Here is a 705,150-nt window from a genome sequence, read left to right as displayed (position 1 = left end):
AAACTTGGCCTTGTAAAAACACCTTGACATAGATTGTCGATTATGTTTAAGTTCGACACTTGCCTTTAAAAGTACTGATTACCATAACGTTTAAGGAGTAGATAAAGATGAAAAGAACCTTCCAGCCCAGCAACACCTCCAGGAAAAGAACCCACGGTTTCTTGGTACGTATGGCCACCAAGAACGGCCGTCTCGTCATCAAGAGGAGAAGGGCCAAAGGGCGCAAGCGTCTTTCCGTAAGCATCGCCACCAAATAGTTTTCCTGTTTGACCAGCTCTAATTTTCCCAAGGCCGAACGCCTTCTAAGGCGTCCCGAGTTCCTGCAGTTCAACGAAGGCGCATCGAAGCTGCATACGCAGTACTTCCTTGTGTTGTTGAAACCAAATGAAGGCACGGGCACTAGGGTTGGGTTTACCGTGAGCAAGAAGGTAGGGAACGCCGTAGTCCGAAACAGTATCAAAAGAAGGCTACGGGAGTTTTACAGGCAGAACAAGTCTCTTTTTATTTCGGCTGACATCAACATCGTTGCCAAGAAAGGGGCCGACGTGCTTGACTTTCACCAGATTTCAACAGAGCTCGCAGCCGCCTTCGGGCGGCTGCGAAAAAAGTATGCTTAAAGAGATATTCATAGGCCTTGTAGTTTTCTACCAGAGGTTCATCTCTCCACTCAAGGCCCCTTCCTGCCGTTTTTACCCTACCTGTTCGCATTACTCCTTACAAGCATTGGAAAAGTACGGTCCCGTAAAGGGGTTGTGGTTGACGGCCGCTCGTGTACTGAAGTGCCACCCGTTTCATCCGGGGGGGTACGATCCGGTTAAATAGTCTCTTCAGGAGAATTTCATGGAAAAACGTCTCATCATAGCGGTACTCCTCTCCATCGGGGTCCTCTACGCTTACTCTTTCATTTTCCCGACGCCCAAACCGCTAACTGCGCCAGGCGCCAAACAGGCAGCCATGAGCTCCGCCTCCGCTCCTGCTTTACCGGCGGCAGTTGCACCGACCGCAGGCACCGCGCCCCTCGCTGCGCCCGCACCCCAGGCGGGGCAGGCGCCAGCTGTTGCCAAGGATGTTACCGTCGACACCGATCTCTACACCGCCGTGTTCTCCACCCAGGGGGGCGGTCTCAAAAAGTTCGTCCTCAAGAAGTACAAGGAGACTGTCGGCCCCCAGGGAAAGGACATCGTTCTGGTCAACGAGACCGCAGCCAACCGCTATGCGCTTCTCAGCGACTCCCGGGAATTCGGCCTCTCCCCTGACGCCCTTTACAGCGCAAGCACCGGTGAGGTCAAGGTCACGAACGGCGGCAAGGGATCCCTCGAATTCACCACCACCACTTCGCAGGGGATCACCTTCAGGAAGGTCTATACCTTCTCCGGCGACGCCTACCGTATCGGCCTTACCGAGGAAGTACAAAACGCAGGGAATGTGGCGCTGACCGGGGCCGTGCACCTGCTGCAGACTTCTCGCGTCGTTGAAGCGAAGAAGGAGGGGAGGTACGAAGTTCATGCACCCTCGACCCTCAGCGAAGGGAAGGTGAAGGTCGACAAGCTGGACAACCTGCTCAAGAACCCGGTTCAGTACGGGAAGGACATCGCCTGGTCCGCGTTTGCCGATAAGTACTTCATGGACGGCATCATCGCGGACAAGGGGAGCATCAGCCAGGTTCGCATCACGCGCCCGGCCAATGACGCCATTCAGCGCGACATCGTTTCGCCCACTGTCACCGTGGCACCTGGTCAGCGTTCCGCTGTCAATTACGCCGTCTACTATGGCCCGAAGGATCTCGACATCCTGAAGCTGCAGGGTAACCGTCTGGATGAAGTAATAGACTACGGCTGGTTCGGTCCCATTGCGAAGCCGCTGGTTCATTCGCTCAAATTCCTTTACAAGTACACCGGCAACTACGGCATCGCCATTATCATCATCACCTTCATCCTGAAACTTGTCTTCTTCCCGCTCACCCACAAGAGCTACAAGTCGATGAAGGACATGCAGAAGCTGCAGCCCAAGATGACTGAGCTGAAGGAGAAGTTCAAGAACGACCGCGACGCCATGAACCGCGCCGTGATGGAACTGTACAAGACCCACAAGGTCAACCCGCTCGGCGGCTGCCTGCCGATGGTAGTGCAGATCCCGGTGTTCTTCGGACTCTACCGCGCGCTGATGTACTCCATCGAGCTGCGCCACGCTCCTTTCTATCTCTGGATCACTGACCTCTCCGCCAAGGATCCGTACTACGTGACCCCGATCATCATGGGCGTCACCATGTTCATCCAGCAGAAGATGACCCCGACCAACATGGATCCGGTGCAGGCCAAGATGATGCTCATGCTTCCCATCGTCTTCACCTTCATGTTCCTGAACTTCCCGTCCGGCCTCGTCATCTACTGGCTGGTGAACAACGTGCTGACCATCGCTCAGCAGATGTATATCAACAAAGCCGTAGCAGACTAACCGGCATCAGGTACAGCAAATGTATGTCCGCGACACAATTGCAGCGATCAGCACTCCGGTAGGGGAAGGCGGCATCGGGATCGTCAGGATAAGCGGCCCCGCAGCTCTGCAGATCGCCCGGAGCATCTTCAACGCCAAATCGAACGGTGGCCTAAAAAGCCACCGTTTTTCTTATGGTGAAGTGGTACAGCCCGGAACCGGCGACCTGGTGGACGAGGCCATGGCTGTATATATGAAGGCGCCCAACTCCTACACCCGCGAGGACGTGGTCGAGATACAGTGCCACGGCGGCACCCTCGTTGTCTCCCGCATCCTTGCGCTGGTGATCTCCCAAGGGTCGCGCCCGGCTGAGCCAGGCGAGTTCACCAAGCGCGCCTTCCTCAACGGGCGCATCGACCTGGTGCAGGCAGAAGCCGTGATGGACGTCATATCCAGCCGTACCGATGCGTCATTGGCACTGGCCCAGCATCAGCGGGAAGGGCTCTTGTCGCAGCGCATCTCAACGGTGAAAGAGGGGATAGTTTACGCGCTGGCCTATGTCGAGGCGTTGATCGACTTCCCCGAGGATGACGTGAATGTCGCAGTAGAGACCGACGTCTTGGGTAAAGTGGCCCCCGCTTTGGCTGAACTCGACGCCCTGATAGCCGGCTTCGACGAGGGGAGGGTGCTTCGCGACGGCGTATCCGTCGTCATCGCCGGCAAGCCGAACGTAGGAAAGTCGAGCCTGCTCAACACGCTCTTGAAGGAAAAACGCGCCATAGTCACCTCCGTTCCCGGCACCACCAGGGACCTCATCGAGGAGGTCGTAAACATAAACGGCCTACCGGTGAAGCTCCTGGACACTGCCGGGATCCGCGAGTCGGAAGACCAAGTAGAGCAGGAAGGCGTGCGCCTTTCTCTGGACCGTATTCCCAAGGCGGACCTTGTTCTTTTTGTCATCGACGGGTCGTCCGCTTTCGGGGATGAAGACGCCGCCATCCTGGAGGCAATCGGATCGAAGAGCTGCATCGTGGTGCGCAACAAGTCCGACCTGCCGCTGGCGGTAGACCTTCCATCTGGCTGCTCCGCTCCGGTGGTCGCTATCTCCACCCACACTGGAGACGGTGTCCCTCAACTGCGTGACGCCATCACTAACGCCTTCATGCACGGGCACGCCATAGACGGCCGGGAGTTTGTAGCCCTCTCCAAGGCGCGGCATCGCGATGCGCTCTTGAAGGCGAGGGAGTCGCTGCAATCGTTCGTAGCGAACCTGGAGTCGGGGGTGAATATGGAGCTTCTGCCCGTCGATCTGCGCGATGCGCTGGACGCGGTAGGGGAGGTTACCGGCGAGACTACGGCGGACGACGTACTGGACCGGATTTTCTCCAGCTTCTGTATTGGGAAGTAGATATATTAGTGTGTAACATCACGGGATGGTTCAGTATTTCTAGTTTGTTTCACGTGGAACATAGCTTTTGAACCTATGCTAATAGTTTGCTGGCTCCAGAGCACGATATGAAGGATACGGTACAGTGAAGTCTGCAACGTGGGAAGCTGTGGCTACTTCCCCCATCCCCTAACCCCCTCCCGCCAGGGGAGGGGGAACCCTTTTAGTATAGGTTGCGTTCTGTGAGGGAGTTGTCCTGTACGTGCTGTCTCCCACTACGCTCTACTTGGTGTTTTTTTGACCACCTGCTTGTAGCACGCCCCCTCCCTTGACGGGAGGGGGTAGGGGGGTGGGTGACGCTGCCAGGATATTCATAGTCGTTGTTTTCACGCTGTGAGCGCACGCTGGTTGCGCCGTTAGGCCTAATGTTCCACGTGGAACAATACAGGTTCAATCCCTCTGCGACCTCAGCGTCCTCTGCGGTAAATAAGTCTCAGGCATCAATGGAGTAAGGTTTTGATAGTTTACGATAAGACATATGACGTGATCGTGGTCGGTGCCGGTCATGCCGGGTGCGAGGCCGCTCTGGCCGCTGCCCGCATGGGGCGTTCCACCCTTATGCTCACCATCAACCTGGACGCCATCGCGCTTATGTCCTGCAACCCGGCCATCGGCGGCCTGGCGAAGGGGCACCTGGTTAAGGAGATCGATGCACTGGGCGGGGAGATGGGACGGAACATCGACGCTACCGGAATTCAGTTCCGCGTGCTCAACACCAAGAAGGGCCCAGCGGTGCGCGCCTCCCGCGCACAGGCCGACAAGCAGTTGTACCGCCTGCGCATGAAGCATGTCATGGAGCAGCAGGATAACCTGGATCTGAAGCAGGTTGAGGTCACGGACTTGTACCTGGAAGACGGGTCCGTTGCAGGGGTGGACACCAAGGGCGGGGTGAGGTACCTAAGCAGGACCGTTGTTCTCACCACCGGTACCTTCATGCGCGGGCTTATCCATATCGGTCTTGTCCATTACCCGGGCGGCAGGGCAGGGGACCTTCCCTCCATCGGCCTTTCGGACGGACTGAAGGACGTAGGCTTCGAGGTGGGAAGGTTGAAGACCGGCACTCCCGCACGCCTGGACGGCAGGACCATCGACTTCGAAAGGCTTGAAGCGCAGCACGGCGACGAGAACCCGATCCCGTTTTCTTTCTCCACCGAGAGGATCGAGCAGCAGCAGGTTCCCTGCCACATCGCTTACACGAATCCAAAGTCGCACGACATCATCCGCTCCGGACTGGACCGCTCGCCGCTTTACGCCGGTATTATCGAGGGTATCGGCCCCCGGTACTGCCCCTCCATCGAAGACAAGGTGGTGCGCTTCCCCGAGAAGGACCGGCACCAGACTTTCATCGAACCGGAAGGGCGCGAGACGGTAGAGGTGTATCCGAGCGGGATGTCGACCTCGCTTCCCATCGACATTCAGTGGGCCTTCTACCGCAGCATCGAAGGACTGGAGCGGGTGGAGATCATGCGCCCGGCCTACGCGATCGAGTACGACTACGTCAACCCGATCCAGCTGCACGCCTCTCTGGAGACGAAGCTGGTCCGCAACCTGTACAACGCGGGGCAGATCAACGGCACCTCGGGGTACGAGGAAGCGGCTGCCCAGGGTCTTATGGCAGGGATCAACGCGGCGCTCAGGGTGCAGGGGAAGGAACCGCTCGTACTGGGGAGGAGCGAGGCGTACATAGGGGTCATGATAGACGACCTGGTGACGCTTGGCACCAAGGAGCCGTATCGCATGTTCACCTCGCGCGCCGAGTACCGGCTGCTGCTGCGCGAGGACAACGCGGATCTCCGTCTGCGGGAGAAGGGGCACGACATCGGGCTGGTTCCCGAGAGCCTGTACCACTCCTTCCTGGCCAAGAAGGAACTGATCGATTCGGAGCTGGATCGGCTTTCCAGGGAGAGATTGACGCCGTCGGCAGCAGGCGAGGAGCTTCTGCAGGAGTGGGATCTGGTCGGGATTCAGAATGCCATCAGCTACGAGCAGCTGCTGCGCCGCCCCGATTTCACCTGCAGCGACCTCTCCAGGATTTACCCGGAGATCATGGAGCTGCCGGAAACGGTGCGCGAACAGCTGGAGATCCAGATCAAGTACAAGGGATACATTGAGCGCCAGCTGGAGCAGGTAGCGCGCGCGGCGAGACTGGAGAGCACCACCATTCCGGCCGACATGGACTACAGCACCGTTCCGAGCCTCTCTGCCGAGGTGCGCGAGAAGCTGGTCCGGTTCCGGCCGGACACGCTGGGACAGGCGTCACGCATCCCTGGGGTTACGCCGGCGGGTATTACCATCCTATCCATCGCGCTCAAAGCGAGGTACGGCAGATGATACAGAGCGCTAAAGATCTCCTGAAGAAGGGCGCTGCCGAGCTGGGCGTGCAGCTCGACTCGGCGCAGTTGGAGAGCCTGAACCTCTTTGCCGAGGAGCTCAAGAAGTGGAACCGGAAGATAAACCTTACTGCGATCACCGGCGACGAGGATATCGCCCTGAAGCATCTGGTCGATTCGTTGAGTCTCCTTAAGGCGGTGCGCTGTCCGGGACGCCTGCTCGACATCGGCTCGGGCGGGGGCTTTCCCTGTATCCCGGTGAAGATCGTGCAGCCGGACCTGGAGATGGTTTCTGTGGATGCCGTGGTTAAGAAGATCAGTTTTCAGAAGCAGGCGGTGCGGCTTCTGAATCTTACGGGGTTCACCGCGCTGCATGTGCGGGCGGAGACGCTGGCGCAGGAGTATGGCGCCAGCTTCGACTGGGTCGTCTCCAGGGCGTTCTCCGACATTCCCTCCTTCGTAGCCATGGCGCTGCCGGTTCTGAAACCGGAGGGACGCATCGTCGCCATGAAAGGCCGCAGCGCTGCCGAAGAGGTGGAGGGAGCGAAGGACAAACTCGACGCTCTCGGCGCCGGCGTGCTCGAAATCATAGATTTTGCCCTTCCCGGCACCGGCGACGCCAGATCGCTGGTTATAATAGGGCGAAATTAGATTAATAATTGTTAATGTTGCCTTTAATGAGCAAAAAGCACCCATAAATGGACGAGGAAGTAAAAGGTGAGCCGTGGGTTGGGGAGATGTGAGATCGATGGTTTTTGGCCCCTTTTTGAAAGCCTAATTTTTGTGCAATTTGACCGAGTGAGGCCCTCAGAGCGGGTTCAAACTCTTCCGGTTTAATTTTCCGGAGAATGGAGGCCGTGTCCTCTTTTATTTAGAATCTATTAACGACGTGAAGTGACTGTCGGGGAGCAACTGCTTGAGGGTCTAGTGGAAGGTATCGAAACCAAGAATTCTTCTCTGCTGGCGATAGTGGATAGATAATTGGAAATTGCACACTTAGCAAGGCTGTTTTTGGACATAGTAAAAAACTGTTTCAGTCGTCGCCTTATCCCCTCTCTTAATGGAAACCTCTGAGTGAACCCCGGAATTCTTAACCCTTTCCGGGAGCAATAATTTTGACAACTGCATCTTTTGTATGTTAGAAATAAAGACTTTTTTTGTTTACGCCGTAGATTTTGAAAGAGATCTAAGGGGGACGAGAACATGCATCATTTCCAATATAAAGGTGAAGAGCTGTTCGCAGAAGACGTGGCGATAAAGGATATTGTCGCCGCCGTCGGTAGCCCCGTCTATATCTATTCAAAGGCGACGCTGGAAAGACACTACAAGGCCATGGACGATGCCTTCGCCCAGGCACCTCATACCATCTGCTACTCCGTCAAGGCCAACTCCAACCTCGCCGTGCTGAAGACCTTCATCAACCTGGGGGGCGGGGTCGACATCGTCTCCGGCGGAGAACTTTACCGTGCGCTCGCCGCGGGGGTGGACCCGAAGAAAGTGGTTTACTCCGGGGTGGGCAAAAGGGACGACGAGATCGCCTACGCGCTGGAGAGCGGAATACTGATGTTCAACATTGAGTCCGAGCAGGAACTGGACCGCATCAGCGATATCGCCGGCCGTATCGGCAAGAAGGCGGGGATCGCCATCCGCGTGAACCCGGACGTCGACCCTCAAACCCATCCGTACATCACCACGGGCCTGAAGAAGGCCAAGTTCGGCATAAACATTGAGCGCGCCCTGGAGCAGTACCAGCGCGCCAAGGGACTCGCCAACATAGAGATACTTGGCATCGACTGCCACATCGGCAGCCAGCTCACCAAGGTCTCTCCCTTTGTCGACGCCATCAAGAAGCTGAAAAGGCTCCTGGACGGCGTGAGGGGGATGGGGATCGACATCAAATATCTCGATCTCGGTGGCGGCCTCGGAATCCAGTACGATGACGAAGCACCACCGCTGCCTGCGGATTACGGCTCCTCCATCCAGGAAGAGACCAAGGATCTCGGGCTGCACCTAATTTTCGAGCCAGGGAGGAACCTTGTAGGCAATGCCGGCATTTTGGTCGGCAAATGCCTCTACACTAAAAAAGGCGAGGAAAAAAACTTCGTCATCGTGGATGCCGGCATGAACGACCTGGCCCGGCCGTCTCTCTACGGCTCCTTCCACGGCGTCAGGCCGGTCTTCAGGAACCAGGACGGCGTGATAGAAGGCGATATCGTCGGTCCCATCTGCGAATCGGGCGATTTCCTGGTGAAAGAGCGCGAGATACCGAACTTCCGTCAGGGCGACCTGATTGCATTCATGTCGGCCGGCGCCTACGGCTTCACCATGAGCAGCAATTACAACAGCCGCCCCCGCGCCGCCGAAGTCATGGTCGACGGGGGCAAGTTCGAAGTGGTGCGCGACCGGGAGAAGCTGGAGGACCTGGTCCGGGGCGAGCGCGTTCCGTCCTTTCTTTAAGAGGCTCCGCTCGCTTGACGCTTCGAGCCCCCGATGGAGCCGCGGCAAAACTGTCGCGGCGCCGCGGAGCTCTAACCATTTCAATAACCGTTAGCAGTCATACAAGGAGGTAGCACATGTTCCAAGGAAGCATCGTAGCCATCGTCACCCCATTCAAAAACGGAGCGGTGGACGAAGAGAAACTGCGCGAGCTTGTGGAATTCCAGATAGAGAACGGTACCGACGCAATCGTTCCCTGCGGCACGACCGGCGAGTCTTCCACCCTCAGCTATGTCGAGCACGACCGTGTCATCCAAGTCGTGGTTGAGCAGGTCAACAAAAGGGTTCCGGTCATCGCCGGCACCGGGTCCAATTCGACCCACGAGGCGATCGAGATCACCCAGCACGCCAAGGAGCTGGGCGCGGACGGCGCGCTCCTAGTGACCCCGTACTACAACAAGCCCTCCCAGGAAGGGCTGTTCCGTCACTACAAAGCGGTTGCCGATGCCGTAGCGCTCCCCCAAATCCTTTACAACGTACCGGGCCGCACCGGTGTCAACCTCTTGCCGGAAACGGTGGCGAGGCTGTCCGTGCACCAGAATATCGTGGCGATCAAGGAGGCAACCGGCTCGCTCCAGCAGGCTTCCGAGGTGCTCGCCCTTTGTGGGGACAAGATCGACGTTCTTTCCGGTGACGACTTCATCACCCTCCCCATCATGGCCGCAGGCGGTAAAGGCGTCATCTCCGTTACCGCCAACATCATGCCGAAGGAAGTCTCTTCGCTGGTCGATGCGTTCAACGCCGGCAACATGGAAGAGGCGCGCAGGCTGCACCTGTACCTGCTGAAGATCTCCAACGCGATGTTCATCGAGAGCAACCCGGTGCCGGTCAAGGCCGCCGTTTCCCTCATGGGCAAATGCAGCTCCGAGGTCCGCCTGCCGCTGGCCCCGCTGATGGAGGCGAACCTGGCCAAGTTGACCGCCATCATGAAGGAATACAAGCTCATCTAGCATCCCAGGGGGACTGGCTCTGCAAGGTGCCTGTCCCCCTGGAACCCCTGGAATTCTGTCCCCCTAGAGCTTAGTGAAGTAGCTGAAAATCCCTAAGTCCCCCTTTGTAAAAGGGGGATTTGATCGGGAAATAGATTTTTTTTACGGAGACAACCTAATGGTAAAAATAGCTGTTTGCGGAGCTGCCGGACGCATGGGCGGGCGGATCATCGCAGCCGTCAAGGAAGCAGAAGGGGTCGAGATCTGCGGCGCTCTGGAGCGCCCGGGGCACCCGATGGTGGGGCAGGACGCCGGCTACAACGCGGGTCTGGGCGCCATCGGCGTCGCCATCAGCGACGACTTGAACGCCGTGGTGCAGGCGTGCGACGTCCTGATCGACTTCACCGCTCCGAAGGTCTCACTGAAGAACCTCGAAGTCTGCGCGCTCTACGGCAAATCCATCGTGATAGGCTCCACCGGCTTCACCCCCGAGGAGCGGGCCCTGGCCGCTGAACTTGCCCGCGAGATCCCGGTGATCATCGCACCGAACATGTCGGTGGGCGTCAACGTCTGCTTCAAGGTGCTGGCTGACGTCGCCAAGATTCTCGGCGAAGACTTCGACGTCGAGATCGTCGAGTCGCACCACCGCCTGAAGAAGGATTCCCCCTCCGGGACCGCGGTAAGGATGGGAGAGGTGGTAGCCAGCGCGCTGGGACGCGACTACAACAAGGTCGCCAACTACCACCGCGAGGGGATCTGCGGCGAGCGCACCCATGACGAGATCGGGATGCAGACCGTGCGCGGCGGCGACATCGTCGGCGAGCACACCGTCTACTTCATCGGGATGGGTGAGCGTATCGAGATTACCCACCGCGCCCACACCCGGGACATGTTCTCCAGGGGTTCGGTGCGTGCCGCCAAATGGGTGGTCACTGCCAAGCCGGGCGTCTACGACATGCAGGACGTGCTGGGACTGAGATAGATAAGAAAACTTTTTGGAGGAAGATGTGGCAAAAATTAACGATAACTACCTGAAACTTAAAGCAGGATACCTTTTCCCCGAGATCGGCCGCCGCGTGCGAGCCTTCGCCGCTGCAAACCCGGAGGCGAAGGTGATCCGCCTTGGGATCGGCGACGTGACCCAGCCGCTTACCCCGACAATCCTCAAGGCGTTCCACGATGCCGTGGACGATCTCGCCAGCGAGAACTCCTTCATGGGTTACGGTCCGGAGCAGGGGTATGACTTCCTGATCGACGCCATCATCGAGAAGTCCTACAAGCCTTTGGGCGTCGACCTGAAGACCACGGAGATGTTCATCTCCGACGGCTCCAAGTGCGACTGCGCCAACATCCTGGACATCTTCGCGCTCGACAACACCGTCGCCATCGGCGACCCGGTCTACCCGGTTTACAACGACACCAACGTCATGATCGGCCGCACCGGCGATGCCGATGACAAGGGGTACTACAAGGGGCTGGTCTACATGCCCTGCACCGAAGAAAACGGCTTCTTCCCGGCGTATCCGAAGGAGAAGGTGGACATGATCTACCTCTGCTTCCCGAACAACCCCACCGGCGCCGTGGCGACCAAGGCGCAGTTGAAGGGGTGGGTCGATTACGCGCTGGCCAACGACTCCATCATCCTGTTCGATGCGGCTTACGAGGCGTTCATCACCGACCCCTCGATTCCGCATTCCATCTACGAAGTCGAAGGGGCTAAGAAGTGCGCCATCGAGTTCCGCTCCTTCTCCAAGACTGCCGGCTTCACCGGCGTTCGTTGTGGCCTGGTAGTAGTTCCCGACGAGCTCGAAGGGACGACTTCCAACGGCGAGAAGTACAGCTTCAACAAGCTCTGGCTGCGCCGTCAGACCACCAAGTTCAACGGGGCTTCCTACCCTGTGCAGAAAGCGGCCGCCGCAGTTTACACCGAGCAGGGTTGGAAAGAGACCCAGGCCAACATCGATTACTACATGGAGAACGCGCGCATCATCCGCGAAGGTCTCTCAGCGGCCGGGGTTACCGTGTACGGCGGCGTCAACGCTCCTTACATCTGGCTCAAGACCCCAGCCGGGCTCACCTCCTGGGACTTCTTCGACAAGCTTTTGAATGACTGCCACGTAGTCGGCACCCCAGGCAGCGGCTTTGGTCCCAGCGGCGAAGGGTACTTCCGCCTCTCGGCCTTCGGCAACCGCGACAACGTCGTCGAGGCTGTCGAGAGGATCAAGAAGAACCTTAAGAAGTAGGAAGGTCACGGCAGAGAAATGAAAAAGGGCGGCCCCCGCTAGGATGGGGGTCGCCCTTTTGTTTGTAAGTAGCATCAAAAGCACTCACCACAGAGGGTCACAGAGGAATCACAGAGGAAAAGCCAAGGCTTTAAGATAAACCTTTTGGTTGTACCCGGTTCTGGTTTTCCTCTGTGTACCTCCGTGTCCTCTGTGGTGCATGCCTTTTCTTCGGTTTACGCAGCCGCCTTGACCATACGCACCAACTCGCGGCAGAAGGCGGGCAGATCGTCGGGTTTTCTTGAGGTGATCAGGTTTCCGTCCACTATCACCTCGACATCCTGGTACTGCGCCTGGGCGTCCCGCAGTTCAGGGGCCACCGACTCATAGCAGGTCGCCTTGCGCCCCTTGAGCAGTCCGGCGGAGATCAGGATCTGCGGGCCGTGGCAGATGGCGGCCACTGGTTTGGACGCCGACATGAAGGCGCGGGCGATTTCATGGACCGCCGGGCTGTTGCGGATGGCCGCGGGCGCTTTGCCGCCAGGGAGTACCAGGACCGCGTAATCGGCCGGCGTCACCTCGTTGAACAGCTTGTTCACCGGCACCTCGTAACCGTGCTTACCGTGTATGGAACCCGCCTTTTCCGATGCCACGTCGACCGCATACCCGGCCTCGCGCAGTCTGTAAAGAGGAACCAGCAATTCGGTATCTTCGAAATTATCCGCACTTAAAATCAGGGCTTTCATGACTCCTCCTCTGCTCCGTTTAGTTAAGCTACCGCTGGCGGCAGGTCTGTGGTGAGCGACGGAGATCAGTTTACCATGCCTTTTCTTAGTGTAACTCAATGTTTGGCGGGGAGAGGAGAGAATTTTGGCGGGATTGGAATGCGTGCCGGGACTACTTGAGGACGGTGTAACCGGTCTTGGGATCCCAACGGTACCCTTTGCCGGTCCAGATCGCTTCGATGGTCTTCCAGTTTAGCCCGAGCCCCTTCATCTCGTCGCAGACGTAGTAGGCCGGCATGATCTCGTCGTCGTCGATGCGTCCGTCGCCGTTGGCGTCTGCCCAGTGGTACGGGCCGATGCGAACCTCGCTGCCGCCGCCGACCTCTTCGGTCCGGTTGACGCCCCCTCCGTGCAGCACGATCTCCCCCTTTACCTTGACGTCCTTGCCCTGCGCGAAGGGGGCAGGGGTTCGCACCGAGTACGAGATGGCAACGGGGCTTCCTCCGCCGGGAACCAGCCATTTGAGGCTCGACCCGGCAGGTTCGGCCGCGGAACTGGGGGGAACCGAACTCACCAGCCGCATCCCGTCGGGAAGTTTCTCCTTGAGGATGAAACCGAACGGGGCGTCGGGCAGGCGTGTGACCTTGACCTGCACCGGGATGACCTCTCCCGGCGCTGCGTAGCGCGGCAGCCAGCGCACTGCTTTTGGGGCGGAGGAGGGGGTGCGGGCGAGAATGACGACGACGAGGAGCAGCAGGAGCGCGGCTAGGCCAAAGAGGATAAAGAGCTTCGTCCGGCGCGGGGAGGGGGGAGGGAACTCAGTGCCAGGTTCGTCCTCGGGGACAGGTGCTTCGTCGCGCAGGATATCCCCGAGCGGGACCTCAAGGGCGTCGGCAAGCTTCTGGGCGTTTTCCCGCTTGATGGAGGGATAGCGGTTATTTTCCCAACGCGAGATGGTGTCGGTGGTTACTCCCACAACGTTGGCGACGTAGAGTTGGGTCAGCCTCTTCGCCTCGCGGACCGTCCTTATCCGGACCCCGTCTATGGCGACGCTTGCGGCGGATAACTTGTCGGCTCTGTCGTTTGCATCCATCATGCTGCCGGCTCCCCTGGCGTCATTTCAGCACCGTTTCCAGCCAGATTAGGGCTGTCCGGAACCCGACATCGGGTCATATTGCTATAGATGTCGATACCCGGAGCCCTCATTGGATGCTATTTTTACCACAGTTCGGCAGCAAAAAACTCAAAAAAGAAAAGGGGTAACGAAATGAAAAAAGCAATCGCCGCAGTAGCTATGGTCATCTTCAGCGCGGGGGCAGTTCTGGCAGCGGACGTCATCACCCTCCCCGCCAAGAACGGGGACGTCACCTTCAACCACAAGAAACACCAGGACACCCTGAAGGACTGCAAGGCCTGCCATGAGAAGGGACCGGGCAAGATCGAGGGTTTCGGCAAGGATTTCGCCCACAAGACCTGTAAAGGATGCCACTCGGACAAGGGCGCAGGCCCGACCAAGTGCGGTGAGTGCCACAAGAAGTAATGGCGCTGCGCTGAACGCGAAAAATACCCCTCTCCTTACGGCGAGGGGTATTTTTTTTGGCCCCTGAAGAGAGGGGGTAGAACAGGCGTCCTGCAGCAGGTCAGACCTGCGGCGGGGTGGCGAAGACCTCGTCTATGGCGTCGAAATCGAGCCTTTCCTCGGCTAGTGACTTGATGAGACGCAGCTTTTCCGTATCCCTTGCGGTGATCTTCGAGACGTCGTCGGTGATGATGCGGTAAAGGTCGGCCGTGCTCAGCTTATCGGTGCGGAAATAGGGGATGTTGCTGCGGTCGATGATGCGTTGGGTGATGACGCTGACGTCGGAGATCCCGGGTATGACCAGACCCACGATCCGGGAACGGTATTCCGGCATCTGGTAGAGGTTGGCCAAGGTGACCAGGAGTTCGTCTCGGCTGCTGGTGACGAGCAACAGCGAGGAGTCGCGCAGCATTTCCGTGACGCGCTGCGTGGAGGCGGCGCCGATCTGCACGTGATGGATGATGCGCCGCACCTCGCGGCGGTTGCCATGCAGCGGCAGGTCCAAAAGGCGCGCCACACGGCTAAGCGTCGGGTTGGCGAGCACGGGTTTATAGTCGAACCCGCCCAACACCGAGAAGGGCTTTCCGGCGAAGGCGCGGGTGAGGTAGTCGAGGGTCTGCGCCCGCTTCTCGGCAAAGAGCTTGTTCACCAGCACCCCGCGCACCTCGGCTCCTTCCAGCTTGAAGAGCGCGGTGTTCATGGCGATGGTATCGATGACGTTGCCGACCCCGCCGCCGCTCACCATCAGGACCGGCGCGTTCAGCATCTTCGCGATGCGGGCGTTGGAGAGGTTCAACACGGACCCGACCCCGGGATGTCCCGACCCTTCTATCACGATGAAGTCGCAGTGCTTCTCCAGTTCCGCGTAGCTGGCGAGGATCCGGTCGGGAAGCTCGTCCAGGGGGATCTTGCCGTCAATGGCCTGGCGCGAGGTGTCAGGGTGCACCACGACCGGAGACATGTAGGGGAGGTCCTTGTCGAGCCCGAACACCTGCGCGATGAGGGCGGCGTCCTTGTCGACGGACACCCCGCGCAAAAGCGCAGGCTTTGGCCCCAAAGGCTTCATGAACCCGACCCGCCCGTACTTCTTCTGGGCCAGGTGCAAAAGCGAGACGCTGATGGTGGTTTTACCTATGTTCTGACCCGATGCCGCGATGAAGATCTTCCTGGCCATAATATCCCCCGGAATGGCTCATTAACGGCAGAGCCGTCCTCATAATCGTACCGATGCAGTCTCGTGTCAACACGAAAAAACTCATGAAGGGGCGAGGGGGAAACAGTAGGCTAGGAGGGATCAGAATTGGGATCGCGTTGCAGGTGCCACGGGCACTTGTTAAGCATCTGGGTCAGTGCGTAGAAGTAGACCTCGGCCCGCCCCTTCATGCTCTCGCAGTAATGCGGGTGCGGGTGCCGGGGGTTCCCCGTCATGTCGTAGTGGGTGGCGTAGCATCCGCCGGCGCAGTCGTAGCGCAGCCAGCAGGAATGGCATGGGAGCTGGCCGTCGACCTCGAAGCCGGAAAGGGTGTCGTGCAGGGAGAGACCGCAGTCGACGCCAGCTTTGCCCATGGCGAAGTCGTCACGGTCCACGAAGGCGATGCAGGGGAAGATTTCTCCGCGGCTGTTGATGGCGAGGGTGTTGGTTCCGGCGCCGCACGGCTTGGTGAAGCGGCTGCCGCGCCTGATCCTAGTGATGTTGTCGAGGACGTTGGAGGCTAAGGGGATGTCGCGGGTTTCCTGGTAATGGCTGATGTAATCGACGTAGTAGTCGATGAACTCCCGGAGTTCGGTCAACTGCCGCTCCACCGGCACGTTCAGCTTTTCGAAGATGGGGTTTTTGTGGTATCCGGGCTCATGGCAGTATTCCAGCTGGATCCGGCTCACCCCCAGCGTACTGAGCTGGCGGAAGGTCTCCAGGTAGCTGTCGGAGAACGCGGTCAGGGTGGCCCGGATGCCCAAGAGCTTCGGGTTGGGGAAGGCCTTCATGTTGTTGACGATGAGCTGCCAGGTGCTCTCGCCGTACTTTCCTGGCCTCTGTATGTCGTGGATCCGCTGGTTTCCGTCAAGGCTGACGCCGATCTGGGTGAAGTAGCGTGCCAGGAACTGCGCCACCGGCCCCTCCAGCAGGGTGCCGTTGGTGTCCAGCGTGAGGTAGAAGTTCTTGCCCAGCTGCGCCTCGTGCTGCAGCAATTCCAGGGTTATCTTGGTCAGGATAGGAAAGTCGAGCAGCGGTTCGCCGCCGTAGAAATTGACGAAAATCTTGTCTGCGTTGGATTCCTGAACCAGGTCCAGGATGAGCGTTATGGCGCGCTTCGCCGACTTCTCTCCCATCAAGTGCCCGGGTTTTCCGAAGGTTCCCCCGCAGTTCCAGCAGTAGCAGCACGCCATGTTGCAGTTCTGGGCCAGGTAGATGGAGAAGGTCTGGAAGCGGTTTTCCCCCGGTTTGGTCTGCGGGTCCCGGGACACGGGGAGCGGAACCCCGAGCTCCTGGTGCAGCAAGTCGCAAAGCTCGGCATAAAGCGGCGCTTCACCGGCGGAAAGATGGCGTGGGGGAAGGCCTGGGGGGGGGGAGTGCGCCAAGCCCGGGTTGCGGCGGCCGGAGTTCAGAGAGCATCCGGGAGGCTATCTCGCTCAGTTGGTAGAGCCGCGCGGAGCGCGAGAAGAACAGGAAGTTGTCGCCGCCTTGCTCGAAGGCGTGATAGTCACTCATAATGGTTCTCTGCCCCCTGGGCGGGTCACAGCGTTTCGCTGTACACCAGCAGCCCCGTCGGCACCATGCGCACCGAGTACTTCTTGTCCAGATCGAGGATGAACCAGACCCTGCCTGCGTGCTGCACCTTGAGGCGGGCTGCCTGGGAGAGGGGCGCAGCGTTTGCCTCGAATTCCTGCAACATGGATTCAGGGATCACCCCCTCATCCAGTTTTGCCGCATGTTCCATGGTCACTGAAAAGGCATACCTGTCGTTGGTGGGAAGCGTCATGCAGACGTTGTTGTAGGCCCTGAAATTATCCATCTGCTGTGGGGTGATGCAGCTAGCCACCATCTGTTCCGGCGACCAGAACCGTGCGCGTTGCGCCTCGGGCGCATCGGCTCCACCTTCCGACACGAGCTTTACATGCGTGGACGCGGAACCGGCTTCCCCCCCATGGTTGTTGTCTTCGCCCATTGCTCTCTCCTGTGGTTTTCGTCTGGTAAGCACCGTGGCAGCTATGTGCAGAAAGGACCGGCCAGCGGTGTCTAATCGGGTGAGATTTTCTTCAAGGCTCAGGGTCGGGGTACACCGCTATGCGTGCCGCGACTCTTCTTGCCGAGAACCGGCGCTTAGCGTCGCTTATGGACCAAAGGCTGCCGGGGTTCCTGACGCTCACGCTGGCGCCTTCACCGAGAGCCTTCCCAAGCCGCTCCAAGCGCTGCCTGAGTACCTCGGGGATCGACTGATGGTCCAGTTCCTGGGCGTGTTCCACGCCGATGCAGCATAACGATATTTCCAAAGGGGTGGCCGCGTTGCACGCGGTAGCTGAGCGATAGCCGCTGTGCTGGGATTCGGTCGTGCAGGTCTGGGTGGCGTGGATGGAGTCGATGCAAACCAGCTCGACACTGCCGGCATGGGAACTGCCCCCTTCGGAGATGAGTCTGATGTGTGAGGTGATGCTCGCTTCTTGATGATGGAGATCGTGGAACGGGTCCCTCATGATACGTTCTCCCTACCACAGAATGTCGATCATTAGAGCCTGATGGCTGCCGCGGCGCTGCCGACGGCCCTTCCCAGGAATAATCCTGCTGCCACGAGCACGGTTCATTATCTATAAAAATTAACAGATGTCAATGTTGGCTTTCATTTAATTTGTTTATTTTAATTTTAATTGGGGGGGCAGAGGCTGGGGAAACAACGAAGGCGAAGGCCGTGACAGCCTCCGCCTTTATAGGTGAGTGGGGAGGGGTTACTTCTTGTGGCACTCGGTGCACTTGGTGGGGCCTTTCCCTTTGTCGGTATGACACCCCTTGCAGGTCTTGTGGGCCCACTCCTTGCCCAGGTTGGCGATCTTCCCTCCCTTGTCGGTTTCATGGCAGTCGGTGCACTTCAGTTCCTTCATGTCCTGGTGCTTCTTGTGGGGGAAGGTGACGTTGCCGTTTTTCGCCGGCAGTACCACGTCGGCGTCGTCGGCAGCGGCAGCGAAACCGGCGCAGAAAAGGGAGAGCACGACAGCTGCGAGGATTTTTTTCATTGGTGAGATCTCCTTTAGACAAGTAATGAGAATGCACAGGGAAAGAGAATACTCGCTTCCTCATGGATTGCAATCGTCCCCATTCTTAACTTGACAAGCGCAGGTTATTCATTGGAAAGTGTCGCTAAATCAAAGGGGTATGTCCGTCCTCCCGTCAAGAGTTCTCCCATGAAGCCTGCACCCAATCTCATCAACATCCCGGTAGGATATTTCGCCCTTCCCGTCCCGCGCACCGGGAGCATCGAGCCCCGTTCCGGCTACGACCGCTCCACCGCGGAGGGGCGCGAAATTCACCTTAAGATCCAGAAAAAGCGCGCGCTGGCGGACGCTAGCTACCAGGCCGAAGTGCCGGTCAGCCGCATCTTCGAAAGGGGAGGGCACCAGTTCCAGGTGAACGGTCGCCTGGACGGGATCTTCCGCCACGCCCCACCCTTAATTGAGGAGATCAAGAGCTGCTTCAACCTGTGGGAGCTCCGGCGCCGGCTGGCTCACGCGGGCACGAACGAGCCGTATTCGCTGCAGCTTCTCACCTACGGCTACTTCCATTGGCTGGAGCACGGCGTGATACCGCGCCTCTCCTTCCACCTCGTTTCCTCCCGTAACGGCGCCTCGGAGGACCTTCCGGTGCAACTGGACTTGGAGGCGTACCGGGGCTGGCTGGAGCTGCGCCTGGACGAACTGGCGCGGGAGGCGGACGAGGCCTCGAAGCGCGCCCGTAGAAGAAAGAAGGCGGCAAAGGAGTTTCCTTTTCCCTTCGCCACCCCCCGCCCCGGACAGCTTGAGCTGATGGGGGAGATAGAGTCCGGCATGGCCGATGGGCGCGCCATGCTGATATCGGCGCCGACCGGGCTGGGAAAGACCGCGGGGGTCCTGCACCCGGTTCTGAAGGAGGCGCTCGGGCGCGGCCAGACGGTCTGCTACGTGACGCCGAAAAACAGCCAGCACGAGGTGGCGGAGGACGCCATGGAGCGCTTTCGCGAGTCGGGGGTGCGGCTGCGCTCCCTCACCGTCACCGCGAAGAGCAGGATCTGTTTCATGAACGAACCTGTCTGCACGCCGGAGTACTGCGAATATGCGCGCGATTACTACGGCAAGCTAGCCCGGCTGGGCGTAGTCGAGCTGATGGCCAGGAAAAGGAAGCTGAAGGCGCGGACCTTCAGGGAGTTCGGGGAGAAGTACCAGCTTTGCCCCTTCGAGCTGCAGATCGAAGCGGTGCCGCTGGCCGACGTCGTCATCTGCGACTACAACTACGTCTTCGCCCCCAGGTCCGCTCTGGGGCGGGCCGCGGCACTCGCCGTGGAGCAGAGCGGGAAGCCGAACCTGGTGATAGACGAGGCGCATAACCTCCCCTCCCGCGCCATGGATTACTACTCCCCCAGGCTTTCCAGCGTGCTTTTGGTGGGGATGCGGGGCGAGCTGGCGGAGCTTCCCAACCCGTTCCGGCGCGACGCGCTGGAACTTCTGGAGGAATGCCTGGCGGCGGTGGCGTCCTGCAGCGGTAGCGGAAAAGGGATGCGCCCGGTGAAGATAGAGCCCCCCCTGGCCCCATTCCTTGAGCTGGACGGAAGGCTGCGCGCCTTGCTGTCGCGCTACCTGGAGGCTGAGGTGGAGATCAGGCAGAAGGACCCGGTCTTGAGGCTGTGCCATTACTGGGGGGAGTTTGCCGAGATCCTGGAGTTCGCCACCGCCTCGAAGCGGCAGGAGTTTTTCACCTCCTATGAGCCGCATTCCGGAGGGGGGAGCATCAAGATCACCTGCTGCGACGCCTCCGCCCTCATTGCGGACCGGTACGGGGAGTACCAGCAGGTGGTGGCTTTCTCCGCAACCCTGAAGCCGTTCGAGTACTACGCGAAGCTTTCCGGGCTCGATCCCGAAAAGGTGCGCTGCGCCGAATTCCAGAGCCCCTTTCCCAGCAGCCAGCGCAAGCTGATGATCATCCCGCAGATCTCGACCAGGTACTCCCGGCGCGAACGCAATTACGGCAGGATCGCCGACGCGCTGGCCCGGGTGGTGGCGCTGAAAGGCGGCAACTACCTGGCATTTTTCCCGAGTTTCGTTTTCCTTGAGCGGGTGGCGGAGCTCTTTCGGGCGCCGGAAGGGTTCGAGGTGCTGCTCCAGGAGAGGAAGATGAGCGGGGCGAGGGTGGCCGAGATCCTTGAGCGGCTGCGCGCGGGGAACGCCCCGACGCTTGTCTTCGCCGTCCAGGGAGGTTCCCTTTCGGAGGGGGTGGATTACGCGGGGGACATGGTGATCGGCGCCTTCGTGGTCGGTCCCCCCCTTCCCAACTTCGACCTGGAGCGGGAGGAGATGAGGGGGTACTACCAGCGCCATTACGGCAACGGGTACCAGTACGCCTACACCATTCCGGCCATGGCCAAGGCGATCCAGGCGGCGGGGCGGGTGATCCGCTCGGAAACGGACCGCGGTCTGATCGTCCTGATGGACGACCGTTTCTTGCAAGAGGAGTACAGTTCCGCCATGCCTGGGGATTGGTTCGAGTCAGGGGCAAAGGAGCTGGTCTCGGATGCCATATTGAGCGATATCAGGGAGTTTTGGGGACGGTGATGACGAACTCGGCTCCCTCGCCGCTGTTACTGGCGCAGAGCCTGCCGTTCATGCTCTTCTCGATGATGGTCTTGCACATGAAAAGCCCGATGCCGGTTCCCTGCTCGGGCCCTTTGGTGGTGAAGTAGGGTTCGAAGATCTTCTCCTTGATCTCCTCGGGGATGCCGCCGGCGTTGTCAGCGATCCTGACCACCGTTTCCCCGCCTTCCTCGTAGAGCCTGACGGTGATGAGCGGCGAAGCGGCGCGGCTGGCGATGAGCGCGTCGCGAGCGTTGATCAGGATGTTGAGCAGGACCTGGACGAACTCTCCGAGATATCCCTTGATTGAAGGTTCGCCGGTTTTAAGGACCTGGATCTCTATACTGTGTATCCTTAAGCTCCCATTCAACAGGGCCAGCGCCTTATCCAAAGGCTCGCTCACCGTGAACTCAAGTTTTTCCCGGTCCGGGCGGTAGAAATACCTGAAATCGTCTATGGTTTGGGACATCTGCTGGATGATCTCCATGCTCCTTCTGACGTTCTCACATATGAACTCTTCGCTGAGCCCGGTTTGCCTGTGGGTCAACTGGACGTCCTGGACCAGCAAGGCCAGCATGTTCAGGGGCTGGCGCCACTGGTGGGCGATGTTGCTCAGCATCTCCCCCATCACCGCCTGCCGCCCCTGCAGGATCAGCATCTTGTCCTTCTGGCGCAGTTCGTCGACCGCCTGCTTCACGCGCCGCTCCAGCGCCTCGCTCAACTGGCGGTACTTCTGCTCGCTCTCGCGCAGCGCGGCCTCGGCAATCTTACGCTTGGTGATCTCCTCGGACATCCCCTCGTAAAAGAGCACCTTCCCCTCGCTGTCCCGCACTGCGCGCAGGCTCAGGGATACCCAGATCACACTGCCGTCCTTGCGGTAGATCTGCGTCTCGAAACTTTCGGCCCTGCCGTGGACCGCCAGCACCCTCTGCATCTCCGCATAGGAGGCGGGGTCCACGTAGACCTCGGTACCGATGTCGGTGATGGAGGCGACCAGCTCCGCGGGAGAGGCATAGCCAAGCATGTGCGCGAGGGCGGGGTTCGCGTCGAGGTACCTCCCCTCGGGGGTCCTGCGGAAGATCCCCTCCGCCGCGTTCTCGAAAAGGCTGCGGTACTTCGCCTCGGCGACCCGTTCCTGCTCGCGGGCCTCCATCATTCGTTCGAAAAATATGTGGGTATCCAGAATGGATGATACGAGACCGACCAGGTTTCCCATGCTGAGGAGCGCCTGGTCGCTTTCCTGCACCCGCCGGTGAAAGGGTGCATTGGTCGCGGTGTTGCCGACCACCAGCAGGGCGTGGGGGACCTCGTCGTGGCCTAGGGGGTATACCAGGAACTCGTCCATCAGTAGGCGCCGTCGGCATCCGTTTCCGGGTTCCGTCGAGGTTGCGGTGCAGGTGACATGCTCCCTGCCTGCTAGAAGGGGGGAGAGGCAGGGGGCGCCGTACTTCATGGTAATGGCGGCGGCCTGTTCTTTTTCGCTTGGATCGTAGTAGCCGTCAAGGGCCAAGACGCGGTAGGTAACCGTTTCTTCGCGGCGGAGCAGGATAGCCCGTTCGTACTCCAGCTGCTGGACCACGTACTGCACGGTCTCGCGGAACAGGCCCTGGATGTAGAAGCTCCCGCTCAGCCTCCTGCTCAGGTCGTAAAGCCCTTTGTACTCGTTCAACTGGAGGTCGAGCACCTGCTGGTACTCGTAGAGCTTCCCTTCGGCCCTGATCAGCCGTTTGACCTGTTGGGCCAGCTCCTCGTTTTCCCTGCGCAGGGCAGTCAACTGCTGCTCCAGGGCCTGTTTGTCGGTGGGACTCCCGTTTTTCATGTTACCCCGTGGCACTCTAGTACACGGCCAACAGCACGGACGTGAAATTGTGGATGCAGTTGTAGCCGGAGACCGGTCCGATCTCGGCGTATGAGTAGAATCCGATCCAGGGTAGTTCCGCCCCCAGGTCGTCCTGCAGGGACTTGAGCAGCTCGATCTTCTCCTGCTCGCGGTAGACCACGCGCCCGCGCCCCATGCATTCGAACTGCATCACCAGCTTGGGCCGGTTCTCTCCCAACTGCTCCCTGATATGCTGCGAGATGGCCTGCAGCCCTTCCCGCATCAGCTCCTTGTCCCGCCTCATGATCCAAAGAGCGCTTCCCTGGGTCACATCCGACTGGATGCTTACCCACCCCTCCTGGTCGTTTTTGTCCATCATGTAGCGGATGATGTACTCGCCGTATTCCTTCCTCAGGTGCTCCGGGGTCTTGAAGCCGAGGCAGAGGTTGAGGGTGACCTTGTTCCAGTCGCTGCCGGAGCCGTCTTCGATGTACTCCTTCAAGGCCTCCAGTGCAGGGATGCCGTCGATCTCGTAGATGATGTTGCCGTGGCAGCGGGTGATGGTGCGCCGGGTTCCCACCGGCACGCAGCCGTGGTTGACCCCCCAGGCGAGCCTGGCATTGCCGGACATGACGACGCAGCAGATCCCTTCGGAAATTACCTGGTCGTCATGGTACTGGTAGGTCTTCCGGGTAGAGAGGTTGTTGGCGGCAAGCCCTCCGAACAGGGGGAGCGGCCTCCCGTGCCCGAGGGTCCTTTCGAAGGCGTCCCGGAAGGGATCGAAGTCGAAGAGAAGGCCGTCGGCAAAGAGAAAGCAGGCGACGGCGTCGGCATGGAGCAGCGGGCGGACCTGCTCGGCCAGCAACTCGCCGGCCCGGGCGTATCCGGCATCGAGCCCCTGCACGTAGGCGTTGGCGAAGCTGACCTCATCCGAGGCTATGGCCAGCACGCAGACCCCGAAGTTGGTCTCGGCGGCGGCGCCCGCCGTGATCACCCCCTCCCCTGAGCAGCCGCTCAAGGGGGCGCCGGCGGTGGTGTCGCGCACCGAGCGAATCAGCAACTCCTGGTCGTATCCCACCGTGGCGAAGACGAAGACGAAATCCGGTTTGGCCATCCCGCCCCGCTCCATCGCCTGGAGAGCCGCTTCCTTGCCCGCGTCAGCCGGGTTTTTGTGAAGGCTGAAGCCAACGCCTGCAGAAGTTCCCATATAGCACCTCTTTTCTGGGGATTACCCGGCTATCTGGGGCCGGGCCAGGGAACATTATAACAATATGAATTCATTTTAATATAGCATGTGCTTTTTATGATCTCCTTTCCGGTAAGGCCGGAGCGACCGTAGAGGGTGCAGACAGTTGATGCTGGGGGAAAAGCTTTGACGCGAAGTTGCCGCAGGTGCTATAAGTGGCGCAACTTTCCCCGATATTCTTGTGCTGCTTCCCGCTTGGCAACAGATGTCACCTGCTGCGTCTCTGGAGCCGCTTGCCATGTCCATCAAAGCCCTTTTGCTGCTGGCCGCTCTCACCCTCATTGTCTCGTCGGCGCACGCCGGGCCGGCACCCGGCCGCGACCTGAGGGTCATCGTGGTGGGGGGCAACAGCAACTACCCTCCCTACCAGTTCCTGGATCATAACGGCGAACCTCGCGGCTTCATCGTGGACCTGACCCGGGCCATCGCCAGGGTAATGGGGATGCAGATCGAGATCCGGCTTGACGATTTCGGCAAGATTCTCAAGGAGCTCGACAGCGGCGAGGTCGACATTCTGGAAGGGCTCTCGTACTCGGATGCCAGGGCCCGGGAATACGATTTCTCCACTCCCCACTCCATCATAGTTCAGGCCATCTTTGCCCGAAAAGGGACGCCGGCGGTGAAAAGCCTGGAAGAGCTCAAGGGGAAAAAGGTGCTGGTGCATAGCGGCGGCGGCATGCACAGCTACTTGCTGGAAAAGCATTATGATGCGGACCTGGTGCTGACCGGCAGCCCGCGGGACACGCTGCAGCAGTTGGCGGCGGGACGCTGCGACTACGCGGTAGTGGCCCTGCTCCCCGCCATGTATATCATCCGCGAAGAGAAGCTTTCGAACCTGGTGCCGGTGGCGACCAACGTGGCGCCGCAGCGGTACTACTGCTACGCGGTGAAAAAGGGCAATGCGGAGTTGGTGGCCCAGATGAACGAAGGGCTCTCGATTCTCAAGAAAACAGGCGAGTTCAACGAGATCTACGACAGGTGGATCGGGGTCCTGGAGCCGCAGCGGACCTCCTGGCTCGACGTGGCCAAGTACGCGGCGCTGGTCGTGGTCCCCCTTTCCCTGGTCCTCATGGGAACGGTGCTCTGGTCCTACTCGCTGCGTCGGCAGGTGGCGCAGCGCACCGAGTCGCTCTCCAGCGCCTTGGCCGAACTGCAGAGAAACCAGCAGCAGCTGGTGCAGGCGGACAAGATGGCTGCGCTGGGCATACTGGTCTCCGGGGTGGCTCACGAGATCAACAACCCGACCGGAATCATCCTGATGAACATGCCCACTCTGAAGAAGATTTTCCGCGATGCCGAGCTGATCTTCGACCGTTACCAGGAGGAAGAGGGGGAGCTGACCCTGGGGGGGATCAGGTACCAGAGGGTGCGGCAAGAAGTGCCGCTGATGCTGGACGAGATGCAGGATGGCGCCGAGCGGATCAAGAAGACCGTCGAGGATCTGAAGAACTTCGCCCGCAAGGACGACGAAGCCCGAAAGGAGCTGCTGGATTTCAACCAGGTGGTGCAGACGGCGGTACGCCTGGTGGACGTCGCCACCCGCAAGTTCACCAACGATTTCAGTGTCCTTTATGCCGAAGCGTTGCCTGCCGTGTTAGGCAACGAACAGAGGCTGGAGCAGGTGGTGGTGAACCTGGTCATGAACGCGGGGCAGGCCCTTCCCGACCCCAGCCGCGCCATCGCCCTTCAGACCAGGTACGACGCGGGGAGCGGCAGGGTGATGCTCACGGTCCGCGACCAGGGGAGCGGGATCTCGCCGGAGCACCTGAAGCACCTCACCGACCCTTTCTTCACCACCAAGCGCGAGAGCGGGGGGACCGGGCTGGGGCTCTCCATCTCCGCCAACATAATCAAGGACCACGGCGGCGAAATCGCCTTCGATTCGAGGCTCGGCGAGGGGACTACGGTCACCCTTTCCCTGCCGGCTGCCGTGGCAGGGAGCAAAAATGGACAGTGAGTTCTACCCCTCCTTCCGGGTGCTGCTGGTGGATGACGAACCGGCCTGGCTGCGCTCGCTCTCGCTGGCATTGGAGAGCAGCTCCGGAATCACCAACGTGGAGTCCTGCAGCGACAGCCGGAAGGTGCTGGAGATCATAGCGCAGGGGGAGATTGGCCTGGTTCTCCTCGACCTGACCATGCCGCATCTCTCCGGGGAGGAGCTGCTGGTCCAGATCGCTGAGCGCTTTCCAGCGGTGGCGGTGATTGTGGTCAGCGGCCTGAACCAGGTGGGGAAGGTGGTGAACTGCATGAAGCTCGGCGCCTACGATTACTACGTGAAGACGGACGACGAGGAGCGGATCGTCTGCGGCGTCCAGCGTGCCATCAAGCACCTGGAACTGCAACGCGACAACAAGGAGATGACCCGGCGCTTCGTCTCCTGCGAGCTGCAGCATCCGGAGGCCTTTCGCGCCATCTGCACGGCCGACCGCGCCATGCAGGCCATCTTCGCCTACATCGAGGCGGTGGCCGTGAGTCCGCTCCCGCTCTTGATCACCGGCGAGAGCGGCTGCGGCAAGGAGCTCCTGGCCCAGGCCACCCACCGGTTGAGCGGCTGCCGGGGGGATCTGGTGGCGGTTAACGTGGCGGGACTCGACGACACCGTATTTGCGGACACCCTCTTCGGGCATGTGCGCGGCGCCTTCACCGGCGCGGAAGGGGTCCGCCGCGGCATGATAGAGGCGGCCGTGAACGGAACCCTCTTCCTCGACGAGATAGGGGATCTGAGCATCGCCTCGCAGGTGAAACTCTTGCGGCTGCTCCAGGAGGGGGAGTATTTCCCTCTGGGGAGCGACCAGCCCCGGCGCCTCAAGGCGCGCATCGTGGTGGCGACCCACCAGAACCTGGAGTCCAAGGTCGCCCAAGGGGGCTTCCGGCGCGACCTGTTCTACCGGCTGCGCACCCACCACGTCGAGGTACCGCCGCTGCGCAGCCGAAAGGGGGACATCCCGTACCTGCTCGACCTGTTCTTGGAGCAAGCAGCGCAGATGCTGGACAAGAAGAAGCCGACTCCGCCCCCGGGGCTGGTGCAGCTCCTTTCCACCTACAGCTTCCCGGGAAACGTCAGGGAATTCAAGGCGATGGTGTTTGACGCGGTCAGCACGCACAAGGAGCGCATGCTCTCCATGGACTCCTTTGTAAAGGCGATCAGCGCCGCCGGCGGAGGAGTTGCGGAGCGGGTGCCAGACCAGAACCCGTTTGCGGGCTTCGAGCCTCTCCCGACCTTCGCCAACGCCGCGAACTACCTCCTCGATGAGGCCATGAACCGCTCCGGCGGCAATCAGACACTGGCGGCACGACTGCTGGGCATCTCCCAACCCTCCCTCTGGAAGCGCCTGAAACTCGCCCGCGGCTGAACCCCTATTGCCGGAGTCTATAGCTATAGACTCCGGCAATACCCATCGTAAGTTCCCGTAAATACAACCTTTCCCCGCCCCCGCCGCAAAACCCCAATAGTCTGGGACTATAGCGGTTGTCTGCAGCATCCTCCCTTGTTTTGTCAAATTCTCATGCAATTACGAGTTGTTATCTCATTTGCCCTGCTTTGGTATCGATCCTGCTCTAATTAAGATCAAAAGCAATCACAGGGCCTGCGCCCTAAAATCCGAAGGAGAGGATCATGAGACAGCATACGGTAGTGGCAATGGCAGGTTTTCTGGCGGTGATGGCGGTTGGGCACGACGTCCAGGCGAAAAGCCTTGAGGACATCCTGAAGGAGAAAGGTGTCATTACCGAGGCGGAGTACAAGGAAGCGTCGAAAGCGAAGCCTTTAGACTACAAGCTGGGCAAGGGTTTCGTTTTCACTTCGCCGGACCAGAAGTTCCAGGTGCAACTGGGCGGACAGATCCAGGCGCAATACGAACTCGATAACTACGAAGCGGCCAGCAAGCAGGACGTGAGCCAGTTCAACCTGCGGCGTGTCAAGACCCTCCTGAGCGGCTACGCCTTTACCAAGGACCTCACCTACAAGGCGACTTACAACTGGGCCAACGTGGTAAAGGACAACACCAAGGCCATGGAAGAAGTGAACCTGAAGTACCGCGTCGCCGACGAACTGCAGGTCATGCTGGGGCAGGAGAAGATCCAGTATTCCAGGCAGTGGATCACCTCCAACACGGCGCAGCAGTTCGTCGACGGCTCCTTCGTGAGGAATGCCTTCATGCAGGGGTACGATACCGGCATCAACCTGCACGGCGATCTCTGGCAGGGGGTGGTGAAGTACGATGCGGGGCTGTTCGGGGGCGCCGGCCAGAACACCAAGAACAAGACCAACGACAACGCCTACAACTTCAGGCTGGCCTTCAATCCCCTGGGCGACATGAAGTACGGCGAGGGCGACCTGGAGCACTCCGCGAAACCCCTGGTTTCCCTGGGAAGCAGCTACTACCTGAGCACATTGAAAAAGACGGTCTCCGGAACCGGTTCCACGGCGACCTCCGCCATCGACAACAACAATTCCAACTTCGTGACCGACAGCAACGGCTGGCTCGGCACGGCGGTGAAAGGGAAGTATTTCGGGACTGCCGCCGCCGAGAACATCTCGGTGGATTCCTGGGAAGCGGACTTCGCCTGCAAGTGGCTGGGCGCCTCCATGCAGGGTGAGTACTTCTGGGGCAAAGCCCAGGGCGAGGCCTCGGGCAAGGATCTTATCGCGAAGGGGGCCTACGTGCAGGCCGGCTACTTCGTGATTCCGAAGCGCCTGGAGCTTGCGCTCCGTTACGCCTGGATGGATCCGAACCGCCAGCTTGCCAACGACGCCGTTTCCGAGATCCAAGGAGGGGTCAACTACTTCCTGTACGGCAACAACCTGAAGATCCAGGGCGACGTGGGCAACCGCCACACCTACAAGAACAAGTCCGACGACCTGGTGGCGCGCGCCCAGGTGCAGCTCCTCTTCTAGGGCGTGCTCCCGATGACGAGAACCGAGAAATTACAGGAGAGAAAAATGAAACTCAAAAATATGGCAAACGCACTGCTTCTCTCGGCAGCCCTCACGATCGCGGCCTCGGTAGCCTGGGGCGCGGAGGGGTCGAAGGGCGCCTTTCTGGCCGGCATGCATAAGAATAACCAAATAGCCTGCGCCGATTGCCACGGGAAATCTCTTGCGGTCGACGACAACGAAACCGCCCTGAACAAGAACTGCAAGGGTTGCCATGGCGGCTTCAAGGATCTGGCGGCCAAGACCAAGGAGCACATCAACCCGCACGCCTCGCACCTGGGGGATACCAACTGCACCGTCTGCCATAAGGGGCATGTAGCCTCCAAGGCATACTGCAACTACTGCCACAGCTTCGCCATGAAGATCCCCGCCATGGGGAGCGAGAAGGAGTCGAGCGACAAGAAATGGGTGCAGGAAACAACCCGGGAGAAAAAGGACCTGAAATCGGTGCGGACCGAATCGGCCGACGTGGTCGTGATCGGTGCCGGCGGCTCGGGTTACGTCGCTTCCATAAGCGCCCATGACGCAGGGGCCAAGGTTATCCTTTTGGAGAAGATGCCCATAACCGGCGGCAACAGCATGCTGGCCGCCGGCGGGATCAACGCCGCGAGGACCCGGTACCAGGAGAGGCTCGGGATGCACGACGACCCGGCCGAGATGGTGAAGGAGACCATGAAGGGGGGCAAGGACAAGAACGATCCCGAACTGGTGAAGGTGCTTGCCTATAACTCTGCCGACGCAGTGGATTTCCTGGTTTCTCTGGGCGCGGACATGACCGACCTGGTGCGCTCGGGGGGCGTCGCAGTGGACCGCACCCACCGTCCGGTGGGCGGGGCGGCAGTGGGGCCGCACCTGATCAAGGTGTACCGTGAGAATGCAGCCAAGCGCAACCTCGATGTCCGGGTCAACTCCGAGGTGGTGCAGATACTCTCCGACGACAAGGGGCGCGTCACCGGCGTCCAGGTCAGGGGCAAGCACAGCGGGGTTTACACCATCAAGGCCAAGGCGGTGATCGACACGGCAGGCGGCTTTGCCGCGAACAACGAGCTGGTCGGCTTCTACAAGCCTCAGTTCAAGGAGACAGCTTCCTCGAATCAGCCGGGAGCTACCGGCGAGGGGGTCGCCCTGGCGGAAAAGATCGGCGCCAAGGTGATCGACATGGAGCAGATCCAGATACACCCGACCATGGGAGGCGAGACCAAGGTCCTCATCTCCGAGACGGTGCGCGGAAGCGGAGCCATCTTGGTGAACCATGCCGGCAAGCGCTTCGTGAACGAGCTGACCACCCGCGACAAGGCCTCCGCCGCCATCTTGGCGCAGCCTGAGAAATCGGCGTTCCTGGTGCTGGGCGAGGATATCCGTAAGAGCAACGTCCAGATAGACGGCTACATCGTCCTCGGCCTGGTGCAGGAGGCGGAGAGCGTTGCTGCGCTGGCGGCCAAGATGGGGGTCCCCGTCGACGCCCTGACCGCTACGGTGGACGCCTACAACAAGGCCTTCGCCGCCAAGAAGGACCCTGAGTTCCAGCGCCAGGATATCCCCAGGCCGGTCAACGGACCCAAGTACTACGCAATCTGGGTCAAGCCGGGGCGCCACCACACCATGGGCGGCGTGAAGATCAACACCGAGGCCCAGGTGATCGGCAAGGACGGTAAACCGATGACCGGCTTCTACGCGGCGGGTGAAGTCACCGGCGGCGTGCACGGCTGGAACCGCCTGGGCGGCAACGCCATCACGGACACCGTGGTCTTTGGCAGGATCGCCGGCAACAACGCGGCACGCTTCGTCAAGGAAGCGAAGTAAGGCTGGCCAGTAAAAACGGGCGCCTTGCGTTACGCGATACGCAGGGCGCCCAACCCTTGGGGCGCCAGGGCGCTGCCGCCACCTCAGGCGCGGCAGGCTGCCGTCAAGAGGCTATGAGGAACCCGGCATGAAGAACGGAAATCTGTTCAAGTCGCTGTTTCTGATAAATTTTTCCACCAGCCTAGGTTTCGGCATAGCGGACGCCTTCTTCTCCACCTACCTCTTCAGCCTGGGCGGGCGCGGGATCCTGCTGGGGCTGCCGCTGCTTCTTTTCTCCCTCTCCAAAATACTCTTCGGACCGGTGATGGGCGCCTGCGTGGACCGCTTCGGCCCGAGGGCAGCCGTTACGCTGAGCCTTACCCTCTACCTGCTGGTTTCACTTGGCTACCTTTTCAGCTCAGACCTGGCGCTCATCACGCTGCTGCGCCTGGTTCAGGGGGTTGCCTGCGCCATGTTCCGACCGGTGATGCTCTCGCTGGTCGGGGCCGCGAGCGGCACCAGAGGGGAGGGGCGAGCTGCGGGGACCTTCGACATCTCCTTTTACCTGGCCATCGGGGTGGGGCCGCTTCTGGGCGGGGTACTGCACGACCGGTGGGGCTTCTACGGCATATTCTCCTGTCTGGCCCTATTGTGTCTGCTGGCGCTGACGGTGGCGCTGCGGGGCATCCCTCGCCTTTGCGGCACGGCAATCCCCGCCGGAAAGCAAACCGTCCGCGCGGCGCTGCCGGCCGCCCTTGAGGCGGCGCGCCACCGCCCCATGAGAGGGCTCTTGGTCTTCATCTTCGGCCGGGGATGCGGCATATCGCTTCTGGCGGGGTTCCTTCCCATCCTGCTGAACGCGCGGCTTGGTCTCAACGGCACCCAGACCGGTTTGGTGCTCGCCTCCAGTACCCTGGTGATAACCTCTCTTTTGCGTCCGGTCGGCCGGCTCTCGGACCGCCTTCCCCGCAAGTCCCTGGTGCTCCTGGGAGGGGTCTCCGTGTCGCTGCTCTACTTCCTGATTCCTGTGGCGCAGGGGTTCCACCAGGTGCTTATGCTGGGGGGAGGGATCGGGCTTTGCAGTGTGCTCTCCCAGCCTGCCAGCACCGCGCTCCTTTTGGAACAGGGGGAGCGTCACGGGACGGGTCTGGCTGTCGGGATCTTCAACACGTCGCTAAACCTTGGATTCGTGGCTGGACCGCTTCTGGGGGGATGGCTGCAGGACCGTTTCGGGCTCACCGCCGTCTTTTATGCCGCAGGCTGGATTGGCCTGGCGGCGGTGGGGCTCTTCGCCGCCAGTAACGCGGCGCGGGAGAAAAAGAGCTGCATCGGATCTCCTTGCTGAAATTACTGCGGGAGCGGCTTTCCGCGCGACCGCGCCAGTTACTCGCAGTCGGCAAGCCGCTCCCGCTTGATCACCTGGCTATCCTCACTCCTTGATCTTCTTGTCGATGCCGGCGCGGCCGTCGTCGCACTCTTCCTCGGGCTGGCCGGGACGGCTGTAGCGGGGGTCGCTGGTGGCACTGACGCAGACCGGTGCCGGCTCCTCGGCGGCGCCTGCCGCGGCGGGAACGTGGTCGTGGCTCCTCCCGCCATCTTCCGGGACGTCGCCTGTCGTCGGCTGCCAGTCAGCCATTTCCTTCAGCACCCGGAAGCGCTCTAGCGCCTCCTGCTCCATCTGCTGGCGCAATTCGCTCGCGACCTCGGGGTTCTGTTTCTCCAGTGCCTGGTAGCGCACCTCCCCGGAGAGGAATTCGGCGAGGGAGCCGTCGGGCTCTTTCGATTCCAGTACGAACGGGTTCTTCCCTTCCAGCTTCAGAAGCGGGTTGTAGCGGTACAGCGGCCAGTAGCCGCACTTCACCGCCAGCTTGCTCTCCTCGATCGATTTCCCCATCCCCTTCCTGAGCCCCTGGTTGATGCAGGTGGAGTAGGCGATCACCAGCGAAGGCCCGGGGTAGGCTTCCGCCTCGGCGAGCGCCTTCAGGGTCTGGTTCTTGTCGGCGCCTATGGCGATGGAGGCGACGTAGACGTAACCGTAGGTCATCGCCATGCGCCCGAGATCCTTCTTGGAGGTCCGCTTCCCTGCAGCGGCGAAACGCGCTATGGCGCCCAACTGGGTGGCCTTGGAGCACTGCCCGCCGGTGTTTGAGTAGAGCTCGGTATCCATCACCAGAAGGTTCACGTCCTCGCCGGTGGAGATGACGTGGTCCAGGCCGCCGAAGCCGATGTCGTAGGCCCAGCCGTCGCCGCCGTAGATCCAGATCGATTTCTTGGTGAAGAGGTCGGCCGACGATAGGATCTGCTGCAGCAACTCGTTGTTCCCCGCTTGCGGAAGGAGCACCTTCAACCGGTCGCCGTGGCGCCGGGAGAGCTCGGGGTCCATCATCCCTTGCAGCCAGCCGGATAACTCCTCATGCAGCTCCCCCTCCGGGAGGCTTTGGACTGCGTGGCGCACCTGGTCGGCCAGGAGCGAGCGCCGCTGCGAGATTGCCATGTGGTAGCCGAAGCCGAACTCGGCCGCGTCCTCGAAGAGTGAGTTGTTCCACGCGGGGCCGTGCCCTTGCGCGTTGGCGCAGTAGGGGGAGACCGGAGCCGAGGCGCCCCAGATGGAGCTGCAGCCGGTGGCATTGGCGACCATCATCCGCTCACCGAAAAGCTGGGTGACGATGCGGGCGTAGGGGGTCTCGCCGCAGCCGGAGCAGGCGCCGGAGAATTCCAAAAGCGGCTGCTGGAACTGGCTCCCGATCACCGAGTTCCGCTTCATCAGCTCCCCCTTGGGGGCGAGCGTCTCGGCGAACTTGCGGTTCACCTCCTGCACCTCGGACTGGGTGTCGATCGGCTTCATCACCAAGGCGGAGACCTTGGCCGGGCAGATGTCGGCGCAGTTGCCGCATCCCATGCAGTCCAGTGTGTAGACCTGGATCCGGAAACCGTGGCCCTTGATCTCCTTGGCGTTGGCGGGGATGGTCTCGAAGCTCTCCGGGGCGCCGGAGAGTTCCTGATCGGTGGCGAGGAAAGGGCGGATGGTGGCGTGCGGGCAGATGTAGGAGCATTGGTTGCACTGGATGCAGTTCTCCTTGATCCATTCCGGGACGTTGATGGCGACGCCGCGCTTTTCGAAGCGCGCGGTGGAGAAGGGGAAGACGCCGTCGGGGGAGAAGGCGGAGACCGGGAGGTCGTCCCCCTTCTGGCGCAGGATGGGGAACACCATCTCGCGCATGTAGTCGGGCATCTGCTGCGCGAGGCGGAAGTCCAGCCCGCGCTCATCGTCGGCGTCGCGCCACGACTCCGGGTACTCGATCTGCACCAGGCTTTGCACCGCGAGGTCGACCGCGCCCAGGTTCATCTCGACCACCTGATCCCCCTTCCTGCCGTACTCCTTGCGGATGGAATCCTTGAGGAGTTCCACGGCCCGCTCGAAGGGGAGCACCCCGGAGAGCTTGAAGAAGGCGGTCTGCATGATCATGTTGATGCGGCCGCCGAGCCCGGCGGCGGAGGCGATCCGGATCGCGTCCACGTTGTAGAGGCGCACCTTTTTCCGGGCCAGGTCGCGCCGCATGCCGGCCGGCAGGTGCTGCTCCATTTCCTCCACCGTGTTCCAGGGGGAGTTCAAAAGGAAAATCCCCCCCTCCTTGATCCCTTCCAGAAGGTCGTAGATCTGCACGTAGGGGGCCTTTTGGCAGGAGATGAAGTCGGCCGCGTCCACGAGGTAGGTGGACTGGATCGGGCTTTCGCCGAAGCGCAGGTGGGAAACGGTGATCCCTCCGGACTTCTTGGAGTCGTAGGAGAAATAGGCCTGGACGTAGAGTTCAGTGTTGTCGCCGATGATCTTGATGGCGGCCTTGTTGGCCCCGACGGTCCCGTCCGCACCCATCCCCCAGAAGCGGCACTGGATGGTCCCCTCCGGCGTGGTTGAGAGGGTCCCCTCAACCGGGAGCGAGCTGTTGCTCACGTCGTCGGTGATCCCCACCGTGAAGTGGCGCTTGCCCGGGGAGCCGTTCATGTTGTCGAAGATGCTCTTCACGTGCACCGGGCGGAACTCCTTGGAGCCCAGGCCGTAGCGCCCTGCGTAGAGCTCTGGGACCGTGCCGCCTCGCTCCATGAAGGCGGTGCAGACGTCCTGGTAGAGCGGCTCGCCCAAAGAGCCGGGCTCTTTGGTGCGGTCGAGCACCGTGATCTTGCAGGCGGACGCCGGTATCGCCGAGAGGAGCGCCTCCGCGTCGAAGGGGCGGTAGAGCCTTACCTTGACGAGCCCCACCTTCTCGCCGGCGCCGTTTAGGTAGCGCACCACCTCTTCGGCCGTTTCGCAGGAGGACCCCATGGTGACGATGACCCGGTTCGCCTCGGCGTGCCCGATGTAGTCGAAGAGGCGGTAGTGCCGGCCGGTCAGCCGCCCCACCTTGTCCATGGTCTGGGTCACCACGGCGGCGAGCGCCTGGTAGAACGGGTTCGCGCGCTCCCTCCCCTGGAAGTAGATGTCCGGATTCTGGGCTGTGCCCCGCAGTTCCGGGTGCTCCGGGTTCATCGCCTTGGCGCGGAAGGCCGCCAGCTTTTCGCGGTTCAAAAGGCGCGCCATCTCCTCGTACTCGATCACCTCGATCTTTTGCACCTCGTGGGAGGTCCGGAAGCCGTCGAAGAAGTGCAGGAAGGGTATGCTCCCCTCCAGCGCGGCCAGATGCGCGACCAGGGCCAAGTCCATCACCTCCTGCACCGAGGAGGAACAGAGCAGGGCGAAGCCGGTGGGGCGGGCCGCCATCACGTCCTGGTGATCGCCGAAGATGGAGAGCGCGTGGGTTGCGACGGCGCGTGCCGAGACGTGGAACACGCCGGGGAGCTGCTCGCCGGCGATCTTGTACATGTTGGGGAGCATGAGCAAAAGCCCCTGCGATGCGGTGAAGGTGGTGGTGAGGGCGCCCGCCACCAGCGAGCCATGCACCGACCCTGCCGCTCCCGCCTCAGACTGCAGCTCCTTGATGTTCAGCACCTGCCCGAAGACGTTCCTGCGCCCCTCTGCCGCCCATTCATCCGCGACCTCCCCCATGGTGGAGGAGGGGGTGATCGGGTAGATGGCAGCCGTCTCGCTGAGCGCGTAGGCGACATGCGCCGCCGCGGTGTTGCCGTCCATGGTTTTCCTGTTTCCGCTCATTGCTCGTTCCCCCTTGTCAGAGATGGGTGCACCCGCCTTCGCCCCATCATGGGTAAGCCGGGCCCCGGTTAATAATGAAGTTTAATAGGGTATCACTAATTTATTTTAATGGAAGGGTGCGGCGGCGGACTGGGAGCGCTGCGAAAGGGGAAGGGAGCGTCTGGTACGGGTCGTTCAGGTCGGGTTCAGGCTGCGGTGGAGAACTGGGGGGGAGGGTTGAGGGAGAAGTGCCGGAAGATCCCCTGGATGAAATCGAGGAGTGCCGGGTCGGGGCTGCAATCGCGCCTGAGCACCAGCCGCCGTGGGCGGGAGGTGTCGAACCCCTGGACCTGGTGCGCGATGAGCTCGCCGCTTTCCAGGGCGGAGGCGACGACGCTGCGCGAGATGAATGTGATCCCGTTGCCGGCCATGACGGCCCTGATGATGAAGGGGATATCGTCGAAAAACACCGTATTGCTGAATTCCGCCGCGTCTCTTCCCAGGGTTTGCATGCTCTTTTCCAGGAAGCGCCGCGCGCAGCAGCCGCTTTTCTTGCAGTAAAGGCGCTGCGAAAGCAGGGTGTCAACCTCCACCAGCGGCGCATCGATGCCGTAGCCCGGGGCGCTGACGAAGACCATCTCGTCGTCGGGGAGGGGGTAGGAGTCGAACTCCTGCAGGTTCAGGTCTTCGCAGTACTCGATGAGCACCAGGTCGAAGAGTTTTTCCCTGAGCCCCTTGAGCGCCGCCTCCGGCATCTCGAAGACGAACTCGAGTTCGGTGTCCTGTGCCTTTGTGGCCATGAAACTGGTAAAGATGTCGGGGAGATAGGAGACGCCGAAGGGGGTCGTGCAGCAGAAGGAGATCTTCTTTTTCTGTCTCAAAGCCTGGAGTTCTTGCACGAAGTCCTGTTCCAACCTCAAGAACTGGCGCGCTTTCTCAATCAGCAGCTCCCCGGCCGTGGTCGGAGTCAGTACTGGGCCGGAACGATCAAGAAGCAGGTGGCCGTAGTGATCTTCGAGTATCTTTATGCGCCGGGAAACCGCGGACTGCGTCACGAATAGCCTCTCTGCAGCTTTGGAAAAACTGCCGCATTCGGCCGACTCAATAAGAGTCTTAAGGTTTACCAGATCCATCAGGTGCTCTCCCTCCTGAGAGAGTATGCCAAAGCGTCATGGCCTTATGAGTTTGTTTCGTTTGGGTATATTGCAACTAATCCTATAGCATTGCAACACGATTTGTGCGGGTTTCTTTCGGGAGGTCCGCCTTTGCCAAAAGCCCCATTGCAACAGTAAAAAGTGAGCAAAACATAATGTATGCGATATGCGCATAGGGCTATGACAATCTTTCACTTTAGGAAATTGCCATATTCCCGAATGAGATACACAGTCATATCTCAGGAGTGTTATGAAATGCTGTACTTGCAATTCCACTGCAGTTATAGCCACATGCAACATCTCTCTCGGTGTTTCCCCTGTGACAGTCTTTCCACACCCATTATACAAACATTGGACATCAATAATGAGTTGTAGGCAGGCGCGCTTGACAGTGCGCGAAATGCTTTTAACTTGTAATAAATAATTTGTTTGAACAAATGCTGTGAAAGGAGGGAAAGGTTCAGGAGTTAATTACATGAATGGTCACCTAATCCAAAGGAGGTTGTATGTCGGAAAAGATGATGAGAAAGAGCAAGGGAATGCTGGCGGCCCTGTTGGGAATCGCCATGGCAGCCCTTACCATCTGGGGCTGCGGTACTGACAGTTACACCACTCCGTCGCAATCGATTGTCACCACGAAAACTGCGACTGCTTTAATCACAACCGGCGATCTCAAAGGCTGGATGGATGCCGGCTTGGTCAACAAGCAAGGCGGCTACGACCGGGTCGTTATTCTCGACGTTTCCAACAACGAGAGTGACGGGACCAACAAGTACAACACCGTCGGGCATATACCCGGGGCTCAGCTGATCTCGGCCGGGTCTGCGGCTTTCATGGACAACACCCGCGCAGAGGGACCGATGACCGTCGTGGGGAGCATGGTCTGCACCGGCTCGGCCATCGACAGCATCGTCCAGAACGCCGGCATCGACGGCAATACCACCATCGTCCTGACCAACAATGCGGCAGGCTTCGTCAACGTGACCCGTGCCTATACGACCTTCCGTTATTGGGGCTTCCCGAAAGAGCGGCTTAAAGTCCTGCAGGGAGGCAACGCCGCGTGGGCGGCAAGCAACGCCTTGACCACCGCCGTGCCGACCGTCGCCCGGTCGACCTACGGCGTAGCCCAGAACGGGGCCACCAGGGTGAACACCGACATGAGGGTTTCCCTCTCTGAAATGATCACCTACGTAAAAGCCATCGTTGCCGGCAACACCGATAAGGTGACGCTGGTGGATACGGTGCGCGGCGCGACCAACGTTTCCTCCACCACCGACCTCTTCGAGACCACCAAATACACCCCCTTCGACGGCGCCATCAAAGGTTCGTACTCCTACGTAGCGACCGCGATGACCTCACCGGCAGGCAGCCTCACTTTCAAGGACGCCGCGACGATAAAATCCGACCTGGCCGCAGCGTTCGGTACCGACGGCACTACCGCATTAAGCGCGGCAACCCGCGACGCCACCAAAACCTTCATCGTCTTCTGCCGGGCCGGCAACTACGCCTCGGTCGGCTACTTCGCCCTGGACGGCATTGCCTACTACAACAACTCCAATGTCGACGTGAAGTGGTACGACGGCTCTCTGGGCCAGTGGAACCTCTTGGCTCCCAGCAACCGCACTGCGGTGGATACTACCGGCGCCACGGTGAACGCGGGCGGCAAGCTTAAAGTAGGTTCAATCTGGGATACCACGGCGCTTATGGACAACCTGATCTTCAACGTACAGCGCACCATCAGCGCCACCAATCTCACCCAGCGCCCGATAGTCGACTACGGGGCGCGTATGTACCCCGTCGAGCCGAGCTTCGCGGACGGCAACCAAATCGAGAGCGCGGACAGGGCCTATCGCAGCAGCGTGAGCGGTACGACCGGCGGCTCCACCTCCGGCGGCGGTGGCGGCTGCTAGTCCGGGTGCCCGGCCCCTGCCGGGGGCGGACCTACAACAAAAAAGGAGTGAATCTATGACCAAGACGTCCAAGATAGCGACCATTCCCTTACTGGGTTTAGGGATTGCACTAATGGCCGGAACCGCTTTCGCCGGCCCCAAAATGACCTTCGGCCCCAACGACGAAGGCGCCTTGCAGCTCGACTACAAGGGGCAGTTCCAGATGACGCTGCGCGACACCGGCTCCGGTGAGAACAACAGCGACAGCACCATGAACTTCAACTTCCGCAGAAACCGCCTGGCGCTCATGGGTAAATACGGCGACAACATGTCCCTCTACGTCCAGACCGAGTACATCTCCGACGCCAACATCACCCCGTTCGATGTCGCCGACACCAACCAGGGCTCGGAGTTCCAGCTCTTAGACGCGGTGATGCGCTTCAAGGTCAACGACGCCTTCCGCATCAACGTCGGTAAATTCAAGTACAACCTCTCCCGCGAGAACCTGGAGGCGTGCGAGATGCCGCTCACCCTGGACCGCTCGCTCTTCATCCGCGCCCCCTACACCACCACCCGCGACACCGGGGTGGCGGTCTGGGGCAACCTCTTCGACGACATGTTCCAGTACCGCGTCGATGCCATGGAAGGGCGCAAGGCCGTTTCCGGCGAGACCGCGCCGGCCTCTAACTTCCGCTACTCCGCTCGCGCCCACGTCACTCTCCTCGACCCCGAGAACGACTACGGCTACAAGGGGACCTATCTGGGCAAGAAAAAGGTGGCCACCATCGGCGCCGCCTACCAGTTCGAGCCGGAGGTAGCCTACGGCGACACGCTGACGCGGACCGACAAGAAGGATTACAAGGCGTGGACGGTCGATGGCTTCGTCGAGTACCCGCTCGAAGGGATAGGCACCGTCACCGCATCGGCGGCCTACGAAAAGATCGACCTGGAAGACGCGTACCTGGGCGGACCCGGGGCGGACCCCCTGACCTCAGGCATCAACGGCCAGAAGAACGGCTATTACGTGAAGGGTGGTTACATGCTCCCGAACCTGCCGTTGCAGCTCTTCGTCAGGTACGAGAGGTGGCGCTTTGCCGAGTTGAACGGGGTATTCGACCAGAGGATCGACTGGTACGGCGGCGGGTTCAACTACTACCTGCGCGGCCAGAACCTGAAGCTTACCTTCGAGGCAAACTCGACCGGCTTCAACAAGGCCGGGGGGACTGAAACCACCGAAGACTTCATGACCTACATCACGCAGCTGCAGCTTATCTTCTAGCAACAGCACCGGCGGTGCCAGCCCTCTTTCCCTGTAGCCGGGGAGGGGGGGCTGGCACGACCTACAACGAAGAGGAGGAAAACCATGAAAAAGATCATCGCATTGCTTGCGGCGGCCATCCTGACGGCCGCGCTCGCAGTTTCGGCCTTCGCGGCAGGCCCGGTCTCCGGGAAGGTGACCAAGGTGGAGGGTGAAAAGGTGACCGTGACGGTCGAGGGGGCGGTTCCCGCCTGGGCCAAGAAAGGCGCCAACGTGACCGCTGCAGGGGGATCCCCCAAGGTAGTCTCGGTCCAGGGGAACGAGGTGACCTTGAAGTTCAGCAAGTCCAAGGCGGCAAAGATCGCCGTCGACTCCAAGATGACCCTTACCGAGTGCGAGGGGGACGAAATGCAGGGGTGCTAGGACACGACTACCCTTTGGCTTCATCACTGAACGAGGTATGAACATGATAAAAGCAACAGCAAGAGGCGTCCTGGCGGCAACGCTGGTACTGGGCGCCCTGGTCGGATCCGCCTACGCGGAGAAAGCGGGTATCGGCTGGAAGGAGAGCATCGTCGCCAAGTCCGGCAAGGCCAAGACCCTGGCCGAGCTCGCCAAGATGTACGATTCCAGCTCCTGTGTCGAGTGCCATGAGGAGCAGCACAAGCAGTCCCAGGATTCCATCCATTCCCGGTCCATCTTCGGCACCGGCCGCACGGCGATGACCATCATGACCACCATCGAGAACGGACTCATGGAAGAGCCGTACTCGGGGGTGAAGAGCAGAAAGGACGTCAAGGTCGAGCACCTGATGGGATGCGCCAAGTGCCACCTGCCGCAACTGGCCGATGCCGAGGATTCTGTGGCACAGGAATTGGTGAACACCCTGTACGGCTGGAGCGACGCCCGTAAGAAAAAGGACAAGGAAGCGGCGAAGAAGTTCGAGGAGAAGCTGAAAAGCGTCAGCATCAACTGCCTGATCTGCCATAACCGCAACGCCATCACCCACAAGTGGCAGGACGGCTACCCGAAGGCGGGTGTGGTCTACGGTTCCAAGGCGGGTGATCACCCCTCCGACAAGTTCCCGAAGCTGGCTCAGAGCCCGATCATGGACCAGGCCATCCAGTGCGGCCAGTGCCACGGCCTGGGACCCAACCTGGAGCTTGACGAGCCGACCCAGTGCTGCACCTCCTACGGGAGCTACCTCTGGGTCTACAAGGCGGAGGTGGGGCAGGAGAACTGCCAGGACTGCCACATGAAGAACAGCAAGCTCGGTCACAACATCCAGGCGTACCGTAACGCCGCGATGACCGACAAGGCTGTCGAGTTCCACGCGGAGGCTTTCGGCTACTACTGGCGCGACGGCGCCAAGGTGAAGCCCAAGGCGGTGGTCAAGGTCGAGATGGTGAACAAGGCCGGCCACTCCATACCGGATGGCTGACCGACCCCCAACCGACTGGTTCTGTCGGTAATAGCGAAGACGAAAGACGGCAAGGAAGTGTTCAACCAGGAGAAGATCTACATGCCGGTACCGCAGCAGCTCGCGCGCGGCGACCGGATGGGGCGCGGCCCCTACGAGAAGAGCGGCCTTATCGAGGATACCGGGCTTCCCCCCGGCAAGCTTGTGAAGGAGCGCTTCGACATCATGTTCCCCCTGACCGAGGTCGAGGAGAACGGCAAGACGGTGGAGAAACCGTCCGCCTTTGATCTGGACGTGGAGGTGAAGCTCACCTACCTCCCCTTCGGGACCCCCAACAGCGACCCGTTCGTCTGGAAGGAGTTCACCAAGACGGTAACCATCAGCAAAAGCGGCAAGTAGCCTCATCGTATCACCGGTAGCGAAACTTGATGCAATGGGCCGGCGTCCCGCAACGCCGGCCGTTTTTTTTCAGTTCCTCATGAAACACTTTGGAGAATGCCGCTAATTTTACTATAATGCGCCGACGAGGGGCGGCCCCTGCCACCTCCAGGCACCTACTGCTTCGAGAGCGGTTCCGGCACAAGCTCGAGCACGGGGCACACCACGATGATGAAGACCCACAAAACGGCCATGGGCGGGATGACAACAGCAGATACCCACAAGAAAGCGTCGTTGTTCCTTTTGCTGCTCGCCCTCCTCGCGCTGCCTGGATGCACCCGCGCCGGCAAGGTCAGCCAGTGCGTACTCTGTCATCCGAAGATCGAAAAGGTGTCGAAGAGCCATGCCGACTGCGTCTCCTGCCACGGCGGCGACCCTTCGATAAAAAACAAGCATGCCTCCCACCTGGCCATGTACGGCCCCCGGAACCCGGCGGCGCCGGAGCACTGGGAAAAGACCTGCGGCTCCTGCCACCTGTACCAGCTGGACCGGGTGCGCTCAAACCTCATGTACACGACCACGGGGATGATCAAAAACATCCAACTCACCTGGGAGGGGCCGGGGGGGCTCTACAGCAGCAGGGGAGGGAACGACTATGATGCGGCGGGAAAAGCGCGCCGGCTGAAGCCGGTGGCCGAACTCGATCATATCTCCGGCGAGTTGTACCGGAAGTTCTGCTCGCAGTGCCACGTGGCGACGGAGAGCGGAGAGGTCTACGGTGCAAGCCACGCCGCCGGCTGCGCCGCCTGCCATTTCCCTTACAACGACCGCGCCACCTACCAGGGGGGGGACGCTTCGGCGCGGGGGAAGGGGCTGTACGCTGCGAGCCACGCCATGGAGAAGCTCCCGGGGACCGAGGTCTGCGCGCGCTGCCACAACAGGAGCGGACGGATCGCCCTGAGCTACCAGGGGCTCTACGACGGCAACAACTCTATGGTTCCCACCAGAAACGGCCAGCCCGGACCGGTAATGACTTCGGGGGGGCGCAACCTCACCCATATCGCCTCCGACATCCATTTCGCCGCCGGGATGGAGTGCATCGACTGCCACACCTCCCGGGACACCATGGGGGACGGCTACGGCTACGAGAACATGTACCTGCAGACCGAGGTCTCCTGCGAGGACTGTCACGGCGGGGCGAGGCCCCCGCGCTACCAGCGGATAGCGGGCGAGAGCGACGAGGCGATCCGGGAATCGCGGGGCTACGCCATGCAGATGCGCCAGGGGATGAAGATGATCCTCACCGCCAAGGGGCGCAAGTACTCCAACGTCTTCTACCGCGACGGCGCCGTCTGGGTGCTGGGAAAAAGAAGCGGCAAGCTCTTCAAAAGCCGCGTCATCACCGGGACCCCCGAGCACAGCGTGGCCGGCCACGGCAGGATGGAATGCTACTCCTGCCACTCCCGCACCGTCGTCCAGTGCTACGGTTGCCACACCACCTACGACAGGAGCAAGCCGGGGATGGATTACATAGCCAAAATGGCGACCCCCGGACGCTTCAGCGAGAAGGAAGATTACCGGATGCTCTACCCCTTCCCGCTGGCCCTGAACCAGCGCGGCAAGATCTCCACGGTCACCCCCGGGTGCCAGACCTTCGTCACCGTGATAGAGCCCGACCTCTCCGTCTCCAAGGACGAGTACGTTGCCAGGTTCAAGGGTAAAAAGCAGTTGCGCTTCGCCCCCTTTTACTCGCACAACACCGGCAAGAAGGCGATCGGCTGTGGCGAATGCCACGGGAACCCCGCCTTCCTGGGATTCGGGCAGCACGTAGTCTCGGGGGGGGAGATAGAGGGGACCCTGATCTGCGAGCAGTCCGCCGACAAGCCCCTGGACGGCTTTCTCACCTTGCAGGGGGGGAAGGTGCGCGCCTATTCCGCCATCACCCGGGAGAACTCGCGGCCGCTGAACGGGGCGGAGGTGCGGCGGGCCCTGTCGGTGAACCTCTGCCTGGTCTGCCACGAAAAGGCCAAAGACCCGATCTATCGAAAGGAGCTGAATTATCGTGCGCTCAATGATGCTCTGCATCGTCGCCTGCTTTCTGCTCCTTAGCGCTGCCGCCGGGGAGGCCAGGGAGAACTGCACCGACTGCCACAAGATAGCTGTGAGCGGCGTCCACGCCGGCGTCCCCTGCCTATCCTGCCACCTCTCCGAGAGCGACACCCTCAGGGATCCGGCCTCCGCCTCGGGGCGCGCCGCCGGGTGCGTCGGCTGCCACAAGGGGTACCAGGCCCTCTTCGGCCGCCCCATGGCGACCCGGGTGCGGGAGACGGGGTTCGTGGCGAGGAGCTTCGGCAGAATGGACGGGGAGTTCTTCGGGAAGAACTGCAATTCCTGCCATCTTCAGGGGTGCACCGACTGTCACGGCGGCAAGGGGCACGAGATCGCGAAGCCGAGGGATCGGGACTGCTTCACCTGCCACAAGGGGTACTTCGTCGGGACCGACTACTACGGCATGGCCCCGCGCGAGGACAGCCTGCGCTACCAGCGCGGCGACACGGCCTACGGCGAGCCCTTCCTGAAGATGACGCCGGACCTCCACGCCGAGGCGGGGCTTACCTGTGCCGACTGCCACTCCATGGCGAGCCTCGTCGCTGGGAGGAGCTCCTCCAAGGGGTGCCGGGACTGCCACAAGCCCAAGCTAAGTGTTGTCGAACACCGGATCGCGGCGCACCTGGAGAAGATGGAATGCTGGGCCTGCCATTCCGCCTGGGCCGCGCAGGAGTACGGCACCTTTTACCTCCGCTTCGCCGAGAGCCCCTCCAAGGATCTGTACCGGGTGCGGAGGGAGCTAGGCGCCGAAGAGTACGTGAAGAGCGCGTATCTGAGAAAACAGGACGCGCCCCCCCTGGGATTGAACGGCCGCGGCAAGGTGAGCCCGATCAGGCCGCAGTTCATCGGCTACTTCACCGACATCAGGCAGGACCGGGCCGTATGGGAGGAGAACAGGCTTCTGGCGGCCGAGTGGAAGGCGTTCTTCCCGCACACCGTGCGCCGCGGCACCGTGATGTGCGAGGGGTGCCACGACAACCCGCGCCGCTTCCTCTTCGAGCCTGCGGCGGACAGGATCTACCAGCTCCAGGCCGACGGCATGACGCTTCCCTCCTTCTGGGATCAAAGCGGGCAGAAGGTGGTGAATGGGTCGTTCCTGCCTGCGGCGCGGTACCGTGAGTTGAGCAAGAAGACAACGGCCTATCGGAGGGCTTACCTGGAAAGATGGCAGAAACTTATCGATCACGTAGAAGCTTCCTCGCCGCGCTGATCTCCCTTTTGGCGGGGGGATGGCTTATCGGGAACTTCCTGACCCCGAAGCTGCGGCGGAAAAAGACCCTCCTCACGGTGGCGAAGGCGGAGCTGCCGCAAGACGGCGCGCTGGTGTACCGGGAGGCGCGGGTGGCGCTGTTGCGCCGTGGGGAGAAGGTTTATGCGCTCGACCTTGTCTGCACCCACCTCGGGTGCACGGTGAACGTCACCCCGGCCGGGCTCGTCTGTCCCTGCCACGGCTCCAGCTTCGACCGCGAGGGGAAGGTGCTGGAAGGGCCGGCGGACCGGCCGCTGAAGCGGTATGCGGTCGAGGCGGATGGGGAGCAATACCGGGTGCTCATGTAGGGATGGCGACGGGAATTGCCGGGGCAAGGGCTCTTCTCGCGAAGGGGTACACAGAACCGTTCTTGCTCCCCCCTCCCCCTGTATAGATCGGAGTCGGGTTACAGGTGTTCGGGGACATGGGTTACAGTTTCAGTGCAAATTGCTTCAACTTTTGATGGCAAAAGACTCCGTCCATGCCCCCTCTCCCTCTGGGAGAGGGTTGGGGTGAGGGCGCCGTTCCAGCTTGCGGCTTCGATGAACCATAGGAGAGGCAGTTGATCAAAGATTTCGCCAGACATCTTTTTCCGAGAGCGGTGCTGCAGAGGGATCTGACTTTTTCCTACACCTTCTGCCTTGGGGGGCTCGCCTTCACCTCGTTCCTGGTGCTGGTAGCGACCGGCATGCTGCTTCTTTTCTATTACCAGCCGACGCCGGCAGCCGCCTATCCCTCGATCCTGCTGCTCGAATCCTCGGTCACCGGGGGGAAGTATCTCCGGAGCCTGCACCGGCTCGCGAGCCACTTCCTCCTGGTCCTTATCGTGCTGCATACGCTCCGGGTCATCCTGACCGGCGCCTACGCAAAGCCCCGGGAGCTGAACTGGCTCACCGGCTGCGCGCTCTTGATGCTCGCCGTCTTCGAGGGGTACACCGGGTATCTCCTCCCGATGGACCAGCTGGCGCTTTGGGCCACCCAGACCGGGATGGAGCTGGTCAACACCCTTCCTTTCGGGGGGGCGATGCGCACGGTCCTGGTGCCGGACGGGGTGGGAGAGCCGATGTCGCTGCTTCGTTTTTACGTGCTGCACATCCTGGTCGTCCCGGGGATGGTTCTGCTCCTGAGCTCCCTGCATTTCTACCGGATCAGGAAGAACAAGGGGGTGCTCCCTTACCTATGAAACGAGGCTACGTAAAGAGTTCCCCGCACTTCTTCCGGCCGGTGAAGATCTCCATGCTTCTCCTCGTCGCGGCGCTTGCCGGGCTTGCCTGGCTGATACCCGCCCCCCTGCAGGAGCAGGCCGACATCGCCCGCGTCCCCAACCCGGTGAAATCCGCCTGGTTCCTGCTCTGGATCCAGGAGCTGGTCAGCTATTCCAAGTACCTCATCTACCTGGTGCTGGCGCTCACTCCACTATTTCTCTTCCTGCCCTGGCTTCACACCGGCACTCCCGCGGCCAAGGCCTCCTGGTTTCCCAGGGAGCAGAGGCTTGTGGCCATCGTCGCGCTGGCGCTGGGCGCGGCCGTACTGGCGCTCACCGTGGTAGCCATGTTCTTGCGAGGTCCCAATTGGCAACTGGTCGCGCCTTTCTGACAGCCCTGGCGGTCTTGGCCGTGCTTCTTTGCTGCGGGAGCGGGCACGCGGCCGACTCCTGCCTGAGGTGCCACCCGCCGCACTACCGCGGATTGGGTAGTTGTGTCGGGTGCCACCGGGGAGACCCCCGCTCGGACCGTCTCCGCGTCGCGCATCACGGCCTGGTCGCAGCCCGCTTTTCCTGGTCGGGGGTGCCGGGCTCGGCACCGGTAGAGCGCGGCAACAGGCTCCTGGAAACCTTCGCCTGCCGCCGCTGCCACAATGCCGCCGGCAGAGGGAACCGCCTGGCGAGCAACCTGGACCTCCCCCCGGCCGGGACCACGCCGGAGAATCTCTTCGCCTCGATAGATGCGCCAGCACTGCAGATGCCGGATTTCAAGCTGGAACAGGGGGCGATCACGGACCTGGTGAACGCCCTTTTGGCCGGCACCAAGGGTTCGGCGAAAAAAGGGAAGGAGACGCCCCGGGTGGTGCATTTCGAAACGGCGGGAAAGGGGGAGAACGTCTTCGAGAAGAAGTGCGGTCCCTGCCACAAGATACTGACCGCGGCGCTGGGCGGGGTGGGGCGCGGTAGCGTCGGCCCGAACCTTTCCGGGCTTTTCTCCGAATTCTATCCCCTCACGGTGGCGGGGAAGGAGCGCTGGAGCGCGCCGGCGCTGGAAAAATGGCTCAAGAACCCCCGCCAGTCGCGCCCCGGGACCCAGATGCGCCCGGTCCCGTTGAAACAGCAGGAGCTTGAGCGCCTGCTGCAGATATTGGACGCGCCCCCCAGGCCGGGCGCCTCGAAAGCTGCGTTGTAAAAGCCTTTCTTTTTCGTTAAGCCCCTGTCCTTCTTCCCTTTCAAGGTTGCTCTGTTAGAATCCTCTACTGTTGTTTTCGCTGTAAAACCTGCTCCCTGCAGATCGACACCCGACCAAAGCCCCAAAAAATACAACGCCGACAGGAGACCCGGCCATGCCCAGAGCGATCATCGTTTTCTCGCACCTGCGCTGGAGCTTCGTGTACCAGCGCCCACAGCACTTGTTGACCCGGATGGCGGGCAGGCGCCGGGTGATCTTCTTCGAAGAGCCGGTTTACGACGCCAGGCGGGAGCCGTTTCTGGAATGCAGCACGCCGGAGCCGGGGGTGCTGGTCTGCAGGCCCCATACCCCGTCGCAAAAATCCGGGTTTAACGATGAGCAGCTCATTTGGCTGGCGCCGCTACTGGAAGAACTGGTGGCGCAGGAGGAACTGAGCCGATATATCGTCTGGTTCTACACCCCGATGGCGCTTCCCCTGGCGAGGGTGCTCCGCCCCTCCCTGGTGGTGTACGACTGCATGGACGAGTTGACCGGTTTCCTGGAAGCGCCGAAAGAACTGGTGCAGCGGGAAAAGGCGCTGCTGGCAGTGGCGGACCTCGTCTTTACCGGCGGTCCCAGCCTGTACCAGGCCAAGAAGAGCCATCACCCCGAGGTGCACTGCTTCCCGAGCAGCGTCGACGCCTCCCATTTCGCGCTCGCCTGCGATCCGGAGTGCGAGCACGCGACCCAGAAGGTCCTCCCCAAGCCGAGGCTCGGCTACTTTGGCGTGCTGGACGAAAGGCTCGACCTGCAGCTTCTCGACGCCATGGCGCTATCCCATCGCGACTGGCAGATCGTCATGGTAGGCCCGGTGCTGAAGATCTCACCTGAGCTTCTCCCCAAGGGGGCGAACATCCACTACTTCGGGCAGCAGGAATACGCAGCTCTCCCCGGTTACCTGGCCGGGTGGGACGTCTGCCTCATCCCCTTCGCGCTGAACGACGCCACGCGCTTCATCAGCCCCACCAAGACCCTGGAATACATGGCCGCGGAGAAGCCGGTGGTCAGCACCCCCATCACTGACGTGGCGGTCCCTTACGGCGACATCGTCTTCATCGGGGACGGCATCGGCAATTTCATAGCCGCCTGCAATGAGGCCCTGAACCTCCCGCCGGACCGGTACCGGGAAATGGTAGGCGCCATGCGCCAGGTGCTCGCGGGGACTTCGTGGGACGCCACGGTGCAGGCGATGAGCCAGCTGATCGACCGGGCGGTCCGGCGCAAGAGGGCGCGGACGGTGCACAGCGAATCGCTCGCCACGTAGAACGCCTGAGAAAATCATGGAAACAAAAATTGTTTATGCCTGTCTGGGATTTTATCCGTGAACTCCGCGGCAACAGGTTTTAGAGATGTCACTGAAAAGGCCCCGTTAAGGGGCCTTTTTTTGTGGAAGCGGAGGGGTGCAGCATCACTCGTTTTCGGGTGGGACCGTGTCGAAGAAGTATCGGCTCAATGCGTTTTCCAGCTCCGGCAGTACCACGCCGCGCTCGCTTCCCAGGACCGAGAAGGGGGGGCGTGGCGCGAGGTAGCCGAGGGAGGCCGCGGGGCGCGGGATGACGCGGGAGGAATCCAATCCCGCCATTTTGGCGCAGCAGCGGGCGAGCTCGGCCCAGCTCACGGCGCCGGCGTTGCTTAAGTGCCAGATGCCGCTCTCGCCGTCCAGGAGCAGGTCGAGCCCGGCATGGACCAGGTCCGGGATGTAAGTGGGGGAGACCACCAGGTCGGAGGCGGCTTCGACAGTTTCCCCGGCCGCGAGCCGGCGCAAAGTGACGGTGACGAAGTTGTACCGGTCCCAGGGGCCGAAGAATGCGCTGGTGCGCAACACCAGTGCCCCTGGATATAGCTTAAGCACCTGGCGTTCCGCCTCGGCCTTGCTCTGCCCGTAGATGTTGATTGGCGATACCGGATCCCGCTCCTGGTAAGCGGTCCGCTTGCTGCCGTTGAAGACCATGTCGGAGGAGAAGGTCATCAGCGGCACGCCGCGCCGGGCGCATTCGGCGGCGAGCACCGCGGGCCCCACGGTGTTTTCCCTGAAGCAGGTGCTGGCGTCCCCCTCGGCGTCGTCGATCCGGACGAAGCCCGCGCCGTTGACCACCGCCCAGGGTTCGTAGCGGTCGAAGGCCGTCGCGACCGAGGCCGCAGAGGCGATATCGATTTCGCCGCGGGAGAGGAGGTGGCAGGGGATGCCGCGATGCCGGCAGAGCCGGGAGAAGGACTGCCCCAAGGTCCCGGTCTTACCGACGATGAGGATTCGCCCGCGCTCCTCTGCACACTCATCCCCCGTGGAGGGGAGGTCGGGGTTCAGGCCGGGAAGAAACCGGTCCGGCCTGCGCCACCAGCCTGGGCTTCTCACCGTTGGATGGCTCAACTCCCCCTCGCGCACGATCTGGCGCAGCCCCCCGGCAAGGAGCGTGGGGCGCGGGGAAGGCCCCCTGATGTCGAAAACTCCCGGCTCGTAAGAGCCGGTGATGCTGGTGAAGAGGCCGCACCAGTCGAAGGAGCCCAAAAGCGACCAGGCGGTCACCGCTCTTACCGGAACCCCTTCGCGGCAAAGCTTCACGCCCGCTTGCCACGCCTCGTGGAACCAGCGTAACTGCTCCTCGCGGGTGGAACCCAGGTGCACCTCGGTGAGGGCCACTTCCTTTGCGTAGCGCTGCCAGGCGCTGCGGAGCACCTCTTCGTGCCCCAGTATCCCTTCCGGGCAGGCTCGCACCGCCTCGACGTCCGCGTAGCGGTGCTGGTGGTTCCCGCCGTGGGTCCACTCGGGGTAGCGGTCCAGCCGGTGGTCGAGGAAGCGGTCGCTGGTCAAGTAGTAGTTGAGCCCGACCACGTCCGGCGCCATGCCGCTCTGCAGGAAGTAGTCGAACTCCGCATCGTCGGTCCCGTTTTGCTCCAGCCACAGGCGTAGCGGATGGCAGCGATCCACCTTCCCCGCCAAAAGGTCGAGGCTCAGCCAGCGCCGGTGGTTCTCGTAGTCGGCCTGGTAGCGGAGTAGATCCGTGGAGAAGGTCTTCCCCATGTCCTCGGCCATCACCAGCTTTGCCTCTGGCGTCACTTCGCGGATGCCCCGCATCGCCTCCACTATGCCGCGGCACTGCGACAGCAAGGTGCGGACGAAGGTGCGGTCGTCGGTGCCGTGGGGGTACCAGTGGCCGTAGAGGCCGCTGAAGCGGGCGGTGGTGAGGGGTTCGTTGACGGGGGTGAAGTACCTGATCCAGGGGTAGCGCCGTGCGACCAGGCGGGCGTAGCGGGCCAATAGGGCGGGGAAATCTGGATCGACGAGGCTGGTGTAGGCGGGGCCGCTGCCGTGGTGCAGCAATCCGGCGACGGGCTCAAGGCCGAGCTCCAGCAACCGGTTCAACCTCTCATCGGTCCAGCGCCAGTCCGGGGCATCGAGGCGTTGCGGCGCTACCATCTCCCAGAGCACGGGGTAGCGCAGCGTCCGGATGCCGAGCCCGGCGAAGAGTTCGAGATCCTTCGGGCGGCTCAGGTGGCCGTTCAGGGCGAGCTGGCTGTGGAAGTGCTTCCCCACGCGGTTCAGGGTGCATTCCATCCCCCCCCACAGCTCGGGGACTCTCTCTTTATGCCTGTCATTGCTCATGGCCTTTTCCCGCCGGCCGCGGCTACTGCGGCACCAATAGCTTCCCCTGTTGCCCCTGCTCGCGGTAGAGCGCCAACACGTTCGACGCTACCTCCGCCGCTTTCCCCTCGCGCACCAGCGCCACGCAGGCACCTCCGAAGCCGGCCCCGGTGAGCCGCGCTCCGTACACGTCGACCTGCTCCTGCAGCAGCCTGGCCAGAAGGTCCAGTTCGGGTATGGAGACCTGGAAGTCGTCCCTGAGGCTCATGTGCGAGGCGTTCATCAATTCCCCGAAGCGGCAGCCGTGCACGCCTTTGACCGCTTCCAGCACCCGCTCGTTCTCGGTCAGCACGTGCCGGGCGCGCTGAGCCAGGTTGCGCGGCAGCTTGATGAGCTGGCCCAGGTCCGACAGCTCCCGCAGCGAAGCAATACCCAGAAGCTCCACAGCCTCCTCGCACTCCTGCCGGCGCAGGTTGTACATGCTCTCGCCGAGCTTTCGCGGGATCCCGCAGTCGATGACCAGGAGCTCGGAGCGCGGGGGAAGCGGGAGGAGCTTGCGTTCCAGCGACCGGGTGTCGATGAAGAGCATGTGGGTGGAGTCGGCGAGGCTTGCCGCCATCTGGTCCATGATGCCGCAGTTGACCCCGGCGTAGCGGATCTCGGCCTGCTGGGCCATGAGCGCAATCTCGACGTCGTCAAGGTCGAGGCGGAACAGCTCCCGCATCCCGCGCAGGAAGGCGACTTCGAGCGCGGCGCTGGAGGAGAGTCCGCTCCCCATCGGTACCTGGGAGGTGACCCGCACCGACACCGGGTCCACGTGGTGCCCGGAGAGGCGCAAAAGGGCGAGGCAGCCGTGCAGATAGGCGGCGAAGCCGCTCGGGACCGCACCTCCGGTCTCCGACCACGCCCTTTCCTGCAGCTCCTCGGCATAGTAGTGGTTCCGGCCGTCGCGGCTTCTGGCCAACTCCACCGTGGTCTCCAGCGGCACCGCGATGGGGAGGACGAAGCCGTCGTTGTAGTCGGTATGCTCCCCTAGGAGGTTCACCCGTCCGGGGGCGCGGGCGGTCACTTCGCAGGGGGACTCGAAGGTCTTTTCAAAGTCGGTAGCAGCGGACATGATGGCTCCTATCGCCGAAGGACGAGCGGCCGCTCCAGGCCGGCCGCTAGCACCGTCGGCCAGGCCGGGTCGAGCGTCAGGTTCTCGACTCCGGTCTCTGTCACCAAAAAGGTATCCTCTATCTTCGCGCCGGGGAGGCTCGGGTTCCAGGCGACGGCCATCCCGGCGCTCAGGTGCTCCCGCGCCTCGGGGTTCGCTATCACTTCGCGGGAAAGGTAGCCGGTGATCCCCCCCTGGTGGTGCTCCTTGATGGCGTGCTCGTAACCCGCCGCGGCGTAGGCCGAGGCAAGCTCGCGGTAGACCTCGTGCAAAAGGACCCCCGGGCGGGAGAGGAGCAGCGCGTGGGCCTCGATCTCGCGCACCTGCGCGTGCTTTTGCTCCTCCTCGTCGGTTAGAGGCTCGAAGGCGATGAACCTGGTGAGGTTGGCGTAGAGGCCGTACCCCCGAGCGCAGAAGACCAGCATCGCGGAGGCGCCCAGCGGGTCCTTCCCCGATATCGGATGGCGGTACAGGCGGCGGCGCCTGTCTCCGGCCGCCATGACCAGGCAGGGGGCGAGCCCGCGCGAGAGGAGGGCGGAGGCGCCGGCCGCGGCCAGCCGGTACTCGCTCCAGTCGGGGTTCGCCTGCTGCAGGGTCTCGGTCATCGCCTGCGAGGCGAGAAGCCCCACCTCGCGGTAGCGGTGCAGTTCGGGGAGAGAGAGGGTGCGTTTCGCCGCCAGAAGCGGCAGCGGGAGCTCCCGCTCGGCCTCCGCCGGGCGGTCCGAATAGACCGGCGTCCCTTCGGCCAGCTCCCTCATCACCACCTCCAACTGGGAAGGGTAGGCCCAGGGGAGTATGCGCACCTCGCAGCCGGGGGGGAGCTCTTCGTCGATCAGGCGCTGCGCCTCGATCTCGTTGGTCACCACGAAGGCGCCGCGTTCGGTCACTACGAATTCGGCGATCCCGGTCTCGGCCGCCAAGAGCACCTCGTTGGAGCCCCCCGCCGTGATCCAGGAGAACCAGTCGATCCCCTTGAGCCTCAGCACCCTTCCCTCGCCGAGCAGCTCCCGGACCAGGCGGATCTTTACGGCCATCTCCTCCGCGCGCGCGGTGCCGTTCATAGCGTCACCTCCACTTCCTGAAGTTCCTTCGCCTTCTGCTCGGGGAGTGCGTCGTTGGCGAACATCCCGGCGGCAAGCTCCGTCCCGGCCAGGTACTTGAGCCGGTCGCTGGATCGGTAGGGGGGGTAAAACTCGGCGTGCAGGTGGCACTCGGGGTGCGGCTCCCCGTCTGTCGGGGCGCCGTACCAGGCCATCAGGTAGGGGAAGGGGCGCTGCCAGAGACCGTCGTATTTAAGGAGGGTGGTCTTGAGCGCTCGCGCCAGGTCGGCGCGGACCTCGGGGGTGAGCTGGGGAAAGCCGGGGACGGCGCGCCGGGGGGCGACCCAGACCTCGTAGGGGTAGCGGGCCCAGGGGGGTAGGAAGGAGATGGCGTGCTCCCCGAGGTAGAGGATCCGCTCGCCTGAGACGGTCTCTGCGGCGATCAGCCCCTCCAGAAGCGGCGCTCCCTGCACCTGGAAGTAGGACAGCTCCTGAACCTGCATCCGCTGCGGCACCGGGGGGACGAAGGGATAGGCGTAGATCTGGCCGTGCGGGTGGTGCAGAGTCACCCCGACCTCGATCCCCTTGTTCTCGAAGGGAAGCACGTAGTTGATGTCCGGGTCTTCCCCAAGCCGCTCCACCCGGTCCCCCCATACCTCCATGAGTAGCTCGATGTGGTCCAGCGGGAGCCCCGAAAGCGACCGAGCCGGGTCCTTGCCGAAGACCACCACCTCGCACTTGCCTCGCCCGGGGGCGGTGGGGACGTAGCTTTGGGGCGGGTGGTGGGCGACGGGGGAGAGCGAGGGGAAGCGGTTGTCGAAGACCGCCACCTGGTAGTTCCCCTGGGGGAGCTCGGTAGGGTTGTCCGGGTCGGTCGTCGGGGCGAGCGGGTTGTACTCGGGAGGGGGCATGAAGGTCCGCCCCTGGCGGTAGCTCGCATAGGCGACCCATTCCCCGCGCAGAGGGTGCCAGCGCAGGTGGGGGTTCGCGGCAAGCGGCTCCCGGTTCGGGCTCGGGGCCTCCCCCAGCACCTCGATGGGACCACGGCCGTAAAGGGTGAGGCTCCGTCCGTCAGTCTTCAACATCTCTCGCCTGTAGAGCATGCTTCCTCCGATATGCGCGCGAAATCGGCGCATGGGGTGGACGGGTGAAATTTTGCAGGGGATGGGGATCGATTCTCAGGTGCTTTCCCAGAAGAGCGCGCCCTGTTCGACCTTCCCACGAACCGCATCGGCGATCCGCTCCAGCGGGATCTTCGGGGTCCGGTCCGCGAAGAGGAGGCCGTTGGCCTCCTGGAAGGTGTCGGCGAATTGCGTATAGCAAAAGCCGCTGAACATGGCGACGCCGCGGGCGGCTTCGATGAGGGAGACGGCGAGGCGCTCGAACTCCTCGATCTTGTCGTGGCGGAAATACCCCCACGCCTTCTGGTGCAGGGCGTCCAAGGGCTTCACGTAGGCGACGCCGCCGAACTCGGTGAGGATGATGGGCTGCCCCCGGTGCGGATATCCGTCGAGGGTGAGGATGCGCCCGCCGGGGCGGCGCCGGTCGAAGAGCTCCTCCGGCTTCACCTGCGGGCCGTAGCGCTCCGCGAGCCTCTCAGGGTTGTTGTCGTAGTCGTGGATGCCGATGATGTCGGTGGCGGAGCTTTCCCAGCCGTCGTTGCCGATCACCGGCCGCTCGGGGTCGAGCGTCTTGGTGAGGTGGTAGAAGGCGTGCACCGCGTCCCGGTGCGCCTTGGTAGCGGTCAGGTCCGGGACCCCCCAGGACTCGTTGAAGGGGACCCAGACGATGATGCAGGGGTGGCTGTAATCACGTTCGATCGCCTCGATCCATTCCCGCATCAGCCTTTTTATGGCGCGGGTGGTGAAGCGGAAGGCGCTCGGCATCTCCGACCAGACCACGAGCCCCAGCCGGTCCGCCCAGTACAGGTAGCGCGGGTCCTCCAGCTTTTGGTGCTTTCTTACCCCGTTGAACCCCATCGCCTTGGCGAGCTCGACGTCGCGCTTGAGCGCCTCGTCCGAGGGGGGGGGTCATCAGCGTCTCCGGCCAGTACCCCTGGTCCAGCACCAGCCTGAGCGGGTAGAGCCGCCCGTTCAGGAGGAACCGGTCCCGGTGCACCTTGGCGGAACGGAGCGCGGTGTAGGAGGTGATCTCGTCGATCACCTCGCCCCCCTGCATCAGCTTGATGTCGGCGTGGATCAGCCTCGGGTGCTCCGGCGACCAGAGAAGGTCGTTTCTGAAGTCGTCGATCCCGGGGTCGGAGAGGGCGATGCGCCGGTGCACCTCGCCGTGGATCACCCGGTAGCGGTCCTCGACCAGGAGCTGGTCGCTGAAGGAAAGCCGCACGTTCACTTCCATCTGGTCCGCGATGGGACCCACGATGAAGGCCTCGATCCCCACCTCCCAGCGCTCCAGGTGCGGCGACCAGCGCAGCTTCTTCAAGTAGGTCTCGGGGACCGATTCCAGCCAGACGGTCTGCCAGATGCCGGTGGTGCGGTAGTACCAGATCGCGTGCGGCTCCAGCTTCCAGTCCTGCTTTCCGCGCGGCTTCTCCAGATCCTCCGGGTCGTCCTCGGCCCGCACGGTCACGACCTGGCGCCCGGAAGGATCGAGGGCATGGGTGATGTCGGCGCTGAACGGGGTGAAGCCGCCGCGGTGCCGCGCCACCAGCATGTCGTTGACCCAGACGTGCGCCAGGTAATCGACGGCGCCGAAATGGAGCAGCACCTTTTTCCCTTCGGTCGCGTTGTAGTAAAACTCGCGCTGATACCAGCAGGCATGGTGAAAGGAGGTGTCACCGATGCCGCTTGCCTGGCTTTCGGGCGCGAAGGGTACCTCAATGGTGAGGGGCCACTCTTTCACGTCCACAGGCAAGTTGTAAGAGAGATCGTCGTCGAAGGTGAAGTGCCACTGGCCGTCGAGCGTATGCCAGTTGGGGCGCTGCAATTGCGGGCGGGGATAGTCCATAAGCTTACCAAGCCTCTCAATAATGTTAGAAATTTTTCACCAAAAGAGAGTAGCAGGGAGGAAGCTATTTACAACAACTGACTCATCAAGCGGCTAGTGCTTCCCTTCGATACGGTGGAACAGATCCAGTGCGTTTTTGAAAGCCTGATCCATGTTGAAGTACTTGTAGTTGGCCAGCCTCCCCACGAAGTACACGTCGGAAAGTTTCTCCGCCTCCTCCCGGTAGCGCTGGGAAATGGCCTCGTTTTCGGAGTTGGGAACGGGGTAGTAGGGATCCCCTTCGTCGGTAGTGTACTCGCGCGAAATGGTGGTCTTTGGGTGCTTCTGGCGGGTGAAATGCTTGTACTCGACGATTCTCGTGAAGTCGCCGTCCTTGGGGTCGGGGTAGTTGACCACCGAGTTTTGCTGGAAGAATTCCTGGTCGAGCGTGATCCATTCGAACCTGATGGAGCGCCACTGCAGCTTTCTTTCCCGCGAGTGGCGGTAGTCGAAGTAGCGGTCGATGGGGCCTGCGTAGAAAACCTTGGAGCATTCCCGTACCTCGGGGCTCTCTTTGACGTCGAAGTAATCGGTACTGAGCCGCACGGTGATGTTCGGGTGCCTGAGCATCTCCTCGAAAAGCCGGGTGTAGCCGTTAAGGGGCAGGGCCTGGTAAGGGTCATTGAAGTAGCGGTCGTCGAAATTGGTCCGCACCGGGATCCTCAGCAGCACCGAGGCGTCCAGTTCGTGGGGGTACTTGTCCCACTGCTTCTTGGTGTAGTGCTTGAACATCTTTTCGTAAAGGACGAGCCCCACCCGTGCCAGCGCGGCCTCCTCGCCGTTGCGGGGTTCCTCGTGGGGGGGCTTCACCTGCACCTCGCTCAGGAAGCGCTGCATCTCGGTCTCGGTGCGGATGCGCAGGTTGAAGATGGTATTGACGGTGGAGATGTTGACGGGGATGGGGACCAGCTTGCCGTCCACTTTGGCCAGAACGTGGTGCTCGTAAGGGTACCAGCGCGAGAAGCGGTTCACATACTGCCAGACATCCTCGAATTCGGTGTGGAAAAGGTGTGCGCCGTACTTGGAAACCAGGATGCCGTGCTCGTTGTGGAAGTCGTAGCAGTTGCCGCCGATATGGTTGCGTTTCTCCAGGACCAGGACCTTCTTTCCCAGGGAAGCGTAGCGTTCGGCGAGGGTGGCGCCGGAAATGCCGGCTCCGACGACAACGATGTCGAACCTGCTCATGAGCTGACTCCGCTGCTGAAGGGCCGTTCCCGGCCGCTTGAGGTGAGATGAAAACATTAGCAGATGATAATTTATTAGTCTGCGGAGTCAACCGGCATTGCCGCCGAAGTCGCCGTCCGGGAGAGCCTCCCGCGGCATCGTTTATCTTCCCTAGGCTAACCCGCGCCCCTTTTCCTGGCGAAAGCTGCCAAAAGCGCCGCCGCGGCCAGCGTGCCAGCGAGAAGCCCCGCCGAGGCAAGCGGTTTGTTCAGCAGCGCCGGGTCGATGAGCAGCACCAGTCCCAGCCCCAGCATCATCAATCCCGAGACCAGCTTCAGCACGCGCCCCTGCCATTGCGTCAGCTTTCTCTCGCCGAGCTTCACCGTGAAGAGCGCGACGATAACCGCCAGGGGAAGCGCGTAGATCGTGCAGTAGAAGGCAAGATAGGCGTAGTAGCTGTATGTCGGGAGTTCCCTCAGGGTGAGCATGCGGGTGAAGACCATGGGAAAGCCGGCGGTGCAGAGGAGCTCGTAGCTGTTGGCGGCGAGAGCCAGCACGGTGGTCCCGGCCAGCAGGGAAGGAAGCGAATCCGCCCTGAGGAGCCTCCTCATGCGGGCGAAGAGCTTCGGTTTCTGCTGTTCCGGGATGCTGAGCGAGACCCCCTGCCCGAAATAGAAGAACTCCTTGACGTTCACCGCGCCGACGAAGAGCGCCACGATCCCCGCGGCGAAGGTGATGGCGGGAAGCCCGCCGGTGATGAGGAAGAGGTTGAGCCAGGCCGCCATGAAGACGAAGTAGACGAGCCCGGAGAAAAAGACGAAGAGCCCGCCGATGAGAAGCATGCGGCGCCGCGAATGGGCGTGGATCAACAGGCTTAACAGGAAGAAGAGCACGAAGAAAGCGCAGGGGTTGAGGCTGTCCAAAAGCGCGACCGCGACGGTGAAAACGGGAAGCGACAGGCTCTGCGCGTCGACCGGGCCCAGAAGCGGGAGCCTGACGGGAGGGGCGGGTTTCGGGGCGGCCTGTTTCTGCGGCGCGACGGGCTGCAACGCCAGGCGTACGGCCTGTTCCACCTCCGCCGCGGTTTCAGCAGAAAAGCCGCTGAACATCTCCTGGCCGATGATGAAGACCGGCACCCCGGTCGCCTCCTTGTGGCGGGCGCGGGCCATCGCCACAAGGAGCGGAATGTTCTCGCGCTTTTCCAGCACCTCATAGGACTCGATGCGCAGGGTGGGGTATTTCCTTTTCAGCTCTTCCAGGAAGGGCTTCGCCTTGGTGCAGTGTGGGCAGCCGACGCCCCAGAAGAAGTAGAGGGTGGCGGAGAGTTCTGAAGCAGCCGCGCGTGCGCCAGGGGGAAGGAGCAGGAGGAGCGCCAGGCAGGCGGCAAGCCAAAAGCGGGCAAGGCACCTTAGGCGGTGGGGGAGGGGAGGTAACGGCGCGGCCGCGCTGCGGGAATCCCGGCCGCGCCTGCTGGGGATAATGGTGGATGTGAAATTGGTAGCTTGCATCCGTTAAAGATACTAAAAATGCAGCGGATGCCTACCTGCCGTCGCTTATACCAGCCGCTTCGCCTTGAGCTCGGTCTTGAGCCAGGCATAAACCACGGGGGCCGCCACCAGGCCGGCCATGCCGAAGATCGCTTCCATGAAGAGCATGGCGCACAAAAGCTCCCAGACGCTGGCCTTGACTTGGCCCCCCACGATCCTCGCGTTGGTGAAGTACTCCAGCTTGTGGATCACGATCAGGAACGCCAGCGAGGCGATACCGACCATCGGGGAGACGCCGAGGCTGATCAGCACGATGGTGAAGTTGGAGATGAGGTTCCCCACCACCGGCAGCAGGCCGGCCACGAAGGTGAGGAGGACCAGGAGGGTGACCATGGGGAGGTAGACCCCGAAGATGGGGAGCACCACGGCGAGGTAGATCGCGGTGAGAACGGTATTGAGCGCGGAAATCTTCACCTGGGCGAAGACCACCTTGTCGAAGGAATCGGCCAGGTTGATCAGCCTCGCGTGCAGGTCGGAGGCCAGGGGGGGGAACCCGTTTTCCTTGTTGAAGCGGTGCAGCACCGCGAGGCTTCCCACCACCATGCCGAGGATGAGGTGGGCGAAGGTCTTGACTCCGGAGATGCCGACGGAGGAGATGTTCTTCCCGTGCTCTCGCAGCATGTTGGTTATCTGTTCGCGCAGTTCGTCGACGGTGTCGGGAAGCGCCGCGGTGAGATCCTCCGGGAGGGTCCGCTTCAGGTTTTCCAGGGTCTCGGCCGCCATGTTGAGCAGGTTCGCCATCCCGTGGTGGCCGCGCAAAAACGACCAGAGCCCGAGGCAGATGCTGGAGACCAGGGCGATGACGAACAGGATGATCCCTGCCAGGGCGACCTTCTGGGTCAGGCTCCCCCAGCGCAGCGGAAGCATGGGAGCAAGCTTCGCGGTCAGCACGTACACGGCAAGCCCGGCGAACGCGGCGGGAAGGAGATGAAATTGCAGCACCACGGGGACTGACAACGCGGCCAGCAGGTAACTGATCTGCAGGGTGTTCATGGATCCACTCTCCAGGGAAGCATTTGACACGACAACCATTTTTACTATCACTCAGGTCTCTCGGTCCAGATAAATCTGTATAGTTCCATAGTCGAGAGTAAATTTTCCCGCGTTTCTGGCGATCGCACTATGATCGTCACGATTATCCTACAGGCATGGTGAGAAACCCAATGTCGCCGGACACGGTTCCACACCGTGTAAGGTATTTCGACGTCATGTAAGGATTGACTACACAAACTTTACAAAATAACTTTGGTAAATGCACGTGATCACTTAGTATCTTGATTGGATTAAACTTTGCAAATTTGACGAACCAACACCACAAGGAGGTAGAAAAATGAAAAATCTAATCAGGTGCTTGTTTCTTCTTTCGCTTTTGGCTTCTCCAAACCCTGCACAGGCCACAATGATTAACGTTTTGCAAGCAGGCGGAACGGTCGAGTGGTCCACCGCTTCCTCAGGAGGTCTAGTAGCTAGTGAAATTTTCGCCGGACAATATAATCCTGACCCCTTGATCTCGCCAATGGGAGCGGCTCAATTCAACACGCTTGTGCCGGCAAGGGGGGGCTTTGCAACAGCTGTCCAGGACTGGATTGCCATGTTGGAGGGATCCTTTACCCCTCACAGATACGGTTCGGAAATAGACTATTACAACGAACTAAACGCCATGTACTTTCAAAATGCCTTTTGGGGACTGCTCCTATGGTTCGGAGAGGAGAACGGGATAAGTGGTGGGTATCATGCGCCGATCCCGGATTTTTCCGGCTACGATGTCCATGGTCTCTATATCTACAACGGAGTAGATTTCGGTGTCGGCACGATGACGTATGATTTCCATGTGTTTGCCGATGTTACACCAGTACCAGAACCGTCCACGGTATTTTTATTGGTAATGGGTTTAGCTGGCACGTTTGGGTTGAATGTCCTGAGGGAGAAAAATTGATTAACATCCCAGCAGCAACAACAAAAAAGGCACCTGCGAAAGATCCCGCAGGTGCCTTTTTATCTTCTCGAAACGGGCGGCTACGCCAGTTCGCGCGCAGCCCTGAGCGCTGCTTCGTAATCGGGCTCCTGGGTCACTTCCGGTACATGCTGTATGTAGCGGATGACGTTTTGCTTGTCGATCACGAAGATGGAGCGGGAAAGGAGCTTCAATTCGTCGATGAGGACGCCGTAGGCCAGGGCGAAGGAGCGGTCGCGATAGTCGGAAAGGGTCACCACCTTGTCGATGCCGGCCGCTCCGCACCATCTCTTCTGCGCAAAGGGGAGATCCGCGCTTATGGTCAGCACCACCACGTCGCCCGGGAGCTTGGCGGCCTCCTGGTTGAAGCGGCGCGTCTCGGTGTCGCAGACCGGCGTGTCGAGCGACGGAACGGCGCTGACGATCTTCACCATCCCCTGGTAGTTGGCCAGCGAAACGGCCCCCATGGAGTTGTCGACTACCGAGAAATCGGGGGCGGCATCCCCCACCTTCACTTGAGACCCAACCAGCGTCACCGGGTTTCCTTTAAAAGTAACTTGAGCCATCTGTTCCTCCCATTAAAAATAAAATTCCGGGAAAGCGTAAGCGATTTCCGCTGAATTGCAAGGAACAGAAGGCGTGCTGCCGCTTCAGTGGCGCGTGCCGGCGTAGGCTCCCAGCTTGGTATCGACCTTGGAAATGTGGTTCACCAGCCAGTTTCTCAAAAAGGAAAGGATTTCGAGGGAGAAGGGGACGTCGCCGGTCACCACGTCTTTCTGCATCTCGGTCACTCTCTTAACGAAGCGCTCGTGTTCTTCCAGGTGCTGCAGCGTCTCAGGATAGCCCGTCGCGGTCATCAACTTTTCTTCGTGGGCGAAGTGATAGGTGGCGTAGTCGATCAGCTCTTCCAGTAGAGATTCCATGGCGATGGTGGAGTTACTGTCACAGAATTCGTCGTAGGCCTTGTTCAGTAAGCCTACCAGGTGGCGGTGATGTTCATCGATTACGTTGTTTCCGACAGACAAGCTTACATCCCAAGCAACAATAGGCATAGCTGACCCTCCGCGTGTAATTTGTACTCACAGCTTATCGGGGGGTAAGATTGCAACCTTGAATAAAGAGTGTGGAAACAAAAAAAGCCGCGTCCCTTTTGGGCGCGGCTTCCTTTTTTGCTCTGTGAACGCGTAAGACTACTTCGCGCCTTCTGCCGGAGCCGGAGCAGCGGCCGGAGCTTTTTCTTCTTTTTTCACAGCAGCTTTCTTAGCGTGCTTCTTAGCATGTTTCTTCTTGGCTGCTTTCTTAACCGGAGCTTTTTCTTCTTTCTTCACTTCAGCAGCCGGAGCGGCAGCCGGAGCAGCGTCAGCAGCGTAGACAACACCAGCGAAAGCAACGGCAACGAGAGCAGCAACGACGGAGGACATAACTTTTTTCATTTTGAATCTCCTTGGGAGTGGGTTGAATTATGATCTCTCTTTAGCATACGGCGTGCCAACCTGCAAAATATTACTAAGTGACCGGAATGATTAGGATTGCAATCCAATAGCGGCGGACAGAGCCTTCTTGCTTCGCCGCAAATGATCTTGTCTGCTGCCTCATTTGAGGTGAAGCAAGTAAACCGCCTCTGGGCCGGCGCCTCCATAGCGCCAGATCGCCTGCTTACCGTGCCTTACCGTCCCGTTGACAGCTCTACAGAAACAAAGGGTGCAAAAAAAAAGACAGTTGCTCATTAATCCCAAGCAAAACTGTCATAGGAGTATACAACTCTTCTATTTGACTGACTTAAAATGCAATAAAAAACGAACAGATACAATTTGGAATACAAGTTGCTCTTAGGTTTGCAAGTTGTCAGTGCTATGGGAGAGGAGGGAATTTATATGAAAAAGGGACGGTTACTCGGTGCCGTTGGCACAGTCGCACTCATCGCCTCGTTATTGACAACAGCGTGGGCAGGAGTTCCCAACCAGGTGCAGTTGCCAGGTTCTGCTATACCGCAGTTTGTCGATCCCCTGCCTGACTTGGATCTTGTTCCTGCCGGCGCGGGCCAGATCGAACTGCGCATGAAGGAGTTCAAGAGCATGATCCTGCCGGCCAACACCGTGCCCGGATACACCGGGACCTGGGTCTGGGGCTACTTACAGCCCGGACAGGTGGCGAACCAGTTGCCGGACGGATCCGTTCCCGGGCGCCAGTCCTACATCGGCCCGGTCATTGCCGCCACCCGCGGCGTCGCAACTGAAATGAAGTTCGTCAACGAGCTTCCCACGGTCAACGCCACCAAGGTGCTGGCCTACAAGTACAGCACGGACCAGACCATGCACTGGGCCGATCCGCTCAACATGGGGATGAGCATGTGCTCGCACATGTCGATGCCGCCGGCTTTCGGGAGCGCTTGCTCCTTCAACTACGGCGAGTTCGCCGCCGGTCAGTTCGGCGAGGTGCAGATCCCGGCAGCCGTGCACCTGCACGGCGGTGAAGTGCCGCCGCAGTTGGATGGCGGTCCCGACTCCTGGTTCACCAACAACGGCTCTACGGGCGTCCTCAAAGGCGCTTCCTACTACAGCAGGGACGGCGCTGCTGCCACCAACTACGCGATCTACCGCTACCCCAATACCCAGGAAACCGCTCCCATCTGGTTCCACGACCACACACTCGGTGCTACCCGCCTCAACGTCTATGCGGGACTGGCCGGCGCCTACCTGGTGGCTGACCCTGCCAAGGATCCGGCGAACCTCCCTGAACTCGTGCCGCTGGTGCTCCAGGACCGCATGTTCGACACCTCCGGCCAGCTCTTCTTCAGCGCAGGCGGCGCAGGAGGGCTTCTCTGGGCGCTCAACCCCGAGCACCCTTACTGGAACCCGGAATTCCTGGGCGACGTCATGGTGGTGAACGGCAAGTCCTGGCCCTACAAGAACGTCCAGGCCAAACGCTACACCTTCCTGTTTCTCAACGGGTCCAACGCGAGAACCTACGAGATGTTCCTGACCGATCCGGTGTCCAAGAACCCTGGTCCGGCGCTGTGGGTAATCGGCACCGACGGCGGCTATCTTGACAAGCCAGTTCCGGCGACCAAAGGGAAATTGGTCATCATGCCGGGCGAGCGCTACCAGGTCATCGTCGACTTCGCGGGTTTCCAGGCCGGGCGGATCGGCCCCAACGGCTTAGCCTATTCCGGAAAATGGCTGCTCAAGAACACCGCGAAGGCCCCTTATCCTTCTGGGGAATCTCCCGACGGCAACACCGAGGGGAGGATCATGCAGTTCCTGATCGGCGCTGCGCCGGCAACAGATGCTTCCTTCAACCCGGCGCTTGCCGGCGCGACGCTGCGCCAGCCGATGGTGCGACTGGTCAACCCGGCTACGGGCACGGTCGCCGTCCCGGTCCAAAAGACGCGCCAGTTGACCCTGAACGAGGTCATGGGGATGCCGCAAATGACGACGGATCCCATAACCGGGTTGCCGGTCTCCTACCCCGGCGGACCGTTGGAGATCCTCGTCAACAACACCAAGTGGAACGGCAAACGGATCAACGGCGTTAACGCGGCAACCGGGCACTACACCTTCGAGCCCATCCCGGGGCTGACGCTCGACGCCAAGGGGACCAACTACATCTCCGAGCGCCCCAACGAAGGCGAGACCGAGGTCTGGGAGATCGTCAACCTGACAGCCGACGCTCACCCGATTCACCTGCACCTGGTCCAGTTCCAGCTGATCAACAGGCAGAACTTCGACGTCAACGGGTACAGCGCAGCATATAGCAAGGCTTTCCCTGGCGGCGGCTTCGACCCGATGACCATGAAGCCGTACCCTGCGGGGGCCTATATCCCCGGGTTCGGGCCGCCGCTAAGCTACGACGGCAACCCTGCCAACGTACGGGCCGTGGGCGGGAACCCCGATGTCGCGGCCCTCGTGAAAGGAAAGCCGCTCTACCTGCAGGGGCCGGCGGCGCCAGCCCTGCCGCATGAAGCCGGTTGGAAGGACACCGTCATGGCGCTGCCGGGACAGGTCACCCGGATTGCAGTACGCTGGGCTCCGACCGATTTGGCCGCAACCACCCCGGCTGCCTCCGCCTTCTTCCCCTTCGATCCCAACGGCGGCGACGGCTACGTCTGGCATTGCCACATCATCGACCACGAGGACAACGAGATGATGCGGCCGGACGAGGTGACCCCCAACCCCAACGGGGTCAGGAGCTTTGTGAAAGGGGTCGACTTCTAACCTCCGGGGGACTGGCTCCGCCAGGTGCCTGTCCCCCTTCGCGGTTTGCGAAGCCGGAGCTTCGACCGCTTTGCGTTCCCAAGGTGGACCTTGGGAAGGAGATCAACCCTCACCCGCCTACGCGGACCGAAGCGCTGCGGCGAGCAGGCCCGGCCTGCGGCCACCCTCTCTCCATCCTCCCTCTCCCTCTGGGAGAGGGCCGGGGTGAGGGAAGCCGGAAGCTAATCGAAACTTACAAAAGGAAAAGGGCTTGGCGCAGGCGCCAGGCCCTTTTCGCGTCTATGCAGGTCCTGTTCTCGAAGCGTCATGATCAAGGTCTCCCGGCGCCCTTGCGCCTCCATCTCTCGGCAGGTTAGTTGAACTTAATCCTTGACACGATCGCCGGCTCGTTGTATTTACCGATCGGTAAGTTTTTGACCAGAGGGATGAGGAGTAAGCATGACGGTTGTAACCACAGAGATCGAGCCCGAACCGGGGGCCAGGGAGAGGCTCCTTTTCTCCGCGCTGACGCTGTTCAACGAGAAGGGATACGCTGCCGCCTCGGTGCGCGAGATTGTGGAAAAGGCCGGGGTGACCAAGCCGGTTCTCTACTACTACTTCGGGAGCAAGGAAGGGATCTACCTGGAGTTGATGGAGACCTCGTACCAGATACTGGACTCCATGGCCGCCAGGGCGTTTTCCTTGGCCGGGTTCGCACAAGAGAAGATCATCCAGTTCTGCGGCGATCTCTTCGACATATCCATCGAGAGCCTCCCCATGGTTCGACTGATCAACTCCATCTACTTCGGGCCTCCCCAGGGGACGCCCAAGTTCGACCTGGATGTCTTTCCTGCCAGATTGACGGAGGTGCTGCAGCAGTTGGTGAGTTCCGGCATGAGAGAGTCCGAGCTGAAAGAAGGGAGCGTCGAGGACGTGGCCGGTGCGGTCATGGCCATCGTCACCTCGACCATAAACGAGCAGATCTGCTGCAGGGAGAACAAACCGGACCGCGACACGATGGTGAGGATGCTCCGGTTGCTGATGACCGGCATCGCCCCGACTCAATAACCAGGTTCCACTTGAGGAGTTTGAAATGAAGACAAGCAATTTGGTGTTGGCGGCCCTGGGAGCCACCCTGCTGCTGGGTGGCGGGACCGGCTGCTCCGGCAAAAGCGAGGCGAAAGTCCCCGCGGGAGCACCCCTCATCGCGGTGGAAGTGCTGCCGGTAAAAGGGAGCGACCTTATTGACGGCATCGACGTGACCGGGACGCTGGCGGCCAAGAACGAGGCCGAGGTGAAGACCGAGATACCGGGCCTTGTCAAGGAACTTTACGTGACCGAGTGGGTCCGGGTTCGCAAGGGGCAGCCTCTGGCGCGCATAGGGCTTGCCGAGACCGAGGCGCTGGTGAAGCGCGCCGAGGCGAACGTGCAGAACGCCAGGGCGTCCCTCATCCAGGTCAAGGTGGCGGCCGACAGGAGCGAACGCGAGAAGGAGCGCCAGATTAAGCTGAAGCAGGCGGGGCTCGCCACGCAGCAGTCGGTCGACGACGCCGTTTCCGATTCCGAGGCGGCCAAGGCCAGGATCGAGGCGGCCCGGGCGCAGATCCGCGCCGGCGAGGAGGAACTCTCCCAATTGCGGGTCAGGCTCTCCAAGGGGATGGTCCGCTCCCCCATCGACGGGGTAGTCGCCTTCAAGGACGTGAACGTCGGCTCGCTGACGAGCGACGCGGCCGCCGCAAAGCCCATCTTCAAGATCGTCGACAACAGGCTGATGAACCTGACCGTCACCGTCCCCTCCTCGCAGATGGCTGCGGTGAAGCTCGGCCAGCCGCTGCAGTTCGTAACCGACGGTGTCCCCGGTAAAACCTTCACCGGCAAAGTCATGTTCATAAATCCTTCCGTTGAAGAGGCCGATCGCTCGCTCAAGGTGATAGCCGAGGTCCCCAACGTTCCGGAAGTGCTCAAGGGGGGGCTCTTCGTCAAAGGGAAGATAGTCACCGGCTCCCGCAAGGACGTACTGCAGGTGCCGCGCGCGACGCTGGCGGCCCTGGATCTCGACCGGCGCTCGGGCTACCTCTTCGTCGTGGAAAACGGTGTCGCCCGCAGGCGCGAGGTGGCTACCGGCGCGGTCTCGGGGGAGCTGGTCGAGATACTCTCCGGCGTCAAGGGCGGCGAACAGGTCATCGGCCGCGGCGGATTCAACGTAAAGGACGGCGACCGCGTCCAGGTGGCGAACCTCCCTTCTTCCAGGCCCTGATTCACCTTCGAGGAACGAGCTAAATGATCCTTTCCGACCTGTCCATAAAACGCCCCGTGTTCGCGGCGGTGCTGATGCTCGCCCTGGTTACCCTGGGGCTTTTCTCCTACCGCAGGCTTTCCGTCGAGATGTTCCCGAGCGTGGAGATCCCAGTTATCTCCGTCGTCACCAAGTTCCCCGGCGCCTCCCCCGAGAGCATCGAGCGCGAGGTCTCCAAGAAGATCGAGGAGGCGGTGAACCAGATCGCCGGGGTCAAGCACGTGATGTCCTACTCCCGGGAGGGGGTCTCCACGGTGGTGGTGGAGTTCAGGCTCGAAGAGAAGATCAACGAGGCCTCCCAGGAGGCGCGGGCGAAGATCGCCGGCATCCGGGGCAATCTCCCCACCGGCATCGAGGATCCCATCATCCAGAAGCTCGACTTCAACGCGCTTCCGGTGGTCTCCTTGGCGGTTAAGGGGAGGGGGCTCGACACCAAGGAGCTGACCACCCTGGTCGACAAGCAGATCAAGCGTCGCCTGGAGAACGTTTCCGGGGTCGGCAAGGTCGACGTGGTCGGCTCCGCCAAGCGCGAGGTGACGGTCACCATCGACCCGGTCCGCCTGGAGGCGCTAGGGCTCGGGGTCGACGCGGTGGTGGCGGGGCTGAAAAGCGAGAACGTCAACACTCCGCTGGGTCGCCTGACCCACGGGGGGAACGAGTACCCGATCCGCATCTCCGGAAAGCCGGGGCAGGTGGAAGGGTTCCGCAACATGGTGATCGCGCAGCGGGGCGGCCGGGGCATCACCTTGTCCGAGGTGGCCGAGGTCACCGACGGCGCCAAGGAGCAGCGCTCGCTCGCCCTCATCAACGGGGAGCCGGCGGTGGCGCTCGACGTCTTGAAGCAGTCCGGCGCCAACATGGTCGAGGTGGTCGACGGGGTCAAAAAGAGCGTGGAGAAGCTCAGGAAGGAGCTTCCCCCCGGGGTCGAAGTGACCGTCGTGCGCGACGCCTCCATCCCCACCCGCGAGTCGCTGGCCGACGTGAAGGAGACCATGCTGATTGGCGGGCTCTTGACCGTCATCATCGTCTTTTGCTTCATCAACTCCTGGCGCTCGACGGTGATCACCGGGCTTACCCTCCCCATCTCGGTCGTCTCCTCGTTCATCGTCATGAATGCCATGGGGATGACCCTGAACATCATGACGATGATGGCGCTCTCGCTGGCCATTGGCCTTTTGATCGACGACGCCATCGTGGTGCGGGAGAACATCGTGCGCCACCTGGAGCACGGCGAGGACCACCTGACCGCCGCCCGGATCGGCACCTCCGAGATCGGCCTCGCGGTATTCGCCACCTCCATGTCCATCGTGGCGGTCTTCGTCCCGGTAGCCTTCATGCGCGGCATCGTCGGGCGCTTCTTCTTCCAGTTCGGGATGACCGTCGCCTTCGCGGTGCTGGTTTCCCTCTTCGTCTCCTTTACCCTCGACCCCATGCTCTCCTCGCGCTGGCACGACCCTGCCATCGAGCTCAAGGGAAGGCGCAAGGGGATAGCCAGGCTCCTGGACCGGTTCAACGACCGCTTCGACGCCTGGGCCGACTCCTACCGCAAGGCCATCTCCTGGGCTCTCAACCATCGCAAAACCGTGCTGGCAGCGGCCTTTCTCTCCTTTGCGGCCGGCATCGCCATCTTCGGGACCCTGGAATCGTCCTTCATGACCAACGACGACAAGGGTGAGTTTCAGGTGGTGTTCAAGACCGCCCCCGACGCGAGCATAGCCGAGAGCACCGACCGGTTGAAGGCAGTACTCGCCGTGATCAAGGGGGTCCCCGAGGTGGAGCACACCTACGCCTCCATCGGGGCGGGGGACAGCGGCACCGTCCAGTCCGGGGCGCTCTACGTGAAGCTCAAGGAGAAGGCGCACCGAAAAAGGAGCCAGGAAGAGGTGCAGCAGGCATTCCGCGAGAAGCTGAAGGCGATTCCCGGGATCACCACATCCATCGAGCGGGTGGGGGACGTGGGCGGAGCCCAGAAGCCGCTCCAGGTGAACCTCAAGGGGGAGGATATCCCGACCCTCAAGCGCTACGCCGCCCAGCTTAAGCAGGAGATCTACAAGATCCCCGGGGTCGTCGACCTGGAGGTGACCCTGGATCACGACATCCCCGAGTACCGGATGACCGTGGACCGCGCCCGCGCCCAGGACGCCGGGGTCAACACCAACGACATCGCCTCCACCGTTTCGCGCCTGGTGGGGGGGGAGGCCGTCACCACCTACGAGGATGAGGACGGCGACGCGGTCGACCTGAGGGTGCGCCTCCCCGAAGCGCTGCGCCGCGACCCCGGCCAGGTGCGCGACCTGAAGCTCGCCGTGGCCAAGGGGGACGAGACCGCCCTGGTGCCGCTGGCGAACCTGGTGAGCTACGAGGTCAGCAACACCCCCTCCGAGATCAACCGCCGCGACCTTTCCCGCCTGGTGACCATCAGCGCGAACCTGGACGGGCTCCCCATCGGCACTGCGGTGGAGAAGGTCAAGGAGGCCGCGGCGCGGGTCCCCATGCAGCCCGGGTACAGCGTCGGCTTCTCCGGCGAGGCCGAGGACATGGCGGAGTCCTTCGGTTACATGGCCGAATCGCTCATCATCGCCATCATCTTCGTCTACCTGATCCTCGCGGCCCAGTTCGAGTCGTTCCTGGAGCCTTTGGCCATCATGCTTTCGCTGCCGCTCTCAGTCGTAGGGATGGCGGGGATGCTGAAGCTCACCGGGGACACGGTCAACATCATGTCGCTCATAGGCCTCATCATGCTGATGGGGTTAGTCACCAAGAACGCCATACTCCTCGTCGATTACGCGAAGGTGCTGCAGGGGAGGGGGATGGACCGATTCCAGGCGGTGGTGGAGGCGGGGAGGACGAGGCTTAGGCCGATCGTCATGACCACCCTTGCCATGATCTTCGGGATGCTGCCGCTCTTCTTCGCGCTGGGAAGCGGCGCCGAGATGAGGGCGCCCATGGCGCGCGCCGTCGTCGGGGGGCTGTTGACCTCGACCCTTCTGACCCTTTTGGTGGTGCCGGTCATGTACACGGTGCTGGACGACCTGGAGGAGTGGCTCAGGCGGAAATGGAAGGGGAAGAAGGCGCGCGGCGCGGGACAGGCGGCGGTGCTTCTCCTCGGCCTCTCGCTTACCCTGGCGCTTACCCCGGGGCTGTGCCTTGCGGGGGAGGCGCGGACCCTCACCCTGGACGACGCCCTTTCCATCGCCATGGAGCAGAACCGGGACATCCAGAAGGCGCGCGCCTACGCGCAGCTGGTACAGGGGAAATACCTGGAGGAGCGCGCCGCCGCTCTCCCCTCGCTTGCGCTGAACGCCTCCGCCGACTACGTGAGAGACAACAGCCAGAGCGCCTTCACCGGGGGGATCTCGTCCTCCCGGCAGCGCCTGGCCGATCTCCGGCTTACCCAGACCCTCTTCAGCTGGGGTAAGATCGGGGCCGCCATCCGCGGAGCCAAGGAAGGGATGAAGACCGCCGAGGACCAGCTCCGCCTCTTCCAGCAGGCGGCCCGCCGGGACGTCACCGTCTCCTTTTACGACGTGCTTTTGGCCAAAGAGCTGAGGGCGCTCGCCCTTTCCAACCTGCAGCAGAAGGAGCGTCACCTGGCAGAGGCGGTAAAGAGGCTGGCGGCAGGCGTCGCCACCGACTACGATGTCCTCGCAGCCAGAGTCGGGGTCGACAACGCACGTCCCGAGCTGATCCGCAGGGAGAACGCCATCAAGACCGCCAAGGAGCGCCTGAGGCTGGTGCTGGCGCTGGAGCCGGGGGAGCTGGAAGTGACAGGCGTGCTGCAGGCTGTTCCGGTCCCGATCCCGGCCTTCGAAGAATCCCTGACCCTTGCCCGGCGGATGCGTCCGGAGTTGTCCGATCTCAAGCACCGGGTGGGGATTTCGCGGGAACTGGTCGAGATAGCCGCGGCCGAGAACAAGCCCCAGCTCGACCTGCGGGGGGGCTTCGGGTACCACCAGCTGGAAGCGGCGGGAAGAGACTGGCAGGGTACTGCCTACGACGTCGGCCTGTTCCTTACCTTTCCCTTCTTCGACGGCTTTAAGACCAAGGGGAAAGTCGAGCAGGCCAAGAGCGACCTGAGGACCCGCGAACTGGAGCAGGCCCAGCAGCTCGACGCCGTCTCCCTCGAAGTGCGGGACGCCGGCTTCAACGTCACCGAAGCAGCCGAGATACTGAAAGCATTGTCGGGGACGGTCACCCAGGCCGAGCGACTTTTGGGCATGGCCGAGCAGGGGTATCAGCTTGGGGTGAAAACCAGGCTGGAGGTCGAGGATGCCGAGGCCAACCTGGTGCAGGCAAGGAGCAACCTGGCCCAGGCCCGCCGCGACTACCAAGTCTCCCTGGTCAACCTGACCTGGGCCACAGGTGTATTGGGCGAGGTGCCTCTCTCAGCGCTTTGATCGCACTCAATTGCACAAATTCAGCATGCGAAAAGGGCCTGGGCTAGCGGCGTCCATACCCGCGGTCATCATACCCGCGGCCGCCATATCCCCGGTCGTGCCATCCGCCACGGTCATGGTGATAGTACCCACCGTCGTCATCGTAATACGGATACCACGGCGCGACGATGCAGCCCGACAGCAGTATCGGTACAACAGCAAAAGCCAGCAGCAGTTTCATTCTCTTTCTCATGACCATTCTCCTTTGGCCTGAAAATTCCGGTACCTGCGTCCCGTTTAGTTTCAGGTTAGGAGAAAAATGAGGAGCAAATGAGGAGGAAAAGTGAAATTCCGCGTCACCAGTGCTTGGGCAGGATGACCCTGAACTCGACCCCGAGGCCGGGGTTGTTGGTGACTTGGATCTTGCCGCCGTGGTTGGTGATGATGCGGTTGGCGATGGGGAGCCCCAAGCCGGTGCCGCTTCCTTTGGTGGTGAAGAAGGGGGTGAAGATGCTGTTCAAGGACTCCAGCGGGATGCCGCCGCCGGTGTCGGATATCTTCACCTGGACGGCTTCCTTGTCGTCCATCTCGGCCGCCGAGACCTGGATGTTCAGCGCCCCCCCTGTCCCCATGGCATCGAGGGCGTTCAGGATGATGTTGATGAACACCTGCTTCAACTGCTGTCCGTCCCCCAAAAGCAAGAGCTTATGCCGCGGGAATTTGGCGTTCACGCTGATCTGCTTCTCCTCCAGTGGAGGGGTGACCACGGCGAGCGACTCCTTCACGACCTCGGAGAGGTCGCACCGGGTGTAACAGATGGTGGTTTTCTTCGAAAAGAGCAGGATCTCGGAGAGGATTCCCTCCAACCGGAGCACTTCGCGCACGATCAGGTCGGCATGGGCCCACTCGCTGGTGTCCTGGGGGAGTTTCCTGGCGAGCCTGCCGGCGAAGCCGCCGATGGAGACCAGCGGCCCCTTCAACTCGTGTGCGATGCCGGCGGCCATTTCGCCGATGGCGGCAAGCCGCTCCTTCTGGAGCAGGTTCTCCTGCGCCTCGCTCAACTGATGGTTCGCGTCCTCGATCTTGTTGTAGAGCATCGAGTTCTCGATGGCCATTCCCGCCTGGTTGGTGAAGAGCTGCAGGAAACGCAGGTGCTCCTGGTTGATCGGCTTGTGGGTGAGGGCGTTGTCCACCAGTACCGCCCCTACGGCCTGCCCATGCGCGATGAGCGGAGAGGCGGCCAGGGCGCTGCGCCGGGAATGGAGGGGGCCGCCGATGCCGCCTTCTTCGGGGATGTAGATCAGCCTCTTTTCCAGCACGGCCTGGGAAGCGATGTTGAGCGTTCCGTCCAGCTCAAGCCGTCTCCCCTGTACCTGCCGGCAGAATTCGGAGTTGCGCTGGGCGGCCATCTCTTCATCGGAGATGTCCCACCGGCTGGAGAGGAGGTCGTCGCTCCCTCCGTTTTGGCTGGAGAGGGAAGGGGAGGTCTCCGTCGTTACCCCCAGCATGCCGAGCAACATCCCGGAACGCTCGTTGGTGAGAAAGAGCATGGCCCGGTCGAAGAAGGGGGTGGGACCCGAGGTGAGCGCGGTCAGGGTGAGGTGGATCAGTTTGTTCAGCTGGATGGTGGAGAGCATGGTGTTGCTCATCCGGTAGAGAAGGGACAGCTCTTTCAGCTTCTTCTCGTTCTCGCTGTCGTAGGTCTTGATCTGCTCCTTGCAGATCGCCTCGGCCATGGCGCCGGACAAAAGTCGCGCGACCGTTTCGGCAAGCTCGATCTGCTTGGGCGCGGTCAGTTCGGGCCCCCCGAAGAGGGTCATGGTCCCCAGCGCCGCGCCGTTGCTTCCCAGCGGGGTGCAGAGGGCGTACCGGTAGCTGGAGTCGTCTCCGAGTTCCTCGGCGCAGGTGGTCTCGGTGGCGCAGACATGGACCGCCAGGGCAGCTTCTTTTTCCAGCAGGTCGGGGAGCTTGTCGCCCATTCCCCTGCGGCAGCTCCGGATCACCCTCTCCTTGCCGGAATTCCTCTGCTTCAAGCGGACGATGGCGCAACTGGAGAGGCCGGAACTGGTGCAAAGCTGCATCAACCGGTGCAGCAGCACCCCGCGCGGCTGCGGCGAGCTCAAGAGCTTGGCCAGCGCCGAAAGTAGCGACAGGTTGCGCTGCGCCTCCTCAGCCTCTTCGGCTGCGGCCATGCGGGCTACGGTCAGGGAGAAGACGGGCGCCAGGGTACCGGCCGCGTCGACGGCTTCCCGGGCGACTTCCGCGGCGCCGCTCTCCAGCGCCAGCACGGCGAAGAGCCGGTCCCCGTCCAAAAGGGGGAGCGCAGCGATGGAGCCGTTGCCGGAACAGGGCTCGTCGGGATGAAGCAGGTCGGCACTGGCGGATTGGGGTGAAAGGGTGGCGGCGGTGCGCCCGGCGAGACCCACGCCGTAAGGGATGTGGCAGTTGTGGCCGGAGGGGGTGGCCAGCGTGCTGAAGCGACGCTGCAACACCACCCCTTTGGGATCGGGGAGATAGATGGTGGCCGAGGCGAGGGAATGCCAACGGGCCGCCAGGCGAAGCAGGCTGTTGAGGCGGACCTGATGGGACCGACCTGGGGCCTGGGCAATAGTTAATGCTTGCTCCAGGAGGTTTTGTCCCTTCCGGCCAGCCATGGGAACTCCGAAGGAAATGACAGCTCTAGGGGGTTGGGTTGGTTACCGAAAGCGTTCTTTCTTTTCTTGTTCCATCTTGCAGTCGATGCAGAGCGTGGTGACGGGGCGTGCCTTGAGACGCGCCTCGCTGATGTCCTCTTCGCAGACCTCGCAGATGCCGAAGGTTCCAGCCTCTATCCGCGCCAGCGCCTCCTGGATCTTCACGATCAGCTTCCGCTCCCGGTCCCGGATCCTCAACTCGAAAGTGCGGTCCGATTCCTGGGTGGCCCTGTCGGTAGGGTCGGGGAAATTGGTCGTGTCGGAGGTCATCTCGGAGACGGTACGGCCTGCCTCCTCGAGGAGCGATCTCTTCTCTTCCTGCAGGATACCTCTGAAGTACTCGAGCTTTTCCGTATTCATGACACCTATCCTTTTCTAATCAATTCGGCATTAAAGAGGATTTTTCTCCATTAGTAAAGTGAAATTTGCCTGGAGAATGACAAAAAATCGCGGGTAAAACAGCTTTGGACGCTGCGACGGCCTCCTTTTACCTTCTCATTGGCAAGTTTTAAATTGCCTCAAGCGCCTCGGGGAGCGAAGTGACCGCCACCACCTCCAACCCAGGGATCCCCTTTCTCGGCGCGTTTCCCTTGGGCACGATGGCGCGGGTGAAGCCATGTTTCACCCCTTCCTTGAGCCGCATTTCCCCGTTGGAGACCGGGCGGATCTCGCCCGAGAGCCCCACCTCGCCGAACACCAGCAGGTCCTGGGGGAGCACCGTGTTGCGGAAGCTGGAAACGATGGCCAGGGCCACCGCGAGGTCGGCGCTGGTTTCCAATACCCTTATTCCCCCCACGACGTTCACGAAGACGTCCTGGTCCGAGAGCACCAGCCCCCCGTGCTTGGTGATGACGGCGAGGATCATGGCGATGCGGTTTTGATCGAGCCCTATTCCCAGCCTGCGCGGCGAGCCGTACTGCGCCCCCACTACCAGGGACTGGATCTCGACCAGAAGCGGCCTGGTCCCTTCCCAAAGGACGCTGATCAGGCTGCCGGGCGCGGCCTTCTCGCTGCGGGAGAGGAAGATCGCCGAAGGATTTTTCACCTCGCGCAGCCCCGCCTCGGTCATGGCGAAGACGCCCAATTCGTTGACCGGGCCGAAGCGGTTCTTGGTGGTGCGCATCAAGCGGTAGCGCGAGTCCTCGGTGGAGGAGAGCATCACCTGGGTGTCGACCATGTGGGAGAGGGTCATGGGGCCGGCCAGGGACTGGTCCTTGGTGACGTGCCCGACCATGATCAGCACCACTCCGGAGGTCTTGGCGTAGCAGGTGAGCGCCGCCGCGCACTCGCGCACCTGGGAAACCCCTCCCGGCGCCGCTTCCAGCGCTGCCGACTGCATCACCTGGATCGAGTCGATTACCACCACTTCGGGGCGCTCGCTTTTCGCCGCCTCCAGTACCCCTTCCACCGAACTCTCGGCCAGCATCTTCACCCGGTCCAGGGGGAGTTGCAGCCTTCTGGCGCGCCCGGCGATCTGCTGCAGCGATTCCTCGCCCGAGACGTAGAGCACCTCCTTCGAGGCGGCCGCGTAGCACATGGTCTGCAGCAAGATGGTGCTTTTCCCGGCGCCCGGGTCCCCCCCGATCAGGATGACGGAGCCGGGGACGAAGCCCCCGCCGAGCACCCGGTCGAACTCTTCGCTGCCGCTGGAAAAGCGGGACTGTTCGGTGCATTCGACCTGGGAAAGGAGGGTGACCGACGAGGTGGCTCCGGCGAAACCATCGCGCCGCGCGGCTCTCTCGGATCCGAGCCTGACCTCTTTGATGGTGCTCCAGGCGTCGCAGGCCGTGCAGTGCCCTTGCCACTTCGGATAGTCCGCGCCGCAATCGGAGCAAACGAACCCCGTCTTTACTTTTACCTTGGCCATATCACCCCGTCCCCGCGTCTCTGGCGGGGCAAAACTACGATATCCTAAGCTTTTTGCCGAGAGGTGTCAACAGCGGCGCGATTCTACGGCTGCGCCCCCTATTAGTTTGACAAGCTTTCGTTCTGTGAGATAAAATCGCCTGCGTCTTTAATGTGTAAGGTTCCACCGAGGGGAGGCTTTTTGCCGGTTGTGAAGAAAAAAATGCTGAAGCTGGTCCCGCCGGCGGAGAATCGGGGGTTCCTGGTACAGGCCCTGGTCGAATTGCACAAGGCGGTGAAGGGGGCTGGGTTCTATCCCAAAGGGCACCCTTACCGCACCGAGACCCTGCAGCGCGCTTACGACTGCCTGAAGAAGCTCTTGTCGGACCGCGAACTGGTTCTCGGCGTGAACCGGCACGGGTTCCTCCTGACGGGGGAGCCTGTCGAGGGGAACAACATGGTGCAGCAGCTGGCACATGAATGTTTCATCCGCAGGATCGCCAACATCAGCTTCATGCAGGACCTTATCCCCGGCGACCTGGGTATCTTCGTACAGCTGCTCAATTGCGACCCGCAAAAAGGAGCCGCCGCGGGCGGCCTCGCCAAGGAACTCGAAGACAGAGGGGTGCGCACCGTCTGGGTCAACGAGAAGGACTTGGCCTCCATCTGGGCCAAGCGTCCCGGGTACCACGAGGGGGTGCAGGAGGGTTGGGACAGCATCCCTTCCCTCGGGATGCCCGCTACGCCGGTGAATCAGCAGCGCGGCATCGGAGAGCTGCTGGTGCTGATGGCGGGGGAACCAAGCGATGCGCGCTACCAGGAGCTGGGGCGGGAGCTGATGGCGGGGTATCAGGTCGATCCGCAGCAGGTTCCGGTTCTCACCATCCTGGAGGAGCTGCTGCGTCAGCACCAGGAGCCTGAGCGGAGCCTTCCCCAGAGGGAGTACGCGCTCTTCACGCTGGATCACCTGGCCGACGGTGCTGCGGACCAGTTGCTAAACGCGCTGGAAGGCCGCGAATGCGAGGAGCGGGAGTCGATTCACCGCGTGCTTGCCGCCCTCGGGGGCAAAGGGGCGTACTGGGTGATCCAGAGGATCTGCCTCGCCGAGGGGCTCTTCGAAAGGAAGTCGCTGGCAGCGGCGCTCGTGGCCCTGGGGCAGGCTGCCATAGCGCCTTTGATCGCGATGCTCAAGGACGAGCGCTGGTACGTGGTGAGGAACATGGTGGCGATCATTGGAGAGTTGCGCAGCGCCGACTGCGTCCTCGCGCTGAAGCGGCCTCTGTACCACCACGACGTCCGGGTACGCAAGGAAGCGATCCGGGCGCTGATGAAGATAGGGGGGGAGGCGTCGGTACTCTTGCTGTTGCCGCTTCTGGACGAAGAGGACGAAGGGGTGGTACGCCACGCCATACTTTCCCTGGGCCTGATGCGCAGCCGCGAGGCGGTGCCGGCACTGTTGAAGCTTTTGGATCGCCGCGACATCTTCCTGAAAGAACTCGGGGTGAAGAAGGAAGTGGTGACCGCCTTAGGGCGCATCGGCGACCGCAGGGTCACCCCGCAACTGCTCAAGATGCTCGGCACCCGCGGCTGGCCCGTGCTTGGACGGTGGCTCGAACTGAAAGTTGCAGTGGCTTCGACGCTGGGCATGCTGGGGGACGAGACGGCCATTGCCGCGCTCACCTCGCTCGCCCGCGGTTCCGGCGCGCTCGCTGAGGCGTGCCGCGAGGCGTTGGACGCCATTGAAAGGATTTCCGGAGGAACCCATGATTGACGGCCTGCAGCATGCACAACGCCTGGCGACGCTCCTGTCGGGCGCGATCAAAGGGGCCGGGCTCTATCCGCCTGGGCACCCCGCCTCGTTGCAGCCCTTCCGGGAAATGGAAGCGCTGATGCTGATGCTGCAGCGCAACGGCGGAGACCTGCGCCTGGCTGTTGTGGATGGGGTTCTCTCGGTCGGCGAGCATCTCTTCTTCGCGCCCCCCGCACCGCTGCAGGAGCTGATCAACCGTCTCGAGGAGAAGAAGATAGCTGGCCTGATCCTCAAGCCGGGGGTGCTGACGCCGGACCTGACCGTGCTGACGCGCTTGATGGCGGAGGGAAGCGACGAGGCCGGCGACCTGACGCGCGGGCTGAAGGAGGCCGGGGTAAAGCTGATCGAGGTGATGGAGGAGAATTCCCTGTCCCATACCTACAACGAAGCGGTCAGCGCGGTGCGCGACATCTTCGAGGAGATCGGCAAGGGGCGCATACCCAATTCCCGGCGCATGCTTACCGTGGTGAGCAGCCTCGCCTCGGCGGCCATCAAGGAACCGGCGGCGCTCTTGGGTCTCGCCCTGATCAAGGATTACGACAACTACACCTTCCAGCATAGCGTCAACGTCGGCGTACTCTCCATGGCGCTCTCAGCGTCCATGGGACATGGGGAGATCGAGGTGGAGGAGTGCGGCCTGGCCGGCTTTCTCCACGACATCGGGAAGACCCGGGTGGACAAGGACATCCTCAACAAGCCGGGGAAGCTGAGCAGCGACGAGTTTTTGGAGATGAGGAAGCACCCGGAATTCGGGGCCGCCATCGTCCGGGAGATGGAAGGGGTTCCGGAAGGGGTGGCCGAGGCGGTCCTGGGACATCATATCCGTTACGACCGGGCAGGATACCCGGAGTGGGCCAGGGAAAAGGAGTTCGGGACCACCAGCAAGATCGTCGCCGTCGCCGACTTCTACGACGCCACCACCACGCTGAGAAGCTACCAGCGCCCCATGCTCCCCGACCAGGCGATGAAGGAGATCAGGAAAGCGGTGGGGGGAAGCCTGGACGGCGCCATCGTGGAGCGGTTCATGGAGTTGACCGGAAAGTATCCCACCGGCAGCCTGGTCCGGCTCGACAGCAACGAGATCGCCGTGGTGTTCTCCCCCAGCAGCCAGCCCTGCGGCGCGGCGGTGGTGAAGGTGGTCATGGACCCGCACGGAAGCCTGCTCGAAAACCCAGAGCTGAGAAGCCTCATCACGAGCGGCGACAACATCGTGGACCTGGTAGATCCTCTGGTGAAGGGGATCGACGTGGCGCAGTACTTTTAGGGAGAGTCAGGGGAGCAGGGAGAGGGCGGTTGCCGCTGCAGCGCGGGTTTTTTCGTGGGGGGAGTGGATCAGCCTCATGAGCGGCTCGGCCAGCGACGCGTCGCCGATTCGCCCTAAGGCAAGTGCGGCTTCGGCGTCGAGCATGCCGTCGTTTGCTTTCAGGAAAGGGAGCAGCCGGGGGACCAGGGCGGGGTCGCGGTAGTGGCCGAGCGCTTCGATGGCGAAGGCCCGCACCTCCGGCGCCGGATCGTCGAGTTTCTCCAAAAGGACAGGCACCGCCTCCGGGAGTTCCACCTCGCCCAGCACCCGTATCGCAGCGGACTTGATGTCTACCTCGCTTCTTCCCGCGCAGTAAAAGAGGACCGGCAGTACCTTCGCACCGCCGATGCGCCCCATCGCGTAAATAGCGGCCACTTTGGTGGCGCGATCCCCGCGTTTCAGCCGATCGAAGATCTCTTCCAGGCTCTCGGCCGCCTCCAGCTTTTCCAGCGCACGCGCCGCCGCCAGGCGCACCTCTACCTCCGGATCCCTGAGGAGCGGCATGATGGCTTTGCGTCTTTTTATGCGTGATGCTTTGTCCATAGGGCTGAATAACTAGCAGAAACAGCAGCGATCCACAACACAAAAACGATGGCTTTTAATCCGGCGCGACCGCCGCGCCGTTGCCAAAAGGAGAAACACGATGGGAAACAAGATCAAATGCGTGGCGCTTTCCGCGCTGGTGCTGCCGGGGCTCGGGCAGCTGTACCGGGGGAGCCGGGTGAAGGGGGGCGTGATGATTCTGCTCGACAACATCTTCATCCTGGGAGGGCTCTTCATAGCCATGCGCAGCGCCGGAAAACTGATGCTGGCCGCGCGAGGAGGGGGAGTCGACGCCGAGCATGTGCTCGCCTCGATCCAGACCGATTCGCCCTATGCCAAATGGCTTCTGATCGGCTTTCTCCTTTTATGGGTGTATGGCGTGGTGGACGCGATTTTCGATAAGGAGAATCATATTAATTGACAAACGCTATTTTATTATGAGATAAACATTGCGTTTCTCGGCCCCATCGCGGGAAGCAAGGGAGGCGCACTGAGATGCTGCATGCTGAAATCCTTGGCACCGGCGGGCACGTCCCCGCCCGTGTCGTCCCCAATAGCTTCTTTGAATACCTGGTTGATGATGCAGATGCCTGGATCCACTCGAGGACCGGCATCCGCGAGCGCCGTTTTGCCGTAGAGGAGGAATCGACCTCGGACCTCGCCACCGGCGCCGCCCTGCGCGCCCTGGAGAACGCCGATCTCGACCCTCTCGAGATCGACTGCATCATCGTCGCCACTTCCACCCCCGACATGATCCTCCCCGCCACCGCCTGCATGGTGCAAAAGAACATCGGAGCGGAGCGGGCCTTCGCCTTCGACATGAACGCAGTCTGCAGCAGCTTCATCTACGGGATGGAGGTCGCCGACAACCTCATCCTGTCGGGAAAATACCGCAAGGTCATGCTGATCGGCGCCGATACCTACTCGAAAATACTGGATTTCGACGACAAGGGGTCGGCTCCCCTTTTCGGCGACGGGGCCGGCGCCGTCATCCTCGGTGCCGGGACGTCTGGCAAGGGGATCCAGCACACCATGATGCAAAGCGACGGCAGGGGGTGGGAGCTGATCCAGGTCCCGTCCTCCGGTTCGCGTAAGCCGATCAGCGCCGAGAGCATCGCGCTCAAGGAGAACACCTTCAAGATGGCTGGCAAAAGCGTCTTCACCTTCGCCACCGATGTCATCCCGCGCATCATAAAGGACCTGGCCGAGCGGGCAGGGATCAGGCCCGAGGAAATCGACCACATCATCCCGCACCAGGCCAACGTGAGGATCATCGACTTCATCTCCAAGAAGACCGGGATTCCCAAGGACAAGTTCCTGCTCAACCTGGACCGTTACGGCAACACCGCCGCGGCGTCGCTTGGTTTGGCGCTCGACGAGAACCGCAGAAACGGCGTTATCAAGCCTGGGGAGACGGTGCTGATGATGGGATTCGGCGGCGGGCTCTCCTGGGGCGGGGTGCTGCTAAAGGCTTAGAGGCAGATAAAGATTGAGATAAAGATAAAGATTGAGATAAAGATAAAGATTGAGACTAAGATTAAGATTGAGATTGAGTCTAAGATAAGGACTTAGGTTGAGAAGTTAAGAGAAGAGGGACGGGCCATAAGGCTGCGTCCTTCTTTTTTTGCCTGAAGGGTCTGCTTAATCTCAATCTCTATCTTAATCTGCTTCTCTACTGTTTCTCTCTTTCCTTTGGCTTGTCTCCCCTCGCCCTTTGGGAGAGGGGCGGGGGTGAGGGAGGTTCGCTGCTCAAACCCTCTTCTTCCCACCGATCCCCTCCGGTACCTGAAAGGGTGTGAGCCCCTGTTTCTCCATCAACGCACAAAGCTTCTCCGCCGGCACCTTAATCCTCCACCCCGCGTGGAAGCGGTCGGTCGCCAAGAGCACCCCGCCCGGTAAAAGACGTTGGGAAAGGCCGGCGAAGGCGGTGTCCAACCCCGCGTCATCGTGCAGCATCGGCCCGCCCAGAAGACCGTTGCACAAAACCAGGTGGTAAGGCTCCCTCTCCGGGACCGAGCCGACCCGATCCAGGTAAAACTCAAACCGCGGAGCATCGGCGGCGCCTAAAACCGGCGCCATCCGCGCCCGGTATTCCCTTTCGCGCTCAGGATCGTGCGGGAAGTAGAGATGAGCCGCCGCGAAGAGCTCGATCTCTTCCAGCGTTGACCCGTGCACCTCGCAACTTCTTCCCGAATATCCCGCTTCCAACAGCAGTTCCGCCACCTGATAGGTCCCCTCGCCGCTGCCGCAGGCGCTGTCCAGTATCCTGATACCCCCCTCGAAGCTTCGCGCCCGCTCCTTTAGCCACGCCGAAAGCCACTGCGACTGCAGGGGATAACGGTCGAAGCCGCCGCCATAGTGATGGGGGAGCATCAGCGAGAAGAGGAAACGCTGCCGGGCCTGGTCATCCTCAGCCAATCCGGAGAGGATCACGGCGGGGTTAGCCAGCGGCAGGGGGGGCTGCAGCCGCTGCAGGAAATCGATCCAGCAGGCGGAGCTGTGCAGGTAACATCCGGCGAGAAGAGGGGAGAAGCGGCAAGAGCGCTCCAGCAGGCGGTCGAAAGCGGGGCGGATCTCAGCCATGGGCAAGAGCGCCTCGGTCAGGTTCCGCATCTCGTTGTCCGTCACGAGCCCGGGAGCCCAAAGCGGCAGGGGGTAGCTCGCGGCATACCGTGCGAAGGAGCGGGCGAGGCGGTCGATGCTTCTGGCGAGCGGCACGTCGAGAAGAGACCCGGGAACCAGGAGCTGCTGAAGCAGTCGCTGCAGCTCGACTCCGTCCGTGGTAGGTGCAAAGGAAAGCTGCATCGCCTAGATGATGACGCTGTGCAGGTCGCGGCGCTGGTAGCGCCAATAGAAAGCGCCGGCCCGGAAGAACCAGTCCACCAGGAACACCCCCCAGACGGCGTAGAGCGAGAGGTGCAGCGGGACTGCGGCGACGTAGGAGAGAAGCACCCTGATCCCCCACATGGCGACGAGTGTTACCAGGAAGACGTAATGCGTGTCGCCGGTACCGCGCAGGCTCCCGGCATAGACGAAGGAGATGGCGAGCGGCACCTGGGCGAAGGCGACCAGCTTCAGGAAGACGCTTCCTTTTTCGATGACGTCGGGATCGCTGGTGAAGAGGGCGATCAGGTGGTGCGGAATGAAGAAAAAGAGGAGCGCCATGCAGGCCATGACGATGATGGCGAGCCGCAGCGCTTCGGTGTGGCTCATGTGGGCGCGCCTGAGTTTCTTGGCGCCCAGCGACTGTCCCATCAAGGTGGCGGCGGCGATCCCCATGCCGGCCCCGGGCATGAAGGAAAGAGATTCGATGGAGAGCCCGATCTGGTGCGCCGCGTAGGCGGCGGTGCCGAAGCCGATGATGAACTTGGAGTAGAAAAGCTGTCCCGACTGCTGGGCGATCCGCTCCAGCGCGACCGGGTAGCCGATCTTCCATACTTTATTCAGGAGCACCATGTCGGGAGGGCCAATCTTCAGATACCCCTTCCTGAGCGACTGGATCAGGAGGTAGATGAATCCTGCAGCCTCCGAGATGTTGATCGCGTAAGCGGCACCAATCACACCGTAGCGGGGGAAGCCGAACTTGCCGTAGATGAGCGGGTAGGCGATGACCACGTGCAGGATATTGACCAGGAGGATGGCCTCCATCGGCGTCCTGGTGTTGCCGGTCCCCTGGCTGATGGCGGAGAGGATGTTGAGTCCGGCGGTAAAGGCGAAGTAGAGAAAGACCAGTCGGATATAAGGCGAGGCGTAGGCCAGGACGTCGCTGCTCGCCCCCATGAAGGTTGCCACCTCGCTGCCGAAACCAATCCCCAAAAGGGTCGCCGCCACGGCGAGAAGGGCGCAAAGCAAAAGCGAGGCGAAGCCCGCCCGGCGTGCCTCAAGTTGGCGCCCCGCGCCCCAAAGATGCGCTATAACCACGTTGGCGCCGGTGGAAAGCCCCCAGAACACCGTCATGGTCACGAAGATCAGCAACTGGCCGAGGCCGGTGGCGGCGATGGCAGCCGCTCCCAACCCGCCGACCATGAAGATGTCGACGATGGAAACCAGGCGCTGGAACAGGGACGACAGGAGCACCGGCATCGAAAGCGCCGCGACGTTGCGGCGGATCGAGACCGGTTTCCTTCTTCTTTTGATAAAGAGACGCTTCAAGATTTGGGGACTCTCGCTTAGAAAAAAGTGAAGGCCGGGTCCATGGAGGCCCCGGCCCAAGCTGCTATTACACCGCCGGTTGCGGATCAGGCCATGCCGCCCCGGTTACAACTCGTCCAGCACGCCCTTCATGCCGAGCACGAAGTTTTTTGCTCTTCCCGAAGGGGCGATCATGCCGTAGGCCATGGCCTCGTTCAGTTCCTCTTCAGTAGCGCCAGCTTCCTTCGCGACCGCGAAGTGTTTCTTGAGTCAATCCGGACAGCCGACCGCGACGGCGCAGCCAACCCGTATCAGCTCGCGGTACTTGACCTCCAGAACCTCTTCATACTCGAAATCGAGAATCTTCTTGCGGATCTTCATGGTCAACCTCCTTGGCGGGAACAGACGGTTGGAAATGTCCTACATAACTAGCACAAACCGGGGGCGGTGGAAACTAATTATGAACCCAACGCTCCAGCTGGGGGACTGGCTCCGCAGGTGCCTGTCCCCCTTAGCCACTTCTCCACGCTCCCTAACCCTCCCCCCTTTACAAAGGTTCATCCGAGAATTCCGGGGAGAAGAGTTCCCCCCTCCCTTGACGGGAGGGGGACGGGGGGTGGGTGAAGCTGCAAAGTACGGAAATGATCGCACCTTTCCCCACCCCCTAACCCCCTCCCGCAAGGGGAGGGGGGACCAATAGCGGTTTTCCCCGGCATTTCCTATGACCCTTTACAAAGAGGGGCAGTGTCGATTTGTCTATCCCCTGAATTTTGCTTGAAACACGCACCGCATCTGATAGCTTCTCTCTGGTACTTTCGCGCATTTAAGTGAAACCGCTCCGAGTGGGGAACCCGAATGAACGGTAGCGATATTTCAAGCCATGTTACTGATCCCGCCCGGCTTGCCGCATTGCGGGCCGTAGCCCTGTTGGATACTCCGACCGAAGAGGCATTCGATCGCCTGAGCAGACTCGCCTCGCGCTTTGCATCTGCACCCGTCGCCCTCGTCACGCTGGTAGACAGCGACCGGCAGTTCTTTAAAAGCTGCGTCGGCCTTCCCGAACCGTGGCTCTCCAGCCGCCAGACCCCCCTGTCGCATTCGTTCTGCCAATACAATCGCGTCGCCAAGCAGCCCCTCATCATCGAGGACGCCCGCGTTCATCCGCTGTTCAAGGAAAACCTCGCCATCAGGGACCTCATGGTCATTGCCTACCTGGGGATTCCGCTGGTCACTTCCGACGGCTACGTCCTCGGTTCCTTCTGCGTCATAGACCATAAGCCGAGGCACTGGAGCGGGGAGGATGTCGAGGTGGTGGAGAACCTCGCGGCCGCGGTGATGACCGAAATCCAGTTGCGCACGGAGATAGCGGTACGGGCTCGCGGCGAGGAGACACTGCGCCGGCAGCACGAGGAACTGGGGCGGGCATACCGGGAACTGGAGCGGGAGGCGGCAGAGCGGGCGAGGACTGCGGAGCAGCTGCGGCAAAGGGACCAGATGCTGATCCAGCAAAGCCGCCTGGCGGCGATGGGGGAGATGATCAATAACATCGCCCACCAGTGGCGGCAACCGCTCAACCTGTTGGGGTTACTGGCACAGGAACTGCCGATAACCTACGCGACAGAAGAGTTTTCGGAGCAATACCTTGAGTCGCGGGTGCAGAAGATGATGGAGTCGATCGGACACATGTCGGCGACCATCGACAATTTCCGCAACTTCTTCTGCCCAGAGATGGAAAAGGTGGAATTCGGCATATCCGACGTGGTGGAGAAGACCATATCGCTGATGGGTTTGACCCTGAAACAGGTGCAGATAAATATCGAGGTAGCGGGGAATGTCAATCCGGTCATCACCGGATATCCCAACCAGTATGCGCAGGTTCAGCTCAACATCCTCAACAACGCGAGGGATGCCTTTGCCGAGCGCAACGTGAGCAGCCCCAAAATCGAGATACGTATAGCGGCCGAGGAGGGGCGTTCGGTGTTAACCGTCAGCGACAACGCCGGCGGCATTCCCGCGGACGCCATCGACAAGGTATTCGACCCCTATTTCACCACCAAGGGGCCGGACAAGGGGACCGGGATCGGTCTCTACATGTCCAAGACGATCATCGAGAAGAACATGGGCGGATCGCTCACCGCCAACAACACCGAAGAGGGCGCCAGCTTCCGCATAGAGGTGTGAACGGTGCGGGACCGTGTGCGTAAGCTGCTACGGCATTATCTCGACGACAGTCCCGATTGGTACTAATTCTGCGATCTCCTGTATTTCCTCGTCCGTTACCGCTATGCACCCCTTGGTCCAGTCAATCAAGGTGTGGTGCTCCCCAAACCACGAGAAGCCATTCCGCATGCCGTGAATCATGATGTTGCCGCCGGGAGCAACGCCCAGTTGCTTCGCTCGCTTTTTGTCCTGCTCGTTGGGGTAGGAGATATGAAGGGAGAGGTGATACTGGCTGTCGTTGTTTCTCGAATCGATGCGGTAGATCCCCTCAGGAGTCTTGTTGTCGCCCTGCCTCTCCTTGGGGCCATTCGGGTTTTCCCCGAGCGAGATCTTATAGCTTTTGATCACCTCACCCTTCGACAACAAGGTCAAGCGACGTTCCTTCTTTTCTATCAGTACCTTGTCCGCCGGTCCCGTCGGCACTGGAGGCGGAGAGATCTCTTCTTCCTGTGCCGCAATCTCTTGTTGCAGAACCGCAATTTCACCCACCTTCTTCTCGATCTCCAGCTGCAGGGCTCTTGCCTCCTGGCGCTGGTTCTGGACCTCTCGCTGAAGCACCTCGATTTCGTTTCTCTGTGAGTCGATTAGCTTGTCCTTGATGGTCACGTTGACGAGGTAAAAAACCATCATCTCGCTGTCCTGCCTGTAGCTGCTGCGGGGATACTCCTTTATCAAGGTTCGATAGCAATCCAGCGCTTTGCCATAGTCCTTCTGCGGGTTGTCCGGATGAGAGTGGATGATGCCCATCTCGAATAAAGCCCTGTCCCCGGTCGTGGGATACTTCTTCGAGGCCAGTTCGTACCCCTTCAGCGCAGCCTGGTAATCTCGCAGGACGGAATGGCGATTTGCTTCTTCGAATGCCGATCCGGCCCCGAAGGTTCCGTCAAGATGGCTGCACCCCCCCGCGGTAAAAAGTATCGTAGCGAGCACAACAAAAAGGCAAAGCTGCTCCCAATTTCTGCTTACTCTTCTCACTTCCCTCATCCCTTCGCCCAAGAAATCCCCTACGTTCCCCTTTGCAAAGGGGGGAGATGTATCTCGTTCCCAAGGTCCACCTTGGGAACGCAATGCAGGACGAAGCTCCAGCTTCCCACGGATGGCAAGCTGGAGCTTGCGTTGAAGCAAATCTACTTCCTCATCGACTTGTAGAAAGCGGCATCAGCCCTCTCTCCCTTTTCATTTGCCACTTTTTCCCGCTCTGCGGCGGCCTGCTCCTTCTCTGCGGCAAGCTTTTCCTTCTCAGCTGCGAGCCTTTCTCTTTCCTCTGCAGCTTTGGCCGCGTTTTCTGCGCGGAGTGCTGCGGCATCGGCCTGTGTCTTAGCCGCATCCGCCGTGGCCTTGGCAGCCTGTGCTTCCTGCAACGCCTGATCGGCCTTAGCGCCGAGCGCCCTTTCCTGGGTCTCCACTCTCGCGAGGTCCCCGGATGTCGCACATCCTGCCATGGTAACAGCCGAAACCAACAACATCGTGATCAACAGCGCACCTTTTTTCATAACTGATTACCTCCTTTATTGCGGGTTTATTCACGCATTGGCGTGAAGTTCACAACATCCCCCCTGCACATGGCGCAGACAGGAACACCTATATCTTCTTGACCGGGTCTATCACTATGCCGTCGAGTTCCAGGTCGAGCTTCAGCCGCCTGACCGCCTCTTTGGCCAAGCCGGCGTTATCGAAAGGACCGGCGATGACATGGTAGCTATTGCTGCTTTGCGGCAGCACCCGTGCCGGGATGGGCGGCCCCTGGTGGTTGATAATGGCTGCCAGCCTCCGAGCCTCGATCTCCCCGCCCACATTGGCAGCCAAAACATACCAGGCATCCCGTTTGAGCTCGGGTACCTCAGGCGCGCCGAACATTTGTAGCGGGCGCTCGACGTTAACGGTCTTCAGGCTATCTTTTGCCTTATCCTGACCAAAGGCCAAGATGGGGACAGGGACACCTCTGGCCTCGGTTTGCACTTTACGGATTTTTTCCCAGTCAAGTGAGCGTCCGTACCTCTTTTCCCACTTCCTCAGTCTTGCCGTCACCTTCTCCAACTCCAGGGCACCAGAGCTTTCCAGGGGCGCATGAGCCTCAAGATAAAGGACCCCATCCCGTTGCCCCACTAGATACGGCTGGTTGACGATGAGTACCGGGGTATTGACCGGCGTCTCCTCGTAAAGCGTCGTCACATTCTCGGGGTAGAGCCGCAGGCACCCGTTTGTTGCCTTAAGACCTATGCTGGCCGGCTTGTTGGTGCCATGAATCAGATACCCCGCTTTGCTCAGGTAAAGCGCGCGCTCACCCAAAGGGTTCTCAGGTCCCGGCGGAACCTTCGCGGGGAGAAGATCTCCTTTTTTCCTATGATCCTCGGCAATTGAAGCGGGTACGTGCCAAGTGGGCAGGGCAGTCTTGCGTTCAATGCGCATTTTGCCTGTAGGCGTCGGGCGCTCCGCGGTGCCGACACCGACAGGGTAGGTCGACACCACTTGCGCTTTACCATCTTCCTTGAAACGGAAAAGCCGCATGGTGGCCAAGTTGATCACGATGCCTTTCCGGGGAGCATCCGGGAGGATGAAACTCAAAGGGAGGATGACCTCCTTTCCCGGTTCAGGGACCCATACATCGACACCTGGGTTGGCAGCGCTGATTGCGTTGATCCCAAGGCTAAAGTGTCTGGCGATGTCGGGCAGGGTGTCCCCCTTTTCAAGCCTCACCACTGCCAAGGTGCCGATCACGTCATCACCTCCGGCTACCGGGAAGACGTTCCGCTCGATCTCCTTTTGCGTGGGAACCGGCGGTAGCAACGATTGCTCGGGAGCCCTCTGCATGGCGACACATCCGTTGAGAAACAGGACGAGAGCGCAGAGAAACAGAAGACGAAGAGCTTTTTCGATGATTGGCGGATCTAAAATTCGATGCATGCTGGAACTGCCCTTTCCTCACAGGCGGTTAAGGGGTTCGGGAACCCTTACCGGGTTTGCTCTTTGGCGGCGGCCCACCTCGTATCCCCCCCTCCCTTGATGGGAGGGGGACGGGGGGTGGGTGAAGCTGCAACATATGGAACTGAAGGGGGGGGACCGAGAGCGACGCTCCCGGAATTTCTCCTGATTCCCCGTTGAACGTTCCGGGATTCGGGGCACAAAAAAAGCCGGGAGCCGATATCGTGTGATATTTCGGCAACCCGGCTGTCTCAGAGAGACCCAATAGGCTTTCCGCCCCATCCTCGCGGATGGTTGAGTATTATCGTGTACCACCACCGTTTTTACATCATGCCCGCGCCCTTCAAGGCGCCTCCTGCGACTTGCCCCCCACTTGATCAATGGACACAAAAAAAGCCGGGACCGAATATCTGTGATATTTCGGCAACCCGGCTGTCTCGGTGAGACCCTATAGGCTTTCCGCCCCATCCTCGCGGATGGTTGAGTATTATCGTCTATCTAGGTTTAAGTTGCGGGGATAATACCTGTCGATGAGGAATTGTCAACAAAATTTTCTAAATTTTCTTCCCCGCCCGGCGAATTTTCCCATGCGCCTGTACCCGCAACCTGGCGCAGCTGCAGCAGTTTTCACAGCCGGTTGCCGGACCGCCGGGTGGAGATCATGTTCTTGCGGACCGGTAACGCTGGCCATTTACACGAAGGATTCAACAGGCCCAGGGAAATGCTTATCCGGAGCGAAAACGTCGTATTTTTTTTCAAATGTGTCATTTTTGAATTCAAATACGTCATATTCGGACTCAAAAATGACATATTCGGATTCAAAAACGTCATATTCGAGTTCAAAAACGACACATTTTTTTCAAATGCGTCACTTTTGGATTCAAAAATGACATATTCACCAAATAATACGTCATTTCCGGAGTTGGGAAGATGCAGGGGGGGACGGGGACGCTGGAGACTGTTATAATTTCAGCATCATCCGGAAATATGGCAGCAAAGGAGTAAGGTATGAAACGAGCATTCGTAGGGATAGGAATCACCGTGGCGGCATTCGTACTTGGAATATGCACAAGGACGGATGCCGCTGATGAATCTCAACCCAAAGCCCGGGGGGTGGCGCCCGGCCAGGACGTGCAATGGTCTTTCGACAAGGAAAAGGCGGGGAGTGTCCCGGCTGGGGCATATCCCTTCAGCGGCACCTGGTCGGTGAAAGAGGAAGGCGATGCACCGAGTTCGCCGCATGCCCTTTGCCAAACCGCATCGGCAACGTTTCCAGCCATCGCATTGAGCGACAAGATCTTCGCCGACCTTACCGTCTCGACCCGGTTCAAGCCCGTCTCCGGCAGCGGGGACCGTGCTGCCGGGATCATTTTCCGCATCCAGGACGAAGACAATTTCTACATCCTCCGCGCCAATGCGTTGGAGGACAACGTGAACATCTACAAGTACGTGGCCGGATCGCGCCATACTCTCAATGAAGGGTCGGCCAAGGTGGTATCGGGGAAATGGCAGGAATTACGCGTGGAAGCAAAAGGGAACGACATCCGGGGTTACCTGAACGGCAAGCTGGTAGTGGAGACTCGTGACGATACCTTCAAAGCCGGCAAGATCGGGCTCTGGACCAAGGCGGATTCGGTGACCTGCTTCGACGACGTGAAGGCGACTGCACAGTAGATGGGACACAAGGAGGGTTCGATGCAGCGGATTAGACGTGCCCGGGCCTTCGAGGCCTGATATGGAGAGTTTACGGGTCCTGCGGTCATTGCCGCCGGATGGGAGACTGCTTTTCGTCACCCGGATGGCGCGCATGTTTGCCTACGGGTTTTTGGCGGTTGTTTTGGTTCTCTACCTTGACCACATCGGGATCTCGGCAAAGAGAATCGGCCTCCTGCTGACCCTTACTCTGGTTGGCGATACCGTCATCTCGCTCTGGCTGACCACGATCGCCGATCGCTTCGGCAGAAAGCGCATGCTCGTCGTGGGTGCAGGCTTGATGCTGTTTGCCGGCCTCCTCTTCGCGGTGACGACGAATTTCCTGTTGCTGCTGCTAGCCGCGACAATCGGCGTCATAAGCCCGAGCGGGAACGAGGTGGGGCCCTTCCTCCCCATCGAGCAGGCATCGCTCACCCAATTGGTCTCGAAGGAGGTTCGGACCGAGGTCTTCGCCTGGTACAATCTCGCCGGCTCCATCGCTTCCGCGGTCGGGGCCGTTTTCGGCGGAGGTCTGGCGCAAGGACTCATCAATGCCGGATGGGCCGCTGTGGACAGCTACCGCGTGCTTCTCGTCGTTTATGCCGCAGTAGGGACGGTGCTCTGGGTCTTGTTCAGAAGGATGACCCCGGCCGCGGAAGCGCCAAGGAATAGCAGAACCCCCGGGACAACAGCCCCTTCATTCTTTGCGGCGCGATTCGGTCTGCACCGCTCTTATCGCCTGGTTCTCAAAATGTCGGCGCTCTTTGCCCTCGACGCCTTTGGCGGCGGCTTCATCCCTCAAAGCATCATGGCCTATTGGTTCTACCTCCGCTTCGGCGTAAGCCCGGGGCTGCTCGGAGCCATCTTCTTCGTGGCCAACATTCTTGCGGCCGTCTCCGCCCTGGCTGCGGCGCGAGTTGCCGCCAGGATCGGGTTGATCCGGACCATGGTGTTCACGCACCTTCCCTCGAACGTCCTGCTGATATTGGTGCCGCTGATGCCGAACCTCCCTTTGGCCATCGCCGTGTTGCTGCTTAGGTTCAGCATTTCGCAGATGGATGTGCCGACCCGGCAGTCGTACACGATGGCCGTGGTGAGCCCTGACGAACTTTCGGCTGCCGCCGGGATCACGGGCGTTGCCCGGACCACTGGGGCCGCGTTGTCGCCTATGTTCACCGGGATGTTTCTGGCCAATGCCGCCCTCTGGAACATCCCTTTTTTTCTCGCTGGCGGTCTCAAGATAATTTACGATTTATCTTTGTACCGGAGTTTCAAGGCGGTCAGGCCACCGGAAGAGTAGGACCACTTTGCCAGCGGAGTGTTGCGCGCAAGCGGAGCAACTTTGATCGTGCTTTATCCGGCCTCGATATTTTTTTTTGACATCGCCGAAAGCCCGGTTACTATTTCGGCACGTTAAAAAAAATTCATCTGGAGGTTGCAGATGCCCACGACCAAATTGAGCCTTCCTGAATTGTTGTCTAAATCCGCAGCGATGAATGCGACCTTTAACACGGAGATGTTCAACCGCTTGTTATCGCTCATCCCCACGCCTGCGTTTTATAGCGAGTTGCATGAACGCTACGCGACCAACTTTGCTGGTTACTTGAGAGGAGACCCCGAAAAGATCAAGGCCTGCGAGGAGGATCGCCAGTTGATTGACCAAAACCTCTCCCTTCTTCTTGGTTTGGCAAAGGTGGTCACGGCGAAAGATCCCTCGTTGCAGGAGGCGTTCGGTCTCAATCCCTCAGCCGAAAGAGCAACCGTTTCCGCCACCCTGGAGCGTGCTAAGGATTTCAGGGTTAGTTTCGACCCGAAGGGTCATCCCGCAGCGTCAGTCACCAAGATAATGGGTGCAAGGGGATATGAAATTTGGGCCTGCGACGGTGATCCCAGCTTGGAAGAAAACTGGAGGCTGGTGGTATGGTCGACCAAATGCCTGAAAATACCGATCATCGGAGTGGACCGCACGAAACTCAACTGGCTCAGGATCAGGGGGAAGCGCGGAGAGACGGCCGGCCCCTGGTCCAACCCCATCCCTCTTAACCCCTAACAAAAAAGCCCCCCTGGCGACAACCAGGGGGGCTTTTCACTTCTACGCTCTAATCCTCTCCGTTTCGTTCACTGCCTTGAGGCCAAATCCCTTTACATGGACTTTATCTGGTTGAAGGAATCCATTGCCTTCGAATGGACCTCCATAACCGCTTCCAGTGGGAGGCCGAGAGAACCGAGCAGATCGGGATCTATCTCCTTCCCGGACGGGGACCGCACTGCCTGATCCGCTATCTGGAGAAGCGCGATCATCTTGTTGACGATGTCGCCGAAGTTGCGGTTGTGATGGTAGCGGATCAGATTCTGGATCGACTCGGGGTAATTCCACTTTCTGGCTATCATCGCCCCGATTTCAGCATGCCGGGAATGCATGAGCTCATCGAAAAGCGACTCGTCTATCTCGAAATCCTTCGCCACACTCAGTATCACGGTCTTGCCGAGATCAAGTAGCAACCCGCCAAGAAACGCCTCTTCCGGATCCTCTCTCAGCTGCCTCGCCAGACCGCTGGCGAGAAAAGCCGTCTTCAACGCGCCATCGAGGATCGCCTGGAACTTCTCCTGGGGAATATCGCGGTTCTGCATCGAGAGCACCTGAATACCGGTCACGATATTCAGCACCTCACGCATCCCAAGCCGGACAATGGCGTAGTGAATCGAGTCCACCTGCCCCGACGCTGAGTAAAAAGCCGAGTTGGCAACTTTGAGGATGCGGGAGATCAGGACCTGATCCGTCATGATCAGTTTGACCATCTCCTGTACCGTGGTCCTCTCATCTTCCATCAGCGAAATCAACTGCATGAGCATGCCAGGGAGAACCGGAAGCTGGAAATCCTCATTGTAAAGCCGCTTGTTGATGGCCTCGATCGCCTCATCCCGCTGCTGCGAGTCCCTGTTCTGTTCGTTGTAGATCCTGACTGCGTTGAAGATGACCCTCCCTGTTTCCAGGGAAATCGGCCCACCGGCAAGAATTTCGGGAAGCGGCGTAGTGATGGTGACTGAACCGGCGTTGTTGGAGAGCAGGTCAAGGAGGAGTTTCTCGACCAGGTCGGACATGATATCGGCGAGGACATTGGAAGATACGAGGGAAGTCTCAACCAGGTATCTGGTGAGGGAAATGCCTTTGCTCTTGCTTTCGGTTAGCGCTTGGAATACCTGCACTTCGGAGAGCACGCCTGAGGCGGCGAGGAACTGGCCGAACTGCAGCCCCTTTTTCTGGGACCCGGCGAGTACCAGCTTTCCGTTCTCAAGGTAAAACGTTATGCCGCTGTCGCTCTCGCGAGTAATGGCAACCACGCAAGTGAGACGGTTCATGTCGATCCACTGCAAAATGTCCGGAATCGGCATGAAGCTCAGTTCAACTTGGAACAAGATTCCCATAATACCCACCTTCATACAGTTCGGGGGACATTAGCATTCCGCGGACCTGACACTAATTTAGAATCCGTAGACATAATACTAAATCCGGCATTTTTTCCAACTAAAACCTACTTAGCTTTTAAATGACAAAAGCCGCTACCACCTTTTCAAGGTGACCAAGGCAGGAGATTCGGGTATATGGTTAGAAACAGAAGGTGCTGAGGTACCACAATGAGTATCACACGCCGAGCAGAATGACTCGACGCTGGATGGAAATAGTGAGGAGACCGTGATGACCAAACAGGAACACTCCATCGTGCGCTGCAACTTCGAGCGACATGCGGATGCGATTCTGGAAATTTTCAACGATGCGATCCTGCACTCGACCGCGCTCTATGATTACAAGCCCCGGACGCTGCAGGCCATGGTCGATTGGTTCGCCGCCAAGCGGGCCGGCGGGTTTCCCGTGATCGGCATCGAGGACAGCAATGGGGTGCTACTGGGCTTTGGGAGCTATGGCACGTTTCGAGGCTGGCCTGCCTACAAGTACACCGTGGAGCACTCTGTATATGTGCACAAGGATCATCGCGGTCATGGGCTCGGGCAGGCTGTGATGCGGGAATTGCTAGCGGTGGCAAGGGAGAACGATGTGCATGCGGTGGTAGGTGCAATCGATGCCGCGAACACCGGCAGTATCGCGCTGCATGAGCGACTTGGCTTCAAGCACGTAGGTACGCTACCGCAGGTGGGGTTCAAATTCGGCCGGTGGCTCGACTTGGCATTCTACCAGTTGTTGTTGGATACACCTGCCCATCCCGTCGATGGCTGATCCGTGATGTTATTTGTTTCCTTTCGCGGCCACCCTCTTGCTGAATTTTTCGTAGTCGATCACGAAGCGTTCATGGCGACCCCGGCCAATCACCTCCACCTCGTCGCGGGCCTCGATCTCCCAGACGGTGCGCTTGCCGTCGACCTCCACAAGCGTTACAGTGGCCGTCACCTCCATACCCGCCGGAGTGGCGGCCTCATGGGTGACGTTGATCATGGTCCCCACAGTCCGTTCACCCTCATCCAGGTATGGAGCTAGAGCGTCCATGCAGGCCCATTCCATGAATCCCACCATGTAGCCTGTGGCGAATACCTCCGGCATCACTTGGAAGTACGACGACTCCGGGTACAGAAATGGCACCGTCCGCTCCTTGGGCACCAGGTAGCTGAACGTATGTTTCAAACCGACTTGCAACTCCTTCATGTCTCTTCCTCCTTTTGCCCTTATACCCTTTTCACTGGACGACCCTTCAATCGACCCGCCCCGCTCTGATAAAGAGCGGCCCCAGGCTTCGGCGAGCGCCGGCGCCAGTGCTTGGACCCCGCTTCCCACCTTCGCCCTGATACGTTCGCCCTCTTATGCCGCGACAACCATCTCGCGCAGTTTCGAGATATCCCGCAACGGCGGCGCCCCAAACAGGCGGTTATATTCTCGACTGAACTGTGACGGACTCTCGTAGCCGACCTGAAACGCTGCGGCAGCGGCATCCATCCGTTCTGTCAGCATCAATCTTCTCGCTTCCTGCAGGCGGAGTTGCTTCTGGAACTGCAGCGGGCTCAACGCTGTCAGTGACCGAAAGTGATGGTGGAACGTCGAAACGCTCATGTTTGTCAGAGCAGCGAGTTCCTCCATGCTGATAGCCTGTGAGTAATTGCTCTTCAACCAACCGATTGCCTTGGCAATGTGCTGGCTTTGACTCCCAGCCGTTGCGATCTGACGAAGCCGCTCGCCTTGATCTCCCACCAACAGCCGATAGATGATCTCGCGCTGGATGACCGGAGCGAGGATCGGAATGTCCTTTTCATCGTCAAGCAGATCAATTAACCGTGCAAAAGCATTGACAATCTGTTGTGTCACCTCGCCGGTCGCCATCCCACGGCTCGACTGCTGGCGTGGTTGAGGGAGGTTGCTGTCGACCATCAGTTGCGAAATTTCCTTCAGGTCGAACTTTAAACGGAGACCAAGGTACGGCTTTTCCGGGCTTGCTTCGAGAATCTGCACGATCGTCGGCAGATGCACTGACGTAATCAGATAGTGGTGTGAATCATATACAAATGAGTCATCACCGAGAATTACGCGCTTTGCACCCTGCACGGCCATGCAGATGCTCGGTTCGTACATGCCGCTGGTTGGTCCGCTTGGTTCCTCCCGACGAAAGAGAGACAACCCGGGAACTGCGGTTATATGCATTTCTCCCCGTTCGGTATATCGGGCAATGCGACTGCAAAGAGCAGCAACTGCCATGTCCAAGGCATTAGCCTCAATATCTTGATCGGTAGTCGAAATTTCCATAACTTCCTCCAAATTCGATACTATCCAACCTACCGCACCGTTACAATAATAATTTGGTGCAATGCAGGATCGGGCAATAAACCGAGAGGATCGGTCTATCGCCTAGTGCTTGACGGGATGTAGGATACGATCGTCAAAAAAAGATGCAGGGGGATAACGGATGCAAAAACACGTATTGGGAAAGACGAAACCGCCGCCAATCTGATCACCGTACAAGGGGGCAGACACCCTGATAAACTGGAAGAGTTGACCGGTCGTTGAACAAAATAAATATCCTCAAAGGAGTGGGGGAATATGCAGAAAGTGACTTTAAATAATGGTGTGGAGATGCCTATTCTCGGTTTTGGCGTCTTCCAGGTCAGTGATCCGAAGGAATGTGAGCGTAGCGTCAGTGATGCCCTGCAGGCGGGGTACCGATTGATTGATACTGCGGCATCCTACATGAATGAAATAGCTGTCGGCAACGCAATAAGGAATAGTGGCATTGACCGGCATGAAATCTTTGTGACCACCAAGCTGTGGGTCCAGGATGCGGGTTACGATGGCACCCGGAAGGCGTTTGATAAATCGCTGGCTAAGCTGCAATTGGATTATCTGGATTTGTATCTGATCCATCAGCCGTACGGAGATGTCTTCGGTTCCTGGCGGGCCATGGAAAGTCTGCATCGGGAAGGCAAAGTCCGAGCAATCGGCGTCAGCAATTTCCATCCGGACCGGATTATGGATCTGATGATTCACAGCGAAGTGGCGCCGGCGGTCAATCAGATAGAAACACACCCTTTCTGCCAACAGATCGAGACTCAGCGGTTCCTTCAAGAAAACGGCGTTCAGATTGAATCTTGGGGACCTTTTGCCGAGGGCAAGAATGATCTATTCAGCAATGAACTGCTCACTGCCATTGGCCGCAAATATGACAAATCTGTTGCTCAGGTGGTGTTGCGCTGGCTGACCCAAAGAGGCGTCGTGGTCATACCGAAATCAGTGAACAAAGAGCGGATTGTTCAGAACTTCAACATTTTTGACTTCGAACTCGCAGCCGAGGATATGGGGAGCATTGCAACGCTGGATAAGAAAGAAAGCAGCTTCTTCGATCATCGCGATCCGGATATGGTGAAGTGGATTGGGACCCGTAAGTTGGACCTCTAAGAATGTCGAATGGTTGGAAAAGGTCAACTACGATCAATACAACGGAAAACCTGGTGGCAAGCATGAATAGACTTATTATTGAGTTCCTGGCAATCACGTTCGCCATGATGTGCATCATGGCAGCCATAGCGGAGGCACAACCCATGGACAAAAACCAAACTTTAAACTCAAAGCAGCAAGGCATTATCCCCATAGCCGCCTTTACCGCCAACGGAGACATTGAAAAGCTCGAAACTGCTCTGAACAAAGGGCTGGATGCCGGGCTGACCGTGAACGAAATCAAGGAAATCCTGGTGCAACTATATGCCTATACGGGGTTTCCGCGCAGCCTGAACGGACTTGGCGCTTTTATGAACGTTGTGGAACAACGGGAGAAGAAGGGCATCAAGGATCAACTCGGAAAGGAACCCGGCAAAATGCCTGCTGGTAAAAGCAGCATCGAGCTTGGCACAGAAATACAGACGCAATTGGTAGGCAAGCCGGTCACTGGGCCGATCTATGCTTTCGCTCCCGCCATCGACGCGTTTTTGAAAGGCCACTTGTTCGGCGACATCTTCGGACGCGACAACCTGGACTTCCAGAGCAGGGAGATTGCCACCATTTCCGCTCTGGCCGCTATGAAGGGGGTCAATCCCCAACTGCAGGCCCATTTCAGCGTCGGTTTTAATACCGGTTTGTCCGAGTTGCAGATGCGCGGTCTGATAACCGTTCTTGCCGCCAGTGTCGGCAGGAGTGAAGCCGATAATGCGAGTGAAGTATTGGACAAATCGCTCAAACTTGTCGGTGTGGTCCCGATTGTCTCGGGTAGGAAATCAAAGTAAAGCATTCGGGAGGCGAGGGGGACGGGACGTTGGTCAGTTGGTTGAGTTCCTCATTCCGAATCCTAAATAACTAGACGAACTGACCAGCGTCCCTCTTACGCCGAGTGATCACATGACCGCTCATCTTCTGTCAGCAACCAGGCCAACGTTGTCCAACTTCGGCATTACGGAACCAACGCATAAGTTCCTTATGCTTATCGTCCTCGGCAGAAGGCGACCAAGGGGCGAAATCTTCTTCTTTGAATGGAGAATAAGGGCCGTGTTTGACTTCAAAGATGACACCACCGGTATCAAGAGAAAGTACCGCATGCCAGCCTGCGACTGGAGTTTCAGCAATCGAAACGTCTTCACCCAGCACTGCACGTCCGATGACCACACCGTCGTCATCGAAAGTCAAGACCACGAAACGGCCACGTAGTGGGGTCAGAAGCTCCCATGTGTGCCGATGGTGATGGGGGCGAATATAGGTATCAGGTTCCATTGCAATCACCAAGCGCTGGATGGGGTCGGACAATTCGGAATGAAGATTGTGATTCATCCGCTTGCGTGGGGATTGTTGTGCTTGGGTGCTAAGGGAGGAGAGATCGTCGAAACCGAGTTTTTTCATAAAAGGGGCTCCGGTAAGAGTTAGATGGGGCAAACGTAGACCGAATCCTTTAACTTTGCAATGGATTTTTAGTATTTGCCTGCAGACCTTCAGCAGAAGGATTTTACATGAAGAAAAATCTCTTATCTATAGACAAGGGTTTCCGATATTGATATAGAGGCATAGCTTTGCCGTATACGTTGCATTGTTTAACAACAGCGGGATGAAAGACTTTGTATCTACATCATGCACTGTGAGAACTGCTGGCCCATGAGAACACCCTCAACGCGAAAGCGTTGTTAACCGAAGCTTTAAAGGAGAAAGTATGGGAAAAAGCAAGTCAATCGTTCTGGCTGTTGTAGCACTGTCTTCTCTGATGTTCGGCGGTTGTGCGCTCACCACTGCGACAGTCGACATCAATTACACCCCGCAGACTGGCGTCGCTGCTGTAGAGAACGCCAAGTCTGTAATCTGCAACGTGCAGGTGAGTGACAGTCGCAACGAGAAGGTCAAGGTGAGCAGCAAGAAGAACGGGTTCGGCATGGAAATGGCGCAAATCGTGCCCGCGGAGAATGTAGCGGTCACCTTCCAGAAAGCCATCGAGTGCGAGCTGAAAGCCCGCGGTTTCGGACTTGGCCGAGAGAACTCACTTGTCACTATCGATGCCGATCTGGTCAAGTACTACAACGACTTCAAGGTAGGATTCTTTGCGGGGGACGCCGTTGCCGAGCTGAACATGGGGGTCACCATAAAGAACAAGAAGGGGGACTTACTGTACTCCCATCAGTTCGTTGCGGAGGGAATCGAGCGCAACATCCAGTTGATGACCGGCGAGAATGCGGAGCTTGCGCTGGAGAAGGCGCTTAACGAAGGGATGCAGAAGATGTTTGCCGACAAGACCTTCATTGCGGCCCTGCTGAAGGCAAATAACTAGATCACTAGATGAAGCTTCTTAATTTGAACAACAAGGCCGGCAGACGACGTCTCCGGCCTTGTTGTTTTTGAGAGGTAGGGGCAGAAGTCAGAGATTTAAGTGGCAATAGGGTCAAATTCAAGCTCAGACCCCCCTTTGCTCTTAATAGGTAGCGGCTTTTGCATAGCCTGGATAACAATCTGTGAAGAAGAGACTGAATTCTTCTTCTGCGTCTCATGTGTTGCAAAATTATAGGTATTATGTCCCCGGAATTCCGAAGTAGAGGTAAAAAGCGAAACACGGCAGCGGTTATAATTCAAGACCCAGCACGCCATCTCTCTCGGTGGTCCCGTAACTTGCGAACCAGCACAGGCACGAGGAACATCGCGGCCAAGACGATCAGCATTGTGGTGTTCGGGTCTTTGAAGTAGGAGTTGAGGCGCAAGGTGGTGAGGGCGATCACCGCGAAATAGAGCATATCTCCTGCGATTGCGAAGGCCCAGCCGGCGAGGAATCCGTGGCCCGAGGCAAGCGCAGTGGCGCGTCCGGTCATCGGATCTACGCCGAAGGCTATCATGACGAGTGCAAGGGGGCCGGTGCTGGTGCCGCTGACATGCGCCACGCTGCGCGCCGTGGCAGCCTTTAATGCCGCGCTAAAACGCGCCAGGAAAGGGATATTCCCTATCACTGCGGCGAAAAGCCGTAGAACCGGTTCAAACATGAGGGCAAGGACCACATCCGAAACCAGGTAGAGCCCTGCGGTGACGGGCCAAGCCAGGCCTTGGGTGCGGGCCAGCAGAACGCCGGCGGGTATTCCGCCGCCCACAGGAAGCAGGAAAAGCTTAAACACGGGAAGCAAGTGGGATGCGGACTGGATTGATGAAAAGGCCATGAAGCGTCTCGATGGTAAGCACAATGCAGGGCAATGCCAGGTTGGTTCTTGAAGGACTGCGGCATGTTAGCAAAAGTGGGGAGCAAAGGGAAGTTGTCAGAGCTTCAACCCCTGAGGGGAGAGGGGACCTACGTCCCCTCGCGCTCTGAAGACGGAGAAAGTAAACGAACTAAAGAACGTCCACTTTCGCCCTTCGCCCTTAAGTCAGGAACTCAATCAACTCAACAACGTCCCCCTCGGCCCCCGTCCGGATTGATGAGGGAGGGCAGGGTAACACCTCCTCTCTGCTCTACCCCTAGCCTGCTAGCTTTTACTACTTCTTTGCCTTTCCGCCAAAATAATATCCTGTTACACTACCAATCAGTGTTGCAGCAAATGCTAAAACTTCAGAAAAATGCTCCCTTGTAGACAGAATCATTACCAAAAACAAAGCAACATATACGATCATCATAGCCAATACTGGGACGATGCGATTATGTAGCCGTACACTCTTCGGTTCCGTGATGCCAACACCGTGACACACAGAGCACACAATGCCAAACGTGCTGTCAATAATCTTGACTTTCTGCTCCTTTATACAGACGAGACAACTGGTTTCATTTTGACCATTCTTACAAGTGCCTGTACCTGCACAATGTGCGCATTTAACGAATCCATTCGCATCATTCATATTTTCTCCTAATTCGCTACCCAAGTCGTGGGGGATGAGCAGCGTCCCCCTCGAGCCACTCAGTCCCCAACACCTGGTATGCTCCCCCCGGTAAGCCTCCTCTGTCCCTCTTCGAAGCATTGGCTACATGTGGCTTATTGTGCGTTAATCATTCCGTATACTCGTCCTTGAGGCTAACGATTGTCGCAATTGCTGCAACCAAAGAGGCGATAGAACCGACGGTTGATTGAACTGCAGTACCGATATCATCCAATTTATAAAACCAAGTGAAGATCAAACCTAGCAATGCTAGTACTCCGAGTATGGTCGTCATCACAACGGAGGCAATGACCTTGCCTCTCGGTGCCACATTTAGAGTGATCAGCGCATATAACCACCCGAATACCGCTGAAGAAATGACCGGTAGGATGTAGCGAAAATACCATCCATCCTCACGGAAACCCCCCTGCATTTTCATCCCGATCCACTGAAGCAGTGTGAGGAGAAAAGCTCCTACCAATGCACCAAGGACTGCCGCCAGCGGCAGTATCGGCCACCGCCACCATTGCGATGAGCGACTAAGCTCAGAGCCGTTTTCCATACATAACCTCCCGTAGGTATTTCTTGCCATTCTACCTGACAGCAGGAAGTAGGCCGGCTCGGCCGGTCCAACTTCTCGTAGTACTCTACCTGATAAACAACCGCATCTAGACCTTGGAATTCCGGGGACACATTACTATTAAATCCCAACCCGCCTCAAAACGACAAAAGCCGCGACCTTGGCGGTAGCGGCTTTTATTCTTTCCTTAATATGTCTAGAACGGGATCTCGTCGTCCGGGTTGAATACCGGCTCTTCGTAACCGCCGCCCTGGTTGTAATCCTGCTGCGGCCTGGACTGACGCTGCCCACCACCGCCGCCTTCGCCTTTGGCGGAAAGCATCTGCATCTTCTCGCCTACGATCTCGGTGGTGTACCTGTCTTTGCCTTCCTTGTCGGTCCACTTGCGGGTCTGCAGACGCCCTTCGATATATACGGTCTTCCCCTTGGAAAGATACTCGCCGGCGATCTCGGCAAGACGCGCCCAGAGGGTGATGTTGTGCCATTCGGTCTTCTCTTCCCAGTTGCCGTCCTTGCCCTTGAACTTCTCGGTGGTGGCGACGGAGAAGGATGCTACGGCGGTCCCGCCGGCGGTGTAGCGCACCTCGGGGTCTTTCCCCAGGTTCCCGATGAGCATCACCTTGTTCAGACTTGCCATATGCTTTCTCCTTTTCGCTTGAATATTGAGCGCCGATGCTACATCAAAACCCGCCTCTAGCAAAGCAATATTTTGCGGCCAAAACGGAAGCGGAACACAGGACACGAAGGTCCACTGAGGCAAAACCAAAAACAAAACCCTTAGCAAGGAGAAAATCTGAGGACTTCTGAGGAAACGGACAAAAATACTAAACCAAACCTTTAGCCACGGAGAGAATCTGAGAAAACGAAAATGGCTTTGGGGTTAAACCTGTTGTCCTTCCTCTGTGCCCCTCTGCGGTCCTCTGTGGTGAGTGCCTGTGCCTTTCCCTGAAAAACCTCAGTGGCCTCCGTGAACCTCTGCGACCTCTGTGTTCCGCCTTTTCGTATTCGACTGCGCCGCAGCAGGCACAAGCTGGAGCTGGCGCGGGTTCGTGTATGGGTCTACCGATAATTGGTTTGACTCCTATGATAAAAAAAAGTAACTTAGCCGGTCATGCTGAGAGCTTGTATCTACTTACTTTTCTTCGTTCCGTACACCCTGTTATGCAGCCTCGCCGCTGTGATCGGGGGGCTTTTCGACGGTTCCGGCCGGGCCGGACACGCCTGCGCCAGGATCTGGAGCTTAGGCTCCCTGTCTGCGGCCCGCATCCGGCTTGAAGTGAACGGCCTTAACCACGTTCCACCTGAGGGGCCCGTAATCTATATGGGCAACCACCAGGGGAACTTCGACATCTTCGCACTGACGCTCGCGGTACCGCGACTGTTCTCCTGGGTCGCCAAGGAGGAACTGTTCAAGGTGCCGGTATTCGGCGCGGCCATGCGGCGGGCGGGATACATCCCCCTGGACAGAAGCGGCGGCAGGAAGGCGCTCAAAAGCATGAAGCAGGCGGCGGAGCGGATCGCCTCGGGAGCGAGCGTGGTGATCTTCCCGGAAGGGACCCGCACTCAGGACGGATTGCTCCTCCCATTCAAGCGCGGGGCGTTCATGCTCGCCGGCATGGCGGGGGTCCCCATCGTTCCTTTCACCATTAATGGCAGCCGGGCGATCAACCCGCGCAACCAGCTGGAACTGCGGCCGGGGACTATTTCAGTGACTTTCGGCGCGCCGATCGAGGTGAAGCGGGGTGCCGAGGGTGAACTTATGGAGCAGGTTCGTGAAGCTATCGCGGCAAAGTTGGAGGTTGACTAAATGGTGATGGCTTATTTGGCGCTCGCCGCGGCGGGCATAGCCCTTGTCTGCTGGGGATTTCCCGCGTCCCATCGCTTGCGGAAGCCTTTCGATATCCTGGCGGCACTGGCGGTTCTCGCGGGGGTGGCGTCCTTTCTGCTCGGCACGCTGCTTACGGTGGCGCCCCACTTCTTTCAGGGATGATTCCCTGCACCGGATGAACAGGAAGTAACACATGGAAAAGGTAAAAACCGTAGCGGTTAACATCGCCGCCATCGCGCTCATATCGCTGGTTCTCATCTGGGGGAACACGCTGTACCGGCAGCACGCCCAGTTCAAAAAGGGGGAGCAGGCAGCGGCTAAAGGGAACTTCACCGCGGCCGTGGCCGGCTACGAAGCGGCCATCCACATGTACACCCCGTGGAGTTCGGTGGTCGAAAAGAGCGCCCAGAAGCTGTGGGCCATCGGCGACGCCGCCGAGCGCAGCAACGACATCCCCCGCGCGCTCATCGCTTACCGCGCGCTGCGAAGCTCGTTTCTTGCGACGGCCGGCATCTACTCACCGGGCGAGGATTGGATCAAGCGTTGCGACACACGCATCGCGCAGTTGGTGCAGCTGCAGCCGGCGCAGCGGTAGAGATCTAAAGAAGGGCAAGCATTCCCGCGTGGGATACAAAGAAAAAGGATAATTTTTGGAAGAAACCAGCACAGAGAGTACCGGGCTTAAGTTCGTAGCACTGGGAGGACTAGGAGAAATCGGCCTTAACATGGCGGCCTTCGAGTACGGCGACGACATCGTCATCGTCGACTGCGGGCTCATGTTCCCCGAGCCTTACATGCTGGGAATTGACGTGGTGATCCCCGACATTGGCTACCTGATCGAGAGGGCGGACCGCATCCGCGCCATCCTGCTCACCCACGGCCACGAGGACCACATCGGCGCGCTTCCCTACGTGCTTAGGGATATCAATCCCCCCATCTACGGGACGGCGCTGACACTGGGCTTCGTGAAGGAAAAGCTCAAGGAATTCGAGCTGGATCAAAAGGTCGACCTGAGGGTGGTCAAGCCGCGGGACACGGTGCAGCTCGGCTCTTTCGAGGTCGAGTTCATCCGGGTCGCACATTCCATCGTCGACGGCTGCGCCCTGGCCCTAAGCTGCCCGGAAGGGGTGGTGATACACACCGGCGACTTCAAGCTGGACCAGACACCGGTCGACGGCGAACTGACCGATCTCGCGACCTTCTCCCGCTACGGCGAGAAGGGGGTGCTCGCGCTCTTCGCGGACTCGACCAACATCGAGCGCGAGGGGTACACGCTTTCCGAACGGCTGGTGGGGGATGCTTTCGAGGAGATCTTCCCGGCCTGCGCCGGCAGGGTCATCGTCGCCGCCTTCTCCAGCAACATCCACCGTGTGCAGCAGGTGGTGCGCGCGGCGGAGAAAAGCGGCAGGAAGGTGCTTTTGAACGGCCGCTCCATGATCGGCAACGTGCAGATCGCGCGCGAACTGGGCTACCTGAAGATCCCGGACGACATACTGATCGACCTGAAGGAGCTCCCCAGGCTCCCGAAGGAACAGGTCTGCATGATCACCACCGGGAGCCAGGGGGAACCCAGAAGTTCGCTGATCCGGATTGCCATGGACGACCACAAGCAGATCAAGCTGGAGCGCGGGGATACGGTCATCCTCTCCTCCCGCTTTATCCCGGGCAACGAAAAGACCATTTCGGACCTGATGAACCACCTGTACCGGCGCGGCGCCGAGGTGATTCACGAGAAGGTTTCCGAGGTCCACGTCTCCGGCCACGCGAGCCAGGAGGAGTTGAAGCTCCTGCACAACCTGGTGAAGCCGCGCTTCTTCGTCCCGGTGCACGGCGAGTACCGGCACCTGGTTAAGCACTCCCAACTGGCCCAGAAGGTCGGCACCCCCGAGGAGCGCTGCATCCTCGCGGTCAACGGCGACGTCATCCTCTTTGCCGGGGACGAGGCGTGCATCGTGGACCAGGTCAGCACCGGCCGCGTCTTCGTGGACGGCAAAGGGGTAGGGGACGTCGGCAACGTAGTGCTTAAGGATAGGAAGCATCTCTCCGAAGATGGAATGGTGGTGGTCATCATCGGCATCAACCAGACCACCGGCGAGATCATCTACGGCCCCGACATCGTTTCACGCGGCTTCGTCTTCGAGGACGATAGCCAGGAGTATCTGGAAGAGGCGAAGAAGGTCGTGCTCGACACGCTGGCCTTGGTCACCCCCGAGGTGATGACAGACTGGAACGAGGTGAAGCTGGAAGTGCGCCGCGTGCTGCGCCGGCTCTTCAACAAGACCCTGGAAAGGCGACCGGTGATACTGCCGCTCGTGTTGGAGATGTGAGAACCCGTTCAACGTTCTACGTTCAATGTTCAACGTTGAATTCTGTCTCTGGCGTGATCCTTCGTACGGTGCTGTCCCAAGCCAGGAGAAATGAGCTACCTACAGACGTCCAGCATCGAACGTTGAACGTTGAACGTTGAACGTCGAATTTGAAGTCGCAAGCCAGGAGAAATGAGCCACCTACAAACGTTCAGCATCGAACGTTGAACGTTGAACCGCAACTAACGGATTTTTAGACTATGGCGACAGACGAGAAGATAGAAAAGAAAGAGAAAGTGACGAAGGAGATGAAGGGGATGGCGTTCGCCGTCGCCGGGATCTTCCTTAGCGTCGCTCTCGCCTCGTTCAACGGGGAGGACCTCTCTTTCAACAGCGTGTCCACCTCGATGCAGACCCATAACCTCGGGGGGCGCTTCGGGGCGCAGTTGGCGGACGTATTCCTGCAGCTCTTCGGGCTCGCCTCTTATATTTTCCCCTGCACGCTCATCTACCTGACCTACCGCGCCTTCGGGCCGGACCCGATCCGGTGGCGCCGCTATAAGGGAGTCGGCTTCGTCCTGCTGGTGGTTTCGGTGTCGGGGCTCTTCGCCTTCAACCTGCAGTTCACGGAGTTCCTGGGGCAGAGGGTTCCCAGCGGCGGCTTCGTCGGCTACCAGAGCGCCGATCTGCTGAAGCGCGGCTTCGGGAAGTTCGGCGCGCTCCTCATCCTGCTCCCTATGCTGGCGGCCTCCGCCATGCTTTTGTCCCGTTTCTCCTTCGTCCTCTTCGCCAACTGGTGGGTGACGGCGCTGAAGGAGCGGTGGGCGAAGCACAAGCAGCGCCAGGCGCTGAATAAGGAACTCGCGGCGGAGAAGAAGGAGAAGGGGGAGAAGGCGAAGCCTCATGCGGCGCCGGTGATAAAGCCGGCAGTGGTGGCGCCGCCGGTTCCCGCGCCGAACGTGAAGAAGGAGAAGAAGCAGGACGAGAAGAAGACCGCGCCGGTCCAGGAGGCGTTCGAGTTCATCAAGGTGGAGGGGAACTTCCGCACCCCGCCCTTGTCCCTGCTCGATCCGGTTCCCGAGGCGGGCAAGCGCCAGGACCGCGAGACCCTGACCATGAACGCCAAGCTCATGGAGAAGAAGCTGAAGGACTTCGGCGTCGAGGGTGAGGTGGTGGAGATATGCCCCGGCCCGGTCATCACCATGTACGAGTTCTCCCCGGGCCCCGGTATCAAGGTAAGCCGCATCGCCGGGCTCCAGGACGACCTCACCATGGCGCTCCAGGCCCATTCCATCCGCATCGTGGCGCCGATTCCGGGCAAGGGTGTCGTCGGTATCGAGCTTCCCAACCGCGAACGGGAGATGGTTTCCTTGAAGGAGATCTTCAACTCGGAGGAGTTCCACAAGGGGAAGATGAAGCTCCCGCTGGCGCTTGGAAAGGACATCGCGGGGAACCCGCTGGTCACCGATCTGGCCAAGATGCCGCACCTTCTGGTCGCGGGCGCCACCGGTTCGGGCAAGTCGGTCGCCATCAACACCATGATCCTCTCGCTCCTTTACACCTCGACCCCGACCGACGTCAGGATCATCATGGTCGACCCGAAGATGCTGGAACTCTCCGTGTACGAGGGTATCCCGCACCTATTGCTGCCGGTGGTCACCAACCCGAAGAAGGCGGCGCTCGCGCTCAAGTGGGCGGTGGAGGAGATGGGGCGCCGCTACCGGCTCATGGCCGACAAGGGTGTCAGGAACATCGACTCCTACAACCGGGAGCTGGAGCGGGAAGAGAAGGAAGTCGCCGAGAACAAGGCGCGCGAGACCGTGGTGGTCGAGGAGATCGAGGAGGCAGACCATCTCGAGGATCCGGAGGACATGGAGGCGCGCGAGGCGGCGATCCAGGCCTTCCTGGCCAAGGAAGACCAGCTGGAGCACGGCCATCTCCCCTACATCGTGGTGATCGTCGACGAGCTCGCCGACCTGATGATGGTCGCCGGTCGCGAGATCGAGGAATCCATCGCCCGGCTGGCCCAGATGGCGCGCGCCGCGGGGATCCATCTGATCCTCGCCACCCAGCGCCCGTCGGTCGACGTCATCACCGGTCTCATCAAGGCGAACTTCCCGGCCAGGATCTCCTTCCAGGTCTCCTCGAAGATCGACTCGCGCACCATCCTCGACGGCAACGGCGCCGAGTCGCTCTTGGGTGCGGGTGACATGCTGTTCCTCCCGCCGGGGACCTCGAAGATGCTCCGCTCCCACGGCGCCTTCGTCTCCGACGCAGAGGTGCAGCGCGTGGTCGAGTTCCTGAAGAAGCAGGGGAAGCCGGTTTACGAGAAGTCGATCCTGGAGATGAAGGCCTCCGACGAGAAGGGAGGGGGCGACGACGAGGAAGAGCTCGACGAGCGCTACGACGACGCGCTGGCGCTGGTGGCCGAGGCGAAGCAGGCGTCCATCTCCATGATCCAGCGCCGCCTGCGCATCGGCTACAACCGCGCCGCCCGCATCATCGAGAAGATGGAGCAGGAAGGGGTCATCGGCCCCTCCGACGGCACCAGCAAGCCGCGCGAAGTATTCATCAATAAGATCTGAGGGATCGATCCATCGGGAACATTTTTAGAAGGAGAAACAATGAACCTTTGCCGCAAGCCCAATTTGGCCCATTTCGCCGTGACCATCATCGGCAAGGACCGCACCGGCATCGTCGCGGACACCGCCGAGGTCCTCTACAGGCTCGGCTGCAACGTGGAAGACTCCAGCTGCACCATGCTGGGGGGCGAGTTCGCCATGATTCTGATCGTCTCCCACGAGAAGCCCTTCTCCAAGAAGCAGTTGGAAGCGGAGTTCGCGACTAAGAACGCCAACACCGGGCTCTCCGCCTTCATCCGGAACTTGAAGGACGACGAGGTCTGCTATCGCGGACCGGAGGGGGAGCTCTGCCTGATCTCGGTGTACGGCAGCGACAAATCCGGCATCGTCTACCGCGTTACCCGGGAGCTCGCCGACCGTGGCGTGAGCATCGCCGACCTCAACACCAAGCTGATCGGGACCCCCGCGGATCCCGTCTACGTGCTGGTGCTGGAAGCGGCACTTCCCACCGGTATGGCGGTAGAAGACGTCACCAACCTGCTGGAAAAACTGAAAAAGGAGTTGAGTGTGGAGATTTCGGTGCGGCTTATTACACCGGTCTCGCTCTGACGATATGGCAGTTCGAAATATAGTCACCTACCCGAACCAGATATTGAAGACCCCTTGCCAGGTAGTGGAACAAATCGACGACTGGGTGCGCCAGCTGGTGGACGACCTTGTGGACACCATGCATGCCGGGCCGGGTTCCGTCGGCGTCGCCTCCCCCCAGATCGGCGTATCGCTGCGCGTTTGCGTCATCGACGTCTCCAAGAACCGTCACGGCAAGGACAACAACCACGGGCTGCTGCTGATGATCAACCCGGAGATCCTGGCTCGAAGCGGCGCCGCAGTGATGCGCGAGGGGTGCATGAGCGTCCCCGATTACACCGGCGACGTCGAGCGCTCTACCGAGCTTACGCTTCGCTTCACCGAGCCAGACGGCACCGTCCGGGAGTTCGAGGCTTCCGGCTTCGAGGCGGTAGCCATACAGCACGAGTTGGACCATCTGGACGGCCTGCTGTTCCTGGACCGCATCGCCTCGCTGAAGACCGGCCTTTTCCGTAGGAAGAGCTACAAATAGCAAACCTCTCACAAGGAGAAAATCTGAGGAAATCTGAGCATAGGCACAACCGGAGAGAAGCTAAAAGAGAAGGGTTGAACCTTTAAAGGCTTTGCTTCTCGCAGTTCTCAGGTTTTCTTCGTGGCCAAAGGTTTAGGGTTTAAGGCTTTCTCCTTTTGTCTTTTTCTCAGATGTCCTCAGAAGTTCTCCTTGTTAATGGTTTTGACTTTTTGTTTTGAGGGTTTGTGATGAAATGGCTTCTGATTAGCTCCGCGGTCCTCTACCTCGTTTCTTTCAAGCGCCCCGTGTTCCTGGCGGCGCTCGCCGCCGGTCTCGTGTACTTGGGCTCGCGCGGCCTCGCGCTCGGGAGGCTGCCGCTGATCGGGCCGCAGGATACCCTCGCCTTTTTCTCCAGCTCCATCGGGCTCATGGCGCTTCCCTTCGTCTACGCCCGCGCGGCCGCAAACGAACGCTTCTTCACCTGGGGCGCCGGCGTCTTCGCCGGTCTCTTCGCGCTCCTGGCGACACCTTTCCCCACGCTGAACATGCCGCTTCCCCCCGTCCTGGATACCTACTGGTTCGAACTGCACGTGGCGCTTGCCTTCTTCGCCTACGCCCTCTTCGGTATCGCGGCGCTCTTCGGCGGGGTGTTCCTGATGCAGGGGAAAAGGCAGGTACTGGATCTGCAGTACCGGGCGGCGCTGGTGGGGTACACCTTCTTCTCGCTTTCCATGATATCCGGGGGGATCTGGGGATATTACGCCTGGGGGACCTACTGGCTTTGGACCGCGAAGGAATTCTGGACTTCGATCCTCTGGGTCTACTACTCGCTCTACCTGCACCTGCGCCTCAAGGGGCAGTCCTGGGACCGCGGCTTCGCCTGGATGGGGATCGTGGGTTTCTTCGTGACCCTTTTCACCTACCTTGGCGTCAGCTTGCTGATGCGTAGTTCGCATAGCTTTTAAAGGCGTCTGACCAGTCCGACTGGTCAGATAAAGGGGAATGCCTTTGCTGAAAAAACTCTACGCCACCTTCTGCTCCCTCAACCTCGGCCTGTGGCTCATGACCGGGGTCATGGCCACCTTGGCGCTTGGCTCTTTCACCCGCGCCAGCGAGTCGGGCATCAATGAGATGCCGCTTCTCTTCTGGCTGCAACGGGCGCCGCTCTCGCTCTCCTGGTGGCTCTGGCTCTGCATCGCTTTGCTGGCCGTCTTATTCCTGAACGCTCTTATTTGCAGCATCGACGCCCTCAGGAAGAAGGGGCGCAGCATCGCCCCCCACCTGATGCACGCGGGATTCCTGCTCGTCGTGATCGCCCACCTCTTCTCCTCTTACGGAGGGTATAAGCAGCAGATGCAGCTGACGGAGGGGGGGACGATCGGCTTTCCGGACGGCGATCAGGTGCTGCTGGAGAGGATCTCCGGTGAGGTAGGCCAGATGGGGATGCTCAGCTCCTACCGCGCGCAGCTGCGGGTAAAAGGAAAGGTAGCGGAGGTGCAGCCGAACCACCCGGTCTTCCACCAGGGGTACGGCATCTACCTCAAAGAGGTGGCGCTCAGCCCGGTGCCGATGGCTCTCGTCGAGATCCACCGCGAGCCGGGTGCCTGGGCCGCGCTTCTCGGGGCGCTGTTCTTCATGGCGGGGAACGTGATGCTGCTAGCGCAGCGCAAGGGGAGATGATGAAATGAGAAGGGGCGCCGCGAGGCGCCCCTTTTTGCTACTTCACTACCTTCACGCTCTGGATCACTACCGGCGTTGCGGGGACGTCCGGCATGCCGTTCTTGAACCCGGTCGGGGTGGCGGCGATCTTGTCGACCACGTCCATCCCTTCCAGCACCTTGCCGAACACGGCGTAGCCGAAGGTTCTCTGGCCGCCGGCCGGGTTGTGGTTCAGGAAGCCGTTGTTGACGACGTTGATGAAGAACTGCGAGGTAGCCGAATCGACCATGCCGGTACGCGCCATGGCCAGGGTCCCGCGGTCGTTCTTCAGGCCGTTATTGGCCTCGTTCTTGATGGGTGCACGGGTCGCCTTGGGGGCGATGTCCTTGGTGAGCCCGCCGCCCTGGATCATGAAGCCGGGAATGACCCTGTGGAAGGTGGTCCCCTCGTAGAACCCGCTCTTCGCGTACTCCAGGAAGTTCTTCACGCTCAAGGGAGCTTCCTTCTCGAACAGTTCCACCTTCACGTTCCCCTGGCTGGTCTCAATGACCACGACCGGGTTCTTTGTTTCGGCAGCGAATGCGCTGCCGGCGAAGCAAAGTAACAGGACCGCCACCAGCATGATTCTTTTCAGCATGTAGTTCCTCCCTTTCAGATAAATTTGTATTGGCCATTTATAAGCCAATCGAAACAGGCGGTCAACCAATTCGCATTGCATTAGGGCAAGTAAAGGTTGACAGAGCAGCCATCGCTGTGGAAAATGCCGAACATTAGCTTATATGGAGGATTCTACCTTTGCAGATCCAATTCGGCACCGACGGTTGGCGCGGCGTGATCGCGGACACCTTTACCTTCGAGAACCTATCCCTCGTGGCACAGGCCACCATGGATTACCTGCATGAGCAGGGAGTGGCGCAAAAGGGGCTGGTGATCGGATACGACAGGCGCTTTTTGTCGCGGGAGTTCGCCGAAAGGGTAGCGGGGATCGCAGCGGCAAACGGGATCGCGACCCGCCTCTCCGAAAGCTACGCCCCGACTCCGGCCGTCTCCTGGGCGGTCCATGAAGGGGGGGCGGGCGCGGGGATCATGATCACCGCCAGCCACAACCCCCCCTGTTACAACGGTTTCAAGGTAAAGGAAGGCTTCGGCGGCTCGGCGAGGCCCAGCACCACGAAGGTTCTGGAGCAGATGGTGGCTCGCAACATGGCGGAGAAGCGCCCGGTGCAGGCGGTAACGCTGGCGGAGGGGCTGGAGTCGGGCAAGATCGCATATTTCGATGCCTGCGCCCCCTATCTGGCGCAGCTGGCGCGGTACGTCGACTTGGAGCTGATCCGTTCCAGCGGCATCAAGGCGGTGGTCGACCCGATGTTTGGCGCGGGGTGCGGCCTTTTGCCGCGCCTGCTGCCCGGTGTCGTCGAGATTCACGGCAGCGAGAACCCTGCCTTTGGCGGCCATCCTCCCGAGCCTATCGCCGAGCACCTGGGGGAGCTGTCGCAGGTGGTTGCCGACGGTTTCTTCCAGGTGGGACTCGCTCTCGATGGCGACGCCGATCGTATCGGCGCCGTTGACGAGCGGGGGAAATACTTTTCCTCGCACCGGATCTTCACCGTGCTGCTCCGTCACCTCTACGAGAGGAAGGGGTTGCGGGGAGGGGTGGTGAAGACGGTCTCGACCACGCAGATGATCGACCGGCTGGCCGAAAAGTACGGCCTGCAGATCTTCGAGACCCCGATCGGGTTCAAGCACATCTGCGAGGTCATGCTGGAGCACGACATTCTGATGGGTGGCGAAGAGTCGGGGGGGCTCGGGGTGAAAGGGCACATCCCGGAGCGTGACGGCATCTTGATGGCGCTCTTGCTTCTGGAGGCGATGGCCATGAGCGGCAAGGGGCTGCGGGCTCTCCTTGAGGAGACCATGGAGGAGATAGGTCACTTCCATTACCGCCGCATCGACGTCCCCATCTCGGCGGCGGCGAAGCAGCAGCTCTTGGAGCGCCTGCGCGGCGACGCCGTCGACGTCATCGCCGGGCACCGTGTGGCGGCGACCAATTTCAGCGACGGTTTCAAGTACATCCTGGAGGACGGGGCGTGGCTTTTGATCCGCCTTTCGGGAACAGAGCCGGTGCTGAGGCTGTACAGCGAGGCGAGGGAACCGGACCTGGTGGCCAGGCTCTTGGAGGCGGCAAAGCGGGTCGCAGGCGTGTAAGAAGCGGTTATTGCTGAGGTCAATTACCTTGAAATGGCTGATAGCTTCTGTTATAGAATAGCATTCGCGGAAAAATTCAGTACCCCCCAAGGAGTCACCCATGGCGAATCCTCAGTTGATTATGTACGACGAGGAATTCAAGCAGATAAACGCTGTGATCGAAAAGCTTCTCCGGGAAGCAAACGCCAAGGTGATTTTCCTGGTGGACAAAAACGGCCAGCTCATCACCGGCTGCGGAGAAACAGAGCGCTTCGACACCACCTCGCTTGCTTCGCTCACCGCCGGGAACATCGCGGCCACGGGAGGCCTGGCCAAGCTGATCGGCGAAAAGGAATTCTCCATCCTGTTCCATGAGGGGGAGAAGGACAACCTCCACATCTCCATCGTTGCCGGCAGGGTCATTCTCGTGGTGCTGTTCGACGCCCGCTCCTCGTTGGGGCTGGTGCGGCTCAGGGTGAAGAAGTCTTCCGAGGAACTCTCGGCGATATTCGGCAGGCTGATGCAGAAGAGCGAGGAGAAGGAGAAGAGCGGCGACAGCGAATTCCCCTTCGCCGAGATCACCGACGACGATATCGACAACCTGTTCAGCTAAAGCATGGGTCGAACCCCATAGTAACCAGTGTGATGCATCAACTATAAGAGGTAACGTCGGATGTCATTCATCAACTACGCTTCCCGTGAAATCAACTGCAAAATCGTCTATTACGGCCCTGGGCTGTGCGGGAAGACGACCAACCTGCAGTTCGTTTACCAGAAGACCGCCCCGGACGCGAAGGGGAAGATGATCAGCCTCGCCACCGAGACCGAACGTACCCTTTTCTTCGATTTCCTCCCCCTGGCGCTGGGCGAGATCCGCGGCTTCAAGACCCGCTTCCATCTGTACACGGTCCCCGGCCAGGTCTTCTATGACGCCTCCAGGAAACTGATCCTCAAGGGGGTAGACGGCGTCGTGTTCGTGGCCGACTCCCAGGAAGAGCGGATGGACGCCAACGTCGAGAGCGTGGAAAACCTGCGCATCAACCTGATCGAGCAGGGGTACGATCTGGACAAGATCCCCTACGTGGTCCAGTACAACAAGCGCGACCTCCCGAACATTCTGAGCGTCGAGGAACTGCGCCGCGAGCTGAACCCCACCAACGTTCCGGAATTCGAGGCCTGCGCCACCACCGGCGAGGGGGTCTTCGAAACCCTGAAGGCCGTAGCCAAGCTGATCCTTTTCGATCTGAAGAAAGGGAAGTAGGATCCAAGAAGGGAAGTGGGAAGAAGGCTTAAGAGATCGAACGAAGAAGGGGGCGCCGAAAAAACCGGCGCCCCCTTCTTATTTGCGGTCCATGGCTCCCTCCCCAGGAGGGGGAGGGTTGGGGAGGGGGCTGCCATGCAGACGTTCCACCAACGCCTTCGCCGCACTTTCGGTCATCCCCGGCGCGCCCTTCAGCTCTTCCAGCGTCGCCTCTTTCACCCGTTTTAGACTCCCGAAATGCTTCAACAGCGCCTTCTTCCTCTTCTCGCCGATACCCGCGACTCCGTCCAGCTCGGAACCGGTCAGGACCTTGCTGCGCACGTCCTTGTGGTAGGTGACGGCGAAGCGGTGCGCCTCGTCTCTGATGCGCACCAGGAGCAGTAGCGGGGCGGAACTCTGCCTGAGGGCAATCGCATTCTTCCGGCCGGGGCGGAACACGCGCTCGTCGCTGCGCTCGATCTCTTCGCTCTCCATGTCGCGGGCCACGCGGCTTTTGGCGAGCCCCGCAGCCTCGACCCCGGTGACCTCAAGCTCGTCGAGCACCGCGTTCAAGACGCCCAGCTGCCCGAGACCCCCGTCGACCACGATCAGGTCCGGCTTCTCTTCGCTGCTTTCGGCCTTGAACCTGCGCGAGAGCACCTCGCGCATCATGGCGAAGTCGTCCGACTGCAGCACCCCTTTGATCCGGTAGCGCCGGTACAGGGACTTGTCGGCCCTGCCGTCGATGAAGACCACCCGGCTCCCGACCGCCATCTCCCCTTGGATGTTGGAGATGTCGTAGCACTCGATCCTTCTCGGGGGGTGCGGCAGGTTCAGTTTCTCGGCCAGTTCGGTCAGAAGCGTCGCGGAGGAACTCTCCCGCGCCAAGCGTTCCTGGGCAGCGGTCTCGGCGTTCTTCCCGGCAAGTTTCACCATCTCGAGTTTCGGGCCGCGCTGCGGCACTGCGATGGTCACCTTCTTCCCTGCTTTTTCGGAAAGAAGCTCCTCCAGCGCGGCGGGCTCGGCTATGGGAACCGGTATCAGCACCTGGGGGGGGATAGGCGCGTCCAGGTCGTAGTACTCGTTCAGGAAGGAGGCGAGTCCCTCCTCGGTCTCCAGTTCCCAGTCGAAGAGGAAGCTGCGCCCGCCGGTCAGGGTCCCGCCGCGGATGTGCAAAAGGGCGATCTGCATCCGGTCCGCCTCGCGGTGCAAGCCGAAAACGTCGCTGTCGTCGCTTTGTGCCACCATCTTCTGCCGCTCGACCGTCACCTCGATGGCGCGCAGCAGGTCCCGGTAGCGGGCCGCGTCCTCGTAGCGCATCTGCTCGGCGGCCAGGTTCATCTTGGACCGGTAGAGCCGCGCCACCTCGGTGTTCTTCCCCTCCAGGAAGAGTGCGGCCCCATGGGCCAGCGCCGCATACTCCGCGGCGGAGATGAGGCCGCAGCAAGGTGCGGAGCACTGCTTGATCTGGTGGTACAGGCAGGGGCGCTTTCTGGCCATGCAGGTGGCAAGGGGGTAGTGGCGCAGCGGGAACATCTTGTAGAGCTGTTTCAGCACCTCTTTGGCGGCGGTGGCAGAGGCGTAGGGGCCGAAGTAGCGAGCGCCATCGGAGGGGATCTTCCGGACGATGGAGAGGCGCGGGAACTGTTCCTTCATGTCCATGCGCAGCGAGAAGTAGGTCTTGTCGTCGCGCAGGTTGATGTTGTACTTGGGGCGGTGCTGCTTGATCAGCGTGTTTTCGAGGATGAGCGCTTCCTTCTCCGTGTCGGTGACCAGGTAGTCGACCGAATGGACCAGTTGCACCATGAAGCGGATGTGTATCCGGGAGTCGCGGGTGTCTCCCGCGTAGGAGCGGACCCTTTTCTTGAGGTTGCGCGCTTTGCCGACGTAGATGACGGTGTCGTCGGCGCTCTTCATGAGGTAGACGCCGGGGGAGGGGGGGAAGTTCTCGATCATCGCCTGAGTAATCATGAGGCGTAGTATAGACTGAAGCTGGTTAGAAGGGAAGGTGGGTTGTTTTAAGGAAGGGAGGCAATACTCCTCCCCCCGGAGGGGGAGGGAGATTTGGGTTACCGCTTGCCGGATCTGCTCCCGGGTTTCGCGGAGCTGGGTCTTGAAGAGGCTGGCCTCGAACCTGCGGGTTTTGAACTCGCGGGACGGGAGGAAGCCGGTTTGGCGGCAGCGCTTCTTGCAGCCGCGGGCTTGGCGCCTGCCGGTCTAGCCGCCGTTTCCTTTGCCGCGGGCCTTGCCGCTGCGGGTTTTGCCGCTGCAGCCTTGGGAGCTGCTGGCTTTCCTGCTGCAGCCTTGGGAGCCGCCGGCTTGCCTGCTGCAGCCTTTTCCGCTGCGCTCTTGCCCCAGCGTTTCGGGAGCGCCTTGGCACCGCCGCCGCCGGGCTTCATCTTCTGGGGGGTCGCGTAGGAGACCTTGATCGACTTGTCGAGTAGCCAGGCTCCGTCCAGCGAATCGATGGCGTCCTTGGCCTCGGCCTCGGTCGACATCCTGACGTAGCCGCACCCTTTGAACTCTCCGGTGACAGCATCCGTGATCAGGTGAACGGAGGTCACCGTCCCTGAGACGGAGAACATCTTGTGAATATCGTATTCCGTAGCGTCGTAGGACAGGCTTCCGACGTACAATTCTTTTCCTGCTTTGGCCATTTAATGAGTTCTCCTTGCCGATGATCGGCACACTCTAGCATAATCGGCAGCCGCGCTGCAAACTTTCCCGCGCGGCCGCGCCCTTATCCCCTGCGCTCCCTGAGAATGGCGGTGAACATCGGCTCCCGGTCCGTCCTGGAAACGGAGAGCACCATTTCCACCTCCGTCCGTTTCCCGCCGACGCCGTTGACTATCTGGCGGGAGGCTTCGTCCCGGAACTCCGCCTGCGTGGAAAGCCTGTCCTTGAGCGCGGCCCCCTCCTCCAGAAAGCCGAAGATCGATTCCCCCAGCAGTTCCTGCCGCGAGCGCCCGAAGAGGGACTCGGCTTTCTGGTTGGCGATGACGATCTTGCCATCCTTGAGGAAGGTGATCACCGCCGAGGCGGCCACCTCGATGAAGCGGCGGTAGCGCTCGTCCGCCTCCTTCGACTGGACGGTGCGGCTGGAGAGCTCGTCCATCATCTCGTTGAAGGAACCGATCAGCATGCCGATTTCGTCCCTGGTTTTCTGCGGCAGCTTATCTTTGAAGTTGCCGGTGCGGGTCACCGAGATCATGCGTTCGGAGAGGAGCTTGATGGGGTTTAGGATCTGGCGGCTCATGATGAATCCCATCACCAGGATGACGATCACGTAGACCATGCCACGGAAGAGGAGGTCGAGTTTGAGGTTTGCACCCAGTTGGGCGTAGAGGTCCTTGACCGGGATGCTGACCGAGACCGCCCCGATCACCTCGCCCACCTTGTAGTTGTAGGAATAGTGGCCGGGGGGGAAGCGCTTCTTCACGAAATCGGGTGCGGTTTCGTAGCTGCCGTGGCATTCGAGGCAGGAGGCGGTGGCGCGCATCGGCTGCAGGTAACGGAAGAGGCTGATCTCGCCGCTTTGCACGATGTCGTAGATCTCGGCCTTGGGGTTGTTGATGAAGTACTGCAGTTGCTTTGTCTCGTAGGTGTCCGGTTTGTTGCCGGGGTTGCGGTAGCGCAGCGAGACCTGGCGCACGTAGAACTTGCTGTTTTGGGTGACCCTTTTCGCGACCTGTGTGGCCACCACCTGGGGCACCAGGTTGTAGTTTTGTTCAGGCTCCCCCCTGACCACGGAGGACATGTACTCGCGGGTCTCTATTACGGTGGTGGCGAAGCTGCGGGCGTTGTCGACGGCGAACCTGATGATGAATTCTTTCTGCCGGTTGTAGATGAAGAGGCCGCTTGCCAGCAAGAGGGCGATTAAAAGTAGCGACATCAGTCCGAAGAATTTGACGCGGATGGGAAGATCTGCGGGGCGGGTCATGCATCCTCCTAATCTCATTGAACTAAAGGGGAAAGTATAGCGGAGGGGAGGGGATGCGCAACCGGCCTTCGCCAGGGCTACGGCCGGCAGGCCCCCAAGGCTACGGCCGGCAAGCCCCCAAGGTACGGCCGGCAAGCCCCACCAAGGCTACGGCCGGCAAGCCCCTAAGGCTACGGCCGGCAAGCCCCACCAAGGCTACGGCCGGCAGGCCCCTAAGGCTATGGCCGGCAAGCCCGCTAAGGCTACGATGGGTTCACTCGGGGGCGCCTAAAAAGGTTAGATATTTCCGGCGGTGATTAGTCTCCCCCTCCCGCAAGGGGAGGGGGAACAAGAGCGATTCCCACAATTGCCCAATGAAACAAAAAAAGGCCCCTCACCAGGGCCAGGAGGGCAACGAAGGGTGAGGGGCAAGGACCGGTCTGAGGTTGACCGGTCTAAATTCTGAATCTCGCTGGAGCTTTAGCTAAATAGCCGGCTTGCCGGCCGAAGCTATAGCTATATAGCCGGCTTGCCGGCCGAAGCCTGTGGCGAAGGCCGGTGGCACTCGAAGCAGATCTGCTCGCTCTCGCGGCGCTTCAACTGGGCGGCCTTATCTTTTGGAATACCTTTCCCCATCAGCTTCTCGCCCATCTTGTGACAATCGAAACAGTTTCTTCCCTGCAGCGCCTTGTGCATGCGGACCATTGCTGGGTTCTTGCTGTGACAGACCTTGCACTCGTAGCCGTAAGCTGTGGACGCAACCAGCAGCATTGCCAATGCCGGAATCAGTTTCTTCATCTGCTCTCCTTTGCTAAGTTCTCATAGTGACCCGGACGGGTGTCTTAGGCTGAAAACAACTTTCGCCGAGATAGGATATATCCGCTTCCAGATAGCCGCCTTGACCAAAGTCAAGGAACCGTTACCGCCGCTATGAAGAAAAACGCTTTCCATAGAGTCGGCAGTATGGTAGTTTTCCCTGCTTTGAATGTTCTTTAATACCCGAATCAACTCTATATCGAGAAGAAAACATGGCTAAGATCATCTGTGTGGCGAATCAAAAGGGTGGCGTGGGAAAGACCACGACGGCGGTCAACCTTTCAGCCTCGCTGGCTGTCGCCGAACGCCGGGTGCTCCTGGTGGACATGGACCCGCAGGGGAACGCGGGGAGCGGCGTCGGCGCGGACAAGGAACTGCTTGAAGAGAGCATCTACGACGCGCTCATCGATGACGCGCCGGCGGCAAGGATCATCCAGCGCACCGAACTTCCCTACCTGCACCTGTTCCCGGCGACCTCCGACCTTGCGGGCGCCGAACTGGAGCTGGTCAGCGTCACCGACCGCGAGAGGAAGCTCAAGCGGATCTTGAGCTCCGTTTCCGACTCCTACGACTACATATTCATCGACTGCCCCCCCTCTTTGAACCTCCTCACCATCAACGCGATGACCGCAGCCAATTCCGTGCTGATACCGCTGCAGTGCGAGTTCTACGCGATGGAAGGGCTTTCGCAGATTTTGAAGACCATCAACCTGATCCAGCAGGGGCTGAACAGCTCCCTCATCATAGAAGGGATCCTGCTCACCATGTTCGACGCGCGAAACAACCTGTCGCGCCAGGTGGGCGAAGAGATCCGCACCCATTTCGCCAAGGAGACCCTGCAGACGGTGATCCCCAGGAACGTCCGCCTCTCCGAGGCCCCCTCGCACGGCAAGCCGATCTGCCTGTACGACATAACCTCCAGGGGGGCCACGAGCTACATGGACCTGGCCAAGGAAATCATCGGACGGGAGGTGTCGCATGGTTAAGAAGATGGGGCTCGGCAAGGGGATGGGGGCGCTGCTCCCGGTCGTGGAGGACCACGGCAAGAAGTACTTCTCCTGCCCGATCGAGGAGATCAGGCCCAACAAGGAACAGCCGAGAAAGACCTTCGTCAATGAGAAGCTGGAGGAACTCGCCGCTTCCATCCGCGAGAAGGGGATCATCCAGCCCCTGGTGGTGCTCAAGAAGGCCGGGCACTACGAGCTGATCGCCGGCGAGCGCCGCTGGCGCGCCGCGCAAAAGGCGGGGCTGCGCGAGGTTCCGGTGGTGATCCAGGACGTTTCCGAGGAAACGGCCCTGGAAATGGCGCTCATCGAGAACATCCAGCGCGAGGACCTGAACGCGGTCGAGGAGGCCGAGGCATACCATGCGCTTTTGGAGCGCTTCTCCCTCTCGCAGGAGGAGCTGGCCAAGAGGGTCGGCAAGGAGCGCTCGACCATTGCCAATGCCCTGAGGCTTTTGAGGCTTCCCGCCGAGATCAAGCGCGACGTGGCTGAAGACCGCATCTCCATGGGGCACGCCCGCGCGCTCCTCACCCTGGAAGACCCGGAGGAGCAGAAGGCGGCCCGCGACGAGATCGTGAAGAACCACCTCTCGGTGCGCGAGACCGAGGCGCTGGTCAAGCGCAAGAAGGCGGGCCCGGCGAAAAAGCCCCAGAAGCCTGTCGAGAGCCCGGACCAGAAGGACCTCATGGACCGGATGCAGCGCTTCTTCGGAGCCAAGGTCGCCCTGAAGAGTTCCGGGCGCGGCGGCAAGCTGGAGATAAGCTACGCGGACCAGAAGGAACTCGCCAGGATCGTGGAACTCCTGAACCTGTAGCGCTGCTCAAAGGGGCACCTACCCCCACCCCCTAACCCCCTCCCGCTAGGGGAGGGGGGACCTTTACTGAGAGAGACGGAAAATACGGCTGCAGCAATTGTCATACATTTCCAAAAACTGTTTTGAACTTGCTCATAGCAACCGGTTGATCCCACTCGCAAGAGTGCCCTCTGTCTCCAGCTACAGCGCCCACTGTCACAGCAAAGTCGCCCCGCTCAGCCTCCTCTGCAGCTGACAAAAGTGTATACAATTCTTCGTCCGAAGGGATATATCGCTTGACACAAAAAGGATTTATGTGGTAGCTATCACCTGTTTTGCGCGGACCCAGCTACAGCCTAAGACGTATACGTCTTTAAAAATGTTCGAATAGAGGTGGTTTGGTGATCAATTTAGACATCGCATTTGTATTCCAGCTGGTGAACTTTCTGGTTCTCGTGCTGCTCCTGAACGCTTTCCTCTACAAGCCGATCAGGAAACAGCTTGCCGAGCGCGCAGCCCAGATCAACGGCGCAAAGCAAAAGAGCGCCGAGGTCGACCGGGAAGTGCAGGAGAAAATGGCCAGCTACGAGGCACGCATGCGCGAGATCCGCGCCGGTGCCGCCGACGAGCGTGGCACACTGAAGAAGGAGGCCCAGCAGCAGGAGGCCGCCATCCTGGACAAGGCGCGTTCCGAAGCCGGCGCGAGCCTCGCCTCCATCAAGGCGAAGGTTGCCCAGGAGACCGAGGACGCACGCCGTCTTCTCACCGCCAGCGCCGAGACCCTGTCCGCCGATATCTGCGAAAAAGTTCTGGGGAGGAGTCTCTAGCATGCATAAGAAAAGTTTCGTTACCACCCTCTCCGTCTGCGTCATGATCCTCGGCCTCGCGGCCCTGGGCTTCGCTCAGGAAGCTGCCGAAGGCGGGGCGCACCATGCCAACTCCGGCGCGCAGATGAAAGACTTCATGTGGCGCACGATCGACTTCGCCCTCCTGGTCGCCATCGCGGTCTGGGCTCTGAAGAAGGCCGACGTGAAGGGCTCGCTCGCCGCTCGCCGTTCCGGCATCGAGAAGACCCTGCAGGAAGCGGTCGCCGCCAAAGAGGCAGCCGAGAAGAAGTTCGCCGAGTACTCCCAGCGCCTGGACCAGGCCAACAAGGAGATCGAGGTGATCTCGGCCAACATGAAGCGCGAAGGGGAGCTCGAGAAAGAGCGCATCATCGCCGAGGCGAACGACGCGGCCGCCAGGATCAAGGCCCAGGCCGAGGCCTCCGCCGCACAGGAAGTTCTGAAGGCCAAAGCAGAGCTTCGCGCCGAGGCTGCCAAGCTCGCGGTCGAACTGGCCGAGCAGAAGATCGTTAAGAACATTGCAAAAGGCGACCAGGACAAGCTGGTGGGCGAATATATCTCCAAGGTGGTGACTCTACATTGAGTACGAACGCTATAGCCAAACGTTACGCCAAGGCACTCGTGCAGCTTGGCTCGGAAGCCGGGAGCGTGGACAGCTTCAACGCTGAGCTGACCCGTTTCAGCGCTCTCCTCACGGACAGCCGCGATCTCTCGGCGGTTTTCGCTAACCCCGCCTACGGCATCGAGTCGAAGCGCGAGGTTATGAAGGAGCTGGTAGCCAAACTCCAGCTCTCCCCGATGATCTCCAACCTCCTGATGCTCCTTCTGGAGCGCGGCCGCATCTCGGTGCTGCCGCAGATCTCCGAGAGCTACGGCGCATTCGCCGACGAGCTTTCCGGAGTCATCCGGCCGACGCTTTCCTCGGGTCTTCCCCTGGAAGCGAGCCAGATCGAAGAGATCAGGAGCGCCCTTGCCAAGTCGACCGGCAAGAAGGTGGAGCTTAAAGTTGAAGTTGACCCCTCGCTGATCGGCGGGGTTGTTACCAAGATCGGCGGCAAGGTTTTCGACGGCAGCGTAAGAACACAGCTAGCAAGAATTCAGGATATATTACAGAAGGGGTGAGACGGTTCTATGGAAATCAAAGCGGAAGAAATCAGCGAGATTATCAGGAAGCAGATCAAGGAATACGGCACTGAAGTAGCTGTTGCCGAAACGGGGACCATTATCTCCATCGGTGACGGTATCGCACGTATCCACGGTCTTGACAAGGCGATGGCAGGCGAGCTCCTCGAGTTCCCCGGCGGCATCACCGGCATGGTTCTGAACCTCGAGGAAGACAACGTCGGCGCGGCGATCCTCGGCGAGTTCTCCGAGATCAAGGAAGGCGACTCGGTCAAACTGACCGGCAAGATCGTCGAGGTTCCGGTAGGCCCGGCCCTGATCGGCCGCGTGGTCGACGCGATCGGTAACCCGATCGATGGCCTCGGCCCGATCAACACCGACACCTTCGGCAAGGTGGAAGTGAAGGCCCCCGGTATCGTCAAGCGTAAGTCGGTGCATCAGCCGATGCAGACCGGCCTCAAGGCGATCGACTCCATGGTTCCGATCGGGCGCGGACAGCGCGAGCTGATCATCGGCGACCGTCAGACCGGCAAGACCGCCGTAGCGATCGACACCATCATCAACCAGAAGGGCGGCGACGTGGTCTGCATCTACGTCGCAATCGGCCAGAAGCGCTCCACGGTCGCCCAGGTTGTTTCCAAGCTGAAAGAGCACGGCGCCATGGATTACACCATCGTCGTCGCCGCAACCGCCTCCGAGCCGGCGCCGCTGCAGTTCATCGCACCGTACACCGGCGTCACCATGGGCGAGTTCTTCCGCGATTCCGGCAAGCACGCACTCATCATCTACGATGACCTCTCCAAGCAGGCCGTCGCTTATCGCCAGCTTTCGCTGCTCCTTCGCCGTCCGCCGGGGCGCGAGGCTTACCCGGGCGACGTTTTCTACCTGCACAGCCGTCTCCTCGAGCGTGCCTGCAAGGTTTCCGACGACTGCGGCGCAGGCTCCCTGACCGCACTGCCGGTCATCGAGACCCAGGCGGGCGACGTTTCCGCGTACATCCCGACCAACGTGATCTCGATCACCGACGGCCAGATCTACCTGGAGAGCGACCTGTTCTACTCCGGCGTACGTCCCGCCATCAACGTCGGCCTCTCCGTTTCCCGCGTCGGCGGCTCGGCGCAGGTTAAGGCGATGAAGCAGGTTGCAGGTACCCTGCGTTTGGCCCTCGCCCAGTACCGCGAGATGGCGGCTTTCGCCCAGTTCGGTTCCGACCTGGACAAGGCTACCCAGATGCAGCTCGCCCGCGGCGCACGCCTGGTCGAGATCCTGAAGCAGCCGCAGTACCGTCCGATCCCGAACGAGAAGCAGGTCCTGATCATCTTCGCGGCCAACAACGGCTTCGTCGACGACTACCCGATCGGCTCCCTCGGCCGCTACGAGACCGAACTCTACGCATTCTTCGACTCCAGGAAGGCGACTCTGCTGGGCGAACTGCGCGACAAGAAAGCGATCGACGACGCCATGAAGGGCGAGATCATCGCTTCCCTCGAAGAGTTCAAGAAGGAATTTACTGCCTAAACCAAGGACGGACTTAGCGAATGGCAAACCTTAAGAGCATCAAGAAACGGATCGTATCCGTAAAAAATACCAGGCAGATCACCAAGGCCATGAAGATGGTCTCTGCCGCTAAGCTGCGTCGCGCCCAGGAAAACGTTGTGGCTGCGCGACCCTACGCGGGGAAGCTCGCGGAGGTGCTGGAGCGGCTGGCCAAGACCCAGGAGTCGGACGCAAGCCCGCTCATGGTGAAGCGCGACACGCGTCGCGCGCTCTTGGTGGTGGTCACCTCGGACAGGGGCCTTTGCGGCGGCTTCAACGCCAACCTGTCCAAGGCCGCCGAGCGCTTCATCAACGAGCGCAAGGGGGATTTCTCGGAGTTGTCCCTGATGACCATCGGCCGCAAGGGGTACGAGTTCCTGCGTAACCGCCACACGGTCAGGAAACATCACGGCAACATCTTCTCCACCCTCTCCTACCACACTGCGGCGCTCATCGCTGCGGAACTGGTGGAAGGGTACCTGGCTGAAGAGTACGACGAGGTCTACGTCATATACAACGCCTTCAAAAGCGTCATGACCCAGGACATCACCCTGGAGCAGCTCCTCCCGGTGACGGCGAAAACCGCCGACACCGACGAGGTAGGGACCGAGTACATCTACGAGCCGTCCAAGGCTGCGCTTCTCGACGAACTGCTCCCCAAGCACATCGAGGTGCAGGTGTTCAAGTCGCTCCTCGAATCCGTCGCTTCCGAGCACGGTGCCAGGATGACCGCCATGGACAGCGCCTCCAAGAACGCCACGGAGATGATCGGCAAGCTGACCCTGATCTACAACAGGGCGCGCCAGGCCGCCATCACCACGGAGCTGATGGAAATCATCTCCGGCTCTGAATCGATAAAGGGTTAACACTTATAAACATATGTGGCCCTGCGGGCCGCAGGAGGAAGAGGTTACATGAGTCAGAACTTCGGAAAAATATCGCAGGTCATCGGCGCAGTTATCGACGTCGAATTCGAGCCGGGCAAGCTTCCCCCGATCTATCAAGCTCTCAGGGTCACCAACCCTGCGATCGACGATCAGGAGTTCAACCTTGTTCTGGAAGTCGCACAGCACCTGGGCGAGAACGCGGTCAGGACCATCGCAATGGACTCCACCGACGGTCTGGTTCGTGGCCAGCAGGTCAAAGACATGGGCAAGCAGATCTCGGTACCGGTCGGCAAGAAGACACTGGGCCGCATCCTGAACGTCATCGGCGAGCCGGTTGACGAGATGGGCCCGATCGGCAACGAGAAAGAGTACGGCATCCACCGCGAAGCCCCGCTCTTCGTGAACCAGTCGACCAAGGTCGAGGCGTTCACCACCGGGATCAAGGTCGTCGACCTCCTCGCACCGTACGCAAGGGGGGGCAAGATCGGCCTCTTCGGCGGCGCAGGCGTTGGCAAGACCGTTCTCATCATGGAGCTGATCAACAACATCGCTAAGCAGCACGGCGGCTTCTCCGTCTTCGCCGGCGTCGGCGAGCGTACCCGCGAAGGGAACGACCTCTGGATGGAGATGAAGGAATCCGGCGTTCTCGACAAGGCGGCACTCGTGTACGGCCAGATGAACGAGCCCCCGGGGGCACGTGCCCGCGTCGCTCTCTCCGCGCTCTCCATCGCAGAGTACTTCCGCGACGAGGAAGGCCAGGACGTGCTCCTCTTCGTCGACAACATCTTCCGCTTCACCCAGGCGGGTTCCGAGGTTTCCGCACTCCTCGGCCGTATCCCCTCCGCCGTCGGTTACCAGCCGACCCTGGCAACCGAGATGGGCGAGCTGCAGGAGCGCATCACCTCGACCAACAAGGGTTCCATCACCTCGGTCCAGGCGATCTACGTTCCGGCCGACGACTTGACCGACCCGGCTCCGGCTACCGCCTTCGCCCACTTGGACGCGACCACCGTTCTCTCCCGTCAGATCGCCGAGCTCGGCATCTACCCGGCAGTGGACCCGCTCGACTCCACCTCCAGGATCCTCGATCCGCAGGTAATCGGCGACGAGCACTACGCCATCGCGCGTCAGGTTCAGTACGTGCTGCAGAAGTACAAGGATCTCCAGGACATCATCGCGATTCTCGGCATGGACGAGCTCTCCGAGGAGGACAAACTGGTTGTTGCCCGCGCCAGGAAGATCCAGAAGTTCCTCTCCCAGCCGTTCCACGTCGCGGAAGCCTTCACCGGCTCCCCGGGCAAATACGTCGAACTGAAGGACACCATCAAAGGCTTCTCCGAGATCATCGCCGGCAAGCACGACGACCTCCCCGAGCAGGCCTTCTACATGGTCGGCACCATCGAGGAAGCTATCGAGAAGGCCCAGAAGCTCGCGGTGTAATTAATCTGGTCACGGCAAAAGGTTTGAGGTAAAGGGGGCTGGCTCCGCGAGGCGCCTGTCCCCCCTTTCCATCCCGCCTTCGCCTCAAGAGGTTTATATGGCTGAAAAACTGAAGGTTGAACTGGTAACCCCGTACAAGAAGGTCCTCTCCGAAGAGGTCGACGAGATCACCGCTACCGGTGCCCTCGGAGAATTCGGCGTTCTGCCGGGCCACGCTCCCTTCCTCACCTCGCTGAAGATCGGCGAGCTGGCCTACAGGAAGGACGGCGTGTCGCACCACATGGCGCTGAACTGGGGCTACTTCGAGGTCGAGAACGACACCGTGACGGTGCTGGTCGAGACCGCCGAGAAGGCGGACGAGATCGACCTGGAGCGCGCCAAGGCGGCCCTGGGCCGCGCCGAGACCGAACTCAAGGGCCTGACCCCGGAGGACAAGAACTTCCGGATCTACGAAGCCGCGCTCGAGCGTGCGCTGATCAGGGTCCAGGTCGCCGGCAAGGCGGCCAGACGCTAAGCGTTTCCGATTACCATGCATTAAAAAGAGCGGCCTGCCGCTCTTTTTTTTTATCCGGAGAGCGTGTAAGCTATTTACTCTTTCTCCCCGGAAGCCGCGCCTCCACCGGCTTTCCCTGCACCAAGGCGGGTGTCCGCACCTTTTTCGTCGAGGGCTCTATGAACCACGGCCACGAGCTGCTGCACCAACCGATCCCGGGGCTGATCAGGAAACTGGCCATTCCCACCAGCGTCGGCTATTTCTTCAACACCATGTTCAACGTGGTCGACACCTTCTACGGCGGGAGGGTCTCCACCGAGGCGCTCGCCGCACTTTCCTTATCTTTCCCCATCTTCTTCCTCATCATCGCCATCGGCGCCGGGATCTCCACCGGAGCCACCGCGCTCATAGGTCACGAACTCGGCGCGGGCAACGCCGAAGAGGCGAGGCACCTGGCGGGGCAGACCATCTCCTTTGGCATCGTGCACGGCTTCCTGGTCGCAGCGGTCGGCTTCTCGGCCGCTCCGCTCCTCTTCCAGCTCCTGGGCGCCAAAGGCCCAGTGCTTCAGTTCGCGCTGCAGTACATGGACACCATCTTCACCGGGAGCATTTTCTTCCTGATCAACTACGTCTTGAACTCCATCTTGAACGCGACCGGCGACAGCCGCAGCTTCCGCAACTTCCTCGTCGTCGGCTTCTTCCTAAACATGATTTTCGACCCCTGGTTTCTCTATGGAGGACTCGGGGTGCCGGCGCTGGGGCTTTCCGGCATAGCCTGGGCGACCGTGCTGGTTCAGGGGATGGGCAACATTTATCTCGCCATGAGAGTCAGGCAGTCGGGTATGCTGGAGGGGTTCCGCTGGAGGGAGCTGGTCCCCCGCCGGCACCCCTATTCGCAACTGGCCCGGCAGGGGTTTCCTTCCAGCCTCAACATGATGACCGTAGCTAGCGGCATCTTCCTGATCACCTGGTTCGTCGGGCGCTTCGGGAGCGAGGCGGTGGCGGCCTACGGCATTGGGGCGCGGATCGAGCAGATCGCTCTCCTTCCGGTGATGGGAATGAACGTGGCGACGCTCGCCCTGGTGGCCCAGAACAGCGGAGCGCGGCAACTGGAGCGGGTGGTGCAGACCATCAAGACGGCGCTGCGGGTCGGGGTGGCGTTCATGGGGGCGGGAACGGTTGTCGTCTATCTGGCGGCCCGTCCGCTGATGGGGCTTTTCAGCAACGACCCCAAGGTGGTGGAGATAGGGGTCGGCTATCTCAGGATCGAGGCTTTCGTCTTCGTTGCTTACGTCATCCTCTACACCTGCGTCGCCGTACTGCAGGGGTTGAAGAGGCCTGGCTTTGCCCTGATGGTCGGGTTGATGAGGCAGATCGTTTTCCCCCTTCCGGTGTTCTACCTCCTGGCGGTGTTCTTGGGGTTCGGGCTCGCCGGGATCTGGTGGGGAATACTGCTGGTGACCTGGGGGGCTGCCTGCGTAACGGTTTTGTACGTGCTGCGGCTGGCGGCCGGCATGAGCCCGGCCGAACCACGCCTGGATAGGGCTGCCGACTGATCTGCGCCCGGCAAGGCCGTGTCCCCGCAACCATCTCTGACCCGCGGAACGCGCTGTTAGTACCTTCGCATCAGCTGTCTTGGGGGTGCATTCATGGATCGCCTGTGTGCCAAGATGAAGGAAAGGGTTGCGCTGGAGTTGCAGGAGGCGGTGGATCCGCTGGCGCGAGAGGCGCTTCTAATAGCGGCGCTTTACGAGGTGAGCCGGACTGCGCTTGCGGAGCTCGGCATGCCGAGGAAATCGCAGGAGTACCAGCGGGCGCGCGATGCGGTCCTGGACCTGGTGAGCTCCATCGCCATTCCGCTGGTTCGGGGAGGAGGGGAGGGGGGCATCGCCGTCTTGTCCGAGCTGGCCGAAGGGTGCGCCGACCCCCTCTTGAAGAAGAAACTTTCGGTGTACGCCCAGGAACTGGTTGCCAAGTCGAGGACGGTGGCCAGGGAGAAGGCAGGTGGGGCCAGGCGGATTGCAGCTTGGTGCGCAGCCGTCTGTACGGTCGGCAGCATTGCCTGCTACCTCTTAGAGTATGGGAGCCCCACCCGAGCTGGAGCGGGTAAACCGAGCCCCGCCGCTGCGCTCAGAAGCCCGGCCCCTGCCGAGGCACCGGGCAAGCCGCCAACCCCGCCGCCGCAGCGAAGCGCAGACGCGCCTCCCCCGACCGAGCAGAGCGAACCGCTGGTCCAGAAGGAGGCAGCGGCTCCCGCGCCGGCGCCCCCTGCCCGCGGGGAGCAGGTAACCCCCATCCGCGTGGTGAGCGGCCAATTGCTGGTTCCGGTAACCCTGAAACAGGGCGGGGTATCGGTAGTGGTCGAACTGGTTGTTGATACCGGCGCCACCAGGAGCGTTGTGCACGAGGAGGTTTTAAGGAGGCTCCCGCTCGATCTGCGATCCGCCCGAACCTCTGTGGCCGAGGTTGCAGATGGCAGGCTGGTCAGGTCCTGGATCGGCAAGGTGGATCTTCTGACGGTCGGTCCCTTTGCCCATCCCTCGATGGAGCTGGAGGTGATACCGTTCAGCGGCGGCGGGGAGCACGACGGTCTGCTCGGCATGGACTTCCTGGGTAAGCACCCGCACCAGATCGACATGGAGCGCCAGCTGATCCGCTGGTTTTGATACGCAAAGGAGGGAGATGTGAAACACGAAGAGATCCGTGCCAAGCTGGACGCGCCCCTAGCGGCGCGCCTGCGGTTGCTGCCGCTACGGATCTGGCGCACGCTGCAACTGGCCTTTCTGGCGCTGCTTCCTTCGCAGGGTGGGGCGTCGGAGCCGGGAGCTGCGGGGGAGGCGCGGGAGTGCGAACCGCTGCAGATCAGGGGGGGGATGGGGCGTTTTCTTGACGAGGGGGGGGAGTTGCGGCTCTTCTTTCCGGAGTGCCTGGCGCCGGCTGCGCCTTTCATCCTATTCCGCTTGAAGCGCGAGGGTTTCTCGCGCTGCAGCGTGGAGGCTGCGGAGCGCGGCCTCTTGGTGCGAGGGCGGCGCTAGGCGCCGCCTCAGCCGATCATCTTTCCTATCTCGATCCCGATCTGGTCCAACGGCAGCACCAGGTCGGCGACGCTCCCCTCGATGCAGGCCCGCGGCATGCCGTAGATGGTGGAGGTCGCCTCGTTCTGCACCAGGGTAAGGCCTCCCTTCTCCTTCAGGTGCTTCATCCCCTTGAACCCGTCGTTCCCCATTCCGGTCAGTATCACCCCCAGCATCGAGCCGTTGCTGGCGTCGCAGAGCGAGGTCAGCATCTGGTCCACGCTGGGAATATAGACGTACTGCGGGAAATCGGCGCTGGGAGCGATGCGTACCACGATGTTGCTCCCTTGGCGCACCAAGGTGGTGTGCTGCCCCCCCGGCGCGATCAACACCTCGCCCCCCTTCACCACGTCGCCGTTGGCCGCCTCCCTGATGGAAAGGGAGCACTTGGCGTTCAGCCTGTCCGCATAGGGGCCGGTGAAGGCCTTGGGCATGTGAATGGCGACCACGATGCCGTGCGGGAAGTTGACCGGTACGCGCGAGAGCACCTCCTGGAGCGCGACCGGGCCGCCGGTGGAGGCGCCGATGCCGACACAGCCGATGCGGCGGTTCGCAAAGTGAGAAGGACGGACCTGGGGCGGCTGCACCAATCTCGGGGCAGCTGCGCCTATCCCGGCTTTTTTCGGGGGGGCGGAAAGGGCAGCCTCCTGAACCTTGGCGAGTAGCGCCGCCTGGAAGACAGCCTGGGCATCCTTGCAGTCGCTCACGTTTTTGGGGACGTAGTCGATGGCGCCTGCCTCCAGCGCCTCGAAGGTGGCGCGCGCCCCCTCGCTGGTGAGCGTTGAGACCATAAGCACCCGGGTCGGCTGCTTGGCCATGATCTGCTTCAGGGCAGCGATGCCGTCCATTCGGGGCATCTCCACGTCCATGGTGATCAGGTCGGGCTTCAGCGCCAGCGCCTTGTCCACCCCTTCCAAACCGTCCGCTGCGATTCCGACCACTTCTATCCCCGGCGCCTTGGCGAGAATGCCGCGGATCGCCATGCGCATGAAGGAGGAGTCGTCGACGATGAGTACCCTCAATTTGTTCCGGCCGTCGGGAATCATGATAGCTCCTAAGCTCCTATCCCCTGGAAGATCGATTTCACCATGTCCTGAATCTCGGGAACCCGGTCGTCCAGTTCGTAGCAGAAGCGCTCGACATCGAGGTCTGCCAGGTGTGGGGCGTAACCCTTGAGTATGGCCCAGGCTTTTTCATCTGCGAGGTTGAAGGAAACCCGCGAGGTCCCGCCGTAGTCGAGCTGACGTACCGAGCAGAAGAGGTCTGCCAGGTTCACTATGGCGCAAAGGGTGGGATCGATGACCGCCTCCTCGGGGGCATGGTGCAATGCGATCACCTCGCGGTAATCCGCGGGGAAGTTCCATTTCTTGGCGATGCAGAGGCCGACCTCGTTGTGGGAAGTCCCCAGAAACTCGGCCTCCTTCTCCACCAGGCGGAACGACTGCCCCTGCACCGAATCGAGCAGGGCGCGGAAGGCGTCCTGGCGGTAGTAGGAGAGGAACACCTCGCCTATGTCGTGCACGATACCGACGAGATAGGCCTTCTCCGTGTCGGGATAGCGCACCCGCTGCGCGATGATCTTCGACACCACCCCGACGCCGAAGGAGTGCTCCCAGAAGCTCTTGATGTCGAAGACGCCGTCTCGCCCCTCGAAGACGTCGACGAAGGAGCAGGTGAAGGCAAGCTCGCGGATGTGACGGAAACCCAGGTAGATCAGGGCCCTTTTGACGGACTTTATCTCGTGCGCCGGCTTGTAAAGCGGCGAGTTGACCATCTTGATGACGCGGGCCGCGAGGACCTGGTCGGCCAGGATCATGTCGGCCACCTCGTCCAGTTCAACGCCGGGGCGGTCCAGGAGTTCGATGACCCGGGTGGCTACCTGCGGAATGGTGGGGAGGTCGACGAAGCTCTCCACCATCTCTTCAGCAGTCTGCATCATGGCTGCTCTTTCCATACTCATCCTCACTTGTTGTAGGTGAACCCGCCGGGGAAGTGTACGGTCCTGAATTTGTCGTTCACCCCGTGCAGCGACTCGGACTGCCCCACGAAGAAATAGCCGTAAGGCTGCAGGTTGTTGTAGAAATGCTGGACCACCTTGCTCTTGGACGAGGTGTCGAAGTAAATCAGCACGTTGGCGCAGAATATGAAATCGAAGCTCTTCATGAAGAGCATCTTGTTGTCGTCGTAAAGGTTCAGCTGGCTGAAGGTGGCGAGCTTTTTCACCTCGGGGGAGAGCAGGAACTTTCCGGGCGCCTCCTCCTTGAAGTACTTCTTCAGGTAATAGTCGGGGGTGTTGCGCACCGAGTAGCTGTTGTAGACCCCTTCCTTGGCCTGGGCCAGCACCGTCTCGTTGATGTCGGTGCCGACGATCTCGATGATCCAGTCCTTGAGCAGCGTGGCCCTTTTCTCGAGGAAGATCATGGCCATGGTGTAGGCCTCTTCCCCCGAGGAGGAGCCGGCGCTCCAGATGCGGAGCTTCTTGAAGCCGATCTTTCCCTTGGCCGCGACGATCTCCGGGAGGAACTTGTTCTCCAGCGCGGTCAGCTGCGGCATGTTCCTGAAGAAGCAGGTCTCGTTGGTGGTGATCTCGTCCAAAAGCTTGGTGAGCTCGGTCCTGCCGGTAGCGGCGCCGCGCACGTACTGGTAGTAATCGCCGTGGCTCTTGCAGCCGGTAGCTTCCATCCTCCGGGCCAGCCGGCTCTCAAGGAAGTACTTCTTGCTGCTGTGGAAGTAGATGCCGCAGACGTTATATATATAGTCCCGAAGCTGCTCGAAGTCCTTTTCGTTGATCTTCGGGGCCGCTTTCGCGTCGAATGGTTTCATGTCTAATGCCATTATCTTCCCCTCAGGCTGCCCCGCCCCCGATCAGACCGATCGGATCCACGATCAGTGCCACCCGCCCGTCGCCCATGATGGTTGAACCGCCGATGCCAGGAAGATTGGCCAGGAACTTGCCCAGCGACTTGATGGCGACCTCCTGCTGCCCCAGGAGCCTGGTGACGATGAGGCCGATGCGCTTCTCGGCTACGCCGACTATGACCACGTAGCAGGTGTCGCGATCGGTGTAGACCTCCTGGCAGCTGAAGGTCTGTTGCAGCCGCAGGAGCGGGAGCACCGAGTCCCTCAATTTGAGCACTTCCTGTCCGCCGATCATGTGGAACTCGCTCTTGCTCACCCGCATGGTCTCGATGACCGACGCAAGCGGTATGGAGTAGACCTCCTTCTCCACCTCCACCAGCAGGGACTGGATGATGGCCAGGGTGAGCGGGAGCTTCAGTATGAACTCGGTGCCGTGCCCGACGTCGTTTTTGATCTCGATGATGCCGTTTAACTTCCTGATGTTGGTGCGCACCACGTCCATGCCGACGCCGCGGCCGGAGAGGTCGGTGGTCTGCTCCTTGGTCGAGAAGCCCGGGAGGAAGAGGAGGTCGAGGATCTCGCGGTTCCCCATGGAAGCGAGCTGTTCCTCGGTGACGAGCCCCTTCTCCAGCGCCTTCTTCGAGATCCGCTCGGGGTCTATGCCCCGGCCGTCGTCCTTGATGCTGATGACGATCTGGTTCCCCTCGTGGGCGGCGGAGAGGACCACGGTGCCGGTGCGGTCCTTGCCGGCGGAAAGGCGCTGGTCCGGAGTTTCCAGGCCGTGGTCCAGGGCGTTGCGGATCAGGTGGATCAAGGGGTCCCCGATCTCGTCGACGACGGAGCGGTCGAGTTCGGTCTCCTCGCCGATGATGACCAAGTCCACTTCCTTGCCGAGGTCGCGCGCCAGATTCCTGACGATGCGCGGGAACTTCTTGAAGACCTTCTCCACCGGCAGCATCCGCATCTTGAGAACCTGCATCTGCAGCTCGGAGGTGACGAAGTTGAGCCTCTTGGAGAGTTTCCCGAAATCATCGCCGAAGCCGGTGGGGTCGAGACCCGTCTGGTAGTCGCTGTGCAGCTGGATCATCCGGTTGCGCTCGAGCACCAGCTCGCCGACCTGGTTCATCAGGTCGTCCAGGCGCTTCACGTCGACGCGCACGGTGGAGTTGTCGGCCAGCTCCTCCCCTTTGGGGGCAGGCTTTTGCGGCTCCTTGACCGGCTGAGGCTTGGGCTGCGCCACCGGCGCCGCGGCTGCCGTTGTGGGCGCACCGGTATCGGCGGGTGCGCTCTCCTTCTCACCGGCTGCTTTCGCTTCTGCATCCGCGGCTGACTCGGGGGGAGGAGGCGTCGCGACCTTCTCCTCCTTGGGAGCCGAGGTAGGGGCGAGCACCGTAGCTTCGGTCGCGTTCTCGGAGAGAAACGGAATCAGCTTGGAGATGGTCCCCTCGAGGTCCCTCTCGACGATATCCCCTCCCTTGATGTCGGCCACCAGTGTCTTCACCAGGTCGACCGCCTCCAGGATCACGTCCATGATCTCTGGGTTGAGGAAGAGCTCCCCCTTTCTCAGGCGGTTCAGCACATCCTCGGTCTTGTGAGTCACTTTGACCAGCATGTCGAACCCGAGGAAGCTGGAGGCCCCTTTGACCGTGTGGATGGAGCGGAAGATCCGATTCATCAGTTCGGCGTCGTCCGGGCTCTTCTCCAAGGTGATCAGGTCGTCGTCAAGTTTTTCGAGGAGTTCCGTGGTTTCCGCAAGGAAACCTTCGAGTAGCTCCTGATCTTCGCAGTCTATAGCCATGATGCGCTCCGGGAAGGGGGAAGGCTTTCCCCTGTTGGTACCTTAACCTACGTTGCTGAACAGCCTGCGCTCGTCGGCGGAGAACATCCGCTCCAAGTCGAGCAGAACGAGTAGCCGGTCGGCCTGGTTGATGACCCCGGCCATGCATTCCTGCTCGATGCCGCTGGAAACCGCCGGGGGCGGGGGCTGGATCTCCTTTTCGGAGATACGGATCACCTCGGAGACCTCGTCGACGATGAATCCCATCAGCTCGCCGACTACCTCCATGACCATGATCCGGGTTCTTTTGTCGTATTCCGAGTCCACCAGATCGAACTTCTTGCGCAGGTTGATGATAGGGATCACCTTGCCGCGCAGGTTGATCACCCCTTCCACGTAGTGCGGGGTGTTGGGGACGCGGGTGATGTTAAGCATGCGTATGATCTCCCGCACCATCAGGACGTTGATGCCGTACTCCTCTTTTTCGAGGTTGAAGCTCACCAACTGGATCAGCTCACCCCCATATTCCTCGCTTTTAACCTTCGTGAGTGCGGTCTCCATGGACCCTCCCTGTGCGGTGAAATCATAGGCGGCGGAAGCCAGGCTCCCGCCGCATTAGTTTCCTATTCGGTATGCTGAACCAAAGGTTGAATATTTTTTTCTCTCTTGCGCTGCTGGCGCCTCCCCCGCACAAACAGGGGCTTCGGGGCGGTGAGCGACTGAGGAAGGCGCCCTTGCGGGGTCAAGTGCAAATAATTGACACCGGAGGCCGTCGCCGGCAAGTCATTTAATTGACATTGGGGAAATATCCCGCTATAGTTCCGATCAACACCGTTTTTGTATCGGCTTGATTCTGAGCAACTTTAACCGAAATCGGGGAAACGATGGAAACGCCGAAAATACTGATCGCAGACGACGACAAGAAGACCCGCGACTTCGTAGCCGCCTTCCTGAGCTACAAGGGGTACCAGGTCTACCAAGCCTTCGATGGGCAGGACGCCCTGCAAAAGATCGAACTCCACGAAGTCCAGATGGTGATAACCGACATCATGATGCCTCGGGTCAACGGACTGGAGTTCATCAAGCAACTAAAGTCGATACGCCCGGACATAGTCACCATAGCCTACAGCGCCTTTGCCAACTTCGAGATGACCGCCAATCTCCTGAAGGCAGGGGCTTTTTTCTATCTGGAAAAGCCGTTCAACCTGGAGGAGCTGGAGACCCACGTGAAGAGGGGTCTCGAGCACCAGGCTCTGCAGAGCAAGAGTTTTCGGTCCAAACCGTGCATAAAGAACAGGGCCCTCTTGAACAACATCATCGGGGAGAGCGAAAAGATGCTCTCGCTCTTCGAGATGATAGAGAAGGTCGCCACTTCCGATTCCACCGTCCTGATCCAGGGGGAGTCCGGTACAGGGAAGGAGCTGGTGGCCCGGGCCATACACGACCTATCCAACCGTTCGGACAAGAACTTCGTGGCGCTCAACTGTGCGGCCATTCCCGATGAGCTTTTGGAGAGCGAGCTTTTCGGCCACGTGAAGGGCTCCTTCACCGGCGCCGTCGCCTCGCGCATCGGCCGCTTCGAGATGGCGGACAAGGGGACGCTGTTCCTGGACGAGATCGGCGACATGAAGGCGAACCTGCAGGTGAAGCTTTTGCGCGTGCTGCAAAGCCGCGAGCTTGAGCCGGTAGGATCGACCCGTTCCAAGAAGGTCGACGTCAGGATCATCGCTGCCACCAACCAGAATCTGGACCACATGGTGGCGTCTAAGGAGTTCAGGGAGGACCTGTACTACCGCCTCTCCGTGATTCCGATCATGCTCCCCCCTTTGCGGGAGCGGGGTTCCGACGTGCCGCTGCTTCTGAACAGCTTCCTGGAGAAGTTCAACCGGAGCAAGCAGCGCAAGGTTCAAGGTTTTGACAAGCAGGTAATGGAGATACTCAGCAACTACGACTGGCCCGGTAACGTGCGGGAGCTGGAGAACCTGGTCGAGCGGCTGGTGATCATCAAAACGACCGGCGTCATCAGCATCCACGACCTTCCGGAGAAGTACCGCGGCAGCCGGACCACGACGGTGCTGCATGGCGAGCCGATGACGCTACCCGACGACGGTTTCTGCCTCAACAGCGCCGTCGAGGAATTCGAGAACCGTCTGATCCTCCAGGCGTTGGAGAAAAGCGGCGGCAACAAGAAGGAAGCGGCCGAGCTCCTCAACCTGAAGCGGACCACGCTGATAGAGAAGTTGAAGAAAAAGAAACTCGTCTACGGGGAGGGATCGGCCACCCCGTAACAGGGAGCAGGTTCATGTCGATAAATCCGGTAGCCACAGCGCCCGGCGTTGCCGCGGCCAGGAAGGTAGGGGCCGCGTCTGAAACCAACACTACTCGTTTCGAGGAGTACCTGGCGCAGAAGGGGAGCGAAGGCGAGGTCCCGCCCGAGGCGGCGGCCGAGCTTTTGCGCCTGAAGATGCTCAGCTCGGCGCTCGCCATCGGCGCGGATCCCGACCAGGCCGCCGCCCCGAGGCAGCTCGATGTGCAGGGGGTGTTGAGCCGCTTCATGGAGCAGATTCCCAAGGGACAGACCGGCACCCAGATTCAAGCGCCCGGGTCGGCAGACGGGCATGGTCCCGAGGCGGCGTTCCAGGCGCAGCAGGCTCATTTCGAGGCGGGCAAACTCCCGGAAGCAGGAAGCAGTGCCGGCGACGGCAGCTTGGACGCCATCATCGACAAGGCATCACAGCGCTACGGAATCGACAGCGGCCTCATCCGGGCCGTGATCAAGGCTGAGAGCAATTTCAACCCGAACGCGGTCTCCTCCGCTGGTGCCCAAGGGCTGATGCAGTTGATGCCGGCCACTGCCAGGGGGCTCGGCGTGAGCGACTCTTTTGACCCGGAACAAAACGTCATGGCAGGGACCAGGTTCCTGAAGGACATGTTGCGGCGCTATAAAGGGAATCTGGACGAGGCCTTGGCGGCGTACAACTGGGGCCCGGGGAACGTCGACCGCCACGGCGTCGACATGCTTCCCAGGGAAACCAGGCAGTACCTGGCGAAGGTGAAAGGTTACTTTACCCAGTACGTCGCCTAGAGGCAGATTAAGACTGAGATTAAGATTAACACTGAGTCCGACCCTAAAAAAAGCCTCCGCACCGTTTGGTGCGAAGGCTTTTTGTTTTTTGGGGAACCTCTCCGTGTCCACCACGTCCATGCTGTCCATTCCGTCCATCAGGTCCACAGGCCGGTGACCCTCGGCAGGCGCAGGTGCCCTTTACTCCCTCACGTAAATGTTCTGATCAGAGCTGTGCACCATGGTCATGACCCGCATGTACTCGTCCTCGATCATGTCGTGGTGTCCCTGGGTCTCGCGGATCACCGTCTCGAAGACCCGGCGCACCAAGGGGTCGACGATGTCTTTGACCAGGATGGTGTAGAAGTCGACGCAGGATTTCTCCTCCTTGAGCGCAATCTCCAGCGCCTTCTGCTCTCCGGTTCCCTCGGCGATGGATTGCTCCAGCGCCTGGTGCGTGGCGGATTGCTTGTCCGGGGGCGAGGCCATAAAGCTGTCCAGGTCGCCTAGGTCCCCCCCCTTGTAATGGTCGAAGAATGCCTTCAGATGTCCTGCCTCTTCGCCGGCCAGCAGGGTGAACACCTTTTTGGACCCCTCGTCCTTTGAAATGGAAGCCGCCTTCCGGTAGAAATCCATGCTCCCCTTTTCTGTTTTGATAGCGAGCTTCAGCGCCTCCTGCAGTGTGTACTCCTTGAACATGGCTGCACCTCCGTAGGCTTCAGTGGGACTGCTTGGCAATGAGTATAGCGGAGAGCATGTCAAGGTCAATGAGAGGAATTTGGACGTTAATGCTTGTTAATTCAAAGGTTTAGCTGGGAGGTGTTTCCTTGGAGCCGGAAGAGGCGGGTTGCGTTCCCGGTGGTGGCGCGACCCAGCTCCTCGAGGGATAAACCCTTGATGCGCGCCACTCTGGTAGCCGTTTCCAGGAGATAGGAGGGACGGTTGACACTTCCTCTGTGGGGCTCCGGAGCCAGGTCGGGGGCGTCAGTCTCCAAAAGCAGGCGCTCCAGCGGAATCCCTGCGGCAACCTCCAACGGCCGTCGAGCGTTGGCGTAGGTGACGCTCCCGGCGAGGGATATGTGCAGGCCGAGGCGCAGGCAACTGCGGGCGCTATCGAGGCTACCGGAGAAGGCGTGCATGACGCCGCCGCAAATGCCCTCTTCCCTGATGATTGCCAAAAGGTCCTCGAACGCCTTGCGGCAATGAAGCAGTACCGGCAGCCGGGCTTCAGCGGCAAGGCGCAACTGCACCCTGAAGGCCTGCTGCTGGACCTGCCGCGAGGGGGAGGGGAGGAGGTAGTCGAGGCCTATTTCGCCGATGGCGCTGGCGCCGGTGGCAAGCTGGAATAAATCCGACACTGCCTGAGGGGTGAGTAGTTCTGCGTGCATGGGGTGCACGCCGTAGGCGGGGTAGATTTGGGGATATGCTGCGGATAATGTCCTGATCCGGTGCCATCCCTGAGGCGCGACACCTGGGACGAGGAAAGCGGTGACCCCTGCCGCCTCTGCCTCCGGGAGGAGCCTCTCCAGGTGGGGGAGGAGCCGCGGGTCGTCCAGGTGGCAGTGGCTGTCGAAAAGCACGGCTTACCCGCCTATGGCCGGATGTTCCTTCAGTTCCTTGATGATCTCGACCTGGCGCTGAAAGATGTACTGCGAGATGCTAACTTCGGCGGGACGTGAAGGCTCGATCTCGAAGACGAGTCGGCAACCATCGTCGTTGTAGATCACCTTCAACAGAGAGGCGGGAACCTTGATGGTTCCGCCGGGGAGAGCGATGGTCAGTTCACCCTTCTCGCTCACGGGGAACATGGGGTCGTGCGGTACTTTAATTGACATCCCCGTCAAAGACATGTCATGGAGGGTTCCGTCAACTTTCTCTTCTTGCCCGGCGAAGGTAACCTTGACCGCACCTCCCATCTCGACCCGTACCGACATCCTGCGGTCGGCCCGGACCACGCCGTAGCTGAATTTGGAGAGCACCACCCGGGACTTCTCCACGTTGACGTAGGTAACTGCAGCCACAACGTCCTTGGGAAAATGGCTGCTTTTGAGTACGGTCAGCTTGTCTTGGGAGATCACGACGGCCTGCACCTGGTGCACCTGCAGTTCCGCGTAATCCTTTTCTACGTTCAGTACCTCGGCGCCGTAGCTGACCGGGACCTCGCGGTAGAAGTTGAGCAGCCTCAAGTCGTTTTTAAGCGTTCCTTTCTCTATGGCCGCAAGGGTGGCGATGATATCGGCGCAGTCCTGCGCCGCCCCAGCAATTTTCAACCTCTGGTATATGTCGTTCATCTTTCCGCCTAGAAAATAATTATTGCCCTTTGGGTAACGGCTGTGCAATTATGATACCCTATCAGTCCGGCGAAGATACCCTCTTCGCCTTTCTTTTGTCCAGAACATTTTAAACGGGAGTCCCAGTAGATGCGGTACAACGAGCAAGAGATACAAAGGCGTCGCACCTTCGCTATCATCAGCCACCCTGACGCCGGTAAAACCACCATAACGGAGAAATTGCTCCTTTTTGGCGGGGCGATTCAGCAGGCGGGCGAGGTGCGGGCAAGGAAATCGGCGCGCCATGCCACCAGTGACTGGATGGAGATGGAGAAGCAGCGCGGCATTTCTGTAACCTCCTCAGTAATGAAATTCACCTACCGCGATTTCGAGATCAACCTGCTGGATACCCCGGGCCACAACGACTTTTCCGAAGACACTTACCGGACCCTTACCGCCGTAGACTCTGTGCTCATGGTGATAGATTCCGTGAAGGGGGTGGAAAGCCAGACCAAAAAACTCCTCGAAGTCTGCCGGCTGCGCCACACCCCCATCATGACCTTCATCAACAAGCTGGACCGCGAGGGGCGCGAGCCGCTGGACCTTCTGGACGACATCGAAAGCACGCTCAACATCCAGTGCGCGCCGATGACCTGGCCCATAGGGATGGGGAAACGCTTCCGCGGCACCTACCATTTATATACTAAGGAAATTACCTTCTACGATCCAGAGGCCGATCGCGGCGTGGGGCAGGTGGTCACTGTAAAGGGACTTGACGACCCGCTGCTCGACGAACTCTTGGGAAGCCAGGTCGAGGAGCTGCGTAACGACGTGGAACTGCTCGAGGGCGCTGCGCACCCCTTCGACGCCGAGGCCTACCTGGCCGGCAAGCAGACCCCGGTTTTCTTCGGCTCTGCCATCAACACCTTCGGGGTGCAGCAGCTGCTCGACTCCTTCGTGGATAACGCCCCCTCGCCGTTGCCGCGCGAAGCCACCTCTCGCACCGTCTCCCCCTACGAGGAGCCGTTCACTGGGTTCACCTTCAAGATCCAGGCGAACATGGACCCGGCGCACCGCGACCGCATCGCCTTCTTCAGGATCTGCTCCGGCAAGTTCGTGCGTGGCATGAAGGTGAAGCATTTAAGGCTCGGGCGCGAGGTGCAGATCTCCAACGCGACCATCTTCATGGCGCAGGACCGCACCAACGTCGACGAGGCCTACGCCGGCGACATCATAGGTATCCACAACCACGGCACCATAAAGATAGGCGACACCTTCACCCAGGGGGAGGAGCTTAAGTACACCGGCATCCCGAATTTCGCCCCCGAGCACTTCAGGAAGGTGCGCATCCTCAACCCGCTCAAGTCGAAGTCGCTGGAAAAAGGGCTGGTGCAACTGGCGGAGGAGGGAACAACCCAGGTGTTCCGGCCTCTCATGGGTGCGGACTGGATTGTCGGCGCGGTAGGGATGCTGCAGTTCGATGTCGTCATGCACCGGCTGGAGCACGAGTACGGCGTCAAGGCCGTCTATGAGCCGGTATCCTACGTCACCGCGCGCTGGGTCACCGGCGAGAGGAAGAAGCTCGACGATTTCCAGAAAAAAGAGGCGCTGAGCCTCTACCAGGACGGCGAAGGGAACCTCGCTTACCTGGCGGGAAGCCAGTGGCGTCTCGACAACACCATGGAGAACTGGAAGGATCTCACCTTCCACGCCACCCGCGAGCATAGCTAAACCAAAACCGTTTGCCGCGGAGAAGATCTGAGAGAACCTCTGAGGACCTCTCGGGTAATACCTAGGCACCCAGTTTCTCACGGAGTTCCTCCGCAATAAGGTGACTATGGAAACAGGATCAGAAACAGCGGCGCCGACTGCGGCCGAGTCGTCGGCCGGTGGCGTTCGTGCCGGTGCGCTGCTGGTTTTAGCTGCAGGTGTACTCTGGGGGACCTCAGGTACCTCGCAGGCGTTGGCGCCCGCAGGGGTGAGCCCGTGGAGCCTGGGGGCGCTGCGCCTTCTTGTCGGCGGCGCCGCCTTGATGCTGCTGGCTTTCATGCGTGGGGGACTCGGTACCGGCCGCTGGCCTTTTCGCGCCACCTTCCTTGCCGGCGCCTTCGTCGCCTCTTACCAGTTGAGCTTCTTCACTGCGGTGAGCAGGACCGGTGTCGCGGTCGGCACCCTGGTGGCGATCGGAAGTTCCCCTGTCCTCGCCGGAGTGCTGGGACTGGTCTTCAGGAAAGAGAGGCCGGGCAGGGCCTGGGGGGTGGCGACCCTTTTAGCCATCGCGGGTTGCGGCCTGCTGGTGGGGGGAGGTGGGGCGATCGCCGTCGACGTAGTGGGGATAATGCTCGCATTGGGGGCGGGCCTGTCCTATGCCTGCTACACCATGTCGATCAAGGTGCTGCTTCCGGGGCGGAGCTCCGAGGCAGTCATGGCGGTGGTCTTTTCCCTAGGGGCGCTTTTGCTGTCACCGCTGCTCTTCGTATCCAACCTTAAATGGCTGGCACAGCCAAGCGGCATGGCGGTGGTGGTTTATCTCGGCGTCGTGGTCACTGCGCTCTCCTACTGGCTCTTCGCCAGGGGGCTGCGCAGCGTGCCGGTGGCGTCAGCTGTGACCCTTTCGCTGGCGGAGCCGCTGGTAGCGGCGCTTCTGGGCATCCTGTTCCTCGGTGAACGGCTCACCCCGCTGGCGCTTTGCGGCATCCCCCTTCTTTTCGCCGGCCTCGCGGTCCTTGCGGCCTCCATGTCGGGCAAAGGGCGCTGAAGCAGAAATTGTATCTATCCTCAAAGAAGAAGGGGATTCGAGATAACAACAGAAAAGGCTTTCCGGCGAGTTACCGGAAAGCCTTTTTCTATTTATTCCTTATTCCTTGAATCGCACTTTCGGGCTGCTATTCCTCGATCTCCAGGAAATCCAGAAGCCTCTGCCAGGAGGCGTTGATTATCTGCCCCTCAGCCACCCCTGCGTCCGCTATCAGTTCAAGCGCATCGCCGAAGATGCCGACGCCCTGAGCGATATGGGCGTCGCTACCCACCATAATGGGAGCCCCGAGCTGCGCGCAAAGCCTGGCAATTTCACTGCAGTTCCCGACGCTCCCCTTGCGGCTCACCGACATCAGTGACGAATTGTTGATCTCCAGGGCCGTGCTGGTGGCCAGCGCGCCCATTACTATCTCTTCGTAGCGCAGAGGGAAAACGGGGTTCCCCGGATGGGAGATGCATTTTACCCGGGGGTTTTCCATCACCGCCAGGAGCGTGCGGGTGTTGCGGTCTATGTCCTGTCCGCAGATGCCGCAGTCCTCGTGGAATCCCGCCATGACGAAATCGAGCTCTTCCAGGAGAGGCTGCTCGAGATCGAGCGTCCCCTGTTGGTCCATGATATTAGCCTCGACCCCACGGAAGATGCGAACCCCGCCTATCCGTTGCGGCACGAAGCGCATGGCGTTGAAGTGATAGCGGTGCGGGCCTCCAGGAAGACTCGGGCCGTGGTCGGTAATGGCCAGCCCCTGCAGCCCTGCCTGAGCAGCGGCCTGGGCAAGTTCGTTTATGGTGGAGTAGGCGTGGCCTGAGGCGAGCGTGTGCGTGTGCATGTCAGCAAGAATTTTCATGGGTTGGAATATTCCACACAGGTCGGAAAAAGTCAAGGCGCAGGGGCGAGCAGAGGTCAGGCAGGTTTTTGTCCGAGGCAGCTTCAGCGAAGGTGGAGGCAACAAAAAAGGGCGCGCCTTGCGGCGCGCCCCTTTTTATCTCTTCGAAGAAGAAATTACTTCGCTACGGATTTCGCCAGTTCGAGGGCGATGTCCTTGTAGGGGTTAGCGAAGAGGATGATGAGGCAGACAACCAGGGCGTAGATAGCGAGGGACTCGATCATCGCCAGACCGATCATCATGGTGGTGAGGATCTTGCCGGATGCACCGGGGTTACGGGAGGTGCCTTCAACTGCGCTCTTAACTGCGAGACCCTGACCGATGCCGGTGCCGAGGGTGCCGAGAGCCATGCCGATGCCTGCTGCGAGTACACACATAGTAAAGAATTCCATTTGTTTCTCCTTTGCTGCGTATTTTTCCTAAACAGTATAGGAATTAAAAATCAGATTGAGATTAAGACTAAGATTGAGGAAACCGGACAAAGATCGAGGGTGTTCTTAATCTCAATCTTTATCTTTATCTGCCTCTTAGTGCGCGTGCTCCAGCGAGCCCTGGATGTAGATCATCGCCAGCAGCATGAACACGAAGGCCTGGATGAAGGAGACCAGGACGCCCATTAGCATCATCGGCAGGGGCACTATGAACGGAGCCAGGCCGAAGAAGATGATCAGGACCAGCTCGTGGCCGTTCATGTTACCGAAGAGACGCAGCGTCAGGGAGATCACGCGGCTCAGGTGACCGATCACCTCGATGAAGAACATCATCGGCGCGAGCCAGGCGATGGGGCCCAGGAAATGCTTGATGTAGCCGGCGCCGTGGTGCTTGACACCGACGATGTGGGTGGTGACGAACACGACGACCGCGCAGGCAGCAGTGGTGTTGATGTTGGCGGTCGGCGGGAAGAAGCCGGGGACCAGGCCGATCAGGTTCGACACCAGGATGAAGAGCGCCAGGGTTGCGACCAGCGGGAAGAACGGCTTGCCGTGCTCGCCCATGGTTTCCACCAGCATGTTCTCAATGCCCCCGACGATGACTTCCATGAAGTTCTGGAGACCGGACGGAACGGCCTGCAGCCGCTTGGTGGCTGCGATGGAGAGGACCACCAAGCCGATCATGATCAGCCAGGTATAAACGACGGCGTCGGCTCCAGCCTCGGAGAAACCGAGGGGATGAAGCAACTCGCGGAAAAAATTGAGGAATAGATACGGATGAACCATTGCTGCTAGCCTCCTTTACGGGTGGACAAATATATTGAAAATACCGTTATGTTCAGGACCAGGACTGACAGTCCGATCAGCAGGCCGAAGATGTCGACCCCGAGCCGAACGATCAGCAGATACAGCACGACCGCCATCACGGCCAGTCTCAGCAGATAGCGCAGCACAGCGAAGCGCGAGGCATTCCTGGGTTGCAGCTGAAGCGCCGCTTCCACCCCTCTTCTCATCCAGAGGAAGTTGGCCGTGGCGAGCACCCCCCCGATGAAGAGGGAACCGCCGAACTTGCCGGAGATTAAAAGCGCGCAGCCAGCACCTGCAACGGCGCTCACCACAAGGCTTCCCCCGACCAGCCAGGCGAAGAGGTTACTTTCGTTTAGTCTCGTCCCGGTCATCGCGCAGTTCTTTTCCCGCTAGTATGAAAATGTTGCGGAAACCTGCCGCAATACCGAAGAAAAGGAAAATGTAGAAAAACCAGGGCTTGGTCCCGAACCACTCGTCCAGCTTCAGTCCGGCGAACACGCCGATGATGATGGCTACCGCGAAGGAAATTCCCATCGTGGAGACCATCCCGAGCGTTTTCAGCAGGTCCTTCTTGTCCTCATCCATGTTGTCGCTCTCTTTCCCGTATACAAACTACGGGTAGGAAAACCAAGGCTAAATAGCACGGTAGCGGTGGCAATGTCAATAAATTCCTGTTTGTCCCATCAACAAAAATAATGATTTATCGCGCTGTCACGCCTCTTCTGCCGAGCGGCTCCGGGCGCTGCCGCTCATTGTACCAGCTTCGCAGGTAGCCGCCCTGACGCCTTGGACACACCGGCTTCCCTATCGTAGCTTCGCTGCGAAAGGGCGGTAGCCTGCGCCTGAGCCCGTTTGGGTGACGCTTATGCGGTTGCGGCTGGGGGGCTCGCTGAGTAGAATATGAAAATTATTTAATTTCTGTCGCGTCCGCTGCGCAGCTGTTTCCATTCCCGTAGTTTAAAACTTTTCTTCACCGAGGAGGTGTCACATGTCGGCACGGCTTGGCGAGATGTTGCTGAAGGTTGGAACCCTGACCGAGGACCAACTGGAGCAGGTGCTTAACGCGCAGTCCATCTATGGCGGCAGGCTCGGGACTAATCTCGTGGAGATGGGGTTCGTCGAAGAGGAAGAATTGGCGCACGTATTGAGCGAGCAGCTTGGCGTACCCTGCGCCCACCCCTCCGAACTCGGCTCCATTCCGGAATCCCTATTGAAGATGTTCCCGCTGGAGCTGGTGCAGCGCTACCGCGTACTCCCCCTCGCATTGGACGGCAAGCGGCTCACCGTGGCCATGACGAACCCATCGGATTTCAAGGCGCTCGAAGACATCGCTTTTGTTACCGGGATGGTCATCATCCCAAGGGTCTGCTCCGAACTACGGCTAAGCATCGCACTGGAGCGTATCTTCGGGGTGAAGCGCCCCATGCGCTACATCCCTGTGGAGGGAGGTGCTAGGAGCTGCTTCGCCGCCACCCTCGCTCAGAGGGGGAGCGCGGACCCCGCCTGGGATGGCGGCGCTTCTCGCCATTCTTCTGAGCGGGTCAGCCTGGAGGATATGTCCGAACGGCTGGCAAAAGCCCTCGGAGAGTCCGAGGTCGTTCAGGCGATACTGTCCTATTTGGCAGGTGAATTTGACCGGGGTGCCTTCCTGAGGCTGAAAGGGGGGTGCGCGCACGGGGTCCAGGCAGTTGATGCCGGCGCACCCGTGAAAGGCTTCCCGTTTTTTGCCGCTGCGGTGGCGGAAATGAGGCAGGTGAAACGGGTGGTGGAGGAAAGGCGACTCTTTTTAGGGGAGCTAGGGCAGGACCAGGGCGATGGGCTGTTGCTAGGTGCGATGGGGGGTACGGCGCCCGGGGCGGCGCTGCTGGTGCCTGTGGCGCTTGGCGGGCATGTGGTGGGGGTTATCTGCGCCAGCGATCAGAGGGGGAGGCTCGGCGGTGGGGTCTTCGAGCTGCAGCGGGTGGCGGTGATGGCAGAGTTGAGCTTCGAGATGCTGTCACTCAGGAAAAGGATCATGATTGGGTGATGAAAGAGCGAAAGAGGCAAAAAACAAGGGCGCCGCAGCCAAGCTGGGCGCCCTTGTTAATTAATAAACAATCTGAGGCAGCACTGTGCGCATTAGCAGGGAGAGGGGAGACTATGCTGCCGCATCCCCTGAGTCAGTGTTAATGCCAATTCCCGCTACAGCGCCTTGAAGCACTTGGCGGCGGCTGCGATGGTCTGCTCCAGGTCCTCGGTGCTGTGGGAGATGCCGACGAAAGCCGTCTCAAATTGCGAAGGCGCGAGGTAAATACCTTCATTCAGCATCGCCTTGAAGTAGGCGGCGAAGGCCTTGGTGTCGCACTTGGCGGCGCTGTCCCAGTCGTAGACCGGATCTTTGGAGAAAAAGGCGCAGAACATGGAGCCTACCCGGGTGGAGTAGATCGGGAAGCCGGCGTCCTTGGCGGCCTTAGCGATCCCCTCCGCCACGAAGGCGCTTTTTTCTTCCAGCTTCTGGTAGAAACCGGGCTGCTTGAGGAGCTTCAAGGTCTCGATGCCGGCGGTCATGGCCAGGGGGTTGCCAGAAAGGGTCCCGGCCTGATACACTCCCCCTGCCGGTGAAAGAAGCGACATGATTTCTTTTTTTCCGCCGAACGCCCCCACCGGCAGACCACCGCCGATGATCTTGCCCAGCGTGGTCATGTCGGGGGTCACGCCGTAGAGTTCCTGAACGCCGCCGTAGGCAACCCTGAAGCCGGACATCACCTCGTCGAAGATCAGCACGATTCCTTCCTCGCTGCATATGCTCCTAAGCCCCTCCAGGAATCCTTCCTTGGGGGGGACGGTCCCCATGTTGCCAGCCACAGGCTCCACGATGATGCAGGCGATGCTTCCCTTGTTGGCCGCTACCAGCGCCCGGACCGAGTCCAGGTCGTTGTAGGTCGCGGTCAGCGTGTGCTTGGCGAGGTCGGCGGGGACGCCGGGGGAGTCGGGCACGCCGAAGGTGGCGGCGCCGGATCCGGCTTTGACCAAAAGCGAGTCGGAGTGGCCGTGGTAGCAGCCGGAGAACTTAAGGATGTTGTCGCGGCCGGTGTAGCCGCGGGCGAGCCGGATGGCGCTCATGGTCGCCTCGGTACCGGAGCTCACCATGCGCACCATCTCGATGGAGGGAACCGCGTCGATCACCATCTCGGCCAGGGTGATCTCGAGCTCGGTCGGCGCGCCGAAGCTGGCGCCGTTGTCGACGGCGGCCTTGATGGCGGAAACCACCTGCGGGTGACAGTGCCCAAGGATCATCGGTCCCCAGGACCCGACGTAGTCGATGAAGGCGTTGCCGTCTTCATCGTAGATGCGGGGGCCTGCGGCCTTTTTGATGAAGAGCGGATCGGAGCCAACGGACCTGAAGGCGCGCACCGGGCTGTTGACGCCGCCGGGGATGGACTGAAGCGCCTGCTGAAAGAGTTTGGTCGAGCGGCTGTTTTGCATGGGCTGATTCTCCTAACTCGCTGTTAATTGACAAATAATGGGCTGTTTGGTAGCACGCGCCCGGCTTATCTGTCAAGAAATTAAAAAGTTTTGGGGGGGAGGCTTTCGATTAGTGTCGAAAGGGGGGCTTCCTAATGAGTCATGTGCGCGGGAAAGTATACGGTTTCTGCGGAATGAGGCAAAGATTTCAAGATAATTTGTGCTTGACAAAGTGGGTGAAATGAAATAATTTTCTGACCCGATGTTGTATACAGTATACCTTTTTGACGCCGCTTCCTTTCGCAAGTAACGAAAAGTTTGGGGTTTGACGCTCAAGGAGTGTGCAGTATACGGCTTTTCCGCGTGCATGCAACAAAATAACAAACCTTAGGAGTACGGGAGGATAGGGATGCTTGGTGCTTATCTGCCAATCTTGGTGCTGGTTGTCATAGCGGTGTTGTTCGGCCTGGGCTCGGTGATTTTCTCCAGCCTCATCGGCCAGAAGAAACCGTCCACCGTGAAGCTTGCACCTTACGAGTGCGGTTGCGAGCCTGTCGGCAGCGCAAGGGAGCGTTTCTCGATCAAGTTCTACCTGATCGCGATGCTCTTCATCCTGTTCGACATCGAGGCGGTCTTCCTGTACCCCTGGGCAGTCCTCTTCAAGAGGCTCGGCATGTTCGGCCTCATCGAGATGGGAGTCTTCATAGTCATCCTCTTTGTAGGGTACGTATACGTTTGGAAAAAAGGAGCACTGGAATGGGAGTAGATCAGCCGCTTGGCGAAAACATCATCACGACTTCCCTCGACAGCCTGGTCAACTGGGCCAGGAAGTCCTCCATCTGGCCGATGACCTTTGGTCTTGCCTGCTGCGCGATCGAGATGATGGCGACCGGTGCGGCCAAGCATGACCTGGACCGTTTCGGTATCATCTTCCGCGCCTCACCCCGCCAGGCAGACTGCATCATCATCGCCGGCACGGTGACCAAGAAGATGCTTCCGGTCATCAAGACCGTGTATGAGCAGATGCCCGAACCGAAGTGGGTGGTCGCCATGGGCGCCTGCGCCTGCTCCGGCGGCGTCTTCGACACCTACTCCGTCGTGCAGGGTATCGACGAGGCGCTTCCGGTCGATGTCTACATCCCGGGCTGCCCGCCGCGTCCGGAGGCACTCCTTTACGGCCTTCTGAAGCTCCAGGATAAGATCGCCAACGAGCGCAACTCTTTCGGCTCTTCCATCGGCTTGGGCGAAAGACTCGAACCGGCTGCTTAATCTACAACGACCAAAGGGAAAGGTAAGGCTGACATGGCAGAAAATAATCGCGCTGTAGTGAAACTGAAAGAGCGTTTCGCAAATGCCCTCCTCGACTGCACGGAATATCGAGGCGAGGTGACGGTCACCGTGAAGAAAGAGAACATCCTCGAGGTGCTCAAGTGCCTTAGGGACGACCTCCGCTACAACTTCCTGACCGACGTCACCGCCGTCGACTACCTGGGCCAGGACCCGCGTTTCATGGTGGTCTACCACCTCATGTCGATCCCGAACAAGGACCGCATCAGGGTGAAGGCGCCGCTGACCGAGGCTGACTGCTCCATAGACTCCGCCACCGCGCTCTGGAACTCCGCGGACTGGGTCGAGCGCGAGGCCTACGACATGTTCGGCATCGACTTCAAGAACCACCCGAATCTGGTGCGCATTCTGATGACCGACGACTGGGTGGGGCATCCCCTCAGGAAGGACTACCCGCTGCAGGGACCGGACCGCGAACCGTACAAGGGTCGGCTGTCTTAGTCACAAACCAGGACGATTTCCATCTCCAAAAAATAGAGGCGATCAATGGCTAGCGAAATAATGACACTGAACATGGGGCCCCAGCACCCCAGTACCCACGGCGTTCTCAGGCTCGTAGTAGAGCTGGACGGCGAGGTGATACAGAAGATTACTCCCCACATCGGCTACCTGCACCGGGGCATCGAGAAGCTCTCCGAGCACCGCACCTACCACCAGGCGCTGCCGCTTACGGACCGCATGGACTACCTGGCCCCTATGCACAACAACCTGGGGTACGTGTTGGCCGTGGAGAAGCTCCTCGGCATCGAGGTTCCCGAGCGGGCTGAGACCATCCGCGTCATCATGGCGGAGCTTACCCGTCTGAAGAGCCACCTGGTCTGGATCGCCTGCCACGCCCTCGACATCGGCGCCATGACCGTCTTCATCTACGCCTTCCGCGAGCGCGAGAAGATCATGGAGCTGTACGAGATGGTCTCCGGCGCCAGGATGACCTCGAACTACTTCCGCGTAGGCGGGCTCTCCCGCGACCTCCCGGCCGGCTTCGAGAGCGCGGTCCAGGAGATCCTGGACACCTTCCCGGGTCACTTCGACACCTACGAAGGGCTCCTTACCAAGAACACCATCTGGCTGCAGAGGACCATCGGCAACGGTGTCATCTCCGCAGACGACGCCATCGACTTCGGCATCTCCGGCCCGGCCCTCAGGGGCTCCGGCGTCGATTTCGACCTCAGGCGCGACCTCCCCTACTCCGGCTACGAGAAGTACGACTTCAAGGTGCCGGTCGGCGAGAACTGCGACACCTTCGACCGCTATAAGGTCCGCCTGGTGGAGATGCGTGAGGCAGTGAAGATCATTGACCAGGCCATGAAGCGCCTGAAGCCCGGTCCGATCCTGGCCGATGCGCCGCAGGTCTGCTACCCGCCGAAAGAGAGCGTCTACAACTCCATCGAGGGACTGATCCACCACTTCAAGATCGCTTCAGAAGGCTTCCCCGTTCCTGAAGGGGAGGTTTACCAGGGGGTCGAAAACCCGAAAGGGGAACTCGGCTACTACATGGTTTCCGACGGCGGCTCCAAGCCGTACCGCATGAGGGTGCGTCCCCCCTCATTCGTAAACCTGGGCGCCATCGAGAAGATGGCCAAAGGTTCGATGATCGCTGACCTTGTGGCTGTGATCGGAACGCTCGACATCGTTCTTGGCGAAATAGACCGGTAATTCAAACGATAACTAAAGGAGATGGGGTAAATGTCTAACGCTCCAGCCGAAGAAATTCCGGCCGAAGAAATCGATCTGGCCGAGGCCAATCATATCATCGACAAGTACCTGACCCTGCCGGGTAACCTCATGCCGGTTCTGCAGGGGATCCAGGATTCCTACGGGTACATCCCCAGACCGACCATCGACCTGGTGGCGGAGAGGCTGAACGTCTACCCGAGCCAGATCTATGGCGTGCTGACCTTCTACGCGCAGTTCCACCTGAAGCCGCGCGGCAGGTACATCATCAGGGTCTGCGTAGGTACCGCCTGCCACGTACAGGGGGCCGAGCGTATCACCGAGACCTTCTTCGGCAGGCTCGGCATTGGTCACGCTGAAACCTCCGCGGACCTCCGCTACACCTTCGAGAAGGTCGCTTGCCTGGGCGCCTGCGGCATGGCCCCTCTGGCCATGGTCAACGACGACACCTACGGCAAGATGACGGTCCAGAAGGTGGACGAGATTATTGAAACCTACAACCAGCGGCCAATGACCAAGTAGTCGGGACGTCAATTTCTCAGCAGGGGACTTTTTGTCATGAGCGATAACGCAGCAGTAAAAATATTAATCTGTCAGGGCACCGGCGGCATTTCGGCCGGCGCCAAGCAGGTCGAGGCCGAGTTCACCAGGCTGATCGCTGAAAAGGGTATCGTGGCCCAGGTAGGGAAGCGTTGCGATGTCGTTAAGACTGGGTGCCGCGGCCTCTGCGCCAACGACGTCCTCGTCGACATCATCACTCCGGAATTGGGCAGGGTCACTTACGACTTCGTCGTGCCCGCGGACGTCGAGGCCATCCTTGATCAGCACATCGTCGCCAACGAAGTCATCGAGAAGAAGAAGGCGAAGGAGTACTACAACACCTTCGTCGACCAGCAGATGCGCGTGGTCATGACCGGCTGCGGCCAGATCGACCCCGAGCGCCTGGACGCCTACATCGAAGAAGACGGCTTCAAGGCCATCGAGAAGTGCGTCAAGGAAATGAAGCCGGCCGAAGTCATCGACGAGGTCAAGAAGTCCGGTCTTCGTGGCCGCGGGGGCGGCGGTTTCCCCACCGGCATGAAGTGGTCCTTCTGCGCTGCATCCCCGGGGAACCACAAGTACCTCATCTGCAACGCCGACGAGGGTGACCCGGGTGCGTTCATGGACCGCTCCATTCTCGAAGGCGACCCGTACTGCGTCATCGAAGGTATGATGATCGCCGCCTACGCCATCGGCTGCGACGCAGGCTACGTCTACGTCCGCGCCGAGTATCCGCTCGCCATCGACCGTCTCCAGAAGGCGCTCGACACCTGCTACGAGAAGGGGTACCTGGGCAAGAACATCCAGGGGTGGGGCTTCGACTTCGACATGAGGATCAAGAAGGGCGCCGGCGCCTTCGTCTGCGGCGAGGAAACGGCACTCATGGCCTCCATCGAGGGCGAGCGCGGCATGCCGCGTCCCCGTCCGCCGTTCCCGGCGGTCAAGGGCCTCTGGGGCTTCCCGACCAACATCAACAACGTCGAGACCTTCGCCAACGTCCGCCACATCATCAACAAGGGCTTCGAGTGGTACGCATCGCTTGGCACCGACACCACCAAGGGGACCAAGATCTTCGCGGTCACCGGCAAGGTGAAGCACACCGGCCTCGTCGAGGTTCCGGCCGGCATGTCGGTCAGGGACGTTATCTACAAGGTCTGCGGCGGCATCGCCAACAACCGCAAGTTCAAGGCGGTTCAGGCCGGCGGCCCCTCCGGCGGCTGCATCCCGGCCGAGGTGCTCGACACCCCGGTCGACTACGACTCTCTGATCAAGGCGGGTGCCATGATGGGCTCCGGCGGTCTGGTCGTCATGGACGAGACCACCTGCATGGTCGACGTGGCTCGCTTCTTCCTGACCTTCACCAAGATGGAGTCCTGCGGCAAGTGCGTTCCCTGCCGTATCGGCCTGAAGGCCATGCTCGACATCCTGGAGAAGATCACCGAGGGGCGCGGCGAGATGGCCGACATCGACACCCTCTTGGAGATGGGGGCGACCATCAAGAAGGCGTCGCTCTGCGGTCTGGGGCAGACGGCTCCGAACCCGATCCTCTCCACGGTCAAGTACTTCAGGAACGAGTACGAGGCCCACATCATCGACAAGCGCTGCCCCTCCAACTCCTGCAAAGAGCTCCTGCTCTGGCAGGTGATTCCCGAGAAGTGCGTGAAGTGCGGGGCCTGCCTCAGGGCCTGCCCGTCCAACGCCATCAAGTGGGAGAAGGGACAGGTGGCCGAGTTGGTCAAGGAAAACTGCACCAAGTGCAAGTCCTGCTACGACGCCTGCCGCTTCATGGCCATTGAATAGAACGGTTCAACGTTCCGGGTTCAACGTTCGAGGTTGGACCCGGAACGAGCCGAATCTAACGTTGAACATTGAACGTTGAACCGATTTCACGGAGACAGAGGTCGAGATGGTAAATCTTACGATAAACGGAAAACAGGTTGCGGTAGAAAAAGACGCCACCATTTACGACGCCGCCAAGGCGTGTGGCATCAAGATACCGATCCTTTGCCATGACAAGAAGCTGCACCCGTTCGGCGGTTGCCGCATGTGCCTGGTCGAGGTCGAGCAGATGAAGGGGCGTCTCATCCCCGCCTGCACCACCCCGGTCACCGAAGGGATGATCGTCCAGACCACGACCGACGAGATCGTGAAGGCCAGGAAGCTCGTTCTCGAGCTCCTGCTCTTGAAACACCCGATCGACTGCCCGGTCTGCGACGCCGCAGGCGACTGCGACCTGCAGAATCTCACCTTCGAGTACAAGGTGAACACCAACCGGTTCGTGGACGAGAAGTTCAACCACGAGATCGACTACGATAACCCGCTCATCGAGCGCGACATGAACCGCTGCATCCACTGCGGCAAGTGCGCGAGGATCTGCGACGAGATCGTTTCCTACGGCGCCTATACCTTCATCAACCGCGGCATCGAGGCGAAGATGGGTACCGAGTTCGACGGACCGCTCAACTGCGAGTTCTGCGGCTCCTGCGTCTCGGTCTGCCCGGTGGGCGCGCTCAACTCCCGCCCCTTCAAGTTCAAGGCGCGCTGGTGGGCGCTCAACAAGACCAAGTCGGTCTGTTCCTACTGCGGCACCGGTTGCCAGCTCACCCTGGGGACCAAGGACGGCAAGGTTTTGACCACCGTCTACGACGAGAACCAGGGCTTCCACAACGGCCAGCTCTGCACCCGCGGCCGCTTCGGCTACCAGTTCGTCAACTCCGAGAAGCGCCTCACCACCCCGCTGGTGAAGAAAAACGGCAAGCTCCAGGAAGCAAGCTGGGAAGAGGCGCTCGAAGTGATCACCTCCCGCCTTTCCGCCGGCAAGAGCGACCCCGCGTCGGTAGCGGCTCTGGCCACCCCGAGGCTCACCAACGAGGAGCTCTTCCTCTTTAAGAAGCTCTTCCGCGGCACCATCGGCACCGACAACATCGACCACTCCGCAGGCTATGCCCACGCGGCCCTCACCAAGGGCGCCAAGGCGAGCTTCGGCGTCGCCGCATCTCCCTCCGAGATCGCCGACATCCAGAAGTCGAACCTCCTCCTGGTGGTGAAAAGCGACGCCTACGAGACCCACCCGGTGGTGGGCTTCGAGATCAACCTCGGCGTCAAGCGCAAAGGGATCGACCTGCGCATCGTCTCCGACAAGAAAGGGAAGCTCACCCGCCTCCCGGGCGCCAAGACCACGGTCCACACCCCCGGCAGCGAGGTAGCGCTCTTCAACGCCCTCTGCAAGTCGGTCATCGACCAGGGCCTCGCCGCCGAAGGTGTTGCGGGTCTGGCCGAACTGAAGGCAGCCGTAGCCGACGCGACCGCTGAGAAGGCGGGCGTTACCGCAGACGAGATCGCAACCCTCGCCAAGGATTACGCAGCCGCCGAGAAAGCGCTGATCATCCTCCCGATCGGCCTCGGCTACCCGGGACACGACGCGGCTCTCGCCAACGCAGCGGCGAACCTCGCCATCCTCACCGGGAAGATCGGCAAGGAAGGCGCCGGCCTTTTGATCATGGGCGAGAAGAACAACAGCCAGGGCGCTGCCGACCTCGGCATCTACCCGAAATCGACCGGCCTTTCGGCCTCCGCCATTATCGAGGGTTGCGGCAACGGCAACATCAAGACCCTCTTCGTCGCCGGCGAGAACCCGGTGGTCTCCTACCCGAACCGCCAGAAGATCGAGAAGGCGCTGGAGAACGTCGAGTTCATGGTAGTCGCCGACCTCTTCCTGACCGAGACCGCGCAGCTGGCGGACGTGGTGCTTCCGGCCTGCTCCTTTGCCGAGAAGAGCGGTACCTTCACCTCGCTGGGCCGCAGGGTCCAGATGGTGCGGAAAGCGGTACCGGCGGTAGGGCTCGCCAAGACCGACTTCGAAATCCTCAACACGCTCTCCGCCGCTATCGGCGGGGCTCGCTACAACAACCAGGCAGAAATCTTCACCGAGATCGCCTCCACCGTCCCCGCTTACCAGGGTCTCACCCAGGGCAAGCTCGGCGACGAAGGGGTGGTACTTCCGGTGGCGGTTTCCGCCAAGCTGGTTCCGGCGGCAGCCAAGGCGGTCGCACCGGTCGCCGGCAAGCTGGCCTTGGTCACCGGCAGCGCGCTGTACCACTCCGGTACCCTCTCCCGCTTCGGCGAGGGCCCGATGTACGTCTGCCCGAACGCCTACGCCGAGCTTTCCGCGGCGGACGCCGCCAGCCTGAAGATCGCCGAAGGGGACATGGTCACCGTGACCTCCGGCACCGGCAGCGTCCAGGTAGCGGCAAAAGTAGGCAAGCGCGTGCCGCAGGGTACGGTGTTCGCCCCGTACCACTTCGGCGAGGGTAGCGTCAACACCATCACCGACGGCGCCGCAGTCACCTACGTCACCGTTACCAAGAAGTAACCACAGCCAACAACTTAGTTCCCCCCTCTCGCGAGGGGGTTTCCACCCCCCTTGAGCAATGGGGAGCGGAAAACTGAGACCCTTTAGATACATCGGCTAACAGCTCAAAATTCATAACAGAGGGGAAGACTATCAGATGGATACGCTAATCTTAGGACTGCCGGTCGCGTACTACATAGCCATGGTTGCCAAAGTGCTCGTAGCCTTTGTCTTCGTGCTCCTGACCGTGGCCTACGCCACCTACGCGGAGCGCAAGATAATCGGGCATATGCAGGTACGCCTGGGTCCCATGAGGACCGGCTGGCACGGCCTGCTGCAGCCGATCGCGGACGGCGTCAAGCTGTTCTTCAAGGAGGAGATCGTCCCGACTCAGGCAAGCAAGTTCGCCTTCCTGATCGCTCCCTTGGTCGCCTTGATCCCGGCGTTCATATCCTTCGCCGTCATCCCCTTTGGCGCCCCGGTGACCATCGCCGGTTACACGGTGCCGCTGCAGATCGCCGCCTTCTACGACCAGGCGGGCCAGCAGGTCTTCGACATCAACGTCGGCGTCCTCTACATCCTGGCCATGGCCAGCCTCGGGGTCTACGGCGTGGTGCTCGCGGGTTGGGCTTCCAACTCCAAGTACTCGCTCCTGGGTGGGCTTCGTTCCGCGGCCCAGATGATCTCCTACGAGCTCGCTGCCGGCCTCGCGATCATCGCCGTCTTCATGCTCTCCGAGTCGCTGTCGCTGCACAAGATCGTTGCCGACCAGGCCAACGGCGCCTGGTACGTCTTCAAGCAGCCGCTCGCCTTCGTGATCTTCTTCATCTGTTCGCTGGCTGAGATCAACAGGACCCCGTTCGACCTTCCCGAGGCGGAGACTGAGCTCGTGTCCGGCTTCATCACCGAGTACTCCTCCATGAAATACGCCATGTTCTTCATGGCTGAGTACGCCAACATGATCACCGTCTGCGCGGTCACCACCACCCTGTTCCTGGGCGGCTGGCACGGCCCTGCGTTTCTCCCCGGCTGGTTCTGGTTCGTGGCCAAGGTGTACTTCCTGATCTTCTGCTGCATGTGGATCAGGGCCACCTACCCGCGTTACCGCTACGACCAGCTCATGCGTCTGGGTTGGAAGGTGTTCCTGCCGCTGACCCTGTTGAACGTGGTCGCCACCGGCGTCTGGGTCATGGTCTTCAACAAGTAGTCTCTTCTAGAAACAAACTACAAGGCGAGGTGCTGCAAATGATAATGCCGCTCATTAAAGGTCTTCAGATTACTTTATCACATATGTTCAAAAAGCCGGTCACCCTGCAGTACCCGACCGAGCGGCCGCAGATCGCCAACACCTTCCGCGGGCTGCATGCGCTGAACGTATCCCACGACAAGGCGAAGTGCGTCGCCTGCTATCTCTGCCCCACGGTCTGCCCGGCCAAGTGCATCACGGTCGAAGCCGGCGAGGACCAAAATCACGACAAATATGCAGCCAAATACGAGATCGATATGCTGCGCTGCATCTTCTGCGGCTACTGTGTGGAGGCGTGCCCCGTTGACGCCATCCGTATGACGGAACAGTTCGAGCTCGCCAACTACTCGCGTGCCGACTTCACCTTTACCAAAGAGAGACTCTTAGAAAAGAAATAAAGGAGCAGCAATGGAATCCATCTTCTTTCTCGTCGTGGCTACGGTGGCCGTTATTTCCAGCATCCTGGTGGTCACCTGCAAAAACCCGATCAACAGCGCACTTTCGCTGGTGATGACCTTCTTCTGCCTGGCGACCTTCTACGTCATGCTGGATGCCCCCTTCATGGCGGCCACCCAGGTGATCGTGTACGCCGGGGCCATCATGGTTCTGATCATCTTCGTCATCATGCTCCTTAACGTGAAGGCGGAGAGCGGCAAGCGCGGCAGCCACGCGGTGTTCGCGGGAAGCGTCTTGGGACTGTTCGCGCTGTTCCAGACCGTCTGGTTCCTCTCGAAGGGTTCCATGACCGGCGCGACCGGCACTATGGACAAGGCGCAGATCATCAGCGTCGGGCACGTCGAGCTGATCGGTAAGGCGCTCTTCACCGACTTCCTACTCCCGTTCGAGATCACCTCGGTGCTGCTCCTGGCCGCGATCGTCGGCGCAGTGATCCTGGCCAAAAAGAAAATTTAACGCTACAGAAGGGGTACTGACATGCTAGCGATCGAAAACTACCTGATACTCTCGGCCATTCTCTTCTCCATCGGGACCATCGGCGTCCTGACGAGGAGAAACGCCATCGTCATCTTCATGTGCATCGAGATGATGCTGAACGCGGTGAACCTCACCTTCATCGCCTTCTCCAGGCACCTGGGGAACATCGACGGCCAGGTCTTCGTCTTCTTCGTCATGACCGTCGCCGCCGCCGAGGCAGCCGTAGGCCTCGCCCTCATGATCGCCTTCTTCAAGAACCGCGAGTCGATCGACGTCGAAGACGTCAACCTGATGAAGCTCTAGGGCGAAAGCTGCCTGAGCGTTGTAGGAGCGGCGTTTCCGCCGCGATTGGTTGCCTACGTGATTTGATCGCGGCTTCTTGAGCCGCTCCGCTGAAGAAATTCAAGAACTACAGATATAAAGGAGTCAGGGATGTTTGATTTAGTATGGTTGATCCCACTGTGCCCTCTCATCGGCTCGGTCATCAACGGCCTACTCGGCAAGAAGATCAAAAACGAAACGGTCATCGGTGGGATCGCAGCCGGGGCAGTCTTCTGCTCCTTCCTGGTCGCCTGCGGAATCCTCTTCCAGCTCCTGAGTCTGCCGGGTGAGGAGAGGGTGTTCCAGAAGACCATCTTCACCTGGATCCAGTCAGGGACCTTCAAAGCCGACATCGGCTTCCTGATCGATCCGCTCTCCGCAACCATGCTGATGATCGTAACGGGGGTCGGCTTCCTGATCCACCTCTACTCCATCGGCTACATGCACGGCGAAGAAGGGTTCTACCGCTACTTCTGCTACCTGAACCTCTTTACCTTCTCCATGCTCTGCCTGGTGTCGGGCAACAACCTGCTCCTCATGTTCATCGGCTGGGAGGGCGTGGGTCTCTGCTCTTACCTCTTGATCGGCTACTACTTCCATAAGAAGTCGGCCGGCGACGCCGGTAAGAAGGCGTTCGTGATGAACAGGATCGGCGACTTCGGCTTCCTGCTCGGCGTCTTCACCCTCTTCTGGTACCTGGGTGTCAACCACAACGTCTGGACCATCAACTTCGTAGAGCTCGCCAAGAACGCCGACCTCCTGGTCCCGGGTGCCGTAGTGACCACCGTCTGCCTCTGCTTCTTCCTTGGTGCAACCGGTAAGTCCGCGCAGATCCCGCTCTACACCTGGCTCCCGGACGCGATGGAAGGCCCGACCCCGGTTTCCGCCCTCATCCACGCGGCCACCATGGTCACCGCCGGCGTCTACATGATCGCCCGCATGAACTTCATCTACATCAAGAGCCCGACCGCGCTGCTCGTCATCGCCTGCGTCGGCGCCGCCACCGCCCTCTTCGCGGCGACCATCGGCACCGCGCAAAACGACATCAAGCGCGTCCTGGCTTACTCGACCGTTTCCCAGCTGGGCTACATGTTCCTGGCCATGGGGGTCGGCGCCTTCACCGCCGGCGTGTTCCACCTGATGACCCACGCCTTCTTCAAGGCCTGCCTGTTCCTCGGTTCCGGCTCCGTCATCCACGCCATGCACCACGCGCTGCACCACGAGCATTCCGACGCCGACCCGCAGGACATGAGAAACATGGGCGGGCTTAAGTCCAAGATGCCGATCACCTTCCTGACCTTCCTGGTGGCGACCATCGCCATCGCAGGTATCCCGGGCTTCGCCGGCTTCTTCTCCAAGGACGAGATCCTCTGGCAGGCATTTGCCAACCCGCACCACGGCAGCGCCAACCTGGTATTGTGGGGCTGCGGCGCAGTCGCCGCAGGTCTCACCGCATTCTACATGTTCCGCCTGGTGTTCATGACCTTCTTCGGCCAGACCCGTCTTTCCGAGAAGGCCTTCCACCACCTGCACGAGTCCCCCTGGGTCATCACCGTGCCGCTCGTCTGCCTTGCCCTCCTCTCGCTGGTCGGCGGCTGGATCGGCGTGCCCAAGATCCTCGGCGACGTGCTGGGAGGTCTCCCGAACTACTTCGAAGGGTACCTGGAGCCGGTGTTCGCCTACTCCAACGCCTACGTGCTGCATAACGTACACGGCGCACATCCGAGCCATGCCGTCGAGTGGGGCCTGATGGGCACCTCCGTGGTCATCGCCTGCGCCGGCATCGGCCTGGCCGCCGGCCTCTACCTGATCGCTCCGAGCGTCCCCGAGAAGTTCGTGGCGACCTTCCCGGTGCTGCATCGTGCCGTGTACAACAAGTGGTACATCGACGAAATCTACGACTTCGTTTTCGTCAACCCCTGCAAGGCCCTGGGCAACTTCCTCTGGAAAGGGTTCGACGTGGTAGTGATCGACGGCATCGTGAACGGGGTAGCGGCGGTGGTCCGCGGCTTCAGCGGCATCCTGCGCTACGTGCAGACCGGCTTCGTTCACAACTACGCCTTCTCCATGGTGATCGGCGTGGTGGTCATCGTAGGCGTGTATCTCTTCCGCTAAGATTCAAATTTAAGATAATTTTGACCTGTAAGTAAAAGGAGCAGAGTAAATGAACCAGCTACCGTTACTGAGCATATTAACCTTCACACCGCTGATCGGGGCGATTCTCCTCCTCTTTGTGAACAAGAACAGCCACGGCGTGCTCCGTACCGTTGCCATGGCGGTGACGGTGGTGACGTTCGTCCTCTCGCTGCCTCTGATCACGGGGTACAACGCGCCTGGGACCGACATCGGCGGCTTCCAGTTCATCGAGAACGTGCCCTGGATCGCAGCCGGCCCCTTCCAGATGAGCTACCATCTGGGCATCGACGGCATCAGCCTCTGGCTCGTCATCCTCACCACCTTCATCATGCCGATCTCCATCCTTTCCACCTACACGGCGGTTGAAGAGAAGGTGAAGGAGTACATGATCTGCCTCCTGCTGCTCGAAGTAGGCATGATCGGAACCTTTATCTCGCTCGACCTCTTCCTCTTCTACATCTACTGGGAAGTGATGCTGATCCCGATGTACTTCATGATCGGTATCTGGGGCGGCAAGAACAGGATTTACGCTGCAGTCAAGTTCTTCATCTACACCGCGGTCGGTTCGCTCCTCATGCTGGTCGCATTGATCTCCCTTTACTTCAAGGCGGGCGGCGGCGACTTCAGCATCATCCGCTTCTGGGAATTGAACCTCGACCCGACCACCCAGATGTGGATGTTCCTGGCCTTCGCACTGGCCTTCGCCATCAAGGTCCCGATGTTCCCGCTGCACACCTGGTTGCCTGACGCACATACCGAGGCGCCGACCGCAGGCTCCGTCATCCTGGCCGCCGTCATGCTGAAATGCGGTACCTACGGTTACGTCCGCTTCGCCATGCCGCTCTTCCCGGAAGCAAGCGCGCAGTTCACCCCGCTCATCGCAACCCTGTCCGTCATCGGCATCATCTACGCATCGCTGGTCGCGATGGTGCAGCAGGACGTCAAGAAGCTGGTCGCCTACTCTTCCGTAGCGCACCTGGGCTTCGTCATGCTCGGCCTCTACGCCCTCAACACCCAGGGTGTCACCGGCGGCATGCTGCAGATGCTCAACCACGGCGTTTCCACCGGCGCATTGTTCCTTATCGTCGGATTCATCTACGAGCGCCGTCATACTCGTCAGATCTCCGACTTCGGCGGCCTCGCCAAGCAGATGCCGGTTTTCGCCACCATGTTCATGATCGTCACCTTCTCCTCCATCGGCCTTCCGGGGACCAACGGCTTCGTCGGCGAATTCCTGGTGCTCCTGGGCTCCTTCGAGAGCAGCCTCCGCTGGTATGCGATCATCGCCACCTCCGGCGTCATCCTTTCCGCCGTCTACATGCTCTGGATGTTCCAGAGGGTCATGTTCGGCGAACTGAAGAACCCGAAAAACCAGACTCTGAAGGACCTGAACGCAAGGGAAGTAGCAATCATGCTTCCGCTTCTCTTCCTCATCTTCTTCCTGGGCGTCTACCCGCGCCCCATCATTGACTCCATGGCTCCGTCGATCGATAAACTGATCGCGCACACCAAGGTGCAGAAGCAGGTGGCACAAGTAGCAGCACCGGCCGCGCCGCAGCTTCCGGCAGGGCACGTAGCAGTTCCGGGCCTTCCCGAAGAGCATCCGGCTCTCCCCGCAACCCAAGAAGTAAAATAGACCGCTTAGAACTAGCTGACGGAGGATTATAGATGGAAACAATTGCTATGCCGGCCATAAACCTGGCAGTGGTCATGCCTGAGATCCTACTCTCATGCATCGCCATGGTACTGCTGCTCGTCAACGTCTTCGTGCCGGGCAACAACAAGGCCTACCTTGGTTACTTGAGCATCATCGGCCTCGCAGTTACCGCGGCAAGCGTGGTCAACGGGTGGGGGCCGTCGGTATCAGCGTTCAACGGCGCCGTGGTGCAGGACAACTTCGCCACCTTCTTCAAGATCATCTTCCTGGTCTCCGCCGGTCTTGCCGTCCTGATTTCGGACAAGTACATGGCCCAGGAAGAGTGCAACCAGGGCGAACTCTACCCCCTGATCCTTTTCGCCACTGTCGGTATGATGCTGATGGCTGCCGGGACCGACATGATGGTGATCTTCCTCGGTCTTGAGCTTCTCTCCATCTGCCTGTACGTACTGGCCGGCTTCAACCGCGCCAGCGTGAAGTCGAACGAAGCGGGCCTCAAGTACTTCCTTCTTGGTGCCTTCTCCACCGGCTTCCTGCTCTACGGCATGGCGCTCACCTACGGCGCCACAGGGAGCACCAAGATCCAGGCCATCTCCGCCTTTGTCATGGGCAACCCGAGTGTGGCGAGCAACCCGCTCTTCGTGGTCGGTATGCTGCTCATCGCCACCGGCTTCAGCTTCAAGATCGCAGCTGCACCGTTCCATATGTGGACCCCGGACGTCTACCAGGGCGCTCCGACCCCGGTCACCGCGTTCATGTCCGCAGGTCCCAAGGCAGCCGGCTTTGCCGCCTTCCTCAGGGTGATGATCTTCGCTTTCCCGATGCTCAAAGCTGAGTGGGGCCAGCTCCTCTGGATCCTGGCAGTCCTCACCATGACCGTCGGTAACATCATCGCGCTGTCCCAGGACAACGTGAAGAGAATGCTGGCTTACTCCTCCATCGCCCACGCAGGTTACGCACTGGTCGGTTTCACCGCCACCAACGCGGAAGGTGCTGCAGGCATCCTCTTCTACATGCTCTCCTACGCGTTCATGAACATCGGCGCCTTCGCCGTCGTGGTCCTGATCGGCAAGAAAGGCGAGTCTAACGGCAACGTGCAGGATCTGGCAGGTTTCGGACACAAGAAGCCGCTTCTGGCAGCCATCCTCTCCATCTTCCTGCTCTCCCTGGCCGGCATGCCGCCGACCGCAGGCTTCATCGGGAAGTTCTACCTCTTCTCCGCCGCCATCAAGTCCGGCTACCTCTGGCTGGCCATCATCGGCGTGCTGAACTCCGCAGCCTCCCTGTACTACTACCTCCGCGTGATGGTGTTCATGTACATGAAGGATCCGACCGAAGAGTTCGACTGGGCAGGCGCTACCCCGGCCATCGCCCTCTGCCTCCTCCTTTCGGTAGGCGCGACCCTGGCACTCGGCGTGGTTCCGGGCACCGTCCTCGCACTGGCGCAGAAGGCAGTATTGTTCTAAGACTGGTAGACAACAAGCAAGATCAAAGAGGGCACCCGGCAACGGGTGCCCTCTCTGCGTTTCCACTCCCTGCCGGTCTGACCCTGATTATTCAAAGCCAATTTGAAATTGCACAATGCCGAAAGCGTTTGTGCAATTTCCATTTCGGTTTTGACTATTCATGAGTCAATTTTGCTATTCCCGAATCGATTTAACTATTCCGGCGACAAAATAAGCTAATCCGAAATCGATTTAACTATTCCTGCGACAAAATAGGCTATTTCCAAATCGAAATAGGCTATTCCCAAACTGAAATAAGCTAATCCCAAACAGAAATAAGCTATTTCAACTGGTAAATAAGCTATATGCAGATGGAAATAGGCTATTTCCATCTGGGATTTGCTTAATTGCGTCAGGAATTAACAAATTTGCATTCTGATCTGGTAACATTGCATATAGCACGCCCTCAGTGCGGAGACGCGCCGCGACGTGGGGCGCAGGCTAGTGTAGTTTAAATCGATTTTAAGCTGAATTAAGGGGGGGAAATGACTGCTGCTGAAATGGGAAACAAAGCGATCAAGGTACTTGTGGGAGTATTCATTGCCGTTATCGTTCTTGCCGTGGCGTATGTTTATGCGGCGCTTCACTGGAACTTCTCGAAGGGTGACAGGGTCGGGTACGTTCAGAAATTTTCCGAGAAGGGGTGGGTGTGCAAGACATGGGAAGGTGAACTGCAGATGCTGCCGGTCCCTGGTGCGATTCCGGAAAGGTTCCTGTTCTCTGTGCGAGATAAGGCTGTGGTCTCAAAAGTCAACTCGTCGCTTGGTAAAAAAGTAGCGCTTACCTACGAGCAACATAAGGGCATTCCCACCACCTGCTTCGGAGAGTCCGAGTACTTTATCGTGGATGTGAAGACGCTTGAGTAGACAGCGTGGTCTTTTGCCTTGCTATACAGCATGTCGATGGGAGTTAGGACCGCTAGAACGTGCGCTGAGGTAAAACGATGACCTATGCCGATCTGCAGGAAGCGTTGAGGATATTAGGGCTGGGTGAACGAGCTACCCTTGCGGAAATCAAGGCCCGGCATCGGGATTTGGTAAAACGCCATCATCCGGACCTCGAGAACTCAGGTGACCCCGATGTTATCCGAAAGGTGAACGCCGCCAACAAGGTGCTACAGGACTACATCACGGAGTACCAGTTTTCCTTCACAGAAGAGGAGTTCTACGAACAGAACCCGGAAGAACGCCTCCGGCAGCAGTTCATGGACGCCGCCATGTGGGGGAAGGGATAACCGGCATGGCGAACGCAGACATCATACGCCTGGCCTTTTTCCTGGGTATTTTAGCTGTCGTGGCCGCCTGGGAAATCCTGGCGCCTCGTCGCGTGCTTACAGACAGCAAAAGAAGGCGCTGGTTTACCAACCTGTCAATAGTCGTCGTCGATACCGTCTTCGCCAGAATTCTCCTACCGCTCCTCCCGGTCGGCATGGCAGTAATGAGCCACCGACCGGGATGGTTGCCGTATTGGCCCAAGGTCATCCTCTCCATCATCGCGCTTGACTTCGTCATCTACCTCCAGCACGTGCTTTTCCACTTCGTCCCGGTATTCTGGCGTCTTCACAGGATGCATCACACCGACCTCGACATTGATGTGACCACCGGAAACCGTTTTCATCCCTTCGAAATCGTCATTTCTCTCGGCATCAAAATGGCCGCCGTAGCTCTGATCGGGGCACCGGTCCTGGCGGTTGTCGTCTTTGAGACTCTACTGAATGCAACCTCCCAGTTTAACCATGGGAACATCCGCATTCCGGTCGCAGTCGACAGGTATTTGCGCCTCTTCGTGGTGACCCCCGACATGCACCGTGTACATCATTCAGTGATCCCCAGGGAAACGAACAGCAACTTTGGCTTCAACCTCCCCTGGTGGGACCGTCTTTGTGGAACCTACCGGCCCCAACCCGAGAAAGGACACGAAGGGATGACCATTGGATTGAACGACTTCCGCAACCCGGCGAGGTTGACCCTGTTTCACCTTCTTGTCCAGCCGTTCACGGGCAAGTCTTAGCAGATGCGGTGAAGTCTTTCAGGCACCGCACATCTCTTGCACCACGTCTACTCCCTCAAAGAGTTTCTCCAACGGTTTCGAGAATTCCTCAAATGCTTGCCCTGGGGTGAAAACCTCCCTCCACTGCAACAATGTTCCAAGGCTGTGGCTTATGTCCCTAAGACGTATGGAAGCCGCAGACCTGTCATATTCCAGGAAATACCACGCAGCAGTGGGGGTTGATGTGAAAACTACGGACGAGGTGCTGACAAGACTGCTTACCATGTTGCTGCCCATGTTGTAAAAGAACCCCTTTCCAGATTCAGTGAAATAAAATGCCGTGTCTGTCTCAGGATTAAGTCCGAACAAGGCCTCGGGAGGAAAGAGCCAGATACATAATGCGTCAGCGAAACCGCCTATCGGCTTCAAGTCGAAATGGTGAGTGGTCAATAAGCCATTGTGAAGCACGTAGACAACCTGGCTGTGGCGGTCGACCGCAAGGATGCGCGCCTGAAGCTTCATCCGGCTGGACAAAGCCAGGCTCCGGCTGCACAGCATCAGTTCGTCCTCCGTGGCGATGGCGAAAGAATCGGGACCTGCGAGGCGCTTGATGTCTAGCATCTTGCTCGGGAAGGACCATCGATGCATGTTATTCCTGCTGTTGTTGATGGAGAACCTCGCTATCCTACGGCTCAAGTGTTCTTCGGGATCGGAAAGAGATGCATAATATTCGCACTCCTTGCTTTCGGACATAAACAGGATTTCGTAATAAAGGTCTTCTTCGCCGAAAGCGTCGGGTGGGACGCTGAATATGGAGGTGAATCTACTATCAACACCGTCCAAAACTGCTCTGCAGTACCTTTCTCTTTCGAGATCAAGAAATAGAAATTGATTCGTTTCGGTGATGCAGTCTATAAAATCGAGCCCTGGTAGCAACTGCGACTTCAGCCGCCACGCTGTCATCTCCTTCAGGTCTATAACGATGATGGTTTCTGGATCCTCTTTGAGGCAGGTGTGACGTTCAGTGATCCAGTGAAGGGTCAAGGGGCTATTTCCCCGCCTGAAATCAACGTCAAGGGTGTCGGACAGGCATAGATCCATCGCCTCAGCCTCTATTTTCATCATGGCTTCGACCTCGGCGTCGATTGTCTCAGTCACGGCAGGATCTCCTATCTCACCTGACAGTAAGGATGTCTTGGGACCATTGCCCATCAGACGCGCCTCGCGGTATTGTTCCGCCAAGACATCTTGGCTCTTGCGAGGACGCAACGCATCTAACCGTGCGTCCATGGCGGCTATGAATGCGGAACGGCTGTCACGGGGGAGACGCGGAAGCAACTTTCGCATACCGGCGCAGAGTTCGGCGACTTCGGAAAAACTCTTGCCTTCGGCGCTCGCCTCCTTAACTAACCTTCGGGCATCTTCGCTTGCGGCAAGCTGTCCCGCCGCTAGAGCTTCATCGTATTCCCGCTTAAATTCGGAATCGCCTCGGAAATAAGGGTGTACCTGCTGCAGAATCGGAAGCGCTTCCCGCCGACGACCTGCGCGAAGCAGGAAACTGGCGTCGACGTAATGAAGCCACGCCTGCTTCACGGCCTCACGCGAACTCCGCTCCAGCCGGCTGTTGCGGTAAAGGACCTTGAAAAATGGAGACAGGGAAGCAGCTTCCCTATACTCCTCAGCGGCGTCCTCCCGGCATGACATCCAGATGATCTCATCGAAGCAATCGGGCCAACGCTCCTGCTTCAGGGCAAGTTGCAGAGCCGCAAAGTGCTCTGCGACCTCTTCTTTGCGTTCGCAATCCTTCTCGGTCTGCAGTTGTTCCTCGATTCTTGCCCCGCTATGGCTGTCCATCTCCTGCAGCTTAGACAGGAGCCGAACTCTTGCTTTACGGTCGGTCGCCTGCTCGACTTTCAGCCACAGCCGCGTAACCTCCTCCTGCCGGGTGATAGATTCGGTGAGGGCTAGTATCCTGCGCGCTTTGGGGAGGTTCCTGCTCGATTTCAGCGCTTCCTGTGCGAGCGTTCGAGCCAGGTCCATCTCGCCCCGGGCGAACGCGGCCGCAGCCTCGTCCTGCAATGGTTCCGCCTCGGTACTCAGCGCCTTCTCGATCTCTATTTTGAGACCGTCCAATCCATCAATAAAACCTGGCTTCTCCTCGGCCATGCGCACCAACTTAAGCGCGAAAGAGTGATTCCCGTCCCTGCAGGCGAGGCTCGCGTAGGCGTAGAGGGCATCCTTGCCGAGGTCGGCGGGGTGAATGGAGTCGAATACGGCACCGGCCTCTGCCAAGGAGCCGTTGCCGTGGTAGGCAAGCGCCAGAAGTTCCCGTATCGATTTGTCCTGCAGCACGCGCGCAGGCTGTGCTTGAATGGTGTCGATGGCGGTCTGGTAGGCTCCCATCTCTTCGAAGAGCACTCTGATCCCTTTGGAGAAAGCGTTGAGGTCGGAGTCGGTAATCAGCAGCATTCCGGCCAACTCCTGCTCGGCTCAGGCATAGTCGTATCCATCCAGCATCTGCTGGGCCTTCTTCAGTGCATCCTTCGGGGAAGCCGCAGCGTGATTCGGGTCGATTTTTTTACGGGATGTCTTCGGTTTGTCCCCCTTGGCTACCGCGGCAAAGCCCCCCGGATCTGGGACAGAGTCAAGCGCCTGCGGCGAAAGCGCTTTCAGGTTCGCGTGGCAGGCGTCGATGCTGGGGAGGAACAGATGCTTGATGAGGACCACGTCGGGGCTACAAGGGTGGGGGATAAGCTGGAACGCCTCACCGTAATGTTGCAGCAGCAAGTTCTGCAATCGGTTTTTAAGGTCATAGCCCAGCTGCCTGTCGTCCTCTGGCAGGCAGAGCCGGGTCGGGTTGACTTTCTTGATGGCGGAGATGATCTGTTCCGACGACGGCGTCGTCGCACAGCGGAGCAGAGTCTCGGCAGCATTGACTTCCTGATCCCAGTCCATGTTAGTCTCCACTTCGGGTCGGAACAGCTCTCATGACGCCGTAACTGCATCGGATTTCAAACGGAGGTGGGAATCTTCAGCCGAACATGCAAGGGCAAAACGGCACCCTGAAGCCGCGGGTCACAAGGCGTACCAGACTATGGCGCAGAAGTGGCAGGCCGTGCCTGCCATTACGAACAGGTGCCAGATGAAATGGCCGAAGCGCAGCCGGGAATCGTAGGCGAAGAAAACGACGCCTAAGGTGTATGCCGCGCCGCCGGCCGCTATCCACAGGAGGCCGGCCAGCGGCACACGCGTGAACAACGGTTTCGCTGCGACGATGATGAGCCAGCCCATGGCCAGATAGAGGATAGTGGACGCTATCGGGCGCGGCATCTTTTGACAGAACTTCCAGACGACCCCGACGGTGGCGAAAGTCCAAACCAGAAACAGAAGAGTCCATCCCCAAGGGCCACGCAGCGCACCAAGCGAAAAGGGTGTGTAGGTCCCGGCTATCAGCAGATAGATCGCCGAGTGTTCTATGGTCTTGAACAACTCCTTCAGTTTCCCCGGAGGCATGGCGTGGTAGACGGAGGAGGCAAGGTAGAGCAGAACCATTGTTGCTGCATATATGGCGGTACCGACGGCGTACCCGGTCTCTCCATAGCTGAAAGCCTTGGACAGAAGCGGCGGGGTCGCGGCAATGGCCGCGATCAATCCGACGGCATGGCTGATGCTGTTGGCAATTTCTTCCTCTGCTGACTGCTGACGCTTGATTATCTCCATCGAAATTACTTCCTCACCATCTGCAGCCCGCTGCCGGCGTAGAGAGTTGCTGCATTGCGGCCAAGTTGTGCGAGAATCAATTGTCACGTCAGTTGGACTAGAGTTGCCGTTGTCCGCGCTGACCGAGGAGGCTCAGATGAAGAAAGGCGGCAGGGTGCGAGCGTTATCAAAACTATTGTTCGGAGTGGTGCTGCTGCTCCACGCAGGATGCGCAGGCGTACAGGAAAAGTCCCCGGCGTTTCTAGACACGGCCGAGAGGAAGTGCCTAAAAGAGGGCGAGCTGTGCAGCACCTTGAACGACGAGTGCTGCCCAGGGTATAGGTGCTATATCGGACTTGAACCCAGATGTATCAGAAACCCTGGCAACTGAACGGGGTGGATGTTATCCGGCAAACGGATCAGCGGAATGGGCAGCTAAACAAGAAGGGGGGCGACCTGGACAGGACGGAAATCTTCTGGCACAGGTTGCCCCCCCTCGTTTATGCATACTGCCCTTAAGCCGTTGGCTTTGGCGGTTGGGGTGAAGCGGGGGCGGCGATATCCCTGCCTCCGGCGGCAGCCCAGGTCTCCAGCATGTCGGTGGTGACGGATTTGGGCCGCTCGATGGGGTAGCCAAGGCCACGATCCCAGGTGATGTTCGCCATGCACCCCAGTGCGCGCCCCACTCCAAAGAGCACCGTGTAAAAATCCCATTCCTTCAGCCCGTAATACCACTGGATCACGCCCGATTGCGCATCGACGTTGGGCCACGGGTTTTTGGTCTTGCCATGTTCGGTAAGAACGCCCGGTGCGGTCTCGAAAATCATCGAAACCAGCTTGAAGAGCTTGTCGTCCTTGAGCCCCGTGGTCTTCAGGCAGAACTCGCGCTGAGCCATGTAGCGCGGGTCGGTTTTCCTGAGCACGGCATGCCCGTAACCGGGGACCACCTGCCCGGCATTGAGGGTATCCCAAAGAGCAGCGGTGACGTTTTCCGTGGTAGGCTCGGCGCCGTTCAGCTTCTTCTGGAATTCCAGGATCCACCCCAGTACCTCCTGGTTCGCCAGGCCGTGAAGGGGGCCTGCCAAACCGGCGAGACCTGCGGCATATGCGTAATAGGGATCGGACAGGGCAGAGTGGACGAGGTGGGTGGCATGGGCCGAGACGTTGCCCGACTCGTGGTCGGAGTGGAGGATGAAGTACATGCGTGCCACGTCCTTGTACTGCTCGCTCTGCCCGATCATCTGGGCGAAGTTGGCGCCCAGGTCCAGTTTCGGGTCGATGGAGATCTGCTTGTCGCCCCGGTACTTGAGATTGTAGATGAAGGCTGCCAGTACCGGGATGCGCGCCACGATGTCGCTCGCATCCTCGTAAACGTGTTCCCAGGCGGTCATTTTGTTAAACTTGCCGCTGCTGTAGAAGGCTGCGAACTTGGAATCCCTCTGCATGGCAAGGATGCCGGAGGAGAGCATCACCATCGGGTGGCTGTCCAGCGGGAGCGCGCGCAAGGCCTGGAACACGTATTCCGGAACCTGCTGCCGTGTCTTGAACTCGGCCTCCACGTCCGCAACCTGCTCGGGAGTCGGAACCTCGCCGGTGAGCAGGAAATACCAGAAAGATTCCACTGTGGGATACTCGGAACCGGCGGCCTTGGGAAGGGCCTCGAAAGTCTCGGGGATGGTCTTGCCTCTGAAACGGATCCCTTCCTGCGGATCGAGATAGGAGATGTCAGTAACAAGGGACCTGATATCGCGGGCGCCGCCGATGCACTGCGCTATATCTACCTTGTCGATTATGACTGAGCCGAACTCTTTAGTCAGCCGGGCGATGCGGGGACGGTGTGCCTCGATCTTCTCCTTTAGCCTGTCTTTCAGCTGTGTCATGTCCTGTTCTCCTTTCTTCGTTTAAGGTTAGGGCGAAGGTCCGCCCGTGACAGATTTAACACGCTTTTGGCACCCCTCATGTCAGCCCGCGCCAGCCAGCTCAGCCACCACACATACGATATAATAAAATTTTCCAATGTAAATAGTTTAAGGCATATTTTGCTGCAACTTTAAGAGTACGCGGTGAAAGCAATGGACTCCGCTCTGAGAATATCCGCAAAATCAGATACAGGAGGATGGCAAGAGGTATGGCATCTATGAGCCTTTTGCGTTGGAGAAGGCGAGGCTGGTGCAAGGTAGGGGCTTTTTGCCCTTGCGGTCAACGAGGCGAGAATGTAAGAATACCGGGAGTTGCCGGCAGTCGGATGCGGTGAAGCCGCCTCAAACGGCTTGCCTGGCAAGGGTACTTTCAACTAGAGAGGTTTTGAGTGGATAATGTCTATATTATTTCACCTAGCTACCTGATCAAGAAGAAGCGGGAGTTCACCGCGGGGATCAAGCAGCTATCGAAGCTTGGTTTCAACGTCCTGAACCCACACTTCCCGACCGTGCTCCCCTCGCCTCAAGAGAAGGCTGAGCAGATCCATCGCGCCTGCGCCGATTCCGGCGCCGATATGATCCTCGCCCTGCGCGGCGGCTACAGCGCCATGAAATCGCTCCCCTTTATCGACTTCGACCACCTGAAGAATCACCAGAAAATTATTGCAGGCTTCAGCGACCTGACCGCGCTCTTGAATCCCATTCACGAACGGACGGGAATGGTGACGCTACATGCGCCTATGGTGGCCAGCCTGAAGGAGCCGACCGCATTCACCGTCGGCTCCTTCATGAACGCGGTGAGGGGGTACCCGGAGAAGAACCTGTTCCAGGGGGCACCGGTGAAGGTGTACCGTCACGGCACTGCCGCCGGCATTCTCAAGGGGGGCAACCTGGTCACGCTTACCGCGCTGATAAATACGGACTGGGAGATGGAGACGGAGAACTCGATTCTCTTTCTGGAGGAGATCGACGAAAAGCTGCACAAGGTGGACCGCGCGCTGACGCAGTGGATTCTTTCCGGCAAGCTGAAAGGGGTCAAGGGAATCATCCTAGGGGATTTCGGCGGCCTCAAGAGCAGGGAGGTCTACCAGGTCCTGGCCTCGCAGATGGAACTGAACTTCCCGGTGGTCCATTGCCCCCATATCGGTCATGTCCCCGACAAGATCACCCTGCCGGTGGGAGCCGAGGTTGAGCTCAACACCCAGAAGAAGCAACTGGTGATAAGGAAGCTGGCCCTTCCGGGGGTGCGGTCATGAATGCGGTGTGGTTGGTCCTCTTCTCCGTAGGTATCGTCTTCGCCATCTTCACCGGCAACCTGGAAGCGTTCACCAAGTCGATCTTCGAAGGCGCCAAGTCAGCGGTCGAGGTGTCGCTCTTTCTGCTAGGCATCGTGTCGGTCTGGATGGGGATCACCAGGATCCTGGAGGATTCAGGACTCATCTACCGCATCGCGCACCTGTTCCGGCCGGTCATCTCCCGCCTTTTCCGGAATATTCCCGGCGACCATCCCTCGATCAGCGCCATCACCTTGAACGTGCTGGCGAACCTCTTCGGCCTTGGCAACGCGGCGACGCCGCTGGGGATCAAGGCGATGCAGGAGCTCGATACCCTGAACGAGGAGAAGGGGACCATCACCTTCGAGATGATGACCTTCATCGTCCTCAACACCGCCAGTATCCAATTGATTCCCTTCTCGGTCATCGGGATACTGGCCAGCTACAATGCCGTCAACCCTGCGGGGGTAGTGCTCCCGGTGCTGATCGCCACGGTGATATCCGCGCTGACGGCGCTGGTGATACTGTTCTCGTTCAGGAAGGTGCTCAAATGATCGAAGGCGTCAATTACCTCTCGCTGCTCATCATCCCGCTGTTCATACTGTTCACCATCTGCTACGGCACCTTCAAAAAGGTCCGCGTCTACGACTCGTTTGTCGCGGGGGCGAAGGAAGGACCGGGGATTATCTTGAACATCTTCCCGTACCTTCTGACCATCTTCATCGTCATCAAGGGCTTTCAGGCCTCGGGCGCCTTCGACGCGGTGAGAAACGGCTTTTATCAGCTCTTCTCCTTCGCCGGGATCCCCATCGAAGTCGTTTCCATGGCCATCATCAAACCCTTGTCGGGGAGCGCCTCTACGGCCCTCTTTACCGACATCGTGAAGACCACCGGTCCCAATTCCGTGGCCACCAAGATGACGGCGGTCATCATGGGAAGTGCAGAAACGACCTTTTACGTGCTGGCTGTCTACTTGGGCGCCGTGGGAATCAAGAAGACCAAGTACCTGATCCCCGTCTGCCTGACCGCCGACTTCATCGGCATCGTCGTGGCTGTTGCCGTGGTTAAGTGGCTGCTCTGATCTCCAAATCCGCTCCAATGAAAAAGGCCGCCTCTGGTTAGGGACGGCCTTTTTTAGTTCTGTCGCAGAATCCATGGTCCCGGCCTTAAAATGGTGCACAGCCGGGGGCGGTTCTCTCTCTCGCGCCGGTCAGGGGGCTACTTTCCCCTGTTTTTCTTCCGCGGGCCTCACAACTCCCCGATTGCGGTTCAGGAACATGCGGACGGCGAGATATACGACGGGCAAGATGCCTATTATGAAGAGCGCGTCGCCGGGCAACCGCAGCCATTCGAAGATCCGAACCATGGGGAGCATGAAGAAAGCAGGCTCGCGCCCTTCCCAGTACGAGGTGGCGAGGATCTGGTTGATCTGCAGCATCCCGACGGGAAAGAGGTTTATAAACAGCATCAGGGCAAGCCCCAGGTTCGTGCACCAGAAGGCGATGCCCATGGCGGTGTTGCTCGCCTTGTCCAGGGGGAGGAAGTAGCGGGCTACGAACATGAAGAACCCGAGAGAAAGCATCCCGTAGACCCCCATCATCGCGCCGTGTCCGTGATTGGCGGTCCACTGGGTGCCGATCTCGTAGTAGCTGACGATGGGGAGGTTGATAAGGAAACCGAAGACCCCCGCCCCGAGGAAGTTCCAGAATCCGACGGCTATCAGGAACATTACGGCCCACTTGTGCGGGAACATCTCCGCCGTTGTGCTCAGCATGGAACCTCCCGCGGGTGCTCCGAGCCGCATGAACTTCCAGGCCTCGTAGGTGAGGAGCAGCAGGGGGATTACTTCCATGGCGGAGAAGAAGGCGCCCAGCGCCATGTGTATCTCGGGAGTTCCGCTGAAATAGAGATGGTGCATGGTCCCGATGACACCCCCTAGCGAGTAGAGGATGATATCGAGGTAGACGATGGTCGTTGCCACCCGCACCCTGACCACGCCGAGCAGCATGAAGACATAGGCGACCATGATGGTGGTGAAGAGTTCCAGGAAATCCTCGACCCAGAGGTGGACCACCCAGAACCTCCAGAACTCGATCTGATTGAAGGGGGTCCCCTTACCGTAGAACATGCCGGCGGCATAGAAAAGAGGTATGGAGATGGCGCTGTAGATGAAAAGCCACGGCATGTTGCCCGGGTGCTCACCCTTCAACCGGTCCAGCATGCCGCGGACGAGGATCAGCAACCAGATCAGCATCCCGGCGGTCAAAAGGATCTGCCAGAGGCGCCCGAGGTCGAGGTATTCCCATCCCTGGGAACCCATCCAGAACCAGGGGCTGTTGGTGCCGAGAAGCCCCTGCAGGCTGACCGCTTCACCTGACATCGACCCGAATACGACCACTACCAGCGCCCCCAAAAGGATCAGGGCGAGCTTGTCCTGATGCCGCGGCTCTTTGCCGGCGATCATGGGAGTGAGGAAGATCCCCATGGCGAGGAAGCTGGAGGCGACGAAAAAGAGCGCCAACTGGACATGCCACATCCTGGAAAGGTTGTAGGGGAGCCATTCGGCAAGCGAGAGCCCGTAAAAACCGGCCCGCTCGACGTGATAGTGGGCGTTGACTCCGCCAAGGAGCCCCAGTAGCAAAAAGAGCAGGGCAACCACCAGGAAATACCAGGTGACGGTACGCTGCGACGGAGTCAGCGAGACTTCTTCGGGGACGGGGTGCGTAGCGGCAAGTTCCGTGTCCGTGGCATGCCATCCCAGCCACTCGAAGCGGCCGAACACGAAGAGGATGAGGCCGGTCCCGCAGAGAAGGGCGACCAGGCTGATCACGCTCCACATCAAGACGCCAGGGGTCGGCTGGTTTCCGGCAAGGCTGTCGGGGGGCCAGTTGTTGGTATAGGAGTGGTTAGTGCCGGGGCGTGTCGCGGAGCAGACCCAGGCTGCCCAGGAAAAATAGGAGGTGAGCTTGCGGACCTCCTCCGGGTCTTTCAGGTAGGGTCGCCGCAGCCCTTGCTGGGTCGAAGACGGGCCGAACCAGTCGCGGTAGTAGGAGATCATCTCGCCGTAAGCCGCTGCCTGGGATGGCGTGTAGGTGATCACGTTCTGCCCGGGATCGTAGGAGTTCTGTTTTGCCTCGGAGCGCACCCTCTCGCTCGCCTCTGCCGGGGTGAGTCTCTGCTCGGTGTAGGAGAGCCTGGCTTTTTCCCCGCTTATGCGCAGGTACTGCGCGGTGAAATCGGGCCCGAGGTAGGCCCCGTGCCCGAAGATGGTGCCGTACTGCATCAGGCCGTACCTCTGGAACAGGTTCTGTCCTTCTTTGATGTCGTTTCCGGTGAAAAGTACCCTCCCGTCGGCGGTCCTGACCTCACGGGGTATGGGCGGTCCGTCCGTGTTGTTCCGGAAGGCGAGGTAGCCCAGGACGGCAAACCCGAAGATGAAAGTGAGGACAGCGGCGATGAGCCATCCTTTTCCCAGCACCATGTTCTGCTCGCGTTCATGCATACCGACCTCCTGATCTGTAAACCGTATTGTGTGCTTTCTCTAATGCGCTACCGGGATATTCTAGGTTGCCTTCCCGGTGATGCAAGCGATTGCAAGGGGTTATTCATTGTGCCGCTGTGGGGAGTTCACTAGGCGAAAAAAGGGAGGTAGGGAGGGCAGAATGACCGGGTAAATGAGAAAAATTCGTGGTAGTGAAAAAAAGTCTTTACTTTTCGCGGAGTACGCCGATATATGTCTAGTGAGATAAACAGATTGCAGAACAGAAGGAAGCGAGGACGGTAAAACGGATTGCGTCGGCGCCCGCATTGGACGAAACAGTAGAAGCAGTCAGGGGGTCAGTCTCATTGTAAAATAAGTAGGTTCAAAGCGCTTAGGAGAACAGCTATGCATGTCTTAGCAAGCAGAATCGGCTCGGTCGTCATGGAAACACTCGGAACGATAAACGCTAATTTCAGTATGCCTACTTGGTACGATTCCTTCCTGGAAATCTACAGCAACGACAGCGCCCTCCTTGGATATCACACTATTGCCGTTGCTCTGTTGATGCTGGTCTCCTGCGCTCACCTCCTGCAAAAACCAAAAGCGCCCACCTATTTTGAACTTTTCCCCAGATCCGGAGGGGACGTCTGCAAGCTCTGCAGCTTGCTTAATACGGCCATGTCGCATTACGATAAACACGGCAGACGCAACTAAGACTCGAAGCAAATCGCCGTCGTAGTACCAAAAACAGGAGGGGGAGCCTTGACCGCGACGCAGTCAAAGCTCCCCCTCTTTTTGTTTCCGGCCGTCGGCAGCGCGTCCTGCTGCGGTTACTGCGGCTACTTTTCCTTTGCCAGGGTGAGGGTGATCTCGCCTACCTTCAGCTGGGTTTTGATGCGGACGGGGATGTGCTGGTTGTCGTCGGTGAACCAGAAGGTGGGGTTGCCGACCTTGGCGGGGATGCCGTCTCGCGTCAGCTGCGACGTTACCATGATGGTTTTGAATTTGCCCAAAGAAGTGGTGATCTCCTCGCGATGCCCCACTTTCGCCTCAGCTTTCCATAGATGCTTGGTGTCGTAGATCTCGAAGGAGATCGACTGTCCCGGCGCCAACTGCAGCGAGCGCAGAAAATAGATGCTGGAGAGGTTGTCGTAAGTCCTTGCGGTTATCGCGTCCCGCTTGACAGTGTTGGTGAGCAGGTCCTTGCTCTCGGCCTGGTGGGTGGTGAAGTTGAAGGTCGCTTCCCTATGGGCGCGGAACTTCCCCTCGCTTATTTTCTCCTTGAAAGACTTCGGTTTCACCGAGCGGGAGACGGTTGATTCGGTCTTGTCATCGATGCGAAAGAAGACCGAAACGAAGGAATTCGATGCGATGGTATTGAGGATGCGGAAGTCGTCGCCTTGGGCTGCCACCTCGAGTACGGCCGTTCCGGCATTCAAACCGGACCAGCTGACGTCGTAGACCAGCCTCTCGGGACCGATCGCGGCGGCCGGGGAGCACCATATCGCGACAAGCAGTATGGATTGTATTAAAAGGGCGAGAAATTTCATCCTGCGAAGTGTACCACCGTAACCGGAAGATGACAGTAGAAATTGCAGTAGGTGGATGATTTGACACGACATTGCAGAAGTCCCGGGAGAATCGGACGCTGCGGGGCTCCAGTCGAGGTTGACGGCTAGGGTTCGATCATGAGGGTAGTTGTGCCGTGCGCCACCAGTTTGCCATGCTGGTTCGAAACGGTCACCGTGACGCTCGCCATCCTGCGTCCCAGGTGCACCAGTTCCGCGCGAGCGGTCAGCAGGTCGCCGACGGCGGCGGGCCTGACATAGGTGACGTTGAGGTTGGTGGTGGTGCATGGCTTGCCGGAGGGGAGCAGCGGTTCCGGGAAGAAGGAAACGGTGTCGATAAGGGCCGCGATGAGCCCGCCGTGCGCTCCGCCAAAGTAATTCTTGTGGATATCGGAGACCGTCACCTCCATCAAGGCGAAAGTCGGCCCGATCTCCTTCAGGTGAATGTTCAGCGTCTTCAGCATGGATATGGCGCTGCCGGATTCCACGGTCGCCGGATCGATCTTGCTAGCCATTGGGCACCCTCCCTCTAAGTCGGTGGTGATTTAACTCTTTTACCTCACGCCCGTCAAACATTTTGCTGATGCTGCGCACAAAAAAAAACGGCAGGGTGGCCTGAGGCCCCCTGCCGTCCTTATTCGCGATGCCTGGAAACTAGATGTCCCAGCTGTCGATCTTCATGGTCCCTTTCTGGGCCAGGTTCACCTGCATCTTGAAGACGCGGTCCAGAAGCTGCGGCTCGTGCCCTGCTTTGCGTGCCAGGCAGTCCTTTGCCGCGCGCTCGAAGTAGTCCTGCAAAAGCGGCTTGTAATCGGGGTGCGCGCACTTCTCGATGATGAGCTTGGCGCGGCTTTTCGGGTCGAGGCCGCGCAGGTCGGCAAGACCCTGCTCGGTGACCAGCACGTCAAGGTCGTGCTCGGTATGGTCGACGTGCGGCACGTGCGGAACGACGCAGGTGATGCCGGTCGGATCGGTCTTGGTCGGGCGCGCCGACGGGGTGTGCATGATGGAGAGGTACGCGTTCCTGAGGAAGTCGCCGGAGCCGCCGATGCCGTTGATCATCCGGGTACCGCCTACCAGCGTGGAGTTCGCGTGGGCGTAGATGTCGAACTCCACCGGGGTGTTCATCGCGATGCAGCCGAGGCGGCGGATCGGCTCGGGGTGGTTGGCGATGGAGAGCGGACGCATCATCACCTTGTCGCTGTACTTGTCCCAGTTGTCGTAGAAGCGCTTGAAGCCGTCGACCGAGAATGAAAGCGAGACCGTAGAGGCGAAGTCGAGCTTGCCGGAGTCGAAGAAGTCGAGCATGGTGTCCTGCAGCACCTCGGTCCAGACCTTGAGGCCGGTGAACGGGCCGTTGGCCAGCCCGCCGATGACCGCGTTGGCGATGGAGCCCACGCCGGACTGCAGCGGCAGCAGGTTTTTCGGCAGCCTTCCCACCTTCACCTCGTGGGAGAAGAAGTCGATGATGTTGTTGGCGATGGCTTCGGAGGTGTCGTCCTGCTCGCTGAAGGCGCGGCCGTTGTCGGGACGGTTGGACTCGACGATGGCGACGATCTTGTCGTTATCGACGCGGACGTACGGGGAACCGGCACGGTCGTCGACGCGGCAGATCAGGTAGGGGAGGCGGTTGGGCGGAGCGATCGGCTCGACGATGTCGTGCAACCCTTCGAAGCTCGGGATCGAGGTGTTGATCTCGATGATGATCTTGTCAGCGATCTGCACGATCTCGGGGACTGCGCCGCAGGAGGCGGTGAGGACCAGCTCGCCGTTCTCGGTTATCGCCGAGCACTCGATGATGGCGATGTCGAGGCGGCCGTCGTTGTGCTTGGTGTAGAAGCCGTAGCCAAGGTCCTGGGCGAACATGGAGAGGTGCTTGTCACCCATCCGGATGCGCCCTTCGTTGATGCCGGCTTGGATGTTCTTACCGGTCTGATAGGGCCAGCGGCGGTCGATCATGTCGAGCGACGCCCAGCGGTCCTCGGTCTCGACCCCGACCGATGCGCCGATGTACAGGTTGAACTTCAGCTTTCCCTGCAACTGGTTCTTTTCCACATGGTCCGCCAGGGCGATGGGGACCATCTTCGGGTAACCGGCGGGGGTAAACCCGGACCACCCTACGTTCATCCCGTTCTTGAACATCGGGATCACTTCATCGACGGTCTTGATCCTGCCGCGAAGGCTGGATTTCCTGATTCTGCTGTGCAATTCGGACATCTTCCGGAACCCTCCTGACGAGCTATTGTGGCATAGCTTCCATGGTAATAGGAATCGAACGTTCGTTCGAATACAACATAACAGCACGCTGTTTTGATTGCAATAAAATTGGTATTTCCCCTGCGATTTTGCTACTGTCTACGCGCCAATACCCAGTCTGCCGGAGTCATCATGGAAAAAACGGAATGTCACAAGAAGCTTATGGAGGTGGGAACGCAGCTGTTCTCGGAGAGGGGGCTAAAGGGGGTAAGCATCCGGGAGCTCTCGCTCGCGGCGGGGACCAGCATCTCAATGATCTCCTACCATTTCGGCAGCAAGGAAGGGCTCTATCAGGCGGTGTTGCAGCAGCAGTTCGCCTGTTTCAAGGAAATCCATGAGATCAGGCAGCGCGTGACGGACCCGGTGGAGATGGTAAAGAGCTATCTGCTCTGGACCTTCGGGCGCCACAGAAACAACCCGTACCTGCTCCGCTTTTACACGAGCGAGTTGACCAACCCGACGGCGTTTTTCGAGCCCTTGGTGATGCCGGTAATCGACGAGGTCATCGTGACCATGGCGGGGGCGATCGAGGAGGGGATCCGGCAGAAGAAGTTCCGGGAGGATGTCGATCCCACCAACGCGGCACTGGCGCTGGCGGGGATGGTGAATTACTTCTTCCTGAGCAGCCTGGCGACCAGGAACCTGATCAGCCATTCCCCCGAAAAGGACGAAATGCTGGTGCAGCAGTACCTGGACATCTTCACGCGGGGAATCGGCGCCTCAAGCGGATGACCCGACCGATGGCGAGGCGCTGCCTGCGGTCGGGTCGCCTCCCTCAGGAGCTGATCGTCATTTGCTGACTTTCGGGCACTCGACGGTGCAACGCTCGCAGCCCCCGGGGCAAGGTTCTATATGGACCAGGACGTGGCTGTACGGGAGATTTCTCTCGATGTCCTCGGAGATCTCGTGGCTTAGCGCGTGGCCGCTTTCGACGGTCATCTGTTTTGGGACGACCAGGTGCATGTCGATGTGCCGGATGTGGCCCGACTTGCGAGTGCGCAGCTTGTGGTACTCGATGATGTGCTCGCGGTGGTTCTGGAGCACGTCGTGGATGATTGCTTCCTCGTCCTCCGGCAGTTTCACGTCCAGGATGTGGAAGAAGGCGCTCTTCGTGAGGTCCCAGGCGGCCTTGATTATCATCAGGGCGACCAGGATGGCGACGATCGGGTCGAGCAGAGCGATCCCGGTCAGCTTGATGAGGATCAATCCCGCGAGGACACCGGCCGAGGTGTAGACGTCGGTGCGCAGGTGCATCGCGTCGGCTTCAAGCGCAACCGAGTCGGTGGCGGCGGCCACGTTCAAAAGGTGCCTGGAGACCAGGTAGTTGGCTATGGCGGAGACCGCCATTACCGCGGCGCCAAGCCCCAGGTTCTCGATAGCGACGACGCCCGTCTTCAGCTTGTGGACCGCTTCGTAGATGATGTAGAAGGCGGCGCCGAAGATGAGCAGGGCCTCGATGGTGCCGGCTACGTTCTCGATTTTGCCGTGGCCGTAATGATGATCTTCGTCGGCCGGCTTGCCCGACTCCCTCACCGAATACCAGGCGATTACGGCGGCGATGAGGTCTATCCCCGAATGTATCGCCTCGGAAAGCACCGAGACGGAGCCGGAAACGAGGCCGACCACCAGCTTCGCCACCACCAGCAACGAGTTGGAGAGCACCGAGAAGCGCGCCGCTCTCCGTTTCATAGCGTCATGTTCTTTAGAAACCATCTTTACCCTTCCTGCCGCCGGGGTCGCGTGGACCCGGCGGATTCGGCACGAAAAAAGGCCCCGGGACTACCGTGGCCTTTGCCTGGTTTTCAATACATCTGCCGTAAATGTAAATAAATGTCAACGCTTGTCGAGGATCTCCCTCGCCTTATCGATCTGGTTGGGGAAGAGGTCTTCCGGCACGTTTTCCTTGCCCGCTTCCTTTCGGACCGTGTAGCGCGCACATCCCTCGAAGTTGCCGTTGCAATACATCATTTTGAACACGTTGCTGGTAGAAGGCATGTTTGCCATCCGGTCGTTGAAGAAGATGCAACCGGAAAGAAGTTCGCAATCGGACATTTACTTTCACTCCTGTGTTGAATTGACCGCCGTCAGTGCAAATCTCGCAACGCGTACGATGGAGACTTTTTCACGTAAGCGATGCGGGAATATAAACGGAGGTCGCCTTTTGCGCAATAGGTTTTTTTAATGGAGGGCCTGCGCAAAGGCCGATGTCTCGACTGGAAACCTGCAGCAACTCGAGCGCGAGTGTTCATTCGGAGGGAGAGCGGCGGTTACCGGGTCTGCAGTTAACCGACAAGTCCCCCGACGCCGGATTTTCATTGACCGGCGGCTCAACAAGTTGTAGATTGCAACTATATGAAGAATTCTAGGTCACAATACCGGCTGGACAAATCACTGGGGCACCTTGCCTCCCGCCTGTCGCGGGTGGTGTTGCGGCGCTTCAACCTGGTGCTGGCGCAGCACGATCTGCCCATCACCGCGGAGCAGTATTCACTCCTGGTGCAGTTGTGGGAACATAACGGGCTCCCGCAGGGAGCTATTGCCGAGAAGACGGCCAAGGACAAGACCACGATGGCACGCCTGGCAGCGGGGCTGGAAGCGCGGGGGCTGATCGTGCGTTTGCCGAGCCCGGGGGACGGCAGGGAGCGGCTGCTCTACCTGACCGAGCAGGGTAAGCTTCTGATGGATCAGGCCACCGACCTGGCTCGCGGGATCCTTGAAGAGGCCCAGCAGGGCATCAGCGAGAGCGACCTCGACCTATGCCGCGACGTCCTGCGTCGTGCCTGCGCTAACCTGAACAAGTAATCTTTTTTTTCTGACATTAGTTGCCTACTGCAACTAAGGGAGCTTGACAATATGAAGCGTAGCGCTTCCCTTCACCCCTGCGACATGACAAAACGCCAACTGGCCGGGTTCGTACTGATCCTGGCTGCGCTTACCGCTTTCAGCGCCATGTCCATCGACATGTATCTCCCCGCCTTCCCGCAGATGGCGAAGGATCTCGGGGAACCACTCAGCACGGTGCAGCTCTCGGTATCTGCTTTCCTTTTCGGGTCCGCCGCGGGGCAGCTCTTTTACGGGCCGCTCGCCGACCGCTATGGCAGACGGGTTCCGCTCCTGGCTGGGCTCGCCCTCTATGTCGTCTCCTGTCTCGGATGCGCCGCTGTGCACAGTGGGGCGGAGCTGTTGTTCTGGCGGGTGCTGATGGCGCTGGGAGGGGGAGCCGGGATGGTCATCTCCCGGGCGGTGGTGCGCGACCTCTATGACACCGCCGAGGCGGCCAGGATGTTCTCCCTGCTCATGCTGATCATGGGGGTTGCCCCGATCCTGGCGCCGATAGCAGGCGGCCAGCTGCTCTTGCTTACGGGATGGAGGGGGATTTTCTGGTTCCTGGCTTTCTTCGGCGTCGTCTCGCTGGCGGGTGCCGCCGTGGGGCTGCCTGAGTCCTTGCCGGCGGAGAGGCGCCAGCGCCGCAGCCTTGCAGGCATGGTGAAGGTATACGGTCACCTGCTGAAAAACCGGCATTACCTCCGGTACGCGGTCGCCATCGGGTGCGTCGCCGGCATGAACTTCTCCTACATCTCCGGCGCCCCCTTCATCTTCATCGAGCTGCACGGCATCTCCCCGCAGCAGTTCGGGATCCTGTTCGGGGTGAACGCCTGCGGCCTCATCGGGGCCTCGCAAGTCAACCGCAGGCTCTTGCGCCGCTTCTCTCCGCAGCAGATAGCGTCCGCGGCATTCCTGGTCAGCGCGGCCGCAGCGCTTTTGCTCACCGGGGCAGGCGCCACCGGGGTCGGCGGGTTCCCTGCCCAAGCCGTCCTCATCTTCATCTGCCTATGCATGACCGGGCTCTTGTACCCGAACCTGACCGCGCTGGCCATGGCGCCTTTCGACAAGGCGGCGGGAAGCGCCTCGGCGCTTTTGGGGACCATCCAGTACACGCTGGGCGCCTCCGCCGGGGCGCTGGTGGGGGTTTTCCACGACGGGAGCGCCCTCCCTATGACCGCAGTCATGGCGGTGTGCGGCGCCCTCGGTTTGACGGCGGTGCTGGGTGCGGGGAGCGCCCCGGATGTCGTATGTACCAGCGCCGCGTGAGAGCGCGCCGCGCGGCAAGGTCGCCGGTTATGAATTAATGACCGGCGCCCCTTGAAAATTGCTGGATTTAATTTTGGTATTCAGGCACAGTTAGAAAAAATAAATGCTTCTGCACGTGTTATCCCGACACCCGATACTGAGTCAGGGGTACGAGGGAGGATGCCATGAGTACTAAATCTGTTTTGAGCCTTTACACTCCGGCAGAACTGCGCAAGCTGCACCAGGAAAATCCTGCACTGTTCGATCAGCTCGCCCAAGAGGCCATCAAGAATGCCTGCACCGCGAGAACGCCCGAGCAGAGCCTGAAGCTGCAGCAGTTGCAATGGACCATCGATATGCAGCTCCGCAAGGCGAAGACGCCGGTGGCGAGGATGCACGCCATGGAGAACATCTTCTACGGCAAGATCTACGGCGAGGATGGGCAGCTGTCCAAGCTGGTCTCCACTTGCAAGAAGCTGGTGCAGGCGGTGACGGGGGAAAAGGCGGAACCGGGAAGCGGCAAGGAACCTAAACTGAAGGACGTGGGCTGAAACGAAAACCGCAGCTGAAAAGACGCAAAAGAAAAGGGCACCCGGATAGGGTGCCCTTTCCTTTTTTTTAAGCGCGGATCATTGATAACCGGGCCGGTGCGCGACCCTAGTGGGCGTTGGGGCTCTGGCTCTTGGCGACCAGGAAGTAGACGATGCCCAGGATGAGCAGGGTCCCTGCCAAAAAGGCCTGCGTTTCCAGCGCGTCGTGGCGCAGCGTCGAGATCAGGATTTCGCGTATCAGCGCCACTATGATCACGCCGATGAAGATGAGGATGTTGAACTTCCCCCCCTTGAGCGTCTTGATCTCGTTGTCCATCAGCTCGATCATCATCCATAGGATGAGCAAAGAACCGAGTGCCGACAGGATCCCCTTCTCCATGCTCCCGCTGAAGACGTGCACCAAGTCCCAGAAGAACAACCCCACTACCGACAGGGAAACGATGATCAGCGCCACGACCAGGACGAGGTTGAGGCCATAGGTGAAACGCTCGGCGGCGTGGATGAGCTTTGACTCCAGCCGGTGCGAAACGAACACCTTGCGTAGCTCCTCCTCCTGGTAGGAGGTGCTCATGATGTCGAGGTTTATGTCGAGGATCTTTTCCACCGCGATGCGGTACTTGCGCCGCGCCTCGATCTCCGGGAAGTTGGCCTGGAGCAGTTCGATGAGGAATCTGCGCACCACGTTCATGGCGGCGTTCACGTAGTGCGCGCTCACCTTGATGCGGACATGCGCCTGTCCGATGCTCTGCAGCGTGATCATGTAGCCGTTGTCATAACGGCCGCAGAACAGCGAGAGGAACCACTGCGCGTGGGTCTTGCGCAGTTTCTGCAGTTCTTTGGGGTCGCGCAGGAAAGCTGCCGTCTCCGGTATCTTGAGAAGGTAGCCATAGAATTCTTCAACCATAGCCTCGCAGTTCTTCTCGGCAAGGGGAAGCAACTCTTCTAAAAGTTTCTCATCTGTATCGGTGAAGTAATAGTGGCTTTTTATTTCCTGCATTGTCAGCATTTGACGCTCCTGTTGCCTTGACTCCCTTATTTAATCCAATACATGCAGGCGTAAATACTAGCATGGCTCATGGCTTTTACCACCTTCGTATACGGGTGACGAATGGACAAGGCATCTGAAGCCGCTGTCCCTTTGGCCTTGGCGCGTTTGTTCTGGTGCCGGTAAGGCTGGTTTCCTCCTGGAGGGCAAATCAAAGCCTGTAAAGATTCCCGACATTCGGCCTCGCCGTCGGCCGCGGCCCCCAACTTTTTGATTCTCCACCGTTCTTGCCGCAGCAGCTCCGTCATCACCCGTCGGAATCACAGAATCACGACGATGGCCAACCGGCGGGGAAGCTGGCAAGTATTCAATAATTAAATATTATTAATTCAGGCATAATAGTTGCTCATACCCTCCGGTTCTAAATTCCAACGCACCAGGAGGGTTTTTGAAATGAAAGGGTTCGTCGTTGCCGTCCTTCTTCTTACCGCGGCCTCCGCGTCAGCAACACCCCTCACCGTCAATCAGGAAATGGATCTCGAAGAACTTGCCTCTGCTCCTGAGATATCCCAAGGGCTCGACACGAAGACAGAGTTCACCGAGCCGGGGGGAACTCCAGACTCTTACGCCCCCTCGGTTCACATTGGCGCCAGTAAACTCCAGCCGGCGGGGATCCAGGCGCCGGAACCGGCCACCATCGCGCTTCTCTCCCTTGGATTCGTCGGGCTCTTCATCGCGAGGACGATCAACCGGCGCCGTTCCAAGAAGCGGTAGCTCCAGCGACAAAGGGGGTACGGCGAGACCCTGCCCCCGCAGCTCCCTCACCTCCTTCTCCCTTCCTGCAGCAACGCATTGCCCCCTTCCTCTCAAGGCATTCATCGGTATAAGTAGCAGCCCCGGCAGATTCATTTCCGGTTCCCGCTCCCTTTGGCTGGGCCGGGTTTTTCTGCCTCCCCCCGGGCAGCCGGCCTAACTCGATGCTTTGTTTAATGTGACCAAAAAAAGGTGAACTCAAACGGAAAATATGCTAATTTCAGCGGCCTTTTGCCGCAGGCGTAAGCATGGAATCCAAAGGAGAGAGCACCTGAATGAAAAGATCCAGCCGCAATTCCCTGTCCCGCAGCATTAAAACCCTTACCCTTGCAGTCGCCCTGCTGCTGCCGTTTGCCGCGCCCCAGAAGGCGTGCGCCGGCGCCGCACTGTGGCAGGAGACGAACCTCCAGTACCTGTGGGGCAACAACTTCAGGATCGCCCCGACCAAAGAAAAGGACCACAACCAGGCGACCATCACCATCGAGCACGCCGATGCCTGGAAGTACGGCGACAACTTCCTCTTCCTGGACATCACCAACCCCACCGAGAAAGACATCGCAATGTACGGCGAGATCTCCCCGAGGCTCAGCATCGGCAAGATCACCGGGCTGGACCTTTCCGCTCCGTTTATTAAGGACGTGCTCCTCGCCGGCACCCTCGAGGTCGGAACCTACCCCTCCGGAGGGGGATTCCACAACTACCTCTACGGCCTAGGTCTCAGCCTCAACCTCCCCAAGTTCAATTTCGCGGACCTGAACCTTTACGTACGCAACAGCATGGATAAACAAGGTGTGACCTACCAGGTGACCCCGGTGTGGCAGGTGCCGTTCAATATCGGCAAGGCCAGCTTCGTCTGCGAAGGGTTCGTCGATATCGCGGGGGGTGAAGGGAACTCCGCCTTCAACATCGACGCCCAACCGCGTCTTTTGCTCGACGCCGGCAAGCTCTGGGGCTCCCCCGGCAACCTTTATGTCGGGACCGAGTTCATCTACTGGCGCAACAAGTACGGCTTCAGCGGCATCAACGAGTACGCGCCGCAGGTCATGGTGAAATGGGTGCTGTAGCAAGCTGATCCCATTCGTCGTACCGAGCATACTGTTAAAGATGAAGGCCCACAGGCAAAACGCCTATGGGCCTTTTTTAATTGTGAGTCTACAACCCATGCTTCACTGTATCACCGGCACGCCGGTTCTTTGAGCGCGGGATAATTCGAAGTATGAATTGCGAATTATCCCGTATGCGGCTGGCACTGTTTGAGTACTTTAAACCCCATATTACTTACTTGAGTTAAAAAATAAAATTTAAGTAAGACAAATCTCTCCCGATAAGTCATCTATCTCAATTCGGAACGCTGTTTCTGTTTTACCTCCGGCAATCATTCCCTCAGACATCTCTTGCCACTGACTTTGAGATACACAAAGCCAATCGCAGCATCACCGTATTCCCGAATCATAGACAGGGGGAAAGGTTGGAAACTACCTCGTCAGTCGCCGATATCCAGATGGTCACCTTCCTCCTCGGGAGCGAAGAGTATGGCGTCGACGTCATGGACGTCCGCGAGATCGTGGACATCACGGACGTCACCAAGGTGGCCAACGCCCCAAGCCACGTCGAAGGGGTGATCGATCTCAGGGGGAGTATCGTCCCCATAGTTTCCTTGAAGAAAAGGTTCGGCCTCCCCGAGGCCGCAGCCGGGGACTACAACTGCATCGCGGTCATGGATTTCGCGGGGGCACTCACCGGTTTCGTGATCGACGAGGTGACCGACGTGATCCGGGTCGCACGGCGCGACATCCTCCCCCCGCTGGAGCTTGGGTCCGAGCCCTGGATGGAAGGGATTCTGTCGCTGGGACCAAGGCTCATCGTGGTCATGAATCTGAAGCATCTCGCTTAAGGAGCGCCCTATGGAGACAAGCAGCAAAGAGAGGCTCGCCCTGCAGGATGCCATGGTGTTTTTGGGCGCCATTGCCTCGGGAACGGAGCAGGCGATCGGCGAATCGGCAAACAGCATCTCGTATCTCGCCGGGGTGAACCTGGGGAGGAAGCTCTCGCAGGGGGTCCCGAGGACCGGGGAGATAGACGAGGCATTGGCCGCGACCAGGCGGGTCCTGGAGCAAAACGACTACCTCTGGCTCTTCGAGCCTTTCAAGACCCACGACCAAAAAGAGCTGGTGCGGCAGGGGGAGGAGGGGCTGGAGGTGATGCTGGTCTTCAGGGACTGCATGATCCGCCAGTCGCTGTTTCGCTTCGGGCACGTGCAGAAGGGGTCGCTTTGCAACATGATGTACGGCTTTTTCGCCGGGGCGCTGCAGAACATAATGGGGCGCGAGTCGTCCCTGGAGATCGTGCACGCGGGGGAAAACGCCTGTTACAAGAAACTGGTGGTGCGCAATCCATAGTTTGCGCGGGAGGGGTTCATGGGTGAAGTTACCGTCAATACGGAATGGCTGAGCGACTGTTCCGGGTGCCACGTCGCCATCGTCGACCTGCACGAGAAGATCCTGAACGTGCTGGAGGCGGTGCGGATCCAGCGCTGCCCGGTCCTGACCGACATCAAGGAGTATCCGCACGCAACGGTGGGTCTCGTCTCGGGCGCCATCCGCAACGAGCATGACCGCCATGCAGCAGAGCAGATGCGGAAATCCTGCGACATCGTCATCGCCTGGGGCTCCTGCGCCGTCTTCGGGGGACCTGCCGGGGCGGGAAACGTCCATACCCCCGACGAGATAGCGGCGGCGGTCTACCTGGAGAACAAGACCACCATCCCGGCGCCTCCCCCCAAGCGCGAGGTCTCGCCGCTGGAATCTGTGGTGTCGCCTTTGGACACGGTCATCGACGTCGACTTCTACCTCCCCGGCTGCCCGCCGCACCCCGTCTTCATCTTCGAGGCGCTCACGGCGCTTGTGGCGGGAAGGGAGCCGGAGGTAAACCGCCGTTCGGTCTGCGCCAAGTGCAAGCGGAACATGGAGAAGACCGAAGTAACCGAGATCAGGTCGAGCTTCGACGGGATCCCGGACCCCGAGCGCTGCTTCCTGAGCCAGGGGTACACCTGCATGGGCTCGGTCACCATCGACCGCTGCCTCGCCCCTTGTCCGACCAACGGCGTCCCCTGCACAGGGTGCGCCGGGGCCACCATGCAGATCCTCACCGAGCCCAACCGCGACATCAGGACCGAGATCGCCGACCGGATGTCGCGGCTCACCAAGATCGACCGGGACGAGATAGTCCGCTCCCTGGAGCGCTCCTCCAAGTCCCATTACTCCTACACCATGGCCACCTCGATGATCGGCTGCAAGCCCACCTTCCAGATCAAGCGCTGGATCGAGGACGAGCAGGCGGATTACGAGGCCGGGGGATGCCGATGAAGCGAACTTTGAAGATTGACCCGGTGACCCGGATCGAGGGGCACGCCAAGGTGTTCATCAACCTGGACGAGGCCGGGGCGCTGGAAAGCGCGGGGCTCGTGGTGAACGAGCTGCGCGGCTTCGAGAAGATCCTGATCGGCATGGAGGCGGACCGGATGCCGCACGTGACGGCGCGCATCTGCGGGGTCTGCCCCACCGCGCATCACTTGGCCGCCTGCAACGCCCTGGACCACGCGGCAGGGGTCACGCCCCCCCCCGCCGCGCTCCTTTTGCGGGAGCTGATGTATCTCGGGCACATCATCCATTCGCACTCGCTTTCCATCTTCGTGCTGCAGGGGCCGGACCTGGTGCTGGGGCTCGACGCGGACCCGGCGATCCGGAACATCGTCGGCATCGTGCAGGCGAACCCGGAGCTTGCCAAGCTCGCCCTTGGCTTAAGGAGCATCGGCCAGAAGATCAACGAGATGGTGGGGGGGAGGGGGACCCACCCGGTGACCTCCGTTGCCGGCGGCATCGCCTTCGTGCTCGACAAGGAGAAGCTAAAGGCGCTCAAGGAGTGGGTGGACGAGGCGCGCGGGGTGCTGCCGCAGGTGGTTCCGGCCGTAAAGGGACTCCTGATGCGGGCCCTGGAAAAGCACCCGGAGATGGGGGAAAAGTGGATCGTCTCCAGCTTCGGCATGGGAACGGTGCAGGATGAAGCGGTCTCCCTGATCTCGGGAAAGCTTCGCGTCATCGACGAGACCGGCGCCACCCGCCTGGAGTTCGGCATCGAGGAGTATGACCGTTACCTGCGCGAGTCGGTGGTGGATTGGTCCTACATGAAGAAGGTGCAGGTGGAGCTGGACGGCGAGCTGCACGACTACCGGGTGGGGCCCATGGCCCGCATGAACGCGGCGCGCCGTTTCGGGACCGAAATGGCCGACGCCGAGTACGCCGAGTTCGCCCGCCTGGGGGGGGCGCCCTGCCACGCCACCGTCTTCCAGACCTACGCCAAGCTGATCGAAATCGTCTGGGCCATCGAGCGCGCGGGAGAGATCCTGCGCGACAAGGCGATCCGCGGGGAGACCCGGGTCCCGGTCCGCTTCCAGGGGGGAAGGGGGGTGGGGCACGTCGAGGCGCCGCGCGGCACGCTGATCCACGACTACCAGATCGACGAGCGCGGGATCGTGCGGGCGGCGAACCTGATCGTCGCGACCCAGCAGAACTACTCGCTCATCAACCGTTCCATCGAGCAGTCCGCCCAGTCCCACGTGATCGACCGCCCCGACGACCGGGCGCTCATGAATGCCGTCGAGTTCAGCATCCGCTGCTACGACCCCTGCCTTTCCTGCGCCACCCATGCTTTAGGGCGGATGCCGCTGGAGGTAGCGGTCAGGCGGGGCGCGGAGACGGTCAAGACCCTTTGGAGGTAAGAGATGCCAGTCGAGATCATGGTGCACGAGCAGTCCTGCCGGGGGTGCGAGCTCTGCATCGATATCTGCCCCACCAAGGTTTTCCAGCTGGATGAGGAAAAAAGGATCTGCAGCGTGGATCACGCCGAGGACTGCATCGCCTGCCTTTCCTGCGCCTACATCTGCCCCTCCGGCGCCATCACCCACCGCGACTTCCACCTGGTCAAGAACTTCTACCGGGACGAGGAGTTCTGCAAGAAGATGGGGAAATTCCTATGAACACGAGCGACCAGAACTACAGCGTCGACTTGAGCGCCGAGGACTACCTCAAGGCCCGCAACGAAGTGGCGTTCCTCCTGGATGCCTTCGCCAGCACCATAGACAACATCATGGGGGGGAACACGGCGCCGGTGGGGAGGATCGCCGGAAGGGACACCGCCAACAAGCTGCCGCTGGAAATACCTGAGCCGACCCTGGAAAAGGTGATCGAGGCGCTCGCCCGGCAGATGCAGGCGGGATTCGAGATTTCCCTTCAGGAGGAGCGCCTGCACTTTGGCAGGTGCATCCTGAGGGAGATGTGCGGACTGAGGAAACAGCAGCCGGGGGAGTCGCTCTGCCGCCTGTTCCATCACTATTTTGACGGCGTCGCCAACGGGCTCCTCTGCCGCCCGGTCAAGTCGGTAGCCGAAAGCGTGGGTGAGTCATGCATCTTCCGGACGACCGCGCAATAGTGGTCTGCATAGGGAACGAGCTCGTGGCCGACGACGCCGCGGGGTACGAGGTATACCGAAGGCTTCCCCCCCTGCCGGCCCGGCTGGAGTACTTGGGCGTCGGCGGTTTCGATCTCCTTCCCCTGTTGCATGGGGAGAGGCACCTGATCGTGGTCGACGCGGTGCAACTGGGGGAAGCGCCGGGGACGGTGCACGTGATACCGTGGCAGCGGCTTCCCGAGGCGGGGCCGGAGATATCGGTGCACGGGGTGGGTCTGAGGGAGACCATCGAGATCGGCAAGATCCTGTTTCCGGAGCAGATGCCGGAGCAGGTGACCCTGGTGGGGATAGAGGGGCGCTGCTTCGACCGGACCCGGGAGTTCATGACCGGCGCCGTGGCGGGCGCCATCGACCCTGCTTTGGAGGCGGTGCGAAGACTGGTACAGGGAGGCGTTCATGAGTAAGGCGGTCAACCAGGCGGTGAAGGAGTTGTCCGAGGCGATGATGGCGGGGAAGCTCGACGTGCGCGCGGACCTCAAGGGGCTCAAGGGGGAAGACGCGGAAACGGTCCGGCTCATCAACGGCATGATCGACGCTTTGGTCGCCCCCATGAGGCTCGCCGGCGGCGCGTTGCGGGAGATCGCCCACGGCAACCTCCCCCCGTTCGTCATCGACGAGTACCAGGGGGAGTTCCACCAGATCAAGCAGGACATCAACACGCTTCTGGCCATCCTCTACGGCATCCACGCCGAGGCGGTGCACCTGACCAACAGCATCAGCGAGGGAAAGCTTAAGACCCGGGGCAACGACTGGGATTACCAGGGGGTCTGGAGGGAGCTGATCGCAGGCTTCAACGGGACTCTGGACGCGGTGATCGCCCCTATCCATGAGGCGGGAGAGGTGCTGGAGCGCCTGGCGCGCTACGATCTGAAAAGCAGGATGAGCGGGAAGTACCGCGGAGAGCACGCCGCAATCCGCAAGGCGATGAACTCGACGGCGGTTGCGCTGAACGACGCCATAGCCCAGGTCAGCGAGGCGGTAGGGCTCGTCTCCGACGTGGGGCGACGCATTACCAGCGTCAGCTCCTCTTTCGCCCAGGGGGCCAGCGAGCAGAGCAAGGAGCTGGGGGAGACCTCGGTGAGCCTTACGCAACTCTCCCAGAGCGCCACCCAGAGTGCGCAGAGGTCGAAGGAGGCGAACGCCGACGCGAAGAAGGCATCCGATGCCATACGCCTGGCCAAGGAGGCGATGGGGCGGATGCTCGCTTCCATGGACGAGATCAGCGCTGCAGCCGAAAGCACCGTCTCCATAGCCGGGGAAATAGACGGCATTGCCCAGGAGACCGGGGTCCTCTCCGGCAGCACCATCGAGAAGGCGGCCCGCATGAGGATATCTGCGGGGGGCTTCGGTGTCGTAGCCCAGGAGATCCGCAAGCTTTCCCGGCAGTGTTCCCAGACGGCGGGTTCCATGAAGGAGTTCGAGAAGAAGCTGAGTGCGGAGCATCAGGAGGAATTCGGCGCCCTCATTGCGAGCCTGTTGCAGATCGCCAGGTTCTCGAACCTGTTGGGGGTGAACGCCGCGGTCGAAGCGGCCCACGTCGAGGGGGCCGGCAACGAGTTCAAGGCGATGACCGACGAGATCCACACCCTGGCGATCAGGTCGGCCGACGCGGCTAAAAGTACCGGCACGCTCACCAAGTCTTCCCAGGACCTGGCGCGGCAAGGGGTGGTGCTGTCGCGCGAGATCAACCTGGAGCTGGAAGGCGCGGTGGAGGCGGCGCAGGCGATAGCGCGCTTTGCCGACGAGATACTGGCCAGCATAGAGGGGCAGACAGCGGGGATCGAGGAGATCAACGCGAGGGCGGCCCATATCACCGGCGTCACCGAGAAGAACGCCTCAGGCGCGGCCGACTCGCTCGTGGCGGCGAAGGAGCTGGAGGCCCAGGTCGCCAAGCTCTCTACCATGGTGAACCGGTTCAGCTTCTGACAGGGGACTGGCTCCGCAAGGTGCCTGTCCCCCTTGACCCAGGTCGGACAGGTCGGTTCCGCCTTGCCCTGAACCCTGTAACTTGCTAGAGTGCCCGCCATGCCCGAAAGCGTGCGCCGCCATTACGAGCTTTACCCCTACCCGGACTACCCACTTTTGGCCTCGGTGCGCCGCTGCGACACCTACGCCAACAACCTGGACGCCCTCTGGGCCAGGTTCAACGGGGAACTTCCCCCCGACCGCCTACGCCGCATCCTCATCGCCGGCTGCGGCAGCTTCGCCCCCTATCCCTTCGCCCTCGCCAACCCCGACAGCGCCATCACCGCCTTGGACCTCTCCCAAAAAAGCCTGCGCCGGGCCCGGCTGCACTGCCTGCTGCACGGCATCACGCACCCCGAGTTCGTGGCGGGGGACCTGCTCGACCCTCTGGCCGCGCCGGGGCCCTTCGGGTTCATCGACTGCTACGGCGTGCTGCACCACCTGGAAGATCCGCTGGCGGGGCTAACTGCCCTGGAAAAGAGGCTGGGAGAGGGGGGGATACTGCGGGTGATGGTCTACAGCACCTACACCCGCTTCGAGGAGGACTCGATCCGGCGGGCGCTGCGCCTATTAAAGGTGCGCTCCCCCGAGCAGGTGCGGCAGATGGTGGCCCGTGCGAGGAAAGGGTCGCGCCTGCGGGAGTTCTTCGAGCAGTCGCAGGAGGTGTCGTCGCGCTCGGGGCTCGCCGACGCGCTGCTCCACCCGTTGGCCACCAGCTTCAAGATCGACCGGTTCCTGGGACTGGTGGGAGAGAGCGGCCTGAAGCCGCTTATATTCGCCCATCGCGGCGCCCTGTCCGATCCGGGCGCGGAGGCGGCCAGGATTAGGGAGCTGGAGGCACGGCGCGAGTCGCCGGGAAACTTCGTGCTGTATTTGGGGAAGGATGCCAAGGGGGGATGCGGGGAGGGAGGATCTTTCAGGCTCAATCCGTGCCTTGCGGGGGAGCTGTCACGGCCGCACCTGACACCCTTGCTGATACCGGGGCGCCTGGGGGAGGCGAACCCGCCGATTCCCCGCGGCGAGCGCAGCTTTTTGCGACGCTTCAAAAAGCCCGTCGCCGCAACCGCACTCTTAAGCGAGGATCTGACTAGGGCGAAACAGTACGCAGACAAGCTCTTTCTTTTGCGCTGCCGCAGCTGACCCCCCGGCTTTACCGCAGCAGTGCCGCATGGTTTTCAACTACCCCTGCCCAGCCGGCGGCTAATTTTGACGCCGCGACCAGTCGAAAGCAAACCGTTGTCAATTGTCAATCGTCAATTGTCAATTGATTCACTACCTGTCCAGCATCTCCCGCACCTTCTTCAAAAGCTCCAGGGGGCGGACCGGCTTCATGAGGAGTTCAGTCCCTTCCTCCAACAGGTCGCGGCTCTTGATGATGTCCATGGTGTAGCCGCTGGTGTAAAGCACCTTGGCCGCGGGTTCGATGGCGCGGATGGCGTGGCAGGCTTCCTTGCCGCTCATCCCCGGCATGATCATGTCCATCAGCACCAGCGCTATCTCCCCCCTTGCCCCGGCTGCGTACTGCTCGACTGCAACCTGCCCGTTCTCGGCCAGGAGGACACGGTACCCGGCGCCGGAAAGGATGTTCTGCAAGAGCAGGCGCAGATCCGGCTCGTCCTCCACCACGAGTATGGTCTCCACCCCGCCCGGAGGTGTGTCGGGGGCTTGGGGTTCCAGAGCCCTGTCGGCGCTTTTTTCGCTGAAGGGGAGGTAGATGCGGAAAGTGGTCCCTAGCTGCGGCTCGCTGTAGACGTTCACGAAGCCGTTGTGCTGCTGGATGATGCCGTAGACGATGGACATGCCGAGGCCTGTTCCCTTCCCCACTATCTTGGTGGTGAAGAAGGGCTCGAAGATCCTCCTGCGGGTCTGTTCGTCCATGCCGACGCCGGTGTCGGAGATGGAGATGACGGCGTAAGGGCCTGGGGCGCCGATGCCGTTGGCCTGGACGAAGGCTTCGTCGATCTGCAGCGACGAGGTCTCGATGGTGAGCAGCCCCCCTTTGGGCATGGCGTCGCGGGCGTTGGTGGCGAGGTTGATCAGCACCTGCTCAATTTGCCCCCGGTCGACGTCGACCTGCAGTTCGCGCGGAGCGAGCCGCGCCTTCAGCTGGACGTCCTCGCCGATGATGCGGGAGAGGAACTTTTCCACGTGCAGGATGATGTCGTTCAGGTTCATGGTGGCGGGCTTGATCACCTGCTTTCGGCTGAAGGCGAGGAGGTCGGAGGTGAGTTTCGCCGCCTTGTCCGCCGCGTTCATGATCTGCTCCACCTGCTCCTTTTGCCGCGCCGGCAGCGCCCCTTCGTTGAGCAGGATGCTCCCGTAGCCGAGTATCACCATCAGGATGTTGTTGAAGTCGTGCGCCACCCCGCCGGCCAGCTGACCGATCGCCTCCATCTTCTGCGATTGCAGCAGCTTTTCTTCCAGTTGCTTCCTTTCCGTGATGTCCTCGGCGATCCCCAGCAGGAAACGCTCCTTCCCCTGGTTGTCGAAAAGAGGGATCTTCTTCACCCGCAGGATGCGGTCGCCGTTTGCGGTGGTGATGGTCTCCTCCGGGACTTCCACCAGCTCGCCCTTGGCGAGGGTCTCCCGATCCATCTTGGTGAAGAACTCGGCCTGCTCCTTTGGAAAGAGGTCGTAGTTGGTGCGGCCGAGCACCTCCGCCCGGCTCAAGCCGAACACCTCCTGGCACGCCTTGTTGATGGTGACGAAGCGCAGCCCCTGCACCTCCTTGGCGAAAACCACCGCAGGGATGTGGTCCACGATGTTCTTCAGGAATTCCTCGCTCTCCCTAAGCGCCTCCTCCATCGCCTTCCTTTGGGTGATGTCGCGGGCGACCGCCAGCACGTAGGAATTCTCGCGGAACTGCATCCGGTTCAGGGTGATCTCGGCGGGAAAACGCCCGCCGTCCTTGCGGTGGAGTTCGGTGACGGCGAGCATACGGACGCTTCCCGTCTCCTCGGGGGAGCGGACGAGCGCTTCCGCGGCGGGGCTTTGCTGCAGGTTGGAGAGATCGAATAGGGATTGCTGCAGGAGCTCGTCGCGGCTCCAGCCGGTCTGGCGGCTGGCCGCGTCGTTCAGGTCGACGATGCGCCCGGTGGAGACCTCGATCAGGAAGATGGATTCGTTGCTGTGATCCAGCAAGGCCTTGAAGCGTTCCAGTTCCTCAAGGCGCTCCTGCAGCTCGGGGTAGTAGCTCTTGCGCATCGAGGATTCCCCAAGACCTGCGAGCTTTTGCTGCAGCGCAGCCAGGGCGTCCTGGGGGTCGGGTTGGGGCGGGTCAGAGGCTTTCTTCATACACGACCTCGATGTCCCTCTTGGAGGGGCGGCGCGGGTTCGTCGCCATGCAGGGGTCTTTGAGGGCATGCTCGCTGAACAGGGAGAGGTCGCTCACCCCCACCCCTACCTCGGCCAGGGTCCGGGCCACCCCCGCTTGGGCCTTCAGCTCCCTGACATGCCGCAAGAGTGCCTTTTTACTCTCCTGATCCCCCAGGCCCCGCAGGTCGAGCCCCATGACCTGGGCTATGCGCTCGAACCGCTCCGGCGACGCGGCGAAGTTGAACTCTATGACGTGGTCCAGCAGGATGGCGTTGCACTCCCCGTGCGCCAGGTCGAGCGCGCCCCCTAGACTATGCGCCATGGCGTGGGTGGCACCGAGGATGGCGTTGGAGAAGGCGAGCCCGGCCTGCAGGCTCCCCATCATGACGTCGCCGCGCAGGTTCAGGTCCTCGGGATTGCGTATGCTGGGGACGAGGCTGGCCGAGAGCAGGCGCAGCGCCTCCAGGGCGTGCAGGTCGGTCATGTTGGAGCGGGCCGTGGAAACGAAGGCCTCGATGGCGTGGGTCATGGCGTCTAGCCCGGTGCAGGCGGTCAGGTAGGGATCCATGGTGGTGAGGGTGACGGGGTCGATGAGGGCGATGTCGGGGACGACCGACTTGCTGATGATGGCGATCTTGACCCTCTCCATGGGGTTGCTGATGATGGCGAACTGGGAGACGTCGGCGGAGGTTCCCCCGGTGGTGGGGATGCAGATCAAGGGGGGCATGGGGGAGGTCACCATGTCCACCCCTTCGAAATCGAGGATGTGCCTCTTGTTGGTGCTGACTATGCCGATCCCCTTGGCGCAGTCGATGGGGCTCCCCCCGCCGACCGCGACCAGCAGGTCGCAGCGCTCCGCCTGGTAGAGCGCCACCCCGGCCATGACCTCTTCGACCTTGGGGTTCGGGGTGATGGCGGTGAAGAGGACATAGGAAAGACCGGCGGCCTCCAGGCTGTCGGTCACGTCCTTGGTCCACCCCGCCTCGACCACCCCGGGGTCCGACACCACCAGTATCTTGCGCCCGCCGAGGTTCTTGGCGTATCTGCCGGCCAGTTGCCGCGCTCCGGCGCCGCAAATAAACTCGGGGGCCAGAAATTTCCTCAGTTCGAGACCTTCCGCCATGCTCCCGTCTCCCCTGCTCCGTTGTTCATCGTTTGTCGACAAAAGCGCCACTGTCTGCTTCCAACTCGCCGACCACTATAACAATATTTCACAGGCATTACCAATAAGACGGCCGCATGGTTGGTTGTAGCTAATTTATCTCGATCACATGCTGCCACGGCGACTTGATCTTTCCCTTTGACCTTGCTCCAACCTGACAGTCCCGGTGATTTTAAGACAGTCGGGAGATTCTTGCAATCCGATGTCGACATCTCCTATGTAGCGATGCTGCCATGCACCGATACCGTTTGTTGTCACTGAATACTCACTCAAATAGAAGTGACAAAGGAGAGGCCATATGTCCACCATCAGGTCCAAGATCGTACTCAATCTCGTCGTTCTTTTCCTCACCGTTTTCGGGATCGTCGCCTTCGAGTACGGCAACATAGAAAAGCTCGGCCGGATTCAGGATGAGGGGGCGAAACGCTCCAAAGACGCGGTTCTGGCCAAGGAGGCCTCCATGGGAGGGCTCGCGCTGTACCGGATAATTGCCGACGCGGAGATAAACCGGAACCTCGACGAGACCGCGAAGAGCTGGAATGAGACAAAGACGGAGGTCTTGAAAAACATCGCAGCCGTAGAGACATCCGTCGATACGGCGGAGGAGAAGAAGATAACGGCTGATGTCAAGGCCGCTGTCAACGATGTGGTGAACCTGTTCGAGGGGCAGATGCTTCCTCTCCTGAAGACGACCGACGGCGTCACGCCGGAGCTGCGCGCGCTCGACGCTCAAATCGATGAAAAGGTCGCGAAGGTCGAGGTGGGAGTCGACAAAATTGTCGCTTCCATGCAAAAGGAGATGGAAGCGGCGGACGAGGAGTTCGACGCTGACCGCAGGATGGCGATTGTGGAGGCGGTGGTGGCCGGAGTCGCAGGTCTGCTGCTGCTGATGGTAGTGGGGCTCTTGTTGCTGAGGAGCATCATGCGCTCCATCGATGCCATGAGAGTGGTCATGACCGCGGTGCACGAGGGGGATCTGACCAGGCGGGTGGAGATCGACAGCAAGGACGAACTCGGCATCATGAGCCGGGAGTTCAACGGGATCATCGGGAGACTGCACGAGATGATCAATCATATTTCCGATACCTCCAACCAGGTGGTGGCCGCTTCCGCACAGCTGAGCGCGACTGCGGAACGTATCGCCAACGGCGCGGAGGAGGTCGCGGCGCAATCCTCGACCGTCGCCACGGCGGGTGAGGAGATGTCGACGACTTCAGGGGACATAGCTCTCACCTGCCAGAAAGCCTCCGAGGGAGCGAAGCTTGCCGCCGAATCGGCCAGCGGCGGCGCAAGCCTGGTGGAAAGAACCGTTTCGGTCATGGGCGAGATCGCCGCCAAGGTCCAGGAATCGGCCCGGACGGTGGAAACCCTTGGCGAACGCAGCGATCAGATCGGCGCCATCATCGTGACCATCGAGGACATCGCGGACCAGACCAATCTCCTGGCGCTGAACGCCGCCATCGAAGCAGCCCGCGCCGGCGAACAGGGGCGGGGCTTCGCGGTGGTGGCGGACGAGGTCCGCGCCCTCGCCGAGCGCACCACCCGGGCCACCAGGGAGATCGACGAGATGATCAAGGCGATCCAGAGGGAGACCAAGGGGGCCGTGGCAGCCATGGAGCAGGGGGTCGGGCAGGTGGAGGCGGGAACCAGGGAGGCGGCGAAGTCCGGAGACGCCCTGCGCGAAATCCTGGAGCAGGTGCACGACGTCGCCATGCAGGTGAACCAGGTCGCTACCGCCGCGGAGGAGCAGACCGCCACCACCAGCGAGATTTCCAGCAGCATGCAGCAGATATCCCAGGTAGTGCGGGACACCGCGTCGGGAGCCCACGAATCCGCGACCGCGGCGCATCAACTAAACGGGACTGCCGAACAGCTGCAAAGGCTGGTGCAGCAGTTCAGGCTCTGACGGACAAGACGACGAGTCCGTAACTTCGGAACACTAACCGTGACGTAAATACGGCGCTTCCCCCCGGAGGAAGCGCCGTATTCATTTCTTAGCAACCAACTCAATACCTTCGTGCGCCGCCCCCGCTGGTCCCTTCGTCTACGACCATTATCCTGGCGGGTCAGCCGTTACCTCCTGCATAGGGATCGGGAGGGGCTCCGCCGGGGGGCTGTGAGGCCGGTGCGGACGGCGCGTCGGCGGGAGGGGGCAGAGGGGTGCGGTCCTTCACCGCGAAGACCTCGATGGCGGACTTTGCTTCCAGCGGGCAGACGTTCTCGCAGATGCCGCAGCCGTTGCAGAGCTCGCTCACCACGTACGGCTGCTTCACCTGCAGCTTCTCCCCCTGGAAACCGGTCAGCTCCACCAGTTCGGAGCGGATCGCCTTTTGCGGGATCGGGCAGTGCTCCTCGCAGACGATGCAGTCCACCCTTTTGGCGAAGGGGAGGCAGTGGTTCTTGTCGAAGACCGCCTTGCCGATCACCTCGCGCTTTTTCGCCTCGACGGCAAGATCGGGGATGGCGCCGGTGGGGCAGACCTGGCCGCAGAGGGTGCAGTTGTACTCGCAGTATCCCAGGCGCGGCACCAGGACCGGGGTGTAGAGCGCCTCCGGCCCCGCCTGCAGGAAGGCAGGGTAAAGGGCGCTTCTCAGGCAGACCTTCATGCACTCCCCGCAGCGCACGCATTTCTCCAGGAATTCCCCCTCCTCCCGCACCCCGGGAGGTCGCAGCATCCTCGCCTTGGCTTCCGGCTCCCGGAAGCGGAAGGTCCTGGCAAGGACGAAGCCTCCTAGAAGCCCCCCCAGCAGGACCCGCCGCTCCATTACCGGCCCCGCCTCAGGCCGCATCCCCCTAAAATCGAATCGGACCCGTTGCGACGGGCAGTTGAGCGCGCATTGAAGACAGAGGATGCACTCGTCCATCTGCAGCAGCTCGCGGTCAAAGGAGGTCGGGCAATGCTCGCGGCAGGCGCGGCAGTCGGGGCAGAGCTTCGAGGGGACCCGCCGCAGTGGGCCGAAGCGGGAGACGAGGCCCAGCAGGGTCCCCAAAGGGCAGAGCCGGCGGCACCAGCAGCGCTTTTCGTAGCGCTCCAGGAAGAGGACCAGGAAGAAGAGGAACGCGGATAGGAAGGCCAGTGGGTAGAGCGTCTCCCGGAAAGGGAGGAGGTAGTCGCGCAGCAGGTGGTAGCCGGGGTCGAGGAAGTCCCGGCGCTCCTCGATCAAACCGTAGAGGGATTTCCAGCCGCCGCGCGCCGTCTCTCCCAAAAGCGGGTGGAAGAAGAAGGTGAGGGCGCGCAACAGGATGGCGATAGGATCGAAGAGCCCGGCCAGGTTGAGCCCGAACAGGGAAGCGAAGAGTAACGGGAGCAGAAGCCAGTATTTGGCGCTCCCCTGAAGCGCCCTGACCGGGCCGAGCTTCCCTATCCTGCCGGTCGCAAGGTCGAGGAGGGTTCCCAGCGGACAGATCCAGCCGCAGAAAAAACGCCCGAGGATCAAGGAGAGGGCCAGCACCAGGAGCCCGGGGAAGAGCAGCGGAAGGTAACCCTTCACCGCCAGCATGCTGCTAACGGCGGTGAGCGGATCGGCCCGGAAGAACCCGTTCACCGCGGCGACGATCCGGTCGCTGCCGCGGTACTCGGTCATCAGGAAAAGGATCAGGAAGAGGAGGAGGAAGAAAAGCTGCGAGATGCGGGGGGGGCGCGGAAACTTCATGCCTTGACCACCCTGATCCGGTCCAGGTTCATCTCCCCCAGCCCGCGCTGGTAGGCCGTCCTGGTGACGGCGATGTCGGAGGGCTTCAAACCGAAGAGCGTGGTGGCATAGGCGTCGGCCGCGACCATGTCGGTGGAGGCGATCACCTGGTTCAGGACCTTGACGTCTGCCAGGTTCCCCCCTTGGGGGCCGTGGGCGGTGAGTATCCTGGTGGCGTCTATCACGGTGAGCTGGGGCTTGAAGTAGCTGTTCACGTCTGCCAGCGCCTGGTCGAGGTTCTTGTGGATCGAGCCGCGGTTGCCCCCCATGATCCCCATCACGTTCTTCATCCCCAGGGTGAGGCGGCTCAGTCCGTGGTGCTTTGCCACCGGGACGTTGATGTAGACGTCGGCGGAGAGCGCCTCGCCATAGAGTTCGCAATCCTTGAGCGCCTTGCCGTTCAACGCCACCTTCTTGAAGCGCTCCTCTTCCAGGTGCTTTACCTCGACGTTTTCCATTCCCTTCAGTGCCGCCTCGATGCCGCTGCTGGCGTAGCAGCGACGGGCGTCGTTGCAGGTACGGTCGAAGACCTTTACCTTCTTGGCCCCCGCCTTCAGGCACTCCTCGACGAGGGCTTTCACTACGGCCGGATTGGTGGTGGCGGCGAATTCCGGCGTCCGGTCCCAGCCGATGTTCGGTTTGACCACGACGGTCTGCCCCGCCTTGACGAAGCGCTGCATCCCCCCCAGCGCGGCGATCGCCTTGCGCGCGGCGGCTGCGTGGTCGCTTCCTTGGGAAACGGCTACCACCGGACCTTGGGCGGCGAAAAGTTCCCGCAGCGAACCGGGCAGCAAGATCGAGCAAAGACCGAGCAGCTTGATGAAACTTCTTCTTTCCATAGAGCCTCCGGAGCAGGTTGGCGTGATTTTTTCCAGCTCTCATTATAGGAACAAATCGCGCCATGACAATCCGGGCGGAAAAAATGCTTGGCCTCATGTGGAGCCGGCGTACCAGCGGATTGGCGGCGGATGCGGCGGCTAAAGCGACAGCCGGCCTGCTCAGGAAAAGGGAGCTTTTACAGGTTTATTCGTTGAATTCTTCCGCTGCATGGTTAGAATTGGCTAATTGTTTCACGGCCAAACCACCAATTAACAGGAGAAGCTCAATGAAAACAATGGATATGCTGAACGCCCACCCGAAAAGGACCAGCCTGGATCTCACTGTCGTCACCGAATGCGTCAATGCCTTGGTCGAATGCGCCGATGTCTGCACCTCCTGCGCGGATGCCTGCCTCGGGGAGGAGCAGGTGCAGACGTTGGCCAGATGCATCAGGTTGAACCTCGACTGCGCGGACATCTGCCAGACGACGGCGCGGGTTTTGTCGCGCCAGACCGAGCCGGCGCCGCTACTTTTGCGGGCCCAACTGGACAGCTGCGCCATCGCCTGCCGGGCCTGTGCCCAGGAATGCGAGGTGCACTCCGAAATGCACCAGCACTGCAGGATCTGCCGCGCATCCTGCCTCAACTGTGAAAAGATCTGCCAGGAGACGCTTTCCCGCCTCTCCGAAGGGAGCAGGACCAGCCTGTTATAAAGAATTGGGGGGCGGCGCAGGCCGCCCCCTTCGCGGTTCAACTTTCGCCGGTGAACAGGAGGTGAATCCTATGACCAAGCTGGCGTGCAACGTGGTAGCCTACCGCCCCGACCCGGCTATGCTCGCCGCCAACTTCAGCCCATGGCAGGCCGAGGTGCTGCTTTGCGAGGCGGCGACCCTTTTGGACCGGTGCCTGGCCGATCTCAAAGTGTACGCATCCCTGGACCGCGCCTGGCAGGGGTACAGCAACGACCTCGACATCCTGGAGAAGGAGATCGAGCTGGACCGGAAGCGGGAGACAGTGGAGGAACCGGCGCAGGAGGCGGCGCAGGAGCCGCAGGCCGCCGAGGCGCCTGTCGAGCCTCAGCCCGGGGAGGAGGCTAGCCGCGGCAAAGAGCAGCGCGAGGAGCAGCAGGAGGCAGAGCAACGGCCGGAGGAGGGAGAGGGCGAGGAACTGCGAGAGCCCCCTGCCGCTGAGATCACCACCTTTTTGGAACTGCGGGCCGAGTCGGTGCGCAGGAAAAGGGATCTGGCGGGGCCGGGCCGCCCCTATGCGCTGGACGAACAGCGGGATCTGGTGTTGAAGCGGGTCTGCCGGGATTACGAGGAGGCGGTGAACCGGATCAGCGTGGCGGAGGACGGTATCCGGTTGATCTACGGCTATGACGGCGACCCTTCCCCCCTCACCGCGTGGGCGGAGACCCTTAGCGCCTCGATCACCAGCTTCTCCATCTGGACCCGCAACACGCTCGAATGGCTGGGTAAATACCAGCGCAGGGAACAGGCCTTCACCAGGGCCTTTTCGGTACGCGCCCTTATGAACCGCAACGCCTGGGGGCAGCTCCGGCACGCCAGGGACAGCTTCTCGGTGAAGCTGCAGGTCCCTTCCGAACTGTTCCAGGGTTTCGATAACTGCCGGTTGCGGGGAGTGAGCGCGTCGCTGATAGGGGAGGCTGGGACGGTACCCTGGTCCCTGATCCTGAGGCTCCCCGAGGCGGCGCTTTTTGTCCGCGAGGGGCAGAAGGTGGAGGTGGACCAGTCGCGGCTCCCCGCCTGCCTGTTAGGGCGGGTGGAAAACCGGCGCTCGGTGCGCCGTTCCGAGTTCTGCGGCATGGTCTCCCATGCTAACGCAAGTCCGGTCGGCAGGAACACGGCCGAGGGGCAATGGTCCCTGGAGCTATTCAGGCCAACCGGTTCGGCGACCGAGCTTTTCGCCCAGGTCGACGACCTGATCGTAGAGATTAAGATAGCAGCGGTGCCCCAGCCGCAGAGGGGCGACCGTTAACGAACTGGCGCCGCAGGTGTTGCGGTGCGGATGAAAGGTGCAGCACAAACAATAAAGGGGGGGAGACATGGAAAAGATGCGATTGATCAGCCCGGCCTTCCAGGACAACGAGAAGATCCCGCCTAGGTTCACCTGCGACGGGGAAAACATCAGCCCAGAACTGCTCATCGAGCACGTCCCGCGCGGGACGAAGTCGCTGGCACTGGTTATGGAGGATCCGGATGCCCCCAACGGGTTGTGGGTGCACTGGATAGTCTGGAACATCCGGCCCAACATCGGGAAGCTCGTCGAGCATTCCGAGCCGCGCGAGTCGGTGATAGGTAAAAACAGCTGGGGGCACAACCAGTATGGCGGCCCCTGTCCGCCTTCCGGCACCCATCGCTACATCTTCAGGCTATACGCCCTCGACGTGGTGCTCGATCTCGCCGGTACGGCCAGCAAAGGGCAGCTTGAGGTGGCGATGCACCAGCACATCAAGGCGGAGGCATCGCTGACCGGTCTTTGCTCCGAAAGCGACGGTGCTTCCTGAACTGCTGGCAACGCGAACTAAAAAAGGGGGGCAGGCTGCCTTTTCATTGGAAAAGTAGCCAGTCCCCCTTTCGTGTTTGCGCCGCCCTTCGTCTGGTCAGCCGGGCTTGATGCAGTCGGCCAGGGCCCGGTCGGTGCTCAGGATGTGCGCCACCAGCCATTCCTGCAGGAAGGTCAGCACTTCGATGGCGACGAAGGATTCCCCGGCGCTGGCCCTTTGGTCGAATTCGGCGATGGAGGCGATGAACTGCCGGTGCGCCTCCAGGTGCGCCGTCGCTGCGGGATAGCCGAGCTCGCTCATGATCCTTTCTTCGGTCCCGAAGTGGTACTGCGTGTAATCCTGCAACTCCCGTACGACCTCTTTAAGCTGACGCGTGTGATTGTGCAGCATCAGCGCCTGGTAGCACTGGTTCAATATCTCGATCAGCTTGCGATGATGCTCGTCGATCTCTTTAACCCCGAGTTCAAGTGTCCCGTCCCATTCAACTAACATGTCGTCGCTCCTTCCTTGGCCTGGTTTCCTTACCGACCCTATCGGCGCAGCCGCGGCGAGACTGTAGCGAAATTAAAGAGGGACAGGCTACTTTCAAAAGCAGCCTGTCCCCTTTGCGCCGGGTCACTTGAAGGCGATGACCTCGAGATTGCCGTAGTCGCCACGCTGTGCCTTCAAGACGCTCCGCTCGAACTCGATCTCTCTTCTTTCCCTGGCGGTGAGCAAGCGCCACCTCGGCACGGTCGGGCGCTTGGTTATCGTCTGCCGGAGCAGAAAGCCGGCGGCGCAGAGAGAGGCGAGCGCGAACCTGCGTTTGAGGAGCAAGGCGACTGCCCCGCCCAGAAGCAGCGTGGCCGGAGGGTCGGAAACGACCCCCAGCGCCGTCTCCAGGCCAAGCTTCAGGTTCATCCGCCGCAACTGCGGGGTGAGGTTCGACTGCTGGTCTACCGCGTAGTTGAGCGGTTCGTCGCTGTTTCGGGAAAGCCTCATCGTATCCCTCCTTTGGTTCGTGTCGCGACATGCTTTGTTGCACAAGCCGAAGGTTATCTTAGCAGTGTCGGCCCCTTCCTCAACGACTCGACGCTATTTTTAATGCCGCGTAAAAAGGCGCCGGACCCGGGGCTCACTTACCTCGGGAGAAAACGAATATGTCGGGAAATCAGCTGCTTTGCTTACCTGCTTCGCTGGACATTTCCCGATCAGCTTGTACCTTAATAGCACCAGCCTGCATAGCTCATGAGGAACCTTCCCCGGGAAGTTCTCTTCCCGCCGGGTTCTTTGCCTGAGTTTGCAGCCGTTTTGCTGAGGCGTCCGGTGTGTGGGGGGGGAATGTCATGATCGCTACCTTGTTGGAGGGGAACAAGCGTTTTGTCGAGGAGACCTTCGAGAAGGAAAAGGAGTTCTTCACCGTACTCGCCAAGGACCAGAAACCGACCGTGTTGTGGATCGGTTGCTCCGATTCCCGGGTGCCGGTGAACACCATCACCCAGACCAGGGCGGGAGAGGTGTTCGTGCATCGCAACGTCGGCAACATCGTGGCCAACAACGACTGGAACCTGAGCGCAGTGCTGGAATTTTCCATCAACCATCTGAAGATTCCGGACATCGTCATCTGCGGCCATTACGGCTGCGGCGGGATCAACGCTCTCATGGAGGAGGACGGCGACGACAAGTACATCCCCATCTGGCTGAACAACGCCTATAAGGCAAAGGAACGCGTGGACGAGAAGATCAACGCGCTGCACATCGACATGCCGCACGAACAGCGGATGAACCTGATCGTCGAGGAGAACGTAAGGCTGCAACTGGAGCATCTGCAGGAATATCCTTTCGTGCGGAAGGCAATGACGGACAAGAAGCTGAAAATCCACGGCTGGGTGTACGACATGAGTTCGGGGGAGATCAAGGTGGTGAAGAATTCGATCGCGGGGCAGTGACCGGTTGGGCGGTAGCCGGAGCGTCGGGTTTGAGCCAGGCGCCCAAGGAGGGCCATCGCGGTTGCCGGGTCTGGGGGGTACCAACAACGAAGGAGGGCGCAATGAGCAAGCCGAAACTGGTGACGAAGGATGGACGGAAGTTGTACGTCAGGCCGGACACGCTGGATTTCAGGGACAGGATGTTCGTGCCGACGCTGTTGGAGGTCCCGATGCGGATGGAGCTGGAAAGCTACCTCGAATACGAGGTTCCCATCCTGGACCAGGGAACCGAAGGGGCCTGCACTGGCTTCGGCCTGGCCACGAACGTCAACTACCTTTTGCGCAAACGCAGGGTTATCCCGGACACGGTCAGCGTCAGCCCCTGGATGTTGTACCAGCTGGCCAAGCGCTACGACGAGTGGCCTGGGGAGAACTACGAGGGGTCGAGCGCGAGGGGCGCCATGAAGGGGTGGCACAAGCACGGGGTCTGTGCCACCGGCCTGTGCGAGAAGGGGGGACGCCTGAGCGAGGAGGCGCTGAAGGACGCTCCCAAGCGCTCGCTGGGTGCCTATTTCCGGGTGAACCACAAGGACCTGGTGGCGATGCACAGCGCCCTGGCTGAGGTGGGGATCCTCTTCGCCACCTCGAGCGTTCACAGCGGCTGGGAAAACGTCGGCTCCGACGGGGTGATCAAGAGATCGGACACCGTCATAGGTGGGCACGCGTTCGCCATCGTGGGCTACGACGAGGACGGCTTCTGGATGCAGAACTCCTGGGGAAAGGACTGGGGCAAGGGGGGCTTCGCCCGCATCGGCTATGACGACTGGCTTGCCAACGGCGACGACGCCTGGGTGGCGCGGCTGGGGGTGCCGATGAACCTCCATGCGCCGGAGTCGACGGCCATCGGGAGCTCCGCGGCGATCAGCCATTCCGGCGCCTACTCCAGCACGGAACTGCGTCGCCATATCGTCAGCATCGGCAACAACGGGGTGCTGCGGCCGGGGGGAAGCTACGGCACCACCAGGCACGACGTGGAGGACATCTTCGCCAGGGACTTCCCTGCGCTCACGGCGGGGTGGAACAAGAAAAGGCTGCTCCTTTACGCGCACGGGGGCCTTGTGGACGAGGCGTCGGCGGTGCAGCGGGTGGCCGAATACTGCACCCAGCTCCTGAAGGCGGAGATATATCCACTGGCCTTCATCTGGCACAGCGACATGTTCACCACCATCTGCAACATCCTCACCGATGCCATGCACAAGCGGAGGTCGGAAGGGTTCCTGGACGACAGCAAGGACTTCATGCTGGACCGCCTGGACGACGCACTGGAACCGGTGGCGCGGCTGGCAGGAAAGCCGCTTTGGAGCGAGATGAAGCAAAACGCGCTCGCTGCCGGGACCGCCGAGGAGGGAGGCGCACGCTTGGCTCTCGAGCAGATCAAGCGGCTCCCCGCCGATGTGGAGATCCACCTGGTCGGGCACAGCGCCGGATCGGTCTTCCACGCCCCGGTGGTCGAGGGGCTGGCGAAGATGGGGCGCCCGATCAAGAGCTGCACCCTCTGGGCGCCGGCATGCACCACGGCGCTCTTCAAGCAGAGCTACCTCCCTTCCATCGACTGCGGCCACATCGGGTGCTTCACCCTTTTCACCTTGAACGACAAGGCGGAGCAGTGCGACAACTGCGCGCGCATCTACAACAAGTCGCTCTTGTACCTGGTGTCGAACGCCTTCGAGGCTGAGCCGCACATCCCGCTCTTCAAGGACGGCGTGCCGCTATTGGGGCTGGAGCGCTGCATCGAGAGCGACTCAAGGCTTAGCGATCTCTTCTCCGCAAAGAAAGCGGACTGGGTGAGAGCCCCGAACGACCTGAAGGACTCCCCCTGCGACTATTCAACGGCCCGCCATCATGGGGATTTCGATGACGACCAGGCGACGGTCAAGGCGACCCTTGCGCGCATGCTGGGGGGGAAAGCGGAACTCAAAGGGGAGTTCCGCTTCGAGGTCACCAAGTCGTCCTCGCGCCAGAGGCGGGCGAACATTTCGCGGTGATTGCTCCCCTATACGCAGTGGCTTTCTCTGCTACTCTTTCACGGTCTGGTTACAGCGTGCCCAAAGGAGGATGACATGGCAGAGGCAAAACGGATCTCGATTGAGGAAGCGCGCAGGAAGGTGCAGGGAGGGGAGGCCCTCTTCGTCTGTGCCTACGACAGCGAGGAGATGTGCGGGGGGATCAGGTTGGAGAAGGCGATGACCATGGGGGAGCTGAACTCACGGCTCTCCGAGATACCGAAGGAGAAGGAGCTGATCTTCTATTGCCAGTGACCGCAGGAACATACGTCTGCCGGTCGGGCAGCTGAGTTCGAGGAGAAGGGATACCGCAACGTATCGGCCCTCAAGGGTGGTCTGAACGCCTGGAAGGAAGCAGGGTACCGGTGATTGATCCTCGGCATGTAGCAGAAAAGGCCCGTCAACTGAAGTTGGCGGGCCTTTTTTTATTGTTCCCCTTGGTGCAGGGGTGCGGCGGCTTTGGCGCCGTCGAGGTTCTGCATGATCCCCCGGCTGTTCCAAAGGACCACCTGCTTGCTCCTGAACGGCTGCCGGAAGAAGGCCTCTTCAGGCTGCACCGCCTGGCCCGGAGGGGTGTAGCTGACCAGCGCCACCTTGTCGTGGGTCTGTGCGTAGCGCCGGATCTGGTCGCTTCCCTCCAGTTCCACCAGCGGCAGCTGCAGCCGCCCCATGAAATGGTACTGGCCGTGGTATTTCCCCTGGTGCAGCACTTGGTAGCCTTCCTGCTGCTTCTTTAGTACCGCCGCGGATACCGCGTGGAGGTCGTAGCGCCCGGAGAAGGTTTGGCAGCCGACCGCCACCAGGGCGCAGAAGGGGAGCGCTGAGACCGCCACCAGCCTGAGTGCCGCCGAAACGTCGCGTGGTCTTGGGAAGGAGAGCGCCGCGCCGAGGAGCATGAGGCCGGCAGCGGCGATTCTCAGCTCGCCGGGATCGAAATATTGCAGCGCGCCCCTCTGCTTCAGGAAGGTGAGCGCGACGATGGCTGCGCCGAGGATCAGGTAGAAGATGGCAATCGGGAGCTGGAACCTCCGTGCGGAATCCTGAGAGCAGGCGATCGCCTTCGCCGCCAACAGGCTGCAGGCGGGGATCAGGGGGATGAGGTAGTGCACCTGCTTCCCGCTCAAAAAGGAGAAAACGACGAAACCGGAAACGATCCAGGTGAACACCACTCTGGTTCCGGCATCCAGGGTCAGGCGGCGGCAGCCGCGCCAGAGGGGGGCGAAGAAGATCCAGGGAGCCAGCAGTGCCGGGACCCACTGCAAATACCACCAAAGCGGCCTTTTATGGGCGAAGGAGTTGGCCATGCGGTTCACCGTCTGCCCCCACAGGATCGCCTTGCGGTAAACCTCCCCCCCCGTGAGCGCCGCCGGGATGAGCCAGGCGAGGACAACCGCGATACCTATCAGCAGGGAGAGGAGCAAAAAGCCGTACCACTTGGGAGTGACCTCGCCTTTGGGCTGCCACCAGAAGGCGAAGAGCGCCACCGGGAGGATGTAGACCAGCACCACCGGCCCCTTGGTAAGGAACCCCCCTCCTATGGCCGCGCCCGCCAGGGCGAAATCGGCGAATCTCCTTTCCCTGCCGGCGCGGATGAAGGCGGAGACGGCTACGAGGACCCAGAAGGAGAGGATCACGTCGAACATGATCACCGAGGACCAGAGGAGGTAAGAGAAGGTGGAGCCTAGGATCACGGCGGCGTTCAGCGCGAGCTTGCGGTCCTCCCAGAGCTGCAAGGCGATCCGGTACACCAGGCAGACGTTGAAAAGGCTGAAGATGAGCGGGATGAAGCGGAGCGTCCCCTCATTGACCCCGAAGAGCAGCCAGTCCAGATTGATCAGCCAGAAGAGCAGGGGGGGCTTGTGCGAATAGGGGAGCGCGTTCTGGATCGGGACGATGAAGGAGTCGTGCACCCTCATCTCCCAGGCCACGGAGAGGTAGCGGGTCTCGTCCACGGGGAAGAAGGGGAGTGCCAGCGAGAAAAGGAGGCAGGTCCCGGCCAGGATCAGGAAGGGGAGCCAGAGCCCCTTAGCTTGTGGCGCATGAGACATCTTTCTTTTCCTTGTGGATGAAGAAGAGGTTTCGGAGGTAGACCGTGGTGCCGAAGGCCTGTCCCAGGATGAAGACCGGGTCCTTGCGGTAGAGCGAGTACACCAGCAGGATCAGGGAGCCGAAGATGCTGAAGTACCAGAATGATTCGGGGATGACGCTCCTGCGGTTCCTTTCGGTGGCGATCCACTGCACCACGAAGCGCATGGTGAAGAAGAACTGGCCGGAAAGCCCTATCCCAACCCAAATTTTTTCGGACATTACCATCAGTCGCACCTCGTGATCTTCACGTTCTTGGCCCTCATGCGCAGCCAGCAGACGCCTAAGATGTCGACGATGCCGACCCAGAGCCGGTTCAGCGTCCCATACTTCGAGACGCCGTGGGTCCTGGCGCGGTGCTCCACCTCGACCGAGACCACCTCGCCCCCCTGCATCTTGATCAGGGCCGGGAGGAAGCGGTGCATGTGGTCGAAGAAGGGGAGGTTCAAAAACGCCGAGCGGTAGAACACCTTGAGACCGCAGCCGGTGTCGGGGGTCTCGTCCCTCAAGAAAAAGCGGCGATAGGCGTTGGCGATCTTGGAGCAGATGATGCGCCAGGCCGCGTCGTCGCGCTTTTTGCGGAACCCCGCGACCATCCTGAGGTTTTTGTCGCCGCTTTTCATGAGCGCCTGCACCATCTTCGGGATGTCGGCCGGGTCGTTTTGCCCGTCGCCGTCCATGGTGGCGATGAGCTCTCCGCTGGCATGCCTGATCCCGGTAGCGACGGCGGCGCTCTGGCCGTAGGAGCGGTCGTGCTGGACGATCTTCAGCGAGGGGACCGTCCTTTTCAGCGCGAGAAGCGTTTGGTGGGTTTCGTCGGTACTGGCGTCGTCGACCACGATGATCTCGCATTCGAGCCGGGTGGCAAGAATTTCCTGCACCAACGTTCCTATGTTGCCTTCCTCGTTATGCGCAGGTATGACGATGGAGATCGTGCTCATTAAGTCCTCGGTCCTTGGTCGTTTACCATTGTCTTGCGGGGAAATCGGCAACTCGGCAAAATAACACAACCGCCACGGACAATACTAGAATTTTCTCACCTTCGTGCGGTAACTGCGAAAAAACGCCCAGGTCCGCGGGAAGATAGGGACTTTTGCGGTATACACCATTTGGTTTACCGCTGAATGGTGCTAGTCTTTCCTGTATGGTCACTTCACTTCTATCCACCGACGATTTGTCGCAGGCGCAGGCGCTGGTAGCCGAAAGCGGCCTGCGCTTCGAGCTTCCCTACGACGATCTGGTCGGGGTGTTCGAGGCCGGGCGGCTGGTGGCGGTCGGCGCCAGGCAGGGGCGGGTACTCAAGATGCTCGTCGTGGCGCCCGCGCACCAGGGGGGGACCCTGCTCGACGAGGTGGTGACGGAGCTGGTGGGACGCGGCTATCAGGAAGGGATCGATTCCTTCTTCATCTTCACCTCGCCGGCACTGGCACCAAGCTTCGAGTCGCTCAACTTCAACCTTTTGGTCGCCTCGGGAAAGACCGCGCTTTTGGAGTACGGCGACGGGCTGAGACGCTACTTGGCCCGGTACAGCCGGCAGGTGTTCCCCGGCAGCAACGGCGCCGTGGTGGCCAACTGCAACCCCTTCACCGTGGGGCACCGCTACCTGGTGGAAGAGGCCGCTTCGAGCGTCGACCATCTCTACCTCTTCGTGGTGCGCGAGGAGCGCTCATTGTTCCCCTTCCCGGCGCGCCTTAGGATGGTGCAGGAAGGGACCGCCGATCTCGAAAACGTCACCGTCCTCGATACCTCCTGGTACGCCGTCTCCAGCGTCACCTTCCCCACCTACTTCCTGAAAGACGACGACCCGGCCTGCGCCATCCAGATGGAGCTCGACCTGCTCCTCTTCGCCACCCGCATAGCACCCTATTTCCATATCGCCACCCGCTTCATCGGCTCCGAGCCGTTCAGCCGCACCACGGCGGAATATAACCGCGCCATGCACAGGATCCTCCCCCCCATGGGGATCGGGGTGCGGGAGCTGGAAAGAAAGAGCGCGGTCGGCGCGGCAGTGAGCGCCTCAAGGGTGCGGGAGATGCTGATGCGCGGCGAACTGGAGGGGATCGCCGAGCTGGTGCCGGTGAGCACGCTCGACTTTCTCCTCTCCAGCGAGGGGATCAAGATCTGGGACAAAGGGGGGGACAAATGAAGATCAAGAAGAAGGTGCAGGCGGGAACGCTGCAATCTAGCGACCTGATGGTGTTCCTGGAGCCGGCCGAGACCCTGACCGTGACCATCGAGTCGACGGTGCTGAAGCAGTTCGGGGGTCTCATCCGCGCCAAGGTCGACGAGGTGCTGGCCAAGCATGGGGTGGAGGCGGGGGAGGTGCGCATCACCGACCGGGGCGCACTCGACTACGCCATCGAGGCCCGCCTGGAAACGGCGTTGATGAGGGCGGAGGGTTAACATGGAAGGTCTCTGGTACAAGGAGTGCTCCAACGGCAGGCGTTTCATCATCAAGATTACGCCGGGCGAAAGCCTCACCACGAGGCTTTTGCAGTTCGCGCACTTAACCGACGTGCGCTACGCCATGATCGTCTCGGCCCTGGGGAGCGTGAAGAACGTGAGGCTGCGCGGCATCAAGACCGGCGCCAGGCTTCCCATCACCGAACCCCGCATCACCATCCACGACATCGAGGGGCCGTGCGAGCTCTTGGGGCTGCAGGGGAACATCGTCCCCGGCGAGAGCGACCTTCTCGACTACCACTTCCATATCATGATGTCCAAGTCCTCCGGGGAGGTGGTCGGGGGGCATCTCTACGACGCCGAGGTCTTCGCCACCTGCGAAATCGTCCTCACCGAACTGGACGTCTCGGGGGTCGAACGCCACGTCTCCAAGGTGGGAGGAATCCCTACCATCTACATCGACGAGGAGGCACCTTGATGCCGGATTACAAGCTCAGGCGCTCGCTTTTGTACGTCCCGGGCAACATGCCCTCCATGCTGCAAAACATCCCCATCTTCAACTGCGATTCCGTGATCATCGACCTGGAGGACGCGGTTCCGCTCTCCGAGAAGGACGCGGCGCGCCACCTGGTGAAGCGCTTCCTCATGCAGTACACCGACCGCAACAAGGAGCTCCTGGTCCGGATCAACCCGCTCGATACCCGCTGGGGGTACGAGGACCTGAAGGTGGTGCTCCCGGCCATGCCGGATGGCATCCGCCTCCCCAAGGCCGACACCCCGGAGATCGTGGAGCGGCTGGACACGCTTTTGACCGAGTTCGAGGAGGAGCTCGAGGTCGAGATCGGCCGCTTCGGCATCCTTCCCTCCCTGGAGAGCGCGCTCGGCGTCATCAACGCGGTGGGGATCGCCCGGAGCTCGCAGCGCATCTTCGCCCTCGCCTTCGGCGCCGAGGACTACACCGCCAGCATGGAGATCGAGAGAAGCCGCGGCGGCGAGGAGCTCTTCAACGCCAGGACCCGGGTCCTTTGGGCCGCCAAGGCGAACGGGATCCAGGCGCTCGACACCATCTTCGCCGACGTGGGGGACATGGAGGGGCTTAGGGCCGAGACCGAGCTGGCCAAGAGGCTCGGCTACACCGGCAAGTGCCTGGTGAACCCGCGCCAGATCGAGGTGGTGCACGAGGTCTTCGCCCCCAAAAAGCACGAGGTGGAGTACGCCCTGCAGGTGATCGAGGCGATCCAGCGGGCGCGGCAGCTTGGTACCGGCGTCATTTCCCTCGGGGGGAAGATGGTGGACGCCCCGGTGGTGAAGCGGGCGGCGCGCGTGCTGAGGACCGCCTACGCCCACGGCATGGTCGACACCCTGATAGACGAGGAGGCGATACATGGCGCTCAATAGCCTGGGCCGCGAGATCCCGGAAAGCTACGCGGGGAGAAAGCTCGTCCCCTACGGCGACCCCTACTCGATCACCCCGAGTGGGAGCGTCGCCGCCCGCCGCCTAAGGCGCGTCAACCCCGGCGCCTCGAAGCTCCTGTCGAGCTTGAGGGAAGCGATCGAGGCGAGCGGCCTGAAAGACGGCATGACCATCGCCACCCACCACAGCCTCCGAAACGGCGATTTCCTTTTGAACCGGCTGGTGGCCGAGATCGCCGACATGGGGATCCGGGGGATCTGGATCGCCTCCTCCTCGGTGCACCCGGTGCACGCTGAGATCATCCCCCACATCAAAAGCGGCGTAGTCGCCGGCTTCCACTGCGGCGTGAACGGGCTGATCGGCGAGATGGCGAGCCGCGGCGAACTCTCCTGCCCCATCGTGGTCAGGACCCACGGCGGCAGGGCCCGCGCCATCATGGAAGGGTCGGTGCAGGTGGACGTGGCCTTCATCGCCGCACCCTGCTGCGACGAGTACGGCAACATGAACGGCTACAGCGGCCCCTCCGCCTGCGGCAGCCTGGGATACGCCCAGACCGACGCCCTGCACGCCGCCTGCGTCGTCGCGGTCACCGACAACCTGGTCCCCTTCCCGGTGGTGCCGGTCAGCATCCCCCAGACCCTCGTGGACTACGTGGTGACCGTGGACCGGCTGGGGGATCCGGCAAAGATCGTCTCTACCACCACCAGGATCACCACGGATCCCGTTGGGCTCCAGATCGCCAGCTTCGCCTCCCAGGTGATCGAGGCCTCCGGGCTCCTGAAGGACGGCTTCTCCTTCCAGACCGGCAGCGGCGGCATCTCCCTAGCCGTCTCGGACAAGGTGAGAAACGCCATGCGCCGCGGCAACATCAAGGGGAGCTTCGGCTGCGGCGGCATCACCGGCTACTTCGTGGAGATGCTGGAGGAGGGGCTTTTCGGCGCGCTGATGGACGTGCAGTGCTTCGACCAGGAGGCGGTGAAGTCGATAGCGAAAAACCGCGCCCACCAGGAGATCGGCGCCGACATGTACGCGAACCCGTTCAACGCGGGGGCCGTGGTGAACCGGCTCGACTGCGTGATCCTCGGGGCGACCGAGGTGGACACCTCCTTCAACGTCAACGTGAACACCGAGTCTAACGGCTATCTGCTGCACAACACCGGCGGCCACTCGGACACTGCGGCCGGCGCGAAACTTTCCATCATCGTGGCCCCCTCCATCCGCGGGCGCCTCCCCATCGTGCGCGACCGGGTCACCACCGTCACCACCCCCGGCGAAACCATAGGCGTAGTGGTGACCGAGCGGGGGATCGCGGTGAACGACCGGCACCCCGAGCTCAAGGAGGAGCTGATCAGGAGGAAGCTGCCGGTCAAAGAAATCGGCGAGCTGCAGCGCGAGATCTGCCGGGTGACCGGCACCCCGCAGCCGCTTCAGTTCGAGGACCAGGTGGTGGCGGTGATCGAGTACCGGGACGGGAGCATCATAGATGCCGTTAGACGCGTTAAGGAATAGCCTTTTGGAGGCGAGGGACTGCCGGCAGGCCCTTCTGGACGGGATGTTCCCCACCCAGTTCCCGGCCACGGTGATGCTCTCCTTGAACCTGCCGGGGACGGAGAAGACCGGGGAGCGGGCGGAGCGCCTGTTCCAATGGGGCGAGAAGGCGCTTCTGGGCGCGCTGAAGACGACGGACGCCGTGCGCGGATGCGACGACCTCGGGCCCTTCGCCATCTACCGCACCCGCCTCCCTTCGAAACAGGTGAAGCGGCTCGGGATCTCCCTGGAGTCGATGCATCCGGCGGGAAGGCTCCTAGACCTCGACATCTACGACCATGCCGGCCGCCCCGTTTCCCGGGTCGGGCTGGATATCGCGCCCCGCGCCTGCCTCATCTGCCCCGAACCCGCCCTCGCCTGCATCCATGCCAGGCGCCACCAAAGCGAGGAGCTGATGCTGCGCGCCCGGAGGATCATCGATGCGCTCTGAGCTTCCCACGCTCTCCCTGAACCTGGTGCGCGGCGCCTTCATGGAGCTCTACCTTACCCCCAAGCCGGGACTGGTCGACCTGAACGATTCCGGCTCCCACCGCGACCTCACGCTGCACCGGATGGAAACCTCCCTGAAGATCGTTTCCGCTTACCTCGCCGAAGTTGCCGACAGCCTCGCGCGGGGGGAGGAGCTGGCCGCCCAGGTGCGGCTCGGGGTGGCGGCGGAGGCAGCGATGCTTCAGAGGGCGGGGACCAACTGCCACAAGGGGTACATCTTCCTCTCCGGGCTCCTCCTTTGCGCCGGCTCGCAGGTGGCGCGCCGCGACGAGGGGGAGCTCAGCGCCGCCGTGGGGCGCCTGGCCAAGCGCTTCTTCGACCGTCCGCACCCCCAGCCGACCAACGGAAGCCGCATCCGCAACAGCTCCGAGGCACAGGGGGTGATGGGGGAGGCGCTGGCGGGGTTCCCCTCGCTCTTCGGCGCCGCACTTCCCGCCTTCAGGCACGAGATCGCCAGGGGCGGAAACCGCGGCACGGCGGTCTACGCGATGCTTGGGCGCCTGATGGCCACCGTCGAGGACAGCACGTCCCTGCACCGCTGCGGCAGGGAAGGGCTCGCGACGGTCAGGGAGGACGGGCGGAAGCTGGAACTCCTGGTGCTGCAGCGGGGCGACTTCCTCGGTTTTCTTGCCGAAAGGAACGAGGCCTACATCAGCCGCAACTTGACCATGGGAGGGGTCGCCGACCTCCTTGCCCTCTCCTTCGCCTGGCTCGCCCACACCGGCGAGCTTGATCTCGCCGCTTCCTGAAGTCCTCTAACACAGATCCCCGTTTGACAAAGGCAATTTTGGCGCCTTTTTAATATCGCCTCTGCTTTCACAGCTGCCCATTAATTAACCCGGCTCGACCGGACTCTCCTGTTTATGATTCTCAGGGAGGCGGCATGGATCTCAGGGAAATGAGCGACGCGCAGGTCTGCAGGCACCCTTGGGAGACGGCCCGTGCCGCGGCCGTTGCCAAACTGCTGGAGCCGTACCTGCGCCACGGGTTGTCGGTTCTGGATCTGGGTTGTGGCGACGGCTATCTCAGCCGTACCGTTTTTCAGGATGTTGCAGGGAGCCGGGTGACGGCGGTCGACCCGAACCTGAGCCCGGAGCAACTCGCGATGCTGCGGGAAAAGGGGGACGGCATCGCCTACCAGACCGAGCTTCCCCCCGAGAAAAGCCGCTTCGACCTCACCTTGCTTTTGGACGTTCTCGAACACGTGCCGGAGGACCGGGCCTTCCTGGCCCAGGTCGTGGCGCGGCACGCGGGAGAAGGGGGACGCGTGCTGGTGACCGTCCCCGCCTTCCCGGCCCTTTACAGCGGCCACGATTTTTCGCTGGGGCATTACCGGCGCTACCGCTTGCAGGAGCTTACGCGGCACTTGACTTGCGCCGGGCTCGCCGTCCTCGCCTCGGGGCACCTCTTCGGTTCGCTCCTTCTCCCCAAGTACCTTCTTTTCAAGGTGGCAGACCGCGCCCGCGGCTCGGAGGGGGTCGGCTCTTGGAGCGGGGGGCGGATGCTCACCGCGCTCCTTAAAAACTGGCTTTGGCTGGAAAATTCCCTGATGATCCTCTTGGCGCGCCGAGGGGTGAGGCTGCCCGGACTCACCGCCTGGGCGCTGTGCGAAAAACAACCTGGCGGGCCTTGAGCCGCGCCGCCCCCTACCCGCCGCAATTCCCCGCACCCCTTGCTTGCCCCGCAGTTTCCCATATCATGTTGGCCAAATTGAACGCTGTTTTAATTGACAGCGAGGCGTGTAATGACGTATACAAGTTGGACTTTTTACCCGGCGTTCCGCGTCTTAGCGGCAGCTGCAGGGGAGATCACTTCGGCCCGGTACGCTTTTTCGCGTCCCGTCGCCACCACACACAGGATGGAAACAGCACATGTTGAATCTGAAACCGGAGGTCGTTGCCCAGCTTGAGCGAGTGCTCAGCTCTGTCGAAATGCTGCTCCCCAGGGCCGTGAAAGCGGTGGACTGGACCAAGTGCCACGCCGCGAATTGGCGTCGCCATTCCTTCTCGGGATACCTCGAGGCGGTAAAGGTGACTGACAACACCAGGCTGGAAGAACTCTTAGGCTGCGAGAAGCAGAAAGAGGTGATGATCAACAACACCCGCCAGTTCCTTAAGGGGCTCCCGGCCAACAACGCGCTTTTGTGGGGTTCGCGCGGGACCGGCAAGTCCTCCATGGTGAAGGCGCTCCTGAACGAGTACGGGCGCGAGGGGCTGCGCGTGATCCAGGTGGAGAAGGAAGACCTGATCTATCTCTCCGAGATCTTCAGCGCGGTCGAGAACGAGCCTTACCGCTTCATCCTTTTGTGCGACGACCTCACCTTCGAGGTGGGGGAGCTTTCCTACAAGATGCTGAAAAGCGCGCTGGACGGCTCCGTTTATTCGGCGCCGGAAAACGTGCTGATCTACGTAACCTCCAACCGCCGCCACCTGCTCCCCCAGTACGAGACCGACCTTTTGGGGGGCAAGTACGTGAACGGCGAATTGCAGCAGAGCGAGGCGATGGAGGAGAAGGTCTCCCTTTCCGACCGCTTCGGTCTCTGGGTTCCCTTCCACGTCTTCACCCAGGACCGTTACATCGACGCGGTGCGCCAGTGCGTCGAGCGGGAGGCGGCGACCCGCAACCTCACCATCCCCTGGACCAAGGAGCTGGAACTCGATGCCATCCAGTGGTCGCACGACAAGACCAAACGCTGCGGCCGCACCGCTTTCCAGTTCTCCAAGAACTGGGTCGGGCGCTATCTGCTGACTCAGGCGGGAGCGTAACAAGGATAAAATTCGGAGCCACTGGCTCAGCAGCTTTACTATGAAAGAACACGACCGGCGTCCATCGTTATCGATGGGCGCCGGTTTTTTTTGATACAGGGAAGTTTCTGCATAGGTTTAACGAGAGATCAGGTCCTTCTGCGTAAAGACAAAGAGGGCCGACCTGTTACACTTGGTATTTTTCTGTGTGACCGGGACAGACGCTTCTTTGACGGCTCTGGGTGTCTCTCACTCAGATGGGGCTGCTATCCGGAAGCGGATGCGGAGCAAGGGTTAGTAGCTGTCGCTGTGGGAAGCTCTCCGGGAGATGACGGCTGAACAGAAATTGCCTTGACATACCCCAGTGGAGTATTTATATTCAGCTTCACATATATATTAATTCAAGGACGAAACGGTTCCAAGGAGGGATGCCGGGTGAGCCGAAAGATAATGCCGCTGATCGTAATGTACTTCGCACTCCTCGCGGCGCCGGCCTTGGGGGAGACGGTCACCCTGCGCGAGGCGGTGCACCGGGCCCTCGAGAGCAACAACCTGCTGAAGGCGGCGTCGTTCCAGCGGGGCGCGGCGGAGCAGGAGGTCGCGGTCAGCAAGAGCCGCTACCTTCCCCGCGTTCAGGCCGAAAGCGGCGTGGTTCTTTCCAATACCCCATCGAGCGTCTTCATGATGAAGCTGGACGAGGGGCGCATCAACCCTTCCGGCGACTTTGCCGCCGACACCCTCAACAACCCGTCGCCGCGCGCGGATTTCCGCACCTCGGTCTCGCTTGAGCAGCCGCTTTTCGATCTCGGGATCGGGAACGGCGTGCGCATGGCGGACAAGAACGCCCAGGCGGCAGATCTCTCCCTCCAGGGGAGGCGCGAGGAGGTTGCCTTCCGCGTCTACCTGGCCTATCTCGGGGTGCGGCGCGCCCAGGCCTACTGCAGCATCGCAGACCAGGCGCTGGCCAACGCGAAGGAGCATGATCGCCTGGCCGGGTTGCGGGAAAAGGACGGCCTGGGGCTTAAATCCGACCGGCTGCGCACCGCGACCGCGCTATCCGAGGCGGAGCAGCGGCTGGTATCGGCGCAAAACGACCTGTTGCTGTCACGCATGAGGCTGAACCTGGCGGCCGGCGGCGAGCAGGGGGGAGCGTTGGATATAGGCGAACTCCCCGAGATAAAGGAACCGGCACTGCCCCAGCAGGACCTGGTGGCGCTGGCCCAGCAAAGCCGCCCGGACCTGAAAGCGGACGAGACCTCGGTGCAACTGGGGGAACTCGCGGTACGACAGGCAAGGGACGCCTACTTCCCCACCGTTTATGCCCGGGGGGCTTACCAGATAAACGACCGCGACCTCCCGCTGGGGATGGACAAGGATTCATGGAACCTGGGGGTGAATCTGCGTTGGGAGCTCTTCGACGGCGCCAGGCGCTCCCATGAGAAGACGAAAGCCGAGCTTAGCCGCAAGGCTGCGGCGGCGGTGCTGGAAAACGACCGCAGAGAAGTGGCGCTCCAGGTGACCGAGAGCGTGCTCAGGCGCCAGGAGGCTCTGCTCAGGTTGGAGAGCGCACGGCGGGCGGTGCAGGACGCCGAGGAAGGTGTGCGCCTGGTGGCGCTCCGCTTTGGCAACGGGCTCTCCCCGCTGGTAGAGCTGATGGATGCCGAAGCGGCGTTGAACCGGTCCCGGGCCAGCCTGGTCGAGGTGGAGAACAACCTCCTCGCCTCAACCGGCGAGGTCTATTTCCGTGCGGGGGTATTTCTGAAGGAGGTCATCCAATGAGAAGCTACCGGGCCGCAGTTCTCGCCCTCATGATAGCGTCGGCTCTCGGCTGCGGGAAGAAGGAAGAGCATGCCGTCCAGCAGAGTACGCCGCCGGTGGTGCGCGGGGTGACGGTCGCCGCCGTGGCGGCCGAGGAGCTCCCCGAGGTGCAGGAGGCGGTCGGCACGGTCCGGGCCCGCTCCAGCGCGGCCATCTCCGCCAGGCTTTCGGGCAGCGTGACCGCTGTCTATGTCCGTGAAGGGGACCGGGTCGGCAAGGGGAAGCTACTGGTTGCCATCGAGGCGGTTGAAAGCGGCGCGGCGGCGGCGGGAGCGTCCTCCGGCGTCGACGAGGCGTCCCGCGCCCTCTCCGAGGCCCAGGCGCGGAAGAAACTCGCCGACGTCACCTTCGAGCGCTACAGCAGGCTCTTCGAGCAGCAGGCGTTGACTCGGCAGGAACTGGACACGCGGAGAACGGAACAGGAGGTGGCGGCGCAAGGGGTCGCCCGTGCCGAGGCAAGGCTCGCGCAGGCGCGCCAGAGCGCAAGAGCGGCAGGCGCCGTTGCCGGATATGGCCGGGTGACCGCTCCTATCTCCGGCGTGGTGGTATCGAAACAGGCGGAGGCCGGGCAAACCGTCTTTCCGGGAACCCCGCTTCTGACCGTGGAGGGGGAGAGCGGGTTCCGCCTCGAAGTTGCCGCGCCGGAAGGGCTGCTCGGCAAGGTGAAGCAGGGAGACCGGGTGCCGGTGTCGGTCGAGGGGGTCCAAGCGGTGGGGACCGTCTCCGAGGTGGTGCCCGTAGTCGACCCAGCCAGCCGCACCTTCACCGTAAAGCTTGACCTTTCGACCGGTGCGCTTCGCTCCGGCAGTTACGGCAAGGCGTTTTTCAAGACAGGTTCCCGGCAGGGAGTAGCCGTTCCCGCCCAAGCCGTGGTGGAGCGGGGCTCGCTCACCTCCGTGTGGGCCGTATCCCCGGAAGGGATAGCGAGGCTCAGGTTGATCCGGCTGGGGAGGAACCTGAACGGCCGGGTCGAGGTGATCTCCGGGCTTGCCGCCGGCGAAAAGGTGGTCACCCAGGGCACGGAGCGCCTGGTGGACGGCGCCAAGGTGCAGTGACCCATCAGAGCGGCAGTAGATAGCTGGTTGTTGCCGGGTTCACGCCTCTGGTCCCCCTCCCTTGACGGGAGGGGGTTAGGGGGTGGGTGCAGCTGCCACGAAGTATCGCCCAACCAGAATTGGCGCCCTCCCCCACCCCCCGGCCCCCTCCCGCAAGGGGAGGGGGAGTAATGTACGGCCGGTTCACTGCCGCGTCTTGTTAACCACTGGAGAAACAGATGAATAACTTGGGCTTCGCGGGGAAGATCGCCCGCGCCTTCATAGACTCCAAGCTGACGCCGCTCATCGTGGCCGCCTCGCTGCTGCTGGGCCTCTACTCGATCGTCGCCACGCCTCGAGAGGAGGAACCGCAGATCGTGGTTCCCATGGTGGACATCTACTTCCCCATGCCGGGCTCCTCGCCCAAGGAGGTGGAGGAACGCCTGATCAACACCTTCGAGAAGAAGATCTGGGAGATCAAGGGGGTCGAGTACCTCTACTCGGTGAGCAAGCCGGGCATGGGGATGATCACGGTCCGCTTCCTCGTGGGCGAGGACATGGAGAACTCGCTCGTCAAGCTCTACAACAAGGTGATGAGCAACCGCAACTTCCTCCCCCCCGGCGCCGCCGAACCGCTGGTGGTCTCCAAATCCATCGACGACGTCCCCATCCTCTCACTTACCCTCTGGTCGGACCGCTACGACCACCATGCCTTGAGAAGGGTGGCGAGGGAACTCTGCGACGACCTGCAGAAGGTGGACAACGTCGCCAACTCGGAAATCCGCGGGGGAGTCTCGCGCGAATTGAAGGTGAGACTGGACGCCGCCCGGCTCTCGTCCTATGCCCTCACGCCGGTCGCCGTCATGGGCGCCCTGGAGCGGGGAAACGTGGCCCAGCGCGCAGGCGCCGTCTCCTCCGGAAACCGCGACTACAAGCTCGACGCGGGGAGCTTCATCTCGACCCCGGAGGACGCCCGCAGGCTGGTGGTGAGCGTGAAGGACGGCCGCCCGGTCTACCTCTCGGACGTGGCAACGGTGACCGACGACGTCCAGGAGCCGAAGGATTACGTCTTCTTCGGCCTGGGCCCGGCGGCTGCACACAAGGGGCTCAAGGGGGGAGCGGCGGATTACCCGGCGGTCACCATATCGATCGCCAAGAGGAAGGGGGCCAACGCCACCTGGGTAGCCGAGGACCTGCTGAAACGGGTCGAGTTCCAGAAGGGTAAGCTCATCCCCTCCGAGATGCAGGTCACGGTGACCAGGAACTACGGCGAAACCGCCAAGGACAAGAACAACGAACTCCTCTTCCACATGTTCCTCGCGGCCATCTCGGTCACCATCCTCATCGCCGTCTTCATGGGTTGGCGTGCGGGCGCCGTAGCGGCCATCGCCATTCCGGTTACCCTCGCCCTCACCATGTTCATTTTCAACCGGATCGGGTACACGCTGAACCGGATCACCCTCTTCGCCCTCATCTTCTCCATCGGGATTCTGGTGGACGACGCCATCGTGGTGGTGGAGAACATCCACCGCTACTTCACCACGACCAGGCTGAAACCTCTGGAGGCCGCGGTGCGGGCGGTGGACGAGATCGGCAACCCGACCATGCTGGCCACCCTGGCCGTCATCGCCTCCATCCTCCCCATGGGGTTCGTGGGTGGGCTCATGGGGCCGTACATGCGCCCCATCCCGGTGGGGGCCTCCATGGCGATGGTCTTCTCGCTTTTGATCGCGCTCATCGTCACCCCCTATTTCGCCTACCGCTTCATGAAGGGTGAGTCCCACTACGGCAGCGAGGCGCCGCCCGACGAAAGCTGGATGACCCGCTTCTACCGGCGCCTCATGGGGAGGCTTCTGCACGACAAGAAGGTCCGCTACGGTTTCCTGACCACGGTGGTGCTCCTGCTGCTCCTCTCCCTTTCGCTGATCTACTTCAAGGCGGTGACGGTCAAGATGCTCCCCTTCGACAACAAGAGCGAGCTGCAGCTGATCGTGGACGCGCCGGAGGGGACCACGCTGGAGGAGAACGCCCGCATGGTGGCGGAGCTGGGGGAGGCGCTCAGGAAGGTCCCCGAGGTGACCGACTTCCAGAGCTACGTCGGGACCAACTCCCCCTTCAACTTCAACGGCCTCGTGCGCCACTACTACCTGCGCAAAGGGCCGAGCGTCGCCGAGATCCAGGTGAACCTGGTAGGAAAGGACGAGCGAAAGGGGCAGTCGCACGACATCGCCAGAAGGATCCGCCCGGCGCTGAAGGCGATCACGGACCGCTACCACGCGCGCATCAAGGTGGCCGAAATCCCCCCCGGGCCGCCGGTCATCTCCACCCTGGTGGCGGAGGTGTACGGCCCCAACCAGCAGAGCCGGGTGGAGATCGCCAAAAAGATCAAGGGGATCTTCGCCTCCACCCCGGGTGTGGTCGACGTGGACTGGTACCAGGAGGACGACCAGCCGAACCTGCGCTTCGAGGTGGACCGCGAGAAGGCCGCTCTCTCCGGGGTCGACGCGGCCCAGGTGGTGCAGACCCTGAAGATGGCGGTAGGGGGGACGGACGTGGGGATCATGCACGTCCCGCAGGAAAAGGAACCGGTGCACATAAACCTGAGGCTCCCGCTTGCTTCCAGAAGCGACATAGCCTCGCTCTCCTCCATCTATCTCGCAGGGAGCAAGGGTAACGTCCCGCTTTCGGAGCTGGTGCGCGTGGTGAAGGGGGTGGAGGAAAAATCGCTCTACAGAAAGAACCTGAAGAGCGTGGTCTACGTCACCGGGGACGTCGCCGGTGTGATCGAGGCGCCGGTCTATGCCATCCTCAAGATGCAGAAGGATATCGACAACATACCGCTTCCCGGCGGCTACCATATCGAGCAGCGCGCAGCAACGCAGCCCTGGAGCGAGGAGCGCCCCGGGATCAAGTGGGACGGCGAATGGCACATAACCTACGAGGTCTTCCGCGATCTGGGAGCGGCGTTTGCGGCGGTCATGGTCCTCATCTACGTCCTCGTCGTGGCCTGGTTCCGGGACTTCACTACGCCGCTCGTGATCATGGCCCCCATCCCGCTCACCCTGATCGGGATACTGCCGGGGCACGCCCTGATGGGAGCCTTCTTCACCGCCACCAGCATGATCGGCTTCATCGCGCTCGCCGGGATCATCGTCAGGAACTCCATCATCCTGATCGATTTCGCGGAGCTGCGCCGACGGGAGGGGATGGCGCTCGACGAGGCCATAATAGACGCGGGCGCGATACGCTTCCGCCCCATGCTGCTGACGGCGGCGGCGGTTGTGGTGGGGAGCTTCGTGATACTTTTCGACCCGATCTTCCAGGGGCTGGCCCTGGCCATGATGTGCGGCGAGATCGCCTCCACCACCCTTTCCCGGATCACCATCCCCATCCTGTACTTCATGGTGGAGTCCTGGAAGGAGAAGCACAAAAAGGGTGGCGAGGCGGAAAAACAGGTTGAGGCTCAGGTTTAGCTTGAGAAATGGTAGATAGAAATATTAAGATATAGCGCTGACGCAGCCAAGGCGGGGCGAGCATCTTGTACCCGACCTTGACCTGCCTTAAAGGAGGCTTCTTGTTACAGAACACAGCGGGAAAAATCGATCAGACGGTGGCCGGCAAGGTCGCCACGGATGCCGAGGGGCTCTACCGCTCGGGTAAGATGCATTGCGCCGAGGCGGTGCTTGCGGCCGTGAAGAACCAGTTCCTGCCGGAGGCGGGAGACGAGCTGTTGCGGTTGGCCGCCGGTTTCGGCGCCGGCTCCCGCTCCGGCTGCATCTGCGGCGCGGTGGCTGGGGGGACCATGGGGCTTGGGCTTGTCCTCGACGGCGACCGGCGCACGACCGCGGAAGTGACCCACGAGCTGCACCGCTGGTTCAAGGCACAGTACGGGGCCACCTGCTGCAAGGTGCTCTCCGCCAAAGGAAAAAGCGGCTGCCCCGGCATCACCGCGAGCGTGGCGGCAGCGGTGGCGCAACTCTTGGAGCGAAGAACCTGCGCCTAGGCAGGGGATAGGAGGAACACCATGTACATCGACAGGCTTTTAAGGCTCATTGCCGGGAGCTTCACCCTCATCTCGCTGGCTCTGGCCCATTACCATGACCCCCGGTGGCTCTGGTTCACCGCCTTCATCGGGCTGAACCTCTTGCAGTCCGGATTCACCGACTGGTGCCCGATGATGACCATCCTGAAAAAGCTCGGGGTGTCGAAGCTCCCGCCGCAGGCTTCCCCCAAGTGAGTTGCCGGATCAGGATACTCTGCGACAACAGCGCCGGGCCGCTCTCCGGGACCCTCGGGGAGCACGGTTTTGCCGCCTTGGTGCAGCAGGGGGAAGAGTCGCTCCTCTTCGACACCGGCGCCGGGGAGACCCTGTTGCACAACGCCCAGCGCATGAACGTCGACCTGCGGAGCGTCGAGCAGGTGGTCCTCTCCCACGGGCATTACGACCACGCGGGGGGGCTCTGGCCGCTCCTGCAGGCGGCCGGCCCCAAGAAGGTGCTGGCGCATCCCGACGTCTTCGCCAGGCGCTACGTGTTCCGCGAGGGGGCGGCCCACTCGGTCGGCATACCCTACTCCGAGGATTTCCTCGCCGGCCTGGGGGCCGCCTTTTCCTACGGGGATGCCTTCAGGGAGATCCTGCCGGGGGTGTTCCTCACCGGGGAGGTGCCCAGGCTGTCTAGCTTCGAGGAGGGGGACGCCGGCCTTTTCTGCGACCTCGCCGGCTGCCGGCGCGATACGGTCCCGGACGACCAGTCCCTGGTCATCGTGACGGAGAAGGGGCTTTTGCTCCTTCTGGGGTGCTGCCATGCCGGGGTGGTCAACACCATCGAGCTCGCCCGGGAGAAGACCGGGGTGGGGGAGGTGTACGGGGTGGTGGGAGGATGCCATCTCGCCTTCTCCTCGCAGCCCCAGGTCGATGCCACCATCAAGGCCCTTAAGAAGTACAAGGTTAAGAAAGTCTCCCCCGGCCACTGCACCGGTTTCCACGCGGCGGCGCGTCTGGCCCGCGAATTCCCTGGCGGATTCAAGCCTCTGCAGGTAGGATACCTGCTCGAAGTCGAATAAATTAACAACGAAGGGGTTCATCGATTATGAGAGTCTTTGCCGTACTTTTTTCCCTGGTGCTTTTTGCCGTTGCCCCCTCCTTTGCCACCGGTGCGGTCAACGTCAGCTCCGCCCAGGCCCGTGCGCTCCTGGCGAAGAACGCCAAGATGGTGGTCCTGGACGTCCGCACCCCAGAGGAGTACCGGCAGGCGCACCTGAAAGGATCGCTCCTGATACCGCTGGGCGACCTCGGCAAAAGGGTGCAGGAGATCCCGCGGGACCGGCCGGTGCTGGTATACTGCGCCGTCGGCGCCCGCTCGCAGACCGCAGCCAGCTTCCTTGCCTCGAAGGGGTACCGCGACGTGTACAACATGGCCGACGGCCTGGTGGGATGGTACAAAAACGGGCTCCCGCTGCAGACCGGCTCTTCCCGCTGACAAGCCGCCGGGGCAACCCGGCGGTCCTCTTTTTTCTTCCCCGCTACTTCTTCCCCTCCCCTGGAACCTCTCCACAATCTGGTAGAATTTTGCAGGCCTTTTTGGCTCAAGATATGCACACCTATTTCCGATAAGCCAAGGACGGCTTTAAGGTCCAGGCGGAGGTGCCATGCAGGTGGAACCTGAAAAAAACGCAGCCATGCTCCTGGAGCGGCTCGACTGCGGCGTCGTGCATCTGGACGACACCGGAAAGGTGCTCCTCGTCAATAGCAAGGCAGAAGAACTACTCCACGTCCAGCGCGGCCGGGTGCTGGGGCGCAGGGTCGACATGCTCCCCTTGCGTACCCCGCTTTACCGTGTGTTGAGCGAGGACTCGCAGGACGCTCCGGTGGAGATGAGCTTAGAAGGGACCGTGATCCAGGTCCGCTCCTTTGGCCTGCCGGCCGGATGCGGCGGGGGGGAGCTGTACCAACTGCGCGACGTAACCGCTGAAAGAAAAGAGAGGCGGCAGCGCGAGGAGTTCGTGGCGATGATGACCCACGACCTCAAGTCGCCGCTCACCGTGATCATGGGGTACATCCAGGCCCTTGTGGGGGAAAAGGCGAAGATCGACGCCTCGCTGCACCTGTTCCTCGGGGAGATGGACAAGAGTTCGGCGAAGATGCTCTCCATGATCGACGACGTGCTGGACGCCTACCGGCTGGAGGCGGGTCTTTTACAGATCGACCGCTGCCGTTGCGACATCCGCCCCTTGCTGGAGGGTTGCAGCCGCGACGGCGAGCGCGAGGCGGCGGTGCACGGCTCCTCATTCCAAAGCGAGCTCTGCGACGAGATCCCCCCGCTGGAATTAGACTCGAAGCAGATCAGCCGGGTCTTCGCCAACCTGATCGGCAACGCGGTGAAATTCACCCCCAGGCGCGGCACCATCACCTTCAGCAGCGAGGTTCGGGACGGATTTCTCCGGGTACAGGTCGCCGATACCGGTATCGGGATTCCGCCCGAGGAGTTGCCGCGGATCTTCAACAAGTATTTCCGGGCTCAGGGCGCGCACGGTTTCAAGGGGACTGGCCTCGGCCTCACCATCAGTAAGGCGATCGTGGAAGCCCACGGCGGCAGCATCGGCGTGGAGAGCACGGCCGGCAAGGGGAGCCGCTTCTCGGTCCTTTTGCCGCTGCGGGAGGAAGGAAGTCATTTAAGCGTTAAAGTTCAGGGCCAAGAAACCGATTAGCCTAGCATCGAGCCTAAAACAGCAGCAAAAAGACGCTGTTGCGACCGATACCACCTATCAGCCAAGGAGGAGCAAAACATGGGCAACGTATTAATAGTGGACGATTCCTCGACCATGAGAAAGATCATCTCCCGCAGCCTGCGCCAGGCCGGTCTTGCCGTGGACGACATCTACGAGGCGGGCGACGGCATCGAGGGACTTGCCGCCATGGAAGGAAAGAGCATCGACCTCATCCTCTCCGACATCAACATGCCGAACATGGACGGCCTCGAGTTCATCAAGAGCGTCAGGGCCAAAGGGGTCAAGACCCCCATCGTGATGATCACCACCGAGGGGGGCGAGGACATACTCAAGGAAGCCATCAGCAACGGCGCGAGCGACTCGATCAAGAAGCCCTTCACGCCCGATCAGCTCAACGAGAAGCTGGGAGGCTTGTTATGATGTCGCTGAACCAGGAAATCGCGCACGCGACACATCTGGAGGAGGCGGACCTGGCCGGCTACGTGATCAACGCCACCAAGGAGGTCTTCGAAACGATGGTGATGATGGCCTTGGAGGACAGCTACCCCCTCAAGGAGCCGGTCACCGCGTTCCACTGCTCGGTCACCGGGATGGTCGGCTTGGCCGGCACCTACACCGGCATCCTCTCCATCCACTGTCCGCAGGAGTTCGCCCTGCGCATCACCTCGAACATGCTCGGCATGGACGTGGAGGAGGTGGGGGAGGACGTGAACGACGCCCTGGGCGAGATCGCCAACATGCTGGGGGGCTACGTGAAGCAGATACTCTCCAAGGGGGGGCTGGACATCAACCTCTCCATCCCGACCGTCATCTCGGGCGAGGATTATACGGTCAACTCGATGGCCGACAGCGACTGCGTCATCATCCCGTTCACCAACGAGGGTGACCGCTTCCTGGTCGGGCTGAAGCTGAGAAAGGAACTCTAGGCGGTAGGCGATGGCTGCATACGAAAAGCTACAATCCATGTTGGACGCCGCCATGAAGCAGGCCGGCGAGGAGAGCAGCATGCTCCTCGGCCAGAGCATGACGGTGGCAGCTTCCGACGTCTTGAACACGGACCGCAAGAGCTACCTGGGGGACGAGGACAACCCCATCTACGTGGTCGGGGTCGAGTCGCGCGAGGCCTATCCCGGGCGCTTCTACCTCCTCTTCTCGCTGGGCGACACCATCGTGATGAGCTCCATCCTGCTCGGCATCCCCGGGCCCAGGATCCAGGAGAAGCGCAGGCTCAGCATCCAGGAGCCGGACGACGTGGACGCCTTCGGGGAAATCGCCAACCAGATCATCGGCTCTTTCAATTCCGTGTTCCAGCCGAACCTTCCAGAGAAGGTGCACCTGAAGCTCCTCCCGCCGCAGAAGTACGTTCCCGGAACGGACGAACTGAGCGACGAAGCCCCCTTCCCCGACGGCGAGTACATGATGTACCGCGCCCCCCTGGAGATCGAGGGGCACGAGATGAGCATGCTGGACATCATGGTCCCGCACCCGCTGGCGAATCTCTTCGACCCGCAGCCCGAACAGCCGGCCGAGGAGGTGGCGGAGGAGACGGCCGAAGCCGCGCCGGAGGATGAGGCCGTAGCCGACTCCATCCTGGTGCTGGGTGACGACGAGTCGCGCCACGAACTGGTGCTGGGGCTCGCCGGGACCGGCCTCAACCTCATCGACGCGCCGCTTGGCGCAGACCTTCCGGGGCTCTTCTCCCAGGGGGAGGTCAAGATCGCCTTCATCACCTTAAAGCACACTACGGACCGCGACCTGGCCATCTGCAAGAGGGTGGTCCCGATGGTGGACCGCAAAGGGGGCGCCGTGGTGCTCTGCGCGCCGGAGTGGACCCGCAGTTCGGTCCTGAAGGCGCTCAAGGCGGGGGTGAAAGGTGTCCTCATGCCCCCCTTCGATCCGCAGGAGCTGAACTCCAAGGTGGGAGAGATCCTGCACATCCCGTAGCCGAGTCAAAAAAACATCCCGGCCGGCAGTTTTTTTGACTGCCGGACCGCGCAGGACCCCCTCTTTCCCCGACCGGATCCGCATCGCAGTTAAAACCCCTTTTATTTCGAAGACTTAAGATCATGCTCGCGGGAGTGCATTAACGGCATGCCTTTTGCCTTGCTCCCCGCTATGATCTACACGTTGCGCACACCCCGCCCAGGGCTCACCCTGCTGCTCCTGCTCGTTGTCGCCTGCGCGCTCCCCGGCCGCGCGGAGGGAGAGCAGGAGAACCGTCTGCGCCGTATCGCCGTCCGTCCCCACCAGGAATTCACCAGGATCAACCTCTATTTCCAGTCCCCTCCCGATTACACGCTCAGGCTCTCTCCGGGACGGGTCCGCCTCGAGGTGAGGGGGGCCGACGCCCCGAGCTTCAGGAAGCTGCGCGGCTACGCGGATGCCAGGCTCTCCGGCATCTTCACCGAGCTGCGAGCCGGGGTCCTGAGCGTCTCCATTCCGGTGCGCGAGTCGGAGCCGGGGGTACAGGCGGTTTCCTACGGCAACCCTTCGGTCCTCTCGCTCGACATCGGGCCGGGGGTGAAGCGGGCAGGAAGGGTCGACATTGCGCCGGGGCGCGAGCCGATCCTCGCCGGGACCGAGCAGTTCGTGCGCGCCTTCGAATCGGATCCGGGAGGGGTTCCCTTCGCCCCCACCGACGCGAAGCTTTTGAAGGAGCTCTTCACCCCCGAGGAGCTGGCGCTCTTCCAGCAGGGGGAGAGCCTCCTTTACGAGGAGCAGGCCGAGGCTGCTGCAGGGGTCTTCACCACCTTCCTGGGGAAGCCCCGGGGGGCGCGGGCGCTCGCCTTTTACCGGCTCGGGGAGGCGCAGTTAGGGCTTGGGCGCGTCAAGGAGGCGCTGGACGCCTTCAAGCGGGGGGAGGCGGCCTGGCCGCAGTACCTGGAGCAGGCAGACGACATCCAGCAATCCTACGCCGACGCCCTGGCCCGAAGCGGCGACTTCGCCGCCGGGCGCCGCAAGCTCCTGCAGCTCATGGACCGCTACGTCGGCACCCCCTACCAGGCCGAGCTGATGAGCCGCCTGGCGGACCTGTCGCAGCGCCAGGGTAGGAAGCTTGCGGCGGCGGCCCTGTACCGAAGCGTCGTGGTGCACGCGCCCGGTAGCGCCGCGGCGGCAAGGGCGCGGCTGAAGCTTGCCGACCGTGAACTCTTCACCCTTTCCCGTGACCGTTACCGGGAACTTCTGGCCAAGTACCAGGGGATCTACCAGGCGCCGGGCGACTTCGCCACGAGGGACGAGGCGCTCTTCAAGACGGCGCTTCTGCTGGCCCTTTACGCCCCCCCCCGGGAGGCGCTGGAGGCCGCCATCAGCTACGACCGGCGCTACCCGCGCGGCATCTTCAGCACTATCGTCAAGCAGATGCGCGAGGAGCTGCTGCTCCCCTCCTACCGTGAGCTCGCCGCGTCAGGAAAGGACGAGGCCCTGGTGCAGCTCGCGCGGGAGAACCGTGAGCATCTCGCCCGGTGCTTCAGCGACCCCGCCTTCCCCGAGAGGCTCTCCCAGGCCTTCGACCGTACCGGGAAGCTGACCCAGGAGATGGAGCTTTTCGGTTACCTGGACGAGAAGAACTGGGCCGCGGCGGGCGCCGCGTTCATGCTCTCCCGCGTGGTGGACGATGCCGCCACCTTAGGGAACCAAGCGCAGGCTGAGGCGGTGGGGCGCAGGTTCCTGCAGCGCTTCCCGGCCGACGTGCGCGCCGCGAGGGTCAGGGAGCAGCTGGGGCGGATCGCCTTCGAGAAGGGGGACCTGCCGGCGGCGGGTGCTGAGCTTCGCTTCCTCGCCACCAAGGGAGGGAAGGCGCAGTTTCCCGACAGCGACTATTATCTCGGCAAGGCGCAGCTGGCCGCCGGCGACCACAGGGGCGCGGTGAGGAGCCTCGCCCGGTTCACCCAGAACGTGAGGGAGGACTCGGCGCTTCTTCCCGACGGCTACTTCACCCTGGCCGGGGCGCTTGCCGCCTGCAAGGATTACGACGGGGCGCTGGCGGCCTGCGAGGTCGGGGGTAGGGTCGTAGCCGGAGAGGGCGCCGCGCAGTTCAAGTACAAGGCCGGCGAACTCTTCCTGCAGCGGGGGGAGGTGGCCAAGGCTCAAGCGAGCTGGGAGAAGGCGGCAGCTTCCGGGGGGACCTGGGGGAAACTTGCCGGCGAGGCGCTTGCTGACCTCAAGTGGCGCATGAAGATCTCCAAGGAGCTCCCCTGACTGTCAAAAAGATGACTTTACGCCCCGCGGCGCGCTTAACCGCTCGATAACACACGGCTGTGACAATGGTACGGCTTTTGCTGTCAGACCCTTGCCACAAGGAGGTAGCCATGCCGGTACAAGGAATTTTCGGAAATACGGTGGAACTTTTGGGCAAGACCCTGGATCTCAGGGCCAAGAGGCAGTCGGTGATCGCCTCCAACCTCGCCAACGTCGAGACCCCCGGTTACACCCCGAGCGACCTCTCCTTCGAGGGGAGGCTGAAGGACGCGCTGAAGCAGGGGGCGACCCCGACAGCAACGCCGCACCCGAGGCACATCCCGCTCAAAGGGGCGTCGGTCTCCCTCGACCGGGTGCAGGGTGACCTGGTCCAGGTCACCGGGAGCAACATGGGCCCGGACGGCAACGGCGTGGAGCTGGAAAGCGAGATGGGACGCATGGCCGAGAACCAGATCATGTACAACGCCACCGTTCAGCTCCTCGCCAAGAAGTTCGAGGGGCTGAAACAGGCTATCAGGGGTACCTTATAATGGACTTTTTCACCTCGATGGACATCTCCGCCACGGCGCTCGCCGCCGAGCGCACCAGGATGAACCTCATCTCCAGCAACCTGGCCAACGTCAATTCGACCCGGACCGCGGAGGGTGGGCCGTACCGCCGCAAGGACGCCGTCTTCACCGCCACGCCGCTCAAGGAAGGGGCCTCCTTCGGGGCCGCTCTCTCCCAGGCCACCAGCGCCAGGAGCGTGCAGGTGACCCAGATCAAAGAGGACCCGCGTCCCCCGAGGCTGCAGTACGAGCCGGGGCACCCCGACGCCGACCCGAACGGCTACGTCGCCTACCCCAACATCAACGTGGTGGAGGAGATGGCGGACATGATCACGGCCAGCCGCAGCTACGAAGCCAACATCACCGCGACCCAGGCGTCCAAGAGCATGGCCTTGAAGACGCTCGAGTTGATGCGCTAGAACATCAGGAGGCATTAGATGGAAATTTCCGCACTTACCAAGGTCAGCGGCCTCTCCGAGGCCTTTCCCGCCGCCGGGGCAACCGGCGCTGCGGGCGTGCAGCAAAACCCCACCGTCAGCTTCGGCAACTTCCTCGACGACATGGTCGGAAAGGTGGGCGAGCTGCAAAAAACAGCGGACCAGTCGATCCAGGGGCTTGCCACCGGCGAGTCCAAGGGGCTGCACGAGGTGATGCTGGCGGTGGAGAAGGCGAGCATCTCCTTCCAGATGCTCACCCAAGTAAGGAACAAGGCGGTAGAGGCCTACCAGGAGATCATGAGGATGCCTGTCTAGAGGCAGATTGAGATTGAGATTAAGATTAAGATTGAGGAAAACCTTGGTTGGGCTGGTGCCTGAAAGGTTTTCTCTTAATCTCAATCTCAATCTTGATCTGTAGTTTTTGGAGACACCATGCCGGAAGGCCTTAAAAAACTGCTGGAACCTTTTCTCGCCCTTTCGACCGCCAAGCGGCTCGTGGTAGGCGGGGTGGCGCTCGCCTCCCTGCTCGGCTTCGCCGCGCTGATCGCCGTGGCCAACAAGACCGATTACCGGCCGCTGTTCGCCAACCTGACCCAGGAGGACGCCGGCGAGATCGTCAAAAAATTGAAGGAGCAAAAGGTCCCGTACCAGATCTCCCCGGACGGCAAGGCGATCCTGGTCCCCTCGGACAACGTCTACGACCTGCGGCTCTCTCTGGCCAGCGACGGGCTCCCCCAGGGAGGGGGCGTCGGCTTCGAGATCTTCGACCGGAAGAACTTCGGCATGACCGAGTTCGTGCAGAAGCTCAACTACCAGCGGGCGCTGCAGGGTGAGCTTGGGCGCACCATCGCCCAGATCGCCGGCGTGGAGTCGGCCCGGGTGCACCTGGCCCTGCCGGAGAAGGCGCTGTTCAAGGATCAGGAAAAGCCCGCCACCGCCTCCGTGGTGCTCAAGATGAAGTCGAACCGGCAGCTTAGGGAGGGGGAGGTGCAGGGGATCGTGCACCTGGTCGCCTCCTCCATCGAGGGGATGGACCCGGAGCAGGTGACCGTCCTGGATACCCGGGGCAAGGTCCTCTCCTCCCATTCCCCCAACGACCCGACCAGCAAGGTGGCCGGCGCCCGCCAGGACACCCAGCGCGCCTTCGAGAAGACCGAGGAGGAGAAGCTGCAGTCGCTTCTGGACCGCGTGGTAGGCTCGGGGAAATCCGTTGCGCGCGTCTCGGCGAGCTTCGACTTCAAGCAGGTCGAGAAGTACGAGGAGCGCTACGACCCGGAAAGCGCCGCGGTGAGAAGCGAGCAAAGAAGCGAGGAGAAGGGGGGGGGCAGCAGCACCGCCAGCGGCGTCCCCGGCGTCCAGTCCAACATGGGGCGCGCCCAGGGTGCCGCGGGGAGCACCACCGGCGGCGGTTCCAAGACCGACGAGACGCTGAACTACGAAGTGAGCCGCTCCACCGCGAGGATCATCGAGCCGGTGGGGTCGCTCTCCAAGGTGTCGGTGGCGATCCTCGTGGACGGCAAGTACGAGCTCTCGCCGGGGGCCAAGCCGGGCGCCACCCCGAAGTACCAGCCGAGGAGCCCCGACGAGATGCAGAAGATCGAGTCGCTGGTGAAAAGCGCGGTCGGCTTCAACGCCGAACGCGGCGACCAGGTCACCGTGGCCAACATCCCCTTCCAAGAGACCGGGGACCAGGGTGGGGAGCAGCCGTCCTGGTACGACGCCCCCATCGTGCAGACGCTGATCAAAAACGGGCTGATCGGGCTCGCTTTCCTGGCGCTGCTCTTTTACGTGATCCGTCCGCTCATGAAGATGCTCAAGATCGAGAAAGCGGCCCACCACTTCCTCCCCATCCAGGACGACGTGGAGCAGCAGCAGATGCTCGAGATGCAGAAGGTCGAGCACGAGAAGATGAGAGTCACCCAGCTCGAGCTGGTCGAGAAGGTGAAGCAGGACCCCTACCAGGCAGCCCAGATCCTTCAGAACTGGCTAACGCGCAAGGACTAGATGAAAGCCATTAGCAGAGGTGCCGCATGACCGGAGCGGAGAAGTCCGCCATACTCCTTTTGTACCTGGGCCCCGAGGCGACCGCGAAGGTGTTCTCCCACATGGACGACGGAGACATCAAGAGGATCAGCCAGAGCATGTCCAAGCTCGGGCACGTGCCGCGCGAGGAGATCGCGCAGGTGGTGGCCGAATTTACCGATATCACCAACCCGGAAACCGGGTTCTTCTCGCAGGGGGAGGAGTTCGTCAAGAAGATCCTCGAGAAGGCGCTGGGACCCTTGCGCGCCGAGACGCTTCTGCAGGAGATCCGCACCTCCGGCATCGGCGACATGGCGGACATCCTCTCCACCATGGATGCGCGCACCATCGCCAACTTCTTTTCCCAGGAGCATCCCCAGACCATCGCCGTGGTTCTCGCCAAGTTGAAGCCCAAGCAGACCAGCGAGATCATCTCCCTCCTGCCGCAGGAACTGCAGGCCGAGGTGGTGATCAGGATCGCCGAGGTGGACCAGGTCTCACCGGAGATCCTGGCCGAGATCGACGAGGTGATCCGAGTCGAGCTCACCGCTTTGGGCGGGGTGCAGCGGTTCAAGGTCGGCGGCGTCGAGAAGGTGGTCGACATGTTCGCGCACCTGGACAGAAGCCGCGAGAAGAAGATCCTGGACAAGCTCGACACCATGAACCCGCCGCTGGCGGAGGTGATCAGGAAGCACCTGTTCACCTTCGAGGACATCTTCAAGCTGGACGACCGCGCCATCCAGTCCATCATGAGGGAGATCTCCAACGACACACTGACGCTCGCCATGAAGACCTCGGTGGACGAGGTGAAGGACAAGATCTTCCGCAACATCTCCAGCCGCGCAGCCGAGATGATCAAAGAGGACCTGGAGGTCATGGGGCCGGTGCGCCTCTCCGACGTTGAGAAGGCGCAGAGCGAGATCATCAAGATCGTCCGGAAGATGGAGGAGGAAGGGAAGGTGGTCATCGCGGGACGCGGGGCGGAAGATGTCCTCGTCTAAGATCATCAGAAGGGGTTGCGAATCGTCCCCGTTTCTCTTGGGACCGCTGGGTGCTGCCCCCCCGGCGCCGGCGCCGGAGAAGGAGGAGTTCCGGGCGGTCCGGCTGGGAGCCCCGGAGCCCGAGCCCGAGCCCGAGCTGGAAGAGGAGCCGGAGCCCCCTCCCCCCTGCATCCCGGAGGAGGAGGCGCTCAGGCGCATCCAGCAGGCGCACGCCGAAGGTTTCAAGAAGGGAAGGCAGCAGGCCGAGGAGGATCTGGCCAAGGTCGGCGAGGCGCTGGCCCAAGGGCTTCTGTCTATCGGAACGCTCAGGGGGCAGTTAATGCGCGAGGCCGAGGAAGACCTCCTGAAGCTATCGGTGCTGATCGCCCGCAAGGTGATGATGCGCGAGCTGACGCTCGACCCGGGGATGGTGATAGGGCTGGTGCAGGGGGCCCTGGAACTCGCCTCGGAAGAGGGAGAGATCCTGGTGCGGCTGAACCCCGAGGAGTACCAGGTGGTGGCCTACTCGTCGCAGTTCGAAATGCTTTCCCGGGAAAGAAAGCGCATCACCCTGAGGGAAGATCCCACCCTCCCCCCCGCCGGCTGCATCGTGGAGACGGTGCGCGGCAACATCGAGGCCGGAATCGAGGCGCAACTGGAGGAGATCTTCCGCAGGCTCAGCGAGGAGCGCAACGCCCAGCGCGAGGTGGAACCTGGTGATTAATCTCTCGCGCTACATGCCGGTGGTCGAGGGGGCGAAGCCGGTGCGCTTCCACGGCAAGGTGACCCAGGTTGTGGGGCTCGTCATCGAGGGGTACTGCCCCGAGACCGCCGTCGGGAGCGTCTGCGAGGTCCATTCCGAGGGGCATGCCCCGATCCCCGCCGAGGTGGTCGGCTTCCGTGAGAACAAGACGCTCCTGATGCCTTTGGGCGAACTGCGCGGCGTGGGGCTCGGTTCGGTGATCTCGGTCCGGCGCGAGAAGGCGGCGCTGGGTGTGGGACCGGCCCTTTTGGGGCGGGTGATCGACGGGCTGGGGCAGCCGATCGACGACAAGGGCCCCATAGAGGTCGCCGACGAATACCCCATCTACGCGCTCCCGGTGAACCCGATGAAAAGGCGTCCCATAAGGAAGCCGCTGAACCTGGGCATTCGCGCCATCAACGGGCTTTTGACCTGCGGCGAGGGGCAGAGGGTCGGGATCATGGCGGGCTCAGGCGTCGGCAAGTCGACCCTTTTGGGTATGATCGCCCGCTACACCGAGGCCGACGTCAACGTGATCGCCCTGATCGGCGAGCGCGGCAGGGAGCTCAGGGAATTCATCGAGAAGGACCTGCAAAAGGAGGGATTGAGGAAATCGGTCGTGGTGGTGGCAACCAGCGACCAGCCTCCCCTGGTCCGGATGCGCGGGGCATACATAGCGACCACCATAGCCGAGTACTTCCAGGCCCAGGGGAAGAAGGTGCTCCTGATGATGGACTCCGCGACCCGGTTCGCCATGGCGATGCGCGAGGTGGGGCTTGCCATCGGCGAACCTCCCACCACCAAGGGGTACACCCCTTCGGTTTTCGCGGCGCTGCCGAGGCTTTTGGAGCGGACCGGCAACTTCCAGGGGGGGAGCATCACCGGCCTGTACACCGTGCTCGTCGAGGGGGACGACTTCAACGAGCCGATCTCCGACGCCATGAGGAGCATCCTGGACGGGCATATCATCCTGACCCGCGAGCTTGCGGCGCGCAACATCTACCCCCCGATCGACCTGATGAACAGCGCCAGCCGCGTCATGTCCGACGTAGCCACCAAGGAGCACAAGGCGCTCGCGGGGAGGTTCAAGGAGCTCCTGGCCACCTACCGGCAGGCCGAGGACATGATCAACATCGGCGCCTACAAGAGCGGGAGCAACCCGAAGATAGACTATGCCGTTGCCAAGATGGAGCAGATGATCGGCTATCTGAAGCAGGACGTGGGCGACGAGGTGAACTTCGAGGAATCGATAGCCGCCCTGGAGCGGATTTTCGAATGAATCGAGGCCGGCTCGGCTCGAACCCTGCAGGACCAAGGGTGGATTTAGCAAGAAGGTTGGCAAGAAGGTGGGCTTGGCGTAAGGGGAGGGTTGGCCATGGCAGGACCGGAATTCAGGCTGGAACAGGTGCTCAAGTTCCGCAAGGAAGTCGAGAAGATGCACCAGCTGGAACTTGCGACGGCAAAGCAGCAGCACGAGACGGCGCGTGAAAGGCTCAGGAGCGAAAAGGCGCTCATGGAGCGGCTCGCGCAGGAATGCGCCCAGCGGCAGGCGGGGGGGATCGAGGCGAAGGACCTCCAGCTCTACGGCGACTTCACCAGGCGCAAGGCGCACGAGATCCAGCAGCTGAGGGATTCGCTGACCACGCTGGAGAAGGCGGTGCACGAGAAGCGGGAGGCGCTTTTGGTCGCCTCCAAGGAGAAGAAGGCGCTCGAGGTGTTCAAGGAGAAGAAGATGCGCGACCTGAGGATGGAGCAGCTCTACAAGGAGCGGGCTTTCCTGGACGAGATAGCGGTGCAGAGGGGGCAGAAGTGACGAAGGTGCTGCTCACGCTGGCGCTGGTTTTCCTGGCTCTGAACCTTTTCGGAGTGTTCCATATGGGCCCCGGGGCCGATGCGGCCGAGGTGAGAACGGTGCCGGCGAAGCCCCCCGCCAACGACGCCGCCGCCCTGGAGGCGAATCGGCAGCAGCTGGCCCAGAAGGAGGCGCAACTGCAGGCGAAGGAAGCGGCGCTGAAACAGCTTTCGGCGCAGCTGGACGCCCGGGTCAAGGAGCTGAACCTGGCCAAGAAGGGGATCGAGGGGTCGCTGGTCGCCAAGAAGAAGCAGGACGACGAACGCTACAAGAAGATGATCAAGATCTACAAGGGGCTGAAGCCCCAGGACGCAGCGGACCTCCTGAACAAGCTGGACGACAAGATCGTGATCGAGATGCTGAACCTCATGGACCAGAAGACGGCGGTCAAGCTGATCCCGCTCCTCACCCAGCCCAGGGTGCTGGAGTGGACCCGCCTGAACCTGATTTAAAGCCGTTAGCCACGGAAGAGAAGTCCGGTAACCACCCGGGAAAACCTTGTATGGGTGATTCGGAATCGGGTTCTTCGCTGGCCGAAGGTTTGCAAGTAATGGTTTTGGCGCGGCGATGGAAAGCGCAGCGCTTATGTCGGAAAAAGAGGAGGTGAAAGAACCATGATGATAGCAAACGCAACATTGGCAACAGAAGCAGCACCGGCCGCCGCGACGGCACCGGGATCGGGAACCGCCGCGACGGCGGGGGAAGGGGGTGGCCTCTTTCAGCAACTGCTGCAGGGGAAGCAACCGGCCGGTTTCTGGGAAAAGGGAGCTGCGGCCACGGCAGTTCCTGCCGCGCAACCGGAAAGCGGCGCTACTAAAAAGGAGGTTGCGGAGCAGATGTCCGCGGCAAACCTCGTCCTGCCCGAAACGGCGCAGGAAGGATCCGTTGCGAACCCGACAGGGCAAAGGTCCGCGACCGGCGGAGCCAGGCTGCAGCTGGTGATGACCTGGCAGGCGCTGAAGAGCGACCTGGCGGCGAAACCGGAACAGGGGACGGCCCCTGCCGGTGCGGAAACGGCTGCGGCAGAAGTGGCGACGGCAGAAGTGGCGACGGCAGAAGTGGCTACGGCAGGGAAGATACTGCCGGAGATGGAAACCGTCACTACGGACGGCGAAAGGGATGAAGAGGCGCCGGTGCAGGCGGCTTCGCCCAAACCGGCCGGGCAGGAAATGGCGGCAGCAGCGGCGACACAACCCGCCCCCAAGGCGGCAGCAGTGGAACAGGGCGCAGTACCGCGCGGGCTGGAGGTAGCCGCGGGGAAGGTGGAGGCCGCCCGGGAGCGCAGGGGTACCGAGGCTCAAGTAGCAGCGGGCGCCAACGCGCTCACTCAGCTGGATGAATTGCAGCAAAAGGCTCTAGAGCGGCAGGCGGTGGAGCGGCCTGAGGCGCAGATAGCCGCTGCACAGGCGGAAAAGGCGGTGCTCCCGGAAGCGGGTCAGCCGCAGCAGCCGGCCTCAACGAAACTCGGCCAGAAGGCGGAGCAGGCGGAACTCCCGCAGCAGAAAGGGGAGGCAGTAGCATCGGGCGCCACAGAAGCGGCGCGGATGGAGGAGAGCAACCCGGCGCAGCCGGGGGCGAAGGGTGCGGCCGCAGGGTTCGTGGCGACGCCGGTCAACGGAAGCGTCCGGGAATCCTTGACGCAGACCGCGCCCGAAGCGGCGCAGCAGGCGATCCACGCCGACGAAGCGGCGGATGCAAATAAGGAGCAGCAGAAAGCGGCGGGCAATCCCGGGACTGCCGAGGTGACGGCGCAGGCCGCCCCCAAGGCGAAGGCCCAGGGCGAGGTAATCCATCCGCAGCAGCAGGGGGCAACCCCCGAGGCGCCCCGCCCGGAGGCGGCCCAGGCGACCGAAAGGACGGCGCAGAGAAGGGATTTGCAGCACGGTGACGAGAAGCACGTCCCGGTTCAGGGAGCCGACAACGCCGGCCAACCGGAGGCGGCCAGCGCGGCCGCAAAGGATCTCACCGGCACCAAGGGAGCCCCGGTCGTATCCGCAGCAATAACCCCGGAGCAACTGCGCGGAGCCGAGGGGTCCCAGTTCAAGCAGCAGGGACACCAGCAGCAAGGGCAGGAGAGCCAAAACGCACAGCTTCAAGGCGCCGCGGTAGGGGCGCAGGGGAGCATGGCGGAAACGGCGGCACCCGAATCACACCAGACCGCCACCCGCAGCGCGCTGCATGAGCACATCCTTTCCCAGGTGAAGGATGGGGTGGTGACCCATGACGGCAAAGGAAACGGCCAGATGAGCATCAGGCTCAACCCCGGGGAACTGGGCGAGCTGAAGATCCAGGTGAGCATGGAGCACAACCGGCTCAAGGTCGAGGTCCAGGCGGACAACCGCATGGTCAAGGACCTCTTGATGAGCAACCTGGACTCCCTGAAGGAGGCCCTTTCCGGCAAGGATCTCGCCATGGACGGGTTCAACGTCTCCACCGGCAGCGGCGGCTTCCAGCAACCGCTTTACGAGGAGAGGGCGAACCAGCGGCAGCAATCCGCCTCCAGGTTCGCCCGGGGGGGAGGTTACGACGCCCCGCAGGAGACCCGAGTCAATTATCTGACGGCTGAGGTCAACAACCTGCTGGACGTGAGATTCTGATCACAGGAGGCAAGAAAATGGTTACAGACGTAACATCTACCGCGACCACGGCAGCGGCGCAGGCGGAGATGAAAAAGTCGACCGGCATGAACAAGGACGACTTTCTCAAGCTCTTCGTGACCCAGCTGCAGAACCAGGACCCGCTCAACCCGCAGGACGGCACCCAGTTCATTTCGCAACTGGCCCAACTGACCCAGGTCGAGCAGGCCTACAACACCAACAGCAACCTGCAGAACATGCTGAACCAGGGGAGCAACTCGGCCACGTTAGCCGCCGTCACCCTGATCGGCAAACAGGTGGAGGCGCAGGGAAACCAGCTGGAACTGAAATCGGGGAGCCCGTCCACAATCCAGTACAAGCTGGACAGTGCGGCGGACCAGGTCACCGTGTCGGTCACGGACCAAAGCGGCAAGGTGGTGAGGACCCTTTCCGGCGGCAGCAAGGGCGCCGGGGCTGGGAGCGTCACCTGGGACGGTACCGACGACAAGGGGACGCAACTTGCGGCCGGCACCTACAGCTTCAGCGTATCCGCGAAGACCGCCTCCGGCAGCAACGTCACCGCCGCGGGCCTGGTTATGGGCAAGGTGGACGGCGTGGACATGTCCGGCGCAAGCCCGATGCTCTCGATCGGGGCACTCAAGCTTAAGCTGACCGAGGTGACTTCCGTTACCGGGGGAGCCTAGCCATGATCGACAACAGCATCCTGTTTCCGCAACCGATCCAGGCGCCGGTCAAGCCCAGGCCAAACGTCAACCAGCCGGCCGGTAAAAGCGTCGGGAGCAGCACCCCCTTCGCCCAGGTACTGGACCAGAAACTGACCGGGCAGCCGGTCCGACTCTCCCAGCACGCGCAGGAAAGGCTCAAGTCCCGCGGCATCACCCTCTCCGACAGCGACATGGAGCAGCTCAAGGGGGCAGTGGACAGCGTGGCGCAAAAGGGGGGGAAGGAATCCCTGATCATGATGGGGGACGCGGCGCTGGTGGTCAGCGTCAAAAACCGGACAGTGGTCACGGCCATGGATCGGCAGAGCATGAAAGGGAACGTTTTCACCAACATCGATTCGGCGGTTTTTTTCTAGAGACCGCGATCCAAACTGCAACGGGCTGGCCCTCCAGAAGGAAAGCCCAAGGGACGCCGACCGATTGACGCGTCCCTAAACCAAAGAAAAGCCTGAGGAGGCAAAAAAATGAGCGTAACTTCCGCACTGTATACCGGCGTCAGCGGCCTGCTTCAAAACGGCGAGGCCATGAACGTGATCGGCAACAACATATCCAACGTCAACACCGTCGGCTACAAGGGTGCGCGCACCCTCTTCTCGGACATGCTTTCCCAGAACGTCGGCAACAACTCCCAGATCGGCAAGGGCGTGCAGATGCAGGCCGTGCAGAACGTCTTCTCCCAGGGCTCCACCCAGACCTCCGAGAACGTCACCGACCTCGCCATCCAGGGGAACAGCTTCTTTGCCTTGAAGCCCTCGACCGCGGCCGCCCCCGTGGCTGCGCAGAGCTCCGCCTTTCTCTCCCGCGCCGGCGCCTTCCACACCGACAGCAACCTTTACCTGGTGAACCCGGACGGCTACCAGGTGCTCGACACCGCCGGCAACCCGATCAAGTTCCTCAACTCCGGCGCCGCCCCCGCCACAGACTTCGGCAAGGTCCTGAGCATCGACAACACCGGCCTGATCACCTACCTCGCAACGGACGGGATCACCCAGAACTACTACAGCACCTCCGGGGTGGCCGGTGTCGCCACGACACCCGCCGCTGCGGCCGCCGCGCAGAAGGTTGCCGTGGTAACCGCGCCCGATCCGACCGCGCTGAAGAAGGTCGGCGGCTCGCTGTACCAGGCGACCACCACCTCCGGCGTCTCGGCCGCCGGCTTCTCGCTGGCAGCCAACAAGGCCAACGGGGTGAGCGAGCAGATCCTCTCCAACACCTTGGAGCAGAGCACGGTCGACCTGGCGAACGAGTTCGTCAAGATGATCACCACCCAGAGGGCCTACTCGGCCAACTCCAAGACCATCACCACCTCCGACCAGATGACGCAGGAAGTGCTGAGCCTGATCCGCTAGCGCCGGCTCACCAGGTACCGAAAGGGGCGCGGCGCAAGCCGCGCCCCCCACCTGGAGCCGCGTCGCCGGCGTTGTCGGAGCTCTGAAAACGCTCCTCGTCTTCCCGCACCCCCTGTATCTTTACCCTGGGCGAACCGCCGGCATCCCGCCGTTTCCGGCCGCTCTGCGCCTTGTCGCGTCTGCTGCGCGCCCAAATCCCGCCTGCCGCGGCCCGGGCCTTGGTTGCGCAGTTCCCGGTCAGGTTATTGGCAACTCTTTTGTTCGGTCAAAATGTTGACTCTTTGGGGCTTCCCCCGCTTTCCCGCTGTTAATTCCACGCTGCTAATCCCCATTGCAACCTTCCGTAAAATAAGGGGAGTTTTCGCATGCGCCCCCTGGCGAAAACCATAGTCCCCGGGATTTATCCCCTTCCCTCCGCGATCTGGCACCGCCGTTGCAAAGGTGTTCATTCCGAATACACCAGCTTGAGCTGCTTTAAAAGGAGAACCGGGTATGGCTGAACAGGCGAAGGCGCAGGACGCCCCACCGAAGGACAACAAGAAGCTCTTCATCATCATCGGCGCCGTGGTGGCGGTACTCGCCATCGGAGGGGGAGCGGCTCTGTTCCTCGGCGGCAAGAAGGGCGAGAAGGCTCCGGAAGGCGCCAAGGTCGAGGCCAAGGCGGAAGGGGGAGGGCACGGCGCGCCCGCCAAGGAAGGAGAGGGCGCAGCAGCCGGCGCGACCATCTATCCGCTGGAACCGTTCATCGTCAACATCTACGACGGTGCGGAACTGCGCTACCTGAAGGTAAAGGTCGAGTTCGAGATGGCCAACCCGCAGGTGAAGCCCGAACTGGAGGCGAAAATGGCCCCGCTTCGGGATGCCATCCTCATTCTGCTCACCACCAAGACCATGCAGGAGATCCAGGACCTGCAGGGGAAAAACCAGCTGCGGGAACAGATCCTGGCGGCGGTCTCGAAGGTGGTGCCTCCCAGCAAGATAACCAAGGTTTACTTCACGGATTTCGTGGTGCAGTAAAAGGTATCCGCGATGGAAAAACTTCTCACCAAGGAAGAAATAGATGCCCTGGTCGCGGCGGTTTTCGACGGGACCCTGGTTCCGGAAAACGAGCTGGCCAAGGAAGGGCCGCAGGCCGAGCAGTTCGACCTGCTGGACATCGAGGCGCACCGCGCCATCCCGAACCTTGACATCGTCTACGACGGATTCATCCGGTACAACAGGGTCACCATGTCCAACCGGCTGGGGCGGATGGTGGACATCAAGAAGGAGGAGGCGGTCCCCTACAAGTTCGGGGACTTCCTGAGCGTGCTCCCGAACCCCGTCTGCATGGCGATCTACAAGATGGACCCCCTGAAGGGGGCCGCCCTGATCGCCTTCGACGCCACCTTGGTCTTCACCATCGTGGACAGCATCCTCGGGGGGAGCGGAGTGCAGCCCCAAGGGATGAACCGGCTCTTCACCTCGATCGAGCTGAGGCTCGTGGAGAAGATCGTCAAGGACGCGCTGGCGGACCTGGAGAAGGCGTGGGCGCCGCTTTGCCCGGCCAGCATGAACCTGCTCCGCCTGGAGATGAACCCGCGCCTGGTCAACATCGTCCCCCCCGAGTACCAGGTGGTGACCATGTCGATGAAGATCCAGATCGAGGAGACGGTGGGGAGCATGATCCTCGCCATCCCCTTCCTTACCATCGAGCCGATCCGCGACAAGCTGAAGCGCGGCGTCCAGATGGACATGATGGCTGTGGACCCGTTCTGGTCCTACCGGCTTTCCGAGGAGCTCATGGGCGCGCCCATGGATCTCTCGGTCGAGATGGGAGGGGCGACCATCTCGCTTTCGGACCTGCTGCACTTAACGCCGGGAGACACCATCATGCTGGAGGCAAGCGGCAAGGACGAGCTGACGGTGAAGGTGGGCGGCACCAAGAAGTTCATGGGGATCGCCGGGGTAAGCGGCGGCAACAAGGCAGTACAGATAACCCGGGCCCTGAATGCAGGAGGTGAAGATTGAGCGAAAAACTCGCTTTGGAAGACGAGAAGGAAGTACCCCAGCCGAAGAATCTGGATTTCATCATGGATATACCGCTGCAGCTGACCGTGGAGCTTGGCAGAAGCAAGCTCCTGGTGCGCGACGTGCTGCAGTTGAACCAGGGGTCGGTGGTGGAGCTCACCAAGCTCGCGGGCGAGCCGCTGGACGTCTTCGTGAATTCGAAGCTGGTGGCCCGGGGCGAGGCGGTGGTGGTGAACGACAAGTTCGGCATCCGGCTCCTCGATATCGTGAGCCCCAACGAGAGGGTGGACAAGGTGCTATGAGAAAGCTCCTGCTGTCGATTACAACGGCGGTTACCCTGTCGCCGGCCGCTGCGCTGGCGCAGCAGGGGGAGGCGGGCCCGGAGCTCATGGGGAGCCTCGCGCAGATGGCGGGATCCCTCATCCTCGTGATCGGGATCATCCTGCTGCTCTACTACCTGGCGGGGCGCCTGATGAAGGTGCCGCAAGGGGGAGGGGCGCGTTACATCCGGGTGGTCGAGACCAGGCACCTGGCCCCGAAGAAGTCGCTGATGCTGGTCGAGGTGGGTGGCGAGTACCTCCTTTTGAGCAACAGCGGCGAGGGGGTCAGCCTGATCAAGCAGGTGGAGATGCTGGAGGAGATCGAGGTGGTGGAAGAGCGAGGCTACGGCACGCTGATCCCGTTCCCGCTGAGAAACAAGCTGAAAAACATTCCCGGCGCGGGAGCGCGCGGGAAGATGCCTCTGGGGCAGTTAAAAAAAAGTGGTGACTTTGCGTGAGAAAGAAATTTATGGCGGGAGCGCTGCTCCTCGTGCTGGCAATCCTGGTACTGGCCGGTACCGCACTGGCTGAACCCCTCTCCTTACCCACGGTGAGCGTCGGGGTCGGCAAGGTCACGAAGCCTGCCGACGTCTCCGTGGTGCTGCAAATCTTCTTCCTGATGACGGTCATCTCGCTGGCCCCGAGCCTTTTGATGATGACCACCTCCTTCACCAGGATCGTCGTGGTGCTCTCGTTCCTCCGTTCGGCGCTGGGGACCCAGCAGGCCCCCTCCAACCAGATCGTGGTCGGCCTTTCCCTGTTCCTTACCTTCTTCATCATGGCGCCGGTCTGGCAGCAGGTGAACGCCAACGCGCTGCAGCCTTACCGGGCCTCGCAGATAACCCAGGAGGAGGCGGTGAAAAGGGGGGTGGCCCCCTTGAGGAAGTTCATGCTTTCCCAGGTGCGCGAGAAGGACCTGGCGCTCTTCATCAACCTCTCCAAGCTTCCCAGGCCCAAAAACGCCGACGACATCCCGACCCTGACCCTGATCCCGGCCTACATGGTGAGCGAGCTGAAGACCGCCTTCCAGATCGGCTTCCTGATCTTCATCCCCTTCCTGGTGCTCGACATGGTGGTCGCGTCGGTGCTGATGTCCATGGGTATGATGATGCTGCCGCCGGTGATGATCTCCCTCCCCTTCAAGATCCTTCTCTTCGTCCTGGTGGACGGCTGGGGGCTCGTCATCGGTTCGCTGGTGAAGAGCTTCGGGTGACCCTACCCGGTGCGCGCCTCCTGCCGGCTCTATCCAGGCGGCCGTCGACTTTGTCTTGGTCTTTGTCTTTTTCTCAATCTTAATCTCAATCTTTATCTGCTTTACTGGAGCTAAGTATGACCCCGGAAATGGTAGTCCAACTCGGCAGAAGAAGCTTCGAGGCGGTGATCCTCCTTTCGGCCCCGCTGCTCATCTGCGCCCTGGTGGTGGGCCTTCTCATCAGCATCTTCCAGGCGGTAACCTCGATCAACGAGGCGACCCTCGCCTTCGCCCCGAAGATCGTCGCCGTCATGGTGGCGATGGTGGTCTTCTTCCCCTGGATGATGATGTACATGAGCGACTTCACCCGCGAAATCTACGGCATGATCGCCAACATGAGGCATTAGCGCGTGTTCCAGAACCTGCCCCTGACATCGCTCGCCGACCTGATCCCGCTGGCCCTGGTCCTGGCGCGGGTGGCGGGGCTTTTCTCGGCGATCCCCATGTTCGGGGCGAGGCTCGTCCCCGCCCGGGTCAAAATGGGGCTCATCTTCGCCATGACCCTCCTCATTTTCCCCGTCATCAAGCCCCATGTCGTACCCAACGTCTCGGACTCGCTGGGGCTCATGCTCCTCGTGCTGCAGGAAACCCTGATCGGGCTCACCCTGGGGGCCGTTTCGCAGTTCATCTTCGCCGCGGTCGAGTTCTGCGGGCAGCTGGTCGGGACCCAGATGGGGATCAGCATGGCCGCCCAGTTCGACCCCGCCACCCAGAACAACGTCCCCACCATGGCGATCTTCCAGGGGGCGCTCGCCACCCTGCTCTTCCTCGCCTTCAACGTGCACGAGTACTTCATCCGAGGCATCGTGGACAGCTATCGGGTGGTCCCGCTCGGGGCCTGGCACGTGAGCGGCGGGCTCCTGAAGTTCCTGGTCGAGACCAGCACCGGTATCTTCATCATCGCTATCAAGCTCGCCGCCCCGGTGTCGGTGGCGCTCCTGGCCACCAGCGTCGCCCTCGGCATCGTCGCCCGCAGCTTCCCCGCCATGAACGTCTTCATGGTGAGCATGCCCCTCAACATCGGGATCGGCTTCGTCATCCTCGGCATCTCCCTTCCCGTCTTCGTGCGGGTGCTGCAGGGGAGTTTCGGGCAGGTGGTGGATCAGATGAGGACCCTCTTCAGGCTTCTGGCCTAGGAAAAGCCCATGGCAGACGAAGATAAACATTCAAAAACAGAGAAACCTACCAGTAAGAAGATCGAGGAGGCGAGGAACAAGAGCGGGGTCCCGCGCAGCCGCGAGATGACCTCCGCCGTGAGCCTGATCACCGCCATGGTTACCCTCTACGCCAGCTCCGGCCTCTTCCTGAGGACCATGAAGACCAGCATGCAGGAGATCTTCGGCGGCCTGGCGCGCCCCGAGCTCACCTATGCCGCGGTGCACACCCTGATGATCAAGGAGTTCGGCTACTTGGCCATCATGCTGGCCCCCTTCATCCTGGTGGGGATCGTAGTAGGGATAGCGGTGGAGGTGACCCAGGGGGGGGTGACGGTAAGCTCGGAGAAGATGAAGTGGGACCTGGGACGGCTGAACCCGATACAGGGGGTGGGGAGGCTTTTCAACAAGGACTCGGTTTTCGAAGTGGCGAAGTCGTTCCTGAAGATGGCGATCGTCGGCTACATGGCCTACAAGATCCTCACCGAGGAGATGGACGGGATCGTCTACCTCGTCGACCAGGACCTGATGGGGATCATGCAGTTCATCGGTCACATATCCTTCAAGCTCGTGCTGCACACCTGCGGCGTGCTGATCGTACTGGCGGTGCTGGATCTTGCCTTCGTGAAGTGGCGCTTCATGGATAACCTGAAGATGACCAAGCAGGAGGTCAAGGACGAGCACAAGAACATGGAGGGGGACCCGGCCATCAAGGGGAAGATGAAGCAGAAGCAGTTTCAGATGGCCCGCCGCCGCATGAGGCAGATCATCCCCACCGCCGACGTGGTGGTCACCAACCCGACCCACTACGCGGTGGCGCTCAAGTACGACCGGCTCAAGATGGCGGCGCCGGTGGTGCTCTTCAAGGGGGTGGACCAGATGGCGCTGCAGATCAAGATCACGGCGCGGGAGAACAACGTCACCCTGGTGGAGAACCGCTTCCTGGCCCGCGAACTCTACGCCCAGGTGGAGGAGGGGGACCAGATACCCGAGGCGCTCTTCGCCGCCGTCGCCGAGATCCTCGCCTACGTCTACAGCCTCAAAAAAAGGTGAGGCTCGCGCCCCACCTTTTTCGTTTCGCCTCTCCTTGACCCTTCCCGCCTAACCCCAGAGTATCAGCCCCGGATCGTACACGGTCCCAAGCTCCGGGTGCCTGGGCATTACCCGCAGCATGAAGCCGTGCCGCCCGCAGAAGCGGCACTCCAGTTCGCCGCCGAAGTGCCCCGCCTTTTCCGGGTCTGCCACCGGCGTAAGCGGCACGATCTCCCCCCCGATGATGGCGCCGCGGGAATCGAGCACCCCGAAATAGACCTCCACCGCGATCTCGGAAAGCGGGATCCGCCCCGGCGTGATCTGCACCGAGATGGGTAGCATCTCCCCCACCATCACCTCCTTCTGGATCTCGGCGTGGACCGCCACGATGGAAAGCTCCCCCCACATGCCGTGCAGCCGCTCCTTCCAGCGCGCCAGCTCCACCGCAAGCCGCAGGTCGTCGCGGTTCAGCCGCTCCCAGTGTTCGAAGGCGGGAAGGTAGCAGCGCCTTGCGTACTCCTGCACCATCCGGTCCGTGCTGAACACCGGGCAGAGCGTCTGCATGGAGCTCTTCATGAAGGTGGTCCAGCCGCGCGGGATGCCGTCGTTCCCCCGGTTGTAGAAAAGGGGCACGATCTCCTTCTCCAGAAGGTCGTAGATGGCGCGGCTCTCCACCTGGTTCTGGTAGGCCAGGTCGTCGTACACCTCGCCGCGCCCTATGGCCCAGCCGTTGTTCCCGCGGTACCCCTCGCACCACCAGCCGTCCAGGATGCTCAGGTTGAGGCCGCCGTTGAAGGCGACCTTCATCCCGCTGGTGCCGCTGGCCTCCAGGGGCCTGAGCGGCGTGTTGAGCCAGATGTCCACCCCCTGCACCAGGCGCCGGGCCACCGAGATGTCGTAATCCTCCAAAAAGACGATGCGGCGCCGGAACTCGGGCTGCTGCGACAGCTGCACGATCTGGCGGATCAGCTCCTTTCCCTGGTGGTCGGCGGGGTGTGCCTTCCCGGCGAATACGATCTGCACCGGCCGCTCGGGGTGGTTCAGTATCCTGAAGAGCCGCTCCTTGTCGTGCAACAGGAGCGTCCCGCGCTTGTAGGTGGCGAAGCGGCGCGCGAAGCCGATGGTGAGTATCTCCGGGTCCAGGACGTCGCCTGCCGCGTCGATCTCCTTGGCGGAGGCGTCGAGCTTCTCCAGCTGCGCCCTCAAGCTGCGGCGGGCGTAGTCGACCAGCTGCTCGGTGCCGCGCCGGTGCGTGCGCCAAAGCTCCGCGTCCGGGATGCGCGAGACCCTGCGCCAGAGCTGATCGGCGCTTTGTTCCAACCACCTGGTGCCGAGGAACCGGATCAACAGGCCGGTCATCTCCTCCGAGAGCCAGCTCTTCTGGTGCACCCCGTTGGTGACGTAGGTAAGCGGCAGCTGTTCCTCGGGGAGGTCCGGCCAGACGTCCGCCCACATCCTGCGCGACACCTCCCCGTGCAGTTCGCTTACCCCGTTTGAGTGGAGCGAGAGCTTCATGGCGAGCACCGCCATGCAGAAGCTTTCGTTGCTCCTGCCGTGGTTCTGCATCCCCAGGGCCATGAACTGCTCGCGGGAAAGCCCCAGGTTTCTGTAGTAATGCCCCATGTACTGGTCGAGTAGATCGGGGGGGAAATGGTCGATCCCGGCCTCAACCGGCGTGTGGGTGGTGAAGACGTTGCCGCCTCTCACCGCCTCCATCGCCTCCCGGAAGGTGAGCTGGCGCTGCTCCATCAGGGAGCGGATCCGCTCCAGCGCCAGGAAGGCGGCGTGCCCCTCGTTCATGTGGCAGACGTTGGGCTCGGCCCCCAAAAGCCTCAGCGCCCGGATGCCGCCGATGCCGAGCAGGATTTCCTGCCTGATCCGCAACTCCTGGTCGCCGCCGTAGAGCCTGGTGGTAATTTCACGGTCGGCGGGGGCATTCTCCTCGAGGTTCGTGTCAAGAAGGTAGAGGTTGACGCGGCCTACCTGCACCCGCCAGACCTGCACCCGCACGTTTCTCCCCGGGTACTCCAGGGAGAACGCCACGGGCTTTCCATCCCTGTCCTTCTCCTGGTGCAGCGGGAGGTTGTAGAAGTCGTTTTCGGGGTAGATTTCCTGCTGCCACCCTTCCAGGTTCAGGTACTGGCGGAAGTACCCCTGGCGGTACAAAAGCCCGACACCGACCAGAGGGAGCCCTAAATCGCTGGCGGATTTGAGGTGGTCGCCCGCGAGGATGCCGAGCCCCCCGGAGTAGATGGGGAGCGACTCGTGCAGGCCGAATTCCATGGAGAAGTAGGCGATGCGGGCGCCGGAGTTGCCGTGCCGCTCATACCAGGTGTGGGAGGAGAGGTATTCGGTAAGGCGTTCCTCTACCTGCGAGAGGTGGGACATGAACCCCTCGTCCGCCATGAGGCTCTCGAAGGTCGCCTGCTGCAGGCTTCCCAGCACCTCGAGGGGGTTGTGGCGCGTCAGGCGCCAGAGTTCGGGGTCCAGTCGTTTGAAAAGGCCGATGGCTTCGGGTTCCCAGCTCCACCAGAGGTTGTAGGCGATGCGCTGCAGCCCGGCAAGCTCCTTGGGAAGCGAGGGGACGACGGTAAATCTGTGCAGCGTTGAGCTCAGGTTCATACCGCGCTCCTGGCTACTTGAGGCTACTCCGGTTTGCCGATGCCGAATTTTTCCAACCGGTATTGCAGCGTCTTGTAGCTCATACCGAGTAGTGGTGCCGCTTTGGCGATGACCCAGTCGGTTCTCTGCATCGCCTTGACGATCAGGTCCCGTTCCAGGTTGTCGATGGATATCCCCTCGGCCGGGAAGTCGAAGGGGAGGCTTCCCGCAGGGGAGGCCTCGTGGTGCACCTCGGCCGGCAGGTCCTCGGGCTGGATGTATTCGCTTTCGGCCATGAGCACGCCGCGCTCGATGACCGATTCCAGTTGCCGCACGTTGCCGGGCCAGTTGTAGTCGAGCAGGATCTTCAGCGCCGGTTTGGCGATCCCTTTCAGGGGAATGCCGCAGGAGGCGCTGTACTTCCTCAGGAAGAAGTCGGCCAGCGTCACGATGTCGTTGCCGCGCTCCCTCAGGGGAGGGAGGGGTATCCTGATCACGTTGAGCCTGTAGAAGAGGTCCTCGCGGAAGTTGCCGCGCCGGGTCTCCTGCTCCAGGTCCTTGTTGGTGGCGGAGATGATCCTGACGTCGACGGGGATGTTCACCTTCCCCCCGACCCTGCGGATCTCCTTCTCCTGTATGGCGCGCAAGAGCTTCGCCTGCATGGCGATGTTCATCTCGCCGATCTCGTCGAGGAAGACGGTTCCCGCCTCGGCTGCCTCGAAAAGGCCGATCTCCCGTGTCCCCGCGCCGGTGAAGGCCCCCTTCTCGTGCCCGAAGAGCTCGCTTTCCATCAGCGAGTCGGGAATCGCCGCGCAGTTGATGGCGAAAAAGGCCTTGTCCCTGCGCGGGCTCCCGTCGTGGATGGCGCGCGCCACCAGTTCCTTCCCCGTCCCCGACTCACCGTAGATGAGGACCGTCGTGGAGGTTGGGGCTATCTTGTTGATGATCCGGACCACCTCGTGCATCTTCGGGTGCTCTCCGATCATGTTGGGAAGCCTTTTCGTCTCGGCGAGCTTCTTGTGCAGCGCCTTGTTTTCCTGCAAAAGCCCAATCCGCTCGAAGGCACGCTGCACGGTGAGGATCAAGTCCTCGCGCTCCAGGGGCTTTTCCAGGTAGTCGAAAGCCCCTTTCTTCATTGCCTCCACGGCCGAGTCGATGGTGCCGTGGGCGGTCATCATCACCACGCACTGGGAGGGGTTGTCGGCCAGCACCCGCTCCATGAGTTCCATCCCTGAAATTCCCTGCATCTTGAGGTCGGTGAGGAGGAGGTCGAATTCTTCCTGCTGCAGTTGCTGCAGCGCCTCTTCACCGCCCGAGGCGGTTTGGATGTTGTACCCCATCTTGGTGAGTATGGCAGTGAGTATGTCCCGCTGCCCCTTCTCGTCGTCTACTATCAGGATGCTGCCGATCATTGCTACTCCTTGCTCTTTTTGCTCCCGTGCCCTGGGAGCCGGGCGGTGCTTTATGCCGTTGCCGCCGGGAGGGTGACCGAGAAGGTGGTCCCTTCCCCTTTCGTGCTTCGAACCGCGATGCTGCCGCCGTGCTCCCTCACGATCCGTTCGGTGATGGCGAGCCCGAGGCCGATCCCGGCCTCCTTGGTGGTGAAGTAGGGCTGAAACACCTTCTCCAGGTCCTGCGGTTCGATCCCCGTCCCCTCGTCGCTGAAGGTGAGGCAGAACTGGCCGGTTTCGGGGGCAAGGCTCGCGCCGATGGTGAACTTTCCCCCCTCCGGCATCGCCTGGGTGCTGTTACTGATGAAGTTGCACAGGCAGTTGCGCATCAGCTCCGGGTCCGCCAGCATCGGCGGCAGATCCTCGGGTATTTCCCGCACCACTTCGATTCCCCTTTCGTCGAGCCGGTCTTTCATGAGTTGCATCGCCTTGTCCACGAGTTCAGGGTAACATACCCGCTGCAGCCGCAGCTTCAAGGGACGGCCGTAATTCATGAAATTGAGCACCATGTAGTTCGCCTTGCGCACCTCTTCCTTGATGTTGTTGGCGATCGACTCCAGATCCTGGGCCTTTTCGGGGCAGGAGGGGAGGAATTCGCTCTTCAGGTGGTCGATGGCGAGGCTTATGTAATTGAGCGGGTTCCTGATCTCGTGCGCGATCCCCGCGGCCAGCTGCCCCACCTTGGAGAGGTGCTCCGCCTCGTAGAGCCGCTTTTCGAGCAGTTCCTTTTCTTTCAGCTTTTCCACCATCTCGTTCAGGTTCTCGGCAAGCTCGCCGATCTCGTCGCCGCTCCCCCCCTGGAAGGTGACGCTCAGGTCCCCCCCGGAGACGTGCTTCACCCCCGTAGCCAGCCGGTGTATCGGCGAGGTGTAGCGGCGCGCGAGGAAGATGATCAGTATCATCCCCATCAGGAACACCATGGTGGTCGCAGCCAGGCGCTTGACGAAGTTGGCGTGCTGGATGTCGCGTATGTTGTCGAGAAGGAGGTTCACCTGCACGTAACCCAGCTGCTCGTCGCCCACGATGACAGGCACCACCAGGTCGTACGGCTTGAGCGACCCCCCGCCGCCGCCGCGGCGCGAGGCCCGCAGCCCCTTCTCCAGCTTTTTGATTTCGCGTTTTTTACCGACTTGGGCGGGATCCGAGGAGTTGATGATCTCCCCCTCGTTGTTGATGATGTTGATCTCGTTGACCCCTTTGCCCTTCGCCTGCTGGAGGTACTCGGTCAGGCGCGATGATTCGACCTCGGAGGTCAGGTCTTCCACGCTGAGCTGAATGGCTTTCGACACCATGGTGGAACTCTCCTGGATCTCCCCCACCAGGTCGTTCTGGCTGACCTGATTCAGGACGAAGAGCATAGCCGTCGCCACGATAAGCATGGTGAGCATAATCATCACCAGCTTGGTATTGAGTTTCATGAGGTCCTTTCCGTATGAGTTTTCACTAAGCTCGGAAGTATACTGCGCTCACTTGAGCTGGGCAAGAGGAATGTCCAGCGCCGGCAGGCTTAGATGAAAAACTGGGTTAATTCTCTTCCATTAGGGTTTGGTTGCTGTTAAGATGCCGTTCGGCAAGGCTTTGTCAGGGCCGGCAGCGGCGAGGGGAGGTGCGCTCATGAGTTACACGGTCGACAGGATTCCGGGCACCATCAAGATCGACCCGGACGCGGGTGGGCAGGAACGTCAGCGCAAGCGGGAACGGCCGGCGCGCAAACCGGACCGGATGGACAGCGTCAGCATCTCAGAAGAAGCAAAGCGGCGCAGTTCCCTGGAAGAGGGGGCGGAGAGCGGGGACGGGCCCGACTCCTGAAGCTAGCTGACGAACAGGGCCTTGTCTTCCTGGAACGCCTTGTCGAAGGTCTCCAGCAGCTGCTGCACGGTCTCCGGTGCGATGTTCAGCAGCTGCGCCGGTTTCGAGCACGCCAGATCTATATCCTCCTCGGGTTCCCTGATCCCGATACCGAGCTTCAGGCAGAAAAGGTCGGCCAAAGCTGTGATGGCGGTAAGGTTGACCACGGCCGGATCCTCGAACTCGTCGAACTCCAGCGTGTGGTGGTATAGGATGGCGCTGGTGAGGATCTCCGGGAAGTTCCATTTCTTTATCACGTACGCTCCCACCTCGTCATGGCTGAAGGGATAGATGGTCCGTTCCGCCTGTCCGAAGGAGATCCCCTCGTTATAGCAGTGCTGCATCACTTCCTGGAACTTGTTGCGGTCCAGCGTATTCATGATGATCTTGCCGATATCGTGGAAGAGCCCGGCCAGGAACGCCTCCTCCTCGTTGGCGATGCGGGTGCGGTTGGCGATGATTCTGGCGGCGAGGCCTGCCGCGAAGGAGTGCTCCCAGAGCATCTTTTCGGTGAGCCCGTAAGGCTTGTAGACCTGCTTTACGGAGGCTGCGACCACGAGGCTTCTGAGCGTGCTGAACCCGAGGATGACGATGGCGCTGGAAAGGGTCTGAATCTGTCGGCGGCAGCCGTAGAAGGAGGAGTTGGAGATCTTGAGCACCCGCGCGGCCACGGCGGGGTCGGTCGAGACGATCTTCGCCAGCTCGTCCGCCGTCGCGTTTTCGCTCTCGATCAGTTGCATTACCTTTATGGCTACGATGGGAATGGTCGGCAGATCCGCCGCGTTCATGATCGCTGTTTCGAGTTCTTTGTTCATGCCTGAGTTGTCCTCGCTTGGCCGGTTGCAGGTCAGGTTTCAAAATATACCAAAACGTTAGCGTAAGGCAAGCGGGGATTTAATGATTGAAAGGGGGGGCGCGGGGGGCTATACTGCGCTGAAAAATAAGGATAGGTCTTCTCATTGATAGTAAAGCAAACTGAGTTTATTAAAAGCGCCACTAAACCCGCCCACTATCCGGAGGGCAATCTCCCAGAGATCGCCTTCGCCGGGCGCTCCAACGTCGGGAAGTCGTCCCTGGTCAACGTGCTGGTGAACCGGAAGAACCTCGTCCGCACCAGTTCCACCCCCGGCCGCACGCAGCTGATCAATTTCTTCCAGGTGAACGACGATTTCATGCTGGTGGACCTACCCGGTTACGGCTACGCCAAGGTTCCGCTGGCGGTCAAGAAAGAGTGGCGCCCCATGATGGAGACCTACCTCTCCAAGCGCCGCAACCTGCGCGGGGTGGTGCTGATCCTCGACATCCGCAGGACCCCGACGGAAGAGGACCTGCAGATGCTCGCCTGGCTGCGCGCCTTCTCGGTCCCCCCGATCGTCGTGATCACCAAGTGCGACAAGGTGTCCAAGAACGAGCGCGCCCGGCAAAGCGCAGTCATCATGGAAAAGATGCAGCTCAAGAAGGAGGAGCTGAACTACTTCTCTGCCCTTTCCAAGGAAGGAAAGGACGCCGTATGGGCCCGCATCGACGCGCTGCTCTCCCCCGCGGCGGCGGAAACTACGGAAATTTCGGGCGATCCGGCGCCGTCCGCCCCGGTTAATGATTGACTTTCCCCGCCGGCTCTGATAGTAAACAGACCGCAATCGAATAGAGAACCATCCGGGTGCCCCGAGAGGGGTTAAAAGGGAAGAGGGTGCAAATCCCTCGCTGTCCCGCAACTGTGAACGGTTATGAAAGCCGCAACTACGCCACTGACAAGATCGGGAAGGCGCGGCGAGTAAGATGACCCGTGAGTCAGGAAACCTGCCAGGATGAAAGCTTGTCGCAACCTCCGTGGCAGAGGGGCTAAGCCGGAATCGCATCCAAAAGGACGATTTTTGACCCGCCTTCCGTCATCGGAAGGGGGGTTTTTTTATGTCCAACGTGATTCTGGTGACCGGCGGGAGCCGCAGCGGCAAGAGCAGGTTCGCCGAAGGGCTCGCCCTTTCGTACCCGGCCTTGCGAGGCTACCTGGCGACCGCCGAGGCGGGGGACGCGGAGATGGCCGACCGCATCGCGCGGCACCAGGGGCGTCGCGGCGAGGAGTGGGAGACCCTGGAGGAGCCGCTGCAGGTGGAGGAGACAATCCGCGCCAACGACGGCCGCTACGGCATCATCCTCCTTGACTGCGTGACACTCTGGCTCTCGAACCTCCTGTTCAGTTGCGACGGCGGGGCCGCAGAGGCACTGTCGCGGGTGGAGCGTTTCACCGAGAGCTTCAAGAGCTTGCAGACCCCGCTGGTCATCGTCACCAACGAGGTGGGGATGGGGATAGTGCCGGAGCATCCGCTCTCGCGGACCTTTCGCGATCTCTCCGGCGAGGCGAACGAACTGATCGCGGCGCGGGCGGACGAGGTGCATGTCTGCTTCGCCGGCCTGCCGCTGAAGTTGAAGGGCTAGAGCTCAGAAAACCATTAACAAGGAGAACATCTGAGAAAATCTGAGCATAAGCAACAGCATGAGAGAATCAAAGTCTCACGGTTTGTTTCTCTCCGCTCCGTTGGTTTCTCAGATGTCCTCAGAATTTCTCCTTGCCAATGGTCTTAGAACAAAACTATTCACTGCAAATGGAGGGAATCATGGAACTTCTGGAATCGGCGCTGGCAAAAATCCAGCCGGTAGACGAGGCGCTTTTGACCGAGGCGCAGGCAAAGCTGGACAACAAGACCAAGCCGCCGGGGTCCCTCGGGCTCCTGGAGGAGATGGCGCGCCGCTTCGCCGCCATCACCGGCGACCTTTCCCCCAAGATGGGGAAGAAGGTCATCTTCACCTTTGCCGGCGACCACGGCATCGTGGAGGAGGGGGTCTCCCTCTTTCCTAAGGAAGTGACCCCGCAGATGGTGCTCAACTTCCTGCGCGGCGGCGCGGGGGTCAACGTGCTCGCCCGCCACGCAGGCGCCGAGGTGCGGGTGGTCGACGTCGGGGTCGATTACGATTTCGAGCCGACCGAGGGACTCATCATCAGGAAGATCGCCAAGGGTACCCGCAACTTCGCTAAGGAAAGCGCCATGACGCGCGAGGAGGCGGTGGCCGCCATCGAGGTGGGGATTGCGCTGGCGGACCGGGCCAAGGCCGAGGGTATCTCCATGGTCGGTACCGGCGAGATGGGGATTGGCAACACCAGCCCCTCCTCCGCCATCATCGCGGCCTTCGCCGGCTGCAGCGTGCGCGAGGTGACACATCGCGGTACCGGCATCGGCGATCAGGCGCTGGAGCATAAGATCAAAGTGATCCAGGCCGGTCTCGACCTGAATCGTCCCAACCCGGAAGACCCCCTGGACGTGCTCTCCAAGGTGGGGGGGCTGGAGATCGCTGGCATCGCCGGGCTGGTCCTGGGTGCCGCCGCTAACCGGATCCCGGTCGTCGTGGACGGCTTTATCTCCACCGCGGGGGCGCTTATCGCCTGCGAGATGCACCCGAACGTCAGGGAGTACATCTTCGCCGCCCACAACTCGGTCGAGATCGGCCACCAGATGATGCTGCAGCGGATCGGCGCCAAGCCGATACTCGACCTGCAACTGCGCCTCGGCGAGGGGACCGGCGCCGCTTTGGCCATGGGTCTCATCGAGGCAGGCGTCAAGGTCCTCAACGAAATGGCGACCTTCGAAGAGGCCGGAGTGGCCTCCTCCTAGGAAGGATTGCGATGAGACTCTTCCTGATCGCATTCCAGTTCCTCACCATCCTTCCCCTCCCGTTCGCGGTGCGCTGCGAGGAGGAGGATCTGGGGCGCTCCATGGCCTTTTTCCCCTTGGTGGGGCTGGCCTTGGGTGCGCTCCTGGCGGGGGCGGATTACCTCCTTGCCCCGCTCCTCCCCAGAAGCGTCGGGGACCTGGTCCTGATCGCGCTGATGAGCGTGACGACGGGGGCGCTGCATCTGGACGGGCTCTCCGACGTAGCCGACGGGCTCGCCGCCCGCGGCTCCCGGGAGCGCTTCCTGGAGATCATGAAGGACTCCCGGGTCGGGGCCGTCGGTGCGGTCGCGCTCGTGCTGGGGCTGGGGCTCAAGTACCAAGCCCTTCTGGCGGTGCCGCTTCAGTACAAGCGGGAGGCGCTCCTTCTCTTCCCGATGGCGGCGCGCTGCGCCCAGGTGCAGATGACGGTGGGGGCCAAGCGGGCGAGAAAGGACGGCCTTGGCTCCGCTTTCGTGGGAGGGGCCGGGCTCACCCAGCTCGTCGTCGCCTGCCTTTTGACCGTTGCCGCGGGGTATCTTCTCCTGGGGTTGACCGGCGTAATCTGCCTGCTCTTTCTCTTTCTCCTCACCTGGTGCGTGAAGCTCTGGTCGCACCAAAGGCTCGGCGGGGTGACCGGAGACGTGATCGGCTGCGCCAGCGAATTGAACGAGATTTTTTTCCTGCTGGTCCTTCTGGCCCTTTTGCGCCAGGGGTTAGCGGGAGCATAGGAGTCGCAGATGATGGAGAGAACCCGCCTGCACCTGATCCGCCACGGCGAGGTGGAACGCTCGCATTGCTACAACGGCCAGTACGACGTGCGCCTGACCGCGCGGGGAGAGGAGCAGTACCAGCTCTTGAAGCCGCGTCTCGACCCGGACCGGATCAGCGCACTTTATACCAGCGACCTGGTCAGGACCGTCCGCGGCGGCGAGATCCTCGGACCCTATCTCGGCGTGGAACCGGTGAAGGTGCCGCAGTTCAGGGAACTCAACTGCGGGGAGTGGCAGGGACTTTCGGTGACCGACATCCAGCGGGACCGCCCCGACGAGTGGGCGGCGCGGCTTGCGGACCTGGAGCACTTCCGCGCGCCGGGAGGGGAGAGCCTGGGGGATCTGGCCGGCCGGGTGCTTCCAGCCCTGAAGGAAATCGTGGCGAGACACCGGGGGGAGGAGGTCTTGGTGGTGGCCCATGGGGGAGTCAACCGGGTCATCCTCATGGATGCCATCGGCGCGCCCCTTTCATCCTTTTTCAGCATCGACCAGCACTACTGCTGCGTGAACCTGATCGACTACTACGCCGACGGCAATACCGTGGTGCAGTTGGTGAACGGTTAAAGGGAGCGGCGTGCGATTGAAGCGGATCGTCATAGCGGCTCCTTCCAGCGGCTGCGGCAAGACCACCGTGACCTTGGGCGTCATGGCGGCCCTGAAAAGGCGCGGCCTGAAGGTGGCCCCCTTCAAGGTGGGTCCGGACTTCATCGACCCCGGCTATCACCGGCTGGCGACCGGGGTCCCTTCCGTGAACCTGGACGGCTGGATCTGCGATCCCCGCTTCCTGAGGGAGAGCTTCCTCTACCATGCGGCCGCTGCGGATATCGCGGTCGTCGAGGGGGCGATGGGGCTCTTCGACGGTATCGACGGGCTCTCCGAAGCGGGGAGCAGCGCGCAGGTCGCCAAGGAGTTGGCCGCCCCGGTGGTTCTCGTGGTGGATGCCCGCAGCCAGGCGAGAAGCGCCGCCGCGCTAGTGCACGGCTTCGCGAGCTTCGATCCGGCGCTGCGGGTGGCAGGGGTCATCTTCAACAACGTCGCCAGCGCGAACCATGAGCGCATCCTGCGGGAGGCGCTGGATGCTGCGGTGCCGGGCGTGCAGGTGATCGGCTGCCTTCGCAGGGACCCCGCCCTCGCCATTCCGTCGCGCCACTTGGGACTGGTGACGGCGGAGGACAACCCGCTGTCTGACTCCTTCCTGGACCACCTGGTCGAGGTCGTGGAAGAACACCTTCACCTCGACGCGCTCCTCGACCTGGAGCATGGCGAGCTGCCGGAAGATCCCGCGCCAGCCGCCGCCAACGCTGCAGCCAGCCTGGAACGGGTGAGGATCGCGGTGGCGCGGGACGCCGCCTTCTGCTTCGTCTACGAAGACAACCTGCGCCTCCTGGAGCAAAGCGGGGCCGAGCTCTGCTACTTCTCCCCCCTTGCCGACAGCTCGCTGCCGGAGGCTATCTGTGGCATCTACCTCCCCGGCGGCTACCCCGAGCTCTTCGCCGCGGAGCTTGCCGCCAACGAGCCGATGAAGGAGCAGATCCGCGCGGCGGTCGAGGGGGGGACGCCCGTCTATGCCGAGTGCGGCGGTTTCATCTACCTGACCCAAGGCATGGCCGGGGAAGGGGAAAACCACTGTTTTGCAGGCATCTTCCCGGTGCAGACCCGGATGCTGCCGCGCCGCAAGGCGCTGGGGTACCGCGAGGTGGAGCTGCTGGAGGATTGCACGATTGGCCGCAAAGGGAGCGTCGCCCGCGGCCACGAGTTCCACTATTCCGATATGCAGGAGATGCCCCTCCACGTGGAGCGCCTGTACCGGGTCACCAGGAAAGGGGTAGAGCTCGCGCCCGAAGGTTACCGCTACAAGAACTGCCTCGCCTCGTACATACATCTACACTTCGGCAGCTCGCCAGACTTGGCTCCTCACTTCGTGGAACAGGGAAGGGCATACCGGAAAAGGAGCCTCACATGATGACACAGATAGAATCGGCGCGTGCCGGCATTACCACCCAGCAGATGGCGCAGGTGGCTTTCGACGAAAATCTGACGCCGGAGTACGTTCGGGAGAAGGTGGCGCTGGGACAGATCGTGATCCCCTGGAACCATGTCAGGAAGCCGAAGGTGGCCGGGATCGGCGCGGGTCTCAGGACCAAGGTGAACGCCTCCATCGGGACCTCCTCCGACATCATCGATTACGCGGCGGAGGTGAAGAAGGGGCTCGCGGCGCAGGAATCCGGAGCAGACACCCTGATGGAACTTTCCGTCGGAGGGGACCTGGACCGGGTGCGGCGCGAGGTGATTGCGGCAGTGGATCTCCCCGTCGGCAACGTCCCCCTCTACCAGGCTTTCTGCGAGGCCTCCAGGAAGTACGGCGACCCCAACAAGCTGGACGAGGAGATGCTCTTCGACATCATCGAAAGGCAGTGTGCCGACGGCATGGCCTTCATGGCGGTGCACTGCGGCATCAACCTCTACACGATCGAACGCCTGAGGAAGCAGGGGTACCGCTACGGCGGCCTGGTTTCCAAGGGTGGGGTGAGCATGGCGGCCTGGATGATCGCCAACAACCGAGAAAATCCGCTCTACGAGAAGTTCGACCGCGTGGTGGAGATCCTGAAGCGCTACGACACCGTGCTGTCGCTGGGGAACGGCCTCAGAGCCGGCGCCATCCACGATTCGAGCGACCGGGCGCAGATCCAGGAGCTTTTGATCAACTGCGAGCTGGCGGAACTCGGGCGCGACATGGGGTGCCAGATGCTGGTGGAGGGGCCGGGACACGTGCCTCTGGACGAGATCGAGGGGAACATCAAGCTGCAGAAGCGGATGAGCGGCGGCGCCCCCTACTACATGCTGGGGCCCATCGCCACCGACGTCGCCCCCGGCTTCGACCACATCACCGCGGCCATCGGTGCAGCGCAGTCTTCCCGCTATGGCGCCGACTTGATCTGCTACATCACCCCGGCCGAGCACCTGGCGCTTCCCAACGAAGAGGACGTCCGTATGGGGGTGAAGGCCGCCAAGATCGCCGCCTACATCGGCGATATGAACAAGTACCCCGAGAAGGGTAGGGAGCGCGACAAGGAGATGAGCAAGGCCAGAAGGGACCTGGACTGGCAGCGCCAGTTCGAGCTCGCCCTGTTCCCCGAGGATGCCGCCGCCATCAGGAAGAGCCGCGTCCCCGAAGACGAGCAGACCTGCACCATGTGCGGCGACTTCTGCGCCTCCCGCGGCGCCGGCAAGATCTTCGCCGGCGATCTCCGGGGTGACAAGATTTGATGAACGAGCACGTCGCCGCATACCCGCTAACTATGGGAAAGGAATGGTGGGAGCCACCCCCTCATCTCCCCCCTTTGAAAAGGTTCATCGAAAAATTACGGGGGACCGGGATTAGGTTCACCCGCGAAGGTTTGTGGCGCCTGTCTCCCCTCGCCCTTCGGGCCTTCGCCCACCGTAGGCTTCCGGTCCGAAGGTGGGAGAGGGGCGGGGGTGAGGGCTGTGCCCCAGCCAAGATCTTGCCTTCGTGGCGTCTCCCTCACCCTGTCCCTCCCCCAGAGGGGGAGGGAACCCGATTATTCGCAGAACCTTTGAAAAAGGGGGGGCGGTGCGGATTCGCGCTGATGACGCTATTTGCGCTTTCGCTGCCGCTTCTCTCCGCCACCCCGGCCTTCGCCATGCACATCTCGGAAGGGATACTTCCTTTCCCCTGGGCCGTCTTCTGGTATCTGGTGCTGGCGCCCTTCATCGCCCTCGGGGTGAGGCGCCTGAACGCCGTGTCGCGCGAAGACCTCTCCATCAAGCCGCTGGTAGGGCTTTTGGCGGCGGTTGTCTTCATCATCTCCTGCATGCCGATCCCGGTCCCGACTGCCGGGACCTGCTCGCATCCCTGCGGCACCGGCGTTGCGGCCATCCTGGTGGGGCCGCTGGTCAGCGTGCTGATCGCGGCGGTCTCGCTGCTGATCCAGGCACTCTTCCTCGCCCACGGCGGACTGTCCACCCTGGGCGCCAACACCTTCTCCATGGGGGTGGTGGGGTCGCTGGCGGGGTGGCTCGCCTTCAGGGGAATCCGGCGCCTGGGCGGGAGCCTCGCCGTCTCCGGGTTCGTCGCCGGCATCCTGGCCGACTGGGCGACCTACGCCGCGACCGCGCTCATCCTGTCGCTCGGTATCCGGGGGGAGGCGCCGCTTACGCCGCTCTTCGTCAAGGTGGTGCTTGCCTTTCTCCCGACCCAGCTGCCGCTGGGGATCCTGGAGGGTGTTATCACCGCAGGGATGGTGACGCTTTTGTACCGTAAACGCCCCGATCTCCTGGTGAAGATGCGGGTAATAACCGAGAAGGAGCTCCCAGCCCATGCCTGAGCGCAGAAGGAAGTGGAAGGTACTGTCAATGCACCTGGTGCTGCTCCCGACGCTGTTGTTCACGTTCTACTTCTTCACCCTGGCGCCCAAGTCCTGGGAGGGGGTGGACGAGGCGGTGGTGGAGAAGATCGCCAAGGAACATGGACGACAGGCGTCTGCGCCGCTGATCAATCCCGGCTCCGGAGACCTCCTCCTCTTCGGGTTCCTTGTGGCGGGAGCGGTCGGCGGGTTCGTCGCCGGCTACTACTGGCGCCAGTTGACGAGGAAGGATAAGTAAGATGGCGATGCACCACCTGAAGGCGCATACCTGCGACGCCGCGCACCCGGTCACCCGCATCGATCCGAGGGTGAAGCTCATCTGCGCCCTGGCCCTGCTGGTCATGGTGATCAGCTGCCGGGGCGTCGCGTTCCCCCTGCTGGTCTCGGTCCTAAGCCTCGCCCTCTGCCGCTCCCTCGGCAGTCCCTGGCGCCTTCTCGCCCTGCGCTTTTCCGAGCCGCTCTTCATCGCGGCCACTGTCGTCCTGCTGAAGATGTTCTTTTCCGGCAGCGACCCTCTTTTCTCGTTCGGCGTCGCCGGGTACGAGCTCTCCGCCTACCGCGAGGGGCTGAGGGAGGGGGGGCTCATCGCGAGCCGCATCTTGGGCGGCGTCTCGCTCCTGGCCGTGGTCGGGTTCTCGACCCCCTTCACCGAACTTATGGCCGCGCTCTCCTGGCTCAAGGTGCCCCAGGTCCTGGTCGACGTGGCCCTCTTTGCCTGGCGCTACCTCTTCCTGCTCCTGGAGGAGGCACAGGTGGTCTACAACGCGCAGAAGAACCGCCTCGGCTACGTCGGCTACCGCCGCTCCCTCTCCTCGTTCGGGACCCTCGCCGGCGTGCTGGTGATCAAGGCCTTTGACAACAGCCAGAGCATCACCACCGCCATGGTGCAGCGCGGCTACGATGGCGATATGCCGATGACGCTGCACCGGCCGCTGCGGCTGGCCGAGGTCGCCTCCGCCTTCCTCTTTCTCGCGGCGATGATCGCGCTCAGAAGCAGCGTTTAAAGGATCAAGCGTGGATACAAGAATCTCCGTCGACCTCCAGAGCTACAAGTACCCCGATGGCACCGTTGCCCTCTCCGACATCCGTCTCGCCGTGAAAAGGGGAGAGTTTACCGGCATCCTAGGCTCCAACGGCTCCGGCAAGACCACCCTTTTGAAGGTGATGGACGGTCTGATCAAGGGGTACCAGGGGGAGGTGCTCTTGGACGGCGACAACGTGCTGCGCCTGCATCCCAGGGACATCTACCGTAAAGTCGGGCTTGTGTTCCAGAACCCCGACGACCAGCTTTTCGCCAGCAACGTCTTCGAGGACACCGCCTTCGGTCCCCGCAACATGGGATGTGCCGAGGCCGAGGTGCGCAGGCGAGTGGAGCAGGCGCTTTCAAGTGTGGACATGGCGGAGTTCGGCGCCAAGGGGATTCACAACCTGAGCTACGGCCAGAAGAAGAGGGTCTGCATCGCGGGCCTTCTCGCCATGGGGCACGAGATACTGCTCATGGACGAGCCGACCGCCGGGCTCGACCCGATGGGGGAGTACCGCATGATGGAACTCCTGACCCGGCTCAACAAGGAGCAGGGGGTGACCATCGTCATGGCGACCCACAGTGTCGACCTAGTCCCCATCTTCCTGCACCAGCTCCACATCCTGAGCCGCGGAAAGCTGGTGCGCGGCGGTACCCCTGAAGAAGTCTTTACCGCGCCCGATGAGCTGGCCAACGTCAAGCTGCGCCTGCCGCACATAGCCGAGCTGATCTACAAGCTGAAGCACGACGAGGGGCTTCCCTTCGCGCGCATCCCGCTCACCATCGGCGAGGCCCGTAGGGAAATCGTGGAGGCCATGGGGAAATAGCCGCGAGGCAAATATCGGCAACAAGAAAAGGGGCGACCGCAAGGTGTACCTTTACTATTTCTGTCCCTGTGGTCGTTGCGTTCGTCTACGTAACACCGGACCCCGTTCCAGTTTGGAACATTCCTGCTCCTTCAGGAGAGCCCTTCCCCCACCGCTTTCAAGGAGATTAAGCGGTTACGTTGCCTAGGCGTCGGCGGCACGGATGCTGCTGGCTGGTGAGGGGAAACTACAATGACGAGCATGCGCAGCCGGTGGCTGGTTGCCGGGCTCAAGAGGAGTGACGAATGGGGACTTTGTTCATGGTGCTGGGCGCGTTCTATGCGCTGGCGCTGGCGGTTCAGGCGCTGTGCTACATGGGGAGCGTCAAGAAGCAGGCGGATCTGAAGGAGCTGAAAACTCTGGGTGAGGTGGCTACTCAGGAGTGCTGCCAAGCCTAACGGCTGGATAGGAAAACAAAGAAGCGGGGCAGCCTCTAGAGGCCGCCCCGTTTTCCTGTTGATGCCTTCAACTCAGTACTTCTTTTCCACCACTTTCGCCCGTACCCTGCCTATCATCCCCGCCAGTGTCCCCATCTCGTCCAGCGTTTCCCCTTCGACGAACTTGACGTGGCTCAGATTGGCGGGCATCTCGCCGAAAGTGGGATCGACGGGTACCCACGCTCCGCTGAGGTAGCTTTCCGCCCAGCTATGGTAGAGAAAGCCATCCCCCTCGTAGATGATGCCGGACACGAACCGGGTCGAGATGCCGGCGGCGCGGGCCAGGGAAGCATAGAGCCTCGCGTGGCTCTGGCAGTTGCCGATGCGGGTTTTGAGCGTTTCCAGGGGGGATTGGCTGTCGGTAACGGCGCCCTTTATCTCGCGGGCCACCCAGTCGGACAGTAGCTTTGCCACCCGTGCCGGATCCTGCTCGCTCCCCCTGATCTCCGCGGTTTTCGCCTTGATCTCGGGGTGATCGCTCGGTATCCGCTCCGCCGGTTCCCGATCGGCGGCGGTCGGGGGCGCTTCGGCGGCAGGGGCGGGGTTGGGCAAGGTCACGAGCACCGTGCCATCGGGCTGCCGCACTACCTGCTGCCTTATCCCCTGCAGAAGCGGCAGCTGCGGCGGTATGCCCGTCATCTCCAGTACCAGCTTCTGCAGTTGGGCGGGACGCTCGATGGGGGGGGTGACCCGGATCATGCTGAAATCCAGCACCAGATCCTTCTTGGAGAGGGCGCCGCGTGCAAGTTCCTCACGGGCGGTCGCTTCGTCCTCTGCCTCGGTGACCACCAGGTCGTCGCGGACCGACTCCTTGAGTACGTTCCCCTGCAGGTCGACCCAGATATCGTTGTCGACCATGGGGTAGACGTCGTTCTTCAGATGGACCACCGGCCGCCCCGGCGGAAGCGTCTCCTCCCCGACCACCTCAACCTTGAGCTGCTTCACCTTCAGCGCTTCCACGTCCAAGACAGGGAGCTTGTAGCTTTTTCCTTTCGGCGCCCCTTGCATGAGCGGGTAAAGGTTCAGCGCGTGGGGGGGGTAGAGCACCCCCTTCACCTTGAGGGTACGCTCCTTCTTTCCGCTGCCCGACCGGGAAACGATTGCCACTCCCTTAGGCGTGACCTCGCCGGTGATGGTGACTGGGCTGCCGTCGATGCGGTTTTCCGCCGAAAACGATTGCAGCGCGAGGTCCCGGGCGACCAGGTAGGACTCCTTCGAAGTGGCTTCCCTGGAGAACCCCATCACCCGCATCTTCACGCTCCCCTCGGAATCGATGCGGTACCCCGCGTCGGTCCGGGTGATGGTGAGCCGGCTGAAGCCGACTCGCTCGTCGCCGAGCTTGATGCTGAACCAGCGCTCCCCGAGCGGTAGCTCGGTCAGCTTGGGAAGGGGCGCAGCGAAAAGCTGGAGCGGCAGCAGCACCAGCAGCGAGGCGAAAATCAGCCGCAGTAGGTTTAATGGGATGGTCATGGCTAGGTTCCTTGAAGGTCGGCTCTCCGGCGATCTCCGTCCTCGCCGCGTTCGAGGTCTTAATTTATATCACAGCCGATGCGGGCTGCGCAACGGAGGAAGCCCCTCTCGTAGCGGTGAACGCGGCGAGGACGCCAATCTCATTAGATACGGGCGGGAAAGAATGCTATGATTAATTGAATTTAACTTGTTGCAGTAAAATTTGGCGCTGGGTATAATGTGAATAGATAACAGAGTTGCGGAGGATCAAAGGATCCTCCTTCCCCTAGCCGACTTGCCCTCCTAGTCGCTAGGGTTTTTTTTGTCCAATTTCCCCTCCGTTTGTGCCAGTTGTTGCACACTTTTTCCGATTCCTATACAATCCCCGGTGTACTCATTAAACAAGCTCCGCGCAAAAAGAGGCCGAATGTACCCCATTGTCACCATCACCGACCATTGCCGCAAATGCTACTCCTGCGTCCGAAGCTGCCCGGTAAAGGCGATCAAGGTGGAGAAGAGCTACACCGAGATCATCGCCGAGCGCTGCATCGGCTGCGGCAACTGCATGAGCCACTGCCCCCAGCACGCTAAGGTGATCGCCGATAACGTTGCGGTAACCAACGAGCACCTTTCTTCGGGAGAGCCGGTTGTCGCGGTGCTCGGCTGCTCGTTCCCTTCCTTTTTCCACCACTGCTCGCCGGGCCAACTGTCGGCCGGGCTGAGGCGGCTTGGATTTGTCGAGGTGCACGAGGGGGCCAGCGGGGTGGAACTCATCGCCGGCGAATACCGCGACGCCATCGACAATGCGAAGCTGCCGCTCATCTCCTCCCACTGCCCGGCCGTCGTCGATCTGGTCGAGCGGCATTACCCGCAGTTGATCGAGAACCTGGTGGGGGTGGTGACGCACATGGTGGCCATGGGGCGCTTCCTGAAACAGGTCTGGGAGGGGAAGGCCAAGGTCATCTACATCAGCTCGTGCATCGCCGGCAAGTTCGAGGTGCAGGCGGAGCAGACCAAGGGGGCAGTGGACGTCCTCCTCACCTACCGCGAGCTGGAGTCCATCTTCAAGGAGCGGGGGATCGATCTCGCCACGCTGGAGGAGGAGCCTTTAGACGGCAAGGAGCCGCACATGGGAAGGATCTTCCCCCTGTCGCAAGGTTCCTTCCAGGCCTTCGGCATAGAGGCGGACCCGCTCGACACCGAGGTGGTCACCGCCGAAGGTGAAGTCAACGTCATGGGGATCATCAAGGACCTCGCGGCGGGGAGGATCAGCCCGAAGCTCGTCGATCTCCGTTTCTGCTACGACGGTTGCATCGGAGGCCCGGGGCGGAACCAGGCGCTGACCGAATTCTCCCGGCGCAACCTGGTCATCTCCCACCACCGGAAGAGGATCCCCTATCGCACCTCGCAGGCCTATCTGGACGCAGCTCCGGTGTCGCTTTCGCGCACCTTCGCCGACAAGTACGCCAAGCTCCCCACCCCCAAGGCGGGGGACGTGAAGAAGATCTTGCACGCCACCAACAAGTTCACCCAGAAGGACGAGCTGAACTGCCGCGCCTGCGGCTACCGGACCTGCCGCGAGTACGCCGTCGCCGTATTCCAGGGACTTGCCGACCTGGAGATGTGCCTGCCGCACAACCTGCAACAGCTGGAGGAGGAACGCGGGAGGCTGATCGAGAAGTACGAGCTGGCGAAAAGGGAGCTCGACCGCTACGGCGACGAGTTCATCGTGGGGAGCGACCGCAACACGCTGGAGGTGCTGGACCAGATCAAGCAGGTGGGACCGACGCCGACCACCGTCCTCGTTCGCGGCGAATCCGGGACCGGCAAGGAGCTTGCGGCGCGCGCCATTCACCGCTACTCCAAGAGAAACGACAAGCCGCTGGTCACGGTCAACTGCACCACCATCACCGACTCGCTCCTGGAGAGTGAACTCTTCGGCCACAAGAAGGGTTCGTTCACCGGTGCCATCATGGAAAAAAAGGGTCTCTTCGAGGCGGCGCACGGTGGCACCATCTTCCTCGACGAGATCGGGGACATCACGCCTAAGCTGCAGGCGGAGTTGTTGCGGGTGCTGGACTTGGGCGAGGTGAGGCCGGTCGGGGGGACTGCCGCGAAAAGGGTCGATGTCCGTCTTATAGCGGCAACTAATAAATCGCTGGAGGACGGGGTCCGCGAAGGTTGGTTCCGCGAGGACCTCTATTACCGTCTCAACGTCTTCTCCATCACCATGCCCCCCTTGCGGGAAAGGGTGGAGTCGATCCCGCAGCTGGCGCACTATTTCCTGGAAAAGGCGCGCAAGAAACTCAACAAGCACATCGACGGCATCGAGGAACGGGCGGTCAGCGCCATGGTGAAATACCCCTGGCCCGGCAACATCCGGGAGATGCAGAACGTGATTGAGCGCGCCGCCGTGCTCACCCACGACGAGATCATCAAGCTGGGGAACCTCCCGCTTGCCTTCGCCGAAAGCTACGCCGAGGAGGCCGAGGACGTCTTCGACCTGCGCTCCTTCAAAAAGGAGCGGGAACCCCATGTGCTGCGGGTCGAGAAGAAGCTGATCCAGCGATATCTTGCCGATGCGGGTGGGAATGTGTCAAAAGCGGCACAACTGGCCAACATCCCGAGGCGCACTTTTTACCGCCTTTTGGCGAAACACGGGCTCAAAGGTCGCACCATAAGGGCGAGGGAGGAAGCCGAGGATTAGCTCGCTCATGTAAACATGGTCAAAATGATACAAATGAGCACATTTACCACGTTTGTGCCAAAAGTGGCGCACTTTGTATACACTGCTTTATAACCTATTTGAGGAGGGCTTTTTTCCGGTATACGTGAAAACAGCCACTTATCCTCGATGGTTGATTAATTTCAAGATTGGCACGCATATAGCAATAGATAAGGCATGTGTCACCAATTTTGAACAACCATACAAAAGGAGAGCAGCAGATGGGCAGAATGAGAGAGAACCCCAGGTACAACGTAATTTCCATGAGGATCAGCGACGCAGAGCGTGAGACGCTCGAAGCAATAATGGACTCCACCAAGAAGAGCGTTTCCGACATCATGAGGGAAGCGATGGAACTCGTGAAAGCCAGGAGCACCGAACTTAGCCAGAAGGCGGCCTAAGGCCGCCTTGCAACACCAACCCAATAAAAAACGGCCGCGTTAAGCGGCCTTTTTTTATACCTGCATTCGAAAGGAAAGCCGTTTACTTCACCTTCCAGGTAGTACCCTGCGCGCTGTCCAAAAGGACGATGTTCTTTTCCAGGAGCAGGTCTCTGATCTCGTCCCCCCGCTTGAAGTTCTTCGCCTTCCTCGCCTCGGCGCGCTCGGCTATCAGCGCCTCTATCTCCTCTGCCGACATCTCAATGTCGGAGGTCTTGCGATCCTTCATGCGCTGCAGGAACGCGGCGGGAACGGAGTCGCAGATCCCGAGCACGGCGGCCATCTTGGCCACCTCGGCCTTGGCCTGTTCTAGGAGCCCGGTCGATGCGGTGGGAAGCTCCCTGTTGATTACGCGCACCAGGTCGAAGAGATGCCCCAGAGCCAGCGCGGTGTTGAAGTCGTCGTCCATGGCGTCGCCGAAGCGCCCTGCAAACCCGGCGACCTTCTCGACGAACTCGGCGTTATCCGCGCCCGCGGGGGTGTTCGCCCCGCTTGCCAGCCGCTCGTATATGCCGGCCAGCGCCTTGTAGATCCGCTCTAGCCCGAGCTCGGCTTCTTTCAGGTTCTGGTCCGAGAAGTCGATCGGCGAGCGGTAGTGGGCCGAAAGGAGGAAGAAGCGGAGCACCTCCGCGTCGTAGCTCTCCAGGATCTCCTTGATGGTGAAGAAGTTCCCTAGGGACTTGGACATCTTCTCCGAGTTGATGTTGACGAAGCCATTGTGCAGCCAGTACTTGACGAAGGGTTTCCCGGACGCCGCCTCCGACTGCGCGATTTCGTTCTCGTGGTGCGGGAAGATCAGGTCCTTACCGCCGCCGTGGATGTCGAGGGTCTCGCCCAGGAACTTGGTGCTCATTGCGGAGCACTCGATGTGCCACCCCGGCCTTCCCTGGCCCCAGGGGGATTCCCAGTACGGCTCGCCAGGCTTCGCCCCTTTCCAGAGGGCGAAGTCCATGGGGTGTTCCTTCCTTTCGTCCACGTCTATGCGGGCGCCCGCCTGCATGTCTTCGAGGTTCCGCTTGGAAAGCTTCAGGTATCCCTCGAAGCGGTCCACGCGGTAGAAGACGTCGGAGCCGGACTGGTAGGCGAACCCCTTGTCGATCAGCGTCTGCACCAGTGCGATGATCTCGGGGATGTGTTCCGTCGCCTTGGGCTGGAAGGTGGGGAGCTGCAGCATGAGCCGCGCCATGTCGTTGTCGAATTCCTTGATGAAGCGCTCGGAGATCTCGTTATAGGGGACGCCGTCGCGGTTGGCGCGGTTGATGATCTTGTCGTCGATGTCCGTGTAGTTCCTGACGTAGGTGACCTCTAGCCCCTTGGAGCGGAGGTGGCGGTAGATCATGTCGAACACCACGTTGGCGCGGGCGTGACCGATATGGCAGTGGTCGTAGACCGTTACGCCGCAGACGTACATGCCGACCTTGCCGGGGTTGATCGGTACGAATTCTTCCTTGCTGCCGGTAAGGGTGTTGTAGACGCGTAGGGGCATATCAGTTCCTCTTTTCCAAAGTGTTGAAGGTCATGCGACCGATGTTATCTGTTGCAGCCGAATTTTTGCCTGCGGCCTCTCCCTCACCCGGCCTGCGGCCACCCTCTCCCAGAGGGCGAGGGTAATCGAGCCTGTTCCCTGTCCATTCTCCCTCTCCCTCTGGGCCTTCGCCCACCGTAGGCTACGGTCCGGAGGTGGGAGAGGGCCGGGGTGAGGGCGCTTCTCCTACTTCTTCTGCTCGCTCCACGAGTCGCGCAGCGTGGCCGTGCGGTTGAACACCAGCGCCTCCGGTTTGGAATCCTTGGAGTCCAGACAGAAGTAGCCGAGCCTCTCGAACTGGTAGCGGTTCTCCAGGGTGGCGCCGGCGAGCGAAGGCTCCAGCTTGCAGCCGGAGAGGACCTCGATCGATTTCGGGTTGATCGAGCTGCGGTAGTCCGGCTCGTTCTTCCCTCCAGGGTTCGGTGTGCTGAACAGGCGGTCGTACAGGCGCACTTCGGCGTCGACAGCGTGGTCGGCGCTCACCCAGTGGATGGTCCCCTTGATCTTCCTGCCGTCCGGGGCGCTCCCGCCGCGGGAACCGGTGTCGTAGCTGCAGCGGACCTCGACGATCTCCCCGTTTTCATCCTTAACCACCGATTCGCAGCGGATGATGTAGGCGTAGCGAAGCCGCACTTCGCGGCCGGGGGCCAGGCGGAAGAAACCCTTGGCGGGCTCCTCCTGGAAGTCGTCCCTTTCGATGTAGACGGTCTTGGAGAAGGGAACCTTGCGCGTTCCCATTTCCGGATCGTTGGGGTGGTTAGCTGCCTCGAATTCCTCGCTTTCCCCTTCCGGGTACCCCTCTATGACGAGCTTCAGCGGGCGCAGCACGGACATGGCGCGCGGGGCGCGGACGTTCAGGTCCTCGCGCACCGACTCTTCCAGGATGCTCATGTCGATGAAGCTGTCGCTCTTGCCCACGCCGATGGTCTCGCAGAAGTTGACGATGGACTGCGGAGTGAAGCCGCGTCTTCTCAGGCCGACCAGGGTCGGCATGCGCGGGTCGTCCCAGCCGTCGACCAGCTTCTCCTGCACCAGTTCCAGAAGCTTTCTCTTGCTCATCACGGTGTAGCTCAGATTCAGCCGGGCGAACTCGATCTGCTGTGGGTGGCATTTGACCGGAAGCTGGTCCAGCACCCAGTCGTAGAGCGGGCGGTGGTCCTCGAACTCAAGGGTGCAGACGGAGTGGGTGATCCCCTCGATGGCGTCGGAGATGCAGTGCGCGTAGTCGTACATCGGGTAGATGCACCAGGCGTCGCCGGTTCGGTGGTGCTCTACCTTGCGGATGCGGTAGATGACCGGGTCGCGCAGGTTGATGTTGGGCGACGCCATGTCGATCTTCAGCCTGAGGACGTTGGATCCCTCTTCGAACTCGCCGGCGCGCATGCGGCGGAAGAGGTCGAGGTTCTCCTCGACGCCGCGGCTGCGGTACGGGCTTTCCTTGCCCGGCTCGTTCAGCGTGCCGCGCAGGGCCCGCATCTCGTCTGCCGAGAGGGAATCGACGTAGGCCAGCCCTTTCTCGATCAAGAGCACCGCATAGTTGTAGAACTGCTCGAAGTAGTTCGAGGCGTAGTACATGTGCTGGCCCCAGTCGAAGCCGAGCCACTTCACGTTCTCCTTGATGGAGTCCTCGTACTCGATGTCTTCTTTGGTGGGGTTGGTGTCGTCGAAGCGCAGGTGGCAGCGCCCGCCGAAGTCAAGCGCGAGACCGAAGTTGAGGCAGATCGACTTCGCGTGCCCTATGTGCAGGTAACCGTTGGGCTCCGGCGGGAACCGGGTGACGATGCCGGTGTGCTTGCCGTTTTTAAGGTCGTCGGTGACGATGTTCCTGATGAAGTTGGCGGCCTTTTCGGGGGCCGAGGCTTCTGCTGTCTTGGTGTCGGTCATATCGGTTCCTTTGCGCCAAAATCGCGGCGCGAAGTGTATTGGTTTTTCATGATGCGCGCCCATGTCGCAGAGCGCTGCCTTGTCTCCACGCTCTCCTTCTCCCGCTAGCGCTCCTTGCGCTCCAACAAGGCGACTCCGTAGGCGGCGATCCCCTCGCCGCGGCCGGCGAAACCGAGCTCCTCGGTCGTGGTCGCCTTCACGTTGACCCGGTCGTCGTCGGTGGCGAGCGCCCGGGCGATGTTCTGCCGCATCTGTTGGATGAAAGGGGCCAGCTTCGGACGCTGGGCCACGACGGTGGCGTCGACGTTGCCGATGCGGTACCCCTTCGCGTCGGCAAGCCCCATGACGTGCTGCAGGAGCTTGATGCTGTCGGCCCCCTTGTAGGCGGGATCGGTGTCCGGGAAGTGGCGGCCGATGTCCCCCTCGCCGATGGCTCCCAGGATGGCGTCGGAGATGGCGTGCAAAAGTACGTCCGCGTCGGAGTGCCCGAGGAGCCCCTTGGCGTAAGGGACGTCGACCCCTCCGAGGATCAGCTTGCGCCCTTCCACCAGCCTGTGAACGTCGTAACCGTGCCCGATACGCATATGACTCATCCCTTTCCTTTCAAAAACGCCTCGGCAAGGACCAGGTCCTCGGGCGTCGTGATCTTGATGTTGCGGTAGTCGCCCGTGACGATGCGCACCTCTCCCCCCTGATGCTCGACGAGGGACGCATCGTCGGTCCCCAGATACCCTTCCGCCTTTGCACGCGCGTGGGCATCGCGGATCAGGCCATAGCGGAAAGCCTGCGGCGTTTGCGCCAACCAGAGCTCTTCGCGAGGCGGGGTTTCGGAGATGACGCCGCCTTTCACCACCTTCACCGTGTCCTTCACCGGGACCGCGACCACGGATGCGCCATGTTCCCTGGCGGCGTCAGCGGCGGCTTCCAGCATCTCTTGCGAAACGAAAGGGCGCACCCCGTCGTGGATCAGCACCAGGTCGTCGTCAGCAGCGTCAGCCATGGCGTCCAGCCCGTTGCAGACCGAGTGCTGCCGCTCGGCCCCGCCGGGGACGATGGCGCGCACCTTGGAAAAACCGTAATGGTCGACCACCTCGCTGCGGCAAAACGGGATCTCCTGCTCCGGCGAAACGAGGTAGATCCCGTCTATGAAGGGGGCCGCCTCGAAGGCTGCGACGGTGCGGGCGAGAATCGGCATGCCGTCCAGCAGCAGGTACTGCTTGTTGGAGCCGGCACCCATCCTTTTGCCCATTCCGGCGGCAGGTATCAGCGCGTAAATCCTGCTCAAGAGTTACCTCGAAGGTTCGGTCGGCGGTTCATGAAACCGCCGAATTATACAGATTGGGCACGAAAAAACCATATAAATCTGCCTGAATACGATCTACAACCAGGCAGCCGAAGTTGGTCTCGTTCCCAAGGTCTTCCTTGGGAACGCAAGGCCCACTGAAGCTCCAGCTTCACCCCTCAAGGGGGACAGGCACCTGACGGAGCCAGTCCCCTTGATGCGAAGCTGGAGCTTTTGCCGCATTGGGTTCCCAAGCTGGAGCTTAGGAACCAGAAAAAACAGAAGAGTTCCCTTTAAATCAGCGTCTAGCCTGCCAGGGCGGAGATGGCCGCGGCCAGATCCGAAAGGTCGCTGTCCAGCAGGGTGCGGGGGTCGAGCAGGAAGGCGTTCTTGTTGATCCTGCCGATGACCGGGATCTCCGATTTCCTGAGCCGCGACTCGATGTCGTTGGGGGAGAGCCCCTCGACGGCGACCTCAATCAGCATGCTGGGCAGGTTCAAAAGCGGCAGTGTCCCGCCTCCTGCCTGGGAGAACCCTTCGCTCAGCTTGAAGCTGATCCCCTGCGGCGTGCGGCGGCGCAAAAATGCGCTGATCTTTTTCGCCCGCGCCGTCAACTCGGGGAGGGTGGCGGTCAGCATCCTCAGCGTCGGCACTTCCTTGAGCGCGACCATCTCGTCCCGGTACAGGGCGAGCGTCGCCTCCAGGCTCGCGAGGGTGAGCTTGTCCATCCTGAGCGCGCGCAGCAACTGGTGCTTCTTCATCGCCTCGATAAACGGTTTTTTCCCGACGATGATCCCTGCCTGCGGGCCTCCCAGGAGCTTGTCGCCGCTGAAGGTGATGACGTCGACCCCCGCGCGCACGAACTCCTGCACCGTCGGCTCCGGGACCGGCAAGCGTCCCGAGAGGTCGATCAGGTTGCCGCTTCCCATGTCGGCCAATACCGGGACCCCGGCCGCGGCCCCAAGCGCTACCAACTCCTGGGCGGTCACCTCTGCGGTGAAGCCAAGGACGGCGAAATTGCTGCAGTGCACCTTGAGAAACACTGCGGTCTGCTCGTTTGCCGCGCTGCTGTAGTCCCTGGGATGGGTGCGGTTCGTTGTCCCCACCTCCCTCAGCGTCACGCCCGAAAGCCGCATCACCTCGGGAATGCGGAAAGAGCCGCCGATTTCCACCAGCTCCCCGCGCGAAACCACCGCCTCGCGGCCGGCGGCCATCGAACTCAGCGAGAGAAGCACTGCCGCGGCGTTGTTGTTGACCACAATGGCGGCCTCGGCCCCGGTCAGTTCGCAAAGGAGAGCCTCCACGTGGCTGTAGCGGCTGCCGCGCACCCCGGCTTCGAGGTCGAACTCAAGGTTCGAATAGGAGAAGGCTATGGTGTTAAGGGCGTTGCGGGCGGCTTCGGGGAGGATGGAGCGTCCCAAGTTTGTGTGTATCACGATGCCGGAGCCGTTGATCACCCTCTGGAGGCTCGGCCTGGAGAGCTGGGCTAGTTCGTGGGCCACTGCGGCGCAGACTGCGGGTTCAAGGAAAGCCGAATCGTCGAGACCGCCGGCACGGGCGCCGCTGCGCAGCTTATCCAGCACGCTGCGGACGGCTCGCAGCACCAACTCCCTTGGGTAGGTGGCCAGAAGCTTGCGCACCGCCTCCCACTCGAGGACCCGATCAACCTTCGGGATCATTTTAAGCTGCTGCACGGGCACCTCCTCCTGCATCGAATGGCAAAGGCCTAATTTAGCTTAAAGTCGCGCCGGAGGCAAAGGAAAACAGGCAGAAGCGGAGAGGCGAATTGACGATTGACAATTGACGATTGACAACGAAAAGCAGGAGGAAGGCAAAAGGTCATAAAATTGACAATTGACAATGGACAATTGACAACGAAAGGGTAAGGCGAATTGGCAACTGACAATGGATGACTGGTAACTAAAGACAGTAGAAGCACCGCAGGCAAGAGAAGTAACAGCGGAGAGAAGTAGGATAGGAGAGCCGTAGGCTGTGGACGATGGGATCTGACAGTGAAAGATGATAGCCGAACTAGAGACAGTGGGTGATGGGGAGGAGGGGGGGAAGAAGCGATGGACAATTGTCAATCGTCAATTGTCCATTGTCAATTGCCTTTTAAAGGTCGAGCCCCTTGCTGTTCCAGAGCTCGGTGGCGCTTTCCTCTTCGATCAGGACCTTGCCGCCGTACTCGGCGTTTTTTTGAACCAGCATCTCGGCCAGGACCGCGTCCCTGGTGCGGAAGGCCTCGATGATCTTTTCGTGCTCCTCTACGGAGAGCTGCATCCTGCCTGGCTTGCTGAGCGACGCCATGCGCAGGCGCTGGAACTTCTTGAGGAGCTGGGCGATCATGTCGTGCAGTTTTTCGTTGCCGGCTCCCCTGATGAAAAGATCATGGAAGCTGTTGTGCACCTTGAAGAAGTGGCGCACGTCCCCTTCCTCGGCGATTTCCCTCAGCTTTTCGTTGATCGCTTCCAGCTTGTTGATTTCGCGGGTGCTGAGCATGGCGCACGCCTTGCGAGCGGCATACCCTTCGAGGATGCTCTTGATGGCGTAGAACTCTTCGACGTCTTTCGGGGAGAAGCAGGCGACGAGCGCCCCCTTGCGCGGTACTACCGAGAGGTACCCTTCCGATTCCAGCTGCCGGAACGCTTCGCGAATTGGGGTGCGGCTGATGCCGAAGCGGGAGGCAAGTTCCGGCTCTGCAACCTTCTCTCCGGGCTTAAGAGCACCCGACATGATCGCGTCCCGGATAGTCTCAAGTATCCGTTCCCTAAGGGTTAGGTGCTTCTCCACGCTCTTCTTCATACGGTCCCCCTCAATGATCGGCCGTATTGTATACAGTATCCAAAGATTGTCAAGAACTTCCCTTTAAATTTATAGACTTTAAGGTGAAAACACTTGAAATATGGAGACGGCAACGGTATCTTGCGACCCTGAGGGAGTATCAAGTATGGATCCGGTCCGGCACCTGAAAATCTCGATAGGAGTATTGTTGCTCCTGCTGTCGTTCGGCACCTTCGGCTACATCGCTATCGAGGGGTGGAACGCACTCGACGCCTTGTACATGACGGTGATCACCCTGGGCACCGTAGGCTTCAGGGAGGTTCACAACCTCAGTTCGGCCGGCAAGATCTTCACCATGCTGCTGATATTTTTCGGTGTCGGCGTCATAGGTTACATCGTGGGCAGCCTTGCCCAGATCATGTTCGAGGGGCAGTTTCAGCGGATCATGGGGAGGAAGAAGGTGGAAAAGGCGATTGCTGCGCTGGAAGGGCACTACATCATCTGCGGGTTCGGGCGGATTGGGTCGTTGATCTGCAAGGAGTTCTCGGCGAAGCCGCTCCCGTTCGTGGTGGTGGAAAAGGACCCGGCCATGGTGGACATCATGGAGCAGGACGGGCCGGGCTACCTGGTGTTGCGCGGCGACGCGACCATCGACGACGTGCTCCTGAAGGCGGGGATCAAGAAAGCGCGAGGGCTGATTTCGGTGGTCACCTCGGACACCGAGAACGTCTACATAACCCTCACCGCCCGCGGGCTCAACCCGGACCTCTTCATCCTGGCGCGGGCCGGCGAGGAGGGGTCGGAAATAAAGCTGAAGCGGGCCGGCGCCAACAAGGTCGTCTCTCCCTATCTCATCGGCGGCTCCCGCATGGCCCAGGCGATACTGCGCCCGACGGTGGTCGACTTCATCGAGATCGCCACCGGCCACGAGCACATGGAACTGCAGATGGAGGAAATCCTGATTCCCCCAGGCTGTGGTTTCATCGGCGAGACCCTGGCCAGTTCCGGGTTCAGGAAGGAGACCGGGGTCATCATCGTCGGCGTCAAGAAGCAAAACGGCAAGATGGTGTTCAATCCGGAGTCCCACACGAAGCTGGAGGCGCACGACACGCTGATCGTTTTGGGGGAACCCGCGGCGATTCAGAAACTGGAGCAGTTGGTCGGCTGCGATACCTGCGCCGAAGAACTGATCAAAAAGCACAGGAAAAATGATGCCTAAACGCGTTTTCGTCCACGTCCCCTACCTGCAGATCGAGCAACATCTCCCCTTCATACTGGAGCGCCGGCTCAACCCGGAGATCTTCTTTTCCGCCGACGCCCTGGACGCTCTGGCACCGTCGCAACTTGCCGCCACGGCGGATGCGCTAAAAGGCGCGGGGCTCAGTTGCACCATCCACGCGCCGTTCATGGACCTGAACCCGGGCTCCTTCGAGAAGATGCTGAGGGCCGCCACGGTGCGCCGCTTCCAGCAGGTGCTCGACGCGGCGCAGACCCTGCGCCCGGAGGTGATGGTGTTCCACCCGGGATTCGACCGGTGGCGCTACGGCGAGGCGGCCGCGCAGTGGCTCGAGCTGAGCGTAGCGGTCTGGCGGGAGGTGCTGGTGCGGGCCGAGGAGATCGGCACTGTCATCGCGGTGGAGAACATCTTCGAGGAGGAGCCCTCAACCCTGAAGGCGCTGTTCGAGGCGGTGGAGCACCAGCGCTTCGGGCACTGCTTCGACGTCGGGCACTGGAACCTGTTCAAAAAGGTGGGGATGGCCGAGTGGTTCGAGGCGCTGGGGGGGAGGATTGCCGAGGTGCATATTCACGACAACGGCGGCACCCGCGACGAGCATGCCCCTCCGGGCGAAGGGGGGATCGACTTCAAGCAGTTCTTCGACCTGATGGAGCGCTACGCCCCCGACGCGGCCTACACCATAGAGGCGCACAGCATGAAGGATCTGGAGAGGTCCCTGGAGGCGCTCAAGCCTTACCTGGGGTAGGGGCGTCCCTTGCGGCGCTTGAGCATCAAGGCGAGGTAGCCTACGACGGCGACGTTGACGATGAAGACAGCTATGCGGGGCCAGACGGGCTTGCGCCAGATCTCGACGATCTCGACGGGAAGGTAGATACCCCCCGATAAAAAGCCGAGCCATTCCGCCCAGGGGCACTCTTTCCACAGCCCATAAGCCTCTGCCAGGCGGACCGCCGAGTAGGCAAGCGCCGACAGGGCGAGGAGCCAAAGTTGCGGTTCGGTGATGCGGTTCGCAGTGTCGATGAAGATGGAGGGGTAGTGCCTTGCCGGGTTCATGTGCAGGACCTCAACCAGTTGCACGGCCATGTCGTGAAGGTCTTTGTGGATCAGCGTGAGCACCCCGCATCCGGCCGCCAGCACGATGATCCCCTTCATCCCCTCCATGATGGAGACCATCCGCAGCCCTTTGTAGCTTGTCCCTTTCATCGCGCCCCTCCGCCTCGTTGCCGTCAGGCCTGCCGCAGCACCTTGAGTGACACTCCTTCCACCAGATCCTTCACCTTTTCCCGATACTCCAGCATGTGCGCCGACTCCAAATGCCGGTGCAGCGCCTCCATGCTTTGCCACTTTTCCATCACCGTCACGACCTGAGGGTCGAGCGTTTGCACCCCGATTCCGGAGTCGGCGTCGATGGCGGGAAAATATTCGACGCACCCTTCCTCATTCCTGACCTTGGGGACGTTCCCGTGGAAGATCTCCAGGAACTCTTCACGCTTCCCCTCTTTCACCGTTATCGAAGCTACTACGCTGATCATATCCAATCCTCCTGATTTTAATCGACTATCTGATACGGCCCAACCGGCTCGGGGCGCTCTCTTTTGCCCTTTCTGTCAGCCCCGGAAGATGAAGAACACCGCCCCCGCCATGCAGCAACCGGCCCAGAGGTAGTCGAGCTTGAGCGGTTGCCCCATGTAGAAGACGGCAAAGGGGACGAAGACAGAAAGGGTGATAATTTCCTGCATTATTTTTAATTGTCCCAGGCTAAAGGTACCGTATCCGGCGCGGTTCGCCGGGACCTGCAGCATGTACTCGAAAAGGGCTATCCCCCAACTGGCCAGAATCGCCACATAGACCGGCGCGCTGCGCAGGTCCTTCAGGTGGGCGTACCAGGCGAAGGTCATGAACACGTTGGACAAGACAAGCAGGACAATGGTTCTCATGGCGGTCCTTCTTCGTAGCGGTTTCTTCTGAAGCAGAACCTGGGAACCAGGTGGGCTGCCGGGGGATTATTCCGTGCTGTAAATACCCTGTTCGGGTTCCGGCGAGCCGGCAGCTGCGAAGCATAGCACGACAGCGGGCGCCGGTGCAAAACTTTGACGTTGGGGTCTGCCGGATCCACCTCGGAACACGCCAGGTTTATTTGTTCCAAATAATTAACAAAAACACTATTTAACTTCTGCCTAGAAGTAATAATTGTTTACAGCACGCAAATGCAGTAGGATGCTGGGGTTTACGCCGGATTAACTGCAATTTTTTTCTGTTATTGAATAAAATTTGCCGAGGCTACACAAGCTCACCGGGAAACCTAGATACTGCCTCCATTTCCCTGAGACACAAAAAGTTTGCGCTGCACTTTATCTCAAAGAACAGGCGTTATTTTCTGAGAAGGGAACGAATCTATGATCATGAAGAAACAGGAAGCGTATTTGAAGGAGTGGCAGGGGCACGAGGAGCTTGCAGAGCAGATGCTCCCCATCATCGGTCGCCTGTACCGTGACCACAACATCGTGACCACCGTGTACGGCAAGTCGTTGGTCAACATCCCGACCATCGACATCCTCAAGGCGCACCGGTTCGCCCGCCTGATCCTCGACGGCGAGCTGACCGTGCAGGAGACATTTCCCATTCTCGAAGCCATCGGCAAGATGGACCTCGCTCCGGCCCGCATCGACCTGGGAAGGCTGGCGGTCCGCTACCAGTCGCAGCAGGGAGGCTCGGTCGCCGACTTCCTGAGCCGCGAACTTGCCTCCGTCAATACCGGCCGCACGCCGCTTTTGGACGAGCCGCAGGACATCGTGCTGTACGGCTTCGGCCGCATCGGTCGCCTCGTGGCCCGCATCCTGGTCGAGAAGTCCGGCTCCGGCGAGAAGCTCAGGCTGCGCGCGGCCGTGGTCCGCAAGGGCGGCCCGGACGACCTGGTGAAAAGGGCGAGCCTTCTGCGTCGCGACTCGGTGCACGGACCCTTCAACGGGATCATCACCATCGACGAGGAAGAAAACGCGATCATCGCCAACGGCAACATGATCCGCATCATCTACGCCGACGCGCCGGAGAACGTAGACTACGCACAGTACGGCATCCATAACGCGATCGTGATCGACAACACCGGCAAGTGGCGCGACCGCGAAGGACTGGGGCGTCACCTGAAGGCGTCGGGCGTCTCCCAGGTCGTGCTCACTGCACCGGGCAAAGGGGACATCCCGAACGTCGTCTTCGGCGTCAACAATGAACTGATCACCTCCACCGAGAGCATCTTCTCCGCGGCAAGCTGCACCACCAACGCCATCGTGCCGGTTTTGAAGGCCGTGAGCGACAACTTCGGGATCGTGAGCGGCCATGTGGAAACCTGCCACTCCTACACCAACGACCAGAACCTGATAGACAACTACCACAAGGCGGACCGCCGCGGGCGGAGCGCCCCGTTGAACATGGTCATCACCGAGACCGGCGCCGCTAAGGCCGTCGCCAAGGTGCTTCCGGAGCTGACCGGGAAGCTGACCGGCAACGCTATCCGCGTGCCGACCCCGAACGTCTCGCTGGCGATCCTGAACCTGCAGCTCAAGTCGGAAACCGACGTCGCGACGTTGAACGGCTACCTGCGCGCCATGTCGCTCGACTCGCCGCTGCAGAACCAGATCGACTACACCAATTCCCCGGACGTCGTTTCCAGCGACATGGTCGGTTCGCGCCACGCTGGCGTGGTCGACTCTCTGGCCACCATCGTCCAGGGCAACCGCTGCGTCCTCTACGTCTGGTACGACAACGAGTTCGGCTACAGCTGCCAGGTCGTGCGCATGGTACAGAAGATGGCAGGCCTGGAACTTCCGGTGCTGCCGGCATAAGCAGGAACCTTTGAATAGCAAAAACCAAGGGGGCATCCGGGAGATCGGGTGCCCCCTTTTTTACTCCCCCTTGACCCCCTCCCTTTTTGCCACTCCCGTTTTCCCTTGTAATAACGGCCATTCAGGGTACAGTTCTCGCTGCAAAGGAACCGAACCATGAGTGAACCCGAGAAGAAAGAGAAGGACCTCAAAAAAAACGCCAGCATCGCCTTTCTCGTTGCTGCATCGGCATTGGGCCTGGTGCTGCTTTGCCTCGTCGCCTTCCGGATTTACCTCGCCACTTCGTACCCCGCTTCCCAGCTCTCCCGCCTGGTCACCGACCGGCTGCAGCAGGAATTCACCGTCAAGGAGATCGACCTTTCCGGCAGAACCCTCGTCCTGAAGGGGGTGCGCCTGAAGAACCCTGCGGGGTTTGCTTCCGGTGAACTCTTCTCGGCGGACAGGGTGGTCATTGCCCCGCGGTGGATCCAACTCTTGTGGGGACGGCAGCGCTTCGAGCTGATAGACGTCGAGGGGGGGAAGCTCGCCCTGGAAAAAGATGCCCACGGCACCTGGAACTTCGCCGGGATCCAGCGCCGGCTAGCGGCCCGGAGGCCCCCGGGGAAAGCCGCCCCGGAAACGGTGATCGGGAAGCTCTTGGTGAAAAACAGCAGCATCACCATCCAGGGGGAGGGGGTGCACGGAATCAACCTGCAGGTCTTCAATCTGGCTAGCGGCGGATCGCGCAGCGCACAGGTGGAACTCGCCTTCGAGGACGGCGCCCGTAACCGCTATCTGCTTACGGGGACGGCCCGCCCGGGTGCGGACGCCGCTGTCGACCTCTCCCTGAAGGCGCCTTCCATCTCCTTAAAAAATCTGGCGTCCCTCTTCAAGCTCAAGGATCCCGAGCCATTCCAGGATGCCCAAGGGGCGCTGCAGGCGAGCGCGGTCCTGGCGAAGGGCGAGCTGAAAAGCACCGGAAGCTTCTCCTTCCGCAGGGTACTGATCCCCGCCGCCCGCGGCGACTATCCCATCGCCGGCCTTTTGCAGTTCAACGGCGTCTACAGCCTCTCCGAGGACACCGCCCATTTGGATGAAGCCACGCTTACCATAGACAAGATGGCGCGGCTGCAGGCGGGGGGAACCGTCACCGGCGTGAAGAAGGAACGGGTGTTCGACCTCCTTGTTTCCATGGACGCCGTGGACCTGGCGCTGATAAACGTGCTACTGCCGGAGGAATCGCGCCACGACCTGAACTTCGGCGGCAGGCTCCGCTGCGAATCGTTGCGCCTGGAAGGAAACGGCAGGGCGGGTATCGAGAGCGTGGTGGGGAACCTGCAACTGCGGGACGGCTTGCTGGCCCGAGAAAAGGACCTGATCGCGGCGGGGGTGGCGGGAGATCTCGCCCTCTCCCGACGTGGTGCGACCGTTTCCGCGCGCGGCAAATTCTCCCTCCCTCGTCCGGAGCCGAAGGCGCTGGTCCAGGCGCTGGAGCTCCCGGTGGAGTTCACCCTCTCCGCGGGGCTGAAGCCACTTCGCGCCAGGAGCGAGGCGCTATCTGCGCGGGTCATGGGGGTAGCCGTGTCGGGGAGCGTTGCTTACGACGTGGGGAGCTCCGAGCCGCTACGGGCCGACCTCGCCTTTGCAACCAGGGAGCCGGAGCGGCTCAACCCGTGGCTCTCCCGCTACGGCATGGAGGCGCTCTCCGGAACCGGCACTGGCAGCGTGCAACTGGCGGGCAAAGGGGCGAAGGAGCTCAGCGCCTCGGCCCGGCTCATGGTCGCCAACCTCCAGGGGAAACAGGGGAAGGACAATATCGGCGTGAAGGCTGGGACGGCGACGGCCACGGTGAAGAAGCGGGGAGAGAAGCTGCAGGTCCACGGGGATGCCCGTCTCGCCGCAATCTCCTTTCAGGGAAAGAACGGCGACGCGCGTTTCGCCTACCGGGTGGCGGACCGCTACCTCTACCTGAACGGGGTGCAGGCCTCCTGGGGGGAAACCCGCTTCTCCGCCACGAGCCTGAGCGGAGAACTTCCGGGCGCGACAGTGACCGGGCAGCTTACCCGTCGTCCGCTGCGCTTCGATCTGGAGGGGGGGGCGCTCGGACAGGGCAACTTGCAGCTCTCCGGCATCGCAGGAAGGGTAAGGGGGAGCCTCGTCGGCGAAGGGAAGGATAAATGGCTGGATGGAAGCGCCGATCTCGCCTCCCGCGCACTCTCCTGGCGCAATGCGGCGATGGCCGCCCCCGTCCTGCATGCCGTTTTTGCGAGACAGGGTGGAAGGGCCGAACTGAACGGGCAACTGCTGGGGGGGAAGGTGGCGGGAAAGGCGGCCTTTCGCCCCTTTGCCCCGGGAGCGCCGTCCAGCTTCAACGTCAGCATAACCGGCGCCGCCGCGAAGGAGATTTCGCGCCTCGCCGCCGGCGAAGCCGGCACCCGCCCCAGCGCGGGTACCGTGGACTTGAAACTGGAAGGGACCAATGCCGGGAAAAGCGGTCTCTCCTGTCGCTTCGACGCCAGGGGGCGGGACCTGACCCTCGCGAACGCCACGGGCAAGACCCTCGTCTCGGGTGCAGCCGCCTCGGTCAAGGGGCGCCTCTCCGGAGGAACCCTGACCATCGACGAGGGCACCGTCATGCCGGGCCGGGGCGTTACCCTCACCGCGCGAGGGGAGATAGCGGACGCGCTGTCGGACAAGCGGCGCGGGACCTTGCTGCTCGCCCTGCCGGATACCTCGTTGAACGACCTGGTGGAGTCGCTCATCAATCTCGCCCCACCGCTGATCCAGGAAGCAACGGTGAAGGGGAGCGTGGCGGCGGAGGGAAGGATAGAACTGCGTGAGGGACGCAAGATTCTCAACGGCGGCGTGACGGTGAGAGGGGGGAGGGTGGAGGCGCCAGCCCAGAAATTCCTGGTGGCGGACCTGAACGGAAGGATTCCCCTATCTCTGGACTTCGGGGGGAAGGGGAGTGCCGCCCCCCGCGCCGCTGGGGAGTTCAGCAGGGAGAACTATCCCCGCGTCCTGGCGCAACTGCGCGCAACCCCGCCGGGGGGAGACCTGCTCACCGTGGAGAAGATTGGCTTCGGATCCGTACAGACCGGAAAGCTCAGCGTGCAACTTCGTGCGCAAAACGGCCTCACTGAGATCACCTCCCTGCGCACTACCCTTTACGACGGGACTGTGTTGGGGAAAGGCCATCTTCTATTTGCAGGCGAGGCGACCTACCGCGGCGATCTCCTGGTTAACGGTCTCAGCATGAAGGCCCTGTGCAGGAGCCTCCCCAACCTGGAGGGGTACATCTCCGGACGCGTGGACGGCGTTATCAGCGTGCACGGCATCGGGGGAGACCAAAAGCGCCTGACCGGTTTCGTCGATCTCTGGGCCCGCGAAGGGGGGGGCGAAAAGATGGTGGTGAGCAAGCAGTTTCTGCAGCGCCTGGCCAAGCAGAAGCTCTCAGGCTTCTTCCTGAGCCGCGACCGCGCCTACGACAAGGCGGAGATCAAGGCGACGCTGGAGCAGGGGGAGCTTACCTTCAACGCGCTGCAGATCCTGAACACCAACGCCCTCGGAATCAAGGACCTGAACGTCAACATCGCCCCGACGCAGAACCGGATCGCCCTGGACCACCTGCTGGAGTCGATAAAGGAGGCGGCGGTGCGCGGCGTGCCGGCCACCGGCGGAGAGGCCCCGGCGAAGAAGCCGCAGCAGGAACCGGCGCCCGAGTTCAAGTGGGAGGAGTGAGTAGTGAACGTAACCGGAAGTAAATAAAAGAAATGGAGGTATCTCATGAAAGGCAGACTGCTTACATCGCTTTTGGCCCTGGCCTGTTTCCTTTTCAGCGCCTGCGCCGTGATCACCGTCAACGTCTATTTCCCTGAGAAGGCGGCCAAGGAGGCGTACAAGTCGCTGGACGACATGCTGTTGAAACCTGGCGAGAAGCCGGCCGGAGTGAACGCCCCGCCTGCGCCTGTGTCCCCGCCGCCGCTGGAACAGCAAAGGCCCCAGAGCCGGCTCTTTGACCGGGTCCCCTCCCTGTCGCTGGTAGCGCAGGCCTGGGCGGCCGATACCGATGCCGAGGCCGAGGCACTGGCCGTGGAGCTCTCCAGCATGCCGAAGGTGTTGAAGGCCTATGACGAGATGAGCAGCAGGCTCCCGAGGCTTACCACGCTTTTCAACAGCGGCGTGATAGGAATCTCGAAACAGGGGCTGGTGGTAGCCCCCCCGACGGCGAAGGGAAAACTGGCGCCGCAGGACGAGAGCCTCTTGGCAGCGGAGAACCAGAGCCGGAAGACCGTGGTGGTGAGCATGGCCAAGGCGATATTGAAGCTGCAGAAACAAAAGGAGACCAAGGAAGCGCTGAACCTTGTGCTGGCACGTGCCGCGGTCACCTTCGCCGAGACCAAGAGGGAGGCCGCCCAGCCCGGGTGGTGGACGCAGCTGCCGAACGACCGTTGGGTGCAGAAATAGCTGTGCAAGATTTGAACAATGTGTTGAATGGTTGAAAATGCCTGTTTATGCGCCACTTTTTCTGGGAATCTGCACAGGTTTGTTAGTCAGCTGTTCAATCAATGGTTTTACTTGGCTTTGGGGAGTCAGGAAGGAGCTGCAGCTTTATCTAATTATACCGGTGTGTTACGTGAAAATGACATTTCTGTCGAAGTTGGCACCGCTCTTGTAATAGTAAAGACAGCAGCACAAAACAAAACCTACTTTGCGCCGATGATGGAGCCCTCCTTTCGTCTCGGCGCTTTTTTTTGTCCGCATTTTTTCCCGCCAGGGTATTCACTCGATCATGTCTTTCACGTCTGAGATGAAGGTGGGGTAGGTCCAGAGGATCTGGCGCAATTCGCTGTTGCTGATCCCGAACTTGAGAGCCAGGGCGAAAATGTTGATCGTCTCGCCGGCGTTTTGCCCCAAAAGATGCGCCCCCAGGATCTTTCCCGTCTCTTCCTCGATGAGCACCTTGTAAAAGCCTCCCTGCTGACCGATGCGGCGCGACGAGGGCCAGGAATCGGTGGAGCCCCGGTTGATCCGGAACTTCTTTCCCGACTGCCTCGCCTGTGCCTCGGTGAGGCCTACGAAGGATAGGGGAGGCTGCGCCTGCGCCATGCTGGGGACTCCCTGGTAGTCGGGGCGCCGCCGGTTGCCGGTCAGGATGTTGTCGGCGGCGACTTCCGCCTCCATGTCCGCGACGGTTGACAGCAGATATGGCGAGTCGCAGGCATCGCCTATGGCCCAGACGCGCGGGTTGCTGACGCTCTGCAGGAACTCGTTCACCGTCACCCCGCGTGCGCTCCTCGCCACAGCGCCCGCCTCCGGGTCGACCGGGTCGAGATCGGGTATGCGTCCCGACGTGTTGACGATGAGGTCGCTGGGAAAGGCCTCGGTGCATCCCCCCTTGCCGTAGGTCATGAAAGCGCCCTGGACCTTCTCGGCCATGGCTGCGGTTATTCCAGTCACTATGTTGATGCCTCTGGCCCGGGCCGCCTTCGCCGCCAGTTGCGCCATTTCCAGGTCGAAATTCTTCAATACCCGCTCGCCGCGCTGCAGGATGGTAACGTCGGCCCCAGCTGCGCGCGCCACGTGCCCGAAGCTGAGCGCGAGGCAGCCGCCGCCGATGAACAGGACGCGGCGCGGCAGGTTCTTCATCTCCATGAAATCGCTGGTTTCCACCACCAGGCCGGCACCGGGGAAGTCGAGGGGGGCGGGGCGGGCGCCGGTGGCGATGACGATGGTTTCGGCGCGGACGGTGGTCTCGCTGCCGATGGCGACCGTTTCGGGGGAGAGGAAGTGGGCGGTGCCGAAGTACATCTTGATTCCCGCCTGCTGGAAAGCCCGCTCGGTCCGCTCCGGCACGCCGTTGCTGAAAGCGGATTTGGAGCGGATCAGCGCGGGCCAGTCCATGGCAGCGGGAACGGTGATCCCCTGCCCCGACATCTGCCGGGTCAGATGCACCACCTGCGCCGCCTGCATCAGGTACTTCTCAGGTTCGCAGCCGTTGCGGCCGCAGGTGCCGCCGTAGGGCTTGTCGTCCACCACCGCGACCTGCCGCCCTCCCTTGCGGCAGGCAAGCGCGAGGGTGAAACCCGCCGTCCCCGTCCCGATCACCAGCACATCCGCCGTTTCCTGCATGAGCGCCTCCTTTGTCGGATCCGGGACTTTTCAGGCCAGCAGAAGCCGCCCCAAGGAGGCGCGGGCCGCCGATCCCGAGATGTCCGGCATGATCTCCAACTCCAGCACCGCCACCCCGGCCAACTCCACCGTGAATTCCTCCTGCTCGACGGTGGTGCCGGGAGGGGAGAAGGTGAACTGCTGCCGCACGATCTCGCGGAAGCTTTTCCCGTCCGCGGACCAGCGGAGCACGAATTCCTGGGTCCTTGGCAGCTGCTCTTCATCGATCAGGAGGTAGATCCGGGAGAGACGCTGCGGCTGATCGAAGAGAATCCGGATCATCTGCGGCCCCGGTCCCGCCGCGCGCCACCCTGGAGCCCCGACCGGCTGGAGCGCTGCGTCTATCGGCTGCGCCGGGTCCTCGGAGCTGATTTCCACGCTGGCAATGTTCCCTAAATCGAGCCACTTGGTGCCGCTCCTGGGTTCCTCGCGGGATTCGCGGGAGATGATGGTCTTGCGCATGTGAACCTCCTTTCAGGCTGTTTTGAGGAAATAAAAGACGAACCAGCAGACGATGAGTGCCGCTTCCGCAGCGGCGTCGGCCAGGTAGATGGGGGAGATGACGCGTCTTGACCAGCCAAAGGTCGGTCTTCGGTCCGGTCACGGCCATGAAGGTCTTGATGCTGAAAAGCGGCCAGAGCCCGGGGAGCAGGAAGTAAACCCCTTGAATTATGGCGAGGATATCGGCAGTCACAGCCGGCCGTGTTCCGCAAAGCTGTAGAACTCGTTTTCGCCGATGATGATGTGGTCCAGCACCCTGATCCCCAAGAGCTGTCCCGCCTCGCACAGGCGGCGGGTTACTTCCATGTCTTCGGGGCTTGGTGCCGGGTCTCCGGTGGGATGGTTGTGCAAAAGGATCATCGCGGCGGCTGAGTGGCGTACCGCGACGTTGAAGACTTCCCGGGGGTGGACGATGCTCTGGTTCAGCGACCCTTCAGAGATCTGGGCGCGGGAGATGATGCGGTTCTTGCCGTCCAGAAGCAGCGCCATGAACTGCTCCTTGTGCCTGTCCCTGAATTCCGGGTTCAGGTGCTCGAAGACTTGGGACGCGGAGGTGAAGCGGGTGAGTGACTCGATGGGGCGGCGGTCTCTTTCCTTGATGCGCCGGGCAAGGTCGAGCGCCGCCAAGATACAGGTGGCCTTGGCGGGGCCGATCCCTTTCACCTTCTGGAGCTCGCTGCAGGAGGCGTCGGCCAAAAGGCTCAGCGAGCCGAACTGGAGCATCAGCTCGCGCCCCAAATCGAGGGCGCTGCGTCTGCTGGCTGCGTCGCCGCTTTTCAGGATCAAGGCGAGGAGTTCCGCCTCGGAGAGGAACGACACTCCATGCTGCATGAGCTTCTCCCGAGGCCGCTCTTTCTCGGGCCAGCACTTGATTCCGCCGCTCATATGACCTCCCCCGCCGGGTACCCGGCGGAAAAAAACAAAGGTCAATCATAACCGAAGAGGGGGAGTTTGCCAGGCGCAGCAAAAACTAGAAGATAGGGAAGAAGATCAGGGCGAGGGCGCCGCCGCCGGCGATAATGCGGTACCAGACGAAGGGGTAGAGGGAGTCGCGCTGCACCAGCTTCAGCAGGAAAGCGACGCTCAAAAAGCCGAACACGGCGGAGGTGGAGATGCCGATCAGAAGCGGGAGCTCTTCGCCGGCGGGGATTCCCGTCTGCACCAGGTGCCCCACCTTCAAAAGGGCGGCGCCGGCTACGATGGGAAGGGAGATGAGGAAGGAGAAGCGGGCCGCCGACTCGCGGTGAAAGCCGAGAAGCAGGGCCGCCGTGATGGTGATCCCGGAGCGGGAGACCCCCGGCAGCAGTGCCAGGCATTGGGCCAGCCCGATCACCACGGCGCACTTCAGGGTGAGCCGGTCCACCCTCCAGCGCTTGGCGCCGGCGGTGTCGGCGAAAGCGAGCACAAGGCCGAAAAAGACGAGGAGCGCCGCTATGGTCGCCGGGCTTTTGCGGAACATCTCGTCTATCGGCCCCTCCAGCATCTTTCCCGCTATCGCCGCGGGTATGGTGGCCGCAATGATGTAAAAAGGAAGCCGCCGCGCCGGGGTGTTGAGCCCGCTGCGGCAGGCAGCTACGAAGTTGCCGGTCAGCTCGAGAATGTCGCGCCAGAAGTAGAGGGCCAAGGCGAGGAAGGTTCCGATATGGAGCGCAACGTCGAAGGTGAGTCCCGACTCGGGCCAGTTCAGGAATTTCGGGATCAAGATGAGATGGGCAGAGCTGCTGATGGGGAGGACTTCGGTCAGTCCCTGCAGCGTTCCCAGTATTGCGGCATGTAGAGGGTTCATGCGTCTAACTCCCTGTTGGTAAACGATTCGGCACGATAAGCGAAACCGGCACAGAAATCAAGAGGTAAACGGAACCGGACTAATTAGAGTAGGTGCATTACATATTTCATGGTTTAATATTTGTTACAAATATGTTACACGTGCAGAGTTTTGAACACAATCGGCCGCAGGCCGCTACTCGGAGGGACGAAATGTTTGGGTTGATACCGAAGGAAGAGAAGTTTTTCGCCATGTTCAGGGACATGTCTCACAACATCATTGAGGGTGCGCAACTCTTGAAGGACATGCTGGACAACTTCGACGACCCGGTGGCGAGCCAGCGCAAGATCAAAGAGATCGAGCACAAGGGCGACACCATCACCCACGACATCATCAAAAAGCTGAACAAGAGCTTCATCACCCCCTTCGACCGGGAAGACATCTACGCCCTCTCCTCGGCGCTGGACGACATCCTCGACCTGATCGATGCTTCGGCGCAGCGCTTCGTCATGTACAACGTAGAGAAGCCGACCCCCGAATCGAAGGAACTTGCCTTCCTCATCCTCAAGTCCTGCCAGACCATCGACAAGACGGTGGCACTCCTGGGCGGGAAGCTCGAGCCGATCAGCGCCTACTGCATCGAGGTAAACGCCTTGGAGAACGAAGCGGACCGCGTCTGCCGCGAGGCGATCAGCCGCCTCTTCGCCCAGGAGAAGGACCCGATCCAGCTCATCAAATGGAAAGAGATTTACGAGACCCTGGAAACCGCGACGGACAAATGCGAGGACGCAGCCAACATCCTGGAAAGCGTGGTGGTAAAAAATGCCTGAGGTCACATTAGTCTTGCTGGTTGCGGTAATAGCCGCGGCGCTTCTGTTCGACTACATAAACGGCTTCCACGATACGGCCAACGCCATCGCCACCTGCGTTTCCACCCGCGCCCTCACGGTCAGGACCGCCATCTTCATGGCTGCCGGCCTCAACTTCGTCGGGGCCATGATCTCGACCAAGGTGGCCGCGACCATAGGGAAGGGGATCGTGGACGCCAACAATATCACCCAGGTGGTGGTGCTGGCCGGGATCCTGGGGGCGATCATCTGGAACCTGATCACCTGGTACTACGGCCTTCCCTCCTCCTCCTCGCACGCCATCATCGGCGGGCTGGCGGGTTCGGTCGTGGCGCATGCCGGCACCTCCGCGCTGCACTGGGCCGGGTTGAAGAAGATCATCACCGTGCTGATTCTCTCCCCGGTGGTCGGCGCCTTCTTCGGCTTTCTCTTCATGGTCATCATGATGTGGACCTTCAGGAACAAGGCCCCCTACACGCTCAACAAGGTGTTCCGCAAGCTGCAGATCCTCTCCGCAGCCGTCATGGCCTTCTCCCACGGCACTGCCGACGCGCAGAAGTCCATGGGGGTCATCACCATGGCGCTGGTCAGCTACGGCAGCCTCGCTACCTTCGAGGTTCCCAACTGGGTGAAGCTTTCCTGTGCGGTTGCCATGGGTCTTGGCACGGCGGCGGGCGGTTGGAGGATCATCAAGACGGTGGGGCACGATTTCGTCAAGCTGCAGCCGGTGCACGGCTTCTGCGTCGAGACCGCTTCGGCGGCGGTTATCCTGGGCGCTTCCGCCATGGGGCTTCCCACCTCGACCACGCACGTGATCACCTCGTCCATCCTGGGGGTGGGGCTGACCAAGAGGATCTCCGCCGTCAACTGGGGTGTCGCCTCCCGCATCGTCACGGCCTGGGTCATCACCATACCAGCCTCGGCAAGCGTCGGCTTTGTGAGCTACATGGTATTCTCGCCGTTTCTTGGGAAGTAAAAAGGGAAACAGATAACGAAGTGACTTCGGGAGCGGTTGAGAAACCGCTCCCGATTTTTTTTACGCGGGATTAATCCAGTTCCTCTCCGACCTCCGCCATCTCCTCGGCGATTTCGGCCTGGGCCGCGTCCTTTGAGCGGAAGCGGAGCACCAGGTAATAGCAGAGGAAGTAAGCGATGACGGCGCATATGAAGCCGATCAGAGAAGAGCCAAGGATGAGGGATTTGGCGTAACGCTCCAGGTTGTGCCATTCCAATCCCTTGATCTTGAACTCGGTGATGCGAGCGCCGGTCAGGAACGCGCCGAGCTTGTAGCTCACGCCTAGTATCGGGACGATGGTGATCGGGGTGTTGACCCAGGCGCCGGTGACGCAGGTGAGCTTGTTGAGCCTGAAGATAAAGGCGGCCGCGATGGCCAGGGGAGTGTGCAGACCGAAGAAGGGGGTAAAGCTGATGAATACGCCGACTGCAAAGCCGGCTGCAATGTGCCCCGGATGGCTGTCCAGCGAGAGTATGCTGTAGATCCTTTTTTTCCAGAGCTCTTTGTTAAACAACAGTTCACCTCAAAATTTCGGCACAGTCTAAGGTCCCTCCCTCTCTTTGTCAATTCATTTGAGCTATGACAGCAAGGTCAACTGAATTGCCATGGTCAAGGAATCATGTTAGTATCCCTTGCTTTTACTAAACCAACTAGATGGTGTTCTGATGCGCAAGGAACTGCTTAAAAAGGTAAAACGGGTCGTGGTGAAGATCGGATCCGGCGTCCTGACCGGCGAAAACGGCGGGGTCGATCCGCGCTTCCTGGACGGGCTCGCGGCGCAGGTCGCGGAGTTGAGCGGACAGGGGACCGAGGTGGTGATCGTCTCCTCCGGGGCCGTGGCGGCAGGGCGCCAGGCGCTGGGGCTCCCGGACCGCCCGAGGACCCTTCCGCAGAAGCAGGCCGCAGCCGCGGTGGGGCAGTCCCGGTTGATGCGGGCGTACGAGGAGGCCTTCTCCTCCTATGACCTCAAGGTGGCCCAGATACTTCTGACGCGCGACGACCTGGCCAACAGGCGCCGCTTCCAGAACGCCCGCGGGACCCTGGACACCCTTTTGGCCTGCGGCATCATCCCGGTCATCAACGAAAACGATACGGTCGTGGTCGACGAGCTCAAGTTCGGCGACAACGACAACCTTTCGGCGCTGGTGACCAACCTGGTCGAGGCGCAGCTCCTTTTGATCATGACCGACATCGACGGCCTCTACACCGCCGACCCGCGCACCGACCCGAACGCCACCCTGATCCACCAGGTGGGAGCGGTGACCCGGGAGCTTGAGCGCGGCGCCGGCGGCAGCGGCACCAGCGTCGGCACCGGCGGCATGGCCACGAAGCTCGCCGCGGCCAAGAAGGTGGTCAAGTCCGGTGTGGCGGCCATCATCTTCGCCGGGCGTGGGGAGCGCACGCTTTCGCGCGTGATGAAGGGGGAGCTCCTTGGCACCCTGTTCCTGCCGGCCGGCGAGTCGCTGAACCGGCGCAAGCACTGGATCGCCTTCACCATCAAGCCCGCGGGCTCCATCGTCGTCGACGCGGGGGCGCGCGACGTCCTCTCCCGGCACGGCAGGAGCTTGCTTCCTTCCGGTATCGCCCAGGTCGAGGGGCGCTTTGACCGCGGCGCCTGCGTCCGGGTGCTCGATCCAGAGGGTGTGGAGTTCGCGCGCGGCATCACCGATTATTCGAGCCAAGAGGTGGAAAAGATCCGCGGGCACCAAAGCAGCGAGATCGAGGGGATCCTCGGTTTCCGCTACGGCGATGACGTCATCCACCGGGACAATTTGGTCCTTTTGTAATTGATCCCTCCCCCTCCCTTGACGGGCCTGCGCGCCGTAGCGCTTCGGCCCGCGAAGGCGTGAGGGGGCCGGGGGGTGGGTGAAGCCGGCAGCGTCTAAAATGATGGCACCTACCCCCACCCCTTAACCCCCTCCCGCCAGGGGAGGGGGTTAAGGGGTGGGCTCCTGCAGGAGAATAAGGAGGAACTACATAATGTCAGTTGCCGAACAGATCCGCACCATCGCCGCCGAGGCCAGGCAGGCTTCCTTCGCCATGGCGAAGCTTGCCTCTGCCGCCAAGGACCAACTGCTCCTGGATATGGCGCTCGCGCTCATCAACGATGCGCCGCACATCATAGAGGAAAACAAGAAGGACCTGGAGGCGGGGCAGGAACGGGGGCTATCGGCAGCGATGCTGGACCGCCTGATGCTGAACGAGGCGCGGGTCAAGGGAATGGCGGACGCCATCCGCGAGGTGGCGCAGCTCCCCGACCCGGTCGGCGAGGTGACGGGGATGTGGAAGCGCCCCAACGACCTGATGGTCGGAAAGATGCGCATCCCGCTCGGCGTCATCGGCATTATCTACGAGTCGCGCCCGAACGTCACCTCGGACGCCGCCGCCCTTTGCCTCAAAAGCGGCAACGCCGTGGTCCTGCGCGGCGGCTCCGAGGCGATCCACTCCAACCTCGCTATCGCCACCATACTGAAGGCGCAGCTCGCCAAGCACGGCATCCCGGCCGCCGCCCTCTCGCTGATCCCGTTCGTGGAGCGCGAAGGGGTGACCGAGATGCTCAAGCAGGAGGAGTTCATCGACGTCATCATCCCCCGCGGTGGCGAGAGCCTGATCCGCTTCGTGGTGGAAAACTCCAAAATCCCGGTGATCAAGCACTACAAGGGTGTCTGCCACATCTTCGTCGACGCCACGGCCGACTTCGAGATGGCGCGCGAGATCATCGTCAACGCCAAGACCCAGCGCCCCGGCGTCTGCAACGCACTGGAAACGCTTCTGATCCATAAGGACATAGCGGAGACCTTCGTCCCCTTCATCTACGAGGCCCTTTCCTCCCTCAAGGTGGAGCTTCGCGGTGACAAGACCTTCCGGCAGTTCGCCCCCAAGGCGGCGAAGGCGACCGAGGAGGACTGGTACGCCGAGTACCTGGAGCTGATCCTGGCGGCGGCGGTCGTCGACGGCCTAGACGCGGCCATCGACCACATCAACCGCTACAGCTCGCTGCACACCGAGTCCATCATCACCGGCGACTACGCGAACTCCCAGCGCTTCATCCGCGAGGTGAACTCCGGCGTGGTCATGGTCAACGCCTCCACCCGCTTCTCGGACGGAAACCAGCTGGGCCTAGGCGCGGAGATCGGCATCTCCACCACTAAGCTGCACTCGTTCGGGCCGATGGGGCTCACCGACCTGACCACCACCAAGTTCATCGTCTACGGCTCCGGGCAAGTGCGCCCCTGACCAAAGGAAACGCCAGATGAGACTGGGGATTCTGGGGGGGACCTTCAACCCCATCCATAACGCCCACCTGCGCATCGCGGAGGAGGCGCGCGACCTCTACCAGTTGGACCGGGTCGTCTTCATCCCGGCTGCTACCCCGCCGCACAAGCCGCTGGTGGGGGAGCTCTCCTTCGCGAGCCGCCTGGAGATGGTGCGCCTGGCGGTGGCCGACAACCCGGGCTTCATGGTCTCCGACATGGAGGGGGTGCGCGGCGGGCGCTCCTACTCCATCGACACGCTGCGCGAGCTGAAGGCGCGGTACCCGGACGACGACCTCTTCTTCATCGTCGGGGCCGACTCATTCAACGACATCTCCACCTGGAGGGAATACGAAGCGATATTCGAGCTTTGCAACGTGATCAGCGTGCAGCGCCCGGGTTCCACCATCACCAGCCTCGCCGAGGCCCTACCTGTTGCCATAGCTGGCGAGTTCTGCTATGATCCGGCCGCTAAACGGCTGAATCACTGCTCTGGCCACGCAGTTTACGCGCTGGACGGGGTCCTTTTGGACATCTCCTCCAGCCACATCCGCCTGTCGGTCCAAGGCGGCCGCTCGATCAGGTATCTGCTTCCGGATGCCGTCGAGCACTACATAAAGGAACAGAGGTTATACGTTGATGCAAGATAAGGAAATTTTGACGGCCGAAGAGCGTGCCATCAAGTGTGCGGCATTCGCTCTCGACAAGAAGGCGCTCGACGTCAAGGTGCTCGAAATCAAGAAGATCTCCAGCATCGCCGATTATCTGGTGCTCGCCACCGGGCGCTCGGACCGTCAGGTGATGGCGATGGCCGACTCGGTCAAGCAGAGTATGAAGCCCTTCGACCGGCCGATAGACATGGAAGGTTACGAGCAGGGACGCTGGGTGGTCATCGACTACGGCGACGTCATCGTGCATCTCTTCCTGGAAGAGGTCCGCAAGATCTACAACCTGGACGAACTCTGGCAAAGGGCTCCCCAGATCGAGATCCCCGAGGAGTACCTTTGGGAGAATAAAGGGGCATGAGGCTGAAGCTCCTTTGGGTCGGCAAGACCCAGGAGAGCTGGGTCAGGACCGGTATCGAGGAGTACGCCGGAAGGATCAGGCGCTACCTACCGCTCGAGATCCTGGAGGCCCGGGAGGAAAAGGGGGCGCAGGCCGCCGCGATGCGGGAGCGGGAATGCGAGCGCCTGGCGAAGCTGATCCCCAAAGGGGGAAGGCTGGTGCTCCTGGACGAGCGGGGGGAGGCGATGACCTCCCCGGAGCTGGCCTCCTTCCTTTCCAAAAACCGCGACCAGGGAACGCAGGATCTGGTCTTCGCCATCGGAGGGGCCTATGGCTTCACCGACCAGTTCCGCAGCCAGGCCTTCAAGTCGATATCGCTTTCCCGCATGACCCTCACCCACCAGATGGTAAGGGTCTTCCTGCTGGAACAGATCTACCGCGGCTTCACCATCATTAACTGCGAGCCGTATCATCATGAGTAGCTAAAGGGTTGTTATGTAAAAAAGGGTGAAGGTCAACTTCACCTTTTTTAATTGGTCTCACAAAATCTAATGAGGGAGAAAAGCCATGCCTAAGAAGCCTCTGCTCTTGATGATCCTCGATGGCTGGGGGATCAATTCCGACACCGAGTCCAACGCCATCGCGCAGGCAAAGACCCCGAACATGACCCGGCTTACCGCCGAATACCCCAGCGGCACCATCGACGGCTCCGGCATGTCGGTCGGCCTTCCTGCGGGCCAGATGGGGAACTCCGAGGTGGGGCACACCAACATCGGCGCGGGGCGCGTGGTGTACCAGGACCTGACCCGGATCAGCAAGTCCATCGACGACGGTGACTTTTTCCATAACCCGGTCCTTCTGGACTGCATGAAGAAGGCGGTGCAGGGAAGCGGCAGGCTGCACCTGGCGGGGCTTCTTTCAGACGGCGGCGTGCACTCCCACGACACCCACCTCTACGCGCTGATCGACATGGCGAAGCGAAACGGCGTGCGCGAGGTCTTCGTCCACTGCCTTTTGGACGGCCGCGACACCCCTCCTCAGAGCGGCATCGATTACCTTAAGCGGCTTGAGGCGGAGATGGCGCGCTTTTCCTTCGGCAAGATCGCCACGGTGATCGGGCGCTACTACGCCATGGACCGCGACAACCGCTGGGATCGGGTGGAGCAGGCCTATCGCGCCATCGTGTCGGGGGTGGGGAAACCGTACCCGTCCGCCGCCGCGGCCATAGAGCAAAGCTACCAAGGCGGGGTCAACGACGAGTTTGTGCTTCCCAGCGTCATCATGCAAGGGGGCGCACCGGTGGGGAGGCTCGGCGACGGGGACGGCTTCATCTTCTTCAACTTCCGCTCCGACCGCGCCCGCGAGATCACCCGCGCCTTCACCGACCCCGGCTTCGACGGGTTCAAAAGGGAGGAATGGCCTAAGCTCGCCTCCTACGTCTGCATGACCAGCTACGACGAGACCTTTGGTCTTCCGGTCGCCTTCGGAAACGAGGAACTGGTCAATATCTTCCCCGAGGTGATCAGCAACGCCGGGCTCACCCAGTTGAGGATCGCCGAGACCGAGAAGTACGCGCACGTCACCTTCTTCTTCAACGGCGGCAGGGAGAACCCCTTTCCCGGCGAGGACCGCGCCCTGATCCCTTCGCCGAAGGAAGTCGCCACCTACGACCAGAAGCCCGAGATGAGCGCCTACCTCGTGACCGAGGAACTCCTGAAGCGGCTCGACGAGGACAAGTACGACGTGGTCATTCTCAACTTCGCCAACGCCGACATGGTAGGGCATACCGGTATCCTCCCCGCGGCGGTGAAGGCGGTCGAGGCGGTCGACGAATGCGTCGGGAAGTTGGTGGCGAAGGTGCGGGAAAAGGGTGGCATCGCCCTTATCACCGCCGACCACGGCAACGCCGAGATGATGAAGGACGAACAGGGCGGGCCGCACACGGCGCACACCTGCGAGATGGCTCCGGTGGTTCTGGTGGACGATTCCCGCAAGGGGGCAAAGCTCAGGAAAGGGGTGTTGGCGGACCTGGCTCCGACCATGCTGGAATTGCTCGGTCTCCAGCAGCCCTCGGAGATGGGCGGCAAGAGCCTGCTGGTAGATTAAAGACAAAAACGGAGAAAACGCATGAAGATCCTGGCAATCAACGGTAGCCCCAGGGGCATGAACGGCACTACGGGGCGTCTTTTGGAAGAGGTAATGGCGGGAGCCGTCCAGGCGGGCGCGGACATAGAGATCGTGACGCTGGCCCAGACGCCGGTCAAACCCTGTGTCGCCTGCGACGTCTGCCACAAGGTCGGCACCTGTCCGGTGAAGGACGAGTTCGAGGAGATCAAGCAGAAGCTAGTCGCCGCCGACGCCTTCATTCTGGCCACCCCGAATTATCTCCTCAGCATCACCGCGCAGTTGAAGGCGTTTCTGGATCGCTGCAACGGGCTCATCCACCTGACCGCTCTGGAAGGAAAGTACGCGGCGCTGGTGGAGACCTCCGGCGGGGGCGGTGACGAGGACGTGCTGGAGTACATGCAGAAGATCGTCAACGCCATGGGGGCGCAGAGTGTAGGGAGCATCGGTTCCCCCGGCGCGGGGCACCGAGTGTTTCCGGATCAGGACGCCCTGTTCCAGAAGGCACGTACCCTGGGGAAGGAGCTTTGCGACAGCGTTCGCGAGAAGCGACACTTCCCCGAGCAGGACGAGTGGCGTCTCGGCTTCAAGGCGCGCATGGAGCAGCTGATCGGCTACGTAGGCGAGGTCTGGCCCTACGAGCAGCAGATTGTGGCGAAGCGGTAGCGGACTTTCACCAATCAAATCAAGCCCTTCCCAGCTCTCCCCCTCCCTGGACGGGAGGGGGCAGGGGGGTGGGTGAACTTGCCAGTATCGTGAAGGTCGGCACCTGCCCCCACCCCCTAACCCCACCCGCGAGGGGAGGGGGGACTTGTGACGCTGGGTGTTGGCGTATTTAAGAAAGACGAGATAAACGGAGGTAGAGAATGAGCAACACCGAAGAATTGAACGATTGGAGCTACGGCCATAAATGCAACAAGGCGGTGGAAAACCTGAAGAAGAACGGTTTCGAAGCCCTTTACTGCCATGATAGCCAGGAAGTGTTCCACTACATCCTTAACGAGGCGCAAGCTGCGCAGAGCGTCGGGTTCGGCGGATCGCTGTCGGTAGCCGACCTGAAGTTGGCGGACAAGCTGAAGGGAATGGGGAAGGAAATCCTGAACCACGGCGCCCCCGACCTTGCACCGGAGGAAAGGCTGGCGATCACCAAGAAGCAGCTGACCTGCGACCTCTTTCTCACCGGTAGCAACGCCGTGACCCTCTCCGGGATACTGGTGAACGTCGACGGCAACGGCAACAGGGCCGCCGCCATGTTCTACGGGCCGCAGAAGGTGATCGTGGTCGTAGGGCGGAACAAGCTGGTGGACGGCGGCGTGGAAGAAGCGATGCAAAGGATCAAGACCTTTGCCGCCCCGCCCAACGCCAAGCGCCTGAACCTTTCCACCCCCTGTGCCAGCACCGGTTTCTGCTCCGACTGCAACTCGCCGCAGCGGATCTGCCGGGTGACCACCATCATCGAGAAGAAGCCGCGCAACACCGACATCCGGGTGCTCGTGGTGAACGAGGACATGGGGCTGTAAAACCTAAACCATTAGCAAGGAGAAAATCTGAGGACATCTGAGAGAAGCCAGGGAGAGAATCAAAACCTGCAGGTTTCACAGAAGTTCTCAGATTTTCTCAGTGGCCAACGGTTTTGTTTCTCCTGTCTTTTCTCAGCCTTAAGGGAGGAAGCATGTTCTTTCGCCCGCTGCTGGATCTCTTTTTTCCTCCACTTTGCCACGTCTGCCGGGCGTTCATCCCCGAGGCCGGCGAACTCTTCATCTGCGCCGACTGCCTCGACAAAGTCACTTTCCTGACAACCCCGCTCTGCACCATATGCGGCGCTCCCTTCGCCACCGATAAGGGCTCAAACCACACCTGCGGCGCCTGCCTGCTCCATCCCCCTTTCCACACCTGCCGCTCCGCGCTCATTCTTGAAGGGGCGGTACAGCAGCTGATCCACCGGTTCAAGTACGGCGGTCGCGTGCAGCTGGCGCTTCCTTTAGGGCTTCTCGCCGCATCGGCTTTGACGGATTTCTGCGCCGAGGCGGCGCCGGACCTGATCGTCCCCGTGCCGCTGCACAAAAAGAGGTTGAGGCAGCGGGGTTACAACCAGTCCCAGCTGATAGCGCAGGTGTTGGCGAAGAAACTGAAGCTGCCGGTAGAGGTGGGGAACCTGCGGCGACTGCGCTGGACCGAGCCGCAGACGACCCTTGACGCGACGAAGAGGGTGGTGAACGTGAAAGGGGCTTTTGTGGTGCGGGAGGCACGGCGTCTGGAAGGAAAGCGGGTCTTGCTGGTGGATGACGTCCTCACCACCGGGAGCACCATGCGGGCCTGCGTCGACGCACTCTTGCGGGCGGAAGTCTCGGCGGTAGCCGCCGTAACCGTCGCCCGCGGGGTACAACCATGAACCAAGAAGCAAAACCAAAAGGCTTTCACCACAGAGGATCACAGAGGAAAACCAAAGGCAGGAAAATCACAAAGCTTTTTTGGGGTAAACCAAAGGCTTTAGTTTTTTGCCTTCCTCTGTGATTCCTCTGTGTACCTCTGTGGTGAGTGCCTTTGCTTTTCCACGAAAAACCTCTGTGACCTCCGTGGACCTTCGAGACCTCTGTGTTCCGCCTTTCTAAGGTTTTCCGAAGAACCCTTTCAGCTTCTCGCAGAGCATCGCCTCTTCCCCCCGCACCACCTCGACACCGTGCAGTGCAGTCAGGAAGATCTTCCCGTAGTTCTTGGTCAAGACCCGCGAGTCGAGTATCAGCACGGCACCCCGGTCCTCTTTGCTCCTGATCAGCCTCCCGAACCCCTGCTTGAACTTGATCACCGCCTGGGGGACCGTGTAGCTCATGAAGGGATCTCCCCCCAGCGCCGCGATGTGCTCGCTCCTCGCCTCCAGGATCGGCTCGGTCGGAACCCGGAAGGGAAGCCGGGTGATGACCACCAGCTCCAGCCCACGCCCCTGCACGTCCACCCCTTCCCAGAAGGAATCGGTGCCGAAAAGGACCGGGTTGACCGCGCTGCGGTAGTTGGACAGAAGCATGTGGCGGTTGGTCTCTCCCTGGCGCATCGGGGTGAGCCCCGCGGCCTTGAGTGGCTTCGCCAGGCGGTTGAAGACCCGGATCAACAGATCGTACGAGGTGAAAAGAACGAAGGCGCGCCCCTGCGAGATCTTGAGCGCCTTCAAAAGGAGCTCGCAAAGCCTTCCCTCGAAAAGGGGCGAGGTCGGCTCGGGCATGTCCGAGGGGGCGCCGACCAGCGCCTGCCGGGCGTAGTCGAAGGGTGAGGGGAGAAGCAGCGTGCTGACGCGCTCCTTGGGAAGGAGCTCGATCCCCGTCCTGCGCTTCAAGAAGTCGAACTTTTCCCCCACCGCGAGCGTGGCCGAGGTGAGCACCACGGTCTTGAAGCGGTCCAGGATCGCTTTCTTGATCGATTCGGCCACTTCCAGCGGCGAGCAGCAGAGCTTTACCAGGGGGCCTTTCCTCAGCTCGAACCAGCGGCAGTGCTCCTCTTCGCGCGCGGTAAAGAAGCGGAGCGCGTCGACCGCGCATTCCACCCGCCCCTTCACCCCCCGAAGGTCGGTGAGCGGCCCGGCGAGCTTCTCCAGCACCTTGTCGGAGAGCTTCTCGCATTGCTTCAGGAAGGTCTGCATGGCGAGCGCGTACTCGGAGAGCGCCTGGCACATGATCTCGACCTGTTCGGTCACCTCCTGCCAAAGCGGCGTCCCGTACAAGGCGGGGGTTACCCGCAGCTTTTGTTCGCCCGCCTCCTTCTTGAGTTTTTGGAACAGGGACTCGCCGATTACATCCATCCCCCGGGTCACCGCGTCGAGTACGGACACCCTCCTCGGGATCAGCCGGTCCTCGAGGACCTCGGCGATCTCCAGGTAGATGTCGTCCTGGTCATCCGGGACGGCGGACGAAAGGAGGGAAGAGAGCTGCGGCAGGATGCCGCGGTGCGCCTTTTTGGGGTGTTGCAGTTTCCCCAGGAGCTTGACGAGCCCCAGGCGCGAGACCTGGCTGGAGAGGAAGTTGGTGGCAACATCCTCAAGGTGGTGCCCCTCGTCGAAGATGAGCCGATGGAACGGGGGGAGGATGGCGGTTGCGTCGTAGCCTGTTTCCTGACGCACGGAAAGGTCGGCCAAAAGCAGGGCGTGGTTCACCACCAGGAGGTCGGCGCCGGCAGCCTCACGCCTGGCCTTGTAGAAGAAGCAGCGGGCGTAATCGGGGCACCTCACCCGGCCGCACTGATCCGACTCGCAGCAAAGCTCCTCCCAGACCTCATCCTTCGGTATGAAGGCCAGGTCCGAGCGGCAGCCGTCGTCGGTCTTCTTGCTCCAGGAGACGATGGCGTCGAGCTCGCGCGCGGTCTCGTCCTTGAAAAGCGAGGCGTCGGCGGCGTTCACGTGGAGTTTTCTGAGGCAGAGGTAGTTGCCGCGTCCTTTCACCAGGACGGCGCGGAACTTGATCTGGGCGTGCTGCTGCAGGAAGGGGATGTCCTTCTGGATCAGCTGCTCCTGGAGGTTGATGGTGTTGGTGGATACCACCACCCGTTCCTTGTTGCGCACCGACCAAAGCGCCGCCGGAAGGAGATAGGCGAGCGACTTTCCCGTCCCGGTCCCCGCCTCGACCACGGCGACCTTCTCGTCGTTGAACGCCTCGGAGAGGTTTAGCGCCATCCGGGTCTGCTCGGGGCGGTGCTCGTAGCCGGGGAGCGCCTGCGACAGCACCCCGTCCGGCGCGTAGAACCGCTCGATCTCCGGGTAGGAGAGCGATTCCACCACCTTGCGGGAGAAGGGGGCGACGACCTGATTGCAGCGGTCGGCCTGGTTGTTGACGATGTAAAAGCCCACCCCCTGGTTTCCCAAGAGCGACGCGATCTCGATGTCGGGCTGGGAGGGGGTGAGGTTGCCTGATGGGTGGTTGTGGATCACCACGTCGCCGAAGGAGCAGGCGATCATGATGGCGGGTACCGCGTCGCGGTTGCCGCGCGCCAGGGGCTCGACCTCAACGACGATGCGCGCCTCGTCGGTCCGCCCAAGGAAGAAGACTTCGTTGCCGTTTGCCTCGTCGATTGCGCTGCGGAGCTGCTGGATGGCCTGATCGGAGAAAGACTTTTGCATGACCGGTCGAAGATACAGGCTTTGCCCTGGGGAGGCAACCGAAAAGGGGGGAGGGAAGCTCTCCCTTTCCCAATCCCCTGCAGATATGTTAGAAGAGACACCGAGGAGATTTCATGTCGCGCTACAACGCATTTTCCGATGAGCTGAAAAGGGTATTCGGCTGCAAGGTGCAGAGGCTGTCGGTCGACGCCGGGTTCACCTGCCCCAACCGCGACGGGAAGGTCGGGACGCAGGGGTGCATCTTCTGCGGCGGCAAGGGGTCTGGTTCCTACGGCATCCTGCAGGAGGCCGGCGTCGCCCAGCAGCTCGAACACGCCAAGGAGGTGATGGTCCGCAAGTACAAGGCGGCCCGCTTCATCGCCTACTTCCAGTCCTACTCGAACACCTACGCACCGGTCGAGCGGCTGAAGGCGCTTTACGACGAGGCTTTGAGCGTCCCGGACGTGGTCGGTCTCATCGTCGGCACCCGCCCCGACTGCCTCCCCGAAGCTACCCTCGACCTCCTCGCCTCTTACGCCCGGCGCACCTACTTCTGGTTGGAGCTGGGGCTGCAGTCCCACCTGGACCGCACCCTCGCCGCCATAGGGCGCGGGCACGACCGCGCCTCCTTCGAGAGCGCGCTCAAGGGGTGCCGGGAGCGCGGCATCCGGGTCTGCGCCCACGTCATCCTGGGGCTGCCGGGGGAGAGCCGGGAGGAGATGCTCTCCTGCGCCGAGTACCTGAACCGGCAAGGGGTGGACGGCGTCAAGGTCCACCTGCTGCACGTCATGCGCGGCACCCGCCTGGCCGAGCAGTACGAGGGTGGGGAGGTCACGATTTTGGATCGGGACAGCTACGTGGGGCTCGTCTGCGATTTTCTGGAGCGGCTCGATCCGCGCATCGTGGTGCAGCGGCTGACCGGCGACGGGAACCGGCGCGACCTGATTGCCCCCCTCTGGTCCCTGGCCAAGTTCGAGGTGCTTAACTGCATCGACAACGAGCTGAAGAGAAGGGGGACCCGGCAGGGGGGCAGATTAAGCGAAAACCTCCCGCCTTTGTTCTCCCCCTCCCTTGACGGGAGGGGGCAGGGGGGTGGGTGAATTGGCCATAACATCGGACGTGGCACCTACCCCCACCCCTTGACCCCCTCCCGCAGGGGGAGGGGGGACTGCTTCCTTTTATTATTTTGGTTCCCCTGCCCCTAGTCCCCTGCCCCTGCCTTCAGCCCCTAGCCCTTTCCGGTTAAATATGCTTAACTCTTCCCTGTGTTTGCGGTCGACTTTACCTTTGCCACCAGGGGAGCCATGGAAATTTCGGGCGAAATCAGATCCTTCGAGGAGTTCCGCAGGCTGATCAAAAAGACCAACCCCGGCTCCTGGAACTTCTTCAGGGGGGAAAGCCGGGACTTCTATTCCCTCATCCCGAAGATAGGGCGCCTCACCAAGGAGCCCCCGGCCCGCGGCGGCAAGACCGACCGGCGCATGCCCGCGGACATCTATGGGGAGTACGAGGCGCTGCAGGAATTCAAGAAATCGGGACGGCACATGGTGGAGGTGCAGCCGGCGACGGAATGGGAATGGCTGGCCTTAGCCCAGCACCACGGCCTCCCCACCAGGCTCCTCGACTGGTCGGTGAACCCCCTCATCGCCCTGTACTTCGCCGTCGCCGACCCCTACGCCGACCTCGACCTAAAGAAGGACCAGCTCTCCCACCCGGAATATTGCGGCGGCGCCGCCTTCTACATTGCCCACACCATGTACGGCCTCTCCGAGATAGACGAGAAGACGAGCCCTTTCGAGGCCGGAACCTGCTTCTTCTCGGCCCCGGTCATCGCCTCCCGCATCAAGGCCCAAAGCGGTGTCTTCTCCGTGTTGAAGGATCCCTGGAAATCGCTGGAGCTGCAGCTCTCGGAAAAGGAGCACATCCGCAAGTACCGGATCCCCTTCCAAAACCGCACCTTCCTCGCCCAGGAGCTGAAGCTCTTGGGGATGAACCACGCGTTCGTCTTCGCCGACCTGGACGGGCTGGCCCGCTACATCCAGGAAAAGGTCTCGGACAAGACCGACCCGCAGCACTCTCTGGCCGCCCGCCACGTCTAACCTCGCGCCCCCTCGCAAAAAACTCCGGTCAAAAAGTTGACTGCCGCCCGTAGCCAAAAATGACGGCGGTACATGGCGGACCGCATCAAGGAAAAAGGCGGCCTCGGGCCTTCAAGTGCCGTATTTACTAGGGATTTTCCAATTCCGCACTCTTATCACCGCATTTCCCGCCTATGGCATACCGGTTGCACAGTGTCCCTTGCCCGGAGGTACCCCTCCATTAAACAGGCAAAGGATGCAACGAATGGCAAACGGCGCGACCGACGCCCTGGCGCTACCAGGACCCAAGAAAAATTCGGATATCTACATGGCGGTGGCCCTGATCGGGATACTGTCCCTGATGATCATCCCGGTACCGGCATTCATGCTGGACGTCTTCCTCGCGGCCAACATCACCATCGCTCTCGTCATCCTGCTGGTCTGCCTCTACACGATCCAACCGCTCGACTTCTCTGTGTTTCCGTCCATCCTGCTGGTCACCACGCTCTTCCGGTTGGCCCTGAACATCGCCTCCACCCGGCTCATCCTTTTGCACGGCAGCGAAGGGGTCGAGGCGGCGGGCGGCGTCATCAAGGCCTTCGGGCAGTTCGTGGTCGGCGGCAACTACGTGGTCGGCGCCGTCATCTTCCTGATCCTCGTCATCATCAACTTCGTGGTCATCACCAAGGGCGCCGGGCGCGTCGCCGAGGTCGCCGCCAGGTTCACCCTGGACGCCATGCCCGGCAAGCAGATGGCCATCGACGCCGACCTCTCCAACGGCCTTCTGACCGACAAGGAGGCGAAGGAGCGGCGCAAGAAGATCGCGCGCGAGGCGGACTTCTACGGCTCCATGGACGGTGCCAGCAAGTTCGTGCGCGGGGACGCCGTCGCCGGCATCATGATCGTCCTCGTCAACATCATCGGCGGCTTCATCATCGGCGTCTGGCAAAAGGGGATGGCGCTGGACCAGGCGCTCACCAACTACACGCTCCTCACCATCGGCGAGGGGCTCGTGGCCCAGGTCCCGGCGCTGATCATCTCCACCGCGGCCGGCGTCATCGTTACCCGCTCGGCCGACGAGAACAACTTCGGCCACGAGATCGCAGGACAGCTCCTCAACTACCCGAAGGCGTTCCAGGTGGCCTCCGGTGTTCTTTTCGTCTTCGCCCTGATCCCGGGGCTGCCGCATTTCGCCTTCTTCCTCCTCTCCGGCGTCGCCTACCTGGTGAGCAAGATGGCGGTGGAGAAGAAGGCGGAGATCGAGGATGTCGTAGAGACCCAGGCGGGGGCGGAGGATCTGGACCAGATCAGCTCCATCAGGCCTTTGGACATGCTGGAACTGGAGGTAGGCTACGGCCTGGTCCCCATGGTGGACGCAAGCCAGCAGGGGGAGCTTTTGGACCGGATCCGCTCCATCAGGAAGCAGGTGGCGGACCGCATGGGGTTCATCGTTCCCCCCATCCATATCCACGACAACCTGCAGCTGAAGCCGTACGAGTACAACCTCCTGATCAACGGCGCCAAGGTGGGAGGGGGGGAGCTCGCCGGCCAGTACCTCGCCATGGACTCCGGCGGCGCTACCGGCCAGCTCGAGGGGATCAAGACCACCGAGCCGGTATTCGGGCTTCCCGCCGTGTGGATCAAGGGGAAAGAGCGGGAGAGGGCGCAGGTCTCCGGCTACACGGTCGTGGACAACACCACCATCCTCGCCACCCACATCAGCGAGACCATCAAGAAGCACGCCCACGAACTGGTGGGGCGCCAGGAGCTGCAGCAGCTTCTGGACAGCATCGCCGCCACGCTCCCGAAGGTGGTGGAGGAACTGGTGCCGTCGCTCCTCTCCCTGGGAACGGTGCTGCGCGTGGTCAAGAACCTTTTGAAGGAAAACGTCTCCATCAGGGACCTGCGCTCCATCCTGGAGACGCTGGCCGACTTCGGCGGCGTGACCAAGGACCCGGACATGCTCACCGAGTTCGTGCGCCAGAGCCTGGGACGCTACATAGTGGAGCAGTACAAGCGGGAGGACGACACGCTCTGCGTCCTCACCATGGACCGCGAGGTGGAGGAGACCATAGCCGACGCGGTGCAGCTTTCGGAGCAGGGGAGCTACCTGGCCATCGAGCCGGGGGTGGCGCAGCGCATCCTGGCCGCCATCCGGAGAAACGCCGAGCAGTTCGACGCCACCGGCGTCCTGCCGGTCCTGATGGCGTCCCCCAGCATACGGCGCCACGTGAAGAAGCTTACCGAACGTTACATGCCCAACCTGGCGGTCATCTCGCACAACGAGATCCCGCCGAATATAAAAATCCAATCTTTAGGCGTGGTGGTGCTCAATGCTAGTTAAAACCTTTCAGGCAGGCGAGATGTCGGAGGCTTTACGGATGGTGAAGGCCGAGATGGGGCTGGACGCCATGATCCTCTCTTCGAAGAAAGAGCGGAAAAAGGGGTTCCTTGGCTTTTTCTCCAAGCCGTACTACGAGGTGACCGCGGCGCTGGAGCCGAGACAGCCCCAGCCGCGTCACAACCCCTACCGCGAGGAGGCTCCCCCGGCGCCGCCCGAGCGCGAACTCTCCACCCGCGAGGAGTTCCAGAACTCCATGCTGGGACCGCTGGCTCGGGAGGTGCGCGAGCTGAAGCAGCGTCTCGAAGCGCTTTCGAAAAAAGAGGCCGCGGCGCCGCGAGAGCCGTTGCAGCCGATGCAGCCGGCAACCGAGCAGGGCGCCGAAGCCCCGGCCCCCAGGACCTTCGCCAAGGAGGAGCTCGAGGAGATCAAGAAGCTCCTGTACAGCGCCGTCTCGGGTAAGGAAAAAGAGCCCAGGCTGGTCAGCTTCCCCTTAGCCGGTGGCGGCGCCGCTTCTGAAACCACCCAAACGAAGAGCATGGCGGCCCAACTGCAGCAGCAGCTCGAGGTGCTGAGCGTCCCGTCCCTGCCGCCGGTAAAAGAGACCACACTGGTAGAGGAGGTCCGGGAGGCGAAGCAGAGCGTGCGTGCCAGCCAGGGTGAGCTCCTGCTCGACGCGCTTGCCGCCGAGCTGCAGGGGGAGGATGTAGGCCCCGAGGCGATCGAACTCCTCATGGAGGCGATCAGGCCCGCCGCCCGCGGCGGTGCCGGCATCGGCGAACTGAGAAATCTCATGGCCGAGGCTTTGGCCGGGATGATCAAGTGCTCCGGATCTCTGCGCATCAAGAAGACCGGCCCGCGCATCGTCGCGGTAGTGGGCCCGACGGGGGTGGGGAAGACCACGACCATCGCCAAGATCGCCGCCCTCTACGCCTTGAACCGCCGGGTCTCGGTCGCCATGGTGACCATGGACAACTTCAGGGTGGGTGCGGTGGAGCAGCTCAAGACCTACGCGAAGATCATGGACCTGCCGCTGGAGGTGGCCGGCAACTCGCAGGAGCTCGGCAAGGCGCTTGCCAGGCACTCGGACAAGGACCTGATCATGATCGACACCGCCGGCAGGAGCCCCAAGGATACCGAGCGGCTGGACGAGCTGAAAGGTTACCTGGAGGCGCATAACGGCATCGACGTCTACCTCTGCCTCTCCGCCACCACCAGGACCCGCGAGATCGACGAGATCATAGCGACCTTCGGGACGCTGCCGATTACGAAGCTTCTCTTCACCAAGCTGGACGAGAGCAGGAGCCTTGGCTGCATCGTCGACACCTATTTGAAGCACAAGGTTCCCCTTTCCTATTTCAGCACCGGCCAGAAGGTGCCCGAGGACATCGAGGTGGCAAGCTCTCGCAAACTCGCCTCGCTGGTGGTGCAGGAGTCAACAAGATGACAGTTTCATGTCTGGCAACAGATCAGGCCGAATCTTTGAGGCGGCTGGCCGGCCGCGGCAGAAGTGAGGTTCCCACCCCCGACCTCTTGCAGGTGCGCGAAGGGCTGCGGGTGATCTCGGTCACCAGCGGCAAGGGTGGGGTCGGCAACAGCTCCGTGGTGGTCAATCTCGCCGCCTCGCTCGCCGCTTCCGGACAAAGGGTGCTGATCGTCGATTCCAACCCGGGGGTAGGCGACATCTGCCTGCGGCTGGGCAGGCAGACCCCCTACCGGATGAGCCAGGTCCTGGCCGGCGAGATCGCGCTGGAGGAGACCGTGGTCGACGTCGGCGGCGGCGTGAGCGTGCTGCCGGCGGGGATGGAGATGCAGCAGTACTCATCGCTCTCCCCGAGGGAGCGGGTGGCGCTGGTGCAGGGGATGCTCCGCCTGGAGGACCGCTTCGACTACTTCCTGATCGACACCGGCGCGGGAATCGCGGCGAACCTGACCAGCTTCGCCTCCATCGCCCGGGAGATCATGCTGGTGGTGACCCCGGAGCCGACCTCGATCACCGACGCCTACGCCCTGATCAAGGCGCTTTCCGGCCGCGACAGCTCCTTCAAGTTCCGGCTCCTGGTCAACATGTGCCGCGACAACCAGGAGGGGGCGACACTCTTTTCCAAACTTTCGGCGATTACGGGACGCTTTTTGCAAGTCTCGTTTGAGCACGCAGGCTGCATCCTGCACGACGAACTCCTGGTGGAATCGGTGAAGAGGAGGGGGGCGCTCTGCCGCCTCTATCCCGACTCCAAGGCCTCGGCGGGTTTCAAACATCTGGCCCGGAAAATAAATGCGGAGCGGACGGCGGACATGGTGCCCATGCCGGTCGCCCCGATGGCATCTAGCAAGCTGTGGAGGAACCATGAACTGTCTTCTTAAGGCGTACGAGAACGAGGCGCAACGCGGGGTACCGATGAGCAGGGACGAACTTGTGGTTACCCACCTCCCCTTGGTGAAGTTCATCGTGGACCGGATCGCCTCCTCGCTTCCCCCGCACCTGGACCGCGACGATTTAAGGAGCGCCGCGGTGATCGGGCTCATATCCGCGGCCGAGCGCTTCGACCCCGCCCGCGGGGTGCAGTTCAAGACCTTCGCCGAGCAGCGCATCCGCGGCACCATCATGGACGAGCTGAGGGCGCAGGACTGGCTCACCAGGAGCCTCAGGGACAAGTTCAAGAAACTGGAGCGCGAGTTCTCGCAGCTGGAGCAGCGCCTGGGGAGAAACCCCTCCAGCGACGAGGTGGCGCTCGCCATGGGGCTGGAGCTGAAGGACTACTTCCGGCTCCTGGAGGAGATCCACCTCCTCTCCTTCGTCTCGCTGGACGACGCCTGGCACGACGAGGACGGCGCTCCCTTCGGGCTTCTGGACGTCCTGGAGGACAAGGGGACCGAGAGCCCGCAGAGCCAGCTGATCGCGCGCCAGACCGTGGAGCGCCTGGCCGAGGCGATCGACGCCCTGCCGGAGAAGGAGCGCATCGTGGTCACGCTCTACTACTACGAGGAGCTGAACTTAAAGGAGATCGGCGCGGTCCTGGACCTCACCGAGTCAAGAATTTCGCAGCTGCACAGCCAGGCGATCATCAGGCTGCGCGGCAAGATGAAGCGCCTGGGCTAGGGGGGGAGCATGAACAGCGGCATATATGCGGCCCTTTCCGGGAACCTGTCGGCGCAGCGGCGCCTGGACGTGATCTCCAACAACCTGGCCAACTCCAACACCTCCGGCTTCAAGGCGGACCAGATCCAGTTCGAAAGCGTGCTGGCCAATGTCAAAAATCCGACACAGCAGGCGCCAGTTTTCAGTAACGACCGCTACTCCACCGACTACTCCCCGGGTGCCATGCAAAGGACTGAGAACGCCCTGGACGTGGCGCTCGACGGGGACGGCTTCTTCGTGGTCAACACCCCCCAGGGCCCGGCCTACACCAGGCAGGGGAACTTCTTCCGCAGCCAGGCCGGGCGCCTCGTGAACGCCGACGGCTTCGAGGTGCAGGGAAGCGGCGGCTCCATCGCCATCGGCGGCGGCAAAGTCGAGATCGCGGGGAACGGCGAGGTAGTGGTGAACGGCGCGACCGTGGGCACCCTCTCCAAGGTGGACTTCCCCAAGCCCTACCAGCTGACCAAGATCGGCGGCGGCCTCTTCGTGCCGGCCAACCCGCAGGCGGCGCCGGCCCCGACTCAAGCCTCGGTGAAGCAAGGGTACCTGGAAAGCTCCAACGTCAAGGTGGTGGTGGAGATGGCGCGCATGATCGAGGCGAGCCGCTACTTCGAGACCTGCGCCAAGGCGGTGAAAAGCTACGACGACATGACCGCCAAAGCGGTGAACGAACTGGGCAAGGTGTAGGGCCTAAGAGCGGCCAGATGTCGATTTAAAGCGACGTGGAACGAAAAACGCCGACCGGGACCGGTTCGAGCGTTAAGGAGAAAAAAATGATCAGGGCCCTTTGGACCGCAGCATCCGGGATGCAGGCACAGCAGCTCAACATAGACGTGGTAGCCAACAACCTCGCCAACGCCGCCACCACCGGCTTCAAGAAGAGCCGCGCCGACTTCCAGGATCTCATGTACCAGACCGAGAAGACCACCGGCGCTCCCGCCACCAACGCGACCACCATCCCGACCGGGATCCAGGTGGGGCTCGGGGTGAGGCCGGGTGCGGTGACCAAGGTCTTCACCACGGGCAACATCATCGCCACCGGCAACGAGCTCGACCTCGCCATCCAGGGGGACGGCTTCCTGCAGGTGCAGCAGTCCGACGGCTCGACCGCCTATACCCGAGCCGGTGCGTTCAAGCGCGACGGGCAGGGGAGGGTGGTCACCTCGGACGGCCAGCCGGTTATCCCGGAGGTACTGATCCCCAGTAACGCCACCCGCGTCACCGTCGGGACCGACGGTACCGTATCGGTGCAGCAGGCGGGGCAGACGGCGGCGACCACGGTAGGGACGCTGCAGCTCGCCTCCTTCTCCAACCCCGCAGGCCTTAACGCCATCGGCAAGAACCTCTTCCTCCCGACCGACTCCTCCGGGGCCGCCACCACCGGGACCGCCGGGCAGAACGGCCTGGGGACCATCGAGCAGGGGTTCCTCGAGAACAGCAACGTGAGCATCATGGAAGAGATGGTCAGCATGATCGTCGGGCAAAGGGCCTACGAGATCAACTCCAAGGCGATCCAGGCCTCCGACGAGATGCTGCAGCAGGCAGCGGGCCTGAAGAGGTAATAGCTGATGCGTCTTTTGAAAGCGATGCGGCTTTTGGCCGCGGCCGCCTCCCTTTGCCTTTGCGCTCCCGCTTTTGCGGCGACAGCTCCGGCTCCCCAGGCCGCGCAAAACGTGGTCACCGAAGCGACGGTGCGCGCGGCCATCAGCGACTACCTGATGCAGAAAGCGGCCCCCCTGGCCGCCCAGGTCACGGTGAAGAAGATCGGGTTCAACGGCGATCTCAAGCTTCCCGCCGGGCGGGTGAGCTTCGAGGTAGTGGCTCCAGAGCGCTGGGAAGGGTACGGCAACGCGTCGGTCGCCCTGGTGGTGCGGGTGGACGACCAGGTGAAGCGCAACCAGACGGTGCAGGTCGAGGTCGAGGCGCTGGCCGATATGGTGGTTGCGGCGAGGACCCTGGAGCGGGGCGAGGTGCTCTTAGCTTCGGACCTCTCGGTCGCCAAAAGGGACCTAAGCCTTGCGCGCGGCGGATACCTGAAGGAACCGGACGAGGCGGCAGGGCTCAGGGTGAAAGCGACCATGCGGGCCAATACCCCGGTCCGAAAAGACAATCTGGAAAAAGTGCCGGTGGTGAAGAGCGGGCAGATGGTCACCATCCTGGCGGAGAACGACGTGGTCAAGGTAACGGCGAGCGGCCGGGCCAAGGGGGCGGGAGCCCCGGGCGACGTCATCACGGTGCAGAACCTCTCCTCGCAAAAGGAGATCGCGGCGCGGGTGGTAGACGCGGCGACGGTAAAGGTGGACTTTTAGATGTGGAAGAAAAATAAAGCGCAAATAAAGGCGGCGGCCCTGGGGCTGCCGCTATTGCTGCTTGCGGCGTGCGCGCACCAGAGCGCGGAGGTGCAGACCCCGACCTTCGACCAGCAGATACCGGCGCCCCAGGTAAGCTACGCCTCGGGCTCCTTGTGGCAGGCCTCCTCGACGGGGCTCGCCGAGGACATGAAGGCGCGCCGGCGCGGCGACATCATCACCGTGGTCATCTCCGAGAACGCGAGCGCCAGCAAGAAGGCCTCCACCGGGACCAGCCGGGGCTCCTCGATCAGCGCGGGTATCCCGAAGCTCCTGGGGCTGGAAACGACCGCGATCAAGAACTGGGCCGACCTCTCGGACCTCTTGAACGCAAGCTTCAGCTCCAAGTTCGACGGCAGCGGTTCCACCTCGCGGCAGGAGACGCTGCAGGCGACCATCTCGGCCAAGGTGGTCGACGTGATCCCCAACGGCAACCTCCTCATCGAGGGGAGGCGCAACGTCAAGGTGAACAACGAGGACCAGATCATCATTTTGACCGGTACGGTGCGCGGGCGCGACGTCAGCGCCGACAACACCATCAGCTCGGCTCTCATCGCCGATGCGAAGATCGCCTACTCCGGCAAGGGGATCATCAGCGACAGGCAAAAGCCGGGGTGGCTTCTCAACGCGCTGGACAAGATATGGCCGTTCTAGAGTTGGATTGTTTGAGGGGTGAGGTCGCGGGCGTTGTCAAGAAATCGACACAGGCGCCGAAGAGTGTTCAGGTGGAACCAGTGAAAGTCAATCTCGGATGGAAAATGTTACTGCTGCTGGTCCTTTTGCTGCTGCCGCAGGTAGTCTTCGGCGCGCGCATCAAGGACATCGCGGCGTTCGACGGCGTCAGGGAAAACCAGCTGATCGGCTACGGCCTCGTGGTCGGCCTGAACGGTTCCGGCGACTCGGACCAGACCAAGTTCCCGGTGCAGTCGCTGGTCGGCGCACTGGAGCGGATGGGGATCACCGTGAACCGCAACGACATCACCGTGAAAAATATCGCGGCGGTCATGGTCACGGCCCAGCTCCCCCCCTTCGCCAAGCAGGGCAACCGGCTCGACGTCCTGGTCTCCTCCATGGGTGACGCCAAGAGCCTCGCCGGCGGGACCTTGATGATGGCCCCACTGAAGGGTGCGGACAACCAGGTCTACGCCGTGGCGCAGGGTGCGGTCCTGACCAACTCCTTCTCCTACGGCGGGCAGGCGGCGAGCGCCATGAAGAACCACCCGACCGCGGGGACGGTACCGGGGGGGGCGCTCATCGAGCGCGAGATCCCGAACGTTTTGGCCAACCGCAGCCAACTGAAGCTCAACCTGCACCAGTCCGACTTCACCACCGCCTCACGGGTGGCTGCCGCCATCAACGAGCGCTTCCAGGGGCAGGTGGCGACACTCACCGACCCGGGGAGCGTGCAGATCGCGGTACCGTCCGAGTACCAGAACCGGGTGGTCGAATTCATCGCCAACCTGGAGCGGCTCGAAGTGAACCCCGACGTCCTGGCGCGGGTGGTGATGAACGAGCGGACCGGCACCATCGTCATGGGTGAGAACGTCCGCATCTCGACCGTGGCGGTATCGCACGGCAACCTCACCGTCGTGGTCAAGGAGACCCCCAAGGTCTCCCAGCCCAGGGCGCTGGCCCAGGGGACCACCACGGTGGTGCCGAGGACGGACCTGAGGGTGGCCGAGGAGAAGGTGAACCTCTCCATGGTCAGGGAGGGGGCCAACCTGGGAGAGGTGGTGCGCGCCCTGAACACCCTGGGGGTAACGCCTAGGGACCTGCTCGGCATCATGCAGGCGATCAAGGCCGCAGGCGCCCTGAACGCCGAGCTGAGCGTGATGTAGCCAGGTGGAAAGGAGCTGACATGGAGATCACGGCTGTTCCGCAGCATGCCCTCCCGGTCGAGGACCCCAGGGGGAGGCGCCCCGAAAAAACGGGAAACGGCGGGGGAGAGACCCCGGCCCAGGTCAAGAAGGTGGCCCGCGAGTTCGAGGCGATGTTCGTCTCGATGATGCTCAAGTCGATGCGGGAGACGGTCGGCAAGGACACCATGACCGGCGGCGGGCGCGGCGAGGAGACCTTCCGCTCGCTTTTGGACCAGGAGTACGCGAACGCCGCGGTCGCAGGCGGTGGCATCGGCCTGGCGCAGACCCTGGAGAGGGAGCTCTCCCGCAGCACGCAGGGATCGAAACCGGTTCCCGTGAAGGGGGTGCCCGATGCGGATTGAAGGAAGCGCATACGTCGTCGACATCTCCCGGTCCCAGGCGCTCAAGAAGAACGAAGCCGCCGCGCCCCAACAGGTGCAGGGGGCGCGCCCGGCGGCACGGGTGCTCAGCTTCGACCGCGTGGAACTCTCTCCTCAGGTGCGGGAGATGCAAAAGCTCAAGGGCGAGATGGAGTCGCTTCCCGAGGTCAGGCTGGACCGGGTGGCGCTCGCGAAGCAGCAGGTGCAAAACGGCGGCTACCGCGTGGAGCCGACGCTTTTAGCGCAAAAGATGATGGACGCGTACAAGACGCGTTAAGGGGGATAGAAGATGGAGCCAAGGATAGCCGAACTGATTGCCGCCCTTTGCGATAAGGGTGTGCTCATGGACCAGTTGCAGGGGTTGTTGCGTGAGGAGCAGGAGTGCATGATCTCGCTGGACATGGCGAGGATGGAGGAAAACCAGCAGGATATCGCCGCGGGGATGCAGCGCATGGCGAGGCTCTCCACTCGGTGCCAGGAGATGATCGCCACCATCGGCACGGAGCTCGGTATCCCCGGCAACAAGACCCTCACCCCGATCATCGAGAAGCTGGCGGAACCCGAAAAACTCGCGCTGAAGGACGCGCAGCAGTCGATTGTCTCCAACGCCCAGGCCTTCAACGGGGCCCTGGCGCTGCACCAAAGGCTGATCGAGGACTCGCTGAACCTGGTGGGACGCTCGGTCAACTTCTTCAACCGCCTCTTCAATCCCGGGAACACCTACGGCATGGCGGGGGCCCTGGTGAACGGCCGCGGTTCCAGCGGCTTCGTGAGCAAGGAGATCTAGCATGGGCATCGGGACACTCTTCGACATAGCCTCCTCCGGCGTCACCGCGCAGCGCCTCGCCATCGAGGTGACCGGCGAGAACATCGCCAACGTGAACACCGATGGGTACTCGCGGCAGCAGGTGATCATGGAGAACAAGCCGGTCACCACCGCCAACGGCTTCCCCCTGGGGACCGGCGTGCAGATAGGCGCCGTGCAGCGGACCTACGACAACATGCTGCAACTGCAGCAGGTGAACGGCAACAGCAGCTATCAGGAAAACCTCGCCAAGCAGACGGCGCTGGAGCAGATCCAGCCCTCCTTCAACGAGCTGACCTCGGACGGTCTCGGCAAGGCGCTGACGAACTTCTTCGGCGCCTGGCAGGACCTGACCACCAACGCCTCCGGCTCCGCAGAGCGGCAGGCGCTCATCACCAGGTCGCAGATCCTCGTGGACTCCTTCCACCAGATGGATTTCACCCTGAGCAATGTGGCGAGCACCGCGGACAGCAACCTGGTAGGGATCACCGCCGAGGCGACCGACAACGCGAGGAACCTCGCCCTGGTCAACACGCAGATCCTAGCCACCGGCTCGGTGGGAGGCAACGCCAACGAACTGTTGGACCAGCGGGATCTCCTCTTAAGAAAGCTCTCCCAGCAGGTCTCGATCACCTCCACCATCAACGCCGACGGCACCGCCTCGGTGACGCTTCCCGGGGGGGGGCAGATCGTCAATAGCACCAGGTACGCGACCCTCTACACCAACGCTACCGGCGCCCCGGCCGCCAACGACATCATGCTTTCGGCTCTGGGAAACCCTCCCCCCGCCAACGTCCCTGCCACCGACACCCTGGTCGCCACCGTCGGCGGCGGGGCCACCGTGGGCGGGAAGCTGGGAGGGACCATGCAGGTTCGGGACGGCATCGTCCCGGGCTACCTGGCCCGGTTGAACGAGATGGCGAACCAGCTGGTGACCCGGACCAACACGCTGCATTCGGCAGGTTACGCGCTGGACGGCACCACCGGGAACAACTTCTTCAATCCGGCCGGCTTGACCGCCGGGAGCATCGCGCTCGACGGGGCGCTCACCGGGACCAAGGTGGCCGCGGCCTTACCGGTTGTTCCCACCGACCCGATACCGACCAGCAGCGGCAACAACCTGAACGCGCTTCAATTCGTCGCACTCGGGAACCAAAGCGTTCCCTTCACCACCGGCAACGCGAGCTTCGTCAACAACTACAACTCGCTGGTGTCGCAGGTGGGGGTGGACACCGAGGGGACGCAGAACGTCGCCAGCCAGGGGGCGAGCTTCCTGAAGCAGCTGAGCGCGCTCAGGTCCTCCAACTCCGAGGTGTCGTTGGACGAGGAGCTCACCAATCTGACCAAGTACCAGCGGGCCTTCCAGGGCTCCGCCAAGGTCATCAGCGCCGCCACGGATATGCTGGACACCGTCCTCGGCATGGTGCGATAGGAGACAGCGATGAGAGTAACCCCGGGTATGACCGCAGAAAACGCCCTCTACAACCTGCAGAAAGGGCGCTCCAGCATCGACACACTCCAGGAACAGGTCGCCTCCGGCCTCAACATCAACAAGCCGAGCGACGACCCGCTCTCCTCGCGCCAGCTCCTCGACCTGCAGGAGCAGATAAACGCCGGGGAGCAGTACAGCTCCAACATCACCAAGGCGGGCCTCCTGCTGAACGTCACCAGCACGGCGCTCACCAGCATGTCAGGGTTGCTGCAGCAGGTGAAGAAGATCGCCGGCGACATGGTGAGCGGCACGCAGGATCCCACCAGCGTAAGCGGCGCGGTGACGAACCTCACCCAGCTCAAGAGCCAGCTGATCGACATGGGGAACACCCGGGTCGGCGACCAGTACGTCTTCGCCGGCTTCAAGAACAGTCCCCCCTTCGACAACTTGGGGAACTTCAGCGGCACCGACGACCTCGTGAACGTAGAGATCGCGCCGGGGAGCAACGTGGCGACCAACGTCTCCGGGGGGAAACTGCTTCTGGGGGGGACGCCGCCTGCGGCGGTAGGTAGCGGCGCCACCGCGGGAACGAGCCCGGTGAACATCCTGGGGACCATAGACGCCCTGATCCTCGCCATCAACGGCAACAACAAGGCGGGGATCGCCGACGGCGTGAAGAACGCAGCTGCCGCCGCGCAGCAGGTCTCCACCGCGATCAGCGACGTGGCGGGGCGCCAGGTGCGGCTGGACAACATGAAGACCATGATCGGCAACAACCAGAACACGCTGAAAAACATCTACGGCGATATCCAGAACGTCGACTATGCGAAGATCGGGGTGCTCCTCTCCCAGAAGACCACCGCCTTCAACGCGGCGCTCTCGGCGACGGCAAAGCTTTCCCAGCTCTCGCTTTTGGACTACATGAAATAGCCGGCGCGCTTCTTACGTGCAAAAGGCCGAGCGACCTGGCCAAAGGCTCGCCCGGCCTTTTTTTAAATGGACCGCGGGCCCCGGAATGAAGAGGGATTCACGGCTCGGGCAGATAGAGCTAAAGCTTTTACGGCAGCGTCCGAAACGAAAAACATGGGCTGCAAGACAGCAACCTAGCATGGGGGGACGCATGATCAAGGTGACTACGCGCGACGGCAGCGAGATGTACCTGAACCCGGACCTGATCGAGATCATCATGGAGACTCCGGACACCCACATCACGCTCTCCAACGGGAACCGGTACCTGGTCCTGGAGCCGGCGAAGGTGGTGATCGGGCGCATCGCCAATTTCAAGGCGCACATTCTCCGCCGGGCCGCGTCGAGCGTCGCCAAGGGGTACCTTCGCCGCAGGGACGCGGAACGGTATCATCCGAGTTGCAGCCTGTAGCCTTCTGACACCACACACCTTCCCTGCGGGGGCGCGAAAGCGCTTTCACAAAACGGCCGCTCCGGTTTCGCGGGGGCGCCGGAGACCGGGGGAGCGCAAGCCGGGAAAACATCCATGGATTTATCGACCATAATCGGAATATTGCTGGGGATCGGGGCCGTCTTCGGCGGAGCCGCCCTGGAAGGGCTGCACATGTCGGCCCTGATGCAGCCCACCGCCGCCATCATCGTCCTTGGGGGCACCGCCGCGGCCACCATCGTCAGCTATCCGTTACCGACGCTGCTCACCGCGCTGAAGGACCTGAAGAAGGTCTTCATGCCCCCGAACGAGGATCCGGAGGGGGTGATCAAGAACATCATCAACTACGCGGCCAAGGCGCGCAGAAACGGCCTCATCTCGCTGGAGCAAGAGGCCCAGACGGTGAAGGACTCCTTCACCAAGAAAGGGATCTCGCTCGTGGTCGACGGCATCGACCCGCAGAAGCTGCGCGAGACCATGGAGATAGAGCTCGGCTCCTTCGAGGCGCACGCCAAGGGGAGCGCCGAGGTCTTCGAGTCCGCAGGCGGCTTCGCCCCCACCATCGGCATCATCGGCGCGGTACTCGGCTTGATCCACGTCATGAGCAACCTTTCCGACCCCTCCAAGCTGGGGGGAGGGATCGCGGTCGCCTTCGTCGCCACCATCTACGGCCTGATGACCGCCAACATCTTCTGCATCCCCTTCGGCACCAAGCTGAAGCACCGCCTGAAGGAGGAGCTTCTGCAGAAGGAGATGGTGATCGAGGGGCTGATAGCCATCCAAAACGGCGAGAACCCCCACTTCATCGAGCAGAAGCTGCGGGCCTACCTGCACGATGGCGGCGAGAAGAAGGGGAAGTAAATGGCCAGGAAACAGAAAGGGCACGAAAAGGAGCCGAATCACGAGCGCTGGCTGGTTTCTTATGCCGACTTCATCACCCTTTTGTTCGCCGTCTTCGTCACGCTCTACGCCATGAGCCAGACGGACAAGAAGAAGGCGGAAGAGGTGCTGCAGTCGATGCGGGAATCGTTCGGCTACAGCAGCACCTCGGCCGGGGCGAAGCCGACCGTGATCGACACCGGTTCCATGAGCGTAATTCCTTCGATGCACCGTTTGACCCAGGCCCCGCAGCGCGGGAAGAGCAGGGGAGGGGAGAAGGATTTCCGGGCCACCAAGGCCGCCATCGAGGCATATCTTCTGAAGGTGGGGGCGCAGGCGAAGGTAAGCGTTTCCGTCACCCCGCGCGGGTTGGTGGTGAGCCTCAAGGAAGCGGGTTTCTTCGATTCCGGCAGCGCCACGCTCAAGCAGGACTCCTACGCCCTGTTGAAGGACGTGGTCAGTTCGCTCTCCAGCTATTCCAACGGGATTCGGGTCGAGGGGCATACCGACAACATGCCGATCAGTTCCGCCTCCTTCCCTTCCAACTGGGAGCTCTCCACCGCGCGCGCCACCAACGTGCTGCAGTACCTGACCAAGCAGACCGACTTCGATCCCTACAGGATATCCGCGGCCGGTTACGGCGAATACCGACCGGTAGCCGACAACAGCGATGCCGAAGGGCGCGGCAAGAACCGCCGGGTAGACATCGTGCTTCTCTCCGAGCAGAGCGAGCGCAGCGAGCCGTAAAGGGCGCCGCCGCGACAGCCAGCCTGTTGAACCCCTCCGACCTGTCTGACCTGTCCGACCTGTCTGACCTGTCTGACCTGTCTGACCTGTCTGACCTGTCTGACCAGTCTGACCTGTCTGACCTGTCTGACCTGTCTGACCTGTCTGACCTGTCCGACCAGTCCGACCAGTCCGACCAGTCCGACCAGTCCGACCAGTCCGACCAGTCCGATGACACTCTCCGTCAAAAACATGACCCGGTCGCTGTCTCCACCACCCGAAAACCGCGATTTCAGCAGCTTAGGCCCGCCTGCCGCCTGTGGTACGGTAGTTGCTGACATGGTGTGGGTTTTTTCCATCATCAATGCGAGGTTCAGCCAATGAAAGTATCGATGCCTGCCGGGGCGATGCACGGGTGGGGGATCGCCGGCAGCTACCTGGAGCGCGAGATCTCCAAACTCCCCGTCATCGAGGGGGTGACGCTGCACTGCATGACCAACACCCTGGCGCCGCTGCGCCCGGAGAACTGGGACTCAATCAACATCGGCTACTGCTTCTTCGAGGACAGCATCGAGATCCTCAACTTCACCCGGAACGCCGCGCGCAAATGGGACTTCATCGTCGCAGGCTCCAAGTGGTGCGAGTACCAGCTGAGGATCGGCGGGGTGAAAAACACCTGCACCATCCTTCAGGGTATCGACCCCACCAACTTCCACCCGGTCCCCTACCCGGCGAACGACCGCTTCGTGGTTTTCTCGGGGGGGAAATTCGAACTCCGCAAGGGGCAGGACCTGGTGATCGCCGCCATGAAGGTGATGATGCAGCGGCACCGCGACGTCTTCCTCTCCTGCAGTTGGACCAACCAGTGGCCCTTTTCGCTCGCCACCATGAAGTCATCCCCCTACATAACCTACCAGCATGACGAGGAGGACTTCCTCGACCTGCCGGGTAGATGCGTACTCGACAACGGGCTGGACCCGGCCCGGGTGGCGGTGCATCCCCTGGTGAACAACACACTCATGCGGGAAATCTTCGCCGGGAGCCACGTCGGCCTCTTCCCCAACCGCTGCGAAGGGGGTAACAACATGGTGATGTGCGAATACATGGCCTGCGGCAGGAGCGTCATCGCCTCGGATACCAGCGGCCACGCCGACGTGATCAACTCCGACATCGCCTACCCCCTAACCCGCTACCGCCCCATGGTGGTGGCGACCCAGGGGGTGCAGACCGGGGTCTGGGAGGAGCCGCAGGTGGAAGAGATCATAGAGCTCCTGGAACTCGCCTACCTAAACCGCGGCGAGCTTCCCGACAAGGGTGCGCTGGCGGCCCGGGAGATGGAGAAGCTCAGTTGGAGCGCCGCGGCCCGTCAGTTCCACTACATCGCTACCAGACTCGCCAACCAGGCGGAGCTCGCCAGGATGCAGCTGGATGCCTGCTGATTCCCGCGCGGATAGCCCGACCGAGACGTTCGCCGCGGCCCTCGATCTGCAAAAAAGCGGTCGCAGGGACGAGGCCGAGCGGCTCTACCGCGCCCTGGCCGCATCGGGGGGGAAGTTCGCCGCCGACGCCTGCATAAACCTCGGTGCGCTCCTGGATGAGAGCGGGCGCGCCGAGGAGGCGCTGGAAAAGTACCGCGAGGCGCTTGCCCTGCGGGAGGGGGACCCGCTCGCCCTCAACAACGCCGGTTCCACGCTGTTCAAGCTGGGGCGTTTTCATGAGGCGGCGGAGCAGTTCCGCCATGCCCTGGAGCGGGCCCCGGATTCCCTGGAGGCGCAGGTGGCGCTCGGCGCGGCGCTGCAAAGGGAAGGGGATCTCCCTGCGGCGCTCGCCGTTTTCCGCGATCTGGTGGCGCGGCGTCCGGATTCCGCCGAAGCGCACTGGAACCTGGCGCTGGCGCTGCTCTTAGCCGGGGATTTCCGCGAGGGGTGGGCCGAGTACCAGTGGCGCTGGCGCAGGGACTCCTTCACCTCCCCGAGGCGCGAGCTTGCGGCGCCCGCCTGGGACGGCACGCCTCTTGAGGGGCGCCGCATCCTGGTGCACGGCGAGCAGGGTTTGGGCGACACCATCCAGTTCGCCCGCTACCTCCCCATGGTTGCCGCCGCGGGGGGCGTGGTGGTGGCGGAATGCCAGTCCTCCTCCCTGGTGCCGCTTTTAGCCGGCATCCCCGGCGTCTCCGAGACCTGCGTCATGGGGGAAGCGCATCCCCACTTCGACCTCGAGGCGGCGCTCTTGTCGCTCCCCCACCTGTTCGGCACCACGCTGGAAAGTGTCCCAAGCGGGGTCCCCTACCTGGCGCCCCCGGAGGAACGGATGGCGCCCTGGCGGGAGAAGGTGGCGGCGGACCTGGGGTTCAAGGTGGGGCTGGTCTGGGCCGGGAAGCCGGTTCCCGACCCGTTTCGCTCCTGTCCGCTCGCGGCGCTGGCGCCCTTGTTCGACATCCCGGGCGTGAGCTTCTATTCGCTCCAGGTAGGGGAGGAGGCCACGCAGGCCAAGGAGTTTCCCTCCCTCATCGATTTCACCCCCTCCATCGCGGACTTCGGCGATACCTCCGCTCTCATCGCGCAGCTCGACCTGGTCGTCTCCATCGACACCTCCGTGGCCCACTTGGCCGGTGCGCTGGCGAAGCCGGTCTGGCTGCTGCTCCCCAAGGCGGGCGACTACCGCTGGCTCACCGAGCGCGAAGATTCCCCCTGGTACCCGACCATGCGCCTTTTCCGGCAGAAGCTGCAGGGTGAGTGGGGGGAGGTGATCGAGCGCGTGAAGGGGGAACTGGAAGAGGCTGCCTGGGGCTTTTTGGAAAAAGCCGCCCTGGCGCAGCCGTTCAACGGCCGCAGACACTGCCTCTGCGGGCTCTTCCTCTCCTATAAAAAAAGAGAGCGCGAGGCGACGGTAAGGTACAGCAAGGCGGCGCAGTTGATGCCCGGAAGCTGGGAGCCGCACTACGCGCTCGCCTGCTCGCTGCAGCAGCTGACGCGACTTGCCGAGGCGAAGGAGAGTCTTCTGGCAGCACTCGCCCTGGAGCCGCGGCTTTCCCTCTTGCACGAGGCGCTCGGCATCCTGTGCCAGATGCAGGACGATCCCGAAGGGGCGGCGCGCGCCTACCGGGAGGCGCTGGCGCTCGACCCGGACGCGGTGAAGGCACGCTATAACCTGGCCACGCTCTGCAAGGAGAAAGGGCTTGCAGCCCAGGCGCTGGAAGGTTTCCGCGAGGTGGTGCGGCGCGCGCCGGAGCATGCCGACGCGCATTGGAACCTGGCCGTGATGCTCCTCATGACCGGGGAGTTCGCCGAAGGTTGGCGGGAGTTTCCCTGGCGCTTCAAAAAGAGCCTCTTTCCCCCGGCTCGCCGCTGGGAGGAACAGCCGCGCTGGGACGGCTCCCCGCTTCTCGGTGCGACCATCCTGCTCTACGGAGAGCAGGGGGCCGGCGACACGCTGCAGTTCGTGCGCTACGCCCCGCTGGTGGCGGAGCGCGGCGGAAGGGTGCTTGTCGAGGTGCAGTCGCGGGGGCTCATCGACGTGGTGGCGACCGTAGATGGCGTCAGCGGCGTCTTTGCCTGCGGCGAGCCCATCCCCGCGTTTGAGTGGCAGGCCTCGCTGATGGATCTTCCCGGCATCTTCGGCACCGAGGCCGCCACCATCCCGGCCGCCGTCCCCTATCTCGGAGTCGACCCCGGGCGCAGCGACTCGTTGCGGGATCTCTTCGCAGGCGAAGGGTTGAAGGTCGCGCTGGCATGGCGCGGCAACCCGGCCCACGGCAACGACGCCAACCGCTCGATACCGCTTGCCAAACTCGCCCCGCTGGCGGAAGTCCCCGGCGTGAGCTTCTATTCCCTGCAAGTGGGGGAGGCCGCGCGGGAGGAGCTTCCCGGCCCCTTTCCGATCGTCGACCTGGCACCGAAGATCAAGGATTTCGCCGACACGGCCGCCCTTGCCGGAGAGCTCGACCTGGTCATCTGCGTTGACACCTCGGTGGCGCATCTGTGCGGCGCGCTCGGAGTGCCGGTATGGCTCCTGGTCCCCCTGGTGCCGGACTGGCGCTGGGGCCTTGCCCGCGACGACTCCCCCTGGTACCCGACCCTGCGACTTTTCCGGCAAAAGCAGCAGGGAGATTGGGAGGAGGTGGTGGCGCGGGTCAAGGAGGCGCTGGCCCGAAAGGCGTCCCCCGCTTCCGTTTCCCCGCAGGCGTTCCCAGCAGAATCCCGGGCGCAGGCCGAGATCTGGAACAATCGGGGGTGCGCCGAGGACGGCGAGGGCTGCCATCTGGAAGCGGTGGAGAGCTACCGCAAGGCAATCGCCCTCTCCCCCGATTTCATGCCCGCCCACTACAACCTCGGCAACAGCCTCTTCGCCTTGGGAAGAAGCGGCGAGGCGGCGGAGAGCTACCGCTGGGCCCTCGCTCTCGATCCCGCCCTGCCGCAGGGGTGGCACAACTTAGCGCTTGCCCTCAAGGCGCAGGGGGCCGTCGACGAGGCGTTGCATGCGCTGAGAAGGGCGGTGCGGGTAGCACCCGATTACCTGGAGGCGCGGCATACCCTGGGCCAGCTGCACCATGAGCGGGGCGAGCTGGATGAGGCGATGGCCTCTTTCCGCGAAAACCTCTCCCGCGATCCCGGCTACCTCCCCTCCTGGAATGCAATGGGGATCTCGCTGCAGGTGCTGGGGCTCCTGGAGGAGGCGGTCGATTGCTACCAAAAGGCGCTCGCCCTGAAGCCGGACTACCTGCACGCCCTGAACAACCTGGGTACGGCGAGCAGGTCGCTCGGGCTTTTGGCGCAGGCGAAGAGCTGCTATGAGAAGGTGCTGGAGCTCGACCCGGAGTACGCCGACGCCCGCTGGAACCTGGCCCTGGTGCAGCTGCAACTGGGAGAGTACCGGGAGGGGTGGCAGGGGTACGAGTGGCGCTTCTCCAAGGTGGATCCCATCCCGAAGCTGGAATTCGCCCGGCCGCTGTGGGACGGCGGGAGCCTCGAAGGGCGCACCATACTTCTCACCAGCGAGCAGGGTTTCGGCGACACCTTCCAGTTCGTGCGTTACGCGAAGCTCCTGGCGCAGGGGGGCGCGACTGTGCTGGTGCAGGCGCAGAGCGAGGCGATCGCGCCGGTGATCGCCACCGTACCCGGTGTGGCCCGCGTGCTGGTCCGGGGGGAGCCTCTCCCCGAGTTCGACTGCCACGCCCCCCTGATGAGCCTGCCGCATCTTTGCGGGACGCTTCTTGCGAGCATTCCCGCCGAGATACCCTACCTTTTCGCCGATCCGGCGCTGGTTAAGAAGTGGAGCCCGCTCCTCACCGGTGAGAGGCTCCGGGTGGGGTTGGTCTGGGCGGGGAGGAAGAGCTACAAGGACGACCTGAAGCGCTCGCTGTCGCTGCCGCTTTTCGCGCCGCTCTCGAACGTGTCCGGGGCCGATTTCTTCGCCCTCCAGGTGGGTGACGGGGCGGAGCAGGCGGCCTCGCCGCCGCCGGGGGTTACGCTCACCGACCTCGGGCGCAACATCAGGAACTTCGCCGATACCGCCGCGGTGCTTACCCAGCTCGATCTCGTCATCACGGCGGACACCGCGGTGGCCCATCTGGCGGGAGGGCTCGGGGTGCCGGCCTGGGTCCTGCTCCCGGTGGGATGCGACTGGCGCTGGCTCACCGAAAGGGAAGATTCCCCCTGGTACCCGGGCGCGCGGCTTTTCCGGCAGACGCGCCGCTGCGACTGGAACGAGGTGCTGCAACGCGTCGCCGACTGTCTGGCTACGGTGGTCTCAAAGGGGCGGCAACGGAACAGGGAGAGCTGATGGACCGATACGCGCAACTGAACCAGGCGCTGAGCGAGAACCGGGCGGAGCTGGCACAAGATATTTGCCACGACCTTTTGCGCGCGGAGCCGGAGAACGTGGAGCTCTTGACGCTGGTGGGCCTTCTCGCCTACCGGCGGGGTGATCTGGAGGAGGCGCTGCAGGCCTTTTCCCGAGCCGCGTTCCTGCAACCGGAAAGCGCCGAGCTGCGCAACAACGTAGGGGTGGCCTACCAGGATCTCGACTGCCACGACAGCGCGGTGCTCCACTTCCGGGAGGCCCTCTCGCTCAGGGGAGAGTACCCCGAAGCCCGCTGCAACCTGGCGACCGCCCTTTTGCACCTGGGGGAGGCCGAGGAGGCGATCCGCAACTACTGCGACGCCATCGCCGCCGCCCCCGGTTATGCTGACGCCTATCACCTCCTCGGCAACGCGCTCCGCCGCCAGGGGGAGTGGGAAGGGGCGGTGCAGTGTTACCAAAAGGCGCTCGAGCTCGATCCCGCCAACCTGAAGACGCTGGTCAACCTGGGAGGCTCCCTCTTCACCCTGAACCGGTTCGACGAGGCGATCGCGGCCCAGCGCCGGGCGCTTTCGATCGACCCGGACCACGTCGACGCGCACTGGAACCTGGCCTTGGTGCTCCTGACCACCGGCAATTACCAAGAGGGGTTTGCCGAGTACCAGTGGCGCCTAAAGGACCCCGCCGCCGGTTTCCCGGAGAGCTGCGCCGGGAAGAAGCCGTGGGACGGCTCCGCGCTTTGCGGGCGCACGCTTCTTTTGCGCTGCGAGCAGGGGTTCGGCGACACCATCCAGTTCTTCCGCTACGCCCAGTGGCTTTCGCGCCGGGGGGAGCGGGTGGCGCTTGAGTGCCGCCGTGAGCTCCTGCCGCTTTTAGCAATCCAGGAGCCGGCGCTAACCTGCTTCGCCGCCGGCGACCCTCCCCCTTCTTTTGACTGCTTCGCCTACCTGATGAGCCTGCCGCACCTCTTGGGGACCTGCGTCGAGACCATACCGCCGCAAGAACCGCCGCTTCGTGCCGACCCCGAGCGGGCCGCTTGCTGGCGCGACTGGATCCCAGGGGGAAGCACGAAGGTGGGGGTGGTCTGGGCCGGGAGCGCCGGCTACCGAAACGACCGCTACCGTTCGCTGCCGGCGCGGGCGCTGGCATCCCTCGCCGGCATCCCCGGGGTCAGGCTCTACAACCTGCAGCTTCCCGCAGCCGCGGACGACCTAGCCGCCATCGGGGAGATCTGCGACCTGACCGGCCGCATCGGGGATTTCTCCGACACCGCCGCGCTCATCGAAGAGCTGGACCTGGTGGTCTCGGTGGATACCGCCGTGGCGCACCTGGCCGCGGCCATGGGAAAGCCGGTGTGGCTGCTGCTCCCCTTCTCCTGCGAATGGCGCTGGCTTTCCGGGCGCAGCGATTCCCCCTGGTATCCCTCGGTTGCCATCTACCGTCAGCCGTCCTTAGGGGACTGGGAGGGGGTTATCGCGGCGGTGGCTGCCGACCTCGCGGCCTGGCCCGCGCGCGCTCAAGCCGAAGCGCCCCGCTCCCCCGCACCGGCCCCGCTCAAGGCGGCGCCCAGGGGGGAAGACCCGAACCTGGAGTTCCGCCGGGCCAACGCCCTGCGCGCCGAAGGCGACCTTGCCGGCGCAGTCGCGCTCTACCGGTGCCTGCTGGCGCGGCTCCCCGCATGCGCCGAAATCCACAACAACCTGGGGCTCGCGCTGCAGGACCAGGGGCTCGACCCTGAAGCGGAACGGAGCTTCAGGCGGGCCCTGGAACTGAAACCGGATCTCGCCGACGCCCAAAACAACCTGGGGACCCTCCTGGTCGCGCGGGGCGAGCACGACGAGGCGCTCCCCTTTTTCGAGAGGGCGCTGGAGTTGCGCGGCGACTACCTCCCCGCCTACGTGAACCTGGGTTCCTGCCTGCAGGTGCTGGAAGAGCCGGAGCGCGCCGTCGAGCTCTACCGCCGCGCCATCGCGCTCGAACCCGGCTTTTTCAAGGCGCGCATCAACCTCGGCACCGCCTACCAGGACCTGATGCAGCCCGAAAAGGCGATCGAGACGTACCGGGAGCTCCTGGAGCTTGCCCCGGAGCACCCGGAGGCCCACTGGAACCTCGCATTGAGCCTTTTGTCGGTAGGCGATTTCAAGTGGGGGTGGGAGGAGTACGAGTGGCGCCTGGCTACCGGGGAATCCACCCTCTCCCCGCTTCCCTACTGGCGGGGGGAGGAGCTCTCCGGCCGGAGCATCCTGGTCGAGTGCGAGCAGGGGCTGGGAGACACGCTGCAGTTCGTCCGCTACCTTACCCTGCTCGCCAAGCGCGGCGGGAAGGTGCTGCTCAAGTGCCAGAACGCCGGGCTCAAACCGCTGCTGGAGCGGGTCCCCGGGGTGGCGACTGTCGTGGTTCCCGGCGAGGAGCCGCCCCGCTGCTCTTTCCGGGTAAAGCTCTTGAGCCTGCCGTACCTTTTCGGCACGACCTTGGAGGCCATGCCTGAATGGCACCCTTACCTCCTTGCCGACCCGCGCCGCGGGGCCCTTTGGGAGCTGTTGCTCGATCAGGGAAGCGACCTCAAGGTGGGGCTCGTCTGGCGGGGAGGGCCGCTTCCTAGAAACCGCGCCTGCCCCTTCGGCGAATTCGCCCCTTTGGGCGACCTGCAGGGGGTCGGCTGGTTTTCGCTGCAGTTGGGCGAGGCGCCCGACCCGGGCGTCCTGGAGGCGGCAGACCTGGCGCCGCAGATAAAGGATTTCGGGGATTCTGCGGCAATCCTCTCCGGGCTGGACCTGCTGCTGACGGTGGACACGGCGGCAGCGCACCTGGCGGGAGGGATGGGGGTGCCGGTGTGGCTTTTACTCCCCTTCTCCTGCGACTGGCGCTGGATGTCCGGGCGGGAGGACTCCCCCTGGTACCCGACGCTGCGCATCTTCAGGCAGGGGCGCCCGGGCGACTGGCCGGGGGTGATGGGGCGGGTCCGCGAGGCGCTGGAGGAGATGCTGAGGCGTCGATAATTTGACAAAAATAATCGTATGTGGTCGATTTTCCGCTAAAGTTCTGGGGCCGCGGTGTCGATATTCCTTACAAAAGCGCAGAACGCGCTCGGCGGCGAAGCTCATTTGCCAGTCGTCGTAGAGGAATGTAGAAGACACCGTCGCAGTTAACCAACCGGCAAGAATGCCGGAAACAACCCAGAAAAGGAGAATTACCATGGCAACCAACGAAATTTCGCTCACCGCAGGCATGAGGACCAACCTTCTCAACCTCCAAAGCACCAGCACCCTTCTGAACAGGACCCAGCAGAGGCTGTCGTCCGGCAAGCAGGTCAACAGCGCGCTCGACAACCCGACCAACTACTTCGCAGCGCAGAACGCTAACCAGCGCGCCAGCGACCTCGCAGACCGCAAGGACGGCATGTCCGAAGGCGTTCAGACGGTTTCGGCGGCCAACGCAGGTATCACCGCGATCACCGGCCTGATCAACGCAGCGAAAGGTATCGCACAGTCGGCACTTTCCACCAGCGACACCCTCACCAGGTCCAAGCTGGCGACCCAGTACGACACCATTCGCAGCCAGATCGACAACATCTCTTCCGATTCCGGTTACCGCGGCCTGAACCTCCTGAGCGCCACCAACACCCTGACCGTCAACTTCAACGAGAACGCCAGCTCCAGCCTCAACGTCGTCGGCTTCCTGGCCACCTCGTCCGGTCTGAGCATGGGCGCGAACAGCGGCGCCTGGGCAACCGCCTCGGACATCACCACCGACACCGCGAAGATGGATACCGCCATCTCGACCCTGAGGTCCAACACCCAGACCCTGGCTGCAAACCTGAACATCATCACCACGCGTCAGAACTTCACCGACTCGATGATCAACACGCTGCAGACCGGTGCGGATAACCTGACCCTGGCCGACATGAACCAGGAAGGCGCCAACATGCTGATGCTGCAGACTCGTCAGAGCTTGGGCACCACCTCGCTCTCCATGTCTTCCCAGGCAGCACAGACCGTCCTCAGGCTGTTCTAACGTGAGCTTCGCGGAGCGGGGTGACCCGCTCCGCACCTCCTTACAGGGGGTGACAAATGTTAGTAGATCGATTGCAACCCGAAGACGTTTCTCTCCAGACGGCTTCTCCTCCCGACTCTCCCTCGAGTACCGCCCAGAACCCCTCCAAAAACTACAAACCCGGCGCAGACCCCGTGATCGCAGACCAGGTGCAGGTTCCCAACGGCAAAGACGCCAAGCTGGGGGAAATAACCTTGCAAAAGGAGCTGCGAAACCACACGGCGGCCGCCATTCGAGCTACCGACCAGGCTGCTGAGGTTCTGGGCCAAAAAATTGACGCAGCGAAGAAGCCGCTCCTGACGATCGTGAAGAACTTCCCCCCGTTCTCCCAGGAAGACAAGGAAAGGATGGAACTTTTGAGGAGCTACACCGGGCTCCGCAAGGAGATCGACCAGCTCACCATCCCTGCACCTCCCTCCGTCGTCGAGGCCCGCAAAGAGCTCCCTCTCCCCGAACCGCTCGGCCTGAATCCGGACGACAGTCAAATTGCTGACCACGTAGCCAAACTTGACGCGGCTGCGGAGGCGATTTCGGGCCTAAGAAGCGGCCTCGCCGCCGAAACCGGCGCAATTTTGCGCGACGGGCGCTTCTCCGACATCTTTTCGGGGCCCAAAGGCAGCTCTGGCGACGTTTCCGGCGCCGGTTTGACCGAATCGGCCGCGGCGCAAAAAAGTGCCGAGATTGGCCAGCAATTTGCAGAATCGGTTAGTCAGGGGGTGACAGCACAGTACCCTCAATTCCTGAAAGGGTTGAGCTAACCGACATGTCCCTGAAAATCACCTTGAAGAACAACGAGCGGCTCGTTATCGGCGGCGCCGTCGTCAGAAATGGCGGCAAGGGATGCGTTCTCTTCATCGAGAACACGGTTCCCATCCTGCGCGAGAAGGACATCCTGGGCGAGAAAGACGCCACCACGGCGTGCAAGCGGGTCTACTTCACGATCCAGCTCATGTACATCGACGAGCCGAACGTGCCCCAGTACGTGAAGGCCTATTCCGAGCTCGCTACCGAGATCCTGAACGCCGCCCCGAGCACCAGGACCTTAATCGAGCAATTGAACGAACGGATCGAGGGCGGGAACTACTACCAGGCTCTCAAAATTGCGAAGAATCTCATCGAGTACGAAGAGGAGCTACTGAAAAATGCAAACTAACAACGCGATCAAGGAGTACGTAGGTATCCAGAAGGAAAGCATGTCGGGGAGGGAGCTGGAGGCATCGGTCCTGACCAAGGCTGGGCTCATGCTGAAAGCCGTCCAGGATAACTGGGATGCCCCCGACCGCGAAGCGAAGATGCTCGAGGCTATCAAGTACAACCAGAAAGTCTGGAGCTTCTTCCAGGCCGAACTTTCCGAGCCCGGACATCCCATGCCCAAGAAGCTGCGCGAGGACCTCCTCAACCTGAGCCTCTTCGTCGACAAGAGGTTCTTCGAGGTGATGGCCTTCCCGTCCGCGGAGAAGCTCGGCATCGTCGTCGACATCAACTTCAACATCGCCGCCGGCCTCAGGACCAACCCGGATCCCGAGCTCTGACCGTAAGCCATGGGCAGGGGATGCCTCCATCCCCTGCGTCCGCTTCACCCGGTCCCCCCGCAGGCGTCCGAGCTCCGCACAGCCCGCTACAGACGAAAGCGCCGAAACAAGGCCTTGAACCTGACTCGCTAACGTACCCCGCGCTCCTTGAGGATCCCCTCCAGCGCCGCTTCCAACTCCCGCGTCACCCCCGCCGCGTCCAGAAGCGGCGATGCCGAGAGCCTTTCCCGCGCCCCCATCCTCAACTCCAAAAGCCTTTCCCGATCCGCCGCCATCCGCCGGGCGATCTCCAGGTATTCCTCCTCGTTCTCGGCCACCAGCTCGTCGAGCCCGCAGTTGGCGAGGATGCTCGCCCCGGTCCGCGCCGCGTGCCTCGTACCCGCCAGAGTCACCACCGGGACGCCCATCCAGAGCGCCTCGCAGGTGGTAGTGGTGCCGTTGTAGGGGAAGGTGTCGAGGGCGATGTCGACCCGCCCGTACTGCGCCAGGTGCGCCGAGCTCTCCGGCTCTCCCGGGTTCAGCTCGATTCTTTCACCCCCTATCCCTCCCGTGGAGAACTGTGAGGCGATCCTCTCCCGCACCCCGCTGTCCTCGAACGGCCTCCCCTTCAAGAGCAGGCGCGATCCTGGGACGGCATGGAGCACCCGGCACCAGAGGGCGATCACCTCGGGGGTGACCTTGGCCAGGTTGTTGAACGAGCCGAAGGTGACGGCGCCTGTGGCAAGACACGGGGGAGGCGCCACTTCGGGGGCGTCTGCCGGCGGGAGGAAGCAGCTGAAGCTGCGCGGGAGCCTGAGCAGTGCTTCGGTGTGGTAGCGCTCGCTTTTCCCGGGAGGGTCGGCGTGGCGGTCGGTGATCCGGTAGTCCATCTGCTTGAGCCCCGTGGTGTCTGGGTAGCCGATCCAGGTGATCTGCAGGGGAGCGGGCTTGCGGGCGAAAAGCGGGAGCCGGTTCCCCGAGGTGTGGCCGGCTAGGTCGATCAGGACGTCGAGGGCGTCGGCGGCGATCATCAGTGCCGCGATCTGGTCCGGTATGTTGTACAGGTCGCGCCAGTGCTCGCACAACCCCTTTATCCTCTCGGTGACCCGGTCCGGGCGGGGAAGGTTCGCGTAGCAGAAGATCTCGAAGCGTTCCCGGTCGTGTTTCTTCAAGACCGGCTCGATGAAGGAGGCGACGGCGTGGCTGCGGAAGTCGGGGGAGAGGTAGCCGATCCTGATGCGCCTGCCTCGGCGCGGGACGGAAGGGGAGGAGGGGAGGCGGAGGGGGGCGCTTCTCGCGGCGCGCAGGTGCTCGGCGAAGATCTGCCGGTCGGAGAACTGCGGAGAGTAGTGCAGCGTGAACAGTAGGTTCTGCCGTGCATCCAGGTGCTGCGGGTCCAGGCGGAGCACCTCCCGGTAGGCGCCGGTCGCCTCCAGGCTTCTCCCCTGGTAATGGAGCACGTTGGCGTAGTTGTAACGAAGCCGCACCGATTCGGGCTCCAGCGCGATCCCCTGGGACAGAAGCGCCTCAGCCTCGGCAAGCCTCATCCCTTCCTTGAGGAGCAGGGCGAGGTTCACCCGCGCCTCCTGGAACCGGGAATCGATGCGGAGCGCCTCACCGTAGCATGCCGCGCCCTGGTCCCGCTCCCCCATCTGCTGCAGGGCCACCCCGAGGGCGTTCAGCGCCTTGACGTTCTCCGGCTCGGCCCTAAGCGCCTGCCTCAGTAGCTTCGCCGCCTGGTCCGGGAACCCCTGCTCCCCCACCAGCACGGCGAGGAGGTACCAGCCCCGCGCGCAGCCTGGATCTTCCTGCACCAGCTGCTGCAGTTGGGTGCGGGCTTCCTCCTGCATCCCCTTCTTGAGCAGCAGCTCCACGTACTTGAGCCGCGCCTGGTTCTCTGCGCTTTCCTGGTAACCCACGCTCAGCTCCTGTAGAGGGTCATCTGCCGGACCCGGTCCAGCCGGGCGCCAAAAAGGACGCAGCTCCCCGGCTCCCACTGCTTCATCTGGGCCACCGCCAGGGAGACGTTGGAAAAGCCGTTGCCGAGGAAAAGGTGGCAGCGCGAGGCAATCAGCGCGTCGACTAGCACTTCCTCGCCCAGCGCCCTGCGGTCCGCCTGCTCCTGGTAATGCACCCCGAGGCTGGAGCCGGTGCGGGTCGAGACGGTGTGGGAGAGTCGGTCCCCGTAGCGCTCCCTGTAGGAGGAGAGGAGCTTCTCGTCGTCGGTGAGAAGGAAAAGGCGCCCCTCCCGCTCCTCGCTAAGGAAGCGCTCGATCCGTGGGTGATAGAGGGCGTTCAGCCGGTGAAGGCCGGGATCTTCTCCCCCCTTGTCCCCGCCGCGGACGTGGAGCGCCAGCACGGGGCGGCCTGAGAACTCCCGGTTGAAGAAGGCCTCGGCGCGCTGCTCCAGCTCAGGCTTAGGCCTTAGGTAGCGCCGGTAAAGCTGCAGGCAGAGCGCGTCCTGGTCGAGCCCGTAAAGCGGGTGCTCCGGCGGGATCCAGGGGATGAGATCATTCACGCCGTAATGGAAATCCCCTACCACCACCTCCTCGCCGCGCTCCAGGGCGTAGAGGGAGGAAAAGCGGGACCAGGGCCCCTCCTCCTTGTTGAGCTCGTCCAAAAGGAGGTTCTCCCGGTTCCACTTGGGGGGATAGAAGCTCCGCGCGCGGGCGGCGAGCTCGCCGATGCCGGTGCCGTTGAAGGGGAGGAAGAAGCTCAGAAAGGCGTTTTTCCCGGGATCGTCGGAGAAAAGTGAATTTCCCCCCCAGTGCACCACCGGGACCCGCCCGGTGATCTCCGCCAAGAGGCACTGCCCCAAGAGCATGTTCACGTCGCTCCAGAAACCGTATCCCCAGGCCTTGATGAGAAGAAAGCGCTCCCCTCTCTCCGGAGGTGGGGAGAGCCGCTCCGCCTCCTGCGCCTTCACCAGCTTGATGCGGGTGGCGCGGGAGCGGTCACCTGCAGCCTGGGCGTGTTCGAATTCGCGTACCGCGACTTCAGGCTTCCCAATGGCGAGCGCCACCTCGGCCAAGGTGCGGCTCACCCGGGGGCTCAGGCAGCCGCGGTCGCCCAGGTAGCGGCAGATGAGCTCTGCCGGCGTCACAAAGCCGGCGGCAACCAGAAGTTCGGCCGTCTCGGCCAGGGTCTCGCTGCCCAAATGCTCCGGCTCCTCCTCCCGGAAGGCCAGCGGGTCGTCTAGTGCCAGCGCGCGCGCCTGGTCCGCCGCCAGCTGCAGGCGGAGCGCCTCCTGAATACCCCCGAGGGTGCTCCTCTCCCCGCCGCGCAAAGGTATCAGGAACTGCGAGAGCGCCCGGTCGAGCCTGCCGTGCTGCAGGTACTGCGCCCCCTGCACCGCGGGGTCCGGCGCCTGGGCCGGATGGCTGCGGCACCACCTCCCCCAGATGTCGCGCCAGGCCTTTTCCAGATGGCGGGTGAAGGAGGCGCCGTCGGTGAGGGGGGAGGCGGCCATGGTCTGCCGCAGCGTGGTCCGCAGGCCGGAGAGCCTCTCCCGGTCCCCGGCCAAAGCCTGGGCGAGTACCACGAACTTGCGCGCCTCGTGCGCCACCAGCCCCTCAAGCCCCAGCGCCTGCAAAATGCTGGCACCCACACGCGAGCGGTGGGCGGAGCCCGCCAGCGTCACCACCGGGACCCCCATCCAGAGCGCCTCGCAGGTGGTAGTCGTGCCGTTGTAGGGGTAGCTGTCCAGGGCGATGTCGACCCGGTCGTAGAGCGACAGGTGGTCCCGATAGGAGGGGGTGTTACCCAGAAGCTCCAGCCGTTCGCGTTCGATGCCGTGCCCGGCGAAGGTCTCCTCCAGGCGCAGCCTCGTCTCGGCGCAGGCGAGCGAATACCCCTTCAAGAGGAGTTGGGAGCCCGGGACCGCGCGCAGCACCCCGGACCAAAGGAGCACCGTCTCCGGGGTGATCTTCGCCGGGTTGTTGAAGGAGCCGAAGGTGACCCTGCCGCTGGTGATGCAGGGCGCCGGCCCCGGGGGGGGCGCATCATCGGGGGGGAGAAAGCAGGAGAAGGTTCCGGGAAGCCGCAAGAGCTCCTCGCTGTGGTAGCGCTCGGTCTCGCCCGGGGGGTCGCAGACGGCGTCGGTGATGCGGTAATCGATGGCATCGAGCCCGGTGCTGAAGGGGTAGCCGAGCCAGGTGACCTGTACCGGCGCGGGCCTGCGGGCGAAGACGGGAAGGCGGTTTCCCGCGCTGTGCCCGGAGAGGTCCACCAGGATGTCGATCCCGTCCGCGCGCACCAGCTCCTCGACCTTTTGGTCCGTCATCCCGGCTATGTTCCGGAAACAGTCGGCCATGGAGGCCAGCTTCTCGCTTCTTTGGTCCGGGACCGGGACGTTCGAGTAGCAATAGACCTGGAACAGGGCCCGGTCGTGGCGGGCCAAGACCGGCTCGATGAAGCGGGCCACGGCGTGCTCCCGGAAGTCGGCGGAGAGATAGCCGAGCTTCAGCGGGCGCTCCGGGTCCGGGTCGTTCAGGTGCCTGGGTGCTGCGAAGCGGCAGCGGGCCCCGAAGGCTGCGTGCTCGGCGAAGAGCTCCTCCTCGGGGGTGTGTGCGGGGTAAAGAAGCGCGAAGAGAAGCGAGCTTTCCGCTTCGGGGTAGTCGGGGCGAAGCCTCAGCGCCTCACGGTAGTGGGCGATCGCCTCCTGATGCCTCCCCTGGGACTTGAGGGCGTTGGCGAGGTTCAGGTGCGCCTCGGGGAATTCCGGCTTCAGCCGGAGCGCCTCAAGGGCGGCCGCTATGGCGTGCGCGCTCTCCCCGAAACGCTCGAAGAGGATGGAGAGGTTGTTGTGGGGCTCGGCGTAGAGCGGGTCGAGGCGGATCGCCTCCTCGAAGGCGTCCTTCGCCTCCTCGCCCCGGGAAAGCGCCGAGAGGGCGAGCCCCAGGTTGTTCGAGAGCCCGGGGTCGCCGGGGTCGAGCCGGACGGCTGCGGCCAATTCCGAGGCTGCCTCCCCCATGCGGCCGAGACGGGCCAGGGCGAAACCCAGGCTGCCGCGGGCCCGGCTCCACTCAGGCGACAGCTCGACGGCGCGCGCTAAGTGGGGCAGCGCCTCGGCGGGGCCGGACAGGCGGTCCAGGGTGCACCCCAGGTTGAAGCACGCCTCGGCGTAGCCGGGATCGAGCTGCAGGGCGCGCCGGTAGCACTCCGACGCGCCGGAGAGGTCCCCCGCGCCGAAAAGCGCGTTCCCCGCCAGGAAAAGCTCGCGTGCGCTCTCGGGCGCCGTCACGGGGAGGCCCCGCCGGAGATGCCGCGGGCAAGCTCCATGAGCGGGAGGGCGAGATCGGCATGCTCCCCCTTCTGGAGCCCGGCCGCGTACTCTTTCAGGAAATCGGCGCAGTCGAAGCGCATGGCGGCGAGCCTTTGCAAAAGTTTTTCCGCCTGGGCCTTCTCCCCCTGCAGCAGGAGGCAGACGCAGGAAAGCGACAGGGCCGGGGGGTAATCCGGCCATTTCTCCAGCATCTCGCGGCAGCTCTCACGCGCCTTTTCCGTGTTCCCCAAAAAGAGCTCGCACTTGGCCAGGTTGAAGGCGGCCTCCTTCATCCCGGGTGCCAACTGGGCCCCCTTGAGCGCGCTTTCCCGCGCCTTCGGGTACTCCCCGGCGTTTAGCTGCAGGTACCCCAGGTTGAGGTAGGCCTCCGCGTTCTCCGGATGCACCTGCAAAAGCCGGTGCCAGAGCCTTTGCGCCTCCTCGCCCCGGTCCAGCTCGGTCGCCTGGCGCGCCAGCTCGGTGAGCGCCTCCACCGACCCCCCGTCCTCTTCCAGCTTCTTCAGCCCCAGGAGGTAGTACGCCTCCTGCTTCTTAGCGCAGCGCTCGGCGTCGAGCTTTCCGTAGTGGTGCACCGGGACGTCGCAGGCGTGGATGGGGAGGCCGCGATGGAGCACCGACGGCTCCACCAGCTCGTGCACCGCCCCCTCGAAGCGAAGCGCCGGGTCGTTCGGGAAGAACCTCACCTTGTCGCTCGGGGTCCAGCCGCGCCCCTCCTCCTCGGCGGGGTATTCCCCCGCGTTGGCGCTCCAGTTGCGGCGGGTCACCTCGTGGGTGTAATTCCTCGTGGTGAAGGAGAAGGCGGTGGGAAGGGCCGTCCTTTGCGCCAGCTCCTTGAGCGGTGCCACGTCTTCGGCCGCTATCACCTCGTCCGCGTCGAGCACCAGGATCCACTCCCCCAGCGCCTGGGCAAGGGAGAAGTTGCGGGCGTCGGCGAAGCTGCCGTTCCAGGGGAAGCTGAAGAGCCTGGCCCCGAAGATTCGGGCGATGTCGCAGCTGCGGTCGCTGGAGCCGGTGTCGACCACTATCAGCTCGTCGGCCAACCCCCGCACCGAGTCGAGGACGGCGGGGAGGTGCCTCGCCTCGTCCTTGACGATCATGCAAAGCGAAACGCTCCCCTTGCCGCTGGCGCAGGGAAGGGGAGGCCCGGCCAGTTTCCTTATCTGCAGCGCGGCGTCGATGCTCCCGTCGTCGAGCCCGAAGCGGGCGGCGCCGCGCTCGATCTCCGTCATCGCCTCGCCGTAGCGTCCGTTGCGGATCAGGAGCTCGATCAGGCCGTAAGAGAGCCCCTTGTGGTCCCGGTGGATCTCTAAGGCTTCCCGCAACAACTCCTCCTCGCGGGGAAGCTGGCCGCAGGCGGTGGCGAATTCGTGGTAGCGGCCGAGCGCGGAGAGTTCCAAGGGTGACAGCACAAAGGCGAGTTCGGCGAGCCTCACCCCCTGTTCGCGCTCGCCTCGCTCCCAGGCTGTTTGGGCCAGGGCGCCGTAGGGGAGGGCGAACCCGGGGTCGGCGGTGATGGCGCGCCGCAAGAGTTCCTCCCCCTTCTCGGCTTCCCCCTGGGAGAGCGCCAGCACCCCATTGAGATGGAGCGTTCCCGGGGCCTCCGGGTCGATCCCCTCGGCCTGCTTGGCGGCTTCGACAGCCTGCGCCGGTTCCCCCGATTCCTTGAAGGCGCGCCCCCGCATCAGGGCCGCGTCCAGCTCGCAGCCGGCCGGGACCTGCTCCAAGACCTCCAGGGCCTCGCGCCAGTTCCCCGCCTCGCAAAGGATCCCGGCGAGCGCCAGGTAGGGGGCGGGGGAGGCGGGGGAGAAGCGGATACCCTCCTGCAGCATCAGTTCCACCGCGTCGTTCAGTTTCCCGCGGCGGGCGAGTTTCGCCCCCCTCAACATCGCGTTGTGGGTCACCACCCGCGCCGCCGTCCCCTGCTCCAGCGCTGCTAAGTCCCACTTGGCGTCGAAGGCCTTGCGGTTCTTCCACATGGCGGCCGCGTAGTCCACCCGGTTGCCGGCGAAGGAGCGGCTGCCGTAGTGGTGGATGAAGACGTCGCCGGCGATGAGGCAGCGGTACCCGGCAAGTGCAGCCCTCAGGCAGAAGTCGTCGTCCTCGAAGTTGCCGGAGCCGAAGCGCTCGTCCAATTCCCCTACCGTCTCCAGCAGCTCGCGGGTGAAGAGCATGCAGAAGCCGACCACGCGGTCGACCTCGATGCGGCGCCCGTAGTGCTCGCTTCTGAAGCGCTCCGCGAAGGCCTGCAGCTCTTCCATGCCGCGGTAGGGGACCTGGGCGAGCTTCTGCGGCCCCGCGATCTCGTTGGTCATGGGGCCGACGATTCCCGCCTTGGGGTCGCGCTGAAGCGCCTCGATCATGCCGGAAAGCCAGCCGCGGGTCACCACGGTGTCGTTGTTGAGAAGCAGGACATGCCCCCCCCGGGCTGCGCGCATGCCGATGTTGCACCCCGCGGCGAAGCCGAGGTTCTTGCCGTTCTCGATGAGGCGGTAGTTCTCTTTTCCCGCGCAGAACTCGCGCAGGAAGGGGATGGTCCCGTCGCTGGAGCCGTTGTCCACCAGGATCACCTCGTGCGGCTCGGGGGTGTACCTCTGTATGCTCTCCAGGCACTCGCGGGTGCAGGAGAGCTCGTTCCAGGTGAGGATGACGATGGAGGTGAGCCGGGAGGCCTTGGGGGCCAGGCGGAACAGGTACTGGTAGGCGGCGCTCTCCTCCGCGAGGGTCGATTCCAGCACACCTCCCTCGGCTAGCGCCTTTAAGAGCGCCTTCGGCATTCCCTCGTCGCCGGAAAGGGCTATCGGCTCCACGCTCTCCACGGCGTACCCCGTCGCTTCGAAGAGCGCGACGGCACTTTTCCGAGTGAAGAACCTGAGGTGGGTCCGGTCCAGGATCCCAGCGTCGGCGTACTCCCACGACCCCTCCAAAAGCCCCTGCACCACGCTCCAGTGCCTGACGTTGGGGAGGGAGACGATGATTTCGCCGGACGAGGTGAGCTTCCCGGACAGCTCGTGCAACACACGTTCCGGGTCGACCAGATGCTCCAGGACGTCGCCGGCGACGATGCTGTCGAAATGCCCCTGCGGCAAAGAGGAGAGCGCATCTTCGATGGTCGCCTCCAACACCCGGTCCAGTGCCCGGCTAGCTGCCGCCGCCGCCACGCCGTTGGGCTCCACCCCCCAGACCTCGGCTCCCTGTCGCTTCTTCAGGGCCTGTCCCAGTTCTCCCGCGGCGCACCCCACGTCCAGCACCCGGCGCGCGCGGCGGCTCACCAGACGCCGCACCTCGGGGCGCTTGCAGGCGTAGTAACTGCCGGGCTTTTCTTGGAGCAACTGGCGTTCCACGAAGGAGATGTTTTCCACGGCGAGAGCGTTCCCCGGGCTGATTTCCAGGGCGCGCCGGTAGTGCTCCAGGGCCGCTTGGTGGCGATCCATCAGGATGAGGGTCATCCCGGCGCAAAGGTGCGCTTCCAGGTCGTCGGGGTTCGCACTCAGCACGGCGGTCTGGTGCTGCAGCGCCTGGTACAACTCGCTTTTCATGAAGGAGATGAGGCTGTCGCGGTATGTCTTGGAAAAGGGATCAACGATGGAGGCCTTCTCGAAGTGCTTCTTGGCGTAGCCGATCTCTCCCATACGGTAGTAGATCCGGGCCAGCTCCAGGTGGGGGGCTGCGGCGCGCGGGTGGTTTGCGTTGAAGCGCTCCAGTTCGGGGAGCACCGTGGCGTCCCCAGCTTTCAGGCGCGTTGTCAGGGCGTGGAAGGCGTCCCACTCCCCGGCCGTCGGTTCCACAGGGGGAGGGGTGACTGGCGCGAAACGCGCACGGTACTCCTTCTGCACCTCCAGGTATTCGAGAGTGGGGAGATCCCCCCTCCTCGATACGGTCTCCTCCGAAAGCCAGTAAAGCCCCAGGAACTCGGGGACGTGGATGAAGTCGTACTGAAGTGCGGCGCGCAGCCAGAATTCGTAGTCTGCGGCGCTTTTGAAGCGCTCGTCGAAGTAGCCGATCTTTTCGTGCAGCGAGCGCCTCCAAAGCGGGAAGGGCCCGACGCAGCAGAGCTCCAGGAGGTTCAGCCGGTCGAACTCGGGCCAGTCCCGGAAGCCGAAGGAGGCGTGCCGGTCAAAGGTGGCGTTCTCCTGCTTCGTGATGCGCATGTCCGGGTAGGAGAGCACGCGCTCCGGGTGCTCCCTGAGCGTGCGCGCCAGGACCTCGTAGGCGTCGTTTCTGAGGCGGTCGTCCGTGTTGGCGTTGGTGACGAACTCGCCGGTCGCCATGCGGATGCCGCGGTTCCAGGCCTGGTACACCGTCTCGCGCTCCTTGGTTCGGAGGTAGCGGATGTTGTCATAGCGCTTCTGGAACTCCTCCACGATGGCGCGCTCGTTTTCGGGCGAGCCCGAATCGATGACGACTATCTCCAGCTCGCCCGCTATGGTCTGCGCCTCCAGGTCCTCAAGCTTGCCGCGCAGGAAGCGTTCCGCCTTATAGGTGGAGACGATGGCGGAGACCAGGTACTTTTTCCCGGAGCCCTTCACAGGATGACCTTGTCCCCGTCCAGGAGGATGGGGAGCGGTGCGGGGGGAGAGAAGGGGCGCGGCTCGCGCACGAAGAGCGCCTTTTCCCGCGCCAGCACCCGGTTCGCCTCGGCCGTGTAACCAGCCTTGTCCTTGGATTTCTGCAACGGGTGGTCGCGGAAACCGGCGATGAGCGCGTCTACCGAGAAGAGCCTGGCGCTTCTGAAGAAGCGGGCCCAAAGCTCCAGATCGGCCGCAAGCGGCAGCTCCCGGTCGATGCAGGCCCCGCTTCTTTCCCAGAGCCCGCGGCGCCAGAAAACCCCCTCCTGCTGGATGAACTCCTCGTCCGCCAGGTACTTGGCGCGCGAGTTGAGCGGAAGGTAGCTGTGCACGTGCTTTTGCCTCCCCGCCTCGTCAAAGCTGTTGGGCCTGCCCATGAGCCACTCCACCTCGGCGGAGGTCATGAAGATGCGGGAGACGGCGTCGAAGGCGCCGGGGTGGAACATGTCGTCGGCATTGAGCCAGGTCATGATCTCGCCGCTTGCCCGGTTCAGTCCCTCTTCGATGGCGCTGTACTGCCCGGCGTCGGGGCAGCTGCGCCAGAAGGCTAAGTGCTTGTCGTAGCGCTTGAGTATCTCGACGGTGTTGTCGCTGCTCCCGCCGTCCAGGACCAGGAGCTCCAGGTTCGGGTAGTTCTGGGACAGGATCGAATCCAGGCAGGTCTCGAGGTAGCGGCCGTAGTTGTAGGACGGGATCACCACGGAGATGCGCGGCGGCAACACGGCTTGCTGCGGCGCCACCTCTTGCTGCCGCGCCACCTCTTGCTGCGGCGCCGCACTGCCGAGGTTTTGGAGCTTCTCCCAGCGCTCGAGGTAGTGCTGCACGTGCTCCCCGGTCACCGGGTAGACCAGATCGGCGGTGCTGCCGTGGCGCAAAAGCTCGAGCGCGGTGCCGTAGTTGCGGTTGTTGGCGGCGAAGAGCGAAAGCCAGAAGTAGATGATTCCGTAGTTGCAGTTGAAGCTGTAGGAGACGATCTCGAAGTGGCGGATGAACTCCTGCACCCGCTCTTTATTCATGGTGGCGATCCGGTAGTCGGCCGCCTCGATGGCGTCTCTTTGGGCGGGGTCGCAGAAATCCCCCCGCATGGAAGTGATGAAATCCTCGAAGGTGGGACCGTCGGGCTCCTCGCCGCCCCCATGTTCGGCGATGAAGCAGCAGATCTTTTGCACCGTGTCGAGCGTTCTCAGGTCGACGTCGTAGACGATCTCCATCCCGACGCTGTTCACGGCGAAGGTGTAGGTCTCGACGAGGTTCAGGGAGTCGAGCAGCCCCGAGTCGACCAGCTCCGTCTCCGCGTCGACCTCGAGTTCCAGCCCCTTGCCGCGCAAAAGCTCCCCCACGAATCCGATCAGGCGCTCCTCTAGCCCATCCAGGTTCGCCCCGCGCCGGTGGGGGACGTCGAGCGCGTTCAGTAGCAGCGATGCGAACGATTCCGGCTCGTCGGCAGGCTCGAAAACGGGGCCTTCCCCCTGGAACCGAAGCGGCGTCCCGGTCAAGGCGGAGATCTCCTCCAGGTAGATCCGGGCCGCCTCCACGTTCAGGTGGATGCCGTCTTTTTGCAGCAGGTGCGGCAGGGGCTGGCCGTCGGCGCCGAGGATCCGCTGGTGCGGGTCGATGACCGGGATCCCCTCCTCCTGGCACCACTTTTTGATCTGGTTGTAGAAGTTACTCGCGATGCCGAGGATCTCATCGGCAGTGACGTTGGGTAAGGTGATCTCTTGCGCGGGGAAGGGGAAGATGAGCCAGCCGAAGTTCCCCGAGGCGGCGAACTCGCGGAAGAGCTTCCTGTAGAACTCGTTCAGGTTGGCGAAGGCCTCGTCCAGCCGCTGCATCGCGGCGGCGGCGCAGAGTTCGTGGATGTCGTGGGTCCCGATGCTCAGGAACTTCCACTCCTTGTTGCCGGAGAAGATGGCGCGCACCTTGTGCGCCGCCGGGTGGTCGGTGCGGAAGTCCGAGGCGGTAAGGGCGCCCACCCAGAGCACCGAGACCTTCTCGGCGTCGGTCGCGGCGACGACCCCCTGCTGTTTGAAGGTGTTCACGTTGGAGTTGCCGATGATGATCATAGAAGTTGGAAACCTTTGCCCTGGTAGAGTTCCTTGTTGCGGGAGCGGGAGATCTTGCCGCTCGAGGTCTTGACCAGCGTCATATGCTCCACCACCTCGACCCTCTTCGGCACCGTCCCCACCTCCTCCATGACCGCTTTCTGCACGGCGATCTTGATGGCGGTCGGGTTCGCAGTGCTCTCGCGTTCCACGATGACGTAGAGCTCCTCGCTCCCGATCTCGTCGTCCCAGATCCCGAAGCAGACGGTGCGCCCGGAGTATGCGCCCGGGGCCTCCGAGGCGACGTACTCGACGTCCTGCGGATAGATGTTCTTGCCGTGCACGATGATGATGTCCTTCTTGCGCCCGGTGATGTAGACCTCGCCGTCTTCCCCGATGAAGCCCAGGTCACCGGTCAGGCAGAAGCCGTCCCTGAGCGGCCGCGTCCCGTCCAGGAAGCGGTGGTAGAGAAACGGCGAGCGCAGCCCCATCTCGCCGTCGCCGTTCTCCATCGCATCGAAGATGCGCACCTCGACGCCGGGGATCGGCTTGCCGCAGGAGAGGACGTTGCGGGTGGGATGCACCTTGGTCGAATTCCCCTCCCAGGGGAGCGTCTGCGTCGCGGCGAAGGTGTTCTCGGCAAGGGCGTAGCAGACGGTGAGCGCGTCGCGCCTCACGCTTGGGAAGCGTTGGGCGAACATCTGGTGGCTCTTGGCCCGCGCCGGCTCCGAGCAGTTGATCCAGAGCCTGACGCTGGAGAGATCCCGCACCTTCCCCTTATTGGCCAGCACCTGGTAGGTGAAGTTCGGGAGGTAGCAGATGGTGGGCCTTCTCTCCTCGATCAACTGGAGCAGGAGGTCCGGCTGCATGATCCAGTCGAAGGGGTCGAGCTGATAGAAGGGGATCCCGGTCATGAGCGGCATCAGGTAGCAGGCGATGAGCCCCATGTCGTGGTAGAGGGGAAGCCAGGTGGCGATGGCGTCCCCCTTCCCGACCCTCAGGCTGGAGGCGTAGCTTTGCATGTGCTCGACCACCGCCTCGTGGGTGAGGATCACACCCTTTTGCAGCCCCGTGGAACCGGAGGAGAACTGGATCAGCGCGTTCTCGGGGTTTGCCGCCGCTGCGGGGAGGGCGCGCCCTTCGGCCGGTTCGCAGGCGGGGGTAAATACCAGCTCCGAGCCGAGGTACTTCTGCAGGTGATTTTCCTCCGCCTCGGTGAAGACCGCCCCGAACCGGGTGATCTCCCTGATGTGGTCGATCTTCTTCCGATATTCGGTTTCGTTGACTTTTGCCGACGGGAAACTGACCTGCGCCGGAAGATGCCCCGCCTTCATGGCTCCGATGTAGGCGGTCAGCAGGTGGATGTCGAGCTTCTTGGCGAAGAGGATGACGCTCTGGTGCTCTAGATCTAAGAAGAGAGTGGCATACCGGCAGACGTGGTCCCAGAATTCGAGGCGTGAGTAATCTGCCCAGGCCCCTTTGACGCGCAAGGAACAGCAGAGCGCGTCGGGGTCTTGCCGCACGAAATACTCCATATATTGGTGAACCGTGGTTCCGTGTGAGGCTGCTGCGTCCATACCGTCTCCTTTAGGCGTGAGGCAAGTTCCTTTGTCAGCTGAGGAAGCCCTCGAGTCTTCGTATAAGGGGTTGCGCGTTCGCCTCGTTCCCTGGGTTGCAAAGGAGGTCCTGGCGAGCCCAGATGAGCGCCTCATGGACTCTGCCGAGGCTCGTCAGGCAGATCGCCTTGTGGTAGTAAAGCCCTTCCACCCGCTCCAAGCGGTTCAAGTTCCGGGCCATGGCCTGGTCGAGCAGGTCCAGGGCTGTCTTGTAATCCTCGGCCTTCATAAGCGCTTGGGCCGCCTGAATGAGCCGGAACGGTTCCCGGGGGTCGCAAGCGGGCGCACTGGGCGTGTCACTGAGGAAGAGGGACTCGTAGTTGACCCGCGGGTAATGGTCGAGACATCCGCCTGCCGTCGCGTTGAAGACGTTGAAGCCCCAGATCCGGGCATAGTTGTTGAGCTGCTGGTACTGGTAGTCCATCATTGCCATGGCTCCCCGCCACTGGTTCCAGGTCAGATAGTCGACGCATTTTTTCGACTCGGGATAGAAGTGCTCCACCCGCTGGTTCTCGTACTCTGCCTCTGTGACCCGCATGAAGTCGTGGTCGCACCCGACGAAGTAGATCGGGTTGCACCCGAGGTGGAATGCGAGCATCAGGCTGACGATCACCACGTTCTGGCCGAAGGGGAGGATGCCGGTGGAAAAATCGAGGGGCGCCTCGATGCTCCGGGTTTCGTCGTAGTGGTAGAAGTGCAGGTCAATAAGCGGCCCCGGGTTGGTCTGGCACAGAAACGGGAAGGCGCCGGAGGGGAAAAAGAGCTTCGGGCTTACGCACTTGTCCTGCGCGAACTGCAGGGCGGGGTAGAAGGTCTCTTCCGGCCTCATCCAGAAGCCTGGATCGGCGATGACCCAGTAGGCGGGATCGATGAGCTTCGCGTCGGGGTGCCGGAAAAAGGACGACACCACGATGGTCACCTCGTCCTTCAGAAGGGTGAGGTCCTGGGATTTAATAGAAGGCCCGTTCCCAACGATGAAGCACCTTTTGCCGGCGTGCAGGTTTTTCAGGGGCGCGTTCTTCAGGAGGATGTCATCAAGCTGCATAGTGGCTCTTTCCCTTTGCGTTTGTAACGACGTCTCGGATGAATTGCAAAAAACGGTCGATCTCGAACTCGACTTTTAAAGACAGCAAAGGGGGTGTTTCGGTCGCTGCCGTCATCGCCTGCTCCGGAGTGCCCAGCCGGGGGACCATGCCGTGCCGGGAAAGGACCAGCGGGTCCTCGACCGCGAGGCCTGGTTGCAGTGAAAGTACCGGCTTGCCGAGCAGGTACGCCTCGATGAGCATGATGGAGGTCATGCCGTAGACCCGGTCGGCAAGCGCGATGCATTCCAGGGAGCTGAGCTCGTTGGCGATCATGAGAGGCTGCAGGTTCCTGCTGCGCAGCATCGGATCGAACAGGGACGCTTCATCCTTGGGGTGCAGTTTGATCACCGGCTTAATCCCGGTGCCGGAGTCGGCGACTAGGTCGAGAAAGAGCCCGAGTGAATCGTACTGGTCGTACCCTCGGCTGCGTCCGTAGTGCTCACGGATCGCCTCGGAAACGAAGAGTGCTACCTGCTGCGTCGCCGGTATCCCAAGCCGTCGCCTGATCTCCTCTCTCTGCAAGTTGCGGGCCTGCCGCCGCAGCTGGGAAAGCGAGGGGTGCCCGAAGCGGACCAGCATCCCCGGCTGGAACCCCTCCCGGATCATCTCGACGGCGCCCACTTCGTCGATACAGTTAATGAAATCAGGCAGGTAGGCGAGCCTCTCACCCTCTCCGGGGCCGCTGAAGCGCACAGCGTAGTTTTGCCACTGGTCGACCAGCGCCAGGCTCGGGACTCCCCGGGCGCGGGCGTTGCGCCAGAGGTTTTTTTCCGACATGTCCCGCTCGGGGAGGCTCGTTGCCGAGGTGATGAGGAAGTCTGGGCGGTGGGAGTCCAGCACGGCGTTGTCGTTCTTTTGCACCGGGGGGATCTCAATGAAATCGACGCCGCGGGCGGCGAAGCGCTGCGCGCCCAGCCCGTAGCTCAGGACCACCACCCGGTAGGCAGGCTCGGCGTGCAGGAGCCGGATCACCGGGATCAGTATCTCGGCGCCCCCGGGCTCGCAACTGAAGAGAAGGATGCTCTTCCGGGGCACTATCGTCGCTCCGCGCCGGGCACGCCGTCCGCCTTGCCCAGTACGGCGACGAGGTAGTTGCCGCGTCGTCCGAGGTCCGGGTAGAGCGACTGCTGCAGCCCGTCCTCCTGGGCCATTTTCCTTTCGTAGTTTGGGAGATGGCAGTTGCGCTTGTGGATGAAGCGGTCGGGATGATCGTAGAACTCGGTGAGGTCCGAGAGGTAGATGTCGAGCCACTCGGTGCGCAAGGAGAGGACCTTGAAACCGCAGCGGGCTGCGAGGGCCGAAAGGGATGACTCGTTGAACAGGTTCAAAGTGGTGTAGCCGTAGAGGTGGTTCACCTTGCCGCGGTACAGTTCGACGGCGTAGGAGTCGGCGTTCGGGGTGTTGATGTAGAGAAGCCCGTCCTGCTTCAGGATCCGGTGGATGTCGCGCAGCAACCCGACCGGGTCGGGTAGACCGTAGAGGATCTGGTGCAACGTGACGATGTCGTAGACCGGTTTCAGGGCGAGCTCCGCCAGGAACCCCTTGTGCACCGTGAAATGCTGCTCCGCGATGGCTGCTGTCAAAGGATTGACTTCGAGCCCCTCCGCCTGGTAGAAGTGCTTCGCCTTGTGCAGGAAATCCCCTACCGAGCACCCCAGGTCGAGGAGCCTGCCGGAGGTCTTGAACCGGTAGATGTCCTTGAGCTTGTTGTCCGCAGCAGGGTCCGGCCTTTCCGGAATGCCCCCCTTGTACCTGCTGATCAGGGAGAAATACTCCATCAAGAGCTCGTCCTCGCCCTGAAATCCCTGGTCCACCAGCTCCGCATCGGGGGCCGGGTTCATGTAGACAAGGGCGCAGTTGCCGCAGCGAACGTAGTCGAGATGGCTGTTGTCGGCGAAAAAGGAGCTTTCGCCGGCGCCGCAGACCGGGCACTTTCTCGGCGCGAGGCTCCCCTTGGGGATGGCGGCTGCCAGCGCGGCGACCTTGATGAGCCACTGCCGTATCTCCTCGTTGTAGCTCTTGACGTGGTTGAGGCTCACCGGCAGGCCGCCTTCCCGAAGGCACTCACGATGTCGTCCATGTCCGACCTGGTGAGCGGCGGGTAGTTGTAGGCGGTCACGATAAGTTCCTTCTCGTGCATCCTCTCCGTCACCGGGCAGAGCCCCTTGCCGTAGTCGGGACGCTCCCCCTCAGGGAGCAGGTTGTAGGGGAAGCCGTTCTTGAACCGCTCACGCTCGGCGAAGATCGGCTCCAGGTAGAGCGGCTTGATGTAGCCCGCCGCGAACCGGTACAGGGGTATCCCTAGTTCGTTGATCCTTTGCACGAACTCGGCGCGGGAGATCCCGGCGGCTTCCTCGTGGAAGCGGATCGGGTAGAGGTAGTAGACGTGCTCGGATCCCTCGCGGACCTTGGGGGGGGTGAGGTAGTCGAGTTTGGAAAGCCGCTCGGTCAGGTAGTCGGCGAGTTCGATGCGCTGCCTGAGCAGCAGGGGGAGCTTTTTCAACTGCTCGATGGCAATGGCAGCCTCAACCTCGGGGAGCCGGTAGTTCCCCCCCAGCATGTTCGTCAGGTTCCGGTATCCCATCTCGTTCACCACCGCCTCGGCGTGGTTTCTGATCAGTTGCAGCCTAAGTGCCAGATCGTCGTCGTTGGTGACGGCGATGCCGCCCTCGCCGCAGTGGATGATCTTGTGCTGGTTCAGGCTGTAGACCCCGATGTCCCCGAAGGTGCCGGCAAAGCCGCCGTTGTAGCCGCAGCCGGGGGCGTGGGACGAGTCGCAGATCACCTTCAGGTCGTGCTTGCGTGCGATCTCGTTCAACGCGGTCATCTCGGCCGACTGCCCGAACAGGTCCACCGTGAGGATGGCGCGGGTTCGAGGGGTGATCTTGGCTGCCACGCTCGCAGGATCCATGCAGAAGAACTCCTCCTCGATGTCGGCGAATACCGGCACCGCGTCGTAGAAGAGGGGGGCGGTGGCCGAGATGCACATGCTGTACGGCATGACCACGACCTCGTCGCCGGGGAGGACGCCGGAGGCGCCCATGGCCGCGACAAGCGCTGAGGTGGCCGTATTGAAGGAGACCGCGTGTTTGACCGCGTGGTGCTCGGCCCAGCGCCGCTCCAGCTCCTGCACCTTGCTCCCTCCCAGGAACTTCTCTCCTGGGCGGGCGATGTAGTCGGAGAGCATCCCTTTGGCGACGACGGAGTAGGCGGCACGGGCCTCCTCCTCTCCGATTGGGTTGTAGGGGGGAAACGGCGCGGTTCTTACTTTTTCCATGGGTGTTCTCCGATATCCAGGGCGTGGCCCAGGTCGTATGATAGGCGGACCGCCTCCACGATCACCTTGCTGCGGCAGGAGTCCTCCGGGGTGTTGACGGTGTGCGGGCGGACGCCGGTGGTCACTTGGTGCAGGTAATCCACGCAGCCGCACATGGAGCGCGGGTACCCCGTCCCGGTGCGCACCGGCGCGCGGTCGTTGAGGGTGTTTACTCCGCCGTAGGCATAGGATCCGAGGCTCCTGGTCTCTATGCTGCGGGAGTTGTCATTGATGGTGACCCGCCGGTCGGTGAGCAGCAGGTCGATCTCGAAGATGTGGTAGTGGTAATCCGCTGCGGGCGAGTCGGCGGTCCTGACGGTGACGCCGAAATCCTCGTACATCAATGCGAAATCGTAGCTGTACTCCCGTACCGCAGGGTTGAAGACGCGCCGGAAGCCGAGCACCCGTTCGGGCTCACCCAAAAGAAAGATCAGCGTGTCGATCATGGTGCTGCCGATGTGCTCCAACCCCTTGATGTAGAAACAGTTGGCTGCGAGCAGGCGGCGGGGCGCGCGCGCAAGGTCCTCCCTGATCGCCTGGTGGCTCGGGTCGAACCTCCTCTGGAAGTTGACCACCACGTTCACCCCTTGTTCCTGAGCCATTCTCCCCACCTCTTCCATCTGCGCCAGCTCCAGGGCCAGCGGTTTTTCCACGAAGAGTGTTTTGCAGGATCCGTTCCGGATCAGGTCGGTGACCACTTCGAAGTGATAGTCGTTGGGGGTGCAGACGCTGACCACATCATGGAAGCTTTTCACCACACCCTGGACCTCCGAGATTGCCCTTTCCACGTTCCATTGCTGCCGGAAGGTCTCGGCACGGGACGCGTCGAGGTCGCAAACGGTCGCCAGCCGGAACCTCCCGTCGGCCCGGTAGGCACCGGCGTGGGTGTAAACGCCCGGGTCGCCGGGGAGCTTGGCGAGGTCGTAGCCGCCGGCTATCTGCCCAGCACCGATGATGGCGACGGACAGGGGGCTAGGCATGGGTTTTCATAAAGGGGGCGGAGCGCTGGACCAGCCCCTTGGTCTTCAGGAAGAGCTCCGGGAATTCCTGGGAGAGCCTGATCAGTTCGCGGGTGGTGAAGCTCCAGGTTCCGAGGATCTGGTAGATTTCCCTGGCGAGCTGCAGGTCCTCGGGGTAGTCGATGGTGAAGCGCAGGTAGGGGTGGGCGAACTCCGGCGGCGCGGTGAGGTGCCGGATGTCGTACTGCTCCGGATGCTCCCAGATGAAGCGGACCACGTCTTCGCGGTCCTCGGTAGTCAGGTCTTCGCGGGTGTTCAGTTGCACCAGCTTCTCGACCTTCACCACGTGACCGTAGATACCGAGTGGCCAGGTGAGTTCGAGGTCGTTGCAGACGTAGTCGTGGGCCCCGTTGCGTGCGATCTCCACCATGTGGTCGATGAGCTGGAAGTCGAGGTAGGCGGAATCTGCCCCCATCTGCACCAGGTAGTCCGCGCCAGCCCGGCACACCGCCCCGGTTACCCGGTCCAGCACGTCCATTTCGGACCCCCGGTGGCAGGGTACCCCGTTCGCGGCGCACCACGCCGCGATTGCGTCGTCGGCCGCCTCCACCGTGGTGGCTACCCAGACGTCGTTGACGTTTTTGGCCAGCCGGAACCTCTTCACCACGCACTCGAGCAGGGACTTCTCCCCGGTGATTGCCGTGAGCGTCTTGCCGGGGAGCCGGCTCGATCCCATGCGCGCTTCGATAACACCTATAAAAACCATTTTGCTCCTCCGGTTGTGTGCCGTGGCTCGGGCTACTTCTTCTCCATCACGTAGACCGAGTAGTGCGAAAACATGTTAGGGAACAGCTTCGCCAGGTAGTAGAAGAGGCTGGTGAGTGATTTCATGCTGCCAGCCTGGTCCTGGAGGTCCTTCAGTATGGTCTGGCTGTGGATCTTGGCCGACTCGCTCTCGCTTTTGCCGTATTTCCTGTTGAACTTGGACATGTTGAGATGCCGTACGCTTTCCAGTACCCCGTAGAGCGGTGCGGTATGGATGGTCTCGGATATCTTCAGATCCACCTTCTTGGCCAGCTTCGCGATGTCACGTGTGGAGAAGTAGACTGCCATGAAGTCGTTGGGAACGTTCTGCCCTAGCAGCTTTCCCAGCGCCCGGGAAAACTGCATCGAGGCCTTAAGGAAAAGGCTCTCCTTCCAGACTACCAGGACGAAGACGCCGTCGTCGGCGAGGATGCGCTTGATCTCGGTCAAAAGGTTGACACGGTCCTTCTCCTCGCGATACAGGATCAGGACGCTGGCGAGGATGATCATGTCGAAGCTCTTGTCCTCGAAATCCGTGTTGAAGGCATCCTGCACGTGGAAGGTCACGTTGGGGTATTCCTTCTGCGCGTTCTCGATGGCCTTGTCCGCGTAGTCCAGCCCGTGGTAATCCACGAACTTGAAGACGTTGCTCAAGGGGAGGTTCACGCCGTTGCCGCATCCTATGTCGAGGATGTTCGAAGGGTGCCTTCTCAGCACCACGTTGTAGACGTTTTGGAAGATGTTCATGAACCGATACTTGACCAGGAAGTCGTAATTGGTGAAGGCGCCGCCGAACTCGATTGTATTGGAGAGCTTACGATAGAATTTCTTGTAGTCCTTGATCTCGTCCCCTTCGGACAGCCTCTTGAAGTCGTTGTAAGCTACGTACATTGGATGATCTCCTTGTCTGTTTTTCTCAGTCTTCCAGCCACTTCACCAGCTCGAACACTTCCGCGTAGGCGGCCCCTATCCTTTGTCCGGCGTTTTCGGCTTCGTTGGTGAAAAAGCCGATCCACTTCTCCCGGGTCCGGTCCATTTCCGACTTGTGGGCCCTGATCGACTCCTCCTTCTGCTCCAGGTAGCCGCTGATGTCAACGTAGAAGTTCCCCCTGAAGTCGAGGTTAGAGTGGTACCAGTTGCTTCGGTACATGAGCATCCTCGGGACGTGCCTGCATGAGTGCAGCGAGGCCCTCGCCACGGCCTGGTGGTCGTGGTGGATGTCGCCCACCCAGTGGGTGTAGACCTTGTCGATGGCCTTGTCCTTGACGATCTTCACGATCTGCACGTTCAGTGCCTCGACGAACTCGACCTCCAGGGTGTTGAAGTTGCCGCAGATCAATTCAGCGCCCAGAATCTGCATGGCCCTTTTCCCTTCCGCCAGAGCTGTCTCGTTGCTTCTCACCACCTCGTTGTCCTGGTTGGTGAACCCGGACATGGTCGCGACGTAGGCGTAGACCGTGTCGCCGTCGGCCACGTGCTTGGCAATGGTGCCTCCACACCCCAGTTCCAGGTCGTCGAAGTGTGCCCCGATTGCAAGAATGTTCATCCGATGCTCCTTATGATGTGTCGTGCCCCGTCGATGCCGCAGTTGAACAAAAGGTCGATGCTGCTCAGGTAGGGGATGAACTCCCCGTGCAGCTGCGGGTAAACCGGGTGATTGAACTGCTGCCAGACCACCTCGATACCTGCCGCAGCGAACGGCGCGGGGTCGAAGTACCCCTTGGCTCCCAGGCCCGAGAGGTAGCGCCTGGAGCCGGTCTTCTGGAGGATGTCCACCAAAAGCTCGTTGTTTTTCCCCACCGCGCCCAGGGCGCTTGCCATCACGCGTTCGATACGGATGCCGAGACGCTCCGCGAGGAAGTCGATCGACTTCAGGTTGAATGCCGCGAGCCGCTCGCAGGGGGAAGCGTAGAGCTCCTCGATCAGCGGCATTATCTCTTTGAAGAAGGGAGCGTTGCGGTAGTTATTCCGGATGAGATTCTGGTTGTCCTTGCGCCACGGGGAGTCGGCCAGAAGCACCTCGTTGATGGGGGTGCCGAGCTTGGGCTTTCTCACGCCGACGGTGAGCCAGCGCTCTCCCTGCGGGGTCTTGATGATGTCCCGGTTCATCCAGCTCCTGCTGGTGCCGGTGACGAACTGCGCGTTGTCGAGGACCACCCAGAGGTCCGCTTGAAGAAACCGGTGGAAGAACCCGAGGTAGGGGAGGAAATCGGGCTGGTGGATGACGACGGTCCTAGCCATGGCGGGTGATCTCCCGGTACATCTCTTCTGCCCCCTGGCCGTCGATCTGCGCCATGCCGGCCCGGCTCATCGCCGCGAGATCGAGCTCCCTTGCGAATACCTTTTCGTCGATCCCGCCGTGGTGGCCGGCGAAGAGCGACGACCCGAGCCTCTCCAGGTAGCGCGCTATGGGGATCTCGTGCTCCTCGTTTGCCACGACGATGCAGGGAAGACCGCAGGCGTTGGCCTCGAACGGTGTGACCCCACCGCCGGTCACGGCCAGATCGTGCCGGTGGAATTCCTCGACGAGCGAGGGGACCGCATCTTTCAGGGTGAAGCGGTCGTCGATGAGCCGCTCCAGTTCCTCCCTGTGCCGGAATGAGGGGCCTGCAATCACGGTTGCCCCTTTTCCGAGTCGCTTCAGGATGGCGACGGCCTTCAGGGTCGCGCCGTAGGTGTCGCTCCCGCCGAGGCTCACCACGATGGAGCCGATGCGTTCGCGCATCCTCTTGTACCGGGCGATCTCGGGGTTGAGGATCAGGTACCTGTGTCCAGTCAATACCCTCTTGCCGCCAAGCGCGGCGGGTTCGCAGATGAGCAGCGGCGCGAAGTGCAGATCGGCGAGGTGCGCACCGGTCCCGCGGTCGTCCACCGTGACGAGCATCACGCCGTGCCGCTTGACCCGTTCGGCATGCTTGAGATCGGTGTCCAGCCGGTCGTTCAGCCAGACCTCGATGCCGAGCTCGCCGATAAGTTGCGACTCCCAATCCGACGAGCTGTCCGCAAGGGGGACGCTGCGCCAGGGGATGCCGTGGTCGTCGAGCACGCTGGCCGCCTTGGGGTCGTCGTTGACGAGGACCACGAACGGCTCATTCCTGTCGCGTAGGAGCGCTGCGAAATGCACCGCCTTGAACAGGTGCCCGAGCCCCCTTGCGTGCGACGCCTCGATGCAGATCGCGATCACCTCTCCTCCTGCGTCGTCTCGTAGCGCTCGGAGAGGAGAATTGCCTCCTCGGTGGTCACTGGTTCGCTGCATGCGTGCTCGACGATGTAGCAGGCCTTCCGGTAGTCGGCCTCGGTATCCACGGTGAGCCGGACCTCCGGGCGGTGTTTGCAGGGGACGGCCTCGAGTTCCAGCGTCTCGAATCGGTCAGGGTTTTCCAGGAGGTATTCGTCCACGTGTTCGCGATGGTGGGGGGCCATCCCCTCGCGCCAACTCGCCTGAAGCGCTTCGAAGGTGAAAATCTCGGCGCCGACCCCGATCGGGAGCACCCGGAAAGAGTGGGTGAAGTCGGCGTTCTCCTTCAGGTGCAGCGCGATGAGCCGGTCCAGCTCTTCCATGTCTGGGAAGGGGTTGTCGCCGGTGAGGCGCACCACATGCGTGAAGCCATGTTCCGCGGCACAGCGGTAGTAGCGGTCAAGGACGTCACTTTCGCTACCCCGGAAGCAGGCGACACCCGCCTCCCGGCAGAAGCGCTCCACTGCGTCGTCCCGCCGCTCGGTGGAGGTCGCGAAGACGGGGAGGGCGGGGGTCTGCAGCCGGCGCAGACGCTCGATGATGTGCCCCAAAAGCACCCTGTTCCCGATCGGCTTCAGCACCTTCTCCGGGAGCCTCGTCGATCCCATCCGGGCCTGGATGATGATTCCCACCTGCGCGCCGTTCATCGCAGCTTGCTCCAGGGGATCACTTCGTCCTGCTCCACGGGCTCGTTCAAGACGCTTCCCGGGAGCTCCTCCCTGAAGCGGGGGGGGATGCCGAAGCCGGGGCGCTTCACGGCGATGTCCTCCGCCGTCAGCCGGTGTCCGGCAGGGAGCGCCCGCGCCGCGACGATGCTCTTTCTGTTGTTAATCCGCGTTGTCTTCTCTGAGGCGGCCGGCATCTTGACGCCGCTTCCCATCATGGCCTCCAGGGTCCTCACCTGTTCCACGATGGTCCTCATCTCGGCCGGGTCGGCGGAGAGGATGTGGTCCGGCCCCTCGGCGTTCTTGTCCGTGGTGAAGTGCTTCTCGAGGACCGCGGCGCCGAGCGCTGCGGCGCCAAGACAGGCCACGGTCCCGATGGTGTGGTCCGAGTAGCCGACCGGGAGGTTGAATTCGCGCGCCAGAGCCTGCATGGCAAGGAGGTTCACGTGCTCCGGATGGGTGGGGTAGCTCGTCACCGCGTGCAGGAGGATGAGCTCGAGGTTGCCGGCGCCGAGGATCACGTCCACCGACTCGCGCACCTCCTGCATGGTGCACATGCCGGTGGCGAGGAGGACCGGCTTCCCCTTCGCGGCGACGTACCTGAGGAACGGGATGTTGACCGCGTCGTCGGAGCCGATCTTGTAGGCGCTTACCCCGAGCCGGTCCAGCAGGTCGACGTCGGCTTCGTGCGAGGGGGTGGAGAACCAGTCGAGCCCTTTCGCCCGGATGTAGTCGAAGACCTGCCGGTGCAGCTCCTCGTCGATCTCGTACTTTTGGAAGAGTTCGAACTGGGAGGCGATGCCGGTGTTCTCCATGTCGAAGATGGCGCTTTTGCTGGAGACGGTCTCGGCGCGGTAGGTCTGCAGCTTGACCGCGTCCACCCCGCAGGAGGCGGCGGCATCGACCAGCGCCTTTGCCTCCTCGAAGGTGGTGAAGTTGCCGCCGATCTCGGCGATGATGTAGATCGGCTGTCTCGGTGCGAAGGAAAGTTTCATGCGAGCTCCGATTTCAGGAATTGCTCCAGGGTGCGCCTGGGAAGCCAGCCGAGCGCCCTGGTGATGGCCGAAATGTCGGCGACGGTGTCGGGGACCTCGTTCACCCGGATCTCGCCCGTCGCTTGCCAGCAGAGCGGGCGCGGGGAGTAGCGGACCGCCATGTCCAAAAGCTCCCCCACCGAGATCGACCGTCCCGAGCCGACGTTGAAGAGCGAGAAGCGGGGCTCCAGGTCGAGGGCCAGGAGCAGCGCCTCGGCGAGGTCGTCCACGTGGAGGTAGTCGCGCCTGGGTGCCGCGTCCTTCACCGTGATCGTCCCGCCGCTTTTGGCCTGCTTCAGGATGGTCGGGATCAGGAAATCCTCCCCCTGGCCGGGGCCGAAGATGTTGAAGGGGCGCAGCACGGTGACCGGGACCTCGAAGTGATCGGCGTAGAAGCGGCAGAGCTCTTCCGCGAGCCATTTCGAGTGGTTGTAGGGGGTGTTCGGGGCTACCGGGTGCGATTCTGCGATGGGGAGGGTGTGCGGCACGCCGTAGACGTAGGCGCTGACGTACACGAGCCTTGCGCCGCTTATGCGGCAGAAATCGAGCAGCTGCTGGGTCCCGAGCGTGTTGGCGCGGTAGAAGGCCCCCGGGTCTTCCCAGCTGTGAGGGACGAAGGTGCGCCCCCCAAGGTGGATGACGTGGGTGATCCCCCGCCCCTGGAAGGGGGCGAGGGCGCCGTTTTGTTCGAGGTCGCAGCCGGTGGAGCGGGCGCAGCTGTGGGTCGCGATGCCGCGGCTCTCCAGGAGAGAGACGGCGTGCCGGCCGATGAAGCCGGTGGCGCCGGTGACGAGGACCTGCTTCTGGGCGTTGTGCACGGTCATGAGCCGATGGTCTGGGAGCGGTTTACGTAGTTGTTGACGGCGACGCTGACGCCGTTCACGGTGGCGGCTTCCGTGCTCTCGGTCTGCCTCGGGAGGTAGCAGCCGCGGCAGAGCTCGACCTCTTTGAACCCGTCGGGCTGCCGGTGCAGGTCCCGGTATCGCTGCAGCTTTTCCCCGTGCCAGATGTCGCGGATGGTTTGGCTGCCGGCGTCGCCGATGCAGACGCTGGTCTCCTCGTCGTTGGAGCACATCATCGCCCTGCCGTCGGCTCCGACCACCAGGCGCTGGTAGTGCTGGCAGCAGATGAACCCCTCCTCGTAGGCGATCTCGCTGTCCTTGCCCAGGTAGTCGATGAGCGGGTTGAACGCGATGAGGTCCACGTAGGGCGCGAAGGTGTCGTAGAACGCCTGCGGGTCGTCCTTGATGGAGGGCCAGATCGCCTGCACCTTGATCACCGGCCGGTGGCGTCCGGCGCGCTCCTTGATCTTTTTCATCGCCTTGATCTTCTCCAGCGTCTCCTGGAACTTGAGCGGCTTCCTGATCGACTCGTACATCTCGTTAAGGCCGTCCACGGATATGGTGATCCAGTCGGCGCCGGCCTCCATGGCGCTGGTGAAGAACTCCGGCGTCAGCGTGCTGCAGTTGGTCAGGAACGAGACCTCCCTGATGCCGTGGAGCTTCGCATAGGCGATGCAGTCGATGAAGCGGGGGTGGATGGTGGGCTCGCCCCTGAGGCTCAGCCGGAGCGCGGGGACGCGGCCGCCGATCTCGTCGATCACCTTGGTGAAGAGCCCGAAATCCATGAGCCGTGCCGGGATCTTCTCTTTGAACTCGTCGGTTATGGTGTAGCACATGGGGCATTTCAGGTTGCAGGCGGTGGAGAGTTCCAGGTCCACGAGGAGCGGGTACTCCGAGACTTCCTGGCGCTGCGGGAGCTCGCGCCAGTCGCGCCGGTAAGCCGCGTATTCCTCTTCCCACCCCTCGCCGCGGTACTTTTCGAAGAGCGTCTCGCGCTCCGGGGTCTCGAGTTCGTAGTTCCCCTTGTTGATCGGGACGTTGCTCATTGCACTGTTCCTTCGTAGGGGAGGAACTTCCCCTTCAGCGAGTCGAACTCCTCGATCGCCTGCATGTAATCGTCGGGGCGGCCGATGTCGAGCCAGAATCCCTTGTGGATCTTCACCGAGGCCGGGTGCCCCTCAGCCAGGAGGTCGAGCATCAGGTGGTCGAACCCGTAGGGGGTGTCCGCGGGGATGTGCCGCATCGTGTCGCGGTTCACCATGTAGACCCCCATGCTGACGTCCAAAAGGTACTCGGGCTTCTCCTCGAAGCCGCAGAGCTTTTTCTGCCGGTTGATCTTCAGCACGCCGTATTCGGACTTGAGCACCCTTTGGTATGCGGCGATGGTGAAGTTGTTTTTTACCCTCACGTGGTAATCGTGGAATTCCCTGAAGTTCAGGTCGGTGAGGATGTCGCCGTTCATCACCAGGAAGTTTTCCGGCAGATCGTCGATGAGCCTGAGAGGCCCCATGGTGCTCAGCGGCTTGGTTTCCAGCGAATAGTCGATGGTGATGCCCCAGCGTTCGCCGTTGCCGAAGAAGGCCTGGATGATCTTCGCCTGGTGGTTCACCGCCATGGTGATGTGCGTGAAGCCGCAGTGTACCAGTTGGCGCACGATCACCTCGAGGATGGGATACTCGCCTATCGGCATGAGGGGTTTGGGAAGCACCACGGTGTAGGGGCGCAGCCTCGTCCCCCTGCCGCCTGCCAGAATGACTGCCCGCATCTATCCGCTCCTTATACGTTGTACTGCATCTTGTACCGGCTCAGGTTGGCCGGGTCCTTGAACCACTGGATCGTTTCTTCGAGGCCGCGGCGCAGCCCTTCTTTTCCCGCGTACGCGGGGCTCCACCCCAAAAGCCGCTCGGCCTTGGCGTTGTCTGCCCAAAGCCTTTCCACCTCGCTCTTCTCCGGCCTGATCCGCACGTCGTCCGAGACGACCTTGAGCTTCGCCCCCATCAGCTGTGCGATCATGTCGACCGTCTCGCCGATGGAGATCTCGAAGTTGCTGCCGATATTCACCACCTCGCCGGTTCCCGCATTCGAGTTGAGCGCGGCGATGAAGCCCCCCACCGTGTCCGAGACGAAGTTGAAGTCGCGGGTGGGGTGCAGCGAGCCCAGCCTGATCTCCTCCCTCCCCGCGGCGATCTGGGTGATGATGGTCGGGATCACCGCCCGCGCCGACTGCCGGGGGCCGTAGGTGTTGAAGGGGCGCACTACGGTGACCGGCGTGCCGAAGGAGCTGTAAAAGGAGAGTGCGATCTGGTCGGCGCCGATCTTCGAAGCGGAGTAGGGGGACTGCCCATGGAGCGGGTGTTCTTCGGTGATGGGAACGAAGCGCGCCGTGCCGTAGACCTCGCTGGTCGAGGTGTGGATCACCTTCTCCACCCCCTCTTCCCGGGCGGCCTGCACGATGTTGAGCGTCCCCCTGATGTTGGTGTCGACGTAAGTGTCTGGGGAGTGGTAGGAGTAGGGAATCCCGATCAGCGCAGCCAGGTGCAATACCGAGCCGCACCCCTTCATGGCGGTCCGGACGCCGTGCGGGTCGCGGATGTCGCCGGCGAAGACGTCGAGGTTCTTCCGGATCTCCTCCGGCGCCTGGTCGAGCCAGCCCCAGGAGTTGAAGGAGTTGTAAAAGACGAAGGGCCGGACCTCGTAACCCTGCCGTACCAGCGTCTCGGTAAGGTGGGAGCCGATGAAGCCATCGGCGCCGGTGACCAAAATCTTCCCATTGGTGCTTTTCATAGGTATCCGTCTGTCGAGAATTTGACCCGTCGCCCCTCTAAATTCCGCTGGAGCGTGGCCTGGTGCGTTGCTGCAGGTTTTGCAACGAGCGTGCCGCCCCGCGGGCGGGTCTCATAAGTGCCTGGAAAGGGGCACGTTAATGAACCGTTGGCAGATGCCGTCAAAATATTGAAGGGTGAGGGGAGGGTTGCCGGTGCTGGGGCTCTGGGTGGTACGGCTGCCGGGAAGGTGAGGTCAGCGGCCGCTGCACATCTGCAGGTAGCGGCCGGCGAGGCCGGTCCCCTCCCTGCCGTCGACGGTAGAGAGCAGCAGGTGGCAGAGATCGGCGGACCTGAACAGGTCGTGCAAAAGTACCGCGTATTTCTTAAGCTGCACCGTGGAGAGGTTTTCCAGCCGCATCCAGTCCTTCACGTAGATGGCGTCGCTCCAAAGGTACTGGTTCAGGCCGTCGTTTATGTTGTCGTTGACCACCAGGGGCTTGAAGCAGCGCTTGCCGAACCCGAGGAAGGTGTGGAACTGGTACCCCTTGCCGCGCAGGTACTGGTCGACGTCGCCGAACATCGGCTGTCCCTGGTACAGCTCGACAAACTCCACTTCGACCTGTATCACCAGCGCCGATTCCAGCACCTTGGAAGCCCCTTTGAACACGTTCAACTCGCTCCCCTGCACGTCCATCTTGATGAAGTCGACGCTGCCGATCCCTTCGATGTCGTCCAGCCTTCTGGTCTCGACCTCGTGGGTACGCACCGGTACCGTCAGCTCGGCCAGGTTCTGGAACTTTTCCAAAAGCCGGGTGTTTGGCCGGTACAGCGAGCCGGTCATGACCTCGTTGGTCTCGTAATAGGTCGCGGGTTTGCCGTCGCCGATGAAAAAGGGGAAGAAGATGTGCGGAGGCCCCATCTTTTCGTTGAGCTTTCTGCACTCCTCCTGGCCCGGCTCGAAGCCGATGACTCGCGTCTTCCCGTGGTGGACGAGCTGCTGGTAAGCGGAGGCTCCCCCAAGCGACATCGCCCCCACATCGAGGATGTCGATTAAAGGCAAATCCTGCAGCATCTGGTGCAACGCGAAACTCATGCTTCCTCCTCGTGCTACTGGTATCGGGTGGGAACGCCTTTGCTGCCCGTGTAAGGGTAAGGGCCGCCTCCTCGCCGGGGGCCGGTTACCCCGGCAGTTTCCTGGCCACCATGTTCAGACTGATCAACTCCCCCTTGAACTCCATGCTGCTGGTGTCCCGGAACATTTCGAGCCTCTCCACCCTGCGCGGCATCAGGAACCCGGCCTCGTTGAGGAAATAGGTGAGGAAGTCCTCGTTCAACCCGGTGGCGTGGAAATCGTGCTGGTTCATGTGCCCGCCGAACATGATGCGCATGACGGCAAAGCGGTCGTCGACGTTCAGCCTCTCCTTGTCGAGCAGCAGTCGCGCCAGGACATCGAGGTCCGGAACGCTCAGGTAAAGCGTTCCAAACGGCTTCAGTACCCTGTGCCACTCCTTGAGCGTCGAGAGCAGCTCGCGCTGGTAGTCGAGATGCTCCAGGATGTGCGAGGCGTATATCTCCTGGAAGGTCGCGGCCGTGAAGCGCGAGAGGTCGTTGGCGTTGCCGACATGGTCTACGTGGGGGCCTGCAGCGATGTTCAGGATCTCCCACCCTACTGCAGGCGTTTCGCCGCCGATATGCAACCTGCGCGGCGGTTCGGGCTCTTGCGGCGCCACTGCCGCGGCGCGGGCCGCTGTCTCGTCACAGGCCCTCTCCGGTGCCGGGGAGGGCGCGGCATGCTGCTCCGCGGAAGGGGGAGCAGGGGATTCGTTGGTAACGCCGTAGGCTGCGTAGCCCTTGGGCCGCAGCACGTTGTAGGAAAGCCACCTCACCGGCTCCAGGCCCGGGCTTGCAGGCTCCTCGCTACGGAAGAAAACGAAGGGATCCAGGGCGGCCTGCTGGAAGGGGACGAACCTGCTGCAGGGAGCCTCGTGCCGGAACAGAAACGGGAGCAGGGGATGGCTTTCGAACCCGTTCTCGCCGGCCTTGAGGTCGAAGCAGTGCAGGGCGTGGCCATCGGGCGTAAGTACCCGGTCAATGTCCCGGCAGATGTCCCGCCAGCGTCCTTCGCTCCGGGCCCCGGTTTCCAGCGCGAAGCTGCCGATCACCAGTTGGAAATAAGCATCAGGCAACTCGGCGCTGAAGGACCCCAGTTGCGCCGCAACGTCCTTGCATGGTACCGCGGGGTTGGGCGCGGCCCCGGGGGCGGCGGGGACGCTCCAGCATTCGTAATACCTGCGTGTTGCGGAGACGATGGGCGAGGCGTGGTCGGCAATTACCAGTACCCGCGAGCCTTTGGGGAAGTTGTGTCTCAGGAAGCTGTAGGCCAGCAGTTCCTGGTACGTCTTCAGGTTGCAGGAGCGGGGATCGATGACCCGGCCGTAGAGCTCCGTGTCGCAGCCGGCGAAATACGGGAAATGGATGCTGCGGGAGTAGCTGAAGAATCCGAAGTTTTCCTCGGTGATGCGGCTGCCGGCGCACGATACCACGTCTCTTACCAGCAGGGGGGGCGGGGGAGGCTGCAACTCAGTCTGGTTGGCGCTGAAAAAGGCCCGCTCCCGTGCCACGATCCGCTCCGCCTCCTGGGCGTACTGCTGGCTCGCGACCTCCGACCTCTGCCCCTCGCCGGGATGGCTGCGGAACCCTCCGAGCGGAGCGTGCAGCGTGTGCAGTTGCGCGTGACGGAAAAAACGCGCCCAAAGCTCCATGTCTGCGGCAAAGGGAAAGTCGGAAGCGAGCCTCGCGCCCGCCTCCAGCCACAGAGAACGCCTCCAAAAGGTCGATTCTTGCTGGATGAAGGGGGAATGAACCTTTCCTTGCAGGTACTTCTCACGGCACCAACTAGGGGGCTGCGAGTCAAAGCCGGAGGCGTTCCCCTCCTTGTCCCAGAGGGTGGGGCTGCCGGTGAGCCATTTCAGCTCCGGGAGGGAATCGAAGGCGTCGGAGACGAGCCAGAAGGCCCCGGGGTGGTACTTGTCGTCGGAGTTGAGCCACGCCATGACCTCCCCCGTGGAGATCAGAAACCCGGTGTTTACCGCATGGTACTGCCCGTAGTCTTTTCTGCTCTGCCAGTAGTTCAGGTGCCTCGCGTATTTTTGGATGATCTCGGCGGAGCCGTCCGTGCTCCCGCCGTCCATGACGATGTATTCCAGGTTGGGGTAGTTCTGGGAGAGCACCGAGTCGATGCACTCTTCGAGGTATTGCTTCTGGTTGAACGAGGGGGTGACGATTGAGATCCTGGGATGCTCTCTTTTGGTGAGTACTTCGAAGTGGGCGGGCTTCTCCCGAAGCGGATAGTCGATCAGCGGCGGTGGGGTGCTCCGGTGCGTGGCAGGGGGGAGCTCCAACGCGATCTCCCGGTCGATGATCTGGCAGCACTGCTCGATGTATTCGTCGCGATTTTTGTTGCAGCGCTGCTCCATGCTGTAGCACCGGAAGCCCCCGGTCAATGCGTTGACCGTGTGCAGCGCAGCGTGCCGGCTCATGCGCAGCCAGAGCTCGAAGTCCGCGGCGAGGCTCCACGAGGTGTCGAGTCTGCCTCCCACCTTCTCCCACAGGCGTCTTCGCCAGAAGGTCCCCTCTTGCATGATGAACAGGGAGTACTTCAAGATCAGCTCCTTGCTCAGCAGTAGATCGTGGCACCATGTCTGGCTCAGGTAGTCGTAGGAGGCGAGATCCCCGTTCACATCGAAGCCGATCCGCTTCGAGGTCAGGAACTCAACTTCCGGTAACCTGCAGAAGACCTCGTTCACCACGGACAACCCGTCTTTGTGCAGCATGTCGTCGGAGTTAAGCCACCCCATGATCGGATTTCTAGCTTGTCTGAACCCCTCGTTGATGGCGTTGTACTGCCCGCTGTCCGGGCAGCTTTGCCAGTAGGCCAGGTGCCTTTCGTATTTTTTAATTATGTCGACGGAGCCGTCGGTGCTCCCTCCGTCCATGATTATGTATTCGAGGTCGGGGTAGTTCTGGCTCAGAATGGAGTCGATGCACTGCTCTAGGAACGGCGCCTGGTTGAACGAAGGGGTGACGATGGTAATGCCGAGCATGGTGCTCCTTTTCCGGTCCGGTGTGCAGTGGCGGACTCTCTGGGAAGTGCTGGCTCAGCACTGTTCTGCAGGTTGCGTGCCAGCTGGAAGGCTGAGGGGAAGGGGGCGAGCGGGGAGGAGCCGGCGGCAACGGTGTGACGCGCGCGGCAGCCCCAAGCCCAAGGTGCCGGTGCGGGACCTGCGCTCGAAGCGGTAGGGATATGCTGCCAGCCAGTTTGATTGAGCCAGCGGGCGAACGGTCAGAAAGGCCCTTCCGCCGCGGCGTCGAACTCGTCGGCTGCAGGGTCCATGACCTTCCCCCTGGCGTCGGTGCCGGAGAACTTGAAAACCATGTGCGCGGAGTCGATGGTCGCGTCGCCGGTGTCGTTCTGGCTCAGCATGAAGTTGACCGTCGCGGTCCGCTTCTCGGGGTCGTAGGTCACGCTGAGCGGGTTTTGCGGGATGTACGCCTCTGTGGGGAGTATCGGCAGCAGGTTGTTGTAGTACCCGGCCGCCCCGCCCGTCGCCTTGGTGATGGTCCAGTTGCTGGTGTCCTGCACGGAAGCGGCGTCCATGGCGGAGTCGAAGTAGAAGGTCATGCTGAGCACCTTCGAGGAGTTCGCCGCCGATAGGTCGACTACGTCCAGCAGGCTCAGCAGGTATGGGTTGTCGCCCGGCTGGGGGTTGGTGCTCGGGGTCTGCTTGGCCGGCAGGAAGGTGTCGTCCTCGCCGCCGGCCGCGATCATCTGCGGCTGGGCGATGGTCAGCTTGAGCAGGGCCCCTTGAGTCGAGTTCAGCGTGGTGAGGGTGTTGACCTCTTTCTGTGCGTTGGTGGTGTCGCCCAAGGCGGCATAGGCGACGCCCAGTTCGAAATGCGCCGCCTCCATCTTGGGGCGCAGTTTCACGGCCTGCGTAAGCTGCTTCACCGCGTCGGCGTATTTCCCTTCCTTGTTGTAGACCGCGCCTAGGGAATAGTAAGGGTTAGGGTCGGTGGGGGCCATCCTGGAGACCTTCTTGAACTGGGTCTCCGCCTCGCCGTAGCGTTCGGTCTGCACGTAGAGCTGCCCGAGCGTATAGGGGGCGAGGGTGTCGGTGGGGTTCAGCTTGGCGGCGTCCTTGAACTCCCTCTCGGCCAGGTTGTACTTCTTCTGCTGCAGGTAGATGTTGCCGAGGTTCGTGTGTATGGAGTCCTGGGTCGGGTCGAGCGCCAGCGAGTTCTTGTAGGTCTTGATCGCCTCGTCGGTCTTCCCCTGTGCCTGATACGCGCTGGCCAGGAACTTGTAGGCCTGGGTGTTGGTGGGGTCCATGGAGATGGCGCGCTTCAGCTCGCCCGTGGCGCGGGCGTAATCCTTCTTCTGGTAGTACCCAAGGCCCGAGCTCAAGGCTCCGTTGGCCAGCTGCGCCCGCTGTGAGTCCTGCGAGGCGAGGGTGCTGAACATGTCGTCCATGTAGTCCCATGCCGTTCTCTGCGTTGCCATAACTACCTCCGCGAAAGGCTCTTGAGCCGAGTCACTTATCGGCATCCCAGGGGGAAAACTTTAGTGAAAAAGCACCCCGGGGAGCCGGCCGTGACGATGCCGTCAGCCGTTCGCCACCTCCTTCAGACTGTTGAGGCAGTCGCGGGCATCGCGGTTCCACGGCTCCAGGTTGATCACTTTGCCGTAGAAGCTCTGCGCCTCTGTCGGGCGGTCCAGCATGGTGCAGATCTTTCCGAGCCCCATCAGCGTCTCGATGTTCTTGGGCTCCCTGCGGAGCTGTTCCAGGTAGATGGCGATGGCCCCGTCGACGTCGTACCCTTCGACGAAGTAGAAATCGGCCAGGTTCTTTTGGAAGGTGCCGTTTTCGGGCGCAAGTTCCGCCGCCTTCTCGTAGTGGGCGCGGGCCTGCTCCTTGTCACCCTGCTGGTAGGCCAGGACGGCCAGGTCGTTGTGCGCGGGGGCGAAGTCGGGGTAAGAGGAGAGGATCTGCTTCAGTTCCTGGAACGCCCCGTCCAGGTCCCCCTGGGAGACGAGTTCCTGGGACCTCTGGTACCGATCCTCGGCGCAAAGATCGTCCTCTTCTGGCGCCGCGGCGGACTGCGGCTCTTCCGTCCTCTGGCGCAGCGCGGTCAGTTGCTGCCGTGCGGCCTGGTTCCAGGGCTCGATCTCAAGCGCTCTCTGATAGAAGGAATCCGCCTCGGCGGGCTGCCCCACGCTCTCGCAGATGATCCCCAAGTTCAGCAGGGTCTCGACGTCGCGCGGCGACTGCTCCAGGAGCTTCAGGTAGATCGCTATCGCCTCGTCGGCCTCTCCCGCCTCGACGAAAAGGATGTCGGCCAGGTTCTTCAGGTAGACGCTCTCTTTGGGATCGAGCCAGACCGCCTCGCGGTAATGCTTGAGCGCCTGCTCTTTCTCTCCGAGTTGATAGCTGACGGCTGCCAGGTCGTTGTGGGCCATGGCGTGCTTGGGGAAGCGCGCGAGGTGCTCACGGAGCGCCGCTGCGGCCCGCTGCGGGTCTTCTCCGGTGACGACGGAACGAAGTTCCTGGTACGCCTGGTCCGCCCCTTTCAGTTCCGAGTTCGCCGTTTTCTGCTGCCCGGCGGTTTGGGTCGAGGCAGCCGCCGCGCTCTGGCTGTAAACCGGCGCTGCCGGCGCGCTCGGCTGTTCGAAGCTGACCGGAGGGGCGGGGATGACTGGTTCCGGCTCGGGAGCGCGATAGGCGCTCGGCGCGGGTTGGGGGCGCGCCTGCGGATGGGCCGCCTGGACCGGCGCCTGGTTCGCGGTGATCAGCTTGAGGCCGGTGAACTCCTCCAGGTGCAGGATGCGGAAGCGCTCCACTACCTTGAGCATGAACTCGCGCATCCCGTGGTTCGGGTACCCCTGCGGCAGGAAGCCTACGCTGTCGTGCAGTTCTCTGCGCCATACCGGGTGCGGGGCCACCTCGGAGAGCTGGGCCAGTTGCTGGGAGGTGTAGTCGGGCCAGATCACCTTGCCGTAGCTTGTGTGGCTGGCGAAGCTCTCGTGGGGGATGGCGGTGAAGCAGGTGTCGCCGTAGGCGAGCATGGCGGCGGGGTTTCCCTCCAGGGCCGCCGTCAAGAGCTCATAAGCGTCTCGCTTCAAGCGGTCGGTTGCCTCCAGAAGTGTCGCGTACTTGCCCGAGGCGATCCTGAGCGCCATTTCGACCCCCTTGCCGCCTGCGGCCGCCGGAAGCTTCAGGGAGATCAGGTTTGGGTGGATCTTCTGCAGGTCGGCCACCACGGCCCATTCGCACTGCTCCGACCCCTGGTCGACCACGATCACCTCCATGCGGTTGGAGATGCTCTGCTGCATCAGTTCGCACAGGCATTCCCTCAGGTGCGATTCCCTGTTGCTGGTGATCAGGATGGCGGAAAGAAGCGGCCCGTCTTGCAGGACCGCGACCGCGCCGCTGGGGCGGGTTACTAGCTGGCTCATGAATATCTCCATTATGGTGGAATCGACCCCCGGTAGCTTGCGCGCCAGTTGGGGAGACGCGCGTGCAATCCTTAGTCGGAAAGCAACTGCTATGCCAGTGGTGGAGCTGTCGGAGAGGGGAGGGCCGCGGCCGGCTGGCGGCCGGGGGCGGCTGCCGGCGGTTGCGCGCGGCAGAAGGGCTCGCGGGGTGGTGGCTTCCACTGTGGAGGCTGGTCGAAATTGCTCCACCGGCGCTATGGTCAATAATTTGAATATGCATTTGCTTGCCGGTGTCAATTAGTCGACGGTCGGCCCCGTGAGGCGCAACTTCAGGACGAAGATGGATGTCTCATCCCCCGATCACGATGAGGCAGACCCCGGCCAGCATGATCAAGGTGGCGAGGATCCCCCCTTGTTCCTGGAAGAGGTAGCGGCCGTAGATGACGCCGAACAAAAGGCTCAGCCTCTTGACGGCGATCATGTAGGCGACGTTGGTGAGGTTGATGGCGAAGACGTGGGTGAGCGCCTGCAGCGCGTAGAAGAGCGCAGGGAGAAGCGAAGCGCGGACGGTGCCGTTACGGACGATTTCCCGCAGTTCTCCCCTTCCCTTGTAGAGGGCGAACGGGGTGATGAAAAGCGCCAGGAGCGGCAGATAGATCGCGGCGAAGACCAGCGGGGAGGAAAGGTCGATGGCGCGCTTGCCGAGGGTGGAGGTGAAGCTGTAGATGGTGGCGACTCCCAGCATGCATAGCGCCCCCTTTTCCTTCGCCAGCGCCTTGAGCGGAGCCAGGACCCCGTCCTGTCCGCGCCTGGCCTTGAGCAGGTACCCCCCGAGCGCTATGAGCAGGACGCCGGCGCTCCCGGCCGGGGAGATGCGCTCCCCGAGGAGCAGGAAGGGGACCACCAGCAACAAAAGCGGCGTAAGCGACAAAAGCGGAAGGGTGAGCGAGAGCGGTGAGAGCTTCAAGGCCTTGGTGTACAGGAAGATGGCCACCGCCTCCAGGGGGAGCCCGGTGAGTATGCAGAGCCAGAATTCCCGCGTCAGATGCGGGATCTCCAGAAAGGGGAGCGGGATGAGGAACAGCGGCAAGGTGGGGAGGATCCGGGCCAGGGTGACCAGGTACTCGTTATGGACGTGCACCGCCTTCTTGGTCAGCGCGTCGCTGCTTGCCAGAAAGAACGCGGATAGGAGTGTGAGCGTGAACCAAAGCGGCATGGTGGGAATGATAACGGAAAAAGGTTCCCTTGCAGCCGCCCGCCTGATCTTTTCATTGGAAAAAAGGGTAGCGGAGGTTGACTGGGGCGCGAAAAGCGGCCTAATTAGCGTAGCGGTCACAGCTATTTAACCTGTCAAGGAGGGTGCCATGGCCAAAAGCGTATTGATCCCCGCCATCGAACAGAGGTTGCGCGGCCTGATCGAGGTGAGCCGCCGGAACCTAAGGGAGCACGGCTTTGTCGAGAGGGAGAGGCCGACGGTGACCTTGACCCGGGAATTCGGCTGCGAGGGGTATCCGGTGGCGGAGAAGCTGCAGCGCCTGCTGGAGCATAGAAGCGGGGCGCCCTGGGTGGTGATGGACCGGGCGCTACTGGATGCGGTGGCCAAGGACCATAACCTTTCCGAGGAGGTGCTGCAGAAGCTGGGGAGCAAGAACCGCTTCCTGGACGACATGCTCTCCACCTTCTCGCCGCGCTGGAAAAGCGACAAGGATTATTACCGGCTTTTGTCCCGGCAGATCATGGCTCTTGCCCAGGAGGGAAACGTGATACTGGTGGGAAGGGGGGCCGCCATTCTCACCCAGGGGGTGGGCAACTGCTACCACTTCCGGATCGTCGCCCCGATGAGCTACAAGGTGAAGTCGGTGGCGGACCGGATGAATATCTCGGCCGAAAAGGCGCAGGACCTGGTTCGGGAACGGCAGGGTCAGCGCGACGCCTTCCTGAAGGACTTCCTTGGTCGCGACATTGCGGAGCCGACCCTGTACCATCTGGTCTTCAACAACGCGAGGCTTCCGGCAGGGCGCATGGCGGAGCTTATGGCCGAGGTGGTCCTCCCGGCGCAGGGAGGTCAGGCGACCCCGTAGTTTGCCCCCGGCCCTGCTTCCCGAAGCGGCGTGAGGGTCGCCAGCACCACTTCCGGCCTGATGTTGACGCGTAGCGGAAGCCAGCTTTCTCCGAGCCCCCCATTGACGATGAGGGAGGTAGTCCCCGAGCTGTAAAGGCCGTAGTCCCATTCGGGAAAGAGCCCCATGTCCGGGACGTAGGCGGCGCCGATAAGCGGGAGGCGGATCTGCCCTCCGTGGGTATGCCCGGCGAGCATAAGGTCGACTCCCTGGAGCGCCGCCTCAGGGAAGGGGTGCGGCGCGTGGGAGAGCAAAACCCGAGGCGACCGCGCGTCGGCTTCAGCAAGTGCCTGGTCCAGCCGGGCCCTGCGGGTCACCGGGTCGTCCACCCCCGCCACCCAGAGCCGCGCCTTCCCGAACTTGAGCGGCACCGCTTTGTTACTCAGCAACTGGACCCCCGCCCGGGCAAGCTTCTCGTTGTGTTCCTCTATGCGGGAGAGGGTATATTCGTGATTGCCGGGGACCGAATAGACCGGCGCGTTGGAAAAGCGGCGTATCCCCGCCAAGAGATCGAGCGCAGGTTTGAGGAGCGGGTTCCCCCCGACCACGAGGTCCCCAGTCAGCGCCACCAGGTCGAAGCGCAGGCGGCGCAGCAGTTCGAGAAGCTCTTCGTTCCCCTCCCCGAACTCCTTGTCGTGCAGGTCGGTCAGGTGCAGGATGGTGAACCCGGCAAGGGCCTCGGGGAGATTTCTCACCGGCACCCGGTACCTGCGCACCGCCACCGACGACCTTTCCAGGTAGAGGTAGGGGAAAAGGGAAAATCCCCCCAGGAGAAACAGGCGCCTGCTGATTGCTGCCATAGCTACACGTCCTCCTCAGTAAAAAACCGAGCCAGAGTATATCAGTTTGCCGTTGCAGCGCCAGAAATCGGGAGCAGCCGCGAACCGGACGGAGGGCGAAGGGGTGAGTCGCCCAAGAGTGGACGAGCTTTGACTTCCCGAGGCGCGGACGCTATGATGTCGCCTTTGACGGGGGGGAGAGATGACCGAATTCGCGGTGAGCGAGGAGAAAAACCGCTGGCTTAAGGCGAAGATGGAAGAGCTGGGGGTGAGCGAGCAGCAGATCGAGGAGCGTTTCGTCCACGCCTCGGGGCGGGGCGGGCAGCACGTCAACAAGAGTTCCTCCTGCGTCTATCTCAAACATCTCCCCACCGGGGTGGAGGTGAAATGCATGGAGTCGCGAAGCCAGTCCCTGAACCGGTTCCTCGCCCGGCGTCTCCTGCTGGAGAAGATAGCTGGGGCGGGAGGGGGGCTGACCAAGAAGGAGCTGGCGGCGGAAAAGCTGAAAAGACAGAAAGCCCGGAGAAAAAGGCGCTCCGGCGCGAAGTATGGCACGGCTTCTGCTACAGAAACTCTGCCGGAGCCTGTAGAGGGAGAATAAGGCGTTTTCCGGGAGGCGTGAGACAATATTTTGACCCGCCACCCCTTCGGCGCAACTGTCAGCAGCTCTACTTTGTGCCGGAATTGCGGTTGTTCAGACTCTCTTAGCAGCGGCAAAATGCCGGAAAAAATAAAGTTGACAAGGTTATGCGCTGAAGGGTATAAATTCACATTATCCTCAATCAGACCTTTGCAGATACCTTAATACCTCAAATATTTCTCATACCAATCGGTACCGATCACCTCAAAAGACTAAGCCAAGGTAATAATCAGATCCTTTACAGATAGCTCTTCGCCAACACCCCCGCATGCAATGCGTCATGTCATGCTCCCTTGGTGATACATTCCCGCATTCCCTATTAAGGCTTTTGCCGATAGCTCTATATTTGCGTCAACTCAGGAGAACAGATGAACCTACAGGAACTTAAAGAAAAGAAGATCAACGATCTCACTGCGATTGCCAAGGGGCTCAACATCGAGGGGGCTTCCAGTCTCAGGAAGCAGGACCTGATCTTCGCCATTCTCAATGCCCAGACTGAGAAGAACGGGATGATCTTCGGCGAGGGCGTTCTGGAGACGCTCCCTGACGGTTTTGGCTTCCTGAGGGCGCCGGACTACAACTACCTGCCGGGGCCGGACGACATCTACGTCTCGCCGTCGCAGATCCGCCGCTTTAACCTGCACACCGGCGACACGGTGGCGGGCCAGATCAGGCCTCCCAAGGAAGGGGAGCGCTACTTCGCCCTGTTGAAGGTCGAGACGGTGAACCACGAGTCCCCTGAGGTTGCGCGCGACAAGATCCTGTTCGACAACCTGACTCCTCTCTATCCGCAGGAAAAGCTGAAGCTCGAGACCACCCATGACAATATGTCGACCCGGGTCATGGAGCTGATCGCGCCGATCGGCAAGGGGCAGAGGGGGCTCATCGTGGCGCCGCCCAGGACCGGCAAGACCATGCTGATCCAGAACATCGCCAACTCCATCGCCATGAACCACCCCGAGGTGTTCCTGATCGTCCTTCTGATCGACGAAAGGCCCGAGGAGGTGACCGACATGCAGCGCTCGGTGAAGGGCGAGGTGATCTCCTCCACCTTCGACGAGCCGGCCTCGCGCCACATCCAGGTGGCCGAGATGGTCATCGAGAAGGCCAAGCGGCTGGTCGAGCACAAGCGCGACGTCGTCATCCTGCTCGACTCCATCACCCGCCTGGCCCGCGCCTACAACACCGTGATCCCGCCTTCCGGCAAGATCCTCTCCGGCGGCGTCGACTCCAACGCCCTGCATAAGCCCAAGCGCTTCTTCGGCGCGGCCAGGAACATCGAGGAAGGGGGCTCCTTAACCATCATCGCCACCGCGCTCGTCGACACCGGCTCCAAGATGGACGAGGTCATCTTCGAAGAATTCAAGGGCACCGGCAACATGGAGCTCCACCTGGACCGCAAGCTGGTCGAGAAGAGGACCTTCCCCGCCATCGACATCAACAAATCCGGCACCAGGAAGGAAGAACTCCTGATCGACAAGGCGTCCCTGAACCGGATCTGGATCCTCAGGAAGGTGCTGCATCCCATGAACGTGGTCGACTCCATGGAGTTCCTGATCTCCAAATTGCAGGGGACCAAGAGCAATCAGGACTTCCTCGATTCGATGAGCAAGTAAAAAAGTGTTGAAAGTTTCTGGGGAAGGTGCTATTTATGGCTACTTTCCAGCTTGACAATTAAGAGAGATAACGGGGTGCGCCCCGCGAGGAGGAAGATATGAAAGAAGGGATCCACCCCAAATACAACGAAATCACCGTGAAGTGCCTGTGCGGCAACAGCTTCGAGAGCCGTTCCACCAAAGCTGAGATCTCCACCGAGGTCTGCTCGCAGTGCCATCCGTTTTACACCGGCAAGCAGAAGTTGATGGACACCGCCGGCCGCGTCGAGCGTTTCCGCAAGCGGTACAACATTGCGGCGGCGCCCACCGAAGAAAGCTAGAGGCTTTCGCGTTTGCGAATCCGTGCGAGGGGATTTTGTCGAAATGGCGAAATCCCCTTATTTCGTTTTCTCATACCCGCAAGCTTTTGAAGGATCTTCATGAAGGTTGCCCTTCTGCAACACACCCCCGAGCCCGAACGGAGCATCGCGCTGGCCGCGAGGCTTTGTTATTCGCAGGTCGACATCGAGGCGCTCAAGGAGAAGCTTTCCGGCGCCGACGTGAAAAAATTCCTGGACAAGATCATGTCGCTCGGGCACCAGTCGGTGCTGGAGCACGCATCGTTCACCTTCGGGGTGGACGGGATCTCGCGCGTCACCAGCCACCAGCTGGTGCGGCACCGGGTCGCTTCCTTTTCCCAGCAGTCCCAGCGCTACGTCTCCCACAAGGAACGCTTCGCTGTGGTCACCCCCCCGACTATTTCCGAAAATCCCGAGCATGCCCGCCTCTTCGAGGCGCAGGTGGCGGCTTTGCACGCGGCCTACGGGGCCCTGGTCGAGGCGGGTGTCCCGGCCGAGGACGCACGCTACCTGCTGCCCAACGCCACCGAGACCAAGATCATCATCACCATGAACGCCCGTGAGCTCTTGCACTTCTTTGCCGTGCGCTGCTGCGAGCGCGCCCAGTGGGAGATCAGGGCCATGGCGGTGGAGATGCTCAGGCAGGTTCGGCCGATAGCCCCCACCGTCTTCGCCAAGGCCGGACCCGGCTGCCTTGCTGGCCCCTGCCCGGAAGGTGCCATGTGCTGCGGCAAGATGGCACAGGTGAGGGAATTCTTCGGGGAGATGTGAGACATCCCCCTCCCACCGAGTCACCCTTTCACAAACACGAGGTTTACAGTGTCAAAGATAAACATAGGCGGACAGGCGGTACTTGAAGGTGTGATGATGCGGGCTCCCCGCTCGCTGGCCATCGCGGTGAGAAGGCCCGACGGCGACATCTCGGTCAAGAGCGAGACGGTCATTCCCCTTTCCGAGCGGTATCCCATCACCAAGCTCCCGATAGTCCGGGGCGCGGTGGCACTCTTCTCCTCGCTGATCATCGGCATCAAGGCGCTCAACTTCTCCGCCAACGAGGCCATGGCCGAAGGGGAAGAGAAGGAGGAGGTCAACAACTGGGCCATCGCCGGGACCATGGCCGCAGCCTTCGGGTTCGGCATCCTCTTGTTCTTCATCATGCCGCTTTACCTCACCAAGCTGCTGATTCCCATCATCGGCGACTCCAATATCGTCTTCAACCTTGTGGACGGTCTGATCCGGGTGGTCGTGTTCCTTCTCTACATCCTCGGTATCTCCCGGATGGGGGACATCAAGCGGGTCTTCCAGTACCACGGCGCCGAGCACAAGTGCATCTTCACCTTCGAGGCGGGGGAGGAGTTGACGGTCGACAACGTCCGCAAGTACAGCTGCCTGCACCCGCGCTGCGGCACGAGCTTTCTGTTGATCGTGATGCTGGTGAGCATCCTGGTTTTCTCCATGATACCGAAGCTTTGGCCCTTCTACCTAAAGGCGGGCTCCAGGGTCGTGCTGCTCCCGGTCATCGCCGGCCTCTCCTACGAGGTCCTCAAATGGACCGCGAAGCACGACAACCACCCGCTGGTCAAGTTGATCATATCCCCGGGACTGGCCTTGCAGCGGCTCACCACCGGCGAGCCGGACGACAGCCAGATCGAGGTGGCGATCAAGTCGATGGAGGTGGCCCTGGAGCTGAACGGCGGCCACAAGGACGACCGGCTGGTGGTGTAGATCCCTTCCGCCGCGAGCAGGAGTGACGAAATTTCGGCCCTATGGGCCTGTTGAGGTTTTTATAAAATGTCCATGTTTGAAAAGATAGCCGAGCTGGAAAGACGTTTCGAAGAGCTGGAATCGCTCCTGTCGGACCCCGAGGTGCTGGGGAACCAGACCGAGTTCAGAAAGCTCTCCAAGGAGCATTCCGGGCTTGCCGAGCTGGTTGCCGCCTACCGCGAATACAAGAAGATACTTTCCGACATCGACGACAACAAGGAACTCCTGAAGGAGCCGGACCAGGAGATGCGCGAGATGGCCCAGGCCGAGCTTTTGTCCCTGGAGGCGCGGCGCGAGGTGCTTGAAGGCGAGATCAAGTTGCTGCTCCTGCCCAAGGACCCCAACGACGACAAGAACGTCGTGCTCGAGATCCGCGCCGGAACCGGCGGGGACGAGTCCGCCCTCTTCGCCGGGGACCTGTTCCGCATGTACTCCCGCTTCGCCGAGACCAACCGTTGGCGCGTCGAGATCATCTCCGCCTCCGAGTCGGAGAAGGGTGGCTTCAAGGAGGTGATCGCGCTGGTCGAGGGGACCGGGGTCTTCGCCAAGCTGAAGTACGAGTCGGGGACCCACCGCGTGCAGCGCGTCCCCGAGACCGAGGCGCAGGGGCGGATTCACACCAGTGCCTGCACCGTCGCGGTCATGCCCGAGGCTGAGGACGTCGACATCGACATCAACCCTGCCGATCTGAAGATCGACGTCTACCGTTCCTCCGGCGCCGGCGGGCAGCACGTCAACACCACCGACTCAGCGGTCAGGATCACCCATCTTCCCACCGGTACCGTGGTGGCCTGCCAGGAAGAGCGCAGCCAGATCAAGAACCGCGCGAAAGCCATGAAAGTATTGAAGTCCAGGATCCTGGACAACATCGTCATGGAGCAGAACGCGAAGCTCGCCGCCGATCGCAAGAGCCAGGTGGGAAGCGGGGACCGCAGCGAGCGCATCAGGACCTACAACTTCCCGCAAGGAAGGATGACCGACCACAGGATCGGCCTGACCCTGTACCGTCTGGACGCCATCATGGCCGGCGACATCGCCGAGATCGCCGACTCCCTGCGCCAGCACTACCAGATGGAAGCGCTGCAGGCACAGAGCGAGGGGATGTAATAGGCTCATATCAGCTCCAGGCCGTCCACCAAGTCCATCAGGTCCACCTGGTCCATTAGGTCCACCAGGCCCAAGAGGTTCACAAAGCTGCCATGACCGCCAACGCCGAAAAATGGGACGTCCTCAAGGTTCTTAACTGGACCAAGGGGTACCTCGCCGAAAAGGGTGTAGAGAACCCCCGACTAGAAGCGGAGTGGATGCTCTGCGAGGCGCTTTCGCTGGACCGGGTGGGGCTCTATCTCAACTTCGACAAGCCGCTTTCCGACGCCGAGCTCGCCCTCTACCGCGGCATGGTGGCCCGGCGCGGCAGACGCGAGCCGCTGCAGTACATCTTGGGGAGCCAGGAGTTCATGGGGCTCGAATTCCGGGTCACCCCCGCCGTTCTGATCCCGCGCCACGACACCGAGGTGCTGGTGACCGAGGCGGTGAAGAGGGGAGAGGCGTGCCGCAGCATCCTCGACATCGGCACCGGGAGCGGCTGCGTCGCCGTTGCCGTCGCCAAGGCGCTCCCGGAAGCTGAAGTCTTTACCGTCGACGTTTCCGCAGATGCTATCGAGGTGGCCCGGGGGAATGCGGAGCGAAACGGGGTCACCGTGCAGTTTTTCCAGGGTTCGCTGTTCGAGCCGTTTGCCGGGAAGCGCTTCGATATGTTAGTATCCAACCCGCCCTACATCACTTCGGCGGATCTCGCCACGCTCCAGCAGGAGGTGCGCGACTTCGAACCTGCTGGCGCCCTCGACGGGGGAGGCGACGGGCTCGATTTCTACCGGCGCATCACAGCCGACGCCCCGGCGTACCTCAATCCGGGCGGCTGGCTCTTGTTCGAAGTAGGGGCCGGGCAGGCGGGGGAGGTGCTGGAGCTCTTGAACTCCGGCGGCTTCAGCAACGAAAGGTTCAGCCAGACCGATCCCGCAGGTATTGAGCGGGTGGTAGGCGGCAGGCTCGCGTAACAGTTCCATAGATGCAGCGATCTCGCCCGGAGACGGGGAGACCAACAGAGAAAAGCAAAAGAGGTAACAGTGGAAAAACTGGTAATTAAAGGTGGCAACAAGCTCTCCGGAGAAGTGACCGTAAGCGGTTCCAAGAACGCTGCCCTCCCCATATTTATCTCCACCATCCTGGCTCCGGGATGCCACACCATCAGCAACGTTCCCTTCCTGAGGGACATCAACACCACCATCAAAGTGCTGGAGAAGCTGGGGGCGACGGTCGACGGCAGGGGGAACGTGGTAAAGATCGACACCACCAACCTGAACAGCTTCGAGGCGACCTACGACCTCGTGCGCACCATGCGCGCTTCGGTCCTCGTGCTCGGTCCGCTCCTGGCGCGCTTCGGCCAGGCCCGAGTCTCGCTTCCGGGTGGATGCGCCATCGGCGCCCGCCCCATCAACCTGCACCTCAAAGGGCTCGCCGCGCTGGGCGCGGAGATCACCCTGGAGCACGGCTACGTCGAGGCGAAGGCGAAGAAACTCAAAGGGGCGCGCATCAACTTCGACATCTCCACCGTCGGCGGCACCGAGCAGCTCCTGATGGCGGCGGCCACGGCGCAGGGTGAGACCATCCTGGAAAACGCGGCGCGCGAGCCGGAGATCGTCGATCTCGCCGAAATCCTGATCAAGATGGGGGCCGACATCGACGGCGCCGGCACCGACACCATCCGCATCAAAGGGGTCGAGGGGCTCGTTGCCGCCGAGCACGCCGTGATGCCGGACCGCATCGAGGCCGGGACCTTCATGATCGCCTCAGCCATCACCGGCGGCGACATCAAGATCAAGAACATGCGCCTGGACCACCTGGACGCCCTCTCCTTCAAACTGCAGGACGCCGGCGTCGAGATCACCAACAAGGACAACATGGTCCGCGTCAAGGGTCCCAAGAAGATTCGCAACGTGAACATCAAGACCAGGCCCTACCCCGGTTTCCCGACCGACATGCAGGCCCAGTTCATGGCGCTCATGTGCATCGCCGAGGGGGCCAGCGTCATCTCGGAGAACATCTTCGAGAACCGCTTCATGCACGTCTCCGAGCTGCTTCGCTTCGGCGCCGACATCATCTGCGAGGGGAACAGCGCCACGGTGAAGGGGGTCAAGAAGCTCTCCGGGGCTCCGGTCATGGCCACCGACCTGCGCGCCTCCGCATCGCTGATCCTGGCCGCCCTCGCCGCCGACAACACCAGCGAGATCTCCAGGATCTACCATCTGGACCGTGGCTATGAGAGCATCGAGAAGAAGCTCGCAGGCCTCGGCGCCGACATAGCCCGCGTCCCGGACAACGAAGGCCCCTAGCTTCTACGGTATCCCGGTGGGGCGCTCCATGCGTCTCCACCGGGTTCATTAAAACCCATGGTCCACCAGTTCCGGCTTGCCATGCTCCCACGGAGTTATTAAATGCCCGATTTCATCACCATCGCCATCCCCAAAGGCCGCATCCTCCAGGATTCCGTTGCCCTATTCAAGAAGATCGGTATCGACTGCGAGGAGCTCCTCTCCGACACCCGCAAACTCGTTTTCGAAAACCAAGAGCAGAAGATGCGCTACATGATCGTGCGCGCGACCGACGTCCCGACCTACGTCGAGTACGGCTGCGCCGATCTCGGCATCGTCGGCAAGGACACGCTGATGGAGGCGGAGAAGGATCTATACGAGCCGCTCGACCTGAAGTTCGGCTACTGCCGCCTCATGGTCGCCGAACCGGTGGAGCTTTCCAGCAAGGACGACCCGTCCGCCTGGAACAACATCAGGATCGCCACCAAGTACCCCAACGTGACGGAGAAGTACTTCGCAGCCAAGGGGATTCAGGTCGAGCTGATCAAGCTCTACGGCTCCATTGAGCTGGCGCCGCTGGTAGGGCTTTCCGAGCGCATCGTCGACCTGGTATCCACCGGCGAGACCCTGAAGCAAAACGGCCTGGCGGAGATCGAGACCATCGCCGAGATCACCTGCCGCCTCATCGTGAACCGCGCCAGCATGAAGACCAAGCACGAGAGGATATCCAAGATCATCGAGGGGCTGGAACAGCACATCTAGCGAGGTGCCGGGTGGAAAAGGAACTGACCGAGGCGTTGCAGGATCTACGCAAGCAGCTGCAGGAGGCGGGGTCGGACGTAGTCGAGGGTGACCCGGCGAACCGGGACCGGCGCCTGACGGAGATCACCGAGCAGTTGAAGGGGCTCGCCGCGGTCCTAGCCCGGCTGGAGGAATCGCTGACGGCCGCGTCCCTGGCTGCGCGCTCCCAGAAGGGCCAGGAGCTAGACCCGGAGATCCGGGCGATGTTAGAGAAGAACGATTGAATTCAATGCCATGATTCGCGAGGTCTAAAAATGCAGTTCCTCGACATTAGGGAAGCAGGTTTTCAGGCTAAATTCGACGCCATAGTGGAGCGCGGCGAGGAGTCGGGGCGCGAGGTCGAGGAGGTCGTCCTCGGCATCATCGCCGACGTCAGAAGCCGCGGCGACGAGGCGCTCCTGGAATACACCAGGCGCTTCGACATGCTTTCGTGCGACGCCGCCGGACTTGAAGTGACGCCGGAGGAATTCGACAAGGCCATGGCCCAGGTGGAGCCGAAGGACCTGGCGGCGCTCAAGCTCGCGGTGGAGCGGGTCGCCCGCTTCCACGAGAAGCAGAAGCAGCAGAGCTGGATCTCCACCGAGGAGAGCGACATCATGGTGGGGCAGAAGGTGACTCCGCTCGCCAAGGTCGGCATCTACGTCCCCGGTGGCAAGGCCTGCTACCCCTCCAGCGTGGTGATGAACGCCGTCCCCGCCAAGGTCGCGGGAGTCGGCGAGATCGTCATGGTGGTGCCGGCCCCGGGCGGCGAGATGAACCCGCACGTATTGGCGGCGGCGAAGCTCTCCGGCGTGGACCGCGTCTTCCGCATCGGCGGCGCCCAGGCGGTAGCGGCGCTAGCCTACGGCACGGCCACCGTCCCCAAGGTGGACAAGATCACCGGCCCCGGCAACATCTACGTAGCCACCGCCAAGAAGCTCGTCTTCGGCCAGGTCGGCATCGACATGATCGCGGGCCCGAGCGAGATCCTGGTCATCAACGACGGCAGCGGCAACCCGGTCCACGTGGCGGCTGACCTCCTCTCCCAGGCGGAGCACGACGAACTCGCCTCCTCGGTGCTGATCACCGCCGACCGCAGCTTCGGCGAGAAGGTGGCGAACGAGGTGGAGCGCCAGCTGAAGGAGCTTTCGCGCGAGGCAATCGCGCGCAAGTCGTGGGAGTCCTTCGGTGTCATCATCGTTGCCGGGGACCTGGACGAGGCGATCGCCTTCTCCAACAGGATCGCTCCCGAGCACCTCGAGCTCGCCGTCGAGAACCCCTTCGAGATCCTGCCGCTCATCACCAATGCCGGCGCCATCTTCATGGGGCACTACACCCCGGAAGCGGCCGGCGACTACCTAGCCGGACCCAACCACACCCTCCCCACCGGCGGAACGGCGCGCTTCTTCTCGCCGCTCTCCGTGGACGACTTCGTCAAGAAAAGCTCCATCATCCACTTCACCCGCGGCGGGCTTGAGCGCGTCGGCGAGGATATCGTCAGGATCTCCCGCCTGGAAGGGCTCGACGCCCACGGCAGGTCGGTGAGCCTCAGGTTGAAGAAGTAGCCTGCACTTTGCGTTGATAATTCCAAGGAGGAGACGTCATGGCTAGATCGGCAGCTATCGAAAGGATCACCAAGGAGACGCAGATCAAGCTCTCCCTCGAAATAGACGGCAAGGGGGAGGCGCAGATCTGCACCTCGGTGCCGTTTCTGGATCACATGCTCGACCTTTTCGCCCGACACGGCCTGTTCGACCTGAAGGTCGAGGCGCACGGCGACATCGACATCGACTTCCACCATACCGTCGAGGACATCGGCATCGTGCTCGGCACCGCCTTCAAGGAGGCCCTGGGTGACAAGTGCGGCATCCGCCGCTACGGCAACGCCGTGGTGCCGATGGACGAGGTGCTGGCAAGCGTAGCCACCGACCTCTCCGGCCGTCCTTACCTGGTCTACAACGTCGAGCTCCCCAAGGTGAAGATCGGCGACTTCGACGTCGAACTGGTGCGCGAATTCTTCCAGGGGTTCGTGAACCACTGCGGCGCGAACCTACACCTGAACCTGATGTACGGCGACAACGTCCATCACATCGTCGAGGCCTGCTTCAAGGCGGCGGCGCGTGCGCTGGACCAGGCGACCCAACTGGACGCAAGGATCGAAGGGGTCATGTCCACCAAGGGGAAGCTGTAGCCTTGGTTCACCTCCCTCTCCCCTTGGGAGAGGGCCGGGGTGAGGGCGGTAACTTATTTGTCTGCGGCAGTGATGCCGGAAGGATTTTTCATATGATCGCGATTATTGACTACGGCATGGGGAACCTGCGCTCCGTGCAGAAGGGGTTCGAGAAGGTCGGCTTCGAGGCGGTCGTTACCGCCGATCCCAAGGTGCTGCTCGATGCCGAGCGGGTGGTCCTGCCGGGTGTGGGCGCTTTCCGTGACTGCATGAGGAATCTGGAAGAGGGTGGGTTCGTGGAGCCGATCCTCAAGGTGATCAAAGAGGGGAAGCCTTTTCTCGGCATCTGCCTCGGTCTGCAGCTTCTCTTCACCGAAAGCGAGGAGTTCGGGAGACACCAGGGGTTGAACGTCATCCCGGGCAAGGTGCTCCGCTTCCCCGAAGGGATGGTGGAGGCCGGCGAGGATCTCAAGGTCCCGCACATGGGGTGGAACCAGCTAAACGTGAAGCGCCCGTCGCCGCTTTTCCAGGGGATTGAGCAGGGGACCAACGTCTACTTCGTCCACTCCTACTACGTGAAGCCCGATGACGAGTCGGTCGTGGCGGCGACCACCGGGTACGGCATCGATTTCTGCGCGGCCATCTGGCGCGACAACGTCGTTGCGGCGCAGTTCCACCCGGAGAAGTCCCAGGATAAGGGGCTCGCGATGCTGAAGAACTTCGCGCAGATGAAATAAGGGCGGCCTGCCGCGCTCCCTCACCCCGGCCCTTTCCCAGAGGGCGAGGGAGATACCGTGTGGCGACGGCATATATATAAATACGGACGCGCCGGGAAGACGCGCGCCATGAAATGGATTGGGAGAAGCAATGATCATCATTCCCGCAATAGACTTGAAAAACGGCTGCTGCGTCCGCCTGGAGCAGGGGCTGATGGAGAAGGACACGGTCTTCAACGACGACCCCGGTGCGCAGGCCGCGGAATGGCAGCGCCAGGGAGGCGAGATCCTGCACATAGTCGACCTGGACGGCGCCTTTGCCGGCGAGCCCAAGAACCGCTCGGCTATCGAGGCGATCGTCAAATCGGTCACCATCCCGACCCAGCTGGGCGGCGGCATCAGGGACATCGCCACCATCGAGGCCTACCTTTCGCTGGGGATCGGGCGCGTCATCATCGGTACCGCCGCGCAGAGAAACCCCGCTTTCGTGAAGGAGGCGTGCGCCAAGTTCGCCGGCAAGATCGTGGTCGGCATCGACGCCAAAAACGGCATGGTCGCGGTCCAGGGTTGGGCCGAAGTGACCGGGATCACCGCGACGGAGTTGGCCAGGCAGTTCGAGGGTGACGGCGTCTCCGCCATCATCTACACCGACATCAGCCGCGACGGCATGATGCAGGGGCCGAATATCCAGGCGACCAAGGCCTTGGCCGAAGCCATCAACATCCCGGTGATCGCCTCCGGCGGGCTCTCCTCCTTGCAGGACATCGAGAACCTGATTGCCATCGAGTCTTCCGGCGTCACCGGCGTCATCACCGGCAAGGCCATCTATTCCGGCGCCATCAACCTCGCCGAGGCCATAGCGCTCACTAAGAAGCAGCGCTGAAAAGCAGCGCTGAGATTAAGATTAAGACTAAGGAAACCTGGGCTTTCCTGACGCTTTCGAAGTCTCAAACTTAGTCTTAATCTCAATCTTAATCTCAATCTTAATCTGGGGTTTCCGATGCTGACCAAAAGAATCATCCCCTGCCTGGACGTGAAGGGGGGGCGGGTAGTTAAAGGGGTCCAGTTCCTCGGACTGCGCGACGCCGGTGACCCGGTGGAGATCGCCGAGCTCTACGACCAGCAGGGCGCGGACGAACTGACCTTCCTCGACATCACCGCGTCCTCCGACGACCGTGACATCATCATCGACGTGGTGCGCCGCACCGCCGAGCGCGTCTTCATGCCCCTGACCGTTGGCGGCGGGGTGCGGGTGGTCGAGGACATCAGGCGCCTTCTGAACGCCGGCGCGGACAAGGTTTCCATCAACACGGCCGCCGTGCACCGCCCCGAGTTCGTGAGCGAGGCGGCGGAGAAATTCGGCTCGCAGTGCACCGTGGTCGCCATCGACGCCCGCAGCAGGGCCGGCGGCGGCTGGGAGGTCTACACCCACGGCGGTAGGAACCCGACCGGCATCGACGCGGTGGAGTGGGCCCAGCGGATGGAGGGCATGGGCGCGGGGGAGATCCTTCTCACCTCCATGGATCGCGACGGCACCAAGGACGGCTACGACCTGCCGCTCACCCGCGCGGTGGTTGACGCGGTGAGCATCCCGGTCATCGCCTCCGGCGGCGTCGGCGGGCTGTCCCATCTCTACGACGGCTTCACCCAGGCCGGCGCCAGCGCCTGTCTCGCCGCCTCCATTTTCCACTACCGCGAGTACACCATCGAAGAGGCGAAGAGCTACCTCCGCGAACGGGGCGTGCCGGTACGACTCTAGATATCTATCAGGGAGCAATGCATGGAAAAGCCCAAGGACGACATCATAGCCGCGGTTTACCGCGTGATCCAGGAACGAAAGGCCAACCCCAACGAATCCTCCTACACCGCGAGCCTCATGGCCAAAGGGGTGGACAAGATCCTGAAGAAGGTGGGCGAGGAGGCGACGGAGGTCGTCATCGCGGGGAAAGGGGGGAAGCGCGAGGAGATCATCTACGAGACGGCTGACCTCATCTTTCACAGCCTCGTGCTCCTCGGTTTCTACGATATCGACCCCGAAGAGGTCTATGCCGAACTAAGGCGCCGCTTCGGTATTTCGGGCATCGAAGAGAAGGAATCCAGGGTAGGTTAGCGGATTCTGAAAAACTTAGAAAATTCTTGACAAAAACTGAACGAGTGCTATATTGCTGGTTCCTTGAATAGTGTCTGCCGGCCCGTACCCACTAAGTTAGTAAATCCAGAAGAGAAGGGGGGGGAATATGAATGCCGGGAGTAAAGGTAAAAGAAGCTGAACCGTTTGAGCTAGCGCTCAAGAAGTTCAAGAAGCAGTGCGAGAAAGCTGGGATCCTTTCAGAGGTTCGCAAAAGAGAGCACTACGAGAAGCCGAGCATCAAGAAGAAGAAAAAGGCCATTGCAGCGCGTAAGCGTGCTCTGAAAAAACAGCGGAAGATGGTTGACTAGAGGGATTCATGCAACTGCAGGAGAGATTAAACGCGGATCTTAAGGAAGCGATGAAAAGTCGCGATGCATTGCGCCTTTCCACCGTCCGCATGCTGCTCTCCTCGGTGAAGAACCGCGCCATCGAACTCAGACGCGATCTGAGCGATGCGGAAATCACCGAAACCATAGTTACCCTCTGCAAACAGCGCAGGGAATCCATACGGCTCTTTAAGGAAGCAGGCAGACAGGAGCTAGTGGATAAGGAGGAGGCGGAGCTTACGCTCTTGACCGGTTACCTCCCCCAGCAGCTGACACGGGAAGAGCTGGTATCCCTTGTGGAGAAAGTCATAGCGGAAACCTCCGCCACGAGCGGAAAGGACATGGGCAGGGTGATGAAAGCCCTGCAACCCCTGGTTTCCGGCCGCGCAGACGGTAAATTGGTGAGCGAAGTTGTAAAGGAAAAACTCGCATGACTGTTGCCCCCGGGAGAGATCCCGGGGGTGATTGCGGGTTTTAAGGTGTCATGAGTAGGGGCGAATCTACCGATTCCCCCTTCTTTTGCTTTGTGGCTGCTGACCAGGTGCGTGCATGATCCTTCTCGACATCCTTATCTGGGTGGTATTACTCTTCTTTGTGGCAAAAGGGTTCTCGAAGGGGCTGGTGAGGGAGGCTTGCTCCCTGCTAGGCCTTGTCACGGGCGGCTGGGCCGCTTTCAGATACTATTCATTTCTCAGCCTCGGGCTCAGGCAGTTCATAAACCTTCCCCCGCAGGTGGCGCAGCCGCTGTCGTTTCTCCTTATCTTCCTGTTGCTGGGCGTCCTTTTCTATTTCCTCGGCCATCTGCTCACCGTCATCTTCAAGGTCATGCTCCTGGGAGGGATCAACCGGATCGGCGGCATCGTATTCGGCTTTCTTGAGGGAGGGTTCGTCCTTTGCGTCGTCCTCTACCTCGCGACCACAAAACCCATGCCCGACAAGTTCAAGGGATGGGTCTCCCGATCCAAGACCGCAAACGCTTTCGCCTCGACCGGGGGCAGCATCGCCGCCGGATGGGAAGGGGCAGTACGCAGGAAATAAGGAATTACAGCAGTGTCGATGATTCCGGATGAAAAGGTCAGGGAGGTGCGCGAGCGGGCTCCTATTCTCCAGGTCATCTCCGATTACATGAGCCTCAGGAAATCGGGGGCGAACTACCAGGGCATCTGCCCTTTCCACGGCGAGAAGACCCCCAGTTTCAACGTGAATCCCGCACGCGGAATCTTTCACTGCTTCGGCTGCGGTGCAGGCGGCAACTCGTTCGATTTCGTGATGCGCATGGAGGGGCTGAGTTTCCCCCAGGCGGTGAAGTTCCTCGCCAAGAAGGTCGGGGTCGAGATCCCCGAGCGGCCTCTTTCGCGCGACGAGAAGCGCAAGATGGACGAGCAGGAGCAGGCCTTTCACATCAACGACCTAGCCTGCGAGTACTACCGTCGGGTGCTGGAGTCGGACGAGGCGGGCGCTGCCGGGAGAGGATACCTGCAGCAGCGCGGCGTGGACCAGGAAACTGCCGCCACCTACCGCATGGGCTTTGCTCCGGCGGGATGGGACAACCTGGCGAAATTCCTCCAGAGAAAAGGGGTGCCGCAGGAGCAGGCCGAGAAGCTGGGGCTTTTGAGGAAAAGGGAGGGAAGGGACGGCTATTACGATACCTTCCGCAACCGGCTTCTCTTCACCATCTCGGATCTCCATGGCCGCGCCATCGGTTTCGGCGGACGGGTCATGGACGACTCGCTCCCTAAATACATCAACTCCCCGGAGTCGGTGGTGTACCACAAGAGCGAGGTCCTCTTCGGAGTCGATCTCGCCAAGAAGGGGATGCGGGAGCAGGGAAGCGCCATCGTCGTCGAAGGGTACTTCGACCATCTGGCCCTTTACCGGGCCGGTTACACCAACGTGGTCGCCACCTGCGGCACGGCGCTGACGCCGCCGCACGTGAAGCTTCTCAGGCGCTACGCCGAGCGCGCCTACATGCTCTTTGACGGAGACGAGGCAGGACGCAAGGCGACGGTCCGCTCCATGGAACTCTTCCTGGAGGAGGGGTTTCCGGCGCGGGTGGTGGAAGTCCCGTCTGGGGACGACCCGGACACCTTCATCCGACGCGAGGGAGGTGCGGCTTTTGCGCCCCTTTTGGAACAGTCTCTTCCCATCTTCGAATCGTTTTACCTAGGCGTGTTGAAGAGCCTCGACATCCGTGGCGTCGAGGGGAAGGTGGCCTTCGTGAACGAGGTCTCGCCGCGGCTCTCCAAGATATCGGACCCGGTCGAGCGCGGGCTTTACGAGAAGGAGATCTGCCGGGCGGTCGGGATCGACCAGGCGATGCTGCACAAGAGGGTGGGGATACCCGCCGCCGCGCCGCGCCCCCAACAGTCGAAGGCGGCGCCGCCGCGCAATGCAGCCACCGAAGAGGTGCTCCTGACGCTGATGGCGAAGTATCCCGAAGTCGTACTAAGGGTTCGGGACCACGGCGCCGATAAGCTTTTCAGCGGCGCTCATCTCAGGCTCGCCGAGGCCATGATCGCGGAGGCGGGGCAGGGGGACCTGGACCTCTCCCGCGTGCTGGAGCAAATAGAATCGCCCGAGGAGCGCAGCCGCCTGTTCTCGCTTTTTGTTGAGGATGCGCACCTGGAAGACATGAACGCCGTCAAGGCGTTCGAACAGTGCTGCCAAGCCCTGGAGCGGCATGCTCTGAAGGGGGGCGGCAAGGCCCTGGCGCGAGAGCTTGCCACGGTCGATCCGGATTCTCCCAGATACCTGGAGATTCTGGCTGAACTTGAGCGGTTGCGTAATAAAAAATCGAAATTACTATAGTAGGATTCAAAAGCTGTAGTGGAGCGTGGTAAATGGCCAAGAAAAGCATGGACGAAGTGAAGCAGCTCATCGACCTGGGCAAGGAAAAGGGGTTTCTCACCTACGAAGAGGTGAACGACCTGCTTCCCCCTGACATCGTCTCCTCCGACCAGATAGACGACGTCATGAGCATGTTTGGCGATATGGACATCGAGATAGTCGACTCCGCCCAGAAGGTAAAGATCCCGAAGATCAAGATGGATCTGGAAGAAGAGGAAGAGCACGAAGGAAGTGAGGAAGAAGTCGAGTTCGAGCCCGGCACCCTCGGCCGTACCAGCGACCCGGTCCGCATGTACCTGCGCGAGATGGGTTCCGTTTCGCTTCTCACCCGTGAGGGAGAGGTCGAGATCGCCAAGAGGATCGAGGTGGGCGAGCGCGACGTCGCCAGCGTCATCCTGAACACTCCGATCACGGTGAGAGAGGTCGTCTCCCTTGGCGAGCGTCTCAGGAAGCAGCAGATCGGCGCCATCGAGATATCCAAAGACGTCGAGGAAGAGGTGCTGGAGGAAGGGGAAGAGGATCTCCAGGCCCTCAAGGTGCTCACCATCATCGACGAGATCAAGGAAATCGATCTGCGGATGAACGAGATCCAGGGTGTTCTGGACAACGAGAAGGCTGCCGCAAAGGAGCGCGAGGCCCTGGGTGCCGAGCACGCCGAACTCAAGGTGAAGATGGCGGAGACACTCAAGTCGCTGCGCCTGAAGGACCGCCACATCGAGAAGATTGCCCAGCGCCTGAAGGAGCTTTCCTGCAAAGTCGATACGGTGATGCAGGAGATCACCGAGCTGGAGAAAGAAAGCGGCGCCGAGAGGGAGCCTTTTCTTGCCGCCTTCGAAGGGGCGAAGGGCGGTTCCGAGGCGGAGTTCCAGAAGAAGCTGAACCTGACGCTGGAGGAAGGGCAGAAGCTCGAGAAGCGCTTCCGCTCCAGCGAAGCTAGATTGAAGAAGATCGAGCAGGAGTCCGGCTTCAAGGCGAGCGAACTCGCCAACGCCCTGCTCGCCATCGAAGAAGGGGAGCACAAGGCGAAGCTGGCCAAGAGCGAACTGGTCGAGGCCAACCTCCGCCTGGTCGTCTCCATCGCCAAGAAGTACACCAACCGCGGTCTGCAGTTCCTGGACCTGATCCAGGAAGGGAACATCGGCCTCATGAAGGCTGTGGACAAATTCGAGTACCAGCGCGGTTACAAGTTCTCGACCTACGCCACCTGGTGGATCCGTCAGGCCATCACCCGCGCCATCGCGGACCAGGCCCGTACCATCAGGATCCCGGTGCACATGATCGAGACCATCAACAAGCTGATCCGTACCAGCCGCCAGCTGGTGCAGGAGATCGGCCGCGAGCCTTCCCCCGAGGAGATCGCCGAGCGCATGGCGCTGCCGCTGGACAAGGTGCGCAAGGTTCTCAAAATCGCCAAGGAGCCGATCTCGCTGGAGACCCCGATCGGCGAGGAAGAAGATTCGCATCTTGGGGATTTCATCGAGGACAAGGGTGTGGTCTCTCCCCTGGAAGCGGTGATCAAGGCGAACCTTTCCGAGCAGACCTCCCGGGTGCTCTCCACCCTCACCCCCCGCGAGGAGAAGGTGCTCCGGATGCGCTTCGGCATCGGCGAGAAGAGCGACCATACCCTCGAAGAGGTGGGCCAGGACTTCGAGGTCACGCGTGAAAGGATCCGGCAGATCGAGGCGAAGGCGCTCAGGAAGCTGCGCCACCCCAGCCGGGCTAAGAAGCTGAAAAGCTTCGTAGAGTAAGCATCCAGGGCCGCACCGGATCATCGGCGCGGCCCTTTGTTTTTGTAAAATTAGAGAACGGAACACAGAGGGTGCAGGACAAACCTCATCCTTCAACGAGGTGAAAAGATGCAAAAAAAGGCGGTAATCCTTTACAGCGGCGGGCTCGATTCGACCACCTGCCTGGCGATAGCGAAGGAGCAGGGTTTCGCACCCTACGCCCTCAGCTTCAGCTACGGGCAACGGCACCAGCAGGAACTGGAGGTGGCGAAGCTGAACGCTCGCCCGATGGGGGCCGTGGATCACCTGCTGGTCGAGTTCGACCTGAGAAAAATGGGGGGGAGCGCCCTCACCTCCGACATCGAGGTCCCGAAGGAGGGCGTCGGGGAGGAGATACCGGTAACCTACGTGCCGGCCCGCAATACGATCTTCCTCTCCTTCGCGCTCGGCTGGGCTGAGACGCTCGACTGCTTCGACATCTTCATCGGCGTCAACGCGCTCGATTACTCCGGTTACCCCGACTGCAGGCCCGAGTTCATCTCGGCCTACGAGACCATGGCGAATCTCGCCACCAAGGCCGGGGTCGAGGGGAAAAGGTTGAAGATCCACACCCCGCTGATCAGTCTCACCAAGGCCGAGATCATCCAGAAGGGGCTGTCGCTGGGGGTCGACTACTCCAAGACCCATTCCTGCTACGACCCTGCCGAAGACGGCGCGGCCTGCGGCCGGTGCGATTCCTGCCGTTTACGACTCAAAGGGTTTGCAGAAGCCGGGGTGACCGACCCGGTAAAGTACCAGAAGCTTTAGCGGCACGCCCTCATCCCCTGCCTCTTCCCGTGGGCGAGCGGTAACAACCGAGGAAAAACAATGATCAAAGAATATCTGAAGAAGCCATCCCTGAGCGACGTGCAACTCACCCGCGATACCAGGAACATACCGATCGGAAAGGTGGGGGTGAAGGACATCTCCTACCCGATAGTAGTGATGGACAAGAACAAGTCCTTTCAGAACACCATCGCCCGGATCAACATGTACGTTGACCTCCCCCATCACTTCAAGGGAACCCACATGAGCCGGTTCGTGGAGATCCTCAATGAGTATCGCGAGGAGATCGCGCTCGACAAGCTGGAGCTCATCCTCTCCACCATGAAGGAGAAACTGGGGGCATCCAACGCGCACCTCGAGATGGAATTCCCCTACTTCGTGGAGAAGACCGCGCCGGTGTCGCGGGCGAAGAGCCTGATGGAATACACCTGCACCTTCAGCGCCTCGCTTTCGGACCGCTTCGACTTCGTGCTTGGGATCAAGGTGCCGGTCACCTCGCTTTGCCCTTGCAGCAAGGAACTCTCCAGCTACGGCGCCCACAACCAGCGCTCCATCATGACAGTCCAGGTTCGCTACAGCGAATTCATCTGGATCGAAGACCTGATCGAAATCATCGAGCAGTGCGGTTCCTCACCTGTGTATTCTCTGCTAAAACGCGAGGACGAGAAATTCGTCACCGAGCGCGCATACGAGAACCCGCGGTTCGTCGAGGATATGGTGCGCGAGGCGACGGTTCGGCTGCTAAGTATGCAGAACGTTACGTGGTTTTCCGTGGAAGCGGAGAACTTCGAGTCCATCCACAAACACTCGGCCTATGCCGCAATCGAGAGAAGCAGGGAGTCATAAAGTTGTCTCAGTCAACCGCTTGACTGTGGAAAACTCTGTTGATAAACGGCAAAATTGTGGACAAGTCTAGACTTTTCTACTCATTTATCCCTTCTAAGGCCAATACCTCTAATGAAGCGCGCGCTCGCCATCTTCGCCAAAACACCAATTCCCGGTCTGGTCAAGACCCGGTTGTCTCCCCCCTTGTCGCTGCAGCAGGGGGCCGAACTCTACCGCTGCATGCTCCTCGACACCATTGCACGCGTTCAGAAGTTGAACGCCGATACGGTTCTCTTCTACGAAGGGGAGAGCGACTTTTTCCATAAGAGTGCTCCCCACTCCACCTTGATGCGGCAGCATGACGGGGGGCTGGGAACGAGGCTGGAGCAGGCCTTCGATCAGCTGGCGCAACTGGGATACGATTCCAGCGTGGTGATCGGCTCCGATGCGCCGGACCTGCCGCTTGTTTATCTGGAGGATGCTTTCGCCCGGCTGGAAGGAGGAAGCGACACGGTGTTCGGCCCCGCTTCAGACGGGGGGTATTACCTGGTTGGGGTGCGGGGAGGAGTGGGGAGCATCTTCCAAGGGATACCCTGGTCCACAGCTAAGGTCCTCGAGACGAGCTTGAAGCAGGCTCAGGCGTCAGGATTTTCCTCCACGCTCCTTCCTCCCTGGTATGACGTGGACAGCTACCAGGACCTGCTGCGTCCTGGGCTCTCAGACCCGCTAAACGGTGCGCCGCTGACAAGAAGTTTCCTCGCCCACCTTTGTCCGGAAACGCTGGCGCAGACGGCCGATGCGGTATAATCTCCCGCGTCGACGCTCCCCCTTCCGGCAGCAATTCACGCAGTAACAAAGGCCAGCCATGCCTGCATCCCCCATACAGATTCTCAACGATGTCTTCGGCTTCAAGTCGTTCCGGTCGCCGCAGCAGGAGATCGTGGAAACGGTCCTCTCCGGCAGGGACGCTTTCGTCCTCATGCCGACCGGCGGCGGCAAATCGCTCTGCTACCAGGTCCCGGCCCTTTGCTTTCCCGGCACGGCCTTGGTGATCTCCCCCCTCATCTCGCTGATGAAGGACCAGGTCGACGCCCTGCGCGAGAACGGCATCTCCGCCGCGTGCTACAACTCGGCGCTGGGCGAAGCAGAGGCGCGCCGGGTGCTGGCCCAACTGCACGCAGGCGAGCTGAAGCTCCTCTACGTCGCGCCCGAGCGGCTATTGAGCGACGGCTTCCTGGAAAGGATCAAGCAGCTCCCCATCTCCCTCTTCGCCATCGACGAGGCGCACTGCGTCTCGCAGTGGGGGCACGACTTCCGTCCCGAGTACGCCCAGCTTGGCGTACTGCGCGAGATATTCCCCGAGATACCGATGATCGCGCTTACAGCGACGGCCGACGCCCAGACCAGGGGAGACATACTTTCCCGGCTCGGGCTTCAGGGGGCGACCTGCTACTGCGCCGGTTTCGATCGCCCCAACATCCGTTACAGCGTCATCGACAAGAATAAGCCCTTCAGCCAGCTCACCGGCTTTTTGTCCAGCCGCAAGGACGAGGCGGGGATAGTGTATGCCCTGTCACGGAAGCGGGTCGAGGAGGTGGCCAAAAAGCTTTGCGCCGCCGGGATCAAGGCGGCCGCCTATCACGCCGGGCTTCCGGACAAGGAGCGGCATCGGGTCCAGGACGCCTTCCTCAAGGACGACATCAAGATCGTCGTGGCCACGGTCGCCTTCGGCATGGGGATAGACAAGTCCAACGTCCGCTTCGTGGTGCACTACGACATGCCAAAAAGCATCGAGAGCTACTACCAGGAGACCGGGCGTGCTGGCCGCGACGGGCTTCCTGCCGACGCGCTGCTTTTGTTCGGTTACGGCGACGTCGCCGTGGCCCGCGGGCTCATCGGCAACGGCGGCAACGCGGAGCAAAACCGGATCGAGCTGCACAAGCTCAACTGCATGATCGGGTTCGCCGAGGCCCAGACCTGCCGGCGCCGGGTGCTGCTCGGCTATTTCGGGGACCGGCTGGAGCAGGACTGCGGCAACTGCGACATCTGCGAGAGCCCGCCGGAGCGCTTCGACGCAACCGAGGATGCCCAAAAGGCGCTCTCCTGCGTCTACCGCGTTGGCCAGCGCTTCGGGGTGGGGCACGTCATCGACGTGCTGCGCGGTTCGCAGAACCACCGGATCCAGGAGCTGAAACACGACCAGCTTTCCACCTTCGGCATCGGCAAGCAACACTCCCAGGAGTTCTGGGGCAACCTGTTGCGCCAGTTGATCCACCTGGGGTACCTGGAGCAGGATCTGGCGAATTTCTCGGTGCTGAAATTGACCGAGGGGGCGCGCCCGCTTTTGAGGGGGGAGCTGCGGCTGGAGCTTGCCAGGCCGCGCGATACCAAGGTAGTGGAGAAGAAGTCGGCCGCCAGGAAGCCGAGCTACGATGGCGCGCTGTTCCAGGAGTTGCGGGAGCTCAGGAAGGGGATCGCGGACGAGCAGCAAGTGCCGCCTTTCGTGGTCTTTGCTGACGCGACGCTCGCCGAGATGGCGGCGCAGCTGCCCAAGGACAAGTGGGAGTTGCTGAAGATAACCGGGGTGGGGCAGCACAAGATGGCTCGCTACGGCGACGCCTTCCTGCGGGTGATCAGGGAACATCTGGAGAAGGAGGCGAACTGAACCTTAAAACCGTTGGCCACGGAGAACATCTGAGAAAGGCGGAGCAAAACCCAAAGCTTGAGTTTTGCTTTCCTCAGGTTTTCCCCGTGGCCGATGGCTTTTGTTTATTTGATGACTTCCAGCAGGTACTCCCGTTTGCTCAGGTGCCTGATGACGTCCTGTATGTGCTCGGCACCCCTGGTCTCCAACTCGACCAGCACCTCGGTCTTCCCGATGGGAAGGGACTCGGAGCGGCGGTCATGGGTGATGATGGATATGTTGGCCCGCGCCTCGGCGATCTCGGTGGCGAGCCGTGCCAGCGCGCCGGGGACGTCGTCCAGCTCGATCTTCAGCTTCAGGTAGCGCCCCGCGGCCAAAAGCCCCCGCTCCACGACCACGGCTATGGTCTTCACGTCTATGTTCCCGCCTGATAACAACGCCACCGTCTTTCCGGAAATCCGCTTTATCTTGCCGTTCAAAAGCGCCGCGAGCCCCACCGCGCCGGCGCCCTCCACCATCAGCTTGTTCCGTTCCATCAGCGAGACGATGGCGAGGGCGATCTCCTCCTCATCCACCAGGACGATTTCGTCCACGTATTCCTTTGCCACGGGAAAGGTGTTGGTACCGGCGGTTTTGACGGCGATGCCGTCGGCGAGGCTCGCCCGTATCGGCACGGTGACTACCTCTCCTTTGTGCAGCGCCTGGCGCATCGAAGGGGCTGCGGCGGCTTCGACCCCGATGATCCTCACCTGCGGGTGGGTCTCCTTGATGGCGCGGGCGATGCCGGCTATCAGTCCTCCCCCTCCCACGGGGATCAGCACGTTGGCGAGATCCGGGAGGTCCTCCAGCAGCTCAAGCCCGATGGTCCCTTGTCCCGCCATCACCAGGGGGTCGTTGAATGGGTGCACGAAAAGCGCGCCGGTAGCCTCGGCTTGCCTCAGGGCGGCGGCGCACGCCTCGTCGAAATTTTTTCCCTCCAGGACGACTTCGGCCCCGTAGTCCCGGGTGGCGAATACCTTCTGCGGCGGGGTGCTCTCCGGCATGTAGACCACCGCTTTAACCCCGAGGAGGTCGGCGGAGAAGGCGACTCCCTGGGCGTGGTTTCCTGCGGAGGCGGTAATGACGCCGCCGGCCAGTGCCTGGCGCGGCTGCGCGGTCATGAAATTGAGTGCGCCGCGAATCTTGAAGGCGCCGGTGCGCTGCAGGTTCTCGCATTTGAAGTAAAGGGGGAGGCCGAGCCGCTCGCTGAAATGTTGAGCGTGGATCAGTTCCGTCCGGCGCACCCTTTTTTTGAGTCTCTGGGCTGCGTCGACGATCAGGTTGTAATCAAGCATTATCTACCGTCCGAGGGGTTAAGGTGTGTGGTCGTGATGGTGATGCCCCCCCTGGCAAGTGCCATGGGGGTGGTGGTGCGGATGGGCATGGGCATGGGCCAAAGACGCCGCGCGCGGGCGGTGGCGGAACTGCTTCGCCCCCTCCGTGTCGGTGCAACGGGTGGTTTCCAACTGGAGCGTGGTGTGGGAGATGTGGAAACGCTCGAAAAGCCGCTCCTCGATCCTCCTGAGGATTGGGCCATGCTCGCCTTTGAACGTGGGAGGAACCACGATGTGCCCGGACAACGCCAGGATGTGGGAGCAGATGGTCCAGATATTGACGTGATGGACCTCTTCCACCCCTTCGACCTCCAGGATAGCGGCCGAAACCTGTTCCACCTCGACGCCGCGGGGAACCCCTTCCAAAAGGATATGCACTGACTCGCGCATCACCCGCCACGAACCCCAGAAGATGATGAAGCCGATGCCGATGGAGATGACTGCATCGAGAAGGTACCAGTTGGTGAAGTACATGATGATGCCGCCGATGATCACGCCGACTGAGGCGGCGGCGTCGCCGATCACGTGCAGAAAGGCGCTGTGCACGTTCAGGTCGTCGTGTGAGTGCGAGTGGAGGGCGCCCGCCGCGATGAGGTTCATCACCAGGCCGACGAAGGCGATGATTAGCATCTCCAGGCTCTTCACCTCTTCGGGATGGATGAAGCGTACTAGCGCCTCGTAGCTGATGATCCCGGCGATGAGAAACACGGTGCTGCCGTTTATGAAGGAGGCGAAAACCTCCATGCGATGCCAGCCGAAGGTGCGGGTCTCGCTGACCGGGTAGGAGGCGAGCTTGATGGCGCCCAGGGAAAGAAGCAGCGCGAAGAGGTCGAGGAAGACGTGTGCAGCGTCGGAGAGCAGGGCCAGGGAGTTGGTCCAAAGCCCCCCCGCCAGTTCGGCAACGAGCGTGATAGCGGTAAGGATTATGGCGTACCTGAAGCGACCCGTTATGCTCTGGTCCAGATGGGTGTCGGCGTGGGCATGCATGGTGTACCCCGGCGGGAGGGGGCAAAAGCCCCCTCCCGACTGACGGTTGTTAGAAACCTATGGCAGCCTTCAAGGAGTAGATCGGGCGCTCCTGGTATTCCACCTCGCCTGTGAAGTGGAACAGGGGAAATGGAGAGACCTGCAACCCGGCGAAGACGCGCGGCTGGAAGACGTCTTCTGATTTGAGATTGGGCGAGAGGGTTTTCAGATTCCCTTTTGCCTCGCTGCTCACCCACACCCCGCCTGCTCCGGCATAAGGGGTCAGAATGAGGAAGCCCTTGCTGATCGAGGCATCGATGCCCGCGGTCTGCAGGTCGAGATCATTCACGCCGGTAAGCCTGCTGTAGGTGCCGCGAACGCCCAAGGCCGGAGTGGCGGCGGTCCCTTCCAGGATCGCCTTGCTGACTTCGATGCCCCAGAGCTTGATGTTGGAGTCGGGCACGTAAGAGTACATGGCGCCGACGTCTATTCCCAGCGGAAGTCCTTTCCTGGCGCGCAGCTTGGGCAGCACCGCGTAGGAGGGGGCATTGCCGCCGAACGCCTTGTTCATATAGTCGTTGCCGCTGATATCGACGGCGGAAACCTCCAGGCCCGCTTCAAACCCGGTAATTCCGAGAGGTTCGGCTGGTGCGGTGTTCTTGAAGGAGATGGCGGCGCCAGCCTCCTTGGTGAAGTCTTTGAACTGCCCTTGGGTAAGTCCGCTGCTGAATCTGATATCTTTCGCCATTGCTTGCCCTCCCCCGACTAACGCCAGGGACAGTGCCAGTGATACCGCGATTTTCTTCATGCTTCCCCCTTCTCATTATATGACAACGGCATGAATAGTAGCAGAGGTACCTATTTCGGTCAATAACTTAGCCCTCTGGCGCCTTGCAATTCAGGGGAGATACTGATATCTTTCGGGCTAAATTTCAGCTGGAGGTCGTTTTAATGGAAGTGACTCACCACCGTCTCATTATTCTTGGCTCGGGCCCTGCCGGTTACACGGCTGCGGTCTATGCCGCGCGTGCCAACCTGAACCCGGTTTTGATCACCGGGCTGCAGCCGGGGGGGCAGCTGATGACGACGACCGAGGTGGACAACTGGCCGGGCGACCCGGAAGGGGTCATGGGCCCGGATCTGATGGAGCGTATGCGCCTGCACGCCGAGCGTTTCGGCACCCAGTTCATTTACGACCATATCAGCAAGGCTCAGGTCACCAAACCCCCGTTCGTACTGGAAGGTGACAACGGCAGCTATAGCTGCGACGCCCTCATCATCGCCACCGGCGCGTCCGCTAAATACCTGGGGCTTCCCTCTGAGCACGCGTTCAAGGGGAAAGGCGTTTCCGCCTGCGCCACCTGCGACGGGTTTTTCTACCGCGGCAAGCCGGTCGTCGTCATTGGCGGCGGCAGCACCGCCGTGGAGGAGGCGCTTTATCTCTCCAACATAGCGAGCCACGTCACCGTGGTGCATCGCAGGGACAAGTTCCGGGCCGAGAAGATCCTGACCGACAAGCTGATCGAGAAGACCAAGAACGGCAACGTCACCATCGAGTGGAACCACCACCTGGAAGAGGTGCTCGGGGACGAGTCTGGCGTCACCGGCGTCAGGCTGCGGCACACCAGCGGCTCGGACAAGTTGATAAGCGTGCACGGCTGCTTCATCGCCATCGGGCACCAGCCGAACACCCACATCTTCGACGGTCAACTGGAGATGGACGAAGGGTACATCCGTACCAACTGCGGCTATGAAGGGAACTCCACTTCCACCAACATACCCGGCGTCTTCGCTGCGGGAGATGTGCAGGACAGAAACTACAAGCAGGCGATTACCTCCGCCGGGACCGGCTGCATGGCCGCCCTCGATGCGGACCGTTACCTGGAAATGCTCAAGGCCTAGATCCCCGTTCTGCGGTAGCTCCCTCTTCCCTAGGACGGGAGCTACCGCAGAATATCCCACCGCGCCGCCGCGAAGTACAACCTCTTCCTTTCTCATCCGTCCCACCACGCCAACGACACAACGCGGGCTTTATTTGTCCCCGAGACAGGCGAAGATGCAGTTGGACAAGGCTTCCTCATGCTGTGGTTTGCCTCCATGGTCTGGCTGACTGCTGCCGGTCCCGCGCTTGACCAATTCTTGGCAGCTGTTACTCTGGCTGTCGTCGTTTCCACCCGCTCCTGAAGCTCAGCAGCAGCCTATCCCTCACGCGTCAACGCCAGACGACGCAGAACACGCCCGGGTGCCTCACTATCAGTTGGGGGTCTCATGCTTGCCAAGGTTCTCTCCAGCGCTCTTGTCGGGATTGATGCCATCCTCATCGATGTGGAGGTGGACATCGCTCAAGGGTTGCCTCAACTGGCGACCGTGGGGCTTCCCGACAACGCGGTCAAGGAGAGCAAGGACCGGGTCAAGGCGGCACTGAAGAACTCCGGCTACGACTTTCCCAACCGCAAGATTACCGTCAACCTAGCCCCCGCCGACGTTAAGAAGGAAGGGGCCTCCTTCGACCTCCCCATCTCCATCGGGATACTGGCTGCAACCGGCGCCATAAGGGAGGATCTGCTGCAGCGCTACATTCTCTTGGGGGAGCTCTCCCTCGACGGGGGGGTGAAACCGGTGCGTGGCTGCCTCTCCGTAGCTGTCGCCGCCCGCGACGCGGGGCTCGCCGGCATCATCATCCCGGCAGAGAACGTCGCCGAGGGGGGAGTGGTCGAGGGAGTCGAGGTGATAGGGGTCACCGATCTCTCCCAGGTGGTCGATTTTCTTAACGGCGCAGTGGAGATTCCCTCTTACCGCCCAGACATCGCCGCCTTGTTTTGCCAAGGGGGCGAGGCCGGCGACGATTTTTGCGAGGTGAAGGGACAGGAGCACGCGAAGCGCGCCCTCGAAGTAGCCGCAGCCGGAAGCCACAACCTGCTCAGGTTGTTTTCACAAGACCAATTATCAGGGGGAACATTTTTGTAGCTTCTTTTCGTGCTAAACCCGCGCCAGTTCTGACATTACCCACCACTACCAAAATCTTCATGCAAAAGATCAGGGGATAGCCGTTCAAACCAAACGGTTAGTCCGTCACAAATGTGCCTGGATATGTTTGTCAACCTGATGCTTTAGTTTTGGTTGACAAATTGCCCCGGCACAACGGGCGAGTTCACGCCCACCCCCTTCCTAACCTCAAGTTCTATAACCCCACCGAAATTTAAAATATTTTCATTTTTTTGAGATTCCTGCTGATAATTTCAGCCATCTTTTGCGTATATAAAAATGTAGAGGAAGAAGTTTTCCTCTGCTCCATGCGCTCCAGGCCTCCCCGTCCAACCTGGAATGCCGAGCGTGGGCGGGAATTGAATACAGTGGTCTCGGTGAGTCTGCAGGATGTTTCTGGAGGCTGTGCCGAGACCACTGCATCTAACGTAGGAGAGTGTGTAACCATTGGAAATTTCACAGAAACTGTACTTCGACTGGCTGGCTTCCTACCCTTGGGAAGGGTTCCTCACAGCACGAATCCCTAACGACGTTCACGCGGTCAGGGCCTACTTGCCCTTGGTCGAACAAGTCCTACGGCCCCTCGCTCGGCATCTGAAGATCAGGCTGGGGGCAATCAGCGTTGTCTCTTTCGGGCACCCCGGCGAACAGAGACCCCACTTTCATGTTCTTCTCACATCGAAGGCGGGGCAGCTCCTCCCCTGGATAGAGGAGGCTCAGCGGTTCCTTGGGGATGGAGCAGCAAACCTGCTTCTACCTTTCGCCCCGGAAAGGCACCTGCACTACACCGCAGGCCACATGACCGGCGAAGGCGACATCAACTTCTACGATAGAAAATTACTCGAAGCACTTAAAACAAAAGGAGTTACACCGTGAATCACAACAGTTTAATCCGTAGCCTCATCAACAAGTACAGCCATCTTCCTCAGGTCCAGATGGACATGAGGAAAGTGCTGAAGTACGCCTCTTCGCAGAACAGAATGTTCCTCGATCCGATCATCAACAACGAGCCGCCGAAGTCTGCTAACTCCAAACTCGCTGCACTGCAGGCCAGCACTGACGATTTCGAGGCCTCGGAAGCCTTCACTGCTGAGGTTAAAGCCGACGCCCTGAAAGTCATGAAAGCCATAACCGCGCAGATCATCCTCGCACGGCCTGGTGCGTATGCAGCAGCGTGGGAGGAACTGGCGGTTAAGTACAGTGACCAGTCAACCATAACTGAGTACCTGAAGCAGGTCGCGCAGATCGTCCTTACCGAGATCGAAGAGATTGCACCTGCCGATCTGATTCAGATGAGGGGTGCCGCATGACACCCCAGCTCGAACAGCTCATCGACGCCATCTACAACGAAATCAAGTCAGACCCCGGTCTCTCCGGCTGCTCCGAATTTCAGGTGAGGGTGGCGATCCTTGACGCAGTAAGGGCCTATGGTGAGGAGGTAGCTGATACCATGCTTGCGGTTCACCATATAACTGAGCTGGTGAAATGCTTGCGGTTGCTTGGCGAACTTCAATTTTAACGATCTCCTGGCTCTCCTCCAGGGCAACCCCTGCCGCTGGTTAAAGCGGCTCCGTCCGGCTGGATAATGTCGGTTCATTCCAGGGGCGGCTGTTTCTTTCAGTTTCCAGCCGCCCCGCCTCACAAGGAACTCCAATGACACATACCTTTGAAACACAGTCCGGGCTGCTCTTCAGCGCACTGCCGATCAAGCCCATTGAAATTTTCACCAGCGACCACCTTGACGGTGTGTGCGTCGACAACGTGGTCACCGATCAGAGCGGCCAGCGGTTCACCATCCTGTTTTCGGAACACGTCAACGGGCGGGTCTACCGTCTCCTGCTTCTGCCTGTCGCACAGGAGGTGCAGTAATGTCAGTACAGCGTTACATGATTGGGTACAGGGTAGAGCTGCTTAACGGTTCCGTTCGATCCGGCACAGTGGGCGTCCCTGGCGACGATCCCGCCGCCGCCTGCCGCGCTACGGTCGCAATGATTCGTGGTCACGTCGGTGAAAGGTACGGCAGACCGGCCTGCTTCGCGGACATTCCGCCGCACGAAGTGGATGACATCAGCGTCCAGATTTTGGGGAGTGCATAGCTCCTCATCAACAACTCAATCAACACTCAGGAGCCGCCCCCGCAAAGGGCGGCTCTTTTCGTATCCAGGAGATCAGCTTGACGCTCTACTCAGTCCACTACTCATTCCCTCAGTACGGCAAGACCATCACCCGCCGATCCACCGTCCCGGCCACCTCAGCAGAAGTCGCTGAGAACATGATTAGGGCTTGGCTGCGGTTGCGCGGTCTCACTCCCTACGCTGTGACAGCAGAGCCGTAGCCCAGGCTTTCATATTGGCCCTGTAGCGGGTTTTCTTGCTCCAGTCCATACCTACATACCCAAAAACAAAGAATAAAGGAAAACACCACCAGTGATCGAACATACTTTGCATCTACCAACTCGCGCACCACGTAAAATGGAAATCCCATACGCTGGAGACAGACATCGGTGCCCCTTCTGTGGGCGTGCCATGCACCCAGGTCAGCAATGCACAGGTTGCGGTGTCTGGTTCCCCAGCGATGCACCGCGCAGGTTTCCCAGGAAGTCATCCCCCACAACATACACGCCGCAGCACAACGGCCTGCTCGACACCGATCCCGAAGCCCTGGACTGCAGCGACGAACTGGAGGAGTACCGCGCCGACTTGGACCGGCTCCACGACCCGGCTGCGGACGAATAACACCACTGGAGTCAAGTGTGCTTCCCTAGGGCTGTGCTGTTAGAACGATGTGAAACGGGCGGCAAAGGCTGGGGGCAAACTGCCTTCACCTTTGACGTTTTGGGATTATTACTATACATTACGTCGGCGCGATGCATTACTTTTGTAGGGGAAGGAGTTGTTCACGTATGCCCTTCAAACAACGCACTTTAGATTCTATTGCCGAAATGATATGTGGAAACTATGACATGAACACGACGTTCTTCCTATACCGTACCGGTGGCAATTTAACGCGCTTTTTCCGTGATTGCGACACCGATTATGTTCATGACGGGTCAACCCGTAATCATTGGGTTTCCGGTGTTTTGAAGGAGATTTTGGAAGAACCTCAACAAAATGCTCAGACCCCACCGGAGACGTTTTGTCGTGTTATTCAGACACTGATGGATCAGGCTGATGCGTGTAACGACCCTCCCGATAGGCCTGGAGCACTGGCTCTTCTCAATTCAGCATTAGCACGAGAGGGCTTTGAGGCCTTCTACGCAGAGGATCGCCAGTGTTACTTACGGCACATAGCAACAAATACTATCGCTTCGGCTGCAGTAAACCCCCACCGTCCATTCTCAGCATCAGAACAGAAAAAAAGGGAACAGCTTCTTTCATACCTTGATGTGGCATCTGAAGATGAAATCATTCAAGAGGTGCTACTGCCCCTATTCCGTCAGCTTGGATTTCACCGCATTACAACTGCTGGTCACAAAGACAAAGCGCTGGAGTATGGCAAAGACATCTGGATGAAATTCACTCTCCCCACGCTGCACGTCCTCTACTTCGGCATACAGGCTAAAAAGGGCAAAATTGATTCTTCAGGTACCACCAAAGCCGGTAATGCCAATGTTGCCGAGATTCACAATCAAGTCTTGATGATGCTGGGGCACGAAATCTTCGATCCAGAGATAGGGAAGCGTGTGCTCGTAGATCATGCTTTTATCGTTTCGGCAGGTGACATCACTAAAGCAGCTCGGAACTGGTTGGGAAACAAGCTCGATGCCTCAAAGCGGAGCCAGCTTCTTTTCATGGATAGGGACGATATTGTTAATCTCTTTGTCGTCACGAATATGCCGCTACCGAACGGGGCACTGCCTGAAACCCCTTCTTTTGAAGATGACAGCTTTCCTTTTTAAGATGTGCCAATTCTTATTTTAAATTGAAAAGGCTTTTGGTGTTTTTGCCTACGCGTAAAACGTTCCATGTGTGGATAAGTATCCGGAAATACATAATTAAAATGCTTGCGTCGGAGGAGGGACTCATTTACTTTGGATCGAAAAACTAAGCTATACGGGGGCGGCTGGAAGTGATTCAGAGTAAAGTGAGGCTCAATGTTGAGGTGCCAGAGGAGTTGAGGGCAAGGATCAAGATAATCGCAATCATGCAGGGGGTCACCATGAACCAGTTGATTCTTGAATCGTTGCAAGAAAAGTATGGCTCTGCCCAAGTAGATCAAAAGCCGCCTCGATCAGTTCAGTAGGCGGCTTCGCTCATTTGAGTGGTTGTAGCTTGGTGGGGTAGTCGCTCATAACTGCAGGACGTTGGAAGGGGAAACTGTAGGCTCTACCCTTACACTGTTGTGTATAGGTCGTTCCATCCGGAACTTCCCCGATTGTACCACGGCTTTTAATGAATGTCAAGAGAAATCTAATGAAAGGTCTTGTGGTGCCCTGTGCTGATTTTCCCCACACTCCAGGCTGTCCCGGCGCGAGATCGTGGCTTGTAGGGCATTCTGGGTCGTCTCAGATAGCAAAAGGCCGGGATTGCTCCCGGCCTTTTGTATGACTGAACTGACTTGGCTCTTTAAGGCTGCGCGGTCATCCTCAACTTCTCCTCCTTGGCGATCCTGTAGACACTTGCTACGCCGATTCCCAGTTCAGCGGCTACCGCCTCTTTCGTCTTGCCTTGCCCCAGAAGGGTTACCACCTCGGCGCTCTTTGCCTTGGCTGTCGGTTTCCTTCCCGTGTACTTCCCGGCCTCCTTAGCCTTGGCGATCCCGTCAGCCTGCCTTTCAAGCATCATCTCTCTCTCGAAAGTAGCGATAGCGCCCAGCATCGTCAACATGAGCTTCCCTGTCGGGGTAGAGGTGTCAAGGTCGATGTTCAGCACCCTGAGTGCGACACCCTTCTTGTTCAACGTCTCCACGATGTTAAGCAGGTGCTGTGTGCTCCTGGCGATCCTGTCGAGCTTGCAGGCCACTACGGTGTCACCCTCGCGCACGTAGTCCAGAAGGGAGGCAAGCTCAACCCGTTCAGCATCGGCTCCGCTGGCCTTCTCAGCATAGACCTTGTCAACGCCCAGTGCCTTGAGTTGATCGAGTTGCACGTCGAGCTTCTGGTCTGTCGAACTCACCCTTGCATACCCTACGATTGCCATGCTGCCCTCCTGATTGCTATCAATGATGTCTAAGATGTTTTGATAATAACCTATCAAAACCCCGAAGTCAACTCCTGTGATAGCATGGGAGCCCATTTTTTCAGCCTATCGCAAGGGCGTGCCCTACTGATAGGGGTGGTTGACATTGTGCGGACAGGTACGTTGCTTTCTTGCTGCCTGCGAATTAAAAAATGTATAAACGGGAGGAGATGTGCTATGAGAAGGTTGTTTAAGTGTTCGTGTAACATCCGATCCAGACCACAGGATAAGGCGGTAGGACGACATATTAGCAACAGAAACGAGGTGAGTCATGGATGATCCGTATTTCACTGGGATGGTGGCCTCATTCGTTATTAACATGGGTAGGATCGGGATGTCGCTATCAGATACCTTCTCAGTTAAGTCGAGAAACATGAAGAGGATCAATCTGCACTACGACTTGACCACCGGAGGGTACAAGAGCACCCCTACCAGCAAGCTGAAGCACGCGCTGGTATACGGGGAGATGCTTTTCTTCTCACCACTTTTCAGTTGGCTTTCCGCAGGGTTCAACACCTTTAATCTCATCCGGCTCTACTTCAAGAAACGACAGCTCCCAGAGAGGGTCAAGGAGATCAACTTCAAGCTCGAATCGGTCGATCTACCCAAAGAAAAGGTGAGGGAGTGCATAAACGAACTGGCAACATTCTATGGCCTGCCAGGCGCGGATTTCCGGACCCTTAGCGATGATGAGGAGTATGACTCCAACGACTTCGCTCTGTCCTTTGATGAAGATGAGAATGACTGGGTCACCGAGCTGTATTTGTCCAAGGAAACTAAAACGTACACGATAACGTCCCACAGTCCTGACCACACCTCTTCTCACACCACAGTCTTTGAATACGCCTTCAACTCAACCAGTGTCAAAAGCCGGACCATAGAGCATAAGTTCTCATACTTTACCAATGACGAGTACGACATCCGAAACGGTGTAGTCCTGGAAGATGAGGTCAGAGAGAAGTTCGAGGAGAGCGACAAATACTCCTTTTCCAGTAAAAGCATAGAAGAAAAACTCGCAGATTTGCGGGCCGATACGGAATGGAGCGAGCCGACAACAAGGATTCGGTACTTTCTGCTTTTCAGGCATGGCGAGGTAATGAACGACGTAGCACTACAGAGGTTCTTTCGGTCAGAGATAGCGCGAATCGAGCTAGGCTACAGGCAGTTGGAGAAGGAGGTAAACCGCATGGGGTGGCAGGTTGTCCCACCCGATTTTGATGAGCAAGCGCGGTACATGCCTCTTAGGCGGCAAGAAGGCACTGGCGAGGAAAACGTCCCTGCGATTCAAAAACTTTACAACGATATGAGCAAGTTCAACATTACTTTCGCTGAACTGACCGAGTCGGACGTGATAATCAAGGAGCTGAACCGCTACATCAGCAGGCTGGAATAGGGACGCCGTGGGTTGGTTAAGGCCAGACCGCTCCCACGGATAAGCCGTAATCCAGCCTGCGTATTACACCGTACATCTGTGTGACGGCAGAGTGACCTTTAGACGCTCGAAGGGCCGCTCTCAAACCCAGGAGCAGCCCTTCTGACTTCTATGGTTTCATCAGCAGCAGGTACAACAGCAGACTGATACAGCTAAGGTTGAACGTCCCGGCTACATGCCGACTGCGCCGGTAAAACCAGACCGCAGCGCAGACATGAACCAAGATCAACGCCCCGAAGAATGATAAGTGCATTTTACCCCCAGACCTACCCCTTCCCCTGCCCACAAACACCCTCTACAAGCGATCCTCGGAGGTGGGGGCGGGGGGCAAAATGAGATCGACTTCCAAAAAGCGCGTAGGGCACCTTCGACCCGCGAAAGGGACTAGGGGGCTTATATAAGATTTCAGTCACTGAAATATCGTTCAAAGATGGTTTGTTCCTGTCCAGGCTTCCACTGTTTGCCGCACTTCAGGCATGTGATTAAGATTTTATTGCCACCTAACCCGCCTGTAACCATACCAGCACCACCAAAGAGAAAGCCTCCGACAGCAGCGCGACTCAAACTCACGCCATCTCTTTGGGCCGTTATCTGACTTGATCTGCACTTGGGACAACGAATCGGCTCATCATCTGGTTCCGGTTCAGTGGCGGATGATCTTTCTCTCAACTCCTGTAACCGCAGTTCAGACTGCTTTTTCTCTTCTTCAATCCACTTCCTCAGATCATCCAGGCTTTTAGACATCGTCGTGGCTCCAAGTGGCAGTGTTAAATTTTTGAGCGCTAACTATACAGATTTAAGATAGTGGCCGCAAGCGTCATTTGAAGAATAATTCCAGCGTCTTGGCTTCCAGTCCAAGGCCGCCACGCGCTACCATACTACAACCACCGGCTTGTCAGCGTGCCTCAGATTGAAGGTCATTTCCTTGGTGTCAGCATTCAGTTCGCTGGAGTCACACAGGGCCTGGAGCAGCATATTGATCTTCTGGCGGTCAATCTCAGGCCCACACACCGCCATCTTCAATTCCCTTAGTTTAATGTCTACGGTTCGCGGCTTCAAAGCCTCCCGGTCAAGTTCTAAGCGCTCAATGGCAATCTCTGCCCCTTTTATTGCTGACGCCAGCAATTCCAGCTCTTCAGCTACCGTCCAGTGCTCCACCTTGCCCACTATTTGGAGATCATCATCGGCTGGCCCAACAACTTCAAGGCTGTACTTTTCCAGGTCTTTGATTACAGGAGAACTCCCTTTAAGAGCGCCTTCAGCTATCGCGTTCGTGAGGTTCGTAGACCGCCGCAAGCTCTCCTCTCTGCGCTTTCTCTGCGCCTCTATCGCTGCCTCGACGGCTTCCAAGGCGCTTCCTGTTGAGGAGATAAAGCGACCGCACAGGACCGCATCGACAAACGCCTGCTCTACCACGTCGTAGCGCACGGCCTTGTAGCCACCTGGGCACAACCTGTAGCCGCTGTCGGCGTCCCGGTAGCCAGCTTTTGCGGCACCGCACACGAGGTATTGCCAGTTGCTCTTACTGTTCTTGTTGACCCTTACCAGCCAACTTCCGCAGACCGGGCACCGGAACAGCATGGAGAACGCGTTCGTCAGGCCCCCTGTTGCCTTTCTCCGGCCCAGCTTGTTCCGCGTCCGCACCTCCTGGACGCGATTAAACGTTTCAGCGTCTATGATCACCGGGAAGTAGTCATTGACCGTTTCGAGCGGGACTCTCGTCTTCTTGATCCCCTCGAACATTATCTTATGCGGTGTGAAGCGCCCAATGACGGACTCGTTGTCCAGTATCTTCTGGATGTAGGAGGAGTTCCACTTCTTCGACTTCTGCTTGCCGATGCCCCAGCACTCGACATTGTTCTGGTTCAGCCGGTTCACTATGGTTCTTGGAGACTGGCCCTCAACGTACCTCGTGAAAATCTCCTTGACCACCTCAGCGCGATCCTCAATGACAGTAATCTGCTTTTCAGCGCTCAGCCTCAGCCATCCCGGCAGCTTGCCAGTGAGAGGCTTGACGCGCATGTCTTTACGCTTGTTGTGCCAGGTGCTGAGGAGCCTGTCAGACTTAACAGCACTTTCGTCGTGTGCCCTGGCAAAGGCGAACAGCGCCCACATCAGAGAGGCAAAGTTACGGCTAAGACTTTCCTTGTCGTAGATATTCCCATCCTGGAGAGTTACAACAGAGATACCCTTGTTGCAGATCGTGCGTAGCAGGTCGAATGCCTCGTCTAATACCTGCCTTGATAGCCTGTCGAAGTTTTCAATCAGCAGGTAGTCACCGGGCTTCACGTGCCCTGTGTCAATCGCTGCAAGGAACTGGCTGAGACCTCCTATCTCTGCATGACTGCCACGGTAGGCCGAGTGCCCCAAGTCGCGGAATGAGAAATCATCAAGGGCAAGGTTGTGTCGGTCTGCGTACTCCCTGGCTGCTTCGGTCTGCCGCCTGAGGCTGTCGCCCTTGCGCTGTTCTGGTCTGCTGAATCGAAGATAACTGAATGCCCGTGCCATTACGGACCTCCTAAAGGTGAACTGGTGATGCACTGTAGCATGTAACATGGGTCTTGTGAATATAACATGCTTATGATCGGCCCGCCAGGATCGGGCAAGACCATGCTGGCGCGGCGCATCCCCTCCATCCTCCCCCCCATGCTCTTCGAGGAGGCGATCGAAACGACCAAGGTCTACAGCGTTATGGGTCTCCTGGAGCGGGACCACGCGCTCATTTCCTGCCGCCCCTTTCGCTCCCCGCACCACACCATCTCCGACGTGGGGCTCATCGGCGGTAGCAACACTCCGAAGCCTGGCGAGGTGTCACTTTCCCACAACGGCGTCCTTTTCCTCGACGAGTTGCCCGAATTCAAGAAGCACGTGCTGGAGGTGCTGCGGCAACCGATGGAGGATGGCAGGGTCACCATCTCCCGCGCCCTCGCCTCCGTCACCTACCCGAGCCGCATCATGCTGGTCGCCGCGATGAACCCCTGCCCCTGCGGCTACCTCGCCGACCCTGTGCACCAGTGTTCCTGCACCCCGCTCATGATCCAGCGCTACCGCTCGCGGGTCTCCGGGCCGCTGCTCGACCGCATCGATATACACATCGAGGTGCCCGCCCTCAAATATCGCGAGCTCTCCGATCGGGGAGAGAGCGAAGGGTCGGCCGAGATTGCCGCGCGCGTCGCACGCTCCCATGAAGTGCAGAAGGAGCGCTTCAAAGGGACCAAGGTGCACAGCAATGCCCAGATGACGGCGCGGATGATCCGCAAGTTCTGCGAGACCGACGCGGTCGGGAGCAGGATGCTGGAAACCGTCACCGACCGGTTGGGTCTCTCCGCCCGAAGCTACACCAGGATCCTGAAGGTGGCCCGCACCATTGCGGATCTGGAAGGGAGCGAGGGAATAAAGGAACACCACATCTCCGAAGCCATCCAGTACCGGAGCCTCGACCGCAAGACTGCCTAACAAGGAGGGGACTGGCTCCGCAGGTGCCTGTCCCCCTTTTTTACGTCTTCCTCTCCAGGCTGCGGTAATTGTGATCGAAATTTCCTTCTCTCCACGCCGCTTGAAAAATCGGCAATGCCCTGTACACTGGCGCATGAGTTTTTACCAATCTTCATAGGCCAAGCAAGCTGCAAACCCAGCCGACCTGGGTAAAGGAGGTAGCGATATGACACGGCCATCCCAGTCCAGAATCCTGCGCAGCTATCGGAACAAGGCGCCGAGCAGGTTTTACAACATCTTGTTGAGAGTGTGGAAGTGCCTGACGGACAACCCGAAGATCCCGGGATCGGTATGGGCTGCGCATCCTGAACTGCTGTCGTCGTTCTTGGCCGAGGCAGCAAAGTACCACGAGGTGTACCAAAGGGCCTCTCTCTACTCCAGCAAGCTTGACATTGCCGCGCGCGAGGTTCTCCAGGCGCAGTTGGTCGATCATATGGACGAAATCGCATCGGTTTTGGAAGCGATTTCTATCCGTTACCCAGAGGTGATTGTCACCTCGGGCTTCGAACTCTGTAAGGACCACAGGACCATCTCCAGGACGAACATACCCCAGACTCCGTCTGAAGATGTCACGGTATCGGACGCCGAAAAAACCAACTCCTGATGATGTTGTTCCGACCGGAGGAAGCCGATCCCCTGATCCTCGGTCGTGAGCACACCCTGGCAATCGAGACTATAACGAACATGGGGGTTACCGGTTAGGTAGCCCCTTTTATTCATCCGCCCGGTTTACCGACGGGGCATCACCCGCTCCTGACTCTCCTCGCGACGCTCCAAACCTGCCATCCGTGACCCGGCCCACACAGTTTCTTACCCCCCACACATGCTCGCCATCGCCCTATGGTGCCCCAATTTCACGTTCCAATTTGTCACGACCCCACGACAAATTAGCATGCGCCCGTTTCAATTTGTCACGACCTCACGACAAATTAGCACGCGCCCGTTTCAATTTGTCACGACCTCACGACAAATTAGCACGCGCCCGTTTCAATTTGTCACGACCTCACGACAAATTAGCACGCGCCCGTTCCAATTTGTCATGGCCTCACGACAAATTACCATGCGCAAGTTGCAACCCTGTCACGTCCGGGCCTGAGCGTGTAAAGGATATTGTGTAAATGCCCGTTCGCCCGCTTTTGATTTACACTGCTCTGTTGCAAGCTCTCGGGTGCAGGTGACAATTTGTCAACCACTGCTATGCTGACCTGCGGTCCTCACGCATTCGATCCAGATAACCGGTTCTCGGTCAATGAGTGGAAGCAAGGAGAGGTGGAAGTGCACGGCGGCAAGGAGGGACAAAGCTGTTCTTGTGTCGGTTTGATCGTATCTCCAAAAGGAGACCCTCCCCCATGAAGTATGTGCACATTTCGCTGATGAAGGCACGGTCCGACCCGTTCCAGGAACTCCTGTTCCGTCTGGCACACCGATTCCGTTGCGCGATCTTGAGGAGCAACCCGCGGACGGGCCGCTTGATAACCCTTCGGGACTTTCCCGTTGGGGCCTGCGGGGACGCATCACTGCTGTTGGCGAAATACCTTCAGGTCAACGGGTGCGGACGGCCTCTTTACATCGTTGGGAAGAGAAATGGGCTTATCCATGCCTGGCTCCAACTCGGAGATCTCACCATAGACATAACGGCTGACCAGTTCGATGATCAAGATGCCGGCGTGATCGTATCTGCGGAGAGTGCCTGGCACTTGTCCTTCAACGGTAAAATCTACAGCGTCGCCGACTTTTGCTTGTATGACCAACTTTCCGCCTTTGAACTCACTAAGGCCTATAAGGTGATCACCCGGTCACTGTGAAGGAGCAGCCATGGGGGGTGTGGTACCGACTACAGCGAAGCCAAAATCCTCACCAGCCCAGGGCGATTTCTCCATTGCGCTCATCGCGCTGACCTTCCTTTTCTTTGCCTGGGGGTTTATCACTTGCCTCAACGACATCTTGATACCCCACCTGAAAAGCATCTTCGCCCTGAATTACACCCAGTCGATGCTGATTCAGTTCTGCTTCTTTGCCGCCTACTTCCTCATGTCCCTCCCCTCGGGGGCGGTCATCGAGAAGATCGGGTACCAGAAAGGTATCTGTGCCGGGCTGGTGGTGGCGGCAAGCGGTTGCCTCCTCTTTTACCCATCGGCAGGGCTGCGTTCCTACCCGCTGTTCCTTACCGGCTTCTTCGTCCTTGCCTGCGGCATCACGTTGCTGCAGGTGGCAGCCAACCCCTACGTCGCCATCTTGGGCACGCCGCAGACGGCGGCGAGCCGCCTGACCCTGACCCAGGCCTTCAACGCACTGGGGACCGCCGTCGCCCCTTACCTCGGCTCCATCTTCATCCTCGGCGTCGCGGTCAAGCCCGCCAGCGACATCTCCGGGATGGCCCCCGCTGAACTGGCCCTTTACCGGGCCGCCGAGGCCGGCTCGGTGCAGGTTCCTTACTTATGGATGGCAGCCGTGCTCTGCGCCATGGCCGCCGTTTTCTCCTTGGTGAGGCTGCCGGAGGTGGAACCCGGTACCAGCGACCCCGAGACGGGGAAAGAGGAGTACGACCCCGGAAGCGCCTGGGGGTATCGGCACCTGAAGCTGGGAGCGCTCGGTATCTTCCTCTACGTGGGGGCAGAGGTGGCCATCGGAAGCTTCCTGGTGAATTACCTGGGGCAGCCTTACGTCAAAGCCTTGCCGGAGGCCAGTGCCGCAAGGTACGTTTCCTTCTACTGGGGCGGCGCCATGGTCGGGCGCTTCATCGGCTCGGCGCTTCAGAGGCTGGTCAACCCCGCGAGGCTTTTGGCCTGCAACGCCCTCGTCACCGCGACCCTGACGGCCGTCACCATGCTCACCACCGGCAGCATGGCCATGTGGGCAATTCTGCTGATCGGGCTGTTCAACTCGATCATGTTTCCCACTATTTTCTCGCTCGCCATAGCCGGACTCGGGCGTCACACGGGGAAAGGTTCCGGCATCATCTGCATGGCCATTGTCGGCGGCGCTATCATCCCGCTCTTACAGGGGGGGCTCGCGGATGTCGTAGGTCTCCACCACGCCTTCATACTGCCGCTAATGTGCTACCTGTACATCGCCTATTACGGCTTGGCAGGCCACAAGCCGCGCCTTAGCGCGCCGCGGTGAAATAAAGCTCAAAACATCTTTGCCGCACGACAGGAGGTCCTGCCATGCTCTCTAAAGACGACGCCAAAAAGAAACGGGAACGCAGGCATTCCCCCTACTCCTGGACCTGCCCCTTGTGCGGCAAGGCATGTCACGGCAACGGCGGCCAGATGGCCCACCAGAGCTGGCACCTGAAAAAAGAAGGGAGTCCGAAAGGGGAGTGGGGGGACTTCGTCGAACGCGCGCAAGCCAGGCGGAGCGAGAGCTGAGCTGATGCAAAATCCTGTCTCCATCTTCATGTGCGGCGACGTCATGATCGGCAGGGGGATTGACCAGATACTTCCCCACCCAGTCGATCCCCACATTTACGAGTGGTTCGTAACCGATGCCCGCCGATATGTGGATCTTGCAGAAAGGTGCAGTGGGGCGATACCAAGGCCGGTCTCCTTCGATTACATCTGGGGGGACGCCCTCGAGATCTTGCGCCGGCTTCGCCCGGACGTGAAGCTGATCAACCTGGAAACAAGTGTGACCACTTCGGAAGATTTCTGGCCGGGCAAGGGGATCAACTACCGCATGCACCCGCACAATTTCCCGGCGATCACAGCCGCCGGGATTGACGTCTGCGCTTTGGCGAACAACCACGTCATGGACTGGGGGTACCAGGGCCTTGAAGAAACACTCCGTACGCTAAAGGAATCCGGAGTGCGGTGCGCCGGGGCGGGCCCCGACCTTTCATCGGCGGCGGGACCTGCCACCGTTGCAGTTCCGGGCCAGGGGAGGGTGCATGTCTTCTCCTTTGGGGATGCCTCCAGCGGCATTCCTGGCGAATGGGGAGCCGGAAAGGAACTGGCGGGCGTGAACCTGCTGCCGGACCTTTCAGACCGGACGGCGGAGAGGTTGAGAGAGTCGGTGCGACAGGTGAAGCAGGAGGGGGACGTGGTGGTGGCCTCCATCCACTGGGGAGGCAACTGGGGATTCGAGATCCCGCCGGAACAGATCGACTTCGCCCATCGTCTCATCGACAGCGCCGGAGTCGACCTGATCCATGGCCACTCCTCCCATCATGTGAAGGGGATTGAGGTGTACCGGGGCAAGCTGATCATCTATGGTTGCGGTGATTTTCTGACCGATTACGAGGGGATAAGGGGGAAGGAAGCGTATCACGGCGACCTCGGCTTCATGTACTTTGCGGATGTGGAAGGGAAGACAGGCGAGCTGGAGGAACTGAGGCTGATGCCAACGCGGGTGCGAAAGTTCCAGGTGGTCCGCGTAAGTGGCGCCGACTCGTGCTGGCTGCGTGACACCATGAACCTCCAGGGTAAGGGGTTCGGGACTCATGTCGAAGAGACCGAAGATCAGACGCTCTTGCTAAGATGGGCTCAAACTGTGAAGGGTTAGCCTTCCGCGATTGCTTTCTTCAATATCTTTTGGCAATAGCTGTTCAGGCTTTCGCCGGATCTGAGGGCACGGATGGCTACTTGGCGATGCAACTCCTTGTCGACCCTCAGCACAAACCGACCGGAGTACTCCTTATTTGCCGTGGCAGGTGGCAGCGGCTTGCCATCGGCTTCGTACAGCTCTATTGCCTCCGCCACCGTTTCACAAAGCTCACGGTAAACCTCTGCCTCATTATCTCCATGGACCCCGCCGTAGATAAGACCTGGACAGGTCCCGACATAACAACCATCCTCCTCGGACCACTCGACCAGTTTCAAGTACTTGTCTGTCTTCTTCACTTTTTGCACTCCTTGATTGCAGCTTCGACCTGCCGTTTCTGGTAAGGTTCGCGTCACAGACGCTCTATGAGTTCCCGGATCTTTGGTGGCAGTGAGTGATGATACTACGGTGATACTACGGTGTTAATTTTGCCTAAGGATGGTGGCGCACCCGCTGCTTCACGGACTTTCTGTGAAAAAAGCGGGGCGTCCTGGACGCCCCGCTTTCTTTTAAGCATTGGAAATAAGGTCGTTACTTCTTGTGACCCGATTCGCGGATCATCGCAGCTGCATCGGCCTTGATGTCCACCAAGTCCTTCTGCATCTCGGCCAATCCGTACCAGGTGACGTAGTCGGGGTTCATGTGGAACGCACCCTGGAAGGCACGCATGCGGTGCTCCAGGAACATCACGTACAGGGTCTGCTCGATGGGCGTCCTGGTGTCGTAGAAGGTGAGCAGGTCCGGGTAGGCCGGCTGACCTTTCTGCGGCTTGATGATCCCTTTGTCGTACAAGTCGGCGACTATGGTGATCGCCTCGGCCATCAGCTTGTCGGCTTCCTTGATCATCTTGTCGGCGTTGCCAAGGCTGGTCTTCGCGTAGCTGGCGCTGTGGCACTTGCTGCAGACGCCCACCATCTTGTCGCGGGACGCCTGCCACTCTTCTTTGGTCAGGCGGGCGACTTTGCCTGCCTTCACCAGATCCAGGCGCGGGGTCGGCTTGCCGGCTGCGTCGAGAACCCCCAGACCCTTGAGGATCGTCACGCGGTACCCCATCCACTCGGCGTCCTCTTCCGGCAGGCGCAGGGCCAGGAAGCCCCAGGAGGTCATTACGTTGTGGTCGCCGTCACCCATGTGGCAGGTCTGGCAGGTGGGGGCCCGGCCGGTGTCGCCTTCCATCTGATAGATGGAGCCGTGCTTGGAGTTGGACCACATCTCCCACTGCGGATGGTCGAAGCCCATGTGGCAGGTGCGGCAGGCTTCCGGCTTCTTCGCCTCGGCCTTGCTGAACTTGTGGCGGGTGTGGCAGGAATTGCAGGGCGAGCCGTAGCGACCCTCGTCGCGGGACTTCTCGTCGCGGATGCCGACCTTGTGGCAGCCGCCGCATCCCTTCATCCCCTGGATGTAGGCGTGGGGCTGGATCTTGTTGGTCGGCATGGCGTCCATGGCGACCCAGGCGAGAGCGTGCTTGCCGGAGGCGTACTGGTCATGCTCCTTGGTGTGGCACTGCTTGCAGGTCTTCTCGGTCGGCATAGTGACCTTGGCCACGTCTTTCGCGCTTTGGTGCTCTTTGCCATGGCAGTGGAAGCAGTCGACGCTGCCGCTTTTGCCCATCTCGCCTTCGAGGAAGTCTTTGACGATGTTGGGGGTGACCTTCTTATGACAGGTGATGCAGTTGCTTTCCGCAGCCAGTGCAGGCAGAGCCAACATGAGCATCAGGGCCATACCTCCGGCCAATTTTTTCAGACAGTGCAGCATTGAATCCTCCTTCGGAATATAAAAATGGTGCTCATGTAAACCATATGCCCGAGGGGATTTCTTTGATCCAGATCAAAAAAGAATGGAAAGGGGGAAGGCCTTTTTTCCAGGAGGAGCTTTCCAGGAATGCGAAGGGCCGCTCTGGGCGGCCCCTGCTATTTTGATGGTGGTTTTTGAGGTGGGGAGATCCCCTTTCTGCTCGTCTGAGTGATTGTCAGCCGATCTGCACCTCGATACGTCTTGGCTTCGCGATCTCCGCCTTGGGAATCCTGAGGGTCAGGATGCCGTTGACGAAGTCTGCCTTGGCCTTTTCGTGGTCGAGGCTCTCGGGAATAGTGAACTGACGGTAGTAGTTCCCCAGCTGAAATTCGCTGTAGACCGGGGTTCCCATCAGGGTCGATTTCGCCGGAGCCGTGATGGTGAGGATCCCTTTTTCGACGTTGACGTCGATATCCCCCTTGGCCACGCCCGGTAGGTCGGCGGTCAGGAAGAGTCCTTCTTCTGTCTCCACGATGTTAACCGCGGGGCGGATATACCTTTCGTTAGACCTGGTTTCCTCACGGGTCTGGACGTTGCGCTCGTCGTTTCTTTCGGTCAAGCTGTTCGGTGCCATTTCTAAGACCTCCTTCGTGATGGAAATTGATCCTTACGAGAGTTTGATATCTATCTTCCTGGGTTTCGCGTGCTCGGCCTTGGCCAGCTTGATCTGCATCATCCCGTCCTTGCACTGCGCCGTTATGTTGTTCGGGTCGATGTCGACCGGGAGTTCCAGCGTTCGGGTGAACCTGCCGGATCCGAGCTCGGAGCGGTGAATTACACCTTTCACCTCTGCGAAGGGTTTCCGTTCGCCGCTTATGGTCAGGGTGTTCCTGAGGACGGATAGGTCGACGTCCTTGGGGTCGACGCCAGGTACCAGTGCCTCGACGTAGACGCTCCCTTCATCCTCGCTGAAGTTCACCAATGGGAACCGGCGGGTCGCCACCGGGGAGAGGAACGCCGGGCCGAAGGGGCGGTTGTACCCTGCGCCGCGAAATGCTTCGTCAATTTCTCTTCTCAGGCTGTCCAACTCTTTGAATACATCCCAGGTTGCCATGTCGGTTGCCTCCTTTTCAGAGTGATGGAGTGATTTTCTGATGGGAAAATAAGCATTGTTTTTGCGTTGTCAAGGGGGGATGGTACGTGCGGAAAAGACGAGTGGAATCGGTGTCTTGGCTGATAGTGGAGCCCCCGCGCCTTCTTGTGGGGCGCGGGGGCTAGGTGCTACGAGAACCTGCTCTTGATGAACTCAAGTCCCTTGTCCAGGATGCCCCCTTCGGGGACAGTCCCCTCCGGCGTCGCCTTATCCACCATCTCCGGCAAAATGTTGCTCAGCTTATTGGCCGTTTCGTCCGTAGAGGTTCCTGCCTGCGTTGCAAGCTGCTGCATACGTTCGTTCCCCAGTCCTTCCTTCACCTGGTTAGGCGAGATGGGGGCGTTGGGACCTTTGCCGATCCACGAGGAGATGATGTCCCCCAGTCCCTTTTGCTGGAACGATTGGATGATGCCTCCCAACCCGCCGGTTTCCCTGTTGGAGAGCATTTCCACGATCCCCTTGACGAGACCGGAATTCTCCCCGCCGCTCATGCCGCGAACCTTGCTGGTAACGTCATCGATTATTCCCATTTTTGTTCCTCCTTTTGGCTGTTGCCTGTCTTGACCGTCTGCCCGGACCGATGAGGCGGTTCGAGTCACGGCCCGCTTGAATGCGCTGCGTCCCGGGAATTATTGGCGCCGACTAATCGGCCGCAGAAGTTTACCACCCGTGGCAAGAGTAGGGAACAAGGCGAAGCCGGTTAAAAAAGGGGAGGGGGTACGAGGCGCAAGGTGGCGGCAACCCAGCTATACTTGGGGCTGCTCGCGGGGAAGGTGATAAAGGGGGCGGCGATGTATTCGATCGGCAACGAAGAAATCTTGATGCAGCAAAAGGTCGCTTTCCTTTGTTCCCGGAAGGTTCCCCAAGGGGTTGCGGTGAAGGCGCGCCGGTGGGCCGACGAGCAGCGGGAACTGGGAAGATGCGTCATCTCCGGCTATCACTCTCCCCTGGAGAAGGCGGTGCTTTGCCGCCTCCTGCTGGGAACACAGCCGATCATCGTCGCCATGGCGCAGGGGCTCGGGAGGATCGACCCCGAATGGGGAGCGCACATCTCAGCGGGGCGCCTGCTGGTGATCTCGCGCTACGCCGAAAGTGTGACCCATCCCTGCGAATCCAAATGCTATCAACGCAACAAGATGATGATGGATCTTGCCGACCAGGTAGTCATTGCCCATGCCTCTCCAGGAGGAAAACTGGAGCTGCTCTGTGCAGCGTACCCAGGAAAGATCTTCTTTTTGTAGCAGCAGTTAGCCGTAAGAGTACCCGTCCTCGTACTTGCTAGAAAAAAAATGTTGACAACTCACAGAAGCTCCTTTATAAACGACTTCAACTTTCAAAACCAACTGACTCCTCTTTCATTATTAAAAGGCACGCACAATCAACCTCTTCGCTGTGGTGCTGGATGTCTGGACAGGGCAAGCCAGTGAGTGAACCTTGGTCGTGCAAAGCTATGTAGTACGATTGAAAGTGATATTCGTTTTTTTCAATGTGGTGACAATGTCACGCCGATACAGTTGGGGCAAGCGGCTATGCAAATGAAGCAGCAGGTGAAAGAGCGGTTCAACCATTTCCTTTCCAGAAAACATCTCAAGACGACTTTGCAGCGCAACCTTGTGGTCGACGCGATGGTCGAGCTGGGCCGGCACACCCACGTCGACGAGCTTTATCTGCTCTTGCGTGCGAAGTATCCCTATATCGGCCATGCCACTGTTTATCGCTCCTTGAGGCTCCTTGCCGAGTCCGGTCTCGCCCGCGAGATCTATCTTGGTGATGGGATCACCCGTTATGAGCTGGCCCGGCAGGGCGAACGGCATGACTATCTTGTTTGCAGCGACTGCGGCACCGTCACCGAGTTTGAAAACAGCTCGGTCGAGAAAGAACAGCTAAGGCTTGCTCATAATCTCGGCTTCGCGATCGAGACACTGAAGATCGAGCTCAAGGGCCTTTGCCGCCACTGTCAGGTACGCCATTCCAACACTAACTGATTACTTGCAGGACCTATAAAGCCTACTGCGATGATTCGCGGTGATGGCTGCAGGATAAGCCAGATACACGTCTGCGGAAGTTATATGCCGCTTCGGAGCTGTCTGCCGCTAAGGGGAGTATTATTTTTTTTCTCAAATGAATGAAATTAACTTTCAGTTTTGCTGTAACTAGTCGATACGTGAAGTGCAGATACTCATAGCAATAAATAGATAGAACAGTCTTTTGTCTTACAGAGTGAGGAATGGCAGCCGCAACAATTGAAGAGGGGGATTAGATGAATTTCAAGAAGATTCCGGTAGCAACTGCTTTCTTTTTAGGGAGCCTTTTACTTTCTTCCGGAGCGGCTTTCGCGCTGCATCCGGACCTGGTGGTTCCGGAGAGGGTGGAACTGAAGCACAAGGCCTGCCAGGACATTGTGCGGCTCGGAGCGAAGTACAAGGTGGAGGGGCTCTTCACTCCGGAGTTCCTGGAGGGAAAGCAGCACGACTGCAGCCGGATCGATGTCGCGCTGGCGGTGCAGCTTTTGACCGAGAAAATGGCGGAAAAAGCGGTGAAGGAGGGGAACCAGGCCGTGGACAGGGAAGACCTGCTGCTGCTCGCGGACCTGAAGGAGGAACTGCGCGCCGAGATGCTGCTGGTCGGTACCAGGACCTTCGAGTCCCGTTACCAGGACCTGGGCACCAGGTTCACCGCGCTCACCAAGAACATCTCCCTTAGCGGCGGCATGGTCGGCGTGCTCCAGGGGACCGTCGGCCACAGCCCCAAAGATCACGCCGATACCGTGGGACGCGCCGATCTGGTCTTCAACTTCAAGGTGGGGGAGAACACCATCGCCGTCCTCGACCTCGAAGCGACCGGCGGCGAAGGGATCGACAAGACCGCTCGCATGAACTCGTTCTCGGGCCTGAACGGCCTGGCCGGATCCACCGGCGACCGGGTCAGATTCCGCGAGGCGTGGGTCGAGCATTCGGCCTTCGACGACCGGATGGTGCTGACCGCCGGCAAGGTCGACCTTTCCAACTACTTCGATTCCAACGCGGTCGCCAACGACGAGACCGGGCAGTTCCTGGCCGGCGCCTTCGTCCACTCCGCCGTGCTCCCTTTCCCTGCTAACGGGCCCGGCGCAAGGGTGGCCGCGAAACTGACCGATTCCCTCGTCGTAGGCCTTGGCTATGGCAGCGGCGATGCGGGCAGCGAAGACAGCTCCGACTCAGCCGACATCTTCAGCCACGGCTTTGGCATCGCGGAACTCGATTACAAGGTGAAGGCAGGGAATCTGGAAGGGAACTACCGTCTCTATGCGGCCTTGGACGGAGCAGTCGCCGGCAAGTTGGAGCAGAAAAACGCCTGGAACTTCGGCGCGAGCCTCGACCAGCAGCTGACCGACAAGCTGACCCTCTTCGCCCGCTACGGCCAGCGCGACAAGGATGTCTACGAGGTCCAGCAGGCCTGGAGCGCCGGCGGGCAGTACGTCGGGCTTTTCCCCTCCAGGAAGAACGACGTTCTCGGCGTAGCCTACGGCCAGATCAAGGCGCACAGCTCCATCGCCGATACCCAGGAGAAGCTGACCGAGGTCTACTACAAGTTCAAGGTAAACGACCAGATCGAGATCGCGCCGGTGGCGCAGTACCTGGTCCACCCGGCCGGCGTGCGCGGCAACGACGACGTGCTGGCGCTGGCGCTGCGCGCCCGGATCAGCTTCTGATCGAAAAGGGCAGGGAACTCCCTGCCCGTCCTTTTGTCTACCGTGTGAAAATGAATATTAAAATTAGAGAAAGGAGCATCTCATGATACCACTCGGAATTTTAGGTGCAGGCGAAAGCGGCGAGATAGTAGAGATCCTTTTGGGCAAGACGGAAGGTTCCGTGGCGCGAGGCGAGCTGGAAAAGACGGCGATCCGGGTGGAGGACATGGGAATCCGGGTGGGAAGAAGCGTGGAGATGCTGAAAAACGGCGGCGGCACGGTCCTGCTCAGGGTGGACGAATCGAGAATCGCCATCGCCAGGCGCATGGCAATGAAAATCATGGTGAGGAGGTAGTGCGATGAATCTGGCAAAACTGAAGCCGGGGGAAAAAGGGAAGATCACCGCCATCGGGTCCATCGGGCCCCTGAAGCGGCGCCTCATGGACATGGGGGTGCTGGTGGGCGAAGAGGTGAAGGTGCTCAAAGTGGCCCCGATGGGGGATCCGATCGAGGTCAACATCAAAAGTTACAGCCTGTCGCTGCGCAAGAAGGAAGCGGAAGGCATCGCGGTGGAGGTGGCAGGGTGAGCACGCAATTGAAATGCAAGGAAAGCCTGGAGGAGACGGAGGGGAACCTCGCCGCGGCGCAGCAGCCGGCGCAGGATCGGGTCATCACCGTGGCCGTTGCGGGAAACCCCAACTCCGGGAAGTCGACCCTTATCAACGCCATCGCCGGGACCAGGCTCCACGTCGGCAACTGGGCCGGGGTCACGGTTGAGAAAAAGGAGGCCCAGCTCGACTACGCCGGCAGGAAGATCAGGCTGGTCGATCTCCCCGGCACCTACTCGCTCTCCCCCTACACCCAGGAGGAGATCGTGGCGCGTGACTACCTGGTCAACGAGCGTCCCGACCTGATCGTCAACGTGGTCGACGCCACCAACCTGGAGCGCAACCTTTACCTCACCGTCCAGCTTCTGGAACTGGGAATCCCGGTGGTGATGGCGCTCAACATCTACGACGAGGCGCAGGCGAAAGGGTATGAGATCGATGTCGAGGGGATCGAGAAGATGCTGGGCGTAGCCGTGGTCCCCACCTCGGCCACCAAGAAAACCGGCCTCGATGAACTCTTCAAGTCGGTGCTGGCCGCGGCGGACGACCTGGCCGGGCATATGCCGAGGAAGCTTACCTACGGCGAGGACATCGAGGCTGCGGCGGAGCAGGTGGCGGACGAGCTGCGCCACCGCAACTTGCCCCTTTTGGGGCGCTACCCGCAGCGCTGGCTTTTGCTGAAGCTGATGGAAGAGGACAGCCACGTCCTGGAGCAGATGAAGCTCGACCGTCTCGATTTCCTGGACCAGGCGCTGCATCACCTGAAAAAGGCCCACGGCGACGACATGGAATCGATCATGGCCGACGCCCGTTATTCGCTCGCCTCCGGGCTCACCCGCGAGGTGCTGCAAAAGCCGGAGCTCAGGCAGACGGAGCTGACCGAGAAGATCGACCGGATAGTGCTGAACCGCTTCCTGGGCATCCCCATCTTCCTGGGCGCCATGTGGCTTCTGTTCAAGCTGACCTTCGATCTCTCCGCCCCCTTCGGGGGATGGATTGGCGCCATGACCGAAGGCCCATTCAAAAGGTGGGCGTCGGCGCTTTTGCTGCCGCTGGGAGCGCCGGATTGGACCGTATCGCTCGTGAACGACGGGGTCATAGCCGGCGTGGGGTCGGTGCTGGTGTTCGTCCCGGTCATTTTCGCCATGATGTTCTTCATCACCTTCCTCGAAGGGAGCGGCTACATGGCCCGGGCCGCCTTCGTCATGGACCGCACCATGCATTCCATCGGCCTGCACGGGAAGTCCTTCATACCGATGCTGCTCGGCTTTGGTTGCAACGTGCCTGGGATCTACGCCACCCGGACCCTGGAGAACCCCAAGGACAAGGTGCTGACCGCTCTTTTGGTACCGCTCATGTCGTGCGGCGCGCGCCTGCCGGTGTATGTCGTCTTCGTGTCTGCCTTCTTCCCGAACAACTCGAGCACCGTTATCTGGTCGCTCTACGTGATGGGGATTCTGCTCGCCGTGCTGATGGGGCTCCTCTTCAAGAGGACGCTCTTTCGCGGCGAAGCGCCCATGTTCATCATGGAGCTGCCTCCCTACCGGATGCCCTCTTTCAGCAGCCTCTGCGTGCACACCTGGGAGAAGGGAAAGCACTTCCTGTTCAAGGCCGGCACCTACATCTTCGCCGTCTCCATCCTGGTCTGGTTTCTTTTGAACCTCCCCTGGGGGGTGCAGCACAAGCGCGATTCCTATCTTGGTCAGGCGGGCGCGGTGGTGGCGCCGGTGTTCCAGCCCCTGGGCTTTGGCAACTGGGAGGCGGCCTCGTCCCTGATCTCCGGGGTCATTGCCAAAGAGATCGTCGTTGGCACCATGGGCGAAATCTACGCGCCGCAGAAGGACGAGAAAGGGGAGGTGCCGACCCTGAAGGAGGACCTGAAGGAGATTGCAGTTTCCTTTGGAGCCGCCTGCAACAAGGCCGTGAAGACACTGTTCTACCTGCCGGTGCCGGAGGAGAAGGAGAAGGACCGTTCTTCGCTGAGACACGCGCTACAGGGGGTTTTTACTCCTCTGTCCTCCTATGCCTTCATGGTCTTCGTCCTGCTCTACATGCCGTGCGTGGTGGCGATCGCGGCGATGCGCCAGGAGTTCGGCACCTGGAAATGGGCGGTCGTGGGGCTCGTGTATCAGACAATGCTGGCCTGGTCGGCGGCACTTATCATCTACCAGGGGGGGAGCTTCCTGGGGTTTGGAGGCTGACATGGGAATTGCGGATATCATCATTGCGACGGTCATCGTGGCGGGCGCGCTTTACATCCTTTATCGGACTCTCTGGAAGAAAAAGGGATGCTGCGGCTGCGAAGGGGGGAGCTGCTGCAAGAAGTAGCCTAGAGGTAAAACGACGGCGGGCCGGGGAGAAATCCCCGGCCCGCTTTCCGTTGGAGCTTCCAGCCGCTGGAGCTGCTGGGACTTCAGGCATAGACGGAGAAACCCTGCTGCTGGTTCACCGCCGCCGCCTGCTGGGCGACGATGTTCGCCATCTGCATCTGGGCCTCCGCCGCGGTCTTCATCAACGCCATCGATACGGTCTGCTGGGCTAAGGCGGCAGCGCCTGCGATCTGCATGCTTGCTATCTGACTTACCTCCATGGCCTATCCTCCCGTAGATTATTTATCGGCGCGACACGCGGCAACTTGAGCCAAAAATATCAACCGTTCTCCCGCAGCCTGGTGTCGATGCGGATCTCCCCGGAAAGGGTGCGATGCACCGGGCATTTCTCGGCGATCTCCAGTAGCCTTTGCCTCTGCGACTCGTCGAGCTCCCCGAAGAGCTCGATCTCGCGGCTGAACATGTCGATGCGTCCCTCCCTGGTTTCGCATTCCCGGCAGTCCTCGGCGTGGATCTTGTGGTGGGACAGGCGAACCAGCGCGTCCCGCAAAGGCCACCCCTTCTGGCGGGCGTACATCTGCAGCGTCATCGTGGTGCAGGCGCCGAGCCCTGCCATGACGTATTCGTAAGGGGAGGGGCCCTCGTTGCTCCCGCCGTACTGCAGCGGTTCGTCCGCCACCATGCTGAAGCCGTTGGCGAATATTTCGGTGCGGAAACCCTGTGCTGCGGTGCGGGCGGTGAGCCGGTTGTCAGCCGGCTCGCGCCGCTGCACCGCCTGCGCATTTTCCGCGGGGGGAAGGTAACGCGAGGCCCAGGTGGCGATGACTTCGCCGGCATAGCGGGAGTCGGCGGGATCGGTGAGGAGGTGGTCGGCCTCGCCCAGCGAGATGAAGCTCTTGGGGAACCTTGCCGCCTCGAAGATCCTGGAGGCGTTATCGATCCCCACTATCCTGTCTGCCGGCGAGTGCATCACCAGGATCGCCGCTTCGAGACGGTCCAGGAACTCCTCGGGGCGGTGGGCCTCCAGATCGTCGAGGAGGCTCTTCCTGATGGTGAAGTCGCTTCCCCCCAAGTGCACCGTGGCCTCCCCCTCGCGTTCGATCTGCTGCGCGGATTCCCCCAGCAGTTGCCTCAGGTGCGCAGGGGTGAAGGGGGCTGCTATGGTGGCGATCCCCTGCGCCGAAGGGATTTCGCCCGCGGCAGCCAACACCGCCGCCCCCCCCAGCGAGTGCCCGACCAGTATTTTCGGCGCGGCGTACTCCTGCTCCAAAAAACGCGCCGCGGAGACCAGGTCGCTCAGCTCCGAGGAAAAGGTGGTCCGGGAGAAGTCCCCCTCGCTCTCCCCCAGCCCGGTGAAATCGAAGCGGAGCACGGCGATGCGCTTGCTGCTCATGGCGCGGGTGATGTTGACCACGGCCTTCAGGTTTTTGGTGCAGGTAAAGCAGTGGGCGAAGATGGCGTAGGCAATCGGCTGTTCGTCATCGGGCAACTCCAGCCGTGCGGCCAACTGCTCCCCGCGCGAATTGGGAAAACTCACTTTCTTGGTGTTCATCCTGACCTCCTTTTCCGTTACCTCCGCCTTGCGGCTTCGCATAGGCAAGCCTGTTCAAAGGTAATGTTACGGCGCGGCCAAGTCAAGAAAACGGCTGCGTCCTTATGCGCGCACCGAGCCCGGCGCGTGCTGCAGATCGAGCCAAACATCCAGGTGCAAGCTATCAGCTTTACTTCTTTTATCTTTTGCCGATATGGGATATAAATCCGTACACTGCAGAATCATGTCTCAACTTCAGGAGTCCATGATGCTTGCCGAGTGGTCGATAAAGAAACGCATCATCTTCACCGTCCTTAGCCTCTGTCTCGCCAGCATCGCCATCCTCGGCGTCTTCGCCTATGAGCACCAGAAACAGCAGATGCAGGAGGGGCTCAAGGATCAAGCCTCCAAGAACGGGCGGCTTTTCGAGGCGATCCTGAGAGGGGACGCCGAGGGACTGGCCAGGGCTCACGCCGGGCTCGACAAACTCGACTCCCTTCTGGCCCCCTTCGCCGCCGGAAACAAGAGCGCCCTCCTCGCCGCGGCCCAGCCGGTCTTTAACGAGATCCGGCAGCGCAACAACATCACCCACATGTACTTCATCGAGCCCGACGGCAAGGTGCTCCTGCGTGTGCACAAGCCCGAGCAGGATGGCGACATCTTGAAGTGCGAGACCTTCCTCAAGGCGCAGTCGACCGGGCAGACCGCGAGCGGCCTGGAGATGGGGAAGAACATCTTTTCGCTGCGCAGCGTGCGGCCGGTTTCCTACCAGGCAAAGGCGATCGGATACATCGAAGTCGCCGAAGAGATCGATCACGTCTTCCAGCAGATGAAGCAGATCACCGGCAACGAGGTGAGCGTCTTTTTGACCGACAGCTTCCTGAAGAGCAACAAGACGGAACTGCAAAGCGCGCAGGTCGGCTCCTTCAGGATTCTCTACCCCACGCAGAAAGAGGTCGCACTCGGACTTGCCGCCGAATCGCTCCCCGAGATGCAGAGCGGGCTCAAGGGACCGCAACTTAAACTCGTCTCCTACAAGGGGGGGAAGTATCTGGTTGCCGTCGGGCCGCTCAAGGATGCCTCGGGGGCGACAGTCGGGGTGCTCTTGTCGCACAAGGAGATCACCCCGCAGTTCGCCTCCTTGTGGAAACGGGTCGCCGCGCAGGTCGGGATATTCCTGCTGATCGTCATCGCCGCCGCTTTGCTGCTCTACCTTTCCCTCAGGAAAAGCCTCAACCTCTTCCGGATGATCAGGGAGCACATCGTCTCCGTCACCACCACCTGGGACCTCACCCGCAGGATCGAGATCGACACCGAAGACGAGATCGGCGCCTTGGCCGCCGACTTCAACACCATGACCGGGAAGCTTTCGGAGATGGTGCAGCAGGTGCATCACTCCAGCGGGGAACTGGCGCGGGTCTCGGCGAACCTGGTCCAGGTCTCCGGCACGGTGATGGGCGGCGTGGAGCAGCAGTCGGCCTCGGTGGACGAGACCTCCTCCGCCATGACCCAGATCACCTACTCCATCAAGGGGGTGGCCGAGGCGGTGGAGGGGTTGTCGCAGTCGGCGACCGAGAGCTCGTCCTCCGTCCTGGAGATGGCGTCGAGCGTGGAGGAGGTTGCCCTGAACGCGGAGGCGCTGGCCCGGTCGGTAGGCGAGGTTGGGTCCGCCATCGTGCAGATGGCCGCCTCCATCACGGATGTGGGCCTCTACGCCGACCTCCTCATGGCCGAGGCGAGCGTCAACTCCTCTGCCATCATGGAGATGGACAGCTCCATCAAGGAGGTGGAGAAGAACGCGCTGAACACGGTGAACATCTCCGAAGCGGTGAAAAATGACGCCGTGGTCGGCAAGAGCGCCGTCGACTCCACCATCCTCGGCATCAACGCCATCAAAGCGTCCTCTGCCATCACCTCGGAGGTCATTACCAACCTTTCCCAGCGCGCAGGCGACATTGGAACCATCCTCTCGGTCATCGACGACGTGGCGGCTCAGACCAACCTCCTGGCGCTCAACGCAGCCATCATAGCGGCACAGGCGGGCGAGCACGGCAAGGGATTCGCGGTCGTGGCTGGAGAGATCAAGCAGCTTGCCGACCGCACCAGCGCTTCGACCCGCAAGATCGGCGAGGTGATCCATGGGGTCCTGGAGGAAACGGAACGCGCCGTTGCCGCCATCGGACAGGCCGAGCAGAACATTGCCGAGGGAGAGGCCCTGTCCAGGAAGTCGGGCGAGGCGCTGGAAAAGATCGTGCAAGGCGTCCAGCAGGCAACGGAGCAGGTGAATGGGATCGCACGCGCCACCGCGGAACAGGCCAAAGGGAGCATGATGATCCGCGACACCACCGAACGGGTGACGGCGATGGTGCGGCAGATTGCCGACTCGACCCGCGAACAGGCGGAGGGAAGCAGCCTGGTCCTTGGCGCGGTAGAGAGGATGAAGGACCTTACCGAACAGGTGAAGGACACCACCCGCGAGCAGAGCAACGTCGGCAACTTCATCGCGGAAACTACCGAGAGGATCTCCAACATGATCCGCCACATCCAAACGGCGTGCGACGAGCAAAGCCGCGGCGCGGACCTGGTGCTCCCGGCGGTGGAGAACATAAGATCCGCCAACGAGAGTAACCTCGGCGCGGTAAAGGTCCTGGGCGAGACCATGTCGGCGCTTTCAGGGGAGATAGCTGTGCTGCAAAACGAGATCGACCGTTTCAACGCTGCCGGCAGCAGCGACTGAAAAAGGGGACAGGCTACTTTTTGAAATCAAAAAGTAGCCTGTCCCCCTTTTGGAAAATGTGTATAATCTTGAGCGCCCTCTAATGGTAAAGCGCAGCCAACCCACGCCCGCAGGTGCGCCATGTCCGACGAAGACCGCTCCTTCACCATCATGACCTACAACGTGCACCGGCTGATCGGCAACGACCGGCACTCCTCCGCCCCCCGCATAGCCGAAGTCATCCATACCTATCAACCCGACATCGTCTGCCTGCAGGAACTCCCCGGCGCCAGGGTGCGCCCGGAGGTCGGCGGGGCCTGCCAGAACCTGGTGCATGAGCTTGCACTCCTGGAGACTGGGGGACGGCATTTTTTCCTGGAAAGGGAGCGCTGGGGGAAGGTGGTGTTGAGCCGCTTTCCGATGCGGCTGGTCCAGGCCGGCGGGCTGCACCCGCAGAACCGGTACCGCACCGTGGTGCCGCGGGGCGTGCTCTGGGTCGAGGTCGACCTCTTCGGACAGAAGCTGCAGGTGGTGAACGTCCACCTGGGACTGACACCCCAGGAGCGGAATTCCCAGGTAAAGGTGCTGACCGGTCCCGAATGGCTCTCGCATCCTGACTGCCGCCCGCCGGTCGCCCTTTGCGGGGATTTCAACACATTGCCGAGTTCCACCATCCACAAGCAGCTCAAGAACGCGCTCATGGACGAACAGGAGAAGCTCAAGTTCGGGCACAACCATTTCACCTTCCCGAGCAAGCTCCCCATGGTGCGGTTCGACCACATTTTCGTCTCCCCCGATCTCGTGGTGGAAGAGGAGCTGATCCCCCGCACCAAGCTAACCGGCGCTGCCTCCGACCACCTCCCCCTGGTGGTCAGGCTGCGCCTGGCATAAGCTGTTGATCTGTATATCTCTTGCACAACATCGGTTGAAAGTCCTAAAGTCTCGGACGCCCCGTCCGAAGAGAACGCAATAAAGAACATCCGTCCCCAGGGATGAAAAACGGAGAGAGGCCATGAGCGAATACACGGAGATGCCGGCAGATATGGAGGTTCAGGAAGTAATCATTGACAGGGTCCTGCAGAATACGGGCGCTTTGCTGGAGATCTGCCTGGTAAAGCACGGCAAGCAGTACGAGGCCGCTATCTTCGTCGACAGAAGGTATAAGCCCGGTCCGCCTCTGCCCCGCCCGCTGGAGTCCCCTTCCGGGACCGCGACCCACTGGATGGGCGTGCGCCCCAAGGTGGGCCTGTCGGCTGAAGAGACGGAAAAAATCGTCTACGAGGTCACCGGTCTCAACGCCTTGCACCGCATCACCATGAAAGACAACTGGGGGAACCTGCTGGACGCCGTCTAGGGGTCTTCCAGGCATCGAAACTGAAAAGGCCGCATCGTTGTTGGCGATGCGGCCTTTTTTTGTCTTTCCCTTTACCGATTTGAGATCCCCTTCCTTTTTTACATCTCCACCCGGGTCATGACCCCCTGCAGCTTGGTCGCGGGAAGCTTGTTGAACTGCACGAAGTTCGGGGTCAGCTTCTTCATCAGCGCGAACAGCTTCCAGACCGGGTTCCTGGTCTCGATGTCCTCGATGCCGTAGAAGATCACCTTCTCCACGATACCGTGTTCCTTCAACTGCTTCTCGATGTCGAGTAGTTCCATGTAGCCGGCGCTGATCTGGAAGAATTCGAGCCCGGTCCCCACGTCCTTCTTGTGCCGGGCGATGTTGCCGAACGGCTCGTCGGTGCGGATGATGGAGATCAGGATGTTCCGCTCGTAGATGATGTTAGAGCGGATCATGCAATGGACGATGTAGGGGGGGATGACGTCGAGCGCCTTGAGGAAGAAGAGCGCTGTCCCCGGGATGTTCTTGTTCTTGCCGTAGATCTGCTCGTAGGAAAGCATGAAGATGTCGAGGTCCAGCGGGCGCAGTGCGCGGTACAGCTGGCGCTGCCCCTTGGTCCAGACCTGGATGGTGATGAACGGTACCGAGGCGAGCGCGATGGACCAATAGGCACCGTGCACGAATTTCGGGAAGGTCGAGGTGAAGTAGATGAGGTCGATGACGGCGATGACGGCAACGACCGGAACCTTCCATTTCTTCGTGGTCTTGGAGAAGACCATGATCATCATCAGCGCCGTGATGGTCATCGATCCGGTGACGGCCATGCCGTAGGCGGCGGCGAGGTTCACCGATTTCTGAAAGAAAAACATGACGAAGATGACCGCGCACATGAGCGTCCAGTTGACCACGCCGATGTAGATCTGGGACTGGATGTGCTTGGAGGTGTAGTCCACCTTGAATAGCGGCATGAGCCGCGTGGTGATCCCCTGGTAGACGATGGAGAAGACGCCGCTGATGATCGATTGCGACGCGATGATGGTGGCCATGATGGTCAAAAGCAGGAACGGGATGTAGAGCAGGCTTGACTGCTCCTGGATCATGCCGAAAAGGATGTTCTTCGTGTCCGGGTGCTTGAGCAGGAAGGCCCCTTGACCCAGATAGTTCAAGTAAAGCGCGGCGAAAACGAAGTACCAGGCCCGGATGATGGGCTTCTTCCCCAGGTGCCCCATGTCGGCGTAGAGCGCCTCGCCGCCGGTGGAGCAAAGGATCACCTCGGAGAGGACGAAGTAGCCGGCGATGCCGTTTTCGCGGAAGAAGTCGATGGCGTACATCGGATTGATGGCCGCGACGATGCCGGGGGTGCCGGAGATGGAGACGAGCCCCGACACGAGGAGCGAACCGAAGTAAAGGATCATGATCGGCCCGAAGACCCCGGCCATCTTGTCCGTGCCGCGCGACTGGAAGAAGAAGAGCGTGAAGGCGATCAGTGCCGCGATGACGACCAGCACCCCCTGCCTCGTCGCCTCCAGCCCCGGTATCAGCAAAAGGCCCTCGACGGCGGAGAGTATGGAGATGGCGGGGGTGATGACCCCGTCCCCCAAGAGAAGCGAAACCCCGAGGAAGGAGAGAAACCCGGCGAAGGCCAGCACCCGCCCCTGCTTGAAGAGCTTGATGATGATTTCCCGAAGCACGATCTCGCCGCCTTGCCCCTTCTTGCCGAGGCTCATGGCGAGCCAGGCGTACTCCGCAGTCACCAGAATGGTCATGGTCCAGAATACAAGACAGAGGATGCCGTAGACATTGGCATGGGTCGGCTTGGTCAAGGTGAAAACGACGGTGAGTGTGTATATGGGGCTCGTGCCGATGTCACCAAAGACGAGGCCGAGTGCTTTCACGATTCCGCCCCAGAATGAATCCTGAGTTTTGTGGGTCATAGAACTCCTTTGAGACAGTGACACGCTGGCGGCGTAAGGTAAAAGCAGTGCCAAGTGCCACGGCGCCAACGCTATATACACCATTCCGTCGGCGTTTGCCACCTTCGCATGGAAATCGCCCTCTCAAGCCACCTCCACAACCCCGTGAAACTGGCGGAAATCCCCGTTTGCCATTGACATTATGCGATATAGCTAGTAGTTTATGTCGTTTCTCTCAGGGCTTTAACTGACAGTGCGGAGGCCGTAACATGGACTACAAAGAAACATTGAACCTGCCCCAAACAAACTTCCCTATGAAAGGGAATCTTCCCCAACGCGAGCCGGAGATGCTCAAGCATTGGGAGCAGGTGGAGATAGACAAGAAGATCGAAGAGGCGGGCAAGTCGAAGCCGCGCTACGTCCTGCACGACGGACCTCCCTACGCCAACGGCCACATCCACATCGGCCACGCCCTAAACAAGATCCTCAAGGACATCGTCCTCAAGAGCAAGAGGATGGAAGGCTTCGCCGCCCCCTACGTCCCGGGGTGGGACTGCCACGGGCTCCCCATCGAGCTGCAGGTGGAGAAGAACCTGGGGAGCAAGAAACACGAGATTTCCAAGCTCGAGATGCGCAAGCTTTGCCGCGAGTACGCCGCGAAGTTCGTCGCCATACAGCGCGCCGAGTTCGAGCGCCTGGGGATCTTCGGCGAGTGGGATACCCCGTACCTGACCATGAACGCGAGCTACGAGGGGGCCATCGCCAGAGAACTGGCGCGCTTCGCCGAAAACGGCGGGCTTTACAAGGGGAAGAAGCCGGTGCACTGGTGCTCCTCCTGCGGCACGGCGCTCGCCGAGGCCGAGGTCGAGTACGCCGACCACAAGTCCCCCTCCGTGTTCGTGAAGTTCCCGCTCAAGGAGGAGCTCGGTAGCGTCGTCCCCGAGCTCGCCGGCAAAAAGGCCTCCATGGTGATCTGGACCACCACCCCCTGGACGCTCCCTGCCAACCTCGCCATCGCCATCCACCCGGACCTCGACTACGTGGCGCTGAAGCTTGAGAGCGGCGACGTCGTCATCGTGGCGGACGGCCTGAAGGAGAGCTTCCTGAAGGAGATCGGCGCCGAGGGCGAGCTGCTGGCGAAATTCCCCTCCAGGCTGCTTGAGAAGCGGCTTGCCCGCCATCCGTTCTACGAGCAGGATTCCGTCATCCTCCTGGGCGAGCACGTCACCCTGGAAGCCGGTACCGGCTGCGTCCACACCGCTCCCGGCCACGGCCAGGAAGACTACGAGCTGGGGCTAAAGGAAGGGCTCGACATCTACAACCCGGTCGACAACCGCGGCCGCTTCTACGAGAACATCCAGTTCTTCGGTGGCCAGTTCGTCTTCGACGCCAACAAGAACGTGATCGAGAAGCTAATCGAGGTCGGGGCGCTTCTGGGGCAAAAGGAGATCTCCCACTCCTACCCGCACTGCTGGCGCTGCAAGAAGCCGATCATCTTCAGGGCCACCGAGCAGTGGTTCATCTCCATGGAGAGAAACGACCTGCGCGGCAAGGCGCTGGAGGCGATCAACAGCGTGAACTGGATCCCGAAGTGGGGGCGCGAGCGCATCTACGGCATGATCGAGAACCGCCCCGACTGGTGCGTCTCCAGGCAGCGTTCCTGGGGCGTTCCCATCACCGCCTTCTACTGCAAGAGCTGCGGCAACGTGCTGGCCGACGGCAAGATCATGCACCAGATCGCCGACCTCTTCGCCGAGCACACCTCCGACATCTGGTACGACTGGGAAGCGTCCAGGTTCCTCCCGGAAGGAACCTGCTGCCCCTCCTGCGGCAAGAGCGAGTTCGACAAGGAAACCGACATCCTCGACGTCTGGTTCGACTCCGGCGTTTCCCATGCAGCGGTTCTGGAATTGCGCGACAACCTCTCCTCACCGGCGGACATGTACCTTGAGGGAAGCGACCAGCACCGCGGCTGGTTCCACTCCTCGCTTCTGGCGAGCGTCGGCACCCGCGGCCGTGCGCCCTACAAGAACGTGCTGACCCACGGCTTCGTCATGGACGGTGCCGGCAGGAAAATGAGCAAATCGGTCGGCAACGTGGTCGCTCCCGAGGACGTCATCAAGAAGTTCGGCGGCGACGTGTTGAGGCTCTGGGTTGCGGCGCAGGACTACCGCGACGACCTGCGCATCTCCCAGGAGATACTGACCCGTCTCTCCGAGAGCTACCGCCGCATCAGGAACACCTGCCGCTACATCTTGGGCAACATCAACGACTTCAACCCGGACACCGACCTGGTGGCCTACGCCGACATGCCGGAATTGGACCGCTGGGCCATGCACCAGTTGGAACTCTTGAAGGAAAAGGTGCTCGCCTCCTACAAGGACAGCGAGTTCCACATTCTCTACCACGCGGTGAACGGCTTCTGCACCGTCGAGATGAGCGCCTTCTACCTCGATATCCTGAAAGACAGGGTCTACACCAGCAAGAGCAGCTCGGTGGCGAGAAGAAGCGGCCAGACCGTGATGTACCTGATCCTCGACGCCCTGGTGCGCATGGTGGCGCCGGTACTCTCCTTCACCGCAGAAGAGGTCTGGGCGGAGATGCCCGGCACGCGCGAGTCGAGCGTGCACCTGGCGCAGTTCCCGGCGCTCGCGCCTGAGGTCAAGGACGAGGCGCTCGCGCAGCGTTGGGAGAAGATCATCAAGGTCCGCGCCGAGGTCTCCAAAGCGCTGGAGTTGGCCCGCGTGAAGAAGGTGATCGGCCATTCGCTGGACGCCGCCGTCGCCATCAAGGCCAGCGGCGATACCGAGGCGCTTTTGAAGGAATTCGCCGGGGAACTGGCGCAGATCTTCATCGTTTCCAAGGCGGAGCTTGCCGCGCAGGTCGGCGGCGAGGTGTACCAGGCTGAAGGGATAGAAGGGCTGGAGGTCGGCGTCACCGCCGCCCCGGGCGAGAAGTGCGAGCGCTGCTGGTGCTACGACGAGCAGATCGGGCAGGACAGCGAGCATCCGACCCTCTGCCCGAAATGCCTGGCCGCGGTGAAATAGAGCGTTTTTCAGACAGAACTTCTAAGGACTCTATGAAAGCAAAGTACATCATACTGCTGGCGGTCTCCGTGCTGGTGCTGGTCCTGGACCAGGTGACCAAGGTCTACATCGACAAGACCATGCGGTTGCACGACTCCATCACCGTTATCGAGGGGTTCTTCAACATCACCTACCTGCGCAACAAGGGGGCGGCTTTCGGCATCCTGGCGAACTCCTCCTGGCGGCTCCCCTTCTTCCTGCTGGTCTCCGCCGTGGCGGTCGTGGTCATTCTCGTGGTAGTAAGCCGACTGCGGGATGACCAGAAGGTAAGTGCCCTCTCCCTCTCGCTGATATTCTCAGGAGCGTTAGGCAACCTGATCGACAGGGTGAGGCTCGGCGAGGTGATCGACTTTCTCTACGTCCACTGGTACGAGCATTACTGGCCCGCCTTCAACGTAGCCGACTCAGCCATCTGCGTAGGCGTCTTCCTTCTCGCCATAGAGATGGTGCTGGAAGAGAGAAGGGAAAAGGCGCAGAAGCAGCAGTAAAGGCAAAGGCACTCACCACAGAGGGATCACAGAGGATACACAGAGGAAAAACAAAAACCGAAAGGCTTTAGGGTTTGAACCCCAAAAGCTTTCCGGTTTTTTGTTTTTCCTCGTTTTGTTTTTCCTCTGTGGTGAGTGCCTTAGGTTTATGCGGTCTCTTCCATCAGCGAGCTGAAAAGGTCGCGGATCTCCTGCGGCAGGCGCCTGGGGCGCATCTCCGGGTTCACGCAGGCGAGCGTCACCTTCGCTTCGACCAGGAGCTTCCCGTCCTCTTTTCGCACCACCTGCTGCGCCGCGGTGAAGGAGCTGTTTTTCAGCGCCGCTATCTGCGTCCGCACTTCCAGAAGGTCGTCCAGCCGCGCCGGCGCCCGGAAGTTCGCCTCTATCGACACCACGGGGAAGATGATCCCCATGTCGTGCATCTCCCGCACCGAGAGGCCGTGCTTTCTGAGGAACTCGGTCCTCGCGCGCTCCATGTAGCTGATGTAGTTGGAGTGGTACACCACCCCCCCAGCATCGGTATCTTCGTAATAAATCCGTACTTCCATCCGTCCTCCATTGAAAAGGGGGACAGGCTACTTTTTGATCTCAAAAAGTAGCCTGTCCCCTTTTTAGTTATATCCCCCTCCCTAACCCTCCCCCTCCGGGGGAGGGGACATACCTTCGCTTCCCAACACCCGCCCGTACACCTCGCGAACAGCGCCGGTGACGCGCTCGTAGTCGGCCATGAGCGCCTCCCCCGGGTTTTTCAGCATAGGGTCGTAACCGAGCCGTCTGGCCAGCTTGTTCAGGTACTTGAGCGGCCCGCCGAGGTCGTTCATCGAGTAGTCGTGGATGATCCGCAGGCGGTTCTCCAGGCGGCGCAGGAACTTGTAGCCGTCGAAGAGGGCATGGTAATCACGCCCGGGAAGTATCCCCAGCTGGTGCATGGCATCCATGGCGCGCAGCGTGCTGGTGCTGCGGATTTCACGGTACTCGCGCCCGTACTTAAGCTGCAGGAACTGGATGATGAACTCGACGTCGACCATGCCGCCGCGGCCGGTCTTGATGTTGTAGCTCCCGCTGGTCTCCTTGGCGAGCTCGTTCTCCATGCGCATGCGCAGCCGGTGGATCTCGCTGCGGACGGTTTCGTCGGCGCCGGCGCCATACACGGTCTTCTCGATGATCCCCTCGATCTTCTGCTTCAGGTCCGGGTCGCCGTAGGTTACCCGCGCCTTGGTCAGCGCCTGGCGCTCCCAGATCTGCGCCTCGGCCTCGTGGTACCCCTGGAACGCCTCCAGCGAGGTGACCAGCGGGCCGGCGTTCCCGGAAGGGCGCAAGCGTGTGTCTATCTTGTAGGCGTACCCCTCGCGGGTCTGGGTGGTGAGCACCAGGATGATCTTCTGCCCCAGCTTGGAGAAGTACTCGCGGTTGGTGATGCTCTTCTCGCCGTCGGTGTACCCCTGCCCCTCGTAGATGTAGATGATGTCCAGGTCGGAGTGGTAGTTGAGCTCGAAGCCCCCCAGTTTCCCCATGGCCACCACGGCGAAGGTCGCCTCGCGTTCGGAGCCGTCCTCGTCCTTGACTATCGGGCGCCCGAAGCGGGCCAGTTCGCCGGTGGCAAGGCAGCAGGCCGCGGCCAGGCAGACGTCGGCCAAGTCGGTCAACTGCCGCGCCACCTCGGGCTGCTTCATCTTGCCGTGGACGTCGTTCATGCCGATGCGCAGGAACTCTTCGTGCCGGTAGCTGCGCATGGCATCGAGTTGCTCCTCGAAGTCGTCCGCCTGGGTCAGGAAGTCGTCCAGCTCGTGCGCCATGGCGGCGCGCTCCTTCTGCAGGTAGGCGTAGCCGCGCGTGGTCATGCTGTCCAAGAGTTCCGGGTGACCGATGAAGATCTTGGAGAGGAACTCCGACATCCCGAACAGCGAGGTGAGGAGCTTCAGTATGTCGCGGTTTTCGGCGAGGAGCGCGTAGATGGAGGCGCGGGTCCTGGTGGAGGAGAGGAAGCGCTCCAGGTTGACGAGCGCGAGGTCCGGGTCGGGCGCTGCGAACACCTCCTGCAAAAAGAGCGGGGCGATCTTCTCCAGGGTGCGGCGCCCCTGGTTGGTGAGATTCACCTTGGCTGGCCCGTCGCGCAGCACCAGGAGGTTGTCGTAGGCGACGTCAGGGTTCTCGAACCGCCGCTCCTCCAGCATGTCCTTGATCAGGTCGGGGTCGGCGTTGTGATCGAAGAAGTAGTGCACCTCGGGGAGCACCTCCTCCTTGATCTTCTCGTCCCGGGAGAGGAATAGGTCTCCGTAGATGGCGGAGACTCCACGCCGGTGCAGCTCCAGGGTCTCGCTGAAACGGTGCAGCCCGTCCTTTCTCAGGTAGCCGCAGCGCCTGGCAAGCGCCCGCAACTCTTCTTCTTTCCTCGGCAGGGCGTGGGTCTGGCGCTCCTGGACCACCTGTATGCGGTGCTCCACGGTGCGCAGGAAGCGGTAGGCGTCCGAGAGGGCGACGCAGTCGGCTTCCTTGATGATGTGCGACTGCCTGAGCGTCTGCAGGGCGGCCAGCGAGTTCTTCACGCGCAGGTTGGGGTTCTTCCCGGCATATACCAGCTGCAGCGCCTGGATGAAGAACTCGATCTCGCGGATGCCGCCGCGCCCGAGCTTGATGTTGACCTCCCCCTCCTGGCTTCTCGCCAACGAGGCGTCGATCTTCTTCTTCATCGCCATCATGTCTTCGATGAGGTTGTAGTCGAGGTAGCGGCGGTAGATGAACGGGGTGAGGGCCGCGAGTATCGCCTCCCCGAGTTCGATGGATCCTGCAACCGGGCGCGCCTTCATCATGGCGGCGCGCTCCCAGGACTGCCCCCAGGACTCGTAGTAGACCTCGGCCGAGCGCATCGAGGTGGCGAGGTCGCCGGCCTTGCCGTCCGGCCGCAGCCCCATATCCACCCGGAAGACGAAGCCGTCCTCGGTGACCTGGGAGATGGCGCGGCTCACCATCTCGGCGAGCTTCACGAAGAAGGAGTGCAGGGAGAGCTTTCCCTTGAAGCCCCCCCTCCCGTCGGGAATGCCGGTGCTCTCCCCCTTGTCGGAGGAGTAGAAGTAGATCAGGTCGATGTCGGAGGAGAAGTTGAGTTCGCGTCCCCCGAGCTTTCCCATGCCGATGATGGTGAATTCCGCCTCCACTTGGCCGTCCGGTGTGGTCTGCATCGGCGTGCCGTGCTCACGGGCCAGCTCGGCAAGGGCCGCCTCGTAGGCCAGCTGCAGCGTCACTGCGGCGAGAGAGGCGAGCTCCCCGGTCACCTCTTCCAGCGGGGAGAGCCCGTTCAGGTCGCGGGCCGCGATGCGCAGCATCTCCGAGTACTTGAAGCGGCGCAGGTGCGCGAAGAGATCGGCGTATCCGGTCCCCTCGGGGACGCGGCTACGCAGGGTGGCGAGCATCTCGGGCTCGGAGCGGCTGCACATGATCTCGCGGTCGAGGAACAGCCTTTTGAGGGACGACGGGTCGCGGCAGATGAGGTTGGTGAGGAAGGGGGAGGAACCGCAGATGTTCATCAACTGGGTGAGGAGCGCCCGGCGGGAGCAGAGTTCCAGGAGGATATCGTTGGGGACGGCGGTGCTGATGCGCTCCAGGCCGTTCAAGGCCATGTCGGGAAGGGGGGTGGCCAAGGCGGCGATGGCGACCTCGATCAGCCGCTCGCCGGGGAGCAGTTCGGATAACAGGCGCAGGTTTTCCACCGAGCGGGCGCCGTAGCTGTAGCCTCCCTGTTCGAGCAGCTGTGCGAGCCCGCTCCCCTGGCGCTGCGACAGCGCGGCGAGGAGCGCCCCCGCCAGATCCGACTGGCGGCGCGTCATTGCCCGACCAGCGCCTTCAGCTCCCTTTCGTAATCGCCGCGCACCACCCCTTTTTCTGTGATGATTCCGGTGATGTAGCGGGCGGGGGTGACGTCGAAGGCGGGATTTCTTACCTTAACCCCTTCGGGCGCGATCTGGATCCCCTTGATCTGGGTCACTTCCTCGGAGGCGCGCTCCTCGATCGGGATCAGGTCGCCGTTGGCAAGCTTCAGGTCGAGCGTGGATATCGGGGCCGCGACGTAGAACGGAATGCGGTTTTCCTTGGCGAGGACGGCGACCGAGTAGGTGCCGATCTTGTTGGCGGTGTCGCCGTTCGCCGCGATGCGGTCGGCGCCGACCACGCAGAAGTCTATCTGGCCGGTCTTCATGAGCCAGCCTGCCATGTTGTCGGAGATCAGCGTCACCGGGATCGAGTCCTTCATCAGCTCCCAGGCGGTGAGGCGCGCGCCCTGGAGCCAGGGGCGGGTTTCGTCGGCGAAGACGCGGATCCCCTTGCCCGCCTCGTGCGCGCCGCGGATGACGCCGAGCGCGGTGCCGTAACCTGCCGTCGCCAGCCCGCCTGCGTTGCAGTGGGTGAGGATGGAGGCGCCCTCCTTGACCAGCGCGGCGCCGTGCCTGCCGATCTCCTTGCAGATGGCGAGGTCCTCGGTCTCGATGCTGATCGCCTCCGCCTTCAGCAGTTCCCGGATCGAGTTGAGATTCAGCTCCTTATGCTGCAGGGCGACCCGCTTCATCCGCTCCAGGCCCCAGAAGAGGTTGACCGCGGTGGGGCGGGTGCGTCCGATCACTTCGCAGACGTTTTCGAGCTGGCGGTAGAAGGTGTCGAAGCTGTCGGCGATGATCTCGCGCGCCCCGAGAGCGACCCCCATGGCGGCGGCGATGCCGATGGCGGGAGCTCCGCGCACCACCATGCCGCGAATGGCCTGGGCCACACCCTGAAAGTCGGTGTACTCGTTGTAGACCTCCTCGGCCGGGAGCCTGGTCTGGTCTATCATGATCACCTTGTTGTCGCGCCACTCTATGGTTCTGAAGGACATCGTCTACCTCGAAAGCACTGTCTTTGCTCCCTCCCCCCTGGCGGGGGAGGGTCGGGGTGGGGGGGGAAGGCGCCACGGCTGATCCGGTGGCAGCTTCACCCACCCCCCGACCCCCTCCCGTCAAGGGAGGGGGGGGAGCAGGTTGTTCGGTCTGAAAGATGGTGTCGTAGTTAGCTGTTGAGTTTCTTTAGCAGCAGTTCGTTTACGACGGCGGGGTTCGCCTTCCCTTTGGAGGCGCGCATGACTTGGCCCACGAAGAAGCCGAAAAGGGTCTCTTTGCCACCCCTGTACTCGGCTACCTGCCCGGGGTTCTTCTCCAGCACCTCGTCCACCATGGCCTCGATGGCTCCGGTGTCGGAGACCTGCACCAGACCCTTCTCCTCGACGATCTTCTCCGACGCCTTGCCGGTCTTGTACATCTCGTCGAAGACGGTCTTGGCGATCTTGCCGGAGATGGTCCCTTTCTCCATCAGCTTCAGGAGGTCGGCCAAGAGAGCCGGGGTGACCGGGCACTCGGCGATGGAGCGGTTGTTGTCGTCGTTGAGGGCGCGGGTGACTTCGCCCATGACCCAGTTGGAGACGGTCTTGGCCTGCGGGAAGAGCGCGACCGTGTCCTCGAAGTACTGCGCCAGCTCGCGGCTTGCCACCAGGACCTCGGCGTCGTACTCGGGGAGTCCGAATGCAGAGCCGCCAAATACGGCCCCTCCTTCCGACATGAAGCGCGCGCGCTTCGCCTCGGGAAGCTCGGGCAGCCCGCCGCGCACCTTCTCGATCCAGTCGTCCGAGATGATCACCGGGACCAGGTCGGGGTCCGGGAAGTAGCGGTAGTCGTGCGCCTCCTCCTTGCCGCGCATGGAGCGGGTGGTGCCGGTGTTCGGGTCGAAAAGTCGGGTTTCCTGGACCACCTTGCCGCCGTCGTCGAGGATCTCGGCCTGGCGCTCAATCTCGTACTCGATTGCCTGCTTGATGAACTTGAAGGAGTTGATGTTCTTCAGTTCCGCGCGGGTGCCGAAGACGTTGGAGCCGACCGGCATGAGCGATACGTTCGCGTCGCAGCGGAAGCTCCCTTCCTCCAGGTTGCCGTCGCAGATCCCCAGATACATGACGATCTGGTGCAGCTTCTTCAGGTAGGCGATTGCCTCGTCCGGGGAGCGCATGTCCGGCTCCGAGACGATCTCCAGTAGCGGCGTGCAGGCGCGGTTCAGGTCGACGCAGGAATCGTCCACCCCGGGGATGTCAGCGTGCACCAACTTGCCGGCGTCCTCCTCCATGTGGATGCGGGTGATCCCGATCCGTTTCTTTTCGCCCTCCACCTCGATGTCCAGGTGGCCGTGCTGGCAGATGGGGAGGTCGAACTGGCTGATCTGGTAACCCTTCGGGAGGTCAGGGTAGAAGTAGTTTTTCCGGGCGAAGACGTTCCTTTTGGTGATGGAGCAGTTGGTGGCGAGTCCGGCGCGGATGGCGTATTCCACCACCTGCTGGTTCAGTACCGGGAGCGCGCCTGGTAAGCCGAGGCAGACCGGGCAGGTCTGGGAGTTCGGCTCCGCCCCGAAGCGGGTCGAGCAGCCGCAGAAGATCTTGGTGTTGGTGGTGAGCTGGGTGTGGACCTCGAGCCCGATGACGACCTGATATTTCATAGATAGCTCCAAAAAACCTAAAACCGTTAGCAAGGAGAAAATCTGAGGAAATCTGAGCAAACCAAACAACGGCTTTTGGTCTTAACCGCTAAAGGCTTTGAGTCTTAAATTCTCTGGTTCACGGTTTTCTCAGAAGTCCTCAGACGTTCTCCGTGCCAATGGTTTTGACTTTGTTTTACAGCGGCGCCTTCTTCAGGTGCCACTGCGTCTCCCTTTCGAAGGAGTACGCGGCGGTGAGGATTTCCTGCTCGCCGAACGGTTTCCCTACCAGTTGCAGCCCGATGGGAAGTCCTGCGGCGCTGAACCCGGCGGGAACGGAGATGCCGCAGGTTCCGGCCAGGTTCACCGGAATGGTGAAGATGTCGGAGAGGTACATCTGCAGCGGGTCCTCGAGCTTTTCCGCGATCTTGAAGGCCGGGGTGGGCGCTATCGGGGTCAACAGCACGTCGACTTCCTTAAAGGCGTTCAGGAAGTCCTGCTGGATCAGGGTGCGCACCTTCTGCGCCTTGACGTAGTAGGCGTCGTAGTAGCCGGAGGAAAGGGCGTAGGTTCCCAACATGATGCGGCGCTTAACCTCGGGGCCGAACCCCTCGGCGCGGCTCTTGGAGTACATCTGCGCCAGGCCCCTGGCATCCTCTGCGCGGTGCCCGAAGCGGACGCCGTCGTAGCGGGCCAAGTTGGCGCTAGCCTCTGCGGTGGCGATGATGTAGTAGGTGGCGACGGCGTACTCGGTGTTGGGGAGGCTCACTTCACGAATGTCGGCGCCGAGGCTCTTGTACATGGCGATCGCCTCGTCCATGGCGCGCTTCACGTCCGGGTCGAGACCCTCGATGAAGTACTGCTTGGGAAGGCCGATCTTTATACCCTTTACGCCTTTGGCGAGGGAGGCGACGTAGTCGGGGACCGGGGTGTTGACCGAGGTGGAATCCATCGGGTCGTAACCTGCCACCGCTCCCAAAAGGAGTGCCGAGTCGGTAACGTCGCGGGTGAGCGGGCCTACCTGATCCAGCGAGGAGGCGTAAGCGATGACGCCGTAGCGGGAGACCCTGCCGTAGGTCGGCTTCAGGCCCACGCAGCCGCAGTGCGAGGCCGGTTGGCGTATCGAGCCGCCGGTATCGGTTCCGAGCGTCGCGGTCGCGGTGCGTGCGGCGATGGCGGCGGCGGAGCCCCCGGAGGAGCCGCCCGGCGTGCAGGAAAGATCCCACGGGTTCTTGCAGGGGCCGAAGTAGCTCGACTCGTTGGAGGAGCCCATGGCGAACTCGTCCTGGTTCAGCTTGCCGACGATGACCGCGCCCTGCTCTTTAAGCTTTGCTACCGCTGTGCCGTCGTAGGGGGGGACGAAGTTTTCCAGGATGCGCGAGCCGCAGGTGGTGCGGATTCCCTTGGTGACGAATATGTCCTTGAGGCCGACCGGGATGCCGGTCAGAGGCGCGATTTCGCCAGCGGCGATGCGGCGGTCCGCGTCCTCAGCCTGTACCAGCGCCTGCTCCGGGGTCACGGTGATGTAGGCGTTCACCTGGCTGTCCACCGCCTCGATCCGGTCCAGCATGGCGCGGGTCGCCTCGACGGAAGAGACCTCCTTCGCCTTCAGCTTCTCATGCAGCTCGTGTATGGTTAGGTCGAAAATTTCCATTGCAAAACTCCGGTGTTGAGCGATTTTGTGGTCAGTCTCAGCTGTCAGACCTGTCAGACTCAGACTGCCTTTACTCGATGACCTTGGGAACCCTGAAGAAGCTCTGGGCGCGCAGGGGGGCGTTGGCCAGGGCCGCCTCGACGCCGATCGAGCCGGTCGCCTCGTCCGCCCTGAAGGCGTTCTCCATCGGGACCGCGTGGGAGGTCGGCACGATCCCCTCGGTGTCCAGTGCGTTCAGCTTCTCCACGTAGGAAAGTATCGAGTCCATCTGCCCGGTGAAGGTGTCCAGCTCGGCTTCGGAAAGCTCCAGCCGGGCGAGCCGCGCCACATGCTCCACCTGTTCTCTTGTGATCTTCATGACCGCTCCAAAAGGCGCCCAGACGGCGCCTGAAAAGGTTAATTCGTGCCCTCGGTTATTATCATGAACCTCTTAAAAAGGCAAGGAGAGGGGGTTATTCAGGAAGCGTCAGGGAACCTTCCGCAACGTTTGAGGGTGCGCTCTCTACGGTCTCTTCCCCTACCGTGGCGACGCTCGTGACCGCATAGCTGAAGGGAACGCCGAATTGCGGGAGGTGGTCTATGTAGTTGTTGGCGGTGACCGGCGTCGCGTTGAGCGGGAAGAGGGGGAACTCTTCCCCCTTCTTGCTGCGGTAGATGTTGTACCCGGCGGGCGTTCCCTGCTCCGGGGGGAGCCCCACAAAGGAAAGCGTCACCGCTTCGGCGGAGGATGCGGCCTCCAGCACGGGGGGGAGCGGTGGGATGGCCGCGGTACGGCGCACCCGGTTGGAATCCTTGCTCTGGACACCTGCCGTCGTGAAGGAGCGGAGCTTATACTGGTACAGCTTCCCGGTGGTCAGGTCGCGGTCGTCGTAGACCCAGAAGTTCCCGGAGCGCTTTGCCGCCTTGGGGTACTCGATTTCTATCTTCACCGGTTCGCCGTAGGCGGTCGCGCATTCCTCGCAATCGTCGTTGGGGGGGAGCACTACGCGCTTGAACAGGAGAAAGCCGGCCAGGTCCTTAAGCGCGGCGCCCCCTTCCTGCTTCGAAGGCGCGGACCATCTCACCTGGAACCGTCCATCCTTCTGGGCCAGCGCCAGGTTCGTGACCGGCGCCGGCACCAGCGCTTCCGGCGGCACCAGCGGTCCTTTCTTGCCGCAGCCGGAAAGAAGCGCCAGCGTCGCCGCCAGGATGAAGCCGCAGCAAATTCCCCTCAAGACCGCCACCGGTTACCTACCTTCCTTGGCCCGGGCGATCTCCGCGCGCACCCGCTCCAGCGCGGTGCCGCCGGTCGCGCGACGGGCGTTGACCGAGGCCTGCAGGGTGATCGATTCGAAGATGTCCTCCTCGATGCGCCCGGAGAAAAGCTGCCACTCGGCAAGCGAAAGCTCGGGGATGTCCATCTCGTTCTCGATGCAGTAGCGCACCGTCTTACCAACGATCTCGTGGGCGTCGCGGAAGGGGATTCCCTTACGCACCAGGTAGTCGGCCACATCGGTCGCGGTGGAGAAACCCGCTGCCGCGGCGGTCTTCATCCGCTCCGGGTTGATCTTCATTTCGCGCACCATGTCGGCGAAGACCTTGAGGCACCCTTTCACGGTGTCGATGGTGTCGAATAACGGCTCCTTGTCTTCCTGCATGTCCTTGTTGTAGGCGAGCGGGAGCGATTTCATCAGGGTCAAGAGGGCCACCAGGTTGCCGTTGACGCGGCCGGTCTTGCCGCGCACCAGCTCCGGGACGTCCGGGTTCTTCTTCTGCGGCATGATGGAGGAGCCGGTGCAGAAGGAGTCGGAGAGCTCCACGAACTTGAACTCGCTGGTGGACCAGAGGATCAGCTCCTCCGAGAAGCGGGAGAGGTGCACCATCAGGATCGACGAGGCGGCGCAGAACTCCATGGCGAAGTCGCGGTCGGAGACCGAGTCGAGCGAGTTGCGGGTGACACCGTCGAAGTCGAGGAGTTCCGCCACATACTCGCGGTCGATGGGGAAGGTGGTCCCGGCCAGGGCGCCTGCGCCCAGGGGAAGCACGTTGGTCCTTTTCAGGCAGTCCTCCATACGCGCCTTGTCCCGCTTGAGCATCTCGTGGTAGGCCATCATGTGGTGCGAGAAGAGGATCGGCTGGGCGGTCTGCAGGTGGGTGAAGCCCGGCATGATCACGCCGAGGTTCTCCTCCGCCTGGTGGATGATGGCGTCGATCAGGAGGTCGATGTACGCCGAGACCTCCACCAGTTCGTCCCGCAGGTAGAGCCTGATGTCGAGCGCCACCTGGTCGTTTCTGGAGCGGCCGGTGTGGAGCCTCTTGCCGGCGTCGCCGATCTTCTCGGAGAGCCGCGCCTCGATGTTCATGTGGATATCTTCCAAAGAGACCGAGAAGTCGAACTCGCCCGCCTCGATCTGCTCCAGGATAGTCTTCAGCCCCGAGACGATGCTTTCGACGTCGGCAACCGGGATGATCCCCTGCTTGCCCAGCATGGTGGCGTGGGCGATGGAGCCGCGGATGTCCTGGTGGTACAGGCGCTTATCGAAGTTGATGGAGGCGGTGAATTCTTCTACGAACTTGTCGGTGGGTTGGGTGAAACGCCCGCCCCACAGCTTGTCTTTGGACATGTTTGTCTCCTGCTGCTGGTTTTCGCCCCTCCCTCCCTGGACGGGAGGGGGCCGGGGGGTGGGTGGAGCTGCAATAAGCGCTGTCGTTGCGCCTACCCCCACCCCCTAACCCCCTCCCGCAAGGGGAGGGGGGATGCGTGCTTTTAAAAAAAATCTGCCGGTTACCGCGAGGACTGCCCCTCGCCGTCCCCCACCTTGACCCACTCCTCGCCGGCCCAGCGCATCACCGCGTGCACCTTGAGGGGAACCCTGGACGTTCGCGGGTCCAGTTCGTGGTTCAGGGGGAGGTTGAAATAGAAGAGTCTCGTTCCCGAGCTGAAGCGCAGGCGGCAGACCGGCGCGCCGTCGAAATCGTCGCTGGAGAACTCCCGCTCCTGGTAAGGGGGCATCTTGTGCTTCGCGCTGATAGCCACGAAGGAAATCCCGTAGCAGGGAGCGCAGCGGACCCCCTGGATCTCGCTTTCGTCGGAACAGTTGCCGAAGAGCGTCACCGTTTCGCGCACCCCCGGCGTGTCCTCAAGGTACTCGCCGTAGAAGCCCGAGAGCACCTCGCGATAGGAGCGGTGCTCCGGTTTCGGGTTGCACTGGATCACGAAGAGGGCGTCCAGGGACTGCCTCATGGTGAAAAAGAGCCGGTTCGAGTGATCGATGATCTGCTTGATGTTGGACGAGTAGAGGTCGCGGTAGAGGTAATCGAGGCAGATTATCGTCATGAAGTTGAAGCAGGCCGGTTCCCCCCTGAAGAGGTAGAAATGGCGCCCGCGGTACAGGTCGTGGTCCTTGTCCAGGAACTCCTCGCCGCGGAAAGGGTGCGTCTTCGCTTCGAGGAAGACCCGGACCCTGCCGGTCGATTCCTTGATGGCGACGCAGCACCAGTTGACCGGCATGCCGAGGATGTCGCCGGAATCCACGTCGTGCTCGACGCATTCCAGGGCGTCGGCGTTGTCCGCGTGGAACCGGATCAGCAGGCTGCGGTACTGCTCCAGGGTGATCTGTTCCAAGCCGAACATGGTCACCGTGTTGGGGCGGAACTTGTGCTCGATGGTCGAGAGCATCTCGTCAAAGTGCGACAGCGGTACCGAAGTTTCCGGGAACATGAGAAAGTGCAGCCGCTTCAGGTTCCCGTCGCCCGCCGCCACGAGGTCGAGCACGCTTTGCACCATGCGCCACTGCTCTTCGGGCTTTTCCAGCGTGAAGAGGTGGTCCCGGCGCCTCAGCCGGTTCGGGATCTGGGCGATGAGACAGTGCAGGTGATGGCCCAGGGGGAAATCGAGCTGGACATGTTTCTCGATGATCTTGACCACACTAACCCCGTAAACCAATTGACAATTGACAATTGATAATTGACAACGAAAGGCCGTAAACCAATTGACGGTTGACAATTGACAACTAAAACCTGAACACCAACACAACAATTGACAACGAACGGCTGAACTTCACTTACCAATGTACGATTGACGATTGACAATGAACAGCTGAGCACTGACGAACAAGTAGCTGCACTAAATGATGACAAAGAACTGCGGCAGTTGAAGATGGACAAGTGACAGTGGAGCTGAGAAGGGGTTCCCATTGTCAATTGTCAATTATCAATTGTCAATTGGTTCTAAACGGTTCTAAACGGTTTTAAACGGTTTTAAACGTTTTTCCCAGAATGAACCGTGCGCCGGCGGGGATCTTGTACTCCGCCAATTCTTCGGCGGCTACCCAGCGCGCCTCGGACACTTCGTCCCGGTTGTGCTTCACGTCGCAGTAAAGCGGGGTGCAGCGGTAATAGATTATGATGAAGTGATAGTTGTCTTCGCCTGGCGTCACATGCTCGAAGACGTCGATCAACTCCCCTACCTCCACTTCGAGGCCTACTTCCTCCCACACCTCGCGCTTGAGCGCGGCTACGATGGGCTCCCCGAGATCGATCTTCCCACCCGGCATCACCCATTCGCCCTGGAAGGGAGGGACGTTGCGCTTGGTGAGAAGCACCCGGTCGTCGGTGTCGATGATGACGGCTACCACCGAGGTGACAATATGGCCCGCCTTGAACTCGTTTTGCTCCATATAAAGCGAGATAGGGGCACGAAAGGTTTCGTGCCCCTATGGACCCTCCTGTACTGCCAGTTGCCTTACTTGTTCTTGTTGGCCAGCATGAGCGAACGGATCCTGAGCCTCAGGGAGTTCAGCTTGATGAAGCCCTCGGCGTCCGCCTGGTTGTAGACCTGATCCTTCTCGAAGGTGGCGAAGTCGAGGTTGAAGAGCGAGTCGCTCTCGGATTTCCTGCCTACGGTGCGGCAGTGACCTTTGTAGAGCTTCAGCCTTGCCACGCCGTTCACGGTCTTCTGGGATTCGTCGATCATGCACTGCATCATCTCGCGCTCCGGTGAGAACCAGTAGCCGTTGTAGATCATCTCTGCGTAGCGCGGGATCAGGGAGTCCCTCAGGTGCATGACTTCACGGTCCATGGTGATCTGCTCGACGGCCATGTGCGCCTCGCGCAGGATGGTGCCGCCCGGGGTCTCGTACACGCCGCGGGACTTCATGCCGACCGAACGGTTCTCCAGGAGGTCGACGCGGCCGATGCCGTGCTCGCCGCCGATGGTGTTCAGGTGAGCCAAAAGCTCAGCCGGGGACATGCGCACGCCGTCGACAGCCACCGCGTTCCCTTTTTCGAACTCGATCTCGATGTACTGCGGCTTGTTCGGCGCCTTCTCCGGAGCCTTGGTCAGCACGAACATGTTCTCGGGGGGCTCCAGCCAGGTATCCTCCAGGATGCCGCCTTCGAAGGAGATGTGCAAAAGGTTCCGGTCGGAAGACCAGGGGCGCTTCTTGGTGATCGGGATCGGGATGTCGTTTCTCTTCGCGTAGTTGATCAGCGCCTGGCGGGAGTTGAGCTTCCATTCCCTCCACGGGGCCACGACGGTGATGCCGGGGTTGAAGTGGTAGTAGGCGAGCTCGAAGCGAACCTGGTCGTTACCCTTGCCGGTGGCGCCGTGAGAGACCGCGTCGCACCCTTCGATCTTGGCGATTTCCATCTGGCGCTTAGCGATCAGCGGGCGCGCTATGGAGGTGCCGAGGAGATAAGACCCTTCGTAGATCGCGTTGGCGCGGAACATCGGGTACACGAAGTCGCGCACGAACTCTTCGCGCAGGTCGTCGATGTAGACCTTGTCGGCGCCCGTCTTGAACGCCTTCTCGCGAACCGGCTCCAGCTCGTCTCCCTGTCCCAGGTCAGCGGAGAAGGTGACCACTTCGCAGCCGTACTCGTTTTTGAGCCATTTGAGGATGATGGAGGTGTCAAGCCCGCCGGAGTAGGCGAGGACGATCTTTTTCACTTCTTTCTTTGCCATGGGTTCTCCTTATCTTTGTGTGATCGGTCGGATCGTTTGGATCGGTCCGATTATTTCATCAAAATGGCCATGATGGCCTTTTGCACGTGCAGCCGGTTCTCCGCCTCGTCCCAGACCGCGGAGTGGGGGCCTTCGATGACGTCGTCGGTGATCTCCTCGCCGCGGTGGGCCGGCAGGCAGTGCAGCACCATGGCGTTCCCCTTGGCGAGATCGAGGAGCTCCTCGTTCAGCTGGAATCCGGCGAAAGCCTTCTCCCTGATCTTCTGCTCCTCTTCCTGTCCCATGCTAGCCCAGACGTCGGTGTTCAAGACGTCCGCGTCCTGGGCGGCGACTTTCGGGTCGCGGGTGACGACGATCTTGGAGCTGGCGTGCTTTTGCGCCCACTCAAGCACCTGCGGGTTCGGGTCGTACCCCTCGGGGCAGGCGAGGGTCAGGTCGAAGCCGAAGATGGCCGCGGCTTCGATCCAGCTGTTGGCCATGTTGTTTCCGTCGCCGATCCAGGCGAACTTGAGCCCCTGGTACCCCCCCCTGTGCTCGATCACGGTGAAGATGTCGGCCATGATCTGGCAGGGGTGGTGCAGGTCGGTGAGCCCGTTGATGATGGGGACGGAGGCGTATTTGGCGAACTCTTCCACCGTCTCCTGGGCGAAGGTACGGATCATGACGCCGTCGCAGTAGCGCGCCATGACGCGGGCGGTGTCCTTGATCGGCTCGCCGCGACCCATCTGCGAGTCCTTGCTGGAGATGAAGAGCGGGTGCCCTCCCAGCTGGTACATCCCGATCTCGAAGGAGAGCCTGGTGCGGGTGGAGGACTTCTCGAAGATCATGGCGAGGGACTTCCCTTTCAAAAGGTGGTGCTCGACGCCCTTTTTTTGCTTTTCCTTGAGCTCTTTGGTCAACAGGAAGATCGCGTCCAGTTCAGCCTTCGAGAACTGGCTCAGCGCGAGGAAGTCTCTTTTCATGTGGTGTGGTCTCGTTTCTAGTTTTAATGGTGCCGGCCGAGCCGGCACCTCATATCAACTTCCCCCTCCCGTCAAGGGAGGGGGAGGGAGCAGTTAAAGTTCCTGCAGAATTCCGGTCAAAATGCTGAGCATCTCGTCCACTTCTTTCTTTCCGACGATCAAGGGCGGCACGAAACGGAGCACCTTTTCCTGGGCGCAGTTCAAGAGGAGCCCCCGGGAGAGGGCGGTCTTCACCAGGTCGCCGCCGGGGATGGAAAGCTCGACCCCGATCATGAGGCCGATGCCCCGCACGTCGGTGATGAACCCGGGGAACTTATGCTTCAGCGCCTCCAACTCGCCCATCAGGTACTCGCCGATCTCCTCGCAGTGGTTCAGGACCCCTTCTTCCTGCATGGCCCTGATGGTGGCGACGGCGGCGGCGGTGACCAGCGGGTTGCCGCCGAAAGTGGAGCCGTGGGTTCCTGGGGAGAAGGCTGCCGCAAGCTTCTCGGTGGCGAGCATGGTCCCGATGGGGGCGCCGCCGGCCAGCGCCTTGGCCAGCGTCATGATGTCGGGGGTGATGCCGAAGTGCTCGTGGGCAAACATCTTCCCGGTCCTGCCCATCCCCACCTGCACCTCGTCGAAGATGAGGATCAGGTTGTTCTCGTCGCAAATCTGGCGCACCTTTTGGAAGTAGGCGGCGTCCGGGACCACCACGCCACCCTCGCCCTGGATCGGCTCCAGCATGATGGCGCAGGTGCAGGGGCCGATGGCCTCCTTGAGCGCCTTGGCGTCATTGAACGGCACATGGCGGAACCCGTGCAGCAGGGGATCGAAGAATTTCTGCACCTTCTCCTGCCCGGTCGCCGAGACCGTGGCCATGGTGCGGCCGTGGAAGGAGGAGATGGCGGTGATGATTTCGTAGCGGTCGACGCCGTACTTCTCGCGGCTGTACTTCCTGGCCAGCTTGATGGCCGCCTCGTTAGCCTCGGCGCCCGAGTTGCAGAAGAACGCCTTGTCCGCGAAGGAGAGTCCGCAAAGAAGCTCGGCCAGTTCGATCTGCTGCGGGATATGGTAGTAGTTCGAGCAGTGGATCAGCTCCGCCGCCTGCTTGGCGAGGGCCGCCGTCACCTTCGGGTGGCAGTGCCCCAGGTTGTTCACCGCGACCCCCGCGAGGAAGTCCAGGTACTTCTTGCCGTCCGCGTCCCACAGGTAGCATCCATCGCCCTTCACCGGGACCAGCGGATAGCGGCCGTAGGTCTTCATGATATATTTGTCAGCTTTTTCCATCCATGCTGCTGAATTCATAGAATCTCCTAGAAACCGTTCAACGTTCCGGGTTCAACGTTCGAGAGGCGGCGTCGGCAGCGTTGTCTCTTCACTGTGACGGCGCCGTACCATCCATCCCAAAACTGTTCGAGGTTCGATGTTCAACGTTCGAGGGGGGCGTGGGCTAGTTGTCCTTCTCACTGTGACGGCGCCGTACGGTGAGGCTTCTACTGGCTCGAATTTTGTCGAACATTGAACGTTGAACGGCAGTTGGCAGTTAAGCCTGTATTTCCGTCCCGATCCCGACGTTGGTGAAGATCTCCAGCAGGATCGCGTGCTCGATCCGGCCGTCCACGATGTGGGCCTTCTTGACCCCGGCGGCAAGCGCGTCGGTGCAGCAGGTGACCTTGGGGATCATCCCGCCGGTGACGGTGCCGTTGTCGATGAGGGCGGGGACATCGGCGAGCGGGATGCTGGAGAGGAGTTCCCCCTCCTTGCTCTTCACTCCCGAGACGTCGGTCAAAAGGATCAGTTTTTCGGCGTTAAGGGCGGCCGCGACCTTGCCGGCCACGACGTCGGCGTTGATGTTGTAGCTCTCCCCGGCTCGACCTACTCCTACCGGCGCTATGACCGGTATGAAGCCCCCCTTTTCCAATGCCTGTAATATGGCGGGGTTCACCTCGACTACGTCGCCGACGAAACCGATGTCGACCGTCTCGGTGCTGCCGTCTTCGCTCTTTACTTCCTGCAGCAGCTTCTCGCAGATCAAGAGGTCGCCGTCTTTGCCGGAGAGTCCGGCCGCGCGGCCGCCGTTCTGGTTGATGTATCCCACCACCTCGCGGTTGACCTGCCCGGTCAGGACCATCTCCACGACGCCCATCGTCTCTTTATCGGTGACGCGCATCCCCTTCACGAACTCTGACACTATGCCGTAGCGCTTCAGTGTCTCGTTTATCTGCGGACCGCCGCCGTGTACTACCACGGTATTGATGCCAATGTATTTGAGCAGGATGACGTCGAGTGCGAAAGACTTCCTGAGCTTCTCATCAGCCATCGCGTGGCCGCCGTACTTGATGACGATAGTCTTGCCGGAAAAACGTCTGATATAAGGGAGCGCCTCCATGAGTGTGCTCGCCTTTTCTATGAGTTGCTGCATTGGCGCCTCTTTCATAGTTTATGGCCGTTTTGAAAGACGTTAATATAGCAGATAGAGGGAAATAATCAACTTCAAAGAGGGTTTGACTGAAAGGCCGATGCTACGATCTATCAGGGGCTTTGACTGGTAGTGTGGGGGATGCTGATGAGGACGCGGGTGCCGACATTCAGCTCGCTTTCGATGCTGATGCTGCCGCCGTGCATCCTGATGAACAGGCGGGCGTAGAAAAGGCCGAGGCCGAAGCCGCGGACCTGCCCGGTCCGATCGGCGTCCACCTGGTAGAACTTCTCGAAGATCTTGGGCAACTGCTCCTTGGGTATGCCGATGCCGTTGTCTTCCACCGAGATCTGGCAACTGCCGGCGCGGTTTCTCATGGTGACGCAGACAAGTCCGGTATCCTTGGAGAACTTTATGGCGTTGTCGATCACCTGCTGCAGCGCGAAGGCGATCTTCTCGCGGTCGAGCCTCAGCTCGGGTACCTCTTCCAGGTCGCTCTGCGGGGCGACCCCTGGTTTCGTCAGCCACTCCTTCGAGTCACTGATGAGCGAGGGGATGAGATCCTTCAGGTCGCACGGCTCCAAGTGCAGATCGCTGTTGCCGTTCATGAACGAGGAAAAGGCGAGGAGTTCGCTCACCAGGTTGCCCAGGTAGCACGCCTCGTCGTACACGAGGCCAATGTGCTCTCTGGCCCCTTCGTCGCGCGTGTCTATCACGCCGGAGGCGAGGTTTTGCAGGAAGAGCGAGATGGAGGTGATGGGGGTGCGGAACTTGTGCGAGATCATGGAGAGAAAGAGCGTCTTGAAGCTGTCGACGCTCTTCAGGTTCGCGATCTCTTCCTTGAGGGCCTTTTTCACCAGCGCCTTGTCGACCGCGCTCTTTAGCTGCAGCAGGTTGAGCGGCTTGGTGATGAAGTCGTCCGCATCCGCCTTGAGCGCCTTCAGGATCAGTTCCTTGTCGGCGAAGCCGGTCATGATGATGACCACCACGGTCGGCTCCCGCTCCTTCAGGTTTTTCAGGAGCTCAAGCCCGTCCATTTCCGGCATCATCACGTCGGTGAGGATGACGTCGACCCCCCCCTTGTGGAAGATCTCCAGCGCCTCTGCCCCGTCCCCCGCCTCGATGACGTCGTAGTCGTGCAGCACCCGTTTGCAGAGGTCGCGGATCACCGCCTCGTCGTCGACGATAAGCACGGTTTTCTTCTCGATCTCCAACTGGAGGGACTGGTTCGGGTTTGGGGTCAGTTGCAGCATCGGCATGTCCCGGGATGATCTTGTTTTTGTAACTGGCGGTCGCCTGCGTTTGCTTTGGTCGAAAGGGCCGCAGCGCTTCCCCCTCCCTAACCCTCCCCCTCCAGGGGAGGGGACTGGTTAAGAGGGGGGAGGTCAGGAGGGGGGAGTTTTTACCCCACTATCTGGTACACCGCCTCTAGCGCCTCGGCCAGGTGTTCCGGCTTGGAGCCTCCCGCCTGCGCCAGCTCGGGCTTTCCTCCGCCGTTGCCCCCGACTATCGGGGCGATGGCCTTGATGATGTCCCCCGCCTTCCAGCGCGCCGAGAGATCGGCCGTCACCGCCACCAGGAGGTTCGCCCTCGCGGCGTCGCTGGTCCCAAGGACGATGATGCCGGAGCCGATGCGCTGCTTCAGCGTGTCGGAGAGTTCCCTCAACCCCTTAGCGTCCCCGTCGACCTTTACCGACAGGATCTTGATGCCGTTTTGCTCGCGCACCTGCTGGATCAGGTCTGCGGACTTGGAGGCGTTCAGACGCGCCTGCAGCGTTTCGAGCTCCTTTTGCAGCTCGCGCTGGCCGGCCACCAGTTTCTCGACCTTGTCCAGGACGGTTCCCCCTTCAGCCTTCAGAAGGGTGGCGATGCCGCGCTGCTCGTCTTCCATTCCGTGCACCACCGCCAGCGCGCCGCTGCCGGTCTGCGCCTCGATCCTCCGGACCCCCGCGGCGATCCCCGCCTCGGAGATGATCTTGAAGAAGCCGATCTCGCCGGCGCCGTGGACGTGGGTGCCGCCGCAGAGTTCGCTGGAGACGTCTCCCACCTTGACCACGCGGACCACGTCGCCGTACTTCTCGCCGAAGAGCGCTGTGGCGCCTGCGGCAAGCGCGTCTGCCGCCGGCATCTCGCGGGACTCAACCGTGGAGTTCCCCATGATGTGGCCGTTCACCAGGATCTCGACCCTGCGGATCTCCTCCTGGGTCATCGGGGTGAAGTGGGTGAAGTCGAAGCGGAGCCGGTCCGGGGTCACCAGGGAGCCTGCCTGCTTCACGTGATCGCCCAGCACCTCCCGGAGCGCCGCCTGCAAGAGGTGGGTCGCCGTGTGGTTTCTGGCCGTTGCGGCGCGGTTGGCGACGGTGATCTTCAGGTCTGCCGCTTCGCCGGTCCTGACGGCGCCGGAGACCACGCGGCCGCGGTGCACGATGAGGTCGGTGAAGGGGCGGGTGGAGCCGGTCACTTCGATGTGGCCGGAGCCGGTGGAGATGGTTCCGGTGTCGCCGGCCTGCCCGCCGGACTCGCCGTAGAACGGGGTCGCCGCGGTGACGATCTCGATCTCGTCGCCGGCGCTCGCCTCTTCGACCAGGGTCCCACCCTTGACGATGGCGCTGATGGTGGAGAAGGCGGTCTGCTCGCTGTAGCCCAGGAAGTCGGTGGTGATGCCGGTGCCGTGCAGCTCCTTGTAGATGTCGGCCAGCCCCTGCTCGCCGGACCCCTTCCAGTTCTCCCTCGCTTTGACGCGCTGCTTCTCCATGCAGAGGGCGAAGCCGTCCTCGTCGAGGGTGAATCCTTCGGACTCGACGATGTCGGCGGTCAAGTCGACCGGGAAGCCGAAGGTGTCGTAGAGCTTGAAGATGACCTCGCCGGAGATGACCTTCTCTCCCTTGGCCTTGAGCGCCGCCGTCTCCTCGTTCAAGATGGCGAGGCCGCGGTCGAGGGTCTCGATGAAGCGCTCCTCCTCGGCCAGGATCACCTTCTTTACGTAATGCTCGCGCTCCAGAAGCTCCGGGTAGGCGTCGCCCATCATCATGTTCACCGCGTCGACGATGCGGAAGAGGACCGGCTCGGCGATTCCCAGCATCTTCGCGTGGCGGGCGGCGCGGCGCATGATGCGCCTGAGCACGTAGCCGCGCCCCTCGTTGCTGGGGAGGACGCCGTCGCAGATCAGGAAGGTGACGGCGCGGGCGTGGTCGGCGATGACGCGCATGGAGACGTCATCCTTCTCGTCGTCCCGGTACTTCTTCCCGGAGACCTGCTCGATGTGGCGGATGATCCCCTGCAGGAGGTCCGTGTCGTAGTTGGAGGTGACCCCCTGCATGACGGCCGAGATGCGCTCAAGGCCCATGCCGGTGTCGACGGAAGGTTTCGGGAGCGGGGTCAGGACGCCGTCCTTGCCGCGGTTGAACTGCATGAAGACGTTGTTCCAGATCTCCATGTAGCGGTCGCAATCGCATCCTACCGCGCAGTCGGGGCTGCCGCAGCCGGTTCCCGGGCCGTTGTCCCAGAAGATCTCGGTGCAGGGGCCGCAGGGGCCGGTGTCGCCCATGGACCAGAAGTTGTCCTTCTCGCCGAAGCGGTAGATGCGCTCGCGCGGCACCCCTTCCTGGTTGTGCCAGATGTCGGCCGCTTCGTCGTCGTCGGTGTAGACGGTGACGTAGAGGCGGTCCTTGGAGAGGCCGAGTTCCTTGGTCAGGAATTCCCAGGCAAAGCCGATCGCCTCCTTCTTGAAATAGTCGCCGAAGGAGAAATTCCCCAGCATCTCGAAAAAGGTGTGATGCCTGGCGGTGCGACCCACGTTCTCGAGGTCGTTGTGCTTGCCGCCGGCGCGCACGCATTTCTGGGAGGAGACCGCCCTCAGGTAATCCCTTTTCTCCATGCCGAGGAAGACGTCCTTGAACTGGTTCATGCCGGCGTTGGTGAAGAGGAGGGTAGGGTCGTTGCGTGGGATGAGGTTCGAGCTCTCCACAAGGGCATGCCCTTTTTTCTGAAAGAAGTTGAAGAACTGAGCCCGGATCTCTTTGCCTGTCATAAAAAAACCTCAAAATGGAATTAAATGGTCATCTTCAAATTCCCCGCTCCCTCTGTACAGGGCTTGGGGATTAAATTCGTCCATACTCCCTCTCCCCCTGGGAGAGGGTTGGGGTGAGGGTGGTTTGGCGGTTACTCGTCGCAGCAGCCGTGCCCGTCAAGCTTCTTGAAAATCGCCGAGAGGGAAAATCCCTTCCGCTGCAGGTAGCCGATCACCTTGCGCTTTTCCTTGTCCGTCGCGGTCGTTGGGTCGAAGGAGGCGTAACGGCGCTCCATCACCTGGGCCAGCAGATCGGACTCGCCGTACTCCTGTGCCAGCTCGCTGAGCACCTCGTCGACGATGGCTGCGGCGACGCCGCGACGGGCGAGCTCCATCTTCAGCCGCACCCCGTACCCCTTGCCGTTTCTAAGCTGCGAGGCGGCGAAGGCACGGGCGAAGCGGAGGTCGTCGAGGTAACCAAGTTCCTTCAGCCGGACGACGCTCGCCTCGACCTCTTCCTCCTGGTAACCCTTCCTTTCCAGTTTCCTGCGCAGTTCCGCCTCGGCGTGGTCGCGCAGGGCCAGCACCCTCAGGCAGCAGTCGAAGGCGCTTCCCCGCTGCACCTAGTACTTCTCGATATTCATCTCGCCGCCGTCTGCGGAGGGCTCTTCGCTGGTGAACTCGTCCCAGCTGGAGTCGGAGGTGGAAGAGATGCCGGAGACCTTGAGGGCGAAGTCGTCGGGGTTGCTCGACTGCCTCATGGCTTCCTCGTAGCTGATCAGGTTCTTGGTCATAAGCTGCATGAGCGACTGGTCGAAGGTCTGCATGCCGTAGGTCGTGAACCCCTGGGCGATCGCCTCGGGAATCTGCTTGGTCTTCTCCTTGTCGTCGATGCAATCCCTGATGCGCGCAGTGCCGATCAGGACCTCGACCGCCGGGACGCGACCCTTGCCGTCGGCGCGCGGCACGAGCCTTTGGGAGATGACCCCTTTCAGTATCCCCGACAGCTGCATCCTCACCTGCCTCTGGTGGTAAGGGGGGAAGACGGAGATGACCCTGTTGACGGTTTCGGCGGCGTCCAGGGTATGCAGGGTGGAGAGGACCAGGTGGCCGGTCTCGGCGGCGGTGAGCGCCGTCTCGATGGTCTCGTAGTCGCGCATCTCGCCCACGAGGATCACGTCCGGGTCCTGGCGTAGCGCCGAAGTGAGCGCCTTGCCGAAGGTCAGGGTGTCGAAGCCGACCTCGCGCTGGCTGATCAGGCTCTTCTTGTCCTTGTGCAGGTACTCGACCGGATCCTCGATGGTGATGATGTTGCAGGTCCGGTGCTCGTTGATGTAGTCGATGATGGAGGCAAGCGTGGTGGACTTGCCGCTCCCCGTGGTGCCGGTGACGAGGATCAGGCCGCGCTGCTCCAGGGCCAGCTTTTTCAGCACCGGCGGCAGGTTCAGCGTTTCGAGCGTCGGGATGGCGATCGGGATGGCGCGCAGAACCAGGGCGACCGTGCCGCGCTGGGCGAAGACGTTGACGCGGAAGCGCCCGAGACCCGGGACACCGTAGGACAGGTCGACCTCGTAGTTTTCCTCGAAGATCCGTTTCTGGCGTTCGTTCATGATGTTGAACGCCATTGTCCTGACTGCGTCCGTCGAGAGCCGGTCGGCGTTGGGGATGGCGCGCAAGGCGCCGTCGATCCTGACGATGGGGGGAAGCCCCGCCTTCAGGTGGATGTCGGACCCCTTCGCCTTCATGGCTATGCCGAGGATCTCGTTAAGTTCCATGGTTTAGGCTGCGCCGGGAGTTGCGGCGTCTTGTTGGGGGTTGACCAGCTTTTCCCTGATTTCGGCGGTGATCTCCGGGTGCTCCTTCAGGAACAGGCGGGAGTTTTCGCGCCCCTGCCCGATGCGCTCCTTGCCGTAGGAGAACCAGGCGCCGCTTTTCTCAACCACGTTGCGCTCCACGGCGAGGTCCAGGATGTCCCCTTCCTTGGAGATCCCTTCGCCGTAGAGGATGTCGAACTCGACTTCCTTGAAGGGGGGGGCGACCTTGTTCTTCACTACCTTGACGCGGGTGCGGGAGCCGATCATGTCGTTGCCCTGCTTGAGCGCCGCGATCTTCCTGATGTCCATGCGGACCGAGGCGTAGAACTTGAGCGCGTTGCCGCCGGTGGTGGTTTCGGGGTTGCCGAACATGACGCCGATCTTCATCCTGATCTGGTTGATGAAGATGACGCAGCAGTTGCTCTTGGAGATGATGCCGGTCAGCTTCCTGAGCGCCTGGGACATGAGGCGCGCCTGCAGACCCATGTGGGAGTCACCCATGTCCCCCTCGATCTCAGCCTTGGGGACCAGGGCGGCCACGGAGTCTACGACGAGGACGTCGATGGCGCCGCTTCTTACCAGGGTCTCGGCGATTTCCAGCGCCTGCTCGCCGGTATCCGGCTGGGAGACCAGGAGGTCGTCCGTCTTCACGCCGAGCTTTCTGGCGTAGCCGATATCGAGGGCGTGCTCGGCGTCCACGAAGGCGGCGATTCCGCCCAGCTTCTGCGCCTCGGAGATGACGTGCAAGGCCAGGGTGGTCTTGCCGGAGGATTCCGGTCCGAAGATCTCGATCACGCGGCCGCGCGGCACCCCTCCCACGCCGAGCGCGATGTCGAGCGAGAGCGACCCGGTCGGGATGGAGGCGATGTCGGGAAGCGCCTCTTCATTGCCGAGCCTCATGATGGCCCCTTTGCCGAACTGCTTTTCAATCTGGCTCATCGCCAGGTCCAGGGCCTTTTCCGCTTTATCCTTGTCGAGCATCGTCTATATCTCCTGTAGCCTGCACAAAAGCAGGTCGTTGTCCGGTAAAAAATCCCATCACCAATAGCACAACCCGGAGCGGGTTTTCAACGAGTAAAAACCGTTCAAGGTTCAACGTTCAAGGTTCGAGGCGCCTTTCCGCCAGATCGTCCACCTCGCTACGGCCCCTTCTCCATATCGGATTCAACGTCCAAACGTTGAACCGTTTCTTGCTGTTCATGCCTGTTCGCCTTCACTTAATCTCAATCTCAATCTCAATCTCAATCTCGATCTTAAACGTCGAACGTTGAACGTTGAACGGCCTTTCGGCCGTTCAGAACAGCGCCGGCTGGATCGCTTCCTGCTCCAGGGGAAGGACCAGGAAGAAGGAGCTTCCTCCCGCACTCTCCACCCACACCATCCCGCCGTGGGCCTCCACCATCCCCTTCACCATGGCGAGACCTAACCCCGCCCCTCTTCCCTGCTCGCGGCTCATGCCGCTGGAGTGGTGCCTTATCTCGCCGACCTCGTAGAAGATCCCGAAGATCCCCTGCTGCTCCTCGGGGGGGATGCCGATGCCGTTGTCCCGCACCTCCACTTCCAGATAGCAGCGTTCGCCGCAGCGCCTGAGGAACTCGGGGTTGAAGCGCTCCAGGGTTTCCCTGCGCTCCAGGAGGGCAGGGCGGTCCACCACCCGCCCGGTCACCAGGATCTCCCCTTTGTGTGGGCTGAACCTGATGGCGTTTTGCAAAAGCTCGCCGAAGACGCGCTCCAGGTAGTTGCGGTCCGCATCGAAGAACGGGAGCTCTTCCAACCCCGCCAGGGTGACGCGCTGACCCCGCTCTTCCAGCTGCGGCTGCAACTGCGCCGCGAGTTCGTCCAGGAAATGCCGCAGGTGCACCGCCGAGGTCTCCAGCGCACCACGCCTGGCCTCCACCTTGATCAGCTTCAAAAGGTCGGCGACCAGCCCCTTCAGCCTGAGCCCGCCGTCCCGCACCAGTTCCAGCACGGAGCGCGCCTCCTGCTCGCTGTGCCAGCCGTTTTGCAGCAGATGCTCGACGCCGGAGATGATGCTGGTGAGCGGGGTGTTGAACTCGTGGGAGACCATCCCCAGGAATTGGTTCTTCATCCGGTCCAGCCGGTTCTGCTCCAGGCTAGCCTGCTCCACCAAGGCCAGATTCTGCTTGAGCCGGATCTCGGAAACGGAGAGGTTGTGGCTGCTCTTCTCCAAAAGGCGGTGCGAGCGGAGCAGTTCGCCGCTTTTCCAGTTCAGCTCGGCGAAGAGCCTCCCTTTCTCGATGATGTTACCCATCTGCTTGCCGACGCTTTCCAGGAAGCGGATTTCTTCGGCGCTGTAGCGGCAGGGGTCGCGATGCATGAGGTGCATTACGCCGACCAGGTGCTCCTGCGCGCTGATGGGGACCGAGGTGAGGCATTGCCATCCCTCCGCGGCGGCGCCCAACTCCTTCATCTGCGGCGCCTTCAGCCTTTTCACCTTCAGGAAGCGCTCCGGGTCTTGGGCGAGGCTTTGGGAGAGGCGCTGCTCCAATTCGGCAGAGACGTGGCAACTGGCGCAAAGCCTGGCGCTTCCCTGGTCGCCGCGGTACAGGTGCATGGTGCCCCCCCCTGCGTCGAAGAGCTCCATGATCTCCCACAGGGTTCTTTGCTGCTCCTGTTCCAGGTCGGCGGAATGGTTCATGCCGGTGAGTATGTCGTTGAGGATGGAAAGCTCGCGGTTTCTTTGCCAGATCTCTTTTTCGGTGCGCCTTTTCTTGGTGATGTCGCGCATGAGGCAGTGCGCCACCTGCTCGTCCCCCAAGTCGATGAGCCGGGCATTGATCTCGGCCAGGAAGAAGGTGCCGTTTTTCTTCCTGATCCGGACCGAGTCCAGTTCTCCGCGCCCGTTGCGCTTCACCTGGTAGAGGAAGCAGCGGAACCGCTCATGCTCGTCGGGATGCAACAGGTCGCGCGCCTGGATGGAGTCGAGCTCCTCCTTGCTGAAACCCAAAAGCTCCCGTCCCACGCGGTTTTCTTCCTCCAAAAGACCGGTGTCGGCGCTGAAGATGAAGATGGCGTTGCCCGCCCCCTCCAGGAGGCTCTTGTAGCGGCGGGCGCTTTTCACCGCTTCCAGCCGCATCTCCTCCAACTCGCGCTTCAGCCCTTCCTGTACGCGGAGCTGCCGCTTCCAGGCCCGGGCGGCGACAAAGAGGAGCACGGCGGTAACCGTGACCAAGACGCCAAGGTGCAGCCACCCCGGCAGCGGGGTGCGCCTCCCGATGAAGAGCAATATCAGCTCGCAAACGGCTATGAGCAGGAACGGTGCGAAGTGCAAGAACGTGTCCTCTGTACCGGCAACTTGTTGTGACCGGTCAACCCCGGCCTGGTGTCGTCTTCCGTGTGAGGAGGTAGCGGCGCAGCCAATCGAGCGCGGTGAAGCAGGTGATGGAACGGACGCGGTCGCGGTCGCCCTGGAAGTTGAAGCGCTCGACCCGGCAAGAGCCTTGGTCGACAAGGGCCAGGTAGACGGTGCCGACCGGCTTTTCGGGGGTCCCCCCGTCCGGGCCGGCGATGCCGGTCACCGACAACGCCAGGTCGCTTCCCGCCGCCTCCCTCGCCCCGACCGCCATGGCGCGGGCGACCTCGGCGCTGACCGCGCCGTGCTCCGCTATCAGGGGGGCGGGGACCTGCAGCATCCTGGTCTTCGCCTCGTTGCTGTAGGTGACGTTTCCTTCCAGGAAATAGGCGGAGCTTCCCGCGACGGCGGTGATGCGGGCGGCGATCATGCCGCCGGTGCAGGATTCGGCCAGCGCCAGGGTGAGACCGCTTTCCCGCAGCAAAAGCGCCAGCCGGTCGTCCATCTCCTCCCGGTCCTCGGCAAAGAGATAGGCGGAAAGGCGCTGCCGCAGCTCGCCGGCCGCCTGCTGCAAGAAGGGCGCGTCGCTGGCCGTGGCCCGCAGGATCAGGTGGATCTCCGGGAACTTCACGCAGTAGGCAAGCTGCACCGGGGACCCTTCGGGAATCGCCCCCTCCAGAAGTTCCGCGATGGCAGCCTCGGCGATGCCGAAAAGCTTCAGCGTCACCCGCTGCCAGCCGGCTTCGAACCTGCCGGTAAGCTCCGGGAGCACCGTCTCTTCCAGCATCCGCTCCATCTCGTAGGGGACGCCGGGCATGAAGAAGCAGTCGGCCTGACCTATGCGGACCACGAAGCCCAAGGCGGTTCCCAAAGGGTTGGGGATCAGCCTGCACCCTTTGGGGAGAAGCGCCTGCCTGCGGTTGGCCGGGTGCAGCTCTCCGGTGATCCTCTGGGCGAAGCGCTCCAGGTGGTCAAGCGCTTCAGATGAGAGCTCCAGTTCCGTTCCGGCTGCCCGCGCCGCGGCCTCGGCGGTCAAGTCGTCCGGGGTGGGGCCCAAGCCCCCGGTGACTATAACCGCGTCGCTGCGCGCGCCGAGCTCCGTGAGGGCGGAGGCGATCGCCTCCGCGTCGTCGGGGACGGTCAGGTGCCGCTCTACCCGCCCCCCCGCCTGGAAGAGCCGGTCGGCGATGTGGCTTGCGTTGGTGTCCACCACCTCGCCGGAGAGAAGCTCGTCCCCTATGGAAAGAACCGCCACCCTCATAGGAACCTCAGGGCCAGGTGCGTCGTCGCGCAGGCGTAGAGCCCCGCCATGACGTCGTCGAGCACCACCCCGTAGCCGTTTTTGAGCGACCGGTCGAACCAGCGCGCCGGCTGCGGCTTCAGGATGTCGAAGAAGCGGAAGGCCAGGAACCCGATCAGCACCCCCTGCCAGGTGGGGGGGACGGCGATCATGGTGACGAGATACCCGGCCACCTCGTCGATCACTATCTTGCCGGAGTCGTGCTCGCCCCAGAGTTCCTCGCCGAAGCCGGCGCTCCAGCAGGCGAAGAGGGTGAAGGCGACCAAGGTCAACAGGTAGAGCGCAAGCGGCATACGCGACAGGAGGAGGAAAAACGGTATCGCCCCGAGGGTACCCACGGTCCCCGAGGCGAACGGGGAAAAGCCGGTGCCGAACCAGGTTGCCGAAATGATGACGAAGCGTTTCATGCCTGACCGCACTCCCTTTCCACGGTGCGGTACACCTCGATGAGCGGGATTCCCTTCTCCAGCGCGATTCTGCGGCAGGAGTCGTACTCCGGCGTCACGCGCCCGGTTTCCAGCACCTTCACCGCGACCTCGCCCAGGGTGGTTTCCCGGGTTTCTAAGCTACGCGCGGCGGTGACGCGGCGGGCCGGGTAGTAGCGCAGGCCGATGGCGGTCGATTCCGAGAGAACGATGGCCGAGAGCTTTTCCAGGTCGGCGGGGTCCGCGATCACGGTGAGGCAGGTGGCGGGGCGGTTCTTCTTCATCTGCAGGGGGGAAAAGGCGACGTCGAGCGCCCCCGCCTCCAGGAGCCTCTCCATGAGAAAGCCGAAGATCTCCGGGTTCATGTCGTCGATGTGGGTCTCGATGACCAGGACCTCCTGGTGACCCTTTGCCTCCGTGCTTTCGCCCAGAAGCACCCGGAGCAGGTTGGGGAGTTCGGGAAAGTCCTTCTCGCCCGCGCCGTAGCCGGTTCCAAGCGGCGTCATTGGCGGCGGGGGGCCGAAGCCATCGGCCAGCGCCGCGATTATGGCTGCACCGGTCGGGGTGACCCGCTCCCCCTCGCCGATGTCGGCGGTAAGGGGAATACCCTCCATCAGCTCCGCGGTTGCCGGCGCCGGGACCGGGAGCCTGCCGTGCGCCGTCTGCACGAACCCCCTGCCGTAGGGAAGCCCGGAGGCATAGAGCGCTTCCACCCCCAGGTAATCGAGCCCTATGGCGGTCCCCACGATGTCGACGATGGAGTCGACCGCGCCCACCTCGTGGAAATGCACCCGCTCCAGGGGGACGCCGTGCACGGCTGCCTCCGCCTCGGCGAGCCTTCTGAAGATCCGCTGCGCGAGCTCCTTCACCCGGGGCTTCAGGCCGGACGCCTCGATCATCTTCGCGATGCCGCTGTAGTGCCGGTGCGGCTGGTCCGCCTCGGTGAGGGTCACCTTGAAGGAGGTCCCGGCTACGCCGTGTCGCTCCACCTTGCGGCTTTCCAGCGTGTAGCCGGAAAAAGGAAGCCCCGCCAGTTCCTGCCGCAGGACCTCCAGCGGGAGACCCAGTTCGATCAGCGCAGCGACGGTCATGTCGCCGGCGATTCCCGCAAAACAGTCGAAGTACGCCACTTTCATCGATGCACCCTATTCATCAGGCTCGCGGCGTACGCCGCTCCGAAGCCGTTGTCTATGTTCACCACGGTGACCCCCGCGGCGCAGGAGTTGAGCATCCCCAATAGCGCCGCCACGCCGCCGAAGGAGGCGCCGTAGCCTATGGAGGTGGGGACCGCTATCACCGGCTTGTCCACCAGCCCCCCGACCACCGAGGGGAGCGCCCCTTCCATGCCGGCGACCACGATGATCACCGATGCCTCGGCGAGAGCGCTGCGCCGCGCGAGCAACCGATGCAGCCCCGCCACCCCCACGTCGTAGATATGCTCCACCTCGTTCCCCATCAGGCGCGCCGTGAGGAGCGCCTCCGCCGCCACCGGGATATCCGAGGTGCCGGCGCAGACCACCAGGATCTTCCCCTTGCCGCGCAGCTCGACCGGGTGCTGCTCGATGGTCAGCGCCCGCGCGTCGGGGTGGTAGACCGCCTGCGGGAAGGTCTCCTTGAGCTTCGCCCCTTTGGCGGCGCTGACGCGGGTGGCGAGCACGTTCCCCCCTTTGGCGAGGAGGGCCGCGATGATGGTGCGCATCTGGGCCAAGTTCTTCCCCTGGCCGAAGATGACTTCCGGAAACCCCTGGCGCAGCGAGCGGTGGTGGTCCACCGTCGCGCACCCTACGTCCTCGAACGGGAGGTGTTTTAGTCTTTCCAGTGCAGTCTGAACGTCGAGCGACCCTGCGCCGACTTCTTGCAGTATGTTTTCGATCACCTTGCTCTGCATGAATCGGATCTTGCCTCCGTACATTGAAAAAAACAAAGGCTAGCACAAATAATGCGTTTCGCTGCAAGAAAAATGCGTTCTGTCTAAAGTTTATGTCACCGGAAGGGGCCTCTGACAACTGGATGCCGATCAGGCGGCAGCCAGATTGTGAGCCCGGTTGTGCATTGCCATACCCGGCTGCGTGTTGTACCTTTTTGGCTGCCGGTGTGACAGATATAGGAGCATTCCTGACAGACAGGGGTTACGATGACACAGAAGCTAAGAGAGAAGGTGGCGTTGGTGACTGGAGCGGCGCTGGATCATTTGGAATAGGGCGCGGGTTTGACATTTAATGAATGGATGTTTCAATGGGTATGCTTTTTTCGGCTGGACACCCTTGACAGGAGGATTCCCTTGCTGCGCCTAATCATCCCGCTACTCTTCATGCTCGTCTCCCTCCCTGCGGCTGCCTTCGGCGCGGGAAAGCCGGTCGTTGTCGCCTCGACCACCCAGATCGCGGACTTCGCGCGCCAGGTCGCCGGCGACCGCCTGACGGTCCGCAGCATCCTCGCGCCGGGCGCCGATCCGCACACCTACCAGCCGACCCCTGACGACGTGCAGGTGGTGCTGAGCGCAAGCCTCTGCCTGGAGAACGGCCTGCACCTGGAGGGTAAGAACTGGATGGGGGCGCTGGCCCGCGACGCGAGAAAGGAGCTGGTCACCGTCTCGCAGGGGGTGGCCCCGCTGCAGCTGGGCAAGGGGGGGCAGGTCGTTCCCGACCCGCACGCCTGGTTCTCCGTGCAAAACGCCGCCGTCTACGTCAACAACATCATCGAAGCTTTGGGGCGGCTCGACCCGGCGCATGCCGGTGAGTACCGCGCCCGGGGCACGCTCTACCTGCAGCAGTTGAGGGTTCTGGACGCCTGGATTAAGGAAGAGGTAGGACGCATCCCCCCCTCCCGCCGCATCCTCGTCACCACCCATGACGCCTTCAACTATTTCTGCCGCGATTACCGCTTCAACCCCAACAACCGTTACCAGAGCATAGCGCCGGTCGGGTGGTCCACCGGGGCCGAGGTGGGGGGAGGGATGACCCCCAAGCGGCACCAGCAGGTGGTTGAATCCATCCGCCAAGCGGGCGCCCGCGCCATCTTCGTCGAAACCACCATCAATCCCAAGCAGATCCGCGAGATTGCCCAGGAGACCGGCGTCGCCATCGGCGGCGAGCTCTATTCAGATTCCATGGGTAAGGCAGGCTCCGCCGGGGAGAGCTATTTAGGCATGATGCGGGAGAACGTCCTTTTGATGGTCCAGGCCCTCAAGTAGAGAAGGAGAAGGAAGCGACATGAGGTTTTTATTGGTGGCGACAATCTGGCTGGTGCTGATCGGGGGGCTTTCCCTGTACAGCTACGAGCGCGACCGGCATAAGCCCCCTGTGGCAGCCGCGGAGAAACTGACCGAGGCGCCGGCTAAGGCCTACACCCTGGAGTTGACGCCAAGCTTCGCCACGGCAGCCGACCCCTTCGCCCTCAAGGGTGAAGCGAGCGCGAAGGCGACGCTTTTGGTGCGGGTGGCGGACCGGGAGATCTACCAAAGCGAGCGCCCCCTCCCCGCCGGGGTCGCCAAATCCCTTACGCCGGTGCCGGGGCTGGTGCTGGGCCATAACGAGATCTATGTCAGGGCCATCCCCCCGCAGGGCGAGACGCGGGACCATGCGCTGCGGGTGAGGCTCTTGCAAGGGGGGCGGGTGATCGCCGACCAGACGCTCTGGGGGGAGAAGGGAGCGGTGGTGGCGGGCTCGGTCCCGTTCGATCTTACTGCTGCCGGGGAGGGGAGTCATGAACAACGGTAAAGGGATTCCCGCCATCGAGGTGCGCCACCTGACCGTCTCTTACGGCGCGCGCCCAGCGCTTCTCGACGTGTCGGTCAGGATCGAAAAGGATCAACTGGTAGGTGTGATCGGCCCCAACGGATCGGGGAAGTCCACGCTGATCAAGGCCATACTCGGTTTCGAGAAGCCGGACGTGGGGGAGATCCTCATCGGCGGCGAGGATGTGCAGAAGGCCAAGGGGAAGGTGGCCTACGTCCCGCAGCGCGGCGCCGTGGACTGGGATTTCCCCATCACCGTCCGGGAGGTGGCGCTCATGGGGCGCTACCAGCACGTCCCCTGGTACCGCTCCCCTTCCGCGGCGGACCGCGAGGCGGCACTGGAGGCGCTCTCCATGGTCCGCATGTCGGACTTCGCCGAGCGCCAGATAGGGCAGCTCTCGGGCGGGCAGCAGCAGCGGGTGTTCCTGGCGCGGGCGCTGGCGCAGGGTTCCGACATCCTGCTCCTGGACGAGCCTTTCGCCGGGGTGGACGCTGCCACCGAGCGGGCCATACTCGACGTCCTGGAACGGGCCAAGGCGGCCGGGAAGACCCTGGTCGTGGTGCACCACGATCTCGCCACCGCGGCCGAGTACTTCGACAACCTGGTTCTCTTGAAGCAGCGGCTCTACGCCTTCGGACCTCCCGCCGCCGTGTTGCAGGAGGAACTCTTGAGCCAGGTCTACGAGGGGCGCCTCAGGGTCTTCACCGACCTGATGGCCAAGGAGGGGGGGCGATGAATTTCCTCATCCATGCATTTTGGGCTCCGCTCACGGAGACCTATTTCCAGAAGGCCCTGATCGGCGGCTGCGCCGTGGCGCTCGTTTCGGGCGCGGTGGGGTCGCTGGTGGTGTTGAGGCGGATGGCCTTTCTGGGAGACGCCCTCTCCCACGCCATGATCGCCGGGGTGGCTGGTGGCTACCTCGCCATGAAGCTTCTCTTCGGGGTGGAGGCTTACGCGCCGGCCATGCTGCTCGGCTCGCTCATTGCCGCCATCATCACCGTCGCCCTGATCGGGGTGGTCTCCAAGGTCTCCCGGGTCAAGGAGGACACGGTCATCGGCATCATGTACACCGGCGTCTTCGCCCTGGGTGTCGTGGTGGTTTCCATCTTCCGGCAGTACATCCACATCGACCTGATGCACTTCATCATGGGGGACATCCTGGGGGTGGCCGACACCGACCTTTGGGCCAGCGCCATCGTCTCCGCCTCCGTCCTCACCATCCTGGTCCTCTTCTTCCGCCACTTCCAGTTGGCCAGTTTCGATCCCATCATGGCGGCTTCGACGGGGCTCCCCGTGCTCCTTTTGGACTACGCGCTGACCGGGTGCGTCTCCATGGTGGTGGTGAGCGCGGTGAGCATGGTGGGGGTGATCCTGGTGGTGGGGCTTTTGATCACGCCGGCTGCGACCGCCTACCTTTTGAGCGACCGGCTGGACAAGATGATGGCGCTGGCGTCGCTGTTCGGGGTGACCAGCGTGATCGGCGGGTTGTATCTCTGCGTCTGGCTGGACTCGGCGGGGGGCGGGGCGGTGATGCTCTTTTGCACCCTGCAGTTTCTCGCGGTGCTGGTGGTGGCGCCGCGCTATGGGCTTTTGGCCCGGTGGCGCCGGTTGCGCAACATGATCCCGCAGCAGGTGGTGGAGGACGTGCTGATCACGGTCCTGCGCCAGCAGAAGGAGACCCCGCTCAAGGTGCTGCAGCAGTTCGTGCAGGTGCCGCAGCCGGGGACCCTATGGAAGGCGGTGAAACAGATGGAGTCGGAGGGTTTGATCGAGGCCTTGCCGCAGGGGTACCGGCTGACGCAGGTGGGGGAGAAGCAGGCGGCTAACGTACTGCGCGCCCATCGCCTGTGGGAGAGTTATCTAGCTTCCATCGGGACCCCCGAGGAGGCGGTGCATCCGACCGCGCACCGGCTGGAGCACATCCACGGCGCCGGGATCGTCGATTACCTCGATCAGAAGCTGGGGCAGCCCGAGGTCGATCCCCACGGCCAGAAGATTCCGAGGCGCGGCAACGGCGCGAGGAAAGAGCCTGCCGGCAATGAGCCGGAGGAGCAGTAGGAACATGAAGGTTCTTCGAGGAATCAAGGGGAATTCTGCCCGTTAGCCGCTGCAGGTGAATTAAAGTTCCCCCCTTTGCGAAGGGGGGGGCAGGGGGGATTTGCCTTGGTCAGACCATACAACCACCAGTTGAAGGGGGCATCGCGCAAACTGCGCAAGCAGATGACAGATGCAGAGCAACTGCTGTGGTCTCATCTACGGGGCAGGCAACTCCTTGGAGTCCAGTTCAACCGGCAGAAACCGGTGGGGCCTTATGTAGTCGATTTCTTTGCTGCCGCAGCACTGCTGGTGATTGAGGTGGATGGCAGCCAGCACCTTCAGGAGGAGCATGGCAAACGTGATGTCGCGCGCGATCTGTTTCTTCAAGAACAGGGGTTGACGGTTCTTAGATTCGACAATCGACAGGTATTATTGGAAACGGCGGCGGTTCTGGAAGAGATATTTCGGATCTGCCAACAAAGAGCAAATCCCCCCTGTCCCCCCTTCGCAAAGGGGGGGACGTAAGTGCACGTGCTGTGGTTGGTAGGCAGCATTTTCCCATATTCACGGAATTCCCGGATGAACATTCGCAAAGGGGGGGACGCAGTAGCCTCGCCTAACCTTTGAGGGTCCCTCTCTGCCAGCTTCACTGACCTGCCCCAATCGAATCAATCCCTCGCCAGCACCCGCCTCATCGGTAGGTAAACCGCCAGCGCTGCGGCCTGAGCCTGTCGGAGATAAAGCTCGCCAGCCACCCCAATAGCGCTCCCGCGCCGATGCAGGTGATCAGGTCCCTTCCCCTCAGGTGTATCAGCTTCTCGGCCCACCAGGCGTCCTTCTGCGGCCATACCCCCTTGGCGAAATCGAAGTAGCGGTCGGAGAGCGTCAGGTCAACGTCGGTCAACTCGCACCACAGTGCCGCCGCCGCAAAAACCGCCAGCGGCAGGATCCGGTGCGTGAGCCGGAATTTCCGGTCCAGCTTCTGTGTCATCTAACGAAGCCGGTTCAGCCTGTGCTGGTACAGGTAGTCCCCTCCCTGGTAGTAGGCCAGCATGTCGCCTAAGAATTCTTCGCTTACCGCCTGCTTTTTCGCCTCGCCGCTTTTCCTGTCCACCTGGTACTGCGCAGCGTACTTCTGCGGGCCCAGCACCAAGAGCCGGTCCTCGGTCAGGTAGCCGAGCTTTTGGTAGGTCGAGATGAAGGCTCGCGGCTCCTGCCCGCTTTCCTTCAGGGCGTCGCGCCCCAGAAAATCGCTTTGATAGCTCATGTTCATCATCCCGAGCACCGTCGGGGCCACGTCGATCTGGCTCATCAGCTTCTCCACGCGCCCGGGATTCACGTGCGCCGGGGAGTAGACCAGCATCGGGATCTCGTACCTCTTGACCGGGATGTCGGTCTTCCCGGCGCTGCCGCCGCAATGGTCGGCGATGATGACGAAGACGGTGTCCTTGAACCATGGCTGGCTGCTCGCCTCTGCGATAAGCCTCCCGATGGCGTAGTCGGCGTACTTCACCCCTCCTTTTCTCCCGGTCTTCGGCGCGATGTCGATGCGCCCGGCAGGGTAGGTGAAGGGACGGTGGTTGGAGGTGGTCATCACCATGGAGAAGAAGGGCTTCTTAGCCGCGTACGACTTGCTCCCCTCCTTGATCACCTTCCGGAACAGGTCCTCGTCGCAGACCCCCCAGATGTTGGAGAAGGTCACCTCGTCCTTGGCGAAGTCGGCGCGGTCCACTATGGAGTAGCCGTTGCCGGAGAAAAAGGCGTTCATATTGTCGAAGTAGCCGTGCCCGGCGTAGATGTACTTCGACTCATACCCTTTGGCGTTCAGGATCTCACCCCAGGAACGGAAGCCGGAGTTGTTGGGGCGCTTCATGATCGAGGTGCCTGGCAGGGGAGGGATGGAAAGGGTGAGCGCCTCCAGCCCGCGCACGGTCCGGGTGCCGGTGGCGTAGAGGTTGGTGAATAAAAGCGACTGGGAGGCGAGCCGGTCCAGGTTCGGGGTGAGGTTGTCCTTGTTCCCGAAGCTCCCGAGGTACTCTGCGGAAAGGCTCTCCTCGACCACCACCACGAGGTTCAGATGCTGCTCTTTCCCCTCGCTACGGATGCTCCTGGTGAAACGCTCGGAGCTTGGGTTGACGAAGCTGTTGTTGCGCTCGGCCACCAGCGTCCTCAGCCTGCTGTTTACCTGGTCCTGCGGCTTGGTCCGGTAGAACCTGGTGAAGGAAAGCTCGTTGTTGACGAAGGCGGCGAAGAGGTTGTAGATGCCGTTGCCCGCCAGCTCGTTGGCGAAGTTGTTGTAGGAGATGGAGGAGTAAGAGACGTGCACCAGGGAGTAGGAGAGTAGCGCCGGCAGCACCAAAAGCGCGCCGATGCGGCGGTACGGTCCGGTAAAGGTGACGTTGATCCCGCGGTCCAGGTACTTCCTAAGGAGCCAGGCTCCGGCTAGCGCCACGATGCCGATCCCCGAGAAGATGGGGGTGAGGGGATACGACTCGCGGATGTTGCCGATCACCTCCTGGGTGTAGACCAGGTAGTCCACGGCGATGAAGTTGAAGCGGGTCCCGAACTCGTCGAAGAAGAGGTACTCGGAGCAGGCGTCGAAGACCAGCACACCCAGGTAGACCGTGAAAAGCAGGCGCAAAAACCAGGCGTGGGAGCGGTGGGTGGCGACGCGGCGCGGGAGCAGGATCAGGTAGAGCGCTACCGGCAGCAGCGCGTAGGAAAGGGTGACCAGGTCGAAGAAGAACCCTGTGGCGGCGGCCTTCAAAAGCAAAACGGCGCCGAGCCCGGCCCCTTTGGGGGTCATGGCCAGGAGCATCAGTCTGATTGCGGTGGAGACGGCGAGAAACGTGATAGAGACGAGGGCGATGAGACCCGGTCGGCGCTGCGGCATGTTTGGTAACCTCGGATGGGTATTGCCCGTGGGCGACGATAAGATACAGGAGTAAGCGTTGCTGGAACATTGCACCGAGATGACAATTCTGTCATGCGGGAAGCTGGGTCGCTTCTCAGCGCGTCACGGCGTCTTCGCGTCCAGCACCTCGCGCACCTTTTCCGCCAGGTCCGGCAGCGAAAACGGCTTCGAGATGAAGTTGACCCCTTCCTCGAGCACGCCGTGGTGGGCGATGACGTTGGCCGTGTATCCCGACATGAACAGGACCTTCAGTCGGGGAGAGATGGCGAGGAGGCTGCGCGCCAGTTCCCTGCCGTTCATCTCGGGCATCACCACGTCGGTCATCACCAGGTCGATCTCGTCTGCGTGGGCGCGGGCGAGTTCCAGGGCCTCGCGGGGGAGTCCCGCTGCCAGCACCCGGTACCCCTGCAGCTGCAACAGGGAAATCGTCACCTCCCGGATGCTAGGCTCGTCCTCCACCAGCAGGATAGTCTCGTGGCCGCGGGAAACCGGCTGCTCCGCAGGCTCCGGCAACGTCTCGGCCTTTGCCGCATCGTGGCGGGGAAGGTAGATCTTGAAGGTGGTTCCCGCGCAGGGCTCGCTGTAGGTGTTTATGAAGCCGTTGTTCTGCTTGACGATGCCGTACAGGGTGGCGAGACCTAGCCCCGTTCCCTTCCCCAGCTTTTTCGTGGTGAAGAAAGGCTCGAAGATGTGCGCCATCATCTCCTTATCCATGCCGCAGCCGTCGTCGCTCACCGTCAACTGCACGTACTCGCCGGGAACGAACCCGAAGCGGGCGGCGCAGTATTCCTGGTCGAGCCTTGCGTTTCCAGTCTCTATGATGATCCTGCCGACATCGTCAATGGCGTCGCGGGCGTTGACGCAGAGGTTGGCGAGGATCTGATCCAACTGGGTCGGGTCCATCTTGACCCGCCAAAGCTCCCGCGCCGGGCGCCACACCACCTCGATATTTTCGCCCACCAGCCGTTTCAGCATGCTCAGCATCTGCTCCACCGTCTGGTTCAGGTCCAGCATTACGGGGGCGATGGTCTGCTTCCTGGCGAAACCAAGCAGCTGTTGCGTCAGCGCGGCGGACTTCTCGGCCGCCTGCCTGATCCCTTCGAGCCGGCCGCGGACCGGGTCGCCGGGGTCGAGTTCCCCCATCCCCAGTTGCGCCAGCCCCAGTATCACGGTGAGAAGGTTGTTGAAATCGTGCGCCACGCCGCCTGCCAGACGTCCCACCGATTCCAGCTTTTGCGCCTGCTGCAGCTGGGATTCCAGCCGGACCTTCTCCGCCTCGGCGAGCTTCAGTTCCGTCACGTCGGAGACGAGGACATAGAACCCCCTGGTAACGCCCCCTATCTTGTCCGGGATGTAATGCGCCCAGGTGTAGCCCTTCTCTCCCCCCGGCTTCACCAGGGTCCTTTCGAAGTGCTGCGGCTCGCCCGCCAGGGCTTTCCGGACGTACTGCTCGTTTTCCGCGAAGAGTTTTTCCCCCAGCAGTTCCGGCAGGGTGATCCCGATCATCTGCTCTGGGCTTTTGCCGAACCACTCCTGGTAGGCCTTGTTGGCGAAGCTGCAGCGCAGGTCGTTGTCCCAGTAGGCCACCATGCCGGGGAGCTGGTCGGTGAGCATCCGCAGGAAGCGCTCGTTGGCGGAGAGCGCCTCCTCGGTCAATTTTCTCTGGGTGATGTCCTCGGTGAAGATGACGATCCCCCCGACTCGGTCCACCGCCTCGTACCAGGGGCGGATTTCCCAGCGCACCCACTGCACGGTGCCGTCGGCGCGCACGAACCGGTCCGCCTCCTCCCCGAGGACCTCCCCCGCAAGGCCACGCCGGTGCAACTCCTTCCAGCGCTCGGTAATCTCGGGGAAGACGTCGTAGTGCGACAGCCCGATCAGGTTGCGGTCGCCCAGCCCGTACATGCTCTGCCAGCGGCGGCTCACCTGCATATAGCGCATCTTGCGGTCGAACATGGCCAGGGAGGCCGGCGCGTACTCGAAGAAGAAACGCAGGTGGGCGTTTTTCTCCTTGAGGGCGTCCTCCTGCCTCTTGCGTTCGGTCACGTCCCTGACCACGGCGATGATGGCGAGCTTCCCCCGGGCAGTAGTCCTCCTGAGCGACACCTCGGCCCAGAACTGCTCGCCGTTTTTCCTTTTGGCGAGCCATTGGAATACCTGCGGCCCCTCATCGGCCGCCTTGCGCACCTTGGCGACCGCCTCGGACTGGGAATAGGGGGCGCTCCCCGCGGAAAACAGGCCGATGTCGCCGGCTAGCGCCTCTTCCCGCGTATAGCCGTACATCTCCAGTACCTGCTGGTTCACGTCGAGGATGCGGCCGCTGTCGATGTCGTGGAGGAAGATGGCTTCGTTGGTGGCGTTGAAGATGGTCCGGTAGTTGTCCAGGATCTCGAGCCTTTCGCGCTCGGCGGCGCCGAGCCTGTCGAGATAGCGGCTGATCAGGAAATAGAGCAGCGCAGCGGTGCAGAGTATGAAGAGGAAGCCTTTGGCGACGGCGATCCGGAGCAGCAGGGCGCGGTCTTCGAACATCCAGTCCAGGACGTGGTCGGACCCGTAGATCCAGGCCAGGCCGAAGATGGCGTAGATGCCGACGATCCTCGCCGTCTCGACTCTTCTTTGGTTGGCGTCACCCTGTTTCATGCTGCTCCTGTGGCGGCGGTCTTATTGCTTAGCTTCAAGTGGGCCATGCTAGCCAAATTGCGGGGAAAAGTCTCGTGAAAAAGATGTATGGCGCCGGCTGCCGGTGCTTCACCCCCCCCCCGTCCCCCTCCCGTCAAGGGAGGGGGGGACTTGTTCTGCAACTGCACCCGGCGGGGGAGGTGCAAAACTGAGGGTGACGGTGGTCCCTATCCCGGGAGCGCTGGCGACAGAGACGCTGCCGCCATGCAGGGTCATGATGGAACGGACGATGGCGAGCCCGAGACCGCTCCCCTGGTTGTACACCAGGCGGGCCTGCGGCGAGCGGTAGAAGCGATCGAAGACGCGCGGCAGCTCCGCTTCGTCCACCCCCATGCCGTTGTCGGCGACGGAGATGGCGACCGAGCCGTCCTCCTTATGGTCGATCTTCAGGGAGATGCGCCCGGACTTCGGGGTGTAGTGCAGCGCGTTCGAGATGAGGTTCCCCACGGCGCGTTGGAACAGGTTGGGGTCTACGCAGATGTCGCCGCTCCCCTCCACCGAGATGGAAGTCTGCTGCTCCTCCGCAACGTTGCTGTAGTACTCCGCCAGCGTTTCCAAGGCCTGCCTCGCGTCGATCAGGCGCTTTTCGTGGGCGCGGTCCGGCCGGGCCAGGAACAGGATGTCCCCCACCATGCGGGCCAGCCGCTCGTACTCCTCGATGCTCGACTCGATGATGCGACGGTATTCCTCTTCGGAGCGTGCCCGGGACAGCGCGACCTCGGCTTCGCCGCGCAGGTTGTTGATCGGCGTGCGCAGCTCGTGGGCCAGGTTTGCTGAAAACTCCGACAGCCGTGCGAAGGATTCCTCCAGCCGGGCCAGCATGGCGTCGAGAGCCGCGGTCAACTGGTCCAGCTCGTTAGGCCAGCTCGTCGTCGTCCCGACCCGTTGGTGCAGGTCGGCCTCGGTGATCCGGGCCACCTTTGCCGCCATCTCCTGCAGCGGCCTCAAGCCCCGGCGGGCGATGAGGACCCCGAGCCCCGCAGCGAGCAGCAGCCCTATGGCCACCGCGGCCACGGTACGCAGCAGGTACTTGGAAATCAGGGCGTCTTCATTGGTTATGTCCAGCGCCACCTGCAACAGCCGGAAGTGCGGATCGCCCTCCTTCCCGGCCCAGGCAGCGTTCAGGAGGTAGCGCCTGTGATTGGACGCGCGGTACTTGGCGCTGCGGCCGATGTTTTCCTGCGCGGTCACCGCCGGCGGGAAAAGCCCCACCGCCAACTCCGACATCTGCGGCGACTCCAGCAGGGTGCGCCCCTCCGCGTCCTGGATCCGAACCAGGTGCCGCACGGGCTGCCCCGGCCTGTCGATCGGTATCTGGTCCCTCAGCGCGTCCGGGTGCCGGGCCACGATGTCGCGCAGCGAGTTGATCCTTTCCAGCACGAAATCGTTGTCCTCGTAGTTGAGGTCCTTGGAGAGCGCCTTGAACTGGAACCAGTTGGTGCAAAGGAGTATCAAAAGGGTGCTGATCAGGTAGAAGGCGACCAGGCGCGCGGTGATGGAGGTGGAGCGGCGGGGTTCAGGCGGTCTCGTCGAGGACATAGCCTACTCCCCTGATGGTTTGGATGAGTTTGACCGGGAAGGGGTCGTCGACCTTCTTCCTGAGCCTTCTGATCGCCACGTCCACCACGTTGGTGTCGGTGTCGAAGTTGATGCCCCAGATCTGCTCGGAGATGGTGGTGCGGCTCAAGACCTCGCCGCGCCGGTGCAGCATCAGGGCGAGGAGCTGGAATTCCTTGACGGTGAGGTCGAGCGAGCGGCCGCCGCGCCGGGCCTTGTGCCGGATCAGGTCCAGCTCCAGGTCGGCCAGCTTCATGGACTCGGACTGCTGCAGCGGGTAGCGGCGCAGTATGATGCGGATGCGGGCCAGAAGCTCGGAGAAGGCGTAGGGTTTCACCAGGTAGTCGTCGGCCCCAAGCTCCAGGCCGTGCACCCGGTCGTGCACCTCGTCGCGCGCCGACAGGAAGATGACCGGGACGTCGTTTCCCGCGGCGCGCAGTTCCTTGATGATGGACCATCCGCCGCGTATCGGGAGCATAACGTCGAGGATGATCAGGCTGTACACCTCGGTCAGGGCCAGGTGCAGCCCGTCCTCGCCGTCGTTGGCTATGTCCACGCTGAAGCCGTTTTCGCTGAGCCCCTTCTTGAGATAGTTGGCGGCCTTTTGTTCGTCCTCGACGATCAGGATGCGCATGTGTTCCTTAAACTGCGTTGGCGTTTTGTGCGGGAGGGCTGCGGCTGGGGCGCGCAGCTTCTCATGAAACGGCACGTCCCGCAGTATAACGTATCGATGCGACAAGTGCGAAGCTAAAAAAAACGCTGGCCACGGAAGAGGTCGGAGAAAGAGGAATTCTCTGGTTCCCAAGCTCCGGCTTGGGAACCCAATGCGCGTAAAGCTCCAGCTTTGCTACACCTTGAACCACCCCACCATGCCGTTTAGTTCGGTGGCCAGGTGGGAGAGGCTCCCCGACGAGTTCTTGATGTCGGCGAAGGAGCTGCGCAGCTCCCCGGCTATGTTTTGGATGCCGTCCATGTTGTGGGAAACCTCCTCGCTGGTCGAGGACTGTTCCTCCGCAGCCACCGCTATGCGCTGGACCATGTCGGCCACCTGTTCCACGAAGGTGACGATCTCGCCGATGGCGGCCGTGGTCTGCTGCACCTGCTCCTGCACCCTTTGCACCGAGTCCCGTTCGGCGTACATGAAGTCGACCGAGGACTTGACGCTCCCCTGCATGTTCTTCACCGTCTGCGAGATATCGGAGGTCGCGGTCGCGGTCCGCTCGGCCAGTTCCCGCACGTTGTCGGCGACGACTGCGAAGCCCCGCCCCTGTTCCCCGGCGCGCGCCGCCTCGATTGCCGCGTTTAGCGCCAGCAGGTTGGTCTGGTTGGCGATGTCGTTGATCAGCGTCACCACGTCGCTTATCTCCTCCGACTGCTTCCCCAACGATTCCACCTTCCCGGCCGCCTCCTTCACCGACTCGGCGAACTGATCGAGCTCGTTTGCGGTGACCTGCATGGCGCTGCGGCCCCGCTCGGCTATGGCCTTCATCTGCGCCGCGGCGTCGGAGGTGTCGGTGGAGTTTCTCGCCACCTCGATGGTGGTCTGGGTCATCTCGGTCATGGCCGTCGCCGAATGGTCGATGCGGGTAGTCTGCTCTTCGGCCCCCCGCTCGAGAGCGACCGCTGTGGCGGAGAGTTCCTCGGAGCTACTGGCGAGGCTCTCGGTGGCGCCCTTGATCTTCCCTACCATCCCCCTGAGGTTGTCCACCATCTCGGCCATGGCGAGCTGGACCTTCCCAACCTCGTCTTTGTTGGTGGTGTCGATCTTCACCGCCAAATCCCCCTTCGCCACCGCCTGCGAGACGCCCAGAAGCTGCGCCAGCGGCTTGGATATCGAGCGGTAGACCCAGCTGCCGAAGATCATGCCGAACAGGGCCGCGCCGATGCTGATGGCGCCGACCAGGAGCGTCGTGAAGCGGACCATCTTGTTGACGGTGGCGATAGCCTTCTCCTGGTTCACCTGCGCGACGCTCACGGTCTGCTTCCCGCTCTCTGCCTGCTTGAGGACGATCTCCCTCAGTTTCCCTTTGGCCGTTGCCGCCTGGTTCTCCATCTCCAGGCGGTTGCGGAGCTTGGCGATCACCCCGTCCTTCAGGGTGAGGAGTCCGCGGATCGATTCCAGGGCGCCGCCGGCCTGCTTGAGGATCGCGGCCTCCCGGCTGGCGTTCAGCTTGGCGAGGGATTTGGCGAGCATCGCGTCGGTCTGGCCGATGCGGGCGAAGATGCCGGAGAGCTCCGCCTGGATTGCGTCCACCTCCTGCACGCTCGCCGCAGTGAAGAGCTTCGCGACCAGGCCGTCGACCTTGAGCCCCAGTGAAAGCAGCTCCGAGTTCCCCGCCATGACGTAGGTGGCCAGGTTGGAGTTGCCGAAGTAGGTGCTCTGCTTGCGGGTTTCGGCCGAGAGCGTATCCGAGGCCATGGCGGATTCCTGCTCCAGGGCAAGGTTGATGGTACTGAGCATGTGGACGATCTCGCCAAAGAGCTGGTCCCGCGCCGAAGTATCCGTCGCCCCGGGCTCCAGTGCGGCGTTTTGCAGCTTGATGAACGGCGGTATCTTGCTCCCCAGAAGCTTCAGCTCCGAGGAGATGGAGTTCGAATCTTTAGCGGCCTGGTTTTGCAGCGCCTTGTTCATGGCCGAGTTGCACTTTGCCTGCGTGATCAGGACCCCCTTCTTACTCTGCGCTTTGCTGATCTCCAAAAGCCCGAGCTGGAAATCCTTCATGGTCAGCTTCAGGGCGTCGATGTTGCCGGCGCGGTCCGAGACGTTCTTGGTGGCGCCCACGGACTTGCTGTACGAGGTGGAGCTGGTCGACTGCAGCCCCTTGACCTTGCCGTCGAGTTCCTTCAGCCGCGCGGTCGTTTCCCGCATCCGCTCAGTGATGGTCTTCTGGGCGGCCGCGGCGTCTTCCCCGGCGCGCAGCCTCCCCTCGGTGACCTTGTAGAGTTCGGTGGCGATGCCGCTCAGTGCCTCGTACCCCTCGATCTTGACGCTCCCGGAGAGCGTCTGCAGCGCCGCCTGGCCGCTTTGCACCTGAGAGAGCGACTTGTCCGCCTCGGATTTGGCTGCCAGGAACTCGCCGCGGTTGCGGGAGGCGCTCACCTTGATGAGGTCCGCCGTCGCCTCCTGGATCCCGCGCTGGAACTCGACCGTCCTCATCTGGAAGGGGGTGCTGCGCTGGGTGAGATCCTGGAGCCGGCTGTTGACGAAACCCATGCCGACGATGCTGGTGACGGCGACGCCCGCCACGATCAGGATGACTATGATCACGTTCAAGGTGAGCTTGGTCTTGATGGTCATCTTGCTACTCCGTACTGCTGGCAATGTTTGCCTTTGGTGGATGGGGTCCCAGGGCCTTCCCCCGCACCGGAAGGGGAAGGCTCTGACGCGACGGGTACGGTGGAATTTGTGCGGTTCTCCGGCTTTACTGCTTGATGAACTTCTGCCCCTCGCCCTTGATGAAGGAGATCAGCTTCTGGACCTTCGGGGTGGGTGCCCCCTTGGTGATCAGTATCACCGGGCGCGCCACGTCGGGGGTCTGCACGGTCTTGATGCTGGCGTCCAGCATGGTGACCGGGCCGAAGGCTATCGCCTCGGGATTGGCTGCCACCTTCTCGCGCACGTCCTCGAAGCGTCCCGCATCCACGATGTCGGCGGCGAAGGGGGCGTCGGCCAGGGCGATCTTCTTGTAAGCTGCGTTGGTGGCGGGGTTGATGGAGGATAGGACGATCAGGATCGGGGCGTCGTTGCCGCCGACTTCCTTCCAGTTGGCGATCTTCCCGGTGAAGATCCCCTTGAGCTGGTCGAAGGAGAGGCTCTTCACGGGGTTGTCCTTGTGGCTCACCGTGTAGATCTTGCTGGCGCCGATAGCGGTGGCGACATAGGCGGCCGGGTCGGCGACTTCGATGTTCTCCTTCTTCGCCGTCTTCAGGAGGTCCTCGAAGGCGAGTCCCGCGGCCGAGACGTCCAGATCCCCTGTGGAGAGCTGTTTGAAGGCGGCGGTGGCCGAACTGAAGTTGAGGTTCAGCTTGATGCCGGAACTTTTCTCGAACGCCTCTTTTACCGGTTTCAGGTAGCCGTCCATGGGGGCTCCGCCGCCGCCGGCCTTGATCTCCTCCCCGAATGCGGCGCTTGTGAAAATGGTGCATGCAGCGACAGCCAGACAGATGATGCCTTTTCTCATTGTGCCCTCCTGGTTTAGCTGGTTACCGGTAATGGATCGGGGAACGTTACTCCTTGATGAACTTGCGTCCGTCCCCTTTGATGTAATCGATGAGTTTCTGCACCTTGGAGCTGGGTTTCCCTTTGGTCAGCAGCGTGATGTCCCGCGCCAGCTCGGGGGTCTCGATCGCCTTGACCGAAGCGTCCACGAGCGACAGCGGACCGAAGCCGATGGCAGTGGGGTTGGAGGCCACGTTCAGGCGCACGTCCTCAGCCGTGGTCGCGTCGATCACGTCCTTCGCGACCTCCTTTCCCGGCAGGAACTTTTTGAAGAACCTGCTGTTGGTCCCCGGCGTCAATTTGCCGATCACGAGCAGTATGGGGGTGTCCTCCCCGCCGACCTCCTTCCAGGAGGAGATGTCGCCGCTGAAGATCCCCTTGAGCTGATCCGCGCTCAGGATGCCGACCTTGTTCTCCTTGTTCACGATGACCCGTACCTTGTCCTTGCCGATGAGAACCGGGGTGTAGGCTGCCGGATCCTTGACCTCGGCCCCTTCCTTTGTCATCAAGGCCTGCCATTGCGGATAATCGAGACCGGCGGCAGCCGCGTCGATTTCTCCCTTTTGCAGGTCCAGGAAAGCGTTCTTGGGACCAGAGGCGACGATGTAGAGCTTGATACCGGTCGCTGACTCGAAGCCGGAGCGGACCGGTTTCAGGATATTCTCGGTAGGGGCGCCGCCTGCTCCTATCTTCAATTCTTCGGCGGGAGCCTGCGTGGCGAAACTGGCAAGGAACGAACCTACGGCTAACAGCAGCATGCTAATCTTTCTCATTACGCCTCCTCTTACTGGCAGAGTTTTTTTGACACATTGAACTAGCGGGACAGCTGATACCGTTATCGTTATCGTCACTGGCATAGAATTACTTTAAGTTATTTAAAGCGGCGCAACGCTTTCGTCAGTGAGAGTGGCTGTAAGGGGGCTTGAGGAATAAAAAAAGAGCCGGGTAGAAAACCCGGCTCCTTGGTGAGGGGGACTGGCTCCGCAAGGTGCCTGTCCCCCTGTCTTTCGATGCGGACGCCTTTCCGCGGTTCAGATGCGGAACTGCCTGACCAGCCGCTGCAGTTCGTCGGCGTTGTTGCTGAGCCTTGCCGCCGCTTGCGCCGACTCGTGCGCCCCCTGCGAAGTCTGCTGCACCACCTCGGTTATCTGCACCATGTTGCTGGAGATCTCGCTGGTGGTTGCGGTCTGTTCCTCGGCGGCGGTAGCCACCTGGTGGATCTGCATCGCCACGTCGTTTATCTGCTCCAGGATCTCCTGCAGCGCCTTTCCCGACTTGGCCGCTTCCGCGGTCCCGGCCTTCACCTGTTCCACCCCTTCTTCCATGGCGATCACCGCACCCTTGGTCTGGTTCTGGATGGCCTTGATCATCTCGCCGATTTCCCTGGTGGCCCTGGTGGTCCGCTCCGCCAGCGCCCGCACCTCGTCGGCGACCACGGCAAAACCGCGCCCCTGCTCCCCGGCGCGCGCGGCCTCGATGGCGGCGTTCAGCGCCAGGAGGTTCGTCTGGTCCGCGATGTCCTCTATGGTCCCGATGATGGCGCCGATCTGGTCGCTGCGCTCTCCCAGCGTCTCCACGGTCCTGGCCGTCTCCTGCACCTTCTCGGCTATCTGCCCCATCACGGCAACCGTCTTCTCCACCACGACGGCCCCGTTTTGCGCCGTCTGGGAAGCGCGCCTGGCCCCTTCCGCCGCATGCTGGCAGTTCTGGGCGATATCGCTCGAGGTGGCCGACATCTCCTCGCCTGCGGTGGCGACGGTACCGGCCTGGGAGGCGACCTCTTCCGCGCCGGTTGCTATCTGGTCGGAGGTTGAGTGCAACTGGTTGGAGGCCGCCGCCACCTGGTCCGAGGTGTCGGCGACCTTTGCCATGATGCCGCGCAGATTTGCGGCCATGGCCCGAAGGGTCGCCAGCAACTGCCCCGTCTCGTCCGTGGAATCGGCCTGGATATCCACCGTGAGGTCTCCGGCGCCGATGGAGTTCGCCTTGGAGACGGCGGTCCTAAGCGGGACCGTGATCGCCCTGGCGATGAACACGCCGCCGGCGACGGCGAGGAGCACCCCAGCCACGACCAGGATTATCATCAACAGGGAAGCCGCCCTGGCGACGTCAGAGTTATGTTCGGATGTCTTTTCCCCCTGGTCGGTCTTCGCCTGCATCAGGCGGTTCATCAAATCCTGCTGGAACAGCGCCGCCTTCTTCGCCTCGCCGTGCAACAGATGCATCGCCTCAGCCTTCTTTCCCGCGCCCGACAGCTCGAGCACCTTATCGGTTAGCTCCACGTACTTCTTGCGGGCCTGCTTGAAATCGTTGTAGTCCCGGCGTCCCTCCTCCGTGGATATGGTTTTCTCATAGGCCGCGGAAGAGCCGTCTATCTTGCCGCGCAAATCCTTAATGGTATCGAGTGCCGCCTTTGCGTCCTGTTCGTTTTCCGCTTCCACCGCGTCCCTGACGTTGATGCGGACCCGCTGGAAATTAGTGGACATGTTGGCCAGGTCCGCCAGCGGCACCGTGACGCCTTTGTACAACGTGGCGTCGTCCTTGGCGATGCGGTCTATCTTTATCACACCGACCGAACCGACTACTGTGCCGATCATGGCTATAGCTATGAAGGCGATTACCAATTTTGTTCCGATACTCAAGTTCTTGAACATTGCTTCCTCCATCGTTGTTGCTGGTGATATCTATATGGCGAGAGATGCGCGCATCGTCGCCGCGGTGAAGACCAATATGATCCTGTTTGTTTGTTATATCGGTATCGGTAGTTCGGTCGGTTACTTTACGCAATAGGGTATTTTTTAGTTTTAACGAGTCAGGTTGAATCGAAGTTCAGAAGAGTTTCTCGCTGACGCTGCCTGGGGCCATGGCCGAGAAAGCGCGGAACTACGCGCAAGGAAGAGGGGATCGTGCGGGATGGAAGGCTTTTGCATTGCTCTTTTTTTATGGCAGGATTTTAATCGCTGTGCCGGGGGGCCGGGCGCAGGCGCCGACACCATCTCCCCGAAGAGGAGGAAAAGCGATGCCACGTTCCATCTTCAGCTACATCCATCCTGCTGGATCCTTCGGGCTGCCTGAGTTTAAGGACAGCCGCTGCGCCCTTTGCGGCAACCTCGACATGGACTGCAGCTGCACCGAATGCGAACACCCGGTGGCCGTGGACGGTGGGGAGCAAAGGTGCGGGGTGAGGGGGTGCCTGGAGCATCTGCTCGACCGGGAGCTTTTGGCCCGCATCGAGATCCTGGACGCCCGGCTCGAGAACCTGAGGCAGGAGGCCGCCCGGCGCGAGACGCCGACCCTTCCCTGTCCCGAGTGCGGCGAAGTGCAGACGGTGACCATCTACAACAACGGCCCCTACCTCTGCCACGGGTACTTTTATGCGGGGGATAGGCACGGCTGGATCAGGAAGGGGCGGTATTGACAGCGATTGTTGTTTTTCCGGTTTAAGAAAAAGGGCTCACAGTGATAGACTGTAGCCCTTTTTCCATTCGATCTATTTAGCTGGACAAGGGGACTGGCTCCGCCAGGTGCCTGTCCCCCTTCTCCCTTCCCCGCCTGCAACTCAAAAGGAGTCTCCATGGAACCCCGCGCCCTGCTGCAGCAGATGTTCGAAGCCGCAGTCGCTTCGGCTCGTCCGCAAGAGTGCATCCCCAAGCATCTACCCGCACCGCCGGCGGGTAAAACTGTGGTGATCGGAGCGGGCAAGGCCTCCGCCGCCATGGCCCGCGCCTTCGAGGAAGCCTGGCAAGGGGAGATCGCGGCCGGCCTGGTGGTCACCCGCTACGGGTACGAGGTTCCCTGCCGCCGCATCGAGATCGTGTCGGCCGCCCACCCCGTCCCCGACCTGGCCGGTTGCGCAGCCGCCGCCCGCATGCTCGAACTGGTGCGGGGGCTAAAGCCCGAGGACCTCGTGATCTGTCTCATCTCCGGCGGCGGCTCCGCGCTGCTCCCGCTTCCCCTTCCGGGAGTGACCCTGGCGCAAAAACAGGAGTTGAGCCGCCAGCTCTTAAACTGCGGGGCGAGCATAAGCGAGATCAACTGCGTGCGCCGCCACCTCTCCGCCATCAAGGGGGGAAGGCTTGCAGCGGCCTGCCATCCCGCACGGGTAATCACCCTGGCCATCTCCGACGTCCCCGGCGACAGCCCGGCCGATATCGCCTCCGGGCCGACCGTCGCCGACGCCACCACCTGCGCCGATGCCCTAGCCATCGTCCGCCGCTATGGGATATCTCTTCCCGGCCATTTGCAGGAGATCCTTCTTTCGGGGGCTGGTGAATCGGTGAAGCCGGGGGACCCGAGGCTGCAGGAGGAGGATTACCGGCTGGTGGCGACGCCGCAAAGGGCATTGGAGGCTGCGGCCCAGGTGGCGGCCGGTCACGGCGTCGCGGCGCAGATACTGAGCGACCGGATCGAGGGGGAGGCGAGGGATGTGGGGAAGGTCATGGCGGGCGTCGCCTTGCAGGTTGCCCGGCGCAGCCAGCCCTTTGCCCCTCCTTGCGTCCTTCTTTCGGGCGGGGAGACCACTGTGACGGTGCGCGGCAGCGGCAGGGGAGGGCGCAACGTCGAGTTCCTGCTTTCAGTGGGTATAGCCTTGAACGGTGCGGACGGGATCCATGCCCTCGCAGCCGACACCGACGGGGTCGACGGCCGCGAGGAGATAGCTGGCGCGTATCTCTCGCCCGATTCCCTGCAAAGGGGGTGGCAATTGGGGATCAACCCGAAACTAAGCCTGGACGACAACGACGGGCACGGGTTCTTCCAGGCGCTGGGGGACTCCCTGGTCACCGGCCCGACCTTCACCAACGTCAACGATTTCCGCGCCGTTCTCATAATCTGACTAGCAAGGTGTAGTCGCGGAATCCCCTGGAACCTCGCTTGGTCCCCCCTCCCCTTGCGGGAGGGGGTTAGGGGGTGGGGGAAGGTGCTTTCGGCAGATCGCTCAAGCAGGAGCGAACCTCAGTAGCCGTACCCCAGGCTCTCGATCCTTTTCACCCGGCCGTCCTCGATGACCACCAGCTGCAGGAATTCCTGGGGGCCGAAGTTGAAGGTCCATTCATCGACGGTCACCGTGCTTGCCAGCGTCTTTTCCCTACCCCCATCGCGCACCTTCTCGAAGCGCTTCTCCTCTCTGCGTATCTTGGCCGCCGGTTCCCCGCACTTCGCCAGCACTTCCACCTGGTAATCGCCGTCCGAGACGATCCCCTTGGGGCAGATCATGGTGGGGTTTTCCGTCGCCCATGCCGGGAGGGCGAGCAAAAAGGACAGGGTTATCGCGCCTAAAAATCTCATCTGTTACTCCTCCTCTTAGCTCTTGTCAGCTGCATGGCCGCGAAAAAAGGCTCCCCTTCCCAAAGGGTCGTCGGAAAGCACCGGGGAAAGCCGCTCTTGATCCCCCCTCCCCTTGCGGGAGGGGGGACTCTTCTTGCCGGAATTCCCCGCTGAACCTTCGCAAAGCCATTGTCATGTTGTTAACGGTGCGACACCGCGCGGCCGGCGTTACGGCCTGTTGAGCAGCGAGCAGAAGGCGTCGCCCATGACCGCCACTTCCTTCTCTATGCGCTCATCGGGCGCGCCGATGGAGACCGGTCCGAAATGGCCGGCATCGGTCATTCCCTGAACGACGCAGCCGTGAATCAGGAACGCCTTCAGGATGTCGAGGACCACCAGGTCGCCGCCGCCGCCGATCATCCCCTCCGAGGTGAAAGCGGCCGCCGCCTTCCCGTTCAACTTCTTGTAGTACTTGATGCTGTCGTCGATGAACTTCTTCACCGGCCAGGCCATGGTCCCGAAGTAATTGGGGGAGCCGACCAGGAAGCCGTCGTAGGAGGGGAGGGTGTCGATATCCACGTCCTGGACCGCGATCAGGTCGGCCTGAACGCCGCGGGACTGGAGGTGGTCTGCTATCAGCTGGGCCATCTTGCGTGTGTTACCCGACTGCGAATAGTACGTCACCAGCGCCTTTTTCATATTGCCTCCTCGATATTGGGAATCTGGTTCTTGAACGGATGCTAACCTTACCCGCAAAAATCGTCTATTGGAAGCCAAAACTCCGGTGCCCAGTGTCTTGACAGCCCTGCCCTGCCGGGTAAACCCATATCTGGCCGTGATGGCGCGCGGCAGCGCAGGATATGCCGCGGCGGCAGCGCAACAGTGCCTGCCCGGCCAATCGGGGGCGTTATGAGCGAAAACGGCGAAAAATGGCAAAGGACCGTTGAGACCACGCCGGAGGAAGAGGCGAAGATCGAGGAAGCGACCAGTATCGGCGCGGTGGTGGTCCACGAGGCGGTCCGAAAGGAAGGGGAGACCGAGTTGCAGCGGCCGACCTCGGCGCTGGCGTGGTCGGGAGTGGCTGCGGGGCTCTCCATGGGGTTTTCCCTCTTCGCGGAGGGACTCTTGCACGCGCACCTTCCCGATCTTCCCTGGCGGCCGCTGGTCTCCAAGTTCGGCTACACCGTCGGCTTTCTCATCGTCATCCTGGGACGGCAGCAGCTCTTCACCGAGAACACCCTGACCGTGATCCTGCCGCTGCTGCACCGCCGCGACCTCGCCACCCTGCTGAACGTGGCCCGCCTTTGGAGCGTCGTCCTTGCCGCCAACCTGTTGGGAGTGTGGCTTTTCACCCTGGGGCTCAGGGAGCCGGTGTTCGATCCGGGCGTCCTGGAAAGCTTCAGGACTCTCGGGCGCGAAGCCATTGCTCCCGGCATCACCGCCGTCTTCTTCAAGGGGATCTTCGGGGGCTGGCTCATCGCCCTCATGGTTTGGCTGCTCCCGGGTTCCGCCAACTCTCGCCTGGCGACCATCGTCATCATCACTTATCTCGTCGGGCTCGGTAAGATGTCGCACATAGTGGCGGGATCGGCTGAGACCATGTACCTCGCCGTCGTCGGCGAGATCTCCTACCCGGGTTACCTGCTGGGTTACATGCTGCCGGTCTTGGCGGGGAACATCATCGGGGGGGTGGCCCTGGTGGCGGCGCTGAACCACGCCCAGGTGGTCTCCGGAAAGAAGAGGCGACGGGGACGCAGCGCCTGAGAAATAAGTTTACTCATTAGTCCGGATGGGGTAAAAGAGGGGATGCTTTACAAAGTTGCCATGACACTCCTCCTCACCATCTGGTTCTCTTCTTCCGCGCTCGGATACAGCGAGCCGTCAGCGCAGGATCTGGAACAGGAATTCAGCCGCTACAGCGAGCTCCTAAGAACCGACGGCAAAAACCCCCGCTACCTGAACGGGCTGGGCTTCGCCTGCTACCGTTTGAACCGGCTCCCCCAGGCCATCGAGGCCTACCAGAAGTCTCTTTCCTACGACCCGCAAGCCACCACCTTCAACAACCTCGGCGCGGCCTACCTGCGCCTCAAGCAATTTGAAAACGCCGAACATGCTTTCCGCAAGGCCCTGGAACTGGATTCCTCCGCGGTAAAGGCGGCTTACAACCTGGCCGTCGCCCTTTACCGGGAAGACCGTTTTTACGCAGCCTACCAGGCCTACCGCCAGGCCAAGCAGATAGACGCAGACTACGTGAAGAAACGGTTTGAAGCCTCGAACGCGCGGGACGAACTGCGCAAAGCGGTCCTGCAGATGTCCGACAAAGATGCGTCACGCCTGGCGCTTAGACGGCTTGAGGCCGAATAGCGTGCGCGCGTGGATACTTTGTCTGGCGGCTTTGGGTGCAGTCTTCTTTTGCGCCCCCTTTGCCTTTGGGGGAGAGTGGGGACCGTGGTCCGTGTTGCCGGCAGCGCCGGTCTTTGCGCAGCCGCAGCAGGCAGGGCGCCGGCAAGACCTGCCGAAATCGCGGTTCATCGACGCGCCGTTTCTCGGCCTGCTCAAGTTCTACCAGCTGTTCATCTCGCCCATGGACGGCGACCGTTGCCCCCTTTACCCCACCTGCTCGCAGTTCAGCATCCAGGCCATCCGGCGCCATGGTCCCGTTATCGGCGTTGTGATGACCGCAGACCGGCTCATGCACGAGGCGGATGAGAGCCGCCTTTCCCAGAAGGTAATGGTCGGCAGCCGCATCAGGGCTGTCGACACCCTCGATGACAACGATTTCTGGTGGTACAGACATGACTAGAACCATTGCCGCAGTTTTGCTGATCTTAGCCTGCAGCGTCGGCGCCACCTTTGCCGCGCCGCTGCAATTGACCGCGGAGAGCGCGCTCTCCTTTGGCGACCACCTCTTCGACGAGGGGGATTATTACCGCGCCATCTCGGAATACGAGCGCGTCCTTTACTTCTTCCCCGCCGAGCCGGCGGCGAAGGCGGCGCAGTACAAGATAGCGCTCTCGTACCTGAAAGGGGAGAAATGGGGGGCGGCGGTAGAGAAGTTCCGCACCCTGGCCGGGCGCTACCCCGAAGAGGAAACCGGCCGGAAGGCGTTGTTCATGGTGGGGGAGAGCTATTTCGCCAAAAAGGATTATGCTGCGGCGCTCGCAGCCTACCAGGAGTTCATAAGCCGCTACCCGCAGGAGACGCAGGCCGACGAGGCGCGCATGAAGATGGGGTGGTGCTACCTGTTGCAGGGGCAATGGGAGCAGGGGGCGGGGGCCTTTGGCGGCCTCCCCAAGGACTCCGCCCGGCACGAGGAAGGGATGCAACTTGCGAAAGCCGCCGGGCAATTCCCCTTGCTGCCGCGCAAGTCTCCCTCCCTTGCGGCGGGGCTGTCTGCCGTCCTGCCGGGCGCCGGCCAAATCTACGTCGAGCGCCCCAAGGATGCAGCCATCACCGTGCTCTTGAACGGCCTTTTTCTCTGGGGCGGGCTGGAGGCGATCCATAGGGGTAACAACGTAGCCGGCGGCATTCTCTTTGGCTTTGAATCGGGATGGTACATCGGCAACATCTACAACGCTGCCAGCAGCGCCCACAAGTACAACCGCAGCCGGGAAAGGGATTTCATCGACAAGCTGCAGGGTGAGTTCGGCATGTCTATTGGCCGCAACGAAAGCGGCAAACCCCTGCTGGCGCTCACCTTCCGCTACTAAAGACGCAAAAAAAGCGCCCGGCGGGGTTGCCGCGGGCGCCTTTTTACTGCCGGTTTCTTGCGCCGCCTAGGGTTTGCTCCAGAAGTCGAGACGGATGTCGTTGTCCGTTTTTCCTGCCGCGGCGTCGAACGCCGAGCTTACCTTCACCAGGCAGCAGATCTCGCCCAGAATGCACTCGCCCCAGGGGAAATTTCCCTTGAAATCGCGGTTGTACCACTCGCCCGAACCGGAGAAGACCATGGAGAGGACCGTTGCGGCCCCGGCATCCTTCGCAGCGGAAGCGAAGCTCGGGAAGGTCAACATGGAACAGAGAACTGCCAGATACACCAACTTTTTCATTTCTTTTCCTCCTGTTTGCTGGTTGCTATTTCAACTCCCGCAGGGAGCTCGAACCGAAAAACCTGATCTGCTATCGCCTCGTCGACCCTCACCTCGCTAAGGCTCAGCGCGGTCTTGTAAAATCCGTCGGGGGCGCGGGTGGTGGACGCGATCTCCCGCGGCAGCCAGAACCCGGGAGCCGCCTGGTACAGGGACGACGCTTCCGTGCGCAGGACCAGCTCCCCGTCCGCGTCGTAGATTTCCGTCTTGAGCGGCACCGCTTTTTCCTGGTCGATGTAGACCTGGTAGCGCGGGTTCGCCCCTTCCACCAGCCATGCCTTGTTGTCCCCCACGCGCGCCGGTGTCACCTTCACCGCCCGGCGCAGCATCTCCTGGTAGTTCCCGAGCCTCAGCCCGTCGACCGACACCCGTCCGAACGCCCCGCTCAGCACCATGGCCCGCTTCTGCGGCGAAAGAGAGGCCAGTTCCGTTTTAAGTGCCTTGCCTGCTGAAGGGAGATATTCCAGAAGATAAGCGCCGTCGGTCACGATCAGCCTGTTGTAAGGCTCAAGGTAGTCGATGCGGACCTTGTCGGGAGACTTGAAGCGGAAGAGCCACCTGTCGCCGGCGGCCTGATGTTTCGAGGTGGAGAATCTTTTGACCGAGTAGGAGATCGATTGCAGCCTGACGAATCTGTCTTCCACGCTTTTGAATAGCTCAGCAGCTGAAGGAGCTTCATTTGCTCCAGCTATCTGAGGCTGATGCAAACAAGCAGTGCAGAAGATGAAGAGTATCAGTTTGCGTAAGTTCATTACAAGTTCTGTATCATTTGGAGGCAAGATTGTCAAAAGCATAGTGTTATTGATAAATTATTTGTGATTGCAAATGTATGTGCGCTTATTGTGGCGCTGCATCGCGACGTTATACACAATCGCCTTCGCGCTGCGTCACCGTTCAACAGAGGACAATGCCGCAAGATCAACAGTTTTCGCCTTGCCAGCAGTGTCTTTTCCTTTTTGAACTAAACTTTTAGGGCGAAGTTCCGACAAGAGAAGTTTGGTTCACTTTGACGTCAACGCGAAATCGAAGGGGAGGAGTTGTGCATGAAGAGCTATAAGGACTGGGGTATTTTTTCTAAGATCGTGAGTCTTTCTTTGCTGTCATGGCTGGTGCTGGTGCTGGCTGCGACATTCATCATGGTTCCCTATATCAGGGAACTGCTGATTTCCGAGAAAAAGGATTCGGTCCGGTTCCTTGTTGAAGAGGCGTCCACCATACTTGCCAACTACCAGAAACAGGTCGATGCCGGGGCGCTCTCCAAAGAAGAGGCGCAGAAGCGGGCCGCCTTCGACATAAAGGTGCTGCGCTACGACGGCAAGGAGTATTTCTTCATAAGCGACCTCGACAACCGTCTCATAGCTCATCCGCTGCGTCCCGAAAACGAAGGGAAGGACATGAGCTCGTTCAAGGACGCGGACGGGAAATTGATCTACCGTGAGTTCACCAAGGCGGCGTCGGGTGAGAAAGGTGCGGGTTTCGTCGAGTATCGCCAGCTCAAACCGAAAGAGTCCAAGCCGCAGCCAAAACTCAGCTACACCAAACTCTTCAAGCCGTGGGGATGGGTGGTCGGGACCGGCATCTATATCAACAAAGTGGACGAGGACATGGGGAGAGTCAGGTTGGCGATTGGGCTGGGCCTTCTGGGCGTCTTGGGCTTGAGCGTCTTACTGGCCTTTATGGTTTCGCGCACCATCACCGGGCCGGTCAAGGAGGTGGTGGACAGCATAAAGGACATCGCGCAGGGGGACGGGGATCTAACCAAGCGCTTGCCGATCCACGGCGACAACGAAATAGGCGACCTGTGCGTCTGGTTCAACACCTTCGTAAGCAAGCTGCACGGCGTCATCTCGCAGGTATCCGACAGTGCGATTCAGCTCTCCTCGTCCTCGGTCGAACTGCAGGCAAGCTCCAGGGGTATGTCGGAGAGCATCGCGACACTTTCCTCGCAATCGACGTCGCTTGCGACAGCCGGCGAAGAGATGTCCGCCACCTCTTCGGACATAGCCGGCAGCTGCCATCTGGCTGCGGACAACGCAGCCGGGGCGTCAGGCAAGGCATCGGAAGGGGCAGGGATCGTGGGACAATCCATTTCGGTCATGCAAGCCATTGCCGCTCGGGTCAAAAACGCCGCCGAGAACGTGGGGCAGCTGGGGAGCCGGTCGGACCAGATTGGCGCCATCGTCGGGACCATAGAGGACATCGCCGATCAGACCAACCTGCTGGCCCTAAACGCGGCGATCGAAGCGGCGCGTGCCGGTGAGCAGGGGCGCGGTTTCGCGGTGGTCGCTGACGAAGTGCGAGCCCTTGCGGAGCGGACCACCCGCGCCACCAAGGAAATCGGGGAGATGATAAAGTCGATCCAGAAGGAAACCAGGGACGCGGTGCAGACGATGGAGCAGAGCGTGGTAGAGGTGGAGCAGGGGAGCAACCATGCCGCCGCCTCGGGGAACTCATTGCAGGAGATTTTGGAGATCATCACCGCCGTCACGGAACAGATAAGCCAGATTGCCACTGCCGCCGAGGAGCAGACCTCCACCACCCGGGAAATCAGCCATAACGTCTTGAGCCTCAACGAGCTTGCACATCAGAACAGCAGCGCCATCGACGAGGCCGCTAAAGCCGCCACCGGGGTAGCCAGGCAAGCCGAAGAGCTGCAGAGGTTGGTGCATCAGTTCAAGCTGTAACCGGGGGAGCGGCTGGCGTTCAATCCACTCTCTGCCGGTAGGCGTTCAGGAACCTGGCATCCTCCGCGTAGGTGACCGGGTAGATGAAAGGTACGGTCATTGGTTCCATCTCGTTGCCGACGTTGCGGAAGGTGAAGAGGCATGAATTGGAAAGGGCCTTGTTGTGGGCGTCGCGGCTGAAGCGTTCTATGTCGGACTGCACGGTGATGGTGGTCTTCCCGGTGAAAACCACCCGGGCGGTGAACTTCAACTGGTCCCCCAGAAGCACCGGCTGGTTGAAGTTGATGCGGTTCACCTGGCAGGGGACCACCCGGTTCGGAGTCACCATTTCGGCGGCGAGGGCGGCGAGCTCGTAGGCCTTGCGGGTCAGGTACCCGCCGAAGATCGTCTTCGGCACGTTCTCCTGCTCGGGATAGGCCCGAAGGGCGCTTTCCAGCACGAGCGACCCGGCGCGAACGCCGTCGAAGTCGACAGACTCCTGTTCCTTGTGCAGCTTTTTCAGCAGGAGGTACTCCTCCAGGGAGGGCATTTCCTCGGCCTTCACCAGACTTTCCCGGTACGCCTGGCGCCGCTGCTCTGCCTTTTGGTGCCTTTTCTGCTCTACCGGCTGCCTGTAGTCGAGCGGGGGGAGCGTCAGGCTCTTTGCTTCTTTGCTGTCCGCCGAGCGGGCTACCATGGTGAAGTAGCAGCTCGCCAGGTGGCTTGAACAGGTCCCCAGGCACTCAACCCGGATCCCCACCTCCATCGAAGATTTCCCCACATGGTTTATCTGCGCCGAAAAAACAAGATCATGCGTGGTGTCGGCTGGGTTTCTCACCACGATGTTGTCTATGGCGGCGGTCACCACCCGTGCGTCGGGATAGAACTGGTTCACGTACCCGAGCGCCGTGTTTTCGGCGACCTTGTCCAGTACTTCGAGAAGCTTCCCGAATCTTATATTCCCCGGCATGTCGCCGTCCTTGGCCAGAAAGCGCCGTGCCAGCACCCGGTCCGTCGAGAAGGGGAGCACGAACAGGTAGCGTGTTTCGTGAGGTGTCAGTTGGAGGACCTCATTTTTATTCGTTTCATCGCTCACTCTAGTCACCATCCTTTTCGCAGGTAGCAAGATCCATAGAAGGTACCACAAGTTTAAGCTGTTAGCATTTCAGGCGCACTGTCATAGACAATTATCCATTCAGTCTCCTGTTTTGCCCAACCGTGCACGGCATAACCATCTACAGCGGCAAGCTCTAAAAGAGCACCACGCTCTGCCGAATTACGGCGGAAACTCTAATAGGCAGAGAGATCGAGCTCCGCAGTGTCGATACGGGGAAGCCGTTGCCCGAGCCGTTTCTCGATCACCTTGAAGTGCGCCAGATCTTCCGGGCAAAGGAGCGTCACGGCGACCCCGGCCGTTTCGGCCCGGCCGGTTCTCCCGATGCGGTGCTGATAATCGATGGGAGACCGGGGAAGTTCATAGTTGACCACATGCGGAAGGTACTGTACGTCGATGCCGCGGGAGGCGAGGTCCGTTGCGACCAGCACCCGAAGCTCGCCGGATTTGAACCTGGCCAAGGCGGAGGTCCTGCCGCCCTGGCTCATGCCGCTGTGAAAGGTGGAGGCGCTGATCCCGTTGGCGACGAGCTTCCTGGTGACGTTGTCGGCGCGCTTTTGCGACGAAGCGAAGACCAGCACCTGTTTCCAGTCTCCGCTTTTGATCAGATACCTGAGCAGGGGGCCCTTGCGGCTTGAGTCCACCAGGTAAATCTGCTGGGTAATCAGCTGCGCTTCGGTTGCCGTCGCCTCGATTTCTATCCGCATCGGGTCGGTCAACAGGCTCGCCGCCAGCCGCTCAACCTCCGGGGGGAAGGTGGCTGAAAAGAGCAGGTTCTGACGTTTGGACGGGAGCAGGGCGAGGATCTGCTGCAGTTCCTCTTGAAAGTCCTCCGCGTAAAGCCGGTCGGCTTCGTCAAGAACCAGGGTGGCGACGGAGGAAAGCTGCACGCTGTTTTGGGCCACGAGTTCGATTAGCCGTCCCGGAGTGGCGATGAGCAGCTCTATCCCTTTCAAAAGTATCATCTGGGGGTTGATGGCGACCCCGCCGAAGACCGCGCCGGTCTTGACCCGAGGCTTCAGATGCCCCCCGAGCTGTTTCGCGACCTCCTCGATCTGGGCGGCGAGTTCGCGCGTAGGCACCAGGATCAACGCACTGAGCCTGCGCCGCTCCCCCGCATCCCGGCAATGGATGAGTTGCAGCAGCGGGAGGATGAAGCTCGCCGTTTTACCCGATCCGGTCCTGGCGATGGCGATCACATCCCTTCCCTTTAAAACGGCCGGAATCACCTTGCTCTGGATGGGGTAGGGACGCTTGTATTCAGGCTGCTCCGCGATCGCGCTCAACAGTTCGGGGTGCAGGCCAAGGGATGCAAATGACATAATAAAACTCCTGTACCTAAAAGAAAAACCACAGGAAGAGCCTGTGGTCCGCCTGCATCTTATAGCATGTAGTTGCGCACTGTCACAATCTCTTTAAGAACCATCCGGCGCCCTCACAACTGGAAACCCCTTATGAATCTCGGGCACAAAACTCACTCAAACAGCTCCGCGTACGAAATGGTATAGCCGGAGGTTATGGTCATAACCTTCTGCCCAAAACAGCTAAGCCACCGGAATTGCAGCGTATCGTCCGCTGTCGGCACTGCCGTTCCATAACCTTTGGTTATTGCACTTCTCTCGTATATTCCGCTTCACTCTCATTCACAAATGGTGCAATTTCAATACATTATCACATACTTCCTTTGTTGGCATTCCTCGTGCTCAACCAGAAAGTCCGTTGGCTTCTGACAGTTTGAGATAGTTGAAGTCCTGCCGAGGCAGGGGCGTTGGCCCTGGACGACATGCAAAGGAGAAATATGATGAGACTTTCGAGGTTCGGCTTTTTGATGGCGGCAATGATGGTGGTGGCGTCGGCGACGGCACTGTGGGGCGGTAACGCGGAGAATCTGGCAAAAGCCCACGTGGGCAAAGCGACTTGTGCCGACTGCCACGGCAGCGCGAAGAAGGTCGTGGTGGATGACTCGGAAGCCGCCGTGAACGCCAAGTGCATCAATTGCCACGGAACGCTGGCCGAATTGGGGAAGAATTCCCACGAAGAGGTTAACCCCCATAAGTCGCACCTGGGAGAGATTAACTGTACCGCCTGCCATCATGGCCACACGGCTTCGTGGGCTTACTGTATGAACTGCCATGCTTTCGATATGAAGATTCCCGGTGGCGGGGCGACGGCTCACAAGTCCGCCGCGCCTGTTTCGACCGCCAAACGTAAACCGGTCAAGCGCACCGAACAGGCCGACGTTGTGGTCATAGGCGCCGGCGCGGCAGGCTTTACCGCGGCCATCACCGCGCATGATGCCGGCGCCAAGGTGGTCATTATCGAGAAGCAGCCCATCACCGGCGGCAACAGCATGCTGGCGGCCGGCGGCATGAACGCCGCTGAGACGTCGGTCCAGAAGGAAAAGGGAATCGCCGACTCCGTCGACCTCATGTACAAGGACACCATGACCGGAGGGGGGAATCTCAACGATCCGGCCCTAGCCATGGTGCTTGCCAAGAATTCCGCCTCGTCCGTTGACTGGCTCACCGGGCTCGGCGCCGACCTGAGCGACGTAGGGCGCATGGGGGGCGCCAGCGTCAACCGCACTCATCGTCCCAAGGGCGGCTCAGCGGTGGGCGCGCAGGTCATCGACGTTCTACGCAGAAACGCAGCGCAGCGCAAGATCGACACCCGCGTCAACAGCAAGGTGGTCAAAATCGTTGAAGACGGTAAGGGGAGGGTGACCGGAGTCCAGGTGGAAGGAAAACACAGCGGCCTTTACACCATCAAGGCAAAGGCCGTGATCATCGCTGCGGGTGGATTCTCGGCCAACGCAGAGAAAGTCGCCTACCTTCGACCGGAATACAAAGGGATGACCACCTCCAACCAGCCGGGTGCGACCGGCGACGGCATCGATCTGGGCGCTGCTGCCGGCGCAGAACTGAAGGACATGAAGGAGATCCAGATTCATCCCACCGTCGCTGCCGCAAGCCGTACCCTGATCACCGAGGCGGTGCGCGGCAATGGCGCCATCCTGGTGAACCACGAAGGAAAGCGCTTCGTTAACGAATTGACCACCCGCGACAAGGCATCCGCCGCCATATTGGCCCAGTCCGGCAAGTCCGCCTATCTCGTCTTCGACGAAGGGGTAAGGAAGAGCCTCAAGCAGATCGACGGCTATTTCCATCTGAACCTTGTGCAGGAAGGGGCCAGCATCCAGGAACTCGCCGACAAGATCAAGATGCCGGCCGGGACGCTGGAGGCGACCATTGCCGCCTACAATAAGGCGTACGAGGCGAAGAACGATCCCGAATTCAAGCGCGCCGACCTGCCGCGACCGCTTCAAACCGCCAAGTACTACGCCATCGAGGTGAAACCGGGGGTGCATTACACCATGGGTGGGCTCAAGATCACCACGGATAGCGAGGTGATAGCCAAGGATGGCAAACCGATCAAGGGGCTTTTCGCCGCAGGAGAGGGTACTGGCGGGGTTCATGGCAAGAACCGGCTGGGTGGAAACTCCATCTCGCAGACCATCACCTTCGGCAGGATAGCGGGGGCAAACGCAGCCAAGGTCGCCAAAACAGCTAGCCGCTAGCAGCTCGCCTTATCTCAACCAGCTACAGACACCCCCCCTCCCGCAAGGAGGGGGGGAACCAGGCAATGTCATGAGTAACGCTACAGCAGAGCCGCAACTGTTGCGCGACAGCAATTATCGCATCTTCTGGATGGGGCAGAGTGTGTCATGGCTTGGGTGCGTGACGCAGTCGGTCGCCCAGGGGTGGCTGGTGTGGTCCCTGACAAAGTCTCCGGGGCAGCTTGCGCTGACCGCAGTCATGACATCGTTGCCGGCGCTTCTCTTCAGCCTTCTCGGCGGTGTCATTGCGGATCGCTTCGACAAGCGGGTGCTGCTCATGACCACACAAGCAGCATCCTTGATACCCGCCTCCTTGCTGGGTCTTCTGACCGCTTGCGGTGAGATCACCGTATCCCAGGTCTTGGCACTCGCGTTTCTCCAGGCGACCTTGCAAGCCCTGGAGTTGCCGGCACGACACGCATTCCTTTCCGAACTGGTCCCAGTTGGCCGGCTCAGCCAAGCAGTCTCCCTGAACGCAGTCTCCTTCAACGCCACACGCCTGATCGGCCCAGCGATAGCCGGTTTCACCATGGCAGCTTTCGGCACGGCCCCTTGCTTCTTCATAAACGCCTCCAGCTTCCTGGTCGGTATGCTGTCCCTTCTCTTCGTGCAGTCCGCGGGAGGGGAGAACCTTGAAGGCAAAAGGCCGGGGCGCCTTCCGCTTGCCGACCTCTGTGAGGGCTTTCGCTTTGTGCTGAACGACAGGGAGGTCCGGCCGCTGCTGCTACAGGTGGCCCTGGTCGGCTTGCTGGGGATCCCTTTCGTGCCGCTGCTCCCGGTGTTCGCCGATACGTTGGGAGTCGGAGCTCGGGGGCTTGGAGTGATGTCGGCCTGTGCCGGTGGCGGGTCGCTGCTCGCCGCAGTGGCATTGTCGTGGGCGCGGGAGATCCGGGCGCGGAAAGAAGTCGCCGCATCGGCAGCGATGCTATTTGCGGCAGCCTTGCTGGTATTCTCCCGCTCGGAGCACTATCCCCTGACCTTATTTGCCTTGGCCCTGGCAGGAGGGGCTCTGGTGGTATTTCTTGCGCTGGTAAATCGCACCCTGCAGCAGAGTTCCCCCGGCCACATGCGTGGAAGAGTCATGGCCGCCTACAGCTTGGCGCTCATCGGGACCGCCCCGCTGGGAACAGCCCTGGTGGGGGCCCTGGCCGCAATGCTCGGGACTGCCTGGGCACTCTCCTTTAGTTCCTCTCTTTGTCTTGCCGCCATCGTGCTGAGTCACTTTCACAGCGGACGGGGTGCAGGCGAAACCGGATGCCTCACAGCGGCTGAGGGCAAACCGTGAATCAAGTTAGCGGAATTGACTTGATCCTGACTAAAGTTAAACTGCCCCAATGCTATGTGTCATGATAACCCCCCGGCAGGCCCTCACATCTTGAAGCGCGAAAATTCGGGCAGGCTCCCAAGAGGCGAAAATGAAGGTTCTACTGGTTTATCCCAAGTACCCCGATACCTATTGGAGTTTCCGCCACGCCATGCCGTTTATCGGCAAGAAAGCGGCGTTTCCTCCTCTGGGGCTTCTTACTGTCGCAGCGATGCTCCCGCAGAGTTGGGAAATGAGGCTGATCGACCTCAACGTCGAGCCGCTCTCCGACGCCGACATCTTCCGGGCCGACTACGTATTCGTTAGCGCCATGACCGTGCAGAGGGAGTCCGCACGGCAAGTTCTGTCACGATGCCGCGACATGCGGGTCAAGACCGTTGCCGGCGGTCCGCTTTTTTCCACCTGCCACGACGAATTCCCGGAGGCGAACCACCTCCTTTTGGGCGAGGCCGAGGAGACCTTGCCCCGATTCCTGGCGGACCTGGACAAAGAGGCGCCGCAGCGGCTTTATCGCCCCGAGGGACGCCCCGACCTCTCCAGCACGCCGATCCCCAAATGGTCCCTTATCGACATGCGCCACTATGCTTCCATGAATATTCAGTACTCCCGCGGCTGTCCCTTCGACTGCGAGTTCTGCGACATCACCCAGCTCTTCGGCCATAGGCCCAGGACCAAGAATCCGGAACAAGTGATTGCCGAGTTGGAGGCGCTCTATGCGGCGGGGTGGCGCGGCGGGGTCTTCTTCGTGGACGACAACTTCATCGGCGACAAAGGGAAGCTGAAAAAGGAAGTTCTCCCGGCGATACTGTCCTGGATGAAGGTCCGCGGGTACCCCTTCTTCTTCTATACCGAGGCTTCCATAAACCTTGCCGACGACCCGCAGCTCATAGAAATGATGGTCGCCGCGGGGTTCCAGGAGGTCTTCATCGGGATCGAGAGTCCCGAAGAGGATTCGCTGAAGGAGACCGGAAAGCTCCAGAACTACAACCGCGATCTGGTGGCCTCCGTGCATTATCTCCAGCGGGCCGGGCTTCAGGTGCAGGGTGGCTTCATCGTCGGTTTCGACAGCGACTCGCCGGCCATCTTCGAGAAACAGTTCCGCTTCATCCAGGAAAGCGGCATCGTCACCGCCATGGTGGGGGTACTGATGGTCCTTCGGGGCACCAAGCTCTATAACCGCCTCTGCCGCGAGGGAAGAATCATAAGCACGTGCAGCGGGAACAACACCGATACCGCCCTCACCTATATTCCCAAAATGGGGCCGGAGGTGCTGATCGAAGGGTACCAGCGCCTGATGAGGACCATCTACTCCCCCGAGCATTTCTATGCACGGCTGATGACCTTCCTGAAACAGTACCGGCTTTTGGGACCCTCCCCCTTTTCCATGCTGCAGCGGCGCGATATCAGGGCCTTCTTTCGCTCCGTGCTTTTCCTGGGGATTCTCGGCAAGGAGCGGCTGCACTACTGGAAGATTTTCCTGTGGACCCTCGTCAGGAAACCGCGGCTTCTCCCGTTGACCATAACCCTCACCATCTATGGTTTTCATTTCCGTACCGTAGCGGAAGAAATCTGCGGCTCCCACGGCAGAGACCGGTAAGACGGCGGCAAACCGGGCACGAAGTGAGAGCCCATCCGGCGCCGACGGCTCATCGCCATTCTTGCTTCTTCTTCACCCTGCCATGACCCACAACTCGGCCTTCTTAACCATACGCGGCTGCATCATCCGATGCAGTCGCGTTTTAGTCTCCGCCGCAACCACTCCCTGTCAGCCCATCGTTCGCTACCAGCGGCAGGAATGGGAAAGCCTTCCCTTTTCTGGCCACGACCAACCCGTTCAAAAGTGATCCCAATCAAAATTAATTTCCATTGATGTTGGTCTGCTGTGCGTGCTAATCTGCTGCGCGGTTTCCATTACGGATGTGCCCGGAGAAAAGTCCCTTGTTCGAGCGACGAAACAATCGAAGCAAACTCAAATGACGGGTGGCAGCGACAACAGACCGCAGCCAGTCCTGAAGTGAGGGTGAGAGATGTCATGCGCGAGCATGTTGAAACAGACAACCAAATCAGCCCTGCTTGAGAAGGTTCACGGGATATATCTAGAGCGAGATACGCCGAGCTGAGGAAAAGGACACTGAAATGATAGAAAAATTCGAGGGATTTCCTGCCGGGACGTTCCAATTTCTCAGAAATCTGAACGATAACAACAACAAGCAATGGTTCGAGCTTCATAAATCAGATTACCAGGATAATGTCCTGAAGCCTTTGCAGTCATTGGCAGCTGGACTAGGGCCATTTATGCAGAGCCTCGATCCTGATTTGGAAGTAAGGCCTGCGTTGAACAAGACGATTTCCCGCATCTATCGGGATACGCGGTTCTCAAGGGACAAGTCCCCGTACAAGACAAGTCACTGGATTACCTTCAAGCGGCCGAGGATCGAGTGGAAGGATTACCCGGCGTATTTCTTCGAGATTTCCCCGGACTCTTACCGTTACGGCATGGGCTTCTACAGCGCCAGCCGCGAAACCATGGACAGGTTCAGGAAATCTATAGACTCCAAACCGGCTAAATTCCATTCGGCGACTTCATTCTTCTCAAGCCAGAATGTCTTCACAATCGAGGGCGATAGATACAAGCGCCCCTTGAAGCCCGGCATCCCGGCCGAGTTGAATGACTGGTACAACAGAAAAAGTATTTACCTTGCCAGCAATCAACCAGTTACGGACAGCTTTATCGACAAGACGTTGATCTCGGACTTAGTTTCCGGCTTCGGAACCATCGCCCCTCTCTATCACTACCTCTGCAAAGTGGCCGCATATTGACCATCCCACTCCGCGCGGCAACAGCTGAAAGGGGAAAAGTATGAGCCCAAGGTACGGATTGATCCTACTTCTCTTATTGCTGTCCGGATGTACTGAGTTCAATGGAGCAAAAGCTTATTTATTGCCTCCGTCCGCGCTGGGGATGGAGGAGCTTGCTCCAAGGGTGTTCGTTAACAAGGAGATGTCACTAGCCCAAAGAGAAGACTTTAGGCAAGTTGTCGCCGTGGCGAGAACAAATATTACTAATTTTTACGGCAGCATCACCAGCCAACCGGACATACTTGCTTGTTCGACGGAAGAATGCTTCGCCGGCATAGGCGGCGGGAAGCCCCGCGGGAAAGACCTAGGCAAATCGAAAGTTTTAATCTCTCCAAGAGGACTCACGGTTCCAATCCTGACACATGAATGGTCGCACGCGGAACTAAGAACGAGAATGGATGCGAAGTTCGATGGAATTTTCGGAATGAATTCCATCCCCACCTGGTTTGACGAGGGGCTTGCGGTTGTTGTAAGTGAAGAGCCAAGACATTCGGAAAAGGTATGGGAGCGGATCGTGGCCCAGAAGATGGACACTCCCAGGCTGGATGACCTGGTGACGCTAAAGGGGTGGAACAAGGCTGCAGGGAAGTATGGCGACGTTGATTGTGCGTTAGGCGTGCCTGGAAAGATGTATGTGGTCTATACGTTGGCTGGGCACGAGGTTAGAACCTGGCATCGGAAAGCCGGCAGAGAGGGACTCCTGAAACTGATCGACAAGGTAAAATCAGGAGAAAGTTTTGAGAACTCATATGCGGCCACTTCAAAATGACACCCAGGATAGCGAGCGTTGGTGTCTAAAGGATTTTCAATATGAAACCTTTTCATTCTCGTCAGTCACTGTTTTTGATCTGTTTTCTGCTGGTCGGTTTGCTTAATACCGGTTGCTCGGCAATCAAGGGGGTCTCCATGGTTCGGGGCGGCTCGCCTCAGAGCATCTTGACCAACGATGAATCTGTCAAGGCAGAGCAGATGGCCCATCTTCTCACCGTAAAGGTCAGAATCGACGATTCCCCAGAGGATCTGACTTTCATGGTGGATACAGGTGCCCTTACCGTCATAGACGAACAGGTCGCCAAAAGATTCGCGTTCAAGGACTCGGTGACGAATAAGGTTGCAGACTCAGCGGGGAACAAAAAAGACGTTCGCCTGGTTCAGGTGAACAGAATAAGCGTAGGGAAAGCCGCCGTTTCAGACTGCGCAGCTGCTGTTGTCGATATGAAAAAATTCAACCCGAAGATCGACGGCTTGCTCGGTTCCAATTTTCTCAGGTTTTTTACGGTTCAGCTGGATTACCGGAATCAGCGAGTGACGTTCCTGAGTAAATCCGAAGGACGCTCCTTTGACGGTGCGATGAAGTTGCCGATGTGGAAAAACATGAAGTTCGGATTTGCGCCTACCATGAAATGCGAAGTAGACGGCTCGGTAGCTCTCGACTGCATGGTCGATACCGGACACGATGCGATCGCCTCTTTTCCTCTGTCCACCCTCAACAAGCTGCCTCACTTCAAGAGTGGAGAATACATCAGCTCCAACGGCTCGATGGGAGCAGGAGTATTCGGCAAAGACAGAGAAAGCTACTTGGTCAAAACGGATCGAATAGCATCAGGCCCCATAACCATAGAGAATGCGGCGATTTTCTCTAACCGCTTCGAAGATGTTATGACCCTGGGCGCCGCATATCTGAAGAATTTCATGGTGACCATCGATTACCCAGCCTCTCTTCTGTACTTGAAGCCGTTCGACGATCGGCATCTTGAAAAGGAGATGATGTCTTACGGATTCGCAGTCTCTTATGAGAAGGGTAAGGCTATCGTGAGCGGTTTATGGAAAGGGAGTGCCGCAGACAAAGCTGGATTGTCGGTCGGTGACGAACTTATTGCCTTGAATGGCCGCGAGACGGCAGGTATGTCTTTGTTCGACATGATGCAGATAACGAAATCGAGCGAGACCTTGAGTGTTTCCTATATCAAGGGGTCCAGTGGAAATAAATCCGAATTGACCCTCCGCAAGGGGGACTTGACGCTCCTTTTCCCCAGGTCGCCCAGCTGACCTGAGATCAAACGTGAAAGCACTTCTTCAGTACATTTTCGCACTTTACCCGCCATGCCTCGTTGCTGCTGCATTGGTGTGGCTGGTAAGGGGCAAGCCTCGGCACCGGCTTGAATGGGCTCTATCGACCGCAACCTGTGGCAGCGTCGTTGCGTTTGCATTTCTGACTGCCCCCTGGGCGCTTACCAGCTACTACCTGCGTTTTGCTTCCCTGGTTCTGTTTGTTCTCGCAGTTGCCTACTCGATGCGAGGTACGAAGTTCAACGATAAAGCCAGGCATTGGAGCAGGTTGCGCTTTTCTATCTCCCTGCTTGCTCTTCTTCTGTTCGTGGTGCTGGATGTCTTGGCCGTTGCAGCGTTTCATCAGCCGGAAAGCGCCCTCAACCTGTCATTCCCGTTAGCTTCAGGAAATTACTACGTGCTCCAGGGCGGAAGCAGCATGATTACTAATCCGTTTCATGTGTTAGGCGGAAGCAGGCTCGCCTTTGACGTTGTTAAGTTAAACGGTTTCGGCAATCGGGCCGACGGCATTGCTCCCCGCTCCTTAGCTGCCTATGAAATCTTCGGGGAGAGGATATCCAGCCCCTGCGCGGGAACCATCCTGTTCGCTCAGGACGGGTTGCCGGACAATGCACCCGGACGTCCGGATGTGGAACATCCGGCGGGAAATCATCTGGTCATGAAGTGCGCCGACACGGAACTCTTCCTGGCGCATTTAAAGCGCGGCACTATTAAGGTGAAAGCTGGCCAAGTCGTTTCTGCTGGAGAGTTACTAGGTAACGTCGGGAATTCCGGCAACACGCTGGAGCCGCACCTGCACATCAGCGCCACGACGGGCGGGGCTGAGAGAGGGATTGTCTTTGACAACCTGAGACTGTCAGTAAACAGCGTAGTAGCGAAGGGAGAAAACGGGGCTAAGTAAACAGCCTCAACGTCGAAGAGGCCATCTTCCAGATGACGATCAGTGCCGTTGTCGCGAACGATGCCAGGGCGACAACCGTCAGCTTTTGCTGCATCTGCAGTAGCGGGCCTTTAATGCTCGCTACCTTTTTGAATCGGTGAAGCACGCCCACACCGGCACCGGCTACAACTCCAGAGAAAAGAAGCGCGTACAGCAGGTATCCGATGAAGTGATACTCCCGATGGAGCAAACAGAACGGGCAATGGTGCGAGGGGAGCTCGTAGATATATACGGAGATGAAAGAAATAACCGCAATGATCGCGGTGATGAAGGCTATCCCGCTTATGCAGCCGAACGAAGCAGCACCGCGCTTGGTCTTGAGAAATAACCCGCCAGATGCAATTGCTGCGGCTATTATCCCAAAGAAAGCTACTGCCACGGGAACCACTGGAGCGGCAACGATGTCGGATGCCAGGGTTCCCGAACCTTTGCTAAAGAGAGCGCCGCAGCACGAGGTGATGACGTCCGGGCGGAGCCGCCAGAAAAAAGAGGCTTGCAGTATGGTTTCAATGAGCAAGACAGGGACTATTAACAACAGCAACCAGTACTTCACCCGAATTAGAGGGTAGTCTCGCCCTTCATTGTCTGCATGGTTCAGTATGAGCCATATCCCTGCCAACAGGAAAGTCACCATCTTCAGGAACAAGGTGGGATATCCGAACCGGTTCACCTTCAGCGTACCCGCTGCGCACATGGCGCCAGTGAAAAGGTGACTGATGCCGTCCACGGTGTTGATAAACAGAAACAGGGAGAAAAGTTGCAGCGGCAGGAAGATAGCGACGATGGTGGAGATGAGATAGGTCCGGCGCTCCAGGGCAAGTTGAAGCTCGCTTCCGCTGGTCATGTTCCAGTGCCGGATAATCGACGCTCCTTCCTTGGCGGCGATAAGCAACATCATGCTGACCAGCAGAGAAGATACAAGCAGGGCGACTATTCCCGGAGAGAGTGTCACCTCGGGTTCCTCTCGGTCACTACCCGCCCGTCACGCAACTCCACTACCCGGCCGATAAGGTCGCAGCCATAGACGATGGGGTCGTGGCTGGCAAGGATAACCGCGGTCCCGGCGTCTTTCACTTCCTTCATAAGCGACATGAAGTCGTAGGACAACTTCGTATCGAGGTGCGCCGTCGGCTCATCGGCTATCATGACGGCTGGACGGTTAATCATGGCGCGAGCGATTGCCACCCTCTGCGCCTCCCCTCCGGAAAGCCACTCCACCTTAGCGTCCGCACGCTGCTTCAGGTTCAACCGCTCCAAGGTATCGAGGGCCCTTTGCCGAAGCTGCGGGAAAGGTTCCCCCTCGGGGTAAGCGGGCGCCATGACGTTCTCCAGCACGGAAATTCCCTTTATCAGATTGTGCCGCTGAAAGACGAACCCGAAGGTCGATCTTCGGATCCCGGCAAGAAACCGCTCAGGGAGGCTGGTGACCTCCTCTTCCTTGACGAAGATGCGGCCGGATGTGGGGCGGGCCATGCATCCAATCAAAGAGAGGAGCGTCGTCTTTCCCGATCCGCTCGGTCCCACCAGGGCCGTGGCCTGGTCCAACCCGATCTCCAGGGAAACCTCCCGGACCGCGCGCAACTCGTTCGGTCGCCCGCCGTTGAAGATCTTCACTACGTTCTGAACGGAGATCATACTGCGTTCACCTCATCGCCACATCGGGATCGATCGTTGCCGCGCGCCAGAAAGGGATAATGGTCGCGATGGTATAGGGAATCACCGTCAAGAAGAAGAGGACCGCAAGCTGCCAGTAATCGATGGACGGCTGAAGCCTGAAGGTGGGATAGAGGGTCGACCATCCTTTAAGGACGGGAAGAAATAGTGCAGAGGAAGACGCAAAGACATGGAAGTAGGCAAGGATGCTTCCCGCCAGGAAAGAACAAAGCGAAATGACGATTCCCTCCCAGAATTTCATCAACAGTATGTCCGAAGTTTCCCACCCGATAGCCTTCAGGATGCCGATTTCTTTTCTTTCCTCGGCAGAGATGCCCGTAGCCTTGTCCCAGGCAAAGATAAAGAAAGCCAAACCTGCTCCGCTGAAGACAACCAGCAGAAGGGACGAACGCCAGCCATAAACGGCGTCATAAGTCCGTCGCATCTCCTCGCGCAAGATGGGGCGCGCCTCAGGGTAAAGCCGGGTGATCTTCGCCGCTACGGTCCGCTGCTCCCGGGCGTTCGGGACCCGCAGCACGAGATCTGTCGCCTGATCTTTGGGGATACCGGAAAGCTCCCTGAAGTCCTTCTCCGAAAGAACCATGAGGTCCCCGGTCAGGAGTTGCGATTCCGAGGAGAGCGTCTGCCGGATGGTAAAGGCATGGGGGCGGCCATCGCTTCCGGGGAGGGAGATGATATCGCCGGGATAGGCGTTGCGGGTGCGGGAGATGGCGCTGCCGATATCGATACTTCCTGACGGCGGCTCGTCTTTAACAGGTACCAGGAGGGTGTAGTTCGCAGCAAATGCTTTATCGTATTGGTACCCCCAGAGCCTTGGTGCTACAGAGGCGACGCCGCGGATCTCGCCGATGGACCGGCGCCACTTGACCGGGACAGGATGCTGGCGTCCAGTCAGGGTGTTTTGGACCACGATATCGGGCGCGTCTTCGAGCAGCAGCGACGCCTCGTACTGTAAGGCATGGGTGAAGAACAGAACTGAAGCCGCTACGAACACTACAAGGATGTAGACAACGAGAAGGGCGGAGTTCTTCCCCTTCCTGCGGAGCAAGGAGGCCAAAGTGAAGTCGAGGATGTAGCGGTGGCGTTCAATCACGGGACGTTCCTGGCCGCTGCGGGGTGGGGCTGCACGAGTGCCCCGCTGGGGAAGTGCTCAAATGACAGGGGGGAGTCCTGGAAAGCAGGCGCTGCGCCTGCAACGGCGGGGTTTCTGGTGTAGCTGGCCTCGGTAAATACACAGAGGTCGGTCAGTTGCAACTGCCTGACCAGCATCGCGTTGGCGGCAATAACGGGGGACGCGGAACCGACTTTATGCTGCGCGTGGATGAGCAGTCCTGCCAGGGTAAAGGAAAGCAAGGCAACCACCCAGGCAAAAAGTGCGGACTTTCGTTGAGTCATCGCTCAAGCTTGGAGAGTGCCGCCGGCGTCACATCCTGAAACCGGAACAGATGCTTTCCCTCATGGTCCTTCAGAAAGTCTTCGGCTTCCGGCCGGTGGGCAAAGGGTATCAGTTCGTGTCCCATCGGGCCATAGACGTCGCTGCCTGCGACGTACAGGGCCTTTTTCCCGTCGATTAGGTTGAGCTCGTAATAGTTGGTGACAAAGATGTAGGTGACGTCGGACATCTGCCTGCCGGGAGCATAACGAGGGATGTCCAGGTAGAAGGTAAACATATCCTTTGCGCCGTCGAAATGAAACACTTGGCCGTCTTCGAATTTGACTTGGGCGGCAAAGTCGAGATATCTGGCTACGAACATCCCACAGACCGGGCACCTGTCTTTCGGCCCAACCTTATCCGGCTTTATATTGGCAGCCATCCCCAGCGAAGCGAGTAAAAAAGGAGTGATATACACTGAGAAATGGTTGAGGATGCGGCGGATCATCTGGGCCCCCCGCTGCTGCCCCGATGCTTTGCTTTGTGCCGTTCCCTGATCGCCTTCGTGTCTTTGTACATGTCGAGATAAGCAGCGCTGACGGAGTCATCGAATGTGCTAAGCGTCCCGCCATGCTCCTTTATAAATCCGGCAGCCCCTTCTTTTGTCTCGAAAGCCCACTTGGCATTAGCGGACATCACTCCCGGCCGGCTGCCTCCGATGACCCAGGAGGCGGTTTCCGCATCGATGAGTTTCCTGCTGCCGTAATCGCCTACGTAGATGTGTGATGCTGTCCGGTCAATGTTGACTGCAAGATCAACAGCGGCACAGTGAAGGCTGCAGGCTGCCACGGAGGTGCCGTCGTCGTATTCTATGAGCATTCTGCTGTGGCCATATTTCGACCTGTCCATGCCGCAGTAGTTGCAGGTCCGGTATTTATCGAGATCAGGGGGCGCAGCCAGAGCAAACCCGGTAATTGCGGCAATGACCAGGCAAGTGATAATTACTTCTCTCACTACTCTCATGTGCGTCCTCATGCTAATTGACTTGCTGGATTAGCTGCTCTAGCTTGGCTGCCGAGATCTGTCCAAGGACCTTCTGTCTTAGGGTGCCGTTTCTATCCAGTATGAACGCTGTAGGGAAGGCAAAGACCGTGAAGTCTTTCGCCAATGTAGAGCCGGCATCCACCATTATCGGAACTGAGAGCCGGTTAGTTGCCGCTATAGAAACTAAATCTTTTTCCTCGTCGAACTCGTTTACCGCGATGACCGCCAGTCCCCTGTCCTTGTTCCTGCGATAAACCGGCTCCAGGTCCTCTTTCAGAGTTTCGCCGCAGCATGAATTAGTCCAGAAGTAAAGGACAACGACCTTGCCTTTCAAGGTCTCAGGCGACACCTGGTTGCCGCGAATGTCCCTTCCCGAGACCGGCGGCGCTTGCTCGCCTACCTTCACCATCTTCCTGTCGCACCCCGAAGAAAAGATCGCCGCAGTGATGGCAAAGAGCAGGGAGAAGCAGCAGGTCAGTCGCGCCATCTGGTGATTCTCCTGATTCCTTTTGCTACCGCTGGCCCATCAGCCTAAGAGTGCGTTCAATTGTACCCGCAGTCACTGACGCATCAAAGCAGCCGGCGCCGGCATAGGCGTCGTAATCGCGAACCTGCGCAAGAAGCAACTCCACCAGTCCAAGGTGGTCGCTATGCAAATCGGGAGAATTCGCGACCTCCAGCACCCCCGCGAGAAGCCAGTCCGGAAAATCACCCTCTTCGTTTCTGCCGGCCGCAGCAGCTTTGAGTTCCTCGAATAGATCCATCGGACTCCTTGCGCATCTACCAAAATAGGGGACGCCGCTACGAATTGTACCGCAAACTAGCACAAATCCACCGGTATTGGAATGAATTCATAGCCTACGGTCAATAGGGTGGGGCTTTTTCTCTCAACTGGGAATACCCAGGTTTTTTACACAGAATATTTCATAGCCCCCCAACCTGGCCCCTGAGGATACATGGTTGAAACACGATGACGAATTGTCGGGAGATGGGGACGTTTAGTTGAAAGGCGATGACGAATTGTCGGGAGATGGGGACGTTTAGCTGAAACGCGATGACGAATTGTCGGGATATGGGGACGTTTAGCTGAAACGCGATGACGAATTGTCGGGAGATGGGGACGTTTAGTTGAAAGGCGATGACGAATTGTCGGGAGATGGGATGTTTAATCAAAACGTAAAGACGTATTGTCCAGAGATGAGAGCATTTAGTTGAAACACGACGGTGGATTGTCCGGAGATGGGGACGTCTAGTGCAAATGTCAGGAATTTCCGGCACGATGGGGATATTCAGTGAACGGGAAGACCATTTTGAGGGAATTGAGACACTGTCTGTCAAGGAAGAGCCCCCGGGAGGCTGTTCCAATGCACTTGCTGAACGGCCTCCGGGGGTAGATCAAGTAGAGCAACTGCTTCCGCTGACTGAGGGGTGACAAAAAGGAGACTAAGACCCTTGTGGTTCTGTGGGTGGTACAGTGCCGGTGCCGCGTTTGCCACGTACTCCTGCACTTCGTAACTCGAACCCTGCTTGCAGTAGTGCCGGCAGGTCTGCCTCGCTCGCCACTGCCTGTAGGTAATTCTGGGCCTTTTGGAACATCTCCTTAAGCTCCTTTCGGGTTCGGTTTCGCATGGTGATCTGGATGCGGTCACCGGTTGCGCCCTTTTCGAAGCACTGCTTGTACTGGCCAAAGGTTTGTTTTAAGAGATCAATGGAGGGCGGTGAATCCCCGGTGACACCCTTGTATGCCCCGATATTTTCCATACCGGTGATGTACCGTTCGCTGTTGGCAATGAAAACGGAATCCCTACCATTCAACTTGATTTTGATCTTGAACATCTGGACCTCCTTTTACAGCGGTTTACCTCGGTCAGCATCCGAAGCACCCCACGATCTTATCCGCCGTTTTGCAGGCTGCAAGGGCTGAATAGACAAAGGTTTTATTTGTTAGCGAGGCAGAGTGTATTCATTAGCACCAGATGCGATGGAGAGGAGGCAACTAGGCGATATGCTTCGTTCATTGGTGTGCGCTCTTCCCGGGTTAAAGGCGCCGGAGTAAAGACCGATGACTATGTAGTTGGACAACTAGCCCGAGCCCCTCGATTTTGGGGAAGGCAGAATCGGAAGCACATGATATGCTGCGCCTGGGAAGCGGAAGAGATGAAATCGCGGCAGCCAGAGCGGCAGGCATAGTAGGAGTTTTTCTCTTTGAAGGGGGACGTTAAAGTTATGTCGTATCTTCGCAAGGCCCTAGGGGCTGTGCTTTCATTACTGATTATCTCGACGGGTTCGCCTGCCGCGACCTTTGCCGGACAAGCTGCTCCCCCTGCACGGACCGAACTCGGCGTTGCCAGCAATTCCGCGGCCCGGCTTAAAAATGATATCGACGCCATCCTCGCTCGTGAATTTCTTCCCGTCACCAGCGCGGGAATAAAGGTGGTCTCGCTGAAGCACGGCGACACCATCTACGAGTTCAACCCGCGGCTTCTCTTGGTTCCCGCCTCCACTCAAAAGGTCTTCACCGCGGTTGCTGCCTTGTCCATCCTGGGACCGGACCGGGAGGTCGCCACCACTGTTGCGCTTGACGCAGCGGGGGCGAGGATCTACCTGAAAGGATGCGGTGACAGTCTGCTCTCCGCGGCGGACTTGGCGACCCTGGCCGCGGCTGCGGCTTCCAAGCTGGACAAGGGGAGGGAGTACACTCTCGCCGCCGATCTTTCTTGTTTCGACGACCTCTACCGTGGCATGGGGTGGATGTGGGACGACGACGAGATGATGATCTCTCCATTGTCGGTCAACCACAATGCCGTCTCACTCCTGGTGAAGCCTGGCGCCAAGGCGGGCGCCCCGGCCGTTGTCACGGCGGAACCTCGCACCTCCTACTACACCGTTCAAAATCTGACTAGGACCGGTAGTGCCAAGGATGAAAGCAGCATCCAGGCCTCAAGGCGCCCCGGCGAGCGGGACAATGTGGTCACGGTGACCGGAGTGATAGCGTTGGGAAGTGCTCCCCAGGTGAAACAGGCCAGCGTCTGGCGGCCGGAACTGATGGCGCTCACCCTGTTCCGGGATGCGCTCCGGGCGCAAGGGGTGAAGGTCACGGATATGACTACGGCTACCACTCCGGCGGGAGCAACCGAGGTGGCGCGCTCCTCCCATAGCCTGGAGGAGATGGTTCGATTCGCATTGAAGACCAGCGACAACGTGACAGCCGAGAGCCTGTTGAAACTGCTGGGTCTGCATGGAAGCGGAAAGCGGGGATCGGCGGAGGCGGGGAGTGCCGTGGTGCGCCGTTACCTGGAGAGGCAGGGGATAGCCACTGATAACGTGGTGGTCGCAGACGGTTCCGGCCTTTCGCGCTACAACCTTTCCAGCGCTGACACCATGATTCAGGTGTTGCGCGCCATTCAGCGCGACCCGGGGCTGTACCGGATCTTTCAGGAATCCCTTCCAATAGCAGGTATAGATGGCACGTTGAAGAACCGCATGAAGGGGAGCTGCGCCGAAGGAAACGTGCGGGGGAAAACAGGAAACATGAAAGGCGTCTCCGCTCTAGCCGGGTACGCCACCAGCGCCGACGGGGAACCGTTTGCCTTTTCCATCATCATCCAGAACTACCCCCGTTCCGGGCGGCAGGCCCGGGAGGTCCAGGATCGCATCGCGAAACTTCTCTGCGGCTTCCGCCGCACCCCCTAAAGCCAACACCGGCTACGGGTGGTAGCCGCGCCCTCAGATCGGCCCGAGCACTCGGGCCGATCTGGTTCGCGCACGTAATTGTGCTGTCATTCCTGCGCCGGCAGGACAACCTCAGACTCTTCCCGCTCCATGGCCAGTGCCAGCACCTGATCTCCGTGGCTGTCGAAAACCGTTTTTCCTATCCGCAGGAGCGCGTACCAGCGCCGGAACGCCTCCACAAATACAATGGTCATAAGAATCATCAGGATAACGGACAGGCTTGCCAGAAGATACAGCCCCTTGGGCAGGAAGTTCTGCGTGACGTTAAGATACCCAGCCCACATGCAGATAGGCATCATGAACAGGCCGGGTCCGGCGGTGACCCAGGCAAATTTTAACTTGCCGAGCCTGATCAGCATGGTTGTGCCGACAATTAGGGCACAGGTGGCGAGGAGCTGATTGCTCATGCCGAACAACGGCCAGATGGTCGATATGTCACCGGTATATACCAGATAGCCCCAGGCAGAGGTGAACAGGGCGCTGGTCAGGATAATGCCGGGTGTCCAGGCGTTGTCTGCAAATGGTGCGTATACCTTGCCGAGCATCTCCTGCAGCAGATAGCGCCCCACGCGGGTACCGGCATCGACGGCGGTCAAGATGAAGACCGCTTCGAACATTATTGCGAAGTGATACCAGTAAGCCATCATCCCCTTCATGAACGGCAAGGATGAGAAGATATAGGCCATGCCCACCGCCAGGGTGACGGCGCCTCCGGGACGTCCCTGAACCTGCTCACCTACCTGTGCTGCCATGTCCGGCAGGTTGATCGGAGCTAGTCCAAGCTTGGCATAGGCGGCAGGTGCGGCGTTGATTGCGAAGTAATCGCCGGGGAGCAGTACGCAGGCCGCGATCAGCGCCATGACGGCAACAAAACCTTCCACCAGCATGGCGCCATACCCGACAAAGAGGACGTCGCGTTCATTGGCTATCATCTTGGGCGTAGTGCCGGTGCCGATGATGGCGTGGAACCCGGACAGGGCGCCGCAGGCAATGGTGATGAACAGAAAGGGAAACGCTGCGCCGTTGATAATCGGGCCGCCACCGAAGAAGTAAGGGGTAATAGCCGGCATGTGCAGCTGGGGATGGACAAGGGCAATACCCAAGGCCAGTGCGCCGATGGTGCCGATTTTGAGATAGGTGGAAAGGTAATCGCGGGGTACCAGCAGGAACCAGACCGGCAGTGCCGACGCTGCAAAGCCGTAGGCCGGAAGGATCAGGGCAAGCTGTTTCCTGGAGAAGGTGAACACGCTCGCCAGGGTTGGATCTGCGGCAACGTAAGGGCCGGCATAGATAGCAAGCGCCAGCAAGACAACGCCGATCAGGCTGCCCCCCCGGATATCGCCGGGGCGGATTTTCTGCAGGTAGGTTCCCATGATCATCGCGATGGGGATGGTGGCAAAGACGGTAAAGGTCCCCCAAGGGCTGTTGAACATGGCGTTGACGACGGCGATACAGAGTCCCGCTAATGTCAGAATCAGGATGAAAAGCACAGCGATGGAGGCCACCTTACCCGCAACCTTGCCAATCTCGGCTTCGGCGATAACCGATATGCTTTTCCCCTTATGCCGGACCGAGGCGAACAGCACGACCATGTCGTGCACCCCACCTGCCAGCACCGCGCCGACCAAAATCCAGAGTGCGCCAGGGAGGAATCCGAACTGGGCCGCCAGCACCGGCCCCAGAAGCGGCCCGGCTGCGGCAATGGCGGCAAAGTGATGACCAAACAGGACATACTTGTTGGTCGGCAGGTAGTCATGTCCATCCCCACAGAGGACAGCCGGCGTCTCCCGCTCCTCGCGCAGATTCAAGACCTTGTTCGCCAGGAACAGTCCATAGAAACGGTATGCGATGGCGAAGAGGCATGCGGTTACGAAAATCAGGGTTAAAGAGTTCATTGGATTTGTCCTTTTTTCAGAAGTTTGACCGGAAAAGTCGAAACATCCTCGCTCATCATCTTCTTAGTTGCATTCATTTCACTCTCCTTGCTTGAATTAATCTGCCAATCGACAGGTATCCATCAAAAGCGGCAGACAAACGGTGACGGTCAGTATTGCGGTGCAGTCGCAGGAAGGCCGGCCGAATCTATTCCCTCGCACAGATCGTTATCCACCGTGACGTTGCCAAGCGCATCAAGCGTCACCGTCCATATGGTATCGTAGTCGGCACTTGGCCAGGCGGTCGGCAGGAGAGAAAGATTGCTGCCGCCGTATTTCGACAAAAGGGCGTTTATCAGCGGTTTGATGCGCGAGGACTCCCACGCCAGCAGAATGGTCTTGTTGGAGAAGGCGCCGCCGGTAAAGAGATAGTTACTGGCTAGTCGGGGCTCGTCAGGATTTCCCAGTTCAAAGCTCGATACAAGGTAATAGGGAAGATTGTTCGCTACTGCATAGGGCATGATGGTTAACGAGGGCCTGACATAGGCAATATTGGCCGCTCCAGTAAAAGCCCATTGCCCGGGGTCGATCGACAGAACCATGTCGGGATTGATTTTGTCGCGCAGGGCGTTAGGTAGAGCCAGGGCCCGCCATTGCCCAGCCCCCACGTAGTTGCCGTCTTCGAACCGGTGTGTCGGGTCAGGATGCGCCTCGGCGTGCCGGATTATGTAAATCTTCTGGTTTTTGTTGATATCGGCGGGGATCACGGCGCCATCGACCCCTCCGGTTCGGACGGTGCTGAAACGGGGTTGTAGCGCGTATGGACAGGCGCCGGTCGCGACCGGCGAGGGGAGAGGCGGGTAGGAGGCGGATGGATCCAGGTTGGTATCGTAAGAAAACAGGCTGGCGCTTCTGCCCGGAGCGATTGATATCGCATAGACGGCATTGCTTCCCATGAAGTTCGACGGAAGATTCAAGTTATAACCAAACAGGCGATTTATCTGCGTCATCAAGGCGCTGATCGTCTCCCATGGCGCCGAGAAGACGTAATAACCCGGTTTTTTGCCGGTGATGATGCCCGACACCAAGGCATCGTTGTTCCCACCGGTGTTGTTAAAATCAAGCCCGGCACAATCCGGGCAGTATGATCCCGGCACAGCGACTCCGGAGGGGACTGATCCGGGAGCATATGCTGAATAGAGGGGATAGCTGAGGGCGGTATAGGTGGTCCCTGCGGCATCGACGGGCAGCGTGAACTGGTTGAGCAGAGCGAACTGCTGCATATACCAGATTGCGGCCATGTCGGGATACCCCTGGTCAGTCTGTAGGTGCGTCATCGGCGTCAGCGTGTAAATCGCGGTTGCGTTTTTCCCCCCCAGCACCTGTTGTTTCAGGAAGGGCGCCATGAGGAGCGACCGATGCAATCCCTGGTCCGTAAGATTGGCCGTGTCGGGTTTGATGTCGCCCGTTGTGTGGTAGGCCAGATCGGGGCTGCTCACGAAAATCAGGTTGACGTTGTCGGCGCTCAGAGGAACGGTCGATCGTGAATCGTTGCATCCAGTGAGTAGCGCCAGGATGCATATCGGGAACAGCACAAGGGGTGTGAATATTTTTCCCACGTCTTCACCCAACCTTTCGTCAAATTTTCGCAGCACACCACTCACCCATGGGAGTTTTTAAAATGATCGGAGTATTAACAAATATCTTGAGGTGAATTCAGTTGAATTTCGCCATATGGAGTGTGGACTGGCTGGTCGATGCATCCGCGCTATTCCGGGATGGAAGGCTATTGTCATTGAGTGAGCTTTTGATGATTGCAAAGGTGAGCTGGCGCATTTTCCGGGGTCGCTTCACGGGTAGGGCAAGAAGAAGGGCCTAAGAGATTTTTGACCGTGGAATCGCCTGCGTTGCATGACCATCATGTTATGTGTTATAGAGCCCTTATCTTTGATGGGAGTGGCCCGTGGAAAGTAATAAGCATGTCTCGATCGCCGACAAAGACGTTTATTTCGATTATATCGATGGCCTGCGCGGTTTTGCTGTCCTAATGGTGGTGGCGATCCATACCAGCCAAGGGCTAGGGTATTACTACGATCCAGACTTCGGCAGTTGGTACACGCGGCTGCTTTGGAATTCATGCGGTCGCGGTGTCGATCTCTTCTTCATCCTGAGTGCATTCACCTTGTTCAATTCATCCCATAAACGTTTTGCCATGGACCGTCGCCCGGTCCTCTACTTCTATGTGCGCCGAGCCTTCCGTATTCTTCCACTGTGGTGGGGTGCGATAACGGTCTTCGGCCCGATGAGAGACAGAACGATGGCTGCGATGGTCGCCAGCGCCCTTTTTTATTTCGGCTTTATGCGGTACGATGCCAATATGGAAGTCGTCGGAGGGGGATGGACCCTGTTCGTGGAAGAAACGTTTTACCTGCTCCTGCCCCTGATCTTCGCTAAAATCACCGACCTCAAAAGCAGCCTCAGGTTCTTGTTCGTCTTGTACTGCGTAATGCAATTGTGGACCCGTGGCGCGGCGAAGATCGGAGTACCTGAAACTAACGCTTTCATAGTGATGTTCCCGCTGAGCTACTGGTTCTGCTTTGCTTACGGCATAACCATCTATTTTCTCTTGCAGAACCAAAACTTCACGGAGACCATTAAGTCAAAAGCACGGTTGCTGGATATGCTGGCAATTTTCGGGATGTTCACTCTTTTCATGCGGCCGTTGACCCTCTCTACTTTCGCCCTGGCGCTCTTTGTGGTCACTGCATCTCTGCCAAACACCATCTGTGGTAAAATCACCAGAAATCGGCTGCTGATGAAGTACGGGACCTGCTGCTACTCAATCTATCTCTTTCATGCCCTGGTGTTTCACTCCATCCATTCCTACATTCCGCCCATCCTTAATGCCTGCGGTCTCGGCACCGCACCCTTGACGGTAAAAAGCGTAGCAGCTTTCGTGCTGATGGCAGCCGCCTGCCTGCCTTTCGGGCTACTCTCCTTCCGTTTCATCGAGAAGCCGGCTGTGCAGATCGGCAAGCGAGTCATCAACAGGATGCAGGCCCTGCCTGATGCCAAAACGGTGGCCGCAGAGACTGCCTGAAGTTGCGACTCACATCTCCATGCCGAGTCTGGTCATCTTCTTGTACAGCGCGGTGCGGTGGATGCCGAGCATCCTGGCCGTGAGGGCACGGTTCCCCTGGGCGGTTTCGAGAGCTGTTTCGATGATGGCCCGCTCGGCGCTCGCCAGCTGTTCCTCTAGGGAGCCGGAGGCCCCGATGATCGTTCCTTCTTCGGTGAACGCGGCAGGCAGGTGGTGGAGCTCGATGGTATGTCCCTGGGTTTTCCAGGTCATTTGCCTCATCAGCCCCCGCAACTCCCTCACGTTCCCTGGCCAGTCGTAGCGCATCAGGGCGGCTTTCGCCTCCTCGGAGATGGTCAGCATGGGAAGCTTTTCCTTGTGGGTGATCTCCTCAAGAAAGTGCTTGCTCAGGAGGGGGATGTCATCCCGGCGCGACCGCAACGGGGGAAGCTCGATGGGAAATTCGTTGATGCGGTAGAAGAGGTCGCTGCGGAACTTCCCTGTGTTCACCGAGCTTTCCAGGTTGCGGTTTGTTGCGGCCAACAGACGGAAATCTACTGAGATGGGCGAGGTGCTGCCAAGCCGGTCGATCTTGCGTTCTTCCAGAACGCGGAGAAGTTTCGCCTGGCTCTCCAGTGGCAGCTCGCCGATCTCGTCGAGAAAGAGCGTCCCCCCGCAGGCCAACTCGAATTTTCCCGGCTTCCCCTTCCGTTTCGCCCCGCTGAAGGCACCCTCATCATAACCGAACAGTTCGGATTCGATAAGGTCGTGAGGGAGGGCGCTGCAGTTGATCGCCACGAAGGGCCCTCTCCTGCGGGCCGATCCCTCGTGCAGGGCCTGTGCGAAAAGCTCCTTGCCCGTACCGCTCTCCCCGAGGATCAGTACCGTCGCCGAGGAGTCGGCGACCCGGCGTGCCTGGTCGATCAGGGCCCGCATGGGCTTGTTGTTGGTGAGGATCTTGTCGAAGTTGTAGCGGTTGCCCCGCATCTCGTCGAGCAGGGTCTCGTACCGTTCGACCTTCAGTTCCATGGTGCGGATACGGTTGGCCAGCTTGTCGATCTGGTCGGTACTTTTGAACAGTATGCGCCCTACCGCCCCGATCACCTTCTGCCCTTTCTTGATGGGGAGGTTGACCGTCACCTTGGTCTGCCCTTGAATATCGACCACTTGGGTGGTGTCGGAGACCCCGGTAAGGGCGATCTCGGCAAGCCGGCTTCCAGGAGCGAACGAAGAGAGCGGCAGCCCCATCCCTCCTCCCTCTTCCAGCCCCAGCCACTTTTCGTTCACCGGGCTCAGGAAGGTGACCTTGCCCTCCCGGTCCACGGAGGTCAAACCCTCGTACGGGTTATTCAGAACCATGTGGACCATCCCCTCGTTAATCGCAGAGTCGCCGTAGGGCCCAAGGACCTGGTCCGCGGCCCTGATCCTGCGGAAGAGCAGCATCTCCACCCGTCCCTTTCCCTCCGCCTGCACGAACCAATCTTTCTCCAGAAAGACCCATTCCCCCGCATGAAGTAGGAGCAGCTCGGCGGGAAGATCCTCCCCCGCCTTTGCCTTCATGCCGGCTGGCCAGATGTAATCCTTGCTGGCGGCGGTAATGCGGCCGGCTTCATCGCAAAAGATTACACCGCAGCGGCAATACTCCGCCTTCCTCGTCTTTGCTGCAGTGGCAGGTGTATCCATAGGTCTACATGTCTCCTTGCGGGTACGCCGCTGGGATCTGTCGGTTTGATCAGGCTATCGAGTCATCTGCTCGCTTCGGATGTTTCCGCTCGGCTACACATTCAAATAACATCAAGTTGTTATATTTTCAATCTAAACTGTAAAACTATGCAACTTCAGGCAATTAGCTTGCCACATCCCGCGAAGACTGTCTTGGCATATTTGGTGAAATAGAAAAACGTTATAAAGCAGTTAGACGCCAGTTTACCAGGAGAGAGCCGATGTTTACCGACAGTGAAGAGATCCGAATCGCCACCGAGACCATCCGCCAGGCTGCGAGGGAGCGCATCGCCCCCGTGGCCGCAAACATTGACGCCACGGGTGAAGTCGCCCCGGAAGTGCTGTCGCTTTTGTGGGAGCTCGGGTTGATGACCCTGGTCTTTCCGCCGGAGTACGGCGGCGCCGAGCAGGACCAGGGAACGCTCCTTTGCCTGGCTGTCGAGGAGATTGCCAAGCACTGCGCGGCCTCGGCCCTCATGCTGATCATCCAGGCCGTAGGGAGCTTTCCGCTCTTGCACGGCGGAAGCCCGGAGCTTCTCAAGCGGGTGCTACCGCGCATGCTGGAGAACCGCGAACTGGCAGCTTACCTGGTTTCCGAGCCTGGGGCCGGCTCAGACGTCGCCTCCATCCGCACCACTGCGGTGAGGGAGGGGGACGAGTATGTGATCAACGGGACCAAGGTTTTCTCCACCAACGGCCCGGTCGCCTCCGTCTACACGGTGCTGGCGAGAACCTCGGAGAACGGCAGAAACGGACTCAGCTTCTTCCTGGTTGAGCGCGGAACAGCGGGGCTGTCGGTCGGCAAGATCGAGAAGAAGCTTGGCCAGCGCGGCTCGAAAACCTCCGAGATGTACCTCGACAACGTGCGGATTCCGGCGGGCAACCTGCTCGGCGAAGAGAACAAGGGCTTTCATCTGGCAATGAAGGATTTCGACATGTCCCGTCCGGCCATCGGCGCCCAGGCCCTCGGCATCGCGCAGGGAGCCTTCGACCAGATGGTGAGGCACTCCCGCGAGCGCAAGACTTTCGGCCAGCAGCTCTGCGAGCACCAGATGATCCAGCAGATCATCGCCGACAGCGCCACCAAGATAGAGGCCTCCCGCGGGCTTATCTACCGGGCCTCGGCGCTTTACGACAAGGGTCAGAGGAACACCAAGCTCGCTTCCATGGGGAAGCTGTTCGCTTCGGACGCCGCCATGCAGATCACCACGGACGCCATCCAAGTTTTCGGAGGTTACGGCTATATGCAGGACTACCCGGTGGAGCGCATGTTCCGCGACGCGAAGCTGACCCAGATCTTCGAGGGGGCCAACCAAATCCAGCGCCTGGTGATCGCCAGGGAAATCCTGAAGGATGCGGTCTAGGCCGCCAGCAACGACGACTGACGAGGTAAGGAGATATAGCGATGACACAATTGACTGAAGAACAGAAACTGACCTTGGACATGGTGCGTGACGTGGTGCAGCGGGAGATCGCGCCGCGGGCCCTGGAACTCGATGAAAACTCCCTTTTCCCGGAACATGCCCGGGACCTCTTCGCCCAGCTCGAGCTTCTGAATCCGCTGCTCCCCGCCGAGTACGGCGGTTCGGAGCTGGGGGTCACCACCCTGGCGCTGGTGCTTGAGGAAATTTCCAAGGCCTGCGCCTCGACTGCGCTTCTTTTGATCGCGCAGACCGACGGGATGCTGCCGATCATCCATGGCGGCAGCCCGGAGCTGAAGCAGCGCTTCCTGCCGCGCTTCGCAGGGACCTCCAAGCTTTTGACCGCTATCGCCGCGACCGAGCCCAACGCGGGGTCCGACCTTCTGGCCATGAAGACCCGGGCGGAAAAGAAAGGGGACCGTTACGTCATCAACGGCCAGAAGTGCTTCATCACCAACGGCTCGGTGGCCGATGTGATGGTGGTCTACGCCTACACCGCCCCGGACAAGGGCTCCAAGGGGATCAGCGCCTTCGTCGTCGAGAAGGGGACGCCGGGGCTCGTCTACGGGCGCAACGAGCACAAGATGGGGATGCGCGGGTCGATCAACTCCGAGCTCTTCTTCGAGAACATGGAGATCCCGGCGGAGAACCTGCTCGGTCCGGAGGGGACGGGGTTCGCGAACCTCATGCAGACCCTTTCCACCAACCGTGTCTTCTGCGCGGCGCAGGCGGTCGGCATCGCCCAGGGTGCGCTCGACATAGCGATGGCGCACTGCCGCGACCGGGTGCAGTTCGGCAAGCCGATCGCCCATCTCGCTCCGGTGCAGTTCATGATCGCCGACATGGCGACCAAGGTGGAGGCGGCCAGGCTTCTGACCAGGCAGGCCGCGCGTGCCCTGGATGCCAACGACAAGAGTGCGGTCCTCTACGGCTCCATGGCCAAGACCTTCGCCTCGGACAGCGCGATGAGCGTCACCACCGACGCGGTGCAGGTGCTGGGGGGATCCGGCTACATGAAGGAGAACGGAGTGGAGAGGATGATGCGCGACGCGAAGCTCACCCAGATCTACACCGGCACCAACCAGATAACCCGAATGGTCGCCGGCCGAGCGCTGCTCCTCCAATAACGCCATCTCCCGCGAAAGGGGTGAGCCGCCAGTCGGCGGGTTGGGTAACCGGTATTGCGGCTTTCCGCTAGGAGAAAGACATGAACAAAGAAGTATTCATAATCGAGTCCCTGCGCACCCCCTTCGGCTCTTTCGGCGGGCTCCTGTCGGATGTCGAGGCGCCGCACCTGGCAGCGGCAGTGCTGAGGAAAATCCTGCAGCGGACCGCACTTCCCGGGGGGCAGGTAGACGAGGTCATCCTGGGGCAGGTCCTCTCGGGAGCAACCGGACAGGCTCCCGCCAGGCAGGCGCTTCGTTGTTCCGGCCTTCCCGACAGCGTAGGGGCGCTCACCATCAACAAGGTATGCGGCAGCGGCTTGAAATCGCTGATGCTCGGCATGGGCTCGATCCTCTTGGGGGACGCGGACGTGGTGGTCGCGGGAGGGATGGAGAACATGTCCCTCGCCCCCTATGTCCTTCCCAAGGCGCGCCACGGTTACCGGATGGGCAACGGCAGCATCATCGACCTCATGGTGCACGACGGCCTGCGCGACCCCTACAGCGGCAAGCACATGGGGGTGATCGCGGAAGCGAGCGCCGCCAAGTTCGACCTTACCCGGAAGGAGCAGGACGCCTACGCGGTGAGCTCCTACGAGCGGGCGCGAAAGGCGGTGCGGGAGGGATTCTTCAGGGATGAGATCGTCCCGGTGGTGAAGCCCGGAAAGGGAGGGGAGGTCACCGTCGACGAGGACGAGGAACCGTTTAAGGGGGACCTCGCCGCCCTGCCGAAGCTTCCCGGGGCGTTCGCGGAAGGGGGAACCATCACCGCCGGGAACGCCTCAACCATCAGCGACGGCGCGGCCCTGACCCTTTTGGCCAGCCGCACCGCGGTGGAGCTTTTCGGCCTGAAACCGAGGGCGCGCCTGGTGGCCTGCTCCACGAGCTGTCTGCGCCCTGACGATTTCGCCGAGGCCCCGGTCCTGGCAATCGAAAAGGTCGCGGACAAGGCCGGTCTGAAAGTCGATGAGATCGACCTCTTCGAGATCAATGAGGCGTTTGCCGCGGTCCCGCTCATCGTCATGAAAAGTCTGGGATTGGATCCGGAAAAGGTGAACGTCAACGGCGGCGCGGTGGCGATCGGGCATCCGCTGGGTGCCAGCGGCGGCCGCCTCACCGCCACGGTGGTGAGGGAGCTTGCCAGGCGTCGTGCCCGCTACGGTGTTGCCACCCTCTGCATCGGAGGGGGCGAGGCGGTGGCGGCGCTCTTCGAGCGTGTCTAGCGAGGAAGCGATGATCAGGCGTGACCATACAACGTGAATATAAGGAGCGACAGATATGAACAGTGTGAAGAAGGCCAAGCAGAACTACGAGGCGGAGTACCGCCAGAAGCTTTGCACCCCTGAAGAGGCGGCATCGGTCGTCAAGTCGGGGGATCATCTTTGTTTTCCCATCAGCTGCGGCGAGCCGACCCTCTTCGTGAGGGCGCTCGCAAAGAGGAAGCGTGAGCTGGAAGGGGTCGTGGTCAACCAGCAGCATCACCTTTGCCCTGACTATTTCACCGAGGACTCCGCGCCCCACATCAAAGTGAACGCCTGGTTCACCAGCCATGTTTCGCGGCAGGCCGTCCAGGAAGGGTGGGCTGACTTCGTCCCCAACTACTTCCACGAGGTGCCGAAACTGCTGAGGGAGTACTGGCCCATCGACGTCGCCGGTACTGTGGTCTCGCCGATGGACGAGCATGGCTACTTCACCTGCAGCCTCTCGGTAGCCTACACGATGGAGGCGGTGAAAAAGGCGAAGAAGGTCGTGCTGCAGGTGAGCCCCCAGGCGCCGAGGACCCACGGCAACTGTCACATCCACATCTCGGAGGTCTCCCACATCATCGAGTGCCACGAGCCGCTCCAGGAGCTGTCGATCCCCCCCATCTCCCCGGTCGAGGAGGCTATCGGCGGCTACCTCTCCGAACTAATCGAAGACGGTTCCTGCCTGCAGCTCGGGTGGGGAGGGATTCCCAACTCCATCTGCAAGGCGCTCCTCAACAAGAAGGACCTCGGCATCCACACCGAACTCCTCTCGGACGGGATGGTCGACCTGATGCTGTCGGGGGCGGTCAACAACTCGAAAAAGAAAACCCACCGCGGCAAGACCATAGCCACCTTCGCGCTCGGGACCAAGCGCCTCTACGAGTTCATGCACGAGAACCCGCAGATCGAGATGCATCCGGTGGACTACGTCAACTACCCGCACAACATCGGCAAAAACGACAAGGTGGTTTCCATCAACGCGACCCTCCAGGTCGACCTCCTCGGCCAGTGCTGCTCGGAATCGTTCGGTCACCTCCAGTACAGCGGGACCGGCGGCCAGGCGGATTTCGTGCGCGGCTCGAACATCTCCAACGGCGGCAAGGGGTTCATCACCCTCCCTTCCACCGCGAAAGACGGGGCCGTCTCCAGGATCGTCCCGACTCTCACCTCGGGGGCATCGATCACCACCGGCAAAAACGACGTCGACTACGTTGCCACGGAGTACGGGGTTGCAAAGCTGAGGGGGCAGACTGCCCGGCAGAGGGCGCTCAACCTGATCAACATCGCCCATCCTGATTTCCGCGAGGAACTCATGGCTGCAGCGAGAAAGATGAACCGCATTTAACCGGGAGTTCGAGGAGAATCATGAGAGAGAAAATGGTGCGAAGAGTTTTGGCCGTCGGCATGATCACCGCTTTATCCGCAACCTCGGCATGGGCGCAGGAGGCGCCGCAGGGGGGGGATGCCCCGTACAACTGCGACTTCAACCCCTCCTGTGAAGTCGCCCCCGGCATCTACGGGAAGATCTCCGCCCCGGTGACGAGCAAGTTCAAGATGTCCCTTGGGGGGTACGTAAAGCTCGACTACATCTACAACTCGGTTAGCCTCGGGACCGCGAACGGGGTGGGGACCGTGGCCACCTTGCAGCCTAACGGCATCCCCAAGAGCAGTTCGCCTGCGGGGAAGCAGGACCAGTCCCTCTTCAACGCCCGCCAGAGCCGGCTCTGGTTCAAGACCGAGGGGCCAGCGTTTTCGGGGGCTAAGACCGGTGCCCTCATCGAGACCGACTTTTTCGGTTCCGGCGGGAGCAGCGCCGAGTCCGCCAACATGAGGATACGGCTCGCCTACGGCACCCTCGACTGGGCCAACACCCAGTTCCTTTTCGGCCAGTCCTGGGACGTCTTCGGCCCCGCATCGGCTTCTACCATCGACTTCGGCCAGGGGCAAACCACCGGCAACCCGACCACCCCGCGCGTCCCGCAATTGAGGGTGACCCAGAAGGTTAAACTTGACGACCGGAACACCCTGAAGCTCATCGCAGCCCTCCAGCATCCGACCCAGGATTCGAACACGGCCAACGGCACGGCGGGTGAGACCTGGGGGGCGAAGCCCAACGTCGCCGGACAGGCGATGTGGGTCAGCAAGGCGCTCGGGGTGGCCCCGGGGTTCTGGGGCATCCCCATGAATTCGCTCCAGGCGGGATTCTTCGGGCTCTACGGCAACCAGGAGGTGTCAGGCAACACCCACACCGTCGATTCCTGGGGGTACGGTTTCTACACCTTCGTTCCGGTTCTCAGTTCCTCCGACGGCAAGAGCAGGGCGATGACAGCCTCCTTCGAGGGGCAGGTGTACCAGGCGGCGAACATGGCCTTCAACTATGCCACGGTTGCCCCGCTCGTGGGCGCTGTCGGCGACAAAACCGGCGCCAAGGGGTACGGCATATTCGGCCAGGCGATCTTCTACCCCACCCAGAACCTCGGCCTCACCGCGGGGTACGGCATGAGGGGGGCCAAGGACCAGGAGGCGTTCGTAGCAAGCGGCATCAAGGACTTCCAGAGGTCGAGCTCGCAGATCTTCGCCAACGCCGCCTACGACCTGAACGCAGCGATAAGGGTAGCTGCCGAGTACCAGTACGTGAGCACCCGCTACGGCAACGTCACCGCCGGCACCTCGGACCTCGGCAAGGCCAACGTCTTCCGGTTTTCCATGATGTACTTCTTTTAGAGGGCCGGCGCTCGCGCGGCCCCTGACAATATAGATGGTGGTTCAGAAGGGGCTTAGTGGAGTGAGTTGCAGGAAAGTTGGTAGGTAGAGAGATGTAACAAATGGCTGCAGCCAAAGAGACTGCAGCCATTTGTATTTTAAAGGCGGACGATGGAGATTCAGAAGCAGGGGGGCAGGTGGCAGTGGGCAATGAAGTCCGCAGCCGTCTTCGCCGTTGCGCTCTGCGTCATGACATCGGCTGCCGGACGATCGTCTTCCATTTTTCCGGCGCGGTTCGGCGCGGGTCGCTCAGATAGATTTCGTGGTGCTTGCCGGTCCTGCTGCTGCCGCTTTGCTCGATGAAGGAGTGGACCTTTTCTATGGTAGGTCCCTCCTCGGAAAAAGGCCCGATGTGCAGGATCTGGGCAGCCTTCCCCTCGTGGAAGGGCTCGAACCGCACCAGCGGCAAGGAAACAGGTTTCTTCTTGCGCGCCACCTCGGCGATGGCGGCAGTGAACATGGATTCGGTGATGAATTCCGGCTGCATGATCATCAAGGTCCATTTCCAGGCGTCCTTGTTGCCGGTGCTGAAGGCGGAGAGGTCGTCGGACCACCAAAGGCCTTCCAGGGGCAGCACACCATAGTCCACAGCCAACTCAACTTTTTTCACCATGAACTTCAGCGTGTAGGCCACCGGGTAGAGGGCTTCGACCGCGTCCTTGAACGACTGCGAGGTGTTCGGATCGCCGGCGCCGTCCACCATCAGGAAGTTCATCTTCGGCACGTCCACCGTTTCCACCTGCTTGGTGGGGGGGGCGAAAAGGTGCTTGAGCCGCTTCTTGTAATCGATCTGTTCCATGGGGCTCTCCTTTGAAAGAGGGTATCTATGCCAGCGGCAGCCAGATCTCGGTGCGCGTCGCACCATAGCATAAGACGCAGTTACGGGTAAGGGCTTATTAATTTCATTGCTGCGTTTGCGCTGACAATGGCAGGGTCTGCTTTCTTACGGCACTACCTCTGGGGCCGCTCTTTCAAATAAACTGCCTCAGAATGATCTTTATCGCGGTGCGTTAACATGCTATAAAGGGGCGTTTTTCTTACACGCTTCTGCGAATTACTGATGAAGGATGAGATACTGATGTTCGAGCAGGCATTCAAAAATATAGATGACGTTCTCTGGAAGGAAGCGGGTTGTACCACTGAGCTCGATTACACGGAGCAGACTTCCTGGCTGCTGTTCCTGAAGTACTTGGATGGCTTGGAACAGGACAAGGCCATGGAAGCTGAGTTGGAGGGGAAGAAGTACAGCTACATCCTAGACGAGCCGTACCGTTGGGAGACTTGGGCTGCGCCGAAGGGGGCAGATGGGCAACTCGATCACAATAAAGCGATGACTGGGGACGACCTTCGCGACTTCGTGGATCGCAAACTCTTTCCCTATCTGCACGGCTTCAAACAGAAGGCGAGCGGACCGAATACCATCGAGTACAAGATCGGGGAGATCTTCGGCGAGATCAAGAATAAGATCCATAGCGGTTACAGCCTGCGCGACATCATCGACCACATCGACGAACTGCGGTTTCGGTCGCAGTCGGAAAAGCACGAACTCTCCCAGCTCTATGAAGCAAAGATCAGGAACATGGGCAACGCCGGCCGGAACGGCGGCGAGTATTACACCCCGCGCCCACTCATCCGTGCCATCGTACAGGTCGTGAAGCCGGAGATAGGCGAGCGTATTTATGACGGGGCTGTCGGTTCCGCAGGCTTCTTGTGCGAAGCGTACGACTACCTAGTGGCCAAGCCCAATCTGACTACTGCCGACCTGAAGATGTTGCAGGAGCGCACGTTCTACGGGAAGGAAAAGAAGTCGCTGGCCTACGTCATCGCGATCATGAACCTGATCCTGCATGGGATTGAAGCCCCGAACATCATCCACACCAACACCCTCACGGAAAACTTGGCCGACGTGCAGGAGAAGGACCGCTTCGACGTTATCCTCGCCAATCCCCCCTTTGGCGGCAAGGAACGCCCGGAAGTCCAACAGAACTTCCCGATTCGCACCGGGGAGACGGCCTTCCTGTTCCTTCAGCACTTCATCAAGATGCTGAAGGCAGGGGGGCGAGCTGGCGTCGTAATTAAAAACACTTTCCTCTCCAACACGGACAACGCTGCAGTCAGCCTACGGAAGCTCCTGCTGGAAAGCTGCAACCTGCACACCATCCTCGACTGCCCAGGTGGAACCTTCCAAGGCGCCGGTGTGAAGACTGTCGTGCTGTTTTTTGAGAAGGGAGCACCGACCCGTGAGATCTGGTACTACCAGCTTGATCCGGGTCGCAACATGGGTAAGACGAACCCGCTCAATGATGACGATCTTATCGAGTTCGTCGAACTGCGAAAGACCCTTGCCGACTCGCCGAAATCGTGGAGTGTGAATGTTGACGACATCGACAAGGCAACCTTCGATCTTTCTACGAAGAATCCCAACGGCAACGAAGAGGTTGTCCATCGTACTCCGCAAGCAATCATTGATGAGATCGCGGCTCTCGACGCCGAAAGTACTGAGCTGCTGGTAAAGATAAGGGCTCTGCTATGAAGGCGGGATGGGTGACAAAAAAGTTAGGGGAGATATGCGATATCGAGCGGGGCGGTTCTCCGCGCCCAATTGATAGTTTCCTTACGGATGCTCCAGATGGCATTAACTGGATCAAAATTGGCGATACGAAGACCATTTCGAAATATATTTTCACGACGGAACAGAAAATCCGACCGGAAGGGGCCAAGCGTTCACGTATGGTTTTTGAAGGAGACTTCATTCTGTCCAACTCGATGAGTTTCGGACGACCCTACATAATGAAAACAACTGGCTGCATTCATGACGGTTGGCTTGTATTACGGGAGAAGGAGCCTAACGTTAATCAAGATTACCTATACCATGTGCTTAGTTCAGATCTAGTGTATAGGCAGTTCGACCGGTTAGCGGCAGGCAGTACAGTAAGAAATTTAAATATTGGGTTGGTGAAGGGCGTAGAAGTCCCAATTCCATCGATTTCCGAGCAGCAGCGCATCGTCGGCATTCTCGACGAAGCCTTTGATAGGATCGCCACCGCTAAGGCAAACGCCGAAAAGAACCTCCAAAACGCCCGTGCCCTCTTTGAGAGCCATCTGCAATCCACCTTTACCCAGCGTTGCGCTGGCTGGACGGTTAAGACAATCGGGGATCTTGCAGAGCACTCGCTCGGCAAGATGCTGGATAAAGCAAAGAACAAGGGGGAGCTGCAACCTTACCTGCGTAACATAAATGTGCGCTGGTTCACTTTCAACCTTTCAGACCTCCTTGAGATGCCGTTTCGTACAACAGAGGTGGGTAAGTATACAGCGGTTAAGGGAGACGTACTGATTTGTGAAGGCGGGTATCCCGGAAGAGCTGCAATCTGGACCGAAGACTATCCGGTTTACTTCCAAAAAGCTCTCCATCGAGTTCGTTTCCACGAACCTGAGCACAACAAGTGGTTTCTCTATTACCTGTATGCCCAAGACAAAAGCGGAGAGCTGAAGAAACATTTTAGTGGAACAGGGATACAACATTTCACGGGTGAGGCTCTCTCACGATTCAAACTCCCCTTGGCTCCACTTCCAGAACTACGTCGTAACGTGGCGAGATTTGAAGTCCTTTTAGAAGAGACGCAACGCCTTGAATCCATCTGTCAGCGAAAGCTCACCGCGCTCGAAGAGCTGAAAAAATCACTTCTTGACCGGGCATTCACAGGCCAGTTATAGGAGCAGCAATGAACGAAGCCGAAACCCGAGCCGAACACATCGATCCCACACTAAAAGCGGCGGGTTGGGGAGTAGTTGATGGAACCCGCATCCGCCGCGAGTATCCGATTACCCTGGGGCGTATCGAGGGCAACGGCAAACGGGGTAGAGCGTTAACTGCCGACTATGTGTTGGAGTATCGCAACACGAAGCTGGCGGTAGTGGAGGCCAAGGCGTGGGACAAACCCCTGACGGAGGGGGTCGGACAAGCAAAGGACTACGCGGGTAAGCTGGCTATACGTTTTACCTACGCCACCAACGGGCAGGGCATCTACGGTATCGACATGGACACCGGGGCCGAGTTAGAGCTGGCGCAGTATCCGTCTCCGCAGGAATTATGGGCCCGCACCTTTGCCACTCAGAACGCCTGGCGTGACCGCTTCGCTGCCGTGCCTTTCGAGGACCGTGGCGGCTACTTTCAAGGTCGCTACTACCAAGACATCGCCATTGAACGGGTGCTGACGGCGATAGCTGACGGGCGTGACCGGATACTCCTCACATTGGCGACCGGCACCGGCAAGACCTTCATCGCTTTCCAACTTGCCTGGAAGCTCTTTCATAGTCGCTGGAACCTCACCGACTGGAAAAAAGAGGGTGAACCCTCACGCCGTCCGCGCATCCTCTTCCTGGCCGACCGCAACATTCTCGCCAACCAGGCGTACAATGCTTTTTCTGCCTTTCCCGAAGACGCCCTTGTGCGCATCTCTCCTGATGAGATTAGCAAGAAAGGGAAGGTGCCTAAGAACGGCAGCCTCTTTTTCACCATTTTCCAGACCTTCATGTGCGGGCCACCGAAGGACGGCCACCCTTCCCCTTATTTCGGTGAATACCCACCCGATTTCTTCGACATCATAATCATAGACGAATGCCACCGCGGCGGCGCCAACGACGAGAGCGCTTGGCGCGACATCCTGGAATACTTCGCCCCGGCCGTGCAACTGGGCCTGACCGCCACTCCCAAGCGCAAAGACAACATAGACACCTACGCCTATTTCGGCGATCCGGTCTACATCTACTCGCTTAAAGAGGGGATCAATGACGGCTTCCTCACCCCTTTCCGGGTGAAGCAGATATCGACGACGCTGGACGAATACGTCTACACCCCGGATGACAGCGTGATGGAAGGCGAGGTCGAGTACGGCAAGGTCTACAAGGAATCGGATTTCAACAGGGTCATCGAGATAAAGGCGCGTGAAAAGAAGCGGGTGGAAATCTTCATGTCTCTTATCGACCAGCGGGAGAAGGCGTTGGTATTCTGTGCAACCCAGGATCATGCTCTTGCGGTGCGGGACCTCATCAACCAGATGAAGACCTCCACCAACCCCAACTACTGCCAAAGGGTGACAGCCAACGACGGCGCCCTGGGTGAACAACACCTACGTGACTTCCAGGACAACGAAAAGACCATTCCCACCATCCTGACCACCTCCCAAAAACTCTCAACCGGCGTGGATGCCCGCAACATCCGTAACATAGTGCTGATGCGCCCGATCAACTCCATGATCGAATTCAAGCAGATCATCGGACGCGGAACCAGGCTTTATGATGGCAAGGACTACTTCACCATCTACGACTTTGTCAAAGCCCACCACCATTTCAGCGACCCGGAGTGGGACGGCGAACCGTCAGAGCCAGAACCGTGCAAGAGTTGCGGCCAGCGGCCATGCATCTGCGAAAAGCCCCAGCCTCAACCTTGTGCCGTGTGCGGAGAAACACCATGTACCTGTGAAAAACCGCTGCCCGAGCCGTGCCCGAAATGCTTCCAGCGCCCGTGCGTTTGCAAGAAGAAGGCGAAGGTAAAGCTTGCTGACGGCAAGGAGAGATCCATTCAGCACATGATGGTGACTAGCTTCTGGCATCCCGACGGCACCCCCATGTCGGCGCAGCAGTTCATGGAGGCGCTCTTCGGCAGGTTGCCGGAGTTCTTCAAAAACGAGGCGGAACTCCGCACATTGTGGAGCCGGCCAGACACCCGCAAAAAGCTGCTTGAGAGGTTGGCAGAGAAGGGATTCGGAAAAGACCAGCTGGCCGAAATGCAGAAGATCATCGATGCGGAGAAGAGCGACCTGTTCGACGTGCTGGCCCATGTGGCGTATGCGCTTGCTCCGCTCTCCCGCGAGGAACGGGCGACAAAAGCCAGAGTCGTCATCACCCAGCATTTCAACACCAAACAGCAGGTTTTCCTAGATTTCGTGCTCGCACATTACGTGATAGTCGGCGTAGAAGAGCTAGACCAATCGAAGCTGACCCCGCTGCTCAAGCTGAAGTACCACGACTCCATCGCCGATGCCGTCGCCGATCTCGGAAAGCCCGACGACATCGGGAAAGCATTCGCCGGCTTTCAGCAGTACTTGTACCAGCAACAGGTATCTGTTTGATTGCAAGGGGCTTCTGGGTGGGCTGCAGATGAGAGAAGAGGTGCGGTGACTTCGTTCTGGAAGGAGACCCTAAATGGCGAAAGCTTCAGTGGAGTGCGGGAAAAGATGTTCAAACATGTGGAGTTTGGCATCCGAGCGCAGATTATGAATACGATCAAAACGTTCGTACTGCAGCACCAGTAATAAGGAAGAGCGTGCAGCCTATGCCAGGGGAGCGTCGGGAAGAGAAGAGGGGCCTCTGGCCTGCCTTGGGAAACTTATATGGCAGACGCGAATGGCCTTATACGAGCGGGGCGGTCGCGGGACGATCAGTTTCGGCTGTCACTCTGCAAAGGTGATGAGACAGTTTAATGCACATGCAATAGTGGCCGTAGTTGCTGAGCGAGAAAAGACGGCGGTCCGAAAGACTTGACCTTTCCAAAGAAGAACTCAGGACATGGTATATCTGATCCCAAAAAACAATACCTCCATTAGGGATGTGGCTATTGTCGGGGAGATACATTATTTGGGATGCACATTGTTTTTTAATCTCAGCTAAATGATTTTCGACCGCGGATACCTTGTGCTTTGCGAGCAGGGAATCTTCGTAGGACTTGAAATCAATGATTGGGGTGAAAAGAATGTTAGAGTTGAAATACCTTTTATTTTCGGATATTTCCATGTCGCATGTGTTAGATAAAACAAAACATTTGGACGTCGTATTTAGGACACCATTTCGGGTATATGGGAGGCCGGCAATGCAATCGCCCTGATATACAGTACCGGGGGCAATGCCGTGATTGCTGTAGAACCTGTTGTAAGCTATCTCCGGGAAGCGTTTTACAGCCTCTCGCAGCTCTTTGTATGAGTGATCCGTGAGATACTTTGGCAGATAATCTGGTATTTCAGAAGCAGGGATCATGCAAGCAGAGAGTCGAACTCGTCATGCAGGATGTCGAAAAAATAACCTGGCACGTCCGCGCTCTGCTTGGAAATGCCGAGAGAAAAATTAGCGAATATGCCTATATCCTCATAATCTTGCTGTTGAATGACAGCTACGCGGTTGCCTGCATAGTAAACAAACTGGGATGCCCCACTAACCTGAAGTTGGTGGACGCCCGCAGTGTTCATCATGCCGCTTCCAGAAACAGTAAGACCGCTCAACAAAGCAGCACCTAGTGCCCCCACACAAAAGGGCGACGGCAGCATTGGATGGGACTCAGATTGCGTAGCCATACTAGCCTCCTTTGTTTAATAGACTGGATTCAAGCGTTCTAGTTTTTCCGGGCGTAAAAGCGAGAAGAAGGTACGCTTCTCTATACTGTGTGCCCTGTCTATTAAATCCCATAAATTCTGAAGAATATCGCCAGTAGCATCTTCTTTAAACGTGTCAATGTCAAGAATTGAGGCTTTTGCCGCTTTCCCTTCATTGACGATGTCTACGTTGTTCCCGATCTGAAGGGTGTTTTTAAATTCTCCTTCTTGATAGACAAATGTGCTATGGAACTGTGATTCTGCAAGCGGTAAAGGACTGGATGTGACATTGAAGATGATGCTTTCGGCAATTGGGCCGTCAAAGATGTTGACTACTCTCAGACCCAGACGTTCAATTTTTATGACATACCCTTCGATGTCTAGTAAAGCTTCCATGGCTTTACGTATCTCTCTGTGAAATGCTTCCCAGCCAACGTATGGGGGACTGCAAGCAAATACAATCACCCTTGGGCCAATTGATATAGAAAGGTTGTCTTTGCTGAACTTGTGCAACGGCTGATAAGCCAGATTGGGATCGCTTTGCCGTAGCTGTTCTGGGATATTAGCGATCGGCAAGTTTGCAACAGAAGGGAATTCTCGACGTAAACGGCTGTAGGCAAGGCCAAAAATAGCATCAGCAGGTACATTCGGAGAAGGCGCAAGCCGGAGCTCTATAATAGATTGGACAATTGGGCAAGGGGAAATCTCCCTAGGCAGTTTCATGATTCCTGAGTCCTTTTTATTTAACAAGAGCACAATGCAGGCAATTTACGCTACTGTCGATGTATTTGTAAAGAAGAAACTCTTGGGACGTTAGCCTTCCCAGCTGTGTTACTTAATGATGTTACAGGACTGACTTCTTATAGTCAAATCCAGTGAATCATGAGGGATCGTACTACCGAAACATTCGTGACCGGGCAAGCAGCAGCTACATATTTGCTACATAAAATGACAAAAAGGCCAGTCGTGATGACTGGCCTTTTTGTAAGTTGGCGGAGAGATAGGGATTCGAACCCTAGGTACCTTTCGGTACACCTGATTTCGAGTCAGGCACCATCGACCACTCGGACATCTCTCCGAATATTGCTTTCCCACCTCTTTGCAGAGGGTCGAAAAGATATACCTTATTTCACTTCGAAATTCAAGCCCTGGTTTTCCTGCTCATAGCGCCTGTCTCAATAGGTGAGCCCGGCGTAAAAATCCTGCAGATACTGGCGCTGGGTCTTGGTCGTGACTCCGCGGGCATCTATCTCTGACAGTATGCGCCAGATGAGTCCCAGTTCGCTGTAAACACGCAACACGGCTGACAGCTGGTGCCGGGCATGTTCTTCTGTCGCTATGGTCCCTTGCAGCAGCTCTTCGGTGTAGGCTGCAAGTCTGGTGATTTCGTGATGTGTTGCCATGACGGCAATGGGGGTGATTTCGTCTGTTTGCATAGGCGCCCCTCTTCAAGCGAAGAAACTTGTTTCGTTTTGCCTATTCGGCAGGGGGCGAAAAATGTTTAACTATTTTCGGAAGTGGGTGAGGATTTATTCACGCTCTTTTTCTTCGCCCTCAGTTCGGCGAAAAACCCGGACAGCATGGAGGATGTTTCTTCGCCCCTGACCCCGGGGGTGAGTACGACGCTGTGGTTCAGCCTCTTGTCGTCGGAAAGGTCGTAGAGAGATCCGGCGGCTCCTCCCTTTGGATCGTAACTCCCGAAAACGACGCGGTCCAGGCGGGAGAGGATGACGGCTCCCATGCACATGGTGCAGGGCTCAAGGGTCACGTACAGGGTCGCGCCGGTCAGGCGCCAACTGGCCAGCTTCTTCGCCGCCTTGCGGATGGCGATCATCTCGGCATGCGCCGCGGGGTCCTGGTTGCTCTCCCTGAGGTTGTGCCCCCGTGCGATGATGACCCCATCCTTGACTATGACGGCGCCTATCGGTACTTCGCCTATCGCTTCGGCCCTTCTTGCCTGCGCTATTGCCTTGCCCATCCAGTAGTGATCGTCTCTTTGCATCTTGTTCCTTTGGATCTTCAACTTATGTAGGGGGCAAGCTTTCAATGGGTGGCGCGTTCCCCCACCCCCTGCCCCCTCCCGCAGGGGGAGGGGGAACTTAGGCTGCAATTCTTCGAGCGGGAATGCAGGAGAGTCAGTGCAGGCCTTCGCCGGTGGTGGTCATGACCAGTTTGCCGTGCTTCACTCCCTTGACCCCGATCAGTTCGTCGGCAATCCTGCGCACGTCGCGGGCCTTGCCACGCACCACGAGCACTTCGAGGCAGTTGTGGGCGTCGAGATGGACGTGCAGTGCGGAGATGATCTGGTCGTGATGCGCGTGCTGGTGCTCGGTGAGCTTGTCGGAAAGATCGCGGACGTGGTGGTTGTAGACGAGGGTGACGGTGCCGACGCCTTCTTTTTCCCCTTCTTCCCAGTCGAGCTCTACCTGGGCCGCCCGGATCAGGTCGCGGATCGCCTCGGAGCGATTGGCGTAACCTTTCTGCTCAATGAGCCTGTCGAAACTCTCAAGCAATTGGTCGTCCATTGATATACCAAACCTTACTGTCTCACCCATGCATGACTCTCCTTGTGAAGGTGCCACACTATACGTGAAACAGCTTCCGGAGTCAAAAACGTAAGGCGGAGAAAGGCGGAACACAGAGGTCACGGAGGTACACTGAGGACACTGAGGTTTTTTCTGGGAAAGGCTAAAAGCAATCACCACAGAGGTACACAGAGGAACCACAGAGGAAAGGCAAAAAGGTTAAAGGCTTTGATTTAACCCAAAAGTTTATGATTTCCTCGGTCCTGTTTTTCCTCTGTGATCCTCTGTGTCCTCTGTGGTGAAAGATTTGAGGTTTTTGACTAGGGCTTGAGGTAACTGCGGATGCCGGGTTCTAGTCGGGTGGGCTGGAAGGTGAAGGTCCTGCGCCAGCCGCCGTCGCAGATGCTTCCCTGCACCAGCATGGTGATCTGGTCGGAGGTGACGGGGAAGAAGGGGAAACTTTCGAAAAGCGGCACCACCAGGCGCATCAGCGGCAGCGGGTTTTTGATCTTCAGCACCCGCCCCTTTCCCATGACCCGTGCGATGGTGTCGAGCAGTTCGTTGTAACTTAACCGGTCGGGACCGCATAGCTCAAAGGTCTCGCCAATGGCCTCCGGTTTCTCCAGGGCCTCGGCGAAGCAGCGCGCCACGTCGTCCGCGCTTATGGGCTGCAACTGGTATTCGCCGTCGCCTATGACCGGCATCGCCGGCAACATCCTGAGGAGCCCGGCCAATTGGTTGATGAAATCATCCTTCGGGCCGAAGATGATGGAGGGGCGGAAGATGGTGTAGTCGAGACCCGAGGCGCGTACCGCTTCTTCCGCCTCAAACTTGCTTTTGAAGTAGCGCGCTTCGCTGTTGGCGCGGGTTCCGAGAGCGGACATCTGGAGGTGGCGCGTCACTCCGTTATTCTTCGCTGCGGCGATGATGTTGCGGGTGGCTTCGACGTGAAGCCGCTGGAAGGTGATGCCGCGCCCGGGAAATTCGCGAATAATGCCGATCAGGTTGATGGTGGCGTCGCATCCCTTGACGGCATCGGTGAAGCTCTCGGGAAGTGTTGCGTCACCCTCGATCTCTTCGATGCCGGCGAGTTTTTCGCTTGCTCCCTTTCGGTGTACCAAAAGCCGAATGCTATGGCCGCGCTCAAGCAGGGCTTGCCTTACATGACCGCCTACAAAACCGGTTCCGCCGGCTAGAAATACTCTCATAGCCCCTCCCTTTGAAGCTTTTTCCGCAGCGCAAAGTGTATCAAGAGTTGGCAAAATCTCCATTGAACGGCTTGTCGTATACAAATACTTGTGCTCAGATGCGTCTTGTGTTAAAAAACCTTTCAAATCAAACGCTAGAGGAGACAATCCATGGCTGAACAGGGTGATGTTTGCTACACATTTGAAGCCGCGATAGATATGGCCACCAAAATGGAAGACGAGGGTTTCAGGGCTTACCTGGCCGCTCTTCGCATCGTCAAGGACAAGGCAGCCCGTGAAATCTTCAAGGAAGCGGCGCTGGATGAGCTTGAGCACAAGCATCAGCTGGAAAAGACATTAATCGACGGCGAGATGAAAGGGGGGGAGGGGCTGCACCAGCCGGTGCCGACCATGAACCTCGATTACGTGCTTGCCAAGCGGGAACTCCGCCCCGAGTCCGACGCGCGCGAGGCGCTGGCATACGCCATCCACCTGGAGAAAGGATCGATCGATTTTTACCAGAGGATGTCCAAGGGGTGCGAAGGCGCTCCGATGTCGGCGCTCTTCAAGAAGATGCTGGCTGACGAGTCGCGCCACCTGCAGGAGCTCGAAGACCTGTACGAGCGCCACTTCATGGCGGAAAACTAAAAGCGCCAAGCGCGCTTTGGCTTAAGGGATGAAAAAATCCCCTCCTCGTTGCCGGGGAGGGGATTTTTTTGTCTGCCGTGAAAGCCTGCCGCTAGAGGATCTCTACCAGCTTCAGTTCGAAGTTGAGCGGCTGGCCGGCCAGCGGGTGGTTGGCGTCGATGGTGATGGTTTCGTTGGTCACCTCGACCACCAGTACGCTGAACACCTGGCCGTCTTCCTGGGTCACTTCGAGCTGCTGCCCGACCTCAGGGTTCATTTCGGGAGGCAGATCGCCGCGGGGTACTACCGCAACCATCTCCTGGACCCTCTCGCCGTAGGCTTCCTCGACCGGGATATGGATGGTCTTGCTTTCACCGACCGAAAGACCTTTTATCCCTGCCTCGAAGCCAGGAATGACTTCTCCCTGTCCAATGGTGAACTCGATCGGGCCAGGCCCGCAGCCGCAATCGTCCTCAGCGCATTCCGAAGAATCGAAAATGGAACCGTCATCGAGCTTCCCCGTATAATGGACCTTTACGCGATCCCCTTCTTTAGCCTGTGCCATAACGCCACCTCTTGATTATTTTGGAAAACAAGTGCTGAACGATAACAGACAGTCGGGCAATTATCCACACTAAATTTGCGGATAATGTCGGGGATCTCCCCGTTAATCGATGAAAGCAGCGTGATTTTGAAGGATTAGAATGCGTTAAAGCATGCTGTCCCTGCAGCTCAAATTCCTTCACTTCCTGCAGGGGAAATGCTATTTATCTCCGGGGGGTACTATGGAGACAAAAAACAGGTCGGTGCTCTTCAACGGCATAGTGGTGGACATCGAGCAGATGGACGTCTTGATAGGGGAGCAGGGATGGTACACCTACCAGGTGGTGCGTCACCCCGGAGGGGCTGCGGTCCTGCCGTTGCACGACGACGGCTCCGTTACGCTGATCAGGCAGCTCCGCCCTGCGATCGACGATTTCCTGATGGAGATTCCAGCCGGCCGGCTCTCCAAGGGGGAGGACCCGGCTGCGTGCGCGGCGCGCGAGTTGATCGAGGAGACGGGGCTGAGGGCCGAGAAGTTCACCCCGCTTGGCATACTGCACCCCTCGCCGGGGGTGTTCGACGAGGTGGTGCACCTTTATCTCGCCACCGGGCTCACCGCCGGAGAGGCGGAGCCGGAGGACTACGAGGAGATCTCCAGCATCAGGATCCCGTTGCCAAAGGCGCTGGAGATGGCCGCCGACGGGAGCATCACTGACGGAAAGACGATAGCTGCGCTCTTACGCGCACAAAGGCATATTGGATGATATTGACGGCAAGGGTAGATGCAGAACTAGCAGGGACACGATTGGACGACGCGGCGAAGACGCTTTTTCCGCAGTACTCGAAGGGCGAGATCCGGCGCATCATCGACTGGGGCGGTTGTTACCTCTCGCAGACGCTGGTGCGGGTGGCTTCTCGCACCGTGAAGGAGGGGGAGGAGATCGCCCTCGGGATCATGGAGGCCGAGCGCTGCATCGAGCTCGCCTATAAAAAGGAAGAGCTTCTCTACGAGGACAAGGATTTCCTGGCGGTCTACAAGGCGGCTGGTTTCAACAGCCAGCGCACCCCGTACCAGTTGAAGGGTACGGTGGAGTACGCTGTGGAATGCTACATGAAGAGCATCGGGCTCAGGGATCCGTCGCGCGTGGTGCACCGACTGGATCGCGGCACGAGCGGCGTGATGTTTTTCCCCAAGCACAAGCAGGCCGCGACCCTGATCTCGAACCTGCTCAAAGACGGCAAGGTGCAAAAGACCTATTGGGCGCTGGTGGCGGGTTCGCCGGACCAGCAGAGCTGGAAGGTGGACGCGCCGCTGGGGAAGGTGAGCAAGTTCAAGTACGGAGTAGCCCTGAATGGGAAGCCGGCGAGGACGCTGTTCCGGGTGGTCGGCGAGGGGGCGGGGGTGACCGCGGTAGAGGCGAAGCCTTTGACCGGACGCACGCATCAGATCCGGGTGCACCTGGCCCACTCCGGTTTTCCCATCATCGGGGACGAGACCTACGGCGGCATACCCGCAGCCCGAATGATGCTGCACTGCCGCGGCATGCGCTTTACCGGGGCGAGGGGAAAGGTCATCGAGGCATTCGCCCCCATTGATGCAGACTTCAGGGCGGCTGCAGCGGAAGGGATCTGGGAAGAGAGCGCGGAGCAGTAGGGAGGGCGTAGAAGCCTGACCAAGGCAAAACCAAATCCCCCCTGGCCCCCCTTCGCAAAGGGGGGAACGTACGGGCTCTTGCCGCGCTTCGTGGTGAGATGAATTCGGTTCCCGGCACACTCGGAAGGGTATTTGGTCTCGTTCCCAAGGTCCACCTTGGGAACGCAAGGCCTGCCGAAGCTCAAGCTTCCACTAGATGTAAAGCTGGAGCTTTGCGCCGCATTGGGTTCCCAAGCTGGAGCTTGGGAACCAGGGGCACCGCAGCAGGTCAGGTGCGGGGCTGGTTCGGAATACATTGAAGGGAAGTCAACTATAGCGGAGGTAGTGAATGAAGAAGAAATTGCTCTTAGTATTGGTGTCGGCGGTTTTGATCATTGCAGGCGCGTTCGGCGTCTGGGCCAACGAACAGACCGCGATGCAGCCCGGGTGCAGCAAATGCGCGAAAGCGGAGACGGCTCCGGTGCAGGCCCAGCCGGGATGCCCGAAGTGCGCGAAACAACAGCCTGCTGATGGGAACGCCGCTGCACCCTGCCCCAACTGCGTCAAGGCGGGAGTGGATTGTCCTAACACGCCCAACTGCCCGAACTGCCCGAAAGCTGGGGCTGAGGTAAAAGCGGGACCGGGCTGCGCCAACTGCGCCAAGATGAAGGATGCCGCGGCAGCTTCCCCGGCGGGATGCGACAAATGCGCGAAACTGAAGCAGCCGGCTGAGCAGCCGGTGCAGAAGCCGTGCTGCAACAAAGACAAGAAGTATCAGCCGCTATAGCCGGGTTTCACGCCAGCGGCCATTTGCTGGTGTGGGGATCGAACTCCGGCTCGGTAGCGGAATCGGAACCGCCAATCAGGAGCGCCCGCACGGGCGCTCCGTCCCCGCCTTTAAGCTTCAGCGGCAGACAGATGAGCTGGTAGTGCCCCGCCTTGATGCCTTCCAGGTTCAACCCCTCGATTACCAGTATGCCGTCTTCCAGCAAGGTGCGGTGTACGTCCCCCTCGCCATGGAACCCTTCGATGGAGAGATAGTCTATCCCTACGAGCCTCACCCCTGCGTCCCGCAGGTACTGCGCGCCGTCTTTGGTGAGGGCGGCGTACTCTTCGGAAAATCCCTTTTGCTGCCAGAGCTTCGAGTTGTCCGTCTTCAGCAGCAGCCGCTCTTCCCCCTCGATGCGAAACTTCTCCAGTTCCTGACGCCCGATTTCCTTGGTGCCGAGGATCTCCAGCACCAGCGCCTTGCCGATCACGGTTTCCAGTGCGATCTCGTCGACCGTGGTTCCGGCGTCGTCGAAATGGAACGGCGCGTCGAGATGGGTGCCGCTGTGGCTTCCCATGCTGATGCGGGAGACGTTGGCGGAATCGCCTTGGGAGATGCGGCTGAAGGGTTCGATGGTGATGCCGGGGTCGCCTGGGTAGATGGGAAGATCGCTGGAGAGGGAAACGGTAATGTCGTGGATTCGCATCGGTACCTCCGTCTAACCAATTGACGATTGACAATGGACAATTGACAATGGACAATTGACAATGGAAAGACCTGCTGATTATGCAGCCGGCAAATTATAACACACACCTTCGCTATGAAACCGCTTCAGTATGCAGGCATGCCTTCGCATCAGGCAGCCAAGACCAATTGAAAAAAAGGGGGTGACCGCGAAGCCCTGTGGCAGCGGTCATCCCCCCTTATTCCGCGGAACGTTCAGCTGTGGCCCCTCCTCCCTCAAGGAAGAGGCTATAACTCCGAGCTAGTCTTCCTGCTTTTCTGCTTCTTAGCCCTAACCTTCCTGCTTTGCGATCTCGGCTATGATCCGGTCGAGGTCGGCCTCGTCGAAAAGGTAATGCTCGCCGCAGAACTCGCAGGTCACTTCGCTTCCGTGCTGATCTTTCTTCATGGAACTCAGTTCTTTCTTCCCCATGGAGAGAAGGACGCGCTCAATCCGCTCGCGGCTGCAACTGCAGGCAAACGCTATGTTCCTCTTCTCCAGGATGTCGTAGGGGATGCCGGCAAGAAGCTGCTCCAGAATCTGCTCGGGATTGCCTCCTTTGTGCAGCAACTCGCTTAAGGGCGGCAGTTGCTCTATCCGCGTCATCAGCTCCTCGATCACCAGTGGGTCGACCGGCGGCACTGCCTGGATCAGGAATCCCCCGGCTGCGGCTACGGTGCCGTCCTGCTCGATGAACTCGGCGATGCCTACTGCGGACGGTATCTGCTCGCTTTCCACCAGGTAGAGGGCCAGGTCCTCGGCGATGCCGCTGGTATAGAGCTGCACGGTGCCGCGATACGGCTCTTTGAGCCCGAGATCCTTGGCGACGGTGAGAAAGCCGGCGCGCCCCAGCGCGTTGTTCACGTCCAATGCCCCGTCCGGACGCAGCAGGTGGACCTTCGGGTCTCCGACGTAACCTCGGACGCTGCCGTTAGCGTCGGCTTCGATGACGATCTTCTTGAGGGGGCCGTTCCCCTCGAAACGCATGGCGACCCGCTGCCCGGTCTTCAAGAGGGCCCCCATGAGAGCACCTGCCGTTATCCCTCTTCCCAGCGCGGCCGTAGCGGTGGGTAAGGTATCGTGGCGTTTGCATATCGCGCCGACGGTTGCCGTGGTGACACAGGCAAGGGCCCTGACGCTCCCCGATTTGGCAATCGCACGAACTAGATAATCGGTCATAGTACCACCCCCACCCTTCCTACGATTTCACCCTTTCTAAGCCAAAGCTCCTTGAGGGTTATAAAGTCCCAGATGCTGATCCCCTTTACCCGCTGCGCGAAAAGCTCGGCCAGTCGCGGCACCCGCGTCAGGTCGCACACGATGAAATCCCCCGTGCCGGAGAGAAAGGGAATGCGCTCTACCACCTTCTTGGTGAGCCAGTCGAAGTCGACGGGAGCGACATGGTCCAGCTTCAGAAATACGCTCTTCCTGGCGCTGCTGAATTCGATCCCCTGGATGGAGAAGGTGGCGGAAAAAGGTATGGCGAAGGGTAGCAGCCGCTTTTTCATCTTCCCGGCGATCTCGCCGTACCCGTCGAAGAGGACGATGCTGAACTCCTGAATCTCGTCGTCGATCAACTTGTTCAGGAACTCCCGCTGCAGGTAGGCCTGCGTGATGCGGAACTCCCGCCGGACCAGGAGGTCCTTGAGGCTCTGCTCCTGGACCAGTTCCATGAAGGCCGGATCGCTCAGCCTGTCGTTGATCCGCTCTTTGATCTTGTCGAAGATTCCCATGTCTAAACCAGGCCGGCGCTGTAGTTGAATTCGGAGGCGGCGTGGACCGCAACCCCTTTACGGTAGGCTTCCAGTGCCCGCTCCCGCTCCTCCGGCTGCAACTGCGACAGGTCGAGAAGGAAGCTGCCGCAACCCATCTGGCGCAGTTCGCTGCGGTACTGGGTGAGTGCGAAGGGCGTCTGGGCCGAAACCACGGTCAGGTGGTCTTTAACTTTTACTGAATAGAGATCGCCGCGGTCGGAGGCAAGCGGCGCATCGCCTTTGATCTCCTTGATGGCAATCTTCGAGGTGATCACCGGAACGGGCGCGTAGAGCAAAACGCCACGCTCTATCTTCAGGTCGCTCGCCAAGAGCTGCCCCATGTTGGCCCGGTCGTCCTCCATGTACAGCGTGGCGCGCTTCACCCCCAGCTCCTGCCAGGATAAAAGGGCCTGGCTGTTCAGCGAGAAGAGCCGGTAGTCGGTGTTCAGCTCGGCATCGGTCCCCTTGAAAAATTGGAATTGGGACAGGTTGGTGAGCTCGAAGCGCTTAAAGCCCCCGCGTATGATCATCTCCACCGCGTCGCGGTAAAACTGGAGTTCCGCCTCGAAGATGATGAAGGGGAGCTGCCAGATCACCTTGTCCTCGCTACCTTTGAGCTTTCTGGCAAAGCCCTGGAACTGATGCATGTTCGCCTTGGAGACGGGGAGGACGACCGTGTCGACCAGGTCGCGGTGCAGTTCGTGCCAATCACGCACCTGCTCGATCTTGACGGCAAGCTCTTCCTTGCCCCTAAACGGCGCGGATTTTTGGCGCACCAAGGAGGCGAGCGCTTCGGTCCTGCCGCTGGCGCTTCTTTGCTTCAAGGCACCGACGGACGCTTCCGCGAGCCAGGCGTAGAAGTTGCGCCGGATTTCCTTCAACCGGGGAGGGGGGATCATGATGGCCGGGAAATCTGGTGCCGAAAGGGAGGCAAGGGTGAACTGGGTGTCGCCGCTTTTGGAGAACTGCGCCTTGAGCACCCCCTCCATGTCGCTGCTGCGGGAGGGTTCCAGCGGACCCAGCTCGAATTCGGTGGCGAAACGTTGCCCCAGCACCTCAGCCTCTATGCGCAGCGACTGGTCCTGGTGCGACAGCTTGAGCATGCAGGGGATGCTGTCGCCCTTGGCCCCCTCCAGCCTTTTCAGGCAGGCGTTCTCGCTCATGGTGAAGGCGGTTTCCGAGGAGACTTTGAAGACCGAGTCCCCCAGCTTGAACGGGAAAGGGGACGGGGTGGAGACCAGGGTGTTCTCCTTCACGTTCATCACCTTCTTGCCGCCGAGGTAAAGCTCCTTGATGGTGAAGGCGCGCCCGGCCATGTCGCTTTTGGGCTGGACCCGGATACGGTCCCCAACGTGGAGGCGGTCGCGGGTGTCGAAGCTGATCCGGTTGCCGCGCATCTCGCGGATGTCGCCCAAGTAGCGGCCGGTCGCCCCCTTGATGGACGGGGTGGAGATGTCGGTCGGGTTGTGGGAGGCGAGGAACCCCTTGGTCGGAACGCGGCCGAAGGAAAGTTTCAAGAGCGCCTTCGCCTCGGCGACCGCGGCGTCGTAGGAACCTTGCGGAGCGTCGAGCACCATGCGGTAGGCGCCGATGACGCTGGCTACGTACTCCGCGGATTTCATCCTCCCTTCGATCTTGAGCGAGGCGACCCCTGCCTCGATCAACTGGGGGATCATCTCGATGCTGGAGAAGTCGTTGGTGGAAAGGTAGTACCCTTCCTTTCCTTTGTGCTTGTACTGGCGGCGGCAGGGCTGCGCGCAGCGGCCGCGGTTGCCGCTGTGCCCGCCCAGGAACGAGGAGAAATAGCACTGGCCGGAGAAGGAGAAGCAGAGGGCGCCGTGGATGAAGCACTCGATTTCGGCCTTGCTTGAGGCAACGATGGACTTGATCTCGTCGATATGCAGCTCGCGGGCAAGCACCACGCGCTCGAATCCCAACTCCTCGAGCTGGCGCACCCCCAAGGAGTTGTGGATGGTCATCTGGGTGGAGGCGTGCAGCGGGATGCCCGGGAAGAACTCGCGTGCCAGGCGCGCCACCGCCATGTCCTGCAGGATGACCCCGTCAACCCGCATCGCTTCCAGCGCAGCCAGGTTGTCGATGAGCAGGGGGAGTTCAGATTCCTTTACCAGGGTGTTGATGGTGACGTAGGTCTTCTTCCCGAGGCTGTGGGCGTAGGCGGTCATGCGCTCCATCTGCGCCAGGGTGAAGTTCTTCGCCTTGGCGCGCGCGGAAAAGTCGCGCAGACCGGCATAGACGGCATCGGCCCCTTTCTCCATGGCGGCGAAAAAAGCCTCCAAGGAGCCCGCGGGGGAGAGAAGTTCGGGTTTATTAACGACGATTTTTTTCTCTTTCATTGGCATCTGGCTAGAGTACCGGAAGGGTGGTGGCGGGTCAAGGGAGATGTCGGAGAGGCAGATTGAGATAAAGATAAAGATAAAGTGTTGAATCGAGATGGAGATGGCAGCGGGGGCGGGGGGCGGGCTAGCTGCGGGAGGGGGCGCCTGTCATTTCTGCTGGACCGGGAGGTAGCGATACAGCTTGCGCTTTTTGGAGTAGTCGGCGAGGGAAAGGAGGTCGGACTGACTGATGGCCCAGACACTCCCTTCTTTCTGCAGTTTGATCGACTTGGTGACGAACTGGGTGCCGGGGACGCTCCCCTCGAAGCCGAGGCGCGCGCGGACCACGGCTTTTCCCTCTCCTTTCGAAGAGACTTCAACGTCCTGCATTTTCTCCCAGCAGCACGCGGGGCGGCGCGGGGCGGCGGAGAGCTTCCTGGCGAAGGTTTCCTTGCTTTCCCGTCCCCCGGTGGTTCGCCTGTACAGCTCGTCGTAGCTGCCGTCACGCCAAAGATCGAGGATCTTCTCGAAATCCCCCAGGACTTCCTGGCTGGAAGCGACGCCGCTTTGGGCTGCGCTGGTGGCAGTGCGCTTACCCCTCTCTTTGGCGGATAAGGATAACGGAGACGAGAGTACCAGTATCAGTGACAGCAGGGCGAGAGCGCGCATAGGAAGATCCTCCTGGAAAAGACCGGCTAATCATATCGCAACCCGCGGTTCGCGCCACAGATCGGCTGCTGAAGCCACAGATCGGCTGCTGAACTCTAACTGAAGTATATTTATCCACGACGCGCTGCACTGGAACAAAAGTTCCCCCCTTTGCGAAGGGGGGCAGGGGGGATTTGCCTTGGTTAGACCATACGGCCACCAGTTGAAGGGGGCATCCCGCAAACTGCGCAAGCAGATGACAGATGCTGAGCAATTGCTGTGGTCTCATTTACGGGGCAAGCAACTCCTCGGAATCCAGTTCAACCGGCAGAAGCTGTTGGGACCTTATGTCGTTGATTTCTATGCTGCCGCCGCGCTGCTGGGTTGGTTGAGGTGGATGGTAGCCAGCACCTTCAGAAGGAGCATGGCAAACAGGATGCGGCGCGCGATTTGTTTCTTCAAGAACAGGGGGTGATGGTTCTTAGATTTGACGACCGACAGGTATTATTGGAAACGGCAGCGGTTCTGGAAGAGATATTTCGGATTTGCCAACAAAGAGCAAATCCCCCCTGACCCCCCTTCGCAAAGGGGGGAACGCAGGTTCTCCGGCAACGCTTCATGGGCAGATGTACTCTTGGTTCCAGACATTCCGGGAAGAAGTTCATGGGCAGATGAACTGGCGCTCCTTCGAAATTCGAGGAAGAACTTTTGGAAACAGGACGTACTTCTCCCCCCTTTGCGAAGGGGGGGGCGGGGGGGATTTGCCTCTGATGTACGCGGTGTAAATCCCCATAAATCCCCCTTCGCAAAGGGGGACTCTTCCGAAGTCCTAGAGTTGGGCTGCTTGCTATGCCTCTCCCGAAGGAGGCCAGGAGGGGGATACCCCCCTCCCTGCCCCTGATCCCTGCTTCCATCTTATGGAGATCCCGGCTACGCGCCGAGTGTTTTGTCCGCGGCTTCCGCGAAGAGCCGCAGCTTGCCCATCAATGCCTGGAACTTCTTCGGCTTGAGCGACTGGGGTCCGTCGGAGGATGCCTTCTCCGGATCCGGATGCACTTCGATGATGAGTCCGTCGGCGCCTGCGGCTACCGCGGCGAAGGACATGGGCGCTATGTAGTGGTAATTGCCGGTGCCGTGGGAGGGGTCGATGACGATGGGAAGATGCGTCTTCGACTTCAAAACGGGAATGGCGGAGAGGTCGAGGGTGTTCCTGGTGGCGGTCTCGAAGGTCCTGATGCCGCGCTCGCAGAGAATGACGGACTGGTTCCCCTCGCTCATGATGTACTCGGCGCTCATCAGGAACTCCTGGATGGTCATGGACATGCCGCGCTTCAAGAGGATCGGCTTGTCGATCTGCCCGACCTTCTTCAGCAGGGCAAAGTTCTGGGAGTTGCGCGCCCCGATCTGGAGCATGTCGGAGTAGGAGGCGACGAGATCGACGGAATCGGGATCGATCACTTCGGTGACGAAGGGAAGGCCGGTTGTCTCCCTGGCTTTTGCCAAAAGCTTCAGCCCTTCTTCCTCGAGCCCCTGGAAGGAGTAGGGGGAGGTGCGGGGCTTGAAGGCGCCGCCGCGCAGCATCTGGGCGCCGGCCGCCTTGACGGCGATGGCCGACTCGATGATCTGCTCTTCGTTTTCGACGGAGCAGGGCCCCGCCATCACCACCAGTTCCTTGCCGCCGATGGCGAGGGTGTCGGAGATGCGGACGATGCTCGCCTCTTTCTTAACTTCCTTGGAGGCGAGCTTGTAGGGCTGCAGGATGGGGACGACGCTCTCGACCCCCTGCATCGACTCCAGCGTCTGCAAGACGCTCTTGCCACGCTCGTCGCCGACTGCGCCGATGACGTCGCGGGTGGTGCCATGGATGATGTGCGGGGTGTACCCCAGTTCCTTGATCCTCTTGGTTACCGCATCGCGTTCTTTTTTGGCCGCTCCTGCTTTCATGACTACGATCATACTCGCTCCCCTTTTGGTCCCCGAAAGAGAAAAGGCCGGAAGGATTTCTCCCCCGGCCTCAAGTATTCGTAGAATGATGCTGCGAACCGTAAAGTAGGGGGAGGATCCGGTCCACCCCGGCTTTCGGTTCGTAATTTAGTACCAGCTACCTAAACTTACACCTCTACCCGGGGCGACGGCCTAAAATAAAAGCCGTACCAAAAGTAAAAGTTAGTAAAGGTAAAGTAGCCAGTGTTGATCATGGTTGCCTAAATGCCATCTCATGGCCTCAATGTCAAGAAAAAAGTTGGCGCCGTTGCGACTCAAGTTGTTTGACAATCCGCAGCCTTTCCGCTAATTTGACCGGAATGCAAGACTGGCTGGTCAACTACGGGCTCTATTCCCTGTTTATACTGAGCTTTCTCGCCTCCACGCTTTTGCCGCTGGGTTCGGAGTGGATGGTGGTGACGATGCTTCTGGCGGGGGAAAAGGCCTGGGCCGTCGTCGCAGTTGCCACCGCGGGAAATTACCTGGGAGCGCTCAGCACCTACTGGATCGGGCTCTACGGCGGGGATTTCCTCAAGCGGCGCGTGCTCCGCATGGACGACGCCAGCACCCAAAAGGCCGAGAGGTTCTACCATCGCTTCGGTTCCATTTCCCTTCTATTCAGCTTTTTGCCTGTGATAGGCGATCCGCTCTGCCTGGTCGGGGGCGTGTTAAAGATAAGCTTCGTCCGCTTCACCCTCTTGGTTGCCTCCGGCAAGCTGGCCCGCTACGCGGCGGTTGCCTGGCTCACCCTGAAGGGGGCGGCACTCTGACTCCCGGAGGTTTGATGCTCAGTTGCACCAAGAAGGTTCTCCCCAATGGATTGCGCCTCGTCTCCGTCGAGATGCCGCATCTGCACAGCGCGGAGATCGCCATCTACATCAAGGCCGGCGGCCGCAACGACACCCCTGGCAAAGCTGGCATCTCACACTTTCTGGAGCACATGCTGTTTCGCGGCTCCAGCGAATTCGCCACCAGTCTTGAGCTCGAAATCGCCTTCGAGGCGATTGGCGGCAGCGTCAACGCGGCTACCGACGAAGAGACCACCTGCTACTTCTCCAGGGTCCATCCGGACCAGGTCCCGGAAGGGATCCGGCTTTTTTCCTCCATGCTCCTTGCTCCTACGCTCGAGGGTATCGAGATCGAAAAGCGGATCATCACCGAGGAGGCGCTTGAGGACATCAACGAGCGCGGCGAGGAGACCAACACCAGCAACCTCTGCTCGAAGCTCCTTTGGCCCGGGCACCCGCTGGGGACTCCGACCATAGGGTACCTGGAGAGCATCAAGGGTTTCACCGAGGAGGACCTGCGGGGGTACCTCCAGGATCATTACGTGCCGGAAAACGCGGTGATAGTCGCCGCGGGAAGGCATGACGCGCAAACCTTCTTCGCCTCCTGCGAAAAGCACTTCGCCGGCTGGTCCGGCGCGAAGCCCCCGCTACCGGCGCCGGTGCACGAGCTGCAGGAAGAGCCCCGTTCGGTCTTCGTCAAGGATTCGGACAGCCAGGTGAACCTGCAGATAGCCTTCCGCGGCTTCGCCAGGTACGACAACCGGATCATGGCGCTGCGGCTGATGCGCCGCATCCTCTGCGGCGGGGGAAGCTCCAGGCTGCATCTTTCCCTCAGGGAAAAACTGGGGATCGTCTACTCGGTCGATGCCTCCCTTTCCGCCTACGAGGAAACAGGCGCCTTCGCCATCGAGCTTGCCACCGCGCCGGAGAACCTGGTGCTGGCGGTCTCCGAGGTGCTGCACGAGGTGAAGAGCCTCGCTTTCGAGGAGGTCGGGGACGCGGAACTCTCCAGGGTGAAGGAAGGTTACTTCTACGACCTGGAGTACAGCTCCGATTCCACCTACGAGATGCAGGTACGCTACGGCTGGGGAGAGCTGATGACCCTGGTGCGTACCATAGACGAGGACCGGGCCGAGGTGGCCTCGATCGCACCGGCGCAGATAAGGGAAACGGCCCGGGTGCTTTTCGATCCCAGTAACCTGACCCTTGCCGCCGTCGGCCCCTGGAAGGCCCCCTCCAGGAAGGTAGTGGAGAAGCTGATTGGGGAGTACCGCAAAGGGTGGGCAAAGGCTTGATGGCAACAAAGAGATTAAACCTTTTGGAGAGACGATGAGCACAGCTTTACTGATCATGGCGCACGGCAGCAGGATCGCCGAGGCAAACGACGCGGTACACGAGATAGCGGCACTGGTGCAGAGAATGACCAAGTTCGACATCGTCGAGGTCTCTTTTCGGGAGCAGCATCTCCCGAACATACAGCAGGGTGTGGACGCCTGCGTGGCAAAGGGGGCGCAGCGCATTCTCCTGGTGCCGTATTTCCTCTATATGGGGGCCCACGTCCTTGAGGACCTCCCCGAGGAGCTGGACCAGGCGAGAAAGCGCCACCCCGGCATCGAGATGGTCCTGGGCAAGCACCTGGGCGTGCACGACAAGCTGGCCGAAGTCGTAGTGGAAAGGATCGCCGAGACCCTGACCGAGGAGAGGTGGCACTGATGTCGGTGCACATGCGCCCCGAGGAGATCGAGGCGGAGTCTTTCCGGATCATCGAAGAGGAGTTGGGGCACCATGACTGGTCGGCGCAGGATTGGCCGCTGGTGCGCCGCGCCATCCACACCAGCGCCGACTTCGATTACGCCCGCAACATGTTTATCGCCAAAGGTGCCGTGGATAGCGGCATCGCGGCCCTGAAGGCCGGCTGCGGCATAGTCACCGACACCACGATGATCATCTCGGGTATGAGCAAAGAGCGGCTCAAGCAGTTCGGCGTGCTGGTGTCGTGCTACGTCGCGGACCCGCAGGTCGCCAAGGACGCCAAGGCGCAGCTGATCACCCGCTCCATCGTCGCCATGCGCAAGGGGGCGCGGGATCCCAAAAACGGCATCTTCGTGATCGGCAACGCGCCGACCGCACTCTACGAGCTGATCCGGCTCATCCGCGAGGAAAGGGTGAGGCCCAGGCTGATCGTGGCGCTCCCGGTTGGATTCGTCGGCGCGGCCGAGAGCAAGGAAGCCCTGAAGGAACTGGCTAAGGATTTTCCTGAGCTTCCCTTCATCACCAACACCGGCCGCAAGGGGGGCTCCAACGTCGCCGCGGCAGTGATGAACGCAATTCTGATTCAGGCTGAAAGCTCCCTCTAGATGGGGAGCCAAGGGGACTGGCTCCGTCAGGTGCCTGTCCCCCTGGATGATGTCCCCTTGGAGGAAAACTCCCTTTAGAGGGAGAGCCTACACAGGTGTCGACGCTTCCGTGAGCGTCCCCTTCAAATGAAATGTAATTCAACCCGTTTCCCATTGGATGACCTATGAGCGGGAAAGAACTCAGATACGGTTTCACCACCGGTGCATGTGCCGCTGCCGCCGTCAAGGCGGCCGCCCAGATGCTGCGGGACCAGGGAATGGTTCACGAGGTTGAACTGATGCTTCCCTGCGGCATCGGAGCGAGCTTCCAGGTCCACGGGGGGGTGCTGCGCGACAACACGGCTTCGTGTTACGTCGTGAAGGATGCCGGGGACGACCCGGACGTCACCAACGGGGCCGAGATCCACGTCACCGCCAGCATCGAGTTCTTCACCAAGAACCGGATCGTGATCGAGGGGGGGACCGGCATAGGCCGAGTCACCAAGCCCGGGCTCGCGGTCCCGGTGGGCGAGTGGGCGATAAATCCTGTACCTCGCAGCATGATCCTTGAAGTGGTGAAGGAGGTCTTCGCGTTGCGCTGCATTCCGGCGACGCTCACCTTCAACATCAGCATCCCCAACGGGGAGGAACTGGCGAAGAAGACCCTCAACGAGCGGCTGGGGATCGTCGGCGGGCTCTCCATCCTCGGGACCACCGGGATCGTCAAACCGATCTCGGCGAAGGCCTGGACCGACACGGTGGACGCCTCGGTCGACGTAGCTTTGGCCTGCGGCGCGCGCACCGTCGTCCTTGCCACCGGGAGGAGTTCCGAGATCGTGGCGCAGAAGCACCTCGCCCTGAGCGAGGAGGCCTTCGTCATGATGGGGGATCACTTCGGCTACGCGATGAGGAGTTGCGCCAGCAAAGAGGTTCCGGAAGTCGTGGTCGCCGGGCAGTTCGCCAAGCTGGTGAAGATCGCCTGCGGTCACGAGCAGACCCACGTGACCTCGTCCCAGATGGACCTGGATGCGCTGGCCTGGTGGCTGAGGGAAGTGCCTGCCACGGCGCACCTGGAGCAGATGGCGCGCGAGGCGAACACCGCACGCCACCTGCTTGAGGCATCGGGGTACAACCAGGCCGTCATCGAACTGGTCTGCTCCCGTGTGCTCAAGGTCTGCGCCGAAGTGGCGCCCTGGGTGAAGATGCGGGTGATGCTGGCGGGATACCACGGCGAGCTTTTGTACTTCACCCCGTAGTAAACTCTCCCACCTTTGCGAAGGGGGACGGGGGGGGGTGAACTTGCCAGCAGCGCAAATGTGGCACCTACCCCCACCCCCTGACCCCCTCCCGCCAGGGGAGGGGGGACTTAGCTCTGCCGAACCGACTCCCTTTTTTTAAAGGGGGGACTATTTAGCGTTTTAATTTGCCATTTATCGCGTGCAATGATCGAAAGGAGCGGACCATGCCACAACAAAAGATCTATCTTGTCGGCGCGGGAATCGAGGGATGGGAAGGTTTCGGGAAGCAGGCGCTCGAAGTGATCGAAGGCGCCCAGGTCCTGATCGGGCACAAGCGGCTTTTGGACATCTTCCCCGAATTCAAAGGTGAGAAGCGCCTCCTGGACGACCTTTCCATCACGCTCGAATACCTGAAGACCACCGACAAGAGGGCCGTAGTCTTAGGTTCCGGCGACCCCAACTTCTTCGGGATCGCACGTTTCCTGTTGCGCAACCTCCCCAAGGACCGGGTCGAGATCTATCCCAACGTCACCAGCGTCCAGTATGCCTTTGCACGCATCAAGGAACCCTGGGATGACGCCACCTTCGTCTCGGTGCACGGCCGCGGCATCAAGCCGGCGCTGGACCGCATCATCGCCTCCGAAAAAATCGCCATCCTCACCGACAGCGTCAACACCCCGGCGGTCCTTGCCCGCGAGTTGATCGCACGCGGCGCCGAAGGGTACGAGGCCTGGGTCTGCGAGGACCTGGGGCTTGCCTCCGAGAAGTTCACCAAGACCGACGTGAAGGGGCTCGCCGAGCTGACCTGCTCGCCGCTCAACATCCTGATCCTGATCAAGACCTGGGAACCGAACCTGCAGAACTACCCGATGATCGGCATCCGCGACGACGAGTTCGCCACCGCGAAGAAGCTGATCACCAAGGAGGAGGTCCGGGCCATTACGCTTGGCAAGTTGCAGTTGCAGGACGACCTGGTGATGTGGGACATCGGCGCCGGCAGCGGCTCCGTCTCCATCGAGGCGGCCAACCTGATGCCCAACGGGCGCATCTTCGCGCTGGAGAAAAACCCGCAGTACCTGGTCTTCTTGAAGGAGAACCTGAAGAAGTTCGCAGCGCGCAACGTGATGGTGGTCGAGGCCTTCGCGCCCGACGGGCTGGAGGAGCTTCCGGACGCGGACCGCGTCTTCATAGGGGGCTCCAGCGGCATGCTGGAGGAGATCATCGACGCGGTCGACAAGCGCCTGAAGCCGGACGGCTTCATCGTCATCAACGCGGTGACGCTCGATACGCTGACCAAGTCGGTGGAGTTTTTGGAGGACCACGGCTATACGGTCGAGGTAACCTGCGTCAACATCTCCAAGACCCGCAACCTCACCGAGTACAAGATGTTCGCCGCCCACAACCCGGTCTACGTGATCGCAGCCTGGAAAGGGGAGGAGTAGTGGCCGTTGTCTATGCCGTAGGTGTCGGACCCGGCGATCCGGAACTGTTGACCCGCAAGGCCGAGCGCATCCTGAGGAGCGTGGACGTGATCTGCGCGCCGACCGGGGCCGCCGAGGCGGGAAGCTACGCGCTTTCCATCGTGGAACAATTTCTCGACCGGGAGCGCCAGGAGGTGCTGGTCCAGGTCTTTCCCATGGTCAAGGACCAGCAGGGGCTCGATACCTTCTGGGAGGAAGCGGCCGACCAGGTGGCGCAGCGTATCGCCGCGGGAAAAGATGTGGCATTCATCACCATCGGCGATCCCTTCCTGTACTCCACCTACCTTTACATCCACAGGATTTTTCTCGCCAAGTACCCGGAGATCAAGATAGAGGTCGTCCCCGGCATTTCCAGCATCCTCGCTGCCTCGGCAGTCTCGGGGCTCCCCCTCGGGCTCGCAGCGGAGCGGATCGCCATACTTCCCGCCACCTACGAACACGACGAGCTCAAGAAGACCCTGCAAGAATTCGACACCGTGGTGCTTATGAAGGTGAGCCGCGTCTTCGACACCGTCTATGCGGTGTTGAAGGAGCTTGGGCGCGACCGCGGGGGCGTGTTCGTGCGCCGGGTCGGTTCCAGCGAGGAAGAGGTGCATCATGACCTGGAGGCGCTGGTGGGGCAGAAGCTCGATTACCTCTCCATGCTGATCGTGCGGAAGAACCCGCTGTAACTCGATACTGGCCTCCTCCTCTGCCAAGGCGGAGGATTAAAACTCCTCCCTCCGGAGGGGGGAGGTTGGGAGGGGGGCTCCTGTTCGATTTTCCCCCTCCCTAACCCTCCCCCTCCAGGGGAGGGAACTCTGTTGACCCTGTAACCCCCACCCCATCTGGAAGGTATTTCGTGAACGAGCAGAACAAAGTACATTTCGTCGGCGCCGGACCCGGCGATGCCGAGTTGATTACCGTGAAGGGCGCGCGCCTTCTGCGCGAGGCCGACGTGGTCGTCTATGCCGGGAGCTTGGTCGACCGCGAGCTGGTCCGCACCTACGCCCCCGATGCCCGTGTCTTCGACTCCGCCGGGATGGACCTGGAGCAGACCACCAAGGTTCTGGCCCAGGCCGTCGTGGACGGCGAGAAGGCGGTCCGTCTTCACACTGGCGACCCCTCGATATACGGCGCCATCCAGGAGCAGATGGAGGAACTGGACCGGCTGGGTATCGGGTACGACGTGGTCCCCGGCGTGACCAGCGCCTTTGCTGCCGCTGCCGCGCTGAAGCAGGAGCTGACCCTCCCCGAGGTTTCCCAGACTGTAGTCATCACGCGTCTGGCAGGAAGGACCCCGGTCCCCGAGCGGGAGCAGCTGGCCAATATCGCGACAATAGGCGCCACGTTGGTGATTTACCTTTCCATTTCCATGGTCGAGAAGGTCGTGGCTGAGCTGTTGAGCGGCGCCTACCAGCTCGACACGCCGGTGGCCGTGGTAGCCAAGGCGAGCTGGGCCGACGAGCAGGTGATCCGCGGCACGCTGGCCGACATTGCCGCCAAGGTGAGGGACGCCGGGATCGGCAAGCAGGCGCTCATCGTGGTGGGGGACGTGCTGCGCGCCCGCAGCGAAGGGATGAAGGCGAAGTCGCTTCTCTACGACAAGGGGTTCACCCACGGCTGCCGGGAAGGGATCGTCAGCTAATAAGGCGATTTACAACTCTCCCCCCCCCCCCGCAAGGTTCATCCGGGAATTCCGTGGAGAAGAGTCCCCCCCTCCCTTGACGGGAGGGGGGAGTCGTTAATCGCAGGTAGGTACGAGGTTCGATGCAAGTAGCGATCATCGCCATAACCGGGAACGGCGCGCGACTGGGGGGAACGCTGCAAAGCGGAATCCCCGGGAGCCGGCTCTTCGTGATCGAGAAGCACGCGACGGCCGCCAGCCAACCGTTCTCGGAGCCGGTGCCGGCTTTGATCTCGCGCCTTTGGCCGGAGTACGGCGGCTTTATCTGCATCATGGCGACGGGTATCGTGGTGCGCTGCATCGCGCCGCTTTTGCAGGCCAAGGACCGGGACCCCGCCGTGGTGGTGCTCGACGACGCCGGCAAGTTCGCGGTCTCGCTTTTGTCCGGCCATCTGGGGGGTGCCAACGCACTGGCTAACACCTGCGCGTCCCTTACCGGATGCACCCCCGTGGTCACCACGGCAACCGATGCCAACGACCTCCCCTCGTTCGACCTGCTGGCGCAGGAGAACGGCTGGGTCATCGACGACCTGTCGCGGGTGAAGGTGCTGAACGCTCTTCTCCTGGAGGGAGATGAGATCGTGGTGGCGGACGCAACCGGCAGGGTGAGAAGGTACTGCGCGGGTAGGGGGAACCTCACTTTCGTGACCGATGCGGAACAGGCCGCTGCCTCGGGTGCTGCGGGCGTGGTCCTGGTCACCAATCGGACGCTTCCTTCCGCGTTTGATTCGCAACGTGCCCTGGTGCTGCATCCGGTCGACCTTCATCTAGGCATCGGCTGCAACAGGGGGACTGCCGCGGAAGAGATCGAAGCGGTGGTCATGGCGAACCTGGATCACTTGGGCCTTTCCATCAAGAGTGTCAAGTGCCTGGCGACGGCAAGGGCCAAGGATGATGAGGAAGGGCTTCTGGCGTTCGCCGCGAAGTTGGGAGTCCCGCTGCTCTTTTTCGAGAACGAGGAGTTGAACGCCGTCGCCGCCCCCTCTCCCCCCTCGGCGCATGCCATGGCCGCCATCGGCGCGCGCGGCGTGGCCGAACCGGCGGCGCTGCTGGCAGCGGGGGGCGGGACGCTGATACTGAAGAAGGTGAAGGACGGCAACGTCACCTTGGCGATAGCGGAGGAGTAAAGCTTCCCTCACCCCGGCCCTCTCCCAGAGGGAGAGGGAGAGTTTGCAGTCGGGCGCGTGAGCATACCGATTCCTTCCCTTCCCAAGTTGTCCCACTTCTCCCCTCGCCCTATGGGCCTTCGCCCACCGTAGGCTTCGGTCCACAGGTGGGAGAGGGGCGGGGGTGAGGGAGGTGCCTCGGCACTTTCCCGGACCTTTCCATCTAACTAGATTAAGAGGATTTTGATGTCGAAGCTTTTTGTAGTGGGAATCGGCCCTGGCGGCCTGAATCATATGACCTTCGAGGCGCGCGAGGCGGTCGAGAAGGCTGATGTCGTCGTGGGCTACAAGACGTACTTGGATTTCATCGAGCCGCTCCTCTCCGACAAGGAGGTTGTTTCCTCGGGGATGATGCGGGAGGTGGAACGCTGCTCGGAGGCGCTCGCCATCGCCGCGACCGGGAAGACGGTGGCGCTGGTTTCCAGCGGCGACGCGGGGATCTACGGCATGGCGGGCCTTGCCCTGGAGCTGGCGGACGCACCCGGCGACGGCGCGCCTTCCCCATACCCAGGAGTGGAGATTGTGATCGTCCCCGGTGTTTCCGCGGTGCAGGCTGCGGCGTCGGTCCTGGGCGCTCCGCTCATGCACGACTTTGCCGTGATCTCGCTCTCGGACCTTTTGACCCCGCTCGATACTATCCGGCAGAGGCTGCATGCCGCGGCCGCCGCCGACTTCGTGGTCGCCCTCTACAACCCGCGCAGCAAGGGACGGGTCACCCAGATCGAGGAGGCCCAGGCCATTCTCATCGCCGCGCGCGGTCCCAAAGTCCCGGTGGGAATCGTCAGGAACGCTTGCCGCGAGGGTGAGGAGCGCATCGTCACCACGCTGGGGGAGATGCTCACGCACCCCATCGACATGTTCTCCATCGTCATCATCGGCAACGCCTCGACCCGCCTTTCGGACGACGGCCGCATCGTGACCCCCCGCGGCTACGCGACCCGCGGCGAGGAAAGGAAAGGGGGGCGGAAGCAGCAGGCTAGCGCTGCAGCACCTGCGCCCAACGCGCAGGCGTTGATGTTCTGCGGCACCGGTTCGGATGTCGGCAAGTCCGTCATCACCGCCGGGTTCTGCCGCATCCTGAAACGCCGCGGCGTCTCGGTCGCTCCCTTCAAGTCGCAGAACATGGCGCTCAACTCGGCTGTCACGCCGGAGGGGGGCGAAATCGGCCGTGCCCAGGGGGTGCAGGCGGAGGCTTGCGGCATCGAGCCGCACACGGACATGAACCCGATCCTCCTGAAGCCGAACTCCGACACCGGGAGCCAGGTGATCGTGCAGGGTCGGGTGGTGCGCAACATGGGGGTGAAGGAGTACAACGCCTACAAGCCGGAGGCTTTCCTGAAGGTGAAGGAGAGCTTCCAAAGGCTCAAGGAGCGCTTCGACTTCATCGTGATGGAGGGGGCGGGGAGCATCGCGGAGATTAACCTGCGCGCCCACGACATCGCCAACCTCAAGGTGGCCGCCATGGCGGGGGCGCCGGCCATACTCGTGGCCGACATCGACCGCGGCGGCGTCTTCGCGCAGATCGTCGGCACCCTGGAACTGCTGACGCCGGAAGAGAAGGCGCTGGTCAAGGGGGTCATCATCAACAAGTTCCGTGGCGACGCCTCCTTGCTCACCCCGGGGATAGAGTACGTGGAACAGCGCACCGGCGTCCCTGTCTTGGGGGTGCTCCCCTGGTTCAAGGGAATATCGCTTCCGGAGGAGGACAGCGTCGCCCTGCAAAGGCGCGCAAAGCCAGCGGCGAAGGAGGGGGCGAAGCTCCTTGTCGGCGTGGTCCGCCTCTCCAGGATCGCCAACTACACCGACTTCAGCGCGCTGGAGGCCGAGCCGGATGTCGAGCTCCACTACATCGATTCGCCGCGCCAGATCGACTCGCTGGACCTGCTGATCCTCCCGGGGACTAAATCGACGCTGGCGGACCTCGGCCTGCTTAAGGAAAACGGGATGTTCACCGCCGTGGCCCAGTTCAAGGGGCCGGTGGTGGGGATCTGCGGCGGGTACCAGATGCTGGGGAACATGGTGCTTGATCCGGAGCGGGTGGAATCCGCCCATGACAGCGAGGCGGGGCTTGGTCTCCTGGACGTGGTGACCACCATGCTCAAGGAGAAGCAGACCCATCTGGTCGAGGCGACGCTGCTGGAGGCGGGGCAGGGGCTGGTTTCGGGTGCTGCGGCCGCGCTCACCGGGTACGAGATCCATTTGGGAGAAAGCGTCCTCGGCAGCGGCGCACTTCCCTTCGCCCGTATCGCCAGGCGCTCCGGAGGCGCCACCAGCACCGAAGACGGCGCGGTGTCGCAGGACGGGCGGGTTTTCGGCACCTACCTGCACGGCATCTTCGATAACCACGGTTTCAGGACCGCGTTCCTGAACCGGATCCGGCGCGCCAAGGGTATGCCGGAACTGGCGGAGGCGGCGCAGGTTGCGGATCCGTTCGACCAGTTGGCCGACCACATGGAAGAGCACTTGGACCTGGAACGGATCTTCGGGATCTGCAATGTCAATGAACTTTTTGCCTGAAGATGCGGTGACCGTCCTGGCGGCGGTGGCGCTCGATCTGGTGCTGGGCGACCCGCGCCGGCTGCCGCATCCGGTGGTTGCCATCGGGAAGATGATTTCCTCCCTGGAGGGGGGGCTGCGCCGGGTCTTCGGCAACCTCCGCGCGGCGGGGGTAGTTCTACTCCTGGTCACTGTCGGCGTGAGCTACGGCGCTGCGGCGCTCCTTTTGTACGGTGCCGCGCTCATTTCGCCCGCTGCGGCTTTCGTCGCCGGGGTGTACCTCGCCTGGGTCTCGCTCGCCGCGCGCTCGCTGCACGTGGAGTCGGCCAAGGTGGCGCAGGCGCTGAAGCGGGGCGACCTGCCGGGGGCGCGGTTGGCGCTTTCCTACATCGTGGGGCGGGAGACTGCCGGGCTGGACGAGCCGGAGATCGTCCGCGGGGCGGTGGAGACGGTGGCCGAGAATACCGGGGACGGCGTGATCGCGCCGCTTTTCTACCTGATGCTAGGCGGCCCTCCTCTCGCCATCGCTTACAAGGCGGTTAACACGCTCGACTCCATGGTGGGGTACAAGAACGAGCGCTATCTCGAGTTCGGCTGGGCCTCGGCCCGCTTCGACGACCTCGCCAACTACATCCCGGCCCGGCTCACGGGGCTCCTCATGGTTCTCGCTGCCCCTTTCTGCGCCTTAAGCGGCAGCGGCGCCTGGCGCATCATGCGCCGCGACGGTCGCAACCACTCTTCCCCCAACAGCGGCTACCCGGAGGCCGCGGCAGCAGGCGCGCTCGGGGTGAGGCTCGGGGGCGCCAACCGCTACTTCGGCAGGGTCGTTGAGAAGCCGACCATCGGGGACCCTGCGGTGCCGCTTACACTCGCGGCCTACAGCGGCGTGGTGCGGCTTATGTATGGCAGCGAACTCCTTTTGGTCTTGTTGTGTTTAGTTGCGATGGCCTTCCGTTAATCACCCTCCCCCCCCCGCTGTACGGGGACCTTTATACCCTCCCCCAGGGGGGGAGGGTGGCCGAAGGCCGGGTGAGGGAGATGCCACAAGCTAGAACGTCGCCCTCACCCCAACCCTCTCCCAGAGGGAGAGGGGGCATGGACGCAGCCTTCTGTAACCCATGGAGCTTCCTGTCTATACCCCTCTCCCTCCCGCGAGGAGGGGGGACTGGAGAGGTGGAATTCCGTGAACCTGAAGCATGTTTATCCACGAAGCGCTGCACGAGAACTCGCGTCCCCCTCTTTGCGAAGGAGGGACAGGGGGGATTTGCCTTTGGTCAGACCACACAACCCTTCGATATCCGGCAAGGGTCCGAAAACCCACGAACATGGCGGCAACGTCTTTGCTGTGGCCAGGATGCTCGGCGTAACGCCGGAGCAGATCCTCGACTTCTCGGCGAGCATCAATCCGCTGGGGATGGCGCCGGGGGTGCGCGAAGCACTCACTGGCTGCCTGGACCGCCTGGTCCATTACCCGGACAAGGGAGCCGCGGAATTGAGGGAACGGATCGCTCAGTACCATGGAGTGAGCACGGCTGAGATCGCTGTTGCCAGCGGTTCGACCGAGCTGATACATCTCCTCCCCCGGGTGGTGGGAGGGAAAAAGGGACTCATCGTGGCACCGGCTTTCGCGGAGTACGCCGAGGCGCTTCAATCTTCCGGCTGGGAGATCGACTACCTCACCCTGTCCAGTGCCGACAACTTCGCGCTGCCGCTCCCCCTGCTTTGGGAAAAGCTTGGAGAAGGGGTCGACATGGTCTTTATCTGCAACCCCGGCAACCCTACGGGCACGCTTTTGCCGCGACGCGAGATTGAGGCGGTGGTGGAACTCTGCCGCGAGCACGGGACATTCCTGGTGCTGGACGAGGCGTTCATGGATTTCTGCGAGGAGGAGTCGGCAAAGTACCTGGTGCGCCAATCTCCGCGGGCGGTCCTGCTGCGGTCGATGACCAAGTTCTTCGCCATTCCGGGGTTGCGGCTGGGGTACGCCATTGCCGCGCCGCAGACGGTAGAGGCCATCGCTGCGCTGCAGGATCCCTGGAGCGTGAACACCGCCGCCCAGGTCGCAGGCGTGGCGTCTTTGGGCGATGCGGATTATTGCCTTCGCACCAGGGAATACGTGGACGCCGAACGCGGGCGCCTGGCAGAGGGACTTGCCGCCATACCCGGCCTGAGGGTTTTCTCCTCCCGCGCCAACTATTTGCTGGTCGAGATCTGCGACGGACGGAGTGCAAGCGAGATCCGCGAAAGGCTGATGCCGGAAGGGGTGCTGGTGCGGGACTGCGGGAACTTCGAGGGGCTGGACGGGCGGTTTTTCCGGGTGGCGGTGCGGCTGAGAGAGGAAAATGAGCGCCTGTTGGAGCTCCTTAGCAAGGCCTGCAGCGCAAACGTGGCACCTACCCCCACCCCCTAACCCCTCCCGCAAGGGGAGGGGGGACTTGTTCGGCAATTGCAACACCCATAAGTGGTTAAGCACTGTTGCCGGTCAGCAAAAAAAGGCCTTTCGGAATTAACCGAAGGGCCTTTGCATTCCAGTACCTATTGAAATCGTTCCTTCCGCTGGTTCTTCTGAGCGCCAGGCGGAGAGTCGCTTTTAACTGCCGGCCAGGGAGTAGAAATCCTTCCGGCAGACCCGGATCCTCTTGATCTCCTCGTTACAGACGAAGCGCACTATGGCGTCGCGGTCCCTCTCGTTGATGTGCATGAAGCGGAGCCCGGCGCTGTAGATGACGCCGTCGCCGTGCTTGATTGTCTCGCTGTGCATGACCTGCGCCACGACAGGTACTACCTTGGGCTCGGAGAGGGGGAGGTGGAAGGTCGCGTAGACGATATCGTCGCACGTCATGGCCATCTCGGTCTCCGTCTTCAAGCCGCCGCCGCTGATATTGACTATGCGCGGCAGGCTGTCCTGCGAGGCGACCCTCAGTCCCCCGGAGCCGCTTTCTTCGGCGGTGCCGGCGGTGACGTTGAAGAGGATCACCGGGATCTCGGTAGCCAATCGGAAGTATTCCCTCTGGTCTTCGGGGGTCACGCGGTCGACGAATTCGACCCGCAGTTCCTCTTCGGTAAGGTTGCCCAGCACCACGCCTTTGCAGCGGTAGCTGTTGCCGCTCACCCCAACCCTGACTACAAGCGGCGCCTGATGCAGATGCACATCGGCGGGCAACCTTTCCCGGAAAAGCCGCAGCCGTATTTCGGTGTCGTCAACGGACGTTACTATGGCGCCGTCGTTGAAGACGCGGTCCTCGGGGAGTGACACCTCTACCCTGGCTTTTTGCCCTGCATGGAAATAATCCCTATAGTTGCAGGTTTCGTTTTGCATATGGCCCTTCCAATTGAATTGCATCAAACGTTCTGCTATCGGCTGGGCGTTGCAATAGAAGAGCCAATAGTTGGATCAATACCCTTAATAAAAGCAACTAGTTAATATCGCTGTTGCAGCTGATTGCAACTTTTTAATCTGAATTGTCTGTCTACGTTAAAGCCCCGCATGGCCATGCGATATGACGGGATGGCCCGGAATGGTAACACGAAGCAACTCTTAATTACAATAAATACAAAGTTTTCCTTGACATCAAGGTTACGATGACTATCCTAAAACGAAATCATTTCCATTTAGAGGAAGTCATGGAGCAGCGTCACGCACTGGCACTGAAGCAGTTCAACATGAAGGCCACACCGAAGCGGCTGGCAATACTGGGTATGCTGGAGGCGGAGAAGGGATACGCCAGCCCCGAGGAGCTTTGGAAACGCCTGCGCGACCGCTTCGACCGCCTGGGGCTTCCCACCGTGTACCGGATCCTGGAGGAGCTGGCGGCCAGCGGGATACTTACCAAGGTGATTCATCCCAACCGGCAACTTTATTACTACTTTTGCAGCAATCGCGAGCATCACCACCACTTCGTCTGCCTCTCCTGCCGCAAGGTCGAGGACATCCCTTCCTGCGGGATCGAGGCGCTGGAGCGCGAGGTGAGCCTGCGTAACGGAGGAAAAGTGCTCTCACACATTCTGCAGTTAAACGGCCTTTGCAGCGGCTGCGCCGACAAGGGGGTTACCGCGTGAAACGATTTCTGATGCTGATGCTCCTTATGGTGTTGATCGCTTCCGGCTGCAGCAGGCCGGAGGGGAAAAGCGACAAGGTCCAGGTCGTGACCACGCTGTTTCCGCTCTACGACTTCGCCAAAAGGATCGGCGGCGAAAAGGCGCAGGTCACTTTACTGCTCCCCCCCGGCATCGAGCCGCACAGCTTCGAGCCCCGCCCGGAGGACGTGGTGCGGGTGAACCACGCCGACCTGTTCATTTACACCAACCCGGTGATGGAGCCGTGGGCGTCATCGATCGTCAACGCGATTGACCGGGGCAAGGTGGGGATCGTGGAGGGGAGCAAGGGGATCGCCCTGCTGCCCCCCGAACCGGATCCGTACGACCCGCAACACGAGGCGCACGCGAAAGCCGATCCCCATGTCTGGCTCGATTTCGGCAATGCCCAGGTCATCGCCCGCAACATCCAGGACGCGTTCATCGGCCGGGATCCGGCCAACAAGGCCTACTACCAGCAAAATGCCGCCAAGCTGATCGCGGACCTGGTCGCGCTCGACCAGCGCTTCCGGCAGACCCTGGCGCAGTGCCCCAAGAAGGTCCTGCTGCACGGCGGCCACTACGCTTTCGGCTACCTGGCGCGGCGGTACGGGCTCCAATACATCTCCGCCTCGGCGGTTAACGCCGACGCCGAGCCGACGCCGGCCAAGCTGGCGGAACTGGTGCAGATCATGCGCCGCGAAAAGCTGCAGTACGTCTACACGGAGGAGCTGTTGAGCCCGCGGATCGCCGAAACCATCGCCAAGGAGACCGGCGCCAAGGTGCTCATGCTGCGGGCGGGGCATAACGTGACCAGGGACGACCTGGCGCGCGGCGTCAGCTTCATCTCCCTTATGGAAGACAACCTGCGGAACTTGAAGACGGGGCTGCAATGAGAGAGAAAGCACTGAGCGTACAGAATCTTTGTGCCGGCTATCACGGCAGCGAGGCGCTCCAGGACGTCTGCTTCAGCGTCAACCGCGGCGATTACTTAGGCATCTGCGGGCCGAACGGCTCGGGGAAGAGCACGCTGGTCAAGGTGATCCTGGGGCTGCTTGCCCCGACCTCCGGGGAGGTCAACCTCCTCGGGACGCCGAAGTCGAGCTTCCAGCGCTGGGACCGCATCGGCTACCTGCCGCAGGGGCTGCAGTTTTTCAACCCGCATTTCCCGGCGACCGTGGATGAGGTGATCCGGTTGGGGAGGCTTTCGGCCAAGAAGTTCCCCCGGCGCTTCAGCCGCGAGGATGCGGCGGCGGTGGACCGGACCATGGAGTGGATGGGGATTTCGAACATCCGGGGCAGCATGATCGGCGAGCTGTCGGGTGGGCTCAGGCAGCGCGTGCTTCTGGCGCGGGCGCTGGTGAACGACCCGGAACTCCTGGTCCTGGACGAGCCGACCACCGCCCTCGACCCGGAAACGCGCGAGAGCTTCTACAAGCTCACTTTCGAGATGAACCGGGAGCGTAAGTCGACCGTGCTGCTGGTGACCCACGACACGGCCACCATAGGAAAGTACGCCTCCCATCTGCTCTATCTGGACAAGAAGGTGATCTTCTACGGCGATTTCGAGGATTTCTGCAACTCAAGCGAGATGACAGGGTTCTTCGGGGAGCACGGCCAGCACCTGGTCTGCCACAGGCACTAGAGGCAGGGGCTAAAGGCAGGGACTGGGGGCTAGGGGCTAGGGGCTGGAAAGAAACGACCGGTTTTCAGCTGTAGGTTAACAAACGAGTGATGAGAACTAGGGTGAAGGGATTGGCGGGTATGGGTGTCTGGCCCCTGGTTCTCCTGAGGTTTTAATGATAATTACGGAAATGCTCAGCTACGGCTTCATGCAGAGGGCGCTCGTCGGCGGCTCGCTGATCGCCATCCTATGCTCGGTGCTCGGGGTGTTCCTCGTGCTGCGCCGCCTTTCCCTGATCGGCGACGGCCTGGCGCACGTCACTTTCGGCAGCGTGGCGCTGGCGCTTCTTTTCAGGTTGCAGTCGGTCTACATGACCCTTGCCATCATCCCGGTGGTGCTCGCCTCGTCGATGGGGATCCTGAAACTGGCACAAAAGGCGAGGATCTACGGCGACGCCGCCATCGGCATCGTCTCGGCCATCGGCATCGCCACCGGCGTCATGCTGGCCAGCGTCGCCGGCGGCTTCAACGTCGACCTCTTCAGCTACCTGTTCGGGAACATCCTCTCCATCAGCAGCAGCGAACTGGTGATAGCGGCTTTGCTCTTCGTCATCGTCATCGCCTGCGTGGTGATGTTTTACAACGAGCTCTTCGCCAGCACCTTCGACGAGGACCTCGCCAAGAGTTCCGGCATCGACACGGAACGCATCAATACGGTGCTGGTGCTGATGACGGCGCTGACCGTGGTTCTGGCCATGAAGGTGGTGGGGATCATGCTGATTTCAGCGCTTTTGATAATCCCTGCTGTATCCGCCTTGCAGATCGCCAAGGGGTTCAAGTCGGCCATCATTACCGCGGCGGTGATCGGGGTGGTGACGGTGATCTGCGGAATATCCCTCTCCTTCGTGATGAACCTCCCCTCCGGCGCCACCATCGTGCTGATAAACTTCGCGGTTTTGCTCGCCTCCTTCGGCGGGCGCGCCCTTCGGGGTCATAAATAACCGGGAAAGACATTTAGTTTCTGCGATATCCGCCGATACGATCCATTGACAGGGGCATCCCTGCTCAAACGATTTATGGACAGGCGGCTTGGATGATCGAGAAAAAGGAGTGGATTAGCGCAGATGCGATGGCCAGGTACGCCGGCCACGACCGGGTCCTGGGTGTGATAACCTGGCTCCTCTTGGCACTGGTGCTGTTCGACATATCGCTTCTGCACGTGGATAGCCGCAGTACCATCATGGTGCTCTTCTGCTCGCTGGGGCTTGTCTGTTACAAGGCTTCGGCGCGGTTCCTGCTGCGCCGGGGCAAAACTAAAACTCTACTCGACCTGGTCCTGCTGCTTTTGTACGCCGTCGCCGTCAGTTGGTTTACCGGCAAAACTTCCAGCCCCTTCATCTCGGTTTTGTACCTGATCCTGATGGCAACCTCGCTTACCCTCGGGCGCTGGATCGCCTTCATCATGACCGGCCTGGCCATCGCCCTCTATACCTTGCTCGCTTCCTTCCAGTCCCCCAGCTTCTGGTACGACATCGGCGGACACGTCGTGAAGATTTTCCCCTTCATCTTGATCGCCCATCTGGGGGCGCTGCTGCGAGGCGAGGCGGAGAGCGCGCGCGCCGAGGTGGAGCGGCTTTCGCTTACCGACGACCTCACTCAGCTAAACAACATGCGCAGCTTCGAGGCGCTTGCGCTGCAGCAGGAAAAGATCTCGAAACGCTACGGCACCCCGTTCTCCATCTGCATGCTGGACGCGGACAACCTGAAGCAGATAAACGACCGGCACGGGCATCTGGCTGGAACTGAGCTGATCAAGTGGACCGCGCGCATCATCGCCTCCAATATCAGGGAGAGTGACGTGGCCGCCAGGTTTGGCGGGGACGAATTCATCATCATGTTTGCCGGGCAGGAGCAGCAAAACATCGTAGCTGCCGTGGAGAGGATCGTTCGCGTCATGCACGCCTCTCCTTTTTCCTTCGAGGGGGAACTGGTCCAGGGGACGCTTTCTGCCGGGGTGGCATCCTTCCCGCGTGACGGCGAGGAGTTGCGCACCATTGTGAAGAAGGCGGACCTGGCGATGTACCGCAGCAAGAGGCGGGGCAAGAACCGGGTTTCGCTCTTCGGCGATCAGGCAGGGGAGGCGGTGCCGAGCGGGTTACAGGTAGGGGGAGAAAAGCTTCGCTGTGGCGTCTCTAAGCTTGATGACGAGGGGGCGGCCGTCCATTTCGGCGAGGGTGAGCTCCCGGGATAGCTCCAGGGTTGCCTGGCAGCGCTCCTCCAAAAGGCGCGCGAACTGGAGGTCGTACACCTCCAGGTTGAACTCGAAGTTGAGCCTCAAGCTCCTCGGGTCGAGATTGGCGCTGCCGATCAAGCTCCAGCTTCCGTCTACCACCATGAACTTGGTGTGGACGAAGGGGGGGGGCTGCGCGAAGATGCGGACCCCCTGCTGCAGCAACTCCCAGAGGTAGGAACGGCTGGCCCACTGCACGTAGGGGAGGTTGTTGACTTCCGGGAGCACCAGGGTGATGGCCACCCCCCTGAGGGACGCGGTGATCAGGGCCGAGATCAGCGGCCGGTCGGGAATGAAGTATGGGGTGACTATGGTGACCCTTCGCCTGGCGCAGGAGAGGGCTCCCAGTATGATCCAGTTGAGCTTCCTGAATTCCTTGTCCGGCCCGTCGCTTACCGCCCGGACCAGCGCGCTCCCAGTGGGGACCAACTCCGGGAAGTAGCGCGGCCCTGAGAGCTGTGCGCCGCCGGCGAAGCTCCAGTCCTCCAGGAAGGTCCGCTGCAGGTCCGTCACTACGGGGCCGGTGACCTGGAAATGCAGGTCCTTCACCACCGGCGGGCGGCTGGCGACCAGATGCCTGCTGCCGATGTTCATGCCGCCTGTGAAGGCGAGCTTCCCATCCACCACCAGCAGCTTGCGGTGGTTCCTAAGGTTCAGGTAGCCCCCCGGCCGAAGCGGCAGGAAGCGGCGGAACCTGACCCCGGACCCCTTGAGCAGTTCCCGCGCCGTAGGATTCGAATACTTCTCCCCCAGGCTGTCCACGATCACCCGCACCTCGACCCCGCGGTCGGCCGCCCTCGAAAGCGCCATCACGAAACGTTTGCCGGTGTCGTCCCCGTCGAAGATGTAGGTGCAAAGATGCACCGAACCTTCCGCCCTGTCGATGGCGGCCAGCATGGCGGGGTAAGCTTCCTCGCCGTTTTCCAGCGGCGTCAGGTTGTTGCCGGGGAGAAGCCTGGTGCTGACCACGTGCTCGGAGAGGTTGCGCAACTCCCTCAGGTAGGAAAGCTCGGGGGGAAGCGATGCCGAAGGGAGGGAGTCTGGCGGAAGAGGCGGGGCGGGGGGGGGCGGCCTCCTCGTGCCAGCGCCTTGCCCTGCTGTAGATGCGGTTCACTCCCATGCCCCAGTAAAAGAGCGGGCCCAGAAGCGGCATGGCGAGGCTGGTGAGTATCCACCCGAGCGCCGAGCGCGGGTCGCGCTTGTTGATCAGCGCATGCCCGGCGGAGACCAGGGCGAGAAGGACCAGGAAAAATGACAACAGGCCCCAGAGGATGTGGTCCAGGAATCTCAAGATCTCTCCATAGAAAGGTGCTGCCAAAGGCGAGGCTTTTGCTGCCTCACCGCCAGTTGATGCAGAAAGGGGGCGACATGGCTGCCGCCCCCCAAGGAGAAAACCCCGCCGGCTGTGGAGGGGAGGATCAAAGCAGCGTGAAGGGGTGGGCCCTCTTGGTCCACTCGCTTTCCGGGTATTGCGCCAGGAGCTGCTGGTAAATGTCCTTGAGTGCCGACGGCGCGTGACTCGTTTTGTAGCGTGCCACCCCGCGCAGGTAAACCGCTTCGGGGGCGGAGGCGCAGTCCGGGCAGCCGTTCAGAAGGGTGTTGAACTGGATCACCGCCTCGCTGAACTGCCCGTAGTCGAGGCTGACCTTGCCCATACCGAGAAGGGCGGAGCCTACCATCTCCTCTGCCGTGAGGAAGCCGACGGTGCGCTGGTGCTCTCTGCCGTAGTAATCCATGGTGATGATGGTGGGGGTCCAGACGACCCGGTAATCTGAGGTGTGGGCCGCGTTGGTCACCGGGATGCGCAGCGGTATGACATGATCGGAGATGAAGTTGATGACGGCCGGGTCGGCGAAGGTTATCTCTTCCATCTGTTTGCATCCGATGCACTCGGTGCTGAAAAACTCAACCAGCACGCTCTTCTGCTCGGCCTTCCCCCGTGCGAGGGCTTTTGCCATGTCCGATTCCCAGGCTATCATTGTGATCCCTCCTCCCGGTTATCATTAAACGACGAGCTAAAGAGTAGCCCCTCCTTTTCCTATGTCAACCCCTAACAGCTTGCAGTTTTGGGCGAAATGCATATAATGATCCCCGGCTTCGCCCAGACCTCACGCCTGAAAGGAAGTACTCTTTGTCCAGCAAAAACCCGCGCCGCGCCGCCTTCGATATCCTGCTCCGGATCGAGAAAGAAAAGTCCTTCGCAGACATCCTGATTGACCACGAACTTTCCAAGGACATCATCAAGGGAGCCGACCGGGGCCTGCTCACCGAGCTGGTCTACGGCGTGCTGCGCAGGCAGGGGACGCTCGATTACATCATCTCCCAGTTTTCCAAACAAAGGCCGGAGAAACTTGAGCTTTTCGTGCGGCTCCTGTTGCGCCTGGGGATTTACCAGTGCTTCTTCCTGGACCGGGTCCCGGTGTCGGCCGCCGTCAACGAGACGGTGAACCTGGCCAAGGAACTGGCGCCGCGCGCCTCCGGCTTCATCAACGCGGTGCTCAGAAACGCCGACCGCGGCCGCGACACCATAGCCTACCCCGACCGCGCCGAGCGCCCCGCCGAATACCTGGCCGCGCGCTACTCCCATCCCGCCTGGCTCGCCCAGCAGTGGTGCGACCAGCTAGGGCTCGAAGCAGCGGAGGAGCTGGCAGCCGCCATGTCCGAACCGCCCCCCTTGACCGTGAGGGTCAACACGCTGCGCATCACCCGCGAAGAGCTGATCCAGAGGTTGGCCGGGGAGGGGGTGAGCTGCAGCGCGACCTCGTGGTCCCCGGACGGCATCCGCCTGAACCAGTCCGGCCAGATCACCAGGCTTCCTTCCTTCAGGGACGGCCTCTTCACCGTGCAGGACGAATCGTCGCAGCTGGCCCCGCTGTTCCTGGCCCCTGGAAAAGGGGAGCGGGTGCTGGATGCCTGCGCCGCCCCCGGCGGCAAGACTACCCAGATAGCGCAGCTGATGCAGGACTCCGGCGAGATCTACGCCTGCGACGTGAACAACAAGAAGCTCAGGCTGATCAAGGAGACCTGCGACCGGCTGGGGATCAACTCGGTGCGCACCTTCACTATGGACGCCACCGCCCCCTCCAACGCCATCAAGGAGACCACCTTCCACCGCATCCTGGTGGACGCCCCCTGCTCGGGCCTGGGCGTGATCAGGCGCAACCCCGAGGGGAAGTGGAGCAAGTCCGGCGACGACCTGCTGCAACTGGCGCGCACCCAGGTCAGCATCCTGGAGAACCTCTGCAGGTACCTGGAGCCGAAGGGGACCATCCTCTACGCCACCTGCTCGACCAGCGTCCAGGAGAACGAGTACGTGGTGGACAGCTTCCTCGCGCAGCATCCGGAGTTCGTCGTGGAAGACCTGCGCCCGCTCTTCCCTCAGTATGCGCCGCTCTTCACCGAGCGCGGCTTCTTCAGGAGCTGGCCGCACCGCGACGGCATGGACGGCTTCTTCTCGGCGCGCCTGAAGAGGAAGTAGCCGGCGGCTGCAAGATCAATCGTGAAAATCAACGCAGGAGACCTTATGAAAAAGATCGCTCCATCCATTCTTTCCGCGGACTTCGCCCGGCTGGGCGAGGAGATCAAGGCCATCGAGGCCGGCGGCGCCGACTACGTCCACATCGACGTCATGGACGGCCAGTTCGTCCCCAACATCACCATCGGCCCGCTGATCGTGGAAGCGGCGCGCCGGGTCACTACGCTTCCGCTCGACGTGCACCTGATGATCGACAACCCGGACCGCTACATCCCCGATTTCGCCAAGGCGGGCTCGGACATCATCGTGGTCCATGCCGAGGCGACCAACCACCTGCACCGCACCGTGCAGCTGATCAAGTCGCTGGGGAAGAAGGCGGGCGTCTCGCTCAACCCGGCGACCCCGCTTAACCTTCTGGATTACGTGATGGAGGACCTCGACCTGATCCTCTTGATGACGGTGAACCCCGGTTTCGGCGGGCAGTCGTTCATCGAGGCCTGCATCCCGAAGATCCAGGCCCTGCGCGCCACCATGGATAGGCGTGGCATCGAGGCGGAACTCGAGGTCGACGGCGGCGTCAAGATCGACAACATAGCCCGCATCTCCCATGCCGGGGCGGACGTCTTTGTGGCCGGCAGTGCCGTCTTCAACAGCCCCGACTACGCGGCGACCATCGCCGAGCTGAAGAAAAAGGCCAAGGAGCCGGTGCTCTGATCGGGCGGCGCGGGCAGGAGCTGCCGGCGGACCCCGGAGAGTTGAAGGAGAGGCTCAAGGCCTCCCTTGCCTCGCGCTCGCGCGTTCCCATGGAGGCGGGGCCCGTCCCCGCCGCCGTACTCCTGCCGCTCTTTCTGAAAAACGGCGAGTACCACCTCCTCTTCACCAAAAGAACCCCCCATCTCACCCACCATAGCGGCGAGATCTCCTTCCCCGGCGGCGTCTGCGATCCAGGCGACCTCGACAGCGCCGACACCGCACGCCGCGAGGCGTGGGAGGAAGTCGGCATCGCCCCCTCTGATGTCGAGATCCTGGGCGAGCTCGACGACTGCCACTCCATACACAACTACCTGGTGACGCCCGTAGTCGGCGTCTTCCCCGCTAACTACACACTCACCGTCAACGACGCCGAGATAGAGCGCCTCATCGAGGTGCCGCTTTCCCATTTCGAGAAGCCCGAGTTTTTCCGGATGGAGTACTGGGACTACAAGGGGAGGAAGGACTTCCCCATGTACTTCTACCGCTACGGAGATGACGAGATCTGGGGGCTTACGGCGCGGATACTGAAGAACTTCCTGGACGTGCTCTGTGGGGTGGAGGACTAAAAAAGCCGCCCCTCGGTAAGAGGGGCGGCTGGCTCTACGCTGCTGCTTTCTGGACCGTCGTTACGGCCGCAGGGTGAAGGTGGTGGATGCGGTTGGGCCATTGGAATCCACCAGGGAAACGGTCAAGCCGGTGGTAAGGTTGCCGGAAACCACAGTGGCCGTGGTGTTGATGTTGGTGACGGAATTGTGCACCACGAGCTGACCGGAGGAGTTGACGCTCCAGGTTAAGGCATCCGTGGTGTCGCTTGCCACCAGTGTTCCGTTCGCGTTGAACGCCAGCGTGTTAACGGTCCCTTCGGTGAAGGTCTTGCCGGAAAGCATGGCGGTGGTGAAGGCGGTAACCGGGGTGGGGGCCACATACAGGGTCAACGTCGTGGATGCGGTCGGGCCATTGGAGTCAACCAGGGAAACTGCCAAGCCGGTGGAAAGGTTGCCGGAAAGCGCGGTGACCGTGGTGCTGATATTGGTGACGGAATTGTGTACCACGACCTGGCCGGAGGAATTGACGCTCCAGGTCAAGGCGTCCGGGGTGTCGCTTGCGATGAGCGTTCCGTTGGCGTTGAACACCAGGGTGTTCACGGTCCCCTCGATGAAGGTCTTGCCGGAAAGCATGGCCGCGGTGAAGCCGGTGGTTTGAGCAGGCGGCACATAGAGGGTGAGCGTGGTGGATTCGGTCGTGCCGTCGGAGTGGGCCAAGGAAACCGCCAGGCCGGTGGAGATGCTGCCGGAGAGCGCGGTGACTGTGGTGTTGATGTTGGTGACGGTGTTGTGCACCACGACCTGCCCGGCGGAGTTGACGCTCCAGGTCAAGGCGTCCTTGGTGTCGCTTGCGGTGAGCGTTCCGTTTGCGTTGAACACCAGGGTGTTCGAGGTCCCCTCGGTGAAGGTCTTCCCGGAGAGCATGGCTGTGGTGAAGGCGAGGGACGAGGGGATCGGGTTGACGGTAAGGGTGAATTTTTGGGTCGCGGTGAGGCTGTTGCTGGTGGCGGTGACCGTGAGCAGGTAGGCCCCGGTGCTTCCCGCGGCCGGCGTGCCGCTCAGACGCCCCGTGGCGGCGTCAAAGGTGACGCCCGAAGGGAGCGTGCCCGAGACGCTCATGGTGCCGGTCCCGGTGATGGCGAAGCTGCCGGCGGAACCGACCGTGAAGGACGTGGCGCCGGCGCTGGAAATGCTCGGCAGGATCTCGGCTGCAACTGTGACGAAGGTGCCGGCGATATTGCTGGAGACCGGGGCGGAGCTGGCGGTGGCGGTGCTGCCGGAAACCGTGTAGGTGACCGCGTCGACCGCAGTGGCGGTTGAAGTGCCTGCCACGAAGGCGCTGGGATCTACATTGCTGCTGACGGCAGCGGTCACAATGCTGGCAAGGGAAGCAAGCTGCGCTTGAGCCGCATTCGCGGTCCCCGTAGCCGAGGTGCATGCGGCTATCGCCGCGGTTATGTTGCTCTCGATGGTTGCCGGGGGGGAGGTCAGGGCCAGGGCGGCCGATGCAGTCTGCACCTGGGCCGCCGTAGCCGTCGCGCCCAGGGTCCCTGCGGTCAGATTGAGCGCCTTTTCCACCACGATGAGCGCAGTCGTCGTGACGTTGTTGACGTTCTTCGTTGCGGACGCGCCGGACAGGGCTGCCTTGTCCACCAGGGCGCGCAGCACCCTTTGGCCGTCGACAGCTTTGAGGACGTAGTCCTTGCCTGGTTCCACCTCTATTGCCGGATAGCTGTAGGTGTTGACCGTGCCGGTCTGGAGGGTCAAAGGAACACTCTTTATCAGGGTCCCGTTGAGGTCCCTGACTTCCAGGGTTGGAGCGGTCGCAGTGGTCGCCGCTGCTGCGGCAACCTTTGCTGCTCCATTTGCCGAGGGGAAGGTCACCGTCCCCGAAATGGCCGTCTTCTGCGGTGCGCTGCTGCTCCCTCCGCCGCATCCCGCCAGGTTGAACATAAAGACCATACAAAACGCCAACATGATGAACCAACTTCTTCTCATTTCACTCTCCTGTGCTGTAATGGCCGACTCGATCACGTGGTCCGAAGCTCCTGCTGCCGGAAAACGCCCCCTGTCCGCCAGGAGGCAACCGCTTTTCGACGCGAGCATCTTCGTTCCCGCCCCTTATTGCGGGGATGATAATGGAGGGGGGCTTACAGAAGGCTTACAGCTGGAGGGAAATGTGACAGGATGCGGTTCCGTCGGTAAAGATACTGTCCTTTTTTTCTTTATAAGCCAGCGTTCGCTCCGATCTTCTAACAAAAACGCCGTTAAGCCTTGTAATAAATGGCCCAACGACGTTTTTGTTAGTTTGAAAGGTCTCGTGTGAATGTCTTTCTGTGTTTAAAAAACATTCACCACGTTTGATTTAGGGATCTACGCAAGAAATAACTATCCCTGAAGGAGCAAACGAAGTAGTGGTAACCAGATCTATACAAATTCCTTCCCATGCACTTGGATTGTTCTGCACTATCGCCGACTCTTTAATTGCCGCAGATCCGTCACACCACATACCGCCAAGCGCCTTAACTACTTGCGCTCCAGAACAAGCACACTGACTCAAATTATGGCAGACAACGGCAGTTGCCCCCACAAACATGCCAGTCGTACCGCCCTGTGGCCCGGTAGCACCAGTAGCACCAGTAGCACCAGTAGCACCAGTAGCACCAGTAGCACCAGTAGCACCGTTACAAACCGCTTGAGATGAACTCACTTCTGATACGTCGAGAACACCATTGCCATTTGTGTCAATGCCTGATGTAACTATGATCCCGCCAAATGGACAATCAGTGTTACCAACAGGTAAAGCAGAAGTTTTTGTCACTGTTGATTTAGCGGAGCCTGGTGCTGTGTTCGGTGGAGTATTGCCGCCACCAGTAGATGATGCGGGAGGCAAAACAATGGTCCCGGAAGCAAGACCATTGACGCTAGCGGTGATGTGGGCCTGAGCATCGGTTGTAGTAGTCACTGTACGGCTCCCAGCCGCCGCTGCAATTTGGTTGATAAATGTTGTGAAGGTTAAATCGGAAGCGGTTGATAGATTGATGTTTTGTGATGAACTTGCTGTTGTTACTGCAGGATCTATTTTAATACCTGTTGAAGTCAAGCTGCTAGCAGTCAAAAGAAATCTAGCAATCTGTACAACAGCAGGCGTGCTGGCCGTAACTGTAGTTCCTGGAGCCGCTGTCTTTACCAACTCAATCGGAGTAATAATGCTGGCACCAGCCGCTCGGCCGACAACTACGCCACCAACAGAAAAAGAAACCGATTGTCCAACCTCGTAAGTAAATTCTCCGTTAGGTCCGGTAAATCCATTTTGTCCTCCAGAGACGTATTTTAGTCCCTCAACCGGAGCATCTATGAACTTGCCGGTAGCAGTAGTCGCTGCAGGGGTTGTCGAACTGCTGCCTCCACAACCCATAACACTAAGCACCATTGCAATAAAGAAACATAGCAGGACTTTGTCTATATTCGTTCTCATGTTTTCCTTCCCTTACTGCAACCCTGAGGAATCGAATGAACATCAACCAAGATAGGGTCTTTATCTCGTTGTTCTACATATGTTATTGAGGGTGTTGACGGTTTACTATATATGAGAAATATATTACCTGTTATAGATAGCGAAGATTTATTTTCTATATGGGTAACTTCTATGTTGGGAGGTTTACTGATGTGTTTCATCGAGGATGACTATTTCCGCAACATCCTCTGCTCCAGTCACGTATTCCTGATGAACTGAATGGAACCCGCCATACCTTCTAAACAGGTTCATTTCCTTGCCCCTTATTGCGGGGATGGTAATGGAGAGCGGCTTACAGAAGACTTACAGGTGGAGGAAAAATGTTGAGAGGAGGGGCGGATCTCTACTGGCCTACGGTCAAGCTTCGATATATCTCTTCAGTGTGCGCCGAGGGTGCTATCCCAAGTTCGGTGGAGAGCATCGAGCGGCAGTTGAGATAGGTCTTGATCGCCAGCGACATCTGTCCCTGCTGCCGGTAGCAGACCATGAGCCTTTGGTGCAATTCTTCGGCAACCGGATCGAGCTTTATCCCTTTGTCGTACCAGGTGACAGCCAGATCCCATCGCTCAAGTCCCTCGAAATATCCCCCCGCCCTGCCGACTAGTTGGCGCAGCCGGTTGCGCATCTGGTCCCGCATCGGTGCGGTCCAGGCCAGGGATGCATCGTCGAGGAGGAAGCTTCCCTGGTACAGGGCCGCACCTTTCTCGAAAGCAAGAGGGAGGTTCAATGCGGCATCTATCTCGCCGCATCGGCGCTCGAAGGCCCAGGTGTCGATCCAGCAGTACCTGGGGTTGATGGAAAGCTTTCCCGCCTGGAGTTGGAGTACCTTTTCATCTGCCAGCAACTTTCGGAGCCGATGCAGGGTCGTGTCGAAGGAGCGCTGGGCCAGGTCGCCGTCGGTTTCGGGCCAAAGCGCATCGGTAAGCCGCTCCAGGGGCACGTTGCTGCCGCCGAAGGCCACCAGAGCTTTCAACAGTTCCAGCGGCTTTCGCGATTTACCGGCAAGGATCAGGGGCTCGTTTCCCCGGATCAGCTGAAAGCCCCCCAGGGTGAGGATCTGGAACTGCCAGGGCCAGTTGTCCAGATGCTGCGGCGGCGTCTCCGGCGCCAGCGCCCAATGGCGCACCAGCCGGGTTACGTAAGCAGCCTCTACGTCGTTCTCCAATGCCTTGGTGCATAGCCGCACCAGGGCATCGGGGCGCCAGCACCAGCCGTTCAGGTACCCTCCGGCACTGCCAAGGGCCATCGCCCGGCGCAGCAGCATATCGCCCTGCACGTCGTCTTCAGCATCCAGCGCAAGTTCGGCGCTGTTCAGAAGGCAAAGGAACTCAAGGTACCCGCTCCCCATACCGCGGGCGATGTCACAGGCACGGCTAAGGCATGCCTCTGCCCGGGTCGGATTTCCGGTCATCCGGAGGTTGTCGGCCAGGGTTATGAGCATCACCGCTTCCGGCGCCAGGAAACCCGTCCCCTGGAGGGATTCCAAGGAGAGTTCCAGGTGCGGGATCGCTGCCTGGAAACGTCTTGCCAGACTCTCCTGCCATCCACGCAGCCCATGGTATTGGCCGATATCGAGCCTTACGCCCCATTGCAACCGGTCGCGCATCGCGTTCAGCAGCTCATCCGCCGTGGCGGAGTCTCCCCTGCAAAGCGCGCAGCCGGCGCCGTTTCCCATGAGTTGGATGTCCCAGACGTGGACCCCCGTCTCGTCCGCCATCCTCAGTGCATCGAAGGCGACCGCGACCCCCGAAGCCCATGCCCCGGTGAAATAGCAGTTGAGCACCTGCGCATTCATTATGGTGATCCGGGTCATCGGGGAGGGCTTGCCCGTGCTGGCCATTGCCAAGGTCTGCTCCAGCAGTACGCTCGCCCTGCCGAAGTTCCCGTTCCAGAGATCGTGGACGACCAGATGGATTGCCGACTGCAGACGCAGGTTGATGTCGGCGCAGCCGCGCACCAGGGAAAGGGCGCGCTCGCGCCACTTGGAGATGTCGCGGTGGTGCGGCTGCCTGAAAGCCATGGCGTTGAAGATGCTCATGGCCATCTGCTCCTCAAGCTGTCGCGAGGGAATGTCCCCTTCCTCGATCCGCATCTCTTCCAGCAGGGCGAGCCACTGGTCCAGCGGGGTGAACTCCCTGTCGTAAAGCGATGCTTCCGCGCCGCCGGACCAGGAGAGGAGCATGCCGACCCGGTCGTCGGCCAGGCGGTATAGATCGTAGGCCTCACGGAAACAGACCCTGCTTGCAGGAGGCGAATGAAGCAGCAGGCATACCCCTTTCCAGTAGAGCAGGCCTGGGTTTACTGCCACGCTCTCGGCAGGTACGCTCTCAAGCCAGCCACGAACCGTCTCGCTTCTTCCTTCCGCAGCAAGCAGCGGCGCGCAATCGAGGATCAGCTCCGCAACGCCGTCCCAGTCCGAAGCCTCGGTGAGCAGGCCTGCCGCGTCCTCGGCTCGATCCGCGCCCTTAAGCAGGGAGGCGGCCTGCCGCCTGATTTCCCTCAGCTCGGCGGCAGGAAGGGTTCCCTCCGCACGCGCAACGAGGAACTCTCTGAAAAGTGGATGGTACTGGTAGACGGGGTCTGCCGGCGAGGACTTCGCGGTAAAGAAACGGTTGCGGCAGAGCCGGGAGAGGATCTGCTCGGAACTGCCGATGCCGGTCAAACGCTCGGCCATCTGCGCCGTGATTCCCGGGACCAGAGCGGTCTTCAGCAGGAAGTTTTGCAGCTCGCCGTCTCGCGCTTCGAAGATCTTGTCGGCGAAGTACACGAACACCTTGTCGAGAGGAAGTTCTTGCAGCAGCTTTTGGTCGAGGGTGCCGCCGTCGAGGCTCTCCAGGATCAGGAGCAGCCCGGCTATCCACCCGTCCGTCTTGGCGTAAAGGCTCGCCAGCGCTTCGGTCTCAATGTGGCTTGAAGTCTGTGTCCCGGCGAACTCCCTGGCCTCGTCGAAGGAAAACCGGAGGTCGCTCCAGCCGAGGAAAGCGAAACGTGCCGCTGTTTCGTTCACGGTCAACACCGCAGGCGGCTCTTCCCTGCTTGTGGCTATCACGGTGATCCCGTCCGGACATTGCGCCAGTCCCTCCGCTATCAGTTCGTGAAACGGGGAACCAGCCGGGATCTCCTGGTAGTTATCAATGACTATGGCGTAAGGTGCCGGCAGTTGTGCGAAGAGTTGTTGGAAGTAACGGCGAGAGAAGGTCTTGAGGCCGGCAAGGTATTCGGGGGTGAGAAGTGGCAGCGGTTCGCGGTCGGGTGAAACAGAGTCCTGAAACGCCAGACCCATGTAATAGAAGAAGGTGGCCGGGTCGGAGTCGCTTTGGTCTGCCTGGTACCACAGGGCTGGGATGCCGCGGGTTTCGAGGTAGCTGGAGACCAGGGTGGTCTTGCCGGAGCCGCCGGGACCGGAAATCCAGCGCACAGGTTTATCGGCATGGTCCAAAACCTGGAACAGCCTTTCTCTATGTACGATGCCGGCAGCAAGACCGGGAGCGGTTATCTTGTGTCTCGCCATGCAACCTCCGCGGCCTTGCATGCGTTAATCAAAACGTGAGCATAGGAAAAGAGGTCATGCAATTAGCATTGTTTTGTTTACAAAGTCAAGTGTAAAGGCTGTAACACTAGCAGAGCGACTGACAGATGTTCAGAAATCACTATTTGGCGGTCTGCATGTGTTACATGCAGTGCGAGAAACTTTGTTATTCCAATAGTGCTAGGGTCTGAACGTACTCTAATTGTGTAACGCCACGCGCTTGAAGTCGACGCTCAGCCGCTTTTGTTCCCCTTGCAGCACGAACCCGCGCGCTAGAACCTCTGCTTCGATACCTTTCATGTGCAGGGCGCCCCAGGGGATCACCACGGTCTGGTAGCGCTTCAGCGCCTGGTCCAGGTACTGAACCACCACCTTGTTCCTGCGCTGCAGGATGTCGTCCATGATCACGGCGTACATGGCGGGCGTGATGTTTTTCTCCGCCCACCGGTTCAGCTTCAGCAGGCCGTCGAGGGCGGAAGGGTTCTCGCGCAAGTGCTTCCCCATGGCGTCCAGAAGCATCATGGTCTCCGGGCGGAAGGCGCTCAGGTCCACGTCCGCCCGCAGGATATCCGGCCCCGCCTGTGCCTTTCCCTCCGGCTTCCCCGGGGTTTGCAGCTCGTTGGGTTCGATCATCCTCCCCTTGAAGAGGAGCTTTTCCTGCGAGGCGAGCCCCAGCAGGTTCGCCACCTGGTGGTAATCGAACTTGTTTTTGAGCTTTCCCTTCTCGTCGGTGACCCCTTCGGCCAGCACTATGGTGTTCCCCGCAGGAACCAGCCGCGCCACCTCGTCGTAATAATCCTTCTCGCCGATGTGGATCATGGCTGCGAGTTTGACGGTGCGGTCGCCGCGCCGGTAGGTGCGCTCGCTCATGTAGAGACCCCGGGGGGACACGTTCATGAAGCCGCCGGTGGCCTCGGTGGCGTAGGAGTTGGCCGCGAAGAGCGCCGCCGTCGCCAGGGCCAGCGGGAGGACGAAGATGTTCACGCCGACGAACACCAGTGTGTTGCGCAGGTCGAAGTAAGGCGCCTCGAAGAGCGTGGGGGGAAGGGTAAGCGGCGCCGCCGGGTTCTCATTGAACCGGGAGATGAGGAAGGTGCCGAGCCCTACCTGCAGCGCCGCCATGATCAGGCCGTACAGCTTGAAGGCGCCGAGGGCGGGGAAGAACCAGATGGAGAGCGGGCACCAGAATACGAACAGGATCAGGGGTAGGAAGAGCCGTTTGGGCAGCCGCCGGTCGATGCCGAGGCCCAGGTAGAGCGGTATCGCGATCAGTATGACGGCGTTGGCCAGAAAGCCGCGCAGCCCGGAAAGGGGGACCAGCGGGAATAGGAGCGAGGCCAGTTCGTCCAAAAGCGAAAGGCTCCCGTCGGCGATGAACAGGAGCAGGAACAGGTTGGCGAAGAATCTCATCTATAGGTCCTGTGGGTGCTGGGTAAGGGTCAGGGTCAGGGTCAGGGTCAGGGTCAAGGGCGGCCTGCCGCGAGGAAGGTGCAAAAGCGGGTGAGCGGGCAGCCGTCGCACAGCGGCTTCTTGCGGCAGTGCCGCTTGCACTGCTCGACGATCAGGGCGTGGTACTCGTTGAATAGGGGCACCTCGGCCGGAAGATGATCCATGAAAAGGGCGCGCACCCGGTGGTAGTCGTCCTCTTCCCGCATGAGCCCGAGCCTTGAGAAGAGACGCCTGGTATAGGCGTCGACCACGAAGGAAGGCTTTCCCCCCGCGTAGAGAAGGATCGAGTCGCAGGTCTCGGGCCCGATGCCGCGCACCGCGGACAGTTCCTCCCGAAGGCCGATCCAGTCCCCCTGGAACATGGCGTCCAGGGAGCCGTAGCGCTCGAAAAGCCAGCCGACAAACCCTTTCAGCCTCGCGCTCTTCACGTTGAAAAAGCCAGAGGGGCGTATCAACTCGGCCAGCCGCCCCTCATCGATCTCCCGGAGCGCCTCTGCCGAGAGGAGCCCCTCTCGTTTCAGGTTTACTATTGCCTTTTCAACGTTGAGCCAGTTGGTGTTCTGGGTCAGGATGGCGCCGACGCAGACCTCGAAGGGGGTGTCGGCGGGCCACCAGTTAAGCGCGCCGTAGCGGCTTAAGAGCGTCTCGAAGAGTTCCAGAAGCGCCGCCCGCGTCTGTTCTTTGTCCAGCGTGTCTTTCACAGATTCCTTGCTGCTTGGCCGGGGAGGCTGGTGGCGCCGCGCCTAGCCGATATCTTCCATGTACTCGCGGGAGTACCTGACGTAGTTCCCGGCGGAGCGGGCGAGCCAGGCGATCTCGCTCTCGGTTAAGTCCCGCTTGTACTTCGCTGGGGACCCGACCCAGAGGGTGCCGGGGGGGATGACGGTCCCCTCGGTAACCAGGGCGCGCGCGCCGACCAGGGCCCCCTTGCCGACCAAGACCTTGTCCATGATGATCGCCTGCATCCCCACGAAGGCGCCGTCCTCGATGGTGCAGCCGTGCAGGGTCACGCTGTGGCCGACGGTGACGTCGTTGCCGATGATGAGCGGCGCCCCGGGGTCCTCCGGGTTCTTCTTGTGGGTCACGTGCAGCATGGAGAGGTCCTGTATGTTGGTCCGGTCCCCGATGCTGATGAAGTTGACGTCCCCGCGGACCACGCAGTTGTACCAGATGCTGGCTTCCCTGCCGATGCTGACCTCGCCTATGATGACGGCGGTTTCGGCTATGAACGCGGAGGGATCTATCTTGGGGGCGATACCCTTGAACGGTCGGATCATATGGGGCTCCTGTCGTTTATGGGAAGTCTGGTGCTCTGGGGCTGCCGGCTAATCTCTCGGGATGGCGAGCATCCGGTCCAGTGCGCGCTTGGCGGGGATGCGGATATCTTCCGGGACCTTGACCACGGGCTTCATCTGCTGCAGCGCCTCGAAGACGTCCTCCAGGGAGGTGAGCTTCATGTTGGGGCAGATGAGCGCCGGGGAGGCGAGGATGAACTCCTTGTCCGGGTTCTCACGCTTGAGCCGCCACAGTATTCCCGCCTCGGTGCCGATGATGAAGCGCTTGGCGCCGCTCTTCTTGCAGTAGTCGTACATCCCGGTGGTGGAGCAGACATGGTCTGCCAGTTCGACCACCTTGGGGTTGCATTCGGGATGGCAGACGAAGGGGGCGTCGGGGTTAGCCTGTTTCAGCTCCTTGACCACCTCGGGCCTGAGCCGCTCGTGGGTCGGGCAGTACCCTTCCCAGAGGTGGAACTTCTTGTCGGTGAAGCGGGCGATGTAGCTCCCCAAGTTGCGGTCCGGGGCGAAGATTATCTCCTTTTCGCTCATCGACTGGACCACTTTCACGGCGTTCGCGGAGGTGCAGCAGATGTCGCTTTCGGCCTTGACCGCGGCGGAAGAGTTCACGTAGGTGACCACCGGCACGCCGGGGAGCTTCGCCTTCATTTCCCTGAGGGCCTCGACCGAAACCATGTCGGCCATGGGGCATCCCGCGTCGAGGCGGGGGAGGAGAACCGTTTTTTCAGGAGCCAGGATGGAGGCGGATTCGGCCATGAAGTGGACGCCGCAGAATACGATCACCTCCGCATCTGTCTTTGCCGCTTCTATGGAAAGCGCCAGCGAGTCGCCGGTTATGTCTGCTATTTCCTGCACCTCGTCACGCATGTAGTTGTGAGCGAGAAGTACAGCATTGCGCTCTTTGAGAAGCGCTTTAATATCTGCTTTTAAAGTTTCCTGCGTCATATTCATCACCGCCAAAACTAGTTCATTGGGAATACATATGGTAAACAGCACCGATAGTAGACAATGTTAAGGTTCATGTCAAACCAATTAAGGGTGCAGATTAGCACGCTTGACACCGGAGGGTAAAACCTCTATTATTTTTTGAAATTTTCCTAAGTACAGCGCGTGTTTAAACAGCAAATCAAGCGAGGTAGATAGAATGTTCGGAATAGGGATGCCTGAGCTGGTCATTATTTTGGTAATCGCCCTGATAGTCATAGGCCCTCAGAAGCTCCCTGACCTTGCCAAGTCGCTTGGCAAAGGGCTTGCCGAGTTCAAGAAGGCGACCGACGACTTCAAGCAGACCATCGAGGCCGACAGCAGGACGGAAGAGGAGAAGGAGCACCTGGCCAAGCTCGCCGAGGCGAAGCGCAAGGCGGAAGACGAGCAGGCCAAGGCTGCGGAGGAGCTCAGAGTCAAGGTGGAGGGGGCGGCAGCCGCGCCTGCGGCACAGGCGGCCAAGGCCGAGGCGGAAAAAACCGCCTAAGAGCTTCAAATCCTCGCTGCAGCAAAAAAAGGGAAAGACGGGTCAACTCGCCTTTCCCTTTTTAGTTCCTGGTAGCTATGATCTTCCGTTAACTGTGTGCGATAAATCCCCCGTTTTTCCTGCTGCAGCCCTGGAAAAGCCGGTATAGTCTCGCATTCCATTTGAGGGTGACCCATGTTCAACTGGTTCCGCAAAAAACAGGAGAATCTCGTCTTCGAGGATAACGCCTCCGCGTTCGCGCATGCCTGCTCGATCGGATACACGCCGCTCATAGGGGGATTGGTCCCGGCCCTCGTCGAGGAAGATGCCGGGCTTGGACGCGACGGCGAGCGCACCTTCCTGATCAGCATCGCCGGGCCTCATGGGGCCATGAAGATCTGGAGCTGCACCCTCAAGGAATCGAAGTCCTACCCCAGAGAAGGGGACTTCGTCGGCTTTCGCATCGTCACCATCGCCCCGGACGTTCCCGAACCCGCGAACCTCATCGGGTACATAGCCTGCCGGCTGGAACCCGTGCTGGTGCCGGGTAAGGGATGGGCTGCGGCTACAAGCTACACCCCCGACAACATCAAGCCCGCCATCCGGCTCGGCTGAGCCTCCGGCCAACCAGCCCCAACTGCTATCCCTTCGACACAACCAGCTCGGCCGCGACAGGCTCGCTTTCCCAGGTGACTTCCGGGTACAGGGACTTGTCGAGGCGCAGGTAGGTCCCGTCCACGCCGGTCTCGGCCCACCAGCATTCGGAACCCTTGATGGGAAGCTTGTCGAAGAGGTAGAGATCGTTGTTTTTGTCTCGGGCGAGGAACATGGGCGACTCCTTGTCTGTCGTGAATGTTTTATGGGGATGACCCGGTGAGAAACGGCACGGCCCCCCTGTTTGCGGCAGGGGGGCCGTAATACCGCGGACGCCTGCGGACTATCTGATCTTGTATTTCTCTCTGGCGATCTTAGCCTCTTCCGACTTCGGATGCTCTTCCACCAGTTTCTTCAGGATGTAGTTGGCGCTCTTGCTGTCGCCCAATTCCCTGAAGGCCATCCCCTGCTTCAGCATGGCGGCGGGAGCCTTGTCTTTGTTGGGGTAGTTCTTGATCACGTTCTCGAACTCGAGCACCGCGTTCTCGAACTTCTTCTCGGAGTAGTAGCTCTCGCCGATCCAGTACTGGGCGTTCGCTGCCAGGTTGTGCTTGGGGTGATGCTCCAGGAAGCTTGAAAAGAGTTCCCGCGCCTTGGGGAGGTTCCCCTCCTTCATCGCTTCGTACCCCTTCTGGTAGAGGTACTCGGGCGCCTGCTGCAGTTCGGCCTCCTTTTTCGCCTGCTCCTCGACCCCCTTTTCCATCTTGGCCATCCGCTCTTCGAGTGCGGCAAGACGCTTGGTCAGGTCTTCTTTCAAGAGCGCGATGTCGTCAGCCGGCTTCTGGGCCAGGATGCGCACGTCGTCCACCTTCCCGGTCAAAAGCTGCATGTCGACCCGGGCGCTCTCCAGGGTCGCCTGAAGGTCGGCGCCCCCTTTCCTGATTCCCGTCATCTCCTTCTGGAACCCGGACATGTCGGACTGCAGAGATTCGAGGCTCTGGCGGTAACCAGCCAGCGATTTCTCCACCCCATCCCTTACTTCGGCGCGCGTCTCGTTCAACCCCTTCTCCATGGTGAAGAGGCGGTTCTTCATCTCGTCCGAATCGCGGCGCACCGATTCGAGTTCACTCTGGCTGGCGCAACCGAAAAAGGCGAGCAGTACCAGTGACCCCAGTGCCACTCTCATTGCCTGCATGACAAACCTCCTGTGATCCTGCTGCTCTATAAAAAAAGGAGCCCTGAGGCTCCTTTTCGGCAGGAACTGCTTGAGTTACTTGACGATGACGAATTCATCCCTTCTGTTCTTGGCCCAGGCCGCCTCGTCGTGACCCGGATCGGCGGGCTTCTCTTCGCCGTAGCTTATGGTGGAGAGACGGTCGGAGGCGATGCCCAGGTTGACCAGGTAGTCCTTGGCGGACTTCGCCCTTCTTTCGCCCAGCGCCATGTTGTAGTCGTCGGAGCCGCGCTCGTCGCAGTTACCCTCGATGCGCACCTTGGTCCCGGCTTGGCGGCTCAGGTACTCGGCGTTTTTGGAGAGGGAAGCGCGTGCTTCTTCCGAAAGATCGGAGGAGTCGAAGTTGAAGTAGACCTTCTGCAGCTCTGCCTGGACTTCTTGCGCCTTGCCGGCATCTTTGGGGGTTTCCTGGGCCACGGGCTGCTCGCGGCTGGGAGTGGTCTCGGTGATGGGCTGCTGCGCCGCGGGGGCCTCCGGCCGTGCCTGTTGCTGCGTCTGCACGGGTGCCGGAGCGGGGGCGGACTGGGCAGCCGAAATCGGCTCCTCTGTTTTCACGACGTCCTTTTTGGCGCAGCCGGCCGAAAGAAGTGCTCCGAAAGTCAGAACAACCAGGGATCCGAGAATCATCTTGCGCATTATCCCACTCCTTTTTCTAGATAGAATACGTGCCGCTCCTCATGAGCGTGCCGTGGTTAAAAAGCGAAGGAAAGTATACTCACCTTTTCCGAGTTAATCAATGATTCAAAATGTACCGGTATCTTTACCAATTTACCGACCATGTCGGATGGGAATTCTGGGACTTGTTGGGGGATACCCTGGTCTGGCCGCTTCCGTCGGCGCGCATCAGGTAGATCGCCTCGGCGCCGTCGCGGGTGGAGCTGAAGACGATGAAGCGGCCGTCCGGCGAGAAGCGGGGGTGCTCGTTGCTACCTGCGCTGGTGAGTTGGGTGTCCTGGGTGCCGTCCGCATTGATGGCGTAGATCTGGAACCCGCCTCCTCCCTGGCGCGCGTACACGATCCGGTCCCCTTTGGGCGACCAGCGGGGCGTGACGTTGTAGGCGCCGTTGGCGGTGAGCCGGTGCACGTTGCCGCCGTCCGCATTCATTATGAACACCTGAGGTTTGCCCAGGCGGTCGGAGACGAAGACGATGCGGGAGCCGTCCGGCGACCAGGCCGGGGAGACGTCGATGGCGTGGTTGTTGGTGAGCCGCGCCAGCTCCTTTCCTTCCCGCGAGATCAGGTAGATCTCGGAATTGCCGTCCTTGCTCATCACCATGGCTATCTTGCTGCCGTCTGGGGAGTAGGCGCCCGTGGCGTTCAGGCCGCTTCGGGAGGAGATGCGCGCCTCGAGCCCGGTGAAGAGTTCGCGGCGGTACAGGTCCGGGTTCCCTTTCTTGTAGGAGGTGTAGATGATCTCCTTGCCGGAGGGGGCGAAGTCGGGGTTCAGGTTGATGGAGCCGTTGTTGGTGAGCCTCTGCGGGTTGTGCCCGTCGTAGTCCATGACGAAGATCTCCTTGTTGCCGGAGGCCTTGGTCACGTAGGCGATCTTGCCGGTGAAGGGACCTTTTTCCCCGGTCACCGCGCGCAGCACCTCGTCGGAGAAGGCGTGCCCCATGCGGCGTAATTCCTTCGCTGACCCGCTGTAGCGCTTGGCGGTGATCTCGCGGTTCAGCACCCGGTCCACCAGTCGGCACTCCAGGGTGATGTTGCCCCCCTGCGCGCTGTAGGAACTTTTCAGGATCAGGTCGGCGCCCGCGCCGTCCCCGGAGACCTCGAAGGGGCCGGCTAATCCCAGGTCCATCCCGAACAGCTCGGAGAGCTCCCTGGACACCTCCGGGGGCACCTGCCCGGCGAGGCCGGTGGCGGGAGCCGGGAAGAGCTTGAGCTTGCGGCTCACCGGGGCCGTTACGTCTATATATCCCTCTGCCGCCTGCGCCATTTGAGGCGCCAGGAGCAGCATGGCCAACAGCAATATTATTCTCATCTGATACCGACCCCTTCCGGTCTGAAGCGGAACATGCGCTTGAACGGCGCGCCGCCCGGCGGTGGGACCAGCGATTTGCCGGCCAGCGTCACGGCCCGATGGACCGCATCGTCAAAAAGCGGGTCCCCTGATCCCTTTTCCACATGGTATTCCGCGATCCTGCCGTCGCCGGACACGGTGATGGTTGCGATCACCTGCGGCGACTTGGTCTGCGAGACCATGACTTCCTTGAGTGCATCCTTGAGGCGGGACTGGAGGTACGAGGGGTAGTCGCTCCCGGCCTCGGTTCCCTTGGCCCCGGGCATCCCGGTCTGCTGGCTTCCCTTCTTCCTCAGCCGCTCCATGACCTCGGCCTGCCGTTTATCCTGGGCGACCCGCTCCAGTTTCGCCAGCCGCTCGTTGAACTCCTGCGCCTGGGCCGCGGGGTTCGCCGGCGCGGACTTCCCCTTGGGCTCCGCCGCCGGAGCCTTGGCCGCAGGTTTCGCGGGCTTCGCCGGTTTGGCGGGCTGCACCATGGCCGGTGCAGCAGGCGCGGCAGGCGGGGGAGGGGCAGCTTCCTTCTCCGCCTCGGCCGCAGGCGCGGGGGTGCCGGCCTGAGGCGAGGCGACGGGGAGGGTGACCATGTCTACGTAGGTGACCGGGGTGTCGTCCGGATGTAATTCCGGTGAGAGTTGCCACTTGGCTATGATCAGAAACACGACCAGGTGGCAGACGAAGGAGAGCGCGAACATCCCCTGCGGCCCCGGGTATCGGCGTGTCAGCTGTTTTCTCATCGCCGCTGCGGGGACTCCGTTACCATGCCGAGCCGCTCGACTCCCGCCCCCTTGATCTGGGCCATCACCTTCACGACCTCGCCGTAGGGGACCGCCTGGTCAGCCTTTAGGAAGACTTCGCGTTTCTCCCTGCCGGCCAGCATCGAGGTGAGCTTCTCTTTGAGCTGGTCCTGGGAGATTTCGGAGGAATTGATGAAGGTTTTGCCGGACTGCTCCAGGGAGACCACCAGGGTGTCCTCCTTGGGGGCCAGCGCCTTGGTGTCCGCCTTGGGGAGGTTCACCTGGACCCCCTGCTGCATCATCGGCGCCGTGACCATGAAGATGATCAAAAGCACCAGCATGACGTCGACCAGCGGCGTCACGTTGATCTGCGACATTGTGCCGCGGTCGCCGTTATCCCTGTTGCCGAACTCCATGGCTTATCTCCCCGCGAAGTTGCGCTGCACGATGTTGAGGAACTCGGTGGAGAAGCTGTCCATCTCCGAGATGAGCACCTTGATCTTGTGCTGGAAGTGGTTGTACCCCATGACGGCGGGTATCGCCGCAACGAGGCCGATGGCGGTGGCGATGAGCGCCTCGGCGATCCCCGGGGCGACGACGGCGAGCGAGGCGGAACCGGTCTGGCCGATCTTCTCGAAGGCGGTCATGATCCCCCAGACGGTGCCGAAGAGGCCGATGAAGGGGGCGGTGGCGCCTGTCGTGGCCAGGAAGGTCAGGTACTTTTCCAGGCGGGTGATCTCGGAGGTGGTGGCGCGGCGCAGGGCGCGGGCGATGTTGTCGATCCCCCCCAGGTCGGTGCTGATGCTGGTGGGGTCGGCCTTCTCCTCAATCTTTTCCTGGAGCTTCTTCAGCTCCCCGTACCCTTCCTGGAAAAGCACGGTAAGGGGGGAGTTGGCGAAGCGGTCCAGCTGACCGCTGATGGCGTCGAAGCGCTTGGCCTTCCAGAAGAAGTCGAGAAAGCGCTCGGAGGCGCCGTTGGCGCGGGAGACCTGCAGCAGCTTGTAGAAGATGATGCCCCAGGAGACGACCGAGAAGTAGAGCAAAAGGAAAAGAACCAGTTTTACGACCAGGCCGGTCGAAGCGAACATGCCCACGGAAGATACCTCCGGTTAGATGGTGATCAAACAGGGAAAATATGCTTTACGCAATGCGAAGTCAACTGTAAAGAAAGCGCGCACGGGGGCGCGGGGTTACCCTTCACAGCCCCCGGGCTCTATTTAATAGCACTCCGGGCGCCGGTCCTGGAAGCAGGTTATGCTCTGGCGCCACTTTTCCATCTCGGCCGGGTCGAGCAGAGCCGTCGGCTCCGCGTTCTCGTACCCCGCCTCCGCGAGGACCTCCCCCTTGGGGCCGAGGATCATGCTGGAGCCGAAGAAGTCGAGTTTGCCGATGACCCCGCAGGCGTTGGCCGCTATCACGAAGAGCTGGTTCTCTATGGCGCGACCCTTCAAAAGTCCCCGCCAGTGCTCTTCGCGCGGCTTGGGCCACTCACCGGGGACGACGATGATGTCGGCGCCGTCGACCGCCAGCCTGCGCGCCAGTTCCGGGAAGCGGAGGTCGTAGCAGATCATGACGCCGATCCTCCCCACGCTGGTCTGCGCCAAAAGGATCGAGTCGCCGCGATCCAGGTGGCGGTCCTCCCCCATCAGCGAGAAGAGGTGCATCTTGCGGTAGCTTCCTGCGACCCTGCCGCGGTCCACTACGTAGGCGGTGTTGAAGACCTTGTCTCCGTGCGGCTCAGGCAGGCTGCCGATGACGGTCAGGGAGAGTTCGGCTGAGAGCGCCTGCAGCTTCTCGACGATCCCCGGGGTGCGCGTGGCCAGCTGGTTCAGCTCCCGGTAGGCGAAGCCGCAGCTCCACATTTCCGGCAATACGGCCAGCTCCACCCCCTGGGCGGCCAGGCGGCGCAGCGCTTTTTCGGCATAGGCGAGGTTTTGGTCCACGTCCGCAAGCGCGATGTTGAATTGGACCGCAGCAGCCTTGACGCTTTTTTGCATGTTCTCCCTCCTTCAGGAAAAGAATCGCCGCATGTCAAGTCTGGCCGGACATGGCGGCCACCGGCGGTCGGCGAGTTTCGGAGTGTAATCCGAGTCCCTGTCGATTTCAAGCAAGTTCCTGCAGTTGGCTGCTGTTTTGCGTGACAAAAAGGGGGGCGATCTGCTAGATGTTGACCTTGAGCCATAAAGGAGCCCCCGATGCGTGCCGGACTGTACCTGCATTTCCCCTTTTGTCTGAAAAAGTGCCTCTACTGCGACTTCAACTCGACTCCCGCTACAGGCGACGACCATCGGGAGTACGTGGAGCTGCTGCTGAAAGAGATGGCGCTCAGGCAGGCGGCGCTTCCCGAGCCGGTCAGCGCCCCGACCCTTTACCTCGGGGGGGGGACCCCGTCGCTGATGGCGCCGGAACTGGTGGGGCTGATCGTCGCCGCGGCGCGAGACAACTTCTCGCTGGAGCCTGACGCGGAGGTCACTCTGGAGGCGAACCCGGGGACGCTCACGCCCGAACGCCTGCAGGGGTACCGGATGGCCGGGGTGAACCGCCTGTCGCTGGGGATCCAGTCCTTCGAGGACCGCCTTTTGCGGCGGCTGGGGCGCGTGCACAGCTCCGCCGAGGCCCTATCCGCCTTCCAGGATGCGCGCCGCGCCGGTTTCGACAACATCAGCATTGACCTGATGCACTCCCTGCCGGGGCAGTCCCTTTCTCAGTGGCGCGAGGCGCTGGAGCTTGCCGTCTCGCTCGATCCCGAGCACGTCTCCGCCTACGCGCTCTCCATAGAGGAGGGTACGCCGTTCGAGCGGCTCCACGAGGAGGGGGCGCTCGCGCTTCCATCCGAAGAAGAAGCCGCCGCGATGTTCGAGGCGACCTCGGACGTTCTCTCCGCCGCGGGGTACCGCCACTACGAGATCTCCAACTACGCGAAACCCGGACGCCATTCCCGCCACAACTCCGCCTACTGGAGCCGGGTAAGCTATCTAGGCTTCGGCGCCGGCGCACATTCGTTTTGGAACCCGGACGGGCTCGGGCGCCGCTGGAAGAACCCCGGCGACGCGGCGGCGTACGCCGCGGGGATCCGGGCAGGGCTCCCCGTGGACGAGGAACCGGAGCAGCTGACCCTGGAAGACGCGCTTTCCGAATGCTTCTTTTTGGGCCTCAGGATGCTCGACGGGCTCGACCTGGCTCCGCTTTCCGAGCGCTATGGGGAGAGCGCGCTGGCGCCGCACCTTAAGCAGGTGGCGGCGCTGGAAAAAAAGGGCGCCCTCACCAGGGAAGGGAGCCGCATCAGCATATCCCCCGGCTCCGTCATCCTCGCCAACAGCATCTTCTCCAGCTTCGTCTAATTTCCCCTCCAATACCGACTCCCCCCTTGACAAAGCAGAGTGGCGTTGCTAACTTGAAGCGCGTTAGCACTCGAACTTTTGGAGTGCTAATCGCTTTTGAGGTAAGAGATATGGAAGAGCAACTTTCCGAGCGCAGCAAACGCATCCTCGAGGCGGTGATCGAGGATTACATCGCAACAGCCGAACCTGTTGGCAGCAGGACCATAACGCGCAGCCATGCGCTGGCGCTCTCCCCGGCTACGGTGAGAAACGTCATGTCGGACCTGGAGGAGATGGGACTTCTCACCTCCCCGCACACCTCCGCCGGGCGCATCCCGACCGACAAGGCCTACCGCCTGTACGTCAACTCCATTCTCGAGGTGAAGAACCTCGCCCGGGACAACCGGGAGGAGATCAGAAGGCGTTGCCGGATGGCGGGAAGGGACCTCGCCGAGGTGCTCAAGGAAACCAGCCGGCTCCTCTCCTCGACCTCCAGTTACATGGGGGTGGTGATGGCGCCGCACCTCTCCGCCAACGTCTTCCACCAGATGGAATTCGTCAAGCTGTCGAGCCGCAGGGTGCTCGCCATCCTGGTTTCGCAAAACGGTACGGTGCAGAACCGGCTCCTGGAGACCGGCGAGGAGATCGCGCAGGAAGACCTGGTCCGGATGGCCAACTACCTGAACGGGATGCTGCAGGGGCTCACCATTGCCCAGGTGCGCGAGCGGCTTTTAAGCGAGATGCAAAACGAGAAGGTGCGCTACGACACCATGATGGCGCGGGCGTTGACCCTTTCGCAGCAGACCATACAGGCCGACGGGGCCGAGATCTTCCTGGAAGGGCAGGCGAACATCCTGGAGCAGCCCGAATTCGCCGACACGGCCAAGATGCGGGAGATCTTCCGCACCTTCGAGAAAAAGAGCATGCTCTTAGACCTTTTGGACCGTTCGCTGTCGGCCGGGGGGGTGCAGATCTTCATAGGTTCGGAGTCGAACCTCCTCAAGATGGAGGGGATGAGTCTCGTCACCTCCACCTACATGACCGGGAAGGACACGGTAGGCGTCCTCGGGGTGATAGGGCCTACCCGCATGGGGTACGGCAGGGTGATCCCCATCGTTGATTACACAGCCAAGCTGATCAGCCGTCTGCTCGAAGTCGAGTAGCGGAATAAAGGAGAAAAGAAGCGGATGGACAAGAAAAAGCACGATTCGCATCAGCATGAGAAGAAGGCGGACGCGTCGCAGGAAAAGGTCGAAGTGGCGCAGCCGCTTTCCGACGCCGATCGCATCAAGGAACTTGAAGAGGCGCTGGCCGCCAAGGGACTCGAATCGGCAGCCAACTGGGACAAGTACCTGCGCGAGAGGGCCGACCTTGAGAACTACAGGAAGCGGGTGCAAAAGGAGAAGGAAGAGATCCTCAAGTACGGCAAAGAGGAGGTCATAATGGAGATCCTCCCGGCGCTGGACAACCTGGAGCGCGCCATCGACCACGCCAACGAAGAGTCGGCGATCGTCGAGGGGGTGAGGCTGACCCTCAGCATGCTCCTCTCCGCACTGAAGAAGTTCGGAGTGACCCCGGTCGAGACGCCGCAAGGGACACCCTTCAATCCCGAGTTCCACCAGGCCATGGGGCAGGTGGAGAGCGCGGACCAGGAGCCGAACACCATAGTTGCCGTGTTCCAGAAGGGGTACCTCTTAAACGAGCGCCTGCTCCGCCCGGCCATGGTCACGGTAGCCGTCAAGCCTGCGGCTTGACGGCAGGGACTAGGGATCAGGGGCTAGGGGCTAGGGAAGACCGAGAGGTTTTTCCAGCCCCCAGTCCTTAGCCCCCAGCCCCGATTTTTTTCTCACACCCCCTTGTTTTTCGACCGGGGGATGACTAGCTTGCAAATACAGTTACCAAACTAGGAGGCATACACATGAGTAGAGTAATAGGAATAGACCTCGGGACCACCAACTCCTGCGTGGCAGTGATGGAAGGTGGGGAACCGGTTGTCATAGCGAACGCAGAAGGTAGCCGCACCACCCCTTCCATGATCGCCTTCGCCGAAAGCGGCGAGCGTCTGGTGGGGCAGCAGGCCAAGCGCCAGGCCGTCACCAACCCGGAAAACACCCTGTACGCCATCAAGCGCCTGATCGGCCGCAAGTTCGAAACCGAGGCGGTCAAGAAGGACATCGCCATCTCCCCGTTCAAGATCGTCAAGGCCGACAACTCCGACGCCTGGGTCGAGGTCAGGGGCCAGAAGTACTCGCCCCCCGAGATCTCTGCCATGGTGCTGCAGAAGATGAAGAAGACCGCCGAGGACTACCTGGGCGAGGCCGTCACCGACGCGGTCATCACCGTTCCCGCTTACTTCGACGACTCCCAGCGCCAGGCGACGAAAGACGCCGGGAAGATCGCCGGCCTCAACGTGCTCCGCATCATCAACGAGCCGACCGCGGCAGCGCTTGCCTACGGCCTCGACAAGAAGAAGGACGAGAAGATCGCCGTATTCGACCTTGGCGGCGGCACCTTCGACGTCTCCATCCTGGAACTCGGCGAAGGGGTCTTCGAGGTGAAGTCCACCAACGGCGACACCTTCTTAGGCGGCGAGGACTTCGACCAGAAGATCATCGACCACATAGCCGACGAGTTCAAAAAGGACCAGGGGATCGATCTCCGCGGCGACAAGATGGCCCTGCAGAGGCTGAAAGAGGCGGGCGAGAAGGCGAAGTGCGAACTCTCCACCTCGCTTGAGACCGACATCAACCTCCCCTTCATCACCGCCGACGCCTCCGGGCCCAAGCACCTGACCATGAAGCTCACCCGCGCTAAGCTCGAGTCCATCTGCGCCGAGCTGATCGCCAAGCTGGAAGGCCCCTGCCGCACCGCACTGAAAGACGCCGGGCTCTCCGCCTCCGACATCGACGAAGTCATCCTGGTCGGCGGCATGACCCGCATGCCGATCGTGCAGAAGAAGGTGCAGGACATCTTCGGCAAGCTCCCCAACCGCGGCGTGAACCCCGACGAGGTGGTCGCCATCGGCGCCGCCATCCAGGGCGGCGTTCTGCGCGGCGACGTGAAGGACGTGCTCCTTCTCGACGTCACCCCGCTTTCCCTCGGGATCGAAACCCTGGGCGGCGTGTTGACCAAGCTGATCGACAAGAACTCCACCATCCCCTGCAGAAAGAGCCAGGTCTTCTCCACCGCCGCCGACAACCAGCCGGCGGTCAGTATCCACGTGCTGCAGGGCGAGCGCGAGATGGCGGCCGACAACAAGACGCTCGGCAACTTCGAGCTCTCCGGCATTCCGGCGGCTCCCCGCGGCGTCCCGCAGATCGAGGTGACCTTCGACATCGACGCCAACGGCATCGTCCACGTCTCCGCCAAGGACCTCGGCACCGGCAAGGAGCAGTCCATCCGCATCACCGCTTCCTCTGGCCTTTCCAAGGAGGAGGTCGAGAAGATGGTGCGCGAGGCCGAGGCGCACGCGGCCGACGACAAGAAAAAGCGCGAGCTGATCGAGGCGAAGAACCAGGCGGACAACCTGATCTACCAGACCGAGAAGTCCCTGACCGAGTTCGGCGACAAGATCGACGCCTCCGAGAAGCAGAAGATCGAGGAAGGGGTCGCCGCCCTCAAGAAGGCCCTGGAAGGAAGCGACGCCGACGAGATCAAGAAGGCAAGCGACTCCCTGATGCAGGCTTCCCACAAGCTGGCCGAGGCGGTCTACGCTAAGACCCAGGGCGCGGGCGCCGAGGGCGGCGAGCAGCCGCACGGTGAGCAGGAGGCCGGCGGCGCGGCCAAGGGGGAGAAGGTCGTCGATGCCGACTTCGAGGAAGTGAAGGACGACAAGAAGTAAGAAAAGGTTGCAAATACGGGGCGCTTTGATAGAAGATGGCGCCTGCAGAAAATAAAAGCGCGCAACGGGCAGCGTCTCATTAGGGGACGCTGCTCTTTGTGTTACGAGGGCATACATTGGCAAACGGTGAAAAACAGGATTACTACGAACTACTCGAAGTGAACAAGAACGCCTCCGAGACCGAGATCAAGAAGGCGTACCGGCGGCTGGCTATCAAGTATCACCCCGACAAGAACCCGGGGGACAAGGCGAGCGAGGACAGGTTCAAGGAGATCTCCGAGGCGTACGAGGTACTCTCCGACGGCGAGAAGAGGGCGCGCTACGACCAGTTCGGCCACGCCGGCGTCAACGGCAACGGCTTCTCCTCGGGGGGCTTCGGCGGTTTCGGCGCTTCCCCCTTCGGCGACATCTTCGGCGATATTTTCGGCGAGGTGTTCGGCGGCGGGAGGCAGAAGGGGGCGCGCGGCAGAAGGGGCGACGACCTGCAGTACAACCTGGAGGTGACCTTCGAGGAAGCCGCCTTCGGGGCCGAGAAAAAGATCGACATCCCCTACTCCAAGCGCTGCGACGCCTGCGGCGGCTCCGGCGCTAAGCCCGGGACCACCCCGAAGACCTGCCCCACCTGCCAGGGTGCCGGGCAGATGCGTTTCCAGCAGGGTTTCTTCAGCGTGAGCAAGACCTGCTCCCATTGCAACGGCGAAGGGCGCGTGGTCGAGCATCCCTGCCCCACCTGCCGGGGTGCCGGGACGGTGCGGGACAAGAAGACCATCTCGGTGAAGGTTCCTCCCGGGGTGGAGACCGGCATCAGGCTGAAGCTCTCCGGCGAAGGGGGGCAGGGTGCCAAAGGGGGGGGCAACGGCGACCTGTACGTGGCGCTGACCGTGCGCGAGCACCCGCTTTTCCGGCGCGAGGACAACGACGTCATCTGCGAGATCCCCATCAGCTTCACCCAGGCGGCCCTGGGCTGCGAGATAGATGTGCCGACGCTCGACGGCAAGGTGGGGATGAAGATACCCGAAGGTACCCAGTCCGGCGCCGTCTTCAGGATGCGCGGCAAGGGTGTCCCGGCGCTGCAGGGCTACGGGCGCGGCGACCACCTGGTGGTCGCCAAGGTGGAGACCCCGACCAACCTGAACCGGCAGCAGCGCGACCTTTTGGAGGAGTTCGCCCGCATCAGCGGCGAGGACGTGAACCCCATGCGCAAGAACTTCTTCTCCAAGGTCATGGACATCTTCACTTGAGAAAGGCCCTGCAGACGGGATCGGCGTGGGCGCTTGCGGCGCTTTTGCTTGCCCCCCATCCCGTCCCCGCTGCGCCCCTGCAGCCCGAGGGGGCAAAGGCCGTCCTTCTGGCCGACGCGGCTTACGACGGGGCGCTCGTAAAGCGGATCCGCGAGGCGAAAAGGCGCATCATCTGCGCCTTTTACCTTTTCAAGGTGGGGGAGCGCCGGGACAACCTGCCGGCGGCTTTGGCGGCGGAACTGATCCAGGCCGGAAAGCGCGGCGTGGAGGTGACCGTGATCCTCGAAGGGGGGAAGCCGGTCGCGCGCGAGAACCGGGCCGCGGCAAGGGCTCTTTCCCGCGGCGGGGTCCGGGTGGTCATCCCCGGGGGGAGGCGCGTCACCCATGTAAAGGCGGTGGTGATCGACGGGCGCTACGTCATGATCGGGAGCCACAACCTGAGCCACGCGGCGCTTTCCCGAAACCGCGAGCTCTCGCTCCTGGTGGACTCGCCGGAATTGGCCGCGCAGACCGCGAAATACCTGGAAGGGATACGGTAAGAAAGCCGTCCTCCCCTCCGTTGCAGCAAGCGCCCCACCCGCCGATCCCCTCCCGAGGGGAGGGGGGACGATGCAAAAGGAGCAAACAACGTGCTCTCCGACAGGCACTCTTTCCTCAAGGCCCTCAGGCACCTCATCCCCTTCGCCATCCTTTTGGCTTTCAGCCTCTCTCTAGCCGCGCCCGCCGGGGCGCAGATCGCCACCTACCCGCAGCTGCCGCACGGCTACAGCTCGATCCGGGTCTTCGACAACCAGCAGCGTTTCGTGGGGCGGATCATGTCAAGCCAGCGCTACTGGGTCGGCATCGAGCGCATCCCGGTCTTCTTGAGAAACGCGCTCATCGCCACCGAGGACGCCCGCTTCTACCAGCACCAGGGGATCGACGTGCGCGGCATCGCGCGCGCACTGGTAAAGGACGTGGTCAAGGGGAGGCTCGCCGAGGGGGGCTCGACCATCACCCAGCAGCTCATCAAGAACAAGTACCTCTCCGGCGAGAAGTCGATCGACCGCAAGGTCAAGGAGGTGCAGCTCGCCATCGATTTCGAGAAGAAGTACACCAAGGACCAGATTCTGGAGATGTACTTCAACGAGATTTACTTCGGCAACGGGGCCTGGGGGGTTGCGCAGGCGGCGCGCCTTTATTTCGACAAGAACCCGGAGGAGCTGACCGAGGCGGAATGCTCCCTATTAGCGGGGGTCCCGAAGAACCCGGGGCGCTACAACCCGCTGGGGGATACGGCCAAGGTGAGCGCGCGCCGCAGCACCGTATTGAAGCGGATGCTAGACGTCAAGATGATCACTCCCGCGCAAAAGCGCGCCATCGAGGCGCACCCTGCCACCGTGATCAAATCGGGGCAGGCCCAGGGGTACCTCGACCTGGTGCGCCGGCAACTGATGGAGCGCTACGGCGCGAAGGTCGTCGAGCAGGGGGGTCTGGACGTGATCGCCGCGCTCGACCTCGACCTGCAAAAGCACGCGGAGAAGGTGCTGCGCGAGGGGGTGAAGAAGGTGAACCCCAACCTGCAGGGGGCCCTGTTGAGCCTCGACCTGAAAACGGGCGACGTCCTTGCCGCCGTCGGCGGGACCGACGGGAAGGTCGGTTTCAACCGCGCCTTCTCGGCGAAAAGGCAGCCGGGCTCGGCCATCAAGCCGCTCATCTTCGCCGATGCGCTGGAAAACGGCTTCACCGCGGGAAGCATCCTGGACGATCACCCGGTCGCCTACAACCGCGGCAACGGCCAAATCTGGAAGCCGCAGAACTACGAGCGGAAGTCGTACGGCGAGCTGTCGCTTCGGCAGGCGCTCGCGCACTCGAACAACGTGATCACCGTGAAGCTCCTCGACGCCATCGGGGTCAACAACTTCGTCGGCTTCGCGGGAAGCCTCGGGCTTTCCCTTCGCAACCCGAACGACCTCTCGCTTGCGCTTGGGACCGACGAGGTGACGCTGAACGACCTGGTTTCCGCCTATACCCCGCTTGCCAACGGAGGCTTCCGCTCCGAGGCGCGCACCATCATCCGCGTCTTCGACCGCAGCCGCCGCGCCTGGACCGAGAACCCGCCGGTGGTGGCGCCGGTCCTGCCGCCGGTCACCGCCTACGTGACCACCGAGATGATGAAGGACGTGCTGGAATACGGGACCGCGAAGGGGCTGAAGAAATTCGCCTCGCAGCGACCCGCCGCCGGCAAGACCGGTACCACCGACGACTATCGCGATGCCTGGTTCGTAGGCTACACCCCCCAGATCATCACCGGCGTCTGGGTCGGCTACGACAAGCCCAAGCCGGTCGGCAGAGGGTTCACCGGCGGCGCCGTGTCCGCGCCGATCTGGGAGCGTTTCATGCGGCTGGCCACGGCCGGCAAACCCGCGGTCGACTTCCCCAAACCCGATGGCGTGGTCAGCGCCACCATCGACCCGACCACCGGGGAGCTTGCCACACCCAACTGCCCGACCACCAGGGAGGAGTTCTACATCGTGGGGACCGAGCCGACCAAGTACTGCTCCAAGCATGGCGGCGACGATATGGAGCATGTGGCCCCGGAACCGCAGCCCCAGCCGGAGCAGCTGACCCCGCCGGAGCAGCCTGAGCAGTTGACGCCGCCGGAGCAGCCGGTTGAGGCGACCCCGCCGGAGGAGCCGATACAGGAGCCCGGGGGGCAACCTCAGGAGCCCGGCGAGACCGCGCCCCAGGAGTAGCATTCGGACCCGCTCTCGTTGCAATAAAAAACGGGGATAAGCCCTTCAGGACTTATCCCCGTTTTTTCATCATGGTGCCGGTGTTACCCGGCTTTCCCCGTCTCCAGGTAGTAGCGGCGCACGGGCTTCAGGTCGCGGTCCAGTTCGTACACCAGCGGGCTCCCGGTGGGGATCTCCAGCCCCACGATGTCGTCGTCCGGGATCTGGTCCAGGTACTTGATCAGCCCCCGCAGGCTGTTGCCGTGCGCCGCGATCAGGATGCGCTTTCCTTGCTGCAGGGCCGGGACCGCCTGCTGCTGCCAGAAGGGAAGCACGCGCTCGACCGTGTCCTGCAGGCACTCGGTATCGGGGAGCAGATCCCTGGAGAGGGAGTGGTAGCGCGGGTCGAACGACGGGTGCCGCTGGTCTCCCTCCGCGAGCGCCGGCGGCCGCACCTTATAGCTGCGCCTCCAGAGTTTCACCTGCTCGTCCCCGTACTCTTGCGCGGTCTGCGCCTTGTTCAGCCCCTGCAGCGCGCCGTAATGCCTCTCGTTCAGGCGCCACTCCTTGTGCTCCGGAATCCACATCAGGTCCATCTGCTCCAGCACGATCCAGAGCGTCTTTATCGCCCGCTTCAAGAGGGAGGTAAAGGCCAGGTCGAAGACGAAGCCGTGCTCCTTCAGGAGCAGCCCCGCGTTGCGGCTCTCCTCCTCCCCCCGCGGGGAGAGCTCCACGTCGGTCCACCCCGTGAAGAGGTTCTCCTTGTTCCAGACGCTTTCGCCATGTCGCAGCAGCACCAGTTGATGCATCCTTTACCTCCGCTGTCTTCCGGCCGCCCCATCCATCGCCCTACTTCGCGGCCCCGGCGGCCGCAGCCGCGGCTTCCCTTGCGTCTTTCAACTTGTCCGTGACGTTGTTCTTGATCCAGGACGGGTCCCACCATTCGATCGGGTTCACCTCCTGGCCCGACACCACCACGCCGAAATGCAGGTGGTCCCCCCCCGCAAGCCCGGTGTCCCCGGTGTCGCCGATGATGTCCCCCTTTTTCACCAGGTCCCCTTCCTTCACGCCGATCCGGCTCAGGTGGCCGTACAGGCTCTGCAGCCCCATCCCATGGTCGATGATGATGCACTGGCCGTAGATCCCCAGGTCGTCGGCATATACCACCTTGCCGCGGTTGGCCGCGGGAACCTTGGCGTGGGAAAGCGAGGCCAGGTCGATTCCCAGGTGATGTTGCTGGTCCACCTCTTTTCCCTGGTAATAGTAGCTGCGCAACTGGTTGAAGCTGCCGCGCGGGGCGGAGTTGGGGAGGCGCATGAACTCCCCTTCCCAAAGAGGGGTGGGGGAGGTTTTCAGGCTGCACTGCTGCAGTATCTTCGCGTCGCTTTGCCGCACCTCCCGGTTCACCTTCAGGAACAGCTCTAGCGGGTTCTTTATCTGGGGGAAGCGGTCCTTGAATTCGGTGAAGATCTTCTCCAGGAAGGCGTCGCTCAGCTCGATGCGGTCCTTCGGGAAGCTCTTCGCCAGGATCCGGTAGTAGATCCCGGTAAGCCGTTCGTTCCCCGCCTGGTCCATCGCAAAGACTTTGGGTATGAAGCGTTCCGGGGGGACGTCGTAGGGGAACGGAAACAGGGAGGCGTAGTACCCCTCGGGCTGCTTGTAACCGGGATAGAACCTGTCCGCGAAGGTGACGCCGGTCTTGACCACGTCACGGTTCAGCGTGTATGCGGCCAGGGCGGAGCCTCCCGGGGAGACGTTGTGCGCGGTGCTGAGCACGGTTACCACAGGGGGCTTGTTCTGCACCACGAACTCCAGCGCCACGGAGGTGCTGTTGCCCGAGCCGAACCTGAAGACGGAGCGGTCGGAAGCCGCTATCCGCAGTGTCACCGGGCCCTCTTTCAGTCCGGGGGGGGGCGGGAGCCGGAAGGTCTCCTTCGCGTCGGTGGTCCCGGCGGCGTACTCCTTGTTCAGGATGGTGAAGCTCTTTTCTCTCTGCACCGCCTGCACGTTCAGGGATTTGAGGCCCGAAGCGCGGTCCCGCAGGGTCAGGATCAGGTCTGCCCTGGAGGCGATAGGGCCAGGGCGACGGGAAAGCGCCAGGGCCGGGCCGGAGGTGTCGACGAAGTAATAGATCCCGATCCCTGCTGCGATGACGACAAACAAGAAAAATAACCCGAGGATTGCCGAAGTTCTCATGGGAGGCCCCCGCTTTCAGCGCTGGAGTAGGTACCCGGACATTCCGCTTGGCAGGGCGGCTTTGCCGGGATCCGTGGTTCGGGGCATTTGCCCCGGTTAATGCACCAACGGATTCTAGCATCCACGTTTTCAAAGTCCAGTCTCAACGCTGCTATTGGTCGTTGTCTTCTCAAGCAGCAATTGCAGCTAAGAGTCATAGCTGCGGTGCACATGCTCAAAATAAAATTTGACACTCTCTGTAAATTTCGCTGATGGGTGGTATAGTTAAGCACAGCTAGCTAGCTGTAACAGGATCTCGGAAAAAGGAGGTAGCAGCATCGAAGGAGACTCCACCGAAGAGAATTCCAATTACAAGACAGAAGTAAAGGATCCGGTGCGAGCAGCACTGGAGTGACCCCTGCAACGAGGGATCGAACAAGCAAAAGAGGCCCGCGTACCAGTGCAGGCCTCTTTTCTTTTCCACCTCGCGGCAAAGTGTGGTAGCTGTGACAATCATCGGATGTCGAGAGCAGACGTAAAAAGAGAACTTCGCCCCGCAATGAGGATGGGGAGAGGGATAGATAGCATTAAATCATAAAACCAAGGGAGGAAATCATGAAAAGAGTAACAGCAGCGGTACTTGCCATGGTCATCGCCATGGCTTCACTTCAGGGATGCTACGGTAAGATGGCCCTGACCAGGAAGGTGTACCGGGTGAACGGCGAGGTGCATGACAAATTCCTGCGCAGCCTGGTCACCTGGGTCTTCATCATCGTCCCCGTGTACGGCATAGCGGCGCTTGTCGACTTCGTGCTGTTCAACACCATCGAATTCTGGAGCGGCAACAACCCCGTGGCGCAAGGCGAGAAGAACTTCCAGTACGCTGAAAACGGCGAGCGCTTCCAGGTGAACGCCCGCAAAGACGGCGACAACGTCACCTATACCTTCAACCATTACCGGGGCGATACCTATCTGGACACGCTTTCCATCAACTGGAACGTCAAGAGCGGCAACTCCGTTGCTTCATTCAGGGACCACGGGACTGTCACACAGTACCAGGCCCAGAGGAGCAAAGGTGGAGTTGAGGTCACCAGCACAGGCATAGGGGCTGCGCATAACGCTACGAAGACCGCGGCGGTCTACAACTAGTGGGCTCTATGTCAGTGGGAATTGAACCTGTGTAAATGCGGGGGAGGCCTGGAGAGACAACTTCAGCAGTATATACGGAAAATTTTTTTTACAACAGACTGTTTCTTTCGCGTCAGTGGTGTTAATTTGAAATCAGCTAGCTAGTCAGAGTATCTCGAGCCAAGGAGGTAAACCGTTTTAGAGGAAACTCCACCGATCAGGATTCTCAAAAATTGACGGCTGTAATAGTCCGGAGCTCACAGGCTCCGGCATCCACCCTTGCAAAGGGTTCTCGATGAGAGAGGCCCGCCGAAACCGGCGGGCCTTTCAATTTCGAGCCCACCCGTTGGTCATCCCCTCCAGCCATCCCGACTCCATCCTACAAAACTCTCACTGCATACCAGCGGCATCTCCTGAGGGGCGCCTTCTTTGCGTCCCAGGGACTGCGCCGCCAGCAGGGCGCTCGCTGCGAGCGTGGCCAAGCCGCTCTCTCAAGCGCAAGAACAGTCTGTGCGAGGTCGTAAAAGGCTTGGGTCACTCTGCAGTTAGGGCATGTTCTCTGTTAGCTGGTGAGGGTTCTCTCATAGACGGGAGCTTTTTCTGGAGCGGGCAACTGAAGCAGTATACACGCTAAAAAAATATTTCAACAGACTGTTTCTTTGGTGCGACCAGTGATAATGTATGACTCAGCTAGCTAGCTAAGAGAAATCTCGGAATAAGGAGGTACCCGACCATAGAGGAAACCCCACCGATTAGGATTCTCAAAACTTGAAAGTAGTAACGGTCCGGTCCGCATAGGTACCGGCATCCACCCTTGAAAAGGGTACCCAATGTAAGACACTACAACCAGAGGCCCGCCGGATTCGGCGGGCCTTTCAATTTTTACTCCAACGGTTCCCCTCCCGTTGTTATCCCGGGCGCGCTCCCCTCGGCTGCAGGTAGCTGGGGCAGGCGTGGGTTTCGGGCTTATGTTGCGGGGGGCTTGGATCGGTGACAGCGAACGTCTGGAAAAAGAAAAGCCCCCTCGATATGAGGGGGCTTTTTTATGGAGCCGAAGAGCGGATTCGAACCGCCGACTTGCTGATTACGAATTCTTGAATTGACCCTATCTCTATACCTTGCCTTGTTCTACCCTCTTCTGTAATTGCTTGACATAACAGTGAATTAACCTTAGTCTTGTTCTACCATGTCAGATGGGGTTCGCTGTAAAGTGTTACCCATGTGTTACCCACAGCTCCTGGGTAACAGTCGGGGTAACAAAGCGAGAGGGGGGAGAGATGCCGACTATACACATCACCAAGACAGCTATAGACAAGCTTGAGCGGCCAGCCGAGGGCCGGGTGGATTACTTCGATGATGCGCTTCGAGGCTTCGGGATCCGCGTTTCCCCCTCCACCAAGACATACTTCGTCATGCGTCGCGTCAACGGCAAGCTGGTGAGAGCCAAGATCGACACCGCTGACAAGATCACCGCGGAGCAGGCGCGGAAACGGGCCGAGGGCGCCTTGGCTGACATGGGCAGAGGCCAGGACCCAAACGAGGAGAAGCGGGCGGCGAAGAAGCGGACAGAGGACGCCAGGAAGGAAGAAGAAGCGCAAAAGAGCCAGGTGGTGACCTTGGAGGATGCCTTGAAGGTCTACCTGGAAAAACGGAAGCTGAAGCCGAAGACGCTGGCCACCTACAAACAATTGTTCCGCCTGCACCTCTCCGACTGGTTGCAGCTCCCGGCCGGGGAGATCACCAGCACTATGGTGGCGCAACGTCACACCGACATCGCGACCGGTGCAAGAAACCGTACCGCCCTCAAAAAGGCCGTGGTCGACAAAGGCAAAGGAAAGCCCAAGGTGGAGAAGTCCAAGGTTCCGGACTCTCAGCGTAGGGAGGCCTCCGCTGACGGCACCATGCGCGTCCTCCGTGCCGTCCTCAACTACACGTTCGGGGACGATGAGGAGCTCGGGATCGTCAGGCCCAACCCGGTCCGCACGTTGTCCCGAAAGAAGGCTTGGTACAAGGTCCCGCGGCGCCGCAACCTGATCAAGAACAGCGACCTTCCCGCATGGAGCAAGGCAGTCCTTGCGCTTGAGAACGCCGTGGCAAGAGATTACCTGCTGTTTCTCCTGCACACCGGCCTTAGGCGAAACGAGGCGGCCTGTCTTCAGTGGCAGCACGTCGATTTCGAAGATGGATGCTTCACCATCATCGACACCAAGAACAAGGAACCTCACACCCTCCCGTTAAGCGACTACCTCCACACCCTTCTCGAGGGGCGCAAGGAAGGCCTGAAGACCGAGCTCGAAGCGGCTAAGGCTGCTCTCGAAGCTTCCCTGCACTCCCCGGAGTACCTGACACCGAAACAGCGCCAGGCGTTTCGCAACCGAGTAGCCGCAGCAGAGTCCCGGCTGCAGTCTCCCTATGTGTTCCCGGGCAGTGGCAGAGCCGGTTACATTGCCGATCCTCAAAAGGCTCTTGAAGCTGTCACCCAGGCGACGGGCATCATCTTCAGTTGCCATGATCTGCGCCGGACCTTCGCAACTATCGCTGAGAGCCTCGACCTGTCCAAGTACACAATAAAGGCCCTGCTCAACCACAAGGAGCAGTCTGGCGACGTGACAGGCGGCTACATCATCCTCAATGCTGACCGGCTGCGTGAGCCCATGCAGAAGATGACCGACGCGATACAGGAGCGGATCAAGAAGCAGCATGGGCAAGTAGTTCCGATACAGGCAAAGGCAGAGTAAGTGGAACAGGCGAAAGACATGGTTCCGAGCCTATGACGGGTTTCGTTTAGGGGGACACGCGATGGAAAAGACATACGGCCGCATTCGGTTAGCGCCCCTCCTGGGGGGGAATGATAGATATCGGGAACCCATTTTAGACGAAGATGCTCTGAATTGCTTGACTGACGCCGAAGTTGCAGATGAGAATTTTATCTCTAGTTTGAAGGAGAACTCCGGGTATCTATTCACGAATTATGGGAGGTCGAAAATCATGAAGTGGCGCGTAGGCCTTAAGTCCCCTGATGATGACGTTTTTCTCAAATCTCAAGCGTGTCTAAAGGCAGTTGGGGCGGCTTTGGCTTACGGGGGTTCAAGGCGTGTTGGAAATAAAGCCAAGATAGCGGGCCAATGGCTGACAATAAAGAACGCGTTGGATGGGATGGGATTTAACCAGCTTACGGAGGATGAGCGAAATGTGACATTATGCGAAGTCTTTGGCATTGCGGGAGGAACCGGAGCCTTGGAAGGCCGTGATGGTGAAGTCATGCCAGATACCCACTCAGAGATTGCTGATTGCATTGTCGCAGTTGTGCAAGGGATAGCAATTTCGACTGTCAAAAAGTATAGGGATAACCGAACCGAGATACTCAAGAAGGCTGCCAAGGACCGCCGTACATAGTCCAGAACTCTGTCAGCTCTAGCCTCACGCGCGAGGACTCAACTAAAAAAGTTGGGTCCTTTTTCTGTCTTAAAAGCATGTGATAGAACTCCTCCCAAGTCCACCACTAAAAGGAGAACAGGCGTCATGTCAAAAATATCTCCACATGTCACCCCCACCCCTGCATTACTCACCACCGCCGAAGCAGCAGCATATTTGAAGCAAAAACCCTCTACTCTGGAGCAGCACCGCTGGCAGGGGGTCGGTTGCCCCTTCGTCAAAATTGGCCGCTCTGTCCGTTATCGCCAGGCCGACCTGGACGCCTTCCTCGAAGCGCGGGTTTTCAGTAGCACCACTGAAGCGCAATCGGCAGCGTAAGATAGAAACCCCGGGCAGACATCGAGGCTAGAGCCTACAGAAGCAGCACAACGACCTAACCGTGAAAAGGGGGTATTGAAGAGCCGAGCGGCGGAGACTCCACGGCACCGGAGACACTACGAAATGACGACATCAGAAATCGACCTCGCAGCAGCAATTCTCACGAGTACAGGGTTGCAACCGACCCTGAACAGGCCCATAACAGGGCTTCAGACCTTCACGTTTCCAGATTCCCCCGAAGTAATATCGGCCGTCACACGCTTTGCCTGCGACGATCTCTGCTTGCCGGCAAAGCGGCTTTTGTCAATCCGCGGCTTCTTGTACCGGCAGCTCCGGGCCGGGAGGACCAAATGACCAACCCCTCCCGCAGATATTACGACGAGCCGTTCCTCAACCCGAAAGTGTCAATCTCCCTCGCTGCCGGCATAAGCGAGTCCACCAGGAAGTCTCAGCTCTTCGATCAGGTGAAGCTCTGCCTTCAGGCACAGCGCCAGATATCCAGGCGCCAAAACATCCTGAGCTACGCTGGCCAGAACTACACCGAGGCAGCGCTAGCGGCGGTGAGGGTGTGAACGGGGGGAACTGGGTGCCAATTTCTAAGGCCTTGCTGTCTGAGCTGCCAAAGGACCGGGCCTTCACACGACTAGAAGCGATGCTCTCTTTATCGGTCGATTACGACCAGGGGAAACAGGTGACCGTCAACGGGTATGCCAGTTTATGGAGGTGGTCGAGAGGTAGGGTTGATCGGTTCCTGGGGGAGATCGGGGCCAGCATCGAGTACCCCGAAACCACCGGCCAGAAGCAGAATCAGCGCGGACAGATCATGATACAGATATCGAGCAGATCACGAGCAGATAACGGGCAGATAAAAATCATAGATTCCAAGTGCTTGCCGAGCGTGACGGACAGAAAGCGGACAGAAGACGGACAGATAACAGACAGATCGCAGTGCACTACTAAAGATCCTAATCCTAATCCTTTAAAAGACTCGTCTGATTTCGCCCTCTTTTTTGAAAAACTTTGGGCGGCCTACCCCCGGAAGGACGGGAAAAAATCTGCCCAGCGCCATTTCAGTGCGACGGTCAAAAATGAATCCGACAAGGAGCGCATCAACTTGGCTTTGGGCTCTTATCTTGATCACATCGAGCGTGAAGGGGTCCAGCCGAGGTTTGTCAAGAAGGGTGAGACCTGGTTCAACAACTGGCAAGACTGGATCCCAGAGGAGGAAAGCAATGCAGCGTGAACCACCCCCCCAGAATATCGAAGCAGAAATGAGCGTACTTGGCGCGGTCCTGATCGACAACCCCTGTCTCAAACAGGTGAGAGGCATCCTTGACGGCGCCGACTTCTATCGGGAGTCGCACAGACTCATTTTCCACGCGTTCCTCTCCCTCCAACTGGCCGATAGCCCTTTCGATCTGGTCACCCTCACGAAACACCTCCGGGACGCCGGCACCCTCGAGCAGATCGGCGGCGGGGCGTACCTAGCCATTTTGGTTGACTACGTGCCGATGAGCGCGAATGTCGTCCATTACTGCAAGATGGTGAAGGAGGCGGCCACCCGGCGCCAGATCATTGCCTACGCGCAGTCTCTTATCACAATAGCGCATGACGGCTGCTCGGTCGCAGAGGGCCTACAAGAGGCAAAGGCGGGGCTCGCCTCTATCGCCTCGAGCATGGACACCTACGGCGGTGTGAGTATTGCCGACATTGCTGACATGGACTCCCGGGCGGCCCGCTACGAAAAGCAGATCAAGACTATCCAGCAGAGCCGGTTTGTCACCGGGTTCTCTCGCCTCGACTCTCTGATCCGCGGGGTGGCCCCCGGCGAGGTGATGACCATCATCGCCTACGCTGGCAGCTTCAAGACGGCATTCCTTCAAAACCTCCTCCTCGCCGGCGCCAAGCGCACCCATTTCTTTCACCTCTTCTTCTCCCTCGAAATGCCTGTTGAAAAGGTGTTCGAGCGCGAGGTCCAAATCAGCACAGGAATGACTGGCCGGGCGGTCGAGGACACTTTCAACGTCGACGGCGGCCAGGCCATGGCGGGCACAGTCGGCGCTGGCATGGTTAGCGGCGGGTCCATGGGGCTCCTGGTCTGTGACAAGCCGCGCCTCAATCTGGAGAAGATAGCGCGCCTCACCGAACTGGCCGGGCAGAAGTACGGCAAGATCAACGCGATCGGGATTGACTACATGGGCCTCCTTGACGCCCCCGGAAAAACCCTTTTCGACCGGACCGCGTATATTTCCGCCGGCGTCAAGAACATGGCCAAGGAGTTGGGGGTCCCGGTGGTCCTGCTCTGCCAGATCAACCGTGAGGCCGCTAAGGTGGAGTACGACATTGCCGCCCACAGCGCCAAGGGTGGCGGCGACATCGAAGCGGGCGCTGACTTCATGCTCGGGTTCTACACCGACGAAGCTGGAGACCTCATTTGCAAGGGGCTGAAGAACCGGAACGGCCCCAAGGATTGGCGCCTGAAGGTGGTCATCGACAAGCCGTCATTCCAGTTTCAGGACATGGTTAGCTACACGAAGCCCAAGGAAGAGAAGCCCAAGAGGAGGACAGCAGTATGAAAAAACGGGCGAGCAAGACGCGAATCCCTGAGGGGGCTATGGCCAGTATCCTGGCACAAGTCCGGAGAGTCCGTTTAGCAGCCACATCGCCGCGGTCTCTGGGAGTGGCCCAAGGGCCGCCAAGTGAGAACAGGGTACCAATCAGGGGCACAGATGACTAAGCGAAAAACCAACCAACTGGCCAACGTCAAAACAGCGGGAGATGTGGCGGCAAAACCGCTCAGCTCAGAACAGGAACGGTTGGCCGAAATCTTCCGCGCTGGCTCGGCAAGGTCGTCGCTCGTGCCTCGCACGGAAGGCGGCGGCGTGATACACGGCACACCTGAAGTCTTAGGGGCCTTTTTGGATGTGTGCAAGACAGACCATTACGAGCTAGCTGTCAAGGCCAACGAGGATGCAACCATAGTCCGGAAGGGTAAGGACGTGGACAAAGAAGTAGACCTGGCGCTTTTGCAGATCGAAGCAATGAAACCACAGAGCTACCTTGAAACGCTGTTGGCTGTGCAAATGATCCAGGTGAGCGAAGGTATCAACAGGTGCATGGGACAGGCCTTCTACGAAGGGCAAAGCATCCAAGGCAGGGAATCAAACGTGAACATGGCGACCAAGTTGCAGCGGACATTTACTGCTCAGGTTGAAGCGATGCAGAAGCTTCGCGGTAAGGGCGGGCAACAGGTCCGCGTGGAGCATGTCCATGTCCACGAAGGCGGGCAAGCTATCGTCGGCAATGTCAACCGTGGGGAGGGGGGTAGGGGGGGGCAGGATGGAAATTGAAGATTACCCCATACCTAGGGTTTACTGTGGGGCAAAAACTCGTTCAGCAGGGCGATGCCACCAGCCTGCCATGCCGAACGGGAAGTGTCGGCTGCACGGTGGCAAATCACTAGCAGGAAAAGCGCACGGCAGATACCGAACAGGCATGTTTACAAGAGAGGCACTCGCGATCCGGCGGGAGTCACGGCAACTGGTTAAGTTTGCCAGGGCGATGCTCGCTGACATTTAACGGCCAAATTCCGGCCACCAACATTGACCAGGCACGGCAGGGCGCAAGGAGAGAACGACATGGGAGCATTTGACGATTTGGCAAAAGAACCGCAGGGACCGCTTGATAAACTGGCGGCACAGTACGGCCAGGGCGGAGGAATGAAGGCCTACGAGGTGACGCACCCGACTACCGGGAAGAAGCTCACCATCCAGAGTTCAGGACCACCGTCGGAGACGGATATCAGGAAGGCGTTTTATCTCGCCAGCAAGGGAGGGGTTGCAGAGCAAGACGGCACACTCGATAAACTTGCCGCAAAGCACGGGCAAAAGGGCGTCCTTGACCAGCTGGCGGCGAAACATGAGGCGGGCGGCTTTGCCGACCTGGAGCACTCTGCACCTGACGCGCCCAAGGTCACATCGAAAGCAGAGCTTGACCTGGCCCAGAGCGGCGGGCCGGCCCTCGATGAGAACGGCCAACCGATCCTGGACGTGACGGCGGGCGACGATGACATGAGTGTTGCCGAGAAGATGAAGAACCCCTACTTCGGGATCGACACCCCGGAGAAGCTGCGCGCCGAGCTGGCAAAAACAGGGCGCGGCGCGCTGATGGGGATCGGCGCGGGAGTCGGAGGCGTGGCCGGGTTCGCCTCCCCTGTCCCTGGGGGCCTTGCTGCGGGTGCGCTCCTTGGCGGCGGGATCGGAAAGGCGGCGGGCAACATGATCTTTGGACAGGAACAGCCGGAAGCCCCGGCAGTCAACCCGGCCGCCGGCCGCGGTGTCGCTGCCAACGCAAGGGAGCTGCTTTCGAACATCCCCGGTTCAGCAATCAAGACAGCCAACGGCGCCCTGGGCATGATGTCCGACCTGTCAACGGCGGCGGTCACACCAGGCGGAGGTATGCAGGTTGCGAACGGGGCCCTGCAGTCGGTGAAGGACCTGGCAGACAAGGATAGGTGGGTGACGAACCCTGTAGGTAATGCGGCCACCCTAGGGATGATAGCGGAGCCGATCCGCGCCGGGGTGAAGGTGGCAAGGGGTAACGTCGGACTGACGCCTCGTGCCGAGCTGGCCGGGCTCAGTGAACAGTGGGCCGTGCCGCTGACAGCCGGCGAAGAGTCGGGCAATGCCGCCGTGAAGAGTCTGGAAACGCAGCTCGAGCGCGTGCCGCTCGTCGGGACTCGTGGCTTTCGTCAGCGCCAGTCGGCGGCACTCGGTGACGCAGCTGCACGCTTGGCCGATAAGTTCACCCCTGACAACCCGGTGGACGTGCCGGACCAGATCCAGGAGAGCATGATTAAAACCTTGAATCATGGCAAGGCGGACGTCGGGAACATACAGGCCCAGATCAACGCGGCGGTGAAGAGCCAGAACGTGGGCCCGATAGCACCCGACAACTTGAGGACGGCGGCAACCACGCTTTTGGAAGAGTTCCCCGACATCTTCGACCGCCTGCCGAGCACGCCGCTGAAATCGAAGCTGACGGCCATAGCAGAGGGAGCCAGCCCACAGACTTCGACAATCAAGGTTCCCGGCGCGGACTCTCAGGGCATCGTCCAAGGCGGGCACAACCACGGAGGTCAACCAAGCGCGGCAATCCTCGATGCAAGCGGCAATCCGATCAAGCGCACCACCCCGGCGGCGTTGCCTTTCGACCAGGCCATGAAACTGAGGGAGCAGCTGAACGACTACATCGGGCGGGCCTACAGCTCAGCGGGTGCGGTAGGCAGCAAGGAGACATACCAGCTCACCGCCATGAAGCGCGCCCTGGACCAGGACATAAACGCATGGGGCGAGAACTCCACCAACAGCAACGTGGTCAACCTGTTCAAGCAGCGCAACCAAGCATACATCGACCAGGTGGCGCCCTTCAAAGACGTGATCGTCAAGAAAGCCACCGGCAACACCTTTGACACGGACCTACTCCACAGCCAGTTCATCAAGGCCGACCGCCCGCAGCTGGCGCGCAAGCTTATGGACGCGCTGGACCCCGAAGGGCAGCAGCTCGTTAAATACTCGGTGCTCAAGAAGGCGCTGGAGGCCGGGCAGGATACCAAACCGGGCGTGCCTTTCAGCCCTGCCAAGTTTGCCGGCGCAATCGAGAAGCTGGGCGCCACGAAGGGGATCATCTTCCCGGGTGAAGAGGGCGAGATGATAAGCGGTCTGGCGAAGCTGGCGAGGGCCGCAGAAAGGGCGGGGCAGTTTGCGGAGACCCCGCCAACAGGCTTACGTGCATCCGACACCGGCATTTCAATGGGGATCGGTGGCGGGCTGATGCTGCACCCGATGGCAACGGGCGGCGCGCTCGCAATGACGAAGCTGGTCGCTTCCCTGCTTACAACGCCCTGGGGCAAGTCGATCCTGATGAAGGCGGCGAAGGCCCCGGCAGGTAGCCCGTACCTGTCCACCTTGTTGGCAGACATTCAGAAGATTTCGGCTGTGAGCGCTGCAGCGGCCAAAACTGACACGTCCCACGCCTCCCGGCCCTTCGCGCCGATGGCGCCCATGGAGAAGGCGAGACAATGACCCACGCACACGACAAGGAGACCAACATGCCAGAAACAACCGATACCGGCCCCTACGTGGTGGGCGTCGGCGCCTCAGCCTTCGTTTGCAGGCCAGGAGCGATAACCACCGCGCCCTCTACCGAAACCATCAAAGCACACAGCGGCGGCACGGCCGAGAAAAATCCTGTTACGGACGGGCTGCACCTCGTGGTGTGCGCTCGCGCAACATCCGTTGTGTGTATGCCGATAACCCGCAAAAATACCGATCCTGATTGCATCGGACGATGCACCGACGATTTCAGAGAGGCCACTGCCGCGGGTGAGACCAGTGCCAAGCCCGAAATGGAGAGGCCATGAAGCTAGTCCTGGTGCTGCCCAAATATAGCGTCCCGATCAACGAGCCCTGCTGCTTTCCGCTCGGTTTCATGTCGATCAGCGCAGTGCTGAAACAGATGGGCCACCAGGTGACGGTGCTCAACTTCAACCTTCAGGAACACGACCTCGAGTCAGAGCTGGTCGGCGCGGACGCAGCGCTCTTCACCGGCTTCCCCGCGTTCGCCGAGTTCAACTGCATCGTCGCCGCATGGTGCAGAGAACGGGGCATTCACACGGTACTTGGTGGGGCGTTGGCAACTTTCGCGGCAGAAGAGATGTCGCGATGCTTCGATGCGGTAGTGGTAGGCGAGGGGGAGCTGGTCATGGAGCAGGCGCTTTCCTCCAAGGGGATTATCCAAGGGCTGAAACCGGATCTTGATGCGCTCCCACTTCCCGATTACAACGGCTTTGGCATCGACCGATACAACGAGCTGCACAGCATCCGGTACATGGGCGTCCTCACCTCAAGAGGCTGCCCGTACTCATGCAGATTCTGCGCTCAGACGTGTTCTTCCCAGTTCCGCAGACTGACGGCCGTGTTTGAAGAGATTGACGGCTATAGGGCCAACTACGGCGCCACGCATATCGTTTTCAACGACAACACGCTGAATCTGCGCAAGGACCGCTTTATGGAAATCTGCGCCGGCATGAAAGAGCGGGGGCTTGCCTGGTCAGCAGCGATCCGCGTTGACGTGTTCGATGAGGAAATGGCAGCGGCGGCAAAAGAGGGCGGATGCAGCCGGTTCGTGGTGGGTATCGAGTCTTTCATTGACGCCAAGCTGCAGGCGATGAACAAGCAAATCACTCGGGCGCAGATCATCACGACGCTCGAGCTCCTGCGCAAATACGAAATCCCCTATCATGGCAATGTCCTAGTAGGGCTCCCCGACGAAACCTACGCCGACATCTTGGCGGAACTGGAGGCCATGCCCTCAGGTTACAATGTGTTTCCCATGCTGGTGCAGCCATTCATCGGGACCGAGTACCAAAGCCGATCGATCAACGATGAAGAGACCCATCGTCTGACAACGATTTTCACTCAGTATGCAGTATCGAAAGGAATGTTTGTCCACAAGGAGGCCGCATGAAGCAAACTACCTCACTCTGCCCGGAGTGTTACGGCAGGATCTCGGCTACGATCAGAGTCGGCGCCACGGTTGTTATGGACAAGACTTGTCCGGAGCACGGTGCCTTCACCTCGATGGTGGAACATGATCCGCGCTGGTGGCTGCTGTGCCAAGAGCTCGGTTGCAAGAACGTCTATGACGGCTACATGATCGATGTGACCAGCCAGTGCAACCTGAAATGCAAGTACTGCTACCATGCAAACGGTGGGGAGCACCGCGCCGCGGCAGAAGTGATCGCCGACGCTATCGAGCATCGGCACCTCGGACCGACGATCCTAACTGGGGGAGAGCCCACCTTGCACCCGGATCTTCCGGCCATGGTGCGGGAACTCGCACCATGGAACGAGACGTGGGTCTTGACCAACGGCGTGAAGATGGCCGATGAGGGCTATTTTGAGGAGCTCTGCAGCGCCGGCCTCCTACATGGGGATATCGTCCTGGCCGGGCTATCATTTCACAAGGAGTCCGCCGGGAAGGACCTGGAGGTGCTGGAGCTGTGCCGCCGGAAAGGTTACAGGATCGGGACAACCTTCTTTGTCATCGACTCGGTCGACGAGCTCGCCGAGGCCGTGGCGCTTGCGCGGGAATACCAGGACGTGATTCACCGCTTCCGAATCAAAGCGGCGAGCAACCTGTGGGCCGAGACCGGGGCGCACCACAAGATCTTCATTTCGGACATGATCTTGTGGCTGAACCAACACGGGCAAACTTCACTGGTCGAGTCGGAGAACAACAAAGTGAGCTATGCCAATGTCATCCACGAAGGCCTTCACCTGATCCTTGTGTCTTGGTACGACGTGGAGAACGTCGACCTCAAAGACATTGACTGCGGGCCCTGGTATACCGCAACCGACGGCACGCTCAACAACCTTGCCACCACCTGCATCATAAACGGGGGACCGAAATGATCTACCAAGCAACCGTTAAAGATGTCCCCAAAATCATCCCGTGCGCGGCCGAATACACCGACATCATCCCAGACATGAAGTTCAACCCTGATCATTACGTGCAGTTCTGGCAGAACATGCTGAAAAGCGGCCTCGGCGTGATCTTTCTGTCTGAGGTCGACGGGGTCGTGCTGGGCGGGATCGGCGGCATCAAGTTTCCCGAAGCCCTCAGCGGTCGGATGACTGCCGTTGAAATGTTCTGGTACACAGCGAAGGAGACCAGGGGCGACGGGGTCAAGCTGTATCTCAAGTTCAAGAAGTGGGCGAAGGAGAATGGGTGTGAGCGCTTGGCGATGATCTACCTGCCGTGCTCGATGCCTGACAAGCTGAAGGCCTTCTACGATAAGGAAGGATTCTCTTTGATCGAAATGCACTATGAAATGGCGTTGTGAGCCACAATATGCAGGCACGCATTGAAACGGCCAGGGGGCGGGGTGCTTTACGATGATTTTAGATTCGACAGGCCAAAGAAGGATTGCGTGCTGTCCGGGAGATTCCACCAGGGCGGAAGATGCAGAGTTCCGCGACCCCGGTATCAGCCGAGCGGGCGCCGTTGAAGGAGTTGGTGCGGGTGGCGCTGATGGAGTGGAAGGAAAGAAGGGAGACACGATGAACGGCGAACAACACCCGACGAAGGAATACACGGACCAGGAACTTCTTGACATGAGGCCGGCCGACGACGCCGACCACGAAACATGGAGGGCATACCACCAGCTGCTTTTTGAAGCTGGTAAGCTCAACCCTCAGGAACCTGCCAAGGATTGATCATAGGCGGCCTGCTTGTCCCTCCGAGGTTGAGCAGGTCGCTAAACGTCGCACAATTCCCCTCCCATGAAGGCCCTTGGCTGTTCTTGAAAGCTTATCGCCTCCTGTAGCGGGAATTTCGAGCTTTCAGCTTTTTTGTCTCACCTGATCTTTTCCTTGTTGACTCTCCCTCTGGTTGCTGTATATTACCTTTAAACGTTCAATAAGGATTTATACAGAGGGGGCAGCTATGCAAAAGTGGATCTCTTACGCCAGGGTGAGCAGCAAAAAACAAGGCAAGTCTGGTTTGGGTCTTGAGGCTCAGCAAAAGATGATCTCTGACTTCATCGCTGCCAATGGTGGCGAGCTGGTTGAATCCTTTGTGGAAGTGGAGAGCGGGAAGGTTGATGACCGCCCCGAACTGGCGAAGGCGATCCGGAAGGCTCAGCTCGTCGGCGGCCGGGTCCTGGTGGGCAAACTGGACCGGTTAAGCCGAGATCTCCACTTCATCACCCAGCTGCAGAAAACGAAGATCGACTTTGCCGTCTGCGACCTCCCCGGGTGCGACTCCTTCACGATCCACATTTACGGCGCGCTGGCTCAGCGTGAAAGAGAGATGATCTCTGCCAGGACGAAAGCCGGCCTTGCCGCGGCGAAGGCGAGGGGCGTCAAGCTCGGTACCGATAACCTGCACCATGCAGACATGGATGCTGCCAGGGCGAAAGGCTCCGAGTCGGTCAAGCTCATGGCTGATGACTTCGCATCCAGGGTTAAACCGATGATCTCGGCATTACGGGCCCAGGGCGCCACGCTGCGGGAAATCGCCGGGCAGATGGAAGCGGCGGGAGTGAAGACGGCGAGGGGTGGCAAATGGACAGCGACCGCAGTCAAAAATGTGCTGGCGAGGTGATAAGAGGAGGCGCTTCTTAGATGCCCCATGTGATTATGGGCACACGTGTTTAAACCATGTATCCGGCTCAGTTACCCCGCCAACCGATACGGTCTGCCAATCGTTGTTGAGTTCAACCATCGGACCGCCGTTGACAGACATCCTCTTAACCTTGAATATCTGCCGTTTGCAATCGATCCCCATGAAGTACCGGTATGCATTGAACTCGGGTGGCGTTTTCAAAGGGCGAATGAATACCATATGGAGCAAGCTTGCTAAAGCAGGATCTCCATTTTTGTCGTATGCGTAGATTTCAACCGACCTGTAAGGGTCTTGGCTCACAACTATCGAGTCTGCGGCCTTCAATGATTCGGCAAGTGCCGGATGGACAAACGCAAGTGAAGCCACCAACAATAGCGCCGTCTTCACAGATCTCCCCTCCCCCAAGCCAGCTCCCTGTAATCAGCCCAAGCTCTTCTTGCCAGACATGCCGGGCACCATATCACAACAATGCACAATGCAATATTCTAATTATGGCTTGGGCGGGGAGGACGCGGCATTTGACAGGTGATTGCGCGACCGCCTGTCACCAAAGGTTAAACCTCGGAAGTTGTGCCACGCTGACATCGTTCGCAAGACCAGACCCGCAGCGGTCCGGCACCCTGGACTTCAACCCGCAATTCTGAGCCGCATTCTCCGCAGACCGCAACCGGCCCGGCCTGGTTATAGTCGATCCCGCCGTTTCTCATCGCCCAAGCTTCCCCGCGGAGATAGGGAACGGTGGTCCCGAAGTGCGCAGCAAGCTTCTGCAGGGTCGCCGTAGTCGGTTCGCCGATCCCCTTCAAATACCTCCCGATAGCTGCTAGACCTAACCCTGTGGACCGCGACACCGCGAGCATACTCGTTTCCGACACCTCTTTTTTCAGCAACTCAACTACCCTCTCCGGCGTCACGCCGCCACCACGCTCCCTGACCATTTTCACCCTTTGTTGCCACTTGTGGTAATTAGTGCTTGACAGTTGCCACCAGTGGTAACTAGTATCTTACCATAAGTGGTAAGTCAACACTGACCAAGGGGGAACACATGGAAAGATCAAAAAGCTTTCTGACAGTCAAGCAGCTAGCGGAGAAGTACCCGGCATTCACAGAGGGAGCTTTGCGGTCCCTCATATTCCATCGGGAATCTAACGGTTTTGCGCCGGCAGTGCTGAAACTAGGGAAAAAGGTTGTTCTGTCTGAAACGGCCTTTATTGAGTGGGTAGAGAAAGGTGGAGGAAAGTCAGCCCAACAGTAGCAAAAAGCCCCCCTGCAGCTCGAACTGCAGAGGGGCCGTACAACTTAGGGATGAGGGACCACGGACATGGACCACCGCAACCCGACTCGGAATTCTAACACCGAGGCGGCCATGAGACAAGGGAGACAACGCAAATGGCTAGAGTCATGGGTGGAAAAACTAAAAAGCTCTTCGCACTCGTAGAGCAGATGGACACGGTTGGGCGGCTTTGGTTCGCAAACAAAATCATTGAGCATGAAGGGCTTTCCGGTGCCTTTGAGCAGCGGCCTGACTTGAAACGCGAATGCTTTGAGTTCAGGGACGAGCTCCGCGCCAAACTCCAGGCAGAGCAGGGGGTGACCCATGCTTAGCGTAACCATCAATTCCTATGTCTTCGAGCGGCAGAATTCAAGCCTCACCCACCTGGCAGACGCAATCAAAGGTATCGGCTGGCGTGTCCAAGCCCTCACTAACAACTTGCCCGGTTCATGCAAGAACCAGGTGCTGGAGCTGCTTGACCGGGAGCTTAGCGCGATAGATTCAACCTGCCACTGCTTGGGTGAGGTAGCGCTGGGTGCCGGCTGTGAGGCCGAAGAGTGGGCCCTATGGGCTGAACATACAGGCATAAACATTACCTTTAATTGGGACGAAAAGGCTGAAACAGTGGGCTCGTTGGGGACTGCAGGAGATCTAGTGAATAACCGGGGCAACACCATCGCAATGAAAAATGATTCGGATGTCGCTGCGGAAAAAATCACAGTCGAGAAAATCGGCCGGATCATCAAGGAGACGTTCGACGCTGGATATTCCGAAAATGACGGGAAGGTGTTGTCTGACTGCCTCCAGGAGATATACATGAGGATTTTCCCGAATGCTATGAACCCCGCTTACCCTGAGTTGGAATAAATGGCAAACAGGCCAATGCTGGCACCAACAGGACCACCGGGGAGAGGAATGTAGTCTCTCCCCGGTTCAATCGCAGATTGGGAAGACCCGTAAGGGAGGGCAGGTCAATGACAGACAACATTCACCAGACAGTGGAAGAGATTTGCTCCCAGGCGATCCAGGGGGGCAACCCCACCGCCCCGGGCCTATTTGACCGGATCGTTGGCCAACTCGCAGCCGCCGGCGTGGAGGTCAACCAGGCTGCAACGGCAAAGGCTAGGGCGGAAAGCCCGAACGTGGTGGCCGTCTTCAGGGCAGAGGACCAGGACGAGCTCGACTACATCGAGGCCATCGGCGGAGAGGTCACTCTGTGGGGGTATGGCGGCGAGATCCAGGCAGAGCTGCTGACGGCCAAGCAGATTCAGCATCACTACGATGAACCGCCTATCACCCCTGAGGACCTGGCCGGGCTCCGCTTCCTGGAGCGGGACAGCGTGAGGTTGTACGACGAGACCGACATACACCGGCTCTCGACCCGGAAGTCCCGGTGGGAAGCGCTGCGCAACTTAACCCTCGCTCTCCCGGACGAGCTCCTGAAGCTTTGCGAGGAAGTAAACACGACCCCGGAGGCGGTCCTTCAAGGATTCATCGCCGACCTCTGCCACCTGGTGGAGAGGCCCTACATCACGAACGGCAGTGATGAGCGACTCTTCGCAGAGCAGTACTTCGACCGCTGTGGCTACCGAGACCGGGCGGAATGGGAGCGAGAAGAGGCCGCAAAGGCCCATGTGGAGGGGAAGTTATGAAGAACGACCAGATCACCGTAGCCCTAACACCCGAACATATCGAAGCGATTGCTGACGCCGTGGTCCGGAAACTGCGTGAACAAGAGCTGGTCGGCCTGGCGCCTGGCGGAAAGAAGGTAAAAAACTCTGCGGGCCGGATGAGCCATTTGTCTGAAACAGGCTATCTCCGGCTGCCGGAGGTGCTGAAGATCATCCCGGTGTGCAAGACGGTTTGGTGGGAAGGCATCAAGGCGGGGAAGTACCCGGCAGGGGTGAAACTGAGTGCCAGGTGCACCGCATGGCGCGCCGAGGACATCCAGGCGTTAATCGAGAGGATGTGAGAGGGGGAGCGTTGAGATGCTCACCGCTTGTCTGTCCTCACCATAGTCTCTGCTGCAGGGCTCAGTCGTCAATCCCGAGTGCTTTCTTTGCTACCGAGGCAAGGGCAGCTGAGAGCAGTTCAAGAGTCAGCCCCCCCGTCTTTTCCTTTACCGTCTGCTTTGCTTTCTCCCACAGACCTTGATTTCGAGAGCTTTCCACAAAATCATGACCTTTCCAGGTAAGTCCCCGCACCACCGGAATCCCTCTCACGAGGGTCCCACTTGAGTTAACCAGGTCCGCTTGTATCAGAAGCTTCACGTGGTAGTTGAGGGTCTCCTGTGTGACATTGAAGGCCTCATCTTCGCCGAGATCGGTCACTCCTATTGTGTGTGGCCGATCATTTCCACCTTCGATAACCTGCAGTATCTTCCTACATAGATCCATATCTCGCTGCATATGTGCCTCCTGATCTGAGCTGCCCGAGGGTACAACATTGAACTGGCCATGTCTATTTTCTCCTAGGTTGCCCTGACACTGTAGCGAATCCCCTAAAGAGAGGTATGGTGCTCGCTCTGGGGTGCCGGCTCCTCTCTTTGTCGCCTCGCACCTCATCGGCTCTCCATCGTGGTTGCTGTCCCGCACAAGAGATAGAAACGACTGTAGGTGCACGATGCCCACGCCACACATCCCCTACGAAAATCCACATCGCTACCCGACACCCGCATGTTCCCCCTGGGGCAATTGCGCGCCGAGCTCGCCCGCCGGATCCGCGACATCTGAGACCGCCGCACCATATCACGGTCATGTTGCTATTCATCTCCTCCGGGCTGTCGGCCGAGTGCGAAATTCTGCCTACAGGCGACGATCTCATTAACGATGCGGCTACCCCTTGCGCCGAGGGGGAAAAGCAGGAGGACGGGCCCAAGGCGGAAGAGATCGGGGCCAGGCGGAAGGCACACACCGGGCACAGTCGCCGCCTAACCTGGACGATCTGCAGAACCTTCCCGAGCTACTCTCCGTTGCGTCCATGCCTGGATATCCTTGCCTCAGGTTCTCCTCCCTCAGCCATAAACCAACTGCCTGTCGCGGCACCGCGGCGCAGGCAGATTCCAGCACTGTCCCCTTCCAAGTGTCCCCGTTCCGCTAGTCAACGAAGGCCTTTTTTCGTGCACCCCCCTTAGTCATGCAACCCCTCGACCTCAGGCTGAAATGAGGCATCTGGAGGGGTAAAAAATAAGTGTGGAATTTTGCCATGCATGTGAAACACGTATTTAGCGGTAGCCAAAGCGGGACTGTATTCGTGTGCGTTTTGGGTGTCGTTTTCGGTTTCGTTTCTGGTTGAGTTTCCTGTGTTGTTTTATCGGTTCTTTTCAGGTGCACCACTGTCTGGTCGGATTTTGTCTGCCGCCATTGGCATTCCCTACAAAATCCAACCATAGGAGGTGCCACATGAGCACACCTAGAGCCAACCCCCTCATCGCAGTCCTGGCCACGATCCTTACGTTCCTCAAACTGTACCCGCCCCGCAAGGTGCCGGTGGGGAAATCAACTCTTTGCCCTTGTCCGTGTCGGAGGTGCGGACGGCCTTTGAAGTCTGCGGCGTCGCGGGCCGCAGGTATCGGGCCAGTATGCGCGAAGCTGGAGAAAATGTGCCCGGAGAGGTGTCCGAGAGCGAGGGCAAAGAAGGACAAGAAGGCCGCCGACGCCAGCCAACTCGAGCTTGACTTCAAACCTGCAGTCCCGGGCCCCACAGGGAAGGCGCTGAGGGTCATCATGGGGCTCGAAAAACCATGACAGTGCTCAGCACGTTACTGACCACGAGAGAGGCCGCCGAGGTGCTGAGGGTGAAGGAGTCGACCCTCCATCAATGGAGGTGGCAGGGAAGGGGGCCTGCGTTCGTCAAGGTGGGGCGGTTGGTGCGGTATCGGGTGGCAGAAGTGGAAGCGTACATCGCGGCGCGGCTGTTTCCTTCTACGACGGAGTGCCGATTAGAGTATGCAATGCCCAACGAAGCAGTATCTCCGAACGATCAAGGAGTAGAGACATTCGGACCATGACTAATTATCCACGTCGACAGGTCCAAAAGGGATACCCCGCGCCTTCTGGGCCTAATGTCAGCACAGCGATAGTATAGAGCTTTGGACTGACAGCAGGGGTGCCAACGGCACCTCCTGTATATCGCTGAAATAATAGCTAAAGTTAAGGTGAACTGTTACCGAATATTACTGTATTGGTTGGAAATGGCACCTTTATTGCTATTAAAAAATGTTATTGTAGAACGTTGGTTTTAACTATAAAACACTTGACTTTAATGCAGTTAACGCTATACAAAGGACTTAACTCGCGCAGTAAATGATGAATCGGGCCTATTTCGAAGGGGGGATGGACCATGAGAGACGAAAAGACCACATTGAGCGAGGCGGAAGTGAAGCGGGGGTTTGAACAACTGGGGCTAGGTGCTAATTACCTCGTTACCTATCCCGGTGCAGCGCCGTTTGCCAAGCAATATAAGCGATGCAGCATCCTTCATGAAGCGCCGACTACCTACTCCAGTTCCACTGTACTGAAGTAGGTAAGTTCAGAACAGCAAGCAAAGTGAGGCCCCTCATAGGGCCTCCTTTTTTTTGCCCATACACCTTGAGATGACGGAGGGAGCGAATTGCCAAGTTGGAATGAAGTCTTAGCAGAACTTATTGCTACTGGAGGAGTTTCCTCTCTCGATACCGTGCGCCGGAAGTATCTGAAGTTATTCCATGAGAAGACCGGTAGGAATGTAATCGCTTACTACTCTGGCTGGCTGCAGAAACCCCAGCTTTCCATGGCCCACGTCAATGATGATGACAAGAACGGCCTCATGGCAACCATCCATAACCTAGATAGGACAAAAGGTTTGGACTTGATTCTGCACACACCGGGGGGAGATATCTCCGCGACAGAGTCCATAGTAAACTATCTCAGGGCTATGTTCGGCACCGATATACGAGCCTTCGTACCCCAACTAGCTATGTCGGCCGGGACGATGCTGGCGTGCTCCTGCAATGAAATCATTATGGGGAAGCAGTCCAACATCGGCCCCATCGACCCGCAGTATGGGGGGATACCTGCCCATGGGGTTATAGCCGAGTTTGAACGTGCAATCCAAGAAACTAAGAAGGATCCTGGGACTATCCCTATGTGGCAGGTAATAGTAGGAAAGTACCACCCTACCTTTATCGGGGAGTGTTCAAATGCCATAGATTTGGCGTCTCAGATGGTGCGGGAGTGGCTCGAAACCGGTATGTTCCAAGGGGACCCCGAAAAGAAGCGGAAATCAGAGGCTATAGTTGATTACCTGAACAACCACAAGGACACCAAGACTCACTCACGCCACATCCATCTGGACGAAGCAAAGAGGATCGGTTTGACGATCCGTTCTCTGGAAGATGATTTCGATGATGAATACCAAGACTTGGTTCTGACTATTCATCACTCATTCATGCACACTTTTGCTAACTCCACGCATTCCAAAATTATCGAGAACCACCTAGGGAACGCCATCTTCTGGTCATAGTGGAAGATCATCCAGGGGGGCGACATACGCGACAAGAAAGGGCAGCTACCAGCTGCCCTTTTGTGTTCTCTGGGGCAACTGAATCGTGGTAGCAAAGCCTTCCCTATGTTGTTCCGTCTTGGGCGATGATGTTACCCATGTGTTACCCAGATGGCTACCGAAAAGGAAAGGGGCTACAGCAAAAGCTGTAACCCCTTGTTTTTATGGAGCCGAAGAGCGGATTCGAACCGCCGACTTGCTGATTACGAATCAGCTACTCTACCAACTGAGTTACTCCGGCATCTCTCTGTTCTTGCACTAGCTAACCTGCTGGTATCTTTGCCACAACCTGCTGAAAAGCCGGCTGTGAGCAGAGGTATCTTTTAACCTAAAATCAGGTATCCGTCAATGACATTCTGCCGCACGCTCCGGCATGATAAGAGCCGCTCCGCTACCGGATACCCTCGTCCGCCACACTCCTTTCTGAAAAACATAAAATGGTAACGTTTTGGTTAAATCGCGGTAACTATTGCCGAAACGGGGTTATTTCACCGGCGGCCAGCACCACCTTCGGAAAGCCCACGCCTGGCCCAAATGTCGCCAGAGGTTTTGTTTCTCATCGCAGCAACTCAGTAATTCAATGGTTTACCTTCTTAGTGTGAAGCGGCAGGCTGTTTTATCTTATTGACTGAGGGAAGTGGGGCATGTTTTTTGCTGCAGGGGGCACACCGTTAGACCAACGCGGCGCAAAACGCTACAGGCAAGTGATTCGACATCGCCTGTCACAATGAGCCCGTCGGAAAAGTGAAGTACGGAAGAATAGTTCCGGCAGCTGATAGAGGAGTTACCACAGGCGACACATCTGCAATGGTTGTTATGACTGAGGAGGGAAAGATGTTATCTAAGTACGTAGGGCGTTGTTTGTTAGTGTTGGCAATGTCAGTGCTGACACTGATGGCGCTTGGTGCCGGACAGGCACAAGCTGCTTCGCAGTACAGCTATGACTGTACCTTCTGTCACCAAATGCCGCCGCTGGATTCCGCCAACGCGAAGAAGGACCCCAACACGGGCGCCATTCCCGGCAACCACCAGGGTCACGCTTCGGCAGCGGTCAATTCCTGCGCCAAGTGCCACGGCGACGTGAGCGGCTACGCCATGGGCCACAGGAACAAGACCATCGAGCTTGCCGACGGCATCGGCTACTCACGGAAGATCGCAGCCGGGTTTGTGAACCAGACCTCGGTACCGCCGACCCCGATGGGTTCCTGCTCCACCGCGGCCTGCCACAGTAACGGCAAGGGCACCCTTAAGGCCACCCCGGCCTGGGGCGCTGCACCGTTCCAGGCTCCCGGCGACTGCTCCCAGTGCCACGACGTAGCTCCGGCTACCGGCAACCACCCGACACTCAATAGCAAGCACGCCTCCTACTTCGGCACCGGTACCGGCTCCTGCGTTAAGTGCCATACCGACCACAGCGCTCAGGCAAAGCCCTTCAGCCACGCAACCAGCGCCGGCCGCGCCATCGAAGTGGTGCTCCCCGACGGCGGCTCCTTCGCCGGCAACCAGTGCGCCAACCTCTACTGCCACAGCAACGGCCAGGGTAGCTTCACCCCGCCGACCTGGGGCGCTTCTCTTAGCTGCGCCGGCTGCCACGGCGACGCGACCAGCAACACCCTCTCCGGCAAGCACGCCAAACACGTGAACAACGCCGGCTTCCTCGGCACCAACTACGGCTGCGTGGAGTGCCACTCCGCCACCGTGACCGACAACAACACCATCGGCAACTTCAACAACCACGTCAACAAGAACAAAGACGTCGCGGGCGCCCACGTAGGGACCCCGGTTGCCGGGACCTGCTCCACCTCCTACTGCCACACCGACGGCAAGGGAGTCCAGAAGACGGTTACCTGGACCCAGACCCAGGCGCTGGACTGCAAAAGCTGCCATGGCTCCGACACGGCGCCTGGTGCTGTCGCCTCCATCGCCGGCGAGCCTAACTACAAGAACGACGGTATGGACCAGCCGCGCGCCAACAGCCACGCAAACCACGTATTCAGCGCTGCCAGCTGCCAGAACTGCCACGTCAACACCACCACCGACGGCCTGACCATCAAGGCCGGCGCTCCGCACACCGACGGCACCCGCAACGTAGCAGCCGGCAACGGCAAGAGCTTCACCATCGCAGGGAACAGCTGCTCCGCAGTATCCTGCCACGACGGCGGCGGCAAGATCGCAGGCGTCGGCGCTGCCAAATGGGGCCAGTCGCTTGGCTGCAACGGCTGCCACGGCGACGCCGCAACCCTTACCACCAACGCCCACGCGGCTCACGTTTCCACCAAGGGCTATGCCTGCGACACCTGCCACGCGCAGACCGTCACCGGCAGCACCACCTTCGCAGACAAGACCCTGCACGGCGACGCCATCGTCGAGGTTGCCGGCGTCAAGGTAACCAGCTTCGCCACCGACACCAAGAACTGCGCCACTTCCTGCCACCTTTCCGGCACCCCGAAGTGGAACGACAAGAACTCCGGCGCTTGCGGTACCTGCCATAAAGCGCTTTCCACCACCGCGAACGGCCTGGTGAGCAGCAACGCCCACTCCGCCCACTTCACCGCAACCTACGGCCCGGGCTTCGACGGCGCCGCTGCCACCTCCTGCTCCGGCTGCCATACCCCGAACACCGCAGCCAGCCACGCAGACGGCACGCTTAACCTCGCCATCGGCTACAACAAGATCGGCACCTGCTCCACCTGCCACAAGCAGTCGACCAACTGGACCACCGGGCGCGTTTCCTGCGAAAGCTGCCACAGCACCGCAGGGGGCCAGCTCTCCGTCATCGGCGCCCTCACCGCTCCGGACAAGACCCTGGCAGCGACCGCGGGCCACGGCAAGACCGGAATCAACCAGTCCTGCTCCGCTTGCCACGACGCCAACTCCGCACACATCAACGGCATAGCCGGCGACCAGAAGCGTCTCTTGGGCGCCTTGACCGGCGCGGACAACCAGGAATGTAACTACTGCCACACCGACGCAGGCAAGGTAGCCGGCGCCGCTCTGAACGTGAAGGTGCACCGCCCCACCGGCGCACTCGGCGCCAAGTGCTCCGACTGCCACAACGCGCACGGTACCGCAAACAGCATGATGATTAACGGCACGATCAACGGAACCGCGGTGAGCTTCACCACCGTCAACACCTTCGCTAACGGTGCTCGCACCGGCGTCTGCCAGGTCTGCCACACCACGACCCAGTACTTCACCAAGGCCGGGCAGCCGGAGGCAACCCACGTGGATTCCACCACGAACTGCCTCGAGTGCCACCAGCACAACCCGGCAACCGGCCTCGCCTTCGTTCCCAACGGCGGATGCGACGCCTGCCATGGCTACCCGCCGGCTCCGAGAAAAACCATCTCCGCAGTCACCTTCGGTGTCCAGGGCAACTGGTCTTCCGCCCGCTTCGAAGACTACTCCGGCGGCGGCGGCGCCCACGCGGTTGCAGCTCACATCAAGAAGGACGCCAAGCCTTCCGAGGGTTGGGCAAACTGCCTCCCCTGCCACAACGGCGGCAACGATGCTCACTCAAGGGCGCTGCCGATCAGGAACCACGTGGACAACGTCACCGTCAAGATCGATCCGCAGTACCGCTTCAGCGACGATCCGTTCCTGGGCTACACCTCCGCCCAGCTGGTCAACGGCGGGGTCAACAAGTCCGGCAGCTGCTTCAACGTGAGCTGCCACTTCAAGAAGACCAAGCCGTGGAGTATCGAAAGATAATCCGCATGAGGCCTTAGCTTTACGAGCAGTAAGAAGCAGGTTTGAGAAAATCCGGCGGGGGAGAGTATCCCCCCGCCGGATGCTGCCCTCCGCCGGGAGCTACGGCGGCCCGCCCAACGATTTTTCTCCCAAGCCAGATCAACACCTTTGAACTTTCAGGGGGCCGATATCTGAGGCGCTGAAGGCGCGGATGACGGAAATTTCCTGACCGTCGAAACTATGGTTACTGTCATGAGAATAATTTGGGTTGCTCCTGTCTCGCCTCTTCATTAGAATGTATCTATTTGATTAGACAGTGTTTACATTCTCTTGGCGGCTAGGCAGGTGGCGGGGATGCTTCACCCGAAGTTGAATCGGAAGATTTGGTGCTGCGTGGGCGGCGCGGCGCTGGTTTTTCTACTGGCGCTCTCCTGGCTGGTGCGGGTGGAAGTGACCCGTAATTACAAGGGGGTATACCTGCTGCGCGAGGGCCCGTACCGCCTGGTGCTGACGGACATGATCCAACTGGGGCAGGAGGACCGGCTCTTGTTCGCCCTGCACTGGGATGAGGTCGCCAAGTCCCTGCACTTTTCCAAAGCCTTCGCCCCCGCGGGCTCCCATCTCCAGTACGACTGGTTCCAAGCCGACGGCAGCGGCTTCGTCAGGAACGTCTTTCCCAACGGGACCATGCTCATCACCTGCTTCAGCAGGTTCGTAGACGCCGGCAACGCCATCCCCCGCGGGATTTTCGTCGGGGGGAACGTACCCTACGAGGAAGGTAACGCCTCCCCGCAGGAGGGGGAGTCGGGGATGGCCTTCTTCGACGGCAAGAAGTGGCGGCACCTTTGGGGCAACGCCAACGAGGGTATAGCCCTGGGGAATGGTTCGCGACAGCTTTCCCCCTCGAAGTGGGAATTCCTCGGCAGCCGCGTGCTGGTTTCGAGCCGGGAGAAGATGGTGCTTTCCAGCTCGCACCGCGTCGCCGGCGAAGGGATGGCGCTGCACATCGACCGTTTCGCCGTCTTCAAGGCGGGGGAACCCTATTTCATCCTGGTGAACCGGGTGCGCAACGAGGGGAGAACGCCGGCTCTCTACTACTACGTCTACGGCGACGAGCCCTCCGTGGGGGACTACCGCGGCTCCACGGGGAACGTGGGGTGGGGCAGAGGGCGGCTCTTCCAGTACGAGACCGGGCTCGATCCTGAGCGCGATTCCTATTTCGGCATGTACGACCACGGCAACAGCGCTGCCGGCGAGACGCAGCAGTACACCAACCTGGCGAACTTCATCGAGTCGCTGGGGGCGCGGCCGGACCTGATGTACTTCTCGAACCGGCTCGGCTTTTTCGCCAGCGAGAAGGAGCGGGTGCCTTTGCAAAGCCCGACCACCAGGGTTCTTTCCATGCAATGGGGACCCCGGCAGCTGGCGCCTGGGGAGGCTGACGTCTACGTCCTTGCCATCGGCATGGCGAGCTGCAAGCCCGGGAACGACATCCCCGTCAAGCCGCACATCTCGTTCTCCGACCAGGACATCTCGGACTTACTTGCCCGCCACGGCAAGGACTGACAGTCCCAGCATCCAATGCATGCTGCACTCCGCCGGGGAGAAGGAGCGATGATGGGAGCGGAACACAAAACCTTGCTGGCCACCGCCGTGTTCTGGATGACGCTGGCGCTTATCTTCTATACCTGGGCCGTCTTCAGCGGCCGTAAGGAAGGGCTGCGCGCGAAGCATCTGGCCATCTTCGGCATCGGGCTTTTCTGCGACTACCTCGGCACCCGCGAGATGAACCACTACGCCCAGGCGTTCGGCAAGGCGCCCGAGTGGCACAACATCACCGGCATCGCGTCGCTTGCGGGGATGGCCTTCCATTTCCTGCTGGCGCTTTCGGCCACGCTTGCGCGGCGCGCCGACGCCATGAACCACCTGTTCCACCGGGTAAGCCTCGCTATCTACAGCTGCTGGCTGGTTGCCTTCTGCAGTGGCGCCATCTCCGGTATGCTGAGGATGAAGGGGTAATCCAGCGGCCGGGCCCTAATAGACACGATTAACGCTGTCATTGCCTTCACCCCTACCGAACGCGTCCTGTCTCCCCCCCCGCTCCAGAACATAATCTCCCGAAATTGCGGCATCAAGTTGAATGTCAATGCCGTAAAACGCCTCCGTGAATCGGGTCAGCCCGAATAAAACGAGGCAAGCATCAAAGTCGCTTGAATTCAGGCACATCAAAAGTAACCATTTGGTTACGCTTTTATTAAAAAACGCGCAAAGAATGGCACATCTGTATTACAGTGGCCGGGTCACCGGGCTGCGACAAGGCTTTATCTTTTCATTTCGATGGCCTCTGTGGCATAGTAAACAAACCGACTCAGAAATCGACTTCACTAACTACAGTTCTGATACCTGGAAGGGGTTGGATATGACTATAAAAAGGGTCGCACTGATAACGCCGCCGTATCATTCCGGCGTCGTGGAGTCAGCGGGGACCTGGCTCAATGTGGGGTTCGTATACGTTGCCGGGTCGCTGCGCGCAGCCGGCTACGAGGTGGACTACTACGACGCGATGAGCCTTTGGCACAAGTGGCCGGAGATTGAGGCGCGCATCAGGGCCTTCAACCCGGACGTTGTGGCCACCACCTCGTTCACCGCCTCCATAGGGCACGCGCTGGAGCTGACGGCGCTGGCCAAGGAGATCAACCCGGACGTGGTCACGGTGCACGGGAACGTGCACGCCACCTTCTGCTATGACGAGATGCTCAAGGCCGAGCACGACACGGTCGACTTCATCGTCCGGGGCGAGGGTGAAGTGACCCTGGTTAAGCTTTTGGACTGCCTGAACCAAGGGGGCGACCCCGCCTGCGTCCCCGGACTTTCCTTCTGGCGCGACGGCGCCGTGGTCACGACGCCGAAGGCGGCGTCCATCCAGGACCTCGACGCGCTCCCCATGGCGTGGGACCTGGTGGAATGGCCCATCTACACCTACCGCGCCAAGAACAACGCCCGCCTGGCGATCGTCTCCTCGTCGCGCGGCTGCATGGAGAAATGCTCCTTCTGCTCGCAGCAGCTCTTCTGGGAACGCTCCTGGCGCGCCCGAAGCGCCGAGAACTTCGTGGCCGAACTGGAGCTTCTGCGCGACAGTTACGGCGTCGAGGTGGCGATGCTCTCCGACGAGATCCCGACCTTCGACCGCGAGCGCTGGGTGCGCATCCTGGACCTGATGATCGAAAGGAAGGTCGGGGTGAAGCTTTTGATGGAAACCCGGGTGGACGACATCCTGCGCGACGCGGACATCATGGACAAGTACCGCGAGGCAGGGGTCGAGCACATCTACGTCGGGGTGGAAGCGGGGGACCAGGCGACCCTCGACCTCTTCAACAAGAACACCAAGGTGGAGCAGTCCAAAGCCGCCATCGACATCATCAACAACGCCGACATCGTCTCCGAGACCTCGTTCGTCCTGGGTATGCCGGACGACACGCCGGAGAGCATCGCGGCGACCATCGAGCTCGCCAAGCATTACAACCCGGACATGGCGTTTTTCCTCGCCATCGCCCCTTGGCCCTACGCCGAGCTCTACCCCGAGCTGGAGCCGTACGTGGCGACCAAGGACTACCGCAAGTACAACCTGGTGGAGCCGGTGATAAAGCCGAAGGCGATGACGGTGGAGGAGCTGGAAAGGGAGCTGGGCCGCGCGAGCCAGAAGTTCTACATGCACAAGTTCCAGAAGCTGCACGACCTCTCCCCCTGGAAGCAGACCTTCATGGTCGCGGTTTTGGACATCCTCATCAACAACTCGTACCTGGCGGTGCAGATGAGGTCGATGATGAAGGAAGGAAAGCAGATGCCGCCCGAGGTGCAGGCGCTTTTAAAAAGCATCAAGACGGTGCGCGGCAATGCCGGTGCCAGCGACCACCCGCACACCTTCGCGCCGATTCCGTAAGGGCTGGACAAGATTTTGGAGCAACATGGATTCGATCAAGAAGGCAGCCATCGTGCTGAACGGCTTCATCCACGATTTCGCCACGGGCTACTGGCTCTCGGCGTTGATAGCGATCTACCTGCTGCACGGTTTCCGGGGAGGTATCCCCGAGGTGACCGTGATCCTCTCCGGTATCGAGCGGTTCTTCTTCTGGAACACGGTGGGGGCTGCCGCCGCCATCTTCGCCACCGGCGGGATGCGCAGCTTCACCTACGTCAACAATTTTTACGGCCCCGAAGCTGAGCGGACGCGGCGCAGGATGCTGGTGATAAAGCACGTCCTGCTGCTGCTAGTGGTCGGCGCCGGCAGCTACTGGGGCTATTCGCTGTCGTTCGGCTAGGACGGCCGCTGCCGGCCCCGGAGGAATTCGAGCTTATGTACTTTTTGATCGTGGAAGACGCGGAAAAAACCGCTGAACAGTTGCGCAGAGGATTGTCGGAGATGTCGGTGACGGTGGACGTCGCATCCGACGGGCTCAAGGGGCTGGCGATGGCCCGGGAGAGGGACTACGACCTGATCGTCCTCGACCTTATGCTCCCCGGCATCGACGGGTTCGAGGTGGTGAAGCGGTTGCGCGAAGGGGGATCTACCACTCCGGTCATGATCCTTACCGCGCGCGACGAGGTGCACGACCGCATCACCGGGCTGCAGCTTGGGGCGGACGACTACCTGGTCAAGCCGTACTCTTTCGCCGAACTTTGCGCCCGGGTCCAGGCGCTGTTGCGCCGGGGACAGGTGGTGCAGCAGGACGAGATACAGGTGGCGGACCTTACCGTCAACTTCTTCGCCCACAAGGCGACCCGCGCGGGGAAGAACCTGGAACTCACCCCGAAGGAGTTCGCCCTGCTCTCCCTGCTGATCCGGCGGGCGGGAGAGGTGCAAAGCCGGTTGAGGATTGCCGAGCGGGTGTGGAACCTCGGCTTCGACGCCAACCTGAAGATCGTCGACGTCAAGGTAGCCGCCCTGAGGGCCAAGGTGGACGGGCCTTACGAGAAGAAGCTGATACACACGGTGCGCGGCTTGGGGTACATACTTGAAGATCGGTAAGACGCTGCGGCTTCTAAAAAAAGGGATTCTGGTCGACCGTCCCGGGGCTTTCTCCATCGCCCACAACCTGGCCATGGTGCATATCCTTACCATCCTGGTCGCCTTCACCGTCTGCGCCACCTTGCTGTACTTCAAGATCGTCGAACAGTTGGACCAATCCGCCAACGCTGAACTCAGGTCGGAAATCGCCTCCATCAGGACGCTGCTTTTCTCCTCCAACGGAGTAGATATGCTCCGGAACTCGATGCAGAACGAGGCCGAGAGCGAGGAGGTGGGGCGTCACAGCATACTGCTCCGCCTCCTGGATAAAAACGGCAACCCGCTCCTCGAAGGCAAGAACCTCAAGGGCGTTCCCATCGCGGCCTTCCCGCTGGCGGGGGACTGTCAGCTCAAGAAGTACCGGGCCGAAGACGGCAAGTTATACCTGATCCGCAACGCAGCGCTGCACGACCCCCTGTCGCAAAGCAACGGCTGGCGCCTGCAGATCGCCGTCGACCTCTCCCCGCATGAAAGGCTTGCCGCCAGCTACCGCACCTACCTGATCCTTTTCGGCTTCGGCGGCCTTTTGTTCGCCATACCCAGTTCGCTTCTCGTGGTGCGGCACGGGTTGAAGCCGCTCAACGACCTCTCCGACACCATCGCGCAGGTAACCGACGACGAACTCGGCACGAGGCTCAACCCCGCCATCTTCCCCGTCGAGATGCAGTCCCTGGCCAACTCCTTTAACACCATGATGGACACCCTGGAAACGTCCTTCCAGCGTCTTTCGCACTACTCGGGGAACCTGGCGCACGAGCTGCGCACCCCGATAGGCAACCTGATGCTGCAGACCGAAATAGCCTTGTCCAAGGAAAGGACGCCGGAGGCCTACCGCGAAGTACTCGCCTCGGCGCTGGAGGAGTACACCCAGCTCTCCCTGACCATAGACCGGCTGCTCTTTCTGGCGCGCGCCGACAGCAACAACAACGATCTTTTGCTGCAAAGGCTCGCGGCAGAGGGGGAGGCTTCCGAGGTCATCGACTACTTCTCGGAGGAGGCGGCCGAGGCCGGCATCACCCTGGAGTGCCGCGGCGCCGCCGTCATCGCTGCCGACCGGACCCTCTTTCGCCGTGCGCTCAGCAACCTGGTTTCCAACGCCATCTCGCATACCCCGAGCGGCGGTGTGGTTTCGGTTACCATTCGCCCCCGCAATGACGGCAGCGTCGAGGTGGACGTGAGCGATACCGGGTGCGGCATAGAAGCCAAGCATCTGCCGATGCTGTTCGACCGTTTCTACCGGATAGACCAGGAAGTGGAGGGGGAGCTCCGCGTCGGAACCGGGCTTGGGCTCGCCATCGTCAAGGCGATCATGACCATGCATCGCGGCCGGGTGCTGGCGTGGAGCAAGCTGGGGAAAGGGACCACCATCACCATGCGCTTCAACCACCGCCAGTAGTCTTAAAGAAAGGGCAGGGGAGTTCGGAACAAAAAAGCCATGCCGGGCAGCGCGCCGGGCATGGCTTTTATTTTTTTTAGGCAGCAGGGATGGGGACTGGCTCGGTAACCAGGTGGTTTAGGCCGCGTTGGCTGAGTTGGCCTTTTCGCGCTGGGTGGCGTCGTCCATCACCTTGTAGGCGCAGAACTCGCCGCACATGGTGCAGGCGCCGTGGTCGGCGACCCCCGACTCCTCCCTCAGGCGGCGCGCCTTTACCGGGTCGATGGCGAGGGCGAACTGCCCCTCCCAATCGAGCTTCTTGCGGCAGCGGGCCATCTCGTTGTCCTTCTCCATGGCCCCCTTGACCCCCTTGACGATGTCGGCTGCGTGTGCCGCGATGCGGCTCGCCATGACACCCTCGCGCACGTCCTCGACGCTCGGGAGCTTCAGGTGCTCCGAAGGTGTCACGTAGCAGAGGAAGTCGGCCCCGGCGGCCGCGGCTATGGTGCCGCCGATGGCCGAGGTGATGTGGTCGTAGCCCGGTGCGATGTCGGTGACCAGCGGCCCGAGCACGTAGAAGGGAGCGCCGTGGCAAAGCCTCTTCTGCAAGAGGATGTTGGCCTCGATCTGGTTCAGCGGCATGTGGCCGGGCCCCTCGATCATTACCTGCACGCCGTACTCCTGCGCGCGCTGGGTGAGTTCGCCCAAAAGGATCAGCTCGTGGATCTGGGCGCGGTCGGTCGCATCGGCCAGGCAGCCGGGGCGGAAGCCGTCTCCCAGCGACAGGGTCATGTCGTAGGCCTTGACGATTTCCAGCAGGCGGTCGAAGTGCTCGTAGAGCGGGTTTTCCGCGTTGTTGTGGGCCATCCACTCGATGGTGAAGGCGCCGCCGCGGGAGACCACGTCCATGATGCGCCCTTCCTTGCGCATGCGCTCGACCGTCGAACGGGTCACTCCGCAGTGCACGGTGATGAAGTCGACGCCGTCCTCGGCGTGTTTGATCACCCCCTGGAAGATGTCCTCGACCGTCATCTCCACGATCGCCTTCTTGTGCTTTCTGACCGCGTCGAGTGCCGCCTGGTACAGCGGCACGGTGCCGATGCAGGCGGAGGTCTCGGCGATCACGGCGCGGCGGATCTCGTCCACCGGTCCGCCGGTCGAGAGGTCCATGATGGCGTCGGCGCCGCTGGCCACGGCCACGCGCACCTTCTCCAGCTCGTTCTCGAAGTTGAGGTCGTCGGCGGAGGAGCCGATGTTGGCGTTCACCTTGGTTCTGAGCCCCTTGCCCACTGCGAGTGGGGTCCCGTTTGCGTGCTTGTTGTTGTGGCAGATGATGATGTTGCCCGCGGCGATACCGGCGCGGATGAATTCCGGATCCACCCCTTCGGCGAGGGCCGCGGTCTTCATCTTGTCGGTAATGATCCCCTTGCGGGCGTATTCGAGCTGAGTCATGTCTACTCCTTTATTGAACTTGCTTCTTGTCGTGTCGATGAAAATTCCCAGCCCCTAGCCCCTGGTTTATTCGGCCTGGTCTCTTGCCGCCATGAAATGGTTCACGGGGCCGTGCCCCTTTCCCAGCGGTTGGGCGTACTTGATGGCGCGGGTGACGAAGAGCTTCGCCCGGAGCACCGCGCCGGGGAGCGGTTCCCCCTGGGCTAGATAGCTTGCTATTGCCGAGGCCAGCGTGCAGCCGGTGCCGTGGGTGTTGCGGGTGAGTACGCGCGGAGCCGTGAAGCGGGTGAAGCCGGCGCCGTCGAAGAGGATGTCGGTGACTACCCCCTCGGTCAGGTGCCCCCCCTTGACCAGCACGTGCTTTGCCCCCATGAGGTGCAGAGCCCGAGCAGCTAGTTCCATGCCGGCCGTATCGGTGATGGTGAGCCCGGTGAGGGCCTCGGCCTCCGGGATGTTCGGCGTGAGCAGGTAGCAAAGCGGGATGAGCCTCTGTTTCAGGACGCCTAGCGCCTCGTCCTCCATGAGCGCTACCCCCCCCTTGGCGCTCATCACCGGGTCGAGCACCACCATCCTCACGCCGTGGTCGGTGAGCCTGTCGGCGAGGGTGGCGGCGTTCTCGGCCGAGGAGAGCATCCCTACCTTCACCACGTCGATCGGGATGTCCGTAAGGACCGCGTCGATCTGTTCCGCGAGGAAGGCGGCCGGGACCGGATGGATGGCGGTAACGCCGCGGGTGTTCTGTGCGGTAAGCGCGGTGACGGCAGAGGCGCCGTAGCTTCCCAAAAGCGTCACAGTCTTCAGGTCCGCCTGGATGCCGGCGCCCCCTCCCGAGTCGCTCCCGGCCACGGTGAGCACGCCGCCGCGCGGCTGCATCGCCTTCCTGTTGAAGAGGAGCGCCAGTTCCGTCGCGGCGAGCGCGGGGGATCTGGCCGACAGCACCGCCGAGATCACCGCGATGGCGTCGGCTCCGGCGTCGATCACCGCGCAGGCGTTGTCCCTGGTGATGCCGCCGATGGCGACCACCGGTATCCTCAGCTTTTCCTTCAAAAGCACGAGCTTCTCCGGCCCCTGGATATGCTCGACCTCCTTGCTGTCGGTGGGGTAGATGGCTCCGAAGCCGACGTAGTCGGCGCCGGCCTCCTGCGCCTCGAGCGCTTCCGTGAGCGAATGGGTCGAGATCCCGATCATCTTTTTGGGGCCGAGCGCCTCGCGTGCCGCGGCCGGGTCGCCGTCGTCCTGCCCCAGATGGACGCCGTCGGCGTCGAGGGCGAAGGCCAGTTCGACGTCGTCGTTGACGATGAATTCCACCTGGAATTCCGTGCAGAGGTGTTTCAGCTCCTGTCCCAGTTCCAGGCGTTCCTCGTAGCTGCGGACCTTGTCCCGGTACTGCAGGACGGCGACCCCTCCCGAGGAGAGCGCCTCGCGCACGCGGTGGACCAGGCGCTCAGCTTGATCCGTGATGAGGTAGAGCCCCCCTATGCGCCGCTCCTTGCCACTATGATCCACCACGAGTCTTAGCACGGTAACCTCAGAGAAACTGGAGAAACCAAACCTCTAACAAGGAGAAAATCTGAGCACATCTGAGAATAAACAGAACCGGAGAGAAGCTAAAAGCAAAGTCTTTTGGGTTAACCCCAAGTCTTGAAGCTTTCAGGTTCTCTCAGGGGTTAGCTTTTACTCAGATGTCCTCAGATGTTCTCCTTGTTAAGGGTTTTGGGGTTTTGGTTTTGGAACGAAAAAGAGCCGTGACGGAATGGGTCACGGCTCCGGAAATAGAGTAGGTCGGAGTTCGCGCCGCTTCCCTACGCCGGTGTCAACCGGATCAGGTTCAAAGGGTTCAGGCCGCGCCTGTCTCAGTTCTCAAGAACTCCCCTAGCTGGCTTTAGTGGCTGCGCGTAAACATAATGGAATCCTACTGATAAGTCAATCGGTTTCGGGTTTTTGCCTTTACAGCTCTCGGCAGAAGTGGTAGAAAAATCACTGGCCGGGACCTCCCGGCCTGATTTCATTCACCTCTAGGGATACGGGTCTTTTTATGGACAGTCGTCCTACAGTTGTCGAGATAGATCTTGCCGCATTGCGGCACAATTTCTCCCTGGTTCAAAAGCGGGTCCCCGAAGGGTGCGGGCTTTTGGCCGTGGTTAAGGCGGACGCCTACGGGCATGGCTTCCAGTACGTTTCGGAAGAGCTGGAGAAGCTCGGTGTCGACGCCTTCGCCGTCGCCTTCCTGGCCGAAGGGGTGCAGCTGCGCATGAGCGGCATCACCCGGCCGGTGCTGATTCTCGGCGGGATCTACCCCGGCGAGGAGAGGCGCTGCATCGGCCTCAATATCTCCACCGCGCTTTTCTCGCTGGAGCAGGCCGCGGCGCTGGACCAGGCCGCGCTGGAGATCAAGTGCTACCGGAAGGCGCACATCCATCTCAAAGTCGACACCGGGATGGGGAGGCTCGGGGTTCCCTACCACGAGGTCCCCGAGTTCCTCGCCAAGCTGAAGCAGTTCAAGAACCTGGAGCTGGAGGGAATATTCTCCCACTTCGCCAGCGCCGACGAACTCGACCCCGAAGGGATCGCCTTTACCAAACTGCAGGCCGAGCGTTTCAACGCCGCCGTCGAAGAGGCGCGCCGGCAGGGATACGCGCCCACCTATGTGCACGTCGCCAACAGCGCCGCCATCCTCACGCAGGATCTCCCTTACTGCAACCTCGCTCGCCCCGGCATCATTCTGTACGGCGCGCTCCCCTCCGGCGACTTCGAGGGGCAGGTCCCGTCGCAGCCGGTGATGCGCCTGAAGAGCCGGGTGGCGATGCTCAAGTGGGTCGAGCCCGGCACCAGCATCAGCTACGGCAGGCGCTACGTGGCGGCCGAGCGCGCCCTCATTGCCAGCGTCCCGGTAGGCTACGCCGACGGCTATTGCCGCAGCCTCACCAACAAAGGCGAGGCCCTGATAAGGGGGCAGCGGGCGAAGGTAGCCGGCACCGTCTGCATGGACTGGATCATGCTGGACGTCACCAACGTAAAAGGGGTCGCGGTAGGCGACGACGTGACGCTACTGGGTCCCGATCCCATGGGGGACTGCATCAGTGCCGAGGAGATGGCCGAGAAAGCCGGGACCATACCGTACGAAGTCCTCTGCGGCATAGCCACCCGCCGCGTGCGCAGGGTGTATCTCGGTTAGGAGCCGAGAAAAACCGAGAAAACCAAGCAAACCGAAAACCCTTAACAGGGAGAACATCTGAGGACATCTGAGAAAAGCCAGGGAGAGAAGCAAAAAACTTTTTTGTTTACCCCCTAAAGACTTAAAGCTTTTAAGGTTCACCCCCAAAACGTTTTGATTCTCTCAGATTTTCTCTGTGGCTGATCGTTTTAGATTCTCTCAAGGTTCAGTTTTTACTCAGATGTCCTCAGATGTTCTCCTTGTTAATGGTTTTAGGTTTTCTCAGGTTTTATTGAGGGGTTTTATGACTGACAAAGTACGGCTCACCACGATGGTGCAGGCGGCGGGTTGAGCTGCCAAGCTGGGCCCGGCGGGCCTGGAAGAAGCCATTCACGACATAACGCGCTCGGACGACCCCAACCTCATCGTGGGGGTGGAAGGGGCGGAGGACGCCGGCATCTACCGGATCGGGGAGAACCTCGCCCTGGTGGAAACGACGGACATCATCACCCCGCTGGTGGACGATCCCTTCACCTTCGGCCGCATCGCCGCGGCCAACGCCCTCTCGGACGTGTACGCCATGGGGGGAAGACCGGTGACGGCGATGAACCTCGCCTTTTTCCCCGCCTGCTCGCTCCCCACCTCGGTGTTGGCTGCGATCCTGGCCGGGGGATCGGCCGCGCTCAAGGAGGCGGGGACCTGCCTCGTCGGCGGACACACAGTGGAGGACGACGAGCTCAAGTTCGGGCTCGCTGTGACCGGCCTCATCGACCCGGCGCGCGTGGTCAGAAACTGCACCGCCCGCCCGGGGGACCTCATCGTCATCACCAAGCCGCTGGGAACCGGCATCATCTCGACGGCCATCAAGGCGGAGATGATCGAACCGGAAGTGGAGGCGGAGGCAACCCGCTGGATGACCACCTTGAACGCCAAGGCAGCGGATCTCATGGTCGCTTGCCGCGCCACGGCCGCGACCGACGTTACCGGGTTCGGCTTCATCGGACACGCCTGCGAGATGGCTCTGGGCGCCAAGGTCAGCTTCAAGATCGAACTGGCACGGGTGCCGGTCATCCCGGGTGTACCCGCGCTGATCGACGACGGCATGGTCCCCGCCGGCTGCTACCGCAACCGTCAGCATTACGAGCAACATGTCTCCGGAAACAGCGGGGACCCCCTGCTGCCGCTCTTCGACCCCCAGACCTCGGGTGGGCTGTTGATCACCTTCGCCCCCGACGACGCCCGCACTTTCCTCTCCCGCGCCGGGAAGGAAGGGCTTTTCGCCGCCTGCATCGGCGAGGTCGAGCCCGCCGGAGGAACCCCAATTGTCTTCGTCTAGAAGGCTCGCCGCGGCTTTCGACTTGGGCACCACCACCATCGCCGCATCCCTGGTCGATCCTGCCACCGGGGAGCGCCTGGCGCGTGCCGGAGCGCTCAACCCGCAGCGCGCTTTCGGCGCGGACGTCCTCACCCGCCTTACCGCCGCGGCGGACAGCGAAAAGCTGCGCGCCATGCAGGGAGTTCTCGCGGTCGAGATGGAGCGCCTGGTCGACGAACTCCTGGCACTCGCCGGCGCCGCACCCGCTGAACTTGCCCAGGTGGCGCTGGCGGGAAACCCCGCCATGGAGCACATAGCCCTCGCCCTACCGGTGGCCTCGCTCGCCTATCCGCCGTTTCGCCCGCTCTTCACTACCGGCAAGACAGCCACCACCCTCGATCTCGGCTGGAAACGGGAACTCCCGGCTTACCTGCTGCCGCTTCCCGGCGGCTTCGTCGGAGGGGACCTGGTCGCCTTCCTCTTCGGCCTTGCCGAGGAACCGGCGCGGGGGACGCTCTATCTCGACATGGGGACCAACGCGGAGATCGCGCTTTTCGACGGCGAACGCTTCCTAGCCACCTCCGCCGCCGCCGGCCCCGCCTTCGAGGGGGGGAACCTCCGCTGCGGCATGTCGGCTCTTCCCGGCGCCGTCAGCGGCGTCAGCGTCGAGGGGGACCGTCTGCTCCTGAACACCATAGCCGGCGCCACCCCCCGCGGCATCTGCGGGTCCGGGGTACTGGAGACCGTGGCGGCACTTCTGGATAACGGCATCATCGAGCCTAGCGGCAGGATCCGCCCCGCCGCCGAGATCGACTCCAACCTGGGGAACCGGGTTCAGGAGGTGAACGGCATCCCCGCCTTCGTGCTGCACCGCGACGCCTCGGGGCTCGTCTTTCTGGACCAGGACGACGTCCGTGCGCTGCAGCTTGCCAAAGGGGCGCTGCGGGGGGGGATGGAGATCCTGCTGGGGAAGGCTGGGCTTTCCTTGGACGACCTTTCCCGCGTGGTGCTGACCGGTTCCTTCGGCGCGGTGCTGTCGCCTGAGGTGCTAAAAAAGGTTGGAATTTTCAACGAAAAGATGGTAAGAATCACCGGATTCATTAGGGAAGGGGCCCTGGCCGGAGTGGAGCGCATGCTGCTCCTTAAGGATGGCCGGGACCAGATGGAGGACCTGGCGCAAAAGGTCCGGGTGATACCCCTTTCCGGCACTCCGCTCTTCGAAAAACACTTCCTGGCGAACGTAGACTTTCCAAAATCTTAAAAGCAAAACCTCTAGCCACGGAGAAAATCTGAGAAAAACAAACTCCTAAAACCGACTCACAGGGATGAAGGGGATGCAGGGGATAACTGCGAAAACCAAAGGCTTTAAGGGTTAAACCAGAAGCTGTTTCCGGTTTTATCCCTTTTATCCCCTTTATCCCTGTTAAATGTTTTTCTGTGCCTTTGTGGTGAGCTTTCGCTTTTTTAGTTTCTAGAACCGACATCAAAAAAGGAGTTAAACATGGCAAAGATTGGGCGCGCGCTGATCAGCGTGTCGGAGAAGACTGGTGTGGTGGAATTTTCCCGGGCGCTGGCAGGCTACGGCGTGGAGATCCTCTCCACCGGCGGTACCGCCAAGCTTTTGCGTGAGGCGGGAATCGCCGTCAAGGACGTCTCCGAGTTCACCGGTTTCCCCGAGATGCTGGACGGCCGGGTCAAGACCCTGCACCCGAAGGTTCACGGCGGCATCCTCGGCATGCGCGAGAACCCGGCGCACGTAGCCAAGATGCAGGAGCACGGCATCGAGCCCATCGACATGGTGGTGGTAAACCTCTACCCGTTCGAGGCGACCGTCGCGAAAGAGGACTGCACCATGGAGGATGCCATCGAGAACATCGATATCGGCGGCCCGACCATGCTCCGCTCCGCAGCCAAGAACAACCGCGACGTCACCGTCGTCGTTGACCACGCCGATTACGCAGTGGTCCTGGACGAGATGAAAAACTCCGGCGGCAGCGTGTCGCGCGAGACCAATTTCCGTCTGGCCGTGAAGGTGTATCAGCACACCGCAGCCTACGACGGCGCCATCTCCAACTGGCTCGGCGCCCGCACCGGCGAAGGTGTGGCGCCCTTCCCGGACACCCTCACCATGCAGTACAAGCTGGCCCAGGGGATGCGCTACGGCGAGAACCCGCACCAGTCCGGCGCCTTCTACGTCGAAAAGGGGTCCAGGGAATCCTCCATCTCCACGGCGCGCCAGATCCAGGGAAAGGAACTCTCCTACAACAACATCGGCGACACCGATGCGGCGCTGGAGTGCGTGAAGCAGTTCACCGAGCCGGCCTGCGTCATCGTAAAGCACGCGAACCCCTGCGGTGTCGCGCTCGGCGCGAACATCATGGAAGCCTATGACAAGGCGTACAAGACCGACCCCGAGTCCGCCTTCGGCGGCATCATCGCCTTCAACCGCGAGCTGGACGAGTCCACCGCCCGCGCCATCGTCGAGCGCCAGTTCGTCGAAGTGATCATCGCCCCCAAGGTGACCGAGGCCGCCAGCGAAATCGTCGCCGCCAAGAAGAACGTCCGCCTCATGGAGTGCGGCTTCTGGCCCGAGAATCCGGCGCCCCGTTTCGATTACAAGAGGGTGAACGGCGGCATGCTGGTCCAGGACGCCGACCTCGAGCTCTTCACCGAGTTGAAGGTAGTGACCAAGAGGGCGCCGACCGACAAAGAGATGGAAGACCTTCTCTTCACCTGGCGCGTGGCCAAGTTCGTCAAATCCAACGCCATCGTCTACGGCCGCGACAACTCCACCGTCGGCGTCGGCGCAGGGCAGATGAGCCGGGTCAACTCCGCCCGCATCGCCGCCATCAAGGCCGAGCATGCCGGCATTCCGGTCCAGGGTGCGGTCATGGCGTCCGACGCCTTCTTCCCGTTCCGGGACGGCCTCGACAACGCCGCCTCCGTCGGTGTCACCGCCGTAATCCAGCCCGGCGGCAGCATGCGTGACGCCGAGGTCATCGCCGCAGCCGACGAGCACGGCATCGCCATGGTCTTCACCAGCATGAGGCACTTCAGGCACTGATGAAAACCAATTGACGATTGACAATTGACAATTGACAACGATTTGCTGCCTTTGTTCATTGTCTCTCCACACTGGAGCATGCTACATCCCGTACGCCAATCATTGACAATGGGCAAATGACAACGCTTTGTTGCTTTTGTCCATTGTCAATTTCGTACGATCCGCAACAGCTAGTAGTGTAGTGCGACAGTTGTTCTGGATCATCGTCAATTGTCAATTATCAATTGTCAATTGCTTAAAGTTGTTTTTCGTTGTCAATTGTCAATTGTCAATTGGTTCTGATTTTCTGATTGTCAATTGATTCTAAAGGAGTTTGATATGAAGGTTTTGGTTGTAGGTAGCGGAGGGCGCGAGCACGCGCTGGTCTGGAAGATCGCCCAGTCCCCGCTGGTAAGCCAGGTGTTCTGCGCGCCGGGAAACCCGGGCACGGCCACCCTGGCGCAAAACGTGGACATAGCGGTGGACAACCTCCAGGGGCTCCTCGACTTCGCCAAAAAGGAAGGGGTCGCACTCACCGTGGTCGGTCCGGAACTCCCGCTTTCCATGGGGCTCGTCGACCTGTTCGAGGAGAACGGCCTCAAGGCCTTCGGCGCCAGGAAAAACGCCGCCATCATCGAGGCGAGCAAGGCGTTCTCGAAGGACCTGATGCATAAGTACAACGTCCCCACCGCAGCCTACGGGGTCTTCACCGAGGTGGAGCCCGCTGTCTCCTTCATCGACCAGACCGGGATTCCCATCGTCATCAAGGCGGACGGCCTTGCCGCAGGCAAAGGGGTCATCATCGCCCAGACGCGCGACGAGGCGGTAGCCGCCGTGACCGACATGCTTTCCGGCAACGCTTTCGGCGCGGCTGGTTCCAGGGTGGTCATCGAGGAGTTCCTGAAAGGGGAAGAGGCCTCCTTCTTGGCCTTCACCGACGGCGAAAGGATCATCCCGCTGGCGAGCGCCCAGGACCACAAGGCGGTCTTCGACGGCGACCAGGGGCCCAACACCGGCGGGATGGGAGCATACTCCCCGGCGCCGGTGGTCACCCCTGCCATCCATGACAAGGCCATGGCCGAGGTGATGCGCCGCACCGTGGACGGGATGAAGGCCGAGGGGCGCACCTACCGCGGCGTACTGTACGCCGGGCTCATGATCGACGGCGGTTCGGTGAAGACGCTTGAGTTCAACGCCCGCTTCGGCGACCCCGAATGCCAGCCGCTGCTCATGCGGATGAAGTCCGACATCGTCCCCATTCTCATGGCCGTAGCCTCCGGAAGCCTGGAGGGGGTAGAGATAGAGTGGCACGACAAGGCGGCGGTCTGCGTCGTCATGGCGGCGGAAGGATACCCGGCCGATTACCGAAAGGGCGACGTCATCGGCGGGCTCGACGCAGCCGGGAAGATCGAGGACCTGGTGGTGTTCCATGCCGGCACGAAGGCTGCCGGCGAAGGTGTCGTCACCAGCGGCGGCCGCGTCTTGGGAGTGACCGCGCTCGGGGGGACCGTGAAGGAAGCGATAGAGCGCGCCTACAAGGGAGTGAAAGAGATCACCTGGCCCGGCGTGCATTACAGGAAAGACATCGGCGCCAAGGCGATGAACCGCTAAAAGAAAAAAAACCTCAAACCTCAAAACCATTGGCACGGAGAACTTCTGAGGAAATATGAGAAACACCAGAAACTTTGAGAGAGACAAAACCTTAGAAACATCAGGCCATAAGGACTTCAGATAATTGGTATAAGCAGTTTTTTGCTTCTCTCAGATTTTTTTATCTCAGACTTTCTCAGATTTTCTCCTTGCCAATGGTTTTGACTTTTTTTGGGAGACTTGAAAAATGAACAAACCGACCGTACTGATCCTGATGGGAAGCGATTCCGATCTCTCCACCATGGAGGAGACGGCCAAAGTCTTCACCGAGTTCGGCGTCCCCTACGAAATCCACGTCGCTTCGGCGCACCGCTCACCGGTGAAGACCGCGAAGCTCGCCTCTGAGGCGGCCGGACGCGGCATCCAGGTGATCATCGCCGCAGCCGGCGTGGCCGCACACCTGGCCGGCGTCGTCGCTGCGGAAACCACCCTCCCGGTCATCGGCGTCCCCATGGCCGGCGGCGCGCTCAACGGCGTCGACGCCCTCTACGCCATGGTCCAGATGCCGGGCGGCATACCGGTCGGCACCATGGCCATCGGCAAGGCAGGCGCCAAAAACGCCGGTCTCTTCGCCGTGCAAATCCTCTCCTTGAGCACGCCGGAACTGCGCAATAAACTCGCCGCCTACAAGATTAAAATGGCCGAAGAGGTGGAGCAGAAGGACCAGGCCCTTCAGGCAACGAGGCAGGGCTGATACGGGCATTATGGTTGATTTTGCTTGACATGACGGCTTCGGTTGTATATTTTCGGCCCGTTAAATATTTTAAAATCTGGAGGAATACTAATGAAAAAGATTGTCGCTGCAGTAGCTCTGACTCTCGCATTTGCTGTTTCCGCAATGGCCGCAGACAGCGTCGTCTACCCCGCCAAAAACGGTAACGTAACCTTCAACCACAAGGCTCACCAGGGCAAAAACGAGTGCAAAGTCTGTCACGGCGATGGCGCACCGGCCAAGATCGCTATCAACAAGGACGCGGCTCACGGCAAAGCATGCAAAGAGTGCCACGCAGCTAAGGGCGGCCCGACCAAGTGCGGCGATTGCCACAAGAAGTAATGCTCCTCTAAGAGGACGATTGCTGAATTTGGGGGCGACAGGATATCCTGTCGCCCCTTTTTTTGTGGTCGGTATTGTATTCGTAATTTTTATTTTGCTCTTATCGACAATTTGACTATAATGGCACGCCTGACTTAATCCAAGCTGTACGATCACCTTTCTGGGAGACGGCCTTGACAACGAACAAACGTGGATTTGCACAAGAGGTGTGGGATTTTTTCTGTTCCTTAAAGCTTTCAATTTTCCTGCTGATTGGCTTGGCACTGGTCTCGATCATCGGTACGGTGATACAGCAGGGACCTCAACGCGAGTATCTCGCCACTTTAAGCGAAACTAAGATCAAGCTGTACAGTTCCCTCGGCTTTTTTGACATGTACCACTCCTGGTGGTTCATCCTGCTTCTGTACCTCCTCACGCTGAACCTGATCTGCTGCTCCATCAAAAGGCTGCCGCGCGTCTGGAAAGTCGTCTCCGAACCCGTCAAAGTGATGGACGACAACTTCGAGAAGAGCCTCTCCAATGTGAAAGAGTTCAAGCTCAAAGGTTCGAAGGAGGAGCTGAAGGACCGGATGGTCTCCTTCCTCAAAGCCGAATTCGCCGAGCCGGTGATAACCGAGCAGGGAGGCGAATACCACCTCTTCGCCCAGAAGCACCCGTGGTGCCGGCTTGGCGTCTACGTGGTGCATCTCTCCATCATCATCGTCTTCATCGGAGCGCTGATCGGCTCCTTCTTCGGATACAAGGCCTACGTCAACATCCCGGAAGGCGGGTCCGTGTCGCAGGTGCAGACCAACAGCGGCAAGGTTATCGATCTCGGCTTCGACGTGCGTTGCGAGAAGTTCTCGGTCAGCTTCTACGACACCGGTGCTCCCAAGGAGTTCAAGAGCATCCTGAGCGTGTCCGACAAGGGGCAGCCTGTCGCTGGCCTGCAGCACATTCCCATCATCGTCAACGATCCGCTCACCTACAAAGGGATCACCTTCTACCAGTCCAGCTACGGCCAGTCCGACGAGGGGGTTGCCTACTACATCTCGGTGCGCAACCGCAACGGCGGCCAGCCGGTCAAGCTGAAGGCGCGCCAGGGCGAGAGATTGGCACTGCCGGGCGGCGCCTTTGTCTCCGTCATGGAAGCGACCATGGACGTGCGTCCCTTCATGAGGGGCTTCGACGGTCCCGGCGCCCAGGTCGAGTACACGCCGGCAGGCGGGAACCCGCAGCCGTTCGTCATCCTCTCCGACAAGTACGAGTCGTTCAACGCGCAGCACGGCGGCGACCTGATTCTGTCCTTCGACGGCATGGACCAGAAGTTCTTCACCGGCCTGCAGGTCGCCAAGGACCCCGGCGTCTGGGTGGTCTGGTTCGGCTGCTTCCTGATGGTGGTCGGTATCTGCATGGCCTTCTTCATGTCCCACAAGAGGGTCTGGGCCCGCGTTACCGATAAAGGCGTCACGCTGGGCGGTTCCGCCAGCAAGAACCCCACCGGCTTCGAGATCGCCTTCGACGAGCTGGTGGAAAAACTCAACAAGTTATAGTCCAAGGGGGGAAGCCCCCTATTATCGCGCTAACAGAATGCTGACCGGAGGGTAAATACCGATGTCCAGTTCCTCGCTGTTCAACGTCACCATGATCGTCTATATGGTTTCAACCTGCATATTCTTCGCGTTCCTCGCCTCGCGCAACAAGACCATCGGGGCGCTCGGCACCTACACGGCCCTCTTCGGGTTCCTGGTGCAGGGCGCGGCCATCGGCCTGCGCTGGAAAGAATCCTACGCCATGGGGCACGGCCACGCGCCTTTGTCCAACCTGTTCGAGTCGGTGGTCTTTTTCTCCTGGACCATCGTCATGATCTTCCTGTTCATCGACTTCAAGTACAAGTACCGCGCCATCGGCTTCTTCGTCATGCCTTTTGCGCTGTTCGGCATGGCCTGGGCCCAGTTGAGCCTGGACAGCAATATCGAGCCGCTGGTCCCCGCGCTGCAGAGTAACTGGCTCATGTACCACGTCATAACCTGCTTCTTAGGCTATGCCGCCTTCGCGGTCGCCTGCGGCATCTCGATCATGTTCCTGATCCGCGAGCAGTTGGAGCAGGGGGGCGGCAACGCCCAGGCCGGCGGGCTCCTTTCCATGTTCCCTTCCATCAAGATCCTGGACGACCTGAACTACAAGGCGATCATGATCGGCTTCCCGCTGCTGACCCTCGGTATCGTCACCGGCGCTGCCTGGGCCAACTACGCCTGGGGCACCTACTGGAGCTGGGACCCGAAGGAGACCTGGTCCCTCATAGTATGGTTCGTATACGCAGCCTTCCTGCACGCCCGCATCACGCGCGGCTGGGTCGGCCGTCGCGCCGCCATCCTCTCCGTCGTAGGTTTTGCCGCAACCATCTTCTGCTACCTGGGCGTCAACCTGTTCCTTTCGGGTCTGCATAGCTACGGTAAATAAGAAAAAGGCAAACTGAGGCCATGCGACACTCCCTCTGGGCACATCCGGTAGCAGCTCTGGCTCCATTCGTTCTTCGGGCCATCCTTCTACCGGATGCCGCCCGGGCCGAATTTAGCTGCAGCAGCTGCCACAAGGGTCTGGTCCGGGGGAGTGTGGGCCAGGACAGCCTCATCTCTTCGAAAGCCTACGGCTTCGGCAGCTGGGAAATTCCCATCAAATTCGAGGCGACCGAGACCGGCCGCGGCTGCTCCGTCGGCTGCCACAGGACGCTTCGCTACGACAGGGTGAAACCCGTTGTCCAGTAGCCCCCCTCCCGACGTTCCTTTACCTGGGGGAGAGTTTCAGCAGGCCTTGCGGCCTGGTCCTGCGGCGCTCCCCAAGTTTTCCATCATCATACCGGTGAAGCCGGAGGGCGACGTGCGAGCCCTGTCCGCCCTGAGCCAGGCGACCTACCCGGAGGAGCTGTTCGAGGTGCTGGTTGCCTACGGCCGTCAGCCCAGCGTGCAGAGAAACGTCGCCGCCCGCGACGCGAAGGGAGAGATCCTTTACTTCCTGGACGACGACTCCCTGGTTGATCCCGGGTTTCTCGAGCGCGCGGCGTCACACTACCGGGAGCCGAAGGTTGCCGCGGTGGGCGGGCCTTCTCTTACCCCCGCCACCGATTCCCCCCTGCAAAGGGCGATAGGGATCGCCTTCACCTCGCCCGTCGGCGGGGGCGGGGTCCGCAACCGCTACCGCAAGAGCGGCAGTGCCCGGTACAGCAACGACAGCGAACTCATCCTCTGCAATCTGAGCTTCAGGCGCGACATCTTCCTGACCCACGAGGGGCTGGACGAGCGGCTTTATCCCAACGAGGAGAACGAGCTGATGGACCGGCTGCAGCGGGAAGGGCACCTACTGGTGCACGACCCCGAGCTGGCCATCGTGCGCAGCCAGCGCAAGAGCTATCGCGCCTATGTGAGGCAGATGTACGGCTACGGCCGGGGGCGCGGCGAGCAGACCCTGATATCGGGAAAGCTGAAGCCGGTCTCCCTCGTGCCGTCGTTGTTTCTGGTCTACATCCTGTTGCTCCCGTTTCTCGCCGGGGGCATATTTTTGCTGCCGCTTCTTTGCTACTTGGCTGTTGTTGCGGCTGCCTCCGTAGCCGGGAGTATTGCAGGGCGGGACCTGGCCCTTTTGCCGAGGCTGTTGCTGGTCTTTCCGACGCTGCACCTGGTCTATGGCGCCGGAGTATTGCGCGGTCTGGCGCGCCCCCGTTACCGGGGCGGGAAGCAGACCCATTGGGAAGTGGAAATCAGGCGTGTGAAGGCGTTCGCATAACGTGCCGTATGTAATTAACCGTTTAACAGCGCTAAACGAACATGAACATTGAACGTTGAACGTTGAACGGATTCTGGGAGAAACCTGTGGATCTCAGCATCGTAGTCCCCATTTACAACGAGGAAGACAACATCCCGATTCTGCACGACCGGGTCACCGAGGCGCTGGGCGACACCCCGATCGAGTACGAGCTGATCCTCGTCGACGACGGTTCTTCGGACAACTCCTATTCCGGGCTAAAGCGTCTGGCCGCGAAGGACGACCGGGTCAAGGTGATACGCCTGCGCCGCAATTTCGGGCAGACCGCCGCCATGGCCGCCGGCTTCGACTGCGCCTCCGGGCGCGTGGTAGTTCCCATGGACGGGGACCTCCAGAACGACCCGCTCGACATCCCGCTGCTTTTGGCGCGGATCGACGAGGGATACGATGTGGTATCCGGGTGGCGCAAGGACCGCAAAGACACCTTCGTGAACAGGAAGCTTCCTTCCATTCTTGCCAACGGCATGATCTCCAGGATGACCGGCGTGCATCTGCACGACTACGGCTGCACCCTGAAGGCATACCGTCGCGACGTGCTGGACGACGTCAACCTATACGGGGAGATGCACCGCTTTGTCCCTGCCCTGGCGCACCAGGTCGGCGCCCGGGTGACCGAGATGCCGGTGCGTCACCACGAAAGGCTGCACGGCAAGAGCAAGTACGGCATCTCCCGCACCATGAAGGTCATCCTCGACCTGATGACTGTGAAATTTCTGTTGAGCTACTCGACCAAACCGATCCAGCTCTTCGGCCGCTGGGGGATCTACACCCTCGCCGCCGGGTGCTTAAGCGGTGCGGTCACCGTCTACATGAAGTTCTTCGACGGCATGAGCATGAACAGAAACCCGCTCCTCATCCTGACCGCGTTCCTCCTCTTCATGGGGGTGCAGTTCATCGTCCTCGGGCTTTTGGCCGAACTCTCCGCAAGGACCTACTACGAGGCGCAGGGGAAGCCGATCTACAACATAAAGGAAAAGCTCAACTTTGGCTGAGGATCCTTTGCGCGTACTGGTGCTGGCGCCGACCCCGTTCTTCGCCGACCGCGGCTGCCACGTCCGCATCCTTGAGGAGGCGAGAGCCGCCATGGCCTGCGGCGTCGAGCTGCGCCTGGTAACCTACCACATCGGAAACGACGTCCCCGGCATCCACACCGAGAGGATCGCAGGGTTCTCCTGGTATAAAAAGCTAGAGGCCGGCCCCTCCTGGATCAAGCCCTTCCTCGATCTGCAGCTCCTCTTCAAGGCCATCAAGGTGGCGCGCCAGTTCAAGCCGCACCTGATACACGCCCACCTCCACGAAGGCGCCTTCTTCGGCGCCTTCCTCAAGATGCTGATACGAGTCCCCATGCTCTTCGACTGCCAGGGAAGCCTCACCGCCGAGATCACCGACCACGGCTTCGTAAAGCCCGGCTCCCTGCTGCAGCGCTTCTTCGCCACGCTGGAGCGTTGGATCAACCGCAGCTCCGACTACATCGTCACCAGCGCTACCCCCACTGTGGAACTGCTCCTGTTCGACGGCGTACCGAAGGCCCGAGTCCGCGCCCTCATCGACGGCGTCGACACCGGTGTCTTCGCCCCGCAGCCCAAAGAAGAGATCCGCGCGAAGCTAGGCCTTCCTCAGAAGCGTCCCGTCGTAGTCTACCTGGGGCTGATGAACAGCTACCAGGGTATCGACCTGCTCCTGGAGGCCGCTGCGAACCTGAAGGGACAGGGGGCGAAGCTGCATTACCTGATCATGGGATTTCCCGAGGCACGCTACCGCGAGAAGGCCGAAGAGATGGGGATCGACGACATCATCACCTTCACCGGCAGGATTCCGTACAGCGAAGCGCCGCTTTATCTTAGTGCTGGAGATCTGGCGGTTTCGCCCAAGGTTTCGCTTACCGAGGCGAACGGGAAGCTCTTCAACTACATCGCCTGCGGGCTTCCCACCGTAGTCTTCGACACCCCTGTCAACCGGGAGATATTGGGAGACGCCGCCTTGTATGCCAAGTTCGGCGATGCTGCAGACCTGGCCGGAGCCATTGGTCGGTTGGCAGGTGATCGGGAATTGAGGGAAGTGCTGGGAGAAGAAGGGCGTCAGCGCGCAATCGCCCTCCATTCGTGGCAGGCGAGGGGGAAGGAACTCGTGGAGATCTACAAAACCCTTAACAAGGGCAAAACCATTAACAAGGAGAAAATCTGAGGACATCTGAGAAACCTTAAACAGGAGAGAAACTTTCACGCTTTAAGCCTCTCTCCGTCTTTGCTTTTTCTCAGAAGTCCTCAGATGTTCTCCTTGCCAATGGTTTAGTTTTTGATTGAAAACTGCTTCATTTTATACTACTGTTCAGCCCATGAACGGTGACGATGAAAAGGTTTTAGATACTTATCGCTCTTTCCTCCTCCTCTCGGAGATCTCCGGCGACCAGCAACTCTCCCAGCGCGAACTCGCCAAACGTCTCGGCATCGCCCTGGGCCTGGTCAACTCCTACCTTAAGAACCTGGTCGCCAAGGGCTTCATCCGGGTCAACAACTTCCCCAAGAACCGCTACGCCTATCTCCTCACCCCCAAAGGTTTCGCCGAAAAAAGCCGCCTTGCCTACCAGCACCTGAGCTATTTCTCGGGGCTCTACACCGTGGCGCGCCAGGACTACCTGAAGCTCTTCAAGGGGATGGCAGCCCAGGGTGTAACAAGTGTCGCTTTCTGCGGCATAGACGAGGTTGCCGAGATCGCCTATCTCTCCCTCAAAGAAGCGGGGATGGAAATGGTGATGGCCATGGATACCGACAAAGCCGGCGCAAAGTTCTTCGACCGGGTCGTGGTGACCCCGGCGATAGGCCTTTTGTCAGGCAACCACAACATCGTCATCACCTCCTTTAAGCGCGGCGAGGCCCTGCGCGAGGAACTCCTCAGGGTGGGAGTCGACCCCGGGCGGATTTACCAGGCGGGACAGAAGTAACTTCATGCACCAGGAGTGTTAAATGGAAAAAGAGCACCTGGAAATATTGCTTGAAGACATCAACAGTAAGTTCAACTTGGTTCTTGAAGGTCACACCGCGCTGGACAAGAAGTTTGATTCCAAGCTCGGTGAGCTGAACGAGAAGATTGAGCAAACCACATTCATGCTCGGGGTCGTCAATGACAACCTAAGCAAGCGGATCGATGAACTGGATGAACGACTCAGCATCCGGATCGATGAACTGGATGAACGACTCAGCACGAAGCTTGATGCCGTGGCAGCTGACTTGTCCGAGCATCGCGCGGACACTGAGGCGCATCATGGGGTGTACCGCGTGAAGGAAGATGATCCGGAATTCAAATAGCGGCAGGCAGAGCAGAGAAAGGAACCGATGAATCAGGGATGGGTCAGCTATCTTCCGGCGTTCCTCAAGAAGCGGGTCGAGGGAAGGCAGGAACTTCAGAAAGTACTCAACAACACCGGCTGGCTCTTTGGTGACCGCCTGCTCCGCATGGGGGTGGGGCTATTCGTCGGTATCTGGATCGCCCGCTATCTCGGCCCCGCACAGTATGGATTGCTGAGTTATGCTGCGTCTTTGGTTGCCGTATTTTCGGCGATAGCGATTCTGGGTCTGGAAGGTGTTGTCATCCGCGAGGTGGTGCGGTCCCCGGAGAGAGAACAGGAAATTCTCGGTACGGTCTTCACGCTGCGCTTGGCTGCTGGTCTTTTTGCTTACCTTCTCACTATGGTGACCGTATTCCTGCTTCGTCCGACCGACCATCTCACTCAGATGCTTGTCGGAATAATGGGATCGGTATTGGTGTTCGGGGCCTTTGACACAATCGATTTGTGGTTCCAGTCAAAAGTTCTGTCCAGATACGTGGTCTATGCGAAGAATGCTGCGTTCATACTTGTTTCTGCACTGCGACTTGCCCTGGTATTGCTAAAAGCTCCGTTGTGGACTTTCGCGGCGGCAAACGCTGCCGAAATCGGTCTTGGAGCCGTAGGGCTTGTCTATGTTTACCGGGCCAATAGCCAGCGCCTCGGCAGTTGGCGAATAACGCTCGATCGCGCTCGCAACTTATTGGCAGCCAGCTGGCCTTTGGTCCTTTCAGGGATCGTGTTCATGGTTTATCTTCGCATCGACCAGATCATGCTTGGGCAGATGGCTGATGCGCATGAAGTCGGGGTTTACGCATCGGCCGTAAAGATCGCAGAGATATGGTTCTTCATACCGACAGCCATTGTCTCTTCCGTTTTCCCCAACATCGTCAAGGCAAAGGAAAACGATGAAGCTGAATTTTATGGAAGGTTGCAGAAAGTTTACAACTTGCTTGCTTTCCTGGGGTATGCCGTTGCCATTCCTACTACATTTCTGGCGGGTATCGTTGTCTTTCTTTTTTACGGCGAAGCGTATGCCTCGGCTGCTCCTATGCTGGTATTGCTGATCTGGAGCGATCTTTTTGCCAACCTCGCTGTGGCCAGAAATGCTTTTCTGATGGCAATGAATTGGACCCGAGTTCTTCTGCTGATGGTATCAGTGGGGGCATTTGTGAATATAGTTTTGAATTATGTGCTCGTGCCGAAATATGGCGGGGTTGGGGCAGCAGCGGCCTCTTTGATCTCGTACTGGATCGCCGGCCACGGAGCCTGTTTTCTTTATAAGCCGCTGCACAGGACTGGTGCCATGTTAACCAGGGCATTGATATACCCGAGGTTTTGGTAGGTATCAACTTTAAGAGGAAGCAAAGATGAAAGAGAAGTCGGTTCCAACTGAGACTGATTGGACGCTTGATAGTATAAGGCGGTTCTGGAATTACCACGGACAGAAGCCACAGGTGGACTCTGAATATTTCTCATTCCAGGTCGGCGACGCTCTGTTGAACTTGTTGCGCAGGGTTAGGGCGTTTTCAGAGCAGTGGACCGTTCTCGATTTTGGTTGCGGTCCGGGGTTTCTGTTGGAGCGTTTTCTGGCGATCGGCAACAAATGCTATGGCTTTGATTTTTCAAACGGCACTGTGGACCGAGTGAATTCAAAATTTTCTGGACACTCCAATTGGAGCGGAGCAGTCTCTTCATCCAGTTTGCCAATTAGCTACCATCAAAACTTCTTCGATCTTGTTACCTGCATGGAAACACTGGAGCATTTACTAGATGATATGCTCCCTACGACCCTGAATGAAATACATCGACTTCTCAAGCCACAGGGTATTGCTTTTTTCACTACGCCAGCTAACGAGGACTTATCGGCAAGCCATGTCTATTGTCCATTCTGTGACCATGAATTTCATAAAATACAGCATGTAAGAAGTTTCACACAGAAAGATATTTCGGATTTATTGAGCGCCCACGGGTTCAAAGTGATCTACTGCGAGGCTATAGATCTTTTCGAGCTGCAGAAAAACAAGAAAGTGACAAAGCATAATGTGGCCCGATCTGTGAAGTATTACATGAATAGATTTCTTGACGTGGTGAACCCGATCGCAGCACAAGATCCCCGATACCGAATGCCGAGATGTAGTACCGGCCCCAACTTGTGTGTTGTTGCCGAAAAGGTGTGAACCTATGGAAGATGGTCATGTCGTGATACGAGCAAAAGGATCGTCTGGTGCTTCAGTACCTCAATATCCGGATGTTTCCGAGTTGCAATCGACTATTGCGGATCTCCTGCTCGATGGAGGCTTTGGTCGCATAGACAAGAATGCCCCGATGAAAGATCTTATCGAGCCTGGCATGACCGTCTTACTGAAGCCGAACTGGGTTCTTCACAAGAATTACAGTAGCCAAGGAAACGATTGCCTGGTGACGCACCCCAACGTTATCGAGGCAGTCTTGCTGGAGGTGCTCAAGGCGAAGCCGGGCCGGGTCGTCATCGGCGATGCTCCCATCCAAGAGTGTGACTTCGACATGCTGGTGCCGCATGAATGGCGTGAGAGGATGCAAAGCCTGGCATCCTGTCCGGTCGACATCGTCGACTTCCGCCGCACCGTCCTTCGCAAAGGCGGCTTCGGCGAAGGGCAGGATCGCGAGCTTCGGGGTGAAGATCGCTATCTCCTTTTCGACCTGGGAAAAGACAGCCTGCTGGAGCCCGTTTCAACGCCGGAGAGCCGCTTTCGAATCACCTGTTACGATCCGGATCTGCTGGCCCGGCGCCACCACAAGGGGAAACACGAGTACCTGCTCGCAAAGGAACCGTTTGAGGCCGATGTCATCATCAACCTGCCCAAGCTGAAGTGCCACAAGAAGGCGGGGATGACCGGCGCATTGAAAAACATCGTCGGGCTGAACGGCAACAAGGAATTTCTGCCGCACCACCGGCTGGGCGGCAAAGGGGATGGCGGGGACTGCTATCCCGGCCAGTCGGTGCTGAAGTCCATGGCCGAGCGTTGCTTTGACGAGGCCAACAGAGTCATAGGCACCCAGCAGTGCCAGCGGTGGCTGAAGCGGTCCGGGCGGCTGATCCGGATTCAGAGCCTCGTGGGAAATCCTGAGATCGAAGGTGGGTGGCATGGCAATGATACGGTGTGGCGCATGACGCTGGACCTTAACCGACTGCTACTTTACGGACGCGCTGACGGGACAATGTCGGACACTGCTGTGCGCCGTGTTTACTCGTTTACCGATGCCGTCATTGCCGGCGAGGGGGAAGGGCCCTTGGCCCCACGCCCCGTCACCCTCGGAGTCCTGTCCTTTGCGGCGTCATCGGCATTCGCCGATTTGGTGGGTGCGTCGCTGATGCAATTCGACTGGCGGAAGATACCCGCGGTGCGGGAGGCTTTTGGGCATTTCCGTTACCCGTTGACCGGGCTGTCCCCCGACGGGTGCCGGGTGATCTGCAACGGAGAAAAGATGTCTCCTGAAGAGGCCGCAAAGCGGTTCGGGAAGGCGTTCCTGGCCTCTGCCGGCTGGCGTGGCCACATAGAGCGGGAAGGGAGCGGTAAATGAGAATAGGGATCCATCCGGACCGTGACAGGGCATTCTCGGACAAGTGGCGTGACTTCCTCACCGAGCGAGGAGTGGAAGTCGTGCTGCTTGACTTGCTTGGCCCGCAAGCGATCGAAGAGGCGAAGTCATGCGATGGGATCATGCGGCGCTGGTTCCACATCCAGGACGACAAGCAGTCGGCTCGCGTCATATTGCAGGCCATTGAAAGCTCGCTGAAAAAGCCGGTGTTTCCCTCAGTCGCCACCTCCTGGCACTTTGACGACAAGATTGCCCAATACTATCTTCTGTCTGCCCTCGGGGCGCCGCAACCTGCAGCTTGGGTCTGGTGGGAGAAGGAGAGGGCGCTGGAATGGACCAAAAGTGCTTCTTATCCCGTCATCTTTAAACTCACCGCTGGAGCGGGTTCGTCCAATGTCGTGAAGGTCGAAACCCGACAGGATGCTATGTCGCTTATCGACCAGATGTTCGACCGCGGCATATTTCCGATGATGATGAACGAATATCGTCCCGCCTTTTTGCCCAAAACGCGGCGTCAGGCAAAGCAGCGGGCACTCCGCTTTGTAGATGCGGCCAGGCACATCGTCGCCGGGGAGTTTCCCGCCCTTCCCGATGCGTGGTGGAAGCCGGAGAAAGGTTATGCTTTCTTCCAGGAATTCCTGCCAGGCAACGAGTACGACACCCGGGTAACGGTGGTCGGTGAGCGCGCTTTCGCCTTCCGGCGTATGAATCGCCCCGGAGATTTTCGCGCCTCGGGAAGCGGCAACATCGATTGGAATCCCGAAGCGGTCGATCCTGCGTGTCTTGAACTTGCCTTTGAGGTTTCCCGGAAAGCGGATTTTCAGACCATGGCTTACGACTTTCTCTACCGAAACGGCAAGCCCGTCATCTGCGAGATCAGCTATACCTTCGTGGATACTGCCGTTCACAGCTGCCCGGGACATTGGGACCGGCAGCTTCAGTGGCATGAGGGGCACATGTGGCCACAGGAAGCACAGGTGGAAGATTTCATCGAAGAGGTCGGCAACCGGCGCAGGGGGGCAACCCCGCAAGCAACGGTACCCGGCGCCACTGTGACAGGAACACAAGGTTGAGTTGCCTGTGACCGATCACACCGAAGCATTGAGGGGGAAGAAGATACTCTTCGTCTTCGCAAGCCTCGATTTAGGAGGGGCTGAGCGACGCGGCATCCTGCTGGCAGACTATCTCCAGAAGCGGCTTGGGGCCTTGGTCCACATCGTCGGCCTTAGCGAAAAACCGGGCAGGCTCTCCCAGTTATGCGAACAGTTGGGTCTGAAATGGTCCGGCGTTCCCTTTCATTGGGGAGCCAGGCGCCGCCTCCCCTCGTTGCTTCGGGCCGTATTCGCCATACGAAGCGCTGCCCCGGACATCGTCCTTTCCTACACGCGCGTGCCGAACCTCGTTTGTGCCTGGGGGTGGAAGTGGATCGGCGCCAAGGCATTGGTATGGAATCAGGCTGATGAGGGGCTGTTGCTAACCGATGCGCTCCCCTACCGTATCGCTGCAGGCGTTCCGACCTGTTTCATTTCCAACTCGACCGGGGGCAGGAAGTTCTTGCTCGATACCTACGGGGTACCGCCGGCAAAAGTGCATTTGGTTCGCAATGGGGTGGCGCTGGCTGCTCCGTGCGCGGACAGAGGTGAGTGGCGCAAGCAATGGGGTGTCCACCCCAACGCCCTTGTGGCAGGCATGGTCGCCAACCTGAGCATCTACAAGGACCATGAAACGCTTCTACGTGCGTGGAGCCGGGTAGTTTCCGAATACCATTGGGAAAGCGAGCCTTTGCTGGTGCTCGCTGGTCGTTGCGACGGCGTCGAAACCAGGCTGACGGGACTTGCCCTCGAACTCGGCATACAGAATCGGGTCAAGATATTGGGCCCTGTCGATGATGTTGCCGGGCTACTGGGGGCAATCGACCTGTTCGCCTACAGCTCTAAAAGCGAGGGTCTACCCAACGGTGTCCTCGAAGCGATGGCCGCCGGACTTCCCGTTGTGGGTACCGACATCCCCGGAATCCGGGAAGCGTTGGGGAGCCAGGGTGAGGGTTACCTATCCCCTGTAGGGGACAGTACGGATTTGGCCAAGAAGATCGTCATGCTGTTGCAGGACCAGCAGCTGCGCAAGACCCTCGGACAGTCGTTGCAGATGAGGATTGAGAAGGAATTCAGCTTGGGAAAAATGTGCAGCAGTACCGCCGAATTGATCTCTTTATCTCTGAAGCAGGCAAGGTAGTCATGACGGCCACGGAAAAAGACCTGCTTTTCATGAAGCTGAACATGTCGTTACCGGTAAGGGTGCTAGTGGCGATCGGCAAACTCCTTGGACGCTGTCTGCCATTAAAGAACCCCTCAGCGCTCTTTTTTTTCTTTCCCTTCTACCACGTAGGGGGGGCGGAGAAGGTGCATGGCGCCATTGTCCGCTGCTTCTCTGCTCACTCGCCATGGGTTTTTTTCACCAAGAAGTCTGTGAACAACGGCTTCCTCTCTCTTTTTGGAAATAAGGCACAGTTGTTCGACATCTGGCCTTTGCTCAAGTACGGCTACCCGTTAAGCGTGGGAGTGATGGCTGGGGTGGTTAACCGCCACAAAGACGCAGTCGTCTTTGGAAGTAACAGTCTTTTTTACTCGCTGCTGGTGGGACATCTTGCTCCCTCGGTAAGGGTCATCGATTTGGTGCATGCCTTTGGAGGCGGCTCCGAGATATTTACCCTCCCTGTTGCCAACCGGCTCGATGCCCGCGTGGCGATAAACGGCAAGACGGTTTCCGATCTGAAAGAGCAGTACCGTGAAGCCGGTTTGCCGCAGGCTCTTGCCGAACGGGTCGTGCTGATAGAAAACTTCGTGGATGTTCCTGCCAACTACCCGGTGAAGGAACAACAAGCCCAACTGAAACTGCTCTATGTCGGCAGGGGATCGGAGGAGAAGCGGGTGCATCTGGTCGGGCGCATTGCTTCCCGCTGTCGCCAGCTGTCGCTTCCCGTCGAGGTAATCATTGTCGGGGATGCGCTACAGGCGGTCGACGGGGCGGACAGGGGAGCTTGCACTTTCCTAGGGGAGCTTGCCGACCAGGTCGAGTTGCTGAGGATCTATGGCGAGGCGGATTTACTGCTCCTTACCTCGACCCGCGAAGGTTTCCCCATGGTGATCATGGAGGCTATGGCGCAGGGTGTCGTACCCGTTTCCACCGACGTCGGCGGCATACCGACCCACGTCTCTTCCGGCCACAACGGATGGCTGGTATCCGCAGGGCTAAGCGAAGACGGGATCGTCGAGGAGATGGTTGCCATCGTAGCCAGGATGTGCCGTGATCGTGAGCCGTTGAACGCGATGTCGGTCGCAGCCTACGAGTACGCGCGTAAAAACTTCGGCGGCGAGAGGTTCTGCTCCTCATACCGCTCTTTGCTGTTGGCTGCAGGTGGAAACTGACATGACCGATATCGCGCGCGTGAAGATGTCGATCCTGATCCCGGTCTTCAACTGGGACCTGTCCTTGCTGCTGCGAAGCCTCGCGGCTGAGATCGACGAGTTCCAGCTGGGCGATAATGTGGAGGTGATCGTGATGGATGACCATTCCACCGACGCCACTCTCCGCTCCCGCAATGAAATTCTCCTTGCCGGCCTAGCGAAGCCCTGTCTCAAGCAGAGCACCCTGGAGCGGAACGTGGGGCGGGCTGCCATCCGCAACCTTCTCGCTGCCGAGGCTTCCGGGGAGTTCCTGCTGTTTCTCGACTGTGACGTCCTGCCGGACGGGCCGGATTTCGTCCGGAGCTACCTCTCCTATGCCGGTCCCGGCGAATTCGACGTGGTGAGCGGGGGGATCAGCTACCGAGCCAGGGTTCTCGGCGGCCGCGAGTTCGACTACCACGCCTATCTGGGCGGCAGGAAGGAAGTAAAGGCCGCGGCAGTTAGGAACCGGGAACCGTGGCGGCATATCCTCACCTCAAACATCATGGTCAGAAAGAGTGTGTTCCAGGCGACCCCCTTCGACGAGCGGTTCACCGGCTACGGCTACGAGGATATCGAGTGGGGGGCGCGGCTGGCGGAAAAGTTCAAGATCCTCCACATCGACAACACCGCTTCGCACCTGGGGCTGGTCTCCAAGGCGCGGACCCACGAGAAGATGGTCAATTCGGTCTCCAATTACCTCCTTTTGAAATCGCTTCGTCCCGCGGCGTTCCACGCTTCGTCCATCAGCAAGCTGGTAGCCCTGCTGGAGTCTGTGCCTGATCCGCTCCTTGCCGGGATGGACCGGCTCCTGAATAACCTGTTCCTGTCCAGCGGCAGCAACCGCCTCGCTTTTCTCTTTTTCCAGCTCGATTTCGCGCTGCTGCTGGCGCGCGCCCTCAAGAAGCGGCAGCGTGACCTGCCGGCCCCAAAATCGGCGCAAGGGGGGAAACCTTGAAGATCGTCTTCCTGGCTCCATTCGGCATCCGCCCCAAAGGAACCGTCATCGCCCGGATGCTCCCGCTGGCTGTCGAACTGCAGGGGCTGGGGCACGAGGTCGTCATCGTGGCGCCTCCCTACACCAACCCGGAGGATTCGGGAAAAACGGAAATGGTGCGGGGGGTGCGGCTGGCGAACGTCCTCCTCGGGCCGAAGCACAAGGCGCTTGCCGCGCCCGTCCTCGCCTGGCGCATGCTGCGTGCGGCATTGGCCGAGCGCCCGGACCTGATTCATCTCTTCAAGCCCAAGGGGTACGGCGGCATCGCCGGTATGCTCCTCATCTCGCTGCAGCGCCTGGGGGTCAGGATGCCGCCGCTTTTCCTCGACACCGACGACTGGGAAGGCGAGGGGGGGATGAACGACCTGCACGACTACTCGGGCGCAGAGAAACGTTTTTACCGATTCCAGGAACAGTGGATCACGCAGCACGCTGTGGGGGTGACGACCGCGAGCCGGGAGCTGGAGCGGCTGGTTACTGAGATGGGTATCCCGGGGGGGAGAATGCTTTATCTTCCCAACTGCGTCGGTGCGGCGCCCGTCGTCGACGGAGCCGCAGCCCGGGCCAGGCTCGGCATCGCTCCCGCCGCGCCGGTCGTTTTGCTCTACACCCGTTTCTTCGAGTTCACTCAGGAAAAGCTGCACTACCTCTTCGCCGAACTCTTCAAGCAGATGCCGCAGGTGCGCTTCCTGGTGGTGGGGAAAGGGCGTCATGGGGAGGAGGACCTCCTTGCCAAGGCGGCAAGGGAATCTGGATTCGACAAAGCGCTGGCAATGGCCGGATGGGTTGCCCCCGAGTCCATCCCGGACCTGCTGGCGGCCGGAAACGTCGCCATCTACCCTTTCGCGCAGAGCCTGGTGAATCGCACCAAATGCCCGGCAAAGCTTACCGAGATTCTTCTGGCGGGGACTCCGGTCGTCGGCGACCGCGTCGGGCAGTTGGCCGAGTACATCGACGACGGGCGCTCCGGCGTCCTCTGCGACCCGCACAACTGGCGGCAGATGGCGGATGAGACCCTGGCGCTGCTCCGCTCGCCGGAGAGGCAGCGGCAGATGGGGGAGAACGGCCGGCTCTACCTGCAGGAAAACTTCAGCTGGAAGGACGCGGCGCTTCGCCTCGACGCTTTCTACCGCAAAAGCGCCGGCGCATCAAGCAGGTGATGCTTCCCCCTCCGTCCCTGGGTCAGCCTCCGTTCGTTCGTCCGGGAATGCCGGGGAAAGCTGCTCTTGGTCCCACCTCCCCTTGTGGGAGGGGGGGCTATGAAGCACCTTACCGTTGCACAAATCCTGAAATATGTGGATAATGCGGCGCTGGAATGAATATGTTCAAGGAGTTGTCTCCCGATGACCGACCGCAAAAAAGACCTGCTGATACTGTCCGGCCTGCTGGCAGTACTCTTGATCCTTTTCTCTAAAATTCTCTTCACCTCGCAGATCATTCGGGCTCCCGACATCATCAACGAGTTCTACTGGGGGATTAAGGGTTTCGGGAGCAGGGCGTTTCTCTCCTTGTTCAAGGTCGACATCTCCAGCGCGGGATGGAATACCTTGCTGAACTCCGGGCACACCAACGAGGGGGGGATGGCGTCGGAGCAGTTCCTCGTCATTCGCAACCTCATCTTCTGGATCTTCCCGGCGCCAGCCAGCGTGGCGTGGTACATAGTGGCGCAGCTTTTCTTCGGCGCCGCCGGCACCTATTGCCTGTGCCGGCTCATCGGCGCCGGCAGGCCCGCCTCTTTCCTGGCAGGCCTGGTCTTCGCGCTCGCCCCGGAGAACGCCTCGCTGATCAACGCCGGCCACGTGATGAAGATCGCCACTATCTCCTTTGCGCCCTGGGCCTTTTACTTCCTGGAGAAAGGGTTCAAGACCAGGCGCTTGATCTTCTTCCTGACGACGGCCGTGGTGCTTGCCTTCCAGTTCTTCCACACCCACTGGCAGGTCGCTTACTACACCTGCCTCGCCATCGGCGTCTACGGCATCGCCCGTTCCGTCTTCATCCTGAGGGAGGAGAAACCGGCCGGCAAGGAGGTCGCGAGCCTGGTGGGGATGAACCTGGTTCTGCTCGTATTCTTCCTCACCACCGTCGCCATCTCTCTGGTCCCTCTCGCCAACTGGTCCAAGGAGACGAACCGCGGCGTGAACAGCGGCGCCAACGCCGTTGCTGGGGGCGGCAAGACCGAGGCAAAAGGTGGGCTCGCCCGCGAGGAGGCGATGTCCTGGTCGCTGCCGCCGGAAGAGACTGCCGCCTTCATCATTCCGGGGATGTTCGGCTACTCCCGCCAGGAGGCAGGGGAAAACCCCAAGGATATAGATGCCTACTACTGGGGGCGGATGAATTTCACCCAGACGGTGAGCTACATGGGACTTCTCCCCTGGCTGCTGTTGCCGCTGCCGCTCATTTTCCGGCGCGACCGCTACACCTGGCTCGCGCTCTCGGCCGTGGTAGTGGGGATCTTCTTCTCCATGGGCAAATACACCCTTTTCTACAACCTCCTCTTCGACTACTTCCCGGGGATCAACCGCTTCAGGGTCCCGAAGATGATTATGTTCATCCCGGTGCTGGGTCTTGGAGTGCTATCCGCTTTGGGGCTCGATCTGCTGCTGGACCCCGTGGTGCGCGGCACTCGCGCCTTCAAGCGCTACATCCTGGGAATCGTCCTGTTGCCGGTGGTGCTCCTGGCACTCTTAGGGACGGAGATCGCGACCGGGCAGTTCTGGGTCAACACCTTCATCGACATCCTTTCCCAGCCGACCCGCTACCAGCCCCAAAGCGAACAGCTCGTGCTGGAGCGCTGGAACAACCTGGTCGCCGAAACCGCCATTGCAGCAGGACTTGCCGCTCTCTTCGCCGCGGCGTTTGCCCTGTACCACAGGGGCAAGCTCGCCGCGAAACTGGTCCCCCTGGTGCTGATCGCACTGTTTCTGCTGGACGTGGGGCGCGTCAACTCGAAGTTTCTCTTCCTCGTGGACGAGCCGCACAAGGCCACGGCCGTGAAACCGCCGGAGATCGCTTTCCTCGCCAACCAGCCCAAGGATTACCGCACGCTTCCACTCGGCGGGGACCCGATGCCGTACGCTGCCTCCGGGATTCCGGTGATGTTTACCTCGAACGCGGTGCAGCAGCGCCGCTGGCAGGAGTTTCTGGACAGCTTCGACCTGCTTTCCACCATGCCGGACATCCTCAACGTGAGGTACCTGGTGCTGAGCAAGGACCAGTATCGGAAGGACCAGGCCAGCATGGGCAACAAATATCGCCCCGTTTTCACCACGCCTGACGGCGGCACCGTCATCCTTGAAAACCAGAACGTTCTTCCCAAGGCGTGGCTGGCGCCGGTTGCGGTGAAGGCGACCTCGACACAGGAGTCGCTCGCGGCGCTGCAGAGCCCGGCGTTCAACCCGAGGCTGATGGCGGTGGTGGAGTCGGAGCCCCCCATCCCCTTGGCGCCCCCTACCGCCCAGGTCACTACGGCGCCGGGGCAGGTGCGCGTGCTGCGCTACGAAGGGGAGCTGATCGACCTGGATGCATCGGTCGCCATGAACTCCCTCCTGGTAATGGGAGAGAAGTACTACCGGGGGTGGCGCGCCACGGTGGACGGCAAGGTCGCCGAGATCTACCCGGTGGACCACGTGCTGCGCGGCATCTATCTCACGCCGGGGATGCACAAGGTTGAGCTGGTTTTCGACCCCACTCCCTTCAAGGTCGGCAAGTATCTGACCTTGATCTCCTTTGCCGTCTTCGCCGCTTTCCTTGGGCGCGAGGTCGTGCTCAGGCGGAGGCAGCCGATCGGAGCCAAGGGAGCTGAGTCATAAGGCCCGGCATTTCATGCAGACGGTGATAACGAGTGGTGAACGAGAAGGTGATGGCTGGTGAAATAGTGGAGGGTGGAGCCCTTCAGGGACGAGCAGTAGAGGAAACGCTGGACGAGCTCTCCGGTTACGACCTGCGCATCATCCAGCCGCGGCACGGCTACCGGTTCTCGGTGGACCCGCTGCTTCTGGCCGATTTCGCGGGCGTGCGGACTGGGGAGCGATGCGTCGATCTCGGTACCGGCTGCGGGGTCATCGCCTTGCTCTTGGCCCGGCTGGGCGAGAATGCTTCAGTCGCCGCCATCGAGTTCCAACAGGTGATGGCGCAGATCGCGGCGCGGAACGTAATGATGAACGGACTTAGCGACCGGGTCGAGGTGGTCGAGGAGGACGTCGTCTCCGTGAAGTCGCGGTTTCTCGTGGACAGCTTCGATCTCGTCGTCTCTAACCCTCCCTACCGCAGGCCCGGCACCGGCAAGGTGAGTCCCCGCGCTGGGCGCGACGATTCCCGGCACGAGAGTACCGCAGCCCTGTCCGATTTCTTGGCGGCGGCGAAGTATCTGGTGAAGCCGTCCGGGCGGATCTGTCTCATCTATCACACAAGCCGTCTCGCCGAGCTGATGGCGCAGGCCGCACATCAGAAGCTGGCGCCGTTGAGGCTGAGGATGGTGCACGGCAACAGCCGGATGGAAGCCCGGATGTTCATGATCGAATTGGCCAAGGGGAGAAGCGGAGAACTGCGGGTCGAGCCCCCCCTGATGGTGAGGGGCGAGGACGGCGGCTACAGCGAGGAGAAGTTGAGGATTTATCGCAAAGTCGAAAAGGCTTGAAATCATTAGCCACAGAGAAAATCTGAGAGAACCTAAAAGACTTTGGGGGTTACTCCAAAAAGCTTTTCTCAGAAGTGCTCAGATGTTCTCCTTGCCAATGGTTTGGTTTTTATCGGTTTTGGTTTTACTTTTACTCTTTGTGTTCTCGGTCTTTACGGATGAGGCTTTCGAATACGGCACGAAGCTCGGGGTCGGCGACGGATTCTGCCTGTTCTTCGATCCACTGCCTTTCCTCGTCGTTCAACTCCCGGCGCTTGGGAGGGGCGGGCAACTTGGCATCGGAGGGCGGGGTGACCTTGCCACCCTTGAACTGCAGCTCCGTTACGAGCTCTTCCTCAAGGGCGTCGTTCACCTTGCCGATCAGTTCTTTCTTTAGATAGTTGAGTTGCTGCAGCCAGGGGGAACTGTCGACGCTGATGGTGAGGGTGCCGGCCCTGAAGGATGAGGGCTGGGCATGGGAGGCGATCCGCTTTCCGACGGCTTCGTCCCAGACCAGCCAGATGCGGCCTTCTTTCAGCCTCTGCTCGGCAGGGGTCCCCCGCAGCATCTGACCCAAAAGGTCGGATACGGGTGCCGGCCGGCGCATTCTGGGACGCTTGTCAGTCGGCTTTTTCAACCTTGTTTCTCTTTCTGTGCATCCTGCCGCCGATCACCTGTCCGATAACGGCACTGGTAATGCTGAAGGGAATGAATCCCCAGCCAAGCCCTGTCTTTATCCTGAAGTAGACGATGGCGGGAATGGAAATGTGGACGTAGAAATACCAGCCGAAGGAAAACTTCGGGTAGGACTGACGACGGTACCCCAGCGGTATGTTGACTGCAGTAGCCAGGATGATCAAGGCTGCTGCCTTAAGTATTGTATCTGTATCCATGAAGTACCCTCTTGGGTCGATAATAGTATGGGTTTGACCTCCCTTTGTCAATGTGCTTCTATTAGAGCTGGTTCTGATCCAATAAAGGAGTTGTTGTGGTAAAAGACGGCGATTACGTGGCGATTTTCAACTCGATCCACCGGGTTATGGAGGCGGAAAGGCTCTTGAAGGACAAGAGCCTGAAGATCCTCCTGATTCCGGCCCCCCGCGCCCTTGCCGCGGACTGCGGCCTCGCCATCCGCTACGCCGAGGAGATCAGGGGCGAGGTGGAAGCGGCGCTTGCCGAGGCGGGATTGCTCCCCCGGGACCTCTACAGAAAAAACGGAGAAGAGTTCGTGAAGATAGGAGAAGAGAAATGAACAGCTTGGATGTCAGGGGAATGGCCTGCCCGTTGCCGGTCGTGTCGGTGAAAAGGGCGCTTGAGTCGGCGGAGGGGGAACTGCGTGTGCTCCTAGACGACGGGGCGCCCAGGGAGAACGTGAAGCGCTTCGTGCAGGGACGCGGCTACCAGGTACAGGAAGAACAACTGGAAGACGGTTTCGCCCTCACCGTTTCCGGGACCGGCTCCGGCGCCGCCAAGCGGGAAGCTGCTCCCGCCGAGCGCAGCGGCGCTACCGTGATGCTGATCGGAAGCGACCGGCTGGGCGACGGCGCGGAAGAGCTGGGGCGGCTGTTGATGAAGAACTTCATCATTACGCTCCTCGACATGACCGAGCTTCCGGACCGCATCTTCTTCCTCAACAGCGGCGTGCTCCTGGTCGCGCAGGGGTCCGAAGTGATCGAGGCGCTTGTGGAGCTGGGGAACCGCGGGGTGGAGGTGCTCTCCTGCGGCATCTGCCTCGACTTCTACAAGAAGAAGGAACTGCTGGCGGCGGGCGGCGTGACCAACATGTTCACCATCGCCGAAAGCATGCTGCAGGCGCGCTCGGTGGTGCGGCTGTAGGCGTCTACCGAGCGCTGTTAACTTACGCTGCAGTGGATAATTTCGCTTGACAATGGGCGAGTTTATCCACTAAAGTGACTCTCTTGCCGCGGGATACCTGTGCGCTTTTGCCGTTGCGTGGCGCGGCTCTGTGAAAAATAACAAGCGTTTTCGCTAACTTATAGGTTTGAGATGTTCGCCACACTTTCCGACAAACTTGACCTGGTTTTCAAGAAGCTCCGCGGCCAGGGGGTCATGACCGAAGAAAACGTCAAGGACGCCCTGCGTGAAGTGCGTCTGGCGCTTCTTGAGGCGGACGTCAATTTCAAGGTCGTCAAGGAATTCGTCGAGAAGGTCCGCGGCCGCGCTGTCGGTACCGAGGTGCTGCAAAGCCTTGCCCCGGGGCAGCAGGTAATCAAGATCGTCCACGACGAGCTGGTGCTTCTGATGGGCGGCGAGGAGGACAACTCCCTCGACCTCGCGGCCAAGCCGCCGGTAGCGATCATGCTGGTCGGCCTGCAGGGCGCCGGTAAGACCACGTCTTGCGGCAAGCTCGCCAAGTTCCTGAAGGCGCAAAGGAAAAAGCCGCTGCTGGTTCCGGCCGACGTCTACCGTCCGGCCGCTATCGAGCAGTTGAAGGTGCTGGGGCGTCAGCTCGATATCGAGGTGTTCGGCTCCGAAGCGACCCAGAAGCCGCTGGAGATCTGCCGCGCCGCGCACCGCTACGCGACCCTGAACGGCTTTGACGTCGTCATCTTCGATACCGCCGGCCGCCACCAGATAGACGACTACCTGATGAATGAGCTGGAAGGTATTCGCGACGAGTTGGCTCCGCGCGAGATCCTGTTCGTGGCCGACGCCATGACGGGGCAGGAAGCGGTCAACGTTGCCAGCGGCTTCAACGACCGCCTCGGCATCACCGGGGTGATCCTGACCAAGCTCGACGGCGACGCCAAGGGGGGCGCAGCGCTCTCCATCAAGGCCGTTACCGGCAAGCCGGTCAAGTTCGTAGGCCTGGGCGAGAAGCTCGACGCGCTCGACGTGTTCCACGCCGACCGCCTGGTTTCCCGCATTCTCGGCATGGGTGACGTGCTTACCCTGATCGAGAAGGCGCAGGCGACCATGGACGAGAAGGAAGCGGTCCGCCTGCAGGACAAGATGAAGAAATCCGGCCAGTTCGACCTGGAGGATTTCAGAAACCAGCTGCAGCAGATCAAGAAGATGGGTTCGCTCGAATCCATCATGAACATGATCCCCGGCATGGGGAAGGCGATGAAGCAGATGCAGGGGGCTCAGCCTTCGGAGAAGGAGCTGAAGCGGATCGAGGCGATCATCGACTCCATGACCGCGAAGGAGCGCGCCAACCACACCATCATCAACGGCAGCCGCCGTTTGAGGATAGCCAAAGGGAGCGGCACCAGCGTTCAGGAAGTGAACCAGTTGCTCAAACGATTCTCTGAGGCGCAGAAGGTAGTGAAGCAGTTGCAGAAGATGGGCCCCAAAGGGCTCTTAAAGGGAATGAAGGGGATGGGAAAAGGGATGCTCCCCTTTTAACTATCTTCTTTGACGATAGCAGCCGATATAGATACAGTTAGCAGATTCGAAACACCACTTACACAAAATGGCGGATCTAAAGGATCCGAGAACACCAGGAGGAAGAAATGGCTATAAAGATCAGACTTGCACGTGCGGGCGCTAAGAAGAAACCCTTTTACCAGGTAGTGGTTGCTGACTGCCGTTGCCGCAGGGACGGGCGTTTCATTGAAAACGTCGGTACCTACGACCCGAACAAGAACCCGGCGGTGTACAACCTGGAAGAAGGGAAGACTCTTGAGTGGCTCGGTAAAGGCGCACAGCCTACCGACACGGTCAAGCAGATCCTCAAGAAGGTCGGGATTTGGGAGAAGTTCGTCTCTCCGGCCGCTTAATTCCTGTTAGTTCCGGCCAGCCGGATATCCCACACTACAGAGGATAGCGACATGAAAGAGCTTGTTGAGACCATCGCCAAGGCACTTGTTGATGACCCGAGCCAGGTACGAGCCACCGAGGAGTTGGAAGAAGAAACCAACGTAATCAAGCTAACCGTCGCAAAAGAGGACATGGGCCGTATCATCGGCAAGGAAGGACGCACTGCAAAGGCGATCCGCACCCTGTTGAATGCTGTTTCCACAAAGGACAACAAGAAAGCGATCCTGAAGATTGTAGAGTGACAGATGTCCGGTAGTAAAAAATTATTGATTGGTAAGATCCAGGGGACGCACGGGATCAAGGGACAGTTGCGGGTCATTCCCTTTGCGGGGGATGCTTCCAGTATCTCGCAACTGAACGAGGTCTTCGTAAAGTCTCCGACAGCTGCCTTGGAGCCGTTCGCGGTGGTTTCAGCCAAGGCGCACGGCAAAAGGGTGATTCTGACCCTCAAGCCGTTTGACAACATAAACCAGGTGCTGCACCTGGTCGGCCGAGAGATCTACGCCGACCGGGTGTCGCTTCCGGAACTCCCCGACGACGAGTTCTACTGGTCCGACCTCCTGGGACTCCAGGTGGCAACCTCGGACGGGGAAGAGCTGGGAGAGCTGGTCGACATCATCGAGACCGGCAGCAACGACGTTTATGTGGTAAAGAAGGGCGCGCTCGAGGTGCTTATCCCCGCGCTCGAGGATGTCGTGTTATCGATCAACCTGGCTGAAGGGCGCATGACGGTCTCTCTTCCCGAGGGGCTGCTCGATCTATGAAATTCGACATTCTGACCCTGTTTCCGGCCATGTTCGAAGGGCCGCTGACGGAAAGCATCCTGAAGCGGGCTAGCGACAAGGGGCTCATAGAGGTCGCGCTGCACAACATCCGCGACTGGGCCTTCGACAAGCACGCCACGGCCGACGATGCCCCCTACGGCGGCGGCGCCGGGATGGTGATGAAGGTCGAGCCGATAGCCGGTGCCATCGAGGCGGTTAAGGCGAAGAACCCCAACTCGAAGGTGATACTGACCACCCCCTGCGGGCGTCCTTTCAACCACCAGTTTGCCGAGGAGCTCTCCCGCGAGGAAGGGGTTGTCATCATCTGCGGCCGCTACGAGGGGGTCGACGAGAGGGTGCGCACCCTGTTCGTGGACGACGAGATCTCGTTAGGGGATTTCGTGCTGACCGGCGGGGAGATCGCCGCCATGGTCATCGTCGATGCCGTTTCCCGGCTGGTGCCGGGCGTATTGGGTTCCGACGAGTCGGCGCAGTACGATTCATTTGCAGATGGGCTTCTGGAGTACCCGCAGTACACGAGGCCCCCCGAATTCAGGGGCGAGAAGGTTCCCGACATCCTCCTTTCCGGCAACCATGCCGAGATCGCCAAGTGGCGGCGCAAGGAGCAGATGAGAAGAACGCTCGCCTCCCGTCCCGAGCTCCTCGATGGGATCGAGTGGAGCAAGTCGGACAAGAAACTATTTGTCGAGGTCGAAAAGGCCAATCAGGAGAAGGTGGCCAGATGACCTCAGCGGCCAATTTCAGCATCGCGCTCGTTCATTACCCGGTGTACGACAAGCACAAGGACGTGGTCGCCACTTCGGTGACCAACCTTGACATCCACGACATGTCGCGGCTGACCCGGACCTTCGGTCTGGACCGCTACTACATCGTGACCCCGGTTGAAGAGCAGCGAAAGCTCGTTGAAAAGATAAGGGAGCACTGGCTTTCCGGTTGGGGCTCCACCTATAACCCGAAGCGCAAGATGGCGCTCGAAACGCTGCAGATGGAAGCATCGGTCGACACCGCCATCGCCGACATTGAAAAGCGCACCGGCCGCAGGCCGAAGGTCGTCGTGACCGGCGCCACCGGCCGCGACAACAGCGTCAGCTTTGCAGATCTCAAGACGCTCATCGACCAAGACCCGCAACAGCCCTTTTTGCTGCTGCTTGGGACCGGGTGGGGGCTGATCGAGCAGGTCTTCAACAAGAGCGATCTGGTGCTGGAGCCGATCAGAGGGGCTGGAGAATACAACCATCTCTCGGTGCGCTCCGCGGCGTCGATCATGCTGGACCGGCTGTTCGGGCGGTAAATGAGTTTGTAGCAGGCCGGACCAAAGGTCTCGGCTCTACGAGAAGGGTAGGGAATAAGCGTAGCTAGGCGGAAACGGCGTAACAGCCATAGATTCTAAACTTGCAAGACTAGAGGTTAAAGATAAGGGAGGAAGTACCAAATGAACCAGATTGATGCTATTGAAATGGCGCAGATGAAGAAGAACATTCCCAAATTCATTCCTGGCGACACCATCAAGGTGCAGGTGAAAATCGTTGAGGGTGACAAAAGCCGTATCCAGGCTTTCCAGGGCGTATGCCTCGGCCGTCAGAACGGCGGGATCCGCGAGTCCTTCACCGTTCGCAAGATCTCCAACGGCGTCGGCGTGGAGAGGGTGTTCCCGCTGCACTCCCCGTCCATCGAGGCGATCGAAGTAGTGACCCGCGGCCAGGTCCGTCGCGCGAAGCTTTACTACCTGCGCAAGCTGCGCGGCAAAGCTTCCAGGATCAAAGAGCGCAAATACGTCGCCGGCCAATAACAAGGCTCGCAGCATAAAGGGCCCCGGTCACGTCATGCGACCGGGGCTTTTTTATTTAAACCCTGAGAACCTGAGAACCCGAAAACCATTAACAAGGAGCAAATCTGAGAACATCTGAGAACATCTAAGACCGCAGACCATTTTAGCGGTTCAGACTCTCTCAGGTTTTTGTTTTTGCTCAGATTTCCTAAGACGTTCTCCTTGTTAAAGGTTTTGCTTCTCCAGCTTTTACTGGAATGCCATGACCGGTCTTTTTCCCGACAACCCGGAAGCGCCGATTGACCTGCTCGCACTCGAAGGGCAGGCGCTTCGTCGCGGCTACTTTCGGATAGCGGGGATCGATGAGGCCGGGCGTGGCCCACTGGCGGGGCCGGTCGTGGCCGCCGCAGTGATGCTGCCTGCCGGTCTGCTGCTCCCCGGGGTTAACGACTCCAAACAGCTTACTGAAGAAAAGAGGGAAGAGCTTTTCGACGTGATCCATCGCGAGGCGCTTGCGGTTGGCGTCGGCATCGGCGACCACGCCCTGGTCGACAGCATCAACATCCTGCAGGCGACCCTCAGCGCCATGCGCGACGCGGTCCGCGCCCTGAGCATAACCCCCGGTTTCCTCCTCATCGACGGCATCTCCAACATCCCCATGAACATCCCGCAGCGTACCGTGAAAAAGGGAGACTCCCTGAGCCTCTCGATAGCGGCCGCCTCAATAATCGCCAAGGTCACCCGGGACCGGATGATGGTTGAGTACGACGCCCAGTACCCGGGCTACGGCTTCGCCAGCCACAAGGGTTACGGCGCCGCGTCGCACCTGGCCGCCATCGCCGAACTGGGACCATGTCCCATCCATCGCAAAACCTTCAGCGGTGTCAAAGAGCATCTTCCTTCCCAGCCCGACAGTGACACTGCAGGACCTTCCACTGGCTTATTCTCTTTCTGATCAGGAAGTGGTAAAAAGAATCCTTCGCTCAGTCATGTGCACTCTGAACTAGCTGCTACACTGTTGTGGTCTTTGCCGTAGATCGACATTTCCTCAGAGGGTGGCCATGCCGGATAAGAGCAGCAACAGCTCTCTCGGCGGGATAGGTGAGTCTATTGCGGTCACCTTCCTGAAGGGGCAGGGCTTCAAGATAGTGGAGTGCAACTTCCGCAGCGTCTGCGGTGAGATCGACATCATAGCCAGAGACGGGCGCGCTCTTGTCTTTGTCGAGGTGAAGTGCCGCAAGAACTATAACTACGGCGTGCCTCAACTAGCGGTGACGCCGTTCAAACAGCGCCAGATCTCCAAGGCAGCGTTGGTTTGGCTTTCCAAGAAGAAACTCTTCGACGCGGAGGCGCGCTTCGACGTGGTGGCCATCGTGCTGCGCGAGCACGAGTTGCCGGTAATAGAGCACATCAGAAACGCGTTCGAGTTGGCGTACTAGACGGTCAGACTGGCGTTTGACGAGAATGTAATCGACAGGAGGAAGCGAGATGCAGGCAGTAAACGTAATCTACCGGTTGGCAATTTCACTTTGGCTCGGGGGCGCGGCCCTCTTCACTTTCGTGCTCACCCCGATCTTGTTCCGCTCCGAGAGCCGGGACGTGGCGGCGCGCATCGTCGGCCTCTTCTTTCCCGGGTATTTCCGCTGGGGGCTCGCCTGCGGCGTCGTTGCCCTCATCTGCAGGGTCATCATCTCCGGGAAATCCAATTTCGCAACTGCCGCCATCATCGTGGCGATGCTGCTCCTCTGCTCGTTCCAGGCTTTCTACATCGAGCCGAAAGCCGCCGAACTGAAGCGTAGAATCGTCTCATTCGAGACCACCTCCAAGGACGACCCGCTGCGGCGCGAGTTCGCCAAACTCCATGGCGTCTCAGCCGTCTGCAACCTCTCGGTCATAGCCGGAGGAGTGGTGCTGGTGATCCTGCTTTAGCGGAGAAGGGCAGCGAAAGGGGATGCCGTTTCCAATGAAAACGCCTCTCCGGGGATTCTCTCAGATTTTAACCATGGCTAAGTGGTTTTAGCCATTGACGTTTGCAAAGACTCTCCCGCTGTGTTAGTAATGAGAAAAAAATTGCGGAGAAGCTCATGGATTTCACCGTTGCCCTGGCCCAGATCAAGCCGAAGCTAGGCTGCCTGGACGACAACCTGGCCCTGGTTGAGGCCGCCATTGAAAAGGGAATCGCCGCGGGGGCCGACCTGATCGTGTTCCCGGAACTTGCGCTTACCGGGTACTTCCTGAAGGACCTAGTCCCCGAGGTGGCGCTGCGTCTCGACGCCCCCCAGATAGAAAAACTGAAGACCCTGTCCAAGCGGATCTCCATCGCCATCGGCCTTGTCGAGGTCTCCTCCGATTTCCGGTTTTTCAACTCGGCCCTTTATCTGGAAGAAGGGGAAATCCGCCACGTGCACAGGAAGGTATATCTGCCGACCTACGGCCTGTTCGACGAGCAGCGCTACATGGCGCGCGGCGAGCGCTTCCGCGCCTTCGACACCCGCTTCGGCCGGGTGGGGATGCTCATCTGCGAGGACATGTGGCACCTCTCGGCCCCCTACGTCCTGGCCATGGACGGCGCCATGACGCTCCTCTGCCTCTCTTCGAGCCCCGGACGCGGCGTGAGCGGCACCGAAGGTCTGGGGTCGGCCGCTGCGTGGCAGAAGCTAACCGCCACCACGGCCATGTTCCTCAACTGCCGCGTGTTCTACTGCAACCGCGTGGGGTACGAAGACGGCATCAACTTCTGGGGTGGCTCCGAGGCCATCTCCCCTTCGGGTGAGGTTACCGCCCGGGGGGCGATCCTGGAGGAGGACCTGGTGCTCGCCAAGGTCGACGGCGGCGCGCTCAGGCGCGAGCGGATCTTTTCCCCGATGATGCGCGACGAGAACCTCGCCATCACCGTGAAGGAACTCAAAAGAATCGACAGGGAGAAAGAGTACTGATGGGTGCCCTTACCGTTAATACGGCGCTGTTGCGCCAGATCCTGGTCGGGTTCGTGCGCGACGAGGTTTGCAAAGTCGGACTGCGCAAGGGGGTTTTAGGGCTTTCGGGCGGGATCGATTCCGCGCTGGTCGCCTATATCGCCGCCGAGGCGCTGGGCCCGGAGAACGTCTACGCCTACTGCATGCCGTACCGCACCTCTAACCCCGAGAGCGAGGCCCACGCCCGCCTGGTCGCTGAGAGCCTCGGCATCAACTTCAAGGTGATCGAGATCACCGGGATGGTGGACGCCTACTTCGACCTCTACCCCGATGCCAGCAACATGAGGCGCGGCAACAAGATGGCGCGCGAGCGGATGACCATCCTCTACGACCACAGCGCCGAGGTGGCGGGACTGGTGCTCGGGACCAGCAACAAGACCGAGCTTTTGCTGGGGTACGGGACGCTGCACGGCGACATGGCGAGCGCGCTCAACCCCATCGGTGACATCTACAAGAGCCAGGTCTGGGAGCTTTCCGAGGCGATGGGAGTGCCGCACGAGGTGATCGAGAAGAAGCCTTCGGCGGACCTGTGGGCCGGGCAGACCGACGAGCAGGAATTGGGCTTCACCTACCGCGACGCCGACGAACTTCTTTACCGGATGGTGGATCAGCGCATGAGCCGCGAGGAGCTGATTGCGGCCGGCTTTGAGGCGCAGTTCATCGACAACGTTCACAGAAAGGTGCAAGGCTCCCACTTCAAGCGGCGTCTTCCCATCATCGCCAAGGTTTCCAACCGCACCATCGACCGCGACTTCCGCTACGCCAGGGATTGGGGGAAATAAGGAGCCGTTCAACGTTCAACGTTCAACGTTAGAACCCTCAGGTTTTCCAAACGTTGAACGTTGAACGTTGAACCGCCTTTTGCCGTTATGTCCGGAACTCTTTACATCGTAGCCACGCCGATCGGCAACCTCGAGGACATCACCTTGCGCGCCCTGCGCATCCTGAAGGAGGTGGACCTGGTCGCGGCCGAAGACACCCGCCACTCCAGGAAGCTCCTCACTCATTTCGGTATTTCCAAGCCGCTTACCTCCTACTTCGACCACAACAAGGACCTGAAGGGGGACCAGATCCTGGACCGGCTCCGCGAGGGGCAGAGCGTTGCTCTCATCACCGACGCCGGGACCCCTTGCATCTCGGATCCCGGCTACCAACTGGTGCGCGATGCAGTCGCGGGAGGGATCTCCGTTGTTCCCATTCCCGGAGCCTGCGCGGCCGTCACCGCCCTCTCCGCCTCGGGGCTTCCCACCGACCATTTCAGCTTTGCGGGGTTTCTTCCCAACAGACAGGGGAAAAGGCGCGAGCGGCTGCAGTCGCTTGCCGCGGACAAGGCGGTGCTGATCTTCTACGAGTCGCCCAAGCGCCTGCTGGCGACTCTGCAGGACATGCTGGAAACCATGGGTGATCGCGAGGTTGTGGTGGCGCGCGAGCTCACCAAGATGTACGAGGAGTTCCTGCGTGGCAGGCTTTCGGCGCTGGTAAAAGAGGTGCAGGGGAGGGAGATTCGGGGGGAGGTGGCGATCCTGGTCACCCCCGCAGAGGAGCCGGAGGCAACCGACGCCCCGGGGATGGAAGAGCTGCTGCAAAAGTATCTGTCTTCCGGAGAGATGACTCTTAAGGACGCCGTGAAGAGGGTGACCCTGGAGACGGGCCTGCACAAGAGCGAGGTCTATGCGGAGGCCCTGAGGGTCAGGGGGTAGCTCAGCAGAGCTTGCTGCCGTTGGGGACGGGGCGCTCGGGGATAGCGAGAACGATGTCGCCGTTTTCATCGGCAAAGCCGGTGATGAGCACCTCGGAAAAGAAGCGCCCGATCTGCTTTCTCGGGAAGTTGCAGACCCCGATCACCTGCTTCCCCACCAGTTCTTCCCGTTCGTAGTGCCTTGTTATCTGCGCGCTCGACCTCCGCACGCCGGCTTCCCCGAAATCTACCAGCAGCTTGTAGGCGGGCTTTCTCGCCTCGGGAAATTCCTCCACTTCCAGCACGGTCCCTACCCGCAGTTCCACCTTTTCGAAATCGTCCCAGCTTATTTCCGCCACGTCAGTTCCCCCGTGCTGCAAAGAAGCGTTTGAAGGCGACGACGGTGCGTTCCACGTCCGCGCCGGTTACGTCAAGGTGGGTGACCAGGCGTATCTGGTCCCCCCCGCCAAGGAGTATCCCTTCGGTGGCGAGGGTCTGGCGCAGGCGGTCGGCGCTGCCAGCGGGTGGGGTGACGAAGAGGATGTTGGTGCGCGCCTGGCTCACCATGAGTTCTTCTATGTGCCCAAGGCCCGCGGCCAGGAGTTCCGCGTTCTCGTGGTCCTCGGTCAGTCGCTGCAGGTTCTTCTCCAGTGCATGTATGCCGGCCGCGGCCAGAATGCCGGCCTGGCGCATGCCGCCGCCGGCTACTTTGCGCCAGCGGCGCGCGCGGCCGATGAGCTCCCTACTGGCGCAAAGTACCGTACCTGCCGGGGCGCCAAGTCCCTTGGAGAGGCAGACCGAGGCCGAATCGAAATGGGCGGCGATGGTGGCGACGGGGACCCCCAGGTACACGGCCGCATTGAAGACTCGGGCCCCGTCGAGATGCAGGGAAAGCCCGAGGCCTTGGGCAAGCTCCGCAGCCTTTGCCAGATAGTCGAGCGGCAACACTTTCCCCCCCTGAGTGTTCTCAAGGCAGAGGAGCCTGGTGACGGGGTGATGGTAATCCGCGGGCTTCACGACGCGTCGCACCTTTTCGAGATCGAGCGTCCCATCCTCTTCGAAGTCGATCGGCTGCGGCTGGATCCCGCCGAAGATGGCGCCTCCTCCTCCCTCCCACCGGTAGATGTGCGCTTCCTGCCCGGCGATGTACTCGTCACCGCGTCCGCAGTGCGATAAGAGGGCAAGCAGGTTCCCCATGGTCCCCGTGGGGACGAAGAGCGCCGCCTCCTTCCCCAGCAACTCTGCCGCCATGGACTCCAGCCGGTTTACCGTCGGGTCCTCCCCGTAGACGTCGTCTCCTACCGGGGCATTCGCCATTTCCCGACGCATCGCCTGCGACGGCGATGTCACCGTGTCGCTTCTCAGATCTACCGTCTTCATCTGTTCCCCTACCTTGCTAATCTTTGCTGCGGTACTTGTTTTCCCAGATCTTGTCCTTTTCGGTGACGCTCACCCCGTGGTCGCCGTTGGCGGCAAGGTGCCTCAAGATCATGAAGGTGGTCTCCACCTCTTCCGGGCGCGCCAGTGCCAGCGCCATCTCCTCACCGGTGAAGTCCCGGTTCGGCTGACGCCTGAGCAACTCCATGATCTCCCCCTGCAGTTTGAGCACGGCGCCGGCGGCCTCCTTCCCTGCCTCGACTCCCGGCTGGTGGTAGGCGTTAACATTGACGAGCGAGGCGTACAGCCCCACCGCGCGCTCGTAAAGGGCGATAAGGGCACCGATGCTTGCAGGGGAGAGCTCGCGGACGGTGATAGTAACCGATTCCCGTCCTTTTTCATAGAGCGCGGATCGCGTTCCCTGGAAAAAGCCCGAGAGATAATCGCCGGAGGTCGCACCAGGCTCCACTTCCATGGATGGGCCCTGGCGGTCCTTGAGCACCTCGATGAAGGTGACGAAGAAGTTGTGCACCCCTTCCCGCAGCTGCTGCACGTAGGCGTGCTGGTCGGTGGAGCCCTTGTTGCCGTAAACGGCGATCCCCTGCAGCACCTCTTTCCCGTCGCGGTCCAACCCCTTGCCGAGGGACTCCATGATGAGCTGCTGCAGGTAGCGGGAGAACAAAAGAAGCCTGTCCTTGTAGGGGAGCAGCACCATGTCACGGGTGCCTTTCCCCTGGGTGGCGTGGAACCAGGAGAGGGCTAGGAGTGCGGCGGGGTTTTCCCGTGTCACCCGGGAACGGGTTTTTTGGTCGCAGGCGCGCGCTCCGGCGAGCAACCGGTCCACGTCGATCCCTTGCAGGGCAGCGGGGAGGAGCCCCACCGCTGAGGTGACCGAGGTGCGCCCGCCGACCCAGTCCCACATCGGGAAGACCCCGAGCCAGTTTTCCCTGGATGCAGTCCTGTCCAGCTCGCTGCCGCTGCCGGTTACGGCGACGGCGTGCCCGGCGAAATGCAGCCCGGCGCGCTCGAACGCCTGGCACGCCTCCAGCATTCCGTTGCGGGTCTCTTTGGTGCCGCCGCTCTTGGATATGACCACCACCAGGGTCTGTTTCAGAGCGGCGCCGATCCCGGAGAGGACCTTGTCCATACCGTCCGGGTCGGTGTTGTCGAAGAACCAGATCCGCAGGAGATCCTTGGGCCCTCCCAGGCTGTCGGCGAGGAACTGAGGCCCCAGCGCGGAGCCTCCGATGCCGATGATCAAAAGGTCGGTGAAGCGGTGGCCGTCGGGGGCGGCGATGTTCCCCCCGTGCACTGAGGAGGCAAACGCCTCGATAGCGGCCAGTGTCGACGTTATCTCCTCGGCAAGGGTCGCCTCCGGTGCCAGTTCGGGAGCCCTGAGCCAGTAGTGCCCCACCATCCGATGTTCGTCCGGGTTGGCGACTGCACCTTGTTCCAGCGCTTCCATCTCTTGGTACGCCTGCTGCAGTCGCGGGTCCATCTTCTCCAGGAACCCCTCCGGGAAATCGATACGGCTGGTGTCGACGCTCAGCTCTAGTTCGGCGTCATGGTAGAGCAGGTTCTTGTACCGCTCCCAAAGCTGCTGTTTCTGCATGTCCCCTCCGCTGCGTTTGGTTAGGCTGGTGGCAGGTCGATTCTCATGTGCGTCGGGGGATGATAGCATGTATTAGTTTTTATTCAAGTCTGCGTAGCGGTGCTCGCCCGGATACCATCGAAGGGGCGAACCTGTTACGGGAGGCGCAAAACCGGTGGCCGCGTGCCTTCGTGCGGGCCATTACGGTTTCCGGCACGGCCACAACGCAGCGTCTTCTTGTCTGTAAAAAGCTTAATTAGCGGTGGGTCGAACGGTGTCCATTAGAATGGCGGGTTTTGCACATGGAACAGCTGGATGTGCAAGGTATGAACACCCCGGATGCGGGGCTTTGCTCCTTTTCTTGCCGGCCGTTTCGATAAAAGCCAAATGAGACGGCGGTTTAGGCGTAAGAGCGGGCGGCGCGGACTTTGGTACGGCTGTTGTATCGGTTGAATCTACCGGCGGCAGCTCTGCCGGCTATGGACGCGGCATGGTCCGGTCCTGAACCGTTGGGACGGGTACGCGGAGGTGAGGTATGGAAGATAGATTTGCAGGTGCGAGCGCGGACCGCTGCAGCGGCGGGTTCGGCGCCATGGAGGTGGTGCTGGTGAAACGGCAGCCGGCTGCTTCCGCCGAGCGCATCGCTGTCGTCTTGACACTGGGAAACGACCCGGACATCTGGCGCTTGGTGAATGAGGACATGGATAGCATCGCGAACAATCTGGTGAGGGTGAACCAAATGAACAGACAAAACCCGGTGCATGTGGAAGAGAGCGCACAGCTTTTCAAGAAAAGCCTGGAGCCTTTGTTTACACTGATCTCGGCGACATCGCAGGAGCACGTGATGGACAAGCTGTCGCTATCGCTTAAAAAGGCGCTGCTTTTGATGGCGATGGAGCGTTACCACTGCAACACCGACAAGATGTGCAGGGCGCTCGGGCTCAGCAAGGTCAAGCTCGATAAGGAGCTGAGGCGATGCGGGCTCTTGAACCGTGAAAAAGAGGCGGCCTGAGCCGCTAAGCGAAAATAAGATCCGTTGGGGAAAGGGGGGCTGTCCGGCCCCCCTTTCGCGTTCTTAGCCGCGGCCGCAGTGCTTAACCGCTCAAATACCTTGAATAATGAGAAAGGATTTGCTAGAGTGGTCCTTCGTTCCAAAGCGAACCCACCTTGGAAAATCCGGCGTAATTTCGTAATGTTAATAAATCCTAAGCGCATTGATGCAGTCGCGCGCATAATACCGAGGCCTCTTATGGATGCAGCGCTTGCCCTTATCGGGGAAGACCTGAAAAACGTGGAACTGCAGTTCAAGAAGGATCTGCAGTCGGATGTCCCACTTATTCGCAAGGTGGGTGAGTATGTGCTGTCCAGCGGCGGCAAGCGTATCCGTCCCGGCCTGGTGCTCCTGGCTGCCAGGCTTTGCGGCTACGACGGCAACCGAAGCGTCCCGCTGGCAAGCGTCGTGGAGTTCATTCACACGGCAACCCTGCTGCACGACGACGTCGTCGACAACGCCAACCTGCGCCGGGGGCTCGCCTCGGCCAATACGCTATGGGGGAACGAGGCGTCGGTTCTGGTAGGTGATTTCCTCTTCTCGAAGTCGTTTTCCCTGATGGTTACTGACGGAGACCTGCGCATTTTGAAGGTGCTGGCCGACGCCACCACCATCATAGCCGAAGGGGAAGTCTTGCAGCTGGTCTGCACCTCCGACCTCGACATCACTGTGGAGCGCTACATCGAGGTGGTCCGGAGCAAGACGGCGATCCTTCTTTCCGCTGCCTGCGAAGTGGGCGCCATCCTGGGCGAGGCCGACCCCGTGCACAGGCAGGCCCTGGCGGATTACGGCATGGACCTCGGCATCGCCTTCCAACTGATGGATGACACCCTGGACTACACCGCCAGCGAAGAGCAGTTCGGCAAAAGCATCGGCCACGACCTGGAGGAAGGGAAGATCACTCTTCCCCTGATCCACACGCTCAGGAACTGCACCAGCCAGGAGCGCGACCTGATCGCCTCGGTGGTGGAAAAGGAACTACTTTCCGATGAGGATTTTGCCCAAGTGCTGGAGCTGGTGCAGCGCTACGGCGGCATCGAGCACACCGTCGCCTCCGCCGGCGAATACGTGGTTCTCTGCAAGCAGCACTTAGAGAAGTTCCCCCCCTCTGCCACCCGCGACGCGCTTGCCGAACTCGCCGAATATGTTGTGACTCGCGTCAAATAACTGTCGCGGTTGCCGTCATATAACGGCGCCCATCCTGCAGGTTTACGAAAAATAACTTAGTTTAACAAAGCCATCCTTCCATTAATGAGCACCGCTTAGTCGGTGCTCATTTTTTTAACCTTTGTACTGCTGATAGTTTGCCGCTTCCCGTCGCGCATGGCTGGTTTTCCCCCATTTCGTTGGTTCGCTTTTTGCTACTGGAATGTCCATTCGATAGGAATGAGTTAATTCGGGGGGGAAAGTGGACGAAGAGATGCTGCTACACTCAACTGAGTTGGAAGTCAACGGAGAGACTTTTAGCATCAACATTTTCTGCAGCGCAGCGGGCAGATTCTTCGCCAAGACCTGCCTCGGTGAGGACGACTACATCATCACGGACGGATCGTCGCTCCCCGAGACCCTGCAGAAGCATGAGAACCTGCTCCCGCTGGCCATAGGTACCCGCGAGCTGACGCAAAGCTACCTCGGCTACCCGCGCAGACCGAGGGGGCGCCGACCCTAGCGCCGCTCCTTCCTTTCCAGGCTCCGCAGTTCCGCTGATGCCGCTTTGCCGCATCGGATGGGAACGCGCGCGCTTTTCTTTCCACTCCACTCGCTGCATCCCCTCCTGTTCTCTTTTGAAATCGAGCCTGTAACAAACCCAAAGCTACCCTTCGAACCTCGAACTTTCCTGCTCTTAGACTCTTCCCGCCGCAAGTTTGCCGGACCGGGTTCATTATAAAAAGGTTGCCCTCCCCGTTCAAATCGGTTAAAAATTGACACTGGCGCCCGTTCCAGCCTCTGGCGCCCTCCCAGGACCTATGCCCGCAAAAATACTAGTCATAGACGATGACAGTTCATTAAGGCGCGTGCTCGAGTACAACCTGCAGCAGGAGGGGTACGACGTGTACACCGCTGCCGACGGCGACGCCGGGTTGCAGCTCTTCGCGGAGAGGTTGCCGGCCGTAGTCATCACGGACCTGAAGATGCCGGGAAAGAGCGGGTTCGAGGTTCTCTCCGCCATCAAGGAGAGCTCGCCTGCCACTGTGGTCATCGTGCTGACCGCATTTGGAGCCATCGACACTGCGGTGGAGGCGATGAAGCTGGGGGCTTTCCATTACCTCACAAAGCCGTTCAACCGTGAGGAGCTGAAGGTCACGGTGCTGAAGGCGCTGCAACTGCAGGGGCTTTCGGAAGAGAACCGGCTGCTGAAGGAGGAACTCTCCGGGCGCGCCGAGTTCAAGAGCATCGTCGGCACCTCCCGTGCCATGGAAGGGGTTTTCTCGGTGGTGCGCAAGGTGGCGGACACCGAGGCCACCGTCCTCATCACCGGCGAATCGGGAACCGGCAAGGAACTTGTGGCGCGCGCCATTCACTCCGGCAGCTCACGTCGCGGCGCCCCTTTTATCGCCGTCAACTGCGCGGCCATTCCCAGGGACCTTTTGGAGAGCGAGCTCTTCGGCCATGTCAAGGGGGCCTTCACCGGGGCCATTCGGGACAAAGAGGGGAAGTTTCAACTGGCCGACGGCGGCACCATCTTCCTGGACGAGGTGGGGGACCTCCCTCTGGAACTACAGCCCAAACTGCTGCGCGTCCTGCAGGAGCGCGTGGTAGAACCCGTCGGCGGCACCTCTTTGCAGAAGATAGACCTGCGGGTGGTGGCGGCGACGAACGCGGATCTGGAGCGCTGGATCGTGGAAGGGAAGTTCCGCGAGGATCTCTACTATCGTCTCTCCGTGATCCCGATCCAGCTCCCTCCTCTGAGGGAACGGGTGGAGGATGTGCCGCTTTTGCTGCGCTACTTCTGCGCCAAGTTCGGGGCCGAAGGGGTGAGCTTCGAGAAAGAGGCTCTGGAGAGGCTGCAGGCATACGGCTGGCCGGGGAATGTGCGGGAACTGGAAAACACCGTCGAGCGCCTGCTCATCATGCGGGAGAGCGACCGGATCGGTGCGGCCGAACTCCCTGAGAAAATATCGGCCACCTCGTCCCCCGCCGAGGGGAGCGTGCTCAGGCTTCCGCCCGGAGGCTATTCGCTGGAGCAACTGGAGCGGGAGGTGGTGTTGGAGGCTCTGGAAAGGTGCGACTGGAACCAGACCGCGGCCGCCCGCTTTCTGCGCATACCGCGCCATACCCTGATTTACAGAATGGAAAAATACAATATAGTGCAACCTGGGAGAAAGTAATGAAACGTATCCTTGCCGTGCTGTTGCTGCTCCTCGCCGTCATGGCCTCTGGCTGCTCCAAGAAGGAGGTGCCGGCGCAAGAAGGCGCCGCCGCCCCCGACTTCACCCTGAGTGACCTTTCCGGGAAGCAGGTGCAGCTTTCGTCCCTGAAGGGGAAGGTGGTGCTGGTGAACTTCTGGGCCACCTGGTGTCCCCCCTGCCGGGAGGAAATTCCCTCCATGGTGAAACTCAACCAGATCATGCAGGGGAAGAACTTCCAGATGCTGGCCATCTCCATTGACGAGGGGGGGAAGCAGGCGGTGCAGGAGTTCTTCAGGCAAAACGGGGTCACGCTGCCGGCGCTGCTCGATACCGACGGCAGCGTCTCCAGGCGCTACGGCACCACCGGCGTTCCCGAAACCTTCATCGTCGACGGCAAGGGGATGATCAGGAAGAAGGTGATCGGCGGGGTGGAGTGGAGCTCCCCCGAGGTGGTCGGGTACCTCGAAGGGCTGATGCAGCAAAAGTAATTAGTACCGGCGGCGCCGGGCGGGGCGGGTTCAACAACACCCAGGAGGTACAACCATGCAAGCGCAGAACATCAGCATAGTGGGCGCATTCGTCGCAGGGTTGTTGTCGTTTCTCTCCCCTTGCGTCTTGCCGCTTATCCCTTCCTACATCACCTACATCACCGGGCTTTCCTTCGCGGACCTGCAGGCTGAGCACCCCTCCCACAAGGTGCGCCAGCAGACAATTATCCACTCGCTGCTCTTCATTGCGGGCTTCACCTGCGTCTTCGTTATCCTGGGGGCCTCGGCCAGTTTTCTGGGCGATTTCCTGCAGGAGCACAAGACGGCCATCAGGCGCATCGGCGGGGTGATGATCGTCATCTTCGGCGTCCATGTTTCGGGGCTCTTCGATATCGGGCTGCTTCTGGGGGAAAAGAAGCTCACCCTGCACAGAAAACCGGCCGGCTACCTGGGAAGCTTCGTCGTCGGCGTGGTCTTCGCGGCGGGGTGGACCCCCTGCATCGGCCCCATCCTCGCCACCATCCTGGCGGTGGCAGCCACCGAGGGGCGTGGCGTCTGGCTGCTCCTTGCCTACTCGATGGGGCTCGCCATCCCGTTCTTCCTCGCCTCCCTCGCATTGCACCAGTTCCTGGTGTTTTTCAAACGTTTCAAACGGCACATACGCCTGTTCGAGATCATCACCGGCCTGTTCATGGTGGTCGTCGGTATCCTGATCTTCACCAACTCGCTGGTAGTGATCAGCAGGTACACCAGCGCCTGGTTTGGCGAGTAGAAAAAGGTGCAGCCCGGGCCGCCTGCGGCAAACGGCTGGGCTGAAGGAGATGTCGTGGTTTCCCCCTTTTCCATTCAACTCTCCGTCGCCGACTTGGGCACCACGGAAGCTTTCTACGCGGGAATAATGGGGTTGCCGGTGCACCGGGCGCTCACCGCTGTTGGGGCCCCGGAGCACCTGGTGCTGACGCTGGACGGCTGCAAGGTCTACTTCGTGGAGGATGACGCGGTCGGGCAACTGCACCCGATTCTGGAGGCTCGCCTGGAGGGTTTCCCCAAAGGGGTCGGCATGACGCTTCACCTGAGCGTCCCGGACATAGAGGACGTTTACCAGGAACTTCTGGAGGAGGATCTGGAGATCCTCTACCCCTTGCAGCAAAAGCCATATGGCACCAAGGAACTCTGGTGCTTCGACCCCGACGGCTATCTCGTGGTGCTGGAGGAGTCGCTGCGCTAGTACGGGGTCAGGGGGCGCTGATGGTGAACAGGGCGCTCTCCTCCCCGTTTTGATTTACTACCTGCAGCCGGATCTCTTTTGGGGTCGGGTCGTAGGGGTGGCGCTCGTAGACCAGCTGGTTGCAACCCAAATAAATCAGCCGCTCCCGCTCGGTCGCTATCTGCTCTCCCGTCCCGACCCTTTTCCCGTCCGCTACCAGCACCGAACTCTGCTGGAAATTCTTCCCCGTTAGGACCAACTCGTAAGCGCTAACGAACTCCCGGCCGATGGTGACGCTCGCTATCTCCGGCTTCGCGTCGATGAAAAGCGCCAGTACCCCGGAACCCGCGTCGGAAGGGTTCTTTACCTGCACCTGGTGCAGGCCGGCGCCGACCGCCGGGGCGGTGAAGGAGAGCGCGGCCGGGGAAATGAAGCGGGTGGTGAGAGCGGCGCCGTCCAAAAAGACGCGGGCTCCTGGCTGGAATTTGGCGCCGGCTACCGCTACCTCGCGCTCCCTGCCGGTGGAGCAGGCGGTCACCGTGTCGGGGGAGAGGGATGTCGCGACCGGTTTTTGCGGCTGCAACGCGAAGTTGAAAGCCCTGCTGGTGCTGCCGTCCTCCCGCTTCAGGTAGAGCGCGTAGACGCCGGGGGGGAGGTCGGGAAGCTCTACGGTCAGCAGCCGGTTTCCCACCAGCGTCGCCGGGAGCTGCCGGGTCCCGAGGAACACGGCTGTCCCCGTGGTGAAGCCGGTGCCGTTCAGGGTGACGGCGGTGCCGGGTTCGCCTTGTGCCGGGATGATGGAAAGGACGCTCAAGGGGAAGAGGGTCACAGCTGCCGGCTTTTGGGGCGCCGGCGTCTGTGCCGCGGCTACTATCGGGAAGAGCAAGGGGACCAGCAGTAGGAAAAACAGTTTGCGAAGCATGCGACCCTCCATTGAGTCGATCTAACTACACCCAAACATTGTCGATTCCCGCTTGTCAGTTGTCAATCGTCAGCGACAGCCACGCACCCGCCACGAAGAAGATGAAGTTCGTCGCCCAAGCCGCCACCACCGGCGGCAATAGCCCCACCTGTCCCACCGAGATGATCACCGAGTTGACGATGACGTAGAGGAAGCCGACCCCGATGGAGAGGCCGACTCCGAAGGCGATGCCGCTCGACCTTCCCCCGCGCAGCGCAAACGGGATACCCAGAAAGGCCATCACGGCGCAGCCGAAGGGCATGGAGATCCTGCTGTGCATCTGGGTCACGTACCTGGTGGGGTCGTAGCCGCTGGCTCTTAGCTTCCTGCAGTAGCGGCTCAGCTCCACAAGGGACATGCTGTCCGAAAATTTCCCCAGCGTCTTCAGGTCGGCGGGCTTTAGCTGGAGCTCTACCGGCAGCTCCCGGTACTTCTGCGTGGAACTCACCTCACCATCCCTGAACTGCCGCACCACCGCGTCCCGGAACATCCATCCCTTAGCTCCCAGGATCGCGAGGTCGGCTTCGGTGCGCTTGAGCGGTTCCCCCGTCCCTGGCTGCAGCTCCCACAGGGTGATCCCTTTCAGCTCGTTTCTCGCCGGCTCGAAAAGGCTAGCCCTGAGCACCGTCCCTTCCTCCCTAAACCAGATGTTCTGCTGCCGGAAAAAGGCGCTGGGGCTTTTCTTCTGGATCAGCACCTCCTGGATGTAGGTGCGTTGCGCATAAGTTTTGGGAAGCACAAACTCCCCTATCGCCAGCACTCCGAGGCTCATGAGGACGGAGATGACCAGGATGGGGAGGCTGATCCGGAAGAGGCTCACCCCGCAGCTGCGGATGGCGGTGAGCTCCGAAGTAAGGGAGAGGGTCCCGAGGGTGAGCAGCGTCGCCATCAGGACGGCAAGGGGCGCCGCATCGATGATCATCTCCGGGATCTTGGTGATGAAGAAGAGGGCCAGGTGCTTCCAACTCGCGCCGTAGCGCGTGAAGCGGGAGACCTTCTCCATGAAGTCCACCACCAGGTAGATGGCGATGAAGGAGCCGAGGCAGAGCGAGAGCATCTTTACATAGGCCCGGGCGATGTAGCGGGTGAGGATGTTCATCGCTTCCTCCCCTTGCTAAGGCGTCCCCGCAACGCCTCCTTGAGGCGCGGGTAAAGAGAGAAGATGGGGAGACGCTCCTCGTCGGAGGTCTTCTTGAACAGGTAGGCCCCAGCCAGAAGGAAGATCAAGTTCGGGCTCCACCCGGCAAGCAGCGGCGGCAGCGTGCCCCGCTCGCCCAGCGTATCGAAGGCGGAGAGGGTTACGTAGTAAAGGAGGATGACGCCGATGCTCAAAGAGAACCCGGCAGCCTTCCCCGAGCGCCGGTTCTGGATCCCCAGCGGTATGGCCAAAAGCGTAAAGACGAAACAGGAGAACGGGAGTGCCAGGCGGCTGTGGTATTCGAGGTCCCTGGAGATGATCTCCTTTTGCTGCGTTCCCTTGGGAGGGTGGAGCAACTCGTCGAGCGTCATCTCGCTCACTTTCCTGGTCGCCTTGTTGCTGCCGTCGGCGAGCGCGACCCGGAGGTTGTATTCCTGGAACTGCACCATCCGGTACCCCCCCTGCTCTTCGGCACGGTGGATGGAGCCGTTGCGCAACTGGAACTCCATTGAGTTGCTTTTCGGGTCGGATACCAGGGCGCCGGTGGAAGCGAAGATGGTGGTCGGGGTGCGCGGGTCCCTCTCGTCGTGGACGATAACTCCCCCCATGGTCTGCGCCTTGGTGTCTAGTGATTGCGTGTAGACCACCATGCCGGGGAAGGCGTTGTTGAAGATCTTCTCTTTGATGGCGATCCCGGCGCTGCTCTGGGCAATCTCCACCATCAGCTTCTTGAAGCCGGAGTTCCCCCAGGGAACGGCGTAAACGGTGACCCACAGACAGGCGAGGGTGGCGCAGGCGGCGAATAGCATTGGGGGGGGGAGTAGCCCGTAGAGACTGATGCCGCAACTCTTCATGGCGGTGATTTCGCTGTCGCCGGAAAGGCGGCCGAAGGCAAGCAGCATGGCGAGCAAAAGCGCCATCGGTATGGTGAAGAGCCAGAAAGGGGGGAGTAGATAGGCCACCATCCGCACCACGTCGCTGAAGGGGATCCCTTTCTCTACCACCATCTCGGCGAGCTTGAGAAAGCGTCCCATGAGGAGCACGAAGGTGAAGGTCACCATGCCGACCAGGAAAGGGGTGGGGATTTCCTTGAAGATGTAAGCGTACAGGGTCTTTTTCATGAAGTTCGGCATGATACCTTAGATGGGGGGCGAAGTAAAGGAAGGACAGGGGGGGAAGGGGAGGGCTCGATCTCATTGTCGCTTGACCTTTGTTTTTGCTTTGGGGTAAAAGGGGGACATGGAAAATAAAGACATCATCAAGAAAGCGCTGCTGTTCTCGGGGCTGGAAGACGAATATGTGGCGGAGGTAGCCGGCATCGCCGTGCGTCGAGCCTTTGCCAAGGGAGAGACGCTGTTCACCGAAGGGGAGAAGGCGGAGGGATTCTACCTCCTCGCTTCGGGCGCGCTCAAGCTCTGCAAGATCTCCCCCGACGGCAGGGAGAAGGTGCTGCACATGGTGCACCCCATCGAGACCTTCGCCGAGGCCGCTTTTTTCGGTGACGGCAAGTACCCGGCCGAGGCGCGCGGCGTCGAGAAAGGAGAGGTGCTCTTCTTCTCCAGGGGCTCGTTCATGGGCCTTTTGGAGCGCAACCCGCGGTTCTCGATGAACCTGATCGCCTCGCTCTCCATGCTGTTGCGCCGATTCGCGCACCAGATCGAGGAGCTTTCCTTCGCCGACGCCCCCGCCAGGCTCGCCTCGTACCTTCTGGAACTCGCCTCCAGAAAGAGCACCAGTTATCAAGGGAAAACCTATCTGGAACTGGACATGCGCAAGGGGGAGCTCGCCTCCCGCCTGGGCACCGTCAGCGAGACCCTCTCCCGCACCTTCAAAAAGATGAAGGACGAGGGGGTGATCGAAATGGATGGCAACAAGGTGACCATAATGCAGATGGAAAAATTGAGGATGATCGCTGGGAAATAAAACCTATTCTTAAATGCAGGCCCCTCGGAATTGCGCGGGGATTAAGGCAGATTCGGCAAACGGCACCTTTTCTACACGGGGGATATGCCGCTTGTTAATCTGCCTTTATTCATTTTTCTCCGGCGGCCTTACTCTTTACACCGCTCCCTTCTCTCTGCCGGCAGGCCCTCCCGGTGCCGCCGCTCGGCGCGATCCGAAAGCTGCAGCGTCTTGTCCTTGAATCTAAAATATTAATTAATGTTTTTATTGAAAAGTGCACAATGCTCTTGATATGACAAAGGAGGCTGCTATAATTTGCCAGTTTCCGCGGTGTCCAGATCATGAAGACGGTTCCTGGAGGTAGCTTGGATTGGGAATGTTGCTGGAGCAAGGAAGAGATCGAACCGGAGCACTGTCCCTATGTCGGCGAGGGAGAGGAAGATCTCTACAGCTCGCACCGCCGCAGGGTGGTAGAGAAATGCGTTGAGTGCCCCCGCTTCAAAAACGATTTGGCCCGCATGAAAGGCTCCGGTTACCCGCTCTCCGACGTCCTTCCTTTCATACTGAACGAGTTCCAGGAACAAAAGGCTCAGATGGGAGCGATGCTGAGCTTCTTGAACAGCAAGACCCGCGAGATCAAGTTCCTGCGCGAGGTCGGCATCGTGCTGCAGACCTCCATCGACCTCGACGAGGTGCTTTCCATCGCCATGACGGCGATCACGGCAGGAAAAGGGTTCGGCATGAACCGCGCCTTCCTGCTGATGACCGACAAGGAGCGCCGCCATATCCGGGGATACCTCGGCGTCGGCCCCAGGGATTATGAGGAGGCGTGGCGGACCTGGGAAGACATCGGCCGCAGCAACTTCACCCTGAGGGAACTGGCCCGCGACTTCCAGAAGACCAAGCTCACCTCGGAAAAGGTCAAGTTCCACGATATCCTGAACCAGCTCACCGTACCGCTTGCCGACCAGGGGCACATCTTCAACCGCGCCCTGCAGGGGAAAAAGCCCATCTTGGTGGAAAACGCGCTGAACAACCCGGACCTCGACCGGGGGCTCGCCCGCATACTCGGGGTCGACTGCTTCCTGGTCATGCCTCTCATCTCCCGCAACCGCCGCATCGGCGTCATCATTGCCGACAACTGCATCACGCAAAAGCCGATCACCCTGCAGGACATGCAGTCCCTGGAGACCTTCGCCTTTCCGGTCGCTTTCGCGCTGGAGCGGGCCTCCCTCTACGAGCGGCTTCAAGAGGAGGTTGCCAAGCAGAAGTCCGCAAACTTGAAGCTGCGCGAGCAGCAGGAACTGATAGTGAAGATGGAGAAGATGGCGCTGGTAGGGAAGATCACCTCCAGCATCGCGCACTCCATCCGCAACCCGCTCATGGTGATCGGCGGCTTCGCCCGCACCCTGTTGAAAGGAAGCGCCGAGGACGACGAGAAGCGGAGCTACCTCGAATCCATCGTGCGTGAGACCCGGCAGTTGGAAGATGTTCTTTCCGAGGTGCTGGACTACTCCGAATCGCTTTTTCCCGTCACCGATTTCTGGGATCTGAACGAGCTGGTGACCAAGGCGCTGGCCGACCTGGAAGGGGTGATGGAGCAGGCTGGGGTGGTATGCAGCCAGGAGCTAAGCCCCGAGCTTCCCATGGTCCGCATCGACTACAAGCAGATCAGCTACTGCCTGAAGACCATCACCGCGACGGCGCTGGCCTGCATGGAGCAGGGGGGGAGCTCCGCATCGAGAGTCTTAACGACGGGGACGGCGTCCTGCTCCGGATCAGCGACAGCGGCAAGCCCTTGACCGAGACTGCCCAGGAGGCGCTCACCGCCCCCTTCTTCCAGACCCAGGAGATGGGGGAGGGGGTGGGGCTCGCACTGTGCAAGTCGATCCTGGAGCGCCAGGGGAATTCCTTAACCATATTCAGCCGCCCCGGCGGCGGCAATACCTATAGCATCAGGCTCTTGACTAAAAAGGAGAATATCTGACATGGCAAAACTGCTGGTGGTAGATGACGAGGCGAACATCAGGCTTTTATATGCGCAGGAACTAAGCGACGAAGGTTATGCCGTGGTGACCGCCGCCTCGGCGCTGGAAGCGGTGGAAAAACTCGAATCGGACAGTTTCGATCTGGCCGTCATCGACATCAAGCTGAAGAACGAAAGCGGCATCGAGCTTTTGCAGCGCATCGTCAAGGAGCGCCACACCCTTCCGGTGATCCTCTGCACCGCCTTTTCCTGCTACAAGGACGATTTTTCGGCCTGGCTTGCCGACGGCTACGTAGTGAAGTCGAGCGACCTGCAGGAGTTGAAGGATGAGATCTCCAGGGTCCTCGCCAAGAGGCAGAAGGGCGCCTTTACCTGACCGGTGCTCCACCTTCCCTCTCATTCTTAATCTTAGTCTCAATCTTAATCTTGTCAGACTTGCAGTTATCTCTGGAGGGTTTTTATGAAGGCAGTGATTATGGCGGGTGGCTTTGGTACCCGCATGCAGCCGCTTACCTGCAACATCCCCAAGCCGATGGTTCCGCTGATGAACCGTCCCATCATGCTCCACATCGTGGAACTTCTGAAGAAATACCAGATTACCGACTTGGTCATGCTGCTATACCACCAGCCCAGCGTGATCAAGAACTTCTTTAGGGACGGCGCCGACCTCGGCGTAAGGATCACCTACGTCACCCCCCTTGAGGACATGGGGACGGCGGGGGCGGTGAAATGCGCGGAGAAATACCTGGACGAGCGCTTCCTGATCATAAGCGGCGACCTCCTTACCGATTTCAACCTGCAGAAGGTGATCGACTTCCACGATAGCAACAAGGCCTTGGCCACCATCACGCTCACCTCCGTCAAGGACCCGCTGCAGTTCGGCGTGGTGATCACGGACAAGGAGAAGCGGATCACCCAGTTCCTGGAGAAGCCGGGGTGGGGCGAGGTGATCTCGGACACCATCAATACCGGGATCTACGTGCTCGAGCCGGAGATCTTCAAGTACATCCCAGAGGGGGAGAACTTCGACTTCTCGCAAGACCTCTTCCCGCTCCTTTTGAAAAAGAAAGCCCAGCTATTCGGCTTCCCGGTCAAAGGGTACTGGCGCGACATCGGCAACACCGACTCCTACCGCGAGGCGCACCACGACATACTGAAGGGGAAGGTAGGCGTCAAGGTGGACGAGTCCAGGCGGGAGATGGCGGGGGCGGACCTGCGCCTGGGGCTCGACGTAAAGCTCGGGGAGGGAACGGTGGTCGAGGGGACCGTGGTGATCGGGGACAACTCCCAGGTCAAGGGGGGCTCCCAGATCAAGGACAGCGTGATCGGCCGCAACTGCACCGTCGAGCCGGGGGTCAAGCTCTCCCGCGCCGTCATCTGGGACAACGTCTACATCAAGAAGGGGGCGAAAATCACCGACTGCGTCATCTGCAACAACGTGAGCGTCGGCCCGTCCACCACGATGGAAGAGGGGGGGGTGGTCGCCGACGACACCTCCATAGGCGAGGAGAGCTACATAAAAAGGGACGTGAAGATCTGGCCCCGCAAGGTGATCGAGTCCGGCTCCACCGTCACCGGGAACCTGATCTGGGGGGAGCGCTGGAAGAAGTCGCTCTTCGAGGGGGAGATGATCAAGGGGCTCACCAACATCGAGCTGACCCCCGAGTTCGTGGCCAAGCTCGGCTGCGCCTACGGCACCTCGCTCCCCAAGGGAAGCCATGTCCTCGTGGGGCGCGACGCGACCCTCTCCTCCCGCATGCTGAAGAGAAGCTTCCTTGGGGGGATACTCTCGGCGGGGGTCAACGTGCGCGACATCAGGATGGTTTCGCTCCCGATCCTGCGCTACAAGCTGCGCACCTTCGGCGAGGTGGGGGGGGCGCATTTCCGCCAGTCTACAGACGATCCCGCTACCACCGAAATCGTCTTCCTGGATGCCGACGGACTCGATTTCTCCTCCTCCATGGGGAAGAACGTGGAGCGGATCTTCTACAAGGAGAATTTCCGGCGCGCCCATTACATGGAGCCCGGGGGGATTACGGAACTCCCGCAGGTGATGGACTTCTACCGCGAGGGTTTTTTCCGCGGCCTGGACCAGCAGGTCATCAGGGGGGCGGGCGCCAAGGTGGTGATCGACTTCAACCACTCCCCGGCGGGGCAGATCCTGCCTCAGATTCTGAACGACCTGGGGTGCGAGGTGATCGGGCTCAACACCTATCTCGACGAGCAGCGCGGCTCGAAAACGGTGGACGAGAAGCCTAACTCCCTGCAGCAATTGGCCAAGATCGTGGTCACCCTGGAGGCGAGAGCGGGCTTTTGGCTCGACCCGACCGCCGAGGAAATAGTGCTCGTCGACGAGACCGGCAAGATCCACGCGCCGGAGGAGCTCCTCTGCCTCATGACCGCGCTCATGCTGAAAAGCGGCGCCAGGGGCGCTCTCGCCGTCCCGGTCTCGGCCCCCTCGGTCATCGAGCAGATGGCGCAGGAAAACGGCTGCTCGGTGCGCCGCACGAAGAGCATGGAGCGCTCCATGATCGAGGCGGCCATCTCCCCCGAGGTGGTCATGGCCGGATCGATGGGGGGGCGTTTCGCCTTCCCCAAGTTCCAGGCCGCCTTTGACGGCATGTTCACCGTCGCCAAGACCATCGAACTCTCCATCACCGTCGGCACCCCGCTCTCGCGCGTGCTTAGGGAGGTGCCGCGCAGCTCCTTCTTGCAGGGAAAAGTCCCCTGCGTCTGGGAGAAAAAGGGGGGAATCATGCGCAAGATGAGCGAGGACAGCCTCGACAAGGAGGCGAGCTTCATCGATGGCATCAAGGTCTCTTTCGGCCAGGACTGGGTGCTGGTGCTGCCTGACCAGTACCAGCCCGTAATCCACGTGGTGGCCGAGGCGAAGGAGCAGAAGCGGGCGGAGAAGCTTCTCGAGCAGTACATGCAGAAGGTGGAGAACTGGAAGAAGGAACTGGGGCAGTAGGGGGGCTTGCGGGCCGGGGGGCGCAAGCGCCGCGCCGCCGCAAAGGGGTGATGATGACGGAGCCACTTTACGTGTCGTTTCTCTGGCACATGCATCAGCCTTTCTACAAGGATCCGGTCCGGGGGGAGTACGTCCTGCCTTGGGCCTACCTGCACGCGGTGAAGGACTACTACGACATGCCCGCCATCGTCGAGGCGGTCGAAGGCGCCAAGGTGGTATTCAACCTGGTCCCCTCGCTTTTGGAGCAGATCCTCGACTATGCCGGGGGGGGCGCGGTGGATCCCTTCCTGCTGCGGGCCCGCCCCTTGCCTGCCGAGCTGGACGATAACGACCGGCTCTTCCTCCTCGAAAACTTCTTCTCCGCCAACCGGCAGCGCATGATCGAGCCCTACCCCCGCTACCGGGAGCTCTTCGTCCGGGCCGGGGAGGGTGCCCCGGGCGCGGCGGCGCTGCGCCTTGCGTCCTTCGGCGACCAGGATCTACTGGACCTCCAGGTCTGGTTCTATCTCGCCTGGACCGGCGAGGCGGCGAGGCGGCGCTTCCCCGTCTTCAAGGAACTGATCCGCAAGGGGAGCCACTTCAGCCAGAAAGACAAGAAGCTTCTCCTGGAGACGCAGCGCGAGCTGATCTCCCGGGTGATACCCCTTTACAAGAAGCTGCATCAAGAGGGGAAGGTCGAGCTTTCTGTCACCCCTTATTTCCACCCGATCCTGCCGCTTTTGTGCGATTCGGGGATCGCGCGGGTCGCCCTTCCCAAGGCGAACCTCCCCAGCATCCCCTTCCGCTACCCTGAGGACGCGAGGGCCCAACTGCTGCACGCGATCGCCAGCTTCGAAAGGCTCTTCGGCTTTCCACCGACCGGGATCTGGCCCTCGGAGGGATCGGTGAGCGACGAGGTGTTGGGCATTATGGCGCAGACGGGGCTTCCCTGGACCGCCTCGGACGAGCGGGTGCTGGCCCATACGCTGCCGGGTGGGCTGGACCGGGAACGCGATCCCTTGTACCACCCGTACACCTTCAGTAAGGACGAGCGCGAGATCTCGCTTTTCTTCCGGGACCAGGGGCTGTCGGACCTGATCGGTTTCACTTACTCGCAATGGGAGACCGAAAGGGCGGTGGGGGACTTCCTGGCACGGCTGAAGGAGGTCAGGCAGCGCAGCCGCCAGGCCTGCGTGGTGCCGGTGATTCTCGACGGCGAAAACGCCTGGGAATACTACCAGGACAACGGGTTTCCCTTCCTTTCCCGGCTCTACGCCGCCCTGGTGCAGGCCCCCGGAGTGCAACTCGCCACGTTTTCGGAGGTGCTGCAGCGGACCGGCGAGCGGCGCGTATTGGAGCACGTCCACCCGGGTTCGTGGATCAACGCCGACTACGGCATCTGGATCGGCAAACCCGAGGAGAACCTGGGGTGGGATTACATCGCCAAGGCGCGTGCCGCGGCGGTGCAGGGAAGCCAGGAGATGGCGACCCTTTTGGCCGGGGGGGAGAGCAGCGACGAGGCCGCCCGGCAGGCGTGCATGGCGCTCTACGCGGCACAGGGGAGCGACTGGTTCTGGTGGTACGGCGACGATCACTTCTCCCCGCATGCAGGGAGGTTCGACCTGCTGTTTCGCAGCCACCTGATGAACGTCTACCAGCTGCTGGCCCTGGAGGTTCCCGGGGAGCTGCGCCAGCCGATAAAGAAAGAGCGCCCGGCCGGTTTCGTGCGCGCGCCTGCGGGGCTCGTCACCCCCGCCATAACTGGTGTGGTGAACGACTACTTCGAGTGGCTCTCGGCGGGGCTCTACGACCTGACCCGGCAGGGGGGCGCCATGCACGCCGCCGACAACCTGCTGCAGTCCTTCTATTACGGCTTCGACCTGGAGTACCTTTATTTCCGTATCGACGGAGTACAGCCGCTGGAAAAGACGTTCAGGCCGGAGGACAGGCTCTCGCTGCATCTGGTCTGCGGGGGCGAGTGGCGGCTCGACATGCAGTTGGGGGAGGGGGAGGGGGAGTTGCAGGTGCTTAAGGACGGAGCCTGGCTTGGCAGCGGCAGTATCGGCCGCTACTGCATGGGGCGCAGCGCTGGAGCGCGCGTGCCCCTGCCTCCCTTAAGGCTCGAAGGGTCAGGGACGGTGCTTTGCTATCTCTGCGTCACCCGCGCCGGGACCCAGGTCGGACGCTGGCCGGCCGACGCCGCACTCCCCTTGGTTTCCTCCGGGCCGGAACTCGGATGCGAGGCTCATTATAATTATTAACAGAAAAACCTTTACCTAATGGATGTATTAATCTAACATATCCCTTATTATTTCAGGGTCTTAGAGGTTTTACATGAAGATTTTGTTTGTGGCGTCGGAGGTCACCCCTTTTGCCAAGACCGGCGGGTTGGCCGACGTGGCCAGCGCTCTTCCCAAGACGCTGAAGAGTCTCGGCCATGACATACGCATCATGATGCCCTTTTACTCCATAGTCGAGCGCGGCGGTATGGCGGTGCGCAAGGGGCGCAAAAGCGCTTCGGTCATGGTTGACGGTGTCGAGAAAAAGGGTTTCCTGCGCCAGGCCTCCTTGGGGGAGATACCGGTCTACCTGATCGAGAACAAGGAGTATTTCTCCCGCGAGGAGCTTTACGGGACTCCGAGCGGCGACTATCCGGACAACTCGGAGCGTTTCTCCTTCTTCTGCCGCTGCGTCCTCGAGCTGCTCAAGAAGATGGACTTCCGCCCCGACATCATACACTGCCACGACTGGCAGACCGCGCTGATCCCGCACTACCTGAAGCACGAAAGGAAGAACGACCCCTTCTTCTCCAGGACGGGAATCATCTTCACCATCCACAACCTGGCCTACCAAGGGCTCTTCCCTAAGGAGGAACTCCAGTCGATGGGGCTTTCCAAGGAGTGCTTCACCATCGACGGGCTGGAGTTCTACGGCAAGGTCAACCTCCTCAAAGGCGGGATACTGAGCGCGGACGTGGTAACCACGGTCTCCGAAGCCTACTGCCGCGAGATCCAGACCCCGGAGATGGGATGCGGACTGCACGGGGTGCTGCAGACCCGCAAGGACGACCTAGTCGGGATTCTGAACGGGTTGGACTATGAGGAGTGGAACCCCGCCATGGACAAGGAGATCATGAAGAATTACAGTCATGCCTCCCTTTCCGGCAAGATGGTGGACAAGATTGGGCTGCAAAGGCTGGTGGGGCTCCCCAGTTCCCCGGAAATCCCGCTTTTCGGCATGGTGTCGCGTATGGTCGCCCAGAAGGGGTTTGACCTGATTGCCGAGTTGCTTCCCCTCATGGCCAAGGCCCCGATGCAACTGGTCCTACTGGGTAACGGCGAGGAGCGCTACCTCAAGGCATTCAACGACATCAAGGCAGCCGGGGCCCGCAACATCGCCTTCACCAGCGGCTTCGACCATGCCTTGGCGCCCAAGATCTACGCCGGCGCCGACATGTTCTTGATGCCCTCCTTCTTCGAGCCTTGCGGCCTTGGGCAGCTGATCGCCATGCGCTATGGGACCGTCCCGGTGGTGCGCCGGACTGGAGGGCTCGCCGACAGCGTCTTCGATGCGCTCGACAACGACAAGACCCCCAACGGGTTCGTCTTCGAGGAGTACACGGCCGAGGCACTCTGGGACGCGATGAATCGCGCCATAACCGCCTACAAGGACAAAGTCTCCTGGAAAAAGCTGATGCGCCGGGGCATGAGCAGTGACTATTCGTGGCAGCACTCGGTGCACAAATACCTGGAGCTCTACAAGAGGGCTGTGCTGCGCAGAGGGGGGGAGGCGTGACGCTGGGGCACGACGATCTCGACGAGCTTGCCAACGAGGTTCGCAGGCTGATCGAAAGCAACAAGGCCTTTTTGGAGCGGGTCACCGACGAGGATTACGACGACGAGGAAGAGGCGGAGCCTGCGACGGAAGAGGGCGCGGAACTGGTGGATTACGAGGAGTTGTGAGAGATCGGGGGGATGTCCCCCGCCGGTGCAATATGAAAAGGCGACGCAGGGAGTGAATCCCGCGCCGCCTTTTTGCTTTTTCCTTGTCCCCCGTAGCCTTGGGCGAAGGGATGGCGGAGGGGGATGGTTTACTTCGCCGGCGGCTCCTCCGGGACGATTTCGCCCGGCGCCAGTTGCACCGGGGCGCTCTTAAGTGGCGTGGGTGCCGCAGTAGCAGGCGCCGTTGCGGCTGCAGGCTGCGGCGCTACCGGCGCCGCCACAGGGACCGCCGCCTTGGCCGGGGCATAGCCGGAAGGAACGCTTACCGGGGCGGGGACATCCTTCTCCTTCTCCTTGGCGAAGAGCGGCTTGTAGGTCTTCATGAGCGCGAGCATCTCGTCGAACTGCCGCGCGTAGAGGACGGAAACCTCAGGTGCGTTGGCGATGGCAGAAGCCTCGGTTTTGGCGAAGGCGGCGTTCACGCCGGCGACGGTCTTGAACTTCACGTCGACTTTTTCGCTCAGGTTGGCCGCGGCCTCGTCGAAATCGGGGTACTGCAGCGGGAAGAAAAGCGGGAACGAGAGCGAAGCCCGCCTGAAGTTGGGGTATTCCCAGACCGTGTTCCCTTCGCGGTCGATCATCTGCGCGGTCATGACGAGGTAGTTGAAGTCCGTGTCCAGGTAAGAGAGGTAGTTGCTGGAGAAGACTTTCCCCTGTCTGGTGAGCCCGCTCACCGTGACGAAGAGGACGGCGTCGAGCCCGTTGTCGGTCATGAGCTGCTTCAACTCGTCCTTCTTGATGAAGTACTTGTTGTAGATGATTCCGGCGTCATCCCGTTTTTCCTTGTTCGAGACCAAGGTGGAGAAGAGCCGCGCCGGGTCCCCGTCCACCTGTCTCACCGCGTAGAAGATGCCGGTCCCGCGCAGCCTGGCGATCAGCTCCTTCTCGTTCCTGGCGTTGTAGGTCCGCACCAGCGAGACGATGGCGTCCTTGCTCGGGTGTCTGATATCGGAGTCGGGATCGACGAAGATCGGGGCGACCCCGATGGTCTTCACCTTCTTCTCAAGCGTCTCCTGGGGGATGTTGTAATAGTTGTGCGCGCAGCCAAACATGGTGCCGATCGCCACGGCCAACAGGGCCAGCTTCAAAAAAGTCCGCATCTGGATGAAGCCCTCCTCTAACGGATTCTAACTGCCATGCCGTCTTATATCAGAACCTTACCGGAAGTGCCACAGCTTATTGCTATGCCTCCAGCATGATGAACCCGACCTGTCTGCCGGTATCCCCGCCGTCGCGGCGGTAGGAGAAGAAGAGCTCCTGGTTGCAGCTTACGCAGAGGTCGCTGGACTGGATCTGGTCGGCGCGAAGCCCGGCGTCCTTGAGCAAGAGCCGGTTCGCCTCTCCCAGGTCCAGAAGCCATTTGCCGTCTCCCTGCTCCTTGGCCGCCAGATCCCAGGCGGCGCCGGCCTTTTTAAAGGCGTCGCGGACCGGCTGGTCCACCTCGTAGCAGCAGCCGGAGATGTGCGGGCCGAGGGCAGCGCGTATGTCTTTGCGGTCGCAGCCAAAGAGGGTGGTCATCGCCTCGACCCCTTTGCCGACGATGTTGGCCACCGTCCCCTGCCATCCCGCGTGCAGGGCGGCCACTACGCGCTGCACCGGGTCGTGCAGAAGGATCGGCACGCAGTCGGCCACGCAGATGGCGATCATGATCCCCGGCTGATTGGTGACGATGCCGTCGCATTCGAGCTTCAGGAAGTGGGACAGCTCCGGGTTGGGGGCGTCGATCACCAGGAGGTCCGTGCCGTGCACCTGGCTCACGGTCAGGAATCGGTCCAGGGTTGAGCCGAGGCTTCGGGCCAGGAGGCTGCGGTTTCCTTCCACGTTGTGGGAGGAATCGAGGGTGTTGCTCCCCAGGTTCAGCGAGTTGTATGGCGGGCGGGAAACACCCTCGTGGCGGGTGGTGAAGCCGGCTACGACTCCGCCTGCGCCGAGGGCGGGTTTCAGGTATTGGATCTTTCCTGCTTTTTGCATTTCCATGGGTGACACCTCTATTATTTGTATAGGGGGCGGAGCGTTCCAGCCCCTAGCCCCCAGTCCCTAGCCCCGGTTTTATCCCCGGTTCTTCTCTTCCAAGTAGGCGACGATGCCGGCCATGTCCGGGGGGAGTTCGGTGTCGAACTCCAGGTACTTCCCGGAGACCGGATGCAGGAAACCGAGCGTCTTCGCGTGCAGAGCCTGCCGTCCCATCGACTTGATCATCTGTTTGAGGACCGGGTCCTGCACACCTGAGAGTCTTCCCGTGCCGCCGTACACCTCGTCCGCCAAAAGCGGATGCCCAGCCTCGGACATGTGCACCCTGATCTGGTGGGTGCGGCCGGTCTCAAGCCTCAGGCGTATCAGGGTAATGCCGGGGTAGCGGGCTACCACCCGCCAGTGGGTCACCGCCTGCTTGCCGTGGCGTGCCTTCGCGGACATCTTCTTCCGGTCGGTGGGATGGCGGCCTATGGTCGACTCGATTCTTCCCTTGTCCTCTTTGGGCGAGCCGTAGACGAGGGCGAGGTAGACCCTTTTTATGCTGTGTTCCTTGAACTGTTCGGCGAGGGCGTTGTGGGCCCGGTCGCACTTGGCGACGACCAGGGTGCCGGAGGTGTCCTTGTCGATGCGGTGCACGATGCCGGGACGCAGTTCGCCCCCGATGCCGGAGAGGTCCTTGCAGTGGGCCAGCAGGGCGTTCACCAGCGTCCCCTCCGGGTTGCCGGCGCCAGGATGCACCACCATCCCCGCCCCCTTGTTCACCACCACCAGTTCGGCATCCTCGTAGAGCACCTCGATTGGGATCTCCTCGGGCTGGGGCTCGGCTGGCGTCGGAGGCGGGACCACCACCTGGACCACCTCGCCTCCCTTGAGTTTCAAGGCGGGTTTTTGCTTTGAGCCGTTGACGGTGGCGAACCCGGTCTCTATGAGCCTGAGGGCCGCCGAGCGGGTCAGCTCCGGTACGCTGCGGGATATGAAGCTGTCCAGCCGCTCCGGATCGGAGTCGCTGGGGAAGGTGAGTTCGATCGGTTCCATTGCCTGTTGGTTCTCCAGGGAGTATTGCTCCCGTTAAAAAAAGCGAGGGCGCGTTTCTAAAGGAAGCGCGCCCGGGGTATATAGATGCACTGGGGAATTTGATGCGTGCTGCTTGCCTACCAGATGGTCGACTCGATCTTCCCCGCCCGCTTGATCAGCACGTCGACCACGGCTATGTCGAATATGTTGGATTGGGCGAGTTCCGTACTGACCCGGGAGACGAAGTGTTCCCGACCTTCGGCTAGCTGGTCGTGCAGAACCTCGAAGATATTGTCGTCCTTGATCCCCTGCTCCACCTTTTCGCGGTTATAGAGGGCCACATCCGAAACGATGGCTCTGGCGAGTCGTTTAGCCTGGTCTGGATTTTCAATGAGACTCATTGGATCGCTCCCCGGTGCTGAATGTCAGCAACGCACTATACGCAGTTTTTTCGCAAGATTCTATCTTAATTTTAGGGCGAAGTAGATGCTGGCCGAGCCTCTCCGGACTAGGAGCGCGACGGCGCCGCGTTTGCCGGCGTCCGCCATTGCCTTCTGGTACTCGGCCAGATTTCTCACTTTCTTCTGGTTCACGGATACGATGATGTCGCCGCGCTGGATGCCGCTTTCTTCCGCGATCCCGCCCGGTTCGAGGTCGCTCACCACCACGCCGGTGACGCCGCGGGAACGCATCTCCGCTCCCAGTTCCTCGACCGAGAGCCCCAGGGCTCCCGCTTCCCGCTCGGCAGGTCTTTGTGTCTGTGCCTGGGCGCTGTCGGCAGGTGCAGTGGTTATCTGGACGTTGATCTTCTTGCCGTCGCGATAGAGCTCCACCGGAACTTTCTTGCCGATGGGTGTTTCGCCGACCAGGCGCTGCAACTGGCGCACGTCCTTTACGGCCGTCCCGGCAAAGCTCGTGATTACGTCCCCCTGCATGACGCCGGCCTTCGCAGCCGGCCCCCCTGGAACGACGTCGTTCACCAGCGCGCCGTACGCTTTGGGAAGCCCGAAG

General features: G+C 60.8%; 666 protein-coding genes, 2 tRNA genes, 4 pseudogenes and 4 riboswitches (1 of these 676 running past the window's edge). Of the genes and pseudogenes, 422 read left to right on the top strand and 250 right to left on the bottom strand.

The window, feature by feature from the left end:
- Window positions 1-107 precede the first annotated feature (107 nt).
- The 11 genes from rpmH to GBEM_RS20225 all read left to right on the top strand — a co-directional run bounded on the left by rpmH (window position 108) and on the right by GBEM_RS20225 (window position 11,878).
- The gene (gene rpmH / locus GBEM_RS20270; RefSeq protein ID WP_012532489.1) at window positions 108-257 is read left to right on the top strand and encodes a 50S ribosomal protein L34; all 150 of its coding nucleotides are present in this window, start codon (window positions 108-110) and stop codon (window positions 255-257) included.
- A gap of 9 nt (window positions 258-266) precedes the next feature.
- Window positions 267-617: a ribonuclease P protein component gene (gene rnpA / locus GBEM_RS20265; RefSeq protein ID WP_012532488.1), complete on the top strand. Its 351-nt coding sequence runs from the start codon at window positions 267-269 to the stop codon at window positions 615-617.
- Window positions 610-822, top strand: a complete 213-nt coding sequence (yidD, locus tag GBEM_RS20995; protein WP_083770294.1) for a membrane protein insertion efficiency factor YidD — start codon at window positions 610-612, stop codon at window positions 820-822. The genes rnpA and yidD (GBEM_RS20995) overlap by 8 nt, the downstream gene beginning before the upstream one ends.
- A gap of 18 nt (window positions 823-840) precedes the next feature.
- Complete coding sequence (gene yidC / locus GBEM_RS20260; protein WP_012532486.1) at window positions 841-2,454, top strand: membrane protein insertase YidC; 1,614 nt, start codon at window positions 841-843, stop codon at window positions 2,452-2,454.
- Window positions 2,455-2,473: 19 nt separating this feature from the next.
- A complete protein-coding gene (gene mnmE / locus GBEM_RS20255) occupies window positions 2,474-3,841 on the top strand; it encodes a tRNA uridine-5-carboxymethylaminomethyl(34) synthesis GTPase MnmE (RefSeq protein WP_012532485.1) in 1,368 nt (455 codons plus the stop codon).
- 495 nt (window positions 3,842-4,336) lie between these two features.
- Window positions 4,337-6,211, top strand: coding sequence for a tRNA uridine-5-carboxymethylaminomethyl(34) synthesis enzyme MnmG (gene mnmG / locus GBEM_RS20250; protein ID WP_012532484.1), 1,875 nt, complete (start codon window positions 4,337-4,339; stop codon window positions 6,209-6,211).
- The gene (rsmG, locus tag GBEM_RS20245; protein WP_012532483.1) at window positions 6,208-6,861 is read left to right on the top strand and encodes a 16S rRNA (guanine(527)-N(7))-methyltransferase RsmG; all 654 of its coding nucleotides are present in this window, start codon (window positions 6,208-6,210) and stop codon (window positions 6,859-6,861) included. Before mnmG ends, rsmG begins: the two co-directional genes overlap by 4 nt.
- A gap of 552 nt (window positions 6,862-7,413) precedes the next feature.
- Window positions 7,414-8,667 carry a diaminopimelate decarboxylase gene (gene lysA / locus GBEM_RS20240; protein ID WP_012532482.1) on the top strand — a complete coding sequence of 418 codons (1,254 nt, stop codon included), beginning with the start codon at window positions 7,414-7,416 and terminating at the stop codon, window positions 8,665-8,667.
- A gap of 116 nt (window positions 8,668-8,783) precedes the next feature.
- A complete protein-coding gene (gene dapA / locus GBEM_RS20235) occupies window positions 8,784-9,656 on the top strand; it encodes a 4-hydroxy-tetrahydrodipicolinate synthase (protein ID WP_012532481.1) in 873 nt (290 codons plus the stop codon).
- Window positions 9,657-9,813: 157 nt separating this feature from the next.
- Complete coding sequence (gene dapB / locus GBEM_RS20230) at window positions 9,814-10,617, top strand: 4-hydroxy-tetrahydrodipicolinate reductase (protein WP_012532480.1); 804 nt, start codon at window positions 9,814-9,816, stop codon at window positions 10,615-10,617.
- Window positions 10,618-10,642: 25 nt separating this feature from the next.
- Window positions 10,643-11,878 carry an LL-diaminopimelate aminotransferase gene (locus GBEM_RS20225; protein WP_012532479.1) on the top strand — a complete coding sequence of 412 codons (1,236 nt, stop codon included), beginning with the start codon at window positions 10,643-10,645 and terminating at the stop codon, window positions 11,876-11,878.
- A 215-nt stretch (window positions 11,879-12,093) separates the two neighbouring features.
- Here the strand turns inward: GBEM_RS20225 and GBEM_RS20220 are convergent, their stop codons facing one another.
- Both GBEM_RS20220 and GBEM_RS20215 read right to left on the bottom strand, forming a co-directional pair.
- On the bottom strand, window positions 12,094-12,603 hold the full coding sequence (locus GBEM_RS20220) for a type 1 glutamine amidotransferase domain-containing protein (protein ID WP_012532478.1): 510 nt from the start codon (window positions 12,601-12,603) through the stop codon (window positions 12,094-12,096).
- Window positions 12,604-12,754: 151 nt separating this feature from the next.
- The gene (locus tag GBEM_RS20215) at window positions 12,755-13,678 is read right to left on the bottom strand and encodes a helix-turn-helix transcriptional regulator (protein WP_012532477.1); all 924 of its coding nucleotides are present in this window, start codon (window positions 13,676-13,678) and stop codon (window positions 12,755-12,757) included.
- Between the two features lie 171 nt (window positions 13,679-13,849).
- Here GBEM_RS20215 and GBEM_RS20210 point away from each other — a divergent pair, with 171 nt between their 5' ends.
- Complete coding sequence (locus tag GBEM_RS20210) at window positions 13,850-14,122, top strand: cytochrome c7 (protein ID WP_012532476.1); 273 nt, start codon at window positions 13,850-13,852, stop codon at window positions 14,120-14,122.
- Window positions 14,123-14,222: 100 nt separating this feature from the next.
- Here GBEM_RS20210 and GBEM_RS20205 read toward each other — a convergent pair whose 3' ends face one another.
- From GBEM_RS20205 to GBEM_RS20185, 6 genes are all read right to left on the bottom strand, one after another.
- The gene (locus tag GBEM_RS20205) at window positions 14,223-15,335 is read right to left on the bottom strand and encodes a phosphotransacetylase family protein (protein WP_012532475.1); all 1,113 of its coding nucleotides are present in this window, start codon (window positions 15,333-15,335) and stop codon (window positions 14,223-14,225) included.
- Between the two features lie 110 nt (window positions 15,336-15,445).
- Window positions 15,446-16,657 carry a radical SAM/SPASM domain-containing protein gene (locus tag GBEM_RS20200; protein WP_226373902.1) on the bottom strand — a complete coding sequence of 404 codons (1,212 nt, stop codon included), beginning with the start codon at window positions 16,655-16,657 and terminating at the stop codon, window positions 15,446-15,448.
- Window positions 16,658-16,685: 28 nt separating this feature from the next.
- Window positions 16,686-16,868: a hypothetical protein gene (locus tag GBEM_RS21365; protein ID WP_148212934.1), complete on the bottom strand. Its 183-nt coding sequence runs from the start codon at window positions 16,866-16,868 to the stop codon at window positions 16,686-16,688.
- Between the two features lie 25 nt (window positions 16,869-16,893).
- On the bottom strand, window positions 16,894-17,325 hold the full coding sequence (locus GBEM_RS20195) for a hypothetical protein (RefSeq protein ID WP_012532473.1): 432 nt from the start codon (window positions 17,323-17,325) through the stop codon (window positions 16,894-16,896).
- 91 nt (window positions 17,326-17,416) lie between these two features.
- The gene (locus GBEM_RS20190; protein WP_012532472.1) at window positions 17,417-17,851 is read right to left on the bottom strand and encodes a hypothetical protein; all 435 of its coding nucleotides are present in this window, start codon (window positions 17,849-17,851) and stop codon (window positions 17,417-17,419) included.
- A 249-nt stretch (window positions 17,852-18,100) separates the two neighbouring features.
- A complete protein-coding gene (locus tag GBEM_RS20185; protein ID WP_012532471.1) occupies window positions 18,101-18,385 on the bottom strand; it encodes a cytochrome c7 in 285 nt (94 codons plus the stop codon).
- 168 nt (window positions 18,386-18,553) lie between these two features.
- Here GBEM_RS20185 and GBEM_RS20180 point away from each other — a divergent pair, with 168 nt between their 5' ends.
- Window positions 18,554-20,950 (top strand): ATP-dependent DNA helicase, encoded by a 2,397-nt coding sequence (locus GBEM_RS20180; RefSeq protein ID WP_012532470.1) that lies wholly within the window; start codon window positions 18,554-18,556, stop codon window positions 20,948-20,950.
- Here the strand turns inward: GBEM_RS20180 and GBEM_RS20175 are convergent.
- A complete protein-coding gene (locus GBEM_RS20175; RefSeq protein ID WP_012532469.1) occupies window positions 20,928-22,787 on the bottom strand; it encodes a PAS domain-containing sensor histidine kinase in 1,860 nt (619 codons plus the stop codon). The genes GBEM_RS20180 and GBEM_RS20175 overlap by 23 nt on opposite strands.
- A 16-nt stretch (window positions 22,788-22,803) precedes the next feature.
- Entirely contained in the window at window positions 22,804-23,994 is a 1,191-nt protein-coding gene (locus GBEM_RS20170) for an FIST signal transduction protein (RefSeq protein ID WP_012532468.1), read from the bottom strand.
- Between the two features lie 277 nt (window positions 23,995-24,271).
- Here GBEM_RS20170 and GBEM_RS20165 point away from each other — a divergent pair, with 277 nt between their 5' ends.
- The 5 genes from GBEM_RS20165 (at window position 24,272) to GBEM_RS20145 (ending at window position 32,096) form a co-directional block, all read left to right on the top strand.
- Window positions 24,272-25,990: a transporter substrate-binding domain-containing protein gene (locus tag GBEM_RS20165; RefSeq protein WP_012532467.1), complete on the top strand. Its 1,719-nt coding sequence runs from the start codon at window positions 24,272-24,274 to the stop codon at window positions 25,988-25,990.
- Window positions 25,980-27,386 carry a sigma-54-dependent transcriptional regulator gene (locus GBEM_RS20160; RefSeq protein ID WP_012532466.1) on the top strand — a complete coding sequence of 469 codons (1,407 nt, stop codon included), beginning with the start codon at window positions 25,980-25,982 and terminating at the stop codon, window positions 27,384-27,386. Before GBEM_RS20165 ends, GBEM_RS20160 begins: the two co-directional genes overlap by 11 nt.
- Window positions 27,387-27,649: 263 nt before the next feature.
- Window positions 27,650-28,930 carry a porin gene (locus tag GBEM_RS20155; protein WP_012532465.1) on the top strand — a complete coding sequence of 427 codons (1,281 nt, stop codon included), beginning with the start codon at window positions 27,650-27,652 and terminating at the stop codon, window positions 28,928-28,930.
- A gap of 45 nt (window positions 28,931-28,975) precedes the next feature.
- Window positions 28,976-30,772 carry a flavocytochrome c gene (locus GBEM_RS20150; protein WP_012532464.1) on the top strand — a complete coding sequence of 599 codons (1,797 nt, stop codon included), beginning with the start codon at window positions 28,976-28,978 and terminating at the stop codon, window positions 30,770-30,772.
- 127 nt (window positions 30,773-30,899) lie between these two features.
- The gene (locus tag GBEM_RS20145) at window positions 30,900-32,096 is read left to right on the top strand and encodes an MFS transporter (RefSeq protein ID WP_012532463.1); all 1,197 of its coding nucleotides are present in this window, start codon (window positions 30,900-30,902) and stop codon (window positions 32,094-32,096) included.
- Window positions 32,097-32,180: 84 nt separating this feature from the next.
- Here GBEM_RS20145 and nifJ read toward each other — a convergent pair whose 3' ends face one another.
- Window positions 32,181-35,897: a pyruvate:ferredoxin (flavodoxin) oxidoreductase gene (gene nifJ, locus GBEM_RS20140; RefSeq protein ID WP_012532462.1), complete on the bottom strand. Its 3,717-nt coding sequence runs from the start codon at window positions 35,895-35,897 to the stop codon at window positions 32,181-32,183.
- Between the two features lie 185 nt (window positions 35,898-36,082).
- A complete protein-coding gene (locus GBEM_RS20135; RefSeq protein WP_012532461.1) occupies window positions 36,083-37,009 on the bottom strand; it encodes a LysR family transcriptional regulator in 927 nt (308 codons plus the stop codon).
- 527 nt (window positions 37,010-37,536) lie between these two features.
- Between GBEM_RS20135 and extH the strand changes: the two genes are divergently transcribed.
- The 11 genes from extH to GBEM_RS20075 all read left to right on the top strand — a co-directional run bounded on the left by extH (window position 37,537) and on the right by GBEM_RS20075 (window position 49,032).
- The gene (gene extH / locus GBEM_RS20130) at window positions 37,537-38,940 is read left to right on the top strand and encodes a selenite/tellurite reduction operon rhodanese-like protein ExtH (RefSeq protein ID WP_012532460.1); all 1,404 of its coding nucleotides are present in this window, start codon (window positions 37,537-37,539) and stop codon (window positions 38,938-38,940) included.
- A gap of 55 nt (window positions 38,941-38,995) precedes the next feature.
- Window positions 38,996-40,198: a selenite/tellurite reduction operon porin ExtI gene (gene extI, locus GBEM_RS20125; RefSeq protein WP_012532459.1), complete on the top strand. Its 1,203-nt coding sequence runs from the start codon at window positions 38,996-38,998 to the stop codon at window positions 40,196-40,198.
- An 84-nt stretch (window positions 40,199-40,282) separates the two neighbouring features.
- Complete coding sequence (gene extJ / locus GBEM_RS20120; protein ID WP_012532458.1) at window positions 40,283-40,600, top strand: selenite/tellurite reduction operon protein ExtJ; 318 nt, start codon at window positions 40,283-40,285, stop codon at window positions 40,598-40,600.
- 37 nt (window positions 40,601-40,637) lie between these two features.
- Complete coding sequence (extKL, locus tag GBEM_RS20115; RefSeq protein WP_264175522.1) at window positions 40,638-41,996, top strand: multiheme c-type cytochrome (seleno)protein ExtKL; 1,359 nt, start codon at window positions 40,638-40,640, stop codon at window positions 41,994-41,996.
- Window positions 41,997-42,227: 231 nt separating this feature from the next.
- Window positions 42,228-44,084, top strand: a complete 1,857-nt coding sequence (gene extM, locus GBEM_RS20105; protein WP_083770322.1) for a selenite/tellurite reduction operon c-type cytochrome ExtM — start codon at window positions 42,228-42,230, stop codon at window positions 44,082-44,084.
- Window positions 44,038-45,294, top strand: coding sequence for a selenite/tellurite reduction operon b-type cytochrome iron-sulfur cluster-binding subunit ExtO (gene extO / locus GBEM_RS20100; protein ID WP_012532454.1), 1,257 nt, complete (start codon window positions 44,038-44,040; stop codon window positions 45,292-45,294). The genes extM and extO overlap by 47 nt, the downstream gene beginning before the upstream one ends.
- Entirely contained in the window at window positions 45,249-45,641 is a 393-nt protein-coding gene (locus tag GBEM_RS20095; RefSeq protein WP_012532453.1) for a QcrA and Rieske domain-containing protein, read from the top strand. The genes extO and GBEM_RS20095 overlap by 46 nt, the downstream gene beginning before the upstream one ends.
- Window positions 45,642-45,895: 254 nt before the next feature.
- Window positions 45,896-46,516 carry a cytochrome b N-terminal domain-containing protein gene (locus tag GBEM_RS20090; protein ID WP_012532452.1) on the top strand — a complete coding sequence of 207 codons (621 nt, stop codon included), beginning with the start codon at window positions 45,896-45,898 and terminating at the stop codon, window positions 46,514-46,516.
- A complete protein-coding gene (gene extQ / locus GBEM_RS20085; protein ID WP_012532451.1) occupies window positions 46,513-46,929 on the top strand; it encodes a selenite/tellurite reduction operon b-type cytochrome membrane protein ExtQ in 417 nt (138 codons plus the stop codon). The genes GBEM_RS20090 and extQ overlap by 4 nt, the downstream gene beginning before the upstream one ends.
- Window positions 46,905-47,729: a selenite/tellurite reduction operon c-type cytochrome lipoprotein ExtS gene (gene extS, locus GBEM_RS20080; protein WP_012532450.1), complete on the top strand. Its 825-nt coding sequence runs from the start codon at window positions 46,905-46,907 to the stop codon at window positions 47,727-47,729. The genes extQ and extS overlap by 25 nt, the downstream gene beginning before the upstream one ends.
- Window positions 47,730-47,883: 154 nt before the next feature.
- Window positions 47,884-49,032, top strand: coding sequence for a glycosyltransferase (locus tag GBEM_RS20075; protein ID WP_012532449.1), 1,149 nt, complete (start codon window positions 47,884-47,886; stop codon window positions 49,030-49,032).
- Between the two features lie 144 nt (window positions 49,033-49,176).
- On the opposite strand, the gene GBEM_RS20070 is transcribed toward GBEM_RS20075, so the two are convergent.
- The 9 genes and pseudogenes from GBEM_RS20070 to GBEM_RS20035 form a co-directional block, all read right to left on the bottom strand.
- The gene (locus GBEM_RS20070) at window positions 49,177-51,369 is read right to left on the bottom strand and encodes a family 1 glycosylhydrolase (RefSeq protein ID WP_012532448.1); all 2,193 of its coding nucleotides are present in this window, start codon (window positions 51,367-51,369) and stop codon (window positions 49,177-49,179) included.
- Between the two features lie 22 nt (window positions 51,370-51,391).
- The gene (gene galK, locus GBEM_RS20065) at window positions 51,392-52,465 is read right to left on the bottom strand and encodes a galactokinase (protein ID WP_012532447.1); all 1,074 of its coding nucleotides are present in this window, start codon (window positions 52,463-52,465) and stop codon (window positions 51,392-51,394) included.
- Between the two features lie 8 nt (window positions 52,466-52,473).
- Complete coding sequence (locus tag GBEM_RS20060; protein ID WP_012532446.1) at window positions 52,474-53,565, bottom strand: M24 family metallopeptidase; 1,092 nt, start codon at window positions 53,563-53,565, stop codon at window positions 52,474-52,476.
- The gene (galT, locus tag GBEM_RS20055) at window positions 53,562-54,647 is read right to left on the bottom strand and encodes a galactose-1-phosphate uridylyltransferase (RefSeq protein WP_012532445.1); all 1,086 of its coding nucleotides are present in this window, start codon (window positions 54,645-54,647) and stop codon (window positions 53,562-53,564) included. The genes GBEM_RS20060 and galT overlap by 4 nt, the downstream gene beginning before the upstream one ends.
- Window positions 54,648-54,722: 75 nt before the next feature.
- Window positions 54,723-55,523: a glycoside hydrolase family 2 TIM barrel-domain containing protein gene (locus tag GBEM_RS22220; protein ID WP_226373901.1), complete on the bottom strand. Its 801-nt coding sequence runs from the start codon at window positions 55,521-55,523 to the stop codon at window positions 54,723-54,725.
- Window positions 55,524-55,725: 202 nt separating this feature from the next.
- Window positions 55,726-56,511 (bottom strand): annotated as a pseudogene (locus GBEM_RS22215) (sugar-binding domain-containing protein); the annotation flags it as partial.
- A gap of 93 nt (window positions 56,512-56,604) precedes the next feature.
- Window positions 56,605-57,735, bottom strand: a complete 1,131-nt coding sequence (gene glf / locus GBEM_RS20045) for a UDP-galactopyranose mutase (protein WP_012532443.1) — start codon at window positions 57,733-57,735, stop codon at window positions 56,605-56,607.
- Window positions 57,736-57,890: 155 nt separating this feature from the next.
- On the bottom strand, window positions 57,891-59,222 hold the full coding sequence (locus GBEM_RS20040) for a glutaredoxin family protein (protein WP_012532442.1): 1,332 nt from the start codon (window positions 59,220-59,222) through the stop codon (window positions 57,891-57,893).
- 45 nt (window positions 59,223-59,267) lie between these two features.
- A complete protein-coding gene (locus tag GBEM_RS20035) occupies window positions 59,268-60,254 on the bottom strand; it encodes an AI-2E family transporter (RefSeq protein ID WP_012532441.1) in 987 nt (328 codons plus the stop codon).
- A gap of 337 nt (window positions 60,255-60,591) precedes the next feature.
- Here GBEM_RS20035 and GBEM_RS20030 point away from each other — a divergent pair, with 337 nt between their 5' ends.
- Window positions 60,592-61,197, top strand: coding sequence for a PEP-CTERM sorting domain-containing protein (locus tag GBEM_RS20030; protein WP_012532440.1), 606 nt, complete (start codon window positions 60,592-60,594; stop codon window positions 61,195-61,197).
- Between the two features lie 80 nt (window positions 61,198-61,277).
- On the opposite strand, the gene tpx is transcribed toward GBEM_RS20030, so the two are convergent.
- From tpx to GBEM_RS20015, 3 genes are all read right to left on the bottom strand, one after another.
- Complete coding sequence (gene tpx, locus GBEM_RS20025) at window positions 61,278-61,781, bottom strand: thiol peroxidase (protein ID WP_012532439.1); 504 nt, start codon at window positions 61,779-61,781, stop codon at window positions 61,278-61,280.
- Between the two features lie 84 nt (window positions 61,782-61,865).
- Window positions 61,866-62,267 carry a bacteriohemerythrin gene (locus tag GBEM_RS20020; protein ID WP_012532438.1) on the bottom strand — a complete coding sequence of 134 codons (402 nt, stop codon included), beginning with the start codon at window positions 62,265-62,267 and terminating at the stop codon, window positions 61,866-61,868.
- Between the two features lie 138 nt (window positions 62,268-62,405).
- Window positions 62,406-62,648, bottom strand: coding sequence for a hypothetical protein (locus GBEM_RS20015; protein ID WP_012532437.1), 243 nt, complete (start codon window positions 62,646-62,648; stop codon window positions 62,406-62,408).
- A 441-nt stretch (window positions 62,649-63,089) separates the two neighbouring features.
- On the opposite strand from GBEM_RS20015, the gene GBEM_RS20010 reads away from it, so the two are divergent.
- The 4 genes from GBEM_RS20010 (at window position 63,090) to GBEM_RS19995 (ending at window position 72,101) form a co-directional block, all read left to right on the top strand.
- Window positions 63,090-65,429, top strand: coding sequence for a multicopper oxidase family protein (locus GBEM_RS20010; RefSeq protein ID WP_012532436.1), 2,340 nt, complete (start codon window positions 63,090-63,092; stop codon window positions 65,427-65,429).
- A gap of 438 nt (window positions 65,430-65,867) precedes the next feature.
- Window positions 65,868-66,476: a TetR/AcrR family transcriptional regulator gene (locus GBEM_RS20005; RefSeq protein WP_012532435.1), complete on the top strand. Its 609-nt coding sequence runs from the start codon at window positions 65,868-65,870 to the stop codon at window positions 66,474-66,476.
- Between the two features lie 25 nt (window positions 66,477-66,501).
- On the top strand, window positions 66,502-67,665 hold the full coding sequence (locus tag GBEM_RS20000; protein ID WP_012532434.1) for an efflux RND transporter periplasmic adaptor subunit: 1,164 nt from the start codon (window positions 66,502-66,504) through the stop codon (window positions 67,663-67,665).
- 23 nt (window positions 67,666-67,688) lie between these two features.
- Window positions 67,689-72,101 (top strand): efflux RND transporter permease subunit, encoded by a 4,413-nt coding sequence (locus GBEM_RS19995; protein WP_012532433.1) that lies wholly within the window; start codon window positions 67,689-67,691, stop codon window positions 72,099-72,101.
- Between the two features lie 43 nt (window positions 72,102-72,144).
- Here GBEM_RS19995 and GBEM_RS19990 read toward each other — a convergent pair whose 3' ends face one another.
- From GBEM_RS19990 to radA, 4 genes are all read right to left on the bottom strand, one after another.
- Window positions 72,145-72,333 (bottom strand): hypothetical protein, encoded by a 189-nt coding sequence (locus GBEM_RS19990; RefSeq protein WP_012532432.1) that lies wholly within the window; start codon window positions 72,331-72,333, stop codon window positions 72,145-72,147.
- A 103-nt stretch (window positions 72,334-72,436) separates the two neighbouring features.
- Window positions 72,437-74,734, bottom strand: coding sequence for an ATP-binding protein (locus GBEM_RS19985; RefSeq protein ID WP_012532431.1), 2,298 nt, complete (start codon window positions 74,732-74,734; stop codon window positions 72,437-72,439).
- Between the two features lie 42 nt (window positions 74,735-74,776).
- Window positions 74,777-75,133 carry an RNA polymerase-binding protein DksA gene (gene dksA / locus GBEM_RS19980; protein WP_012532430.1) on the bottom strand — a complete coding sequence of 119 codons (357 nt, stop codon included), beginning with the start codon at window positions 75,131-75,133 and terminating at the stop codon, window positions 74,777-74,779.
- A gap of 148 nt (window positions 75,134-75,281) precedes the next feature.
- Window positions 75,282-76,640, bottom strand: coding sequence for a DNA repair protein RadA (radA, locus tag GBEM_RS19975; protein WP_012532429.1), 1,359 nt, complete (start codon window positions 76,638-76,640; stop codon window positions 75,282-75,284).
- Window positions 76,641-76,829: 189 nt separating this feature from the next.
- On the opposite strand from radA, the gene GBEM_RS19970 reads away from it, so the two are divergent.
- Both GBEM_RS19970 and GBEM_RS19965 read left to right on the top strand, forming a co-directional pair.
- A complete protein-coding gene (locus GBEM_RS19970) occupies window positions 76,830-78,389 on the top strand; it encodes a HEAT repeat domain-containing protein (protein WP_226373900.1) in 1,560 nt (519 codons plus the stop codon).
- The gene (locus GBEM_RS19965) at window positions 78,382-79,692 is read left to right on the top strand and encodes an HD-GYP domain-containing protein (protein WP_012532427.1); all 1,311 of its coding nucleotides are present in this window, start codon (window positions 78,382-78,384) and stop codon (window positions 79,690-79,692) included. Before GBEM_RS19970 ends, GBEM_RS19965 begins: the two co-directional genes overlap by 8 nt.
- A 6-nt stretch (window positions 79,693-79,698) precedes the next feature.
- On the opposite strand, the gene GBEM_RS19960 is transcribed toward GBEM_RS19965, so the two are convergent.
- The gene (locus GBEM_RS19960; protein WP_148212933.1) at window positions 79,699-80,235 is read right to left on the bottom strand and encodes a HEAT repeat domain-containing protein; all 537 of its coding nucleotides are present in this window, start codon (window positions 80,233-80,235) and stop codon (window positions 79,699-79,701) included.
- Between the two features lie 139 nt (window positions 80,236-80,374).
- Between GBEM_RS19960 and GBEM_RS19955 the strand changes: the two genes are divergently transcribed.
- The gene (locus GBEM_RS19955) at window positions 80,375-80,695 is read left to right on the top strand and encodes a hypothetical protein (protein ID WP_012532425.1); all 321 of its coding nucleotides are present in this window, start codon (window positions 80,375-80,377) and stop codon (window positions 80,693-80,695) included.
- Between the two features lie 74 nt (window positions 80,696-80,769).
- Entirely contained in the window at window positions 80,770-81,750 is a 981-nt protein-coding gene (locus GBEM_RS19950) for a beta-ketoacyl-ACP synthase III (RefSeq protein WP_012532424.1), read from the top strand.
- Between the two features lie 92 nt (window positions 81,751-81,842).
- On the opposite strand, the gene GBEM_RS19945 is transcribed toward GBEM_RS19950, so the two are convergent.
- The 4 genes from GBEM_RS19945 to GBEM_RS21980 all read right to left on the bottom strand — a co-directional run bounded on the left by GBEM_RS19945 (window position 81,843) and on the right by GBEM_RS21980 (window position 84,786).
- Complete coding sequence (locus GBEM_RS19945; protein ID WP_041262904.1) at window positions 81,843-82,043, bottom strand: hypothetical protein; 201 nt, start codon at window positions 82,041-82,043, stop codon at window positions 81,843-81,845.
- Window positions 82,024-83,079 (bottom strand): methyltransferase domain-containing protein, encoded by a 1,056-nt coding sequence (locus GBEM_RS19940; protein WP_012532423.1) that lies wholly within the window; start codon window positions 83,077-83,079, stop codon window positions 82,024-82,026. The genes GBEM_RS19945 and GBEM_RS19940 overlap by 20 nt, the downstream gene beginning before the upstream one ends.
- Before the next feature lie 3 nt (window positions 83,080-83,082).
- On the bottom strand, window positions 83,083-84,426 hold the full coding sequence (locus tag GBEM_RS19935; RefSeq protein WP_012532422.1) for an MATE family efflux transporter: 1,344 nt from the start codon (window positions 84,424-84,426) through the stop codon (window positions 83,083-83,085).
- A gap of 105 nt (window positions 84,427-84,531) precedes the next feature.
- Window positions 84,532-84,786, bottom strand: coding sequence for a GSU3128 family (seleno)protein (locus tag GBEM_RS21980; RefSeq protein WP_264175521.1), 255 nt, complete (start codon window positions 84,784-84,786; stop codon window positions 84,532-84,534).
- Between the two features lie 474 nt (window positions 84,787-85,260).
- Here GBEM_RS21980 and GBEM_RS19930 point away from each other — a divergent pair, with 474 nt between their 5' ends.
- Complete coding sequence (locus tag GBEM_RS19930) at window positions 85,261-86,586, top strand: GAF domain-containing sensor histidine kinase (RefSeq protein WP_012532419.1); 1,326 nt, start codon at window positions 85,261-85,263, stop codon at window positions 86,584-86,586.
- Window positions 86,587-86,613: 27 nt separating this feature from the next.
- Here GBEM_RS19930 and GBEM_RS19925 read toward each other — a convergent pair whose 3' ends face one another.
- The 3 genes from GBEM_RS19925 to GBEM_RS19915 all read right to left on the bottom strand — a co-directional run bounded on the left by GBEM_RS19925 (window position 86,614) and on the right by GBEM_RS19915 (window position 89,529).
- A complete protein-coding gene (locus GBEM_RS19925; RefSeq protein ID WP_012532418.1) occupies window positions 86,614-87,621 on the bottom strand; it encodes a L,D-transpeptidase family protein in 1,008 nt (335 codons plus the stop codon).
- 131 nt (window positions 87,622-87,752) lie between these two features.
- Entirely contained in the window at window positions 87,753-88,118 is a 366-nt protein-coding gene (locus tag GBEM_RS19920; RefSeq protein WP_012532417.1) for an Lpp/OprI family alanine-zipper lipoprotein, read from the bottom strand.
- 88 nt (window positions 88,119-88,206) lie between these two features.
- Window positions 88,207-89,529: a L,D-transpeptidase family protein gene (locus tag GBEM_RS19915; protein WP_012532416.1), complete on the bottom strand. Its 1,323-nt coding sequence runs from the start codon at window positions 89,527-89,529 to the stop codon at window positions 88,207-88,209.
- 251 nt (window positions 89,530-89,780) lie between these two features.
- Window positions 89,781-89,857, bottom strand: a riboswitch (cyclic di-GMP riboswitch).
- Between the two features lie 109 nt (window positions 89,858-89,966).
- A riboswitch (cyclic di-GMP riboswitch) is annotated at window positions 89,967-90,043 on the bottom strand.
- Between the two features lie 512 nt (window positions 90,044-90,555).
- On the opposite strand from GBEM_RS19915, the gene GBEM_RS19910 reads away from it, so the two are divergent.
- The 3 genes from GBEM_RS19910 to GBEM_RS19900 all read left to right on the top strand — a co-directional run bounded on the left by GBEM_RS19910 (window position 90,556) and on the right by GBEM_RS19900 (window position 93,289).
- Window positions 90,556-91,221 (top strand): family 16 glycoside hydrolase, encoded by a 666-nt coding sequence (locus GBEM_RS19910; RefSeq protein WP_012532415.1) that lies wholly within the window; start codon window positions 90,556-90,558, stop codon window positions 91,219-91,221.
- Between the two features lie 61 nt (window positions 91,222-91,282).
- Window positions 91,283-92,539, top strand: a complete 1,257-nt coding sequence (locus GBEM_RS19905) for an MFS transporter (RefSeq protein ID WP_012532414.1) — start codon at window positions 91,283-91,285, stop codon at window positions 92,537-92,539.
- Between the two features lie 141 nt (window positions 92,540-92,680).
- On the top strand, window positions 92,681-93,289 hold the full coding sequence (locus tag GBEM_RS19900) for a hypothetical protein (protein WP_012532413.1): 609 nt from the start codon (window positions 92,681-92,683) through the stop codon (window positions 93,287-93,289).
- A 92-nt stretch (window positions 93,290-93,381) separates the two neighbouring features.
- On the opposite strand, the gene GBEM_RS19895 is transcribed toward GBEM_RS19900, so the two are convergent.
- Window positions 93,382-94,665, bottom strand: coding sequence for an HDOD domain-containing protein (locus GBEM_RS19895; RefSeq protein ID WP_012532412.1), 1,284 nt, complete (start codon window positions 94,663-94,665; stop codon window positions 93,382-93,384).
- 271 nt (window positions 94,666-94,936) lie between these two features.
- On the opposite strand from GBEM_RS19895, the gene GBEM_RS19890 reads away from it, so the two are divergent.
- Window positions 94,937-95,473, top strand: coding sequence for a GNAT family N-acetyltransferase (locus GBEM_RS19890; RefSeq protein WP_012532411.1), 537 nt, complete (start codon window positions 94,937-94,939; stop codon window positions 95,471-95,473).
- A 9-nt stretch (window positions 95,474-95,482) separates the two neighbouring features.
- Here the strand turns inward: GBEM_RS19890 and GBEM_RS19885 are convergent, their stop codons facing one another.
- Together GBEM_RS19885 and GBEM_RS19880 are read right to left on the bottom strand one after the other, a co-directional pair.
- A complete protein-coding gene (locus GBEM_RS19885) occupies window positions 95,483-95,896 on the bottom strand; it encodes a thioesterase family protein (RefSeq protein WP_012532410.1) in 414 nt (137 codons plus the stop codon).
- A 153-nt stretch (window positions 95,897-96,049) separates the two neighbouring features.
- Entirely contained in the window at window positions 96,050-96,985 is a 936-nt protein-coding gene (locus tag GBEM_RS19880; RefSeq protein WP_012532409.1) for an AraC family transcriptional regulator, read from the bottom strand.
- A gap of 294 nt (window positions 96,986-97,279) precedes the next feature.
- Between GBEM_RS19880 and GBEM_RS19875 the strand changes: the two genes are divergently transcribed.
- Complete coding sequence (locus GBEM_RS19875) at window positions 97,280-98,131, top strand: aldo/keto reductase (RefSeq protein ID WP_012532408.1); 852 nt, start codon at window positions 97,280-97,282, stop codon at window positions 98,129-98,131.
- Window positions 98,132-98,193: 62 nt separating this feature from the next.
- On the top strand, window positions 98,194-98,952 hold the full coding sequence (locus GBEM_RS19870; protein ID WP_012532407.1) for a carboxymuconolactone decarboxylase family protein: 759 nt from the start codon (window positions 98,194-98,196) through the stop codon (window positions 98,950-98,952).
- Window positions 98,953-99,082: 130 nt separating this feature from the next.
- Here GBEM_RS19870 and GBEM_RS20990 read toward each other — a convergent pair whose 3' ends face one another.
- Window positions 99,083-99,559: a WbuC family cupin fold metalloprotein gene (locus tag GBEM_RS20990; RefSeq protein WP_012532406.1), complete on the bottom strand. Its 477-nt coding sequence runs from the start codon at window positions 99,557-99,559 to the stop codon at window positions 99,083-99,085.
- A gap of 304 nt (window positions 99,560-99,863) precedes the next feature.
- Here GBEM_RS20990 and GBEM_RS19855 point away from each other — a divergent pair, with 304 nt between their 5' ends.
- Window positions 99,864-100,472 (top strand): YajG family lipoprotein, encoded by a 609-nt coding sequence (locus GBEM_RS19855; RefSeq protein ID WP_012532405.1) that lies wholly within the window; start codon window positions 99,864-99,866, stop codon window positions 100,470-100,472.
- Between the two features lie 295 nt (window positions 100,473-100,767).
- Here the strand turns inward: GBEM_RS19855 and GBEM_RS19850 are convergent, their stop codons facing one another.
- From GBEM_RS19850 to GBEM_RS19840, 4 genes are all read right to left on the bottom strand, one after another.
- Window positions 100,768-101,343: a hypothetical protein gene (locus GBEM_RS19850; RefSeq protein WP_012532404.1), complete on the bottom strand. Its 576-nt coding sequence runs from the start codon at window positions 101,341-101,343 to the stop codon at window positions 100,768-100,770.
- A 313-nt stretch (window positions 101,344-101,656) separates the two neighbouring features.
- A complete protein-coding gene (locus GBEM_RS21360) occupies window positions 101,657-102,013 on the bottom strand; it encodes a hypothetical protein (RefSeq protein ID WP_012532403.1) in 357 nt (118 codons plus the stop codon).
- 148 nt (window positions 102,014-102,161) lie between these two features.
- Window positions 102,162-102,593, bottom strand: coding sequence for a hypothetical protein (locus GBEM_RS19845; RefSeq protein WP_012532402.1), 432 nt, complete (start codon window positions 102,591-102,593; stop codon window positions 102,162-102,164).
- Between the two features lie 214 nt (window positions 102,594-102,807).
- The gene (locus GBEM_RS19840) at window positions 102,808-103,248 is read right to left on the bottom strand and encodes a single-stranded DNA-binding protein (RefSeq protein WP_012532401.1); all 441 of its coding nucleotides are present in this window, start codon (window positions 103,246-103,248) and stop codon (window positions 102,808-102,810) included.
- Window positions 103,249-103,722: 474 nt separating this feature from the next.
- Between GBEM_RS19840 and GBEM_RS19835 the strand changes: the two genes are divergently transcribed.
- The 9 genes from GBEM_RS19835 to GBEM_RS19795 all read left to right on the top strand — a co-directional run bounded on the left by GBEM_RS19835 (window position 103,723) and on the right by GBEM_RS19795 (window position 112,106).
- Complete coding sequence (locus GBEM_RS19835; RefSeq protein WP_012532400.1) at window positions 103,723-104,418, top strand: lysophospholipid acyltransferase family protein; 696 nt, start codon at window positions 103,723-103,725, stop codon at window positions 104,416-104,418.
- 6 nt (window positions 104,419-104,424) lie between these two features.
- On the top strand, window positions 104,425-104,601 hold the full coding sequence (locus GBEM_RS19830; RefSeq protein WP_318842306.1) for a hypothetical protein: 177 nt from the start codon (window positions 104,425-104,427) through the stop codon (window positions 104,599-104,601).
- 31 nt (window positions 104,602-104,632) lie between these two features.
- Window positions 104,633-105,034 carry a tetratricopeptide repeat protein gene (locus tag GBEM_RS19825; RefSeq protein ID WP_012532398.1) on the top strand — a complete coding sequence of 134 codons (402 nt, stop codon included), beginning with the start codon at window positions 104,633-104,635 and terminating at the stop codon, window positions 105,032-105,034.
- 55 nt (window positions 105,035-105,089) lie between these two features.
- Window positions 105,090-106,766 carry a ribonuclease J gene (locus GBEM_RS19820; RefSeq protein WP_012532397.1) on the top strand — a complete coding sequence of 559 codons (1,677 nt, stop codon included), beginning with the start codon at window positions 105,090-105,092 and terminating at the stop codon, window positions 106,764-106,766.
- A 239-nt stretch (window positions 106,767-107,005) separates the two neighbouring features.
- Complete coding sequence (locus GBEM_RS19815; protein WP_012532396.1) at window positions 107,006-109,330, top strand: DNA translocase FtsK; 2,325 nt, start codon at window positions 107,006-107,008, stop codon at window positions 109,328-109,330.
- Between the two features lie 39 nt (window positions 109,331-109,369).
- Window positions 109,370-109,936 (top strand): glycine cleavage system protein R, encoded by a 567-nt coding sequence (locus GBEM_RS19810; protein WP_012532395.1) that lies wholly within the window; start codon window positions 109,370-109,372, stop codon window positions 109,934-109,936.
- Between the two features lie 4 nt (window positions 109,937-109,940).
- On the top strand, window positions 109,941-110,447 hold the full coding sequence (gene def, locus GBEM_RS19805; protein WP_026841103.1) for a peptide deformylase: 507 nt from the start codon (window positions 109,941-109,943) through the stop codon (window positions 110,445-110,447).
- Between the two features lie 227 nt (window positions 110,448-110,674).
- Window positions 110,675-111,391, top strand: coding sequence for a cytochrome c biogenesis protein (locus tag GBEM_RS19800; protein ID WP_012532393.1), 717 nt, complete (start codon window positions 110,675-110,677; stop codon window positions 111,389-111,391).
- Window positions 111,392-111,428: 37 nt separating this feature from the next.
- Entirely contained in the window at window positions 111,429-112,106 is a 678-nt protein-coding gene (locus tag GBEM_RS19795) for a cytochrome c biogenesis protein ResB (protein ID WP_404813023.1), read from the top strand.
- A 37-nt stretch (window positions 112,107-112,143) separates the two neighbouring features.
- On the opposite strand, the gene GBEM_RS19790 is transcribed toward GBEM_RS19795, so the two are convergent.
- The gene (locus GBEM_RS19790) at window positions 112,144-112,722 is read right to left on the bottom strand and encodes a peptidylprolyl isomerase (protein WP_012532391.1); all 579 of its coding nucleotides are present in this window, start codon (window positions 112,720-112,722) and stop codon (window positions 112,144-112,146) included.
- A 158-nt stretch (window positions 112,723-112,880) separates the two neighbouring features.
- Here GBEM_RS19790 and GBEM_RS19785 point away from each other — a divergent pair, with 158 nt between their 5' ends.
- From GBEM_RS19785 to GBEM_RS19775, 3 genes are all read left to right on the top strand, one after another.
- Window positions 112,881-114,290: a phosphoglucomutase/phosphomannomutase family protein gene (locus GBEM_RS19785; protein ID WP_012532390.1), complete on the top strand. Its 1,410-nt coding sequence runs from the start codon at window positions 112,881-112,883 to the stop codon at window positions 114,288-114,290.
- 100 nt (window positions 114,291-114,390) lie between these two features.
- Complete coding sequence (locus tag GBEM_RS19780) at window positions 114,391-114,882, top strand: roadblock/LC7 domain-containing protein (protein ID WP_012532389.1); 492 nt, start codon at window positions 114,391-114,393, stop codon at window positions 114,880-114,882.
- A 60-nt stretch (window positions 114,883-114,942) separates the two neighbouring features.
- Window positions 114,943-115,530 carry a GTP-binding protein gene (locus GBEM_RS19775; protein ID WP_012532388.1) on the top strand — a complete coding sequence of 196 codons (588 nt, stop codon included), beginning with the start codon at window positions 114,943-114,945 and terminating at the stop codon, window positions 115,528-115,530.
- 78 nt (window positions 115,531-115,608) lie between these two features.
- On the opposite strand, the gene uvrC is transcribed toward GBEM_RS19775, so the two are convergent.
- From uvrC to GBEM_RS19755, 4 genes are all read right to left on the bottom strand, one after another.
- On the bottom strand, window positions 115,609-117,480 hold the full coding sequence (uvrC, locus tag GBEM_RS19770) for an excinuclease ABC subunit UvrC (protein WP_012532387.1): 1,872 nt from the start codon (window positions 117,478-117,480) through the stop codon (window positions 115,609-115,611).
- Window positions 117,481-117,578: 98 nt separating this feature from the next.
- Window positions 117,579-118,166, bottom strand: coding sequence for an RNA recognition motif domain-containing protein (locus GBEM_RS19765; protein WP_012532386.1), 588 nt, complete (start codon window positions 118,164-118,166; stop codon window positions 117,579-117,581).
- A gap of 83 nt (window positions 118,167-118,249) precedes the next feature.
- The gene (locus tag GBEM_RS19760; RefSeq protein WP_012532385.1) at window positions 118,250-119,449 is read right to left on the bottom strand and encodes a c-type heme family protein; all 1,200 of its coding nucleotides are present in this window, start codon (window positions 119,447-119,449) and stop codon (window positions 118,250-118,252) included.
- Between the two features lie 495 nt (window positions 119,450-119,944).
- The gene (locus tag GBEM_RS19755; RefSeq protein WP_012532384.1) at window positions 119,945-120,226 is read right to left on the bottom strand and encodes a cytochrome c3 family protein; all 282 of its coding nucleotides are present in this window, start codon (window positions 120,224-120,226) and stop codon (window positions 119,945-119,947) included.
- Window positions 120,227-120,456: 230 nt separating this feature from the next.
- Here GBEM_RS19755 and GBEM_RS19750 point away from each other — a divergent pair, with 230 nt between their 5' ends.
- From GBEM_RS19750 to GBEM_RS19695, 12 genes are all read left to right on the top strand, one after another.
- Window positions 120,457-121,230: a ParA family protein gene (locus GBEM_RS19750; protein WP_012532383.1), complete on the top strand. Its 774-nt coding sequence runs from the start codon at window positions 120,457-120,459 to the stop codon at window positions 121,228-121,230.
- A complete protein-coding gene (locus GBEM_RS19745; protein ID WP_012532382.1) occupies window positions 121,223-122,062 on the top strand; it encodes a ParB/RepB/Spo0J family partition protein in 840 nt (279 codons plus the stop codon). The genes GBEM_RS19750 and GBEM_RS19745 overlap by 8 nt, the downstream gene beginning before the upstream one ends.
- A gap of 380 nt (window positions 122,063-122,442) precedes the next feature.
- On the top strand, window positions 122,443-122,868 hold the full coding sequence (locus GBEM_RS19740; protein ID WP_012532381.1) for a F0F1 ATP synthase subunit B family protein: 426 nt from the start codon (window positions 122,443-122,445) through the stop codon (window positions 122,866-122,868).
- Between the two features lies 1 nt (window position 122,869).
- Window positions 122,870-123,469 carry a F0F1 ATP synthase subunit B family protein gene (locus tag GBEM_RS19735; protein WP_012532380.1) on the top strand — a complete coding sequence of 200 codons (600 nt, stop codon included), beginning with the start codon at window positions 122,870-122,872 and terminating at the stop codon, window positions 123,467-123,469.
- Complete coding sequence (gene atpH, locus GBEM_RS19730) at window positions 123,466-124,008, top strand: ATP synthase F1 subunit delta (RefSeq protein WP_012532379.1); 543 nt, start codon at window positions 123,466-123,468, stop codon at window positions 124,006-124,008. Before GBEM_RS19735 ends, atpH begins: the two co-directional genes overlap by 4 nt.
- A gap of 9 nt (window positions 124,009-124,017) precedes the next feature.
- A complete protein-coding gene (gene atpA, locus GBEM_RS19725) occupies window positions 124,018-125,526 on the top strand; it encodes a F0F1 ATP synthase subunit alpha (protein ID WP_012532378.1) in 1,509 nt (502 codons plus the stop codon).
- A gap of 20 nt (window positions 125,527-125,546) precedes the next feature.
- Complete coding sequence (gene atpG, locus GBEM_RS19720; protein WP_012532377.1) at window positions 125,547-126,410, top strand: ATP synthase F1 subunit gamma; 864 nt, start codon at window positions 125,547-125,549, stop codon at window positions 126,408-126,410.
- Window positions 126,411-126,458: 48 nt separating this feature from the next.
- Window positions 126,459-127,871 carry a F0F1 ATP synthase subunit beta gene (atpD, locus tag GBEM_RS19715; RefSeq protein ID WP_012532376.1) on the top strand — a complete coding sequence of 471 codons (1,413 nt, stop codon included), beginning with the start codon at window positions 126,459-126,461 and terminating at the stop codon, window positions 127,869-127,871.
- A 97-nt stretch (window positions 127,872-127,968) separates the two neighbouring features.
- Window positions 127,969-128,385, top strand: coding sequence for a F0F1 ATP synthase subunit epsilon (locus tag GBEM_RS19710; protein ID WP_012532375.1), 417 nt, complete (start codon window positions 127,969-127,971; stop codon window positions 128,383-128,385).
- A gap of 158 nt (window positions 128,386-128,543) precedes the next feature.
- Window positions 128,544-129,920 (top strand): MATE family efflux transporter, encoded by a 1,377-nt coding sequence (locus tag GBEM_RS19705; protein WP_012532374.1) that lies wholly within the window; start codon window positions 128,544-128,546, stop codon window positions 129,918-129,920.
- A 93-nt stretch (window positions 129,921-130,013) separates the two neighbouring features.
- A complete protein-coding gene (locus GBEM_RS19700; RefSeq protein ID WP_012532373.1) occupies window positions 130,014-131,030 on the top strand; it encodes a retropepsin-like aspartic protease in 1,017 nt (338 codons plus the stop codon).
- A gap of 18 nt (window positions 131,031-131,048) precedes the next feature.
- Entirely contained in the window at window positions 131,049-131,399 is a 351-nt protein-coding gene (locus GBEM_RS19695; protein WP_012532372.1) for a hypothetical protein, read from the top strand.
- A gap of 8 nt (window positions 131,400-131,407) precedes the next feature.
- Here the strand turns inward: GBEM_RS19695 and GBEM_RS19690 are convergent, their stop codons facing one another.
- The 5 genes from GBEM_RS19690 to GBEM_RS19670 are packed head-to-tail and all read right to left on the bottom strand — an operon-like array spanning window position 131,408 to window position 136,635.
- Window positions 131,408-132,484 (bottom strand): protein-glutamate methylesterase/protein-glutamine glutaminase, encoded by a 1,077-nt coding sequence (locus GBEM_RS19690; protein WP_012532371.1) that lies wholly within the window; start codon window positions 132,482-132,484, stop codon window positions 131,408-131,410.
- Window positions 132,485-132,492: 8 nt separating this feature from the next.
- Complete coding sequence (locus GBEM_RS19685; RefSeq protein ID WP_012532370.1) at window positions 132,493-133,392, bottom strand: HDOD domain-containing protein; 900 nt, start codon at window positions 133,390-133,392, stop codon at window positions 132,493-132,495.
- An 8-nt stretch (window positions 133,393-133,400) separates the two neighbouring features.
- The gene (locus GBEM_RS19680) at window positions 133,401-134,273 is read right to left on the bottom strand and encodes a CheR family methyltransferase (RefSeq protein WP_012532369.1); all 873 of its coding nucleotides are present in this window, start codon (window positions 134,271-134,273) and stop codon (window positions 133,401-133,403) included.
- A 10-nt stretch (window positions 134,274-134,283) separates the two neighbouring features.
- Window positions 134,284-136,095, bottom strand: a complete 1,812-nt coding sequence (locus GBEM_RS19675) for a chemotaxis protein CheA (protein WP_012532368.1) — start codon at window positions 136,093-136,095, stop codon at window positions 134,284-134,286.
- Between the two features lie 42 nt (window positions 136,096-136,137).
- Window positions 136,138-136,635 (bottom strand): chemotaxis protein CheW, encoded by a 498-nt coding sequence (locus tag GBEM_RS19670; RefSeq protein WP_012532367.1) that lies wholly within the window; start codon window positions 136,633-136,635, stop codon window positions 136,138-136,140.
- A 323-nt stretch (window positions 136,636-136,958) separates the two neighbouring features.
- On the opposite strand from GBEM_RS19670, the gene GBEM_RS19665 reads away from it, so the two are divergent.
- A complete protein-coding gene (locus GBEM_RS19665; protein WP_012532366.1) occupies window positions 136,959-138,362 on the top strand; it encodes a sigma-54-dependent transcriptional regulator in 1,404 nt (467 codons plus the stop codon).
- A gap of 14 nt (window positions 138,363-138,376) precedes the next feature.
- A complete protein-coding gene (locus tag GBEM_RS19660; protein ID WP_012532365.1) occupies window positions 138,377-139,159 on the top strand; it encodes a lytic transglycosylase domain-containing protein in 783 nt (260 codons plus the stop codon).
- Window positions 139,160-139,339: 180 nt separating this feature from the next.
- Here GBEM_RS19660 and GBEM_RS19655 read toward each other — a convergent pair whose 3' ends face one another.
- The 3 genes from GBEM_RS19655 to GBEM_RS19645 form a co-directional block, all read right to left on the bottom strand.
- Window positions 139,340-139,837, bottom strand: coding sequence for a ferritin-like domain-containing protein (locus GBEM_RS19655; protein WP_012532364.1), 498 nt, complete (start codon window positions 139,835-139,837; stop codon window positions 139,340-139,342).
- A 101-nt stretch (window positions 139,838-139,938) separates the two neighbouring features.
- Complete coding sequence (locus tag GBEM_RS19650; protein ID WP_012532363.1) at window positions 139,939-140,718, bottom strand: TatD family hydrolase; 780 nt, start codon at window positions 140,716-140,718, stop codon at window positions 139,939-139,941.
- Between the two features lie 3 nt (window positions 140,719-140,721).
- Window positions 140,722-141,429 (bottom strand): PilZ domain-containing protein, encoded by a 708-nt coding sequence (locus GBEM_RS19645; RefSeq protein ID WP_012532362.1) that lies wholly within the window; start codon window positions 141,427-141,429, stop codon window positions 140,722-140,724.
- A 129-nt stretch (window positions 141,430-141,558) separates the two neighbouring features.
- Between GBEM_RS19645 and GBEM_RS19640 the strand changes: the two genes are divergently transcribed.
- Entirely contained in the window at window positions 141,559-143,139 is a 1,581-nt protein-coding gene (locus tag GBEM_RS19640) for a peptide chain release factor 3 (RefSeq protein ID WP_012532361.1), read from the top strand.
- Window positions 143,140-143,245: 106 nt separating this feature from the next.
- Complete coding sequence (locus tag GBEM_RS19635; protein WP_012532360.1) at window positions 143,246-144,166, top strand: DMT family transporter; 921 nt, start codon at window positions 143,246-143,248, stop codon at window positions 144,164-144,166.
- 127 nt (window positions 144,167-144,293) lie between these two features.
- On the opposite strand, the gene GBEM_RS19630 is transcribed toward GBEM_RS19635, so the two are convergent.
- The 5 genes from GBEM_RS19630 to GBEM_RS19610 all read right to left on the bottom strand — a co-directional run bounded on the left by GBEM_RS19630 (window position 144,294) and on the right by GBEM_RS19610 (window position 146,872).
- Window positions 144,294-145,010, bottom strand: coding sequence for a phosphatase (locus GBEM_RS19630; protein WP_012532359.1), 717 nt, complete (start codon window positions 145,008-145,010; stop codon window positions 144,294-144,296).
- A 155-nt stretch (window positions 145,011-145,165) separates the two neighbouring features.
- Window positions 145,166-145,441 (bottom strand): ATP synthase F0 subunit C, encoded by a 276-nt coding sequence (gene atpE / locus GBEM_RS19625; RefSeq protein ID WP_012532358.1) that lies wholly within the window; start codon window positions 145,439-145,441, stop codon window positions 145,166-145,168.
- A gap of 135 nt (window positions 145,442-145,576) precedes the next feature.
- Window positions 145,577-146,266: a F0F1 ATP synthase subunit A gene (atpB, locus tag GBEM_RS19620; protein WP_012532357.1), complete on the bottom strand. Its 690-nt coding sequence runs from the start codon at window positions 146,264-146,266 to the stop codon at window positions 145,577-145,579.
- A gap of 5 nt (window positions 146,267-146,271) precedes the next feature.
- The gene (locus GBEM_RS19615) at window positions 146,272-146,658 is read right to left on the bottom strand and encodes an ATP synthase subunit I (RefSeq protein WP_012532356.1); all 387 of its coding nucleotides are present in this window, start codon (window positions 146,656-146,658) and stop codon (window positions 146,272-146,274) included.
- Entirely contained in the window at window positions 146,630-146,872 is a 243-nt protein-coding gene (locus GBEM_RS19610) for an AtpZ/AtpI family protein (RefSeq protein ID WP_012532355.1), read from the bottom strand. Before GBEM_RS19610 ends, GBEM_RS19615 begins: the two co-directional genes overlap by 29 nt.
- Window positions 146,873-147,275: 403 nt before the next feature.
- Between GBEM_RS19610 and GBEM_RS19605 the strand changes: the two genes are divergently transcribed.
- The gene (locus tag GBEM_RS19605; RefSeq protein ID WP_012532354.1) at window positions 147,276-148,313 is read left to right on the top strand and encodes a GspE/PulE/PilB domain-containing protein; all 1,038 of its coding nucleotides are present in this window, start codon (window positions 147,276-147,278) and stop codon (window positions 148,311-148,313) included.
- A gap of 155 nt (window positions 148,314-148,468) precedes the next feature.
- Here the strand turns inward: GBEM_RS19605 and hemL are convergent, their stop codons facing one another.
- Entirely contained in the window at window positions 148,469-149,752 is a 1,284-nt protein-coding gene (hemL, locus tag GBEM_RS19600) for a glutamate-1-semialdehyde 2,1-aminomutase (RefSeq protein ID WP_012532353.1), read from the bottom strand.
- A 388-nt stretch (window positions 149,753-150,140) separates the two neighbouring features.
- Between hemL and GBEM_RS19595 the strand changes: the two genes are divergently transcribed.
- From GBEM_RS19595 to GBEM_RS19515, 17 genes are all read left to right on the top strand, one after another.
- On the top strand, window positions 150,141-150,497 hold the full coding sequence (locus GBEM_RS19595; RefSeq protein WP_012532352.1) for an NADH-quinone oxidoreductase subunit A: 357 nt from the start codon (window positions 150,141-150,143) through the stop codon (window positions 150,495-150,497).
- A complete protein-coding gene (locus GBEM_RS19590) occupies window positions 150,488-151,000 on the top strand; it encodes an NADH-quinone oxidoreductase subunit B (protein ID WP_012532351.1) in 513 nt (170 codons plus the stop codon). Before GBEM_RS19595 ends, GBEM_RS19590 begins: the two co-directional genes overlap by 10 nt.
- 33 nt (window positions 151,001-151,033) lie before the next feature.
- Window positions 151,034-151,519, top strand: coding sequence for an NADH-quinone oxidoreductase subunit C (locus tag GBEM_RS19585; RefSeq protein WP_012532350.1), 486 nt, complete (start codon window positions 151,034-151,036; stop codon window positions 151,517-151,519).
- Window positions 151,520-151,564: 45 nt separating this feature from the next.
- Complete coding sequence (gene nuoD, locus GBEM_RS19580; RefSeq protein ID WP_012532349.1) at window positions 151,565-152,734, top strand: NADH dehydrogenase (quinone) subunit D; 1,170 nt, start codon at window positions 151,565-151,567, stop codon at window positions 152,732-152,734.
- 30 nt (window positions 152,735-152,764) lie between these two features.
- On the top strand, window positions 152,765-153,274 hold the full coding sequence (gene nuoE, locus GBEM_RS19575; RefSeq protein WP_012532348.1) for an NADH-quinone oxidoreductase subunit NuoE: 510 nt from the start codon (window positions 152,765-152,767) through the stop codon (window positions 153,272-153,274).
- A gap of 36 nt (window positions 153,275-153,310) precedes the next feature.
- Window positions 153,311-155,092, top strand: coding sequence for an NADH-quinone oxidoreductase subunit NuoF (gene nuoF / locus GBEM_RS19570; RefSeq protein ID WP_012532347.1), 1,782 nt, complete (start codon window positions 153,311-153,313; stop codon window positions 155,090-155,092).
- Window positions 155,093-155,198: 106 nt separating this feature from the next.
- Window positions 155,199-157,664 carry an NADH-quinone oxidoreductase subunit NuoG gene (gene nuoG / locus GBEM_RS19565; RefSeq protein WP_012532346.1) on the top strand — a complete coding sequence of 822 codons (2,466 nt, stop codon included), beginning with the start codon at window positions 155,199-155,201 and terminating at the stop codon, window positions 157,662-157,664.
- A 136-nt stretch (window positions 157,665-157,800) separates the two neighbouring features.
- Window positions 157,801-158,850, top strand: a complete 1,050-nt coding sequence (nuoH, locus tag GBEM_RS19560; protein ID WP_012532345.1) for an NADH-quinone oxidoreductase subunit NuoH — start codon at window positions 157,801-157,803, stop codon at window positions 158,848-158,850.
- 38 nt (window positions 158,851-158,888) lie between these two features.
- On the top strand, window positions 158,889-159,287 hold the full coding sequence (nuoI, locus tag GBEM_RS19555; protein WP_012532344.1) for an NADH-quinone oxidoreductase subunit NuoI: 399 nt from the start codon (window positions 158,889-158,891) through the stop codon (window positions 159,285-159,287).
- A 10-nt stretch (window positions 159,288-159,297) separates the two neighbouring features.
- A complete protein-coding gene (locus tag GBEM_RS19550; protein WP_012532343.1) occupies window positions 159,298-159,801 on the top strand; it encodes an NADH-quinone oxidoreductase subunit J in 504 nt (167 codons plus the stop codon).
- 21 nt (window positions 159,802-159,822) lie between these two features.
- A complete protein-coding gene (gene nuoK, locus GBEM_RS19545) occupies window positions 159,823-160,125 on the top strand; it encodes an NADH-quinone oxidoreductase subunit NuoK (protein WP_012532342.1) in 303 nt (100 codons plus the stop codon).
- A gap of 129 nt (window positions 160,126-160,254) precedes the next feature.
- Window positions 160,255-162,258 carry an NADH-quinone oxidoreductase subunit L gene (gene nuoL, locus GBEM_RS19540; protein WP_012532341.1) on the top strand — a complete coding sequence of 668 codons (2,004 nt, stop codon included), beginning with the start codon at window positions 160,255-160,257 and terminating at the stop codon, window positions 162,256-162,258.
- A gap of 49 nt (window positions 162,259-162,307) precedes the next feature.
- The gene (locus tag GBEM_RS19535) at window positions 162,308-163,915 is read left to right on the top strand and encodes an NADH-quinone oxidoreductase subunit M (RefSeq protein WP_012532340.1); all 1,608 of its coding nucleotides are present in this window, start codon (window positions 162,308-162,310) and stop codon (window positions 163,913-163,915) included.
- 32 nt (window positions 163,916-163,947) lie between these two features.
- A complete protein-coding gene (locus GBEM_RS19530) occupies window positions 163,948-165,402 on the top strand; it encodes an NADH-quinone oxidoreductase subunit N (RefSeq protein WP_012532339.1) in 1,455 nt (484 codons plus the stop codon).
- 524 nt (window positions 165,403-165,926) lie between these two features.
- Window positions 165,927-166,307 (top strand): hypothetical protein, encoded by a 381-nt coding sequence (locus GBEM_RS19525; RefSeq protein ID WP_012532338.1) that lies wholly within the window; start codon window positions 165,927-165,929, stop codon window positions 166,305-166,307.
- Window positions 166,308-166,384: 77 nt separating this feature from the next.
- Window positions 166,385-166,675, top strand: a complete 291-nt coding sequence (locus tag GBEM_RS19520) for a J domain-containing protein (protein ID WP_012532337.1) — start codon at window positions 166,385-166,387, stop codon at window positions 166,673-166,675.
- A gap of 5 nt (window positions 166,676-166,680) precedes the next feature.
- Entirely contained in the window at window positions 166,681-167,451 is a 771-nt protein-coding gene (locus GBEM_RS19515; protein WP_012532336.1) for a sterol desaturase family protein, read from the top strand.
- An 18-nt stretch (window positions 167,452-167,469) separates the two neighbouring features.
- Here the strand turns inward: GBEM_RS19515 and GBEM_RS19510 are convergent, their stop codons facing one another.
- From GBEM_RS19510 to trhA, 3 genes are all read right to left on the bottom strand, one after another.
- A complete protein-coding gene (locus tag GBEM_RS19510) occupies window positions 167,470-169,899 on the bottom strand; it encodes a hypothetical protein (protein ID WP_041262897.1) in 2,430 nt (809 codons plus the stop codon).
- A gap of 21 nt (window positions 169,900-169,920) precedes the next feature.
- Window positions 169,921-170,385 (bottom strand): hypothetical protein, encoded by a 465-nt coding sequence (locus GBEM_RS19505; protein ID WP_041262895.1) that lies wholly within the window; start codon window positions 170,383-170,385, stop codon window positions 169,921-169,923.
- 120 nt (window positions 170,386-170,505) lie between these two features.
- Window positions 170,506-171,150 carry a PAQR family membrane homeostasis protein TrhA gene (gene trhA, locus GBEM_RS19500; protein WP_012532335.1) on the bottom strand — a complete coding sequence of 215 codons (645 nt, stop codon included), beginning with the start codon at window positions 171,148-171,150 and terminating at the stop codon, window positions 170,506-170,508.
- A 136-nt stretch (window positions 171,151-171,286) separates the two neighbouring features.
- On the opposite strand from trhA, the gene GBEM_RS19495 reads away from it, so the two are divergent.
- Window positions 171,287-171,520 carry a hypothetical protein gene (locus tag GBEM_RS19495; protein WP_012532334.1) on the top strand — a complete coding sequence of 78 codons (234 nt, stop codon included), beginning with the start codon at window positions 171,287-171,289 and terminating at the stop codon, window positions 171,518-171,520.
- A gap of 124 nt (window positions 171,521-171,644) precedes the next feature.
- Here the strand turns inward: GBEM_RS19495 and GBEM_RS19490 are convergent, their stop codons facing one another.
- Window positions 171,645-173,009 (bottom strand): citrate (Si)-synthase, encoded by a 1,365-nt coding sequence (locus GBEM_RS19490; RefSeq protein WP_012532333.1) that lies wholly within the window; start codon window positions 173,007-173,009, stop codon window positions 171,645-171,647.
- Window positions 173,010-173,437: 428 nt separating this feature from the next.
- On the opposite strand from GBEM_RS19490, the gene GBEM_RS19485 reads away from it, so the two are divergent.
- From GBEM_RS19485 to GBEM_RS19475, 3 genes are read left to right on the top strand one after another with little or no spacing between them, the layout of a single operon-like run.
- Window positions 173,438-174,304 (top strand): LD-carboxypeptidase, encoded by an 867-nt coding sequence (locus GBEM_RS19485; RefSeq protein WP_012532332.1) that lies wholly within the window; start codon window positions 173,438-173,440, stop codon window positions 174,302-174,304.
- The gene (locus GBEM_RS19480) at window positions 174,301-174,876 is read left to right on the top strand and encodes a nucleoside recognition domain-containing protein (protein ID WP_012532331.1); all 576 of its coding nucleotides are present in this window, start codon (window positions 174,301-174,303) and stop codon (window positions 174,874-174,876) included. The genes GBEM_RS19485 and GBEM_RS19480 overlap by 4 nt, the downstream gene beginning before the upstream one ends.
- Entirely contained in the window at window positions 174,873-175,403 is a 531-nt protein-coding gene (locus GBEM_RS19475) for a spore maturation protein (protein WP_012532330.1), read from the top strand. Before GBEM_RS19480 ends, GBEM_RS19475 begins: the two co-directional genes overlap by 4 nt.
- Window positions 175,404-175,532: 129 nt before the next feature.
- On the opposite strand, the gene GBEM_RS19470 is transcribed toward GBEM_RS19475, so the two are convergent.
- Entirely contained in the window at window positions 175,533-177,824 is a 2,292-nt protein-coding gene (locus tag GBEM_RS19470) for a nitric-oxide reductase large subunit (protein WP_012532329.1), read from the bottom strand.
- Between the two features lie 384 nt (window positions 177,825-178,208).
- Here GBEM_RS19470 and GBEM_RS19465 point away from each other — a divergent pair, with 384 nt between their 5' ends.
- Window positions 178,209-178,517, top strand: coding sequence for a hypothetical protein (locus GBEM_RS19465; protein WP_012532328.1), 309 nt, complete (start codon window positions 178,209-178,211; stop codon window positions 178,515-178,517).
- Window positions 178,518-178,642: 125 nt separating this feature from the next.
- Here the strand turns inward: GBEM_RS19465 and GBEM_RS19460 are convergent, their stop codons facing one another.
- The 3 genes from GBEM_RS19460 to GBEM_RS19450 form a co-directional block, all read right to left on the bottom strand.
- Window positions 178,643-179,353, bottom strand: a complete 711-nt coding sequence (locus GBEM_RS19460) for a DUF3108 domain-containing protein (protein WP_041262892.1) — start codon at window positions 179,351-179,353, stop codon at window positions 178,643-178,645.
- Window positions 179,354-179,478: 125 nt separating this feature from the next.
- Complete coding sequence (locus tag GBEM_RS19455) at window positions 179,479-179,886, bottom strand: PaaI family thioesterase (protein ID WP_012532326.1); 408 nt, start codon at window positions 179,884-179,886, stop codon at window positions 179,479-179,481.
- Window positions 179,887-180,025: 139 nt separating this feature from the next.
- Window positions 180,026-181,588: an acetyl-CoA hydrolase/transferase C-terminal domain-containing protein gene (locus GBEM_RS19450; RefSeq protein ID WP_012532325.1), complete on the bottom strand. Its 1,563-nt coding sequence runs from the start codon at window positions 181,586-181,588 to the stop codon at window positions 180,026-180,028.
- 171 nt (window positions 181,589-181,759) lie between these two features.
- Here GBEM_RS19450 and GBEM_RS19445 point away from each other — a divergent pair, with 171 nt between their 5' ends.
- The gene (locus GBEM_RS19445; RefSeq protein WP_012532324.1) at window positions 181,760-182,359 is read left to right on the top strand and encodes a TetR/AcrR family transcriptional regulator; all 600 of its coding nucleotides are present in this window, start codon (window positions 181,760-181,762) and stop codon (window positions 182,357-182,359) included.
- Window positions 182,360-182,416: 57 nt separating this feature from the next.
- On the opposite strand, the gene GBEM_RS19440 is transcribed toward GBEM_RS19445, so the two are convergent.
- Entirely contained in the window at window positions 182,417-183,340 is a 924-nt protein-coding gene (locus tag GBEM_RS19440) for a cation diffusion facilitator family transporter (protein WP_012532323.1), read from the bottom strand.
- 120 nt (window positions 183,341-183,460) lie between these two features.
- Complete coding sequence (locus GBEM_RS19435) at window positions 183,461-183,679, bottom strand: hypothetical protein (protein ID WP_012532322.1); 219 nt, start codon at window positions 183,677-183,679, stop codon at window positions 183,461-183,463.
- A 300-nt stretch (window positions 183,680-183,979) separates the two neighbouring features.
- On the opposite strand from GBEM_RS19435, the gene GBEM_RS19430 reads away from it, so the two are divergent.
- The 3 genes from GBEM_RS19430 (at window position 183,980) to GBEM_RS19420 (ending at window position 186,249) form a co-directional block, all read left to right on the top strand.
- Entirely contained in the window at window positions 183,980-184,429 is a 450-nt protein-coding gene (locus GBEM_RS19430) for a MarR family winged helix-turn-helix transcriptional regulator (RefSeq protein WP_012532321.1), read from the top strand.
- Window positions 184,430-184,480: 51 nt separating this feature from the next.
- Window positions 184,481-185,719: a multidrug effflux MFS transporter gene (locus GBEM_RS19425; protein WP_012532320.1), complete on the top strand. Its 1,239-nt coding sequence runs from the start codon at window positions 184,481-184,483 to the stop codon at window positions 185,717-185,719.
- 164 nt (window positions 185,720-185,883) lie between these two features.
- Window positions 185,884-186,249, top strand: a complete 366-nt coding sequence (locus GBEM_RS19420) for a DUF3135 domain-containing protein (RefSeq protein WP_012532319.1) — start codon at window positions 185,884-185,886, stop codon at window positions 186,247-186,249.
- Between the two features lie 106 nt (window positions 186,250-186,355).
- Here the strand turns inward: GBEM_RS19420 and GBEM_RS19415 are convergent, their stop codons facing one another.
- The gene (locus tag GBEM_RS19415; RefSeq protein ID WP_012532318.1) at window positions 186,356-187,255 is read right to left on the bottom strand and encodes a protoglobin domain-containing protein; all 900 of its coding nucleotides are present in this window, start codon (window positions 187,253-187,255) and stop codon (window positions 186,356-186,358) included.
- A gap of 432 nt (window positions 187,256-187,687) precedes the next feature.
- Between GBEM_RS19415 and GBEM_RS19410 the strand changes: the two genes are divergently transcribed.
- The 11 genes from GBEM_RS19410 (at window position 187,688) to GBEM_RS19360 (ending at window position 196,678) form a co-directional block, all read left to right on the top strand.
- A complete protein-coding gene (locus tag GBEM_RS19410) occupies window positions 187,688-188,008 on the top strand; it encodes a PEP-CTERM sorting domain-containing protein (protein ID WP_012532317.1) in 321 nt (106 codons plus the stop codon).
- A 314-nt stretch (window positions 188,009-188,322) separates the two neighbouring features.
- Complete coding sequence (locus GBEM_RS19405; RefSeq protein WP_012532316.1) at window positions 188,323-189,111, top strand: DUF5020 family protein; 789 nt, start codon at window positions 188,323-188,325, stop codon at window positions 189,109-189,111.
- 404 nt (window positions 189,112-189,515) lie between these two features.
- Window positions 189,516-189,941, top strand: a complete 426-nt coding sequence (locus tag GBEM_RS19400) for a chemotaxis protein CheW (protein WP_012532315.1) — start codon at window positions 189,516-189,518, stop codon at window positions 189,939-189,941.
- Window positions 189,942-189,951: 10 nt separating this feature from the next.
- Entirely contained in the window at window positions 189,952-190,446 is a 495-nt protein-coding gene (locus tag GBEM_RS19395; protein WP_012532314.1) for a hypothetical protein, read from the top strand.
- A gap of 18 nt (window positions 190,447-190,464) precedes the next feature.
- Window positions 190,465-191,412 carry an NADH-quinone oxidoreductase subunit B family protein gene (locus GBEM_RS19390; RefSeq protein ID WP_012532313.1) on the top strand — a complete coding sequence of 316 codons (948 nt, stop codon included), beginning with the start codon at window positions 190,465-190,467 and terminating at the stop codon, window positions 191,410-191,412.
- Window positions 191,409-192,824, top strand: a complete 1,416-nt coding sequence (locus GBEM_RS19385) for a Ni/Fe hydrogenase subunit alpha (RefSeq protein ID WP_041263454.1) — start codon at window positions 191,409-191,411, stop codon at window positions 192,822-192,824. The genes GBEM_RS19390 and GBEM_RS19385 overlap by 4 nt, the downstream gene beginning before the upstream one ends.
- A 3-nt stretch (window positions 192,825-192,827) precedes the next feature.
- Complete coding sequence (locus tag GBEM_RS19380; protein WP_012532311.1) at window positions 192,828-193,082, top strand: 4Fe-4S dicluster domain-containing protein; 255 nt, start codon at window positions 192,828-192,830, stop codon at window positions 193,080-193,082.
- Window positions 193,079-193,534: a hypothetical protein gene (locus tag GBEM_RS19375; protein WP_012532310.1), complete on the top strand. Its 456-nt coding sequence runs from the start codon at window positions 193,079-193,081 to the stop codon at window positions 193,532-193,534. The genes GBEM_RS19380 and GBEM_RS19375 overlap by 4 nt, the downstream gene beginning before the upstream one ends.
- Window positions 193,507-193,977, top strand: a complete 471-nt coding sequence (locus GBEM_RS19370) for a hydrogenase maturation protease (RefSeq protein ID WP_012532309.1) — start codon at window positions 193,507-193,509, stop codon at window positions 193,975-193,977. The genes GBEM_RS19375 and GBEM_RS19370 overlap by 28 nt, the downstream gene beginning before the upstream one ends.
- Window positions 193,970-195,499 carry a methyl-accepting chemotaxis protein gene (locus tag GBEM_RS19365; RefSeq protein ID WP_012532308.1) on the top strand — a complete coding sequence of 510 codons (1,530 nt, stop codon included), beginning with the start codon at window positions 193,970-193,972 and terminating at the stop codon, window positions 195,497-195,499. The genes GBEM_RS19370 and GBEM_RS19365 overlap by 8 nt, the downstream gene beginning before the upstream one ends.
- A gap of 99 nt (window positions 195,500-195,598) precedes the next feature.
- On the top strand, window positions 195,599-196,678 hold the full coding sequence (locus GBEM_RS19360; RefSeq protein WP_012532307.1) for a class I SAM-dependent methyltransferase: 1,080 nt from the start codon (window positions 195,599-195,601) through the stop codon (window positions 196,676-196,678).
- Between the two features lie 132 nt (window positions 196,679-196,810).
- Here the strand turns inward: GBEM_RS19360 and GBEM_RS19355 are convergent, their stop codons facing one another.
- On the bottom strand, window positions 196,811-198,832 hold the full coding sequence (locus tag GBEM_RS19355; protein ID WP_012532306.1) for a hybrid sensor histidine kinase/response regulator: 2,022 nt from the start codon (window positions 198,830-198,832) through the stop codon (window positions 196,811-196,813).
- Window positions 198,816-199,976: an alcohol dehydrogenase-like regulatory protein ErcA gene (gene ercA, locus GBEM_RS19350; protein ID WP_012532305.1), complete on the bottom strand. Its 1,161-nt coding sequence runs from the start codon at window positions 199,974-199,976 to the stop codon at window positions 198,816-198,818. The genes GBEM_RS19355 and ercA overlap by 17 nt, the downstream gene beginning before the upstream one ends.
- A gap of 337 nt (window positions 199,977-200,313) precedes the next feature.
- Between ercA and GBEM_RS19345 the strand changes: the two genes are divergently transcribed.
- Window positions 200,314-201,921 carry a methyl-accepting chemotaxis protein gene (locus GBEM_RS19345; protein WP_012532304.1) on the top strand — a complete coding sequence of 536 codons (1,608 nt, stop codon included), beginning with the start codon at window positions 200,314-200,316 and terminating at the stop codon, window positions 201,919-201,921.
- A 160-nt stretch (window positions 201,922-202,081) separates the two neighbouring features.
- On the opposite strand, the gene GBEM_RS19340 is transcribed toward GBEM_RS19345, so the two are convergent.
- Both GBEM_RS19340 and GBEM_RS19335 read right to left on the bottom strand, forming a co-directional pair.
- Window positions 202,082-203,668 carry a 4Fe-4S binding protein gene (locus tag GBEM_RS19340; protein ID WP_012532303.1) on the bottom strand — a complete coding sequence of 529 codons (1,587 nt, stop codon included), beginning with the start codon at window positions 203,666-203,668 and terminating at the stop codon, window positions 202,082-202,084.
- Window positions 203,665-204,546: a DUF362 domain-containing protein gene (locus GBEM_RS19335; RefSeq protein WP_012532302.1), complete on the bottom strand. Its 882-nt coding sequence runs from the start codon at window positions 204,544-204,546 to the stop codon at window positions 203,665-203,667. Before GBEM_RS19335 ends, GBEM_RS19340 begins: the two co-directional genes overlap by 4 nt.
- A 266-nt stretch (window positions 204,547-204,812) precedes the next feature.
- Between GBEM_RS19335 and GBEM_RS19330 the strand changes: the two genes are divergently transcribed.
- The 3 genes from GBEM_RS19330 to GBEM_RS19320 all read left to right on the top strand — a co-directional run bounded on the left by GBEM_RS19330 (window position 204,813) and on the right by GBEM_RS19320 (window position 207,052).
- Complete coding sequence (locus tag GBEM_RS19330) at window positions 204,813-205,238, top strand: four-helix bundle copper-binding protein (RefSeq protein WP_012532301.1); 426 nt, start codon at window positions 204,813-204,815, stop codon at window positions 205,236-205,238.
- 70 nt (window positions 205,239-205,308) lie between these two features.
- Window positions 205,309-206,523 (top strand): hypothetical protein, encoded by a 1,215-nt coding sequence (locus GBEM_RS19325; RefSeq protein WP_012532300.1) that lies wholly within the window; start codon window positions 205,309-205,311, stop codon window positions 206,521-206,523.
- Between the two features lie 67 nt (window positions 206,524-206,590).
- A complete protein-coding gene (locus GBEM_RS19320) occupies window positions 206,591-207,052 on the top strand; it encodes a YbhB/YbcL family Raf kinase inhibitor-like protein (RefSeq protein WP_012532299.1) in 462 nt (153 codons plus the stop codon).
- A gap of 96 nt (window positions 207,053-207,148) precedes the next feature.
- Here the strand turns inward: GBEM_RS19320 and GBEM_RS19315 are convergent, their stop codons facing one another.
- Both GBEM_RS19315 and GBEM_RS19310 read right to left on the bottom strand, forming a co-directional pair.
- Window positions 207,149-207,544, bottom strand: coding sequence for a bacteriohemerythrin (locus GBEM_RS19315; RefSeq protein WP_012532298.1), 396 nt, complete (start codon window positions 207,542-207,544; stop codon window positions 207,149-207,151).
- Between the two features lie 123 nt (window positions 207,545-207,667).
- Entirely contained in the window at window positions 207,668-208,033 is a 366-nt protein-coding gene (locus tag GBEM_RS19310) for a hypothetical protein (RefSeq protein ID WP_012532297.1), read from the bottom strand.
- A 344-nt stretch (window positions 208,034-208,377) separates the two neighbouring features.
- On the opposite strand from GBEM_RS19310, the gene GBEM_RS19305 reads away from it, so the two are divergent.
- The 3 genes from GBEM_RS19305 (at window position 208,378) to GBEM_RS19295 (ending at window position 211,277) form a co-directional block, all read left to right on the top strand.
- Window positions 208,378-208,980, top strand: coding sequence for a carbonic anhydrase (locus GBEM_RS19305; protein WP_012532296.1), 603 nt, complete (start codon window positions 208,378-208,380; stop codon window positions 208,978-208,980).
- 101 nt (window positions 208,981-209,081) lie between these two features.
- Entirely contained in the window at window positions 209,082-211,004 is a 1,923-nt protein-coding gene (locus GBEM_RS19300) for a C1 family peptidase (RefSeq protein ID WP_012532295.1), read from the top strand.
- Between the two features lie 75 nt (window positions 211,005-211,079).
- Complete coding sequence (locus GBEM_RS19295; protein ID WP_012532294.1) at window positions 211,080-211,277, top strand: rhodanese-like domain-containing protein; 198 nt, start codon at window positions 211,080-211,082, stop codon at window positions 211,275-211,277.
- 170 nt (window positions 211,278-211,447) lie between these two features.
- Here the strand turns inward: GBEM_RS19295 and GBEM_RS19290 are convergent, their stop codons facing one another.
- Genes GBEM_RS19290 through GBEM_RS19280 form a run of 3 tightly spaced genes read right to left on the bottom strand, consistent with a single transcriptional unit; the run spans window position 211,448 to window position 214,048 of the window.
- The gene (locus tag GBEM_RS19290) at window positions 211,448-213,070 is read right to left on the bottom strand and encodes an ArnT family glycosyltransferase (RefSeq protein WP_012532293.1); all 1,623 of its coding nucleotides are present in this window, start codon (window positions 213,068-213,070) and stop codon (window positions 211,448-211,450) included.
- Window positions 213,048-213,329 carry a lipid-A-disaccharide synthase N-terminal domain-containing protein gene (locus tag GBEM_RS19285; protein WP_226373899.1) on the bottom strand — a complete coding sequence of 94 codons (282 nt, stop codon included), beginning with the start codon at window positions 213,327-213,329 and terminating at the stop codon, window positions 213,048-213,050. Before GBEM_RS19285 ends, GBEM_RS19290 begins: the two co-directional genes overlap by 23 nt.
- 5 nt (window positions 213,330-213,334) lie before the next feature.
- Window positions 213,335-214,048 (bottom strand): glycosyltransferase family 2 protein, encoded by a 714-nt coding sequence (locus tag GBEM_RS19280; RefSeq protein ID WP_012532291.1) that lies wholly within the window; start codon window positions 214,046-214,048, stop codon window positions 213,335-213,337.
- A gap of 203 nt (window positions 214,049-214,251) precedes the next feature.
- Here GBEM_RS19280 and citC point away from each other — a divergent pair, with 203 nt between their 5' ends.
- The 42 genes from citC (at window position 214,252) to flhB (ending at window position 252,521) form a co-directional block, all read left to right on the top strand.
- On the top strand, window positions 214,252-215,253 hold the full coding sequence (gene citC / locus GBEM_RS19275; RefSeq protein ID WP_041262889.1) for a [citrate (pro-3S)-lyase] ligase: 1,002 nt from the start codon (window positions 214,252-214,254) through the stop codon (window positions 215,251-215,253).
- Window positions 215,250-215,510: a citrate lyase acyl carrier protein gene (gene citD, locus GBEM_RS19270; protein WP_012532289.1), complete on the top strand. Its 261-nt coding sequence runs from the start codon at window positions 215,250-215,252 to the stop codon at window positions 215,508-215,510. The genes citC and citD overlap by 4 nt, the downstream gene beginning before the upstream one ends.
- A gap of 1 nt (window position 215,511) precedes the next feature.
- Entirely contained in the window at window positions 215,512-215,988 is a 477-nt protein-coding gene (locus GBEM_RS19265; protein WP_012532288.1) for a PPC domain-containing DNA-binding protein, read from the top strand.
- The gene (locus tag GBEM_RS19260) at window positions 215,988-216,908 is read left to right on the top strand and encodes an HpcH/HpaI aldolase/citrate lyase family protein (protein ID WP_012532287.1); all 921 of its coding nucleotides are present in this window, start codon (window positions 215,988-215,990) and stop codon (window positions 216,906-216,908) included. Before GBEM_RS19265 ends, GBEM_RS19260 begins: the two co-directional genes overlap by 1 nt.
- A complete protein-coding gene (citF, locus tag GBEM_RS19255; protein ID WP_012532286.1) occupies window positions 216,895-218,433 on the top strand; it encodes a citrate lyase subunit alpha in 1,539 nt (512 codons plus the stop codon). The genes GBEM_RS19260 and citF overlap by 14 nt, the downstream gene beginning before the upstream one ends.
- Window positions 218,408-218,902 carry a citrate lyase holo-[acyl-carrier protein] synthase gene (locus tag GBEM_RS19250; protein ID WP_012532285.1) on the top strand — a complete coding sequence of 165 codons (495 nt, stop codon included), beginning with the start codon at window positions 218,408-218,410 and terminating at the stop codon, window positions 218,900-218,902. The genes citF and GBEM_RS19250 overlap by 26 nt, the downstream gene beginning before the upstream one ends.
- Complete coding sequence (locus GBEM_RS19245; protein ID WP_012532284.1) at window positions 218,892-219,710, top strand: triphosphoribosyl-dephospho-CoA synthase; 819 nt, start codon at window positions 218,892-218,894, stop codon at window positions 219,708-219,710. Before GBEM_RS19250 ends, GBEM_RS19245 begins: the two co-directional genes overlap by 11 nt.
- 134 nt (window positions 219,711-219,844) lie before the next feature.
- Complete coding sequence (locus GBEM_RS19240; RefSeq protein WP_012532283.1) at window positions 219,845-220,594, top strand: class I SAM-dependent methyltransferase; 750 nt, start codon at window positions 219,845-219,847, stop codon at window positions 220,592-220,594.
- A gap of 238 nt (window positions 220,595-220,832) precedes the next feature.
- Window positions 220,833-221,726 (top strand): ATP-binding protein, encoded by an 894-nt coding sequence (locus GBEM_RS19235; RefSeq protein ID WP_012532282.1) that lies wholly within the window; start codon window positions 220,833-220,835, stop codon window positions 221,724-221,726.
- 414 nt (window positions 221,727-222,140) lie between these two features.
- On the top strand, window positions 222,141-223,484 hold the full coding sequence (locus GBEM_RS19230; protein ID WP_012532281.1) for a TolC family protein: 1,344 nt from the start codon (window positions 222,141-222,143) through the stop codon (window positions 223,482-223,484).
- On the top strand, window positions 223,481-224,578 hold the full coding sequence (locus GBEM_RS19225) for an efflux RND transporter periplasmic adaptor subunit (RefSeq protein ID WP_012532280.1): 1,098 nt from the start codon (window positions 223,481-223,483) through the stop codon (window positions 224,576-224,578). The genes GBEM_RS19230 and GBEM_RS19225 overlap by 4 nt, the downstream gene beginning before the upstream one ends.
- A gap of 218 nt (window positions 224,579-224,796) precedes the next feature.
- A complete protein-coding gene (locus tag GBEM_RS19220) occupies window positions 224,797-228,030 on the top strand; it encodes an efflux RND transporter permease subunit (protein ID WP_012532279.1) in 3,234 nt (1,077 codons plus the stop codon).
- Window positions 228,031-228,131: 101 nt separating this feature from the next.
- Window positions 228,132-228,560 carry a C-GCAxxG-C-C family protein gene (locus tag GBEM_RS19215; RefSeq protein ID WP_012532278.1) on the top strand — a complete coding sequence of 143 codons (429 nt, stop codon included), beginning with the start codon at window positions 228,132-228,134 and terminating at the stop codon, window positions 228,558-228,560.
- 21 nt (window positions 228,561-228,581) lie between these two features.
- Complete coding sequence (locus GBEM_RS19210; RefSeq protein WP_012532277.1) at window positions 228,582-228,794, top strand: YgaP family membrane protein; 213 nt, start codon at window positions 228,582-228,584, stop codon at window positions 228,792-228,794.
- Window positions 228,791-229,621 (top strand): MBL fold metallo-hydrolase, encoded by an 831-nt coding sequence (locus GBEM_RS19205; protein ID WP_012532276.1) that lies wholly within the window; start codon window positions 228,791-228,793, stop codon window positions 229,619-229,621. Before GBEM_RS19210 ends, GBEM_RS19205 begins: the two co-directional genes overlap by 4 nt.
- A 26-nt stretch (window positions 229,622-229,647) precedes the next feature.
- Complete coding sequence (locus GBEM_RS19200; protein WP_012532275.1) at window positions 229,648-230,037, top strand: rhodanese-like domain-containing protein; 390 nt, start codon at window positions 229,648-229,650, stop codon at window positions 230,035-230,037.
- Window positions 230,038-230,206: 169 nt separating this feature from the next.
- Window positions 230,207-231,265, top strand: a complete 1,059-nt coding sequence (locus GBEM_RS19195; protein ID WP_012532274.1) for a sensor histidine kinase — start codon at window positions 230,207-230,209, stop codon at window positions 231,263-231,265.
- A gap of 78 nt (window positions 231,266-231,343) precedes the next feature.
- A complete protein-coding gene (locus tag GBEM_RS19190) occupies window positions 231,344-231,706 on the top strand; it encodes a response regulator (protein WP_012532273.1) in 363 nt (120 codons plus the stop codon).
- A complete protein-coding gene (locus tag GBEM_RS19185) occupies window positions 231,703-232,212 on the top strand; it encodes a chemotaxis protein CheX (RefSeq protein WP_012532272.1) in 510 nt (169 codons plus the stop codon). Before GBEM_RS19190 ends, GBEM_RS19185 begins: the two co-directional genes overlap by 4 nt.
- A 10-nt stretch (window positions 232,213-232,222) precedes the next feature.
- Window positions 232,223-233,230, top strand: a complete 1,008-nt coding sequence (locus GBEM_RS19180; protein WP_012532271.1) for a hypothetical protein — start codon at window positions 232,223-232,225, stop codon at window positions 233,228-233,230.
- Window positions 233,231-233,377: 147 nt separating this feature from the next.
- Entirely contained in the window at window positions 233,378-235,486 is a 2,109-nt protein-coding gene (locus GBEM_RS19175; RefSeq protein ID WP_012532270.1) for a tetratricopeptide repeat protein, read from the top strand.
- A gap of 110 nt (window positions 235,487-235,596) precedes the next feature.
- Window positions 235,597-236,016 carry a flagellar basal body rod protein FlgB gene (gene flgB, locus GBEM_RS19170; RefSeq protein WP_012532269.1) on the top strand — a complete coding sequence of 140 codons (420 nt, stop codon included), beginning with the start codon at window positions 235,597-235,599 and terminating at the stop codon, window positions 236,014-236,016.
- Window positions 236,016-236,453 (top strand): flagellar basal body rod protein FlgC, encoded by a 438-nt coding sequence (flgC, locus tag GBEM_RS19165; RefSeq protein WP_012532268.1) that lies wholly within the window; start codon window positions 236,016-236,018, stop codon window positions 236,451-236,453. The genes flgB and flgC overlap by 1 nt, the downstream gene beginning before the upstream one ends.
- Before the next feature lie 18 nt (window positions 236,454-236,471).
- Window positions 236,472-236,786: a flagellar hook-basal body complex protein FliE gene (gene fliE / locus GBEM_RS19160; RefSeq protein WP_012532267.1), complete on the top strand. Its 315-nt coding sequence runs from the start codon at window positions 236,472-236,474 to the stop codon at window positions 236,784-236,786.
- Window positions 236,787-236,903: 117 nt separating this feature from the next.
- The gene (gene fliF / locus GBEM_RS19155; RefSeq protein ID WP_012532266.1) at window positions 236,904-238,475 is read left to right on the top strand and encodes a flagellar basal-body MS-ring/collar protein FliF; all 1,572 of its coding nucleotides are present in this window, start codon (window positions 236,904-236,906) and stop codon (window positions 238,473-238,475) included.
- A gap of 26 nt (window positions 238,476-238,501) precedes the next feature.
- Complete coding sequence (gene fliG, locus GBEM_RS19150) at window positions 238,502-239,494, top strand: flagellar motor switch protein FliG (protein WP_012532265.1); 993 nt, start codon at window positions 238,502-238,504, stop codon at window positions 239,492-239,494.
- A complete protein-coding gene (locus tag GBEM_RS19145) occupies window positions 239,481-240,197 on the top strand; it encodes a FliH/SctL family protein (protein ID WP_012532264.1) in 717 nt (238 codons plus the stop codon). The genes fliG and GBEM_RS19145 overlap by 14 nt, the downstream gene beginning before the upstream one ends.
- A gap of 13 nt (window positions 240,198-240,210) precedes the next feature.
- Window positions 240,211-241,494 (top strand): flagellar protein export ATPase FliI, encoded by a 1,284-nt coding sequence (gene fliI / locus GBEM_RS19140; RefSeq protein WP_035497003.1) that lies wholly within the window; start codon window positions 240,211-240,213, stop codon window positions 241,492-241,494.
- 96 nt (window positions 241,495-241,590) lie between these two features.
- Complete coding sequence (gene fliJ, locus GBEM_RS19135; protein ID WP_041262886.1) at window positions 241,591-242,028, top strand: flagellar export protein FliJ; 438 nt, start codon at window positions 241,591-241,593, stop codon at window positions 242,026-242,028.
- Window positions 242,025-242,519 (top strand): MotE family protein, encoded by a 495-nt coding sequence (locus GBEM_RS19130; RefSeq protein ID WP_012532261.1) that lies wholly within the window; start codon window positions 242,025-242,027, stop codon window positions 242,517-242,519. The genes fliJ and GBEM_RS19130 overlap by 4 nt, the downstream gene beginning before the upstream one ends.
- A gap of 162 nt (window positions 242,520-242,681) precedes the next feature.
- A complete protein-coding gene (locus GBEM_RS19125; protein ID WP_012532260.1) occupies window positions 242,682-244,664 on the top strand; it encodes a flagellar hook-length control protein FliK in 1,983 nt (660 codons plus the stop codon).
- Between the two features lie 17 nt (window positions 244,665-244,681).
- On the top strand, window positions 244,682-245,347 hold the full coding sequence (locus tag GBEM_RS19120; RefSeq protein WP_012532259.1) for a flagellar hook assembly protein FlgD: 666 nt from the start codon (window positions 244,682-244,684) through the stop codon (window positions 245,345-245,347).
- A gap of 2 nt (window positions 245,348-245,349) precedes the next feature.
- Window positions 245,350-245,742: a TIGR02530 family flagellar biosynthesis protein gene (locus GBEM_RS19115; protein ID WP_012532258.1), complete on the top strand. Its 393-nt coding sequence runs from the start codon at window positions 245,350-245,352 to the stop codon at window positions 245,740-245,742.
- 108 nt (window positions 245,743-245,850) lie between these two features.
- Window positions 245,851-246,735: a flagellar hook-basal body protein gene (locus GBEM_RS19110; protein WP_012532257.1), complete on the top strand. Its 885-nt coding sequence runs from the start codon at window positions 245,851-245,853 to the stop codon at window positions 246,733-246,735.
- A gap of 492 nt (window positions 246,736-247,227) precedes the next feature.
- Window positions 247,228-247,752, top strand: a complete 525-nt coding sequence (locus GBEM_RS19105; protein ID WP_012532256.1) for a flagellar basal body-associated FliL family protein — start codon at window positions 247,228-247,230, stop codon at window positions 247,750-247,752.
- Between the two features lie 12 nt (window positions 247,753-247,764).
- Entirely contained in the window at window positions 247,765-248,742 is a 978-nt protein-coding gene (fliM, locus tag GBEM_RS19100; RefSeq protein ID WP_012532255.1) for a flagellar motor switch protein FliM, read from the top strand.
- Window positions 248,739-249,044 carry a flagellar motor switch protein FliN gene (fliN, locus tag GBEM_RS19095; RefSeq protein ID WP_012532254.1) on the top strand — a complete coding sequence of 102 codons (306 nt, stop codon included), beginning with the start codon at window positions 248,739-248,741 and terminating at the stop codon, window positions 249,042-249,044. The genes fliM and fliN overlap by 4 nt, the downstream gene beginning before the upstream one ends.
- Window positions 249,041-249,520 carry a flagellar biosynthetic protein FliO gene (gene fliO, locus GBEM_RS19090; protein ID WP_012532253.1) on the top strand — a complete coding sequence of 160 codons (480 nt, stop codon included), beginning with the start codon at window positions 249,041-249,043 and terminating at the stop codon, window positions 249,518-249,520. The genes fliN and fliO overlap by 4 nt, the downstream gene beginning before the upstream one ends.
- Window positions 249,521-249,531: 11 nt before the next feature.
- Complete coding sequence (gene fliP / locus GBEM_RS19085) at window positions 249,532-250,275, top strand: flagellar type III secretion system pore protein FliP (RefSeq protein WP_012532252.1); 744 nt, start codon at window positions 249,532-249,534, stop codon at window positions 250,273-250,275.
- Window positions 250,276-250,391: 116 nt separating this feature from the next.
- Window positions 250,392-250,661: a flagellar biosynthesis protein FliQ gene (gene fliQ, locus GBEM_RS19080; protein WP_012532251.1), complete on the top strand. Its 270-nt coding sequence runs from the start codon at window positions 250,392-250,394 to the stop codon at window positions 250,659-250,661.
- 3 nt (window positions 250,662-250,664) lie between these two features.
- Window positions 250,665-251,450 (top strand): flagellar biosynthetic protein FliR, encoded by a 786-nt coding sequence (gene fliR / locus GBEM_RS19075; RefSeq protein ID WP_012532250.1) that lies wholly within the window; start codon window positions 250,665-250,667, stop codon window positions 251,448-251,450.
- Window positions 251,451-251,459: 9 nt separating this feature from the next.
- Window positions 251,460-252,521 (top strand): flagellar biosynthesis protein FlhB, encoded by a 1,062-nt coding sequence (flhB, locus tag GBEM_RS19070; RefSeq protein WP_012532249.1) that lies wholly within the window; start codon window positions 251,460-251,462, stop codon window positions 252,519-252,521.
- Window positions 252,522-252,569: 48 nt separating this feature from the next.
- Here flhB and glgP read toward each other — a convergent pair whose 3' ends face one another.
- The 3 genes from glgP to GBEM_RS19055 are packed head-to-tail and all read right to left on the bottom strand — an operon-like array spanning window position 252,570 to window position 257,970.
- Window positions 252,570-255,122 carry an alpha-glucan family phosphorylase gene (glgP, locus tag GBEM_RS19065; RefSeq protein WP_012532248.1) on the bottom strand — a complete coding sequence of 851 codons (2,553 nt, stop codon included), beginning with the start codon at window positions 255,120-255,122 and terminating at the stop codon, window positions 252,570-252,572.
- Between the two features lie 23 nt (window positions 255,123-255,145).
- Window positions 255,146-256,513 (bottom strand): sigma-54-dependent transcriptional regulator, encoded by a 1,368-nt coding sequence (locus GBEM_RS19060; RefSeq protein WP_012532247.1) that lies wholly within the window; start codon window positions 256,511-256,513, stop codon window positions 255,146-255,148.
- Window positions 256,514-256,563: 50 nt separating this feature from the next.
- Window positions 256,564-257,970: a HAMP domain-containing sensor histidine kinase gene (locus GBEM_RS19055; RefSeq protein WP_012532246.1), complete on the bottom strand. Its 1,407-nt coding sequence runs from the start codon at window positions 257,968-257,970 to the stop codon at window positions 256,564-256,566.
- Window positions 257,971-258,166: 196 nt separating this feature from the next.
- Between GBEM_RS19055 and GBEM_RS19050 the strand changes: the two genes are divergently transcribed.
- On the top strand, window positions 258,167-258,361 hold the full coding sequence (locus GBEM_RS19050) for a hypothetical protein (RefSeq protein ID WP_012532245.1): 195 nt from the start codon (window positions 258,167-258,169) through the stop codon (window positions 258,359-258,361).
- A 2-nt stretch (window positions 258,362-258,363) separates the two neighbouring features.
- Here GBEM_RS19050 and GBEM_RS19045 read toward each other — a convergent pair whose 3' ends face one another.
- Entirely contained in the window at window positions 258,364-259,215 is an 852-nt protein-coding gene (locus tag GBEM_RS19045) for an HDOD domain-containing protein (RefSeq protein ID WP_012532244.1), read from the bottom strand.
- A gap of 144 nt (window positions 259,216-259,359) precedes the next feature.
- Here GBEM_RS19045 and yihA point away from each other — a divergent pair, with 144 nt between their 5' ends.
- The 12 genes and pseudogenes from yihA (at window position 259,360) to GBEM_RS21575 (ending at window position 269,550) form a co-directional block, all read left to right on the top strand.
- Entirely contained in the window at window positions 259,360-260,004 is a 645-nt protein-coding gene (gene yihA, locus GBEM_RS19040) for a ribosome biogenesis GTP-binding protein YihA/YsxC (protein ID WP_012532243.1), read from the top strand.
- A 37-nt stretch (window positions 260,005-260,041) separates the two neighbouring features.
- A riboswitch (cobalamin riboswitch) is annotated at window positions 260,042-260,222 on the top strand.
- An 89-nt stretch (window positions 260,223-260,311) separates the two neighbouring features.
- A complete protein-coding gene (cobU, locus tag GBEM_RS19035) occupies window positions 260,312-260,836 on the top strand; it encodes a bifunctional adenosylcobinamide kinase/adenosylcobinamide-phosphate guanylyltransferase (RefSeq protein WP_012532242.1) in 525 nt (174 codons plus the stop codon).
- A 179-nt stretch (window positions 260,837-261,015) separates the two neighbouring features.
- A complete protein-coding gene (cobT, locus tag GBEM_RS19030) occupies window positions 261,016-262,068 on the top strand; it encodes a nicotinate-nucleotide--dimethylbenzimidazole phosphoribosyltransferase (RefSeq protein ID WP_012532241.1) in 1,053 nt (350 codons plus the stop codon).
- Between the two features lie 11 nt (window positions 262,069-262,079).
- On the top strand, window positions 262,080-262,835 hold the full coding sequence (gene cobS, locus GBEM_RS19025) for an adenosylcobinamide-GDP ribazoletransferase (RefSeq protein WP_012532240.1): 756 nt from the start codon (window positions 262,080-262,082) through the stop codon (window positions 262,833-262,835).
- A gap of 9 nt (window positions 262,836-262,844) precedes the next feature.
- A complete protein-coding gene (locus GBEM_RS19020; RefSeq protein ID WP_012532239.1) occupies window positions 262,845-263,441 on the top strand; it encodes a histidine phosphatase family protein in 597 nt (198 codons plus the stop codon).
- A 16-nt stretch (window positions 263,442-263,457) separates the two neighbouring features.
- A complete protein-coding gene (locus GBEM_RS19015) occupies window positions 263,458-264,840 on the top strand; it encodes a cobyrinate a,c-diamide synthase (RefSeq protein ID WP_041262883.1) in 1,383 nt (460 codons plus the stop codon).
- Window positions 264,837-266,144 (top strand): phosphomethylpyrimidine synthase ThiC, encoded by a 1,308-nt coding sequence (gene thiC, locus GBEM_RS19010; protein WP_012532237.1) that lies wholly within the window; start codon window positions 264,837-264,839, stop codon window positions 266,142-266,144. The genes GBEM_RS19015 and thiC (GBEM_RS19010) overlap by 4 nt, the downstream gene beginning before the upstream one ends.
- 341 nt (window positions 266,145-266,485) lie before the next feature.
- Complete coding sequence (locus GBEM_RS19005) at window positions 266,486-267,223, top strand: energy-coupling factor ABC transporter permease (protein WP_012532236.1); 738 nt, start codon at window positions 266,486-266,488, stop codon at window positions 267,221-267,223.
- Window positions 267,224-267,314: 91 nt separating this feature from the next.
- A pseudogene (locus GBEM_RS19000) lies at window positions 267,315-267,500 on the top strand (cobalt ABC transporter permease); the annotation flags it as partial.
- Window position 267,501: 1 nt separating this feature from the next.
- Complete coding sequence (gene cbiQ, locus GBEM_RS18995; protein WP_012532234.1) at window positions 267,502-268,266, top strand: cobalt ECF transporter T component CbiQ; 765 nt, start codon at window positions 267,502-267,504, stop codon at window positions 268,264-268,266.
- A gap of 10 nt (window positions 268,267-268,276) precedes the next feature.
- Window positions 268,277-269,113: an energy-coupling factor ABC transporter ATP-binding protein gene (locus GBEM_RS18990; RefSeq protein WP_012532233.1), complete on the top strand. Its 837-nt coding sequence runs from the start codon at window positions 268,277-268,279 to the stop codon at window positions 269,111-269,113.
- A gap of 284 nt (window positions 269,114-269,397) precedes the next feature.
- A complete protein-coding gene (locus GBEM_RS21575; protein ID WP_012532232.1) occupies window positions 269,398-269,550 on the top strand; it encodes a hypothetical protein in 153 nt (50 codons plus the stop codon).
- 72 nt (window positions 269,551-269,622) lie between these two features.
- Here the strand turns inward: GBEM_RS21575 and GBEM_RS18985 are convergent, their stop codons facing one another.
- The gene (locus GBEM_RS18985; protein ID WP_012532231.1) at window positions 269,623-271,059 is read right to left on the bottom strand and encodes a transglutaminase-like domain-containing protein; all 1,437 of its coding nucleotides are present in this window, start codon (window positions 271,057-271,059) and stop codon (window positions 269,623-269,625) included.
- 406 nt (window positions 271,060-271,465) lie between these two features.
- Between GBEM_RS18985 and GBEM_RS18980 the strand changes: the two genes are divergently transcribed.
- Both GBEM_RS18980 and GBEM_RS18975 read left to right on the top strand, forming a co-directional pair.
- On the top strand, window positions 271,466-273,745 hold the full coding sequence (locus GBEM_RS18980) for a sigma 54-interacting transcriptional regulator (RefSeq protein WP_012532230.1): 2,280 nt from the start codon (window positions 271,466-271,468) through the stop codon (window positions 273,743-273,745).
- Window positions 273,746-273,984: 239 nt separating this feature from the next.
- Window positions 273,985-274,164 (top strand): hypothetical protein, encoded by a 180-nt coding sequence (locus GBEM_RS18975; protein WP_012532229.1) that lies wholly within the window; start codon window positions 273,985-273,987, stop codon window positions 274,162-274,164.
- 82 nt (window positions 274,165-274,246) lie between these two features.
- Here the strand turns inward: GBEM_RS18975 and cysS are convergent, their stop codons facing one another.
- The 6 genes from cysS to GBEM_RS18945 all read right to left on the bottom strand — a co-directional run bounded on the left by cysS (window position 274,247) and on the right by GBEM_RS18945 (window position 281,699).
- Complete coding sequence (cysS, locus tag GBEM_RS18970) at window positions 274,247-275,689, bottom strand: cysteine--tRNA ligase (RefSeq protein ID WP_012532228.1); 1,443 nt, start codon at window positions 275,687-275,689, stop codon at window positions 274,247-274,249.
- Between the two features lie 225 nt (window positions 275,690-275,914).
- Complete coding sequence (locus GBEM_RS18965) at window positions 275,915-277,612, bottom strand: glutamine--tRNA ligase/YqeY domain fusion protein (protein WP_012532227.1); 1,698 nt, start codon at window positions 277,610-277,612, stop codon at window positions 275,915-275,917.
- A gap of 104 nt (window positions 277,613-277,716) precedes the next feature.
- Window positions 277,717-278,196, bottom strand: a complete 480-nt coding sequence (ispF, locus tag GBEM_RS18960) for a 2-C-methyl-D-erythritol 2,4-cyclodiphosphate synthase (RefSeq protein ID WP_026841115.1) — start codon at window positions 278,194-278,196, stop codon at window positions 277,717-277,719.
- A gap of 5 nt (window positions 278,197-278,201) precedes the next feature.
- Window positions 278,202-278,897 (bottom strand): 2-C-methyl-D-erythritol 4-phosphate cytidylyltransferase, encoded by a 696-nt coding sequence (gene ispD / locus GBEM_RS18955; RefSeq protein ID WP_012532225.1) that lies wholly within the window; start codon window positions 278,895-278,897, stop codon window positions 278,202-278,204.
- Between the two features lie 302 nt (window positions 278,898-279,199).
- On the bottom strand, window positions 279,200-280,606 hold the full coding sequence (selA, locus tag GBEM_RS18950; RefSeq protein WP_012532224.1) for an L-seryl-tRNA(Sec) selenium transferase: 1,407 nt from the start codon (window positions 280,604-280,606) through the stop codon (window positions 279,200-279,202).
- Between the two features lie 403 nt (window positions 280,607-281,009).
- Window positions 281,010-281,699, bottom strand: coding sequence for a GntR family transcriptional regulator (locus tag GBEM_RS18945; protein WP_012532223.1), 690 nt, complete (start codon window positions 281,697-281,699; stop codon window positions 281,010-281,012).
- A 145-nt stretch (window positions 281,700-281,844) separates the two neighbouring features.
- Here GBEM_RS18945 and GBEM_RS18940 point away from each other — a divergent pair, with 145 nt between their 5' ends.
- Window positions 281,845-282,897 carry a potassium channel family protein gene (locus GBEM_RS18940; protein WP_012532222.1) on the top strand — a complete coding sequence of 351 codons (1,053 nt, stop codon included), beginning with the start codon at window positions 281,845-281,847 and terminating at the stop codon, window positions 282,895-282,897.
- Window positions 282,890-283,660, top strand: coding sequence for a sugar phosphate isomerase/epimerase family protein (locus tag GBEM_RS18935; protein WP_012532221.1), 771 nt, complete (start codon window positions 282,890-282,892; stop codon window positions 283,658-283,660). The genes GBEM_RS18940 and GBEM_RS18935 overlap by 8 nt, the downstream gene beginning before the upstream one ends.
- Here the strand turns inward: GBEM_RS18935 and GBEM_RS18930 are convergent.
- From GBEM_RS18930 to GBEM_RS18920, 3 genes are all read right to left on the bottom strand, one after another.
- Complete coding sequence (locus GBEM_RS18930; RefSeq protein ID WP_012532220.1) at window positions 283,648-284,118, bottom strand: DUF2127 domain-containing protein; 471 nt, start codon at window positions 284,116-284,118, stop codon at window positions 283,648-283,650. The genes GBEM_RS18935 and GBEM_RS18930 overlap by 13 nt on opposite strands.
- Before the next feature lie 23 nt (window positions 284,119-284,141).
- Window positions 284,142-284,447: a putative quinol monooxygenase gene (locus GBEM_RS18925; RefSeq protein ID WP_012532219.1), complete on the bottom strand. Its 306-nt coding sequence runs from the start codon at window positions 284,445-284,447 to the stop codon at window positions 284,142-284,144.
- A 75-nt stretch (window positions 284,448-284,522) separates the two neighbouring features.
- The gene (locus GBEM_RS18920) at window positions 284,523-284,852 is read right to left on the bottom strand and encodes a DMT family protein (protein ID WP_012532218.1); all 330 of its coding nucleotides are present in this window, start codon (window positions 284,850-284,852) and stop codon (window positions 284,523-284,525) included.
- Window positions 284,853-285,311: 459 nt separating this feature from the next.
- On the opposite strand from GBEM_RS18920, the gene GBEM_RS18915 reads away from it, so the two are divergent.
- The 3 genes from GBEM_RS18915 to GBEM_RS18905 all read left to right on the top strand — a co-directional run bounded on the left by GBEM_RS18915 (window position 285,312) and on the right by GBEM_RS18905 (window position 291,200).
- Window positions 285,312-286,754, top strand: a complete 1,443-nt coding sequence (locus GBEM_RS18915; protein WP_012532217.1) for a glyceraldehyde-3-phosphate dehydrogenase — start codon at window positions 285,312-285,314, stop codon at window positions 286,752-286,754.
- Window positions 286,755-286,910: 156 nt separating this feature from the next.
- On the top strand, window positions 286,911-290,474 hold the full coding sequence (locus GBEM_RS18910; RefSeq protein ID WP_012532216.1) for an AsmA family protein: 3,564 nt from the start codon (window positions 286,911-286,913) through the stop codon (window positions 290,472-290,474).
- A gap of 45 nt (window positions 290,475-290,519) precedes the next feature.
- On the top strand, window positions 290,520-291,200 hold the full coding sequence (locus tag GBEM_RS18905; protein WP_012532215.1) for a DUF1318 domain-containing protein: 681 nt from the start codon (window positions 290,520-290,522) through the stop codon (window positions 291,198-291,200).
- Window positions 291,201-291,515: 315 nt separating this feature from the next.
- Here GBEM_RS18905 and GBEM_RS18900 read toward each other — a convergent pair whose 3' ends face one another.
- The 4 genes from GBEM_RS18900 to uppP all read right to left on the bottom strand — a co-directional run bounded on the left by GBEM_RS18900 (window position 291,516) and on the right by uppP (window position 295,191).
- Window positions 291,516-292,865, bottom strand: coding sequence for a dihydrolipoyl dehydrogenase family protein (locus GBEM_RS18900; protein WP_012532214.1), 1,350 nt, complete (start codon window positions 292,863-292,865; stop codon window positions 291,516-291,518).
- 30 nt (window positions 292,866-292,895) lie between these two features.
- Window positions 292,896-293,366, bottom strand: a complete 471-nt coding sequence (locus GBEM_RS18895; RefSeq protein WP_012532213.1) for a hypothetical protein — start codon at window positions 293,364-293,366, stop codon at window positions 292,896-292,898.
- Between the two features lie 228 nt (window positions 293,367-293,594).
- On the bottom strand, window positions 293,595-294,290 hold the full coding sequence (gene radC / locus GBEM_RS18890; RefSeq protein WP_012532212.1) for a RadC family protein: 696 nt from the start codon (window positions 294,288-294,290) through the stop codon (window positions 293,595-293,597).
- Window positions 294,291-294,375: 85 nt separating this feature from the next.
- A complete protein-coding gene (gene uppP / locus GBEM_RS18885) occupies window positions 294,376-295,191 on the bottom strand; it encodes an undecaprenyl-diphosphatase UppP (RefSeq protein ID WP_012532211.1) in 816 nt (271 codons plus the stop codon).
- 191 nt (window positions 295,192-295,382) lie between these two features.
- Here uppP and GBEM_RS18880 point away from each other — a divergent pair, with 191 nt between their 5' ends.
- Window positions 295,383-296,000, top strand: a complete 618-nt coding sequence (locus GBEM_RS18880) for a DUF47 domain-containing protein (protein ID WP_012532210.1) — start codon at window positions 295,383-295,385, stop codon at window positions 295,998-296,000.
- Window positions 295,993-296,994 carry an inorganic phosphate transporter gene (locus GBEM_RS18875; RefSeq protein WP_012532209.1) on the top strand — a complete coding sequence of 334 codons (1,002 nt, stop codon included), beginning with the start codon at window positions 295,993-295,995 and terminating at the stop codon, window positions 296,992-296,994. Before GBEM_RS18880 ends, GBEM_RS18875 begins: the two co-directional genes overlap by 8 nt.
- Before the next feature lie 70 nt (window positions 296,995-297,064).
- Here the strand turns inward: GBEM_RS18875 and GBEM_RS18870 are convergent, their stop codons facing one another.
- Complete coding sequence (locus GBEM_RS18870; RefSeq protein ID WP_012532208.1) at window positions 297,065-297,547, bottom strand: DUF2062 domain-containing protein; 483 nt, start codon at window positions 297,545-297,547, stop codon at window positions 297,065-297,067.
- Window positions 297,548-297,698: 151 nt separating this feature from the next.
- Here GBEM_RS18870 and proB point away from each other — a divergent pair, with 151 nt between their 5' ends.
- The 9 genes from proB to GBEM_RS18825 all read left to right on the top strand — a co-directional run bounded on the left by proB (window position 297,699) and on the right by GBEM_RS18825 (window position 305,808).
- On the top strand, window positions 297,699-298,820 hold the full coding sequence (gene proB / locus GBEM_RS18865; RefSeq protein ID WP_012532207.1) for a glutamate 5-kinase: 1,122 nt from the start codon (window positions 297,699-297,701) through the stop codon (window positions 298,818-298,820).
- Window positions 298,821-299,013: 193 nt separating this feature from the next.
- Window positions 299,014-300,270 (top strand): glutamate-5-semialdehyde dehydrogenase, encoded by a 1,257-nt coding sequence (locus GBEM_RS18860; protein WP_012532206.1) that lies wholly within the window; start codon window positions 299,014-299,016, stop codon window positions 300,268-300,270.
- A gap of 16 nt (window positions 300,271-300,286) precedes the next feature.
- Window positions 300,287-300,937 carry a nicotinate-nucleotide adenylyltransferase gene (gene nadD, locus GBEM_RS18855; RefSeq protein WP_012532205.1) on the top strand — a complete coding sequence of 217 codons (651 nt, stop codon included), beginning with the start codon at window positions 300,287-300,289 and terminating at the stop codon, window positions 300,935-300,937.
- Complete coding sequence (gene rsfS, locus GBEM_RS18850) at window positions 300,927-301,313, top strand: ribosome silencing factor (RefSeq protein WP_012532204.1); 387 nt, start codon at window positions 300,927-300,929, stop codon at window positions 301,311-301,313. The genes nadD and rsfS overlap by 11 nt, the downstream gene beginning before the upstream one ends.
- Window positions 301,310-301,774, top strand: a complete 465-nt coding sequence (locus tag GBEM_RS18845; protein WP_012532203.1) for a 23S rRNA (pseudouridine(1915)-N(3))-methyltransferase RlmH — start codon at window positions 301,310-301,312, stop codon at window positions 301,772-301,774. Before rsfS ends, GBEM_RS18845 begins: the two co-directional genes overlap by 4 nt.
- Before the next feature lie 85 nt (window positions 301,775-301,859).
- Window positions 301,860-303,398, top strand: coding sequence for a 2,3-bisphosphoglycerate-independent phosphoglycerate mutase (gene gpmI, locus GBEM_RS18840; RefSeq protein ID WP_012532202.1), 1,539 nt, complete (start codon window positions 301,860-301,862; stop codon window positions 303,396-303,398).
- 21 nt (window positions 303,399-303,419) lie between these two features.
- A complete protein-coding gene (locus GBEM_RS18835) occupies window positions 303,420-304,082 on the top strand; it encodes a flavodoxin family protein (RefSeq protein WP_012532201.1) in 663 nt (220 codons plus the stop codon).
- Between the two features lie 200 nt (window positions 304,083-304,282).
- The gene (locus tag GBEM_RS18830; protein ID WP_012532200.1) at window positions 304,283-304,936 is read left to right on the top strand and encodes a lactate utilization protein; all 654 of its coding nucleotides are present in this window, start codon (window positions 304,283-304,285) and stop codon (window positions 304,934-304,936) included.
- A 152-nt stretch (window positions 304,937-305,088) separates the two neighbouring features.
- Window positions 305,089-305,808: a ComF family protein gene (locus GBEM_RS18825; protein ID WP_012532199.1), complete on the top strand. Its 720-nt coding sequence runs from the start codon at window positions 305,089-305,091 to the stop codon at window positions 305,806-305,808.
- 216 nt (window positions 305,809-306,024) lie between these two features.
- Here GBEM_RS18825 and GBEM_RS18820 read toward each other — a convergent pair whose 3' ends face one another.
- Complete coding sequence (locus GBEM_RS18820) at window positions 306,025-308,517, bottom strand: helicase C-terminal domain-containing protein (protein ID WP_012532198.1); 2,493 nt, start codon at window positions 308,515-308,517, stop codon at window positions 306,025-306,027.
- A gap of 113 nt (window positions 308,518-308,630) precedes the next feature.
- Between GBEM_RS18820 and GBEM_RS18815 the strand changes: the two genes are divergently transcribed.
- From GBEM_RS18815 to flaF, 26 genes are all read left to right on the top strand, one after another.
- A complete protein-coding gene (locus GBEM_RS18815; protein WP_012532197.1) occupies window positions 308,631-309,596 on the top strand; it encodes a TIGR01212 family radical SAM protein in 966 nt (321 codons plus the stop codon).
- A 204-nt stretch (window positions 309,597-309,800) separates the two neighbouring features.
- A complete protein-coding gene (locus GBEM_RS18810) occupies window positions 309,801-310,595 on the top strand; it encodes an FRG domain-containing protein (RefSeq protein WP_012532196.1) in 795 nt (264 codons plus the stop codon).
- Between the two features lie 244 nt (window positions 310,596-310,839).
- On the top strand, window positions 310,840-312,918 hold the full coding sequence (gene flhA, locus GBEM_RS18805; protein ID WP_012532195.1) for a flagellar biosynthesis protein FlhA: 2,079 nt from the start codon (window positions 310,840-310,842) through the stop codon (window positions 312,916-312,918).
- The gene (gene flhF, locus GBEM_RS18800) at window positions 312,908-314,362 is read left to right on the top strand and encodes a flagellar biosynthesis protein FlhF (protein WP_012532194.1); all 1,455 of its coding nucleotides are present in this window, start codon (window positions 312,908-312,910) and stop codon (window positions 314,360-314,362) included. The genes flhA and flhF overlap by 11 nt, the downstream gene beginning before the upstream one ends.
- A complete protein-coding gene (locus GBEM_RS18795) occupies window positions 314,359-315,279 on the top strand; it encodes an AAA family ATPase (protein WP_012532193.1) in 921 nt (306 codons plus the stop codon). The genes flhF and GBEM_RS18795 overlap by 4 nt, the downstream gene beginning before the upstream one ends.
- On the top strand, window positions 315,263-316,015 hold the full coding sequence (locus GBEM_RS18790) for a FliA/WhiG family RNA polymerase sigma factor (protein WP_012532192.1): 753 nt from the start codon (window positions 315,263-315,265) through the stop codon (window positions 316,013-316,015). The genes GBEM_RS18795 and GBEM_RS18790 overlap by 17 nt, the downstream gene beginning before the upstream one ends.
- A 9-nt stretch (window positions 316,016-316,024) precedes the next feature.
- On the top strand, window positions 316,025-316,741 hold the full coding sequence (gene flgF / locus GBEM_RS18785) for a flagellar basal-body rod protein FlgF (protein WP_012532191.1): 717 nt from the start codon (window positions 316,025-316,027) through the stop codon (window positions 316,739-316,741).
- Between the two features lie 86 nt (window positions 316,742-316,827).
- Window positions 316,828-317,616, top strand: a complete 789-nt coding sequence (gene flgG / locus GBEM_RS18780; protein WP_012532190.1) for a flagellar basal-body rod protein FlgG — start codon at window positions 316,828-316,830, stop codon at window positions 317,614-317,616.
- A gap of 6 nt (window positions 317,617-317,622) precedes the next feature.
- Entirely contained in the window at window positions 317,623-318,363 is a 741-nt protein-coding gene (flgA, locus tag GBEM_RS18775; RefSeq protein ID WP_012532189.1) for a flagellar basal body P-ring formation chaperone FlgA, read from the top strand.
- Entirely contained in the window at window positions 318,364-319,056 is a 693-nt protein-coding gene (locus GBEM_RS18770) for a flagellar basal body L-ring protein FlgH (protein WP_012532188.1), read from the top strand. It begins immediately after the preceding gene.
- Window positions 319,057-319,160: 104 nt separating this feature from the next.
- Window positions 319,161-320,240, top strand: a complete 1,080-nt coding sequence (locus GBEM_RS18765; protein WP_041262878.1) for a flagellar basal body P-ring protein FlgI — start codon at window positions 319,161-319,163, stop codon at window positions 320,238-320,240.
- Between the two features lie 20 nt (window positions 320,241-320,260).
- Window positions 320,261-320,623, top strand: coding sequence for a rod-binding protein (locus GBEM_RS18760; RefSeq protein WP_012532186.1), 363 nt, complete (start codon window positions 320,261-320,263; stop codon window positions 320,621-320,623).
- Window positions 320,613-320,918 carry a flagellar biosynthesis anti-sigma factor FlgM gene (gene flgM / locus GBEM_RS18755; protein WP_012532185.1) on the top strand — a complete coding sequence of 102 codons (306 nt, stop codon included), beginning with the start codon at window positions 320,613-320,615 and terminating at the stop codon, window positions 320,916-320,918. Before GBEM_RS18760 ends, flgM begins: the two co-directional genes overlap by 11 nt.
- Before the next feature lie 12 nt (window positions 320,919-320,930).
- The gene (locus tag GBEM_RS18750) at window positions 320,931-321,428 is read left to right on the top strand and encodes a flagellar protein FlgN (protein WP_012532184.1); all 498 of its coding nucleotides are present in this window, start codon (window positions 320,931-320,933) and stop codon (window positions 321,426-321,428) included.
- A 1-nt stretch (window position 321,429) separates the two neighbouring features.
- Window positions 321,430-322,878: a flagellar hook-associated protein FlgK gene (flgK, locus tag GBEM_RS18745; protein ID WP_012532183.1), complete on the top strand. Its 1,449-nt coding sequence runs from the start codon at window positions 321,430-321,432 to the stop codon at window positions 322,876-322,878.
- Between the two features lie 9 nt (window positions 322,879-322,887).
- Window positions 322,888-323,808: a flagellin N-terminal helical domain-containing protein gene (locus GBEM_RS18740; RefSeq protein ID WP_012532182.1), complete on the top strand. Its 921-nt coding sequence runs from the start codon at window positions 322,888-322,890 to the stop codon at window positions 323,806-323,808.
- Between the two features lie 190 nt (window positions 323,809-323,998).
- Window positions 323,999-324,256 carry a flagellar FlbD family protein gene (locus GBEM_RS18735; RefSeq protein WP_012532181.1) on the top strand — a complete coding sequence of 86 codons (258 nt, stop codon included), beginning with the start codon at window positions 323,999-324,001 and terminating at the stop codon, window positions 324,254-324,256.
- Window positions 324,257-324,370: 114 nt separating this feature from the next.
- Entirely contained in the window at window positions 324,371-325,135 is a 765-nt protein-coding gene (locus GBEM_RS18730; RefSeq protein ID WP_012532180.1) for a flagellar motor protein, read from the top strand.
- A complete protein-coding gene (locus GBEM_RS18725; protein WP_012532179.1) occupies window positions 325,136-325,900 on the top strand; it encodes a flagellar motor protein MotB in 765 nt (254 codons plus the stop codon). It abuts the gene before it with no gap.
- 359 nt (window positions 325,901-326,259) lie between these two features.
- Window positions 326,260-327,318, top strand: a complete 1,059-nt coding sequence (locus GBEM_RS18715) for a glycosyltransferase family 4 protein (protein WP_012532178.1) — start codon at window positions 326,260-326,262, stop codon at window positions 327,316-327,318.
- The gene (locus GBEM_RS18710; RefSeq protein ID WP_012532177.1) at window positions 327,308-331,660 is read left to right on the top strand and encodes a tetratricopeptide repeat protein; all 4,353 of its coding nucleotides are present in this window, start codon (window positions 327,308-327,310) and stop codon (window positions 331,658-331,660) included. The genes GBEM_RS18715 and GBEM_RS18710 overlap by 11 nt, the downstream gene beginning before the upstream one ends.
- Window positions 331,660-334,677 carry a tetratricopeptide repeat protein gene (locus GBEM_RS18705; RefSeq protein ID WP_012532176.1) on the top strand — a complete coding sequence of 1,006 codons (3,018 nt, stop codon included), beginning with the start codon at window positions 331,660-331,662 and terminating at the stop codon, window positions 334,675-334,677. The genes GBEM_RS18710 and GBEM_RS18705 overlap by 1 nt, the downstream gene beginning before the upstream one ends.
- Window positions 334,678-334,873: 196 nt before the next feature.
- Complete coding sequence (locus GBEM_RS18700; protein WP_012532175.1) at window positions 334,874-335,692, top strand: flagellin N-terminal helical domain-containing protein; 819 nt, start codon at window positions 334,874-334,876, stop codon at window positions 335,690-335,692.
- A gap of 56 nt (window positions 335,693-335,748) precedes the next feature.
- Window positions 335,749-336,489, top strand: a complete 741-nt coding sequence (locus GBEM_RS18695) for a hypothetical protein (RefSeq protein ID WP_012532174.1) — start codon at window positions 335,749-335,751, stop codon at window positions 336,487-336,489.
- Between the two features lie 5 nt (window positions 336,490-336,494).
- Window positions 336,495-336,884, top strand: coding sequence for a flagellar biosynthesis repressor FlbT (locus tag GBEM_RS18690; RefSeq protein ID WP_012532173.1), 390 nt, complete (start codon window positions 336,495-336,497; stop codon window positions 336,882-336,884).
- Window positions 336,874-337,263 (top strand): flagellar biosynthesis regulator FlaF, encoded by a 390-nt coding sequence (gene flaF / locus GBEM_RS18685; protein WP_012532172.1) that lies wholly within the window; start codon window positions 336,874-336,876, stop codon window positions 337,261-337,263. Before GBEM_RS18690 ends, flaF begins: the two co-directional genes overlap by 11 nt.
- 128 nt (window positions 337,264-337,391) lie before the next feature.
- Here the strand turns inward: flaF and GBEM_RS18680 are convergent, their stop codons facing one another.
- The 26 genes from GBEM_RS18680 to GBEM_RS18550 form a co-directional block, all read right to left on the bottom strand.
- Entirely contained in the window at window positions 337,392-339,161 is a 1,770-nt protein-coding gene (locus tag GBEM_RS18680; protein ID WP_012532171.1) for an O-linked N-acetylglucosamine transferase, SPINDLY family protein, read from the bottom strand.
- 2 nt (window positions 339,162-339,163) lie between these two features.
- Entirely contained in the window at window positions 339,164-342,484 is a 3,321-nt protein-coding gene (locus tag GBEM_RS18675; RefSeq protein WP_012532170.1) for an O-linked N-acetylglucosamine transferase family protein, read from the bottom strand.
- Entirely contained in the window at window positions 342,481-347,052 is a 4,572-nt protein-coding gene (locus GBEM_RS20520; protein ID WP_012532169.1) for a glycosyltransferase, read from the bottom strand. The genes GBEM_RS18675 and GBEM_RS20520 overlap by 4 nt, the downstream gene beginning before the upstream one ends.
- Window positions 347,049-349,154 carry a glycosyltransferase gene (locus GBEM_RS20515; RefSeq protein WP_012532168.1) on the bottom strand — a complete coding sequence of 702 codons (2,106 nt, stop codon included), beginning with the start codon at window positions 349,152-349,154 and terminating at the stop codon, window positions 347,049-347,051. Before GBEM_RS20515 ends, GBEM_RS20520 begins: the two co-directional genes overlap by 4 nt.
- On the bottom strand, window positions 349,151-350,710 hold the full coding sequence (locus GBEM_RS18660; RefSeq protein WP_012532167.1) for an AMP-binding protein: 1,560 nt from the start codon (window positions 350,708-350,710) through the stop codon (window positions 349,151-349,153). The genes GBEM_RS20515 and GBEM_RS18660 overlap by 4 nt, the downstream gene beginning before the upstream one ends.
- 34 nt (window positions 350,711-350,744) lie before the next feature.
- Window positions 350,745-351,794: a 6-hydroxymethylpterin diphosphokinase MptE-like protein gene (locus GBEM_RS18655; RefSeq protein WP_012532166.1), complete on the bottom strand. Its 1,050-nt coding sequence runs from the start codon at window positions 351,792-351,794 to the stop codon at window positions 350,745-350,747.
- Window positions 351,784-352,869, bottom strand: coding sequence for a hypothetical protein (locus GBEM_RS18650; RefSeq protein ID WP_012532165.1), 1,086 nt, complete (start codon window positions 352,867-352,869; stop codon window positions 351,784-351,786). Before GBEM_RS18650 ends, GBEM_RS18655 begins: the two co-directional genes overlap by 11 nt.
- Window positions 352,869-353,873 (bottom strand): methyltransferase domain-containing protein, encoded by a 1,005-nt coding sequence (locus tag GBEM_RS18645; protein ID WP_012532164.1) that lies wholly within the window; start codon window positions 353,871-353,873, stop codon window positions 352,869-352,871. The genes GBEM_RS18650 and GBEM_RS18645 overlap by 1 nt, the downstream gene beginning before the upstream one ends.
- Complete coding sequence (locus tag GBEM_RS18640; protein WP_012532163.1) at window positions 353,870-355,111, bottom strand: DegT/DnrJ/EryC1/StrS family aminotransferase; 1,242 nt, start codon at window positions 355,109-355,111, stop codon at window positions 353,870-353,872. The genes GBEM_RS18645 and GBEM_RS18640 overlap by 4 nt, the downstream gene beginning before the upstream one ends.
- A complete protein-coding gene (locus GBEM_RS18635) occupies window positions 355,099-356,130 on the bottom strand; it encodes a Gfo/Idh/MocA family protein (protein ID WP_012532162.1) in 1,032 nt (343 codons plus the stop codon). The genes GBEM_RS18640 and GBEM_RS18635 overlap by 13 nt, the downstream gene beginning before the upstream one ends.
- The gene (locus GBEM_RS18630; RefSeq protein ID WP_012532161.1) at window positions 356,123-356,875 is read right to left on the bottom strand and encodes a cytidylyltransferase domain-containing protein; all 753 of its coding nucleotides are present in this window, start codon (window positions 356,873-356,875) and stop codon (window positions 356,123-356,125) included. Before GBEM_RS18630 ends, GBEM_RS18635 begins: the two co-directional genes overlap by 8 nt.
- A 32-nt stretch (window positions 356,876-356,907) precedes the next feature.
- A complete protein-coding gene (locus GBEM_RS20510; protein WP_012532160.1) occupies window positions 356,908-357,804 on the bottom strand; it encodes a class I SAM-dependent methyltransferase in 897 nt (298 codons plus the stop codon).
- Window positions 357,805-357,829: 25 nt separating this feature from the next.
- Window positions 357,830-358,459, bottom strand: coding sequence for a PIG-L deacetylase family protein (locus GBEM_RS18620; protein ID WP_012532159.1), 630 nt, complete (start codon window positions 358,457-358,459; stop codon window positions 357,830-357,832).
- Entirely contained in the window at window positions 358,456-359,154 is a 699-nt protein-coding gene (locus tag GBEM_RS18615) for a WbqC family protein (RefSeq protein WP_012532158.1), read from the bottom strand. Before GBEM_RS18615 ends, GBEM_RS18620 begins: the two co-directional genes overlap by 4 nt.
- Window positions 359,147-360,097 carry a PseG/SpsG family protein gene (locus GBEM_RS18610; protein WP_012532157.1) on the bottom strand — a complete coding sequence of 317 codons (951 nt, stop codon included), beginning with the start codon at window positions 360,095-360,097 and terminating at the stop codon, window positions 359,147-359,149. Before GBEM_RS18610 ends, GBEM_RS18615 begins: the two co-directional genes overlap by 8 nt.
- Window positions 360,094-360,798 (bottom strand): cytidylyltransferase domain-containing protein, encoded by a 705-nt coding sequence (locus GBEM_RS18605; protein WP_012532156.1) that lies wholly within the window; start codon window positions 360,796-360,798, stop codon window positions 360,094-360,096. Before GBEM_RS18605 ends, GBEM_RS18610 begins: the two co-directional genes overlap by 4 nt.
- A complete protein-coding gene (locus GBEM_RS18600; RefSeq protein WP_012532155.1) occupies window positions 360,795-361,811 on the bottom strand; it encodes an N-acetylneuraminate synthase family protein in 1,017 nt (338 codons plus the stop codon). Before GBEM_RS18600 ends, GBEM_RS18605 begins: the two co-directional genes overlap by 4 nt.
- Complete coding sequence (locus tag GBEM_RS18595; protein ID WP_012532154.1) at window positions 361,808-362,674, bottom strand: NAD-dependent epimerase/dehydratase family protein; 867 nt, start codon at window positions 362,672-362,674, stop codon at window positions 361,808-361,810. The genes GBEM_RS18600 and GBEM_RS18595 overlap by 4 nt, the downstream gene beginning before the upstream one ends.
- Window positions 362,671-363,738 (bottom strand): radical SAM/SPASM domain-containing protein, encoded by a 1,068-nt coding sequence (locus tag GBEM_RS18590; protein WP_012532153.1) that lies wholly within the window; start codon window positions 363,736-363,738, stop codon window positions 362,671-362,673. The genes GBEM_RS18595 and GBEM_RS18590 overlap by 4 nt, the downstream gene beginning before the upstream one ends.
- Window positions 363,735-364,457 carry a sugar phosphate nucleotidyltransferase gene (locus tag GBEM_RS18585; RefSeq protein WP_012532152.1) on the bottom strand — a complete coding sequence of 241 codons (723 nt, stop codon included), beginning with the start codon at window positions 364,455-364,457 and terminating at the stop codon, window positions 363,735-363,737. The genes GBEM_RS18590 and GBEM_RS18585 overlap by 4 nt, the downstream gene beginning before the upstream one ends.
- Before the next feature lie 11 nt (window positions 364,458-364,468).
- The gene (locus GBEM_RS18580; protein WP_041262873.1) at window positions 364,469-365,476 is read right to left on the bottom strand and encodes an NAD-dependent 4,6-dehydratase LegB; all 1,008 of its coding nucleotides are present in this window, start codon (window positions 365,474-365,476) and stop codon (window positions 364,469-364,471) included.
- Window positions 365,477-365,710: 234 nt separating this feature from the next.
- The gene (locus GBEM_RS18575) at window positions 365,711-366,550 is read right to left on the bottom strand and encodes an FkbM family methyltransferase (protein ID WP_012532150.1); all 840 of its coding nucleotides are present in this window, start codon (window positions 366,548-366,550) and stop codon (window positions 365,711-365,713) included.
- Between the two features lie 85 nt (window positions 366,551-366,635).
- Window positions 366,636-369,560: a glycosyltransferase gene (locus GBEM_RS21625; RefSeq protein WP_012532149.1), complete on the bottom strand. Its 2,925-nt coding sequence runs from the start codon at window positions 369,558-369,560 to the stop codon at window positions 366,636-366,638.
- A 239-nt stretch (window positions 369,561-369,799) separates the two neighbouring features.
- Window positions 369,800-371,017 (bottom strand): tetratricopeptide repeat protein, encoded by a 1,218-nt coding sequence (locus GBEM_RS18560; protein WP_012532148.1) that lies wholly within the window; start codon window positions 371,015-371,017, stop codon window positions 369,800-369,802.
- A gap of 102 nt (window positions 371,018-371,119) precedes the next feature.
- Window positions 371,120-372,970: a tetratricopeptide repeat protein gene (locus tag GBEM_RS18555; protein WP_012532147.1), complete on the bottom strand. Its 1,851-nt coding sequence runs from the start codon at window positions 372,968-372,970 to the stop codon at window positions 371,120-371,122.
- Between the two features lie 328 nt (window positions 372,971-373,298).
- A complete protein-coding gene (locus tag GBEM_RS18550) occupies window positions 373,299-374,285 on the bottom strand; it encodes an EamA family transporter (protein ID WP_226373898.1) in 987 nt (328 codons plus the stop codon).
- Between the two features lie 28 nt (window positions 374,286-374,313).
- On the opposite strand from GBEM_RS18550, the gene GBEM_RS18545 reads away from it, so the two are divergent.
- Window positions 374,314-375,030: a cytidylate kinase-like family protein gene (locus GBEM_RS18545; protein WP_012532145.1), complete on the top strand. Its 717-nt coding sequence runs from the start codon at window positions 374,314-374,316 to the stop codon at window positions 375,028-375,030.
- Here the strand turns inward: GBEM_RS18545 and GBEM_RS18540 are convergent.
- Window positions 375,015-375,869: a metallophosphoesterase gene (locus GBEM_RS18540; RefSeq protein WP_012532144.1), complete on the bottom strand. Its 855-nt coding sequence runs from the start codon at window positions 375,867-375,869 to the stop codon at window positions 375,015-375,017. The genes GBEM_RS18545 and GBEM_RS18540 overlap by 16 nt on opposite strands.
- A 181-nt stretch (window positions 375,870-376,050) precedes the next feature.
- Between GBEM_RS18540 and GBEM_RS18535 the strand changes: the two genes are divergently transcribed.
- From GBEM_RS18535 to recQ, 25 genes are all read left to right on the top strand, one after another.
- Window positions 376,051-376,449 carry a peptide chain release factor family protein gene (locus GBEM_RS18535; protein ID WP_012532143.1) on the top strand — a complete coding sequence of 133 codons (399 nt, stop codon included), beginning with the start codon at window positions 376,051-376,053 and terminating at the stop codon, window positions 376,447-376,449.
- Between the two features lie 407 nt (window positions 376,450-376,856).
- Window positions 376,857-378,104 (top strand): transcription termination factor Rho, encoded by a 1,248-nt coding sequence (gene rho / locus GBEM_RS18530; protein WP_012532142.1) that lies wholly within the window; start codon window positions 376,857-376,859, stop codon window positions 378,102-378,104.
- A gap of 98 nt (window positions 378,105-378,202) precedes the next feature.
- A complete protein-coding gene (rpmE, locus tag GBEM_RS18525) occupies window positions 378,203-378,424 on the top strand; it encodes a 50S ribosomal protein L31 (protein WP_012532141.1) in 222 nt (73 codons plus the stop codon).
- 99 nt (window positions 378,425-378,523) lie between these two features.
- Window positions 378,524-379,213: an FAD-dependent thymidylate synthase gene (gene thyX / locus GBEM_RS18520; protein WP_012532140.1), complete on the top strand. Its 690-nt coding sequence runs from the start codon at window positions 378,524-378,526 to the stop codon at window positions 379,211-379,213.
- Between the two features lie 48 nt (window positions 379,214-379,261).
- Window positions 379,262-380,167 (top strand): DUF1385 domain-containing protein, encoded by a 906-nt coding sequence (locus GBEM_RS18515; RefSeq protein ID WP_012532139.1) that lies wholly within the window; start codon window positions 379,262-379,264, stop codon window positions 380,165-380,167.
- Window positions 380,168-380,239: 72 nt separating this feature from the next.
- Window positions 380,240-381,313: a peptide chain release factor 1 gene (gene prfA / locus GBEM_RS18510; RefSeq protein ID WP_085950346.1), complete on the top strand. Its 1,074-nt coding sequence runs from the start codon at window positions 380,240-380,242 to the stop codon at window positions 381,311-381,313.
- Window positions 381,314-381,405: 92 nt separating this feature from the next.
- Entirely contained in the window at window positions 381,406-382,263 is an 858-nt protein-coding gene (prmC, locus tag GBEM_RS18505; protein WP_012532137.1) for a peptide chain release factor N(5)-glutamine methyltransferase, read from the top strand.
- 69 nt (window positions 382,264-382,332) lie between these two features.
- Window positions 382,333-383,598, top strand: a complete 1,266-nt coding sequence (gene murA / locus GBEM_RS18500; RefSeq protein WP_012532136.1) for a UDP-N-acetylglucosamine 1-carboxyvinyltransferase — start codon at window positions 382,333-382,335, stop codon at window positions 383,596-383,598.
- A 102-nt stretch (window positions 383,599-383,700) separates the two neighbouring features.
- On the top strand, window positions 383,701-384,339 hold the full coding sequence (gene hisG, locus GBEM_RS18495) for an ATP phosphoribosyltransferase (RefSeq protein WP_012532135.1): 639 nt from the start codon (window positions 383,701-383,703) through the stop codon (window positions 384,337-384,339).
- A gap of 11 nt (window positions 384,340-384,350) precedes the next feature.
- Window positions 384,351-384,602 carry a hypothetical protein gene (locus GBEM_RS18490; protein WP_012532134.1) on the top strand — a complete coding sequence of 84 codons (252 nt, stop codon included), beginning with the start codon at window positions 384,351-384,353 and terminating at the stop codon, window positions 384,600-384,602.
- A gap of 30 nt (window positions 384,603-384,632) precedes the next feature.
- On the top strand, window positions 384,633-385,922 hold the full coding sequence (gene hisD / locus GBEM_RS18485; protein ID WP_012532133.1) for a histidinol dehydrogenase: 1,290 nt from the start codon (window positions 384,633-384,635) through the stop codon (window positions 385,920-385,922).
- A gap of 38 nt (window positions 385,923-385,960) precedes the next feature.
- Window positions 385,961-386,548, top strand: a complete 588-nt coding sequence (hisB, locus tag GBEM_RS18480; protein WP_012532132.1) for an imidazoleglycerol-phosphate dehydratase HisB — start codon at window positions 385,961-385,963, stop codon at window positions 386,546-386,548.
- 92 nt (window positions 386,549-386,640) lie between these two features.
- Window positions 386,641-387,264 (top strand): imidazole glycerol phosphate synthase subunit HisH, encoded by a 624-nt coding sequence (gene hisH / locus GBEM_RS18475; RefSeq protein ID WP_012532131.1) that lies wholly within the window; start codon window positions 386,641-386,643, stop codon window positions 387,262-387,264.
- Between the two features lie 130 nt (window positions 387,265-387,394).
- Window positions 387,395-388,126: a 1-(5-phosphoribosyl)-5-[(5-phosphoribosylamino)methylideneamino]imidazole-4-carboxamide isomerase gene (gene hisA, locus GBEM_RS18470; RefSeq protein WP_012532130.1), complete on the top strand. Its 732-nt coding sequence runs from the start codon at window positions 387,395-387,397 to the stop codon at window positions 388,124-388,126.
- 117 nt (window positions 388,127-388,243) lie between these two features.
- A complete protein-coding gene (gene hisF, locus GBEM_RS18465; protein WP_012532129.1) occupies window positions 388,244-389,002 on the top strand; it encodes an imidazole glycerol phosphate synthase subunit HisF in 759 nt (252 codons plus the stop codon).
- Window positions 389,003-389,023: 21 nt separating this feature from the next.
- Window positions 389,024-389,353 (top strand): phosphoribosyl-ATP diphosphatase, encoded by a 330-nt coding sequence (locus GBEM_RS18460; RefSeq protein ID WP_012532128.1) that lies wholly within the window; start codon window positions 389,024-389,026, stop codon window positions 389,351-389,353.
- A gap of 131 nt (window positions 389,354-389,484) precedes the next feature.
- Window positions 389,485-389,682 carry a 30S ribosomal protein S21 gene (gene rpsU, locus GBEM_RS18455; RefSeq protein WP_011940832.1) on the top strand — a complete coding sequence of 66 codons (198 nt, stop codon included), beginning with the start codon at window positions 389,485-389,487 and terminating at the stop codon, window positions 389,680-389,682.
- Window positions 389,683-389,690: 8 nt separating this feature from the next.
- Window positions 389,691-390,134, top strand: a complete 444-nt coding sequence (locus GBEM_RS18450; protein ID WP_012532127.1) for a GatB/YqeY domain-containing protein — start codon at window positions 389,691-389,693, stop codon at window positions 390,132-390,134.
- A 115-nt stretch (window positions 390,135-390,249) separates the two neighbouring features.
- The gene (locus tag GBEM_RS18445; RefSeq protein WP_012532126.1) at window positions 390,250-390,738 is read left to right on the top strand and encodes a CvpA family protein; all 489 of its coding nucleotides are present in this window, start codon (window positions 390,250-390,252) and stop codon (window positions 390,736-390,738) included.
- A 12-nt stretch (window positions 390,739-390,750) separates the two neighbouring features.
- Entirely contained in the window at window positions 390,751-392,508 is a 1,758-nt protein-coding gene (gene dnaG / locus GBEM_RS18440) for a DNA primase (RefSeq protein ID WP_012532125.1), read from the top strand.
- A 32-nt stretch (window positions 392,509-392,540) separates the two neighbouring features.
- Window positions 392,541-394,295: an RNA polymerase sigma factor RpoD gene (gene rpoD, locus GBEM_RS18435; RefSeq protein WP_012532124.1), complete on the top strand. Its 1,755-nt coding sequence runs from the start codon at window positions 392,541-392,543 to the stop codon at window positions 394,293-394,295.
- Between the two features lie 108 nt (window positions 394,296-394,403).
- Window positions 394,404-395,081, top strand: coding sequence for a 7-cyano-7-deazaguanine synthase QueC (gene queC, locus GBEM_RS18430; RefSeq protein ID WP_012532123.1), 678 nt, complete (start codon window positions 394,404-394,406; stop codon window positions 395,079-395,081).
- Between the two features lie 60 nt (window positions 395,082-395,141).
- A complete protein-coding gene (gene folE2, locus GBEM_RS18425) occupies window positions 395,142-395,945 on the top strand; it encodes a GTP cyclohydrolase FolE2 (RefSeq protein ID WP_012532122.1) in 804 nt (267 codons plus the stop codon).
- Window positions 395,946-396,056: 111 nt separating this feature from the next.
- Complete coding sequence (locus tag GBEM_RS18420; protein WP_012532121.1) at window positions 396,057-396,731, top strand: TIGR04282 family arsenosugar biosynthesis glycosyltransferase; 675 nt, start codon at window positions 396,057-396,059, stop codon at window positions 396,729-396,731.
- Window positions 396,732-396,789: 58 nt separating this feature from the next.
- Window positions 396,790-398,589 (top strand): DNA helicase RecQ, encoded by a 1,800-nt coding sequence (gene recQ / locus GBEM_RS18415; RefSeq protein ID WP_012532120.1) that lies wholly within the window; start codon window positions 396,790-396,792, stop codon window positions 398,587-398,589.
- 104 nt (window positions 398,590-398,693) lie between these two features.
- Here recQ and ilvA read toward each other — a convergent pair whose 3' ends face one another.
- From ilvA to GBEM_RS18400, 3 genes are read right to left on the bottom strand one after another with little or no spacing between them, the layout of a single operon-like run.
- Window positions 398,694-399,902 (bottom strand): threonine ammonia-lyase, encoded by a 1,209-nt coding sequence (ilvA, locus tag GBEM_RS18410; RefSeq protein ID WP_012532119.1) that lies wholly within the window; start codon window positions 399,900-399,902, stop codon window positions 398,694-398,696.
- An 18-nt stretch (window positions 399,903-399,920) separates the two neighbouring features.
- Window positions 399,921-400,928, bottom strand: coding sequence for a cation diffusion facilitator family transporter (locus GBEM_RS18405; RefSeq protein ID WP_012532118.1), 1,008 nt, complete (start codon window positions 400,926-400,928; stop codon window positions 399,921-399,923).
- Window positions 400,929-400,977: 49 nt separating this feature from the next.
- Window positions 400,978-401,655: a hypothetical protein gene (locus GBEM_RS18400; RefSeq protein WP_226373897.1), complete on the bottom strand. Its 678-nt coding sequence runs from the start codon at window positions 401,653-401,655 to the stop codon at window positions 400,978-400,980.
- A gap of 203 nt (window positions 401,656-401,858) precedes the next feature.
- Between GBEM_RS18400 and trxB the strand changes: the two genes are divergently transcribed.
- The 9 genes from trxB to GBEM_RS22140 all read left to right on the top strand — a co-directional run bounded on the left by trxB (window position 401,859) and on the right by GBEM_RS22140 (window position 408,134).
- Window positions 401,859-402,809 (top strand): thioredoxin-disulfide reductase, encoded by a 951-nt coding sequence (trxB, locus tag GBEM_RS18395; protein WP_012532116.1) that lies wholly within the window; start codon window positions 401,859-401,861, stop codon window positions 402,807-402,809.
- Window positions 402,810-403,175: 366 nt separating this feature from the next.
- Complete coding sequence (locus GBEM_RS18390) at window positions 403,176-403,874, top strand: magnesium chelatase domain-containing protein (protein WP_012532115.1); 699 nt, start codon at window positions 403,176-403,178, stop codon at window positions 403,872-403,874.
- 465 nt (window positions 403,875-404,339) lie between these two features.
- Window positions 404,340-404,768 (top strand): hypothetical protein, encoded by a 429-nt coding sequence (locus GBEM_RS18385; RefSeq protein WP_012532114.1) that lies wholly within the window; start codon window positions 404,340-404,342, stop codon window positions 404,766-404,768.
- Window positions 404,765-405,202, top strand: coding sequence for a hypothetical protein (locus GBEM_RS18380; protein ID WP_012532113.1), 438 nt, complete (start codon window positions 404,765-404,767; stop codon window positions 405,200-405,202). Before GBEM_RS18385 ends, GBEM_RS18380 begins: the two co-directional genes overlap by 4 nt.
- The gene (locus GBEM_RS18375) at window positions 405,199-405,411 is read left to right on the top strand and encodes a hypothetical protein (RefSeq protein ID WP_012532112.1); all 213 of its coding nucleotides are present in this window, start codon (window positions 405,199-405,201) and stop codon (window positions 405,409-405,411) included. The genes GBEM_RS18380 and GBEM_RS18375 overlap by 4 nt, the downstream gene beginning before the upstream one ends.
- A 134-nt stretch (window positions 405,412-405,545) precedes the next feature.
- Window positions 405,546-405,761 carry a hypothetical protein gene (locus GBEM_RS18370; protein WP_012532111.1) on the top strand — a complete coding sequence of 72 codons (216 nt, stop codon included), beginning with the start codon at window positions 405,546-405,548 and terminating at the stop codon, window positions 405,759-405,761.
- Window positions 405,762-406,417: 656 nt separating this feature from the next.
- On the top strand, window positions 406,418-406,627 hold the full coding sequence (locus GBEM_RS18360) for a hypothetical protein (protein WP_041262868.1): 210 nt from the start codon (window positions 406,418-406,420) through the stop codon (window positions 406,625-406,627).
- A gap of 167 nt (window positions 406,628-406,794) precedes the next feature.
- The gene (locus GBEM_RS18355; RefSeq protein WP_012532107.1) at window positions 406,795-407,790 is read left to right on the top strand and encodes a PDDEXK family nuclease; all 996 of its coding nucleotides are present in this window, start codon (window positions 406,795-406,797) and stop codon (window positions 407,788-407,790) included.
- Window positions 407,791-407,960: 170 nt separating this feature from the next.
- A complete protein-coding gene (locus GBEM_RS22140; protein WP_169308696.1) occupies window positions 407,961-408,134 on the top strand; it encodes a toxin-antitoxin system HicB family antitoxin in 174 nt (57 codons plus the stop codon).
- A 323-nt stretch (window positions 408,135-408,457) separates the two neighbouring features.
- Here the strand turns inward: GBEM_RS22140 and GBEM_RS18350 are convergent, their stop codons facing one another.
- A complete protein-coding gene (locus GBEM_RS18350; RefSeq protein ID WP_012532106.1) occupies window positions 408,458-409,030 on the bottom strand; it encodes a recombinase family protein in 573 nt (190 codons plus the stop codon).
- Between the two features lie 310 nt (window positions 409,031-409,340).
- Here GBEM_RS18350 and GBEM_RS18345 point away from each other — a divergent pair, with 310 nt between their 5' ends.
- Complete coding sequence (locus GBEM_RS18345) at window positions 409,341-410,462, top strand: hypothetical protein (RefSeq protein ID WP_012532105.1); 1,122 nt, start codon at window positions 409,341-409,343, stop codon at window positions 410,460-410,462.
- 444 nt (window positions 410,463-410,906) lie between these two features.
- Here GBEM_RS18345 and GBEM_RS21345 read toward each other — a convergent pair whose 3' ends face one another.
- Together GBEM_RS21345 and GBEM_RS20500 are read right to left on the bottom strand one after the other, a co-directional pair.
- Entirely contained in the window at window positions 410,907-411,245 is a 339-nt protein-coding gene (locus GBEM_RS21345) for a hypothetical protein (protein ID WP_012532104.1), read from the bottom strand.
- A gap of 126 nt (window positions 411,246-411,371) precedes the next feature.
- Window positions 411,372-413,009, bottom strand: coding sequence for a recombinase family protein (locus tag GBEM_RS20500; RefSeq protein ID WP_012532103.1), 1,638 nt, complete (start codon window positions 413,007-413,009; stop codon window positions 411,372-411,374).
- A 66-nt stretch (window positions 413,010-413,075) separates the two neighbouring features.
- Here GBEM_RS20500 and GBEM_RS18335 point away from each other — a divergent pair, with 66 nt between their 5' ends.
- The 6 genes from GBEM_RS18335 (at window position 413,076) to GBEM_RS18310 (ending at window position 418,499) form a co-directional block, all read left to right on the top strand.
- Window positions 413,076-413,957: a YifB family Mg chelatase-like AAA ATPase gene (locus GBEM_RS18335; RefSeq protein ID WP_226373896.1), complete on the top strand. Its 882-nt coding sequence runs from the start codon at window positions 413,076-413,078 to the stop codon at window positions 413,955-413,957.
- A 205-nt stretch (window positions 413,958-414,162) separates the two neighbouring features.
- Window positions 414,163-414,600 (top strand): hypothetical protein, encoded by a 438-nt coding sequence (locus GBEM_RS18330; protein WP_012532102.1) that lies wholly within the window; start codon window positions 414,163-414,165, stop codon window positions 414,598-414,600.
- Between the two features lie 745 nt (window positions 414,601-415,345).
- The gene (locus GBEM_RS18325) at window positions 415,346-415,801 is read left to right on the top strand and encodes a hypothetical protein (protein WP_012532101.1); all 456 of its coding nucleotides are present in this window, start codon (window positions 415,346-415,348) and stop codon (window positions 415,799-415,801) included.
- Between the two features lie 10 nt (window positions 415,802-415,811).
- Window positions 415,812-417,119, top strand: coding sequence for a sugar MFS transporter (locus GBEM_RS18320; RefSeq protein WP_012532100.1), 1,308 nt, complete (start codon window positions 415,812-415,814; stop codon window positions 417,117-417,119).
- Between the two features lie 44 nt (window positions 417,120-417,163).
- The gene (locus GBEM_RS18315) at window positions 417,164-417,367 is read left to right on the top strand and encodes a hypothetical protein (RefSeq protein WP_012532099.1); all 204 of its coding nucleotides are present in this window, start codon (window positions 417,164-417,166) and stop codon (window positions 417,365-417,367) included.
- A 4-nt stretch (window positions 417,368-417,371) separates the two neighbouring features.
- Window positions 417,372-418,499, top strand: coding sequence for a CapA family protein (locus tag GBEM_RS18310; protein ID WP_012532098.1), 1,128 nt, complete (start codon window positions 417,372-417,374; stop codon window positions 418,497-418,499).
- Here GBEM_RS18310 and GBEM_RS18305 read toward each other — a convergent pair.
- The 5 genes from GBEM_RS18305 to GBEM_RS18285 form a co-directional block, all read right to left on the bottom strand.
- Window positions 418,496-418,837, bottom strand: a complete 342-nt coding sequence (locus GBEM_RS18305) for a type II toxin-antitoxin system HicB family antitoxin (protein ID WP_012532097.1) — start codon at window positions 418,835-418,837, stop codon at window positions 418,496-418,498. The two genes, GBEM_RS18310 and GBEM_RS18305, sit on opposite strands and share 4 nt — an antisense overlap.
- Window positions 418,838-419,069: 232 nt before the next feature.
- Window positions 419,070-420,293, bottom strand: coding sequence for a multiheme c-type cytochrome (locus tag GBEM_RS18300; protein ID WP_012532096.1), 1,224 nt, complete (start codon window positions 420,291-420,293; stop codon window positions 419,070-419,072).
- Window positions 420,294-420,507: 214 nt separating this feature from the next.
- Window positions 420,508-420,906 (bottom strand): Hsp20/alpha crystallin family protein, encoded by a 399-nt coding sequence (locus GBEM_RS18295; RefSeq protein ID WP_012532095.1) that lies wholly within the window; start codon window positions 420,904-420,906, stop codon window positions 420,508-420,510.
- Between the two features lie 33 nt (window positions 420,907-420,939).
- Entirely contained in the window at window positions 420,940-421,386 is a 447-nt protein-coding gene (locus GBEM_RS18290; protein ID WP_012532094.1) for an Hsp20/alpha crystallin family protein, read from the bottom strand.
- Between the two features lie 167 nt (window positions 421,387-421,553).
- Window positions 421,554-422,024 carry a YidB family protein gene (locus GBEM_RS18285; protein WP_226373895.1) on the bottom strand — a complete coding sequence of 157 codons (471 nt, stop codon included), beginning with the start codon at window positions 422,022-422,024 and terminating at the stop codon, window positions 421,554-421,556.
- A gap of 132 nt (window positions 422,025-422,156) precedes the next feature.
- Between GBEM_RS18285 and GBEM_RS18280 the strand changes: the two genes are divergently transcribed.
- The 7 genes from GBEM_RS18280 to GBEM_RS20980 all read left to right on the top strand — a co-directional run bounded on the left by GBEM_RS18280 (window position 422,157) and on the right by GBEM_RS20980 (window position 428,031).
- On the top strand, window positions 422,157-422,666 hold the full coding sequence (locus tag GBEM_RS18280; RefSeq protein ID WP_226373894.1) for a DNA-processing protein DprA: 510 nt from the start codon (window positions 422,157-422,159) through the stop codon (window positions 422,664-422,666).
- A gap of 288 nt (window positions 422,667-422,954) precedes the next feature.
- Entirely contained in the window at window positions 422,955-423,410 is a 456-nt protein-coding gene (locus GBEM_RS18275; RefSeq protein WP_012532091.1) for a Fur family transcriptional regulator, read from the top strand.
- 275 nt (window positions 423,411-423,685) lie between these two features.
- Window positions 423,686-425,116: a carbohydrate porin gene (locus GBEM_RS18270; protein ID WP_012532090.1), complete on the top strand. Its 1,431-nt coding sequence runs from the start codon at window positions 423,686-423,688 to the stop codon at window positions 425,114-425,116.
- A gap of 82 nt (window positions 425,117-425,198) precedes the next feature.
- Window positions 425,199-425,450, top strand: a complete 252-nt coding sequence (locus GBEM_RS18265) for a FeoA family protein (RefSeq protein WP_012532089.1) — start codon at window positions 425,199-425,201, stop codon at window positions 425,448-425,450.
- A gap of 4 nt (window positions 425,451-425,454) precedes the next feature.
- Entirely contained in the window at window positions 425,455-425,682 is a 228-nt protein-coding gene (locus tag GBEM_RS18260) for a FeoA family protein (protein WP_012532088.1), read from the top strand.
- Window positions 425,679-427,904, top strand: a complete 2,226-nt coding sequence (gene feoB, locus GBEM_RS18255; RefSeq protein ID WP_012532087.1) for a ferrous iron transport protein B — start codon at window positions 425,679-425,681, stop codon at window positions 427,902-427,904. The genes GBEM_RS18260 and feoB overlap by 4 nt, the downstream gene beginning before the upstream one ends.
- A 1-nt stretch (window position 427,905) precedes the next feature.
- Window positions 427,906-428,031 (top strand): FeoB-associated Cys-rich membrane protein, encoded by a 126-nt coding sequence (locus GBEM_RS20980; protein WP_012532086.1) that lies wholly within the window; start codon window positions 427,906-427,908, stop codon window positions 428,029-428,031.
- An 85-nt stretch (window positions 428,032-428,116) separates the two neighbouring features.
- Here the strand turns inward: GBEM_RS20980 and GBEM_RS21565 are convergent, their stop codons facing one another.
- Together GBEM_RS21565 and GBEM_RS18250 are read right to left on the bottom strand one after the other, a co-directional pair.
- Window positions 428,117-428,293, bottom strand: coding sequence for a hypothetical protein (locus GBEM_RS21565; protein ID WP_012532085.1), 177 nt, complete (start codon window positions 428,291-428,293; stop codon window positions 428,117-428,119).
- Between the two features lie 59 nt (window positions 428,294-428,352).
- Complete coding sequence (locus GBEM_RS18250; RefSeq protein WP_012532084.1) at window positions 428,353-429,585, bottom strand: bifunctional alpha/beta hydrolase/OsmC family protein; 1,233 nt, start codon at window positions 429,583-429,585, stop codon at window positions 428,353-428,355.
- Window positions 429,586-429,808: 223 nt separating this feature from the next.
- Here GBEM_RS18250 and GBEM_RS18245 point away from each other — a divergent pair, with 223 nt between their 5' ends.
- The 3 genes from GBEM_RS18245 (at window position 429,809) to GBEM_RS18235 (ending at window position 433,634) form a co-directional block, all read left to right on the top strand.
- On the top strand, window positions 429,809-432,301 hold the full coding sequence (locus GBEM_RS18245; RefSeq protein WP_226373893.1) for a methyl-accepting chemotaxis protein: 2,493 nt from the start codon (window positions 429,809-429,811) through the stop codon (window positions 432,299-432,301).
- Window positions 432,302-432,421: 120 nt separating this feature from the next.
- Window positions 432,422-433,171, top strand: coding sequence for an endonuclease/exonuclease/phosphatase family protein (locus GBEM_RS18240; protein ID WP_012532082.1), 750 nt, complete (start codon window positions 432,422-432,424; stop codon window positions 433,169-433,171).
- 121 nt (window positions 433,172-433,292) lie between these two features.
- Window positions 433,293-433,634 carry a hypothetical protein gene (locus GBEM_RS18235; RefSeq protein WP_012532081.1) on the top strand — a complete coding sequence of 114 codons (342 nt, stop codon included), beginning with the start codon at window positions 433,293-433,295 and terminating at the stop codon, window positions 433,632-433,634.
- Between the two features lie 98 nt (window positions 433,635-433,732).
- On the opposite strand, the gene GBEM_RS18230 is transcribed toward GBEM_RS18235, so the two are convergent.
- The gene (locus tag GBEM_RS18230; RefSeq protein ID WP_012532080.1) at window positions 433,733-435,553 is read right to left on the bottom strand and encodes a KUP/HAK/KT family potassium transporter; all 1,821 of its coding nucleotides are present in this window, start codon (window positions 435,551-435,553) and stop codon (window positions 433,733-433,735) included.
- 248 nt (window positions 435,554-435,801) lie between these two features.
- Between GBEM_RS18230 and ileS the strand changes: the two genes are divergently transcribed.
- Together ileS and lspA are read left to right on the top strand one after the other, a co-directional pair.
- Window positions 435,802-438,579 (top strand): isoleucine--tRNA ligase, encoded by a 2,778-nt coding sequence (gene ileS / locus GBEM_RS18225; protein ID WP_012532079.1) that lies wholly within the window; start codon window positions 435,802-435,804, stop codon window positions 438,577-438,579.
- Window positions 438,580-438,611: 32 nt separating this feature from the next.
- Window positions 438,612-439,106, top strand: a complete 495-nt coding sequence (gene lspA / locus GBEM_RS18220; RefSeq protein ID WP_012532078.1) for a signal peptidase II — start codon at window positions 438,612-438,614, stop codon at window positions 439,104-439,106.
- A gap of 146 nt (window positions 439,107-439,252) precedes the next feature.
- Here the strand turns inward: lspA and ybgC are convergent, their stop codons facing one another.
- The 24 genes from ybgC to larB all read right to left on the bottom strand — a co-directional run bounded on the left by ybgC (window position 439,253) and on the right by larB (window position 469,293).
- Window positions 439,253-439,654 carry a tol-pal system-associated acyl-CoA thioesterase gene (gene ybgC, locus GBEM_RS18215; protein WP_012532077.1) on the bottom strand — a complete coding sequence of 134 codons (402 nt, stop codon included), beginning with the start codon at window positions 439,652-439,654 and terminating at the stop codon, window positions 439,253-439,255.
- An 81-nt stretch (window positions 439,655-439,735) separates the two neighbouring features.
- Window positions 439,736-442,930 carry a bifunctional [glutamate--ammonia ligase]-adenylyl-L-tyrosine phosphorylase/[glutamate--ammonia-ligase] adenylyltransferase gene (gene glnE / locus GBEM_RS18210; protein WP_012532076.1) on the bottom strand — a complete coding sequence of 1,065 codons (3,195 nt, stop codon included), beginning with the start codon at window positions 442,928-442,930 and terminating at the stop codon, window positions 439,736-439,738.
- Window positions 442,927-443,967 (bottom strand): S-methyl-5-thioribose-1-phosphate isomerase, encoded by a 1,041-nt coding sequence (mtnA, locus tag GBEM_RS18205; RefSeq protein ID WP_012532075.1) that lies wholly within the window; start codon window positions 443,965-443,967, stop codon window positions 442,927-442,929. The genes glnE and mtnA overlap by 4 nt, the downstream gene beginning before the upstream one ends.
- A 170-nt stretch (window positions 443,968-444,137) precedes the next feature.
- Window positions 444,138-445,604, bottom strand: coding sequence for an Asp-tRNA(Asn)/Glu-tRNA(Gln) amidotransferase subunit GatB (gatB, locus tag GBEM_RS18200; RefSeq protein ID WP_012532074.1), 1,467 nt, complete (start codon window positions 445,602-445,604; stop codon window positions 444,138-444,140).
- A 175-nt stretch (window positions 445,605-445,779) separates the two neighbouring features.
- Window positions 445,780-447,237 carry an Asp-tRNA(Asn)/Glu-tRNA(Gln) amidotransferase subunit GatA gene (gatA, locus tag GBEM_RS18195; RefSeq protein WP_012532073.1) on the bottom strand — a complete coding sequence of 486 codons (1,458 nt, stop codon included), beginning with the start codon at window positions 447,235-447,237 and terminating at the stop codon, window positions 445,780-445,782.
- Between the two features lie 70 nt (window positions 447,238-447,307).
- A complete protein-coding gene (gene gatC / locus GBEM_RS18190) occupies window positions 447,308-447,595 on the bottom strand; it encodes an Asp-tRNA(Asn)/Glu-tRNA(Gln) amidotransferase subunit GatC (RefSeq protein ID WP_012532072.1) in 288 nt (95 codons plus the stop codon).
- Window positions 447,596-447,689: 94 nt separating this feature from the next.
- Window positions 447,690-448,460 carry an LPS translocon maturation chaperone LptM gene (gene lptM, locus GBEM_RS18185; RefSeq protein WP_012532071.1) on the bottom strand — a complete coding sequence of 257 codons (771 nt, stop codon included), beginning with the start codon at window positions 448,458-448,460 and terminating at the stop codon, window positions 447,690-447,692.
- Window positions 448,461-448,463: 3 nt separating this feature from the next.
- Entirely contained in the window at window positions 448,464-449,840 is a 1,377-nt protein-coding gene (argH, locus tag GBEM_RS18180) for an argininosuccinate lyase (RefSeq protein ID WP_012532070.1), read from the bottom strand.
- Window positions 449,841-450,001: 161 nt separating this feature from the next.
- A complete protein-coding gene (locus GBEM_RS18175) occupies window positions 450,002-451,144 on the bottom strand; it encodes a hypothetical protein (RefSeq protein WP_041262864.1) in 1,143 nt (380 codons plus the stop codon).
- A 322-nt stretch (window positions 451,145-451,466) separates the two neighbouring features.
- Window positions 451,467-451,895: an NUDIX domain-containing protein gene (locus GBEM_RS18170; protein ID WP_012532068.1), complete on the bottom strand. Its 429-nt coding sequence runs from the start codon at window positions 451,893-451,895 to the stop codon at window positions 451,467-451,469.
- Between the two features lie 65 nt (window positions 451,896-451,960).
- Window positions 451,961-453,181 carry an argininosuccinate synthase gene (locus GBEM_RS18165; RefSeq protein WP_012532067.1) on the bottom strand — a complete coding sequence of 407 codons (1,221 nt, stop codon included), beginning with the start codon at window positions 453,179-453,181 and terminating at the stop codon, window positions 451,961-451,963.
- A gap of 50 nt (window positions 453,182-453,231) precedes the next feature.
- Window positions 453,232-454,143, bottom strand: a complete 912-nt coding sequence (gene argF, locus GBEM_RS18160; protein WP_012532066.1) for an ornithine carbamoyltransferase — start codon at window positions 454,141-454,143, stop codon at window positions 453,232-453,234.
- Window positions 454,144-454,236: 93 nt separating this feature from the next.
- A complete protein-coding gene (locus GBEM_RS18155) occupies window positions 454,237-455,430 on the bottom strand; it encodes an acetylornithine transaminase (RefSeq protein ID WP_012532065.1) in 1,194 nt (397 codons plus the stop codon).
- A gap of 238 nt (window positions 455,431-455,668) precedes the next feature.
- On the bottom strand, window positions 455,669-456,547 hold the full coding sequence (argB, locus tag GBEM_RS18150) for an acetylglutamate kinase (protein WP_012532064.1): 879 nt from the start codon (window positions 456,545-456,547) through the stop codon (window positions 455,669-455,671).
- Between the two features lie 110 nt (window positions 456,548-456,657).
- Window positions 456,658-457,797 carry an ATP-binding response regulator gene (locus GBEM_RS18145; protein WP_012532063.1) on the bottom strand — a complete coding sequence of 380 codons (1,140 nt, stop codon included), beginning with the start codon at window positions 457,795-457,797 and terminating at the stop codon, window positions 456,658-456,660.
- 149 nt (window positions 457,798-457,946) lie between these two features.
- The gene (gene alaS / locus GBEM_RS18140; RefSeq protein ID WP_012532062.1) at window positions 457,947-460,574 is read right to left on the bottom strand and encodes an alanine--tRNA ligase; all 2,628 of its coding nucleotides are present in this window, start codon (window positions 460,572-460,574) and stop codon (window positions 457,947-457,949) included.
- Window positions 460,575-460,705: 131 nt separating this feature from the next.
- A complete protein-coding gene (locus GBEM_RS18135) occupies window positions 460,706-461,176 on the bottom strand; it encodes a regulatory protein RecX (protein WP_012532061.1) in 471 nt (156 codons plus the stop codon).
- A complete protein-coding gene (locus tag GBEM_RS18130) occupies window positions 461,177-462,328 on the bottom strand; it encodes a type IV pilus twitching motility protein PilT (RefSeq protein ID WP_012532060.1) in 1,152 nt (383 codons plus the stop codon).
- Window positions 462,329-462,331: 3 nt separating this feature from the next.
- Window positions 462,332-463,348 carry a recombinase RecA gene (gene recA, locus GBEM_RS18125; RefSeq protein WP_012532059.1) on the bottom strand — a complete coding sequence of 339 codons (1,017 nt, stop codon included), beginning with the start codon at window positions 463,346-463,348 and terminating at the stop codon, window positions 462,332-462,334.
- A 313-nt stretch (window positions 463,349-463,661) separates the two neighbouring features.
- A complete protein-coding gene (locus GBEM_RS18120; protein WP_012532058.1) occupies window positions 463,662-465,659 on the bottom strand; it encodes a sensor histidine kinase in 1,998 nt (665 codons plus the stop codon).
- A gap of 37 nt (window positions 465,660-465,696) precedes the next feature.
- Window positions 465,697-466,941: a competence/damage-inducible protein A gene (locus GBEM_RS18115; protein ID WP_012532057.1), complete on the bottom strand. Its 1,245-nt coding sequence runs from the start codon at window positions 466,939-466,941 to the stop codon at window positions 465,697-465,699.
- A complete protein-coding gene (locus GBEM_RS18110) occupies window positions 466,938-467,387 on the bottom strand; it encodes a phosphatidylglycerophosphatase A family protein (RefSeq protein WP_012532056.1) in 450 nt (149 codons plus the stop codon). Before GBEM_RS18110 ends, GBEM_RS18115 begins: the two co-directional genes overlap by 4 nt.
- Entirely contained in the window at window positions 467,384-468,541 is a 1,158-nt protein-coding gene (larC, locus tag GBEM_RS18105) for a nickel pincer cofactor biosynthesis protein LarC (protein ID WP_012532055.1), read from the bottom strand. Before larC ends, GBEM_RS18110 begins: the two co-directional genes overlap by 4 nt.
- The gene (gene larB / locus GBEM_RS18100) at window positions 468,538-469,293 is read right to left on the bottom strand and encodes a nickel pincer cofactor biosynthesis protein LarB (RefSeq protein WP_012532054.1); all 756 of its coding nucleotides are present in this window, start codon (window positions 469,291-469,293) and stop codon (window positions 468,538-468,540) included. Before larB ends, larC begins: the two co-directional genes overlap by 4 nt.
- Before the next feature lie 393 nt (window positions 469,294-469,686).
- Here larB and GBEM_RS18095 point away from each other — a divergent pair, with 393 nt between their 5' ends.
- The 5 genes from GBEM_RS18095 to GBEM_RS18075 all read left to right on the top strand — a co-directional run bounded on the left by GBEM_RS18095 (window position 469,687) and on the right by GBEM_RS18075 (window position 473,704).
- Entirely contained in the window at window positions 469,687-470,598 is a 912-nt protein-coding gene (locus tag GBEM_RS18095; protein WP_012532053.1) for a metal ABC transporter solute-binding protein, Zn/Mn family, read from the top strand.
- A 19-nt stretch (window positions 470,599-470,617) separates the two neighbouring features.
- On the top strand, window positions 470,618-471,124 hold the full coding sequence (locus tag GBEM_RS18090; protein ID WP_012532052.1) for a hypothetical protein: 507 nt from the start codon (window positions 470,618-470,620) through the stop codon (window positions 471,122-471,124).
- Window positions 471,111-471,878, top strand: coding sequence for a metal ABC transporter ATP-binding protein (locus GBEM_RS18085; RefSeq protein WP_012532051.1), 768 nt, complete (start codon window positions 471,111-471,113; stop codon window positions 471,876-471,878). Before GBEM_RS18090 ends, GBEM_RS18085 begins: the two co-directional genes overlap by 14 nt.
- The gene (locus GBEM_RS18080) at window positions 471,875-473,200 is read left to right on the top strand and encodes a metal ABC transporter permease (protein ID WP_012532050.1); all 1,326 of its coding nucleotides are present in this window, start codon (window positions 471,875-471,877) and stop codon (window positions 473,198-473,200) included. The genes GBEM_RS18085 and GBEM_RS18080 overlap by 4 nt, the downstream gene beginning before the upstream one ends.
- 105 nt (window positions 473,201-473,305) lie before the next feature.
- Window positions 473,306-473,704 (top strand): endonuclease domain-containing protein, encoded by a 399-nt coding sequence (locus GBEM_RS18075; protein WP_012532049.1) that lies wholly within the window; start codon window positions 473,306-473,308, stop codon window positions 473,702-473,704.
- 166 nt (window positions 473,705-473,870) lie between these two features.
- On the opposite strand, the gene GBEM_RS18070 is transcribed toward GBEM_RS18075, so the two are convergent.
- The 9 genes from GBEM_RS18070 to GBEM_RS18030 all read right to left on the bottom strand — a co-directional run bounded on the left by GBEM_RS18070 (window position 473,871) and on the right by GBEM_RS18030 (window position 487,202).
- Window positions 473,871-474,170 carry a phosphatase PAP2 family protein gene (locus tag GBEM_RS18070; RefSeq protein ID WP_012532048.1) on the bottom strand — a complete coding sequence of 100 codons (300 nt, stop codon included), beginning with the start codon at window positions 474,168-474,170 and terminating at the stop codon, window positions 473,871-473,873.
- Complete coding sequence (locus GBEM_RS18065; protein WP_012532047.1) at window positions 474,171-476,072, bottom strand: LTA synthase family protein; 1,902 nt, start codon at window positions 476,070-476,072, stop codon at window positions 474,171-474,173.
- Between the two features lie 123 nt (window positions 476,073-476,195).
- On the bottom strand, window positions 476,196-478,733 hold the full coding sequence (locus GBEM_RS18060; protein WP_012532046.1) for a PAS domain S-box protein: 2,538 nt from the start codon (window positions 478,731-478,733) through the stop codon (window positions 476,196-476,198).
- A gap of 108 nt (window positions 478,734-478,841) precedes the next feature.
- Window positions 478,842-480,311, bottom strand: coding sequence for a heavy metal sensor histidine kinase (locus GBEM_RS18055; protein ID WP_012532045.1), 1,470 nt, complete (start codon window positions 480,309-480,311; stop codon window positions 478,842-478,844).
- Window positions 480,289-480,963, bottom strand: coding sequence for a heavy metal response regulator transcription factor (locus GBEM_RS18050; RefSeq protein WP_012532044.1), 675 nt, complete (start codon window positions 480,961-480,963; stop codon window positions 480,289-480,291). The genes GBEM_RS18055 and GBEM_RS18050 overlap by 23 nt, the downstream gene beginning before the upstream one ends.
- A 213-nt stretch (window positions 480,964-481,176) precedes the next feature.
- Window positions 481,177-483,627, bottom strand: a complete 2,451-nt coding sequence (locus GBEM_RS18045) for a methyl-accepting chemotaxis protein (protein ID WP_012532043.1) — start codon at window positions 483,625-483,627, stop codon at window positions 481,177-481,179.
- A 124-nt stretch (window positions 483,628-483,751) separates the two neighbouring features.
- Entirely contained in the window at window positions 483,752-484,510 is a 759-nt protein-coding gene (locus GBEM_RS18040; RefSeq protein WP_012532042.1) for a substrate-binding domain-containing protein, read from the bottom strand.
- A gap of 46 nt (window positions 484,511-484,556) precedes the next feature.
- Window positions 484,557-485,321, bottom strand: coding sequence for a substrate-binding domain-containing protein (locus GBEM_RS20495; protein WP_012532041.1), 765 nt, complete (start codon window positions 485,319-485,321; stop codon window positions 484,557-484,559).
- A gap of 258 nt (window positions 485,322-485,579) precedes the next feature.
- On the bottom strand, window positions 485,580-487,202 hold the full coding sequence (locus GBEM_RS18030) for a methyl-accepting chemotaxis protein (RefSeq protein WP_012532040.1): 1,623 nt from the start codon (window positions 487,200-487,202) through the stop codon (window positions 485,580-485,582).
- 365 nt (window positions 487,203-487,567) lie between these two features.
- On the opposite strand from GBEM_RS18030, the gene GBEM_RS18025 reads away from it, so the two are divergent.
- Window positions 487,568-487,966, top strand: coding sequence for a hypothetical protein (locus GBEM_RS18025; RefSeq protein ID WP_012532039.1), 399 nt, complete (start codon window positions 487,568-487,570; stop codon window positions 487,964-487,966).
- Window positions 487,967-488,122: 156 nt separating this feature from the next.
- Window positions 488,123-489,382 carry a glycerate kinase type-2 family protein gene (locus GBEM_RS18020; protein ID WP_012532038.1) on the top strand — a complete coding sequence of 420 codons (1,260 nt, stop codon included), beginning with the start codon at window positions 488,123-488,125 and terminating at the stop codon, window positions 489,380-489,382.
- 119 nt (window positions 489,383-489,501) lie between these two features.
- On the opposite strand, the gene GBEM_RS18015 is transcribed toward GBEM_RS18020, so the two are convergent.
- Window positions 489,502-489,834: a DUF2845 domain-containing protein gene (locus tag GBEM_RS18015; protein WP_012532037.1), complete on the bottom strand. Its 333-nt coding sequence runs from the start codon at window positions 489,832-489,834 to the stop codon at window positions 489,502-489,504.
- A gap of 207 nt (window positions 489,835-490,041) precedes the next feature.
- Complete coding sequence (locus tag GBEM_RS18010) at window positions 490,042-490,512, bottom strand: flavodoxin family protein (RefSeq protein WP_012532036.1); 471 nt, start codon at window positions 490,510-490,512, stop codon at window positions 490,042-490,044.
- A gap of 210 nt (window positions 490,513-490,722) precedes the next feature.
- On the opposite strand from GBEM_RS18010, the gene GBEM_RS18005 reads away from it, so the two are divergent.
- The 4 genes from GBEM_RS18005 to GBEM_RS17990 all read left to right on the top strand — a co-directional run bounded on the left by GBEM_RS18005 (window position 490,723) and on the right by GBEM_RS17990 (window position 493,523).
- Window positions 490,723-491,577, top strand: coding sequence for a formate/nitrite transporter family protein (locus tag GBEM_RS18005; RefSeq protein ID WP_012532035.1), 855 nt, complete (start codon window positions 490,723-490,725; stop codon window positions 491,575-491,577).
- A gap of 42 nt (window positions 491,578-491,619) precedes the next feature.
- Window positions 491,620-492,177, top strand: coding sequence for a tetratricopeptide repeat protein (locus GBEM_RS18000; RefSeq protein ID WP_012532034.1), 558 nt, complete (start codon window positions 491,620-491,622; stop codon window positions 492,175-492,177).
- Window positions 492,178-492,268: 91 nt separating this feature from the next.
- On the top strand, window positions 492,269-492,616 hold the full coding sequence (gene yidD, locus GBEM_RS17995; protein ID WP_226373892.1) for a membrane protein insertion efficiency factor YidD: 348 nt from the start codon (window positions 492,269-492,271) through the stop codon (window positions 492,614-492,616).
- Entirely contained in the window at window positions 492,609-493,523 is a 915-nt protein-coding gene (locus tag GBEM_RS17990) for a tetratricopeptide repeat protein (RefSeq protein ID WP_012532032.1), read from the top strand. Before yidD (GBEM_RS17995) ends, GBEM_RS17990 begins: the two co-directional genes overlap by 8 nt.
- 66 nt (window positions 493,524-493,589) lie before the next feature.
- Here the strand turns inward: GBEM_RS17990 and GBEM_RS17985 are convergent, their stop codons facing one another.
- Together GBEM_RS17985 and GBEM_RS17980 are read right to left on the bottom strand one after the other, a co-directional pair.
- Entirely contained in the window at window positions 493,590-493,862 is a 273-nt protein-coding gene (locus tag GBEM_RS17985) for a hypothetical protein (RefSeq protein ID WP_012532031.1), read from the bottom strand.
- On the bottom strand, window positions 493,859-494,545 hold the full coding sequence (locus GBEM_RS17980; protein WP_226373891.1) for a LolA family protein: 687 nt from the start codon (window positions 494,543-494,545) through the stop codon (window positions 493,859-493,861). Before GBEM_RS17980 ends, GBEM_RS17985 begins: the two co-directional genes overlap by 4 nt.
- A gap of 399 nt (window positions 494,546-494,944) precedes the next feature.
- On the opposite strand from GBEM_RS17980, the gene GBEM_RS17975 reads away from it, so the two are divergent.
- Complete coding sequence (locus GBEM_RS17975; protein ID WP_012532029.1) at window positions 494,945-496,585, top strand: methyl-accepting chemotaxis protein; 1,641 nt, start codon at window positions 494,945-494,947, stop codon at window positions 496,583-496,585.
- Between the two features lie 19 nt (window positions 496,586-496,604).
- Here the strand turns inward: GBEM_RS17975 and GBEM_RS17970 are convergent, their stop codons facing one another.
- Window positions 496,605-497,660, bottom strand: a complete 1,056-nt coding sequence (locus GBEM_RS17970) for an acyl-CoA thioesterase (protein WP_012532028.1) — start codon at window positions 497,658-497,660, stop codon at window positions 496,605-496,607.
- 194 nt (window positions 497,661-497,854) lie between these two features.
- On the bottom strand, window positions 497,855-499,000 hold the full coding sequence (locus tag GBEM_RS17965) for a DEAD/DEAH box helicase (RefSeq protein ID WP_012532027.1): 1,146 nt from the start codon (window positions 498,998-499,000) through the stop codon (window positions 497,855-497,857).
- 479 nt (window positions 499,001-499,479) lie between these two features.
- On the opposite strand from GBEM_RS17965, the gene GBEM_RS17960 reads away from it, so the two are divergent.
- The 7 genes from GBEM_RS17960 to GBEM_RS17930 all read left to right on the top strand — a co-directional run bounded on the left by GBEM_RS17960 (window position 499,480) and on the right by GBEM_RS17930 (window position 508,448).
- Window positions 499,480-501,255, top strand: coding sequence for a flavocytochrome c (locus GBEM_RS17960; RefSeq protein ID WP_012532026.1), 1,776 nt, complete (start codon window positions 499,480-499,482; stop codon window positions 501,253-501,255).
- Between the two features lie 70 nt (window positions 501,256-501,325).
- Window positions 501,326-502,579 (top strand): MFS transporter, encoded by a 1,254-nt coding sequence (locus GBEM_RS17955; RefSeq protein WP_012532025.1) that lies wholly within the window; start codon window positions 501,326-501,328, stop codon window positions 502,577-502,579.
- 130 nt (window positions 502,580-502,709) lie between these two features.
- Window positions 502,710-504,215 carry a B12-binding domain-containing radical SAM protein gene (locus tag GBEM_RS17950; RefSeq protein ID WP_012532024.1) on the top strand — a complete coding sequence of 502 codons (1,506 nt, stop codon included), beginning with the start codon at window positions 502,710-502,712 and terminating at the stop codon, window positions 504,213-504,215.
- A 539-nt stretch (window positions 504,216-504,754) separates the two neighbouring features.
- A complete protein-coding gene (locus tag GBEM_RS17945) occupies window positions 504,755-505,438 on the top strand; it encodes a DUF2461 domain-containing protein (RefSeq protein WP_012532023.1) in 684 nt (227 codons plus the stop codon).
- A 40-nt stretch (window positions 505,439-505,478) separates the two neighbouring features.
- On the top strand, window positions 505,479-506,246 hold the full coding sequence (locus tag GBEM_RS17940; RefSeq protein ID WP_012532022.1) for a hypothetical protein: 768 nt from the start codon (window positions 505,479-505,481) through the stop codon (window positions 506,244-506,246).
- 41 nt (window positions 506,247-506,287) lie between these two features.
- The gene (locus GBEM_RS17935) at window positions 506,288-507,526 is read left to right on the top strand and encodes an aspartyl protease family protein (RefSeq protein WP_012532021.1); all 1,239 of its coding nucleotides are present in this window, start codon (window positions 506,288-506,290) and stop codon (window positions 507,524-507,526) included.
- A gap of 13 nt (window positions 507,527-507,539) precedes the next feature.
- Window positions 507,540-508,448, top strand: coding sequence for a M23 family metallopeptidase (locus GBEM_RS17930; RefSeq protein WP_012532020.1), 909 nt, complete (start codon window positions 507,540-507,542; stop codon window positions 508,446-508,448).
- Here GBEM_RS17930 and GBEM_RS17925 read toward each other — a convergent pair.
- From GBEM_RS17925 to GBEM_RS17885, 9 genes are all read right to left on the bottom strand, one after another.
- On the bottom strand, window positions 508,441-509,439 hold the full coding sequence (locus GBEM_RS17925; protein WP_012532019.1) for a hypothetical protein: 999 nt from the start codon (window positions 509,437-509,439) through the stop codon (window positions 508,441-508,443). The genes GBEM_RS17930 and GBEM_RS17925 overlap by 8 nt on opposite strands.
- Entirely contained in the window at window positions 509,436-510,122 is a 687-nt protein-coding gene (locus GBEM_RS17920) for an ABC transporter ATP-binding protein (RefSeq protein ID WP_012532018.1), read from the bottom strand. The genes GBEM_RS17925 and GBEM_RS17920 overlap by 4 nt, the downstream gene beginning before the upstream one ends.
- 7 nt (window positions 510,123-510,129) lie before the next feature.
- The gene (locus tag GBEM_RS17915) at window positions 510,130-511,254 is read right to left on the bottom strand and encodes an ABC transporter permease (protein ID WP_012532017.1); all 1,125 of its coding nucleotides are present in this window, start codon (window positions 511,252-511,254) and stop codon (window positions 510,130-510,132) included.
- The gene (locus GBEM_RS17910; protein WP_404813050.1) at window positions 511,251-511,523 is read right to left on the bottom strand and encodes a hypothetical protein; all 273 of its coding nucleotides are present in this window, start codon (window positions 511,521-511,523) and stop codon (window positions 511,251-511,253) included. The genes GBEM_RS17915 and GBEM_RS17910 overlap by 4 nt, the downstream gene beginning before the upstream one ends.
- A 29-nt stretch (window positions 511,524-511,552) precedes the next feature.
- Window positions 511,553-512,041: a nitrous oxide reductase accessory protein NosL gene (locus GBEM_RS17905; RefSeq protein ID WP_012532015.1), complete on the bottom strand. Its 489-nt coding sequence runs from the start codon at window positions 512,039-512,041 to the stop codon at window positions 511,553-511,555.
- Window positions 512,038-512,556 carry a nitrous oxide reductase accessory protein NosL gene (locus tag GBEM_RS17900; RefSeq protein WP_012532014.1) on the bottom strand — a complete coding sequence of 173 codons (519 nt, stop codon included), beginning with the start codon at window positions 512,554-512,556 and terminating at the stop codon, window positions 512,038-512,040. The genes GBEM_RS17905 and GBEM_RS17900 overlap by 4 nt, the downstream gene beginning before the upstream one ends.
- 13 nt (window positions 512,557-512,569) lie before the next feature.
- Window positions 512,570-513,064 (bottom strand): TlpA family protein disulfide reductase, encoded by a 495-nt coding sequence (locus GBEM_RS17895; RefSeq protein WP_012532013.1) that lies wholly within the window; start codon window positions 513,062-513,064, stop codon window positions 512,570-512,572.
- A gap of 25 nt (window positions 513,065-513,089) precedes the next feature.
- Complete coding sequence (locus GBEM_RS17890) at window positions 513,090-513,341, bottom strand: GSU3529 family protein (protein WP_012532012.1); 252 nt, start codon at window positions 513,339-513,341, stop codon at window positions 513,090-513,092.
- A gap of 679 nt (window positions 513,342-514,020) precedes the next feature.
- Entirely contained in the window at window positions 514,021-514,413 is a 393-nt protein-coding gene (locus GBEM_RS17885; RefSeq protein ID WP_012532011.1) for a hypothetical protein, read from the bottom strand.
- Between the two features lie 390 nt (window positions 514,414-514,803).
- Between GBEM_RS17885 and dacB the strand changes: the two genes are divergently transcribed.
- On the top strand, window positions 514,804-516,270 hold the full coding sequence (gene dacB / locus GBEM_RS17880; RefSeq protein ID WP_049762694.1) for a D-alanyl-D-alanine carboxypeptidase/D-alanyl-D-alanine endopeptidase: 1,467 nt from the start codon (window positions 514,804-514,806) through the stop codon (window positions 516,268-516,270).
- A gap of 86 nt (window positions 516,271-516,356) precedes the next feature.
- Here the strand turns inward: dacB and GBEM_RS17875 are convergent, their stop codons facing one another.
- A complete protein-coding gene (locus GBEM_RS17875) occupies window positions 516,357-518,204 on the bottom strand; it encodes a carbon starvation CstA family protein (RefSeq protein WP_012532009.1) in 1,848 nt (615 codons plus the stop codon).
- 149 nt (window positions 518,205-518,353) lie between these two features.
- Window positions 518,354-519,802 (bottom strand): hypothetical protein, encoded by a 1,449-nt coding sequence (locus tag GBEM_RS17870; RefSeq protein WP_148212929.1) that lies wholly within the window; start codon window positions 519,800-519,802, stop codon window positions 518,354-518,356.
- Window positions 519,803-520,146: 344 nt separating this feature from the next.
- On the opposite strand from GBEM_RS17870, the gene GBEM_RS17865 reads away from it, so the two are divergent.
- The gene (locus tag GBEM_RS17865) at window positions 520,147-521,283 is read left to right on the top strand and encodes an acyltransferase family protein (RefSeq protein ID WP_012532007.1); all 1,137 of its coding nucleotides are present in this window, start codon (window positions 520,147-520,149) and stop codon (window positions 521,281-521,283) included.
- Between the two features lie 9 nt (window positions 521,284-521,292).
- On the opposite strand, the gene GBEM_RS17860 is transcribed toward GBEM_RS17865, so the two are convergent.
- Window positions 521,293-522,945 carry a sigma-54 interaction domain-containing protein gene (locus GBEM_RS17860; protein WP_012532006.1) on the bottom strand — a complete coding sequence of 551 codons (1,653 nt, stop codon included), beginning with the start codon at window positions 522,943-522,945 and terminating at the stop codon, window positions 521,293-521,295.
- Between the two features lie 260 nt (window positions 522,946-523,205).
- On the opposite strand from GBEM_RS17860, the gene GBEM_RS17855 reads away from it, so the two are divergent.
- The 5 genes from GBEM_RS17855 (at window position 523,206) to GBEM_RS17835 (ending at window position 529,539) form a co-directional block, all read left to right on the top strand.
- Complete coding sequence (locus GBEM_RS17855) at window positions 523,206-524,348, top strand: cyclohexane-1-carbonyl-CoA dehydrogenase (RefSeq protein ID WP_012532005.1); 1,143 nt, start codon at window positions 523,206-523,208, stop codon at window positions 524,346-524,348.
- 41 nt (window positions 524,349-524,389) lie between these two features.
- Window positions 524,390-525,532 carry a cyclohex-1-ene-1-carbonyl-CoA dehydrogenase gene (locus GBEM_RS17850; protein WP_012532004.1) on the top strand — a complete coding sequence of 381 codons (1,143 nt, stop codon included), beginning with the start codon at window positions 524,390-524,392 and terminating at the stop codon, window positions 525,530-525,532.
- A gap of 80 nt (window positions 525,533-525,612) precedes the next feature.
- Window positions 525,613-526,791, top strand: a complete 1,179-nt coding sequence (locus GBEM_RS17845) for a thiolase family protein (RefSeq protein WP_012532003.1) — start codon at window positions 525,613-525,615, stop codon at window positions 526,789-526,791.
- Between the two features lie 55 nt (window positions 526,792-526,846).
- Window positions 526,847-528,160: an acetyl-CoA hydrolase/transferase family protein gene (locus tag GBEM_RS17840; protein ID WP_012532002.1), complete on the top strand. Its 1,314-nt coding sequence runs from the start codon at window positions 526,847-526,849 to the stop codon at window positions 528,158-528,160.
- 20 nt (window positions 528,161-528,180) lie between these two features.
- Window positions 528,181-529,539: a hypothetical protein gene (locus GBEM_RS17835; protein ID WP_012532001.1), complete on the top strand. Its 1,359-nt coding sequence runs from the start codon at window positions 528,181-528,183 to the stop codon at window positions 529,537-529,539.
- A 226-nt stretch (window positions 529,540-529,765) separates the two neighbouring features.
- Here the strand turns inward: GBEM_RS17835 and GBEM_RS17830 are convergent, their stop codons facing one another.
- On the bottom strand, window positions 529,766-530,377 hold the full coding sequence (locus GBEM_RS17830) for a GyrI-like domain-containing protein (RefSeq protein ID WP_012532000.1): 612 nt from the start codon (window positions 530,375-530,377) through the stop codon (window positions 529,766-529,768).
- A 261-nt stretch (window positions 530,378-530,638) separates the two neighbouring features.
- Between GBEM_RS17830 and GBEM_RS17825 the strand changes: the two genes are divergently transcribed.
- From GBEM_RS17825 to hsdR, 3 genes are read left to right on the top strand one after another with little or no spacing between them, the layout of a single operon-like run.
- On the top strand, window positions 530,639-532,111 hold the full coding sequence (locus GBEM_RS17825) for a class I SAM-dependent DNA methyltransferase (RefSeq protein WP_318842305.1): 1,473 nt from the start codon (window positions 530,639-530,641) through the stop codon (window positions 532,109-532,111).
- The gene (locus GBEM_RS17820; protein WP_012531998.1) at window positions 532,108-533,295 is read left to right on the top strand and encodes a restriction endonuclease subunit S; all 1,188 of its coding nucleotides are present in this window, start codon (window positions 532,108-532,110) and stop codon (window positions 533,293-533,295) included. Before GBEM_RS17825 ends, GBEM_RS17820 begins: the two co-directional genes overlap by 4 nt.
- An 8-nt stretch (window positions 533,296-533,303) precedes the next feature.
- Window positions 533,304-535,712 (top strand): EcoAI/FtnUII family type I restriction enzme subunit R, encoded by a 2,409-nt coding sequence (gene hsdR, locus GBEM_RS17815; protein WP_012531997.1) that lies wholly within the window; start codon window positions 533,304-533,306, stop codon window positions 535,710-535,712.
- Between the two features lie 897 nt (window positions 535,713-536,609).
- Here hsdR and GBEM_RS17810 read toward each other — a convergent pair.
- The 7 genes from GBEM_RS17810 to GBEM_RS17780 all read right to left on the bottom strand — a co-directional run bounded on the left by GBEM_RS17810 (window position 536,610) and on the right by GBEM_RS17780 (window position 540,678).
- Entirely contained in the window at window positions 536,610-536,927 is a 318-nt protein-coding gene (locus GBEM_RS17810) for a hypothetical protein (protein ID WP_012531995.1), read from the bottom strand.
- Window positions 536,928-536,942: 15 nt separating this feature from the next.
- Window positions 536,943-537,668, bottom strand: a complete 726-nt coding sequence (locus tag GBEM_RS20975) for a TIGR04255 family protein (RefSeq protein ID WP_012531994.1) — start codon at window positions 537,666-537,668, stop codon at window positions 536,943-536,945.
- A gap of 267 nt (window positions 537,669-537,935) precedes the next feature.
- A tRNA-Ser gene (locus GBEM_RS17800) sits at window positions 537,936-538,023 on the bottom strand.
- Window positions 538,024-538,120: 97 nt separating this feature from the next.
- Complete coding sequence (locus tag GBEM_RS17795) at window positions 538,121-538,381, bottom strand: hypothetical protein (RefSeq protein ID WP_012531993.1); 261 nt, start codon at window positions 538,379-538,381, stop codon at window positions 538,121-538,123.
- Window positions 538,382-538,446: 65 nt separating this feature from the next.
- The gene (gene tadA, locus GBEM_RS17790) at window positions 538,447-538,947 is read right to left on the bottom strand and encodes a tRNA adenosine(34) deaminase TadA (protein ID WP_012531992.1); all 501 of its coding nucleotides are present in this window, start codon (window positions 538,945-538,947) and stop codon (window positions 538,447-538,449) included.
- Between the two features lie 133 nt (window positions 538,948-539,080).
- Window positions 539,081-539,500: a nickel-responsive transcriptional regulator NikR gene (gene nikR / locus GBEM_RS17785; protein WP_012531991.1), complete on the bottom strand. Its 420-nt coding sequence runs from the start codon at window positions 539,498-539,500 to the stop codon at window positions 539,081-539,083.
- A gap of 290 nt (window positions 539,501-539,790) precedes the next feature.
- Window positions 539,791-540,678, bottom strand: a complete 888-nt coding sequence (locus GBEM_RS17780) for a complex I NDUFA9 subunit family protein (RefSeq protein ID WP_012531990.1) — start codon at window positions 540,676-540,678, stop codon at window positions 539,791-539,793.
- Window positions 540,679-540,828: 150 nt separating this feature from the next.
- Between GBEM_RS17780 and GBEM_RS17775 the strand changes: the two genes are divergently transcribed.
- Window positions 540,829-541,305 (top strand): ferritin family protein, encoded by a 477-nt coding sequence (locus GBEM_RS17775; RefSeq protein ID WP_012531989.1) that lies wholly within the window; start codon window positions 540,829-540,831, stop codon window positions 541,303-541,305.
- Window positions 541,306-541,396: 91 nt separating this feature from the next.
- Here GBEM_RS17775 and GBEM_RS17770 read toward each other — a convergent pair whose 3' ends face one another.
- The gene (locus GBEM_RS17770) at window positions 541,397-541,849 is read right to left on the bottom strand and encodes an FKBP-type peptidyl-prolyl cis-trans isomerase (protein WP_012531988.1); all 453 of its coding nucleotides are present in this window, start codon (window positions 541,847-541,849) and stop codon (window positions 541,397-541,399) included.
- Between the two features lie 220 nt (window positions 541,850-542,069).
- Here GBEM_RS17770 and GBEM_RS17765 point away from each other — a divergent pair, with 220 nt between their 5' ends.
- From GBEM_RS17765 to GBEM_RS17755, 3 genes are all read left to right on the top strand, one after another.
- Window positions 542,070-542,591 (top strand): NUDIX hydrolase, encoded by a 522-nt coding sequence (locus GBEM_RS17765; RefSeq protein ID WP_012531987.1) that lies wholly within the window; start codon window positions 542,070-542,072, stop codon window positions 542,589-542,591.
- Window positions 542,588-543,481, top strand: a complete 894-nt coding sequence (locus GBEM_RS17760; RefSeq protein WP_012531986.1) for an RluA family pseudouridine synthase — start codon at window positions 542,588-542,590, stop codon at window positions 543,479-543,481. Before GBEM_RS17765 ends, GBEM_RS17760 begins: the two co-directional genes overlap by 4 nt.
- 328 nt (window positions 543,482-543,809) lie before the next feature.
- A complete protein-coding gene (locus GBEM_RS17755) occupies window positions 543,810-544,247 on the top strand; it encodes a hypothetical protein (RefSeq protein WP_012531985.1) in 438 nt (145 codons plus the stop codon).
- Between the two features lie 7 nt (window positions 544,248-544,254).
- Here GBEM_RS17755 and GBEM_RS17750 read toward each other — a convergent pair whose 3' ends face one another.
- The 5 genes from GBEM_RS17750 to GBEM_RS17730 form a co-directional block, all read right to left on the bottom strand.
- Window positions 544,255-544,935, bottom strand: a complete 681-nt coding sequence (locus GBEM_RS17750; RefSeq protein WP_012531984.1) for a cyclase family protein — start codon at window positions 544,933-544,935, stop codon at window positions 544,255-544,257.
- 309 nt (window positions 544,936-545,244) lie between these two features.
- Window positions 545,245-546,132 (bottom strand): Hsp33 family molecular chaperone HslO, encoded by an 888-nt coding sequence (hslO, locus tag GBEM_RS17745; RefSeq protein ID WP_012531983.1) that lies wholly within the window; start codon window positions 546,130-546,132, stop codon window positions 545,245-545,247.
- Window positions 546,129-546,686, bottom strand: coding sequence for a hypothetical protein (locus GBEM_RS17740; RefSeq protein WP_012531982.1), 558 nt, complete (start codon window positions 546,684-546,686; stop codon window positions 546,129-546,131). The genes hslO and GBEM_RS17740 overlap by 4 nt, the downstream gene beginning before the upstream one ends.
- Window positions 546,687-546,688: 2 nt before the next feature.
- Window positions 546,689-549,061 carry a peptidase U32 family protein gene (locus GBEM_RS17735; RefSeq protein ID WP_148212928.1) on the bottom strand — a complete coding sequence of 791 codons (2,373 nt, stop codon included), beginning with the start codon at window positions 549,059-549,061 and terminating at the stop codon, window positions 546,689-546,691.
- A 150-nt stretch (window positions 549,062-549,211) separates the two neighbouring features.
- Window positions 549,212-549,712 (bottom strand): hypothetical protein, encoded by a 501-nt coding sequence (locus tag GBEM_RS17730; RefSeq protein WP_012531980.1) that lies wholly within the window; start codon window positions 549,710-549,712, stop codon window positions 549,212-549,214.
- A gap of 178 nt (window positions 549,713-549,890) precedes the next feature.
- Here GBEM_RS17730 and GBEM_RS21975 point away from each other — a divergent pair, with 178 nt between their 5' ends.
- A complete protein-coding gene (locus tag GBEM_RS21975) occupies window positions 549,891-550,166 on the top strand; it encodes an endonuclease domain-containing protein (protein WP_264175520.1) in 276 nt (91 codons plus the stop codon).
- Window positions 550,085-550,264 carry an endonuclease domain-containing protein gene (locus GBEM_RS22210; protein ID WP_264175519.1) on the top strand — a complete coding sequence of 60 codons (180 nt, stop codon included), beginning with the start codon at window positions 550,085-550,087 and terminating at the stop codon, window positions 550,262-550,264. Before GBEM_RS21975 ends, GBEM_RS22210 begins: the two co-directional genes overlap by 82 nt.
- A 357-nt stretch (window positions 550,265-550,621) precedes the next feature.
- Here the strand turns inward: GBEM_RS22210 and aroF are convergent, their stop codons facing one another.
- Window positions 550,622-551,647: a 3-deoxy-7-phosphoheptulonate synthase gene (gene aroF / locus GBEM_RS17720; RefSeq protein ID WP_012531978.1), complete on the bottom strand. Its 1,026-nt coding sequence runs from the start codon at window positions 551,645-551,647 to the stop codon at window positions 550,622-550,624.
- 347 nt (window positions 551,648-551,994) lie between these two features.
- Here aroF and GBEM_RS17715 point away from each other — a divergent pair, with 347 nt between their 5' ends.
- The 12 genes from GBEM_RS17715 to cobD all read left to right on the top strand — a co-directional run bounded on the left by GBEM_RS17715 (window position 551,995) and on the right by cobD (window position 565,255).
- A complete protein-coding gene (locus tag GBEM_RS17715; RefSeq protein ID WP_012531977.1) occupies window positions 551,995-552,444 on the top strand; it encodes a YqaA family protein in 450 nt (149 codons plus the stop codon).
- A 14-nt stretch (window positions 552,445-552,458) separates the two neighbouring features.
- Window positions 552,459-553,757, top strand: coding sequence for a M16 family metallopeptidase (locus GBEM_RS17710; RefSeq protein ID WP_012531976.1), 1,299 nt, complete (start codon window positions 552,459-552,461; stop codon window positions 553,755-553,757).
- 34 nt (window positions 553,758-553,791) lie between these two features.
- Window positions 553,792-554,175, top strand: coding sequence for a sirohydrochlorin chelatase (locus GBEM_RS17705; RefSeq protein WP_012531975.1), 384 nt, complete (start codon window positions 553,792-553,794; stop codon window positions 554,173-554,175).
- Window positions 554,175-554,819: a precorrin-8X methylmutase gene (locus tag GBEM_RS17700; RefSeq protein WP_012531974.1), complete on the top strand. Its 645-nt coding sequence runs from the start codon at window positions 554,175-554,177 to the stop codon at window positions 554,817-554,819. The genes GBEM_RS17705 and GBEM_RS17700 overlap by 1 nt, the downstream gene beginning before the upstream one ends.
- Before the next feature lie 164 nt (window positions 554,820-554,983).
- Window positions 554,984-556,054 carry a cobalt-precorrin-5B (C(1))-methyltransferase CbiD gene (gene cbiD, locus GBEM_RS17695; protein WP_012531973.1) on the top strand — a complete coding sequence of 357 codons (1,071 nt, stop codon included), beginning with the start codon at window positions 554,984-554,986 and terminating at the stop codon, window positions 556,052-556,054.
- Window positions 556,055-556,260: 206 nt separating this feature from the next.
- Window positions 556,261-557,478: a bifunctional cobalt-precorrin-7 (C(5))-methyltransferase/cobalt-precorrin-6B (C(15))-methyltransferase gene (locus GBEM_RS17690; RefSeq protein WP_012531972.1), complete on the top strand. Its 1,218-nt coding sequence runs from the start codon at window positions 556,261-556,263 to the stop codon at window positions 557,476-557,478.
- Window positions 557,478-558,188 (top strand): precorrin-2 C(20)-methyltransferase, encoded by a 711-nt coding sequence (cobI, locus tag GBEM_RS17685; protein WP_012531971.1) that lies wholly within the window; start codon window positions 557,478-557,480, stop codon window positions 558,186-558,188. Before GBEM_RS17690 ends, cobI begins: the two co-directional genes overlap by 1 nt.
- Window positions 558,189-558,358: 170 nt before the next feature.
- Complete coding sequence (gene cobM / locus GBEM_RS17680) at window positions 558,359-559,144, top strand: precorrin-4 C(11)-methyltransferase (protein ID WP_012531970.1); 786 nt, start codon at window positions 558,359-558,361, stop codon at window positions 559,142-559,144.
- A gap of 122 nt (window positions 559,145-559,266) precedes the next feature.
- Complete coding sequence (locus tag GBEM_RS17675; protein ID WP_012531969.1) at window positions 559,267-560,310, top strand: cobalt-precorrin 5A hydrolase; 1,044 nt, start codon at window positions 559,267-559,269, stop codon at window positions 560,308-560,310.
- 225 nt (window positions 560,311-560,535) lie between these two features.
- Entirely contained in the window at window positions 560,536-562,866 is a 2,331-nt protein-coding gene (locus GBEM_RS17670; protein WP_012531968.1) for a cobyric acid synthase, read from the top strand.
- Window positions 562,859-563,803, top strand: a complete 945-nt coding sequence (cbiB, locus tag GBEM_RS17665; protein WP_404813049.1) for an adenosylcobinamide-phosphate synthase CbiB — start codon at window positions 562,859-562,861, stop codon at window positions 563,801-563,803. The genes GBEM_RS17670 and cbiB overlap by 8 nt, the downstream gene beginning before the upstream one ends.
- Before the next feature lie 312 nt (window positions 563,804-564,115).
- A complete protein-coding gene (gene cobD / locus GBEM_RS17660) occupies window positions 564,116-565,255 on the top strand; it encodes a threonine-phosphate decarboxylase CobD (protein ID WP_318842304.1) in 1,140 nt (379 codons plus the stop codon).
- 180 nt (window positions 565,256-565,435) lie between these two features.
- Here the strand turns inward: cobD and GBEM_RS17655 are convergent, their stop codons facing one another.
- The gene (locus tag GBEM_RS17655; RefSeq protein WP_012531965.1) at window positions 565,436-566,164 is read right to left on the bottom strand and encodes a PilZ-like domain-containing protein; all 729 of its coding nucleotides are present in this window, start codon (window positions 566,162-566,164) and stop codon (window positions 565,436-565,438) included.
- Window positions 566,165-566,469: 305 nt separating this feature from the next.
- Between GBEM_RS17655 and GBEM_RS17650 the strand changes: the two genes are divergently transcribed.
- The 5 genes from GBEM_RS17650 (at window position 566,470) to GBEM_RS17630 (ending at window position 570,793) form a co-directional block, all read left to right on the top strand.
- Window positions 566,470-566,904, top strand: coding sequence for a Fur family transcriptional regulator (locus tag GBEM_RS17650; protein ID WP_012531964.1), 435 nt, complete (start codon window positions 566,470-566,472; stop codon window positions 566,902-566,904).
- Entirely contained in the window at window positions 566,901-567,815 is a 915-nt protein-coding gene (locus GBEM_RS17645; protein WP_012531963.1) for a metal ABC transporter substrate-binding protein, read from the top strand. The genes GBEM_RS17650 and GBEM_RS17645 overlap by 4 nt, the downstream gene beginning before the upstream one ends.
- Entirely contained in the window at window positions 567,812-568,564 is a 753-nt protein-coding gene (locus GBEM_RS17640) for a metal ABC transporter ATP-binding protein (protein ID WP_012531962.1), read from the top strand. Before GBEM_RS17645 ends, GBEM_RS17640 begins: the two co-directional genes overlap by 4 nt.
- Before the next feature lie 154 nt (window positions 568,565-568,718).
- Window positions 568,719-569,543 (top strand): metal ABC transporter permease, encoded by an 825-nt coding sequence (locus tag GBEM_RS17635; protein ID WP_012531961.1) that lies wholly within the window; start codon window positions 568,719-568,721, stop codon window positions 569,541-569,543.
- 92 nt (window positions 569,544-569,635) lie between these two features.
- Window positions 569,636-570,793 carry a GGDEF domain-containing protein gene (locus tag GBEM_RS17630; RefSeq protein ID WP_012531960.1) on the top strand — a complete coding sequence of 386 codons (1,158 nt, stop codon included), beginning with the start codon at window positions 569,636-569,638 and terminating at the stop codon, window positions 570,791-570,793.
- Here the strand turns inward: GBEM_RS17630 and GBEM_RS17625 are convergent.
- The 3 genes and pseudogenes from GBEM_RS17625 to GBEM_RS17620 all read right to left on the bottom strand — a co-directional run bounded on the left by GBEM_RS17625 (window position 570,698) and on the right by GBEM_RS17620 (window position 572,811).
- Entirely contained in the window at window positions 570,698-571,822 is a 1,125-nt protein-coding gene (locus tag GBEM_RS17625) for a phospholipase D-like domain-containing protein (RefSeq protein ID WP_226373889.1), read from the bottom strand. The genes GBEM_RS17630 and GBEM_RS17625 overlap by 96 nt on opposite strands.
- 184 nt (window positions 571,823-572,006) lie before the next feature.
- Window positions 572,007-572,090: pseudogene (locus GBEM_RS21965) on the bottom strand (hypothetical protein); the annotation flags it as partial.
- Between the two features lie 160 nt (window positions 572,091-572,250).
- Window positions 572,251-572,811: a thioredoxin family protein gene (locus GBEM_RS17620; protein ID WP_012531958.1), complete on the bottom strand. Its 561-nt coding sequence runs from the start codon at window positions 572,809-572,811 to the stop codon at window positions 572,251-572,253.
- A 152-nt stretch (window positions 572,812-572,963) separates the two neighbouring features.
- Between GBEM_RS17620 and rsmB the strand changes: the two genes are divergently transcribed.
- From rsmB to GBEM_RS17605, 3 genes are read left to right on the top strand one after another with little or no spacing between them, the layout of a single operon-like run.
- Window positions 572,964-574,310 (top strand): 16S rRNA (cytosine(967)-C(5))-methyltransferase RsmB, encoded by a 1,347-nt coding sequence (gene rsmB, locus GBEM_RS17615; protein WP_012531957.1) that lies wholly within the window; start codon window positions 572,964-572,966, stop codon window positions 574,308-574,310.
- Window positions 574,311-574,355: 45 nt separating this feature from the next.
- Window positions 574,356-575,021 (top strand): ribulose-phosphate 3-epimerase, encoded by a 666-nt coding sequence (rpe, locus tag GBEM_RS17610; RefSeq protein WP_012531956.1) that lies wholly within the window; start codon window positions 574,356-574,358, stop codon window positions 575,019-575,021.
- 41 nt (window positions 575,022-575,062) lie between these two features.
- Entirely contained in the window at window positions 575,063-575,626 is a 564-nt protein-coding gene (locus GBEM_RS17605) for an NUDIX hydrolase (protein WP_012531955.1), read from the top strand.
- Window positions 575,627-575,686: 60 nt separating this feature from the next.
- Here the strand turns inward: GBEM_RS17605 and GBEM_RS17600 are convergent, their stop codons facing one another.
- The 7 genes from GBEM_RS17600 to nadA form a co-directional block, all read right to left on the bottom strand.
- Window positions 575,687-577,603, bottom strand: a complete 1,917-nt coding sequence (locus tag GBEM_RS17600; protein WP_041262853.1) for a beta strand repeat-containing protein — start codon at window positions 577,601-577,603, stop codon at window positions 575,687-575,689.
- 367 nt (window positions 577,604-577,970) lie between these two features.
- The gene (locus tag GBEM_RS21335; protein WP_012531953.1) at window positions 577,971-579,083 is read right to left on the bottom strand and encodes a DUF7151 family protein; all 1,113 of its coding nucleotides are present in this window, start codon (window positions 579,081-579,083) and stop codon (window positions 577,971-577,973) included.
- Window positions 579,084-579,465: 382 nt separating this feature from the next.
- Window positions 579,466-582,633 (bottom strand): BTAD domain-containing putative transcriptional regulator, encoded by a 3,168-nt coding sequence (locus tag GBEM_RS17590; protein WP_012531952.1) that lies wholly within the window; start codon window positions 582,631-582,633, stop codon window positions 579,466-579,468.
- A gap of 216 nt (window positions 582,634-582,849) precedes the next feature.
- Window positions 582,850-584,061 (bottom strand): TraB/GumN family protein, encoded by a 1,212-nt coding sequence (locus GBEM_RS17585; protein WP_012531951.1) that lies wholly within the window; start codon window positions 584,059-584,061, stop codon window positions 582,850-582,852.
- A 53-nt stretch (window positions 584,062-584,114) separates the two neighbouring features.
- The gene (locus tag GBEM_RS17580; RefSeq protein ID WP_012531950.1) at window positions 584,115-584,801 is read right to left on the bottom strand and encodes an endonuclease III domain-containing protein; all 687 of its coding nucleotides are present in this window, start codon (window positions 584,799-584,801) and stop codon (window positions 584,115-584,117) included.
- A 42-nt stretch (window positions 584,802-584,843) separates the two neighbouring features.
- Complete coding sequence (locus tag GBEM_RS17575; protein WP_012531949.1) at window positions 584,844-585,377, bottom strand: gamma carbonic anhydrase family protein; 534 nt, start codon at window positions 585,375-585,377, stop codon at window positions 584,844-584,846.
- A gap of 48 nt (window positions 585,378-585,425) precedes the next feature.
- Window positions 585,426-586,340: a quinolinate synthase NadA gene (gene nadA / locus GBEM_RS17570; protein ID WP_012531948.1), complete on the bottom strand. Its 915-nt coding sequence runs from the start codon at window positions 586,338-586,340 to the stop codon at window positions 585,426-585,428.
- Between the two features lie 199 nt (window positions 586,341-586,539).
- Between nadA and tatB the strand changes: the two genes are divergently transcribed.
- Both tatB and GBEM_RS17560 read left to right on the top strand, forming a co-directional pair.
- On the top strand, window positions 586,540-586,866 hold the full coding sequence (tatB, locus tag GBEM_RS17565) for a Sec-independent protein translocase protein TatB (RefSeq protein ID WP_012531947.1): 327 nt from the start codon (window positions 586,540-586,542) through the stop codon (window positions 586,864-586,866).
- 174 nt (window positions 586,867-587,040) lie between these two features.
- The gene (locus GBEM_RS17560) at window positions 587,041-587,460 is read left to right on the top strand and encodes a hypothetical protein (RefSeq protein ID WP_012531946.1); all 420 of its coding nucleotides are present in this window, start codon (window positions 587,041-587,043) and stop codon (window positions 587,458-587,460) included.
- A 25-nt stretch (window positions 587,461-587,485) separates the two neighbouring features.
- On the opposite strand, the gene GBEM_RS17555 is transcribed toward GBEM_RS17560, so the two are convergent.
- The 8 genes from GBEM_RS17555 to GBEM_RS17520 all read right to left on the bottom strand — a co-directional run bounded on the left by GBEM_RS17555 (window position 587,486) and on the right by GBEM_RS17520 (window position 593,427).
- Entirely contained in the window at window positions 587,486-587,674 is a 189-nt protein-coding gene (locus GBEM_RS17555; protein ID WP_012531945.1) for a hypothetical protein, read from the bottom strand.
- Window positions 587,675-587,782: 108 nt separating this feature from the next.
- Window positions 587,783-588,634, bottom strand: a complete 852-nt coding sequence (gene ybgF, locus GBEM_RS17550; RefSeq protein WP_012531944.1) for a tol-pal system protein YbgF — start codon at window positions 588,632-588,634, stop codon at window positions 587,783-587,785.
- Between the two features lie 75 nt (window positions 588,635-588,709).
- Window positions 588,710-589,309, bottom strand: a complete 600-nt coding sequence (gene pal, locus GBEM_RS17545) for a peptidoglycan-associated lipoprotein Pal (RefSeq protein WP_012531943.1) — start codon at window positions 589,307-589,309, stop codon at window positions 588,710-588,712.
- Between the two features lie 124 nt (window positions 589,310-589,433).
- Entirely contained in the window at window positions 589,434-590,657 is a 1,224-nt protein-coding gene (gene tolB / locus GBEM_RS17540; protein ID WP_012531942.1) for a Tol-Pal system beta propeller repeat protein TolB, read from the bottom strand.
- Window positions 590,654-591,430: an energy transducer TonB gene (locus tag GBEM_RS17535; protein ID WP_012531941.1), complete on the bottom strand. Its 777-nt coding sequence runs from the start codon at window positions 591,428-591,430 to the stop codon at window positions 590,654-590,656. Before GBEM_RS17535 ends, tolB begins: the two co-directional genes overlap by 4 nt.
- Window positions 591,427-591,846 carry a protein TolR gene (tolR, locus tag GBEM_RS17530; protein ID WP_012531940.1) on the bottom strand — a complete coding sequence of 140 codons (420 nt, stop codon included), beginning with the start codon at window positions 591,844-591,846 and terminating at the stop codon, window positions 591,427-591,429. The genes GBEM_RS17535 and tolR overlap by 4 nt, the downstream gene beginning before the upstream one ends.
- 3 nt (window positions 591,847-591,849) lie before the next feature.
- Window positions 591,850-592,524 (bottom strand): protein TolQ, encoded by a 675-nt coding sequence (gene tolQ / locus GBEM_RS17525; protein ID WP_012531939.1) that lies wholly within the window; start codon window positions 592,522-592,524, stop codon window positions 591,850-591,852.
- A gap of 123 nt (window positions 592,525-592,647) precedes the next feature.
- Window positions 592,648-593,427: a carbon-nitrogen family hydrolase gene (locus tag GBEM_RS17520; protein WP_012531938.1), complete on the bottom strand. Its 780-nt coding sequence runs from the start codon at window positions 593,425-593,427 to the stop codon at window positions 592,648-592,650.
- A gap of 198 nt (window positions 593,428-593,625) precedes the next feature.
- Here GBEM_RS17520 and hemW point away from each other — a divergent pair, with 198 nt between their 5' ends.
- From hemW to GBEM_RS17485, 7 genes are all read left to right on the top strand, one after another.
- Window positions 593,626-594,771 carry a radical SAM family heme chaperone HemW gene (hemW, locus tag GBEM_RS17515; protein WP_012531937.1) on the top strand — a complete coding sequence of 382 codons (1,146 nt, stop codon included), beginning with the start codon at window positions 593,626-593,628 and terminating at the stop codon, window positions 594,769-594,771.
- A gap of 110 nt (window positions 594,772-594,881) precedes the next feature.
- Window positions 594,882-595,913: a heat-inducible transcriptional repressor HrcA gene (hrcA, locus tag GBEM_RS17510; protein ID WP_012531936.1), complete on the top strand. Its 1,032-nt coding sequence runs from the start codon at window positions 594,882-594,884 to the stop codon at window positions 595,911-595,913.
- A gap of 24 nt (window positions 595,914-595,937) precedes the next feature.
- Window positions 595,938-596,504, top strand: a complete 567-nt coding sequence (gene grpE, locus GBEM_RS17505; protein ID WP_012531935.1) for a nucleotide exchange factor GrpE — start codon at window positions 595,938-595,940, stop codon at window positions 596,502-596,504.
- Between the two features lie 164 nt (window positions 596,505-596,668).
- Entirely contained in the window at window positions 596,669-598,591 is a 1,923-nt protein-coding gene (gene dnaK / locus GBEM_RS17500) for a molecular chaperone DnaK (protein ID WP_012531934.1), read from the top strand.
- 116 nt (window positions 598,592-598,707) lie between these two features.
- The gene (dnaJ, locus tag GBEM_RS17495; RefSeq protein ID WP_012531933.1) at window positions 598,708-599,832 is read left to right on the top strand and encodes a molecular chaperone DnaJ; all 1,125 of its coding nucleotides are present in this window, start codon (window positions 598,708-598,710) and stop codon (window positions 599,830-599,832) included.
- A complete protein-coding gene (locus tag GBEM_RS17490; RefSeq protein WP_012531932.1) occupies window positions 599,829-600,371 on the top strand; it encodes a phospholipase D-like domain-containing protein in 543 nt (180 codons plus the stop codon). The genes dnaJ and GBEM_RS17490 overlap by 4 nt, the downstream gene beginning before the upstream one ends.
- 90 nt (window positions 600,372-600,461) lie before the next feature.
- Window positions 600,462-602,567, top strand: coding sequence for a penicillin-binding protein 1A (locus GBEM_RS17485; protein ID WP_012531931.1), 2,106 nt, complete (start codon window positions 600,462-600,464; stop codon window positions 602,565-602,567).
- Between the two features lie 83 nt (window positions 602,568-602,650).
- Here the strand turns inward: GBEM_RS17485 and gpmA are convergent, their stop codons facing one another.
- Both gpmA and GBEM_RS17475 read right to left on the bottom strand, forming a co-directional pair.
- Entirely contained in the window at window positions 602,651-603,355 is a 705-nt protein-coding gene (gpmA, locus tag GBEM_RS17480; protein WP_012531930.1) for a 2,3-diphosphoglycerate-dependent phosphoglycerate mutase, read from the bottom strand.
- Between the two features lie 40 nt (window positions 603,356-603,395).
- A complete protein-coding gene (locus GBEM_RS17475; protein WP_012531929.1) occupies window positions 603,396-604,742 on the bottom strand; it encodes a M23 family metallopeptidase in 1,347 nt (448 codons plus the stop codon).
- A gap of 594 nt (window positions 604,743-605,336) precedes the next feature.
- Between GBEM_RS17475 and GBEM_RS17470 the strand changes: the two genes are divergently transcribed.
- The 16 genes from GBEM_RS17470 to GBEM_RS17395 all read left to right on the top strand — a co-directional run bounded on the left by GBEM_RS17470 (window position 605,337) and on the right by GBEM_RS17395 (window position 619,769).
- Complete coding sequence (locus GBEM_RS17470) at window positions 605,337-605,870, top strand: DUF3332 domain-containing protein (protein WP_012531928.1); 534 nt, start codon at window positions 605,337-605,339, stop codon at window positions 605,868-605,870.
- A gap of 1,256 nt (window positions 605,871-607,126) precedes the next feature.
- Entirely contained in the window at window positions 607,127-608,587 is a 1,461-nt protein-coding gene (locus GBEM_RS17465; RefSeq protein WP_012531927.1) for a tyrosine-type recombinase/integrase, read from the top strand.
- 61 nt (window positions 608,588-608,648) lie between these two features.
- The gene (locus GBEM_RS17460; RefSeq protein ID WP_012531926.1) at window positions 608,649-609,245 is read left to right on the top strand and encodes a hypothetical protein; all 597 of its coding nucleotides are present in this window, start codon (window positions 608,649-608,651) and stop codon (window positions 609,243-609,245) included.
- Window positions 609,246-609,371: 126 nt separating this feature from the next.
- Entirely contained in the window at window positions 609,372-609,602 is a 231-nt protein-coding gene (locus GBEM_RS17455) for a helix-turn-helix domain-containing protein (RefSeq protein WP_012531925.1), read from the top strand.
- Between the two features lie 350 nt (window positions 609,603-609,952).
- Complete coding sequence (locus tag GBEM_RS17445) at window positions 609,953-610,174, top strand: hypothetical protein (protein WP_012531923.1); 222 nt, start codon at window positions 609,953-609,955, stop codon at window positions 610,172-610,174.
- Window positions 610,175-610,188: 14 nt separating this feature from the next.
- The gene (locus GBEM_RS21560) at window positions 610,189-610,845 is read left to right on the top strand and encodes a hypothetical protein (protein ID WP_169308694.1); all 657 of its coding nucleotides are present in this window, start codon (window positions 610,189-610,191) and stop codon (window positions 610,843-610,845) included.
- On the top strand, window positions 610,835-612,178 hold the full coding sequence (locus tag GBEM_RS17435; RefSeq protein ID WP_012531921.1) for a replicative DNA helicase: 1,344 nt from the start codon (window positions 610,835-610,837) through the stop codon (window positions 612,176-612,178). Before GBEM_RS21560 ends, GBEM_RS17435 begins: the two co-directional genes overlap by 11 nt.
- A gap of 153 nt (window positions 612,179-612,331) precedes the next feature.
- Window positions 612,332-612,952, top strand: a complete 621-nt coding sequence (locus GBEM_RS20490; protein ID WP_012531919.1) for a hypothetical protein — start codon at window positions 612,332-612,334, stop codon at window positions 612,950-612,952.
- A complete protein-coding gene (locus GBEM_RS22135) occupies window positions 612,867-613,181 on the top strand; it encodes an HGGxSTG domain-containing protein (RefSeq protein WP_404813020.1) in 315 nt (104 codons plus the stop codon). Before GBEM_RS20490 ends, GBEM_RS22135 begins: the two co-directional genes overlap by 86 nt.
- Window positions 613,182-613,240: 59 nt before the next feature.
- Window positions 613,241-615,685, top strand: a complete 2,445-nt coding sequence (locus GBEM_RS17425) for a hypothetical protein (RefSeq protein WP_012531917.1) — start codon at window positions 613,241-613,243, stop codon at window positions 615,683-615,685.
- Window positions 615,686-615,711: 26 nt separating this feature from the next.
- On the top strand, window positions 615,712-616,023 hold the full coding sequence (locus GBEM_RS17420; RefSeq protein WP_148212926.1) for a hypothetical protein: 312 nt from the start codon (window positions 615,712-615,714) through the stop codon (window positions 616,021-616,023).
- The gene (locus GBEM_RS17415) at window positions 616,020-617,129 is read left to right on the top strand and encodes a B12-binding domain-containing radical SAM protein (protein WP_012531915.1); all 1,110 of its coding nucleotides are present in this window, start codon (window positions 616,020-616,022) and stop codon (window positions 617,127-617,129) included. Before GBEM_RS17420 ends, GBEM_RS17415 begins: the two co-directional genes overlap by 4 nt.
- A complete protein-coding gene (locus GBEM_RS17410; protein ID WP_012531914.1) occupies window positions 617,126-618,076 on the top strand; it encodes a radical SAM protein in 951 nt (316 codons plus the stop codon). The genes GBEM_RS17415 and GBEM_RS17410 overlap by 4 nt, the downstream gene beginning before the upstream one ends.
- Entirely contained in the window at window positions 618,073-618,507 is a 435-nt protein-coding gene (locus GBEM_RS17405; protein WP_012531913.1) for a GNAT family N-acetyltransferase, read from the top strand. The genes GBEM_RS17410 and GBEM_RS17405 overlap by 4 nt, the downstream gene beginning before the upstream one ends.
- A gap of 217 nt (window positions 618,508-618,724) precedes the next feature.
- Complete coding sequence (locus GBEM_RS21555; protein ID WP_012531911.1) at window positions 618,725-618,880, top strand: hypothetical protein; 156 nt, start codon at window positions 618,725-618,727, stop codon at window positions 618,878-618,880.
- A gap of 229 nt (window positions 618,881-619,109) precedes the next feature.
- Window positions 619,110-619,769 carry a recombinase family protein gene (locus tag GBEM_RS17395; RefSeq protein ID WP_012531910.1) on the top strand — a complete coding sequence of 220 codons (660 nt, stop codon included), beginning with the start codon at window positions 619,110-619,112 and terminating at the stop codon, window positions 619,767-619,769.
- 33 nt (window positions 619,770-619,802) lie between these two features.
- On the opposite strand, the gene GBEM_RS17390 is transcribed toward GBEM_RS17395, so the two are convergent.
- Both GBEM_RS17390 and GBEM_RS22130 read right to left on the bottom strand, forming a co-directional pair.
- Window positions 619,803-620,177: a hypothetical protein gene (locus GBEM_RS17390; RefSeq protein WP_041262848.1), complete on the bottom strand. Its 375-nt coding sequence runs from the start codon at window positions 620,175-620,177 to the stop codon at window positions 619,803-619,805.
- A gap of 167 nt (window positions 620,178-620,344) precedes the next feature.
- The gene (locus GBEM_RS22130; RefSeq protein ID WP_226373981.1) at window positions 620,345-620,647 is read right to left on the bottom strand and encodes a helix-turn-helix domain-containing protein; all 303 of its coding nucleotides are present in this window, start codon (window positions 620,645-620,647) and stop codon (window positions 620,345-620,347) included.
- Between the two features lie 185 nt (window positions 620,648-620,832).
- Between GBEM_RS22130 and GBEM_RS17380 the strand changes: the two genes are divergently transcribed.
- The 5 genes from GBEM_RS17380 to GBEM_RS21870 all read left to right on the top strand — a co-directional run bounded on the left by GBEM_RS17380 (window position 620,833) and on the right by GBEM_RS21870 (window position 623,032).
- Window positions 620,833-621,042: a hypothetical protein gene (locus GBEM_RS17380; protein ID WP_012531907.1), complete on the top strand. Its 210-nt coding sequence runs from the start codon at window positions 620,833-620,835 to the stop codon at window positions 621,040-621,042.
- A 134-nt stretch (window positions 621,043-621,176) separates the two neighbouring features.
- On the top strand, window positions 621,177-621,392 hold the full coding sequence (locus GBEM_RS17375) for a hypothetical protein (RefSeq protein ID WP_012531906.1): 216 nt from the start codon (window positions 621,177-621,179) through the stop codon (window positions 621,390-621,392).
- Window positions 621,385-621,927, top strand: a complete 543-nt coding sequence (locus GBEM_RS17370) for a hypothetical protein (RefSeq protein ID WP_012531905.1) — start codon at window positions 621,385-621,387, stop codon at window positions 621,925-621,927. Before GBEM_RS17375 ends, GBEM_RS17370 begins: the two co-directional genes overlap by 8 nt.
- A gap of 107 nt (window positions 621,928-622,034) precedes the next feature.
- Window positions 622,035-622,712, top strand: coding sequence for a hypothetical protein (locus GBEM_RS17365; RefSeq protein WP_012531904.1), 678 nt, complete (start codon window positions 622,035-622,037; stop codon window positions 622,710-622,712).
- Entirely contained in the window at window positions 622,709-623,032 is a 324-nt protein-coding gene (locus GBEM_RS21870; RefSeq protein ID WP_226373888.1) for a helix-turn-helix transcriptional regulator, read from the top strand. The genes GBEM_RS17365 and GBEM_RS21870 overlap by 4 nt, the downstream gene beginning before the upstream one ends.
- A 61-nt stretch (window positions 623,033-623,093) precedes the next feature.
- On the opposite strand, the gene GBEM_RS21550 is transcribed toward GBEM_RS21870, so the two are convergent.
- On the bottom strand, window positions 623,094-623,468 hold the full coding sequence (locus GBEM_RS21550) for a DUF2513 domain-containing protein (RefSeq protein WP_012531902.1): 375 nt from the start codon (window positions 623,466-623,468) through the stop codon (window positions 623,094-623,096).
- A gap of 993 nt (window positions 623,469-624,461) precedes the next feature.
- Here GBEM_RS21550 and GBEM_RS17350 point away from each other — a divergent pair.
- The 4 genes from GBEM_RS17350 (at window position 624,462) to GBEM_RS17335 (ending at window position 626,562) form a co-directional block, all read left to right on the top strand.
- Window positions 624,462-624,806, top strand: coding sequence for a DUF6011 domain-containing protein (locus tag GBEM_RS17350; RefSeq protein ID WP_012531900.1), 345 nt, complete (start codon window positions 624,462-624,464; stop codon window positions 624,804-624,806).
- A complete protein-coding gene (locus GBEM_RS17345) occupies window positions 624,803-625,069 on the top strand; it encodes a helix-turn-helix transcriptional regulator (RefSeq protein WP_012531899.1) in 267 nt (88 codons plus the stop codon). Before GBEM_RS17350 ends, GBEM_RS17345 begins: the two co-directional genes overlap by 4 nt.
- Window positions 625,070-625,401: 332 nt before the next feature.
- Complete coding sequence (locus tag GBEM_RS17340) at window positions 625,402-625,584, top strand: hypothetical protein (RefSeq protein ID WP_012531898.1); 183 nt, start codon at window positions 625,402-625,404, stop codon at window positions 625,582-625,584.
- Between the two features lie 87 nt (window positions 625,585-625,671).
- Complete coding sequence (locus GBEM_RS17335; protein ID WP_012531897.1) at window positions 625,672-626,562, top strand: SDH family Clp fold serine proteinase; 891 nt, start codon at window positions 625,672-625,674, stop codon at window positions 626,560-626,562.
- 204 nt (window positions 626,563-626,766) lie between these two features.
- On the opposite strand, the gene GBEM_RS17330 is transcribed toward GBEM_RS17335, so the two are convergent.
- Window positions 626,767-626,842: transfer RNA gene (locus GBEM_RS17330), tRNA-Thr, on the bottom strand.
- Between the two features lie 593 nt (window positions 626,843-627,435).
- Between GBEM_RS17330 and GBEM_RS17325 the strand changes: the two genes are divergently transcribed.
- The 7 genes from GBEM_RS17325 to GBEM_RS17295 all read left to right on the top strand — a co-directional run bounded on the left by GBEM_RS17325 (window position 627,436) and on the right by GBEM_RS17295 (window position 636,752).
- Window positions 627,436-630,312, top strand: a complete 2,877-nt coding sequence (locus GBEM_RS17325; RefSeq protein ID WP_012531896.1) for a CxxxxCH/CxxCH domain c-type cytochrome — start codon at window positions 627,436-627,438, stop codon at window positions 630,310-630,312.
- Window positions 630,313-630,645: 333 nt separating this feature from the next.
- Window positions 630,646-631,857 carry a hypothetical protein gene (locus GBEM_RS17320; protein WP_012531895.1) on the top strand — a complete coding sequence of 404 codons (1,212 nt, stop codon included), beginning with the start codon at window positions 630,646-630,648 and terminating at the stop codon, window positions 631,855-631,857.
- Between the two features lie 51 nt (window positions 631,858-631,908).
- Entirely contained in the window at window positions 631,909-632,310 is a 402-nt protein-coding gene (locus tag GBEM_RS17315) for an HsmA family protein (RefSeq protein ID WP_012531894.1), read from the top strand.
- Window positions 632,311-632,710: 400 nt separating this feature from the next.
- On the top strand, window positions 632,711-634,231 hold the full coding sequence (locus tag GBEM_RS17310) for a B12-binding domain-containing radical SAM protein (RefSeq protein WP_012531893.1): 1,521 nt from the start codon (window positions 632,711-632,713) through the stop codon (window positions 634,229-634,231).
- 25 nt (window positions 634,232-634,256) lie between these two features.
- A complete protein-coding gene (locus GBEM_RS17305; protein ID WP_012531892.1) occupies window positions 634,257-634,610 on the top strand; it encodes a hypothetical protein in 354 nt (117 codons plus the stop codon).
- Between the two features lie 35 nt (window positions 634,611-634,645).
- Window positions 634,646-635,317, top strand: a complete 672-nt coding sequence (locus GBEM_RS17300; RefSeq protein WP_012531891.1) for a heavy metal response regulator transcription factor — start codon at window positions 634,646-634,648, stop codon at window positions 635,315-635,317.
- Window positions 635,304-636,752 carry a heavy metal sensor histidine kinase gene (locus tag GBEM_RS17295; protein WP_012531890.1) on the top strand — a complete coding sequence of 483 codons (1,449 nt, stop codon included), beginning with the start codon at window positions 635,304-635,306 and terminating at the stop codon, window positions 636,750-636,752. Before GBEM_RS17300 ends, GBEM_RS17295 begins: the two co-directional genes overlap by 14 nt.
- Window positions 636,753-636,869: 117 nt before the next feature.
- Here GBEM_RS17295 and thiC (GBEM_RS17290) read toward each other — a convergent pair whose 3' ends face one another.
- Together thiC (GBEM_RS17290) and thiD are read right to left on the bottom strand one after the other, a co-directional pair.
- The gene (thiC, locus tag GBEM_RS17290) at window positions 636,870-638,183 is read right to left on the bottom strand and encodes a phosphomethylpyrimidine synthase ThiC (protein ID WP_012531889.1); all 1,314 of its coding nucleotides are present in this window, start codon (window positions 638,181-638,183) and stop codon (window positions 636,870-636,872) included.
- 66 nt (window positions 638,184-638,249) lie between these two features.
- Window positions 638,250-639,704 (bottom strand): bifunctional hydroxymethylpyrimidine kinase/phosphomethylpyrimidine kinase, encoded by a 1,455-nt coding sequence (thiD, locus tag GBEM_RS17285; RefSeq protein WP_012531888.1) that lies wholly within the window; start codon window positions 639,702-639,704, stop codon window positions 638,250-638,252.
- A gap of 261 nt (window positions 639,705-639,965) precedes the next feature.
- Window positions 639,966-640,067, bottom strand: a riboswitch (TPP riboswitch).
- Between the two features lie 151 nt (window positions 640,068-640,218).
- Between thiD and alr the strand changes: the two genes are divergently transcribed.
- The 25 genes from alr (at window position 640,219) to GBEM_RS17165 (ending at window position 668,180) form a co-directional block, all read left to right on the top strand.
- Window positions 640,219-641,358, top strand: a complete 1,140-nt coding sequence (alr, locus tag GBEM_RS17280) for an alanine racemase (protein WP_012531887.1) — start codon at window positions 640,219-640,221, stop codon at window positions 641,356-641,358.
- A 283-nt stretch (window positions 641,359-641,641) separates the two neighbouring features.
- Window positions 641,642-642,673 (top strand): selenide, water dikinase SelD, encoded by a 1,032-nt coding sequence (selD, locus tag GBEM_RS17275; RefSeq protein WP_012531886.1) that lies wholly within the window; start codon window positions 641,642-641,644, stop codon window positions 642,671-642,673.
- Entirely contained in the window at window positions 642,660-643,913 is a 1,254-nt protein-coding gene (locus GBEM_RS17270) for an ASKHA domain-containing protein (RefSeq protein ID WP_012531885.1), read from the top strand. Before selD ends, GBEM_RS17270 begins: the two co-directional genes overlap by 14 nt.
- 240 nt (window positions 643,914-644,153) lie before the next feature.
- Window positions 644,154-645,716, top strand: a complete 1,563-nt coding sequence (purH, locus tag GBEM_RS17265; RefSeq protein WP_012531884.1) for a bifunctional phosphoribosylaminoimidazolecarboxamide formyltransferase/IMP cyclohydrolase — start codon at window positions 644,154-644,156, stop codon at window positions 645,714-645,716.
- A gap of 318 nt (window positions 645,717-646,034) precedes the next feature.
- Window positions 646,035-647,306 carry a phosphoribosylamine--glycine ligase gene (gene purD / locus GBEM_RS17260; protein ID WP_012531883.1) on the top strand — a complete coding sequence of 424 codons (1,272 nt, stop codon included), beginning with the start codon at window positions 646,035-646,037 and terminating at the stop codon, window positions 647,304-647,306.
- 226 nt (window positions 647,307-647,532) lie between these two features.
- Window positions 647,533-648,039, top strand: coding sequence for a 5-(carboxyamino)imidazole ribonucleotide mutase (gene purE, locus GBEM_RS17255; RefSeq protein ID WP_012531882.1), 507 nt, complete (start codon window positions 647,533-647,535; stop codon window positions 648,037-648,039).
- 90 nt (window positions 648,040-648,129) lie between these two features.
- A complete protein-coding gene (locus GBEM_RS17250) occupies window positions 648,130-648,399 on the top strand; it encodes a cytochrome c3 family protein (RefSeq protein WP_012531881.1) in 270 nt (89 codons plus the stop codon).
- Between the two features lie 173 nt (window positions 648,400-648,572).
- Complete coding sequence (resB, locus tag GBEM_RS17245) at window positions 648,573-649,931, top strand: cytochrome c biogenesis protein ResB (RefSeq protein ID WP_012531880.1); 1,359 nt, start codon at window positions 648,573-648,575, stop codon at window positions 649,929-649,931.
- Window positions 649,932-649,992: 61 nt separating this feature from the next.
- Window positions 649,993-650,841, top strand: coding sequence for a c-type cytochrome biogenesis protein CcsB (gene ccsB, locus GBEM_RS17240; RefSeq protein ID WP_012531879.1), 849 nt, complete (start codon window positions 649,993-649,995; stop codon window positions 650,839-650,841).
- 152 nt (window positions 650,842-650,993) lie between these two features.
- Window positions 650,994-651,146 carry a hypothetical protein gene (locus GBEM_RS21330; RefSeq protein WP_226373886.1) on the top strand — a complete coding sequence of 51 codons (153 nt, stop codon included), beginning with the start codon at window positions 650,994-650,996 and terminating at the stop codon, window positions 651,144-651,146.
- 46 nt (window positions 651,147-651,192) lie between these two features.
- The gene (locus GBEM_RS17235; protein ID WP_041262846.1) at window positions 651,193-652,161 is read left to right on the top strand and encodes a glycosyltransferase family 2 protein; all 969 of its coding nucleotides are present in this window, start codon (window positions 651,193-651,195) and stop codon (window positions 652,159-652,161) included.
- Window positions 652,162-652,247: 86 nt separating this feature from the next.
- Window positions 652,248-653,192, top strand: coding sequence for a glycosyltransferase family 2 protein (locus tag GBEM_RS17230; protein WP_012531876.1), 945 nt, complete (start codon window positions 652,248-652,250; stop codon window positions 653,190-653,192).
- Window positions 653,185-654,384, top strand: coding sequence for a glycosyltransferase family 4 protein (locus GBEM_RS17225; RefSeq protein WP_012531875.1), 1,200 nt, complete (start codon window positions 653,185-653,187; stop codon window positions 654,382-654,384). The genes GBEM_RS17230 and GBEM_RS17225 overlap by 8 nt, the downstream gene beginning before the upstream one ends.
- Window positions 654,385-654,535: 151 nt before the next feature.
- The gene (locus tag GBEM_RS17220; protein ID WP_012531874.1) at window positions 654,536-655,141 is read left to right on the top strand and encodes a winged helix-turn-helix transcriptional regulator; all 606 of its coding nucleotides are present in this window, start codon (window positions 654,536-654,538) and stop codon (window positions 655,139-655,141) included.
- 22 nt (window positions 655,142-655,163) lie between these two features.
- Window positions 655,164-655,505, top strand: coding sequence for a hypothetical protein (locus tag GBEM_RS17215; protein ID WP_012531873.1), 342 nt, complete (start codon window positions 655,164-655,166; stop codon window positions 655,503-655,505).
- Window positions 655,506-655,532: 27 nt separating this feature from the next.
- A complete protein-coding gene (locus GBEM_RS17210) occupies window positions 655,533-656,867 on the top strand; it encodes a flippase (RefSeq protein WP_012531872.1) in 1,335 nt (444 codons plus the stop codon).
- Between the two features lie 25 nt (window positions 656,868-656,892).
- A complete protein-coding gene (locus tag GBEM_RS20485) occupies window positions 656,893-657,702 on the top strand; it encodes a class I SAM-dependent methyltransferase (protein ID WP_012531871.1) in 810 nt (269 codons plus the stop codon).
- Window positions 657,703-657,706: 4 nt separating this feature from the next.
- On the top strand, window positions 657,707-659,086 hold the full coding sequence (locus GBEM_RS17200) for a DUF362 domain-containing protein (RefSeq protein WP_012531870.1): 1,380 nt from the start codon (window positions 657,707-657,709) through the stop codon (window positions 659,084-659,086).
- Window positions 659,083-660,177, top strand: coding sequence for an ATP-grasp domain-containing protein (locus GBEM_RS17195; protein WP_012531869.1), 1,095 nt, complete (start codon window positions 659,083-659,085; stop codon window positions 660,175-660,177). The genes GBEM_RS17200 and GBEM_RS17195 overlap by 4 nt, the downstream gene beginning before the upstream one ends.
- A 7-nt stretch (window positions 660,178-660,184) precedes the next feature.
- On the top strand, window positions 660,185-661,336 hold the full coding sequence (locus GBEM_RS17190; protein ID WP_148212924.1) for a glycosyltransferase: 1,152 nt from the start codon (window positions 660,185-660,187) through the stop codon (window positions 661,334-661,336).
- Window positions 661,337-661,338: 2 nt separating this feature from the next.
- Window positions 661,339-662,529 carry a glycosyltransferase family 4 protein gene (locus GBEM_RS17185; protein WP_012531867.1) on the top strand — a complete coding sequence of 397 codons (1,191 nt, stop codon included), beginning with the start codon at window positions 661,339-661,341 and terminating at the stop codon, window positions 662,527-662,529.
- Window position 662,530: 1 nt separating this feature from the next.
- A complete protein-coding gene (locus GBEM_RS17180; RefSeq protein WP_012531866.1) occupies window positions 662,531-663,505 on the top strand; it encodes a glycosyltransferase family 2 protein in 975 nt (324 codons plus the stop codon).
- Window positions 663,502-664,704, top strand: a complete 1,203-nt coding sequence (locus GBEM_RS17175) for a glycosyltransferase family 4 protein (RefSeq protein WP_012531865.1) — start codon at window positions 663,502-663,504, stop codon at window positions 664,702-664,704. The genes GBEM_RS17180 and GBEM_RS17175 overlap by 4 nt, the downstream gene beginning before the upstream one ends.
- A gap of 183 nt (window positions 664,705-664,887) precedes the next feature.
- Window positions 664,888-667,353 (top strand): membrane protein, encoded by a 2,466-nt coding sequence (locus tag GBEM_RS17170; protein WP_012531864.1) that lies wholly within the window; start codon window positions 664,888-664,890, stop codon window positions 667,351-667,353.
- Window positions 667,354-667,403: 50 nt separating this feature from the next.
- Window positions 667,404-668,180 (top strand): tRNA1(Val) (adenine(37)-N6)-methyltransferase, encoded by a 777-nt coding sequence (locus tag GBEM_RS17165; protein WP_012531863.1) that lies wholly within the window; start codon window positions 667,404-667,406, stop codon window positions 668,178-668,180.
- A gap of 130 nt (window positions 668,181-668,310) precedes the next feature.
- On the opposite strand, the gene GBEM_RS17160 is transcribed toward GBEM_RS17165, so the two are convergent.
- On the bottom strand, window positions 668,311-668,796 hold the full coding sequence (locus GBEM_RS17160; RefSeq protein WP_012531862.1) for a DUF721 domain-containing protein: 486 nt from the start codon (window positions 668,794-668,796) through the stop codon (window positions 668,311-668,313).
- Window positions 668,780-669,052: a hypothetical protein gene (locus GBEM_RS17155; protein WP_012531861.1), complete on the bottom strand. Its 273-nt coding sequence runs from the start codon at window positions 669,050-669,052 to the stop codon at window positions 668,780-668,782. Before GBEM_RS17155 ends, GBEM_RS17160 begins: the two co-directional genes overlap by 17 nt.
- A gap of 95 nt (window positions 669,053-669,147) precedes the next feature.
- Here GBEM_RS17155 and GBEM_RS17150 point away from each other — a divergent pair, with 95 nt between their 5' ends.
- From GBEM_RS17150 to rsmI, 15 genes are all read left to right on the top strand, one after another.
- Complete coding sequence (locus GBEM_RS17150) at window positions 669,148-669,411, top strand: DUF3343 domain-containing protein (RefSeq protein ID WP_012531860.1); 264 nt, start codon at window positions 669,148-669,150, stop codon at window positions 669,409-669,411.
- On the top strand, window positions 669,408-669,995 hold the full coding sequence (gene yedF, locus GBEM_RS17145) for a sulfurtransferase-like selenium metabolism protein YedF (protein ID WP_012531859.1): 588 nt from the start codon (window positions 669,408-669,410) through the stop codon (window positions 669,993-669,995). Before GBEM_RS17150 ends, yedF begins: the two co-directional genes overlap by 4 nt.
- A 171-nt stretch (window positions 669,996-670,166) precedes the next feature.
- Window positions 670,167-671,528 (top strand): signal recognition particle protein, encoded by a 1,362-nt coding sequence (ffh, locus tag GBEM_RS17140; protein ID WP_012531858.1) that lies wholly within the window; start codon window positions 670,167-670,169, stop codon window positions 671,526-671,528.
- Between the two features lie 107 nt (window positions 671,529-671,635).
- Window positions 671,636-671,902 carry a 30S ribosomal protein S16 gene (gene rpsP, locus GBEM_RS17135; RefSeq protein ID WP_012531857.1) on the top strand — a complete coding sequence of 89 codons (267 nt, stop codon included), beginning with the start codon at window positions 671,636-671,638 and terminating at the stop codon, window positions 671,900-671,902.
- Between the two features lie 51 nt (window positions 671,903-671,953).
- Window positions 671,954-672,184, top strand: a complete 231-nt coding sequence (locus tag GBEM_RS17130) for a KH domain-containing protein (protein ID WP_012531856.1) — start codon at window positions 671,954-671,956, stop codon at window positions 672,182-672,184.
- Between the two features lie 3 nt (window positions 672,185-672,187).
- The gene (rimM, locus tag GBEM_RS17125) at window positions 672,188-672,706 is read left to right on the top strand and encodes a ribosome maturation factor RimM (RefSeq protein ID WP_012531855.1); all 519 of its coding nucleotides are present in this window, start codon (window positions 672,188-672,190) and stop codon (window positions 672,704-672,706) included.
- Window positions 672,703-673,452, top strand: a complete 750-nt coding sequence (gene trmD, locus GBEM_RS17120; RefSeq protein ID WP_012531854.1) for a tRNA (guanosine(37)-N1)-methyltransferase TrmD — start codon at window positions 672,703-672,705, stop codon at window positions 673,450-673,452. Before rimM ends, trmD begins: the two co-directional genes overlap by 4 nt.
- On the top strand, window positions 673,449-674,018 hold the full coding sequence (locus GBEM_RS17115) for an RNA methyltransferase (RefSeq protein ID WP_012531853.1): 570 nt from the start codon (window positions 673,449-673,451) through the stop codon (window positions 674,016-674,018). The genes trmD and GBEM_RS17115 overlap by 4 nt, the downstream gene beginning before the upstream one ends.
- A 141-nt stretch (window positions 674,019-674,159) precedes the next feature.
- Window positions 674,160-674,516 (top strand): 50S ribosomal protein L19, encoded by a 357-nt coding sequence (gene rplS / locus GBEM_RS17110; RefSeq protein ID WP_012531852.1) that lies wholly within the window; start codon window positions 674,160-674,162, stop codon window positions 674,514-674,516.
- Between the two features lie 241 nt (window positions 674,517-674,757).
- Window positions 674,758-675,450: a ribonuclease HII gene (locus GBEM_RS17105; protein ID WP_012531851.1), complete on the top strand. Its 693-nt coding sequence runs from the start codon at window positions 674,758-674,760 to the stop codon at window positions 675,448-675,450.
- Between the two features lie 106 nt (window positions 675,451-675,556).
- Window positions 675,557-675,934 (top strand): YraN family protein, encoded by a 378-nt coding sequence (locus tag GBEM_RS17100; protein WP_012531850.1) that lies wholly within the window; start codon window positions 675,557-675,559, stop codon window positions 675,932-675,934.
- Between the two features lie 49 nt (window positions 675,935-675,983).
- Entirely contained in the window at window positions 675,984-676,424 is a 441-nt protein-coding gene (locus GBEM_RS17095; protein ID WP_012531849.1) for a DUF4149 domain-containing protein, read from the top strand.
- A 155-nt stretch (window positions 676,425-676,579) separates the two neighbouring features.
- A complete protein-coding gene (locus GBEM_RS17090; protein ID WP_012531848.1) occupies window positions 676,580-677,431 on the top strand; it encodes a nitrilase-related carbon-nitrogen hydrolase in 852 nt (283 codons plus the stop codon).
- Window positions 677,431-678,252 carry an NAD+ synthase gene (locus GBEM_RS17085; protein WP_012531847.1) on the top strand — a complete coding sequence of 274 codons (822 nt, stop codon included), beginning with the start codon at window positions 677,431-677,433 and terminating at the stop codon, window positions 678,250-678,252. The genes GBEM_RS17090 and GBEM_RS17085 overlap by 1 nt, the downstream gene beginning before the upstream one ends.
- Window positions 678,253-678,339: 87 nt before the next feature.
- Window positions 678,340-679,170 carry a 16S rRNA (cytidine(1402)-2'-O)-methyltransferase gene (gene rsmI / locus GBEM_RS17080; protein WP_012531846.1) on the top strand — a complete coding sequence of 277 codons (831 nt, stop codon included), beginning with the start codon at window positions 678,340-678,342 and terminating at the stop codon, window positions 679,168-679,170.
- Window position 679,171: 1 nt separating this feature from the next.
- On the opposite strand, the gene GBEM_RS17075 is transcribed toward rsmI, so the two are convergent.
- From GBEM_RS17075 to GBEM_RS17065, 3 genes are read right to left on the bottom strand one after another with little or no spacing between them, the layout of a single operon-like run.
- The gene (locus GBEM_RS17075) at window positions 679,172-679,507 is read right to left on the bottom strand and encodes a tRNA-binding protein (protein WP_012531845.1); all 336 of its coding nucleotides are present in this window, start codon (window positions 679,505-679,507) and stop codon (window positions 679,172-679,174) included.
- Window position 679,508: 1 nt separating this feature from the next.
- Window positions 679,509-680,528 (bottom strand): low-specificity L-threonine aldolase, encoded by a 1,020-nt coding sequence (ltaE, locus tag GBEM_RS17070; RefSeq protein WP_012531844.1) that lies wholly within the window; start codon window positions 680,526-680,528, stop codon window positions 679,509-679,511.
- A 16-nt stretch (window positions 680,529-680,544) separates the two neighbouring features.
- Window positions 680,545-682,137, bottom strand: a complete 1,593-nt coding sequence (locus GBEM_RS17065) for a glucose-6-phosphate isomerase (protein ID WP_012531843.1) — start codon at window positions 682,135-682,137, stop codon at window positions 680,545-680,547.
- Window positions 682,138-682,651: 514 nt separating this feature from the next.
- Between GBEM_RS17065 and GBEM_RS17060 the strand changes: the two genes are divergently transcribed.
- The 7 genes from GBEM_RS17060 (at window position 682,652) to GBEM_RS17030 (ending at window position 688,233) form a co-directional block, all read left to right on the top strand.
- Window positions 682,652-683,128 carry a hypothetical protein gene (locus GBEM_RS17060; protein ID WP_012531842.1) on the top strand — a complete coding sequence of 159 codons (477 nt, stop codon included), beginning with the start codon at window positions 682,652-682,654 and terminating at the stop codon, window positions 683,126-683,128.
- Window positions 683,129-683,365: 237 nt separating this feature from the next.
- Window positions 683,366-684,334, top strand: coding sequence for a polyprenyl synthetase family protein (locus GBEM_RS17055; RefSeq protein WP_012531841.1), 969 nt, complete (start codon window positions 683,366-683,368; stop codon window positions 684,332-684,334).
- A 241-nt stretch (window positions 684,335-684,575) separates the two neighbouring features.
- Window positions 684,576-684,836, top strand: coding sequence for a hypothetical protein (locus GBEM_RS17050; protein ID WP_012531840.1), 261 nt, complete (start codon window positions 684,576-684,578; stop codon window positions 684,834-684,836).
- 298 nt (window positions 684,837-685,134) lie between these two features.
- Window positions 685,135-686,496 carry a sigma-54-dependent transcriptional regulator gene (locus GBEM_RS17045; RefSeq protein ID WP_012531839.1) on the top strand — a complete coding sequence of 454 codons (1,362 nt, stop codon included), beginning with the start codon at window positions 685,135-685,137 and terminating at the stop codon, window positions 686,494-686,496.
- The gene (locus GBEM_RS17040) at window positions 686,496-687,005 is read left to right on the top strand and encodes a TlpA disulfide reductase family protein (RefSeq protein ID WP_012531838.1); all 510 of its coding nucleotides are present in this window, start codon (window positions 686,496-686,498) and stop codon (window positions 687,003-687,005) included. The genes GBEM_RS17045 and GBEM_RS17040 overlap by 1 nt, the downstream gene beginning before the upstream one ends.
- Before the next feature lie 55 nt (window positions 687,006-687,060).
- Window positions 687,061-687,777, top strand: coding sequence for a cytochrome c biogenesis CcdA family protein (locus tag GBEM_RS17035; RefSeq protein ID WP_012531837.1), 717 nt, complete (start codon window positions 687,061-687,063; stop codon window positions 687,775-687,777).
- A gap of 54 nt (window positions 687,778-687,831) precedes the next feature.
- Window positions 687,832-688,233 (top strand): VOC family protein, encoded by a 402-nt coding sequence (locus tag GBEM_RS17030; protein ID WP_012531836.1) that lies wholly within the window; start codon window positions 687,832-687,834, stop codon window positions 688,231-688,233.
- A gap of 7 nt (window positions 688,234-688,240) precedes the next feature.
- Here the strand turns inward: GBEM_RS17030 and GBEM_RS17025 are convergent, their stop codons facing one another.
- From GBEM_RS17025 to lptF, 3 genes are read right to left on the bottom strand one after another with little or no spacing between them, the layout of a single operon-like run.
- Window positions 688,241-689,134, bottom strand: a complete 894-nt coding sequence (locus GBEM_RS17025) for an IPT/TIG domain-containing protein (RefSeq protein ID WP_012531835.1) — start codon at window positions 689,132-689,134, stop codon at window positions 688,241-688,243.
- Window positions 689,135-689,189: 55 nt separating this feature from the next.
- On the bottom strand, window positions 689,190-690,272 hold the full coding sequence (gene lptG / locus GBEM_RS17020) for an LPS export ABC transporter permease LptG (protein WP_012531834.1): 1,083 nt from the start codon (window positions 690,270-690,272) through the stop codon (window positions 689,190-689,192).
- The gene (gene lptF / locus GBEM_RS17015) at window positions 690,269-691,444 is read right to left on the bottom strand and encodes an LPS export ABC transporter permease LptF (protein ID WP_012531833.1); all 1,176 of its coding nucleotides are present in this window, start codon (window positions 691,442-691,444) and stop codon (window positions 690,269-690,271) included. The genes lptG and lptF overlap by 4 nt, the downstream gene beginning before the upstream one ends.
- Before the next feature lie 106 nt (window positions 691,445-691,550).
- Between lptF and GBEM_RS17010 the strand changes: the two genes are divergently transcribed.
- The 7 genes and pseudogenes from GBEM_RS17010 to GBEM_RS21545 all read left to right on the top strand — a co-directional run bounded on the left by GBEM_RS17010 (window position 691,551) and on the right by GBEM_RS21545 (window position 701,112).
- Window positions 691,551-692,234 carry a Crp/Fnr family transcriptional regulator gene (locus GBEM_RS17010; RefSeq protein ID WP_012531832.1) on the top strand — a complete coding sequence of 228 codons (684 nt, stop codon included), beginning with the start codon at window positions 691,551-691,553 and terminating at the stop codon, window positions 692,232-692,234.
- Between the two features lie 344 nt (window positions 692,235-692,578).
- Window positions 692,579-694,200: pseudogene (locus GBEM_RS17005) on the top strand (GAF domain-containing sensor histidine kinase).
- A 1-nt stretch (window position 694,201) separates the two neighbouring features.
- The gene (locus GBEM_RS17000) at window positions 694,202-694,576 is read left to right on the top strand and encodes a response regulator (RefSeq protein WP_012531830.1); all 375 of its coding nucleotides are present in this window, start codon (window positions 694,202-694,204) and stop codon (window positions 694,574-694,576) included.
- An 84-nt stretch (window positions 694,577-694,660) separates the two neighbouring features.
- Window positions 694,661-697,171, top strand: coding sequence for a mannose-1-phosphate guanyltransferase (locus GBEM_RS16995; protein ID WP_012531829.1), 2,511 nt, complete (start codon window positions 694,661-694,663; stop codon window positions 697,169-697,171).
- 53 nt (window positions 697,172-697,224) lie between these two features.
- Entirely contained in the window at window positions 697,225-699,411 is a 2,187-nt protein-coding gene (locus tag GBEM_RS16990; RefSeq protein ID WP_012531828.1) for a glycoside hydrolase family 57 protein, read from the top strand.
- 73 nt (window positions 699,412-699,484) lie between these two features.
- Window positions 699,485-700,945 (top strand): glycogen synthase GlgA, encoded by a 1,461-nt coding sequence (glgA, locus tag GBEM_RS16985; protein ID WP_012531827.1) that lies wholly within the window; start codon window positions 699,485-699,487, stop codon window positions 700,943-700,945.
- Entirely contained in the window at window positions 700,942-701,112 is a 171-nt protein-coding gene (locus GBEM_RS21545; RefSeq protein WP_012531826.1) for a hypothetical protein, read from the top strand. Before glgA ends, GBEM_RS21545 begins: the two co-directional genes overlap by 4 nt.
- A gap of 128 nt (window positions 701,113-701,240) precedes the next feature.
- On the opposite strand, the gene GBEM_RS16980 is transcribed toward GBEM_RS21545, so the two are convergent.
- The 5 genes from GBEM_RS16980 to GBEM_RS16960 all read right to left on the bottom strand — a co-directional run.
- Entirely contained in the window at window positions 701,241-702,251 is a 1,011-nt protein-coding gene (locus tag GBEM_RS16980; protein WP_012531825.1) for a hypothetical protein, read from the bottom strand.
- Between the two features lie 82 nt (window positions 702,252-702,333).
- On the bottom strand, window positions 702,334-703,128 hold the full coding sequence (gene pgeF / locus GBEM_RS16975; protein ID WP_012531824.1) for a peptidoglycan editing factor PgeF: 795 nt from the start codon (window positions 703,126-703,128) through the stop codon (window positions 702,334-702,336).
- A gap of 72 nt (window positions 703,129-703,200) precedes the next feature.
- Window positions 703,201-704,160 carry an RluA family pseudouridine synthase gene (locus GBEM_RS16970; protein ID WP_012531823.1) on the bottom strand — a complete coding sequence of 320 codons (960 nt, stop codon included), beginning with the start codon at window positions 704,158-704,160 and terminating at the stop codon, window positions 703,201-703,203.
- A gap of 116 nt (window positions 704,161-704,276) precedes the next feature.
- Entirely contained in the window at window positions 704,277-704,540 is a 264-nt protein-coding gene (locus GBEM_RS16965; RefSeq protein WP_012531822.1) for a hypothetical protein, read from the bottom strand.
- 60 nt (window positions 704,541-704,600) lie between these two features.
- On the bottom strand, window positions 704,601-705,150 hold the end of the coding sequence (locus GBEM_RS16960) for a DegQ family serine endoprotease (RefSeq protein ID WP_012531821.1). Its footprint extends 881 nt past the window's final position; only the last 550 of its 1,431 coding nucleotides appear in the window; the start codon falls outside the window, past its right edge; its stop codon occupies window positions 704,601-704,603.

The organism is Citrifermentans bemidjiense Bem (assembly GCF_000020725.1).
Lineage (GTDB): Bacteria > Desulfobacterota > Desulfuromonadia > Geobacterales > Geobacteraceae > Geomonas > Geomonas bemidjiensis.
The sequence above is the reverse complement of the archived record's forward strand: the minus strand, read 5'-3'. Positions and strand labels throughout refer to the sequence as shown.

Bases quoted from the DNA above. Each gene is read 5' to 3' on its own strand.
- GBEM_RS18810 (WP_012532196.1), top strand. From the start codon at position 309,801: ATGGAAATTTCGGGCGAAATCAGATCCTTCGAGGAGTTCCGCAGGCTG.
- GBEM_RS17025 (WP_012531835.1), bottom strand. From the start codon at position 689,134: ATGCTTCGCAAACTGTTTTTCCTACTGCTGGTCCCCTTGCTCTTCCCG.
- GBEM_RS17415 (WP_012531915.1), top strand. From the start codon at position 616,020: ATGAAGCTAGTCCTGGTGCTGCCCAAATATAGCGTCCCGATCAACGAG.
- gatC (WP_012532072.1), bottom strand. From the start codon at position 447,595: ATGAAGATCACAAGAGAACAGGTGGAGCATGTGGCGCGGCTCGCCCGG.
- GBEM_RS20000 (WP_012532434.1), top strand. From the start codon at position 66,502: ATGAAGACAAGCAATTTGGTGTTGGCGGCCCTGGGAGCCACCCTGCTG.
- tatB (WP_012531947.1), top strand. From the start codon at position 586,540: ATGTTCGGAATAGGGATGCCTGAGCTGGTCATTATTTTGGTAATCGCC.
- GBEM_RS19490 (WP_012532333.1), bottom strand. From the start codon at position 173,009: ATGACACAGCTGAAAGACAGGCTAAAGGAGAAGATCGAGGCACACCGT.
- GBEM_RS16980 (WP_012531825.1), bottom strand. From the start codon at position 702,251: ATGCGGACTTTTTTGAAGCTGGCCCTGTTGGCCGTGGCGATCGGCACC.
- GBEM_RS18875 (WP_012532209.1), top strand. From the start codon at position 295,993: ATGCCTGAGGTCACATTAGTCTTGCTGGTTGCGGTAATAGCCGCGGCG.
- GBEM_RS18445 (WP_012532126.1), top strand. From the start codon at position 390,250: ATGATCCTTCTCGACATCCTTATCTGGGTGGTATTACTCTTCTTTGTG.
- GBEM_RS17810 (WP_012531995.1), bottom strand. From the start codon at position 536,927: ATGGCTACGCAATCTGAGTCCCATCCAATGCTGCCGTCGCCCTTTTGT.
- GBEM_RS19985 (WP_012532431.1), bottom strand. From the start codon at position 74,734: ATGGCTGGCCGGAAGGGACAAAACCTCCTGGAGCAAGCATTAACTATT.
- selA (WP_012532224.1), bottom strand. From the start codon at position 280,606: ATGCAGGAGGAGGTGCCCGTGCAGCAGCTTAAAATGATCCCGAAGGTT.
- GBEM_RS19355 (WP_012532306.1), bottom strand. From the start codon at position 198,832: ATGAAGAAAGCCTCTGACCCGCCCCAACCCGACCCCCAGGACGCCCTG.
- GBEM_RS20075 (WP_012532449.1), top strand. From the start codon at position 47,884: ATGCCCAGAGCGATCATCGTTTTCTCGCACCTGCGCTGGAGCTTCGTG.
- GBEM_RS17780 (WP_012531990.1), bottom strand. From the start codon at position 540,678: ATGAGAGTATTTCTAGCCGGCGGAACCGGTTTTGTAGGCGGTCATGTA.
- rsmG (WP_012532483.1), top strand. From the start codon at position 6,208: ATGATACAGAGCGCTAAAGATCTCCTGAAGAAGGGCGCTGCCGAGCTG.
- GBEM_RS18265 (WP_012532089.1), top strand. From the start codon at position 425,199: ATGATACCACTCGGAATTTTAGGTGCAGGCGAAAGCGGCGAGATAGTA.
- purD (WP_012531883.1), top strand. From the start codon at position 646,035: ATGAAGGTTTTGGTTGTAGGTAGCGGAGGGCGCGAGCACGCGCTGGTC.
- alaS (WP_012532062.1), bottom strand. From the start codon at position 460,574: ATGACAGGCAAAGAGATCCGGGCTCAGTTCTTCAACTTCTTTCAGAAA.
- radC (WP_012532212.1), bottom strand. From the start codon at position 294,290: ATGAGCGGCGGAATCAAGTGCTGGCCCGAGAAAGAGCGGCCTCGGGAG.
- GBEM_RS19705 (WP_012532374.1), top strand. From the start codon at position 128,544: ATGAACCACGGCCACGAGCTGCTGCACCAACCGATCCCGGGGCTGATC.
- rho (WP_012532142.1), top strand. From the start codon at position 376,857: ATGAACCTACAGGAACTTAAAGAAAAGAAGATCAACGATCTCACTGCG.
- GBEM_RS19995 (WP_012532433.1), top strand. From the start codon at position 67,689: ATGATCCTTTCCGACCTGTCCATAAAACGCCCCGTGTTCGCGGCGGTG.
- GBEM_RS19765 (WP_012532386.1), bottom strand. From the start codon at position 118,166: ATGGCCAAAGCAGGAAAAGAATTGTACGTCGGAAGCCTGTCCTACGAC.
- GBEM_RS18905 (WP_012532215.1), top strand. From the start codon at position 290,520: ATGAAAGGCAGACTGCTTACATCGCTTTTGGCCCTGGCCTGTTTCCTT.
- GBEM_RS18015 (WP_012532037.1), bottom strand. From the start codon at position 489,834: ATGAGATTTTTAGGCGCGATAACCCTGTCCTTTTTGCTCGCCCTCCCG.
- GBEM_RS19900 (WP_012532413.1), top strand. From the start codon at position 92,681: ATGCCCACGACCAAATTGAGCCTTCCTGAATTGTTGTCTAAATCCGCA.
- GBEM_RS20035 (WP_012532441.1), bottom strand. From the start codon at position 60,254: ATGAACACCCTGCAGATCAGTTACCTGCTGGCCGCGTTGTCAGTCCCC.
- hslO (WP_012531983.1), bottom strand. From the start codon at position 546,132: ATGACCGATTATCTAGTTCGTGCGATTGCCAAATCGGGGAGCGTCAGG.
- GBEM_RS17215 (WP_012531873.1), top strand. From the start codon at position 655,164: ATGGAAAAAGAGCACCTGGAAATATTGCTTGAAGACATCAACAGTAAG.
- pgeF (WP_012531824.1), bottom strand. From the start codon at position 703,128: ATGGAAATGCAAAAAGCAGGAAAGATCCAATACCTGAAACCCGCCCTC.
- recQ (WP_012532120.1), top strand. From the start codon at position 396,790: ATGCCTGCATCCCCCATACAGATTCTCAACGATGTCTTCGGCTTCAAG.
- citD (WP_012532289.1), top strand. From the start codon at position 215,250: ATGAAGATCAAGAAGAAGGTGCAGGCGGGAACGCTGCAATCTAGCGAC.
- GBEM_RS17955 (WP_012532025.1), top strand. From the start codon at position 501,326: ATGAGTAACGCTACAGCAGAGCCGCAACTGTTGCGCGACAGCAATTAT.
- purE (WP_012531882.1), top strand. From the start codon at position 647,533: ATGAACAAACCGACCGTACTGATCCTGATGGGAAGCGATTCCGATCTC.
- GBEM_RS17350 (WP_012531900.1), top strand. From the start codon at position 624,462: ATGAGCACACCTAGAGCCAACCCCCTCATCGCAGTCCTGGCCACGATC.
- gpmA (WP_012531930.1), bottom strand. From the start codon at position 603,355: ATGCATCAACTGGTGCTGCTGCGACATGGCGAAAGCGTCTGGAACAAG.
- yedF (WP_012531859.1), top strand. From the start codon at position 669,408: ATGAACAGCTTGGATGTCAGGGGAATGGCCTGCCCGTTGCCGGTCGTG.
- GBEM_RS18045 (WP_012532043.1), bottom strand. From the start codon at position 483,627: ATGACCATCAAGACCAAGCTCACCTTGAACGTGATCATAGTCATCCTG.
- GBEM_RS17300 (WP_012531891.1), top strand. From the start codon at position 634,646: ATGTACTTTTTGATCGTGGAAGACGCGGAAAAAACCGCTGAACAGTTG.
- GBEM_RS17830 (WP_012532000.1), bottom strand. From the start codon at position 530,377: ATGGAACAGATCGATTACAAGAAGCGGCTCAAGCACCTTTTCGCCCCC.
- GBEM_RS18560 (WP_012532148.1), bottom strand. From the start codon at position 371,017: ATGGCAACGCAGAGAACGGCATGGGACTACATGGACGACATGTTCAGC.
- grpE (WP_012531935.1), top strand. From the start codon at position 595,938: ATGGACAAGAAAAAGCACGATTCGCATCAGCATGAGAAGAAGGCGGAC.
- GBEM_RS17840 (WP_012532002.1), top strand. From the start codon at position 526,847: ATGAACAGTGTGAAGAAGGCCAAGCAGAACTACGAGGCGGAGTACCGC.
- GBEM_RS18080 (WP_012532050.1), top strand. From the start codon at position 471,875: ATGAATTTCCTCATCCATGCATTTTGGGCTCCGCTCACGGAGACCTAT.
- GBEM_RS18555 (WP_012532147.1), bottom strand. From the start codon at position 372,970: ATGAGCCAGCTAGTAACCCGCCCCAGCGGCGCGGTCGCGGTCCTGCAA.
- hisF (WP_012532129.1), top strand. From the start codon at position 388,244: ATGCTGACCAAAAGAATCATCCCCTGCCTGGACGTGAAGGGGGGGCGG.
- flhF (WP_012532194.1), top strand. From the start codon at position 312,908: ATGCTAGTTAAAACCTTTCAGGCAGGCGAGATGTCGGAGGCTTTACGG.
- GBEM_RS17185 (WP_012531867.1), top strand. From the start codon at position 661,339: ATGACGGCCACGGAAAAAGACCTGCTTTTCATGAAGCTGAACATGTCG.
- GBEM_RS19990 (WP_012532432.1), bottom strand. From the start codon at position 72,333: ATGAGAAAGAGAATGAAACTGCTGCTGGCTTTTGCTGTTGTACCGATA.
- GBEM_RS19125 (WP_012532260.1), top strand. From the start codon at position 242,682: ATGATGATAGCAAACGCAACATTGGCAACAGAAGCAGCACCGGCCGCC.
- GBEM_RS17435 (WP_012531921.1), top strand. From the start codon at position 610,835: ATGCAGCGTGAACCACCCCCCCAGAATATCGAAGCAGAAATGAGCGTA.
- glgP (WP_012532248.1), bottom strand. From the start codon at position 255,122: ATGAACCTGAGCTCAACGCTGCACAGATTTACCGTCGTCCCCTCGCTT.
- GBEM_RS18460 (WP_012532128.1), top strand. From the start codon at position 389,024: ATGGAAAAGCCCAAGGACGACATCATAGCCGCGGTTTACCGCGTGATC.
- GBEM_RS17905 (WP_012532015.1), bottom strand. From the start codon at position 512,041: ATGATCCGCCGCATCCTCAACCATTTCTCAGTGTATATCACTCCTTTT.
- GBEM_RS18710 (WP_012532177.1), top strand. From the start codon at position 327,308: ATGCCTGCTGATTCCCGCGCGGATAGCCCGACCGAGACGTTCGCCGCG.
- GBEM_RS19815 (WP_012532396.1), top strand. From the start codon at position 107,006: ATGGCGACAGACGAGAAGATAGAAAAGAAAGAGAAAGTGACGAAGGAG.
- GBEM_RS17750 (WP_012531984.1), bottom strand. From the start codon at position 544,935: ATGCGAATCCACGACATTACCGTTTCCCTCTCCAGCGATCTTCCCATC.
- GBEM_RS19880 (WP_012532409.1), bottom strand. From the start codon at position 96,985: ATGGAAATTTCGACTACCGATCAAGATATTGAGGCTAATGCCTTGGAC.
- GBEM_RS18025 (WP_012532039.1), top strand. From the start codon at position 487,568: ATGCCACGTTCCATCTTCAGCTACATCCATCCTGCTGGATCCTTCGGG.
- queC (WP_012532123.1), top strand. From the start codon at position 394,404: ATGCAAAAAAAGGCGGTAATCCTTTACAGCGGCGGGCTCGATTCGACC.
- GBEM_RS20135 (WP_012532461.1), bottom strand. From the start codon at position 37,009: ATGGATCTGGTAAACCTTAAGACTCTTATTGAGTCGGCCGAATGCGGC.
- GBEM_RS18110 (WP_012532056.1), bottom strand. From the start codon at position 467,387: ATGAAACGCTTCGTCATCATTTCGGCAACCTGGTTCGGCACCGGCTTT.
- GBEM_RS19960 (WP_148212933.1), bottom strand. From the start codon at position 80,235: ATGCCGCTCCTCAGGGATCCGGAGGTAGAGGTGCGCCTGGCGGCGGCG.
- nuoK (WP_012532342.1), top strand. From the start codon at position 159,823: ATGCTAGCGATCGAAAACTACCTGATACTCTCGGCCATTCTCTTCTCC.
- GBEM_RS18770 (WP_012532188.1), top strand. From the start codon at position 318,364: ATGTGGAAGAAAAATAAAGCGCAAATAAAGGCGGCGGCCCTGGGGCTG.
- gatB (WP_012532074.1), bottom strand. From the start codon at position 445,604: ATGAAATATCAGGTCGTCATCGGGCTCGAGGTCCACACCCAGCTCACC.
- GBEM_RS18845 (WP_012532203.1), top strand. From the start codon at position 301,310: ATGAGGCTGAAGCTCCTTTGGGTCGGCAAGACCCAGGAGAGCTGGGTC.
- hisB (WP_012532132.1), top strand. From the start codon at position 385,961: ATGGCTAGATCGGCAGCTATCGAAAGGATCACCAAGGAGACGCAGATC.
- ispF (WP_026841115.1), bottom strand. From the start codon at position 278,196: ATGCGTATCGGGCACGGTTACGACGTTCACAGGCTGGTGGAAGGGCGC.
- GBEM_RS17990 (WP_012532032.1), top strand. From the start codon at position 492,609: ATGACTAGAACCATTGCCGCAGTTTTGCTGATCTTAGCCTGCAGCGTC.
- hemL (WP_012532353.1), bottom strand. From the start codon at position 149,752: ATGCAAAACAGCCGCTCGACCAAACTCTTTCAGCAGGCGCTTCAGTCC.
- GBEM_RS18405 (WP_012532118.1), bottom strand. From the start codon at position 400,928: ATGCATGCCCACGCCGACACCCATCTGGACCAGAGCATAACGGGTCGC.
- GBEM_RS19710 (WP_012532375.1), top strand. From the start codon at position 127,969: ATGGCTGAAAAACTGAAGGTTGAACTGGTAACCCCGTACAAGAAGGTC.
- dapB (WP_012532480.1), top strand. From the start codon at position 9,814: ATGGTAAAAATAGCTGTTTGCGGAGCTGCCGGACGCATGGGCGGGCGG.
- GBEM_RS22135 (WP_404813020.1), top strand. From the start codon at position 612,867: ATGTCCATGTCCACGAAGGCGGGCAAGCTATCGTCGGCAATGTCAACC.
- cysS (WP_012532228.1), bottom strand. From the start codon at position 275,689: ATGCCCCTACGCGTCTACAACACCCTTACCGGCAGCAAGGAAGAATTC.
- GBEM_RS16990 (WP_012531828.1), top strand. From the start codon at position 697,225: ATGACGGAGCCACTTTACGTGTCGTTTCTCTGGCACATGCATCAGCCT.
- GBEM_RS17465 (WP_012531927.1), top strand. From the start codon at position 607,127: ATGCCGACTATACACATCACCAAGACAGCTATAGACAAGCTTGAGCGG.
- GBEM_RS20495 (WP_012532041.1), bottom strand. From the start codon at position 485,321: ATGAGAAAGATTAGCATGCTGCTGTTAGCCGTAGGTTCGTTCCTTGCC.
- GBEM_RS19790 (WP_012532391.1), bottom strand. From the start codon at position 112,722: ATGCTGAAAAGAATCATGCTGGTGGCGGTCCTGTTACTTTGCTTCGCC.
- GBEM_RS19845 (WP_012532402.1), bottom strand. From the start codon at position 102,593: ATGGAAAACGGCTCTGAGCTTAGTCGCTCATCGCAATGGTGGCGGTGG.
- flhA (WP_012532195.1), top strand. From the start codon at position 310,840: ATGGCAAACGGCGCGACCGACGCCCTGGCGCTACCAGGACCCAAGAAA.
- ybgF (WP_012531944.1), bottom strand. From the start codon at position 588,634: ATGCAGGCAATGAGAGTGGCACTGGGGTCACTGGTACTGCTCGCCTTT.
- GBEM_RS17105 (WP_012531851.1), top strand. From the start codon at position 674,758: ATGACCGGTCTTTTTCCCGACAACCCGGAAGCGCCGATTGACCTGCTC.
- GBEM_RS19855 (WP_012532405.1), top strand. From the start codon at position 99,864: ATGGGAAAAAGCAAGTCAATCGTTCTGGCTGTTGTAGCACTGTCTTCT.
- GBEM_RS18655 (WP_012532166.1), bottom strand. From the start codon at position 351,794: ATGCAGCTTGATGACATCCTCCTGAAGAACGCGCCCCTGAAAAACCTG.
- GBEM_RS18335 (WP_226373896.1), top strand. From the start codon at position 413,076: ATGCTTATGATCGGCCCGCCAGGATCGGGCAAGACCATGCTGGCGCGG.
- GBEM_RS19690 (WP_012532371.1), bottom strand. From the start codon at position 132,484: ATGATTCCCGACGGCCGGAACAAATTGAGGGTACTCATCGTCGACGAC.
- GBEM_RS17960 (WP_012532026.1), top strand. From the start codon at position 499,480: ATGAGACTTTCGAGGTTCGGCTTTTTGATGGCGGCAATGATGGTGGTG.
- GBEM_RS19530 (WP_012532339.1), top strand. From the start codon at position 163,948: ATGGAAACAATTGCTATGCCGGCCATAAACCTGGCAGTGGTCATGCCT.
- GBEM_RS21335 (WP_012531953.1), bottom strand. From the start codon at position 579,083: ATGAGAACGAATATAGACAAAGTCCTGCTATGTTTCTTTATTGCAATG.
- fliQ (WP_012532251.1), top strand. From the start codon at position 250,392: ATGACCCCGGAAATGGTAGTCCAACTCGGCAGAAGAAGCTTCGAGGCG.
- nuoF (WP_012532347.1), top strand. From the start codon at position 153,311: ATGAGCGATAACGCAGCAGTAAAAATATTAATCTGTCAGGGCACCGGC.
- GBEM_RS19420 (WP_012532319.1), top strand. From the start codon at position 185,884: ATGAGTACTAAATCTGTTTTGAGCCTTTACACTCCGGCAGAACTGCGC.
- uppP (WP_012532211.1), bottom strand. From the start codon at position 295,191: ATGAACCCTCTACATGCCGCAATACTGGGAACGCTGCAGGGACTGACC.
- GBEM_RS20070 (WP_012532448.1), bottom strand. From the start codon at position 51,369: ATGAGCAATGACAGGCATAAAGAGAGAGTCCCCGAGCTGTGGGGGGGG.
- GBEM_RS17060 (WP_012531842.1), top strand. From the start codon at position 682,652: ATGGAAGATAGATTTGCAGGTGCGAGCGCGGACCGCTGCAGCGGCGGG.
- GBEM_RS18830 (WP_012532200.1), top strand. From the start codon at position 304,283: ATGAGCAACACCGAAGAATTGAACGATTGGAGCTACGGCCATAAATGC.
- GBEM_RS20030 (WP_012532440.1), top strand. From the start codon at position 60,592: ATGAAAAATCTAATCAGGTGCTTGTTTCTTCTTTCGCTTTTGGCTTCT.
- GBEM_RS18295 (WP_012532095.1), bottom strand. From the start codon at position 420,906: ATGGCACCGAACAGCTTGACCGAAAGAAACGACGAGCGCAACGTCCAG.
- GBEM_RS18660 (WP_012532167.1), bottom strand. From the start codon at position 350,710: ATGGACGCAGCAGCCTCACACGGAACCACGGTTCACCAATATATGGAG.
- fliP (WP_012532252.1), top strand. From the start codon at position 249,532: ATGGCGGGAGCGCTGCTCCTCGTGCTGGCAATCCTGGTACTGGCCGGT.
- GBEM_RS19665 (WP_012532366.1), top strand. From the start codon at position 136,959: ATGGAAACGCCGAAAATACTGATCGCAGACGACGACAAGAAGACCCGC.
- aroF (WP_012531978.1), bottom strand. From the start codon at position 551,647: ATGATCGTAGTCATGAAAGCAGGAGCGGCCAAAAAAGAACGCGATGCG.
- GBEM_RS19590 (WP_012532351.1), top strand. From the start codon at position 150,488: ATGGGAGTAGATCAGCCGCTTGGCGAAAACATCATCACGACTTCCCTC.
- GBEM_RS19965 (WP_012532427.1), top strand. From the start codon at position 78,382: ATGATTGACGGCCTGCAGCATGCACAACGCCTGGCGACGCTCCTGTCG.
- GBEM_RS19110 (WP_012532257.1), top strand. From the start codon at position 245,851: ATGAGCGTAACTTCCGCACTGTATACCGGCGTCAGCGGCCTGCTTCAA.
- GBEM_RS17365 (WP_012531904.1), top strand. From the start codon at position 622,035: ATGACAGACAACATTCACCAGACAGTGGAAGAGATTTGCTCCCAGGCG.
- GBEM_RS19505 (WP_041262895.1), bottom strand. From the start codon at position 170,385: ATGGACTGGGATCAGGAAGTCAATGCTGCCGAGACTCTGCTCCGCTGT.
- GBEM_RS17375 (WP_012531906.1), top strand. From the start codon at position 621,177: ATGGCTAGAGTCATGGGTGGAAAAACTAAAAAGCTCTTCGCACTCGTA.
- purH (WP_012531884.1), top strand. From the start codon at position 644,154: ATGGCAAAGATTGGGCGCGCGCTGATCAGCGTGTCGGAGAAGACTGGT.
- dacB (WP_049762694.1), top strand. From the start codon at position 514,804: ATGTCGTATCTTCGCAAGGCCCTAGGGGCTGTGCTTTCATTACTGATT.
- GBEM_RS18000 (WP_012532034.1), top strand. From the start codon at position 491,620: ATGCTTTACAAAGTTGCCATGACACTCCTCCTCACCATCTGGTTCTCT.
- nikR (WP_012531991.1), bottom strand. From the start codon at position 539,500: ATGGGTGAGACAGTAAGGTTTGGTATATCAATGGACGACCAATTGCTT.
- GBEM_RS18545 (WP_012532145.1), top strand. From the start codon at position 374,314: ATGGCCAAAAGCGTATTGATCCCCGCCATCGAACAGAGGTTGCGCGGC.
- atpA (WP_012532378.1), top strand. From the start codon at position 124,018: ATGGAAATCAAAGCGGAAGAAATCAGCGAGATTATCAGGAAGCAGATC.
- fliI (WP_035497003.1), top strand. From the start codon at position 240,211: ATGCCGGTGGTCGAGGGGGCGAAGCCGGTGCGCTTCCACGGCAAGGTG.
- GBEM_RS20515 (WP_012532168.1), bottom strand. From the start codon at position 349,154: ATGATCATCATCGGCAACTCCAACGTGAACACCTTCAAACAGCAGGGG.
- GBEM_RS18940 (WP_012532222.1), top strand. From the start codon at position 281,845: ATGGATCCGGTCCGGCACCTGAAAATCTCGATAGGAGTATTGTTGCTC.
- GBEM_RS17155 (WP_012531861.1), bottom strand. From the start codon at position 669,052: ATGGATACAGATACAATACTTAAGGCAGCAGCCTTGATCATCCTGGCT.
- thiC (WP_012532237.1), top strand. From the start codon at position 264,837: ATGATGACACAGATAGAATCGGCGCGTGCCGGCATTACCACCCAGCAG.
- def (WP_026841103.1), top strand. From the start codon at position 109,941: ATGGCAGTTCGAAATATAGTCACCTACCCGAACCAGATATTGAAGACC.
- hemW (WP_012531937.1), top strand. From the start codon at position 593,626: ATGCGTGCCGGACTGTACCTGCATTTCCCCTTTTGTCTGAAAAAGTGC.
- GBEM_RS19430 (WP_012532321.1), top strand. From the start codon at position 183,980: ATGAAGAATTCTAGGTCACAATACCGGCTGGACAAATCACTGGGGCAC.
- GBEM_RS20195 (WP_012532473.1), bottom strand. From the start codon at position 17,325: ATGGGCGAAGACAACAACCATGGGGGGGAAGCCGGTTCCGCGTCCACG.
- hrcA (WP_012531936.1), top strand. From the start codon at position 594,882: ATGGAAGAGCAACTTTCCGAGCGCAGCAAACGCATCCTCGAGGCGGTG.
- GBEM_RS19615 (WP_012532356.1), bottom strand. From the start codon at position 146,658: ATGACCGGGACGAGACTAAACGAAAGTAACCTCTTCGCCTGGCTGGTC.
- pal (WP_012531943.1), bottom strand. From the start codon at position 589,309: ATGCGCAAGATGATTCTCGGATCCCTGGTTGTTCTGACTTTCGGAGCA.
- GBEM_RS18695 (WP_012532174.1), top strand. From the start codon at position 335,749: ATGTTAGTAGATCGATTGCAACCCGAAGACGTTTCTCTCCAGACGGCT.
- GBEM_RS19825 (WP_012532398.1), top strand. From the start codon at position 104,633: ATGGAAAAGGTAAAAACCGTAGCGGTTAACATCGCCGCCATCGCGCTC.
- GBEM_RS20500 (WP_012532103.1), bottom strand. From the start codon at position 413,009: ATGGCACGGGCATTCAGTTATCTTCGATTCAGCAGACCAGAACAGCGC.
- fliG (WP_012532265.1), top strand. From the start codon at position 238,502: ATGACCGGAGCGGAGAAGTCCGCCATACTCCTTTTGTACCTGGGCCCC.
- thiC (WP_012531889.1), bottom strand. From the start codon at position 638,183: ATGACTCAGCTCGAATACGCCCGCAAGGGGATCATTACCGACAAGATG.
- GBEM_RS19330 (WP_012532301.1), top strand. From the start codon at position 204,813: ATGAAAACAATGGATATGCTGAACGCCCACCCGAAAAGGACCAGCCTG.
- GBEM_RS17180 (WP_012531866.1), top strand. From the start codon at position 662,531: ATGACCGATATCGCGCGCGTGAAGATGTCGATCCTGATCCCGGTCTTC.
- GBEM_RS21625 (WP_012532149.1), bottom strand. From the start codon at position 369,560: ATGCTCGGCATTACCATCGTCACCCCTTCGTTCAACCAGGCGCCGTTC.
- dapA (WP_012532481.1), top strand. From the start codon at position 8,784: ATGTTCCAAGGAAGCATCGTAGCCATCGTCACCCCATTCAAAAACGGA.
- GBEM_RS19510 (WP_041262897.1), bottom strand. From the start codon at position 169,899: ATGCTGCTGATTACCGACTCCGACCTCAACGCTTTCTCCAAAGGGATC.
- GBEM_RS17590 (WP_012531952.1), bottom strand. From the start codon at position 582,633: ATGGCGAGACACAAGATAACCGCTCCCGGTCTTGCTGCCGGCATCGTA.
- tolR (WP_012531940.1), bottom strand. From the start codon at position 591,846: ATGGAGTTCGGCAACAGGGATAACGGCGACCGCGGCACAATGTCGCAG.
- GBEM_RS17630 (WP_012531960.1), top strand. From the start codon at position 569,636: ATGATCGAGAAAAAGGAGTGGATTAGCGCAGATGCGATGGCCAGGTAC.
- GBEM_RS18310 (WP_012532098.1), top strand. From the start codon at position 417,372: ATGCAAAATCCTGTCTCCATCTTCATGTGCGGCGACGTCATGATCGGC.
- GBEM_RS18600 (WP_012532155.1), bottom strand. From the start codon at position 361,811: ATGAAACTTTCCTTCGCACCGAGACAGCCGATCTACATCATCGCCGAG.
- flgK (WP_012532183.1), top strand. From the start codon at position 321,430: ATGGGCATCGGGACACTCTTCGACATAGCCTCCTCCGGCGTCACCGCG.
- GBEM_RS18245 (WP_226373893.1), top strand. From the start codon at position 429,809: ATGTCTCAACTTCAGGAGTCCATGATGCTTGCCGAGTGGTCGATAAAG.
- GBEM_RS19340 (WP_012532303.1), bottom strand. From the start codon at position 203,668: ATGAAGTTTCCGCGCCCCCCCCGCATCTCGCAGCTTTTCTTCCTCCTC.
- GBEM_RS17935 (WP_012532021.1), top strand. From the start codon at position 506,288: ATGAAACCTTTTCATTCTCGTCAGTCACTGTTTTTGATCTGTTTTCTG.
- GBEM_RS17055 (WP_012531841.1), top strand. From the start codon at position 683,366: ATGGATGCAGCGCTTGCCCTTATCGGGGAAGACCTGAAAAACGTGGAA.
- fliM (WP_012532255.1), top strand. From the start codon at position 247,765: ATGGAAAAACTTCTCACCAAGGAAGAAATAGATGCCCTGGTCGCGGCG.
- GBEM_RS17945 (WP_012532023.1), top strand. From the start codon at position 504,755: ATGATAGAAAAATTCGAGGGATTTCCTGCCGGGACGTTCCAATTTCTC.
- GBEM_RS19290 (WP_012532293.1), bottom strand. From the start codon at position 213,070: ATGTCTCATGCGCCACAAGCTAAGGGGCTCTGGCTCCCCTTCCTGATC.
- GBEM_RS17420 (WP_148212926.1), top strand. From the start codon at position 615,712: ATGCCAGAAACAACCGATACCGGCCCCTACGTGGTGGGCGTCGGCGCC.
- GBEM_RS19410 (WP_012532317.1), top strand. From the start codon at position 187,688: ATGAAAGGGTTCGTCGTTGCCGTCCTTCTTCTTACCGCGGCCTCCGCG.
- rplS (WP_012531852.1), top strand. From the start codon at position 674,160: ATGAACCAGATTGATGCTATTGAAATGGCGCAGATGAAGAAGAACATT.
- GBEM_RS20020 (WP_012532438.1), bottom strand. From the start codon at position 62,267: ATGCCTATTGTTGCTTGGGATGTAAGCTTGTCTGTCGGAAACAACGTA.
- GBEM_RS17765 (WP_012531987.1), top strand. From the start codon at position 542,070: ATGGAGACAAAAAACAGGTCGGTGCTCTTCAACGGCATAGTGGTGGAC.
- GBEM_RS19305 (WP_012532296.1), top strand. From the start codon at position 208,378: ATGATCGCTACCTTGTTGGAGGGGAACAAGCGTTTTGTCGAGGAGACC.
- GBEM_RS19325 (WP_012532300.1), top strand. From the start codon at position 205,309: ATGACCAAGCTGGCGTGCAACGTGGTAGCCTACCGCCCCGACCCGGCT.
- hisH (WP_012532131.1), top strand. From the start codon at position 386,641: ATGATCGCGATTATTGACTACGGCATGGGGAACCTGCGCTCCGTGCAG.
- GBEM_RS19895 (WP_012532412.1), bottom strand. From the start codon at position 94,665: ATGGGAATCTTGTTCCAAGTTGAACTGAGCTTCATGCCGATTCCGGAC.
- GBEM_RS17740 (WP_012531982.1), bottom strand. From the start codon at position 546,686: ATGGGAATCTTCGACAAGATCAAAGAGCGGATCAACGACAGGCTGAGC.
- fliO (WP_012532253.1), top strand. From the start codon at position 249,041: ATGAGAAAGCTCCTGCTGTCGATTACAACGGCGGTTACCCTGTCGCCG.
- GBEM_RS17770 (WP_012531988.1), bottom strand. From the start codon at position 541,849: ATGGCACAGGCTAAAGAAGGGGATCGCGTAAAGGTCCATTATACGGGG.
- GBEM_RS19930 (WP_012532419.1), top strand. From the start codon at position 85,261: ATGAACGGTAGCGATATTTCAAGCCATGTTACTGATCCCGCCCGGCTT.
- GBEM_RS19415 (WP_012532318.1), bottom strand. From the start codon at position 187,255: ATGCTGACAATGCAGGAAATAAAAAGCCACTATTACTTCACCGATACA.
- GBEM_RS18575 (WP_012532150.1), bottom strand. From the start codon at position 366,550: ATGAGTTTCGCGTTGCACCAGATGCTGCAGGATTTGCCTTTAATCGAC.
- GBEM_RS19145 (WP_012532264.1), top strand. From the start codon at position 239,481: ATGTCCTCGTCTAAGATCATCAGAAGGGGTTGCGAATCGTCCCCGTTT.
- extJ (WP_012532458.1), top strand. From the start codon at position 40,283: ATGAAAAAGATCATCGCATTGCTTGCGGCGGCCATCCTGACGGCCGCG.
- cbiD (WP_012531973.1), top strand. From the start codon at position 554,984: ATGAGCGGGAAAGAACTCAGATACGGTTTCACCACCGGTGCATGTGCC.
- GBEM_RS18920 (WP_012532218.1), bottom strand. From the start codon at position 284,852: ATGAGAACCATTGTCCTGCTTGTCTTGTCCAACGTGTTCATGACCTTC.
- GBEM_RS18615 (WP_012532158.1), bottom strand. From the start codon at position 359,154: ATGGCTAGGACCGTCGTCATCCACCAGCCCGATTTCCTCCCCTACCTC.
- GBEM_RS19225 (WP_012532280.1), top strand. From the start codon at position 223,481: ATGAGAAGCTACCGGGCCGCAGTTCTCGCCCTCATGATAGCGTCGGCT.
- flgG (WP_012532190.1), top strand. From the start codon at position 316,828: ATGATCAGGGCCCTTTGGACCGCAGCATCCGGGATGCAGGCACAGCAG.
- GBEM_RS17200 (WP_012531870.1), top strand. From the start codon at position 657,707: ATGGAAGATGGTCATGTCGTGATACGAGCAAAAGGATCGTCTGGTGCT.
- GBEM_RS18630 (WP_012532161.1), bottom strand. From the start codon at position 356,875: ATGGTTTTTATAGGTGTTATCGAAGCGCGCATGGGATCGAGCCGGCTC.
- glnE (WP_012532076.1), bottom strand. From the start codon at position 442,930: ATGACGCGCCGCCAGTCGGATCTGGCGGGGGCGCTCCTCGCCGCGCTG.
- GBEM_RS19435 (WP_012532322.1), bottom strand. From the start codon at position 183,679: ATGTCCGATTGCGAACTTCTTTCCGGTTGCATCTTCTTCAACGACCGG.
- GBEM_RS18400 (WP_226373897.1), bottom strand. From the start codon at position 401,655: ATGGCGAAAGATATCAGATTCAGCAGCGGACTTACCCAAGGGCAGTTC.
- GBEM_RS18985 (WP_012532231.1), bottom strand. From the start codon at position 271,059: ATGACCATCCCATTAAACCTACTGCGGCTGATTTTCGCCTCGCTGCTG.
- ybgC (WP_012532077.1), bottom strand. From the start codon at position 439,654: ATGGAAGTACGGATTTATTACGAAGATACCGATGCTGGGGGGGTGGTG.
- GBEM_RS19750 (WP_012532383.1), top strand. From the start codon at position 120,457: ATGGCTAAGATCATCTGTGTGGCGAATCAAAAGGGTGGCGTGGGAAAG.
- flaF (WP_012532172.1), top strand. From the start codon at position 336,874: ATGCAAACTAACAACGCGATCAAGGAGTACGTAGGTATCCAGAAGGAA.
- lspA (WP_012532078.1), top strand. From the start codon at position 438,612: ATGAAAGCAAAGTACATCATACTGCTGGCGGTCTCCGTGCTGGTGCTG.
- GBEM_RS18595 (WP_012532154.1), bottom strand. From the start codon at position 362,674: ATGACCGTGCACAACGCCCAGAAGCAGGTCCTCGTCACCGGCGCCACC.
- larC (WP_012532055.1), bottom strand. From the start codon at position 468,541: ATGAAAGTGGCGTACTTCGACTGTTTTGCGGGAATCGCCGGCGACATG.
- GBEM_RS18370 (WP_012532111.1), top strand. From the start codon at position 405,546: ATGACACATACCTTTGAAACACAGTCCGGGCTGCTCTTCAGCGCACTG.
- extH (WP_012532460.1), top strand. From the start codon at position 37,537: ATGTCGGAAAAGATGATGAGAAAGAGCAAGGGAATGCTGGCGGCCCTG.
- argH (WP_012532070.1), bottom strand. From the start codon at position 449,840: ATGTCCAAAGACAAGCTGTGGGGCGGGCGTTTCACCCAACCCACCGAC.
- GBEM_RS17000 (WP_012531830.1), top strand. From the start codon at position 694,202: ATGGCAAAACTGCTGGTGGTAGATGACGAGGCGAACATCAGGCTTTTA.
- GBEM_RS18590 (WP_012532153.1), bottom strand. From the start codon at position 363,738: ATGAGCAACGTCCCGATCAACAAGGGGAACTACGAACTCGAGACCCCG.
- fliF (WP_012532266.1), top strand. From the start codon at position 236,904: ATGCCGGAAGGCCTTAAAAAACTGCTGGAACCTTTTCTCGCCCTTTCG.
- GBEM_RS19550 (WP_012532343.1), top strand. From the start codon at position 159,298: ATGGAATCCATCTTCTTTCTCGTCGTGGCTACGGTGGCCGTTATTTCC.
- GBEM_RS19870 (WP_012532407.1), top strand. From the start codon at position 98,194: ATGAATAGACTTATTATTGAGTTCCTGGCAATCACGTTCGCCATGATG.
- GBEM_RS19300 (WP_012532295.1), top strand. From the start codon at position 209,082: ATGAGCAAGCCGAAACTGGTGACGAAGGATGGACGGAAGTTGTACGTC.
- GBEM_RS17045 (WP_012531839.1), top strand. From the start codon at position 685,135: ATGCCCGCAAAAATACTAGTCATAGACGATGACAGTTCATTAAGGCGC.
- GBEM_RS19640 (WP_012532361.1), top strand. From the start codon at position 141,559: ATGCGGTACAACGAGCAAGAGATACAAAGGCGTCGCACCTTCGCTATC.
- GBEM_RS18795 (WP_012532193.1), top strand. From the start codon at position 314,359: ATGACAGTTTCATGTCTGGCAACAGATCAGGCCGAATCTTTGAGGCGG.
- GBEM_RS18945 (WP_012532223.1), bottom strand. From the start codon at position 281,699: ATGAAGAAGAGCGTGGAGAAGCACCTAACCCTTAGGGAACGGATACTT.
- gpmI (WP_012532202.1), top strand. From the start codon at position 301,860: ATGCCTAAGAAGCCTCTGCTCTTGATGATCCTCGATGGCTGGGGGATC.
- GBEM_RS17095 (WP_012531849.1), top strand. From the start codon at position 675,984: ATGCAGGCAGTAAACGTAATCTACCGGTTGGCAATTTCACTTTGGCTC.
- GBEM_RS19195 (WP_012532274.1), top strand. From the start codon at position 230,207: ATGCAGGTGGAACCTGAAAAAAACGCAGCCATGCTCCTGGAGCGGCTC.
- trhA (WP_012532335.1), bottom strand. From the start codon at position 171,150: ATGGAGATAATCAAGCGTCAGCAGTCAGCAGAGGAAGAAATTGCCAAC.
- GBEM_RS20040 (WP_012532442.1), bottom strand. From the start codon at position 59,222: ATGCAAGCTACCAATTTCACATCCACCATTATCCCCAGCAGGCGCGGC.
- GBEM_RS19345 (WP_012532304.1), top strand. From the start codon at position 200,314: ATGTCCACCATCAGGTCCAAGATCGTACTCAATCTCGTCGTTCTTTTC.
- GBEM_RS19745 (WP_012532382.1), top strand. From the start codon at position 121,223: ATGGTTAAGAAGATGGGGCTCGGCAAGGGGATGGGGGCGCTGCTCCCG.
- GBEM_RS19115 (WP_012532258.1), top strand. From the start codon at position 245,350: ATGATCGACAACAGCATCCTGTTTCCGCAACCGATCCAGGCGCCGGTC.
- GBEM_RS18895 (WP_012532213.1), bottom strand. From the start codon at position 293,366: ATGCGCAAGACCATCATCTCCCGCGAATCCCGCGAGGAACCCAGGAGC.
- GBEM_RS19310 (WP_012532297.1), bottom strand. From the start codon at position 208,033: ATGAGGCTTTCCCGAAACAGCGACGAACCGCTCAACTACGCGGTAGAC.
- folE2 (WP_012532122.1), top strand. From the start codon at position 395,142: ATGATCAAAGAATATCTGAAGAAGCCATCCCTGAGCGACGTGCAACTC.
- GBEM_RS18155 (WP_012532065.1), bottom strand. From the start codon at position 455,430: ATGAATTCAGCAGCATGGATGGAAAAAGCTGACAAATATATCATGAAG.
- GBEM_RS18065 (WP_012532047.1), bottom strand. From the start codon at position 476,072: ATGCCGCAGCGCCGACCGGGTCTCATCGCCCTCGTCTCTATCACGTTT.
- cobS (WP_012532240.1), top strand. From the start codon at position 262,080: ATGAGACTCTTCCTGATCGCATTCCAGTTCCTCACCATCCTTCCCCTC.
- GBEM_RS17380 (WP_012531907.1), top strand. From the start codon at position 620,833: ATGGAAAGATCAAAAAGCTTTCTGACAGTCAAGCAGCTAGCGGAGAAG.
- flgB (WP_012532269.1), top strand. From the start codon at position 235,597: ATGCCGGTACAAGGAATTTTCGGAAATACGGTGGAACTTTTGGGCAAG.
- fliE (WP_012532267.1), top strand. From the start codon at position 236,472: ATGGAAATTTCCGCACTTACCAAGGTCAGCGGCCTCTCCGAGGCCTTT.
- flgC (WP_012532268.1), top strand. From the start codon at position 236,016: ATGGACTTTTTCACCTCGATGGACATCTCCGCCACGGCGCTCGCCGCC.
- GBEM_RS21550 (WP_012531902.1), bottom strand. From the start codon at position 623,468: ATGCAGCGAGATATGGATCTATGTAGGAAGATACTGCAGGTTATCGAA.
- GBEM_RS19105 (WP_012532256.1), top strand. From the start codon at position 247,228: ATGGCTGAACAGGCGAAGGCGCAGGACGCCCCACCGAAGGACAACAAG.
- GBEM_RS18860 (WP_012532206.1), top strand. From the start codon at position 299,014: ATGTCAGTTGCCGAACAGATCCGCACCATCGCCGCCGAGGCCAGGCAG.
- GBEM_RS18420 (WP_012532121.1), top strand. From the start codon at position 396,057: ATGAAGCGCGCGCTCGCCATCTTCGCCAAAACACCAATTCCCGGTCTG.
- GBEM_RS21360 (WP_012532403.1), bottom strand. From the start codon at position 102,013: ATGAATGATGCGAATGGATTCGTTAAATGCGCACATTGTGCAGGTACA.
- hisA (WP_012532130.1), top strand. From the start codon at position 387,395: ATGATCATCATTCCCGCAATAGACTTGAAAAACGGCTGCTGCGTCCGC.
- GBEM_RS18760 (WP_012532186.1), top strand. From the start codon at position 320,261: ATGGAGATCACGGCTGTTCCGCAGCATGCCCTCCCGGTCGAGGACCCC.
- prmC (WP_012532137.1), top strand. From the start codon at position 381,406: ATGACCGCCAACGCCGAAAAATGGGACGTCCTCAAGGTTCTTAACTGG.
- rsmI (WP_012531846.1), top strand. From the start codon at position 678,340: ATGTCCGGAACTCTTTACATCGTAGCCACGCCGATCGGCAACCTCGAG.
- GBEM_RS18355 (WP_012532107.1), top strand. From the start codon at position 406,795: ATGCCCTTCAAACAACGCACTTTAGATTCTATTGCCGAAATGATATGT.
- GBEM_RS17090 (WP_012531848.1), top strand. From the start codon at position 676,580: ATGGATTTCACCGTTGCCCTGGCCCAGATCAAGCCGAAGCTAGGCTGC.
- fliJ (WP_041262886.1), top strand. From the start codon at position 241,591: ATGGCAGGACCGGAATTCAGGCTGGAACAGGTGCTCAAGTTCCGCAAG.
- GBEM_RS17855 (WP_012532005.1), top strand. From the start codon at position 523,206: ATGTTTACCGACAGTGAAGAGATCCGAATCGCCACCGAGACCATCCGC.
- nadD (WP_012532205.1), top strand. From the start codon at position 300,287: ATGAGACTGGGGATTCTGGGGGGGACCTTCAACCCCATCCATAACGCC.
- GBEM_RS17470 (WP_012531928.1), top strand. From the start codon at position 605,337: ATGAAAAGAGTAACAGCAGCGGTACTTGCCATGGTCATCGCCATGGCT.
- GBEM_RS19800 (WP_012532393.1), top strand. From the start codon at position 110,675: ATGAAATGGCTTCTGATTAGCTCCGCGGTCCTCTACCTCGTTTCTTTC.
- GBEM_RS19830 (WP_318842306.1), top strand. From the start codon at position 104,425: ATGGCTTATTTGGCGCTCGCCGCGGCGGGCATAGCCCTTGTCTGCTGG.
- GBEM_RS17520 (WP_012531938.1), bottom strand. From the start codon at position 593,427: ATGCAAAAAAGCGTCAAGGCTGCTGCGGTCCAATTCAACATCGCGCTT.
- GBEM_RS18705 (WP_012532176.1), top strand. From the start codon at position 331,660: ATGGACCGATACGCGCAACTGAACCAGGCGCTGAGCGAGAACCGGGCG.
- GBEM_RS18925 (WP_012532219.1), bottom strand. From the start codon at position 284,447: ATGATCAGCGTAGTAGCTTCGATAACGGTGAAAGAGGGGAAGCGTGAA.
- GBEM_RS19780 (WP_012532389.1), top strand. From the start codon at position 114,391: ATGGCGAATCCTCAGTTGATTATGTACGACGAGGAATTCAAGCAGATA.
- mtnA (WP_012532075.1), bottom strand. From the start codon at position 443,967: ATGTCCTTCAGAACCATAGAGTGGCGCGACAACAAGGTGATCATGATA.
- nuoD (WP_012532349.1), top strand. From the start codon at position 151,565: ATGGCTAGCGAAATAATGACACTGAACATGGGGCCCCAGCACCCCAGT.
- GBEM_RS17835 (WP_012532001.1), top strand. From the start codon at position 528,181: ATGAGAGAGAAAATGGTGCGAAGAGTTTTGGCCGTCGGCATGATCACC.
- GBEM_RS19335 (WP_012532302.1), bottom strand. From the start codon at position 204,546: ATGGAAAGAAGAAGTTTCATCAAGCTGCTCGGTCTTTGCTCGATCTTG.
- GBEM_RS20015 (WP_012532437.1), bottom strand. From the start codon at position 62,648: ATGAAAAAAGTTATGTCCTCCGTCGTTGCTGCTCTCGTTGCCGTTGCT.
- GBEM_RS20205 (WP_012532475.1), bottom strand. From the start codon at position 15,335: ATGGCCAGGAAGATCTTCATCGCGGCATCGGGTCAGAACATAGGTAAA.
- GBEM_RS19285 (WP_226373899.1), bottom strand. From the start codon at position 213,329: ATGTCCGAAAAAATTTGGGTTGGGATAGGGCTTTCCGGCCAGTTCTTC.
- larB (WP_012532054.1), bottom strand. From the start codon at position 469,293: ATGCAGAGCAAGGTGATCGAAAACATACTGCAAGAAGTCGGCGCAGGG.
- GBEM_RS19885 (WP_012532410.1), bottom strand. From the start codon at position 95,896: ATGAAGGAGTTGCAAGTCGGTTTGAAACATACGTTCAGCTACCTGGTG.
- GBEM_RS18010 (WP_012532036.1), bottom strand. From the start codon at position 490,512: ATGAAAAAGGCGCTGGTGACGTACTATTCGCAGTCGGGTAACACACGC.
- lptG (WP_012531834.1), bottom strand. From the start codon at position 690,272: ATGAACATCCTCACCCGCTACATCGCCCGGGCCTATGTAAAGATGCTC.
- GBEM_RS17250 (WP_012531881.1), top strand. From the start codon at position 648,130: ATGAAAAAGATTGTCGCTGCAGTAGCTCTGACTCTCGCATTTGCTGTT.
- GBEM_RS19175 (WP_012532270.1), top strand. From the start codon at position 233,378: ATGCCTTTTGCCTTGCTCCCCGCTATGATCTACACGTTGCGCACACCC.
- GBEM_RS18450 (WP_012532127.1), top strand. From the start codon at position 389,691: ATGCAACTGCAGGAGAGATTAAACGCGGATCTTAAGGAAGCGATGAAA.
- nuoG (WP_012532346.1), top strand. From the start codon at position 155,199: ATGGTAAATCTTACGATAAACGGAAAACAGGTTGCGGTAGAAAAAGAC.
- GBEM_RS17370 (WP_012531905.1), top strand. From the start codon at position 621,385: ATGCTTAGCGTAACCATCAATTCCTATGTCTTCGAGCGGCAGAATTCA.
- atpD (WP_012532376.1), top strand. From the start codon at position 126,459: ATGAGTCAGAACTTCGGAAAAATATCGCAGGTCATCGGCGCAGTTATC.
- GBEM_RS19425 (WP_012532320.1), top strand. From the start codon at position 184,481: ATGAAGCGTAGCGCTTCCCTTCACCCCTGCGACATGACAAAACGCCAA.
- GBEM_RS19045 (WP_012532244.1), bottom strand. From the start codon at position 259,215: ATGAACAAAGAACTCGAAACAGCGATCATGAACGCGGCGGATCTGCCG.
- GBEM_RS19480 (WP_012532331.1), top strand. From the start codon at position 174,301: ATGAATGCGGTGTGGTTGGTCCTCTTCTCCGTAGGTATCGTCTTCGCC.
- GBEM_RS17670 (WP_012531968.1), top strand. From the start codon at position 560,536: ATGTCGAAGCTTTTTGTAGTGGGAATCGGCCCTGGCGGCCTGAATCAT.
- GBEM_RS18270 (WP_012532090.1), top strand. From the start codon at position 423,686: ATGAATTTCAAGAAGATTCCGGTAGCAACTGCTTTCTTTTTAGGGAGC.
- GBEM_RS17885 (WP_012532011.1), bottom strand. From the start codon at position 514,413: ATGTTCAAGATCAAAATCAAGTTGAATGGTAGGGATTCCGTTTTCATT.
- GBEM_RS19280 (WP_012532291.1), bottom strand. From the start codon at position 214,048: ATGAGCACGATCTCCATCGTCATACCTGCGCATAACGAGGAAGGCAAC.
- GBEM_RS18880 (WP_012532210.1), top strand. From the start codon at position 295,383: ATGTTTGGGTTGATACCGAAGGAAGAGAAGTTTTTCGCCATGTTCAGG.
- citC (WP_041262889.1), top strand. From the start codon at position 214,252: ATGGTCACTTCACTTCTATCCACCGACGATTTGTCGCAGGCGCAGGCG.
- rpe (WP_012531956.1), top strand. From the start codon at position 574,356: ATGAAAAAGATCGCTCCATCCATTCTTTCCGCGGACTTCGCCCGGCTG.
- GBEM_RS19235 (WP_012532282.1), top strand. From the start codon at position 220,833: ATGTTGAATCTGAAACCGGAGGTCGTTGCCCAGCTTGAGCGAGTGCTC.
- GBEM_RS18375 (WP_012532112.1), top strand. From the start codon at position 405,199: ATGACACCCCAGCTCGAACAGCTCATCGACGCCATCTACAACGAAATC.
- yidD (WP_083770294.1), top strand. From the start codon at position 610: ATGCTTAAAGAGATATTCATAGGCCTTGTAGTTTTCTACCAGAGGTTC.
- GBEM_RS21870 (WP_226373888.1), top strand. From the start codon at position 622,709: ATGAAGAACGACCAGATCACCGTAGCCCTAACACCCGAACATATCGAA.
- ilvA (WP_012532119.1), bottom strand. From the start codon at position 399,902: ATGCTTGATTACAACCTGATCGTCGACGCAGCCCAGAGACTCAAAAAA.
- GBEM_RS17655 (WP_012531965.1), bottom strand. From the start codon at position 566,164: ATGCAAAACGAAACCTGCAACTATAGGGATTATTTCCATGCAGGGCAA.
- GBEM_RS19320 (WP_012532299.1), top strand. From the start codon at position 206,591: ATGGAAAAGATGCGATTGATCAGCCCGGCCTTCCAGGACAACGAGAAG.
- GBEM_RS19630 (WP_012532359.1), bottom strand. From the start codon at position 145,010: ATGAAAATTCTTGCTGACATGCACACGCACACGCTCGCCTCAGGCCAC.
- GBEM_RS18040 (WP_012532042.1), bottom strand. From the start codon at position 484,510: ATGAGAAAAGGCATCATCTGTCTGGCTGTCGCTGCATGCACCATTTTC.
- GBEM_RS19680 (WP_012532369.1), bottom strand. From the start codon at position 134,273: ATGGCATTAGACATGAAACCATTCGACGCGAAAGCGGCCCCGAAGATC.
- hsdR (WP_012531997.1), top strand. From the start codon at position 533,304: ATGAACGAAGCCGAAACCCGAGCCGAACACATCGATCCCACACTAAAA.
- rimM (WP_012531855.1), top strand. From the start codon at position 672,188: ATGTCCGGTAGTAAAAAATTATTGATTGGTAAGATCCAGGGGACGCAC.
- GBEM_RS18240 (WP_012532082.1), top strand. From the start codon at position 432,422: ATGTCCGACGAAGACCGCTCCTTCACCATCATGACCTACAACGTGCAC.
- GBEM_RS18980 (WP_012532230.1), top strand. From the start codon at position 271,466: ATGTACCCCATTGTCACCATCACCGACCATTGCCGCAAATGCTACTCC.
- GBEM_RS18910 (WP_012532216.1), top strand. From the start codon at position 286,911: ATGAGTGAACCCGAGAAGAAAGAGAAGGACCTCAAAAAAAACGCCAGC.
- GBEM_RS19240 (WP_012532283.1), top strand. From the start codon at position 219,845: ATGGATCTCAGGGAAATGAGCGACGCGCAGGTCTGCAGGCACCCTTGG.
- GBEM_RS19295 (WP_012532294.1), top strand. From the start codon at position 211,080: ATGGCAGAGGCAAAACGGATCTCGATTGAGGAAGCGCGCAGGAAGGTG.
- thyX (WP_012532140.1), top strand. From the start codon at position 378,524: ATGAAGGTTGCCCTTCTGCAACACACCCCCGAGCCCGAACGGAGCATC.
- GBEM_RS20145 (WP_012532463.1), top strand. From the start codon at position 30,900: ATGAAGAACGGAAATCTGTTCAAGTCGCTGTTTCTGATAAATTTTTCC.
- GBEM_RS19955 (WP_012532425.1), top strand. From the start codon at position 80,375: ATGGGAAACAAGATCAAATGCGTGGCGCTTTCCGCGCTGGTGCTGCCG.
- GBEM_RS19920 (WP_012532417.1), bottom strand. From the start codon at position 88,118: ATGAAAAAAGGTGCGCTGTTGATCACGATGTTGTTGGTTTCGGCTGTT.
- ercA (WP_012532305.1), bottom strand. From the start codon at position 199,976: ATGGCGGAAGGTCTCGAACTGAGGAAATTTCTGGCCCCCGAGTTTATT.
- GBEM_RS17635 (WP_012531961.1), top strand. From the start codon at position 568,719: ATGATAATTACGGAAATGCTCAGCTACGGCTTCATGCAGAGGGCGCTC.
- GBEM_RS20510 (WP_012532160.1), bottom strand. From the start codon at position 357,804: ATGTACGTAGCTTACAACGACTTCAAGAGGCTGTCCGAAGGGGACGAG.
- recA (WP_012532059.1), bottom strand. From the start codon at position 463,348: ATGCTCGACAAGGATAAAGCGGAAAAGGCCCTGGACCTGGCGATGAGC.
- GBEM_RS19595 (WP_012532352.1), top strand. From the start codon at position 150,141: ATGCTTGGTGCTTATCTGCCAATCTTGGTGCTGGTTGTCATAGCGGTG.
- GBEM_RS17705 (WP_012531975.1), top strand. From the start codon at position 553,792: ATGAGCACAGCTTTACTGATCATGGCGCACGGCAGCAGGATCGCCGAG.
- GBEM_RS19455 (WP_012532326.1), bottom strand. From the start codon at position 179,886: ATGGCTAGCAAGATCGATCCGGCGACCGTGGAATCCGGCAGCGCCATA.
- extM (WP_083770322.1), top strand. From the start codon at position 42,228: ATGGGCGGGATGACAACAGCAGATACCCACAAGAAAGCGTCGTTGTTC.
- GBEM_RS17675 (WP_012531969.1), top strand. From the start codon at position 559,267: ATGCAAGTAGCGATCATCGCCATAACCGGGAACGGCGCGCGACTGGGG.
- GBEM_RS20010 (WP_012532436.1), top strand. From the start codon at position 63,090: ATGAAAAAGGGACGGTTACTCGGTGCCGTTGGCACAGTCGCACTCATC.
- GBEM_RS19120 (WP_012532259.1), top strand. From the start codon at position 244,682: ATGGTTACAGACGTAACATCTACCGCGACCACGGCAGCGGCGCAGGCG.
- GBEM_RS18975 (WP_012532229.1), top strand. From the start codon at position 273,985: ATGGGCAGAATGAGAGAGAACCCCAGGTACAACGTAATTTCCATGAGG.
- GBEM_RS19200 (WP_012532275.1), top strand. From the start codon at position 229,648: ATGAGAGTCTTTGCCGTACTTTTTTCCCTGGTGCTTTTTGCCGTTGCC.
- GBEM_RS19450 (WP_012532325.1), bottom strand. From the start codon at position 181,588: ATGTCCGAATTGCACAGCAGAATCAGGAAATCCAGCCTTCGCGGCAGG.
- dksA (WP_012532430.1), bottom strand. From the start codon at position 75,133: ATGAATACGGAAAAGCTCGAGTACTTCAGAGGTATCCTGCAGGAAGAG.
- rpmH (WP_012532489.1), top strand. From the start codon at position 108: ATGAAAAGAACCTTCCAGCCCAGCAACACCTCCAGGAAAAGAACCCAC.
- ileS (WP_012532079.1), top strand. From the start codon at position 435,802: ATGGACTACAAAGAAACATTGAACCTGCCCCAAACAAACTTCCCTATG.
- GBEM_RS18765 (WP_041262878.1), top strand. From the start codon at position 319,161: ATGTTACTGCTGCTGGTCCTTTTGCTGCTGCCGCAGGTAGTCTTCGGC.
- GBEM_RS20005 (WP_012532435.1), top strand. From the start codon at position 65,868: ATGACGGTTGTAACCACAGAGATCGAGCCCGAACCGGGGGCCAGGGAG.
- GBEM_RS17850 (WP_012532004.1), top strand. From the start codon at position 524,390: ATGACACAATTGACTGAAGAACAGAAACTGACCTTGGACATGGTGCGT.
- trxB (WP_012532116.1), top strand. From the start codon at position 401,859: ATGGAAGTGACTCACCACCGTCTCATTATTCTTGGCTCGGGCCCTGCC.
- ltaE (WP_012531844.1), bottom strand. From the start codon at position 680,528: ATGAAGACGGTAGATCTGAGAAGCGACACGGTGACATCGCCGTCGCAG.
- GBEM_RS20485 (WP_012531871.1), top strand. From the start codon at position 656,893: ATGAAAGAGAAGTCGGTTCCAACTGAGACTGATTGGACGCTTGATAGT.
- GBEM_RS20155 (WP_012532465.1), top strand. From the start codon at position 27,650: ATGAGACAGCATACGGTAGTGGCAATGGCAGGTTTTCTGGCGGTGATG.
- flhB (WP_012532249.1), top strand. From the start codon at position 251,460: ATGGCAGACGAAGATAAACATTCAAAAACAGAGAAACCTACCAGTAAG.
- GBEM_RS17920 (WP_012532018.1), bottom strand. From the start codon at position 510,122: ATGATCTCCGTTCAGAACGTAGTGAAGATCTTCAACGGCGGGCGACCG.
- GBEM_RS19535 (WP_012532340.1), top strand. From the start codon at position 162,308: ATGAACCAGCTACCGTTACTGAGCATATTAACCTTCACACCGCTGATC.
- GBEM_RS19395 (WP_012532314.1), top strand. From the start codon at position 189,952: ATGGAGACAAGCAGCAAAGAGAGGCTCGCCCTGCAGGATGCCATGGTG.
- GBEM_RS20165 (WP_012532467.1), top strand. From the start codon at position 24,272: ATGTCCATCAAAGCCCTTTTGCTGCTGGCCGCTCTCACCCTCATTGTC.
- GBEM_RS19260 (WP_012532287.1), top strand. From the start codon at position 215,988: ATGCCGGATTACAAGCTCAGGCGCTCGCTTTTGTACGTCCCGGGCAAC.
- GBEM_RS21575 (WP_012532232.1), top strand. From the start codon at position 269,398: ATGGGGACTTTGTTCATGGTGCTGGGCGCGTTCTATGCGCTGGCGCTG.
- GBEM_RS18250 (WP_012532084.1), bottom strand. From the start codon at position 429,585: ATGAACACCAAGAAAGTGAGTTTTCCCAATTCGCGCGGGGAGCAGTTG.
- GBEM_RS20095 (WP_012532453.1), top strand. From the start codon at position 45,249: ATGGCAGAAACTTATCGATCACGTAGAAGCTTCCTCGCCGCGCTGATC.
- GBEM_RS19645 (WP_012532362.1), bottom strand. From the start codon at position 141,429: ATGAACGACATATACCAGAGGTTGAAAATTGCTGGGGCGGCGCAGGAC.
- GBEM_RS19950 (WP_012532424.1), top strand. From the start codon at position 80,770: ATGCTGCATGCTGAAATCCTTGGCACCGGCGGGCACGTCCCCGCCCGT.
- GBEM_RS19445 (WP_012532324.1), top strand. From the start codon at position 181,760: ATGGAAAAAACGGAATGTCACAAGAAGCTTATGGAGGTGGGAACGCAG.
- GBEM_RS19525 (WP_012532338.1), top strand. From the start codon at position 165,927: ATGACTGCTGCTGAAATGGGAAACAAAGCGATCAAGGTACTTGTGGGA.
- GBEM_RS17820 (WP_012531998.1), top strand. From the start codon at position 532,108: ATGAAGGCGGGATGGGTGACAAAAAAGTTAGGGGAGATATGCGATATC.
- GBEM_RS16995 (WP_012531829.1), top strand. From the start codon at position 694,661: ATGAAGGCAGTGATTATGGCGGGTGGCTTTGGTACCCGCATGCAGCCG.
- GBEM_RS19915 (WP_012532416.1), bottom strand. From the start codon at position 89,529: ATGCATCGAATTTTAGATCCGCCAATCATCGAAAAAGCTCTTCGTCTT.
- GBEM_RS17040 (WP_012531838.1), top strand. From the start codon at position 686,496: ATGAAACGTATCCTTGCCGTGCTGTTGCTGCTCCTCGCCGTCATGGCC.
- GBEM_RS17555 (WP_012531945.1), bottom strand. From the start codon at position 587,674: ATGTTCCTCGCCCGAGACAAAAACAACGATCTCTACCTCTTCGACAAG.
- GBEM_RS19875 (WP_012532408.1), top strand. From the start codon at position 97,280: ATGCAGAAAGTGACTTTAAATAATGGTGTGGAGATGCCTATTCTCGGT.
- lysA (WP_012532482.1), top strand. From the start codon at position 7,414: ATGCATCATTTCCAATATAAAGGTGAAGAGCTGTTCGCAGAAGACGTG.
- GBEM_RS18935 (WP_012532221.1), top strand. From the start codon at position 282,890: ATGCCTAAACGCGTTTTCGTCCACGTCCCCTACCTGCAGATCGAGCAA.
- GBEM_RS19515 (WP_012532336.1), top strand. From the start codon at position 166,681: ATGGCGAACGCAGACATCATACGCCTGGCCTTTTTCCTGGGTATTTTA.
- GBEM_RS18735 (WP_012532181.1), top strand. From the start codon at position 323,999: ATGATCAAGGTGACTACGCGCGACGGCAGCGAGATGTACCTGAACCCG.
- GBEM_RS18350 (WP_012532106.1), bottom strand. From the start codon at position 409,030: ATGGCAATCGTAGGGTATGCAAGGGTGAGTTCGACAGACCAGAAGCTC.
- GBEM_RS18330 (WP_012532102.1), top strand. From the start codon at position 414,163: ATGACACGGCCATCCCAGTCCAGAATCCTGCGCAGCTATCGGAACAAG.
- GBEM_RS19050 (WP_012532245.1), top strand. From the start codon at position 258,167: ATGAGTTACACGGTCGACAGGATTCCGGGCACCATCAAGATCGACCCG.
- GBEM_RS17325 (WP_012531896.1), top strand. From the start codon at position 627,436: ATGTTATCTAAGTACGTAGGGCGTTGTTTGTTAGTGTTGGCAATGTCA.
- ffh (WP_012531858.1), top strand. From the start codon at position 670,167: ATGTTCGCCACACTTTCCGACAAACTTGACCTGGTTTTCAAGAAGCTC.
- cobU (WP_012532242.1), top strand. From the start codon at position 260,312: ATGTCCAACGTGATTCTGGTGACCGGCGGGAGCCGCAGCGGCAAGAGC.
- argF (WP_012532066.1), bottom strand. From the start codon at position 454,143: ATGAAAAGAGACTTCCTCGCGCTGAGCCAGTTCTCGAAGGCTGAACTG.
- GBEM_RS17775 (WP_012531989.1), top strand. From the start codon at position 540,829: ATGGCTGAACAGGGTGATGTTTGCTACACATTTGAAGCCGCGATAGAT.
- GBEM_RS17715 (WP_012531977.1), top strand. From the start codon at position 551,995: ATGCAAGACTGGCTGGTCAACTACGGGCTCTATTCCCTGTTTATACTG.
- GBEM_RS19910 (WP_012532415.1), top strand. From the start codon at position 90,556: ATGAAACGAGCATTCGTAGGGATAGGAATCACCGTGGCGGCATTCGTA.
- rpsP (WP_012531857.1), top strand. From the start codon at position 671,636: ATGGCTATAAAGATCAGACTTGCACGTGCGGGCGCTAAGAAGAAACCC.
- tadA (WP_012531992.1), bottom strand. From the start codon at position 538,947: ATGCAAAGAGACGATCACTACTGGATGGGCAAGGCAATAGCGCAGGCA.
- nuoL (WP_012532341.1), top strand. From the start codon at position 160,255: ATGTTTGATTTAGTATGGTTGATCCCACTGTGCCCTCTCATCGGCTCG.
- GBEM_RS18315 (WP_012532099.1), top strand. From the start codon at position 417,164: ATGCTCTCTAAAGACGACGCCAAAAAGAAACGGGAACGCAGGCATTCC.
- GBEM_RS17340 (WP_012531898.1), top strand. From the start codon at position 625,402: ATGAGAGACGAAAAGACCACATTGAGCGAGGCGGAAGTGAAGCGGGGG.
- GBEM_RS18300 (WP_012532096.1), bottom strand. From the start codon at position 420,293: ATGCTGCACTGTCTGAAAAAATTGGCCGGAGGTATGGCCCTGATGCTC.
- flgF (WP_012532191.1), top strand. From the start codon at position 316,025: ATGAACAGCGGCATATATGCGGCCCTTTCCGGGAACCTGTCGGCGCAG.
- GBEM_RS22220 (WP_226373901.1), bottom strand. From the start codon at position 55,523: ATGGGGTTCAACGGGGTAAGAAAGCACCAAAAGCTGGAGGACCCGCGC.
- GBEM_RS19520 (WP_012532337.1), top strand. From the start codon at position 166,385: ATGACCTATGCCGATCTGCAGGAAGCGTTGAGGATATTAGGGCTGGGT.
- GBEM_RS16965 (WP_012531822.1), bottom strand. From the start codon at position 704,540: ATGAGTCTCATTGAAAATCCAGACCAGGCTAAACGACTCGCCAGAGCC.
- nadA (WP_012531948.1), bottom strand. From the start codon at position 586,340: ATGACGCAGGAAACTTTAAAAGCAGATATTAAAGCGCTTCTCAAAGAG.
- GBEM_RS17560 (WP_012531946.1), top strand. From the start codon at position 587,041: ATGTTCAACTGGTTCCGCAAAAAACAGGAGAATCTCGTCTTCGAGGAT.
- GBEM_RS18690 (WP_012532173.1), top strand. From the start codon at position 336,495: ATGTCCCTGAAAATCACCTTGAAGAACAACGAGCGGCTCGTTATCGGC.
- GBEM_RS17950 (WP_012532024.1), top strand. From the start codon at position 502,710: ATGAAGGTTCTACTGGTTTATCCCAAGTACCCCGATACCTATTGGAGT.
- GBEM_RS18230 (WP_012532080.1), bottom strand. From the start codon at position 435,553: ATGACCCACAAAACTCAGGATTCATTCTGGGGCGGAATCGTGAAAGCA.
- hisD (WP_012532133.1), top strand. From the start codon at position 384,633: ATGCAGTTCCTCGACATTAGGGAAGCAGGTTTTCAGGCTAAATTCGAC.
- GBEM_RS17600 (WP_041262853.1), bottom strand. From the start codon at position 577,603: ATGAGAAGAAGTTGGTTCATCATGTTGGCGTTTTGTATGGTCTTTATG.
- GBEM_RS19755 (WP_012532384.1), bottom strand. From the start codon at position 120,226: ATGAAGAAACTGATTCCGGCATTGGCAATGCTGCTGGTTGCGTCCACA.
- GBEM_RS17875 (WP_012532009.1), bottom strand. From the start codon at position 518,204: ATGAACTCTTTAACCCTGATTTTCGTAACCGCATGCCTCTTCGCCATC.
- GBEM_RS19940 (WP_012532423.1), bottom strand. From the start codon at position 83,079: ATGCAGCTTTCCTTTGCACCTACCACGGACGGAGTCGAGCTGCAGCGA.
- GBEM_RS17320 (WP_012531895.1), top strand. From the start codon at position 630,646: ATGCTTCACCCGAAGTTGAATCGGAAGATTTGGTGCTGCGTGGGCGGC.
- GBEM_RS20060 (WP_012532446.1), bottom strand. From the start codon at position 53,565: ATGAACGGCACCGCGCGCGCGGAGGAGATGGCCGTAAAGATCCGCCTG.
- GBEM_RS18640 (WP_012532163.1), bottom strand. From the start codon at position 355,111: ATGGAAAAAGTAAGAACCGCGCCGTTTCCCCCCTACAACCCAATCGGA.
- GBEM_RS18915 (WP_012532217.1), top strand. From the start codon at position 285,312: ATGATCATGAAGAAACAGGAAGCGTATTTGAAGGAGTGGCAGGGGCAC.
- GBEM_RS18070 (WP_012532048.1), bottom strand. From the start codon at position 474,170: ATGACACAGAAGCTGGACCGGAAATTCCGGCTCACGCACCGGATCCTG.
- GBEM_RS17410 (WP_012531914.1), top strand. From the start codon at position 617,126: ATGAAGCAAACTACCTCACTCTGCCCGGAGTGTTACGGCAGGATCTCG.
- GBEM_RS17455 (WP_012531925.1), top strand. From the start codon at position 609,372: ATGTCAAAAATATCTCCACATGTCACCCCCACCCCTGCATTACTCACC.
- GBEM_RS19440 (WP_012532323.1), bottom strand. From the start codon at position 183,340: ATGGTTTCTAAAGAACATGACGCTATGAAACGGAGAGCGGCGCGCTTC.
- extI (WP_012532459.1), top strand. From the start codon at position 38,996: ATGACCAAGACGTCCAAGATAGCGACCATTCCCTTACTGGGTTTAGGG.
- GBEM_RS17165 (WP_012531863.1), top strand. From the start codon at position 667,404: ATGGCTGGTGAAATAGTGGAGGGTGGAGCCCTTCAGGGACGAGCAGTA.
- flgM (WP_012532185.1), top strand. From the start codon at position 320,613: ATGCGGATTGAAGGAAGCGCATACGTCGTCGACATCTCCCGGTCCCAG.
- GBEM_RS17760 (WP_012531986.1), top strand. From the start codon at position 542,588: ATGATATTGACGGCAAGGGTAGATGCAGAACTAGCAGGGACACGATTG.
- GBEM_RS18715 (WP_012532178.1), top strand. From the start codon at position 326,260: ATGAAAGTATCGATGCCTGCCGGGGCGATGCACGGGTGGGGGATCGCC.
- gatA (WP_012532073.1), bottom strand. From the start codon at position 447,237: ATGGAAATTTTCGACCTAACCATACACGAGCTGCATGAGAAGCTGAAG.
- GBEM_RS18360 (WP_041262868.1), top strand. From the start codon at position 406,418: ATGCACCCAGGTCAGCAATGCACAGGTTGCGGTGTCTGGTTCCCCAGC.
- GBEM_RS17700 (WP_012531974.1), top strand. From the start codon at position 554,175: ATGTCGGTGCACATGCGCCCCGAGGAGATCGAGGCGGAGTCTTTCCGG.
- GBEM_RS18115 (WP_012532057.1), bottom strand. From the start codon at position 466,941: ATGAGGGTGGCGGTTCTTTCCATAGGGGACGAGCTTCTCTCCGGCGAG.
- GBEM_RS18165 (WP_012532067.1), bottom strand. From the start codon at position 453,181: ATGGCAAAGAAAGAAGTGAAAAAGATCGTCCTCGCCTACTCCGGCGGG.
- GBEM_RS19220 (WP_012532279.1), top strand. From the start codon at position 224,797: ATGAATAACTTGGGCTTCGCGGGGAAGATCGCCCGCGCCTTCATAGAC.
- GBEM_RS19775 (WP_012532388.1), top strand. From the start codon at position 114,943: ATGTCATTCATCAACTACGCTTCCCGTGAAATCAACTGCAAAATCGTC.
- GBEM_RS19180 (WP_012532271.1), top strand. From the start codon at position 232,223: ATGGCTGCATACGAAAAGCTACAATCCATGTTGGACGCCGCCATGAAG.
- rpmE (WP_012532141.1), top strand. From the start codon at position 378,203: ATGAAAGAAGGGATCCACCCCAAATACAACGAAATCACCGTGAAGTGC.
- GBEM_RS18290 (WP_012532094.1), bottom strand. From the start codon at position 421,386: ATGGCAACCTGGGATGTATTCAAAGAGTTGGACAGCCTGAGAAGAGAA.
- GBEM_RS20210 (WP_012532476.1), top strand. From the start codon at position 13,850: ATGAAAAAAGCAATCGCCGCAGTAGCTATGGTCATCTTCAGCGCGGGG.
- GBEM_RS20185 (WP_012532471.1), bottom strand. From the start codon at position 18,385: ATGAAAAAAATCCTCGCAGCTGTCGTGCTCTCCCTTTTCTGCGCCGGT.
- GBEM_RS20975 (WP_012531994.1), bottom strand. From the start codon at position 537,668: ATGAAACTGCCTAGGGAGATTTCCCCTTGCCCAATTGTCCAATCTATT.
- GBEM_RS19360 (WP_012532307.1), top strand. From the start codon at position 195,599: ATGCCCGAAAGCGTGCGCCGCCATTACGAGCTTTACCCCTACCCGGAC.
- glf (WP_012532443.1), bottom strand. From the start codon at position 57,735: ATGAGCAGGTTCGACATCGTTGTCGTCGGAGCCGGCATTTCCGGCGCC.
- GBEM_RS17170 (WP_012531864.1), top strand. From the start codon at position 664,888: ATGACCGACCGCAAAAAAGACCTGCTGATACTGTCCGGCCTGCTGGCA.
- GBEM_RS18540 (WP_012532144.1), bottom strand. From the start codon at position 375,869: ATGGCAGCAATCAGCAGGCGCCTGTTTCTCCTGGGGGGATTTTCCCTT.
- GBEM_RS19005 (WP_012532236.1), top strand. From the start codon at position 266,486: ATGACGCTATTTGCGCTTTCGCTGCCGCTTCTCTCCGCCACCCCGGCC.
- proB (WP_012532207.1), top strand. From the start codon at position 297,699: ATGCGCAAGGAACTGCTTAAAAAGGTAAAACGGGTCGTGGTGAAGATC.
- GBEM_RS17585 (WP_012531951.1), bottom strand. From the start codon at position 584,061: ATGAGATTCTTCGCCAACCTGTTCCTGCTCCTGTTCATCGCCGACGGG.
- lptF (WP_012531833.1), bottom strand. From the start codon at position 691,444: ATGCCGAACTTCATGAAAAAGACCCTGTACGCTTACATCTTCAAGGAA.
- GBEM_RS17010 (WP_012531832.1), top strand. From the start codon at position 691,551: ATGGAAAATAAAGACATCATCAAGAAAGCGCTGCTGTTCTCGGGGCTG.
- GBEM_RS19675 (WP_012532368.1), bottom strand. From the start codon at position 136,095: ATGGCTATAGACTGCGAAGATCAGGAGCTACTCGAAGGTTTCCTTGCG.
- GBEM_RS19685 (WP_012532370.1), bottom strand. From the start codon at position 133,392: ATGGAAAGAGCAGCCATGATGCAGACTGCTGAAGAGATGGTGGAGAGC.
- GBEM_RS19460 (WP_041262892.1), bottom strand. From the start codon at position 179,353: ATGAAATTTCTCGCCCTTTTAATACAATCCATACTGCTTGTCGCGATA.
- GBEM_RS17940 (WP_012532022.1), top strand. From the start codon at position 505,479: ATGAGCCCAAGGTACGGATTGATCCTACTTCTCTTATTGCTGTCCGGA.
- GBEM_RS19670 (WP_012532367.1), bottom strand. From the start codon at position 136,635: ATGGAGACCGCACTCACGAAGGTTAAAAGCGAGGAATATGGGGGTGAG.
- GBEM_RS17965 (WP_012532027.1), bottom strand. From the start codon at position 499,000: ATGTCATTTGCATCCCTTGGCCTGCACCCCGAACTGTTGAGCGCGATC.
- GBEM_RS17210 (WP_012531872.1), top strand. From the start codon at position 655,533: ATGAATCAGGGATGGGTCAGCTATCTTCCGGCGTTCCTCAAGAAGCGG.
- GBEM_RS18820 (WP_012532198.1), bottom strand. From the start codon at position 308,517: ATGCAAAAGTCTTTCTCCGATCAGGCCATCCAGCAGCTCCGCAGCGCA.
- GBEM_RS19020 (WP_012532239.1), top strand. From the start codon at position 262,845: ATGATGGAGAGAACCCGCCTGCACCTGATCCGCCACGGCGAGGTGGAA.
- GBEM_RS20490 (WP_012531919.1), top strand. From the start codon at position 612,332: ATGACTAAGCGAAAAACCAACCAACTGGCCAACGTCAAAACAGCGGGA.
- galT (WP_012532445.1), bottom strand. From the start codon at position 54,647: ATGCTCTACAGGCGAGAGATGTTGAAGACTGACGGACGGAGCCTCACC.
- tolB (WP_012531942.1), bottom strand. From the start codon at position 590,657: ATGAGAATAATATTGCTGTTGGCCATGCTGCTCCTGGCGCCTCAAATG.
- GBEM_RS19385 (WP_041263454.1), top strand. From the start codon at position 191,409: ATGAAGCGAACTTTGAAGATTGACCCGGTGACCCGGATCGAGGGGCAC.
- GBEM_RS19250 (WP_012532285.1), top strand. From the start codon at position 218,408: ATGCCGTTAGACGCGTTAAGGAATAGCCTTTTGGAGGCGAGGGACTGC.
- GBEM_RS17305 (WP_012531892.1), top strand. From the start codon at position 634,257: ATGGATTCGATCAAGAAGGCAGCCATCGTGCTGAACGGCTTCATCCAC.
- GBEM_RS17395 (WP_012531910.1), top strand. From the start codon at position 619,110: ATGCAAAAGTGGATCTCTTACGCCAGGGTGAGCAGCAAAAAACAAGGC.
- GBEM_RS17405 (WP_012531913.1), top strand. From the start codon at position 618,073: ATGATCTACCAAGCAACCGTTAAAGATGTCCCCAAAATCATCCCGTGC.
- uvrC (WP_012532387.1), bottom strand. From the start codon at position 117,480: ATGATTACTCAGGCGATGATCGAGAACTTCCCCCCCTCCCCCGGCGTC.
- GBEM_RS17065 (WP_012531843.1), bottom strand. From the start codon at position 682,137: ATGCAGAAACAGCAGCTTTGGGAGCGGTACAAGAACCTGCTCTACCAT.
- GBEM_RS18580 (WP_041262873.1), bottom strand. From the start codon at position 365,476: ATGAAAAGCACCAATGGGAAGATTTTGGTCACCGGCGCCGATGGCTTC.
- GBEM_RS19610 (WP_012532355.1), bottom strand. From the start codon at position 146,872: ATGGATGAGGACAAGAAGGACCTGCTGAAAACGCTCGGGATGGTCTCC.
- GBEM_RS19905 (WP_012532414.1), top strand. From the start codon at position 91,283: ATGGAGAGTTTACGGGTCCTGCGGTCATTGCCGCCGGATGGGAGACTG.
- glgA (WP_012531827.1), top strand. From the start codon at position 699,485: ATGAAGATTTTGTTTGTGGCGTCGGAGGTCACCCCTTTTGCCAAGACC.
- GBEM_RS19660 (WP_012532365.1), top strand. From the start codon at position 138,377: ATGTCGATAAATCCGGTAGCCACAGCGCCCGGCGTTGCCGCGGCCAGG.
- GBEM_RS17650 (WP_012531964.1), top strand. From the start codon at position 566,470: ATGGAGCAGCGTCACGCACTGGCACTGAAGCAGTTCAACATGAAGGCC.
- nuoH (WP_012532345.1), top strand. From the start codon at position 157,801: ATGGATACGCTAATCTTAGGACTGCCGGTCGCGTACTACATAGCCATG.
- GBEM_RS18130 (WP_012532060.1), bottom strand. From the start codon at position 462,328: ATGGAACTTAACGAGATCCTCGGCATAGCCATGAAGGCGAAGGGGTCC.
- GBEM_RS19390 (WP_012532313.1), top strand. From the start codon at position 190,465: ATGGGTGAAGTTACCGTCAATACGGAATGGCTGAGCGACTGTTCCGGG.
- GBEM_RS19475 (WP_012532330.1), top strand. From the start codon at position 174,873: ATGATCGAAGGCGTCAATTACCTCTCGCTGCTCATCATCCCGCTGTTC.
- GBEM_RS16970 (WP_012531823.1), bottom strand. From the start codon at position 704,160: ATGGAACCGATCGAACTCACCTTCCCCAGCGACTCCGATCCGGAGCGG.
- GBEM_RS18030 (WP_012532040.1), bottom strand. From the start codon at position 487,202: ATGTTCAAGAACTTGAGTATCGGAACAAAATTGGTAATCGCCTTCATA.
- GBEM_RS17900 (WP_012532014.1), bottom strand. From the start codon at position 512,556: ATGAGAGTAGTGAGAGAAGTAATTATCACTTGCCTGGTCATTGCCGCA.
- cobT (WP_012532241.1), top strand. From the start codon at position 261,016: ATGGAACTTCTGGAATCGGCGCTGGCAAAAATCCAGCCGGTAGACGAG.
- GBEM_RS20990 (WP_012532406.1), bottom strand. From the start codon at position 99,559: ATGAAAAAACTCGGTTTCGACGATCTCTCCTCCCTTAGCACCCAAGCA.
- GBEM_RS19700 (WP_012532373.1), top strand. From the start codon at position 130,014: ATGGATCGCCTGTGTGCCAAGATGAAGGAAAGGGTTGCGCTGGAGTTG.
- argB (WP_012532064.1), bottom strand. From the start codon at position 456,547: ATGCAGCAACTCATAGAAAAGGCGAGCACACTCATGGAGGCGCTCCCT.
- GBEM_RS18005 (WP_012532035.1), top strand. From the start codon at position 490,723: ATGAGCGAAAACGGCGAAAAATGGCAAAGGACCGTTGAGACCACGCCG.
- GBEM_RS18725 (WP_012532179.1), top strand. From the start codon at position 325,136: ATGGCCAGGAAACAGAAAGGGCACGAAAAGGAGCCGAATCACGAGCGC.
- radA (WP_012532429.1), bottom strand. From the start codon at position 76,640: ATGGCCAAGGTAAAAGTAAAGACGGGGTTCGTTTGCTCCGATTGCGGC.
- GBEM_RS19760 (WP_012532385.1), bottom strand. From the start codon at position 119,449: ATGACCCGCCCCGCAGATCTTCCCATCCGCGTCAAATTCTTCGGACTG.
- rpoD (WP_012532124.1), top strand. From the start codon at position 392,541: ATGGCCAAGAAAAGCATGGACGAAGTGAAGCAGCTCATCGACCTGGGC.
- GBEM_RS17315 (WP_012531894.1), top strand. From the start codon at position 631,909: ATGGGAGCGGAACACAAAACCTTGCTGGCCACCGCCGTGTTCTGGATG.
- GBEM_RS19465 (WP_012532328.1), top strand. From the start codon at position 178,209: ATGCATGTCTTAGCAAGCAGAATCGGCTCGGTCGTCATGGAAACACTC.
- GBEM_RS17895 (WP_012532013.1), bottom strand. From the start codon at position 513,064: ATGGCGCGACTGACCTGCTGCTTCTCCCTGCTCTTTGCCATCACTGCG.
- GBEM_RS18965 (WP_012532227.1), bottom strand. From the start codon at position 277,612: ATGACCGACACCAAGACAGCAGAAGCCTCGGCCCCCGAAAAGGCCGCC.
- GBEM_RS17345 (WP_012531899.1), top strand. From the start codon at position 624,803: ATGACAGTGCTCAGCACGTTACTGACCACGAGAGAGGCCGCCGAGGTG.
- GBEM_RS19060 (WP_012532247.1), bottom strand. From the start codon at position 256,513: ATGATCGGCAGCATCCTGATAGTAGACGACGAGAAGGGGCAGCGGGAC.
- GBEM_RS17860 (WP_012532006.1), bottom strand. From the start codon at position 522,945: ATGGATACACCTGCCACTGCAGCAAAGACGAGGAAGGCGGAGTATTGC.
- GBEM_RS17475 (WP_012531929.1), bottom strand. From the start codon at position 604,742: ATGAGAACTTCGGCAATCCTCGGGTTATTTTTCTTGTTTGTCGTCATC.
- prfA (WP_085950346.1), top strand. From the start codon at position 380,240: ATGTTTGAAAAGATAGCCGAGCTGGAAAGACGTTTCGAAGAGCTGGAA.
- GBEM_RS18345 (WP_012532105.1), top strand. From the start codon at position 409,341: ATGGATGATCCGTATTTCACTGGGATGGTGGCCTCATTCGTTATTAAC.
- GBEM_RS19890 (WP_012532411.1), top strand. From the start codon at position 94,937: ATGACCAAACAGGAACACTCCATCGTGCGCTGCAACTTCGAGCGACAT.
- GBEM_RS19405 (WP_012532316.1), top strand. From the start codon at position 188,323: ATGAAAAGATCCAGCCGCAATTCCCTGTCCCGCAGCATTAAAACCCTT.
- GBEM_RS19495 (WP_012532334.1), top strand. From the start codon at position 171,287: ATGAAGAAAGGCGGCAGGGTGCGAGCGTTATCAAAACTATTGTTCGGA.
- tpx (WP_012532439.1), bottom strand. From the start codon at position 61,781: ATGGCTCAAGTTACTTTTAAAGGAAACCCGGTGACGCTGGTTGGGTCT.
- GBEM_RS18730 (WP_012532180.1), top strand. From the start codon at position 324,371: ATGGATTTATCGACCATAATCGGAATATTGCTGGGGATCGGGGCCGTC.
- GBEM_RS19315 (WP_012532298.1), bottom strand. From the start codon at position 207,544: ATGTTAGTTGAATGGGACGGGACACTTGAACTCGGGGTTAAAGAGATC.
- rsfS (WP_012532204.1), top strand. From the start codon at position 300,927: ATGCAAGATAAGGAAATTTTGACGGCCGAAGAGCGTGCCATCAAGTGT.
- GBEM_RS18320 (WP_012532100.1), top strand. From the start codon at position 415,812: ATGGGGGGTGTGGTACCGACTACAGCGAAGCCAAAATCCTCACCAGCC.
- GBEM_RS17460 (WP_012531926.1), top strand. From the start codon at position 608,649: ATGGAAAAGACATACGGCCGCATTCGGTTAGCGCCCCTCCTGGGGGGG.
- GBEM_RS19605 (WP_012532354.1), top strand. From the start codon at position 147,276: ATGTCGGCACGGCTTGGCGAGATGTTGCTGAAGGTTGGAACCCTGACC.
- GBEM_RS17640 (WP_012531962.1), top strand. From the start codon at position 567,812: ATGAGAGAGAAAGCACTGAGCGTACAGAATCTTTGTGCCGGCTATCAC.
- GBEM_RS18585 (WP_012532152.1), bottom strand. From the start codon at position 364,457: ATGCGGGCAGTCATTCTGGCAGGCGGCAGGGGGACGAGGCTGCGCCCC.
- GBEM_RS17985 (WP_012532031.1), bottom strand. From the start codon at position 493,862: ATGAAAAAGTTGGTGTATCTGGCAGTTCTCTGTTCCATGTTGACCTTC.
- GBEM_RS17115 (WP_012531853.1), top strand. From the start codon at position 673,449: ATGACCTCAGCGGCCAATTTCAGCATCGCGCTCGTTCATTACCCGGTG.
- GBEM_RS19380 (WP_012532311.1), top strand. From the start codon at position 192,828: ATGCCAGTCGAGATCATGGTGCACGAGCAGTCCTGCCGGGGGTGCGAG.
- GBEM_RS17445 (WP_012531923.1), top strand. From the start codon at position 609,953: ATGACCAACCCCTCCCGCAGATATTACGACGAGCCGTTCCTCAACCCG.
- GBEM_RS21555 (WP_012531911.1), top strand. From the start codon at position 618,725: ATGAACGGCGAACAACACCCGACGAAGGAATACACGGACCAGGAACTT.
- GBEM_RS20190 (WP_012532472.1), bottom strand. From the start codon at position 17,851: ATGAGGGACCCGTTCCACGATCTCCATCATCAAGAAGCGAGCATCACC.
- GBEM_RS19375 (WP_012532310.1), top strand. From the start codon at position 193,079: ATGAACACGAGCGACCAGAACTACAGCGTCGACTTGAGCGCCGAGGAC.
- GBEM_RS17220 (WP_012531874.1), top strand. From the start codon at position 654,536: ATGAACGGTGACGATGAAAAGGTTTTAGATACTTATCGCTCTTTCCTC.
- GBEM_RS18930 (WP_012532220.1), bottom strand. From the start codon at position 284,118: ATGAAAGGGACAAGCTACAAAGGGCTGCGGATGGTCTCCATCATGGAG.
- GBEM_RS18700 (WP_012532175.1), top strand. From the start codon at position 334,874: ATGGCAACCAACGAAATTTCGCTCACCGCAGGCATGAGGACCAACCTT.
- GBEM_RS17690 (WP_012531972.1), top strand. From the start codon at position 556,261: ATGCCACAACAAAAGATCTATCTTGTCGGCGCGGGAATCGAGGGATGG.
- GBEM_RS20980 (WP_012532086.1), top strand. From the start codon at position 427,906: ATGGGAATTGCGGATATCATCATTGCGACGGTCATCGTGGCGGGCGCG.
- GBEM_RS20160 (WP_012532466.1), top strand. From the start codon at position 25,980: ATGGACAGTGAGTTCTACCCCTCCTTCCGGGTGCTGCTGGTGGATGAC.
- GBEM_RS19635 (WP_012532360.1), top strand. From the start codon at position 143,246: ATGGAAACAGGATCAGAAACAGCGGCGCCGACTGCGGCCGAGTCGTCG.
- GBEM_RS17825 (WP_318842305.1), top strand. From the start codon at position 530,639: ATGAAGGATGAGATACTGATGTTCGAGCAGGCATTCAAAAATATAGAT.
- GBEM_RS17575 (WP_012531949.1), bottom strand. From the start codon at position 585,377: ATGATCCGACCGTTCAAGGGTATCGCCCCCAAGATAGATCCCTCCGCG.
- yidC (WP_012532486.1), top strand. From the start codon at position 841: ATGGAAAAACGTCTCATCATAGCGGTACTCCTCTCCATCGGGGTCCTC.
- GBEM_RS18145 (WP_012532063.1), bottom strand. From the start codon at position 457,797: ATGCTGCAACTGACCCCAAACCCGAACCAGTCCCTCCAGTTGGAGATC.
- GBEM_RS18275 (WP_012532091.1), top strand. From the start codon at position 422,955: ATGCAAATGAAGCAGCAGGTGAAAGAGCGGTTCAACCATTTCCTTTCC.
- GBEM_RS19850 (WP_012532404.1), bottom strand. From the start codon at position 101,343: ATGGCCTTTTCATCAATCCAGTCCGCATCCCACTTGCTTCCCGTGTTT.
- GBEM_RS17845 (WP_012532003.1), top strand. From the start codon at position 525,613: ATGAACAAAGAAGTATTCATAATCGAGTCCCTGCGCACCCCCTTCGGC.
- GBEM_RS18835 (WP_012532201.1), top strand. From the start codon at position 303,420: ATGAAGATCCTGGCAATCAACGGTAGCCCCAGGGGCATGAACGGCACT.
- GBEM_RS18815 (WP_012532197.1), top strand. From the start codon at position 308,631: ATGTCGCGCTACAACGCATTTTCCGATGAGCTGAAAAGGGTATTCGGC.
- GBEM_RS20220 (WP_012532478.1), bottom strand. From the start codon at position 12,603: ATGAAAGCCCTGATTTTAAGTGCGGATAATTTCGAAGATACCGAATTG.
- GBEM_RS19810 (WP_012532395.1), top strand. From the start codon at position 109,370: ATGAACCTTTGCCGCAAGCCCAATTTGGCCCATTTCGCCGTGACCATC.
- trmD (WP_012531854.1), top strand. From the start codon at position 672,703: ATGAAATTCGACATTCTGACCCTGTTTCCGGCCATGTTCGAAGGGCCG.
- GBEM_RS19795 (WP_404813023.1), top strand. From the start codon at position 111,429: ATGCCTTTGCTGAAAAAACTCTACGCCACCTTCTGCTCCCTCAACCTC.
- atpE (WP_012532358.1), bottom strand. From the start codon at position 145,441: ATGGAATTCTTTACTATGTGTGTACTCGCAGCAGGCATCGGCATGGCT.
- dnaK (WP_012531934.1), top strand. From the start codon at position 596,669: ATGAGTAGAGTAATAGGAATAGACCTCGGGACCACCAACTCCTGCGTG.
- GBEM_RS17100 (WP_012531850.1), top strand. From the start codon at position 675,557: ATGCCGGATAAGAGCAGCAACAGCTCTCTCGGCGGGATAGGTGAGTCT.
- GBEM_RS21565 (WP_012532085.1), bottom strand. From the start codon at position 428,293: ATGGAGGTAAGTCAGATAGCAAGCATGCAGATCGCAGGCGCTGCCGCC.
- GBEM_RS19840 (WP_012532401.1), bottom strand. From the start codon at position 103,248: ATGGCAAGTCTGAACAAGGTGATGCTCATCGGGAACCTGGGGAAAGAC.
- GBEM_RS20150 (WP_012532464.1), top strand. From the start codon at position 28,976: ATGAAACTCAAAAATATGGCAAACGCACTGCTTCTCTCGGCAGCCCTC.
- GBEM_RS20215 (WP_012532477.1), bottom strand. From the start codon at position 13,678: ATGATGGATGCAAACGACAGAGCCGACAAGTTATCCGCCGCAAGCGTC.
- GBEM_RS18050 (WP_012532044.1), bottom strand. From the start codon at position 480,963: ATGCGCATCCTGATCGTCGAGGACGAACAAAAGGCCGCCAACTATCTC.
- GBEM_RS20180 (WP_012532470.1), top strand. From the start codon at position 18,554: ATGAAGCCTGCACCCAATCTCATCAACATCCCGGTAGGATATTTCGCC.
- GBEM_RS18790 (WP_012532192.1), top strand. From the start codon at position 315,263: ATGAACTGTCTTCTTAAGGCGTACGAGAACGAGGCGCAACGCGGGGTA.
- GBEM_RS19190 (WP_012532273.1), top strand. From the start codon at position 231,344: ATGGGCAACGTATTAATAGTGGACGATTCCTCGACCATGAGAAAGATC.
- mnmE (WP_012532485.1), top strand. From the start codon at position 2,474: ATGTATGTCCGCGACACAATTGCAGCGATCAGCACTCCGGTAGGGGAA.
- GBEM_RS19735 (WP_012532380.1), top strand. From the start codon at position 122,870: ATGCATAAGAAAAGTTTCGTTACCACCCTCTCCGTCTGCGTCATGATC.
- GBEM_RS17735 (WP_148212928.1), bottom strand. From the start codon at position 549,061: ATGAAAGAGAAAAAAATCGTCGTTAATAAACCCGAACTTCTCTCCCCC.
- GBEM_RS19245 (WP_012532284.1), top strand. From the start codon at position 218,892: ATGCGCTCTGAGCTTCCCACGCTCTCCCTGAACCTGGTGCGCGGCGCC.
- GBEM_RS17535 (WP_012531941.1), bottom strand. From the start codon at position 591,430: ATGAGAAAACAGCTGACACGCCGATACCCGGGGCCGCAGGGGATGTTC.
- GBEM_RS19835 (WP_012532400.1), top strand. From the start codon at position 103,723: ATGCTGAGAGCTTGTATCTACTTACTTTTCTTCGTTCCGTACACCCTG.
- GBEM_RS18900 (WP_012532214.1), bottom strand. From the start codon at position 292,865: ATGCAGGAAACGGCGGATGTGCTGGTGATCGGGACGGGGACGGCGGGT.
- GBEM_RS17755 (WP_012531985.1), top strand. From the start codon at position 543,810: ATGAAGAAGAAATTGCTCTTAGTATTGGTGTCGGCGGTTTTGATCATT.
- extQ (WP_012532451.1), top strand. From the start codon at position 46,513: ATGAAACGAGGCTACGTAAAGAGTTCCCCGCACTTCTTCCGGCCGGTG.
- GBEM_RS17310 (WP_012531893.1), top strand. From the start codon at position 632,711: ATGACTATAAAAAGGGTCGCACTGATAACGCCGCCGTATCATTCCGGC.
- GBEM_RS18635 (WP_012532162.1), bottom strand. From the start codon at position 356,130: ATGCCTAGCCCCCTGTCCGTCGCCATCATCGGTGCTGGGCAGATAGCC.
- GBEM_RS17035 (WP_012531837.1), top strand. From the start codon at position 687,061: ATGCAAGCGCAGAACATCAGCATAGTGGGCGCATTCGTCGCAGGGTTG.
- GBEM_RS18605 (WP_012532156.1), bottom strand. From the start codon at position 360,798: ATGAACGGCGCGCAGGTGGGAATCATCATCCAGGCCCGGATGGGATCG.
- GBEM_RS21345 (WP_012532104.1), bottom strand. From the start codon at position 411,245: ATGTCTAAAAGCCTGGATGATCTGAGGAAGTGGATTGAAGAAGAGAAA.
- GBEM_RS17130 (WP_012531856.1), top strand. From the start codon at position 671,954: ATGAAAGAGCTTGTTGAGACCATCGCCAAGGCACTTGTTGATGACCCG.
- GBEM_RS19265 (WP_012532288.1), top strand. From the start codon at position 215,512: ATGGAAGGTCTCTGGTACAAGGAGTGCTCCAACGGCAGGCGTTTCATC.
- GBEM_RS18090 (WP_012532052.1), top strand. From the start codon at position 470,618: ATGAGGTTTTTATTGGTGGCGACAATCTGGCTGGTGCTGATCGGGGGG.
- GBEM_RS19210 (WP_012532277.1), top strand. From the start codon at position 228,582: ATGTACATCGACAGGCTTTTAAGGCTCATTGCCGGGAGCTTCACCCTC.
- GBEM_RS19185 (WP_012532272.1), top strand. From the start codon at position 231,703: ATGATGTCGCTGAACCAGGAAATCGCGCACGCGACACATCTGGAGGAG.
- GBEM_RS19585 (WP_012532350.1), top strand. From the start codon at position 151,034: ATGGCAGAAAATAATCGCGCTGTAGTGAAACTGAAAGAGCGTTTCGCA.
- nuoE (WP_012532348.1), top strand. From the start codon at position 152,765: ATGTCTAACGCTCCAGCCGAAGAAATTCCGGCCGAAGAAATCGATCTG.
- GBEM_RS17890 (WP_012532012.1), bottom strand. From the start codon at position 513,341: ATGGATCTATTCGAGGAACTCAAAGCTGCTGCGGCCGGCAGAAACGAA.
- atpB (WP_012532357.1), bottom strand. From the start codon at position 146,266: ATGGTTCATCCGTATCTATTCCTCAATTTTTTCCGCGAGTTGCTTCAT.
- GBEM_RS18170 (WP_012532068.1), bottom strand. From the start codon at position 451,895: ATGGAGCAAAACGAGTTCAAGGCGGGCCATATTGTCACCTCGGTGGTA.
- GBEM_RS17195 (WP_012531869.1), top strand. From the start codon at position 659,083: ATGAGAATAGGGATCCATCCGGACCGTGACAGGGCATTCTCGGACAAG.
- GBEM_RS17975 (WP_012532029.1), top strand. From the start codon at position 494,945: ATGAAGAGCTATAAGGACTGGGGTATTTTTTCTAAGATCGTGAGTCTT.
- GBEM_RS19370 (WP_012532309.1), top strand. From the start codon at position 193,507: ATGCATCTTCCGGACGACCGCGCAATAGTGGTCTGCATAGGGAACGAG.
- GBEM_RS18085 (WP_012532051.1), top strand. From the start codon at position 471,111: ATGAACAACGGTAAAGGGATTCCCGCCATCGAGGTGCGCCACCTGACC.
- GBEM_RS18235 (WP_012532081.1), top strand. From the start codon at position 433,293: ATGAGCGAATACACGGAGATGCCGGCAGATATGGAGGTTCAGGAAGTA.
- GBEM_RS19365 (WP_012532308.1), top strand. From the start codon at position 193,970: ATGAGTAAGGCGGTCAACCAGGCGGTGAAGGAGTTGTCCGAGGCGATG.
- GBEM_RS17085 (WP_012531847.1), top strand. From the start codon at position 677,431: ATGGGTGCCCTTACCGTTAATACGGCGCTGTTGCGCCAGATCCTGGTC.
- GBEM_RS18825 (WP_012532199.1), top strand. From the start codon at position 305,089: ATGTTCTTTCGCCCGCTGCTGGATCTCTTTTTTCCTCCACTTTGCCAC.
- GBEM_RS19655 (WP_012532364.1), bottom strand. From the start codon at position 139,837: ATGTTCAAGGAGTACACACTGCAGGAGGCGCTGAAGCTCGCTATCAAA.
- flgA (WP_012532189.1), top strand. From the start codon at position 317,623: ATGCGTCTTTTGAAAGCGATGCGGCTTTTGGCCGCGGCCGCCTCCCTT.
- GBEM_RS18535 (WP_012532143.1), top strand. From the start codon at position 376,051: ATGACCGAATTCGCGGTGAGCGAGGAGAAAAACCGCTGGCTTAAGGCG.
- GBEM_RS18750 (WP_012532184.1), top strand. From the start codon at position 320,931: ATGGAGCCAAGGATAGCCGAACTGATTGCCGCCCTTTGCGATAAGGGT.
- GBEM_RS20175 (WP_012532469.1), bottom strand. From the start codon at position 22,787: ATGAAAAACGGGAGTCCCACCGACAAACAGGCCCTGGAGCAGCAGTTG.
- cbiQ (WP_012532234.1), top strand. From the start codon at position 267,502: ATGGCGATGCACCACCTGAAGGCGCATACCTGCGACGCCGCGCACCCG.
- GBEM_RS21365 (WP_148212934.1), bottom strand. From the start codon at position 16,868: ATGAGTGACTATCACGCCTTCGAGCAAGGCGGCGACAACTTCCTGTTC.
- GBEM_RS17620 (WP_012531958.1), bottom strand. From the start codon at position 572,811: ATGATAGCCTGGGAATCGGACATGGCAAAAGCCCTCGCACGGGGGAAG.
- GBEM_RS18055 (WP_012532045.1), bottom strand. From the start codon at position 480,311: ATGTCCTCGACGAGACCGCCTGAACCCCGCCGCTCCACCTCCATCACC.
- GBEM_RS19055 (WP_012532246.1), bottom strand. From the start codon at position 257,970: ATGAAACTCAATACCAAGCTGGTGATGATTATGCTCACCATGCTTATC.
- GBEM_RS20170 (WP_012532468.1), bottom strand. From the start codon at position 23,994: ATGGGAACTTCTGCAGGCGTTGGCTTCAGCCTTCACAAAAACCCGGCT.
- GBEM_RS17795 (WP_012531993.1), bottom strand. From the start codon at position 538,381: ATGCAAACAGACGAAATCACCCCCATTGCCGTCATGGCAACACATCAC.
- GBEM_RS17710 (WP_012531976.1), top strand. From the start codon at position 552,459: ATGCTCAGTTGCACCAAGAAGGTTCTCCCCAATGGATTGCGCCTCGTC.
- GBEM_RS18325 (WP_012532101.1), top strand. From the start codon at position 415,346: ATGAAGTATGTGCACATTTCGCTGATGAAGGCACGGTCCGACCCGTTC.
- GBEM_RS18020 (WP_012532038.1), top strand. From the start codon at position 488,123: ATGGAACCCCGCGCCCTGCTGCAGCAGATGTTCGAAGCCGCAGTCGCT.
- GBEM_RS18620 (WP_012532159.1), bottom strand. From the start codon at position 358,459: ATGAACATTCTTGCAATCGGGGCACACTTCGACGACCTGGAACTGGGG.
- GBEM_RS18260 (WP_012532088.1), top strand. From the start codon at position 425,455: ATGAATCTGGCAAAACTGAAGCCGGGGGAAAAAGGGAAGATCACCGCC.
- GBEM_RS18390 (WP_012532115.1), top strand. From the start codon at position 403,176: ATGCTTGCCAAGGTTCTCTCCAGCGCTCTTGTCGGGATTGATGCCATC.
- nuoI (WP_012532344.1), top strand. From the start codon at position 158,889: ATGATAATGCCGCTCATTAAAGGTCTTCAGATTACTTTATCACATATG.
- hisG (WP_012532135.1), top strand. From the start codon at position 383,701: ATGCCCGATTTCATCACCATCGCCATCCCCAAAGGCCGCATCCTCCAG.
- alr (WP_012531887.1), top strand. From the start codon at position 640,219: ATGGACAGTCGTCCTACAGTTGTCGAGATAGATCTTGCCGCATTGCGG.
- atpG (WP_012532377.1), top strand. From the start codon at position 125,547: ATGGCAAACCTTAAGAGCATCAAGAAACGGATCGTATCCGTAAAAAAT.
- GBEM_RS17425 (WP_012531917.1), top strand. From the start codon at position 613,241: ATGGGAGCATTTGACGATTTGGCAAAAGAACCGCAGGGACCGCTTGAT.
- ccsB (WP_012531879.1), top strand. From the start codon at position 649,993: ATGTCCAGTTCCTCGCTGTTCAACGTCACCATGATCGTCTATATGGTT.
- GBEM_RS18060 (WP_012532046.1), bottom strand. From the start codon at position 478,733: ATGAAACAGGGTGACGCCAACCAAAGAAGAGTCGAGACGGCGAGGATC.
- rpsU (WP_011940832.1), top strand. From the start codon at position 389,485: ATGCCGGGAGTAAAGGTAAAAGAAGCTGAACCGTTTGAGCTAGCGCTC.
- GBEM_RS22130 (WP_226373981.1), bottom strand. From the start codon at position 620,647: ATGCTCGCGGTGTCGCGGTCCACAGGGTTAGGTCTAGCAGCTATCGGG.
- GBEM_RS18740 (WP_012532182.1), top strand. From the start codon at position 322,888: ATGAGAGTAACCCCGGGTATGACCGCAGAAAACGCCCTCTACAACCTG.
- nifJ (WP_012532462.1), bottom strand. From the start codon at position 35,897: ATGAGCGGAAACAGGAAAACCATGGACGGCAACACCGCGGCGGCGCAT.
- GBEM_RS19470 (WP_012532329.1), bottom strand. From the start codon at position 177,824: ATGCATGAACGCGAGCAGAACATGGTGCTGGGAAAAGGATGGCTCATC.
- citF (WP_012532286.1), top strand. From the start codon at position 216,895: ATGGCGCTCAATAGCCTGGGCCGCGAGATCCCGGAAAGCTACGCGGGG.
- GBEM_RS17730 (WP_012531980.1), bottom strand. From the start codon at position 549,712: ATGCGCGCTCTCGCCCTGCTGTCACTGATACTGGTACTCTCGTCTCCG.
- galK (WP_012532447.1), bottom strand. From the start codon at position 52,465: ATGTCCGCTGCTACCGACTTTGAAAAGACCTTCGAGTCCCCCTGCGAA.